General features: G+C 43.1%; 687 protein-coding genes, 5 tRNA genes, 5 pseudogenes and 1 CRISPR repeat array (2 of these 698 running past the window's edge). Of the genes and pseudogenes, 380 read left to right on the top strand and 317 right to left on the bottom strand.

Annotation, left to right across the window (positions count from 1 at the left end):
- The 4 genes from MusilaSJ_RS21135 to MusilaSJ_RS21150 all read right to left on the bottom strand — a co-directional run.
- Nucleotides 1-676, bottom strand: the start of a protein-coding gene (locus tag MusilaSJ_RS21135; RefSeq protein ID WP_274986790.1) for a putative porin. The gene continues 1,424 nt to the left of window position 1, outside the view; the window shows 676 of its 2,100 coding nt (coding positions 1-676); the start codon lies at nucleotides 674-676; the stop codon falls past the left edge of the window.
- Entirely contained in the window at nucleotides 676-1,491 is an 816-nt protein-coding gene (locus MusilaSJ_RS21140; protein ID WP_274986791.1) for a purine-nucleoside phosphorylase, read from the bottom strand. The genes MusilaSJ_RS21135 and MusilaSJ_RS21140 overlap by 1 nt, the downstream gene beginning before the upstream one ends.
- A complete protein-coding gene (lpxK, locus tag MusilaSJ_RS21145) occupies nucleotides 1,475-2,518 on the bottom strand; it encodes a tetraacyldisaccharide 4'-kinase (RefSeq protein WP_274986792.1) in 1,044 nt (347 codons plus the stop codon). Before lpxK ends, MusilaSJ_RS21140 begins: the two co-directional genes overlap by 17 nt.
- Before the next feature lie 169 nt (nucleotides 2,519-2,687).
- Nucleotides 2,688-3,143, bottom strand: coding sequence for a hypothetical protein (locus tag MusilaSJ_RS21150; RefSeq protein WP_274986793.1), 456 nt, complete (start codon nucleotides 3,141-3,143; stop codon nucleotides 2,688-2,690).
- 86 nt (nucleotides 3,144-3,229) lie between these two features.
- On the opposite strand from MusilaSJ_RS21150, the gene MusilaSJ_RS21155 reads away from it, so the two are divergent.
- A complete protein-coding gene (locus tag MusilaSJ_RS21155; RefSeq protein ID WP_274986794.1) occupies nucleotides 3,230-4,141 on the top strand; it encodes a serine hydrolase in 912 nt (303 codons plus the stop codon).
- A 393-nt stretch (nucleotides 4,142-4,534) separates the two neighbouring features.
- On the opposite strand, the gene MusilaSJ_RS21160 is transcribed toward MusilaSJ_RS21155, so the two are convergent.
- A complete protein-coding gene (locus MusilaSJ_RS21160) occupies nucleotides 4,535-4,690 on the bottom strand; it encodes a hypothetical protein (RefSeq protein ID WP_274986795.1) in 156 nt (51 codons plus the stop codon).
- A gap of 90 nt (nucleotides 4,691-4,780) precedes the next feature.
- On the opposite strand from MusilaSJ_RS21160, the gene MusilaSJ_RS21165 reads away from it, so the two are divergent.
- A complete protein-coding gene (locus MusilaSJ_RS21165; protein WP_274986796.1) occupies nucleotides 4,781-5,398 on the top strand; it encodes a hypothetical protein in 618 nt (205 codons plus the stop codon).
- A 67-nt stretch (nucleotides 5,399-5,465) separates the two neighbouring features.
- The gene (locus MusilaSJ_RS21170; protein ID WP_274986797.1) at nucleotides 5,466-6,197 is read left to right on the top strand and encodes a pyridoxine 5'-phosphate synthase; all 732 of its coding nucleotides are present in this window, start codon (nucleotides 5,466-5,468) and stop codon (nucleotides 6,195-6,197) included.
- Here MusilaSJ_RS21170 and MusilaSJ_RS21175 read toward each other — a convergent pair.
- The 3 genes from MusilaSJ_RS21175 to MusilaSJ_RS21185 form a co-directional block, all read right to left on the bottom strand.
- Nucleotides 6,180-8,534: a T9SS type B sorting domain-containing protein gene (locus tag MusilaSJ_RS21175; protein WP_274986798.1), complete on the bottom strand. Its 2,355-nt coding sequence runs from the start codon at nucleotides 8,532-8,534 to the stop codon at nucleotides 6,180-6,182. The two genes, MusilaSJ_RS21170 and MusilaSJ_RS21175, sit on opposite strands and share 18 nt — an antisense overlap.
- Before the next feature lie 168 nt (nucleotides 8,535-8,702).
- Nucleotides 8,703-12,197, bottom strand: coding sequence for a T9SS type B sorting domain-containing protein (locus MusilaSJ_RS21180; RefSeq protein ID WP_274986799.1), 3,495 nt, complete (start codon nucleotides 12,195-12,197; stop codon nucleotides 8,703-8,705).
- 117 nt (nucleotides 12,198-12,314) lie between these two features.
- The gene (locus tag MusilaSJ_RS21185; protein WP_274986800.1) at nucleotides 12,315-15,257 is read right to left on the bottom strand and encodes a T9SS type B sorting domain-containing protein; all 2,943 of its coding nucleotides are present in this window, start codon (nucleotides 15,255-15,257) and stop codon (nucleotides 12,315-12,317) included.
- Nucleotides 15,258-15,363: 106 nt separating this feature from the next.
- Between MusilaSJ_RS21185 and gcvP the strand changes: the two genes are divergently transcribed.
- From gcvP to MusilaSJ_RS21200, 3 genes are all read left to right on the top strand, one after another.
- Nucleotides 15,364-18,255 (top strand): aminomethyl-transferring glycine dehydrogenase, encoded by a 2,892-nt coding sequence (gcvP, locus tag MusilaSJ_RS21190; RefSeq protein ID WP_274986801.1) that lies wholly within the window; start codon nucleotides 15,364-15,366, stop codon nucleotides 18,253-18,255.
- A 175-nt stretch (nucleotides 18,256-18,430) separates the two neighbouring features.
- Nucleotides 18,431-18,772: an antibiotic biosynthesis monooxygenase family protein gene (locus tag MusilaSJ_RS21195; RefSeq protein WP_274986802.1), complete on the top strand. Its 342-nt coding sequence runs from the start codon at nucleotides 18,431-18,433 to the stop codon at nucleotides 18,770-18,772.
- Between the two features lie 189 nt (nucleotides 18,773-18,961).
- Nucleotides 18,962-19,381, top strand: a complete 420-nt coding sequence (locus MusilaSJ_RS21200; protein WP_091172136.1) for a response regulator — start codon at nucleotides 18,962-18,964, stop codon at nucleotides 19,379-19,381.
- On the opposite strand, the gene MusilaSJ_RS21205 is transcribed toward MusilaSJ_RS21200, so the two are convergent.
- Complete coding sequence (locus MusilaSJ_RS21205) at nucleotides 19,378-20,148, bottom strand: MBL fold metallo-hydrolase (protein WP_274986803.1); 771 nt, start codon at nucleotides 20,146-20,148, stop codon at nucleotides 19,378-19,380. The two genes, MusilaSJ_RS21200 and MusilaSJ_RS21205, sit on opposite strands and share 4 nt — an antisense overlap.
- Nucleotides 20,149-20,231: 83 nt before the next feature.
- Here MusilaSJ_RS21205 and recJ point away from each other — a divergent pair, with 83 nt between their 5' ends.
- The 4 genes from recJ (at nucleotide 20,232) to MusilaSJ_RS21225 (ending at nucleotide 25,087) form a co-directional block, all read left to right on the top strand.
- On the top strand, nucleotides 20,232-21,935 hold the full coding sequence (gene recJ, locus MusilaSJ_RS21210) for a single-stranded-DNA-specific exonuclease RecJ (RefSeq protein WP_274986804.1): 1,704 nt from the start codon (nucleotides 20,232-20,234) through the stop codon (nucleotides 21,933-21,935).
- Nucleotides 21,936-22,084: 149 nt separating this feature from the next.
- Entirely contained in the window at nucleotides 22,085-22,825 is a 741-nt protein-coding gene (gene lptB, locus MusilaSJ_RS21215; RefSeq protein ID WP_274986805.1) for an LPS export ABC transporter ATP-binding protein, read from the top strand.
- Nucleotides 22,826-22,832: 7 nt separating this feature from the next.
- Complete coding sequence (locus MusilaSJ_RS21220; RefSeq protein WP_274986806.1) at nucleotides 22,833-24,374, top strand: GH3 auxin-responsive promoter family protein; 1,542 nt, start codon at nucleotides 22,833-22,835, stop codon at nucleotides 24,372-24,374.
- A gap of 185 nt (nucleotides 24,375-24,559) precedes the next feature.
- Nucleotides 24,560-25,087, top strand: coding sequence for an REP-associated tyrosine transposase (locus tag MusilaSJ_RS21225; RefSeq protein WP_274986807.1), 528 nt, complete (start codon nucleotides 24,560-24,562; stop codon nucleotides 25,085-25,087).
- Nucleotides 25,088-25,246: 159 nt separating this feature from the next.
- Here MusilaSJ_RS21225 and folP read toward each other — a convergent pair whose 3' ends face one another.
- Nucleotides 25,247-26,101 (bottom strand): dihydropteroate synthase, encoded by an 855-nt coding sequence (folP, locus tag MusilaSJ_RS21230; protein WP_274986808.1) that lies wholly within the window; start codon nucleotides 26,099-26,101, stop codon nucleotides 25,247-25,249.
- A gap of 177 nt (nucleotides 26,102-26,278) precedes the next feature.
- Here folP and MusilaSJ_RS21235 point away from each other — a divergent pair, with 177 nt between their 5' ends.
- Genes MusilaSJ_RS21235 through MusilaSJ_RS21250 form a run of 4 tightly spaced genes read left to right on the top strand, consistent with a single transcriptional unit; the run spans nucleotide 26,279 to nucleotide 29,519 of the window.
- Nucleotides 26,279-26,770, top strand: a complete 492-nt coding sequence (locus MusilaSJ_RS21235) for a DUF1599 domain-containing protein (protein ID WP_274986809.1) — start codon at nucleotides 26,279-26,281, stop codon at nucleotides 26,768-26,770.
- Between the two features lie 5 nt (nucleotides 26,771-26,775).
- Nucleotides 26,776-27,939: a BT_3928 family protein gene (locus tag MusilaSJ_RS21240; protein ID WP_274986810.1), complete on the top strand. Its 1,164-nt coding sequence runs from the start codon at nucleotides 26,776-26,778 to the stop codon at nucleotides 27,937-27,939.
- A gap of 4 nt (nucleotides 27,940-27,943) precedes the next feature.
- Nucleotides 27,944-29,002, top strand: coding sequence for an ABC transporter permease (locus MusilaSJ_RS21245; protein WP_274986811.1), 1,059 nt, complete (start codon nucleotides 27,944-27,946; stop codon nucleotides 29,000-29,002).
- A 10-nt stretch (nucleotides 29,003-29,012) separates the two neighbouring features.
- On the top strand, nucleotides 29,013-29,519 hold the full coding sequence (locus MusilaSJ_RS21250; protein ID WP_274986812.1) for a shikimate kinase: 507 nt from the start codon (nucleotides 29,013-29,015) through the stop codon (nucleotides 29,517-29,519).
- Between the two features lie 110 nt (nucleotides 29,520-29,629).
- Here MusilaSJ_RS21250 and MusilaSJ_RS21255 read toward each other — a convergent pair whose 3' ends face one another.
- From MusilaSJ_RS21255 to kbl, 11 genes are all read right to left on the bottom strand, one after another.
- Entirely contained in the window at nucleotides 29,630-29,785 is a 156-nt protein-coding gene (locus MusilaSJ_RS21255) for a hypothetical protein (RefSeq protein ID WP_274986813.1), read from the bottom strand.
- A 156-nt stretch (nucleotides 29,786-29,941) separates the two neighbouring features.
- Nucleotides 29,942-30,454, bottom strand: coding sequence for a phosphoribosyltransferase family protein (locus tag MusilaSJ_RS21260; protein ID WP_129568425.1), 513 nt, complete (start codon nucleotides 30,452-30,454; stop codon nucleotides 29,942-29,944).
- Nucleotides 30,455-30,585: 131 nt separating this feature from the next.
- On the bottom strand, nucleotides 30,586-30,981 hold the full coding sequence (locus MusilaSJ_RS21265) for a hypothetical protein (RefSeq protein WP_090534162.1): 396 nt from the start codon (nucleotides 30,979-30,981) through the stop codon (nucleotides 30,586-30,588).
- Nucleotides 30,982-31,132: 151 nt separating this feature from the next.
- Nucleotides 31,133-32,539, bottom strand: coding sequence for a 23S rRNA (uracil(1939)-C(5))-methyltransferase RlmD (rlmD, locus tag MusilaSJ_RS21270; protein ID WP_274986814.1), 1,407 nt, complete (start codon nucleotides 32,537-32,539; stop codon nucleotides 31,133-31,135).
- A 334-nt stretch (nucleotides 32,540-32,873) separates the two neighbouring features.
- Nucleotides 32,874-34,208, bottom strand: coding sequence for a cell envelope integrity protein CreD (creD, locus tag MusilaSJ_RS21275; protein WP_274986815.1), 1,335 nt, complete (start codon nucleotides 34,206-34,208; stop codon nucleotides 32,874-32,876).
- A 351-nt stretch (nucleotides 34,209-34,559) separates the two neighbouring features.
- Nucleotides 34,560-35,141, bottom strand: coding sequence for a TetR/AcrR family transcriptional regulator (locus tag MusilaSJ_RS21280; protein ID WP_274986816.1), 582 nt, complete (start codon nucleotides 35,139-35,141; stop codon nucleotides 34,560-34,562).
- Nucleotides 35,141-35,554, bottom strand: a complete 414-nt coding sequence (locus MusilaSJ_RS21285) for a Rieske (2Fe-2S) protein (protein ID WP_274986817.1) — start codon at nucleotides 35,552-35,554, stop codon at nucleotides 35,141-35,143. The genes MusilaSJ_RS21280 and MusilaSJ_RS21285 overlap by 1 nt, the downstream gene beginning before the upstream one ends.
- Nucleotides 35,551-36,585, bottom strand: coding sequence for a phenylalanine--tRNA ligase subunit alpha (gene pheS, locus MusilaSJ_RS21290; protein ID WP_274986818.1), 1,035 nt, complete (start codon nucleotides 36,583-36,585; stop codon nucleotides 35,551-35,553). Before pheS ends, MusilaSJ_RS21285 begins: the two co-directional genes overlap by 4 nt.
- On the bottom strand, nucleotides 36,585-37,001 hold the full coding sequence (locus MusilaSJ_RS21295; protein WP_274986819.1) for a type II toxin-antitoxin system VapC family toxin: 417 nt from the start codon (nucleotides 36,999-37,001) through the stop codon (nucleotides 36,585-36,587). The genes pheS and MusilaSJ_RS21295 overlap by 1 nt, the downstream gene beginning before the upstream one ends.
- Nucleotides 36,991-37,272, bottom strand: coding sequence for a DUF6364 family protein (locus MusilaSJ_RS21300; RefSeq protein WP_274986820.1), 282 nt, complete (start codon nucleotides 37,270-37,272; stop codon nucleotides 36,991-36,993). The genes MusilaSJ_RS21295 and MusilaSJ_RS21300 overlap by 11 nt, the downstream gene beginning before the upstream one ends.
- 41 nt (nucleotides 37,273-37,313) lie before the next feature.
- Nucleotides 37,314-38,504: a glycine C-acetyltransferase gene (kbl, locus tag MusilaSJ_RS21305; RefSeq protein WP_274986821.1), complete on the bottom strand. Its 1,191-nt coding sequence runs from the start codon at nucleotides 38,502-38,504 to the stop codon at nucleotides 37,314-37,316.
- A gap of 130 nt (nucleotides 38,505-38,634) precedes the next feature.
- Between kbl and MusilaSJ_RS21310 the strand changes: the two genes are divergently transcribed.
- The 7 genes from MusilaSJ_RS21310 (at nucleotide 38,635) to MusilaSJ_RS21340 (ending at nucleotide 52,372) form a co-directional block, all read left to right on the top strand.
- Complete coding sequence (locus MusilaSJ_RS21310) at nucleotides 38,635-41,115, top strand: DUF5686 and carboxypeptidase regulatory-like domain-containing protein (RefSeq protein WP_274986822.1); 2,481 nt, start codon at nucleotides 38,635-38,637, stop codon at nucleotides 41,113-41,115.
- 167 nt (nucleotides 41,116-41,282) lie between these two features.
- Nucleotides 41,283-42,239, top strand: coding sequence for an oxygen-dependent tRNA uridine(34) hydroxylase TrhO (gene trhO, locus MusilaSJ_RS21315; RefSeq protein ID WP_274986823.1), 957 nt, complete (start codon nucleotides 41,283-41,285; stop codon nucleotides 42,237-42,239).
- A 102-nt stretch (nucleotides 42,240-42,341) separates the two neighbouring features.
- Entirely contained in the window at nucleotides 42,342-45,236 is a 2,895-nt protein-coding gene (locus MusilaSJ_RS21320) for a triple tyrosine motif-containing protein (protein WP_274986824.1), read from the top strand.
- 249 nt (nucleotides 45,237-45,485) lie between these two features.
- Complete coding sequence (locus MusilaSJ_RS21325; protein WP_274986825.1) at nucleotides 45,486-48,509, top strand: SusC/RagA family TonB-linked outer membrane protein; 3,024 nt, start codon at nucleotides 45,486-45,488, stop codon at nucleotides 48,507-48,509.
- A gap of 11 nt (nucleotides 48,510-48,520) precedes the next feature.
- Nucleotides 48,521-50,002, top strand: a complete 1,482-nt coding sequence (locus MusilaSJ_RS21330; RefSeq protein WP_274986826.1) for a RagB/SusD family nutrient uptake outer membrane protein — start codon at nucleotides 48,521-48,523, stop codon at nucleotides 50,000-50,002.
- A gap of 117 nt (nucleotides 50,003-50,119) precedes the next feature.
- Complete coding sequence (locus tag MusilaSJ_RS21335; RefSeq protein ID WP_274986827.1) at nucleotides 50,120-51,472, top strand: glucoamylase family protein; 1,353 nt, start codon at nucleotides 50,120-50,122, stop codon at nucleotides 51,470-51,472.
- Nucleotides 51,473-51,601: 129 nt separating this feature from the next.
- Nucleotides 51,602-52,372: a carboxylesterase family protein gene (locus MusilaSJ_RS21340; RefSeq protein WP_446725150.1), complete on the top strand. Its 771-nt coding sequence runs from the start codon at nucleotides 51,602-51,604 to the stop codon at nucleotides 52,370-52,372.
- 325 nt (nucleotides 52,373-52,697) lie between these two features.
- On the opposite strand, the gene MusilaSJ_RS21345 is transcribed toward MusilaSJ_RS21340, so the two are convergent.
- The 4 genes from MusilaSJ_RS21345 to MusilaSJ_RS21360 all read right to left on the bottom strand — a co-directional run bounded on the left by MusilaSJ_RS21345 (nucleotide 52,698) and on the right by MusilaSJ_RS21360 (nucleotide 56,141).
- The gene (locus MusilaSJ_RS21345; RefSeq protein WP_274986829.1) at nucleotides 52,698-53,840 is read right to left on the bottom strand and encodes a hypothetical protein; all 1,143 of its coding nucleotides are present in this window, start codon (nucleotides 53,838-53,840) and stop codon (nucleotides 52,698-52,700) included.
- Between the two features lie 93 nt (nucleotides 53,841-53,933).
- On the bottom strand, nucleotides 53,934-54,149 hold the full coding sequence (locus tag MusilaSJ_RS21350; RefSeq protein WP_274986830.1) for a DUF2442 domain-containing protein: 216 nt from the start codon (nucleotides 54,147-54,149) through the stop codon (nucleotides 53,934-53,936).
- 168 nt (nucleotides 54,150-54,317) lie between these two features.
- Nucleotides 54,318-55,043, bottom strand: a complete 726-nt coding sequence (locus MusilaSJ_RS21355; RefSeq protein ID WP_176622320.1) for a YebC/PmpR family DNA-binding transcriptional regulator — start codon at nucleotides 55,041-55,043, stop codon at nucleotides 54,318-54,320.
- Between the two features lie 144 nt (nucleotides 55,044-55,187).
- Nucleotides 55,188-56,141, bottom strand: a complete 954-nt coding sequence (locus MusilaSJ_RS21360; RefSeq protein ID WP_274986831.1) for an NAD-dependent epimerase/dehydratase family protein — start codon at nucleotides 56,139-56,141, stop codon at nucleotides 55,188-55,190.
- A gap of 633 nt (nucleotides 56,142-56,774) precedes the next feature.
- On the opposite strand from MusilaSJ_RS21360, the gene MusilaSJ_RS21365 reads away from it, so the two are divergent.
- From MusilaSJ_RS21365 to crtD, 8 genes are all read left to right on the top strand, one after another.
- Nucleotides 56,775-57,782 (top strand): aspartate-semialdehyde dehydrogenase, encoded by a 1,008-nt coding sequence (locus MusilaSJ_RS21365; protein WP_090534105.1) that lies wholly within the window; start codon nucleotides 56,775-56,777, stop codon nucleotides 57,780-57,782.
- Between the two features lie 76 nt (nucleotides 57,783-57,858).
- Nucleotides 57,859-58,065, top strand: coding sequence for a 2-oxoisovalerate dehydrogenase (locus tag MusilaSJ_RS21370; protein ID WP_274986832.1), 207 nt, complete (start codon nucleotides 57,859-57,861; stop codon nucleotides 58,063-58,065).
- A gap of 17 nt (nucleotides 58,066-58,082) precedes the next feature.
- The gene (locus MusilaSJ_RS21375; protein ID WP_274986833.1) at nucleotides 58,083-58,328 is read left to right on the top strand and encodes a type II toxin-antitoxin system HicA family toxin; all 246 of its coding nucleotides are present in this window, start codon (nucleotides 58,083-58,085) and stop codon (nucleotides 58,326-58,328) included.
- A gap of 51 nt (nucleotides 58,329-58,379) precedes the next feature.
- Nucleotides 58,380-59,162 carry a hypothetical protein gene (locus MusilaSJ_RS21380; protein ID WP_274986834.1) on the top strand — a complete coding sequence of 261 codons (783 nt, stop codon included), beginning with the start codon at nucleotides 58,380-58,382 and terminating at the stop codon, nucleotides 59,160-59,162.
- Nucleotides 59,163-59,234: 72 nt separating this feature from the next.
- The gene (locus MusilaSJ_RS21385; protein WP_274986835.1) at nucleotides 59,235-60,017 is read left to right on the top strand and encodes a hypothetical protein; all 783 of its coding nucleotides are present in this window, start codon (nucleotides 59,235-59,237) and stop codon (nucleotides 60,015-60,017) included.
- Between the two features lie 9 nt (nucleotides 60,018-60,026).
- Nucleotides 60,027-60,935, top strand: coding sequence for a LysR substrate-binding domain-containing protein (locus tag MusilaSJ_RS21390; protein ID WP_274986836.1), 909 nt, complete (start codon nucleotides 60,027-60,029; stop codon nucleotides 60,933-60,935).
- A 195-nt stretch (nucleotides 60,936-61,130) separates the two neighbouring features.
- Nucleotides 61,131-61,682, top strand: coding sequence for a type 1 glutamine amidotransferase domain-containing protein (locus MusilaSJ_RS21395; protein WP_274986837.1), 552 nt, complete (start codon nucleotides 61,131-61,133; stop codon nucleotides 61,680-61,682).
- 104 nt (nucleotides 61,683-61,786) lie between these two features.
- The gene (crtD, locus tag MusilaSJ_RS21400; protein ID WP_274986838.1) at nucleotides 61,787-63,262 is read left to right on the top strand and encodes a 1-hydroxycarotenoid 3,4-desaturase CrtD; all 1,476 of its coding nucleotides are present in this window, start codon (nucleotides 61,787-61,789) and stop codon (nucleotides 63,260-63,262) included.
- Nucleotides 63,263-64,180: 918 nt separating this feature from the next.
- Here the strand turns inward: crtD and MusilaSJ_RS21405 are convergent.
- On the bottom strand, nucleotides 64,181-67,738 hold the full coding sequence (locus tag MusilaSJ_RS21405) for a VCBS repeat-containing protein (protein ID WP_274986839.1): 3,558 nt from the start codon (nucleotides 67,736-67,738) through the stop codon (nucleotides 64,181-64,183).
- Nucleotides 67,739-67,980: 242 nt separating this feature from the next.
- On the opposite strand from MusilaSJ_RS21405, the gene MusilaSJ_RS21410 reads away from it, so the two are divergent.
- Entirely contained in the window at nucleotides 67,981-69,300 is a 1,320-nt protein-coding gene (locus MusilaSJ_RS21410) for a vanadium-dependent haloperoxidase (RefSeq protein WP_274986840.1), read from the top strand.
- A gap of 148 nt (nucleotides 69,301-69,448) precedes the next feature.
- Here MusilaSJ_RS21410 and MusilaSJ_RS21415 read toward each other — a convergent pair whose 3' ends face one another.
- Complete coding sequence (locus MusilaSJ_RS21415) at nucleotides 69,449-70,750, bottom strand: glucosidase family protein (RefSeq protein ID WP_274986841.1); 1,302 nt, start codon at nucleotides 70,748-70,750, stop codon at nucleotides 69,449-69,451.
- Between the two features lie 315 nt (nucleotides 70,751-71,065).
- Between MusilaSJ_RS21415 and MusilaSJ_RS21420 the strand changes: the two genes are divergently transcribed.
- On the top strand, nucleotides 71,066-71,797 hold the full coding sequence (locus MusilaSJ_RS21420) for a GntR family transcriptional regulator (RefSeq protein WP_274986842.1): 732 nt from the start codon (nucleotides 71,066-71,068) through the stop codon (nucleotides 71,795-71,797).
- A gap of 721 nt (nucleotides 71,798-72,518) precedes the next feature.
- Here MusilaSJ_RS21420 and MusilaSJ_RS21425 read toward each other — a convergent pair.
- The gene (locus tag MusilaSJ_RS21425) at nucleotides 72,519-73,787 is read right to left on the bottom strand and encodes a formylglycine-generating enzyme family protein (RefSeq protein WP_274986843.1); all 1,269 of its coding nucleotides are present in this window, start codon (nucleotides 73,785-73,787) and stop codon (nucleotides 72,519-72,521) included.
- Nucleotides 73,788-74,135: 348 nt separating this feature from the next.
- On the opposite strand from MusilaSJ_RS21425, the gene MusilaSJ_RS21430 reads away from it, so the two are divergent.
- Nucleotides 74,136-75,164: a S66 peptidase family protein gene (locus MusilaSJ_RS21430; RefSeq protein ID WP_274986844.1), complete on the top strand. Its 1,029-nt coding sequence runs from the start codon at nucleotides 74,136-74,138 to the stop codon at nucleotides 75,162-75,164.
- A 3-nt stretch (nucleotides 75,165-75,167) separates the two neighbouring features.
- Here the strand turns inward: MusilaSJ_RS21430 and MusilaSJ_RS21435 are convergent, their stop codons facing one another.
- Nucleotides 75,168-76,331 (bottom strand): hypothetical protein, encoded by a 1,164-nt coding sequence (locus MusilaSJ_RS21435; RefSeq protein ID WP_274986845.1) that lies wholly within the window; start codon nucleotides 76,329-76,331, stop codon nucleotides 75,168-75,170.
- 227 nt (nucleotides 76,332-76,558) lie between these two features.
- On the opposite strand from MusilaSJ_RS21435, the gene MusilaSJ_RS21440 reads away from it, so the two are divergent.
- Together MusilaSJ_RS21440 and MusilaSJ_RS21445 are read left to right on the top strand one after the other, a co-directional pair.
- Entirely contained in the window at nucleotides 76,559-77,338 is a 780-nt protein-coding gene (locus MusilaSJ_RS21440) for an SDR family NAD(P)-dependent oxidoreductase (RefSeq protein WP_274986846.1), read from the top strand.
- 265 nt (nucleotides 77,339-77,603) lie between these two features.
- Nucleotides 77,604-78,410 carry a phytanoyl-CoA dioxygenase family protein gene (locus tag MusilaSJ_RS21445; protein WP_274986847.1) on the top strand — a complete coding sequence of 269 codons (807 nt, stop codon included), beginning with the start codon at nucleotides 77,604-77,606 and terminating at the stop codon, nucleotides 78,408-78,410.
- A 327-nt stretch (nucleotides 78,411-78,737) separates the two neighbouring features.
- On the opposite strand, the gene MusilaSJ_RS21450 is transcribed toward MusilaSJ_RS21445, so the two are convergent.
- From MusilaSJ_RS21450 to MusilaSJ_RS21500, 11 genes are all read right to left on the bottom strand, one after another.
- Nucleotides 78,738-80,828: a CehA/McbA family metallohydrolase domain-containing protein gene (locus tag MusilaSJ_RS21450; protein ID WP_274986848.1), complete on the bottom strand. Its 2,091-nt coding sequence runs from the start codon at nucleotides 80,826-80,828 to the stop codon at nucleotides 78,738-78,740.
- A gap of 7 nt (nucleotides 80,829-80,835) precedes the next feature.
- Nucleotides 80,836-81,846: a glycoside hydrolase family 43 protein gene (locus MusilaSJ_RS21455; protein WP_274986849.1), complete on the bottom strand. Its 1,011-nt coding sequence runs from the start codon at nucleotides 81,844-81,846 to the stop codon at nucleotides 80,836-80,838.
- 224 nt (nucleotides 81,847-82,070) lie between these two features.
- Nucleotides 82,071-83,141, bottom strand: a complete 1,071-nt coding sequence (locus MusilaSJ_RS21460) for a cellulase family glycosylhydrolase (RefSeq protein WP_274986850.1) — start codon at nucleotides 83,139-83,141, stop codon at nucleotides 82,071-82,073.
- Nucleotides 83,142-83,363: 222 nt separating this feature from the next.
- A complete protein-coding gene (locus MusilaSJ_RS21465) occupies nucleotides 83,364-83,567 on the bottom strand; it encodes a hypothetical protein (protein WP_274986851.1) in 204 nt (67 codons plus the stop codon).
- 28 nt (nucleotides 83,568-83,595) lie between these two features.
- Nucleotides 83,596-84,501, bottom strand: coding sequence for a sialidase family protein (locus tag MusilaSJ_RS21470; protein WP_274986852.1), 906 nt, complete (start codon nucleotides 84,499-84,501; stop codon nucleotides 83,596-83,598).
- A gap of 34 nt (nucleotides 84,502-84,535) precedes the next feature.
- Nucleotides 84,536-84,661 carry a hypothetical protein gene (locus MusilaSJ_RS21475; protein ID WP_274986853.1) on the bottom strand — a complete coding sequence of 42 codons (126 nt, stop codon included), beginning with the start codon at nucleotides 84,659-84,661 and terminating at the stop codon, nucleotides 84,536-84,538.
- Nucleotides 84,662-84,673: 12 nt separating this feature from the next.
- Nucleotides 84,674-86,746 carry a beta-L-arabinofuranosidase domain-containing protein gene (locus MusilaSJ_RS21480; RefSeq protein ID WP_274986854.1) on the bottom strand — a complete coding sequence of 691 codons (2,073 nt, stop codon included), beginning with the start codon at nucleotides 86,744-86,746 and terminating at the stop codon, nucleotides 84,674-84,676.
- A 12-nt stretch (nucleotides 86,747-86,758) separates the two neighbouring features.
- Nucleotides 86,759-88,600: a glycoside hydrolase family 2 protein gene (locus MusilaSJ_RS21485; RefSeq protein ID WP_274986855.1), complete on the bottom strand. Its 1,842-nt coding sequence runs from the start codon at nucleotides 88,598-88,600 to the stop codon at nucleotides 86,759-86,761.
- 92 nt (nucleotides 88,601-88,692) lie between these two features.
- Entirely contained in the window at nucleotides 88,693-89,391 is a 699-nt protein-coding gene (locus MusilaSJ_RS21490) for a DUF3823 domain-containing protein (RefSeq protein ID WP_274986856.1), read from the bottom strand.
- Between the two features lie 20 nt (nucleotides 89,392-89,411).
- On the bottom strand, nucleotides 89,412-91,352 hold the full coding sequence (locus tag MusilaSJ_RS21495; RefSeq protein WP_274986857.1) for a RagB/SusD family nutrient uptake outer membrane protein: 1,941 nt from the start codon (nucleotides 91,350-91,352) through the stop codon (nucleotides 89,412-89,414).
- A 24-nt stretch (nucleotides 91,353-91,376) separates the two neighbouring features.
- On the bottom strand, nucleotides 91,377-94,601 hold the full coding sequence (locus MusilaSJ_RS21500; protein ID WP_274986858.1) for a SusC/RagA family TonB-linked outer membrane protein: 3,225 nt from the start codon (nucleotides 94,599-94,601) through the stop codon (nucleotides 91,377-91,379).
- Nucleotides 94,602-94,795: 194 nt separating this feature from the next.
- Between MusilaSJ_RS21500 and MusilaSJ_RS21505 the strand changes: the two genes are divergently transcribed.
- Together MusilaSJ_RS21505 and MusilaSJ_RS21510 are read left to right on the top strand one after the other, a co-directional pair.
- A complete protein-coding gene (locus tag MusilaSJ_RS21505; protein WP_274986859.1) occupies nucleotides 94,796-98,785 on the top strand; it encodes a hybrid sensor histidine kinase/response regulator transcription factor in 3,990 nt (1,329 codons plus the stop codon).
- 306 nt (nucleotides 98,786-99,091) lie between these two features.
- Entirely contained in the window at nucleotides 99,092-100,471 is a 1,380-nt protein-coding gene (locus MusilaSJ_RS21510; RefSeq protein WP_274986860.1) for a right-handed parallel beta-helix repeat-containing protein, read from the top strand.
- Nucleotides 100,472-100,609: 138 nt separating this feature from the next.
- On the opposite strand, the gene MusilaSJ_RS21515 is transcribed toward MusilaSJ_RS21510, so the two are convergent.
- The 3 genes from MusilaSJ_RS21515 to MusilaSJ_RS21525 all read right to left on the bottom strand — a co-directional run bounded on the left by MusilaSJ_RS21515 (nucleotide 100,610) and on the right by MusilaSJ_RS21525 (nucleotide 110,955).
- Nucleotides 100,610-107,779, bottom strand: coding sequence for a cellulose binding domain-containing protein (locus MusilaSJ_RS21515; protein WP_274986861.1), 7,170 nt, complete (start codon nucleotides 107,777-107,779; stop codon nucleotides 100,610-100,612).
- A gap of 574 nt (nucleotides 107,780-108,353) precedes the next feature.
- Nucleotides 108,354-109,376, bottom strand: a complete 1,023-nt coding sequence (locus MusilaSJ_RS21520; protein ID WP_274986862.1) for a family 43 glycosylhydrolase — start codon at nucleotides 109,374-109,376, stop codon at nucleotides 108,354-108,356.
- 94 nt (nucleotides 109,377-109,470) lie between these two features.
- Entirely contained in the window at nucleotides 109,471-110,955 is a 1,485-nt protein-coding gene (locus tag MusilaSJ_RS21525; protein ID WP_274986863.1) for a glycosyl hydrolase family 28 protein, read from the bottom strand.
- Nucleotides 110,956-111,162: 207 nt separating this feature from the next.
- Between MusilaSJ_RS21525 and MusilaSJ_RS21530 the strand changes: the two genes are divergently transcribed.
- From MusilaSJ_RS21530 to MusilaSJ_RS21555, 6 genes are all read left to right on the top strand, one after another.
- Complete coding sequence (locus tag MusilaSJ_RS21530; protein ID WP_274986864.1) at nucleotides 111,163-113,043, top strand: glycoside hydrolase family 97 protein; 1,881 nt, start codon at nucleotides 111,163-111,165, stop codon at nucleotides 113,041-113,043.
- Nucleotides 113,044-113,119: 76 nt separating this feature from the next.
- Nucleotides 113,120-114,142 carry a substrate-binding domain-containing protein gene (locus tag MusilaSJ_RS21535; protein WP_274986865.1) on the top strand — a complete coding sequence of 341 codons (1,023 nt, stop codon included), beginning with the start codon at nucleotides 113,120-113,122 and terminating at the stop codon, nucleotides 114,140-114,142.
- A gap of 486 nt (nucleotides 114,143-114,628) precedes the next feature.
- The gene (locus MusilaSJ_RS21540; RefSeq protein WP_274986866.1) at nucleotides 114,629-118,768 is read left to right on the top strand and encodes a hybrid sensor histidine kinase/response regulator; all 4,140 of its coding nucleotides are present in this window, start codon (nucleotides 114,629-114,631) and stop codon (nucleotides 118,766-118,768) included.
- Nucleotides 118,769-119,022: 254 nt separating this feature from the next.
- Nucleotides 119,023-119,607 (top strand): RNA polymerase sigma factor, encoded by a 585-nt coding sequence (locus MusilaSJ_RS21545; RefSeq protein WP_274986867.1) that lies wholly within the window; start codon nucleotides 119,023-119,025, stop codon nucleotides 119,605-119,607.
- 40 nt (nucleotides 119,608-119,647) lie between these two features.
- A complete protein-coding gene (locus MusilaSJ_RS21550; RefSeq protein ID WP_274986868.1) occupies nucleotides 119,648-120,637 on the top strand; it encodes a family 43 glycosylhydrolase in 990 nt (329 codons plus the stop codon).
- Between the two features lie 338 nt (nucleotides 120,638-120,975).
- Nucleotides 120,976-122,157 carry an acyl-CoA dehydrogenase gene (locus MusilaSJ_RS21555; RefSeq protein WP_274986869.1) on the top strand — a complete coding sequence of 394 codons (1,182 nt, stop codon included), beginning with the start codon at nucleotides 120,976-120,978 and terminating at the stop codon, nucleotides 122,155-122,157.
- A gap of 145 nt (nucleotides 122,158-122,302) precedes the next feature.
- On the opposite strand, the gene MusilaSJ_RS21560 is transcribed toward MusilaSJ_RS21555, so the two are convergent.
- The gene (locus tag MusilaSJ_RS21560) at nucleotides 122,303-123,217 is read right to left on the bottom strand and encodes a PfkB family carbohydrate kinase (protein WP_176622365.1); all 915 of its coding nucleotides are present in this window, start codon (nucleotides 123,215-123,217) and stop codon (nucleotides 122,303-122,305) included.
- Nucleotides 123,218-123,534: 317 nt separating this feature from the next.
- Between MusilaSJ_RS21560 and MusilaSJ_RS21565 the strand changes: the two genes are divergently transcribed.
- From MusilaSJ_RS21565 to MusilaSJ_RS21590, 6 genes are all read left to right on the top strand, one after another.
- Nucleotides 123,535-123,608, top strand: a tRNA-Asn gene (locus MusilaSJ_RS21565).
- 320 nt (nucleotides 123,609-123,928) lie between these two features.
- A complete protein-coding gene (locus tag MusilaSJ_RS21570) occupies nucleotides 123,929-125,035 on the top strand; it encodes an acyltransferase family protein (RefSeq protein WP_274986870.1) in 1,107 nt (368 codons plus the stop codon).
- 223 nt (nucleotides 125,036-125,258) lie between these two features.
- Nucleotides 125,259-126,068 carry a 3-keto-disaccharide hydrolase gene (locus MusilaSJ_RS21575; RefSeq protein ID WP_274986871.1) on the top strand — a complete coding sequence of 270 codons (810 nt, stop codon included), beginning with the start codon at nucleotides 125,259-125,261 and terminating at the stop codon, nucleotides 126,066-126,068.
- Between the two features lie 343 nt (nucleotides 126,069-126,411).
- A complete protein-coding gene (locus MusilaSJ_RS21580; protein ID WP_274986872.1) occupies nucleotides 126,412-130,554 on the top strand; it encodes a hybrid sensor histidine kinase/response regulator in 4,143 nt (1,380 codons plus the stop codon).
- Nucleotides 130,555-130,639: 85 nt separating this feature from the next.
- Nucleotides 130,640-130,713, top strand: a tRNA-Asn gene (locus MusilaSJ_RS21585).
- Nucleotides 130,714-130,843: 130 nt separating this feature from the next.
- The gene (locus tag MusilaSJ_RS21590; RefSeq protein WP_274986873.1) at nucleotides 130,844-131,260 is read left to right on the top strand and encodes an acyl-CoA thioesterase; all 417 of its coding nucleotides are present in this window, start codon (nucleotides 130,844-130,846) and stop codon (nucleotides 131,258-131,260) included.
- 154 nt (nucleotides 131,261-131,414) lie between these two features.
- Here MusilaSJ_RS21590 and MusilaSJ_RS21595 read toward each other — a convergent pair whose 3' ends face one another.
- On the bottom strand, nucleotides 131,415-131,810 hold the full coding sequence (locus MusilaSJ_RS21595; protein ID WP_274986874.1) for a DoxX family protein: 396 nt from the start codon (nucleotides 131,808-131,810) through the stop codon (nucleotides 131,415-131,417).
- Nucleotides 131,811-132,224: 414 nt separating this feature from the next.
- On the opposite strand from MusilaSJ_RS21595, the gene MusilaSJ_RS21600 reads away from it, so the two are divergent.
- The gene (locus MusilaSJ_RS21600; RefSeq protein ID WP_274986875.1) at nucleotides 132,225-133,016 is read left to right on the top strand and encodes an alpha/beta hydrolase; all 792 of its coding nucleotides are present in this window, start codon (nucleotides 132,225-132,227) and stop codon (nucleotides 133,014-133,016) included.
- Between the two features lie 583 nt (nucleotides 133,017-133,599).
- Here MusilaSJ_RS21600 and MusilaSJ_RS21605 read toward each other — a convergent pair.
- The gene (locus MusilaSJ_RS21605) at nucleotides 133,600-134,658 is read right to left on the bottom strand and encodes an alpha/beta fold hydrolase (RefSeq protein WP_274986876.1); all 1,059 of its coding nucleotides are present in this window, start codon (nucleotides 134,656-134,658) and stop codon (nucleotides 133,600-133,602) included.
- Between the two features lie 329 nt (nucleotides 134,659-134,987).
- Here MusilaSJ_RS21605 and MusilaSJ_RS21610 point away from each other — a divergent pair, with 329 nt between their 5' ends.
- From MusilaSJ_RS21610 to MusilaSJ_RS21620, 3 genes are all read left to right on the top strand, one after another.
- A complete protein-coding gene (locus MusilaSJ_RS21610; RefSeq protein ID WP_274986877.1) occupies nucleotides 134,988-137,279 on the top strand; it encodes a GH92 family glycosyl hydrolase in 2,292 nt (763 codons plus the stop codon).
- 685 nt (nucleotides 137,280-137,964) lie between these two features.
- The gene (locus MusilaSJ_RS21615; protein WP_274986878.1) at nucleotides 137,965-139,083 is read left to right on the top strand and encodes a Gfo/Idh/MocA family protein; all 1,119 of its coding nucleotides are present in this window, start codon (nucleotides 137,965-137,967) and stop codon (nucleotides 139,081-139,083) included.
- A gap of 188 nt (nucleotides 139,084-139,271) precedes the next feature.
- Nucleotides 139,272-139,538 carry a DUF4342 domain-containing protein gene (locus tag MusilaSJ_RS21620; protein WP_090534028.1) on the top strand — a complete coding sequence of 89 codons (267 nt, stop codon included), beginning with the start codon at nucleotides 139,272-139,274 and terminating at the stop codon, nucleotides 139,536-139,538.
- A 332-nt stretch (nucleotides 139,539-139,870) separates the two neighbouring features.
- Here MusilaSJ_RS21620 and MusilaSJ_RS21625 read toward each other — a convergent pair whose 3' ends face one another.
- Entirely contained in the window at nucleotides 139,871-140,758 is an 888-nt protein-coding gene (locus MusilaSJ_RS21625; protein ID WP_274986879.1) for a dienelactone hydrolase family protein, read from the bottom strand.
- 331 nt (nucleotides 140,759-141,089) lie between these two features.
- Here MusilaSJ_RS21625 and MusilaSJ_RS21630 point away from each other — a divergent pair, with 331 nt between their 5' ends.
- Entirely contained in the window at nucleotides 141,090-142,139 is a 1,050-nt protein-coding gene (locus tag MusilaSJ_RS21630; RefSeq protein ID WP_274986880.1) for a right-handed parallel beta-helix repeat-containing protein, read from the top strand.
- A gap of 30 nt (nucleotides 142,140-142,169) precedes the next feature.
- Here the strand turns inward: MusilaSJ_RS21630 and MusilaSJ_RS21635 are convergent, their stop codons facing one another.
- The 3 genes from MusilaSJ_RS21635 to MusilaSJ_RS21645 form a co-directional block, all read right to left on the bottom strand.
- On the bottom strand, nucleotides 142,170-142,796 hold the full coding sequence (locus MusilaSJ_RS21635) for a DUF1684 domain-containing protein (protein WP_274986881.1): 627 nt from the start codon (nucleotides 142,794-142,796) through the stop codon (nucleotides 142,170-142,172).
- Nucleotides 142,797-142,980: 184 nt separating this feature from the next.
- Nucleotides 142,981-144,204, bottom strand: a complete 1,224-nt coding sequence (locus MusilaSJ_RS21640) for an aminotransferase class V-fold PLP-dependent enzyme (protein WP_274986882.1) — start codon at nucleotides 144,202-144,204, stop codon at nucleotides 142,981-142,983.
- A 5-nt stretch (nucleotides 144,205-144,209) separates the two neighbouring features.
- Nucleotides 144,210-144,677, bottom strand: a complete 468-nt coding sequence (locus MusilaSJ_RS21645) for a GNAT family N-acetyltransferase (RefSeq protein WP_274986883.1) — start codon at nucleotides 144,675-144,677, stop codon at nucleotides 144,210-144,212.
- Nucleotides 144,678-144,769: 92 nt separating this feature from the next.
- Between MusilaSJ_RS21645 and MusilaSJ_RS21650 the strand changes: the two genes are divergently transcribed.
- Nucleotides 144,770-146,212, top strand: coding sequence for an aminotransferase-like domain-containing protein (locus tag MusilaSJ_RS21650; protein ID WP_274986884.1), 1,443 nt, complete (start codon nucleotides 144,770-144,772; stop codon nucleotides 146,210-146,212).
- Nucleotides 146,213-146,301: 89 nt separating this feature from the next.
- Here the strand turns inward: MusilaSJ_RS21650 and MusilaSJ_RS21655 are convergent, their stop codons facing one another.
- Genes MusilaSJ_RS21655 through MusilaSJ_RS21665 form a run of 3 tightly spaced genes read right to left on the bottom strand, consistent with a single transcriptional unit; the run spans nucleotide 146,302 to nucleotide 148,637 of the window.
- On the bottom strand, nucleotides 146,302-146,724 hold the full coding sequence (locus tag MusilaSJ_RS21655; protein ID WP_274986885.1) for a DUF1801 domain-containing protein: 423 nt from the start codon (nucleotides 146,722-146,724) through the stop codon (nucleotides 146,302-146,304).
- A 42-nt stretch (nucleotides 146,725-146,766) separates the two neighbouring features.
- On the bottom strand, nucleotides 146,767-147,507 hold the full coding sequence (locus MusilaSJ_RS21660) for a LytR/AlgR family response regulator transcription factor (RefSeq protein WP_274986886.1): 741 nt from the start codon (nucleotides 147,505-147,507) through the stop codon (nucleotides 146,767-146,769).
- Complete coding sequence (locus MusilaSJ_RS21665) at nucleotides 147,504-148,637, bottom strand: sensor histidine kinase (protein ID WP_274986887.1); 1,134 nt, start codon at nucleotides 148,635-148,637, stop codon at nucleotides 147,504-147,506. Before MusilaSJ_RS21665 ends, MusilaSJ_RS21660 begins: the two co-directional genes overlap by 4 nt.
- A 795-nt stretch (nucleotides 148,638-149,432) precedes the next feature.
- Here MusilaSJ_RS21665 and MusilaSJ_RS21670 point away from each other — a divergent pair.
- Nucleotides 149,433-151,898 (top strand): TonB-dependent receptor, encoded by a 2,466-nt coding sequence (locus tag MusilaSJ_RS21670; protein WP_274986888.1) that lies wholly within the window; start codon nucleotides 149,433-149,435, stop codon nucleotides 151,896-151,898.
- A 60-nt stretch (nucleotides 151,899-151,958) separates the two neighbouring features.
- Here the strand turns inward: MusilaSJ_RS21670 and MusilaSJ_RS21675 are convergent, their stop codons facing one another.
- The gene (locus tag MusilaSJ_RS21675) at nucleotides 151,959-152,855 is read right to left on the bottom strand and encodes an AraC family transcriptional regulator (protein WP_274986889.1); all 897 of its coding nucleotides are present in this window, start codon (nucleotides 152,853-152,855) and stop codon (nucleotides 151,959-151,961) included.
- A 239-nt stretch (nucleotides 152,856-153,094) separates the two neighbouring features.
- Between MusilaSJ_RS21675 and MusilaSJ_RS21680 the strand changes: the two genes are divergently transcribed.
- The 4 genes from MusilaSJ_RS21680 to MusilaSJ_RS21695 all read left to right on the top strand — a co-directional run bounded on the left by MusilaSJ_RS21680 (nucleotide 153,095) and on the right by MusilaSJ_RS21695 (nucleotide 161,162).
- Nucleotides 153,095-154,129: an aldose epimerase family protein gene (locus MusilaSJ_RS21680; protein WP_274986890.1), complete on the top strand. Its 1,035-nt coding sequence runs from the start codon at nucleotides 153,095-153,097 to the stop codon at nucleotides 154,127-154,129.
- A gap of 65 nt (nucleotides 154,130-154,194) precedes the next feature.
- Nucleotides 154,195-155,580 (top strand): sugar porter family MFS transporter, encoded by a 1,386-nt coding sequence (locus MusilaSJ_RS21685; protein WP_274990474.1) that lies wholly within the window; start codon nucleotides 154,195-154,197, stop codon nucleotides 155,578-155,580.
- A gap of 14 nt (nucleotides 155,581-155,594) precedes the next feature.
- Nucleotides 155,595-158,933, top strand: coding sequence for a DUF5107 domain-containing protein (locus tag MusilaSJ_RS21690; protein WP_274986891.1), 3,339 nt, complete (start codon nucleotides 155,595-155,597; stop codon nucleotides 158,931-158,933).
- Between the two features lie 15 nt (nucleotides 158,934-158,948).
- Nucleotides 158,949-161,162 (top strand): alpha-galactosidase, encoded by a 2,214-nt coding sequence (locus MusilaSJ_RS21695; RefSeq protein ID WP_274986892.1) that lies wholly within the window; start codon nucleotides 158,949-158,951, stop codon nucleotides 161,160-161,162.
- 231 nt (nucleotides 161,163-161,393) lie between these two features.
- On the opposite strand, the gene MusilaSJ_RS21700 is transcribed toward MusilaSJ_RS21695, so the two are convergent.
- A complete protein-coding gene (locus MusilaSJ_RS21700; RefSeq protein ID WP_274986893.1) occupies nucleotides 161,394-161,870 on the bottom strand; it encodes a hypothetical protein in 477 nt (158 codons plus the stop codon).
- An 18-nt stretch (nucleotides 161,871-161,888) separates the two neighbouring features.
- On the bottom strand, nucleotides 161,889-162,887 hold the full coding sequence (locus MusilaSJ_RS21705; RefSeq protein WP_274986894.1) for a hypothetical protein: 999 nt from the start codon (nucleotides 162,885-162,887) through the stop codon (nucleotides 161,889-161,891).
- Between the two features lie 297 nt (nucleotides 162,888-163,184).
- On the opposite strand from MusilaSJ_RS21705, the gene MusilaSJ_RS21710 reads away from it, so the two are divergent.
- Complete coding sequence (locus MusilaSJ_RS21710; protein WP_274986895.1) at nucleotides 163,185-163,973, top strand: helix-turn-helix domain-containing protein; 789 nt, start codon at nucleotides 163,185-163,187, stop codon at nucleotides 163,971-163,973.
- A 17-nt stretch (nucleotides 163,974-163,990) separates the two neighbouring features.
- On the opposite strand, the gene MusilaSJ_RS21715 is transcribed toward MusilaSJ_RS21710, so the two are convergent.
- Entirely contained in the window at nucleotides 163,991-164,482 is a 492-nt protein-coding gene (locus MusilaSJ_RS21715) for a DUF6265 family protein (RefSeq protein WP_274986896.1), read from the bottom strand.
- Nucleotides 164,483-164,682: 200 nt separating this feature from the next.
- On the opposite strand from MusilaSJ_RS21715, the gene MusilaSJ_RS21720 reads away from it, so the two are divergent.
- Nucleotides 164,683-165,117 carry a pentapeptide repeat-containing protein gene (locus tag MusilaSJ_RS21720; protein WP_274986897.1) on the top strand — a complete coding sequence of 145 codons (435 nt, stop codon included), beginning with the start codon at nucleotides 164,683-164,685 and terminating at the stop codon, nucleotides 165,115-165,117.
- 436 nt (nucleotides 165,118-165,553) lie between these two features.
- Here the strand turns inward: MusilaSJ_RS21720 and MusilaSJ_RS21725 are convergent, their stop codons facing one another.
- The gene (locus tag MusilaSJ_RS21725; protein WP_274986898.1) at nucleotides 165,554-167,431 is read right to left on the bottom strand and encodes a M1 family metallopeptidase; all 1,878 of its coding nucleotides are present in this window, start codon (nucleotides 167,429-167,431) and stop codon (nucleotides 165,554-165,556) included.
- A 150-nt stretch (nucleotides 167,432-167,581) separates the two neighbouring features.
- Between MusilaSJ_RS21725 and MusilaSJ_RS21730 the strand changes: the two genes are divergently transcribed.
- The 6 genes from MusilaSJ_RS21730 (at nucleotide 167,582) to MusilaSJ_RS21755 (ending at nucleotide 171,857) form a co-directional block, all read left to right on the top strand.
- A complete protein-coding gene (locus MusilaSJ_RS21730; RefSeq protein WP_274986899.1) occupies nucleotides 167,582-167,818 on the top strand; it encodes a hypothetical protein in 237 nt (78 codons plus the stop codon).
- A 56-nt stretch (nucleotides 167,819-167,874) separates the two neighbouring features.
- Complete coding sequence (locus MusilaSJ_RS21735; RefSeq protein WP_274986900.1) at nucleotides 167,875-168,435, top strand: NUDIX domain-containing protein; 561 nt, start codon at nucleotides 167,875-167,877, stop codon at nucleotides 168,433-168,435.
- 39 nt (nucleotides 168,436-168,474) lie between these two features.
- On the top strand, nucleotides 168,475-169,206 hold the full coding sequence (locus tag MusilaSJ_RS21740; RefSeq protein WP_274986901.1) for a lysophospholipid acyltransferase family protein: 732 nt from the start codon (nucleotides 168,475-168,477) through the stop codon (nucleotides 169,204-169,206).
- A gap of 630 nt (nucleotides 169,207-169,836) precedes the next feature.
- On the top strand, nucleotides 169,837-170,310 hold the full coding sequence (locus MusilaSJ_RS21745; RefSeq protein ID WP_090533971.1) for a ribonuclease H-like YkuK family protein: 474 nt from the start codon (nucleotides 169,837-169,839) through the stop codon (nucleotides 170,308-170,310).
- A gap of 59 nt (nucleotides 170,311-170,369) precedes the next feature.
- Nucleotides 170,370-171,206 (top strand): sulfurtransferase, encoded by an 837-nt coding sequence (locus tag MusilaSJ_RS21750; protein ID WP_274986902.1) that lies wholly within the window; start codon nucleotides 170,370-170,372, stop codon nucleotides 171,204-171,206.
- Between the two features lie 177 nt (nucleotides 171,207-171,383).
- Nucleotides 171,384-171,857: an SRPBCC family protein gene (locus MusilaSJ_RS21755; RefSeq protein WP_274986903.1), complete on the top strand. Its 474-nt coding sequence runs from the start codon at nucleotides 171,384-171,386 to the stop codon at nucleotides 171,855-171,857.
- Between the two features lie 32 nt (nucleotides 171,858-171,889).
- Here the strand turns inward: MusilaSJ_RS21755 and MusilaSJ_RS21760 are convergent, their stop codons facing one another.
- Entirely contained in the window at nucleotides 171,890-172,639 is a 750-nt protein-coding gene (locus tag MusilaSJ_RS21760) for a DeoR/GlpR family DNA-binding transcription regulator (RefSeq protein WP_274986904.1), read from the bottom strand.
- Nucleotides 172,640-172,705: 66 nt separating this feature from the next.
- On the opposite strand from MusilaSJ_RS21760, the gene MusilaSJ_RS21765 reads away from it, so the two are divergent.
- Entirely contained in the window at nucleotides 172,706-173,266 is a 561-nt protein-coding gene (locus tag MusilaSJ_RS21765; protein WP_274986905.1) for a 5' nucleotidase, NT5C type, read from the top strand.
- An 81-nt stretch (nucleotides 173,267-173,347) separates the two neighbouring features.
- On the opposite strand, the gene MusilaSJ_RS21770 is transcribed toward MusilaSJ_RS21765, so the two are convergent.
- The 4 genes from MusilaSJ_RS21770 to MusilaSJ_RS21785 all read right to left on the bottom strand — a co-directional run bounded on the left by MusilaSJ_RS21770 (nucleotide 173,348) and on the right by MusilaSJ_RS21785 (nucleotide 178,149).
- Nucleotides 173,348-174,196, bottom strand: coding sequence for a hypothetical protein (locus tag MusilaSJ_RS21770; RefSeq protein ID WP_274986906.1), 849 nt, complete (start codon nucleotides 174,194-174,196; stop codon nucleotides 173,348-173,350).
- 20 nt (nucleotides 174,197-174,216) lie between these two features.
- Nucleotides 174,217-175,560, bottom strand: a complete 1,344-nt coding sequence (locus MusilaSJ_RS21775; RefSeq protein WP_274986907.1) for an acetylxylan esterase — start codon at nucleotides 175,558-175,560, stop codon at nucleotides 174,217-174,219.
- A 7-nt stretch (nucleotides 175,561-175,567) separates the two neighbouring features.
- On the bottom strand, nucleotides 175,568-176,800 hold the full coding sequence (locus MusilaSJ_RS21780) for an acyltransferase family protein (RefSeq protein ID WP_274986908.1): 1,233 nt from the start codon (nucleotides 176,798-176,800) through the stop codon (nucleotides 175,568-175,570).
- 392 nt (nucleotides 176,801-177,192) lie between these two features.
- Complete coding sequence (locus MusilaSJ_RS21785) at nucleotides 177,193-178,149, bottom strand: tRNA modification radical SAM protein MnmL/YtqA (RefSeq protein ID WP_274986909.1); 957 nt, start codon at nucleotides 178,147-178,149, stop codon at nucleotides 177,193-177,195.
- A 404-nt stretch (nucleotides 178,150-178,553) separates the two neighbouring features.
- On the opposite strand from MusilaSJ_RS21785, the gene MusilaSJ_RS21790 reads away from it, so the two are divergent.
- Complete coding sequence (locus tag MusilaSJ_RS21790; protein ID WP_274986910.1) at nucleotides 178,554-178,991, top strand: DUF4257 domain-containing protein; 438 nt, start codon at nucleotides 178,554-178,556, stop codon at nucleotides 178,989-178,991.
- 29 nt (nucleotides 178,992-179,020) lie between these two features.
- On the opposite strand, the gene MusilaSJ_RS21795 is transcribed toward MusilaSJ_RS21790, so the two are convergent.
- The gene (locus tag MusilaSJ_RS21795) at nucleotides 179,021-179,836 is read right to left on the bottom strand and encodes a DUF5995 family protein (RefSeq protein WP_274986911.1); all 816 of its coding nucleotides are present in this window, start codon (nucleotides 179,834-179,836) and stop codon (nucleotides 179,021-179,023) included.
- A gap of 143 nt (nucleotides 179,837-179,979) precedes the next feature.
- On the opposite strand from MusilaSJ_RS21795, the gene MusilaSJ_RS21800 reads away from it, so the two are divergent.
- Nucleotides 179,980-180,663 (top strand): hypothetical protein, encoded by a 684-nt coding sequence (locus MusilaSJ_RS21800; RefSeq protein WP_274986912.1) that lies wholly within the window; start codon nucleotides 179,980-179,982, stop codon nucleotides 180,661-180,663.
- A gap of 442 nt (nucleotides 180,664-181,105) precedes the next feature.
- Here the strand turns inward: MusilaSJ_RS21800 and MusilaSJ_RS21805 are convergent, their stop codons facing one another.
- The 6 genes from MusilaSJ_RS21805 to metK form a co-directional block, all read right to left on the bottom strand.
- A complete protein-coding gene (locus MusilaSJ_RS21805; protein ID WP_274986913.1) occupies nucleotides 181,106-182,080 on the bottom strand; it encodes a cytochrome-c peroxidase in 975 nt (324 codons plus the stop codon).
- A 10-nt stretch (nucleotides 182,081-182,090) separates the two neighbouring features.
- A complete protein-coding gene (locus MusilaSJ_RS21810) occupies nucleotides 182,091-182,480 on the bottom strand; it encodes a hypothetical protein (RefSeq protein ID WP_274986914.1) in 390 nt (129 codons plus the stop codon).
- 590 nt (nucleotides 182,481-183,070) lie between these two features.
- Nucleotides 183,071-184,069, bottom strand: a complete 999-nt coding sequence (locus tag MusilaSJ_RS21815; RefSeq protein WP_274986915.1) for an SDH family Clp fold serine proteinase — start codon at nucleotides 184,067-184,069, stop codon at nucleotides 183,071-183,073.
- Nucleotides 184,070-184,572: 503 nt separating this feature from the next.
- Nucleotides 184,573-185,649 carry an AAA family ATPase gene (locus tag MusilaSJ_RS21820; RefSeq protein ID WP_274986916.1) on the bottom strand — a complete coding sequence of 359 codons (1,077 nt, stop codon included), beginning with the start codon at nucleotides 185,647-185,649 and terminating at the stop codon, nucleotides 184,573-184,575.
- A 491-nt stretch (nucleotides 185,650-186,140) separates the two neighbouring features.
- Nucleotides 186,141-186,674, bottom strand: coding sequence for a hypothetical protein (locus MusilaSJ_RS21825; RefSeq protein ID WP_274986917.1), 534 nt, complete (start codon nucleotides 186,672-186,674; stop codon nucleotides 186,141-186,143).
- Between the two features lie 455 nt (nucleotides 186,675-187,129).
- The gene (metK, locus tag MusilaSJ_RS21830; protein WP_188834572.1) at nucleotides 187,130-188,380 is read right to left on the bottom strand and encodes a methionine adenosyltransferase; all 1,251 of its coding nucleotides are present in this window, start codon (nucleotides 188,378-188,380) and stop codon (nucleotides 187,130-187,132) included.
- Between the two features lie 217 nt (nucleotides 188,381-188,597).
- On the opposite strand from metK, the gene MusilaSJ_RS21835 reads away from it, so the two are divergent.
- The 31 genes from MusilaSJ_RS21835 (at nucleotide 188,598) to MusilaSJ_RS21985 (ending at nucleotide 219,494) form a co-directional block, all read left to right on the top strand.
- Nucleotides 188,598-189,485: a diacylglycerol/lipid kinase family protein gene (locus MusilaSJ_RS21835; RefSeq protein WP_274986918.1), complete on the top strand. Its 888-nt coding sequence runs from the start codon at nucleotides 188,598-188,600 to the stop codon at nucleotides 189,483-189,485.
- Nucleotides 189,486-189,490: 5 nt separating this feature from the next.
- A complete protein-coding gene (locus tag MusilaSJ_RS21840; RefSeq protein ID WP_274986919.1) occupies nucleotides 189,491-189,826 on the top strand; it encodes a translation initiation factor in 336 nt (111 codons plus the stop codon).
- Nucleotides 189,827-190,259: 433 nt separating this feature from the next.
- On the top strand, nucleotides 190,260-191,093 hold the full coding sequence (locus MusilaSJ_RS21845; protein WP_274986920.1) for a MotA/TolQ/ExbB proton channel family protein: 834 nt from the start codon (nucleotides 190,260-190,262) through the stop codon (nucleotides 191,091-191,093).
- Nucleotides 191,094-191,180: 87 nt separating this feature from the next.
- Nucleotides 191,181-191,807 carry an ExbD/TolR family protein gene (locus MusilaSJ_RS21850; protein WP_274986921.1) on the top strand — a complete coding sequence of 209 codons (627 nt, stop codon included), beginning with the start codon at nucleotides 191,181-191,183 and terminating at the stop codon, nucleotides 191,805-191,807.
- A gap of 6 nt (nucleotides 191,808-191,813) precedes the next feature.
- Entirely contained in the window at nucleotides 191,814-192,359 is a 546-nt protein-coding gene (locus tag MusilaSJ_RS21855; RefSeq protein ID WP_274986922.1) for an ExbD/TolR family protein, read from the top strand.
- Between the two features lie 40 nt (nucleotides 192,360-192,399).
- Nucleotides 192,400-193,230: an energy transducer TonB gene (locus tag MusilaSJ_RS21860; RefSeq protein WP_274986923.1), complete on the top strand. Its 831-nt coding sequence runs from the start codon at nucleotides 192,400-192,402 to the stop codon at nucleotides 193,228-193,230.
- A gap of 223 nt (nucleotides 193,231-193,453) precedes the next feature.
- Nucleotides 193,454-194,374, top strand: coding sequence for a PstS family phosphate ABC transporter substrate-binding protein (locus tag MusilaSJ_RS21865; RefSeq protein ID WP_274986924.1), 921 nt, complete (start codon nucleotides 193,454-193,456; stop codon nucleotides 194,372-194,374).
- A gap of 17 nt (nucleotides 194,375-194,391) precedes the next feature.
- On the top strand, nucleotides 194,392-196,086 hold the full coding sequence (locus MusilaSJ_RS21870; RefSeq protein ID WP_274986925.1) for a tetratricopeptide repeat protein: 1,695 nt from the start codon (nucleotides 194,392-194,394) through the stop codon (nucleotides 196,084-196,086).
- 179 nt (nucleotides 196,087-196,265) lie between these two features.
- Entirely contained in the window at nucleotides 196,266-196,637 is a 372-nt protein-coding gene (locus MusilaSJ_RS21875; protein ID WP_274986926.1) for an NADH-quinone oxidoreductase subunit A, read from the top strand.
- Between the two features lie 249 nt (nucleotides 196,638-196,886).
- Entirely contained in the window at nucleotides 196,887-197,429 is a 543-nt protein-coding gene (locus tag MusilaSJ_RS21880) for an NADH-quinone oxidoreductase subunit B (RefSeq protein ID WP_090533918.1), read from the top strand.
- Nucleotides 197,429-197,932, top strand: coding sequence for an NADH-quinone oxidoreductase subunit C (locus MusilaSJ_RS21885; RefSeq protein ID WP_274986927.1), 504 nt, complete (start codon nucleotides 197,429-197,431; stop codon nucleotides 197,930-197,932). Before MusilaSJ_RS21880 ends, MusilaSJ_RS21885 begins: the two co-directional genes overlap by 1 nt.
- Nucleotides 197,933-198,051: 119 nt before the next feature.
- On the top strand, nucleotides 198,052-199,263 hold the full coding sequence (locus MusilaSJ_RS21890) for an NADH-quinone oxidoreductase subunit D (RefSeq protein ID WP_274986928.1): 1,212 nt from the start codon (nucleotides 198,052-198,054) through the stop codon (nucleotides 199,261-199,263).
- The gene (locus tag MusilaSJ_RS21895; protein ID WP_090533912.1) at nucleotides 199,256-199,780 is read left to right on the top strand and encodes an NADH-quinone oxidoreductase subunit NuoE family protein; all 525 of its coding nucleotides are present in this window, start codon (nucleotides 199,256-199,258) and stop codon (nucleotides 199,778-199,780) included. Before MusilaSJ_RS21890 ends, MusilaSJ_RS21895 begins: the two co-directional genes overlap by 8 nt.
- A gap of 3 nt (nucleotides 199,781-199,783) precedes the next feature.
- On the top strand, nucleotides 199,784-201,148 hold the full coding sequence (gene nuoF, locus MusilaSJ_RS21900; RefSeq protein ID WP_274986929.1) for an NADH-quinone oxidoreductase subunit NuoF: 1,365 nt from the start codon (nucleotides 199,784-199,786) through the stop codon (nucleotides 201,146-201,148).
- A gap of 101 nt (nucleotides 201,149-201,249) precedes the next feature.
- Nucleotides 201,250-202,239, top strand: a complete 990-nt coding sequence (locus MusilaSJ_RS21905; protein WP_446725119.1) for an NADH-quinone oxidoreductase subunit G — start codon at nucleotides 201,250-201,252, stop codon at nucleotides 202,237-202,239.
- Nucleotides 202,239-203,282 (top strand): NADH-quinone oxidoreductase subunit NuoH, encoded by a 1,044-nt coding sequence (nuoH, locus tag MusilaSJ_RS21910; RefSeq protein WP_274986931.1) that lies wholly within the window; start codon nucleotides 202,239-202,241, stop codon nucleotides 203,280-203,282. The genes MusilaSJ_RS21905 and nuoH overlap by 1 nt, the downstream gene beginning before the upstream one ends.
- A 4-nt stretch (nucleotides 203,283-203,286) precedes the next feature.
- Nucleotides 203,287-203,784 carry a NuoI/complex I 23 kDa subunit family protein gene (locus tag MusilaSJ_RS21915; protein ID WP_090533905.1) on the top strand — a complete coding sequence of 166 codons (498 nt, stop codon included), beginning with the start codon at nucleotides 203,287-203,289 and terminating at the stop codon, nucleotides 203,782-203,784.
- A gap of 57 nt (nucleotides 203,785-203,841) precedes the next feature.
- Nucleotides 203,842-204,345: an NADH-quinone oxidoreductase subunit J family protein gene (locus tag MusilaSJ_RS21920; RefSeq protein WP_090533903.1), complete on the top strand. Its 504-nt coding sequence runs from the start codon at nucleotides 203,842-203,844 to the stop codon at nucleotides 204,343-204,345.
- Nucleotides 204,345-204,674, top strand: a complete 330-nt coding sequence (nuoK, locus tag MusilaSJ_RS21925) for an NADH-quinone oxidoreductase subunit NuoK (RefSeq protein ID WP_090533902.1) — start codon at nucleotides 204,345-204,347, stop codon at nucleotides 204,672-204,674. The genes MusilaSJ_RS21920 and nuoK overlap by 1 nt, the downstream gene beginning before the upstream one ends.
- A gap of 145 nt (nucleotides 204,675-204,819) precedes the next feature.
- Complete coding sequence (nuoL, locus tag MusilaSJ_RS21930) at nucleotides 204,820-206,733, top strand: NADH-quinone oxidoreductase subunit L (protein WP_274986932.1); 1,914 nt, start codon at nucleotides 204,820-204,822, stop codon at nucleotides 206,731-206,733.
- Nucleotides 206,734-206,758: 25 nt separating this feature from the next.
- Entirely contained in the window at nucleotides 206,759-208,234 is a 1,476-nt protein-coding gene (locus tag MusilaSJ_RS21935) for a complex I subunit 4 family protein (protein ID WP_274986933.1), read from the top strand.
- Between the two features lie 22 nt (nucleotides 208,235-208,256).
- A complete protein-coding gene (locus tag MusilaSJ_RS21940; RefSeq protein WP_274986934.1) occupies nucleotides 208,257-209,639 on the top strand; it encodes an NADH-quinone oxidoreductase subunit N in 1,383 nt (460 codons plus the stop codon).
- Between the two features lie 55 nt (nucleotides 209,640-209,694).
- The gene (locus tag MusilaSJ_RS21945; protein WP_274986935.1) at nucleotides 209,695-210,333 is read left to right on the top strand and encodes a DedA family protein; all 639 of its coding nucleotides are present in this window, start codon (nucleotides 209,695-209,697) and stop codon (nucleotides 210,331-210,333) included.
- 38 nt (nucleotides 210,334-210,371) lie between these two features.
- A complete protein-coding gene (locus MusilaSJ_RS21950; RefSeq protein WP_274986936.1) occupies nucleotides 210,372-210,920 on the top strand; it encodes an inorganic diphosphatase in 549 nt (182 codons plus the stop codon).
- A 4-nt stretch (nucleotides 210,921-210,924) separates the two neighbouring features.
- Nucleotides 210,925-212,265: a hemolysin family protein gene (locus MusilaSJ_RS21955; RefSeq protein WP_274986937.1), complete on the top strand. Its 1,341-nt coding sequence runs from the start codon at nucleotides 210,925-210,927 to the stop codon at nucleotides 212,263-212,265.
- Between the two features lie 14 nt (nucleotides 212,266-212,279).
- Nucleotides 212,280-212,987: a 16S rRNA (uracil(1498)-N(3))-methyltransferase gene (locus tag MusilaSJ_RS21960; protein WP_274986938.1), complete on the top strand. Its 708-nt coding sequence runs from the start codon at nucleotides 212,280-212,282 to the stop codon at nucleotides 212,985-212,987.
- Complete coding sequence (locus MusilaSJ_RS21965; protein ID WP_274986939.1) at nucleotides 212,987-213,649, top strand: DUF4159 domain-containing protein; 663 nt, start codon at nucleotides 212,987-212,989, stop codon at nucleotides 213,647-213,649. Before MusilaSJ_RS21960 ends, MusilaSJ_RS21965 begins: the two co-directional genes overlap by 1 nt.
- A gap of 257 nt (nucleotides 213,650-213,906) precedes the next feature.
- Nucleotides 213,907-214,407, top strand: coding sequence for an acyl-CoA carboxylase biotin carboxyl carrier protein subunit (locus MusilaSJ_RS21970; RefSeq protein WP_274986940.1), 501 nt, complete (start codon nucleotides 213,907-213,909; stop codon nucleotides 214,405-214,407).
- A gap of 128 nt (nucleotides 214,408-214,535) precedes the next feature.
- A complete protein-coding gene (locus MusilaSJ_RS21975) occupies nucleotides 214,536-217,628 on the top strand; it encodes a SusC/RagA family TonB-linked outer membrane protein (protein WP_274986941.1) in 3,093 nt (1,030 codons plus the stop codon).
- Nucleotides 217,629-217,654: 26 nt separating this feature from the next.
- Nucleotides 217,655-219,007 (top strand): RagB/SusD family nutrient uptake outer membrane protein, encoded by a 1,353-nt coding sequence (locus MusilaSJ_RS21980; RefSeq protein ID WP_274986942.1) that lies wholly within the window; start codon nucleotides 217,655-217,657, stop codon nucleotides 219,005-219,007.
- A gap of 100 nt (nucleotides 219,008-219,107) precedes the next feature.
- Nucleotides 219,108-219,494, top strand: a complete 387-nt coding sequence (locus MusilaSJ_RS21985; RefSeq protein WP_274986943.1) for a nuclear transport factor 2-like protein — start codon at nucleotides 219,108-219,110, stop codon at nucleotides 219,492-219,494.
- 68 nt (nucleotides 219,495-219,562) lie between these two features.
- Here the strand turns inward: MusilaSJ_RS21985 and MusilaSJ_RS21990 are convergent, their stop codons facing one another.
- A complete protein-coding gene (locus MusilaSJ_RS21990) occupies nucleotides 219,563-221,227 on the bottom strand; it encodes an SUMF1/EgtB/PvdO family nonheme iron enzyme (RefSeq protein ID WP_274986944.1) in 1,665 nt (554 codons plus the stop codon).
- Nucleotides 221,228-221,470: 243 nt separating this feature from the next.
- On the opposite strand from MusilaSJ_RS21990, the gene porV reads away from it, so the two are divergent.
- Nucleotides 221,471-222,640, top strand: coding sequence for a type IX secretion system outer membrane channel protein PorV (porV, locus tag MusilaSJ_RS21995; RefSeq protein ID WP_274986945.1), 1,170 nt, complete (start codon nucleotides 221,471-221,473; stop codon nucleotides 222,638-222,640).
- A complete protein-coding gene (gene ispF / locus MusilaSJ_RS22000) occupies nucleotides 222,640-223,122 on the top strand; it encodes a 2-C-methyl-D-erythritol 2,4-cyclodiphosphate synthase (RefSeq protein ID WP_274986946.1) in 483 nt (160 codons plus the stop codon). Before porV ends, ispF begins: the two co-directional genes overlap by 1 nt.
- Nucleotides 223,123-223,228: 106 nt before the next feature.
- On the opposite strand, the gene MusilaSJ_RS22005 is transcribed toward ispF, so the two are convergent.
- The 7 genes from MusilaSJ_RS22005 to MusilaSJ_RS22035 form a co-directional block, all read right to left on the bottom strand.
- Nucleotides 223,229-226,684, bottom strand: a complete 3,456-nt coding sequence (locus MusilaSJ_RS22005) for a trifunctional glycoside hydrolase family 18/polysaccharide deacetylase/glycosyltransferase family 2 protein (protein ID WP_274986947.1) — start codon at nucleotides 226,682-226,684, stop codon at nucleotides 223,229-223,231.
- A 66-nt stretch (nucleotides 226,685-226,750) separates the two neighbouring features.
- The gene (locus MusilaSJ_RS22010) at nucleotides 226,751-226,912 is read right to left on the bottom strand and encodes a FeoB-associated Cys-rich membrane protein (protein ID WP_274986948.1); all 162 of its coding nucleotides are present in this window, start codon (nucleotides 226,910-226,912) and stop codon (nucleotides 226,751-226,753) included.
- A gap of 59 nt (nucleotides 226,913-226,971) precedes the next feature.
- A complete protein-coding gene (locus MusilaSJ_RS22015) occupies nucleotides 226,972-228,165 on the bottom strand; it encodes a hypothetical protein (RefSeq protein WP_274986949.1) in 1,194 nt (397 codons plus the stop codon).
- A 283-nt stretch (nucleotides 228,166-228,448) separates the two neighbouring features.
- Nucleotides 228,449-229,276: a type 1 glutamine amidotransferase gene (locus tag MusilaSJ_RS22020; protein ID WP_274986950.1), complete on the bottom strand. Its 828-nt coding sequence runs from the start codon at nucleotides 229,274-229,276 to the stop codon at nucleotides 228,449-228,451.
- A 137-nt stretch (nucleotides 229,277-229,413) separates the two neighbouring features.
- The gene (locus MusilaSJ_RS22025; RefSeq protein WP_274986951.1) at nucleotides 229,414-230,511 is read right to left on the bottom strand and encodes a carboxylate-amine ligase; all 1,098 of its coding nucleotides are present in this window, start codon (nucleotides 230,509-230,511) and stop codon (nucleotides 229,414-229,416) included.
- A gap of 128 nt (nucleotides 230,512-230,639) precedes the next feature.
- Entirely contained in the window at nucleotides 230,640-231,818 is a 1,179-nt protein-coding gene (locus MusilaSJ_RS22030) for an ATP-grasp domain-containing protein (protein WP_274986952.1), read from the bottom strand.
- Nucleotides 231,819-231,980: 162 nt separating this feature from the next.
- A complete protein-coding gene (locus MusilaSJ_RS22035) occupies nucleotides 231,981-232,688 on the bottom strand; it encodes an alpha/beta fold hydrolase (protein WP_274986953.1) in 708 nt (235 codons plus the stop codon).
- A 137-nt stretch (nucleotides 232,689-232,825) separates the two neighbouring features.
- Between MusilaSJ_RS22035 and MusilaSJ_RS22040 the strand changes: the two genes are divergently transcribed.
- From MusilaSJ_RS22040 to MusilaSJ_RS22070, 8 genes are all read left to right on the top strand, one after another.
- Nucleotides 232,826-233,641, top strand: a complete 816-nt coding sequence (locus tag MusilaSJ_RS22040; protein WP_274986954.1) for an alpha/beta hydrolase — start codon at nucleotides 232,826-232,828, stop codon at nucleotides 233,639-233,641.
- A 28-nt stretch (nucleotides 233,642-233,669) separates the two neighbouring features.
- Complete coding sequence (locus MusilaSJ_RS22045; protein WP_274986955.1) at nucleotides 233,670-233,918, top strand: DUF2281 domain-containing protein; 249 nt, start codon at nucleotides 233,670-233,672, stop codon at nucleotides 233,916-233,918.
- A gap of 2 nt (nucleotides 233,919-233,920) precedes the next feature.
- Nucleotides 233,921-234,130, top strand: coding sequence for a type II toxin-antitoxin system VapC family toxin (locus tag MusilaSJ_RS22050; protein WP_274986956.1), 210 nt, complete (start codon nucleotides 233,921-233,923; stop codon nucleotides 234,128-234,130).
- 10 nt (nucleotides 234,131-234,140) lie between these two features.
- Nucleotides 234,141-234,305 (top strand): PIN domain-containing protein, encoded by a 165-nt coding sequence (locus MusilaSJ_RS28130; protein ID WP_446725120.1) that lies wholly within the window; start codon nucleotides 234,141-234,143, stop codon nucleotides 234,303-234,305.
- A gap of 91 nt (nucleotides 234,306-234,396) precedes the next feature.
- Nucleotides 234,397-236,208 carry a translational GTPase TypA gene (gene typA / locus MusilaSJ_RS22055; protein WP_090533857.1) on the top strand — a complete coding sequence of 604 codons (1,812 nt, stop codon included), beginning with the start codon at nucleotides 234,397-234,399 and terminating at the stop codon, nucleotides 236,206-236,208.
- Nucleotides 236,209-236,818: 610 nt separating this feature from the next.
- Entirely contained in the window at nucleotides 236,819-238,093 is a 1,275-nt protein-coding gene (ltrA, locus tag MusilaSJ_RS22060) for a group II intron reverse transcriptase/maturase (RefSeq protein ID WP_274985539.1), read from the top strand.
- Nucleotides 238,094-238,229: 136 nt separating this feature from the next.
- The gene (locus tag MusilaSJ_RS22065; RefSeq protein ID WP_274986957.1) at nucleotides 238,230-238,841 is read left to right on the top strand and encodes a YdeI/OmpD-associated family protein; all 612 of its coding nucleotides are present in this window, start codon (nucleotides 238,230-238,232) and stop codon (nucleotides 238,839-238,841) included.
- A 33-nt stretch (nucleotides 238,842-238,874) separates the two neighbouring features.
- Nucleotides 238,875-239,171, top strand: a complete 297-nt coding sequence (locus MusilaSJ_RS22070; RefSeq protein WP_274986958.1) for a YciI family protein — start codon at nucleotides 238,875-238,877, stop codon at nucleotides 239,169-239,171.
- Nucleotides 239,172-239,174: 3 nt separating this feature from the next.
- Here MusilaSJ_RS22070 and MusilaSJ_RS22075 read toward each other — a convergent pair whose 3' ends face one another.
- From MusilaSJ_RS22075 to rpsF, 5 genes are all read right to left on the bottom strand, one after another.
- On the bottom strand, nucleotides 239,175-240,260 hold the full coding sequence (locus MusilaSJ_RS22075; protein ID WP_274986959.1) for an alpha/beta hydrolase: 1,086 nt from the start codon (nucleotides 240,258-240,260) through the stop codon (nucleotides 239,175-239,177).
- Nucleotides 240,261-240,377: 117 nt separating this feature from the next.
- Complete coding sequence (mtgA, locus tag MusilaSJ_RS22080; RefSeq protein ID WP_446725151.1) at nucleotides 240,378-241,049, bottom strand: monofunctional biosynthetic peptidoglycan transglycosylase; 672 nt, start codon at nucleotides 241,047-241,049, stop codon at nucleotides 240,378-240,380.
- Nucleotides 241,050-241,255: 206 nt separating this feature from the next.
- Nucleotides 241,256-241,699, bottom strand: coding sequence for a 50S ribosomal protein L9 (rplI, locus tag MusilaSJ_RS22085; protein ID WP_090528515.1), 444 nt, complete (start codon nucleotides 241,697-241,699; stop codon nucleotides 241,256-241,258).
- 15 nt (nucleotides 241,700-241,714) lie between these two features.
- Entirely contained in the window at nucleotides 241,715-241,978 is a 264-nt protein-coding gene (gene rpsR, locus MusilaSJ_RS22090) for a 30S ribosomal protein S18 (protein ID WP_022833472.1), read from the bottom strand.
- Nucleotides 241,978-242,346, bottom strand: a complete 369-nt coding sequence (gene rpsF / locus MusilaSJ_RS22095) for a 30S ribosomal protein S6 (RefSeq protein WP_090528512.1) — start codon at nucleotides 242,344-242,346, stop codon at nucleotides 241,978-241,980. The genes rpsR and rpsF overlap by 1 nt, the downstream gene beginning before the upstream one ends.
- 276 nt (nucleotides 242,347-242,622) lie before the next feature.
- On the opposite strand from rpsF, the gene MusilaSJ_RS22100 reads away from it, so the two are divergent.
- The 4 genes from MusilaSJ_RS22100 (at nucleotide 242,623) to MusilaSJ_RS22115 (ending at nucleotide 247,149) form a co-directional block, all read left to right on the top strand.
- The gene (locus MusilaSJ_RS22100; RefSeq protein ID WP_274986961.1) at nucleotides 242,623-243,114 is read left to right on the top strand and encodes a hypothetical protein; all 492 of its coding nucleotides are present in this window, start codon (nucleotides 242,623-242,625) and stop codon (nucleotides 243,112-243,114) included.
- Between the two features lie 86 nt (nucleotides 243,115-243,200).
- The gene (locus MusilaSJ_RS22105; RefSeq protein ID WP_090528506.1) at nucleotides 243,201-243,437 is read left to right on the top strand and encodes a hypothetical protein; all 237 of its coding nucleotides are present in this window, start codon (nucleotides 243,201-243,203) and stop codon (nucleotides 243,435-243,437) included.
- A 399-nt stretch (nucleotides 243,438-243,836) separates the two neighbouring features.
- The gene (locus MusilaSJ_RS22110; protein ID WP_274986962.1) at nucleotides 243,837-245,291 is read left to right on the top strand and encodes a capsule assembly Wzi family protein; all 1,455 of its coding nucleotides are present in this window, start codon (nucleotides 243,837-243,839) and stop codon (nucleotides 245,289-245,291) included.
- Between the two features lie 70 nt (nucleotides 245,292-245,361).
- Complete coding sequence (locus tag MusilaSJ_RS22115; RefSeq protein ID WP_274986963.1) at nucleotides 245,362-247,149, top strand: DNA polymerase III subunit gamma/tau; 1,788 nt, start codon at nucleotides 245,362-245,364, stop codon at nucleotides 247,147-247,149.
- Nucleotides 247,150-247,212: 63 nt separating this feature from the next.
- On the opposite strand, the gene MusilaSJ_RS22120 is transcribed toward MusilaSJ_RS22115, so the two are convergent.
- On the bottom strand, nucleotides 247,213-247,647 hold the full coding sequence (locus tag MusilaSJ_RS22120; protein WP_274986964.1) for a hypothetical protein: 435 nt from the start codon (nucleotides 247,645-247,647) through the stop codon (nucleotides 247,213-247,215).
- Nucleotides 247,648-247,730: 83 nt separating this feature from the next.
- Complete coding sequence (locus MusilaSJ_RS22125) at nucleotides 247,731-248,441, bottom strand: hypothetical protein (protein WP_274986965.1); 711 nt, start codon at nucleotides 248,439-248,441, stop codon at nucleotides 247,731-247,733.
- A 212-nt stretch (nucleotides 248,442-248,653) separates the two neighbouring features.
- On the opposite strand from MusilaSJ_RS22125, the gene MusilaSJ_RS22130 reads away from it, so the two are divergent.
- Nucleotides 248,654-249,883 carry an NADP-dependent isocitrate dehydrogenase gene (locus MusilaSJ_RS22130; protein WP_090529643.1) on the top strand — a complete coding sequence of 410 codons (1,230 nt, stop codon included), beginning with the start codon at nucleotides 248,654-248,656 and terminating at the stop codon, nucleotides 249,881-249,883.
- A 137-nt stretch (nucleotides 249,884-250,020) separates the two neighbouring features.
- The gene (locus MusilaSJ_RS22135; RefSeq protein ID WP_274986966.1) at nucleotides 250,021-251,001 is read left to right on the top strand and encodes a type I phosphomannose isomerase catalytic subunit; all 981 of its coding nucleotides are present in this window, start codon (nucleotides 250,021-250,023) and stop codon (nucleotides 250,999-251,001) included.
- 45 nt (nucleotides 251,002-251,046) lie between these two features.
- On the opposite strand, the gene MusilaSJ_RS22140 is transcribed toward MusilaSJ_RS22135, so the two are convergent.
- From MusilaSJ_RS22140 to MusilaSJ_RS22175, 8 genes are all read right to left on the bottom strand, one after another.
- The gene (locus tag MusilaSJ_RS22140; protein ID WP_274986967.1) at nucleotides 251,047-251,457 is read right to left on the bottom strand and encodes a response regulator; all 411 of its coding nucleotides are present in this window, start codon (nucleotides 251,455-251,457) and stop codon (nucleotides 251,047-251,049) included.
- Between the two features lie 15 nt (nucleotides 251,458-251,472).
- Nucleotides 251,473-252,954 (bottom strand): PAS domain-containing sensor histidine kinase, encoded by a 1,482-nt coding sequence (locus MusilaSJ_RS22145; protein WP_274986968.1) that lies wholly within the window; start codon nucleotides 252,952-252,954, stop codon nucleotides 251,473-251,475.
- 443 nt (nucleotides 252,955-253,397) lie between these two features.
- Nucleotides 253,398-254,054, bottom strand: coding sequence for a DNA alkylation repair protein (locus MusilaSJ_RS22150; protein WP_274986969.1), 657 nt, complete (start codon nucleotides 254,052-254,054; stop codon nucleotides 253,398-253,400).
- Complete coding sequence (locus MusilaSJ_RS22155; RefSeq protein ID WP_274986970.1) at nucleotides 254,055-254,525, bottom strand: YciI family protein; 471 nt, start codon at nucleotides 254,523-254,525, stop codon at nucleotides 254,055-254,057. It abuts the gene before it with no gap.
- A 35-nt stretch (nucleotides 254,526-254,560) separates the two neighbouring features.
- On the bottom strand, nucleotides 254,561-254,860 hold the full coding sequence (locus MusilaSJ_RS22160; protein WP_274986971.1) for a type II toxin-antitoxin system RelE/ParE family toxin: 300 nt from the start codon (nucleotides 254,858-254,860) through the stop codon (nucleotides 254,561-254,563).
- A complete protein-coding gene (locus tag MusilaSJ_RS22165) occupies nucleotides 254,845-255,084 on the bottom strand; it encodes a hypothetical protein (protein WP_274986972.1) in 240 nt (79 codons plus the stop codon). Before MusilaSJ_RS22165 ends, MusilaSJ_RS22160 begins: the two co-directional genes overlap by 16 nt.
- Nucleotides 255,085-255,205: 121 nt before the next feature.
- Nucleotides 255,206-256,354, bottom strand: a complete 1,149-nt coding sequence (gene hppD / locus MusilaSJ_RS22170; protein WP_274986973.1) for a 4-hydroxyphenylpyruvate dioxygenase — start codon at nucleotides 256,352-256,354, stop codon at nucleotides 255,206-255,208.
- Between the two features lie 86 nt (nucleotides 256,355-256,440).
- Nucleotides 256,441-257,598, bottom strand: a complete 1,158-nt coding sequence (locus tag MusilaSJ_RS22175) for a homogentisate 1,2-dioxygenase (RefSeq protein ID WP_274986974.1) — start codon at nucleotides 257,596-257,598, stop codon at nucleotides 256,441-256,443.
- Nucleotides 257,599-258,302: 704 nt separating this feature from the next.
- Here MusilaSJ_RS22175 and MusilaSJ_RS22180 point away from each other — a divergent pair.
- Together MusilaSJ_RS22180 and MusilaSJ_RS22185 are read left to right on the top strand one after the other, a co-directional pair.
- Nucleotides 258,303-259,298 carry a fumarylacetoacetate hydrolase family protein gene (locus MusilaSJ_RS22180; RefSeq protein ID WP_274986975.1) on the top strand — a complete coding sequence of 332 codons (996 nt, stop codon included), beginning with the start codon at nucleotides 258,303-258,305 and terminating at the stop codon, nucleotides 259,296-259,298.
- 362 nt (nucleotides 259,299-259,660) lie between these two features.
- Nucleotides 259,661-260,551 carry a flavin reductase family protein gene (locus tag MusilaSJ_RS22185; RefSeq protein WP_274986976.1) on the top strand — a complete coding sequence of 297 codons (891 nt, stop codon included), beginning with the start codon at nucleotides 259,661-259,663 and terminating at the stop codon, nucleotides 260,549-260,551.
- A gap of 44 nt (nucleotides 260,552-260,595) precedes the next feature.
- Here the strand turns inward: MusilaSJ_RS22185 and MusilaSJ_RS22190 are convergent, their stop codons facing one another.
- The 7 genes from MusilaSJ_RS22190 to MusilaSJ_RS22220 form a co-directional block, all read right to left on the bottom strand.
- On the bottom strand, nucleotides 260,596-261,639 hold the full coding sequence (locus MusilaSJ_RS22190; RefSeq protein ID WP_274986977.1) for a ligand-binding sensor domain-containing protein: 1,044 nt from the start codon (nucleotides 261,637-261,639) through the stop codon (nucleotides 260,596-260,598).
- Between the two features lie 440 nt (nucleotides 261,640-262,079).
- Nucleotides 262,080-263,351, bottom strand: a complete 1,272-nt coding sequence (locus MusilaSJ_RS22195; protein WP_342457033.1) for an IS4 family transposase — start codon at nucleotides 263,349-263,351, stop codon at nucleotides 262,080-262,082.
- Nucleotides 263,352-263,501: 150 nt separating this feature from the next.
- Nucleotides 263,502-264,200, bottom strand: a complete 699-nt coding sequence (locus tag MusilaSJ_RS22200; RefSeq protein ID WP_274986978.1) for a L,D-transpeptidase family protein — start codon at nucleotides 264,198-264,200, stop codon at nucleotides 263,502-263,504.
- A 986-nt stretch (nucleotides 264,201-265,186) separates the two neighbouring features.
- Nucleotides 265,187-265,933 (bottom strand): LytR/AlgR family response regulator transcription factor, encoded by a 747-nt coding sequence (locus MusilaSJ_RS22205; protein ID WP_091166727.1) that lies wholly within the window; start codon nucleotides 265,931-265,933, stop codon nucleotides 265,187-265,189.
- Nucleotides 265,930-266,964, bottom strand: a complete 1,035-nt coding sequence (locus tag MusilaSJ_RS22210) for a sensor histidine kinase (RefSeq protein WP_274986979.1) — start codon at nucleotides 266,962-266,964, stop codon at nucleotides 265,930-265,932. Before MusilaSJ_RS22210 ends, MusilaSJ_RS22205 begins: the two co-directional genes overlap by 4 nt.
- A 27-nt stretch (nucleotides 266,965-266,991) precedes the next feature.
- Nucleotides 266,992-267,327 (bottom strand): DUF4288 domain-containing protein, encoded by a 336-nt coding sequence (locus tag MusilaSJ_RS22215; protein WP_090528450.1) that lies wholly within the window; start codon nucleotides 267,325-267,327, stop codon nucleotides 266,992-266,994.
- A 36-nt stretch (nucleotides 267,328-267,363) separates the two neighbouring features.
- Complete coding sequence (locus MusilaSJ_RS22220) at nucleotides 267,364-268,218, bottom strand: LiaF transmembrane domain-containing protein (RefSeq protein ID WP_274986980.1); 855 nt, start codon at nucleotides 268,216-268,218, stop codon at nucleotides 267,364-267,366.
- 50 nt (nucleotides 268,219-268,268) lie between these two features.
- On the opposite strand from MusilaSJ_RS22220, the gene MusilaSJ_RS22225 reads away from it, so the two are divergent.
- Nucleotides 268,269-268,427: a hypothetical protein gene (locus MusilaSJ_RS22225; RefSeq protein ID WP_274986981.1), complete on the top strand. Its 159-nt coding sequence runs from the start codon at nucleotides 268,269-268,271 to the stop codon at nucleotides 268,425-268,427.
- A gap of 386 nt (nucleotides 268,428-268,813) precedes the next feature.
- Here MusilaSJ_RS22225 and MusilaSJ_RS22230 read toward each other — a convergent pair whose 3' ends face one another.
- From MusilaSJ_RS22230 to MusilaSJ_RS22245, 4 genes are all read right to left on the bottom strand, one after another.
- Nucleotides 268,814-269,221: a LiaF transmembrane domain-containing protein gene (locus tag MusilaSJ_RS22230; protein ID WP_090528441.1), complete on the bottom strand. Its 408-nt coding sequence runs from the start codon at nucleotides 269,219-269,221 to the stop codon at nucleotides 268,814-268,816.
- Between the two features lie 213 nt (nucleotides 269,222-269,434).
- Nucleotides 269,435-270,499, bottom strand: coding sequence for an agmatine deiminase family protein (locus MusilaSJ_RS22235; RefSeq protein ID WP_274990476.1), 1,065 nt, complete (start codon nucleotides 270,497-270,499; stop codon nucleotides 269,435-269,437).
- Between the two features lie 11 nt (nucleotides 270,500-270,510).
- Nucleotides 270,511-270,864: a four helix bundle protein gene (locus tag MusilaSJ_RS22240; protein ID WP_274986982.1), complete on the bottom strand. Its 354-nt coding sequence runs from the start codon at nucleotides 270,862-270,864 to the stop codon at nucleotides 270,511-270,513.
- 37 nt (nucleotides 270,865-270,901) lie between these two features.
- Nucleotides 270,902-271,771 (bottom strand): carbon-nitrogen hydrolase, encoded by an 870-nt coding sequence (locus tag MusilaSJ_RS22245; protein ID WP_274986983.1) that lies wholly within the window; start codon nucleotides 271,769-271,771, stop codon nucleotides 270,902-270,904.
- Nucleotides 271,772-272,027: 256 nt separating this feature from the next.
- Here MusilaSJ_RS22245 and MusilaSJ_RS22250 point away from each other — a divergent pair, with 256 nt between their 5' ends.
- The 5 genes from MusilaSJ_RS22250 to MusilaSJ_RS22270 all read left to right on the top strand — a co-directional run bounded on the left by MusilaSJ_RS22250 (nucleotide 272,028) and on the right by MusilaSJ_RS22270 (nucleotide 277,569).
- Nucleotides 272,028-272,987 (top strand): lysylphosphatidylglycerol synthase transmembrane domain-containing protein, encoded by a 960-nt coding sequence (locus MusilaSJ_RS22250; protein ID WP_274986984.1) that lies wholly within the window; start codon nucleotides 272,028-272,030, stop codon nucleotides 272,985-272,987.
- A 100-nt stretch (nucleotides 272,988-273,087) separates the two neighbouring features.
- A complete protein-coding gene (locus tag MusilaSJ_RS22255) occupies nucleotides 273,088-274,869 on the top strand; it encodes an aromatic amino acid hydroxylase (RefSeq protein ID WP_274986985.1) in 1,782 nt (593 codons plus the stop codon).
- A gap of 22 nt (nucleotides 274,870-274,891) precedes the next feature.
- A complete protein-coding gene (locus MusilaSJ_RS22260; protein WP_274986986.1) occupies nucleotides 274,892-275,128 on the top strand; it encodes a hypothetical protein in 237 nt (78 codons plus the stop codon).
- Nucleotides 275,129-275,362: 234 nt separating this feature from the next.
- A complete protein-coding gene (locus MusilaSJ_RS22265; protein WP_274986987.1) occupies nucleotides 275,363-276,067 on the top strand; it encodes an SDR family NAD(P)-dependent oxidoreductase in 705 nt (234 codons plus the stop codon).
- Nucleotides 276,068-276,135: 68 nt separating this feature from the next.
- The gene (locus MusilaSJ_RS22270; RefSeq protein WP_274986988.1) at nucleotides 276,136-277,569 is read left to right on the top strand and encodes a PAS domain S-box protein; all 1,434 of its coding nucleotides are present in this window, start codon (nucleotides 276,136-276,138) and stop codon (nucleotides 277,567-277,569) included.
- Between the two features lie 163 nt (nucleotides 277,570-277,732).
- Here MusilaSJ_RS22270 and MusilaSJ_RS22275 read toward each other — a convergent pair whose 3' ends face one another.
- Together MusilaSJ_RS22275 and MusilaSJ_RS22280 are read right to left on the bottom strand one after the other, a co-directional pair.
- The gene (locus MusilaSJ_RS22275; protein WP_274986989.1) at nucleotides 277,733-280,117 is read right to left on the bottom strand and encodes an ABC transporter permease; all 2,385 of its coding nucleotides are present in this window, start codon (nucleotides 280,115-280,117) and stop codon (nucleotides 277,733-277,735) included.
- A gap of 713 nt (nucleotides 280,118-280,830) precedes the next feature.
- Entirely contained in the window at nucleotides 280,831-281,169 is a 339-nt protein-coding gene (locus MusilaSJ_RS22280) for a single-stranded DNA-binding protein (RefSeq protein WP_274986990.1), read from the bottom strand.
- Between the two features lie 151 nt (nucleotides 281,170-281,320).
- Here MusilaSJ_RS22280 and MusilaSJ_RS22285 point away from each other — a divergent pair, with 151 nt between their 5' ends.
- The 5 genes from MusilaSJ_RS22285 (at nucleotide 281,321) to MusilaSJ_RS22305 (ending at nucleotide 285,779) form a co-directional block, all read left to right on the top strand.
- The gene (locus MusilaSJ_RS22285) at nucleotides 281,321-281,680 is read left to right on the top strand and encodes a hypothetical protein (protein ID WP_112653577.1); all 360 of its coding nucleotides are present in this window, start codon (nucleotides 281,321-281,323) and stop codon (nucleotides 281,678-281,680) included.
- A gap of 335 nt (nucleotides 281,681-282,015) precedes the next feature.
- A complete protein-coding gene (locus MusilaSJ_RS22290; protein ID WP_274986991.1) occupies nucleotides 282,016-283,572 on the top strand; it encodes an amino acid permease in 1,557 nt (518 codons plus the stop codon).
- A 97-nt stretch (nucleotides 283,573-283,669) separates the two neighbouring features.
- Nucleotides 283,670-284,833, top strand: a complete 1,164-nt coding sequence (locus tag MusilaSJ_RS22295) for an MFS transporter (protein WP_274986992.1) — start codon at nucleotides 283,670-283,672, stop codon at nucleotides 284,831-284,833.
- Nucleotides 284,834-284,845: 12 nt separating this feature from the next.
- Entirely contained in the window at nucleotides 284,846-285,418 is a 573-nt protein-coding gene (locus MusilaSJ_RS22300) for a MarC family protein (protein WP_090528400.1), read from the top strand.
- A gap of 148 nt (nucleotides 285,419-285,566) precedes the next feature.
- Complete coding sequence (locus MusilaSJ_RS22305) at nucleotides 285,567-285,779, top strand: hypothetical protein (protein ID WP_274986993.1); 213 nt, start codon at nucleotides 285,567-285,569, stop codon at nucleotides 285,777-285,779.
- 288 nt (nucleotides 285,780-286,067) lie between these two features.
- On the opposite strand, the gene MusilaSJ_RS22310 is transcribed toward MusilaSJ_RS22305, so the two are convergent.
- The 12 genes from MusilaSJ_RS22310 to MusilaSJ_RS22365 form a co-directional block, all read right to left on the bottom strand.
- Nucleotides 286,068-287,240 (bottom strand): RsmB/NOP family class I SAM-dependent RNA methyltransferase, encoded by a 1,173-nt coding sequence (locus tag MusilaSJ_RS22310; RefSeq protein WP_274986994.1) that lies wholly within the window; start codon nucleotides 287,238-287,240, stop codon nucleotides 286,068-286,070.
- Complete coding sequence (locus MusilaSJ_RS22315) at nucleotides 287,237-288,493, bottom strand: ABC transporter substrate-binding protein (protein ID WP_274986995.1); 1,257 nt, start codon at nucleotides 288,491-288,493, stop codon at nucleotides 287,237-287,239. The genes MusilaSJ_RS22310 and MusilaSJ_RS22315 overlap by 4 nt, the downstream gene beginning before the upstream one ends.
- On the bottom strand, nucleotides 288,450-289,979 hold the full coding sequence (gene guaA, locus MusilaSJ_RS22320) for a glutamine-hydrolyzing GMP synthase (protein WP_091166967.1): 1,530 nt from the start codon (nucleotides 289,977-289,979) through the stop codon (nucleotides 288,450-288,452). The genes MusilaSJ_RS22315 and guaA overlap by 44 nt, the downstream gene beginning before the upstream one ends.
- Before the next feature lie 309 nt (nucleotides 289,980-290,288).
- Nucleotides 290,289-291,254: an SRPBCC domain-containing protein gene (locus MusilaSJ_RS22325; RefSeq protein ID WP_274986996.1), complete on the bottom strand. Its 966-nt coding sequence runs from the start codon at nucleotides 291,252-291,254 to the stop codon at nucleotides 290,289-290,291.
- Nucleotides 291,251-291,571, bottom strand: a complete 321-nt coding sequence (locus tag MusilaSJ_RS22330) for an ArsR/SmtB family transcription factor (RefSeq protein ID WP_090528388.1) — start codon at nucleotides 291,569-291,571, stop codon at nucleotides 291,251-291,253. The genes MusilaSJ_RS22325 and MusilaSJ_RS22330 overlap by 4 nt, the downstream gene beginning before the upstream one ends.
- Nucleotides 291,572-291,708: 137 nt before the next feature.
- The gene (locus MusilaSJ_RS22335) at nucleotides 291,709-292,263 is read right to left on the bottom strand and encodes a DUF1572 family protein (RefSeq protein WP_274986997.1); all 555 of its coding nucleotides are present in this window, start codon (nucleotides 292,261-292,263) and stop codon (nucleotides 291,709-291,711) included.
- Between the two features lie 148 nt (nucleotides 292,264-292,411).
- Nucleotides 292,412-292,906, bottom strand: coding sequence for a hypothetical protein (locus tag MusilaSJ_RS22340; RefSeq protein WP_274986998.1), 495 nt, complete (start codon nucleotides 292,904-292,906; stop codon nucleotides 292,412-292,414).
- Nucleotides 292,890-293,384, bottom strand: a complete 495-nt coding sequence (locus MusilaSJ_RS22345) for a sigma factor-like helix-turn-helix DNA-binding protein (protein WP_274986999.1) — start codon at nucleotides 293,382-293,384, stop codon at nucleotides 292,890-292,892. Before MusilaSJ_RS22345 ends, MusilaSJ_RS22340 begins: the two co-directional genes overlap by 17 nt.
- Nucleotides 293,385-293,633: 249 nt before the next feature.
- Nucleotides 293,634-294,083, bottom strand: a complete 450-nt coding sequence (locus MusilaSJ_RS22350; protein ID WP_274987000.1) for an SRPBCC family protein — start codon at nucleotides 294,081-294,083, stop codon at nucleotides 293,634-293,636.
- 510 nt (nucleotides 294,084-294,593) lie between these two features.
- A complete protein-coding gene (locus MusilaSJ_RS22355; RefSeq protein WP_274987001.1) occupies nucleotides 294,594-295,580 on the bottom strand; it encodes an MlaD family protein in 987 nt (328 codons plus the stop codon).
- A gap of 28 nt (nucleotides 295,581-295,608) precedes the next feature.
- Nucleotides 295,609-296,382, bottom strand: coding sequence for an ABC transporter ATP-binding protein (locus tag MusilaSJ_RS22360; protein WP_274987002.1), 774 nt, complete (start codon nucleotides 296,380-296,382; stop codon nucleotides 295,609-295,611).
- Nucleotides 296,383-296,393: 11 nt separating this feature from the next.
- Nucleotides 296,394-297,203 (bottom strand): MlaE family ABC transporter permease, encoded by an 810-nt coding sequence (locus MusilaSJ_RS22365; RefSeq protein WP_091166786.1) that lies wholly within the window; start codon nucleotides 297,201-297,203, stop codon nucleotides 296,394-296,396.
- 786 nt (nucleotides 297,204-297,989) lie between these two features.
- Between MusilaSJ_RS22365 and MusilaSJ_RS22370 the strand changes: the two genes are divergently transcribed.
- The 5 genes from MusilaSJ_RS22370 (at nucleotide 297,990) to MusilaSJ_RS22390 (ending at nucleotide 304,818) form a co-directional block, all read left to right on the top strand.
- Nucleotides 297,990-298,868 carry an AraC family transcriptional regulator gene (locus tag MusilaSJ_RS22370; protein ID WP_274987003.1) on the top strand — a complete coding sequence of 293 codons (879 nt, stop codon included), beginning with the start codon at nucleotides 297,990-297,992 and terminating at the stop codon, nucleotides 298,866-298,868.
- A 238-nt stretch (nucleotides 298,869-299,106) separates the two neighbouring features.
- The gene (locus MusilaSJ_RS22375; protein ID WP_274987004.1) at nucleotides 299,107-300,939 is read left to right on the top strand and encodes a sodium:solute symporter family protein; all 1,833 of its coding nucleotides are present in this window, start codon (nucleotides 299,107-299,109) and stop codon (nucleotides 300,937-300,939) included.
- 10 nt (nucleotides 300,940-300,949) lie between these two features.
- Nucleotides 300,950-302,146, top strand: a complete 1,197-nt coding sequence (locus MusilaSJ_RS22380) for a glycoside hydrolase family 130 protein (RefSeq protein ID WP_274987005.1) — start codon at nucleotides 300,950-300,952, stop codon at nucleotides 302,144-302,146.
- A 267-nt stretch (nucleotides 302,147-302,413) separates the two neighbouring features.
- Nucleotides 302,414-303,655, top strand: coding sequence for an AGE family epimerase/isomerase (locus MusilaSJ_RS22385; protein WP_274987006.1), 1,242 nt, complete (start codon nucleotides 302,414-302,416; stop codon nucleotides 303,653-303,655).
- A 38-nt stretch (nucleotides 303,656-303,693) separates the two neighbouring features.
- Complete coding sequence (locus MusilaSJ_RS22390; protein ID WP_274987007.1) at nucleotides 303,694-304,818, top strand: glycoside hydrolase family 26 protein; 1,125 nt, start codon at nucleotides 303,694-303,696, stop codon at nucleotides 304,816-304,818.
- A 72-nt stretch (nucleotides 304,819-304,890) separates the two neighbouring features.
- Here the strand turns inward: MusilaSJ_RS22390 and nhaA are convergent, their stop codons facing one another.
- The gene (gene nhaA / locus MusilaSJ_RS22395; protein WP_274987008.1) at nucleotides 304,891-306,198 is read right to left on the bottom strand and encodes a Na+/H+ antiporter NhaA; all 1,308 of its coding nucleotides are present in this window, start codon (nucleotides 306,196-306,198) and stop codon (nucleotides 304,891-304,893) included.
- Between the two features lie 420 nt (nucleotides 306,199-306,618).
- Between nhaA and MusilaSJ_RS22400 the strand changes: the two genes are divergently transcribed.
- Nucleotides 306,619-306,906 (top strand): hypothetical protein, encoded by a 288-nt coding sequence (locus MusilaSJ_RS22400; RefSeq protein WP_090528351.1) that lies wholly within the window; start codon nucleotides 306,619-306,621, stop codon nucleotides 306,904-306,906.
- Here the strand turns inward: MusilaSJ_RS22400 and MusilaSJ_RS22405 are convergent.
- The 3 genes from MusilaSJ_RS22405 to MusilaSJ_RS22415 all read right to left on the bottom strand — a co-directional run bounded on the left by MusilaSJ_RS22405 (nucleotide 306,869) and on the right by MusilaSJ_RS22415 (nucleotide 309,829).
- Nucleotides 306,869-308,107: an MFS transporter gene (locus MusilaSJ_RS22405; protein WP_274987009.1), complete on the bottom strand. Its 1,239-nt coding sequence runs from the start codon at nucleotides 308,105-308,107 to the stop codon at nucleotides 306,869-306,871. The genes MusilaSJ_RS22400 and MusilaSJ_RS22405 overlap by 38 nt on opposite strands.
- A gap of 198 nt (nucleotides 308,108-308,305) precedes the next feature.
- The gene (locus MusilaSJ_RS22410; protein WP_274987010.1) at nucleotides 308,306-308,998 is read right to left on the bottom strand and encodes a hypothetical protein; all 693 of its coding nucleotides are present in this window, start codon (nucleotides 308,996-308,998) and stop codon (nucleotides 308,306-308,308) included.
- 120 nt (nucleotides 308,999-309,118) lie between these two features.
- A complete protein-coding gene (locus MusilaSJ_RS22415; RefSeq protein WP_274987011.1) occupies nucleotides 309,119-309,829 on the bottom strand; it encodes a DsbA family oxidoreductase in 711 nt (236 codons plus the stop codon).
- Between the two features lie 173 nt (nucleotides 309,830-310,002).
- On the opposite strand from MusilaSJ_RS22415, the gene budA reads away from it, so the two are divergent.
- Nucleotides 310,003-310,761 (top strand): acetolactate decarboxylase, encoded by a 759-nt coding sequence (gene budA / locus MusilaSJ_RS22420; protein ID WP_274987012.1) that lies wholly within the window; start codon nucleotides 310,003-310,005, stop codon nucleotides 310,759-310,761.
- 126 nt (nucleotides 310,762-310,887) lie between these two features.
- Entirely contained in the window at nucleotides 310,888-312,126 is a 1,239-nt protein-coding gene (locus MusilaSJ_RS22425) for a DUF3179 domain-containing (seleno)protein (RefSeq protein WP_274987013.1), read from the top strand.
- Between the two features lie 13 nt (nucleotides 312,127-312,139).
- Here MusilaSJ_RS22425 and MusilaSJ_RS22430 read toward each other — a convergent pair whose 3' ends face one another.
- The 8 genes from MusilaSJ_RS22430 to MusilaSJ_RS22465 form a co-directional block, all read right to left on the bottom strand.
- Nucleotides 312,140-312,433 (bottom strand): hypothetical protein, encoded by a 294-nt coding sequence (locus MusilaSJ_RS22430; RefSeq protein WP_274987014.1) that lies wholly within the window; start codon nucleotides 312,431-312,433, stop codon nucleotides 312,140-312,142.
- A gap of 416 nt (nucleotides 312,434-312,849) precedes the next feature.
- Nucleotides 312,850-313,071 carry a heavy metal-binding domain-containing protein gene (locus tag MusilaSJ_RS22435; protein WP_274987015.1) on the bottom strand — a complete coding sequence of 74 codons (222 nt, stop codon included), beginning with the start codon at nucleotides 313,069-313,071 and terminating at the stop codon, nucleotides 312,850-312,852.
- Nucleotides 313,072-313,074: 3 nt separating this feature from the next.
- Nucleotides 313,075-314,523 (bottom strand): PepSY-associated transmembrane domain-containing protein, encoded by a 1,449-nt coding sequence (locus MusilaSJ_RS22440; RefSeq protein ID WP_274987016.1) that lies wholly within the window; start codon nucleotides 314,521-314,523, stop codon nucleotides 313,075-313,077.
- Between the two features lie 3 nt (nucleotides 314,524-314,526).
- Nucleotides 314,527-316,884 (bottom strand): TonB-dependent receptor, encoded by a 2,358-nt coding sequence (locus MusilaSJ_RS22445; protein WP_274987017.1) that lies wholly within the window; start codon nucleotides 316,882-316,884, stop codon nucleotides 314,527-314,529.
- A gap of 362 nt (nucleotides 316,885-317,246) precedes the next feature.
- A complete protein-coding gene (locus MusilaSJ_RS22450) occupies nucleotides 317,247-317,618 on the bottom strand; it encodes a hypothetical protein (RefSeq protein ID WP_090528324.1) in 372 nt (123 codons plus the stop codon).
- A 160-nt stretch (nucleotides 317,619-317,778) separates the two neighbouring features.
- Nucleotides 317,779-318,138 (bottom strand): hypothetical protein, encoded by a 360-nt coding sequence (locus tag MusilaSJ_RS22455; protein ID WP_274987018.1) that lies wholly within the window; start codon nucleotides 318,136-318,138, stop codon nucleotides 317,779-317,781.
- Between the two features lie 384 nt (nucleotides 318,139-318,522).
- Complete coding sequence (locus tag MusilaSJ_RS22460) at nucleotides 318,523-318,885, bottom strand: hypothetical protein (RefSeq protein ID WP_274987019.1); 363 nt, start codon at nucleotides 318,883-318,885, stop codon at nucleotides 318,523-318,525.
- 106 nt (nucleotides 318,886-318,991) lie between these two features.
- The gene (locus tag MusilaSJ_RS22465) at nucleotides 318,992-319,354 is read right to left on the bottom strand and encodes a hypothetical protein (RefSeq protein WP_274987020.1); all 363 of its coding nucleotides are present in this window, start codon (nucleotides 319,352-319,354) and stop codon (nucleotides 318,992-318,994) included.
- A gap of 295 nt (nucleotides 319,355-319,649) precedes the next feature.
- On the opposite strand from MusilaSJ_RS22465, the gene MusilaSJ_RS22470 reads away from it, so the two are divergent.
- The gene (locus tag MusilaSJ_RS22470) at nucleotides 319,650-321,866 is read left to right on the top strand and encodes a putative Ig domain-containing protein (RefSeq protein ID WP_274987021.1); all 2,217 of its coding nucleotides are present in this window, start codon (nucleotides 319,650-319,652) and stop codon (nucleotides 321,864-321,866) included.
- Nucleotides 321,867-322,748: 882 nt separating this feature from the next.
- Here the strand turns inward: MusilaSJ_RS22470 and MusilaSJ_RS22475 are convergent.
- The 9 genes from MusilaSJ_RS22475 to MusilaSJ_RS22515 all read right to left on the bottom strand — a co-directional run bounded on the left by MusilaSJ_RS22475 (nucleotide 322,749) and on the right by MusilaSJ_RS22515 (nucleotide 334,189).
- Nucleotides 322,749-323,657 carry a YjiK family protein gene (locus MusilaSJ_RS22475; RefSeq protein WP_274987022.1) on the bottom strand — a complete coding sequence of 303 codons (909 nt, stop codon included), beginning with the start codon at nucleotides 323,655-323,657 and terminating at the stop codon, nucleotides 322,749-322,751.
- A 137-nt stretch (nucleotides 323,658-323,794) separates the two neighbouring features.
- Nucleotides 323,795-324,238 carry a hypothetical protein gene (locus tag MusilaSJ_RS22480; RefSeq protein ID WP_274987023.1) on the bottom strand — a complete coding sequence of 148 codons (444 nt, stop codon included), beginning with the start codon at nucleotides 324,236-324,238 and terminating at the stop codon, nucleotides 323,795-323,797.
- A 306-nt stretch (nucleotides 324,239-324,544) separates the two neighbouring features.
- Complete coding sequence (locus tag MusilaSJ_RS22485) at nucleotides 324,545-325,582, bottom strand: fatty acid desaturase (RefSeq protein WP_274987024.1); 1,038 nt, start codon at nucleotides 325,580-325,582, stop codon at nucleotides 324,545-324,547.
- 130 nt (nucleotides 325,583-325,712) lie between these two features.
- Nucleotides 325,713-326,714, bottom strand: coding sequence for a hypothetical protein (locus MusilaSJ_RS22490; protein ID WP_274987025.1), 1,002 nt, complete (start codon nucleotides 326,712-326,714; stop codon nucleotides 325,713-325,715).
- 56 nt (nucleotides 326,715-326,770) lie between these two features.
- Nucleotides 326,771-329,860, bottom strand: a complete 3,090-nt coding sequence (locus MusilaSJ_RS22495; protein ID WP_274987026.1) for an efflux RND transporter permease subunit — start codon at nucleotides 329,858-329,860, stop codon at nucleotides 326,771-326,773.
- A gap of 144 nt (nucleotides 329,861-330,004) precedes the next feature.
- The gene (locus MusilaSJ_RS22500; protein WP_274987027.1) at nucleotides 330,005-330,937 is read right to left on the bottom strand and encodes an efflux RND transporter periplasmic adaptor subunit; all 933 of its coding nucleotides are present in this window, start codon (nucleotides 330,935-330,937) and stop codon (nucleotides 330,005-330,007) included.
- A gap of 1 nt (nucleotide 330,938) precedes the next feature.
- On the bottom strand, nucleotides 330,939-332,186 hold the full coding sequence (locus MusilaSJ_RS22505; RefSeq protein WP_274987028.1) for a TolC family protein: 1,248 nt from the start codon (nucleotides 332,184-332,186) through the stop codon (nucleotides 330,939-330,941).
- Nucleotides 332,187-332,264: 78 nt separating this feature from the next.
- Nucleotides 332,265-333,512, bottom strand: a complete 1,248-nt coding sequence (locus MusilaSJ_RS22510) for a sensor histidine kinase (RefSeq protein WP_274987029.1) — start codon at nucleotides 333,510-333,512, stop codon at nucleotides 332,265-332,267.
- Complete coding sequence (locus tag MusilaSJ_RS22515) at nucleotides 333,512-334,189, bottom strand: response regulator transcription factor (protein ID WP_274987030.1); 678 nt, start codon at nucleotides 334,187-334,189, stop codon at nucleotides 333,512-333,514. Before MusilaSJ_RS22515 ends, MusilaSJ_RS22510 begins: the two co-directional genes overlap by 1 nt.
- Before the next feature lie 146 nt (nucleotides 334,190-334,335).
- Here MusilaSJ_RS22515 and MusilaSJ_RS22520 point away from each other — a divergent pair, with 146 nt between their 5' ends.
- Together MusilaSJ_RS22520 and MusilaSJ_RS22525 are read left to right on the top strand one after the other, a co-directional pair.
- Nucleotides 334,336-334,749 (top strand): EamA family transporter, encoded by a 414-nt coding sequence (locus tag MusilaSJ_RS22520; RefSeq protein WP_274987031.1) that lies wholly within the window; start codon nucleotides 334,336-334,338, stop codon nucleotides 334,747-334,749.
- 147 nt (nucleotides 334,750-334,896) lie between these two features.
- Nucleotides 334,897-337,383 carry a TonB-dependent receptor gene (locus tag MusilaSJ_RS22525; RefSeq protein WP_274987032.1) on the top strand — a complete coding sequence of 829 codons (2,487 nt, stop codon included), beginning with the start codon at nucleotides 334,897-334,899 and terminating at the stop codon, nucleotides 337,381-337,383.
- 667 nt (nucleotides 337,384-338,050) lie between these two features.
- Here the strand turns inward: MusilaSJ_RS22525 and MusilaSJ_RS22530 are convergent.
- A complete protein-coding gene (locus tag MusilaSJ_RS22530) occupies nucleotides 338,051-338,698 on the bottom strand; it encodes a DUF47 domain-containing protein (protein ID WP_274987033.1) in 648 nt (215 codons plus the stop codon).
- A gap of 291 nt (nucleotides 338,699-338,989) precedes the next feature.
- On the opposite strand from MusilaSJ_RS22530, the gene MusilaSJ_RS22535 reads away from it, so the two are divergent.
- From MusilaSJ_RS22535 to MusilaSJ_RS22600, 14 genes are all read left to right on the top strand, one after another.
- A complete protein-coding gene (locus MusilaSJ_RS22535) occupies nucleotides 338,990-339,196 on the top strand; it encodes a hypothetical protein (protein ID WP_090528273.1) in 207 nt (68 codons plus the stop codon).
- A 115-nt stretch (nucleotides 339,197-339,311) separates the two neighbouring features.
- The gene (locus MusilaSJ_RS22540) at nucleotides 339,312-339,458 is read left to right on the top strand and encodes a hypothetical protein (RefSeq protein WP_274987034.1); all 147 of its coding nucleotides are present in this window, start codon (nucleotides 339,312-339,314) and stop codon (nucleotides 339,456-339,458) included.
- A gap of 318 nt (nucleotides 339,459-339,776) precedes the next feature.
- Entirely contained in the window at nucleotides 339,777-340,295 is a 519-nt protein-coding gene (locus tag MusilaSJ_RS22545) for a DUF2911 domain-containing protein (RefSeq protein WP_274987035.1), read from the top strand.
- A 133-nt stretch (nucleotides 340,296-340,428) separates the two neighbouring features.
- Nucleotides 340,429-341,520, top strand: a complete 1,092-nt coding sequence (locus tag MusilaSJ_RS22550; RefSeq protein ID WP_274987036.1) for a DUF3810 domain-containing protein — start codon at nucleotides 340,429-340,431, stop codon at nucleotides 341,518-341,520.
- A 418-nt stretch (nucleotides 341,521-341,938) separates the two neighbouring features.
- Nucleotides 341,939-344,176, top strand: coding sequence for a penicillin acylase family protein (locus MusilaSJ_RS22555; RefSeq protein ID WP_274987037.1), 2,238 nt, complete (start codon nucleotides 341,939-341,941; stop codon nucleotides 344,174-344,176).
- A 27-nt stretch (nucleotides 344,177-344,203) separates the two neighbouring features.
- Nucleotides 344,204-344,692, top strand: coding sequence for a hypothetical protein (locus MusilaSJ_RS22560; RefSeq protein ID WP_274987038.1), 489 nt, complete (start codon nucleotides 344,204-344,206; stop codon nucleotides 344,690-344,692).
- Between the two features lie 254 nt (nucleotides 344,693-344,946).
- The gene (locus tag MusilaSJ_RS22565; RefSeq protein ID WP_274987039.1) at nucleotides 344,947-345,279 is read left to right on the top strand and encodes an L-rhamnose mutarotase; all 333 of its coding nucleotides are present in this window, start codon (nucleotides 344,947-344,949) and stop codon (nucleotides 345,277-345,279) included.
- Nucleotides 345,280-345,290: 11 nt separating this feature from the next.
- Nucleotides 345,291-346,643, top strand: coding sequence for an alpha-L-fucosidase (locus MusilaSJ_RS22570; RefSeq protein ID WP_274987040.1), 1,353 nt, complete (start codon nucleotides 345,291-345,293; stop codon nucleotides 346,641-346,643).
- Between the two features lie 49 nt (nucleotides 346,644-346,692).
- On the top strand, nucleotides 346,693-348,354 hold the full coding sequence (locus tag MusilaSJ_RS22575; protein WP_274987041.1) for a UxaA family hydrolase: 1,662 nt from the start codon (nucleotides 346,693-346,695) through the stop codon (nucleotides 348,352-348,354).
- Nucleotides 348,355-348,649: 295 nt separating this feature from the next.
- Nucleotides 348,650-349,414: an SDR family NAD(P)-dependent oxidoreductase gene (locus tag MusilaSJ_RS22580; RefSeq protein WP_176628922.1), complete on the top strand. Its 765-nt coding sequence runs from the start codon at nucleotides 348,650-348,652 to the stop codon at nucleotides 349,412-349,414.
- 15 nt (nucleotides 349,415-349,429) lie between these two features.
- A complete protein-coding gene (locus MusilaSJ_RS22585; protein WP_274987042.1) occupies nucleotides 349,430-350,719 on the top strand; it encodes an alpha-L-fucosidase in 1,290 nt (429 codons plus the stop codon).
- Between the two features lie 10 nt (nucleotides 350,720-350,729).
- Nucleotides 350,730-351,581, top strand: coding sequence for a fumarylacetoacetate hydrolase family protein (locus MusilaSJ_RS22590; protein WP_274987043.1), 852 nt, complete (start codon nucleotides 350,730-350,732; stop codon nucleotides 351,579-351,581).
- Complete coding sequence (locus tag MusilaSJ_RS22595; RefSeq protein WP_274987044.1) at nucleotides 351,568-352,401, top strand: amidohydrolase family protein; 834 nt, start codon at nucleotides 351,568-351,570, stop codon at nucleotides 352,399-352,401. The genes MusilaSJ_RS22590 and MusilaSJ_RS22595 overlap by 14 nt, the downstream gene beginning before the upstream one ends.
- A 528-nt stretch (nucleotides 352,402-352,929) precedes the next feature.
- Nucleotides 352,930-353,136: a hypothetical protein gene (locus MusilaSJ_RS22600; RefSeq protein ID WP_091166886.1), complete on the top strand. Its 207-nt coding sequence runs from the start codon at nucleotides 352,930-352,932 to the stop codon at nucleotides 353,134-353,136.
- A gap of 84 nt (nucleotides 353,137-353,220) precedes the next feature.
- On the opposite strand, the gene MusilaSJ_RS22605 is transcribed toward MusilaSJ_RS22600, so the two are convergent.
- Nucleotides 353,221-353,718 carry a DinB family protein gene (locus MusilaSJ_RS22605; protein ID WP_274987045.1) on the bottom strand — a complete coding sequence of 166 codons (498 nt, stop codon included), beginning with the start codon at nucleotides 353,716-353,718 and terminating at the stop codon, nucleotides 353,221-353,223.
- 522 nt (nucleotides 353,719-354,240) lie between these two features.
- On the opposite strand from MusilaSJ_RS22605, the gene MusilaSJ_RS22610 reads away from it, so the two are divergent.
- From MusilaSJ_RS22610 to MusilaSJ_RS22625, 4 genes are all read left to right on the top strand, one after another.
- A complete protein-coding gene (locus MusilaSJ_RS22610; RefSeq protein ID WP_274987046.1) occupies nucleotides 354,241-355,038 on the top strand; it encodes a HipA family kinase in 798 nt (265 codons plus the stop codon).
- Complete coding sequence (locus MusilaSJ_RS22615) at nucleotides 355,025-355,399, top strand: DUF3037 domain-containing protein (RefSeq protein WP_274987047.1); 375 nt, start codon at nucleotides 355,025-355,027, stop codon at nucleotides 355,397-355,399. The genes MusilaSJ_RS22610 and MusilaSJ_RS22615 overlap by 14 nt, the downstream gene beginning before the upstream one ends.
- A gap of 490 nt (nucleotides 355,400-355,889) precedes the next feature.
- Complete coding sequence (locus MusilaSJ_RS22620) at nucleotides 355,890-356,735, top strand: ThuA domain-containing protein (RefSeq protein ID WP_274987048.1); 846 nt, start codon at nucleotides 355,890-355,892, stop codon at nucleotides 356,733-356,735.
- Between the two features lie 821 nt (nucleotides 356,736-357,556).
- Entirely contained in the window at nucleotides 357,557-358,417 is an 861-nt protein-coding gene (locus MusilaSJ_RS22625; RefSeq protein ID WP_274987049.1) for an alpha/beta hydrolase, read from the top strand.
- A gap of 36 nt (nucleotides 358,418-358,453) precedes the next feature.
- Here MusilaSJ_RS22625 and MusilaSJ_RS22630 read toward each other — a convergent pair whose 3' ends face one another.
- From MusilaSJ_RS22630 to rhaT, 5 genes are all read right to left on the bottom strand, one after another.
- A complete protein-coding gene (locus MusilaSJ_RS22630) occupies nucleotides 358,454-359,233 on the bottom strand; it encodes a polysaccharide deacetylase family protein (protein ID WP_274987050.1) in 780 nt (259 codons plus the stop codon).
- 69 nt (nucleotides 359,234-359,302) lie between these two features.
- Nucleotides 359,303-360,691, bottom strand: coding sequence for an FGGY-family carbohydrate kinase (locus MusilaSJ_RS22635; RefSeq protein ID WP_274987051.1), 1,389 nt, complete (start codon nucleotides 360,689-360,691; stop codon nucleotides 359,303-359,305).
- A gap of 4 nt (nucleotides 360,692-360,695) precedes the next feature.
- On the bottom strand, nucleotides 360,696-361,970 hold the full coding sequence (locus MusilaSJ_RS22640) for a sugar isomerase (protein WP_274987052.1): 1,275 nt from the start codon (nucleotides 361,968-361,970) through the stop codon (nucleotides 360,696-360,698).
- A gap of 179 nt (nucleotides 361,971-362,149) precedes the next feature.
- Nucleotides 362,150-364,270 (bottom strand): bifunctional aldolase/short-chain dehydrogenase, encoded by a 2,121-nt coding sequence (locus MusilaSJ_RS22645; protein WP_274987053.1) that lies wholly within the window; start codon nucleotides 364,268-364,270, stop codon nucleotides 362,150-362,152.
- Between the two features lie 52 nt (nucleotides 364,271-364,322).
- Nucleotides 364,323-365,402, bottom strand: a complete 1,080-nt coding sequence (rhaT, locus tag MusilaSJ_RS22650; RefSeq protein ID WP_274987054.1) for an L-rhamnose/proton symporter RhaT — start codon at nucleotides 365,400-365,402, stop codon at nucleotides 364,323-364,325.
- A gap of 211 nt (nucleotides 365,403-365,613) precedes the next feature.
- On the opposite strand from rhaT, the gene MusilaSJ_RS22655 reads away from it, so the two are divergent.
- Complete coding sequence (locus MusilaSJ_RS22655; protein WP_274987055.1) at nucleotides 365,614-367,128, top strand: gluconokinase; 1,515 nt, start codon at nucleotides 365,614-365,616, stop codon at nucleotides 367,126-367,128.
- A 19-nt stretch (nucleotides 367,129-367,147) separates the two neighbouring features.
- On the opposite strand, the gene MusilaSJ_RS22660 is transcribed toward MusilaSJ_RS22655, so the two are convergent.
- Nucleotides 367,148-367,786 (bottom strand): phosphatase PAP2-related protein, encoded by a 639-nt coding sequence (locus MusilaSJ_RS22660; protein WP_274987056.1) that lies wholly within the window; start codon nucleotides 367,784-367,786, stop codon nucleotides 367,148-367,150.
- Between the two features lie 145 nt (nucleotides 367,787-367,931).
- Here MusilaSJ_RS22660 and MusilaSJ_RS22665 point away from each other — a divergent pair, with 145 nt between their 5' ends.
- From MusilaSJ_RS22665 to MusilaSJ_RS22675, 3 genes are all read left to right on the top strand, one after another.
- On the top strand, nucleotides 367,932-368,351 hold the full coding sequence (locus MusilaSJ_RS22665) for a MerC domain-containing protein (RefSeq protein ID WP_274987057.1): 420 nt from the start codon (nucleotides 367,932-367,934) through the stop codon (nucleotides 368,349-368,351).
- A gap of 214 nt (nucleotides 368,352-368,565) precedes the next feature.
- Nucleotides 368,566-369,012 (top strand): Fur family transcriptional regulator, encoded by a 447-nt coding sequence (locus MusilaSJ_RS22670; protein WP_274987058.1) that lies wholly within the window; start codon nucleotides 368,566-368,568, stop codon nucleotides 369,010-369,012.
- A complete protein-coding gene (locus tag MusilaSJ_RS22675) occupies nucleotides 369,009-369,818 on the top strand; it encodes an N-acetylmuramoyl-L-alanine amidase family protein (RefSeq protein WP_274987059.1) in 810 nt (269 codons plus the stop codon). The genes MusilaSJ_RS22670 and MusilaSJ_RS22675 overlap by 4 nt, the downstream gene beginning before the upstream one ends.
- 128 nt (nucleotides 369,819-369,946) lie before the next feature.
- Here MusilaSJ_RS22675 and MusilaSJ_RS22680 read toward each other — a convergent pair whose 3' ends face one another.
- Nucleotides 369,947-370,783 (bottom strand): aminotransferase class IV, encoded by an 837-nt coding sequence (locus MusilaSJ_RS22680; RefSeq protein WP_274987060.1) that lies wholly within the window; start codon nucleotides 370,781-370,783, stop codon nucleotides 369,947-369,949.
- Nucleotides 370,784-370,858: 75 nt separating this feature from the next.
- Nucleotides 370,859-371,893, bottom strand: coding sequence for an RluA family pseudouridine synthase (locus MusilaSJ_RS22685; RefSeq protein ID WP_112653633.1), 1,035 nt, complete (start codon nucleotides 371,891-371,893; stop codon nucleotides 370,859-370,861).
- Between the two features lie 75 nt (nucleotides 371,894-371,968).
- Here MusilaSJ_RS22685 and MusilaSJ_RS22690 point away from each other — a divergent pair, with 75 nt between their 5' ends.
- Nucleotides 371,969-372,859 (top strand): 1-aminocyclopropane-1-carboxylate deaminase/D-cysteine desulfhydrase, encoded by an 891-nt coding sequence (locus MusilaSJ_RS22690; RefSeq protein WP_274987061.1) that lies wholly within the window; start codon nucleotides 371,969-371,971, stop codon nucleotides 372,857-372,859.
- A gap of 161 nt (nucleotides 372,860-373,020) precedes the next feature.
- Here the strand turns inward: MusilaSJ_RS22690 and MusilaSJ_RS22695 are convergent, their stop codons facing one another.
- On the bottom strand, nucleotides 373,021-375,045 hold the full coding sequence (locus MusilaSJ_RS22695; protein WP_274987062.1) for a PAS domain S-box protein: 2,025 nt from the start codon (nucleotides 375,043-375,045) through the stop codon (nucleotides 373,021-373,023).
- A gap of 333 nt (nucleotides 375,046-375,378) precedes the next feature.
- Here MusilaSJ_RS22695 and lat point away from each other — a divergent pair, with 333 nt between their 5' ends.
- Together lat and MusilaSJ_RS22705 are read left to right on the top strand one after the other, a co-directional pair.
- Nucleotides 375,379-376,710 carry an L-lysine 6-transaminase gene (gene lat / locus MusilaSJ_RS22700; RefSeq protein WP_274987063.1) on the top strand — a complete coding sequence of 444 codons (1,332 nt, stop codon included), beginning with the start codon at nucleotides 375,379-375,381 and terminating at the stop codon, nucleotides 376,708-376,710.
- Nucleotides 376,711-376,934: 224 nt separating this feature from the next.
- A complete protein-coding gene (locus tag MusilaSJ_RS22705) occupies nucleotides 376,935-377,372 on the top strand; it encodes a hypothetical protein (RefSeq protein ID WP_091175294.1) in 438 nt (145 codons plus the stop codon).
- A 102-nt stretch (nucleotides 377,373-377,474) separates the two neighbouring features.
- Here MusilaSJ_RS22705 and bshB1 read toward each other — a convergent pair whose 3' ends face one another.
- From bshB1 to MusilaSJ_RS22720, 3 genes are read right to left on the bottom strand one after another with little or no spacing between them, the layout of a single operon-like run.
- On the bottom strand, nucleotides 377,475-378,200 hold the full coding sequence (gene bshB1 / locus MusilaSJ_RS22710) for a bacillithiol biosynthesis deacetylase BshB1 (RefSeq protein WP_090528162.1): 726 nt from the start codon (nucleotides 378,198-378,200) through the stop codon (nucleotides 377,475-377,477).
- A 13-nt stretch (nucleotides 378,201-378,213) separates the two neighbouring features.
- Complete coding sequence (locus tag MusilaSJ_RS22715; protein ID WP_274987064.1) at nucleotides 378,214-378,720, bottom strand: glutathione peroxidase; 507 nt, start codon at nucleotides 378,718-378,720, stop codon at nucleotides 378,214-378,216.
- A gap of 4 nt (nucleotides 378,721-378,724) precedes the next feature.
- Nucleotides 378,725-379,339, bottom strand: a complete 615-nt coding sequence (locus MusilaSJ_RS22720; RefSeq protein WP_274987065.1) for a DUF4294 domain-containing protein — start codon at nucleotides 379,337-379,339, stop codon at nucleotides 378,725-378,727.
- A gap of 109 nt (nucleotides 379,340-379,448) precedes the next feature.
- Between MusilaSJ_RS22720 and MusilaSJ_RS22725 the strand changes: the two genes are divergently transcribed.
- From MusilaSJ_RS22725 to MusilaSJ_RS22745, 5 genes are all read left to right on the top strand, one after another.
- Nucleotides 379,449-381,671 carry a RelA/SpoT family protein gene (locus MusilaSJ_RS22725; protein WP_274987066.1) on the top strand — a complete coding sequence of 741 codons (2,223 nt, stop codon included), beginning with the start codon at nucleotides 379,449-379,451 and terminating at the stop codon, nucleotides 381,669-381,671.
- A gap of 189 nt (nucleotides 381,672-381,860) precedes the next feature.
- Nucleotides 381,861-382,328 (top strand): Fur family transcriptional regulator, encoded by a 468-nt coding sequence (locus tag MusilaSJ_RS22730; RefSeq protein WP_112567234.1) that lies wholly within the window; start codon nucleotides 381,861-381,863, stop codon nucleotides 382,326-382,328.
- Nucleotides 382,329-382,374: 46 nt separating this feature from the next.
- Nucleotides 382,375-383,652 (top strand): adenylosuccinate synthase, encoded by a 1,278-nt coding sequence (locus MusilaSJ_RS22735; RefSeq protein WP_274987067.1) that lies wholly within the window; start codon nucleotides 382,375-382,377, stop codon nucleotides 383,650-383,652.
- A 170-nt stretch (nucleotides 383,653-383,822) separates the two neighbouring features.
- Nucleotides 383,823-385,094: an anthranilate synthase component I family protein gene (locus tag MusilaSJ_RS22740; protein ID WP_274987068.1), complete on the top strand. Its 1,272-nt coding sequence runs from the start codon at nucleotides 383,823-383,825 to the stop codon at nucleotides 385,092-385,094.
- A 226-nt stretch (nucleotides 385,095-385,320) separates the two neighbouring features.
- Nucleotides 385,321-387,279 (top strand): M1 family metallopeptidase, encoded by a 1,959-nt coding sequence (locus MusilaSJ_RS22745; RefSeq protein WP_274987069.1) that lies wholly within the window; start codon nucleotides 385,321-385,323, stop codon nucleotides 387,277-387,279.
- 194 nt (nucleotides 387,280-387,473) lie between these two features.
- Here MusilaSJ_RS22745 and fmt read toward each other — a convergent pair whose 3' ends face one another.
- Both fmt and MusilaSJ_RS22755 read right to left on the bottom strand, forming a co-directional pair.
- Nucleotides 387,474-388,391, bottom strand: coding sequence for a methionyl-tRNA formyltransferase (gene fmt, locus MusilaSJ_RS22750; RefSeq protein WP_274987070.1), 918 nt, complete (start codon nucleotides 388,389-388,391; stop codon nucleotides 387,474-387,476).
- A gap of 32 nt (nucleotides 388,392-388,423) precedes the next feature.
- Complete coding sequence (locus MusilaSJ_RS22755; protein WP_274987071.1) at nucleotides 388,424-389,665, bottom strand: exo-beta-N-acetylmuramidase NamZ family protein; 1,242 nt, start codon at nucleotides 389,663-389,665, stop codon at nucleotides 388,424-388,426.
- 155 nt (nucleotides 389,666-389,820) lie between these two features.
- On the opposite strand from MusilaSJ_RS22755, the gene MusilaSJ_RS22760 reads away from it, so the two are divergent.
- From MusilaSJ_RS22760 to MusilaSJ_RS22770, 3 genes are all read left to right on the top strand, one after another.
- Nucleotides 389,821-390,972, top strand: a complete 1,152-nt coding sequence (locus MusilaSJ_RS22760; protein ID WP_342457016.1) for an ABC transporter permease — start codon at nucleotides 389,821-389,823, stop codon at nucleotides 390,970-390,972.
- Between the two features lie 280 nt (nucleotides 390,973-391,252).
- Nucleotides 391,253-391,699 (top strand): KilA-N domain-containing protein, encoded by a 447-nt coding sequence (locus MusilaSJ_RS22765; RefSeq protein ID WP_274987073.1) that lies wholly within the window; start codon nucleotides 391,253-391,255, stop codon nucleotides 391,697-391,699.
- Between the two features lie 112 nt (nucleotides 391,700-391,811).
- Nucleotides 391,812-392,144, top strand: a complete 333-nt coding sequence (locus tag MusilaSJ_RS22770) for a hypothetical protein (protein WP_274987074.1) — start codon at nucleotides 391,812-391,814, stop codon at nucleotides 392,142-392,144.
- A gap of 150 nt (nucleotides 392,145-392,294) precedes the next feature.
- Here the strand turns inward: MusilaSJ_RS22770 and MusilaSJ_RS22775 are convergent, their stop codons facing one another.
- The 5 genes from MusilaSJ_RS22775 to mazG form a co-directional block, all read right to left on the bottom strand.
- Entirely contained in the window at nucleotides 392,295-393,041 is a 747-nt protein-coding gene (locus MusilaSJ_RS22775) for an outer membrane beta-barrel protein (RefSeq protein ID WP_274987075.1), read from the bottom strand.
- Nucleotides 393,038-394,555, bottom strand: a complete 1,518-nt coding sequence (locus tag MusilaSJ_RS22780; protein WP_274987076.1) for a hypothetical protein — start codon at nucleotides 394,553-394,555, stop codon at nucleotides 393,038-393,040. The genes MusilaSJ_RS22775 and MusilaSJ_RS22780 overlap by 4 nt, the downstream gene beginning before the upstream one ends.
- On the bottom strand, nucleotides 394,548-395,102 hold the full coding sequence (locus tag MusilaSJ_RS22785; protein WP_274987077.1) for an RNA polymerase sigma factor: 555 nt from the start codon (nucleotides 395,100-395,102) through the stop codon (nucleotides 394,548-394,550). Before MusilaSJ_RS22785 ends, MusilaSJ_RS22780 begins: the two co-directional genes overlap by 8 nt.
- A gap of 166 nt (nucleotides 395,103-395,268) precedes the next feature.
- Nucleotides 395,269-395,697: a hypothetical protein gene (locus tag MusilaSJ_RS22790; RefSeq protein ID WP_274987078.1), complete on the bottom strand. Its 429-nt coding sequence runs from the start codon at nucleotides 395,695-395,697 to the stop codon at nucleotides 395,269-395,271.
- 75 nt (nucleotides 395,698-395,772) lie between these two features.
- Nucleotides 395,773-396,576, bottom strand: a complete 804-nt coding sequence (gene mazG / locus MusilaSJ_RS22795) for a nucleoside triphosphate pyrophosphohydrolase (RefSeq protein ID WP_274987079.1) — start codon at nucleotides 396,574-396,576, stop codon at nucleotides 395,773-395,775.
- Between the two features lie 138 nt (nucleotides 396,577-396,714).
- Between mazG and MusilaSJ_RS22800 the strand changes: the two genes are divergently transcribed.
- On the top strand, nucleotides 396,715-397,545 hold the full coding sequence (locus MusilaSJ_RS22800) for a hypothetical protein (protein WP_274987080.1): 831 nt from the start codon (nucleotides 396,715-396,717) through the stop codon (nucleotides 397,543-397,545).
- An 8-nt stretch (nucleotides 397,546-397,553) separates the two neighbouring features.
- Here MusilaSJ_RS22800 and mnmD read toward each other — a convergent pair whose 3' ends face one another.
- The 4 genes from mnmD to MusilaSJ_RS22820 all read right to left on the bottom strand — a co-directional run bounded on the left by mnmD (nucleotide 397,554) and on the right by MusilaSJ_RS22820 (nucleotide 402,686).
- On the bottom strand, nucleotides 397,554-398,231 hold the full coding sequence (gene mnmD, locus MusilaSJ_RS22805) for a tRNA (5-methylaminomethyl-2-thiouridine)(34)-methyltransferase MnmC2 (protein WP_274987081.1): 678 nt from the start codon (nucleotides 398,229-398,231) through the stop codon (nucleotides 397,554-397,556).
- 119 nt (nucleotides 398,232-398,350) lie between these two features.
- Nucleotides 398,351-399,706: a rhodanese-like domain-containing protein gene (locus MusilaSJ_RS22810; RefSeq protein ID WP_274987082.1), complete on the bottom strand. Its 1,356-nt coding sequence runs from the start codon at nucleotides 399,704-399,706 to the stop codon at nucleotides 398,351-398,353.
- A gap of 299 nt (nucleotides 399,707-400,005) precedes the next feature.
- Complete coding sequence (locus MusilaSJ_RS22815) at nucleotides 400,006-400,452, bottom strand: DUF1569 domain-containing protein (RefSeq protein WP_274987083.1); 447 nt, start codon at nucleotides 400,450-400,452, stop codon at nucleotides 400,006-400,008.
- Between the two features lie 158 nt (nucleotides 400,453-400,610).
- On the bottom strand, nucleotides 400,611-402,686 hold the full coding sequence (locus MusilaSJ_RS22820) for a M13 family metallopeptidase (protein WP_274987084.1): 2,076 nt from the start codon (nucleotides 402,684-402,686) through the stop codon (nucleotides 400,611-400,613).
- 778 nt (nucleotides 402,687-403,464) lie between these two features.
- Here MusilaSJ_RS22820 and MusilaSJ_RS22825 point away from each other — a divergent pair.
- Together MusilaSJ_RS22825 and MusilaSJ_RS22830 are read left to right on the top strand one after the other, a co-directional pair.
- The gene (locus MusilaSJ_RS22825) at nucleotides 403,465-406,164 is read left to right on the top strand and encodes a valine--tRNA ligase (protein ID WP_274990477.1); all 2,700 of its coding nucleotides are present in this window, start codon (nucleotides 403,465-403,467) and stop codon (nucleotides 406,162-406,164) included.
- Between the two features lie 99 nt (nucleotides 406,165-406,263).
- Nucleotides 406,264-408,075, top strand: a complete 1,812-nt coding sequence (locus MusilaSJ_RS22830) for an ATP-binding protein (protein ID WP_274987085.1) — start codon at nucleotides 406,264-406,266, stop codon at nucleotides 408,073-408,075.
- A 230-nt stretch (nucleotides 408,076-408,305) separates the two neighbouring features.
- Here the strand turns inward: MusilaSJ_RS22830 and MusilaSJ_RS22835 are convergent, their stop codons facing one another.
- A complete protein-coding gene (locus MusilaSJ_RS22835; RefSeq protein ID WP_274987086.1) occupies nucleotides 408,306-410,117 on the bottom strand; it encodes a glycoside hydrolase family 2 protein in 1,812 nt (603 codons plus the stop codon).
- A gap of 479 nt (nucleotides 410,118-410,596) precedes the next feature.
- Between MusilaSJ_RS22835 and MusilaSJ_RS22840 the strand changes: the two genes are divergently transcribed.
- Nucleotides 410,597-411,853, top strand: coding sequence for an IS4 family transposase (locus tag MusilaSJ_RS22840; RefSeq protein ID WP_274990478.1), 1,257 nt, complete (start codon nucleotides 410,597-410,599; stop codon nucleotides 411,851-411,853).
- A gap of 338 nt (nucleotides 411,854-412,191) precedes the next feature.
- Here the strand turns inward: MusilaSJ_RS22840 and MusilaSJ_RS22845 are convergent, their stop codons facing one another.
- Nucleotides 412,192-412,644 carry a type I restriction enzyme HsdR N-terminal domain-containing protein gene (locus MusilaSJ_RS22845; protein WP_274987087.1) on the bottom strand — a complete coding sequence of 151 codons (453 nt, stop codon included), beginning with the start codon at nucleotides 412,642-412,644 and terminating at the stop codon, nucleotides 412,192-412,194.
- Nucleotides 412,645-413,005: 361 nt separating this feature from the next.
- Here MusilaSJ_RS22845 and holA point away from each other — a divergent pair, with 361 nt between their 5' ends.
- From holA to MusilaSJ_RS22885, 8 genes are all read left to right on the top strand, one after another.
- Nucleotides 413,006-414,028: a DNA polymerase III subunit delta gene (gene holA, locus MusilaSJ_RS22850; RefSeq protein WP_176629129.1), complete on the top strand. Its 1,023-nt coding sequence runs from the start codon at nucleotides 413,006-413,008 to the stop codon at nucleotides 414,026-414,028.
- A gap of 14 nt (nucleotides 414,029-414,042) precedes the next feature.
- Nucleotides 414,043-414,417, top strand: coding sequence for a hypothetical protein (locus tag MusilaSJ_RS22855; RefSeq protein ID WP_274987088.1), 375 nt, complete (start codon nucleotides 414,043-414,045; stop codon nucleotides 414,415-414,417).
- 282 nt (nucleotides 414,418-414,699) lie between these two features.
- On the top strand, nucleotides 414,700-415,260 hold the full coding sequence (cysC, locus tag MusilaSJ_RS22860) for an adenylyl-sulfate kinase (protein WP_274987089.1): 561 nt from the start codon (nucleotides 414,700-414,702) through the stop codon (nucleotides 415,258-415,260).
- 27 nt (nucleotides 415,261-415,287) lie between these two features.
- Complete coding sequence (locus tag MusilaSJ_RS22865; protein WP_274987090.1) at nucleotides 415,288-416,118, top strand: sulfotransferase; 831 nt, start codon at nucleotides 415,288-415,290, stop codon at nucleotides 416,116-416,118.
- A 213-nt stretch (nucleotides 416,119-416,331) separates the two neighbouring features.
- Nucleotides 416,332-416,919 carry a hypothetical protein gene (locus MusilaSJ_RS22870; RefSeq protein WP_274987091.1) on the top strand — a complete coding sequence of 196 codons (588 nt, stop codon included), beginning with the start codon at nucleotides 416,332-416,334 and terminating at the stop codon, nucleotides 416,917-416,919.
- Nucleotides 416,920-417,055: 136 nt separating this feature from the next.
- Nucleotides 417,056-417,463 (top strand): EVE domain-containing protein, encoded by a 408-nt coding sequence (locus MusilaSJ_RS22875; RefSeq protein ID WP_274987092.1) that lies wholly within the window; start codon nucleotides 417,056-417,058, stop codon nucleotides 417,461-417,463.
- Nucleotides 417,460-418,599 (top strand): carbohydrate-binding family 9-like protein, encoded by a 1,140-nt coding sequence (locus tag MusilaSJ_RS22880; protein ID WP_274987093.1) that lies wholly within the window; start codon nucleotides 417,460-417,462, stop codon nucleotides 418,597-418,599. The genes MusilaSJ_RS22875 and MusilaSJ_RS22880 overlap by 4 nt, the downstream gene beginning before the upstream one ends.
- A complete protein-coding gene (locus tag MusilaSJ_RS22885) occupies nucleotides 418,592-419,680 on the top strand; it encodes a family 10 glycosylhydrolase (protein ID WP_274987094.1) in 1,089 nt (362 codons plus the stop codon). The genes MusilaSJ_RS22880 and MusilaSJ_RS22885 overlap by 8 nt, the downstream gene beginning before the upstream one ends.
- Nucleotides 419,681-419,954: 274 nt before the next feature.
- Here MusilaSJ_RS22885 and MusilaSJ_RS22890 read toward each other — a convergent pair whose 3' ends face one another.
- The 9 genes from MusilaSJ_RS22890 to MusilaSJ_RS22930 all read right to left on the bottom strand — a co-directional run bounded on the left by MusilaSJ_RS22890 (nucleotide 419,955) and on the right by MusilaSJ_RS22930 (nucleotide 426,191).
- Nucleotides 419,955-420,404: a MarR family winged helix-turn-helix transcriptional regulator gene (locus MusilaSJ_RS22890; RefSeq protein WP_091175216.1), complete on the bottom strand. Its 450-nt coding sequence runs from the start codon at nucleotides 420,402-420,404 to the stop codon at nucleotides 419,955-419,957.
- A gap of 57 nt (nucleotides 420,405-420,461) precedes the next feature.
- Complete coding sequence (locus tag MusilaSJ_RS22895; protein ID WP_274987095.1) at nucleotides 420,462-420,638, bottom strand: C1orf53 family protein; 177 nt, start codon at nucleotides 420,636-420,638, stop codon at nucleotides 420,462-420,464.
- Nucleotides 420,638-421,576 (bottom strand): MBL fold metallo-hydrolase, encoded by a 939-nt coding sequence (locus MusilaSJ_RS22900; RefSeq protein WP_274987096.1) that lies wholly within the window; start codon nucleotides 421,574-421,576, stop codon nucleotides 420,638-420,640. Before MusilaSJ_RS22900 ends, MusilaSJ_RS22895 begins: the two co-directional genes overlap by 1 nt.
- A gap of 5 nt (nucleotides 421,577-421,581) precedes the next feature.
- Nucleotides 421,582-422,172 (bottom strand): dephospho-CoA kinase, encoded by a 591-nt coding sequence (coaE, locus tag MusilaSJ_RS22905; RefSeq protein WP_274987097.1) that lies wholly within the window; start codon nucleotides 422,170-422,172, stop codon nucleotides 421,582-421,584.
- Nucleotides 422,172-423,122, bottom strand: a complete 951-nt coding sequence (locus tag MusilaSJ_RS22910) for a CdaR family protein (protein ID WP_274987098.1) — start codon at nucleotides 423,120-423,122, stop codon at nucleotides 422,172-422,174. Before MusilaSJ_RS22910 ends, coaE begins: the two co-directional genes overlap by 1 nt.
- Before the next feature lie 182 nt (nucleotides 423,123-423,304).
- A complete protein-coding gene (yajC, locus tag MusilaSJ_RS22915) occupies nucleotides 423,305-423,634 on the bottom strand; it encodes a preprotein translocase subunit YajC (RefSeq protein ID WP_274987099.1) in 330 nt (109 codons plus the stop codon).
- A 16-nt stretch (nucleotides 423,635-423,650) separates the two neighbouring features.
- Entirely contained in the window at nucleotides 423,651-424,091 is a 441-nt protein-coding gene (locus tag MusilaSJ_RS22920) for a DUF1573 domain-containing protein (protein WP_274987100.1), read from the bottom strand.
- Between the two features lie 9 nt (nucleotides 424,092-424,100).
- Nucleotides 424,101-425,048: a transcription antitermination factor NusB gene (gene nusB / locus MusilaSJ_RS22925; protein ID WP_274987101.1), complete on the bottom strand. Its 948-nt coding sequence runs from the start codon at nucleotides 425,046-425,048 to the stop codon at nucleotides 424,101-424,103.
- Nucleotides 425,049-425,105: 57 nt separating this feature from the next.
- Nucleotides 425,106-426,191 carry a Glu/Leu/Phe/Val family dehydrogenase gene (locus tag MusilaSJ_RS22930; protein ID WP_090528040.1) on the bottom strand — a complete coding sequence of 362 codons (1,086 nt, stop codon included), beginning with the start codon at nucleotides 426,189-426,191 and terminating at the stop codon, nucleotides 425,106-425,108.
- 205 nt (nucleotides 426,192-426,396) lie between these two features.
- On the opposite strand from MusilaSJ_RS22930, the gene parS reads away from it, so the two are divergent.
- From parS to MusilaSJ_RS22950, 4 genes are all read left to right on the top strand, one after another.
- A complete protein-coding gene (gene parS, locus MusilaSJ_RS22935; RefSeq protein ID WP_274987102.1) occupies nucleotides 426,397-426,894 on the top strand; it encodes an Xre family toxin-antitoxin system antitoxin in 498 nt (165 codons plus the stop codon).
- The gene (locus MusilaSJ_RS22940; RefSeq protein WP_274987103.1) at nucleotides 426,891-427,352 is read left to right on the top strand and encodes an RES family NAD+ phosphorylase; all 462 of its coding nucleotides are present in this window, start codon (nucleotides 426,891-426,893) and stop codon (nucleotides 427,350-427,352) included. The genes parS and MusilaSJ_RS22940 overlap by 4 nt, the downstream gene beginning before the upstream one ends.
- A 355-nt stretch (nucleotides 427,353-427,707) precedes the next feature.
- A complete protein-coding gene (locus MusilaSJ_RS22945) occupies nucleotides 427,708-429,495 on the top strand; it encodes an ABC transporter ATP-binding protein (protein ID WP_274987104.1) in 1,788 nt (595 codons plus the stop codon).
- Nucleotides 429,496-429,838: 343 nt separating this feature from the next.
- Entirely contained in the window at nucleotides 429,839-430,171 is a 333-nt protein-coding gene (locus tag MusilaSJ_RS22950) for a DUF3276 family protein (protein ID WP_090528014.1), read from the top strand.
- A 98-nt stretch (nucleotides 430,172-430,269) separates the two neighbouring features.
- On the opposite strand, the gene mgtE is transcribed toward MusilaSJ_RS22950, so the two are convergent.
- Entirely contained in the window at nucleotides 430,270-431,640 is a 1,371-nt protein-coding gene (gene mgtE, locus MusilaSJ_RS22955; protein ID WP_274987105.1) for a magnesium transporter, read from the bottom strand.
- A 238-nt stretch (nucleotides 431,641-431,878) separates the two neighbouring features.
- On the opposite strand from mgtE, the gene ychF reads away from it, so the two are divergent.
- On the top strand, nucleotides 431,879-432,982 hold the full coding sequence (gene ychF / locus MusilaSJ_RS22960) for a redox-regulated ATPase YchF (protein ID WP_091175336.1): 1,104 nt from the start codon (nucleotides 431,879-431,881) through the stop codon (nucleotides 432,980-432,982).
- Between the two features lie 189 nt (nucleotides 432,983-433,171).
- On the opposite strand, the gene MusilaSJ_RS22965 is transcribed toward ychF, so the two are convergent.
- The 3 genes from MusilaSJ_RS22965 to MusilaSJ_RS22975 all read right to left on the bottom strand — a co-directional run bounded on the left by MusilaSJ_RS22965 (nucleotide 433,172) and on the right by MusilaSJ_RS22975 (nucleotide 436,063).
- The gene (locus MusilaSJ_RS22965) at nucleotides 433,172-433,978 is read right to left on the bottom strand and encodes a helix-turn-helix domain-containing protein (protein ID WP_274987106.1); all 807 of its coding nucleotides are present in this window, start codon (nucleotides 433,976-433,978) and stop codon (nucleotides 433,172-433,174) included.
- 140 nt (nucleotides 433,979-434,118) lie between these two features.
- Entirely contained in the window at nucleotides 434,119-435,003 is an 885-nt protein-coding gene (locus MusilaSJ_RS22970; RefSeq protein WP_274987107.1) for an oxidoreductase, read from the bottom strand.
- A gap of 244 nt (nucleotides 435,004-435,247) precedes the next feature.
- Entirely contained in the window at nucleotides 435,248-436,063 is an 816-nt protein-coding gene (locus tag MusilaSJ_RS22975; protein ID WP_274987108.1) for an SDR family oxidoreductase, read from the bottom strand.
- A gap of 75 nt (nucleotides 436,064-436,138) precedes the next feature.
- Between MusilaSJ_RS22975 and MusilaSJ_RS22980 the strand changes: the two genes are divergently transcribed.
- Entirely contained in the window at nucleotides 436,139-436,498 is a 360-nt protein-coding gene (locus MusilaSJ_RS22980; RefSeq protein WP_274987109.1) for a winged helix-turn-helix transcriptional regulator, read from the top strand.
- 31 nt (nucleotides 436,499-436,529) lie between these two features.
- On the opposite strand, the gene MusilaSJ_RS22985 is transcribed toward MusilaSJ_RS22980, so the two are convergent.
- The gene (locus MusilaSJ_RS22985) at nucleotides 436,530-436,916 is read right to left on the bottom strand and encodes a hypothetical protein (protein ID WP_274987110.1); all 387 of its coding nucleotides are present in this window, start codon (nucleotides 436,914-436,916) and stop codon (nucleotides 436,530-436,532) included.
- A gap of 18 nt (nucleotides 436,917-436,934) precedes the next feature.
- A pseudogene (locus MusilaSJ_RS28135) lies at nucleotides 436,935-437,116 on the bottom strand (type II toxin-antitoxin system HicA family toxin).
- Nucleotides 437,117-437,220: 104 nt separating this feature from the next.
- Here MusilaSJ_RS28135 and MusilaSJ_RS22995 point away from each other — a divergent pair.
- Complete coding sequence (locus MusilaSJ_RS22995) at nucleotides 437,221-438,609, top strand: sulfatase family protein (protein ID WP_274987111.1); 1,389 nt, start codon at nucleotides 437,221-437,223, stop codon at nucleotides 438,607-438,609.
- Between the two features lie 65 nt (nucleotides 438,610-438,674).
- On the opposite strand, the gene MusilaSJ_RS23000 is transcribed toward MusilaSJ_RS22995, so the two are convergent.
- Nucleotides 438,675-438,746, bottom strand: a tRNA-Arg gene (locus tag MusilaSJ_RS23000).
- Between the two features lie 263 nt (nucleotides 438,747-439,009).
- On the opposite strand from MusilaSJ_RS23000, the gene MusilaSJ_RS23005 reads away from it, so the two are divergent.
- From MusilaSJ_RS23005 to MusilaSJ_RS23015, 3 genes are all read left to right on the top strand, one after another.
- A complete protein-coding gene (locus tag MusilaSJ_RS23005) occupies nucleotides 439,010-440,539 on the top strand; it encodes a glycoside hydrolase family 28 protein (protein WP_274987112.1) in 1,530 nt (509 codons plus the stop codon).
- A gap of 295 nt (nucleotides 440,540-440,834) precedes the next feature.
- Nucleotides 440,835-441,704 (top strand): inositol oxygenase family protein, encoded by an 870-nt coding sequence (locus MusilaSJ_RS23010; protein WP_274987113.1) that lies wholly within the window; start codon nucleotides 440,835-440,837, stop codon nucleotides 441,702-441,704.
- Nucleotides 441,705-441,953: 249 nt separating this feature from the next.
- Entirely contained in the window at nucleotides 441,954-442,547 is a 594-nt protein-coding gene (locus MusilaSJ_RS23015) for an RNA polymerase sigma factor (protein WP_274987114.1), read from the top strand.
- A 13-nt stretch (nucleotides 442,548-442,560) separates the two neighbouring features.
- On the opposite strand, the gene MusilaSJ_RS23020 is transcribed toward MusilaSJ_RS23015, so the two are convergent.
- Nucleotides 442,561-443,202, bottom strand: a complete 642-nt coding sequence (locus MusilaSJ_RS23020) for a class I SAM-dependent methyltransferase (protein ID WP_274987115.1) — start codon at nucleotides 443,200-443,202, stop codon at nucleotides 442,561-442,563.
- A gap of 209 nt (nucleotides 443,203-443,411) precedes the next feature.
- On the opposite strand from MusilaSJ_RS23020, the gene MusilaSJ_RS23025 reads away from it, so the two are divergent.
- The 3 genes from MusilaSJ_RS23025 to MusilaSJ_RS23035 all read left to right on the top strand — a co-directional run bounded on the left by MusilaSJ_RS23025 (nucleotide 443,412) and on the right by MusilaSJ_RS23035 (nucleotide 449,568).
- Entirely contained in the window at nucleotides 443,412-444,416 is a 1,005-nt protein-coding gene (locus MusilaSJ_RS23025) for a FecR family protein (RefSeq protein WP_274987116.1), read from the top strand.
- A 269-nt stretch (nucleotides 444,417-444,685) separates the two neighbouring features.
- Nucleotides 444,686-447,955 carry a SusC/RagA family TonB-linked outer membrane protein gene (locus tag MusilaSJ_RS23030; RefSeq protein WP_274987117.1) on the top strand — a complete coding sequence of 1,090 codons (3,270 nt, stop codon included), beginning with the start codon at nucleotides 444,686-444,688 and terminating at the stop codon, nucleotides 447,953-447,955.
- A gap of 20 nt (nucleotides 447,956-447,975) precedes the next feature.
- Nucleotides 447,976-449,568 carry a RagB/SusD family nutrient uptake outer membrane protein gene (locus tag MusilaSJ_RS23035; protein WP_274987118.1) on the top strand — a complete coding sequence of 531 codons (1,593 nt, stop codon included), beginning with the start codon at nucleotides 447,976-447,978 and terminating at the stop codon, nucleotides 449,566-449,568.
- A 77-nt stretch (nucleotides 449,569-449,645) separates the two neighbouring features.
- On the opposite strand, the gene MusilaSJ_RS23040 is transcribed toward MusilaSJ_RS23035, so the two are convergent.
- Complete coding sequence (locus MusilaSJ_RS23040; RefSeq protein WP_274987119.1) at nucleotides 449,646-450,533, bottom strand: AraC family transcriptional regulator; 888 nt, start codon at nucleotides 450,531-450,533, stop codon at nucleotides 449,646-449,648.
- 128 nt (nucleotides 450,534-450,661) lie between these two features.
- Here MusilaSJ_RS23040 and ppsA point away from each other — a divergent pair, with 128 nt between their 5' ends.
- Together ppsA and fbp are read left to right on the top strand one after the other, a co-directional pair.
- Nucleotides 450,662-453,115 (top strand): phosphoenolpyruvate synthase, encoded by a 2,454-nt coding sequence (ppsA, locus tag MusilaSJ_RS23045; protein ID WP_274987120.1) that lies wholly within the window; start codon nucleotides 450,662-450,664, stop codon nucleotides 453,113-453,115.
- A 78-nt stretch (nucleotides 453,116-453,193) separates the two neighbouring features.
- Nucleotides 453,194-454,240 (top strand): class 1 fructose-bisphosphatase, encoded by a 1,047-nt coding sequence (fbp, locus tag MusilaSJ_RS23050; RefSeq protein WP_274987121.1) that lies wholly within the window; start codon nucleotides 453,194-453,196, stop codon nucleotides 454,238-454,240.
- A 301-nt stretch (nucleotides 454,241-454,541) separates the two neighbouring features.
- Here fbp and katG read toward each other — a convergent pair whose 3' ends face one another.
- Nucleotides 454,542-456,818 carry a catalase/peroxidase HPI gene (gene katG, locus MusilaSJ_RS23055; RefSeq protein ID WP_274987122.1) on the bottom strand — a complete coding sequence of 759 codons (2,277 nt, stop codon included), beginning with the start codon at nucleotides 456,816-456,818 and terminating at the stop codon, nucleotides 454,542-454,544.
- Between the two features lie 739 nt (nucleotides 456,819-457,557).
- On the opposite strand from katG, the gene MusilaSJ_RS23060 reads away from it, so the two are divergent.
- On the top strand, nucleotides 457,558-459,117 hold the full coding sequence (locus tag MusilaSJ_RS23060; protein ID WP_274987123.1) for a beta-N-acetylhexosaminidase: 1,560 nt from the start codon (nucleotides 457,558-457,560) through the stop codon (nucleotides 459,115-459,117).
- 33 nt (nucleotides 459,118-459,150) lie between these two features.
- Here MusilaSJ_RS23060 and MusilaSJ_RS23065 read toward each other — a convergent pair whose 3' ends face one another.
- Nucleotides 459,151-460,215: a LacI family DNA-binding transcriptional regulator gene (locus MusilaSJ_RS23065; RefSeq protein ID WP_274987124.1), complete on the bottom strand. Its 1,065-nt coding sequence runs from the start codon at nucleotides 460,213-460,215 to the stop codon at nucleotides 459,151-459,153.
- 211 nt (nucleotides 460,216-460,426) lie between these two features.
- Between MusilaSJ_RS23065 and MusilaSJ_RS23070 the strand changes: the two genes are divergently transcribed.
- From MusilaSJ_RS23070 to MusilaSJ_RS23090, 5 genes are all read left to right on the top strand, one after another.
- Nucleotides 460,427-461,197 (top strand): SGNH/GDSL hydrolase family protein, encoded by a 771-nt coding sequence (locus MusilaSJ_RS23070; RefSeq protein ID WP_274987125.1) that lies wholly within the window; start codon nucleotides 460,427-460,429, stop codon nucleotides 461,195-461,197.
- Nucleotides 461,198-461,405: 208 nt separating this feature from the next.
- A complete protein-coding gene (abc-f, locus tag MusilaSJ_RS23075) occupies nucleotides 461,406-463,328 on the top strand; it encodes a ribosomal protection-like ABC-F family protein (protein WP_274987126.1) in 1,923 nt (640 codons plus the stop codon).
- Nucleotides 463,329-464,140: 812 nt separating this feature from the next.
- Nucleotides 464,141-464,572 carry a hypothetical protein gene (locus MusilaSJ_RS23080; RefSeq protein WP_274987127.1) on the top strand — a complete coding sequence of 144 codons (432 nt, stop codon included), beginning with the start codon at nucleotides 464,141-464,143 and terminating at the stop codon, nucleotides 464,570-464,572.
- Between the two features lie 5 nt (nucleotides 464,573-464,577).
- Entirely contained in the window at nucleotides 464,578-465,834 is a 1,257-nt protein-coding gene (locus MusilaSJ_RS23085; protein WP_274987128.1) for a type IX secretion system plug protein, read from the top strand.
- A gap of 303 nt (nucleotides 465,835-466,137) precedes the next feature.
- Nucleotides 466,138-466,983, top strand: a complete 846-nt coding sequence (locus MusilaSJ_RS23090) for a hypothetical protein (protein WP_274987129.1) — start codon at nucleotides 466,138-466,140, stop codon at nucleotides 466,981-466,983.
- A 578-nt stretch (nucleotides 466,984-467,561) separates the two neighbouring features.
- Here MusilaSJ_RS23090 and MusilaSJ_RS23095 read toward each other — a convergent pair.
- The 4 genes from MusilaSJ_RS23095 to pfkA form a co-directional block, all read right to left on the bottom strand.
- The gene (locus MusilaSJ_RS23095) at nucleotides 467,562-467,966 is read right to left on the bottom strand and encodes a DUF4440 domain-containing protein (protein ID WP_274987130.1); all 405 of its coding nucleotides are present in this window, start codon (nucleotides 467,964-467,966) and stop codon (nucleotides 467,562-467,564) included.
- Between the two features lie 86 nt (nucleotides 467,967-468,052).
- Nucleotides 468,053-469,048, bottom strand: a complete 996-nt coding sequence (gene gap / locus MusilaSJ_RS23100) for a type I glyceraldehyde-3-phosphate dehydrogenase (protein WP_274987131.1) — start codon at nucleotides 469,046-469,048, stop codon at nucleotides 468,053-468,055.
- A gap of 6 nt (nucleotides 469,049-469,054) precedes the next feature.
- Nucleotides 469,055-469,903 carry a hypothetical protein gene (locus MusilaSJ_RS23105; RefSeq protein WP_274987132.1) on the bottom strand — a complete coding sequence of 283 codons (849 nt, stop codon included), beginning with the start codon at nucleotides 469,901-469,903 and terminating at the stop codon, nucleotides 469,055-469,057.
- Between the two features lie 7 nt (nucleotides 469,904-469,910).
- Nucleotides 469,911-470,897 carry a 6-phosphofructokinase gene (gene pfkA, locus MusilaSJ_RS23110; RefSeq protein WP_090527738.1) on the bottom strand — a complete coding sequence of 329 codons (987 nt, stop codon included), beginning with the start codon at nucleotides 470,895-470,897 and terminating at the stop codon, nucleotides 469,911-469,913.
- Between the two features lie 129 nt (nucleotides 470,898-471,026).
- Here pfkA and MusilaSJ_RS23115 point away from each other — a divergent pair, with 129 nt between their 5' ends.
- The gene (locus tag MusilaSJ_RS23115) at nucleotides 471,027-471,719 is read left to right on the top strand and encodes an NUDIX hydrolase (RefSeq protein ID WP_371328320.1); all 693 of its coding nucleotides are present in this window, start codon (nucleotides 471,027-471,029) and stop codon (nucleotides 471,717-471,719) included.
- 253 nt (nucleotides 471,720-471,972) lie between these two features.
- Here the strand turns inward: MusilaSJ_RS23115 and MusilaSJ_RS23120 are convergent, their stop codons facing one another.
- Nucleotides 471,973-472,833 carry an N-acetylglucosamine kinase gene (locus MusilaSJ_RS23120; protein WP_274987133.1) on the bottom strand — a complete coding sequence of 287 codons (861 nt, stop codon included), beginning with the start codon at nucleotides 472,831-472,833 and terminating at the stop codon, nucleotides 471,973-471,975.
- A 318-nt stretch (nucleotides 472,834-473,151) separates the two neighbouring features.
- Nucleotides 473,152-474,081, bottom strand: coding sequence for a Nif3-like dinuclear metal center hexameric protein (locus MusilaSJ_RS23125; protein WP_274987134.1), 930 nt, complete (start codon nucleotides 474,079-474,081; stop codon nucleotides 473,152-473,154).
- A 108-nt stretch (nucleotides 474,082-474,189) separates the two neighbouring features.
- Between MusilaSJ_RS23125 and MusilaSJ_RS23130 the strand changes: the two genes are divergently transcribed.
- The 20 genes from MusilaSJ_RS23130 to MusilaSJ_RS23225 all read left to right on the top strand — a co-directional run bounded on the left by MusilaSJ_RS23130 (nucleotide 474,190) and on the right by MusilaSJ_RS23225 (nucleotide 508,641).
- Nucleotides 474,190-475,371: a glycosyltransferase family 87 protein gene (locus MusilaSJ_RS23130; RefSeq protein WP_274987135.1), complete on the top strand. Its 1,182-nt coding sequence runs from the start codon at nucleotides 474,190-474,192 to the stop codon at nucleotides 475,369-475,371.
- Between the two features lie 276 nt (nucleotides 475,372-475,647).
- Nucleotides 475,648-476,616 (top strand): glycosyltransferase family 2 protein, encoded by a 969-nt coding sequence (locus tag MusilaSJ_RS23135; protein ID WP_274987136.1) that lies wholly within the window; start codon nucleotides 475,648-475,650, stop codon nucleotides 476,614-476,616.
- Nucleotides 476,597-477,403, top strand: coding sequence for a polysaccharide deacetylase family protein (locus MusilaSJ_RS23140; protein ID WP_274987137.1), 807 nt, complete (start codon nucleotides 476,597-476,599; stop codon nucleotides 477,401-477,403). Before MusilaSJ_RS23135 ends, MusilaSJ_RS23140 begins: the two co-directional genes overlap by 20 nt.
- A 141-nt stretch (nucleotides 477,404-477,544) precedes the next feature.
- Nucleotides 477,545-477,618 (top strand) — tRNA-Arg (locus tag MusilaSJ_RS23145).
- Nucleotides 477,619-477,936: 318 nt separating this feature from the next.
- A complete protein-coding gene (locus tag MusilaSJ_RS23150) occupies nucleotides 477,937-481,356 on the top strand; it encodes an RHS repeat domain-containing protein (protein ID WP_274987138.1) in 3,420 nt (1,139 codons plus the stop codon).
- Nucleotides 481,357-481,382: 26 nt separating this feature from the next.
- Nucleotides 481,383-484,985 (top strand): DUF6443 domain-containing protein, encoded by a 3,603-nt coding sequence (locus tag MusilaSJ_RS23155; protein ID WP_274987139.1) that lies wholly within the window; start codon nucleotides 481,383-481,385, stop codon nucleotides 484,983-484,985.
- Nucleotides 484,954-485,448 (top strand): ankyrin repeat domain-containing protein, encoded by a 495-nt coding sequence (locus MusilaSJ_RS23160; RefSeq protein ID WP_274987140.1) that lies wholly within the window; start codon nucleotides 484,954-484,956, stop codon nucleotides 485,446-485,448. Before MusilaSJ_RS23155 ends, MusilaSJ_RS23160 begins: the two co-directional genes overlap by 32 nt.
- Nucleotides 485,449-486,073: 625 nt before the next feature.
- Nucleotides 486,074-487,255 carry an endonuclease toxin domain-containing protein gene (locus MusilaSJ_RS23165; RefSeq protein ID WP_274987141.1) on the top strand — a complete coding sequence of 394 codons (1,182 nt, stop codon included), beginning with the start codon at nucleotides 486,074-486,076 and terminating at the stop codon, nucleotides 487,253-487,255.
- A 1-nt stretch (nucleotide 487,256) separates the two neighbouring features.
- Nucleotides 487,257-487,712 (top strand): hypothetical protein, encoded by a 456-nt coding sequence (locus MusilaSJ_RS23170; RefSeq protein WP_274987142.1) that lies wholly within the window; start codon nucleotides 487,257-487,259, stop codon nucleotides 487,710-487,712.
- A 735-nt stretch (nucleotides 487,713-488,447) separates the two neighbouring features.
- Entirely contained in the window at nucleotides 488,448-489,698 is a 1,251-nt protein-coding gene (gene ltrA / locus MusilaSJ_RS23175) for a group II intron reverse transcriptase/maturase (RefSeq protein WP_274987143.1), read from the top strand.
- 320 nt (nucleotides 489,699-490,018) lie between these two features.
- Nucleotides 490,019-490,144, top strand: coding sequence for a hypothetical protein (locus tag MusilaSJ_RS23180; protein ID WP_274987144.1), 126 nt, complete (start codon nucleotides 490,019-490,021; stop codon nucleotides 490,142-490,144).
- Nucleotides 490,145-490,644: 500 nt separating this feature from the next.
- Nucleotides 490,645-491,232, top strand: a complete 588-nt coding sequence (locus MusilaSJ_RS23185) for an RNA polymerase sigma factor (RefSeq protein WP_274987145.1) — start codon at nucleotides 490,645-490,647, stop codon at nucleotides 491,230-491,232.
- A gap of 90 nt (nucleotides 491,233-491,322) precedes the next feature.
- A complete protein-coding gene (locus tag MusilaSJ_RS23190) occupies nucleotides 491,323-492,315 on the top strand; it encodes a FecR family protein (protein WP_274987146.1) in 993 nt (330 codons plus the stop codon).
- Nucleotides 492,316-492,629: 314 nt separating this feature from the next.
- Nucleotides 492,630-495,905: a SusC/RagA family TonB-linked outer membrane protein gene (locus MusilaSJ_RS23195; protein WP_274987147.1), complete on the top strand. Its 3,276-nt coding sequence runs from the start codon at nucleotides 492,630-492,632 to the stop codon at nucleotides 495,903-495,905.
- Between the two features lie 33 nt (nucleotides 495,906-495,938).
- On the top strand, nucleotides 495,939-497,540 hold the full coding sequence (locus tag MusilaSJ_RS23200) for a RagB/SusD family nutrient uptake outer membrane protein (protein ID WP_274987148.1): 1,602 nt from the start codon (nucleotides 495,939-495,941) through the stop codon (nucleotides 497,538-497,540).
- A 357-nt stretch (nucleotides 497,541-497,897) separates the two neighbouring features.
- Nucleotides 497,898-501,287, top strand: a complete 3,390-nt coding sequence (locus MusilaSJ_RS23205; RefSeq protein WP_274987149.1) for a VCBS repeat-containing protein — start codon at nucleotides 497,898-497,900, stop codon at nucleotides 501,285-501,287.
- A 14-nt stretch (nucleotides 501,288-501,301) separates the two neighbouring features.
- Nucleotides 501,302-501,868 (top strand): hypothetical protein, encoded by a 567-nt coding sequence (locus MusilaSJ_RS23210; RefSeq protein WP_274987150.1) that lies wholly within the window; start codon nucleotides 501,302-501,304, stop codon nucleotides 501,866-501,868.
- Nucleotides 501,855-505,268, top strand: a complete 3,414-nt coding sequence (locus tag MusilaSJ_RS23215) for a VCBS repeat-containing protein (protein WP_274987151.1) — start codon at nucleotides 501,855-501,857, stop codon at nucleotides 505,266-505,268. The genes MusilaSJ_RS23210 and MusilaSJ_RS23215 overlap by 14 nt, the downstream gene beginning before the upstream one ends.
- Nucleotides 505,269-505,444: 176 nt before the next feature.
- Entirely contained in the window at nucleotides 505,445-507,175 is a 1,731-nt protein-coding gene (locus MusilaSJ_RS23220; RefSeq protein ID WP_274987152.1) for a GMC oxidoreductase, read from the top strand.
- 110 nt (nucleotides 507,176-507,285) lie between these two features.
- Entirely contained in the window at nucleotides 507,286-508,641 is a 1,356-nt protein-coding gene (locus MusilaSJ_RS23225) for a vanadium-dependent haloperoxidase (RefSeq protein ID WP_274987153.1), read from the top strand.
- 126 nt (nucleotides 508,642-508,767) lie between these two features.
- Here the strand turns inward: MusilaSJ_RS23225 and MusilaSJ_RS23230 are convergent, their stop codons facing one another.
- Both MusilaSJ_RS23230 and MusilaSJ_RS23235 read right to left on the bottom strand, forming a co-directional pair.
- Entirely contained in the window at nucleotides 508,768-509,439 is a 672-nt protein-coding gene (locus MusilaSJ_RS23230; protein ID WP_274987154.1) for an NAD(P)-dependent oxidoreductase, read from the bottom strand.
- Nucleotides 509,440-509,450: 11 nt separating this feature from the next.
- Complete coding sequence (locus MusilaSJ_RS23235) at nucleotides 509,451-509,927, bottom strand: hypothetical protein (RefSeq protein ID WP_274987155.1); 477 nt, start codon at nucleotides 509,925-509,927, stop codon at nucleotides 509,451-509,453.
- A 130-nt stretch (nucleotides 509,928-510,057) separates the two neighbouring features.
- Between MusilaSJ_RS23235 and MusilaSJ_RS23240 the strand changes: the two genes are divergently transcribed.
- Together MusilaSJ_RS23240 and MusilaSJ_RS23245 are read left to right on the top strand one after the other, a co-directional pair.
- Nucleotides 510,058-510,684, top strand: coding sequence for a MarR family winged helix-turn-helix transcriptional regulator (locus MusilaSJ_RS23240; protein ID WP_274987156.1), 627 nt, complete (start codon nucleotides 510,058-510,060; stop codon nucleotides 510,682-510,684).
- Nucleotides 510,685-510,818: 134 nt separating this feature from the next.
- Entirely contained in the window at nucleotides 510,819-511,616 is a 798-nt protein-coding gene (locus MusilaSJ_RS23245; protein WP_274987157.1) for a carboxypeptidase-like regulatory domain-containing protein, read from the top strand.
- Between the two features lie 356 nt (nucleotides 511,617-511,972).
- Here MusilaSJ_RS23245 and MusilaSJ_RS23250 read toward each other — a convergent pair whose 3' ends face one another.
- Nucleotides 511,973-512,200 (bottom strand): hypothetical protein, encoded by a 228-nt coding sequence (locus tag MusilaSJ_RS23250; protein WP_274987158.1) that lies wholly within the window; start codon nucleotides 512,198-512,200, stop codon nucleotides 511,973-511,975.
- A gap of 294 nt (nucleotides 512,201-512,494) precedes the next feature.
- Between MusilaSJ_RS23250 and MusilaSJ_RS23255 the strand changes: the two genes are divergently transcribed.
- Nucleotides 512,495-514,642: an alpha-L-fucosidase gene (locus MusilaSJ_RS23255; protein WP_274987159.1), complete on the top strand. Its 2,148-nt coding sequence runs from the start codon at nucleotides 512,495-512,497 to the stop codon at nucleotides 514,640-514,642.
- A gap of 62 nt (nucleotides 514,643-514,704) precedes the next feature.
- Here MusilaSJ_RS23255 and MusilaSJ_RS23260 read toward each other — a convergent pair whose 3' ends face one another.
- On the bottom strand, nucleotides 514,705-515,655 hold the full coding sequence (locus tag MusilaSJ_RS23260) for a Smr/MutS family protein (RefSeq protein ID WP_274987160.1): 951 nt from the start codon (nucleotides 515,653-515,655) through the stop codon (nucleotides 514,705-514,707).
- Nucleotides 515,656-515,810: 155 nt separating this feature from the next.
- Between MusilaSJ_RS23260 and MusilaSJ_RS23265 the strand changes: the two genes are divergently transcribed.
- Both MusilaSJ_RS23265 and MusilaSJ_RS23270 read left to right on the top strand, forming a co-directional pair.
- A complete protein-coding gene (locus MusilaSJ_RS23265) occupies nucleotides 515,811-516,317 on the top strand; it encodes a DUF892 family protein (protein ID WP_274987161.1) in 507 nt (168 codons plus the stop codon).
- A gap of 275 nt (nucleotides 516,318-516,592) precedes the next feature.
- The gene (locus MusilaSJ_RS23270) at nucleotides 516,593-518,458 is read left to right on the top strand and encodes a M1 family metallopeptidase (RefSeq protein ID WP_274987162.1); all 1,866 of its coding nucleotides are present in this window, start codon (nucleotides 516,593-516,595) and stop codon (nucleotides 518,456-518,458) included.
- 71 nt (nucleotides 518,459-518,529) lie between these two features.
- Here MusilaSJ_RS23270 and MusilaSJ_RS23275 read toward each other — a convergent pair whose 3' ends face one another.
- The 3 genes from MusilaSJ_RS23275 to MusilaSJ_RS23285 form a co-directional block, all read right to left on the bottom strand.
- Nucleotides 518,530-518,916, bottom strand: a complete 387-nt coding sequence (locus tag MusilaSJ_RS23275) for a YtxH domain-containing protein (protein ID WP_274987163.1) — start codon at nucleotides 518,914-518,916, stop codon at nucleotides 518,530-518,532.
- Between the two features lie 188 nt (nucleotides 518,917-519,104).
- Nucleotides 519,105-519,299, bottom strand: coding sequence for a cold-shock protein (locus tag MusilaSJ_RS23280; protein ID WP_090533335.1), 195 nt, complete (start codon nucleotides 519,297-519,299; stop codon nucleotides 519,105-519,107).
- A 121-nt stretch (nucleotides 519,300-519,420) separates the two neighbouring features.
- Nucleotides 519,421-520,557 (bottom strand): GAF domain-containing protein, encoded by a 1,137-nt coding sequence (locus tag MusilaSJ_RS23285; protein ID WP_274987164.1) that lies wholly within the window; start codon nucleotides 520,555-520,557, stop codon nucleotides 519,421-519,423.
- 429 nt (nucleotides 520,558-520,986) lie between these two features.
- On the opposite strand from MusilaSJ_RS23285, the gene MusilaSJ_RS23290 reads away from it, so the two are divergent.
- Together MusilaSJ_RS23290 and MusilaSJ_RS23295 are read left to right on the top strand one after the other, a co-directional pair.
- A complete protein-coding gene (locus tag MusilaSJ_RS23290) occupies nucleotides 520,987-521,637 on the top strand; it encodes an HAD family hydrolase (protein ID WP_274987165.1) in 651 nt (216 codons plus the stop codon).
- A gap of 384 nt (nucleotides 521,638-522,021) precedes the next feature.
- Nucleotides 522,022-522,786: a hypothetical protein gene (locus tag MusilaSJ_RS23295; protein WP_274987166.1), complete on the top strand. Its 765-nt coding sequence runs from the start codon at nucleotides 522,022-522,024 to the stop codon at nucleotides 522,784-522,786.
- A 1-nt stretch (nucleotide 522,787) separates the two neighbouring features.
- On the opposite strand, the gene lysA is transcribed toward MusilaSJ_RS23295, so the two are convergent.
- Together lysA and MusilaSJ_RS23305 are read right to left on the bottom strand one after the other, a co-directional pair.
- Nucleotides 522,788-523,954, bottom strand: coding sequence for a diaminopimelate decarboxylase (gene lysA, locus MusilaSJ_RS23300; RefSeq protein WP_274987167.1), 1,167 nt, complete (start codon nucleotides 523,952-523,954; stop codon nucleotides 522,788-522,790).
- Nucleotides 523,955-524,079: 125 nt separating this feature from the next.
- On the bottom strand, nucleotides 524,080-525,390 hold the full coding sequence (locus MusilaSJ_RS23305) for an aspartate kinase (protein ID WP_274987168.1): 1,311 nt from the start codon (nucleotides 525,388-525,390) through the stop codon (nucleotides 524,080-524,082).
- Nucleotides 525,391-525,740: 350 nt separating this feature from the next.
- Here MusilaSJ_RS23305 and MusilaSJ_RS23310 point away from each other — a divergent pair, with 350 nt between their 5' ends.
- On the top strand, nucleotides 525,741-526,724 hold the full coding sequence (locus MusilaSJ_RS23310) for a sugar phosphate isomerase/epimerase family protein (RefSeq protein WP_274987169.1): 984 nt from the start codon (nucleotides 525,741-525,743) through the stop codon (nucleotides 526,722-526,724).
- Nucleotides 526,725-526,906: 182 nt separating this feature from the next.
- Complete coding sequence (locus MusilaSJ_RS23315) at nucleotides 526,907-527,344, top strand: DoxX family protein (protein WP_274987170.1); 438 nt, start codon at nucleotides 526,907-526,909, stop codon at nucleotides 527,342-527,344.
- A 113-nt stretch (nucleotides 527,345-527,457) separates the two neighbouring features.
- On the opposite strand, the gene MusilaSJ_RS23320 is transcribed toward MusilaSJ_RS23315, so the two are convergent.
- The 5 genes from MusilaSJ_RS23320 to MusilaSJ_RS23340 form a co-directional block, all read right to left on the bottom strand.
- Nucleotides 527,458-527,724, bottom strand: coding sequence for a UBP-type zinc finger domain-containing protein (locus tag MusilaSJ_RS23320; protein WP_090533305.1), 267 nt, complete (start codon nucleotides 527,722-527,724; stop codon nucleotides 527,458-527,460).
- Nucleotides 527,725-527,747: 23 nt separating this feature from the next.
- Entirely contained in the window at nucleotides 527,748-529,409 is a 1,662-nt protein-coding gene (locus tag MusilaSJ_RS23325; RefSeq protein WP_090533307.1) for a response regulator, read from the bottom strand.
- Between the two features lie 53 nt (nucleotides 529,410-529,462).
- A complete protein-coding gene (locus MusilaSJ_RS23330) occupies nucleotides 529,463-530,881 on the bottom strand; it encodes an ATP-binding protein (protein WP_274987171.1) in 1,419 nt (472 codons plus the stop codon).
- A gap of 301 nt (nucleotides 530,882-531,182) precedes the next feature.
- A complete protein-coding gene (locus tag MusilaSJ_RS23335) occupies nucleotides 531,183-531,926 on the bottom strand; it encodes a LytR/AlgR family response regulator transcription factor (RefSeq protein WP_274987172.1) in 744 nt (247 codons plus the stop codon).
- Nucleotides 531,923-532,993, bottom strand: a complete 1,071-nt coding sequence (locus MusilaSJ_RS23340; protein WP_274987173.1) for a sensor histidine kinase — start codon at nucleotides 532,991-532,993, stop codon at nucleotides 531,923-531,925. The genes MusilaSJ_RS23335 and MusilaSJ_RS23340 overlap by 4 nt, the downstream gene beginning before the upstream one ends.
- A gap of 281 nt (nucleotides 532,994-533,274) precedes the next feature.
- On the opposite strand from MusilaSJ_RS23340, the gene MusilaSJ_RS23345 reads away from it, so the two are divergent.
- The 5 genes from MusilaSJ_RS23345 to MusilaSJ_RS23365 all read left to right on the top strand — a co-directional run bounded on the left by MusilaSJ_RS23345 (nucleotide 533,275) and on the right by MusilaSJ_RS23365 (nucleotide 539,173).
- Nucleotides 533,275-536,124 carry a TonB-dependent receptor gene (locus MusilaSJ_RS23345; RefSeq protein ID WP_274987174.1) on the top strand — a complete coding sequence of 950 codons (2,850 nt, stop codon included), beginning with the start codon at nucleotides 533,275-533,277 and terminating at the stop codon, nucleotides 536,122-536,124.
- Nucleotides 536,125-536,569: 445 nt separating this feature from the next.
- Nucleotides 536,570-537,445 carry an AraC family transcriptional regulator gene (locus MusilaSJ_RS23350; RefSeq protein WP_090533316.1) on the top strand — a complete coding sequence of 292 codons (876 nt, stop codon included), beginning with the start codon at nucleotides 536,570-536,572 and terminating at the stop codon, nucleotides 537,443-537,445.
- Between the two features lie 215 nt (nucleotides 537,446-537,660).
- Entirely contained in the window at nucleotides 537,661-538,212 is a 552-nt protein-coding gene (locus tag MusilaSJ_RS23355; protein ID WP_274987175.1) for an RNA polymerase sigma factor, read from the top strand.
- Nucleotides 538,193-538,465, top strand: coding sequence for a hypothetical protein (locus tag MusilaSJ_RS23360; RefSeq protein ID WP_274987176.1), 273 nt, complete (start codon nucleotides 538,193-538,195; stop codon nucleotides 538,463-538,465). The genes MusilaSJ_RS23355 and MusilaSJ_RS23360 overlap by 20 nt, the downstream gene beginning before the upstream one ends.
- 12 nt (nucleotides 538,466-538,477) lie before the next feature.
- A complete protein-coding gene (locus MusilaSJ_RS23365; RefSeq protein ID WP_274987177.1) occupies nucleotides 538,478-539,173 on the top strand; it encodes an ATP-dependent Clp protease proteolytic subunit in 696 nt (231 codons plus the stop codon).
- A gap of 55 nt (nucleotides 539,174-539,228) precedes the next feature.
- On the opposite strand, the gene MusilaSJ_RS23370 is transcribed toward MusilaSJ_RS23365, so the two are convergent.
- The 5 genes from MusilaSJ_RS23370 to MusilaSJ_RS23390 all read right to left on the bottom strand — a co-directional run bounded on the left by MusilaSJ_RS23370 (nucleotide 539,229) and on the right by MusilaSJ_RS23390 (nucleotide 543,997).
- Nucleotides 539,229-540,101, bottom strand: a complete 873-nt coding sequence (locus MusilaSJ_RS23370; protein WP_274987178.1) for a creatininase family protein — start codon at nucleotides 540,099-540,101, stop codon at nucleotides 539,229-539,231.
- Nucleotides 540,102-540,208: 107 nt separating this feature from the next.
- Nucleotides 540,209-542,077, bottom strand: coding sequence for a tetratricopeptide repeat-containing sensor histidine kinase (locus tag MusilaSJ_RS23375; RefSeq protein ID WP_274987179.1), 1,869 nt, complete (start codon nucleotides 542,075-542,077; stop codon nucleotides 540,209-540,211).
- Nucleotides 542,078-542,283: 206 nt separating this feature from the next.
- Nucleotides 542,284-542,985 carry an NUDIX hydrolase gene (locus MusilaSJ_RS23380; protein ID WP_090533328.1) on the bottom strand — a complete coding sequence of 234 codons (702 nt, stop codon included), beginning with the start codon at nucleotides 542,983-542,985 and terminating at the stop codon, nucleotides 542,284-542,286.
- 168 nt (nucleotides 542,986-543,153) lie between these two features.
- Complete coding sequence (locus MusilaSJ_RS23385) at nucleotides 543,154-543,576, bottom strand: secondary thiamine-phosphate synthase enzyme YjbQ (protein ID WP_274987180.1); 423 nt, start codon at nucleotides 543,574-543,576, stop codon at nucleotides 543,154-543,156.
- Nucleotides 543,577-543,679: 103 nt separating this feature from the next.
- The gene (locus tag MusilaSJ_RS23390; protein ID WP_274987181.1) at nucleotides 543,680-543,997 is read right to left on the bottom strand and encodes a hypothetical protein; all 318 of its coding nucleotides are present in this window, start codon (nucleotides 543,995-543,997) and stop codon (nucleotides 543,680-543,682) included.
- A gap of 453 nt (nucleotides 543,998-544,450) precedes the next feature.
- Between MusilaSJ_RS23390 and MusilaSJ_RS23395 the strand changes: the two genes are divergently transcribed.
- Nucleotides 544,451-544,810: a VOC family protein gene (locus MusilaSJ_RS23395; RefSeq protein WP_274987182.1), complete on the top strand. Its 360-nt coding sequence runs from the start codon at nucleotides 544,451-544,453 to the stop codon at nucleotides 544,808-544,810.
- A 23-nt stretch (nucleotides 544,811-544,833) separates the two neighbouring features.
- On the opposite strand, the gene MusilaSJ_RS23400 is transcribed toward MusilaSJ_RS23395, so the two are convergent.
- Nucleotides 544,834-545,229, bottom strand: coding sequence for a hypothetical protein (locus tag MusilaSJ_RS23400; protein WP_274987183.1), 396 nt, complete (start codon nucleotides 545,227-545,229; stop codon nucleotides 544,834-544,836).
- A gap of 142 nt (nucleotides 545,230-545,371) precedes the next feature.
- On the opposite strand from MusilaSJ_RS23400, the gene MusilaSJ_RS23405 reads away from it, so the two are divergent.
- The 3 genes from MusilaSJ_RS23405 to MusilaSJ_RS23415 are packed head-to-tail and all read left to right on the top strand — an operon-like array spanning nucleotide 545,372 to nucleotide 546,839.
- Nucleotides 545,372-546,310 carry a sugar phosphate isomerase/epimerase family protein gene (locus MusilaSJ_RS23405; protein WP_274987184.1) on the top strand — a complete coding sequence of 313 codons (939 nt, stop codon included), beginning with the start codon at nucleotides 545,372-545,374 and terminating at the stop codon, nucleotides 546,308-546,310.
- 55 nt (nucleotides 546,311-546,365) lie between these two features.
- Nucleotides 546,366-546,542 (top strand): hypothetical protein, encoded by a 177-nt coding sequence (locus tag MusilaSJ_RS23410; protein WP_274987185.1) that lies wholly within the window; start codon nucleotides 546,366-546,368, stop codon nucleotides 546,540-546,542.
- 45 nt (nucleotides 546,543-546,587) lie between these two features.
- The gene (locus MusilaSJ_RS23415; protein WP_274987186.1) at nucleotides 546,588-546,839 is read left to right on the top strand and encodes a hypothetical protein; all 252 of its coding nucleotides are present in this window, start codon (nucleotides 546,588-546,590) and stop codon (nucleotides 546,837-546,839) included.
- Nucleotides 546,840-546,860: 21 nt separating this feature from the next.
- On the opposite strand, the gene MusilaSJ_RS23420 is transcribed toward MusilaSJ_RS23415, so the two are convergent.
- The 4 genes from MusilaSJ_RS23420 to MusilaSJ_RS23435 all read right to left on the bottom strand — a co-directional run bounded on the left by MusilaSJ_RS23420 (nucleotide 546,861) and on the right by MusilaSJ_RS23435 (nucleotide 551,350).
- A complete protein-coding gene (locus MusilaSJ_RS23420) occupies nucleotides 546,861-547,031 on the bottom strand; it encodes a hypothetical protein (RefSeq protein WP_274987187.1) in 171 nt (56 codons plus the stop codon).
- 662 nt (nucleotides 547,032-547,693) lie between these two features.
- Nucleotides 547,694-548,479, bottom strand: a complete 786-nt coding sequence (locus tag MusilaSJ_RS23425; protein WP_274987188.1) for a hypothetical protein — start codon at nucleotides 548,477-548,479, stop codon at nucleotides 547,694-547,696.
- Nucleotides 548,480-548,724: 245 nt separating this feature from the next.
- Nucleotides 548,725-549,525 carry an SDR family NAD(P)-dependent oxidoreductase gene (locus tag MusilaSJ_RS23430; RefSeq protein WP_274987189.1) on the bottom strand — a complete coding sequence of 267 codons (801 nt, stop codon included), beginning with the start codon at nucleotides 549,523-549,525 and terminating at the stop codon, nucleotides 548,725-548,727.
- Nucleotides 549,526-549,865: 340 nt separating this feature from the next.
- Nucleotides 549,866-551,350 (bottom strand): ligand-binding sensor domain-containing protein, encoded by a 1,485-nt coding sequence (locus MusilaSJ_RS23435; protein ID WP_274987190.1) that lies wholly within the window; start codon nucleotides 551,348-551,350, stop codon nucleotides 549,866-549,868.
- Nucleotides 551,351-551,568: 218 nt separating this feature from the next.
- Between MusilaSJ_RS23435 and MusilaSJ_RS23440 the strand changes: the two genes are divergently transcribed.
- Both MusilaSJ_RS23440 and MusilaSJ_RS23445 read left to right on the top strand, forming a co-directional pair.
- Nucleotides 551,569-552,027, top strand: a complete 459-nt coding sequence (locus MusilaSJ_RS23440; RefSeq protein ID WP_274987191.1) for an SRPBCC family protein — start codon at nucleotides 551,569-551,571, stop codon at nucleotides 552,025-552,027.
- A gap of 49 nt (nucleotides 552,028-552,076) precedes the next feature.
- Complete coding sequence (locus MusilaSJ_RS23445; protein WP_112653808.1) at nucleotides 552,077-552,298, top strand: DUF6965 family protein; 222 nt, start codon at nucleotides 552,077-552,079, stop codon at nucleotides 552,296-552,298.
- 9 nt (nucleotides 552,299-552,307) lie between these two features.
- On the opposite strand, the gene MusilaSJ_RS23450 is transcribed toward MusilaSJ_RS23445, so the two are convergent.
- A complete protein-coding gene (locus MusilaSJ_RS23450; RefSeq protein ID WP_274987192.1) occupies nucleotides 552,308-554,413 on the bottom strand; it encodes an AAA family ATPase in 2,106 nt (701 codons plus the stop codon).
- A gap of 306 nt (nucleotides 554,414-554,719) precedes the next feature.
- Here MusilaSJ_RS23450 and MusilaSJ_RS23455 point away from each other — a divergent pair.
- Nucleotides 554,720-554,792, top strand: a tRNA-Gly gene (locus tag MusilaSJ_RS23455).
- Between the two features lie 352 nt (nucleotides 554,793-555,144).
- On the opposite strand, the gene MusilaSJ_RS23460 is transcribed toward MusilaSJ_RS23455, so the two are convergent.
- A complete protein-coding gene (locus MusilaSJ_RS23460; RefSeq protein ID WP_274987193.1) occupies nucleotides 555,145-555,387 on the bottom strand; it encodes a hypothetical protein in 243 nt (80 codons plus the stop codon).
- A gap of 45 nt (nucleotides 555,388-555,432) precedes the next feature.
- The gene (locus tag MusilaSJ_RS23465; protein ID WP_274987194.1) at nucleotides 555,433-555,819 is read right to left on the bottom strand and encodes a VOC family protein; all 387 of its coding nucleotides are present in this window, start codon (nucleotides 555,817-555,819) and stop codon (nucleotides 555,433-555,435) included.
- 262 nt (nucleotides 555,820-556,081) lie between these two features.
- Here MusilaSJ_RS23465 and MusilaSJ_RS23470 point away from each other — a divergent pair, with 262 nt between their 5' ends.
- On the top strand, nucleotides 556,082-557,200 hold the full coding sequence (locus tag MusilaSJ_RS23470; protein WP_274987195.1) for a YncE family protein: 1,119 nt from the start codon (nucleotides 556,082-556,084) through the stop codon (nucleotides 557,198-557,200).
- 85 nt (nucleotides 557,201-557,285) lie between these two features.
- Here the strand turns inward: MusilaSJ_RS23470 and MusilaSJ_RS23475 are convergent, their stop codons facing one another.
- Together MusilaSJ_RS23475 and MusilaSJ_RS23480 are read right to left on the bottom strand one after the other, a co-directional pair.
- A complete protein-coding gene (locus tag MusilaSJ_RS23475) occupies nucleotides 557,286-558,212 on the bottom strand; it encodes a DUF6268 family outer membrane beta-barrel protein (protein ID WP_274987196.1) in 927 nt (308 codons plus the stop codon).
- A 43-nt stretch (nucleotides 558,213-558,255) separates the two neighbouring features.
- Entirely contained in the window at nucleotides 558,256-558,705 is a 450-nt protein-coding gene (locus tag MusilaSJ_RS23480) for a MarR family winged helix-turn-helix transcriptional regulator (RefSeq protein WP_274987197.1), read from the bottom strand.
- Between the two features lie 143 nt (nucleotides 558,706-558,848).
- Between MusilaSJ_RS23480 and MusilaSJ_RS23485 the strand changes: the two genes are divergently transcribed.
- Nucleotides 558,849-562,490, top strand: a complete 3,642-nt coding sequence (locus MusilaSJ_RS23485; protein WP_274987198.1) for a family 78 glycoside hydrolase catalytic domain — start codon at nucleotides 558,849-558,851, stop codon at nucleotides 562,488-562,490.
- Nucleotides 562,491-562,577: 87 nt separating this feature from the next.
- Here the strand turns inward: MusilaSJ_RS23485 and MusilaSJ_RS23490 are convergent, their stop codons facing one another.
- On the bottom strand, nucleotides 562,578-562,988 hold the full coding sequence (locus MusilaSJ_RS23490; RefSeq protein WP_274987199.1) for a cupin domain-containing protein: 411 nt from the start codon (nucleotides 562,986-562,988) through the stop codon (nucleotides 562,578-562,580).
- 368 nt (nucleotides 562,989-563,356) lie between these two features.
- Here MusilaSJ_RS23490 and MusilaSJ_RS23495 point away from each other — a divergent pair, with 368 nt between their 5' ends.
- From MusilaSJ_RS23495 to MusilaSJ_RS23520, 6 genes are all read left to right on the top strand, one after another.
- On the top strand, nucleotides 563,357-567,517 hold the full coding sequence (locus MusilaSJ_RS23495) for a hybrid sensor histidine kinase/response regulator transcription factor (RefSeq protein ID WP_274987200.1): 4,161 nt from the start codon (nucleotides 563,357-563,359) through the stop codon (nucleotides 567,515-567,517).
- A gap of 397 nt (nucleotides 567,518-567,914) precedes the next feature.
- Nucleotides 567,915-570,479: a glycosyl hydrolase 115 family protein gene (locus MusilaSJ_RS23500; protein ID WP_274987201.1), complete on the top strand. Its 2,565-nt coding sequence runs from the start codon at nucleotides 567,915-567,917 to the stop codon at nucleotides 570,477-570,479.
- Between the two features lie 561 nt (nucleotides 570,480-571,040).
- Nucleotides 571,041-574,178 carry a SusC/RagA family TonB-linked outer membrane protein gene (locus MusilaSJ_RS23505; RefSeq protein ID WP_274987202.1) on the top strand — a complete coding sequence of 1,046 codons (3,138 nt, stop codon included), beginning with the start codon at nucleotides 571,041-571,043 and terminating at the stop codon, nucleotides 574,176-574,178.
- Nucleotides 574,179-574,192: 14 nt separating this feature from the next.
- The gene (locus tag MusilaSJ_RS23510) at nucleotides 574,193-576,130 is read left to right on the top strand and encodes a RagB/SusD family nutrient uptake outer membrane protein (protein ID WP_274987203.1); all 1,938 of its coding nucleotides are present in this window, start codon (nucleotides 574,193-574,195) and stop codon (nucleotides 576,128-576,130) included.
- Nucleotides 576,131-576,333: 203 nt separating this feature from the next.
- Nucleotides 576,334-577,464 (top strand): acetyltransferase domain-containing protein, encoded by a 1,131-nt coding sequence (locus MusilaSJ_RS23515; RefSeq protein WP_274987204.1) that lies wholly within the window; start codon nucleotides 576,334-576,336, stop codon nucleotides 577,462-577,464.
- 72 nt (nucleotides 577,465-577,536) lie between these two features.
- Entirely contained in the window at nucleotides 577,537-578,691 is a 1,155-nt protein-coding gene (locus MusilaSJ_RS23520) for an ankyrin repeat domain-containing protein (protein ID WP_274987205.1), read from the top strand.
- Nucleotides 578,692-578,916: 225 nt separating this feature from the next.
- On the opposite strand, the gene MusilaSJ_RS23525 is transcribed toward MusilaSJ_RS23520, so the two are convergent.
- A complete protein-coding gene (locus MusilaSJ_RS23525; RefSeq protein WP_274987206.1) occupies nucleotides 578,917-579,309 on the bottom strand; it encodes a hypothetical protein in 393 nt (130 codons plus the stop codon).
- 368 nt (nucleotides 579,310-579,677) lie between these two features.
- On the opposite strand from MusilaSJ_RS23525, the gene MusilaSJ_RS23530 reads away from it, so the two are divergent.
- Genes MusilaSJ_RS23530 through MusilaSJ_RS23540 form a run of 3 tightly spaced genes read left to right on the top strand, consistent with a single transcriptional unit; the run spans nucleotide 579,678 to nucleotide 580,674 of the window.
- Nucleotides 579,678-580,121: an Hsp20/alpha crystallin family protein gene (locus MusilaSJ_RS23530; protein WP_090533253.1), complete on the top strand. Its 444-nt coding sequence runs from the start codon at nucleotides 579,678-579,680 to the stop codon at nucleotides 580,119-580,121.
- Between the two features lie 57 nt (nucleotides 580,122-580,178).
- The gene (locus MusilaSJ_RS23535; protein WP_274987207.1) at nucleotides 580,179-580,493 is read left to right on the top strand and encodes a hypothetical protein; all 315 of its coding nucleotides are present in this window, start codon (nucleotides 580,179-580,181) and stop codon (nucleotides 580,491-580,493) included.
- Entirely contained in the window at nucleotides 580,471-580,674 is a 204-nt protein-coding gene (locus MusilaSJ_RS23540; protein ID WP_274987208.1) for a hypothetical protein, read from the top strand. The genes MusilaSJ_RS23535 and MusilaSJ_RS23540 overlap by 23 nt, the downstream gene beginning before the upstream one ends.
- A 107-nt stretch (nucleotides 580,675-580,781) precedes the next feature.
- On the opposite strand, the gene MusilaSJ_RS23545 is transcribed toward MusilaSJ_RS23540, so the two are convergent.
- Nucleotides 580,782-581,471, bottom strand: a complete 690-nt coding sequence (locus tag MusilaSJ_RS23545; RefSeq protein WP_274987209.1) for an OmpW/AlkL family protein — start codon at nucleotides 581,469-581,471, stop codon at nucleotides 580,782-580,784.
- A 76-nt stretch (nucleotides 581,472-581,547) separates the two neighbouring features.
- On the opposite strand from MusilaSJ_RS23545, the gene MusilaSJ_RS23550 reads away from it, so the two are divergent.
- Nucleotides 581,548-581,670, top strand: coding sequence for a hypothetical protein (locus MusilaSJ_RS23550; RefSeq protein WP_274987210.1), 123 nt, complete (start codon nucleotides 581,548-581,550; stop codon nucleotides 581,668-581,670).
- Between the two features lie 87 nt (nucleotides 581,671-581,757).
- Here MusilaSJ_RS23550 and adhP read toward each other — a convergent pair whose 3' ends face one another.
- Nucleotides 581,758-582,792 carry an alcohol dehydrogenase AdhP gene (gene adhP, locus MusilaSJ_RS23555; RefSeq protein ID WP_274987211.1) on the bottom strand — a complete coding sequence of 345 codons (1,035 nt, stop codon included), beginning with the start codon at nucleotides 582,790-582,792 and terminating at the stop codon, nucleotides 581,758-581,760.
- A gap of 155 nt (nucleotides 582,793-582,947) precedes the next feature.
- On the bottom strand, nucleotides 582,948-583,304 hold the full coding sequence (gene queD, locus MusilaSJ_RS23560; RefSeq protein WP_090533243.1) for a 6-carboxytetrahydropterin synthase QueD: 357 nt from the start codon (nucleotides 583,302-583,304) through the stop codon (nucleotides 582,948-582,950).
- A 346-nt stretch (nucleotides 583,305-583,650) separates the two neighbouring features.
- On the opposite strand from queD, the gene MusilaSJ_RS23565 reads away from it, so the two are divergent.
- The 11 genes from MusilaSJ_RS23565 to MusilaSJ_RS23615 all read left to right on the top strand — a co-directional run bounded on the left by MusilaSJ_RS23565 (nucleotide 583,651) and on the right by MusilaSJ_RS23615 (nucleotide 595,067).
- The gene (locus tag MusilaSJ_RS23565) at nucleotides 583,651-583,818 is read left to right on the top strand and encodes a hypothetical protein (RefSeq protein ID WP_274987212.1); all 168 of its coding nucleotides are present in this window, start codon (nucleotides 583,651-583,653) and stop codon (nucleotides 583,816-583,818) included.
- Nucleotides 583,819-583,846: 28 nt separating this feature from the next.
- Nucleotides 583,847-584,725 carry a universal stress protein gene (locus tag MusilaSJ_RS23570; protein WP_274987213.1) on the top strand — a complete coding sequence of 293 codons (879 nt, stop codon included), beginning with the start codon at nucleotides 583,847-583,849 and terminating at the stop codon, nucleotides 584,723-584,725.
- A gap of 158 nt (nucleotides 584,726-584,883) precedes the next feature.
- The gene (locus MusilaSJ_RS23575; protein WP_274987214.1) at nucleotides 584,884-587,268 is read left to right on the top strand and encodes a heavy metal translocating P-type ATPase; all 2,385 of its coding nucleotides are present in this window, start codon (nucleotides 584,884-584,886) and stop codon (nucleotides 587,266-587,268) included.
- Entirely contained in the window at nucleotides 587,265-587,426 is a 162-nt protein-coding gene (gene ccoS / locus MusilaSJ_RS23580) for a cbb3-type cytochrome oxidase assembly protein CcoS (RefSeq protein WP_188833850.1), read from the top strand. Before MusilaSJ_RS23575 ends, ccoS begins: the two co-directional genes overlap by 4 nt.
- An 86-nt stretch (nucleotides 587,427-587,512) precedes the next feature.
- Nucleotides 587,513-589,639: a cytochrome-c oxidase, cbb3-type subunit I gene (ccoN, locus tag MusilaSJ_RS23585; protein WP_274987215.1), complete on the top strand. Its 2,127-nt coding sequence runs from the start codon at nucleotides 587,513-587,515 to the stop codon at nucleotides 589,637-589,639.
- Between the two features lie 8 nt (nucleotides 589,640-589,647).
- Complete coding sequence (locus tag MusilaSJ_RS23590) at nucleotides 589,648-589,839, top strand: hypothetical protein (RefSeq protein WP_274987216.1); 192 nt, start codon at nucleotides 589,648-589,650, stop codon at nucleotides 589,837-589,839.
- Nucleotides 589,840-589,871: 32 nt separating this feature from the next.
- Nucleotides 589,872-590,744, top strand: a complete 873-nt coding sequence (locus tag MusilaSJ_RS23595) for a cbb3-type cytochrome c oxidase N-terminal domain-containing protein (RefSeq protein WP_274987217.1) — start codon at nucleotides 589,872-589,874, stop codon at nucleotides 590,742-590,744.
- 5 nt (nucleotides 590,745-590,749) lie between these two features.
- Nucleotides 590,750-592,123, top strand: coding sequence for a cytochrome c oxidase accessory protein CcoG (gene ccoG / locus MusilaSJ_RS23600; protein WP_274987218.1), 1,374 nt, complete (start codon nucleotides 590,750-590,752; stop codon nucleotides 592,121-592,123).
- 4 nt (nucleotides 592,124-592,127) lie between these two features.
- Complete coding sequence (locus tag MusilaSJ_RS23605) at nucleotides 592,128-592,547, top strand: FixH family protein (protein ID WP_274987219.1); 420 nt, start codon at nucleotides 592,128-592,130, stop codon at nucleotides 592,545-592,547.
- Nucleotides 592,544-593,230 carry a sulfite exporter TauE/SafE family protein gene (locus MusilaSJ_RS23610; protein WP_274987220.1) on the top strand — a complete coding sequence of 229 codons (687 nt, stop codon included), beginning with the start codon at nucleotides 592,544-592,546 and terminating at the stop codon, nucleotides 593,228-593,230. The genes MusilaSJ_RS23605 and MusilaSJ_RS23610 overlap by 4 nt, the downstream gene beginning before the upstream one ends.
- Nucleotides 593,231-593,291: 61 nt before the next feature.
- Nucleotides 593,292-595,067 (top strand): hypothetical protein, encoded by a 1,776-nt coding sequence (locus MusilaSJ_RS23615; RefSeq protein WP_274987221.1) that lies wholly within the window; start codon nucleotides 593,292-593,294, stop codon nucleotides 595,065-595,067.
- A gap of 64 nt (nucleotides 595,068-595,131) precedes the next feature.
- Here MusilaSJ_RS23615 and hemN read toward each other — a convergent pair whose 3' ends face one another.
- The 14 genes from hemN to MusilaSJ_RS23685 all read right to left on the bottom strand — a co-directional run bounded on the left by hemN (nucleotide 595,132) and on the right by MusilaSJ_RS23685 (nucleotide 615,246).
- Complete coding sequence (gene hemN, locus MusilaSJ_RS23620) at nucleotides 595,132-596,499, bottom strand: oxygen-independent coproporphyrinogen III oxidase (RefSeq protein WP_274987222.1); 1,368 nt, start codon at nucleotides 596,497-596,499, stop codon at nucleotides 595,132-595,134.
- A gap of 5 nt (nucleotides 596,500-596,504) precedes the next feature.
- On the bottom strand, nucleotides 596,505-597,542 hold the full coding sequence (locus MusilaSJ_RS23625; protein ID WP_274987223.1) for a 2-hydroxyacid dehydrogenase: 1,038 nt from the start codon (nucleotides 597,540-597,542) through the stop codon (nucleotides 596,505-596,507).
- Nucleotides 597,543-597,624: 82 nt separating this feature from the next.
- Nucleotides 597,625-598,677: a response regulator gene (locus MusilaSJ_RS23630; protein ID WP_274987224.1), complete on the bottom strand. Its 1,053-nt coding sequence runs from the start codon at nucleotides 598,675-598,677 to the stop codon at nucleotides 597,625-597,627.
- Nucleotides 598,674-599,861, bottom strand: a complete 1,188-nt coding sequence (locus tag MusilaSJ_RS23635; RefSeq protein WP_274987225.1) for a PAS domain-containing sensor histidine kinase — start codon at nucleotides 599,859-599,861, stop codon at nucleotides 598,674-598,676. Before MusilaSJ_RS23635 ends, MusilaSJ_RS23630 begins: the two co-directional genes overlap by 4 nt.
- Before the next feature lie 373 nt (nucleotides 599,862-600,234).
- Nucleotides 600,235-601,785 (bottom strand): RagB/SusD family nutrient uptake outer membrane protein, encoded by a 1,551-nt coding sequence (locus MusilaSJ_RS23640; RefSeq protein ID WP_274987226.1) that lies wholly within the window; start codon nucleotides 601,783-601,785, stop codon nucleotides 600,235-600,237.
- A gap of 16 nt (nucleotides 601,786-601,801) precedes the next feature.
- Nucleotides 601,802-605,086 (bottom strand): SusC/RagA family TonB-linked outer membrane protein, encoded by a 3,285-nt coding sequence (locus MusilaSJ_RS23645; protein ID WP_274987227.1) that lies wholly within the window; start codon nucleotides 605,084-605,086, stop codon nucleotides 601,802-601,804.
- A 204-nt stretch (nucleotides 605,087-605,290) separates the two neighbouring features.
- Nucleotides 605,291-606,385 (bottom strand): FecR family protein, encoded by a 1,095-nt coding sequence (locus MusilaSJ_RS23650; protein WP_274987228.1) that lies wholly within the window; start codon nucleotides 606,383-606,385, stop codon nucleotides 605,291-605,293.
- Nucleotides 606,386-606,472: 87 nt separating this feature from the next.
- Entirely contained in the window at nucleotides 606,473-607,048 is a 576-nt protein-coding gene (locus MusilaSJ_RS23655; RefSeq protein WP_274987229.1) for an RNA polymerase sigma-70 factor, read from the bottom strand.
- A 516-nt stretch (nucleotides 607,049-607,564) separates the two neighbouring features.
- Nucleotides 607,565-607,900 (bottom strand): L-rhamnose mutarotase, encoded by a 336-nt coding sequence (locus tag MusilaSJ_RS23660; RefSeq protein ID WP_274987230.1) that lies wholly within the window; start codon nucleotides 607,898-607,900, stop codon nucleotides 607,565-607,567.
- A 16-nt stretch (nucleotides 607,901-607,916) separates the two neighbouring features.
- Nucleotides 607,917-608,933: an aldo/keto reductase gene (locus tag MusilaSJ_RS23665; RefSeq protein ID WP_274987231.1), complete on the bottom strand. Its 1,017-nt coding sequence runs from the start codon at nucleotides 608,931-608,933 to the stop codon at nucleotides 607,917-607,919.
- A gap of 18 nt (nucleotides 608,934-608,951) precedes the next feature.
- Nucleotides 608,952-610,220 carry an L-fucose:H+ symporter permease gene (gene fucP / locus MusilaSJ_RS23670; protein WP_274987232.1) on the bottom strand — a complete coding sequence of 423 codons (1,269 nt, stop codon included), beginning with the start codon at nucleotides 610,218-610,220 and terminating at the stop codon, nucleotides 608,952-608,954.
- Nucleotides 610,221-610,270: 50 nt separating this feature from the next.
- Nucleotides 610,271-612,223: a glycoside hydrolase family 97 protein gene (locus tag MusilaSJ_RS23675; RefSeq protein ID WP_274987233.1), complete on the bottom strand. Its 1,953-nt coding sequence runs from the start codon at nucleotides 612,221-612,223 to the stop codon at nucleotides 610,271-610,273.
- Between the two features lie 5 nt (nucleotides 612,224-612,228).
- Entirely contained in the window at nucleotides 612,229-613,875 is a 1,647-nt protein-coding gene (locus tag MusilaSJ_RS23680; RefSeq protein ID WP_274987234.1) for an alpha-L-fucosidase, read from the bottom strand.
- A 483-nt stretch (nucleotides 613,876-614,358) separates the two neighbouring features.
- Nucleotides 614,359-615,246: a helix-turn-helix domain-containing protein gene (locus tag MusilaSJ_RS23685; RefSeq protein WP_274987235.1), complete on the bottom strand. Its 888-nt coding sequence runs from the start codon at nucleotides 615,244-615,246 to the stop codon at nucleotides 614,359-614,361.
- A 270-nt stretch (nucleotides 615,247-615,516) separates the two neighbouring features.
- Here MusilaSJ_RS23685 and MusilaSJ_RS23690 point away from each other — a divergent pair, with 270 nt between their 5' ends.
- The 7 genes from MusilaSJ_RS23690 (at nucleotide 615,517) to MusilaSJ_RS23720 (ending at nucleotide 632,439) form a co-directional block, all read left to right on the top strand.
- Nucleotides 615,517-619,671, top strand: coding sequence for a hybrid sensor histidine kinase/response regulator transcription factor (locus MusilaSJ_RS23690; protein WP_274987236.1), 4,155 nt, complete (start codon nucleotides 615,517-615,519; stop codon nucleotides 619,669-619,671).
- 346 nt (nucleotides 619,672-620,017) lie between these two features.
- Nucleotides 620,018-621,223 (top strand): glycoside hydrolase family 5 protein, encoded by a 1,206-nt coding sequence (locus MusilaSJ_RS23695; protein ID WP_274987237.1) that lies wholly within the window; start codon nucleotides 620,018-620,020, stop codon nucleotides 621,221-621,223.
- 70 nt (nucleotides 621,224-621,293) lie between these two features.
- Nucleotides 621,294-624,161: a beta-galactosidase GalA gene (galA, locus tag MusilaSJ_RS23700; RefSeq protein WP_274987238.1), complete on the top strand. Its 2,868-nt coding sequence runs from the start codon at nucleotides 621,294-621,296 to the stop codon at nucleotides 624,159-624,161.
- A 32-nt stretch (nucleotides 624,162-624,193) separates the two neighbouring features.
- Nucleotides 624,194-626,350, top strand: coding sequence for a glycoside hydrolase family 3 C-terminal domain-containing protein (locus MusilaSJ_RS23705; protein ID WP_274987239.1), 2,157 nt, complete (start codon nucleotides 624,194-624,196; stop codon nucleotides 626,348-626,350).
- 22 nt (nucleotides 626,351-626,372) lie between these two features.
- Entirely contained in the window at nucleotides 626,373-628,772 is a 2,400-nt protein-coding gene (locus MusilaSJ_RS23710) for a glycoside hydrolase family 2 TIM barrel-domain containing protein (RefSeq protein ID WP_274987240.1), read from the top strand.
- Between the two features lie 95 nt (nucleotides 628,773-628,867).
- Nucleotides 628,868-630,895 (top strand): beta-galactosidase, encoded by a 2,028-nt coding sequence (locus tag MusilaSJ_RS23715; protein ID WP_274987241.1) that lies wholly within the window; start codon nucleotides 628,868-628,870, stop codon nucleotides 630,893-630,895.
- 32 nt (nucleotides 630,896-630,927) lie between these two features.
- Nucleotides 630,928-632,439, top strand: coding sequence for an alpha-L-fucosidase (locus MusilaSJ_RS23720; protein WP_274987242.1), 1,512 nt, complete (start codon nucleotides 630,928-630,930; stop codon nucleotides 632,437-632,439).
- A 104-nt stretch (nucleotides 632,440-632,543) separates the two neighbouring features.
- On the opposite strand, the gene MusilaSJ_RS23725 is transcribed toward MusilaSJ_RS23720, so the two are convergent.
- From MusilaSJ_RS23725 to MusilaSJ_RS23750, 6 genes are all read right to left on the bottom strand, one after another.
- Nucleotides 632,544-633,368, bottom strand: coding sequence for an MBL fold metallo-hydrolase (locus tag MusilaSJ_RS23725; protein ID WP_274987243.1), 825 nt, complete (start codon nucleotides 633,366-633,368; stop codon nucleotides 632,544-632,546).
- Between the two features lie 79 nt (nucleotides 633,369-633,447).
- Complete coding sequence (locus tag MusilaSJ_RS23730; protein ID WP_274987244.1) at nucleotides 633,448-634,308, bottom strand: helix-turn-helix domain-containing protein; 861 nt, start codon at nucleotides 634,306-634,308, stop codon at nucleotides 633,448-633,450.
- Between the two features lie 207 nt (nucleotides 634,309-634,515).
- Nucleotides 634,516-635,982, bottom strand: a complete 1,467-nt coding sequence (locus tag MusilaSJ_RS23735; RefSeq protein ID WP_274987245.1) for a cellulase family glycosylhydrolase — start codon at nucleotides 635,980-635,982, stop codon at nucleotides 634,516-634,518.
- Nucleotides 635,983-636,365: 383 nt separating this feature from the next.
- Complete coding sequence (locus MusilaSJ_RS23740) at nucleotides 636,366-637,577, bottom strand: glycan-binding surface protein (RefSeq protein WP_274987246.1); 1,212 nt, start codon at nucleotides 637,575-637,577, stop codon at nucleotides 636,366-636,368.
- 35 nt (nucleotides 637,578-637,612) lie between these two features.
- The gene (locus MusilaSJ_RS23745; RefSeq protein ID WP_274987247.1) at nucleotides 637,613-639,229 is read right to left on the bottom strand and encodes a RagB/SusD family nutrient uptake outer membrane protein; all 1,617 of its coding nucleotides are present in this window, start codon (nucleotides 639,227-639,229) and stop codon (nucleotides 637,613-637,615) included.
- Between the two features lie 11 nt (nucleotides 639,230-639,240).
- On the bottom strand, nucleotides 639,241-642,402 hold the full coding sequence (locus tag MusilaSJ_RS23750) for a SusC/RagA family TonB-linked outer membrane protein (protein ID WP_274987248.1): 3,162 nt from the start codon (nucleotides 642,400-642,402) through the stop codon (nucleotides 639,241-639,243).
- 818 nt (nucleotides 642,403-643,220) lie between these two features.
- On the opposite strand from MusilaSJ_RS23750, the gene MusilaSJ_RS23755 reads away from it, so the two are divergent.
- Complete coding sequence (locus MusilaSJ_RS23755) at nucleotides 643,221-644,804, top strand: GH39 family glycosyl hydrolase (RefSeq protein WP_274987249.1); 1,584 nt, start codon at nucleotides 643,221-643,223, stop codon at nucleotides 644,802-644,804.
- An 845-nt stretch (nucleotides 644,805-645,649) separates the two neighbouring features.
- On the top strand, nucleotides 645,650-647,344 hold the full coding sequence (locus MusilaSJ_RS23760) for a cellulase family glycosylhydrolase (protein ID WP_274987250.1): 1,695 nt from the start codon (nucleotides 645,650-645,652) through the stop codon (nucleotides 647,342-647,344).
- Between the two features lie 215 nt (nucleotides 647,345-647,559).
- Here MusilaSJ_RS23760 and MusilaSJ_RS23765 read toward each other — a convergent pair whose 3' ends face one another.
- Both MusilaSJ_RS23765 and MusilaSJ_RS23770 read right to left on the bottom strand, forming a co-directional pair.
- Nucleotides 647,560-648,837: an aspartyl protease family protein gene (locus MusilaSJ_RS23765; protein WP_274987251.1), complete on the bottom strand. Its 1,278-nt coding sequence runs from the start codon at nucleotides 648,835-648,837 to the stop codon at nucleotides 647,560-647,562.
- A 118-nt stretch (nucleotides 648,838-648,955) separates the two neighbouring features.
- On the bottom strand, nucleotides 648,956-651,304 hold the full coding sequence (locus MusilaSJ_RS23770; protein WP_274987252.1) for a TonB-dependent receptor: 2,349 nt from the start codon (nucleotides 651,302-651,304) through the stop codon (nucleotides 648,956-648,958).
- Nucleotides 651,305-651,414: 110 nt separating this feature from the next.
- On the opposite strand from MusilaSJ_RS23770, the gene MusilaSJ_RS23775 reads away from it, so the two are divergent.
- From MusilaSJ_RS23775 to MusilaSJ_RS23785, 3 genes are all read left to right on the top strand, one after another.
- Nucleotides 651,415-653,016: a histidine kinase gene (locus tag MusilaSJ_RS23775; protein ID WP_274987253.1), complete on the top strand. Its 1,602-nt coding sequence runs from the start codon at nucleotides 651,415-651,417 to the stop codon at nucleotides 653,014-653,016.
- Nucleotides 653,013-653,711: a LytR/AlgR family response regulator transcription factor gene (locus tag MusilaSJ_RS23780; RefSeq protein WP_274987254.1), complete on the top strand. Its 699-nt coding sequence runs from the start codon at nucleotides 653,013-653,015 to the stop codon at nucleotides 653,709-653,711. The genes MusilaSJ_RS23775 and MusilaSJ_RS23780 overlap by 4 nt, the downstream gene beginning before the upstream one ends.
- A 130-nt stretch (nucleotides 653,712-653,841) precedes the next feature.
- A complete protein-coding gene (locus MusilaSJ_RS23785) occupies nucleotides 653,842-654,864 on the top strand; it encodes an LLM class flavin-dependent oxidoreductase (RefSeq protein WP_274987255.1) in 1,023 nt (340 codons plus the stop codon).
- A gap of 179 nt (nucleotides 654,865-655,043) precedes the next feature.
- On the opposite strand, the gene MusilaSJ_RS23790 is transcribed toward MusilaSJ_RS23785, so the two are convergent.
- The gene (locus MusilaSJ_RS23790) at nucleotides 655,044-659,150 is read right to left on the bottom strand and encodes a hybrid sensor histidine kinase/response regulator transcription factor (RefSeq protein WP_274987256.1); all 4,107 of its coding nucleotides are present in this window, start codon (nucleotides 659,148-659,150) and stop codon (nucleotides 655,044-655,046) included.
- Between the two features lie 845 nt (nucleotides 659,151-659,995).
- Here MusilaSJ_RS23790 and MusilaSJ_RS23795 point away from each other — a divergent pair.
- Nucleotides 659,996-661,468 (top strand): RICIN domain-containing protein, encoded by a 1,473-nt coding sequence (locus tag MusilaSJ_RS23795; RefSeq protein WP_274987257.1) that lies wholly within the window; start codon nucleotides 659,996-659,998, stop codon nucleotides 661,466-661,468.
- Between the two features lie 442 nt (nucleotides 661,469-661,910).
- Here MusilaSJ_RS23795 and MusilaSJ_RS23800 read toward each other — a convergent pair whose 3' ends face one another.
- Nucleotides 661,911-663,464 carry a RagB/SusD family nutrient uptake outer membrane protein gene (locus tag MusilaSJ_RS23800; protein ID WP_274987258.1) on the bottom strand — a complete coding sequence of 518 codons (1,554 nt, stop codon included), beginning with the start codon at nucleotides 663,462-663,464 and terminating at the stop codon, nucleotides 661,911-661,913.
- Nucleotides 663,465-663,475: 11 nt separating this feature from the next.
- A complete protein-coding gene (locus MusilaSJ_RS23805; protein ID WP_274987259.1) occupies nucleotides 663,476-666,616 on the bottom strand; it encodes a SusC/RagA family TonB-linked outer membrane protein in 3,141 nt (1,046 codons plus the stop codon).
- Nucleotides 666,617-667,101: 485 nt separating this feature from the next.
- Here MusilaSJ_RS23805 and MusilaSJ_RS23810 point away from each other — a divergent pair, with 485 nt between their 5' ends.
- From MusilaSJ_RS23810 to MusilaSJ_RS23885, 16 genes are all read left to right on the top strand, one after another.
- A complete protein-coding gene (locus MusilaSJ_RS23810) occupies nucleotides 667,102-667,224 on the top strand; it encodes a hypothetical protein (protein WP_274987260.1) in 123 nt (40 codons plus the stop codon).
- Nucleotides 667,225-667,474: 250 nt separating this feature from the next.
- On the top strand, nucleotides 667,475-668,524 hold the full coding sequence (locus MusilaSJ_RS23815; protein ID WP_274987261.1) for a hypothetical protein: 1,050 nt from the start codon (nucleotides 667,475-667,477) through the stop codon (nucleotides 668,522-668,524).
- A 613-nt stretch (nucleotides 668,525-669,137) separates the two neighbouring features.
- Complete coding sequence (locus MusilaSJ_RS23820; RefSeq protein WP_274987262.1) at nucleotides 669,138-671,156, top strand: alpha-amylase family protein; 2,019 nt, start codon at nucleotides 669,138-669,140, stop codon at nucleotides 671,154-671,156.
- Between the two features lie 120 nt (nucleotides 671,157-671,276).
- Nucleotides 671,277-673,046: an SGNH/GDSL hydrolase family protein gene (locus MusilaSJ_RS23825; protein ID WP_274987263.1), complete on the top strand. Its 1,770-nt coding sequence runs from the start codon at nucleotides 671,277-671,279 to the stop codon at nucleotides 673,044-673,046.
- 160 nt (nucleotides 673,047-673,206) lie between these two features.
- Nucleotides 673,207-674,292 carry a substrate-binding domain-containing protein gene (locus tag MusilaSJ_RS23830; protein WP_274987264.1) on the top strand — a complete coding sequence of 362 codons (1,086 nt, stop codon included), beginning with the start codon at nucleotides 673,207-673,209 and terminating at the stop codon, nucleotides 674,290-674,292.
- Nucleotides 674,293-674,754: 462 nt separating this feature from the next.
- The gene (locus MusilaSJ_RS23835) at nucleotides 674,755-675,882 is read left to right on the top strand and encodes a phosphotransferase enzyme family protein (protein ID WP_274987265.1); all 1,128 of its coding nucleotides are present in this window, start codon (nucleotides 674,755-674,757) and stop codon (nucleotides 675,880-675,882) included.
- Nucleotides 675,882-676,529 (top strand): carbohydrate-binding family 9-like protein, encoded by a 648-nt coding sequence (locus MusilaSJ_RS23840; protein ID WP_274987266.1) that lies wholly within the window; start codon nucleotides 675,882-675,884, stop codon nucleotides 676,527-676,529. The genes MusilaSJ_RS23835 and MusilaSJ_RS23840 overlap by 1 nt, the downstream gene beginning before the upstream one ends.
- A 143-nt stretch (nucleotides 676,530-676,672) precedes the next feature.
- Nucleotides 676,673-678,397, top strand: a complete 1,725-nt coding sequence (locus MusilaSJ_RS23845; protein WP_274987267.1) for a DUF4091 domain-containing protein — start codon at nucleotides 676,673-676,675, stop codon at nucleotides 678,395-678,397.
- Nucleotides 678,398-678,623: 226 nt separating this feature from the next.
- Complete coding sequence (locus tag MusilaSJ_RS23850) at nucleotides 678,624-679,211, top strand: RNA polymerase sigma-70 factor (RefSeq protein WP_274987268.1); 588 nt, start codon at nucleotides 678,624-678,626, stop codon at nucleotides 679,209-679,211.
- A gap of 162 nt (nucleotides 679,212-679,373) precedes the next feature.
- Nucleotides 679,374-680,561 (top strand): FecR family protein, encoded by a 1,188-nt coding sequence (locus MusilaSJ_RS23855; protein WP_274987269.1) that lies wholly within the window; start codon nucleotides 679,374-679,376, stop codon nucleotides 680,559-680,561.
- Between the two features lie 193 nt (nucleotides 680,562-680,754).
- Nucleotides 680,755-684,111 carry a TonB-dependent receptor gene (locus MusilaSJ_RS23860; protein WP_274987270.1) on the top strand — a complete coding sequence of 1,119 codons (3,357 nt, stop codon included), beginning with the start codon at nucleotides 680,755-680,757 and terminating at the stop codon, nucleotides 684,109-684,111.
- A 47-nt stretch (nucleotides 684,112-684,158) separates the two neighbouring features.
- Nucleotides 684,159-685,994, top strand: coding sequence for a RagB/SusD family nutrient uptake outer membrane protein (locus MusilaSJ_RS23865; RefSeq protein ID WP_274987271.1), 1,836 nt, complete (start codon nucleotides 684,159-684,161; stop codon nucleotides 685,992-685,994).
- 68 nt (nucleotides 685,995-686,062) lie between these two features.
- Nucleotides 686,063-687,397 (top strand): IPT/TIG domain-containing protein, encoded by a 1,335-nt coding sequence (locus MusilaSJ_RS23870; RefSeq protein ID WP_274987272.1) that lies wholly within the window; start codon nucleotides 686,063-686,065, stop codon nucleotides 687,395-687,397.
- Between the two features lie 223 nt (nucleotides 687,398-687,620).
- On the top strand, nucleotides 687,621-689,174 hold the full coding sequence (locus MusilaSJ_RS23875; RefSeq protein ID WP_274987273.1) for a right-handed parallel beta-helix repeat-containing protein: 1,554 nt from the start codon (nucleotides 687,621-687,623) through the stop codon (nucleotides 689,172-689,174).
- A gap of 25 nt (nucleotides 689,175-689,199) precedes the next feature.
- Nucleotides 689,200-690,717 carry a right-handed parallel beta-helix repeat-containing protein gene (locus MusilaSJ_RS23880; RefSeq protein ID WP_274987274.1) on the top strand — a complete coding sequence of 506 codons (1,518 nt, stop codon included), beginning with the start codon at nucleotides 689,200-689,202 and terminating at the stop codon, nucleotides 690,715-690,717.
- Nucleotides 690,718-690,750: 33 nt separating this feature from the next.
- Nucleotides 690,751-691,785 (top strand): LacI family DNA-binding transcriptional regulator, encoded by a 1,035-nt coding sequence (locus MusilaSJ_RS23885; protein WP_129570716.1) that lies wholly within the window; start codon nucleotides 690,751-690,753, stop codon nucleotides 691,783-691,785.
- A 306-nt stretch (nucleotides 691,786-692,091) separates the two neighbouring features.
- On the opposite strand, the gene MusilaSJ_RS23890 is transcribed toward MusilaSJ_RS23885, so the two are convergent.
- Genes MusilaSJ_RS23890 through MusilaSJ_RS23900 form a run of 3 tightly spaced genes read right to left on the bottom strand, consistent with a single transcriptional unit; the run spans nucleotide 692,092 to nucleotide 697,116 of the window.
- Complete coding sequence (locus MusilaSJ_RS23890; RefSeq protein ID WP_274987275.1) at nucleotides 692,092-693,549, bottom strand: alpha-L-fucosidase; 1,458 nt, start codon at nucleotides 693,547-693,549, stop codon at nucleotides 692,092-692,094.
- Nucleotides 693,550-693,566: 17 nt separating this feature from the next.
- Complete coding sequence (locus MusilaSJ_RS23895; protein ID WP_274987276.1) at nucleotides 693,567-694,928, bottom strand: alpha-L-fucosidase; 1,362 nt, start codon at nucleotides 694,926-694,928, stop codon at nucleotides 693,567-693,569.
- Between the two features lie 55 nt (nucleotides 694,929-694,983).
- Nucleotides 694,984-697,116: an alpha-N-acetylglucosaminidase gene (locus MusilaSJ_RS23900; RefSeq protein ID WP_274987277.1), complete on the bottom strand. Its 2,133-nt coding sequence runs from the start codon at nucleotides 697,114-697,116 to the stop codon at nucleotides 694,984-694,986.
- Between the two features lie 214 nt (nucleotides 697,117-697,330).
- Here MusilaSJ_RS23900 and MusilaSJ_RS23905 point away from each other — a divergent pair, with 214 nt between their 5' ends.
- Nucleotides 697,331-697,645 (top strand): hypothetical protein, encoded by a 315-nt coding sequence (locus MusilaSJ_RS23905; RefSeq protein WP_274987278.1) that lies wholly within the window; start codon nucleotides 697,331-697,333, stop codon nucleotides 697,643-697,645.
- Nucleotides 697,646-697,800: 155 nt separating this feature from the next.
- On the opposite strand, the gene MusilaSJ_RS23910 is transcribed toward MusilaSJ_RS23905, so the two are convergent.
- The 5 genes from MusilaSJ_RS23910 to MusilaSJ_RS23930 form a co-directional block, all read right to left on the bottom strand.
- On the bottom strand, nucleotides 697,801-698,367 hold the full coding sequence (locus MusilaSJ_RS23910; RefSeq protein WP_274987279.1) for a hypothetical protein: 567 nt from the start codon (nucleotides 698,365-698,367) through the stop codon (nucleotides 697,801-697,803).
- A gap of 212 nt (nucleotides 698,368-698,579) precedes the next feature.
- Nucleotides 698,580-701,282: a CRISPR direct-repeat array (repeat unit 46 nt; unit sequence GTTGTGATTTGCTTTCATTCTTTGAACAACTGATATTTGGAACAAC).
- 90 nt (nucleotides 701,283-701,372) lie between these two features.
- Nucleotides 701,373-701,702: a CRISPR-associated endonuclease Cas2 gene (gene cas2, locus MusilaSJ_RS23915; protein WP_008506647.1), complete on the bottom strand. Its 330-nt coding sequence runs from the start codon at nucleotides 701,700-701,702 to the stop codon at nucleotides 701,373-701,375.
- Nucleotides 701,703-701,705: 3 nt separating this feature from the next.
- The gene (cas1, locus tag MusilaSJ_RS23920) at nucleotides 701,706-702,737 is read right to left on the bottom strand and encodes a type II CRISPR-associated endonuclease Cas1 (RefSeq protein WP_274987280.1); all 1,032 of its coding nucleotides are present in this window, start codon (nucleotides 702,735-702,737) and stop codon (nucleotides 701,706-701,708) included.
- 18 nt (nucleotides 702,738-702,755) lie between these two features.
- On the bottom strand, nucleotides 702,756-705,395 hold the full coding sequence (locus tag MusilaSJ_RS23925; protein ID WP_274987281.1) for a DEAD/DEAH box helicase: 2,640 nt from the start codon (nucleotides 705,393-705,395) through the stop codon (nucleotides 702,756-702,758).
- Nucleotides 705,396-705,397: 2 nt separating this feature from the next.
- The gene (locus MusilaSJ_RS23930; RefSeq protein WP_274987282.1) at nucleotides 705,398-706,972 is read right to left on the bottom strand and encodes a site-specific DNA-methyltransferase; all 1,575 of its coding nucleotides are present in this window, start codon (nucleotides 706,970-706,972) and stop codon (nucleotides 705,398-705,400) included.
- A gap of 660 nt (nucleotides 706,973-707,632) precedes the next feature.
- Here MusilaSJ_RS23930 and cas9 point away from each other — a divergent pair.
- From cas9 to MusilaSJ_RS24010, 16 genes are all read left to right on the top strand, one after another.
- Complete coding sequence (cas9, locus tag MusilaSJ_RS23935; RefSeq protein WP_274987283.1) at nucleotides 707,633-711,370, top strand: type II CRISPR RNA-guided endonuclease Cas9; 3,738 nt, start codon at nucleotides 707,633-707,635, stop codon at nucleotides 711,368-711,370.
- Between the two features lies 1 nt (nucleotide 711,371).
- Nucleotides 711,372-711,938: a plasmid pRiA4b ORF-3 family protein gene (locus MusilaSJ_RS23940; RefSeq protein ID WP_274987284.1), complete on the top strand. Its 567-nt coding sequence runs from the start codon at nucleotides 711,372-711,374 to the stop codon at nucleotides 711,936-711,938.
- 709 nt (nucleotides 711,939-712,647) lie between these two features.
- Nucleotides 712,648-713,244 carry an RNA polymerase sigma factor gene (locus tag MusilaSJ_RS23945; protein ID WP_274987285.1) on the top strand — a complete coding sequence of 199 codons (597 nt, stop codon included), beginning with the start codon at nucleotides 712,648-712,650 and terminating at the stop codon, nucleotides 713,242-713,244.
- Nucleotides 713,245-713,340: 96 nt separating this feature from the next.
- Nucleotides 713,341-714,531, top strand: a complete 1,191-nt coding sequence (locus tag MusilaSJ_RS23950) for a FecR family protein (RefSeq protein ID WP_274987286.1) — start codon at nucleotides 713,341-713,343, stop codon at nucleotides 714,529-714,531.
- A 193-nt stretch (nucleotides 714,532-714,724) separates the two neighbouring features.
- Complete coding sequence (locus MusilaSJ_RS23955) at nucleotides 714,725-718,147, top strand: TonB-dependent receptor (RefSeq protein ID WP_274987287.1); 3,423 nt, start codon at nucleotides 714,725-714,727, stop codon at nucleotides 718,145-718,147.
- 10 nt (nucleotides 718,148-718,157) lie between these two features.
- Nucleotides 718,158-719,903 carry a RagB/SusD family nutrient uptake outer membrane protein gene (locus MusilaSJ_RS23960; RefSeq protein WP_274987288.1) on the top strand — a complete coding sequence of 582 codons (1,746 nt, stop codon included), beginning with the start codon at nucleotides 718,158-718,160 and terminating at the stop codon, nucleotides 719,901-719,903.
- Nucleotides 719,904-720,062: 159 nt separating this feature from the next.
- The gene (locus MusilaSJ_RS23965) at nucleotides 720,063-721,784 is read left to right on the top strand and encodes an alginate lyase family protein (protein ID WP_274987289.1); all 1,722 of its coding nucleotides are present in this window, start codon (nucleotides 720,063-720,065) and stop codon (nucleotides 721,782-721,784) included.
- Between the two features lie 247 nt (nucleotides 721,785-722,031).
- Nucleotides 722,032-723,936, top strand: a complete 1,905-nt coding sequence (locus MusilaSJ_RS23970; RefSeq protein ID WP_274987290.1) for a glycoside hydrolase family 97 protein — start codon at nucleotides 722,032-722,034, stop codon at nucleotides 723,934-723,936.
- A gap of 21 nt (nucleotides 723,937-723,957) precedes the next feature.
- On the top strand, nucleotides 723,958-724,881 hold the full coding sequence (locus MusilaSJ_RS23975; protein WP_274987291.1) for an ROK family protein: 924 nt from the start codon (nucleotides 723,958-723,960) through the stop codon (nucleotides 724,879-724,881).
- 13 nt (nucleotides 724,882-724,894) lie between these two features.
- The gene (gene fucP / locus MusilaSJ_RS23980; RefSeq protein ID WP_274987292.1) at nucleotides 724,895-726,127 is read left to right on the top strand and encodes an L-fucose:H+ symporter permease; all 1,233 of its coding nucleotides are present in this window, start codon (nucleotides 724,895-724,897) and stop codon (nucleotides 726,125-726,127) included.
- Complete coding sequence (locus tag MusilaSJ_RS23985; RefSeq protein ID WP_274987293.1) at nucleotides 726,127-728,028, top strand: alpha/beta fold hydrolase; 1,902 nt, start codon at nucleotides 726,127-726,129, stop codon at nucleotides 728,026-728,028. Before fucP (MusilaSJ_RS23980) ends, MusilaSJ_RS23985 begins: the two co-directional genes overlap by 1 nt.
- A 14-nt stretch (nucleotides 728,029-728,042) precedes the next feature.
- Nucleotides 728,043-729,974, top strand: coding sequence for a glycoside hydrolase family 127 protein (locus MusilaSJ_RS23990; RefSeq protein ID WP_274987294.1), 1,932 nt, complete (start codon nucleotides 728,043-728,045; stop codon nucleotides 729,972-729,974).
- 1 nt (nucleotide 729,975) lies between these two features.
- Nucleotides 729,976-730,263, top strand: a complete 288-nt coding sequence (locus MusilaSJ_RS23995; RefSeq protein WP_274987295.1) for a hypothetical protein — start codon at nucleotides 729,976-729,978, stop codon at nucleotides 730,261-730,263.
- Nucleotides 730,264-730,288: 25 nt separating this feature from the next.
- Nucleotides 730,289-733,108, top strand: coding sequence for an endo-acting ulvan lysase-like protein (locus MusilaSJ_RS24000; protein WP_274987296.1), 2,820 nt, complete (start codon nucleotides 730,289-730,291; stop codon nucleotides 733,106-733,108).
- A gap of 34 nt (nucleotides 733,109-733,142) precedes the next feature.
- Nucleotides 733,143-734,765: a hypothetical protein gene (locus tag MusilaSJ_RS24005; RefSeq protein WP_274987297.1), complete on the top strand. Its 1,623-nt coding sequence runs from the start codon at nucleotides 733,143-733,145 to the stop codon at nucleotides 734,763-734,765.
- A 336-nt stretch (nucleotides 734,766-735,101) separates the two neighbouring features.
- Nucleotides 735,102-736,373, top strand: coding sequence for an alginate lyase family protein (locus MusilaSJ_RS24010; RefSeq protein WP_274987298.1), 1,272 nt, complete (start codon nucleotides 735,102-735,104; stop codon nucleotides 736,371-736,373).
- A 105-nt stretch (nucleotides 736,374-736,478) separates the two neighbouring features.
- Here the strand turns inward: MusilaSJ_RS24010 and MusilaSJ_RS24015 are convergent, their stop codons facing one another.
- On the bottom strand, nucleotides 736,479-737,045 hold the full coding sequence (locus MusilaSJ_RS24015) for a GNAT family N-acetyltransferase (RefSeq protein ID WP_274987299.1): 567 nt from the start codon (nucleotides 737,043-737,045) through the stop codon (nucleotides 736,479-736,481).
- A 574-nt stretch (nucleotides 737,046-737,619) separates the two neighbouring features.
- On the opposite strand from MusilaSJ_RS24015, the gene MusilaSJ_RS24020 reads away from it, so the two are divergent.
- The 3 genes and pseudogenes from MusilaSJ_RS24020 to MusilaSJ_RS24030 all read left to right on the top strand — a co-directional run.
- On the top strand, nucleotides 737,620-738,492 hold the full coding sequence (locus MusilaSJ_RS24020; protein ID WP_274987300.1) for a hypothetical protein: 873 nt from the start codon (nucleotides 737,620-737,622) through the stop codon (nucleotides 738,490-738,492).
- Nucleotides 738,477-740,156, top strand: coding sequence for a hypothetical protein (locus MusilaSJ_RS24025; protein ID WP_274987301.1), 1,680 nt, complete (start codon nucleotides 738,477-738,479; stop codon nucleotides 740,154-740,156). Before MusilaSJ_RS24020 ends, MusilaSJ_RS24025 begins: the two co-directional genes overlap by 16 nt.
- A gap of 79 nt (nucleotides 740,157-740,235) precedes the next feature.
- Nucleotides 740,236-740,646 (top strand): annotated as a pseudogene (locus MusilaSJ_RS24030) (ISL3 family transposase); the annotation flags it as partial.
- Between the two features lie 82 nt (nucleotides 740,647-740,728).
- Here the strand turns inward: MusilaSJ_RS24030 and MusilaSJ_RS24035 are convergent.
- From MusilaSJ_RS24035 to MusilaSJ_RS24070, 8 genes are all read right to left on the bottom strand, one after another.
- Nucleotides 740,729-741,025 carry a hypothetical protein gene (locus MusilaSJ_RS24035; RefSeq protein WP_274987302.1) on the bottom strand — a complete coding sequence of 99 codons (297 nt, stop codon included), beginning with the start codon at nucleotides 741,023-741,025 and terminating at the stop codon, nucleotides 740,729-740,731.
- Nucleotides 741,026-741,089: 64 nt separating this feature from the next.
- Nucleotides 741,090-741,344, bottom strand: coding sequence for an SGNH/GDSL hydrolase family protein (locus MusilaSJ_RS24040; protein WP_274987303.1), 255 nt, complete (start codon nucleotides 741,342-741,344; stop codon nucleotides 741,090-741,092).
- 219 nt (nucleotides 741,345-741,563) lie between these two features.
- Nucleotides 741,564-743,993 (bottom strand): Hint domain-containing protein, encoded by a 2,430-nt coding sequence (locus tag MusilaSJ_RS24045; RefSeq protein ID WP_274987304.1) that lies wholly within the window; start codon nucleotides 743,991-743,993, stop codon nucleotides 741,564-741,566.
- Nucleotides 743,994-744,050: 57 nt separating this feature from the next.
- Entirely contained in the window at nucleotides 744,051-748,055 is a 4,005-nt protein-coding gene (locus MusilaSJ_RS24050; protein ID WP_274987305.1) for a hypothetical protein, read from the bottom strand.
- Nucleotides 748,056-748,415: 360 nt separating this feature from the next.
- Nucleotides 748,416-748,646: a transposase gene (locus MusilaSJ_RS24055; protein ID WP_274987306.1), complete on the bottom strand. Its 231-nt coding sequence runs from the start codon at nucleotides 748,644-748,646 to the stop codon at nucleotides 748,416-748,418.
- Nucleotides 748,647-748,692: 46 nt separating this feature from the next.
- Nucleotides 748,693-749,070 (bottom strand): nucleotidyl transferase AbiEii/AbiGii toxin family protein, encoded by a 378-nt coding sequence (locus MusilaSJ_RS24060; protein WP_274990480.1) that lies wholly within the window; start codon nucleotides 749,068-749,070, stop codon nucleotides 748,693-748,695.
- 510 nt (nucleotides 749,071-749,580) lie between these two features.
- The gene (locus MusilaSJ_RS24065; protein ID WP_274987307.1) at nucleotides 749,581-749,874 is read right to left on the bottom strand and encodes a MafI2 family immunity protein; all 294 of its coding nucleotides are present in this window, start codon (nucleotides 749,872-749,874) and stop codon (nucleotides 749,581-749,583) included.
- Nucleotides 749,875-749,878: 4 nt separating this feature from the next.
- A complete protein-coding gene (locus MusilaSJ_RS24070; RefSeq protein ID WP_274987308.1) occupies nucleotides 749,879-752,182 on the bottom strand; it encodes a polymorphic toxin type 50 domain-containing protein in 2,304 nt (767 codons plus the stop codon).
- Between the two features lie 434 nt (nucleotides 752,183-752,616).
- On the opposite strand from MusilaSJ_RS24070, the pseudogene MusilaSJ_RS24075 reads away from it, so the two are divergent.
- Nucleotides 752,617-752,763 (top strand): annotated as a pseudogene (locus MusilaSJ_RS24075) (transposase); the annotation flags it as partial.
- A 151-nt stretch (nucleotides 752,764-752,914) separates the two neighbouring features.
- On the opposite strand, the gene MusilaSJ_RS24080 reads toward MusilaSJ_RS24075, so the two are convergent.
- From MusilaSJ_RS24080 to MusilaSJ_RS24135, 15 genes and pseudogenes are all read right to left on the bottom strand, one after another.
- On the bottom strand, nucleotides 752,915-753,598 hold the full coding sequence (locus tag MusilaSJ_RS24080; RefSeq protein WP_274987309.1) for a hypothetical protein: 684 nt from the start codon (nucleotides 753,596-753,598) through the stop codon (nucleotides 752,915-752,917).
- A gap of 1 nt (nucleotide 753,599) precedes the next feature.
- Complete coding sequence (locus tag MusilaSJ_RS24085) at nucleotides 753,600-757,244, bottom strand: DUF6443 domain-containing protein (protein WP_274987310.1); 3,645 nt, start codon at nucleotides 757,242-757,244, stop codon at nucleotides 753,600-753,602.
- Nucleotides 757,245-757,263: 19 nt separating this feature from the next.
- The gene (locus tag MusilaSJ_RS24090; protein ID WP_274987311.1) at nucleotides 757,264-760,200 is read right to left on the bottom strand and encodes a hypothetical protein; all 2,937 of its coding nucleotides are present in this window, start codon (nucleotides 760,198-760,200) and stop codon (nucleotides 757,264-757,266) included.
- 22 nt (nucleotides 760,201-760,222) lie between these two features.
- Nucleotides 760,223-760,903 (bottom strand): hypothetical protein, encoded by a 681-nt coding sequence (locus MusilaSJ_RS24095; protein ID WP_274987312.1) that lies wholly within the window; start codon nucleotides 760,901-760,903, stop codon nucleotides 760,223-760,225.
- A 599-nt stretch (nucleotides 760,904-761,502) separates the two neighbouring features.
- Nucleotides 761,503-761,574, bottom strand: a pseudogene (locus MusilaSJ_RS28140) (DUF2695 domain-containing protein); the annotation flags it as partial.
- Between the two features lie 528 nt (nucleotides 761,575-762,102).
- Nucleotides 762,103-762,600: a hypothetical protein gene (locus tag MusilaSJ_RS24100; RefSeq protein WP_274987313.1), complete on the bottom strand. Its 498-nt coding sequence runs from the start codon at nucleotides 762,598-762,600 to the stop codon at nucleotides 762,103-762,105.
- 271 nt (nucleotides 762,601-762,871) lie between these two features.
- Nucleotides 762,872-763,921, bottom strand: coding sequence for a hypothetical protein (locus MusilaSJ_RS24105; RefSeq protein WP_274987314.1), 1,050 nt, complete (start codon nucleotides 763,919-763,921; stop codon nucleotides 762,872-762,874).
- 196 nt (nucleotides 763,922-764,117) lie between these two features.
- Nucleotides 764,118-764,309, bottom strand: a complete 192-nt coding sequence (locus tag MusilaSJ_RS24110; protein ID WP_274987315.1) for an alpha/beta fold hydrolase — start codon at nucleotides 764,307-764,309, stop codon at nucleotides 764,118-764,120.
- Nucleotides 764,310-764,742: 433 nt separating this feature from the next.
- Nucleotides 764,743-765,105 carry a hypothetical protein gene (locus MusilaSJ_RS24115; protein ID WP_274987316.1) on the bottom strand — a complete coding sequence of 121 codons (363 nt, stop codon included), beginning with the start codon at nucleotides 765,103-765,105 and terminating at the stop codon, nucleotides 764,743-764,745.
- Nucleotides 765,086-765,838 carry a hypothetical protein gene (locus tag MusilaSJ_RS24120; protein ID WP_274987317.1) on the bottom strand — a complete coding sequence of 251 codons (753 nt, stop codon included), beginning with the start codon at nucleotides 765,836-765,838 and terminating at the stop codon, nucleotides 765,086-765,088. The genes MusilaSJ_RS24115 and MusilaSJ_RS24120 overlap by 20 nt, the downstream gene beginning before the upstream one ends.
- A gap of 126 nt (nucleotides 765,839-765,964) precedes the next feature.
- Nucleotides 765,965-766,084, bottom strand: a pseudogene (locus MusilaSJ_RS28145) (glycosyl hydrolase family 95 catalytic domain-containing protein); the annotation flags it as partial.
- A gap of 422 nt (nucleotides 766,085-766,506) precedes the next feature.
- Nucleotides 766,507-767,115: a serine hydrolase domain-containing protein gene (locus MusilaSJ_RS24125; RefSeq protein WP_342457034.1), complete on the bottom strand. Its 609-nt coding sequence runs from the start codon at nucleotides 767,113-767,115 to the stop codon at nucleotides 766,507-766,509.
- Nucleotides 767,096-767,317 (bottom strand): serine hydrolase, encoded by a 222-nt coding sequence (locus MusilaSJ_RS28150; RefSeq protein WP_446725121.1) that lies wholly within the window; start codon nucleotides 767,315-767,317, stop codon nucleotides 767,096-767,098. Before MusilaSJ_RS28150 ends, MusilaSJ_RS24125 begins: the two co-directional genes overlap by 20 nt.
- A gap of 129 nt (nucleotides 767,318-767,446) precedes the next feature.
- Nucleotides 767,447-768,349, bottom strand: a complete 903-nt coding sequence (locus MusilaSJ_RS24130; RefSeq protein ID WP_274987318.1) for a nuclear transport factor 2 family protein — start codon at nucleotides 768,347-768,349, stop codon at nucleotides 767,447-767,449.
- On the bottom strand, nucleotides 768,339-768,680 hold the full coding sequence (locus tag MusilaSJ_RS24135) for a hypothetical protein (protein ID WP_274987319.1): 342 nt from the start codon (nucleotides 768,678-768,680) through the stop codon (nucleotides 768,339-768,341). Before MusilaSJ_RS24135 ends, MusilaSJ_RS24130 begins: the two co-directional genes overlap by 11 nt.
- Before the next feature lie 111 nt (nucleotides 768,681-768,791).
- On the opposite strand from MusilaSJ_RS24135, the gene MusilaSJ_RS24140 reads away from it, so the two are divergent.
- Complete coding sequence (locus MusilaSJ_RS24140) at nucleotides 768,792-769,349, top strand: RNA polymerase sigma factor (RefSeq protein WP_274987320.1); 558 nt, start codon at nucleotides 768,792-768,794, stop codon at nucleotides 769,347-769,349.
- On the top strand, nucleotides 769,346-769,696 hold the full coding sequence (locus tag MusilaSJ_RS24145) for a hypothetical protein (protein ID WP_274987321.1): 351 nt from the start codon (nucleotides 769,346-769,348) through the stop codon (nucleotides 769,694-769,696). Before MusilaSJ_RS24140 ends, MusilaSJ_RS24145 begins: the two co-directional genes overlap by 4 nt.
- 278 nt (nucleotides 769,697-769,974) lie before the next feature.
- Here the strand turns inward: MusilaSJ_RS24145 and MusilaSJ_RS24150 are convergent, their stop codons facing one another.
- From MusilaSJ_RS24150 to MusilaSJ_RS24175, 6 genes are all read right to left on the bottom strand, one after another.
- Nucleotides 769,975-770,835, bottom strand: coding sequence for a nucleotidyl transferase AbiEii/AbiGii toxin family protein (locus MusilaSJ_RS24150; RefSeq protein WP_274987322.1), 861 nt, complete (start codon nucleotides 770,833-770,835; stop codon nucleotides 769,975-769,977).
- The gene (locus MusilaSJ_RS24155; protein ID WP_274987323.1) at nucleotides 770,832-771,470 is read right to left on the bottom strand and encodes a type IV toxin-antitoxin system AbiEi family antitoxin domain-containing protein; all 639 of its coding nucleotides are present in this window, start codon (nucleotides 771,468-771,470) and stop codon (nucleotides 770,832-770,834) included. Before MusilaSJ_RS24155 ends, MusilaSJ_RS24150 begins: the two co-directional genes overlap by 4 nt.
- A gap of 169 nt (nucleotides 771,471-771,639) precedes the next feature.
- A complete protein-coding gene (locus MusilaSJ_RS24160) occupies nucleotides 771,640-772,146 on the bottom strand; it encodes a hypothetical protein (RefSeq protein WP_274987324.1) in 507 nt (168 codons plus the stop codon).
- Nucleotides 772,147-772,152: 6 nt separating this feature from the next.
- On the bottom strand, nucleotides 772,153-773,019 hold the full coding sequence (locus MusilaSJ_RS24165) for an oxidoreductase (RefSeq protein ID WP_274987325.1): 867 nt from the start codon (nucleotides 773,017-773,019) through the stop codon (nucleotides 772,153-772,155).
- Nucleotides 773,012-773,173, bottom strand: a complete 162-nt coding sequence (locus MusilaSJ_RS24170; protein WP_274987326.1) for a hypothetical protein — start codon at nucleotides 773,171-773,173, stop codon at nucleotides 773,012-773,014. Before MusilaSJ_RS24170 ends, MusilaSJ_RS24165 begins: the two co-directional genes overlap by 8 nt.
- 40 nt (nucleotides 773,174-773,213) lie before the next feature.
- On the bottom strand, nucleotides 773,214-773,822 hold the full coding sequence (locus tag MusilaSJ_RS24175) for an RNA polymerase sigma factor (protein ID WP_274987327.1): 609 nt from the start codon (nucleotides 773,820-773,822) through the stop codon (nucleotides 773,214-773,216).
- A 139-nt stretch (nucleotides 773,823-773,961) separates the two neighbouring features.
- Here MusilaSJ_RS24175 and MusilaSJ_RS24180 point away from each other — a divergent pair, with 139 nt between their 5' ends.
- The 5 genes from MusilaSJ_RS24180 to MusilaSJ_RS24200 all read left to right on the top strand — a co-directional run bounded on the left by MusilaSJ_RS24180 (nucleotide 773,962) and on the right by MusilaSJ_RS24200 (nucleotide 784,424).
- Nucleotides 773,962-775,134 (top strand): FecR family protein, encoded by a 1,173-nt coding sequence (locus MusilaSJ_RS24180; RefSeq protein WP_274987328.1) that lies wholly within the window; start codon nucleotides 773,962-773,964, stop codon nucleotides 775,132-775,134.
- A 300-nt stretch (nucleotides 775,135-775,434) separates the two neighbouring features.
- The gene (locus tag MusilaSJ_RS24185) at nucleotides 775,435-778,803 is read left to right on the top strand and encodes a TonB-dependent receptor (protein WP_274987329.1); all 3,369 of its coding nucleotides are present in this window, start codon (nucleotides 775,435-775,437) and stop codon (nucleotides 778,801-778,803) included.
- 10 nt (nucleotides 778,804-778,813) lie between these two features.
- Nucleotides 778,814-780,682, top strand: a complete 1,869-nt coding sequence (locus tag MusilaSJ_RS24190; RefSeq protein ID WP_274987330.1) for a RagB/SusD family nutrient uptake outer membrane protein — start codon at nucleotides 778,814-778,816, stop codon at nucleotides 780,680-780,682.
- 338 nt (nucleotides 780,683-781,020) lie between these two features.
- Nucleotides 781,021-783,612: a glycoside hydrolase family 31 protein gene (locus MusilaSJ_RS24195; RefSeq protein ID WP_274987331.1), complete on the top strand. Its 2,592-nt coding sequence runs from the start codon at nucleotides 781,021-781,023 to the stop codon at nucleotides 783,610-783,612.
- Nucleotides 783,613-783,986: 374 nt separating this feature from the next.
- Entirely contained in the window at nucleotides 783,987-784,424 is a 438-nt protein-coding gene (locus tag MusilaSJ_RS24200; RefSeq protein WP_274987332.1) for a DinB family protein, read from the top strand.
- A 419-nt stretch (nucleotides 784,425-784,843) separates the two neighbouring features.
- Here the strand turns inward: MusilaSJ_RS24200 and MusilaSJ_RS24205 are convergent, their stop codons facing one another.
- The 5 genes from MusilaSJ_RS24205 to MusilaSJ_RS24220 form a co-directional block, all read right to left on the bottom strand.
- Nucleotides 784,844-785,170, bottom strand: a complete 327-nt coding sequence (locus MusilaSJ_RS24205; RefSeq protein ID WP_274987333.1) for a hypothetical protein — start codon at nucleotides 785,168-785,170, stop codon at nucleotides 784,844-784,846.
- A 151-nt stretch (nucleotides 785,171-785,321) separates the two neighbouring features.
- The gene (locus tag MusilaSJ_RS24210; protein ID WP_274987334.1) at nucleotides 785,322-786,125 is read right to left on the bottom strand and encodes a site-specific integrase; all 804 of its coding nucleotides are present in this window, start codon (nucleotides 786,123-786,125) and stop codon (nucleotides 785,322-785,324) included.
- A gap of 225 nt (nucleotides 786,126-786,350) precedes the next feature.
- The gene (locus tag MusilaSJ_RS24215; RefSeq protein ID WP_446725122.1) at nucleotides 786,351-787,334 is read right to left on the bottom strand and encodes an ISAon1 family transposase; all 984 of its coding nucleotides are present in this window, start codon (nucleotides 787,332-787,334) and stop codon (nucleotides 786,351-786,353) included.
- Nucleotides 787,327-787,572, bottom strand: coding sequence for an ISAon1 family transposase N-terminal region protein (locus MusilaSJ_RS28155; protein WP_446725152.1), 246 nt, complete (start codon nucleotides 787,570-787,572; stop codon nucleotides 787,327-787,329). The genes MusilaSJ_RS24215 and MusilaSJ_RS28155 overlap by 8 nt, the downstream gene beginning before the upstream one ends.
- A gap of 671 nt (nucleotides 787,573-788,243) precedes the next feature.
- A complete protein-coding gene (locus MusilaSJ_RS24220; protein ID WP_274987335.1) occupies nucleotides 788,244-788,876 on the bottom strand; it encodes an RNA polymerase sigma factor in 633 nt (210 codons plus the stop codon).
- 276 nt (nucleotides 788,877-789,152) lie between these two features.
- On the opposite strand from MusilaSJ_RS24220, the gene MusilaSJ_RS24225 reads away from it, so the two are divergent.
- The 4 genes from MusilaSJ_RS24225 to MusilaSJ_RS24240 all read left to right on the top strand — a co-directional run bounded on the left by MusilaSJ_RS24225 (nucleotide 789,153) and on the right by MusilaSJ_RS24240 (nucleotide 797,880).
- Nucleotides 789,153-790,313: a FecR family protein gene (locus MusilaSJ_RS24225; RefSeq protein ID WP_274987336.1), complete on the top strand. Its 1,161-nt coding sequence runs from the start codon at nucleotides 789,153-789,155 to the stop codon at nucleotides 790,311-790,313.
- Between the two features lie 217 nt (nucleotides 790,314-790,530).
- Complete coding sequence (locus MusilaSJ_RS24230) at nucleotides 790,531-793,764, top strand: TonB-dependent receptor (protein ID WP_274987337.1); 3,234 nt, start codon at nucleotides 790,531-790,533, stop codon at nucleotides 793,762-793,764.
- Nucleotides 793,765-793,795: 31 nt separating this feature from the next.
- Nucleotides 793,796-795,436, top strand: coding sequence for a RagB/SusD family nutrient uptake outer membrane protein (locus tag MusilaSJ_RS24235; protein ID WP_274987338.1), 1,641 nt, complete (start codon nucleotides 793,796-793,798; stop codon nucleotides 795,434-795,436).
- Nucleotides 795,437-796,221: 785 nt separating this feature from the next.
- Nucleotides 796,222-797,880: an alpha-L-fucosidase gene (locus MusilaSJ_RS24240; RefSeq protein ID WP_274987339.1), complete on the top strand. Its 1,659-nt coding sequence runs from the start codon at nucleotides 796,222-796,224 to the stop codon at nucleotides 797,878-797,880.
- Nucleotides 797,881-798,182: 302 nt separating this feature from the next.
- Here the strand turns inward: MusilaSJ_RS24240 and MusilaSJ_RS24245 are convergent, their stop codons facing one another.
- The 3 genes from MusilaSJ_RS24245 to MusilaSJ_RS28160 form a co-directional block, all read right to left on the bottom strand.
- Entirely contained in the window at nucleotides 798,183-798,899 is a 717-nt protein-coding gene (locus MusilaSJ_RS24245) for an alpha/beta hydrolase-fold protein (RefSeq protein ID WP_274987340.1), read from the bottom strand.
- Nucleotides 798,896-799,405: a hypothetical protein gene (locus MusilaSJ_RS24250; protein ID WP_274987341.1), complete on the bottom strand. Its 510-nt coding sequence runs from the start codon at nucleotides 799,403-799,405 to the stop codon at nucleotides 798,896-798,898. Before MusilaSJ_RS24250 ends, MusilaSJ_RS24245 begins: the two co-directional genes overlap by 4 nt.
- Nucleotides 799,406-799,481: 76 nt before the next feature.
- A complete protein-coding gene (locus tag MusilaSJ_RS28160) occupies nucleotides 799,482-799,649 on the bottom strand; it encodes a helix-turn-helix domain-containing protein (protein ID WP_446725123.1) in 168 nt (55 codons plus the stop codon).
- Between the two features lie 296 nt (nucleotides 799,650-799,945).
- Between MusilaSJ_RS28160 and MusilaSJ_RS24255 the strand changes: the two genes are divergently transcribed.
- From MusilaSJ_RS24255 to MusilaSJ_RS24270, 4 genes are all read left to right on the top strand, one after another.
- Entirely contained in the window at nucleotides 799,946-800,557 is a 612-nt protein-coding gene (locus MusilaSJ_RS24255; protein ID WP_274987342.1) for an RNA polymerase sigma factor, read from the top strand.
- Complete coding sequence (locus tag MusilaSJ_RS24260) at nucleotides 800,554-800,994, top strand: hypothetical protein (protein ID WP_274987343.1); 441 nt, start codon at nucleotides 800,554-800,556, stop codon at nucleotides 800,992-800,994. Before MusilaSJ_RS24255 ends, MusilaSJ_RS24260 begins: the two co-directional genes overlap by 4 nt.
- Nucleotides 800,995-801,057: 63 nt before the next feature.
- Nucleotides 801,058-801,489, top strand: a complete 432-nt coding sequence (locus tag MusilaSJ_RS24265) for a hypothetical protein (protein WP_274987344.1) — start codon at nucleotides 801,058-801,060, stop codon at nucleotides 801,487-801,489.
- A 113-nt stretch (nucleotides 801,490-801,602) separates the two neighbouring features.
- Nucleotides 801,603-804,083, top strand: coding sequence for a M1 family aminopeptidase (locus MusilaSJ_RS24270; protein ID WP_274987345.1), 2,481 nt, complete (start codon nucleotides 801,603-801,605; stop codon nucleotides 804,081-804,083).
- Nucleotides 804,084-804,131: 48 nt separating this feature from the next.
- Here the strand turns inward: MusilaSJ_RS24270 and MusilaSJ_RS24275 are convergent, their stop codons facing one another.
- The 4 genes from MusilaSJ_RS24275 to MusilaSJ_RS24290 all read right to left on the bottom strand — a co-directional run bounded on the left by MusilaSJ_RS24275 (nucleotide 804,132) and on the right by MusilaSJ_RS24290 (nucleotide 810,285).
- Nucleotides 804,132-804,347: a hypothetical protein gene (locus MusilaSJ_RS24275; RefSeq protein WP_274987346.1), complete on the bottom strand. Its 216-nt coding sequence runs from the start codon at nucleotides 804,345-804,347 to the stop codon at nucleotides 804,132-804,134.
- Nucleotides 804,348-804,801: 454 nt separating this feature from the next.
- Entirely contained in the window at nucleotides 804,802-804,999 is a 198-nt protein-coding gene (locus MusilaSJ_RS24280) for a hypothetical protein (protein WP_274987347.1), read from the bottom strand.
- A gap of 331 nt (nucleotides 805,000-805,330) precedes the next feature.
- Nucleotides 805,331-807,634, bottom strand: coding sequence for a hypothetical protein (locus MusilaSJ_RS24285; RefSeq protein WP_274987348.1), 2,304 nt, complete (start codon nucleotides 807,632-807,634; stop codon nucleotides 805,331-805,333).
- 209 nt (nucleotides 807,635-807,843) lie between these two features.
- Entirely contained in the window at nucleotides 807,844-810,285 is a 2,442-nt protein-coding gene (locus MusilaSJ_RS24290; RefSeq protein ID WP_274987349.1) for a TonB-dependent receptor, read from the bottom strand.
- Between the two features lie 79 nt (nucleotides 810,286-810,364).
- On the opposite strand from MusilaSJ_RS24290, the gene MusilaSJ_RS24295 reads away from it, so the two are divergent.
- The 14 genes from MusilaSJ_RS24295 to MusilaSJ_RS24360 all read left to right on the top strand — a co-directional run bounded on the left by MusilaSJ_RS24295 (nucleotide 810,365) and on the right by MusilaSJ_RS24360 (nucleotide 835,956).
- Nucleotides 810,365-811,726, top strand: coding sequence for a sensor histidine kinase (locus MusilaSJ_RS24295; RefSeq protein WP_274987350.1), 1,362 nt, complete (start codon nucleotides 810,365-810,367; stop codon nucleotides 811,724-811,726).
- Complete coding sequence (locus MusilaSJ_RS24300; RefSeq protein WP_274987351.1) at nucleotides 811,723-812,409, top strand: response regulator transcription factor; 687 nt, start codon at nucleotides 811,723-811,725, stop codon at nucleotides 812,407-812,409. Before MusilaSJ_RS24295 ends, MusilaSJ_RS24300 begins: the two co-directional genes overlap by 4 nt.
- Before the next feature lie 34 nt (nucleotides 812,410-812,443).
- A complete protein-coding gene (locus tag MusilaSJ_RS24305; RefSeq protein WP_274987352.1) occupies nucleotides 812,444-813,283 on the top strand; it encodes an alpha/beta hydrolase family protein in 840 nt (279 codons plus the stop codon).
- A gap of 66 nt (nucleotides 813,284-813,349) precedes the next feature.
- On the top strand, nucleotides 813,350-814,948 hold the full coding sequence (locus tag MusilaSJ_RS24310) for a TlpA family protein disulfide reductase (RefSeq protein ID WP_274987353.1): 1,599 nt from the start codon (nucleotides 813,350-813,352) through the stop codon (nucleotides 814,946-814,948).
- 782 nt (nucleotides 814,949-815,730) lie between these two features.
- The gene (locus tag MusilaSJ_RS24315) at nucleotides 815,731-816,336 is read left to right on the top strand and encodes an RNA polymerase sigma factor (protein WP_274987354.1); all 606 of its coding nucleotides are present in this window, start codon (nucleotides 815,731-815,733) and stop codon (nucleotides 816,334-816,336) included.
- A 303-nt stretch (nucleotides 816,337-816,639) separates the two neighbouring features.
- On the top strand, nucleotides 816,640-817,707 hold the full coding sequence (locus tag MusilaSJ_RS24320; RefSeq protein WP_274987355.1) for a FecR family protein: 1,068 nt from the start codon (nucleotides 816,640-816,642) through the stop codon (nucleotides 817,705-817,707).
- 120 nt (nucleotides 817,708-817,827) lie between these two features.
- Entirely contained in the window at nucleotides 817,828-821,298 is a 3,471-nt protein-coding gene (locus MusilaSJ_RS24325; RefSeq protein WP_274987356.1) for a SusC/RagA family TonB-linked outer membrane protein, read from the top strand.
- 25 nt (nucleotides 821,299-821,323) lie between these two features.
- A complete protein-coding gene (locus MusilaSJ_RS24330; protein ID WP_274987357.1) occupies nucleotides 821,324-822,709 on the top strand; it encodes a RagB/SusD family nutrient uptake outer membrane protein in 1,386 nt (461 codons plus the stop codon).
- A 144-nt stretch (nucleotides 822,710-822,853) separates the two neighbouring features.
- Nucleotides 822,854-824,029 (top strand): DUF4369 domain-containing protein, encoded by a 1,176-nt coding sequence (locus MusilaSJ_RS24335; protein ID WP_274987358.1) that lies wholly within the window; start codon nucleotides 822,854-822,856, stop codon nucleotides 824,027-824,029.
- Between the two features lie 59 nt (nucleotides 824,030-824,088).
- Nucleotides 824,089-825,696 carry a S8 family serine peptidase gene (locus MusilaSJ_RS24340; protein WP_274987359.1) on the top strand — a complete coding sequence of 536 codons (1,608 nt, stop codon included), beginning with the start codon at nucleotides 824,089-824,091 and terminating at the stop codon, nucleotides 825,694-825,696.
- 67 nt (nucleotides 825,697-825,763) lie between these two features.
- On the top strand, nucleotides 825,764-827,632 hold the full coding sequence (locus MusilaSJ_RS24345) for an FG-GAP-like repeat-containing protein (protein ID WP_274987360.1): 1,869 nt from the start codon (nucleotides 825,764-825,766) through the stop codon (nucleotides 827,630-827,632).
- Between the two features lie 39 nt (nucleotides 827,633-827,671).
- The gene (locus MusilaSJ_RS24350; protein ID WP_274987361.1) at nucleotides 827,672-828,211 is read left to right on the top strand and encodes a TlpA disulfide reductase family protein; all 540 of its coding nucleotides are present in this window, start codon (nucleotides 827,672-827,674) and stop codon (nucleotides 828,209-828,211) included.
- A 420-nt stretch (nucleotides 828,212-828,631) separates the two neighbouring features.
- Nucleotides 828,632-831,328 (top strand): M16 family metallopeptidase, encoded by a 2,697-nt coding sequence (locus tag MusilaSJ_RS24355; RefSeq protein WP_274990482.1) that lies wholly within the window; start codon nucleotides 828,632-828,634, stop codon nucleotides 831,326-831,328.
- Between the two features lie 554 nt (nucleotides 831,329-831,882).
- On the top strand, nucleotides 831,883-835,956 hold the full coding sequence (locus MusilaSJ_RS24360) for a two-component regulator propeller domain-containing protein (protein WP_274987362.1): 4,074 nt from the start codon (nucleotides 831,883-831,885) through the stop codon (nucleotides 835,954-835,956).
- A gap of 124 nt (nucleotides 835,957-836,080) precedes the next feature.
- Here the strand turns inward: MusilaSJ_RS24360 and MusilaSJ_RS24365 are convergent, their stop codons facing one another.
- Nucleotides 836,081-837,709, bottom strand: coding sequence for a RagB/SusD family nutrient uptake outer membrane protein (locus MusilaSJ_RS24365; protein WP_274987363.1), 1,629 nt, complete (start codon nucleotides 837,707-837,709; stop codon nucleotides 836,081-836,083).
- Nucleotides 837,710-837,734: 25 nt separating this feature from the next.
- Nucleotides 837,735-840,920 carry a SusC/RagA family TonB-linked outer membrane protein gene (locus MusilaSJ_RS24370; protein ID WP_274987364.1) on the bottom strand — a complete coding sequence of 1,062 codons (3,186 nt, stop codon included), beginning with the start codon at nucleotides 840,918-840,920 and terminating at the stop codon, nucleotides 837,735-837,737.
- A 723-nt stretch (nucleotides 840,921-841,643) separates the two neighbouring features.
- Between MusilaSJ_RS24370 and MusilaSJ_RS24375 the strand changes: the two genes are divergently transcribed.
- The 7 genes from MusilaSJ_RS24375 to galB all read left to right on the top strand — a co-directional run bounded on the left by MusilaSJ_RS24375 (nucleotide 841,644) and on the right by galB (nucleotide 854,751).
- On the top strand, nucleotides 841,644-842,246 hold the full coding sequence (locus tag MusilaSJ_RS24375) for an RNA polymerase sigma-70 factor (RefSeq protein ID WP_274987365.1): 603 nt from the start codon (nucleotides 841,644-841,646) through the stop codon (nucleotides 842,244-842,246).
- Nucleotides 842,247-842,318: 72 nt separating this feature from the next.
- Nucleotides 842,319-843,506: a FecR family protein gene (locus tag MusilaSJ_RS24380; RefSeq protein ID WP_274990483.1), complete on the top strand. Its 1,188-nt coding sequence runs from the start codon at nucleotides 842,319-842,321 to the stop codon at nucleotides 843,504-843,506.
- Nucleotides 843,507-843,678: 172 nt separating this feature from the next.
- Nucleotides 843,679-847,050 (top strand): TonB-dependent receptor, encoded by a 3,372-nt coding sequence (locus MusilaSJ_RS24385; protein ID WP_274987366.1) that lies wholly within the window; start codon nucleotides 843,679-843,681, stop codon nucleotides 847,048-847,050.
- Nucleotides 847,051-847,073: 23 nt separating this feature from the next.
- Nucleotides 847,074-848,690 carry a RagB/SusD family nutrient uptake outer membrane protein gene (locus MusilaSJ_RS24390; protein WP_274987367.1) on the top strand — a complete coding sequence of 539 codons (1,617 nt, stop codon included), beginning with the start codon at nucleotides 847,074-847,076 and terminating at the stop codon, nucleotides 848,688-848,690.
- Between the two features lie 205 nt (nucleotides 848,691-848,895).
- Nucleotides 848,896-851,109 (top strand): alpha-N-acetylglucosaminidase, encoded by a 2,214-nt coding sequence (locus MusilaSJ_RS24395; RefSeq protein ID WP_274987368.1) that lies wholly within the window; start codon nucleotides 848,896-848,898, stop codon nucleotides 851,107-851,109.
- Nucleotides 851,109-852,281: an acyltransferase family protein gene (locus MusilaSJ_RS24400; protein ID WP_274987369.1), complete on the top strand. Its 1,173-nt coding sequence runs from the start codon at nucleotides 851,109-851,111 to the stop codon at nucleotides 852,279-852,281. The genes MusilaSJ_RS24395 and MusilaSJ_RS24400 overlap by 1 nt, the downstream gene beginning before the upstream one ends.
- 61 nt (nucleotides 852,282-852,342) lie before the next feature.
- Complete coding sequence (gene galB, locus MusilaSJ_RS24405) at nucleotides 852,343-854,751, top strand: beta-galactosidase GalB (protein ID WP_274987370.1); 2,409 nt, start codon at nucleotides 852,343-852,345, stop codon at nucleotides 854,749-854,751.
- Nucleotides 854,752-854,816: 65 nt separating this feature from the next.
- On the opposite strand, the gene MusilaSJ_RS24410 is transcribed toward galB, so the two are convergent.
- Both MusilaSJ_RS24410 and MusilaSJ_RS24415 read right to left on the bottom strand, forming a co-directional pair.
- Nucleotides 854,817-855,890: a hypothetical protein gene (locus MusilaSJ_RS24410; protein WP_274987371.1), complete on the bottom strand. Its 1,074-nt coding sequence runs from the start codon at nucleotides 855,888-855,890 to the stop codon at nucleotides 854,817-854,819.
- Complete coding sequence (locus MusilaSJ_RS24415; protein ID WP_274987372.1) at nucleotides 855,871-857,547, bottom strand: AAA family ATPase; 1,677 nt, start codon at nucleotides 857,545-857,547, stop codon at nucleotides 855,871-855,873. The genes MusilaSJ_RS24410 and MusilaSJ_RS24415 overlap by 20 nt, the downstream gene beginning before the upstream one ends.
- 403 nt (nucleotides 857,548-857,950) lie before the next feature.
- Here MusilaSJ_RS24415 and MusilaSJ_RS24420 point away from each other — a divergent pair, with 403 nt between their 5' ends.
- The 16 genes from MusilaSJ_RS24420 (at nucleotide 857,951) to MusilaSJ_RS24495 (ending at nucleotide 893,828) form a co-directional block, all read left to right on the top strand.
- Complete coding sequence (locus MusilaSJ_RS24420) at nucleotides 857,951-860,311, top strand: heparinase II/III domain-containing protein (RefSeq protein WP_274987373.1); 2,361 nt, start codon at nucleotides 857,951-857,953, stop codon at nucleotides 860,309-860,311.
- A gap of 491 nt (nucleotides 860,312-860,802) precedes the next feature.
- Nucleotides 860,803-864,009 carry a SusC/RagA family TonB-linked outer membrane protein gene (locus MusilaSJ_RS24425; RefSeq protein ID WP_274987374.1) on the top strand — a complete coding sequence of 1,069 codons (3,207 nt, stop codon included), beginning with the start codon at nucleotides 860,803-860,805 and terminating at the stop codon, nucleotides 864,007-864,009.
- Between the two features lie 11 nt (nucleotides 864,010-864,020).
- Nucleotides 864,021-865,775: a RagB/SusD family nutrient uptake outer membrane protein gene (locus MusilaSJ_RS24430; RefSeq protein WP_274987375.1), complete on the top strand. Its 1,755-nt coding sequence runs from the start codon at nucleotides 864,021-864,023 to the stop codon at nucleotides 865,773-865,775.
- Between the two features lie 280 nt (nucleotides 865,776-866,055).
- A complete protein-coding gene (locus MusilaSJ_RS24435; protein ID WP_274987376.1) occupies nucleotides 866,056-867,105 on the top strand; it encodes a glycoside hydrolase family 88 protein in 1,050 nt (349 codons plus the stop codon).
- A gap of 2 nt (nucleotides 867,106-867,107) precedes the next feature.
- Nucleotides 867,108-868,139 carry a family 43 glycosylhydrolase gene (locus MusilaSJ_RS24440; RefSeq protein WP_274987377.1) on the top strand — a complete coding sequence of 344 codons (1,032 nt, stop codon included), beginning with the start codon at nucleotides 867,108-867,110 and terminating at the stop codon, nucleotides 868,137-868,139.
- Entirely contained in the window at nucleotides 868,136-870,040 is a 1,905-nt protein-coding gene (locus MusilaSJ_RS24445) for a glycoside hydrolase family 97 protein (protein WP_274987378.1), read from the top strand. Before MusilaSJ_RS24440 ends, MusilaSJ_RS24445 begins: the two co-directional genes overlap by 4 nt.
- 35 nt (nucleotides 870,041-870,075) lie before the next feature.
- Entirely contained in the window at nucleotides 870,076-870,987 is a 912-nt protein-coding gene (locus MusilaSJ_RS24450) for an ROK family protein (RefSeq protein WP_274987379.1), read from the top strand.
- Complete coding sequence (fucP, locus tag MusilaSJ_RS24455; protein WP_274987380.1) at nucleotides 870,984-872,216, top strand: L-fucose:H+ symporter permease; 1,233 nt, start codon at nucleotides 870,984-870,986, stop codon at nucleotides 872,214-872,216. The genes MusilaSJ_RS24450 and fucP (MusilaSJ_RS24455) overlap by 4 nt, the downstream gene beginning before the upstream one ends.
- A gap of 249 nt (nucleotides 872,217-872,465) precedes the next feature.
- Nucleotides 872,466-873,524, top strand: coding sequence for a LacI family DNA-binding transcriptional regulator (locus tag MusilaSJ_RS24460; RefSeq protein WP_274987381.1), 1,059 nt, complete (start codon nucleotides 872,466-872,468; stop codon nucleotides 873,522-873,524).
- Nucleotides 873,525-873,586: 62 nt separating this feature from the next.
- The gene (locus MusilaSJ_RS24465) at nucleotides 873,587-877,045 is read left to right on the top strand and encodes a hypothetical protein (RefSeq protein WP_274987382.1); all 3,459 of its coding nucleotides are present in this window, start codon (nucleotides 873,587-873,589) and stop codon (nucleotides 877,043-877,045) included.
- 299 nt (nucleotides 877,046-877,344) lie between these two features.
- Nucleotides 877,345-881,490, top strand: coding sequence for a hybrid sensor histidine kinase/response regulator transcription factor (locus MusilaSJ_RS24470; protein WP_274987383.1), 4,146 nt, complete (start codon nucleotides 877,345-877,347; stop codon nucleotides 881,488-881,490).
- 394 nt (nucleotides 881,491-881,884) lie between these two features.
- Nucleotides 881,885-886,402, top strand: a complete 4,518-nt coding sequence (locus tag MusilaSJ_RS24475; RefSeq protein WP_274987384.1) for a cellulose binding domain-containing protein — start codon at nucleotides 881,885-881,887, stop codon at nucleotides 886,400-886,402.
- 17 nt (nucleotides 886,403-886,419) lie between these two features.
- On the top strand, nucleotides 886,420-887,352 hold the full coding sequence (locus MusilaSJ_RS24480) for a PorP/SprF family type IX secretion system membrane protein (protein ID WP_274987385.1): 933 nt from the start codon (nucleotides 886,420-886,422) through the stop codon (nucleotides 887,350-887,352).
- 373 nt (nucleotides 887,353-887,725) lie between these two features.
- Complete coding sequence (locus MusilaSJ_RS24485) at nucleotides 887,726-888,718, top strand: substrate-binding domain-containing protein (RefSeq protein WP_274987386.1); 993 nt, start codon at nucleotides 887,726-887,728, stop codon at nucleotides 888,716-888,718.
- A gap of 203 nt (nucleotides 888,719-888,921) precedes the next feature.
- Entirely contained in the window at nucleotides 888,922-892,056 is a 3,135-nt protein-coding gene (locus tag MusilaSJ_RS24490) for a glycoside hydrolase family 2 TIM barrel-domain containing protein (RefSeq protein WP_274987387.1), read from the top strand.
- Between the two features lie 71 nt (nucleotides 892,057-892,127).
- Nucleotides 892,128-893,828, top strand: coding sequence for a hypothetical protein (locus MusilaSJ_RS24495; RefSeq protein ID WP_274987388.1), 1,701 nt, complete (start codon nucleotides 892,128-892,130; stop codon nucleotides 893,826-893,828).
- Nucleotides 893,829-894,562: 734 nt separating this feature from the next.
- Here the strand turns inward: MusilaSJ_RS24495 and MusilaSJ_RS24500 are convergent.
- The gene (locus MusilaSJ_RS24500) at nucleotides 894,563-895,582 is read right to left on the bottom strand and encodes a LacI family DNA-binding transcriptional regulator (protein ID WP_274987389.1); all 1,020 of its coding nucleotides are present in this window, start codon (nucleotides 895,580-895,582) and stop codon (nucleotides 894,563-894,565) included.
- Nucleotides 895,583-895,958: 376 nt separating this feature from the next.
- Here MusilaSJ_RS24500 and MusilaSJ_RS24505 point away from each other — a divergent pair, with 376 nt between their 5' ends.
- From MusilaSJ_RS24505 to MusilaSJ_RS24515, 3 genes are all read left to right on the top strand, one after another.
- Nucleotides 895,959-899,030, top strand: a complete 3,072-nt coding sequence (locus MusilaSJ_RS24505) for a SusC/RagA family TonB-linked outer membrane protein (protein ID WP_274987390.1) — start codon at nucleotides 895,959-895,961, stop codon at nucleotides 899,028-899,030.
- A gap of 23 nt (nucleotides 899,031-899,053) precedes the next feature.
- The gene (locus tag MusilaSJ_RS24510) at nucleotides 899,054-900,547 is read left to right on the top strand and encodes a RagB/SusD family nutrient uptake outer membrane protein (RefSeq protein WP_274987391.1); all 1,494 of its coding nucleotides are present in this window, start codon (nucleotides 899,054-899,056) and stop codon (nucleotides 900,545-900,547) included.
- Between the two features lie 1,009 nt (nucleotides 900,548-901,556).
- Nucleotides 901,557-902,612 (top strand): aldo/keto reductase, encoded by a 1,056-nt coding sequence (locus MusilaSJ_RS24515; RefSeq protein WP_274987392.1) that lies wholly within the window; start codon nucleotides 901,557-901,559, stop codon nucleotides 902,610-902,612.
- Nucleotides 902,613-902,791: 179 nt separating this feature from the next.
- Here MusilaSJ_RS24515 and MusilaSJ_RS24520 read toward each other — a convergent pair whose 3' ends face one another.
- The 11 genes from MusilaSJ_RS24520 to MusilaSJ_RS24570 all read right to left on the bottom strand — a co-directional run bounded on the left by MusilaSJ_RS24520 (nucleotide 902,792) and on the right by MusilaSJ_RS24570 (nucleotide 917,093).
- Nucleotides 902,792-903,808 (bottom strand): zinc-binding alcohol dehydrogenase family protein, encoded by a 1,017-nt coding sequence (locus MusilaSJ_RS24520; protein WP_274987393.1) that lies wholly within the window; start codon nucleotides 903,806-903,808, stop codon nucleotides 902,792-902,794.
- A gap of 11 nt (nucleotides 903,809-903,819) precedes the next feature.
- Complete coding sequence (locus tag MusilaSJ_RS24525) at nucleotides 903,820-904,155, bottom strand: L-rhamnose mutarotase (protein ID WP_274987394.1); 336 nt, start codon at nucleotides 904,153-904,155, stop codon at nucleotides 903,820-903,822.
- A gap of 755 nt (nucleotides 904,156-904,910) precedes the next feature.
- Entirely contained in the window at nucleotides 904,911-906,029 is a 1,119-nt protein-coding gene (locus tag MusilaSJ_RS24530; RefSeq protein ID WP_274987395.1) for a hypothetical protein, read from the bottom strand.
- Between the two features lie 369 nt (nucleotides 906,030-906,398).
- Nucleotides 906,399-907,166 (bottom strand): LytR/AlgR family response regulator transcription factor, encoded by a 768-nt coding sequence (locus MusilaSJ_RS24535; protein WP_274987396.1) that lies wholly within the window; start codon nucleotides 907,164-907,166, stop codon nucleotides 906,399-906,401.
- 3 nt (nucleotides 907,167-907,169) lie between these two features.
- Nucleotides 907,170-908,153, bottom strand: a complete 984-nt coding sequence (locus MusilaSJ_RS24540; RefSeq protein WP_274987397.1) for a sensor histidine kinase — start codon at nucleotides 908,151-908,153, stop codon at nucleotides 907,170-907,172.
- 111 nt (nucleotides 908,154-908,264) lie between these two features.
- Nucleotides 908,265-908,621, bottom strand: coding sequence for a DUF2147 domain-containing protein (locus tag MusilaSJ_RS24545; RefSeq protein WP_274987398.1), 357 nt, complete (start codon nucleotides 908,619-908,621; stop codon nucleotides 908,265-908,267).
- Between the two features lie 39 nt (nucleotides 908,622-908,660).
- On the bottom strand, nucleotides 908,661-909,335 hold the full coding sequence (locus MusilaSJ_RS24550; protein ID WP_274987399.1) for an outer membrane protein: 675 nt from the start codon (nucleotides 909,333-909,335) through the stop codon (nucleotides 908,661-908,663).
- A gap of 91 nt (nucleotides 909,336-909,426) precedes the next feature.
- Nucleotides 909,427-910,761 carry a TolC family protein gene (locus MusilaSJ_RS24555; RefSeq protein WP_274987400.1) on the bottom strand — a complete coding sequence of 445 codons (1,335 nt, stop codon included), beginning with the start codon at nucleotides 910,759-910,761 and terminating at the stop codon, nucleotides 909,427-909,429.
- 1 nt (nucleotide 910,762) lies between these two features.
- Nucleotides 910,763-913,882, bottom strand: coding sequence for an efflux RND transporter permease subunit (locus tag MusilaSJ_RS24560; RefSeq protein ID WP_274987401.1), 3,120 nt, complete (start codon nucleotides 913,880-913,882; stop codon nucleotides 910,763-910,765).
- A gap of 120 nt (nucleotides 913,883-914,002) precedes the next feature.
- The gene (locus MusilaSJ_RS24565) at nucleotides 914,003-915,052 is read right to left on the bottom strand and encodes an efflux RND transporter periplasmic adaptor subunit (protein WP_274987402.1); all 1,050 of its coding nucleotides are present in this window, start codon (nucleotides 915,050-915,052) and stop codon (nucleotides 914,003-914,005) included.
- Nucleotides 915,053-916,223: 1,171 nt separating this feature from the next.
- Nucleotides 916,224-917,093: a helix-turn-helix domain-containing protein gene (locus tag MusilaSJ_RS24570; RefSeq protein WP_274987403.1), complete on the bottom strand. Its 870-nt coding sequence runs from the start codon at nucleotides 917,091-917,093 to the stop codon at nucleotides 916,224-916,226.
- A gap of 153 nt (nucleotides 917,094-917,246) precedes the next feature.
- Between MusilaSJ_RS24570 and MusilaSJ_RS24575 the strand changes: the two genes are divergently transcribed.
- The 3 genes in view from MusilaSJ_RS24575 to MusilaSJ_RS24585 are tightly spaced (at most 31 nt apart) and all read left to right on the top strand, a layout consistent with a single transcriptional unit that may run on beyond the window.
- Nucleotides 917,247-920,489, top strand: a complete 3,243-nt coding sequence (locus tag MusilaSJ_RS24575; RefSeq protein WP_274987404.1) for a DUF1553 domain-containing protein — start codon at nucleotides 917,247-917,249, stop codon at nucleotides 920,487-920,489.
- A gap of 6 nt (nucleotides 920,490-920,495) precedes the next feature.
- Nucleotides 920,496-922,013 (top strand): DUF1501 domain-containing protein, encoded by a 1,518-nt coding sequence (locus tag MusilaSJ_RS24580; protein WP_274987405.1) that lies wholly within the window; start codon nucleotides 920,496-920,498, stop codon nucleotides 922,011-922,013.
- A 31-nt stretch (nucleotides 922,014-922,044) separates the two neighbouring features.
- Nucleotides 922,045-922,746: the 5' portion of an NHL repeat-containing protein gene (locus MusilaSJ_RS24585; RefSeq protein WP_274987406.1), read on the top strand. Its footprint extends 408 nt past the window's final position; the window shows 702 of its 1,110 coding nt (coding positions 1-702); its start codon is at nucleotides 922,045-922,047; its stop codon lies beyond the right edge, outside the window.

Consider the following 922,746-nt stretch of genomic DNA (forward strand, 5'->3'; position numbering starts at 1 on the left):
ATTCGTACCACGTAAAAATAGAAGCATTCAAATCGCTCACGTTTTGGCCAAGGACGTTGTTAAAATTGTAGAAACCTCTTGACCCGTTGAAATTAAGGTTAAAACCGATGTTCCAGTTGGGCTTTATGTTTTGGGTATGAACGATATTAAACAGTTGTATGGCCGAACCACCAAAGGCGTTGTACAAGGTAAGCTTCGTGTAGGGTACGCGCGTGTTATAGTAATTGATATCCTGGGGCTTTAAAGCGTAAATATCAAGCGCATGCAAGCCCAGGTCAAAGCCTATGGTCCTGCTGGGCTCAAAAAGCAGAGGCCGTTGTGACAAACCAATATTACCTAAATGAATTCGGGGGCTGCGGGGATCAATAAGCGGACTATAGATCTCAAAGTTGGTGATACCGGTATCAATCGGAAACAGTTGTGTACTATCATTCAGCAAACGCTCATTGGTAACACGGATAAATTTGGAGCTGAAAACTACCGAATCCTTTTTGTTTTCTTCCTTTCGCCTTAAACTGTCCAGCAGCTGGTCGTCGGTCATTTGTTTTTCCTGCCGGCGCGCGGTATCACGGGTAGGCAGGTTACGCGGGTTAGTGCGGTTGCCATACTGCGCAAAAGCGGCCTGTACCGACAGGCACATCAGCAATAAAAAAATATATTTGAGCTTTTGGCGCATTAATTACCGGCTATCAGTTCTTTAAGTATCAGGGTCATTTTGGGTTCGGCTTCCTGCGCAATTGCAAGGATCTCTTCAAGCGTTATTGGCTTAAGTATTTCAGGAAAGCCCTCATCAGTTAATACCGAAATAGCAAACGTCGGGATCCCCATGTGGTTAGCAACAATAACCTCGGGTACGGTGCTCATACCAACCGCATCGCCGCCAATGATACGCAGGTATTTGTATTCGGCACGGGTTTCCAGGTTAGGGCCGGTTACGGCTACATATACCCCTTTATGGCAGGTGATGTTATTTTTTTGAGCGATGGCCAAACCCTTTTCGATCATATCATGACGGTAAGGTTCGCTCATATCCGGGAAGCGCGGGCCAAGCTCTTCATAATTGCGGCCAACCAGCGGGTTTTGAGGCTGCAGGTTAATATGATCTTCAATGATCATCAGGTCACCCTTTTTAAAATCGGGGTTAAGCGAGCCGCTGGCGTTTGATACATACAGCGTTTTGATGCCCAGGTATTTCATCACCCTAACCGGGAAGGTGATCTGCTGCATATTGTAGCCTTCGTAATAATGCAAACGGCCCTGCATGGCCACCACTTTAACACCTGCAAGGGTACCAAAAATAAGCTTGCCCGAATGGAACTCTAATGTTGAGATAGGGAAATCAGGAATGTTGGAATACATGAGTTGTTTTTCAACCTCAATTTCTTTTACCAGGCCACCAAGGCCGGTACCTAAAATTATACCCACTTCGGGTTCAAAATCGCCTATCCGGTTTTTGATATACCGGGCGGTGCCTTCAATATTGTCTAACATATGTTTGTACTAATTCGTCAAATTGTTGTTGCCCGTTATTTAAAAAACTAATGCCTATGGGCAGCACCAAAATGGTCAGTTTTTTAACCATCGGAAGCAGGTCCTGTTCCCCTAAACGCTGCGCATCCTTTTCTGTTGTGATGATCACTTTTTTTTGTGATACACAGGCCAAAAATTCATCGGCAAGTTTAGTGATATTTTTTAAGCTAAAACGGTGATGGTCGGGATAATTATGATGAACAATCAGTGGTGTTTGCTTTTTCAGATATGCCAATAATGGTTTTGGATTAGCTATCCCCGTAAGCAGGAAAACCGTGGTTTGATCGTCGATGGTATCTGTAACTCCAGCTCCATTCATAGTTTGGGCCGGCATGTACTTTATGGTGGTGAAAAATAGCGACTGGTGCGTATAAGGTTTGATCCTTTTAATAACGCGGCCTTGTTCCAGATCGGTCAGCGAAGCCGGACATTTACTGATGATGATGACATCCGCCCTTTTACGTCCGCCGAATGGCTCGCGCAGGTTACCCGCCGGGAGCAGAAAATGAGGTTCGTTAACACGGCTGTAATCAAAAAGCAAAATGCTTATACCCGGCTCAAGCGCGCGGTGCTGGTAGGCATCATCTAAAATAATAACATCATGATCGTCTTTTAACTGCTCAACGCCATCAACCCGCTTTTCGCAAACGGCAACATCAAGGTCCGGGAATTTATGTTTGAACTGTGCTGGTTCATCGCCGATATCTGAGGCTTTGCTTTCGGCCGATGCCATTAAAAAACCTTTGGTAATACGACCGTAGCCCCGGCTAAGCGTGGCAATTTTATAATTGTCCTTCAACAGTCTGATCAAATATTCGGTCATAGGGCTTTTACCGGAGCCGCCAACATCCAGGTTGCCGACTACGATCAGCGGCATGTCAAAGCCGGTGCTTTTGAAAATTCTCCGGTCATAACACCAGTTGCGAATAGCCGTAACCAGGCCATAGATCAGCGAAAATGGGATTAAAAGCCAGCGGAGGAATTTCATAAATGATTTTGCGGGCCGTCATTGCGAGGTATGAAGCAATCCCCGATGTGCAGGTCGGCAGTGCAAGCCCTTCTGTATAGTTTGGGATTGCTTCGTACCTCGCAATGACGTCTTTCTTCTTTTAAATTTCTGAAGAACAACAAAGTTAATATTTGATGCCGATTTACTATCAGTCTATCACCCCAAACTGCTTCAAATGATGTGTAAAATGCTTTCCGTGCCATATGATCCACTCATAATAATCCATAGGGCCGAAGGCACCGTGGATCACTTTAACATCGGGGGTATTAAAATACCTGTCGAAAGTGTCAAGTTCTTTCATTAGCTGATTAATAGCAGTTTCCAAATTAGGGTAGATTAAGGTATCAGCCAATTCTTCCAAAAAGATATTACGGGGTATTTCGGCATCGGTATAAACGGCGGAGTGTTTACGTGCAACTGTATTGTCATCCGGGCCATCCCAGGTTGGTATTTTTACACCGTTAGTATACTGAACCTGGTCAATAAGGTGTTCGATCATTTGCTGCGGTTTCATTTTGCCCCAAAGCGGCGCTGCTTCGGGCTGAAGGTTGAGCATTAAGCGATATAGCACTTTGCGGTTGGTAATATCAACAAATTGGTTCATGGGCTAACGGATGTTTTAGCAAATATAAAGGAGTGGTTGCCTGTTATATTAAAATTTGTATTTTCATTTTTTTAGATCGCCATCACATGAAACATAAACTTACCTTACTGTTGTTGACATTGTTAGCAGCACCGGCATTTGCACAAACCGACAGTAAACTCAGCGCTAAATTAAATGAAGCTGTCAAAGATTTTCAGGGCCAGGTTGGCATTTATGTATATAATTTAAAAAACGGCAAAACGGCGGAGATCAATGCAGATACGCTGTTCCCTACAGCCAGTATGATCAAAGTAAGTATCCAATGCGGGGTGATGGATAAGATAGAAAAAGGTGAGCTGAAGTATAATCAGAAATTAGTTTACCGCGATTCATTGCTTTATGCCGGTGAGGATTTGCTGGGCTCATTCAAAGATAAAGACACTGTACAATTGAGTAAAGTGGCTATGCTCATGATCACCATGAGCGATAATACCGCAAGTTTGTGGCTGCAAAAGCTGGTGGGCGGCGAATATATCAACAACTGGCTCAATCAAAATGGCTTTAAGGTAATGCGGGTAAATTCACGTGTGCCGGGCAGGGAAGCTATCCGCAAGATCTATGGTTGGGGAGTAAGCACCCCGCGCGAAATGTGCCGTCTGTTCACCATGATCCGCGAAGGTAAGGCGGTAAGCCAGGCAGCCAGCGAGCGGATGTACCGTAACATGGGGCGCATTTACTGGGATGAACATGCGTTGTCGCAAATTCCGCCTTACGTACATACCATTTCCAAACAGGGGGCGGTTGATGAATCAAGGTCAGAAACTGTGCTGGTAAATGCCCCGCATGGAGATTACGTGTTTTCGATCATTACTAATCATAACAAGGATACCAGTTGGACACCCGACAATGAAGCCGGATTGCTGATCAAAAAAGTATCCGCCCTGCTTTGGCATTATTTTGAACCTGGAGATAAGTGGCAACCGGCATACGGGGTTGACAAGTTTATGTTGAATGAGTAGATAATTAGCAGGTTATTACTGCTTCTTACAGCATAAATCTTGACAGAAAGCTGAGAGACATATGCTTTCGGCATCCGAATAGATAGACGCGGGCCTCCATTGTGAATATACTGTTAAATTAAGGTGAAAAAAATATGAGATTTATATAAATGGATGTTATATGATGCAAAAGAACTAAATTGTAATAAACGTCATACAGTTTTTAAAAATCATGTTTATATTTACAATTCAATTACGGGTATCCAAACCCGGATTTGTGATAAGGTTTAGGTTTAAAGCCCCATGCAGCGAGTGCTATGGGGCTTTTATTTTAGGGTATCTACTCAAAAATACTAAACTTCGTAAGTCTGCATATTTGAACTGCTAACTGCCACGGCACACAGCCAGCCTCCCTCATGGCGCTTCACTAAACTCTTCATCCACACTTTCGCGTAGATCATACAGCAACCATTGCTTACCGGCAATCGATCGTGTTTTTGACTGCAGTAGTTTAATGAAATCGTTAACGCCCACAGGTTCATTGCCATCGCCACATTCAAACGTTTTCATTTATTGTAATTCTGCTAATAGTATCTTTGATGTTTAATAATGTTATTTTATATTTATTTGATTTTTAGATTGTTAAAAAGTACCTGCCTTATGCAAAAAAATAATCAAATACTTATATTAGTTATTCCTGGTGTACTCGCCCTTGTTGGTACCTTACTGGGAGGAATGTTACAGGGTTACTGGAACAGCGAACTTTCCCGACAAAAATATCAATCCGATCTGGTACTTAAAGCTTTAGAATCAAACTCAGCAGAAGAACGTTTACAAACCCTTAAGCTACTTGTACACACTAATCTTATAAAAGAGTCTTCTGTTAGAGATAGTATAGTAAATTATATAATCCAAAAACAAAAAGATCCTTCCAGTATACCTCAAATCAAACCTGCTACTTCTGTTTCACTTGACGCGCCTATTGTTGATAATGCAAGAGTGTATTTGTTGGCTGGTAATAAAAAGTTGACTAATAAATTTAATGATATAGAGCAACAACTTACAAACGCCGGTTTCAAAGTAATGGGAGCCAGAAATATTTTTGATGTAGGTCGCCCGGATAGTACCGAGGTGAGGTATTTTAATGCGGATGATCAGTTACAAGCAAATAAAGTTTCTGAATTTCTGCATTTTAAATACGGTCAATCTTATGTGGCTAAGTATTATAAAGACAACAAAGCAAAATCGGGCTATATTGAAATATGGTTGGGACGTTGACGAACTTATAAGTTCAAAAGAGAATTAATTTTTGTTAACTTACCTAAATGATCTATAACTTTGAGGTATGACCCGTCTATCTGTCAACATCAACAAAATAGCTACGCTTCGTAATTCGCGGGGGGGCAATAATCCCGACCTGATCCAGGTTGCTAAAGACTGTGAACGTTTTGGCGCGCAGGGAATAACGGTGCACCCCCGGCCCGATGAGCGCCACATTCGTTATAACGATGTGTTCGAACTTAAGAAAATTGTTACTACCGAGTTTAATATTGAAGGTAATTGCCAGGAACAAAAATTTATCGACCTGGTGCTTGCCAATAAGCCCGAACAGGTTACCCTGGTGCCCGATGTGCTGGGTCAGATCACCTCAAACCATGGCTGGGATACCATCACCAACTATCATTATTTAAAAGATATGATAGCGGTATTTAAAAATGCAGGGATCAGGGTATCTATTTTTGTTGATCCGCTGCCCGAAATGGTTGAAGGCGCCGCCAAAACCGGTACCGACCGTGTAGAACTTTATACCGAAGGCTATGCTACTCATTTTCCACAAGGAAAGGAGCTTGCTATTGCTCCATATATCGAGGCCGCAAAAGTTGCACAACAGGCGGGGTTAGGCCTTAATGCCGGTCACGATCTGGACTTGCATAACCTGAAATATTTTGCAGAAAATATACCCGGCCTGCTCGAAGTAAGCATTGGTCATGCCCTGGTAAGCGATGCCTTGTACTATGGTTTGGAAAACACCATACAAATGTACCTGAGGCAATTATCGCTAACGGATAATGCTTAAGCTGCCCGATAATAAGCCACAACCGGAGTTTAGGTTAATGATATAATAATAACTGCCTGTAGGTAATGTTTTGCCATTATAGGTGCCGTTAAACGGGTGGCTATATCCTATGGAGTTAAAAATGTTTTTGCCATACCGGTTAAATATTTTTACGGTTGCCGCTGGATAGTTTTCCATTCCCGCTATCTGCCAGTAATCATTGATACCATCATTATTGGGTGTAATTACATTGGCAATATTAAGGTTTGAAAGGCCTACGCTTACATCAACCTTTGTGCGGGTACTTTCACAGGCATTGCTAAGCCTGCTGATATAGTAACTCCGGTTGGCGGTAACGTTCACTTTAAATTTGCCATTGGGTTCCTCATCAAGCGGAGTAGTACTGGTTTCACTATCATAAAGCCTGTAGGTTGACGTTGCTACAGGTTTTTTTACTGGTATTATTGTTTCGCCCGGACCGCATAATTGAAAGCTGCTTATTACAGGCGGTTCGATGACAAGCTCCTGGTTAAGCAGTGTAATGTGATAGGGCATAGCGCAGCCGTCCGGATCTATGGTGAGGGTGTATGTTCCGCCGGGAAGCCCGTCGATATCCAGTGTGTTGCGTATTACATTTCCGGCTTCATTTGTCCACCTTAATGGTGGTGTACCGCCGTTTGTATTGATAAGCTTTAAATTACTGATGCTGCCATTTGCTGCATCGCAGGAAGCATTCACTTTGTGAAGCTCTGAATCATCTATGCCGGGGTTTGAGCTGGTTAAGGTTATGGGAATAGATTGAGCAAAACAATTGCCGTTGTAACATTTGGCATAATAGGTACCAACACCCGCATTTTTAAGTTTGGTGCCGCCGGATTGTACTAATTGATCCTGGTCATTATACCAGTCAACCCCGATAACGTTCTTTAAGTTTTGCAGGGTAATAGATCCGTTATTTTTGAAGCAGGTTGGATTAACCTTCACATAATCGGCGGCCGACGTCGAAATCACCGGTTGGGTAAATTCGGATGAGCTATTGTTAAGCGTAGCATTTGCCACCAGTTTTTTATTGTGAAAATCGCCGGTATACTTCCAGTTACCCGCTGCATCTGCAACAACTGTAACCAGGTATTGTACCGGGTTACAAACGTTGCAGTCTGTATTGTCATTATAAATATAAATTGCGGCTCCGGGCGATGCCGTTCCTGAAAATTCGGCGGCACTGTTTACAATTACATTTATGTTGGGAATCGCTGTTCCGTTTGATATAAGGTAAGGGTTTGTATTGCAGGAAATACTGTTTTTGGCGATAGTAATATTGGTTGATTCGACCGCATAAAATGCGCCGCCATCATTACTGAAAATATTAATGTCGTTATCATTATCATCGCCTATAAAAGCATTGTTGCATTTAAATAACGACATGCCCGAATTTCCAGGTATACTGCTTTGTTTATTACGCAGAAAGTAAAAGCCATTTACTGATACAAACTGAAATGTTGTAACACAGAAGTCATTGTCGGTTACCTGCACGTTGCTTCCCTGGAAGTGTAAAAGAATTGAAGCGCTTCCGCGGTTATCCTGGCCGTTCACATCAAGTGAAAGTGAGTTGTTGATAAATTTATTATCGGTTCCGTTCAGGGCTATCGCGGTAGCAAAATAGTTTCTTTCTTTGGAGGTAGGGCCACCCACTAATGAGTTATCGGCGGTTATATCAAGTGCATATCCTAATTCAACAACGTTTGTTCCCGATTCATCATAACCAATAAAATTTGATTGGATATTGATATTATCATTATTCTTTGAGTCGGTTAGTGAGTTGGTGCCGCAATAAACACCGTAGATGTTATCGCAAAAAACATTTCCTTTATCCGGTGCGCCTATGGTAATATTGGTACAATCGTAGGCCGATATAGCAGTGAAAAGAAGGTTGCCGTTAAAGTTTGTGAGTTTGCTGCTGTAACCTTTTATGCATAAGCCATATATTTCCACATTGGTAACTTCAGTCATCAACAGGGCTGCTGCCTTAGTCCCCGGAAAAGTATAGCTTATATCGGGTATGATATAAACCCTGGCGTCACTTCTGCCGAGTTTGGGTGTCGGCTGCGTGCTGCCGTCGATAATTAAATTAGAGGTAACCTCGGGGAGTTGGGTAAACAAGGTAATAGGAGCCTGGCTTGGCAGATTAAAATTAATAATATCCTGCTGAATCGTGCCGTTGGCGGCTGCTTTAGTAAGGGCCTCGCGCAGTGTACCTGTTCCTGCATCGGCATTACTCGTAACGGTAAATACCGTGGCCCCTGCATTTAAACAGGTCAGCAATAAAAATAGCGTAAACAGAAACAACTTGTGTTTCATGGCGGCAACACAATCTGGAATGTTAGTTTATAAATTGATTTGGGCAATAAACTGGTTTGTTAGTATTGGTTGATATTGCCTGCCAGTAAGTTACGATTTTTGTTTAATATCCTTTATAATATACCCGCCGCAAAAGAAGCGGCAGGTTAGTCAGGATGTTGTTAAAATTTATCTGATCAAGGTAAGGTTGCCAGATAGCAGCTTACAAGGAGTATTGAGGTTAATGATGTAATAATACACCCCCGAAGGCAGCAGCCAGCCATTAAACTGCCCGGAAAATGGCGTGGCGTATTCTTTTGACTCAAATACCCTTTTTCCGTAACGGTTAAAGATCTGAACTAAAGTGCCGGGGAATTTTTCAAGGCCTTCTATCTTCCAGTAATCATTTATACCATCGCCGTTGGGGGTTATGGTATTGGAGAATTTTACGTCGACCAATACAACTTCAATATGCGTTTTGGTGCGCGGGCTTTCGCATGACCCTATGCTGTATGATATATAATAATCACTGGTTTCGGTTGTTAATACTTCAAAATTGCCGGTATTGCTGGTTTGAAGTGGCGTTGTTGACGTAGCATCGGCATATAAATTATACATGCCTGTAGTTTTGTTTAAAACAGACAGGCCCACTTTTCCGGGCAGGCAGATCCTTTGATCGTTTAATACAGGTGCGTCTGGGATAAATTTTTGGTTGCCAACCTCCTTGCTGAATGGTAACGGAATTGCGCAGGTAGTGTTATCGGTAACTGTCAATGTATAGGTGCCTTTGCCAACATTTATTAAATCTTTATCGTTCCCCACGGTATTGCCGGTGGCGTCGGTCCAGATAAATTTATATGGAGGCACACCGCCGGAAACATCGATGCCCGTAATGCTGCCCAATAGCTGGTCGCACTCATCTGTTTTGGCTACCGGGGCATTATTTGCCGAAAATTGTAGCAAAGGGGTTGCCTGTATTACCCAGGTGCCGAGTACAGAAGCACATCCGTTTTTATCGGTTACATGAAGCGTATATGAACCTGGGGCTGTGTTTGGAACATCGGTACCGTAACTTACTGTTGTACCGGCTGCATCAAGCCATTGATAAGAGCTTGGTTTTATAGTCCCCTCAAAATCAATATGCAGACTGCCATTGTTGAGCCCGCAGGTAGTAGGCGTGTTAATAAGGCTTTTAATGGTAAATACCTCGGGAGTTAAACGGCCAACCGTAAAATATTTATCATTACTGCATTGCGTAATCGTATTTAATGCATTTAAACGGTATGTGCCATCGGCGAGGTTAAAAATATCCAGGTTTGCCGGGTTGGTTGGTATTGGGTTACCTTGCGGATCGTACCATTGCAATTGATTGGCATTTTGATATCCAACACCGGTTATTGAGCCATTATTTTCACCACATTTAGCGGGTGTAATAAATCCGTCATAAATTATCACCGAATTTGTTTCCGAGATATATATCGGTGGAGTGGAATACGGGCTGCACTCACTTTGATCCATCAGTACGAGGGTATAGCTACCTCCTTTAACTCCTACCAGATCTTTTGAAGTACTAACGGTTTTGCCCGTGGCATCCAGCCATTTGTAGGTAAGTGTACCTATGCCTGATGGTATGGGTGTAATGTTTTTTATGCTGCCGTCGGCCACACCACACCGTGCAGGCTTTACCGTCATGGTTGAAAGGTCATAATCAGGACCTGGCTTGGCTTTAATGGTTACAGCCGGGCTTGAGGTTACAGCACAGCTGGCCTCGTCATAAATGGTTACCGTGTACGTACCTTGAGGTAAAGAGGCCGACTTGCTTGTTGCCGCGATATTGCCATTCTTATCTTTCCACGCAAAAGTGATATTACCTGTACCTCCTGTAAAGTTCACATCAAACGGAAATTGTTTCTGGCGGCATTCCGGTACCGGTACAATTACATTCTGTATTTTGATCCGCGAATCTTTTACCTCAAAAAGCTGCGTAACTTTCTGGCAGCCACCGGGGTATTGCGCTGTTAACTGGTAAGTGCCGGGTAAAAGGTTTTTTATACTCTGGCCATCACCAACGGATGTAAGGCTGCCATTTTGCTCTTTTTTATCCCAGTGGTATAACAGGCCGCTCCGGTTTTGCTGTATAGTAATACTACCCTGGTATGCACAAGTGTAGTTTTTTATCACAATGTCACTTTCCCTGATCACCAATGATGAAAAAGGCGAGGTGTTTTTATTAGCATCAGTTGCCGTGGCTATTACAGCCTTACTGATAGTTCCCGAGTAAGACCATTTACCGCTCCCGTCAGACTGTACGGTAGTAATATAGGTTTTACCCTGGCATATCGTTCCGCAATCGTCCGAAAAGAAAAGCTCGATAGCCGAGTTTGGTGTAGCTATCCCAGATACTGCTGTGCTGCCGAAATTAAGCACTTGCACATAGGGGACTGTATAATAATTACTGATGGCACTTATGCCATAGTCACTGTTGCAAAAAATGCTGTTTCGGGTTATTAATGTATGAGCGCTGTTAAGGGCTTCGATGCCGTACTGATTGTAACCAATATAATTTTTATCGGTAGCAAGCGGGCCGCCAATGGTACCCGATGAGCTCTCGCCGGCCCTGATGCCCTCGCCATTCCCGAGGTTGGCGGTACCGGTAATATCAGTACCAATTTTGTTGCCGGTGATATTGAATGTGGCCCGTTCAATATAAATGCCGCAATAACGCTGCCCCGATATAATATTGGCATTGATGTTCACAGTGGTATAATCGGTGGTTACATTAATGCCGTATGCTTTAATAAAGGCGCTTTGCTGAAACAGCAGGATGTTTTTAAAACCTTTTTTCCCGGTATAATCCGTACCTATTTTATTGTTTTGGATGTCAACAACGCTTGGGGTAACATTGAAATTATAACCGCGTATGATATTAATATTAGTAACATTGGCCGATATAATATTGCCCATGTTAGCGTCTGTACCGCCTATAGTGGCTGTTTTGCTCAGTACCAGGCTAACACCGTTGATGTTGCTTGCCGCGGTATAACCATCGTCCAATAAACCTATGATATTGCTTTGAATAAGAATATCGGCAAGCCCGTTACTATAGTAATATGAGTTGTTAACAATGCCATTGATGTTGCCGCATATTACGTTGCCTTTACCCGGCGCGCCTATTATAATGGCCGAAGCATCGCCCTGGATCACAATGCCCGAACCCTGTCCAGGGTCAGGATTGGCAAAGCTGGTAATGCGGGCAAAATTGCGAATATATAACCCGTAAATCCCGATGGTTTTTGCTGTTGCCCCGCCGCTGTTAATATCACCGTTAATGAAAAAGCAGTTAAAGTAGGCCGGCGAAGTTTCAGGTTCGATGATGACCCTTGCATCAGACACGCCGAAGGCTATACCGGGCTGACTTGTACCATCAATTACTAAATTTGAAGTTACCGCGGGCAGTTGGCTTTTTAACCTGATGGTACGGTCAGATACAAGCGTTCCCGGTAATTTAAACTGGATGATATCAGGCGTTGCAGTGCCATTAGCCGCGGCGTTGGTTAAAGCCTCGCGCAGGGTTCCGGGACCAGTATCGGCATTGCTGGTTACTATAAATGTAGCGCCTGAGGCTACATTGCAAAACAAGATCGATATTAGTAGTACTAAAAGTGATAATTTCTTAACAAACATTGATTTAGGTAATCAGCTGCAAAATACACTTTTTTGCCGTAAGTACACTGTGAATATTATATTGATCAGGTGGTGGTTATACAATAAATAACATCAAAATGGTGAAATGCTGTATAGTTACCTGATGATTGACAAACTGCCTGAGAGCAAATTGCAGCTTTTACCGAGATTTAAAATATAATAGTACACTCCCGAAGGAAGTTTGGTGCCATTATAAGTCCCATCAAACGGTACGCTATATCCTTTTGATTCAAATACTTTTTGCCCGTACCTGGTAAATATCTGGACTATTGCCTGCGGATAATTTTGAGCATTGTTTATTTTCCAGTAGTCATTTTTGCCGTCGCCATTAGGTGTGAACGCGTTTGGGATATCAATAGCAGATAAGCTGATGGTTATTTGCGCCTGGGTTCGTTCGCTTTCGCATTGGCCGCTAACCTTGCTTATATAATAAGTGCTATTGGGGTTTGCTTCGATTTTGAAGATGCCATTGGTTTGTTCATCCTGGTATTGAGTGCTTGTTTGCGAATCATAAAGGCGATAGGTATTCCCGGCAGATGGAGAGTTGACGGATAGCAAAGCTTCGCCCGGAGCGCATAATTGCAAGGGATTGATTACCGGCGCATCTATGCTGCTGTTTTCGTTTAAAACGGTATAAATGCGACTTGCCATAACGCCGCAACCACTGGCGTCCTGAACCTGCAGCGTGTAATCCCCGGCACCGACGCCTGTAAGATCTTGCGATGTAACTAAATGTTCACCGGCTACATTAAGCCATAAATAGGTGTAGGGCTGTGTACCGCCTTTAACCTGAATGTTTTTTATACTTCCCGTATTTAATCCGCATTGATCGTCGGTACGGGTTTCTGAGTTTGCTACTATTTGCAGGGGATCAATTTCGTTAACGGTAAAATCATGCGGATAAAGTGTTTCGCAGCCGCCGGCATCGGTAAAGTAAACTTTATAAGTGCCGGGTTTAAGACCGTGCGGATTTGCATCTGTGCCCGCAGGCTGGCCGTTGCCATCAAGCCAGCGCATGGCTTTAACCAGGGGATCAGTTGTAAGAGTGATGGAGCCACTGTTTTGGCCGGAACAACTGTTAGTAATGGAGAAGGGATAAACAGGGTAGGTGGTAGGTCGGGTGGTGTTTATGGTATACTCTATGCTTTTTTCGCTACATCCAAAATCATTGCTTGCAGTCAGCTGATAAGTACCTGGTCCAACATCCCTTAGATCGCTTGAATTACTTGCAATTTGGTTGTTGATTTTATTTATCCACTGATAACGTGTTGCATTTGATGCGGTTATGCCGGTAATTGAACCAGTAGATCCATTACAGCCCGCATTGGTTGTTTTTAAATTAGAAAGGTCAAGGTTGATAGTAAGTGATTGAAGCTGAATTGGTTTTGAAAACGCTGAGCCGCATCCACTTCCTTTAACCTCGAGCGTATAGGTGCCGCTTGGTACACCGGTTAAATCAAGATCATGTCCTACCTCAATACTGTTTTCATTTGTCCACGTGTAGGAATACGTATCGTTAGTTCCACTAAGGTTTGTGATTTTTATATTTTTAATAGAGCCGTTGCTCATATTACAGCCGGGCAACATTTTAACGGGATTGGAATCATCAAGATTTAAAAAGCCATACGGGTCTGAAAAGGTTGAAGTATAGGTATTTGCCGTTGCTGAAGCTATTACGCTACCGTTAACCGGACCATTGTAAACCCAGTTACCGGCATTGTCGGCAGTGGTGGTACCAAAATAAGTTTTAGGAGCAGGAGGGCCGCAATCGCAGTCGGCTATAAAGAGTTCGATAATTGCCCCCGGCGTGGCAATGCCACTAACGTTTGTTGTACTTACGGTTTGTATTTTAATAAAAGGATTGCCGGATCTGTTGCTGTAAAACAATGCATGATCATTATAGCAAAATATGCTGTTCCTTGAAACAATAAAACCGTTAGTTGGGGTACTTACAATGGCATCGGAGCAATAAGCGATAGCGTTTCTTTGTGCGGTGTTAGTGCCGCCTATCAATACCTTTGCACCACCAGAAAAAGCAATGCCACTTGTTGCAGTACCCTGGTTATTTGTATTTAAGTTGATTGTCCCAGCCTGGTTGGTGTTGATACCATTACCCTGAATAGTGAGATTACCGCTTGGCGCGTTTATCGATAAAACAGCTGTTTGATAAATATTGGCCAATAAGTTATTGCTGATGCTGCCATTTACAGGAGTGTTTTTTGCTGTTCCGGTTGAGAGTGAGCTGGGGTATATACTGATTCTTGGATTTTGCAATACACCGGCCGGGGCATTCGTGCCTTCAATGTTAGTCCCCATTTTGTTATAACTAATATTGAAATCGTTATTAACCGGATTGTCTATAACGATTTGCATAAAACCACCTATCATATTTCCAGTGCTGGCGCTGCCTCCGATAGTAATTTTATCGCAGCTGTTAATATCCATGCCTCCATTATACACTTGCTGACCATCAAGGCTACTCCAGCAAATATTATCTTGAAACGTTAGTGTTTTCCCTTTATTGAAACCGATATATGCGGTTTCTACATAGTTTCCTTTTGATGCTGCGCCTATCGTAATAGTACCGTAATCATTAAAGGAAAAGGCGTCGGCGTTGCCGTTTAACCCTATACCATATATTTCAAGTTCATCGATATTCTTGCCACCAAAAGTATATTGGTTACTACCAGGTATATAGAAGCTTCTTACTTTAACTTTAGTATGAGTAACTCCAAAGCTGCTTCCCGGCTGCGTAGTTCCGTCAATTACTAAATTTGATGAAACATCCGGTAATTGTGTAAACACCGATATCGTTCTCCCAACCTCGCTTAAATCCGGTAAATTAAAATAAATATAATCTTTGGTAGCATTGCCATTATCCGCGGCTAATGTTAATGCTTCGCGCAAAGTACCCGGCCCCGAATCTGCATTGCTGGTTACCGTGAAAACAGCTGAAAAGCTTTTAAAGCTGATGAAAAGAAAAATAGTGATAAAGAGTAAAATTCGCCTGCCCGTCATGTTTAGGTATTCAAGAGCCAAATTACATTTTTTTCCTGTAAATGCATTGTCAATATCATATTAGCTAATTGTTACTCATGTTGCAAAATCGTACCTTTGCGGTAAATTTAAGAGGGACGATTAATTCATGAAGTTGAATACAACCTATCAGGAGCAGTTTCAGTCGAGGCACATTGCTCCAAGCGCGGCCGACACGGCCAAAATGTTAAAAACCATCGGTGTAAGTACACTTGATGAATTAATAGGGCAAACCATACCGCAAAAGATCAGGCTTACCAAACCGCTTAATCTGCCCGCGGCAAAAAGCGAGTTCGATTATCTGAACACCCTAAAGCAGACTGCTTCAAAAAACAAAGTTTTCAAGTCTTTCATTGGCAAAGGTTACTATGATGTGATTGTGCCGGGCGTTATTCAGCGCAACATTCTTGAAAATCCCGGATGGTATACACAATACACTCCGTACCAGGCCGAAATTGCACAAGGCCGCCTGCAGGCTTTGCTAAATTTCCAAACCATGGTTATCGACCTTACCGGTATGGAAATTGCCAATGCTTCATTGCTTGATGAAGGGACTGCCGCTGCCGAGGCTATGTTTATGCAATATACCTTGCGTAAAAATAACAGCGCCAATGTTTTCTTCGTTTCCGAAGAAGTGTTCCCACAAACTATTGATATCTTAAAAACCCGCTCAGAGCCTTATGGCATTGAGCTAAAAATAGGCGACCATCGTACCGTTGAGTTAACCGACGATATGTTTGGCGCTATTGTACAATACCCTGCCGGCAATGGCGCGGTTTATAACTACGCCGACTTTGCTGCAAAGGGCCACGAAAAAGGCATTAAACTTACCGTTGTTGCCGATATCATGAGCCTTGCATTATTAACCCCTCCGGGCGAATGGGGCGCTGACATCGTAGTTGGTTCATCGCAACGTTTTGGTGTACCAATGGGCTTTGGCGGCCCGCATGCTGCTTTCTTTGCAACTAAAGATGAATACAAACGCTCTATTCCGGGCCGTATCATCGGTGTTACTATCGATAGTGCAGGTAATTACGCCCTGCGCATGGCGCTGCAAACCCGCGAGCAGCACATCCGCCGCGATAAAGCTACATCAAATATCTGCACCGCACAGGCATTATTGGCTATCATGGCTGGTATGTATGCCGTGTACCATGGTCCGGATGGGATTAAGCTTATAGCAGAGCGGATTCACGGCTTAGCAGTATTATTAGCCAAAACCTTAGGGCAGCTTGGCTATGAGCAATTGAACGAAGCTTACTTTGATACTGTTAAGTTTGATGTGGGCAACCTTGTTGGCCCTATCCATTCAGAAGCATTAAATAACGAAATGAACCTTAACTATGAAGGTTCGATAGTAACCATAGCGATTGATGAAACCACTTCGGTTGAATATATCAAAACCATTGTAAGATTCTTTGCCAAGGTTAAAGGTAAAACTTTTAACGATGTTGATTTCGACGGTATCAACGCAAGTCTTGAAACTGTTATCCCTGCAGAACTTCAGCGTACTTCTGCATATTTAACGCACAGTCTGTTCAATACCCACCGGTCGGAACATGAAATGCTGCGTTATATCAAATCACTGGAGGCGAAAGATCTTTCGCTTTGCCACTCTATGATAGCTTTAGGCTCTTGTACCATGAAACTGAACGCTACCACCGAAATGGTACCTGTTACCTGGGCCGAGTTCAGTAAAATTCATCCATTTGCCCCAACCGATCAGGTTGGCGGTTACATGCAGTTGTTCGATGAGATCAACAATTGGCTAAGCGAAATCACCGGTTTCGCGGCCATGAGCCTGCAGCCAAACGCCGGTGCGCAAGGTGAATATGCCGGTTTAATGGTAATCCGCGCTTATCACAATGATAGGGGCGATAGCCACCGTAATATTGCTCTGATCCCTTCATCGGCACACGGTACCAATCCTGCATCTGCAGCAATGGCCGGCATGAAGATAGTGGTGGTTAAATGCGATGATAACGGTAATATTGATGTTACCGACATGCGCGCCAAAGCTGAGCAATATAAAAATGAGCTTTCATGCCTGATGGTTACTTACCCATCAACGCATGGTGTGTTTGAAGAAAGCATTATCGAAATTTGCGAGATCATTCATGAAAACGGCGGCCAGGTTTACATGGACGGCGCTAACATGAACGCGCAGGTAGGTTTAACCAGTCCGGCCAATATCGGTGCCGACGTTTGTCACCTTAACCTGCATAAAACATTCTGTATCCCTCACGGTGGCGGTGGCCCCGGCATGGGCCCGATCGGTGTTGCAAAACATTTGGTTCCTTATTTGCCGGGTCATGCTGTGGTTGATATCGACAGAGGTAAATCAATCCATGCTGTATCTGCAGCGCCATGGGGTTCTGCATCTATCCTCATCATATCACATGCTTACATTGCCATGATGGGTGCCGAAGGCCTGACTAACGCTACCCGTTATGCTATCCTGAATGCCAACTACATTAAAGCCAGGTTACAGGAGCATTACCCTGTATTATATGCTGGTGCTAATGGCCGTTGCGCGCATGAAATGATCCTGGATTGCCGCTCATTTAAATCGGCAGGTATCGAGGTTACGGATATTGCTAAACGTTTAATGGATTATGGTTTCCATGCACCAACTGTTTCGTTCCCGGTTGCGGGTACGGTAATGGTTGAGCCGACTGAATCAGAGCCTAAGCATGAGCTCGACCGTTTTTGCGATGCCATGATCTCTATTCGTCATGAAATTGCCGATGTGGTTGATGGCCTGGCCGACAAAATAAACAATCCGTTAAAAAATGCACCTCATACCGTAGCTGTAATTACCGGCAACGAGTGGGAGCATCCTTATACCCGTCAAAAAGCGGCATTCCCGCTGCCTTACGTTGCTGCCAACAAATTCTGGCCTTCGGTAGGCAGGGTTAATGACACTTATGGCGACAGAACGCTGATCTGCTCATGTCCTCCGCTGGAAGAGTATGAGTTTGAAGAAAGCGTGATCGAATAGCTTTAAATGTGCAGATTATAGATGTGCAAATGTGCAGGTGATGATAAATTGCCTGCATATTTTTTTTGCCAACCACATGAAATCTGTAATTCGCATATTTATTTTTATATCTGAAATATGCGTACCAATAATTTGCTTATTTCATCTATTATCTCACCTTTAATAATTTGCACATTTGGAACCTGCACATTTAAAATCCGAAGAGCTTATCGCTCAAACACCACAGCCCCCTTATTATGCGGTAATATTCACATCGGTACGTACCGGTGTAGAGGAAGGCTATGGCGATATGGCTAATGAAATGGTTGACCTGGCGCGGCAGCAGGAAGGTTTTCTGGGTGTTGAATCGGCGCGTAACAATGTTGGAATAACGGTGTCTTATTGGCAGTCGGCAGAAGCTATTAAGAATTGGAAAGCTAATGCCCGGCACCTGTTTGCCCAGCAGCAGGAGCGCGATAAATGGTACCTGAATTATAAAGTACGCATTTGCCGGGTTGAGCATGATTACGCCTTTTAAATTCAAAGGCTAATTTCTGTCCGGTATTTTTTTGAACTTTATTTAATTGGCCAGATCAAATGAAATATTGCGTTGCGGAACTGTTTAAATGTATTTGGGTGATAGATTGTTCTTTATAATTTACAACTATAAGGAATATAACTTTTTGAATCGCGGTCTCGTATAAAACAACGCGCTTAAATTTTAGATATGAATATTAACAATAAAGCCATAAGTGTATTACTGGTTGATGACGACGAAATAAATAACTTTATCTCGATAAAACTGATAAAGAAAGCTTTACTTAATACAGAAATTATGGCCTGCCTGAACGGAAAATATGCGATTGAGCAACTTTCTGATATTCAGCGTAAAGATCCTAATAAACTACCCGATTATATTTTGCTTGATATTAATATGCCCATTATGAATGGCTGGGAATTTTTGGATGAGTATAAGCGCCTCAACCTTGATCCCCTGGGCAAAAGCAAGATCTATATTATTTCATCATCTGTTTTCAGCAACGATATTAACAAAGCGCGTTCATATCCGTTGGTGAAAGATTTTATCTCCAAGCCGCTCAATGTTGAAAAAATAAAAGAGCTTTTTGAGGTAGCTGCCGAAAATTAAACCGGTTTAACCTTAAAATGGTCGCCTTCTGTTTCTACGGTTCCGATAGTAAATGACTTGGCATGGTAAAACAGGCATTTCCAACCTTCGGCGGCAGCCTTTTTACCATATTCTTCGCGCAGCATCATAGCCTTGCGGCCATCCATATCATATTTGGCTATAAACTTTCTTAATAACTGCTCAGGCTCAGGAAGCTCGTCACCGCCAAAAAATACTTTTTCGCCTTCTATATCAAACCAAAATACCTGATGCGCCGGGCAATGACCACCCGAATGTTCATACCTGATGCCCGGTTTAAACTCACCGCTGCCTTCAACGAAAGATATCTTAGCGCTGGCCTGTAACGCTTCAAATATTTCAACATGATATGATGAGCCTTTGCCGCTGATCCCAAACTCCCATTCCTGTTTATTGATCACGTGCTCGGCATGCGGAAAGCTGGGTACTAATTTACCCTCCCGTTCAACTACCAAACCGCCAGAGTGGTCATAATGCAGGTGCGACATCATCACCAGGGTTACCTCATCCGGATCGAAGCCGGCATTGCGGATATTCTGGTGCAGCATCAGTTCGTCGCGGGTATCTTTAAAGCCAAGGCCGGTATCCAATACAATCAGATCGGTTTTTGTTTTGATGAGGAAAGGGTTAACGTGAATGAACAACGAAGCCGGGCGATCTTTGGGGTTATCGGTTTCGGGGTTGAACGGGATAAATTTCTTGGTTGCATCAACCGAATATGAGCCCTCACCTAAAGCAAAAAATTCCATAGTAAACGTAGTATCAGATTTTGAATGTACCTTTGGCTCTTTAACAGAGCATAAGTATATTTACTGTTTCAAGCTGCAAAGATATGAATAAACGTTGGGCGCTAAAGGATAATACAAACCATGATGATGTAATAAAATTAGCCGCCCAACTCAACATTGATACCGTACTAAGCGCTATGCTTGTGCAGCGTGGCATTACCACCTTTGAAGATGCCCGCTATTTTTTCAGGCCTGATCACCGGCACCTGCATGACCCATTCCTGATGAAGGATATGGAAAAGGCCATCCTCCGTATTGAGCGGGCTATGGCAACAGGCGAAAAGATCATGATCTACGGTGATTACGATGTGGATGGCACCACAGCTGTCGCGCTAACCTACAGTTTCTTCAGAAAGTTGTATACCAATATTGAATATTATATCCCCGACCGTTATAAAGAAGGATATGGGATCTCTACCCAGGGAATTGACTATGCTGCTGAGCACGGAATCACCCTGATCATAGCGCTGGACTGCGGCATTAAATCAGTTGATAAAATTGACTACGCCAATGAAAAAGGCATTGATTTTATCATCTGTGATCACCATTTACCCGGAGCATCCATCCCGAACGCGGTAGCAGTGCTTGACCCTAAACGCGAAGATTGTGAATATCCATATAAAGAATTATCCGGCTGTGGCATTGGCTTTAAGCTGATCCAGGCTTACGCCGAAAAGAATGATATCCCGGTTGAAGAAGTAAACTGCTATCTCGACCTGGTGGTGATCAGCATCTCATGTGATATAGTTCACATCACCGGCGAAAACAGGGTGCTGGCCCACTTCGGCCTGCAAAAAATTAATACAGATCCGTGTATTGGGGTTAAAGCCCTGATGGAAATAGCTGGTCGTATCGGAACGTACACCATATCGGATGTAGTGTTTTCGCTTGGTCCGCGGATTAATGCAGCCGGCAGGATAGACGACGCCAAACATGCGGTTGAATTGCTGATAGCTACCGATAAAGACGTTGCCAAAGAAAAAAGCGCCATGATCAACGTGCGCAATACTGAGCGAAAAGGGCACGATCTTAACATTACCGACGAAGCGCTTGGCATGATAGAAAGTGATGAGGTGCTTATAGCCCGTAAATCAACCGTGGTGTTTAATGAAGACTGGCACAAAGGTGTTATCGGTATTGTGGCTTCGCGACTAACCGAAAAATATTACCGGCCAACCATTGTGCTTACCCGTTCAAACAGCCATGTGGCCGGGTCGGCACGTTCTGTTTTGGGTTATGATCTGTACGAAGCGCTTTGTGGCTGTAAAGACCTGCTGATCCAGTTTGGAGGGCATAAGTATGCGGCCGGCCTCACCATGGCCCCCGAAAACCTTGAAGCTTTTATTGAAAGGTTTGAAGAGGTGGTAAGCTCTACCATAAAACCCGAACAATTGATACAGCAAATACAAATTGACGCCGAATTACGTTTAAGCCAGATAGAACCAAAATTTTTCAGGATCCTGAGTCAATTTGCTCCTTTCGGACCCGAAAATATGGCGCCGGTTTTCATAAGTAAAAATGTGTATGTTAGTGGTAACGCCGGTTTGGTTGGCGGCTCGCACATTAAAATGAGCGTAATGCAGGAAGGATCGGCAGCATTTGATTGCATAGCCTTTAACCACGGCCAGTACCTGGAACAATTAAGGCCGGGTGTTCCGTTCGAAATGTGCTATTCGATAGAAGAAAATGTTTGGCGCGAAAGAAGAACCATACAGTTGAATGTGAAGGGGATACGATTTAGTGATTAGAGGTTGGTGATTGGAGATTAGTTGGGCAGGCAAATAGTTCATGGATCATAATTCATAGTTGAAAGTTTTTATCAGCGAAATCAAAAGAATCAACGGTTAAAATAATCGGTGAAATCAAAATAAACAATCGGTGTAATCCCGGTAAAAAAATGATACTAAGAGCAGATAATTTAGTTAAGAAATATAAGCAGCGTACCGTTGTTAACGACGTGTCGTTTGATGTGGCACAGGGTGAAATTGTTGGTTTACTTGGGCCTAACGGCGCAGGGAAAACCACCTCATTTTATATGATAGTAGGTTTGATTAAACCTAATGAAGGTACTATTCACCTGGATGACGAAAACATAACCCAGGACCCCATGTACCGCCGTGCCCAAAAAGGGATTGGTTACCTGGCACAGGAAGCCTCGGTATTCAGGAAGCTTTCGGTTGAGGATAATATTAAGGCGGTGCTTGAAATGGGCGATATGTCTAAAGAAAAGCAAAAAGATAAGCTGGAAGAGCTGATCGATGAGTTTAGCTTGCACAAAGTGCGTAAAAACCGGGGCGACCTGCTATCGGGCGGAGAGCGCCGCCGTACGGAAATTGCCCGCGCGCTTGCTGCCGAGCCAAATTTTATCCTGCTTGATGAACCCTTCGCCGGGGTTGATCCGATTGCGGTAGAGGAGATCCAGGCGATGGTGGCCAAGCTGCGTACCCGCAACATCGGTATATTAATAACCGACCACAACGTGCAGGAAACGCTGTCGATCACCGACCGCGCTTACCTGCTTTTTGAAGGTAAAATATTAGAATCAGGCGTGCCTGAGGTATTGGCTGAGAATGAAATGGTGAGGAAAGTGTATCTTGGGGCAAACTTTGTGCTTAAAAGAAAGGTTTTTCCTCAATAATAACCCTATGACCCTCTTTAACTCCGTATTTACCTGGTTCATGAAAAAGCGTATCCACCAGATAGAGCTTTTTATGAAGTACCCTAATGAAGTGCAGGAAGAATGGTTTGAGCAACTGGTATCGGTTGCCGAAAACACGGAATGGGGTAAAAAATACCAGTACAAAAGTATCGAAAATCTAAACCAGTTCAAAGAGCGGGTGCCCATACAAAATTACGATACCTTAAAGCCTTACATTGAGCGGATGCTCAAAGGAGAAAAAAATGTATTGTGGCCTTCAGAGATCCGCTGGTTTGCCAAATCATCGGGCACTACCAGCGACAGGAGCAAATTTATCCCGGTAAGTGAGGAAGCATTGGAAGAATGCCACTTTAAAGGCGGTAAGGACCTGCTTACCATTTATTTTAATAATCAGCCTAACGCGCGTATGTTTACAGGGAAAATCCTGACGCTCGGGGGCAGCCACCAGATCAGTCAGTTAAGCCCGGATACTTCGTTTGGGGACCTTTCGGCGGTGATCATGAAAAACCTGCCCATGTGGGCCGAATTTCACCGTACACCGCATTTAGACATCGCCCTGCTCGAAAACTTTGAGGAAAAAATTGAGAAGATAGCCTATGCTACCAAGGATGTGAACGTTACCAGTATCAGCGGCGTACCCACCTGGAACCTGGTGTTGTTTAAACGCATCCTGGAGATCACCGGCAAAAATAACCTGCTTGAAATTTGGCCCAACCTGGAAATGTATTTCCATGGCGCGGTGAATTTTACACCTTACCGCGAGCAGTTTAAAAAGCTGATCCCTCATGAGGATATGTATTACCTCGAAAATTATAACGCTTCCGAAGGCTTTTTCGGCATACAGGATACCAAAGAGCCCGGCGATATGCTGCTGATGCTTGATTACGGTGTTTTTTACGAGTTTTTACCGATCGAAAACCTTCACGATGAAAACCCTGAAACGCTTACCCTTGATGAGGTGGAACTGAACAAAAACTACGCGCTCATTATATCAACCAATGCAGGCCTGTGGCGTTACATGATAGGGGATACCATTAAGTTTTCGTCGCTTTCGCCGTTCAGGATCCAGATTACGGGTCGTACCAAACATTTTATCAATGCCTTTGGCGAGGAGGTGATCATTGACAATGCCGAACGTGCATTGGACGAGGCCTGCTCGCAAACAGGCGCCATTATCAGGGAATACACCGCAGCCCCTGTTTATTTTAACGGTGATGAATGCGGCGCCCACGAATGGATCATTGAGTTTGAGCAAAAACCTGCCGAATTTGAACGCTTTGTTGACCTGCTGGATGAAACCCTGCGCCGCATCAACTCCGACTATGATGCCAAACGTTTCAAAGACCTCGCACTGCGTCGCCCGATAGTGCGCCGTGCGCCGGATGGTACTTTCTTTAACTGGATGAGGGAGAAGGGTAAGTTAGGTGGGCAGCATAAGGTACCACGCCTGGCTAATGACCGGGAATATGTTGATGCTATTTTGAAGATGATGGAGCCGCATTTTCAGAATCAGGACTTTAAGAATTAGGAAGCAAGAAAAAAAAGGTAACACAGGCCGGAGGCCTGAGGAGAGTTACCACTCGGCTGGAGCCGGTAGCGGGAAAATAGAAATAAAATAAATAAACAAACACGCTGACGCTCGGCTCCAGCCGAGTGTCGACTATCAAGCGGCCTCTGGCCGCCGTAGTCAAAGCCTAAAATCAAACCTAAATCATGTCAGAATTCAGAAAAGCCAATACAGATCGCCCGTTTTTCGTAACCCTCACGATAGTTGGCTGGATAGATATTTTCACCCGGTCTGAATATTGCGAAGAGTTTTTAAATAACCTGGAATTTTGCAGAAAAAACAAGGGCTTAAAGGTGTATGCTTATTGTATAATGAGTAGCCATATTCATCTGATTGTTGAATCTGAGGAAGCAAAACTTCCGCAAATTATAAGAGACCTCAAAAGTTATACAGCTAAGCGTATTATAGCATTGATAACTAATAGCTATACGGAAAGCAGAAAAGAATGGCTGCTTTACATGTTCAGGTACTTCGCGAACAGCACTCAACAAAACAGCGAATATCAATTTTGGCAAAAGACCATGCATCCTACTGAACTAATAACTGCCAAAGTATTTGATCAGAAGGTAGAGTATATTCATAATAACCCGGTTGAAGCGATGATCGTTAATGATCCGATAGCATATGTGTATAGTAGCGCTAATCCTGATTCTGTGTTTAAGGTTGATGAGTGACCTTTTGTTTTGGTTACTGCGGCCGGGAGGCCGCGAAATAGTCGACACTCGGCTGGAGCCGAGCGTCAGCGTGGTGTATGTTGGGGAATAAACAAAAGGCGCCGGCGCTCGGCTCCTGCCGAGTGCCAAATTATCAAGCGGCCTCCCGGCCGCCGAAGCTCAAATCTGGTAAGCCTCCCAAATCTTCACCGCTTCCACCGCCTCTTTCACATCATGAACCCTTAAAATACTGGTGCCTTTCATCAATGCTATGGTATTCAAAACTGTTGTGCCATTTAAAGCTTCGGCGGCAGTATTTCCCAGTAAACCATAAATCATCCTTTTGCGCGAGATGCCTGTAAGTAAAGGCAGGCCGAACAGATTAAATTCATTCATCCGGCTCATCAGTTCATAGCTATGCTCCGCTTTTTTGGCAAAGCCGAAGCCCGGGTCGAGGATCACGTCATGTACGCCAAGGCGTTTTAATTCGCTGTATTTCGAGATAAAATAATCAAACACCTCACCAAATACATCATCATACTCTGCCAGTTGGTTCATGGTTTGCGGGGTGCCTTTCATGTGCATCAAAATATAGGGCACCTGCAGGCGGGCAACAGTAGCAAACATGTCACCATCAAGCATGCCACCTGATATATCATTGATAATATGTGCGCCGCCTTTTACAGCCGCTTCAGCAACCTTTGCCCGGAAAGTATCTATCGACATAATAGCTTCCGGAAATTGGGCAGCTATAGCTTCAACAACAGGCAATAGCCTGTCTGTTTCTTCCTGTGCTGAAATATCAACCGCTCCGGGGCGTGATGAATACGCGCCAATGTCTAAAAACGTTGCACCATCGGTCAGCATTTTTTCTGCTTGTTTTAAGGCTTCATCAACACCGGGTTTGCGGCTATCGGCAAAAAACGAATCGGGTGTGATATTGATAATGCCCATCACTTTTGGCGATGAAAGATCAATCAATCGGCCCCCGGCATTAAGTGTAACTTTTTTACGGAAAAATGTATTTTTAGTCACGGTTAGTTAAGTGTTGCAAAGTTATAATACGGCAAAGTTAACTAACTTTACAGGCGCAGGCTTCAAAACCTTCCAACATTTAAGCTTTACAACGTTACAACAAACAAAACATAGCATCTTTTGACTAATACAGCAGCAGAATACGAAGGCGTAATTAATATATGTAAAGGCCTTTTCATGAAAAAGACCCGCGACTACGGCACCGCATGGCGCATCCTCCGTCCGCAATCCATTACCGATCAGATTTTTATCAAAGCCCAGCGTATCCGTACTTTGGAGGAAAAGAAAGTATCAAAAGTAGGCGACGATATCACCGGCGAATACATAGGCATTGTTAACTATTGTGTGATTGCGATGATGCAGCTGGAATGCGGCCCCGAAATGTCGACAGAGCTTAACCCTGATCATGTGAGCCAGATGTTTGACGAGAAGGTGAATGAAACCAAAGAGCTGATGTTTGCCAAAAATCATGATTACGGCGAAGCATGGCGCGATATGCGCATAAGTTCATTGACAGATTTGATACTGATGAAACTGCTCCGCGTAAAACAGATAGAAGATAATCAGGGCCTTACAGAAGCTTCAGAAGGTGTAAAAGCCAACTACCAGGATATGCTGAACTATGCCGTTTTCGCGCTGATCAAGCTTAATATACATCTGGGCAAATAAAGCTTATGAAAAATACATCATCAAATAGCGCTGTAATATGGATCCCACGCTTATTGGTGGGCTTATTGTTTATATTTTCGGGAGCGATCAAAGCCAATGATCCGCTGGGCTTTTCGTATAAGCTGGTGGAGTATTTTGAGGTTTTTCATATGACTTTCCTCAATGGGCTAGCGCTTACGATGGCTATTGTGTTATGCGCGCTTGAAATGTTGCTGGGTTTCGCTTTACTAATAGGTGCGCGAGCTGTTAAAGTTGCCTGGGGCTTGTTATTGCTGATTATCTTTTTTGGCTTTTTAACCTTTTACTCGGCCTTTTTTAAAGTGGTGCAAACCTGCGGCTGCTTTGGCGATGCCATTCCCTTAACACCATGGCAGTCCTTCAGTAAGGATATGGTTTTGCTTGCTTTGGTGCTGGTATTGTTTGTAAAGCGCAAAGAAATTAAGCCATTATTTAGCGCGAAGGTTGGCGATAAGTGGCTGATCTGCGCTGCCGTAGTTTCGGTTGGCATCGGGGTATACACCTACAACTTTTCGCCGGTCATTGACTTTCTGCCATACAAAATAGGTGCTAACCTACCCGATGAAATGAAGATTCCGCCCGGTGCACCTCTTGACGAGTTTGAACTTACCTATCACCTCAAAAACAAAAAAACAGGCGCTACCAAGGTGATGAACGATAAGGAATACCTTAAAAGTAATATCTGGAAGGACGCCAGTTGGGAAGTTGTTGGTGACCCGGAAAACCGCCTGGTGAAAAAGGGATATGAGCCTAAAATTCGTGACCTGGCTATCCAGGATGAACAGCGGAACGATTATACCAAAGAATTACTTTCGAGCCCTTTTTATAGCCTGTTCATTGTAGCCTATGATTTGAGCGAAACAGATAAAGATGCTATCAATCGCTTAAACGCATTGGCCATTAATTTGACTGATAATTATAATATCCGTACCGTACTGCTCACCTCAAATTCCGCAGCCGATGCCAAAGCGTTTGCCAAAGAGCATAAACTGATCAGCGAGATCTTTTATGCAGACGGTGTTCCGCTGAAATCAATGGTGCGTTCCAATCCGGGCGTTTTGTTAATTAAGAATGGCACCGTTATTAATAAGTGGCATTATCATTCGGTGCCTAAATACGAAGACATAGTAAAGGAATACTTACAGAAATAACCAAATGATCCCTTACCTGCTCCGCAAATTAATGTACGGGCTGGCAGTAATGCTGGGGGTGGTGTTTGTTGTTTTTTTCTTGTTCAATATTTTACCTGTCGACCCGGCCCGCATGACCCAGGGACAGCGAGCCGACGTACAATCGCTTCAGGCCGTACGCAAAGAGTTTGGGCTGGATAAACCAGTCCCGGTGCAATTCGCCTATTATCTAAATGACCTTTCCCCTGTAGGGATTCACCTTAATACAGTTGATGAGCAACAGCGTTACGGCTATGTAAAGCTATTCCCGGTAAGCAAAAGCAAGGTGCTGGCGTTAAAATGGCCTTACCTGAGACGTTCGTATCAAACCCGTAAGGATGTAGCCTTATTACTGATGGAAGTGATCCCGAATACCCTGGTGCTTGCCGCGGCTGCTATGATCTTCGCTATCATTATCGGTGTTTTTTTGGGCGTGGCAAGCGCGGTGAACAAAGATACCTGGATTGATAAGCTGGCTATTAGTTTTTCAACACTGGGCATTTCTGCCCCCTCTTTTTTTGCCGGGATTATCATTGCCTGGATCTTTGGTTTTGTGCTAAGTAATTACACACATTTAAATATGTCGGGCAGTTTGTATAGCTATGACCCGTTTAAAGGCGAAGTGATTACGCTGAAAAATCTGGTGCTGCCGGTAATTACTTTGGGTTTGCGTCCATTGGCTATTATTGTGCAGCTTACCCGCAATGCGATGCTTGATGTTTTGGGGCAGGATTACATCCGAACTGCCAAAGCGAAAGGATTAAGTAACCGGACGATTATTTACCGTCATGCACTTAAAAATGCCATGAACCCGGTAATTACCGCCATTGCCAACTGGTTTGCGTCGCTATTGGCAGGTTCGTTTTTTGTAGAATACATTTTTGGTTATAACGGATTAGGCAAAGCTACCGTTGATGCGCTGGAAATGTCGGATTTTCCGGTGGTTATGGGCTCTATATTATTTATCGCGTTTATATTTGTGGTGATCAGTATCCTGGTGGATGTTATCTATGTTTGGATAGACCCGCGGGTAAAATTAAGCTGAAGGAATTTTTATGAGATATTTTATTGTGGGCTTCATGGGCTGTGGCAAAACAACCTGGGGCCGCAAACTGGCCGCCAAATGGGGCTACGAATTTATTGATCTTGATCATGTGCTGGAAGCCAAAGCAGGCATGAGCATAGCCGAATATTTTTCCTCATTTGGCGAGGATGCATTCCGTAAACTGGAATCGCAGGTATTGAAAGAAACTGAATATGCCGAAAATACGGTGGTATCAACCGGCGGAGGATTGCCTTGTTTTTTTGATAACATGGATTGGATGAATGCCAACGGTAAAACCCTCTACATAAAACTATCTCCCAAAACCCTGGCCGACAGGTTGGAGAATAGCAAAACCATACGCCCGGTATTGCAAGGTAAAAAAGGCGATGAACTGGTAGAATTTATCACCGGCAAACTGGCCGAGCGTGAAGGTTTCTACCTGCAGGCAACAAATATTGTTGAAGGGATTGATATGTCGGTTGAGAAGCTGGAAGAGGCGCTGGGGGTTAGTATTTAAAATTATGCTATAGTTTGCGTTAGGGATTGAAGCGGATACCGGCCTGTGGCTAATGCCCGTGCAGTATGAGCGGAAAGCCCGGCCGAAGGAACGCCCAAAACACGAGAATACTAATTCTCATTTTGTCCTTTTAGTTTATCCCAAAACTCTTTGGAAGAAATTTTTCTGCCATTTTCGGCATCAGCTATACCTTCGTCAATATGCTGCTTTTGGGCTTCAGATAAATTTTCCCACCAGTCTCTTGTATGATTAATCTTTTCTGCCATTTTTTAATTATAAAAACCAAGAAGAGGAAAGTGTCATAAACTTTGCCTTGCTGCTCTGCCAATGGCGGATCGCTTCGTACTTCTTACAGCAATGACGATCTATATAAAATGATTTATTGAATAAAAATCAGTTGAATATAAGAGACGGAATTCATCTTACCTCAAATAAACCGCATCCTCTTCGCCATCTTCTTCATCAAGCACTACGTCAACATGCTCTTTAATAACAGTGGAAAGGGCTACACCTGCAAAATCGGTAGTAATGGGGAAGCTTTTATGATTGCGGTCAACCAATACCGCGGTACGGAGCTTTTTCAGCGGAACATCCAAAAATACACCAAAGCCGTAAGCAAGGGTTTTACCGCTGTTCAGCACATCATCAACCAGTATCACCACTTTATTACTGCATTCTTCTACCTCAAAATCAATATTGGCGCTTAAGCTGCTGCTTTGTTTTTCAAGTTCGATAGTAAGCAGGCGGCTTTTGAAAGGCGCAATGCCATCGAGGATGGTTTTCAGGCGCTCGGCAATGTGGTTGCCACGCGGCAGGATACCGGCTATCAATATTTCATTCTCGTCAAAATTATCCTCCAGTATCTGGTAGGCCATCCTGTCGAGCTTTTGCTGGATCTGTTGCTTATTTAGTATGAGAAGCTTTTTTTCAGGCATTTTTATCAGCATTATTTATTGCTCTTTTTAAAGGAGCTTTTATGCGGAAGCAGGATTCAACTAAAATAGTCCATTCCATATTGCGTCTTCGGGAGAAGGGGCCGCACGTCTCAAATTTATATAAATAAAACTTACTTAGCGTAAGGGAAAAACACAAAGTTTGCGCCTTCGGGAACCACTACAAATACGCACATAAATTGGTACGGATCTTTGTAGCTGTTAACAAAGCGTTCTTTCAGTACAGGCTTTATAACGTCTCGTTCTACAAATTCTTCCAATGTAGAAGCATGAATGCTCCATTCCGAGTTTAAATCATGACGATCAAGGATTAATTCGCCTAAACTAAGTTCGTGCTGATGAGCTATGAAAATAGGGTATGAAGAGAGTCCTTCGTTAATGATCTCTTCGGCTATCTCTTTAATTGAGTCGTTAAAATATTTCAGGTCGCGCTCCAAACTTATCAGCGGACTATCAGCCGCCGGTTTGTTGCGTTCATTTCCTTCGTTAAGCAGTTCTTCAGGGTTCATGACCGTTGATTTTTTTGATTACGCTGATTTCGTTGATTTTTTTGGGATTACACCGATTATTAGATGATTACACCGATTTGTTTTTTGATTATATTGACTCTTAAACATTGCGACTATGAACCATAGGCCAGGAACAACTAATCTCTAACCTCTAATCTCTCAAAGTAAGCAACACCACGTTCTCCACGTGCTGGGTATGCGGAAACATATCTACCGGCTGAATTTTAACCGTATCATATTTTTCTTTTAGCACCAGCAGGTCACGGGCCTGGGTGGCGGCATTGCAGCTTACATAAACAATTTTAGGGGCTTCAATTTCCATGAGGCGGGCTACTACGTCCGGGTGCATGCCTGCACGTGGTGGGTCGGTAATGATCACATCCGGCTTGCCATGCTCAGCTACGAAATCGGCCACCAATACATCTTTCATATCACCCGCATAAAACTTGGTGTTGGTGATATTGTTAATGGCCGAATTTACCTTAGCATCTTCAATGGCAGCAGGTACATACTCAACACCAACAACCTCGCGCACGTGACCGGCAACAAAGTTGGCAATGGTGCCGGCGCCAGTGTAAAGGTCATAAACCAGTTCATCGCCTTTAAAACCCGCAAAATCGCGGGTTATTTCATACAGACGGAGTGCCTGTACAGAGTTGGTCTGGTAAAATGACTTAGGCCCTATACGGAACTTGATGCCATTCATTTCCTCGTGGATATATTCGGGGCCTTTAAAGGCTACAACATCCTGGTCAAAAATAGTATCGTTCTTTTTCTGGTTTACGATATATAACAATGAAGTTATTTCCGGGAAACGGGCGTCAATGTGGCTCATCAGGTTATCAATCTCGCTTTGTTCTGCGTAAGCGAAAACTACAATCACCATGATCTCGCCGGTTGATGAGGTACGTACAACCAAATTGCGGAGCATACCGCTGTGATTACGCAGATCGTAATATGTATATCCTTGTTGAATGGTAAAATCGCGGATCTCATTGCGCAGGCTGTTTGATGGTTCGGCCTGCAGATAGCAATGGTTTACATCTAATATCTTATCAAACCTGCCGGGAATATGGAAACCGAGGGCATTCATGTTCAGGGCGCCGTCTTCCTTGTTTTCGCCATCGTAAAGCCAGCGTTTGTTGGAGAAGGTAAACTCAAGTTTGTTGCGGTAATATCTGTCGGCCGGCGAAGGCACGATAGGCATGATACCTTCAACGTTGATCTTAGCCAGGCGACTTAAGGCATCTACAACTGACTTTTGTTTAAATTTAAGCTGGGCCTCGTAGGTCATGTGTTGCCACTTGCAGCCACCACAGGTGCCGAAATGCTCGCAAAAAGCTTGCGTTCGGTATTCAGAAGCTTGTTTTAATTCGGTGATCTTGCCTTCGCCGAAGTTCTTCTTACTACGGTATACCTGTACATCTGCCACATCGCCGGGTACGGCCTTATCTACAAAAAGCACAAAGTCATCGGCTTTGCCTACGCCTTTGCCTTCTTCGGCAATGTCAATGATCTGCACGTTCTCAAAAAACTTTGGTTTGTTAGCTTTACTCATCAGGCTGCAAAGTTAACCCTATTTATTTAATCCTGAAAATGGGAGGAGAGAGGCAAAAGAAAGCCGGTCGCCTTTAAAAGACGTTACGATCTTAAGCAGGATCTCTAAGCAAATAAACTTAGCAGATAGTTAACCATATTATCGTCAACGGTAATATCTTCTATCTCAAATTGCTCATCAATCAGGTCGGAAAGTTCTGTTAGTTCGCGGCTCATAAAATAAAAAATTACTATGCTAACATAGCAATTTTTAAACTAAAAACCAAATCGGTATAAGGTTTAATTTATAATCAGCAAAGATTTCTGAAACCTTTGCTGATTGGTATATGCAATGCTTAATTTTTATCCCAGTTTATCTTGCGCGAAAAATACATTAGTACAGCTATTATAATAAACAATGCGATACTGCCAACCATTAAGGCAAGATCTTCCAGTTGAATGATGACAAAGATGAAGGCATAAAAGACAGCCAAAATAAAGGCGAACAATAATGCCGCCTTGCCGTTTTTGAGCAGGGATGATATAAATACGGATATAAGTGCTATGGTTAATACAGAAGCAATAAGATAGGCCATGTTGTAGCCAACCTGCTCTGAAAACGATAATAGCAGTGTGTAGTAAATAACCATAGCCGCACCAATCAGTATGTAATTGAACATATGTATCGGTTGCTTGCGGATAACCTCGGTTAAAAACAAGGAGATAAAGGTGAGCAGGATAATGAATATCGCATACTTACTGGTACGCATGGTTTTCTGGTACTGGTCAACCGGGAGGCGAAGCTTTACACCAAAAGTGGCCTCTTCCAGTTTTTTGTCGTTATCCAACGTTTTTTGCTGACCGGTCCACTGTTGCGGGAATGGCCGGTTGTAATACATCATACGCCAGCTGGCGCTAAAGCCGCCGGTATCAACTTTAGCATCATCGGGGAGGAAATTGCCATCAAAGCTCGGGCTGCTCCAGTTGCCATTTACCCGCACATCGGTAGTTTTACCCATTTGTAAAAAGCTTAATCCTTCACTGCCTTTCAGATCAAGCGTGTAATCAAATGGAATTTCGTTATTGTTTATTGCTGAAAGATCGACACCGGCTTGCAAACCATTGCCAAATACGGATTCAAATGAAGGTTCGGCGCCAAGTATGGGTTGAGTTGTTTTTATAACCGGGTTGCTTTTCAAACCTTTCAGGTCGCTCACACTAAATTCAAACCTGGCTTTGTTTAAAAGAAGCTGGTTTATATTTATACCGAGTGAGGAGAGATCAAGCCTGGCAAAATTACCGCTTACTTTTACCTGCGTATTGTACACCGCCACGTCAAAAATGCCCCGGTGCCTAAGCTGTGTTGTAAGGCCTGCCTTAATGTGAAGGTTGTCGGGCAAAATGTACAGGTTTTCTATAGGCGTTTGCTTAGCGGTATCGGTTATATTTATTCCTTTTTTATAAGGGATAACCAATATCGGGCCTTTGATAATCTGGCTGGCCGACCAGCTATCTGATACCTCTTTGGCCGTTTCCCCCTGTCTGACTGCACGTTCGGTTACCAGGTTTTGGACGAAGGCTGATGGAATTAAGAGCAAAAGCGCCAATAGCCCGATAAAGATCAATTTAAAAGTTGCCGATTCTTTGAGCCAGCCTAATGTTGTTTGTTTGGGTGATTGTTCCTCTATCATGATTGTTTAGATATAAAGTACTTTGTATTTCAAAGTTTATAATTAAAAAGAAAGGGCTCTTTGTTTAAGCCTATGACAAATATAATGTAAAGTACTTTGTATTTAAAAGTAAATAATGGAAATTTTTACTCAAATAGTTAAAAACTGTTTGAAGGCCGGTCAGATAGCTATCAAATAAAATCATTGCCGTGACTTTAGTCGACGGAATTATTGCCGAAAGACAGAAAGCTTTAGCCGAAATACAGCTTGGATTTGGGCTGAAGCCCGGCTGTCTACTCCTTTAATCCGTTGACTAAAATCAACGGCAATAAGTAGGTCTTTCTTTAGGTAGTTTTTAATTGAAAGGTATTCTTACACCGAAACCGCAGCCTTAACCAGATAAGGTAAAATCTCTTTCTGAAAAGAAACAAAATTTTTCCTCACATCCGAATCGCTTACCGAGGTAAAGGCGAAACTGAACACAATGCTTTTACTGCATTTGATCAGGAAGCGCAGGCGTTGCTGGTAAGTTTCGTGCTTGCGGATGCCCGGTAACTGGATAAACGAAGCCATAAGCAGTTCTTCCAGTTCGTTAGATAGGTTCTTTAAAAAATCCTGGGAGTTGGTTGATTCGCGGATAAAATCCCAGCCGATAAACTCATTACAAACGGTGTAGGAGAGGCGGCAGGTTTTCATGATGAGGTTATTGAGATAAACCTCTTCATCAATATCATTCCAATTGCTTTGTACCAGGTCATCAACGCTGGCTTTGATGTAGTCCATCAGCAAAACGTGTAATATGGCTTCTTTGCTGTCGAAGTATTTATATATGGTTGCCTTGGCAATTTTTGCCTTTTTGGCAATCTCATTAACACTGGTTTTATGGTACCCGAATTTGCGGAAAAGTTCCTGTGCTGCCCGCTTAATGCTATCTTTTATTTTATCGGCTTCCATCAATTAGTTACTTGAATTTCAAACTGGGTAACAGCTACCCTATAGGTTCTTAATGCCTTTGTGGCCGGGGCTTTTACCGGTGTGCCATCTTCCAGGCTAAACTTTGAACCGCTGCAGGGATCGGTTACCGTAAAGCCTGTATTGTCAATTGTTACGGCGCATTTTTTTTCGGGCTGATAACTGCTACACCGGTCGTAGGCCGCATAAGTGCCGTTCACTTTGCGGTAAATGATTAGTCCGGCAACGCCATAGCCATTGATGGCCACCGCGCCGCCCGCAACGTTAAGGGGGCTCAATGCCGGTGTGCCCAATGCGGCCTGGAAATTAACAGGTACGCTCGGTACATTATCGGTTGCTTTTCCGCACGAAAAGCAACCGGTAACTACCAATAATATTATAGTGAGTTTCCTCATAACATTTCAGTTTGGAACTGTTTAAGGAAACGTACATCGTTTTCTGAAAACAGGCGTAGGTCGCGGATCACATATTTTAGGTTGGCAATACGCTCCATACCCATACCAAAGGCAAAACCTGTATATTTTTTACTGTCGATACCGCAGTTTTCCAAAACGTTAGGATCAACCATACCGCAGCCTAAAATCTCTACCCAACCACTGTGCTTACACATGTTACAACCGGCACCACCGCAAATGGTACACGAAATATCCATCTCGGCCGATGGCTCGGTGAACGGGAAGTATGAAGGGCGGAAACGAACTTTAGTACCTTCGCCATAAAGCTCCTGTACAAAGTGGTAAAGGGTTTGTTTCAGATCAGAGAAAGATACATTTTCATCAACATATAAACCTTCAATCTGGTGGAAAAAGCAATGCGCGCGGGCCGAAATAGCCTCGTTACGATAAACCCTGCCCGGCATAATTGCACGGAATGGTGGTTTGCCTGCTTCCATCATCCGTACTTGTACCGATGAGGTGTGGGTACGTAGGGCAATATCATCCTTGCCGTTATTCTTTTTAATGAAGAAGGTATCCTGCATATCACGTGCGGGGTGCTCTTCGGGAAAGTTTAGGGCTGAGAAATTATGCCAGTCGTCTTCAATTTCCGGTCCTTCCGCAACAACGAAACCTAAGCGCTTAAAAATATCGATGATCTCGTTACGAACCAACGACAGCGGATGGCGTGAGCCAACTGTAAAACCATCACCGGGTAAAGTAAGATCGATTTCGGATTTCGAATTTTGGACGTCGGATGTTAAATTTTCCTTCAGCTCGTTATATTTAGTTTCGGCCAGTTGTTTAAACTCGTTAAGTACTTTACCGAAAGTGCGTTTTTCTTCCGGGCTAACACTTTTAAACTGCTCAAAAAGGTCTTTAATAATACCCTTGGTGCCTAAAAATTTAATACGGAACGCTTCCAGTTCATCAGCATTAGCTGGCGAAAAAGCATTGATCTCGGCGGTATATTGGTCTATCTGAGCTTGCATTATAATGTATTTAAAAATTGTTCGGCTGTTAAAACCGGTATTGTTGAGTTTTTATAGTCTTTTATATTTCGGGTGATGATGGCGTCGCAATTATCTTTTTGGGCAATGTGAAATTGAATGGCATCTTCAAAATCTGTGATATCACTTAATATTGCTGTTTCTATTGCATCGAATTCGAAAGGCAACACTTTTGCAGAATTAAACAGATTCTTTAAATTCTCCTTGGCTTTCAATATCCCAACCTGTTTCCTCAACACGTAAACTATGTTTGCTATCACCAATGAGGAGGTTCGCAATTCGATATTTCTTTTTATGCACTCAATTAGCAGTATCTGAGTGTGAAAGAAAAAAGGTTCCCTTTTAAAAAACATGTCCAGTAAAACATCGCTATCCAGAAAGAGGCGTTTATATGCCATATTTCTCTTTGAAATATTCGTGTTTCATATCATCGTAGCTCATATCCGGATTAGGATCCTTCACTATACCTGTAAGTTGTTTGATCCATTCAGGTATTTCCACATTTTTATACTTCTTTTTTATCGGATCGTCCTTTTTTTCCTGCTCTGCTATGCCATCAAGAAACTCCTGCACCAGTTTGGATACACTGGTGTGTTGCCGTTTGGCATACTCCTTAACAAGAGACAGCGAATCGGCCTTGATACTCAAAGTTAACTTTGTACTTTCCATAAAAAGGAATTATATCTACAAATATAAAAAAACTACGCGTGTTATTTAAGCACCCCCAGTTCCTTCCCCACCTTAGTAAACGCCGCGATAGCTTTATCAAGGTGGTGCATATCATGCGCTGCCGAGATCTGTACCCTGATCCTTGCTTTACCCTGCGGTACAACCGGATAGTAAAAGCCTATTACATAAATACCTTCATTAAGCATTTTTGCGGCAAACTCCTGGGCCAGCTTGGCATCATATAGCATAACCGGGACTATAGGATGCACGCCGGGTTTAATGTCAAAACCAGCTTCGGTCATTTTTTGGCGGAAGTATTGGGTATTGCTTTCCAGTTTGTCGCGAAGCTCTGTGGTTTCGCTTAGCATATCCAGTACCGCAATTGAAGCACCGGTAATTGCTGGTGCCAAAGTATTAGAGAATAAATACGGGCGCGAGCGCTGGCGTAGCATATCAATAATTTCTTTACGACCAGATGTAAAACCACCCGATGCGCCACCCAAAGCTTTACCTAATGTACCGGTGATGATATCAATCCTCCCCATCACATTATGATGTTCATGCGTACCGCGGCCATTCTTGCCCATAAAACCTGAGCAATGGCTTTCATCTATCATGACCAGCGCGTTGTATTTATCGGCCAGGTCGCAGATTTTATCTAACTGGGCAATGGTGCCGTCCATACTGAAAGCGCCATCGGTAACGATGATTCGGTGACGCAGTTCCTGCGTAGCTTTTAATTTTTCTTCCAGGTCGGCCATATCATCGTGCTTGTAACGGTAGCGCTGGGCCTTGCAAAGGCGCACACCGTCAATGATCGAAGCATGGTTCAACTCGTCAGAAATTATGGCATCCTGATCATTGAATAGAGGTTCAAACACACCGCCGTTGGCATCAAACGCTGCCGCATACAGAATGGTATCTTCAGTGCCCAAAAATTCAGCTATCTTTTTTTCGAGCTCTTTGTGTATGTCCTGTGTACCACATATAAACCGTACAGACGATAAACCGTAACCATGCGTATCCATGGCATCTTTGGCGGCCTGTACTACTTTGGCATTACCCGATAGGCCGAGGTAATTATTGGCGCAAAAGTTAATTACTTCAGCACCGCCCTGAACAGTAATATCGGCGCCCTGGGGCGAAGTGATGATCCGTTCCTTTTTGTATAACCCGGCGTTTTCAATTTCGGTTAACTCCTGTTGTAAAACCGGCTTTAGTGTGTTGTACATAGCATACGTGTTTTAAAGAGGGCAAAATTAAGCATTCGCGGGCATTTGGTTGGGTTTATTAAACCTTAAATAATTATTAAGTAGATAATAAAACATTTTTAAGCTCTAAAGTATTACGCATAAGTAACATATGAGAAAATATATACTACTATTGGCCATTGCTTTAAGCGTAATAACGGCCTCCGCGCAGCAATCGCTTTTGACAGGAAAAATAACCGATAAGAATGGACAGGCCATTCCTTTTGTTTCCATTTATATCCGTAATTCCACCTATGGTACTACCGCCAACGAAAACGGAATTTACCAGTTTAAACTTGCTCCCGGTACCTATAACGTCATATATCGCTATGTTGGATATACTGAAAAGATAGAGCAGGTCACCATAACAGATCAGGATCAGGAACATAATGTACAAATGGCCGATGAAGTATTTGCCACCAACAGGGTAGCCGAAACCTATCGTAAAAACCGGGATGCTGCCGATACCATCATGAAACAAGTGCTGAAAAAGCGCAAATACTATATCGAGGAGGCCACTTCATACTCCTGTGCTGTTTATATCAAAGGAGTACAAAAATTACTGAGCGTACCTAAATCATTGTTGGGCCAGGAGGTAAGAAAAACCCTCGATTTGGATACAAACGGTAGAGGGATACTCTACCAGTCCGAATCAATATCTGAATACAATTTTCAAAAACCAAACAAAGTACGGGAGATTACTATCGCCAACCGGATGGCTGGCCAGAATACAGCATTTGGCTACAAAAAAGCATCTGATCTACAGGCTAATTTTTACCAGAATGTATTTACTATAAACGGGTTAGCTACCCGTGGCTTTGTTTCTCCGGTTGCTTCATATGGTCCCAGGTTTTATAATTACAAATTGCTTGGAACCTCAGTTGAAAATGGCCATACCGTCCACAAAATCCAGGTGATTCCGAAACGCGGGCATGGTCAGTATTTTCAGGGCGATATTTATATTGTTGACGGCGACTGGCGCATTTACAGCGTTGACCTGTTTGTTGAAAATAAAACGAGCAACCTCAATCTGGTTGATACATTAAAGATCAGGCAGCAATACGTAGCCATAACCGATAGCGTATGGATGCCTGCATCAACCCAATACAGTTTTAAAGGGGCCGTCTTCGGATTTAAATTTGGCGGATATTATGCGGCTGTTTATAATAACTATAAAATCAACCCGACATTTCCTGATAACTTTTTTACCGGTGAGATCCTGAAAATTGATACGGTAGCCAATAGTAAAAAGCCGGGCTACTGGGCCGATGCAAGGCCCATACCCTTAACCGCTTTTGAGGATCGTGATTACAAAAAAAAGGATGCCTTTGAAGAATATAAAAAGACGGATACTTATCTGGATTCGCTTCAGCATCATAAAAATCATATCAACTATCCTGGCTACCTGATTTTTGGTTATGCCGCCAGCAATAAAAGCAACAGGGATTCATTGTATATTTTTCCGTTTATACAAACCTTTTATTACAACACGGTTGAGGGCTTTGGCATTAATGCAAAGGTAAGCTATATCCGTACCATTGATGATTTTCATTCATTGACAATTACACCCGCCTTGCGTTATGGTTTCTCTAACAAAATCTTCAGCGCCAACATGGGTTTTGAGTATAAGAACGATCCTTTCCATAACGCTAAGTTTTATGCTGATTTTGGCAGCGATGTGCTTGATCTTAACAATGTAGGCACGCGTTCGTTATATTTCAACACGCTGAGTACGCTTCTGAGCGAAAATAACTATGTTAAATATTACCGAAGCCATTATGGCGATTTCGGCTATCAGCGCGAAGTGTTAAACGGCGTGTTTTTAAAAGGAGGTTTGTCGTATTCAAGCCGCTCGCAGCTTTACAATACGTCTTTTAGCAAGATAAAGGATATTAAAGATCGCCAGTTTACATCAAATAATCCATTAGCCCCTCCGGGTACTCCGGCTGATGACCATTCCTTTTTGTTTCCTGACAATCAGGCGCTTGTATTTAACGCGTCGGCTACTTTTACTTTTGATCAGCGGTACGAAACCCGGCCCACCGGCAAGTTCAACCTGCCTTCAAAATATCCAACCTTAACGGTAAACTACCGTAAAGGGTTTAAAAATATCATTGGCTCGGATGTAGATTACGATTTTGCTTCTGTCGATCTCTCGCAGGACCATATCCGCGTAGGCCTTTCGGGCTATTCATCATTTAAAGTATCGGGCGGAGGCTTTTTCAATAACAACAACCTGTACTACATGGATTATAACCACTTTTTAGGTAACCAGGGTACCACTTTTGATCCTACCTATGTAGGTAGTTTCCACTTCCTGCCTTTTTATACCTATAGTACCAACGGTGCGTTTTTAGAGGCGCATTACCAACATAACTTTGCAGGTTCAATATTTAATCATATCCCGTTGTTAAGAAAGTGGAAGCTTGAAGAAATTATCGGCGCCAACTACCTCACCACGAAAAATAACCGCAATTACCGCGAGTTTTACGTAGGCGTACAGCGCCTAATTTTCCGTGTTGACTACGGTATCTCCTACGCCGGCGATAAAAAATACATCCAGGGGTTTAGGATCTTTTATGGGATAAGATAAGGGAGTCCGGAAGTCGGAAAGTCCGCTTAAGTCCGAAAGTTTTGCTCTTGATTTAATGGTTGACTTCTTACTTACGGACTTTCTGACTTCAGACTTTCGGACTACGAACAAAGTTCGTATCTTTGCGCCGCTCATTTAACACTGTTTGCAGCAGTATCAATGATTTTATGAAAATGTATAATACCCTACTATACTATTGTTATTCGACAATAGCTAATGCGGAGCAATTTGCTGCCGATCATTTAAAATTTTGTAAAAGCTTAGGTTTAACCGGGCGCATTATTGTGGCCGATGAAGGGCTTAACGGTACAGTATCAGGTACTGCCGAAGCTTGCAAAACCTATATGGATACCGTACATGCCGACGAACGTTTTGCCGGTATCGACTTTAAAATAGATGAAGTAGATACGCCATCCTTTGTAAAAATGCATGTGCGTTATAAGTCAGAAATTGTGCACTCAGGTCTCCGTGACCCTAATGTCATCGACCCGAAACAAAAAACCGGCAAACACCTGGAGCCAAAAGAGTTTTTGGCTATGAAAGACAGGGACGATGTTGTTGTTTTGGATGTGCGCTCAAACTATGAACACTCGTTAGGCAAGTTCAAAAATGCGGTAACCCTTGATATTGAAAACTTCCGTGATTTTCCGGCAATGATCAATGAGCTGGCCAAGTACAAGGATAAAAAGATCCTGACTTATTGCACCGGTGGCATCAAATGCGAAAAAGCATCGGCCTTGTTGTTGCACGAAGGTTTCCCCGAAGTGTACCAGTTGCATGGCGGCATCATTAAATATGGTAAAGAAGCGGGCGGCGAGGATTTTGAAGGTAAATGCTATGTGTTTGATAACCGCCTTTCGGTTGATGTGAACAGCGTTAACCCTGTTGTTATTTCAACCTGCTTCAATTGCGGCAAAACCACACCAAAAATGATCAATTGCGCCAACCCCGAGTGCAACGAACATTTTACCCAGTGCGATGAATGCGGAACCGCTATGGACGGCTGCTGCAGCGATGCTTGTAAAGAGCATCCGCGTAAACGGGTTTATGATGGTACCGGGTATTATGTAAAAGTGCCTCAACCGGTAAATGTGAGTAAAAATAAACTGCAGCCAATAGCATAACAGCTGTGGCACAATTAATTATATAAGGCTTACCCTCAAGGGTAGGCTTTTTTATTTTGTCGGGTACAAACACTACTTTAGCAAATTGAGCCGCTACATCCCATGCGTAAAACCCTGTGTATTATTATCGTTCTTGTTTTTATATCAGTTTGGCCCGCGTGGTCGGTAGATATTAAGAGCGTAGGTGTTCCCTATGTTCAAAACTATACTAAGGCACTTTATCAATTTGGTAACCAAAACTGGTCGGTAACGCGCGATGAGCACGATATCATGTACTTTGGCAATGCCGAAGGCCTGCTCACCTTTGATGGTAAATATTGGCAGCAGTACCACATGCCCAATGGCTTAATTGTACGCTCAGTTAGTGCTGATGGCAGGGGCAGGGTGTATGCCGGTGGATATGGTGAATTTGGCTATTGGCATAACGATGGTAAGGGCATTTTAAAATATACCTCACTCGTTAACCTGGTACCGAAAAACTTTTTACCGGTAACCGAAGAGATCTGGAAAATATATTGCGATAACAACAGGGTGCTTTTCCAATCATTCGGGGCTATCTATATTTACTCGGCTGGTAAAATTGAAGTGTTAAAAACGCATGAGCCGTATTTGTTCCTTTTTAAATGTGGTAGCCGCTTTTTTTTAGAGCAATTAACCAAAGGGCTTTTTGAGCTTAAAGGTTCAAAGCTTGAATATATTGAAGGCAGCAATATTTTAGGTGCAAGCGGTGTGTTATCTATTTTGCCTTTTCAGCACAATAAATATCTCATCGGCACGGCAAAAAACGGTTTATTTATATACGATGGCAAAACGGTTAAGCCATGGGCCAACCAGGCTAATGATTTTTTAACAACGTATCAGCTAAATAATGGTGTCGCTATAGCAGATAAATATTTTGCATACGGTACTATCCTGAATGGCATTGTGATCATAGATACCGCAGGGCGTGTGGTACAGCATATCAATAAAGCAAGCGGTATGCAAAACAATACCGTGTTGAGCCTCTATACCGATGCAGGGCAAAACCTGTGGGCCGGGCTTGATAATGGCATCGACAGAATAGAGGTTAATTCGCCATTGTATTTTTATTTCGACAAAACAGGCAAATTTGGGACTGTTTATTCAAGTATCATTTTTGATAAAAAGATCTATCTCGGTACTAACCAGGGTTTGTTTTATAGCGATTGGCTGCCTGATAGTCATAACAGCCCATTTCAAACCTTTGATTTTAAACTTATTCCCGGCTCACAGGGGCAGGTGTGGGACTTGTCGTTACAGGATAACAGGTTGCTTTGCGGCCATAATGATGGAACATACCAGGTAAACGGAGCTTCGATAAAAAAGATCTCAGATGTAACAGGTGGCTGGACTATCAAGAAAATGGCTCCCGATGTGTTGATGCAGGGAACCTATACGGGTTTGGTTATTTACCGTAAAGATGCCGGAGGCAATTGGCAATATAGCCACAAACTGGCAGGGTTTAGTGAGCCCTCACGTTACGTAGAGCGCGATCCCAAAGGCCAGATCTGGGTAAGCCATGCCTATAAAGGCATATATAAACTCACTTTAAGTGCCGACCAGCGTACTGTAGTGTCGCATGTTTATTATGACAAAATGCATGGATTGCCGGGTAGCTACAATATCAACGTATTTGACCTGGATAACCGCATCGTATTTTCTTCCGATTCGGGCTTTTATGTTTATGATGATATCACCGACAGGTTTTATAAATATCAGCAGCTTAACAGCAAGCTGGGCACATTTGCAACCTCAAGCAAAATCATCAAGGCTATAGGTAAAAAATACTGGTTCATAAACCATGGCAGGGTTGGTTTGGCTGATATGTCTGTTCCCGGTAAGCTAACAATTGATACCAACAGGTTTTCTATCCTGAATGGGCAAATGGTACAACATTATGAAACAATCAACCGTATCAACAATTCAACCTATTTGATAAGTGTTGACGACGGGTTTGTAATCTTGAATGATGCAGATGCTCAGTTGCCCAATACGTTCAAAATACCCGGTGTACTGATCAGGAGGATAGAGAATGTTACTGATAAGGTATCGTTGATAAGCGAAGCTGCGGGAGAGAGTAACAATATTGAAGTGCCTTATGCCGAAAACAACATCCGCATAAGCTATTCTCTGCCTTATTATACACAGGCAAAAATCAGGTTTCAATATTACCTGGAAGGGTACTCGCATCAATGGAGCGAATGGACGCCGCAAAGTCAAAAAGAGTTTACTAACCTTAACCAGGGTACCTATAATTTCAAGGTACGCGCAAAAATCAATGATCAGTATCAGTCTGCTATTTCAATGATAACCTTTACAGTGTTACCGCCCTGGTATGCCGGTAAAATAGCCATGGTGTTTTATGTGTTGCTGGCTGTATTGCTGTTTTATTTGATAAGGTATTATTATGGTCTTAAATTAAAAAAACATCAGCAGCAGATTCAACAAAAGCTGCAGAAAGAGAAGGAAGAATTTTTGAAGCAGGAAGCTATTGCAAATGAGCAGCACATCATCAATATAAAGAACGAGCAGCTGCAAGCCGACCTGGCCAGTAAAAGCCGTGAACTCGCAAATTCGGCCATGAACATAGTTTACAAAAATGAGCTGCTGCAAAAGATAAGCGACGAGTTAACCCACCTGAAAGGAGAGGATGGTAAGAAACTTGCTGATGAGCAATTGCGCCGCATCCAGAAAGTAATTGATGAAGGCATGAGCGATGACCGCGACTGGAACATTTTTGAAAACAGTTTCAATGAAGCACACGAAAATTTCTTCAAAAAATTGAAGGCAGGTCACCCCGATCTGGTACCAAACGATCTTAAATTATGCGCCTACCTGCGTATGAACATGAGCAGTAAAGAAATGGCTTCACTGCTTAATATTTCATTAAGGGGCGTCGAGATCAGGCGTTACAGGCTGCGTAAAAAGCTCAATCTGGAGCATGATAAAAACCTTACCGAGTTTCTCATCGAGCTTTAACACTACATCATTACCTCTCATTGCATCATTTTGAGGCATTGGGTACTATGCAAGTTGTGTAGTAGTAAGTTTACTTTTAACTATCTGTTAAATAGATGCTTATGTTTTAGAAAAACTTTTCTTGTGAAAGTATTCTTATACAGGTGTATTAATGTTGAGTTACATTATTTGTTAAAGGCTGATTATCTGTACAGCTTTGCAAATCAATAAACCAATTATTTTTTCAATCCGTATTATTTATTAACCACTATGAAAAGAATCTTTACTATTTCAGGGTTGATGTTGTTACTGTTGTTTTGCTATGACGCGGCGTTTGCACAAAACGTTACACTAAAAGGTAAAATAACTGACGGAAAAACAGGCGAAGCTTTAATAGGTGTGTCTGTTTCAGTTAAAGGAACAACTATAGGTACCCAAACAGATGTAAATGGAGCTTTTACGCTCAAGGCCCCAGCAAACGGAACTTTATCAATAGCTTATATAGGCTATGCCACACAGGAAGTAGCCATTGGCAATCAAACAACTATTAACGTCACACTTCAACCTCAAACCAATGAGCTGCAACAGGTAGTTGTTATTGGCTACGGTACCCAACGAAAGCTTGACGTTACCGGATCGATAGCTACCGTTAAGGGTGCTGATGTTGCTAAACAGGCATCGCCAAATGCCTTGAGCGGCTTACAAGGTAAAGTATCAGGTGTACAAATCACCAACAGTGGTTCCCCGGGTAAATCGCCGGATATTACCATCCGTGGTTTAGGTACCATTTATGGTAACACAAAACCATTGTTTGTGGTTGACGGAGTTTGGTATGATGATATCAGCTTCCTTAATCCGCAGGATATTGAAAGCTTCAGCATTTTGAAAGATGCATCAAGTACTGCTATCTACGGTATCCGTGCCGCTAACGGCGTTGTTTTAATCGGCACAAAACGTGGTACAAAAGGCAAACCGGTTATTAACTATAATGGCTATGTAGGTCTTCAGGCTGTTACCAACCAGGTAAAAATGGCAAACGCCAATCAATATGCTACAGCGGTAAATGAGCTTTCAGCATTAAATGGCGGTGACCCGATATTCAGCGATCCTTCATCATACGGTAAAGGAACCGACTGGTACAAACAAATATTGCGCAAGGCATTTACCACAAACCATGAGGCTTCAATAAGTGGTGGTACCGATAAGTATACTTACAATTACTCGTTCGGTTACCTTAACCAGGATGGTTTGGCCAAAACAAATAACTATCAGCGTTATACAGTTCACTTGTCAAATGATTTTAAGCCAACTAAAAACTTAAAATTTGGTTACACCGCAAGTGCTTTGTCTGATGTATCGCGCGATGTTAACAGCGATATTTTCCACCAGTTATTTGGCGCGGCCCCTACACTACCCGTACGCAAAGCCGATGGCAGTTATGGCGATCCTAACGATTATGGCACCGGTGATGGCAACAATTATAACCCGCAGGCCACTATTGATTTCTTTAACCAGAGAACAAAAAACAAGCGTTTTACTTACAATGCTTACGGCGAGGTTACCTTCCTTAAAAACTTCAAATTTAAATCAAGCTTTGGCGGCGATATCAGCCAGAATGAAGTAAGGGCATTTACACCTGAGTATACGGCCACCCTGCGTCAGCAAAGCAATAAAACCAATCTGGATATCAACCACACCGATGTTCGTAACTGGATTTGGGAAAACACCCTTACCTATGATGTTAAAATAAAAGATCATAAAATGACAGCTTTGGTAGGTTACAGTGCGCAGAACAACCGCACCAGGCAAATAGATGGTAAGGCCGATTATGTTCCGTATGTGAAAAACGGCAGCATCAGAAGCTCATTCCCTGACACCACTAACGTAAATTTCTTTGCAACTCCGGGCAGTCAGATCCACACCCGTGCGTTATCACAATTTGCACGTGTTAACTATTCGTTCAGAGATAAATATTTATTGAATGCCTCTATTCGTCGTGATGGTGCTTCACAGTTTTATGGCGATCACACTTATGGTTACTTCCCTTCGGTTGGTGCCGGTTGGGTAATTACCAACGAGGAGTTCATGAAAGATCAGAAGGTATTCAGCAACCTGAAACTACGCGGAAGCTGGGGTAAAGTTGGTAACTCAGGCGTACCAATTAACCCTACCGTACAAGTTATCGCGACAGATCCTTACCTCACAGGTTTATTCGGCAATCCGCTTACTGTTTACCCGGGTGCAAGTATTAACTCTATTGTGCCGCCGTCTATTGTTTGGGAAAAAACAGTATCATCTGATTTTGGTATCGAAGGTGGCTTGCTTGATAACAAGTTAACTTTTGAAGCAGATTATTATAACAGGGAAACCCAGGATGCTATTTTCGCAATCCCGGTGGCTGGCTCATTGGGTACAAATAACAGCTCACTGATAGGTAACCAGGCAAGTATCCAAAACAGGGGATGGGAATTTTCATTAGGTTGGAGAGATAACCCATCTAAAGATTTCAATTACAGTATTAGCGGTAATATTGGTATCAATAATAATAAAGTACTTAATGTAGTAACCGGTCAAAACCCAATTTATGATGGTGGCGAAGGCATTGCCAACGGCGCATTAGCTACCCGCACCGTGGTTGGCCAGCCGATAGGACAGTTTTATGGCTACAAAGTAACAGGCATTTTCCAAACCGCACAGCAGGTTGCTGCTTCAAAACAACCGGGCGCGGCCCCTGGCGATTTCATTTACCAGGATACCAATAACGACGGCATATTGGATAGTCGTGACCGCGTAGCCTTAGGTAGCCCGCTGCCAAAATATAACTACGGTATAAACACATCATTCACCTACAAAAACTTCGACCTGGCGTTAGATTTTCAGGGTGTTGCGGGTGTAAGTGTTTATAACGCCAATATCGCTTACCGTTTTGGTAACGAAAACTTCACTCAGGACTTTTATGATCATCGCTGGCACGGGGCTGGTACTTCAAATACCTACCCTTCAGTAAACGTTGGTAAAAACAGCAATGCCGCCCCTAACTCATTTTATGTTGAAAGCGGTGCATACTTCAGGATGAGGAACGCGCAGCTGGGTTATACCATTCCGGGCGACTTCCTGAAGAAACTGAATATTTCAAAAGTCAGGATCTATGCAAACGCACAAAACGCCATCAACCTGTTTGGTTACAAAGGCTTCTCGCCAGAGATTGGTGGTGCTGTAGGCAGCCGTGGTATTGATGCAAGTGTGTATCCGTTATTTGCTACCTATAATTTTGGTGTTAACGTTACTTTTTAATCAATATAAAGATGAAAAATAGTACAAAATATATGCATAAGGCCATCGCTGTAGGTCTTATCGCTTCATTCATATCGTTTCAAAGCTGTAAAAAAAGCTTCTTAAATGTCGATCCGGCTCAAAATACCGCGGCAACCCAATTTTTCAAAACCCAGGATGATGCTACTAAAGCGGTTAGCGCCATGTATGCTAACCTGCGCGAGTGGAACAATATCGCTTTTGCACCTATTGCTGTAGAGAGCATGGGTTCTGACGATGTAGAAAAAGGCAGTACCGCCAGTGATGCTACCTTCTTTAATGACTATCACAAATTTACCATTACTGCGGGGGATGCCCAATTGGGTGGTTTCTGGAAAGGTCAGTACCAGAACATCAACTTTGCTAACCAGATCTTGACCAATGTGCCTGGTATTACCATGGATGAAAATTTAAAGGCAAGGTATCTGGCCGAAGCTAAGTTTATCAGGGCTTATTCATATTTTAGGTTGGTTAGGGCTTTTGGCGATGTGCCGTTGCGCTTAACCTTACCTAAAGATGCATCTGAATATAACTTACCCCGTACAGCAAAAGCACAGGTTTGGGCTGCTATTGAAACAGATTTAACTGATGCCGCTAATGTGTTGCCGCAAACCTACAGCTCGGCCGATATCGGTCATGCTACTAAAGGCGCTGCTATTGCATTGCATGCAAAAGTTGCCATGTACCTGAAAAAGTGGAGCGATGTATTGAATTATACCAACCAGGTAATGGGCATGGGCTATTTGTTGTTTCCAAATTACGAACAAATGTTCCGCACCAATCATAAAAACAACCAGGAATCTGTATTTGAAATACAGTGTGCATTGATCCCTAACAATCCGGATGCATCAAACTCACAATACTCGCAGGTACAGGGAGTACGTGGCGTTACCGGTGGTGGCTGGGGTTTTAACGTGCCAAGTCCGGAGCTGGCGGCAGCTTATGAAACCGGCGATCCGCGACGTGACGCTACCATCATTTTCAGGGGCGAAACTACGCCAGAGGGTGATAAGATCCCGGCCAGCGGAGATAACCCGATGTATAACCAAAAATCATACGTTCCTTTTAGCCTGTATGTATCAGGCTTTAATGAAGGTTGCCAGCAAAATAAAATCGTTTTACGCTATGCTGATGTATTGCTGATGAACGCTGAAGCTAATAATGAGCTTGGTAATTCTGCAGCTGCCTTAATTCCGTTAGAGCAGGTTCGCGCCCGTGCCCGTGCAGGAAACAATGCTATTTTGCCAAAAGTAATTACAACCGATCAGGCAACCCTTCGTAAAGCTATATACCAGGAAAGACGGGTTGAACTGGCTATGGAATTTGAACGTTATTTCGACGTGATCCGTCAGGGCAGGGGTACCGAGGTTTTTGGCTCACGCGGTTGGAAAGCCGGCAAAAACGAAGTATGGCCGGTGCCACAAAATGAAATTGACCTGAGCGGTGGCGCATTAACACAAAACCCTGGTTATTAATTAGCCAATAAAATACACACAGTTGATTGATGATGAGGTTGCCTTGTTGGGTTTAACGGGCAACCTCTCTTTTTTTAATGAAAACCCCATTTTTCATATTTAAACCCAAATAGCTTTATGAAAAAACTATTTATTACTCCGGTATTTATATTGACTGCCATTTGCGCCTTGGCCCAAAAGCAAACAAAAAAATCAGAAGACGGCATTAAGCCCGTAGGTATTATCAAAAACCTTACGGATAGCGCTTTGCTTGATGTGGTGCAGCGCCAAACGTTCCGTTATTTCTGGGACTTTGGTCACTCGGTGAGCGGGCTGGCCCGTGAGCGCAGTAACACTTCTTTTGATTACGGCAACGAGGTGGTAACTACCGGTGGTTCGGGATTTGGCATCATGTCGCTCATTGTGGCCGATAGTCGCAAATGGATCAGCCATGAGCAGGCAGTTGACCGTATGGTTAAGATCGTTAACTTTTTATACAAGGCCGATGCTTTTCATGGCGCTTTCCCGCACTGGTTAAATGGCGAAACCGGTAAAGTGATCCGTTTTGGCCGTAAGGATGATGGGGCTGACATTGTGGAATCGGCTTATCTTTTTCAGGGTTTATTGTGCGCGAGGCAGTATTTTAATGCCGATGATCCAAAGGAGCGCCGGATCCGCGATGTGATTAACTGGATGTGGGGCGAAATGGAATGGAGCTGGTTTACCCGTGATGGCCGCGACTACCTTTACTGGCACTGGAGCCCCAACAATGGCTGGGCCATGAATTTCCCGATCCACGGCTTTAACGAATGTTTAATAACTTATGTGCTGGCTGCATCGGCACAGCGTTACCCGGTTAGCGCCGAGGTGTACCATCGTGGTTGGGCGCAAAGCGACTTCTTTAAAAACGGGAAAACTTTTTACGGTTTTAAATTACCGCTTGGTTTTGATTATGGCGGTCCGCTATTCTTCTCGCAATATTCTTTCCTCGGCCTTAATCCTAAGGGATTAAAGGACGAGTATGCCGACTACTGGGAACAAAACAAAAATCACACCCTGATCAATCATGCTTACTGTGTTGATAATCCTAAAAAATTTAAGGGCTACGGTGAAAATTGCTGGGGACTAACTGCCAGCGATAACTTTGAGGGCTACAATGCGCATTCGCCAACCAACGACCTCGGTGTAATTACCCCAACTGCCGCGCTATCGGCATTCCCTTATACGCCGGAATATTCGATGAAAGCCTTGCGTCATTTTTATTACGACCTGGGCGATAAGATCTGGGGTGAGTATGGCTTTACCGATGCCTTCAGCGAATCGCATAACTGGTACGCCAACTCCTATTTGGCCATCGACCAGGGCCCGATCATTGTGATGATTGAAAACTACCGGACCGGTTTGCTCTGGAAACTTTTCATGAGCTGCCCCGAGGTTCAGGGTGGTTTGAAAAAACTGGGTTTTGAAAGCCCCGCTATCGTGAAAAATTAATTCGGCATAAAAAATAAACAAAAGGCCGATAAAGAGGTTAAATTTGTTTTAAAGCAACGGCGGTAATTACGTCGGTTGCAAAACAAAGAAGCATTTTAACCCATGATCAAAACAATACGAATTACAGGAATGCTAAGCTTACTCTTAGCATTCTCTTTTTTAGCCAAGTCCCAAAATTTGACCTCGTTTGACAGGGGTAGCTTTATTTTTAAAGTAGACACACTACCATACCGAATTTTATTTCCGAAGCATTTTAATCCGGGTCAAAAGTACCCTTTATTGTTTGTATTACACGGTTCGGGCGAGCGGGGAAACAATAATGAATCGCAACTGGCTTATGGGGCACAACGGTTCTTACAGGACAGCTGCAGGGAGTTATACGAGTCTATCGTTGTTTTTCCGCAATGCCCGGCAAAAAGTTATTGGAGCAATGTAAAGCAGGTTACCGATTCGGCGACCAATAAACGCAAATTTATTTTCCAGGAAAATGCGCCGCCAACAATGGCGATGATCATGCTGATGGGATTGGTTGACCAGTTTTTAGATAAGCCATTTGTTGATAAGCACAAAGTTTATGTGGGAGGCCTTAGCATGGGTGGTATGGGTACCTTCGAGATCATTGGCCGCGAGCCCAGGATATTTGCCGCAGCTTTCGCTATCTGCGGAGGCGATAATACGCTGAACGCGAAGAAATACGCCAAAAAAGTTCCGCTCTGGATTTTTCACGGTAATAATGACCCGGTAGTACCTGCCGATCATTCGCGGGTAATGGTTGATGCTATTAAAGAGGCGGGAGGCAAGCCACGGTTTACTTTATATCCAGGTGTAGGACACAATAGTTGGGACAATGCGTTCAATGAGCCTGATCTGTTGCATTGGTTGTTTTCGCATAGTAAGTAGGGAAACAGGAATGTAAATGGTTGTTATGCTCAACCCGTCAAAGCATGGTGGGTTGGGCCTCTGCGTGTCCTTCGGCAGGCTGCCCATGAAATGATTAAAATGGGTGTCATACTGAGCCCGTCGAAGTATGGCGGGCAGGCCTCTGCACACGAGTCTTCGACAGGCTCAGACTGACAAGCCCTCTTTGTCATCTAACCTTCAGGGTCCATGGATTTAATAACTCAGGATTACAGTCACCTTACACCAAATAGCATTTCACCTTCACAGATCCCGATTTTTCCCACTCAGGATAACCATATATTAGTTTGATTGGAAAAGTTATTGACTATTCTTCCTCTTCTGATTTCTTGGGAAGATTTTTGGCGTTGAAGCGTGGCTTGAACCCTAATTTAGGTGCAGGAGCTTCTGTAGCTGGTGCCTGAGGCGCTTCGGTGGGCTTATCCTCTTTCTCATCTTCTGCCGGAGCCTCATTTTCAGGCGTTTTCGGCTTCATTGCAGCTGAATTAAAGCGTGGTTTAAAGCCAAGCTTTGGTGCGGGAGGTTCAGAACCCGGTTTTACTTCTTCAATCGTTGGTTGCGGAGTCTCGGCTGATGGTTTTGCCTCTTCAACTGGTTGTTCCGATTCAGCCGGTTTAGGTTTCATCATAGCCGCGTTGAAGCGTGGCTTGAATCCCACTTTAGGGGCAGGTGCTTCGGTTACCGGCGTTTGAGGCTCTTCAGGCGGAGCATTCTCGTTTTTCTCTTCAGCAGGCGCTTCATTTTCTACCGGTTTGGGTTTTACCATACCGGCATTAAAGCGTGGTTTAAAGCCCATTTTAGGTGCCGGTGCATCCGCAGGTGGAGCTGTCGGAGTTTCTTCCTTTTTGTCTTCTGCCTGTGTTTCTGTTTCAGCTGGTTTCGGTTTTACCATGGCAGCATTGAAACGTGGTTTAAAGCCTGGCTTGGCAGGTGTCGCAGGTGTTTCTGTAGCAGGAGCCGAAGCCTCAGCTTGTTGCTCTTTTTCGTTTTCGGGTGTTGCTTCGCTTACTGTTGGCTTAGCTTTTGCCATGGTCGGGTTAAAGCGAGGCTTGAACGCTGGTTTGGGGGCAGTTTCAGGGGATGATGTTGCCGATGTTTTGGGTTCAGCTGCCTGTTGTTTAAATTCTTCAGCAGGAGCTGCAGGTTTTGGTGCGACCGGACGGAACTTCGGCGTAAAGCCAACTTTGGACGGCGTACCGGGTTCTGTCAAACTTTCGGTAATGGTTTGCTCGGCAAGCGGGTTTTGGATATGTGCTTTTTCGGTTTTAACTTCAAGCGGAACCGGGAACCGCCGCCTTAGTTTATTAAACCAGTACTTTTTGGTATGGTCGAAACTTTTTTCGCCCATCTGTTCAAAGTGATCTTTAAATTCAGAAAACAAAGCAGGTTCGCCCTGTTGCAGAGCGGCAAGATCAATTCTTTTCTTCTTTAAAAATTCTTCAAAAACCATTTGTTTAGATATGAGATGTTAGATATGAGATTTGAGATAATTGAAGGCGGATAGCCTTGTCTCATATCTCAAGTCTCATATCTCAAATCTGACTTATAGCGTTACATCCACACCCAGCTTGTTAAAACGGATGCCTTTTTCGGTTTGGCTCCAGTCTTCACGTTCCTCATCGGTAGCGTTTAATAACTGTGGAAACCATTCCAACGGGAAAGCCTGCGGCTTGCCACCATCAGTTTCCACAAAAAGAAGGCCGTTAGCAAAGGTAACCCTTACTTTTTTTTCTCCTTTACGTGTGTTGAATAGTGGCATGATGTTTCTTCTTTATGTCATTGCGAGGAGGAACGACGAAGCAATCGCATGCTGTACAGAGCGATGATGCTTCTGTGCGATTGCCACGCCATCGCTCGCAATGACATGGTGTTTATTGTTTGAGTGGAACTAAATCCGAAATCGAAATTCTCAAATCCGATATCAGAATTATTCCGCCATATTATGGTAAACAGCCTGCACGTCGTCGTCTTCTTCCAAACGGTCAATCAGTTTCATAATTTCAGGCACCTGATCTTCGCTGACAGTGTGGAATGATTGCGGAATGCGTTCCAGTTTGGCCGATTTTACTTCGATACCCATTTCTTCCAACGCTTTCTGCATTTTACCAAAATCTTCAAAAGCTGTATGGATTACCGCAATATCGTTGCCATTTTCATCGGCTTCAACAAATATTTCTTCCAACCCTGCGTCTATCAATTCAAGTTCAAGCTCTTCCAGGTCGCGGTCGCCCGGTTCAAAAGTAAAAACTGATTTACGGGTGAAGATAAAATCAAGAGATCCAGTTTTACCTAAGGAACCTCCATATTTGGTAAAGTAGCTGCGCACGTTAGCTACGGTACGATTTGTATTATCTGTAGCGGTTTCAACCAACACAGCAACACCATAAGGTGCGTAACCTTCGTAAACAAGCTCTTCATAATCTTTTTCGTCGCGGCTGCTGGCGCGTTTAATGGCGGCTTCAACACGGTCTTTAGGCATGTTTACAGCCTTGGCGTTTTGTACCGCGGTACGTAAGCGTGAGTTGGTGTTAACATCGCCGCCGCCGGCTTTTACAGCCATTACAATTTCCTTACCTAAACGGGTAAACTGCACTGCCATTTTGGCCCAGCGCTTAAACTTTCTTTCTTTGCGGAATTCAAATGCTCTTCCCATGTTTTTTTAGTTCATTGTTCATGGTTGATAGTGATAGATCAACCTTGTTGTATTACAAAGCTTTGCCCTATAAAGACAAGGCGGTAAATATAATATTTGTTTATATAATGACGGATAAAAACCTTTATCCTTTCGCCTTTAACCTTAAATTATCGTTTTCAAATTGGTCAACATGTCGGCCACCATTTTTGGTAAGTCATATTCCAGTTTCCAGCCCCAGTCGTTTTGCGCGTAGCTGTCGTCTATTGACTTTGGCCAGCTATTGGCGATGGCTTGTCGCGGATCGTTATTACTGTAACTGATTTCAAATTTAGGGATCAGTTTTTTGATCTCTGCTGCCAGTTGCTCGGGTGTAAAGCTAATGCCAGCCAGGTTATATGATGAGCGGATACTGATATGTTCGGCAGGTGCATCCATTAAACTAATGGTAGCCCTGATGGCATCGTCCATGTACATCATGGGTAGGGCGGTACCTTCAGCAAGGAAACTTTCATAGCTTCCGGTTTTTAATGCCTGATGAAATATATGTACGGCATAATCGGTAGTGCCGCCGCCGGGGTTAGCTTTCCAGCCTATTAAGCCAGGATAGCGGATGCTGCGCACATCAAGACCGTATTTATTAAAATAGTATTCGCACCAGCGCTCGCCGGCCAATTTACTAAAACCATAAACCGTGTTAGGGTCCATCACGCAATACTGCGGCGTGTTATGCTGTGGTGAATGCGGCCCGAAAACCGCTATAGAACTTGGCCAAAAAACTTTACTTACTTTAAACTCAACCGCAAAATCAAGCACATGCAGCAAACCGGTCATATTCAGGTCCCAGGCCATTTTGGGTTTTTGCTCGCCTACTGCCGAAAGAATGGCCGCCAGCAAGTAAACCTGCGTGGGACGGTGTTTATCAAATATGTGGTGCAGGTTGTCTTTATCAAGTACATTGATCAATTCAAATGGTCCGCTGCTACCACGCATAGCATAGGTGGGGCTATTAATATCCGAAGCTACAACTGCATCGGCCCCGTGTATATTTCTCAAAGCCATTACCAGTTCGGTGCCGATCTGGCCATTGGCGCCTATCACTAAGATCTTTTCGCTCATGCAATTTTGACTTTACCGCGCAAAGGTAGGGTTTTTAGGTGAGTGGAAGTGAGTCCGAAAGTCAGATGTCCGAAAGTCTGGAAGTCCAAGCCAATTTTAATCTTTCGGACTTACGGACGTCGGACTTCAGACTTTTTCCGCGTTAGCGATAGTAGCGGATACAGGCCAACGAGCGTAATGCCTGCAGGCGTATGAGCGGATAGCGCGGGCCGAAGGTAACGCCCTAATTCTGAACCAGGATTTTTAGGATTTAAGGATTTGTGTGATTTTGTCTGAACCCCAATTAAACGAATTGTTTGAATTTCTGGAATTTTAGTTGGCATTCTATTAATTCGCTTAATTCTAAAAATCCCGGTTCATACAAACTAATCGCTTTCAAAGTCACAAGTCTGCCGCCCATCAGCCCTTCGCTCAAGCCAGTAAGGGAAAATTTTGATTCAGACAAACAAACCACTCACTTAATCAACCCAATCAACCACTCGCCTAAAAACAAACCCCACAAAAACCATAGACTTTATATTTTCAGGATACCAAAAAAATGTGCATATTTGAGGGTTTAACTTTTAAAACACATAATTAATTAAAAACAGGCGCTGTGAAGCAGCCTGATACATTTCAAAAACAATTTAAAAAATGAAAGTCGCAGTAGTAGGTGCTACAGGATTAGTAGGCACCAAAATGTTGCAGGTTCTTGCAGAACGCAACTTCCCCGTTACAGAATTAATTCCCGTAGCTTCAGAAAAAAGTATTGGTAAAGAAATTACTTTTAAGGGTAAGCAGTTTAAGGTAGTTTCTGTTGAGGATGCGATTAAGATGAAGCCGGACGTAGCAATTTTCTCGGCCGGCGGAAGCACTTCATTACAGCAGGCTCCTTTATTTGCAGCTGCTGGTACAACTGTTATTGATAACTCATCGGCATGGCGTATGGACCCAACTAAAAAACTGGTTGTGCCTGAAGTAAACGCTGATGTACTTACCGCCGAAGATAAGATCATCGCCAATCCTAATTGCTCAACCATACAAATGGTGGTGGCTTTAAAACCACTGCACGATAAATATAAAATTAAAAGGGTAGTAGTTTCAACCTACCAGTCGGTTACCGGTACTGGTGTTAAAGCTGTTGATCAGTTGTTTAACGAGCGTAAAGGTATCGACGGACCGAAAGTTTACCCTTATACTATAGACTTAAACGTGATTCCGCAGATTGATGTATTTACCGAAAACGGTTATACTAAAGAGGAAATGAAAATGATCCTCGAAACTAAAAAGATCATGGGAGATGACAGCATCAAAGTAACTGCTACAACAGTGCGCATCCCGGTTATGGGTGGCCACTCGGAGTCGGTTAACATTGAGTTTGCAAATGATTTTGATCTGGCCGAAGTTCGTGAGCTGTTGGCTAATGCGCCGGGTATTGTGGTGGTTGATGATACTGCTAACCTGAAATACCCTATGCCGCTCGACGCGCATGATAAAGATGAGGTATTTGTAGGCCGCATCCGTCGTGACGAAACCCAGGACAATACGTTGAACTGCTGGATTGTATCTGACAACCTGCGTAAAGGTGCAGCTACTAATGCCGTACAAATTGCAGAGTACCTTGCTGCTCAGCACTTGATTGGCCAGCCGGTTGAGGCGTAAGTAAATGAGAAAATATAGGCCCCATAGCACATATGCTATGGGGTTTTTTTGTGAAGAATATTTCTTAAATTTGAATATGAACGAAATATTTTTCCTTGTTGAAGAAGCGATAGAGGGCGGTTATAACGCGAGGGCAATCGGCGAGTCGATTTTTACAGAAGGAGAGACTTTAGATGAGCTTAAGATAAATATCCGTGATGCGGTTCATTGTCATTTTGATGAGGATAAGCTTCCTAAAATCATTCGGCTCCATTTGGTTAAGGAGGAAGTGATAACCGTTTAATTTTTCTGAAAATACCTATGTCTCCAAGAGCTCCTCGCGATGTTTCAGGAAAAGATCTGATCAAAGTTTTATTGAAATATGGTTACGAGGTTATAAGACAAACCGGAAGCCATATCAGGTTATCGATAACGTTTAATGATGGCGTAAAGAATATTACCATCCCAAATCACGATCCTATAAAGTTAGGAGCACTTATGGCGATCATCAATGACGTTGCGGAACAGCTGAAAATTAATAAAGAAGATATTATCAATAAATTATAGGATAGGGATAGTTATTTGATTATCCCTATTTTTATGCAGTAATATTTTGTTATGAAAACCTTGAACCTGATTGCTCTATTCTGTTTTATCACAATTACTAAACTCGTTGCACAAACACCGCAGGCCGTTGAGGCCGATCTGTTTAAATCATTTAAAAAGATTGAATACTGCCATCAAAAACAAGATACAGGCGACGACGGCGCGAGCGATGCCTTAGGAGATGCTAATGACGAATTTGGCAACAAGTTAAAAAAGTATACAGAAACTTATCCCGCCTCCATCGGTATGCCTTTTAACTCGCTAAAGAAAGCGCAACTTGATATTTTCACTTCGGCAGATGGCTTGTTCAGGATCTACTCGTGGGAGACCTGGCAGGGAGGTACCATGCGCGATTTTGCTAATGTGCTGCAGTATAAAGTTGGCGCTAAAACAAAATCAGTGCTGCTTACCGGCAGCCAGGAAACTTATATACCGTTTTACAGCAACCTTTACACTTTTAAAACGGGCGATAAAACTTACTATCTGGGCATTTACGGTACGATATATTCAAGTAAAGATGCCGGCACCGGTATCAAGGTTTTTGATATAGAAAACGGGAAGCTTAATGACGATGCGAAGGTCATTAAAACAAGCTCGGGATTGAAAAGCAAGATCTATTATGATTATGATTTCTTTTCGGTAGTTGATATCCCTTTTGAAAAACGACCAACCATCACTTTTGATCAAACAACGCAAACTATACATGTACCCCTGGTAAATGCCAAAGCCCAGGTTACAGCAAAATTTATCACCTACAAATTCAACGGACGGTATTTTGAAAAAATAAAAAGCTAAAAAACAGCTAACTGGCAATCATCGTAACAGAATGTCTGCCGGATTTGCTTTTTTTGTGTATCTTGTTTACCGATGAAAACCTTTAAGTTTATAATTGTTTTCTGCTGCTGTTTTTACTCAGCAAATTTGTTTGCCCAGAGTCCGCAGGCCATTGAAGCCGACCTGTTACGGATTTTTAAAAGGGTAAACTATTACGGTACTCACAAAAAAGAGTGGAAAGCAATTGATTCATTAGAAAAAATGAACAAGATCTTTGGCTTTAAGCTGAAGTACTATACCTCCAAATATCCCGAAACTATTAATTATCCATTTACGGAACTGGTTAAAGAACGGGTAGTGATTGCTACATCTGCCGATGGTTTGTTCCGTACCTATTCGTGGGATACCAGGCTGGGCAGCACCGGCTATGATTTTGACAATGTTTTGCAATACAAGGTAAACGGAAAAACATTTTCTTCCTTAAAAATGGATTCGGTAGGGAAGAAGCATAACCCGGTTTACTGGTACTCCAAAATTTATACGCTTAAGGCCAATAACAAAGTTTATTACCTGGCCGGATATAATTCGGTACGTTCAAGTGTTGATGCTACCCAGGGCATCCAATTTTTTACCATCGAAAATGGGAAGTTAAACGGTACCGTGTTACTGGTTAAAACCCAAACCGGCATGCATAGTAAGTTATATTTTGATTATAACTTCCTTTCGGTAGTTAATATGAAAGTGATCCCTACTATTTATTATGATGCAAAAACACAAAGCATCCACAGTCCGTTAGTAAATGCAAAACGAGAGGTTACCCGCGACTATATCGTGTATAAATTTACAGGTAAGTACTTTGAACGGGTAAAAAATTAACTTTGCCCCATGATCTCTTTCGCCCATCGTGTATTTATGGAAGTTGCCGCTAACCTGAGTTTCAGCAAGGCTGCCCAGGTGCTGTTTATTACGCAGCCAGCCATCAGTAAACATGTTAAAGCGCTTGAAGATCAATATAAAGTGCCCCTGTTTGAGCGCAAGGGCAACAGTATCTTATTAACCGAAGCCGGAAATAAGCTAAATGAGTATTTACAGCAGGCAACAGAGATAGAGCGGAAGGTAGAGTATGACCTTTCGGTGTTAAGCAATCTTTCGCAGGCTGCCGGGCATTTGCGTTTGGGCGCAAGTACAACTATTGCCCTGTATATTTTACCTTCGATACTTTCTGGTTTTCAGCGCGAGTACGCTAATGTGGATGTGCAACTTGTAAACCGTAACAGCGAGTACATCCTGAATGCTTTGTTAAATCATGAGGTTGATATTGGTATAATTGAGGTTGATAATAAACTCACTACCGTATCATACAAGCCCTTTATGAGTGATGAGGTGATCCCGGTTTGCTCGGCTAAGAGTCCCCTGGCAGGCAAGTCATTAACATTAAAGCAGTTTATAAAAACACCTCTGGCCGTGCGTGAACGAGGTTCGGGCACGTTGAATGCCGTATTAAAAGCCTTGTCTGCTTTGCATATTAAACCGGCCGATCTGTCGGTAAAAATCCGCCTTGGTGGTACCGAGGCTTTGAAAAACTTCCTGCTTGCCGATCAATGTCTCGGCTTTATGCCTCGCCCATCAATTATCCGTCAATTGGCCGAAGGTGATTTGGTTGAAGTGCCTATTGAGGGTTTGAAAATTAAGCGTGATTTCTTTTTTATCCGCCGTAAGGGGACAGAAGATTATGGGCTCACAAACAACTTTATAAACTACGCGTTGCAGCATATCGGACAATCATCTGAATAATAAGTATACAAAATCGCCAGGCAAAAACTTTGTGTTTTCGCCTCTCTGCGAGAAAACTATTTAAGGAGCCTAATTCAAGATTGGTACTAATCAAGTTGTTATAGCCTCTTTTAAAATTCCTAAAACCATCCTTATTTTTGCCTGTATTTATATTGTATTTAATTTTTATAATCATTAATTAATAAATTATAAATTATGGCAAGTTTAAATGGTCGTAAGGTGGCAATCCTTACCGAAGAAGGATTTGAGCAGGTTGAATTAACAAGCCCAAAACAAGCCCTTGAGCAGGCAGGTGCAACAGTACATGTGATATCGCCCAAAAGCGGAAAGATCAAAGCCTGGGATAAAATCAACTGGGGTATCGAAATCAATGTTGATAAACAGCTTGATGAAGTAAGCCCTGATGATTATGATGCGCTGGTTTTACCGGGCGGCGTACTTAACCCGGATAAGTTGAGGCAAAATAAAGATGCCGTTGCGTTTGCTTCTGCTTTTTTAGATGAAGGCAAACCGGTAGCAGCTATCTGTCATGGACCGCAATTGCTTATTGAAACAGGCATGATCAACGGCAAAAGGTTAACTTCGTATCCATCGTTACAAACAGACCTTAAAAACGCCGGCGCCGATTGGGTTGATGAAGAAGTGGTAGTTGATAACGGACTGGTGACCAGTCGCCGGCCGGATGATTTGGAAGCCTTTAACCGTAAAGCTATTGAAGAGATTGGCGAAGGCGTTCATCATGTGTAGCCCCACCCAACCCTCCCCGGATGGGGAGGGCTTTATCTTTATTATGTATTAAAAAGTCTCCCCATCCGGGGGAGATTAGAGGGGGCTTGCTTATCTTTACCCCCATGCCCTCCTCAAAAAAAGCATTAATTATTGGCGCCGGTATAGCGGGTATTGCGACAGCTATCCGCCTGGCGGTAAAAGGATATCAGGTTGAGGTTTATGAGGCTAATGGTTACCCCGGCGGTAAGTTGAGCCAGTTTGAGCAGGATGGTTACCGCTTTGATGCCGGGCCGAGCCTGTTTACCATGCCGCAATATGTCGACGAGCTTTTTAAGCTGGCCGGCAAAAATCCTTCTGATTATTTCAGGTATCAAAAGCTGGATGTTGTTTGCAGGTATTTTTATGAAGATGGTACGCGTTTAACCGCCTACGCCAACGCTGGCAAGTTCAGTGATGAGATACAGGAAAAGACAGGAGAACCTGCCGCAGCTGTAAAGCATTACCTTGATAACAGCAGTACGGTCTATAATATTACCAATCATGTTTTTTTAGAGCGCTCCCTGCACCGGCTCAAGACATACCTACGCCGGGATACATTTAAATCAATATTAAGGTTTGGTAAGATAGATGCCTTTCGCACTATGCACAAGGCCAATGAGGCCTTTTTTAAGGATAAGAGGATAGTGCAATTTTTCGATAGGTATGCAACCTACAACGGTTCAAACCCTTATAGCGCACCGGCCACGCTGAACGTAATACCGCATCTGGAGCAGCATTTCGGCGCTTATTTTCCGGAGGGGGGGATGTATAACATAACTTCTTGCTTAGTGGCGCTGGCCGAATCATTAGGTATAAAATTTCACTACAATAACCCGGTAGCAGAAATTGTATTGCAAGGTCACACAGTAAGGGGGATCAGGACGAATGATGGAGTAATTGAAGGGGATCTTGTGGTATCCAATATGGATATCTGGTTCACCTATCGCAAGCTGCTAAGCAGTCATCCCAAACTTCATCCTAAAAAAATATTAAACCAGGAACGAAGCAGCTCGGCCCTGATATTTTATTGGGGAATCCGGGATCAATTCAGGGAGCTTGACCTTCATAATATTTTTTTCAGTGCTGATTACGAGGCCGAGTTTAATCACATTTGGCGGGAAAAGGAGATTTATCATGACCCTACCGTTTACCTTAACATCAGCTCCAAATATAAACACGATGACTCACCTGAGGGCTGCGAAAATTGGTTTGCGATGATCAACGTACCTGCTAATACCTGGCAGGATTGGGATGCACTGATAGCCGGGGCGAGGGAAAATGTATTGAATAAGTTAAGCCGTTTGCTAAGTAAAGACATCCGCAAACTTATTGTTACCGAAAGCGTCCTTGATCCGCGAAGCATAGAAAGCCGCACCTCCTCGTACCGCGGCTCACTTTATGGTCCCAACTCCAACAGCCGGTTTGCAGCATTTTTACGGCATGCCAATAAATCGTCTAAACTAAAAGGTTTATATTTTTGCGGGGGAAGCGTACACCCGGGAGGAGGGATCCCGTTGTGTTTGCTGTCGGCAAAAATTGTGAGTGAGTTGGTTGATTAAAGGGAGGAAGATTGGAGTTTAAGTTACCAATATTCCCCCCTTTTGGCTATTATGTATGACAGTTTCTATTAAATGAAAGTGTCAGTAAGTTTAATATAATAGATGTCCAGACTTAGGAAGTTCAAAGCTTCGTAAGTCTTCAACTGCTTTTTTAGTATCCATCGGATCCAAAACTTCCCATGAAATAATAAAAGGGGTGTCATGCTGAGGCCCTCGAAGCATGGCGGGTTGGGCCTCTGCGCACGAGTCTTCGACAGGCTCAGACTGACAGGCCCTCTTTTGCCATTTCACCTTCACAGGCCACCGGATTTAATACTACCCATGACATGATTAAAACGGGGTGTCATGCTGAGGCCCTCGAAGCATGGCGGGCTGGGCCTCTGCGCACGAGTCTTCGACAGGCTCAGACTGACAGGCCCTCTTTTGCCATTTCACCTTCACAGGCCACCGGATTTAATACTACCCATGACATGATTAAAACGGGGTGTCATGCTGAGGCCCTCGAAGCATGGTGGGCTGGGCCTCTGCGCACGAGTCTTCGACAGGCTCAGACTGACAGGCCCTCTTTTGCCATTTCACCTTCACAGGCCACCGGATTTAATACTACCCATGACATGATTAAAACGGGGTGTCATGCTGAGGCCCTCGAAGCATGGTGGGCTGGGCCTCTGCGCACGAGTCTTCGACAGGCTCAGACTGACAGGCCCTCTTTTGCCATTTCACCTTCACAGGCCACCGGATTTAATACTACCCATGACATGATTAAAACGGGGTGTCATGCTGAGCCCGTCGAAGCATGGTGGGTAGGCCTCTGCGCGCGAGTCTTCGACAGGCTCAGACTGACAGGCCCTCTTTTGTCATTTCACCTTCAGAGGCCACCGGATTTAACACTCAGCAAGACATGACGATTTATAACTATCAGATCCCTTTCCTTTTCCTCCCGTTATAACTTGTTATAGTTATATCTGCTGTATTAGCATCTAATTCCAATATCCTTGACGATTGCGATAAATATGTTGATCCATAATAAAATTCGATATGCTTTTTGCCTCCGTTCTTAAGTATAATATCAACATAAAAATCATCGGCCTTTAATTTAATATATCGCCTGGCAGAATTAGCGCCCGCTTTCCGGAATACTTTAATGCTATCCTGATTTTGGGTAGCTACTAAAACCTCGCCTCCTTTAGCCGATTGTATACTTGCCAGCCCTTTACCATCGCCCGCGACATAAACACCACTATTGACTACTGATAGCGGAGCAAAGCTGCCTTTTCCATTGCCTTTCATATATAAACCCATAAAAGCGTCATGCCTCCCGGTAAAAGGTTCCATACCAAAATCGTTGCCAACCATTATCAGGTCGAGATTGCCATCGTGGTCAACATCTTTTGCAATCATGCCGTACACCGGGGCCATTTGTGCATCTTGCGGTAGTGCACTGATACTAAAAGTACCAGTGCCTTTACCGGTGATAAGGCTGGTGTTCATATCTGTAGCTTTAAGTACCACAGCACCTGCTTTGTCTTTTTCGCTCCAAAGGTCATTCATTGTCGCATGACCAAAGCCGCGATAGCTTGGATATTTTTTGCGGATGGAGATCAGCTGACTGATGAGGTCATCGCGGGTATGCATGGGGAAGGGTTTCTGTGAGCCGTCCTCATCCTTCATAAAGCAAAATATCATGGCATCGAAGGAGCCGTTACCATCCAGGTCTTTACCCATGATGGTCATGGGTTGTTCAAATGATGCTTTGTAGTTTGAGTTTTGGCCCAGGTTGCCGGCTACGTAATCAATGTTGCCGTCGTTGTTAAAGTCACCTGCAACTATGCTATTCCACCAGCCTACATGATCATCAATGCCCGATTTGATCTTGCTGAAACCACGGCCGGTGTTTTTATAAAAAGTAACTGGCATCCATTCACCAACCACTACCAGGTCCGCCTTGCCATCCTTGTCAAAATCCGACCAAAGCGCGTCGGTGATCATGCCGCTATGTATCAGGTCGGGGCAAAACTGGCTGGTAACATCCGTAAATTTACCGCCGTCGTTCCTGAGTAAATGGCTAACAGGTGATGAAGGGTAAGCTCCTGAGACTGATCTTGAACCTACAAAAAGATCCAGATCGCCATCGCCATCAAAATCAGCAGCACGTACACATGAACCGTTATCATATTCCACGGGCACCGCGGCAAGGTCGCGGGTGAAATGGCCTTTTTTATCGTTGATGTAAAGCCTGTCCTGAGCGGTGGTGTGCCCTTTCTGAAATTCGTAACTCCCACTTGCGATATACAGATCGGGGAAACCATCGCCATTGGCATCAAACAGTAATGCGCCCATGTCTTCCTCTTCTTTAAAATCTTCGAGCACAAAACGGTTGTTATCCATAGCGAAATGACCGCCTGCATCCTGCATAAAAAATACCCCTTTGTTACCTGCGGAGCCTCCTATAAAAAGGTCGTCATAGCCATTGCCATCCACATCGCCAACGGCAATAGCAGGCCCATACTGGCTTAGCTTGTGCGGCAGGGTAGGCTGTATATTATAATCGATAGCGTCTTTTTCCTGATGCACGTATTTTATGCCTGTTTGGTTATCAGCCTCCTGAAACACCGGGATGGTTTTGCCGGATGCCTCTGGCGGAAAATAGCCCGACGCGTTTTTATATTGTAATGTAAGCGTTTGGTTTGCCTTAACATTGGTAAGCAACTGGGTTTTACCATCGGGCCAGCGTACCCGCAATGAATCGACAGATGTAGTGGCCCCTATGCCAAAATGCCCGCGGGCATCATCCGTACTCATATAACCGCGACAAGGCTGCTGGTCATAAAACTGCTGATTGCCTTTGTAATAAATACGTAAAGTAGCACCAATACCGCCAATATTTTTGTTGTCACCTTGTAGTGCAACGGTCAGGTAGTTGTGATCTTTGGCAACCTGCGTTTTGCTGTTAGCTGTGTTTTCATAAACAAAAGCATTGTCATCAATATTATTGATCACGAGGTCAAGATCGCCGTCATTATCCAGATCGGCATAAATGCCGCCGGTTGAAAAGGTAGGTTTCACAATTCCCCAATCTTTCGACTGATCTTTAAACAAATACCCGCCTGCATTCCTGAAAGCATAACTCGGTGTTTTTACAACCGGAAATGAATCGGCCGCGGCCAAAGTAGTGTTCTCTTTAACGGTACGCCCCTGATCATTGCTGTACAGAGCATGATCAAGGTCTGTAACGTCGCGGGGATAACCGTTGGTGATCATCATATCACGATAACCGTCGTTATCAAAATCGGCCACAAGGGGTGTCCAGCTCCAGTCGGTTTGATAAACACCGGCCTGGTAAGCTATTTCGCTGTATTGCGGATGACCGGCGGGTGTTTGCCCCTGATTAAGCTGCAGCACATTGCGGATGTACTGGTGCTCGTATTTAAATTTGTTATTGTTGATATAGGTGATATAATTATCGCCTACAAGCATGGTTTTTTTACGCACATTTTCTTCGGGCAGCATCTCTAATGATATCAGGTCGGCCTTGCCATCATTGTTGATATCAACCATATCCGATCCCATTACCGACCAGCCCGTGTGTTTAAAATATTCGCCCGCGCGGTTGCTGAATGTGCCGTTTTTATTGTTCACCCACAATACATCGTTCGATATAAAGTCGTTACCTACATAAACATCCGGCCAGCCATCGTTGTTCACATCGCATATGGAAACCGAATTGCCAAAGCCTTCTATTAGTATCCCGGCTTCTTTGGTTACATTGGTGAAGGTACCATTTCCGTTGTTACGGTAAAGGCGGTCGTTATTCTGTGCGCTGCCATCGGTTAATTTTGGGCGATAGGCCACCGGCGTTTCTTTGCCTAAAAAGTTGGTGAGCAGGTACATGTCAAGGTCGCCGTCATGATCGTAGTCGAAAAATACGGCTTGGGTACTGTAGCCGGTGTCCTGCAGGCCATAGGCTGCTGCCGATTCTTTGAAGGTTGGCACGCCATCTTTATTGGTTGCCTGGTTAATGAAAAGCAGGTTTTTGCGATGGTTGGGATCGCTTTTAAATGATGAGCAGACGTATATGTCCGGCCAGCCATCGTTATTGATATCAACTACTGATACACCTGCATACCAGTCGCCATTACCGGCTACGCCCGCGGCATCGGTAACATCTTTAAACGCAAGTGAGCCTTTGTTGATATATAATTTATTGGCAACCATGTTACCGGCAAAGTAAACGTCGGGCAGGCCGTCGTGGTTAAAATCGCCGATACCAACACCGGCGCCATTATACAGGTAGGGATGGTTAAGGATGTTGATGCTGTCACTTTCGGTAATGGTATTCTTAAAATTAATACCGGTTTGTGAAGCATCAAGCAGCTTAAAGAGCGTTGGGCCCGATGATTTTTTTGAACATCCGGCACCAAAAAAAAGTAACAATAAGGTAGATAGTTTAAACGCCTTGGGTAAACTTTTTATCATGCAGATATGGTTAATAATTGAACGATGGTTTATGCTTTGGTTAAGCTTTAACTTATTGGTTATAATGCAATAAGCCACTGTAAAGAAAACGGATTTTACAATTCGGGTTTCTGCAAATTGTATCAAAAGTTAGTTAATTACTATCGGCACATACTTAAATATTGATTATCTGTTAGCTTTGATCTGAACCCCTGATTTGAGGGGCAGACCAATTAAACTGATCAAGCCGTTGCTGTTTCATCATGATGAAGAGACTATATTTTGCACTTATCGTTATTATAACCTGCTCATCATGCGGTAAAAAGAGCTGGGAAAAACCGGCCGAAAATCCGGATTTTATCCATCGGTCTATCAAGGATGTTACTGATGTGGTAAGGCACGATATTTATTCGCCGCCGGTTGCCAGTCGTATTTATGCCTATATCAGTGTGGCTGCATACGAGGCTGCGCGAAATGGCGATAATCATTACCAATCACTTGAAGGGCAACTGAACGGGCTCGACTCGGTGCCTAAGCCTATAGCCGGTAAAAAATACTGCTTTACGTTATCCGCATCACATGCTATTTTAACCGTTGGTAAAATACTGGTGATGAGTGAGGGCAGGATAGAGGGTTTTCATGACAAACTGATGCAGGAGTTTAAAGATACCGGCATGCCCGATAGTGTGTATGATAACTCAATAGCATACGGCAAGCTTATTGCCGACAGGATCATTAAATGGGCGGGTAAGGATAACTATAAACATACCCGCTCATTATCAAAATATGATGTGCAAACAGATGATGCAAGCTGGAAGCCTACCCCGCCGGCCTACATGAAAGGTATTGAACCGCACTGGAACGAGATCCGCCCATTTTTACTTGATTCGGCGCAGCAATTTAAACCAGCCCATCCCTTTACCTTCAGCAACATCCCCGGCAGTAATTTCTATAAACTGGCTATGGAAGTATATGATACCGGCAAGCACCTCACCGATGATGAGGCTACCATTGCTACTTTTTGGGATGATAACCCTTTTAAGGTGAATATCAACGGGCACACCATGTTTGCCACAAAAAAGATCTCGCCGGGAGGGCATTGGATCAATATCACAGCGCTGGCTTGTCGTAAGGCTAAGGCCGGTTACGTGAAAAGCGCTGAAGCTTATGCCTGTATAGCTGTAGTTATTGCAGATAGTTTTATAAACTGCTGGGACGAAAAATACCGGAGCAAGGTGATCAGGCCCGAAACCTACATTAACCAGTATATTGATCAAAGCTGGATGCCATTGCTGCAAACGCCGCCTTTCCCCGAATATACCAGCGGGCACAGTGTGGTGTCTACAGCATCAGCAGCCGTGTTAAGCAAATTATTTGGCGATGAATTCTCATTCATTGACTCAACAGAAATGGAGTTTGCTATCCCCGCGCGAAACTTCAAATCCTTTAAAGCCGCGGCCGAAGAGGCCGCCATCAGCAGGTTTTATGGCGGCATCCATTATATGCCATCTATAACTAATGGCGTAGATGAGGGCGATAGGATAGGGCAATTTGCATTAACTAAATTGCATACTAAGAAATAGCCGGATGACTTTAGCCATCCTGTTAATTGTTTGAATGTAGGGACTAAAGCCCGATGAGTTTCTCTATTATGCAGTTAGTTAAAGTGGGGGGAATTAACCTTGAAGATTTTTTTATTATGCCTGAACAATCCAAAGCAAATTTAACATCTCACATATGCGTTCCGGCCCAGTTGCGCAAACTGGTTATGGCCTCGTAAAGCACGCCGGCTTCTCCTCTAAAATCTCCGGAGCCTTTGGGTTCGCCCGTTTTAACATCATACCATTCAAAAAATCCCTTGTTTTTTAGTACGCGGTCAATCATCGGGCTTAATTCGTGGTAAGCCTCGCTTATCATATTGTTTTCAATTAGCGGAACTATCATCCGGCCGCCAAACCAGGTCCAGTCGCCACCATTTTGATAGGTGAACGGCGGCATATTCGGAAATTCTTCAAGTGGATATGGCGGATAAACGGTAAGGCCGATAGTAGCATATTTTTCATGCGATGCTGTTTTCAAAAACTGTTTGTTTATAGCGATAATTTCCTTTTTGGTATTTAAGCCCGCTTTTACGGCACTTATGGTACCGCCAAGGTAAAGGATCTGCTTTTCATTAAATGAAAAGGGAAAAGGCGAGCCATCAAGATAAATGTGCGGGATATATTTGCCTGCTTTTGCGTCCCACAGGTGATTTCGGATTCTAATTTTCATTCCAACAGCCAGGTTCCCCCAATACCTGGTTGCTTTATAGCCGGCCGGTTTCATGGCCAAAAAATCATTTATGGCTAACAAAAACATCGCATTATCATAAATATCAATTGCCCATTTTGTTTTATCGTTGATAGCCACGCCCCAGCCGTGCTGGGTTTGTACGTCGCCCCAGTCAACAGTTGTAGCGCCAATAACTAAACCATACTTAGCCGACCAGCGATTTTTCAGAACGTAGTTCATTGCAGCTTCCATGCGCTGCAACACGGTGCGGCCACCGATGGTATCTGCCAAAACGCTTTTATCGCCGGTGATATCGATATATTTTTTTACCGCCTGGATCAATGATGATTCCTGGTCGGTTTCGACCGTGTTTTTATGAATGGCCCAACCGGGCGCCAGTTCAGAATATAAATACTGATAACCGCCGTTTGCCTGATCTGTATGAATAGCACCATCGGGAATATTGCCGTCTTTACCCTGAATTTTAAAAAACAGCAACAGCTTATCTTTTACCTCCTCCTTACTTCGTGCACGTAGTGAGCCTGCGATGAAGGTATTAAAATCGCGGATCCAGATTTCGCCATATGAAGTGCCGGCGGTAAAGCCGGTTAGTAAACGCAACGCCCGTGCTTCAACAGTATCCAAACGGCTATCGTTCATGATCTGCTTTGCCAGCTCCTTTTCAGATGCAGGGCTTTGGGCTGCCAGAATACCGGGAACAGTAAGTAGTATAAAGAGTAGTAACGTTTTCAGCAGATTCATAAAAAGCGATAATCGGGCAAATTTATAAGTAATTAACTGATTATTCAGCCCCTGGTGCTTTGGCCAAAGAATAGTCAATGAACATTTATCATATTAAAACAATTAAACAGCCATTTGTACTAACATTTAAATTTCAATACCCTGAACTCGAATAATCAGCAAATCAAAACAGGTGATTGTTTACTTAATATACCATACAAGCATTTATAGCACGCACGGCAAATTAAAAACACCTGCTTAAACTATGTAAATACATGAAGAACCTTTTTGCTATCTTTACCGGCACTCATACCTCATTAAGGTTAGTAAATCATTATGAAATTAGCTATCGACCACAAAAGCCCTATCCCCCTGCATATACAGGCCGAACAACTGCTTCGCGAGCTGATCAAAGACCCTGCTTACCAGGCAGGTAAATTATTACCAAATGAGGTTGAACTGGCCAAAAAGCTGGCCATATCCCGCACAACGCTGCGCCAGGCTATCAATAAACTGGTTTATGAGGAATTGCTGATCCGTAAAAAAGGCTTTGGTACCAAGGTTGCCAACTCAAGGATCAGTTCAAAATCAATGAACTGGCTCAGCTTTTCGCAGGAAATGAAAGCGAGAGGTATTACCGTAAAAAATTATGAGCTGCATGTAAGCTGGGTATTTCCTGATGAAAGTACAGCCAGCTTTTTCGATATCGGAACGGAGAAAAAAATTGTAAAAATGGAGCGGTTGCGGGGCAGCAGCGACAACCCTTTTGTTTATTTCATATCTTATTTTCACCCGCGGATAGGCCTTACCGGCGAAGAAGATTTTAAACGCCCGCTTTATGAAATGCTTGAGGACGAATATTCTACGATAGCAAACTTGTCAAAAGAAGAAATCAGTGCACTGGAAGCTAATAAGTTCATTGCCGGCAAGCTTGAAATTGAAACCGGCAGCCCCGTATTATTCAGAAAAAGATTTGTTTACGATCAGGGCGAGCGCCCCATGGAATACAACCTTGGCTATTACAAAGCCGAAAGCTTTGTATATACTGTTGAAAGCCGCAGGACCTGATCTGGAGGCTCCTAACGAAATAAGATATATGAGCAAGGTGTACCAAAGGTGCAAAAGGTTTGTAGAAACTTAAGGAATAAAAAAGCGGGGGAATGTGCGATTCCCCTCTTGAGAGGGGCGGAGGGGTGTGTTTCTGCTTTGATAAGTCTACCGCAGAAACACACCCCTGCTACCGCTCGTTCCTCCGCGCCCCCTCTCAAGAGGGGATTTTTAAATCTTTGTTCAATCGCTGCTTAAGTTGCAGGCTATATTTCCCTAACCGAACGACATAGCTCATTAAGAGATCACAGAAATTTAATAACACTGCCATACTAACTAAACGGAAGAAACGTTAGAGTTATACTATATTTTACAAAAAACTGGTAGTTTTAAAATTGTCCTAATTCATTACCAATTATCCATAAACTAATCGTTATCTATAAAAAAATACCAATAAAAATAAAATTTTCATATTAAGATGACAATAAATGTAAAGATTACACGTATATTTGTGGCGTCAATGTGAATAGCTGACAGGCAGCGCAGCCGGTTCGATTCCGGGTTTACATCTCTTCTCATAATTTAGGTTTATAATTGGTTAGAACGCATTCCTGCCCAACAGGAGTGCTTCTTTTTTTATAGCCTTTTTTGGAAGCCGAAGGCAGAATGCTTAAAGCCGAAAGCTTTTGAACTTGCTACCTATTGTTCCCCGTAACTCTTATATATAATATCACGAAAAATATTAAAGTGCTTTTTGGATAACCTGTGTTGTGTTATTACCATGCTTAATATCCTTTACGCACCGAAACCCGACGTGGTTTGTTGCCGAGCGATATTCGCCCTTGCCTCTTGAACCAACCATATACCTCGTACAGTACTGATCGGTACATAAAAATGAGCCGCCTCTTTGAACCTTTTTTTTCTGTCCCGACTCCTGCGGATCTGAAGAATCAGAAGGCCCTTTAGGATTGCGCGCAACTGTATTAGGATCAAAACTATTATAATAGTCATTGCGGTACCAATCGGCACACCACTCCCAGGCATTGCCGGCCATATCATACAAACCGTAAGCGTTCGCCGGGTATTTTTTTACCGGCCCCAAGCCGGTTTCACCATCTTCGGCATTATCATGATCAGGAAAAGATCCCTGGAATGTATTGGCCATCCAATGCCCATCCTGTTTTAATTGATTACCCCAGGGGTATAGCTCACCGGCTTTACCTCCTCTCGCGGCAAACTCCCATTCGGCCTCTGTGGGCAGGCGTTTTCCGACCCATTTTGCATAAGCGGCGGCATCCTCCCAGGCTACCTGTACCACCGGGTAATTTTCTTTCCCTGTCAAGTCGGAACCCGGCCCAAGCGGGTGCTTCCAGTCGGCCCCGTTTTGGTACGACCACCATTGCGAAATATCATCTAATTGCACTTTTTGATGCGGAGGCGTAAAAACAACCGATCCGGCAACCAGTTTTTCGGCCGGTACACCCGGAAATTCCGCCTCGGTTGGTTTTTGTTCGGCAACGGTTATGTAACCGGTAGCTTTTACAAATTTGGCAAACTGGTCATTGGTTACCTCGGTTTTATCCATGTAAAAACCATCGACAAATACCCGATGAATCGGTCTGGCATCATCCATAGCTTCCATCCCGCCATCAGTTATGCCGGTTGGATTAATCCCACCCATGCTAAAAGTTCCCCCGGGAATCCAGGCCATATCTGCAGCATTGGTTTTGCCCGATGCTGTGTTAACCACGTTAACTACGGTAGGTTTAAATGCCTCACCTCCCTGGTGCATATATAAAATACTATCTTCTTTGATCATGCCATTTTTTGTACAGGAGATAGCCGCCTTAATTTTAAAACCGGCTGCTGAGGTAGCGATAGGCCTTGAGCTTGTGCTGTCAGTTTTGTTATGATCAACGGTATGACACCCCTCAAAAACAAGAGGTAATAGCAAAAGGGCAGGCACAATCGCTAATGCAATTCGGGGAATATGGATAAGCTTAATTTTCACCAATTCAAACTTAGTGATCTTTGTGCAAAGGCTGACATAGGTTTTGTAAAGATTATGGGAGACTGGAGAATAAGATGATACATAAAAAAATCTCACACAAATTTTTTACGTATTAACCGAATTACACGAATTTCGATTTGCATTAATTTAAAATTCGTGTAATTCGGTTAATTGTAGCAGGTTTGAAAAGCATTCGTGTGGAAATTTTTCGATACTAAATTTTAGTCAAACACATCAAGTTATTTTAACCGCGATTTCCCTGAGTTATCCACTTCCGATACATCACTTATATTCCATTTTTTATACTTTTATGCATCCTGCTGCTTCACTAATGCAACAGGCAAAAAAATGAACCGAAAACGCTTCATATCTTCCTTAATCACTGCCGGTGCCGTATTATCTACGTCAAAAGCGTGGGCCACTCCATCGGAAAAGAAGCATGGTAGTGCGCATCATAAAACCCCGCCCTATTTACAAACAGGAGATACCATCGGCATCATAAGTCCGTCGGGGTATATCAGCCTGGCCGAAATCATGCCTGCTGTACAACTCATACAAAGCTGGGGCTTTAAAGTACAGATCGGCGATAACACAGGCAAAAAGGATTTTATATACGGAGGGACAGATGAAGAACGTGCGGCAGACCTGCAGCAGATGCTGGATACCCCGGAGATTAAAGCCATTATGTGCGCAAGGGGCGGCTACGGACTGGTGAGGATCATTGACCGGCTCAATTTCAGACAGTTTAAGAAGAACCCTAAATGGATCATCGGCTTCAGCGACATTACCGCGCTACATTGTCATATTAACCGGAATTTTGGTATTGCTACCCTGCATTCAAAAATGTGTAACAGTTTCCCGGATGATTGGGCCAAAGCCGATGCTATGCAGATTTCTACCATTCAATCCATCAGGCAGGCGCTTATGGGCGAAAGTATGGATTATTTGTCGCCCGCTGTTGCACAAAACCGGCAGGGCACAGCCGAAGCTATTTTGGTAGGCGGTAACCTGAGTTTGATTACAACGCTTTCGGGCACTCCGTCAGATCTGGATACAGATGGTAAAATATTATTTGTAGAAGACACCCATGAATACCTCTACAATATCGACCGGATGTTCTGGAACCTGAAACAAACTGGTAAACTTTCGCGCCTGGCTGGGTTGATCATCGGCGGCTTTCAACTAAAACCGGATATTGAAGGTGAAGAATTTGGCCACACTATTTATGATATTGTTACCGAAAAAGTAAAAGATTATAGTTATCCTCTTTGCTTTGATTTTCCGGTAGGGCATCAGAAAAACAACTTCGCTCTTAAATGCGGGGTAAGGCACATACTTGAGGTTGGGACGGAAGGAAGTGTGCTTAAATCTGTTTAACCTTTATTTCAGATTTTCATCAAAATCAATAAACAGATCGGCCTTATCATTATCATAAATACCGCCTGCTATTATGCTTTGTCCGGTTGTTCCGGGATTATTGCCATGCCCCAAGGGCCATGAACCTTTTGAATTGGTAACCCCGAAACCAGCATAGGAGGCTGCCTGTAATGCAAAATCTGTACAGTTGTTTTTTGATAGGTGATACTCCAACCCATCGTATAAACGGGTTAGTTTCAGGATTCTTTTAAACCGGCGTTCGGTAATAAACTTGCCCATTACTTCATCCCATTTGTGCGCCTCGTCGTTTTTAAAAGTTCCAGAAGTTTCCGGCTCCCACGGGGTGGCCGAAAATATATTATCTTTTTTTGGATAAAATCCGAACGAAACAGAAACCGTAGTTGAATCGGTATTGTACTTGATGAGTGTGATAAAAGTATGCCCGGTATTAGCCCGTACAAATACAGTCGGTTTACCTGGTTTGGGTTGCTTTACATGAAACAACAGCGCATAAGCAGCCGCTTTTTTACCATCGTTAAATGTGTTCAGAATGCGGTTATAAGTGATCGATTTGCTCTTCTTTTCTTTTTTATCTTTTAATTGAACCGGGGTGTTTACAAATACCGAATCGTCGTTTGCGTTGATAGCCAGCAATCCGCTGTTTAAATGTAACTGCCGGCCGGTTGTATCAGAAATAAGAGAATCCGGAGCAGCAGGGACAAGATCACTCCCTGCTTTTTTAGATACCATCGCCCTAAAAAAGCACTTCATGGCCAGAGGGTACAAATGCAGCCTGGCAAATACATTGGCAAGCTTATAGTATGATTTAACCTTCGCCTGGTTATAATTACTTTCGCTGGTATTGTTGACCGATAGCTCTTTTAAATAGCTCAGAACCTTTTTACGGCCGGCGTGCGTATCCAGTTCACTTTCCAGATCCGTCTCAAAAGCGGCACCTGCATTATCAATAACAGGTTTGTTTGATACCCCCGCAAGCAGTTTGGACGAATAACTATCGTCAATTATACTATGGGCAGATGTATCGGGCCGCAGGTTGAGCTTATACTTTACCGAAGCAGATAGCTGAGCCGATGCAGGAAGTACAGATAATATAGAACCAAAGAATACAAAGGCGCTGGATAAATATTTTGTACGATAAGCGGTCATGATCAATTTTTAAGCTTGTGATAATTGTTGTGTTACAGATATAATAACGAATAGGGGAGCGGTTACAATTTACCGGCAACAACAATAACCTTGCTGGTTATAGCTTAAAAAACGAAAACTGGGCGGTATGGTTTTCATATCAATACAAACGTAATAACATTTTAAATAGTCTACAAGTTTGGTAGATTATTTTTATTTAAACTTGCATTGCAGATATACTCATAAAAATGATGGATCAGTACGCTTTAGTTACGGGAGCAGGTAAAGGCATTGGGCGGTCAATGGCTATATTACTGGCTCAAAAAGGGTATAACCTGCTGCTGGTTTCCCGGTCGGAAAATGACCTCATTGCCGTATCCGCCCAAATAATGGCCAACTTTCATGTTAAGACTGATTATCTCGAGATTGATCTTTCGGGCGGAGGTGCGGCCCTCCGGATCTTTGACTGGGCTAAAAACTTAAATGTACCTGTATCGATATTAATAAATAATGCGGGGCATGGTGCATGGGGAAATTTCGATGAATTGGATCTGGCCGCGCAAACCCGCATGATGCAGGTTAATATGAATGCCCCTGCCGAAATCTCTTATCATTTTATCCCTCTTTTAAAATTGCAGCAACAGGCTTTTATCCTCAATGTAGCCAGCACCGCGGCTTACCAGGCAGTACCAACGCTGGCCGTATATGCTGCTACCAAAGCGTTTGTTTTATCCTTTAGCAGGGCTTTAAGATATGAGCTTAAGGATACGCCGGTATCAGTAAGCTGCCTTTGCCCCGGCCCTACAGACACGGGCTTTGCCAACGCTGCAGGGATGGATGCCCTGGCCGAACTGGCAGCAAAGTTCAACATGAAGCCCGAGGAGGTTGCGGTAATTGGTATAAAAGGCATGTTCGATAAAAAAGCCGAAATAATACCCGGATTTTTAAATAAGCTCTCCGCGGTAGCAGCAACGCATGCCCCTAAAAGCCTGATTGAAAGGGTAACCGCCGGGCTTTACAAGCGTTAAAAAATATTTTCAGAAATATTTGGCATGATTAACAATTTGTTTACATTTGTATTAATCTACTAATAAGATAGATTTAATATACATTGAACAATAAGCACAACATATTATTTGCATGCCCTATGCGAATGCCCTTGATAACAAGGGTCATGTGCAGCTGTTGTTGTTAATTTCCCTCAAAAAGGACCAGCTCCTTTTCTAAAACCGCTCCGGCGGCATCAAGCGTTTACAATCTCATTTTCCAGGTACTTTAATATCTTTCCACCACATGGCAACGTCATATCAAAAATTCACATTAGGCTCAACAATTACGCCCGAACAACAGGCTTTTTTTAATCAGCACGGCTTTATCCATTTCAAAAATTTCATTAAGCCCGAAACTGTTACCGACATTATTAATGCATCAAGACAGGTTGAAAATACCTGGATAAGCAACAAAACTGAAAAGGTAAACGGCGTACCCATCAAATACGGTAAAGACCTTGACGGGTCGCCTATTGTACAGCGTTTTGCCTTTATTAATCAGCATAATAGCCTGTTAGATGAATTTACCAAAGATCCCCGTTTCCAGGTACTGCTTAACCTGATAGGTGAAGGATCCCGGCTGGGAACTGATGAAAAAGACGGCATGGTATTTAACCACTATGTAAATGGCCCCGAAAGCAGTTTTACCAAAATGGGATGGCACACCGATGGCCTGCGCGATATTTTTCATGGCCAAAGGTTAAACCCGATGCTGAATGTTGGGATTCACCTGAGCACTTTAAAACCGGAGAACGGCGGTTTACGTATCCTGCCCGGCACACATAAACAAAACCTTTACCAGATGCTTTTCCGTAAAAAGTATTTCCTTGATCATGATACCGACGAAAATGAGGTAGCTATTATCCCCACTGCCGGCGACCTGACCATACATGATGGCCGTTTATGGCATCGCGTGGCCCAGTCAACCGTAATTGGTGAGGAAAGCCGTCGCAGGGTAATCTATATCCCCATTATTGCCGGTAAATACGAGCCAAAGCATGCCGACAGCCCTACCGCCTTTTATCAACGTTTTGCAAGTATTGTTAAGTAAAAATTTATGTTAATTGCCTTATTCATCAGTTATCTCATCCGCACCGGGAAAGTAGCAGCCCTGAAAAGCTTTTTCACAGAGCGGGCACTGGTCAAAATCCCTGTAAAATACACGCCGAAATATTTAAGAAGAGCTGCCGTGGTTCAGGCCTGAGTACTACCGCACTCAGGCGCTATAGCGTAGACTATAAAAGCGATGTCATTGCGAGGAGCTGCATGGGTAAAGAGCATCTGGGGCGACGTGGCAATCTCGTAGCTATACAGATCGGATACGCATGGCTACGAGATTGCCACGCTGTGCTCGCAATGACATTTTTTATTAGATTCTTTACTTCAACCAAACCGTTTGTGTATAAGCGCCATCAACCGCAGCATCCCATACTTCAAGCCGTACCCATTTGCGGCCTTTCATGTTCAACACTTTGCTAAACGTTTTCGAGCCGAAGGCCTGGGTTGAAGTAAGATCGATCCGCTCCCGGTAAACCCCCTTACCATCGCCTGAAATGATTTCAGCAAAGTTGAGCGGGAATGTCCAGCTGGTTTTAAAATTGACGATACATTTACCATTGGCAGGGAGGGCGATGGTTTCGCCGGAAGAATGGCCGTTTACGGTAAAATCTTCTATTAAAACTTCGCCGGTAGTGGAAAAGAATTTTCCCTGCTCCAGTACATCGAGTACAGGTTGCCAGCCATTTTTATATTGCGGCTGTTTGGCAAGTTTCAGGTAGTTTACATTGAGGTGTGCGTACATTTCATTTTCAGGTTCGATGCTGAACAGATCGGCTTCAGAGAGTACTTTCTTTTTCAGGCCCCAGTTATTCATATCATCCATCAGATCAAATACCCGTTTGCCTAAACGAGGCTCCGACAGATCGGCCGGTAAGGCTTTCCAGGCAGCTCCTAAAAATCTGTCGGACAGGTAAAAATCTTCCTTCTTATAAGCATCCGGGAAACCGGTTGATCCCTTTGTACGGGCATGCGCTGTCCAGGCCAGACCATTTTCGGCATTAAGCAGGTTCAGCATATCGGCTTTGTCACCAATGTGGTAAACTTTGCCATGTTCGGCATCGGTACTTTCAAAAGGCGTACCCGCCTTGCGCGACATGATCCAGTAAACCGGCTTAGGGAAAAATGCCAGCCAGTGCCCGCCGAAAAATTCATTAGGCTCTTCGCCGGGCAGCAGTAAAAAATTAGAATCAGACAAGCGGTTACACTGATCAAACAGCGCTTTTAATTCTTTAAGGCGCTGCTCGTCAGGTCCTTTAGGGTGCGCTGTGTAATGAAACTCAGCCCAATGAACTATGTTGATGCCTTGACGCTTTAAAACCTTCACAAAGGAGGGACTATCAGGCACAGGCTTACCCGCCAGTACAACGCTCATGATAAACTCGTTATGAAAATGACTTGCCATGGTTTTATAACCCGGCAAAGGTTTGTAACTGTCATCATGGGTGAATTGCTTTACGTTATTCAGCAAAGCGTCTGCACCATCATTGCCCAGCAGGCAAAAAAAGTTAAGCCGTTGTTTGGTTCCCGGAGGGGCGTTAAACCAGGGCACGAAACGTTTATCGCCCTGTAATTCCTGCCTGATACCAAGCCCAAAACCCGGAAGCAAACTGCGGTAATTGTTACCGTACCATACAAACTTGAGATTGAAAGCTTCATCCAAAGGGTAAAAATATTGGTGCGGCGCGGGGAATATGGCTATCGCGGCATTATCATTTGCGCCTATGATGGTGCGGTATTTTACAGCGAGGTTTTTAGCTGTATCAGGCCGTTCAATCTGATCTGTTTGCAGGTGTTCATACACATCGCTGTAACTTACAGTCTTAAGCGGTTTTGTTGTAGCTATCAAACCTGCATCATACAAAATGGCAGTTGAGTCAATTGGTGTTGATACAACCGCAGCTACATTAAACAGGGGCTGTCCGTTGTACAGGGTGATTTCCAGGTCGCCTTTAAAATTGGGGGCTTCTAATCCGGATAGGGTAATTACAGTTCGGGTGCCTTTGCCGCTTACATTGACTGACTTTTTATGAAAATCCACCTTATAGGAATGGTGCGGCTTCAACGGTACTTTATCAAAAAAGATGTTCCAGCCGTTTTGAGAGATAAGGTCGCGCCTGCCCTCTGTGAGGATAAACTGCGGATCAACATTTTCAATTACCGGCTTGTAAATACCTCCTTTACTTAACTGTACGCTGGTAAATAGCGGTTGGCCATTTTTTAAATTTAAAACAAGTTTAGCCTTGCTGTTAATCCCTGCCGGCCAGGTTACCGTTACGTTTGCGGTATTTGCCATTACACTTACGCCGGCCGCCGGTTTAAAGTTTTTATAGCCTGATACCTGCGCCCCGGCATTTAAAAAAGTCAGCAATAGCAATCCGTAAAGTGCCAGATGTTTTAATTGATAAACCATATTATTACTATTTAGTTACTACCGGCCAGCCATTTTGATATTTGATAGGGCTGATACACATTACCCTCCCTTTTTCCTTGCGGACTATTTCGATAGCGTGATAAGCTATAAACTTGTTTCCCTTTTCGTCGGTAAAAATAGAATTATGACCAGGAGCCGTGTAAACAACATCTTTAACCAATATAGCGCTATTGAGGGTTTTATCACTTTCACCCAACCTTAAAAACGGACCAAGTGGATTATCTGCTTTAGCAATCATTACAGCATAGTTGGCTCCGGTACCACAGCAGTTATCGCCCGAATAATACAGGTAATAGGTTCCGTTATCATAATCAAGCCATGATCCTTCAACCAAATTACTGTAGCTTTTATCCTTGCCCGGTTCAACTACAACTGTTGGCTGTGAACCTTCTTTAAAGTCCGACCAGTCATCTTTCATTTCCTGTACCCGCAATGGCTGAAAGTCCGATCCCCAGTAAAGAAAATGCTTCCCGGTTTTAGGGTCAACAAAAGCTTTTGGATCAATACAGTGAAAACTCGGGCCTTTCATAAATGGTATACCCCGGTCAGTGAACGGGCCAAGCGGGTTATCAGCATAGGCTATCCCCATCCATTTGCCGGTCAACTCATTGGGATCGGCGGAAAAGAACATGACGAATTTGTTGAGTTTGGCGTCGAAGAAAACATCCGGCGCCCAAAAGTTTTGGGTATTAGAAGCCCATGAAGGTTTTTGCGGCAGGGCATCTCCCGCATACGTCCAGTGCTCATGATCGGTTGACCAGGCCACCTGGATATTGATCATTTTGCCGTCACCTCCCGGCGATTGAGTTGCGTAAGCGTAATACTTGCCATTATACCTGATGACCGTAGGATCGGGAAAGTCTCTATCAAGAACAACATGAATAAGGCCATTATAAAGTGCTGGCTGCTTAGTTGGCTCAATTTGCTGTGCATGGCTGCGGCAGGCGGTTATAGTGCCGAACAGGCCCAGCATCAGATAATTAAAAAACTGCTTCATAGGTGTAATTGGTTTAAGGGGAGTATTAGCGAGGAACAAGACTTACGAAGTTTTTAAAACTTCGTAAGTCTGTAATAAAACTGCATTTCAGATGATAAGCAGATTTGTGTGATAGGTTAACGCAGGAGACGAACAGGAATGGATGCATCTCTATTTAAAACGGCGGTTTCAGCATTCGAAAATCCATCTGCACATCCGCACATCTGAAATTCGTACATCCCAAACTATCTTCCGGTCAATTTCTTAATCAGGTTTGTTTCTTCAGGAATATAAGCCGTGCCGTCCTTGCGGAAAATGTCGTGGAACCATAATTTAGGTTCTTTGCCATCGGGCATTGGGGTATCCCAGGCGTAAATGGTATTGGTTTTACCACTTACAAAACCCCAGTTTATAGCACCTACATTTTCTTTTTTTAGCATTGGCAATACGGTGCTGAACAGACTGTTCCGCGGACGTGCCATATACTCGGTACAAATCAACGGGCGGCCGTTCATTTTCAAAAACTGCACTGTTTTCAGGTGTTCCGCTTCAGGCGTATAATCATGATAAGTAATAACATCTGAGTTGGCTATCTGGAATTTGTTCAGATCTTCCAGATCCCAGCGCCAAACGCCTGCACTAATTGGCTGGCTTGGATTTACTTGCCTTGCCCATTTAAAAACACTTTTAAGCAATGGTAATGAACGGCTGCCTTTATCAGAGTTGCCCGGTTCATTATACAGGTCCCAAAGTAAAACGCGTTTATCATTAGCGAAGCGCTTTAATACGTCTTTTACATATTTTTCAAGTACCGGCGAATTTGCCGCATGATCAGATGCAGGCTGTCCGGGGTCTTGCATCCAGCCTGAATTGTGAATACCCGGTTTTGGTTCAGGCTGTTTACCCGCTTTAGGAACTTTATTCCAGCAATCATCAAAAAATACAAACATGGTTTTTACGCCGTGTTTACTTGAAATGGCAAGGTATTCGTCCATGCGTTTTTTGAAACCTTCATGATCCTGCTCCCAGGCTAAATGGTGCAGGAATACACGCATTACATTCATACCGATGCCCTGCGCATAGCCCAATTCCCTGTCGATAGTTTTTGGATCGAAAGTATCGGCCTGCCACATTTCTAACTGGTTAATGGCCGTGCTTGGAATAAAATCGGCACCAACCAGCCATTGTTGCTGCGCGTACCAGGTTTTTGCCTTCGCCTCAGACCATACCTGTGCCGGCGCTTTTTGCTGCGCCATTACCCTCATCCCCAATGGCATTGCCAAAGCAAGGGCCAATACTTTTAATTTTGTTTGCATTTATAAGTGTTTAATTCTGTTTTGTTTGTGAGTTCAAGCGTCCTCGCTTAAACTGTATTTAGGTAAGTGTCGACACTTACTTGTCAACCACGCCGCCGCTCGGCTCCAGCCGAGTGGCAATTATCCCAAGGCCTCTGGCCTGCTACTCCAACTTCGGCGGCCAGAGGCCGCTTAATAACTGCCACCCGGCTGGAGCCGAGCGGCGGCGAAGATTTGTTTAATTTACTTCTTCTTTACCACCCTCCCTTTTATCATCCAAATCTCCGTCCCGTTTCCAAACGCGTTGGTTGATGTAATCGCGATGATAGTATCATCCTTAAGCACACATAACGAGTTCCAAAGCCCTTGTTTATTAAGCGGGATGTTGAACGGTGTTGGTACGCTCACAAACTCCTTAGCATCCCTGTTACCCAAAGCTACCTGCATACAGGATTGTTCCCAATTGTGATTGCGATTAAGTGTGCTTTGGTAGGATAATACCGTTTCGCCACTGTGCAGCTGCCTTAAATAGGGCGCGCCTGCAAACCGTATCCTGCAGTTTGTGTGTGAGCGCGTATGTCCGTTCAGCATCGTCGGGTCCCACCGTCTTTTTCCAGTTTTGGCCGATGCTATTGCGGATGATGGACGGTTTAAAAGTTGCACCGGCATTATCTTCTATCGAAAATACGATCTCATTTTTTCCTTTCAGGATTATGGGCACCGGCATCCCATCCCTGTGACCGGGCCTGAAGGACACTATTTCGGGCCGTTTTGTCCAACCTAAGCCGTTATCCTTCGACCGGAATATGGAAATATTCTGCTCATTTGATTTGGTATAAACACCTTCATTTGAAAAGAACAGCTGGATCTCTCCCGATGGAAGCTGAATTTGCGATGGTTCCCAACAACCGTCATCAAAGTTGTATTGTGCCTCATAAATCAGGCGTTCATCCCTCCATGTTTTGCCTTTATCGTAGCTTTTTTTTGTGCAGATGGCAAAGTGTTTGGTTGTATCCCAATCGCCATTTACTTTATGAGGACGCGGGTTGTATGATGCCAGTAACGAATGATCTTTCAATTCCAATATCTCTGGCACTGCCATGTTTACACCCGGCACCGGCCTGGCAATTATTACAGGTGGCTGCCAGCTCTTGCCCAAATCATTGCTTGTAATACATTCAACGCCCCCGGCGCTTTCATAAACGCAAAACAGGTTGCCATTACTCAACTGGATCATGCGGGCGTAATTGCCGTTTCCGCTCCCCACCTGCTTTAAGGTGGTTTGATCCCAGGCAATGGTTTTGCTGTTAACGGCATAGTGTTGCCCCAGAACCATCACCGGGGCAAACACACCCATTAACCAAATGAATATCTGCCGCATAACCAATTATATTCTTTTTATTTCTGTCGATATTTTATTTGACGTCGGCCAGCCAAAAACTGAATGGCTTATCCCTGTCGCAAACCAATGTCTCACCGTTAAACTCCAGTTCAGCTACGTGGATGGATGTGCGTTTGGTTGTGTAACTGTAAGTCCCCATCTGCATTTTTCATTATTCAGCAACCGGGAAAGCCGAGATCCTTAACCTTGCTCCGCCCATAGGTACCAATGTTAGTTCTTTAGCAGGTTCCTCAGTTTTAACCGGACTTTGCGGCAATACCCCGCATAAACCTGTTTCGTCTATCTTCCAACCGGGCAGCTGTTTACCTTTTGCTTTCAACTCTATCGGCGCAGTGGTATTGGTGAACGGATTATTGTCCTTTGGCCACGCGCGGTGAACAACCTCTATCGATTTTTCAGGATGTTGCTCATCTATCAGTAAACCATAATTCCATGGGGATGCTGCATAGATGTTATACGAAGGCCATTTTTGAGGGTCGGCACCGGGTTGCCAGTGCGAATCGCCCTGAGCATCTTTCAGGTTATCTCCTTTGGTATATTGCTCTTCTATTTTCAAAGAATAGGTAAGCGGGCCATAGCTAACACTTACGCTGTTTTTGTTTTTAGCCCATTCTTTCACCTTAAGCTGCATTGGCAACTGAAGCGTTACCTTATCGCCATTTTTCCAGTTTTTAGCTAAGCGGATATAATCGCCTGTTGTGGTATTTACATCTACAGCTACGCCATTAACTTTTACCGATGCGCCTTTGCACCATTCAGGTATGCGCAGGTAAAGCGGAAAGTCGACTACTTTAGGCGTAGTAACTGTAAAATTGATCTGATCCTGGAAAGGGTAATGGCTTGTTTCGGCAATGCTTATCGCGGTACCGTTACCAACTTTTGCGTTCACCTTACCTTCGGTATAAAGCAGGGCGGCTATGCCATTGTCAGGAGTAGCCATCCAGCTGTTTTCGGCATAATATACCCAACCAGCAGCGTGGTTATGCTGGCAACAACGGCTACCAAAAGGGTTCATCATTAAAAACGGACCTTCATTGGCAATGCCCGGATGGTGGTTTTTACCATCACTCACCACCATGTTAGGTGCAGTTAGATAACGTAAAGCACGATAATCGGGCATAAAGGCAGCCGGGAAGGTATTGAAAGCTACGTCTTCACAATTTTCGGCCCAGAAACGATCGCCGGTATTGCCCAATAACATTTGGTCGGATGTCATTTGCTCCACCAAACCACAGGTTTCTACTGCCTGGCGCGGATCATCGTAACCTTTACGGGCGTTTTCATCAGCACCGAACATACCGCCCGGAACCTGGCCATAGATATCACGGATCAGTTTAAAATCATTGTATGTAGCATCAAGATCTTTTTTATCATGGCTTTGCAGGTAATAAGTTGCAGGCTCGCGGAAACACTGTGCTACGTTAACATTATGCCAGTTGGGCAGGTTATTTGCCTGGCGCCAATTGGCTGTGTTTTTATCAAGCTTGGTAGCTAAATCAAGTAAAAACTTGTCGCCGGTGCGGTTGTAAAGCCAGTATACACTCAGCATGTTATCGCCGCCGCGGCTGTTTTCCCAGTAATCTTCCAAAAACTTGTTATCAGGCGTAGCTAATTCATACTTAAAGTATTTGGTCATGAAAGGGATAACGCGGGGATCTTTGGTGTATTCGTAATAGGATTGCAGGCACCAAAGCATGGGCATGTTAGTCCAAAGGTCACGGTTACCGTTATGCTCAACCGCCGGACCAAAATCGCCGTTGTCGCGCTGGTTGTTCAGCACCGCATCAATCCAGAATTTAGTTTCGGCAATCATTTTTTTATCCTTCAGCGTATAGGCTATATCGGCATAACCTTTTAGCCAGTAAGGCAATTCTTCCCAGCCATATTCACCTTTGCCCTCTTTGTTAAGCCAGGCATTATTGGTTTTTGAAAGCCATACACTGATCTCGCCAAGGTTACCGGTTAAGCCGTCGCGCTGCAGCTCCATCATTTTTTTGAGCCAACCGCCTGCTTCAATACTACCTGTAGGCAATTTGGTAAAATATTGCCTTTGCAAGGGGGCGCGGTTGTTTACATAAAAAGCATTCGCGCCTTTGTTATCAACCGTTGTTACCGTGCTTGCTTTCACGCCCTGGGCATTCACAGTTGCAAAGCCTGCACATATCATCGCTACAGAAAGACAAACTTCCCTGCGCATTAATTTTATACTTTTTTTTATAGTCATTACGTAAAGATATTATTTCACCAGGGCAGGATCATACAGTTTGCTGTTGGCTTTTTGTAACAATTCAACAGGCATTTTAATCACTTTACGATCGTAGGTCATAAACCCGTTCACCTCGCCCTCCACATCTGTTGTTTGAGTATATACCGCAGCCGAGAGGCCAGCTTTAATCAATTCTTCCAACCTGTCGGTAAACGTTGAATATCTTTTAAACAGGTCGTCGCCATTTTTGAAATTTTGATACCCCCAGTTTTTGTTGGCTTGCCAGGTATGGCCGTCAACAGGCCAGCCCAAACCACCAAACTCGCCAAGTACAACTGCTTTGGTTTTGCCGAAGATCTCAGGGCGAGGCATAGCCGGGTGCGGGTAATTATGCAAATCGACAATGTTGCCGGTATCATAAAAGTTGCCACCGCTGGCACTGTTCACCAAACGTGATGGGTCTTTTTTCATCGTCCATTCGGTGATCTCCACAGTTTTAAACTGTCCCCAGGCCTCGTTAAACGGAGTCCAGACTACGATGCATGGATAGTTATATAATGAGTTAATGATAGCGTTCCACTCTTTGCGATAGTAGCTTTCAGATTCGGAAGTACGTTGCTGGTCGGTAGCGCGGTCGAGCACACCAGGGCGGTTTTCCCAGTGGTTGCCTAAATCGCCGCTCGGCATATCCTGCCAAAGCAGCATACCTGTTTTATCGCAGTAAGCATAGTAACGCGCAGGTTCAACTTTAATGTGCTTGCGGATCATGTTGAAGCCCATTTCCTTCAGCTTGTCAATATCAAAGCTCATAGCCTCATATGTTGGCGGGGTGTATAAACCATCAGGCCACCAACCCTGATCAAGCGGGCCATATTGGAATACAAATTTGTTATTTAATAGCATACGCTGAATGCCATTAGCATCGGCACCAAGCGAAATTTTACGCATGGCAAAGTAGCTGCCTATCTCGTCGACAGCTTTATTGTTGCGGATAACTGCAACCTTCAAATCATATAAAAACGGATCGGTGGTTGACCACAGGTGCTGATCTTTAATATCCAGCACGGCGGTTTCGCCGGCATCAATCGTTTTTTCGGATACAAGTGTTTTTCCGTTCCAGGCGCTGATCTTCAGCTTATCGCCCGGCTGGCTATTTGAAACTTCGGCAGATACCGATAGTGTGTGATCATCAATGTTGGGGGTTTGTTTGGTGGCATCAATGTGCGTTTTAGCTACACCTTCCAACCAAACAGTTTGCCAGATCCCGGTAACCGGGGTGTACCAGATCCCTTCGGGCTTTTTAACTTGTTTACCACGCGGCTGCGGACCATCATCTGTCGGGTCCCATACGCTTACGGTAATTTCTTGCTTTGAACCGCCTTTTAAGAAAGGGGTAATATTAAATGTAAAAGGATCAAAGCCGCCTTCATGGATGCCGGCACTTTTACCGTTTACAAAAACTTCGGTACGCCAGTCAACCGCACCAAAATGCATCAGTACGTCTTTACCTTTTAATGTTTTGTTTAAGCTGATGGTGGTTTTATACCACAACATGCTATCCTTACCCACCGTTTTACCCACTCCCGACAGGGCAGATTCAACCGCGAAAGGCACCAGGATCTTTCCTTCATATTTGGCAGGCCCTGTAGTTGCTTTAGGCACTATGGCATAGTTCCATAAACCATTAAGGTTTTGCCAGTTGCCGCGTACCATTTGCGGGCGTGGATATTCGGGAAGCGGTGCCTTAGGGTCAACCTTTTCGGCCCATGGGGTAGTGATCCTGTCTTTTATCAAATGCCATTCGCCTTGCTGTGCATTGGCAGATAGATAAGTAGTAATAAAAAGAGACAGGCAAAGCGATAGTTTCTTCATCAGTTAAAAAGTAGAGATGAGTTATTATATTAATTTTAATTATTGCATAGGGAAAAAAGGCCCCGCTATACAGCGGGGCCTGATTATAAAACTTAGTAAGTAACTTTTACCACAGGCGAGAAGATCATATCTTCCACACCGGCTACCCTAAGCCCTACACGGGCAAACACATAATTTTGCGTAGGCGTGATAGTAGGGATATTTACATTGATGCTGATACCATTCATGCTTGTTATAGCAGAACCGGCAACTTCAGTAGCAGCAATATTATCACTGCCCGATACAAACTGGGTTTTATTGATATATAACACCACCGAGCCTATATCTTTAGCATTGGCATCAGTTATAACTTTCTGCAGATCAAACACAGCGTTAACTATTTTGTTGGCAGCTGTTATTTTGGCATTATTAATAAGATAATAAGGCGTTACCTCAATATCCATAGTTTGGCTGCCGCTAATGGTAACCGCTATTGTATCCCTTTTCCCGGCACTTACTTCCTTCCACATAAAAGGCCCCTGGTTTGCAGGGATAGTGAATTTGTAATTACCGTTGAACAACAGTGACGAATAGCTGCCATCCTGCTGAAAAGTACCCCTGATGGGCGCTATTTTACCAAAGCCCGGCTGATAAAGCTCAAAAGGCACCTGGTTGTATTCAACATTTATCGCCGCGCCTTTATATGTGAGGCGGCCGGTGAGCTTTGATGCGGGCGCTTCATAGTTGTCTTTCTTGCAACCCATGGTAGCAAGGAAGAGCCCTAATATGATATGATGAAATTTTATTTTCATGATGGTTAATTTGTTAATACCTATTGATTTGGTTGCTTTACAATTTTAGGGTTTGCAGATAAAATATCATCACCAATTTGCGAATAATAGTTACCCGCCTGGAATTTGTTAGCGCCTGTAACCGCACTTGGTTTCACCTCCTTAAAAATCCACTTACCATTATTGGCGTTACCCGGATTGTAGTATTTGTATGGCCATAAACCAAAAGGCTGTGTATTATGCTTGGTAGCGCTGCCGATGTTGCTAACCAGGTCGGCAACTGACATTTGGTTACCATCCCAAACTTTGGTAGCAAGTCTCCAGCGTTTCATATCATACAAAGTGTGACCTTCAAATGCAAGCTCAACCCTGCGCTCATGTACTATCCTGTCAAAAGTAAGTAAAGCCAAAGGAGTGGTTAAGCCCGCACGTGACCTTACCTGGTTAATATAACCAAGCGCGGTACCTGTTTGGCCAAGCTCGAAGGCAGCTTCCGCGGCATTCAATAACACTTCGGCATAACGATAACGGATAAAGTTAACGTCGCTTCCGCGGCCACGACGGCCTGAACCAACAGTTGGATCGAGATATTTACGTACATAGAAACCGGTTTGTGTACGGAACTCCAGGCCGTTAACCGGTCCGTCCTTACCAACTACCTGTGTTTTGCCTAATCCTGGTACGTCTTGTGTTATGGTAGCGTCGCCGCTGCTGATCACAGTACCATCAGCAAGCTGGTAGCCTGCATAAACTTCGGTCCGTTTACCTTTGAATAAGCCGTTTGGTAAAAGCACGGTACCCGCAAGTCGTGCGTCCCTGCCTGCAAAAGCGTCAAGCTGGTTGGTATAATACACAGGATTACCTCCCGCATCTTTTGTTGCAATTGGCGCGTAGGTATTATCCAGTTTTTCAAACGCCTCAACCAGGTTTAGCGACGGATTTAAACGACCTGCGTCCAAACCTTCGTCGGATATTGAGAATGGCTGATCATTAGTGGTAAACCCGTGTACTTTACCGCCGTTGGCTTTAAAGTCCTCAACAAATATAGCTTCCTGGTTTACACTGCTTTTATCAAGGAAAATAGCAGCGAAGTTATCGCTCAGGTCAGGAAGAACTTTGTATAACTGGTAGCTGCCTGCCGAACCGTTAATAATTTCCTGGGCAGCAGCCAGTGCTTTGGTATAGTAACCATTTGATAAGGTTGAAGGGATACCAACTTCATTTCCCGGTAATGATACCTGGGGAGTGGTAGCGCCATATTTTGCAATTGAACCTGCATATAGTGCAGCCCTTGCTTCCATGGCTAATGCTGCCGCTTTAGTTGCCCTTGATTTTTGATTAACATCGGCGGGAAGTACTGATTTAATAGCCTCTGCTTCGCTGATAATAAAATCATATACTTCTGATTCTTTGGCACGCGGCCTTTGAAGCGGGGTAACGTTACCGGAGTAATCATAAGCCAACGGATCGGTAATTAACGGAACGCCACCCATACGTTTAACCATTTCAAAATAATAGTTAGCACGTAAAAAACGGGCCTCGGCAATAAAACGTGCTTTATCACCTTCGGTAAGTTTGGTGGCCGCGGTTGCACGTTGTATAAAAAGGTTTAGGTCGCGGATATAACCATAATCCCATATCGCCCATTCGCCATAACCCCAGCCTGTACGCTGTACAAGGAAGCTGCTGCCATTTTCTGAAGGGAAAGCCTCGCTGAAATCAGCGAATGTGCGCCATCCCGGCTCCCTGTCACCATTTGGCGACTGAGGATATTCTCTTGAGGGATAACCATCCAAACTTGAGAAATCGCGTTGCCTGTCATAAAGATCGCCAAGGATCGAAAGCACCAGCGCAGGATCTGAAAATGCCAGATCTGTTGGCAGCACCTGTTTAGGCGGCACATCTAAAAATGAACTATCTTTTCTGCACGATCCCGCTACTACCGAGATTGCCAGCATTGTTATAATTGAAATCTTTTTCATTTGCTTTTAAACTTTAGGAATTAATTAAAAGGTTAAATTAACGCCGAAGTTGAGTACCTTACTTTGCGGAAACTGTAAACCATTATCATCGGTAGTTTCCGGATCAACGCCATACTGTTTCAGGTTATCAAATGAAAACATGTTGTACGCGTTAACATAAAATCTCGCTCTCCTGATCTTCACTTTCTTAAGCATATCAGTCGGCAATGAATAGCCCAGCTCTAAAGTCCTGGCCCTTAAATACCTTACACTATGCAGCCAGAAAGTTGAGTTACGCTGGCCGTTCAGCTCGTAATCGCTATGCCCAAAGCCTGGGTTCACCCTGTTTGCAGGATATTTACCCGGTACCCACGGACTGTTTAAATCAAACATATCCTGGCGGTGCCACCTGTCTTCAAATATTGAGTTCAGGTTACCATTGTTCTGGAACGCCCAGCGGGTTTCATAATTCTGGAACCAGGTATAACCTGCACCGCCTGAAAAATCAGCATGGAAATCAAAGCCTTTATAAGCAGCACCAATTGTAAAGCCGAAGTTGATATTAGGCTGTGTACCATAACCGAAACCTATAGGGCGCTCGTCATACTGGTCAATTTTACCATCACCATTCTGATCTTTGTACATCAGGTCACCCGGCAACAAGGTACGGTTGCCTTTGCCATCGTTGTTGATAGTATAGTTGTTGATCTGCTCCTGCGATGTAAACTGACCGATAACCTGGTAACCCCAGTCGATATGCGAGTACCTGTTTTCGGTCGAGTTGCGGTATTGATCCCATGAGTTAAAGAATAGCGGGTTATAGCTTTGCAGGTTTTTTTGGCGGGTGTAGCCAAAGTTACCGCCTATATTATAGCTTGCTTTGCCAATTTTACCGTTATAGTTAAGCGAGATCTCAAAACCGCGTTGCGAATCGCTGCTCGCGTTTTCCTGCGGCAGAGAGTAACCTATTTCAATAGGCACCACAACATCATTTTTAGTACCTAACAAGCCGGTACGTTTACGATAGAAGTAATCGATAGTACCATTCAGCGAACTGTTAAACAAGCTGAAATCGGCAGCAACATCGGTAATTTTACTTTTTAGCCATGAAATACGGGTTACAGGGATCCCTTTGTCCCTTGAAGTGATAACCGCGTTGCCATCAAAAATATAAGTGCCCTGGTTGTAGTTGTAACCTGGCAAATAAGCATATGGGGCCACAATAGGATTAGCTGAATTTCCCGGATCACGGTCATCCCCTAACACACCATACGAACCACGGAATTTCAAATCATTCAGGATACTGTTTTCGCCTAATAGTTTTTTCATGAAGCCTTCCTGTGTGATGCGCCAGCCGGCAGATACGCCAGGGAAATAACCCACTCGTTTATCAGGAGCAAACAGGTATGATGCATCCCGCCTTGCTGATGCTTCTAAATAATAACGGTTATCATAGTTATAGTTTACACGACCGATATAACCTATACGGGTTTCGGTATTATCGCTATCCTGGTATTGATCGGCCGTTGGGAAGTAGATCAATGGCAGGTTATTTGAAATTGGCGAAGCATGGATCCAGTTACGTAAGTGTTTTAGCTCAATACGCTCAGAAACAAACGTAGCGCCAATGGTATGTTTACCAAAACTGTTGTTGTAATTAATTTGCCATTGGTAAGTTTTGGCAAACTCTTTACGTTGCTCACGTTCGCGCCATGGGTTGGTACTGCCGCCGGTTACATCATAGGTATCGGTAGCGGGCCTGTAGGTATACGCGTTATAGGTATACTCCTGGTTATTAAGCAAATAATCGGCAATATAGTATGAATATAGGCCTTTCACGTTTAAGCCTTTCACGCCCGGGATCTGATATTCGACACCGAAGTTGCTTTGAAGCACGCGCCAGTCACTGTGGTAAAGCCCCGAAAGCTTTTTGTTAAGGAAGGCATAGTTTGATTCGGTATGGCCGATATCATTAAGGTATGCCGGGTTATCGTTAGCATAAGGGCGTTCAAGCGGTGTATTCCTTAAAACGGCAAAACGGGCAAGGAAGTAATCGTCACCACCCGGTACACCAGGGTTTTCGCGGGTTTCGATACGGCCGTTAATGTCCAGGCTTACTTTTAAACCGTTGGCCACTTTAACCGAAACGTTCGACTGGATATTTGAGCGGTTAAATTTATACTCTTTACCCAACTGTGAGTTCTGGTAAAGGTTAGTCGCCGAAACATAATAATTAACCCTGTCGTTACCACCGGTAAAATTGGCATTCACCGAGTTTTGAGGAGCATTGTTATTGCTTTTTAAAACATAATCGCGCCAGTTAAAGCTTTGATAGCCTTTTTCAGTGCCTGCTTTGTATTTATCAAGTTCGGCCGGGGTAATGCTGGTTGAGCCATTGCTGTTTACCTCGGCATCAGCGCGGTAACGCATGTAATCATATGAATTGGTTAACACGTTAGGGAACCTGTACCAGTTTTGATAACCAGTGTAAGCATCAATATTGATACGGGCTTCGCCGGCGCCTTTTTTTGTAGTTACCACCACTACACCGTTAGCCGCACGCACACCGTAGATAGCTGCCGAAGCGTCTTTCAACACCGAGATACTCTCTACGTCGTTAGGGGCAAGGTTGTTGAATTGACCTTGGTCTTGCTGGATCCCGTCAATTACATATAAAGGCGTACCCATATTACGGATCTGGATACTGGCGCTGGCACCAGGCCTGCCTTCAGACATCCTGAACGTTACCCCCGGAATTTTACCGGCCAAACCTGTACTTACTGTCGAACCGGCATGTACACGGTCGAGGTCTTTACTGGTAACAGTTGAGATGGCACCTGTAATGGAGGCCTTTTTTTGCGTACCGTAACCGGTAACAACCACCTCCTGTAAAGCCGAGTTTGTTGCACGCAAACGCACTTTTACGGCTGTTTGGCCGTTTAATGGTAATTCGAGTGAAGTAAAACCGATGTAAGTAAAAACCAAAGTGCTGTTTGCACCTGGTACGTTAATGCTGAAATTGCCTTGTGCATCGGTTGTGGTGCCCCCCTGTGTACCCTGTACCCGTACGGCTACGCCGGTAAGTACCTGGCCGGTGGTGTCAACCACGTTGCCTGTTACCTTAATTTTATTTTGCGCGGATGCACTAAACGAAAAAAGGAAACCGGTCATGATGAAAAAAGCGATTAGCATTACTTTGGGGCTCCATTTACTGGGCGGCCACTGCACATGAGGGTTTCCCCCATGCCTGAGTAGTAAAAATTTTCTCATAAATGATCTATTAATTGGTTAAGTTTTGATTTTAAAAATGTACAATTGACATATCTAAAATCATGTTGTAAAGAAAAAGGATTTTGGCCCCGGCGCTTAACCAAATCATATCAATACTTAGTCAAAAAGTATCAATTTTCGGGAGAAGGGAAACGCTGCAACAGATTGGCTATATTTGCGTTAAGCTGATTATTTTGAAACCACTATACATATTTCTATTATTTTTTACAGTATCATGCGGTATTTGCAATGCCCAGACCTACTACTTCAAGCATTACCAGGTTGAGCATGGGTTATCGCATAATACCGTTTACTGCAGCATGCAGGACAGGCGCGGCTTTTTGTGGTTTGGTACTAAGGACGGCCTGAACCGTTTTGATGGTTATACCTTTAAAACGTTCAGACATAACCCTGCAAATAAGAGCACCATCTCCAACAACATGGTGCATACCCTGTGCCTTGATAAAGAAGGTACGCTTTGGATAGGTACCGACGAGGGCCTTGATAAGTATGATCCCCTGTCAGAAACATTTACACATATCAATACGGCAAATATTAACGGTGTGCGCAGTATCACTTTTGATGAACATGATAATTGCTGGTTTGTAGCCGGAGCTTCATTAATAAGATATAACACAAAAACCGGCGAAAGAACTGATTACTGGCCTTCGCAGCATTTTGAGGCTACGTCTGTAGTAATCATTAATGGTACAGTGTGGGCTTCTTCTTCAACCGGCGCAATGGAGAAATTTGACCGGGCAAGCCGCACTTTTACCGCTTACAACGTGTTTAAGCCAACTGATAAAGTTACCTCAAAGTTTATTGAGAAGATTTATTATGCCGGTAACAACAAAATATTTGTAGGTACCAATAGTCATGGTTTTAAGGAATTTAATGCTGAAACCTATACCTACAAGGACCTGCTTAACTACAACCCGGATAAAACGGCTGTTTACGTGCGCGATTTTTTAAAATACAGCGACACTGAATACTGGATAGCCACTGAATCGGGCGTGTTTATTTATGATTCGGTAAAAGGGACATTCCTTAATCTCAGAAAGCATTTCAATGATCCTTATTCCATATCGGATAACGCCGTTTATTGCCTTTACAAGGATTCGGAAGGCGGGGTTTGGGCAGGCACTTACTTTGGCGGCCTCAACTATTACCCTAAACAATATTCAACCTTTAATAAATTTTACCCTGATCCCGAGCCAAATTCCCTTAAAGGAAACGTGGTGCGTGAAATTACCAAAGACATATACGGCAACCTGTGGATGGGGACCGAAGATAACGGATTAAACAAATTAGCGCCTGATAATACCTGGACCCATTATACCCCCGGCGGGAGTGCCAGCATCTCCAATACCAACATCCACGGTATATTAGCCTTAGGCAATGAACTGTTTGTAGGTACTTTTGAACGGGGACTGGATATCATGAACATTAAAACCGGCAAGGTTGAACGCGTTTACCTGGCCGGTAACCGAAATAATGATCTCAAAAGCAACTTTATAATTTGCTTTTGCAAAACCCGCAGCGGGCTTATTTTTGTTGGTACTACCCGCGGCATTTACAGGTATAATTTGGCACGTAAAGATTTTACCCTGATAGATAAATTACCCCCATATGATTTCATTTACGCCATAACCGAAGACCATAAAGGCAAGATATGGGTTGGCACGGTACGGGATGGTATTTACTGTTACAATCCGGCAAACAATACAAGTACTAAGCTAAACTATCGTTACCCCGTTAAAAATGTGCTTAACACCACCACGGTTAACGGCGTTTTTGAGGATAGTAACCACAAATTATGGTTTGCTACCGAGGGTTTGGGTTTATGGAGATACGATCCCGAAACCGATAGTTATAAGTTTTATGACACCGGTAACGGCTTTCCGAGCAATTACATTTTCAGGCTGGAAGAAGACAGCCATAAAAATCTATGGATCAGCACTACCCGGGGGCTGGTTTGCTTTAATGATAATACCGGAAGCATCAAAATTTACACAAAAGCCAATGGCTTGTTAAGTGATCAGTTTAACTACAACTCGTCTTTTAAAGATGCCGACGGCACCATGTACTTTGGTTGTGTACGTGGTATGGTTAGCTTTAACCCTGCCAGTTTTAAGCAAAATTACTTTGTAGCCCCGGTTTATATAACCGGTTTCCAGGTGCACAATAAAGAGATCTCTGTTAACGGTCCCGATTCATTATTAAAACAGTCTATTATCACCACAAAAAAAATCAACCTTAATTATAACCAATCTTCATTCAGCATTGATTTCGCGGCGCTGAGCTTTCCATCGCCCGAAATGACCCAATATAAATACACGATGAAAGGTTTGGATAAAGGCTGGACCGAACTTAAACGCAACCGAAAAGTTTACTTTACGCAATTGCAGCCCGGTCATTATACCTTTGTAGTAAAAGCGGCAAACAATAACGGCACCTGGACCCAAAAAGAAACAAGTATTGAAATTGATATAGCGCCCCCTTTTTGGGAAAGCGTTTGGGCATACATTGCTTACTGCCTGTTGTTTTTACTAACAGGTTACTACCTGCTCAGAAGCTATCACCGTAAAACCCGCGAGAAAAACAAACGTATTATCGAAACCCTTGAAAATGACAAGGAGAAACAGATCTATAATGCCAAGATCGAGTTTTTCACTAATGTGGCCCACGAAATCCGTACACCTTTAACGCTTATTAAAGGGCCAATGGAAAAAGTGATCAGGCGGGCGGAGCATGTTCCGGATATTCAAAACAACCTGAAGATCATGGAAAAGAATACCAACCGGCTGCTCGATCTTACCAACCAACTGCTTGACTTCAGAAAAACCGAAACCAATGGCTTTAGCCTCAGCTTTGTTAAAACCGATATTATGGATCTGCTTGCCGATACCTTTTTGCGGTTTAAGCCCATGGCCGAACAAAAGAACCTCAGCTATACCTTTATACATCCGGTTAAAACCGTTTATGCTTATGTTGATATTGAGGCATTCACCAAAATTATAAGTAACCTCATTAACAACGCTATTAAATACAGTACATCGGTTGTAGAGATCGAACTGCTCGATCATGCGGAAAACGACCCCACCTTTACCATCGAAATAAGAAACAGCGGGCACCTGATCCCTTACGAAATGCGCGAAAAGATCTTTGAGCCTTTCTTCAGGATGAAAGGGTCGGAAAAGCAAATTGGCACCGGGATAGGGCTTTCGTTATCGCGCTCGTTAGCCGAGTTGCACAAGGGCTTATTGGTGTTGAATAAATCTATTAACGATTTTAATATATTTAACCTTACTTTGCCTGTTCACCAGGAAAAAGAATTCGACCTGCATATTACCCCCGATGAATATGAGCAGGCAGACCTAAGTAACAGAGAGGAGAATATTGACTTTATGAAACCAGTTATACTTTTAGTAGATGATAACCCGGAAATACTTGATTTTATTTCGGATGATCTGAGCGACAAATATTCGGTTATTAAAGCCCTTAACGGACAGGAAGCGCTGGATATGATAGGCATAGAGAACATCCAGCTTATTATAAGCGACGTAATGATGCCGGGAATAGATGGATTTGAACTATGCAAAACCATTAAAACCAATTTCGATTACAGCCATATCCCTATTATATTACTAACTGCAAAAAATACCCTGCAAAGTAAAATTGAAGGCCTGGAAGTTGGTGCCGATGCCTATATCGAAAAACCGTTTTCGCCCGAACATTTGCAGGTGCAGATAGCTAACCTGCTTATCAACCGCAATAAGATCAGAGAGCATTTTGCAAGTTCGCCGCTGGCCCATATCAAGTCGATGGCTTACTCCAAACCTGATGAAAGCTTTTTGGATAAATTAAACGGTGTTATCTACAAAAACATCCAAAACGCCGAGCTTGATGTGGAGCAGATAGCCAATCTCATGAATATGAGTAAGCCAACGCTGTACCGCAAAGTTAAAGCTATATCCAACCTTACTATTAACGAGCTTATCAATATCACCCGCCTCAAAGCCGCCGCGCAATTATTGGAAGAAGGTGATTATAAGATCTACGAAGTAGCCAACATGGTAGGTTACAGTTCTCAATCACACCTGGGCCGTAATTTCCTGAAACAATTCGGTACTACGCCAACTGAATACCAGCAGGCTAAGCGCAATAAAGTAAAACAGGTTTAATCTTACCGGGATGGACTATCAGGCTAAGTCAGCGGCAATGATCTTTATATAATAATACGGGCGTCCGGGAGGGTAATTCCACTCAGTTATAAGCTGCAAGCCTTTTGCATCGGCGATGGCCCCATGCAAGGCATATGCTGTTAAAGCAACCCTCTTTTTTACAATTCTTGTTTATTATCGGAGTCCCTGAATGCCGCAAGCGGGCGATTTAATTGTGCGGGCAACAATATTTGAAAAAATAACGTAGAACTGCCGGTTCCGCACAACAGGGAATGGTTGATTATCAAAACTCTTTCAGATTAATAAATGGGAAATAACAATTACTTACTAAGCATGATAGCTGGTATGCTGGTAATATCATGCTTGGCGTGTTCAAAAAGTATAAACAAAATTGAAACACCGGCAAGTTCAATTCCGGAGCAGGATGGGAAACTGCAAAGTTTGAAAACAAGGCCGGTAACTACCTATACTTACACCGTTAAAACTACCGAGTGGATGGTTGACGGAACAAATATCCCCGCGGGGGCTATAATATATATCCCCGCCGGTGAACGTGGGGCCTTGCTGCTTAAAAACTTTAAAGGTACAGCCGCCGCTCCAATTTTAATTGTCAACCAGGGTGGAAGGGTGTCATTCACTGCTGAAACTACCGCCTCTTATGCATTTAAGACACAAAACTGCCAGTATTTCAAGGTAATGGGAAATGGAGTTTCCTCGATTAAGTACGGGTTTGATATAAACGGCGGCAACATCGGCATGACGATGGACTATCTGAGCTCGGACTTTGAGATCGCGAATGTTGAGGTCCGTAACAGCGGGTTTGCAGGGATCATGGCAAAAACCGATCCGTCATGCGACGCTGCAACCTGGCGGGGCAATTTTACGATGAGTAATGTAATAATTCATGATAATTACGTTCACAAAACAGGAGGGGAAGGCCTTTATATAGGAAATTCTTTTTATCAGAATGGCGTTTCAACTTCCTGCGGTACGGTTTTACCTCACGATATCGTGAATGCCAGGATCTACAAAAACCTTGTTGACTCTACCGGTGCCGAAGGGATCCAGGTTGGCAGTGCTACGTCGGGATGTATGATCTATAATAACACCGTTAAAAATCCGGGGATAAGTCCGTTTGCTTCCTATCAAAATAATGGTATACAAATAGGGGAAGGTACCGGTGGCCAATGCTATAACAACCTGGTTAAGAATGCGCCCGGCAATGGTATCATTGTTCTTGGTCTTGGCGATAACCAGGTATTCAATAATTATATTATTGACTCGAAAGCTTACGGTATTTTTGCTGATTCACGGTATACGCCAGGCCCGAATTTTCAGTTTATCAATAATACCATTGTAGGCTCCGTTTTAGGCGGTATAAAGTTAAACTCCGAAACTATCCCCATGAATACCGTTATTAATAATGCTATCATACAATCGGCATCAGTACAGCCGATAATTGTAAAAAGCACCAGCGTTAAACTTACCGAATCAAATAATTATGTAAATACAGATGTAAGCGTTTGCGGGTTTGTAAATTATGCCGGAGATGATTTCCATTTACAACCGTCATCGCCGCTTATCGATCAGGGGGCAAACGTTTTGTCATACAGCATAAAATTTGATTATTATGATGCTGTACGCCCATCGGGTACTGCTTTTGATATTGGGGCTACTGAGTATTAATATTCAATCCGTCAAGCGTTTTCTCTGTCTGGAGTAAAGGGAATTCCTGTAAACGTAAAAGGGACGGCAGCACTGCCATCCCTTTTCACGTTTTAAAGTTTTAGCCTTAAGCTATGTGCATTAGGCTTTTAGCTAAAATCATGGGCTTACTATCATGCGCAATGGTGCCAGATTGTTGATCTGAACAAAGTAAACACCGGTCATGTATGACCGGGTTAACTGAACCCCAAGGTTACCGCCAAAACCACGATACCTGCCGCTTTGCATAACCTTGCCAAAATTATCCCGGATAACCAGGTTGATCTCTTTCTGCTCCAGGTCGGGCGTTAGTTTAATGTTGAAGCTGCGTGCAGCCACCGGGTTTGGGTAGATCACATTGTTTTGAACAGTACCGATAGGTGCGCTGTTATCCTGTACAATACCGGTTTTTTGACCTATGGTTGAAGCCAGCGAATTGCTGCTGAGCAATGTAGGTTCCGTTCCATAAATCAGCTGATCTTTATAATAAACGGTGATATGGCTGTTAAGCGCCATAGCAGCTTTAGCAGCAAACGAATAATCATTGGCCTCGTTAAATGCCGACCAGTCTGTTTTATTAACCTGGTATTGAATGTTACCGGTATTACTTAGGGGGTAAAATGAACCTGCCGATGGATCGATGGTTAATTCAAGATAGGTGTCTGCCCCGGTTAAAGGGGGGCTTAAAGTAACAAACCGGTTGTTGATTTTGCTGTTGCCCAGTTTGGCGTAGCTTACCGAGAAATTCAATCCTGCTGTGCCTTCGCGGCTAAACCAGTAACGAACGGAAAGATCGCTGTAATTGACAGGCACGTTTCCGGTATTGTTAAGCGCCAGGTAGGTACTGATCGTATTTCCGGAAGTGCTTTGATTTTGGTTTTGATAAGATACAGTAAAAGCCGTGGTAGCTGTAGCTGCGGCAGGCTCGGTACCGTAAATCAACTGCCCGTTGCGGTAAAGGGTGATATGACTGTTTGCAGCATAGCTCCCGGTGTATGGCAGGTATGAATAATCATCGGCCTCCGAAAAGTTTGACCAGTCCTGGTTGGCAAACCTCGATTGAATAGCCCCTGAATTACCGCCTGCGCTGAGTTGGCCGTTATTCAGGAAACCATATTCTATATAACCCAGGGCGCCTGTGCGCGGGTTGGGTAATTGAACGTATTTCATGGTAACGTTACTGTTCCCCATTTGGGCGTAATCAATCCATGAATTGATCCCGGCATAATTTTCCGCGGTAAACCAATACCTCATGGTCAGCTCGTTTAAATTAATGGCGACAGAATCCTGGTTAACAATTTTCAGAAATGGCTTAATGAGATTGTTTACGGGCTGGTTGTTGTCTCCGTCGGAGGATTGTACCTGGACATTGTATGGCAATACGGTGAAGGTTTTGCTTGACGCTGTCGTGTCAAAACGAGTGTTGCCACCTTGCTGCGCTGTAATAGCGCTGCTGCCTGCACCTACAATATGCAGCTTGTTATTGATGACCGTAGCTACGTTTAAGTTTGAGCTGGTGTAAACAACCGGAAGCCCGGAAGTAGCTGTCGCACTTAGGCTGACATCTGCATCGCCAGGCCTGCTTAAAGGTAACGCGGCAAAACTGATGCTTTGGCTCAGTTTGTTAATGGTAAGCGTTTGTGTAACCGGCGAGGCTGGAAGGTAACTGGCATTCCCACCCTGCGAGGCGGTGATCACGGCCGTACCCGCACCGGTGATGTGCAGTTTTCCACCAACTACCTGAACTACCGTACTGTCCGAACTGCTATAGCTTACCGCAAGGCCAGAACTGGCTACAGCACCGGCCATAAAATCGCTGTCGGCAACTGTCTTCGTTGGTATTGCATTAAACGTGATGCTTTGTGCTTTTTTACCGATGGTGATGCTTTGATTGATTGGGGTAGCTGCTTTGAAGCTGGTGTTGCCAGGCTGGGAAGCTGTGATTGTTGCGGTGCCTGCTGTTTTGATGTGGATGGCGCCATTAATTACACTGGCAACAGTAGTATCTGAACTGCTGTAGGAAACCGCCAAACCTGATGAAGCTGTTGCCGGGGGCACAAAATCCGCGTCGCCAAATGTTTTTCCATCGATGGAGGCGAAGGTTATTGTTTGATCGCCCAACACATCGGCAGCAATTTCGGTGCTGCTTAATGCCCTGCCATAGATCTTGAAATTATCAATGGAGCCTTTGAACATCGGATCGGCAAACTGCGATTTGCCCAGGTAATTTTGTGTGGTGCTCCCGAGTGCCGATGGCTTGATGGTAATATTTGTTGAAGAGGCGACTGATGTACCATTTACATACAGTGTAGTGGTATTGCCTGCCCGTGTTACCGCCAGGTAGGTCCAGGTATTTAGTGGGAAGGTGTAATTGTAATTGATATTCTGTTCTGCAGCCGAGCCATTTTTAGTAGCGTAACGAATGGTTGACTGCCCGTTGGTAACACCGGCCTGTACAGTAAGGAACATGTATTGGGTGGTGCTTGAGCCAAAGTCAAAAACACGCATCCAGGTACTTATGGCGTCCATCCGCACCCAGGCAGATATGGTAAAATCGTTCAGGGTACTGAAAATACCGGCAGGCAATGTTGCATAAGCGCTCGCCGAACCATCAAGCAGCAAAGATTTTCCAAATTTACCCGCAGCACGACTTGCTGTTGCCGCGAGTGCAGCATGATTGGCACCCCAGGCATCAATGCCTTTGCTGCCGCTTACCTCATCAAATTGATAAAAGTCGCGTTGCCCGGCATTGGGTTTAGCAACCACTTCTGTGCTTTTGGTACCTTCGCCGGTACTGTCTGCAGGGGCTATCACATAAAAATAAGTTGTGCCATTGCTCACATTGCTGTCGGTGAAGATAAGGTTACTTACTGAGCCAAGTGTGTTATATGGCCCGCCGGAAGTTGTTGAACGTTTAACGTTATAACTGTACCCCGGAAGTGATTGCCATTCAAGGATGTTTTTGGCATCGCCCGCGGCAACTGTCAAAGAGTTTACAGCACTGCTAAGTACCGTAAGCACCAATGCTGAAGTACCTGTTGTACTGCCGTTGCCTGCCGACAGGCTTACATTAAAGGTGCCTGATTCCGTTGGTGTTCCTGAAATTTTGCCTGATAAAGAATCAATTTGTAACCCGGCCGGCAATCCGCTGGCCGAAAAATGGTTGGGCGACTTAATTCCTGTTACCGTATAAGTCATAGGTTTTCCTATCAGCGCAGTATCCGTTGGCGCGCTGGTGATAATTACCGGTAATGGCCGGTCGTCCAGCAGCACAGCGTCATTGCCCGTACCGCCTTTATAGCTGATGCGCAGTGTAAAACTACCAACGGTTACCGGAGCAAGTTCGGGCAAGCCTTTAAATGTACCGGATATTGCCGCGCTTCCGGTGTTATCAATGATAGTGAACGAACTTCCCTGGGCCAGGCTTGTCGAGTCGATAGCTATGACCTGCAGTTTAGGTTGATTCACTAAATTAACAACGGCTGTACTTATCTTATCACTGGTGGCCGAACTGGTGCTTAACTCTGCTTTATAGGTAGCATCGGCATTCATGGTGAGGGTGCCCACTTTTATGGTGCCGATGGCCTGGTTACCGGGTGCCAGTACCGCTCCTGTACCTGAGCCTGTACCAATAGTAACCGATGATGTGCTTTTGCCGCTGCCGCCAAACGTGCCGGCCACTGCAACCACCGGACTGGTGAATGTGCCGCTGTTAGGATCGTTATTGAGCAAATAAGTGCCGTTTTTTATCGTCGTTGTACCTGAATAAGCCTGGTTGCCGCTAAATATTAAAACCGCTGTGCCAACCTTTTCTACGTTCATGGTTCCGGTCATCGTGCCACCATAGTTGGTTGTTATATTCAGCGCCCCAATGCTTATGGTTGGGCTGCCGCCTCCATCTGTTCGGATAGCGCCCCTGCCACTCAATGAGCCAAAGCTGATAGTACCTGTCGGGAACATGATGCCCTGGCAATCGTTACCGTTGGCGTCGAGGTTCCATGATGCATTCGCGCTGCCTGATTGCGGCACTTCAAAGCGGGTACGTGAGTTGCCGCTGCGTAGCTTGGATACAAAGTATCCGGTAAAGCTGCTGTTATCAGCAAACAGGTGGAGCCCCGCATATACGTTACCATCCTGAATGATTGTTCCGCTTCCGGTAAGCCGCCCGTAAAGGTTCAATGCGTTGCTGGTTTGGTAAAAATAACTGGTTTTTCCGGCAGCGATTTCAATATCGTTGTACAAGGTAGCATCGCCGTTGGCCGAAAAAAGCGCGCCGCCGTTCATCGTAATTTTTCCGGTACCAAGCGGACCTGAAGTGGGGGCGGATGGTGCTCCGGTGCTTGTTCCTGATATCTCCATCCCATAAACCGGCGGCCAGCTTTGCCCGTTTCCGTTGAGTATAGTACCACCGGAGTAGGTATTATTGCCTCCTGCGTACAGGAACCCGATACCGTTCTTGAGCAGGCTGCCTGTGCCTGTTATTTGCCCGGTTAATGCTACAGTGCCGCTCACATTGGGGGTGTTTACATTGAGTAATGTATCGAGGGTTACAGGCATCTTCAGGGTTTGATACCCAGAGCTGTTATTAACCAGGTCATTTCGCAAATGAATTGCTGCGCCGTCAATCGTATAGTTGCTGGCGTTTGCATTAAACTGGATCCTCGAGGCTACGAGGTTTGGAATATCGTTGGTCAGTACGGTATCTGCACTATTTTGAAAAGTAATAATGGCTGGATTAACCGGTGTCGCGTTTTCCTGCCAGTTCCGGGCCAGGGTAAGCGAGTCGGACTCGGGCTGCTGGCTCCATGTTGAAGAACTTGAACCGGGTACGCCAAATGTTTCGGCCGAATTGGAGCTTTCTTTGGTTTGGCCAACAGATGAAACAACATAATAGTATGGGCTTCCGTTGCTTACATTCAGATCCGCATACGTTGTAGTTGAAACATTGGCTACAGTAGTATAAGGGCCGCCGCTTATGGTAGCGCGTTTTACATTATAAGTAGCTGCTCCCAAAGCGCCGTTCCAACTCAAGTCAACCTCGTTATTTTTATTAACAGCTGCAGGCTGCGTCGGGGCAGCCGGCGGTACGGACGAAAAAATAACATTTGAGTTTCCGCTTTCCAATGTTCCGGCAAGCGCGGTCACTACATAATAATTGTTTACTTCAGGTACCGGGCTGGCATCAATATATGATGTGTTGGTTATACCTGATTGTATTGTGGTAAACGGCCCGGTGGATGACGACGACCGTTTTACCGAATAGCTGGTAGCATTGGCTGAAGCTACCCAGGTAATATTAATTTGTGTAGAATTAACAACAGCTGCTGTAGCCGAAGCCGGCGCTGCCGGCGCCTGGTTATTGACCACATTCAGCATAAGGGTTGCCGTACCGGTGCCGCTGGCATTAGTGGCGGCTATCGTAATTTCACTTTGCCCTAACGCGGTAGGTGTGCCCGAGATGATACCGGTAGCCGCATCAATGCTAAGCCCTGCCGGCAGGCCGCTGGCACTATAAGAAGATGGATTAGCACTGGCTATGATGTTATAACTGAAAGGCGCACCATTGGTAGCTGTAGCTGTGGTAGCACTGCTAATCTCCGGAGATCCGGCAGGTGCGGATTGACTATAAGCCACATTACTGAACGTGGCCGTATTTAGCGCCGAGTTATTACTGGAAAGGGTATAAAATCCGGCATACAAATCAGTGGGGAAACCTGTTGCAGAATACCAGCAACCAAGATTGGTCCAACTGATGCCATCCTGCGAATGGTATGTAAATATGCGGGTGCCGACGCGCTCAATTTTTAACCACCAGGGCGCTTTGGGTTGGTAGTGGTTTCCGGCACCGCCTGTCGCTTTAAGGAAAATATCATAAAAAGCCGAACCAGGGGCCAGCGATTGGCGTAACATGACCCCGCAACCACCGGTATTTAACGACATATTCTCAACTTTTACTACCAGTCCGGCATCGCTGCTAATTTTCTTAAAATTAAAGCTGAAAGCATTACTGGTGGAAGTTCCGGCGCCTTGAAGTGTCCAAATCCCGTTATTGTAGGCGGCGCTGCCCGCTAATCCGGTATTACCGATGTCAATATTGGTAAGGTTGCTCACCGGCTGCACATGATCAGCAGGATAATATACCTGGGGCAACTTAACCGCGGTAGATGTATCTGATGATTTCAGGTATAAGAAATTGCCGCCGGCCGGAGAATAATTGGTGGAGCCAGGCTGCATTAACGCAGCCCTCATTCTGTCGGTATTAGGGGTAGGGATACCCTTGCGTACAGCATAAGCGCTGTAAATAATATTAGTCATATCGCCGGTCCTTGCCCCGGGTTGAATTCCCCAGTTGGTCCAAAAGCTTGCATAGCCTCCCAACGGGATAAAGGTCATTGTTGCTCCGTCAAAAGCGTATTTATGATACAGCTCACCGATAGCCAATACCCGGTTATCCAGCTCGGCGAACATATCTGCACCCTGTTTGTAGGCAACTTCCGCGCCCCAGGCCAATGCTGCTGCCTGCACACGCCAATGGTCGTCGCGGCCCGAATCTCCTACTTCACCACCGGGCAACGAATTGCGCATACCTCCGCCGGCATCCATCCGGTACACTTCCACCGCCTGGTTAAACCGGGTGACATCATCACAAAAAACTGATGCGGCAAGCGCTATTTTTAACTGAAGAGCCCCTTTATTCGCATCGCGCAAGGGGCTGGGTACCCAGGAAGTTGGAAACAAAACATTGGCAAAATAACTTTTTACATGCTGTGTATTGGCTGCGGTCCAACCAGGAAAAGTAGATCGAAGGATTTCGGCACCTACGCCCCAATACTGTGCATAGTCGCCAATATCCAGCATAGATTCTCCGCCACCCCAGGTAGTATTGGTTACCGCCCAGGCATCAAGCAGGTTAGTAGCTTTGCGGGCATACGTAGAATCGCCTGTAAACCACCACATCCAGGCCAGGTTATGAACAGCCTGCATGTCGTCAATCCAGGCGCTGTTGTTTAGGTTGGGTGCCCTTGTAACTGTTGCAAAGGGCCCTTTTTGCCCATAACCCAATTGTGAATGCGAGTCGTTTTTAAATGCATTATAACCGGATAGCCATGGTTCGCGGCTAATGTTGGCTTTCAACTGATCTAAATCGGCCCGGTTAAAGGCCACACCAGGGTGGACAAACGTTTGGGCGCGGACGCTCATCGTCGCAAACACCGACAGTGAGAATAGCAGCAGCCTTATCCGCCGGTACGTACCTGTCAAATAATTACAAAGCGTAAAAAGTTTTTTCATGGTTTAATTGTTTAGGTAAACATATTTACTGCCGTTCCGGTATGTTTGGAAGTCGTGTAAGGACGTGGAACAAAACAGTTTTATAATCGGACACACCAAAGACAATGACTGCTGTAAATTATACTCACAGCAACGTGGTGTTTTTTGAAATTTTTATGATGTTAAAGCGCTTGAAATAAGCTGCTTTGTATGGGTGGAGCGTTAAGACTTAAAAAAAACTCTTGAGAGAGAGAGGGGCATTCTAATTTTAGCTTTTAAAAACTCGCACATGCAAGCGCAATGTCATTAAGTTAAGAGACTGACAACTGCACCAGAGGTGCAAAAGGCTTGTAGAAACAAATTCGCATAGATCTCTGGTGTGCCAGCGGTACACAACTCCGGTGTTCCGTACCTCTGGCACGGTTGTTTTGAATATGTATGTTGCTACAAACCTGTTCCCCCTCTGGGGGATTTTCCTAAACTTAATGACATTGCGGGTAAGCATCCGCACTCGACTGTTTGCCTCAGGTGAGCGTGAACGCTCACGTAATAACGTTAAAAAATAAACGAGGATGCTTAACTTTTTATCACGCTGTTACTTCAAAACAAGCTGGGTTGCTTCATTTCTGTTGCATGTAAGTTTGCCATCAGTTAATTTGAGTTCGGCTACCTGTAAGCTGCTACGTTGTTTATCATATTTGGTAGCGCCGCCCGTTGCCGCGCCATCGCCGGGATGTACAAAATAAAAAATATAGGCCCGGCCCGCGGGCGTTACAATTACATCACAATGATGGCCAATGGCACCATCGTCAATACCATTGCCGGGTGTTGCCAGCAAATCACCACCCGGTTGCCGGGCCCAGTTTTCCAGATCGTTTGAAGAATAAACAGCAAGCCCCTTCCAAACATCAGTGATCATCCAATATTTGTTTTTCCACCTGAAAACCTTCGGGCCTTCGCCGGGTTGGTCAAACACCGCTTTCCGGCCATCAGTCCAGTGGTACAAGTCGGGGCTATCAGCAAAAAAGATCGATTTATGGTCTGTTTCGTTATTATACCACATGCGCCAGGTGCCATCAGGCAATTGCAATACACATGGATCTATTACCTTTTCATTCACCAGTTTTAAGGTCGATTCATATTTCCAGTTCAGCAGGTTTTTGCTGGTAAGATGGATGATGGTGCGAGGATGGTTCCAATCCGTAAAGATACCGGGAACATAGGTAAGGTACATGTGATACACTCCATTATGGTCAATCACTTCCGGAGCCCAAAAGGTATACCCTGCATCCGGGCGATAACCGATATCTGCCGTATCACGGTATTTCCAGCTGGCACCATCTTTAGATTCAGCAATGCCAATGCGGGTGCCATGCACCCAGGCAACACCATGAATGGTGGTGTCGTTTGCCCTGCGGTTAGTATAGAACATAAACCATTTCTTTTCGCTGCGGTTCCAGATTATGGTTGGATCGGCCGCCCCATCATATACAGGGTCGCGAAATAACGGCTTGGGAGCAGGTACTCCCCGGTTGTTTTGGGCAAATGCACCTGCAAGAGGGGTACAGCAAATAAAAAATAATACAAGGTGATTTGCAATTGCAATTTTCAATTTCATCTTCATAATTGATCAAACGGGAGTTGTTTAATTATTGCTGCCCTGGCTTGCTTATTATTCATTTCGCTGATGACACCCATCTTACGTTTAGCCCTCAATCCTTCCTCAAAAACTGGATCCCGTCCACATGTTCACCCACAAATATGTTGGCCATATCGCTTGTTTTATAAAAGCCGGGTTTGCCTGGCATTTTATCATAGATCAGGGTACCGTTTATCTTCAGGTTTTCAAATATAACGTTCCTGATGCCGCGTTTGTCATCGTAGCCGGCTATAACAGACATATTTGCCCGCTTGCCGTTATAATTGACATTCCTGAACAATATGTTCTCGATTCCCAGCCCGGGAGAGGTGTTATATTTCCGGTTGTACATCACCCTTAAATTAAACAGTTGTCCCTTGCGGATATCCTCAATCTCCACATTTTCAAAACTGGCGTTCCTGATCAGGTTGCTGTCGCCTGCATTAAGTGATATGCAGCCCTGGTAATCAAGCTGATTTTCGTTATGGTCAAGTACCGTCATATTTTGAACCCGGATATTTTGTAAGGTATCCGGGTGGTCGGTATCCCCATGCGTGCCTATCAGCAGTGGGTGGGCTACATCTGCCCATAAAATGGCGTTGTTAACTGTAATATCGGAAGTATTGCCATAATAATTCCACCGGTGACCGTAAATGGCGATGCAATCGTCTGAGTTTCGCATGTATATATGATCGAGCTTAATATCCTGACTGCAAAAGATGTCGATACCATCGGCATTACCGGTTGCACTGAAAGCTTTGAAATTACTTATACTCACATGCTTTGATTCGCCCATCAAAATAGAATAACCCGTTGGGAGCTCAATAATCCCGTCAACAGTGACATTATTACTGTACTGGATAATCAGATGATCGTTCCTGAATTTGGATGGCGTTGCTATAGTTTTTTTTATTGAGCTGCTGTCGTTTTGTACAGGATGCTGTGTAAGAATACCACGGCCGCAGATCCTGACGTTTTCCGCATGATCTATAATTAATGATCCTTCAACAATGGCGCCGCCGGCTAAATAAACGGTTTTACCTGAAGGGACGGTCATCCGGCCTATTTTATGGATGCCCGGGCCGAAATAAAGCGTTTGCGCATCGGTTTTTGTGGGACGGCTGCTTTCTATAGGGTTTGCAAAAATCTGCAGGTTCTCAAAAATATTTCCGTTTACCTCTAACGAAACATATTGCGAAGCGCTTAATTCAAACTCGACAATGTTGCCTTTAACCTCGGGCTTGATGCCGTATGCAGTAGGTCTGATCCTTACTTCTTTGATATTCCCCTGGTTTAGCTTAACCCGAAGCTTTACCGAACCGGAACAATCGAAATAAGTAAAAGCGGTTTTTTTAATAATGCGCTGCGCGTCAAAACGAGCCGCGACATCGACGGTATATACATCTACGGGCTGCCAGTTGCCTGTGCCCTGCCGCACATCTACTTTAATTGTATGATTAACTAAGTTACTTTCGGGTGCCTTATAAGTTATGATTTCTGCTTTGACTGTTTTTAATAAAAATACGACTGCACATGTAAGCACCAGGAATTTGTTCATAGAAATTTTTATAGTGTATAGAGGAAGACAATAAATGCGGATTCTCATACTCAATAAAAAACTATATGGAAAAAATAACTGCATTTGGCGGAGATAATGTGCCCTAATGAGATACCCTGAACAATTTGAATTAAATCACTGATCTCTTTGAGTATATTTAAGAGCATTGCTTGTCCTTATTACTGTTGTTGCCCCGTATCCTGAACAATGAAGAATAAATACCTTTTTTTTGCCTTTTTTATAGCCCTTTCCCCTCTTTATACTAATGCTGTGTCCGCAAAGCAAAAGGTTGTTGCCCTGCTTTATTCACCAGACAACCATACCCGGGCGCAATTTTCATTGGATGAGCAGGGACAACTGTATTATCGATTAATTTTCAACACACGGTTAATTGTTAACTGGTCACGTTTAGGGATCGAAACTACCGGTTCTTCATTAGTTCAGGGTATCACGTTAAGGGGATCGGCCAAAAAAGAAATCAATGAAAAGTTTTTGTGGCCGCTGGGGGAGGATGCCAGCCTGGTAAATCATTGCAATGAACTCACGCTTCATTGCACATCCGGCAGGGGTAATTATGATATAATTGCCCGGGCATATGATGGAAGCCTGGCGTTTAGGTATGCCTGTAAGCGGCTTGGGGATAGTATTGTACAACTTAAATCGGAGCTGACGGAGTTTAACCTTGCAGCGAACTACCGTATTTACCAATATCATGAAGAGTCTGTTTTCAGGCCGGTTATGGTCGATTCATTGCCGGGTACCAGTGACCTCCCTTCAACGCTTACAGCCGCACAGTCATACATAAGTATAGGCGAAGCCGATAACCGCAATTATACCAAATGCGTATTGGTTCATGGCAGCCGCCCCAATAGCCTGGCGTTACAATTTTACACAGATACCCTTTACCGCGACCACCGCGTTCAGTCCGTTCGGAAGGATTCGTTGATCCGGTTCACCGATAGTCTCATTACTCCCTGGCGAACCATTAGTTGCAGTAGTACTGCCATAGGTTTGCACGCGTTTAGTGAGCTTAATCTAAAACTGGTTAAACCACTTAGTAATGAAGTGCCCGATTATGTAAAACCCGGAAAGGTTTTCAGGGTACCTATCAATACGCAGGGTGCCCTTGATGGAATTGATTTTGCTCAAAAAATGAACTTTCAATACATTTTGGTTGATGCAGGCTGGTATGGCGCCGAATTTCGAACTACCTCTGATCCTACCAGATACTTACCTGATTTTCACTTGCCCGATATTATTGCCCATGCCAGGCAAAAAGGCATCGGCGTTATTTTATATGTAAATTATGTGGGGCTCAAAGCTAAGATAGATACCATATTGCCGCTTTATAAAAAGTGGGGCGTTAGCGGGCTAAAGTTTGGCTTTGTAGATGGCGGCACGCAAAAAGGCCTCGCCTGGCTTGATTCGGCCATGAAAAAAGTAAATGACTATGGCATGATACTCAACGTACATGATCATTATAAACCCACAGGTTTGAGCCGCCGGTACCCGTATGTGCTTAGCCAGGAAGGGGTCAGGGGCGATGAAAACAGTCCCGACGCTTTCCATAATACCGTGTTGCCTTTTACACGTTACCTGGCCGGTCCTGCTGATTTTACCTTTTGCTACCCCAATAAGGTGAATGATTACAGTAAAAATATCCGGGTGAGCAAAGCCCAGCAAATGGCGCTGACCATTGTATACTTTGACCCGTTGCAAGCAATTTTCTGGTACGGACGGTCGCAGGATTACCGGGAAGAGACGGATATTGATTTTTTCAAATATGTGCCCACGGTATGGGATGAAAGTAAATATGTGCAGGGAGAGATAGGCGAAGGCATTACCGTAGCACGCCGTAAAGGCCGTACCTGGTACCTGGGTAGCGCTGCAGGTTTTCGGAAGTGGGGAGGAAGCTTCAAGCTCGATTTCCTGGAAAAAAATAAGGTATACACCGCTACTGTTTATGGCGATGACGGACAGGGCGGCATACAGGTAAAAAAGGTTGAGCTAAGGCACAATGATGCTTTTGTTGTTGACCTGGATGCAAAAGGGGGCCAGGCCGTTATCATAAGACCTCAAATAAAATAGAGGGCGGGGCTTTTGTTGTGCGGTATTATTAACGATTGTATTAGTTTGACTTAAGGAGGATCCAGCTTTGGGCGAAATGAAAAAAAAATTGGCTTTGAAAGATATTGCTGCCGCGTTAAAAGTGTCGGAAGCATCTGTTTCCTATGTTCTTAATGGCAAGGCGAGGCAATATGGCATCAGCGTGGCGCTGGAAAATAAAATACTGAGGTTTGTTGAAAAGGTAGGTTACCGGCCAAACCGGCTGGCAGCCAGCCTGCGGACAGGAAAAAGTAAAACGGTGGGCATGATTGTGGAAGATATCAGCGACCCTTTTTTTTCGGCCATTGCCAGGGTTGTGGAAGAGCATATTTATAAAGAAGGTTACCGCGTTATTTATGGCAGTTCTGAAAATTCTACCGTTATTGCCCGGGATCTGCTGCAAACCTTTAAAAATTACCAGGTAGATGGGTATATCGTGGCGCCTACTGCCGGCTTGGACGATGATATCAACCAGCTTGTAAAGGAAGGTTACCCGGTAGTGGTGTTTGACCGCGCTTCGCCTGATCTGCAATGTTCCAAAGTACTTGTCGATAATTTTCGCGGCAGCGAGGCCGCTGTTTTGCATTTGATAGATAACGGCTTCCGTAACATTGCCATGGTTACGCTTGCGGCCGGGCAGGATCAAATGAATGAACGTGTTAACGGTTATCACGCGGCCCTCCAAAAACATGGGCTGCCGCCTATCCTAAAAGAAATTATCTATAATGAAGGTCCTCACAAAACGATCCAGAACCTTAAAAGCCTGCTGAAAAGTAAAAAGGATATAGATGCCATTTTTTTTGCAACCAACTATCTCGCCTTAAGCGGCCTGCAGGCCCTCAAGGAATCCGGATTGATAATTACCAAAGATATCGGCGTTGCTGTATTTGATGATATTAACAATTTTGCTCTTTTTAACCCGGCTATAACCGCTGTAGCCCAGCCAATTACAGAGATTGGGCTCAGGGTTACCAAAATTTTATTGGAAGAGCTGCAGGATAACCACATGATCGATTCGCAAAATATTTTATTGAAAACCAAACTGATCATAAGGGATTCATCCGAAAGGTTACCGGTGTAATTTATCCGAAATAAAAAAAAATAAAAAAATGAGTATCAAACCTGTTTGGGATTGTCTTTGTTGTAACTCTCCCCTAATAAACCGTTCGGTTTAGTTAAGTTGGTTATAATAAGGCTTCTGAAAGGAAGCCCTTTTTGTTAAGGATAAATAGCAGGGAATATGGAGGGAAAGGATCGGTGGGGGCACACGGATATAATACTTGCTCATTATTTGTCAGATAATTATATTTTTGTTTTGAGTAAATGTTACAGGGTGCAGACATGATAGTGTATCGATTTATGAAAAAAAAGCGAAACGAAGCGGAACCCTTAGGGCTATTTCAGATAAAGAATCCGAAAGCAGACGAACAAACGATCAAAAAAAGCTGGAATTCAATTGTTCAGAAAATAAATCAGGGACCAAAAAAGAAGCGCCAGGAGTAATGTTTAACCCGACGGGACAGTTTTTGAAATACGAACCAAATGTTTCGCGGCACTTATATTCAAATTGAACAGTATTCAACAATCGGCATCCTCCCGTATACGGCCATTTAAAGCAGCCGCACGTTGGTGTTGTGTAATTATTTTAGGAGCACTGATTTTAAACAGCAATGTCGCAGCGCTTGCTTTGCCCAATATTCAGCGGCTTGGCCTCAAAGACGGGCTTTCCAACAGCGAAGTACGATGTATTTTCCAGGACCATTCGGGCTATATGTGGTTTGGCACTTATGATGGCCTGAACCGTTTTGACGGATATGACTTCCGTATTTACCGCAATCAACCCGAAAAGCAACATTCAATTATTCATAATTTTATTAATTGTATTGCAGAGGATGCGGCCAATAATTTATGGGTAGGTACGCGCCAGGGCATAAGTATCTTAAACCCGGTAACAGAAGAGTTTTCTCCGGCGTATGCAATTTTGGCCGGCAAAGAAACACCCGTGACATCTTTTATCAGGGATATCAAAACGGACCGCTCCGGGCGTATTTTCATTGCCACCCTTTCCAACGGCCTTATCGTTATGGATAAAGGTAAGCGGACGGGCCGTGTTATACCGTACTATAATAATGGAAAAGCAGTACAGCGTTACAATGTTGGCGCGTTGTATGTTGGCGCCGGCAATCAGATCTATGCGCTAATCAGCGGCGCGGGCCTTTTTACATATGATGCGATACACGGTACTTTGAAGTTACTGAACACTTCGGTTACCGGCGCTACCTGCATTTATCCGGAAGGCAATGGTTTATGGGTAGGCACAACCCAGGGCCTGCACCATTATGATTTCAAAACAGGGCAATATGACCGTCTTTTTGATGAGTTTAACGGGCCTTTCAAGTCGGGCAGGATAACGAGCCTGCAAGTCATGCCCGATAGTACACTTTGGGTGAGCACTGACGGCGGCGGGATTCAGATCATGGATAAAGGACGCGACAAGATTACCTATCTGCCTGCGGGGAGTGACGAGCACTCACTTTCAAGTGATGCTGTTTATGCTTTATTTTTAGACCGCGAAGGCAGAAAGTGGATAGGTACATTACGGGGAGGAATAAATGTTATTGATGAGGTAAAGGAACGTTTTGTAAATATCAGGCATAATGACCTGAACGCCAATAGTCTTATCAGTAATTTTGTTAAGTCATTATATGAAGCCCCCGATGGCAGGCTGTGGATAGGTACCGACGGCGGCGGATTGAGCATTTGGGACCGGCAGGCACATCGCTTCACCAATTTTCGCCATGATGCTTCACAGCCAGGTACCCTAAGCTCAAACTTTGTTACCAGCATTGCCGGGGATAGGGAAGGCAGGACCTGGATTGCCACCTATGGGGGCGGCATTAACCAGTATCAGCCGGGCTCCAATACATTCACTACATTTCGGGGCATTGACAGGCAGGGAGTTGCCAACCGGATAGTGTTCTGGTGTTTGTACCTGGATCATTCAGGAAATCTATGGGCCAGTGGCTTACAGGACGGGCTGTTTCTATATGATAAGCACAACAACCAATTCCGGTTGTATGATGCAGCATTGATCAACATCCTGTCAATGGGCGAAGACCATTTTGGAAACCTTTGGGCAGGAAACTTTGAAGGTGTTTATAAGATTGATCTAAAAAGCAACGCACATAAGTTTTATCCGGTAGGGAAAGCGGTGAGGTCAATGCAGAAAGCAGGCAACGGCGATATGTGGTTAGGTACGGAGGCCGGTTTGTTGTATTTTTCAGCATCAAAGGAAAAGATAGTTCGTCACTATACCACCAGTAACGGACTTAGTAATAACACGGTACTGGCCATTTTGGAAGACGCGCAAAAGCATTTGTGGCTGAGCACTTACAACGGGCTTTGCCGCTTTGATCCCAAAGCCGTTAGTTTTACCAATTTTTTTGAAAGCGATGGCCTGGCGAGCAATGAGTTTAACTTTAACGCGGGCTTAAGGCTAAACAATGGTCAGCTTGCGTTTGGGGGGATCAATGGTGTCACGATGTTTCATCCGCAGGCAATCCTGCCTCTGCATGATGCTCCCAACATTGTTATAACTGATATTAAAATTAACAATAAGCCCATAAGCACTTATCCCGACTATGTTAAGACGGATGCCGGTAATGTTATCCGGTCGTTAGAGGTTCCTTACGATCTGGCATCAATAGCCGTTAGTTTCGCAGCTATCGAATTTACCGCGCAGGATAGGATCGGTTACCGTTATATGCTTCAGGGCTGGGACAGGGGATGGGTTTATGCAGGGCGGCAGCGTAACGCGCTTTATACCCGTTTAGCGCCTGGTACGTATACATTAAAAATTAACTGTACCAATGCCGAAGGGCAATGGATCAGCCGTGAAATCCATCTTCATATCATTATTTTGCCGCCCTGGTATCGTACCATTTGGGCTTACCTGATTTACGCGATGTTGCTTGCGGGAGTTGTTTACTGGTACCTGCGTTATAGGTTCAGGGAAACACGGCTTAAATATGAGGTACAACTGGCCAATGCCGCCGCTGCACACCAGCGCGACCTGCAGGAAAAGGAACGCGAATTGAACGACCGGCGCGTAGAGTTTTTCACGGGCGTTTCTCATGAGTTTCGTACGCCCCTTTCGCTCATCATCAACCCGTTAAGGGATTTGCTTGCAAAAATTGGCCCTGAGAACCGTGCGGAACTTAATATTGTTTATCGTAATTCAAGGCGGCTGTTAAGCCTTGTTGATCAGCTGCTGCTGTTTCGTAAGGCCGATTCGGGCTCGGGGATCCTGCAGATTGCGCCGATGGACATTACCCTCGTTTGCCGGGAGGTATTTTTATGTTTTGTGCAGCAGGCCAGGCTTTTGGGTATCAGTTTTGAATTAAACGTGCCGGAAGAGCCGGTACTGATTTACGGAGACAGGGAAAAGGTTGAGATTATCCTGTTTAACCTTATATCCAACGCTATTAAATATACGCCGGCCGGGAAAGCCGTTTGCGTTGGCCTGCAATCGGGGCCGGACGAGGTGGTGATCAATGTGATTGATAATGGCCCGGGAATATCTCCGGAAGCGGGTAAGCATATCTTCGAAAAGTTTTACAGGTCAAAAACGCACGGCCAGGCGGCAAAAGGGGGATTTGGTATCGGCTTATTCCTGGCCCGCCAGTTTACCATAGATCACGGCGGCTCATTATTGTTTGAAAGTGAGCCGGGTAAGGGCTCTGATTTTTGTTTAACCCTGTTAAAAGGGACAGCTCATTATCCGCCGGATGTGGCAGCGGCAGCCGATGCTGCTGATTTATCGCCTTTGCTTCGTGAAATGGTTGAAGACCAGCCGGGGATAGCTGAAGCCGGCCAAATTAATGATATTGATTTTGAAGCTGATAAGATTTTTACCGACAAGCAAAGGATCCTGGTTATTGATGATGACAGCGAGATCAGGTCTTACATTTGTTCGATTCTTGAAAGCCGCTACAGGGTGTACGAGGCAGATAATGGTTTGACCGGTTTACAGAAAGCGAAAGAAAAGCAACCCGATCTCATTATCTGCGATGTAATGATGCCTGGTTTAAATGGCATTGAACTTTGCTCAACCATTAAGCAGGACCAGCAATTGAGCCATATCCCGATGATTTTGCTAACAGCCAGCTCCTCTGCCGAAAATAAGATCAAAGGGCTGGAAAGCGGCGCCGATGACTATATATCCAAACCTTTTGATAAGGATGTGCTGGTAGCGCGCATTGCTAATCTGCTGCAAAACAGGAGTAACCTTCAAAGCTATTTTTATAATACTATTACCCTGAAATCGGTTAATGTCACTATTTCGGATGAGTACAAACACTTCCTGGAAAAATGTATCGAAATTGTTGAGCAGCATATTACCGACGAAAACTTCAACATCAAAATACTGGCTTCAGAAATCGGCATGAGCCATTCAAATCTTTACCGTAAAATTAAATCACTGTCGGGCCATACCGTTAATAGCTTCATCCGCTACATACGCCTCAGAAAGGCGGCTGAGCTGCTGATCCAGTCGGATATGAATGTTAATGAAGTAGCCATTGAAACAGGCTTTAACAGCATCAAATACTTCCGCGATCAGTTTTTTAAACTGTTCGGTGCTAATCCATCAGACTTTCTTAAGCAAAAAAGACCTGTATTTAAGAAAAGAAATAATATAATTAATTGATATGTAGTTATTTATAAATATTCTTCCCGTTGCTTAATCAATTGAGTAAATTGATAAATTGCCGAATTTATACCGCATAAATGACCAATTTGAGTCCCATCTGTCGAATAAAATCTATTCATATTAGCTTATATAAACCAGTTATTAGAACCGTAGGCAAACTTACTTAATCGATTATGTAAATCGGTTTTCAGCTCAGGGTTCCTAAAGTCGGTAACGACCAGTTTAAAGAGAAACCAGTTTTTAAAGCCAATATGAACAATTGTAACCAGCTAACTACATGGTGGGAAGAAGCCCTCCAGGGAAATGTCAAATCTTTTGGCAGGATACATGACGAACTGTATTCCGGTTTGTATTTCTACCTCTATAAAATTATTAAAGATGAGGCTGCAGCCCAGGACGTTTTACAGGAACTGTTTATAAAAATGTGGGAGCGGAGGATAACATTTGGGCCTATTAAAAATGTTAAATACTATTTCTTTAAATCGGCGCGGTCACTTGCTATCAATTTTTTAAAGGCCTCGCGGCCCGAGTTTGTAGGCTTATCCGCAAGTCATGATATCGATATTGTTTTTTCGAGGGAAGATGTGCTTGTTTCGGAAGAAACCGGGAGAGAAGTAGAGCACATGCTTGCCCTTGCCTTGAATACCTTGCCAAGGCGCCAGAAGGAGATGATCTTTTTAAGGTATTTTGATAATTGGAATTACGATCAGATTGCTGAAGTAACGGGGTTACAATATCAGTCGGTAGTTAATCATGTACACAGGGGCATCAATCAACTGCGTATTAAACTTTCTGAAGGCAGTAAGATAGCCACAACCGAACTGGTGCTTTCATAAAAACGGTATATAAGATTTCCTGACTTTCAAAAAACACTGAATGATTAAAAAGATACTTTTAAAAAGAATAACCATTGCCGTCATGACGTTGCTGGTTGCCGGCAAGGCACATGCACAGCATCAAAAAATCATAAATCCCGGAGAAGTTTGGCCCGATAACCGCGGAGAACATATCCAGGCACATGGCGGCGGTATTATAAAAATAAAGAACACATACTATTGGTACGGCGAAGAAAGGCGGCGTGGACTGGATTCAAATAAACGTTATGTTAGCTGTTATGCGTCAAAAGACCTGACGAACTGGGCGTTCAAAGGCGATGTTGTTCAGATGACCGATCCTGAAAACCTGGGGCAGCGCTGGGTGCTGGAAAGGCCCAAAGTTTTCTACAGCAAAAAGAGCCGGCAATATGTCATGTATTTCCATCTTGACAATGCGACCTATAAGTTTGCCCGGGTTGGTATTGCCGTAAGCGACCGCCCTGACGGTGATTTTAAATACCTGAAAAGCTTCAGACCTTTGGGGCACGAAAGCCGGGACATTGGCCAGTTTATAGATGATGACGGTACGCCATACCTTGTTTTCGAAGACCGTCCGCTCGGGTTTCATATTGTTCGCCTTTCGGAAGATTGCCTCAGCATTGACCGGGAAATGTGCCTGATAGCCGAACATATGGAAGGCGGGGCCATAGTGCATTATAAGGGTCTTTATTACGCCATAGGCTCAGCGCTTACCGGCTGGAGGCCCAATCCTAACCGGTATGCCACAGCAAAGACCCTGGAAGGCCCGTGGTCGGAGTTTAAAGACATAGCGCCGAAGGAAAAAAATACATATAGTTCGCAATCTACCTTATTGCTTAAAGTTAGCGGGAAGAAGGATACCACAGTATTGTTCCTGGGGGATATCTGGAAACCGAAAGAACAATGGGATTCCCGTTATTTATGGATGCCTGTTCAGATCGGCGATGGCAAGCTTTGGCTTCCTGAGCCCGCCCCGTTTAAGATCGACGTGAAAAACGGCACTGCAAATTGATCAGCATTTTTATACAATTCATTCTTCATAAGGTTAGTTAATAGATTAAGGGGCAGGGGTGCCCCTTTTTCTCTTTTACCGGCCCCGGCAATGTGCCTGTCGCACTGTTTTTTTGATCGATAAAGTTGGTATCGGTTAGCGCCGGTGGGTTGTTATCTTCGTTCCTCTCCAACAATTTCAAAAATATTTTTCATCAGTTTCCTCTCCCCCAAAACCACTCTATTTTAACTAAACCTATAATTCATACCCAATACCAAACTGTTCTTGATTTGCAGGCTTTTACGGGCAAACCAATCTCATTTTTTATACGTTATTTTGTAGTAACCAATTATAAATGTATGGATACTTTGTTAACCGATATCCCCTCAACAGGCGGGTATGATTTTGCTATGAACGAAAATCAGCAAATGGTTGGCCAGATGGCCAAAGACTTTGCCGACCGTTATATTAAACCTCATGTAATGGAATGGGACGAAGCCCAGGTTTTCCCTATCGACTTATTTAAACAATTGGGCGAGCTTGGCATGATGGGCGTTTTTGTGCCCGAACAATATGGCGGCTCCGGTTTCGGATATTTTGAATATGTAACCGTGATCAGTGAAATAGCCAAAGTTTGCGGTGCTATAGGTTTATCAGTCGCCGCCCATAATTCACTTTGTACGGGACATATCCTTGCCTTTGGCAATGAAGAGCAAAAGCTTAAATGGCTGCCCAAACTGGCCACTGCCGAATGGCTTGGCGCCTGGGGATTAACCGAGGCCAACACCGGTTCGGACGCGCTGGGTATGAACACCACCGCCGTTTTGGATGGCGACCATTATGTAGTGAACGGCTCAAAAAACTGGATAACCCATGGTAAATCGGGCGATGTGGCGGTAGTGATGGTGCGTACAGGCAACAAAGGCGATTCGCACGGGATCTCGGCACTGGTAATTGAAAAAGGTACACCGGGTTTTACCCATGGCAAAAAAGAAAACAAGCTGGGTATGCGTGCCTCAGAAACCACGGAGCTTATTTTTGATAACTGCCGTGTGCCAAAGGAAAATTTGCTGGGTGTTGAGGGAGAAGGCTTTAAACAGGCCATGAAAGTGTTAGACGGCGGCAGGATTTCGATAGCGGCGCTTTCGTTAGGGATTGCAAAAGGTGCTTTTGAAGCGGCGGTTGCTTACGCCAAAGAACGCCGCCAGTTTGGACAACCCATTGGTAATTTCCAGGGGATAGCATTTAAACTGGCCAATATGGCTACCGAAATTGAAGCGGCCGAACTGCTGATCATGCAGGCTGCCGATCTGAAAAACCGCCATCTGCCGGTCACAAAACAATCGGCCATGGCCAAATATTTTGCCTCAGAAACGGCAGTGCGTACGGCCACCGAGGCTGTTCAGATCTTCGGTGGATACGGTTATACCAAGGATTTTCCTGTTGAGAAGTTTTATCGTGATGCCAAACTTTGTACCATAGGCGAAGGCACCAGTGAGATCCAGAAGATTGTGATTAGCAGGGAAGTGTTGAAAGCATAAGCCGGGCCGGCTATTTTGCCTGTTATTATTGAATTTTAAAAGAGTTTTAATATGAGAAGCTCTTTAAATCAATATTAAACATATTTGTGTAGAGACGCATTTGATGCTTCTCTACACAAAAAATTGATGTTTTTAAAAAGCTATCTTACAATTCAAATTTAGATAAGCCTACAAACTCCTGGATCCGGGCGGCTATTTCCTCTTCGCTAAGGTTTCTTAATCTTTCTGAACCAAATTTTTCAACACAGAATGAAGCCAGGGCCGAGCCAAAAATGATGGCGTTTTTCATGTTGTTGAAATTAACGGTGCCTACTTTGGCCATGTACCCAATAAAGCCGCCTGCAAAAGTATCGCCTGCGCCTGTGGGGTCAAATACTTCGGCCAATGGAAGGGCGGGGGCACTAAAAATCTTATCTTCATGGAACAGCAATGCACCGTGCTCACCTTTTTTAATGATGATGTATTTAGGGCCCATGGTTAATATTTTGCGGGCGGCTTTAACTAATGAGAATTCGCCGGATAACTGGCGGGCTTCGGCATCGTTAATGGTTAGCACATCCACCAGCTGGATGGTTTTTAAAAGCTCATCAAGGGCAATATCCATCCAAAAGTTCATGGTGTCCATTACAATAAGCTTAGGACGGTTTTTAAGGCGCGCTATAACAGTTTGCTGCACCTGTGGAGAAAGGTTGCCCAGCATCAGGTATTCGCAATCCTGGTAACTATCAGGGATAATTGGATCGAAAGCTTCCAATACGTTAAGCTCAGTTACCAGGGTATCGCGGCTGTTCATGTCGTTATGGTAACGACCGCTCCAGAAAAATGATTTCTCGCCCTGTTTTACCTGCAGACCTTCGGTATTAACGTTGTGCTTTTGCAGGTCCTCAATCTCGTGCTGCGGAAAATCATCGCCAACAACCGCTACAATTTTTATTTTATCATAAAAGTAAGAAGCGCCCAAACTTGCAAAGGTTGCAGAGCCGCCTACTATTTTATCGGTTTTACCAAAAGGGGTTTCAATGGCATCAAACGCCACAGTGCCAATAACTAACAAACTCATGTAAAGATATTTATATTTTTTTGCCGCAAATATTGTGAAAATTAAGGGATAATCATTCATTGATGCCAGTTTGCGATGCCAATTTTCATTTGAGAAAACATAATTTAACCAGTTTCAGAAACCTGGCGGCAGAAAAAAGAGGCTCTGCAGAAAGAATTGCCATCGCTAAAAAAATGCTGCAGTGTGTCTTTGGGTTTTAAATAACACATAATCAGGGGCAAAAAAAGCCTGTGAAAAATATTTTAATTTTTTTTTAATAAAAATTGTGAAATATCCGATGAGTTTTTACCTTTGCCCCACTCCAAACCGGATTAGATTCCTGAGTAGCTCAGCCGGTTAGAGCATCTGACTGTTAATCAGAGGGTCGCTGGTTCGAGCCCAGCCTCAGGAGCAAAAGCCTCACATGTCTGTGAGGCTTTTTTTATATCTGATATTCTGTAGATCACTTTGCAGGCAATGATCCACAAAACACGCGAAAATGAGACGATATGCGTGTATTTTGACACGATATGAAGATATCCCGGCAACACATTCACTTATTTTTACGATCTGAATAAGACTTCAATTATACACTGTTCATGAACCAATCTAACCGACTTAAGTCATTGGTCATACCGGCCCGTACATGCACAGGAAAGAAAAGCACCCGCTGAACATTGGCAATGCCTGCTTTAGCATCCGGCCAAATATCTACCAACTCTAATCTTATACATGGACAATAATAAACTGATCACCAAACCACATTACCCGATACTGGATGGCTTACGCGGTGTTGCAGCCATTATCGTAGTTACCTTTCACCTAACCGAACCATTGGGGAGCGGTCATCTGGATATCATAGTTAACCACGGGTACCTGGCTGTCGATTTCTTTTTCCTGCTATCGGGTTTCGTTATCGGTTATGCTTATGACGATCGCTGGCATAAAATGACAATCGGCAGTTTTTTTAAACGCCGTATCGAGCGCCTTCAGCCAATGGTAATTCTCGGGATGACATTGGGTGCCATAGGTTTTTATTTTACAGATTGTACGCTGTGGCCGCTCATTCATACTGTACCGGTTTGGAAGATGCTACTGGTAATGCTGATCGGTTATACCATCCTGCCGGTACCGCTGTCTTTGGATATTCGCGGCTGGCAGGAAATGCATCCTCTTAACAGCGTAGGATGGTCATTGTTCTTTGAATACATCGCCAACATTCTTTATGCGGTTTGGATAAGAAAATTTTCAAAAACTACATTGTCGGTTTTAGTATGCGTTGCAGCTGTAGCACTTGCGCACCTGGCTATCACCAATGGAGATGTCAGTGGCGGCTGGACACTTAATGTGGAGCAGGTACGCGTTGGCATTACCCGTACCATATACCCATTCTTTGCCGGCCTGCTGCTTTCGCGTGTTGCGAAACCCGCCCGCGTCAGGCACACGTTTTTATGGTGCAGTGTTTTAATAGCGATAATATTATATATGCCGCGCATCGGCGGTGCTGCCCATCTTTGGATGAACGGGATCTACGAGTCCGTTTGCATCATTATCATTTTTCCGCTTATCGTTTATCTTGGTGCCGGCGGTAAGGTTCATACCCAAGTGGAGAACAGGGTATGCAGGTTTCTCGGCGATATATCCTATCCTCTTTACCTGGTGCATTATCCGTTGGTTTATTTTTATGTAGCATGGATCAGCAATCATAAAGGCGTAACCATAGTGCAGGCCTGGCCTTATGCCTTAGCTATTTTGATTGGTGCAATTTTCATGGCGTATATTACTTTGAAATGGTATGATGAGCCGGTTCGTAGCTGGCTGCGAAAAAAACTTGGGTAAAAGGGATCTTGAACAAAAGCGGCTTCAGCGTACCTTGACATGCAAAGCATTAAAGCATTAAAACATGGCCTGAATTTCTTAAATTCGTAGCACAGGAGATAAAACTTCCTGTAAGGCGGGATCAGCAAATTAATATTGAGCGAACTTTCGAAATGCCGGTTAGCAAAGTGTTAGTGAACAAAAGCATTCAATTTATCTATAAAAGCATAATACCTTACCACCTATGAAAATGACACGCGTTTTTATGTTTTCCTGCCTCCTCATATTGGGCTGCGCCGGGCCGAAAAAGCTGGCTGACGCCGGCAATGCCGACAAGGGCTGGACGAAGCTGTTTAACGGGACCGACATTAACGATTGGTTTGTAAAGATCAATCACCACCTGGTTGGCGAAAATTATGGCAATACCTTCCGGGTAGAAGACGGCATGATCAGGGTTAGCTATGATCAGTACGGCGATTTCAACGATCAGTTTGGTCATTTGTATTACAAAACCCCGTTCTCTTATTATCACCTGCGGTTTGAGTACCGCTTTGTTGGTAAACAGCAAAAAGGTGCGCCAGACTACACGCTCCTTAACAGCGGTGTCATGTTTCATTCACAGGATCCCCGCACGATGCTAAAGGACCAGGATTGGCCGATATCGATAGAAATGCAGCTATTAGGCGGCCTGGGCGACGGGAAACCAAGGCCAACAGGAAATATGTGTTCGCCCGGCACTGATGTTGTTTATAAAGGAAAGGTTTCGCCCGACCATTGTATCAATTCTACTTCAAAAACCTATGACGGTGACCAGTGGGTAAAGGGCGAACTGATTGTTCAGGGCAACAAATTAATCACCCATATCATCAACGGCGATACGGTACTTCAATACTCAAGGCCTACCATTGGCGGCGGTGTGGCACATGGCTACGATCCGAAGTATAAGCAGGATGGGAAATTATTAAGCAGCGGCTTTATCGCTTTACAAAGTGAAGGGCAGCCTGTCGATTTCAGGAATATAGAGATTAAACAGCTGCCGGATACTGACCGGTAGGTTGCAAACAAAAGCCAGGCTCGTTAATATTTCTCCTGAGTTAACAACAGCAGTTAATTGGGCAAAAATAACACGTTATACGAAACTATTTCCCGTAAATACCGTATGACTGGCAAGCAGGGCTAACTTAAAATAAGCTCCTGGTAATCTGGAATTATTATGAACGTTAAAGGCGGTTTGGTCAATATAAATTCTTGCCCGGTAGAAGTTATTAAGACTAAATTCCTGAAACCAAACTAATAAGTTTCGCAAGATAGGGGCATTTACTTAGCCGCTGCAATGTTTGTTTTGGCTTATAACATCAACCGATTAGAAATACGATAAAACTACCAGCAAAATAATAATGAGGCCAATATTGCTTTTTATCTGGTGTTTATACCTGCTTTTTCCCGGATTATCCTATTCGCAAACACCCGCCCTTAAATTTAAGCAGCTTAGTACGAACGAAGGTCTTTCCCAAAGCCATGTAGTAACCATTATTAAAGATAGTCGCGGCTTTATGTGGTTTGGCACCGAAGATGGCCTTAATAAATACGACGGTTATAAATTTACGCATTATAAGCACGACCAGAATAATAAAACAACCATCATCGATAACTATGTATTAGCTATAACGGAAGACAGTTATCATAATTTATGGATTGGAACCGAAAGCGGGCTTGACAGATTTGACCGGGCCTCAAATACATTTATCCACTATTCCAATCATTTAACTTTTGCTGTACAGTCTGTTTTTTTGGATAGTAAAAAAAGGATGTGGCTGGGCACCAGCAAAGGTTTATATCTGTTTAATGCTGCAAATGGTTCATTTAAAAGATTTACACATGCCGCGAATGGTACAAACAGTATAGCTAACGATTTCATTTACCAGGTTACTGAGGATAATAATGGCTGGTTATGGATAGGCACCGATGACGGACTTTTCCATTTTAATCCACAAAACGGTAAGTTTATTGGTTATGTTCATGATCCTGCAAACCAAAACAGCATCGGCGCCAGCTGGGTAAAGGCGGTATACAAAGATAGCAAGGGCAATATTTGGGCAGGTACACATGGAGGAGGCCTGGCATTATATAACAATAAAAATAATTCGTTTATAAATTTCAAACACGACCCTGATAACAGCAACAGTATTTGCCATAACGATATTCTTTCGATACTCGAAAACAGCGACGGGAAGCTCTGGATAGGGACCGAAAATGGCGGCATAAGTGTGCTCGACTATCCGGCCAATAAATTTACTTGCTACAAATTTGACGCAAACGACCATTACAGCCTGAGCAATAACTCGGTTTATTGTTTATATAAAGATGATACAGGGAATACCTGGATAGGCACTTATTCGGGCGGTGTTGATTTTTTGCCTGGCTTTGGCGATAAATTCAGCTCCTACAGTCAAAACCCAAACAACCCGAATAGTTTGAGCAATAATAATGTGCTGGCCATCTCCGGCGATGATAGTGACGAAAATATTTGGATAGGCACCGATGGGGGCGGCCTTAATTTATTTAACCGGAAGAAAAAGACCTTTGTTCATTACCTGCATAGTGATAATAACAGCAACACCATAAGTAATAATTATGTAATGGCCATTGTGCCAATAAATAAAGATGTTATTGGTATTGGCTATCACATTGGCGGGTTTGACCTGTTTGATAAAAAGAAAGGAACCTTTACCCATCATATGCCCCAGGCAAATAATCCGCGCAGCCTTTCCCTTTCCGATATCAACAATATGTATAAAGACCGTGACGGCAATATATGGTTAGGAACCTGGAAAGGGGGGCTTAATCATTATAACGTAAAAACCGGTCTTTTTACAAGGTACAGGAACAACCCGGAGGATAATAACAGCATAGGCAGCGATATTGTTACCTCGGTATTCCAGGATAAACAGGGCAATATGTGGATAGGTACGGATAACGGGCTGGATGTATTAAACCCTAAAACAGGCCGTTTTACACATTACAGGCACGATGAAGGGGATAAACACAGCTTATCAAACAATACCATCGAGGCGGTTACCCAGACTGATAACGGTGATATATGGATAGGCACAAACGGCGGCGGACTTAATCTGTTTAACAAGCATAGCCAAACATTTACCATATTTACCGAAAGACAGGGTTTGCCCAATAATGTGATCTATTCGATTTTGAAAGACCGTAAAGGCAACTTCTGGTTAAGCACCAACAAAGGGATCTCCCGATTTAATCCCAAAACAAAAGCCATCAGAAACTATGGCATGTCTGACGGGCTGCAGGGAGATGAATTTAAAGGCCATTCCGGTTTTCAAACTGCTGACGGGGAAATGTTTTTTGGCGGCGTAAACGGCTTCAGTACCTTTTATCCTGATAGTTTAAAAGATAATGACTTTATCCCGCCTGTTTATATTACCGGCTTGCAGATTTTCAACAAAGAGATAAGCGCCGGTGCTAAAAACTCCCCGCTTCAAAAAGATATCAGCGAAACTGACTCCATAAACCTATCCTACAAACACTCGGTACTTACATTTGAGTTTGCGGCACTGAATTATACCATTCCCGAAAAAAATCAATATGCCTACAAGCTGGAAGGGTTTGATAAAGATTGGAACTATGTTGGCAATAAAAGAACAGCCACTTATACCAACCTCGATCCCGGTAGTTATACATTCAGGGTCAAAGCATCAAATAACGATGGCAAATGGAATAACAAAGGCACATTCATCATCATCAACATTAAGCCTCCTTTTTGGCTTACCTGGTGGTTTAAATTAATTGTAGCTTTAATTTTTATAATCAGCGGCCCGGCTTTTTATCTTATCCGCACACGTTCTATATTAAAACAAAAGGCCGAGCTTGAGCGCCAGGTAAAAGAACGCACCGAGCAACTGGCCCGCGCTATAGAGGTTGAAAAAAAATTAGCAGTTGAGGCCGAAGAAGCTAACAAGGCTAAAAGCATATTTTTGGCTACAATGAGCCACGAGATCCGCACACCTATGAATGGGGTAATCGGGATGGCGTCATTACTGGCCGAAACTCCTTTGGATGAAGAACAGCGTACCTTTGCCGAATCAATACAAACCTGCGGCGAAGACCTCTTGGCGGTGATTAACGATATTTTAGATTTTTCGAAAATAGAATCGGGCAATATGGAGCTGGAGGAAAAGGATTTTAGCCTGCGTACCTGTATTGAAGAAGTTTTTGATGTTTTTGCCTTAAAAGCCGCCCACCTAAAGCTTGACCTGGTTTACCAGATTGACTATGATGTACCGGCGCAAATTATTGGCGACAGTTTAAGGCTTCGCCAGATCCTGATCAATTTAATTAGTAACGCTATTAAGTTTACCAAAAAGGGTGAAATTTATGTAGCCGTGCATTTGCTCAGCATATCAGAAGATAACCACATCGAATTAGGCTTTGAGATAAAAGATACCGGCATTGGCATTTCTGCCGATAAGCTGCACCGTTTATTTAAAGCGTTTTCGCAGGTTGATTCATCAACCACCCGGCAATACGGAGGTACAGGTCTTGGCCTGGTTATCAGCGAACAACTTGTAAAATTAATGGGCGGCAAAATCAGCGTGGAAAGTGAAGTTGATAAAGGAAGTACGTTCAGGTTTTCTATTCACTCGCAAAAAAGTTTACTGCAGGACCCTGTACAAATAAACCACACTATGCAGGGATTCGAAAAGAGTGAAATTTTGGTTGTAGATGATAATGATACCAATTGCAGGATTTTAAAGGCTCAGCTGGAGCAGTGGCAACTAAGCCCGGTAGTAGCCAAATCGGGCGAACTGGCTCTTGAGATCCTGGCGCAGCAGCATGATTTTAAGCTTGTTATTACCGATATGCAAATGCCCTTTATGGATGGGATTGAACTGGCAACCTTAATACGGGCCAAATACCCCGAATTACCTATAATGCTGTTGAGCTCCATCAGTTATGTTTTCCATAAAGATAACCCCGGTTTGTTTTGTTCTATACTAACCAAACCTGCAAAACAGCATAATTTATATAAGCACATTATAAAGGAGCTTGGCAAGCATGTAAATTCTGCCACTCATGAGCCACTGCACAGCGATACTGCAAATCATAAACTGCCTGATAATTTTTCGGAAAGCTACCCATTGAGGATTTTGGTTGCCGAAGATAACCAGATGAACCAGAAACTGATCATGAAGATATTGAGTAAATTAGGATATGAAGCTGCTTTGGCAGCAGACGGTCTGGAGGTACTGGATTTGGTTAATAAAAAAACGTTCGATGTTATTTTAATGGATGTACAAATGCCTAAAATGGATGGCCTGGAAGCCACGCGAATAATAAAGAAGCGTTTCCCCGAACGGCCCTTTATTATTGCGATGACGGCCAACGCCCTCCAATCCGACCTGCAAATTTGTATAGATGCAGGTATGGACGATTATATAAGCAAACCATTTAAATTGGATGACCTGGTTAAAAAACTGGTGAAATGGGCAGGGAAGCATACAAGTGACACGTAACCCTGAACAGCAGGATATCAAGCGGAATAAAATTGTGAAATATCAATGAAAATTATACTTTTGCAAACTCCAAACCGGATTAGATTCCTGAGTAGCTCAGCCGGTTAGAGCATCTGACTGTTAATCAGAGGGTCGCTGGTTCGAGCCCAGCCTCAGGAGCAAAGCCTCACATGTCTGTGGGGCTTTTTTATTTGATACAGCCCGGACTGATCCATTAAAATTCAGATCTCTCATTTCCTGAAACCAAAAGGTTCAATAGCTTTGCAATCCAACAAAAAGGTTAATTATTATGGAATACTCAAAAACCTATATTGCCAAAGATGAGCATATAGATGTACAGGAGATCATGGATGGTTTATATTATCCGTTTTATATGGAATATTGCAGGCATGATTATATCAGGGAAATATTGGGGTTTGATCTTGAAACCGAAGCTAAAAACGGCATTTACATGGTACTTTCAAACTATAGCATCAGCTTTCTCAGATCACTGAAAAAGGGCGATGAATTTAAAGTTACCTGCACCTTGTATACTGATAAAGGGGGCTTACCCAAGCTGCACTTTAAACAATCAATAATATGCAACAATAAGGTAATGACCAAAGCTGTATTTACGGGCACCTGTGTGCCGGCAACTGGCGGCAGACCGTATTTACCGGCCTCGGTATTAGAAAAAATAAAGGATGCCCCTGTTCTTGAAGATTAAGTGACCGGCAGAGCACCTGCCCCTGCCGGATAATTATGCAGCAGGGGTAATATTATACAAAAGAGGCTACCTGTGGGATAGCCTCTTTGGGGATTGCTTAAAGCCTGAAATAACCGAAGTGTTTATGAACCCGCCTGCTGCAAATTAGCATTGCTTATAAAGCGGCAGGAACTACATACGTGGCCGGATAAAGTTTACGGAACATCAGGTAGGTTACCGTTACCATGATAAATGCAACAATGGCATCAATGGTGGCGGGAAAACCGAGCACAGCGATTTTAGACAAAAAAGCAAATATAATATCGAAGAAAATACCTGCAAATACCCATTCTTTTAATCTAAGCAATCTGTTAGGTGTTAAAAGAACTGCTACTCCCGATAGTTTAGCGACACCAAGAATATAAATAAAGTGCGGAGGGTAGCCCAGTTTTAAGGTGATATCCCACACAAACTGATTTTTGGTCAGCTCGCCAAATCCGCTTGCAGCAAACCATAATGAAGTCATTGCTGTTCCTATCCAATAGATTGTTTTTACTGTTTTTGTTGTCATGATATGTAGTTTTGAGTTGTTTGATGGCTCAAAATTGTGGCAAAAACAACGGAGATCTAACCACTTTCGGGATGAAGCAGACAAACTAAGCTGCCGGCCGGACAATCCAGGCCCCGACTTCCATATGTCATTGATCCAAACTGCTTCAATACGTTAATTAAAGCCTGCCATAAAGTTTTTTGTCCCGCTGATTGCTGTGGTCACGGTGATAGGCGGATAAACTAAAAACGATGGCGTAGGAAAGACGGGTTTTATCATGCTGTTAATTGGATTAAGGTGTAATGCCTGGACCTAATTTTTTCAATGGTTGAAATGTCCGGTTCAGGGACTTCTTTGTCGGGTTAAAGCACTTGAGCTCGGTATGCGGCAAGTTGAAATATACTTTTGGGAGTAAATCAATAAATACTTAACAAAATGAAAACTCAAATCAACATTACCAAACTAACAATAGCTGCTGCCGCGGTCTTTTTATCCACTTTCAGCCCCAAAAATAGTTTGGCTCAAACTGCACCTGCTGTAAAGAACATTGTGATAGTACACGGCGCTTTTGCCGATGCATCGGGATGGGAAGGTGTATATAGAATATTAAAAAAGGATGGATACAACGTAACTCTTGTGCAAAACCCACTTACTTCGCTCAATGATGACGTTGCCGCAACCAATCGCGCCCTTGAAAAACAGGATGGCCCTGCTGTGCTGGTAGGGCATTCATGGGGCGGTTCGGTAATTACCGAAGCCGGCGTATCGCCCAAAGTAGCAAGTTTGGTATATGTTGCGGCTTTTGCGCCGGAAGTTGGCCAGTCGACCCTTGATGTTTATCAGTCGGGCCCGGCACTTGCGAAAAATGGTATCCTGCCTGCCGATAGAAATGGTTTGGTGTATTTTGATAAAGCGCTCTTTCACGAATGTTTTGCAGCTGATCTGAATGAAGCGAAAGCAGATTTCATGTTTGATTCACAGCAGCCAATTGTTGGCTCAAGCTTTGTAACTCCATTAACACAGGCGGCCTGGAAAACCAAACCAGCTTACGGTATTGTAGCCACTATGGACAAAGCCATCAACCCCGAACTGGAACGTGCAATGTATAAGCGTGCCGGGGCTGTAGTCACCGAGGTTAAAGGCAGTCACGTTATATTTATATCGCAGGCCGCCGCCGTGGCCCGTGTAATTGAAGCTGCGGCAAAAAATGGTTCTGAAAAAAAATAAGGTGATCTTATTTTAATTCATTTACTAAAGAGATAGAAGGGGGCGACTGTTTTAACGGTTGCCCCTTTTCCTGTTGATGAGCGGTATGTAATCTTTGCCATGATGGTGTTGAATACTGCTACGAGTTCCACCAGGTTGTTCCGCAGATTTAAGGTAGCCCGTAAAACCAATTGATAAAGCCAGTCTGGTAAAATATATGGTATAGCAAGCATAGGTCAAACCCATAGAGGTTTACATTACGCAAACTCATCTATTGCCTGCTGGCCTATAATAGCCTCTCGCAGATTTAGTTAGCTTGCAAATAAAAACGATCAAATTCAAGCAATCAATTTGAGTTGCCCCCGGGCGGGCTTCGGGCATTGACGGGGCTGTTTTCTGCAACCTTGCCCTTTGTAGGATTTGATTGTCGGTAACAGATTTTAATGATAGAGCTCAACGATGATTGCACCAGAGGTGCGAAAGGGTTTTAGAAAGACAGACAGGTGTGCGTACCTGCTTTTAAGTAAACAAAAAACCAGGATAGGAAATGCATTTTTAGCATTTCCTATCCTGGTTTACGTGTTATTTTAAAAAGATTGATTATTTATCTGGCAAAGCTTTCGGCCTCTATAATTGCGTCAGCAAAAGCTTTAGGAGCTTCCTGCGGCAGGTTGTGGCCTATGCCACCGTTAATAGTATGATGTGCATACTTACCTTTAAAGCGGGCAGCATAATCAGCAGGCTTAGGATGAGGAGCTCCATTGGCATCGCCTTCAAGCGTTACAGAAGGTACAATGATTGGAGGCGCGGTTGCCAGTTTTCTTTCCAGGTCATCATATTTTGTCTCACCTTCGGCAAGGCCCAGGCGCCAGCGATAATTGTGGATCACGATGGCAACATGGTCGGGGTTGTCAAAAGACGGGGCGGTTTGCGCGAAAGTGGCGTCGTCAAATTTCCACTTAGGTGATGCTGTTTCCCAGATGAGCCTGTTAAAATCACGCCGGTTTGCCTCGTAACCTATTTGGCCGCGCTCGGTACTAAAATAAAACTGGTACCACCATGATAGTTCTGCTTTGGGCGGCAGTGGTTTTTTATTTGCTTCCTGGCTGCCTATCAGGTAACCGCTTACCGAAACCATTGCTTTACAACGTTCGGGCCATAAGGCCGCCACGATGTTAGCTGTACGTGCGCCCCAGTCAAACCCGCCGATGATTGCACGGTCTATTTTCAGGGCGTCCATCAGTGCGATAACATCAGTAGCTATTGCTGCCTGCTGTCCGTTCCTGAAAGTTTGTGCCGAAAGGAATTGCGTTGTACCATGGCCGCGCAAATGAGGTACAATAACCCTGTAACCGGCTTTGGCAAGTATGGCTGATACCTCAGTATAACTATGTATATCATATGGCCATCCGTGAAGCAGGATAACAGGCTGTCCGTTTGCCGGACCGCTTTCTGCATAGCCAATGTTAAGCAGGCCTGCATCTACTTGTTTGATCGAGTCGAAAGAAGCTGTAGAAAAAAGCGTATTGTTTTGCCGTGCCGGTGAATCTGCGTGCTTGGTTTCGGCTTTAAGTAAACCGAGACCGCCTAACTCTGCTGCTGCAACTGTTAATGCGGAGATACCAAGAAAGCGGCGACGGCTGAATGTTGTTTCATTGTTCATGTTTTTCGGATTAGTTTGATTAATAATTCGCCTTCAGATGCTTTTCTCGTCGTCGGGCATAACAAAAGTACACCGGCACCAGGATTATGGAAGTGGTTGATGCATGAACCGGACAAATGGTGACTTCAGTCAGACATATTGCCCGCCAGATTTGCCATTATCTGTAATAGTTGGAAGTGGCAGAGCTGGTTGAAAGGCTGTAACAACTAATCCTTACAGTTTATCAGTACCGGCCAGGTTGTTTATACATCATTATTTTACTCGTGCATGTAACAATTAGCAACGATTGCTGTATTTTGCTGAAGTTTTTTTGTTAATACCCTGTCCGAATGAAATTCATCTCCAAAATTGCAAACCGGTTTATTTATATCATTTTCTTGTTGTTTCCGTGGCCGGTTTTTGCGCAAAACCTGGTTAAATATGTACAGCCAATGGCTGGTACTGCTATTGCAACCACCGCTTCGGCATTAAAGCATGGGCAGGCCGCCGATACGCGGTTTGCCAATACTATTCCCGCCGTTACATCCCCATTTGCAATGACACAATGGACACCCGAAACGGAATCCGGCGAAACCAAATGCGTACCTCCTTATTATTATAAGGACAGCCTGTTCAACGGCCTCCGTGGTTCGCACTGGTTAAGCGGTTCCTGTACGCAGGACTATGGCAGCTTTACCATCATGCCCATCACAGGCAAGCTAAAAACAGCTGATTATAGCGCCGCATTTAAACATACTGATGAACTGTCCTCGCCTCACGTTTATAGCATCAATCTTAATCAATATAAAGTGAGTGCCTCGGTAACTTCCACAGAGCGTTGCGGTATGATGCAGTTTACCATGCAGCAGGCCGACAGCCTTTATTTATTGATCAAAGCCAATAGTGATTATCATGAGGGTTTTGTGAAAGTAGATCAACAAAAGGGCGAAATATCGGGTTATAATCCTGCTCACCGTATTTACCAGGGATGGGGAAAAAGCGCAGGTTTCAGCGGTTTCTTTGTGATCAGGTTTGAACGGAGTTTAGGTAAAACGGGCACTTTTGCTGGCGATAAAATATTTATTGCAGATAGTATCAAAAACGATGCTGGTACAGGGGTTTATGCCGGATTTAAGCTCAATAAAGGCGAAAAGCTAACCATCAGGATTGGCACTTCGTTTACCAGTTTGGAAGGCGCCCGCAAAAACCTGCAGGCCGAAATGCCGGGATTTGATTTTGACAGGGTTGTAAAAAGCAGCAGGGTAAAATGGGAAAAAGCCTTAGGTCAAATCAACATCTCAACTAACAATGAGCGGGATAAACGGATCTTTTATACCTCGTTTTACCATGCCATGCAGCATCCGCGTCTTTTTAATGACGTTGACGGCAGATACCCGCGTTTTGCCGGCGATTATCAAATGGAACAATTATCAAACGGCAATTATTATGATGATTTTTCGATGTGGGATATTTACCGGGCACAGTTGCCGTTGTTTGAGATCCTGAACCCAACTTTGATCAATAACTTGGCAAAATCACTGATCCTGAAAGGTAAACAGGGCGGGTGGATGCCTGTTTTCCCCTGCTGGAATAGCTATACATCCGAAATGATCGGCGATCATACGGCTTCTGTAATCAGTTCGGCATATTTAAAGGGGATCACTGATCTTGACGCTGAAGAAGCTTACCAAATTTTAAGGCATAACGCTTTTGAATTACCTGCCAATAGCGCCGACTATGTAGAAGGCAAAGGCCGCAGGGCATTGGATAGCTATTTGAAATATCAATACATCCCGTTAGAAGATAGCGTACGTGATGCCTTTCATAAAATGGAACAGGTGAGCCGTACAATGGAGTATGCTTATGATGATTACGCGCTGGCGCAATTTGCAAAAGCTTTAAAAAAACCTGCCGACTATACCTCGCTCACCAAACGGGCAAAATATTATGCCAATGTATTTGATGCTGCAAGTGGCTTTGTCCGCGGCAAGCATGCTGATGGTACATGGGTATCTCCCTTTGATCCTGATAAAAAGGCGACTTATATTACAGAAGGTACCGCACGTCAATACACCTTTTATGTACCGCAGGATGTGCCTGGTTTGTCAAAGTTGATGGGTGGGACGAAGAAACTGGAACAGTCGTTAGATAGCCTGTTTGGAAAAGGCGAGTATTGGCACGGGAATGAGCCTGGGCACCAGATTCCTTTTATGTATAATTATACACCATCGCCATGGAAAACGCAAGCCGCTGTACGCAAGATCCTGGCGACAGAATACAGTGATGGTCCGGGTGGTTTGGGAGGAAATGATGATGCCGGCCAAATGTCGGCCTGGTATCTGTTCGCTGCTATGGGTTTTTACCCGGTAAACCCGGTTTCCGGCGAGTACCTGTTGTGTTCACCTTTATTTGATAAAATTGCTATCACGCTTCAAAATGGCAAAAAGTTCGAGATCATCTGTCATAAACCGGCCCCCAAATCAATGTATATCCGATCGGTGAAATTGAATGGCAAAATAATGCCTAATAATTTTATCCGTTACAACGATATCAGGAACGGCGGTAAGCTCGACATATATCTGAACGATCAACCGGGAAATAACTGGGCAGTTAAACCAATAAATCAACCTAAGGGGATGTAATATCTTCGTCTTCCTGAGTGTCTAAATCCGGTACCGCTGAAGGTGAAATGACGTCAAGCAGAGAGAGCCTGTCACCCAGGGTGCAATGTCATTAAGTTAAGGAAAATCCCCCAGAGGGGGAACAGGTTTGTAGCAAAATATTATACCGATAACAACCGTGCCAGAGGTACGGAACACCGGAGTTGTGTACCGCTGGCACACCAAAAATCTATTCAAAATGGTTTCTACAAACCTTTTGCACCTCTGGTGCAGCATGTCAATCTCTTAACTTAATGACATTGCACCCTGAGCCTGTCGAAGGGTCGCGTGCGGAGGCCTTGCCCACCATGCTTCGACTGGCTGCCATTGACACATTGTTTAGGTATTGATTTCTCGCAAAGGCGCTAAGTCGCAAAGGTTTTTCTTAGCGTCTTCGCGGCTTTGCGAGCATATATTAATCGCAGACTTTCAATCAGCTCAGTTGTCATCTACAATGCGATCATTTGTGCGCAAATAAAAATTACTCAGCATGACAACCGTTTTTTGATTATGTCGTGGGTAATAACTAACCAATCCTCAATGACGATTTTCTTATTTGTTTTTAGCTTCTTTTAGAAGGAGGCTCCTTATTCCCTGTAAAAATCAGATGACTTAGGTGTATTTTATCCGGAAATATGTAAATTGTCATAAACCAAAAAACATACCTATGAATTCTCGTCGTGATTTTTTACAAAAGTTGGGCTTATCGGCCCTGGCCCTGCAACTTGTACCATACTCGGGATGGGCAGCAGGAACAGACCAAACTGAACAGGTTTATGACGGCCCGGTATTGCGCGTGGCTATTATGGGACTTGGAGGCTATGGAACCATAGTTGCAGAAGCTATGCGGAAATGTACCAAAGCTAAACTGGTTGGGGTAATTAGCGGAACCCCATCAAAAGTTAAAGCATGGCAAAGCAAATATGGCATCCCCGAAAAAAATTGCTACAACTACGAGAACTTCGATAATATTAAAAATAACCCCGATATCGACGCGGTATATGTTATTACACCCAACGGCTTTCACCGCGATTTTGTGATCAGGGTAGCTGCAGCCGGTAAACACGCTATATGCGAAAAGCCAATGGCCGTGAATGCCAAAGAGGGGCAGGAGATGGTTGATGCCTGTAAAAAGGCCAATGTAAAATTGTTGGTTGGCTACCGGATGCATTTTGAACCAAAAACACTTGAAGTGATCAGGATGAGGCAAAACGGTGAGTTTGGGAAGGTCAGGTTTTTTCAGGGGCAATGCGGGTTTACCATCGGCGATCCCACACAATGGCGGTTGAATAAAAAGCTTGCCGGTGGCGGCTCTATGATGGATATTGGGATCTATGCCATCAACGGATCGCGCTATATGACCGGTGAAGAACCGATATGGGTTACCGCCCAGGAAACTAAAACCGATACGGTGAAATTTAAAGAAGGGGTTGATGAAACCATCCAGTTCCAGTTCGGCTTCCCAAGCGGGGCGGTTGCGTCTTGCCTGTCAACCTACAATATGAACAATCTCGACCGATTTTTTCTTGATGGAGAAAAAGGCTTTGCCGAAATGCAGCCTTCTACCGGCTACGGGCCAATTAAAGGCCGCACCCATTTGGGCGAGCTTAACCAGCCCATTACCACACACCAAACCGTGCAGATGGATGAAATGTGCGAGATTATATTTAATAACAAAAAACCGGTAGTACCGGTAAACGGCGAAGAGGGAGTGAAAGACCTTAAAATTATTGATGCCATTTACCTTGCTGTTAAAACCGGGAAGAAGGTGGAGATAAGTGTTTAATATTGTTTAAAGGTACAAACATACGTATGTGCCGAAATAAATTCGGCATGATGGGTTTGCTTTTTTTGTAACCAATTGAGAAGCCTTTGCAGTAAGGAAATTAATATTTCACCTGCTATTGGCATATTTAGCCAAACCTGTAACAAGCTGCTGGTATGCTCATCTAAATATAAAAACTTAGAAAAAACATGAGCACCAAAGAAACATTTTCAATTAACGGTGAAGCGTTATTGGGAAAGATAAAAGAGATAATTAACGAAGGTAAAGCCAGCAGGATCACCATTTCAGACAAGCATGGCAAAGAGTTAATGACCTTTCCGTTAAGCGTGGGCCTTTTTGGGATGATCCTGGCACCGGTTTTTGCTGCCGTAGGTACCCTGGCCGCACTGGTTACGGAATGTACCATAACGGTAGAACGGGAAGAGGAAGACAAAGAAGATACCCCCAAAGAATAAGTTGTTAAAAAAGGACCTCGCGTTGAGTGATTAAATCCGGTAGACTCTGAAAGCGAAATGACAAAAGAGGGCCTGTCACCCTGAGCCTGTCGAAGGGTCGCACGCAGAGGCCCTGCCCGCCATGCTTCGAGAGCCTCAGCATGACAGCCGTTTTTAAACATGTCATGGGTAACTTGTTTCAGCGCCTCACGAGACAGGCGGGCGATTTGATTAGCAAGCGGCTTAGCAAATAGGTTGTTGACAGAAGTTCAACATGACCGTATTTATTATGGCTTATGTAGCATACCGGGTAAGGTCTTATCCCTATAAATTAAGGGCCGGGTATCCGGCCTTTAATTCAAATATTCATTAAAAAAATCAACGGTCCGTTTCCAGGCCAGTTCTGCCGCGGCTTTGTCATAACGTGGAGTTGTATTATTATGAAAGCCGTGGTTCGCGTTTTCATAGATATAAGCCTGGTATTTTTTGCCATTCTCTTTAAGCGCTTTTTCGTATGCCGGCCAGCCATCTGTAATCCGGGTATCCAGGGCCGCGTAATGCAGCAACAGCGGCGCTTTAATTTTAGGGACATCCTCAACAGCCGGCTGACTTCCATAAAATGGAACGGCGGCAGCCAGATCGGGAACACGTACAGCCATCATATTGGCAATTCCTCCGCCAAAACAAAAGCCTACAACACCTACCTTACCATTGCAATCCTTATGGTTTTTCAGGTATTCATAGGCAGCTATAAAATCTTCCTCCATTTCGCCTTTATTTCGTTTGGCCTGCATGGTACGTCCTTCGTCATCATTGCCGGGATAGCCGCCAAGCGGTGTTAGCGCGTCGGGTGCAAGGGTAATAAACCCTGCAAGGGCAGCTCTTCTCGCCACATCTTCAATATAAGGGTTTAAGCCCCGGTTTTCGTGAACTACCACTATGCCACCCAGTTTCTTCTTTGCATCTGCAGGCTCCGATAATAATCCTTTAATTGTTCCGCCGCCTTTGGGCGAAGGGTAATTAATATAGCCCGATTTTAAACGCGGATCGTCGGATTTTACCTGTATGGCACCCTGGTAATCGGGCATCAGGAAACTCATTAGCGCGGTTACGGTAAGGCCGCCCACTGCATACATGGAGAGCTTTTGCACAAATGAACGCCTGTCGAGGCGGTTATGTGCGTAATCATCGTACAGGTCAAACACTTCCTGTTTGATATCTTCTTTGCTGATTTGGTTCATATTTCCGGAGGCTTTGTTCAAATTTACCGGTTAGGTTTTGTTTAGGGTGTAACAGTCTCGTTACCGGTAATGTTTTGTGTGTTGAATTGCGAGAGTTTCTACATAGCATATTTTTATTTCCTTACAACCTGAAACTATCAGACCGGTGACCACAGACTTTGAAAGCTTATTTTAACCGCCGGGCTGCTTTTTGTTTTCAGAGGTAATGTTTGATTATATTTTTGATTCCGGCGTGATGAAACTTGAACAAACTTGAACCTGTTATGAATATGAGGACTCCTTCCGCTCTTTTACATTTGTTTACCAGGCAGCATGCCTTATAGTTTAACTCATGAAACCCACTGCATTAAAATTCTTAAGCTTTATAATATTATTGATTTGGAGCATTCCGCTGAACGCGCAAACACTATATGTAAATGTAAGCCAGGGCAGGGATGATGCCCCGGGTACGCGAACTGAACCGTTGGCAAGCCTGGAAAAAGCTGTAATCAAAGCAAATACGTTTAGCGGCAAAGAACCTGTTACCATTAAGATAGCGCCCGGCCTTTATACCCTTATAAATGCATTGGTGGTTCGTGAGGAGAGTAACCGGCAGGTTGCTGCAAAATATACCTTCGAAGCGATGGTCATGCCCGGTGACCCGGACTGGACACCGGCCAAAATGCCGGTTATCCAATGCCTCGCCGATTCCAACAGGGTTGGTAAATTAAGGCATGCCTGCTCCGCTTTCCAGGTCGCCCGGAACCATGTAACGATTAAAGGACTGAAGTTCACAGGTAACCCAAACCCGGCATCCGAGTATTACTACGTTATAGAAAGGAGGGACAGCACATTGACCGGACTGGAAATCTCTCAGTGTTATTTTATCGGGGAAAAGAATTCTGCACCTATACAAGGAGGGGTTTTTGCCCAGGGTGCCGGTATCCGCGTAGACCATTGTATATTTTATGGGGTAAAAAACGCCGTTATGGCATTCCTCGGGATCAGGGATTTTTCGCTCACTCATTCCATCATTTACGGGGCCTACGAAGGTGCTGTTTGGTACGGCTACGGCCAGAGCTCCAATATGCCGTTTACGTTCAGTGATAATATAATAACCAATTGCAATTATTTTTGGATAGGATACCGTGGAGCCCATGCTAACTATAAGTTTGCCAATTCACTTATTTCCCAAAACGCTTTTTATTTGGGCTTTAACGAAGAGGACCTAAAGCCCGACCGGCTAAATAAGCCTATAGAACAAAATATCCAAAAAGTTGGAAAAGTGACCCTGAGCGAAGTACAAACCAAAGGCATACCAAAAGATTACCTGAACCTTTCATCTTCATCACCAGGAGCGCACATCGATGCCGGTATTTTATATAAGGTAAAAAATAAATAATCAATGGGCTTTGTTTAACATTGGTTTAGATCAATGCCCTTTCCCAAAGTTTTTTTCACCCGCTTCAACAGCCATATCAACCCGGTTTTCGTCCGGAGGTTTAGGGCATGAATAGCCGCTGCTGAAAGCGCAGTACGGGTTGTAGGCTTTATTGAAGTCAATAACAATCGAGCCGTTTTTAATGTCTTTGGTAGTAAGGTCGATATAGCGGCCTCCGCCATAGGTTTCAGAGCCGTTGGTAGCATCGGTAAAGGGCAGGAACAGGTAATTACTAAACGCCGGATTTTGCGACAGCGCTATGCTTTTGTAAATGGTTAACTGCATTGGTTTACCCTTTAGCGTAAACGAAAGTTGGGCATAACGTATATATTGGCTACCTGCACCGCTGAAGGTAGGTATAATAAAAGTTGGTTGATTAGTCAATAATTCAGCTTTAGCAGTTACGCGGTAGGTACTATCGGCATCGTAAAACCTTAAAAATTGGAGGTCATCCTGTTTAAGCGGTGATCGCGGATCTTTCAAAAAATCATCCTTATAATTTTGCCTGAAAGCAACGATCTGTTCTTTATGACTTTGCGCAAAACTGTGTTGGCTAATGAAGAGGACGAATAAAAGGGTGGCGAAATATTTCATATGTGGTGCATGGATCAGGCTCAAAGATAACTTATAAAGGAGTTTAAAAAAAAACGTTATTGCATTGTTCACGCCCCTGTATCATAATAAAAATATGTCATGTTGGTGTTTCAACACCCACTCGCTAAGCAACCGTGCCTGGAAAACCGACTACCTGTTTGATGGGGTGCCGAAACAAATCGGCATGACGTTGGGGAGTTGTTTTCACCTAAAAGTCCGTCGAGATTAAATTAAGCTTTACTCTAACCAACTCCTCCAAAACTCCGCATAAGGTATCAATCTCTTCCCCGGTATTGTAATAATGTACTGAAGCCCTTACAATATTGCCCAGCTTATTTTTGTTCATATAAATGAGGGTTGAAACCGCCTTGCCAACTGATACATTGATGTGCCTTTCGGCCAGTTTGTTTTTTACCGTTGTGGCTTCCACGCCATCTACCGAAAAAGTTACAATGCCGCATAACTCATCGCCAAAATCATGAACGGTTACGCCGTTAATATTTTTTAGTTTTTCGCGTAGTAAACCGGCTAAATATTGCACCCGCTGCCAGGTACGCTCAATGCCTATGTTGAGTGCATATTCAATCGCTTTGCCAAGGCCAAGGGTTAGGGCGCGACTTTTCTCATACACTTCAAAACGGCGGGCATCACTGCGTGGTTTAAAATCAGTTTCGGTTACCCATTGCGTAGTGAAGCCATCCATGAAAAACAGTTTTAATTTATCCTGTATCTCCTTGCGTACATATAAAAAGCCGGTGCCCCTCGGCGCCCGCAAATACTTCCTGCCGGTTACAGCCAGCATATCGCAGTCTAATTCCTGTACATCCAGCGGCACATGGCCAACGCTCTGGCAGGCATCAAGCAGGTACAAAATATTATGCCTTCGTGCTATTTTTCCTATTTCGGCAACAGGGATCATACCCCCTGCGGTTGAGGGGATGTGGGTTACGGCTATCAGCTTTGTCCGGTCAGAAATAGCATCTTCCAAAGCCTGCAGCCGGAAATTACCTTGCTCATCATTGGGGATCACTTTAAACTCAACACCCAGTGTTTTTTGAGCGTGCAGCAAACCTATCAGGTTGGTTACATATTCCATTTCGCAGGTAATGATCTCATCGCCGGGTTTAAAATCAATGCCATTAAAGGCAAGCCACCAGCCGATACTGGCGTTTTCAACAATGGCAATTTCATCCTTATGGGCATTGATGAGCCGGGCTATGAGGGTGTAAGTGTTTTCCAGCTCTTCGCGGTAAGTATACTCTGTTTCATAACCGCCGTTTTGCGCTTCTTCGTACAGATAGTCTATCACGGTATCAACAACCACATCGGGGTGCAGGGATGAGCCAGCATTGTTAAAGTGGATGGTTTTTGTGGTGCCCCGGGTTTCGGCCCTCAGTTGCTGTACTTCCTGTTCGCTTAGTATATTTTCCATTAGGTTTAGTTATTTGTGAAGTTTATTTCCATCATGATATCCGCACGCTTATAGGTGCCCGGCTCAACAGGGATCTCGGTAAAGCCCAATTTGCGGTAAATGTGGATGGCATTTTCAAGCACCCTGTTTGAAAACAATACCAACTTTTTTGCACCCAGTTCACGCGCTTTATCAATACCGGTTTGACATAGAAACTGACCGGCGCCAGCTCCGCGACTGTCTTTATCCACCGCCATTTTGGTAAGCTCGTAAACACCGTCTTCTATATATCGCAGCGCTACGGTGCCAATAATTTTTTGGTTTGAAGTGATAAAGTAAATACTGCCGCCCGTTTTAATGATGGCCTCGTCGGGGTTTTCCAGAACCCATTTATCAAAAGGCTCAACAGTAAAATACTCTTCAAGCCAAGCTTTGTTAAATTTTTCAAAGTAGGGGGCGTGCTGCGGCTGATAATCGATAACCTGTAGTTCCATGTGTTTAATTATTTGATCGATACAAAATAAAAGTATCTGCCGATAGAAAAACAGATGCAGTTTTATTAATTTTGGGCATAACAGATTTTTGCATGGAAAGCATCGCTCAGACTGCCGATTACGAGTTTTTATACGCACAAATTGCTGCCCGGATTGAAAAGCAGATTAAACAAAACCTGCTGAAACCCGGCGACAAACTGCCCTCGGTAAGGGCGTTGAGCCAGGGGCAGGGCATCAGCATGAGTACGGCTTATAAGGCCTATGTTGAGCTGGAGAACCTGGGATTAATAGAGGCACGTACTAAATCGGGCTATTATGTAAAATACCTGCCCGCCCGTTTTACCAGCATGCCCGAAACCAAACCTCCGCTCAAAAAGGTTGAGCAGGCCAGTGTTGCCGAAATGATTGCGATGGTTTACCGCAACATGTCGGAAGACAGCGTTTTGCAGCTCTCGCGCTCATCGCCGCCGCTCAGCCTGATTCCGCTGGCCAAGCTCAGTAAATCCATGATGGAATCTATCCGTAATAGTCCATCGGGTAATATCACTTATGAAAACCCGCAGGGTAATATTGCTTTGCGCAAACAGGTGGCTAAAAACGCCTTTAACTGGGGTGGTAATATTACCGAAGATGATGTGATCACAACGCAGGGCTGCCTGGAAGCTTTAATATTTTGCTTAAGGGCGCTCACCAAGCCCGGAGATACCATTGCCATTGAAAGTCCCACCTATTTCGGGATCTTCAATGTAATGCTTAGCCTGGATTTGAAAGTATTGGAAATTCCGGTGAACCCCGATACCGGCCTCGACCTGGAATACCTGGAGCGGGCCATGAATGAAGTGCCCGTAAAAGTATGCCTGTTTGTTACCAATTTTAGTAACCCAATAGGAGTTTGCATGCCCGACGAGCGTAAGCAGCAACTGGTACGCCTGCTTGCTGAAAAGCAAGTTCCCCTAATTGAGGATGATATTTATGGTGAGATCTATTTTGGAAAAAGCCGTCCGCGCGCCTGCAAAAGTTATGATAAGGATGACTGGGTGATCCTTTGTTCATCGGTATCCAAATCAATAGCGCCGGGTTACCGGGTAGGCTGGTGCATTCCGGGCAGGTTTAAAGAACAGGTGCTGAATATTAAAATGATGCATTCCATAGCCTCGGCCACACCTACACAGGCGGCCATTGGTCATTTTTTTGAAACCGGGCGATATGACCTGCACATGAGACATTTGCGCAAGGCGTTATATACCCAGTGCCTGCGGTATACACAGGCTATCGCAACGCATTTCCCGGCAGGTACAAAGATCAGCAGGCCACAGGGCGGCTATGCGCTTTGGGTCGAGCTGGATAAGAAGGTAAATGCCTTTGAACTGTATCAATTGGCAATAGCGCAAAACATCAGCATAGCTCCCGGCCAGATCTTTAGTGTAGACGGGCGTTTTACCAATTTTATCCGCATTAGTTTTGGGTTAGCTTTTGACGGGGTGGTTGAAGAGAGTTTTAAGGTGTTGGGGAAATTAGTAAAGGAACTTATTTAAGGTTGTTTCGATAGTCTCAACCCTTATGTGCGTCTGGCGCGCGTCCTGTGTCCCTGGTATCAGGGTGGATAAGTTGTGCCTTTGCCAAATTAACCCTTATGCAGTGTCTTTGCCTTTTCAAACGCACCTTTGATCAGTTGTTTCAATACCACATTGTCCACATCGGCCAGTTTAACAATATGTGTACAGCCGCCGCTTTGTTTATGTTTTCCTAACTTTTCCAATAGCTGAACTTTTCCGTCATAGCCCGGAAGGTATAAACTGAAGGAGCTTTTACGGGGCGAGAAAGCTACCAGCGGGGCATCCCCTTCACGGCCTGCTTCAGATTTGTAGTGATAGCTGCCGAAACCAACTATTGCCGGTCCCCACATTTTTGCTTCAAGGCCGGTTACATCCTGCATCAGTTCAATGATTTTGAAACCATCACTACGCTTGGTTTCATCTTCAACAGTGTTGATAAAGTCTGTTACGCTTGCTTCAGTTTCGATGGTTTTATTGGTGTTTTTGGCCATAGCTCAAACAGGATAAAGGTTAAAAACGGATATATAAATATATCACGAAAATTTTATTTTATCCCATAGTTTATTTGCAACAACCTGCCGGATCACCTGCTCGCGGTAATTGCGGCTTATAGGGATGCGGTGCTGACCGATAAAAATATCATTCCCCTCAATACCATCAATTTGGCTGGTTGATACGATGTATGATTTATGTACACGGATAAAGAGCTTGTTATCTAAATTTTGTTCAAGGCTTTTGAGGTTAAGCAGCGTGATATATTTGCCTTTGGCAGTAAATATGGTAACGTAATTTTGCATCCCCTCCACGTACAGGATCTCATCAAAGTAAATCTTTTCGTATTTATTACCGCATTTGATAAAGAAGTAGCCTTCATCCGCTTCCGTTTTTGGTGCACCGGGCTGGGCCCAATTGTTAAGCAGGCGGTGATAATCTTTAGCCTTATTGGCCGATTTAAAAAAGCGGTCGAACGTGATGGGTTTCAGCAGGTAATCGAGCACATTGAGCTGGAAGCCTTCAAGCGCATAGCTGGGGTAGGCTGTGGTGATGATCACCATCGGCGGTTTCTGCATGATCTTTAAAAAATCAATACCGTTCATCTTCGGCATCTGGATGTCCAAAAATATCAGGTCGATAGCCTGGTGATCAAGTAATTTGATCAGTTCGAGCGGGTTTTCGCAGGTGTCGGTTAAATTCAAAAAATCAACCTCGCGTACATAGCTGGCTAATCCTTCGCGGGCTAAGGGCTCGTCATCTATTATTACACAGTTCATCATAGTGAGGCCATTTGAAAGGTTGCGGATGATTGTTCCAGTTCGGTTAAAGTTAATTGCAGGTGTACCTCAAAGCGGTCTCCGGTATTTTGGATCTCCAGCTTATGAAGGCCGGGGTAAATCAGGTCGAGCCGGCGCTTTACATTTTTCAGGCCGATACCACCATAGTTCACAACCTCGGTTCCCGGATCGTTTGATATGCTGTTGGCAATGTAAAAATTGAGTTGATCGTCTTTCAATTCCAATCTAATCGCAATCCGGTTAGGGTGCTCTGCGTCTTTGGATACATGCTTAAACGCGTTTTCTACAAAGGTCATGAGTATAAAGGGGGCTATGCCTAAATGGCCGGGCATCGGTTCATCTGCTTCAAAGGTAACATGCACATTATTGTTTTGCCGAAGCTTTTCCAGTTCAATAAAGTTTTCGAGATAGCTAAGCTCCTTTCCTAAAGGGATCTGCTGGTCGTTACACTCGTACAACTGGTACCGCAGCAATTCAGAAAATTTGGCGAGTGATGCCGACGCCATGCCGGGGTTTTTATGGATCAGGAAAAATATGGAGTTGATGCTGTTGAACAGGAAATGCGGGTTAAACTGGTATTTCAGGAATTTAAGTTCGGTTTCCAGTTTCTCTTTTTCGAGCAGCTGCTGGCGGTGCTGGGTTTGCAGCCAGTTTTTGGTGAGTTTAATACTCATACCCAAAGTCATACTGGCTACGGTAGAGGGGAAGGAGGTATTATAGAAGCTCATGAAATTGCCCGGATCAACGCCAAACATTTTTTTAACCGAGCAGCCTGCGAAAAAAGCGCTTAAATAATAACCGCCGTTAATAAGCGATGATGTGCCGATGATGGTTAGCGAAAGATAAATTACATATTGGGTAAGCCTCTCTTTTTTCATGAACCGCGGCATTAAAAAGTAAAGGTTAAAATATACCGATAGGGCCTGGAAAACCACATATGCCAGAATTTTGACGCTATAAGCCGAAAAGAACATGGATTTGGCCGCTGCCACTGGATTAGCTACCGCTATGGTGAACCAAAAATAATGGTACACACACCAAAAAGGGATATGGTACAGCTTGTATTTAAACAGCCAGTTTTGGTTTAATGTATCAACGGATAAACTGTTCATATTAAATCATAATAATAAAAAACAAGTGTCATGCTGAGGCTCTCGAAGCATGGTGGGCAAGCCTCTGCGCGCGTCCATCGACAGGTTCAGGATGACACCCCTCAACACCAAATATATTTTCCCTGTCCCCTCAGGGTCTCTCGCAGAGGACCCTGAGGTCCGCCGCCCTACCTGAATTGGAAAAGCGAACCTGCATGGCGTAGACATCAGGGTCCTCTGCGAGTTTTAAGTTTACCCACAAAATTGCGTGTCGTTTAAACAGCAAGTCGTCGTGTTTTGCCCCTCTGGGGCAAAGGGTATTTTATAACTTTACGAGCTACAAACCTTTTGCACCTCTGGTGCATCTGTCCTTGGGCAATTAATACATGTTTATTAAATTGTAAAATCCCCCAGAGGGGGAACAGGTTTGTAGAAATAACGTCACACCCCATACCCGAACCCCAGAGGGGTTCAACTTATTAAGATTACCCAATTTGACTATTGATTTTATGGGTAAACTTAAATCTGCGAGAGACCCTGAGGGAATGTTAGTGTTTTTCGACATCCTACCTAAAGATACAGCAATTGCACTTATTTATGCATCGCCATTGTATCAACCTGCACAAATAATTGACCAAATGCAGGCTTTAACTTATAAGCCGTAAAAAAGGCAATATAGTTTTGGTTTTAAACCGATTAACCTGTTTCTGTGTATCTCATCAATTATCTCATGTCACTTATCATTCATGTTTTTTAAAGATTAAAGCACCGTTTTTATTTGCCGGTATAACCGTCAAAAAAGGTTACAAACGCCACATGAAAACTTTATGCATCAGCCTGTTACTTGTTTGCCTGGCACAAATGGTAAATGCCCAGGTGTCGGGCAGGGTTACCACAGCCGGTAGCCAGCCCTTGCCGTATGTCACCGTATCGCTTGTCAGAACTGCAGATTCATCTTCGGTCAAAAGTATGCTTACCAATGAGCAGGGGGGGTATAATATCGCGGATGCCCCTTCCGGAAATTACCGGCTGCGGTTAAGCAGTATCGGCTATCAAACCTGGTTTTCATCGCCTTTTGAAATCAGCGGGAGCAGAGAGGCAAAATATCTTGCTGTTATTGTGATGAAGGAGGACACCCGGCAATTGGGCGAGGTGGTAGTGCGGGCAAATAAGCCATTGTACCAGCAGCGCAGCGATGGCTTAGTGGTAAATGTTGAAAGCAGCGTGCTTACCAAAGGCAGTACGGCCCTGCAGGTGCTGGAACGATTGCCGGGGGTAACTATCGATCACCGGGATAATGGTATTGCCCTGAACGGTAAAAGCGGGGCTACAGTAATGATCAACGGCAAGCTGGTGCGTATGCCACTTGCCCAGGTCATGAATTTGCTTAATGGTACCAGTGCCGATAATATTGAAAAAATAGAACTGCTGAGCACCCCGCCCGCCGGATACGATGCTGAAGGCAGTGCCGGCATCATCAATATTGTAATGAAGAAAAGCAAAAAGCAGGGAACAAACGGCTCCTATTCCTTAACCGGCGGTTACGGCATGGGCGAAAAAGGCACGGCCAGCATCAACCTCAATCATAATACTAAAAATGTTAACCTGTATGGCTCCTACACTTTCCAGCACGACAGGACCTATACCGATCTTTTTATTACCGGAAGCCAGTACATGCCCTTTATCGGAGGCAATGCCGAGACAGAATTTTACACAAAAACTAAAAGGATCAGCAATAATCACAATGCTACCCTGGGGGCTGATATTAAGCTGGATCCTAAAACTACCCTAAGCGGTAACCTGAGCTATAACAACAGCCATTCGCCCACTTATACCTACAGTAACGCGGGGTATAAGATCCTGCCCGATTCACTGCTCAGGTATATTGGGCATATTAACGGGAACGGGCACTGGGATAACCTAACCAGCTCGCTCAATATTGAACATGTACTGAAGGAAGGGGAGAAGATAAGCGTGGAAGCTGATTATATCCATTATGGAAATAACAGTCCAAGTGAAGTTAATACTTCCTTTGTAAACAAATATGGCGAGCAGGTGTACGCCAACAACAGTGTAAGCGCGCAAAGGCAACGCGGATTTGCCAATACGGCCATCAACGTAGGCGTGTTTAAAGCCGATTATACCAACCAGCCATCACCCTTACTAAAACTGGAAACAGGTATTAAAGGAACGCATACCGGCAGTTCAAGCTCTTCAGGTATCGAAAGTTTTAACAATGGGGCCTGGGAGCGCAATATGCAAACCGCTGCGAACATATACATGAAGGAAGATATTGGCGCGGCTTATCTGTCCCTTAACTGGCAGCTTGGTAAGAGCATAAGCCTTAATACAGGAGTACGTTATGAATATTCCTATACCAATATGGATAACCCACAAACCGGCAGCAACATTGTAGACCGTAAACTGGGGAAGCTGTTTCCGACAGTGCTGTTTACCAAAAAGCTGGGCGACCGGTCCGAGCTGCAGCTATCCTATACCAAAAGGATCAGCCGTCCATCATATGACGACCTGGCCTCATACTTTGCATACAGCGACCCTACGGCGGTTTACACCGGTAATCCTTTTCTTAAACCAACCATCACCAATAATATAAAACTGGGCTATAACTATGGCGACTATAGCTTTTCCCTGCTTTACAGCCGGGATGATAATGCCATAGCCCGCTATCAGCTCAGCGAAAGTCCCGCGCACGATATTTTGTTCATTTCGCCACAAAATCTGCCGTATCAAAACTACTTTACCTTGCAGGCCAATGTGCCGTTTAAAGTAAGCAACTGGTGGGAGATGACCTATAGCTTTGTTGGCGGTTTGAGACAGTTTAAGGAAGATTATACTTTACATCCATTAACCAAATCATACTTCGGGTATTCCTTTAATTTTAACCAGTTGTTTAAGCTGCCCGGCAGCCTTTCGGCAGAGGTATCGGGGCAGTACAATTCCCTGTCATACAATGGCACAACGAGGGTTGATGGTTTTGGGGTGATCAATGCAGGGATCAAAAAAGAGCTGAAAAATAACGGGGGTAGCCTGCAGTTATCAGTGGCCGATGTGTTTAGTGCCGCGCAGATCCATGTGCGGTACGGCACACTTGCACGTGAGGCTTTTGACATAAAGAGCAACGTACTTGTCAATACCGAAACCAGACGTTTCCCGGTAATTAAACTTACTTATTCAAAGTCGTTTGGTGGTACAAGACCGGCAAACCGGGGGAAACCGGAAAGCGGTTCAAAAGAGGAGAGTGAAAGGATGAGGAGTAACTAAGTCATCTGTTTTATTCCCTGGCATTCCTCGCCGACGGCTTTAACCCGAACCTGCGTCGGCCTACCGCTTATGTGTTTTCCTGTACTTTGACGGCGACATCCCAATCAGCTTGGTAAACAGCCTTGAAAAATAATAAGGGTCGTCAAAGCCCAGTTCTGAGCAAATTTCCTTAATGCTCCTGTCGGTAAAGTACAGGTACTGGCAGGAGGTTTGAATCTTGAGCAGGTTAAAATAGTTAATAGGTGATGAGCCTGTTTTTTGTTTAAACAGCCGCAAATAATGTGATGCCGAAATTCCCTGTTGTTTTGCCAAATGCATCACTTCAAACTTTTGACTGATGTGTTTTTTCATATAAGCGATGGAGTTGCTCACAAAATCGTTATCATAATCAACCGGGTTGGTTTGCTTATAATACACCATCGAGGAGATAAAATTGAGCAGGTTGATGTTAACAATCTCCATTTCTTTTTCATGATAGCTGTGTTCAAGCACGGCATAGATTTGCTCGTACAGCTTAATCCGGCTGCTGTCGTACGGAACGGATTGTACCGCAGGCTGCCCGTTTTCGAGCGAGCGCTCATAGATCAGGTGCGAATTTAGCCCGCTGAAGTGTACCCAGTAAATGCTCCAGGGATTGGTTTCCGAGCTTTTATAACGGTGTGCCACGTTACGGGGGATGATGAAAAAAGTATTGGGTTTAAGGGTGTGGCCCTGGCCCCCTAAATAAACATAGCCTTCTCCATCAACGCAATAAAGAAAAATATATTCGTTACTGCCTGTACGGCGTTCACGGTCATGAAAGGCCGCCTTGGGATAATAGCCGATAGCGGTAAGGTAAAAGCCTTTGATCAAAGCATTGCTGGTGATGGCTTTTTTTATGTTTGGTGGCAATACGATCATTTTTTGACCGATAAAACCTTCTTTGATCCGTTTTTTAGGTTCGGCTATCGCATTCATAACGCTGCTGTATAACTGGCGATTAAAGGTATTTATTTTTTTTATCCCGGCAAGATTTTAATAGCTGCCGGCAAATGATAGTATTATCCATCACTTTTTAAAGAATATCCATTTTTTTAACACCTGTTTCATAGTAGGTTTACCAAAACCAATTAGGGCTAAAACAAGTCAGGCAAATTACCTGGCTGTTTAATGAAGCTGATAACTTATGAACAAACAATTTAAATATCTGAACGTACATGGCTGTTAACACCACAACCCGTTTATGGGGGCAGCATAACGGTCATAACGTTTATCTTTTCAAAATTGAAAACGGGAGCGGGGCCTATGTTGAACTTACCAATTACGGCGCGGCCATTGTTTCAGTTGCGGTGCCCGACAGGCTGCAGCACTTTGAAAACGTGGTAGTTGGTTTTCCTGACCTGAACGGGTATTTAACCGATAGCTGCTACATCGGCTCAACCATAGGCCGGTACGCCAACCGTATCAGCAGGGTAAAATTTCAGCTCGAAGGCGAAACTTTTCACCTGGATGCCAATGAAGGTAAAAATTCCAACCATGCCGGTAAAAGCGGTTTTAACTATAGGGTGTTTACTGCCGAAGCTTTTGATAATGGTGTAATGATGACCCTGACCAGCCCTGATGGCGATGGGGGTTATCCCGGTAAGTTGGAGCTTATGGTTATCTATACCTGGAGCAATGATAATGAGTTGCTGATCAATTATAAAGCTACTACCGACAAAGCTACGATAGCAAATTTTACCAATCACGCTTACTTTAATTTATCGGCATTTAAAAGTAAGATCTATAACCACAAACTTACCCTGCTATCGGATAGTATTGTGGATTTGCACGAAGACTATACGCCGAGCGGGGCAATTATACCAGCCGGGCAAAAGGCTTTCAATAATAACAAGCTGGGCGATAAATTTAATATAGATGAAAACCATGTTGAGGGCCTTAACCTGTTTTACATTATCAACAGGGGAGCCAGGGAGAACGGCTTAACTTATGCCGCTCTTTTAACCGACGAAGCATCGGGCCGTGCCCTTAAAGTTTATACGGATTATCCCGGCGTGTTCCTGTACACCGGTGATTATTTAAGCAGCACTACGGCTACGCATACTGGCCAGGGGGCGAAACCTTTTGATGCGTTGTGCCTGGAGTGTCAGCATTATCCGGATAGCATCAATCATCCTGATTTTCCGCAAGCTGTATTGCGGGCAGGCGATGTATATAACCAAAGCATTTTATACAAGTTTGGCACCCTATGAAGCTGAAAGCAAAAGGCAGAAAGCCCAAAGCTTATTTAATAACGGACTTTAATTAAAGTAAATTTATACAGAGAGAAGAAACTAACCAGTATCAAATGACCATCGATTTTAAAAAAGAAGTAAAGTTTAACAGCGGCTATATTATAGGGATCTCCTTTATATCGGCACTGGGCGGTTACCTGTTCGGCTTTGATTTTGCCGTAATATCGGGCGCGCTGCCGTTCCTCCGCAAGGAGTTTGCGCTTGACCCTGTTTGGGAGGGCTTCCTTACCGGGTCCCTGGCGCTGGGCTGTATCGTGGGTTGTATCATAGCCGGCCGCATTGCCGAAAAATACGGCCGTAAACCAGGTCTCATGGTTGCGGCGTTTATTTTCGCGGTATCGTCACTGGGTATAGCCTTTTCAACCGGGCTTACTTATTTTATCATTCTGCGTTTTGCAGCGGGCATAGGGGTAGGGATGGCATCAATGCTTTGCCCCATGTACATTGCCGAAATTTCCCCGGCACAGGTTCGGGGGCGTAATGTAGCTATCAACCAGCTTACCGTGGTATTGGGCATCCTGATTACCAACCTGTGCAACTATTTTTTGGCCGACAGCGGCGATAATGCCTGGCGCTGGATGTTTGGTTTGGGCACGGTACCTGCCGCGATATTTTTATTAGGGGTTATAGCCCTGCCCGAAAGCCCCAGGTGGCTGATCAAGGCCGGCCACCACGCTGATGCCGAAAAGGTACTTTACAAAATAGGCTCCGAAGAGTTTGTGACTTCAACACAGCAGGCTATTGAAAAATCGCTTAGCGGCGCAAAAAAGCAATCGTACCGCGCCGTATTTGAAAAAAGCGTACGCCCCGCCGTATTGATAGGCATTACACTGGCTGTGTTTCAACAGTTTTGTGGCATCAATGTGGTGTTTAACTATACTTCAACCATTTTTGCCTCGGTGGGTTCAAGCTTAAACCAGCAGCTGTTTGAAACTGTTTCTATCGGTATAGTTAACCTGGTTTTTACCTTGCTGGCCATGTGGCAGGTTGATAAGCTTGGCCGTAAGCCGTTGATGCTCATCGGTTCATTGGGCTTGTCCATATTTTATATTGTATTGGCTTACCTGCTGCAAAATCACTTAGCGGCCGGGCTGGTATCCATATTTGTGTTGCTGGCCATCAGCACTTACGCGCTTTCACTTGCGCCTATAACCTGGGTACTTATTTCAGAGATCTTCCCTAATAAAATCCGCGGCGCGGCATCAACGGTGGCCATTGTATCATTATGGGCTGCCTATTTTATATTGGTGTTCACCTTCCCGATACTGGCTAAGGTACTGGGCACTTACGGGCCATTTTATATGTACGCGGTGATCTGCTTTTTAGGCTTTTTGTTTGTGCTTAAAAAAGTAAAAGAAACCAAAGGCCAAACCCTTGAAGAGTTAGAAGAAAATTTAGTAAGACATTAATAATCATAAGCCACATGAATAATTTGTATGTAAATGTTTGGGAAGAGAAGGTAGTTATCCCAACCTACGGTATAGGGAAGCCCGATAAAAACCCCATGTTTTTTGAAAAGCGCGTTTACCAGGGCAGCAGCGGCAAGGTGTACCCTAACCCGGTTATCGAAAAAATTTACGACCAAAAAGAAGATAAAGAATACGCAGGCCTTTACCTCGAGAATAAATACCTCAAAGTACTCATCCTGCCCGAGCTTGGCGGCCGTATCCAGATGGCTTATGACAAAATCAGGGACCGTCATTTCATTTATTATAACCAGGTAATTAAACCGGCACTGGTAGGTTTAACCGGTCCCTGGATTTCGGGCGGTATTGAATTTAACTGGCCGCAGCACCATCGCCCAAGTACTTTTGAGCCGGTTGACTATAAGATTGAAGAAAATGCCGATGGCAGCAAAACCGTTTGGGTTAATGAAGTGGAGCGCATGTTCCATACCAAAGGTATGGCCGGTTTTACGCTGCACCCGGATAAGGCTTACATCGAAATAAAAGCAAAGCTCTATAACCGCTCGGCCCTGCCGCAAACCTTTTTATGGTGGGCTAACCCGGCGGTGAAAGTTAATGACGATTACCAGTCTGTTTTTCCGCCTGATGTGAACGCGGTTTTTGATCATGGCAAACGCGATGTTTCTACATTCCCAATCGCTACAGGAACTTATTATAAAGTTGATTACTCGCCGGGAACAGATATCTCAAGGTATAAAAACATTCCGGTGCCAACGTCGTACATGGCTATCAACTCCAATTACGATTTTGTAGGCGGTTATGAGCATGACAGTCAGGCTGGTTTGCTGCACGTAGCTAATCATCATGTATCGCCCGGCAAAAAACAGTGGACCTGGGGCCACAGCGATTTCGGCCTGGCCTGGGACAGGAACCTAACCGACGAGGATGGCCCTTACATTGAGCTCATGACGGGTATGTTTACCGATAACCAACCCGATTTTACCTGGTTGATGCCGCACGAGGAAAAACATTTTACCCAATACTTTATGCCATACCGCGAGCTTGGCGTTGTAAAAAATGCTACCAAAGATATCCTGCTGGCACTTGATTATACGGAGGGCAAACTACTATTGAAAGTTTACGTGACCGGCGAGCAAAACAACCTGAACATCAAACTGCAGCATGATGGCAAAGTATTATTGAGCGAAAAAGTTTGCATTGTACCAGAACAGGTTTATACCCGCGAGATAGCCGTTAAGGATATTAACGAGAGCCTTTTGCTGCTTACCGTACATTCGGCAGCGGGCAAAGAACTCATTAAATATGATGCGGCAAGCAATAAGCTTAATAATATCCCCGAAGCTGCCAGGCCGGCCCTGCTGCCTGCCGATGTGGAAAATAACGAGCAGTTGTTTTTAACAGGCCAACACCTGGAGCAGTACCGCCATGCTACTTATAGCCCGGTTCCTTACTATGAGGAAGCCCTGCGCCGCGATCCCAAAGATATCCGCAATAATAATGCTTTAGGCTTATGGTACCTGCGCCGCGGACAGTTTGCCAAAGGTGAACCTTACTTCCGCAAGGCGGTTGAAACTATCACCCAGCGTAACCCTAATCCTTACGATAGCGAGTGTTATTATAATTTAGGTTTGGCTTTGAAATTCCTCGGCAAAAAAGAGGATGCATACAAAGCATTTTACAAAGCCACCTGGAGCAATGCCTGGAAAGATAGCGGCTATTTTTCGGTAGCACAGATCGACCTGGAGAATGGCGATTATGAACTGGCGCTTGATCATTCCTTATCTTCTTTGGATAGAAATGCCAATAACAGTAAAGCCTATGTTTTGCGCTCGGCGGCTTTCCGTAAGCTCTGGCGTTTTGAAGATGCTGTCGAGGTAGCTATAGCGGCAATAAAAAGGGATGCGTTTAACTTAGGTGCTTTGTTTGAGTTGGTTTATGCTTACAAAGCTTTGGGCAATAGAGGAAAAGGCACTGCCACCCTTAATGAACTTATTAAACTATCGCGCGGTTATTACCAAAATTACATTGAATACGCGCTTGATTACGCCAATGCCGGCCTGTACCAGGAAGCTGCCGATTTGTTGAATTATGCGGTGAACGGTGATGTTACCAGCCCGATGGTATATTATTACCTGGGCTACTTTGCGTATAGGTTAGGCAATAATGAACAGGCTTCCGCATATTTTAAACAGGCCTCAGCTGCCGATTCGTACCTGTGCTTCCCCGATAGGCTGGAAGAGGTCAGCGTACTGAAACTGGCCGCTGAGCTCGTGCCCACCGATGCCAAAGCACCTTATTATTTAGGCAACCTGTTTTATGATAAACTGCAGTATGATGATGCCATCGCAGCCTGGGAAACATCGGCAAAACTGGACGATACGTTCCCAACCGTATTCAGGAATCTGGGTATAGCCTATTATAATAAACGTAATGACCCGGCAAAAGCTTTAATTTGTTTTGAAAAAGCCTTCGCGCTGGATAGAACAGATGCCCGTGTACTGATGGAACTTGACCAGCTTTACAAAAAGCTGAACTATTCTGCAGAAGCACGACTGAATTTTGTTGAAGCTAATCTGGAGACTGCCAAACTTCGTGATGATGTTTATTTAGAGCGTGCAACGCTGTATAACTTTTTAGGCGAGCACCAAACCGCTTTTGAACAAGTAATGCAAAGAACTTTCCACCCATGGGAGGGAGGTGAAGGCAAGGCATCCGGCCAGTATGTTGCAGCTTTGGTTGAATTGGCCAAGCAAAACATCCGCGATTGCAAATACAATGAAGCCATTGAACGGTTAACACAGGCACAAACTTACCCACATAATTTAGGCGAGGGTAAACTATTCGGCACACAGGAAAATGACATCTTTTACTGGCTGGGCCAGGCCCATGAAGGCCTGCAGCAAACTGAACAGGCTAAGGCTTGTTTTGAGCAGGCAGCCATAGGTTTGGAAGACCCGACAGCGGCTGTTTTTTATAACGATCAGCAGCCGGATAAGATCTTTTATCAGGGTTTGGCAAAAAAATGTCTGGGTGACAGTACATCGGCCGAACGAATCTTCAAAAAACTGCTTAATTATGGTATCGGGCACATGGATGATAACGTAAAAATTGATTACTTTGCCGTCTCGCTGCCAAATTTGCTCATTTTTGAAGATGATCTGCAGGTAAGGAACCGCGTGCACTGCTATTTTTTACAGGGACTGGGATACCTCGGTTTACGTGATTTTGAGCAGGCACAAAAGGCCTTTACCGAGGTTCTGAAACTGGATGCAGGGCATTTTGGGGCGAGGATACATCAAAACATGATAAACCAAATTACCGAAGCAGCCGGTTAAACCCAAAAATCACACGTGAGAACTACTCAAAAAAAAACTTTACCACTGGGCCTGCTTTTCGCAGGCTCAATGCTGTTGGCCGGCAGGGCAGCAGCGCAGGATGTAACCATCCCTGTTGAAACACAGCACAACGCTATTGTATTACAAACCGATGCCGAAAAGCACCTGAACATGGTATACCTGGGTGCAAAGCTTGCCAATACAGCCGAGTATGCAGGCATCTCAAAAATGTACAAACAAGCCGATGATTCGGGCGTACAAAACGATGCTTACACACCATCCGGCTCGGCCAGTCTTGGTGAACCGGCTATTACCGTTACCCATGCCGATGGCAATAAATCATTGAACTTAACCTACGTAAGCCATACGGTGAGCAAGGTTGATGATGATATTTCATTACTGGTAGTTACCATGAAAGATCCTGCTTATGATTTTGAGGTGAAGCTATACTACAAAACCTATTTTAAAGAAGATGTAACTGAGCAATGGTCGGTGATAAAACACAACGAAAAGGGGATAGTAACACTTGATAAATATGCGTCGGCCAATTTAAACCTGAAGGGTAATACTACCGGCGGTTTCTGGTTAAAACAATACCACGGCAACTGGGCTATGGAAATGCAGCCCGAAGAAGCCCGTTTAACCCATGGCATTAAAACTATCGACAGCAAATTGGGTACCCGTGCCAACCTGTATGAGCATTCGATGTTCGCCATATCAATGGATAAACCTGCTACCGAAGATGAAGGCAAAGTGCTTTACGGGGCTATGGAATGGTCGGGCAATTTCAGGATTGATTTTGAGCTGGATGTAGCCAATAACCTGAAAATTATTGCAGGGATTAACAATGCGGCATCCGAGTATCATTTAAAGCCCGGCGTTGAATTTACCACGCCCGCTTTCCTGTATACCTATTCAGACCATGGTAAGGGCGATGCCAGCCGCAAGCTGCAAAGCTGGGCCCGCAAATACAAAATTGTTGATGGCGAGGGTTCAAGGCTAACGTTGTTGAACAACTGGGAGTCGACTTATTTTGATTTTAATGAAAGCAAGCTTGCCGGTTTGTTAAAAGATACCAAAAAGTTAGGAGTCGACTTGTTTTTGTTGGATGATGGCTGGTTTGGTAACAGCCACCCGCGTAACGGTGATAACGCAGGTTTGGGCGATTGGCAGGAAAACAAGCAAAAGCTTCCAAATGGCATCAGCTCGCTCGTGAAAGAAGCGCAGGCCAACGGTGTAAAATTCGGCATCTGGATTGAGCCGGAAATGGTTAACCCTGCCAGCGACCTGTACAAAGCCCATCCTGATTGGGTGATTAAACAGCCCAACCGTCCTGAAAAGTATTTCAGGAACCAGCTGGTGCTTGATCTGGCCAACCCTAAAGTACAGGATTTTGTATTTGGCGTGGTTGACGGCTTGTTCACCAAAAATCCTGATCTGGCTTATATCAAATGGGACTGTAACGCGGTTATTTACAATGCTTATTCAGCTTATTTGAAAAAAGACCAGTCGCACATTTACGTTGATTATGTGAATGGTTTGTATAACGTATTGAAACGTGTGCGCGCCAAATATCCTAAAGTGCCTTTGATGCTTTGCTCAGGCGGCGGAGGCAGGGTTGATTACGGTGCATTGCAATATTTTACTGAGTTTTGGCCAAGTGATAACACCGATCCGCTGGAGCGTGTGTTTATCCAGTGGGAGTATTCATTCTTCTATCCGGCTATCACCAGCTCAAACCATGTTACCGATTGGGGCAAACAACCTATTAAATATCGTGTGGATGTGGCTATGATGGGTAAAATGGGCTTTGATATTGTGATAGGCAAATTAAGTGAGAGCGAACTGAGTTTCTGTCAGTCGGCGTTGAAAAATTATGATGCTTTAAAAGATGTCATCTGGCATGGCGACCAGTACCGCTTAGCTTCGCCATGGGACAACGACGCGGCATCTATCATGTATGTAAGCGACGATAAATCAAAGGCGGTAATGTTCAACTACCTCGTGAATAACCGTTACGGATCAGGCAGCAAAGTGCCCGTACGCCTGAAAGGCCTCGACCCTAATAAAAAATACCGTGTAACAGAGATTAACCTTTATCCGGGCGCGGGTTCGGTTTTAGGCAAAGAGGATTTAACTTTTACAGGTGACTTCCTGATGAATGTGGGTATTAATCCCGGAAACAGCGCCTATCACACCAGTGTAGTGCTGCAGTTAGAAGCGATGTGATAAGATACTTATAAAAACGAGAAAGGGAACGGCTTGTCGTTCCCTTTCTCGTTTTATGAACTGGTTGAAGTTTAGCGGTAGCGTAACTTCGACCTAAAATGGGTTAAGCTTTCAGCTTAACTTGATAAGTAATTAATAGTCGCAGTTTCGGAAGCAGGATGCTTCCATTGTTTTAGGACGAAGTTACGCTCTCGCTAAACTGCGACCAGTAATGTGCGGTAATGTGTGCCTTTATTTAAGGCGATACAGATGCTTGAGTTGTTTGATTAATTCTTTATAATTCCGTGTTGAAAAGGTGTCTATGGTTAACTTTTTGCTATTAATGAGTACGATTGTTGCTTTTGAACCGGTATGGATAAGAATTTTATTTCCCCGGGTTGAGCTTTCAACTTTAAATGGTTTTTCGGTAACTTTTTCAATGTTGGCTAAGAGGACGCTCTGTTTTAAAAACAAAAATGGCCTTTTTATAATCAATGCATCTCGGGTTAATTCAATTGATCGTATTGTTAATAATGTAATGAAAGAACCAATTGTAACAAAAGCAAAAAGACCTGCAAGTAGATAAAATTCAATTGTCGGTTCTTCTTTATGTATATTGGCCGAGTTACATATTATCCATGTAACCCAGCCACCGAAGGCCATGCCTGATATACAGGTTATATACGCTGCTAAACTCGGTTTGGCAATAACAACAGGTGTTTCCCTCATGAAGTATGATAGCTATGATTATCTCAACTTCTTCGTCATATCAAAATGCTCAACCCTTGCGGCACCCAGCGGCAGTTTGCTGCAGGCAGAGTAGAAAATATAATCCTTATCCTCAGTAATCCCCGGTAGCAGTTTATTAATAACCTTCCCAATCTGTATGTTCTCGCTTCTTACTGCGGTGGTATCGGCAATGTTTACTTTGGTTGTATAATAAATTACCGGGAACCAGCCATGGCTGTTTTTTTGATTGCCAATCCGGAATACCTGCGGTTCGCCTGCAACACCATCAATTACTACCGGGAAACGGTATTGTTTTACTGTTGCCTCCGCAGCATCCTGGAATAATTTGCCTGCATCGGTATCGTGTTCGTATTGCCAGTAGTCGTTAGGGGCGGTACATTGTAAAGCAAGTTCAAGGGTTAAACGGGCATCGGCAAAATGCTGTTTATTGTATTTCTTTTTTCCCAGCTCATAAAGCTCCGGGGCTGTTTTGCCGTTAATTTTATAAGTATTTACATTTACCGAGGTTAGTTTCCAGCCATAATCGTATTTGGCATACAGTGCCGTGATCATTTCCTGGTTTGGCTGGCTTTTATCCTTCGGCAAAAAAAGCGCCATGTACATTTCGTGGGTAATACCATTATAGATCATTTTATAGCTGTTAATGCCTGCCGACGGATTGCCTATGGTATCTGTACTGCGATGTTTATTTACAATGTAATATTCATCGTAAATATCATAGTCGGCAGTTTTAACAGCGTTGCCTACTATCTCTATTTGCCTTAGATTTGACTTGTCGTCCAACATCTCCCGCGATTCCATATTGCTGATATCATCACTGTTGCCGGTGCGGAGATCATGGAGCAGTTGTTCGTTAAGTTTGTGGAAATCGTCGCGTTTACCGCCGGGAATCTGGTCGTTTCGCCATGCTCCCGGCTGTTTAATACAGCTTTGTAATGATATAGCCAGTAAAGCGAAGGGAATGAGTTTAATTGTGTTTTGGTATAGGGTTTTCATATTACCCGTAATAATATGAAAAAACACTCAATTGTACTATCGCCACCGGTTTATGAATAACCAAGGTTTTGCATAATGGGATATAGCGGTTGGCTGTTTCACTTTAAGCAGATAAAATCCGGTTTGGAAAAGTTAACATTACTGACATTTTACTAAAGAATCCTGCCAGTGTATGTTAAATATTTATGGGTATCATAAAAAAGGTTTCTTTTGAATTTGCCTTTTCACAACCTGTGGCTATATTGCTTTTAATTACCAAATGTGTTGCGTTCCCTTACAAGGGGAACTGAAATTTATATGGAAAACTTCAATGAGATTTTTGATCTGGAAAACTTCTTTCGCTTGTCGCCCGATTGGTTATGTGTTGCCGGGTTTGATGGTTACTTTAAAAAAATTAACCCGGCTGTTTCCAAAACTTTAGGTTATACCGAAAGCGAACTGTTTGCAAGGCCTATCGATTCATTTGTTTATCCCGAAGACAGAAGCATCACCGCAAGTAAACGTGAGAGTATAAAGAAAAACAATCCGCTGTATAATTTTGAAAACAGGTATGTAACCAAAAGCGGAGAAATAGTATGGCTTTCATGGATCTCGATGCCAGTACAAAAACAGCAGCTGGTTTTTGCTATTGCCAGGAATATTACCGACAAAAAGAAACTGGAAGAATTTAGCAAAGTATCACTCGTATCGGTAAAAAATAACGAAATTGAAAGAGGGGCGGAGTTAAGTACACATAACCTAAAGCCAATCAGTGAACTTTCTATTGCCGATCAGCTTTGGCTTTATGAGCTTGAAACGCTGGTAAGAAAATATATTGGAAAAGTTGATTTGATCATTGTATTGTTAAGTAATGAAATGGGTTTAAGTGAAAGGCAACTCCACCGGCGCATAAAAAACACCACGGGTATTACGCCAAATAATTATATCCGGCGAATCCGTTTACTGATGTCGATGGAGGCAATCAACAGCGGTAAATACCGTACCGTGGCCGAAATATCTTATATAGCAGGGTTTGAAACGCCGGCCTATTTCCGGAAACTGTTTAAAGAATTTTATGGTCGTGATATAGCCGAATTTTTGCAATAGGTATAAAGCCGCCTCTCTTATTTGACCCTTTTCATCGGGAATTGTATTGCCTTTTGCCTCCCTTTCCTTGTCCCCGATATTTCGGCCAACAACGAGTCGTTAGTGATTTGGGTATAGGTTATTTTTTGCGGGAAATCATGCTCCGGATTTTCAAAAACGAAGTGTTTATTGTCAGACGAGATGAGTGTAAAAGTTACCGCTTTGCCATCGTTTTGATTTTTTACCGTTGGGATGTAGTAAAGCTTACCGGCACGTTGCTCCAGTCGGATCTGTTCGGATGATACTGTGTCAGCGCCAGTCAACGAATAGCTTCTGCCGAGAAGGGTAGAGTCGTTAAGCTTTTTCCACGTTTCAATATCCAATGTTTTTGCTGATTGACTTCTCCAGCTGCCTATAAGCCAACTGGCTTGCGCAATAGGGTTGTTTTTTTGCTGGGCAAAAGAGTGGTGGGCGAATGCAATGCAGATTACAATGAGTAGCAGTAATTTAAAATGACGAAACAGGATCATGGTTGGCGAATAAAGTAGTTGAATTTACAAAAATACGTTCTTATTTCACGCAAAGTCGCTAAGCCGCAAAGGTTTAATTAGCGTCTTTGCGGCGCAGCGAGAGCATAACCTTGTCGCAAATGCCCCTGTTTTTTGTCGCGTACATAGCCCCGTATTGTTGGTCATTTTCAGGATCTTTGATTAAACCAAAAGTTAAAGCCATGGAAAATCCTTCAGCAAATAATGCGGATATCATCAGCATAACCGAAGCCAAAAAGATACTCGACGTGAAAATGTCGATGCTTAATGGGTCAACCCTTGAACAGGTGATGATGAACAATGCGAGTTTTAAGGATGTATGCATCACGGGGCTTAAAATTACCGATGCTAACCTGAGCGACCTTGAAATTGAAGGCGCGCAGCTTGGCGGCGCTTACATTCACAACATAGGCATGCCACCCGAAGGCCATCCTGCTTATAACCCCACGGCCAAGCAACGTCCTCTTAAATTTGAAAGTTGCGATTTGCAGGGCAGCACAATAACTGATTGCAACCTAAGTGGCGTCAATATTTCCGACTGTAACCTGAACGGTATGAAAATTAACGGCATCGATGTGGCTGATCTGCTAAAGGTGTATCAGAAGCAGGGGGAATAGTGAATGTGTATGGCGCATACGTCAGGGGCCTCTGCGAGTTTAAGTTAACCCATAAAATCGCTTGTTGTTTAAAAAGTCGTCGTGTTTTGCCCCTCTGGGGCAAGGATATTCTATAACTGTACGAGCTACAAACCTTTTGCACCTCTGGTGCACCCGTCCTTAGGCAATTAATACATGTTTATTAAAATTGTAAAAATCCCCCAGAGGGAAAAAGGTTTGTAGAAATAAGGTCACACCCCTTACCCGAACCCGAGAGGGGTTCAACTTATGCCGATTACCAATTTGACTATTGATTTTGTGGGTTAACTTCACCGCGTGCTATTTGAACAGTGAGCCTGCATAGCGTATACATCAGGATCCTCTGCGAGAGATCCTGATGGGACGTTTTTTGGGTTATCACATAATTAGCTTTCGGCATTTAGCATTTAGCTTTCAATTATTTAGCAGCCACCCACACATTATCCTTTTTATTGCTATCAGGATCATAGGTAGTACCAAGTACAATCTTTTTAACCGCTTTTTTTGCAGTGAAATTAACTGTGGTTGTTTTGTTACCGGTAGACCAAACAGCAATACTTTTGTGTATCAGTTCGGTAGTACCATCGGTATAACTAATGGTTAGGTTAACGGGGATGGGCTTACTGCCAACTTTAGTAATTGTGGCAGCATATTTTAACCCGGCGTTAGTCATTTTGCTGATGGCGAGGTCGGTTACGCCATTGTCAAAGAACCAGGCTTTCCAAAACCAGTTAAGGTTTACGCCCGAACCGGTGTTCATACAATTAAAAAAATCGTAAGGCATAGGGTGTTTGCCATGCCATTGTGTAATATAGTAATGCAGGGCTTTGGTAAACAGTTCATCGCCAAGCATATCTTTTACATATAAATAGCCCAGGCCTGGTTTGGGATAGCTGTCGGTAAAACCGGCTGGGCCAGTGAGCATTGGTGTAAGGGTCATTACCGGCACATCAACCTCGTGGCCGGCGCTTTGTTCAACTGCGGCAACACCATATGGATCCACTATGGAGGGATCAATCTCCGGACTTACCAGCCATTCGCCGATGGTTGCCCAGCCTTCATCCATCCAACCGTATTTGGTTTCATTAATACCCATGTAAAAGGGAAACATGGTGTGGAAAATTTCATGATCGGTAAGCTCAATGGCATCGGCCTTATCTTCCAGCGGATTGTCATTCACCATCATCGGATATTCCATCTGGTCTAAACCGTCAAAAACAGTTTCATGCGGGTATGGATATGGCCATTTCGGGAATTTGTAGCTCATCACTTCCACCGTTTTACGGGCGTAGTCAACTACGGCATAGTAATCTTTATGCTTTTCGTTAAATACCGCATCAACGCGGGTACGCCTGCCGGTTTTCGGATCAACCACCAGGCTCGATGCTTTCCATAAATAATGGTTGCTGGCAGCAAAAACAAAATCGGTAACGCTATCGGCCTCAAACTTCCAGGTGTTAGTTGGATTGTTTTTGGTGATGTTGCCCGCTTTAATATCATCTTCGGTAATAATATCAGTTACCTTATCACTTGTGCCGGCATCAGCAATGCGTTTAACGATCCGGCTGTCATAAACGTCGCCGGCGTTTTTCAGATCGCCTGTCGCCCAAACTTTATAGTCGCCGGGTATAGTGATCTCCGCGCTGAAATGGCAGAAATCGTTATAAAATTCCTGTGCGCCAACGTACGGATAATCGTTCCACCCGTCAATATCGTCATACACTGCTACACGCGGGAAGAAATAGGCAATGAAGAATGCGCCGGTATCAATCTGGCCGGTACGGATATGTGACCCTTTATTTAAAGTATAAGCGTAGCTGATATCAAAATGTACTTTTTGCTTTGGAGCGATAGGGGAAACCCTTTGCGTCATGTTGGTACCGTTGATACGGCGGGTTTTAGCGCTGTCGGGTGTTTTATTATCAATGCTAAGGCTTTTGATGTGCACCCCATCGGTCAAGTCAGCGGCCGAAACCTGCATTTGGCGTACCGAGCCTTTTTTATATAAGTTAGGGTAAAGTTTAAATTGTACCCGCTTTAACGTATCGGGGCTGTTGTTAACATAATCAATACCAACCGTACCACTTAACAGGCGGGTTTTAGGGTCGAAATTTACTTTGATCTTATAGTCGGCCGTGTTTTGCCAGTAATTTTTGCCGGGTGCTCCGGTTGTGGTGCGTGTTGCTTTGGTGTAGGTTTTTTGCAGGTTTACAGCTATGGGTAAGCTTTGCTGAGCTAATGCTGCAGTAGCGCCCAATAATAAAGCAAAAGGCAATAATTTTTTAATACTGATCATTTATGCGGATATATATGAGTTATATTTGAGGTAAATATAATAAACCGTTACAGAACCCGGTAAGCGATAATTTTGTATCGCCGGTATGTTACAGGGCAAATCAACTCACGGTTTTGAGTAGTTTATCCATTTTATATATAAATAGTATCCATGACTGCCGAAAAAATGATCATTGTAACCGGTAAGCAATACCTTGAGCTAAAACAAAGTTTAGAAAGCGGCGAGGGGCTTACCTATAATATAGGTACTGATAAACACCCCGAAATAGTTAAGATCACCAACATTTATATGGACACCGATCCTGACTTTACCCGCAACCCGCGCCAGTTTGCCCGGATGCATGAAGACCTGAACGTGCAGGTGAAATTGGAGTACCTGGCAGAGTAGTAAACTTTTCCAGGCCGGTTTTCCACAATCTAATGATAATCGCTTATTTTTAGGCCATGCATCATCCTGAAGATAATCCCTGGAAAATAACTTCGCAAAAAAACATTTATGATAACCCCTGGATCAACGTTACCGAATACCAGGTGATTAACCCGGCCGGTAATCCCGGTATTTATGGTAAAGTACATTATAAAAACCTGGCCATAGGTGTTTTACCTTTAGATGAAGAACTAAATACCTACCTCGTGGGCCAATACCGTTTCACGTTAAACCAGTACAGCTGGGAAATGCCCGAAGGCGGCGGTCCTGAGGGAACAGACCCGCTTGATTCGGCCAAACGTGAGTTACTGGAAGAAACCGGTTTAAAAGCTTCCCGGTGGACAGAGATTCAGCGTCTGCACCTCAGTAATTCGGTAAGCGATGAGCTCAGTATATTGTACCTGGCCCGCGGTCTTGAGCAGTTTGAAGCCGAGCCTGAAGAAACCGAGCAACTGATCATCAAAAAAGTGCCTTTTGCCGAAATGTACCGCATGGTTTGTAATAGCGAAATTACTGATGCCATGACTGTTGCCGCAGTGCTTAAAGTACAGTTGTTACTAACAGAAAACCGTTTGTAAATTACCGCTTTGCCGAAAAAAATATAACTTCGCCTACTGATGAAAAAGTTATTAGGATATATCCTGTCGCCTATTGCCATAATTGCGTTTTTTTTAGCCCTGGTTATTTTTCAGCCCATCCAGTGGATTTGTTTTCGTTTTTTTGGCTATGCCGCGCACAAACGTTCGGTTGATATCCTGAATTTATGCCTGTTCCGCACTTTTTATATCATAGGTGATACGGTGACTTTCATCAATAAGCAGAATTTGCCTGTGGGGAGGCCAATGATATTTGTGGCCAATCATCAAAGCCTGCTCGATATCCCCCCGCTTATTTATTACCTGCGTAAGTATCACGCCAAGTTTGTTTCTAAAATAGAGCTTACCAAAGGGATCCCCTCTATCAGTTATAATCTGAAACACGGCGGCGGTGCTAATATCGACAGGAAAGACTCCCGCCAGTCCATGACCGAAATGATAAGTTTGGGCGAGCGCATGAAAGCCAATAACTGGTCGGCAGTGATCTTTCCGGAAGGCACCCGCTCTAAAGATGGCGTAGTACGATCTTTTCAGCCGGGAGGAGTTGCTATGCTGCTAAAAAAATGCCCTGAGGCATTGCTGGTGCCCATCGCCATAAAAAATAGCTGGAAAGTTGTACGATATGGCTTTTATCCGCTTAATACTTTTATATCCATGAGCTGGACGGTGCTTGAACCCATTGAGCCCGGTAAAACCCCGATTGGCGACCTTGTATTGGAAGCCGAGAACAGGATCAAAGCCGCGCTGTCCTGATTTCGGATCTCGGAGTTTCGATTTTGGATTTTTTTATTTTGTTCATTTCATTCCGTCCCATTAGGGTCTCTCGCAGATTTAAGTTTACCCATAAAATCAATAGTCAAATTGGGTAATCTTCATAAGTTGAACCCCTCTGGGGTTCAGGTAAGGGGTGTGACGTTATTTCTACAAACCTTTTCCCCCTCCGGGGGATTTTTACGTTTTAATAAACAAGTATTAGTTGCACAAGGACAGGTGCACCAGAGGTGCAAAAGGGTTGTAGCTCGTAAAGATATAGAATATCCTTTCCCAACTGGTCGAAGTTTAGCGATAGCGTAACTTCGTCCTAAAATGTCTTAAGCTTTCAGCTTAACTATACAATCAATTTACTTTTCCGCTTCCGCAAGCAGAATGCTTGCCCTGTTTTGGGACGAAGTTACGCTGACGCTAAACTTCGACCAGTAAAAAAACTCCTTCCTCTTTAATTTCGAAATCCCAAATCCGATATTCGAAATGCAATCAACCTGTTAATAATCAGGTAAATGTTAACAAATAAATCACACGTTATTTACGTTAATATGAAACGTTATCGCTTATTTTTATAGACCCATAAAAGAGGTCGCCTAAAATTTACCTAAAATAATTTTTATGACCTGGAGAAAATTCAGCGGCGAAGTAATCCAATCGCCCATTATGGAAGAGGTTGAAAAGGCAATTGAACGCGAAGCCCTCCTCGGTAACAAGCTAAAAGTATGTATCGGCACCGACTCGCAAGTTAAAGGATCCGTAACGGATTTTGCAACGGTGATCGTGTTTCTGCGCGAAAAACGCGGCGCTTTTATGTTCATACACCAGGAACGTACTTCGCAAAAAATGAGCATTAAAGAAAGGATGCTGAGCGAAGTGCAGAAGTCTATCGACATTGCTTACAAGCTTTGTGATTTGCTCGACCTGTATGATGTGGAGCTTGAGGTACATGCCGACATTAACACCAACCCGATGTTTAAAAGTAACGCGGCCCTGCACGAGGCTATGGGTTACATCCTGAGCATGGGTTTTGTGTTTAAGGCCAAGCCCGAGGCTTTTGCAAGCTCATACTGCGCCAATAAAATAGTGCAGTAAATTTGCCGAAACCCAAAGCGTGTATCTATATTTGATATTAAAACATATCAGATATACCTATGTCGCCACTTATTGAAATCAACGACCCGGCTTTAGCCGCACAGGATACTATTCTTATTGATGCCCGCGGAGGGCAGGACTCTTACCAGCGTTACCTGGCAGGCCATTTAAACCACGCCATCTATGCCGACCTCGATCAGCACCTTACCACTAAGCCCGATGACCCTGCCTTTGGCGGCAGGCATCCGTTGCCTAATATACAGGAGTTTGCTGTATTGCTGGGCAACTGGGGCATTACACCTAAGAGCCATATAGTGGTTTATGACGACAAATCTGGCGCGTTCAGCGCATCGCGTTTGTGGTGGATGCTGAGGGCAATTGGTCATGAAAACGTACAGGTACTAAATGGCGGCTTACAGGCTGCTAAAGATGCAGGTATAACATTGAGCACAGAAACTTATACGCCAACAGCGGTTGATCCGTATCCGGTAACACACGAATATGCAAATACTGTTGAGATAGCGGAGGCTGGAGAAGCTGCACAGGATCCTTCAAGGCTGGTTATTGATGTGCGCGAAACGCCACGTTATTTGGGCCAAACAGAACCTTTGGATTTGATAGCCGGCCATATCCCCGGTGCTTTAAATCTGCCTTATATCAACAACCTCGGCGCCGACGGTAAGTATTTACCCGCTGATGAGCTGCGCAAGGCTTACGATGCCGCAATTGGCGATGTAGCACACAGCGAAGTAATAGTTCACTGCGGATCGGGTGTTACAGCCTGTCATACCCTGCTGGGCATGGATTACGCGGGCATCAGCGGCCCGAAGCTTTATGTTGGTTCATGGAGCGAATGGTCAAGAAGGGATTTGCCGATAGGAAAGGAAGAAAGGTAGGATAACCTATTCTGCCGCCGCTCGGCTCCAGCCGAGTGGCAATTATCCCCAGGCCTCTGGCCTGCGTATGCCGGCGGCCGGGAGGCCGCTTGATAGTTACCACCCGGCTGGAGCCGGGCGGTGGCGTGTGGGACGAGCCCATCAAAACACTTACCCATCCACCCTTGTTACCCCATAGTGAAAACATACATTTTAAAAAGAGAACAGTCTATCCCCATCACTCTTAACAAGGCCTGGGATTTTTTCTCGTCGCCCTTAAACCTGGCCAGGATCACCCCGAATGATATGCGTTTTGTGGTAACGTCTGATTATACCGAAACAACCAAAATGTATGCCGGTATGATCATCACCTACAAAATATCACCGTTGCCAGGCATCAAAATGAACTGGATGACAGAGATCACCCATGTTGATGACAAAAAGTATTTTGTTGATGAGCAGCGTTTTGGCCCTTACGCGCTATGGCATCATCAGCATCATTTTAAAGAAATTGAAGGCGGTGTACATATGACTGACCTGCTGCATTATGCTATCCCTTATGGTGCGATTGGCAGGCTGGCGAACACTGTTTTTGTTAAAGGCAAGGTAGGACAGATCTTTGATTACCGTACCAGGGCGATAGAGGATCTGTTTGGGAAGTACAAGTATTAAACCACGGGTTGAAAGCCAGCGGTAGTGTTATATTAAAAGATATTAATGCCTGCTTCCCTGTATGCCGAAAGTTCTTCATTGTCGGGAGATACATCGGTAATGATGGTGTCCAGTTCTGTTACCGGACCTATGTAATAAGAATCGGCTTTATTTATTTTTTCTAAGGTGGATAGGGCGATGGTTTCTTTTGAAACTTCGATCATCGTTTTCTTGATCTCGGCTTCTTCATAATCCCTGGTAGTGATACCGATAGTTGGATGTACACTGCAGATCCCGAAAATGCAAAGATCGGCCCGGATGTTTCTGAATGCGTTGATGGTTTCGTGGCCGATGGTAGTAAAGGACGATTTATACAGACGCCCACCGGCAAATATCACCTCAACCGTTGGATGATCTTCAAGCGCGCTTGCAACCGGAAAGCTGTTGGTAACTATGGTGATCCTCAAGTCATCCGGCAGACTTTGGGCCACAGCTAAGGTTGATGTACCGCCATCAAAAAGTACAACCTGTCCGTCTTTTAAAAAGCTTAATACTTTAGATGCGATCACCTTTTTTGATGCAACATCATGCTTTTCCCTCGCGCGGTAATGGTGCGGAATGGGAGAGTGGGCAACCGCGCCGCCCCTTACTGCTGTTAACAACTTTTGATCGGCCAGCACTTTAATGTCGCGGCGTACGGTATCTTCTGAAACATTGAGTTTTTCGCTCAGTTCGGTAAGCATAACCTTGTTATCTTTTGATACGTGATCTAATATGATCTGGAGTCTTTCTTCTCTTACCATGATTGCAATATAATGCAAAGTTACAATTAATTTGCAAAATATTGCAATATTGTTTTGCTTTGTTGCATGAAAACGCAAGCAAAGAAAACTATCGCCATTGACATGGACGGCGTTATTGCCGATGTTGAACCACAGCTGATCAAATATTATGAACAGTTGTATGGCATCACTACAACCCTCGAAGCTATTGATGGCTTATCCCATGCGGAAGCTTTCCCCTTAGATGCCGTAACAAAGGCTTCACTCAATTTACCCGGTTTTTTCCGCACGTTACCGCTTATGCCCGGCGCTATTGAGGCTGTTAAAAAGCTGATGGAAGATTACGAGGTATACATCGTATCGGCAGCTACCGAATTTCCGTTGTCGTTATTTGAGAAGTTGGAATGGCTTCAGGAGCATTTCCCTTTTATTAGCTGGCGCAATATTGTGCTGTGTGGCGATAAAAGTATCATCCATACCGATTACATGATAGATGACCATTGTAAAAACCTCGACTATTGCAGCGGCAAAGCCATCATGTTTAACGCGCATCACAACAAACATGAGCACCAGCATGTGCGGGTTCACAATTGGGATGAGGTGTTGAACCTGTTTGAAATGGAAAAAACTTCTGCAGATTTAGCATAGCATAATCTACAGAAGTTTTTAATAACTACGAATCAAGTGCTTTCGGCTTTATGCCTTCTGCTTTCAGCTTTTATTTAAAAGCTATTTCGTATCTATCCGGTAATTAAGTGATGCCGAAACACTGGTGCCTGCACCGGTATTGCGCCCGGTAACAAAGGTACCTCCTGTTAAAAACAGCGACAGACTTTTAGCGAACGCATGGCCATAACTTAACGATACCTGGTTAAAGGCGAAGTTTTTACTGGCGCTTGGGTTTACGTTAAAATCCTTGTTGATACTGGTAGCATAGAAGCCCCCTACGCTTAATGAGATCTGTTCTTTGAACTTTTTATCAAGCGTTAGGCCGTAGGTAGCATTGTACCTGTCCTGGAAAACACTTTCATAGCCAAAGTATTCGCGTACACCGTTTTCAAGGATAAAGAATGAGTTTTTGCCGAATAAATGCCCGCTGCCTGCAAAGGCCAGTTTAAGTTCGGCCCCTTTTTGGTTGTAGCCCAGCGCTGTGTTGGTGTACATAGGTACAATAGCTGTGCCCTGTAGGCTGAAATAATATTTATAATTGATATTGGCCAGGTAATACCTGATCCCCACTTCCAGGTCCTGGAAACCTGAGCTTTTGCTGGTGCCCAGATCTGTACTAAAGGTGTTCATCACATACGGTGCCAGCACCGACAGGGTAAACCTGCGACTTAAACCAACTTCTGAATATAAGGAATAGTTCCATGAACTGAACTTGCCGTTATTGGCAAATGCTCCTTTATGGCTATCGGCATCCCAGGCTTTATTGGCAAAAAAGTAAGTTGCCGATGGCGACAGCGAGATCCTGCCCGGCCTTACCGGGAAACCTCCGGCATAACTTTTACCTGTGGCTAAGGCAAATACTACCATCCCCCCAAGCAAATATTTTGATACAGTATTTTTCAAGGTCATGTGTGCAGATTTTAATCGTTTTAAAATAAACCAAAGGTGTCGCGCGTCCAACGGCCCTCATAATCCTTGTATACCTGGCTCACCTCGTGCCCAAGGTTTTTAAATACCATTAAGTGCTTATCGCCATGCATCGAATTGAACACCGCGTAGCCATTGCCTGGTGGTACATATGGGTCCAAAAGGCCTAAGCCCAAAATAGTAGGACATTTTATGGTTGTTACAAAGTTTTTGGTGTCGTAATAATCAAGGTTGTTGAGTACCTGGTTAAACGTTACGCCGGGCTTGCTTAAAACATATTTTTTAATGTCGTTAATGGGCCATTCAACGGTGCCAACCAGGTTCCGGATATCGCTCATGATAGGGTTTTGTGCCGAGCAAAGTGTAACCCTATGATCAAGGCCGGCAAGCGCCAGGGATAAGTAACCACCCATACTGCCGCCGGTAGCCAGGATCTGATCGTGCCTTAAATTAGGCTGCGCATAAATAAAATCAACCGCGCGTACGCAATCCATAATCACGCCGCGCATTACATACTTGTTTTTATCCTCAATATGATAGGAGATAAAGGCATCGCGCTCGGTATGGATCACATCGCGGCTGGTACCTTGCCCACGGGTATTAAGCGTGATGATTACCAGGTCGGGATCGAGGCCTACTATGGGGTATAGCTTTACCTGGTAGCCGGGTAAGCCAAGCAATACCGAAAACTTCTTGTTTTTATTTTTGCTGATGGGCACCGTCATGTAACCGCGGATGGTAAGGTTATCCAGCGATTTCATTTCTATTTCGTAAACCTTGCGGTTTTCGGTGTTCATGGATGGCACTTCGGTGATTTTGTAATTGGGTTTCACTTTGGCCAGCTCATCTTTGGCGGTTTGCCAAAACTGGTCAAAGTCGGCCGGCCTGGCATATTGCGACCGGATTTCCTCCGGCCTGATCCCAAAAGCGCGACGGGTGGTATCGTCATAATCGCTTACATTGATCATCATGTTAACCTTGTAAAAACCTGTTTTTAGGTTGGGTACCTCAAAATCATATTTGGAAGTGCTTTTTTTGCCCAGGTTTACCGGCTTTGACAGGGTTTTAACAATTTGCCCATTTTCGGTAGTGATATTGTATGATATGCTGCCTTCCTGGTTAGTATCATAAGTGTTTTTAATTTCAAAGCTGAACGAGGCTGTTGAACTGAATATACCATCCTTATTATTGATAGTTAATACCGTTGATACTTCATCATCACCACCGCTTTTGCCGGTATTCTCCGCCGGATCTTTTTCAGTTTCCTGGGCCATGGCCGGTAGGGCGGCACACCAGGTCAGTAAAGCGAAAGCAATAATCAGTAATTTGTTAGCGTTTTTTAACATGTTGTAATTAGGCTTTAATCTTAGCTGATTCATTTTCGGGATTACGTGCTTTGTTTTTAATCAGGAAATCAGACTTACGGATATAATGATTAAGTGGTTCTTCAATTAATTTAAACAACGTTATGGAAACGACATTTAAAACGATAAAGGCATACAAAAGGTTTAAGCTATCATACTCAAAAGGCGAATGCCAGTCAACACCCCATTTATCATAAAGCTCAAAAACATAATCGTTAAGACTGTTCATGCCCTGATGGATAAAATTGTACATAAAGCCTAAGTGGATCAGGTAAAATATGTAGGAGCTTTTGCCCAGCAGTTCAATAAAGGGGTGTGCTAAAAACTTTTTAAGGAGGGTAGTTTCGGTGAGCAGGCCATAAAAGAAAATGGCAATCGAGGTAGCCAGCAGATAGTTATTGGTTACAATACCCCAGGGATTATGCAAACCGGCCTCATATCCTTTCGGGATAGTTAACGTAGACATGATCCACACGCAAAAAAAGACCAGGAAAAAGCCCAGGTAAGTGAACTTCTTTTTGCTTGTGCCATCCAGTTTTTGTTTGCGTACTATGAGCGCCAGCTGAATGCCCGCATAAAACTCAAAACATCGGCCTAAAAAGGTGTACAGCATCATGAACGTAAAGTTGCCGAAGAAACCGAACCAGTTTACATGACTAAAGATGAATACCAGCAAAGCCCCTAAACCTGTAACCGCAATAGGCTGGATATAAAACTTTTTGTATTTAGTGGCGACAAGGAAAATAAATGGCGCCGAAAAGTAAAAACATTCTTCAACCGTGAGCGACCAGCCCTGTGCAATGCCCGTAAACTTAAACTGATCAAAAAAGCCGCGCACAAAGACAATGTTCATGAAAAACATAACCACCGGGTTTTGCCCTGCCGTTACTGTTGGACTTTGCGTAAAATGATAAGCTATGAACGCCCCAATGGTAAGCAATGCATACATGGGATAGATGCGTGCAACCCGGTTTTTAAGGTATTGCAGAAACCAGGCTTTTGTTAATTTAAAACTATCAAAATAACGAAATGCGATCAAAAAGCCCGAAAGCACAAAGAAAATGGTAACCCCGATATGGAACTCGTTAAAGAAACGTTGCACAGAGTGGGGAAATTTCTCATCAAACACATAGGCAAAATGCGAAATGAAAACCAGGTAGGCCGCCATGGCCCTTACACCAGTTAATGCCGGGATATAATTGGATTGTGCTCGTTGTGACAAAATGGACGTATTTTAACTTTCAGATCAATTTAATTATACGTAAATGTTTGCAAAAGGGATACCAATGTTTAGGAAGTAACGGCTAACAAGTGTGATATTTTAAGTTGCAGTGGCAGCTTTTAGTTGCAGGGAGAAGAGTATTGATTTGCTTATTCGTTAAACCTGAACCGGGATTTGGGGGGATTGGCCGGATTGATGGATTTTACCTGCAAATCCGAGTAATCTCTCGCCGTTGTTGGTGTTGTCACCAACAACTTCTATTTGTTCAATACATCATATTCTTAATTGCTTTACCATTGATAGCCGAGGGTAAATGTTGTTGGTGACAACACCAACAACGGCAGAGAAACGGCGGAAGATTTTACCTGCAAATTCGAGTAATCCGGCAAATCCTATAAATCAAGGTTCAGATCACTTCCCTGCACCACGCCCTTGCTCAAAATCCTTTGATCAATGTAATACTGGATCTCTGATTTTTTCAATCCCCAGTTGGGGGCGATGAGCAGTTCGCGGTCGCTGAGGCCGAAGAGGCGCTGGATCACGATATCCGGGCGAACGAGGGGCAGTAACTCGCACAGAAAATCGGCATATTCATCAATGCCAAACAGGTGAAATGGTTCGCGTTTGTATTTTACGCCCATTACCGAGCCTTCAACAATATGCAGATGGTGGAATTTTACAAACTTGATCTGTTTAAAGCGGTTGATCTCGTCGGCATATTTCAGCATCATTTCTTTAGTTTCCCATGGGAAACCGAAAATAGTATGTACGCAAATATCCAGTTTTGAATTTTCGACCAAACTCAGGGCTTTTATTAGTTCTTCATGGCTGCAGCCCCGGTTGATCTGGTTTAGGGTTTCGTTATAGATACTTTCCATTCCCATTTCCAAATCAACATCAAAACGGTCGGTATAGCTTTCTAATAAAGCAATCTTTTCAGCGTCGATACAATCGGGCCGGGTACCTACCGAGAGGCCTACAATATCTTCAGTGCCATAGCTCAGGGCCTCATCATACAGCATTTTGAGGTAATGCGCCGGCGCGTAGGTATTGGTATTGGGCTGAAAGTAAATAATAAACTTATCGGCCTTGTTGCCTTTACGGGCACGTTCCATACCTTCTTCAACCTGCTGCCTTACAGTAGGGGCGTTGCGGCTAACCGAAGGGGTAAAAGAATCAACATTACAATAAGTACAGCCGCCGTAGCCTTTTGAGCCATCGCGGTTAGGGCAGGTAAAACCACCATCAACAATTACTTTAAACACGCGATGGCCTTTGTATTTTTCCTTAAGCCATGGCCCGTAATTATTGTAGCCTTTTTCCCAGGTTGTTATTGTTTGCTGTTCCACTTTACTTTCCTTTTGATGATTTCACGGATTGTTGTGATTATCACCGGTTGAGCGGCAAAGATAGTGAATTTGGCCGAGCTAATGGTTGGTGACAGTAGTGGAGTGTGTTTTTCGTCGCTAACATATAATCATGATCGTAGCAGGCTACTAAGTATATGAGGGCTCTCACATACATGTATATGTATGAGTTTGCAAAAAGGGGAAATTAACGGGTAAAAATACCGTGTTTTTACTGGTTGCGTTATGAGTTGTAACTATTAATTTCAAGTATATTATGTAGGGTTGGTAAATTGCTTGGAAGTATAGGCAATGGTGGGTTGGCTATAATCATTATAGGTTATTGCAAAGCGCACCTATTACTAAGATTCTGATAATTAATAGCAATCAATAAAACAACTAAAGATATGAACCCTTGGATTTGCGCACTTTTAATTTCTTTGGCCGGGATGGTTGGAGGAGTAGTTAATGCACTGCTAACAGATAACAAGTTTATTGTTCCTAAACTCAAAAATGGAATACTTTGCCCGGGTTTTCTTTCAAATATTTTGATCGGAGCCACATCCGCATTCAGTTCATGGTCGTTTTACGGATCCGGAGCTTCCATAGAGCTGGCGAAAACAACAGCCACGGTGCGTCAGGATATCAGTTTGACTTTTTCGGCACTTGCCGGTGCTTTTTTAGTAGGCGTCGCCGGTGCCAAATGGCTCACAAACGAAGTTGATAAACGGTTATTGAAGGAAAGCGTAAAGGAAGCAGCTAAAAAAGAGATAAGCCCCGATAAATGCGATAAAATTATAACACAATCGCCGCGGAAAATTCTCGAGGAGATACAACAGGCCTGAAGCATCACGCAAATCGTGAGTTATGTGGTCTATTTCGGCGCATCGGCAGGATATTGGTTCACCTTCAAATAAGTCTTTTTATAAGTGCTCAAAATCTCAGTTATTTTGGATGGGTCCCGTTTTTCAAACAGGTGAATGATCCATACGGTAATACGCAGCATCCCAACCGGGTTAACAATGCCAAGTCCCAGTTTATTGATATCACTATCCCTGCTGGCAATCTGCTTAGGATAAGCATCCCCGTTACGGGTAAACAGATCTTCGGCAAAGCACCAGGCGCCATCGCGGGCGTTGCTAAGGGCAAACTGGATGAGGATGGAATTATTTTGCGCATGCAGGCCCGCCAGTGACAGCAGCGGCGAGATCCGGTTCAGCTCGCTGATCACCTCGTAAGTAAGTGCCGAAAGTATAGTATTGATGGAATTAAAATCATTATGGACCTCGGTTAGCGGTTGGTTAAGGTTGCGCGCCACTTCAACAACAGCAACACCCAAATCAAGGTTGATATGCGCGTTCATGCCGATGAGCAGGTGCTGTAATACCAATTTCGACGATTTATCAAAAATGCCGAACGCCAACCGCCAGCAATTGGAGCAGGGCTGCTTTTGCTGCCAGCAACGATAGGCCGCGATGTACCTGTTGGCGAAGATCACGTCCAGCTGTTCCATGCGGGCAGGGTTTTCAAACTCACCGTTTTGGATGCCTTCCTTTACCTTGCAGGTAACCTTATGGTACAGGGCCGCGAAATACCCCGCCCGGCTGTCGGTTTTTATAGCGTCGGCAATAATAGCCTCTAACTGTTCAATAATCTGGTTAATAGTTTGGGCTGGTGCAATAGGTTCCATAGCAGGCAGATAAGTTCAGGTGAATTAATTATTTTAAAGATATGATTTTTGTTGGTCGAAAAATCAGGTAGTATCGGTCTTGGGTGCTATTGGGTAATTTGTGTATTTTCACAGCATTGTATACTAAACAACACCTGAGCTTTATGCGCAAATTTTTTACCCTCCTGTTACTGTGTGCTGCCTTTATGGATGCAGGTGCCCAGCAAAAAAACGTACTTAGCCGATGGAACCCCGGAAGCTATTACGACCTACAAAACAACAAAATAACCGGCTTTATTAGATGGAATGTCCCTAATCGTAGTCTTTTCAAAGGCGTAGGTGATGATTTTCTGTATCGTGTTACTGTTGATGGCGATAAACAAAAGATTAAAACTGCGCAGTTTCGGGCTTTTGTAATAGGGATAGATAGCTTCGTAGTATCGCATAATAAAGACCTTGAGCTTTTTCCTATTTTGCTGGTGCTTATTGATAGGCCAACCAAACTATATGTACGCCTGCGTTATAATCAAACTGCTGTGGGAGGCTTTGGTAGCGGAGCCACCATGTTTTACTCTAATCTTGACAGAACTTATTACTATGGCCCGGATCCCGACAACGTTACTGAGCTCGACCGCCAACATTTTATTGCAGTTATGAGCGATATAGTGAGCGATAAGCCGAGACTGGTGGAAAAAATCAAGAACAAAGATTACCGCAAAGGCGATATGGAGGACATTCTTGACGAATATTATTTTGAACGAAACGCCCAAATAGCTAAAGAGGAGGCAGAGAAGAAAAGTGAAGAGAAAAACAAGAAGAAGGGAGAGGCAAAAAATGTTGATGAATAACAATTAACGGCTAAATAGTGTATTGATAGTGAAATATGTTTTTAATTGTGGCGAAAATTTGCTGGTAATAATAATAAATTAATAATGTTTATCCCTTGAAGCGACGAGATTTGTAAAAGTGCTTTGAATGTACTAAAAACAAGCTTTTTAATAAAACCATAGCCAGTTTTATACGTACTAATTATAGTATTAATTAATTATTCACCTAAAATTAAACACTATGATTACGTTATTATTGGCATTAAGCGCAAGTGCACTATGTGGTTTTGTTGTTGCGCACAGTACAAAGGAAAATGAATGTTAAAAATAATAAGTTAAACGGGTAATTATGTGAAAAGGCTGATCAGAAATGATTAGCCTTTTTTGTTGAGGGCTTCTTTCGCTACCAATACAAATCCGGAGTGCTTTTAATAAAAATGACGTTTCCATAAGATATCTGATATTAAAATGTTGATGGCCGCAGTTTCTTCAATTTCCCCGCAAATCTTTTATCTGTTAAAGATACCAGGAAACTTTCGAGGTCGGTTTTTTCCTGTTCGGTCAGGCCCATAGGTGTATTGAGCAGCGTGTCGCGATTAATGGATTGGGGAACTATTTTATCCGGATCATTATAATAGTCAATGACCTGGCGCAAAGTCCTGAACATGCCGTTATGCATATATGGGGCGGTAATGGCAATGTTACGTAATGCCCCGATTTTGAACCTGCCCAGGTCGCTTTCCTTTTTCGTGACACAGGCACGGCCGCTGTCCCTTAATATTTTGCCATCATAAAGACCAATGGAACGGAACTCCACATCATTGAAGTCGGGGCCAAAATGGCACTGTATGCAACGCCCCTTAGAATTAAAAATCGCAAATCCCCTTTTAGCCGATTCGCTCACTGCTGCTTCATTATCATTCAGTCGCCAGTCATCAAACGGAGAATCACCGGTTTCAAGGGTCCGCTCGAACTCCGCTAACGCTTTGGCCAGGTTCGCCGCGTTCGGGGCTTCGTGGAAAACCGCGGAAAACGCAGCCTTATAGTAAGTGTTATGCCCAAGCCGCCATACGACCAGGGCTACCGGTAAATCCATTTCAATAGGGTTTTGCAATGGGATCAAGGCTTGTTGCTCCAGCGTACTTGCGCGCCCGTCCCAAAAAAAGGCTACCTGCAGGCTCATGTTCATTGCAGAGGGCGTATTACGCACACCCTTTCGCTGCTGTACCCCTAAACTTACGGCAGAGGTATCGGCAAAAGCAAAGTTCTCTTTATGGCAGGATGCGCAGCTGATCTTTTTGGTGCGCGATAATATCGGGTCAAAAAATAATTTCCGGCCTAATAAAGCAGCGGTTAGTGGTTCGGGGTTTTTGAAAGCACTTTGCGAAAGGATCATGATAACACTGAGCATACATAAAGTGGTACCAAACTTTTTCATTTTTAAATGCTTATTTAACAGTGCCTGCATTTTTAAATAAGAAGCCATTCGTGCCTGCTCTGCGGCCTTTACAAGTATCCTGTATTACATGAAACTTCAGCGAATCGCGCCGACCGAAGAATTCAACTTTATAAATTCCTTCATACTGCGCATTGCAAGTAGGGTCGGAAATGTAAAGCGTGTCCTGCTTCATATGATAGGTACCGCTCACGAATTCTTTTTTATTAATAAACCCGTCAAACGTACCGTTGGCCCTGAATATAGCCAGCAACTTAAACGGGCCTCCGGGCTGCGTACTGGAATATTCCCATTTGCCGACAAGCAGATTATTGTCATAAGTAAAAGACAATGCCATAAATAACATGAGCATAATAATGCTGAATTGATAAAGTTTTTTCATACCGATGCTTATGGTTAAGGAAGTTCAAAAAAAAGATATTTTAATCAGTCGGCCTTTAGCGTATGTTGCAAATACGTTCGTATTTGTTGCATGTGCCGGGACAGTCGATAGATTCTTTGTTTGAAGTGGATAAATACCTTTGCTACCTCCAGAGCTTGTGGTAAACATGTTAAGCATCAAAATCTGCTTGCGGTAGCGGGGGCCTGGAAAGGGTAATGACAGACAATTACCGTTATAATTTAAAGCTGGAGCAATTTGCCCAATTGACCAACCGCAGTTTGAACGCTGGTGCACGCGTGTCGCGTATACCTTACTATTATTTTATAAAAACTCAATATTAATTAAACCTTTACCGCCTGCATGGTCTATCGCACTTGAATTGCCAATATGAAGGTTCGGTAACAAAGCCGGCTTCTACCGCAACTCGCACAAAGCGTTGGTGTACTGGTGACTTTTGCTAATGCATCATCAATTAGTAGAAGAGTCACGGGTACCCCACATCTCAACCCAACGCTGCATACCCGCGCGAAGATAGTTGCGTTCTACCTGGCTGTTTACGATGTACACGTGCGCCGGCGAAGGATCATTATTTAATAAGCATCCGCTTGAGGTGCAGCAGGCTGTGCTGGTTGTACTAACTGTTGTTGCGGGATGTTCATTTGCCGCCCAAAAGATAGCCCATAATTATTTTCATACAGTTTACTGAAGGTCATAGCATCAAAAAAACCATTAACAAGTATGTATGATTCCCATAACAAATCACTCAATTCACCCTTGCTCTGTTCAATTTTAAGATTAAACCCATTTATTTTCTCAAATAATAAAGGCCTCGAATGTATTTTGTGCTCATCGTAATTCGAAAAATATATAACGGCCTGCTCAATAATCTTGTTATCACCACTACCTTCAAACATATATTGAGCTAACCAAGTTTGTACGAGCTCTTTTGACAAAGCTGCTGCATCATTGCATTGTTCAAGTTGCGCCAATGTATATTTTTCAATTAATGGAATATAAGCAGGTAACGCTTCTGGTCCCTCGTTTTTTATTGCCTCTTTTACGTTTTCAAATCCTCTAATTATAGATCTCGCAGGTATGCCGTTTAACTGAGGATCGATCGGGCCAAGGGTTGCACTTGGATGGAGCGTTATCGTGTCGCCTGATAAAGCAAGCATAGTTGCTGCTGAATAAGCAGAATGTGGCACTAAAAAATGAACTTTATTGAACCGGTTTCTCAGTACGGATACTATTCTTTCGGTTGCATCTGGACTACCTCCTGGACTATGTATCAAAACATCAATCTCTTTGACATTGGCGGCTATATTGCTGATGATATCGGTAAAGCCTTCTACGTCGTCAAGCAATATAGAATTACTGTTACCTGCATATTGAGCAAATGCGGAAGTAAAATTACTTGCGTAAACTATAAGGGGACGCGCTCTTAAAGCTTCAATGTCAGAATAACATTGCTTTCTAAGAGTGAGTAAGTCACCTCCTGTTTTTGGCCCAGATGAAATGTAGTTTGACCAGTCGAGTTTAGTAAGGATTTTAGTGCGTACGGGCGTTGTTGTTTGTGATGACGTGTCCATTAATGGTTGAGGCTATAGAAGTTGTTTGCTGCTTTATAGACCTCCCCATTGCGACATGGGTTCGTTTGATTATATTACTGGCTCTATCATAATAACTCAAAGCTGCCTTTGTGTTGTCATTTATTACTGAATCTGATTGAGCAATAAATAATTCTGTTATTTCAGTTGCCATGTTTGCTAAAATTGAGGAGTGCAAAGGTAAGGTTATAAGCGTTTTAATTGTTAATTGTTTTGCAATATTATGAATTTATTGATATATGCAAAGCAATTTAGCTTTTTTATTTAATTAACTATGGGTTGTATGTATAATTTCATTTAAAGAAATTATGCATGTTATTCCCGCTTGTGATCTGTGTTATGGTTAGATAAGTAAACTATAAAGTAAAGCAGAATCTTGCGTGATGTCAAGAGATGATGCTCACAAGCGAGGACACCCCACTGGCGCGTTGTAGCGTAGGAAAAGTGCCGGCGTATTCGTGACTTTAAAAGATTATAAGAAATTCCTATCCCCCCACAACCCCCAATACCCTGTTCACTGCCGATAAGCTCATTTCCAGCCTGCCGGCAATCTGCCTTTGGCTCAAGCCTTGTTTATGAAGCGCGAGCACATCGGCTGCGCGGCGTTGCCGTTCTACCTGGCTGTAGCGGCGCAGGTGTTTAACCTCATTATCGGTATGGGAAAATACAAACTGCAAAAAGCCGTTTAGCCTTTCCAGCCGGCCGAGGCATACGTTATGGCTGCCGTACATTTCGGCGGTGCTGCGTTGTTTTACCTGTTTAAGGTAGCGGTAACCGGGCAGGGTCTGGCTTTCGGCCATGGCGAAAGCGCTGTCGGCAAAGTTGATGAGCATTTTGCTGCCCTGAAGGTCGTTACGGGTAATGGGCAGTGAAGGGTTGCGCTTGGGCGTGTGGGCCAGCACCAGGATGCTGAGGCCATGCCGGGTTTTAAGCAGTTTGAGCTGTTTCATGAGCGAGAGCGCCTGGCTGCTGCGTTCGGTGCCGTTGCGCAGGCAGGTAATATTATCAATAATGAGCACCCTGGCATCGGTACGTTTAATAGCGCGACTAAGCGCGTGGGTAATAAACTCATCAAAAGTTTTAAAATCTTGCGGCAGGCCGGTCATCTGGTTAAACTCGCCGCGGTAAAAATTTTCGTGAAAGGTGTGGGTGGCGTTGCCGTCGGTATAGCGCTGTTCAAATTGTTTGCCGGTTAGTTCAAAATCAATGTAGAGAACCGGGCTGGGCTCGGCATCCATTTTAAAAGGTGTGATGGCTTTGCCGCGGGTAATGCTGTCGCCCAGTTGTACGGCCAGTAAACTTTTGCCCATATTGGTATCGGCAAACAGGATACACAGCTCACCCTCAAGCCAAAACTCGCCAAACAACATCCGGGGCGTTTGGCGTTCGCGTTCCATGGCCATCCATGTACTGGCCTGGTGGATAATAAAAGCATCGGGAGGGATAGCATCAGGGTCATAAACCCTCGGGCGGATCCCTCTTTTAGCGTCTCTTCGAGCCGCCTCGCGCACATCGGCGCGGATCATTTCCACAATGAGTGGTCGTCCATTTTTTTCAATCATAGCGTTATGTCGTTGATAAATTAATGCTTGGTGGTTAGGGTTAAGTCGTAAGTCAGAAGTCGTAAGTCAGAAGTCCCGGCTATAGCGGGAGAAAACCCGACTTATGGCTTCCGGCTTAGTACTCTTGACTTAATACCCCCGGGAAATTTTCATAAGCCCTCTCCTTTGGAGAGGGTTGGGTGAGGCCCAAATTTAGCTGCAGGTTTTTGCAATATTGGTGGCGCTGTTTTGTCAGTACCTTTCAGTAAAATGGAGGGTTCAAATAAAAACTTCAAAAAAACAGCAAAAAATACATGAAAAATACAAGGTGAAAAACGCGGTTGAACTGCTGCTTTAGTGAGCGGTTAAATTTACAGGTAAAAAGGTTTAATTGTTGATAATCAGATGTTTAACTATGTTTCATCAAAAAAGCTAAACTGTTGATTTTTAAGGTGTTTCAGAAAATACCTGTTTCGCGTTTCGGCTTTCAAAAAATGGGACACCCGGGTTTTTTAAAAAAAGAAGGGATCAGGAAATGTCAATTTTTTTTCGGGAATCAAAAAAAAGGACACCTCATTTGTTACAATTCCGGGGTGCAGGTTAAACACTACTTTAACTTGCAGTACCGCGCTTATAACAAGGCAAACCACCCATGCCGCAAACCATTTAAGCGATAGCCGGGTATTTATAACAGCTTTAAAAAAGAATATGGTCATTACCAGCAGCGCTAAAGCTGTGGCATAGGTAAACTGCTGCCAGCTGCTCACCGGTATATACCTGAACACATACACAGAAAACATGGCGCAGCTGCCCGCCAGGCTGGCAAAGCTCATGCGCCTGATAAAGACCCATTTGTTGGTTTCGAGCAGAATGATAGCCGCTATAACCATGACTACCCATTTACTGCATGCAACAACGTTGGATAACAATATGGCCTCGGGCGTAACCATATAGCCAAACTTTTGTTCAATGAACCATGCGGTTATCATGACTGATGCAGCAAAGTTTATGATGGCGGTTATGGCGTTTCGGGTGTTAGCAGGCATTTAAATCAGGCTCGGGGATTTTGGGTGATAAATGTATGTATTTATAATTTAATTAGGAAAGGAGGAGTTTGGTTCAAATAGTGTTGTTTTTGTCAGCAGGAAAGCTTTGGGCGAAACCGGGCAGAACAATGCTGGGTTTGTGGGTACGGAAGGGCATAGCAAGTTTTTGAAGAAGCAGTGGCTGGAGGGAGCGAAGCAGGGCAAAATAATTGCAGCCCATGGTTCTGGCTGGTTTGCAGGGTAAAGGCCCGTGCGGCAAAAAAGCCTCCCTGCTGACTTGATGTTTGGTTACTTTGCATCTAAGGTAAAGTAACAGCCCCTGCGGCAACTGAGCGGGCCAATGATTTTTGTTATTACTAAAGTACTTTCCTGCCTTATAAACGGGATGGCCCCCAAAACAACAATAGCGACAGGTAAGCCCGTCGCTATTGCATATATTATATAGGTGTAATTAATTACAACCCGAAGGCTGCTTTAACCTGGTCAACGTGATCAAGCTTTTCCCAGGTAAACAGCTCAACTTCGCGCTCCAGCTTGCTGCCGTCGTGGCCAACAAAAGTTTTGGTAACTATTTCATTAGGCCTGCCGAAGTGGCCGTAAGCCGCGGTTTCGCTGTAAATAGGGTTACGCAGTTTAAAGCGGGTTTCAATGGCGTATGGGGTCATGTTAAAAATGCCTTCTACCTTTTTGGCAATGTCGCCGTCATGCAGGTCGACCTTGGCGGTGCCGTAAGTGTTTACGTAAATACCCATTGGCTGCGCTACGCCTATAGCGTATGATACCTGCACAAGCACTTCATCGCACAAACCGGCGGCAACCAGGTTTTTAGCGATGTGGCGGGTAGCATAAGCGGCGGAGCGGTCGACCTTTGAAGGATCTTTACCCGAAAAAGCGCCGCCACCATGTGCACCTTTACCACCGTAGGTATCCACAATAATTTTGCGACCGGTTAGGCCGGTATCGCCATGCGGCCCGCCGATAACAAATTTACCGGTTGGGTTGATGTGATACTTAATATCGTCGTTAAAAAAGTGGGCATATTTAGGGTATTTGGCTTTAACCCGCGGAATCAGGATGCTGATGATATCGGCGCTGATCTTGGCGAGCATGGTTGGCTCGTCGTCAAAATCATCGTGCTGGGTTGAGATAACAATGGCATCGATACGCTGCGGCTTGTTATCATCGCTGTACTCCAACGTAACCTGCGATTTTGCATCCGGGCGAAGGTATTTGATCTCATTGTTTTCGCGGCGGATGGCTGCAAGCTCAATTAATAAAGCGTGGGCTATATCAAGGGCAAGCGGCATGTAGTTGTCAGTTTCAACAGTGGCATAGCCAAACATCATACCCTGGTCGCCGGCTCCCTGCTCTTCTTTGGCGGTGCGGTCGACCCCCTGGTTGATATCGGGCGATTGTTCGTGGATGGCCGATAGCACACCGCATGAACTGCCGTCAAACATATATTCGCCTTTGGTATACCCGATCCTGTTGATCACCTCGCGGGCAATCTTTTGTACGTCGAGATAGGCTTTTGATTTTACTTCGCCGGCTAAAAAAACCTGGCCTGTGGTTACCAGCGTTTCGCAGGCAACTTTCGATTCGGCATCAAATGCTAAAAAATGATCAATCAGAGCGTCCGAGATCTGATCGGCCACTTTATCCGGGTGACCTTCTGATACAGACTCTGAAGTAAATAAATATGACATAAAATTTAAATAAGTAAAGTAAAAATCGACTGGGAGGGTTTTAAGACGGATCGGGCGGTAAAAAGAAGCATGGTTTTAGCACTTTTTTACGTGGTTGCAATCCGGCTCCGGTGTAAAAGGGAGCATTAAATCAGTCCACATTCGGGCGGTAAAAATAAAACAAATTTCACAAAGCCGAAAATACATTTACTTTTGACGATTGAAATAATATATATAGTTGAAACGGAAAGCGTTATTTATCATAAACCCAATTTCGGGCGGGAAGAAGAAGGACGGGGTGCCTGAACTGATTAAAGATACTGTTGATGCCGGTGTAATGGAACCGGTTATAGCGTTTAGCGATGGCATAGCCCATGCGCGGGTAATAGCGGCCGAGGCTGTAGACAAATTTGATACCGTAGTGGCCGTTGGCGGCGATGGCACGGTTAATGAAGTGGCTTCGGCCATTGTAGATACTGATACGTCGCTTGGCATAGTGCCATTTGGCTCAGGCAACGGGCTTTCAAGATTTTTGGGGATCCCTATGGATACAAGGGATGCTATTAAAAACCTTGCCTCGGGCCGTACCGAAATTATTGATTCGGCCAGGATTAACGGGCAGCCGTTTTTTAATATGGCAGGCATGGGGTTTGACGCTCACATCAGCGAGATCTTTTCGCATGGTAAAAAGCGCGGTTTTATCAGTTATATAAAATCGTCGATAAAGGAAGTAGTTGGCTATCAGCCGCAAAACTATCACCTTGATATTGACGGAAAGAAATATGACTATAAGGCATTTATGCTCAGTATAGCCAACTCTTCGCAATATGGCAATAATGTGCATATATCGCCCAAAGCAAGCCTGCAGGATGGTTTGCTGGATGTTTGCGTGATAAAGCCTTTTCCGCTGTGGAGGTTTCCGGAGATGAGCATGCGCATGCTGATTAAAGCAACCGAAAGTTCCAAATACGTAGAAATTATCCGTGGTAAGCAAATCCTGATAAAAAGGGAGCATTCCGGCCCTATTCACCTGGATGGCGAACCCCAGGTGGCGGGTACGGGCATAGATATTAATATATTACCAAAATCATTAAAGGTTATAGTTGGCCCGTCATTTAAAAATTGATCAATATGGCTAAGAAAAATTTTACAGGCGTAGTTTACTCAACCGACCCCGATTTTCAATACCAGGAAAACGATGGGGGAGGGGCCGAAACATTGCCGCCACAGCAGCAAAATCTTAAAATATATCTTGACCGTAAAGGAGGCAGCAAACTGGTTACGCGCATTTCGGGGTTTATTGGCGCCGATGCTGACCTGGAAGCTTTAGGAAAAAAGCTAAAATCGAAATGCGGGGTTGGTGGCTCAGTTAAAGATGGCGAAATACTGATCCAGGGCGATTTCAGGGATAAAATACTGGTGTTATTACAAACCGACGGATATAAAGCGAAAAAAGCCGGCGGGTGATCTTAAAAAAATAAACAATTATAAACCGGTAGTTTAACAGACTTATTTGAAAGATGCGCTTTTAAACAAAATGTACAACTATCTGTTACAAAGCTTGCATCATAGTTAAAAGGTACAGAAACCTTTTATAAACTTAAAAAAAACGGGCTATTTTTAGCTTGGTAACACAAATTTTATGTGTTATCACTTGCTATTTTTAAAAAAAATGGTTTTCATTGCATATAATTGTGTTGGTAACACACAATAAAATTGTAATGTTGCGTTTATATTCACCAACAATACACAGAATGATATTCTGTATTAAAAAATTGTAAAGAATAACATAAATGGTTTTTTTAATTCAATAAAATTCTATTTTTGTTATTCCCAACAAACAGCGCATTTTAACTAACTTATAAAATAAACAAAAACAAAAACTAAAAATTCAAAAGTAATGGCAAACGCACCAACAAAACCAACTACTCCTGTTAAGAAAGAAAGCTCAAGTGCATCGGGCATGTTTGCTTCTTTAACCATTCCAATCTGTCTTATTGTTACAACTTGTATCTTTATATTCATTTTAGGCGATCCAAGCCACTTTAAAGGTGGTGATGTTAACGCTTACCCAACAGACATTTTCGGCACAGTTCACAGTGGTGGTGTTATCGTACCGGTGATCATGGGTTTCTTATTAATGGTTATCGTTTTCTCTATCGAGCGTTTCATCGTTATCAGCAAAGCTTCAGGTACTGGTAGTGTTGACAGTTTCGTAAGAAAAATCCAGGCTCTTTTAAATGCCGGTAACATTGCAGGTGCTTCTGCAGAGTGCGACAAGCAAAAAGGTTCTGTTGCTAACGTTATCAAATCAGCACTGAAAAAATACGGCGAAATGGAAGCTGAACCAAACCTTGACGTTGACCAAAAAACTTTAGCTATCCAAAAAGATATTGAAGAAGCTACAGCTTTAGAAATGCCAATGCTTGAGCAAAACTTAACTATCATCGCTACTTTAGTATCTATCGGTACATTAACCGGTCTGTTAGGTACGGTTGTGGGTATGATCAAAGCGTTCTCTTCATTAGCAACTGCCGGTGTACCTAACCAGGTTGAACTATCTGCTCACATTTCTGAAGCCTTGATCAACACTGCATTCGGTATCAGTACTTCAGCTATTTCAATTGTTATGTACAACGTATTTACATCAAAAATTGATAAGTTGACTTACGCTATTGACGAAACCGGATTTAGCATTGTACAAACATTTGCTTCATCTCACAAAAACAAATAAGAATATATTAGTGCTATGCCTCATGCACAATAAGTTAGGGGCAAGATAGTTAATACTGAAACACTATATATTTTTAAGAAATTTAACATGGCAAGGATAAAAGTTCCAAGAAAGAGCACCGCAATTGACATGACCGCTATGTGCGACGTGGCGTTTCTGCTGCTTACTTTCTTCATCATGACCGCAAAAGTAAAAACCGAGGATCCGGTACCTATTGATATACCAAAGTCTTCAATCCAGCAGCCAGTGCCTGAGTCTGATTTTGCTACAGTATCTGTAGGTGATCAAAAAGCTTTCTTTGGTGTTGAAGGTGTTGATATCCGTAAGGAAACTTTGAACCAGATGGGTTCGATATATCATATGACCTTTACCCCCGAAGAGCAAACCCGTTTTTCATCTATCAATTCATTTGGCGTGCCAATGAACCAGTTGAAACAGTTTATTGCTTTATCTGCTGATCAGCAAAAGAAATATGCGCAGCCGGGTATCCCGAGGGACTCGGTTTCAGCCGAGCTTACCAACTGGATCCGCCAGGCCCGTATAGCTACCAAAGCCTTACATAACAAGGAGCTTCGTTTGGCTATTAAAGGTGATAGTAAAGAAGAATACCCGGTTATAAAGGATGTTATCGGTATTTTGCAAAAGCAAAAAGTTAACAAGTTTAGTTTAATTACGGATTTGGGCAGCGCCGGTGGTGGTGCAGCTAAAAAATAAAAGACCATGGCAGAATTAGATACCTCCGGGGGAGGCAAACACAAAGGCGGTAAGGTTCGCAGTAAGAAGCAATCAACCCGTGTAGATTTAACCGCGATGGTTGACCTGGCTTTCTTGTTGATCACCTTCTTCATCATGACCACTACACTCGCTAAACCAAAAGCGATGGATTTGGCCATGCCTGATAAGGATGAGAAAACAAAAGATCAGCTGGATATTGCCGCTTCACGTTCGATGACCATCTTATTGGGAAGCGACGATAAATTGGAGTGGTACATCGGCGAGCCGGGAAAATCAGCGCCCACAATTGACAACTACGGTCCGAATGGATTGCGTAAAACCTTAATTGAAAAAAGTAAAGAAGTACAGCAAAAAACAGGCAAATACATGTTTGTTGTGATTAAACCAAGCGATAAATCAAAATACAAAAATATGGTTAGCACGCTTGATGAAATTAATATAGCAAATATTCAGAGCTACGGTATTGTAGATATATCTGCACCGGAGATTGAACTGCTTAAAAAAGACGGCTTGTACAACGATAATAAATAGTATTAAATAACGTTATTAATTTCCATTAAAGCCTTAACAGATGTTAGGATCAAAATTAGACATACTAAAGCAGGAATGGATCGACGTTGTTTTTAGTAATCGTAATAAAGCCTATGGGGCTTACGAGTTAAGAAAAGAAAATTCAAAAAACACCAGCAGGTCGTTGATCATTGCAATTGTGGTTTTTGTATTTATAGTTTCTTTACCAACTATCATCAACAAGATCAAAGGTCTTATCCCAGCGAAAGACGAAAAGGTAAAGATAACAGACGTGGTTCTGTTACCTCCGCCACCGGTTGACCAAACCAAGAAACCACCTCCGCCGCCACCTGAGCCGCCAAAACCAAAGGTAGATCAGGTACGTTTCCCTCCTCCGGTTGTAAAACCAGATAACGAGGTTAAGGAGAAAGATCCGCCAACAGTAAAAGAACTTGCTGTTGCAGACCCTGGTCAGAAAGACCAAAAAGGTGATCCTAACGCCGAAATCAGAATTGATGAGCCGGTAGGTAACTCAGACGTTAAACAGGTTGTGGAAGCCGATCCTAACCAGATCTTTACTTCGGTTGAGCAAGTTCCGGAATTTGCAGGCGGTTTAGAGAAATTTGGTCAGTACCTGAGCAAAAATATCAGGTATCCGGCTGTAGCACGTGAAAACAATACACAAGGTCGTGTAATTTGTACATTCGTTGTGGAAAAAGATGGTTCTTTAACTGATATTAAAGTTGTAAGAGGCATCGGCAGCGGTTGCGACGAAGAAGCAGTTCGTGTATTGAAAAACTCACCAAAATGGAAACCGGGTATACAAAACGGTCGTCCGGTTCGTGTACAATACAGTGTTCCAATCAGCTTTACTTTAGCATCTGAAGAATAAGTAATGCCATTTAATTACAATAAAGAGCAAAAATCGCCCAAAAGGCGGTTTTTGCTTATTTTAGGAACCGCTGCATTTATTTGCTTTGTGGTTTTAGGTCTCATGATCATGTTTTGGGATGCGCTCCCGCTGCAACTGCAACATTATCAACGTTTACTTTTCGGTGCGTTTATTATAGGATACGCGGTTTTGAGGTTTTCGAGATTGTTTAAGAAGGATCAGTATGAAGATTAAATTAGGGGTTGTATATGTATTGGTTTTAATTGTTTTAATAGCCGGTTTACAGGCTTGCAAGCAAAAACAAGTAAAATCCGTACCAACCGACAGCTTCAACGCCGGAAGAGCAACTTTCGTAGCCGATGAATCTTTTTCGCCTATAGTAGCACAGGAAGAATATGTTTACAGAAGCCGGTACCCCAACGCCGACCCGGTATTTATTTATAAAACAGAAAACCAGGCTGTAAATATGTTGTTAAACGACAGTGTTAGGCTTGCAGTATTATCGCGTACGCTTGATACCGCGGAGCGTAATATAATAACCCGTCGTACGTTGAGTGTTGAGGTTGTACCTTTTGCAGTTGATGCAATTACATTAATAGTTAATAACGCGTCAAATGATACGGCTATTACTGTCGCTCAATTAAAAAAGGAGCTTAAAGGCCAGGGGAACGGAAATAAAACCATAGTTTTTGACAACCCGAACTCAAGTTTGGTAAGATATTTGAAGGATTTCTCTGGTAATAAGGAGTTTAAACAGAAAAATATCTACGCGCTTAAATCAAATATTGAGGTTATTAAGTATGTAAGCGAACATCCTGATGCATTAGGCATTATAGGTTTTAGCTGGATTAATAACCCGGAAAAAGAGTATGCGGATTATGTTGAAAAAGTGAAAGTTGTAGGGGTTAGAGATGAAGGAAACAAACAGTATCCTAATGAGTATTTTAAACCTTCGCAAGAATCGCTTGTCTTAAAACAGTATCCCTTGAGCCGGAGTTTATATTTGATCAATTGCTCAAGTAAGAATGGTTTAGCAGCAGGATTTGTTACGTTCCTGGCCAGTGATGTGGGACAACGGATAATATTGAAATCGGGTTTACTACCTGATTCAATTCCTCCGAGAGAGATAATTTTAAAAAAGTAAACTATAACTAAATAAAGATGAAAATGATCAGTAAAATAGCTAAGGCTTCATTAGGACTGGTATTTTTAGGTTCATCATCAGTTTTTGCGCAAAGTCTTGCCGACGCCAAAAAAGCTATTGACGCCGAACAATATCAGAAAGCAGAGTCGATGCTCAAAACGCTTACTACAACTCAGCCAACTAAAGACGAAAACTTTTTTTACCTGGGCTGGGTGTACATTAAACAGGACTATTCTGACTCGGCGAAAGTCGTTTTCAATAAAGGGATTGCTGCAAATCCGAAATCAGCGTTAAATTATGCCGGTTTGGGTGCTGTCGCCCGCTTGGACAAGGACAAGGCCGGTGCTACAACTAACTTTAATCAGGCCGTAACTTTGGCTGGTAAAGACACCAAACCTTATACCTATGTTGGCTTATCGTATTTATTGCCAACAACTGCCGACAAAAAAGTAACGCCTGCTGATGCAGATGCTGCTATAGCCGTTCTTACAAAAGGAAAAACCATTAATGCAAAAGATGTTGATTTACTTATTGCATTAGGTGATGCTTACCGTTCAGTATTGAAAAGCAACGAAGCTTACTCAAACTATTCTGACGCTTCTACGCTTGATCCTAAAAATCCAGCTGCCAAGGTTGCAACCGGTGTGTTATATAAATTTGCTAATAACTTTGATGGTTCTGAGCAGCAATTTAAAGACGCATTGGCTATCAACGCAAACTATGGTCCTGCTTACCGCGAGTGGGCTGAGACTGATTTGCGCTGGTCATTAACTGATCCCAAAATGGCTTCAGCTAAAATTAAAGAGGCAGTTGATCACTACAAACAATACCTGAGCTTAACTGATCAGTCGGTAGAATCTCAAATGCGTTATGCCGACTTCCTGATCCTTGCCGGTGATTACAAAACCTTACAGCAGGTAGCAACTGATTTGTCAAAATCAGCAAGTACAAATGCAAGGGTTTATCGTTACCTGGCTTATGCCGCTTACGAAAACAAAGACTACCAAAACGGTTTAACTGCAATCAATACCTGGTTCCAGAAAGCCGATCCAAAACGTATTATCCCACGTGACTATCTATATCAGGGCCGTTTGCAGATGGCTACAGGTCAGGATTCAGTAGGTATCAATACCTTGAAAAAGGCTTTGGAACTTGACAGCACTCAAACTGATGTTTACGGCGAAATTGCAAAAGCATTATATCACCAGAAAAAATATGAACAGGCAGGTGATGCATATCGCCAGGTTACTTTGAAAGCCGGCCGTAACGTAAAATTGACTGACTATTTTTACGAAGGTATCAGCTACTACTTTGGCTATGATGAAAAGAAACCAAATGCCGATTCATTGCTTGTAAGGGCCGATTCAGCGTTTAGTTACGTAAACCAAAAAAGCCCAACTACCGCTGATGGTTACCTGTACCGTGCCTATGTTAACGATATGAAAGAAAAAGATCGTAATAACATTGCCGGTTATGCTAAACCATTCTATGAAAAATACATTGAGCTGGTAGTTGCTAAAGGTGCTCCAGACGAAAAAGCTAAAAAAAGCCTTGCCAACGCCTATGCTTACTTAGGTACTTATTATGAGTACAAGGAAAAAGATGATGCTAAAGCGACCGAGAACTTTACCAAAGCAAGGGAAAATGATCCGACCAACAAACAGGCGGTAGCTTTCTTCCAACGCAAAGGTGGAGCCGGTAAAAGCAAGTAACATTATATCTAAATAGATATGAAGGGTCTCTTGAAAAAGGGGCCCTTTTTTTATTTATCAGTTTGAGAAATTGATTTATAGAAGCAATTTGTTATCAAGACTGGTAATGAATTGCAGAAATGATTGATAACCTTATAAATCACACTTTTTTATTATTAAGGCATTAGTATATTTGCAGCATGGAAGCACAAAGTTTACCGGTTAATTATTTACCCATCATATTTCAAATGGTGGTTGCTTTAGGGTTTGTGGTAACAACAATGTTTGTAACGCACAAAATAGGGCCCAAAAGAAAAACAAAAGATAAGCTGACCCCTTTTGAGTCGGGTATTGAAGTGGTGGGTAATGCCCGTACACCAATCTCCATTAAATATTTCCTGGTAGCCATTTTGTTTGTGCTGTTTGATGTGGAGGTTATTTTTATGTACCCGTGGGCTGTAAATTTTAAGGCTTTGGGTGTTACCGGTCTTATTGAAATGTTTATTTTCATGGCGACACTTCTGCTGGGTTTTATCTACGTAATAAAAAAGGGAGCTTTAGACTGGGATTAATTAAATGTGCAGATTTCGGATGTGCGAATATGCAGATGATAGAGTTCTTTTAATTGTAAAATTTAATAAATCATCTGCACATTTGAAATTTGCATATCTGCACATCAGAGGATTGGGGAATTCTTTTTTAGATTGATTCTAAATATGCCCCGTGTGTACCTATAGTGTACATTTTACATCGTTATTATTGTAAATTTGCTGCAATTATCCACATTTAGTGGGTGATGGTTTTTCTATCAATTTAGTTCAATGAGTGATATTCAATTAGTTGATGCCCCTGCCGGAGTTGAAGGCGCCGGGTTTTTTGCTACCTCGCTTGATAAAGTAATAGGCATAGCACGCTCAAATTCATTATGGCCTTTACCATTTGCTACTTCATGTTGCGGTATTGAGTTTATGGCCACCATGGCATCTCACTATGATCTTTCACGTTTTGGTGCCGAGCGTTTGAGCTTTTCACCACGACAAGCCGATTTGTTAATGGTTATGGGTACCATAGCCAAAAAAATGGCTCCTGTACTGCGCCAGGTATACCTGCAAATGGCCGAGCCGCGTTGGGTAATGGCTGTTGGCGCCTGCGCTTCAAGCGGTGGTATATTTGATACTTACTCCGTTTTGCAGGGTATTGACGAAGTTATCCCGGTTGACGTTTATGTACCGGGCTGTCCGCCAAGGCCGGAGGCTATTATAGATGGTTTTATGAATATTCAGGAACTGGTAAAAACGGAATCCCTGCGCCGCAGGAGCGAGCCTAAATACCAGGAATTGTTAGCTAAATACGGAATTCAATAATGGCTAAGATACCTAACGAAGAGCTTATTAAAGCAATAAGCGATAAATTTGATACCCTGGTAACTGTTGTTGGTGAGCCGTATGAATTGCTGACTGTTGAAACAGGTCGTGAAACAATTATCGATCTACTTACATTCCTGAAAACGGATCCTGCTCTTAAGTTCATTTTCCTTACAGATATTACAGGTATCCATTACCCTGAACAGGAAAGGCCGATAGGCGTTATTTATCACCTGCATAGCCTCACTACCAATACCCGCATCAGAATCAAGGTATTTTTGGCTGATGCTGATGTGCATATCCCAACTGCTACTGTGCTTTGGGACGGTGCAAACTGGATGGAACGCGAAACTTATGACCTTTTTGGGGTACTATTTGACGGTCACCCGGATTTGCGCAGGATTTTGAACGTAGATGATATGACCGCTTTCCCAATGCGTAAGGAGTTTCCGCTGGAAGATCCTAACCGCGTTGACAAGAAGGATTTCTATTTCGGAAGATAATACATAGATAGAAACAAGAAATTGAGAATTAAGAACCCGGAAATAGAGAATTAAGAAGCAGAACAAGTCTTGATCTTGAATCTTGCCTTCCTGATTCTTGACGCTAATTAACAATACTGATGCAAAATCATCCTGTATATACAGATAACGATCCGCAAAACGAACTGTCAACCCTAAACCTGGGCCCAACGCACCCTGCCACCCACGGTGTGTTTCAAAATGTGCTCCAGTTGGATGGTGAGCGTATCGTTAGTGGTGTATCAACCATTGGTTATATACACCGCGCATTTGAAAAAATTGCCGAGCACAGGCCGTTTTACCAGATAACCCCGCTTACCGACCGTTTAAACTACTGCTCATCGCCTATCAATAACATGGGCTGGCACATGACGGTTGAAAAGCTTTTAAATATCCAAATTCCTAAGCGCGTTGATTACCTGCGTGTAATTGTAATGGAGCTTGCACGTATTTCAGATCATATTATTTGTAATGGTGTATTGGGCGTGGACACTGGTGCATTTACGGGCTTCCTGTATATGATGGAACACCGTGAAGCTATTTACGAAATATATGAAGAAGTTTGCGGTTCACGCCTTACGACCAACATTGGCCGTATCGGTGGTTTTGAGCGTAACTTCAATAGCCGTGCCTTTGATAAGCTGCGCGCGTTTTTAAAGAACTTTCCTAAAACCCTTAAAGAGTTTGAAAGCTTGTTTAACCGCAACAGGATCTTCGTTGACCGTACCAGGGACGTAGCTGCTGTTAGCGCCGAAACTGCTTTGAGCTACAGCTGGACCGGGCCGCTTTTACGTGCTGCCGGTGTTGATTACGATGTAAGGGCTATGAACCCATATTCATCATACGAAGACTTTGAATTTGAAGTTCCGGTAGGTGATAATGGCGACGTTTACAACCGCTTTTTGGTTCGTAACGAGGAGATGTGGCAAAGCTTAAGGATCATTGAACAGGCTTTAGCCAAGCTTGATAAAGAACCAAGCGATATTTTCCACGCTGATGTACCTGAATTTTACCTGCCTCCCAAAGAGGAAGTATATAATAACATGGAAGCTTTGATCTATCACTTTAAAATTGTGATGGGCGAAATTCCAACCCCCAAAACCGAGGTTTATCATTCGGTTGAGGGAGCTAACGGCGAGCTGGGCTTTTACCTGGTTAATGATGGTGGCCGTTCGCCGTACCGTTTGCATTTCCGCAGGCCAAGCTTCATCAATTACCAGATGTACGCGCCAATGAGCCGTGGTATGTTATTATCAGATGCTATTATTAACATGAGTAGTTTAAACGTTATAGCCGGAGAGTTAGATGCTTAGAGTTGACGAAGCTCAGGAACCGGTTGAATTTTCGCCGGCACTGATCAGCAAATTTGATGAAATAGTTAGCCGTTATCCGCAGGGAAAGCAAAAATCGGGCTTACTGCCAATCCTTCACCTGGTACAGGCCGAATTTGGCTGGGTAAGCGCGCCCGCGATGGATAAGGTTGCCGAATATTTAAGCATCCTGCCTATTGAGGTATATGAGGTTGCTACATTTTATACCATGTACTTTTTACGCCCGCAGGGCAAGTACGTGCTGGAAGTTTGCCGCACAAGCGGTTGCTGCCTGGTAGGTGCCGAAAAGATCATGGATCATATAGAGGAAACCCTTGGTGTAAAAGAAGGTGAAGTTACTCCCGACGGCCTATTTAGCTGGAGAGGGGTAGAGTGCCTTGCCGCCTGCGGTTTTGGCCCCGTATTGCAAATTGGCCCTGAATACACTTTTTATGAAAACCTGACCAACGAGTCGGTAGATAAATTGATCAGTGATTTAAAAGCGAAAGCTAAGAATTAAGTTATGGGACGGAAATTACTTTTAGAACATATAAACGTACCCGGCATCAATACATTTGATGTTTACCGTTCAAAAGGTGGCTATGCTTCTGTTGAGAAAGCATTGAAAACCATGTCGCCTGAAGAGATCGTTGAGGAGGTTAAAAAATCGGGCTTACGCGGTCGTGGCGGTGCGGGTTTCCCCACCGGTATGAAATGGAGCTTTTTGGCTAAGCCCGAAGGCGTTGCGCGTTACCTGGTTTGTAATGGTGACGAATCGGAGCCCGGCACTTTTAAAGACCGCTACCTGATGACTTATATCCCTCACCTATTAATTGAGGGCATGATCGTATCGAGCTTCGCGCTTGGTGCAAATACATCATACATTTACCTGCGCGGTGAAATGATGCCGCAGGTAAGGATCCTGGAAAAAGCTATCGCGGAAGCAAAAGCAAAGGGCTTTTTAGGTAAAAACATATTAGGTACCGGTTATGATCTTGAACTTTATGTTCAGCCAGGCGGTGGTGCTTATATCTGCGGTGAGGAAACCGCATTGCTGGAGTCATTGGAAGGTAAACGTGGTAACCCACGCATCAAACCTCCGTTCCCGGCTATTGCGGGTTTGTATGGCTGCCCTACCGTTGTAAACAACGTTGAATCAATTGCAGCTGTTGTACCTATTATTAACGAAGGTGGCGACGAATATGCTAAAATAGGTATCGGTCGTAGTACAGGTACCAAATTGATCTCTGCAGGTGGTAACCTGAAAAAGCCGGGTGTTTATGAAATTGAACTCGGTGTACCTGTTGAAGAATTTATATATTCTGATGAGTATTGCGGTGGTATCGCCAATGGCAAACGTTTAAAAGCGGTTGTTGCGGGTGGTTCATCAGTACCAATTTTACCGGCTAACCTGATCCTGAAAACCATCAATAATGAAGCCCGCCTGATGAGCTACGAATCATTATCAGATGGTGGTTTCGTAAGCGGTACCATGTTAGGTTCGGGCGGCTTCATCGCTTATGATGAAGATGCTTGTATCGTACGTAATACCTGGAACTTTGCCCGTTTCTATCACCACGAGAGTTGCGGACAATGTTCGCCTTGCCGTGAAGGTACCGGCTGGATGGAGAAGGTATTACATCGTCTGGAATATGGCCATGGCAAAATGAGCGACATGGACCTGTTGGTAGATGTATCTAAAAAAATAGAAGGAAATACCATTTGTCCGCTGGGTGACGCGGCAGCATGGCCTGTGGCCAGTGCTATTCGCCATTTCAGGGATGAATTTGAGTGGCATGTAACTAACGCGAGCGAAGCAACTTCCAGAAACTACGGTTTGGCACATTACGCTGATCCGTTGAAAGTTGTAGAGACAAGCCCCCTCTAAATCTCCCCCGGTAGGGGAGACTTTAAAAATAAGGCTTTGCTAAAGCCCTCCCTTTTGGGGAGGGTTTGGGCGGGACCAATAACGTTTATTATTAAATGTCAATGAAAGTAACAATAGACGGAATAACCGTTGATGTAGAACCCGGAACAAGCATCCTGAATGCCGCAAGGCAAATAGGGGGCGATATTGTTCCGCCTGCTATGTGCTATTACTCTAAGCTGGCTGGCAGTGGCGGTAAATGCCGTACCTGTTTGGTTAAGGTTACCAAAGGATCTGAAAAGGATCCGCGCCCAATGCCTAAGCTGGTGGCTTCATGCCGTACCGGTGTTATGGACGGGATGGAGGTACAAAATATCACTTCGCCAGAGGTTATTGAAGCCCGTAAAGGCGTGGTAGAAATGCTGCTGATCAACCACCCGCTTGATTGCCCCGTATGCGACCAGGCCGGCGAATGTCACCTGCAGGACCTGGGCTTTGAGCATGGAGCAGCTAAAACGCGCTATGAATTTGACCGCCGTACATTTGAAAAGATCGATATAGGCGATAAGATCCAGCTACACATGACCCGTTGCATCCTTTGCTACCGTTGTGTGTTCACTGCCGATCAGATCACCAATACCCGTTTACATGGCATCCTGAACAGAGGCGATCATTCAGAAATCTCTACATACATCAGCAAAGCGGTTGATAACGATTTTTCTGGTAACGTGATTGACGTTTGCCCTGTAGGTGCATTAACTGATAAAACTTTCCGCTTTAAAAACCGTGTTTGGTTCACCAAGCCTGTTGAAGCACACCGCGATTGCGATAAATGCTGTGGTAAAGTGACACTTTGGTATAAAGGCGAAGATGTGATCAGGGTAACCGGTAGAAAAGATGTTTATGGTGAGGTTGAGGAATTTATCTGCAATACCTGCCGTTTCGACAAAAAGAAAACTGCCGATTGGGTTATTGAAGGTCCGCGTAAGGTATCGCATCAATCGGTGATTAGCGCTAATCATTACGAGTTTACACCGCTGCCGGTTGTTAAAACCAACCCGGTATTGATGGAAGCCAATAAAGAACAATTTGAAAGGGAGACCCGCTTATAATGGAAACTACCGATTTAATATTCAGGATCGTACTGATCGTTGTGATTTTCGCTATCAGCCTGGTCGTGGCTATGTATTCAACCTATGCCGAACGTAAAGTTGCTGCATTTTTCCAGGATAGGATAGGCCCTAACCGTGCAGGCCCATGGGGTATTTTACAACCCCTTGCCGATGGTGGCAAGATGTTTTTGAAAGAAGAGATCATCCCTACCAATGCAACTGGCTTTCTGTTCATCGTGGGCCCTTCACTGGCTATTTTAACTGCTTGCATCGGTTCGGCTGTTATTCCATGGGGATCAGCAATCACGATCGGCGGTCATACTTTTGATTTACAGGTTACCGATATCAACGTAGGTGTACTTTACATTTTTGGTGTGGTATCATTAGGCGTTTATGGTATCATGATTGGTGGCTGGGCATCAAACAATAAATACTCATTGTTAGGTGCTATCCGTGCGGCATCACAAAATATCAGTTACGAAATTTCGATGGGTTTATCCATCATCGCATTATTGATGCTGACCGGTACTTTAAGTCTTAAAGAAATTGCGGAGCAACAACATGGTTTTCATTGGAACGTTTGGAGACAGCCACTTGGGTTTATCCTGTTCCTGGTTTGTGCATTTGCCGAAACCAACCGTTCACCTTTCGATTTGCCTGAGTGCGAAACCGAGCTTGTAGGTGGTTATCATACTGAATACTCCTCAATGAAATTAGGTTTTTACCTGTTTGCTGAGTATATCAACATGTTTATCTCATCGGCAGTAATGGCTACCCTCTACTGGGGCGGCTATAACTATCCGGGTATGGACTGGGTAGCTGCACATGCTGGCCCAACTATTGCGCCACTTATTGGTGTTGTTGTATTATTTGGTAAGATCTTCTTCTCTATCTTCTTCTTCATGTGGGTACGCTGGACAATCCCGCGTTTCCGTTATGACCAGTTGATGGACCTTGGCTGGAAAATATTAATACCCCTGGCTATTGCCAATATAGTGCTTACCGGTGTGGGCAGCACGTTACTTACACACTTTGGATATTAATCAAATGGAATCATTAAGCAATAAACGAAAAGTACTGGAAGTTAAGCCACTCAATTTTTTAGAGCGTGCTTACCTGCCGGCCATTGTGGGCGGTTTATCCACCACGATGAAACACTTTTTCAAAAAGCCGGTAACTATTAGTTATCCTGAAGAAAAGCGTGAGTTTTCAGAGAATTTCCGTGGCATGCACTCACTTAAACGTGATGAGGATGGCAGGGAGCGATGCACCGCCTGTGGCCTTTGCGCATTATCATGCCCGGCAGAAGCTATTACCATGACAGCTGCCGAACGCCAGAAAGGCGAGGAGCACCTGTATCGTGAAGAGAAATACGCTGCTGTTTATGAAATCAACATGCTGCGCTGCATTTTTTGTGGTTTATGCGAAGAGGCCTGCCCTAAAGAAGCTATTTATCTTGACGGTGATATCGTACCTGCCGACTACTTAAGGAAGGATTTTATTTACGGTAAAGACAAATTAGTAGAAGCACCCTTAAATCAATAAAGAAGTTTTATACCTTTGCCCTGCCTAAAAGGGTAAAGGTATTTTGTAAATAAAAACATGAGTACATTTTACTTCATCGCATTTTTGTCCATATTCTTTTCGATATTGGTAATCTCGGCCAAAAATCCGGTACATAGTATCCTTTATCTGATCCTTACCTTTTTTACTTTCACCATCCACTACATTTTGCTTAACGCTCAATTTTTGGCGATTGTAAACTTCATCGTGTACATGGGCGCTATATTGGTATTATTCCTGTATACTTTGATGCTCATCAATCTTAATAAGGAGTCGGAGCCTGTAAAGCCTTTCATGGTTAAAATAGCGGGTGTTTTTGGCGGCGGCATCTTAGCTGTAGCTGTTGCATCTTCACTTAAACTGATGGGCGCATCAAACCCGGTATTGTTGCAAAACCCTGATCTGGGCCTTGTAAAAAACTTAGGTAAAGTATTGTTCAACGAATTTTTATTGCCTTTTGAAGTGTCGTCGGTATTGTTGTTATCAGCAATGGTAGGCGCGGTATTATTGGCCACTAAAGAAAAAGAACCTAAAGCAGCATAATGGAAAGTTTAACAAATACTATGCACGCCGTGCCGCTTAATCATTACATATTGTTAAGCACAATCATTTTTGCTATAGGCGTAATGGGCGTATTGATCCGCCGTAATGCTATCGTGATCTTCATGTCGGTTGAGTTAATGCTTAACTCGGTTAACCTTTTGCTTACCGCGTTTTCGGTATACAGGGGTGATGCAACCGGGCAGGTGTTTGTGTTTTTTATCATGGCGCTGGCCGCTGCTGAAGTTGCAGTGGGTTTGGCTATCATCGTGATGATCTATCGTAACACCAATTCAATTGATATCAACGTACTGAACAGGTTGAAGTGGTAATAGTTATTTCGGATTTCGAAGTTTCGATTTCGGATTTGTAATAGCTAATCAGTAATAAAACAAGCGTTGTTGCTCTCTTTTCCCGCAACAGTGATTAGATAATTAAAAACGTATAACGTAACACGTAAAACGTACAACATCGAACATGGATAAATATATCTGGCTTATTCCTATACTACCGTTAGCCGGTTTTGTTATAAACGGACTTGGCCGTAATTCATTATCAAAAAGTGTAATTGGCTTTATTGGCAGTTTGCTTGTACTGGTATCATTTGGTTTAAGCATTGCAGCTTTTTTCCAGGTAAAATCAACCGGAGTTCCTATTAATGTCAACTACTTTACCTGGTTTGCGGTTGGGGCATTAAAATTTCCTTTCGCATTTCTTATAGATCAGTTAAGCGCTATCATGCTGCTGATCATTACAGGCGTTGGCTTCCTGATCCACCTGTATTCTATTGGTTACATGCATGATGACGAAGGTTTCGGGAAATTTTTCGCTTACCTTAACCTGTTCGTTTTCTTCATGCTGCTGCTGGTCTTAGGCTCAAACTACCTCATCATGTTTATTGGATGGGAGGGCGTAGGCTTGTGCTCATACTTGCTGATCGGTTTCTGGTTTACCAACCCTGATTATGCTGACGCAGCAAAGAAAGCATTTGTAATGAACCGTATTGGTGACCTTGGCTTTTTGTTAGGTATCTTCACCATTATTTATGTTTTCGGTAGCATCCAGTTTGCAGAGATCTTCCCGAAGGCAGCTGTTATGAAATCAGGCGCTGGTCCACTGTTTATCATTACCATTTTACTATTCATTGGTGCCTGCGGTAAATCTGCGCAGTTGCCTTTGTTTACCTGGTTACCGGATGCGATGGCTGGCCCAACTCCGGTTTCCGCTTTGATCCACGCCGCTACCATGGTTACAGCCGGTATTTATATGATTGCCCGCTCAAACATATTTTATACATTATCTCCGGGTACAATGGAGATCATTGCCTATGTAGGTTTGGCGACGGCGCTGATCGCGGCACTTATTGCGTTAACGCAAACAGATATTAAAAAGGTACTGGCTTATTCAACCGTATCACAATTAGGGTATATGTTTTTAGGCCTGGGGGTTGGTGCTTATACCGGTGCTTTCTTCCACGTATTAACTCACGCTTTCTTTAAAGCTTTATTATTCCTCGGAGCTGGTTCTGTGATCCACGCTATGAGTGGTGAGCAGGATATGCGTAAAATGGGCGGCTTGAAAGGCAAGATCAAAACTACTTTCACCACCATGATGATTGGTACTGTAGCTATTGCAGGTATCCCTCCGTTGGCAGGTTTCTTTTCAAAAGATGAAATATTGGCGCATGCTTACGCGCATAGCCCTATATTTTGGGCTGTGGGTGTATTAACCGCTATGTTAACTTCATTCTATATGTTCAGGATGATGTACCTTACATTTTACGGAAAGTTCCGTGGTACTCATGAGCAGGAGCATCATTTGCATGAATCACCTCCAACAATGACTATTCCGCTTATTGTATTAGCTACCCTTTCAATTGTAGGTGGTTTTATAGGTGTGCCGGAAGTATTACACGGACATCATGAACTGGCACATTTCCTTGAGCCTGTTTTCCATAAATCGAACGAGATTTTGGGCGAGCATCATTTGTCCGAATCACTTGAGTATGCATTGATGGGTACCTCGGTAGCATTGGCTTTTGCTGCTATGGCGTATGCATATGTTAAATATGCCAAAAATGGCAGCGTACCGGTTGCAGATACAGAGGAACGCCCTGCGTTGACCAGCTTATCATACCATAAGTTTTACCTGGATGAGCTTTATGACCTGATCGTCCGTAAACCGCTCGACTGGCTTTCAACCTTCTTCTATAATATCATAGAGCGTTTAGGTATCGATGGTTTGGTGAACGGGATTGGTAAAGGAACAATTGAAACCAGTAAAGGCCTGCGCCTGCTGCAAACCGGTAACGTAGGGTTCTACATATTTGTAATGGTACTGGGAATTATCGCGGTATTAGTGTATAGCGTATTTGGATTAACTAAAATATAAACGATAAGCGTTTAGCAACATAAAAATGACCGTTAGTATATTACTTTTTTTGCCAATAGTTGCCGCCCTGATAGTTGCCCTGCTTAAAAACGGGATAGCTAAACATGCTGCATTATTTTTCTCTGTTGCCCAACTGGTAATAGCGCTTATATTTTTAAGCAAATTTGTTCCGGATGCATCAACCCAGTTTGTAATTGATGTGCCATGGATCAGCAGTTTTGGAATTTACTTCAGTGCAGGTATCGACGGGATCAGCATGATCCTGGTTTTATTGACCACTGTACTTGTTCCATTAATTATTTTAACAACCTATCGGCATCAGTATAAAAACGAAGGTGCCTTTTATGGCCTCATTTTATTTATGCAGGCTGGTATGCTGGTTGTATTTACCGCCCTCGACGGATTTTTGTTTTACGTTGGATGGGAAGCGGCATTGATCCCGATCTACTTCATTTGTGCCCTTTGGGGAGGTGAAAACCGTATCCGCATTACTATTAAATTTTTCATCTATACCTTTGCCGGTTCGCTGTTTATGCTTGTAGGCATTATCTACCTATACCTGCAATCTCCCGACAAAACTTTCGACATCCACAATTTCTATAAAATGACTTTGGATGTTAAACATCAGAGCTGGATCTTCTGGGCATTTTTCCTGGCCTTTGCCATCAAGATGCCTCTGTTCCCTTTCCATACCTGGCAGCCGGATACTTATACCGAAGCCCCCTCTGGCGGTACCATGATGTTATCAGGCATTATGCTAAAAATGGGTATCTACGGTGCTATCCGCTGGATGATTCCCAATGCGCCGCTTGGCTTTTACCATTTCCAGGCTTTGGCTATGATCCTTGGGATTATAGGTGTGGTATATGCTTCCATCATCGCCTTTAAACAAAAAGACGGAAAGCGGCTGGTGGCCTATTCGTCAATAGCGCACGTTGGCCTGATTGCTGCAGGTATTTTTGCCTGGAACATAGCTGGTGTTCAGGGGGCCATGATCCAGATGCTCAACCACGGTATCAACGTTGTTGGTATGTTCTTTATCTGGGACATTATTAGCCGCAGGCTAAACACCCGTGAGATAGATCAGCTTGGCGGTATCGCGAAGGTAGCGCCCAAATTTGCAATAGGTTTCCTGATCATATTATTAGGTACAGTGGGATTACCGCTTACCAATGGTTTTATAGGCGAGTTCCTGTTACTGAAAGGTGTATTTGATTTTAGCGTACAGCACTATGTAAACCTGGCATTGGCATCTGTAGCCGGCTTAACTATTATATTTGGCGCGGTTTACATGTTACGCCTTTACAAAAATGTAATGCAGGGCGAAACCAACCCGCTCACAGCTACTTTTGCTGATGTTAGCGGTACAGAAAAGCTAACGTTGTGTATCATTTGTGCCCTGGTTATTGTATTAGGCATTTATCCTCAGCCTATTCTGCATATTTCTGAGGCTGCGGTAACGCAACTGGTAAATCAGATAGGTTCAAAGTTTACAATGTAGGTTTAAGATTTTAAAGAAAAGAATGAATACTATAATCATCATATCTGTTTTACCTATAGTGCTGCTGTATTTAGGGTTATATAAAGCGCAAAAGGCTTTGCTGCCCGTTACTGTTATAGGGTTACTGGCTGCTTTAGGTTTTGCAATTTGCCAATGGACTTCAAAAGATACGGCCGAACCGCTTTATACCGGCATGCTGCTGTTCAACAATTTCTCTGTTGTATTTTCAAGCGTTACCATTATATCTACCATACTGATCCTGTTACTGTCAAAAGGATACTTTGAGCGGATCAGCAGGCATACCGCCGAGTATTATGCCATTATCCTGTTTTCACTAACAGGCATAATTGTGATGGTATCATTCAATAACCTGGTGATGCTGTTTATCGGCATCGAGATCATGTCAGTTAGCTTATACATCCTGGCGGGTATTAAAAAGAGCGATTTCGCATCGAACGAGGCTGCTTTAAAATACTTTTTGATGGGTGCGTTCTCAACCGGTTTCCTGCTGTTTGGAATGGCGCTGTTATACGGGGCATCTGGTTCATTCAATATGGATGCCATCAGGGAGTATGTGATTAACCATCCGCATATCGACCCGATGTTTTATACGGGCATAGTCCTTATTATTGTAGGCTTATGTTTTAAAGTAGGTGCGGCCCCCTTTCATTTCTGGACACCGGATGTATACGAAGGTGCACCTACACTGATCACGGCTTTCATGTCGACTGTAGTTAAAACAGCGGGTTTCGCAGCTTTCCTGCGTTTGTTCTCTGCCTGTTTCCAGCCATTATCTGACTTCTGGACGCCGATAATACTTGTAATTACTATTATCACCTTATTTATAGGCAATATCACCGCATTATACCAGCAAAGCTTTAAAAGGATGCTGGCATTTTCAAGTATCTCACATGCAGGGTACCTGTTATTTGCTATTGTATCGTTAGGGGCTGCATCCGGTAACTCGGTATTTGTGTATGCTACGGCATACTCTATAGCTTCAATTATTGCATTTGGCGGTTTAATATTAGTACAGCAACAAAACGGAAGCGATAATTTTGAAAGCTTTAACGGTCTCGGCAAAAAGAACCCGTTCCTGGCATTGGTGTTAACAGTGGCCATGCTTTCATTAGCGGGGATCCCGCTTACTGCTGGCTTCATCGGTAAATTCTTCATGTTTTCGGGAGCGGTAAGCCGTTATCATATCGGTTTAGTTATTATAGCTGTGATTAACGCTATCATTAGTATCTTTTACTATTTCAGGGTTATCATCGCCATGTACTTCCGTACCGACGAACGCGCAGAGCTTACAGTGCCGGTTTATTATAAAGTAGTATTTGCACTTTCAGCTCTTGCTACAATCCTTATTGGCGTTTACCCCGATCTTATAGCCCGTTTCATATAATCGGTATTGATAACTGCAAATTGATATAATATTTGTAGTTTTACAGATATACTGAATGGAAAGTTTCTGGGAATACCTTCAAAATTTAACTGATGCACAATCCATAATAAGCAGGGGTGGTTTTTATCTCTTGCTTATTGTTGTTTTTGCTGAAACCGGTTTATTCTTTGGTTTCTTTCTGCCCGGCGATTACCTGCTGTTTATGGCTGGTTTATTGTGTTCCGCGGGTAAAGTTGATGTTTCTATAACTACGCTGGTATTGTCATTGATAGGTGCCGGAGTATTAGGTAATTTTACCGGGTATTGGTTTGGTTACCGAACAGGGCCGGTATTATTCAATAAAAACGACTCACTGTTTTTTAAGCGGCGGTACGTAGTGCTGGCCAGTGAGTTTTACAACAAACATGGGGGGATGGCACTTATTTTAGGGAGATTTTTCCCTATTGTTAGAACATTTGCTCCTATATTTGCAGGAGTTGTTAAGGTTGATATTAAAAGATTTTCAGTTTATAACCTTATTGGCAGCGTGGCCTGGGTATGTGTATTTACGTTGGGCGGTTTTTTTTTAGGGCGAAGGTTCCCTCAACTGCAGGATTATTTGCAATACATTGTATTGGGATTGATTGTAATTACAACAATTCCGCTGGTTATTGCTTATGTTAAAAAGAAACTTCGTGAAAAAAACGAAAAATAGATTAGTTAATAATTTTATATACTATATAATAAAGATAAATGAGTACTCTGCATCCATGGCACCAGGTTTCACCAGGTGATAATATTCCTGAAGTAGTAAACGCTATTATTGAAATTCCAAAAGGATCAAAAGCGAAATATGAAATTGATAAAGAATCAGGCTTGCTGAAGCTTGATCGTGTATTATTTTCATCCGTAATGTACCCGGCTAACTACGGCTTTATCCCTCAAACCTATTGCGATGATAAAGATCCTTTGGATATCCTTGTACTTTGCTCAATTGATGTTTTCCCAATGTCTATCATCGAAGCTAAGGTTGTAGGTGTAATGCACATGGTTGATAATGGTGAGCAGGATGATAAGATCATTGCAGTGGCTAAAAATGACATGTCGGTAAATTACATCAACGATTTAAATGAGCTGCCTCCGCATGCCATGACCGAAATTGTTCGCTTTTTTAAAGACTACAAAAAATTAGAAGGCAAAAACGTAACCATCGAACATTTGTTAGGTGTACGTTATGCACATAAAGTGATAAACGAGAGTTTGGAGCTGTACAAGTCTACGTTCCCTGTGTATCAATCATAAATAAATGGACCCCGCACATTACGAGATTAGTTTATTTTACATTTTCGCTACCATATTTTTGGTTTTACTCAATGGCTTTTTCGTAGCCGCCGAGTTTGCCATGGTAAGGGTTCGGGGTTCGCAAATTGAAATAAGGGCTAAAGGCGGCAGCGGCGTAGCTAAAGTTGCCCGGGGCATACTGCATAATTTAGATGGTTACCTGGCTGCTACACAGCTGGGTATTACCATTGCTTCACTGGCCCTTGGTGTTGTGGGCGAGGAGGTTGCCACCAACATTGTGATTCGCGCTTTCCTGAGCGTGGGCATAACTCTTTCTCCCGGTTATATTACGGCCAGCCATATCCTGGCTTTCAGCTTTATTACCATCATGCATATTGTTTTTGGTGAACTTGCGCCTAAATCGTTAGCTATCCAGAAATCGGTACGTACAGTGATGACTGTTTCATTACCGCTCAGGTTCTTCTTTGTGGTTTTCAGGCCATTTATATGGGTACTTAATAATTTTGCAAATTTCATTCTCAAATTGTTAGGTATAAGTACTGTTGAAGGCAGTGAAACCCATCATAGCTCGGAAGAATTGCAATACCTGTTGGAGCAGGGTAAAGAGACCGGTGCACTTGACTCAAATGAGCACGAACTGATCCAGAACGTGTTTGATTTTAACGAGCGGGTGGTAAAAAACATTATGGTACCGCGTACCAAAATCTCGGGAGTGGATATCGCTTCAACCAAAGAAGAGCTGCTGGATATGATCATCAACGAAGGTTATTCGCGGATGCCGGTTTATGACGATGTGATAGATAAGATCATCGGTATTGTACACGCCAAAGATATTTTGCCTTTGCTGGCCCGGAACGAGGAGATTGTATTGAAAGATATTATCCGCAAGCCGTATTTCATCCCCGAAACCAAAAAGATCAACGATCTGATGGCCGAACTACAGCAAAAGCGCATCCAGATAGCTATTGTACTTGACGAGTTTGGCGGCACCGCCGGTATGGTTACGCTGGAGGATATTGTAGAAGAATTGGTTGGCGAGATCCAGGATGAGTATGATGAAGAAAAGCCAATTGTTGAAAAGGTAAATGAGCGTGAGTTTATAGTTAATGCCCTTGCATCTATTTACGATGTGAACGAGCATTTACCGCATGATTTACCTGAAGATGGCGACTTTGATACCGTATCGGGCTGGCTTGGTGATATCTTCGGAAAGATTCCTGATGTAGGCGAGCAGAAAGAATCGAACGGGTACAATATCACTGTATTGAAAAAGTCCGACCAAAATATTGAATCAGTTAAACTCGAATTGTTGATAAATGAAGAAGATGCAGTAGATTTACATTAATCTGCTTTTTCAAAATGCAACTTTTTTATACGCCTGATATCGATGCTTCGCATCCACAATACTTTCTGAGCGAAGAGGAAAGCAAGCATGCTATACGTGTGCTGCGCCTCGAAGCAGGCAATGAAGTGCAATTGATTGACGGAACGGGGGGCTTATATACCGCCCGGATCCATGATGCCCATCCAAAGCGTACCATTTTAAAAATAACATCGGTAACCACCGAATTTGAAAAACGTAACCATTACCTTCACATCGCGGTGGCGCCAACTAAAAATATCGAGCGCCTGGAATGGTTTTTGGAAAAAGCTACGGAAATTGGTATCGATGAAGTATCATTAATCATTACCCAACGCTCAGAACGCAAGGAAGCTAAGGTTGAACGCTTGAACAAGATTATTACAGCAGCTATCAAGCAATCCCTTAAAGCCTATCACCCCATATTAAATGAGCCGGTAACGCTAAATCAGCTACTTGATAAACCTTTTGAGGGGCAAAGGTTTGTTGCCCATTGCGAACCGGGTGAGAAATTGAACCTGAAAGACGAAATAGCCCCGCAGGGTCGTTATTTAATATTGATAGGTCCGGAAGGGGATTTTGCTCCGGCGGAGATTGATAAGGCTTTGCACAACGGGTTTAAACCAATATCTTTAGGTACAAGCCGCCTGCGTACAGAAACCGCAGCGTTGGAGGCTTGTTTTGAAGTGAATTTTTTAAACAGGTGATGAAGAGGATAAAGTTAGCATTGATTGTTTTATTTGCAGCTATAGCAATGAGCAGCTTTAATGCCCCTGCCTATAAAATTGCCCGCCTTAAATACAGCGGCGGCGGTGATTGGTATGGTGATCGTACGGCTTTACCTAACCTGATCAAATTCTGTAACGAAAACCTCAAAACCAATTTTGATGATGACGATGAGGTGGTTGAAGTAGGCAGTGCTTCTTTATTTAATTATCCTTTCACTTTTATGACAGGGCATGGCAACGTGATTTTTTCCGATCAGGAAGCCCGGAACCTGCGTAAATACCTCACCGGCGGCGGTTTTTTGCATATTGATGATAATTACGGGCTCGATCAATACATTCGCCCGCAAATGAAAAAGGTGTTTCCCGAGCTCGATTTTGTTGAATTGCCCGTTAATCACCCCATTTACCACCAAAAATATGACTTCCCGAATGGCTTGCCCAAAATTCATGAACATGACGGTAAGCGCGCTCAGGGTTTTGGTTTGATATATAAAGGCAGACTGGTTTGTTTTTATACTTATGAGTGCGATTTAGGCAATGGCTGGGAGGATTATGGTACCTATGCCGGCGATACCCAGGAAGCCCGCCAAAAAGCTCTTAAAATGGGCGCAAATTTAATTCAGTATATTTTTACTCAATAGTGGCTGCTCTTATCTGCAGCTTTTATATGGCAATTCTTTTTAGTACTATCGCGTAAGGGTTTAATTTACTCATTGCTGCATTGTCGGTGAAATTATACAGGGTTTATTAAAGGTTTTATATAAAGCAATTGAATAATATTAATATTAAGCTATAAGCTTTTTGCATTTTACTTTCAGCTTTTAGATAATATGTTTAGCTTTATATCAATCCCCTAAACAAATAATATATAAACCGCTTATCCTCAAATCCAAATCCTATGTATAAATTGAGTATTAATGAACGCTACAGTATTGAAGCTGAAAGAACCGTTGCGGCAGGCTTACTTATTAACGGGGTTAAAAGTGAAGCCGATATTAAACAGTTAAGGCCCGGAATCTATCATGTTATTGAAAATAACCGCTCATACAATGTCGAGATAGTTAATTTTAACGGTAACGAGAAAACTGCTGAAATAAAGGTTAATAACCATATTTATCATATTACCGCTAAAGATCAGTTTGATATATTACTTGATAAGCTTGGGTTTAGTGATTTAAACAGTGCCAGGATTAGTGAAATAAAAGCCCCCATGCCGGGTTTGGTTTTGAAAGTATTTGTGAATAAGGGAGATATAATAAAAAAGGGGGATAATCTCTTTGTGCTTGAAGCCATGAAAATGGAAAATATTATCAAATCGCCGGCTGATGTTATTGTAGAAAAGATATTAATAAAATCAGGAGATAAAGTTGAAAAAGGGCAAATCTTAATGTCGTTTTAACTAAGTGTTATAGCTTAAATATGCGATAATAACATTTTTGCAACAAACTAAACGTAATTTTAAGGTTTTTGTTGTTTCTGCATATTTTTTTTACGAACTTACTTTCTTAATTAACAATATTAACTTTTATGAAGAAACATCTACTAACAGTCATGTTACTGTTTTCTTGTATAGCTATGGTTTTTGCTCAAAACCGGGTTATTACAGGTAAAGTAACCGACCAGAAAGACGGCTCGCCCTTACCGGGAGTAAGCGTAACCGTAAAAGGCGTAACCGGATTGGGCACCCAAACCGATATTAACGGCAGTTACAAACTTAGTGTGCCAGCTACCGCTAAAATATTAGTTTTTAATTTTTTAGGCTTTAAACTATCCGAAGAACCAATTAACAGTAGCGTAGTCAACGTTCAATTGGTATCCGATTCAAAGCAGCTTACCGAAGTAGTGGTAGTTGGTTATGGTACACAGAAAAAGGCTAATATTACGGGTTCCATATCTTCTGTATCTGCAAAAGAAATAGAGGGTACACCGGCAACATCAGTAGAGCAAGCTATACAAGGTAAAACAGCAGGCGTATATATCCAATCAGGAAATGGCAAACTTGGCCAGGGGATCCAGGTTAGGATCCGTGGTTCATCTTCAATATCTGCAGGGTCGGAGCCATTATATATTTTAGATGGTATGCCAATTACAACCGATAACTTGTCAAGCACTGATGCGCCAACAAACCCGCTGGCCGATATAAACTTCAATGATATCGAATCTGTACAAATATTGAAAGACGCGTCGGCCGCCGCTATTTACGGTGCACGCGCTTCTAATGGCGTAGTTGTGATAACTACTAAAAAGGGTAAAGCAGGTACCCCAAAGGTTAATTTTTCGGCATCGTATGGTAAAAGTACACCCTCAAGGCACCGTGAGTTCCTGAATGCCAAGCAATTTGTACAGATTATGCAACGGGCTGGCGAAGGTGCGGCAAAGCAGGATTTTGCCGCAGGGGCTTATGATACGCTGGATGATGCCATCGCCGACTATAAATCATATGTTGATGATAATCTTACCTTTCTTTCGGGTGGTACCGATGATTGGAAAACAGGCAAAATCAATACAAATTGGGAAAAGGCCGCATATCAAAGCGCACCGCAGCAACAATACGATTTAAACATTTCCGGAGGCAATGACAAAACAACCTATTATATGGGTGGGCAATATCTGGATCAAACCGGTATATTAATAGGTAACAGCTTTAAACGATATTCCGGGCGTTTGAATTTGGATAGCAAGGTGGATAAGAACTTAAGTATCGGCATGAACTTGAGTTTTGCCAATACTATCAACAACCGGGTTTCAAACGATAACGCGTTCAGCACACCTTTGCAGACGGTGGCTTTATCGCCGATAACTCCTCTAATTGACCCCCGCAGCGGTTTAATAAGCGGTACTCCGCCTGGCGAGTCTGAGGATTTCCCTTTATATTATAACCCGCTTATCAGCAAAAATAATGCGGCTTATCAGGCGACAGTTTTTCGTACTATTGGCAATGTTTATGCCAATTGGGAAATCGTGAAAGGTTTGACATTTCGTTCGGAATTTGGCGTAGATCAATTAAACCAGGCCGAAGATAGTTACTACGGAAGTGCCACATTCCGTAATACAGGGACTAACAACGGTTTTGGTCAAAATACAACCACACAGGTACTAAATTATAACACCAATAACTATTTCAGTTACAAAAACCTATTTGGGAATGATCATTCATTAGAGTTGTTATTGGGAACAAGTTATCAGAAATCCCGTACTGTTGGTAACGATGTGCAGGGACAGGAATTTGCTTCTGATGCCTATAAGAAATTAACGGCAGCAGCCGTGATTGTTTCAGGCGCATCATATGATAGTCCATACAGCTTTTTGGCTTATTTCTTTAGGGCTAATTATTCATATAAGGGTAAATACCTGTTTTCGGGAAGTGCCCGTACAGACGGGTCATCAAGGTTTGGTGCAAACAACCGTTATGGGTTTTATCCAGCAGGCTCGATAGGGTGGATACTTACTGAGGAAGACTTTTTAAAGAACAACAATTTGCTTAGTAACTTAAAAGTAAGGGCAAGTTACGGTTTAACAGGTAATGCTAATATCAGCAACTTTGGGTCATTAGGTTTGTTTTCAGCAGCAAATTATAATGGTGTAGGCGGCCAGCGCTTTTCTCAGATAGTTAATCCTGATTTAAAGTGGGAAACCACTGCTGCACTTGATTTGGCTGTTGATTTTGGTTTCTTTAACAACAGATTATCCGGTAGTTTTGATTATTATAATAAAAATACCCGGGATCTGCTATTAAATGTAAATCTTCCAGGTACATTGGGTATATCCAGACAACTGCAAAACCTTGGCAAACTATCTAATAAAGGATTTGAGCTTGAATTATCATCAGATAATTTTGTTGGTAAATTTAAATGGTCAACCAGCTTAAATGCTTCATATCAAAAGAACCTTATTAAAGATATAAAAGGCCAGGTTATAACTGACAACAATATTAATTATGTAATGGCTGGTCAGCCGATAGGCGTATTCTACATGCCCGAATATGCAGGTGTGGATCCAGCCAATGGGGATGCCTTATATTACAAAAATGCAAAGGGTGCTGACGGAAAGCTGGATCGTACTAAAACAAATGATCCTACTCAGGCACAAAATGTTGTAGTAGGTTCTCCTACGCCTAAGTACTATGGAGGTATTACAAATACATTTGGGTATAATGGCATCGAATTGGCAGTAACCTTTCAGGGTGCATTTGGTTACAAGGTTTATAATGGTGGAGGTCAGTACATGAGCACAAGCGCAGGCAACGGTTTTGATAACCAAACTATAGATCAATTGAAATATTGGAACAAGCCGGGCGATATAACCGATATACCTGAACCGCGCTTATTTTACGGAAACGGTATCAGTACTTCAAGCAGGTACCTTTCAGGAGCCAGCTATGTTCGTTGCAAAACAGTAACATTAGGTTATACCCTGCCAAAAGCGGTGGTTAACAAATTGAGGCTACAAAAGATAAGGGTATATGCAAGCGCTTATAACCTGTTTTTAATTACCAAATATAAAGGATGGGATCCTGAAGTAAACTCAGATGAGCTGCCAAGCAATGTTGATTTAAGTAATGACTTTTACTCGGCCCCGCAACCGCGCACGATAGTATTTGGTATTAATATAGGCTTATAACATTAAAAATTATAGAAATGAGAAACATGAAGTTTATATATATATCAGCAGCAGCATTAATGGTATGCTTAAGCGCGTGCAATAAACAGCTTAATATAAAGCCGGTTGAGTCAATTGATCAAACGCAGGCTATTAAAACAGCTAAAGACGTACAGGGCGTTTTGGTAGGTACTTATAATCGTTTAGGACAGGTTGATGTTTACGGAGGCCGTATATTCATGGAACCCGATCTGTTAGCTTCAACAGCCATTACGTGGACTGGCACATATACAGGCTTAACGCAAATGACTGTTCAGTCTGTAACAAGAGATAATAGTTTTGTGGAAAATACCTGGCTGGATGCCTATCAGGTAATAAATCAGGCCAACACAGTGCTTGCCAATTTGGATAAAGCTGATAACGCGGATGATAAAACAAGATGGGAGGGGGAAGCTAAATTTATAAGAGGATTAATGTATTTTGATTTGGCCCGCTTGTATGGAAAGTCATGGAATGACGGCGATCCGACAACTAACTTAGCAGCCGCTATAGTGTCAAGTCCTACTACCTCGGCAGATAGCGAGGGGGCTAAAGTGGGCCGATCTACAGTTAAACAGGTTTATGACCAGGCTATTAGTGACTTAACAAGGGCTGAAAGTATCCTGCCTGCTGATAACGACTTTTATGCCAATAAATACGCTGCATCGGCAATATTAGCGAGGTTGTATTTGCAACAGGGCAATTATACCAATGCTTTGAAGGAGGCTAATGCAGTCATTGCATCCGGAGCGTTTTCGCTCGTGCCTGATTATACGAAAGAATTCTTATTATCAAGTAAACCCTCTCACCAGGAAAATACTACTGAAGATATCTTTGCTATACAGGTAACTCAACAACAGGGTATAAACAGCTTGAATGAATTTTATGCCTCATCAGCAAATGGCGGGCGTGGTGATATTAAAATAACCGATGATTTTTTAGCGGAGTTTGAAGCTAACGATGTGAGGGGAAAGTTTTATACCATCACGTCGGTTAACAGAACTAAGAAGTTTGACAACCAATATGGAAACGTACATGTAGTGCGCCTTGCAGAGATGTACCTGATCCGTGCAGAGTCTAATCTGCGCGGTGGAACAGCTACAGGTGCAACTCCGGTAAATGATATTAATACCATAAGGAAAAGGGCAGGCCTTAGTCCATTGGCAACAGTAAACCTTGCTGAAATATTAACAGAACGTGTGCATGAGTTATGTTTTGAAGGGGGCTTTTTTCTGCATGATGCAAAAAGGCTAAAACAAAATGTGAACGGGCTTCCTTACAACTCGCCAAGATTGATATTCCCGATCCCTCAGCGCGAAATTTTGGCTAATCCTAAGTTAGTACAAAATGAAGGCTATTAACAATAATTATATCTTTTGATCTATTTATATCCCGGTGATTAATATTCACCGGGATTTTTTGTTGTAACCTGAAAATTAATAAAAGCTAAATTAAAACACCATGGAAGATCAACAAATACTTGCCGCCCTGAATGCCCACTGGCAAGCCTCGGCAGCCGGGGACATAAACGCAGAGCATGACATTTACGATGACGATGTTATTTGTGATTATCCCCAGTCGGGAGAGCGGATTTTTGGGCGCATTAATTTACAGACCTTGCGCGGGCATCATCCGGGTAAGCCATCGGGTTTTCGTATCAGGAGGATTTTGGGAAAAGGCGATACCTGGGTCACGGAATATACTATTAACTATCAGGAGCAGCAGGCTTACACGGTAAGCATTATGGAGTTTCGTGAGGACAAGGTAATACATGAAACACAGTATTTCGCCGATCCCTTCGAAGCCCCGGCCTGGCGAAGCCAATGGGTTGAGCCGATTGATGGATAGATAAAACTTTAAAACAAATAAGGCCTCTCATTACTGAAAGGCCTTATTTCAAATATCTGTTATAAAAATTATCTTGTTTTAAACGGTTTAGCTTTTTTAACCGGATAATGTGGTTTGCCATTAGGGTTAATTTCAGGGGCGCCAACTAAGGTCATTGCACAGCGGAAACCAACCTCGGCACTCGCCTCGTCCTGATCCATAAAACGACGGGTAGCAGGGTTTAGCCAAAACGCCATATCGTTCCATGATCCGCCTTTGTAAACTTTAGAGTGATCGTTAACCAGGGTGGTTGTTCCGTAAAGAGCTTTATTAACTTCGTCTTTTTCGCCCCTCGCATCCGGGTTGTAAGCTTTACCCGAGTTTTTAGGCAGTAATGAATCAATTGGTAATGAACCTGTTTGAGGAGTTGTTGCAAGCGGCGCCGCGTTTGGATTGGCGCTTTGCGCGACTGTACTCTGTTGCTGTAAAGCTAAAAGTTCGCTGTATTTTAGCTTCTTATTAGCATGTGCAGGGTCTTTGATTGGCTTGCCGTATTTATCTTTTGCATAAAGCCCTTTGCTTGGATCTGCAAGGCGTTTGTTTGAAAACTCATTACCGCGGAAAGGGTTAAAATCTTCAAACTCCTCAAATGAGGTTTGGCGGTAGGTATCAGCAACCCATTCGTTAACGTTACCCGCCATATTATATAAGCCAAAATCATTAGGTGCATATGAACGTACAGGAGCCGTAATGTCTGCCTTATCGTTCAGGTAACCGCCAACACCGGCGTTGTCACCGTTGCCGCGTTTAAAGTTTGCCATGATCAAGCCACGGGTTTTGCTTTTTGCCGAACGTACACCCATGCCGTTCCAGGTATATATTTTGCCATCGTCGATGTTTTCAAACTGGGTATTTCCTGCAAGGGCCAATGCTGCATATTCCCATTCGGCTTCTGATGGTAACCGATATGCTTGTTTAAGGATCCCGTCTTCCATACGCACAGGCCTAACGGCTTTGCCGCCTTTTCCTGTACCTGCCTGGGCATTAGGGCTCAGGTTAGGCATCATTTTTTTACCATCAATGCCTGCCCCGGTCATCTGGCCGTTCAGGTAAATATCAGTATTAAAAGGTTGTCCGTTCGCCGCAATGCCGGCATCACCGCCGCCACCTTTTTTGCCCATATCTTTCCACGCTACCATTTTTCCGGTTTCGCGTAAAATGTTTTCGTTGGTACGGTCGGTGCGCCATGAGCAATAATCCTGTGCCTGGTCCCAGGTCACGCCTACAACCGGGTAGTCCTGAAAAGCAGGATGACGCAGGTAGTTATCTACATATGGCTCATTATAAGATAAGGGATGGCGCCAAACCAAGGTATCAGGCACCGCATTGTAATATAACTCGCGATCCTGCGGAAAAGTTATGTTTATCCAATGCAGGTAATCAAGCCAGTCCTGGTTTGATACTTCGGTTTCGTCCATGTAAAAAGAGGGTACGGTAACCCTGCGGCGTACATTATTATAATCGTAAGTTATGTCCTGATCGGCACTGCCGCCCATAACAAAAGTACCACCCTCAATAGGCACCAGTCCCGGTCCCGGAGATGGATGGCTTTGCCTGAAACGCTCATAACCGCCGTTGTTTTTATCGTTATAAGTTATACCCGTTTTTTGCGATTGCTCACGTTTACTGCAGCTACTCATCACGGCACCTAAAGCCAACAATCCCAGAGCAGTTTTAGTAAAAAGTATTTTCATATTTTTACAGTTATATTAAGTGGTAAATTTATAAAAAAATGGATACAGTGCTTATGCTAATGAACCATTATTTAGAAATAAATACTACAATTATCAGGGGTTTTAACGAAAAATTAATGAAATTAGTTGCGTTGATTTAAATTTTTGATTTAACTTTCAGCAAAAGTGCAGACTTGAAAATGTAAAGCAAGTCATGGTCCTATGTTTATAAAAATACAAATTGTTAAAACCTAACTCCTACAAATGAAGTTTTTTACATTTCGAGGCCTTGCTATTATTACCCCATTTTTGTTGCCACTTGCTACTGCTGCGCAAACAAATCCTAACGGAAGTAATATCAATGCAATTCCCACCGAAGTCCCTTTTTTAAATATTTCACCTGATTCGCGTTCGGGAGCTATGGGGGATGCAGGCGTGGCTTTGTCGCCCGATGTAAATGCGAATTTTTGGAATCCGTCAAAGCTTGCATTTTTAGAAAGTAATGATGCGTTATCTGTATCATATAGCCCCTGGTTAAGGCACCTTGTTCCTGATATCAGCTTATCATACCTGAGCTATGCCCATAAAATTGATGACCGGAATACAATAGGCGCTTCGCTCAGGTATTTTAATTATGGTTCCATTCAGCTTACCGACGATAACACAAATGATCAGGGTACTTACACACCAAACGAGTATTCGTTAGATGTTTCATTTGCCCGTAAGTTTGGCGATAATTTTTCCCTGGGCCTCACTGCCCGGTATATTCATTCCAATATATCAAGTATCTCGTTTGCTACCGGCTCAAGCCAGGCGGCAAAAGCCGGCAATGCCTTTGCTGCAGATGTTTCGCTATACTACACGGCACCTTATGGCGATGGCAACCTTTTTGCTTTTGGTACACATATATCAAATATTGGTACTAAAATTAGCTACAGCGATGTGGGTAATAAGTATTTTTTGCCGGCCAACCTGAAATTAGGGGTGGCTAACACCTGGCAGTTAGATGATGTTAATGAGTTTACAGCAACCTTTGATATCAATAAGCTGCTGGTACCAACCCCGCCCCTGCGCGATCAGGATGGCAAGATCATCAAAGGCAAGGATGATAATGTATCGGTGCCGGCGGGTCTTTTTCAGTCGTTTGGCGATGCACCGGGTGGTTTTAGTGAAGAGTTGAAAGAGATCAGCTTTTCGCCGGGGGTTGAATATTGGTACAACAAACAGTTTGCAGTACGGGCAGGCTATTTTTATGAAAACCCCAACAAAGGCGACAGGCATTATGTTACCATGGGTATTGGTTTTAAGTACAGTGTTTTTGATTTTGATTTTTCGTACCTGGCAGCCAGCCAGCAAAATAGTGCCCTTGCCAATACTTTGCGCTTCACCTTGTCGGCAAATTTTGGCGGTACAACAAATGCTTCTAAAAGATAATGGGTAAAATTAAGGTAGGTTTTGGGTTTGATGTACACCAGTTAAAAGAAGATCACCCGTTTGTTTTAGGCGGAGTTAAACTTGAGCACCATGCCGGCGCTTACGGACACTCAGACGCCGATGTATTGTTACACGCCATTTGCGATGCCCTGCTGGGCGCCGCAAACCTGCGCGATATAGGGTTTCATTTTTCGAATAAAGACGACCGCTGGAAAGGCATCAGCAGCCTGGTCCTTTTGCAGCATGTAGTTGCCCTGATCAAAGAAAAGGGTTTCAGCATCGGCAATATTGATGCTATGGTATGCCTTGAAGCGCCAAAGATCAATCCGCATATCCCGGAAATGAAAACCTATATAGCCGAAGCGGCCGCTATTAATGAGGAGGATATTTCCATTAAAGCTACTACCAACGAGCAAATGGGTTTTATAGGCCGTGAAGAAGGTGTTGTGGCTTATGCGGTTTGTTTGATTGAAAGGGAGTAAGGCTGTAAGCTGTAATTGCAAACTACAGGCATAGTCGTCCGAAGTCTCCGACTTCGGGCAGCGCGGCAAAACTTAATCTATGATTTGCAAACTACAGGCCGTTTGTTTAACTATAGTGCTTATACAATAAATACACAATTGCCGCAACTATCGCCACGCCAATTACCATATATATCGGCTGTGCTTTTTTGCTGCCCGAACCATCAACTTTCACATTACCGGTACGCTTAAGCACTCCCCATCCGCTCAGTTCGCCTTTTAATGCTTTTCGCAGTGATTTAAACAGCACGTAATACATTAACTGCCGCCACATAAAACGCTGCGGAATGATATAGATGAGTTTCTTGTAGTCTTCCTTTTCCATCCGGAAAGCGATGATACCTACTATAAAATCAACCACCACAAATGCTACGTAATAAAGTAACATCTTTTCGGGTTTTTCGCCAAACAGGGCGAATAGCATCATCAAATCTGCTAAAGGAGAGAACAGCGGTAATATGATCTGGAAGATAAGGATGTTTGGCATCCCCACCATCCCAAAAAACTTATATTTCTTGTTAAACAGCGCGTCGCGGTTTTTCCAGAAACTTTGCATTACGCCAAAACTCCAGCGGAAACGCTGTTTAAGCAGCATATTTATTGTTTCGGGCGCTTCGGTATAAGCAATGGCTTCGGCACAATTACGCACCACGTAGCCTTGTTTAAGTATGCGCATGGTGAGGTCGCAATCTTCGGCAAGGGTATCATAGGTGAACCCGCCTGCGCGGAAAATAGCCGATTTACGGAATGCCCCAATTGCTCCCGGCACAACAGTAATACTGTTGATGAGGTCAAACGCCCGGCGGTCCATGTTTTGCGCAGTGATATACTCTATCGACTGCCAGCGCGTAATGATATTTGTTTCGTTACCAACTTTAACGGTTCCGGCTACGGCTCCAATTTCTTCATCTGTAAAATAGGTCATGAGCTGGTAAACAGCATCAGTTTTGAGCTGGGTATCGGCATCAATACAAACCACAAAATCATTTTGGGCGTGGGTGATACCAAAGTTTAAGGCTGATGCCTTGCCGCCATTTGGTTTGGTTAATATTTTGATAAGCGGATTGCCTTTATAAGCGGCTTCTACAACTGCAAATGTTTTATCTTTTGATCCGTCATCAACAAAAATGATCTCGAATGATGGATAATCGGTTTTAAGCAGGCTTTGTATAGTTGCTACAGCGTTAACTTCCTCATTATAAGCAGGAACTATGATGCTCACCGCAGGCATCACATCGGTATTGCGATCAAGCTTTTTGGATTTTTTATTCACGCTTTGCTGTCTTACAGCCAAAATGCCAATAAGCACAATGCGGCCAATAGCCAGGAATATGGCCGACAGGAATATATAGATCAGCGCCCAGTTTATATAGTAATAACCATGAATAAAAACATCATAAGCAGGGCCGAAAATGCCTGTGCTTGGATCCGGCTTAACAGGCGGCATCAGGTCGTCCTTGGTTTTACCCAGCACATCGGCAATAGTAGTAAACTGGTATCCGTGCGATTTAAAATAATGAATGATCGCGGGAAGGGCTTTAACGGTTTCTTCACGGGTATCACCTCCTGCGTCATGCAGTAATATCATCGATCCGTTATCTTTTTGCCTGATGGTGCGGGCGATGATACTATCGGCGGTTACGCCGGGCTGCCAATCCCAGGGGTCGATGGATTCACCGATGGTGATATAGCTTTGACGGCGGCTTTCGGCAACCGGAATAACCTCGGCAAGGGTTTGCGGCTCGGCATCGGCATTAAATGGCGGGCGGAACAGGATAGTGCTTCGGCCGGTTACCGATTCAATAAGCTTACGCGTGGAGTTAAGCTCCAGGATCACCCTTTTTAAGCTGATGGTTGAAATATCGGGGTGGAAAAACGTGTGATTACCTATTTCATAACCTTCTTCATATTCACGCCGGAGCAACTGTATGTTTTTTTCGGCCATAGAACCCACAACAAAGAATGCTGCCGGTACCTTTTCGGCTTTGAGAATATCTAAAATACGTGGGGTAAAATCGGGGTCGGGGCCATCATCAAAAGTTAAAACTACTTTCTTAGGGGCATAACCATATCTGCGGATCACATATTTAGTGGGAAGTTTTATATAATGCTGATCGAGGATAGTAAATGTAGATGTATCCATTTTTACATCAATTACCCCGGTAGTAGGAGTGGTAATGAGATCAAGCACCTCGCCATCACCATCGTAATCAACATTTACACGGTTATTTAAACCTACAGATGTAAGTTTCCGCATATCCACACCTGTTTTTTTCAATGAGTCTATCGACAGGTTTTTCTGGAAAAATGTCCACAAACGCGGATCTTCGGCACCTAAGCGCCATAAAGCCACGCCGCCGGTTGCCCAGTCGTCGGCCATGCGGATCACGTTAAAGTTTGTTGCCGCGTCTGTAAAGTAAATGGTATGGTCAAGGCTGTCCTTGTCCATATAAGTAAAGTGCAGGTTGGCCGAATTAGGATCAAAAGTGATCTTGCTTTTTTGCTCCTCTGCAGTACTGATAGCTTGCTGATAACCGATAGTTTTACCTACGCTCCCTTCGGGCCAGTCATAGGCGCCGCCTGCAAATGTTAAAATTATTTTTTCTGACGGAACTTTCGAACATACATCATCCAGGATTTGTTCAACCCAGCGCTGATTTGAAAGATCGCCGGCATTGGTTGCTTCATAATGCTCATCAATAGCCATGATGAACAGGAAATCATTTACATGCTGGAGCTTTGTGATATCAAAACTTTCATCCTCCGGCACTACGTTTTGAGTAACCAGGAAACCTTTGGCATGCAGGGTTGTATAAAGCTCATTTTGAAAGGCTATGTAATTTTTACTGTTGCGGTCCCTTAGCTCATCAAAATCAACATTGATACCCTTTAGCTTATTTTTAGTAAGCGAGTTAACTATGCTGTTAATGAAATTACTACGGAGTGTTTTATTGTTAACAATACGGTCGACATCTTTAGTATCATAGCCGCCATGTGTGTTGTTATAGTTTACGTAGTTTGACAGTGAAACAATGATTGGTTTGTTGTATTTTTTATTGAGGTTCATCAGCCCGGTATCGAGCTTAGTTACAACGGTATCAGTTTTAGGTACTATAGAAAGGCCTTCGCTCACTACCATATCCAGGTGGCCAATATTCACCACCAGCGAGTTATAAGCCTGTGGTTCCCAGGCACGATAAAAAGCGGCGTTTATACGATCTTTATTGTTAGGTTGTTTAAGCTGGTGTAATTTTTTAGCCCTTTCAAGTGCTTCTATTTCAGATTTTTGTATTTTAAACGATTTGAACTTGGTTGATCTTTTTAATTGCTCAAGTTCCTCCTTAGTCATTTTTTTGGGAGCAGGGTTAAGGTTGGGAAGCTCGGGGTAATAGGTTGAACGGATAGTAACGATAACGGCTATAATACCAATAACCAATGCAGCCAGTAGTACACGGCTCAACCATTTAAAACGGTTCCACCTACCGGGATTATCAGCCTGAAAAACTTGCTTGCTTGATGACATTAAGAGAAATTACTTTATTAAAAGTATGGGTTACTTATGAAGATTGTATGAAATAGGAATTGGGCATTATTTGGTGGTTTTTCCGGGTTCAATACCTGAAAAATCAACACCGCATTTGCAATTGCCGCCACAGCTTTTTTTAGTAGTAAGCGCCCTGTACATCATACGGCCAATGTAAAAAACAGCGCCTGCAAAAAGTATCGCGATAATGATGAGTTGCATATTCATAAAGACAAAATTAAGCATTATTTAATATATACGTACAGACAGGGCAATTAGTACAAAGTTTAACGGGGCATAAAAGCAACCGTGCCGCCAACCCACTTATAATCTTTATTATAACGTACGCCTATCATTTTTCCACGGCTTAACCGCGCAAGGTTTATGGCAAGTGTGGGTTTTTCATCCCCGTCGGGCCAGAGATAAAGCAACCTGATCTCGGCCTTTACGCCGCCTTCGGGCGATTGCACAACAGGCTCGTAATTTACCTTTTCCTGTAAGATCCAGTTTTCAGGATCCGCAATGGCCTCTATGTCTTCCTTACTAATATCTATAATTACACCCTGACCTGCAAAGGAGAACAACGGTTTAAGCACATAGTTTTCCAAATCGGCAGGGATTTGTTCTAATTGGTGCAAAAACTGAGTTTTGGGAATGTAACTGCCCGTTAAAAAAGGCATAGTGAATTTACTGATGCGATAAAACCAGTTGGGGTGTGTGATCCATTCAACCTCAAGGGGTTGCCTGATATCTGCCACTTTGGTGAAAATATCCGGATCGCCGGCTATTTCATCAAATATCAGGCGATTGTAGATGCGCTTAATTGCTTTCTTCTGATCGCCTGCCATATAATAAAGCTTTTTGCCATCCTGGATCAGGTCGCTCAACGATACCACCGGCGTACCAATGTATTTTTGTGTGAGATAAAAATCAACTGCTGTTTTTTGCTCCGGGGCGTTTACATCCATCAACACAACTTCATCGGGCTCATAAGGGCCTACGATTGTTTTTTTAAGCAGATCAGGATAGGTTTCTTTATTCAATCCTCCAAAAAAGATGGTTTCATCATTGGGGATATCATAAACCGTGCGGTAAGTATCGCCCAAATGCACCTGGAAACCGTAAAGTGAAGGAAATCCTTGCAATTCTATAAGTTTGGGCACGATATTACCCTGCTCATCTTTACAGATCCCAAAATCAAGTGCGATAAAATGAGGATGATCATTTTCATTGGCTACCCGCCAAAAATCGGGGATAGCCCGCTCGGTAATTTCTTTAAAATCAGTCCTCTGGATAGTATCCACAATATCATCGCCGGCGGTTATGAGCTTATCTCGAAAATCGGCAGTCAAAAAGACGGGTGTTTCCGCAACGCGGAATGGAACGGGTTCACCTAATCCTTCATTAAGGCGATTCAGAAATTGGTTATATTTTTCCTCGCTGAAGTTTTGGTTAAATGTTTTTCTGATCGATGGGTTCATTGGCAATTATGATTAAATCGGGATCAACGCGACATATAAAACGGGTCATGCTGAGCTTGTCGAAGTATAGTGGGCAGGCCTCTCCGCGTCTTTCGACAGGCTATCCATGACAACTTAAAACGGGGTGTCATACTGAGCTTGTCGAAGTATGGCGGGCGGGCCTCTCCGCACGAGTCTTCGACGGGCTCAGACTGACAGTCCCTCCTTTGTCATTTCACCTTCAGAGGCGATGGATTTTACCTATTCAGGGTGACAGACCTTCTACATCCAATATAATTTCTATCTATACAACCCCCAACGCACTTTCAACCGCTGCATCCAAAAAGTTTGGGATGAGCGTATGCTGGGTATATGTTATTTTATCCGGATCATCAAGGCGTTCAAGCATCTCCCGGTATTTAACCTCGCCGTGCTCGCTGATCACTTCCTGCTTTTTTTCTTCGCGAAGCAGCATCCCTTTCATCCCCCCGGCATCGGCTTCCGGATGAAACTGCGTGGCAAAGAAATAATCGTTATACCTGATAGCCATCATCGCCCTGGGCAAATCAACATGCGGACGTTCCTTTTCTATCGCCACCAGTTGCATGCCCAGCTCTTTAAAGCGTTTTTCATCCGGGTTGATCACCTGCCAGCTGCGCGAATCAACGGCATAAAATGGTTCGGCTAAACCTTCAAATAATGGTTCATTTAACCCAGGCTCAGTTTTATTTACCGGCAGTACGCCAAACGACGGGGAGCGCCGCATATTGATATCGCCCAGCTTGTAATGACGGCACATCAGCTGAAAGGAGTGGCACACAAAGAACACATGTTTTTTGTTGCTGTTGTTAGCCAGGTTATGATCTTCCAGCTTATCAACCAAGTTAAAGTATTTCTTCTCCCATTCGGTACCTTCCGTTTCCAGGGGATTACCCGGGCCGCCGCTTGATATATAAATATCAAAGTTGAGATTGGCCATTTCGCATTTGCGACGTACGTCAAAGATCTGGTAACTTAAATTCAGATCATGTTCGGTTTTATATCGCTTCAAAATATCCTGGAAACCGCGCATACCCTCGTTCGCTATCCCATCGTACAAGTCAAGTATGGCCACTTTTATTTCCGGTTTCATATGCCCAAGCCCCCTCTAAATCTCCACCTGTAGGGGAGACTTTTTTGTTTTAATGTTTAAAAATAATTTACTCTTTATATCCCAAATTGTCTAAAGCCCTCCCTTCCGGGGAGGGTTTGGGAGGGGCTGTGAGGCTCCTACAACCCCTTCAATGTTTGTGAAGTGATATAATCCACCACGTCGGCAAAGTTATTGTTTTGTTGATAAATACCCAGTTGCCTGTCGGCTCCGGTGCCATGTTCCAGGATATTGTGTACATATTGCAGGTCGTCGCGCGAGCCAAGTTCGTCAACCACATCATCGACAAAGTCAAGTAGTTCCAATATCAGCGAGCGGGTGTTTACCTCCATTTCCTTACCAAAATCTATCATTTTACCGTCGATACCGTAGCGGGCAGCACGCCATTTATTTTCATTGATTAGCGCGCGCGAATAGTTAATGAACTTCATGTTTTGTGCCCTGAGCTTGTATAACTTGGCACATAAAGCCTGGAACAAAGCGGTAAACGCAATGGTTTCATCAACCAGCATCGGGCAGTCGCAAATGCGGAACTCAATAGTTTCAAAGAAAGGATGTACCCGGATATCCCACCAGATCTTCTTGGCGTTATCAATGCAATTGGTTTTTACGAGCAGCTTTATGTAGCGGTCGTACTCCTCGATACTGCTGAAATAATCGGGGATGCCGGTACGCGGGAACTTATCAAAAACCTTGGTGCGGAATGATTTGAAGCCCGTGTTACGCCCTTCCCAAAACGGTGAATTGGTTGAAAGGGCATATACGTGCGGCAAAAAGTACCGCACCTGGTTGGCAATATGAATAGCCATATCGCGCGACTGGATGCCAACATGGACATGCAAACCAAAAATGAGGTTAGAACGGGCCGCCTCCTGCATCTCATCCACAATTTCAAAATACCTGGGATTATCGGTAATCAATTGATGCTGCCAGTGCGAAAAAGGATGTGTACCCGCTGCGCCTATCCGCAGACCAATATCTCCGGCCAGTTGCGCCACTGTGGTACGAAGCTTACTTACCTCTTTGCGGGCCTCCTGGGTATTGCGGCAAATATGGGTGCCCACCTCCACCACGGCCTGGTGCATTTCGGCCTTTACCTGGTCTTCATGGATCTTTTGAGCGGCATCCACAATTTTTTGCTCATGCGATTTTAGCTCCCGGGATACGGGATCAATCACCATAAATTCTTCTTCAACGCCTAAGGTAAACTCGTTCATAATTGGTTGGGGATTAGTAATAAAAGCGTCATGCTGAACTTGTTTCAGCACCCCACACGCAAGGATCTAAACCATGCATGTTTAACTTAGCAGGTGAGGTGCCGAAACAAGTTCGGCATGACTTAAAATTATTTTTTAGGCTTAGGCGCTGCTTTTTCTTTTACAGTTGGCTCTTTTACAGCGGCTACTTTAGCAACCGGCTCTTTCACAACGGCCGCTTTAGCAGCGGGCACTGCTTTTGCTGCAGGAGCCTTAGTTGCTTTAAGTTTCTTCACTTTCCCTTCTGCTTCAATAGCATGGTCAACCACAGCCACAGAAACATCAGCTTTAACAGCCACTTTTTTTGCAGCTGCTACCAACGGTATTTTAGCTGCCGAAGTTTTTACAAACTCGCCCCAGGTAAGGTTATCAAAGCCATCTTTTTGTTGTTTGGCGCGTTCAATGGCATAACTGGCTGCGGTTTCAACAACCCATTCAAAGTTTTCCTGGCCTACGCTGGTAACTTCGGCATCGGGGGCGGGGTTGCAAAAATCGATAGCATAAGGGATACCATCACGTACAGCAAACTCAACCGTATTAAAATCGTAACCTAAGTATTGGTTAAGTTTTATGACATAATCTTTAATGGTGTCCAATAGCTTTTTAGCAGCAGGTGCTTTACCATGCTCATAGCGCAGATGGTGCGGGTTGCGCGGCTCATACTGCATAATGCGCACATGCTTGCCGCCAATGCAATAGCAGCGGAAGTAGTCGTCAAAAACAACCTCTTCCTGTAGCATCATCACATGCTGTTTGGTTTTATCGTATTTACTGAAAAAATCTTTCTCGTTTTCTATTTTGTAAACCTCTTTCCAGCCGCCGCCGTCAAATGGTTTCATATAGGCCGGGAAACTTACATAGCTAAAAATACCATTCCAATCTAACGGGTAGGCCAGGTTGCGGAATGATTTATTGGTGGTATCATCAGGTAGTTCCTTTGATGGCAGAATTACGGTTTTAGGTACAGGCACTCCAATTTTTACCGCAAGCGCGTTGTTAAAAAACTTTTCGTCGGCGCTCCACCAAAAAGGGTTGTTGATTACCGCGGTACCGCAAATAGCGGCATTTTTTAGGGCTGCGCGATAGTAAGGCACATCCTGTGAAATCCGGTCGATCATCACAGCATAGTCAAGTGGTTCGGCCTGCATTACTTTATCGAGCCGTACAAACTCGGCACTGATGCCTTTTTCTGCTTTTTGGTTCACACGGTCAACAAATGCCTGCGGAAACGAATCTTCCTGTCCGAATAAGATACCGATTTTTTTCATGATAGTAGGTGTTTATATATTTGTTTTTCTTTGGGTTTCAGGTTGATGTAAATCTTGCTCTTTATTTTTCCATTTTAAACTCTTGCTTCTTACTCTCTCGTTTCTTGAATCTGTATTTCTTGTCTCTTGAATCTTGATCTCTTGCTTCTTACTCTCTTGTTTCTATTTAATCGTTGATAAATAATGCGGGAACATTTCGCGCCAGATGGGCCAGTCGTGATTGGCAAAGGGGCGGATATCCAGCCAGTGTTTAATGTTTTTTTGTTTTAAAATGTTTGAGAGCTGGATGTTATATCCTTTGCATATGTCATAGTCGGATGTGCCGAGAACAATGTTCATTTGCCAAAGGTCATGATGGTTGCTGCCCGGCAAAAAATCGACCGGGTTATTATAAAAAATGGTGTCATCATAATAACCATCGGTAAACATTTTAATATCGAAGGCCCCGCCCATAGTAAACAAATGCCTTACCTTCTCAGGATGTTTGAACGCGAAGTTGGCGGCATGATAGCCCCCAAAACTACAGCCTGCAAGAGCTACTTTGCCAACGCCTGTTTCACGCATGGCCCAGGGGATAAGCTCGTTTACCAGCATGCGATCGTACCCTGCATAGGTTTTGGCCCTGTCGGCCGGGTGGATGCCTTTGTTGTACCAGCTGCGGTCGTCGATGGTATCGGGGCAGTAGATTTTCACCAGGCCGTTGTCAACAAACCATTTTACACTTTCAATCAGTCCGAAATCTTTGTTTTGATAGTAGCGGCCTTTGGTAGTAGGGAAAACGATCACAGGATAACCGCGGTCGCCGAATACCAGCATTTCGAGGTCGGTGTTGGTGTTGGGTGAATGCCAGCGGTGAAATTTTTCGGTCAAAGCTTGTAGTTTTTATAATGATTGTAAGTTAGGAGGTTTGTTTGAAAAAGGCAACAGCCTGATAATATTAATCCTTAGCCGCCAAAAAGTAAATTGTATAGCTTATTTTTGCGCCCTTAATTTTAATTTAGAAAGAGATGTACCCGGGCTGGCTTGATACTGAAATGACGATAACCGAACAAGAAATAAATATAACCTCGGCGCTGCTGGAGCGGAAAGTGACTTTAACCATCCTGAAGCCGGAAGATAGTGATATTGCCGAACCGCTAAACCTGCTGCTGCTTAATGACGGACAGGAGCTTGAGAACCTGGGACTAAAAAATACGCTTGAAACACTATATAATACCAATCGCCTTAAGCCGGTGCTGGTTGTGGCTATCCATGCGGGTAATGACCGACTGGATGAATACGGCATTTCCGGCAAGCCCGATTTTAAAGGCCGGGGTGCCAAGGCTGGTTTATATACTCAATTTATAAAAGAAGAATTGCTGCCGCAATTACGAGCTTTGACAGGCTTTAATGAGTTTGATATAATAGCTTTTGCCGGTTTTTCGCTTGGTGGTTTATCTGCTTTTGATATTGTTTGGAATAACCCGGTGTTATTTGACAAAGCGGGCGTTTTTTCAGGTTCGTTTTGGTGGCGGGGAAAAGACCTGGCCAAAGGCTATACCGATGCCGACAGGCTGATGCACCAGGTAATCAGGGAAACTAAAACCAAACCGGCTATCAATGCCTGGCTGCAAACCGGTACCAAAGATGAAACCAGCGATCGCAATAAAAACGGCATTATTGATGCCATTGATGATACCATCGACCTGATCAAAGAAATGGAAGCCAAAGGGTTTAAACGACCGGAAGAAATTCAGTATGTTGAAGTAATAGGAGGTACCCATGATACTGCAACATGGGGCAAAGCAATGGCTAAGTTTTTAGTTTGGGCTTTTGGGAGATAAGGTATAGTTTTTGTAAATTAGCTTAATTATGGGAACAGGACTAATAGAAAAGAAATTTGAAATATTGCCTGATAACCTTAAGCTTAAGGTGGAAGGTTATATAGACGCACTTCTTAATGAAAACGGCATAAGTATAAGGGATTTGAGCGTGTCTGTAAATAAAAAAAGTGACGAATTATTTGTAGTTAAGCCAGGTTTTGGTGGAGGAAAAGGCATATTTGGATATATGGCTGATGGCTTTGATGAACCATTGGACGATTTTAAAGATTACATGTAATAATGAATTTATTACTTGATACCCATGCTTTAATTTGGTTTACAGAAGGCAATGACAAACTTTCATTGACAGCGAAAAAGCAAATTGAAGATGAAAATAATAGTAAAGCCATTAGCATAGCTTCGCTTTGGGAAATTGTAATAAAAGCAAGCCGGGCTAAGCTTGGAATAGAAAAATCGTTTTGTCGAAATAAATCAATTCCTTTCAATTAATAATATCGATGTGCTTGATATCAAGATAGGTCATCTTGATACACTTTTGGAGTTGCCTCATCACCACGGAGATCCTTTTGACCGTCTCATTATCTCTCAGGCTATCTCTGAGAATCTCACTATCATTTCAGCCGACCGACACTTTAAAGCTTACCCGGTAAGCGTACTTTGGTAAACTCAATGTTAATTCTAAACAATAACCGCTAAACGCTTTATAATCTCATAATTTAACCTTACCTTTGCGCCAAATTTAGAGAGGCATTTTCATGCAAAAAATCAGAAATATTGCGATCATCGCGCACGTTGACCACGGTAAAACTACTTTGGTTGATAAAATCCTGCACAGCTGTGCCATTTTCAGGGACAATGAGCAAACCGGAGAGTTAATCCTTGACAACAATGACCTTGAACGTGAGCGTGGTATTACCATCGTTTCAAAAAACGTATCTGTAAGGTATAAAGATGTTAAGATCAACATTATTGATACCCCTGGTCACGCCGATTTTGGTGGCGAGGTTGAGCGTGTATTGAAAATGGCCGATGGTGTATTATTACTTTGCGACGCTTTTGAAGGTGCTATGCCTCAAACCCGTTTCGTAACTCAAAAAGCTTTGGCTTTAGGCCTTAAGCCAATTGTGGTTGTAAACAAAGTTGATAAAGAGAACTGCCGCCCTGAAGAAGTTTACGAACAAATTTTTGAATTATTCTTCAACCTTGAAGCTACCGAAGAGCAGCTGGATTTCCCTGTTATCTACGGTTCATCAAAACAAGGCTGGATGAGCACCGACTGGAAGAAACCTACGGAAGATATCTTCCCGTTGATGGATGCTATATTAGAAAACATTCCACCGGCTCCAATTGCTGAAGGTACACTGCAAATGCAGATCACTTCGTTAGATTATTCATCTTTCGTAGGTCGTATCGCAATCGGCCGTGTTGCTCGTGGTACCATCAAAGAAAATCAGCCGGTATCTTTGGTAAAACGCGACGGCACCATCCAAAAATCAAGGATCAAAGAACTTTACACATTCGAAGGTTTGGGTAAAGTTAAAGCTACCGAAGTAAAATCTGGCGATATCTGCGCTGTAGTTGGTATCGATGGTTTTGATATTGGTGATACTATTGCTGATTTTGAAAATCCTGAGCAATTAGAGGTTATCAAAATTGATGAGCCAACAATGAACATGTTGTTCACCATCAATAACTCTCCTTTCTTTGGTAAAGAAGGTAAATTTGTTACTTCACGTCACGTACGTGATCGTTTGTACAAAGAGATGGAGAAAAACCTGGCACTTAAAGTTGTTGAAACCGAATCGCCGGATTCATACCTGGTTTATGGCCGTGGTATCCTTCACTTGTCGGTATTGATCGAAACCATGCGTCGTGAAGGTTATGAGTTACAGGTAGGTCAGCCTCAGGTTATCGTTAAGCACATTGATGGTGTTAAATGCGAGCCGGTTGAAACCCTGATAGTTGATGTTCCTGCTGAAGTTGCCGGTAAGGTAATTGAACTGGTAACACAACGTAAAGGTGATTTGTTGATCATGGAACCAAAAGGCGATCTGCAACACTTAGAGTTTGAGATCCCTTCACGCGGCATCATCGGTTTGCGTAACAACGTATTAACCGCTACCGCTGGTGAGGCTATCATGGCACACCGCTTTAAAGCTTACGAACCGTGGAAAGGCCCAATCCCTGGCCGTTCAAATGGTGTATTGATCTCAATGGAAAAAGGTAACACAACTGCTTATGCAATTGACAAACTGCAGGATCGTGGCCGTTTCTTCGTTGACCCGGGTGTTGATATTTACGAAGGCCAGATACTTGGTGAGCACATCCGCGATAACGATTTGGTGATCAACGTTGTTAAAGGTAAACAGTTAACCAACATGCGTGCATCAGGTAGTGATGATAACGTTCGTATCGCACCAGCTATCAAATTCTCGTTAGAAGAATCGATGGAGTATATCCAGGCTGATGAATACATCGAAGTTACGCCGCAAAGCATGCGTTTACGTAAAATCTACCTAACCGAAAACGAGCGTAAAGTAAACGCTAAAAGATTTGTTAATCAATAATTGATTATAATATGTTTTGGAAGCCTTCGGTGTGAGCCGGAGGCTTTTTTTGTGTGCCAGGCACGTGTGTCATCTATAGGGTGCAAGTCCCGAAGACGCATTACAGTGGGAAGTCTTAGCTTAAGGCAAGGAGAAAGTGTGTGAACACAAATCTGAAGGAAGCCAGCGGCAAAAGTTCGAGCCTACGAACAGAAACTGCATATCAGGCGGGATAGTATGGGTGATGCTGCAAAAGAAGCAAAAGCCCGACACTGTACAGGATACTATAACGTAAATGCAGAGGCTACATGAACGGAAAGCGGACACACTTACCCTGGGAGGTCTGCGTAACGACGAGTTCGTAAAGCGCAGAAGTCAGCAAACGTCATATTAGTTCCGAAACGAGCTCCGCAAAGCGGAGAGGTCTCACAAAAGGATGAAGGACTGCATGTTAGAATTGGCCAAGACGCTGATGGCTCTGTGTCGTCACCGCTAACAACGGAACCCCATAAGCGAACTGCCTGCAGGAGGATAGGCCGGAAGCCGAAAGTAAAGTGCAGGAGGAGTTGAGGTGCGACATGCGAACAAGGCGGCTGTAAGCCGGAAACAAATGTTTTTTTTTAAAAGAAGTATGCTCGAAGAAATACTTGATTACAGGAACATCAGCAAAGCGCTGAAACAGGTAATGAGCAATAAAGGCGCTGGTGGGGTTGACGGTATGCAGACCGATGAACTTCGCGACTACCTGAACGAGCACTGGCGTCCGCTCAAAACAAGTATTTTAGAGGGCAGTTATCAACCAAGCCCGGTACGGAAAGTAGAAATCCCCAAGCCCACAGGCGGTCGCCGGATGTTAGGCATACCAACCGTAATCGACAGGCTCCTTCAACAAGCCATCAGTCAATGGCTAAGTCCGCAATACGAACCGGAGTTTTCCAAAACAAGTTACGGTTTCAGGCCAGGCAAGAACGCCCGTCAGGCGGTCATGCAGGCCCAGGAGTACCTCAATGAAGGTAAAACAAGGATAGTAGAGTTGGACTTGGAAAAGTTCTTCGACCGTGTCAACCACGACAAACTCATGGGATCGCTATCAAGAAAGGTAAAAGATAAACGCATCCTTGCGTTGATCGGCAGCTATCTGCGCAGCGGTATTATGGAAGGCGGGGTTTCAAGCGTCCGATTGGAAGGCACCCCACAGGGTTCACCGCTTAGCCCTCTACTTTCCAACATTATGTTAGATGAACTGGACAGAGAACTTATACGGCGCGGGCACAGCTTTGTGAGGTACGCCGACGATTGCAGCATCTACCTTAAGAACTGGAAATCAGCTCATAGGGTAGAAGGCAGTATTATCCGGTACGTAGAAAAGGAGCTTAAGCTAAAAGTGAACAGGACAAAGACGAAAGTCAGCGCCCCGGCGAAAAGCACGCTTTTAGGCTTCTCTTTCTATCGCAGCAAAGGAAAATGGGAGATACGGCTATCGAATCTGACGGTAAAACGGATTCAAGGTAAGATTCGCCGGCATACGGAGCGGAAGCACCCGAACCCAATAGCCGAAAAGATAAGAGAATTGGAGACGGTCATCATGGGCTGGATAAATTATTTTTGGATAGCCACGGCAAAATCGCAGATGCGAATGTTGGATGAACTGGTACGAACCCGTTTACGGATATGCCAATGGAAACAATGGAAGCTACCAAAAGCAAGGGTGAAGCGGCTAATAAAGCTGGGCGTTAAGAAAAGGAAAGCTTATGAGTGGGGAAATAGCAGTAAGGGATACTGTCGGGTAGCCCACAGCCCCATACTGCAAACCACGCTTAACAATCTGTACTTTAATAACTTAGGATACACAGGGTTCGAGAACAGATACTTTTGGAAAACTAAACACCAGTTATCTATATTCTGACAAACCGCCGTATACCAGACCGGTACGTACGGTGGTGTGAGCGGACGGTAAGGGAGAATTTCACTCCCTTACTTCCTACTCGATTATACCTGTTTTTTTAGTTTGGTAACCAATCTGCTAATCGCTAATTTTAATTATGGAACACTATGATAACCGGATAGATGCCTACATCGAAAAATCGCCCGAATTTGCAAAGCCAATTTTAAACTACCTGAGGGCTACAGTACATGAAGCTGCACCCATGGTAACCGAAACTATGAAATGGAGCATGCCATTTTTTGACTATAAAGGTGTGGTATGTAATATGGCGGCTTTTAAACAGCATTGTGCATTCGGCTTTTGGAAGGCATCGTTATTATACGATCCACAAAAAGTATTGAGCCTGGCCGATCAGGCTGCAGGTAGCTTCGGTCGCCTGACCAGCATTGATGACCTTCCGCCAAAGGAAGTACTTATCGAATTTATACACCAGGCGATAATCTTGAATGAAGACAATAAGGTAAGACCAGCCTCATTAAAAAAGGCGCCCGCTCAGCGGGATGAATTGTTGGTGCCAGACTACTTCGCGAAATTTTTAGAAGCCCATCCGCAAGCCTGGTTAAACCTTAACCAATTCAGCTACTCGCAGAAGAAGGAGTATATTGAATGGATAACTGAAGCCAAAACAGAGGCTACCCGCCTTAAACGTATGGAAACCGCCGCTGAGTGGCTTACTGAAGGTAAATCAAGGCATTGGAAGTATAAGTAAATTTCAATACCGAAATATTAAAACTTAACGCTTATGTTTTTCATCGATCTTAAGTATATAGCCCCCCTTGAAGAGATTGATGCTTATATGGAAGTCCATCTGAAGCATCTTAATAAATATTATGATGAAAAGGTATTTGTTGTTTGGGGGCCTAAGGTGCCGCGCACGGGTGGCGTTATCCTGGCCTTTGCAAGCTCAAGGGAGCAAATGGAGAAGATCATTACTGAAGATCCGTTTTACAAGCATAAACTTGCTGAATTTACCGTCATGGAGTTCTTAACCCCGGTGTATCATCCGGATTTAACGGCGCTGCTGGGGCGAGCAGAATAAGGTTTAGTTTACTTTATCCAACCGTGTTGGCTTTTCACCCGGAAAGCTGAAAAGCATATACATTTTGTTGTTTTCTGTATGGAAGGTAATATCGGCGCGTTCATTCTCATACATAAAGAATGACGCTTTTGCATATGGTGCGATTACCATAGGTATTGCGTCATTTTGGACGAAGTATAGCTTACCCTCAGCAACGTAAGTCTTGAATTTGTTTTTCTCATCGCCGGCTATCTGGTAATTACCTGCATATTGTTCCAGTTGCTTTGCTGATATATCAATAACATTATGCAGTTTGCAATAAGCAAATTTTATTGCGTTTTGCATGACCTGGGCCAGCGCGGCGCCATGGCCCGCATTTGGGGTAATTGCGGTAGCAATATCAAGCCCTTTACAATGCCGGTTTTCCACGTAGGTCTTAAAATCCTGAATGTTTTTGCTGGTTAAGAGCTCAAAAGAACCCACGCCTAAAAATACCCTGCAATTAATGTCATGATTATTGGCGAAGTATTTCTTAGCGGAAGGGATCAGTTCGCTGCCACTATTACCAGGCGCCCCAATAAAGATCATGTTAAACAGGTTGGGGTGCTCAAACAATACCATAGTAGTGAACATACCTCCAAACGAATAACCATATAGGGCTTTATTATCGCTTACACGATACTTGCTTTGTATAAAAGGAATTACTTCATGCTCAATAAATGATATGAATTTTGGTCCGCCGGTTGCGGGGTTAAGGTCGCGGCTGCGCTGGTTTGGGCGGCTGCCGTAACCAATGCCCACAATGAGTGCTTCGGTGGTTTCATAATCCTGTCTGAGCATATTGAAACAGTTCATGGCAACGGTCATATTCCAGTCGCCATCGGTCATGTACAATACCGGGTATTGGGTTATGGTGGTGTCATAGCCAGGCGGGAAATGTACATAGATGGTATAATCTTCACCAATGGTTTTTGAATGGTAATCCCACTGCACCATATTCTTATCAGTAAATGGTGTAGGGGAGTTGCTTTTAACTTGTGCGGCAGCAATGTTTGTGAAAGAGATAAAAGCAAGCAGGCAGAGGCTGATCTTGATACTTTGTTTCAACATGGTGTGCGGTTATATAAATTAAGATAGTCTTAATTTACAAAAGGTTACAGCGTTGCTGAAATAAAAAGTTGAATACCGGGAAAGGGATTTTCATTTCCCCTTTAGAAGGCCAGGGGGCTAAAAATCCAGCGGCCCTAACCTGCGCATATTCTTCATGATCAAATATTGCCTGTGCTTCAAATATTTGGTAGGATTGGTGGCCGACCATTTCAGCGGACTTGGAAAAATCACCGCAATAGCGGCAGCTTCCTGCCGGGTTAAATCGGAGGCCGGTTTGTGGAAATAAGCCTGCGAAGCGGCCTCAACACCGTAAATGCCATCGCCCATTTCAATCTCGTTCAGGTAAACCTCCATGATGCGTTTTTTGCTCCAAAACGTTTCTATCAATATGGTAAAATAAGCTTCGATGCCTTTACGGAGTATGGAACGGCCTTCCCAAAGGAAAACATTTTTGGCTACCTGCTGTGATATGGTACTGCCGCCAATCAGTTTTTTGCTGTGCGAGTTTTTTTCGATGGCTTTTTCGATAGCGTTAAAATCGAATCCGTGGTGCTCTAAAAAGGTCTGGTCTTCGGCAGCAACGGCGGCGCGTTTCATATTGTCGGAGATCTCGTCAAAATCTTTCCACTTTTTATCTATCTTCCATTCCTTACCTGCCGATTTACGCTGGAAGCCGCGCTCGATCATTAACCAGGTAAAAGGAGGATTTATAAAACGGTAACCAATTACACCCAAAAGACTTAAACCAAAAAACAGGATGAATATCAGTTTAAAAATCCTGAATATCAATTTAGGGACGCCATAAAACTTTGAATCCGATTTTGAATTCCGTTTGCCCGAATTTGATTTTTGGTTGTTTTTGCCGAAGAATTTGAACACTGTTATAAAATATTTCCTGATAAAAGAAGAGGGTGCCTCGCTTTAGCAAAACACCCTCTAAAATTCTAAATTTTTTCCAGAAATCCGAAATCGAAAATTCGAATTCCGAAATATAATTACTCCGCTACTACTTCAAACGGAACCTGTACCTTAACTTCTTTGTGCAGGTTGATGTTGGCAACGTACTCACCAACAAATTTTGGCTCCTGGTCAAAAGTGATACGACGACGGTCAACTTCAAAACCTTCTTTTTTCAATGCATCAGCAATTTGGATAGTGTTGATAGCACCGAATATTTTGCCAGTTTCGCCGGCTTTAGCACCAATGTTTAGTTTAACACCTTCTAAACGGGCAGCAATAGCATCAGCATCCTTACGGATTTTTTCTTGCTTAAATTGAGCTTGTTTAAGGTTTTCGGCTAAAACTTTACGTGCACTTTCAGTAGCTAATATGGCGTAGCCTTTTGGTAAAAGGTAGTTACGGCCATAACCTGGTTTCACATTTACGATATCGTCTTTATCACCCAGGTTTTTTACATCTTGTTTTAAAATAACTTCCATTTCTTAAATCTCCTATTATTTTAATGAATCTGTAACGTAAGGTAATAAACCGATGTGGCGTGCGCGTTTAACAGCTTGTGCCACTTTACGCTGAAACTTTAATGAAGTACCGGTTAAACGACGTGGTAATACTTTACCCTGATCGTTAATGAACTTTAATAAAAAGTTTGCGTCTTTGTAATCAATATACTTGATACCATTCTTTTTGAAACGGCAGTATTTTTTGCGGTTATCCTCCACTTTTGGAGCGGTAACGTATTTAATTTGTTCGTTAGCCATTAGTTTGCTGCCTCCTCTGCTTTAGCTGCTGGTTTTTTGTTAAAAGCACCGCTGCGTTTTTTGTCATTGTAAGCAATGGCATGTTTATCCAAAGCAATGGTCAGGAAACGCAAAACACGCTCATCGCGCCTTAACTCTATCTCCAATTTGTTAATTAATTCACCCGGAGCCTTAAATTCAGTTAAGTGATAGTACCCTGTAGTTTTCTTTTGGATTGGGTACGCTAATTTTCTCAAACCCCAATTATCCTCCTGGACAATTTCGGCTCCGCCATCAGTAAGAATTTTGCTGTATTTGGCATTTGCCTCTTTAGCAGTCTCTTCTGAAAGCAACGGGGTTAGAACGATCACGATTTCGTACTGTTGCATTATACTTGATTTTTAATTATTTACCCGCTATAACGGGGCTGCAAATGTAGGGGTAATTATTGAAACAATCAAATGTTTTTAGAGGAAATGCTACATGTATAACAGCAAATTAGCGCGGTGGTGCTATATTAACAGCCAAATTAATATTATGAAAAAGAACCTGCTCCTTTTTATCGCATTTTTTTAACAACAACCAGTGCAATAAAAGCACAAACAATAGGGCCCGCGCAGCAACGCCTGCTTGATTCGCTTTGTAAAGAACTGTCCAAAATTGATGTGGCAAAGATATCTACCAAACAGGCTGCCAATGATGCCTTTGAAAAGTGTTTTGAAAACCATGCCGACTTGCTGATGGATGTAGCCAAAGAGCAGAATGTTGATGTAACCGATGAGCCGGCAATGAGTAAAGTAGGCGTTGAGATCGGTAAAAACCTGATGAAGCAAAAATGCGGATCTTTTATGCAACTGGCCATGAAAATGGGAAAGGATGACGATGTTGAGGATACCGGTGCGCAGGTTACTACCGGCGTATTTAAACGGATTGATACAAAAGGATTTAATTATATTGTTATAACAGATAAGGCGGCGGCCGAAAAATCATTTATTTGGCTCAGGCAGTTTCCCGGGGCGGAGAAATTTATAGATGCCTCACCGGCTAAACTTGCCGGTGAAAAACTGCAGATAACCTGGAAGGATATGGAAGTGTATCTGCCGCAGGCAAAAGGGTATTATACCGTAAAGGAAATAGTATCGATAGATATTCTGTAAACAAGGAAGAGGTTGTGTTGATAAAAACAATATTTTTCCTAAAACTTATGGCATAGCTTATGGTTTTACTTAAAAACTCATAAGCTATGCAACCCGCAACTATTCAAGCCGAAAAAGGAACAAGCAATCCGCTTACTTTCGATGAGATCTTAATGTATGGCGGAGGGGATGATCCCCTTGAAGGCGACTGGGACGACCAGGAAGATGAAGATTTTGATGATATCCTTGAGGATAAAGAAGATCTGCATGAAATACAGGTTGATGGCAGTATCGGTGAGCCCGATCCCGAAGATGATGACCATTTACCTGATGATGATATTTAATATATTATGTGCTAAGTCTTGTTTGCTTGACTGCGACATGTCAGGGACTTTTTTGCTTATTCCTGTTGTTTCCCGTTGTTGCCTTAAAAGGCAATCAGAGCAGCTTGTTTCCAAGCTGAGTTAAATCAAAATTGCCTGACAATCACAACGCAGGCTCTTTTGTGTTGGATTTTTTCTCCATGATTTAATTTTTTTCGATCTGAATCTTATGAAGTTAAACAGATGGTTAAATTTAATTTGCAGTTAAAATGCGAATAATCTAATTTATTTGCTACATTACAATTGTTTTTGTATTGACAATAGTATTATTAATGCGATTTTAATAAAAAAATAATATTATTTTTAATAAATTATCATTTTTCGTTATTTGAAATTAATCGTTAGCCAAAACTGTCTGTTATGAAAAAATTAGTCGTCTTTTTGCCGATATTATTATCTTTTTTTTTAGCAAAAGCACAAAATCAGGATGTGCATATTAGCCTGGAGGCCCAGGGCATTGCCACTACCAATAATGCGGTGCCATTTTGGTTAAGGGCAAATCAGTTTGGCAGTGTTCCTTTATCGGGAGGTTCGGGAAGCCTGATCGGGAAAATTCGGAAAGATTATGACACAACAAAAACCTATGGATGGGGATTTTCCTTTGAGGGGCGCGGCAATGTTGGCAATACCACCCGGTTTACATTGATTGAAGGTTTTGTAAAAGCCCACGCGGGTGTTTTTGAATTACGTGCAGGCAGATCAAAAGATATTGTAGGTTTGGCCGATTCTACCCTTTCTTCAGGGTCATTTTCAGTTTCGGGCAATGCGCTGGGTGTACCCAAAATATCAATAGGCGTACCGCAGTATTATAGTATACCTATTTTAGGTAAGCTAATTGCCATTAAAGCTAACCTTGCAATAGGTTATATTGGCAATGTTGATATATCTTACAGGCACGCCCAGACCAACAATTCAAAAGCGTATTATCTTGAAAACTGGTTATATACCCGTATAGGTATGCCTGACTGGCGTTTTAAGCTGCAACTGGGTTTCAATCATGAAGCGCTATGGGGCGATGAAAAGGACATTTTTCCCAATTACCGCTTAACCGGGTCAGAAACGTTGTGGCATGTATTAATAGGTCAGGTTTATCATCATTCAAAAGTCGGCAATCATTTAGGCTCATTAGATGTGGGTGCCGAATATCGGTTTGATGGTGTTAATGTTTTGCTTTATCGTCAAAACTTATATGATAAAGGGGCACTTTCATCGCTTGCAAACATTGCCGATGGGTTAAATGGCTTAAGTATAACCAACACCAGGCCTGGTAACGGGAATTTTTATTGGAAAAAAATGGTTTTCGAGGTGCTTTATACGGCTAACCAGGCGGGTGCTCTTGATGCTAAACGAACAAATTCGGGATATGAAAATTATTACAATAATTATGAATATGCGCAGGGCTGGTCATATAAAGCTGTAGGTCTCGGTTCGCCATTTATTACAACCCGGCAGGAAGGCCGGGATAATCTACCATCTGCCCCAAACGAATATTTTATCAATAACAGGGTTACGGTGTTTCACGCTGCATCACAGCTTTATATATATAAATGGTTTTATACGGCTAAACTGTCGTATTCAATAAATAAGGGTAACTACAGCACAGGTAACAATAGCTTTATGGGCTCGGGAGGGGATGTTATAACCCCGGGTTTATACGGGGTGTTTAAACAGGTTAACCAGTTTTCCGCTTATCTTGAGGGTATCAGGCCGCTCAATAAGGGCTACAACATAGGTTATAATATAGGTTATGACAGGGGCGGATTATTGTACAATTCCTTTGGTGTTATCCTGAAAGTTTCAAAAACCTTTTTGTAATATGCCCATGTGTAAAATTTTAGCAAAACCACTCTTTCACCAAATCTAATTTCTCACTACCTTAGCACTTGTGGATAATTTCATTGTTTCGGCCCGTAAGTATCGCCCGGCTACTTTTGAAACCGTTGTTGGTCAGCAACATATAACCAATACGCTCAAAAACGCTATAAAAAATAACCAGCTGGCACAGGCATTTTTGTTCTGTGGTCCGCGTGGTGTGGGCAAAACTACGTGCGCACGGATCCTGGCAAAAACCATTAACTGTAACAACTTACAACCCAATGGCGAAGCTTGCGGTGAATGTGCTTCATGCAAGGCCTTTGAAAATGGAAATTCTTTTAATGTTCATGAGCTTGACGCTGCTTCAAATAACTCTGTTGATGATATCCGCAGTTTGATTGAGCAGGTGCGGATCCCGCCGCAGGCGGCACGTTACAAGGTTTATATTATTGATGAGGTGCATATGTTATCGCAGGCGGCATTCAACGCTTTCCTGAAAACATTGGAGGAGCCGCCCCATTATGCCATATTTATATTAGCTACTACCGAAAAGCACAAGATTCTGCCAACCATACTTTCACGCTGCCAGATCTTTGATTTTAACCGTATCAAGGTTGAGGATATGGCCAATCATCTGGCATCAATTGCCGGCAAGGAAAGCATAGGTTATGAACCCGACGGCCTGCATATCATAGCCCAGAAAGCTGATGGCGGTTTGCGCGACGCACTTTCGATGTTTGATCAGATCGTGAGTTTTTCGGGAGGGAAGGTAACTTATCGCTCGGTTATTGATAACCTGAACATACTTGATTACGATTATTATTTTAATATAACCGAAAGCCTGCTTAAAGAAGACACTGCCAAAGTATTATTATTTTTTGACGAGATCCTTTCACGGGGGTTTGATGGCGCGCATTTTATAGCCGGGCTATCCGAACATTTCCGAAACCTGTTGGTAGGCAAGGATCAATCGACATTAAAATTGCTTGAGGTGAGTGAAGGCATTAAAACAAAATACCTGCAGCAATCGCAGCAGGCTTCAGTATCGTTTTTGCTCTCGGCCATGAATATTGCCAACCAGTGCGATATTAGTTATAAGCTCAGCAAAAATCAACGGTTGCAGGTTGAGCTGGCACTACTCAAGATGTGCCATTTGCCATCGGTATTTAATCTGGCAACCACGCCACTCACCATAACTTCCGCAACCGACGGGGGATTAAAAAAAAAACCTGATACCTCAGCAGTAGCACCTGTTAACGGAGCACAGGCAAGCCCCGTTGTATCTGTAGTGAGTGAAGCTGCACCTGTATACAACGCCCCTCCAAAAGAGGTTATAATGCCATCTGTACCGGTAAAAGAAATATCTCCGGCCGAAAAGCCAAAGGTTATGATGCCTTTACGAAGTACGCTTACACCTTCATTAACCGGCGAGGTAAAAACGCAGGAGCAACTACTTGAAGAAGAAGACCCGTATTTAAAAGGCGAGGATAAAGAGGATTTTACTATGGATGCCTTTTTACAATGCTGGAGCGATTTTGCAGCATACGCAAAAAAGGAGGGCAAAAAAAACCTGGTAACTATTTTTACATCTAATGCGCCGCGCATGCTAAAACCTTACGTTTTTGAGGTAATAGTAGGTAACATGGTGCAGGAAAACATTTTCAGGGATGAAAAACCTGTTATGTTGAATTACCTGCGCAGTACACTTAAAAATTTTACTATCGAGGTAAATGCCCGGGTTGACGAACAAAAGGTAGTACGTAAGCCTTACACCGCGCCCGAAAAGTTTCAGCATATGGCAGCTCGCAACCCGCAGTTGCTGGAGTTAAAGAGCCGGTTTAATCTTGATTTTGATTAACTCCGCGTTTTGAATGCCGAGCTGTAAACTTAATTAAAAATCCACAACTCAGCAGTTAATAAATTATCTCAGCGGTTCCCTGTCATTTTTGGGGTATCCTTCTTCGTCAAGGTCATCCCGGTCATCTTCGGGAGTATGAGAAAGAGCTGCATCAACCGGATCAATCTCAACGCTTTCTCCGTTGTCAATGTGCATTCCCAATTCATCTACATCGGTTTCAAGCGAACGGTCTTCATCAAACTCGCCGTCTACATCGTAAGGGTTTGCCTCATCATAGGTAGAGTTAAAATCCCCGCCGTTTTTTGCGGTAGTATGATACGGATCGGGATGGTCATAATCCGGGTCGTCACTTTTAACATCGTACTCGTAGCTATTATCGTCCGGGTTATAACTAAGGTCTTCCTTATCAAGGGTTTCGCCCAGTTCATCTTTCAGGGTTTCGTCGCGATCAGGCAGATCATCATTGAAACCTGCATCGTCTATTTGATCGTTGTTCATAGGTTTGTGCTTTTATTATATAAATATACGCAGTAAAAATCCTGCCAAAAAGCAAATCAACCAAAAAAAGATTTAACCTAAGCTTAATAATGGATCTGTTTCCGGTAAGATGTAACACCGCCAATGGCAAATTTAAAACCTAAAGTAACCTGCGAATATGCGTCATTATGCGCACCGGCAACGTAGGCGTCAAGATTATCGCCCATAATAAAGTTATACTGGTACCCCAGGTCAATTTTAACTGCAGGCTGGTTGTAACTGTTAAACAGCTTAAACTCATAACCCAGCCTTAGCGGTATAAATATTTCATTTGTTTTAGGTTCGTAGGGCAATACCCGATTCTGCTCCAATAAAAGCACATCATCCGTTCTGTATACGACATTATTATTAATGTATCCTAATCCCGACGACAGGTAAAGGTTTTTGAAAGCATTGGCTATAGTACTTCTCGAGTAGTCAATTAATTCGCCGGCTTGTACCTGCACCCTGAAAGAGTAAGCGCTGAAATGGTTTTCAAATTGCCTTTGTGTGCTTGTAGCAGGCGAACCGCCTTTTAAACGGCCTACCTCCACGTTTAATACATAATTTACAAACGGGCTTTGATTATAAGTAAAGTTAAGATTTATAGAAGGTGTTGTTTTTAAGGTTTGCACATCGGTTGAACTGGCCTGGTTGATACCTGCGGCAAAGCCAACGTCATATTGCGCATAATCAAAGCCTATTTGGGCTTTGGCAAAAAACGATACAGAACACAACAGGATTATAATGGAGGTTTTTAGTATGGATTTTATCATAAATAAACGGTAGCACCTGTTTAAAAGGAGCTTGTTTTATGGTAAGCGTTTTATTTTATAAAAATAGCACCAAAGTTTATAAAAACAACAATGCCGGCGCTAATAATTGTCATTATAACGAAATCAATAACTTTTCATTGCATTATTTGATAAAATTGATAAAGTCAATTTTATATATTTGGGCCGTTTGTATAACAAAAACCACATCAGGCATGTCAAAAATAAAAGTAGAGAATCCGGTAGTTGAACTGGATGGCGATGAAATGACCCGAATAATCTGGAAATTCATTAAAGACAAATTGATTACCCCGTACCTTGATCTTGATATTAAATATTACGATCTGGGTATAGAGTACCGCGACCAAACCGACGACCAGGTAACTATTGACGCAGCTAACGCAATTAAACAATACGGCGTTGGTATTAAATGTGCTACTATTACTCCCGACGAAGCAAGGGTGAAAGAGTTTGGGTTAAAACAAATGTGGAAATCACCAAACGGTACTATCCGTAACATATTGGACGGCACTGTTTTTCGTGAGCCTATTGTTATGTCCAATGTACCCCGCCTGGTACCTAACTGGACAGCGCCTATCTGCATTGGCCGTCACGCGTTTGGCGATCAGTACCGCGCTACCGATTTCTTAACCAAAGGCAAAGGTAAATTAACCGTTAAATTTACTCCTGAAGATGGCGGCCCCGAGCAATCATACGAGGTATTTAACTTTAAAGGTGATGGTGTTGCATTAACGATGTACAATACTGATGAGTCTATCAAAGGATTTGCACATGCCTGCTTTAACCAGGCCTTAATGAAAGGCTGGCCTTTATACCTTTCAACCAAAAATACCATCCTTAAAAAATATGATGGCCGCTTCAAAGATATTTTTGAAGAGATCTATCAAAATGATTACAAGCAAAAGTTTGAAGCAGCAGGTATTACTTATGAGCACCGCTTAATTGACGACATGGTTGCATCGGCCCTTAAATGGAACGGTAACTTTGTTTGGGCTTGTAAAAACTACGATGGCGACGTACAGTCAGATACAGTAGCACAAGGCTTTGGTTCATTAGGTTTAATGACTTCAACCCTGGTTACCCCTGATGGCACTGTAATGGAAGCTGAAGCTGCCCACGGTACTGTAACCCGTCACTATCGTGATCACCAGGCCGGTAAGCCAACCTCAACCAATCCAATTGCATCTATTTTTGCTTGGACAAGAGGTTTGGAATTCCGTGGAATCTTAGATAAGAACACAGAATTGATCAATTTCTGCAAGGCTTTGGAAGAAGTTTGTATTGAAACTGTTGAAAGCGGCAAAATGACCAAAGATTTGGCCATCACCATTAAGCCAAAAGTGGAGCATGGTACCGATTACCTGTACACCGAAGAGTTTTTGGCTGCAATTGACGAAAACCTGAAAAAACGTTTAGGTAAATAATTACCAGGCGATTTAAATAAGAAAAAGCTCATACATATAGTATGGGCTTTTTTGTTATACAATAAGGTGAGTAAACCAATTTAGCATTTTCAATTTTCTATTTAACTCCTAACTTAGCAGGCAAAATACACAACACTATGCCGGCATTATATCCATTAAAATTTAAAACCATATATAAAGACAAGATATGGGGCGGTCAAAAGATCAAAACCTATTTGCATAAAGATTTTGGCAGCCTGCCAAACTGCGGCGAAACCTGGGAAATATCAGGCGTAAAATCTGATGTTTCGGTTGTAGCTTCAGGCGCTTTGGAAGGTGAATCATTAGCCGACTTATTAGAGCAATACAAAGACGAGCTGGTTGGTAAAAAGGTTTATGACCACTTTGGCAATATCTTTCCTTTATTGGTGAAATTTATTGATGCTAATGATGATCTTTCGGTACAGGTGCACCCCGATGACAAGTTGGCCAAAGTACGCCATAACTCATTTGGTAAAACCGAAATGTGGTATATCATTGAGGCTGATCCGGGTTCGACATTGATTACCGGTTTTAACCAGGAAATGACCGAGCAAAAATATGTCGATGCTTTAAACAGCGGCCATATCATGGATATCCTTAACAAAGAGGATGCAGTAGCCGACGATGTTTTCTTTTTACCTGCGGGCAGGGTACATACTATTGGCAAAGGCTTATTGATTGCCGAAATTCAGCAAACATCTGATATCACTTACCGTATTTATGATTTTGACCGGATTGATGATAAAGGCAATAAACGCGAGTTACATACCGAAGAAGCCCTTGCCGCGATTGATTATAAGCATTATCCCGAATATAAAACCCAATACGCGCCTAAAAAGAACGAAACTGTAAAGCTGGTTACCTGCCCTTATTTTACTACCAATGTGCTCGATTTTGATGAAAGTACATCGAAAGACTACTCTGCACTTGATTCATTTGTGATCCATGTTTGTGTTGAAGGCGGTTATACTGTAAAATATAACAACCAGGCGTACGCGGTTAAAATGGGCGAATGTATCCTGTTACCAAAAAGCATCGATAAAGTTGAGCTGGAAACAACGGGCGGTTTTAAAATACTGGAAAGCTATATTGAATAGTTTCGATATTAAGTATGGAGCTTTATTAAGCTCCATACTTAATGCCTACTGTGGTACGTTATCAAAAACTTCTTTTAACTGATTTATTCTTACAGGTTTGAACAGATAGTCAGAAACCTCAGAAATATTTTTAGCCCGGTGGATATCGTTAAGATCAACTGACGAACTCACGATATAAACAGCGATCTTTTTCCCCGTTTGGGGTTTTATTTTCGCAAACTCATGCATAAACTCCCATCCATCCATAACCGGCATATTAATATCCAGTAATATCACATCGGGTAAGTTATGATCTTCGTTTGCTTTTTTCAATGCGTAAATGGCTTCTTCTCCATTTACAAAATGGCTTAATTGGGTATTCAGCTCCTTTATGCTTATTAATTTTTTTAGGCCGTAAACGTAAATACTGTCATCATCCACAATCCAGGTGTTAGCTGGACTTCGCTCTGCAATCATCTCTTGGTAATTTAATTATACCAATCTGATAGTAAATTTTGTGCCAACGTTTACCGTGCTGTCAACTTTAATGCTTCCGCCTAATGCTTCAATCTGGTTACGGGTTATAAATAAGCCAATGCCTTTGGCATCCGTATTTTGATGAAATGTTTTGTACATGCCAAAAATCTTATCGCCATAACGGTCAAGATCAATACCAAGGCCATTATCTTCAAAAATGAGATAAATATGTTTTCCTTCTGTTAAGGTATAGCATTTTATAATGGGCTGCCTGTCGGGGTGACTGTATTTTAAGGAGTTGGTAAGCAGGTTTTGTAAAATACTTTCCATGTAAGCCGGTATATAACTGATCTCGCGGCATTGCTTAAAGTCACCTTCAATATGGGCATTTATGGCCTCAATGTTATTTTTTAATGCTGAGCAAATGTTTTTGAACATTGGCTCCAATTCAACCATCTTCTGCTCCTTGGTAATTTCGGTTTGAATCTTAACTATTTCGTTGATGTGTTCGATGGTTAGGTCCAGGCTGTCGCTGATAGTTTTAATATGCGAAAAGATCTCCTCCCGTTCTTCAGTTGTTTCGGTTTGTTCAAACAGGTTTACCATAAATTGAAGATTGCCCGTATGCGAACGAAGATTATGTGAAACAATGTACGCGAAGTTTTGCAGGCGGCGGTTTTGGTCGGTCAGTAAATTTATCGACTGTTCAAGTTTCAGCAACTTTCTTTTTTCACTGTCAATATCCTGAATAACCCCTTTAACAGATGTGCATTTACCCAGGTGATCAATCACAGGTACAGCCTTTACTTTTAACCATAACATATTGTTTTTGGCCGAACGTAAAAGCAGTTCAATATCAAAAGGCTTGCTATCTTGAACGGTATGGTTAATAGCATTTTGTAAAACAGGCCGGTACGGAGGCTCAAAAAAACTAATAAACTCTTCAACGCTGAGTTTTAAATGATTTTGAAGATCAAATAAATCATATACCTGTTTTGACAGCACAATGGCGTTGATATTTTGAGGATCAATTTCCCAAATGCCTAATCGTGCTGTTTTAAAGGCATCATCATTAGTGATTTGGTTATGTGCCGATAATAGGTCATCTTGTTTGTAACGGTTGATGTTTACAAGCGAACCGTAAACTATACTGCCATGCTCGTCGTCCAGTTTTCTGATAGTGGTTTGAAACCACAGGTATCCGTTTTTTTTTGTTAAAAAACGTAATTGAAGCGGCGGTGTGTCTTCCGTTATCCTGTTGTTAATGGCGTTGAAAAAAAACGCTTTATCGCCGTGGTAAAGCAAATGTTCAAAAAAAGTATAAGCATCACATTCAATTTCATTGACTTGATAACCTAACAGCGTATAGAAGCCTGTTGACCATTTTACTTCCCTTGTATTGAAATTGTACTTCCAGATCCCCGTATCCAGATCATTGATCAAAGGGGTAAGATGTACATCATCGCCGGAAAGTTTACCCTTTTCAAAAAAACTCATATCAACAATCTGTTCACTAATTCAATTTGTTTTTGACACTTGCTTATGATTAAAACATGTGCCATGATTTGAAGTTTTTATAATTTACAATCATTAGTTGTGTGGCCGTGGCTTCTTTTCAATCATTATTCCACATTTGCCCTGCTTCAAATATAATATTTTTGATACTTTATAATGTATTCTTTTACTGGTATTTACGGTTTTAAGAATATCTGGCCATATCTACTCCTAATTGAAGTAATATTTTACAAAAATATGCTCAGGCTTCATTTTTGTGTTGAAAAAAATGAAGGTATCCTTCATAAAATAGTTTGATGTAATTTAATTGTAAAAAATAGCGGGCACTAAGTTAATAAATATGAGTGAACTATTATTGGATATTATAATGTCCTATTTTACAGGCAATTTACCAGCGTTTAACTGTATGGAAAAATATTAAATCCTTATTTGCTTATTAGTTCATCAAGCGCGTTTTTTGCAATCCATTTGGCCGATTTGCTGGGCTGACTATATATATTTCGTGCAGTGTTAATGGCTTTAACTTTTAATATATTATTCCGTTTACCTATTTGGCGCAAAGCCCAGTTAATAGCTTTTTTAACAAAGTTCCGGTTATCCCAGGCTTCCCGCTCCATAATAGGAAACAGGTTTGTAAATATTTCGTCGGGCGCCGTTTTATTATGAACTGCATATTCGGCCATTAAAACGAAACCGGCACGTTTTACAAATTCCCGCTCATGGGCACCATATTCAACAGCTTTATTAATGGCGAATGGGGTGCGGTCAAAAAGATTACCGCAAACCTGGTCGCAAATATCCCATGAATAAAAGTCGCCGGTCCACCTGTCCATTAGTTCGGGGGTAACCTGTTTAGGATCGGCTATCATGGAGGCCAGCAACCGGGCTTCATGTATTTGCGTATCCCAAAGTGCCAATGCCAGCTCATGATCTTTTTTAATGACCTTCGCCAGTTTACGGATCTCCGGCAATTTTACACCCAAAGCTTGTGAGCTATCAATACCAAAACGGGCCATCCCTTTTAGGTACGCAGCATCAGCTTTTTCTTTAAGCTGTTCAATTATAAATGGTACGGCATCCATTTAATTGGTCATGCTTTTCTTTTGGAGGGTATTGTGAATAGGCACAACCTGCATCAGTGCCGCGCTGCAATAAAAAGGATGAAGCTCCATAACTAAAGCTCCCGCTTTGATGGCCGGATCGGTTTCAGTAAGTTTTTGAGCTTCTTCTACGGTTTCAACATTAAAAATAAAAATCCCCCTTAAAGGCTGGTTATCTAAAAATGGGCCGGCAACAACCAGCTTACCCTCAGCGGCAAGCCGGCCAATGTTTTTAAGGTGCGCCATCTGCAGCTGCATATTAGCCGTCGAATCTTTGAGTTGTGTTGGTCCTTCTTTCAGGAAAGCCATTACGTACTTTTTCATGCCGTAATCATCCGCACCCAGCTTTTTAGCAAGTGCAGCATCATAAACGGGTTTGGAGGCGGGAATATTTTGAGCAACGCAATTAAGGCTTAGTGCTACGGAGGCAATGATGAGTAAAGCTTTTTTCATGGACTTAGGGGTTATGTAATTGAATATAAAATCAGCTAACTGCCGGGCTTTTTTCTCGGATTTTGTCTATTGTCGAAAAACGTGATCAGGATTATTTTGTCTTCTTCAATTCTATAGAATAACGTATTATGTTTGGTTATAACAAAACCCCGTATTTGCTTTTCTTTGTTTTCTAAAGTCCCCATCTCGGGATAATTAGCTATGAGTTCAATTATTTTGTAGGTATTGACAACGAAGTGCTTTGTTACGTTTTCACCCCATTCCTGTTCTAAATATGCTATAATGGAATTAAACTTATCGCTGGCTTTGCGATTCCAGATTATTGCTTTAGCCATTTTTCATGCATGTGCTTTACCTGTTCGTGAGATAAAAGGTTTGTATTGTCAAAACTTTCGTTATAAGCTATCAATAATTCCTGCTTCTCGGCTTCGTTCAAATTGTTCCACAGGTGGCCGGTTTGATTAGCATTTAATTGCTGAATTAACTGATAATAGCTTTTCAATAATTGTTCATCATCAATCGTATCTATCAAATGATGAAAGTTTTCCTTAATGTTCATGGCCGGCCTTTTATAATGTCAAATTACTAATTTAATCCTTAACAACAAAGCCGGACAATGCCCGGCTCCAAATCATAATTTCAATATTAAAAATCCGAAATCGAAATTCCGAAATTCGAAATCAAAGATTTCCCCTTGCTTCCTGTTCACGTTCAATGGCCTCAAATAGGGCTTTAAAATTACCGGCACCGAATGATTTGGCACCCTTGCGCTGAATAATTTCAAAGAACAGGGTTGGCCGGTCTTCAACAGGTTTAGTAAAAATCTGCAACAGGTATCCTTCGTCATCGCGATCGACCAAAATACCTAAGCGTTTTAATGGCTCAAGGTCTTCATCAATATGGCCAACGCGGTCGATCAGGTCATCATAATAGGTTGAAGGAACAGTTAAGAACTCAACGCCACGATTCTGCAGCTCGGTAACGGTGGCTACAATATCATGCGTTGCAAGGGCCAGGTGCTGTACACCTTCATCCTCATAAAATTCAAGGTATTCTTCAATCTGCGATTTCTTTTTACCTTCGGCAGGTTCATTGATCGGGAATTTTACATAGCCGTTCCCGTTGCTCATCACCTTGCTCATCAAAGCCGAATACTCGGTCGAGATCATTTTATCATCAAAGGTGAGGATATTGCGGAAACCTAAAACCTCCTCATAAAAGTTAACCCATTCGTTCATTTTATGCCAGCCTACGTTGCCCACGCAATGGTCAACATACAGCAAACCGGTATCTGCCGGATTGTAATTATTTTCCAGCTTTTGATATCCCGGTAAAAACAAACCCTTATAATTTTTACGTTCAATGAACATATGCACGGTTTCGCCATAAAGCTTAATGCCGCTGGTGCGTACCTCGCCATTTTCGTCAGTTAGGGTTTGCGGTTGCTGATAAGGTTCGGCACCTCGTTTAATGGTTTGCTCAAAGGCATCGTAGGCGTCATCAACCCAAAGGGCTAATACTTTTACGCCATCGCCATGTTTTTTAACATGATCGGCAATGGGATGCTCAGAGTGCAGGGGAGTGGTAAGCACAATCCTGATCTTGCCTTGTTGTAATACGTATGATGCCCTGTCGCGCACACCGGTTTCGGGCCCGGCGTAAGCCAGGTTTTGAAAACCGAATGCGCTTTTATAGTAATGGGCCGCCTGTTTGGCATTGCCTACATAAAATTCAACGTAATCCGTACCATTAAGGGGGAGGAAATCAGCAGCCCCCTCTAAATCTCCCCCGGTAGGGGAGACTTTTTTATCTAAAGTTTGTGTGTGCATTTTAATTAGTGATTTAGTGAGTTAATGATTAGTGATTTTGGCATTACGGCTAATAGCCTTTCAGCTTTTACCTTTCGCCTTTAACCTCACATCTGCCAGCTTTTATAATAATTTTCATCCTCTATCCTGATGGCATCCTCCGTGAGCATCAGCGGCCTGAATGGGTCGATCATCACCGCCAGTTCATCTGTTGATTCTTTGCCTATTGATTTTTCGACCGAGCCGGGATGCGGGCCATGAGGGATGCCGCCCGGGTGCAGGGTGATTTGCCCTTTCACTACGCTTTTGCGGCTCATGAAATCGCCATCTACATAGTACAAAACCTCGTCACTGTCTACATTGCTGTGGTTATAAGGTGCAGGGATAGACAGCGGGTGATAGTCAAACTTGCGGGGCACAAATGAGCATATTACAAAGTTGTTGCCTTCAAAGGTTTGATGTACCGGTGGTGGTTGGTGCAACCTGCCGGTTATCGGTTCAAAATCATGGATGGATAATGCCCATGGGTAATGGAAACCATCCCAGCCTATAAAATCAAAAGGATGGGTGCCGTAGATATAAGGATAAATGAGGCCCTGCTTTTTAATCAGGATCTTGAAATCGCCGTGCTCATCATAAGTTTTCAGATCGGCCGGTAGTTTGATATCGCGCTCACAATAAGGCGAATGCTCCATCAATTGCCCATACTGGTTGCGGTAACGCTTTGGCGGACGAATAGGACTAAAACTTTCGACAATAAAAAGTCGGTTGGCCGGTCCGTCAAACTCCATCTGGTAAATGGTACCGCGGGGGATCACCAAATAATCGCCGTATTGAAATTTGATATTGCCGAAGCCTGTTTTTAAAGTGCCGGTGCCTTCATGAATGAAAACCACTTCATCGGCCTGGCTATTTTTATAAAAATAGTCAGTCATGCTTTGGCGTGGTGCTGCCAGCGAAATATGCAGATCGCTGTTTACCAGTACCGGCTTGCGGCTTTGCAGATAGTCATTTTCCGGTTGCACGTTGAAGCCTATCAAACTGGTATGCTTCAGGTGCTTTTCGCGCGCTATTTTAGGCTCTACGCTGTAGGGCTCGCCAAGTGTTTTTACAATGGTGGGCGGGTAGGCGTGGTACACCAGCGAATAAAGGCTCGAAAAACCTTCGGTTGATACCAGCTCTTCGGCATATAAACTACCATCGGGCTTACGGAATTGCGTATGCCGCTTAGGCGGAATTGATCCTAAACTATGATATAGAGGCATGGCTTGTAATGTTAATTGGTTGTAAGGTTTTAATGTTGCAAGGTTTGTTTTTACCCGATTAAAACTTTATTATTTATTGAACAGAAGCAAATGAAGATGGTTTTGATGAAAGGAGTTTAATGGGCGTTGTTTAGACAGAATTACACGTGCGCGTACTTAGCTTAAGGTAATACCCAAGCTTGCTACATTAAAACCTTTCAACAAAAAACAGATGAATTAGTATTGCGCCAGTACGATCTTGGCAAGCATAGCATCTCTGAACGATGAGGCATCGCTCATGGAGGTTAACCCCAATGAAAACAGAAAATGCATTTGTACGCGTAACATGATACTAAGTTAGGGGGATTATATTTAGGATGCAAGTTTTGGGTTGAATAGTGAGTGGTTGATTAGGTGACTGGTTAGTTATTTTTTAATCCTTACGCCGCCGCTCGGCTCCAGCCGAGTGGCAACTATAAAACGGCCTCTGGCCGCCGGCATGATGTATACAGGCCAGAGGCCTGGGAATAATTACCACCCGGCTGGAGCCGAGCGGTGGCCGAAAGTTGTAACCTCTAACCTGATCAACTATATAAACTGCTAACTATTCAAGCAACTACTCACCTAATCAACTTAATCAACCATTCACTCTCCAATAATCAACCATTCACCATAATTCCCTCAACCAAAATCATTAGCTTTGATTATACCAATTAAGCTACTCTATGAAATTAGTATCCTATAAAACCGAAGACCGAGAACATCTTGGCGTTTTTGTTAATGGCCATATCTATAATTTAAACTCATGCGATAAGCTGATCCCTGATAACATGAACGAGTTTTTATGGGGAGGGCCCGAACTGATGGAACACGCGGCGCGGGTTAATGAAGAAATCCGGTCGGGAAAGATAGAGGCTAAAGAGGAGCTGTTTTTTGAGCTGATGGCCCCGGTGCCGCACCCAACATCATGCCGAGACGGTTATGCCTTCCGTCAGCATGTGGCTTCGGCAAGGCGTAACCGTAAGCTGGATATGATACCCGAGTTTGATCAGTATCCTATCTTTTATTTCACTAACCATAACGCTGTACAAGGCCCCGGCGAAATTGAATGTATGCCCGATCATTTTCAAAAGCTTGATTTTGAACTGGAAGTGGCGGTGGTGCTTAATAAAAAAGGACGTAACATTACAGCTGCCGAAGCAGATAGCTTTATAGCGGGATATATGATCATGAATGATATGAGCGCCCGCACCCTGCAAATGGAAGAAATGCTGCTGAACCTTGGCCCGGCAAAGGGTAAGGATTTTTCGACGGTGGTTGGTCCCTGGCTGGTAACACCCGATGAACTGGAGCAATATAAAGTACCTGCGAAACCCGGGCATACCGGTAACGCCTATAACCTGGAGATGAAGTGCGTGGTGAATGGCAAACAGGTATCGGCAGGTAATATGGCCGATATGGACTGGACCTTTGCCGAGATCATTGAGCGTGCTGCCTACGGATGCAATGTATTACCGGGCGACGTAATTGGCTCAGGAACGGTTGGTACGGGCTGTTTTCTTGAATTGAATGGCACCGGCGTACTTAATAATGCCGATTATGAACCACAATGGCTGCTACCCGGCGATTTGGTTGAAATGGAGGTTACCGGTTTAGGGATGCTGGGGAATATTATTAAAAAGGCCGATAGTGATTTTTCGATCTTGAAGTTAAAGAAGTAAAAAGAGTCTATCACACTATTGCAAATAATTGTGTCATTGCGAGAAACCATTAGGGAAATTCCGGAAAAAATGGCGATGACGTATAAAATACATTTTAGAGATGGTGTGCGGGGCGCGTTAGTGATAGGAGCGGATACCGGCCTTGTGGCTAATGCCTGTGCAGTATAAGCGTATAGCACGGGCCGCAGGCAACGCCCATATTTATAAAGCAATCAAAAAAATATACTTAATAATCAATAACTTACAAATACGTCATTATAAGGTACGAAGCAATCCCAAACTTACAGAGTAACATGTATAGCCTCTCTGCCAATCGGGGATTGCTTCGTACCCCGCAATGACGGTTGTGAATAAAAACGTGTATGCCCACCATTAACATATCCGATCTTTCTCCCGTTCAACTTCAAAGTTACCTGAACTTTGCGGTAGCTCCGCGGCCGATTTGCCTGGCGTCTACAGTTGATAGGGCGGGAAATGTAAACCTGAGCCCTTTCAGTTATTTTAATATTTTCAGCGTTAATCCGCCGATATGTATTTTTTCGCCATCGCGTAGGGTACGGGACAATACCACCAAACACACGCTCGAAAATGTAAAAGAAATACCCGAATGCGTGATCAATATTGTTAATTATGATATGGTGCAGCAAACTTCGCTCTCAAGCGTAGAATATCCGCAGGGCGTTAATGAGTTTATCAAATCGGGTTTAACACAGTTACCCTCGCAATTGGTAAAACCCCCGCGCGTGGCCGAATCATATGTGCAGCTGGAATGTGTGGTTAAGGAGGTGATTGAACTGGGGCAAGGCCATGGCGCCGGTAATCTTGTTCTTGCCGAAATTAAATTGATCCATATCAGCGATACCGTTTTAGACGCGGATGGTAAAATAAACCAAGCCAAAATGGACCTGGTTGCCCGGCTTGGCGGCGACTGGTATTGCCGGGTTACTAAAGATAACCTGTTTAAAGTAGCCAAACCCAATACCAAAATGGGTATAGGTGTTGATGCACTGCCTTATGCTATCCGCAACTCAAGGATCCTTACAGGTAACAACCTCGGGCAATTGGGTAACCTCGAAGCTATACCCGGCGATGAAGCTATAGAAGCCTTTGCGCTTACCCCGGAGATAAAAGAAGTACTTGATGCCACCATCGGCGACAGCCAGACCCGTGAGTTGCAATTACATTTGAAAGCTAAGCAATTGCTTGAAGAGGAGCGGGTTGAAGAAGCTTTGATGGCGTTGCTGATGGAATGATAGCTGAATATGTTTTCTTCTGCCAGTGTAGGAAGGATCATCAGCTACATCCCTTTAAAGTCTGTTATAGTGTTTCCATCATACCTATACACTCCACCTACAGCACCAAACCAAATATTTCCTTTATCATCTTCTAAAATCCCAAAAACCATTGGCTTATTAGTTATTTCGGTTACTGATGGCTTTTTATCAGACAAGGATTTTTCATCGTAACGGGAAAGCGCCCAGGCCGCTGTATTAGCGCTAAAGCCAGAAAGTACCCTGGTGGGGTTATCAGCACTTTCTGAACTTGTCCAAATGTTTCCTTTTTTATCTTCGTAAACGTAACCCGCAAATTTCCGGGTGAAATTGGTAAATAAACTACCATCATAGCGCCACAGTCCATCGCGGCCGGCGAGCCAGATATTGCCTTTTTTATCTTCCATTACAGAACGAACATTGGTAAAAGGTTTACCATTACGGCTGAAAACGTTAAATATTTTTCCGTCGTACACAAAGGTGTTGCCTCTTGTGGCAAACCAAAGCTTGCCCGTTCTGTCTTCAATAATTGAATTAACTTCGTAAGGTGCCCTATCCTGAAATGTTTTCCCTGTTGGGTCTTCATTCATCCCATATCCGTTTATGATATAATTCCGAAATGATATTCCATCATACCGGCTTGCTCCACCCCAAACGCCGAACCAGATGCTGCCTTTTTTATCTTCATAAATACTTACAACATCATTATTGAGAAGGCCATCCTTAATTGTAAAATTACGAAAGGATTTACCATCGTAACGATAAACACCTGAACCGATAGAGCCGAACCACAAGTTGCCTTTTCTATCTTCTAAAACAGAAAAGAAGCGGGCCGAACTCACTTTACTTGTGATATTGGTAAAAGATTTCCCATTGTACCGAAAAATACCATCAAATGCAGCAATCCAAATGTTGCCTTTTTTATCTTGTATGATATTACGCGTGATTCGGTTAGGTACGGTGGGGGCGCTTAAGCTTTCGGCATGCTTTTGCTGGGCCTGTGCGGGGAAATAAATTACTCCTGCCAGCAGTATAATCAGGCAGGACAGAACGTTTCTTTTATTTTTCATATCATATCAAAGTTGATCCAGCGAAATTACTTTGATACCTTTCTGTCAGAAGAACCAGGATTGTAAATAAAAATGTAAACTTTGTAAATAAAGCCTTCATGTTATGCCTGGTGGCCGAAATTTCCTCTCCCGGAGGATGTGCAGATACTTGTTCGGATTGACATTAAGCGTGTGTTAACGCCAGAAGTGTTCGGAAGAAATAGAAAAAGCGAGGGATTGTGCGATTCCCTCCCCTGGGCATAGCCGTCAATTTAAGCGAAAGCAATAAAAAAGAGTTTGTTTTTTTGAGATTGAGGGCAGAACGTAGTTTGCCCGTAAAGGCAAACTTTATGTATTTTTGCTCTCATAGTTTTATTTCTATTTTTTTGAAAGGCAGATCGGTAAAGGGTTCTGCCTTTCTCTTTGTTTACACCTAAAGATAGCATTTAATATATTGATTATCAAATAATTATTACAATTTCCTCTGTTTTGAGCCGTCCTTTTTTCTGCTCTTTAAGCAGTTTGTAAAACGGAAGCTGTTCGAGCATATCCAGCCACTTACTGCTTAATCCCCACAATTGCAGCCTTAGCTCCTGCATACCTGATGCTATAAAACTGTGTACCTTGAGGATACTTACCTCGCCGATCTTACCGATTGACATTGTTATCTTCCAGCTTAACATAGCCCATAATAGTTTGCTGTAAAGTGCACAGGTGATACGGTGGGTATTTCCTTTAGGCATCTGATGGATCTTCAACGATGATTTCCAGCCTTTGAACACCAACTCGATCTGCCAGCGGAGATGATAGAGTTTCCGGATCAGTTCGGCACTGTAAGTGCTATCCAGGTTGGTTACAATGAAATTAAAGCCTGCTCTGAGCTTGAAAAGCGCTGTTGTCTGATGGCCTTTCTTTTTGTTGTATTTATCGGTATGGCTTATCCGGTTGTTTTTTATTTCATCACTTACCGGTTCAATAATCATCCGGACAGGTAGCTTGTCTTTTCCAATATAAACTAAACCGTCAAATGCTTTTCCTGATTTTTGTAAAGCGGTCAGGTCCAGCTCCTGGTATACTTCATTACGCAGAATGTGTATCGATGTTTTGGGGCTTAACTTATTGACAAAGAATGCCTTCTTTTCGATAATGTTGCTCATATAAGCAATATGGCTATAACCCAGGTCTCTCATGTATAATACACCCGGTCGAATCATCTGCTGATCGAGGTGGCTTTCTTTCTGGTCATTGCAATTGCCCGGTGTTAGCCTGATATCACAACTTCCACTTTTGATCCCAAACTCAAACTGCAGGGCCGCGCCAGCTTTTATCCCGCAGCCTTTTGTCCCCGGATAAACATCCGCCATTGCCTCCGGTAAGGCAAAACGTGTGGAATCTTTGATGTTGATCTCAAGCCCTTGTATCTCTCTACAAGGCAATTCTATCGCTAAAAGTCGCTCCAGAGCCCCTTTGATAAACTCCGTCAGCCCTTCATTATACTTTTGATGCAGGGCCTGTTTTGATATATTAAGTGAATGCCTTAACATCAGCTGCATACTCATGCCATTAAATGATTGATTGCTGTCAAATAGCAGCGTATCCAGAAGATCTGATCCGCTTATCTTCCTTAAACGTTTGATCACTCCCGTGTTTTTAGCAAGGGTATCAAGAAATCCATGGTCAAATAATTCCCCTTTTAAGCGTTTAAATAACCCTGTCAGGTTTGGTTGGCCGATTCTTGCTCTTAAAAATTTTTATACTACTCCTTAAATTGACGGCTATGCTCCCAGGGGAGGGAATTAAAAATCTTCCCAACACTTCTGGTGATAACACCGACCATAAGCTAAATATTTGAGCCCCATTCGCGTAATCAAAAAAATCAACGGTCAATAAGCGTATTCCTTTCCTTTAAGATGATAATCAACTGGTAGCTGTCGTTTTTCAAATAGTTCGTAAGCCGGTTTGAGGTTGCGCCAAAAGGTATCCTGTTTGTAAGCCGCATAGCGCTTTAAGTTTGCGTCATCCATCCGGAAAGGAAAAATATCAACACGGATTTGCTTTTGGCCGGCTACAAACGCTTCGTAAACCAGGGTATAAATTTCTTCAATGCGGGCATCGGTCATGGCATAGCAACCTATAGAAGCACAATGTCCATGTGCCATGATGGCGCTGCCGGTATAACCTTTAGCTTTATCAATGGCATTTGGGTAGCCTACATTAATAGCCAGGTAATAGTTGCTTACCGGGTTAAGTTGTTTGGGCTCTATGGTATATAAACCTTCCGGGCTTTTACCGTCGCCGCTGCGGGTTTTGGTACCTAATCCGCCGGAGTAGGTGCATACGTCATAAGTTTTAAAGAGCTGGTATTTATTAGCCGATTTTACCCATACTTCAAGTACGCTGATGTCTTTAATAATGCGGATGTACACCTGGCCATAAGGCGCAAAGCCTTTATCTTTAAGTTCTTTTTGAAGTTTAGGCCATACTTTAAGGCGAACGTCGCCAGCACGTTTGCTATCGGGGATTTCGGGTTTGTGAAGTGCTAATAATAGAATTAGTAGCAGCAATGTAATTGGTTTAGGCATTGGTTAGGTTGTTAACTATAATTGTAGTTAACGGAAGTGTTGGGAAGAAATTATATGGGAGGGAAGATTTTTTGTTGGCTAAAAATGCCAGGTATTTTATAACAACACGCCATTAAAACAAAGATTGTCATGCTGAGGGATTTAAATCCGCTGGATTCTGAAGGAGCAATGACATCTCCTCCACGTCATTGCTGAGTTACGAAGCAATCCTTTTACAGGCAGACAAGGTGCTTAGTGGTATTGAACATTGTCGCGCTCTTGGCCGCGCGGGGCCAGGTACTTTTGTCTTGATACAAAAGTACCCAAAAAATCAAGTCAGCAGGGAGGCTTCTTTGCGCTCACCCACTCCACAGCCCGTCGTGCCGGCCTTTGCCCTGCAAAGCGGTCAAAACCACGGGCTGCAATTATTTTGCCCCGCTACGCTCGCGCTTTCCCAATGCTTCTGCAAAAACTTGCTATGCCCCTTCCTGCGCTCAAGGCTACCATTGTTCTGCCCGCTTTCACCCGAAGCTTACCTGCTGACAGGAACATTCTTTATTTATTATGTCATGGGTAGGGACGAAGCATCTTCTTCGCTCCGAGTAGTCGCTCGGTATCTTGCAGATGCTCCCCATGACATATAAAACGGGTGTCATGCTGAGCAATGTCATTAAGTTAAGGAAAATCCCCCAGAGGGGGAACAGGTTTGTAGCAAAATATTATACCGATAACAACCGTGCCAGAGGTACGGAACACCGGAATTGTGTACCGCTGGCACACCAAAAATCTATTCAAAATGGTTTCTACAAACCTTTTGCACCTCTGGTGCAGCTTGTCAATCTCTTAACTTAATGACATTGCATGCTGAGCCTGTCGAAGCATGGCGGGCAGGGCCTCTGCGCGCGTCCTTCGACAGGCTCAGGATGACAGGCCCTCCACACCTAATGTTATTTCTCCTTCATTGGCCCCGGATTTAAACACTTACATGACAAGAGGGAAAGATAATATTATATTCCTAACACTTGCTTCAACTTCACATACCCTGTTTTACTTACCGGGATTTTAGCGCCTGATTTCAGGATGGCCAGGTGCGCATCTTTTTCGTATGGGTCGATACGGGTGATTTGTTGTATAGCTACGATGTAGGAACGATGAACACGAACAAAATGATTAGGATCAAGGGTTTGCTCAAAAAAGCTCATGGTTTTGTTTTTGAGGTACGAGCCTTCTTTGGTGATCACACTTACATAATCATCATCGGCCTGCAAATACTCAACATCGGCAACGGGGATGATCTTTACCTTGGTGCCGGTTTTAACCACAATACGCTCATGCTGGGCGGGCGACTGGGTAGCGGCAGTTTCCAGCAACTCTTCCGTCTGTTTAACAGCCGGTTTGGGCGTGGCTGAAGCCAGGAATTTTTCAACCGCTTTGTTAAAGCGTTCTTTGCTGAAGGGTTTTAATAAATAGTCAACCGCGTGGGCTTCAAAAGCTTTGATGGCGTATTCGTCAAACGCGGTAGCAAATATTACGGCAGGGGGTTGTTCAACCAGTTCAAGCATCTCGAAGCCGGTAATTTTAGGCATCTGGATATCTAAAAAGACCAGGTCGGGCTGGTGCTGCTGAATGGCTTTGAGGCCTTCAAAGCCGTCGTTGCATTCCTGTATCAGTTCAATGTCTTTAAAATCAAGCAGGTATTCCCTTACAACCATGCGGGCTAAAGGTTCGTCATCAATAATTAAAGCTCGCTTCATAGTTGCGGTATTTTTATAATGGTTGTGTACAGATCATCGCTCGCATGGGTTTCCATTAAATCATTGCGGGCATACAGCAAATATAATCGCCGTTGCACTCCCCGCAAACCAAAACCTGTACCTTTTTTTGGTTTTGATGTTTGTGGGTCATACGGGTTCTGTACCATTAAGTTCAGATAGCCATCCTCAATTTCACCGCGAATGCTCACGGTAACTTCGCCAATAGTGTCATAAAGGCCAAATTTAATGGCATTTTCAACCAAAGGCTGTAACAGCATAGATGGCAGTATCGCGGTTCCGCATTTGGGGTCGCAGCTTATTTCGGTTTGTAAACGGTGGCCAAAGCGTACTTTTTCTATATCGAGGTATAAATTAAGATGCGCCAATTCCTCGGTAAGGCTAACCTGCAGCTGATCATCTTTTTTAAGTGTTCCGCGTAAAAAGTCGGATAACTGGTGGATCATCCTTCGGGCTTCATCGGGTTTAAAGCCGATAAGCGCGTTGATGGAGTTAAGACTGTTAAACAGGAAGTGGGGTTGCAATTGCTGGCGCAAATTATATAGCTCAGCCTCGCGGGCAAGCTGCTCGGCTTCAGTTTTGCGTTTCAGGGTCTCTTTCTGGTCGAGCTGTGAAAACCACAGCAAACTGATCATGGCCATCCAGCCGATAGCTAAAAAGTCGGTAAAAAAGCGGATGGTTAATGACTGGGCCAGGAAACCGGTGTAGATCTGGTCGCTGTTAATGAGCGGTAACAGGTAACGGCAACCGGCTGTACAAATGCCTGCGAGCGCAACGCACCATATAAACAGGTTAATGTAGCTGCCTTTACCCGGTTGGTAGTAACGTAAGTTGTTGTTGATAAGCCAGCATGCACATGAAAGCAATATGGCGCTCAACAGGCCATCGGTAGCGGCAGTGAACCATAAAAAACCAAAACTATGAATGATATAAGTTTGTAATGCAGCCCAAACCATGCCGCATATTACAAATGCCGCGTACAGTTTTGATGTTTGTATTGATGGAACTTCCAAAACGGTTACTTTCTGTGGTTCTAAGGTTTAATTTCTGATGCCCAATAAGGCCGACTTATGATGCGCCCATGCAATGTATAGGTCGGCATCGGGTGTTTCGTGTATGTTGTAATACAATTCAGCACCGTCGGTAAGTTCGCCAAGCTGGTTAAGCTCGGCTACATCAATAAATTGCCATTTAACGGTTTGTTTTTCAATATTCTTAAAACTATCCTGGTTGGCGTGACCTATCCGGTTGGCTTTTTCATAAGCCACCAGTTCATTATCTGCACTGATCAATCTTAATTGCTCATCAAATTGCGCCTGATGGTCGCCATCCCCGCTTATCACCCTGAAAACTAATTTTGCTACGTACCAGTTCATGTTTTTATGCTTTTCGTAATTAGCTGCCTTGATTAATTAATAACTGCGGATATCCACCCCCGCAAATATGGATACGCCTTTAAGTACCAGCACCTTCTCGCTGCCTACACTTGCGGTGCTCCTGATGCGTTTATCATCTACACTGGCAAAAACCGCCGCCAGGTCAGATACTACCTGCCAGTTTGATGGCACGATAATTTTAGTGCCGCCGAAGATCTGGGTAATGTCAATGATAATGCGGCCATTAATATCTGCCTGGGTAAAATCAAGTTCGGCGCCGCCAAATATGTTCACGATATCACCGCCGCGGAACTGTTTGGAAAGGATGGTTTTGTTAACCCCGCCAAAAATGGATACGGTATCGATATAATCGTCGCCAGAGTACTTGGTGTTGTATTGCTGTTGTTTTTGAGCGTAGGGATCAACCGGGGGGATCTCGCTGCCTTCCTCTTTTACGGTATAGTCAACAGTTTCGGATTTTTCAAATTGAAAAGGCTCTTTTTTATCCCAGTTGGTCCATTTTTCTCCTTTGAAATCGTTTTTCCATTGCTGCGGATCAAAATGTTTGTTGCGCCTTAATATCAGCCACATACCAAATCCAATTACAGCTAAGGGGCCCACTATCCGATCGGAATTGTTAATGTTTTGGGTGATCAGGAATACAGTACCTAAAGCTACCAGCAATACCCACGATGCTTTTTTGTAATTATGCTTGGCACCTATGTATATCCCCCAGAAAATAAGCCATAAGGGCCACAGGGAAAGATGAGCGGGTATGAAAAAAATTCGGAATTGCTGAAGCAGCAATATGCCGCCTACAGCAAGTAAAATAATCCCGGCAACAGACTTGCCTTTGTTGGGATCTTTTGGATGTTCTATATCGTTGTTCATTGTATTATCTGCAAATTGAAATCATATCCAAAACTAAGGTAACATTATAGTTGAGCCAAACAAAAACTGGCGATGTATTTAAAGAAATCGGTGAGTGGGGATGTTTTGGCGGTGAAAAAGTTGCGGGTGATTATTTAACATTCGGCAAAAATAAAAAATTGTATGTTGCGACGGTTTTTATCGGAAAAATAAACGCGGCTTTATGTTAACAATAACTTTCAAAATGAAGGCGTCGAGGCGGTGCATCAATACAACGGAAAGGCTTATAATTCACGCTACCAATCCGGCTTCATCACAAGTGTTCAACTTTTGAAAAACGGGTGTTCAACTTTTTGTTTTTTAAAAATGTAAATTATTGATTGTCAGTATCTATGTGTTCAAGTGTGGCGAATTTGCGATGGAGGTTAAAAGTTAAATAATTGATTATGAATGGTTTGTGTTTTGTGAAAACAATCGCGTGTTCACGCCTTAAAAAGTTGAACACCCAGCTATAGTAACTTAAAGGGTCGAATTGGGATTACAGTTATTTTAATAAAACAAGAAGCCGGGGCTTTTTAAAAATGCCCCGGCTTTGATATATGATGGATGATTGAGTTTAAGCTTCGGTTTTGGGTTGCTCAAAGTCAAAGTGTTGTTTAGCTTTTTCGTTCTTTTCCCAGAAGTCCCTGTCGGTTTGCTTGGCCGGTTTGATGGCTATCCAGGTACCAAGCAGCATCAATGCAATTGGCCAGGTTATGCGGTCGGCGTTATAAACGTTATCATTTACCAGGAATATGATGCCTAACAGTATCATAAAGATCCATGATGGTTTTTTAAAGTCATGTTTGGCACCCATGTAAGCGCCCCAGGCTATGAACCACATTGGCCAGCTAAAAAGCCAGTCGGGAATAAGGAAGGCATTAAGCTGATCTATCAGAAATAAACCACCGGCGGCCAGTAAAATTATTCCTAACATGATTTTGCCATTTCTTTTGTTTTCGGTGTTTATTATATCGTTGTTCATCGCTTTAAGTTTTAATGTTACCCAAAACTACTGCAACAGGGCAGGCAGGTCAATCAATACTTGGCGATGTAAGGGGAGATGTCGGTAAAGTAGGGGATAAAGGCGGTGAAAGCCCCCTCTAAATCTCCCCCTGAAGGGGGAGACTTTTAATAGAAAGGTAAGTAAAGTTAAATATTTTAAAGCCCTCCCCTTCAGGGGAGGGTTGGATGGGGCTTATTCCGGTTCCTGCTGGCTTAGGCAGTGGAAACTGCCAAGGCCCCAGATAATATCGGTGCTGTCAATGCCGACAACCTTGCGGTCGGGGAAGCATTGGGTCAATATGTCAAGCGCTTTATCGTCGTTTTTTGAACGGTAAGTAGGCACTATCACGGCCGAATTAGCAATGTAAAAATTTGCGTATGAGGCCGGCAGACGGGTATCGTCATAAACAACTGCGTCGGGCATGGGCAACTCCACAATGTTAAGTTGTTTGCCGTTAAGCAGGCGCATGGTTTTCAGGGTTTCGAGGTTTTCCTGGAGAATGTGGTAGTTCTCATCGTTCTTATCTTCCTCAACAACGGTAACAACGGTATGCTCGTTTACAAAGCGGGTGATGTCGTCGATATGTCCGTCGGTATCATCTCCTACAATACCATCACCTAACCACAGGATCTGCTCGGCGCCGTAGTAGTTTTGCAGGTAGCTCTCAATCTGCTGTTGATTAAGTTGCGGGTTCCGGTTTTTGTTGAGCAGGCAGGCTGTGGTAGTTAATATAGTGCCTTTGCCGTTAAAGTCGACCGAGCCGCCTTCCATCACAATGCCCGGGTTAAATACCGGCAGGCCAAAGTGGTTACCTATTTTGGTAGGGATTACATCGTCCAAATCAAAAGGAGGGTACTTGCCGCCCCAGGCGTTATAGCCCCAGTCAACAATCGCTTTTTGTCTTGTGGTTGGGTTGATTAAAAACGCCGGACCGTGATCGCGGCACCAGGCATCATTGGTAGGAAATTCAAATATCTCTATTTTGTTAAGATCAACACCTGCGTTCTGCAATTGGAAAATTACCGAGGCTTTCATATCCTCGTTTACTACGTTAATGCGTACCAGTTCGCCTTCGGTAACTACCTTAATGAACTCTATGTAAGGTGCATAAATGGTATCGATCTTGCCAGGCCATGAAGCCTCTTTATGAGGCCAGCTAAGCCAGGTGGCGGTATGTTTAGCCCACTCGGCAGGGAAAGAAAAGCCTTGCGCCAGAGGCGAGTCGTTTTTGTCCATGGTCGATGGTCCATGGTCCATGGTAAATGGTTTCATAATGTGTTTCTTAAAGACGTTATCATTTTACATAATGATTGATAATCATTATATAACCTGTTAAAATCATCTTCATTGATAATTTTCCGTTTTTTGGCAATAAAAAGGCAAGCTACAACTTCGATAGCAGATCTTAATGAATAACCTAAAAAGGTTTTGAATACCGCGTTTGTTTGTCCGGTACAGCCTTCAGCAATATTTAATACGACAGAGTCCGCAGCTCTTTTTATTTGCGATGTTAAAATAAATAACTCTTCTTTGGGAAAACTGTTTTTTGTCAAAGTATTGACTTCGTCAGTCAACTCCAATGCCTTTTGCCAAACCTGAAGATTTTCGAATTTAAAAGCCATACTTTTTTACTATGGTCTATGGACTATCGACCATGGACTAATCCTCATCTAACAGTCTTTTCGTTATCGGCTGATAGCTGTCTATCCTCCTGTCACGTAAAAACGGCCAATGACTCCTGTAGTAATCAGATTTATCCAGATCAAGCTCTTGTACTACTACTTCCTCATCGTTATGCGATGTTTGGTGTATAATAGCACCAAATGGATTAGCAAAGAATGAACCGCCCCAGAATTTTACGCCGGCTTCTTCGCCTACACGGTTTACACTTACTACGTGTATACCATTAGCTACCGCATGCGAACGTTGAATGGTTTGCCATGCGTTGTATTGCTCAATGTTGGTAGCTTCGTCTTGAGTGGTAGCCCAGCCAATTGCTGTTGGGTAAAATAATATATCGGCACCCATTAAAGCGGTGATACGCGCTGCTTCAGGGTACCATTGGTCCCAGCAGATCAGTACACCTACGCGGGCAAATTTGGTGTTGAATACTTTGTAACCTAAATCGCCGGGAGTGAAGTAAAATTTTTCGTAAAAGCCCGGATCATCAGGAATATGCATTTTGCGATATTTGCCTAAATAGCTTCCGTCGGCATCAAGCACGGCTGTGGTGTTGTGATAAACACCCTGAGCACGTTTTTCGAATAACGAAGCAATGATCACCACGTTAAGCTCGGCAGCAACTTTTGAAAGTTCATCGGTTGATGGGCCGGGAATGGCTTCGGCCAGCTTAAAATTGTCGTAATTTTCTTCATCGCAAAAGTAAAGCGAGGTGAAAAGTTCCTGTAAACAAACTATTTGCGCGCCCTTAGCAGCGGCTTCCCTTACTTTAACAATTGCTTTCTGCAGGTTCTGCTCTTTATCAGCAGTACAGCTCATTTGTACTAAACCAACTTTTACTTTACTCATCTCCAAAAAATTTGCGCAAAAATAACACTTTGTTATTAGGATTTCACCGATTTGATATTATGATTACACAGAGTTGAATATTTGATTACAATGGACATAGTTTAATTATTTGAACTATGAATTGACCGGTTGAAAATAACCCTGAAATAATAACCTGATTTACTGGTTTTAATGTTTGTGAAAACAAAATGAAGAAAAATTGTTAATTGACTATCCTGTATATCCAAATAAAAAAATAACATAGCTTTGCAGCCGAATGACACAAACAGAAGATCTCATTGACGAAGGTGCCGAACATAAAACCTGGAAAGGTAAGCTTTGGGGCGTTATAAAAGTAATCCTTATCATAGTAGTAACTGGTGGTTTGCTTTACTATGTATTCAGTAAGGTGCCGTTTGCCAAAATTAAATATCGCTTACTCCATGCCGACCGGGCCTGGTTAGCTGCCGCTATTGCCTGTTATATCGGGTCGATGTTTTTTTCATCATGGCGGTTATTAAGCTATTTCAAATCCATTGGTTTACGGTTAGACTGGCGCTTTAACCTGCGCCTGTATTTTCTGGGCTTGTGCTATAACGTGTTATTGCCCGGCGGTATCGGCGGCGATGGTTACAAAATTTACCTGCTGCATAAACGCTATCATTTGCCTACAAAAAAAGTATTCTGGGCTATCCTGTTTGACAGGCTTAGCGGTTTTTGGGCCATAGGTGCTATTGTAGTAGGCCTGATTATTTTAATACCGAGTTTCCCGTATCACCTGGCCTGGCCGCTTGGTATCGTATCGGTTGGTTCGGTGATTTATTACTTTGTAGCCCGCAAATTTTTTAAAGAATATACCCACAACTTTATACAGGCGCATTTAAAAGCCATAGGTGTACAAAGTATGCAGTTGCTTACCATTATTTGTTTACTGCTTGCGCAGGATTTCAACGGTAAGTTTGCCCCATATCTCCTGTCATTTCTTTTCTCATCGTTAGCGGCAGTTATTCCGTTTAGTTTGGGTGGCGGCGGTATCCGCGACGCGCTATTCCTTACACTGGCCCGCCAGTTTAACCTGGCCGAAGATATGGCCGTTTACCTGAGCTTTGGATTTTATCTCATTTCAATTATTGTGGCCTTGTTAGGTGTATATTATGTGCTTATACCTAAGCGGCTGGAAGCGGGTCTTAAAAAAGGCGAAGAACCAAAATTGGAAAATCATCCGATAGAAGAATAATATTCTGCCTCAGTTTTAATTTCAGAATAATAAACTGAAACTTGTTTTCATCGCAACCATCTGCTAAACTTGGCGTTGTATTATAAATCGCCAGTTATCAATGAGCCATTTTAATGATTTTAATAATCCGCAGGTTGCGGCATTGCCCGGTCATTTAAAACAATTTATAGTCGACCAGCACTACGAGCATTATACGCCTATCGACCATGCAGTGTGGCGTTACGTCATGCGCCAGAATTATAGTTACCTAAAGGATGTCGCTTACTATCCGTACATCCCCGGCCTGCAAAAAGCCGGTTTAACCATTGAACATATCCCCAATCTACAGGAGATGAATGACGCCCTCGGCAAAATTGGCTGGGGTGCTGTTACGGTCGACGGCTTTATCCCGCCAGCTGCTTTTATGGAGTACCAGGCGTACCGGGTGCTGGTTATCGCTGCGGATATCCGCCAGTTAAAACATATTGAATATACTCCGGCTCCTGATATCATCCACGAATCGGCAGGGCATGCTCCTATTATTGCCGATAAGGATTACCATGAATACCTGAGTTATTTTGGATCGATAGGAGCCAAAGCCATGTTTTCGGCGCAGGATTTTGAGCTTTATGAGGCTATCCGGGCTTTATCGATATTAAAAGAAATGCCCGATGCCGATGAACAGGAAATCCTTAAAGCCGAAGAGCTGGTAACTTATTGCCAGGAAAATATGGGCGAGCCATCGGAAATGGCGTTGCTAAGCCGCTTACACTGGTGGACGGTAGAGTACGGCCTGATTGGAACGCTGGAGCACCCAAAAATCTACGGCGCGGGCCTGCTTTCATCAATCGGCGAAAGTTCAACCTGTATGAATAAAGATGTGCAAAAGCTATGGTATACTATTGACGCGGTTAAATATCCTTATGATATCACCAAGCCGCAGCCCCAGCTTTTTGTAACCCCCGATTTTCAAAACCTGATAGGTGTGCTGGAAGAGTTTGCCAATACCATGGCTTTCAGAAAAGGTGGTGCTTACGGATTAAGCAAGGCCGTTGAAAGTAAGAACATCTGTACGGCTGTTTACAGTTCGGGCTTGCAGGTTTCGGGTAACATTACCGATTTTAAGACAGATGCAGGCGGTAAACCTTATTTTATTAAAACCACCGGCCCCACCGCACTGGCCCTGAACAATAAACAGTTAAAAGAGCATGGTAAAGATTATCATAAAAATGGTTTCAGCTCGCCGGTTGGTAAATTGAAAGGCTATCACGATACAGCTTTGGAGGATTTTTCGGATGATGATCTGAAAGCAGCGGGTATAATAAAAGGGCTGGGAACCGAACTGCATTTTGAAAGCGGGATCACCGTAAAAGGCATTATTAAAAATATCCTCTCGGAAGATGGCAAAATCTGCCTGATCACTTTTGATAATGTAACCGTTACTGACGATAATGGAACAGTATTGTTTGATCCGGCCTGGGGCGTTTATGACATGGCTGTTGGCGAAGAGATCATTTCGGTATTTTGCGGAGCGGCCGACAGGGAAGCTTATGAAACCATTGTTTATAAATCAAAAACAGAAACCCATCACGCCCGGCATGATCATAAAACCAAAGAATTGCATAAGCTTTACCAGCAGGTACGCAATTGCCGCATAAACCATGGTGATTATGGCTTTTTAGGCAATGTATGGCAGCAACTGCAAAAAGACCATCATGACGACTGGCTTTGTGCCCTGGAGATACTGGAGATGCTTGACCATGAAGGCCTAGACCCAGCGTTAGCAGCCGAGATCAAGCATTTTCTTGAAGAAAAGGGCCGTAACGAGCCTGAATATGGTAAGCTCATCAGCGATGGCTTTTACCTGATCAAGCACCCGGTTGAGCAAAAATTGGTAGTTTAGCGTTTATTGTGTAATTTAGGATATGACAACTTTAATAATAACGGTTGATGACGAACGTACAGAATCCTTAAAAAAGATACTGAAAGACATTCCTTATGTTCGGGATATAACTGTTAAAAGTAGCGATATGGTAATCAAGGAGCCTACGCAGTTAGACAAAATAAAGGCAACCCTTAACGCATCGAAAGGAAAGGACTTTTTTCAGGATATCAAAGATCCTGTTGAATGGCAACGGAATATAAGGGGCTATTGCAATTAAAACCCCAAAAATAGTCAATCATCCGCAATTCGCTATTTAACAGAAAATGTTAGTTTAGCAATTGGTTTGTCATCTTGAACTTGCAAATCCGTCGTCATTGCGAGGTACGAAGCAATCCCAAACTTTACAGAGCCGCTCTGCTAATCGGGGATTGCTTCGTACCTCGCAATGACGGTAAGGAATATAAATACGTTAAATAAATAATCATTCCCCCTTTAGGGGGGTAGGGGGCATATGAACATCATAATAACCGGCGCCAGCAGCGGCGTGGGCTTTGAAGCCGTAATTGAACTGATACTTTCGGGCAGCCATAAGGTGATAGCGCTGGCCCGTTCACAGGATAAACTGGAACGTTTGCTGGAGATAGCTCATGGTTTAAACCCCGATTGCCAGTTGTTTGCCTTAAAATTTGATATAGTGCATGATGATTATGAAGGCCTGCAGCAGTTCATCACATCGCATTTTGATAACCGGTTTGATATTTTAATCAATAACGCAGGTGTGCTTATCAATAAACCATTTACCGAATTGCTCGAGTCGGATTTTGTAGAGATGTTGCAAAGCAATTTTATTGGTCATGTACGTGCTATCCAGGCATTGCTGCCTTTAATGCCTGCGGGCTCGCACATTGTTAATATTGGCAGCATGGGAGGATTTCAGGGAAGTGCTAAATTTCCGGGCCTCGCGGCGTATTCAGCAAGTAAATCAGCTTTACATACGCTAACCGAATGTTTAGCACAGGAGTTAACCGAACAAGGGATCAAAGTAAATTGCCTGGCTTTAGGATCAGCGCAAACCGAGATGCTGGAACAAGCTTTTCCGGGTTATCAATCGCCCGTAATGGCGTTTGAAATGGGTAAATATATAGCTGATTTTGCTTTAACCGGGAGCAAGTTTTTTAATGGGAAAATAATACCTGTAGCAGCAAGTACGCCTTGAAATATTAGATAATATTGCAAACATTTTTTATAACTTAGTTATTATAAATATGTTTATGCCTGCCGCGTATGGACACAAGGTTTACGTCACTCTTTACTCATTCAAAAGATATTTTTTTTGTCATGGATATGAATGGCGTGATCATGCATACCAACCATGCTTTTCGTAATACCTTTAACTATAGCGACGAGGAATTAACGGGTATAAATATCGCAGCTATATGCCATCCGGCAGATAAAGAACGCCAGGCAGAATCACAGGGCAGCCTTCTGCTTAATAAAAAATTAGTTGGCTATCAAAGCCGTATTAAAGCAAAAGACGGGTGTTACTTTAGCATTATCTGGTCGGTAATATTGAATGAGGATGATAACCTGATTTATTCGAGCGGTAATACGCTGGCCGGTATGATTGGCCAATCGGGAGATGATATTGTACAGCATACCATTCAAAGCCTTAATGAGGGTTTTATTGTACTTGATGCCAACTGGGATATAATTTCCTTTAACCCGGCCTTCCAGGCTATGACTAACCTTAGTTTAACCGAACTTGATCAGGCCAATTTTATGGAGATTAAAAGTCTTGGTTTAACTGAAAGGATAGAGAGCGAGTTTCAACTTTCATTAACCTGCAAAAAATCAATACAGGTACAATATTTAAATACATATTCAAACAGCTGGCTTCGTATCAATATATACCCATATCAGGACCAGCTGGCTGTTTTCGTGCGTGATATAACGGAAATAAAAATGCAGGAGTGGGTATTGGAGCTTGAAAAGAGGGTGCTGGAGTTAAACGCTGCATCGCAATATACACTTGTGCAATCCGCGACCGAATTGCTTATGGGGGTTGAGAGGATCTTCCCGGATATGATCTGTTCGGTTTTAGAAGTTGATGATGCACAGGAAAAGTTGCATACGCTTGCCAGTCCGCGGTTACCCCAGGCTTACAGCGATCAGTTGGAAGGCTTATCAATAGGGCCAAATGTAGGGTCATGCGGTACGTCGGCATTTCACCGCAAGCAGGTTATTGTAAGTGATATCGAAAATGATCCCCTTTGGGCTGATTACGTGGGGCTTGTTAAACCATACGGGCTTAAGGCTTGCTGGTCATCGCCGGTAATGAGTTCAAAAAACACCAAAGTTTTGGCCGTATTTGGTATTTATTATCATACTGTACGTGAGCCAAATGATGATGAGTTGAGTATTATTGAGCGTACTGTGAATATTCTGAGAGTACTGATAGAAAGCAAAAAAACCGAAGACAATATACGTGAACAGAACCACAGGCTGCAAACCATAGCCAATATCAGCTCGCACGAGTTGCGCAAACCGGTTGCAACTATCTTAGGTTTAGTTAATTTGTTTGATAATGAAGATCTTCAAAACCCGCTCAATAAAGAGATCATCGGGCATATTGATACAACATCGCAGCAACTTGACGGGGTTATTCATTCAATAGTTGAAAGAACGGCATTTATTAAAGCTTTTGGAGCTGATGCGTAAGTTCGTAACGGCCATTTTTTTCTATTGCTGAGCGGTATCTCTTTTGCTCAGGTCTCCACCTTTAGTATCGATAGTAGTAAGTTAAGTCTCTGCAATAAGCAATAGGGCGATCTAATAAACAAAAGAGCGATGCGATAGTCCGCATGGCTCTTTTGTTATCAAATTAATCTGCTTTCAGGCTTTTGACGGGATTCACAATCGCAGCTTTCAAACTTTGGTAACTAACCGTCATCAGGGTGATTGCTATCGCGCCAACACCTGTAATTGCAAATATCCACCAGGACAGTTCTGTATGATAAGCGTAATGACTGAGCCAGGTGTGCATCAGATACCAGGCTATTGGCGCTGCGATTACCATGGAGATTCCTACCAGTACCACAAAATCCATCGACAGCATGCGCCAAAGATTAAATATGGATGCCCCCAGTATTTTGCGGACACCAATTTCCTTAATCCGTTGTTCGGCAACAAATATCGCCATTCCAAAGATACCCATGCAACTGATAAATATCGCCAGCACGGAGAAGATGCCGGCCAGTATCCCTATCTTTTGTTCATTGGCAAACTTCTTTTGATATTCCTCGTCCACAAAGCGGAAGTCCAACGGCTCTGCAGGTGAATACTGTTTCCAAATACGCTGTATTTTGTTAATCGCCGAGTTGGAGCTCATTTGCGGATTGATCCGGATGATCAGGAAATTCCCCGGTTTGGGGTCCATAAAGAATATCGTTTGTCTCGCAGGTTCGTATGGTGATGTCATGATCATATTTTTGACTACGCCCACAACCTGGTATTTCTTGCCCCACCAATCGATGGTTTCACCGATAGGATGTTTTAGGCCCATGTAGATAACCGCGGCTTCATTCAAAATAACTGAAGAAGAATCTGCGGCAAATGCAGACGAAAAGTCCCGGCCCTGGATTAACCGCCAGTCAACCGTTCTGCCATAGGTAGTACTAACGCCAACCATCCCGAACTCGTCGTTCATTTGAGGATCTTTGCCCGACCACTTCAGGCCGTTGACGCCGCCATAAATGCCGGTGGTCGAACTACCCGATTCGGCAACATCAACAATGGCACCGCTATTAATCAGATCATTGTGAAATGTCGCAAATTGCTTGTGAATGGTTCCTGAATTCAACTCCATGGTGATCAAACCGTTCCTGTTATAACCAACAGCTCGGTTTTGGGAATACTGTATCTGTTTAAAAGTGATAATAGTACCGATGATCAGAATGATCGAAACGGCAAATTGCACCACAACCAGTACCTGCCGGGGCAGCGTTGAAAAACGGCCTGCTTTAAAAGTGCCTTTTAAGACGCTGACTGGGTTAAAGGAAGACAAATACAGCGCCGGATAGATACCCGCCAATAGCCCGACAAAAAAGCTGAAGCTTACACAAACCAGCCAAAACTGAACATTGCCAAGAGGCATGCTGATTTGTTTGCCGGCCACCTGGTTAAATAGGGGTAGCACCAGCCACGCCAATGTGATAGCAAACAGGAAAGATAATAAAGCAACGGCAATTGATTCGGTGAAAAATTGAGTGACCAACTGACTGCGCAGTGAGCCTATTGCTTTTCGAACGCCTACTTCCCGCGCCCGTTTTTCACTCCGGGCTGTACTCAGGTTCATGAAATTAATACAAGCTAACAGCAAGACAAATATACCAATCACTCCGAACAACCAGACATAAGTGATCTCTCCGCCGGTATTAACACCATTTTTATATTCGGCATACAGGTGCCAGCGGCTCATCGGCTGGAGCAGGATCACCGGTTTGAACTTGGCGCTGCCCTGGTCAACCCGACGCAATTTCACATCTTTGATCTGTGCAGAAACGGTGTTCACATCAGCTTTATCATTTAATTGCACATAAAGCAGATAGGAGTTATTACCCCAATCGACATCTGCCTTTCTTAGATTTTCATCTGCGGTGTAATAGAGCTGCCAGGTCGCAATAAACGCAAGGTCGCTAAAACTTGAATTTTGTGGCAAGTCAGCATAAACCCCGCTTATTTTAACTGACATTTTATTGTCCAGTTTTAACATTTTGCCGGTGGGGTCATTATCACCATACAGTGCTTTTGCTGTTGTCGCGGCTAAAAGCACAGAAGAAGGGTCGTTCAAGCCTGATCTGGTGCCCCTGATCATATGCAGACTCAACAATTCAGGCGCCTCAGGTTGCATAAAATTGCCTGTTTTAAGCAATTGCTTACCGCCGCTGTTCAGGATATGGTTCCAAACACCGGATGCCAGCACCACATGTTTAAAATTTCCGCTATAGGTCGTGCGCAATTCTGCCGCTAAAGGGATAGGTATGTTTTCGTTGGTATTGATCGTCCCGTTGATCGTCTTGTTTTGTAGCACCCTGGCCACGCGGTCATAGTTTTCATTGTATTTGTTGAACGAAAGTTCATCATTGATCCATAAACCGATCAATAAAGCGACCGACATTCCGACGGCTAAGCCACTGATATTGATGAACGAAGTTGATCTTTTCGTTAAGATATTGCGCCAGGCTGTTTTCAGATAATTCTTTATCATAGCTTTTACAAATAAGTGTTTTTTGATGAGCTAAACGAATGCCAGGTAGTTAATTAACTGAAAATCAATAAGTAATAATCAAATTGATATAAAGTAATTGTATCGAAAACGAACGTACACCGTGCGAAACTGCTGCATCGTTGTTTGCCCAACCAGCCAGACTGATCCGTAAAATCCGCTAAGAATTTAATCATCAAAGTGGTTGTCTTAAGCCGTAAAATAAGTTTCCCCTGCGTTCTCATGGAACAAGCCTGGGCGCTATTTACAGTTTTGGCAGCTTAGGTTTCAGCTTCTTTGCTCTATTACTTTTTCCGTCTTTTAAGTCAATATTGTTTAAGGCCACGACAGCTTTAAATTATGATACAATGCTGCTTTAGCCTGCAAGTCCATAAAGAGAGCGATACCCTTTTCTTTGTAAATAATTAGTGTTTTCTAATGTATTAAAAAAACACTTTGAGCAATATTCTCTATTGATTATATTTTCAATAATAAGGTTTAGGTTTAAAGCCGCTTTCGATGATATAATTTCCCCCTTAGGTTGATAGGAGGTTATTTCTGCCGGTATTGTCATTGATAAATTTCGATTGTGTTATTTGAAGGACACGGCCTTGTATAAGATAGGCTTACTCCTCCTTTCGGGATACCAGCCCTACCTTATTCAGAGGCCTTACACGCCAATGTCCCACAGCTTTAGGTATCTCGCCATTTGCTTTTCAGCCTTTAGCGCCCACTTTTAAAAATTCGTTAACCACTACTTCAGACACGTAGCGTTTAATGCCATCCTTATCGGTATAGTTACGATTGGCCAGTTTGCCTTCCACAGCAACTTCATCACCTTTTTTGAGCAGGCCTTCGGCAAGTTTGGCTTGTGTGCCCCAGAAAATTAGGTTATGCCATTGAGTATCAGTAATTTTTTCGCCTTTGTCGTTTTTATAACTTTCATTAGTGGCGATGGAAAGTCGCACCATTTTTTTATTGCTGTCAAATACTTTTACTTCAGGATCCATACCTAAGTTGCCTACCAGGCGCACACTGTTTTTTAATGAGTTCATCTTTTTAATATTTACTGTTTAATGTTTGTTTGAGTTAACGATACAAAGGTGGGGAGGGTGAGAAAAATTAACCGGATATTAACCGTTTATAGTCGATAGTATCCGTTTGTAAGCGTTTGCAAACGGATAATTTATTCGTTACCTTTATGTCATGAACCAGGAAAGAGTATGCTTAGATTGCGGTACGCCCTTACAGGGCCGTGCCGATAAAAAGTTTTGTAATGATCTGTGCCGCAATAATTATAATAACCAGCTCAACAGCAACAGCTATAACCTGGTGCGTAATATCAATAATATCCTGCGCCGTAACCGCCGCGTACTGGAAGAGCTGAACCCGACCGGTAAAACCAAAACTACCCGTAAAAAACTTGCTGCAAAAGGTTTTGATTTCGACCATATCACCAGTATCTATCAAACAAAAACTGGATCGACCTATTTTTTTAATTACGAGTATGGCTACCTGTTATTAGACAATGATGAGGTATTACTGGTGAAACGGGAAGGGGAATAGCAGTTTGCAGTAAGTAGCAGTAGGCAGTAAGTAGCAGTTTGCAGTGGCAGTTTGCAATAAGTAGCAGTAGTAGTTGGCGGTAGCAGTTTGTAGAGAGCGGCAATTTTGCAGTGGCAGTTTGCGGTGGGATAACCAATTTATAGCTTTGAGCTTTGGGCATTCTGCTTTTAGCTTTAAAATCCAATTCCCTATAGATTTAATAGCATTTAACAGTTTAATATTTTGATAATTAATACTTAACTGTTGTTTCATTCGGCTCTTTATGTTTTCAATAAATTTAAGTACGTTTGGGGAAATGTAAATTTTTAATTTTTGACTGATCTTACTAATTTAAAATGAAATTATTTATTAAGAAACCGATTGCTCAACTAATGGCTGCTTCGGCAGAGACGGAGAAATCGCTCAAGAGAACCTTAGGCGTTGGCTCACTTATAGCACTCGGCATCGGCGCTATTATCGGTGCCGGTATTTTTGTTCGTACGGCAGCTGCGGCAGGTGAACATGCCGGGCCTGCGGTTACCATCTCATTCCTTATAGCGGCCGCCGGTTGCGCCCTGGCCGGTTTATGCTATGCAGAATTTGCCAGTATGATCCCTATCGCAGGATCTGCTTATACCTACTCTTACGCTACCATGGGCGAATTCATTGCCTGGATCATTGGCTGGGACTTAGTGCTTGAATATGCGCTTGGGGCCGCTACCGTTTCCATTGGCTGGTCGCAGTATTTTAATGAGTTTTTAACAACGTTCTTTAACGTGCATATACCATACGCATGGTCGCACTCGTTTATGGAAACCTCAAACACCACGGTAGGCATGTATGCCAGCGAACTTGGCACAAGAGGCATTGTTAACCTGCCTGCTATCCTGATCCTGTTCCTGTTAACGATGTTGCTCATTCGCGGTACGGCCGAATCTGCAGTGGTAAACAATATCATTGTAGTAGTAAAAGTTGCCATCGTATTGATGATCATTGGTTTAGGCTGGCATTTTATTAACCCGGCTTTCCATACACCTTATACTATCCCTGCCGATGCCGGAAAGATCAAAGTAAGTGCGGGTGTAGTTGATTATGCTGATACTTTTAACCACGGATGGCTCGGTGTATTACGCGGCGCAAGTGTTGTGTTTTTCGCTTTTATTGGGTTTGACGCTGTATCAACAGCCGCTCAGGAAGCCAAAAACCCACAAAAAGATATGCCAAAGGGTATCCTGATATCACTGGTAATCTGTACTGCTCTTTACATCCTGTTCTCGCACGTGTTAACCGGTTTGGTATCATACAAAGATTTCCTTATCCAGGGTAAAGAAGCATCGGTAAGTTATGCAATTAAAACTGCTATGCCAGGTTATGGATGGTTGGCTTCATTTGTTACTGTATCGATACTCGCCGGTTTCTCTTCGGTGATCCTGGTGATGCTGATGGGCCAAACCCGTGTATTTTACACCATGAGCACCGATGGTTTGATCCCTAAAGTATTTTCAAAGCTACACCCTAAATTCCGTACCCCTTACAAATCGCAATGGTTATTCTTCGTATTTGTATCGTTGTTTGCCGGCTTTATTCCTGATAAATATGTTGGCGATATGGTGAGTATCGGAACACTGTTTGCTTTTGTGCTTGTATGTATCGGTATCTTTATTTTAAGGAAAACCGACCCGGGCATTGAACGTCCGTTCAAAACTCCGGCTTATATGATTGTTTGCCCGCTTGGCGCCATCATTTGCCTGTGTATGATTGCCAGCGAAGGCTGGGAAAACTGGGCAAGGCTTATCGTTTGGTTATTGGTAGGTTTTGCCGTTTACTTTGGCTATAGCATCAAACGTTCGCATGTAAGGCATGGTAAGGTTGAAGCTGCTGTTAATCCTATCAACCCTAAATTTGTTGAATAGTATAACAATGTTATCATAAACAAAAAAGGTTCTGAATTTTCAGAACCTTTTTTGTTACATTCCCTTTTTTATACCATCAAACCAATAAAACCGCTTCATGAAGGGCGATAAAAACCTGTGGGTATTAGTATTTGTATGTATCATCAACTCCCTCGGGTTCGGCATCATTGTACCAATACTTTACTCATACGGTAAAACCTTTGGCGTTACCGGCGAAACATTAGGCATCCTCACCGCCTCATTTTCGGTAGCCCAGTTTTTTGCTACACCGGTGCTGGGGTCCCTTTCTGATAAATGGGGGAGGAAGCCATTACTGGTGATCAGCCTGGCGGGTACCTGTATTTCTTTTATTCTGTTTGCCGAAGCGCGGAGCATGATCATGCTTTTTGCAGCCCGCATCCTTGACGGGCTTACAGGAGGAAATGTTTCTGTAGCGCAGGCCATGGTATCGGATACGGCAAGGCCGGATAACAGGGCAAAAAGGTTCGGTATACTAAGTTCTGCCTTTGGGTTTGGCTTTGTGATTGGGCCGGCCGTTGGCGGTTTCCTGAACAGGTATGGCATGCAGGTACCTTTCTTTTTTGCGGCGGGCATTTCACTTATCGGCACACTTTGCAGCCTGTTCTTTTTAAAGGAAACCAATCCGCCCGATAAAACAAAAAAGAATTTAGAAAAAACTAAATTTTCGTTTACCGCATTGGTTACCACGCTTAAACGACCGGTTATTGGCACAGCGGTATTCACCGGCTTTATGCTTACCATGGCGCAGTTTACCATGATCATCGGTTTTCAAACCTTTAGCGTTGATGTATTGAAGATCACGCCTACGCAAATTGGGATCTTATATGCGGGTTTTGGTGTTAGTGGTATCATTATGCAGCTTTGTGTGCCGCTGTTCACCAAATGGTTTTCATCTAAATCAATGATCCTGCTGCTTTCAACTTTTCTTTGCCTTGCAGCGATGTTTGTAACCGGGCTTACTAACCATTTTATCCCTTTTGTTGCCGGCATGTGCAGTTATGGTTTATTTAATGGTTTGCGCAACCCCATGCTCAACGCAATTATTGCCGATCATATTGATCATAAAGAGCAGGGCAAAATATTGGGGATCAACCAGTCGTACGCTTCCATAGGGCAAACCATCGGTCCGGTAACAGCAGGCTTTGCAGCTTTGCTGTCTGTACATGCAATTTTCTTCTTATCTTCATGCTATATTTTGGCTGCATTGCTGCTAAGTATCCGGTTAAAGAAAAAAGAATAAATCCTACACACCATGCCGCATCCGTTTATTTTTAAAGAGATCATTTCGGTTACGATGATCCTTTTTGCTATTATTGATATTTTGGGTGCCATACCGGTAATTATTCAGCTCAGGCAACGCGTAGGTCATATTGAATCGGAAAAGGCCAGCATAGCCGTGCTGGTGCTTATGGTAACCTTTCTTTTTATTGGGGATGAATTGCTTGCTGTAATAGGTCTGGATATTTCTTCATTTGCCATCGCAGGCTCACTGGTGATCTTTATCATCGCTATGGAAATGATCCTGGGTGTTGATTTTTTTAAAGAGGAATTGCCACAGGCAGCGTCTATTGTACCATTAGCTTTTCCGCTTATTGCAGGGGCAGGCACCATGACTACGCTGCTTTCCCTTAAATCGCAATATCAAACACAAAATATCCTTGTGGGTATTGTGCTAAACACCCTTGTAGTTTACCTGGTACTTAAAAATGTTAAATGGCTGGAAAGGCTGCTTGGACCGATAGGCTTGAGCGTATTGCGTAAAGCATTCGGGATTATTTTATTGGCTATCGCGATTAAGCTTTTCCGGAGTAATACGCATTTGTAATCCCCTGATTTGTTTGAATATTTTAACCTGAACCAATGGACAAGAACTAAAAAGGAAAGCCTACCTGCAAGCTTCAAGATTAAAAAACGAGGGGCTTGATAACGAAGTCATTTATGCGCGTCTTGAAAAGCAAGGCGTACCTGCTGATTTGATAGAACAAGTACTAAAGAATTTAACTGTTCAAAACATAATTGATGTTAATGCAGCACAGAAACCATTCTTTAATTTGGCATTATTGAAAATAGCAATTGGTGTTCTTTTAGCTATCGTTTCAATGGTTATTTTACCAGGGCAAGTTATTTTACCTGTTGGCTTAATTGCCGGCGGGATTATTACAGCGGTGATAAAAAGACCAAGGTAAAAATCTGCGAAAGAGCTTGCGGAGGCACAAGTCAGCCTCCACGATATCCCCCTGTTCAAGACTTGCGCCAAAAAAGGGCTATAGCCATTAAGCTTTTCAGGAGTAATACGCATTTGTAAGATACTATGGCATTCAAATACCAACGCTGTCGCTCGGCTCCAGCCGAGTGACGATTATCCCCAGGCCTCTGGCCTGCGCGCTTAAATGGCTTAGCAATTCGGCGGCGAGACGCCGCTTAATAGTGGTCACTCGGCTGGAGCCGAGCGACGGCAGCAATTATATATGTTATTACGTAATTGGAGAGGGGCTCAATCTCGCCACAAACATGGTATCCGCCTTACGCTCGTAACCTTTTAATACCGCTTTCTCTTCCAGCTTTAAACCAAGCTCGTGTACCAGGTAGTCAACCACATCTTCGTTCTCGCCTTTAAAGGCAGAGCAGGTGATGTAGATGAGCGGTTTGCCGGGCTTGAGGTATTTTACTACGTTTTGGGCGATGCTTTTCTGAAGCTTTTGGAAAAACTCTATTTTATGATTATCAAACTGGGCTATCATTTCAGGAGTACGTCCCCAGGTGCCTGAGCCGCTGCAGGGCGCATCAAGAATGATCCCGTCAAAGGCATAATCATGCATCACCGAATCAATATTTTGGGTAAGGTCGAGGGCTTTTTTCTGATATTTGGTTAAGCCTGCCAATTGAAAACGCTCATCGAGGTTGGCCAGTATGGATTCGCGGATATCGGATACTACCAGTTTAATATTAGGCTCATCCTCATGCAGCAATAACGATTTACCGCCCGACGCCGCGCATGCATCCCACCAGCTATCCCAGCGCTGAGGCTTAAAATAATTCCCTGTTTGCTGCGATGAATAGTCCTGAACCTCAAACCAGTGTTGTTTGGGAAATATGGTTTCAAGACGTGTGCCGTTAGGCAGCGAATAACAGCCGTTGCCCTCATCCTTAAAAACAACCTCCGCTTTGGATAGTTCGGCTTTTACCAAATGATCATAACCGTTGCGCACACGGATAAACAGATCGGGCTGGCAAAAGAAAGACTTCAGAAAAGCTCCCTTATCAATCCCTTCCGAAAGCTGACTGCTCCAGGGAAAAACATCCTCCAGTTTAAAATCGGGGTAGGTGGTTTTTACGAGTGCGAGTTTATCATCATCATTAAAACCAACACATACAGCCCACTCGGGTTTGAAGTGTTGCAGGTAGGAGTTAGTTTGGGTATTGCATAAAAATTCGGCAACCAGCAGTCGCTCATCTTCAGGTAGATTTGGCAGTGCCCTGCCCAGGCGAAAATAATTGTATACCAGCCGATTGGCCACCCGCCTGTCGGTTGAACCCATTTGTTTGTTTTGCCGGTAAAAGCCGGGTAAAAATTTACTTAGTGGCGTATCGGCAGGGTATTCACCCAAAATTCGCTGAAACGTTTTAAGCTGATTTATGGCCTTCATTCTACCTGTTTTAGCTCAAAGTTAGTGTACATTAATATTTTTACATGGGTGTTGATCCAGCCCAACCCCGGCTTTTTTATAAAGTGAAAGCTGTTATGCAAGCCGGTAAAATCAGTTTCATTAATTGAAGCTAAGCCTTTGTCGGCAAAAAGCTGCCTGCCAAAGTATAGCCCTTCATCAAAACCCTTAATGGCGTATTCGGTCGGTTCAACGTGATAAGCACGCCTATAGTTACGTAAAAATGTTGTTGTAGCCCCGGCTTTGTAATTTATTTTTTCGGTAGAGGTGATATGCGTGTTCAGGCGTTGTAAAAGTTGCGGTTTCAGGAAGCTGAACTTCTCCCAGCTCGGGTGCCCAAACACCATAACCGGGTAATGTTTGTTCAATGTATCTAACGACCGGAGGGTTACACCTAAAAATGCCTGATCGGTAGCAGGGATCACAAATACATTTTTTTCTGTTTTAGAAAGCTGCGGAAGCAGGCTGCCGAGTTTTCCGCGTATCACATACACATTGGTAACTTTTACCTTCTTTTTGCTTAAACTGTCAATAGCCTTTTTAAAGTTAATAGCGTAATCACTTTCCTGGTTAAAGCCCGAACGCAGAATGAAGATTTTTTTAGGCTTAACCGTTCTGTTAATGTATTCGGCAGCGCCCCAGGCATGGTATTCCAGCGGCGGGATAACAGTAATTAAATTTTTGCTGTTGATGGTTGTTGGATTAGCCGGAGACAAAGGGGATAAAATTGGTCCCTTTGAGTACGATAACGCACCGGAAAATGCCTTTATACCATCCGGAAAAACAGGGCCTACTATCAAATCGCTTGAACGGACGAACGAGTTTAAAGCCAGGTCATGTGCCTGCATGGCTTCGTCTCTCGAGTCAAAGATCTGTAGCTTATAGCTATTTCCGTAAGCAGTAAGCGAATCAAGGGCGAGTTTAAATCCCTGGTAATATTCAACAGCGATATTAGCCTGGCTCAATTGTATAGGGCTATATTTTTGAGCCGGATTTAAATGTTCAAGATTCAAAGGCAGGATCATGGCTATATTAGCCACCTTTTGTTCCGAAGCCTTTTCTGATGGTTTTTCGGTAGTATTGCCGGTTTTTTTTTCGGTATCAGTCGGTTTTTTTACAGTAGTTGCTACCGGCCGCGTTTTGGGTGAACACGCGGCCAGCAGCAAGGCTATGCAAAAAAACGGTACCCACTTATTCCCACTCAATAGTGGCCGGTGGTTTTGAACTGATATCATATACTACCCGGTTAATTCCTTTTACGTTGTTGATGATCTCGTTGCTGATCTTAGCCAGCAAATCGTACGGTAAATGGCACCAGTCTGCGGTCATCCCGTCAACCGATTCAACGGCACGGAGGCAGATCACGTTTTCGTAAGTACGCTCATCGCCCATTACGCCTACCGACTGTACCGGTAAAAATATAGCGCCGGCTTGCCAAACTTTATCGTAAACCCCGGCAGCACGTAAATTGTTTATATAAATTGCATCAGCTTCCTGTAGTATCGCTACTTTTTCAGGTGTAATGTCTCCCAAAATCCTGATAGCCAGGCCCGGGCCCGGGAAAGGGTGGCGACCTAAAATATTAGGATCGATACCTAAAGCTTTACCAACTTTCCTTACCTCATCTTTAAACAAAGTGTTAAGCGGCTCAACAACTTTAAGTTTCATAAAGTCGGGCAAACCACCTACGTTGTGGTGCGATTTGATGGTAGCTGAAGGGCCTTTAACTGATACTGATTCGATAACGTCGGGATAAATAGTGCCCTGGCCAAGCCATTTCACATCCTGTACCTCATGCGCGGCATCATCAAATACTTCGATGAACACCCGGCCGATAGCCTTACGTTTCTTTTCAGGATCGGTTAAGCCGGCAAGCGCGTCATAAAAACGTTGTTTGGCATCGATGCCTTTTATGTTTAAGCCCATATGCTGGTATGAATCAAGCACCTGCTCAAACTCATCCTTGCGCAAAAGCCCGTTATCAACAAAGATACAATGCAGGTTTTTGCCGATGGCGTGGTGCAGCAATACCGCGGCAACCGACGAATCAACGCCTCCTGATAAGCCAAGTACTACTTTATCATCGCCCAGTTTTTCGCGAAGAGCGGCAACGGTGGTCTCGATGAACGAATCGGGGGTCCAATCCTGTTTGCAACCGCAGATGTCAACCAAAAAGTTTTGCAGCAACTGCTTGCCATCAATGCTATGGGTAACTTCCGGGTGAAACTGGATGCCGTAAGTTTGGGTACCGGTAACCTGGTAAGCGGCAACTTTAACGCTATCGGTACTGGCAATTACCTCAAAGTTATCGCCAATGGTAGCAATGGTATCGCCGTGCGACATCCATACCTGTGATCCACCGGGAACATCCTTAAATAATGGGTTCTCCTTTTTGATATATTCCAGATTGGCGCGACCGTATTCGCGTGTACTTGAAGGCAACACTTCGCCGCCGTGGAAGTGGGCAACATACTGTGCACCGTAGCAAACACCTAAAATAGGGCGTGTGGTATGAAATTTTTCAAATTCGAAATGAGGAGCATCTTCCTGCCTTACAGAATAAGGGCTGCCGGAAAGGATGATACCTTTTACAGTGCTGTCAATTTCGGGATAATGATTGAAGGGGTGGATCTCACAATAAATATTGAGCTCCCTGACACGGCGCGCTATAAGTTGGGTGAATTGCGAACCAAAGTCAAGAATGAGGATTTTTTCTTGCATGGGCAAAGATAGGATTTTGACCGCTGATTTATAGTGATTTTTTTGATTTCGTTGATTACGCTGATTTTTTCAACTTGCGCTCATCTGTGATAAGTGCTTAATATGGTTTCGTATTTGTAATACGATTCGCGATGCAATCGCTAAGCCACGTTAAGCGCTCGTTGCAAACCAGCGCAAGTAGATTGAACAGCGGACCTGAATGGCGTATACATCAGGGTCCTCTGCGAGAGACCCTGATGGGACGTTAAGTAGATACCTAATTTTTATAGGCTGAACTTATTCTGAAAATTCTGATTCAGACATTCCGGTTCAGACCTTCTGATAATTCAACATCCAGTTAATCCCAAACTTATCCGTAAGCTCTGCGAAGTAGGCGCCAAAGAACATATCGCTCAAGGGCATAGTGACTACACCTCCGGCCGAAAGTTCATTAAACAAGCGCTCGGTTTCTTCACGGCTTTCGGGTTCAACGTTGATGTGCATATTATTGCCGGTCTGCAGTTTAAAGCCCATACTCTCCGGCGCGTCGGTAGCCATCAGTACGTGGCCTCCCATAATGGTAAGTTCGCCGTGGATGATCAATTTTTTATCAGCTTCGTTCATCCTGACCTCAGTAGGCAACTCTATATCGCTGAACCGCGTAAGTTTTTTGCCGGTAAACTCACCCTTAAAAACCTCTTTGTAAAAGGTTAAAGCCTCTTCAGTGTTTCCGGGGAAGTTTAAATAAGTGGTAACCCTTGCCGCGTTGCCTGGTTTCAGATCTTTCCTGATCCTGAAAGCTGTGCTCAGGTAATGATCAAGGTTGCTTAAGCCGGCAGTAAAGCCTTCCTGGAAGCCCATACCAACAATGGTTTGCATATCTTCCACTTTATCAAAATAGATATCGATGTTAACGGTAGTATGCTCACCCTCGCCGGTAAAGTTCTTCTCCCAGTTCATAACAGGGAAATTGGTATTGGTTACAGCATTTTCATCACAAAAGGAAACAGCATTGGCAATTTTTTGCGGAACTACAATGGTTTTATACTCTTCCTTACACCATGTTGGATGTTCAGTATGCTCCGGGCCAACCATCTGGTACAGCCAGTAGCCGCCTTCCCTAAAATCCTGCGTTTTGGTTTCGGTACGATAGGGATGAGGTGCCCACCATTGGTCAAGGATCTCACTTTCGGTCCATGCCTGCCATACTAAATTGAGTGGCGCGTCAAAGGTTCGTACCACATTTAACTTTTTGTTTTGAAGGTCTTTGGTAAATACGGCTTCGTTGTTTGTCATGACTGTTTGTTTTTTAGGTTTTGTAATACGTTATCTAACTGGCTAAAACGGGTTTCCCACAGGGCGCGGAACTGATCCATCCAAACATCCACTTCTTTCATTTTTTGAGCGTTAAAATGATAATAAATTTCGCGGCCTGTTTGTTTTTGATTAACCAGTTGACATTCGCTCAGGATTTGAATATGCTTGGATACAGCCTGCCTGCTGCTTTGAAAATGTTCGGCAATGGCATTGGGTGTCATAGCCTGCAAAGCAAGCAAACTAATAATGGCCCGTCGGGTAGGATCGGCAATGGCCTGAAATACATCTCTTCTCATAAAACCTTTTTGCAACCGTTCGATTGCAAATATAAATGCAATTAATCGGTTGCGGAAATTTATTCAAAAAAATATTTTAAAACTCGTATTTCAAGCAAACGAAGAAATAGGACGTTAATAAAAGGGAAGTAAGTGGCTTATTCTTCATCCGTAAAATGAGCTTTCCGTTTTTCTTTGGCAAACTTATCTGCATTGTAATTTTCAGATTGGCCCCTTGGGATAGATAATGAATGCCAGTTTTCATTGCAAAGCATCTTACCTAAAAAAACGATCTGGCCAACATGATAGGGGTAATGGGCCAACTGTCGGTTAATGGCTTCCATAACCGTATGGCCCTGGTTGCGGATATAGATGATCTTATCGAGATCTTCAGCGGTTAGTTTATCAAGCGTATCAAAAAGGCATTGCCATCCCTGTTCCCAGGTTTCGGTAATTGTTTGGCGGGCAGGGGTAGAAGGAGTAAATTCAGCTTCGCGGTTACGGGTGGGTTTTTCGCCGTCAGTAGTAAAAATATCAGTCCATCGGGAAATCATATTGCCTGCCATGTGGTTCACAATCATGGCAACGCTATTTGATTCGGGATTGTATTGCCAATATAATTGTTCGTCGGTAAGTTGTTCAAACGTTTTTTCGCCGAGGGATTTGTAATAAGCAAACTGCTTTTTTACGCTGGTTAGATAGTCGTTTTCCATAAGTTAAAGTTACAGCTGAAAGCAGAATGCAAAAAGCATAAAACAATAAATTGATTGTTGGTTGGTGTGAATTAATTGATAAAGCTTATACTAACAAACCGGATGCCTAACCTCTAACCTCTAACCACTGCTTTTTAACCTCTAATCGCTACTTCCGTAATTCCCTGATCTCGGTTCTTAACTCCTGCAATTGTTGCTTGGTTTGTCGGTTTTCAAGGTAAAAATATATCGCGAAGCCTAAAAAGATCTTCCCTATCACAAACACCGCTACAAAGATCCAACGCCACGATTTATGCAGGCGCATATGGTTCGATTCCGATTCAATCGGGATGAACTGATCTTCGGGAGGTTTTTTTTTATGCTTATTATCATCCCCATCTGAAGTGCGGAATTTAATTGGTTGCGCCGGATTTCCCTGATGGATAAGGCCGTCTATCTCATCTTCTATCTGTTCCCACATATGCTGAGGAGGTGAAATAGCCATTTCACCCGCAAGTTTTTTCATGTCTGTTTCCAGCTGCTTCAGGGCTTCATCCACTTCCGGATGCTTGGCCTTCATATACATCAGCTCGTTTACTTCCTCGTCGGTAGCTGCGCCCATTACAAAAACTTCAAGGATGCCGCTGTCAATGTATTTTTTCATCGTACCTCCCGTTCCTGATAATGGTAAAGCATTCTTTTAATATTTTCCTTATTTCTTCTTCTGTTTTGTTCAGTTCTTTTGCAGTATGCGATGTTGTTTTGCATTGATAATAAATACCGCAAAAAACCTGTTGCTGTAATGGCGTCATCAGGGCAATAGGTTTATTATTTAACCATGGCATATTTTGCCCTGCTTTTTTGCCGGTATCATTATCAGGTGTTTCAAAAAAATCAACCATTTTTTGGCGTGCCATTATTTGCAGGCGACAAAACACGTTTACACCCGTTTTTGAAAGCTCTTCTATTTCGTTAGGTACATTGTTAAAAACAGCAATAAGATACTGTTCAGCTATCAACTGGTTTTGCACCACCTCAAAAATATAGCCCAAAAGCGTTGCAGCATAGTTGTCATACAGGTTTCGTATAGCCGCCGCCCTGCTCTGGCTCAGGGGGGCAGGCGTTTGTAGCTGCGGCTTCAAATCAGGAGTCAATTAAAGAATAGTGTAAGTTCAGTATTCAATCAAATATATAAAAATTATATTTTAAGTTAATGAATGAATTTGTGCAGGAGTGTGCAGAGTGATGGGTTCTACGCGATCAAACACTGGCGTATTATTTGTGTTATAAATATTATTGATGGCGACTATCGGGCTACAACATGCATGAATTTATGGCGCTTAATAGTGAAAATTTGCTATTAAATGCTTTGTATGAGTTTTAGCATTAGTTTATAATTGTTCACACAATTTTTTTAATATGCCAAGTGTTACATTCCAGTAAAAATTAACATGCTTGTAAATTATTTCGTCCGGAAAATTATTTAAGGTTAATATAACCATTGTCTTATCTTCAACAGGGGTTAATACAAAACGGACTTCTGTGTAATTTTCAGGTATATCGGGCAGGTTTGAAAGCGAACTCCAATAATTATATTGAAAAACCTTTTCGGGGTCGAATTGCCGGATAGTGCCCTTGTTTTCAAAACTTATCCAGTGCAGATCCCCCCGGAAAATTATTGGACTTCCAACCTGCCAGTCGGATATCACATCAATTGCTGAATCAGACATCCATAGTTTAATTAATGCCGGATTTGTCATGGCATCCCACACCTTTGAAACAGGGGCAATAATATTAACCGTTTTATTTATTTCTGTTTCATATGATGAACTGTCTGTCATGTTTCCCTGGTAGTTGATTAGGAGCTGAGGTGAAAATAAAATTTAAAAATGGGAAAGACCAGCGTTAACCGATTATATGACCGTAATTGAACATGATATGTGCAGATTCAGGCAGTTGGAGCGAACGGGTTTTTGCTTAAGATATTGGTTTTTAATTATTTAAAACAATGGCACGATATGCGTGTATACTAAAAATACAGGTTGAGATTTAACCTGGTTTAGTTGATCGATATCAATGAGATGTTGTCGAGATTGCGTTCCGGGGTGAGATACGGGACGCATTTTTTTGAGAGGATTATCAAACAAAGTAATTGTCGAAACGAGGAACGAGTGAGAAATCTTATACGCCTGATAAACTTTGAAAGGCCGCTTAGCAAAGTGTATAAGATTTCTCTTTCGCCCCGGTACCTATGCCCACCCCGGCTCTATCGAAACGACATTTTTTATAGAAGGTAATCTGCGAACAGTAGTCACTCAAAAAGGGAATAGAAATAAGTTTTTAAGTAATTACTATTTCCCCTTCAAACTATCAGCTTTTGCTTTTTCTTTCTTCTTGAAAAAACCTCTCAGAAAAAAGTTATGTTGAACGGCTTCCAGATCATCATTTAATTTAATAGATGCTGCCTGGAGGTTGTTAATCGCCGATTGTGTTTGCACTGCCGCTTTAGGATCGTTCAATAGTACGCCCAGGGCATTATCGGTAGTGTTAAGCTTGTTACTTGCCCTGGTAAGGTTGCTGGTAAGCGTAGAAGCATTGGCTGCAGTTTGCTGCAGTTGGCCTACCGCCTGTTTGATTTGGGCAAAGGTAGCTGTATCGGTAAGCATTTTATCGGCAAGGCCGCCTTTGGTGTTCATTTTACGGCTAAACTGGTCAAGCTGTACCGCCATTAAAGCCGCGCTTTGAGTGGTGGCTTGCAGGTTGCGCATGGCGCCTCGCAGTTGGATAGCCATAGTGCTATCGGCCAGCAGGGCGCCAACTGTGCCTTTGCCCTGCAATATGTTATGACTTAATAATTTAAAATCATTGGTAATGGCCAACAGGTTTTGGTTATTATCCTGCAGGGTTTTAAGCATGTCATCGGTCGAGAGCATTTTTTCGGATTGCAGTATGTCGCCATTTTCAATTACCGGTGCCTGCGCGCTGCCGCCTTCTATCACAATAATTTTATTACCTATCAAACCGTCCGATCCTATCTTGGCCATCGCATTGCGGCGGATGTATTGCTGGGTGGCCTGGTCTACATTCATATATACCTCCACCTTTGACGGGCCAATGAACTTGATATTGCTGATGGTGCCAACCTTAACGCCCGAAAACCAAACCGCGTTGCCTTTCTTTAAGCCGGCAACATCGGTAAATACCGAGCTTAGATTTATATTTTTAACAAAAGCCTTTTGCTGGCCGCCCAGGGTAAATACACCCAATATAAACAATATGAGCCCAAGTGCCAGGAATATGCCTACTATGATCGATTTTCTTTTTTCTGCTGGATCCATGATAATGGTATATCTTATCTAATTGTTGTTATTCAATAAAGTTGTAATCGTAAAATGGTTTCACCCGGCTATCGGTGGTGTTAAACACCTCGTCGAAAGTGCCGGTGCGCTGAAACTGCCCGTCTAAGAGCATGGCTATCCTGTCGCCGGTTTGCTTGGCGCAGGTCAGATCATGTGTTATGATGATGGATGATGTATTGTAACGCTGCTGCACCTCGTTAATCAGGTCATTGATTTCGATACAGGTGATAGGGTCGAGGCCGGCGGTGGGTTCATCATACAGCATAACCTCAGGGTTCAGGATCAGTGTGCGTGCAATGCCGATACGCTTACGCTGCCCGCCCGAAAGCTCAGACGGCATCTGGTTAATGGTTTGCGAAAGTCCAACCGCGTCAAGTACCGTTTCAACCGCGGTGTTGATCTCCCCGCGGGTAAGGTTACGTTTGTTACGCACCAACGGGAACTCCAGGTTTTTACGCACGGTCATACTATCGTATAAAGCACTGTTCTGAAACGAAAAGCCTATACGGATGCGTAATTTCTGTAAGTCATCTTCGGTAATATGAGCGATATCCTGGCCAAATACTTTTACCATGCCCTCATCGGGCTTAAGCAGGCCCGATATGATCTTGATCAATACCGACTTACCTGTACCTGAGCGGCCAAGCACCACAAGGTTTTCGCCCTGGTAAAGGTCAAGGTCGATACCGCGGAGCACGGCATAATCCTGGAAAGCTTTTTTTAAGCCCCTGATGCTGATAACCGGGTTATTATGATCTGCCTGTACTGCTGCCTTTTTCATATCTCCATAAATTAGCGGAACCAGCCGGTTATCTGTACAATAATAACTTCTTCAATAAACACCAGGAACATGGCGGTAATTACCGCGCCGTTTGCCGCTTTACCTACGCCTTCTGTTCCTTTGTTTGAATTGTAGCCCTGGTAACAGCCTACAATGCCAATAGTAAAGCCAAATACAATTGATTTTATAAGCGATGCCACAAAATCGGTAAAGGTTAATGGCTCAAAAACTTCCTGTATAAAAGTTGTCCAGGTGGTGCCTTCGTTCATGGTTACATTTAAATACCCGCCAAATAAAGCCACAAAGCCTGTATAGGTTGATAAAATTGGAATAGTAAGCGTGGTAGCCAGTACGCGGGTACATACCAGGTATTTAAATGGTTTGGTGCCGGATACTTCCATGGCGTCTATCTGCTCGGTAACGCGCATCGATCCCAATTCAGCCCCTATACTTGAGCCTACTTTTCCGGATGCTATAAGTGCGGTAACCAATGGCGCCAACGCACGCATAATGGCTATGGATACCAGCGAGGGCAACCACGATTCGGCGCCAAATTGTGATAATGAAGGCCTTGATTGCTTGGTAAATATCACCCCTACAATAAAACCCGTAACCGATATCAGGGTAAATGAACGTACGCCTACTTCATAACACTGGCGTATAACTTCCTTAAGTTCAAAAGGCGGTACAAAAGCTTCTTTAAAAAAGCGGATGATAAACTGGTTTATGCGATAAAGCGTTAAAAAAAAGTCGCTCAGGCTTTGTTTAAGCTTCACGAATCTTTTGTTTGTATGCCTGGTTATGCTTTGCGTATTGTCCATTAAAAATGTACTTGTATATGCGTACGGTTACTCTACAAAACCCGCAGGTGTTTGTTTGCCGTACTGCGTTTTATTTCATTAAGATACTTAGGCAACTTTTTAAATCGTTTTAAAAATAGTTTGTTTAATTTGGTAAAATGACATAAAAGTATTAGGTGCCGATGCTTTATTTTGAGCGTTTACAGTAGCAATTTAAACGTTTTTGGTAATTTAAAACTAAATAATGAAAAAAAAGTATTATATCTTGCCCGTGCATTAAATGTACATTTGATAATAAATCAATTATAAAATGCTGTAGCAAAAGGCCGGCCAAAATCTCTGCCGGCAAATTATCAATACAGTATTAATGACAGATTAAATTACGGCTAAATAAACCTTTGACCGTTTGGGTTAAATGTTTAAACCAATTTGTCTGCAAACCTAAAAGTTAAAATTTATATAGCGCAGTACAGTCCCTAAAATATTAGTTAATGAAGTGTAAAATTTTGATAAGTTGCCTTATATTATACTGTATTGCCGGGCATTTTAAAACGCGCTGCCAAATTCATGTGAGTTTTCACGGCTTGATATTAACAGCAGGTTATCAGATACTGGGGCGAACTTTGATTTTGCCATATAAATAACGTTAAACCCTACAGGCACATTTTAATTGGTTACAGTGCTGTAAGGGGGCATAATACGCAATGAGGTAACGAAAATTAATAATTAATTGTTTAATTGACATTTTGAAAGTATAAAAGTGTTAAATTAGTATCATTAATTAGTAAACTTATTTTTTGGGATTTTATGACTACAAGTAATGTAATGCGGGAGATAACTCCACTAACGCCAAGTGATTGTTTTACTATTTTTTCGAGGGTAAAAAAGAAATTTGACTTTCCGCTTCATTATCATGACGAATACGAGCTTAATTTAATTATCAACGCCAAGGGAGCCAAAAGAGTGGTAGGTGGCCATATTGAGGTTATTGAAGAAGTAGAGCTTGCGCTGATAGGCCCAAACTTATACCATGCCTGGTTTACGCACCAATGTCAAAGCGAAGATATAACCGAGGTTACAATTCAGTTTCATAAGGATCTGTTTGATGAAAAATTTTTGAAACGTAACCAGTTAAGTTTTGTAAAAAGCATGCTGGAGCGCTCGCAAAGGGGGATCTCTTTCTCATCGGAAACCATTTACGCGCTTAAGGACAGGATTCTGCAGCTGGATAAAAAAAGCGGTTTTGACTCTGTATTGGAGCTTCTGTCCATTCTTCATGACCTGTCAATTTCCCGCAATATGAAAATGCTGTCGGATCCAAGCTTTACAAACGAGAAGTTTTACTACAACAGCCGCCGCATTGAAAAAGTGTTTGAGCACATGAATATTAACTATAACAAGCAAATCACCCTTGCCGAAGTAGCTAAAATTGCCAATATGCCCGAAGCTTCATTTAGCAGGTTTATTAAAAAGCGCACGGGCAAAACCTTTATTGACAGTTTGAACGAGATCAGGCTTGGGCATGCTTCCAGGATGCTTATTGACTCCACGACCACCGTGGCCGAAATTGCCTATAAATGCGGCTTTAACAATATCTCCAATTTCAACAGGATCTTTAAACGTAAAAAAATGTGTATCCCCAAAGAATTCAGGGAAACCTATACCGGAAACCGCGTATTTATTTAACTGGTATTTATTTGGCTTTGTGGCTGGTTAAAAATGTATCAGCCTATCGATAAAGTTAAATATAAGGTTAAAAAAGTATTATAAAGTTGCTGATAATAAATTCATTTTTGAGTAATGACAGTTACGATCAGAATTTAAGAATTTTCAGAATGCTTGAACGCCACCGTATCAGCCTTTATGTACCGGATTATTTTAATTCTGTTAATTCAAAAATTCTGTAAATTCTGATTCAGACAAGATGAAGTTACACTTACTTGATGTTGCCATTATAGTTTTATACCTGCTGAGCACCATTTTTATTGGTTTATGGTACCGTAAAAAGGCCCGCGAAAATAAGGAAAGCTATATGCTGGGCGGTAAATCTTTACCCTGGTATAAACTGGGTTTAAGCGATGCCTCCGATATGTTCGACATCAGCGGCACCATGTGGATGGTAAGCCTCTGCTTTGTTTATGGCATGAAAAGCATCTGGATCCCCTGGTTGTGGCCGGTATTTAACCAGGTGTTTTTAATGATGTACCTGTCGCGCTGGCTGCGCCGCTCAAACGCGGCAACAGGTGCCGAGTGGCTGGCAACGCGCTTCGGTAAAACCGGGCCGGGGGTAACAGGGTCAAATGTGGTAGTTATCGCTTTCGCGCTGTTAAGCTGTTTTGGCTTCCTGGCTTATGGGTTTATTGGTTTGGGCAAGTTCATTGAAATATTTATCCCCTGGGATTTGGTTAAAGCTTATGTGCCTTTCAGCGTGGCGCCTCAGTATGTACCGCATATGTACGGGATCATATTTACGTTGTTTGCTATGTTTTACTCTATCATAGGCGGTATGCACAGTATTGTACTGGGCGATATGATCAAGTATGGCATCATGACGGTAGCCTGCGTATGGATCAGTTTCATAGCTGCAGGCAAACTCAGCGGCAACCACCTCAATGTGCCCGATGGCTGGTATAGCCCTTTTTTTGGTAAAAATCTGGGTCTCAGCTGGACGGGGATCATCAACGAGGTAAATAATAAGATCAAAGAAGATGGTTATTCGCTGTTCGGCCTGTTTTTTATGATGATGACTTTTAAAGGCTTCTTCGCGGCAGTGGCCGGGCCTGCACCTAATTATGATATGCAAAAGATCCTCTCCACCCGCTCGCCCGAAGAGGCCAGCAAAATGAGCGGCTTTGTAAATATCATCCTGCTGCCTATCCGTTATTCGCTCATTGTGAGTTTAACTATACTGGGCGTACTTTTTTATCATCAAATGGATTTGAAAGATGCCAAAGGAGCTATTGATTTTGAACGCATCCTGCCGGCCGTGATCAATAATTTTTTGCCGGTTGGTTTGGTTGGTTTGTTGCTGGCTGGTTTGCTTGGGGCTTTTATGAGCACCTTTAGCGGTACCATGAACGCGGCGCAGGCTTATATTGTGAATGATATTTACCTCAAATACATCAACCCAAAGGCATCTACCAAAAAAATCATCACCGCCAATTACCTGGTAGGCGTTTTTGTGGTAGCGGTAGGCGTGATACTGGGCTTTTTTGTAAAGGATGTTAATAGTGTGCTGCAATGGATAGTATCGGCACTTTATGGCGGTTATATAGCCAGTAACGTACTTAAATGGCATTGGTGGCGCTTTAATGCCAACGGCTTTTTTTACGGGATGCTTTCGGGGATTTTGTCAGCCATGATATTCTCGCTCATTATCCCTTCGGTCCAACTGTTGTACTGGTTCCCGGTGCTGTTTGCCATCTCGCTGGGAGGCTCGGTTATCGGCTCGTACGCTACGGCGCCAACGGATATGATCGTGTTGCGGTCGTTTTATACAACTGTAAGGCCATGGGGCTTTTGGGGCCCTGTTAAGGCTTTGGTAATGGAGAAAGATCCATCATTTGTACCCAACAAAAACTTTAAGCTTAACATGTTCAACGTGGTTGTGGGCACTATTACACAATGCTGCCTTACCATATTGCCCATGTACCTGATACTGGCACAAAAAACATCGCTTGTAGTTACCGTAGCTATGCTGGTGGTCACCATCGCCATACTGAAAAAAACCTGGTGGAATAAATTAAAAGACTATTGATAAAAACTATATGACGCAGGAATTTAACCAAAGGCTCGTTCAACTACAGGCCGAACAAGCGCAATTGATTAACCGGCAAAATCAGGTTGAGGAAACAGGCAACGGTATTTTTTGCCGGTTTAAATATCCTGTGCTTACTGCCGCCCATACCCCGCTTGAGTGGCGGTATGATCTTGATGCTAAAACCAACCCTCATTTAATGGAACGTTTTGGTATTAACGCCGTTTTTAATGCCGGCGCTATAAAGTTTAACGGCAAATACCTGATGGTAGCAAGGGTTGAAGGCGCCGACCGTAAATCATTTTTCGCGGTAGCCGAAAGTGCTGATGGGATCAATGGTTTTAAATTTTGGGATTACCCGGTTGAGCTGCCGCAAACCGATGAACCCGATACCAATGTGTACGATATGCGCCTTACCCGCCATGAAGATGGCTGGATCTACGGTCTGTTTTGTACCGAGCGCCGTGACCCCGAAGCCCCTTCATATGATCAGTCGATGGCGATAGCGGCCTGCGGTATCGCGCGTACCAGGGACCTGGTAAAATGGGAGCGCCTGCCCGATCTGAAAACCAACTCGCCCCAGCAGCGCAACGTGGTATTACATCCCGAGTTTGTTAATGGTAAGTATGCCTTGTATACCCGTCCGCAGGATGGTTTTATCAGCGCGGGGACCGGCGGTGGAATAGGTTTTGGCTTGTGCGATACTATGGAGAACGCCGTTGTTGACCATGAAACTATCATTCACAATAAAAGCTACCATACCGTTTACGAAGCCAAGAATGGCCAGGGCCCGGCGCCAATCAAAACGGAAAAAGGCTGGCTGCACCTGGCGCATGGCGTACGCAATACAGCTGCTGGTTTACGTTATGTGTTGTACATGTTTATGACCGACCTTTATGACCTTACTAAAGTACTTTACCAACCGGCAGGTTATTTTTTAGCCCCGGTTGGTGAGGAGCGTATCGGCGATGTATCAAATGTAGTGTTCTGTAATGGCTGGATAGCTGATGATAACGGATCGGTTTATGTTTATTATGCGTCCTCAGATACCCGCATGCATGTAGCCACTACTACAATTGATAAACTGATTGACTATGCCATGAACACACCGGCCGATGGTTTGCGTTCGGCCTCATCGGTACAGGCAGTGTATAATATTATCGATAAAAATAAAGGTTTAAGTCTGTTACAGGGAGCCGGTGCCTGAACGGGGATTTATAAGTGCCTGAAGGTAAAGAACACACCCCTGCTTCTACACCGTCCAACGCGCCTCTCAAGAGGGGAGTTAAAGATGGCTGTAAAATAATCTTTTTAAGCAGGGGCGGTGCGATTCCCCTCTCGAGAGGGGTGGAGGGGTGTGTTCTCTTCAAGCGACGAAAGACTTCAATGCTAAGCCGAACTAATTACAAAACATCTAACCAAACACCACTCAATAGCTCGTTAGAAGCTGCTATGGAGAAGATATGCCTATACTATGATCAATAACATGTCCATGCCGATAACCAATATTTCAAATCATCAGCTTGCTATCTTCAGCACTGAGCTAACAGGTGAGCTGAAAAATATCCTCAATTATTGGCTCAATCATACTGTAGATGATGTAAACGGTGGTTTTTGGGGCAAGATCAACAATGATAACCAGGTTACTCCCGGTGCCCCCAAAGGTTCGGTCTTAAACGCGCGCATCCTGTGGAGTTTCTCCGCTGCTTATAATCAAAATCCTGATGAAGCTTATTTACAGGCAGCTAAGCGGGCCTACGATTATATCAAAGCTCATTTTGTTGATGATGAATTTGGCGGCGTGTATTGGTCGGTTGATTATAAAGGCAATATGCCGGATACTAAAAAACAGGTATATGCCAATGCCTTTACCATTTACGCGCTGAGTGAATATTATATAGCTTCGAAATCGGAAAGGGTAAAGCAGAAAGCCATCGGCCTCTATCATCTTTTGATCAATAAAAGTTACGACAAGGATAAAACGGGTTATCTGGAAGCTTTCACGCGCGATTGGCAGCCGCTCGGCGATCTTAGGCTAAGCGCTAAGGATGCCAACGAGAAAAAGACCATGAACACCCATCTGCACGTACTGGAAGCTTATACCAACCTGTACCGCATCTGGCCCGATGACGGACTTAAGCGGCAGATTGAAACCCTGATCAGTAACTTTTTAGAGCATTTTATTGATGCTGAAACCGGGCACCTCGTACTGTTTTTTGATGAAGACTGGAACCGCCGGTCGGAAACCATATCGTATGGGCACGATATTGAAGCCACATGGCTTTTACTGGAGGCCGCCGAAGTTATCGGCAATCAGGAAATGATTACAAAGGTCAGCAGCATTTGTATGGCGATAGCAGAAGCAACTGTACAAGGTTTAGATGTTGATGGTGGCTTATGGTATGAATATGAACCGGCAGATGATCATCTCATCAAAGAAAAACACTGGTGGGTACAGGCCGAAGCTATGGTAGGTTTTTACAACGCCTGGCAGATTAGCGGTAATGATAAATACTTTAATTTGGTCCTTAAAAACTGGGCTTTTATAAAAGATAAAATACTGGATAAACAGCATGGTGAATGGGTTTGGGGCGTTGGGGCCGATGGCAGTACTATGCCTGGCGAGGACAAAGCAGGGCTTTGGAAATGCCCCTATCATAACAGCCGTGCATGCATTGAAATTATCAGGCGTATAGGCCCGATAAATGAGCGATAAAGCAAGGCTTCAAATGGTTTAACTTAGCGGCAGTGATTATGATAAAATTTTTTAGAAGGATTGCTGTTTTATACCTGCTGTTCCATAGTTCAACCGCTATGGCGCAACTGTTTGAACCTGCCGATAAACACGCCACAACCGAAACCCGGCAGCTTTTTTACAGTATGCAGCGCCTGCTTAACGTAGGGGTAATATTTGGTCACCACGATGACCTGGCTTATGGTGTGGGATGGCGTAATGAACCGGGCCGCTCAGATGTTAAGAGTGTTACCGGATCATACCCGGCCCTGTATGGCTGGGATTTGGCCAGGATTGAGCACGACAGCATTCATGATATTAACGGAATCGCCTTTGAACAGCAGAAGCAGTTTGTTAAGGACGTTTACGCGCGCGGCGGCATCAATACATTTTGCTGGCATATGGATAACCCGGCCAATGGCAAAACCGCCTGGGATACCACACAGCATGCCGTAAAAGATCTTATCCCCGGCGGCGCTTTTCATGATGTATACGTTGAGTATCTTGATCGTGCGGCCAATTATTTAGCTGACATGAAAGGTCCGGAAGGCGAGGCTATCCCGATATTGTTCCGGCCATTTCATGAACTTACGGGCAATTGGTTTTGGTGGTGCAAAAACACCTGTACCCCCGATGAATTTAAAATCCTGTGGCGTTTTACTATCGATTACCTGCGGGATAAAAAGAAGCTGCATAACCTGCTCATTGTATACTCCGCGGCCGATTTTGAATCGGAAGATGAGTTTTTGGAACGGTATCCCGGCGATGCTTATGCGGATTTTATAGGCTTTGATAATTATTGTACGCAAAGGGTTGAGCGTTTTCAAGCCAAGCTGGATCAACGCCTTGCCATTATTGATGGCATCGCTGCAAAACACCATAAAATAGCATGCCTGCCCGAAACGGGATATGAAGGTATCCCCATGCCCAACTGGTGGACGGATATATTACTGCAAACCCTCGCTAAGCATAAAGTATCCTACATAATGGCATGGCGCAACGGAAACGATCATCATTATTACGTGCCATACCCCGGCCAAACCAGTGCCGGTGATTTTATAAAGTTTTATAACAACCCGCAAACCATTTTCCAAAACCGCATAACATTATTGGGGATTTATGGTAAGCCAAATTGGAAGCAGTAGCCTTGCGGTTCATGGATGATAGTTCATGGTTCATAGAGGAGGTGGATAATACATTCATTTTGGCTTTATGCTTTAAGCCTTCGGCTTTTTGCTTAAAACAGCTACCCCCGATATTCCCGCCAGCAACGAAGCCAGTAAAATGCCATATTTGGCCTGGTCAATCATTTCGGCATGGTCAAAGGCTAATGCCGATATAAAAAGGGACATGGTAAAACCTACGCCTGCAAGCAAAGCCACACCTGTCATTTGTTTCCAGGATGAGCCTGCGGGTAGTTGTGCGCCAAATTTTACCATAAGCCAGGTAAAAAGCAATACACCTGTAAACTTGCCGGCAAGCAGGCCTATAGCTACACCCATGCTAACGGGATTGGCCAGTGACGAGAAAAAGTCATGGCCAACAATAATCCCGGCATTAGCCAAAGCAAAAAGCGGCATGATGACGAAAGCTACCCAGGGGTGCAGGATGTGTTCAATTTTTTGCAGTGGTGTTTCGGCGTCAAGGCTCAGCTTTTTTATTTTATCAATAATGTGGTGCTGTTCGGGCGTTATAAGTGTGCTGTTGTTGGGCTGCTCGTTTTCAAAATCGGTAAGGTATTGCTTTACAGATTGGGTGTAACTGATCTCGCTGATGCGGGTGCGGGCAGGAATGGTAAAAGCCACCAATACACCCGCGATGGTTGCGTGGACGCCTGAAAGTAAAAAAGCTATCCAAACAGCGAAGCCTATGATCAAATAAAAAGCGGTACTCCTGATCCCCATTTTATTGCCGATAAGCAGCAGCACCAGCAGCCAAACCCCAAAGGTAAGCGGCACAAGCGCTATGTGACTGCTGTAAAAAAGAGCAATAACTAAAACAGCGCCAAGGTCATCGGCAACGGCCAATGCTGACAGGAAAACTTTTACAGAGGATGGAATATGTTTGCCCGCCATAGATAGTAAAGCCAGCGCGAAGGCTATATCTGTAGCCATCGGGATCCCCCAGCCATGGGCCGATGGCTTACCGGTATTAAAAAGGAAAAAGATGAAAGCAGGCACCAGCATTCCGCCCAACGCGGCAAACATCGGTAATGAAGCTTTTTTTACAGAGGATAGTTCGCCGGCCATGAACTCGCGTTTTAACTCGAGGCCTATCACAAAGAAAAACAAAGCCATAAGGCCGTCGTTGATCCAAAGGTGCAGGGGATGGTTTAAAACATATTTATCAAAACCAAGCGATAGTTTGAGTTCCCAAAGTTGGTGGTAACTGTGCTGAAAAGGCGAATTTACCCATATGATAGCCGCAATTACGCTGATAAAAAGTACTATGCCGCCGGTATGTTCCTGATTTATGAATTTGCTTACCGGCTGCGTGATTTTATCAATGGGGTAGCTTTGTTTCATAGATGCCTAAAATAAGGAATTAAGTTTGATTTTTTGGTGAGGCGACCTGTCGATTCAGGGAAATCGCTTTTAACCACATGCGGATTGAAAAACAATAAATGAAAAATTTTCACACTAATTTTTACGGATTAATCGAATTACACGAATTGAATCAATTTAAGATTCGTGTAATTCAATTAATTGTGGAGCGCTGCAAAGCATTTGTGTAGAAATTTTTCAGTATGAGATCAGTAAAACAAATCGAATTATTTTAAACGCGATTTCCCCGCCTGTCGATTACGTCCGTTTATATAGATCTAATAATTGATTTCACATTAAGGATTTAAATAGTGCTAATAATCAAAATGTTAAGCTTTAGGCTTTGTGCATTCGGCTTTTAGCTTTTATATAAAACAAAACCCAGCCATAAAACATTTATCAATGAAACCGGATATTATGAATAACTATCAGCAAAAATGGATAAGCACATTGAAAAACGCTCATTTAAATGGTTGGGAGATCAAGCCGCAGGGTGATGATATTTTTGTGGAAATGCCGCATGTTACGGATCTTAAACTGATTAGGGATAACCTGCCCGAAACACTTGCGCTGATGGCTTTGGATATTAATTTACCGAAGGAAAGGCTGAAGTTTATTTTTCACAACGGGTACGAGCAGTTTGAATACCTGCTTAATCCTGCTGCTGCGGATTTGGAACAGGAGGGCTAAAATCAACGGTTGTTGTTTCGTTGGGTAATTCCTCTTTGGTATTGTCCGAATCAATTTTGGCCATTGTTGATACCACTACTACGGAAATTCCCATACAGGCAATCAGGATAAAAGAGGCCCTCAGGGTAGCAATTCCTGCTATAAAACCGATAACCGGCGGACCGACTAAAAAGCCCATAAAACCAATAGTTGATACTGCCGCCAGTGCAACGCCCGGCGACATGGTTTTTGATTTACCGGCAGCGCTGTATACCATTGGCACTACAGATGATACACCTGCACCGACCAGTAAAAAACCGGCCATGGCTGTATAAACATAAGGGAAAGCTACCGCTATTAACAGGCCTGTCGCGGTCAGTGATCCGCTAACCTGCAAAGTGCGTTTTAAGCCAAATTTGTGAGCAAACCAATCGGCCACAAAACGGCCGCCTGCCATGGTGAACATGAATGTAGTAAAGCCTATGCCAACCAACGCCTCGGGGGCCAGTACTACTTTTTTGAAGTAGATCACGCTCCAGTCGAACATGGCGCCTTCGCAAATCATGGAACAGAAGGCTATGATACCTAATTTGATGAGCGACTTATCGGGCATTACAAACACAGGCCCGGAGTCGGTTACTTTATCATCTTTCAGGTAACGGGCAGCTACGGCCACGCCAATCGCTATCACGATCAGCATTAACGAAAAATGATGAAAGGGGATAACACCGTTGGCTATCATGAACGTGCCTATACCCGCCCCGGCAAAACCGGCCAGGCTCCATAAGCCATGAAAAAATGCCATAATTGGTCTTTGGTAAAGCTGCTCGGTAGCTACTGCCTGCGTGTTTACCGCAATGTTTACAGAATTGCTTGCAAAGCCGAAGCATAGCAGGCAGATGATAAGCTGAAACGTATTTTGTGCGAGGCCTAAACTTACCAATGCGGCAGCGTAAACCAATAGCGCGGCGATAACGAGTTTTTTACTGCCTATTTTGGTGATGATCCAGCCCGAAAAAGGCAGGGAACACATGAGGCCGACAGGCAGGGCGAATAACACGGCGCCCAAACCGGCATCAGATAAACCTAAATTTTGCTGAACAGTAGCGATGCGCGATGCCCAGCTTGAGAAACTTAATCCCGCCATAAAAAACATAGCACCCACGGCAATGCGGAGCGTTAGTTTGTTAATGGTATCTTTTGAATCGGGTAAGTTGATCATGTTAAAAATATTATCATAGTGTCAAAGTGACACTATGTATTTATGAGCACAAATATAAGGCAATTAATTGTAATTTTAATAGCTAAATCGTTTTTTACTTTTGGGTGAATTAAAGCTGTTTAAAACGCAGAAGCGGTCATCTTACCTCCTGGAAGGTTAAAAATGACCGCTTCTTAATTATCTTTGTTTACCTGGCTGTTAGCCTTTTACATTAAATGAACCTACAACGGTATGTGTTGTCCCGGTACTGAAGTTTTTAAATTGTGCCTTAAAAGTACCTATAGCATTTCCCTTCATATTACTTGAATGATTCAAGGTAGTGAATTTAACTTTTCCGCTCACAAAGTTTCCATCTATCTCACCTGACATAGTTAAAATATCATAAGTACCTGCCGAAAGGGTGCCGGCTGATAAATCAAAAACATCTGAGGTGTTGTTAATATTAAAATACGATACCATGGTCGATCCTTTATCTGAAAGAATATTCGGATCGAGTGAAATAAGAGTAGGGCCATTTTTTACAACAGTGGCACCGCCATCAACTTTATACGAAATAGTACCCTGTGCGGCAGCGGGGTAATCAGAACCGTCGTCAGCTGTGCCCGTCCCGGTTCCTGTACCTGTACCCGTACCTGTACCGGTTCCTGTTCCCGTTCCAGTTCCTGTTCCGGTGCCTGTACCAGTACCAGTACCAGTACCAGTACCAGTACCAGTACCAGTACCTGTACCTGTTCCCGTCCCAGTACCAATCCCGGTCCCTGTATTTGTAGTAGGGACAACGTCAATAGCTTTTGTTTCTTTATCCGGGCCGAGAGGAGGGTCAAGTTTGCAGCTACTTACCGAAGCTGCTATTAAAAGAAGGGTAATTACTTTACAGTAAATTTTTTTCATATATACAAAGAGTGATAGTTTATGGTTTTACGGTTTAAATATAAGTATTTTAGCTCTTTGTACGTAGGAGAAAAACTATTTGATACAAATAATGTTAAGAAAGGTTTACAATTTTTTCAATTATTTACAGTCGCCATCGAGGCTGCATGATTCGCCTTCGATTGTATCAAACGCTGGTGTGGGGTTTTCTTCCTGCCAGCCGGTAAATGCTTTTGTAAGGGTATCTTTAAATACGGCCACCTCCTGTGCCCCTGATACGGCATATTTGCGGTTCATAACAAAAAACGGAACACCACGCACTCCTAAATATTGAGCTTCGGCAATATCGTGTTTTACCTCGTCGGCGTAGGTGTCGCTTTCAAGCGTTTGTTTAATTTCTTCAGTATTTAAGCCAATCGACTTACCCATTTCAATAAGGGTTTCGGTATCATCAATATTGCGGCCTTCGGTAAAATATGCCCTGAACAAAGCTTCTTCGGCAGCGTCTCCCAATCCATGCTTTTTGGCCAGATGAGCCAACCTGTGCGCATTAAAACTATTAGCCACAACCGATTTACTGAAATTATAGGTAAGGCCGGCCTGTGCCGCCATTTGGGTAACATGATCGTTCATCTGTTCGGCATGGTCAAGCGTCCATCCTTTTATATCGGCCAGGTACTGGTTAATGCTGATATTGGGGTTGGTTTTAAGATCGGGGTTTAGCTGAAAGCTTTTCCATTCTATCTCAATCTGTTCTTTGTCTTCAAAGCCGGTCAGTGCTTCCTCAAACCTGCGTTTGCCTATATAACAAAACGGGCACATCACATCCGACCATATTTCTACTTTCATCATTTCTATTTTAAATGTTTAAACAAATTTAAGGCCTGTAATTCTTATCCCCGTAAGGGCAAAGTAAAATTTAACGGGCTTTGTTAGATGCCAGAGTGATTTTTGAACTACTTTTATTGCTTTAAAAACAGGTTCCCCTCATGAAGAATTTATGCCTGAGATGCTTTTTGCTCTTAATGATCTTTACAAGCCTTAAAACATCGGCACAACAAAAAACAACTGATAAAAATTTATTCAGCGCAGGTTACGCGGCAGGCTTTATCGGCGGCTTGTATGATTCCTATTATCCATATAAACAATTAAAGCAACATGGCGATTTTGGTTTGGGCGCCCCGGGCAAGCTTGATGGTGAGCTCATGGTGTTTAACGGCAAACTTTATCAAACTCAGTCAACGGGTAAAACAACCCAACTTGCCGATACCGGCAAAACCCCTTATGCTGTGGTTTGCTTTTTTCATGCCGAAAAAACATATAAGTATAATAAGCCTTTATCCAAGTCGGCACTGTTTAGCTACCTTGACAGTATCTTAACCAACCAGAACGGGATCTACGCTATCCACATCAAAGGAAATTTTAGTATGGTTAAAACAAGGGCTTTCCCGCCGGTTGATAAACCTTATTTGCCCTTGGCGGCGATGCTTGACAGGCAACATTTTTTTGATTTTAAGAACATCAAAGGCGATCTCATAGGTTTTAAGATCCCCGCACTGATGGAAGGAGCTCATATCAGCGGCTACCATTTTCATTTTTTATCTGATGATAAAACCGGTGGCGGCCATATCATTGATTTGCTTGCAGATGATATCACCATTGAAGTTGAAACGTTGACAAGCTATACCATTGACCTGCCGCAAACGCCGGAATTTAACAGCTTTGACTTTAAGAAAGACCGTAAAGAAGAGATCAAAAGCGTTGAGAATGGAAAAAAGCAATAATGACTGATCGTTTTTATTTGGACGATAATTTTTTGTAATATGTAAATTTTTATAAATTAGGAAATTATAAACCAATTATAAACTTATTGAGGTAACAGCGCAATGCTGAAGATTTATTGAATAAGCATGAGATGGAACAGTGCTAAAATATTCTGGATAGGTATCATTTTACTTGTGGTGCCTGGTCTTATTCATGCTTACCTGTTAATGCCATTTCCCGGCAGCCAGGATTTGAATGCTATCACCCTGTGTTACTATCTCGAAAAGGTGATCATGCCGCTGCGCTTGATTGGCTTGCTATTCATTGTTTGGTACCTGTTTAAATTCTACGCTAAAAATACCTTTAAACAAAAGGCTGTTAAAGCCGCTGTTTTTGTGCTTTGTATAGGCAGCTTTTACATAACCGATTATATGTATAAGGCCGAAACCATGTTTAAAGAAACCACAAAAGCTGTTTTTGCCAACGGATTAAAAAACAGGGTGCCGTTAAGCTACCTGGTAGTAGGTGTTGTAAACAACGGTGTCGCCAAAGCTTATCCGCTCATCTACCTGGGCTATCATCATAAGCTGCAGGACGATGTAGGCGATAAACCCGTTTTGGTTACCTATTGCACCATGTGCCGTACAGGCAGGGTTTACAGTCCGGTTATAAACGGTGTAAGGCAAAACTTCAGGCTGGTGGGGGCAAGGCACTTTAACGCTATAATTGAAGATGAAAACACTAAAACCTGGTGGTACCAGGCCACCGGTAACGCGGCTGTTGGGGAGCTAAAAGGAAAACAATTAACCGAGCTGCCTTATGAACAATTAACCCTCGCGGCCTGGTTACAGAAACATCCCGAAACACTCATTTTACAACCCGACAGGCTATACACCGCAGATTATGCCGACCTGAAAAACTACGACCGTGTGCAGGCTATCGACCGTGACAGCACTATAAAAAACAAAGACTCCCTGATGCGTAAAAGCTGGGTAATTGGTGTGATCATAAACGGCAAAGCCAAAGCTTACGACTGGCGCCATATGTACGCCAAACGCCTGCTGAATGATGAGTTGAACAAAAGTTCACTGCTCATTGGCATTGAAAAAGACAGCCTCAGCTATCATGCCTGGAATACATCAGTAAGCGGTAAAACCCTTCATTTTAAACTGGATGATAAAGGCATGCTCACCGACGAGGAAACCGCTTCGGTTTGGGATTGGGACGGCCTGTGCTTAACCGGTACGCAAAAAGGGCAGCGCCTTGCTAAAATTCAGGCCTACCAGGAATACTGGCACTCATGGAAACATTTTCATCCCGGTACCGTGTTTTGGAAAGGAGATGAATCGCTGGAGCAAACGGCATCCATTTACCCACCTTTTTAACAAGCGGCTTTAATTAAATAGCGGTTGCTATTTTGCTGATGTCATCGTCATTAAGCAGAGCGTCTTCAGAAATGTTGGGGTAATACTTATTCAGGATCTTTTGAATGAGCTGGTAACTTTCGATGGATTGAATGGGAGCGGAAGCCAGTTCAGTGATGGTTGAACCAATGAGCTTAAGTTTTTTCGCCTCGTACTGGTTGATTACAAAGTCAGAAGTTTTTTTCTTACGGCTTTGTTGTATGAGATCATCAAGTTTCTTGATCTCTTCAATCAGGTCAATCATTTTTAATACTTCCACCTTTTTCATCAGCGCCAAAATTAGTGATTTATTTGTAACAGGGGGTATAACAGGATATAAGTTGTATTGTTTGTAAGTATGAGACGGGTGGAAGCTGTAATTGTTACGGATAGAAATTGAGCACGTTTTCAGTGTGTACAAGCTGAAAAAAATAAAAATATGTCATTGAGTGTTTAAATCCGGAGGCCTCTGAAGGTGAAATGACAAAAGAGAGCCTGTCAGTCTGAGCCTGTCGAAGACTCGCGCGAAGAGGCCTACCCACCATGCTTCGACAGGCTCAGCATGACACCCGTTTTAAGTTGTCATGGGTAGCGAAGCGTGGCAATCTCGCAGCTAATGCATAGCCGCCTGTGTAGCTACAAGATTGCCGCGTCGCCCCATTGCATTGACCTATGCTGCTCCTCGCAATGACATTTTTTCTTTTACTATTTCTTATCCTCCGTAGTATCTCTTTCAACCAGGGCCATACCGCATTTAGGGCAGGTGCCGGGTTTATCAAAGGTAAGATCGGGGTGCATGGTGCAGGTGTATTTGCCTTTTTTCTTTACGGTTGAGGTGCTGTCGGTTTTGCCGGTGCTTTTAACCGCACTGTTGCAGGCGCCAAGGGCGAGGCCGGCTAAGGCTAAAATGATAAAGCTTTTTTTCATTGATTATTTGTTTTTGATGAATGAGGCCAACCCGAACAACGATACTACCAGCACACCTAAAGCGGCCAGCATACTCACTATGTCGCGGATATCCTTACCCGCCCAGGTCATGCCGAAATACTTGTGTAAAAATATAAAAGAAAGCCCTTCGGCCCTGTCAATTCCTGCAACTTTTGCAGCCAGTTTTGATGAGGTAGTTTCAATATACCAATTGCTGCCGTCGGCGTAGTTTACCCGTTCAACCGGCAGGCGTTTGTTGATGAAACCGTACTCGTTATCAAACTGCTTTACCTGGTTAACTTTTACCCTGCCATAAAATTTGTCAGGATCCTGGTGGGTATGGTAATAGGCACTTAAAAAACGGGCATAATCCTCATCTCCATTAATTTGTTCTTTGCCGGTTAACGTGTTGAAGTAGGAGATCTGTTTTTTATTATCAGTTACCTGGTAATAGCTGTTGCCATTAAAGCTGACCACGGCCATCCTCTTGATGAGACTATCGGCAACAGGAAGCTGAAGATTGGAGATAGCCAGTCGTTTCCTTGTGATCACCTGCCCATAATCAGGCTTTGGTATTTCGGTATTGTGCAGTTTTACGGCAAGGTGAAAAGCGCCGCTGATTACGAAAGTGAACATCACAAAGGAAACAATAAGCCCTATCTGCCGGTGATAGCGATGAACGATGCGCGTGTCCTCACCGCCATTTTTTTTTCGCTTTTGGGTTACGGATTTAAACTTTTTCCACATTAAACCATAAATAGTTAAGCCGCTGATGAGGGCGAACAGCATTACCACCATGATGATGAGCAATACTACATTGCGGAAAGTATCGCCGCCGATATCAGCCAAAAACTGCCAGGTATGGAATTGTTCAAACAGCCAAAGGAAAGCCTTGCGGGTATTGTTGTTAAATGTACCCATGCGGCTCTGACCGGTTTCGATATAAATGTCCATACCATCGGGACGGTCAAAGCTGATCTTCCAAACAGGCAAAAGGTGATTGATGGGCTGGTATTGCCCATCAAATGTTGTTTGGAGATCGATCTTTTTAATGTTAGATGTCGAATCCTGCGTAAAATAGCGGGCCAGATAAGTGGCATATAGCTTATCCCCATTTTTTAACAATACCCCATCATTGGCCGAGTAGTAATTGTACACGCTATCTTTATCCAGCACCTGGTAATAGGTGTTGTGATTAAAGTTAACCAGTCCGAAGTTCCGGATAACGGAGATATTATTTTTATCCAGTACCTGCTGGATGCTGAGTACCGGTTTCATCCGGCTTTGAGGTAGCGGTTTAAACACTTCCTCCGCAATTGATGGCCTGAACCAGTTTGACATGAACGGGTGTGAAAGCCCGCTCAGTGTCCAGAAGATCACCGGGATGAGGGCTGTTAAGCCCAGCACCCGGTGCCATTTATAAAAGTTGCTTTTTACTGTTGCAGATGCCATTGATCAATATTTTGAAAATGAATAACTGATGCCCAGGGTGTAAGTACGTGGCGGCGCGGCATTATAAGTATCGCCGTACTGGCTGCTGGTTACCGTAGTTGCATAAAGCTTATTGGTTAAGTTGAGCACATTGAACCAGATGCCTGCGCCTTTTAATATGCTGCTTTTTATATCATAGCCCAAACGCAGGTTGTAAATATCATAACCTGAGTAAGTTTTGGTATTGGCGGGGTTGGTGTAGTATTGATTGATGTGCTGCCACTCTGTTGCTATCCTGAAGCCGGGCAGGTATTGCGGCTTATAAGTAAGTTCGGAGTTGGCAACCCAGGCCGGCGCGTTGTTCATACGTTTGCCGTCATAGTTGGTTACGGTGTTGGTACCGGTGGTGTAATTGGTGGTCACCTCGCTGTACTCAATATAGGTATGTTTGGCATTGGTACCGCTAAACCTGAAGGTAAGCTCTTTAACCGGGGCCACAGTAAGCGAGTATTCAATCCCCCGGTGACGTGTTGCACCTGCGTTTTGGTTCTGGGTAGTGTTATCTGGCAGCAGTTGGTTAATGATTTCGTTATGGCCTTCCAGGTCGAATACACTCAACTCAAAATACAACTTTTTGTTAAACGCCGAAAACCAGCCACCCGCTTCATAATTATCAAAAGTGGCCTGTTTAAGCTGGGTAAGCTGACGTGAGCTGTACAAGTCGCCGGTTTCCGGCGGTTGAAAACCTACGCTGTAGTTGGCATAAAAACCTTTGTTGTTACCCATGTTATAGGTAAGGCCAAGTTTGGGGGCAACGATATTGAAATTGTTGGTTTCCTGTTGTTTGTATTTGGTTTGCCCGGCGGGGATCTCATTATTAAAGTTGTAATGAACCCTGTCATACCGTAAACCGCCTACAATTCTTAATGCTTCCGTAGGCTTGACTTCATACTGGACATAAGCCGCTGTGTTGAACAACTTGATCTTGTAATTATCAATGTACCTGCCTGTATTACTGAAACCGGTGTAGTAGTTGTTGGCTACATCTTTGGTGATATCAAGATATTGGGCATAGTATGAGCTTGGACTGTTATCCATGTAAACTCCGCCTATCAACCGTGAATGCAGAAAATCAAAATCAACCCGGTGTTGTGCCAGTAAGCCATAGCTGTTGAATTTTTGATCGTTTACCTGGCCGTTGCTGCTTTTGTAAACGCCATTGGCATCGCGAACATCGGATATAAAATAACTCGGCAGCTGCGCAGTGGAGTTATTGCGGAAAAAAAGCGTTACAAAAGTGCTGTTCTTGTCATCCCACTGATGATCCAGGCGGGTGCCGGCACGAAACGATTTTACCTTGCGATAGGTGAAACGCTGGTTGGAGCCATAGCTGCGGTCATAAAACCGGGCGCTGTCCAAACTACCCGGGGTTTGAGTGTTGAGGTAATTATAGGCGGCTGAAGTGGTAAGCTTTGTTTTGGCACTGAAATCATAGGTAGTTTTAAAATTGGCCGAGTACTTATCAAAATCAGAATAGTCCTGCCAGCTATCTGCCTGGTGGGCTATATAACCGCCAACGTATAAACCAAATTTGCCTTGTGTAAAACCACCATCGGCATCAACGCGGCGATAATGGTAGTTATCGCCCTGAGCAGAAACATTGCCTGCATAACCTGTAGGCGGTCCCTGGGTAATAAAGTTAACCGCGCCGCCGATTGAATTGCTGCCATAAAGCGATGATGCAGGCCCCTTGATCACTTCGATATCCTTAACACCCGACATGTTGATCTCATACAGCGAGTTATGGTTGAAGATGCCTGTAGGGCGGATAGGTACGCCATCTTCCATATACAAATAGAGTGCGTTATAAGTTATAGGCTGACGAATAGCCATGGTATGCTGTTCGTTACCCAGGTTCACCATGTAAACACCTGCAACCTTGTTCAGCAACTGATAAAGGGCGGTGGCTTTGGTATCCTTAATTTGGGTAGAATTGATTTTACTGATGGCGATGGGGGCGTCCTGCCTGGCCTGGCCTTCGCGGCTGGCGGTTACCACTACAGGTTGCAGGTCCACGGTTGAAGGCTCTAAGGCAACGTCAAGTTTTTGGCCTTTTATGGCAGATACTTCAATAATGCGCGCGCTGTAACCAACCATGGCAAATTTAAGCCGGTTAACGTCTTGTGCATTGATGCTAAAGTGCCCTTTGGCGTTAGTCATGCCAAGCTTTGCACCTGTAGCAGCATCGGCATTGCAAATTGATGCACCCGCGATGGCTTCATGGGTATTGGCATCTGTAACGGTGCCTTGTATAGTAGTTTGGCCGAAGGCCAGGGTTTTAACGAGTATAAAAGTTATAAATAGGATTAAATATCGTTTCATTATATAGTATTACAGGAGTTACCTCCCGGTGTAAAAATGGGTAGAGTAGGGTGTGGGTTGATTGACGGGAATGGATTGTAGCTTCTGCCTGCCATTACTTTTTGCCGATGATTGGTCTAAAAACGTATGTCATGCCGAGGAACGAAGTACTTAAAAACGGGTGTCATGCTGAGCTCGTCGAAGCATGGTGGGGGTGGGCCTCTGCGCGCGTCCTTCGACAGGCTCAGGATGACAATCCCTCCGCACCCAATGTCATTTAACCTTCTTTTGATTGTTGTTTAGCACGTAATTACATGGTTGTAGTTATACAACTGACATAGCTATCCCATACCATCAATCAAAAACCAATAAAAATGAAATGATTATCCTAACTGCGGAGGCTGGAATATCGTAGCCGGGCGATCGGCCGGTACGGTGGGGGTGTAAGGGGTTGAAATAACCTGCAACAGGCTGGAGTGGAATTTAACATCAGTTGAGCTGATGACATAAACCTCCTGAAAGAGGCTCTTTTGCGACTGCCTTTCATCGCTGGCCTGCTTGTCCTCTGCCTGTTTGATCTTTTTCGCGAAGTAGCATTTGCCATCGCAATGCAGCCAGGGCCTGTTCCTGTTTTCGCAAAGCTTGGTGGCAATGTAATTCCTGTTCAGCTCAAAACCCGCGAAAATGAAAAAACGCGAGAAGTTGACCGTGATCAGCGAAAAGATGAGTAAATAGGCTGTAATACGTTGCAGCATGGCGCAAAGGTACGCCCTATGCGTTTAATAAGCAACTTTAGTTCTAAGTCTTAAGTCGCAAGTACCAAGTCGCAAGTCTCAGTTTTTTTAAGTCTTAAGTTAAAGTTCAAAAATCTAAAAGCATAATCCGACTAAAGACTTAGAACTTTCGACTTACGACTTAAGACTTCTCTCTTTTCAACGTAGCATGCAGGTGCTGGCCTTTGTAAACCAGGTCCATACCGATGGAATCTGCATAAACTTTACCCGTATGGGGCGAACTGCCTCCCGGTACCGGGATACTGAACGAAAAATTATCACCATTGATCATGCCGTCGGTAATAGCTACATCCCCTTGCGGAGCGTGGGCTGTACCTGTAAGTTTACCGCTGTCTACCTTAAAAGTGTAGCTTAAGGGAAAATGATCATCGCCCGGAAGCTTTAACGAACCTATCCATTTGCCGTTAATATCGGCCATCGAAATAAAACTGAAAGCGGTAATAATAACAAACGCACTGATCACCAGGAACTCTTTTTTCATTGTTGATATAGTTTAAGCAGATACCTATATGCCGTAATTTAAACTATATACAATTTTATTACCTTTAAGTTTAATAAAAAAGAAAAACCTTACTGGTGGGTAAGGTTTTTGCTTTTTTATTTTAGAAAATGTCATCCTGAGCGTTTAAATCCGGAGGCCTGTGAAGGGGAAATGACAAAAGAGGGACTGTTAGTCTGAGCCCGTCGAAGACTCGCGCGCAGAGGCCCTGCCCACTATGCTTCGACGGGCTCAGCATGACACCCGTTTTAAGTTGTCATGAGTAACTTGTTTCAGGATCCCATGAGGCAGGTAGACCATGCAAGGTCGCTTAGCAAGTGGGGTGCTGAAACAAGTTCAGCATGATTATCTTGTTATCAAGTAAGGTTATTTCTTATCAACTGGTCTTTTCAATACCGAGTTGCTTTTTGAGCCATTGATATCCAGCTCAACGCTAACCGAATCGCCCATGAATTTACCTGTATGCGGAATCACGATACCGCTGGTTGCTACTGTAAATGAAAAATCGGTACCGTTTGTTTTGCCTTCTTTAATATCAACATCGCCTTCGGGGGTTAAGGCTGTACCGGTCAGTTTATCGCCATCAACCTTAAAATTATAAAGCAGTGGGTATTCCTGGCCGTCGCTTGTAACCAGTTTGCCTGCCCATTTGCCGTTAAGATCAGCTATAGCTGCAAGACATATCATAAAGCAGCTTACCAATAAAGTAGTTGTAAAAATCTTTTTCATAAAATGTGGATTTGGTTTATAAATATAAGAACCTTGATTTAGAGGATGAAATGATTACATGATATTTTATGCGATTAAATATCATGTAATCCTTAAATCAGGAAAATTAAGGTTGTTGAGCTCTTTTTAAAGTACTATGTACTTTTGAGCCGTTGGCTTCAATATCAACACCAACCGAATCGCCATAGAATTTACCTGTATGGGCAATGTGGATATCTTCGATACTTACGGTAAATTTAAAATCGCTACCGGTTATTTTACCATCTTCAATCGGCATATCACCTTTGGGGGTTTTGGCAGTACCGGTTAGCTTATCGCCGTCAATCTGAAAATTATAAAGTAAGGGGTAAACCTCACCTGTTTCTGTTTCGAGCTTGCCTTCCCACTTTCCGGCAATTCCGGCAATGGCTGCAAAGCAGGCCGCAAAGCAAACTGTTACAAGGGCTAAGGTTAAAAAAGTCTTTTTCATAGCTGTTGTTTTCACCGGTAAATGTATAATCGATATTAAACCAAAACGTAAACTGTACATTAAATTTACTGCCGGCAGTATTATCGATTGATGTGCAAAAACTGTACTGCAACAGCCTGATGGTTAACTCAAAGAATGCTTTTTTACACTGAGTTGTATTTGCAGGCTTTTGTTATGTGTATTTATATAAATGTTAACAACACATTTCTAATTATTCAAAATGATTGTACCTTTAAATCTGCATACTAACCGGGCGAAATCCTGTTTCGCTTTCACTTTTAAACAACCTATAATAATGAAGAAAATTTTTACCGCATTGCTATTGTTGGGTGGTACGTACTTGGGCGCTTCGGCACAGGATGTTCAGCTTAACAAAGGCTGGAAATTTGCTGTGGGTGATTCTGCCCAATGGTCGTCCCCAACTTTTAACGATCAAAACTGGCAAAGCATTGATGTCGCCCACTCCTGGGAACCGCAGGGACACCCTAATTACGATGGCTTCGGCTGGTACCGTATCCACGTAGTGATCCCTTCATCGCTTAAGGAGAAAGCCTATTTAAAGGATAGTCTTCGCTTAAGCCTGGCCAGTGTTGACGATAATGACGAGGTATACCTGAATGGAAAGCTGATCGCTAAATATGGTGGCCACAGCGGAACCATTAAAGATGGCCATTACGGGCCGCGCACTTATAGTATCCCGGCTTCAGATCCTGCAATTTTGTGGGATAAAGAAAATGTGCTGGCCATCCGTATTTACGATACCGGGGGCGACGGTGGTATTTACGGCGATAATTTTTCTATTGCCATGGCCGATGTAATGGATCACGTTACGGTTAATACCGATGGCGATTTTACTTTCCAGGAAAATAATAGCCTGGCCAAATCAGTTAAATTGATTACGACCAATAAATACCAGTACGAGGGTACTTTGGCCTTTAAAGTTACCGACCCTGAAACGGGTGCGGTGATCTACGAAAAAACAAACCCTGCAAACTTTACCTCCGGAAAGCCTTTCACCTATTCGTTTGTTATAGCCCGGTTAGCTAAAAAATCATATACCATTGCTTATACTTTTACAGATCAAAAATCGGGGAAGGAGATTGTTAAAACAGAAACTACACCTTATATCCTTACGCCTTATCCATCGCCCAGGCCAAAAATTAACGGAGCCGAGGTTTACGGTGCAAGGCCGGGTAACCCTTTCCTTTACCTGATCCCGGCAACCGGTAAAAAGCCGCTTACCTATAAAGCCGCGGGCTTGCCTGCAGGCTTAACGCTTGATGCTAAAACAGGTATCATTACAGGTGTGGTAAGCCAAAAGGGAGATTATCCTGTAACGCTTACGGTTACCAATAACTTAGGCAGCAAAACCAAAGCGCTTACCATTAGCATTAGTGATAAAATTGGACTTACTCCCGCGCTTGGCTGGAACAGCTGGAATGCCTGGGGCTTGAGCGTTAATGATGAAAAGGTAAAGATCTCGGCTAAAGAAATGTCGGAGAAATTAAGTGCTTATGGCTGGAACTATATCAATATCGACGATGGCTGGGAGGCGGAAAACCGTGCTGCCGATGGCGCCATCGTAGCTAACAGTAAGTTTCCGGATATGAAAGGTTTAACTGATTATGTACACAGCCTTGGCCTGCATACGGGGATTTATTCATCGCCTGGTCCGCGCACCTGCGGCGGCTTTTTGGGCAGCTGGCAGCATGAAGATCAGGACGCCAAAACTTATGCCGACTGGGGTTTTGACTATTTGAAATACGACTGGTGCTCCTACTCGGAAGTTACCCCACCGCATCCCGATCTGCCTGCGCTTAAGAAACCATATGAAGTAATGCGCACCTCTTTAAATAAGGTAAACCGCGATATTATGTTCAGTTTTTGCCAGTACGGCTGGGGTGATGTTTGGAAATGGGGTGCCGAAACCGGCGGTAACAGCTGGCGTACCACCGGCGATATTCAGGATACCTGGAGAAGCATGAGCGATATTGGCTTTAGCCAGGATCCCGCTTCGCCTTACGCCGGTCCGGGACATTTTAATGATCCGGATATGCTGGTGGTGGGCAAAGTAGGCTGGGGGCCAAGCCTGCACAATAGCCGTTTAACTTATGATGAGCAATATACCCACATCAGTTTATGGAGCCTGCTGTCTGCGCCGCTGTTAATCGGCTGCGATATGGGGCACCTGGACAGGTTTACGCTTAGCCTGTTAACGAATGATGAAGTACTGGCTATTGACCAGGATGCTTTAGGTAAAGGTGCAAGACAGGCTTCTAAAACAGATGAGCAGCAGATTTGGGTAAAAGAGCTTACCAAAGGCGAAAAAGCAATAGGTTTCTTTAACACATCTGATAAATATCAAACCGTTAACCTGGATGTTACTGACAAGCTGTTAAAAGGCTTTACCAAAGCACGCGACGTTTGGGAACAGAAATACCTGATAGCGGTTAACCACAAATACACTTTTAAAATACCACCGCATGGTGTAAAGCTTATCCGGGCTATGTAGATAGATTGTTTAATATGAAAAAAGGCCTTTGCTTATTTGGCAAAGGTCTTTTTAGTCTGTCGTAGAGTTAAGTTAACCCATAAAATCAATAGTTAAATTGGATAACCTACATAAGTTGAACCCCTCTGGGGTTCGGGTAGGGGGGACGTCATGTCCCCTCAGGGTCTCTCGCAGAGGACCCTGAGGTTCACCGCGTTTTGGGTATTTAGAACAGCTGATCTGGTGTATACATCATGTCCCTTCAGGGTCTCTCGCAGAGGACCCTGAGGTTCATCGAGTTTCGGGTATTTAGAACAGCTGATCTGGCGTATATATCAATCTGCATAGCGTATACATCAAGGTCCTCTGCGAGTTTAAGTTTACCCATAAAATCAATGGTCAATTGGGTAATCCTGATAAGTTGAACCCCTCCGGGGTTCGGGTAAGGGGTGTGACGTTATTTCTACAAACCTGTTCCCCCTCCGGGGGATTTTACAATTTAATAAAGATGTATTAGTTGCCCAAGGACAGATGCACCAGAGGTGCAAAAGGTTTGTAGCTCGTAAAGTTATAGAATACCCTTTGCCCCAGAGGGGCAAAACACGACGACTTGCTGTTTAAACGACAAGCAATTTTGTGGGTAAGCTTAAATCTGCGAAAGACCCTGATGGGACCCTGAGGTTCATTGAGTTTCGGGTATTTAGAACAGCTGATCTGGCGTATATATCAATCTGCATGGCGTATACATCAGGGTCCTCTGCGAGAGACCCTGATGGGACGTTAATATACTTTAAAATCCCACCGCATGGCGTAAAGCTTATCCGGGTGATGTAAGCGATCCTTTATAAAAAAGGCCTTTATCTTATTCGATAAAGGCCTTTTCTATGTGATGTAGTTTGAAAATCAATTTGGCACATCGTAATGATATATCGGCGAAAAAACACCTTCACTTGTAGTGTAGTAGCCTTTGCCATCGGGCTGAAAGCCTATAGCCTCGCCCTGTTTTTCAACTTTATATACCAGCTCACGTGGTTTACGTACCATGGTTTCCCATATGGGTTCGTTATGCTGGCGGCGCCAGTAGTAAACCTTGTCGTAGCTTTTTAGCAGGATCTGCTGCCCGTCTTTAGAGATATCGCCGGCCGTTATCCATTTAAAAGGTTTAAAACCTGCGAAGAACAATTTGCAGCGTTTGGTTAATATAGTTGTTGTATTGGCCTGGTATTTTAATGGAGCGGTGTAAACCGCGACGGTGTCACTCCTTTTGCTTACAATGATCAATTGTTTGCCTATCGGGTCAATCATCAACGTTTCAGCATCTTTAGCGCCATCCGGATATTTAAAATTTGCCCGCACAGCTTTTGTGTTTGTAATTGCCTTATCACCTGTAGCCCATGATTTTTTTTCGGCCATGCGGTAAACTGTAATATATGGCCTGTTTTGATTGTTATCGCCTATATCGCCAAGGTAAACGTAACTTTTACCTTTTTCCGGTCCGGGGCCAACATCAATATCTTCACAATCCTGTACCCCCAGCTTTTGAGTGCTATCTCCCTTAAAATAAATGGTTGATTTGAGTTTGCCTTCGGCTGTTATAGCAAAAAAACGGCTGGTATCGCCGCTGTCGTTATGTACATAGTAGGTGTCGGGACTAATAGACGATGCTGCAATACCCGACGTTTCATCCATCTCTTTATCATTCAGGGTGCCTGTAATGTCCTGCCTGTCGAGCAGCCTGTGCTTGGCAAAAGCCCCCATAAAAAGCAGGGATACAATGGGTAAGAGTATATTTAATTTTTTTGATCGACTCATTCTGTTTCTTGCAAACAATAACGCAAATAAAGCGCGTTAGTATGAAGTTGACATTAATTATTTGATTTTGTTACGATTCTATGAAAATTATGTAACAAACAGGGCAGATGGTACACAATATTCGTACCATGAAACATTTATGCCGATTCAAAAGCATGTAATAAAGCGTTTTGCCTGTATATTTCGGCAGGGGTACGGTAATCGGCCAGTTCCAGTTCCTGAACATATTTGCAATTACAGGGGTGCCCGGGTTCAATAAAAACAGGCATATCATAGCCCAGTTGCTGGTAATATGGAGTGATGAACGCCTTTACGGGCAGGTCGTTTGCTGCGGAAACAATTTCGGTAGTAAGCTTTTTTAAAGGTTTCAAAAGCAGTTTGATTTCGCAAAGCCTGAAGTTATCATAAAGCGGAATCCAGCGTATGATATTATCAGTGCTAACAGCTATGGCATTGTGTTTTACCCCGTTAAGGATACCAAGGCTGACTTCATTGTTATTTAAAAGACTAATAATCATAACCTGCTGACCGATATAACGACTAAAGATTATAAGTTGATCGGCTACGCTTATATGTTTCATTTTACTAATATTTTTAGCAAAATACGGAAATTAGTTGGTGAAATGCAAGGGAGAATTTGACATGATGAAAGTTTGGTTATCATGGTTTTGGAGTTTTACATCGCTACCGCAAGGGTCCTTGCTTGTGGGTATCATGCTAAGCTATGCGAGAGGCTAATCAGGTTGTATACCTAAACGCGGGCCACAAGCGGGGACGCTTGCGGCAGCGGGGCAAAAAAGATGGAAAAATAATATTAATGATGATTCCTAAATAAGTCAACTATCGCCAACAAAAAAGGGCCTTTTTCAAGGCCCTTTCTCATTTTCTTATTTTTCAACGTCTATAAGCTCCGGCTTTGTGGCTTCGGATTTGGTGAGGTCAATATCTGGTTTTGAAATGTCTGTTAACGCTACACGACCGCGGTCTTTACGCAGGATGCGGTTAAAAAGTGAGATCTCCCTGTCAAACAAAAACTGGAAGAATAGTTTGGTCCATGAGGTATGATAATGTAAGGTATCATAGTATTCAGGGGCAGTTTTCCTGATCTCGGGAAGTTTGTTCCATGGGATAGAAGGAAAATCATGGTGCTCATTGTGGAAGCCTACGTTAAAGGCTACGGCATTAAAATTACCATAATAGCTGTATGTTTCCTGCTCTTCGGTAACGGTAAGGTAATGCTCCTGGATCCATCGGGCGCCCAGCGGGTGCAGGCCAACCGAAAACGAGAAACTCAACAGCAGGAACGCCACTGCATGCCAGCCCATAAAATAAGCGATTGCGGTTGTAAATGCTGCCTGTAATAACCAGTTTGTCAGGATCCAGCCGTCAAAAGGATGGATTTCCCTTAAACGTGAAAGGCGGAACAATTGAAATACCGGGAAAAACAGCAGCCAGATTGCTTTACCAAAAAATGAATTGCTGATCAGTTTTGCTTCCCAGCGGTTTGGCAAATCGGCATCAAGCTCATGAACGCCCTGAAATGAATGATGTTTGATGTGGTACTTTTCGAATGAAATAGCGCTTGGTAATATTTGCGGTAAGTTGGCAAACATGGATGCCCAGCGGTTTGCGTTGCGGTTTTTAAACAGCAGCTGGTGTGTACATTCGTGGATCATCACAAACAATGCGTGATCGGCAAAAGCGCCAAGCAAATAAGCAGCTCCGAAAACTATCCACCATGACTGGTCGCGTACAAACCAGGCTAAAACAACCTGGAAAGCTACTAAACCAATAATGGCCCATATGGTTGCGGGGTTTTTACCAATAAGCTTTCGCAGTTGCGGAAACTCCTTCAAGATTTTTTTTGTGCGGATACGATGAGGTTCAGACTCCTGGGAATAAACAAAATCAGTCTTTTTAATCATATAGTGTTAAAACGTTAAATATAACGATAACGTGCGCAAAAGTTCATTTTTTTGTAAAAATTAATTAGTAATATTAGGAATAACCAAAATCTTCACGATCATTTCATATAAATTTTATATACAATTTACGTTAGTTTCGCTTAAAAACAAGCACCTTAAAAGTATTGGGAATGGTTTTGCGTGTGCCGGGTTCAAACTGCGCAACGCTCAAATAAATTTTGTGGGTTTTGGCGTCAAGTGCCATGGTGCGCGCCCTTTCGGCGGTTTTTAGGGTTTGGATCACCTCATATTCATCAGCCGATTTTTGTTTGATGATGGTAGTGGTGCCATCGCCGCATGAGCAAAATATCAGTTTGGTTTCAGGGTCATAAACTACCGCGTCAACCCCGGCGCCGATTGGCAGGGTAGCAGTCACTTTGCCTGTTTTGATATCAACAACACTCACCCCCTTATTTTCGCGGCAAACGGTAAACAATTTCTGGTTAGCGGCATCAAGCGCTAAGCCGGTAGGGCCACCACAGGGGGCAAGGGGATAGTTTTTAACTACTTTAAGGCTTTTGCTATCAATAACATTCAGGCTGCTTTTATCTTCAAGGTTATTGTAGATTTTACCTTTGCCGTCGGATACAGCAAACTCGGGGCCGCCGCCAAGTGCAACCGTGCCAACCTGCTTAAGCGTTGCCGGGTTAATTACCGATGAATTATCACTTTCGCCGTTGAAGGTAAACACCCGGTCGGAGTAGGGGTCATACATAATAGCGTCAGGGCCATTAGCATCGGTAAGGGCAATGGTAGTTATGGTTTTAAAAGTTTTCAGATCAAAAACTACTACGGCATTTGCCTTGCCATCACTAATGAAACCACGATTAAGTTTATTTACAATGGCTATACCGTGAACGCCTTTCATGTTATCAATAACGCCAACCGGATTTTCGGTATCCAGGTTAATGACATTTACAGCAGTACCATGCGATACATAAAGATTACGGTTGATCTTGTCGATAGCCAGGTAATCGTAACCACCATCACCCGGTAGCGCGATGGTTTTATCGGCCGCATAGGTTTGCGCATTCAGTTTAAAAGGAGCTATACCTGCTATGAGCAAGGCTACGGCCAAAATTTGCTTTTTCATTTTTCGGGAGTGTTTATTGCCATGAAATTAAGTCCCGAATCTGTAAAAATGCTGTGTTAACCGTTGTGGCTTTCATTAATTTCATTTAAATGGGTGTTAAACCCTTTGCGGTACAATATACGGAGCATTGCCGGTAAAACGATAAGCAGTAATGGCAACGCCGCTAAAAAACCCCCAATAACTGCAATTGCTAATGGCTGGTGTAATTGCGCGCCGGCACCTATGCCTAAAGCAAGCGGCAACAGGGCTATAATGGCCCCCAAAGCGGTCATTAGTTTTGGTCTTAAACGGGTACTGATGGCAAAGGTTATAGCGGCGTCAATGTTTTTATTTTCATTTTCGATAGCGCTTTCCTTAAACTGCAGGAAGGTGAAAATGGCGTTTTCGCCAATAATGCCTACAATCATAATCAACCCTGTATAGCTGCCCACATTGAGTGGCGTACCGGTAATAAATAAAGCCAGGAAGCTACCGGCGATACCTAAAATGCCAATCACCAAAATAAGCAGCGCTATCCTGAACTGCCTGAACAGGAATAATATCACCCCAAAAACCAGTAAACAGGCAGTTATGAGGATGATAAGCAATTCTTTAAATGACTGCTGCTGCTGGGCGTAGGCTCCTCCATACTCCACGTGGTAACCCGTTGGCAGGTTTACGTTATCATGGATGGTTTTTTGAATGGATGTTATTACGGTACCCAGGTCGCTGTCTTCCAGACGGGCGCTCACTACATTCATGCTTTGCAGGTTTTCGCGATTGATCTCCGCATCGCCGGGCCTTAACTCTACCGAAGCAAGTTCGGTTATAGGGATGAGTTTGCCGCTGGGTAAAAATATGTGCAGGTTATGGATGTCATTCACGTTAAGCGAGCGGTTACCCGGGTAAACCATGCGGATGGGTGAAAGCTGTTCTTTTTCCAGTAAGCTGCCTATTACATTACCTTCCAGCGCGGTTTGGATCTGCATCTGTAGATCGGCAGCGGTAATTCCATACTGTGCGATCTTGCTGTAATGGGGTTGAATGCTTACCGAAGGACCGGCGATAACAATACCCGGCAGCACATCGGCAGTACCTTTTACTTTTTCAACCAGCCCGGCTATCTGCCTTGACAGGTTTTGCAGGGTTTGCTGATTATCACCGAATACTTTGATCTCGATAGGCTCGGCCGATGTGGTCAGGTCGCCAAGCATATCGGATATCACCTGGCCAAATTCAACCTGCAGCGCGGGTTGGGTTTCCTCAACCATTTTACGCAAATCGCTGATCACCTCTTCGGTGCTTTTGGTGCGATCTTTTTTTAGCTGGATAAGATAATCGCCGCTGTTAGGCTCTGTAATAAAAAAGCCCATTTGTGTACCCGTACGGCGCGAATAGGCAGTTACATCCGGATGCTTGATGATCTGTTTTTCTATCTGGCGCAACATCCGGTCGGTTTCTTCCAGTGATGTTCCGGGAGGTGATTTGTAGTCGAGCACGATGGCTCCTTCGTCCATATCAGGCAGGAAGCCGGTCTCCAGCAATGGGGGGACAATCACAATTACGGCAGCCAGCGCGGCAACAATAACAAAGCTTACATAGGGGCGCAGGATAAAGAAACTAACCCACTTTTGTTGCTTAACCGTGTGTATTTCTTCTGTCTTAGCTTTTGCTGCATTTAACTTAGGCTTACGTGTTACGAGCAGGTAAATTACCGGCAAACCGATCCACGTTACAAAGAATGAACTCAGCAAGGTAATGATCATGGTATCGGTAAGCACCTTGAAGTAGGCCCCGGCCACACCCGTCATCAAAACAAAAGGAATAAAAATTACGATAGTACTGATAGATGAGCCTACCATGGCCGGGAAAAGGTAATCAATAGCCTTGCGCACCAAATGGCTGCTCAACTCGTCCGGGTGTTCTTCGTGTACCCTGTGGATCTGTTCAACCACCACAATGGCATCGTCAATAATTAACCCTATGGAGGCTGCGATAGCACCCAGCGTCATGATATTAAAAGTATAGCCAAGCCAGTACAATATGAGCAGTGTAAGCCCGAGTGTAACCGGGATGGTAATCAATATGGTGATACTTGCCTTGAACGATCTTAAGAAGATAACCGCCACAATAATAGCCAGGAGTAAGCCTACCCAAAGGCTGTCGCTTACGCTCCTAACCGAATCGTTCACAAAATCGGCCTGAACATAATATGGCCGGATACTTACACCCTGCGGGAGTAGTTTTTTCAGCGCGTCAATCTTATCGGCCATATCGTTACTAACCGAAATGAGGTTGGCATTGGGTTGCTTCACTACAGCTATCAGTACCCCATCATGCCCGTTGGCGTTGATACGGGTATACTCAATCCCTTCGTTAACCTGGATGCTTGCAAAATCCTTGAGCCGTACTATCCTTTTGCGGTTGTTGCTGATCACCAGGTCCTCCAGCTGATCTTTGGCATTGATGGTAGCATCAGTGACAGTGAGGTACATGCGCTTATAATCAGACAGATAGCCCTCTGATTTTACGAAATTGGTAGTAGCAAGCGTATTACTGATAATATCAGGCGTAAGGCCCAACGAAGTCATTTTTTGCTGATCGAGCGTGAGCCAGTATTCTTTTAATTTACCGCCGATCACCCTGATCTCCGATACCCCGTCGACCTGCGACAGGAATGGTTTTACCGTGTATGTAGCTAATTGCCTTAATTCAATAGGGGACAGGTTATGGCTCTCCAAAGTGTAACCGCTTACCGGTAAAATGGAAGGGTTCATTTTAGCTACGCTGATATTTACATCGGCGGGAAGGTCGTTCTTGATCTGATCGATGCTCGACTGGATACGCTGCTGGCTCAGGTCGATATCAGCATTCCAGTTGAGCAGCGCCGAAATTTCACAGCTTCCCCTGCTGGTAGTACTGCGTACCAGTTGCAGGTCGGGCACCTGCTTAATGGCATTTTCCAGCGGTTTGGTAACTGTAACCATCATTTTATTTACCGGCTGCAGGCCCTCGTCGGCAATGATTTTGATCTTTGGGAAAGTGATTTCAGGAAAAAGCGAAGTTTGCAGTTTTGAATAGGCAAACAAACCGCCCATAATAATCAGGGCAAGTACCAGGCCTAAAGGCTTGCGGTGGGTTATGAAGTAATTTTTTCGCTGGTTCATAGTATAAGCCCCACCCAAACCCTCCCCGGTAGGGAGGGCTTAATTATCTCTCTGATTGGTAGGATTTATCAGAGAGGACTTGAATGCCCCACCCAAACCCTCCCCGGTAGGGAGCGCTTTAAAGTCTCCCCCACCGGGGGAGATTTAGAGGGGGCTTGTTATTTTCACTTTAGCGGTATCCGCCAGTCCGTAATTACCTGTAACCACTATTTTATCATTTGCCGAAAATTTGGGGGTTAAAATTTCCACCCTGCCGCCGGTTTCAATGCCTTTGGTTATGGCAGTTTTTACAGCAGTAGTAGGATTGATCAACTTCATTACCCAAAACTCCGTTTGTGTTTCATTGCTTAGTATGGCCGATTTTGGAAGTGATAGCGTATGCGGGCGTATCGACTTAATGATCCGCGCTTTGGCTACCAAATTTTCGGGAATGGGGTTGGTACTGTTCACTTTAAGCACAATACCCTGGGTTTGAGATAATGAATCAACAGCGGGCATTGATGAGCTTACCTGTGCCATCAGTTTTTCGCCGCCGGGCAGTACAAGCAGTACGTTCTGGTTGTTTTTTACATAGCTACGCAGTTCATAGGGTAATTGCATCACAAATACAAAGCTTGAGCGATCGCTGATTACGGCAAGCTGTTCACCATCCTGTACATAATCGCCCTGCTGATGGTTGAGTTGGGTAACGTAGCCATTGCCGGCAGCTTTTATTTTATTAATTCCCGAAAACTTAAACGTAGTATCCAGCACATTGATGCTGTTGCCAATACTCTGTGCTTCCTTGGTTTTTATGCTGAATAAAAACTCGCCTTTATTTACGTAATGCCCTGGCAGGATGTTCACCTTTTGGATGTAACCGTTAGCATTGGCCTTCACAATATTTTTTTGCTGAAAAACAGATGTGGCGCTAAGGTCAATATAGTCAACCATAGCACTATCGGCGACTGAGGTTACGGTTACGGGCGTTTGAGCGGCTGTTTCTGCATCGCCGGCATCATCTGCAGGAGTGTTGCCTTTGCAACTATACAGCAAGGTTAAAAGGCCTGCAAACAGGTATATATGTTTAAATTTCATATTATTTGTTCCAGTAATTGAGCTGATTAATGAGCTGCAGCTTATTAATATTGGTTTGTGTTTTAAGATTTTTTATAGCAAGGTAATTGTTGATAGCCAGCACCAGGTCGGCTACACGCACATCGCCGGTTTGCAGCAGTTGGGTGTCAACTTTTACCAGGCTTTCGGTGTATTTCATCTGGTCATCAATTTGATTGAGCAGTTTTTCGGAGCCATCTATCTGTTGATTTAGCTGAGCAATCTGCTGGCGGTATTGTGTATCAAAAAACGCTTTGTAGCTGCGCCGGGTATCTTCTTCTAACGAGAGCTTGCGGTACTGGATCTTACGCTGGCCTCCATCATATAATGGCAGGGTAAAACTAAAACCAATACTGGCGCCGAAATTTTTATAGGCCGGCCCACTCAGGAAATCGGAATTGTAACCGCCGTCTGCCAGTAAATTAATCTTGGGTTTGTAGGCAAAATCAACTAAGGCGCGACTGTTTACCAGCTTAAGGCTATCCGTTTTATACTGGCTGAAAAAGATGCTGTTACTAATATTGGCCCGGATAGTTTTTTGAATGCCGGGATCCTGTAGTTCGATGTAACTGGTATCAGCAATGCCGGTTAAATAGTTAAGTGTAGTATAGTCATTTTTGTATTGCAGCTTTGCCTGCGACAAAGTTAGTTCCTGCTGTTTAAGGGTAACCAAAAAAGTAAGGTAATCGCTTTGGCGGTAAACATTGGTGCGGGTCAGTTTTTTAAGCAGCGCTTCCTCCCGGTTAAGCAGGCTGATCACTTCCTGGTTAAATTTTACCTGTTGCAGGCTGCCAAATGCCGCTATGTATTGTGCCGTGACTGCTTTTTTCAGGTCCTGCTCAGAGATTTTGGCGGTATTAAGCACCGATTGCGATTGCAGCTTCACCGCATCTATCTGTGCAGCGATATTTTTTTTGCTATCCAGCGATTGATTGATGCCCAATAGCGCATTAAGCGTATGCTCGTTGGTGATGGCAGGGGCATAACCATAGCCGCCGGCAACCGGCGCGTAAAGACCGGCACTGTTAGCGCTTACCTGTGGCCTGTAACCTGCCCTGATCCGGAGGCTGTCCAACTGGCCCGAAGCAACCTGATTTTGCAAATCCTTTAACAGCGGACTGTTACTTTTGGCAAGCTCCAAATAATGTTCAAGATTGTAGGTTTGTGCCTGTGTAGCAGCACTAAGCAGGCAAAATAAAAAGCCGAAAACCCAATTTATCCGGATGGTCAAAATAATACGTATTGTGTTAAATAATAGCTAAGCTACACGATAATTCTGGAAAAAATTGGTAGGGGCAGTGTAACAAATTTAAAAGTTGACCGTGAAGATATGGTATGGCGCTTCATAACTGTAAACCAGCTGATAACCCAAACTTTCGCAGATTTGTTTGGATATGGTAAGCCCCAGGCCGCTGCCTTCAGATGTGGATGCTTTATGAAAGCGGGTAAAGATATTTTCAGGATTTAAGGCTACCTGTTCGCCGGTGTTTTTGATGGTTAAATTTTCGGCTGTGAGGCTGATGATGATCTCGCCGCCTGTACGGTTATGACGTACCGCGTTGATGATGAGGTTATTTAACAATATCTCAATAAGGTAATTGCTGGCTTCAATTTCCTTTTTGCTAATTGTTGAAATAACCGTTATTTCTTTGTCGTTGAAAATATCTTCCAATTGATACAGCAAATCATCTATAAGTTCCTGTAAATCCAGGTGCTGTCGATCGTTCAATAGTTTGTTCTCAATCTTGACCAGTAATAACAACGATTGGTTAAGCCTGCTCAGGCGCGATACCGCGCTGTAAAGGTCATTGAGTAACTTGCTTTGATGCTCACTAAAGTTTTCTGTCTGGATCAGGGTGTCCAATTTGGAGTTGATCACCGCAATAGGGGTAAGCAGCTCATGCGAGGCGTTTTCGGTAAAGGTTTTAAGGTCTTTGTAGTCTTTTTTTACCCGTTCGGCCATGGCGGTAACTTCGGCCTGGAGTTCGTTAAACTCGTCGATAGTAGTATTGGGAGATGGCATTTCGCGGCTGTCGGTAACATTAAATAGTTTCAATTCACTCAGGATACTGTAAAATGGCTGCCAAAGCCGGCCCAATATCAGGCGGTTGGTAATTACCAACACCAGCAGCAGTAATAAGATAACGCCTATTGTAATGCCGAAGATGATCTGGATGAGGTCTTCCGTTTCTACTTTCGATTCAACTATCAGGATTTTATAATACCTGTCGCCAACTGTCACCGAACTGACCAAACCGCGACCTGATTCCGGCTCGTCTTTTTCGCGGTAATAAGTAGTGTTAAAAAATTCGCGTTTAACCGAATTGGGTTCGGCCGAAATAAAGGTGATCTGCTGGTCTTTCGAGGCGAAAACCTGGGGCAGGTGGTGATTGAGCTTTACGTAATCAAAAACTTCCTGCTCTTCAACCTTAAGTGAATTGTCTTTTTGATTAGTAAGGATCAGGCTGATGGCCTGGTAATAAATAACGCCGGTTATCAGCATGATAACAATAGTAGCAATTAAATTTACCCGGTTATACCTTTCCGAAAGCTTCATTATTGATCGGCGAATTTGTAGCCCATACCATAGGCTGCATAAATATAATCCTTGCCGCCGGCTTCCATTATTTTTTTACGGATGTTTTTAATATGCGAGTAAATAAAGTCGAAATTATTGGCCAGATCGATGCCATCGCCCCATAAATGTTCGGCAATGGCGTTTTTTGAAATTACTTTGCCTTTGTTGGAGATGAAATAGATGAGCAATGCAAACTCTTTACGGGTAAACTTTACCGGGATGCCGTTTACAGCTACCGTTTTAGCCATCAGGTCGATACTGAGCTCATTGAAGTTAAGTACATTGCTGCCATTGAACATTTTACGCCTGATGATGGCCGATACCCTCGCCTTCAATTCCGAAAGGTGAAAGGGCTTTACCAAATAATCATCAGCACCGAGGTCAAGGCCCTGCAGGCGGTCATCGAGCGAGTTTTTGGCCGATATGATGAGCACCCCGTCGGTGTAGTTATTGGCTTTAAGCTTTTTTAATATATCAATACCATTACCGCCGGGCAGGGTGATATCCAGCAGGATGCAATCATAACGGTACAATTCAACCTTGGCGAGGGCTGCTGCATAGCTGGCCGCGGTTTCACAAATGTTGCCGGCTTCGGTAAAATATTCTTCAATACTTTCGCGCAGGCCCTCTTCGTCTTCGATGATGAGTATTTTCAAAACTTTTTTTTGTAAAGTTAAAATGCCAATTTGTACAGATTCTGGATTTTGAGTAAAGGCTAACAGCTATCTCACAGATTTTGTACAGAATGCCTAAGCAAATTTGCATTTAGCTTGTTGCAAGTTAAAAACAAAATCTGATCATTATGTGGTGGATCTACGCATTACTTTCGGCACTGTTTGCAGCGCTTACAGCCATTTTTGCCAAAATAGGGATTAAAGGGGTTGATACCGACCTCGCTACGGCCATCCGTACCGTAATAATCCTGATCCTGGCCTGGGCCATAGCACTTTTTAAGGGGAGCCATGGTGGTATCAGCACGCTCACCAAAACCAACTGGGCCTTCCTCATCTTGTCTGGCTGTGCAACCGGCCTTTCGTGGATCTGTTATTTCCGCGCCCTGCAGTTGGGCAAGGTAAGCCAGGTTGCCCCGGTTGATAAACTAAGCGTTGCTTTGGCCATCGCGCTTTCTGTTATTTTTCTGGGCGAACCGTTAACTTTAAAAAATGCCATAGGCGCGCTGCTTATTATCGGCGGTACAATTGTATTGATTTTTTAACCTTTTTGTAACATGCTCATATACAATGTAACAAGCATATATACATAATAAAAACATATTGTAACAAATACACTTCAATACCATTTAATTCAGATTTAATCCAATCTTTCTTATAAAATTTGCGGTTCCAAACACCCGTATTTTATAATGAAGTCTGTTTTTTTGATATTATGTTCTTTTATTTTTATAACCGCCTTACACGCCCAAACTGCCCCCGGAGCCAGGGGCAAAATCACCGGTAAAGTTACCGATGCCACCACAAAACAACCGGTTGACTATGCCACTATATCTGTATTTAAACAAGGCGCTGCTTCACCCTTCAATGGCATCAGCACCGATCCTAAAGGAAATTTTAGCATAAATAACATCCCCGCCGGGGAGTATAAAATAACCGCCGAATTTTTAGGTTATCAGAAAGCAACTATCGAACATGTAATTGTTAAAGATGGAGCCGTATCATTGGGCGAGATCAAATTGGCTCCGGTTGCCAATGAACTAAAAGGCGTAACCATAACCGCCAAAGTACCTACTGTTGAAAACCGGATTGACAAAATGGTTTACAACCCTCAAAACGATTTAAGCGCACAGGGCGGCGTAGCTATTGATGTATTGAAAAAAGTACCGCAGATCACGGTTGATATTGATGGTAATGTGGAGCTTCAGGGCAATGCCAATATCCGTTTTTTGATCAATGGTAAACCATCAAGCATTTTTGGGGCCAGCCTTGCCGATGCTTTGGCCAGCATCCCGGCCAGTCAGATCAAAAGTATTGAGGTGATTACCAGCCCGGGCGCGAAATATGACGCGGCCGGTACGGGAGGTATCGTAAACATTATCTTAAAAGACAGCAAAGTGCAGGGCGTTAACGGCAGTGTTAACCTATCGGCAGGTACCCGCCGCGAAAACGGTTCATTTAACCTCAATGCCCGTAAGGGTAATTTTGGGGTGAATGCTTTTTTTAGCGGTAACGCCCAGATCAACAGCAACGCACCCAATACCCGTAATCGCGTATCAACCGATTCGGCCGCTAACAGGACCACTCTTTTTCAGCAGGGCAGCAACAATTTTAAACGCAGCGGTTATGAATCGGGCATTAATTTTAACTGGGATATCAGCCCTAAAGATCAGCTGACCGCGGGTGTAGGCTTTAACCACTTCGGTAACCATGGCAATGGCATCACCAACCAGGATCAAAGCGTTGTTGACGCGGCCGGCAACCCGGTATCTGATATCAGGAGCATCCGTAACTCAAGCAGTAAATTCAGTGGCTACTCAACCGATGTAAGTTTGAATTACAAAAAAACTTTTGCCAAAGAAGGGCAGGAACTTGATGTATTGTACTCATCAAGTTTTGGCCGTAACTCGTTCAGCTCATTTCAGCGCCAGGATTATGATTCGGGCTTAACTTCATCCGGTATCTCCAACAACAATCCGGGTAAGGACAGGGAAACCGATATTTCTGTTGATTATACACAGCCTGTAAGTAAAAATTTCACGCTGGAAACAGGTGGTAAGCTTGTGTTTAACCACATCAACAATAATGTAGTAACAGATACCCTTTTTGGCGGTAATGCCTTTGTGCCTAACCCAAGCCAAACCTATGGTTTTACTTACGACCGTAAAGTGTATGCTTACTACCTGTCGGCCTCAACATCTATATTTGATAAATTTTTGGATGTGAAAGCCGGTTTAAGAGATGAGTATACTACCACCAAAGCCGATTTTCAGGGTGTGACCATCCCGTCTTATAATATCCTTGCGCCATCACTTGTGTTTTCGCATAAGTTTGGCAATGGTGCCGAATCTATCAAATTAAGCTATACCCGCCGCATCCAGCGCCCTGATTATGGCGATCTGAACCCCTTCCTGAACATCAGCGATCCACATAACATCAGTACAGGTAATCCTAACCTGAAACCCGAAAAAGGTGATCTTTTTGAGTTAGGTTATAACAAATCATATGATAAAGGCGCCAATATTAACATCGCAGCTTTCTATCGCCGTAATACCGATGATATTCAGCAGTTCACTACCTTTTATTCAACGTTTGATGTAAACGGCACTACCTATACCGATGTGTCATTGAACCAGCGTTATAACATAGGTTCGGAAGAGCGCATCGGTATCAATATTTATGCTTCGGTACCGGTAACCGGTAAACTAAGCCTGCGTACCAATATGATTTTTAGCGACAGGCGCAGTACTAACCCCGGTTTTGCCAATGTAAGTGCCTTCGCATACCGCCTTAACCTCAACGCGCAATACAGCTTTGGTCATGATTTGAGCGCGGAGTTTTTTGGTAATTACAACTCATCGCAAAAAGGCATCCAGGGTACCAATCCCAAATTTGTGTTCTACAATTTTGCCATGCGCAAAATGTTCATGAACAAAAAAGCCAGTATCGGGCTTACGGCTACCAATCCGTTTGCCAAATATGTGAGTCAAAGCTCATCAACCTTTGGCAGCAATTTTTATTCAACTAACTTGAGACTGGTGCCGGTACAGTCGTTCGGGATAAGCCTGAGTTATAAGTTTGGCAAGCTTGAATTTAAGAAGGAGCGGGAAAAAGAGAGAAATAATGATCAGGATAATAATGGAGGCGACAATGGGCCGCAAACTGATAAGGGGAAATAAAATATGCTCATGAAGCCAGTTGGATGTTAGTCTGAATTTTGAAATCCGGCGGACTCTGAAGTTGAAATGACAAAAAATAAGGCCTGTCACCCTGAGCTTGTCGAAGGGTCGCGCGCAGAGGCCTGCCCGCCATGCTTCGACGGGCTACCCATGACAAGATAAAAAATGTGGTTTTTTCGCAGCAGATTAGCTTCGGGTGAAAACGAACAGAACGATGCTGGGCGGTGCGGCTGCAGGGGCATAGCAAGTTTTTGCAGAAGCGGAGGCATTGTGTGCGAACCGGGGCAAAATAATTGCAGCCCGTGGTTCTGTTCGTTTTGCAGGGTGAAGGCTGCGCCGATGGCTATGGGGCCAGGTTGCGCGCAAAGAAGCCTCTCTGCTGCAAGCCTTTTTGGTTACTTTTGTGGCGACAAAAGTAACTGGCCCCGCGCGGCCAATAGCGCGACGATGTAAGTCAAATACTAATGAAGCCCGTTACCAGCCTGTCGGTGATTGCTTCATTCCTTACAGCGATGACGTGACGCAGATGTCATTTTACCTTCAGAGGCCAGGGATTTAAATCACTCAGCATGACACCCATTTTTAATCATGTTATGGCCAAACAGTAAATAAGCCCGGCATGACGAAAGAAAAACAAAAAGCCTTTGGAGAGGATTGGGTGAGACTCTTACCCGTTCTTGATCAAAATACTTTCAATGATCAGCGTTGTATCTTCACAGCTGTCGGTCGCAGTTTCCATGGCTGCAAAAACATCGGTGTATTTAATTAATTCAATCGGATCTTTTTCATTATTGAGCAGATCGGCAAAGGCTTTATTGTGAACCGCATCGGCCTGGGCTTCCAGTTTTTTGATGTTACTGCAAAGCTCAAAAATTTCGGGCGATTTGTTCAGGTTGTTCATCGCGTTTACCGCTTTTTCAAGCTCGGTACTGGTTTTAAGGATCAGGGCAGCCAAATCTATCATTGGCTGGGTAATAGCAGGTACGTTGTAAAGGTTTATCCTGCGGGCGGCCATGGTAATCCTGTCGGCTACATCATCAATGGCTGATGCCAGATCACACATATCCTTGCGGTTAAACGGCGAGATCAGCATCCGGCCCGATTCAGAGAATACCCTGTGTGTTATCTCGTAACTTTTAAATTTCAGCTTATCAATATGCGCAAAATTAAACTTCTGCTCATATGATGTTGGGGCGTTAACGGCTTCGTCAAGCAGCCTGGCCATTTCGGTAACATTGGCTACAGCAGTGTTGAACAAATCGTAAAAAACCTGGTTTGAGTTTGGAAATATCGATTTTGAGTTAGTGCTCTTCATTGATCTGTCTTATCAGTCGTGAATTTACAGTAGTTATATTAAGCGGATTTTAAAATATGTCACTATAAATTATTCAGCGGATAAAAGTAACCATTAATATAATGCCAAATGTTAAGTTAATGTTAAGAATGGTTAAGCTAATGTAATAAAACGAAATTAATGAGGTTGTAAGTTGCTGATTTAAAGTAAAAAGAAACCTGCCAATTGAATAAGGAAAATTGTGTAACATTTGAGTTTAATTAAAACAATACGCGGCATTGATGCATTGTATTTGTATTAGTCAATCCAATTATGAAAGCCGGGGAAAAGCATTATAAATGCGTAAACAGCAAAACAGGTTACGCCATTTATTACCATTCGCTGGGTAGGGAGCTCAGCAATGAAGAAGTGAAAGCCGAATTAGAAAAAATACGTGCGCGTGTAGCTATTCAAAACGGTATTTACCTTGAAACACTTTACTGGGAAGAAATGAAGCAGGACGCCGAACTGACGCAATAGCAGGGACAGTTTTATAGGGTGTATATAACTAATTTAAAATGAGTGCTTTTGCAAATAAATACTTATATTTAATTGCCATTATATAACCAGTTTTAACCTGCTGTTATTCCCGCTTATGAAAAAGATAGTTTTATCGCTGTTAGCGGCATGGTGTTGCTCTGCGCCTGTTTTTTCACAAAATGACAAGCCGGTTTCACCTTCCGTTTCTTTAGATGCTATAGTATCGCGCCTGCAAGCTATATCGGCCAATAAAGCAGGTTAAAAAGTGTACCGCATTGGGATAAACCTTAACTTATAAGGTACAATGATGCCGGCGCATAAAAAACCCTGCCATGGTAGGCAGGGTAAAAAAACCACAACAATTGTTTAACCTTTGGGCTATGAATCCCTCCGGTCGATTCCTAATTGCAATATGATCTTTCAATTATTAAACAATATAAATTCAAAATAGTTTAATCATCAGGTGTTTATTTTCAGTGTTTTATGTGTTAAAATCACCTCTTGAAGGTATTTAAACGAATAGTTGTTTTTAAACCAAATTTCAATCTATCTTTATATTAAACAAATTATGAGAAATCTTATGAAAAAATCATTTCAGCTTAAGGCGGCATTCCTGTTTGCTTTCGCCTTATTGGTATCAGCGGTAACCTTTGCCCAGGACAAACCAGCAAGCCCGCGCGATAGCGTTAGCGGTACAGCTGCCGGTTCAACTATTACTATTAACTATGGCAGCCCATCGGTTAAAGGCCGTAAAATTTGGGGCGGTCTTGAAGCTTACGGTAAAGTATGGCGTGCAGGTGCTAACGAGGCCACAACTTTTACAACAACAAAAGATATCAAAGTTGAGGGTAAACCACTGGCAGCGGGTACTTATAGCTTCTTCCTGGTCCCTGCCGAAAACGGTACCTGGACAGTTATTTTTAACAAAGTGGCCAAACAATGGGGTGCGTTTAAATACGATGAGTCAAAAGACGCCCTGCGTGTAAACGTAAAAACCAAAGCCGCGCCAATGCACGAAAGATTAGTTTATACAGTTGATGCAAAAAGTTTTTGCATGTTCTGGGACAAGATCGTAGTGCCGGTGTCTGTAAGTAAATGATATTCAGTAACCTTATTTTTCACAATTTTGAAAGCCTCCTGCCAAGGGGGCTTTTTCTATTACCCGGGTTTTTAGCGCGCAAAAGCATTCTTTTTTAAACCTGAACCCTAAAGCGCTATATTTACCTTAGATAATGCGCTACCCAACCAACAAAAAACCTGTACTAAAAAGAATCATCGCAATAACATTATTGGCATTGGCTATTTTTTTGCTAATGCTGTTTGCTGATCATCCGGCCGCTGTTGAACGCTATTATGCCAATGGTTTTTACATTATCATTTGCCGGGTTTTTCATTCCGTTTTAAACATATTTCCGTTTAGTGTTGGCGATATCGTATATATAGCCGTGGTTATTTATTTGATCTATGCGGTGATCAGGTTAATTGCCCTGCTGTTTAAAAAAAGATTTCAAATGGCGGGGAAGCTTTTTTTAGGATTGGTTATAGGTATCCAGGCAGGCGTTGTGGCTTTTTATATGTTGTGGGGAATGAACTATTTCAGGCTGCCGGCCTCCGAGCGGCTTGGGCTGAGGGATACGGCTTTTACAACCGCCGATCTTAAAGCGGTAACCCGCATCCTGATTGACAGCGCCAACGTTACCCGTGCACGGCTTACACCGGCCGACTGGGCCCAAAGTAATACCCATATTTATAATACAGCACGGCATGCCATCGGCGTGCTCAGTAAAGATTCTGTTAATTTCAGGGCTTATAATCCCGATATAAAACCATCTATATTGACGCCATTATTAAATTATATTGGCACGTCGGGCTATTATAACCCTTTCACCTCTGAAGCCCAGGTAAATTACCGGATGCCCATTTTTAACCGGCCCTTTGTGGTATGTCATGAGATGTCGCACCAGATGGGATATGGGGCAGAGGATGAAGCTGATTTTGCCGGCTTTGTCATCGCCGTAAAATCGCATGACAGGTTATTGCGTTATTCGGCATATCATCTCGCTGTGCAGGAATTCATGCATTCGCTTGGCGCCCGTGATACCCTTGCTCATAAAGAACTCAAAGCATTGATCAGCAAAGATGTATGCGGCGATTATATCACCGAGCGGAATTACTGGCTGGCTTACGAAAACAAGCTGGGCGCCATAAGCAGTATTTTTTATGATAACTTCCTGAAAGCCAACAACCAGCCCCAGGGCCTCGAAACCTATAACCGCATGGTGTTATTAGCTATGGCGTGGTACAGGGATAAGTGGGTTCATTAGTAGTTCATTAGTTGATGGTTCATGGATCATGGCCGAATTTGAATCTCGTTAGTGATTACCTCTAATTGCCATGAACCATTAACTATGAACCATGATCTCCTTCATAAACAAAAAATGCGTTCCGTATCTCACCCCGGAACGCACACAATATCACGTCTCAAATGATATTGAATCAACTAAATCTCAGATATCATCTTAAATGTGTACCCAAGCTCTTTATATTCGGATACCGGAATAGAAACCGGTACAGAAAATTTATCAAATGTTAACTGTACAGTTTTAAAGTACAGCAAATAATTACCTCAAAAAAGCCGATTGTAAATATTTGAATAAAAACGGCGGTGCTATGTAATTATTATGAATTAATCTTCAAATTTACCTCAAAATCTTTAAAAAGCCTCGTTTACTTCACATTTATATGGATAAATTGTTTGGTAAAATTGCTGTTACCGTGAAAGCTAATTTTATTATTGTTTCAATGTTTCTTCCTGCTTTGGTTTTTGCTCAAAAAATTAATCAAAAGGAAATAAAACGGGAGAAAACATTAGCAAAGTCAGTAACCATTATCAGGGATAATTGGGGAGTTCCTCACATTTATGGAAAAACAGATGCTGCTGTTGTTTTCGGATTGATGTATACCCAGTGCGAAGATAACTTTAAAGGCATTGAACGCAATTACCTTTACCAGTTAGGTAAACAGGCCCAGGTTGATGGCGAAACTAATTTATATACCGATGTGCAGCTGCAACTGATTGCCGATAGTGCCGACGCCATTAAAGATTACAAAACAAGCGCCCCCTGGTTTCGGAAACTGTTGGATGCTTTTGCCGATGGCATTAATTATTACCTGTACAAACATCCCGAAGTAAAGCCCAAAGTATTTAAACATTTTGAACCCTGGTATGCCTTGATGTTTACCGATGGCAGCGTTGCCGCTACCGAAACAGGTGGCATTAAACTAAGCGAAACCAAAGACTTTTACAGTACCGCCCCCGAAAAGCTTGGCGCGGTGATCAGCCAGCCTGCAAAAAATATTTATGATATGGTGAACGAGCGCGAAACCGGTTCAAATGGCTTTGCTATAGCACCATCCAAATCGGCATCGGGCCATGCTTTGCTGTATATTAATCCGCATGTGCCGTTCTATTTCCGCAGCGAAGTTGAGCTGGTAAGCGATGAAGGCCTTAACGCGTACGGGGCTGTTACCTGGGGCCAGTTTTTTATTTACCAGGGTTTCAACCAGCACTGCGGATGGATGCATACCAGTGCCTATGCCGACGTAGCCGACCTTTACGCCGAAAAAGTGAGTAAAAAAGAGGGTAAATGGTATTACGAATATGATGGTAAGCTGAGGCCCGTTATCACCCGTAAACTATCTTTCAAAATAAAGCATAGCGATGAGACTGAGCAGCGCTCTATAACAGGATATTATACCCATCACGGCCCGGTGCTGGGCGCCAGGGATGGTAAGTGGATGGCACTTAAAGCTAACAACCGCTCATACAATGCCCTGGTTGAGTCATGGCTGATAACCAAAGCCAATAACCTGGCCGAATATAAAAAGGCCATGAACATGTTATCGAACGCTACAAACAGTACTGTTTACGCCGACGATAAGGGGAATACTATTTTTTGGTACGGCAACTACATTCCTAAACGCAATCCCAAATATGACTGGAGCCTGCCTGTTGATGGCAGTACATCGGCCACCGAATGGCAGGGTGTCCACAAACTGAGCGAGATCATCACTAATACCAACCCCGCCACCGGCTGGATCCAGAACTGTAATTCAACGCCGTATACGGCTTCGGGCACGTCAAGTCCTGATAAAAGTAAATACCCCGTATACATGGCCCCTGATGGTGAAAACTACCGGGCGGTAACTGCTATCAGGATTTTAAAAGATGCGAAAAACCTTACGCTTGATGACCTGGTAGCCAAAGGGTATGACCACTACCTGGCCGCTTTTGACGATCTGTTACCCTCACTTTTCAAGGCATATGATGATGCACCCGATTCTGTAAAGCAATCACTTGCAGAGCCAATAAAGATCCTGCAGCAGTGGGACAGGAATACTGCCATCCATTCTGTAGCCAGTTCGCTTGCCATTGAATGGGGTACATTGATGATGAAAGCGCTGCCGCCGCCTCAAACCGATCAGGAAAGCACTTTCATTACCCGGCGCTTTCAAACACTGGTTAAAACCATAACCCCGGCGCAGCAGTTGGCCTGGTTAAAAGACGTACTTAAAAATTTGCAAAGCCGTTTTGGCACCTGGAAAGTGGAGTGGGGGGAGATGAACCGCTACCAGCGCCCGGATGATGGCATCACCTTTGATGATAACAAACCCAGTATCCCGGTTGGATTAACAGGATCAGGCTTTGGACAACTGCCATCGTTCCAGAGCCGCACCATGAACACCAACAAGCGGTATGGATATTCGGGCAATAGTTTTATCGCTGTTGTGGAATTTGGTACACGGTTAAGAGCTAAAAGCATCGTAAACGGTGGCAGTTCCTTTGATCCTGCATCAAAAAACTTCACCGATCAGGAGCAGGGCATTATTGACGGTAAATTTAAGGACGTGCTGTTTTACAAAAAAGATGTTTTAAAGCATGCGCAGCGCAGCTATCATCCCGGCGACGGTTTTAAATAGTAAAAAGTATATTTGGTTAGTTAAAAAATGAAGAGAACCCTGTTAATTGCCTTATTGTTGTTTTGCAGCGCAACGTTGTTTGCCCAAAGCATAACCATTAATGATCTGGCAAATATCTCCAATCTTTCAAACGCCGAAGCACACAACTATCTCACTCTCGGAAAAAAATTCAAGCGCCAGTATCTCCAGGATGTCAATGGCAACAGCATTGAGCACCTGAACAGGATAGGGCCGGATAATAAGGAAGAAACTATTGTAATAGGCGTTAGCAGCAAGCTTAGCAGCGGGGCTATATTGCGTACCGTTACCTATGCCACTTCTACACAGCAACACATCATTAATTTAATAGGCCAGGCAAAACACATGGGCCTGATCATGAAACTCCACGGTTCTGATGCTAAAAACGATATCTATCTGTTTGACAATGATTTTTTCCATATCGTGATATTCCTTAACCACGATAATATCTCCGGCTCGGTAGAAGTACACCAGAAGGAATACTTAGGGTTTGATTGATTCTGAACCGTGATTTTTAGGATTTAAGGATTGCCGGGATGATAGTCGAAATATCCCAGGCTATTTAACATCCTGTCCATCTTATAAATCCCCTAAAAATCCCGGTTCGGACAAATCAACGCTATCAGCGTAATCAAAACACATCAACGGTCTATGCCAAAATAGTTGAACATTTTGTTTAATTCCCGATAACTATTTACCTGCAAACCTTATTTCTTTGTGTTACCGATATAAACTTTTTTGAGAGCTATTCTATGAGCCAGCGATACTGTTTAACCCTCGATCTGAAAGATGACGCGGCACTCATTGCCGAATACGAAAAATATCACCAGGCTATTTGGCCCGAAATTCATGACAGCATTATCGCCAAAGGAATCACCAAGATGGAGATCTACCGTTTTGATACCCGCATGTTCATGATCATGGAGGTTGATGATACTTTCAGTTTCGAAAAATCGGCAGCTTTAGATGCGACGAACCCTAAAGTAAAGGAATGGGAAGATTTGATGTGGGGTTATCAATCGCCGGTAAAAAATGCGCTCCCAGGTGCAAAATGGGTTTTAATGGACAAAGTTTTCTCCTTATAAATAGAATAGTTATGCTAAAGAAACTACAATTACTGTTGATGTTTGTATTGCTGATGGCCCCATCTGTATTTGCCCAAAAAATGATAGGCACCGAAACCGATGCCCAGAAAGAGAAACGCATGGAATGGTGGAAAGACGACCGTTTTGGTATGTTCATTCACTGGGGTCTGTACTCGCAGGCTGCCCGCCACGAATGGGTAAAGCATAACGAAAAAATTGATAACGCCGGTTATCAGAAATATTTCGACCAGTTTAACCCCGATCTTTTTGACCCGCAAAAATGGGCGAAGCAGGCCAAAGCGGCAGGGATGAAATATGCTGTACTGACCACCAAGCACCACGAAGGATTTTGCCTGTTCGATTCAAAGTTTACTGATTATAAAGCTCCCAATACCAAAGCCAAACGCGACCTGGTACGCGAATATGTGAACGCTTTCAGGGCACAAGGTTTAAAGGTGGGCTTTTATTATTCGCTGTTAGACTGGCATCACCCCCAATATACTATTGATGACCATCATCCGCAGTCGCCTGCCGATAAAAGTGATGCCTCATATGCTAAACTGAACAAGGGCAGAGATATGGCCAAATACCGCCAGTACATGCGCGATCAGATCACCGAACTGCTAACCAAATACGGCAAAATCGATATCCTTTGGCTTGATTTTTCATTTCCGCGTAAGGATGGGCACGGTAAAGGCAAAGACGATTGGGGATCAGTTGAATTGCTTAAGCTGATCAGGAAGTTACAGCCGGGCATTATTGTAGATAACCGCCTTAACCTGGAAGAATATAAAGACGGCGCCGATTTTGAAACCCCTGAGCAGGTAAGCACCGCCGAGTTAGCTAAATACCGCGGCAAAACCTGGGAAACCTGCCAAACCTTTTCGGGTTCGTGGGGGTACTACCGTGATGAAAATACCTGGAAAACCCATCGTCAACTGCTTGATCTGTTAATTACTTCGGTAAGTAATGGCGGTAACCTGATCCTGAATGTAGGGCCAACCGCCCGCGGTGAGTTTGACTATCGTGCTACCCGCGCGCTGGATAGCCTGGCTTACTGGATGCACGCCAACAGCAAATCGGTATACAATTGTACGTTTGCTTCTGATACTTATAAAATACCAGAGGGAACCAAGCTTACTTATAACAAAGCGGCCGGTAAACTGTATATACATTTGTTCAGCTATCCGCAAGGCAAGCTGGTATTGCCCGGCTACAAAGGCAAGATTAAATACGCGCAGTTTTTAAATGACAGCTCGGAGCTTTTATATAAGGATGGCAGCGGTGACGACCTGGAGTTAACCCTCCCCGCACAAAAACCGCCGTATGAAATTCCGGTAATTGAACTTACGCTTCAGCAATAAGCAAAAAAATATTGTCCTTACTAAAAAAAGGACCGATCATATACAAATAATGTCAACACAAAAGGAAACATATTTAAGGATCCATCCGCATGATAACGTACTGGTAGCCTTACAGGACCTGCCGCAGGGAACTGTTATTACGTTTGATGGACAGACTTTTACACTGGTAGATAAAGTAGCAGCTAAACATAAATTCGCCATTAACGAACTGCCGGTAGACAAGGAAATTTACATGTACGGCGTGCTGGTAGGCAAAGCCTCGGCCGTCATACCGCAAGGTGGTTTGTTAACCACCGAAAATGTGCATCATGCAGCCGAAGGCTTCCATTTGGGCGAACGCAAGCTACAATGGCACCAGCCTGATACGACTAATTTTGAAGGTAAAACCTTTATGGGCTACCCTCGTGCCGATGGCTCGGTTGGTACAGGTAACTACTGGATTGTGGTACCGATGGTTTTCTGTGAGAACAGGAATATCAACGTATTAAAGGAAGCGCTGGTTGATAAGCTGGGCTATAAAAAGGCCAAAAGCTACGAGGGCGATGTGGAGCAGCTTATGGAACTTTACCAGGCCGGTAAATCTGTTGAGGAGATATTGAACGCCGATATCCAGGCATCCGAAGATAAGCCAAACTCTAAACGCCTGTTCAAAAATATCGACGGCATTAAATTTTTGAGCCACAGCATGGGTTGCGGCGGCACCCGCGAAGATTCAGATACCCTTTGCGGATTGATAGCAGGATATATCACACACCCCAACGTGGCCGGAGCAACCATATTAAGCTTAGGCTGCCAGCATGCGCAGGTAAGCATTTTGCAAAATGAAATTGCCAAACGTGATGCTAATTTCAATAAGCCGCTGGTTGTACTGGAACAGCAAAAAGTAGGTACCGAAAGCGAATTATTAAAACAAGCTTTGAAGCAAACCTTCGCCGGTTTGGTAAAAGCCAATGAAACTACCCGTCAACCTGCACCGTTGTCAAAATTGTGCGTTGGTTTGGAATGCGGCGGCTCGGATGGTTTTTCGGGCATTTCGGCTAACCCGGCATTGGGTTATTTATCCGATCTGCTGGTTACCATGGGCGGTTCGGTGATCCTTTCAGAGTTTCCGGAGCTTTGCGGCGTAGAGCAGGAACTAAGCGACCGTTGTATCGATGTAGAAACCGCTAACCGCTTTATGCACCTCATGACTACTTATAATGCGCGTGCAGAAGCCGACGGCTCAGGCTTTTACGCTAACCCATCGCCGGGTAATATCCGTGATGGATTGATCACTGATGCTATTAAATCGGCAGGTGCGGCTAAAAAAGGCGGGACCTCACCGGTAACAGCGGTATTGGATTATCCTGAAAAAGTAACCAAACCGGGTTTGAATTTACTATGTACCCCCGGCAGCGATGTGGAAAGTACTACGGCTGAAGTGGGTGCAGGCGCCAATATCGTACTATTCACCACAGGTTTGGGGACGCCTACAGGCAACCCGGTTACCCCAGTCATCAAACTATCAACCAATACGGCTATGTTTGAGCGTATGCCCGATATTATAGATATTAACTGCGGTACCATCATTGAAGGCTCCGAAACCATTCACCAGGCCGGTGAGCGGATCCTGGATTACGTGATAAAAGTAGCCAGCGGCGAAGCCGAACCGAAATCGGTAAAACTTGGCCAGGATGATTTTATTCCGTGGAAGAGAGGGGTGTCGTTGTAGGCAGCCCCACCCAACCCTCCCCGGAAGGGAGGGCTTTTGATTAGCGTGAAAGTATAAAGTTGTTTGCGGAAACACCAACAACGGCGAAAGATAAAAAGTTCCCCTCTTGAGAGGGGGCGCGGAGGGAAAGAGTGGTAGCAGGGGTGTGTCTCTGCAAGCAGAATATAAAAGCAGAAACACACCCCTACACCCCTCTCAAGAGGGGAATCGCACTTACCCACTGTTTTGAAAGAAAAAATATTTAATAAACCATTAAAAAAGTCTCCCCCTTTAGGGGGAGATTTAGAGGGGGCTTATGTTCAAACTAACCAATAAATCAGTAATAGTAACAGGCGGAGGCAGCGGCATAGGCAAAGCTATGGCCGTGTTATTTGCACAGCAGGGTGCCGAAGTTCATATCATCGAATTAAATGACCAGGCGGCAGCCGATACCGTAACTGAAATAACTTCGGCAGGTGGCAAAGCAACCGGCTATGCGTGTGATGTTAGCAACCAGCAACAAGTGGTTGATACTTTTACCAAAATAGGTAAGATAGATATCCTGATCAATAACGCGGGTATAGCGCACATTGGTCGCGCAGATAATACCAGTACCGAAGATTTTGAGCGCGTGTTTAACGTGAATGTTAAAGGCGCTTACAACTGCCTTTACGCGGCCCTCCCGGCAATGAAAGCCAATGGTGGCGGTGTGATCCTGAATACGGCTTCCATAGCGGCCAGCGTTGGTATTACCGACAGGTTTGCTTACTCTATGAGTAAAGGCGCCATCCATGCCATGACTTTATCAGTAGCGCGCGACTTTCTGCATGACAACATCCGTTGTAACTGCATTTCGCCGGCAAGGGTGCACACACCTTTTGTAGATGGCTTTATTGCTAAAAATTATGCCGGTAAAGAGGATGAGATCTTTGAAAAACTCTCAAAAAGCCAGCCGATAGGCAGGATGGGCAAACCGGAGGAAGTGGCTGCTTTGGCACTTTACCTCTGCTCGGACGAGGCCGGTTTCATTACCGGTACCGATTACCCTATCGATGGTGGCTTTATCACCCTGAACAATTAAAAAACCTGATTTAATATGATCAAAAAGCTATTATTAATGGGGATGCTGCTTGGTGTTGTAAGCGCGGGCGCTCAAACCTACACGCCAACAGCCGAGAATCTTGCTGCAAGGCAAAACTTCCAGGATATGAAGTTTGGCCTGTTTATTCACTGGGGTATTTACAGTGAGCTTGGCGCGGGCGAGTGGGTGATGAACGAAAAACACATCCCTTATGATAGCTATAAACGCCTCGCCGATTTCTTTAATCCGCAGGCTTTTAATGCCCACGACTGGGTGGTGTTTGCCAAAAAAGCGGGCATGAAGTACATCACCGTTACGTCACGCCATCATGATGGGTTCAGCATGTTTGGTACTAAAGCATCGCCGTACAATATTGTTGATGCTACTCCTTACCATAAAGATCCCTTGATGGAACTGGCACAGGAATGCGTTAAGGAAGGCATCGAACTGCATTTTTACTATTCGCTATTGGATTGGGGCCGTAAAGATTACGCCTACGGCAGTCCGATAGTTGACGGCAAGCCCGCAAATAGCGACTGGGACAGCTACATCAGTTTCATGAAAGCGCAGCTTACGGAACTCATTACCAAATACCCCGGCGTTAAAGGCATCTGGTTTGATGGCCACTGGGAGCGTGATGTTAACTGGCATTATGACGAGATCTATGGGTTGATCCACAAACTGAACCCTGCTATACTGGTAGGCAACAATCACCACCTTGCGCCAAAAGAGGGCGAAGATTTCCAGATGTTCGAAAAGGATTTGCCGGGCGCTAATACTACCGGTTTCAGCGGGAAATCAAAAATAGGTGCCCTGCCCCTGGAAACCTGCGAAACCATCAACAATAGCTGGGGCTTTAACATTACCGACAGGAGTTTTAAGTCATCTAAACGCATTATCCATTACCTGGTTAACGCTGCTGGTCTGAACGCCAACTTTTTATTGAACATAGGCCCGATGCCAAACGGTAAAATTCAGCCTGAATTTACCGATACGCTGGCTGTTGTAGGCGCCTGGGTACAAAAAAATGGCGAAGCGATTTACGGCACCCGCGGCAGTGGTATTCCGGCACAGCCATGGGGAGTAATCACCCGGAAAGACAAAAACCTGTATGTGCATGTGATGACAGCACCGCAACAACCATACGTTTTCATTCCGCAATTAAAAGGCAAAGTGACCAAGGCCGCTTTACTGGCCGATGGCAGCGCGGTAAAATTTAAACAACAAACTGAGGGGCTGTTTGTATATCTTAACGGTGTAGCAACCGACCCTAATGATACTATTATTAAACTGACAACTAACTAAAAACATACAAATGAAGCTTATACGATTTGGCGAAAGCGGAAAAGAGAAACCGGGAGTTATCCTGAATGATAAAAAATACGATGTATCGGCCTTTGGCGAAGACTACACCGAACAGTTTTTTGAAACCGATGGTGTTAACCGCCTTACCGCTTTTATAAAAGACAAACAACTGCCCGAAGTGGCGGATGGTGTACGTTTAGGAAGCCCTATCGTGCGCCCTTCAAAACTGGTTTGTATTGGCCTTAACTATGCCGACCATGCCAAGGAAACCAACGCACCGCTGCCACCCGAGCCGGTGATCTTTATGAAAGCTACCACCGCTATTGTTGGTCCGTTTGATGATATCATGATCCCTAAAAACTCCGTAAAAACCGATTGGGAAGTGGAACTGGCTGTGGTTATCGGCAAAAAAGCATCGTATGTGGAAGAAGCCGAGGCTATGGACTACGTTGCCGGTTACGTGCTGCACAATGACGTAAGCGAGCGTGAGTTCCAACTGGAGCGTAATGGTACCTGGGATAAGGGTAAAGGTTGTGATACTTTTGCGCCGCTTGGTCCGTTTTTGGCTACCCCTGATGAAATTGCCGATCCGCATAACCTGCGCCTGTGGTTAAAAGTAAACGGCGAAACCATGCAGGATGGCACTACATCAAACTTTATATTTAACCTGCCGCACCTTATTTCGTACACCAGCCAGTTCATGACTTTGCTGCCGGGCGATATTATTTCGACAGGCACACCTGCAGGTGTAGGCTTAGGCATGAAGCCACCTATTTATTTAAAAGCAGGCGATGTGGTTGAATTAGGAATAGAAGGCCTGGGCGAATCGAAACAAAACCTAATAGCTTATGCTAAAAATTGATGCACATCAGCATTTCTGGCAATACAACCCGGTAAGGGACAGCTGGATCACTGAAGACATGCAGGTAATAGGCCGGGATTTTTATCCCGAAGACTTGTTACCTGTACTGCAAAAACACGGTATGGATGGCTGTGTCGCCGTTCAGGCCGATCAGTCGGAAAAGGAAACAGAATTTCTGTTAGATCTGGCATCCGTTAACCCCTTCATCAAAGGGGTAGTAGGCTGGATAGATTTGAAAGCCGATGACCTGGAAGACCGCCTGGATCATTTTAAGAAATACGAAAAGCTTAAAGGCTTCCGGCATATCCTGCAGTCGGAGCCCGATGAGCAATACATGCTTGATCCGGCATTTAAAAAAGGTATAGCCGCTTTGGGTAAACACGGATATACTTATGATATCCTCATCTTCCCCAACCACTTGCCGTATGCCGCGCAACTGACAGCTGAGTTTCCGGATCAAAAGTTTGTGCTCGACCACATGGCCAAACCCTACATCAAAGCCGGGAAAATAGATGGCTGGAAACAGGATATCGAAAAGCTGGCAAGCTATCCCAATGTGTTCTGCAAGGTATCGGCCCTGCTCACCGAGGCAGACTGGGACAACACTCCCGCAGCTGATTTTATCCCTTATATCGATATTGTATTCAACGCTTTCGGTATCAACCGGGTAATGTTTGGCTCCGACTGGCCCGTTTGCCTCCTGGCCGGAGGCTATGAAAAAACAATGGAGGTAATGGACCTGTATGCTGAAAGACTTTCCGCTACAGAAAAGGAATTGTTTTTTGGTGGGAACGCGGCTGCTTTTTACGGGTTAGGGTAAATTCCAGATACTTAAAAAGCACCTAAAATGTCATTTCGATAGAGCATTGGGGTGCTGAGCGCCGGGGGCGAAAGAGAAATCTTATACGACTAACAAGAACGCACGCATGTTCGGGACAGGGCGCATAAGATTTCTCCTCACGCCATCACTATCTCCCTGCCCGCGTTCGTCGAAATGACAATTCTTTTTATTCATTCCACGTTCCATAATCCCACCAGATTTTCGCCTGTTAACGATACTTCGCCACTGTACTAAAATCACTAAACTGTGCTGTATATTATTTATTTCAAAACGATAGGCTCTATTATCAATATGATAGTGCAGTGTTTGGTGCATTTAATTATAAATCAATTAAATATCAGCATAAATGTAATATTAAGGTAACACAGAGCGTCAGATATAAGTATGGCACACATTTAGCTATATGTACACATGATGGGTATAAAATAACATTAAAAAGGCGAACCATTTCTCTCCCGATAACGTTATATGGATACCAATCAGACTTAAATTTTTATGTTAGACGTTATGTACACAACCCTGTTACAAGTTGTAGTCCTGCTTGCGGTTTTCATTTTGCCGATGTTCATATTTGGCAAAAAGATCAGGAACAAAAAAGTAAAGACCGTTAATTACAAAATAGATACCGATACCTCTGAGGCCCGATATGCTATTAACGAAAATGGCTTCCTGGAAGAAATTAATACAGGCAAGTTATCAAAGCACCGTAGTTGAGTGCAAAAGAAATTACAAAAGCAAAGCACGCTTTTGCCCGCTTTGCTTTTGTATTTAAAAACTGATCTTATTACTCCCGCTTTTTCAGAAACCCTGCTCATCCGCGCTTGGGCCGTAGCTGCCCGGTATCGGGATATCCAGTAAACGTAAATAAACCCCCAGCTGTGCCCTGTGGTGTACAATCTGGCAGTAAGTCATCCTGATCACTTCTGCTTTTGTACGTTGATTAAGGATTTGTTCGCCATTACGGAGCGTCCAGATTTTATCAAACGTACTACCATCAGCTTTTTGCAGGCTCGAATAGCCGTCAGCCAGTGAGTCTTCAAATAATTTCAGCAAATCGGCAGTGCCGCTTACCTTTTTAGGCTCGTAAGGTACAGTGGCAAAATCCAGTTCGTCGGTATTTAAGGTAATAGTAACCCAGGTAGGCAGTTCGGCAATATGTGTCGAGAGCTGTTCAATGGTCATGCTTTTAGGGTGCGGTTTCCACTGGTATTTATCGTCGGGGATGCGGCTCAGCATTTTTTCGGTGGTTTGAGCTTCCTGCTCCATCTCTTGCAATAACGATTTCAAAGTGTCCATAAGTGTTGTTGTTTGTTTTATGATGTAAAGTAACGGAGGGGTAATGACAGCCCTATGTCAGCAGGGACCGTTGATTTTTTTGATTTCGCTGATTTCGTTGATTTTATTTGGAGGGATTACACCGATTGATTGTTGATTTCACCGATTACACTGATTTTTTCTGAACCGTGATTTTTAAGATTCAAGGATTAATGGATGTGGTTAGTAGTAATAGTTTTTTTACCCCTTCCCTTCAGGGGAGGGGTGGAGGACTTTGAAAGCATGCAGGTAAAAAAATCTCCCCTTCCGAGGGAGATTTAGAGGGGGCTTTCTTTTTTTCTTTACTTTTGTATCAAGACAAAAGTAACAGCCACCGCGGCAATTGAGCGGCGAATGTATGTTGGTTAAAACCTAAGCCCAATTAAAGAATAATTTGGGCGTTTCCACGAAGAGTGGCCGGGCTTTCCGCTCATACTGCACAGGCATTGGCCACGGGCCGGTATCCGCTGCAATCCCTAACGCTGGCTTTTGCTAATTTAAACTATGAACTACACACCACCACAGCTCCGCACCGTTAACGTGATCCGTTACGTAACGCCTTTGCGCGAGGGCGGGTCATTACCGGCCATTGCCGAAGCTGATGACGAATTTTTATATGTACTGAAGTTCCGCGGAGCAGGCCAGGGGGTAAAAGCCCTCATTGCCGAACTTATTGGCGGCGAAATAGCACGCCTGTTGGGGTTTAAAGTACCTGAGCTGGTATTTGCCAATCTTGACGAAGCATTTGGCCGTTCAGAGGCTGATGAAGAGATCCAGGACCTGCTGAAGTTTAGTGTGGGGCTTAACCTGGCGCTACATTATTTGTCGGGCGCTATTACTTTTGATCCGGCGGTCACTGTGGTTGATTCCAAGCTGGCTTCGCAAATAGTTTGGTTCGATTGTTTGCTTACCAATGTAGACCGTACCGCCCGTAACACCAATATGCTGATATGGCATAAGGAACTATGGATGATTGATAACGGTGCCGCGCTGTATTTTCATCACTCATGGAACAACTGGCAGGAAATGGCTACCCGCCCGTTTTTACAGGTGAAAGACCACGTGCTGCTGCCCCGCGCCAACCAACTGGACACGGTTGATGCTGAATTTAAAGCAATCTTAACACCCGAAAAGATCCGTGATGTAGTAGCGTTGATCCCTGACGAATGGATCACCTACCGCGATTTTGAAGAAACGCCTGATGAGGTACGAAATATATACGCCCGGTTTTTAATAACACGGCTGGCCGCTTCAGAAGTATTTGTTAACGCCGCAAAACAAGCGCTATATGCAGGTATTTGAGTACGCCATAATCCGCGTTGTACCAAGGGTGGAGCGCGAAGAGTTTATCAATATAGGGGTGATCCTGTTTTGTCCCAAACAAAAGTTTCTAAAGGTGCTGTTCAAACCAGATGACGAGCGCCTGGCTGCTTTTTGTGGTGATCTGGATTTGGATTGTCTGAAAGAAAATATTAATTCGCTTGAACGCATCTGTAATGGCGAAAAAGATGCAGGGCCAATTGCGCAGTTAGATCAGCCCTCGCGCTTCCGCTGGCTTACCGCTACGCGCAGTACGGTAGTACAGGCATCAAAGGTGCATCCGGGCATGACTGCTGATGCGGAGGCTACGTTGAACAGGTTGTTTGAGCAGATGGTGTTGTGATAATATGCGAATTGCCCGTGAGGACACGGGCAAAGGGAGAAGACAAAAAACTCGCGCTCGTTTTTAACCTACCGTGTACCCATATCTTTTTATTAAATAAAATGTCATTTCGAACGAGCCAGCGCAGGGAAAAGCTGGGGGCGAGGAGAAATCTTATACGCCATACATAGCGAGTTTACTGCTTGTAGAAGATTTCTCCTCACCTCCAGCGCACAATCCCGCCCAGGGTTCGTTCGAAATGACAAATACTTTTGTTTAATCAGAAGGTTTGATAAGATATGGGTACACGGTAGGTTTTTAACGAGTGCGTAGCCTGGGTTTGCGTTTATAACGCAATGGCGATACAATCGCCAAACCATATTAAGCACTCGTTGCAAACGAGCGCAAGAACACCAATCTCCCCTACATCACCTCTCATCCCCTACTTTTACTAACACCGTCCCTCTAAATCCCTTAGTTTTATATCACAATTATAATCACAGGGATTTTTATGATCTATCAAACCAATATCAGGAAAGCAATACTGTTTGCCATCGTGCTTTGTATGGCATTTTTTAGTGTAAGCAGCGTTAACGCCCAAAGCCATAAAAAATTCAAAGTAATAGCCTTTTACACCGGCCGGAGCGATCTGGCACATATCAGCTTTATGCACGAGGCTAATCGCTGGTTTCCTAAAATGGCTGAAAAGTACAATTTTACTTACGATAGTACCAATAACTGGGCAAATATGAACCCGGAGTTTTTGGCCAAATACCAGGTAGTGATATTTTTAGATACCCGCACTGATAACCCCGGGCAGCGTTCTGCTTTTGAACAGTATATGAAAAAGGGTGGCTCCTGGATGGGTTTCCATTTTTCGGCCTTCGCGCTTACGCCTTCCGATTTTCCGCAAAACTGGGACTGGTACCATAACGAGTTTTTAGGTTCGGGACAATATGTGAGCAATACCTGGCACCCAACTTCGGCCATATTGAAGGTGGAAGATCCTGATCACCCGGTAACCAAAGGCCTGCCGACCACTTTTAAAACCAACCCTAATGAGTGGTATCGCTGGGAGCACGATCTCCGAAAAAATCCGGATATTGATATCCTGCTGGCGGTTGATTCAACAAGTTTTCCCTTGGGTACAGGTCCAAAGCAACACGAGATTTGGCATAGCGGTTACTACCCCGTAGCCTGGACTAATAAAAATTACCGCATGGTTTATTTCAATATAGGCCATAATGATATGGACTATGACGGCGGCACCAACAAGGAGCTTTCTCAAACTTTTGAAAATGCCGATGTTGACAAACTGATCATCAACTCGCTGCTTTGGTTAGGCAAAGGAAAGTAGTGTCACCAGTCCCCTGAAAAGGACGTTTTATTTTTACGCGGATTTAGGCGTCCGGGCCTGAACCGTAACCTAAGAAAAAACTCTTCAAAAGTGGGGGAATGTGCGGTTCCCCTCTTGAGAGGGGCGGAGGGGTGTGTTATTCTACGTGTAGCTTATCGCTTGTATAACACACCCCCTGCTCCCGCTCTTTCCCACCGCGCCCCCTCTCAAGAGGGGATTTTAAAGCGCTTACGCTAAATTAATCCCTTAGGTTAATGGTTATGGCATCCACGCCTGAACATGGTCATGGATGGAGCGTCCATCGCTCCCGGCCACAGGCAAGAAATTCTTGCGTATCCGGGCGCAAAAACTATCGGAAAAACAGGGCATAAAAATGGTGTCGCTACTTTGTCAGTATGCCAGACTGATAAAGCCACCATTTGGTTTTTTTCTCAAAAAACGCTAAAAAATCAGCAAAAATTACATTGGTAAATGCTGCCGTTTTTAATCTTTCGAAAAAAAGTATTTTAAACTCATTATAGTTTTAAGCGTTGATTATCAGTATTTTAATAATGTTTCAGGTAAATGATTAAAATATTGAATATCAACATGTTTCATAAAAAAGGTGTACCGCGTTTTTACATTCAGAATTTGGAACACTCCAGTTTTCCCGAAAAAAACGCCGGCAGGATTTTTAATTTTTTATGGGGAATCAAAAAATTGGGACACCCGTTTTGTTACAATTGGAATGCAGGACTTCGTCGGGACAATGTAAATAAAATACCTATTGGTATATTTTAAAGGCCTTTTGCTTATTTTACAGGCGAAATCCTGCCTCGCTTATGAAAAAGTTAAAAACGGTATTTAACCAGGTAAAATCTCTTAATGGCGCCGAAGCGCCTGGTATGGTTAACTTGCTATGGCAATTGATCTGTTATTCGCCTAAAATGCCGGTCCGCCTGCAGCAGCAACTTTTGCTTGATGAAGCCAAAGCATTTACGCTTGAAGTAGACGATCCTCATTTTGCCAAATCTACTTTAAAGTTCAATGGGTTTACCTGGGGAAAGGGGAAACGCAAAATACTTATCACCCACGGCTGGGGCTCAAAAGCCGCCGACTTTGCCGAGCTTATCACGGCTTTAAAAAACATTAATGATGTGCAGGTAATAGCTTTTGATGCACCGGGTAATGGCAGCTCGGAGGGGGAGCTGTCAAACCTCCTGCTCTTTGCTAAAGCTGCAACAGCGGTAATCAAAACCTTTGGCACACCCGATGTGCTCATTGGTCACTCGTTAGGTGCAATGGCCAATGCCATCGCTATTAAGGAAACGGCTATTCAGCCTGCCTTGCTCATCAGCATTGCCCCGTTGATTAATCTGAAAGAGAATTTTATAGCCAGCCTGAACGCGGCCGAAGTAGCCCCGGGTTTACAGGATCAATTCTTTACTGATTTTGAGGCACTGTTTGATATGGAGGCTTCGGATTTTACACTTCATAATTTATATCCTGCCGGCCTGGTCGGGAGGCATTGGTTAGCTTATGACCCTGAAGATAAGGTTGCACCCTTCGCATTTCTGGAAAACTTCCTTGTCACTCATCCCGAAGTTGAAACTAAAGTATATCAGGGCCTTGGTCATGAGCGAATCATTAAAGATGAACTTGTGATATCAGATCTCGTTAGCCTGATAGCTTATTTTACATAAAATGCTTTAAGCCTTCTGCTTTTAGCTTTTATAAAACTATTTGGCTGCCATCACCTCATCCATGGCTTTCATAAAAGTTGTCACTTCAATTTCGTTTCGGTGTGCCTTTAAATATGCTAACAGCTTCCTGTGCGCATCTGCGGGCGTAACCAAATAATCGCCGCCTACACCGTGAAACATGAAGATGCCCAGTCCGCCACTTTGTTGTACTTTCTTTACAAAATCTATCAGGGCATCGCCGGTTACCGGGTTGCCTGTTACGCCCCATGAGGGCACTTTTAACGGGTCGAGGTTTTTAAAATCAGTGATCACAGCATCCGGTCCGCCGCCTATACGGGCGTATTTTGCGAGGCCTGCTTTACGCAGGGTATCAACATAGTTCACGCCGCCAACTTCAAGTTCAGTGCAGGGGTAGGCATAAGTGCGGCCCCCTGTTTTAGCATCAAGGGCAAAAAGCAGGGTGTTCATTTCCTTTATTTCGCGCACCATGATATATGGGGTATAGTTGGCCGAATTGTCGGCAGGATTAGTTTTTACATTTAGCAGGCAGGGATGGTATAAAGTATGGTTAGCCAGTTCGTAACCTTTTTTACCCGCCTCGCGCCAGCGGGGTAACGAAGCTTCGGTCATGTTTCCGGTTAAAAAAAAGGTGGCGGTAAGATGTGCCGAATCGAGCTGAGGAATAGCTGTGTTTAGCTGCGAAGTTAGCCCGTCATCATATGTAAGCACAATGATGGCTTTTTTGCGTTTGGTTTGCTGCGCGTTGGCAACAAATAAAAAGTTGAGCAATAACAGAAACAGTGCTAATTTTTTCATGACGAGGGCCTTGGATTAATTGGCCTAAAATAAAAAAATCCGGTTGGATAACCGGATCTCTTCATAATTTTAATATACTTCGCTCTGCACCCCCGAATAATATTTCAGTTCAATCAGGTCATGCGGCAGTGTTTTGGTATTCCAGGCATGATGGATAGCTAATGCCGTACCTACGGCAGTTGCCTGTGCCATCGACGCGGCGTATACTTCCAAATGAGGGAAGGCCAGCGCCAGCAGGTGCATGAAAACGCTGTTTTTACTAAAGCCGCCATCTACAAAAACGCGCTTTACTGTACAGCCGTTTAAAACATAATTGGTTGATATGGTTTGCTGGGCAACAATATCAATCATAAGTTGGTGGTAAGCTTCAACATCATCAGCAAAACTGTTTAAGTCGCGTTGCTCAAATGCCGATTTCTGTAACTGGCCTTCATTTTCATTTGCCTGTAATGACGGCTGATTATTTAACCGGGCTGCAATTGCAGGATCATAATTTATGGTACGATACCTGATCTCGTCCTGGTTAAAGTGAGCGGCTATTCTTTTTACCTGCTGCTCATATTCATAACCCGTAAACAAGCGTGAGGCTTTCACCGGGCTGCCTTTATATTGCAGGTAGTTAAGACAATCATGCTTCAGCTCATCAGCTGTAAGCGGTGTTTGGTTAAAAGGGTTCAGGCTGATTGACCAGGTACCCGTAGAGATCAGCACAAAGGGCATATTAAAGCTCACGAGGTAAGGGATCAGCGCTGCCGAACTATCGTGCAACCCAATACCAACCTTATAAGTGCTGCCCGGAAACTCGGCGGGAAGCACACTATCCGCGGGATGCAGCGGAGCCATTTTGGATAGAATCTCTTCAGCATTAAGCCAGTTGTGATAGGTGTTCTTGGCAAAATCCCAAAGGGCGGTATGGCAGCCGATACTGGTTAAGTCGCTCACCATTTGCCCGCTGATAAGATAGCTCATATACTGGGGTAGGTGTAAGGCATACTTTATCCGCTTAAACACTTCGGGCTGTTGATATTTAAGCCTGTATAACTGCAATCCCGAATTAAGGTTGCCCAAAACCGGCGAGGCGGTCTCTAAAGCAAACCTGGCTTCGTCGCCATAGTTTTCATAAAACTGCCTGCCCAGTTCAGGCGGATATGGCTTAAGGTAATTATACAGTGGGGTAAGCGGCTTGCCGTGTTCATCAACATAAACAAAGCTGGCGCCATAAGTTGAAAAGTTGACCGCTTTAAGATCAAACTCCTTATGCTTAAAAATTTCGCGCAATGAATCAAACACCGATAACCTAAGGCTGTCGAGGTTTTCACATGCGTCGCCATCTTCATCGTGGGTTTCCAGGAAGCGGGCTGTCCGTTCAAAAACTATCTTGTAGTTCTCATCGAACAGGAACAGCTTCTTGTTGGTTTTACCCACATCAAAAACGGCTATAACAGGTATCGGCTCCATAGGCTTACAATCCGGTTGATACTGCTTTTGCCCCTCGTTCGCCAATAAGTTGCTGCCTGATGCTTTGCTGCCTGTAAACTGCCAGCGGGTTCAGCGCGCCGCCTGCTCTCAAGCGTGCTTCGGCCAATAACGAACGAACGTCGGTGCGGTAAGCCTGCTGCAATATTTCCTGGGCAAGTACTACATCGTTATCCTGTTGTGCCTGTACCAGTGCAGGGGTATCTACTAAAAGAGCTTGCGCATATGCTATTTTAATGGCTTCTACTGATTGTAACAGGTCCTCAATCGGATCTTTTACATTGTGCGAAGCATCGATCATCCAGCCAATGGATGTAGCGTGTGTCATGCCGCGGGCGTCCATACCTTCAACCAGTTCGTTAAAGATCAGGAACAACTGGTATGGGTTGATGCTGCCTACGGTAAGGTCGTCATCACCATATTTTGAATCGTTAAAGTGAAAACCGGCCAGCTTGCCTTCCATCAGCAGTAATGAAACTATCTGCTCAATGTTTACCCCCTGTAAGTGATGACCAAGGTCAACTAATGTCTGCGCTTTTTGGCCCAGTTTTGATGATAGCAGGTAAGATTGACCCCAATCGCCAATAGTAGTTGAGTAGAAGTTAGGCTCATAAGGCTTATACTCAACCCAAACTTTCCAGTCATCGGGCAGGGCCTCATAAATTTCCTGTAAGCTTTCTAAAGTGCGTTCAAACGCGCCGCGCATGTTCAATTGACCGGGGAAGTTTGATCCGTCCGATAGCCAAACTGACAATGCTTTTGAATCAAGCTCAATGCCGTATTTGATCACCTCGATATTGTGGGCAATAGCTTGTTTGCGTACCGCTTTATCTACATGGTGCAATGAGCCAAATTTGTAGCTCAATTCCTGATTAGGCTGATCCTGGAAGGTATTGGAGTTAACCGCGTCAAAATGCAAACCCAATTGTGCCGCATGGGCTTTGATAGCAGAGGCATTGGATGGGATATCCCAGGGAATGTGCAGCGAAATAGAGTTGCTGCTACGGTTAAGTGCATGGATCAAGCCCACGTCTTCAATTTTTTCTTCCAGGCTGCGCGGCTCACCACCGCCCGAAAACCTGCCGAAACGGGTGCCGCCCGTACCTAAAGCCCAGCTTGGAATAGCAATATTAAAATCAATCAGTTTTTGCAGGATGGTATCCAGATTTTTCACATCACCGGCAACAAAATCAAACTTGCGCTGATGATCTTTCAGTTGTTGATGATTGGCTTCATCAATTTTATATTTTTCTAACTGCATAATTGGTATTGGTTAACCCCTCCCAACCCTCCCCAAAGGGAGGGCTTTTAATTTTGAAAGTCGTCTTCGGGGAGGGTTTTAGAGCGACTTTATTCTTTTTTCGTTACAAGTTCAAGCGCTTGCGCTTGAACTTGTATTAATCTTAAAAGTCTCCCCTTGGGGGAGATTTAGAGGGGTGACTACCGCACAAACGCCATAGCCACGCCGCCATCAACATTCAACACGTTACCGGTTGATTTGTTGAGCAAGCCGCCGGTAAAGGCGAAGCAGGCATTAGCAATATCGGCAGGTAGTATTACCTCGTTCAATAATGTGCGTTTTGCATAGTAAGCAGGCAGTTCATCCACGGTAACGCCGTAAGCTTTAGCACGGCCTTCGGCCCATCCGCCGGCCCAAATGTTGCTGTCGCTGATTACGGCATCAGGGTTAACCACGTTCACGCGGATTTTATCGGTGCCAAGCTCGGCCGCGTTTAACCTGCTCAGGTGTAACTGGGCAGATTTTGCCGAGCCGTAACCGGCGTTGTTCGGTCCGCTCACTAAGGCGTTTTTGCTTACAATGTTGATAATGTCGCCGCCAATGTCTTGTTTTTTCATCACAGCAACTGCCGCCTGTGTAATGAAGAACTGGCCTTTAACCAATACGTCATACAATAAATCCCAGTCTTTTTCGGTATGATCGGCAATTGATTTAGAGATGGATAAGCCGGCATTGTTGACCACGATATCCAAGCCGCCAAAGGCTAAAGCAGCAATTTCAAGTGCTTCGTTGATCTGATCGGCTTTGGTTACGTCAAGTACGGCTGTGGTGTATGAATCTTTACCGTATTGTTTTTTGAACTCTTCACCTGCACCTTCCAAACGCTCGGCGTTCATGTCATTTAAAATAACTACAGCACCCTCGTCGACAAATTTTTTAGCGATAGCTTTACCTATGCCGCCTGCGCTGCCGGTGATCAGGGCAATTTTACCTGATAAGGCTTTTGGCTTAGGCATACGCTGTAGTTTGGCTTCTTCCAATAACCAGTACTCAATATCAAACGCTTCCTGGCGTGGGAGGGAAGTATATTCTGAGATAGCCTCAGCACCTTTCATTACATTGATAGCATTGGTATAAAACTCGGCAGCTACGCGGGCTGTTTGTTTATCTTTCGAGAAAGAGAACAAGCCTACGCCCGGATACAGGATGATAACCGGGTTGGTATCCCTGATAGCCGGGCTGTTATCATGTTTGCAGGTGTTGTAATAGTCGGTATACATTTGGCGGTAAGCCTCAAAGGCAGGAGCCAAACGTGCTTTTAACGCGGTAACATCGCTCAGGTCTTCGCCCGGTGCAAGGTCAAGCACCAGCGGACTGATCTTAGTGCGAAGGAAATGATCCGGGCAACTGGTACCCAAAGGAGCCAAACGGTCAAGATCATTGGAGTTAATAAATTCCAGTACGCGGGCATCATCTGTAAAATGGCCAACCATGTGCCTGTAGCTTGAGCAAAAGCCACGCAATACAGGTGCAAGAGCAGCCGCCTGTTTTTTACGGCCGGTTTCGTCCAGGCTTTCCACTTTTTGGCCGCCGAAAACAGGGCCTTTTTTTCCGTAGTTTTCTTCCAGGTATTTAGCACAGCGCTCAATAACCTCAAGCGTGTTCATGTAGCTTTCGTAAGCTGTATCACCCCAGGTAAATAAACCGTGCGAGCCCAGCATAATACCGCGGATGCCAGGATTTTCATCCAAACATTGTTTTAATTGCAGGCCGAGCTCAAAGCCTGGTTTTTTCCATTCAACCCAGCCGATGGTACCGTTAAAAAGCTCCTGTGTTATTTTTTTACCATCTTTTGCTGCCGCGATGGCGATGGCAGCATCCGGGTGCAGGTGATCAATGTGTTTAAAGGGCAGGAAGCCGTGAAGCGGTGTATCAATAGATGGTGCTTTCGAGTTAAGATCGTAGATGCAGTGGTTAAATAACTCAACCATTTCATCTTCAAACTCAACCCCACGATAGATGTTTTTGAGGCTGCGAAGTCGATCAACATACAGGGCAGCCAAGCCGCTCTTTTTCAGCGTACCAATGTCACCGCCCGAGCCTTTGATCCACATTACCTCAACATCATTGCCGGTAAGCGGATCTTTACTCATCAACTTGCATGATGTGTTGCCGCCCCCATAGTTGGTAAGGCGCAGATCGGCACCCAACAGGTTGGAGCGGTATATGAGCAGGGCTACTTCATCGCCCGCCAGTTCGGCGGCTTTTGCTTCATCCCACAAATAGCTTACGTGTTTAAATTCAGTTGTTTTCGACGACATATATTTCAATTAGTGAATTAGCGAATTATTGATTTAGTGAATTATGTTTTTGTTATTTAATTGAATTTCCGTAGCCTACAACCAGCACCGATATTACAATTACTGCTATACCGGTTATTACCGTTGCGAATGCTTTTTTACTTACGCCTTTCCACTCTTTAAGTACCAGGCCCCACGTATTAGCTATCAGGATAATGAATGCCATGTGCAGGATCCAGGAGCTGGCGCCATTACCCATTTTGCTTTCGCCCATACCGTAAAAAAAGAACTGTAAAAACCAGGTTGTACCGGCCAGTGCCGCAAACAGGTAGTTTTTAAGCAGGGGTGTTTTTTTATCGGTATAATTATCAAACGTTTTATTGCGTGCGTTTAGCACCATACACCATATAAAGTTAGTGGTTAAGCCGCCCCATAGTATAATAATGTAGGTTACATTGTTTGAAAACAGGAAGTTACCTTGGCCCGGATGTGCCGCCTGCCAGATCTGGTTAGCGGTATCGGCCATTGGTTTCCCGGCTTCAATACCGAAGTTGAAACAAGCGCTCAGGATCCCCGAAACTACCGCCACCAGTATACCTAAACCAAAGCGGTAATCCTTATTCTCCTGGGCTATGGTTTTATCGGCCGAGAGTTCTTTCTCTTTCATCATACCTGCTTTACCGCATATAATAATGCCCACTACACAAAGCACAATGCCCAATAAAACCATCTGCCCCCATTCGCTGTGCAGCATCAGCGTAAAAGTATCTTTCCCTTCTTTCGGGAAAAGGTCATAATACACCGATGGAATTATCGATCCAAAAACCGAGCATAAGCCCAGTATAATGGTGCTACCCAGCGATACTCCTAAGTAGCGTACCCCTAATCCGTATGTTAAACCGCCAATGCCCCACAGCAGTCCCATAAGGTACGTCCAGCCAAGGGTAGCGGTATCTGTATGACTTATAATATCGGCAAAGCCGGGGATAGTAAGCCATGCTGCCAGCGGTGGTACAATGAGCCATGAAAAAATACCGCCTACTATCCAGTAGCTTTCCCAGGCCCAGCCTTTTATTTTTTTGTAGGGGATGTAAAAGCTCCCCGAAGCAAAGCCACCGATAAAATGGAAGATGACGCCTAAAATTACTTGCATATTCTCTGATTGGTTTATATTGGTAAGGCTAATGTAGATAATATATATTCTTGAACTGTCCTTTGCTGTCATGGATATGACTGTTTGAGTTGTCTGAATCAGAATTTACAGAATTCTTGAATTAACAGAATACTCTATAGAGGTTTCCTATTCTGAAAATCTTTTAATTCTGTAAATTCTGATTCAGACAATCCCGGTTCTGTTTATTATTTTGGCAATCAAATACATCTCCATGCAGGCATATATTTTAGGCATTGATATTGGCACCGGCAGTACAAAGGCCGTAGCGGTAAGTTTAACGGGCGAACCATTAGGTACAGTATCCAATCATTATCTCATTAATAGCCCCGAGCCCGGTTACAGCGAACAGGACCCGCAGTTGATTTGGGATGCTTTTGTAAAATGCGTTGCGGGTATTACTGCCAAATTGGGCGTCGCCCCGCAGGCCGTGAGCCTGAGCAGCGCTATGCATAGTATTATTCCGGTTGATGAGCATGGCGAAGCGCTGCTGCCTATGATGACCTGGGCAGATGCGCGGAGCGAGAGCATCGCGCAGGCATTGCGTGCAACGGAAAAAGGTGAACGCCTTTATCATAACTGCGGCACAGCGATCCATGCCATGTCGCCCTTAAATAAGTTGCTGTGGCTGCGTGATAATCAAAGTAAGATCTTTGAAGCCGCCCATAAATTCATTTCGATAAAGGAGTTTATCTGGTTCAGGCTTTTTGGTGTTTTTGAGGTTGATTATTCCATTGCGTCGGCTGCAGGATTGTTTAATATTGTAACCAAAGAATGGAATGATGAGGCTCTTACACTCACCGGTATTACTGCTTCAAAATTATCAACCCCAGTTAATACCACTTATTACCGTAACAATATCAGGCCTGAAGTAGCTGCATTAACCGGGATAAATGCCGATACCCCGTTTGTTATAGGGGCAAGTGATGGGGCATGTGCTAATTTAGGCAGCCACACTACCGGCCCGGATGTAGCGGCGCTTACTATAGGCACCAGCGGCGCGGTGCGCATTACCAGCCCGAAGCCGGTTTACAATTACGAAGCCATGGTTTTTAATTACCTGCTTGATGAGCAAACTTATGTATGCGGCGGAGCGGTGAATAACGGAGGTATAGCGGTAAACTGGCTGCTCAAGAACTTTTTGCAAAAGGATAACCTTACCATTGCTGATTATGACGCTTTGTTTAATGAGATAGCAACCATACCTGCCGGCAGCAACGGACTTATATTTTTACCCTACCTGTACGGCGAACGCGCTCCGCTTTGGGATACCAAAGCCAGCGGTACTTTTTTTAATATCAAGCCGGCCCATACGCGGTCGCACTTTTTACGTGCGGGGCTTGAAGGTATTTGCTTTGCACTGAATGATGTGCTTAAAACATTGGAAGATGCATCGGGCGGGATTACACAAGTTAATATTAGTGGTGGTTTTACCAGCTCGGCAGTATGGACACAGGTACTGGCAGATATCACCGGGAAAAGGCTCGCAGTGCTTCAGTCTGAAGATTCATCAGCGCTCGGCGCTATTTATCTCGCTGCACGGGTATTATATCCTGAAAGTTATGGCATGCTTACCCGTGTTGAACAGCAGGATTTTATCGAACCAAATACTAAAAATCATGAGGTTTATAGCGGGATGTTCCCTGTGTTTAAAAAACTGTACGGTGATTTAAAGGACAGCATGCATTTGGTGGATGGATGGGAGTAAAGATGGATTAAAAAAGTTATCATTCCAGCCCCAGCCATTTAACTAATCTCCAGCAACCATATACAAAAAACGGCGCGGCCACTACATCAATAGTGTAATGAATATGCTGTATCAGCAGCAATACCACCAATACAATTGCACAGGCCAGAGCGATCAGCTTGTCTGTTCGCTTTTGCAGGTGGAGGTACACAAGTACCATGGTTGCCGTGTGGCCCGAAAAAAACAGGTCTTTGGTGATAAACGTATGCCCGTAAAACACGCTTGTGCTTGGGTCAATAAGCGGGACAAGGCCCACTGGCGGATTGAGCCTGACCAGGCCGATGGTAATAAACCGGGCAATACATACAAAATTCAGTGTCCAGATATAAGTGATACATATCCTCGGGTTATAAAGCGCCCGCCACATCATCAGCACACCCATGCTCCAGATGAGTATAAAAATCGGGACTGAAAGATCGTAAGAGGGTAAATGGGCCAATACCCAATCATTAAGTACAACGCCGTCCTGCCTTTTTTCGATGTACTTGAAAAAAGACGGTAACAGGTTAATGATGATGACTATGACCAAAGTGGCACCCAGTAACTTGAGCCTGCTGGCCCGGGTATTGTAGGCGCTCTGCCAAAGCTGTTTTATATGATAAATGGAGGCTAAATTCAATCTGTGTTTTTTTATAAAGCCTGCAAAAATACAGTTTGCCGGTTAATATTAAGTAATTGTCAGGTATTTGTTAATTTAATAAACGCAAATACGGATAGTGAAAACAAATGCAATTGTGTTGCATTAACTTGTTTATATTTGCGGCATGGATTTTCAAAAGCTTTCACCCCGGCTGGATAATATTGGTATCACCGCTTCAACGCTTTGTGCTATCCATTGTGCGGTAGTGCCTTTGCTGTTTACGAGTTTGCCCCTGGTGGGCCTTGGTTTTTTGGCTAACGCCTGGGTAGAGTGGGGAATGATCATTTTCGCCCTGGTGATAGGAGTGTATTCTATAGGCTTATCCTACTGGCGTACGCATCGCCGTTCAGTTCCACTATTTATGCTTGTATCAGGTTTTGTTATCATCATGGGAGGGCACGCGTTTACAACAACAGGAAAATCCGAGGCTATGATAGTTCCTGTTGGAGGCTTGCTGATAGCCGCCGCGCATTATGTAAATTATAGGTATACCGGTGCCTGCAATCATAATCATAAAATATATAACCTTAAAAAGGTTGAGTAATGGATAAGCGCCAAAGGAAATTCTTTTACGCGTTTTTGCTGTTCAACTGCTTTTTGAGTCCGGCTTGTAATCATGAAAAGCATGGTGCCCCGGCTGTATCAAACCGTCATACTAAGCCGATAAAAAATACCGTTATAAAAGCCGGCAACTAATGGCGTATATTATACGTACCATTATTAAATTAGCGGCCTTATAATTATTACCCAATTAATACATGACACAAACCCGCGATACACATCATTTTGAGCACCTGCTTGATAAGCATCACCTGAAAAAAACCGCGCCCAGGCTGCGGGTTTTATCTATGATGTCGTCAAGGCATTCGGCTACCTCGCAGCCCGACCTGGAGAACCTGATGCATGATATCGACAGGGTTACCCTTTACCGGATCCTCAATGCTTTTGAAGAAAAAGGGATCATCCATAAAGTATTTGATTTAAACGGTACGGCAAATTATGCCCTTTGCTCATCAAGTTGTAATGAGCATGACCACCATGATGAACATCTGCATTTTAATTGCACCCAGTGCAAAAATGTATATTGCCTTAATGATATGAACCTGCCCGCTATAGATCTTCCAGCGGGTTTTGAGTCGCATGGCTTTACCCTGTATGCTCATGGCTTGTGCCCCAGGTGCAGTAAAAAGGCGGTGAAAAAATGAAATATATCACTTTGCCCGGGACGATCATCCTGTTGTTCCTGTTTCAAAACTCATTCGCGCAGCAAAAAGATACTATACCCGCTGTTACAACCTTTAAGTTTAAAACGGTTATTATTGATGCCGGGCATGGCGGTAAAGATGCCGGGGCGCGTGGTTCACATTCGTTCGAGAAAAATGTAACCCTGTCAATAGCCCTGAAGCTCAAGGCAGCGCTTGATACGGCCATTACTGATGTTAACGCTATCCTTACCCGTACGGATGATACCTTTATCCCGCTAAACCAACGCTCGGCTATTGCCAATCAAAACCATGGAAACCTGTTTATTTCTATTCACTGCAATTCATCGCCCGAAGGCACTGCCGCACGTGCACACAAGCAAAAAGGTGTGCTGATGCTGGTATACGGTTTCCATCGCCTTAAGGAGCAGGAAGAGGCCGTACGCGAAAATGCTTCCATTTTCCAGGAAAAGGATTACAAGCAGAACTACGAAAGCTATGATGAAAGCGATCCTTCAAACCTGATCGTACTGAATGCTTATATTCAGAAATACCGTAAGCAAAGTATCCGTTTTGGTGACCTGCTTGACGATGAGTTTACCGGCGTAGATGGCCGCGAAAGTAATGGTGTGAAAGAACAGGGAGTATTGGTGCTGGCCCATAGCGCTATGCCTGCTGTATTGATAGAAACCGGTTTCATTAATAACCCCGAAGAGGAGGAGTACCTTAACTCGGACGAAGGGCAGCACGAAATTGTAATGACGATCATCAGGGCACTCCGGAATTACCGTAAAGCGATAGGATCATAAAAAAGCTTAAAGCCTAAAGCTGAAAGCTCAACCTTCTTTTACATGGGCTATAGGATTTTCTCCTCAATCTGGCGCTTTGCCCCTCGCTGGTCCGTCGAAATGGCTTTTCTTATTAAAATATGTTTAGCTTATAGTTTATTCAACTCATCCATCAATACCTTGCTGTACTGATTAAAATAGCGCCTTACCCCAAAACCCATAACGGTTTGGATACCGCGGGTGGCGTTGGTTAAAAATACTTCATCGGCCTCGTATAAAATATCAGGATTGATCTGGGCTTCGGTGATATCAATATTGTTTTCTTTTGCCAATTTGATCACTACCTGGCGCATTACACCTTCAACGCAGCCCTCGCTTAGCGCCGGGGTATATAAGTGGTTTTGGTAATTGATGAAAATATTGGAACTGCTGGCTTCGCACAGGTTACCGCTTTGGTTCAACAGAAAAACGTCATCCAGCTTGTTTTGAGTTTTGTACAAACCCGCCATTACATAAATAAGCGAGTTGCATGTTTTAATGTTCGACAGATAGTTGGACGGTTTAGGCAGTTCCGTAAACACATCCATGATCAGGCCCTTCTCATTCAAAAAATACCGGGGCTCTTCAGATGGGGTTAGCTCCAGGCAATAACCCATTTTATTTTGAGTAGGGGTATAAAAGCCTTCGGCATCGCGGTAAACTGTCAGGCGCAACCTGCCGTGTTTAACTTTATTTCTGCGTGCAAGCTCATTAACTATTTCGTTCAGGAACCAGGTATCCATTTGCGAATAACCATCAATTTTAAGGGCTTTCATGCCCCGCTGAAGGCGGTCGGCATGCAGTTCGGCAAATTTTAGTTTCCCTTTCATTAGTCGCATGCTTTCAAACAGGCCATCGCCATATTTAAAGCCCCTGTTACCAATGGTAAGCAATGGAGTGTTTTGAGGGAGATATTCGCCGTTAAAATTGATGAATACGGGCATCATAGGACGGATAGATATTATAATTTGATCGTGTTGTTAATAATTACCGGGTATTGTTGCTCTTCTATCTAACGTCTGTTATTTCGTATCTGTATCGCTGTACTTTCGCCATTTTGCAAGTACGGCCTCAAAATCAGCCGGCAGCGGCGATTCAAAATGCACCTGCTTTTTTAATGTAGGATGTAAAAAGCCCAGTGTTTGTGCATGCAGGGCTTGCCGTGGCATCAGCTCAAAACAATTTTCAACAAACTGCTTGTACTTGCTGAACATGGTGCCCTTTAAAATTTTATCACCGCCGTAAGTGGCGTCGCTAAACAAGGGGTGACCGATATGCTTCATATGCGCCCTGATTTGATGGGTACGGCCGGTTTCCAGCTGGCATTCAATCAGGGTAACGTAACCCATTCGCTCTAAAACTTTATAATGCGTTACAGACCATTTTCCTTTTTCAGGATCATCATATATCGACATTACCCGCCTGTCGGCTACACTGCGGCCAATATAGCCGGTAACGGTGCCATCTTCCGGTAAATCGCCCCAGGCAAGCGCTATATATTTACGGGTGATGGTATGCTCAAAAAACTGCTTAGCCAGCCAGTTCATGGCACGTTCGTTTTTGCTGATAAGCAGCAGCCCTGAAGTATCTTTGTCAATGCGGTGCACCAGCCCCGGCCTGCCGTCGTTGCCCGGCAGGGTTGGCAATTGCTGGAAGTGATATACCAGGGCATTCACCAACGTGCCCGTGTAATTGTTATAGCCGGGATGAACCACCATACCGGCTTCCTTATCAACCACCAATACATCATCATCTTCATAAATAATATTGATGGGAATGTTTTCGGGATATACTTCGGTATCACGGGGCGGGTGGGGCAGCACTACCGAGATCACATCAAGCGGTTTTACTTTATAGCTCGATTTGATGGTTTTATCGTTCACCAGCACATTGCCCAACTCAATAGCATTTTGAATGCGGTTGCGCGAGGCATTCTCCACGCGGTGCATCAAAAATTTATCAATCCGCAAAAGCGACTGGCCCTTGTCAACCACTACGCGTAAGTGCTCGTACAAGTCCTGTTCTTCCTGCTCAATAAGTTCGGGTTCGTGTGCCATTTGAGGCGCAAAAGTAATCGTTTTTTGTGGTAGGTTAAACGTAATATTGCAATAGCATTAACGTCGTATTATTTTATGAACATTGATCTTGAAATTTTTAGCCCGGTACAGCAAATTAACAGCTCATTGTTTGATAGCCACGGCGTAAAAGTTTTTATTAAGCGCGATGATCTCATCCATCCCATGATATCGGGCAATAAATGGCGCAAGCTTAAATATGTGCTTAAACAGGCTCAAGCCGAAGGCAAAACACACCTCGTTACTTTTGGCGGCGCTTACTCCAACCACCTGATGGCTGTCGCCGCCGCGGCGGCAAAGTTTGGTTTTAAATCGACAGGCATTGTACGTGGTGAGGAGGTTGATAACGACACCCTGTTTTTATGCCGCCTGCATGGTATGAACCTCCAATTTACTGACCGCGACAGCTATCGTGATAAACCGGCCCTGTTCAACAAGTATTTTGGCAATGATGAACAGGCTTTTTTTATTGATGAGGGCGGTGCATCAGCCGAAGGGGCAAAAGGCTGCAGCGAACTGGTTAATGAACTAACCGAAACCTACGACCACATTTTTTGTGCCTGCGGTACCGGTACGACAGCGGCGGGTATCATTAACGGATTAAATGGTCATCTGCTAAAAACAAAATTCAACGCGGTGCCGGTATTTAAAAACGGTGGTTTTATTAAAGAGGAGATACGCCGGTTTTTAACTGCCCCGGCAGATTATAACATACATACCGATTACCACTTTGGCGGTTATGGCAAAGCAAATGACGAGCTCATCAGTTTCATTAAGCAATTTGTTGCTGCAACAGGGATATTGATAGAGCCTGTATACACTGGTAAAATGATGTATGCCCTATATGATTTAATAAGCAAAGGACACTTTAAACCCGGCAGTAAAATCCTGGCTATTCATAGCGGGGGGATTTGGGGATTATTGGGGATGAAAGAAAAGTTTAAATAGCACTAATTAATCAACACTAATTACACGAATGAGGTCGAATTTTCGCGAATTGGAATTAAATAGCACTAATTTCACAAATGCGTCCGAATTTACACGAACCAACTAATTCGTGTAATTCGTTCTAATTGCTCAATAATACGCTAAGCATTCGTGCATAAATTTCAATTCGTGTTTATTGGGATCTCAAAATGGAAAGTTGACCCTTCGCCGTAAGTGCTTTCGACCCAAAGCCTGCCCTGGTGGCGGTTAACAATTTCCTGGCAAATGTACAGGCCAATTCCTAACCCCGACATGTGAGAGGCAAGGTTCTCAACGCGGTAAAAGCGCGAAAACACCCGTTCCAGTTGATCGGGCTGGATGCCGATACCAAAATCCTGTACCGATACCCTGAATTTGTTGTTGATAACAAGGGCTTCGATGATCACTTTATCTGCCTTTGGCGAATATTTAACGGCATTGGTTACCAGGTTAATGACAACCTGCTCAATACGCTGGCTATCAGCATGGATAATTAATTCTTCGGCTGGTAAATTTAAAAGGAGCTGATGGGAGGGACCGGTTTGTTGCAGTATCTCCCTCAATTCGGTAAGTAGTTTGATCACATCAAAATCGGCATAAGTAAAAGGCAGTTTACCGGTCTGGATTTTGGTAACATCAAGCAAATCTGATATCAGGGTGGTTAATTTGCCCACCTGTTCCAATGCCCTGTTGGCCAGTACTTTGCTTTTATCATCCGGGGGGAGGTTACGGGCAATGATTTGCAGGTAACCCTTTAAACTGGTGACCGGTGTTTTTAGCTCATGGCTTGCAAGCCCTATAAACTCATCCTTTTTTTCATTAAGCTCTTTAATATTTTCATAAAGTTTGGCATTATCAAGCGCTACCGCGGCCTGGGCGGCAACAGCCAAAACAAGTTGCTCGTGCTCCCTGGTAAACCTGGCCGGTTGTTCGTGCCCGAAAAATAACCCGCCAATCACCTCGCCCGATTTGCCCCTTACCGGAACCGCCAGATAGCTTATTACCGGGAGGTGCCCTTTAGGCTGACCAAAATGTGGTGCATTTTTTCCGTAACGCGGGTCTTTGGTAATATCATCAACCCTTACCGTTCCCTCACCGCTGAAAGTAGGGTGAAAGACTGCCGTATTACGCGGCATGCCAAATTTTTCAAATGCCTCACGCGGCGCGCCCGAAAGCGTGAACAGCATATATGATTCGCCCTGCTCGTTAACCTGGTTGTGGAAAAAAGCGCCAAACTGCGCACCGCAAAGCTGGGTAGTTGCATCGGTGACTTTTTGCAGGATGCTTTGAATATCCAACTCGGCCGAAATAACCTGCCCTATGGAGTTTAAGATCTCCAGGCGTTCGGCATACTGTTGTAACCTTTCTTCTGATTTTTTTTGCCTGCCTATATCGCGTATTATTTTTGAAGCCCCTATTACCTTATTGGCCTTGTTCCTTATTGGAGATATAGTAAGCGAAATTTGTATTTCCTCGCCGCTTTTTGTTTTACGTATGGTTTCAAAATGTTCTATCCGTTTGTTGGCCCGTATTTTATTAATGATCATTTCTTCTTCATCATAACGGTCTTCCGGTATCAAAACGGTAATATGTTTGCCTATGATCTCGTCTTCGGTATAACCAAATAAACGTTGGGCCGCGCCGTTCCAGCTGGTAATTACACCATCAAGGTTTTTACTTACAATAGCATCTTCTGATGATTCAATGATAGAGGCCAGCATCCCTTGTTTTGATTCGGCAATTTTTTGTTCGGTAATATCTATCAGGGTATTGGCGGCGCCTGCCAGTTCGCCATTTTCATTAAAACGGGGCTTGGGGTTGGATAATATATAGCTTACACTTCCATTGGGACGTTTAATAAGTATTTCCTCCTGCTCTATAGCCTTGCCGTATTTTAATACTTTACCCGTTGGTGTTTCATCGGGAGCTAATAGTATACCGTCGGAGGTAAATATCTCCCAGTTTACATACCACTTGTCTTTATTGGTTTCAGGCGTTTTTCCCCAAAGCTTTATTGCCGCCTTGTTAAAAGAGGTTATATAGCCCTCTTTATCGCAGGTATAAACTGCAACGGGCAGGTCTTCAAGTAAATCCCAGTCGGTACTATCGTTAAATGTTACTTTTGGGACCGGTTTTGAGTGGCCGGCAGATAATGGCTCTTCTCCCATGGTTATAAATATCCCCTTTGGTTGTATCTGCCACTAATTTAATATTAAAATAATCAATCTATGTTAAATTAATTAAAAAGAAAATTTTATTAAACTATCCCGTTGCAATTCAGGTTCGCAGGAGGAGAAATTTGATGTTAACCGGGCGGAAAATGCAAATTTCGGCTGCGTTTTTTTATGAATACGGTGGTTGAAGCAGGTGTACCGGTTTTGAGTTTGGTACAAAAAGTAACTTTAAACAATTTAAAGTTACTTTTTTGTCAATCGGTTCAAAAACCGCTTAAATTTTGATTTTAGGCGGTTTTTACTAAATTTGTAATAAACCAAATTAATATGTACAACCTACTTGTTTCTCCGCAGGATGTCCAGGCATCGCTTCAAAAGCATGTACTGGCCGATGGATTCGACCTCACTTTTGATATGGAAAAAAGTAAGGGTGTTTATATTTATGATGCAAAATATAATCGTACGCTGCTTGACTTTTTTACCTGCTTTGCTTCGGTGCCTTTGGGCTATAACCATCCCAAAATGCTGAACGACGAGGAGTTTAAGAAAAACCTTATGCTTGCGGCTTTAACCAACCCGTCAAATTCAGATATCTACACTACGCAATACGCCCAGTTTGTTGAAACATTTGACAGGATAGGGATCCCGGAATACCTGCCGCATGCTTTTTTCATTTCCGGTGGTGCGCTGGCTATCGAAAATGCGCTGAAAGTAGCTATGGACTGGAAAGTGCAGAAAAACTTTGCCAGGGGGTATACTAAGGAAAAAGGTTTTAAAGTATTGCACTTTGAGCATGCTTTTCACGGCCGATCGGGTTATACCCTGAGCCTTACCAATACCTTGCCAAATAAAACCAAGTGGTTTGCCAAGTTTGACTGGCCGCGGGTGTCTGTACCTTATATGAATTTCCCTTATAGCGACGCCAATCATGAAGATCTGTTAAAGAGGGAGCAATTATCGGTAGCACAGATCAGGAAAGCATTTGAAGATAATAAGGATGATATATGCGCCATAATAATTGAACCTGTGCAATCAGAAGGAGGCGATAACCATGTACGCAAAGAGTTTTTAGAGAAGCTGCGTGAGCTTGCCGATGAGTACGAGGCATTGCTGGTATATGATGAGGTGCAAACAGGTGTTGGTTTAACCGGAAAATTCTGGTGTCATCAACACTTTGGAGAAAAGGCGCGCCCGGATATCATTGCCTTTGGTAAAAAAATGCAGGTTTGCGGCATATTGGCTGGCAGGCGCATTGATGAGGTTGAAGATAATGTATTTAAAGTATCATCGCGTATCAACTCAACCTGGGGCGGTAGTTTGGTTGATATGGTGCGCTCGTCAAAAATAATGGAAATCATTGAGGAGGATAACCTTTGTGATAATGCGACGGTAATGGGTGAGTACCTGCAAAACGGCTTGAGTGAAATTGCCGAACGGCACCCGGTTATAAGTAATGTGCGGGGGAAAGGACTGCTTACTGCCTTTGATTTTCCGGACAAAGCAATAAGAGACAGCTTTATTAAAAAAGGTTTTGATAATAATATTATGTACCTTGGCTGCGGCGAAAGGAGTGTGCGTTTCCGCCCCGCGCTGATCATCGAAAAAAGCCACATTGATACAGGCCTTGACATGCTTGAACAGCTTTCGGTCACTTTATAATACAGTAAATAAAGAAAATTAATCCCGGCTACAGCTAAATCCGCTCATGAAACGGATGAAATTAACTAATATTTAATAAGGTAAAATCGGCATCTATTATTTGCAAAAATAGAAAGATATTAATATACGCTACTTTTTTTCCAAAATCCGCTATATTTTTTGTTATTATTCCGATTAGATTTGTTGCAACCCTATTAAAGTAACGTAGTTCTATTTCAAGCACCATGAGCAAACACATAGAGAAATTAAAGAAACAACTGGTTGAAGTTGCCGAGGTTGTAAACTCATTCAAATCTGAAGCCGTGCAGGTTCGTATAATTGACCGTTTACTGGAGGTTATGATCGAATCGGAGAAAGTAGATGCCGAGGGTGTTGAAATGTTTGGTAAAAAAGTAAGGAAATTACGCATTGAAGATGAAGGCGGAGGTGTTTCCGGGCGTAAAAAGCCTGGTGCTACCAAAATACTTAATCAATTGCTAAATACAGATTTCTTTGATAGTCAGCGTTCTATTTCATCAATTGCCAATTACTGTAAAGAACAGTATGACTCTGACTTTAAAACATCTGAACTTTCAGGGATCCTCTTAAAATTAGCTAATGAAAATAAGCTCAGAAGGGAGAGGAGCAATGAAAATAATCGCTTTGAATATATTAAAGCATAAGTATCATCATACTTGCTAAAATAAACAGGGAGCCTGAAAATCAGGCTCCCTGTTTATTTAGGGTGAAATTTATTATATATAACTTATAGTTAAATATAAATATTATTTAAGGTTAAATAAATTATCTACCCCTAAAATTTTTCTGCTGGTAAAGCCCTCGGCATATTTTACCTGGATACTTTTGCCAAACTCGCGTGCCCGGCCGGTTACTATCTCAATAAAATTAGATGTCGAAATATAGGTTTGAGGTTCACCTTCCCAGCTTGGGTTATAAAACTGCGATCCATAGGCATTAATACTCTCTATCTTTTTATCCCAATGTTCGGTTACATCAATTAATATATCAGGGGTAATATAATTATCCTGTATAAAATGCAGCACCATGTCTGGCCGCCAGGCCTCTTGTGGTGAGCCATCAATATCAAAAGTTTCTATTTTGCGAAGGCCCGCTAAAAATGCCGAGGCTTCAACAAGTTCATTTGCCCGGCCATGATCGGGATGGCGGTCATGGTAAGCATTGGTTATTACGATGGAAGGACGAAATTTGCGGATGGCTTCAATAACCTTTACCTGGTGTTCGCGGGTATTTTCAAAAAAGGCATCGGGCAGGCCAAGGTTTTCACGTACGGCTAAACCTAATATTTCGGCGGCGGCGGCAGCTTCCTGTTTACGGATCTCGGCCGAGCCGCGGGTGCCCAGTTCGCCACGGGTAAGGTCAACAATACCAACTTTATAGCCAAGGGCAATATGTTTTAAAATTGTACCTGAACAACCCAATTCAGCATCATCAGGATGTACCGATAAAACTAATATATCTAATTTAAGCATGCGCAAAAGTAATTCATTGGTTAAATGCCGCTGTCAGCAGGCGGTCAATCTTTCGCCTGATTTTTGAGGAGTTTGGTTTGGTGAAAGGGTAGTAAAAATCAACTACATGCCCATTCTTATCAATCAAAAATTTATGAAAATTCCAGCGCGGAACCGACCGTACATTTCCATTCTCCTTTTTATCGGCAAAAAATTGATACAAAGGGTCGGCATATGGGCCGCGTACCCTTGTTTTTTCAAATATGGGATAGTTGGCTCCATTGGCTTCACAAAAAACGGCAATAGCTTCCCCATCTAAAGGTTCCTGTCCGCCAAAATCATTTGAAGGGAATGCGAGGATTTCAAAGTCCTTGCCGGCAAGCTGAGTTTTTAAAGCTGCCAATTCTTTTAGCTGAGGTGTAAAGCCGCATTGCGATGCCGTGTTTACAATTAAAAGAACCTTGTTTTTATATTCGGAAAGACTGATCTCTTCACCGTTTAACTTTTTAACGTTAAACCGGTAAATGCTTTTGTTATCCATTAAACTAATTGCTGTATGAATTATATCCGGCCTGATTTAATATGGCCTCGATATCCTTCTGTTCTTCAGGGTCGTAGGTTTCTTTGAGGTTATGACCAAATATGCTGGCTACCGACTGGAACATGAAAGCCTTAAAGCCGCCTTTTAATTCTTTAACCATAGCGAAGCTGGTTTGCCCGGTTTCGCGGTCAATAAGCTTAATTAAAACCTCTCCCTGACTAATTGTCAGGTTCTTGATCTCTTTATTGAACAGGTTTTTTATTTCACCCTCGCAGGTGCTAACCAGTTCTTTTTGTTTTTTCCTGTCGGCGGTAACGGCAAGGTCGCGTTGTAACTGGCGGTACCTTTGCCCCGCAAAACGTGCGTAAGGCAGTACTTTCATTACATTATAACGCAAACGGCGGTAGTTTAGCCTATCGGCCTCGCTCGCAAAAATACGGGTATCTACAATTCTAACCTCCGGCTCAACTATCCATGGTACAAGCTCACCGTCAAGGTTGGTCATGGCTGTTCTGATGGTATCATTTTTGCCAAGAGTTACGGGTGCAGGCGTAGCTGTTTGGGCCTTTGCAGCACCCATTAAGCAACATAACAGCAGCGTAAAACCAATAAATTTCATATTTTTACTTAATACAAAAATAATGTAATTTTTTTTGGTATTTTACTAATACCTGCAATAATATTTATTTGCTGCATGTTTATGATTGAATACCGCTAATACCCCGTACATGAAAGACTTAGTGATAGACCTGGAAGCCGAGAAGAACGAGATACTAAAAAGATACCGTGCTTTGTTGCGTGCCTGTAAATCAACCCTGCAAAAGGGCGATAAACGCATGATACGCAAGGCATTTGATATGGCCCTGGAAAGCCATAAGGATATGCGCCGTAAAAGCGGCGAACCTTATATATATCACCCTATTGCCGTTGCCCAGATAGCCGCCGAAGAAATTGGCCTGGGTACCACATCAATAGTGTGCGCCCTGCTGCATGATGTGGTTGAAGATACCAACATGACGCTTGATGAAATTGAGATGGAATTTGGTAAAAAGGTAGCCAAAATTATTGACGGCCTTACCAAAATATCAGGCGTATTTGATACCAACAGCTCATTGCAGGCCGAAAACTTCCGTAAAATGCTGCTTACCCTTGCCGATGATGTGAGGGTGATATTGATCAAGCTGGCCGACAGGCTGCATAATATGCGTACCATGGAGTTTATGCCCAGGGACAAGCAGCTTAAGCTATCGTCAGAAACGGTTTACCTGTATGCGCCCCTGGCACACCGCCTGGGCTTGTATGCCATAAAATCTGAGTTGGAAGACCTCTCCATGAAATACATGGAGCGTGAAACTTACCAGTTCATTAAAAATAAGCTGAACGAGAAAAAGGCCGAGCGCGAGCGTTTTATCCGCGATTTTATCGAGCCAATCAATAAATCGCTGCAAAACCAGGGACTTGAGGCTGATACTTTTGGCCGGCCGAAATCAATCCATTCTATCTGGAATAAGATGAAAAAGAAGTCGATACCCTTTGAAGAGGTATATGATCTTTTCGCCATCCGGATTATATTGGACAGCGCCCCCGAACATGAAAAGGCTGATTGCTGGAAAGCCTACTCTATAGTAACCGATCAATATCGCCCAAATCCTGATAGGCTGCGCGACTGGATTTCATCGCCCAAAGCTAATGGTTATGAATCATTGCATACCACGGTAATGGGCCCGCGGGGGCAGTGGGTTGAAGTACAGATCCGCACCAAGCGCATGAACGAGATTGCCGAAAAAGGTTTTGCCGCGCACTGGAAATACAAGGAAGCCAGCACCGACAGCGGCCTTGACCAATGGGTACACAAAGTGCGCGAAATGCTCAAAAACCCGGATACCAACGCGCTCGATTTCATCGATGATTTTAAGATGAACCTCTTCAGCGATGAGATCTTCATTTTTACGCCAAAAGGAGCGCTGATCCAGTTGCCATTGAATGCTACGGCGCTCGACTTTGCCTTCGAGATCCATACCGATGTAGGCGCAAGCTGTATCGGTGCTAAAGTAAATCATAAACTGGTGCCGCTAAGCTACAAGCTCCAAAACGGCGACCAGGTAGAGATCATTACCTCGGGCAAGCAAACCCCTAAAGAAGACTGGCTTAATTTTGTAGTTACCGCAAAGGCCAAGGCTAAGATCAAGTCGGCTTTAAAAGAAGAAAAACGCAAGATTGCCGAGGATGGCAAAGAGATACTGGAGCGTAAAATGAAATCGCTCAAGATCACTTATAACTCCGAAAACCTGCAAAAAATCAGCTATTTCTTTAAGCTGCAGGCCACTCAGGACCTTTTTTACAATGTTGCCAAAGGCATTATTGATATGAAGGACCTAAAAGAATACCAGGCATCCGAAAAAGTAATAGACAATAAGCCGCAGGATAAAATTGACCAGGAGCAGGTTCAAAACCTCATCAAAAATATCAAGGCCAAAGACAGTGATATCCTGCTCATTGGCGAGGATATGCAAAAGATAGATTATAAGCTGGCCAATTGTTGTAACCCTATCCCCGGCGATGATGTGTTTGGTTTTGTTACCGTGAGCGATGGTATCAAAATTCACCGTACCAATTGCCCTAATGCGGCTAAACTTATGGCCAACTATGGCTACAGGATAGTAAAAGCCCGCTGGACAAATCAGCAGGAGCTTGCTTTTCTTACCGGTTTACGCATTACCGGTATTGACGAGGTGGGATTAATCAACAAGCTTACCACCGTAATATCAAATGATTTTAAAATAAACATCAGGTCTATAACAGTTGACAGCGATAATGGTATATTTGAAGGCTCGCTGATGTTGTATGTGAATGACACCAGTCACCTTGATACCCTGATTAAAAACCTAAAACAAGTAAAAGGCGTAACCGCGGTTAACCGTTTTGATTCGGCGATTGAAAAAGCTTCTTGAGGATGGTGAGTAGTGAATGGTTGATTAGGTGAATAGTTAACCAGCAGGAGAATGGTGAATGGTTGATTAGGTGAATAGTTAAAATCCTAACAATTATTCACCCGATAAACCTAATCAACCACTCACTCAATCAACTTAATCAACTAATAACCCAAATTATTAATAACTTTGCCCCGTTAATACATCATTATGTCACAGCAGGATACCATACCAATGGTTAAAAAAATTTTTGAGGCCTACCTCGAAAATAAAAACCTCAGGAAAACCCCTGAACGTTTTGCTATACTCGAAGAGATATATTCCCGTACAGATCACTTTGATGTGGAGTCGTTGTACATCCACATGAAAAATAAAAAATACCGTGTAAGCCGTGCTACGGTTTACAATACGCTTGAGCTATTAGTTTCGTGCGATCTGGTTACTAAACACCAGTTTGGCAAAAATATGGCCCAGTTCGAAAAATCATACGGCTACAAACAGCATGATCACATCATCTGCATCGACTGTGGTAAAGTGGTTGAGTTTTGTGATCCGCGCATCCAGCAGATCCAGAGTATGATGGGCGACATATTAAAATTTGACATCAAACACCACTCTTTAAATCTTTATGGTAATTGTACCAAATTAAGAGAGGGTTTTTGTGACAGAAAAATTTAACTTTGCCCCCTTTCATAACACATATTCTTGAACTTACGATAAATTAATGGCTGTTGACGTATTATTAGGCCTCCAGTGGGGCGATGAAGGAAAAGGAAAAATTGTTGATGTGCTTAGCGCAGGTTATGACCTGATAGCACGTTTCCAGGGCGGGCCGAATGCTGGTCACACTTTGGAGTTCGACGGTAAAAAGTTTGTTTTAAACACCATTCCTTCAGGTATATTTTTTGAAAACACCATGAACCTTATCGGTAATGGTGTGGTGATTGATCCTATCACCCTGAAAAAAGAACTGGATAAATTAAAAGATGCCGGGCATGACCTGCTGGCCAAAAAGAACCTTTTAATTGCTAAAAAAGCACACCTGATATTACCAACTCACCAGTTGCTTGATGCTGCCAACGAAAAAAAGATGGGTGAAGGCAAAATTGGTTCAACCTTAAAAGGTATTGGCCCAACGTATATGGATAAAACCGGTCGTAACGGTTTACGGATCGGCGATATTACCCTGCCCGATTTTAAGGAGCGTTACCAGAAACTGGTTGATAAACACGTATCAATGCTGCAGCAGCTTTACGGTGAAGTAGCAGATTTTTCAGAACGCGAAGCCTTGTTTTTTGAAGCACTTGACGTTTTACGCCAGTTCCCGCTGGTTGATTCCGAGCATTTGGTTAACAACTATATCAAAGAAGGAAAGAAAGTATTGGCCGAAGGAGCACAGGGCGCTATGCTTGATATCGACTTTGGTTCATATCCGTTTGTAACTTCATCAAATACCACCGCTGCCGGCGCTTGTACCGGTTTAGGCATCGCCCCACAACAAATTGGCGAAGTAATAGGTATTTTTAAAGCTTATTGCACCCGCGTAGGTGGTGGCCCTTTCCCAACTGAACTGGAAAATGAAACAGGTGAGGAGCTACGTAAGGTAGGCCATGAGTTTGGCGCAACTACTGGCAGGCCACGCCGCACTGGCTGGATCGACCTGCCGGCTTTAAAATATGCCATTATGCTTAATGGCGTTACCCAGCTGGTAATGACCAAGGCTGATGTATTAAGCGGTTTCGATAAAATTTATGCTGCTACTCATTATAATTATTTAGGTGAGCAGATCGATTATATGCCTTATGATATCTGCTCTGTAAAACCTGAGCCTGTATATAAGGAAATTGATGGCTGGAACGAAGATTTGACCGGTATTACCGAATTATCTCAGATCCCAACCAAGCTGCAATCATACATTGATTTCCTTGAAGCTGAACTTGGTGTGCCGGTAAAATATTTATCAGTAGGCCCAGACAGGAAGCAGACTTTAACATTGCACTGAGAATAAAAAAGCGTCATGCCGAATTTATTTCGGCACCCCATCAGCAGAGTGTACTTCATGTATAACCTTCTTGTGGGATTCTGAAACGAGTTCAGGATGACATAGCTATAAATAAGAATAAAAAGGCCGGACGTTCCGGCCTTTTTCATTTACTTGGTTATTTTTGCGGGGTGATAGTACAGGTTAATGATCTGCCGGGATTCAGAAAGAAGGCGTTGCGATGGGCCACAACTTTTGATACGCTGTGTTACCTTGATTCGAACGGATTTAATGATCCCTACTCCAAATTTGATACGCTGATAGCGGTTGGCGCCCGTGCCGAACTTACTGCAGATGCAGGTAACGCTTTTGATCAGCTTGATGAGTTCAGGAAAAATAATCCCGGCTGGATGACAGGTTTCCTGGGATATGACCTTAAAAATGAAATTGAAGCGCTTACATCAACTAATCACGACGGCTTAAAGTTTCCTGATCTGTATTTCTTTGTTCCTCAACATCTTATTTTGATAAAGGGAAACGAAGCTGAGATTATTTCAGATACGCCGGAATTCGTCCTTACAGCAATAAACGAACAGGATCTACGCCCGTCCGCTCGGCAAACAGCCATCAATTTAAAGTCCCGCTTTAGCAGGCAGGAATACATCGACACGGTAAATAAAATAAAAGAGCATATTTCCCGCGGCGATATTTATGTCACTAACTTTTGCCAGGAATTTTTTGCAGAGGATGTAAGTCTCGATCCGCTGGGTGTTTTTACAAAGCTTAATGAGGTTTCGCCCAACCCGTTCTCTACTTTTTTTAAATGGAATGGGAATTATATTCTCGGCGCCTCGCCCGAGCGATTTTTGGCTAAGAGAGGAAGTAAACTGATATCGCAACCTATAAAAGGAACAGCAAAAAGGTTAGATGATATTGAAGCCGACAAGCAAGCAAAACAAACCCTGCGCAGCCACCCCAAAGAGTTACAGGAAAACGTAATGGTGGTTGACCTTGTGCGCAATGACCTTACCCGCTCGGCCAAACCAGGCACCGTAAAAACCAAAGAGCTTTTCGGTATTTACAGCTTTACGCAGGTGCACCAAATGATCTCTACGGTGGTTTGCGAAATGCAGGACGGCCTTTCAAACGTACAGGCCATCAAAAATACTTTCCCGATGGGCAGTATGACTGGTGCGCCCAAGCTTAGCAGCATGCAACTGATGGAACAATACGAACGCAGTAAGCGCGGCGTATACTCAGGCGCTATAGGCTATTTCAGCCCCGATGATGATTTTGATTTTAACGTAGTGATCCGTTCATTGCTTTATAATTCCTCCAATAAATACCTTTCGTTCCATGCTGGTGGGGCAATTACTTACCACGCCATCGCCGAAAATGAATACGAAGAATGTTTGTTAAAAGCTGCTGCGGTGATGGAGGTTTTGGGTCGGGAATTGACTTGACGTATTTTGCAGAATCCAGACTTGCGAAGTTTTTAAAACTTCGTAAGTCTTCACGTTATTAGCGCAAGTGTTGTGCGGTTGTCTGTGGGCATGCTCACTTGTGACTCTATAAACTTACAACAGGATTTAACCCTCGTAGCACAAGACAGACTCTGTTATAGCAAATCATCAATTTTTTATTATATTGGCTGTAAAAGTCTATCACTATTCGCTTCTAATTGTCAATATGTTAATACCCCTACAAAAAATAAAGCTAATTATCGTTTCCCTGTGTTTATTAGCAACCGATATCTCTTCAGCCCAAACTAAGTATCGTCCTTCAGATTTATTCCCGGCACAACCCTTATTACCTCCGGGTAACTCATATCGCACAGCCACCGGCGAACCGGGCCCTGCTTATTGGCAAAACAAGGCCGATTATGTAATTGATGTAGCGCTTGATGATAAAACAAAAGTCATAACAGGCACAGCCACTATTACTTATACCAATAATAGCCCCAAAGCCCTTTCGGAGTTGTGGCTGCAGTTGGAGCAGAATGTTTTCAAGAAAGATTCGAGAGGTATCCAATCCAAATTATTTCTTTACCAGGATCCGGAAAAAACTACTCCCGACGGCGGATACCGGGTAGAAGGTGTGCAGCTTGCCGGAAATAAAGCTGGAAATATTAAATACCATATTTACGATACACGCATGCAACTGGAGCTGGCACAGCCGCTGTTAAGCGGGCAGTCCATCAGTTTTAGTATCCGTTACCGGTACAACTTCCCGGTAAATTATAAAAATGCCGATTTCCTGGTTAACCGTACCGATATTCTCCCTACAAAGAACGGCAATATTTATGCTGTCGCACAATGGTACCCCAGGATGTGTGTGTTAGATGATGTAGAAGGATGGAACACGCTGCCTTATTTGGGGAATGGTGAGTTTTACCTCGAGTATGGCAATTTCAGGGTTAATATCACAGTTCCTTCAGGCCTCGTTGTTGAAGGCTCGGGCGATCTGTTAAACCCTGAAGAGGTATTAACCCCAACCGCGTTAAAACGCTGGCAACTGGCAAAAGAAAGCGATACACCAATGCAGATCAGGACTGCGGAAGAGGTAACTGACCCTTCATCAAGGCCTGTAAAATCTACCTGTACATGGAAATTTAAACTGGATAATGCAAGGGATTTTGCCTGGACGGCCTCCCGGTCGTTTGTTTGGGAGGCTTTGAGTTTTAAGCTTGCCGATGGGAGACGGGTAATGGGCAGTTCGTTGTATCCTGTTGAGTCGGAGAAGCAAAACAGCTGGAAACGCTCGTCGGAGTATATCAAATTTACTTTGCAGCATTTTTCAGAAAAATGGTTCCCTTATCCTTACAACAAAGCCGTTAACGTAGCCTCGAATTTGGATGGTATGGAATACCCCGGTATGGTTTTTTGTTCGGCAAAAGATACCGGCAATATGTATTTTGCTGTAGTAAACCACGAGTTAGGCCATACCTGGTTCCCGATGGTAGTGGGCAGCAACGAGCGTAAATATGCCTGGATGGATGAAGGGTTTAATATGTTCATCGATAAAATAGCTACCAAAGCTTTTAATAAAGGTGAGTTTATAGGTTATGTAGAGATCGATAGTCCGCTTGATTCCCTGTTTGCAGAAAAGCTATTGCCTATTGTAACCCGCCCTGATGCTTTACCCGGTAACCAGGTATATCCGCTGCAATACCAAAAAGTAGCTTATTCCTTAGCACTTTTGCGTAATCAGATTTTAGGCCCGGAGCGTTTTGACCGCGCTTTCAGAAAATATATTCGTGACTGGGCTTATAAACACCCAACTCCCTGGGACTTTTTTAGGAGTATGGATAGCTCGGCAGGCGAAGACCTAACCTGGTTTTGGAAATCTATGTTTCTCGAAAATTATCGGCTTGATCAAAAAATTGTTAAAGTAGAAAGTAAGGCGGGTTCCCAACCTATTATTACAGTCGAAAATATGGACAAAGCAGCCATGCCTTTGGTGGTTGAAATAAACTACGCTGATGGCTCAACAGAGCATCGTGAATTCCCGGTAGAGATTTGGGAATATAGCAGCGTTTATACTTTTACCGGCGATAAAAAAGCGGCTGTCGCCAAAGTAGTTATCGATCCTGAAAAGATCTACCCGGATGTGGATAGGAGCAATAATGGTTATGAGGTAAAGAAGTAGACTGTTTTTCATATAGCAAACGAAAGGTATTCCAACTCACTCTCCATCATGTCATTGCGAGGAACGAAGCAATCGCGATCTGTACAGAGCCACTCTGTAAATCGGGGATTGCTTCGTTCCTCGCAATGACGATTTTATACGTTTTGTCCCATCAGGGTCTCTCGCACAGAGCCCTGATGTTCAACGAAATGTTCTTACAACTTCACGCCCCTCAAAAAGTCCTCAATACCCATACGTTTCTTGCCTTCCAACTGGATATCTTTTAGTAACACAAAACCATCCTTAGCGGCAAATTTTAAATAGGTTTTATTGTCGGTTAAAAAGCCGCCGGGTTGTATGGCAGGTTCTGATAATTGATATTCAGATGCATAAACTTTTAGGCTTTTGCCGTTAAGCTCGGTATACGCGGTGGGTACAGGGCTCAGGCCGCGAATTTTGTTATAGATCGACAAAGCTGGCTGTATCCAGTCAATCCGGCAATCATCCTTAAAAATTTTTGGTGCGTGTTTTAATTCTGTCCCCTCAGCCAATTGAACTTGCGGATGTTCGTTGTAACGGCCGCTCTCAACCGCTTTAACTGTTTTAACCAACAGCCCTGCGCCTTTGTTCATGAGGCGGTCATGCAGTTCGCCGGCATCTTCATGGCCGGTAAGGGTTATTTTTTCAGTGAACAGGATGTTACCGGTATCAATATCATGTTTTAAAAAGAAGGTGGTTACGCCGCTTTCCTTTTCGCCGTTAATCAGCGCCCAGTTAATAGGGGCGGCGCCGCGGTATTGAGGTAATAATGAGGCGTGTAAATTTATAGTGCCTTTGGCAGGCATGTTCCAAACAGCTTCGGGCAGCATCCTGAAGGCTACTACAACCTGCAGATCGGCTTTCAACGCTTTCAATTCGGCAATAAAACTTTCATTCTTAAGTTTTTCGGGTTGGAGTACTTTTAAGCTGTTAGCTACGGCATATTGTTTAACAGCCGACTCGCTAACTTTTTGTCCCCTTCCGGCCGGTTTATCAGGGGCTGTAACAACAGCAACGATATCACTGCCGGCTTTAATTAAAGCGTCTAACGAGGCAACGGCAAACTGGGGGGTACCCATAAATATAATTCTCATAGATGTTTAGGTATTAGATGTGCTTTATTCTGTTATTCGTATAGTAAGTATTTTTTGCGTGTGGCTTTAAACTTAGTTAGTCCAGGTTGCCAGCCGGCACGGATCTCTTCTTCGGTTTTGCCGGTTTCAATTTGTTTCCTTAGTTCGGCCGTGCCTGTAAGCTTTATGAAATAGGCATTAAAGAAATGATCCTTGTCGGGGAAGGCGTTATATAACTCCAGGAGCCATTTCAGATTGATAACACCTGCACCTGTGATATCAGTTGGTGGAATATTTTGCAGATTAATGCCAAAACATTCCTGGTCTTTCTGCGGCGGGTTCTCGCTCATACCCGGGATACTTTTTGGCGTAAACGAAAAACTGTATTTACCTTTCAACGCCGGATGCCCCAATACGGCAAAGGGGAAGAGCGTTCCCCTGCCCAAACTAAATGTTGTACCTTCAAATAAGCAGGTACTCGGATATAATAAAATTGATATAGGCGTATTTAAGTTGGGCGATGGATTTATGGGTAAGGTATAAGGCAAATTATGCTTGTAATTAGCCACTTTAATGATCTTCAGTTTACACTTAACCCCATTTTTTAACCAGCCTTCGCCATTTATCATTTGAGCATATTCGCCAATAGTCATACCGTGGGCGATGGGGATGGGGTGCATGCCCACAAATGAACGGTTAACCGTATCCAGGATAGGGCCGTCAATTAAATAACCGTTAGGGTTTGGACGATCAAATATCATCAGCTCTACATTGTTTTCGGCACAGGCCTCCATTAAGTAATGCAGGGTTGAAATATAAGTGTAAAAGCGTACGCCAACATCCTGTATATCAAATATCATGAGGTCGATACCCTTCAAATCGGCCGGAGTTGGTTTGTAATGCTTGTTACCGTACAGCGATATTACTGGCAAGCCGGTTTTAGGATCTTTAGTGTCGCCAACGGTAGCGCCGTTACTGGCATTGCCCCTGAAACCATGCTCGGGGCCAAAGATTTTTTTTACGTTTACTCCTAAATGCACCAAACTATCTACACTGGCAGTTAAATTTTTACCAATAACCGAAGTTTGATTAATGACCATCCCTATATTTTTTCCCTTAAGATAGTTAATATACAGCGGAATTTGATCAGCTCCGGGAATAATGGGGCTGTTTTTTTTGTTTTTTGGGATAGATGCCGTCTTGCAGCTTTTACAATCGGTTGCCTGGCTGCATGCCGTGTTTGCAAGTAAAACTGTTATCAGGGCAAATCGTAAAAAAGCACAAATCTTATTCATAAAATATTGAGTTGAAACAATTTTAAAAGTAGCAGGTTTAACAGCAAAACCGCATATTTGCGAAGGTACAAAAAATCAGTCTGCCATTGAGTTTCGCCTCCTTTATATCAGCCCGTATAACATTTAAATCAAAACGCACATTTTCAAAACTGATAGTGCGTATTGCAATAATAGGCATTATGCTGGGCCTTGGTGTAATGATACTGTCACTTGCTATCGTTAAAGGGTTTAAACACGAGATCCGCAATAAAGTTCGCGGCTTTGCCGGCGACATCCGTGTGGTTAAGTTCGACCTGAATAACTCTTACCAAAGTTCCTCGTTTTCAGCTGATAGCGAATTCGTTAGGCGTGCGCTCAAAAGCCCGTTTATTACCCATGTAATGCCGGTGGCCACTAAACCGGGCATTGTTAAGGCCAATAATGAAATTGAAGGAGTGGTACTTAAAGGCGTTGATAAAAATTACGACTGGAGCTACTTTAAAAAAATGATGGTTGCCGGTGATGTGATCAGTTTTGCCGACTCGGTTGAAGCACAAAAGGAGATCATGATTTCCCAAACAACGGCCGACAGGCTTAAACTAAAGGTCGGGGATAAGCTGCTGATGTATTTTGTACAGGAGCCGCTTCGTAAACGCCAGTTTAAGATCAAAGGCATTTTCAATATCGGGGTTGAAGAGGTTGATAAAACCTTTGTGATCGGTGCCTTATCGCTCATTAATCGCCTTAACGACTGGAAACCGAACGAGATAGGCCAATACGAACTACGCGTAGCCGATTTTGATCATATCAATGAAGCAGCCTATGCGCTCGAGACTGTTTTGCCGGTAAAATTGAAAGAGTACACCATTGAAGAAGATTATCCTACCATATTTGAATGGCTCAACCTGCTCGATGTTAATTCGATAGTGATGTTGGTACTGATGGTTGCGGTTGCTGTAATCAACATGATATCGGCCCTGCTGATCATGATCCTTGAGCGAACCGCTATGATCGGGATGCTCAAAGCCATGGGCGCATCCAACTGGGCCATCCGCAAAATATTCCTGATCAATGCCAGTTACCTGATAGGATTAGGGCTGCTGCTGGGTAATTTACTGGGTATAGGCCTGGGATATTTCCAGATGTATACTCATTTTTTCCAACTGGACCAGGCTTCGTATTATATGACCTTTGTACCGGTCGAGTTTAATATTTTTGATATTGTTGTCCTCAATATTGGTACACTGATCATTTGCCTGCTGGTGCTTATTATACCATCAACGCTGGTAAGCCGGATCTCACCGGTGAAGGCTATCCAGTTTAAGTAAGCCAGCTATACACAAAGTAACGAAGCTGCTTAGTCGCTATATTAAATGGTAGATGGTGAATGCGACTTGTTGATATCAAATAAATAGAGGCAAAAGCAGCAATTTACCTGCTTAATTACAGCTGAAATTTTTTGACGGTATGATAGGGAGAAGACACATGGATAATATATTAATGAGGTTACTTTTCGTTACAAATTCACGATATTTAGTAGTTTAATAATAACAAGAAAAAGTTATTAACAGTATTTTACAGATTAAATTATAAGAGTTCAGTTGTGCAATGAGTAAAATAATAGTTAATAGTACAGAAATTTCGATAGTTTCTCAGAATGAAGAAGACTATATCAATATTACGGATATGGTTAAAGGAGAAGAAGGTTCAGACCACATAAGGAATTGGATGAGAAATAGAAATACTATCGAATATTTAGGTATTTGGGAGGCTTCTAAAAATGTAGAAAATTTTAAAGGTGTCGAATTCGACAGGTTAAGAAAAGAAGCAGGATTAAATAGCTTTAACATGACACCGAAGAAGTGGAATGATTTAACCGGAGGGGTTGGGATATATTCAAAAGCTGGAAAAAGAGGAGGCACATATGCACACCGAGATATAGCATTTCATTTAGCAATGTGGCTTAGCCCTGCGTTTCACTTAGCTTTGGTAAATGAATTTCAAAGACTAAAAAAAAGAAGAAGCGGAAAGACTAAGTTCAGGATGGGATTATAGACGATTTTTATCGAAGACTAACTATGCAATACATACAGATGCGATAAAAGAGCATATCATACCTGAATTAACAGAAGAACAGGCTAAATACGTTTATGCTAATGAAGCAGATATGTTAAATGTGGCTTTGTTTGGTTTAACTGCTAAGCAATGGAAAGAAAGTAATGGAAATCACGCAGAAAATGGATTAAATATGCGGGATTTAGCAGATGTGCACCAGCTAATAGTATTATCCAATCTCGAAAATAATAATGCCTATTTAATTAGTAAGGGTATGCCACAAAGAGAACGCTTGTTGGAACTAAGAAAGAATGCAATTGCTCAATTAAAGTCATTACGGAAATCATCGTATACATTTGATAAAATACAAAGCCCATTTAAGATAGAGAAAGGAACCCAATCCCCTGATAAAATAGGCGGTGGAAATAAGGACTTTGACAAATGAAGTATTAAAAAAGATTCGCTTCCCCAATAATTCATTTCGTTGCCGTTATAGGTAAATCTAAACTGATTATAAACAAGTAATTCTCAAATGGTGAGTTGTTATGTCAATCTCCAAAGAGTATTATATTATAGAAAAAATTAATTGCCTAAATTATAGCAACCGGTAGCTTAATCCCAGTCTAAAATATTCACTATGCGCGTTAAAGGAAGCATCGCCTACCATGTCTTTCATATAGTTGGTCAGGCCATGGGCAAAGCTGGCATTTAAACCAAAGCGGCCATAACTGGCTGCAGCGCCGAGGCGTAACCTAACATCGGTAGGTGCTTTGCTTCTTTTATAATCAACTTTAAACACGTTGCCTTCTTTATCTTTAACTTCGCCTTTATCCCTGCTATCCAGTATCAGGCCTATATCTATCCCCGGTAAAATATCCAGATTAACTTTGCTAAGCTGAAACCGATAGCCCACATATGGATTAAGATTAATGCTTTGATTTTGAAAAGCAACATGGCCGGTTACCGCGAAGCTTGGGTCATTGGCTATTATATCGTATTCCGTTGGATTAAGAATGATGGGGGTATACTTATTAACCTCGGCTTTGCTTCTCAATAATTCATAACCACCCTGCAGTCCTACTATAAATCCACCTTTTGATACGGTTTGAACCTGGACACTGCCACCGTAGCTAAAGCCGTTTTTGCTGCCGTATGGGTTGTTAGCACGGTTCATCGGGTCGCCGGTGGTTGAGCCCTGCAATACCTGGGTGGTAGCCGTTGATGATTTACCCGCAAAATGAAATAAACCGGTGTTGGCCTGTACAGTAACTTCTAACTTTTGAGCGCTAAGCTGCAGCCCGCTAATCAACAGCGGGGCAAGGATAAGGATGTACTTTTTCATTTTTTATGTGTTGTAAAGTTCAGTTTCAGGTTTAGGCCGCCTGCCCCAAATTTTATCTGCTGTGAGCCAAGGCCGTCAAGCGGGTATTTTAAAAATGGTTCAATAATTATCCGGTTACTTTTACCCAGGGGATAGCCAACACCAAATGCTACGTTCAGGGTTTTGGCAAAATAAAAGCTGTTAAAGCTTTTGTGCGTTGTTTCATCGGATGTTTGCGGTTGTACACCGGCAGCCATAGCCAGCCCAGGATAGCTGTAACTTGCCGTGTAGGCTTCGTTGATAAATGTACCCGAACTTAAACCTGCAGAAATATAAGTGTCATTTTTTTGCGGGTTAAATTCATACTTAAGGTTAACAGGAATATCAAGACCGATCAGGTTAGCACTGTAGTTTTTAAATGAAGGTGTAGACGATACCTTACTAAAATCGGCCAGCGTGTTATAGGCTGTGCTTAATGATGGCGAAAATGACACCGCAGCCGCAACATTTGAGGGTTGGTTTTTATTGTAATTAAGCGTGTTTTGGGCCAAAGCTAAACCGGTGGAAAGTTTGAGGTTTTTGCTCAGCTTAATATCGGATGTAAAGCCGGCGCCGGCATTTACCTGGTTTTGGCTGCCCTTAGCGTAGTTAAAGAATGTAGCAGCGTAAACACTGAATTTTACCCTGCGTTCGTTCATGTCCATATCAGGTTTTTTAGGCTGGTCCTGATCGCTGGCAAGTAAAGATTCCATAGAGTTGATCTTTGGTTTAACTTTTATTACTGATGGAACAACAGGCGGGGTTACAATGACAGGCTTGGTATTTGCCGGAGGCTGTACAACAGGGTTATTAGCATATTGCTGCGCATTGGTTTGCGGCAACACAGATTTTACACTATCAGCCTTTTTAACCGGAGTTCCGCTGACTACGCCGTTATTAGCCGGTTGAACGGCAGGCGGGACGCCGGTTTTGGCAATTCCGTTAACAGGGTTTACAGTTACAGCGTTTGCCGGCACAGGTGTAAACGCGGGCACGGTTGCAGCCGGTTGATTTACGATTATGTTGCCCGCCGGTTTATTTAAAGCCTTATTGCTTGCAAGTGCATTAGATTTATTTGCCGGGGTGTTGCCTGCCGGCTTCAGTTTTGTTGCTGAAGATTGGGTGCTATTGTTGCCCGCAAGGTTTGTTGCAGGTGATTGCTTAATTGTTACAGGAGGCTGTACCGGGGTAACGTTTTGAACAATGCTATCTGCCGTGTTGCTTTGCGGCAGCGCAGGTTTTACCGGTTTAGCCGAAAATATTTGGCTATTATTAACATTATTTTTGTTCGATGCTATCCACAAACCTATACTCAAAAACAACAACAGGACAGCAGCGGCGCTTGCCCACCATAGGTAAACCGGGCGGCGCTGTTTTTCCTGAACAGGAAATCTCTCCCTGAGCAGCAGCCAGCCTTCATCAGCAGTAGTGTCTTCGTAATTATCAAACACGTCCCTGATGCGGTCTCTTAAGTCGTTATCCAACTGGTCATCCATGGTTTTGTGCTTCTTTTCTTAATATACTTCTTAATCTTTCTTTGGCCCTGCTCAGGTAAACGCGCGATGAGCTTACCGGGATGCCGAGCGTTGTGGCTATTTCATCATGGTCATAGCCGTCTATCTCATACATGTTAAAAATAGTTCGTTGTATAGTTGGGAGCTCAACCATCAGTTTTAAAATATCCTGTACGTTTAAATTATCAACCGGCCCCATATTGCTCCTGATGGGGGCAGCATTTTCCAATTCAACATTAAGCTGGAATTTAAGGTCTTTGCGCCGGCGGTCAATGGCCGTATTAACCAAAATGGTGCGGAGCCAGGCTTTAAACGGCTTATCGATATTGTAGCCGCCAATAGCGTTAAACACTTTTATAAAAGCGTCATTTACAGCTTCAAGGGCATCATCGCGGTTTAAACTGTAACGCAAACTTATACCCATAGCATAGCCATAGAACTGCTTATATAGCAATTCCTGATGTTTTAAGCTGCCTTTTTTGCATTGCCTTACGATCTCTTCTTCGGTAATGCGAGGGGGTGGATGCATTAAATGTACTTAGTTCCGCTAAATGTTGTTTTAAAGCCTTTACGCAGCAAAACAGTTAAATGATACAAAATAAAAAAAATTCTGCCCGGATTATTTGCTGTAGTAATCAAAAAAGCCGGTACCCTCAATGCGGGCACCGGCAACGTAATAAAACAATAAAAAGTAGTTAATTAGTTTTCTTCAAATTGTATTGAACAGTTAATGTATCGCCATTGCTGTTGCGCTGCAGTTGAAATACATTGCCATCATAATAATATTGGTAAACACCTTTGAGGTGAAATTTATTGACACCAGGTGTTACTGCCAATGAGTCATTAAACTGGATATAGTAACCGTTGTACACAAACGCTCCGTAGCTTGCCACGTGTTTCCTGGTGTTTGCAGCCACTTTAAATAATGATGTCGCAGTAAGTTTTAAAGCTATGGTATCACGAATAGTATCATAACCGGTACCACTTGTTTTTTTAACAAGCGCGCCAAATACGCCTGTAAAATTACCTTGTGGCTGGGCAACCGGAACAACCTCATTTTTGGGAGAGCAGGCTACGCCTAATGTTAACAATAATGGCAGCAGGTAGAATAAATTACGTTTCATATAATCTTATCTCGTTATCAATTTTTAACCATTACGCATGTTTTTAATTAAACGCTACAACCGGGCTGCATTATTTTACAGTTTTTTTGCCTCGTCCCAAAAAACATCCATTTCGGCCAGGCTCATATCATGCAGTTGTTTGCCGTTTTCCTTCGCTTTAAGCTCCAGGTATTGAAAGCGCTTAATGAATTTTTTATTGGTTTTTTCGAGGGCGTTTTCCGGGTTGATATTAATAAAGCGGGCGTAATTGATCAGCGAAAACAGCAGGTCGCCAAATTCGGCTTCGGCTTTTTCGTGGTCGATGGTACTTTCATCTTCCGCGTTAAATTCATTTTTAAACTCCTGCATCTCTTCTTCAACCTTGGCCCAAACCTGGCTTTTTTCCTCCCAGTCGAACCCAACGCCGCGTGCTTTTTCCTGTATGCGCGATGCTTTTACCAGCGCAGGTAAGGAAGCCGGTACCCCACCCAAAACAGATTTGTTGCCCTCTTTAAGCTTAATCTGTTCCCAGTTACGTTTTACATCTTCTTCGTTTTGCACTTCTATATCACCGTAAATATGCGGGTGGCGGTTAATCAGCTTATCGCAAACGCTGTTCAAAACATCGGTAATGGTAAAGTCGTTGGTTTCGGAAGCTATTTTGGCATAAAAAACCAGGTGCAGCATAATATCGCCGATTTCCTTTTTTATTTCGGGCATATCACCGCCCAGGATGGCGTCACTTAGTTCATAAGTTTCTTCAATGGTAAGGTGGCGCAGGCTTTCAAGCGTTTGTTTTTTATCCCATGGGCAATTGGCCCGCAGGTCATCCATGATAATAAGCAATCTGTCAAATGCTATTGATGCGGTAGGGGCAGTTTCAGGGGCTTTTAAAGGCATAAATTATTTATAATGAATACTTATGTTGCAAAGGTATGATAACATCTTTAATGAAAACTTACTGTATCATTAATTTTAAGCTAACATTAATTAATTTTATTAGCCAATTGTTAAGGCTATCTATAAGCACATTTTATCATGAAAAAAACTTATCTGTTTATCCTTCTTTTTACTTCGATAATTAAAGTAAGCTATGCCCAGCAGCAGCCTGCCGGCGATGTGGCAAACAGCACCTTTAGTCAGCCGCAGCCTTTTTTGTTTACTATAAGTACACTTAACCCACAGGGGCGCAACTGGAGTTTAAATTACTCGGGCGGATATGGTGAGCGTACCGTTACACCCCTGGGTTTTGATGGTGTTGATCAAAATTTTTCGGCCAAGGGGTACCTGGGCAATAAGTTTACCTTAATGGCCATGCTGGGTACAGGTTTTAGTAATAATGGTGGCGTGCGTACCCTGCAGCAGGCCGAGGTATTACGTGATTTTATTGGCGGCACTCAGCCCATGGGGTTCAGGGCCGGGGCAAGCCTTGGTTTCAGGAGGGAGTTTAACAGCGATGGCGTAGCATTTAGCCGTATAACTGCCGCGTACGAAGTGACAAATTGGAAACTTGGTGCCAACGTTAGATTTGAAAAAGCATTTGCCACTAACCGCGACGGTTTAGATTTGATCACCAGCGTTGGTGTGCACCGTCATATCTCGGGGCAGCTGTTCGGCGGCTTTGAAGCCGTAGGGCAGGACCTGGAAGGTTTTTGGGAAGCTGATGAAGCCGAAGGTGGTGCACGTTTATTGATCGGCCCGTCGCTTAATTATGCTCCCGTTAATTCGCGGCTGGCGTTTTCACTTTGCGGCGGTCCAATTATCTATGCAACCCGCAGCGCAGCAACCCAGGGCCAGTTTGCTTATCGCGAATTGCCAACTACCAATGGTTTCACACTGAAATTCAATATAGGCTTCCGGTTCTTGTAGTTGGAGATTTAAAGCTTTACCGCCCTGAGCATTTCGCGTTTGCCGGGTGCTCCGGGTGCTTTTTCAACTTTGAAGCCCAGGCTTCTGAGTATCCGTTTCAGGTTGCCGGTGATAGCATAGGTAACAAACACGCCGCCCGGTTTTAAAAAGCTAACGGTGTGGCCAATGGCTTCTTCGTTCCACATTTCGGGTTGATGGGCCGCGGCAAAGGCGTCGAAATAAATAACATCTACCTGCTCCTTCATTTTAAAATCCAAAAGCTTGCTATGGGCTACATGCAACTGCACGTTGTTATTGATCTCAACTTTGCCGGTTAGGGCGGTGGTATAATTAATGTTGAATTGCTCCCATAATAATTCAGGGATATATTGCTGATATCCGGTTTGTAACATCATTTCGACATTTACCGGGTACGCTTCAATACCGATATAACTAAGCTTTATCTGCTTATGGTTACAGGCATCGGCAGTTAAGAAAAAATTGAGCCCGGTGCCAAAACCAACCTCAAGTATACTAATTTCATTGGTGTCAATCCGCTCCAGGAAATATTGTAAGCCCGATTTAACAAACACATGCAGGCTTTCCTGTAGTGCCCCATGACGTGAATGGTAATGCTCGCCCACATCGGCATTGTAAATGGTGTTGGAACCGTCGGCGGTGGTGACTATGGTTAGTTCATGGTTCATGGATGATAGTTCATGGTTTTCAATGTTGTAATTTGTTCATGGTTTATAGATGATAGTTCGTGGTTTACTATAATTGTTCAAGGTTTCTAAGGATCTTATTAGCCATGAACCATGAACTATCATCCATGAACCTCTTTTTCTTTCATCATCTCCGTCACAACCTCGCCCAAATCATAAACGGGTACGGCTGTAATGACAGATGAAACAATGCTTACACCGGCTGCCGAACGATAGCCTGCAGCGCAATGCACTACCACAGGTTTATCGGCAGGGATCTCATTAACGCGTTCGCGCAGTTCGGGCAAAGGTATACTAATGGCATTTTTAAAAACCTTGCCGGCAGCAACTTCTCCCTGATTACGTACATCAACTATCGTGTAATCATTTTCATTTGCCCTGAAGGCGTCTAAATCAAGATAGGGGGATACTTCATCGGCATTTGCAGGAACTAACAATGCGCCTTTGATATTTTGTTCGTAGCCAATTTTGGCTGCTTTTTTAATTAGGGTATCAAGCTTATCATCATTTTCGGCAATGAGGTAAAACTGCTCATCTGGGCCGATAATGGAACCCAGCCAGGTTTCAAATTTTTCACCGTCCTGCAGGTTAATGGCGCCATGCAGATGACCGCTCCTGAACTGTGCTTTGGGGCGGCCGTCAACTAATAAAATATCAGCTTCCAAAGCGCTGTCTTCACCAATACGGGGTACACCTGTAATGCTGTCCTCAAAACCCGGTACCCCATTTTTATTCAACAGCACGTCCCGACCGAAGTATTTGGGCATAAAAGGCTGATCGGTGGTGAGTGTTTTAACAAATGCCAGCTCATCCATCAGTTGTAAGGCATAATTTTCACGCAGCTCGCGGCCAATGGTGCTTTCCAGGTCGGGGCTCATGTTTTTGCCGCATAACGAGCCCGGGCCGTGCGCCGGGTAAACCACTACGTTTTTGGGCAGGGTCATGAGCTTTTGCCGGGTGCTTTGAAACATCTGGCGGGCAAGCTCCTCTTTTTTAGCAGTGATGTTACCCACATTTTCCCGCAGGTCCGGGCGACCAACATCCCCAACAAACAGGGTATCGCCGGTAAAGACAGCAGTTTCGCGGCCTTCTTCATCTATCAGTAAAATACAGATAGAATCGGGCGAGTGACCGGGAGTATTGATGGCTTTTAGTTTAATATCGTTAAGCCGGATAACGTCGCCGTCGTCAAAAGTTTCGTGCGGATACGTTGCGCCGGTTAACTTGCTGCAATAAATTACAGCGCCTGTGGTTTCATGAATTTCGAGGTGCGAACTTACAAAATCCGCGTGCGGGTGGGTTTCGATAACACCCACAATATCGGCATCGTGCTGGGTCGCGAAATCATAGTAAGGCTGCGGGTTACGGGCCGGGTCAATAACTATCATTTTGCCCGTGCGGATCACGGCATATGAACCATGCGCCAGGCCTTTATCGTAAAATTGTTGAATGATCATATTTTGCCTGCAAAGATAATGCTTAGGCGATATGTTTTATTTGTGCATTGTTTAAGTGGTGTAAATATTGATCGCTTTGTGTAAATCTGTGAAGCAGGTTGCCTGCATAAGTCAGGAAACAATCAATGAGGAATTTTTACACTAATTTTTGCGTATTTATCGAATTACACGAATCTGACCCGGGCTAATTGACATTCGTGTAATTCGATAAATTGTGACGGATTTGAAAAGAATTCGTGTGGAAATTTCAGTATGATTTATTCAAATAGATAGATTGTTTAAGGGCGATCCCACCTGCCCTAATTACTAAACTGCCTCAAATGATGGTCAATATGCTTGTAAGCTAACCGGCCCATCTGCTCCCTGGTCATTTTGCCAAAAAAAGTATGCTCAAAGTCAGTTTTTGAAGTTTTGCCATATTCCTCCACCAGTTCAATCCATTGTTTTTTCTGGGCCTCTATGTCGCCTCCGGCTTCGGTTACTTTACATTGCGCAACCGTAGGATTATTCTTTGCCAGGGGAGCATCATCCTTCAGCATACCTTTCAGCGCCACTTTGCCAAACAAGCGGCCTATAAACGCCCGTTTATACGTTTTAATGCCGAGGTACATTTCGTCCGAAAGGGTGCAATGTTTCAGCATTTGATAAACATTCATTTTACCCCATTGTGGCTGGTTGTTTTCGTTAATTAAATTGATGCGGGTTATGAGGCCGTCGCGGGTTTCTTTATCAAATATAGTTTTCATTTATTTTGAAAAGTTTATATCATAAAGTTATTACGAAAGTACAAACAGGCACAGGCGTTTTTGAGCCATAAGCAGGGAGGGTTTATGCCAACAAATTATAAAAAAACAGGCCCCGGGTTTACAGCCGGGCCTGCTATGTCAAAAAAGCAAAATTTCGCTTACCAGATCTTTGTCCTGTCTTCCGGTTTTTTATACAACTTATCGCCGGGTTTTACATCAAAGGCCTTGTACCATGCGCTGATATTGGTTATCGGCGCGTTGGTACGGAACTGCTCGGGCGAGTGTGGATCTATCAGGAGACGTTGTGCTGCCGATTCGGGTGTTTGCGATAGGCGCCACAACTGTGCCCATGACAAAAAGAAACGCTGATCGGGTGTAAAGCCGTCAATAGTATTGGCCGACTGGCCCTGTTTGGTTTTACTAAAGGCTTCATACGCAATGTTCAATCCACCAAGATCAGCCAGGTTTTCGCCAAGGGTAAGTTTACCGTTTACGTGCAGGGTGTCAAGAACGGTAAAGGCGTTGAATTGTTTAACCACCTGATCCGCGCGCGACTTAAACTTATCTGCATCTTCTTTAGTCCACCAATCGCGCAGCGTGCCATCGGCATCGTACTGGCGGCCCTTGTCATCAAAACCGTGTGTCATTTCGTGGCCTATTACCGCACCAATGCCGCCGTAGTTAACGGCATCATCGGCCTTGAAATCACAGAACGGGAACTGCAGGATTCCGGCAGGGAGCACAATCTCATTGTTAATTGGATTGTAATAAGCGTTAACAGTTGCCGGCGTAATTCCCCAGCGGGTTTTATCAACCGGTTTACCTAAACGGCTCACATTAAAGTTGTAACGCCATTTGCTTGCAGCGCGCATGTTACCGAAATAGTCTTCGCGGTTAATTACAATGCCATCATATTTTTCCCAGTTATCCGGATAACCTATTTTTACGGTAAAGGCATTTAGCTTTTTAAGTGCGCGTTCTTTGGTTGCAGGGCTCATCCAGTCAAGGCGTTTAATGCGGTCGCCAAGGGTTGCTTTAAGATTGTTTACCAAATCAACCATGTATTGTTTGGCGGCCGGTGTAAAGTATTTCTCAACAAAAAGCTGCCCCAACAATTCGCCAAAGTAGCTATCAACACGGGCACTCATCCGTTCGGTACGCGGGGTTTGTACTTTTTGACCACTTAACGCGCTGTTGTAAGCAAAGTTTGCATTAATAAAATCAGAACTTAAATGAGGGGCACTGCCCCGTAGTATATTCCAGCGCAGGTAAACTTTCCATTTGGCAACAGGAGTAGCTGTCAATGCAGAATCAACGGCCCTGAAAAATGATGGTTGCGCAACAAGCATACTATCCTGCCCGCCCATGTTAATGGCCGGTAGTATTTTCGACCACTTTAAATGTGGTGTTTGCTTTTCAAAATCGGTTATTAGAAACTTGTTGTAAGTTACATGTGGGTCGCGCATGGCTACGCGGCTCAATTGCGCTTTGGCCCAGGTATATTCCAGGTCATAAACTATGGCGGCGTTTTTCGCTGCCTCATTGGCACTGGTTCCGCTAAGGATGAATAAAGTTGTGGCCAGCTTTTTCAAGGCGGCCTGTGCTTTTTTTGAACGCGGATCGTTTTTCAGATAATAATCCCTGTCGGGCATGGTTGTGCCGCTCTGGCCAAGGCTTATAACATATTTGTTTACATTCTTTTCATCCTGCTCAACCCCCGAACTGAAAATTGGGGAGTCTACTCCGTAAACGCGCTCATAAATCAATTCATTAATAAAATCGTTAAGATTTTTCAAATGGTCAATACGCTGCAGGTCGGCTTTGATAGGCTCGTAACCTCGTTTTTCGATGGTTAAGCTATCCATACCGCTGGCGTACAGATCGCCAACGCGCTGCTTCAGGCTGCCTTTGGGTTGTGAGGCTGATATCTGGCTTACTTCGTTCAGCAGGTCAATGAGTTTATTTCTATTTTCCTGGCGCAGGATCTGGGTACTGCCCCAGCGGGATTCTTTTGCCGGGATGCTGTTTTGTTTTAACCAGCCGCCGTTGGCATATTCAAAAAAATCGTCGCCCGGCTTTACGCTCCGGTCCATATTAGCGGGATCAATAAACTTTTTAGGAGTAATAGCAGTTTTGTGCTTTGACTTTGCAGGCTTTGGCCCGTCTAAAGCGAAAGTATTTACTGATATAATAAGAATGATAACCAGTAATAAACAGTTTAACTTTAATTTCATCTCAATTTTGAAAATTAAAGTTAGTAAAATAGAAGGTATTTATGCACAGAGGGCCGTTAGTGATTGAACCAGTGGATAATGGCGTCCAGCCTTGTTTTTTTCAAAATATCAAGCCAGAAACGGTATAAAGGCATAGTTTTCATGTCAACTTGAATGTTACTATATAATAACTGGTTAATTGTAAAAATATTGTGGGAGCGGGGATTGTTCATGGTTGATAGATCATGGTTCATGGTTTTTGGGGTGGTAGATCATGGTTTATAGATGACTGATAATGATTGCATGTTGTGGTGATAATCGTTTTATAAAAGTACTGGTCTGCGTTAGGGATGGTAGCGGATACCGGCCAAGTGGCTAAGGCCTTGTGCAGTATGAGCGTACAGCCCGGGCCGCAGGCAACGCCATAATTCTGAACCGGGATTTGGGTGGATTTTTGGGATTAATGGGATTTTATAAAAATTTTTTAACTCAAATAAACTCGGATGGGATAGGTTGGTACGGTGAAAAAAACTAAACAATACGTAAAACAACTAAACGCTAATCTCAATTCTCTAATCTCTTTTTCCGGGCATTACCTCCGGCCCGGGCTGTACGCTCATACGCCTGCAGGCATTACGCCCGTGGGCCGGTATCCGCTACCATCCCTAATGCGGCCTACGCTCTTGACCGATCAAAAACTATCAGTTTAAAACCATCATCTATGAACCATGAACTATATTCCCAAAAAAATCCCCCAACCTTTGGCTATGAACCGTTAACTATCGTATTTTTGCGCGTTATGAGTATTGCTAAAACATATATCCCTAAAGAAACCGAAGAAAAATGGTACAGTTACTGGTTGCAGCACGGCTTTTTTAAGTCGGTGCCTGATGAGCGCGAACCTTATACTATAGTCATTCCGCCGCCAAACGTTACCGGGGTTTTACACATGGGCCACATGCTCAACAATACCATACAGGATGTGCTGGTTCGCCGCGCCCGAATGAAAGGTAAAAACGCCTGCTGGGTTCCCGGTACCGACCACGCCAGTATTGCCACTGAGGCTAAAGTTGTCGCCATGCTTAAAGAGCGTGGTATCAGCAAAAAAGACCTTACCCGCGAAGAGTTTTTAACTTACGCCTGGGAATGGAAGGAAAAATACGGCGGCATTATCCTTGAACAGCTTAAAAAATTAGGTGCCTCCTGCGATTGGGACCGCACCAAATTTACCATGGACGAGAATCTTTCGGAAGCGGTTATTGATACGTTTATCCACCTGTACAAAAAAGGTTTGATCTATCGCGGTATCCGCATGATTAACTGGGACCCGCAGGGCAAAACCGCGGTGAGCGACGAAGAAGTTATCCGCAAGGAAGTTAACCAGAAGCTCTTTTATATTAAGTACAAAGTCGTAAATCCGAAGTCTGAAGTCTTAAGTCAGGAGTCTGAAGTAGAAAGTCAGACTTCGGACTCAGAACTTCAGACTTCAGACTACCTAACCATCGCTACTACTCGCCCTGAAACCATTATGGCCGATGCCGCTATCTGTATCAACCCTAATGACGAGCGTTACCTGCACCTGCACGGTAAAAAGGTTTACATCCCGCTGATCAACCGCGAGATCCCGGTGGTCCTGGATGATTATGTGACTATGGATTTTGGTACCGGCTGTTTGAAGGTTACCCCCGCACACGATTTAAATGACTATGAACTGGGCCAGCGTCATAACCTGCCGGTCATTGATATCCTGAATGACGACGGCACCCTGAACGAAAAGGCGCAGATACTGGTTGGTGAAGACCGTTTTGCCGCCCGTAAAAAAATAGCTGTGTTGCTGGAAGAAGCCGGCGTACTGGAAAAAGTTGAAGAATATAAATCGCAGGTTGGTTTCAGTGAACGTACCAACGCGGTTATTGAGCCAAAACTATCCATGCAATGGTTTTGCAAGATGGGCGAAATGGCCAAACCTGCTTTAGACTATGTGCTAAACGGCGAGATCAAACTGATCCCCGAAAAGTTTGTGAACACTTACCGCCATTGGATGGAGAATGTACGCGACTGGAACATCAGCCGCCAGCTTTGGTGGGGACAACAGATCCCGGCCTGGTACCTGCCCAACGGCGAATTTGTGATTGCAAAGAACAGGGAAGAGGCTTTTGAAGAAGCGAAAAATCTCAAATCTCAAATCTCAAATCTCAAATCTGAAGATCTTATACAGGACGAAGACGTAGTTGATACCTGGTTTTCATCATGGTTATGGCCTATCTCGGTATTTGATGGTTTTAAGGATCCGAACAATGCTGATATTAACTATTATTATCCAACTAACGACCTGGTTACCGCGCCCGAAATTTTATTTTTCTGGGTTGCCAGGATGATCATGGCCGGTCATGAGTTCAGGGGCGAAGTACCGTTCCGGAACGTATATCTTACAGGTATCGTGAGGGATAAGCAAGGTCGTAAGATGTCAAAGCAATTGGGCAACTCTCCCGATCCGCTTGACCTGATAGCTCAATACGGTGCAGATGGTGTGCGCGTAGGCATGTTATTATGCTCGCCTGCAGGTAACGATTTGATGTTTGACGAAAGCTACTGTAAACAAGGCAGCGGCTTTGCCAACAAAATATGGAACGCCTTTAAACTGGTAAAAGGCTGGGAGGTTGATGAAAGCCTTGCCAACCCTAACGGCGTAGCCATTGAATGGTTTGCCAACAGGTTTAACCAGGCGCTAACCGAAATTGAAGCTAACTTTGCCCAATACCGTTTATCAGAGGCCTTGATGGATACCTATAAACTGGTATGGGACGATTTTTGCGCATGGTACCTGGAGATGATCAAGCCGGCTTATCAGCATCCTATTGATAAGGCTACTTATGCAGCTACTATTCAATTCTTCGAAAATATTTTGAAGGTATTGCACCCTTTTATGCCGTTCCTTACCGAAGAATTATGGCATGATGAACTGTTTGGCGAGCGTTCTGAAACTGACTGCTGTATTGTAGCGCAATTGCCCGCTATTGGGGAAATTAATTCACGTCTGTTAAATGAAACAGAGCTTGTTAAAGATGTGGTAACCAACATCAGGAACACCCGCAAAACAAAACAAATTTCTGACAAAGAGCCGCTTGAGTTATTTGTTAAATCAAATTCAGGGATCAATTACGGCCAGTTCGAAGCTATCATTACAAGGCTTGCCAACATCAGCAAGTTTGAATCAGTAGCCGATAAAATTGAAGGGGCTATTAATTTCTTAGCCTCAACAGATGAGTTTTATATTCCTTTCAGCGAAGAAATTGACCCGGTTGCCGAATGTGCGAAACTGAAAAAAGAGCAGGAATACCTGTTAGGTTTCCTGAAATCGGTTAATGCAAAATTGGGTAACGAACGGTTTATGGCTAATGCAAAACCCGAGATTATTGAGGTGGAGCAAAAGAAAAAGGCCGATGCCGAAGCTAAATTAACCATCGTTGAAGAAAACTTAGCTGCTTTGGCTTGCTAATTGCAGAACTTACCGGCTTTGCGTAACAAGCTACCGTACAGTATTTTGATTGCTGTACGGTGGCCTGTTCAATTGCAGGGCCAATGTTAAGTTCTGAATATGAGTAATAAAGTAAGTTTTTTTAACTTATCAATTTATAAGATTTTGTCGAAGGAGCAATCGTTCCTTGACCAGGCCCGGATTCGTTTATTGTATTATGGGTTCTTCCTTATTTTTGTTGCCCTTGGGGCACTTTACCTGAACGTTTATTTCCAAAACCAAAAAATGCTTGCTGATACCGCCCTGTTTTTGATGGGAGCGGTAGTTGTGTTATTTAAGTATTTAACCTGGCGGCCCGACTGGCGCGGCGCAACACATGCCCTGCTTATTGTGGGTACCCTTGTTAATACCAGCCTGGTTTATGCCTCTATGCAAACGGTAAATATCATTACCGTGCAGGTTATTATAATCGTGATCGTATTCAGCTATTATATGCTTGGCCAGCAATGGGGGCTCATGTACTCGTTGCTTAATACAGTACCGGTTTTGGTATTTATGATCATTGAATACAACAGTGGGTACATTATTAGTATAAAACCTAACAAAGTTGATCAGTCTACCATTATCATCAGCCTGTTTGCCAATTTTATATTGCTTATTTTTATCCACAGCCATTTTTATACTGCTTTTTTAAAAAACATTAAGCACCTTAAAGATAGCAGCAGGGAGCAGGCCCGGCTTTACAATAAGATGGAAACAGCTATTGAAAAGGCAGAGAAATCAGCCCAGGCCAAATCAGAGTTCTTGTCAACCATGTCGCATGAAATCCGTACGCCGTTAAATGCGGTGATCGGGATGAGTAATTTGCTGATGATGAGCAACCCGAGGCCCGACCAGCGGGAGAACCTTGAAATTCTTAAGTTTTCGGCCAATAACCTGTTAGCCATTGTTAATGACGTGCTTGATTTCAGCAAGATTGAGTCGGGGAAGGTAGTATTTGAAAATATCCGCTTCAACCTTGTTGAGCTGATGAACAATATTTGCGGCGGGCAAATACTGAAGGCCGAAGAGAAAGGCTTGCTTTTTAAGCTTGATGTTGATAGCTCATTGAAAGATAAGGTGCTTTTTGGCGATCCTACCCGCATAACCCAGATCATTTTTAACCTGGTTAGCAACGCTATAAAATTTACGCCGCAGGGAAACATATGGGTAAGGGTTACTTGTGTGGAAGACCGGCATAACACCGTTACCGTTAACTTTTCGGTAAGGGACACCGGCATCGGTATCGAAAAAGAAAACCTTGAAACTATATTTGAACCGTTTACGCAGGAATCATTAGCTACTACCCGGGAGTATGGCGGCACAGGGCTTGGCCTGGCCATAGTTAAGCGTTTGCTTGAGCTGCAGGAACTGCAAATGACCGTTAACAGTACAATGGGGCGCGGATCAGAGTTTTCTTTTCATATGGAATTTCCTGTATCTACAGAGGTATTGCCGGTTGCAGTAGCCACCGCTCCCGAAGCTAAACAAATTTCAGAAAACCCGCTGGCCTGTTTACGCGTGCTTATTGCCGAAGATAATATGGTTAATGTGATGCTGATGAAGAAACTGCTGAGCAAGTGGAGCATTAACCCAACCATTGCCGAAAACGGGGAACGGGCAGTTGAGTTTATGCAGTACGGCAATTTTGATATTATATTAATGGACCTCCAGATGCCGGTGATGAACGGCTTTGATGCAGCTAAGGAGATCCGTAAAATGGCCGATCCTAAAAAATCAAGCATACCGATCATCGCGCTTACTGCTTCCGCGCTTTTTGACATCAAAGAACAGGTATACGAAGCCGGCATGAATGATTATGTATCCAAGCCTTTTAAACCTGACGACCTGCTGGAGAAGCTTAATAATTATACTTTGAAAAAGGTGATGTAAGTCCCACCCAAACCCTCCCCGGAAGGGAGGGCTTTAAAAACTGCTATCGCTAAACTTCAACCAGTTCAAGCTGCTAAGCAAAAGGGTGGGGCTCGTGCGATTCCCCTCTTGAGAGGGGCGGAGGGGTGTGTCTCTCTGCTTTGATATTCAAATCGTATAAACACACCCCTGCTCTTGCTCATTCCCTACGCGCCTCTCAATAGGGGATTTTAAAGCGCTCACCTAATGGCCTATCTATTCAACTTATCGCCCTCCTCAATCACCGCCTGGTTTACTTCGTTTACTCTTTCGATCTCCATTTTTTCAACGGCCCTGTCGTAGGTTAAAACGCCGTTTACTTCGTGTTCAACGTCGGTGGTTTGGGTATATATGGCAACGCTCAATCCTTTGTATTTCATTAATTGCTCTACCTCATCAAGCAAAAAAACATAACGGTCGGTAAGCCTGGCTTTGGTTGGCTCATAATCATAGGCATCGTTATGTACCGGCCACATATGACCGCGAACAAACAGGCCAACGCCGCCAAATTCGCCCAGCGAGGCCGCCCGGCGGCTATCAGGAACAGAAGCACCGTAAGGGCCAACATAAATGTGTGTGTCCACGTAATCGCCATTGCCCGGATCGCCGTAAGGTTTTTGATAGCTGGGATTATTGTTAAAGCCCGAATTGCCATTAACTAATCGCGACGGATCATATTGTTTAACCCAATTGGTTATGTTTTTTACATCAAAAGCACCCCAGTTTTCATTGAAAGGCACCCATGTAATAATGGAGGGCGAGTTATAATGATCGTCGATGATGGCTTTTAATTCTTTCCGGTAAACCGTCCTGTTCTTAGTAGTATCTTCATTCTGATACCATATAGCGGGCATATCCTGCCAAACCAATAAGCCCATTTTATCGGCCCAATAATAAAAACGCTGCGGCTCGGTTTTCATGTGCTTACGGATCAGGTTATAGCCCGCTTTTTTGGTGTATTCTATATCAAATTTAAGGGCTTCTTCCGTAGGTGCGGTTAAAACACCGTCGGGCCAGTACCCCTGATCAAGCAGGCCAAGCTGCATGATGAACTTGCCATTTATAAGCGGACGGATCACGCCGTTAAGCTTGCCCAATTTAATATCACGCATGCCGAAATAACTTTTAACCTCGTCGGCTTCGCTGCCATCAGTATTGTATAGGGTAAGCTTCAGATCATACAAAAACGGAAAATTTGGTGTCCATAAAACCAGGTTATCTATTGGCAGATAGAAATATGCTCCTCCGGTTGCATCAACCTTTGAAACCTCTTTGCCATTGTTTAGGGCAATTGCTTTGAGTTTACCTGCACCCATAGTATTAACAAACACTTTTAAACGTTTACCTTCCACGTCTGGCAGCAGGCGAATATTTTTGATATATGATTTGTTAACGGGTTCAACCCAAACTGTTTGCCAGATGCCCGAGGAGAAAGTATAATCGCCGCGGGGACCGTTCTTGCCCGATGGTGTTTTACCATCATTGGGGTCATGAGCAGCAACAATAAGGGTATTGCTGCCTTTTTTAAGATATGAAGTAATATCAAAGCAAAATGAATCATACCCGCCCGAGTGCGAACCTGCTTTTTTACCATTTACAAAAACGGTGGCATCATGATCAACCGCACCAAAGTGAACAATAACCTGTTTGTTTTGCCATTTTGACGGAACCTCAAAACTACGGCGGTACCACATGTTAATCTCCTGTTTGCGCTGTATGCCAGAAAGTATGGATTCGGGACAATAAGGTACCAGGATTTTATCCGGCTTGTCATCAAAAGACGCGGGCGTTTGAGGGTTCAGTGCATTAGGCGCGTTTTTACCGCCGCGGTAATCCCAATGTCCGTTCAAGCACAGCCAGTCGTTGCGCTGCAATTGAGGTCGGGGATATTCAGATAAGGGTATTTCGGACTGCATGGCGGTATTGGTCCATTGAGTAGGGAGTTTAGCTTCCTGGGCAGATGCTATACAATTGGCAGCTATCAGTACCGAAGCCAATGCAATTGCTTTGCTGTAAATGTTCATAGTAAGGATGTTATGATTGATGAGGTTATGAACGCCAAAATAGGGAATTGATAACTGTTATCATAACATTAAAAAACGTTTCTCATGGGTAGTCTTAGAATCAGGCTGACTCTGAAGATGAAATGACATTGGGTATAGCGGGTTGTCACCCTGAGCTTGTCGAAGGGTCGCGCGCAGAGGCCCTACCCACCATGCTTCGACGGGCTCAGCATGACACCCGTTTGGGTAGGAGCGAAGCATCTTCTTCGCGCCGCATAGCCATGGCCGTTAACTTAAGGAGAAAAACGCCTAAGAAGCGAAGGGAAGTGCGATTCCCCTCTTGAGAGGGGTGGAGGGGTGTGTCACTCTACGTACGACTTATCGCTTGTATAACACACCCCTGCTCCAGCTCTTTTCCAACGCGCCCCCTCTCGAGAGCATAGCCGTCAATTTAAGGAGTAGTATAAAAATTTTTAAGAGCAAGAATCGGCCAACCAAACCTGACAGGGTTATTTAAACGCTTAAAAGCGGAATTATTTGACCATGGATTTCTTGATACCCTTGCTAAAAACACGGGAGTGATCAAACGTTTAAGGAAGATAAGCGGATCAGATCTTCTGGATACGCTGCTATTTGACAGCAATCAATCATTTAATGGCATGAGTATGCAGCTGATGTTAAGGCATTCACTTAATATATCAAAACAGGCCCTGCATCAAAAGTATAATGAAGGGCTGACGGAGTTTATCAAAGGGGCTCTGGAGCGACTTTTAGCGATAGAATTGCCTTGTAGAGAGATACAAGGGCTTGAGATCAACATCAAAGATTCCACACGTTTTGCCTTACCGGAGGCAATGGCGGATGTTTATCCGGGGACAAAAGGCTGCGGGATAAAAGCTGGCGCGGCCCTGCAGTTTGAGTTTGGGATCAAAAGTGGAAGTTGTGATATCAGGCTAACACCGGGCAATTGCAATGACCAGAAAGAAAGCCACCTCGATCAGCAGATGATTCGACCGGGTGTATTATACATGAGAGACCTGGGTTATAGCCATATTGCTTATATGAGCAACATTATCGAAAAGAAGGCATTCTTTGTCAATAAGTTAAGCCCCAAAACATCGATACACATTCTGCGTAATGAAGTATACCAGGAGCTGGACCTGACCGCTTTACAAAAATCAGGAAAAGCATTTGACGGTTTAGTTTATATTGGAAAAGACAAGCTACCTGTCCGGATGATTATTGAACCGGTAAGTGATGAAATAAAAAACAACCGGATAAGCCATACCGATAAATACAACAAAAAGAAAGGCCATCAGACAACAGCGCTTTTCAAGCTCAGAGCAGGCTTTAATTTCATTGTAACCAACCTGGATAGCACTTACAGTGCCGAACTGATCCGGAAACTCTATCATCTCCGCTGGCAGATCGAGTTGGTGTTCAAAGGCTGGAAATCATCGTTGAAGATCCATCAGATGCCTAAAGGAAATACCCACCGTATCACCTGTGCACTTTACAGCAAACTATTATGGGCTATGTTAAGCTGGAAGATAACAATGTCAATCGGTAAGATCGGCGAGGTAAGTATCCTCAAGGTACACAGTTTTATAGCATCAGGTATGCAGGAGCTAAGGCTGCAATTGTGGGGATTAAGCAGTAAGTGGCTGGATATGCTCGAACAGCTTCCGTTTTACAAACTGCTTAAAGAGCAGAAAAAAGGACGGCTCAAAACAGAGGAAATTGTAATAATTATTTGATAATCAATATATTAAATGCTATCTTTAGGTGTAAACAAAGAGAAAGGCAGAACCCTTTACCGATCTGCCTTTCAAAAAAATAGAAATAAAACTATGAGAGCAAAAATACATAAAGTTTGCCTTTACGGGCAAACTACGTTCTGCCCTCAATCTCAAAAAAACAAACTCTTTTTTATTGCTTTCGCTTAAATTGACGGCTATGCTCTCGAGAGGGGAGTTTGATTCGTTTACGCTGAATTAACTTCTTAAGTTAACGGCTATGGCCGTATAGCGGCTACTGCGTATCGAAGAAGATTCTTTACCATCGCATAGGATGACAAAGGGCTAAAGGTGATTTTCTAACCCTTAACATACCCAGGCAGTTCTTCAATAAACTGGTAAGTACATTTTTCATGATCGATAGTACAGTAATAGTGCTGCAGGCCATTGCTTACCGCCAGCAATGAAACCTTATGCACCATGTTATACCGGGCAATCTGGTCGAAGGTTTTTTGATCGATAGTTACTGAAGGCGCTTTACATTCAACCATTAAAATGCGTTGCCCGTCGGGGTTAAACACCACAATGTCGGTACGTTTTTGCAGGGTGTTGAGCTTGAGGCCGCCTTCCAGCTTAATTAATGAGCGGGGATAGTTTTTTTGTTTGATAAGGTATTGTACAAAATGCTGGCGTACCCACTCTTCGGGTGTAATGATGATGGTTTTCTTACGGATCTCGTCAAAAAGCGTTAATGTTCCGTTATCGTCGCTTATTTTAAAAGGGTAGGGTGGCAGGTTAAGCGGTTGGAGCATTTTTGCGAAGTCTTAAGTCGAAAGTTATGAGTCTTGAGTCGGGCTTCAAAATTAATAAATATATTATCAGGGAAACGCCTTTGAGGTAATTCGATGCATTGAAAAAATAGCAATAAAATTTTCACACGAATTATCTTCATTCTTACTACAATTAATCGAATTACACGAATTTTTCAATTACATAAATTTAAAATTCGTGTAATTCGATTAATTTGAAAAAATTAGTGTAAAAATTTCTTATCCATTCGCCTCATGTCAACATAGATTTTAAAAGCAATTTTCCTGTTTATATCATTGCATCGCCCTAAATTAAAATACATTCCACTTTTGACTTTCGACTTAGTACTTTTGACGTCGAAATATGACTGCTGCCGAGATATTAAAGGACCTTAAGAACCGTAAGTTTAAACCGCTGTACCTGTTGCATGGTGAGGAACCTTATTTTATCGACCTGGTAAGCAATTACATTGAGCATCACTTGTTGCCTGAGCACGAACGCGGCTTCAATCAAACCGTAGTTTACGGTAAGGATACCGACATCATGACCGTGCTCAATGCCGCCAAGCGTTACCCCATGATGGCCGATTACCAGGTGGTACTGGTAAAAGAAGCACAAGACATGAAATGGGGCAAGGACGATGACAATAAAAAAAGCATTGATCCGGTATTGAGCTATCTTGAAAATCCGCTGCCAAGTACTATTCTTGTTTTTTGCTATAAATACGGCAAATTTGATAAGCGTAAAAAAACGTACAAGGCCATTGAAAAGAACGGGCTTATTTTTGAATCGGCTACTTTATATGATAATAAGGTGCCGGCCTGGGTTGAAGGTTATGTAAGCGAGAAGGGCTACAAAATGAACCAGCAGGGATCGGCCATGATTGCCGAGTACCTGGGCAACGACCTGGCTAAAATTGCCAACGAGCTCGAAAAACTGATGCTGAATGTTAGCGCCGGGCAGGAGATTACCCTGAAGCATATCCAGGATAATATTGGTATCAGTAAGGAGTACAATGTATTTGAGCTGCAAACAGCCCTCACCAAAAAAGATGCTTACAAGGTAAACCAGATCATCAATTACTTTGAAGCCAATCCCAAATCAAATCCCATTGTTTTGGTGCTCGGCAACCTGAATAACTTTTTCAGCAAGGTGCTGGTGTACCATTACGTAAAAGATAAAACCCCGCAAAACCTTGCCCGCGAAATGGGCGTTAACCCATACTTTATTAAAGATTATGAGCAGGCCGCCCGTAACTACCCGCTTGGTAAAATTTTCCAGGTGATCAGCTATCTGCGCGAGTATGATTTGAAAAGCAAAGGCGTTGAATCAAACGCGCCGCACGGTGAGTTGATGAAGGAGCTGATGTTTAAGATCCTGCATTGATCCTAAATCTCTTTATGAGCCTATCATCACAAGCAAAAGCCAATATTGCCTCCACGCTTATTCGCGTATCGGCGGTTTTGTACCTGGTTTATTATTATTTGAACGGCGGAAGGTCGGCTTCTTTTCAAATCGCTTTAGCAACGTGCATTGCGCTGGGTATTTTACTTTTACTGGCTTTCTTTATCAGGACGGGCTATAAATGGGCCAAGTGGGTGTTATTGCTTTTATTAATCTTAACTATAACACCTGACGCTATAAACCTCCCCGCAACTTTTAAAGCAAATATCTACGCGGGATGCATCGCCATAGTCATCGACCTATTACAAATAAGTGCGCTTGTTTTGCTTTTTATACCGGATAAGGAAGGGCCTGTTGCTGAAGAAATTTAAAAAAGCTCTCCAAAATCATTTCTAATAAATTAAATAATGTAACATTTTTGTTAAGTGTAGCATTGGTTAGTGTTTGACCGTATACATACGGTTATTCACTAAAACTTCATTATTAGCCGGCATAAGCAGGTTTTTAGCCTGACTTTCTATCTCGCTGGTTTACATGTAATTGATTATTTACAATGTAACAAAATTCATCAGCCGATTAATTTCCTAAGTTCACTTATCCTAAGCAAATGTTTTGGGCTAATTAACAAGGTATACTACTTAGAAATTACGGTCATGATACTTTTATTTTGTGGATTATCGGGCGCTGGAAAAACAACTTTGGCAAAAAGTGTAGCCGCCGAATTAACAAGCCTGGGCATTAAAATTGAGATCATTGACGGTGATGAATATCGTGCTGCACTTTGCCGCGATCTGGGTTTTAGTAAGGAAGACCGGAACGAGAACATCCGCCGCCTCGGCTTTGTGGCCAGCCGTTTTAGCGCACAGGGTATTGTTACCATTGTGAGTGCTATAAATCCATATGACGATATTAGGCAGGAACTTGCCGAAAAATATGATCATGTAAGCATTGTCCACGTGGATTGCCCGGTGAAAAAGTTGATAAGCCGCGATACCAAAGGTTTATATAAACGGGCGCTGCTGCCTGATGGGCACCCGGATAAACTAACCAACCTGACAGGTATTAACGATAGGTTTGATGTACCTGTTAAGCCTGATCTGTACATTGATACCTGCAATTATACCATACAACAAAGTACCTCTTCACTGCTTTATTATATTATCAATAATCTGCATCCTGTTAAGCAGATTAATAAAATACCAAGCTATACCTGACAAAAAAAGGACGCTTATAACAGTTTTATGCAAAAAAGAGTACTGATCATTACCGGGATGCACCGTTCCGGTACCTCGCTTATTACCCAATGGTTAAGCAAATGCGGCCTGCAAACCGGCGAAAAACTGGTACCTGGCGGGTACGGCAATGTGGAAGGGCATTTTGAAGATATTGAATTTTTAAAAATGCACGAAGAGATCCTGGCCGGCCATAACCTGCCCACAACAGGGCTTACGGTTGAGCATGTGGCGCAGTTTACCTTGTACGAAAAGGAAAAGCTTAAAAGCATTATTAAAGTTAAACAACAGTTATACGACCAATGGGGCTGGAAAGACCCGCGGACATGCCTGTTCCTGGATGTATATAAAGAACTGCTGCCCGATGCCTGCTACCTGGTTATCCTGCGCGATTATCAGTCGGTAGTGAGCTCACTTTTACGGCGCGAATTTAAATGGGTGGAAAACAGATACATGGCGCGTAAATATTTTTCAAGACTGGTATGGATGAAATTCAGACGGTCGCGCCGCATGGTGCAGTTTTATAATGAATACGCTACCGAATACCTGAAAGTTTGGATAGCCTACAACCAGGATATTTTGAAATGTATTGAAACACTGCCCCGGGATGCTTTTGTAGTTGTTAATTATTCGATGCTGAAAGACGAGGATGAACAGGTTTTTGAATATCTGAAAGACAAGTGGAACCTGGCATTAAAGTACTCAAGGTTTAAGGACATTTTTAAGGAAAACCTTATCGGCCCCGATGTCGCTTTTGAGCAATACATCAATGATAAAACCCTTATTACGCAAGCCATAAAACTACAGGCTCAGCTTAAAGAATATATGCTGACTGATTAGTTCCTGAAATTTTTTGAGGTTTATTATACATTGTTGCGAAAGAAGTAAACAGATATCTGTGCAATAAAGTGTAAAAGCAGTCCAATTTGCGATACAATCGTTATTATGGTTTGATAATCAGTTAATTATTTCTCCAAATTCGTTTTACTCAATGGCTTAAGTACCCCCTTGTCGCGGTGCTGATTTAGCCGTTGTGAAACGAAGGAGGAGGATATGAAAGCTAAGTTTTTTTGCTACTTGCCCTACAGAGTAGTTACGGGGCTTTTGATCATCATGTGTTTACATTCGCCGGGTTTTTCGCAAGCGGGGAAAATTGGGTCGCTGGCATATTTAAGGGCGCGCAACGGAATTGGCGGGTTTAACCTGGGCGGCTTGTTAACCGGCGAGCAGGAGCAGGCTTTAACTTACATTGATGGTGAGGGCAGCAAGCCCGACGCTGATAGCTGTGTTACCTATGAATATCATCCTGATAAGCAACTGGAGCTGGAAGGCGGGCTAACAGCAAGCCATATTTGTATACGTACCTGGCAAAATAAAATAGTAAATATTTATGTTTTCTTTAACCGCAACCAGGGATATAAAATGCTCAGTAAATTCTTGCACTGGTACGGTACCTTTACTGCAAAACCAAATGATTACCAGGACGTTTATCTGTGGGAATCGCGCACGGTAAAACTACTGTTGAGCTATCACCCCGATGATGACCAGGGAATTGCTGTTTACACTTCTGTTCCTTTAACAAACACCATCAACGCGCAAAATGCTAAAAGGCTAACCCAGTTGTTAACCAGTAATGAATAAGTAAAGGCTTTATTAACCCCTACATCACCACTCCACCCCGTAATTTCATTGTAACAATACCTGTATTGCCTGTAGCGCATTTTAGTTTACGCTCCCTTTTTTACATTTTTACGTTACAAAAATTTATACCGTACAAATGCAACATTGGTTAGTAAAAAGTGAGCCCTTTAAATACAGCTGGGAAAAATTTAATAAAGATGGTCGTACCTTTTGGGATGGTGTGCGCAATTACCAGGCACGCAATAACCTGAGGGAAATGAAAGAGGGCGACCTGGTGTTATTTTATCACAGTAACGAGGGTAAAGAGATTGTAGGCATAGCCAAAGTTGTTAAGGAAGCTTACCCGGACCCCACAACCGATGATACCAATTGGGTAGTGGTTGACCTGGCCCCGGTTGAAGCCCTGAAAACCCCGGTGACCCTTGAGCAGATCAAAGCCGACCCTAAATTACAGGATATTGGCCTGGTAAGGCAGGGGCGTTTATCGGTAATGGGGGTAAAGCGCGAAGAGTTTGATTACATCTTAGCGCTGGGCAGTAAATGAAATGTGGAAGCATCTTAACGGGTTGTTTTGTTAAGTCGGGCCTTGTCGCCGTTTTATTGGTATTGCCGGGACTTGCAAAAGCGCAGGATGCTTTCAGCGCCTTTCCCGATCTGTTTACCACCCCTTACGGCTATGTTGCGAAACATGTAAAGCAAGCGCCGGTAATTGATGGCGATCTGGAAGATGCTGTATGGCAGCAGGCCAAATGGACCCGGGACTTCCAGGATATTGAGGGCCGTCTTAAACCGCAGCCTCCGCTGCAAACCAACGTTAAAATGCTTTGGGACGATAGCTGCCTGTATGTAGCAGCCCGCATCAGAGATCCGCATGTTTGGGCTACGCTTAGCCATCATGATGATATTGTTTACAAAGACAATGATTTTGAGCTGTTTATCGATCCTGCCAACAGCACGCATAGTTATTTTGAAATTGAGGTGAATGCCCTCAATACCATTTTCGATTTGTTTTTGACCAAACCCTACCGTAACAACGGCGCCGCGGTAACCGGTTGGGATGCGCACGGCTTACGGTCGGCGGTAAAAGTTGAGGGCACACTGAATGATCCTACGGATACGGATAAAGGCTGGACGGTTGAAATGGCTATCCCATTTAAAGCCATAGCCGGTGGCTTTAACCACGCTGTGATAAAGGATGGTACTTTGTGGCGTATCAATTTTTCGCGGGTGCAGTATGATACTAAAGTGCAAAACGGCAAGTATGTAAAGCAGCAGGATAACAACCGTCGTGATTTGCCCGAGCATAACTGGGTTTGGAGCAACCAGGGACTTATCAACATGCATTACCCCGAACGCTGGGGCTACCTCCTCTTCAGCGATCATGAGGCTGATGACGCGACGTTTAAAATACCCTATGCGGAAGAGCAAAAAAAATACCTGTGGCTGGTTTATTACAAGCAAAAGCAGTGGTTTAAAGATCATCACCAATACTGCACCTCGTTAAACAACCTGGGTGTTGAAAATAAGGTAACAGTAGCAAGCCATGCTAATGAACTTAAGCTGGAAGCAACTGCCCATCAGTTTATAGCTTATATTGCCGATAGTAAAACCAAAGCGACCTATATGATTGACCAGGACGGCCTGGTGCAGCAACAGATAATCCCTAAATTCCATGAATAAGCGCGAATTTTTAAAGGCCGGTTTACTGGCCGGCGTGGCTGCCCAGTTGCCCTTAGTAAGCAACGCCGCTGTTGAAGCTGCCAAAAACAGCAAGAAAAAAGCCATGAAAAACTGGGTATGGATCAACCCTAACCCAAAAGATACGGATGATGAACTGGCCACCCGCTACGCTTCCTACAAGGCATCGGGCATTACCGGCATATTTTTCGAGAACGACAGCGAACGCCATTTTCGTGCCGCTAAAGCTAAAGGCCTGGAGGCCCACCGCTGGATCTGGACTTTTAACCGTGCCGAACTGGTAAACGAAAAGCCCGAATGGTACAGCAAAAACCGCAAAGGCGAATCATGTGCCGATCATCCGCCGTATGTGCAGTATTATCGCTGGCTTTGCCCGTCGCGCCCTGAAGTGCAGGAGTATTTAACCAAAACTGTCGATGATATTTTGGCTAAAGATTATATCGATGGCATCCACCTGGATTACGTGCGTTACTGCGATGTTGTGTTACCGGTAAACCTTTGGGATAAATATAAAATTGAGCAAACCAAAGAGCTGCCCGAATATGATTTTTGCTACTGCGACGTTTGCAAAGCCAAATTCAGGGAAGAATATAATCAGGATCTCGATCAGATCCAATACCCCGAAGCCAGTCTTTCATGGCGCTTGTTCAGGTATAATAACATAACCCGGGTGGTTAACGGTATCTCGACTGTTGCCCATCAGCATAAAAAACAAATAACTGCGGCCGTATTCCCTACACCCGAAGTAGCCCGTCGCAACGTAAGGCAGGACTGGACAAACTGGAATATGGACGGCATTTGCCCCATGATATACCATGGTTTTTACAAGGAAGGAGTGAGCTGGATAGGCAACGCAGTAGCCGAAGGTGTACATTTCCTGGCCGGCAGGTTTCCGCTGTATGCAGGCCTGTATTTATCAGATTTTAAGAGTGATGATGAAATCCGCACGGGTATACAGGTGGCGCTTAAAAATGGCGCGATGGGCGTGTCTTTCTTCGGTAATGTAAGGCCGGAAGTACTGGCGATACTGAAAGATGAGGTTGCGGTGTTTAAGGCTTCGTAATATTAAACTAAAAACCTGCGCTCGTTTGTAAACGAGCGTACTATAAAAATGTCATTTCGACGAACCTGTTGGGAAAAGTGTAGGGGGGTGAGGAGAAATCTTATACGCCATGCTTCCCACATGAATAGCCACTGGCAGGGCGTACAAGATTTCTCTTTCGCCCCGACGTTCATTCCCTTCCCTGCTCTATCGAAATGACATTTTTTTTGATTACTACAATCAAGGCAATAAACCTTTCACCTTTCACCTTTTCCCTTTCGCCTCAAAACAAAAACTATCCCCGCATTTTGTCCAATAGATCACTTAGGGTTGCAGCTTCATCTTCGGTGAGGTTATTGCTCAGGATCTCTTTTGTTTTAAACTCGGCATCCATTTTTGAAAGGGTTGCAAGGCCTTCTTCGCTGATGCGGATATCTACGGCGCGCCTGTCTTTATTATTGGTGCAGCGTGATACCAGTCCTTTTTGAACAAGGCGGTCAACAATGCGCGATGCATCCGACATTTTATCGATCATCCTTTCCTTCAGCAAATTTATAGTAGCCGGTTTGGGGTACTGGCCGCGCAGGATCCGCAGTATATTGAACTGCTGCTGGGTAATATTATGTTTTTCAAAATGACAACGAAAATAGTTAGCCAGCCAACCTTGCGTGTACGCCACGTTAATGGCTACTTTGTGGTAGTTGTCTTCAAAATTGGTACTTTGTATTTCGTCTTCTATTCGCATAGTAATAGTAATGAATGGGATGCAAATATGTTTAATTATTTTTAATTTAACATTGATTTATTTATCGCTACCGTCTGATTCAGTGCCATTTCCAAACAATTTTACCTTGCCATAGCCCCAGGGGCAATGCAGGCACTTGTTTTTACAGCAATAGCCCCGCTTTAAATGATAGGCTTCGGTAAAAACAAAATTGCCATCATCGTTGATATAATAATCAATGCCTTCCTGCAACATCAGTTCAGAATTTTTACAAAGATATCATCTTTAAAATAAGCTTTCAGATGCTCGCCCTTACCGTGAAGTGTCCACACTTGTTTGGGTTTAGTGTTGGCGATGGTTTGCAGGATATCGTTCCAGTCCACATGGTCGGATATAAAGAGGGTATCCTGGTTATTAACCTGCAGGTTTTTCCATCCCGATGCAAAAAGGCGTTTAACACCGGTGGCCCTGATGTAACTGTCGAACGTAAAGGGCGGCACTATATAAACAAACTCGTCCTGCACCTTCATCAGTTTGCGCCCGTAAATTTGGTATTTGCCAGGATGGAAGCCCATCTTTTCATAAATGGCATTGATGGGCATTATTTTATGATGTACCAAAATCTTTTTTTGCGGCGCATGTTCGGTAATGAGGTTGATTAAGCGCTGGCTTTTGCCAAGCGCATAAGCACCAAGCAAAATGTTACTCTTGATATCATTGATCTTGCGGATTTCGGCAACAGGATCGGGATGGATAACAGCCGGATTGGCGAAGGTACTTTCGGTGATCAGCACATCGGTGGTAACCCATTCAATAGGTTCGCAGGTGGCATCGGGCTGTAGCTTGTAGTCGCCGGTATATAAATATCTCGCGCCTTCATACTCCATCAGTATTTGTGCCGAACCAAGCATATGCCCCGCCGGGATCAGTGTTATCGTAACCCTGCCCACTTCAAATGGCTGGTTAAAGGCAGCTATGTTAAAAACTTTGGCGGCGGTACGGTCGTACCGCAGCTGCATAATGCTCGCTGTGGCGCGGGTGCAGTAAACATTGGTATTGCCACTTATGGCATGATCAGCATGGGCATGGGAAATTACAGCCGTTTTTACCGGTAGTTGCGGGTCGATATAAAAGTCGCCGTATTTGCAGTACAGCCCCTTTTCGTCAAAAGAAACAAAATCGTCAAGTATCATTAATGCTAAGCGAGCGATAAATACAGTTCATGCAGGGCTATTACCTGCGGTATAACCAATTGTTTACCATCGTTAATAATTACATCATTGGCCAGTTTCAGTTTTTCATCCTGCGATAGCTGGCGGGCCTCGCGGCTTTCAACATCGGCCCGGCTAATGCCGTCGCGCTCCATAACGCGGGCAATGCGGACTTCAAACGGGGCGGTGATCATGATGGCCCTGTCGCACATTTTGTATGAGCCGCTTTCAAACAAAATAGCAGCTTCCCGAATCACGTAGGGAGCATCCTTGTGCAGCTGGTCAAAACTATCAAAAGCCCTGAACACGGCAGGATGCACCAGGGCGTTAAGCTTTTCAAGTTCGGCTTTATTGTTAAAAACTATCCCCGATATATATTTGCGGTTCAGACTGCCATCATCAAAATAGGCCTGTGCGCCAAAGGTTTGTTTAATGCCGTCAATAAGCACATGGTCGGTAACCATTACTTTTTTAGCTTCGTCGTCGGCATAAAAAACAGGAATGCCAAGTAATTCAAACACCTGGGCAACGGTTGTTTTGCCGCTGCCTATATTACCGGTTAAACCTATTTTAAGCATTATTTTTTTATGTAGAAATCAATATTGGCAGGAAATATTCTTATCACTTTACAAAAGGGAGGCATATGGATAAGTTTTACCGGCAGGGCCGTGTACCCCTTATCGCGCCAAAGATTAAGATCGGCAACGGCTTCAAACAGGTCTTCATCAATATCGGCATACCGGCTTAAAGACGTAGTAAAAGTGACTTTAATTTTTTGCGGAAACACTTTTACGTTATAGTAGCTGTTGTTGTTGATCAGCTTTACGGGGATCTCCAGCGTTTTCTCGGTAAATTCATCAACCGGCACAATAGCCTGTACCGAGCGGGGATAAACATTCAGGTTGCCCTCATTGCTGGGCTTTAAGTTAACCCTGGTATTAATGGTTTCATTAACATTACTGAATTTAAGCGAGTCTGTTTTCCACGAGGTGATTTGCTTCAGGCGTTCAACAGGGCCGCTCACGGTTACATAAGCAGGCCTTACCGTTATGTTACCCGATACCGCAAATTGCTTTTGATAGCTAACGCCCATGGTAAGCTGAACAGGGACCTTTTTGATAAGGCGGTTACTGAAATCAAAATAAAGCGTATCCGGGTCAATGGATAAGATCCGGTTGGCCGGGTCTTTCCCTATATTGATCTGTTTAAGTTGCATGCTGTCAATAACCACATAATTTCGGGTTTCGAGCGAGCGGAGATCAACAGTTAGCGGCTTATTATCGCTGTTGATCCTGGAGAACAGCATTTGCCAGCCGGTACCCTGTATGGTAGCATCAACAGTATCGGGCTGCAGCGAATGAAAAGCCCGCCTTTGCGGAGCGTTTTTAAAAGTTAAAACTTTTTTCACTCTGTAAGGAAGCGGATCGGACAGCGTAGTAAAAATCCATGCAATGATAGCCAGCGACAAACAGGTAAAAAATACCGAGAGCCGCCTGCGTTCTGTTGCCGATAATTTTACTATTGCCATGTTTTAAGCTGAAGGCTTAATGCTAAAAGCTGAAAGCCGAAAAATGTATTGCTCATTTCTTAACCTTCAGCTTTTGCTGTTTTATTTATAAGTATATTTTGCTTTCGGCTTTAAGCGTTCCGCCTTAGTTTAAACTAAGGTTGTTTTAGCTTTCGGCCTTTAGCTTTATGCTTTAAGCTCAATTACGCTTTCTTCTCAACCGCCGGTGTATTCAATGCTTTTGATGCATCAAGCGATATGGCCGATTTATCAAAGCGGATCTTGCCGTTTTCAACCTCAACCAAAAATGTGGTTTCGTTTAAATCAATGATGCGGCCGTGGATGCCGGCTGTGGTTATAACCCTGTCGCCTTTTTTAAGTTCTTCAACGTATTTTTTTTGATCTTTTTGCTTTTTAACCTGCGGGCGGATCATAAAGAAGTAAAACACTACGATGATCAGTACCATTGGCACTAATGAACCGTAGCTGCCTAAGCCGCCGCTTGAAGCCTGTAATAAAATAGTAGCTATCATTTGTTTAAATTAATTGTTATTTTTTTAAAACCTCGCCAATTAAATGTACCATGGTTTCGGCGGGCTGGGTGTTTGCTGTAACGGTTATTTGTTTATCCTGTAAACCGCTTTTACCGGCACTGTTAAAAGTAACGCTGATCACGCCGCTTTCGCCGGGTTTAACCGGTGCTTTTGGCCAGGTAGGTGTAGTACAGCCGCAGGTAGCACGCGCGTTAGTAATAATCAACGGCGATTTACCGGTATTGGTGAACTTGAAATCGTACGATACCTTGTCGCCTTCTTTGATCTTGCCGAAATCGTGGCTTTCCTTTTCAAATTTAGCTACCGGCGCCTTAGCTGCGGTTGCGGCACTATCGGCATTAGCTTTTGAAGCGTTATCGGCTGTGTTGCCGTTGCTGCTGTTGCAGGCCGATAATAACATGCCTGCTGCTACTAAGCTTAAAAATAGTTTTTTCATTTTTTAATATTATTCTATTAAGCCACGGCCTATCTTTTTGATTTTGTTTTCGGCTTTAAGCTCTATTAAAATCTTGTCCAAGATACCGTTTATAAATGAATTACTCTTAGGCGTACTAAACTCTTTTGATATTTCAAGATACTCGTTTATAGTAACCTTAACCGGGATAGAATTAAAGTTAATAAACTCGGTTATAGCCATTTTCATTAACAAGGTATCCATCATGGCAATACGCTCGGGCTCCCAGTTTTGGGTTTTGGCGGCTATCAGCTCATGGTAGGCCTCATTGTGCCTGATGCTTTGCTGAAACAGGTTTACCACAAACTCACGGTCCTCAACCCAGTTGCCGGTAATTTCGGCAAGCTGGTTAAGCTTGTAATCATCGTGCGAAAAGTTTTTGAAGGTTTTGGCAATAAGTGCCTGCAGCACGTCTTTATCAACAGGCCAAAAAATAAACCTGTCTTCAAAAACCTGCTCGGCTAATGATGATTTAAGGATAACCTTTTTGAAAATGAATTTGATGATATCCTTATCTGTTTGCAGTGTATCGCCTGTTTTGGCAAGATATTCGGCATACTCGGGCGAGTTTTTAAGGATAATGAAAAGCGATTTTGCAAGTTCGGGCTCAAAGGTCCAGTCAACTTTGTACTTTTTCCAGGCTGTAATGTACTCCTTATTATCGTTCAGGCTCAGGATAAACCTGTTGGTGAGGATCTTTAGGTTTGCATTTAAGTCATCGGCGGTAGGGAGGTGTTTGTTGGCGCGTTCCTGCGCGTCATTCGCGGCAAAACTTACTACTTCATTAATTAATGATAGCATCCAGATATACATTTCGTAAACCTGGTCAATGCTGTTTAGCATGTTTTTCTCGAATAGCTTAACATCTTTCGTGTCTGACTGATGATACGCGTACAATGCCTGTAATACCTTTACCCGGAGGTGCCTTCTGTTTAACATTTTTGTAAGAACGATTTGGTTTGCTTATGCAAACGGTTTATATAAAAATTAATTGTTTTAATAGGATGATTTTACTTTTCTGATGTCTTCAATGCGTTTTTCGGCAATTTTATTGGCCGCGCTAATGGTTGGAATGTTTTCGGCTTTTGACAGCTTTAACACATTGCGCGTAGCTTCGTAAATGTTTTCTGTAAGCTGTAAGGTACGCTTTTTATTGAAATTCATCAACTCCGAATAACCGGTAATAATACCGCCCGCGTTGATCACATAATCGGGGGCAAAAAGCACACCTTTATCAAGCAGCATCTGTCCGTGCACGCTCTCGTCAAGCAGCTGGTTATTGGCTGATCCGGCAATAATGCCGCATTTTAATTTAGCAATGGTTTGATCATTTACTGTACCGCCCATAGCGCAGGGGGCGTAAATATCGGCATCGATATCAAAAATATTATTGTTTGATACAGGCTGTGCGCCATATTTTTTGGAGATCTGGCTTACGCGCTCCTCATTAATATCGCTGGCGTAAACTTTTACATTTTCGTCCCTGAGCAGGCGTACCAGGTTTTCGCCTACATGGCCAATGCCCTGTACTATAACCGATTTACCTGTTAAGCTGTCGCTGCCATACATTTCCCTCACACAAGCCTTAATGCCCATCAAAACGCCCAGCGCGGTTATTGGCGAAGGGTCGCCGCTACCGCCGATGTTTTCAGGGGCGCCGGTGACATGGTTGGTTTCCATTTTAATGTACTCCATGTCGCGCGGATTGGTGCCTACGTCTTCGGCCGCGATAAATTCGCCGTTAAGGTTTTTGATAAACCGGCCAAATTTACGCAGTAAAGCCTCGTTCTTATCCTGGCGTGAATCGCCGATGATCACCGAATAGCCGCCGCCAAGGTTAAGGCCGGCTATCGCTGCCTTGTAGGTCATGCTTTTGGCTAAACGCAATACATCATTAAGGGCATCACCTTCGGTTTTATAGGCCCACATACGTACGCCGCCAAAAGCAGGGCCAAGCGTTGTATTATGGATCGCGATAATAGCTTTCAGATGGGTATCAGGATCGGTACAAAAAACAACTTTCTTGTGCCCGAAAGCGTCAAGTTGGCTAAATATAGATTCCGGTGGATGTTGTTCAGGCATTAGTACTATAAGTAAATGTCTTTAAGCGCACAAAAGTAGAGGTTTTTTTTAATACTGGCAAAGATATTAAGCCGGTAACAAGTATGAAATCACTATTAAATAATTATGAGCAGCTATTAGTGGGGTATTTAAGTTTTATGATTACAGTAAGATTATAAAAACAAATTTTGAATTTGAGACATTTGTCTGTATATTGGTAGACATTATGGCAGAGGTAGCTAATCACCCAAAGAAAATAAATATCGCCGATCTTGAGATCGGGTCGACGGACGCATCGTATGTTTTTTCTTTTCTTTTCCCGGAGGATTATGTTAAAAGCAAGATGAAGTGCGATATGGAAAGTGATGTAATTGATTGTATCAGAAGCGGGATACCAAGGCGGGCTATTGATAGTATTTTGGAAAAAACCAATGTTTCCAGGGCGCAGCTTTCTAATATACTTCATATCAGTACCAGGCAGCTTAACCGCTATGGGCAGGACGACCGCTTATCGCCCGAGCAATCAAACTTCCTTTACGAGTTTACGCGTATTTACACCCGTGGGCTTGATATTTTGGGTGACGCGGCAACTGTAGATAAATGGTTAATGCGCCCCAATATGGCATTGGGAGATAAACAACCTTTAGAATTGCTTGATACCAGTGAAGGCTTAAGGATGGTAAACGATGTGCTTTCGCAAATAGAATATGGGTTTTACTCATGATCCTTTATCGTATTACAAGGGAAAAATATGCACACGACTTGTCGGGCAGGGGAGGATTGCTGTCATCGGCCCGCTGGCATGACCATATCCCGGTGATATATGCCTCTGTAAATTCATCAACAGCTATTCTGGAAGTATTGGTGCACCTGCAAGCCGAAGAAATTCATAATGACCTTGTGATTATGCGTATTATTGTGCCGGATACAACCGGTAGCGAAGAGTTGGAGATGGCTCAATTGCCTGCCGGCTGGGATAATTATCCGGCACCGGTGATATTAAAAAGAATAGGTAATGCATGGCTTACGTCAAAAAGCGCGCTGCTGCTCTATATTCCGAGTGTTATCGATCCTCTTGCTAAAAATGTGTTGATAAATCCATTGCACCCGGATGTCTCCCGGCTGAAAATAGGTGATGTGCAACCCTTTACTTTTGATAAGCGATTAATTAAAAAGGACTGATCATACTGACAGGATCCCGTCAGTGTTCAATTTTTAAAAAACGGGTGTTCAACTTTTTACTTCTTGATTTTGTAACTGATTGATTATTAGGATGTGTGTGTTCAATTGGACTTTTAAGGGCGTTTGTGTTGTTTGTAACCTATTGATTATCAATGGTGTTTATTTTAGAAAAATATGCAGGTGTTCACACTTTTAAAAATTGAACACTACCGGGATTGTTACGAGTGTATCAATGTAACTTTCTTACATCCTCCCGACTTTTCCATCCAATCACTCTCCTCAAATTTTAATACTTTTGATTATTATGTCAGGGCTTTCCGACTTTCGGACATTCCCGACTTCCGGACTATAATAAATGAAAGACCTCGCGTACCTCAATAAATTTTTTTACAAATACCGCTGGCGACTTATTCCGGGTGTGCTGTTTGTAATTATATCCAACGTTTTTGGTGTGCTGCCGGCACAGGTTATCCGTGTAGCTTTTGATTTGGTCACCGAAAACATCGGAGCCTACCAGCTTTTTTCGGGTTTCGACAGGCAAAGCTTTATCTATGATATTTTCGGTACCAGCTTGTTTCTGTTTGGTACGCTGGTATTGGTGCTGGCCTTGCTTAGGGGGCTGTTCCTGTTCTTTATGAGGCAAACCATCATCCTCATGTCGCGCCATATCGAGTATGATTTAAAGAACGAGATCTATAACCATTACCAGGAACTGTCGCTGGCCTTTTACCGCCGGCACAACACAGGCGATTTAATGAACCGGGTAACTGAGGATGTGAGCCGCGTGCGCATGTACCTTGGGCCGGGCATCATGTATTCTATCAATACGGTAGTATTATTTGTTATGGTGATATATGCCATGCTTACAGTAAACGTACAACTGGCCGTTTTTTCGGTACTGCCATTGCCTATTTTGGCAGGTGTTATTTACTATGTAAACAATATCATCAATCACCGCAGTGAGATGATCCAGGAGCGCCTGTCTGGTTTATCCAGCTTTGTACAGGAAAACTTTTCTGGTATCAGGGTGATCAAATCATACGTACGCGAAGGCTTTGTGCGCGAAAACTTTGCAAAGGAAAGCGAAGACTATAAAGTGCACTCCATGGAACTGGCCAAAGTACAGGCGCTGTTTTTCCCCATTATGTTATTACTGGTAGGCCTGAGTAACGTAATAACCATGTACGTTGGTGGTGTGGAAGTAATAAAAGGTAACATTACCCCGGGCAATATTGCCGAGTTTATTGTTTACCTCAATATGCTGTCGTTCCCGGTTATTTCGCTGGGTTGGGTAACCTCATTGGTGCAGCGGGCTGCGGCTTCGCAAAAACGCATTAACGAATTTTTGCATGAAAAGCCTGAGATCATTTCGCCGGTTGCAGAAAACCACCATGTTGAGGGATTGATTAAGTTTGATGATGTATCATTCATTTATCCTGATACAGGTATCCAGGCTTTAAAGAATGTTTCCTTTACGGTTGAACCGGGGCAGATGCTGGCAATCATAGGTCGTACGGGTTCGGGTAAATCAACCATAGCCAACCTGGTAATGCGTATGTATGATACTACAGGCGGGGAGATCACCATTGACGGCCGGTCGATAAAATCGTTGAGTCTTGAAAACTATCGTTCGCAGATAGGTTTTGTACCGCAGGAGGTTTTCCTGTTTTCGGATACCATTGCCAATAACATTGCTTTTAGTGCCGATGTACTGGACATGCCGGTTGTTGAGCAGGCTGCCAAAGATGCCGCGGTGTACAATAACATCATTGAACTGGAAGAAGGTTTTACAACACTTATCGGCGAACGCGGCGTTACCTTATCGGGCGGGCAAAAACAGCGTGTATCCATTGCGCGCGCCATATTTAAGCATCCGCAGGTATTGATCTTTGATGATTGTCTTTCGGCAGTTGATACCCGTACTGAAGAGGAGATCCTGAATAACCTTGGCCGGGTAATGCAGGATAAGACAAGCATCATCATAGCCCACCGCATTTCCACCATAAAAAATGCCGACAAGATCCTGGTAATGGATAACGGCGAAATAGTTGAGCAGGGTAACCACGCGTACCTCATGCAGCTTAAAGGCACCTACTTTGAGCTTTACGAAAAACAATTGCTGGAAGAAGAGCAGGACGCGTAACAAATGGGCACATTGAGCATTCCAGCAACCTCCGCACAACACTTACACAATGTCACATCCCAAAAAAGGTTTACAGTTTATAAAATAATTTTTGTTATACATTTACCCCGCATTGTAACAGGTGGCCCAAGTTAGCCTCCGCACAGCCAAACCCGCAAAACTTGCGCCAGTGAAGGAGATGAACTGGTGTACGCTCTCTTTTTACAACTCACCTGTAATTGCTGATCCACACAAAAAAATGACACTTTTGTTTCAAAAAACTCAATAATAACGAATAAAATACTTGCACTTTGAAAATTTATTTATATTTATGCCAACCAAAACTAATTACAGGTAAATATATATGGGAGATTTTGACAATAGAGAGCGTGAAGAGGTTTATTCAAAGAAGGTGAGAGCCGGGAAGCGAACCTATTTTTTTGATGTAAAAGCAACCCGTTCAAACGATTATTATGTTACTATTACTGAAAGCAAAAAACGTTTGGAAGATGGGGTGTTTGTAAAACACAAGATCTTTTTATATAAAGAAGACTTTGAAAAATTTGCCGAAGGTTTGAAAGATACCATCGATTATATCAAATCAAACCAGGAGGTAGTTGAAAAACGCTATGAGTATAGCGAGAACCCTGAAATTGCCAGGGCATCTGCCGACGAAGATTTTTCGTTTGAGATCTAACTACTACAGAACAATATTAAACTAAAAATAATTAAAGCCCTGCTTCTTATTTGGAAGCAGGGCTTTTTGCGTGTGTTATATTTATTTGAAAGCGAGGGTTACAATAATATGCCCCTCATAAATAGTACTGCTATGGTAAAGTAAATGATCAACCCGGTAACATCTACCAGGGTGGCTACAAACGGAGCCGACGAGGTAGCAGGGTCGGCGCCAAGTTTTTTAAGCAAAAGCGGTAGCATCGAACCTGACAACGATCCCCATAAAACAATACCGATAAGGGAAGCGCCTACCGTAAAGCCAACCAGCATCCAGTGCGGGCCGTAAATATTGCTGAACATGCTCCAGGCGGCTATGCGTAAAAAACCTATCAAACCTAAACAAACACCAAGCATTAAACCCGAAAGAATTTCCCTGCGCATAACCCGCCACCAGTCGGTAACGGTAACTTCGCCCAGTGCCATAGCCTGGATAATAAGGGTTGAGGCCTGCGAACCACTGTTACCTCCGCTCGAAATAATTAGCGGGATAAAATAGGCCAGCACGACTACTTTGGAGATCTCATCGCCGAAATAACCCATGGCGGTAGCAGTAAGCATCTCACCTAAAAATAAAATGATAAGCCAGCCTACTCGTTTTTTTACCAGTTTAAAAAGGTTGATATCAAGATATGGCTCATCCAGCGCTTCGGTACCACCTATTTTCTGGATATCTTCGGTATATTCTTCGTTAGCTATCCAAAGGATATCATCAACTGTTACTATGCCAAGCAGTACGTCATTATGATCAACAACCGGCAGGGCGGTGCGGTTATTCATCCTGAAAATGTTAATTGCTTCTTCCTGCGGATCACTGGCGCTAAGGGAAATCAAACGACCATCCATTAGCTCGCTCACCTTGGTTTCGGGCTTTACCAATAAGATCTCACGGATCCGGATATCATCAAGTAAAACACCGTGCTCATCAATTACATAGATAACATCGATGGTCTCTGAGTTTTTACCATACCGGCGAATATGCGAAAGGACACGGCTTACATCCCAGGTGCGTTTAACGGCGATATAGTCGGGCGTCATCAGGCGACCAACGCTCTCTTCTTCGTAACCTAAAAGTTTTAAAGCTTCCTCACGGTTTTCGCGTGAAAGTTTCTGGATAAGTTTTTGAACGGCGTCGCCATGCAATTCGCTGAAAAGCGCTGTGCGATCGTCGGGAGGAAGTTCATTGATCAGATCTTCAAGCTTTTGGCCCGAAAGTTTTTTGATGATCCGCTCCTGCACCGGGAACTCAAGGATCCGGAACACGTTAACCGCGCGGTTAAGCGAAAGCGTTTCGATGAATTTGGGGCCATGTTCAGGAAGTTCACCAATCAGTTCTTCAACATCCGATATGTTGAGGTTGTTCAAATATTCCTGTAATTGGGTATCGTCTTGTTTTTCCAGCAACAATTCTATTTGCTCAACCATTTCTTCCATATATAGGCCCTCCTTTTTTACATCGGTGTTTTAATATTTTAGCTTCTTTTTTCCGTGCGCAAAAGTCGTTTATTTTTTCAAATTACAAGGCAAAATTTTCTGTTATCTTTGCACGCTTTTAGTTCATGGCTTATTGTTCATGGTTCATAGCCTTTTTGGTATAATTTAAGAGGATTTAAGCTATCAACCATGAACCATCAACCATGAACCTGCAATATAAATTAGATAAAAACAAACAATGGGTTTACAATGTGGTATAGTAGGTTTGCCTAATGTGGGCAAATCAACACTTTTTAATTGCTTATCAAACGCTAAGGCACAAGCGGCTAATTTCCCGTTTTGTACTATTGAGCCAAACGTGGGTGTAATTACAGTGCCGGATGAGCGCTTAACAAAGCTTACCGAAATAGTACAGCCAAAATCAATTGTACCAAATGTTATAGAGATAGTTGATATTGCCGGTTTGGTTAAAGGAGCCAGCAAGGGTGAGGGTTTAGGTAACCAGTTTTTGGCTAATATCCGCGCTACCAATGCTATTATCCACGTGTTGCGTTGCTTTGATAACGATAATGTGATTCACGTTGACGGCTCGGTTGATCCTATCCGCGATAAAGAAATTATTGATACTGAGCTGCAGTTAAAGGACCTCGAATCTATCGAGAAAAAGATTCAGAAGGTTGAAAAGATGGCCAAAACCGGCGGCGACAAAGAGGCCAAAAAAACCTTTGATGTGTTAACCGTTTATAAAAATCACCTGCTGGAAGGCAAATCGGCCCGCACCGCCCCTGTTGAGGAAGAAGATAAAGAATATGTAGCCGACCTTTGGCTGCTTACCGCTAAACCGGTATTATATGTTTGTAATGTTGATGAAGGTTCGGTAAGTACCGGTAATGCTTATGTTGAAAAAGTAAAAGCAGCCGTTAAAGATGAAAACGCCGAAGTGCTGATCATCTCAGCCCAAATTGAATCTGAAATTTCACAACTGGAAACTTACGAAGAACGCCAGATGTTTTTGGACGATTTAGGGCTTACCGAATCGGGCGTTAACAAACTGATTAAAGCTGCTTACCGCTTATTAAATTTGGCAACTTATTTTACTGCCGGTGTACAGGAAGTACGCGCCTGGACTATTACCCAGGGTTTCACTGCACCGCAGGCGGCAGGCGTGATCCATACCGATTTTGAAAAAGGGTTTATTCGCGCCGAAGTAATTAAATACGAAGATTTTGTGAAATTCAATGGCTCTGAAGCTGTGATCAAAGAAAACGGCAAGCTGGGCGTTGAAGGCAAAACCTACATTGTGCAGGATGGCGATATTATGCACTTCAGATTTAATGTGTAAAGGATAGAGTCAAGAAATCAAGAGTCGAGATCCAAGAATTTAGATTCAAGACAACAAGATACAAGAGCCAGGAAATGAGTACCAATCATTCCTGGCTTTTTTATGTCTTAGTCTTGACTCTTGATCTCTCTTGACTCTTTTTTTCGTCTTGTTTCTTGACTCTTGCTTTCTTGCTTCTTCCCTCAGCGGTTACACCGCTGACGGCGCTACCCCATAAGCTTTTTTAAAGGCGAAGGAAAAGTGGGAGAGGTCTTTAAAGCCCACATCCATGTAAACATCAGATACTTTGTGTTTCTTTTCTTTGATCAGGAAATAAGCATCCTTTAATCGTTGCTGCTGGATCCAGCGGTTGGGTGATATATTAAAGATCCGTTCAAAATCGCGCTTGAAAGTAGCCAGGCTGCGACCGGTTAAATAGGCAAAGCGGTTAAGGTCGACATTAAAGCGGTAGTTTTGTGCCATGAAGGCCTCCAGGTCTATTTTGCCGGGTTCGCTGAAATCAAAAAGGACATTTTTTAGCTCCGGATTGGTTTCAAGCAATATCATCACAGCTTCCTTTACCTTGTGCAAGGTAAGGGCAGGATTGATCTCATCGCTGCTTTTATCCATATAGGGGCTTAACGATTTGATGTAATTGCTAAAAAGCTCATTAGGTTTTAGGAAAAGTGCGCTTTCGCCGGTGTATGGCGCATCTGCATGCAAATCAAGTTCGATACTTATACTTTGCAGAGTGGTCTGATCCATACCGATGGTTATGGTTTTGAACTCGCCCCCTGCGGGTGGATGCTTTACAAATTTTGCCAGTTCGTTCCGTTTCAGAAAGCGGTAGTCCCCCTGTTTAAAATAGTAGTTTTTACCATTTACATAAAGCTCCGAATCGCCCGAAAGGATATAGCCGAAAATATGGTCGGCAATGAATTGCTCGCCAGCCCTGCTTACATGCGAGTAGCAGGAGTAAAGTATGCGAGGCGATGTTTTTGGATTTGACAAAGGCATGTTGCTCAAATTTATATAATATTTCTACATATCCCCAAGGGCGTGTCCTCACGCCCGTCGCATACTTGTGACATCGGGGCATACACCGGGGCAAAAAAATGGCGGTCGTGGAGACACAACCGCCAGGAAAAGGAATTACATTATGCTTTTTGAGCCGTTATTGATTTCCCAAATTCCGTATTCAGAAAATCTTCCGCTTCGGCATGATCAGTTGAAGTTGTAACAGGGAGCCATTTTTCAAATTCGGCCTTGCGTGCTTCGTCGGCTGCTTTTAATAAGCCAGCGGCTTCACTGCCTAATATAAGGTGTATAGGAGGCTCCGGATGTTCAACAAGATCAACCATTACCTTCGCTGCTTTTTCAGGGTCACCTACAGGAATAAATTTGCCGCTCGATAAATAATCGGCACGCGCGTCAACAGTTTGTTCATAGCCTTCAACCTTTGGTGCATAGCTCATCGAATCACCAGCCCAATCGGTACGGAAACCTCCCGGCTCAACGCTGGTAACCAGTATGCCAAGTGGCTTTACTTCTTTAGCTAAAGCTTCGGTGAAGCCGCTCAAACCAAATTTAGCTGCCTGGTACATGCTTAAACCTGCATTACCTATACGACCACCAACCGAGCTGATCTGTAAAATGCGGCCCGAACGCTGCTTGCGCATATAAGGCAACACTGCGCGGGTGATTTCGATAGGAGCATATAAGTTAGTTTCCAGCTGACTGCGCACTTGCTCATCAGTAAATGCTTCGGCTGCACCAATGATGCCGAAACCGGCATTGTTTACCAATACATCAATTTTACCAAAATGAGCTACCGCATCGGCAACGGCTTTGTAAACTGCCGGGTAATCGGTAACATCTAATTTTATAGGATAAACCTGGCCGGGATATTTATCTGCCAGCTCTTTTAATTGTTCGGGGTTACGCGCTGTAGCGGCAACATTATCGCCCGCTGCTAAAACTGCTTCTGTAAGGCTGCGGCCTAATCCGCGGGCGCTGCCTGTTATAAACCATACTTTTTTCATTTCTTATCTTTATTTTGATAACACAAAGTTAGGCTGACAGGCAGCGCGGCGTTTTGTTAAAAAGCTCAAGTTGTTTTGTTGAAAAGCTCGACCTTGATGCGCTTGATTAGAGGATTTCCAGATGAATTGATCTAACTATCAAGTAATCCCATAACTCTTAAACCATGATTCTTTTGATTAAAGGATTTCTCGATTGCAGAGATTCAAAGATCAAGAAATCCTCTAATCCTACAAATCATGGTTCTTAAAAGAAGCTGCTCATTTTCTCCATATATTCCTCAATAGGCATGGTGTTACGCATGTCCATCAGCATATTTCCCATATCGCCTATTACAGTACGGAACCTGTTGCTTTTACTGGTAGCAAGGTCATCAATAGCGTTAACAATCAACATCGGATCATCAAGCTGCGATTCATCACGCGAGCTCATCAGGTTTTGCAGTTTGTTGGTAAGCTCCTTGTACGCGGTTATATCCGGGTTTTGGTTCCAAACCACGCTTTCAACAAAGTTGTTGCCCTTTGAGCCGCCTTGCTCTATCAGCCTTAAATGAATATTAAGCGGCTTTAGTTCATAATAGAGCCCTTCGGTAAGGCCCTCCAGCGCAAATTTCGACATGTTGTATAATGAGCCAAGCGGCACAGCGGTAGTAATACCCATAAAAGAGCTGATGTTGATGAACATACCTCCTTCGTTTTCCCTGAAATGAGGCAGGAAGGCACGGATGATATTAATAGGGCCACGGGTATTTACCGCAAACTGCCAGTCGATATCTTCTTCTTTGGCAAGCTCCAGTGCTCCGTATGTGCCCATACCTGCATTGTTCACCACAATATCAATTTTACCGAAAGCGGCTATTGCCTGTTCGGTTGCTGTTTTTACCTGCTCAAGATTGGTTACATCTAACTTAAATATTTTGATATTAGGATATTGTGTAAGTTCTGTTTCCTTTTCGGGGGTGCGCATGGTGGCGGCTACATTCCAGCCTTGTTGCGCGAAATGTTTAGCGGTTAATTTGCCCAGTCCGCTGCTGGTTCCGGTTATAAAAACTGTTTTTGACATGGTATTTTATTTTTTGATGCAAAAGTATAGTGAAATTGATATAATTTTGTAACCAGTTACACAGAGTATACCAGTATGGAAGGGGGAATAACGTCACACCAACGTAATCATGCCGATGAGCGGCAGGCTTTACAAGATACCATGTACGTTATCGGTGGTAAATGGACACTGCCAATCATTAATTCCATTTGTAATGGAAACAAACGTTTCCGGGAAATTGAGCGGAGTATTCCCGGCATCACCACGCGTATGTTGTCGCGGGAACTGAAAACCATGGAAATGAACAAGCTTGTTAAACGCACCGTAACGCCAACTTCGCCGGTTTTAATTGAGTATGAATCTACAGCGTATTGCAGGAGTTTTGGTGGCATCATTTTAGAAATGATAAAATGGGGCAAGGAACATAGGGAAATGTTGAGGAAGGCTGATAAGTAAACAACTGCATTGATTGCTTTGTAACTATCTCTTACGAAACATAAATCGAAGCCTTTTTCATTAAGTCGGCCAATCTATGCAAAGTGTCCTCTATTTTCTTAGCCTGATTTGCCGAAGGGTGCTTTACACCGGAAGCATACTGGCGTAAAAGCCCTGAATGGATACCTGAATAAACGGCTATCTTACTTATATTCAAAAAGTCGAAATCCTTAAAGAGAGAATATATATCGTATACTGTATTAAACACGATAGTTTTAGGATCGACATCTTCGAGTTCGTGTAAAATGTCTTTTATTTTGGTTTCGAGTTCGTAAACGTTAACACCCGTCTCAATTATCAGGTTATCATTGTAATTAACCCTTCCCCAAAGACCACTATCACCTTTTTCTACAATTAATTCTATTTCAATCTTTTCCATCTTTTTTTGACTTGTTAATTATTTCAACCCCGCTTGTTTTAAAATTGAATTCAATGTTCCGATAGGTATGTCGCCAGAGTGAACAGGAACTGTTACTTTTCTTTTTTACTTGGATGAATTAATTGGAGATGACTTCCTTTTTGGGCTTTCTCTACCCAACCATCTTCTTTTAAGATTTTGATAAGCTCTCGTGAATTCATATTAATATAAAGGTAGCATTTTTGCTACCTTTGAGCAAGTTTATTTTGTAAAAGATGAATTATTTTGGCTAAGCTCATGGATGATGCGCTATCTTCACCGGGTAATGAAACATCTAACCAAATTAATCTGCAAAGGCCTTTTCCTTTTGGCTTTCATATTTTTAATTGCACCTGCTTCGGCACAAAAAAAGCAATTACCTAATATCATTTTTATATTAGCCGATGATATGGGGTACTCTGACTTGAGTTGTTATGGTAACCCGGTGATCCGCACGCCGTTTTTAGATAAGATGGCGCAAAAGGGGGTGAGGGCAACCAATTACGTGGTGAGCAGCCCAACCTGTACACCATCAAGGGCTTCATTGCTTACCGGGCGCTATGCTTCAAGGATGAACCTGCCTTACCCTATAGGTCCCGGTTCATCGCTTGGGATCCCTGATCAGGAAGTTACCATTGCCGAAATGCTGAAGCAAATTGGCTATAAAACCGCCATGATAGGTAAATGGCACCTGGGCGATCATGCAGCTTATAACCACCCCATGGCGCAGGGTTTTGATTCATACTATGGTTTGCTGTACAGCCACGATTATCGTTCGCCCTATGTGAAAACAGATACCGTTATCAAAGTATTCCGAAACCATAAGCCCGAAATTTTAAAACCTGCCGATTCATCATTGATTGAACTATATCAGCGCGAAGCCATCCGATTTATCAAGGAGCAGAAAAAGGGTGATAAACCATTCTTCCTTTACCTCGCTCACAACATGCCGCATTTACCGGTAGCCTTTGCTTCATCGGCGAAAAATAAAAATAGAAGCGATGGCGGGCACCTGGGTGATGTGGTTGAACAATTGGATGAAAGCCTTGGTCAGGTTTGGGCAGAACTTGAAAAGCAGGGACTGGCCGATAATACGATATTCATGTTTTCGAGCGATAATGGTCCGTGGATAGATTTTCCAGACCGGATGCTGGGCGATAGCGCTACCAAACATTGGGATGCAGGCACAGCCGGGGTTTTTCGTGGTAGCAAAGGCTTATCATATGAGGGCGGGGTACGTGAGCCGTTTATTGTTTACTGGAAAAATCATACCCCGGTTGGAGCAAGTATCACCAGTATGATGAGTAACCTGGATGTATTGCCTACGCTTGCCAGTTGGACAGGTGCCCCGCTGCCGAAAGGCCGTACACTGGACGGGCAGTCGATAGCTGATGTATTAACAGGCAAAGCGCCTAAACACCCCGAACACAGACCTATTTACTATTATAACAACAGTGTTTGCGAGGCTGTGCGCCTTGGCGACTGGAAATACCGTGAAGTAAAGGCAAATAATAACGTTGGGGGCGTAGCCGGTTCACCGCTACCTGCAAAAACAGAATTGTTTAACCTGGCTTATGACCCCAGCGAGCGGACTAATGTGATCAGGGAATATCCTGAAATGGCTCAAAAATTAAAAACTCTTTTTGACCAGTACCCGGGGATGAAAGAGAATTAGTGAAGCTATAGTTATGCAAATCTCTTTGTATAAAAAAAGGACTCACAACTTGCAAGTCCCTTTTGTGCTCCCGACGAGATTCGAACTCATATCGATGGTACCGGAAACCATAATTCTATCCATTGAACTACGGGAGCAGGCAGGAGCAAAGATATAAAATTGATTTAAACCAAAAGCATTGTTTAATACATTAACGTATTGTAATAATGCGCAAGTTTGGTAACGATTATTATCGACGAGATTTACTTTATGTAAACGTTTACGTAAATAAAAGTACGTTGGTGCCGATATTTAAGTTGAAAGTTTAATAGTTTAGGTGTTTAATGTACAATTAAACGCTTGTTATTACATATTTGAAAAGCGATAAACCTGCTTAAATAGCTTTCTTAATAAGAATATAATGAAAAGTCTTTATTTTTTAGCCTTGCTCACAACGCCGTTTGCCGGTTATGCCCAACAAAAAGTATTTAACATTGCCGATTATGGCGCCAAAGCCGATGGCATTACCAACAATACTATCAGCATTCAAAAGGCTATTGATAACGCAAGCATACAGGGCGGGGGTACAGTATATGTACCAGCCGGCAAGTTTTTGACGGCTGGTATCAGCATGAAATCAAACGTTACCCTGAATCTGGCTGAAAACGCCGTGCTGCTGAGCAGCGCGAAAAGAATTGATTTTGGTGAAGGCCATGCAGCGCCATTGATAGCAGCCAACAATCTGCAGCATATTGCCATAACGGGCAAGGGAACAATTGATGGAAACGGGGAAGAATTGCTTAAGGATGTTTTTGCGATGCTGAAAGCGGGCAAATTAAGGGATTCGTTATGGCAAAAAGAAAACCCGTGGGGGCAAACTCAGCCCGAGGAACCAAACAGGCCTAAACTGATCCATTTCTCTAATTGTACAGATGTGCTGATAAAAGGTGTAACGATGAAAAACGGCCTGGTGTGGGTGCAGGATTATACCAAATGCCGCGATCTGGTTATCGACAGCATAAAAGTTGAAAGCAATACCTATTGGAATAATGATGGTATTGATTTAGTTGATTGCCAAAACGTGAAGCTTACCAATAGCTTTTTTAATGCTGATGATGATGGCATCTGCCTTAAATCAAGCGACAGGAACAGCAGTTGCGAAAATATTTATGTGGCAAACTGCACTATTCGGTCAAGCGCAAGCGGAATCAAATTTGGCACGGCTTCGCGCGGAGGTTTTAAAAAGATAACTATAAAAGATGTGAAAATTTACGATACCTACCGGTCGGCCATTGCTTTGGAATGTGTTGATGGCGGGGTGATGGAAGATATTGATATCAGCAATATCAACGCGGTAAATACTGGCAACGCCATTTTTATTCGTCTCGGCCATCGTAATAAGGATACTGTAGTGAGCCGCATCAATGGTATTCGTATCAGTAATGTAACTGTAGATGTGCCGAAAGGTAAACCCGATAAGGGGTATCCGATGGAAGGGCCTTTAGTTAAAGGAAACCATAATACCTTTCCTTCATCAATTGCTGGGTTGCCGGGACATCCTGTTAAAAATGTAACACTTGAAAATATTAAGATTGTATACCACGGTGATGGCAGTAAGGCTGTAGCACATGTTAGCCTCGATTCGCTAACAAAGATTCCCGAAAACCCGCATGATTACCCCGAGTTTTCGATGTTTGGCGAGTTGCCTGCCTGGGGTTTTTACACACGGCATGCAGAAGGGATAACTTTTAAAAATGTAACCCTCAGCTGCCTTGGTGATGATTTCAGAGCTGCAAGTGTATTTCATGATGTGAACGGACTGCTTATTAGCGGTCTTAAAATACCACAGGTTAAATCATTGCCGGTGATTGTGCTTGATGGGGTAACGAAATCTTTGATCAGGTACACTCAGATTCCGGGGAAAAGTAAATCTAAGATCCTCAGGAGATAATTAGATAAATTACTGATTCATTTCAGATAAAGGCATTAACCTTTCTAATATCGATTTTAAAAGCTTTTAGCTTTGAGCGTTCGGCTTTTAGCTTTGGTTTAACTTAATCGTTTACGTAAATAAATATCGCATTTAATATAAAAGCACCGTTTTTTTTATCAAAATTTAATCATTATAAACTAACGGTTGCATTTAAATGCTGCCTCAATTTAAATTATAACCCGATACTTAATTGATGTTTTTTGGTATAGGGTTTCAACAGAAGGTTTTTTATTATTAATAAAATGTTTACGATATGGAAAAGTTAACTGAAAAAGAGATATCACCATTGCCAAGTCTTGATGTATGGGAAGATGATGTGTTGAGCAGATATCCTGAGCCGGGCACTGCCAAAGCTAAAGAGGAGTTTAGGGTTTATAACGATGAGGAAAATAACCCGGTAAGGGAATTTTACAGGCTTAACCATACTTATCAAACCTATGGCAACGTATTGGCAAAAAAGGCAAACTTTTTACAGTTTGATAAAAAGGAAATGCCATGGTGGTCGGCAATGGAATATCTGAATACACTGGTTGACGAATCAGACCCTGATATTTCCCTTGATCAGTTACAGCATTTACTGCAAACATCTGAGGCTATCCGTGCCGATGGACATCCGGATTGGTTTGTATTAACTGGTTTTATACACGATTTGGGCAAGGTGCTTTGCCTTTTTGGCGAACCGCAATGGAATGTAGTGGGCGATACGTTCCCGGTAGGCTGCAAGTTTTCGGATAAGATAGTTTACCCGGAATTTTTTGCCGCAAATCCTGATAGCTACGATGAGCGTTACAATACCAAGTATGGCGTTTATACTCATCAATGCGGGCTCGAAAATGTGCATATGTCATGGGGGCATGATGAATACCTGTACCACATCACCAAAGATTATTTGCCAGAAGAAGCTTTGTACATGATCCGGTACCACTCTTTTTACTCACAACACCGCGAAAAGGCATACGATCATTTATTGAATGCACATGACCAGGAGATGTTTAAATGGGTTGATAAATTTAATCCATACGATCTGTACTCCAAAAGTCCGAAACCGCCGGTAGTATCAGAATTAAAACCTTATTATGAGGATTTGATTGCCAAATATCTGCCCGCAACAGTTAAGCTGTAATTAAAGGGGCTGTATTTTAGCCCATTTATATATTGGTTATTCCAATAATCTGTTTGGCCGGGCTGTAAAATTAAATTTATAGCCCGGATCAAGCTTTACAAAACGCGATAAGCTACCTTTTACCAATTACTGAATAAAATTATTAACGATATAGTCGTTAGGTGTATTTTTTGATAAGAAAATAGTTGTATTTTTCACAATAATTCCTGTCTATTGATTAATAAATAAATAAATAATTATCAGGTTTTTATGAATACAGATGGAGATAAAGATTTAGTGTTTCGTTTACACGATGATGACATCGGTGCATTTGATATGCTTTATCAAAAGTATCACCAGGCCATTTATCGCAATATTTACAAACTCACTAAAGATGATGACATTGCCCGCGATATTTTGCAGGATATTTTTATCGCCTTATGGGAAAAACGGGCCGATATTAACCCTAATCAATCTGTAAGCGGCTGGCTGTTTGTACTGAGCTTTAATAAATCGATCTCCCATCTCCGCAAAAAATTACGCGAAACCGCTGTTGTTAATACCATGCCTTTTGCCGAAACGGAAACCGACAACGGTGACGTACAATTAATGGATGAGCAATATTATTTATTACAACAGGCTATTAACCAATTATCGCCGCAGCGAAAAAAGGTATTTACCCTTTGCAAATTGGAAGGAAAAACCTATGAAGAGGCTGCTGAGAAATTGAACCTTTCTAAACATACTGTTAAGGAATACCTCGGACATGCAGTTGTGGCAGTTAAAAACCATATAAAAGAACACCAGGCTGAATGGAAAACCGCAGGAGTTATAATGGCTTGTTATTGGATTGGAACAAATTGATGATGGGGGGTATTTAAACAATTGCTCCAACTAATTTCTTTCTTCCTACAAACCGGATAACCGAGCCTTGTCCGCTGTGATAAGTCCCTTCATTTAAATGGATCTCCGTTTCCAGAAGTTCTAAAATCTCGTAATTATTAAAATCTGCTTTAATTTCCTCTAAAGAAAATAGTGATTCGATATCTCTCGGTCCGCCCATTTTTTTATCTTTTGCAAGGTAGTCAAGGTGGCTTTTACTAAAAGCCTCAAAAATAATAAGCCCTCTGGTATTTAAATATTTGTCAAGGGTTTGATGTACAAGTGATTTGATATTAGCAGGGAAGTGCGCATAAATCAAGGCGATCACGTCAAATTGCCCTTCTGTATAATTGAGATCCTGCAATTCTCCAACCCGATAATCAATAGCTACCTGTTTTTTTTCTGCAAGTTTCAGGGCTTTCTTTTGTCCCTCAATGCTAATATCGAATGCAGAAACTGCCCAGCCAAGCCCGGCGGTAAAAACAGCATTACGCCCTTCGCCTTCTGCAGGGAAAAGAATTTTGCCGGGTTTTAAAAGTGACAGTTGTTGTTGTAGAAAATTATTAGGCTGTTCACCATAGGCAAATTCTTCTTCGGCATATCGTTGGTCCCATTTTTCTGTCCAGGCATTTTTCATACAAGAGGTAATTATTTAGCTATTTATTGATGATAAAGGTAGTATTTAAGTAAGTTAACACAAGGGCTGCAGTACATTGATGACAATAATGTGCCCGTGAAAAAAAATTAAATGCAGCTAACTATTATGAGTTTTTATTTTTCTTAAAAATAATCGCAAACCCATCCCCCCGTTTTAAAGCTCCCGGCGTATTTATATAAAAATAGCTTGTGGAAACTATAGTCAAACGCTTAGAAAGGCTTTATAATACCGAGAATTTAACTCCTGAAGACAGGCGCTGGCTTGCCGAATACCTGCAAGGAGATGTTTCAGAATTATACCTTGTAGCGCTTGAAGGTTTCAGTAGGGATGCACTGGAAAAGAAGATTTCTCTGAGTGGAGAGGCATCTGATCAGATACTTAACAATATCCATCAGCGTATAATTAAGCCTCCGCCCAGAAAGGTGTTTCCTCTTTGGCGTTTGCTGGTAAAGATAGCTGTAGCCGCATCTGTAACTGCTATTTTTAGTGCCGGCTATATCTTCAGAAAACAGTTGGACAACTGGCTGAACCCTGTTACTTATCAGGAAACGATAGCACTAAATGGCGAAATCAAGCTGATTACTTTACCCGACGGTACAACCATCTGTCTTAACGCAGGCAGCCGGTTGAGATATCCGGATAAGTTTAAACAAAATACACGGGAGGTTAACCTTACAGGCGAGGCGTTTTTTAAAGTAGCCCACGATAACAGCAAACCGTTTGTCATTCACTCGGGTAAAATTAAAACCACTGTTTTAGGTACCAGCTTTAATGTTAAAGCTTATACCGAAGATAAATCGGTTAAGATCACCGTGGTAAGCGGAAAAGTAGGCGTTGTTCCAACGGTCTCAAAACATGCTGCTGTATTACTCACAGCGAATATGCAAATGGTTTATAATAAAACCAGCCAAAAACTGATTACCGAAAAAGTTGAGGATGCTTCGTCTGTGATCAGCTGGCAGCAGGGCAAGCTGCAATACTATAATACCCCTTTGTTTGATGTTTTGGCTGATGTGCAGCGAAAATATAATGTAAAAATCAGAGCCGACAAAAATTTACTGAACTGTACATTATACGCCGATTTTAACAATATGCCATTAGAAAAAGTATTGAAGCTGACGGAAGCCCTTATAAATGCCCATTTTAAAAAGGAAGGCGATGCTTATACTTTAAAGGGCAAAGGCTGTAATTAATGTACCCGATATACCAATTATAAAAACAAATAAATGTTTGACAACCTAAAAAAATGAAATTGCTATGAGTTAAACCAAGGAAAGAGAAAATGATCCTCCAAAATGGCCGGGCCAGTTTTGGAGGAATAAAATGTAAAGATTTTTTAATGGACCATGTATAGGGCCTCTCACAACCGCAGCATGTTCCAGCTTGACCTATAACACTTTAATATAGCAAAAATATGAAAATAAACATACCCGAAAGAGTCTTTCGAGCCATAACATATGTTATGAAAATTAATGCGATCATTTTATTAGTAGTCTGTTCCCTGTCAACCATTGCCATGGCTGATAATTCATACGGACAAAGCGTACTGGAAAAGCCAGTTACCGTTAAATTAAAAAATACCCCTCTTGCTGATGCACTGGAGCGGATTTCGGCCAGTACCGGCGTACGGATTATGTACACTGGGAACAACATTGAAACCGATGTTAAGGTGACACTTACGGCCCGTAACGAAAAGCTGCAGGCTGTTTTGAAAAAAGTTTTATTAGATAACCAGTTTACCTATACCGAAGTTGAAGGTAGTTTATTGGTTAAACCGGCGCCAAAGCCACCGGTCGAGAAAAAAGTGGACCTTCCTCCGCCAATTATTGTTACAGGATCTGTTGTTGACGATAAGGGCGTACCTTTAATAGGTGTTTCTGTTAAAATAGAAGGCCTTGCAACAGGTGCGGTAACCGATATAGATGGTAAATTCAGGGTGCAGGTTGCCAACGAAAAAGCTGTGCTGGTATTTTCTTACATAGGCTTTGAAACTCAAAAAATAGCAGTAGGCAAACAAACATCTATAAAAGTAATTTTACAGCCTTCGGCAAACTCGTTATCTACCGTTGTAGTAATTGGTTACGGTACTACTACCAAAAAGGAATTGACCAGCGCTATTGCAACTGTAAAAGCCGAGCAATTTAACGCCGGTGTTGTTGCAACTCCCGCTGATTTGTTAGAAGGTAAAGTAGCCGGTTTAAATATCACCAACGATGGTAATCCTAATGGAAAGGCATCTGTAACATTGCGTGGCCCATCTTCAATAAGGGCTGGTGCGGCATCTGAGCCTTTTTATGTAATTGACGGCGTACCTGGTGCCGACTTTAACTTACTGGCCCCGTCGGATATTGCTTCGATAGATGTATTGAAAGATGCTTCGGCAGCGGCAATTTACGGAACCAGGGCTACCAATGGTGTAATCATCGTTACTACTAAAAGGGCAAAAGCAGGCCAGTTAAGGATGACTTACAACGGATACGGATCATTTGAAAAAGTATCTAACCAGTTTAAAGTTGCCAGCGCCGACCAGTTAAGGGCCTATGTAAAAGCTAATGGACAAAGTTTTACCCCTGCGAATGACAACGGTGGAAATACCGACTGGCAAAAAGCCGTTGAACGCAGCACCGGATTTTCCCAAAATCATAACCTTTCTTTTGGCGGCGGCACCGATAAAACTACTTATAACGGAAGCATAAACTACCTGCAAAACCAGGGTATAGTTAAAAGCAGCGACATGAAACGCGTTATAGGCAGGCTCAACATCACCCAAAAAGCGTTGAATGACAAATTAAAGCTGGACTTTTCATTAAGCAATTCGGTGACCAATTCAAACTTGTTGGTTAATGATATTCCGCTGTCATCGGCAAACGGGCAAAGCCCAGGCCTGTTTAAGTCGATAGTTCAATATTTGCCTACCCGTACTATTTACAATGCTGATGGTACTTTTTATAATGACCCTACTTTAAAATTGGGTTATAACCCGGTAGGGCTTATCACTAATGATAGCTACAAGCAAAAAGTTAACTTATTACTCGGCAACATACGCGGTGAGTTGATATTGCCTGCAGGCTTTCTTTACAATTTCAACTTAGCTTACCAGGAAACAAATACCGATAATAATACCTACTACAACTCGGCATCGGAACTTGCACCGGGGCTTGGCGGCAAAGCTATCCGTTCAACTTATGAGGATAACAAAAAATTATTTGAAAACTATTTGACCTATTCGCATAAATGGGGTGAGAAACACGATTTTAAAGCTTTATTTGGCTATTCGATAGATCAAACCACAACAGGTAACGGTTTCCAGTCAACTAATCAGGGTTTCATTTCAGATGCTACAGGCTCCAGTAATCTTGGTTTAGGCACGCCTGCCGCAGGTTACCGGGTTGATTACGGTAATGTTAATGTTGAAACTTTGCGTTTAATATCTTTTTACTCACGTCTTAATTACAGCTACAAAGGTAAATATCTTTTGCAGGCATCTTTACGCCGTGACGGTTCAAACGCCTTTGGTACCAACAAACGCTGGGGATACTTCCCGGCTGCTTCGGCCGCCTGGCGAATCATTGACGAGGGCTTTATGAAATCTCAATCCTTATTTGATGATTTGAAACTGCGCGTTGGCTATGGCAAAACAGGTAACTCATTGGGTTTCTCACCTTATACTCCTATAACGCTTTACGGTACTACCGGTAGCTTTTATTACAATGGCGCTTATATTGGCGCAATTGGCGTAACCCAAAATCCTAACCCCGATTTGAAATGGGAAAGCACAGCTACGTTGAACGGCGGTGTTGATTTTTCCTTATTTAAAGGACGTTTGGGAGGCTCGGTTGATATCTACAATAAAAAAACAACCGACATGATCACCGCGGTGCCGGTATCACTTATTAACAACTTTGTTGGTACAAAGGTTGAAAACGTGGGCAGTATGACCAATAAAGGTGTGGAGATAGCCCTTAACGGAACACCAATAAAAACAAAAGATTTTACCTGGAGCAGCTACGGCAATATTTCATTTAATAAAAATAAGATCACAGCACTGGCGCCAAATCTTTCAAAGATCTACGCAGGTGATCCGGAAGGCCCGGGACAAAGCGGTATCAAAGTATCAATCATTGAAGCCGGTTATCCGCTTGGCGAATTTTATACCTTGAAATATCTTGGCCGTACTAATGGCGTATCTACCTTCATGGGTGCTAATGGTCAGCCAACAACAACCCCTCAAAGCTCTGATCAAACTTATGCAGGTAATGCACAGCCGACATACACATTTGGTTTCGGCAATGATTTTACCTACAAAAACTTTAGCCTTAATTTCTTTTTCAGGGGGCAGGGCGGTAACAAGATCATGAATGCATCATTGGCCAGCTTTAACCAGCCAACGCAGGCTTCGGCGCATGGCGTGCCTGCTTTAACATTAAGCGAGCCGGGAACCGATGTTAATGCCAATTTATATTCAACACGTTATCTTGAAAGCGGTGCCTTTATCAGGTTAAGTAATGCTACGCTGGCATACAAAATAAATGTTCCGGGTAATTATGTACATGGCATCCGGTTGTATGTTACCGGTACCAATTTATTTATCATCACCAAATACAAAGGCGTCGATCCTGAATTGAACCTGAATATCGATAATCAGGCAAGCGGCCAGTTTATCGGGGTAGACAGCAATAATTTCTATCCAAAAACAAGGAGCTTCCTTGCCGGCGTACAAGTTGATTTATAATAAATTTTAACCTAACAGACATGAATAATTTAAAAAGATATATAAAACCTGGCCTCATTGCCATGTTTATAGGAGCAATTTACCTTTCGGGTTGTACTAAATTGGATATTACGCCAAAATCGGCGCTTACAACAGCTAACTTTCCTACTACACCGGCGCAGTATGTAGCTGCTACCGGGCCTATCTATACCTCATTTCGTGGGGCGCCGGGCAGGCAATACTGGTTATTACAAAACTTAAGTACCGATGAATGCGTACTTGTTGCACGTGGTGGCAACTGGCTTGACGGAGGCACCTATTCAACAGTAAACCTGCACACTGTTACGCCTGATAACAGTATGACCGAAACCTGCTGGTCGGGAGGTTACGGAACCATCAGCTTATGTAACCAGGTATTGTCGTTATTGGCACCTACACCCGAAAGCGATGCAAAAAAGCAAACTATTGCCGAAATTAAGACCATGCGTGCGCTGTCATATTTTTACCTGATGGATCTTTTTGGTAATGTTCCTATCAGCAAAACGTTTGGTGATACTACCAACCTGGGCACCCAGCCAAGGGCGGCAGTGTTTGCATTTATTGAAAGTGAATTGCTTGGGCAAATTGCTGATCTGAGCGGGACAGCAGGGGTAACTACCTATGGCAGACCGACCAAAGGTTTAGCGTATGCCATACTCGCAAAAATGTACCTGAACGCGCAGTATTATATTGGCACACCAAGGTACCAGGATGCGGTCACCATGTGCGATAACGTTATAAAAAGCGGTCAGTATGGATTAGATGCAGATTATTTAGGCATGTTTAAGCCTAATAACGGCCCGGGTATTAAGGATTTTATTTTTGCCATTCCTTATGATGGTGTTTTGGCGCAGGGACAGTATTATTCGCGCTGGACATTGAACCCTAACCTGAAAAATAAGTATAAAATGCCATACACACCTGATGGGCCTGTATATACTTATAAAGAATATTATGCTTTGTTTAACGACGCAAATGACATCCGTAAAAAGCAATTTTTAGTTGGTAAACAGTATAATAATGATGGTACTCCAATAAATATTACAACAACCAACATCGGGCTTGATGCAAGCTATTCAGGTCCTAACCCTAATGCTACGGTAGTGCATCAGTTGGAGTTTACACCTGATATTGTGTGGAAAAATCCGGCAACGTTTGACATTGGTAATGACGAACTTGCCAACGAAGAAGGTTACAGGAATAATAAATTTTATCCGGACAGCCTGAACACCGACCGTAACCAGGGTAATGATGTGCCTATGTTCAGGTATGCCGATATCTTGCTTGAAAAAGCCGAAGCTATTTTACGTGGTGCATCAGCAACCAATGGCGATTCGCCTTTATCATTGGTTAACCAGGTTAGGGCACGTGCAAAAGCTTCGCCTTTAACTGCTGTAACCTTATCCGATATATTGGACGAACGTGGCCGCGAATTTTCTATGGAGATGTGGCGTCGTAATGACCTGATCCGCTTTGGGCAGTTTGAAAAGCCATGGGGCATAAAGACAGATGCCAATCCAAATAAACGTATTTTCCCGATCCCAAGACCGGAAATGCAGTTGAACCCGAAACTGGTACAAAATCCGGGTTATTAATTTAGTTCTATTATTTATTTAACAAACGCAGGCCCTAAAAAGCCTGCATTTGTTTTTTAAGAAGGGCTTTAATGATCTTAAAACTCCCTGAATTTTCTCCGGTATTCCATTGGCGTGCTCCCGGTAGCTAATTTAAAATACCTGTTAAAGTTTGAAAGGTTGTTAAACCCCGAATCGCGGCTGATTGAGTTTATATTTTCGTTGGTTTCCCTGATCAGTTTACAGGAGTTTTCTATTCTTACCGTCAGTAAAAAATCAAAATAGGTTTGGCCGGTACGCAATTTAAAATAATGGCAAAATGCTTTCGGCACCATGTGTATGATGTTTGCTATTTCCTTAAGTTTAATGTCTTTGTAAAAATTGTCCATAGTATACAGATAGATCTTCGTTAGCCGCACTTCATCTATCCTGTTAAAGATCTTCTTCTCCGTTTCACCGGCCAGGTTTGATACCTGTTCGCCCTCGGCAATTTTATTTAGCAGTTGCAGCAATAACGGAAGCTGTTCATACCTGGCCGAATTCTCTATTCGGTGGATAAAGTCGACCGCAACAGCTTTAGAATTTTCATTGATTAATAATCCATTTTTGGCGCTATTTAAAAGATTGTTTATCAGGTTGTTTTCGGGCAGCGTCATGAAAGTGCTTCCCAATTTATTGGGATCAAAATGAAGGGTAAGCAGCTGTAGCGGTTTGGGTATTTTACCGCTTTTCATGGAGTAATCATAATAACGGTTGGTTTCAAACTTAAACATATGAGGCACGTTACAGCCTATGATGATCATGGTATCCCCTGAAATTCTTTTTGAAGTATTTCCTATCGAAAAAGTGCCTTCACCACTTATAATATAAATAAGTTCCAGCTCGGGATGGTTGTGGAAATTATTAATGGCATGGTAAGTTTTTGCTTCGGCTATTGTAAAAGCTGAATTGTCGACTTTCAGGACCTGCTCGAAGAAATCTTTCATTTTTATACTATAGTGATATAAAAAGTTAAAAATAGGTAATATATTATGAATATAGTATTACTTGTTGTGAATATTTAAGCATTGGGCAGTTTGTTAAGCGGCTAACTTCGTTTTATAAAATTTAAGCCATGAAGGAAAAGAAGTTTACTATGAAACTTATTGAAGCTTCGATAAGTGACATTGAGTTAGTAGGAGGTAAAAATGCATCGCTTGGAGAAATGATGCAGAACATCTCTCAATTTGGAATTGATATTCCTGACGGGTTTATCATAACAAGTAAGGCCTATTACCAGTTCATTGCAGATAATCAGCTTGATAAAATGATCAGGGATATCCTTGAGGATAAAGAGCTGTCCAACTTGCAGGTGCTGTTATCCTGTGGCAGTAAAATACGAAAGCTTATACAAAACGGCCGGTTTTCTGTTGTTATGGAGAATGAGATCCTTGAAGCTTATAAGGATCTGCTGATCCAATATGCAGATAACGCGGCCGACGTTGCAGTCCGCTCATCGGCTACTGCGGAAGACCTGCCCGATGCATCATTTGCAGGCCAGCAGGATACCTATTTAAACATAAGAGGGGAAGAGAACTTATTAACAGCGATAAAAAATTGCTTCGCCTCATTATTTACTGACAGAGCTATTAGTTACCGGGAATCATTTAATTATGATCACTTTAATGTGGGCTTATCTGTTTGTGTTCAAAAAATGGTCCGCTCAGACAAAGGCGTTTCGGGGGTAGCTTTTTCGTTAGATACAGAAAGTGGCTTTAAAGATGCTGTAATCATTAACGGATCATATGGCTTAGGCGAAATGGTAGTACAGGGATCGGTTAATCCCGATGAGTTTATCGTTTATAAGCCACTGCTTGAAAGCGGTTTCAGGCCCATTCTTGAAAAAAAATTGGGCAAAAAGCACATAAAGATGATTTATGGAAACCCAGGGGAGGCAGCTGTAAAAATCATTGACACCCCGGTTGAGGATAGTTCAAGGTTTTGCCTGTCGGATGATCAGATCATCCAATTGAGTAACTGGGTAATTATTATTGAGGCCTATTACACCAAATTAAAAGGCAAATGGTGCCCCATGGATATTGAATGGGCTGTAGATGGGATCACCGGCAGATTGTTTATAGTACAGGCAAGGCCTGAAACTATTCACTCCCGCAAGCAAGTAAACCTGCTTACCGAATTTCGCATTAATGATCCCGACAGAGCAGACAGGATCCTGCTGAAAGGTATTGCTGTTGGCGATAAAATAGCGACCGGCAAAGTGCATAATCTCAGCGGTATCGGAAAGCAGAATATCCACGAAATTGATTTTTTACCCGGTGATATCATGGTAACCGACATGACCGACCCTGACTGGGAACCGGTAATGAAAAAAGCGTCGGCTATCATTACGAATAAAGGCGGCCGGACCTGCCATGCCGCCATTGTTGCCCGGGAATTAGGTGTTCCGGCTATAGTTGGCTGCGAATATGCAACTACCGTTCTAAAAACCGGCGATGAAATAACCGCTTCCTGCGCCGAAGGAGATGCCGGAATTATTTACAGCGGCATAGTGGCGTTTACTAAGCGGGAACATGATCTTAATGACCTGCCCGAGATTGAAACCCCGCTGATGATGAATATCGGATCGCCCGAAATAGCATTTAATTATGCGCATTATCCAGGAAAAGGTGTAGGCCTTGCCAGGGAGGAATTTATCATCAATAACTATATAAAAATTCACCCGTTGGCCCTGCTCGAACACAGGAGCCTGAATGATGCTTCGTTAACCGCCCATATTGAGGAAGCTATGCTGGGCTACGAGAGTGAAGAAGCTTATTTTATTGAAAAGTTATCCTACGGAATAGCCAAGATAGCCGCTGCATTTTATCCCAATAAAGTAATTGTACGTTTCTCGGATTTTAAAACCAATGAATACTATAATATGCCCGGCGGCAAGTATTTCGAACCGAATGAGGAAAATCCAATGATCGGTTGGAGGGGAGCATCCAGGTACTATTCTAAAGTATATAAAGATGCTTTTGGGATGGAATGTAAAGCTATTAAGAAGGTGCGCGAAATGATGGGTCTTGATAATGTGGTAGTGATGATCCCTTTTTGCCGCACAGTGAATGAGCTTTCATTGGTATACGAAACCATGAACGAGTATGGCCTGAAACGCGGGGAAAACGGGCTTGAAGTTTACCTGATGGCCGAAGTTCCGTCTAATGTGATCCTGGCCGAACAGTTTGCCGATCATGTAGATGGGTTTTCAATTGGCTCTAATGACCTTACCCAGCTTGTACTGGGGCTCGATCGTGATTCTTCTTTAGTGGCCGGCTTATATAACGAGCGTAATGATGCGGTAAAGTTCATGATCTCATCGTTAATAAAAACTGCAAAGAAAAGAGGCGTTAAAGTGGGGATCTGCGGGCAGGGGCCATCTGATTATCCTGATTTTGCCCAGTTCCTGGTAGAAGAGGGGATTGACAGTATCTCTGTAACGCCTGACTCATTTTTTAAAACAGTAATGGCTATCAGGAAGATAGAGGATGAAATTGAAGCAGCAAAACGGCTATGTCTATCTGCCTGACAAACGGGAAATTTATTAACTAATGCTAAAGCCGCTACTTAATTCGGGTAGCGGTACTAATCTTAAAATTTTATTTATATGAAAGCGGTAAAAACTTTAGGCCAGTTTATTATTGAAAAACAAGCAGAATTTCCTTATGCCAAAGGCGAGCTCTCCAGGTTGCTGAGAGACATTGGTATTGCGGCAAAAGTTGTTAACAGGGAAGTTAACAGGGCAGGATTAGCTGATCTCACCCTCGATAACGGTTCGGTAAACGTACAGGGAGAAAGCCAGAAAAAGCTGGATGTTTTTGCCAATGAACAGTTTATTTCGGCCTTACAGCATGGCGGCGAATGTTGTATTGTTGTATCGGAAGAAAGCGATGAATATATCGATATTGACAGCGAGATCTCCAAACATGCCAAATATATTGTAGCCATAGATCCCCTGGATGGCTCGTCTAACATTGATGTAAATGTGAGCGTGGGCACTATTTTTTCTATTTACCGCAGAACAACAACAGATGGAAGAGCTACCATTAAAGATGTTTTACAAAGAGGAACCGAGCAGGTAGCTGCGGGCTATGTAATTTATGGCTCATCAACCATGTTGGTTTACACCACCGGTAAAGGGGTAAACGGTTTTACGTTAGATCCTTCGCTGGGTGAGTTTTGCCTCTCCCATCCCAAAATGCAAATCCCTGATGATGGGGTAATTTACTCTATAAATGAAGGCTATTATTCTCATTTTCCTGATGGTGTAAAAAAATATATTAAATATTGCCAGGTTGAAGATGTGGCAACAAACAGGCCTTTTAAGGCAAGATACATTGGATCCATGGTGGCCGACCTGCACAGGAATATGATTAAAGGCGGCATTTTTATTTACCCGGCAAATGCAAGCGATCCGAAAGGGAAACTGCGTTTAATTTATGAGTGCAACCCTATGGCTTTCATTATTGAACAGGCGGGGGGGAAAGCCAGTAACGGATACCAACGCATTTTAGATCTTGATGTTACTGAGTTGCACCAGCGTACAGGCATCTTCATTGGTTCAAAAAAGATGGTGACTAAAGCAGAAGAGATGATGAGGCGCTTTTCGCCAATTACAACTAATGTTGACTATAGTTATATGGAATTGATATAATGAAGCTAAAAGCACAACGCTAAAAGCTATAAATTAATTTAAAGACAAACCGGGGGAGCGGGGGCGCTATTTAAATTACCCGGATTTTTAATTAAAAAACTGTGGGCTATTATTTTACTTGTTAAACACGTAAAGTAATAGCTCACAGTTGTATTTATAAATGGCATTGGGTGTAGAGGGACTGTCATCCTGAGCTTGTCGAAGGACGCGCGCAGAGGCCCTACCCGCCATGCTTTGACAAGCTCAGCATGACACCCATTTTTTACCAACGCAGTGTTTGTTTACAGCGTTGCTTTTAATATTAAGCCAGATCAAACCTGTCGAGGTTTATTACCTTGGTCCAGGCGGCAACAAAATCTTTCACAAATTTGTTTTGTCCATCGGCACTTCCGTATACTTCTGCAATAGCCCTTAGTTCAGCATTGGAGCCGAGTACAAGATCGGCGCGGGTTGCTGTCCATTTTATGGCGCCGGTATTGCGGTCGCTGCCTTCGTAAAGTTCCCTGTCGGCAGATGTGGCTTTCCATGCGGTGCCCATATCAAGCAGGTTTACAAAGAAATCGTTACTAAGCACACCCTCACGCGAGGTAAACACGCCATGTTTCGATCCGTCATAATTGATGTTTAATACTCGCAGGCCACCCAGCAGCACAGTTAGTTCAGGCGCTGTCAGGCTGAGTAAATGCGCCTTATCAATCAGTAACTCTTCGGTAGAAACCGGGTGTTTTGTTTTACGATAATTGCGGAACCCATCGGCTGCAGGTTCGAGGTAACCGAATGATTCTACATCGGTTTCTTCCTGTGAGGCATCGGTACGACCCGGAGTAAACGGAACGGCGATATCATGACCGCCATCCTTAGCCGCTTTCTCAATAGCAGCACTTCCTGCCAGCGCGATCAAATCGGCCAGTGAAACTTTTTTGCCATCGGTTTGAGCATTATTGAAATCTTTTTGGATCCCTTCAAGCACGTTCAACACTTTTTGTAATTGTGTAGGATTATTTACCTGCCAGTACCTTTGCGGGGCCAGGCGAATGCGGCCACCATTTATACCACCGCGTTTATCGGTCCCGCGGAAAGTAGAGGCAGCAGCCCATGTTGTTGAAACCAATTCAGATATGCTTAAGCCAGATGCCAATATTTTCGCCTTTAAAGCAGCAACGTCGCTTTCAACTATCGTTGCGTAATCGGCAGCCGGGATAGGATCTTGCCAAAGCAGTACTTCTTTAGGTACATCGGCACCCAGGTAACGGACCCTTGGCCCCATATCGCGGTGTGTTAATTTAAACCATGCGCGTGCAAAGGCATCAGCAAACTGATCAGGATTTTCCAGGAAACGCCTTGATACCTTTTCATATGCAGGATCAAACCTTAAAGAAAGATCGGTGGTGAGCATGGTTGGCAAATGCTTTTTGGAAGCATCGTAAGCATCGGGGATGATAGCTTCCGCGTTTTTAGCCACCCATTGGTGCGCGCCAGCCGGGCTTTTGGTTAATTCCCACTCAAAGCCAAACAGGTTTTCGAAAAAGTTATTGCTCCATTTGGTTGGCGTTGTGGTCCAGGTTACTTCCAGGCCGCTGGTGATGGTATCCGCTCCTTTGCCAGAGCCGTAACGATTATGCCAGCCAAAGCCCTGTGCTCCAATGTCAGAGGCTTCGGGCTCCTTACCTACATTATCTGCAGATGCGGCCCCGTGGGTTTTGCCAAAAGTGTGGCCGCCTGCTATCAATGCAACGGTTTCCTCATCGTTCATGGCCATACGACCAAATGTATCACGGATATCTTTAGCGGCCATAACCGGGTCGGGGTTGCCGTCTGGTCCTTCGGGGTTTACATAGATCAAACCCATCTGCACTGCGGCAAGTGGTTTTTCAAGATTGCGTGAGTGAATATCACCATCGGCATCATCATCTGAAACCAGTACGCCATGGCCTTCCTGCACACCGTGCGAACCATGTGCATAACGGATATCGCCGCCCAGCCAGGTAGTTTCTGCACCCCAGTATACAGATTCATCTGCTTCCCAGGCGTCTTCACGACCGCCGGCAAAGCCAAAGGTTTTAAATCCCATTGATTCAAGCGCTATATTTCCGGCAAGGATCATCAAGTCGGCCCACGAAATTTTGCGGCCATATTTTTGTTTAATGGGCCAAAGCAGCCTGCGGGCCTTATCAAGGCTTACGTTATCGGGCCAGCTGTTAAGCGGCGCAAAACGCTGTAAACCTGCACCGGCACCGCCGCGACCGTCACCTACACGATAGGTACCTGCACTGTGCCAGGCCATGCGGATAAACAAACCACCATAGTGACCAAAATCTGCCGGCCACCAATCCTGCGAGTCGGTCATGAGCGCATGTAAATCGTTTTTTACAGCCTCCAGGTCGAGGCTTTTAAAGGCTTCCGCGTAATTAAAGCTTTCTTCCATTGGGTTTGACAGCGAAGAGTGCTGACGCAGGATATTTAGCTTTAACTGGTTTGGCCACCAATTGTGGTTCCGCGTACCGCCGCCGCCAACATTGTGCTTCATTGTGCCGTTGTGAAAAGGGCATTTACTAATGTCATTTGATCCGTTTTCCATAATTATATTTATATTTTGAATCTGCTGCTTAAATCCCGCCTGGGGTATTAAGTTTTATAAAATTATGATGTTAACCTCAACAATCACAATCAATTAATTCTATGTGCAGATAGTTAAAAACTATAATATGGTTAGATGACACGGAATCGTCAAAAATGGAAGGAGAATTGCCATCTATGGAAACAAAAAAAGGGTAAGTGACTTTAATTTTACCTTGATCTAATAAGCAAAAAACACTTTTTTAATCTATTTCCGATCCTTTTGTTAACGAATTGTTTAGTTTTGCATTAACCTTAATCTTATCAGTATTGAAAAAATATCCCATCCTGTAACAATAACCTAATCAAAACCGTCTTATCGAAAATATGAAGATGTTAAAGGTTGTGCCCTGTTAATTGGTTTGAAAATATTGGGCCTAAAGGTTATGGCTTAGAAAATATACCAGGCGTTATGTGGTGCTTGTAACAATATTCCCGATAGTTCTTTAATGGGTATTTTCATTGTAAAATACAGTTTTAGTTAAAAAAAACAATGTGTTAGCCAGGGATAACACATTGTTTATTATCCCTGCCATCAATACTCCTTCATTTAAATTTTACTTTCTGATAGCTCTATAGTAGGATCCTGTATATAAAAATATTAAAAGAGGCTGTTTTCGGACAGCTTTTTTTGTTGTAAAATGCATATTATTGTATAACGTGTGCGTACACGTATGGTTGTAATCCAATTTTTTATTAATATGAAGACCTTTTTGCAGCGTGGTTTTATTTTATTTCTGCTCATTGCGGGTTTGAGTTTTTCGGGATCAGCCATCAATTTTAAACCGGCAGATTCGGTTCAAATAAAAGGTTTTCACTTAGATATGCGGATCCAGGTAATGAAGTTACCTGCCTTAAAGCGGTTTGCTTTAAACCTGGGTAAAAACGGTATTAATACTATTATAATGGAATGGGAGGGAAGTTATCCGTTTGCGAAAGAACCTCTTATTGCCAACAGGTATGCTTATTCACGAGAAGAGGTTCGCGATTTTGTGCGCTATTGTAATTCGCTTCATATCCAGGTGATTCCACTGCAGCAAAGCTTTGGACACGTGGAGTATATCCTTCGCAATTATAAATATGCCGCCCTGCGAGAAGATCAGAAAGATTTTAGCCAGGTTTGCCCAAGTGAGCCCGAATTAAATAAGAAGTTATTCACCTCCCTTTACACCGATTTGGTTTCAACGCATAACTCGCCCTACATTCACATCGGTGGCGACGAGACCTACTTACTGGGACACTGCGAAAAATGCAAAAAGCGAGCAGCCGAAATAGGCTTGTCGCGATTGTATTTTGACCATATTAAAATGTTGTGTGATATTGTGGCAGGCCTGGGGAAAAGGCCAATTGTATGGGCCGATATCGCCTTGAAATATCCGAACTATATTAGCCTGCTGCCCAAGGAAACTGTTTTTGTAGATTGGAATTATGGCTGGGACGTGAACCATTTTGGTGATCATGCCAAACTGCTAAAATCAGGATATGAGATCTGGGGATCGCCGGCGATCAGAAGTTACCCGGATAACTATTTTCTTACCGATTGGCAAAAACATTTTAATAACATCAGGGATTTTATTCCCTTGTCCCGAAAGCTGGGTTATAAAGGCATCGTCATGACCTCATGGTCAACCTCGGGTGTTTACTCCTCCCTGTTTGAATCGGAAGATGAACTGATCGACTTATATGCTATTCGCCATGTATATCCTTTAAACGGTTTCAATATCCTGGTTAATTATTATCTAAGTACCTTAAATGGCGATAGAAAGTTAACTAATGATCAGTTCATCACCAATTATTGTAGTTCCCGTTATGGCTTAAACCCGCAACAGGCCATGCAGTTTAAGAATGCTTTATTTGCCACGCCCTACAATGTGGTTCACGGAAAGGTTATATCGCCAAAGGAGATAACAGTAAACCAGTTGCTGGATAGCGCGACTAATGCCCTGAACATGCTGAAATCATTGAAACCGATAAGAGAGGAGCAGGAGTTTAGACATTATGTTTTAATGGCAGGGATCAGGGTGTATTACCTTACCTGCATGACAATTGAAACTGAAGTAAACTCACCCGGTTTTTCTGCCGATCAGGTTCCGGTATACCTAACAAAACTTGATAAACTATTGGCTGATGAACAAAAGCTGAGCGCTGCGTTCATTGCGCTTAATAAGGATTTTCTTTACAAATCGGCACTCGATGAGGAAAATCTATTGAGAAGCCAGAAGATTCATGTGCTGTATAACCGTTTGGCTAAAATAAAGTGAGGTTTGAGATCTTCAGATTGCTTGTAGTTTAAACTACCCATTATAAAACCGGTAGTTTTCTTTCGTGATGATATCAATAGGCATATAAGTTGATTTTTCAACCCCGCTTATTTTAAAGAGATGTTTATAAAGTGCCATGACGCCGAGATAGCCCTGTTCTTTAGGGCGCTGGCAAATCAGGAAGGTAATTTGGCCGGTTATAAGGTAATCGATATTTTTTTTCAAGAAATCGTAGCCCACAAGCAATATATCTGTTTGTTTATGCTTTGCTAAAATCCCGGCTATAACGTTTACCCTTGAGTTGGTTACAAAAATGGCTTTGATGGCAGGTTCAGCCGTTAATTCATGGAGCAATACTTTTTCTGCCGTGTCAAATTTGGTGTCGTTAATATGAAGGGTGATAATCCGGTTGGTGTTCCCGCTGCTCTCAAAAAAACTTTTAAACCCTCGTTCCTTTCTCAGCAGGTGATGGTTATTTTCGAGATCGGTTGATATGTTTACCGTTAAAATTTTATCCTGTTTTTGAATGGCAAGGCTGATTAGCTGGGCGGCGAGCATACCGCTTTGATAAAGCTCAGGACCGATATAGGTAAGGCCAGGCTGGCCGGGCAAATCCGAATTTATAAATACCAGCGGCAGTTCAAGCTCCAGGATCCTTTTGACAAACGCCATTGAATCTTCCACAAATGATGGAGCCATGAGTACCGCGTCAGGCTCGTTTTTCAGCAACTCATCGGCCGCTTTATGGAAGCTGCTTTTTGAGTTGAGATCGTAGAAGTAATATTGAACGGTTACACCAAATTGCCTAATCTCGTCTGCTGCTTGTTTTATGCCGTTTAAAGGGTAGCTCCAATAATCTGTTTCATCAGAAACAGCCGGGATCAGGATGGCAAAATTCAAGATCTTACGGGATGCTAAGAGGCTGGCCATTTTATTGGGCCGGAAGTTCATTTCCTCAATAATGGCATTGATCTTCTTTTTGGTATCCTCAGATACCCCCTTTCTGTTGTGAATAACCCTGTCTACAGTGCCAATGGATACATTTGCCCTCCGGGCAATTTCTTTAACACCTGTTAATTCGGTTCCTGTTTTTTTCATGAGCGTGTAAACCAAATGTACTATATTTTGATAATTGTGCCTGTTTATAATTACGGGCTACGCATTAAATGTCGGCAAAACGTTTTTTAAATTGTCGGTTACAGCGCTTAACTTTAAGGCCGGTCAATTACAAATACTGATACAAAGCCCAACAAAATTTTAATAGTTACAGCAAATCAGTATTTTCGGCAAATACCTTTATAATCCTCAAATGAAAGATACCAAAAACTACCGTCGTCATTTTTTAAAAACCACTGCTGTAGGCACACTTGCTGCTATGGGCATACCCTCAATTGTTTCATCGGCTTTAGCTGCCGAAAAACCAGCCCCAAAAATAACTTTTAACCAGGGCGATGTAGTGCTTTTTCAGGGCGACTCCATTACCGACTGGGGCCGCGATCATAACAAAACCGAACCCAATACCACAAGTGCTTTAGGCTCGGGTTACGCATTGCTTACAGCATCACAATTGTTGCTTAAGCATGCCGATAAAGGACTTAAAATTTACAATAAAGGCATCAGCGGAAATAAAGTATTTCAGCTGGCCGACCGTTGGGACACCGATTGTCTTGCCCTTAAACCAAACGTGCTGAGCATACACATCGGTGTAAACGACTTTTGGCATACGCTTACCAACGGTTATACAGGTACTATTGATACTTACATTACCGACTATAAAAAACTGCTTACCCGCACAAAACAGGCTCTGCCCGATATTAAACTGGTAATTTGCGAGCCTTTTGCCGAAAAAAATGTGAAGGCTGTTGATGATAAGTGGTACCCGGCATTTGATGCTTACCGTAAGGCAGCCAAAAATGTAGCAGCCGAGTTCGGCGCCGTGTTTGTACCCTACCAATCTGCATTTGACAAAGCCGAACAAACCGCACCGGCCACCTACTGGAACCTTGATGGTGTACACCCCAGCGTAGCCGGCGAAGCACTCATGGCCCAAACATGGCTGAAAGCAGTTGGAGCCTTATAAGAAGCTAAAAGCCGAAGGCTTAAGGCTCAAAGCTTTTAATATCCTATAGTATGTTTAAGCTGTCAGGGATTAAAGGCTTTGAGCCTTTTGCTTTGTGCCTTAAGCTCGTAAGAAGCTAAAAGCTTTCCACTTTCTGCTTTAAGCTTCAAAATGCTTTCAGCTTTGGGCCTTCGGCTTTAAGCTCAAAAAACAGTATCTTTGCGCGTAAATGATTGCTATAAATAACCTTACGTTCGAGATTGGTGCGCGGGCCCTATATGATGAAGCTAACTGGCATATTAAACCCGGTGAAAAAATTGGTTTAATTGGTGCCAACGGTACAGGTAAAACTACCCTTTTAAAAATTATTGTAGGCGACTATAAGCCTACTTCCGGAACGGTATCAATGGCTAAGGACCTTACTATGGGGTACCTTAACCAGGATCTGCTTTCATACTCATCTGACAAAAACATTGTACATGTGGCCATGGAAGCCTTTGAGCGCCAGAACCAGCTGCACGATGAGATCGAGAACCTGCTCAAAAAGCTTGAAACGGATTATAGCGAAGAATTGTTAAATAAACTTAGCGACAAGCAGCACGAGTTTGAACTGCTCGATGGTTACAACATTGAATATAAAGCCCATGAGATTTTAGCCGGTTTGGGTTTTAGTGATGAGGATTGCAAACGCAAGCTGAGTACCTTTTCGGGCGGTTGGCGGATGCGTGTAATGCTGGCCAAAATCCTGTTACAGGCACCTGATATCCTCCTGCTGGATGAGCCTACCAACCACCTCGACTTGCCATCTATCCAATGGCTGGAAGATTATTTGAAATCGTTCCCCGGCGCCATCATCATCGTATCGCACGATAGGTGGTTCCTGGATAAAGTGATCAACCGCACGGTTGAATCGCGCAAGGGTAAGCTGACTGTTTACGCAGGCAATTACTCTTTCTATCTCGAAGAAAAAGCGCTGCGCGAAGAAATTCAGCGTGGTGAGTTTAAAAACCAGCAATCAAAAATAAAACAGGAAGAGCGTTTGATCGAGCGTTTTCGTGCCAAAGCTTCTAAGGCCAAAATGGCGCAATCCCGCATCAAAATGCTGGATAGAATGGAGCGTATTGATGATGTGGATGATGATAACCCATCGGTTAACTTCTCGTTCCGTTTCAGCAAGCAATCAGGCCGTCACGTGATAACTTTAGAGGATATCACCAAAAAATACCCTGCCATTGATATCCTTGATCATACTGAGGCGGTAATTGAAAAAGGTGATAAAATTGCGCTTATCGGTGCCAACGGCAAAGGTAAATCAACCCTGTTGCGCATCATCGCATCTGCCGATAAAGATTACACCGGCACGGTAACCACTGGCCATAACGTAACCACTACATTTTTTGCCCAGCACCAGCTGGAATCTTTGCACCTCGAAAATCAGATATTGCAGGAGCTGCAATCATTTGCCCCCAAACATACTGATACCGAGTTGCGTACCATTTTAGGTTCATTCCTGTTCACCGGTGACGATGTGTTTAAGAAGATCAAAGTACTCTCGGGTGGTGAAAAATCGCGCGTGGCTTTGGCTAAGGCGCTTACTGCCGATGCCAACTTCCTGGTACTGGATGAGCCTACCAACCACCTGGATATGCAGTCGGTTAATATCCTGATCCAGGCGCTTGACCAGTACGAGGGTACTTTCATTGTGGTATCGCACGACAGGTATTTCCTTGATAACGTAGCGAACAAGATCTGGTTTATTGAAGATCAGAAGATCAAGATTTATCCGGGTACGTATGCCGAGTTTGACGAATGGTATGCCAAACGTAAACTGGAACCCAAAGCTGTTGCACCTGCACCTCAGCCTAAAAAGGAAGAGAAAAAGCCTGAGCCTGTTAAACAGCCGCAAGGCGAAAATAAGCATCAGCAGCTTAAAAAACTAAATCAGGACCTGGCAAAAATGGAGCAGCAAATTGCCGACCTTGAAAAAGAGGTAAAACAATTTGAAACCCAACTGGCCGACGAAAAAATATACAGCGATAACGCCAAACTAAAGCAAACCAACGCTGCCTACAGCGCCAAACAAACCGAGCTGAAACTAATGCAGGACAAGTGGGAAGCACTGGCCGAGCAGATTTTGGAGTTGGAATCGTAAGGTAAAAGCACCATGTTAGTTGAGTGCAAACGACATTGAGTGTAAAGAGCCTGTCACCCTGAGCTTGTCGAAGGGTCGTGCGCAGAGGCCTGCCCACCATGCTTCGACAGGCTCAGCATGCAATGTCATTAAGTTAAGAGATTGACAAGCTGCACCAGAGGTGCAAAAGGTTTGTAGAAACCATTTTGAATAGATTTTTGGTGTGCCAGCGGTACACAACTCCGGTGTTCCGTACCTCTGGCACGGTTGTTATCGGTATAATATTTTGCTACAAACCTGTCCCCCCTCTGGGGGATTTTCCTTAAGTTAATGACATTGCTCAGCATGACACCCGTTTTACCCCGTCATTGAGGAAAGAAGCAATCGCGAACGGTATAGGGCTGCTCTGTATAGCATGCGATTGCCGTGCTATAGCTCACAATGACATGGTTGTTTTGATCTGTTGTAGCGATGGTGCGCAGAGGCCGCGTTAGGGATTGCAGTGTAAAGCCCACAGCGCGTGTAGGGATTGCAGTCAGGAAAGGCGAGGACTTGCAACGGAAAGCCCGGGCCGCAGGCAACGCCCATGTTATAAAATAAAAGTCGTCATTGCGAGGTACGAAGTAATCCCCGATTAGCAGAGTAGCTATGCGAGTTTCTCTGTATAGTTCGCGATTGCTTCGTATCTCGCAATGATGTTTGTTTTACAGTACTTTAGCGTCCCATCAGGGTCTCTCGAAGAGGACCCTGATGAACACGAAAGTCGCTGTTGCGTTGTAATAGCGGCTTTTTTATATTCGTTTATCAAAATTGATATAAACCTAAATTAATAAATGACCAATCAATACCGTAGCCTTGTAATTGCTATAATAATATCCAGTTGCCTTATTATAGTTGGGGCAGGTCACGGCGCGGTACCAATGATATTGATTGAAATCATGGCCCCGATAGCAAAAGGGCTTAAGTTTTCATTACAACTATCCAATAATAATGAAGACACCATTGCAGTATCCGCGTTGTTCTTTTTTATCGGACAACTTTTGTTGTTTTTCGGTACACACAGAATGCATGTAATTACACGGCTTATTGGTGTTATATTTATGTGGACAGGTTTATTTTACCAGACACATAATATGTACAACGACGGTGGTGCTAAGTTTACATTTGCTACAGGCGCCCCATTCTTATTTTTATCAATTGCATTGTTTAGTTTTGATGTCAGGCAGAATTGGCTGCAGGATAAAACAGATATTGAAGAGGAATGAAATTGATGAGATTTTTTTTGAGTATTGCGCTCCTTATCTTATTTGCTCAACAAAGCTTTGCACAACAATCCCCTTACAACAACAGCGTTTACTCGCCGGCTATAAAAAGCGTTGAGTTTTATAATACCGCGAAGCAGGGCTCTTTCCCGGTTATTAATTTAGGGACCGATGAAAAGGTGCTGCTAACCTTCGATGACCTGCGCGGCGGCAGCCGTAATTACTATTACACCATTGAACATTGCGATGCTAACTGGAATTCATCAAACCTTTCATCTGCCGAGTACCTGCAAAGCTTTACCGACGACCGGCTGTACAATTACAGCTACTCAACCGGTACCATGCAAAAGTATACCCATTACGAAATTTCATTGCCCAACAATAACATCGCTCCCAAAATATCAGGCAATTATGTGTTGAAGGTGTATGAAGATGGCGATCAAAGCAAAATGGTGCTTACCCGCAGGATGTATGTGTTGGGCAAACGGATATCTATCGCGGCCGATATGGTTGCATCGCCCAATAATGCCACACGGCAAACCAATCAGAAGATCAACTTTACGGTTGATTGTTCGGGCCTTGTTGTGCAGAACCCGGCTTATGCCCTGCGTACTTTTATTATGCAAAACGCCCGTACAGAAACGGCAGTTCTGAACGGGCAGCCAACCTATATCCGTGGTTCGCAGTTAATTTATAATGATGTAAGCATTAATGATTTCCCCGGCCGCAATGAATTCAGGCTGTTTGATATGCGTACACTCAAGCTCAACTCGCAAAGGGTAGCCAAAATTTATAAAGATTCGACCAACGTGGTAGTGCTGCTTGGCGACCCCGTGCGCGATCAGCCTAACTACATTTTTCAGTACGATAACGACGGCAAGTTTTACATCCTGAATAATGATGGTACCATGCCAGCCACCGATGCTGACTATGCTCATGTATACTTCACGTTATCAACCAATAAAAATCCTAACGACGGAGCACCCTACGTAGTAGGCCAGTTCAATAACTACCGCCTTGATGATAGTAACAAATTGCACCCGCTTGATAACGGGAGATACACCGTAAACATGCTGCTAAAACAAGGCGTTTATGATTATGAATACGTTTGGGTGGATGCCAAAACCGGTAAAGCTGATGATATCCCTTTTGAAGGCAGTCACTTTGAAACCGAAAACGAATACCAGGTGCTTACCTATTATCGCCCTCCCGCAGCCCGTTGGGATGAACTGGTGGGTTTCAGGGAATTGGTGACGAAGAGGTAGATGCCTTACCTAAATCCTCTCCAGAGGAAAGCAACTCATGAGGGCAACAAGGTGGCAAGATGGTAACCGTTGATTTGTTTGATTACGTTGATTCGCTGATTGACTTGACCATTTGCCGCAGGCTTAGCCTAACCCAGCTCCTTCTTCATCATGTCATTATGAGGTAAAGCTATTGGACGGAAGCCATCGCTACCGCTTGCGGCAGCGGAGGGAAACAATTGTATGAAATTCATGAATACCAATTCGCTCAGTTTGTCTTAGATTAATTTTGCCTATATTAGTGGACCTCCTTATTCAGTTTTTATGAGTAATACAACACCTCAGTTACCTTCAGATTTTTTTTCGGCTAATAGTTTATTTACATTGAGTGGATCTGCATGTGCGGTCTGGATATTTTGTTTAGTGCTATCTGCTATCATTCCGGCTAATTCATTGTCAGTTTATCACTGGAGATTAATCGCTTTAATTTTCTCAGAATTATTAGCTGTTGCTATCATATTACAACAAAAGAATAATCCTTCACCTTCAATGAAGTGGTTGATAGGCCTAATTAACGGTCTGTTAATATTTATTAATGCTTCTGGCATAAACGCTGTATCGACAGGTTTAGCTTTTGAAAACAGAAATTCAGTGAAGGTTGGAAAAGCCAGTTATGTATTGACTGAGGATAAGACGACGGCTTCGTTGTTTATCTTCAAAAATGAAGTCAATTGGTGGCCAGATCTGAATATTTTACTCAAAAAGGACAGTCTTGAAAAAATAAACATTAAGCTCATTAAAAGTAATGAGCGCTTGGCAAAGGCGTTCAACAACATCAAGGAAAATTGTACTACGCCCGATCCTGATAAAAGCGCCATTTTAAAACGCGATAGTATTTTAAATGATAAGATAGATAGGATCGAAAGAGAAGATGCTTTATTAAAAGTGGAATTATCAAGTCTTCGAAATAAGCACGATTCGAATGCAAAAGTAATATCGACCGCAAACAAAACAACGAACACCGACGCAGAGAATCGCAGCAACGAACTATTTGTTCTAAAAAAGAACCTGGAAGATTGCCAACACGAGAAGTCTGATTTAGAGAAGAAGTTGAACAAAATAAAAAACTTAAATCAACTTTTGCGGGAAGCAGATAAATACGGACTTTGATTAATTATTGCTCTCGATACTGCAAGGCGTCCTCGCTTGTGGGCTTCGTGCTAAGTATACAAGCGGCTCATCAGGTGGTTGACCGAAACGCGGGCCACAAGCGAGGACGCCTTACGGTAGCGGGGGGGGCATATTGCAAGCTGTAAAGCAGGGCGTACAATTTCTCCTCAGCCCTCCTCACAAACCCAGCCTCTTCGTCGTATTACAACCTTTTTTATTTGAAAAGCCATAGGTTGAAATGTTTGCGGGGGATTTCCGTCCGCCACCCGTCCATAAACATACCAACACAACTATCCGGACGGACGGACGGAAAGCCATAGCACGCAGGTCGCGTTAGGGATTGCAGTGTAAAGCCCGCAGCGTATGCAGGCCTTGCGGGGATGGCAAAGCGAGGACTTGCAACGGAAAGCCCGGCCGCAGGCAACGCCATTGTTATGATTTGGGATTTGGGATTTCGGATGTTCGATTTCGGATTTTTAATTTACAATCTGTGTTGTAGTATTATGTGATTAAGTTGTAAACTTAACCTATGCACCTCACGGGTTACGCTATCGCTAAACCCGCGGTAGATTGGAAAATTAAAATATCCTTTCGTTTAAAACCTCAACATTGAAAATTTTCCAGTCGCCGTTAATCATTTTCCACTTATAAATACCTTTCCTTTCAACTGTCCATTTTTTTGTGAAGAAAATGAATACACGGATTGAAACCTCACTATGCTGCGTTAACCGCTCTGTAATTTCCCCTTCCTGAAAACTAATTTCAGTTCTTTGATAATTGCTTGAAAAGCTTTTTACCCTGGTAAAATAGTGTTTAACGTCGGCTTCCAATTGTTTCTTTCCGATGGTTTTACCGTTGATTTGTTTGTATAGAAGATCATCGGCAAACGTGCCCATGTATTTATCAAAGTTTTTATCTTGTTGGGCTTTATTAGCTATTGCATGAGCATTGTCGATAGCTTTTAAAAGTGTTTCATCTACCATTGGTAAGCTTATATAGCATTAATAAAAAAAGCCCGGGCAGTTTTACCAGGGCTTGTAAATCGAATTTATATTTCGAAAATCAGCAATTATAATTTGCCAATTTCCTGAACAAGGTCAATCAGTTTGTTTGAATAACCCCACTCGTTATCGTACCATGAAACAACTTTTACGAAGTTATCATTCAGGCCGATACCGGCTTTAGCGTCGAAAATTGAAGTACGTACATCGCCTTTAAAGTCTTCAGATACAACTTCATCTTCAGTGTAACCAAGGATACCTTTCAGTTCGCCTTCAGAAGCTTCTTTCATAGCAGCTTTGATGGTTTCGTATGAAGCACCGTTTTTCAAACGTACAGTTAAGTCAACTACAGAAACGTCGGCAACCGGTACGCGGAAACTCATACCTGTTAATTTACCTTTTAACTGAGGTAAAACTAAACCTACTGCTTTAGCTGCACCTGTTGATGAAGGGATGATGTTTTGGTAAGCACCACGACCACCTCTCCAATCTTTTGCAGATGGACCGTCAACTGTTTTTTGAGTTGCAGTAACAGCGTGTACAGTGGTCATTAAACCTTCTTCGATACCAAATTTATCGTTTAATACTTTAGCGATAGGAGCTAAACAGTTGGTAGTACAAGAAGCGTTTGAAACGATGTTTTGATCGGCTTTCAATTCTTTGTGGTTAACACCCATTACAAATGTAGGGGTATCATCTTTTGCAGGGGCGCTCATTACTACTTTTTTAGCACCGGCGTCGATGTGTTTTTGAGCAGTTTCCTGGGTTAAGAACAAACCGGTTGATTCGATAACTACCTCAGCACCTACTTCATTCCATTTAAGGTTAGCAGGGTCTTTTTCGGCAGTAACGCGGATGGTTTTACCGTTAACAACCAAATGACCACCTTCAACAGCGATAGTGCCTTTGAACTGACCATGGGTTGAATCGTATTTTAACATGTAAGCCATGTAATCTGGCTCAACAAGGTCATTAATACCAACAACTTCAATGTCTGGTCTTTCAATTGCAGCCCTGAATGCCAGGCGGCCAATACGGCCGAAACCGTTAATTCCTATTTTCATGATTTTTTAATTTTTACTTGAATAGTAGGTTAATAAATTATTTATGGGTTCTTTAATTATGTTAGTGATTTGCAGATCAGCTTCGGCGGCAGCTTCATATAAGTGTTCCTGAAAATTAAAAGCAACCGATCCTGCAAAATGAACAGAGGTACCCGGGTGTTGCTGATATAAAGGTAGCAAATATGTGGAAATTAGCTTACTAAATCCTTTTTTTATGACGCTTTGCAGATGATGATCGTTTTTATTATCGAGATAAAAATCGGTAAATGAGCTTAAAAACAAAGCTGGCTGTTTTTGCCGGTAAACCTTTTCGAGCAGGTTTTTACGGTCGGCATCGTATTTGTGTATAAACTTTTTACGAATAGATAAAGGCAGGGTATCGTTCATGAATTCCTTGATGAGCTGCCTGCCCAGCCAGTTGCCCGAGCCTTCATCGGCCAGGATATAACCCAGGCCATAATTGTTGGGCCAAACTCTTCTTCCATCGTACCAGGCGGCATTGCTGCCGCTGCCGCAAATGCTCACAATGCCGGGTTCGTTTTTACAGCAGGCTATAGCCGCCCCGGCAATGTCATGCTCAACAGAAACTTTTCCGAACTTAAAAAAGGTTGAAAAAGCACGATGTACTATCTTCTTCCGCTCATCTGACGAGGCGCCCGCGCCAAAAAAGTAGATGCGCCTGATTACTTCGGCGTGGTGTATAAGATTGATGTTTTTGTTGAGCAGTTGAAGGATATGTTTTTCGTCGTTAAAATAGGGATTTATGCCATTGGTTTTAAAGGAAGCAACAGTTCTTCCTTTATCAGTAAGCCTCCAATGTGCAAAGTACGATCCGCTATAAACAACTGCAATCATTAATAATCTATATCGATAATATATCCATCATTTGTAAAAGGTCTTCTTCAAGCTTAAACTCATGCTGGTTAAGTGCTGCTTCCAGGTCTGTCATCATGATCTGGTTGGCCTGCAAACCTACCATTTTTTGTGATTCGCCGGCAACCAAAGCATTAACTGCTGCAAAGCCAAGCCTGCTGCCCAAAATACGGTCAAAGCTTGATGGTGCACCGCCCCGTTGCAAGTGGCCTAAGATAGTAACTTTTATATCGTAATTTTTAACTTCTTGTTGTACAGCCTTTGCCACATCATAAACACCGCCGTTTTTGTCACCTTCGGCAACAATTACAATGCTCGATGATTTTTTGTTCATGTGGCCCTCTTTAAGGTTTACGATCAAATCATCAATTGCGGTAGCACGCTCGGGCAATAAAATAGCTTCGGCGCCGCATGAGATACCTGCACGCAAGGCAATAGCGCCCGAGTCGCGGCCCATAACCTCTATAAAGAAAAGGCGGTCATGCGCATCGGCAGTATCTCGGATTTTGTCGATAGCCTGGATAACTGTATTGGTAGCGGTATCAAAACCAAGGGTATAGGTTGAACCGCAAAGGTCATTATCAATTGTACCCGGTACGCCCATTACTGCAATGTCGGGATATTTACGTGAAAAGCGCAGGGCACCGGTAAAAGTACCATCACCGCCAATAACCACAAGGGCATCGATACCACGGGCTTTGGCGTTTTGGTATGCTATCTCCATGCCTTCGTCGGTTTTGAAAGGCAGGCAACGCGCGGTTTTTAAAATGGTGCCGCCCAAATTAAGGATGTTACTTACCGAGCGTTTATCCATTTCATACATATCGTTTTCGATAAGGCCTTTATAACCCTGCCTTATACCTACAACTTCCAGCCCGTTATACAGTGCGGTCCTCACAACGGCACGGATACAGGGGTTCATTCCCGGGGCATCACCACCTGAAGTTAAAACCCCTATTTTTGAAATTTTACGCATCTTTCGCTCCTTAATTTTACGCTACGAAGATAGTGTGTGTAGATTACACCATTAAATTTTATTTATTTTTTTTTGGATTAGGAATTAAGGCTATATATTTAAACTTATTAACTAAATCTCACTAATAGTTTGGAACTAATGTTACCCAAGTTTGATTCCGTATTCTCGATTGACTGCGTGATATTCGGCTTTGAAGCCGGCGAGCTTAAAATTTTGCTTATTGAGCGAAACGAGGAGCCATATAAAGACTGGCTTGCACTGCCCGGCTATATTGTTGAGCAGGACGAGAGTATTGACGATGCTGCCGAGCGGATCCTGTATGAACTTACAGGTTTACGTGATTTGCACATGCAGCAGTTTCATACTTTTGGCGAAGTGAACCGCCACCCCCAGGGCCGTGTTATTACGGTGGCTTACTATGCATTGATCCGCATAAACGGGCAAAAAGAATTGCGCCCGGTTACGCAATATGCTAAAAAAGCGTTCTGGCACCCGGTAAGCGAACTCCCTAAACTGGCGTTTGACCATAGCGAGATCTTTAAAACAGGATTCAATAAAATAAAGCGCCGGCTACACTACCAGCCGATAGCATTTGAGCTATTGCCCGAAAAATTTACGCTTACCCAACTGCAGTCGCTTTACGAGGCGGTTTTAGATAAGAAGCTTGATAAACGCAACTTCCGCAAAAAAATGCTGAGCTACGGCTTTTTGAAAGAGCTGGACGAGAAGCAGAAAGGGGTATCATACCGCGCCGCCAAGCTTTACAAGTTTGACAAACGTAAGTATGGTAAGATTTTTCAGGGAGAGATGAATTTGGTTTAGCTGCCAGTTTGCAGTGGCAGTAGGCAGTTTGCTGGGATTTATGCTACAATAAAAAAATACGGTAATGCTGAACTTGTTTCAGCACCCCACACGCTAAGCAAGTGTGCTAATTAAATCACCTACCAGCCCCGTGGGATACCGAAATAAATTCGGCATAACGGTAAGGGGAAAACAAAAAAGCTTCGAAGAAATCCTCGAAGCTTTTTTGTTAATATGTAAACTGCAAACTGCCCACAGGCAACTGCAAACTGAATTACAAAGAGCTCGGTGCCAATTCCAGGTGGTATTTCACCAGGTTATCTATAGGCGAGCGGATGATGTTGCCAACAACCATACCATTTTCAGTAACTACTTCTTCCAGCACGTTACGGAAGTTATAACCTACCGAACCGATGCAGTTAAATGTATATTTTTGATAATCAGGGTAGTGGGATACCAGGTTGCGGAAGAAATCCTCGAACGAGGTACGCACCAGGTTGCGTGAGTACTCGATGTGTACGTTGTTATCGTAAACAAATTTGCTGAAGCTTGCACAAAAACGATTAGCACGGGGCTGGGTGTATACCTGCTCGTTAATATCATCAGGAGTAAGCTTGTAGGTTTCCCAGAAAAGGGCACGTACAGGTTCAGGCATGTAGCCGCGCAGGTAATCTGTTAACAGCTTTTTGCCGATGTAGCAACCACTGCCTTCATCACCCAGGATGTATGCTCCTGAATCGATATTGTGTATCACTTCCTTACCATCATAAATGCAGGTGTTGGTTCCGGTACCTAATATGGCAGCAAAGCCTTCGGTGTTACCAAGTAAAGCGCGGGCGGCTGCCAGCAGGTCATGACCGATATTAACCTTTGCGCCGGCGAAAACCACTTTCATAGCTTCCTCTACAATCTTACGCATTTCGGGGGTTGAACAGCCGGCACCGTAGTAATTTACCTCTGTGATCTGGTTTTTTTCAAGATCGGTAGGCAAGCTTTCGTTCAGTGATTGTATAATATACTCTGTACTTGAAAAGTATGGGTTATAACCCTCGGTATTAAAGTAAACTTTTTTTCCCTCTTCGGTAACCAGGCACCAATTTGTTTTGGTTGAGCCACCGTCAGCAATTATGATCATAAATTTTTGTTTTTTTAAAAATCGGTTAAAAGTAGGATTTACTTATTGTAAAAAAAACACTTAGTATTTTAAAAATTGAAAATTGCGATTTTTACTTAAATTACAGCTACTTTTTTGTATAAATTAAACTTTAAATGGCACTTTTATACCATTGTTATCAATAATTAATCAGGTCAACTATACCTTTTTTTAAATGTAAAGTTTACAGATAAGCAGTGCGCCCTACAACTTAAAAACAGAGTAATTTACAATTGTACGCAATGTTACATTATTAAGCAAAATATTGGCTTTATTAAATGCTAAAACGTGGCTTTTGCATTACATGAAGGACAGCGAATTGCCCGGATGAACGTGGGTAGCTTTAATGCCGGGTACGTTTTGCTTTAGCCATTCTATCATAAACTCCGACCCCGGTTCTTCGCTGGCGATATGGCCCAATACAATCAATGAAAGTTTATCACCCCTGGCTTGTGCATCCCTCACATATTCGGCAGTTTCCCATTCCGAAATCTCACCGCAGATCAGTACGTCAGGTTTCTTTGTGCTCATTTCGGTGATCTGCCTTCTACCACCGGCTGCTCCTGGCAACAGCAACACCTTTTGGCAACTGTGCGATGGATTGCCTATGTAGCGTACCTTTTCAATCTTTAGTTTCTTTTTCAGTGTATCGATCAGGGAGCTTAATGTGGTGGATGGAATACTTAACAGGTTCCCTGTTTCGGGTTTGTAATAGCTTACCCAATCAAGCTGCTTTAACAAACCAATGCCAACGCCATCGGGTTTAAGGCTGTGTATGGTATCATGGTTGCGCCAAACGGCAATGTTGTGCCTGTCAAGCAATTGTTTTTTATACTGAAATACATCATCGTTGGCCAGCCAGGTGGTTTCATCGGCATGGTTATAAAAAGTTGGCTCGTGTGCTATGATAAAATTAGCGCCTAAGCTGATTGCTTTTTCAATAATGCCAATGGTTGCAAACATGGTGGTAACTATGCCGGTAACAACAATATCGCGGTTGCCTGCTTTTAAGGTATCAACCGTATTAGGGAAGGGAGCGCCCGGCACTTGTTTCATAAACAGATCGATGATTTGCCCTACGGTCATGTGTTCATCAGGGTTAGTAAAGGTGACAGCATCTACAGCAAACGGAGTTGATAATAACGCAGCAGTACCCGCTAAAGCACTTAACTGGCTAATGAACTTACGGCGATCGGGATTATGATTAATGGGGGGGAGGTTTGAATTCATGGTAATGATTGGGTTTGTTCAAAGATAACACAGGACAAGTTAATTTCAGATTTGTAATAATTGTGTGACATATTCATATCTTCGCAAAAATTTAACGACTCCTAATCCGTGCAAAAACTTGCTAAGCTTATCACCAACAAACCTTTTGTTTATTCTTTATGGTTTGGCCTAAGTCTGTTTCTGGTAATTAAAGGTGTTTTAACCCACCAGGGGTTTAACAATTACACCATATTTAAATACAATTTTTTAAATACCATCCATCAGCATAACCTATACGCTTACCAGCCGGAGCACTATTACGACCTGAACCATTACGGGCCGGTATTTTCAATAATCATGGCGCCTTTTGCTATTTTGCCTGATAGTATAGGGGTTATTTTGTGGGTACTGTTTAACGCCTTCATTCTGTTTAAGGCTATCCAACTTTTACCGCTGAAAAAGGATCAGTACGTTATTGTGCTTTTGCTGTGCGCTCATGAGTTAATGACAGCATCAGCCAACGTACAGAGTAACCCAATGATAGCAGCATTGATCATATTAGGCTTTAATTTTATAAAACGCGAACAGGATTTTTGGGCAGCATTAATGATAGCACTCGGCGCATTTATAAAGCTTTACGGTATTGTTGGGTTGGCCTTCTTTTTCTTCTCTGCAAATAAGCCAAAGTTTGTGCTAAGCTTTATATTCTGGTCGGCAGTGTTGTTTGTGTTGCCGATGACTATTTCATCCCCCGCGTTTATTATACAAACTTATCACGACTGGTATATCGACCTGGTGATCAAAAATTCGGACAACCAGCAATCATACATGCAGGAAATTTGCGTTACTGGTTTTATACGGAGAGCATTTCATTACCAGGATCTTAAGAATATGTACGTAATAGGGCCGGCACTGTTGTTGTTTGGTTTGTCGTACCTGCGCATTGGGGCTTATAAGGTTTTGGAATACCAGCGCCTCATCGTTTCATCGGTATTGATCTTCGCGGTGATTTTCAGCAGCTCGGCCGAGTCATCAACTTATATTATTGCTTTTGTAGGAGTTGCCGTTTGGTTTATGAATTTGAACCGCCCGGTAACCGGCTTTGAGATTTTTCTGCTGGTTTTAGCATTGCTGATTACAAGTCTGTCCCCTTCCGATCTTTTTCCGTCCTTTATCCGCAAACAATATATCGTTCCTTATAAATTGAAATCGATACCATGCTTTTTGATATGGCTTAAAATAATTTACGAAACACTCACCAGAAGTTTTGTCAGGAAAGAGGAAAGTATGCAGAAGCCGGTCATGGTTTAAGGCATTCAGTATAACTAAGCCATAATTATTTATCTTTTATTGCAAAAAGGGGAGAGGTTTGCAGATTGATAAATAATTATTAATTATATTTGTAACGAGAAAGTTACATTTGGGTAACTCTTTTGCACATCTTTATAAATGATTGATTAAAAGCCGTTACGTTTTGCAGTAATTCATCGTAAGGGTTTTTATAAAAGAGTGTGCAGAAATGCAACCAAATATAAGTTTTAATTACCAATACCGCCTGTTACAATTAAAAATTTCCATAGTATAACTATGACATACCTTGCTGATAAAAAGATCTCTATTGTTATACCCTCCCATAACGAAGAAAAAAACATCGGTTATTTAATTGAGCAACTTCGTGAAACACTTTCGCCAACAGGGTATGCTTATGAGCTGATCTTTGTTGATGATGGGAGCCGTGATAATACCTTAAATGAATTAAAGATCAATGCCGAGTTGCATCCCAATGTATTTTATGTAGAGCTTTCGCGTAACTTTGGTAAAGATTATGCCCTTAAGGCCGGTATTGCAATGGTTCAGGGCGATGCTGTAATAACTATGGATGCCGATTTGCAGCACCCGCCGCAACTGATCCTGAAGATGTTAAACCTTTGGGAAAATGGCTATGATATTGTTTACACCTATCGCGAAGGCGAAAACCCTCATGGCAAAGGTTATCAGAAAGTTACCTCAAAATTGTTTTACAAAGGCCTTAACATGCTTTCGGATATCAAGATGGAAAATGGCACCGCCGATTTCAGGTTGATTGATGAAAAAGTTGTAAAACAGCTTAAGCTGATTGATGAGTACGAGATTTTTTTCAGGGGGATAATTAAATGGGCAGGATATAAACAGGTTGGCATTCCTTATGTGCCATCAAAACGACATACAGGTGAGGCAAGTTATTCTTTTTCAAAGCTGGTTAAGCTTGCTGTAGGCAGTATCGTAGCCTTCAGCGCAAGGCCGCTTTACATCGTATCGTTAATTGGTTTATTCTTTTCGTCGCTGGCTATTTTGTATATTCCTTATGTGTTGGTAAGTTATTTTTTGGGTTACGCGGTTTCGGGATGGGCGTCGATTGTTGCTACCATAGCCTTTTTTGGTGGCCTTCAGTTACTTGTAATGAGTGTTATTGGAGTGTATGTTGGCAAAATATTTATGCAGTCTAAACATCGCCCGCATTATATCATCCGGTCGTCAAACGTTGTTATTGTAAATAATGATTTTATTAGGGTTTGATGTTGAGGAGTTTGATATGCCGTTTGAGTACGGTAAATCAATATCATTTGATGAACAGCTTGATATTTCAACAAAGGGTACCAATACTATACTTGGTTTACTGAGGCAGAAAAATATAAAAGCTACTTTCTTTTGTACGGCCAATTATGCCATCAATAAGCCTGATATCATCAAACAGATGGTAACCGAAGGGCATGAAGTAGCCTCGCACGGGTATTATCATTCTGATTTTAAGGTTGAGCATTTAAGGCAGTCAAAGCTGGCTTTGGAGAATATTTCCGGAACTAAAGTAACAGGCTTTCGGATGGCCCGGATGATGCCGGTGGATGAGGCTGAGATTGCGAAAGCCGGTTATAAATATAATTCATCCATAAACCCAACCTGGCTTCCCGGACGGTATAACAATTTTGATAAACCACGTACCTGGTTTTATGACCATGGTGTGCTACAGATTCCGGCTTCGGTTTCGCCATTGATACGTTTCCCGCTTTTTTGGTTAAGCTTCCATAATTTGCCGCTATCTTTGTTAAAACGTATGGCTTCGGCAACGCTTAAAAAGGACGGTTATCTGAACCTTTATTTTCACCCCTGGGAATTTACCGACCTGCACGATAAAGAAAAATTCGGTTTCCCGGGTTATGTTTCAAAAAATTCGGGCGATGCTTTTGCCCACAGGATAGGTGCTTTTATTGATTGGGCAACGGGCAAAGGTTACACCTTTGGACAGACGGACGGATTTTGTGAAAACATCAAAAACAAAAATAACCAGGAGCCGGTATTACATTAACAAGCTGTTAAGCAGTTTATAGCAAATCAATTACCAAATTGATTGTTATTTTCAGCATAATTTTGCATATTTGCACCGCAAAAAATTGTACAATATGCTACGGGCTTAAAACCTTGTATATATCTGTACTCAGAATACGATGGTCCTATAGCTCAGCTGGATAGAGCAACAGATTTCTAATCTGTAGGTCTTTGGTTCGAATCCAAATGGGATCACATCTTGTATAGCCTCTTGGAGTTATCTAAGGGGCTTTTTTATTGCATTTATTGCCGTTTCAGACACGTAGCGTCGGTTTTTACTCTGTTAATTGTTGTTGTCGTTGTAGGTGGTAAAGCCTTCAATAATGTCTGTATTGTGTCTATGAAAATGAATGCATTGAGTCGGTTTAAGCATCAGGCCGTTAAAATTCAAACAACAGAAAATATTTCGAATAAAGATTAAAAATTTTGTTAATACTGCTATATTAGTAGGCATAATACTTGGAATTTATACAAGTAAATAATAAGTGTTCAACACGACCTTATCACTTCATAATGAAACGCATAATACTAACATTGTCGTCGCTGTTTTTGTATTCCCTTTGTTCAGCGCAATCATCAGCCCGTGAATTTCAAAACCTAATCAATGTTGCTACTGTTTCTCCCGACGTGGCGAGCCTTGGTAAATTTGGCAATATACCTGTCAGCTATTCAACAGGTGTCCCAAGTATTACAATACCTTTATATGAAATCCATGCAGGTAAAATAAATCTACCGCTATCTCTTGATTATAATTCCGCCGGGATTAGGGTAGATGAGATCGCTTCAAGTGCTGGCTTGGGATGGGCGCTAAATGGCATAGGGGTTGTTTCCCGGAACATGGTCGGTATGCCCGACGAAGGTAGCGGCGGATATCTCAGTGCTCCGCCGGTAGACCAATTATACAATTATTGGTGGGGACAAGCATATGGCCCCTCAACAGATATAGCATATGCTAATTTCTATCGTGATATAATGAACAATCAACGGGAAACAGAGCCGGATATTTTCTCTTATTCGATCAACAGTGGGGGTGGGAAGTTTATATACAGGCAAAATGGTACGTTTATGCAAACGCCTGTAACAAGCAATCGCATAGAACAAGTTGGAGCCGATTTCAGGATAACAGACGAAAGCGGCACTGTGTATATATTTGATCAAAAAGAATTGTCACAGGCAGTGAGTCTTTCTGCGGGCAGCAGTTATACTAGCTCCTGGCGGCTGTCAAAGATCATCGATCCAAGTACCGCTGACACTGTATATATAAAATATACTTCACATGGTGGAACTTTAGAAAGAGCGTGGAACTTTACTTATTCAACGGGTACAACTTGTACAGCGCCAGGTGCTTTTTCGGATATTAGCGGCGAACATTCGATGGTTACCACAACCTCTCATTCATTAGAGCTTTCTCCTTCTGAAATTACCTGGCGTGGTGGAAAAGTGGTATTCATAAATGCATTGGACCGTACAGACCGGGAAACGGAAATACGGCTGGACAGCGTAAAAGTATATGCAAAGCTTAATAATACATATACCCTTGTCAAAAAAATCAAGCTGCATCAATCAAACTTCTTTAGCAATCCAATTCCTGGGAAAACAGCAGATTATCGAAACTATCGTCTGCGTTTAGATTCCGTTAAGTTTTTGCCACTAAATACGACGGACCAACCGCAGGTGTATAAGATGATCTATGACAATAGTGATATGGCTCCTAACGAATCTTATGCGCAGGATCAATGGGGCTTTAATAATGGGAAATTTAGCAATACTACTCTTATGCCGGTGCAAACCGTCCTTAATCATGGATCATACGTATCATTTGGTGAGGCTAATCTTGACGCCGATTCCGTAGCGATGGGAGCGTGGATGATTAAGTCGATACAATATCCGACAAAAGGAAAATCCGCGTTCGAATTTGAACCTCATAAATATAAATATAATACGAATGCATCCGAGGTACAACCTGTATTAGCCAGCCAAAACATCGACCTTCATGACGGCGTACACCAAACTTTATCAACAACATTTACGCTACCGAGCACAGCTTCCGCTTTTCGATACTCTGTCGATATTTCCACATTCAGCGCCCAGCAAGGTGTAACGGATTATCCCCGCGCGATACTAACAGATCAAACATCAGGGCAAGAAGCATTAAGAGTTACTAATACCAACGGCAGTCAACAGGTATCTACCGGGTCTGTTCAGATATTTTTAACCCCAGGTCATACCTATCAGCTAACAGCAAGTACTTATACATTAAATCAGTCGGTTCGCGTAAATGCTACTATCTCATGGCTGCAACCGCCGGATAGCGCTTCTCTCCCAAAGTTTAAAATTGGTGGAGGAATGCGAGTGAAATCTATAACTAATTACGATAACAACGGAGCATTTATTAGTAAAGACACCTATGAATACGGTTCAAACGGGATCGGAGACTTGATAACTTATCCGGCTTATTTGCTGCTTAACTACGAAGACGTTTTTACAGTTTGCTCTCAATCATATGCCGGATCATCAACTGGCTGTTATTATTCAGTATCGGATTATGTAAGGACATATCATAACAGAAGCATTTATTCCGCAACACAATTCAGCGGAAGTCCGGTGGTATATGGTGCTGTGACCAAATATAACGTCACAGCAAATGGGCAAGCAGGAAATGGAAAAACACTTTTTCAGTACGATGTATTTACTGATAATTCGGCGTATGCTTCAACGGATTACGGAATCGTAGGTGTTGTTCTGGTTAACAATGGTTGGCTTAATGGTTTTTTGAAGAGGGAATCTGTTTATAAGTCAATAGGCACCGGCTATTCATTAGTGAACGTAAAGGAAAAGAATTATATCATTCGCCGCCAGGACACATTGGTAGGGGTTAAGTTAAAAGTTAAATACCAGGATATAGGCGATTGTCACAGCGGAGTAGCCGACACCGTTTTTTACAGATATAAGGCCGATGCCAGTAAACAATATTTTGCACCAGTTCAGATGCCGGTATACACAGGAGCAAAATTGCTGCAAAATGAATCGGATACAACATGGGATGATGCAGGACGAAAATTAATAACAGTTCAAAATTTATACTATGATGATCCAATCCATAATTTCCCAACAAGAAAGGAAACTTTTAATAGCACCGGCGATAATCTCACCGATGTGATCAAATATCCGCATGATCTCGCGATAACCGGAAATGTGTATCAGAAGATGGTGGACAGGAACATTATCTCACCGGTAGTACGCTTTCAGCAGTTAAAAAATGGTAGCCAGCTTGCATTGGCTAATATCAATTACAATGATTGGTTTGGTGACAGTAAGCTATTGTTGCCACAAACGGTAGATGAGCAGGTACAGACCAATCCCATTATTACCAGGACGCGTTTCAATGGCTATGATGCTTATGGCAATATTCTTCAGCAGCAAAAAGTAAATGGGCCTTACCAAAGCTATCAGTGGGCTTATAATAAGCAATATCCAGTAGCAGTGGTTGCCAATGCCGCGAGTAATGAGTTTTATGCCGAAAACTTTGAGGAAAGCACGGCAGCCAATGTAATTACCGGGACAGGCCACACCGGCACAAGATATTACAATGGCAGTTATACCGTGAACTGGACACGTCCTAACAGCAGGAGTTATGTGATCAGTTACTGGTATCTCAGCAACGGTTCCTGGCTGCTTCAAAATGCCGTTCCTTATACCGGAAGTCCTTATACTCTTACCGGCGGGACTGCCTATGATGACATCCGCATCTATCCGGTTGACTCGCAGATGACGACGTATACCTATTCACCCCTGATTGGTGTTACCAGCAGCACAGACGCAAAAGGACTAACCACCTATTACGAGTACGATGGATTAGGCCGCCTTCAAAACATCAAAGACCAGAATGGCAATATTGTAAAGAACTACGACTATCATTACGGTGCACAATAACTCCAAACCTTAATCACAAACCGAAAATGCACTTTTACCATAAACCATATAGAAAAGGGATCCTGGCTGCGGCGCTGATGCTGCTGGGCATGACCGCCCTTCATGCTCAAACAAACTATATAAAGACGCGGACCCCGAACCGGGCGATCACGAGGAATGGCAAGCTCGATACGCTGAGCACGAACAGAGATTCGGTACAGACGACGATCCAGTATATCGACGGGCTGGGCAGGCCCCTGCAAACGGTGCAGCGGCAGGCCTCGCCCACATTTAAAGATATCGTACAGCCTTTCGCGTATGACCAGTACGGCCGTGAAGCGTTCAAATACCTGCCCTATGCCACCACGGCGACGGGCGACGGGAGCTATAAAACGGACGCGCTGACAGCGGGCGCCGGCGTAGCAAAATTCTATCATCCGGCAGGCAGCACCGGCACCCAGCAAACCAACGGGATCCCGAACACCTTGTTCCCTTATGCCCAAACCGGTTTTGAGGCCTCCCCGCTGAACCGCGTTATAGAACAGGGAGCCCCGGGCGCAGCCTGGCAAATAGGTGCCACGCCCGATGCAGGCAGCAGCAGCCATTCATCAAGGATAGTTTATACCACCAACGACCAGACTGCTTTTAGTACAACCAATATAACTACCAACAACGGCAGCCGCAGGGTGATGATTTACCGGGCCATCATTAATGCCAACCAAAGCCGTGCGCTGAGCCGTGGTGTAAATTCGACGGTAGAGTATTATACCGGCGGACAGCTGTACGTCACCATCAGCCGCAATGAGAACTGGCAACCGGGAGAGGGCTGTTTCGGCACCACGGAAGAATACAAGGATAAAGAAGGGCATGTGATCGTAAAGCGGACCTATAACCTGAAGAAAACCTACAGCGGAGGCGTAGAAACCCAAACGGCCGAAATGCTGTCGACCTATTACGTGTACGACGATCTGGGGAACCTTTGTTTCGTAGTTCCCCCGGCGGCAAATCCGGATGTGATCAGCTCGGCTCAAAGCCAGTCCACCATCGATTACCGCTGCTACCAGTACCGTTACGATGAACGCAACCGGTTGGTACAAAAGAAGATCCCGGGCAAAGGCTGGGAATATATTATTTACAATAAGCTGGACCAACCGGTAGCCACCCAGGATTCGGTACAGCGGATGAAGACGGCCGGGCAGCAATGGACGATCACGAAATACGATGCGATGGGCAGGGTTGTGCTGACGGGCATTTACCAGCAAAGCGGCACCACGGCCGGGGTAGATTATCATGCAAGCCTGCAAGCGATAGCTGACACGACGGGCGCGCAATGGGAAACGCGCCTATCAGCAAGCAATGGCTATACAGCCAACACCTGGCCGAAGAACTGGCTGACGACGCTGAGCCTGAATTATTACGACAGTTACCAGGGGATCCCCGGCTTCCCGGCGGCTTATAACCAAACCAGCAACGCCGCCTACAGCAGGCAAACCACGGGATTGCTTACCGCGTCGAAAACACTGGTGCTAAACTCGACCGATACGTTGTGGACGGTACCTTATTATGACGATGAGGGCAAAACGGTTAGAACTTTCAGCCAGCATTATGTAGGCGGGTCAACAACGAAAAGCATTTATAACTACGACGACGTACAGACGACATACAACTTTTTAAAGCTGCCGACACAGGTAAAACGTTTACACTATCTTAAGAATGCAGGGGGAACGGCAGCAACGCTGACGCTGACCGAGACGAATTACATCAATTATGACCATATGGGCCGTAAGCGCCGCACCCAGCACCAGATGCGCGACGGCAGCAATGCTTCGCAAACGACAATACCATTGGTGCAAAGCGATTATAACGAGATTGGCCAGTTAAAAGTAAAGCACGTTCATTCGATTAATAATGGTACAAACTGGCTGCAAAACATCGACTACCGGTACAATCCGCGGGGCTGGCTGAGCAACATCAATAACGCGAACCTGACCGCCGACGGCGGGATAACCAGCAGCGATACGAACGACCAGTTTGGCGAAGAGTTAAGTTACGAGGATGCGACATCGGCCAGCCGGCAATATAATGGCAATATCGCCACGGTACAATGGAAATCGGCACCTTATGTAGCGGGAGGGACAACAGTAACACCGGTAAAACAGACGTATGACTATGGCTATGACCACCTGAACAGGCTGCGGGCCGCGGTATCCACCAGCAGTACAGCGAAGGATAACTTTTACGGCGAAAACGTAACGTATGACAATATGGGTAATATCAGCAGCCTGGGCAGATATGATAACATAGGCGGTACCAAAACGCAGATAGATACTTTAACCTATACGTACAGCTTTTACCGGGTGAACCAGGTAGACGATGCCTCCCCCTATACCGGTACCGCCGGTTTTACCGAACTGGTAAAGCAGGCGAGTGAATACATCTATGACGGCAACGGGAACCAGCTGCGCGACCAGAACAAGGGGATCAGCGGAATAACCTATAACCTGCTGAACCTGCCGCAAACGATCACCAAAAACGACGGCAGCACAGTAGTTTATGTATACAGCGCAGGGGGCAATAAACTCAGAAAACTGTACACGGCAGGCGGGATAACCACGACAACGGAATATGATAACGGGATAGAGTATGACAACAGCGTTACCAATGTAGCGTTTATCCAGACAGAAGAAGGCCGGGCCAGGCACAGCGGAACAAGCTACACCTATGAATATGACCTGAAAGACCACCTGGGCAACACCAGGGTAACCCTAACCCCTGACCCCAATGACCCAACCCAGCAAACGGCGAAGATACTGCAGGAGAATGATTACTATGCTTTCGGGTACGGGATCCAGTCGTTGCAGCAATCTGTGCCGTCTCCAAAAAATGAGTATCTTTATAATCACAAAGAGCTGCAGGAAGAGACGGGCTTGTATGATTATGGCGCGCGGTTTTATGATCCTGTGATTGGGAGGTGGACGAGTGTTGACAAGTTAGCAGAGCATGATGATCAAATTGATAAATCGCCATATGCATATGTTTGGGATAATCCAATTGTGCACGACGACCCAGATGGCAATTGTCCAATATGTATCCCAATAATTGTTGCTGCAGTAGAAGCTTTAACCACAGAACAGGTTGTCGGTGGTTTGATATTTGTTGCAGGGGGGACCTATATTACAAGTAAGATAATTGATCATTCTTCAAATCGATCAGTTTTCGATAGGCCAGTATTTTCAAACGATAATACAAGGATTACCAATAGTATACCTAAAATAACGCCTTCAATTGTCAAGAATAACAAATCGGATACTAAGATTGATAGCCAAACTTCAAAGAAGAAAGATAACACTTATGATAGAGTTAACCCAAGAAAAAGTACAAAAGAACAGGTTAAAGCAAATCAACCACGTAATGATGCTGGCGAAATGCTTGATCCTAATACAGGCCAGGTTATCGACGAGAATTCAATGGATTTAGGCCATATTTACGGCCAGGAATGGAGAACGAGGAAAAAAATGCATCAAGAAAATGGCAGTACAAGGAAGCAAGTGATTGAAGCTGAAAATGATCCTTCTCTTTATCAATATGAAGATAGGAAATCAAATAGAAGTCACAAAAATGAAAAAAAACAAACAAATGGCTCACAATAAAATACCGGATGATATAATCCGAGCGATATACAGTGGAAACACGAAACATGTTATAAACTGGATGAATAATGATAATATTAACAATGTAGACTCTGATAATCGATCAATAATATTCCATGCGGTGATCTCTGGTTTATTTGACTTGGTCTCATTAATATTGTCTGAAAACGTTGCAATAAATATCAAGGACAAAAAAGGCTGGTATCCTATTCATTATGCCGTTCAAGGCTATTTTGTTGAGATAACAGCGCTATTAATTGACAAAGGGGCTGAAATAGATGTTAAAGATGATTTTGGAAATACTCCACTTTGGCGTGCTGTTTTCGCTTCTCAGGGTAGAGGAGAGATAATAAAGCTATTGCTTTCAAAAGGCGCAGATTCAAAAAAAGAAAATTCTTCAGGTATAAGTCCATTATCTTTAGCTGAAAAAATATCAAATTACGATATAAAACAGTTTTTTTGAGTTGAAATTTTGCTGGCGCAAGCGTACCGCGTGTGTTCCCTGCTACCGCAAGCATTTTTCGCTGCCCTCTGCTACCGCAAGCATTTTTCGCTGCCGCAAGCCTCAGGCTTGTGGCCCGTTTGCAAAGTATTGCACATGCAAATCCCGGATGCTGATTTCATCCGGGATTTTGTTGTAAATAGGTAGGCCAATATTCTATTATGGTTATCATAATCCGAACCGGCTACGCCCGGCAGTATCCCGTTCCCATTCAGGCGAGGATGCAGCGCTGGGATTGTGGGCTGGATACCCGTGACTTTTAAGATTGCCTCATAATCCAGCCACTGAACTGACAACATCTTGTCAGTGTTCAATTTTTAAAAAACGGGTGTTCAGCTTTTGAAAATACAATATTGCAATTAATTGATTATCAATAGTATTTTGTTCAAACCAAGATTTAATACATTTGATGCTAAACTTAAGTTGTTGATTATCAGTAATGATAGTTTAATGGAAAATACAAAGTGTTCACACTTTTAAAAGTTGAACACCTGTAAGTTAAACAGCAACTTTACAGGGGATCAGCAGCATCAGCTATAACCTGCTGAACCTGCCGCAAACGATCACCAAAAACGATGGCAGCACGGTGGTTTATGTATACAGTGCATCAGGCAATAAACTCAGAAAACTGTACACCGCAGGCGGGATTACCACGACAACGGAATATGATAACGGCATCCAGTATGACAACAGCACGACCAATGTAGCGTTTATCCAGACGGAAGAAGGCCGGGCCAGGCACAGCGGAACAACCTACACCTATGAGTATGATCTGAAAGATCACCTGGGCAACACCAGGGTAACGCTAACCCCGGATCCCAATGACCCAACCCAGCAAACGGCGAAGATTTTGCAGGAGAATGATTACTATGCTTTCGGGTACGGGATCCAGTCGTTGCAGCAATCTGTGCCGTCTCCAAAAAATGAGTACCTTTATAACCATAAGGAATTGCAGGAAGAGACGGGCTTGTATGATTATGGGGCGCGTTTTTATGATCCGGTGATTGGTAGATGGCTGAGTGTGGATCCGTTGGCGGAAAAATCAAGGAGATTTAGTCCTTATGTTTATGGTGAAAACGATCCTGTTTTAAATATAGATCCTGATGGAATGCAAGCACAAGGCAGCGGATGTTGTCTTACAAATCCATTATTAGGCAGTAAATATGCCAAAGCAGCCGGTAAATTTATCGTGAATACTATAGCATTTGTAACAAACTTTATTGACGGTGAAAATTCCCATCGAGCATTTAGTAAAGACCCGGCAGTAAGAGCCGAAGCACAAAGGGAATTGAAAGGATATGCAGTCGCTGGCGCAATTATGGTTATGACTGATGGCTTAATGAGTCGTATTGCGGGTACTTTCGGTACATCGGTAACCAGTAATTCCGTTTGGGCATTAGATGCATCAGAACGCGGTTTTGCTGTAGAACAAATGTTAGGGGGGAATCTTCCTTATGGTTTTCCTGTTATAGACAAATTTGAGAACGGTGTTGCGACAAGCATAAAAAGTATTGATGTAACTGCCGATTCTTATACCAAGGGAAATGGTTTGTTCAATACATTAAAGAGTTATGTTAATAAATTGGATGGGTTTCAAGGAGCTGCAAGAGGAGATTTTAGAATTTCAAGTAGTGATATATCGAGTAAGGTTTTAGAGGTAGGAATACAGCCCGGAAAGGCTACTTTAAATCAATGGGAGCAAATTGGTAATGCAATGAAATACGCAAAGGATAATAATATAGATTTTAAACTACAATTCGTTAAATAATATGAAAACAGCGTCTATTTATAAGATCCCTAATAAGGGTTATATAGTATTCGGAGAAAGTAAAACTGTAAGTGGATTTAGAATAGCTTCCGAACCCTATTTTACTATTTCAGAGTCGGAAGCGAACGTTGATATAATTTCAAACGCTATTAGGGCTTCTCTTTGTAACGATGATAATAAAAGAGTACCCAATCCAACAGATTGGAAGCAATCTGGAAAAGACTTTCTAAAGAAAATAGGCTTGAAGGCCATGAAAGAATTAGATGCCCACTTAAATAAATACGTAACAATTGCAGAAGATGGATCTCAGATAACTTTCACCCCATCGCGGCCCGCTGAAAAGCCCGATAAAGGTTTTTTGCATAAGGATAAAAGCGAATCTGTTTCTATTAATTATCGGGCTACAAATCAGGAAATTATTGAAGCGTTAGAACTGGCTTTTAGTAAGTGTGGCTAATTAACCGACAAATTGTATCGTCCTAAAAAATTTTACAAGACACAATGCTGTTAGTTGAACAAATTAATACAGTAAAATAAACGAAGCCCGGCAGAGATGCCGGGCTTCGTTTATTAAGAGTTTGTTTACAGTAAAGAAAGACAGCCAAAGACAAGACACAAAGTTTATTTCATCTGGTTTCCTCCGCTGCCGCAAGGTGTGCCGTGAATCGCTAACAGGTTAAAGTTAGCAAATGTTGTACAAAAAGATGGTAGTAGGTCTACCACAGTCGCTGTGCAAGCGGAGGCTGTAAACCGCCTCTCGGTGCTTGAGCAGTAATGCTCCGGTATTGAACGGAAAGAGGAAAAGGTTCCCGTAAGAGGAATCAGGTACGAATAAGAGAGATGAATGAAAATGAACCACTGATGAAGTGATGAGATAGCGAAACACATTGCCAAAAGCTGGTTTTCTTGCGAACTGGTGAAAAGCTATAGCAGGGACTTGCATACGGGCTATAGGGCAATCGTCATTGAGGTGGCATGACTCTTATTCGGGCTTTCGTACAGAACACGGGAAGTCCTTAACAGATGCCAAGCAAAAGGGACAAGCGGGGAATGCCCGTGAGGCCGAATAGCGATGCTGTTAAGGATGACGGATGATGCAGTAGTAGCGAAGAAGCTTTTGTAATGAAAGCGGAGCGAAGGGCATCAATTATACAGTTAAGAATGTTTTACAACTCGAAAAGAGGATGATTGAATGTTTGAAACAACATCAAAGACAGTACCAGTAACGAAAGAAATGGTTAGGGCATCCTACCGGAAAGTGAAGGCGAACCAAGGGTCTGCAGGAATAGATAAGCAAAGCCTGGAAGAATTTGAGCAAGACTTATCGAACAACCTGTATGTTCTATGGAATCGGCTAAGTTCCGGCAGTTATATGCCTAAGCCAGTACGCTCGGTATCGATACCCAAGGCAAATGGGAAGAAGCGGATATTGGGGATACCCACCGTAAGCGACCGTATTGCCCAGCAGGTGGTGAAGGATTACTTAGAACCCCGCTTAGAAGCGCAATTTCAGGACAACTCATATGGCTACCGGCCATTGAAGAGCGCCCATCAGGCATTAACGGCAGTACAGGAAAACGTACGACAGTATGCATGGGTAATAGACATGGACATCAAAAGTTTCTTTGATGAGGTAGACCATGAGTTATTAATGAAAGGAGTGGCGCGCCATGTGCCGGAGAAATGGGTAAAGATGTACATCAGGCGGTGGCTGGAAAGCCCGGCACAGCAGTCAGATGGAACCCTTATTCAAAAAGAAGGTAGAGGCACACCGCAAGGTGGAGTAATAAGTCCTTTACTGGCCAACCTGTTTCTACACTATGTGCTGGATAAATGGCTTGCCAAACGCTATCCGGAGATAGCATTTGTACGCTACGCGGACGACATAATAATTCATTGCCGGACAGAAGAAGAAACAAAACAAATGCTCGAAGCAATCCGGGAGCGGCTAACGGAGTGTAAACTGCGATTAAGCGAAGAAAAGACGAAAGTGGTATACTGCCAGAACTATCGACGCCCAAAGAAGAAAGACTATGGGAAGAAATTCGATTTTCTGGGGTTTACATTCAAACCCAGGACGCTGCCATCCAATAGTGGTGGCTTATTTCTGGGATATGGATGTGCCATCAGTCAAAAGTCGCAAACGCGAATAGTCGAAGGCTGGAAACAACTTAATCTGCATCAGCGAAGCAATTTAACGATACAGGATATAGCGAATCAGGTAAACCCGCAGATGGTGGGAATCATCCGATACTATGGAAAGTTTAGGTTGTGGGAGTTGCAACGATTGATGCGGTACTTCGAGTTACGGCTGGCAAAATGGGTACTAAACAAGTACAAGAAGTTTAAAGGCAGTTACATCAAAGCACACCAATGGATAAAATATCTGAAAAGAAGTTATCCAACAATGTTTTACTACTGGACAGTTTTTAAACACGTTTGATGGTATAATAAGAGCCGTATGATGCGAGAGTATCACGTACGGTTCTATGAGAGGCTTGGGCTGAAACGCCCTTGCCTACTTGACCGTTTTCGCTGCCGCAAGCCTCTGGCTTGTGGCCCGTTTGCAAAGTATTGCACATGCAAATCCCGGATGCTGATTTCATCCGGGATTTTGTTGTAAATAGGTAAGCCAATATTCTATTATGGTTATGATAATCCGAACCGGCTACGCCCATGATAGTTTAATGGAAAATACAAAGTGTTCACACTTTTAAAAGTTAAACAGCAACTTTACAGGGGATCAGCAGCATCAGCTACAATATGCTGAACCTGCCGCAAACGATCACCAAAAACGACGGCAGCACGGTAGTTTATGTTTACAGCGCAGGGGGCAATAAACTGCGTAAACTCTTTACCGCAGGCGGGATTACCACGACACTGTTTTAATTGACATGCGCCGGACACCTGTGGTTATTTATTGACTAAACCGTTGTAAATCAGAAATAACATCAAGTTCATTCGCAACTTTTGTTATAATGCACACATTGCTATTGCTTAGACTTAATAGGTACCTGGGCGCCGGGCTTATTTTTAGCAGATAACCGTATTTTTAACAAGAGGATAAAGCAACTCTTAAATTCCAATCTGCTTTTTTTATGTTAAAGTAACACTTAAAGTTGTACTGAATGCCTTATAAAAAACTCTTATATATTTAGGGATCTAAGGTTAATATTTATTTTTTCGGTATATTCATGGAGTCTGAAATGAATGTTTTTTTAACAATTAATTTAAGTTTTTGTTTGATTATTGATTTAATTGATTTAGATTAGTAATACAATTAGAACCTAATTATAGTTCCCTACACATTGAATTTTTATTGACTGGTAAACGAATTAGTTGTTTTCAATGAAGACGGACTGTAACTGTTATAAACATTAAAATTAATAATGAAGCCAATTGAGTTAAATCATAATGACGACGTTTTATTATTGCAGCAAATAGAACAGGGCAGTCAACATGCATTTAATTTATTATATGAAAAGCATTGGGGGAACGCCTATTCTGAAGCTTATAAACGTTTAAAGGATTCGGATCAGGCAAAAGATATAGTCCAGGAAGTATTTACCCATATTTGGCTCAAAAAAGAAAGTCTCCGTATTCATAATCTACCGGCTTATTTAACGGTATCCATACGTAATAAGGTGTTTAAACTGGTTGAAAAGCAGAAAATTATTCATCCATTCTTTGATGTCATTGATGACCTGCCTGCATCTTGTCAACAAGCTGACGGCAATTTGCTTTGGAAAGAGTTTTTAATATCTTATGAAGCACTTTTAAATACGCTTCCTCCCAAAAGGCAAATTATTTTCCGCCTTCATTATCAAAACGATTTACCAACCAAAGAAATCGCGGCACAATTGGGTCTCACAAGAAAAACAGTTCAAAATCAGCTGGGAAAAGCTATTGAAAAATTGAAAGTGTCATTATTGCCCTTCCTTTCTTTATTGATCATTTTATTTTGGGCGATAAGCTGATTAAGTCTGTAAAAAATAAATTTTTTAGCAGAGTGGGACTTTTGTTTGTTTATAGGTCATATCTATAATCAATAGTACAACCTGTTTTAAATGGACAAGCAATATTTTCTTGAACTGTTGCATAAATATCTCAATAATGAAGCAACAGATGAAGAACAGCAATTTTTAGTTAAATATTACGAGTTGTTTTCTGCTGAGCCAGATATTATTTCTCTATTGAGCGATGAGCAGAAGAAGGAAATCAGGGAAGAAATAAATGCCTCAATTTGGGAAAGCATCGATAAACACGCCGGGGCTGATAAAAAAGTAATACGCCTGAAGACTTGGGGCATCAAAATAGCTGCCGCCGCGGCAATCATTGGAGTTTGCGGCATAGGATATTTATTTTTACACAATAAACCGGTTGTTAAATCACCCCAGTCATACTCGGCCCATCGACCAAAACCTAACCTGTTTCTGGTACTCCCTGACGGAAGCAGGGTAATACTCAGCTATGGTAGCAAACTTAGTTATGCTTCATCATTTGACGGCCTTGCAAAACGCGAAGTATATCTTACCGGTGAAGCCTTTTTCGACATAAAGCACAACAACTTAAAACCTTTTGTTGTACACACCGGTAAAATAAAAACAACCGTATTGGGTACTGCATTTGATGTAAAAGCAGTGCCCGGTGATAAAACCATAACAGTCACCGTTACCAGAGGCAAGGTAAAAGTCAGCAATAATAACAGGCTCCTGGGTATTATTGTTCCTAATCAGCAGATCACCTTTGACCGGCAAAAATCTATTTCAATGCAAACCAACATCAATGCAAAAAATTACACAATCTGGACGGCGAAGGATGATTTGTATTTTGAAGACGTAACTTTTGGGGAAGCAGCCAAAGTATTGGAAGACCGGTTTAAGGTTAAGATATTATTTACAGATCAGTTGGTTCGCTCAAAACACTTCACCTCTACTTTCAATAAATCTGCGAACCTGGATCAGGCATTAAAAAGCATTTGTGAGTTCAATGACGCCCTTTATTCGTACGATAAAGCAAAGACTACCATAACCATCACCACTAAATCTCAAACCAATTAAACTTAAAGCATATGAAGAAAAAGTACCTCAAAAATCACAAACAGATCCTGTTTAAAAGAAGTCCGGATAGTTCTCCGGCATAAAAAACCCTCTGAACCATTTCCGGGGAAATAACCTCAGAGGGTCGCTAACGCTATTCGACTGCAATCGATTGTATTAGCCGGGTGTTTTAAATTTTAACATTCAATCGAAGACATTAATCACTTAAAACAAACTAAATTATGAATTTTTCCATAATTCTGGCAGAACCGCGGCATTTTGTTAAATACCCGCTTAGATTTCATCTGCTAATTGACTTAAATTTTAAACAGTGTATGAGAATCGGGATAATTTCAATATTCATATTAGCTACTTCAATTCCTGTATTTTCAGCAGCCCCTGTAAAGAGTCAGACAATTGACCAGGTAGCGGTGAGTCTTACACTCAAGAATGAATCACTTGTAAAAGCTTTTCATAAAATCGAATCACAAAGCAGTTTTCATTTTATGTATCGCAATGATGATGTGAAAGATATTCTCAACCTGGATATTGCTGCCAGTAATAAATCGATAGCAGTAGTTCTGAAGGCCATTTTGTCTAACACTTTACTCAAATTCAGACAGATTGATGACCAGATATTAATTACAAAATCAAATCAGGATAAAGCGGCAACCGGTGAAAAAGCAGATGTCACTACTGATATAGTGGCATCCAAAGGCATAATTAAAGGAACGGTGACTGATTCAAAGGAGAGTCCGTTAGCGGGTGTTACGGTAAAGCTGGATGGCGCAATTTCATTAAATAAAGCAACAGACGTTAACGGCAACTATAGCTTCGCTAATTTACCGGCAGGCAACTATACGCTTACTTTTACTTTTGTCGGTTTTAAATCGGTAACAAAGACATTAGCATTAGGAGAGGATCAGCAAAGTGTAATTAATGTAGTGTTAACGGAAAGTACAAATGGCCTGGACGAAGTTGTTGTAACTGGTTACGGAACCCAGAAAAAGCGGGAAGTAACCAGCGCAATTACCTCTGTAAGTGCAGCACAATTTAATAAAGGTAATATCAGTGATGTTGCACAGTTATTACAAGGTAAAGTAGCCGGTCTTTCTATCGCACGCCCCGGTGGCGACCCAAACGGTGGTTTTGCCATCAGGTTAAGGGGACTTTCTACTTTAGGAGCTAACACACAGCCGCTAATAGTGCTTGATGGCCAGGTGGGGGCTGATATTAATACAGTTGATCCAAATGATATAAAAAGTATTGACGTACTGAAGGACGGTTCGGCCGCTGCCATTTATGGTACACGCGGTTCGGCCGGCGTTATCATTATAACAACCATCGCAGGAAAGAGAGGCATGTCAAAGCTTACTTATAACGTTTCCGGTACTGAAGAAACACCTGCTAAATTTACCAAGCATATGACGGCCGCCGAGTTTGTTGCACTTGGCAAAGGAACAAACTATGGCTCTTCTACGGATTGGAATAAAGAAATAACCCGTTCGGCTTTTTCACATGTACATAATTTAGGTATTTCGGGAGGTGATGAACGTACTGTTTATGACGCAACTTTAAATTATCGCAATAGTCAGGGTGTTGCAATCAGAACTGGTTTTCAGCAGTTAAATGGCCGTTTGAACATCACGCACAAGGCTTTGGATAACAAATTGGTTCTTAATTTAAACATAAATACTACTAACAGAAATTCACAATTTGGTTTTCCCGATGCTTTCAAATATGCTACCATTTTTAACCCTACAGCACCGGTGCATTCTACAGATCCTTTATATGATTTAACCGGCGGTGGTTTTTTTGAATCCAACTTCGTTGATTATTCAAATCCGGTGGCCATGTTGGTGCAAAATACTAACGAAGCGCGGAATAAGAAATTTAATATTGGCGGAACCGCGACGTATGAGCTAACTAAAGGATTGAAGTTTGCTACTAAATATTTTAAACAAACAACAAGCATTTATCATTCAGAGTACTCGCCAACTACAGCCTTTATTTCCAGGGGCTTCCCGCTGGGCAGTGGTTTTAGCCGTTCGGGTATTTCTGCAAAATTTGATGATGAATCTGAAAACAGTTTGCTTGAAAGTACCTTGTCATATGACAAAACAATACATAAACTGGAGATTGCTGCTGTCGCCGGATATTCGTATCAGGATTTCTTCTACCAGGGATTTGATGCCCAGGGCGGTAATTTTGTAACTGATGCCTCGGGTCAGAATTTTGCTGCAGCTCTCGACTTTAAAAATGGTATAGGCGTAGTTGAAAGTTATAAAAATGAGAACAAGCTGATCTCGTTTTTCGGACGGGTAAACTTAAACTATGATAATATCGCTTTCCTTTCCGCCAGTTTAAGAAGAGACGGTTCAACTGAGTTTGGTGTAAATAACAAATGGGGCTTTTTTCCTGCTGTTAGTGCAGGTTTTGATTTGAGCAGAGTGTTAAAGATTCAAAGTATAAGTAACCTTAAATTGCGTGGCAGCTATGGTGTTACCGGGGCATTACCACCGTTTCCGTATCTTTCATTGTCTACTTTATCAAATAGCGGCGGTACCTATTATGCGGGCAATGGTGTATACCTGAGTACCTACAGTGGCACCAGGAACCCTAACCCAGGTCTGAAATGGGAGAAAAAAGCTGAAACAGATATCGGTTTAGACTTTTCACTGTTAAACGGAAGGTTAACCGGTACCTTTGACTATTTTAACCGGAAAACTACCGATTTGATTTTTGACGTTACGGTGCCTTCGCCGCCGGCGTTATTCAACAACACCTGGGAAAATATTGGCGAATTGAGTAACTCGGGTGTGGAATTAGCTTTAAGCTATGAAGCTATCAAAACACCTGACTTCAGTTGGACGACCGGTGGCAATATTTCAAGTTACCACGTAGTTTTAACAAAGCTGATTGACGCTTTAAAAGGTTCGTACGTAGGGGCCACCAACCTGGGCACTCCTGGCCAGGAAGCCACGCAGTTAACGAGGGCGGTTGAAGGTCAGCCTATCGGGATACTTTACGGCCCCAAATATGTAGGTGTTGACGCAAATGGCGTATACCAGTACTCTGACGGTAAAGGCGGCACTGTTGGGTTGGCAAATGCACCACGCCAGGTTATTGGTAATGGCTTACCTAAATTTGAATTTGGGATTACCAACGCCTTTAGATACAAACAGTTCGATTTTAACTTTTTCCTTCGCTCATCTATCGGTCATCAGTTAATCAATACTTACCGCGCGTTTTATGAAAATCCAAATGTTGCAACCAGCTACAATATAGTAAATACCAAATATTTCAATCCCAAAGTTACCGATGGTGCCGCATACAGCAGTTATGACGTTGAAAAAGCATCTTTCCTGAAACTGGATAACGCAACGTTTGGCTATACTTTCAAGATTGCCAAGAGCAGTAAACCGGGGATGATTAGCAGTTTGAGAGCCTATATTTCGGGCCAGAACCTTTTCACTATTACCGGTTATACAGGTGTTGACCCGGAGGTTAGGTACGCTGACTCCGGAAATGTGTTAGCTCCGGGTATCGACCGTAGGGAGACATGGGTTTATACAAGGTCATTTACCCTCGGCGTTAATTTGGGATTTTAATTAAGGTATTTCAAAGTTTAATATATACAAATTATGAAACATAAATCATTAACAAGATATTCGTTGCTGGTGTTTCTTGCTGCGGCTTCATGTACAAAGCTGGATGAAAAAGCATTGCTCTACGATCAGGTAACTGAGGATAGTTTTTATAAAACAGATAAGCAACTGGCGGCCGCTGTGGGCGCTGCATATTCTTCTATTTATGGTTATAACGGTGCTTTCTTTAACTTAAATGAGGTTACTACCGACGAAGTTGTTGTACCAACACGGGGCGCGGATTGGGGTGACGGTGGCCACTGGGTACGTTTAAAAACACATAAAACCAACAGCACCGATTCACAACCAGCTAATGGCTGGAGCCTTGGTTTCGGCGGGGTTACCACTTGTAACAAAATTTTAGCCGCCCTGGCTGTAAGTAAATCACCAACTGCTGCTACTTATGTAGCAGAATTAAAATGTTTAAGGGCCATTTACTACTACTGGCTGCTTGATTTGTTTGGCAACGTGCCTATCACCACCGATTTTTCGGATACCAAACCCCCTGCAACCAAAAGTCGGGCCGAGGTTTACGCTTTTATTGAATCAGAATTACTGGCAAATATTGAAAAACTACCCAAAATAGGCACAGGCGATGGCCCATACTATGGCCGTGTTACTTATTACGTTGCTGAAGCAACTTTGGCCAAGTTATATTTAAATGCCCAAACCTATACCGGAACCCAACAATATGATAAAGCATTAGCCGCATGTGACGTAATTATTAATTCCGGAAAGTATACGCTGATGAATAATTACGCCGATAACTTTTCAAGGAATAATACCGGCTCAACCGAGTCTATTTGGGCGATACCGTTTGATGGGGTTAAAGCGGGCGGTTTTAACATGAATATGGAGACCTTGCACTTGCAAAGCCAGAATACTTATCAAATGAATAACCAGCCATGGAATGGATTTGCTTCGGTACAGGAGTTTTATCAATCCTATATCGACCCGGCGCAAAATCCGGGCCCGCAGGGAACAGTTGTAGGCCTTGACCCCAAAGGTACACCTACTACCGGTACCCTCGATAAGAGGATGCTGAATAATTTCCTGGTTGGCCCGCAGTATCAGGCTGATGGGGTAACCCCCTTAACGGACGGCGGTGCAGATGTGACGGATCCTAATGGTCCGCCTATTACCTTTACCCCTTACATTAACGAACTGCAGCCCAATGCCTGGAGACAGGCGGGTGCTCGTATTGGTAAATGGCAATTTTATAAAGGTATGCAGTCAAGTTTGGATAATGATTTGGCAATTTATAGATACGCCGATATTTTGCTGATGAAGGCCGAATTATTAGCCAGAAAAAGTGGCAATTGGAACGACCCGGTTACGCTTGCCTTGGTTAATCAAATCCGAACAGTACATGGAGGGGTTGCACCATTCACCAGTTTAACTCCTTTAATATTTTTAGCAGAGCGCGGCCGGGAAATGTTCGCAGAAAGTTACAGAAGGCAGGATATGATCCGTTTTGGTGTTTATAATGACGCGTACCGTTTCCACCCGGCTGATCCGGATGCTCACGTTAATATTTTTCCGGTACCCGAACCTCAAATTAATGCAAATCCAAACCTGAAACAAAACCCCGGGTATTGATAAAATGCTTTGAGTTTGGCAAAGGTGCTCTTTTAAGGAAAGCAAGTGATTTATTACTTGCTTTCCTCATTAAATACCACGGGTTTACCTAATTGACCTGAATGTTGATTTAAATGTTTGATTATTAGTTGATTGTGTTTTGCTGTTTTGATTGAGTTGTTGTCAACCCATCAGGTTTAGAAATTGCGACGGCTGCAATATTTGAACAAGGTTAAAAGGAACTTATTTTATATAAAGTGAATGATTAAACGGGTACTTAATATTATTCCTGAGCCAATTGTATTATTGGTTTATTCTCCAATAAAACGTAGCTCCCCAAAGGTCATTTTATTTTTCACAGCCTTTTGGCGTTCCGTTATGGCGGCAAAGATATATGCTTCATGCACAGAGGCCAGCTATATTCGGCAGGTACCGTTTTTTGCATTTTTATTTTTGATGGGCTGCAATCCCATCGAGCCTAAAAAAGACGAAGGCAACAAACTTTTTTCACTGCTTCCTTCATCATCCACGGGAATAACTTTTGCCAATGATGTTAAATATACCGAACAATTGAATGTTTATACCTACCGTAATTTTTATAACGGTGGGGGTGTTGGTATTGGAGATATTAATAATGACGGCTTGCCGGATGTTTTCCTTTGCGGAAATCAAAAATCAAACAGACTCTATTTAAACAAAGGCAACTTTCAGTTTGAAGATATAACCGATAAGGCCGGACTTTCTTCGGCAGGTGTCTGGTCAACGGGCGTTACCTTTGCAGATGTTAATGGCGATGGGTTGCTGGATATTTATATATGTAAGTCGGGCGATTTTTCCGGAAAAAACAGAAGTAATCAGTTGTTCATTAATAATGGTAACCTGACATTCACCGAAAAAGCGGCCGAATATGGGTTAAATAATAAAGGCTTGTGTACTCATGCTGTTTTCTTTGATTACGATCACGACGGGGATCTGGATTGCTACCTTCTTAATAATTCGTTTCGTTCGGTAGGGAACTATGATTTAATCAAAGATCAGCGCAATACTCCCGATCCCCTGGGTGGGAATAAGTTATATCGTAACGACGGAGGTCATTTTACAGACGTGACCCAACAAGCAGGAATATACAGCAGCAAAATTGGTTTTGGCTTAGGTGTAACTATTTCTGATGTGAACGGGGATGGCTGGGACGATATCTATGTTTCCAACGATTTTTTTGAACGCGATTACCTGTACATTAATAATCACAACGGTACCTTTAAAGAGTGCCTTACCGACGCTATTAGGGAACTAAGCCAAAACTCAATGGGAGCTGACATAGCCGACATCAATAATGACGGCTATCCTGATATTTATGTGACTGATATGCTTCCTGAACCGGAATCAAGGTTAAAAACAAAAACAGCGTTTGAAAACTGGGATAAGTATCAGTCCGACCTGCAAAATGGATATTATCAGCAATTCCTTCGCAATGTTTTGCAGCTGAACCAGGGCCCGGCTATGAATAAAAACTTGGCCCAAAATAAGATAAACTTCAGCGAGATAGGCCGGCTTTCGGGGGTTCATGCAACCGACTGGAGTTGGGGCGCGCTGATCTCGGATATGGATAATGATGGCTTTAAAGACATTTTCGTTAGCAACGGTATTTATAAAGACCTAACCGATCAGGATTATATCCAATTTATGGCTAACCCGATACAAGTAAGAAAAATGATGGGTAGTGAGAAGGAGGTAATTAAGAAGCTGATAGATAGTATGCCATCGGAGGCTGTGCCTAACTATGCGTACCGTAACAATGGCGACCTGACCTTTACCAATAAGGCAGCCGAATGGGGTCTTGGTGACCCGGGTTTTTCGAATGGTTCGGCATATGGTGATTTAAATAATGATGGGGCGCTGGATTTGGTGGTGAACAATGTAAATATGCCGGCCTTTATCTACCGAAACAACAGCAGGAAGCTGGAGCCGGCGAATAAATATTTGAAAGTAGTATTGCAGGGCGAGGGGAAGAACCGCTTTGGCGTAGGGGCGCAGGTAACGTTATACTATAATCATACCTTAAACTACCAGGAGCAGGTTCCGTCGCGGGGATTTGAATCGAGCGTAGACACCCGGTTGAATTTCGGGTTGGGTAAAATAAAGGAGATCGATTCGATAGTAGTAAAATGGCCTTGCGGTAAGCAGAAAGTATTAAAAGGAGTAAAAACGAACCAAACCATCACGGTAAAGGAGGTTGAATCAGGACTGCCCGGGAAAGCGGTGAGGGGGGCAGCCGGTGCAAAGCCGGTGTTTGAGCAGAGTACAGATAACCATGGGATAGACTTTGTGCACAAGGAAAATGACTTTATAGATTTTGACAGGGAAAAGCTGATCTTCCAGATGCATTCGGCGGATGGTCCGCGGATAGGTAAAGGCGATGTCAACGGCGATGGTTTGGAAGACTTCTATATCTGCGGGGCCAAAGATCAGCCAGGCGCATTATATATCCAAACCCGGGCGGGTCGTTTTAAACGGAGCAACGAAAAGCTGTTTGAGCAGGATAAGGCCAGTGAAGATACAGACTGTTTGTTTTTCGACGCGGATGGCGACGGGGACCAGGACCTGTATGTATGCAGCGGAGGCAATGAGTTCTCGGCTAACTCGACGGATCTGATCGACCGGCTATATATCAATGATGGGAAGGGTAATTTCAGCAAATCGCAACAGGTGCTGCCGTCATTTCAGTTTGAGAGCAGCTCCTGCGTAACGGCAGCAGATGTTGACGGGGACGGGGACCAGGACCTGTTTGTTGGTGTGCGTTTAAAGCCGGGTGAATATGGCTACCCATGCAAAGGCTATCTCCTGCAGAACAATGGCAAAGGCTTTTTTACAGATGTAACTGAGGAGAGGGCCCCGGGCTTAACGGAATTGGGTATGGTTACCGATGCCAAATGGTTTGATTATGACCGTGACGGAAAACCGGACCTGGTGGCCTGCGGAGAGTATATGCCGATCCGGATATTCCATAATGAAGGTGGGCGTTTAAAGGAAGTAACGCGCGAAGCGGGGCTGGAGTGGAGTAAGGGGTGGTGGAACCGCCTGGAGATTGCAGACATAGACGGCGATGGTTCCCCGGATATAGTAGCCGGCAATCACGGGCTAAACTCCAGGTTTAAGGCAAGCAGAGCGAAGCCGGTAAGTATGTATGTAGGGGACTTTAGCGGCACGGGCAGCATAGAAGATATAGTATGCACCTATAACGGCGACAAACAATACCCGATGGTGCTGAGGCATGACCTGGTGGGCGAACTTCCTTATCTGAAGAAGAAATACCTGCGGTACGCCCAGTACAAGGAACAAACGATGGAAGATATATTTGGCAGGGAACTGTTACAAAAGATGGTTAAGCTGGATGCCTGCGAAATGCGGAGCAGTGTGCTGCTGAATAAGCGGAACGGCAAGTTCCTGATGAAGCCATTGCCGGTAGAGGCGCAGTTTTCGACGGTTTTTGGGTTGGTGGTGAAAGACTATGATGGGGATGGAAAAAAGGACATTGTGCTGGGAGGCAACTTTTACCAGTCAAAACCGGAAGCAGGGATCTACGATGCCAGCTATGGATTGCTGCTTAAAGGAGATGGGAAAGGTGGCTTTACGGCAGTTAAGCCTCAGGTAAGCGGCATCGTAATAAAAGGGGCCGTACGTGATATGAAAGAGATTAAAGCCGGAAACAATAAGCTGCTGATTGTAGCTAAAAATAATGATAAAACAGAGGTGTTAAGTTTTAAATAAGATGGTGGTTAACTATGAGATATTTTAAAGGGACCCTGGTTGTTTTATGCCTCATTTCCGTGTTTTCTTGTAATTCAGACGACAGAAAGTATGAAAACGTAGTAGCGAGTGAACTTTCGCGGGGGGTGCGGAGAGATAGCCTGTTTCAGGGAATAAAATTAGGGATGACCTCAAAAGAGTTTTACACCCATTGTTGGGAAATGAATAAAAAAGGGATTTTTTTTGCAGGCCCCGGCAATACAACAGTTTTATATAAACTAAATAAGGAATTAAAATATCCGGCTTCCATGAATTTCTACCCTGATTTTCGGCAAGGTAAGATTAGCAAAATGAGAGTGAGTTTTAGTTACGATGCTTTCGCCCCTTGGAATAAACAAATGTTTGCTGATAGCTTGCAGTTGGATGTATTAAGTATGCTGAAAAAATGGTATAAGGAAAAGGATTTTATCCGTATAACGGACCCGGCTAAAGGGACGATTTTTGTGCAGGTAGATGGTAATCGCAGAATTATCATCGGGAAATATGATGACGCCCACGTAAAAGTAGATTACACTGATTTACTGACAGATGAAAAAAAATAAGGTGAATTTTACTTTTTTGACAGAAAAAACTATTCATGATGTTTTTAGCATCAGATACTGTTTTGTGTTCTTTTTATTGGCTTTAACCAGTTGCCAAAAAAAGCAAAGCGGAGGCGGTAATAAGCTTTTTGAACTTTTAAATTCCAATGAAACGCATATCGATTTTGTTAACCAATTATCGTATGATGCTAATTTCAATATTTTTACTTACCGTAATTTTTATAACGGTGGCGGTGTAGCAATAGGGGATATCAATAATGACGGATTACCGGATATTTTTTTGGTAGGTAACATGGTGCCCAGTCACCTCTATTTAAACAAAGGCAATTTTCAGTTTGAAGACATAACCGGGAAAGCCGGAATCACTAAGCTCGGCAGATGGTCTACCGGTGTTACTATGGCCGATGTTAATGGTGATGGATTGTTAGATATTTATGTTTGCAATAATGGCGATGTTAAAGGCGATCATAAGCAGAATGAATTATACATCAACAACGGTAATCTCACCTTTACCGAAAGGGCAAAGGAATATGGAATTGGCGTAAATGGATACTCAACCCACGCTGTTTTCTTTGATTATGATCATGACGGAGACCTGGATCTCTTTATGTTAAGCAATTCTTTTAAGGCAATCGGTAGCTTTAATATTCAGAATAATGAACGGAATAAAAGAGATTTATTAGGTGGGCAAAAATTATTCAGGAATGATGGCGGCCATTTTATCGATGTGAGTGAACAGGCCGGTATTTATGGTAGTGTGATTGGTTTTGGTTTGGGGGTAAGTGTGGGAGATGTAAATGGGGATGGCTGGGACGACATCTATGTTTCCAACGATTTTTTTGAACGTGATTACCTGTACATCAATAATCACAACGGTACCTTTAAAGAATCGCTTGAGGATCAGATGAAAAGCATTAGTAATGCATCAATGGGGGCCGACCTGGCCGACATCAACAACGATGCACATCCTGATATTTTTGTGACGGATATGCTTCCGGCATCAGAATCAAGGCTTAAAACAAATACCACTTTTGAAAACTGGGATAAATACCAGCTTGATTTAAGATATGATTATTATCACCAGTTTACCAGGAACACGCTCCAATTAAATAATGGCAACGGAACTTTTAGCGAGATAGGCCGGCTTGCAGGTGTTCATGCAACCGATTGGAGCTGGGGAGCGTTGATCACTGACCTTGACAATGATGGATTCAAAGATGTTTTTATCGCTAACGGTATTTATAAGGACTTAACAAACCAGGACTATATTCAACGTTTATCCGATCGGAACGTGATGGGAAGTGTTTGGACAAATAAAGGCATAAATTACAAGAAGCTAATAGATAGTATGCCCTCGGAGGCTGTGCCTAACTACGCCTACCGTAACAATGGGGACCTGACATTTACCAATAAGGCAGCCGAATGGGGACTTGGAGATCCGGGTTTTTCGAATGGCTCGGCGTATGGTGATTTAAATAATGATGGGGCGCTTGACCTGGTGGTGAACAATGTAAATATGCCGGCCTTTATCTACCGAAACAACAGCAGGAAGCTGGAGCCGGCGAATAAATATTTGAAAGTAGTATTGCAGGGCGAGGGGAAGAACCGCTTTGGCGTAGGGGCGCAGGTAACGTTATACTATAATCATACCTTAAACTACCAGGAGCAGGTTCCGTCTCGGGGATTTGAATCGAGCGTAGACACCCGGTTGAATTTCGGGTTGGGTAAAATAAAGGAGATCGATTCGATAGTGGTAAAATGGCCTTGCGGTAAGCAGAAAGTATTAAAAGGAGTAAAAACGAACCAAACCATCACGGTAAAGGAGGTTGAATCAGGACTGCCCGGGAAAGCGGTGAGGGGGGCAGCCGGTGCAAAGCCGGTGTTTGAGCAGAGTACAGATAACCATGGGATAGACTTTGTGCACAAGGAAAATGACTTTATAGATTTTGACAGGGAAAAGCTGATCTTCCAGATGCATTCGGCGGATGGTCCGCGGATAGGTAAAGGCGATGTCAACGGCGATGGTTTGGAAGACTTCTATATCTGCGGGGCCAAAGATCAGCCAGGCGCATTATATATCCAAACCCGGGCGGGTCGTTTTAAACGGAGCAACGAAAAGCTGTTTGAGCAGGATAAGGCCAGTGAAGATACAGACTGTTTGTTTTTCGACGCGGATGGCGACGGGGACCAGGACCTGTATGTATGCAGCGGAGGCAATGAGTTCTCGGCTAACTCGACGGATCTGATCGACCGGCTATATATCAATGATGGGAAGGGTAATTTCAGCAAATCGCAACAGGTGCTGCCGTCATTTCAGTTTGAGAGCAGCTCCTGCGTAACGGCAGCAGATGTTGACGGGGACGGGGACCAGGACCTGTTTGTTGGAGTGCGGTTAAAGCCGGGTGAATATGGCTACCCGTGCAAGGGTTATCTCCTGCAGAACAATGGCAAAGGCTTTTTTACAGATGTAACCGACGAGAGGGCCCCGGGCTTAACGGAATTGGGTATGGTTACGGATGCCAAATGGTTTGATTATGACCGTGACGGAAAACCAGACCTGGTAACCTGCGGGGAGTATATGCCGATCCGGATATTCCATAATGAAGGTGGGCGTTTAAAGGAAGTAACGCGCGAAGCGGGCCTGGAGTGGAGTAATGGGTGGTGGAACCGCCTGGAGATTGCAGACATAGACGGCGATGGTTACCCGGATATAGTAGCCGGCAATCACGGGCTAAACTCCAGGTTTAAGGCAACCCGAGCGAAGCCGGTAAGCATGTATGTGGGGGACTTTAGCGGCACGGGCAGCATAGAAGATATAGTATGCACCTATAACGGCGACAAACAATACCCGATGGTACTGAGGCACGACCTGGTAGGCGAACTTCCTTATCTGAAGAAGAAATACCTGCGGTATGCCCAGTACAAGGAACAAACGATGGAAGATATATTTGGCAGGGACCTGTTACAAAAGATGGTTAAGCTGGATGCCTGCGAAATGCGGAGCAGTGTGCTGCTGAATAAGCGGAACGGCAAGTTCCTGATGAAGCCATTGCCGGTGGAGGCGCAGTTTTCGACGGTTTTTGGGCTGGTGGTGAAAGACTATGACGGGGATGGAAAAAAGGACATTGTGCTGGGAGGCAACTTTTACCAGTCAAAACCGGAAGCAGGAATCTACGATGCCAGCTATGGATTGCTGCTTAAAGGAGATGGGAAAGGTGGCTTTACGGCAGTTAAGCCTCAGGTAAGCGGCATCGTAATAAAAGGGGCGGTACGTGATATAAAAGAGATTAAAGCCGGAAACAATAAGCTGCTGATCGTAGCTAAAAATAATGATAAAACAGAGGTACTGGTAAAGGCTCGGGATAAAAAACGAGTAAATGGAATACAGTATAGAGAATAGTGATAAAATAAAATTACCTGCATTGTAAATAGGGTGGTAGTAAAATACAACCGAATTACCATCGTTGAATGATGAGCGGATAATTATACAATCCGAAGAAGCAGAAATTTATTACCGAAAAATAGAAATTGCCGAACTATAATTTAACCGAATGCCATAAATCTAAATATAGTCAAATGCCAATAGATTCATTGAACGTAAATACCAAAGCTAAAATTCAAAACACCTACGATGCTATTGTAATCGGCTCGGGGATTAGCGGCGGATGGGCTGCAAAGGAATTAACCGAAAAAGGCCTGAAAGTATTAATGCTTGAACGCGGCCGTAATTATGAGCATATAAAGGATTATGTTACCGCTACAAAAGATCCATGGGAATTTGAACACCGGGGCAACGCTACCTTACAGCAGAAAACGGATAACCCTGTTATATCCCGGGATTGGGCCATGTATGGGACTGCGGCCCAGGAACCCCTGATGAAGTCATGGGTAAATGAAAAAGATTGTCCCTATGTGGAAGTTAAACCGTTTACGTGGTGGCGTTCATATCAGTTAGGCGGAAGGTCTACTTTATGGGGGCGGCAAAGCTACCGGTGGAGCGATTTTGATTTTGAAGCTAATGCAAAAGATGGTATTGCTGTTGATTGGCCTATTCGTTATAAAGAACTGGCGCCATGGTATGACTATGTAGAAAAATTTGCCGGAATAAGTGGATCGACGGAGGGCCTGCCTCATTTACCCGATGGACACTACTTGCCGCCTATGCAACTAAATTGTGTGGAAAGAGATGTGGCATCAAGAATAAAAGCTTTTTACAAGGGGCAGCGCCACATGTTTATAGGCCGCGTGGCCAATCTTACCGCGCCTATCCAGGCAAGAACGCAGTGTCAGTTTAGAAACCGGTGCTGGGAGGGTTGCCCATTTGGCGGCTATTTCAGTACACAATCTTCAACGCTGCCCGCAGCAATGGCAACGGGTAACCTTACCGTGAGGCCATGGTCAATCGTAACCAAAATTTTGTACGATAAAGACACCAGCAAAGCGACGGGTGTTGAGGTGCTGGATGGCGAAACGAATAAAACCTATGAATTTTATTCAAAAATTGTATTCCTGAATGCTTCTGCACTGAACAGTGCATGGGTTTTGATGAATACCGCAACAGATGTATGGCACGGCGGATTGGGCAGTAGCAGCGGCGAATTAGGACATAATATTATGGATCATCATTATATGCTCGGCGCACAAGGAACAATAGAAGGCTTCGAAGACAAATACTATTTTGGCCGCAGAGCGAATGGTTTTTATATTCCCCGTTTTGTGAACTTGTTTGGTGATAAAAGAGACTTCCTGCGCGGCTACGGTTATCAGGGAAGCGCCAGCAGGGACGGCTGGAGCCGGGATGTTGCGGAAATGAATATTGGCGCTGATTTTAAAGATGCACTTACAGAACCTGGTGCATGGCATATCGGAGCGACAGGTTTTGGTGAAATTTTGCCCTATCACGATAACAAAATAACGCTTAATAAAGATGTGAAAGATAAGTGGGGGCTGCCTGTGCTTTCAATGGATGCGGGTTTGAAAGAGAATGAGCTAAGTATGCGTAAGGACATTATTAAAGAATTGGTGGCAATGTATGAAGCGGCCGGCGTAAAGAATATCACAACCTGGGATAAAAATTATGCAATTGGCCAGGGCATTCACGAGATGGGGAGTGCACGTATGGGTAAAGATCCAAAAACATCGGTACTCAACGCGCACAACCAGGTTTGGGACGCGCAAAATGTGTTTGTAACTGATGGGGCCTGCATGACTTCAAGCGCTTGTCAAAACCCATCGCTCACCTATATGGCGCTTACCGCACGTGCGGCTCACTATGCGGTGGATGAGTTGAAAAAAGGCAATTTATAAGCGACATATTTAAGTTTTTGATTTTAATAATTAACCTAACAGTCATTCAAATGAAATAAAAAGCACCGTTTTATATAATAGCTATGCTGCATCACAATTAATAAATTTCTATGAATCGTTTTTTACTTTGGCTTTCAGGGATTATCATTTTGCTTAGTTCCTGCAAAAAAACTGATTATCAAAGGATAACTGATAATCCGGAATTGTACCGTATTACGGAAAAAAAGTTAAATGCCATTATACTTGAAAATAATTTCCCGCCGGTTATCGCTTCACGTAACTATGCATATGCTAACATTGCCGCATACGAGGTAATATCCGCCCAAGACCCTAAAAAATTCCGGTCGTTGGCAGGTCAAATCAAGCATTTAACAGGTACACCAAAACCTGCTCCGGATGTTGAAATTGATTACCCTTTTGCATCCCTGCTTGCGTTTTGTTATGTAGGAAATGCGGTTACATTTCCTGAGGGGAGTATGGATGAATATGTCGATGCATTAAAAAAGAAAGCAAAAGATGGCGGAATGCCTTCTGATGTATTTGAGCATTCGGTTGATTATTCAAATGAAGTTGCAAAGCACATTATGAAATGGAGCAAAACGGATCATTATGCACAAACACGATCCGCCAACAAATACACGGTAACAAAAAAAGAAGGGCGTTGGGTACCTACACCACCTATGTATTCACAAGCATTGGAACCACATTGGGGAGAGATCAGGCCTTTAATACTCGATTCTGCTTCGCAAGTGGCGCCGCCACCACCTCCTTTATTTGATATGAAGGACATAAATAGTCAGTTTTATAAGGACGTATTAGATGTAGAGTCTATTGGTACAAATCTTACCAAAGAGCAAAAACACATCGCTGATTTTTGGGATGATAATGCCTTTAAGTTAAACGTTGTCGGACATGCTACCTTCGGAACTAAGAAGTTCTCACCGGGCGGGCATTGGATGAATATCGTGGGGATAGCCTCAGAAACGTGCAAGGCCGATTTTAGCAGCACAGTTTGTGCATATACTGAAACATCGATTGCTTTATTCGATGCATTTATCAACTGCTGGTATTTTAAGTATAAATATAATTTAGTTCGGCCCGAGACTGTAATAACCAAATACTTGGACCCTGACTGGAAAACCTATATTCAAACGCCCTCATTCCCTGAATATGTAAGCGGTCATGCTGTAATCTCGGCAGCAGCAGCGGAGATTTTGACCGGCCAATTCGGAGATAATTTTGCCTACCGGGATACATCAGAGACTGAGTTTGGAATAGCACCCCGTAGCTTTAAATCTTTTAGGGAAGCAGCAATGGAAGCGGGTATTTCGCGCGTCTATGGCGGCATACATTTTAAAAATTCCTGCATAGTTGGAACAGAAGAAGGTAAGCAGGTTGGGCAACTGGTATTAAACAGATTACATATGAAGATTAAATTGCATGAAAAAGAATTTGTATCTCAATAATTAATTAATGCGCTTTAAGTTTCCGTATCATTTATTTATGTTAACGATTAGTATATTTTCGGTTTACTTTATTTAAATCTTAGTCCCATTCATTCAATGTTCTCTGTTTCATCGACAGGATCGATGTTAATATCCAATTTCAACTGTTGCCTGGTAAGTATCCCGGTTAGCAATGTTATTGATGATAAAGTGCGCAACATCGGCCCTTGATATTTTGAGGCAGTTTTTAAGAAATGCATTAATAGCTATGCGATATACGCCGGTAACAGTCTGGTTTGTAAGCTGCGGGGGCCTAATGATAGTCCAGCTAATGTTACTGTTTTTTATCAGAATCTCCATTTTAAGCAAATCGGTATACATGTGTTTCAGCAGTTTTTGAACTACATGTTTTTCAATAAGCCTGATATAAAATGGGAGTACCGGACTTATTTCAATTGCACTGGCCGAGATCAGGAATATGCGTTTTATGCCTTTTTGTTCCATCGCTTTTAAAACATTGGCATTGCCCTGCGAATACAAAGTTGTGGGTTTATCTGATCCGAAACCACCGGCTACACCTATTGCCGAAACCACAGCATCCTGGTTTTCAAAATGATTTTCAAATGTGCCGGGTTGCATAACATCGCCGCTTACTTTTTTCAGATTGGGGTGCTCGATTGCTAATTTGGCCGGGTTTCGTAATATTGCGGTAACCAGGTACCCCGCGTGAAGGGCTTGTTCAACACACTGCCTGCCAATGCCACCGTTTGCGCCTACAATTACTAACCTATAAATAGGGGTGTTTTGTTGCTTTTTCATTTTTTTGGCGATTAACTAAATTTGAAAACGCTTAAAAAAACTATGCTGAAAAACAGTATCAGCTGTACTGTAAAAAAGATACTAAGGTTTGCCTTAATTTGGCTAACCTGTTGTGTTAAATAGGCGCTGTCGTTATTCATAATCATTCGTAACTTTTCGCCTTGCTTTCTGCCAAAAAAAATCCCGTTCAGCATCAGAACCAAAACAATTCCTATTTTTATTCTAAACCATAGCTGTTCGCCAAATACGCCATGGGTTAAGGCCATCATTCCAACGCCTGTTATAACCAGCAGGGCGGCACCTATACCAATCAATGTTGATGACTTAGATGTACCCGCCAGTATACCTTTTGATTTTTCTGTATCATCATCAAAATGCTTCCAAAAGGTTTTAAATATTGTAAAATCAACAATGGTGGTGCCCGCCATTATAGTTAGCCCTGTTAGGTGCAGTATTAATAGTGCCGGTAAAAAGATTGAGGTATTCATTTGTTGTGATTGATTAAATTTATAAAATATACCATATGGTAGTAAATTAATACAATATTATACCAAAAGAAAGTAAATAGCAAATATTGGAGGCGTTTTTTTTAAATTTGATACCAAAAGGAAATAACACGTGAATAAAACAGTTGAATTGGTTAAGCTTTGGGGCAATTATGAGGAGCAAAATCCCGGTTGTAATTTGGATGATTTCTTCCGGCATCAGTTAATGGCTAAGGCAGCAGATGAGAAAAAAGCCACGCCCGACTGGCAGTTAAGGCCTGGAATTAACGGCAAGCTCATGATTTTGATAAGACGGATAGGGAAGTATCATATGGTATATTCAAACAAAGCGCTTGAAGGTACGGGGCTTGATCAGATAGAGGAGTTTGGTATACTGGTTACCATTTTTAACCAGGTTAACCCAATAAAATCTGAGGCTATCTATAATAATATAATCGAGCTATCGAGTGGTACCAATATGCTTAACAGGCTGAAGAAACGCGAACTGATAACCGAGTATGAAGATATTGATGATAAACGTATTAAGCGTTTAAAGTTAACAGCCCTTGGAGAGGAAACTCTTGGAAAAGCCAAAGTACGCGTACTTGAAGTTGCGCGAATGATGACCAACGCGTTGAGCGAAGATGATAAGCAACTTTGCTTTCAGCTGCTTAACCCGGTTAGCGAAAAGTTTGACGGAACCTTCCAAAAATTTAAAAGCAAAGGTTTTGACGAAATTTTTGAAGCTATGATGAAGTAGTTTGTTGGCTTTTTAGCGGAAAGAAAAGTTTTGTGACCGTTAATACAACATGTGTTAATATTTGTTAAAAGCGTAAAGGTTAATAATTTATGCGTATATTTAGTTAACCTGCTCACCTGTTAACTGAACCCGTCATGAAAACATTGAAACTTACTTTTACAGTGATATTGACGCTCCTGTCAATAAATCTGTTTGCTCAACGTGTTAAGGGAATTGTAATTGATAAGACTACCTATCTGCCCGTGGCAAATGCTTTTATCAGCACACCGGCATCGAAAAACATAAGTAACGCCGAAGGTAAGTTTGTGCTGGCCAATGTAAAGCCCGGCGATACTTTGAGGATCAATAGTATCGGTTACAAACCATTTAGGCTTGTTATCAGTTTTTTGAAATTTGATACTTTAAGGTGTTATATTGTGCCTGATGCAACTGTTTTAAGTGAGGTGAAAATCAGGGCCAGGCGTAACGTCAGAGCCGACTCGTTACGTAACAGGAGAGAGTTTGCCTCTGTTTTTGCCTATCGCGGCTCAACCATAAAAGATGCGTTTATAGCGCGTCCGGCTGATCTTGATTTTGGTAAACCCGGTAACCACATAAATGCAGACAAAAGTACAGCAACTATTTTGAGCATCAATCTGCTGTCGGTGATCGACATGCTGAACAAAAATAAAGCTCCGCAATCAAAGCTGCAAAAGATTTTACTGAAGGATGAAGAAGATGAATATGTGGACAGATTTTTTTCGCCTGAAAAGGTGAGTTCAATAACTAATCTTAAAGGTGATTCGCTGCAAAATTTTATGAATCAATATCACCCCGAAATTAAAAAAGTGAAAAAGATGAGCGATTATGATATGATGAGCTATATTAAAAAAAGCTATGCCGAGTACCTCAAATCGGGCAGTAGGCAAACAGCTCCGTTTTTTGCAAAGTGAAATGGCCTTGTATTGTTAAAGTTATGCCTTGTTTTGAACTACAGAAAGTGTATTGTTATTGAATGGTTTCATTATCTTTCAATTACCAGGTATTTTTTGTTGCAGCTATAGCAAAAATACCTTTTAACCGGCAGCCAAAATGTCAATAGCTTTAACAATACCGGCCTGTGAATCCTTTGGCCGGTATTAGTTTGGCACTTTGGACAAAATGTATAGCTGTGCCTTTTTTTTGAAGGTTCATTTTCAGTATCTACAATATGCATAACATGAATACAATTAAACCCATTGTATCCTCATAAGCAGGCTTTTATTGATTAAATACCCAAAACTGAAACTATTACTTTATGGAATAGTTTTTATGAGGCTTTGCTTTTATATTGAGTGCCTGTAAGCACAGGCGATTTTTGGTTAAACCTGTTCCATTCGTCAATATTTACCATACCGGGAGCAGTTGCATAATGTTTTTTATTTGTTGGGCAGGTAACTATAAAACCTTTACGGGTTTGATTAATTACCGGGCGTGCACCACACTCTTTGCAAGGCTCACAATGGATATTGGGTTGAATTTGAATAGATTCGGACATTACGTTTTTTTAAAGGTTAAATGAACCCTTGCTACTGAGCAAGAGAAGTTTTTTTATTATGAATTGGGGTTTGGGTTGTGTTGCTACAAAGGTGCAAATAATATTTTTATTAAAAAAATGCATTTTGAGAAGTGGACTTCACAATTATGTAGTATGTTTATTAGCAAAAGTGTAAAGTCTGGTCATTTTGTGTGCATAATTGTGCAACTGTTGGTTTACAACAGGCAACTTTAAACTGTGACTGTTTTGTTTATCAACAACTTTTTTACACTTTGAGATATTGAATTCCTCCTCATGAAAAAAATCATATGTCCACTGTTATCGTTATTAGTTTGCATTCATTTTGCATTTGCACAACCGCCATCTTCTTCGGTTAAGCTATGGCAGGATCAAAAGTTTTCTATGTTTATCCATTTCGGGGGTATTTATTCGGTTTTGGGAGGTGTTTGGGAAGGGAAGCCAATTACCCGCGGCTTAAGTGAGCAAATCCAGGCTCATGCTGGTATTTACAGTGATACTTACGCCAACCTGGCCAAAAATTTTAACCCGGTAAACTGGAATGCCGATAGCATTGCCCTGCTGGCTAAAGCGGCGGGGATGCGCTCTGTTGTACTTACTTCAAAACATCACGACGGATTTTGTATGTTTAAAACCGCAACTACCCAGTTTAATGTGGTTGACGCCACTCCATTTAAACGCGACGTAGTAAAGGAAATGGCCGAAGCCTGTAAAAAGCATGGTTTAAGGTTTGGTTTGTATTTTTCGCTGATAGATTGGCATTATCCGCAGGCGTCACCCATATCAAGTCATAACTCTGATTATATAACACCCGAACATCACGAGTATAACAAAAAGCAGGTAACCGAGTTGCTGTCAAATTATGGCACTATATCCGAACTTTGGTTTGATATGGGGTCACAAAGTATTGAACAAAGTAAAGAGCTTTATCAATTGGTGCACCGCTTGCAACCCGATTGTATGGTGAGCAGCCGTTTGGGTAACGATCAGGGTGATTTTGCCGTTATGGGCGATAATCAGTATCCCGATTATTCCATTGGAGTGCCATGGCAGTCGCCCGCTTCATTTTTTGACGAAACCTGGGGCTACAGGTCGTGGCAAAAGCGTGGCAGCGAGAATGAAAAGTATAAAGAGAAATTGGAAAGCCTGATCCGCGTGGTTAGCAGGGGAGGGAATTACCTGCTTAATATTGGGCCCAAAGGCGATGGCTCAGTAGTTGGTTTTGAAAAGGATGTTTTATTGAAGATAGGCGACTGGCTCCATAAAAATGCTGAAGCTGTTTATGGCACAACTGCCGATCCATTTTTTGCCTCTTTTAAGTGGGGGAATATAACCAGTAAACCTAATAAGCTTTATCTTTTTGTAACCTCGGTACCTGCTGATGGCCTGATCACTTTGCCTGGTCTGGAAGGCAGGATCAGTAATGTTTCTGTTTTGGGCGAACAACAATCGCTTAACTTTAAGCAAGTAACTGATGCCGCTGTGATAACCTTATCAGCAGGTTTTGACAGTGAAAAGCAAATAAAAGTTATAGAGGTTGACATTGCCGAAGGTTACAAAGTGCAACCTGTTCATATCCTGAGCAGCAGTTATGACCACATAAAACTGGATGAGCATAACGCTTATAATTATTACAGTTCATCGGGCATTGATTATAACAGCAATTATCAAAGTACGGTAAAGCAAGGCTGGACAATTAAGCCCAAACACAAAGGCAAGTATCTGCCTACTATACAGTATACCGACGAAGAAAAAGGCAGCATTGTTGACCTAACTGTAAACAATGTAACCACCACGCTCCAGCTCGACAGCGATAGGAAGATGAAGTATAAACCTGATACGGCTAAAATAAAATGGGGGCCATTATATATAACCGGCCCATACTCCACAGGCTTAGGAGGTTTAAATGGCCGCGCGGATAAAATCGACATCACAAAACCTTTTACCAAAGACACCGATAAACCATGGCGGTCTGTAAATGAATACAAAAACGGGCAGCTGATTGATTTGCCTGCAGGCATGGATAATGCTTACTACATTTTGCAAAACATCAACGCAGACAAGGATTTAATTTACGCGCAGGTTAAGGTTACCAGCGGCGATGGCATAATTGTTTTGCTGAATGGGAAGCAACTGCTCATCAATAATAATCCGGGTAAGGCTGCCTCTGTAAGTCATGTAATCGGTTTGGATTTGATGCCCGGCAATAACCAGTTACTGATAAAAGTGTTCAACAACTTTAAAAAGAACATCCCTTTTGCGCTTACGCATAGCATTTCACAAAATATCTATGTAAAAGATCTTGAACCTTTAACGTTTGAAGCAAATAAACTTTACCCGGTGAGTTTAAAGTTACATGATCCGGCATCGCCGCATCAAACTTTAAAGCTGCCTAATCTTGAAGTTTGGTTTGCGAAAAAGTAAGAAAGAAAGCCGCCCTACGAAGGTTTCAAAACTTCGTAAGGCTTACTTACTATCGTAAATTGTTACTTCAACAATACCTTGGTAGCGCCGTAACCAAATTTTTCTTTACGGGCATCCATAAAGGTTTGTACTTTTTTATGCCTGCCCAATTGTTTGTGCAGCTCATTACGCAGTGTGCCATTGCCCGCGCCGTGTATGAAAGTAATATCAGGTAATTGATGAACAATTGCCGCATCCAATGCTTTGTGAAAATGGGCCAGCTGAATCTCCATAATCTCAGCGCTGCTTAAAAACTGGTAATCATCCCGCAGCTTTTCTATATGCAGGTCAACTTCGCTAACCGGCTTTTCCATCACTATTTTTTCGGTAGGGCTTTCAAAAAAACTTTCCTTCAGCTTTTGAGCATCAATAACCAGTTCAGGCTCGTCGAGCCTGATGAGCCAGCCAGCCTGGTTAAGCAATGGAATGTTCTTTTTAGTGGTCGAAAAATCCTTGGCCTTAAACTTTTCATGTACAGCCAACGGTGCCGGTGGTTCAACGTTTTGTTTAGTACTGAATAAAACGCTGAAAATAAGCTTTGGCCAAACCTGCAGATCGGCCAGTTGGGCGGAGTAGATATTTTCGGTTGATTTTGGCGCGATAATCCCTGCAAATTCGCCTTTAAATACCTGTTGCTTATCTGTGGTTAAAGTAGCCAGCAACTGAAACGAAGTTTCATTGATTAAATGAAAATGAATAACAGAACTTGCCCTGGCGTCAGTAACCACACCTATATAAACGCCTTTTTTAACAAATTCACCTGGTGTTACGGGCTTTTCATCCGTTGTATTGTTACTTTTTGTTGCGCCTGCAGGTTGGTAACCATGAACGTAAGTTACTTTGCTGGCAAGTACCGGAATCTCAAAATCGTCTTCGCCGGTAACGCCTATCATTTGCTCGTCGATGATGCGGGTTACAAAACCTTCCATTTTTTCATCAACAAACCGAACAAAATCGCCTAATTTATATTTCATAGCATTATGTTATTGCAATGCAAAGTTAATTTATCCCGGCACATCTGTCCGGGTAATAAAACTTAGTTATTTTTAAGGTAAGTTTGATAAGCAATTGCGTGAAACAGCTTTTAAGAAATATATAAACCCTAACTATATACTTTTAACTTCATACCATGAGCAACAATACCCCTAAAACACTGGATAACGATTTGTTAAAACAGGTTTTTGTCCACAACCTGAACAGAATTTATTTTGGTAAGTGTTATCTTGATAAACATCTTGGGCACCTGAAAGGCCTCGCTTCTTTTACCGCATTGCAGCAAGCGATACAGGAGTTTTGGGACGATATCAAAAAACAGATAGAACGGATGAATAAGGTGTATACCCTGATTGATGAAATTCCATCTGATAAGAACTGTAACCCTATAAAGTCCATTGTTAAGGATGAGTTTTGCCTGGACGAAGAGCAAACTATACCTGTATTGCTGGATATGGATATTATGTTGTATCTGCAGTTACTTGAGCATATTAATATCACTTCGTGCCATATGTTAATAATGGTGGCCAAACAGCTTAATTATACTGAAGCTCAACAATTACTTACCGAGTGTAAAGATGAATCAATTGATAATGACGAGCTTTTTACACTCATTTCCAAAGAATATATTGTTGCTGATTGAGAGGGGAAATAAGAAAGCCATCCGCATAGCGCAGATGGCTTAAATGTTAGTTATTTAATACCCCTATTAAAATAACTGGTAACAAAGTAAAAAAAAATATATCCGATACCGCAAAATATTTATTTATAAATAATCTTTGTGACAGATTTGTTACAAAATAAGCTCTGATATAGCGATTTATCAAGCGATTTTTTGTTTTAAATTTTCCGATTAATGTTTCCTGCATATCGTTATTTAGTCCAATTAATTTAAATTGGCAACGAAATTTAAGACGTATGACCAAACCCATTATTTTATCTGCATTAGCCTGCATTGCATTTATACAGGTTAAGGCCCAAACCTTGTATATGCCCCGCGATATACAAAAAGCATTTAAAAACGAAACGCGCTCGACTGATGGCCGCCCCGGCAAAAAGTACTGGCAAAATTATGGCCGTTATAATATCAGTATTACGGCTGTGCCTCAAAATCGTACTGTAAAAGGCACAGAACAGATCACTTATGTTAATAATAGTCCGGATACTTTAAAAAGGCTTAACATGAAGCTCATCCTGAACATTCATAAACCGGGTGCCGCCCGTTTTGGCGATGCAGGGGCTGACTATCTTACACCGGGCATTCAGTTTGATAGCTTTTCAATTAATGGCGAAGCAAAAAAAGTTGCATCAGGTTCAACAAATCAAATGGTTGGTTTAAGTAAGCCGTTGATGCCTCATGATTCGGTTAAGCTTGATATTGGCTGGCATTTTGAAATTTCGAAAGAAAGCGGCCGCGAAGGAATGATCGATTCAACTACCTGCTACCTGGCTTATTTTTATCCGCGGGTGTCGGTTTATGACGATTACAATGGCTGGGACAGGCTACCTTTTTTAGATGCCCAGGAATTTTACAACGACTTTAACGACTATAACCTGCACGTTACCGCGCCTAAAAACTACGTAGTTTGGGCTACCGGTACCCTGCAAAACCCTGAAGAGGTGCTTCAGCCTGAATATGCTAAACGATTGAAGGCTTCATTCACCAGTGATTCAACTATCAATATTGCATCGGCTGCTGAGCTTGCCGCCCATAAAGTAACGGCTCAAAAGGAGATGAATACCTGGACCTGGACCGCTAACGATATCAGCGATATGGCTGTAGGCATCAGTGATCATTATGTATGGGATGCGGCCAGCGTTGTGGTTGATGACGCAACAAACCGCCGCGCCAGTATGCAGGCAGCTTTTTTAGATAGCTCGGAAGATTTTCACCATGCGGTACAAAACGGCCGTAATTCATTAAGCTGGTTGTCCCACAACTGGCCGGGCGTACCATATCCGTTCCCCAAGATGACATCGTTTCAGGGCTTTGCAGATATGGAATACCCTATGATGGTTAACGATAGCCATACCAATGATGTGCGCTTTTCGCAATTTGTGCAGGATCATGAAATAGCGCATACCTATTTCCCATTTTATATGGGTATTAATGAAAGCCGTTATGCATTTATGGACGAGGGCTGGGCAACCACATTTGAACTGTTGATAGGAACATCAGAAGTTGGCAAAGAAAAAGCTGAAGCATTGTACAAAAATTTCCGTGTTGACAGATGGATACATGATGCTTCAACCGCCGAAGATCAGCCGGTTATTACACCATCGAGCGAATTGAGGGGTGGGTACGGTAATAACTCATATGGTAAGCCATCATTAAGTTATTTAGCGCTGAAAGACATGCTGGGCGATCAACTGTTCAAAAAAGCCCTGCATGGATATATGGACCGCTGGCATGGCAAACACCCAATACCATGGGACTATTTTAACTCTATGAGTAATATTACAGGTAAAAACCTCGATTGGTTTTTCAATAACTGGTTCTTTACTAATTACTATATTGATCTGTCGATAAAAGGTGTAACCAAAGCAGCCGGTGGTTATACAGTAGCAATTAAAAACGTGGGCGGTTTTGTAATTCCGTTTGATGTAAAAATTACTTATGCTGATGGTTCGGGCGAGAGCATTCATCAAACCCCTGTGGTTTGGGAAAAAAATCAAAAGCAAATTGCAATAGATATTAAAACCACCAAGGCCATTAAATCAGTTACTTTAGATGGCGGCATATTTATGGATGCCGATGAAAGTAACAATACATGGAATAAATAATAAAAAATGCTTATAAAATAATAAACCCTGCTAACTGGCAGGGTTTTATTATTTTATAATAGTACTAAATATTATGCGTTCTGTACAGAATTGTTCCAGTCATTGGCAGTTGCTTTGACTTTTGATTTCGCTTCATTCGCAGCGTCACCTGCTTGGCCTGCAAGGTCGTCGGCTTTTGATTTTGCAGCATCAACAGCTTTATCTTTAGCGTCCCAAAGGTCGCTAACAGTTCCGCTAAACTTGGTTTTAGCTTTGTCAATCACACTATTGCTGTAATCTTTAATATCTCCGGCTGTTGTTTGCGCTTTGGTTTTAGCAGTATCAACCAGGTCGTTTATATAATCTGCTATATCGCCTCTTAATTCCGTTCCTTTTTCAGGAGCTAACAATAAACCCAAAGCCGCGCCCGCCGCTGCACCTACCAATAATGCAGCTATAATTTTTGCTTGATCTTTCATGTTCTTTTCTTTGTTTTATGTGTAGTCGATTTATGATATTATTGGAATAAACAACAACAATGCCAGTTTTTATTTGAAAGTAACATTCAAATATTAAGCCGATGTACGCGGTAGGTTAACAAAAAAATAAAGCAAAAAAAAAGGCACTCAAAATTGAGTGCCTGGTAGGCTTAATGATGATATTATACTTATATAACTTTTACATTTACCGCGTTAAGACCTTTACGGCCGTTTTCAACTTCGTATTCAACGGTGTCGTTTTCACGAACTTCGTCAATAAGGCCTGTTGAATGAACAAAAATATCCGGACCACCATTGCTTGGTACTATAAATCCGAAACCTTTTGTTTCATTAAAAAATTTTACTGTTCCTTGATTTTGCATTATTTTATTTATTAATGCTGCCAAGGTAGTTATAATTTACCGTAATCAGCAATAGCCAAAGGGTAATTTAGGTGTTAACCAAACCTGTGGGATAGTATTTGGATCGTTAAATAATTGATGGTCAGGCTACTATTGCCAAATGGCCCCCCTGTATGGTATCTTCCGAATCTTTTACTATTCCCCGTATCTTTTCATCCAGTTCGTTAACGGTATGTTCTATTATATTAAAGTAACCAAAATCAATATTTTCCATTCGCATGAGGTCTAATATGCCAAGCAGTGATGCTACCGGCCTCCGCAATTCGTGCGATTGTATGATAGCTATACGGTTAAGCGCCTCTTTTTGAATATTGATTTGTTCCTCGTGTCTTTTGCGTGTAGTAATATCTGTCGAGTTAATAGCTATCCCGATTACCTCGCTGCTATTATTTTTTACAGGGATAAATGAGGTTTCTTTCCAACAGGCATTTGGCGTTCCGGCCAGCAGTTCCCACTCACGTTTTATGGACCGGCCAGTTAATGCAACTGCAAAGTATTTCGAAAACGAATTTACCAGGGCCGGCTCTGTATAAGAGATAATATTATCCCCATTGGCCAGTTTTTTATTGTATAGGCTTTTGATAAATACCGATGCAGATTTATTAAATGCCATAACCTCAAGATTACGGCCAACCAGGATATGGGTATCTTTTGAGCTGTCGAAAATTGCTTTCAACTTCATTTCCGATTCGCTGATAGACGCTTTTTGCGATTGCGACTGCTGGTGCTGCTGCTCAAGTGAACGCAAGCTTGAATTGAGCTCCATGAGGTTTACAACCTGCCTGGCCAGCGTTTTTAATGATTTAACCTGTTGCTGATCAAGTTCATGGGGCTTAAAGTCAATAACGCACAGGCTGCCAAGTGCATGACCATCTTTGGTAATTAGTGGGGCTCCTGCATAAAACCTTGCTTTAGGGGCTTCAAAAACGAGCGGGTTGGTGTTAAAGCGTTCGTCATTAAGCAGGTCAGGCACAACCAACACCTGTTTTTGGATAATGGTGTGATTGCAGAATGATAACTCACGTGGAGTATAGGTGATATTGGTGCCGGTAGCCGCTTTAAACCACTGCGTGTCGGTATCGAGCAAAGTAACCAGGGCAACAGGTGTGCCGCAGATCTGAGCTGCTAATCCTACTATATCATTTAAATCAACCGCGATGTCGCTATCCAGATCCTTAAATCTCTTAACGGCACGCAGGCGCAGGGGTTCATTATTCATTGTATAAGGATTAGTAGTTTTTTATATATCCAACAAGGAGCACACGCACACTGTAAACAATATGAGCTTATTGTAAAACACACACGCCACGGTTTAGTTAATAGTTGTATAAATTACAGAAATAAAAAGAGATAATGGCAATGATTTTATTATAATTTAACTGATTAATTATTGCTTAAGGTTAAAATTCATTATGGTTAAAATCTTGCGGATTAAGTACCTTTTTATCGGATGGATTGAGTACATGAAAAGACCAATGCTCGCTAAAAAAAAGATCGAACAATGTTATCCATTCATCGTTCGGCTGTTAAAAACTAATCGCCGATGTGTTTAAAGAATATGTGGCATAATTCAACTTTTAGTTTTTTAAAGGTTTAAGTTTGCCAAAAAACTGCGATCGGTTTTATCTCATAAATTGAAAATTAATACATGAAGGCCTTTATATTCGACCTCAACGGCACTATGATCAATGACATGCCTTATCATACCAAAGCATGGCAATATCTTTTAAATACCGACCTTGGCGGCAGCTTTACCTGGGATGAAGTAAAACCACAGATGTACGGAAAAAATCAGGAAGTACTGGTGCGTATGTTTGGCCCTAACCGTTTTACTACCGAAGAAATGGACAGGCTTTCGTACCTTAAAGAGCAGCGCTACCAGGATGAGTTTTTACCGCACCTGGCACTGTTGTCCGGTTTGCATGAGTTTTTGGAAAAAGCTTATCAAAACGGTATCCCTATGGCTATCGGTTCAGCAGCTATTCCTTTTAATATTGATTTTGTATTAGACAACCTCAATATCAGGCATTATTTCAAAGCTATAGTTAGTGCCGATGATGTAGTGTTAAGTAAGCCCCATCCTGAAACGTTTTTGAAGGCTGCTGAACTGCTGGGTACATTGCCTACAGATTGCATTGTGTTTGAAGATGTGCCCAAAGGCGCCGAAGCTGCTGCCAATGCCGGTATGAAAGCGGTAGTACTTACCACCACACACCAACAGGATGAGTTTGAAGCGTTGCAAAACGTAATTCATTTTGCCTATGATTTTACGGATGACTTTATTAGCAGCCTGGTATAATAAACAGTCGGGGCAAGCGGATCATTAATATTTAATGATGATGACTTGTTCTTAATATAGCTAACGGAATGAGGTTATGATGTAAGTGATCCTGGTGCCGGTTAAATAACCCAGGTCTCATCGTCACCGGCTTTTGCCAATAACAACCATAAACACTCGGATGTGCTTAATTGCTCAAAAAATTCAGTTTAGTGTTAACCCGGTAAAAATATAAATGATTGATAGTAAGTTACTTATATGTGTAAAATTTGAAATGTGTTAACCCTGTTAACCCCATTTAGATGTGTTTGCCCTGAATAAACAGCAGGGTATGTTATTTTATTACTTGTTTTAGCGTATAATTGTTCAGTATCCAGTTTATAAACCTGATCCGGACCTTTTGCGATGAAACTTAAATTCAGCCTGCTTTTGCTCCTGGCCGGTATGATCATCAGCTCATGCAGTGATCATATTTATGCACCGGCCATGCACCATAGCGATATTGCTTATCTGCCTAAACCGGTATCTGCCGATGCTGTTAAATCGGCAAATTATATTTCGGGGGCATTAGTAGTTAATGAAAGCCCAAATTACTCAGACGAGTTGGTTAGCGCACAGTTTAATTTTAGCCGTGCACATGTATTTGATCATTTCAACCTGGCGTACGGCGCCTTTGGCACATTAGGGAATTATCATAATAGCGAATTGCAGCCGCAAGACCCCAACTATTTTAAAAATAAGTTCTTTGGAGCGGCAGGAGGGAGGTTATCGGGCAATTTTTTTGTGAGCAGCGGGCACATCGATTTTCGCTTTATCGGCTTTGAAGTCGCCTACAGTCATGAGTTTGGCGATTACCTTAACTTTAGGAAAGCTGTGACCAATAAACCGGGTTTTTACACGGATCCGCGTGCCGGTCTTTTTACGTTAGGCGGCACAACCGAGGTTATATTTCATACCAATAAAGTTGCCAACCAGTTTGGCTTCCGGCTTTTTTGGGGTGGTACGTTTGGCAACGACAACGTATACCGAAACAAAAACAGCGATTACGTTTACAGGGCTTATAACCCTGGTTTTGTAACCGCTGCTTATTTTATGCAGATTAAAAACTATATAGCCATTGTTGAAGCCGGTACCTATGTGCAGCTAAGACTTGGCTACAGGTTCAGATAGTTTATTCAGAATACACGCTGCCAACCCTGTCGCGCAGGTTATAGCCCGATGCCATCACCTCGCCATAAGCGCCCGCAGTACGTACAGCTATCAGGTCACCACGGAATGACTCGGGCAGGCTCACATCCTTCTGAAAACAATCCGTGCTTTCACATATCGGCCCAACAACATCATATTTCAGACTATGGTCTATGGTCGATGGTCCATGGTCTTTCCTGCTTAAGTTTTCAATTTGATGGTAAGCCTGGTAAAGCATCGGGCGGATTAGCTCAGTCATGCCTGCATCAAGGATCAGGAAGTTCTTTTTCTGCCCGTTTTTAACATACAATACGCGCGATATAAGCGAAGCACTTTGGGCTACCAGTGCACGGCCAAGCTCAAAGTGAACTTCTTGCCCCGGCTTAACGTTCAGGAAGTTTTTAAACACCTTGAAGTAAGCTTCAAAATCGGCTATGTTGTTGTCCGGGCTGTAATAATCAACCCCAAGGCCGCCACCTGTATTAAGTACTTTGATGGGGAAACCACGATCTTCAAACCAATCCTGCATTTCATTAATGCGGGTACATAGGTTTTTGTAGACTTCCAGATCGGTAATTTGTGAACCGATATGAAAGTGGATCCCTAAAAACTGCAGGTTATCACATTTGCGCAAAGCAGCGGCAACATCAGGTAATTGCCAGGTATTGATACCGAACTTGTTTTCATCAAGTCCGGTGGTGATAAAATGGTGGGTATGCGCATCAACATTTGGGTTAATGCGGATAGCCACACCAGCTTTTTTGTTTTTTGCTTTAGCAAGGCCATCAATAATGAAAAGTTCCTGAATGGATTCGACATTGAAGCAGAAGATATCCGCATCGAGGGCCAGGTTTATTTCACGGTCTGATTTGCCAACACCTGCAAATACAACTTTGCTTTTATCAAATCCATGATCAATAGCTGCCCGAACTTCATTACCGCTCACGCAATCGGCACCAAAGCCATATGTTTGTATGGTATCAATAACCTTTGGGTTAAAGTTGGCCTTCATGGCATAATGCACATGGAAACCATGCTTTGCAGATGCATCGCGGCAGGCACTCAGGGTGTTTTTAAGCACCTCGAGATCGTAGTAATAAAACGGAGTTTCTAAGCCGTTAAATTTATCTATAGTTTTACTTGTGAACATGGGTAATATTTCATCAAATCATGCTGAACTATGCATATCAGGGATTGCTTCGTTCCTTGCAATGACGTTTTAAATTAAAAATTTCAAATAAGGTAATTCCGAAATCGAAAATCCGATATCCGGAATTAAAACAACCTGTTATGTAAACTTCTTAAAGTTTCAACCTTATCCTCGGTTTTTACCAGTAATGACAGGTTGTGATCGCTGCCGCCGTATGATATCATCCTTAATGGGATATGCTTAACGGCTTCCAGTACCCGGGCTGCATAACCATGTTTTTCGGCACCAAAATCACCTACCACACAAATGATGGTATGGTTCACGTCTATCTCAACCGAGCCGTATGCGTTCAGCTCTTTGGTGATATCACCCAAATAGGTAGTGTCATCGATAGTTACCGAAACCGCTACTTCTGATGTGGTGATCATATCGATAGATGTTTTATAGCGTTCAAACACTTCAAACACCTTACGCAGGAAGCCATGGGCCAAAAGCATTCTGCTCGATTGGATCTTGATAGCGGTAATGGCATCTTTGGCGGCGATGGATTTGATCTTATCCTTTTCGCTGTTGATGGTGATGAGGGTACCTTTTGCCTGTGGATCCATTGTATTCAATAAACGAACCGGGATCTTATATTTTTGGGCAGGGAAAACGCTTTGCGGGTGCAGGATCTTGGCGCCAAAATAGGCCAGCTCGGCAGCCTCATCAAACGACAGCTGGGCAATTGGCTGCGTACCCTTTACAATCCGCGGATCATTATTGTGCATCCCGTCGATATCTGTCCAGATCTGTACCTCTTCGCTGCGGATGCCGGCACCAATCAATGAAGCGGTATAATCGCTGCCGCCGCGGCGCAGGTTATCTATCTCGCCATAGGCATTGCGGCAAATGTAGCCCTGGGTAATAAACAGGTTCACTTCAGGATGCTTATCAAGAAGCGGGAGCAGGTTTTCGGTGATATGATCAACAATGGGCTCATTATCCTCATCTATCTTCATAAAATCCAGGGCAGGCAGCAATACCGATGAGATACCTATCTCCTTCAAATAAACATGATAGAGGGTAGTTGAAAGTAGTTCGCCCTGCGCAACAATGATCTTATCTTCAATATGGGTGAAAAGGTCATTGGCCAGGTTGCTGAGCAACGAAAAATGGTAGTCGATAACCTCTTTACCCTGGGCTAAAAACTCGGGCTTCGCAAACAATTCCTTAATAAAAATTTCGTACTTATCCTTCAGGATAGTAATAAGCTGCACTGCCTTCTTCTTATCGCCGGCGAGATATGCTTGTCCAATTTCTACGAGGTTGTTTGTTGTGCCTGACACTGCCGATAGCACCACTACCTGGCGCTCTGCCGGGTTAATGATATCAAGCAGCGCTTTCATCCGGGCGGGGCTACCTACTGATGTCCCACCAAATTTTAAAACTTTCATTTTTATGTTGCTGTTAACCGTATATGATCGGTGTTCCCGAATATCATTCTGCTGATATTCAAGCACCAATATTTGAGGCGCTAAAAATAGTGTTTTAAAACGCTTTAATGTAATGTGATTGGAATTTAAATTTGAGGGGCATATCATTTCTAAGTTTTGAAATTCGTGGGCTTTGATTGGGAAATGACATCTGCGTCTCGTCATTCCCGGTAATATGCCGCGATCATTATATTCCTCTGCCTAAACTATCAGGTGAATAAAAACTTTCCCGCCGGTAACTACCGCTCTGTACAACGGTTGCAAACAATCACAACAAAAAATGGCATATTGCATTACCAATTTTAATACTTATGGAAAATATTAGCCGTAAAAGATTTATTGCTTCGGCCGCAATAGCTGCCGCCGGCTTACCTTTTGGTTTAAGTGCTTTGGCTAAGCAGTCACCCTTAAATACTGACGTTGCTACAGATAACCCCTCTGTGGGTGGAAAAATAAAAGTGAGCATATTTTCCAAACATATGCACTGGCTTAATTATGCCGATATGGCCGTTTTAACGGCACAGCTTGGTTTTGACGGAATTGACCTTACTGTAAGGCCCGATGGGCACGTACTGCCCGAACGTGTCGCCGATGACCTGCCTAAAGCGGTTGAAGCTATTGAAAAAGCCGGACTCAAGGTTTATACCATAGCAACCAATATTAAAACTGCAGATGAAAAATACACCGAGCCGATCCTGAAAACGGCATCGGCATTGAGCATTAAATATTACCGTACCGCCTGGTTTAATTATGATAAGGCCACCAGTGTACCGGCCAATATCAGGGCTATCAATAAACAACTGGCCGGCCTTGCCGGGCTCAATAAAAAGTATGGCATGCACGGCGGTTATCAAAACCACTCCGGCGATTTGTTTGGAGCATCGCAATGGGATTTATGGCTGAGTCTTGAAGGACTCGACCCTAATAACATCGGTTGCCAATACGATGTAAGGCATGCAACAACCGAAGGTGCCGATACCTGGCCTGTTACACTTGACCTGTTGAAGGCTTATTCCAAAACAATCAATGTAAAAGATTTTTACTGGGAGAAAAAGGGCGACAAATGGCGGGTGAAAAGTGTGCCATTAGGCGAGGGTATGGTTGATTATAAAAAATACTTCAGCCTGCTAAAACAATACAATATCAATGGCCCCATGAGCCTGCACTGCGAATATCCCTTAGGCGGGGCAGAGGATGGTAAACGTGAGCTGATTATTAGTAAGGATGAGTTTTCGGCCGCTTTAAAAAAGGATTTGACCAGATTGCGTGGATGGCTGGCAGAGTATGACCTGTAGGTCTCGTTCAACGCATTACAGGTTTAAGTATCCGCGCTTCAACCTGTCATTTTTTTTTACTCCCCTAAAACTTGTTTTATAACAAATTTGTTACTAAATTTAATAACAGCATGCCCGTCGCTTGATCTCCCTGATCGCCCCGGGTTGCTCATAACCAATTATTAAACTAAAAGGAGGGCTTTATGAATCTGGTTCATAAAATTGAACACTGGGGCGACACTCATCACCCTAAAGTTTTGGATATTGTGCGTATTGTTCTTGGCGTATTTTTACTGATGAAAGGCATAACTTTTATGGAAAATACATCATACCTGCGAGGTATTATTACCGATCAGGATGTTATTAATGTATCGCCAGATATGCTGATGATCCTGGTATACTATGTATCATTTGCCCACATGGTTGGTGGTATACTCATAGCCATGGGTATATTAACCCGTTTGGGCTGCATTATTCAGATCCCTATATTGGTGGGCGCAGTATTTTTAACAGGGATTTTCCAGGAACCTATCAATACCATGTTATGGCCATCAATTACAGCTCTGGCTCTGCTTATACTATTTACCATTTTAGGCTCCGGTCCATGGTCATTGGATAAAGTACTGTCGTTTAAGGGATAATGGAGAGATAAGAAATCAAGAGCCAGGAAAGGAATTTCTTTTAACTAACACCAAAACTGTAAAACTCCCAATTTGGGACTTAAAACTTCGAACTCAAGACTTCCGACTTCCAATTAATATCCTTTAACGGCTTCATCTACATAACACCATAGCCAGCGCTCACCTGGTTCGGCAGATATAACTACGGGATGGCCTGTAGCGTGGAAATGCTTAGTCATATGCGTATTGGGTGAACTATCGCAGCAAAGTGTAACGCCGCAGGTTTGGCAGGTACGCAGGTGCAGCCATGAACCGTGATGTTTTATGCATTCCTCACAAACGTAGCCTTTGGGCTCGGTTATGCTTTCAACAGCTTCGATGTGGGCACAGGTTTCTTCCATAGGTGTATGTAGTGATTAATAATTTAAACTTCGGCAAGATATTTATGTACAAAACTTATAGCCATTGAGCCTTCGCCTACGGCAGATGCCACGCGGTTCATAGCCCCGGCACGCACATCGCCGGCCGCAAATATACCCGGGCAACTGGTTTCTAACAGGAACGGATCGCGTTTAAGCTTCCAAACTTTTCCAAAGCTTTCATAGCTGCGCAACTCACGGCCGGTTTCAATAAAGTCTTTACTGTTTTTAATAATATCCAGCTTTATCCAGTCGGTATAAGGTTTAGCGCCAATAAATATATACAACGCGTTAGCCGTTTTAACCTCAGATTCTTTGGTTTTACAGTTTTGTATCGTAAGCTTTTCAAGGCAGTTGGTACCTTCGGCCTCAATTACCTCGGTATTTGGCATAACCTTTATATTGGGCGTATCGGCAATCTGGTTGATCAGGTAGGCAGACATAGTTGCCGTCAAATCATCCCTGCGGATAATGATATGCACGTTTTTCGCAAATTTGGAAAGGTACATAGCTGCCTGCCCTGCCGAGTTACCTCCGCCAATTACAAACACCTCTTTACCTGTACATGCCGAAGCTTCGGTAGTTGCAGCGCCATAATAAATGCCGGCCCCGGTAAAGTTATCAACACCTTTAACTTCCAGCTTGCGGTAGTCAACCCCGGTAGTAATTACTACTGTACGGCTGATGATCTCCGGCCCGTCATCTAAAATAATAGTCTTGTAGCCATCTTTTTGTTTGATATCGCTAACAGATTGCGGTGATAAAAATTCGGCACCCAAACGCATAGCCTGGCTTATGGCGCGACGGGTAAGATCGGCACCGCTTAAGCCTGCCGGGAAACCCAGATAGTTTTCAATACGTGAGCTGGTACCGGCCTGCCCGCCCGGCGCTTTACGCTCAATCAATAAAGTTTTTAGGCCTTCAGATGAACCATAAACAGCGGCGGCTAATCCTGCCGGACCTGCACCTATAATTACCACGTCATAGACGTCGGTAAGCTGGGTAGGATTTTTACCCATTTTATCGGCAATATCCCTTATGGTTGGTTTTGTTAAACAACTGCCATCCTCAAATATAACCATCGGCAAATCATCGGTTGTGCGGTTATTGATGGTAAGCAAACTGGCCGAATCGATATTTTTTTCGATGTCAAACCAGCGATAAGGGATCAGGTTACCGGCTAAAAAATCTTTTATAACGTGCGATTGAGGCGAAAACTGGTAACCTACCAGCTTCATACCCACAAATTCGGGGATGTAGTGGCTGTGCCAGTCGCCAAGCAGGTCATTAATTACCGGGTAAAGCTTTTCCTCGGGAGGATTCCATGGCTTCATCAGGTAATAATCAAGCTGCACATCGTTGATGGCTTTAATGGCGGCATCAGTATCGGAGTAGGCGGTCAGTAGTACACGTTTAGCTTCGGGGAATACTTTTTTCGCTTTCTCCAGAAATTTAACGCCTTCCATTTCGGGCATGCGCTGATCGCACAAAAATAAGGCGACCACCTCCGAACTGTTTTTCAGTTCAATAAGGGTATCATATGCCTCATTTGCCGATGTTGTGCTTAGTATTTTATATTCTTTGCCATACTGCGACTTTAAATCGCGGCTTATTGACCGCAGTACCTGCGGATCATCATCTATGGAAAATATTATCGGACGGCTCATAGGGTAAATATGCAGGCAAATTAACTAATATTTTTGGTAAAATCAGTTTTTTGCTAACCATTTATCGGGAAGCAAACTATAAACTCGGTATGCCCTGGCCTTGATTTTACCTTTATTGAACCGCGATGCTGCTTCACAATACGCTGCACCACTTCAAGGCCCATGCCGGTACCTTTGCCCATTTCTTTTGTGGTAAAGAACGGATCGTAGATCTGGCTGATATTATCTTCGGGTATACCAGGCCCATCATCAATGATTCTTACTTCAACAAAGTCGTTATCTTTTTTTGTGCGGATGGTAAGCGTGCCTCTCTCATTTATTTCCATGGCATCAAGGGCATTATCAACCAGGTTGGTCCAAACCTGGTTAAGTTCGCCGATAAGCGCTTTCACTTCGGGCAGGGTTTCATCAAACTCTTCAATTACGGTAATATTTTCCTTCCTGATCTTGTACCCCAGCATGGTAATCGTGTTACGGATCCCTACGTGGATATCGGCATACTGCTTATCCTGCGCGCGGTCCATGTGAGTAAACGTTTTAACGGAACTTACCAATTCGGCAATACGTCGTGCAGACTCCTGGATATCTTCAATCATCTTTTCGCCCATTAGCTTGGCACTAAGCCAACCCATAATAATGGATACCGCATGTTCGGGTATATGCGCCTTCAGGGCCTCCAGGTTTTCGGTGGTAAAACTAAAGTCTACAAAGCTTTCGGCTATATCATAGGCGTCTTCAACGCCGTTATCTTCCAGCCATTCAGATATTTCATCTTCAAGCTGGGTACGCTGTTTTAGTGTAAGGCGGGTATAGCATTCCTTTTTATTCAGGATCCTGAACAACTCGTCGGTCAAACCGTCAACCTGTTCATCACTGGCCCTTATGGCAAACATGTTTTTTAGGTGGGCAGGCACCATACGCAGGTGTTTTCTTAATGATAACGAATCGCGTACGATGGCCGATGCCGGGTTATTAAGCTCATGAGCCAAACCTGCAGATAGCTTGCCTAAAGCCATCATTTTATCGTTTTGCTGCTGCATGGCGGTAAAATCCCGTACCCGGGTGGTCATGATATGAACCAATGCCTGGGTGAGCTCAAAATGGTGTTGGATCATCTCCATGATCTCGCCCGTAGGATAGCTCAATACGGTTAGTTCGCCAACAGCCTGAGCATAACCTTTGGCTATAAGGCCGCGCGAATAGGGCATATAACCGGTAATGCTTCCTTTTTCAACCAGGGTATAATCACGGCGTGAGCCCTGTTGCATCATAAAGAAACGCAGATTGCCCTCCATTATAAAATGCGGGCCTGTAAGGTCCTGGCCCGGCTCCATCAGGTATTCACCATCTTCAAATGTTAAGATCTCACTTTTATCAATCAGCCACTGCAGCTGATCGTCGGGTATATTGGCCAAAGCTTCAAAAGCTTTCAAGTCTGATACGCTTACCTGTAGTTCACTTACCTTTTGCATAAATTAAAAGTAGGGAATATTATTCAATGATGTAAAAATGAGGTAAAAAATTGCAATAGGGTGAAGCTGTGCAGGATGGATTTTGTTTGTCTGTACCAGGATTTTGTCTGAACCGGGATTTAGGGGATTATTGGATTCCCTGGATTCGTGTCCTCACGAATCGCTTTATTAATATTGAAAGTTGATGGCTTTGAAGGCGATCGTGGAGACACGATCGCAGGGGCAGAATATAGAATGGCTCAGTTAATCTTCAGGCTGCATTCAAAAATCCTGAAATCAGGAAAATCCTATAAATCCGGGTTCAATTCCATTTGCTCAAAAATACCCCGAAGGCTTCTTTATACTGATCCCCAACGGTAATGTTCACTTTACCTATCTGTAAAGCGTTGCGGGTAATGGAGTTGATTTTATTGAGCGATACAATGAATGAACGATGTACACGCATAAAACATTTGGATGGCAGTTTTTCTTCCAAAGCTTTTAAACTGGTGAGGGAAAGCAATGGTTTTTCCTTATCCTGAAGATAGATTTTTACATAATCTTTCAAACCTTCAATGTACAAGATGTCATTAAGAGCGATCCTTACTAACTGGTATTCTATCTTTAAAAACAAGTACTCTTCCTCTTCGGGTTCAGCGGCAATTACGGTTGCAGGACTGTTCGAGCGATTCACCAGTTCAAAATAAGTTAGGGCTTTGTTTGAAGCATGCAAAAATTCTTCGTAGTTAAAGGGTTTGAGCAGGTAATCGAGGGCATCAACCCGGTAGCCTTCAATAGCAAACTGGTTGTAGGCGGTGGTGAAAATAATGCGGGGTTTATTTGCTCCGCGACTGTCAAGCACCCGTGCGAGTTCCATGCCGTTAAGGTTAGGCATCTGGATGTCCAGGAAAATAAGGTCAACCTTTTGATCCTGTAAGCCAACAAGCGCCTCAACGGCACTGCTGTAACGGCCAATGAGTTTCAGGAAAGGGGTTTGTTCTATAAAAGCACAAACGAGGCCCAGCGCGAGTGGCTCATCATCAACAGCTATGCAGTTAATTATCATGACAGGTTAAGGGTTAAGTGAACAGTATAGATATTGGCGGTTACATCCTCGGTAATATCCAGTTTATATTTCCCTGCATAGAGCAAATCAAGCCGGCGAATAGTATTGGTTAAACCGATACCTTTATTTTCGCCAATGTTTAGGTTATGATCTTTATAGATGCCATTCTCTACCTTTAACTCCAGCAGGTTATCATGCTGATCAATAATGATGCGGATAGCGCTTGGCTCCGTAGCGCTGATGCCGTGTTTAAAGGCGTTTTCTACAAAAGGTAAAAAAATCATCGGGGCCACGGTTACATCGTTAGTGTGTGCAGGCGGAGTAAAGGTAACGGTTACTTTTTGGGTAAGGCGCAGTTCCATAAGGCTGATATAGTCTTTAATGAAAGCTACCTCCTGGCTTAATAATGCCGTACCATGCTGCGTATCATATAATACATACCGCATCATGCGCGAAAGCTGGTGCAATGCCTTGCGCGACGTTTCGGCATTAACATGCGTAAGCGCATAGATGTTATTAAGCGTATTGAAAAAGAAATGAGGGTTGATCTGCGCTTTCAGAAACGATAATTCGGAACTGATTTTATCCTGCTCCAGGGCCTGGCGCAGGCGGATATCCATTTGCCATTTTTGTATTGCCGTAATACTGGTACTAATACCTAAAACCAGGGCCACTATAACAGTGCCAAAAAAATCCCAGCCGCCGCGGTCCCTTGGTTTTGGCGGGCGGTGCTGCCGGTGAAAAACGGCTTCCATATGCTCATGCATATGCAGCACCTTATCGGCCCAGCTATTGAGTAGCAAAAAAACAATTACCACTCCCACAACAACTATAAAGTACATCCCTATACGGTCATGCAATAAAAATCGCGGAACCAGTAATTTACTGTTGAAGTAATAAGCAGCAACAAGTATAAAAAGGGTAACCGCCTGTTTGACCCAGAACTGGTACGGAATTTCGACATTCCAGCTAAGGGGCTGATAGAAGAACAACAGCAGGCCAAAAACTACCCATATTAAAATATGGATGAGTATGGTAATGGTGTTGCTTTTTGACTTAAGGCTCATTGAAAGCGTTTATTGTAGTGCAGAAAAATAAATTTACATATATAATTCAGCAATATTACAAATCAATAAAGCTTTAGGACAATCATAATCGCCCGGGAGGCAAAAAATACCGATGAGCGCCTTGATCTGATCTTTAAAGCCTGATACAAGCCTTATACAGAGTAACTATCCGTTTTCATGGGCGAAAAATGGTATCCCGTCTATACATTAACAATGCCCGTCTATTCCGTTTTTCACGATAAAAATAATGCTATTGTTTTGTGGCTGTTAAACAGCATAAAATGAAAATCCTATACTCCGTAGCAGTAATAATTGCTTTAGCGCTTACATTACCATTTAACGCAAATGCCGAAACCGGTCGTACGGTTAAAGGTGTCGTGAAAGACTCTACCGGTTACCTCGTTGCGGGTACCAGTGTAAAAATGCTTACCGGTACCGATAGCACCACAGTTATTACGGGTGCCGACGGCACTTTTACTTTTAACAATGTAACAGTAAACCAGTTTAGTTTAGTTTTTAGCTCGATAGGTTATCAATACCTCAGACGCAGGTTTGTGTTGGCCAATGATAACAAGCCTGCCAATTTGCCTCCCGTTATCCTAAAGATAGAAACAACCATGTTAAAAACCGTAGTTATTGCGGATGTGAACCCGGTAAAGCTTAAGGAAGATACCATTGAATTTAACGCCGATGCTTACAAAGTGCGCGATAACGCCCCTGTTGAAGATGTGATTAAAAAACTGCCTGGTATGGATGTTGATAAAGATGGCAATATTACCGCCCAGGGCAAAAGTGTAACCAAGGTGCGTGTTAATGGAAAGGATTTTTTTGGAGGCGACGTTAAAACAGCTACAAAAAACCTGCCTGCTGATATCGTACAAAATATCCAGATCATAGATGATTATGGCGATCAGGCAAATCTTACCGGTGTAAAAACCGGCGAACCGGATAAGGTACTGAACATCACTATTAAGCAAAATAAAAACTATGGTTACTTTGGGCAGGCCAGCATAGGTGGCGGGCGGGATGCCATTCCCGGTGTCTCAAGCGATAAGGAGAGCAACAGGTATGTGGCTTCGGCCAATGTGTTTAGCTTTAACGGCAACAGGCAGCTTGCCTTTTTAGGTAACCTTAACAATACCAATACCAATCTGTTTAGCTTTGGGGGTGGTGGTCCAAGAGGCGGCGGACCGGGGGGCTCTCCTGGATCAAACAGCAACTCATCAAACGGGATCACTACCGCACGTTCATTCGGGTTCAATTATCGCGATAGCTGGGGCAAGAAGATTACCGCTTATGGTAGTTACAGCTTTGCCGATAATTCGGTGAACACCATCAGCAGTACCATTCAAAATAATCTTTCATCAACCAACCCGAGCACCAATACACAAACTAATAAACAGCAGGACGAAAAGCTGAACCACCGGGTTAACTTCAACATTGAGTATAAACCCGATACCGTAAACTATATAAAGATTACCCCAACATATGCTTACGCCAGCACCAATACTACATCTGATGCAACCAGTTTGCTGCTCAGAAATTCGGAAACGGTATCAAATTATACTCTCACAAACCTCAGTAAATCAACTGAGCCTAATTATGGTGTTAATGTGTTATTTAATCACAGGTTTAACAGTCACGGGCGCAACTTCAGTATAAATGTCGGCGCAGGGAGTTATACCATTAACAAATATCAAAATCCGGTTTATACCTATATCGATGGCGCCCGTAATGCCCCTCTTAACCAGTTCATCAATACCGATAGCCGTACGGATAGCCTGGGGACTACCGTATCGTACATGGAACCGATAAGTAAAAAGGGCTACATGGAATTGAACTATGCCTACCACTACGCCTACACCACTGCTGATAAAGCTACCGACACCCTGGCCGATGATGGAAATATAAACAGGTATGATTTGTTGAGCAATAACTATAATTCAACCTTTGTTACCAACCGGTTCGGGCTTAACTATCGTTTTATCGATAAAAAATACAATTATACTTTAGGTGTTGTGGCCCAGCCAACGTTGTTAAGAGGATCGTCGATAGTTGATGGTACACCGTTTACAACCAATAACAACACATTTAACTGGGCGCCCACTGCAAGGTTTATATATAACTTTTCGCGTAGTCAGTCGCTTAGTTTAAATTATAACGGCAGCAGTAACCAGCCCACATATACAGAGCTGCAGCCTGTTACTGATTTCAGTAACGCCTCATACCCGGTACAAGGTAACCCCGATCTGAAACCGGAGTTTAATAATACACTTTCGTTAAAATACAATAAGTTCAATTTTGAAAGCGGTAACGTATTTTTCAGTAACCTGTCGTTCATTAAAACTGATAATAAAATAGTAGCCAATACCATTACCTACCCCAAAACCTATACCCCTAACAGCAAACTGGCCGGAAGTATTTTAACCCAATATTTGAATGCCGATGGTTATTACTCGGCACAAGGATTTTATGTGTTTGCTAAACCATGGCAAAAAAGAAAATATAATTTGTTCATGATAGGTAACATTTCATACAATAACAACGTCTCATATATAAGTAATGTGGATTCCGCTACCTATAACATGACAACCGAAAAAAATATCGCCAAAAATCTGGTGTTATCTCAAGGCGCGCGCTTTAGGGTAAGCATTACCGATGTTATTGATGCCGAAGCAAGTACAACCTATAGCGTTAATACCTCAAGCAACTCCATCAAACAGGCAAACGTTAACAGCAACTTCCAAACCCTTAACCTGGGCGTTAACGGCAAAAGCTATTTTAAAGACTGGACACTGAGCTATGATTATTCAAAAATGATCTATTACGGCTATACTGGTGCTACCAATCCCAATATATTGAACACCTATGTAGAACGCCGGTTTTTGAAGGGTAATGCAGGTACGCTGCGTTTTTCGATAATGGATGTATTTAACGAGAACACGGGATATACTACTACTCAAAACGGCAGTTACATCACGCAAACCAACAGCAACCGTTTGGGCCGTTATTACCTGTTAACCTTTACACTAAAACTACAGAAATTTGCGGGTAAAAAGCCAGCTACGGAACGCGGCGGACCGGGAGGCCCACCTCCGGGCGGCGGCCCCGGCGGACCGCCACCATTTTAAAGAACGGCAAGGTTCACAAATATTAAAAACCTTCCCATCCCTGAGAAAGATGGTGAGTTCAGATCAAAAAAGCATGATGATCTGAGATTTAGTTGATGTTATCATCAGATAACTACAGGGCGTTCCGGGGTGAGATACGGGACGCCCCTTTTTTATTAATTATACGTTAATGCACTTATTTAGGTTTCGGTTTTTTGCTTAAACCAATTTATTATTCAATCAATCTGAATATCAACGCAGTAGTATGAGATATTATTCTCATTTTTTTTATTATTTAATTAAACTACACAAACCAAAGATTAAACTTTTATGTGTTAATTTACCTGGACCGTTTTTGCGGGGGTACTTCGTAGCCCGAATATTTGTTAATTTAGCCCTTTATAAAAAATAAGCTTTTTTTACAGTTTTTATTTACATTTAACCCATCATTTGTAAATAAAACTGAATGAAGCCGCTTTTACTTAAAGTTTCTGCCGATCCTGCGCATTCCTTTAGCGTAAGGCATGATGTATCACCGGATATCAATAACCGCTGGCACTGCCATCCCGAATTGGAGCTGATTTATTTCATCAAAGGTGGCGGAACGCAATTTATAGGCGATAGTATTAAGCAGTTTGAAGACGGCGATATGGTGCTGGTTGGATCAAACCTGCCTCATTACTGGCGCTTCGACGACATGTACTTTAATAATGGCAACGAACAGGTGCCGGTTGATACCATCGTGGTACATTTTTGCGAAAACTTTTGGGGCGATCAGTTTCTTCAGCTTCCAGAAAACAAGCTAATAAAAGTATTGCTTGAACGTTCAAAACGTGGCTTGCAAATAACAGGTGAAATAAAAAAGCAGGTGGCCTCTATTTTAGCCACTATGCTTAATACTGATGGTGCCGAAAGGATCATCATGCTGCTCAAAGCATTGAATACCATAGCGGGCAGTTCACCGCTTAATTACCTAACTTCTATAGGTTTTAAGTACGATCATAATGAATCGGAAAGCGACAGGCTCAATAACATTTATGAGTACTCGGTACGTAACTTCCGTAAAAAGATCTACCTTGAAGAAATAGCCGATATAGCCGGCGTGAGCGCCAACTCGTTTTGCCGGTACTTTAAATCAAAAACCCGCAAAACCTACTCACAGTTTGTGATCGAAATAAAGGTAGGCTATGCCTGCAAACTCCTCATCGAAAATAAGCTCAACATCAAGCAGCTTTGTTACGACAGCGGCTTCAATAATTTCTCCACTTTTCACAAGCATTTTAAACAGGTAACAGGTAAAAGCCCACTCATGTACCAAAAGGAGTTTACGAAGAAAACATAATTTTTTGCTATCCCCGAGTGGTTTTAATTGTATTGAAAATAACTCGGGATGGGCTGACCTTTAGAAAAAAGGCAGTTCATGACAGGGCAGCAGCCCCTTCAATATCCTTTTCCATAAGGCTGAAAATAATTCTATTATCCTATCCTGGGAATAATTTTCTAAATTCACGGTGATATATCTCTCGTTTTGCGCACTTACTATTAAACGCACTGATCATGACACATGAGATAGTTTTTGATAAACCGGCCGTCCGAAGGGAAAAACTCATTACGAAGCTTTACCAAAGCGCTTTCCCAACAGTGGCTAAATATGTAAGCAAAATGGGCGGCTCTTTTGATGACGCGAAAGATATTTTTCAGGATGCCCTTGTTATTTATTATGAAAAGACGGTAAACGGTGATCTGTCCCCGCATAACGGCGAAAAGGCTTACCTGTTGGGTATTGCCAAACATCTTTGGCTCAAAAAGTTTAGGGACGACCGCCATAATCTGCCGTTTGATAATTGCACCAAAGATTTTGATGTTACAGATGAAGCTGAAGATCAGCCATCGGGGAGGAAACTAATGAGATACCTGGAAACCGCCGGTAAAAAATGCATGGAGTTGCTAAGCGCTTTTTATTATCATAGGCTGCCCATGAAGGAACTTGCAGATTTGTTTGGCTACGCCGGCGAGCGATCAGCTACTGTTCAGAAGTATAAATGCATTGAAAAAGTAAGGGAAAAGGTAAAAGAACAATCACTGGCTTATGAGGACTTCATTGAATGAGATCAAGGAAATCGATGACCATGTGCTTGGGCAAGTTGCACCTGATGAGGCACTATTATTTGAGGCCAAACTGATCATCAATCCAAGCCTTAAGTATAAGGTAATGTGGCACAAACAAACCCTGACCCTGGTGCAGCAATATGGCCGTAACAGCCTTAAGGCCGAAATTGAAACTGTACATCAAAAGCTATTCAGCCTGCCTGGGCATGAAGGTTTCAGGCAAAAGATCATGCGTTTGTTCAATAAACGCTAAACATTAAATTTTATGAATATCAATCAAAATGAGTTCCGCAAATATGCGGTAGGGCATCGCCGTGTCCAAAGTTTACATGTCGACAGGTTTATTGCACAGGTAAATAACAGCAAAATAAGCATGGGCATGACGCCCTATATTATGGAAGAGCGACAGCTCAACATTTCGCAAATGGATGTTTTTTCGAGGCTGATGATGGACAGGATCATTTTTCTGGGCACTGCGATAGATGAGCAAGTGGCTAACATCATCCAGGCGCAATTGCTGTTCCTGCAATCTGCCGATGCCAAAAAGGATATCCAGATCTATATTAATTCGCCGGGCGGTTCTGTATATGCCGGACTGGGGATTTATGATACCATGCAGTTTATATCGCCCGATGTAGCTACTATCTGTACTGGTATGGCTGCCTCAATGGCTTCGACATTACTTTGCGCCGGCGCCAACGGCAAACGGGCGGCGTTGCCGCACTCACGGGTGATGCTGCACCAGCCATCAGGTGGAGCGCAGGGGCAGGAATCGGATATCGAAATTGCTGCCCGACAGATCTCAAAAATGAAGAGAGAACTGTATGAGATCACAGCGAAACACAGCGGGCAAAGCTACGACAGGGTTTATGAAGTATCTGACAGGGATTACTGGATGATAGCTAAAGAAGCGAAAGCTTTTGGGATGATAGACGAGGTTTTGGGAGCTAAGGAGGACTGATTGGCATATTGAAGACTTACGAAGTTTAATTACTTCGTAAGTCTGGCTATTTAGATCACTTATTCAACGCATCTACCTTATCAAAAAACTCATTTTGTAATTTGATGGTACTGGTATCGGCCTTAATCGCTTTAAGCGCTTGTACAAAGCTGGCTATTTCATGCTCTGCTATAAATTTGCCAAATTCAGGTGTAGCTTTAGCACCTTCACCGGCATAATGGTTAGGGTAAGCGGCATACCACCATATAGGTGTATAAATATTGGCCAGGTTTAAACGGTGCTGATTATCGCCTGATTGTGATGCCGCCCTATCCATCTTCATCAGATCGGGGCGATAGTACAGCATTGATGCAGTTTCGCTTTCACCGGCGTGCTGGTCGCCCTCAATAGGCGATTTGTGCATTTTTCGGTATTGGTCATTATACTCCTTATCGCCGCCGTGCGGATCATAAAAATATACAGCATAGTTGTGGCGTTTGTTCAGCAGTGATTGCATAAAGAACTGGATAAACTCCGGGTTACCGCCATGGCCGTTAAGTATTACTATTTTATCAAATCCGTTTCGGGCAATTTCATCACAGGTAGCTTCCAGTAAATCCCAGATCACTTTGCTTGGCAGGGCAAATGTTCCTGGCTGATGACGGGCCTCATTGATCTGCCCGTAAAAATAATCGGGAAATACAACCGCATATTCCGACTTAACAGCATGGGCTGCCCACTCACGTACGTGGATCAGGTCGGTGCCTAAAGGGGAGTGGGGGCCGTGTTTTTCCAGGATCCCAATAGGCAGGATGCAGGTTTTCGACGATTTTTCGAGCGCAGCGGGAAAATCTGAGGCAACAAGCTCGTCCCAGCGGGCAGGTATTTGCTGGGCAAAGGAATAAGCGGAAAGCAGTAGCGCTGCAAACAGTAATAAGTAAGTTTTCATAAATTTATAGGTTTAATAACAGTTTATAGCAAACTGTATTTGAACTGAAATTTACGAACTTAAAATGTTGTTTTTCAACAGGTAATTTAAAAATTACAATGAAGAGGCTAATAGATATTGGGCAATGAGTAGCAGAAAATAGCTCCTTTTTCTTTGTTGTTTTCAACCCAGATCCGGCCATTCATTTTTTCGGTAAAATCTTTACAGATCATGAGCGCTACGCCCGCGCCTTTTTCCTTTTCGTTACTGTATTGCATGTTGGCTTTAAAATTAAAGAGCAATTTCAGCTTATCGGGCGAAATACCTTTTCCTTCGTCCTGTACACAAACAGTTACATCGTTGTTATCGCTTGATGCACCTATAGTAATGGTTGAATTATCTGGCGAAAACTTAATGGCGTTATGTATAAAATTGCGGTGGATAAATTGTACCAACTCTTTGTCGGCATGAATAACAATGGCTGGGTCCACTGTGGTTACGAACTTAAGTCCGCGGTCTTTACCCATTAAGTAAAATGGTTGTATTGCCTCATCTATAAGGTCCTTTAAAGGCAGTTGAACAGCTTTGTAATTAAAGCCCGACAGTTGCTGTTTGATCCATTGCAATATGTTTTCAAAAATCTCCAGCGAAATATTTGAAGAATGCTCCATGGTATCTACCAATTCCATCAATTCTTCCCGTGTAAAAGTATTAGCGTCTTTAAGTACCGTTGCCAGTGTTTTGAGTGCACCTATTGGCTGCCTGAAATCATGCGCAAGAATAGATACCAACCGGTTGTTGAATTCATGATCTATTTCCAGTTTTTCGTTTCGTAGTTGTACGGTGTGATTAAGTTTTTCCAATGTTTGACCATGCTTTTTCTTGAGGTTATACAGACGGTAGGTAAATATTACGGTAATGGCAGTTATCACAAATAAAATGCCCAGCACAATGGCAAGCACTTGCCTGTTTTGGCTTCTGATAGTAATTGCTTCCAGTTCCTGGTCCTTAAGCGCATAATCAATGTAATCGAAGCCTGATGTGTTAGCGAATTTTTCTTCGTCTTCATACAGCTTCAATAACTTTTCGCTGTAGCGCTGTACCTCATTCAGGTTATTTTGAGCGCTGTAGATATCATATAATTTTTTGCCGAAGAACTTTTCATAATAATGATAACCACTTTTTTCGGCAATGGAAAGCCCTTGTTTATAGTATGTAATGGCTTTGGCTATATCATTATCCATGTACAAGTCGCCAAGGTTAATGATTATATCCAGGCTCAGGTAGGAAAGCTCCATGGCTAAACCGTTGTCAGCAGCCTGTTGCAGCAATGCCGTACCTTTTTCGCGCTCGTTGTTTTGCAGGTATAATAAGCCCTGGATCTGGTCTGCTTCAACCAGCATGCGGTTGTCTTTAAATCTTGTTCCTATTTCCCGCGCTTTATTCAGGTAAATTTCAACCGAGTCTTTTGGTACTTGCTCCGGGTATAAGAGCAGGTAGTTACATAATACCAGCGACATAATTGAATCGCGCTGGAGGGTTTTGCCGATATTCATCGCGCGCTTAAAAAAATCTATCGCTTTTTTATTCTCTCTGGTTTCGTTAAACACCAGGCCAATGTTCATTAGCCCCTGCACAATGTTTGAGGTGTCTTTTAACTCTTTATAAAGATTATAGGCCTCGTTATAATACCGCAGCGAAAGCTGTAAATTGCCTTTAAGGTCATAAACAATGCCTATAGCATTCAAGGCGTCGGCTTTACCGGCCTTATAGTTTAGCCGTTCGGCTATATTTCTTGCTTTTTTAGCATAAAAAAAGGCACTGTCGATATTTTGCTCATACAAAAGTAAGCCCAGCCGGTTAAGTGTATTTACATACTGTATACTGTCATGAATTAAAGGCAGGTCTTTTTTTAGTTTATTAACCTCCCTGAATTGGCCGAAACATTCAGATACAGCAAGCAACAGTAATACTAAAAGGCTTACGTTTTTTTTCATTAATTAATATTTGCAAAACGGGGCTAACGGTTCATAAAATAGCCTAAAGCTATTATACGGATAAAAAATGGTATGGTTGGAGAATGTTAAATAAAATAAGCTTGGGGTACAGTTAATTTAAACTGTTATCCCCGAAGAAAGATATCAAACTTATGCAGGTAATACCGGCGTAATAGTTTGAATAAAAAGTCTGATCTATAGAACTGCTATAATGAGTCCGGATTAGGAATAAAATTCATAAAGGCCTGGAACTTGGCATAATAGTTTTGCATGTTTAACTGGTAATAATAAGCACCGCGTTTTGAGCCGGCTTTATCTTTATCGGCCAGTTTAATGAGCAAACCGGTTGCCAGCACCCTTTTACTGAAATTACGTTTATCAATGGTGGTATTAAACACGCTTTCATAAAGAGTTTGCAATTGCGGGATGGTAAACTTGGTGGGCAAAAGCTCAAACAGGATGGGGTGCATAGCTGCTTTGTAACGGATGCGTTTGCGGGCCTGCTCAACCATTTCCTGCTGGTCAAATATCAATTTAGGAGCACGTTTAAGCTGAAACCATTCGGCATGGTAATCATCACTGATCTGGGCTTCATATTTGTGGATATCAACCAATGCAAAGTATGCTACAGATACAGTACGCTCAATAGGATCACGCTGGGGCTGCCCAAAAGTATATAATTGTTCAAGGTACACGCCCTCCAAACCGGTTAATTGCTTTAAAATGCGGTTGGCACTTTGATCAAGGCTTTCATCTGGCTGAACAAAGCCACCCATCAGGCTCCAGTTTCCCTTTTCGGGTTGAAAGCCTCTTTTTATCAATAGGATTTTTAAAACTTCGCCATCAAAGCCAAAAATGATACAATCAACAGCTAATAATAACCTTGTTTGCTTGGAGTACTTGAGCATTTATAAACAGTAATAATTTTATGGTAAAAACAAATATAGAATAACATTCGATATAAGCTTGCAAATTTGCTGTGTTATACCCGTTAAAAAAGCATTAATTTACAATTGTTAGTCAAATGTGTAAATTAATTGTGCTTTTTACAATAATAATTGATGCTTATTCGTCTTTTATTCGCCCCATGCCGATATTACCAGCATGCGGTTGCCGCCGTGGTTACGGTGTTCGCACAAATAAATTCCCTGCCACATGCCTAAAGCCAGTCTTCCGTTGCGGATAGGAATAGTTACTGAACTGCCCAGCATCGCGGCTTTCAGGTGGGCAGGCATATCATCAGGACCTTCATCATCGTGTAAATAATCCGGGTCGTTTTCGGGTACGGTTTTACTGAAATACATTTCAAAATCATGCCTTACGGTTGGGTCGGCATTTTCATTAATGGTTAATGATGCCGAAGTATGCTGAATAAATACCTGGCAAATCCCGGTTTTTAACTCTTGTATTTGAGGCAATGCATTAACTATTTTGGCTGTGACGAGGTGAAAACCTCTTTTGCGCTCCCTAAGCTGAAGTATTTGCTGAAACATTTTCATAAACAGTTTGCTTTATAACAGTGTTGCAAACATATCTATAAAGATTGTTCCGTTTTGTTTTGAATAGTGTACCAATTAAAAATTGTATGCAGGTTTGCATTGCTTATGCAGCGATGGCCGGATTCAGACCACCGCTTTCGGCTGCGAACAGGCGATTAATGAAAGCCTTTATCTTTTCGATGAAACTTTTCCTGACCGGTTTTTCAATCATTTGAATTTGATCATCGTCCGGAGGCTTTGGGGTATCGGCATCCTGCATTTCTTCCAAAACAATTTCACGGATCTCAGGGTCACGGTTTACGATCTCATCCAGTTCGGTGAGCTCGTTAAAGGTGGCTATACCGTTTTTTTGCCGTTTAATAAGTATTTCAAAACGGTCCTGGTTGAAAGTACGCCTTTCCAGTTGTTTGCCGTGTCTCATGATATATACAGTAATCTTTATTAAGAACTCAAATTAAGTGCCATGTATTTATAGTATTGTTATTCAGTTAATTACAATTGTTTTCAATGCGGTAATGTGCATCGTTATGATACATTTATTGTTCGTTTTCGTGCAGGGGTATCTATTATTTAAATAGGTTTTGATGAGCAGTATTGGTACTTTGAATGTTAATATTTGTTAGTTATGCTTGGGCCAATAATGATTTTTATGACAATTGCTTTTGTATTTTTGAGTATAATTATCCTGACCGCTTTGGGAAGTATAGTAGGAATTGGTCATTGCTCGGGCCAATTGGGATAATGTTTTTCTATCTCTTAATGATCTGTAGTTTTACTTCAGAAAGTATAAGTTCAAAAAAGTTTTTGTTAGAATTATTGGAAACAGAATATGAATAATACAGGTTCGGGCCAACCCACAAAACAGATACAGGGCATGGCTCCCTTACTCCAGGTTTTTGATATGTCCGTTGCTTTAGGATTTTACCGTGATGTGCTGGGTTTTGAAATAGTACAGGCATCAGGCGAAGGTGACGATGTTGACTGGGTTTTATTGAAACTTAATAGTATAGAGCTGATGCTCAACACCGCCTACGAAAAACCGGGCCGTCCTCCAGGCCCCGATGAGCAGCGTGTTTCTGCCCATGCCGATACTTCACTTTATTTCGGCCACCCCGACATTGATATGCTATATAGCTATTTATTAAGTAAGGGCCTGCACCTTAAACAACCTCAAATTACAGGTTATGGCTGGAAAGCCATTTATCTGCTTGATCCGGATGGATATCTGTTGTGATTCCACTGGCCTGTACAATAATATTATAACCGCTCATAGTGAGATTCCGGCCCGTCTGCTGCAAGGGGAACTGTTCCGTAGAAAGTGAGTATTTTGCCTTCTATCCTGAAAAATGTGATGCTGTTTCTGGAGGTATCATTGTCATACATGATCTGCTCATGTGCATTGTCATATTTACGGGTACGGTAAGTGCCGCTGCTTATCAGGGTGTCTTTTTTAAAACGTTTGTAGGTACTGGCGGTAAAAACAATAATGTTGCCGTTGCCTGCCTTTATCGAATTAGGATCTTTAGGAGGCTCGCAGTAACAACTTGTACCGCGGTATTCCCATCTGCCAATCAATTGATCATCATTAGGAGTATTGTCTTTTCTACAGCCTAACAAAACGGCGAGTATGCCAAATAAAAACAGCTTTTTCATAGCATAAGGTTTATAATACTTTACGTTAATATCAGGCAAAACGCTACAAATTAACTTTGTTAGTAACACTTTCAATACACAATTTGCAGGCATCAATTAATTGATAACTTTGGTGTAAACCAATGTATTTCCTATAAAATTTATGAAGCAGCATAATTTATCAAGGCGCAGGTTTATTGGCAGCAGCGCACTTGTCGCAGCGGGGCTTTTAGCATTTTCAAAATCATCATTTGCGGGCGTGGTTTCAGGCCGTACTGATAAACCCAACTCGCTTATCAACGGCGTACAAATAGGCGTGATCACCTACTCATTCAGGAGTATGCCGGGCACAATTGAAGATTTACTGAGGTACTGTATCGACTGTAATATTAATGCCATTGAACTTATGGGTGATGCCGCCGAAATGTATGCCGGCGCCCCTAAACATGAAGCCGGCGAAGACTGGGCTGCATTTGGGAAAAAGATGGCCGAATGGCGTGCCTCTGCCCCAATGGATAAATTTAAGGAGATCAGGAAGATGTACCATGATGTCGGTGTCAATATTTATGCCTGGAAACCCAATGCTCTCGGTACTAAAAACAGCGATCCCGAAATTGATTATGCTTTTAATGCAGGGAAAGCTTTGGGTGTAAATCACGTAACTGTTGAGTTGCCTGATGAGGTTCAAACCAAACGCCTTGGTGATATAGCCGCCAAACATAAAATGATGGTTGGCTACCATGCCCACACCCAGGCCACGCCAACCCTTTGGGACGCGGCCCTGGCCCAGTCAAAGTATAACGGAATTAATTTGGATATCGGCCATTATGTGGCAGGTACCAGCAGCAGCCCCGTTCCCTTTATTGAAAAATATCATGACCGTATAACCAGTATGCACATCAAAGACCGTAAGTTTCATGACGGGCCCAATCAGCCCTGGGGGCAGGGCGATACTCCGATAAAGGAAGTGCTGCAGCTGCTTAAAAATAACCGCTATAAATTCCCGGCCACTATTGAGCTGGAGTACAAGATACCTGAAGGATCGGATGCGGTAAAGGAGGTGAAAATTTGCAGGCAGTTTGCTGCTGATGCACTGACATAAAGTATTGTATTAGTTTATCCGTGATTTGTAAATTTATATTTATTTGAATATAGATATGGATAACTCCCGTAAACTAAAGCTGGAATGGATTCCTGCTGCCTATAGCGGAATAGCAGAACATGGCTTTAACGATAAATCGGCTGATAAGCTTAAACAAACGCAACCTGTAAACGGGATTTATCAAAGCGGCAAAGGCTTTACAAAACACAAGGTTTACCGGCGGAAACCATAAGAAGTTGCTTTGCTGATGTTCGGCATATAAGCCTATCTTTATCAAATGGAATCTAAAATATTTTCATACAAGGCAGATGGCATTATACTTGCCCCGGTTGACGATCAGTTAAGTATCAGCCCCGTATTTGATCGCAAAGAACTGCTGAGCAAACTGAAGGACCTTTTTAACGATGATGACTATAAAGTTGATGAACGTGCCCTCGATTATAAAATTAAAGATGGCCAACTTTACATTGAAGGTGTAGTTATTAAACAGGCAGAGGCAAAGTCGATAGGATTTATGAGCGGGAAATAGGTAATGAAATATCTGACAATTTCAATTGCCAATTAATTGCCTAAAACTGGTAAAGGTTTCCCGTGTAACGGGTTTGGTATAATATGATTTTACATGTTGGTACTGCTTTGAACGGATAAGGTCTTTTGGAAGTATCGAGAACGTAGCGATATAGATTTCAATAGTTTTGCCTATCAGGTGGTGGATTTTCATAAACTCATCCGGCAATTCCCTCCCGCTGAATTCATATAAATATCAAGGAAAATGACATCCGAAAGCTCATCTTCATTTTGCAGATGTTGCCTGATATAGCGGATAGAATATTCAGCATCGGTGTTGTATGTAACAGAATCAAACGCAAGGTATTTATCCTGCATCCCTTTAATAATGGCAATATCTATTTGATTGTCATCAATGTATAAAAGCGTTTTGGCAAATTTAGGTTAGGTTTAGATCGTCACTAATATATAGCTAAAAGCTATATTAATAGTGCGGGAGTAGGCGATCTATTGATGTATTTGTATAGAGGTGAGAAAAGTATGGTGCTGTTAGTGTGTTGATTGTCAATTTTTTATATCATTATCCTTGGGCTATTTCCCAATATTCTACAATTTTATTTTAGGATAAAGTTACTAAGATAACAAGCAATTTAAGGGATGCAACGGTGAAAAACTACTTTCAAAGAACGGCGCTTAATGTTTTACAAAGTGCAGGCATATCTTTATAATGTTAAACTCTTTGCCTTTCAATCAAATGCTGGAAGTAGGGAAACGAACTCAGGAGGCAATCATTTTTGATGTGCTGGATTATCTTAAAGACGAATCCTTTCGTTTCGTAGGTGTGCCCCCTGGCCGAAGGCCCTGCTAACTCAAGATTTATTTATCCAATATAATTCGTGTATAGCTATAGTCAACTTTTCTTACTGCTACCGAACTATGTACAACAACCATTTGTTTAGGGTATTCGCTTGCGTAATAAGTATAATTATAGAGCTCTAACGCATTGCTGCTTATCCTGTTATTAACATAGGTATTAATGTCATTAAAGGCCTGGTATACAATGTAAATATTATCACGTGAGGCCCAAAATGAGCCGTGCTTTTTGTCGTAGATATAATCAAATTTAAAAGTAGGTTTTGCAGGGTTAGTGTTTTCATACTGGCTGCGGTTTGTTATATTCCCGTCTGCGTCGTATGTAAACATGTAATACTGGCCATTACCCTGAATTTTGTCGGCCAATCCATTACTATTTAAGGAGATAATAATACTATCCTTGCTGGCCGGGTAAGTATATACAACTTTTATAGTGTTAGCAAAATAAGTATAGTTTATTTTATTCCATGGGTAAGGCTTAGTCTTTGAACTATTTACCGCACTAACCTTTCCGTCGTTATAAGCTATGGTGTAATTAGTTGTATAATTTTCTGTGTAGCTTTTATAGTTAAAAATATGTTTTGTTAGCCGACGGGCGGAGTCATAAGTAAATGTTTCAGTTTGCGTTACCGGCGAAGGTGTAAGCAGGTAATTGGTTACCATTTTATTTACCAGGTATATGGTATCTTTCACCTTGATATCAACGTGTTTATTTGGAACGTTATCTTTTTTACAGCCAACAATTATACTCATTACCGTAACAAGTATAATAACGTGTTTGGGGTTCATAAGACTTTGAATTACAGGATGTTTTTATTATGAATGGAAATTTACATGAAGTTACATCAAAACGTTGGCGTTCGCAATAGATTTCCGTTGAAATAATTTCATTGGCTTTGGGAGCTTAAGAAGCTATTGATATTGCAGTAATTTGTCTCAATTTTTCTTCAATTCATTTCAAAGTGAGTTACGTTATGCTTTGTTATTTTAAAGCATTGTTTTTTTGGGTGGTATCCTTCTTTATCTTCAATTTTTCAATCAAGCCTGTTTACCTTGTAATTCAATGCTGCAGTTGTGCCTCCGGTTACGTCAATAGTAACGCCTGTAATCTGGCCAGCCAGATCTGATGCCAGGAAAACCGCGGTATTGGCAATATCGGCCATTAAGGGTAATTTTTTGAGCATGGTATCAGCTTCCATTTTTTTAAGGATAGGATCCATAACATCGGGCATGGTGTCAATGGCATTTTTAAACACGCGCGAATCGGGCGAGCCTCCCGATCGGATATTAACCACGCGGATGCCGTAAACACCCAGTTCGGATGCCAGTGTGCGCGAAAAGCTTTCAACACCGCTGCAAGCCGGACCAAAGCCACCTGTATGAGGATAGCCGATACCTCCCGGCGTAGCTGTAAGCGATAAAATTACGCCCGATTTTTGTTTCATCATCACCTTGACAGCTGCAATGGCCGTCATGAAGCGGGTTTGCATCGTAAGAGTAATCGGCTTTACAAAATCTTCGGCCGATATTTCGGTAAGCGGTACATTCTGCACCACATCAACTCCAACGGCGTTAAATGAAATATCAACTGTTCCTGCTCTGCTTACCATTTGCTGTAAATGCTGATCAATTGCTTTTTCATCAAATGCATCTACAATTGCTGTGTCAGCAAGGCCCCCTGAAGCAATAATTTCACCGGCTATTTTTTTAATTGACCCGGGATTAGGCCCGGTTAAAAATACGTGTGCCCCGGCGGCCGCCAGTGCCTTTGAAACAGCACCGCCTAATGAACCGCCTGCACCGTAAATTACCGCGTTTTTATTTTGGAGTATCATGATGGTAGTTTTATTTAAAAATAGTCTTATAAGATACCGAGCTATATAACAAACATAGGTGTAAATGATGTTCGAGAGAAGGAGTAAAGATGACAATTACTGGAAGGGTTTGGGACAGACGAGGGTAAATACCAAAGTAAATGCGTATGAACTTATCAGGTAAATTTAAGACCGAATAGAGGCTATTGAGCTATATTCTTTGCTTGATCAGGCTAAATGGTGTTTGATTACTTGTCATACTAACATCCGTCAAAGGGAGTCCGATGTCAACCAGCAAACAAATGTAAACGTTTATTTTTATAAGCTTCAGGCCATTTTGATAATATGCAGTTGCTTAATCTTAAGCCCCTGCCTTTTTCCTGATCCTTAACAAGCCATTGGCAGTAGTGGCGTAAATAACGCCTTTTGAATCCTGAACTATCTGGTAAATAGTAAAACCTGGCAGCGGCGAATTGTTGTTGTGGTAATTTTCCCAACCATTATTCAAGTCAAACCGGGCGATGCCCGATTCGTCTGTACCCAGCCACAAAACATGCTCAAACTTATCATACAACATGGTATTAACATGGTTAGCAGGCATGCCCGAGTTTTTATCATTATAATGCAGCCAGTTACCATTAAACTTTAGTACGGCTATACCTTCTTTATCACTATCATTTTCATCAGTTTGTTTATTACAATCAACCAGTGAGAAGTAAACATTTCCTTTTTCATCCTCTACCGCGCCCGAAATACTGGCATTTTTCAGCGGAGTGTTGTTAAGGCTGTTAAACGAGGTGATAACGCTTTTATCAATCATGATGGTGCCTTTTGACGTACCTATCCAAAGCCGTTTCTGACTATCTACATAAGCAAAAAGCACATTGCTCGAGGGCATTTCAGGCATCGATTTTTTGTTTATCACTACTACTTTATCTTTCCTTTTTACAACAAGACCGTTTTGGGTGGTGAAAAGTAATTCGCCATTGCGGCTGTTCAGCACCTGGTTAACCCCGCCTGCCAAAAACTGCTTAAAATCAAACAGCTGCCAGCCGCCGCTGCCGTACATAAATATTTTATTATCGTAATAAACCCATTTGTTATTATCCCTGTCGATGGTTACTTCCTTTATGTTGGCATCTGACGGGAATGGCGAATTATATTCATTAACCGGGATAAACGTTGTTCCCTCAAAGCGGGTCATCCCTTTTTCAGTAGCATACCATAACAGATCCGACTGATCCATAGCGGCTGATTTGCCGATGTTATCAACCAGGGGCGAGTTATATTTTGTCCATACCGTAAAGTCGTAGTTTTTTAATGATGGATTGGCGTAGGTAACGGTTTTATTGTAAATGGTTGGGTCGCCGGGCGGTTTCATTTCGGCAAGATCCATCCTTTGTACCTGGCCGTAAACGCCGCCGCTTATAAAGCGAAAGATCACATTTACAGATGAGGCTACCGGTTTGCCATCTACCTTGGCCGGCTTCCAGATGCAACCGTTCAGATAGGTGATCAACTCGTTAGTGAGGGCGCTTTTGCTTGCATCGTTATGGCTAAGCACACAGCTAAAACCCCGCTCATCCACCAAAACCTGGAACGTTATGGAACCGGTAGCTTCTTTTAGCAGATAACGGTTATTGATCCTCGCAGAAACAAAATCAATGGCAAGCTGGTCGCAACTGGCCTTTGGATCGCCGCAGTCCATGCAATAATTGGTGATATTGCACATCTCAACCTTTTGCAAAAAAAGATTTTGTGCAAACAGGGCCGATGGTAAAATAAAGATAAACAGGCAGATAAATAAAACTCTGCGGATTTTAGTTGGGGATAACAATGCCAGCATTACGCTTATAAATAAAAGAAAGCAAACCCGAAACTCCAAGCGAATGATAGTTAAATAATGTTAAACAAAGATACAAATCCTAAATGAGGATAATATGAAGCCTTTTGCATTTGACTTGCCTGCTATAAAACATTTAAAATATGATAAATGTTATTTTAAAACCAATTATCCTGGAGCACGGATTTATTACATTTTAGGTCCTTTAATATTTAATTAACATGAAAGTTGAAAAATCAAAGAGCGCCGAAGCGCAAATGCTGATTCGCAAGCCTGTTGCTGAAGTGTTTAACGCTTTTATTGATCCGTATGTTACCACGCAATTTTGGTTTACACAATCAACAGGTAAACTGGAAACCGGAAAACAAGTTATCTGGTCATGGGAAATGTATGGTGTATCATCGGTAGTGGTTCCGATAGTTATTAAAGAAAACGAATTGATCACCGTTGAATGGGGATCGCCTGCTACAACTGTTGATTTTAATTTTAAACCTATGGGCGTGGATGCTACCTATGTAGAGATTCAGAATTATGGGTTCAATCAAACGGGAGATGAATTAATTGCTGCTATCAAAGATTCTACAGGAGGTTTCACAACGGTATTAGATGGATTGAAAGCCTGGCTGGAGTACGGGATCCATTTAAATTTGGTGGAAGATAAATTCCCGCAAGGAAAGTAACAGCAGTTGTTTTTAGCACAGATACACTAAAATCTTTTACTTTTGCACCATGAGCTACGAAGAATTGAGTGAATACTTTAGTAATGTTACGTTACCCCAGGAATTAAGGCTTGACCGCGCTACAACTCAGCTCCATGTTGCCGATTTTGTTAAGCAATTATTGAAAAACATGAAAAACTATCCTGATAATTGGCGTCACCAATACCAGTTAATGAGGATCAAGAATGCCCTCGAAAATCCATATAACGGCCCGGAAATTCCAAGGTTTTAGATGTTCTGTTTAGGAAAATAAGTCGTTTTCGCCTAAATAACTCCTGATCATTTTTAAAATGGGTTCGCCCAGGTCTGTTGCTTTTGCATCACCAAAACTTTTTAACTGCGAAAGCTGGTTTAATGACCGTGGTAGCTTAGCAGTGATATCGCGTAGCATGTTTTCAGACACCAGCGTATGTTCGGGGATTTTACGTTCGAGGCTGGTTTCTTTACGCCAATTAAGTAATTGCTTGTATAATTCGGGATTAACAATTTCCTTCTCCTTTGGCAACGCTTTAGGGTTCCAGTTTTTATATACCGGTTTGTAACTTATCCCGGCCTCCTGTACCGATGATAAAACATCCCTGCCCGATGTGGCAATGGGCAGGCGTACAAATGCTGCCGTTTTTGCCTTCAGGTTAACTAATAAGTGATTTAAGCTGTCGTAAAACTCGGCAGGTGGATTAGTATTATTGATGGCAATATAAAAACCGTTAATGGCTTCTGTAAAAACATTTAATTTAGGCAGAAAATAATTGGCGGCATTTTTTAGTCTGCCTATAAATGGCGTGTTGTTCCAGATAAATTGGTCATCAGGTAAAGTGCCCAGTTCCTTCCTGATAAAACGGTCTCCAATAGTTTTAATTTCAGCTTCCCAGTTTTGATCAGTTTTATCGATGTTTTCGGATAATTGGCTGTTTTTAACTCCGCCGGCAAGCATGATGGTTTTAAGCTGTTTCCACGCACCTGTAAGCATCGAAAAATCAAAGATGTCTTTCATTTCTTCCAGCGCTATTTGTCGAATAGTGCTTTCAAGCAATTGTTCATCAGGCATGGAGATGGCCGCATTTTGCATAAAGCCGATGATTTCCGGATCGGTACGGATATTTTCGGGGCGTACAGGCGATTTCAGGATCATGCCCTCAAGCGAACGGCAACGACTTAGCGCAACATAAGCCTGCCCGAAAGCAAAGGCGGCGTCAACATCAATAACTGCTTTCTCAAAGGTAAGCCCCTGGCTTTTATGGATGGTGATTGCCCAGGCCAGCCTTAATGGATATTGACTAAACGAACCATTGTTCTGTTCATTTACCTTTTGCTCATCTTCGGCCAGGGCGTATTTTACATTTTGCCAGGTTTCGGGGATTACTTCAAACTCAGAGCCATCATCAAGAAAGGTTAAACGGATGTTGCCGGGGCCCATAGCCATGATACGCCCCGTGCGGCCATTATAATATTGCTTTTTACCCGAGCTGTCATTTTTAATGAACATCACCTGTGCGCCAACTTTCAAAACAAGCTCATCTTCGGCCGGGTAGGCATCTTTGGGAAAATCGCCGGTTACGGTGGCTTTAAAAGTGTGGGCTTCACCATCAAGCTCCATTAAGCGCTGCTGGTTAATTTCGTTAACCAATTGGTTATGGGTTGATAGGGTTACATAATCTTTAAGCCAGTTGGCATTCAGGTTAGGGTTATAATGCGCATTCAGTTTGTCAAGCATTTCGCTGTCTGCATAGCCATTCCTGATGCTATTCAATATTTCCACAAACACCGGGTCTTTTTGGCGGTAAACCTGTGTAAGCTCAAAAGTTAACACCGGGAATTTTTGAAATGCGAGACTATCAAAAAAATAAGGCCCTTTGTAAAAGTTTCTGAGTACCGGCCAGTCTTTTTCATAAACCGGGGGGAGCTGAAACAAATCGCCTATCATCAATAACTGTACACCGCCAAAAGGCCGCGTCGATCCTTTAACCTGGCGTAATACGGTATCAATATAATCGAGGGTATCGGCCCGTACCATACTGATCTCATCAATAATGAGCAGATCGAGGCATTTTAATATGTTTGACTTTTCGAGGCTGACCTGTCTGAGCAGGGTGTTTTGGTTGTTATGATCGGTTACAGGTACCTGCGGCCCAAAAGGCACCTGAAAAAAAGAATGAATAGTTACCCCGCCTGCATTAATAGCTGCCACGGCGGTAGGGGCTACAACTGCCAGGTTTTTGGTAACGTTTGCTCTGATCCAGCGAAGAAAAGTGGTTTTACCGGTACCTGCCTTACCTGTTAAAAATATCGGCCTGTTAGTATTTTCAATAAATTTAAGGACGAGTTCATGAAAAGGCTCCAACACCATACACTGTTATATTATCGCTTCCCGGATCAGGAATTATCTTCAAATTTAATAATTAGGCGCGATAGTGCGGGAAACTGTTTGTCAACATATCAGAAAACAACTTTAAATAGACCCAAGCGGATAAATTAAGTGCTTTTTTTGCCTTCTTTTAAGTGCCTGTTTCTTAAACAGACATCAATTGCAAACTATAACAGGTCTGGCGCCTGGTGTAAACAATTGATTAAAAGTGTGTTAAATTTAACGTTCGAAATTTCAAAAAATATTTTGCCAGCACCTGGTGGAAGTTATATATTTGCGGCCACCAACGCGAAAGTAGCTCAGTTGGTAGAGCACGACCTTGCCAAGGTCGGGGTCGCGAGTTCGAATCTCGTCTTTCGCTCTCAAGCCTTTCCTGTTCAGGGAGAGGCTTTTTTATACCTCTATATTATCCATTCAACCACTCCGGCGGAGGAATAATTGGAGATCAGGCAGAAATTTGAAATGCTCAAATTAGTCGATAAATTAACCCAAAGCAACAGCGGCGTTTTTACTGCTTCCAATTGGGTTGAGATCATTTTAATAAAAGCCTATCTGTAACAATATCAATACAATAAAGATAGATTAATAGTGGCTGGGCAAGGCAGCGCTATGACAGGGTTAATTCTTCCCCGGTTCGGGAAAGTTTATATACGCTAATTAAGCCTATAGGCGGGTATAAAAGTTAGTTTACCTGTAAAAACTCCCGTGTTATTTCAGGAAAAAGTTTTGCGGTAGCTGTACCAGCGGATAACTTTTAATAGCTCATCTTCTGAAATAATATTATTGCCTGTGGGCTGAAAAGCCAGTTCTTTATCCAGTATTGTGGCCCGCAATGATTGGGACGAACCCGGACTGGTTTGTGTTTCCGGTTCGAAAACGCAGACGCTGCTGCCTGAACCGGGAATTAAGATAACGTCGACCCCATCTACGGAGTTCAGTAAATAATTTTGATCCATGCTATACCTTTTGCAAAAAGTATACCTGTTTAGTAACTATCTCTATCAACGGGGATGACCGAAAAATAAAATATAACCATCAACGTCTTCCAATTCAAAGCCGCGCAAGCCATCAGGAGTATTTTGTAGCGGTATAGTGAAATTAACACCGCGCAATATAAACTCTGAGGCGAGCGTATCCGGGTCAGGTACACTAACATAGGCGTCCCACCGGGCGTCCGGGGCTTGCTTGTAGTTCGGAAGCGGGTCCCCGTTTACAGATTTCAGGAAGATCATTGCCCCACCCCGCTGCACAATAGCAAAAAACGGATCGTGATCCGGCTCCTGGAAAACGGTATCAAAGCCGAGTTTCTCCCGATAAAAGGATATTGCCGTTGTGACATTGCGTACAATGAAGAATGGAGCAATGCCGGCTACATGTGGCTGATTCATAAGGTGATTTTACAAGACTGCAGATATAAATATATGAAGCAGACAGCGGATTGACAATAAAAAGAACTTCAATTTTATGACTGTTGGTCCGTTAAAAATAACTCCTGATCGGTAACCCGCTGGCTAACGTCGATTTATCAGTTATTGGCAGAGGAAGCTGAGTGAGTGTTCAGTATATTTGTTTTAAGAAGGGTCGTTTTTGATGATCGGCTTCGGTTTTATATTAAAACGATTATAACCTGTTTCTCTAACTGTAAACCGTATGAAAAAAGTCGCATGTACCTCAGGCTTTAAAGCTTTAATATTAAGTCGGATCAAATTGCTCAGCTTGAGCTTTTTGTGGCTCCCAATAGTTTTAGCTGCAAACAAATGCCAAGCCCAAGCCCAGACCACGCCTAAGCGGTCATTGCTCGCGCTTTCCAAAAGTGATCATACCCTGTCAATCATCGACCCTGTTACGCTGAAGGTTATCGCGATTGCTCCGGTAGGTTCCGATCCTCATGAAGTTATAGCCTCTGCCGATGGAAAGACAGCTTATGTTTCCATCTACGGCGGCGGAAGTCTGCACGAATTAAGTGTGGTTGATCTCGTGGCACAAAAAGCCATGCCCGCTATAGATACTAAACCGCTAATAGGGCCGCACGGGCTAACATTTGCCGGGGGAAAAGTATGGTTCTCTGCGGAGGGTGCTAAAGCTGTTGGCCGTTACGACCCTGCTACCGGTAAGTTTGACTTGGCCATGGGAACGGGCCAGAACAGAACGCACATGATCTATGTAACCAACGATGAGAAAAAGGTGTTCACCACAAATGTTTCATCGGCTACTGTAAGTATTTTGGAGGACAGCCTGATGAAGCCAATGGGGCCTCCGGGCGGCGGAGCTCCTCCTGCTGGTGCGGCAACTCCGCCCGGGTTCGCGCCTCCGGCACGTCATGACTGGGTACAGACCGTTATCCCGGTGGCTAAAGGCTCCGAGGGTTTTGACGTATCGCCCGATGGCCATGAATTATGGACTGCAGGTGCTGATGACGGCAATATTTCAATCATCGATATCGTTGCCAAAAAGGTAACTTCTACAATTGATGCAAAGGTGGCGGGTGCCAACCGGCTTAAGTTCACGCCGGATGGTAAACGTGTTCTGATTACGAGCCTCCGCACTGGCGATCTGTTTATTTTTGATGCAGTGTCACATCTGGAGTTGAAACGTATAAATACAGGCCATGGTGCCGCTGGTATCCTGGTTGATGACGATGGATCGCGTGCATTTATCGGCTGTACCGGCGATAATTATGTGGCGGTGATCGATCTCAATAAATTAGAGGTGACCGGGCATATCGAGGTTCGTGGCGCTGATGGTTTGGCGTGGGCGGTTAGGCGTTAGTATTGTGGACCGGAATCTTCCAAAGGTCTCCTGATTTTCCAGGAAACCTTTGAACTGAGAAAGGAGTTAAATCATAACTGTCCTGTCAAAACTGGTAACTAAGCCCGCCCTGAAATATGAATGAATTTTGCTTATAGGAGATATTCGCTACACGGTCATTAAGTTTCGCGAACCCTTCAAACGGCACTTTCTGATCCATATTGAATGTTTCCAGCCTCTGCATAAAGGTGTGGCCGGCCACCGCGGTGAATTTCCACCTTCTGCCTAATGTGAAGTCATAGAGAAGCCCTGCGCTGTTTTGGCGTAAATGCAGGTACTGTGGTTGCTCATTAGTGTTAAGGCGGTACATACTTCCATCAATTGCCATAGTTACACCTAACGACTGCGAGCTTGAAAGCCTGCGTTTTAAGGATGCCCTTGAAGGTAAAACAGCGGTAAAATTCCAGTTATCATTAATAGTCCAGTCAAAATCAGGAAGGGGTAACAAAAACTGCCCCGAATAGTTACGGGTATACACCAGTGTTACACCCCATTTAAAAGATTTACTTGAACGGAACCCGATACGTACACCAAGTGTGTATAAGATATCGTTGGCCTCAATGCCGCGTTTAAAATCTGAACCGGCAGTGGCTAAACCTATAAATGAAATTGTTTTGGCGCGCGAAAGCGAATAATTGAGCAATAGGGGAACGGTGACTGAATGAAAAGCATTTTCTCCGATTTTTTCCTCGTTTGACAGGAACAAGCCCCGGTAACGGACGCCGGTTTTTACCAAAACTGAGTTTACAGAAGAAAAGTCCTTATAAACGGGAACGCCAATATCTACAATTGGCTGCTGCGTGGTTATGGTGTTGTTGTTTACTTTAACAGGGGTAACAATGTCGGTTACGTTAACACCGCCGAGGAAGGGGGAGGTGGTTAAAAACTTTTTATGTTTTGCGGTATCCGGGCTTTGGCAGTAGGAAAGTACAGGCAATAAAAGTCCTGTCAGAAGAAAAAAGCATTTTTTCATGTCTGTTAATTTGTTTAAGAAAGTTTATAGGAGATGAGGTTGATTACATGGGGGTAACTATTGAAATTAGTTTTTTCATGAGGTTGTCGAACTGTTTTTTCTCTCCCTCGGTAAACTTTGCAGCCAAAGCTGTATCAAATTTTTCAAGCACAGCATCGGCCTGAACGGAGAGTTCTTGACCATAGCCGGTTAACTCTACACGGGTTTTTCGTTTATCGCTGATGTCCTGTTCTACCTTCACCATATCGTTTTTAAGCAAAAAGGATATGGTTCTGTTAACCGATGCTTTATCCCGTTGCAAACCATAACAGATTTCCTGTTGAGATGCCGGGCCGGAGTAATAAAGGCTTAGCAGGACCTGCAGCTGATCCAATTCCAGGGGGAAACCCTGGTCGCGGAAAACTTTATCACATTCCCGGCGTAACCTATTTGAAGCCGCCCCAATCTGAGCGATCATATAAGGTGGCAAAGGGTTGCCATTATTCTTATCCATAATACAAATGTAAACAATTGGTTGATATATCAACCAATTGTTTTGAAAATAATTTAAATAATCAAAGGGGGTAAGTAAAGGACAGTTAAGTATCATTTTATTAGCATATTGCTATACCAATTATTTTACTGTAAACCCAAATTATGATAAAAAAACCTGCCTCTATAGTCAAACTGGCTGCCCTGATTTTATTACTGTTGTTTTCATTTACACAAGTTAACCTATACGCTGCCGTAAAGCGAACCCGCATAGTGAACCTGCAGGTGGAATATACTGACCATCCTATTGGGATTGATGTTAAACTGCCCCGGTTTAGCTGGCAGATGCTGGCCCCTGAAGGATCGAGAGGCTATAGCCAGGTTGCTTATCAGATCACCGTAAAAGATGCACAGGGAAAAGTGATATGGAATAGCTCCAGGATAAAAAGCGGAACAGCCTTAGCGGTGGTTTATGCAGGCCCGCCCCTTAAAGCTACAACACGGTATAACTGGACAGTGAGCGTATGGGATCAAACCGGCGGTGTTTCTTCTGCGGGTTCCTGGTTCGAAACAGGGCTTATGGACACTGGGATGTCGGCCTGGGATGGCGCGCAATGGATAGGGGGAGGAGATAATGACCTGGTGCTGTATGCGCATTACCTGCCGCTATATAACCTGAAATATAAAGTGGCTATCGCTTCCGGCAGTTCCAGGGCAAGTATAATCTTTGCGGCTAATGATCCAAGGTTAATGGACAGTAACAGGAACGTTTTCCAGCTTGCCAACAAAAAGAACCAGTCGTACTTTAAGGTTGAGCTGGATATTTCAGGTCTGGATCAGGGAGGCAATGCACGGATCAATGTGTATAGAGCGGGGTATTCAGAAAAAGATACATTGGGTAAAGTATTTAAAAGCTTCCCAATAAAAACCGACCTGATTGGCAACAGCAACAAAAATAAACAGCACTCAATACTGATCCATAATGAGTTTGGTACGCTTACATTTGCTGTTGATAATGATAAAACATTTCTTGCCGATGAAAAAAGCGGCACAGCCGTAGCCAGGCCCCTACCGGCAAACCGCGGAGCGGTGATAACGCTTAACCCGCTTGGCGCGGGAGGAGATGTTGTATCTTATGGAATGTTAGGTGAAATAGGCTTTTCTGCAGATCAGAACCAGAAAGCTGAATTTTCCGATCTTACTGTGTCAAATATCAGGTCGCCGCGCAATGCTTTATTCAATGAAAAACCCGAAGAAAATAATTACAGCGGAATTTTTAAAGAAGCCGCTGCTGCGCCTGCCTCCGGCTTGGTTGTAAAAAATGGAAAATATGAAGTAAGTGGTGGAAGTGCCGGGGCATTCATCCTTGCCGATCCCAGTCACAATGCTATGCCCATGCTGCGGTCGGTTTTTAATGCTGATAAAAGTATTTCAAAGGCAAGGCTTTATGTAACGGCAAGGGGGATTTATGAAATCTATCTTAACGGCAAACGGGTAGGCAACGACTATTACAATCCCGGCCTAACCCAGTATAACAAAACCCACCTTTACCAAACCTATGATGTTACCAACATGATAGGGAAAGGTAAAAATGCTATCGGGGCTATGCTTGGTGAAGGCTGGTGGAGCGGATTGTTAAGCTATGGCTCCGTTTGGAACCATTTTGGCGACAGGCAATCTTTATTGGCCAAACTGGTAATTACTTATGCCGATGGTTCGGAGGAAGTGATCAAAACTGACGACAAAAACTGGAAATACTTTAATCGTGGTCCTGTTGTTTACAGCAGCCTGGATATGGGCGAGATTGATGATGCCACCCGTGAGGCTGCTGTTAAAGATTGGAGTACGGTAAGCTACAAAGACCACGACTGGCAAAAAGTAGAGGAGGTGCCATTAAAAGGCACAACATATACAGGTGATGACGTTGATTACTTCGGAAAAAAGATTCCTCTTGATTTTGATCATCTTTCGTTTATTGGGCAGATCGGTACTTCGGCAGGGATCTATAAAACCCTTACTGCAAAAGCAGTGAAGGAAGTTAGAAAAGGCGTTTATGTTTATGACATGGGGCAAAACTTTGTGGGCGTACCTAAGATCCGCATCAAAAATGGTATCGCGGGGAAAAAACTAACCCTGCGCTATGCTGAGATCATGTACCCCAACCTGAAAGAGTCTGGTAAAAATGTAGGCATGATCATGACCGAAAATTACCGCGCAGCTTTAAGTCAGGACATTTATGTCATGAAAGATGGGGACCAGGTGATCCAACCGCATTTTACTTCGCACGGATATCAGTATATTGAAATTACCGGTATTGATAGCCCGCTGCCCCTTAGTGATGTGCAGGGCCTGGCAATCAGCTCTGTCAAAAAATTAACTGCCGATTATGCAACTTCAAATCCGAAAGTGAACAAACTATGGTCGAACCTCACCTGGTCAAATATCGATAACTTCCTCACCATACCAACAGATTGTCCGCAAAGGAATGAACGCATGGGCTGGTCGGGCGATATCAGTATCTTTTCGCGCACTGCCACTTATGTATCCAATGCCGATCAATTTCTGCGCAGGCACATGCTGGCCATGCGTGATCTGCAAACCGGGCAGGGAAGATTTACCGATATAGCCCCCGTTGGCGGTGGATTTGGCGGTGTGATCTGGGGAAGTGCAGGCATCACCGTGGCTTGGGAAACTTACCAGCAATATAATGATGTATCACTGCTTGCCGAACATTATGATGCCATGTGCAGGTATATGGATTACATCGACTCAACTATTGATCCTAAAACCGGTTTTAGTACGGACGGTGTGTTGGGCGACTGGCTTGGGCCACAATATATGCAGCTTGGCACTGCTTTCCCGGTTACGGCCTATCATGTTTATGATTTGGGCATTATGACAAAGGTGGCCGCTATTTTAGGAAAGAAAGATGATGCTGAGAAATTCAGGAAAAAATATGAAGAGCGAAAAGCCTTCTTCAACAAAACATTTGTTAACGCCGATAAAAAGGCGGTAGGCCTCATCGGCGGCGGGATGTTTGGCGAACCTGGAAAAAAAGAGTTTAAAGTTTCGGATACGCAAACCGCCTATGCAACAGGTTTGGCACTTGGCGTATTTAGCAACGAAAATATCAGTTATATGGCAAAGAACCTTGAGGCTACCGTTGAACGCGAAAATAAGGACGATCAGGGAATTGTTCGCCCGGCTTATTCGCTCATGACCGGGTTTGTAGGCACAGGGGGTATCAGTAAAGCGCTTTCAGATCATGGGCACTCGGACCTTGCTTATAAAATGCTACAGAATGAGCATTACCCATCATGGCTGTATGCCATTGATCAGGGAGCTACAACCATTTGGGAAAGGCTAAACGGGTATACTGTTGAAAATGGCTTTGGCGGAAATAACAGCATGAATTCTTTTAACCACTATTCATTTGGCGCTATTGGTCAATGGATGATTGCTTATTCTATCGGGATCCAGCGGGATGAACCTGGTTTTAAGAAATTTATTTTGCAGCCTGAGCCCGACCCAACCGGGAAGATGACCTGGGCTAAAGGATTTTATGATTCGCCTTATGGGCGCATAAACAGCAACTGGTCGGTAAGCGGTAAAACATTAACCTATGATGCAACTGTTCCGGCGAATACTACGGCTACATTGTTTCTTCCGGCAGTTATTGTTAAAGGTATAACTGAAGGCGGGAAGCCTGTAGCAGGTGCAAAGGGCGTCATCTTTATCAGGTTTGAAGGGAACAAAGCAGTTTATCGTTTGATGCCGGGAGCTTACCGGTTTAAATCAAGCTTATAACGCTGCGTCGAAGTAATTTTGGAAGTATTGATTGCCATGATCATGATGAAATGGGGATCGATGCTTCCAAAATTACTGATTACTCTCTTACTTGATTAATGTAACAAGTGGTTTATCTTTTTCAACAATATAGGTAGCAAGCTCACTCGCTTTAGTAGTACCCACATTTTTTACCGAATGCACGGCTCCGTAAGGAATGAACAAAACATCACCTGCTTTAAGTGTTACCGGTTGTTGGCCTGCTACCTGGTATTCCAGTAACCCATCAAGTACATAAATAATTTCTTCGCCGAAATGTGTATGCTGCGGGAATGACATTCCTTTTTCAACATCCACGCGTACCTGTACCATTTCGCGGCCGGAGATGCTAAGGTCATGTCGTTGTAATTCGGTGCGGCCTGCTACAGCTGTTTGAGCCAGTACAGATAAAGGAAGAGTAAAAACTGCAAGGGCAGTAATAACAATGGCAATGGCCAGTTTGTTTTTGTTAGTTTTCATAGCTTTTAGTTTTAATTTTTAGTAAAACTACAGCCTCAAACTATCCCTCTGGTAGGGCAGCGTCAATGAACCGGACTAAATCATCCTTCAGACAGACATTCGCTATCGCGAAATAGCCAGGTTTTCGAACCCGGATTTGTTATGTAAATATGCCACAGCATTGACTTTATCGGTTCCTAAACTCTTTCTCATATCCAATCGGGTTGAGTAAATACGATTGATTTTAAATGTGCAATCGATTGCACATTTAATTTTTGTTTAACTATATTTGATTTAACCAATTACCTCATATTAATTAATAAAGCTTTTATTGATACGATGGCGATTTTTCTAATATAAAACTGGCGAACCTACAGATATTTAACTTAATGATGCCAAAGACACCTTTAACAGGCAAAGCGTTTATTTTTTTACTATTCTTATGTTGCAGGTGCTGCATGGCCGTAGCCCAGCGTGATCTTAATTTCACAGCGTTTACTACTAAAGATGGATTATCTGCTAACACCGTCAGTGTGATCTGGAAGGACCGCATGGGGCTGATGTGGATCGGAACCAGCGACGGACTGAATAAATTTGATGGCACAAACTTCACGATATACCGCCATGATGCACAAGATTCTACCAGTATACCAGCTAATGAAATTTTATCAATTTGTGAGGATCATTTAGGACGTATGTGGGTTGGTACGGGAGGGGGTGGACTGGCCTATTATGACCGGCGGCATAATTCGTTCGTATCCCGTCGGGCCGGTGCCGACTGGCCAAACCTTCGCGATATCAGCGCCCGTGCCATATGCGAAGACCATATGAACAACTTATGGATAGGCAGTTATGGCACCCTTCGGAAAATTGATTTCCGTACAAACAAGATTTTGAAAATCCCCCTGGGGAAGATACCGGATTCTTTTGTGGTTTTAAGTTTGTTTGAAGACAGCAAGCAGCGAATGTGGGCGGGAACTAATAACGGAGTTTATGTATTCGATTTAAAGTCGGGTAAAACCTCGTTGCTGTCACATTCAGATGCGAATCCGGCAAGTATAAGCGATAATGTGATAAAGAGCGTAACCGAAGATGCGAAAGGTAATATGTGGTTTGGAACTACCCGGGGACTAAACCTGCTTATGCCCGACGGCAAAAGTTTTCGTAGTTTCCGCCATGCCGATAACGATCCTGAAAGTTTGAGCAGTGATGATATTTATGTGATTGAACCTGCCGGTGATAATAAACTATGGCTGGGTACAGAGGAGGGTTTAAATATATTTGATCTGTCAGGTTATACTTCATTTAAGATAGGGCCAGACATCAGAAAGATTTTTAGCCTGGCCAATAAATCTGTAAAGAGTATCTACATTGATAAAAGCGGCATTTTTTGGCTGGGTACCTACCAGGGAGGTCTAAACAAATATGATCGCAATCTTCCCCTGTTTAACCTTAAACGAAGCAATGCACTTGATCCTAAAGGTCTCGCTTCACCACTGGTGACTTCTTTTGCCGAATATAAAAACGATCTCGTTTTTGTTGGTACCGATGGTGGCGGTGTTAACCTGTTCGATCAGAAAACAGGTTTATTTACCCATTATGGCGAGGGAAGCCTGGCTGGGCATTTATCTGTGCTTGCTTTGAAACTGGACAGGCGTGGTAGTTTATGGGTGGGAACATTTCACAAAGGACTTTTTCAGCTTGATCCAATTACAGGCAGGTTCAGGGAAATTTCGACAGGAACCGGAGACAATGAAATCAATAATAAAGACATCCGTTGCATTGAGGAAGACTCCCGGGGGCGTATTTGGGTAGGTACTTTAGGCGGCGGGGTTAACCTTTATAACCCCGAAACAGGTGTGTTCATCAAATACATAAAAAATGCCAGGCATAAGGGCGAGATACCCTTATCATTGAACGGTTATATCAGCACCATCTCCGAAAATAAAGATGGTGAAGTATGGGTAGGTTCATTAGGTACAGGAATTGCAGTATTTAATCATGACCTTGGAAAATTCAAGATCTACAACAGGAGCAATAGCAACCTGACAAATGATGGAGTACTCTGTACCTTTCATGACCGTGCCGGAAATACCTGGGTGGGGACTAATGGAGGAGGGCTTAGCTTGTTTAACAAGAAAGACAGCAAGTTTATTACCTATACCGACCGGGAGGGATTATCCAGCGGCATTGTTCACAAGATCCTTCAGGATGAAAATGGGGTGTTATGGCTCAGTACAGATCAGGGCATCTACAGTTTTGATCCGGTGAGCAAAAAATTCAAAAACTTCACTACCCATAATGGTGTTCAAAACAGCCCGTTTATTTCGGGTTCAGGTATGCACTCAACACGGGGCGAGCTCTTTTTTGGCGGGCAAGACGGTTTTAACTATTTTGATCCAAAGCTTTTGCCTAATAATCAGGCTATTCCTAAAGTCCTTTTAACCGAGCTCAAAGTTTCTAATAATATCGTTTATCCGGGCGAAACCTCATCGCTCAGGGAAGATATTTCAATCGCGAAAAATATCAGGCTTGCTTATGGCCAAAATTTTTCTATCAGTTATGTTGCATTAAATTATACCACTCCCCAGCAAAATAAATATTGCTATAAGCTGATCGGGTTTGATAAGGAATGGAACTTTGTGGGTAACTCAAAAACGGCGTATTATACCAACATTGATCCCGGAAACTACACTTTTCAGGTGAGGGCCAGTAATAACGATGGTACCTGGAATGATCAGGTTAGCACAATCCATATTGAGGTGCAGCCGCCATTGTGGCGTACGATTTACGCGTATATAGCTTATGTGCTCATCGTATTATGCCTGTTGTTTTATATCAGGCGCCGGGGCATCCAAAAGATAAAGACGAAGTTTGCTCTTGAACAGGAAAAAGAGAAGGCAAGACAACTGATAGAGCAGGAACGCCGGGAATCTGAAAAATTGCATGAACTGGATATGCTGAAGATCAAATTCATCACAAACCTTAGTCATGAATTCCGCACTCCGATTTCATTGATTTTGGCCCCTGCTGATAAATTATTGTCTGCACCAATTGATCCTGCCGTTTCCGGCCAGGTACATGTGATGAGAAGGAATGCCAGAAGGTTGTTAAACCTGGTGAACCAATTACTTGATTTTCGGAAAATGGAAGAGCGGGAACTAAAGCTGAACCTGGTTCCGGGAGATATAATCGCGTTTATCAAGGAAGCAGCAGACTCGTTCAGGGACCTGTCAGAACGTAAAAAGATCGGTTTCCGGTTAAATGCTGAGCCCGGACACCTGTTGGCGGCCTTTGATCATGATAAAATTGAGCGAATAATTTTTAACCTGTTATCTAACGCGTTCAAATTTACCAGGGAGGGTGGGACAGTAGCACTCAACATATCCTGCGGTGAAAGCAAGGTTGCCGGTGAAAAATGTTCACTTCGCCTTGAGTTTATAGATAATGGTTCGGGGATTCCTGCCGAAGTTCAGCAAAAGATCTTCGAGCGTTTTTATCAATATGAAAACGCAGTTTCTATCCTTAACCAGGGCAGTGGTATCGGGCTTTCAATAACCCGCGAATTTGTTGAATTACATGGCGGGACCATTGCTGTAACAAGCACGCCCGGCAAGGGGAGTATGTTCACTGTTAATTTACCGGTAACCGCATTGCCGGTTCTGGATTTACCGCAAATACCTGGCATGGATGAAGACCCCGAAGAAAATAAAGAATCGGAGGCAACTGTATTTGAATATGAAGCGGCCGGAGCTTCTGCACAGGTTCCTGCTGTTTTGTTAGTAGAGGATAACGAGGAGATGAGGTATTATCTTAAAGATAACCTGAAAGCGCATTACCAGGTAGTAGAGGCCGCCAATGGGAGAGAAGGCTGGCAAAAAGCACTCTCCTGCCATCCGCAGCTGATTGTCAGCGATATCAGCATGCCGGAGATGAGCGGCATCGAACTTAGCAAAAAAATTAAGGCTGATAAACGTACCGCTCACATCCCGGTTATCCTGCTAACGGCAATAACCGGAGAAGAAGAACAACTCAAAGGATTGAAAACAGGTGCTAACGATTATCTGACCAAGCCATTTAATTTTGAGATCCTGAATGCCAAAATAAAAAATCTGTTAATGCTCAACCGCACACTGAAAGATACTTATTCCAAACAGATCCATGTGTGTGGTAATGATGTCGAGATCGAATCAGGTGATGCAAAATTATTGAACAACATTGTCAGGTATATCGAAGATAAATTAAATGATCCGGAGTTATCAGTTGAGGAGTTGAGCAGGCATGTAGGAATGAGCCGCGGGTCGCTTTATACAAAACTGTTAGAGCTTACCGGCTTAACACCACTTGAATACATCCGGTCGGTTAAATTGGATAAGGCTGTAATGTTACTGGAAAAGAGCGATTATAATGTAGCCCAGATTGCCTATATGACCGGCTTTGGAACCCCGAGCTGGTTTTCAAACAAGTTTAAGGCTAAATATAACATGTTGCCATCGGAATATCAGAATTCCAAACGAAAAGATCGCCAGGTAACACAGGCAGCTTCATAAACTTGGCGATGGTACTTTAAAAAGCGCCCCCGGCCAGGTTTATTCTCAAAAAAATAGCACTGTTAAACATTTGGTGCATAATGTTCAACAATCAACGACTTCAAACATTCCCTATCACTGTACTTTAGGCCCCAAGTTTCCTGGTGTTTAAAATACACTTGGGGAGATTTATCCTTAAAACCAATTCCTGAACATGTATAGTAAAATAGTTTCGGCGGGTATCATAATGTCAAATATGAGCCTGGTAGCTAAGGTCTCACCAGTATATTCATTTTTTATCCCTTCATATAAGCCGGTTAATAACTGCCGGCCCGCCGCGCGGTGGGTTAATTGCCCTCTATAAACCTTGTATCACCGTGATCAACCGGAGCATATCTCATTTATTTCTATCATCCCAATGAAAAAATTACTTCTTCTGCTGTACAGCCTGTTACCCTGTACCCTTTTTGCACAAATTATTATTTCAGACCATAAGGATGCCGGAGCATTTCCGCTGGTTGCCAATGGGCACGCTGCCACGATCATTTACGATAGGGAAGATGACCCCCTGGTACATATTGCCGCTAATTTATTTGCCGGGGATATTCAAATGGTGAGCGGCCATAAGCCTGCTTTGTTGTCATCAGTTAGCACGGCTAATAATATCGTCATTATCGGGACTGTTGGAAAATCCAAACTCCTGCAGCAATTGATCGCAGAAAAAAAGATAAATGTAGGTCAGGTTAAAGGTGAATGGGAAGGTTACCAGGTACAGGCTGTCAAATCTCCATTTAAAGGGGTTGATCAGGCATTGATTATTGTCGGAAACGATAAAAGAGGTGCAGCTTATGGTGTTTTTGAGTTGTCGGGGCAAATGGGCGTGTCGCCATGGTACTGGTGGGCGGATGTGCCGGTAAAACGGAAGGCTGCAATTTATGTACGAGCCAAACAGCCATTTACCGATGCTCCTAAAGTTAAGTACCGCGGTATTTTCATTAATGATGAGGCACCGGCTTTTTCAAGGTGGACGAAGGAAAAATTTGGAGGGGTTAACCATTTGGTGTACGAAAAAGTATTTGAGCTGCTGCTTAGGCTGAAGGCGAATTACCTTTGGCCGGCCATGTGGAACAATGCGTTTAATGACGATGATAAAATGGACCCTGTTCTTGCCGATAAATGGGGTATTGTAATGGGCACATCACATCATGAACCTATGCAACGTGCGCAGCAGGAATGGAAACGGTATGGCCAGGGACCCTGGGACTATGAAAAGAATGATTCTCTTTTGCGTAGTTTCTGGCGGCAGGGGATCATTAACATGGGGATGCATGAAAGCCTGGTTACTATTGGTATGCGTGGGGATGGTGATAAACCTATGACGGAAGGTACGGCAACCGCATTACTGGAACGAATAGTTAGCGATCAGCGTCAAATCATCCGGGAGGTGACCGGAAAACCTGCATCCGGGACACCGCAGATCTGGGCTTTGTATAAAGAAGTACAGGAATATTATGACAAGGGCATGAGGGTTCCGGATGATGTAACCCTGCTGCTATCGGACGATAACTGGGGCAATATCCGCAAGCTTCCTAAATTAAACGATAAGCCAAGGAGTGGTGGTTACGGCATCTATTATCACTTTGACTATGTAGGCGATCCGCGTAACTATAAATGGATCAATACCAATAATATTGCCCGGGTATGGGAACAGATGCACCTGGCCTGGGAGTACAAGGCAAGGCAGGTTTGGGTTGTTAATGTTGGCGATCTCAAACCCATGGAATTTCCAATCTCTTTCTTTCTTGATTATGCATGGAACCCGACCAGGTGGACAGCGGATAATTTAAATATCTATTATACTAACTGGGCCGAAAACCAGTTTGGTGCCGAACATGCCAAAGAGATTGGTGATATCATGCGGCTTTATGCCAGGTATGCAGCAAGGCGAAAACCGGAGTTGGTAGATGCCGACACGTACAGTATTCAAAATTATAATGAGACGCAAACCGTCGTTAATGAGTTCAATGATCTGCTGGCGAGGGCCGAAAAGGTCAATGCTGCATTGCCCCCTGCTTATCGCGATGCTTTTTTTGAACTGGTGCTGCATCCGTTAAAAGCTAATGCCAACCTGCATGAAATGTACAAGGCCGTTGCTTTGAACCGCTGGTATGCCGACAGGAACGACAGACGGGCAAACAGCTATGCCGATACGGCAAAACAGCTTTATAATAAAGATTCTCTGATTTCGGTACAGTATAACAGGGACCTTGCCGGTGGTAAATGGAACCATATGATGGACCAGGTGCATATCGGTTATAAAATTTGGAACGATCCGCCTGTTAATAAGATGCCCGAAGTGAGATATGTTGCGGCCGGTACTTCTTCAGAAAATACAATAGCAGCAAATGATGTAAGTAAAACCGCAGAATCGCTGATACCTCCGTACACAAAAGGAAAGGTGTTTTTTGAAAAGGATGGTTATGTTTCTATAGAAGCAGAACATTTTAGCAAAGCTATTAGTTCCGGTGCCATCACTTGGAAAATTATACCGGATATCGGCAGAACAGGCTCCGGGATCAGTCATTTTCCGGTTACTGCTGCCACACAACAACCAGGGCTTGACCATCCGCATACGGCATATGATTTTTATACTTGTGATGCCGGCAACATCCGGATAGCAGCATATTTTTCACCTACACTTAATTTTCACAATGAAGAGGAGGGATTGCAATATGCAATTTCTGTTGATGATGAAAAACCGCAAATCATTAACCTTAATACTTACAAAGATGTAAACGTTTGGCGGAGCTGGGTGGCAAATAACATCATCATCAAAAAATCAGATCATCATATTTTAGCCCCTGGAAAACATACGTTAAAATACTGGATGGTGCAGCCAGGCATTGTGCTTCAAAAACTGGTTATTGACCTTGGCGGTGAAAAACCAAGCTATCTGGGGCCACCAGAAACCTTGAAGAAATAATTATTGTGAACAACCCGCTAAGTAACACGACAATGGGTTGTTTATAATTTTAAGAGACAATTTAAATGATATACGCGGTACATTAATGATTTTAGATGTTGAAATGATATTTGTCTGATAATCAATTTATTGTAAACTTTCTTTGTACCTTCTGTTTTTGGTTTGTATGCTTCAATATGATTTTTTTGAACATTTGTCCTATCATTTTTGGTAATATCAACTATCGTGATAAACATCAATTACAGAACTTTACGGTGTTTGAAGATGTCATGTCGACAGGCTACCAATTAAATTTTAAACCAATTTAACATTTGATCATGGGATTTCAATAAATGGTCATTTGACCATGCAGGAATTACTACGTCAAAAAATGCAATCGATTGCATTTTTATTTGGGGCTTATTGTATAGTAATTCTGAAGGCATTTTTAAAAAGAAACCAATATTTAACCAATATAATATGACCAAAAAACAAACATAGTCCGGGTGTATGAATGCAGTTTCCCGCTGCCACTGGTAAAGTACTAAATCAATAATTATTAAATCATTATTTCTTGTTGATATGCAAAAACTTCAACTTATTAAATTTTGGAAAATTATCCTGATCATCGTATCGGTTAATTTGTTTTCCTTATCTCTTTTTGCACAAAACGTCGCTTTGCATGGCAAGGTGGTAGATGAAAAAGGAGAAGCCATGGTAGGTGCAACCGTAAAAGTTACGGGTACCACAACTGCCACTACTACAAATGTAAGCGGCGACTTTACGCTTAATGTTGCTGCCAATACCCGAAAGATCACCATCTCTTTTGTCGGTTATGTTGATTATGAAAAAACAATCGCAGCCGGATCGACTAACTTAGGGGTCATCCCGATGGTGAAAAACTCCGGTAATCTAAATGAAGTGGTAGTAGTAGGGTACGGAACTTTAAAGAAACAGGACGTAACCGGAACAATAGCTACCGTTAGTGCCAAAACTTTACAGGAAATTCCCTCGGCCAACGTTTTTGAACAAATGAAAGGCCGTGTAGCCGGCCTGGATGTTGTTAACGGCAACAGTGGACCTGCAATTACTATTCGTGGCAGCCGTACCATAGGCAGCGCTACGGCCGACCAGCCCCTCATTGTGTTAGACGGACAGCCTTATTACAATTTCATCGAAAACATCAACCCAAATGACATTAAAAGTGTTGATGTGTTAAAAGGCGCCTCGGCAACAGCTATTTATGGCTCGCGCGCCTCAGGCGGTGTGCTTTTAATCACCACCAACAGGGGGCGTGTAGGGCAAACTGTTACTGCTTACGATTCTTATGTAGGTTCGAGCAGGCTTGAAGGAAAACTGCAGCTATTAAATGGCAAGCAGTTTGCACAGCTCCAGGACGATGCACTTGCCGGCGCTATAGCACAGGGCAGCGGAAGTACTAATCCGAATGCACTGACTTCGACAGAGCTGCAAGCCCTGAATGAAGGGGTTAGTACCGATTGGGCTAAATTGCTCATTAAACCGGCTATGGTTTGGGACCAGAGTTTAAGGGTTTCCGGCGGAAGTGAAAGAACCCAGTTTACCGTTGGTGCCGGTTACCGTGTAAACACTGCCCTCGAGCCCAACAACGATACCAAACGTATTTCGTTAAATGCATCTATCGATCATAAGATAAATAAGGTTATCAAATTCGGATTAACTACGTTAACCACACTGCGCCTGATTAACGCCGGAGGTGGAAATCAGCTTGGCAACGCCCGGTATATGAGCCCGTTGACCTATCCTTATAATGCCGATGGATCTTTAAATATTTTGCCTCAGGTTGGCCAAATTGATGCTACAGCAATAAACCCTTTGATCCCGGGCCGATCTCCTGATCAGTATTATAATTATACCCGTGGATTTATTAACAATGATATCGCTTATGCAGAGATAGCGCCGATTGCTCATTTAAAGTATCGATATACCATAAATTATAACTTTTCTCAATCATTACAGGGAACTTATAATGGTATCAACGGGGCCGATATCGTAACTATTGCTAAAACCAATGCAAGTACCACTAATAATTATCAGTACCGTTTAGCCCAGGAGCATTTACTGACTTATGATAACACCTTTGGCGAAAAGCATTCTATTAACTTTGTAGCTGGTTTTACTTCCGAATTCCAGCACAACGAAAATTCAAATATCAATGCAACCGGTATCCCATCTGATGCCAACCGGAACGCAAATCTCGGTTTGGCAAGTACCATCACCTCGGTGGGCGGTTCATATACCGAACAGGGCCTGGTATCCTGGGTTGGCCGCCTCAATTATGCGTTTGATCAGCGGTATAACCTTACTGCTACTATCCGTTCAGATGCTAACTCGGCGCTTTCTCCCGGGCATCAGCGCACTACCTATCCCTCTATAGGTCTGGGCTGGGTAATCAGCAACGAAAATTTCATGAAACGGTTTGAGTTTATTGACAACCTCAAATTGCGTGCAGGTTATGGTCAAACTTCAACCACAAACAGTATCGGCCCATACAACACTTTAGGTCAGTTAAGTTCATCAAAATATCAGTATGGTGGCGTACCCGCCGGGGATGCCCAGGGTGTGCGGGTAACCACATTGGTTAACCAGGACCTCACCTGGCAAAGAACCAGCGACTACAACGTAGCTTTAGATTTTGCCTTACTGAAAAATCGCCTTACCGGTTCAATTGAGATTTATAAACAAAGAACCACGGGCATTATTTTGCCAAACCAGTTACCGATAACCAACGGTGCTTCTTCACAAATTTCAAACCTGGGCACCTCTGCCAATAAAGGCCTGGAAATTACGCTGAGCAGCCTTAACATTCGTAATCTGGGTGGTTTTTCATGGTCAACCGATTATAACATGGCTTTCAGTCGTGAACATATCGTTTCCCTGCCGAATGGTGCAACGCAGAACATTGATGCCGGCGAGTTTGTGGGGCAGCCGTTGAGCGTAATTTATGATGTGAAAAAAATTGGTATCTGGCAAGCCAGCGAAGCCGCACAAGCGGCTGTTTACGGCGCTAAGCCGGGTCAGATCAAAATTCAGGACCTCAACAATGACGGAAAAATCAACTTCCAGGATAACCAGGTTATCGGTAATTTTCAGCCTCAATATACCTTTGGTTTAACTAACCGGTTTAGTTACAAAAATTTTGACCTGAGCATTGTTATTCAGGGCCGCATGAAGTTTACTACCATTGTGCCGTATGTTTCTTCATCTGACTCCGGCACAAATGGCTGGCAGTTCCTGAACCTGGGGCGACATAATCAACCGGTTATAGATTATTGGACACCAACTAACCCTACCGATGCATTTCCTCAACCAAACGCTCAAAAGCAGGGTAGTTATTATTCCACACTCCAATATTATGACGGCTCGTTCATAAGGGCTAAAAGTATCAATTTAGGCTACAACATTCCGGTTGGCATTGCCAAAAAGCTGGGTATGACTTCACTAAGGGTTTATGCAAACGTTACTAACCCCTTTGTTATTTACGCGCCTATTATGAACCACAGCTTTTCTGTGCCCGACCCCGAATCTGTTTATAACCTTGCTCCCGCTTCGGTATCAGCGAGCGGTAATATAGGGGGTTACAATCCTAACAATGCAAGCAATTTTCCATACCGTGGCGTAGGGATCAGTGCAGGAGAGCAAACACGCGATTTTATTTTGGGTATTAATGCAAGATTTTAATTCAGAAAGCAGCTATGAAAATATTTATTAAAACCAGCTTTATTATTGCTGCAGCAGCAGTATTAACGGCAGCCAGCAGCTGTAAAAAAACACTGATAGAAACCCCAAGGGCACAGCTGTACCCAAGTTATTTTGGTACGGCAGCAGGTGTTCAGGCAGCAGTTACAGGCGTATATAACGATTTGCGGGGTGCCTTCTCGGGTGAAGGTATCGTGTTCTTTTATAACGGAACCGACGAAAATATTCCTGGTGGCAGCGCCGGAACCAATCCCCCGATATTAAATTCGTACAATGGGATCAATTCATCAAATACACCCGACCTAATGGGTTTATATGTGGATATTAATACGTTAAATGGTGTTTTACAGTATGCATCGTCAATTACTGATGTTACGGCCAGAACACAATATGTTGGCCAGGCTAAGTTTCTTCGGGGCTTCCTGTATTTTTATCTGGTGCAAACTTACGGAGGGCTCACAGCTACGCAGAAAAGCGGCATCCCGTTGCATACTACTTTTATCACCAAGGCCACCACAGCTGATGCGCCGGCGCAACTTGCCGACATCTACAACCTCATCATCCAGGATTTTACAGATGCCGCGGCCGCGTTGCCAAATACTATTACCAGTTCAAATCCTTTCTCGGCAGCAGGGGTTGGTAAAACAGCAACGGTCGCGGTTGCGAATGCATTCCTTGCAAAAGCCTATTTAACCAGGGGATATACAGAAGCTAAGCAAAGCGGCGACTTTCAAAAAGCTGCCGACCTGACTGCCGCGCTGATCAATAACAAAGGTACTTACGGCCTTGATTTGTGGCAGGATTATAACGATGTCCATAAACCGGCCAATGATTATGGTAAGGAAAATATGTTTGCAATTGATTATGGTATCACAGATCCTACTTATTCCGGCTATACACAACAGGGTTCAGGAGGCTATGGAATCAATCAGCTTTATGTACTCGCACGCTTTAACTATGTTTCAACCGGGATAGATAATATTCCAGGAATTGATGCAGTTCCACAAAAGATGAGTGCGAAGACAGGTATGCTGCGCGACGTTTATGGTGGTCGGCCTTATGTACGGCTTGCGCCTAATGTACCTTATACCATGCAGGTGGCCTTTGCCGATCAGGTTCATGATACCCGCTTTGATGCTACTTTCCAAACTTTTTGGATCTGCAATACCAAAGCGGCGGCGGGTACAACCAGCACGGGTGGTTTAAAGGGTGTGCTTACCCCGGCGTCCAATGTTTCTTTAACCGCTTACCAGCCGCCGTTAGATGGCGATACAGCTATTCTGATGACAAGCGAGGATGTGACCATGGCCCGGAGAGATGAGTTTAAAGGTTTAATCGTCACCCAAAAACAATATAACAATACAGTTTTTCCGACGGTGAAAAAGTTTGATGATCCGCTGCGTACGGGAATCCTTGATTTTTCAAGCAGGCCAATTGCTTTAATGCGTTTTTCGGAGGTTTACCTGATGAATGCGGAAGCCAATTATATGCTGGGTAATACAACTGTGGCTGCAGCTTCCCTCAATACGATCAGGCAGCGGGCGGCTTACCGTACACCCGCCGACGGCCTTTTCATCCCTAAAAACAAATTTAGGGTAACGGCGGCTACTATGGGTGCCGACAACGCTGCCAATGCAGCTGCGATGGCCTTAACACCTGCTCAGCTGGCCCAGCTTTCTGTTCCTAATACTACTTCGGGTTCAACGCTTTGCGGTATGGATTTAATTTTAGAGGAGTACAGCCGCGAACTTTATGGCGATCCCCGCCGCTGGTATGACCTGGTACGGACCCAACAATTGGTAAGGCGTGTAAAAATGTATAATGCCCTTGGCGCACCGAACATCCAGGCTTATCATACGCGCAGGCCAATTCCGCAATCTTTAATTAATAATGTGTTATCGGGTACTCCATATCCGCAAAATAACGGCTATTAAGGATTTCCCAATTACCTTTAATATAAATTAAACGGGGCTGTCATAATTTGATGGCCCCGTTGTTTTAATGCGATATTACACCGTCTGTCAGGTTGGTTCTGCTTAAATAATTAATGATGAATTAATTGCGATAAACCATCTGCCAATTTTTTTTTGCCTGCTTATTTTAAGAACTTTATACAGAAAAACCAAATCACTTTGTTATGACTAAGACCGAATCCTGGCTTTCCGGCGGATCGCGCCTCCGTTCTATCGACCTTCTACGTGGCGCCATCATGGTGTTGATGGCGATAGATCACGTACGCGTTTATTCAGGCATGCCGGCCGGAGGTCCTGATCCGGCGATCTTTCTCACCCGCTGGGTAACTCATTTTTGTGTTTCGGGTTTTGTGTTCCTTGCAGGCACCTCGGCTTTTTTATATGGACAAAAGCTGAATGATAAGAAAAAGCTGTCTATTTACCTAATAACCCGCGGTCTGTTGCTGGTTGTGTTGGAGCTTACGTTCATTCGTTTTTGCTGGACGTTTAACTTAGATTTTAAAGCCTTTATGCTGGCTGGCGTGATCTGGATGCTGGGCTGGTGCATGGTGTTATTATCAGTCGCCATTTGGCTGCCTTTTCGTGCTATTTGGATTACGGGCTTGATAATGATGACTGTACAGCAGGTATTTCACCTGGCACCGGCCAACTGGGCCTGGTGGCATTTTTTGTACCCGAACAGTGAAGAAGGGCCGGGTTGGATCAACGTGCTGTATGTATTGGTGCCCTGGATCGGCGTTATGATGGCAGGCTATGGTTTCGGCAAATTGTTGACTTTTGAACCTGCGCGGCGAAACAAATTGTGTTTGCAGATCGGACTTTCTGCAATCACGATATTTATAGTTGCAGGGAGCATCGTCGCCGGTTTTGGGCCCCATAACGATCAGCCCTTTATTTTCCGTTTATTGGGTCAGCAAAAATATCCGCCGTCACAGCTCTTTTTATTGATGACGATCGGACCGATTATCGCATTGGTGCCCTTCGCAGAAAGAACCAGGGGATGGCTGGCCAATGTATTTACCATCTTCGGCAGGGTGCCATTTTTCTATTATGTCCTGCATATCTTGTTGATCCACCTGCTGGCATTAGGACTCAATTGTATTTTGTATGGCAGTTTTCACCAGGAATGGTACCATACCGCGCCATATGCAAGTGTGCCTGAAGACCATCGCTGGGGATTACCATTGCTTTATCTCGTGTTTATGTTAGTTGAAGGATTGTTATACTTTGCCTGCCGGTGGTATGCCAGGTATAAGCTCTCCCATCCGGAGAAAATCTGGCTGAAGTATATTTGATAAAGCAATAAAGCGAGTTTTAAGACTCAGGTTGTATGCTTTTAAAAAGAATTAAACTTTAACGGATAACCCATGGCTGAAATACCCATAGCTCAAAAAAAAATGGCAGAACAGGCAGCCCGCGCAGGCGATATTGTTGCCCTGGCCAATTTTATCCTGAATTATGGCAATGATCAGCAATTAAGGCAATGGTATGGTGGAGCGGGCTATCAACCCCAAAATAGCGCAGAGGAGAATGCGAAGTTAATTATTTGCCATACAAACTATTTTGATAGCTGGGCGGATTATGAAAAGTTTCAAACAGAGTTACAGACAAACCCATATCTGCAACAATTTGAACAGGCTGCCGATGCTATAGCTGCCGGAAATGCCGATGCACTCAAAAGCCTGCTGGCACAAAGACCTGACCTAATCAGCAAGCGTTCGCGCCGTAACCACCATAGCACATTGTTAAATTATATAGGTGCCAACGGCTTTGAGGGGATGCGCCAAAAAACACCCCAAAATGCTGTTGAAATTGCTGCTATACTTTTAGATGCAGGCGCAGAAGTTGATGCCTGGGGCGATATGTACGGGGGAACATCTACACTTGGGCTTGTCGCCACCAGTGTGCACCCGGTTATAGCCGGGGTACAAGAAGAGCTGATGGATATCCTGATCAGGCATGGCGCCGACCCCAATCATGCGGTAGCTGCGGATTATACCGATGGCAACCTGATCCTGGCCTGCCTGCATAATGGCCGTTATGAACCTGTCCGTTACCTTGCTTCCAAAGGCGCGGAAGTTGAATTGGAAGGTGCCGGTGGTATTGGCGACCTGGAAAAGGTTAAATCTTATTTTAATGATCAGGGAGAACTTATTAGTAAAAGCATGGCTGCGAAGCGCGATGGCTGCCTGATCTGGGCTTGTGTTTGCGGTCATCGCCCGGTAGTTGAATTTTTACTGAAGCACGGCTGCGGCGTGCGCACCGTTTGGGACAATACCACGCCACTCCATTCGGCAGCCTACGGGGGGCAGGTGGAACTGGTAAAGATGCTGCTGAACGAAGGCGCAGACATGGAAGCATTGAATGGATACGGGGGCACTGTATTGGGCTCCACGCTTTGGGCGCTGTACAACAGCCGGAGACCGGGCCACCTGGAAATCATGGAAATACTGATAGCCTCGGGTGCAGTTATTAAGGATGACTGGCAAATTTATATCGATGAAAAAAGAGCTGAAACATAGCCTGAGCCTATGAAATGGGCTCGTGCCGCATAACCGAAGTGACTATAACAATCAATGGAAATGAAACAGCAAAAGGAAAGTCTTCGCCCTCCGCCAGCGCCAGTTTGAGGAGGAGTTATTTTATTGCAATTTCCTACATGTCAATCGATCTTAATTTAGCCGACGGGTTAGTCATATTCATCGAAAAAAGATTTTCAGGCAGTATAATATCTGGGTATTTATCCATCATATAAGCCTTTTGAACGGGAACGTCAACGCCCTGATCACGCGCTGGTTAAATGTTTTAACCCTGATAGTTTCGCTGTTTATGCGAAGGAGGATCACCGGTTGCGGCGCTCCGTTTACCTGTACGCTGTAATTATAATCTATCCCCTGAAAATAAATAGTTGTTTCATAACCGAATTCATAAACCTCTTTGGCCTTTTTGATCTTTTTTGATTTAACGGAAAGGATCAGGTAAAAAATGCCAGCCCAGGCCAACAACAATGGTACAAATATTATCCAGCCGCCTATGCTGCCAAAAAAGACTATTAAGGGTGCCCCAAAGCAAAGATTAAACATCAATCCAAAACTGGTATAAAATGGTTTGGAATAAAAATAAGTGATTCTTCTGCTCACATCATCTGCTATTAACCTTACAGGCACCATAATTTGTACTTTATGATTTAAACCAAAATAAAATAGTTATTGTTTTAGGCCCCAAAAGAACGGGGGGGTAATTGGCCGCGATTCTACCAATGCTTTTTTAGTTTGAACAAGGCGGCACACGTCGTAAAAATATCAACCATTATTGCTTTGCTTTAATACGAATGTTAAAAAGCAATGGCATATTGAATATTTGTCAGGTCGAACTGAAAAAAAAGCATTTTTTGTGAAATTTTTTCAGTGATCTCAAGTGTTTATTCTACTGGCATTAGCTTTGAATTGAATGAACCGGTTTAATTAATATAAGTTTTAATCATTAATTTATTTAAGGAGGAAGACCTATGACATTGGTTAAATTTAATGCCGACAAAAAGAATAACAGTTCGTTATTACCGTCATTTAATGATGTTTTTGAATCAATCTTAAACGATTCTTTTTTCAATGACCGCCTGGTAGCGCGCGTTCCAGCAGCTAACATCAGCGAAACCGAGGATCATTATCATGTTGAACTGGCTGCGCCCGGCCTCAAAAAAGAAGATTTCAAAATTAACCTTGACCGCAATGTGCTGCACATTTCGGTAGAACGACAAAACGAAAGCAGCGACGTTCAAAAAAATTACAGTAAACGTGAGTATAGTTACAGTTCATTTGTACGTTCGTTTACGTTGCCCGACAGCGCCAATGCCGAAAATATTGAGGCGTCTTATACAGACGGCGTCCTGAAGATCGATATTGCTAAACGCGAAGAAGCTAAGGCTATACGCAGGCAAATTGAAATTAAATAAGTGGATTAGTTTTTTAAATGAGGCTCCTGTTAAAGCAGGAGCCTTTAATTTATAGCTATGGAACTCGGGTTTTATATTTTGCTGAGCGTTAGAACACCGGCAGGATTTGATAGTTATGGACAGTATTTTTTAGGTAATGACCGAAATTTCGCCGACCTGCTTTTTGACAGCTTTAAGGGTAGGGAACCTTTGGACTCCGATTTACTTCATATCGACCTGATGGAAACGACGGATGAAATCCCGGTGAAAATCAAGTCGATATCCTGTACACTCGAGGAGTTAACTTGTAATATCAAATTGATTGTCCGGGGTATCTTCCGGCAGAAAAACCTCACAGAATTTAACGGATATGGACAGGCAACAATGGAATGAAATGCTCATCGGCATGCTCACGATGCTGGTGTTATTGACAGAATTGTTTTTATGGTTAACCAGCCCAGGTCACCGCTTGCCCGAAATGAATCAGAAATTATTGCTCACCGGCGCCTTGCTTTGGATATCGGGCATTCTTTTTCGTATAAACAAAACAGACAGCGATGACTGGGCGATATAATATTGAAACGCTTGTTCTGCTCTTGACTTCGTGAAATGGTATTTTTTTCCTGATTGGGTGCAGTCTTCGTACACCAGGTTTCCACGGGGCGTTTTTGCAGCAAGTGATTAAAAACGGTAGCCCATACCTACGCCGATGATCCATGGCCTGATCTTTACATCAGCCGGTATGTTTTTCAAAACCGGCGCAAGTTCGGGTTTGCCCGCAGGCGTTAAATTGGATGCATCAACCTTTACATCGGTAGAGAGAAATATTTTCTTCAGATCAATATTCAAGAATACTTTTTTACTGATATCGAAATCAGCACCCAACTGAGTTGCAAAAGCAAAACTGTTGTTGTAATCAATGCCGCCTACGGTTGGACCTTTATCGGCATTGTAAAAAATAGTGTAGTTAAGCCCCGCGCCGATATAGGGTTTAAAAAGGGTACCTGTGGGCAAATGATATTGCAAAGTAAGCGTAGGCGGAAGCAACCATACTTTACCGAGATCAACATCGGCCGAAGAGCCGGCACCAATAGCACTCAGGTTGGAGCCTTTTGTTTTTACCTGGTGTTTTGTTGTCGCCAGGATTAATTCTGCAGAAAAATTTTTGGCAAAAAAGTAGGTGAAATCGAGCTCGGGAACAACAGTATTGGAAATGTTTATGTCTCCGCCGATGACGCCTATCGTCGCGCTTTCCTGGGGAATAACCCCAATTGCCCTGAGGCGGATATCCCATTCATTTTTTTGCTGAGCGAAAGCGGTTATCCCGCTTAATAAAAATAAGATCAAAGTAGTAAAGAAAATCTTTTTCATAATGATTTGTATTAAATTACGGGTCAAATGTATCCCGCAGGTGATAGACTTTGCCTGACAGGAAACAGTTGTTCTCATGATACTTATCATTTCGCGTTTTCCCGGTTTATTACTGGAATGGCGACCCGGAAGCGAGCATAATACCGACGCTGCCCGCAATAAAAAAGATCCGCCCAGGGAGCGGATCTTTTTAAGATAACTTAGTTTGAGGAGGCGCTTAGGCACGGTATATTGCGTCAATGAGCAGTTTGATCCGGCCTGCGGTAAATTTTGTGTTATTTGCAGATTAGGGTTTAGCTATTTCAAGTACAATCCGGCCATCTATCTTACCATTTTTCAGGTTGGCCAAAACCGTATTGATGTCCTCTAACTTTGCGGTATGTATGGTGGCTTTAACTTTTCCTTCCACGGCGAACTCGATAGCTTCCTGCAGGTCTTTACGAGTGCCTACAATTGATCCCCTGATGGTATAGCGGTTCAGCACGGTTTCAAATATGGGGAGGTCGAAACTACCGGGCGGTAATCCATTCAGCGCGATAGTCCCTTTTCTTCTTAACGCGGATATACCTTGTTTAAACGCGATGGGTGATACAGCGGTAACCAACACGCCATGCATCCCCCCTGTTTCTTTTTGTAAAAACGCGCCGGGGTCAGTAGTTTTGGCATTAACGGTCAGCTCGGCGCCAAGGTTTTTAGCTAATTCCAGTTTTGTATCGTCTACATCAATAGCCGCAACATGCATGCCCATGGCTTTGGCATATTGTACAGCTAAGTGCCCAAGGCCACCTATGCCGGAAATAGCTACCCATTCGCCGGGTTTGGTTTCCGTTTCTTTAAGGCCTTTGTAAACGGTAACACCCGCGCAAATGATCGGTGCCATCGCGGTACAATCTGAGCCTGCCGGGAAATGCCCAACATAACGGGAATCGGCCACTACATATTCTGCATAACCGCCGTCAACGCTATAGCCGCCATTTCGCTGGTCGTTACATAAGGTTTCCCAACCGGTTATGCAAAATTCGCAGCATCCACAGGCGCTGTACAGCCAGGGTACGCCTACAATATCACCCTCCTTCAGGCCTTTAACATCAGGGCCAAGTACTACTACATAACCAATAGCTTCGTGGCCGGGAATCAGCGGCATTTTGGGTTTAACCGGCCAGTCGCCGTCAGCCGCGTGCAGGTCGGTATGGCAAACACCACTGGCTATTACTTTAACCAGTATCTCGTGCCTACCCGGTTCGCGAACCGGCATTTCTTCTATTTGCAAAGGCTGGCCAAATTCGTGCACTATGGCGGCTTTCATTTTTTTAGGTATCATATTTTCAATGGCTTATGACTAATGGTTTTTTTTATTAATACAAAGCTTGCGGAATTTAGCGGCTTAAATAGTGATCAAAATCACCTGCTGTGGTGATATGGGGCATTCAACAGGGGAAACTGCACGGAGTTCAAAAAAAATGGGATAGATAAGCGCTATTTTCCTTCATAAATGACCCCGGATGTCGGCGTTTCTTTCAATTCAATTTTAGTAAGCCCATCCAATTTTCCTGTTACGCTGTTCCAGATCCATACGGCCAGGTTTTCGGCCGTGGGGTTTTCCAAACCAGGGACCTCGTTCAGAATGGTATGGTCCAACTGGTCAACTATTGGTTTAACCGCGTTTTTGATCAGGGCGAAGTCAAGCACCCATCCTTCGGGTGTTGTTACCTCGCCTTCAAAATAAACTGTTAAATGGTAAGTATGACCATGTATGTTCCTGCATTTGTGGTGCGGCGGAACGTTGGGTAAAAAATGTGCAGAATCGAAAGTGAAGCTTTTGTAAATGATCATATAATACGCTTTTTGCGGTTTTTAGTTTGCGGGCAAAAGAAGCGCGGAAAGTACTCTGATAAAATGATCTGTATTTCTTTATTCGTTGATTGAAATCACTCGCGCATTGGTTAAAATATCTCCGGGTTATGTTTACTATACCGGCAGTAATGATTTTTCGCGGTACTTGCCCGTGTCCTCAAGTTCACAATGCGGTATAAGTTTTTTATGCGGCAAATAGTTTTTTATTATTGGTTTTTGGGGTTAGATGTTGTTTTATAGATGTTGACAATCAGATTGATAAATGACAATCGTCACTATTTTAACACCCGCTGCGCTGCAACTTTACATCGTCAAGAACGATGTTATGAAAACACTTGAAAGCGATAAAATACCTGTTGTTTTTAGAATACACCTGCAAAAAAATGACGGTTATACAGCGGCTATTATTGACGGGCAGCTGGTTAAATATTACGGCATATATAACATTGATAACCAGCTATACAATATCGAACCAAATCATAAAAAACATTAATCATATCAATTAATCAATCCTTTAAGCCATGAAAACTATTTTAGTACCCACCGATTTTTCGGAACCTGCAAAAAACGCCGCGAGCTATGCTATAAACCTTGCGCAAAATATAAAAGCGGGCTTGATATTATGTCATGCCATTAAAATACCTTCAGAAACGCCCATGGCAGCGCAGATAGCCTGGCCTTTAGAAGATTATACTTCGCTCAAAGCAGATGCGGATAAGGAACTGGAGCAACTTTCCTTAACCTTACAACAGGAAACTCCTTACGCCAAAGCGGGTGCGGGCCATAGTGTTATTAATACCTGTTGTGACGTAGGCGAGGTAATTGATGTAGTAACAGGCAAAATAGATGAAGAAAAGAGCGTAATGGTTGTTATGGGCATGTCAGGAGCGGGGGCTATGAGCAGGTTTTTTTTAGGCAGCAACACACAGGATATGATCAGCGATGCCGCCTTTCCGGTTTTACTCATCCCATCGCAAGCAAAATATCACCCTGTAACCAAAATAGCTTTTGCTACCGATTTGAACAGCAGTGATATAGAAATGATCCATTCGGTGGCAAGCCTGGCACGCTATTTTAGTGCAGAGCTATTGATAGCCCATGTAACCGACGAGAAATACGAAACAGGTGAGGAAAAACAGGAGGTAGAAGCTTTTTTAAATGAAGTTACCTGTAAAGCCAACTATCCTAAAATTTATTACAGGCACATTAAAGGTACAGGTATAATGCGCGGGCTCGATTGGCTCAGCGAACACGGAGTGATCGATATGCTGGTGATGGTACACCGTAAAGTTAACCCGCTTGAGCGCCTGTTTGGTATCAGTTATACTAAAAAACTTTCGCATCATATTGAAATACCTCTGCTGGTGTTGCCGGAAGGGCTCCCGCCGTTGCATTTCTAAAACAGGAGATGGGAGGGAGTGTATAGGATCGCATAGCAACGCGTGTTACTCTTTGTTTTTTAGCTGTGAAAAATGATACTCATCACTTTTCCATCCAACAGCCATCATTTTTCAGGTGCCGGATTACAGCCATTTTTGATCTTATAAATAGATCATCAATGGCTGTAAATATACTTACCCAAACTACCTGTTACCACTGCGGTAACGATTGTGATAAAGATCATTATGTATTGGATGGCAAAGATTTTTGCTGCACGGGCTGTAAAGGTGTTTATAAGGTACTATCTAATAGTGGGTTATGTAACTATTACAGCTATAATGAACATCCCGGCGCAACACGTACCCACGTGGAAAAGCGGTTCGAATACCTTGATGATCCTTCGATCATAGCAGACCTGGTTGATTTTACAGACGAAAACATTACCATATTAACGCTTTATATCCCTTATATCCATTGCAGCTCCTGTATTTGGCTGCTTGAGCAGTTAAATAGGTTTAACCCTGCCATTTATTACAGCCGGATTGATTTTTTGAAGAAACAGGTAAACCTGCGCTTTAATAACAGGGAGATAAGCTTAAGGCAGGTTGTGGAACTATTGGTTGATATCGGCTATGAGCCACTTATTAACCTCCAGGATGTTATTAAAAAACAACAAACCGGCACTGGCGATAATCTTGTAAAAAAGATAGCAGTAGCTGGTTTTTGTTTTGGAAATGTGATGCTGCTTAGTTTTCCCGAGTATTTGGGATTATCGGAATATGAGCAAACTTTCAGGCATTTTTTTGGCTGGTTGAACGTGCTGTTTTCGCTGCCGGTTGTTTTCTACAGCGGTAGGGAATATTTCCAATCGGCCTATACAAACCTCCGTAATAAAATATTGAATATCGATTTTCCGCTGGCGCTGGGCATAGCCGTGCTTTTTTTGCGTACGCTGATTGAGGTACTAACCCATGCGGGAGCCGGTTTTGCTGATACGCTTTGCGGGCTGGTGTTCTTTTTACTGGTGGGTAAATTTGTTCAGCGAAAAACCTATTACCATATCTCTTTTGAGCGTGACTACCGTTCGTTTTTCCCTGTTGCCGTACAGATTGTTGAGAACGGTATCGAAAAGCCGTTGCCCTTATCAGCCCTGAAAGTAGGTCAGCGGATCCGCATTCGCAGTAATGAGATTATTCCGGCCGATGCGATATTACTAAACGGCGAAGCGCGGATTGATTTTAGCTTTGTTACCGGCGAGTCAGCTCCCGTGACAAAGGTTTGGGGTGAAGTGGTTTATGCCGGTGGCCGGCAAATGGGCGAAGCTATTGAATTGGAGGTAATTAAACCAGTATCACAAAGCTACCTTACCCAATTGTGGAACAATGAAGCTTTTAGCCGTAGCCAGGAGAACCGGATGCAAACCTTTAACCAAAAGGTAAGTAAGTATTTCAGCATTGTTTTACTGGTGATTGCATTGGGTTCATTAGTTTTCTGGCTGCCGGTCGATGTTTACCGTGCTTTTTCGGCATTTACAGCTGTGTTGATTGTAGCATGCCCCTGTGCGCTGGCTTTAAGTACACCGTTCACTATGTCGGCGGCACTCAGTATTTTTGATCGTAATTTTTTCTACCTCAAAAACACCGCCGTTGTTGAACAACTGGACCGTATCAATACCATCGTTTTAGATAAAACCGGCACCATTACTATTGGCGGCGAAAACGGTGTAAGCAACAATGCGCAGCTAAGCAGTTACGATGAACAACTCATATACAGCATTTGCAGTAATTCGGCGCATCCCTTAAGCGTTCAGATTTGCGATTACCTCAAGGGCGCAGAAAAACTTCGGGTAAGTAATTACCGGGAAATAGCCGGAAAAGGTATCACTGCCTGGGTTGATGGGCATAATGTTCAAATTGGCAGCCAGTCGTTTTTAACAGGAGGAGTAGACATCGCAAAATCAACCGAAGTACACCTGATGATTAACGGGCGATACGCCGGTTATTTCAGCTTTGTTAACAAGTATCGCGAAGGGCTTGAAGATATTGCGCGGCTGGCAGCAGATTATAAAATTTACCTGTTATCAGGCGACCAGGACCGGGAGCGGAAAAATTTACTGCCTTATTTTAAGGGGGAGGGATATATGCTGTTTAACCAATCGCCGCAGCAAAAGCTTGATTTTATAAAGGCTTTACAGTTGGCCGGTAAAAAGGTAATGATGATAGGTGATGGCTTGAATGATTCGGGTGCTTTAAAACAAAGTGATTTGGGGATAGCTATTACGGATAACGTTAACAATTTTTCGCCCGGCAGCGATGCTATTTTAGATGGGCGTTCGCTCAGGTTCCTGCCCGCATTTCTTAAATTCTCAAAGGATAGTATTACCATTATTCACATCTCGTTTTTTATATCGCTTTGCTATAACCTATTAGGATTAAGCTATGCAGTAAGCGGCAGGCTTTCACCGCTCATAGCGGCCATATTGATGCCTTTAAGTACTGCAACCATCATTTCGTTCACCAGCATAGCAACACACCTCGCCGCTAAAAAAAGAAAATTATCATGAACATTATTTATTTCCTGATCGGGTGCAGCGTGCTGCTTGCACTCGTGTTTTTAGGCGCTTTTTTTTGGGCCCAGCGCAACGGCCAGCATGATGATCTCTATACCCCTTCGGTAAGGATCCTGCTGGATGATGAACCGGCTGATAAAGATAAAAAATGACCAATGTCATTATTCGGGCAAACCGTCATCATTCTGTCGGCGACAGCCCCTCAATACTTTTACACCATCAAATTATTTAATATCATATGCAGCCCGAAAATTTTTACTATGACAACAAGATCGTCCGTAATTTTGGTATCGCCACGGTGATCTGGGGTATAATTGGGATGACCGTAGGCCTCATCGTAGCCATACAATTGTATAGCCCGGGGATGAACATGGGCAACCAATACACTACATTTGGCCGCATCCGGCCCTTACACACCAACGCGGTAATTTTCGCTTTTGTGGGTAACGCTATTTTTATGGGTGTTTACTATTCATTACAGCGGCTGTTAAAAGCGCGGATGTTTAGCGATGCCCTTAGCCAAATTCACTTTTGGGGCTGGCAGCTCATCATTGTTTCGGCTGTTATTACGTTGCCCTTGGGTTTAACCACCTCGCATGAATATGCCGAACTTGAATGGCCAATAGATATTGCAATTACCCTTATCTGGGTTGTGTTTGGCATTAATATGTTTGGTACCATATTTAAACGCCGCGAACGGCATTTATATGTTGCCATATGGTTTTACATAGCCACGTTTGTCACCATAGCCGTATTGCATATTGTAAATTCATTTGAACTGCCGGTATCAGCCTTTAAAAGTTACATGGTATATGCCGGCGTGCAGGATGCACTGGTACAATGGTGGTATGGCCACAATGCGGTGGCATTTTTCCTGACCACCCCATACCTGGGCATGATGTATTACTTTTTGCCCAAAATGGCCAACAGGCCTATCTATTCCTATAAGTTAAGTATTCTGCACTTTTGGGCGCTCATTTTTATATATATCTGGGCTGGCCCGCACCATTTACTGTACACCACGCTTCCCGGTTGGGCGCAGTCATTAGGTGTGGCCTTTTCTATTATGCTGTTAGCACCAAGCTGGGGCGGCATGATCAATGGCTTGCTCACCCTGCGAGGTGCCTGGGATAAAGTTCGTGATGATGTGATCCTGAAGTTTATGGTAGTTGGCTTAACTGCTTACGGTATGGCCACGTTTGAAGGTCCTATGCTTTCATTGAAACAGGTGAACGCCATAGGTCACTTTACCGATTGGATAATTGCCCACGTACACGTTGGCGCTTTGGGCTGGAACGGCTTTTTAACCTTTGCCATCCTTTACTGGCTTATTCCGCGTATTTATAAAACGCAGTTATATTCAAAAAAGATGGCCTCGTTTCATTTTTGGATAGGTACGCTCGGGATCCTGTTTTACGCTATACCAATGTATTGGGCTGGTTTTACCCAGGGTTTAATGCTTAAAGAGTTTACACCCGAGGGGATACTGAAATATCCCGCTTTTCTGGAAACAACGATGCGTATATTGCCTATGCATGTTATGCGTTCTGTGGGTGGTGGATTATACCTGCTGGGCGTTATTGTAATGGCTTATAACCTTTGCCGCACCGCGCTGCAGGGCAAGCTCGCCGCAAATGAGCCTGCCCAGGCTATGCCGCTGCCCGCTTTAAGCAAAACCGGGCATGAAGAAACATGGCACCGGGTATTGGAACGCCGCCCAATACAAATGATGATAGCCGCATTGCTGGTTATACTGGTAGGTACTTTTATTGAGTTGATGCCAACGCTAACCATATCATCAAATATCCCCACGATAGCGGCGGTAAAACCTTATACTCCGCTTGAGTTGCAGGGACGTGATATTTATATCAGAGAGGGCTGCTCAAACTGCCACTCACAAACTGTAAGGCCTTTCCGCTCAGAAACCGAGCGCTATGGCGAATACAGCAAGGCGGGCGAATTTGTTTATGACCACCCGTTTCTATGGGGATCAAAACGTACCGGGCCCGACCTGGCGCGCGAGGGCGGCAAATATGGCAATGCCTGGCACTATAACCACCTGATGGACCCACGCCTCATGTCGCCGGGGAGTATCATGCCAAATTATGATTGGCTGTTAACCCAAAATCTTGATACGGCTACCACGGCCGCCAAAATAAAGGCCATGCGCACACTGGGTGTCCCGTATCCCGAAGGATATGAAAAAATAGCCAACAACGATCTTAGTAAACAGGAAAAAGAAATTGCTGATAACCTGTATAACGATCATATCAAAGTTAAAAACAATAAAGAAATAGTAGCCCTGATAGCCTACCTGCAACGTTTGGGTACCGATATCAAGGCGAGCAAAACCGCCGCTAAATAACAAAAGCCATGTTTAAGCAATTTACAGAACACATTTCGGGTGCCCAGGGTTACCTGTTATTTTCTCTGGGGATCTTCCTCGTATTTTTTATTGTAGTAGCTATCCTGCTTTTCAGACTCAGGAAACGGCATGTAGATCATATGCGTAATCTGCCTTTGAAGGATAGTCATGGTGAATTCCTTAATTCTTACAACTTATGAAATACCGCCGCCTGTTAATTTTACTTGTATTGATGATACCGTTACAACCGGCAATGGCCGCCGATGACAGCCTGATACCGGGCGATTTGATGAACGAGATAGGGTATGGGGCAATTATAACCATGCTGGCATTGTTTATCGTAGCCATGCTGGTATTGCTCAGGGCGCTTAGGGTGTTAACAAAAATAACGCTCCGGGCGCAGGGATATACAGAAGAGCAGATCATAGCGGAGATGAAACCCGTCAAAAAGGTTAAAAAGCCTAAAACAGAGGTTTGGAACAAATTGCTGTCGCTAAGGCCGATGTCTGAAGAAAAGGAGCTGATCATAGCACATGATTATGACGGTATCCAGGAGCTTAACAATCCTATTCCTGGCTGGTTCAGCTACCTGTTTTACATCACCATTATTTTTGCGGTTGGTTACATCCTCATTTATCATGTATTTGGCTTGGGGCAGTTGCAATATGATGAATATAAAACTGAGATGGCCCAGGCAGATATTGCCAAAAAAGAATACCTGAGCAAGGCCGCTAACCGGGTTGACGAAACCACAGTTAAACTCGTTACCGATCAGGCTGTACTGGTTTCGGGGCAGGCGATTTTTAAACAAAGCTGCGTTCCGTGTCACGGCGACCACGCGCAAGGGGTGGTTGGCCCCAACCTTACCGATGATTACTGGCTGCACGGTGGTAAGATCAATGATGTGTTTAAAACCATAAAATACGGCATACAGGCCAAAGGGATGCCCAACTGGGAGAAACAGTTATCGCCTAAGCAAATCTCGGATGTGGCAAACTATATAAAATCATTGCATGGCAGCAATCCGGCTAATCCTAAAGAACCGCAGGGCGAAAAAGATGCGGATGACAATGCGGCAAAAGGCAAAAAGATAGCAAAAATATAACGATTATGGATGGCTTACTGGCGGCAAAAGAAAACGGGAAAAGACAGTGGATGTATCCGCTGGTACGTAAAGGCAGGTTTTATAAATGGAGAAGCTGGTTAAGCTATTTTTATCTCATTTTCTTTTTTGCTGGGCCGTTTTTACGAATCAATGGCCAGCCGTTGTTGCTGCTCAATGTGATAGATCGACAATTTGTACTGCTGGGGCAGGTGTTTTGGCCGCAGGATATTTTTCTGTTTATGCTGGCTTCGCTTGTTTTTTTGGTTTGCGTGGTAATATTTACTATTGCTTTCGGTCGTATTTTCTGCGGTTGGATCTGCCCTCAAACCATATTTATGGAAATGGTTTTCAGAAAGATAGAGATTTGGATAGAAGGGGATGCCAATAAGCGTAAAAAGCTTGACGCTGGTGCCTGGACACGGGAAAAAATCATCAAAAAAACAGCCAAACATGCTTTGTTTGTATTGGTCTCCTTTCTGATCGCCAACACTTTCCTTGCTTATATCATCGGCAGCGAAAGCCTTGTTAAAATTATTGTTGAGCCTGTTACAGCCCATTGGGTTGGTTTTATCAGTATATGGGTATTCACCATTGTATTTTATTTGATTTACAGCCAGGTACGTGAGCTGGTTTGCACATTGATATGCCCTTACGGGCGTTTACAAAGTGTATTGATTGATGAGCATACTTTAGTAGTAGCTTATGACGATGTGCGCGGCGAACCACGGGGCAAGTTAAGCCGTAACGCGGACCCTTTTAACCTGAAAGGCGATTGCGTTGATTGCAGCCTATGCGTTGCTGTTTGTCCTACAGGTATTGATATTCGTAAAGGAACTCAAATTGAATGTATCAACTGTACCGCCTGCATAGATGCCTGCGACCAGGTAATGGACAAGATAGGAAAGCCCCGCAACCTGATTGGCTACTTCTCCGAAAATATGATCAGGCTGAAAGAAAAGCCCTCGTTTACCGGGCGCATGATGGGATATACCGCGGTAATAACCGTGCTGGTAGCTGTACTTGGTTATTTTATTTTCAGCCGGAGCGATATGGATATCACCGTTATGCGCAGTGCGGGAATGCTTTATCAGCAGCAGCCGGGCGGCTACATCAGTAATATTTATAATGCCGAAATCATTAATAAAACCAATCAGGATAGAGTGATCAGGATAGGGGCGGATGATCCGGCTGTTAAGATCAGTTATATCCAGTCGCCCGGACCGGTTGCAAAGGGCGGATCGGCTAAAACGGTGTTTTTTGTCATGCTCCCTGCATCAAAAATACATACCGCCAAAACTACCATTAAACTGAACCTGTTGCTTGGCGGTAAGGTGGTTCAATCTGTAAAAACCAATTTTATAGCACCAACAAATGATTAAGCATATGAACTGGGGAAAAGGAATAGTAATAGGCATGCTGGCTTTTATGAGTTACATTGTAGCCATGGGCGTTGCCATGTTCAGGCAGCCCGACGATGTCGATCCGCATTATTACGAAAAAGGGCTTGCGTTTAATGCCGATTATGATAAAGAGAAGCAAGTGCTTAGCGATAAAGCACAGCCATCAATCAGCATTAATAACAATATCCTTTTAGTAAAGTTTGCAGGCCCGGTAAAGGGAGCAGTAGATTTAAAGCGCCCGGACGACGGCAAAATGGACAAACATATCAATCTGCAGAGCAACCTGGCGGGGAATGTGAATATCCCTCTGACTGATGTAAAGCCAGGTAGGTGGCAGCTGGTTTTTAATTGGGAAAACAAGGGCAAAAAATACCTGTATACCAAAGAAATATTTATACCATGAGCCCCAGTCAAATCGCTTTTTTTATAGGCTCGTTCGGTAGTGTTCACTGTATAGGAATGTGCGGGCCGCTCGCCCTCGCTATCCCCATTAACCACAGTAGCTTTTGGCTGCTCTTGTGGGATAAGTTGGTATATAACCTTGGGCGTACTATAAGTTACGCAACCCTCGGGTTAATAACCGGGCTCATCGGTAAGCAATTATGGCTTTCAGGTTTGCAGCAGGGGGTAAGCATCATTAGCGGGATACTGATCCTGCTGGCGGCCGGTTCAAGATTGTGGAAGTTGAAAATTCGTAACAAAAGTAGTGGCAACTGGCTGCTGAAGCCTTTTAATGCGTTGCTTACTTATGCGTTACAGCACCGGGCTGGCCATTTGGCCATAGGCTTGTTAAACGGCTTTTTGCCCTGCGGTTTTGTTTACCTGGCGCTCATAGGTGCGGTAAACACTTCATCAGTGGGTGCTTCCGTGCAATACATGATTTGGTTTGGTTTGGGTACCCTGCCTTTAATGCTGGCAGTCACTGTTGGCAGTGGATTTGTTAACCAGGGCATCCGAAGAAAGATGAACAGGATGGTTCCCTATTTTATGCTATGCCTTGGCGTCTGGTTTTTACTGCGCGGGCTCGCGCTTGACATTCCTTATCTGAGTCCGCCATCGGCCAGCGGAATCGTTATTTGTAAGTAACACCATAGGTACATTGATGAGCCTCATGTTTATTCTAAATACATAATATTAAATTAATTATATGCACAGCTTTCATATACCTGTTTTAGGTTTGGGATACTCTGTTGATACACCGCTAAAAGTGGCCCGGTACGGTATCTCGTCTGTTGTTTCAATTGTTGATGATGAACTCGTTGAGCGTATGCGGCAGTATCATTCAACTCAAAATGGTTTGCCATTTACGCCTATTTTAAAAAGTGGGCCCGACAGCCGTTCAAAACGGATCACAGCCTATCTTAATTTATTAAACGAATTGGTAAATAGGCAGTTTGAAGAACTTAAACAAATGCCATTTAAACAGGGAATGGACATCGACCGTTACTTCAACCTGCTACCTGAGGCGTCGTCTTTAAAGCAGGGTTACGAACTGATGAACGAGTATCCTGAGGGGGAACGTAAACAGATCTTTCAAGATCTTTTGCGCGCCAGAATGAACAAAGGCGCTATTGATGTAAATATCATGGCCAAAGTTGATAAAATGAACTTTGATGCAGACGGCAATTATACCGGCGATACCCATACCGACGCGCTTGCTGCTTTAAAAGGCTTTGCTGAAAGCGATCTGGGTTCATCAGTGGTACTTTCGGCGGGCATGAACCCGAGGCTGTACAGTTACCTGGAAACTTTTAAGTGTTTTTATCCTGATGGCAATAACGAGCTCCGTAAACGGATCGTTTTAAAGGTGAGCGATTTTCGTTCGGCGTTGATCCAGGCTAAGTTTTTAGCAAAGAAAGGGCTGTGGGTGTCAGAATTCAGAATTGAATCGGGCCTGAATTGTGGCGGGCATGCTTTTGCTACTGATGGCCTGCTGCTCGGGCCCATCCTGGAAGAGTTTAAACTGAAAAGGGAAAATATGATGCACGAACTGCTTGACCTCTATCAACCTGCACTTGCCGAAAAGGGGTTTACAGAGGCCAGTCCGGCGCAAAAGATCAGCGTACAGGGTGGGATAGGCACTATGCAGGAAGATGTTTTTTTGAGGAAGCATTATCAGATGGATGCTACTGGTTGGGGCAGCCCGTTCCTGCTGGTACCCGAAGCCACCAATGTTGATGAACATACGCTGCAACAATTGGCAGGCGCCGGCCATGATGATTTTTATGTAAGCTCGTCATCACCGCTGGGTATCCTGTTCAATAACTTCAGCAAAAGCTCGGGCGAAGAGCAAAGACTTAGCAGGATAGCAAATGGCAGGCCGGGTAGTCCCTGCAATAAAAAATATTTAGTATCAAATACCGAGTTTACCGAACATCCCATTTGCACAGCATCACGTGAGTACCAGCATCTGAAAATAAAACAGCTAAAACACAGTGAGCTTCCGGCAGATGAAATTCAAAAACAGATAGATGCTGTTACCGAAAAGGTTTGCTTATGCGAAGGGCTTTGTGCATCTGCTTATATCAAAAACGATATTCTGAAAGCCCGGGAAAACAAGGCAGTAACCATTTGTCCTGGACCGAATATCGCCTTCTTTTCGGGAGTGTATACGCTTGATGATATGGTTGGCCACATTTATGGGCGCATCAACCTGCTTGAGGCAACAATCCGCCCTAACATGTTTATCAATGAGTTAAACCTTTACATCGATTACCTGAAAAAGGATATTTCGGACTATGTAGCAAACCTCAACGAAAAGAAAGGAAAATACCTACTCAAATTTAAAGACCAATTACAGCAGGGTATCACATACTATAAAGAACTGATCCCGCAAATAAGCAACCAAACCCAGGATTACCTGGAGCGCATGTTGAAAGACCTGCTCTTATCAGAAGAGAAACTGCAATTGCTAAATATCTAAAACAAAGAAACCGGGAATCGATCCCGGTTTCTTTGTTTAACTGATAGTTGGTGTTGTCAAAGACTTATCCGGTCATACTGAATAACTGCGTGGTAGGTTTATCGGCCCATAGGCGGGCATCAAGCGCCATACATATATTGCGTAAAAAGCGTTTACCCATGGGGGTAACAGTAATGCACCATGAATTTAATTCAACCAGCCCGTCCTGCTCAAATTGACGCATACGTTCTAACCCCTCTAAAAAAGCTTCACTTGTTTCATTATGCAGGTTCCAGCAGGTTTTGCTGTTACACATGATATTTAAAATATGCCTGCGAATGCTCAGATCATCGGCCGTAAGCATATGTCCTTTAAATACCGGTAGCTGGCCGGCATTAACTAATTGCATGTATTCCTCTACTTTTTTTACATTTTGGGCAAAGGCATACCAGCTATCGCTTATGGAGGATACGCCCAAACCAATCATTAATTGGGTATATTGATGGGTGTAACCCATGAAATTACGGTGCAGCGTACCATTTTGTTCGGCTAAGTAAAGGCTATCCGCGGGCAAGGCGAAATGGTCCATGCCAATTTCATGATAACCCAATGCTGTAAATAATTCGCGTCCACATTCATACAAAGCCCTTTTTTCATTAGCATCTGGCAGGTCGTTTTCGGTAAAACGGCGCTGGCCGGGTTTTATCCAGGGTACATGGGCATAACTGTAAAAAGCGATTCTATCGGGCATTAATTTCGCCACCTGGCTAATGGTATCCTTTAGCCCGTTGATGGTTTGAAGCGGGAGGCCATATATCAGATCGAAGTTAACGGATGTGTACCCGATCCGCCGGGCTTGCTGAGTAACCAGTTTTACCAGTTCAAAACTCTGGATCCGGTTAATGATAAACTGAACCCTGGGATCAAAATCCTGGATGCCGAGGCTTATCCTCCTGAAACCGAGATTGTATAAAACCTGTAAATGATCAACAGTTGTATTGGCGGGGTGCGCCTCAAAGCTAAACTCGGCCCGGGGATGGATAGTTGATGAATTTAATATACCATTGATCAGTATGGCCAGGTGTTCGGGTTTAAAAAATGTAGGTGTGCCGCCGCCAAGGTGTATTTCCCTGATAACGGGTTTGCTTTCAAAGGTATTGAGATACATGGCCCATTCCATCAAAACAGCTTTAATGTATGGCTCTTCTACCCGGTGGTTTTTGGTGATGCGGGTATTACAACCGCAATAGGTACACAGACTTTCGCAAAATGGCAGGTGAATATACAGGCTGATCCCGTCACGATCGTTACTCTCCTTAAAAGAAAGCGATACTGATTTTCGCCATTCCTCTTCGTCGAAGTTTTCAATGTTCCAATACGGTACGGTAGGGTAACTGGTATAACGGGGAGCAGCAACGTTGTATTTATCAATAAGGTGCTGGGGGATTTTCATAAATATTAAGCTTTGGTAGTATCAACCGTTGATAGCTCACCGGTCGCTTTGCAGTTTTTTGCACACACACACGCATTTCCAACGCACTTTTTAGCCTGCCACTGATCAAGATTTTTTATGGTTTGATTTGCTATTTGCTGTAATGCTTCATTGGTTAAAAAAGCCTGATGGGGGGTGATGAGGACATTTTTAAAGGCCATCAGTTTTTCCAGCAACGGGTCCTTATCGGTATCGTGTTGATGCTGCTCAAAAAACAGGCCTTTTTCTTTTTCATAAACGTCGAGTCCTAAATAACCTATTTTACCGGTTTCAACGGCCTGTAATACTGCTTCAGTATCAATTAACCCTCCCCGCGAAGTATTCAGGAGCATGACTCCATCTTTCATCAAAGCAAGGGTCTCATTATTTATCATATGATAGTTTTCGGGGCAGAGGGGGGCATGTAATGAAATGATATCGGCAGTAGCAAGCAGGTCAATCATAGCCACTTGTTCAACTCCCGCCAATTTTGATTTGGCGAATGGATCGTATCCAATAACACGACAGCCAAAGCCGTTAAAGATAGCGGCAGTCGCTTGCCCGGTATGTCCCAGGCCAATAATGCCAACTGTTTTGCCGTATAAATTAAACCCCATGAGGCCATTCAGCCTGAAATCAAACAGGTGGCTGTGGGCGTTTGATTCGGTTAAATGCCTGTTTAGGGCAAGTGCCATGGCAACGGTATGTTCGGCAATAGCCTGCGGCGAGTATTCAGGCACGTTGGCCAGTTTTATGTTGCGCAAAGCTGCTGTTTCCTTATCTATATGATCTGTACCGGCCGACCGGGTAGCAATATATTTAACGCCAAGATCGGCCAGTTGGTTGATAACATAGGCAGATACCTCGTCATTGGTAAAAACAACTACCGCTTCCTTACCTTCGGCATAAACCGCGGTTTCAGAATTTAACGGGTTAGAGATAAGGGTAATATCATGTTTTTTTTGGTTCGCTCTGGCCAAAAATTCCTTTTCGAACGCCTTGATACTGTAAGCTACTACTTTCATCTGTGCACATTTATATTAAACAAAACTACCCGGATGGCACCGGCAAAACCATGAGCGTGGTCAGTGATAAAAATGACCTTTGTCAGTTTTTCATTTTTACCAGCTTGTTAAGGTCTGTTATATTGATGGTTGCACCTTTCTTTTCTATCAGGCCTTCCTCTTTAAAATCAGAAAGCGTACGGCTTACCGTTTCGGTAGCCATACCGGCCATTGATGCCATTTCTTCCCTTGATATTTTAAATTCCTGTTTTTCGCCGTTTTGCTTGTTCAGCCTTACCAATACCTGCGCCAGCCGTTTCCTTACCGAATGATAGGCCAGTTCGATGAGCTGTTCTTCCTTTTCTTTGATATTGTTTGACAGTATTTTCAAAAACTGCCGGCCAACGTCGGGATACCGGTCAAGCATGGTTAAAACGGTATCTTTCGGCAGCAGGCATATGGCTGCGTCTTCGGTTGCTTCGGCAGTTTCGCCATAAGCATCATCAAGCAGCAGGGCATGCACGCCGAGGTAGTCGTCGGCTTTATATAAGCCGGTCATCAGTTCCCTGCCGTCTTCGGCCAGTTTAAATGTTTTTATGCTGCCTTCCATCACCAGGTAAATTCCCTGGGGGCTATCTCCATCATAAAATAATACCTGTTTTTTTCTTATCTGCCTTATTTTTCGACTGGCTATCAGTGCGTTTAACTCGGCTGCGCCGTTGCGCGAATTGATGGCGAGGTGCTCTATTTTTTGCAGCGACCTGCTAAAAAATGCCTGTTGTTTTTCTTTTTTGCTCAACCTGCTATCAATGGCATTAAGCAATTCTATATCGTCAAAAGGTTTGGTAAGGTAATCATCGGCACCCATTTCCATGCCTTTTCTAAAGTCAATCCGTTCGGCTTTCGCGGTTAAAAATATAAAAGGTATGTTATCCGTTTCGAGTGATTTGCTGAGCATGAATAATACGCCATACCCGTCAAGCTCGGGCATCATGATATCGCACAAAATAAGGTCCGGTTTATGCTTTATAGCTAAGTCGACACCAATTTTGCCGTTACCGGCCTGCAATACAAGGTAACCGGAAAGTTCCAGTATTTCGGCGGTGCTTTCCCTTATATCGGTATTGTCTTCAATAATGAGGATACTTTTTTTCATGGTTGCGAAAATGTGAGCGTGAATGATGTTCCGTAATTAACTTTGCTTTCAAATTGCACCGTGCCGTTGATAAGGCCAACGTAGCGCGCCACTATATTAAGACCGAGACCGGTACCTGGTATATTGCCGGTATTATGTGCCCTGAAAAACGCTTCAAACAAGTGCTTCTGGTCATTTTCAGGGATGCCTATACCATTATCCTTAACCACAACAACCAGCTGATCGCTGGCTACCTCCGTGTTAAATTCAATAAAGGTATTTTCGCCCGAGTATTTGATGGCGTTGCTGATCAGGTTAATGATGCAGTTTTTTAATAGTGCCGGATCCAATTTAAAAACACTGGTAGTACCGGTATGCTGATAAATGATATTTTGGTTTTGTTTGGCTACCAGTTGCATTTCTTCGGTTATTTCCTCACCAAATTTTACCAGGTTAAATTCGGTAAATATGGGCTCGACCTTCCCGGCTTCGAGTTTTTCAAGCGACAGGAAATCATTCAGGATACCCGTAAGGTTGCCAACCGTCGTTTTTATTTTGGCGATGTGTTTGCTGATGTTAGGATTGCTAAACTCCTGCGCATATTTTTCAACAAGAATGGCCGAAAGCTGAATACTGCTCAGCGGGGTCCTGAACTCGTGCGAGGCCATTGACACAAAACGGCTTTTCATCTGTCCAAGTTCTTTTTCTTTTTCTAATGACAGGCTAACCTCTTCTTTAGCCTGCAGCAATTCGGTTACCGAATGCTTTAAAGAAATTGTACGCTCCTCCACCAACTCTTCTAAATGGATGGCGTAGTCCTTTAACCTTTCTTCTGCCTCCTTTTCGCGTGTGAGGTCATGGATAAAACCGGTATAGATTTTTCGACCTGAAAACTGCACTTCACTTACCCCCAGGCGGAAAGGGAATACGGAGCCATTTTTTTTTAACCCTTTAACTTCGCGGCCAAAACCTATAATGTGCGGCTCGCCTGTGTTTTGATAACGGTTTATATAACCATCGTGCAGTTCTTTGTCGGGCGACGGCATTAAAACAGAGATATTTTTACCAATTACTTCGCCGGGACTGTATTGAAATAGATTACACGCAGCCGGATTGATAGACTCGATAATTCCGTAGTTGTTTATGGTAATTATGCCGTCTATGGCATTTTCAATAATTGCTTTTAGCAGCGCGGCATTCTCCATCAACGGTTTCTTGTTTAATGACAAAGATCACTAATGGATTTAGTCTTCAATATGATACGTCTCACTATAAAAAATGATCACGATCACTTTTTATGATGTGGCACAAAGTAGCCGAGGTTATTAAACACGATTACCAGGAACCGTTAAGCTTAAAAAAGAGGGAAATATGCCGGGCATTTCTATCGGGCTAAAAGCACCTTTATTAAAAAGGATGGGTAATAAAGCTTAGGCATAAAATAGCCGAATAGCTGAGGAATTGCCGCCCCATAAACGAATTTGTTTACGGGGCGGTAATTTTTATATGGTATGAATTTGTCACGAAACCGGAATGAAAAATTTCATTACCGGAACCGCCGCAAATAAAGGTCACTGATTACCATGCGCTGTTTTGTTTGAGTACGCCATTTGATGAAGTAACAAATGTTTGCGGAAGAGGGAAATGACTGAATTTGGCGTAATTAAAATTAGTTCTCCCATAAACAGTCTTGAGCAGGTTTTCTGTGTAGCCAGTGCCTGAACTGCCATTGGGACCAGCCACTTTGTTATATCTTACCAGGTCGTACCAACGATTGAATTCGAGGGCCAGCTCTATCCGGCGTTCATGCCAGATAGCTAACCGCAATGCTGTTTTATCCGTAGTTATAATTTGTGGAAGGATACCCGCTCCATCATTTTCGCCTGCTGCGACTGATGCCGCGAATGTTTTATTACCACGGGCTCTGAAACGGATCATTTCCAGGTATTTCAACGCGTCGGATATATTGCCCAGCTCATTATTGGCTTCGGCGGCTATCAAAATGATGTCGGCATACCTGAGGTACATCGGGTTAACACTCTGAAAGTTAAAGTTACCGCCGTTCCAGTATGAATACGGCCAGATTACTTTTTTATTGGCATAATTGGTGGATGCCGGGAATGCCACCGGCTGGTTGTTGTTAAAGCCGGGAATGATGTCAGTTTTCGTAAAAATAGTCGCGCTCATTCTCGGGTCACCTTTTTCATAACTGTTAACCAGGTTAGGTGAGGGGAAGATATCTCCATTTGAACCCAGCGAGGGAAGCCCCTGGTATTGAAGGTAAGGTCCGTACTGGCGTCCGGCAGGCAGGGATGTGTTGTAAATAAATCCACCGGGCATCATATTTTCAGTAGAATACAATTGATCGGGGCTGAACAGGTTGCGGTAATTGCTGTAAAGGCTGTATTCGCCGCCATTGATAACTGCTTCGGCATATAACTTCGCGTTAGCATAATCCTGCTCATAAAGATAAACCTTCGATAAAAGTCCCTGTGCCGTGCCTTTGGTAACACGGCCGAGGTTGGCCGTTCCCCATTGGCTTCTCGTTGGCAAGTGATCTATAGCATACTTCAGGTCTGATATTACCAGCTTAATGATATCCGCATGTGAGCTTTTAGGAATATTATATTCTGCGGTTGAAACCGGGTCGTGGTCACGCAGCGGTGCATCGCCGAATACATTCGTCAGGTCGAAGTTATAATAAGCCCTGAAATATTTGGCCTGGGCTTCAAATAATTGTGCCGAATAGGGTGCTTTCAAAGTTGAGGTGCGGTCAATAACTACGTTGCAGTAGTGGATGTTTTCAAAGGCCCGTCCCCAGTAGCGCTCTATCATGTAATTATCCGTGAGGTAGCTGTAATCCTGAAACACCTTAAAGTCAGCATTCCCGCCCACAATAAAGTCATCGCCGCACATTTCTTTTGTTGAATACTGGTGTTGCCCTATCCGGAATTCTCTCCAGGCAATGGAGCCATAAAGGCGGTTTACCGCCAAACCAAGCGTTGTTGTATCGGCCGAAAAGGTTGCGCTCGAAAGCACCCCAAGCGGCTCTTTATCAAGAAAGCTCTTTTTGCAGGAACATGTCGCAAAAAGCCCTAAAACAACAATGAATTTTATAACATTTTTCATAACTGTTATTTCTTATTTAAAAAGTTAAGTTTATACCCAATCTGGCAGTGCCTGAAACCGGATATGTCCGGAAATCATCGCCTATAGTTGAAACCCCGTAAGCATTTGACACTTCGGGAGAGAATCCTTTATACTTGGTTATATAAAAAGGATTGGTGGTGTTAACATACACGCGAAGCCCAGAAATCCCAACCCTTTTCAATGGCTGTTTGTTGAAAGTATATCCCAGTTCGATGAACCGCGCCTTGATATAAGTGCCGTCAAAAATGTTGAAATCGGATGATTGGGTTGTTGAAGTGTTAACAGCATAACGCGGAATGGCGGTATTGGTATGGGTAGGGGTCCAGGAATCCAGCCATTCGACATTTAGGTTGGATAGTCCGGAACTTACAAACTGGTTCCGGGTATCATTATAGATCTTACCGCCAAAACTGCCCATCATATCGATGGTGAAGTCAAAACCCTTGTAATCTGCCGAAAGCGTCAAACCTCCGACAAATTTTGCATAAGGCGAACCGATATCTGTTTTATCATTTGCATCCACGAAACCATCGCCGTTTATGTCTTTGAACAGCAGGTCGCCAGGTTTTAATCCCGACCAGTATTGTTTTGTTGGATTGCCTGATTTTGCTGCGGCTGCCGCATTTAGCTGGTCAATCTGTGCCTGGCTTTGCACAATGCCGAGCGATTGATAACCATAAAAATCGCCGATAGGGGCACCTGCTTTTGATACGTGGGTAGATGGCACCTGGAAATCTGATGCATACGAAGTGAGTCCTTTAAAGTCCAGAATTTTGTTCTTGTTGGCGGTCCCGGTTACTTTTACACCATATCCCAAACCGCCGATGCGGTCATTCCAGCTTACTGCCAGTTCCACACCGCTGTTCCGGACAGTTCCTGCGTTTGAATATGCAGGGGCTGTGCCTGTAGAACCTCCCGGCACAGGCAGTATTAACAGGAGGTTTTTGGTGTCCCTGCGATAATAGTCGCCTTCAATGCGCAATCTGTTTTTTAGTGTGCCAAATTCGATACCGGCATCAGTTTGCTGTGAAACTTCCCAGGTAATATTAGGGTTTGATGCGGCTACGATTGTTGCCATCGGATAGAAAACGCCGTTAAATACACCATCGTAAGTTGTTTCCTGGTTAAGCAGGTTGAAAGTTTGGTAATTGGCGATTTTGTTGCTGCCTATCCGGCCCCAGCTCCCACGCACTTTCAGGTTGCTTATCCACGACACGTTTTTCAGGAATTTCTCTTCGGAGGCGCGCCATCCAAGGGCTACTGACGGAAAATATCCCCAGCGGTGTCCTTCGGCGAATTTTGATGACCCGTCGGCGCGGAACGAAGCAGTTAACAGATACCTATCCTTGTAGCTGTAGTTTGCCCTGAAAAGATACGAAAGGATAGACTCGCTGGATGGCAAGGCGCCAAGTGAGCTGATGTTTGAGGAGGGATAAACCTGGATATAACGATAATTAGGATCAGTTGTAGTCAATGGGCCGTTTCCGGTTACATCCACTCCTCTAAAATCGGTGTTTTGAGCGGTATAGCCTGCCAAAAGATTTATGTGGTGAGAAGCACCCAGTTGTTTGTCATAAGTTAGTGTATTTTCCCATAGCCAGGTTGAAACCGTGGTATATCCGTTTTCAATACTGGTTAAACTGCTTTGATTTGCTCCCAGGTTGTACGGAGGTATATATCTGTTGATATTATTCAAAGTATAATCTACACCATAGCTGCTCCGGAATGTAAGGCCTTTAAATAGTTCATAGTTCAGGTACCCATTGCCAACAAATTGCAGCGGATGGTTTTGAACATCTTTATGAAGGTAAAGTTCAGCAAATGGGTTAACGATGTCCACATCCTGGCCTGATGAAAAAGAGCCATCGCTTTTGTAAACAGGGATCAGGGGCGATATACGGGTTATTGAATTAATACCCCTGCCTGTATTGGAACCGCCATCGCCGTTATAATGACTGCTGGCCAGCGATAGGTTATGCCCGAAGGTTAACTTTTTGCTGATCTTATATTCATTATCGGCGCGCAGAGTTAAACGGTTATAGTTGGTGTATTTCAATACGCCATCTTCATTATGGTAACTGGCGCTGATATTATAATTGACATTTTCGCTTCCTCCGCCAACAGACAGCTGATAATCGCTGACAATTCCATTTCGGGTTACCTCTTTGGTCCAGTCGGTTCCGGGGCCTATCTGGCTGATGTTGTCATAAACCGGTGCTAAACCTGCATTGGTTTTAAACAGATTAACTAATTGCGCATATTCCTGGCCGTTGGCAACATGAAACTTACGTGTCAGGAACTGATACCCCTGACTTGTTAAAAAATTGATGACAGGTTTGCCGGGTTTTCCTTTTTTAGTAGTTACCAGGATAACGCCGTTTGCTCCCCGAGATCCATATATCGCGGTAGCGGAAGCATCCTTTAAAATTTCCATCGACGCGATATCATTCGGTGCGAGGAAGCTGATATTGGTTACCATCATGCCGTCAACAACGTATAGCGGAGTAGGGTCTCCGTTTGTGCCGAGCCCGCGTATCAACACTGTAGGTGCGGCTCCGGGACCGCCCTGGCTTAGGATCTGCACGCCCGGCGTTTTTCCCTGTAGCGCCTCTGCCGCGTTACTGCCCCCTATTTTAGTTAGGTCGGCGCCTTTTATGCTGGTTACAGCACCGGTAAGGTCAGACTTGCGTTGAACACCATAGCCAACTACTACCACTTCGCTAAGCGAATTATCTTTTGCTTTCAGCTTTATGTCGATGACTGCCCGGCTGTCAACATTGACTTCCTGAGCCTCAAAGCCGGTATAAGTGAATACGAGATAAACCCTACCGTCCGGAACATTCAATGAATAATTGCCGTTTAAATCCGTTTGTGTTCCGGTAGATGTTCCTTTCAACCTGACAGAAACGCCCGGTAAAGGCTGGCCGTTATCATCCGTTACTTTACCTTTCACCACAAGGGCACTCAATTGCACACCTTTTGAATAAATAATAACGGTATTGTCTTCGCCAAGCTGATATTTGATGGCGGTGTTACTGGTCAGCAGGTCCATCACCGTATGGATCGACGCGTTACTCACCTCAATAGATTTAAGCTTGTCAATGTGCCTGATCGTTTCATCATTATAAAGGAAATGATAGTCAGACTTTTTTTCGATTTCCCGGAACGCAGTCTTCAGGCTTACATTCTTCAGGTTAAGATTGATCACAGTCTGCCCGAAACCTTTGGAATAGGATTGCAGCGTCGAGACAATGATCAGGAAAAGTATAAATTTTGTCATGAGAAGAACGTTCAAAAGTCGTTCGTGCCGCAAATAACATATGCGGCCTTGATTTTTTTTCATAATTTAGTATCAAGGGTATTTAACTAATTGGTTTATTAAGACGGACTGGTAGTTATTGTACCATTTGACGGGGAATGTTGGAGCATTTCCCGTTCTTTTTTATCGCTGGTCTGTTATTTCGTCATACGCAAGTTTTAAAGTTTAATAAATGAATACCTGGTTATTTATAATTTGATAATTGAAATTACTTGTTAGCTTCAGTTGCTGCAGCGCTTTGTCAAGCGTTATATTTTCAAACTTTCCGGTCAGGACCAGTTTTTTCAGATCTTCCTTTTTAAAAATGATAGTTGTGCTATATTTTCGCTCCATCATTTTTGCAACTTCCTCAAATTCCATAGCATCAAAAACAGCTTTGTTTTTTATCCAGATGGCTTCCGATGGTAAGGAATCTCTTTTGTCCTGGTGTATTTCGCTGAGTTCGACTATTGCTTTGGATACAGTATCCGGCTGCCGGCGACTGAATGCTGATGCACGTGCCGGCTGATTGAATACCGTCAGCTTTTCCGAAGGTTTCAAAATAATTTGCCGGTCAGGATTTTTCAGTACAGTAAGCTCAATAACACCGCGTATTAAAGCAGCTTCGGAAGTTTTATCACCCGGATAAGATCTGACATTGAACCGGGTGCCTAAAACCCTGATTTTTATGGTTGGCGTCATCACCACAAACGGATGTGCCGGATCCTTGACAATATCGAAGAAAGCTTCACCCGATAAAGTTATTTCCCGGTGCCTGGCATCAAATGTGTTTTTATAGGTAAGCTTGCTGCCTGCATTCAGGATAACCGTACTTCCGTCGGGTAATTGTATGTTTGTCATGCCCCCCGTAGGTACCTTGATTTCACAAATCCCGCTTTTATTGTCAAATGATCTGAAATAAACCAGTGCTATGCTGCTGCAAAGTAAAATGGCGACGGCTGCTGCTATTGCTCTGTATTTGAACCTGCTGTGAGGCGTCGGTTGGTTCGTTTCCGAAATAACAGGTATCTCGCATTCGTCTTCCGCAAAGATAGCAGGCTCGTTATTTAGCTGGGCCTGCAATTGTACCCATTGTTCTTCCTTTGGCTCATTATTGCATCCTTTAGACATCGGATATAATTGCCAAAGATGCTCCAGCATAGCGATAGGATATTGTGCCCCGCCATCTTCCTTTAAGATCTGGTCGATCTCTTCCAGCTCCGCCGGGGTTGCTGTATTATTCAGCTTTTTATAAATAAGTATCCAGGTATTGTTGACCATAAGTGTTTTCTAATCTTATAGACAATCAAAAATTGCCCGGCACGGGGAAGGATGAAAAATATTTTTTAAATAAAATGAAAGGTGAGGTTATTTGGAGGAAACCAGGGGCGCATTTTTTTTGTAATTCAGGCTTTCGGATAGTTTTTTCAGGGCAATGCTCATATGGTATTCGATGGTTCTTACGGATAAATTAAGAAGCTCGGCAACTTCCTTGTGCGGAAGCCCATCTTCTTTAATCATTTTAAATACCAATCTGCATTGCGCGGGCAGGTTGTTAACGGCATGTTCAATCAAAAGCTGGAAGTCTGCCACTATCATTTGATCCTCGATATTCAGGGTAACATCTTCAATTTCTGCCTTGATATCATCGATGTTAAAATGTATTGGGAAGTTTTTTTGCTTCAGGAAATTAAGAGATTTGTTTTTTACCGCTTTATAGATATAAGAGGTGAAGTCAGTAATGCCTGTCAAAAGTTTCCTCCGTGACCAGATCGAAATAAAGGTATCGTTCACTACTTCTTCCGTAGCCTCGGCAGATCGCACGTAAAAGGAGGCAAGGTTATATAACCTCTTATAGTATTGAAAATACAGCACCCTGAAAGCCTGCTGATCATCTTCAAAAGCTATTTTTTGTAGCAAGTCCTGAATATTGGTTTCGTTCATACTTAATCTTAACATGTCCGGATATCTCCCGAAACGACATGCATAACATCATAATTGGTTATTGAATTGGTTTTGACGGAGCCGGACTTGTGATTATAAATTAAGACAGCAGAACGATCCTTTTATACTCAAAATTTTCAGGGAGATTTTAAAAAAATCATCGGAACATTTTTGCATGCCCATACCTGGATATCTCGAGGTATCCGGCATATTAAGCATTAATACCGGAAAGCAGTATTTCAATGGAGAGTGTTTACCAGCGGTATTCAGGACTGTTTGTTTCCTGTTGTGATAAACCGGGTGCTTTGAAATATGATTAATAATAAGATAGGGGAAATAGAAACAGGAAAGATCGCGATAATTTGCATCTTTCCTATTGTATACCCGGAAGCGGGAGTTTAACTATGTTTTTAATTTTTTTTAAATCAGTATCTTACGACGGCGATTGAAAGCTGTGTAATGAATAGTTCAGTCCTGTTTTCTTTGCACTATTATTTATCTGCATATGACCCGTTCTTAAAGTTTAAAAATCTGTTCCATGGTCACCCATTTTTCTCCTTCTTTTGCCCAGGGGAGGGGCTGTTGAAATAGCCACATGAGTTGCTCCCATTCCTGTACTTTAGGATTTAGCGCGTCCATCGCTTCTTTTTTCTTTGACTCAAAATGGTCACTTGTTTCCATGATCATAAACAACCGGTTTCCTGTACGATAGATCTGCATATCGAGAATTTCCGCGTCCAGTATGCTTTTGCGTATTTCGGGCCAGCTATTTTCAGCCTTATGCCAATGTTCATATTCCGCTATTAATTGCGGGTCATCCTTTAAATCAAGGGCCAAACAGTATCTTTTCATAGTGATATTTAATTTTTTACAGATAAGCGGAAGCGTACGATTCGTCAATTAGGCCATATTCTTTCATTTCTTTCCAAAATTGTGTTGGGATCTTTAACGAAGCCAGCGAAACATTTTGTGAAACCCTGTCGGGATTTGTGGTATTCAGGGCGATACTTTTAACGCCTGGACCATTTAAGCCAAAAGCCACGCAGGCATCCGCCGGTTTTATTTTATAATCTGCACATAGGCCATAAAACAACTCTCGCCAACGATGTAAATGTTTGTCTTTTTTCGGATCAGTTAATCGATAGTTATAGTAATCAGATCCGGTTAAAAAGCCGCCGTTAAAAACGGCGGAATTAATGATTACGGTTCCTTGCTTTTCAAGCTCCAGCATAAATTCAATTAATTCGGGCGGATGGCTATGAATTGTCATGCTATTGGCAATCATTACCCAATCCAATTTTACATCCTGCGTTATCTTTTTGATGATCCGCCAGTCTTTCGAACCTACACCAATACCTTTTACTTTGCCATTTCGTTTTAATTCATTCAATGCGCGGTAAGCTTCCAATACGTCCCGATATCGTTGTGCTTGTTCCTGTTTATCTTTTGCTGCATTCAGGTATTCATCGGGGTCATGTACAGATACCAGTTCTGCACGATAATTGCCCAGTAACTCATTTCCCTGTTCATAACATTCAAGGATGCCCTCATAACTTATTCGCTGAACGGCGTCATATTTCAGGTCGCGCCAAACACCCGGTTCAAAAGTAGGTTCGGGGCTTTTTAACTCCGTACGCAGCCAGCCCAATTTATTACTGATCAGTACCTCCGATTGGGAGACATTTAGTTTTGCCAAAGCCTTTCCCAAAGATTCGAGCGCGAGCCCCGCGCCGTATTTCCCGGCTGAGTCAAATACAGCCGGTTTAGGAGAATGCCTGATACTTTCGGCAACAATAGCACATTTAACATCGTCCGGAAGTGCTACATATAAATTTCCTAATCCACTGGTTCCAAAAATTATTTTAGGCAGATTGATTTCTTGCATATTGAAAATGGAGAATTGTTAAAGGATAGTTGAAACCGGTACATTTTCCGGCCCCACTTTTACACGATGTCCTTTTAATCCAAAAAGGGCCACCACCGCAAAGCATACTAACGGTACCACATAACCATTTTGAATATTGCCGGTTACATCGCTGATATAGCCGAATATCCTTGGTAATACAGCACCGCCAACGATAGACATAATGATCAGGCTGCTGCCGAATTCTGTATCTGCTTTTAAATCTTTTATACCCAGCGCGAAAATGGTTGGAAACATAATAGACATGAAAAAACAGATCCCGATTACCGTGTATACGGTGATCATGCCGTGACCAAAAATGGCGATTACAGAAAGCAAAATGTTGATGCCTGCATAAACTGCCAGTAAAATAGCCGAACTATAATACCGCATTAAAAATGTACCAATAAACCTCCCGATGAGGAATGCAAAACCACATAACCCCAAATAATCTGCCGCTTTTACTTCTGTGATGCCGGCAGATTTTGTGGCGTAAAGAATAAATAGGCTGAACACACAAACCTGGGCACCCACATAAAAAAACTGAGCGGCCACACCCCAGGCTAAATGACGATGCTTCAAGGCGTGGAAAATATTTTTGCTGGCTGCATGTCCCTCGTGTTGCTGGATCCGGGGCAGCCGTGTAAAAGCAAAAAGTATCGCTATAAATACCAGTACACTACCTAATATAAAATAAGGCATTTTCACAGACGAAGCCTCGGCGGCCAGCGCCAGTTTTCGACCTTCCTCCGTCATCACACTCAATTGAGCTACTGTATAACCTTTGGTTAATATAATACGTGCGCCAATTATCGGGGCCAGTGTGGCTGCCAACCCGTTAAATGATTGTGCAAAGTTAAGCCTCTGTATCGACGTTGACGGATCACCCAACGAGGAGGCATAAGGATTGGCTGCAGTTTCTAAAATGGTTAGCCCGCAGGCAATGATAAACAAGGCTACCAGGAAAAACGTGTACTGTTGCGTATTGGCGGCCGGTATAAACAGGTAGGAGCCAACCGCGAAAACAAGCAAACCGGTGATGATGCCTGTTTTGTAGCCGTATTTTTTCATGATGAAACCTGCCGGTAAAGCCATCAAAAAATAGGCAATAAATACCGCGGAATCCACCAGCGTGGCCTGCACCGTGGTGAGCGTAAATGACTTTTTTAAGTGCGGTATCAGTATCGGGTCGAGGTTATGCGCGAAGCCCCACAGAAAGAATAAGCTGGTTATTAATATAAATGGAAAAAGAGTTTTATTCTTTGTCATGATCTGATAATTATAAATGGTTACTTTATGGGGTGAAGGGGCTCAATTAATTATTTGGCAGTTATTTTAGCTGCCCATCCGCCTGATGTATCCATATGGACGTTGATCACGGAATTAGCCGACACCTTTCTTTCAGACCGGGTTAGGTCTTGAGGAGATGATAACACATCGCCCCATGATGATAATGTGTAGTTACCCGCCGGTAAAAAATCCATTTTCAATTGCACTGTTCTTTCAGAATCGTTTGTCATCGCGCCGATATACCAGTCTTTTCCGCTTCTTTTGGCAATAATGACATATTGGCCCGGGTAACCGCCGAGTACCTTTGTATCATCCCAAACGGTTGGTATATTGTTCAAAAAATCGGCTCCGGGCTTGCCCAAAATGTTTTCAGGCGCATCGCAATAAACCATAAATGGACTTTCGTAGATCACGAATTTTGCCAGCTCGGCACAGCGGCTATTCATTACCTGGGTAGGGCTTCCCTTTCTGAAATCGCTTTTCTTTACATTCAGGAATCCGCCGGGAGTATAATCCATTGGCCCGGCCAGCATACGTGTGAATGGGAGTGTGGTATTATGCCCCGCTGTTATCCTGGTCGAAAATTTTGAATATTCTTCTCCCAAAACTCCTTCCCTGGTTACCATGTTGGGATAGGTCCGCTCGATACCGTCGGGTTTAAAAGCACCATGGAAATCAACCATCAAATGATATTTTGCAGCCGTTTGGATGATACGACGGTACCAGTTCACCATTTGCTGATCATCGCGGTCCATAAAATCAATTTTTATTCCCGCAATACCCCATTTTTCGTAAATCGGAAATGCTTTTTCAAAATTGTCATTCCGGTTAACATCCGAGCTGTATAGCCAAAGCCAGCATTTAACCTTTTTTGCTTTAGCATAGGCTAAAATCTCGGGCATATTTAATTGCGGGGCCACTTTGGTAATATCTGCTTCCGGCTTGTTAAACGGCCCATACCATTGCCAGTCAATAAGCATGTATGGCCAACGCTCTTTCGATGCCAGGTCTATATACTTTTTGATGGTCGGCATGTCTACTTTTACGTCTCCGCTCCACCAGTTATCCCAGGCGCTCATGCCTGGTTTGATCCAGCTGGGATCTTTCAATACGTTAGGCGGGTTCAGGTTTTGTATCAGTTCTGATTCAATCAGTTTACCAGGCGAACCTGCCAGCATCACTACACGCCAAGGCGTAAGCAGGTTATTAGTGAAACGTGCTTTAACACCATTCTCATTTTCACCGGGCAGGGGCGATAGCTTGGTGATCAGGCTGATTTGGTCGGTAGCACCAGTGTCAGTTTTTGAGGATCCTATATAAAAACCCGGATAGTTATCAATATTGGCTTCAGTAAAAGCGGCATAGTGACGCTCATCTAATTCAACCAGCAGAGGTAAGCCTGCAATTGTTTTATCGGTAATATGATTTAGGTTTTTCGGTTGAAATTCGGTTTCCTGTGATGAGGTATAACTGCCATAGTCTGCAACCCAGGTTTTTGCTTTTGCCGGTAAGTTAAAAGTGGTTAGCTCCTTTACTATTTGCCGGTCGCCGATTTTATCAGCTCCGAACAATTGGTAGCGAAAAGCTATACCATCGTTATAAGCCCTGAACCATATGTTCATACGACGCATTGGTGCCGATTTTTCAACCAGTGATAATTCCAGTTCATTGTAATGGTCGGTTATCATATTGTGCTTAGCCTTTACTACTGGCATCCACGTTTGGTTGACCGAATGCTCTATATGACCGGTTACGGTCATGCTGGTGCCGATAGCCGGTTCATCTTTAAACTCGAAACCGAGTGATGAAGGGTGGACGATTGTTAAACCGTTGCTGGAAACCGTATATTGCAGATTGCTGACGTTGTTTATTTCTACAATGGTTTTTTTATCAGGCGATACCAGCTTAAAAGTTTGCGCCAAAGAAGGAACTGCCAGTGAAACGGCAGTGATCAGGGTGTAACAAGTTTTCAGGTTCATCATATAAATTAAACAGCTCCTTCTATTTTTAAAACAAACGCATCTTTACCAGGTGCCTGCTCAGGCAATTTTACTTTAAGACCAGTCTCAGTCTGCTCAAAACTCAACTTGTCGTTTCCGAGCAAGCTTACACTGCTTACATTGCCTGCTTCATTGCCTTTTGCTAACTTTTTGACAATGGCTGTATTATCGGTTGGCCAGCCCAGCATAGTAGCGTAAAGGGTTTTGCCTTTTACGGTAAACCGGATATCTTCGGCCCCGAATGGTTTGCCTTTGCCTTCATTAAAGCCCTGTGCGCTAATTGGGGCCGCTGAATCTGTTGCGGGGCCCTCTCCAAACACTTTCCAGGGACGGGTGCCATAAATTGCCTCGCTGTTAATCTGCATCCAGGCGCCTATGCCCTCAACAACTGCACGTTCTTCACTATCGATACTTCCGTCTCCCCGTAATGGGACATTTAAAAGCAGGTTACCGTTTTTACTTACAATATCAACCAGGGTATGTACCACTGTTTTGGCACTTTTGTAACCTTTATTATCAAATATGCGCCGGTCATAATGCCAACCGCCGATACAGGTATCGGTTTGCCATGGTAAAGGTTCTATCTGGTTACTTTGGCCACGTTCTATATCCCATATCATGCATTTACGCTGCTGCTCATTCAATACTTTAGCAAATAGTGCGGCCTGCAGTTTTCCATGCTTTTTAATGCTGGTATTGTACATATGCGCCGCTATTTTTAAACCGGCGTCGCTTACCGGCCAAAGGGGCAGGGCTGTGTCATCAAAATAAATCAGTTCTGGGCCGTATTTATCTATCAGCTCAATGGTGCGGTTCAAAAACTTATCGCAATAAGCTTTGCTGGGCACGCTTGCGCCGTTGCCCCAGTCCCAATGGCTGCCCATACTGTTGTTATCAAGGCTGTCCTTACTTAAAGGATGGTTTTGTGCATATAATTCCTGTGGGTCGTAGCCGTTCCACCATTTACCTGCACCATCAGCTTTGGTAAGCTTGCCGTCATAAGGCACGCCTGCCAACGGGCCGGTTTTATCCGCACGTTGGGCAACCTCGTACCAGGTCCAGGGGTGGGAAGCGTGTACGGTTACGCCAAAAGGCAAACCATGCTCTTTAGCTGCTTTGGCCCAGCCGCCTATCAGGTCTTTTTTGGGGCCAAGTTTAGTAGAGTTCCAGCTTTGGTATTTGCTGTCATAAAGGTCAAAATTATCATGGTGATTGGCCAGTGCCATAAAATATTTGGCGCCGGCTTTTTTATATAGGCCAACCAACTTGTCAGGGTTCCAATTTTCGGCTTTCCATTCATTAATAACGTCTTTAAAACCAAATTTGGAAGGATGCCCATATTTTTGAACGTGATATTTATACTGGTCGCTGCCTTCCTGGTACATGCCGCGTGCATACCAGTCACCACGTTCCGGCTGGCACTGCGGGCCCCAATGCGCCCACATCCCAAACTTGGCATCGCGAAACCAGTCCGGCACCTGGTACTGAGTCAATGAATCCCAACTGGGTTTAAAAGGCCCCGAAGCAATTGCGGGGTTTGAATTAGTTTGCAGCAAACTGCTACCAAAAGCCTTTGATAAATACAGAGACGAGAGCCCGGTGGCCATGCCTTTTATTAATGTTCTTCTTTTCATAATTGAGTTTGGAAGTTTTGAAAAAGTACCTATCTGGAGCAGCTATGCAAACGAGTAGCCAGGCCTTTAAGTAAATTTCTATATGTCATTATCTATAATTGGTTGATGAGCAATTCACGTTAAATTGATCATCAATCAAATTTCTTTGAAATAATATTCAAATAGTTGACCTAATGGGACTTTTTTTTATACAAACCCGACTTTTTGAATGATTAATATTACGATTGGAGTTGAGATTGATAAAAGGATCGGATACTACTTAAAACATATTATCTTTCAGGCTTGACTATAAATAGCTTATTTATTGAGAATTACTAAATAATGGAAATTAAGCGTTTGTTTACGCCATATCAGGATGCGTAGTGAAAGAAGAGTTGGGAGCGGGATTGTAAAAATGAAATCATTGGCTGTTTCAGACCATGCTGTTCTCGGGGTATGGCATTATTGGTGAAAAAAAGCGATAATGATAAGCAGGTATGAATACTAATGATTGAAGCCGACCTGGTACATCTGTTTTTTATATTCACTGGGCGACATACCGGTAAGCTTTTTGAATGTTTTGGAAAAATAAGAAAGGTTATCAAACCCGGTTTGTGTGCAGATCTCTGAGTAAGCCATTCTGCTTGTTGCCATCAGATATTGTGCACGTTCAATTCGTTTTTCATTTATATAATTCAACGGCCTGGTTCCTGTGTGCTGCTTAAACTGCCTTGAAAAATAATCGACATTTTGATTTGCCCGGGAAGCCAGCAGGTTCACAGTTAGATCCATGTGTAAATTAACAAGGATGTAATTTAAGGTTTCTGCAATTTTAACGGGTATAGATTTATGTTCCGGATGCTTAAATAATTGTGGGTTAAGGAATTTTGCGGTTAACATCATGAGGATACCCTGGGTTTCCAGGTACACGGAAGTGTTTTGTTGATTATTAAGTTCCTGGTATTCCTTATAGTAGATATCTTTTTCATACACCTTAGGATTGTCTGACCGGTTAATTCCTCTCCCCGGGTTAATTTCAAGCAGTCTGTTAAAAAGGTTGATATCCATTTCGGTGGCCCTTGTTTTCAATATAACCCTGTGGTTAGCGAAAAGCGAACTTCCATCTATCGAATCCTCAAAAAACTGAACAAAATACTGGCCCAGGTAATCGTTGCAGCTTAAATTACATAGGGTGAAGCTTGGAACGATGTACAAATAACCCGGTTCAAGTTTTAGCAAACTGGCTGCATCTGAAATTTCACCTTCTCCACCATCTATATAATAAATGCGATAGTAAGGACTGATCACATTCCTGTAATTCCATTTGGAGTTGAGCCTTACGTAATCGACGTTAAGGAGTGAGAAAGTATGTTTTAAATTCCGTTTAATCATCTGAACTACAAATATGCAAATTGCGTTGATATCCCTAAATGCATATGAATATCTCAAATATAGTAAAGTCGGATTTTTACAACAAAAAGTCCATTTTAATTAAGTTTTTAGCTGGCGGCTTACTGTAGGTTTGAATCAACCAATATTAAGAAGGAATATCTCAAAACTTTGCATTAATACCAGGCATTAATAGGCTTGCTTTGCATATTAAAATTCGATATTTACCAAACACTGTCTTTTATTGATTATTTTTATGAATACTCCTGAGCTATGAGATATAAATTATCACTAAGCGTGCTTATATTGTTGTTGACGTTTCGTGTTGCTTTTGCGCAAAATGGCAAATATCAGTTTTCGCAGTTAAACCGAAGTAATGGCTTATCGCACAACCAGGTAAACTGCATTTATAAAGACTCCGAAGGTTTTATGTGGTTCGGAACTGCATCAGGGCTTAACCGTTATGATGGCTACAGTTTTAAAATATTCAAGCATGACGCTAATAACAAAAAGTCGCTTAATGATGATTTTGTAAGCGGTATTTTTGAAGGACCTGGCAAAAAATTATGGGTGTCAACCCGCGGAGGATACTGTTTTTATGATCCGGAAACGGAACAGTTTGACAGTGATATGTCGGTAATGACACGCTCGTTAAAGGTTCCCGGATATCCTAACGTATCTAAAATAATTCACGGTGGTAAGGGCGAGTTTTGGCTTTTGTGCCCCGATTCCGGTCTGTACAGGCATAGTGAAATAAACAAAACAACCCGTCGGTATTATCATCACCGTTCAGGCGCGTCATTGTATTCAAATTTTATCTCAGATATAACACTGGATGCAACCGGCAACCTTTGGTTGGTATACCGTAACGGCATCGTTGAGATGTTCGATATCAAACAAAACAAAATTACTTATCATACCGAGGTATTTAATAAAGCCGTTAATAACAAAGATGCTTATTACGCTATTACTGTGGATAAGGACAATGATTTATGGTTTTACACACCTGGTTTTTACGCCAACGCGTATTATTACAGTCCCTCAAGCAGGGCGTTCAGGCCTATCGCTAACGAACCTTCGGGGCTCAAATTAAAATCTAATATCATCAGCAACATTATCCAGGCCGATGACGGCCTGATATGGATAGCAACCGATCACGGCGGTATAAATTTGTTAGATAAAAAAACTTTCACATTTACCTATTTATTGAACAGGGAAGATGATGCCAAATCATTAAGTCAAAACAGCGTTATCAACCTTTATAAAGACGATTCGGGTATTATGTGGGCAGGCACCTTTAAAGAAGGTGTAAGCTACTATCACAAAAATATTATCCGGTTCCCATTGTACAGGCACTTCGCTTCAGATCCTAAAAGTTTGGGTTTCGAAGATGCTAACAAGTTTGTTGAAGATAAAAATGGGAACATTTGGATTGGTACAAACGGGGGAGGCTTAATTTATTTTAACCGTGAAACCGGCAGTTTTAAGCAATATAAGTACGAACCAGGAAATGCAAACAGTCTCAGCAATGATATTATTGTCAGTTTATGTATCGATCATGATCAAAAATTGTGGATAGGGACATATTTTGGCGGCCTGGACTGCTTTGACGGAAAAACGTTTACCCACTATAAACATGACGATAAGATAGCCGGGAGCCTTGCCGATAACCGGGTGATGAGTATTTTCGAAGATTCATCGCATAAGTTATGGATAGGGACATTTGCAGCCGGGCTCCAGATATTTGACAGGGAAAAAAAGAAATTTTCCCCTCCCTTTAAGCAAACAGATATCAGGTGTCTTTACGTTTCTGCTCTGTTTGAAGACCGCAAAGGCAATATTTGGGTTGGAGGATACTTTGGTATCGATGTGATTTTAAAAAATACAGGCAGGTTTATCCATTACAGCATAAATAAAGATGATCCTAACAGTTTAATCAGTAATACCATCAACTGCATTAACCAGGACAGGCACGGCTTGATCTGGATAGCTACACGCTACGGGTTAAGCATTCTTAACCCCGAAACCAACAAGTTCACATCGTTAACGAAGCGAAACGGGTTACCAGATAATGCCATATTACAAATACTGGAAGATAGCAAAGGAAGAATGTGGTTGAGTACTGCTAATGGTTTAAGCAGGGTAACGTTTATTGCCCAAAAGGCTCCTTACGCGTTCAGGTTTGAGAACTTTGATGAAACGGATGGTTTGCAAGGCCGGGAATTTAATGACCAGGCAGGGCTCAAAACCCGCAAGGGCGAACTTATATTTGGCGGCGGGCATGGTGTCAATATTTTCGACCCGTTAGCCATACATGCCAATATCAACAAGCCTAAACTAACTTTTACTGATTTCTTTCTGTATAATAAAAGTATCAAAGCCAATGAAGACGTTAACGGACATGTTGTATTGTCAAAAGCTATTTCGGCCACCCGCGAGCTGACGCTGACACACAGTGAAAATGTATTTACCATTGAGTTTGCCGCACTTAATTTTTTTAATCCCAACAAAGTAAAGCATCAGTATATGTTGGAAGGCTTTGATAAGGATTGGATTGATGCCGATAATGCTACGCGAAAAGCTACCTACACCAACCTTGATGGCGGCGATTATACTTTTAAAGTACGGGCGGTTAGCCAGGAGGGTAGGTGGGACCCTGATTATATCACATTAAAAATTAAGGTATTGCCCCCGTTCTGGAAATCGACAATAGCTTATTTTATTTATACATTACTTTTATTTGGGATCCTATTTTTCATGCGCCGGCGAGGAATTCAAAAAATACGAAGGCAGTTTGAAATCGAAAAGGAGAAACGCGAGGCAAAATTGCTGATTGAAAATGAGCGGCAGGAGGCCAGGCGTATGCATGAACTTGATATGATGAAAATTAAGTTCTTCACCAATGTAAGCCATGAATTCAGGACTCCTTTATCATTGATCATGGCACCCGTTGATAAGATTTTAAAGCAAACCGAGGCCGAAGAGCAGAGAAACCAGTTGCAATTAATTAACCGCAATGCCAAACGTTTACTAAATATGGTAAACCAATTGCTTGATTTCAGGAAAATGGAGGTACAGGAACTTAGGCTGCATGCACGGAGTGGAGATATTATCAATTTTATTAAGGAAATGGTTTATTCGTTCTCGGATGTTGCTGAGAAAAAACATATCAGGCTGGTATTCGATTCGGAAATTCAAAACCTGATTATCAACTTTGACCATGATAAAATCGAACGTATCATTTTCAACCTGCTTTCCAATGCTTTTAAGTTTACACCTGATGGCGGGCATATAAGTGTTTTACTGGCGATGGGTGAAAAAGCGCCTGAAGAGCGACAACTTGAGATAAAGGTTATTGATACGGGTATTGGAATTCCGTTAGATAAGCAGGATAGAATTTTTGAACGTTTTTTTCAAAACGAGGTGCCAGGATCTATGGTTAACCAGGGTAGCGGTATAGGGCTGTCAATAACCAAAGAATTTGTAAAGCTGCACAACGGTGAAATATCAGTGCAAAGTGAACCCGGACAAGGCAGTTATTTTACTATACTTTTACCTGTTGATTTAGTGACAGAGGAAGAAGTATCGATAAATGAACCTGATTTCCCCCGCACAGCGGTATCCGAAAACCCCGATTGGGTACAGGCCGGAGGCGGCAATTCGATTAAGAAGCTTTCTGTTTTACTGGTTGAAGATAATGAGGATTTCCGTTTTTACTTGAAAGACAATTTAAATGATACTTTCAACATTATCGAGGCTGTTAATGGAAAGGAAGGGTGGCAAAAAACCCTGGCCCTTCATCCTAACCTGGTTGTTAGCGATATCAGCATGCCCGAGATGAATGGCATTGATTTGTGCCGAAAAATACGCAACGATAAACGTACATCACATATACCAGTGGTTCTCCTTACGGCCGTTACAGATGAAGAACAGCAATTGGAAGGGCTTGAAACTGGCGCCAATGATTACCTGACCAAGCCTTTCAATTTCGAGATCCTCACTTCTAAATTAAAGAACATATTGGCCATGCAGCAAGATATGCGTAAAGCTTATCAAAAGCAGCTTGACGTTACCCCAACTGAAGTAGAAACCGAATCACTTGATGAAGCGTTTATAAAAAAAGCGGTACAAATAATCGAAAAAAACATTGACAACGCCGAATTCTCGGTAGAGGAATTGAGCAGCGAATTATATGTGAGCCGCGTAACCCTGTACAAAAGATCGCTGGCTTTAACAGGAAAATCTCCCGTAGATCTGATCCGCACCATCCGCCTCAAACGTGCCGCACAGTTGCTTGAGAATTCACAGTTAACTATATCACAGATTTCCTACAAAGTAGGCTTTAAAAGCCAAAAGTATTTCGTACGATGCTTCAAGGCCGAATTTAATTGTCTCCCTTCTGCCTACGTCAGCAACAAGAACAAATAAATTTTTTTATAAGCCTTCAGCCAGTTTTACCGCAAGGAAATCGCATTTATTATTTTTTAAAACGATTTACCTGATTTTGCTATTGGTTTAACTTGATGCTTTTGGGGTCTTTTTGTTAAATTTAGTACAACATCTGTTTCAGTTATGACTAATTATTAGATGTGAGTTCACTTTAACATATTGTAAATAAGCACAGTACGTGGTCTTAACATTTGTGTCCCTATTTGTAAACAATCGATTGTACTCCGGCATTTAGATTAGCAGCGTAATTCAATGTTTCTTTATTGTAAAACGCAATTAAAGTTTGGCATTGCTTAAGCCAATTTTTCAAACCTGATTAATTACTATGATGTTAAAACGTATACTTTGGTGTACTGCTGCTATTTTTTCGATTGCTTCTCCGCTCAAGGCCGCTTATTGCAATAGTCCTCAAATGGCAATGAAGGATACAGCCGTTATCAGAACAATTTATCCGTCATACAATATTTCGCCCAAGGCTCCTGATAAAACAGGAATGGATAACACTGCCGCGCAACAGGCAGCAAACATCAAATTGGGCTGGAATATCGGTAACACAATGGAAGCACCCGGCGGCGAAACCGGCTGGGGCAACCCTTTAATTACAGAAGATTATATTAAACTGGTTAAGCGAAGCGGATTTAATGCCATTCGTATCCCTTGCGCCTGGGATCAATATTCAGATAAAAAAACTGCCAAAATACAGGATGCTTGGTTAAACCGCGTAAAACAGGTAGTACAATATTGTGTAAAAAACGATATGTATGTGTTGCTCAATATTCACTGGGATGGCGGTTGGCTTGAAAATAATATTAATCCGGCAAAACAGGATTCTGTTAACGCTAAACAAAAAGCGTTTTGGGAACAAATTGCAACGGCAATGCGCGATTTTGACGAACATGTGATGTTTGCCAGCGCTAATGAGCCGGCTGCAGATGATGCCGCGGCAACAGCAATACTTGCTACTTATCATCAAACTTTTATTAACGCGGTTAGGTCAACCGGTGGTAAAAACGCCTACCGTGTATTGGTACTGCAGGGCCCATCTACTAACATGGAAAAAACAAGTCATTTTATGGTATCCCTGCCAGCCGATCAGGTAGCAGGCCGGTTAATGGTTGAGGTACATTATTATTCACCCTTTAATTTTTGCCTTATGGAAAAAGATGAACCATGGGGCCGCATGTTTTATTATTGGGGCAACGGGCACCATTCATTATCGGATTCTGCGAGAAACCCTACTTATGGAGAAGAGGCTGAGGTTAAGAGCACATTCCAACTCATGAAAACAAAATTCGTTGATAAAGGAATCCCTGTTGTGATGGGAGAATATGGTGCTTACAGACGAACTGGCCCTAAAGATTTGGCGGTACACAATGATGCTGTAGATTATTGGATTAAGTTTACAACCCAACAAGCTATAGCCAACGGCCTTAAGCCATTTTTTTGGGATATAGGTATTGCCCTGGACAGACGAAATAATAAAGTACTTGATCAACGCACAATTAATGCCCTTATAGCAGGGGCCAATTAACAATTTTTGCAATGATAATAAATTCGCTGATTGCCATGCAAGCGTCTCATACCAAACCTTGTTTAAAAAAATGAAACCAACCTACTTTTTATATTTTTTGATTTTAGTGTTCGCTACAGGGAAAACTATAGCCCAATCCCCTGAAATAGCTTCAAAACGCGAACATTTATCTATTGATAATGACTGGCGCTTTGCTTTGGGCCATGCATACGATGTTTCTAAAGATTTTTATAACGGAACCGGCGGGTTCTCCTATTTGGCCAAAACTGGTTATGGAGATGGCGCTGCATCGGCAGAATTTGATGACAGGGGCTGGCGTAAGATCGACCTTCCGCATGATTGGGCAGTTGAGCAGCCATTTAGCCCTAAGGGTAGTTTCAGTCACGGATCGAAAGCCATTGGCCGTAACTTCCCCGAAGCAAGCGTTGGCTGGTACCGTAAAAGTTTCGTTGTGCCGGCTTCTGATCTCGGTAAATATATATCCATCGCATTTGATGGCGTTTTCCGAAATAGCATAGTTTGGGTGAACGGACATTACTTAGGCACCGAACCCAGCGGCTATAATAGCTTTGAATACAATATTTCAGAATATTTAAACTATGGTGGCAACAACGTTATAGCCGTACGTGCGGATGTAACTATGGAAGAAGGTTGGTTTTATGAAGGCGCGGGCATCTATCGCCATGTGTGGCTTAACAAAACAAATCAGGTTCACATCGTGCCCGATGGAACGTTTGTTACCACAGCGGTAAAAAGCAATGTGGCCGATGTTACGGCAACGGCTACCATCAACAATGACGACAAAAAAACAAGAAGCTTTAATATAACCCAAACAATTATTGATGACAATGGCAAAGCCCTCGCGACAAAAACAATCACCGGGATTACGTTGAAGCCTTTTGCATCGGGGGATATTAAAAATATATTGACTGTTAGCAATCCAAAACTCTGGTCATTAGAAACGCCCAATTTACATAAGCTGATTACTACAGTTGAAGAGAACGGAACTGTTATTGACAATTACGTAACCACTTTCGGAATCCGCACCATCAGGTTTGACGCTAACGAAGGCTTTTTTCTAAACGGCAAACACGTAAAAATACAGGGCACGAATAATCACCAGGACCACGCCGGGGTAGGGGCTGCTATACCCGATGCTTTACAGGAATTCAGGATCAGGACTTTAAAAGGCATGGGCTGTAATGCCTATCGTTGTTCGCATAACCCGCCAACACCCGAATTACTTGACGCCTGCGACAGGTTAGGTATGCTCGTTATCGACGAAAACCGCTTAATGGGTGTGGCATCCACCCAGTTAAATGATCTGAAAAGGATGATCCTGCGTGACCGTAACCATCCCAGCATCATCAGTTGGTCGATAGGGAATGAAGAATGGGGCATTGAAGGTAACATTACCGGGGCGCGGATAGCAGCCACTATGCAGGCCTTTGCCAAATCGGTTGATTCAACGCGTTATATTACGGCGGCTATAAGCGGCGGTATCGGCTCGGGGATATCAACAGTGATAGATGTGTTAGGCTATAATTATGTTGCTACCAAAAATACCGATGAGCAGCATAAAAAATACCCGAATCAATTTAGCTGGGGGACCGAAGAGGGCTCGACAGTTGCTTCAAGGGGGATTTATGAGGATGATATGGACAAGCACCAGCTTGCGGCATATGACAGAAAACAAAACGACTTTTTTTATAGCCTGGAACAAGGCTGGAAACATTATGCCTCACGCCCATATCTGGCCGGCATGTTCATTTGGACTGGTTTTGATTACCGGGGAGAACCAACACCGTTTGGATGGCCATCAGTGGGATCATATTTTGGGATGGTTGATGCCTGCGGTTTTCCTAAGGACGATTACTATTATTTAAAATCATGGTGGACTAACCAAACTGTGGTACACCTGCTGCCGCACTGGAACTGGCAGGGTAAAGAAGGCCGGGAAATACAGGTGTGCGCCTACAGCAATTGCGATGAGGTAGAACTTTTTTTGAACAAAAAAAGTCTTGGCAAAAAAACTATGGAGCTGAACGGGCACCTGGAATGGCAGGTAAAATATGAGCCCGGCACGCTGGAAGCTGTAGGGTACAAAAAAGGCATTAAGGTGGGCAATGATATTGTTAAAACTACGCTTACGCCATATCAGGTTAAATTAACGGCCGACCGCAAAGCGATTGAGGCAGGTAAAAAAGATATTACCATAATTACCGTGCAGGCCGATGACAAAAACAACTTGCGTGTGCCAACGGCCCAAAATGAGCTGAGCTTTTCAATTACGGGTCCGGGTAAAATTATAGGAGTGGGTAATGGAGATGCAACATCGCTTGAGGCGGATCAATATTTAGAACGGATCGATCTTGTTAACATAGGCGCTTTCAAAGAGAAATTTGTCGACGATTTAAATGCAAAGGCCGAGGTTGCAGCGGATTATGACGATAGTAGCTGGCAAAATGCTTTTAAAGATACCAGGGACGATGAATTTGGCCGAAAAGTAAAAGCCGTAGTTTACAGGGCTGGTTTCACTATGCCTGCTGATGTGGCAACCGCAACGGCTACTTTATTTAGTAAAAATATCGGCAAAGTTCAAAACATCTACATCAATGGTAAGGAAATAGGGCACGAAATCAAGGCAGGCGATGGGAACACCGAATTTAAACTGGATGCCTCATTACTGCACTCCGGTAACAATACTATCGCTATTGTAGCTACCCCCTTGCTTAAAGCCAACATCTGGGCGAGCGTTAACACCGATCCCGGCCTGATCCAGTTGGTTTACCCCGCAGCGCAATATAAACGAAAACTCTTTAGCGGCTACGGTCAGGTTATTGTCCAGTCAACCGGGCAGCCGGGAACTATAGTTTTAAAAGCAACCTCGCCGGGATTAAAGCAGTCGGCTATCGAAATTAAAACCGTTGATAAATAATGTTAGACAAAAGATTTGAAGAAATAATGTTTATGAAATATATAATTACCTGTTTCATCGCGCTTTTTTTGTTTGGTAGTGTATCCGCACAAAACAAAAACGATGCAGCCTTTAAATTAAAGATCAATAGTATCATCAAAAAGATGACACTTGAAGAGAAAATACAAATGTTGCATGGCAACGCTTTGTTTTCTTCGGCAGGTGTGCCGCGTTTAGGTATCCCTGAATTGACCTGTGACGACGGGCCATTAGGCGTGCGCGAGGAAATAAAACGCTTTGACTGGGCTTCGGCCAATTGGACAACCGATTCTGCCACGTTTTTACCCAATGGATCGGCAATAGCTGCAACCTGGAACCCCATAATGGCCAATAAATACGGTGTGGTGATAGGAGAAGAAGCGAATGCCCGTAAAAAAAATGTGATGCTTGCGCCGGCATTTAATATCTGCAGGATGCCCCTTTGCGGCCGTACTTATGAATATTACTCAGAAGACCCCTATTTAAATAGCCAATTGGCCATTCAATCGGTAAAAGGGATTCAAAGTCAGCATGTGGCGGCCTGTATTAAACATTTTGCCGCCAATAACCAGGAGCTTAACCGCGATAGTGTAAATACAATAGTTGATGAAAGGGCTTTGCAGGAAATCTATTTCCCAGCCTTTAAAGCTGCCGTTCAGCAGGGCAATGCTTATACTGTTATGTCGGCTTACAATAAACTAAATGGTTATTGGTGCTCTGAAAATAGTTATTTATTAAACAAAGTTTTAAAAGGAGACTGGGGCTTTAAAGGTGTGGTAATGTCTGATTGGGCCGGCACGCACCATACCGTCGCGGCGGCAAATAACGGCCTTGATATTGAAATGGGTTCAAGCGGACCTTATGACCAATGGTATTTGGCCAAACCATTGCTTACCGCTGTTAAAGCCGGCCAGGTTTCAGTAAAAACAATTGACGATAAAGTGAGCAGGATTTTATGGCTCATGTATCATACATCCATGAGTGCCAACCATCCAAAAGGATCAATCTCAACCCCTGAGCATGCTAAGGCAGCGTATGATATTGCCTCAGAATCCATAGTTCTGTTGAAAAACGATAAACAATTATTGCCTTTAAAAGCAAGTGAGATCAAACGCATCGCAGTTATAGGGGATAATGCCGTACGTACTTTCGCTTTGGGGGGATATGGTGCGGGTGTAAAAGCAAAATATGAGGTTACCGCATTAGAAGGGATAAAGTCAAGGTTCGGTAAAACTGCTGATATCAGGTTTGCACAGGGTTACAGGGCAAAGTACCAGGCGAGTAAAACTGCCGAACAAAATGGTGACTATAATAAACCCGATCAGGACCTGATTAATGAAGCCGTAGCACTTGCTAAAAGCAGTGATGTTGTCATTTTGTGTATTGGTTCAAACCGTGAATACGAAAGTGAAGCCCATGATCGTAAAAGCCTGGAATTGCCTTTTGGTGAACAGGCTTTGGTTAACGCCGTAAGTGCCGTTAATCCAAATACTGTTATTGTAGTAATGGCTGGCGCACCATTTGACCTGAACGAAATCAAAAAATCAAATCACACTATTGTTTGGTCATGGTTTAACGGCTCAGAAGCCGGCAACGCGCTCGCCGATGTGTTAAAAGGGACTATAAACCCGTCGGGTAAGCTGCCATTTACCTTCCCGGCTTCGTTAAATGATTCGCCGGCGTTTAATTTAAATACCTATCCGGGCAATAATCTCACAGCCGAATATAAAGAAGGAATTTTAGTAGGATACCGCTGGTATGACACCAAAAATATTCAACCTCTGTTCCCGTTTGGTTATGGTCTTTCCTATACTGATTTTTCAATCAGCAAGCTTTCCACAGATAAATCAAGCTATAAAAAGGGTGAAACAATCCATGCGAAGTTTACGATCAAAAATATAGGTGAAAGAAGTGGTGCCGAAGTTGTGCAATTGTATGTGAACGATCCGGTTTGTTCTGTAAAACGCCCCGAAAAAGAGCTTAAAGCTTTTAAGAAGATATTTTTAAAAACGGGCGAAACAAAAACGGTAGAAATGCAGGTGAAAGTTGCAGATCTGGCATTTTATGATGAAGCAAAAAAAGGCTGGAACACAGAAGCCGGCGAATACGTTCTTGAGTTAGGTAATTCATCCCGTAATATCATTCTTAAAACCAAGATTACAGTTAAATAACTGTGTTAAGCATACCACCTTTATGAAAAATACAACAATAGTCATCTTGCTTTTGGCTTACAGTGTTGTAAGTTTCGCTCAGTCTTCCGGGCGAAAACAGCAGTTTGATTACAATTGGAAATTTAGCCTGGGCGATGATTCGTTGGCAAGGTTACGGGATTTTAATGATAATGCCTGGCGTAACCTTGACTTGCCGCATGATTGGAGCATTGAAGGGAGCGTAAGCCCCAAAAATCCAACGGGAGGTGCAGGCGGTTATTTCCCGGCAGGCATTGGCTGGTATAGAAAAACGTTCAAGGTAGCTCCTGAATGGAAAGGAGAAAGCATTTCCGTTTATTTTGAGGGTGTTTACATGAATTCGGAGGTGTTTATCAATGGAAAATCACTCGGTGTTCGCCCTTATGGTTATTCTTCATTTAGGTATGATCTTTCGCCTTACCTGGATTTTAACAAAGAGAATGTGATAGCTGTACGTGTGGATAATTCACAGCAAATAAACAGCAGATGGTATAGTGGTTCCGGGATCTACCGCCATGTGTGGATTGACGCCACCAATCCCTTGCATGTGGCCGACTGGGGAGTAGCTATTACAACACCCGAAGTTTCTTCAAAGCAGGCTTCGGTACAGGTTAAGGCTACGATAAAAAATGAAACCGACTTTCCGCAGCGCATTGCTGTTAACACCCGGCTGCTGTCCGGTAGCTTTAAAGATGCGGGAAATAATACCACAAATTTGGCGTTACCGGCACACAGCGCAAAAGAGATCACCCAAATTATAAAAGTATCAAAGCCATTATTATGGACACCGGAAACCCCATATTTATACCATGCCCAAATTCAGATATTAAAAGGCAATGAAAAAATTGATGAGACAAAGACCACTTTTGGTATCCGCTCAATAAAATTCACGCCGGAAAAAGGTTTCCAGCTTAATGGTGAAACCGTAAAGATTAGCGGCGGATGTGTTCATCATGACAACGGCTGCCTTGGCTCCGCTGCTTTTGACCGGGCCGAGGAACGTAAAGTTGAGTTAATGAAAGCTGCCGGTTTCAACGCTGTGCGTACATCTCATAATCCACCTTCCGAAGCTTTTTTAGAAGCTTGCGACAGGTTAGGTTTATTAGTTATTGATGAGGCTTTCGATGGCTGGAGAATTGGTAAAAACAAACACGACTATTCTGTATATTTTGATAAATGGTCGAAACGCGACCTGGAAACAATGGTGCTGCGCGACAGGAACCATCCTTCAATTTTTATGTGGAGCATCGGTAATGAGGTTGTTGAGAGAAACAAGCCGGAGGCTGTTGTGACCGCTAAAATGCTTGCAGGTATTGTTAAAGGTATAGATAGCACACGACCGGTAACATCGGCAATTGTAAAGTGGGGCAATGACTGGGAATCTTTAGATCCGCTTATGGCAGCTCATGATGTTTGCGGCTATAATTACCAACTTCAAGGTGCGCCCGCAGATCATAAAAGGGTGCCCTCCCGTGTTATTTTTCAGACCGAATCATACCCGCGAGATGCCTTTGCCAATTGGAAGCTGGTACAAAACAACAATTATATTATTGGCGATTTTGTATGGACAGCGATAGATTATTTAGGCGAATCGGGAATTGGCCGCTGGTATTATTCGGGCGATGTGCCAGGAGAACATTGGGAAAATGATTTTTTTCCGTGGCATGGTGCGTATTGCGGAGATATAGATTTAACCGGATGGAGAAAACCGATTTCGCACTACCGCAGCATGTTGTACAACGATAAGGAAAAGCTGTACATGGCTGTCCGCGAGCCCAAGCCCGAACCACTGGAAATCAAAGAAACCTGGTGGTCGGTATGGCCTACCTGGGAAAGCTGGACATGGCCAGGCTTTGAGGGCAAAAAATTAGACGTAGACGTATATTCAAAATATCCCAAAGTAAGGCTTTACTTCAATGACAAACTTCTTGAGGAGAAGCCTACAACAGTAAATCAGGAATTTAAAGCTATTTTCTCAGTACCCTATACGCCAGGGACCCTCAAAGCAGTGGGCGTTGAGAATGATAAGGAAATTGAATCAACTACGCTGCAAACTTCAGGCTCCGCTGCTAAGGTCAGGCTCATTGCCGACCGTAAGCAGCTATTGCCGAATGGGCAGGACCTATCCTATGTTTCAATTGAAATCACTGATAAGGATGGCGTACTACAACCAAACGCATCAGATCGACTTCAATTTAAAATTGAAGGGCCTGGTGTAATAGCCGGAGTGGATAATGCGAATGTCAAGGACACTGACCCATATACAGGCAATTCGCGCAAAGCCTGGCATGGCCGGGCCATGGTGGTAATCAGGAGCACTCATAATGCCGGCGATATTAAGCTTACCGTTAGTTCAGCAAGTTTATCTGAAGCAACTATAACTGTTAATGCGCTCACACATTGACCCGGTGGAAATGTGCAACAAATAGGAGGTTATAAAAAGAGTTAACATGAATGCCCCGGCCATATTGTGGCTAAAATTAATATAATATGAGAAGAATGAAATACATTCCAATTCTGCTTTTGCTGCTATTTACCTTAAGGTTAAATGCTCAGCAACTGTTTGTTGGAACCAACTATCACCCGCATGATGATAAGAATATAGAAAAATGGAAAAGTGATATTCAACTGATGAAGAACGCCGGTTTCAGGGTTGTAAGAATGGGGCATTTGGCTTGGGATAGCTACGAGCCTTCTGAAGGGAACTTTGATTTCAAATGGTTCGATACCGTAATGGATTTGATGGATAAAGCTGGTATCAAGGTAATTTTAGATATCGCCATACGTCCGGCCCCCATCTGGCTACAGCATAAATTTTCATCCATAAACGTCGCCGATGCATCCGGCAACAGGTTATATCCTAACCACAGGTATATGGAAGATATTGGAGATCCTGATTACCAAAAGTACGCTGTAAGATACGCCGATGTGCTTTCAAAGAGATATGGTCATCATCCGGCTTTGCTTGCTTTTGGCATTGATAACGAGTCGGGAGACGGGCCGATATCCTATTCGGAGCAGGCACGGTTACGGTTTATTGAATGGCTGAAACAGAAATATAAAACCACAGCGCAGCTGAATGTTGCATGGGCAGGACAGCGTTGGTCGCGAAAAATTAATGAGTTTGATGAGGTTGGTCTGCCAGCGTCGGGCAATATCAGCGGGCCGCCGGAAAGGGTGTTGGATTTTCGCCGGTTTGAATCGGACGAGATCAATGAGTTTTTGTTGAAGGTGATTGAAAAGGTGAATACAAACGCGCCCAAGGCGTTCGTTAATACAAACGCGTGGTATTACAGCGATAAGCGTTATTTTGATTATTCACAAATTGCTTATTCAGGAAAAATGACACGAGAAGGCTGCGGTTTTTACCCTGGAAACTCATTGGTGAATAATTACGGATTGATGGATGCCTCATTTGGAATCGCCAGGATTCAGTTTGAGAGTACAAATCCCTTTTGGTGTACAGAATTTACAACAATGACAGCGGTTCCAAACTCCATCAGAAAATCAGCTTACGCTTCACTGATGTTCGGTAATCAAATGGTTTGCGGCTGGACCTGGCAAAGCATGCATGGCGGTGAAGAGCAATACCTGGAAGGCATGGTGGACTGGGACGGCGGAGTAAACCGGAAATATGACGAATACAAGCAGATAGCTTCCGAGTTTAAGAAAATCGAAAAGTTTTTTCCTTATAAAGTTAAGGCAGATGTGGGTTTGGCATTTTCTTTCCCAAGCCAAATAGCAAGCAGCGCCTTTCCCGAAAGGCACGATGCACAGTTAGCCGAATGCTTTAATGTTTTTTTTAGAAAGAACATAGATACACGGGTGGTTGAAATTACCAAAAGCCCGCTAAACTATAAATTATTGGTAATCCCGGGTGTTACGGTTATGGACACAGTAACCGCAAGAAAGATCAGGGAGTTTATTTATAACGGCGGCACTGTCATCATGACGGCCAACTCCGCGGTTACAAATGAAACAGGAAAGGTTTTTTCTGCAACTCATCCGGGTTTGTTAAGCGATGTTTTCGGTATCCGTGTTTCCGGGTATGAAGAAACCGAAAATTTTAACGAGATCTCGCCAAAAAACTTTAAAAACAAGGATATAGAGGTTGGTTTCGGTTCTAAGAACATTAAAACTGAATCAGCCCGTTTTGATGTCATTCATCCGCAGGGTGCAAAAGTGATTGGCAACATAACCAGTTTAGATAAAAGCTACCCGATTATAACTACAAACAAATATGGCAAGGGCACTGCTATATATCTTGGACTTTCAGCTAAATCCGCATTAATAGATCCTTTAATTGATAGCCTTACTGATTCGCTTTCATTGAAGCAAGGCCCTGAAGTACCGGAAGGTGTTATGGCGAGATTTATTGACAGTAAGCATATACTTTATTTAAATTTAACCGGTAAGCCGCAGACTATCGACCCCAAACACGCATCTAAAAGTATATTGTTTGATAAAGACTATGCCGGAAGTTTTTCGCTTGCGCCCTATGAGCCCGAATTTATCGAACTGCGATAGATTTTTCCAATTACATATAAATACCTGAAAAAATGATAACTAACCTTAAAAAGATTTTCGCACTTAGTTTCGTCCTGTCCGGGATGTCGTTAATGCTGCATGGACAAGAGCTGTCCGTTAACAACGGCCCGTTCAAACCTTCCGATACCTCTTTTAAACAATACCAGTATCCTGCGTGGTTCAGAGATGCCAAGTTTGGTATCTGGGCGCATTGGGGGCCGCAAGCCGTGCCCCGCCAGGGTGATTGGTATGCCCGTAACATGTACATTCAGGGCAGCGAACAAAATAAATATCACGTTGCACATTACGGGCATCCGTCAAAGTTTGGTTATAAAGACATCATACCCTTATGGAAGGCGGAAAAATGGGATCCTGAAAAATTGATGGCGCTATATAAAAAGGCCGGCGCAAAATATTTTGTTAGCATGGGCACTCATCATGACAATTTCTTTTTATGGAATTCTTCACTGCACCGGTGGAATGCTGTACAAATGGGGCCCCATAAAGATGTAGTTGGCATTTGGCAAAAAGAGGCTAAGAAGAATGGTCTTAAATTTGGCGTGTCGGAGCATTTGGGAGCAAGCTTTACCTGGTACCAGCCAGCTCATAGCGCAGATACTTCAGGAACTTATAAAGATGTTCCATATGATGCCAACAATCCCATTTATGCCGATTTATACCATCCCAAAGGGAAAGCCGATGACCGCGGCTGGTTAACCAGGGATCCGGAATGGCAACGAACATGGTATAAGTCTGTCAAAGAACTGGTAGACAGCTATCACCCTGACCTGCTTTATTCAGATAGTGGGTTCCCGTTTGGGGATATTGGCAGGGACATGTTAGCTAATTTTTACAACGGAAATATGGCCTACAACAATGGCCAACTCACCGCTGTATATAATTGCAAACAACCTTCGCAGGGTATGTGGGTACAGGACCTTGAACGGGGCGTTCAGGATTCCATCAGCCCGTATCCATGGCAAACTGATACTTCTATAGGCGATTGGTTTTACCGCACCGGCCAAACCTACAAAAGCAGTACCGATATTATACGAATGCTGGTAGATATAGTAAGTAAAAATGGTAACCTGCTGATAAACATTGTGCAAACACCCGAGGGAGATTTAGAGCCCGATATGTTGAATACACTTGATGAGATAGGCAAATGGACGGCTGCCAATGGTGAAGGGATCTACGGATCACGACCATGGAAAAAATTTGGAGAACGCCCGGAAAACGCAGTAAAAGTTAAATCCGATAACTTTAACGAAGACCGGATAAAATACACCGCAGAAGATATCCGCTTCACCTGCAATGGCAATAAGTTATATGCATTTCTACTTGACACACCCACCGCAGATATTCGGATCAAGTCTCTTGGTAAATCGTCGGTAATAAACACCAAAAAAATACATTCCGTGACACTTTTGGGCAGCAAAGAAAAAATACAATGGGAACAGGGAGCCGATGCGCTTGTTATCAAAAAGCCTGTGAACTTACCTGGCTGGAAGGTATCAGGTTTTAAGATTGAGCTTGCTGATTAAGGGAAATCGGCTTAAGATAAATAAATTAAAAGACAGGCCCTTCTGCTTCAACAGGAGGGCCTGTCATTTTTTGAAGACTGTTGCCGGCAATTTTGGCATTTGATTTAATGTTTTTGACCGCCAAAAAGTATTGGGCTATAAATATCTATCAGCTTTGCAGCCGCGTAAGAAGGATACGCTGCTAACAGGGCCTGCTTGTATTCTTCAGCATTGTTCGTTTTAGAGAAGATCTCGCAGCTTTTGTCAAGGTAGATCAACGCGTTATCAATTGCCGCTTTATCGGCAGGCGTTCCGTGCCCCGGTAAAATGACATCATATCCATCACTTGCTCTGAGCTCCTTCAACGCAGTTTTCCAGCCATCAACAGGGCCTGTGATAAAAGCATGGGCATTGTGATAAAGAATGTCCTGGGCAATTACAATCCCTAATTCCGGAAGCTTAATTACCAAAGCGCTTGGCGACTCGGTATTTAAAACACGCTCAAAAATGAACCTGGTTCCGCCTATGATTTCTTCGCCAGGCTCAATAGTTTCTGTGGGAAGCACAAGTTTACTGGCTATCAGGCTGCCCATTTGTTGTTGTTTTTCCAGTAATTGCCGCGGCCCATGTTTTAGCAGTGATTCTATAATCTCCGGCAGCGCGCAAACTTTTGCGTTTGCAAAGGCATCGCCCATGCCCAGGTAATGGTCGGGGTGGTCGTGAGTTACATAAAAACGGGTTATCGGTTTTTGAAGGCTGTCGGCCAATGTGCGGAATTCCTGTCCGTATTGAGCGAAAAACTGTCCGTCTACCAGGATTAATTCCCCGGGTAATTCAATGATATGTGTTGCATTAGCAAACATTGGTGCCGGAGATACCAGCGTATGAACCTTTACATTGCCATTGTCCTTTACCAGGTAAATGCTTGCTTTGGGAAGTTGATTTGTCATCGTTTTATTGAGTTAAATATTACGATGCAAAGCTATTGCTGCAAAAACCGGCAATACTATCAGTATGCTTTAGTTATTATCAATTTGCATACTCCTGGCGATAACTGGCAGGTGATATTCGCGTTAATGATTTAAAGAAGCGAACAAAGTTAGATGGTGCAGAAAAGTTATGTTCATAACTAATTTCTGAAATGGTTTTGCCTGTGGTTAATAAATCACTTTTACATGATTTCAGCAGCTCATCATGGATTATTGATAAGGCATTTTTTCCAAAGGTCTCCTGGCATAAATGATTAAGCCGGTTCCGATTAACATCGAGTAAATCAGCATACTCCTTAACAGTCTGCTTCATGCGGATATGCTGCCTCAGCAGATTCCTGAATTTTAAAATTTCATTGTTCCGGTATAGATTGCCTTTCAGTTGATAATGATCGGTGTAATTTCTGTTAACCCTGATAAGTAATTGGTAAAGATATGCCCTTAATAAATGATAGCTGTCGGAGGCAAGCAGGTCAATTTCGTGTTTTATGTGTTTCGATAACCCGAGTAATGCATCTAACTCGTCTTTTTCTAACGGCAAAGTAGCCGGGGCATCGTAGTTGCCAAAATAATAAAGCCTGTTCAGGAAATGATTGTCTTTAAGAAAAGTTTCTATAAACTCTCCCTCAAATATTACAACCATACCTTCGGGAAGTGTACGTAATTGCCATTGACGTGGTTTGGCAGGGGGCAACAATAAAGCCGCGGGGCCACCAAGTTCCAAACGGGTTCCCTCCAGTAAAATATGCCCGCTTACTTCTTTAAAGAAAAACATCTCATAAAAGGAAGTCGCGTGTAGCTCTTGCAATGATAAACTTCGATTTGCTATTTCGGCTACATTAAAGCAGTCAATGAGCAGTTCTTTACCATATTTATTTTTATAAAAATCAAACCGGATCATCTGTAAATTAATAGAAGATTTGTTAATTTAAGAAATCCAGCTGAAGAAGGAAAAAAGTAATTAGACCGGTCGCTAATGTAACGTCTTGCTGATTTTTAATTTAGCAAAAAATAAGGCGGTGAATCCGGCGCTGATGAAATTGAAGATGTCAATTTAACTTATAAACAAAAAACACCCGGGACCAGTCGAAGCCCCGGGTGTTTTTTTTTAATTTCCTCCTTGTTTGATAGCGGTTATTGTACGCTGATCTTTTACAGTATAATTTCTTCTGTCCAGGGCACCGCCTGTGTCCCAGTAAAATGGCAGCATGCCACGTGTTTTCGCTTGTTTTGTAACATAAAAATTCCAATAGTCTACCGCATCCTCGTGTGTCGGTAAATCTAAAGGAACATGCGCAGTATTGTCGCGCCTGTAGGCACCATATTCGCCTAAAAGAACAGGAATCCCTTTATCAACGAAGTTTGTTTTCATTAGGTTGAATGAGGCATCGACATCACTTTCTTCGCCCCAGGTGGCATTTCGTTCAGGTTCAATAGCCGAATGGTGCCCTGTGCCCCAATAATAGAACATTTTACCCCAGCTTGCATCATTGTCCAACAGGCAGCAGAACTGAAAAGGAGAGTAGTAATGTACCTCTACCATCAGCTTGTTTGTCACCTGATCTTGCGGAAGATTGGTCATAAAAGCACTTGTTTTCTCCATATTAGTAGAGGGCCCCTGAAGTACCAATACACGGTAAGCGTTTTTACCACCGGTTGATCTAACTGCATTAATAAAGGTTTGATGATAGGTAGAAAGTATTGCTGTTGCGGCGGCATCATCTGCAGCTGGCTCATTGGCGCTGGCAAACATCAAATGTTCGTCAAAATCGCGCATAGCCGTTGCAATTTGTTCCCAAAATGCCTTTTGTTTAGCGTTAACCGAATCCTGTTTTGCCTGGGTAATATTGTTTTCAAGCCAGCCGCCATCCCAATGGATGTTCAGCAAAACGTACATGTCGTTGTTTACGCAATAACCTACCACTTCTTTTACTCTTTTTATCCAGTTTGGATCTATTTGCGCAGTTGCCGCATTACTTAAATGCCCCATGTTCCAGGCGCAGGGAAGGCGTATAGCATTAAAGCCTTGCTGTTTTACAAATTTTACATAATCTTCAGTGATTAGCGGATTGCCCCAGCCTGTTTCGCCGCCAGAAGCTTCCAGTGTATTGCCGATATTCCAACCCAATTTTATTTTCGCGGCAAGCTGAACAGCGTTACTGCTCATCCCGGTTGCATCAGGAGCTATTGGCGAAGTATTGTAATTGGGGAAAAGGTTAGACGTTTGAGATACTTTTAAGGTTCGTGCCTGTCCGTTTGAGGAGTTTATGGTTAAAGTACTGGAACGTGTTGATCCTGTACCGTTTTCTGATAACGTTTTGATATGAATAACGATACTGCCGCTGTTGCCTGAGGTGGTGCTTAACTGCAGCCAGGCGGAGCCTGGATTAACGATATTCCATGTTGCATTACAGGAAATAGAAAAATCCTGCGTACCGCCCTGGGGTGTAAAAGTTATTGCTGTTTGGTTTACCGTAAGTTCCGGCGGGGCGCTGTTCGTTTTTTTACACGAAAAAAACGAAATCAATATAATTGCTATTAAAAATACTGGTTTTAAGAAAAATGTTTTTTTCATTTTTTTTAAATGATTGGTAATAAATTCTTTGTTTGTTTTTGCATGCGATTATTGGTTTGGGTTAGGTAAGTATTGGAACAATTATGGTGTAGCCATTTGATGCACGCAAAACCGTTTTTAAAATTTCATGCTGCACATAGCCTTGTTAGCTTACGTCGTTAAAAATGCCGGGGCCCTGCTACAACCCCAGGCATTCACTATTCAACTAACTTTTACTTTTTAATTTAAACTGCTGTCAGGTTATGAACAGTTATATTAAATTCTTTACCGGAGTTTTCTCCGTATCTCAGCTTTCAGAGTTTTAATATCCAGGCATCAGCTAAAAAAATGCCGGGACCTGTTAAGGCCCCGCGCACTCATTTATAATCAACTAACTCTCTCGCTTATTTAATTCTTACTACTCTGATATTATCAACAGCTGCCTCAAAATTTTGAACAGTACTTGAGCCATCATTAGTAAATGTAACGTTGATGGCACCGGCTCCTGCTGAACCAAGCAGATCTGAAAGAGTTGGTGCCGGAAAGCCTTTACTGTCAACAAAATTTGACAATGGAATAGTAACTGTTTGCCAGCCCTTGGTAGTAAACGGAACTGTTGCTCCTGTGGAGGTTTTCCATGGATGATAAAGGGCTGAATAATTCCATGAGTAATCTTTTACTATCTGGATAGAGCCGTTTGTCCATGGCTTAGTAACCGATATCTCGAATTTTAAAACATAATGGCTTAAGGTATCTTTCATGTTGGCCTGAGGTATCCATTGCGCCGAGTTTGTATTGATTGACCTGCCGTCATTCCACCAGGATCCATCGCCGGCAGGAACATTAGACGCCTTTAATATACCATAGTAACCGGTATTGCCGGGGTAGTTTGCCGAACTATTAGAAGTGCCCGAACCCCACGAGAAATTATTAATGTTATCGTAATTATTCAATACCCCGTTTACAAAATTGTGTATCGAATAAACAGTGGCAGCTTTACCTGATTTTGTTTCAACGCTTATAATACCACCCGTTTGTGTGATACCTGCAGGCACTGCAAGACTGATGCTTGTACCATCATTTGACGATTTAAAGTTGGTAATATTGATCCCACCGTAAATGACGCTTTTAACAAAGAAAAAGCTAAGCCCGTTTATTTTAACCGAATCGCCCGGGTTAGCGTCTTCGTTAGAAACGCCTGTAATAGTAGGGGCGGGCGCTACAATAGGGAACGAAAATGTAGTTTGACCATGATTGGTGATGTATTGTATGGTATTCAGCTTATCCGAAGGTACCGTCGGGAACGCAATAACAGCCGGGATCAGGGCGATAGCGCTGGTATCTGAAAACCAGGCATCATTAAAAGAGCCTTTTACGCCATCAAAATTGATAGCAAGTGCACCTTTTAAATTTTTACCCGAAATAACTACCCATTGACCGGTACCCACACTGCTCAGCAGCGAATCTCCGGGATGGGCCACATAATTACGAATAGAGGTAATTACAGGAGTGCCTTTTGATGATGACGAATCCTTTTTGCAGCCAGCCATAAAAACCACCGCCGCAAGCAGGGTAAGCAGCAGGCCGCTTTTGATATAATAATTTAATTTTTTCATGATTTTAAGAATTATCTAAACGATTCTGAATGCAATTAATAATAGGGTACAGGAGCCTCCAACAACTTAGGATCTGCCGTTTGTTCATTTGCCGGTATAGGCAGCGTAAAGGTGTTAATGGTCGGCGGCGTTATGATCAGGCTATTATTAGATGCTTTTTTTACTCCAGTGGCCGGATCATAGCTAAATTGCGAACGCGGTATATACCTGTTATTAGGATCAGGGTCATTTGTAAGGGTTATTTGCTTACTAATTATGGAGATTGCCTTGTTAGGGTCGTAATAAGAAAGGCGCACCAGGTCAAACCAGTACTGGCCTTCAAACGCCAGCTCAATCCGTCTTTCCTTCATAATGATATCAGGAGTAAGTTGGGTAACAACGTCAACACCGGCCCTGCTGCGTACCTGATTAAAGTACAGCAATGCATCTGCGTTGGTGGTTGATGTGTTGTTGCCTAAGAGGGCTTCGGCATAAATTAAATATACATCGGCAAGGCGTAATACTGTATTGTGCTCTATAGATGACCAAAGGTCCATCGTAGGCGAATTATTATCGGCTGCGGTACCTACTATGTGTTTTTTAACGTTTACACCAGTTGATGTGTAGCCTCCGCCTGTCGCGTTAAGCTCAGGGTACTTATCACCGGTAAGCATAAATGTAGCTTTGCGGCGTACCGAGTCCTGGGCAGTATACTGGTTGGCAAGATCTATCGTCGGACCAATTGCGCCGCCCCAGCCGCCGCCGCCGGTAACAAGGCTTCCGCTTGGTGCAAATTGGGCTTGTATGGAATTACCTTGCCCGTAAGGTACGCCAGGCGCCCATTGATAGGCAAATAATGATTCAGAATTGTCATTAAACTGTGTCCTGAAAAGATTGTAGTAGCTTGGTAAAAGAGATAAACCGCTGGTTTTGCAAACATTACCGGCATAGTACGCAGCGCTGTCCAGATCAGACTGGTTGCGTGAGCCTTTTTGATTTAAACCGGCCCGGGTTAAATAAACTTTTGCCAGCATACCCTGTGCCGACCATGTAGTAACACGGCCAGGCTGGTCAGTTCGGGGCAAATTAGCAACGGCGTATCTTAAATCATTGATAATAAACTTGTATACATCCTCAAGCTTATGGCGGGGTACCAGCGGGTTAGCTATCAATTTATCGTTATCTTCTACAATAGGTACAGGGCCCCATAACTGGGCAAGATAAAAATAGGAAGTAGCACGAATAAACCTGATTTCACCAAGCGCGCCTGTTTTACTTTTTACGGCTACGCTATCGGGCATTTTGGTATTAATGGCCTTAAGATTGATATTGCAATGCGCTATAACGTTAAAGAAGCTTTGCCATGCCGATGTTAGCGTTCCGTTTTGCGGTGTGATGGAAAAGGTAGTAAGCTGAACAAGATCGGCATTATAAGGCTGTAACATGTTGCCGCTCATGATGTCTCCCATACCAAGCAATGGAAAGTTATTCCAGGTAGCCCAGGGCTGCGCGTAAAGTGTAGCTGTAGCCAATCTTAAATCTGAACCGCTTTTGTAAAAGTTATCAGTAGTGATACCGGTTAACGGGGGGCGGTTAAGGTAATCTTTTTTACAGCTGCTTATCATAATTATACCGATAACCAGCAGCGCTATATTTATTTTGATACGTTTCATAAATCTTGATTTTAATTGTTTAAGGATACATTAAGGCCAAATGTGTAAACGCGCGGCTGTGCATAATATCCATTATCGATACCGGCTGCTAATGGGTTCCATGAGCCAATCTCAGGATCGTAGCCGGTATATTTAGTGACGGTGAACACATTGGTTACGTTAACATATACCCTTAACGATCTTAATTTGATCTTATTTAAAAGGTTATTTGAAAAACTATATCCTAAAGCGATGCTTTTGCATTTTAAATAGGAACCATTTTCTATGTATTTGTCAGAAAAGCGCTGGTTATCATTACCACTGCTTTGGCTAATCCTGACAATGTTGGTTGAAGGGTTTGTAATGAATACATTGTTGATATCCGAACTGGAACCGGTTGGATTAATCAACCCGATTTTTGCATAGTTGAACACAGACGGGAAATAACCAAAGTTTTGATTTGGATTATCGCCGTTAACCTTTAACTGGTTATAAACTTTATTGCCATAATTGCCGGCCATAAAAATATTCAGGTCGAAATTTTTATAGCTAAAGCTGTTATTGATGCCAAATTGAAATTTAGGCATGGGCGAGCCCAGAAAGGTTTGATCGTTTGCATCAATTTTACCATCGCCGTTAATGTCTTTAAAAATAACATCACCTACCCAAACACCACCTGAGCCTGGCGTTATAGGTATAGGGCCGCTGCCATTTTGGGGCAAGGCGGTGTATTTTGCAAAGTCGGCGGCGTTTTTGTAAATACCCAGCACCTGGTATCCGTAAAATTCGCCGATTGAACGGCCAACAACAGTTTTGGAAACAGATCCGTAGATTGCCGGGGTGCCGTCAACCAATGCAAGTACTTTGTTAATATTTCGGGTAAAGTTGATGTTGGTGCTCCAGTTAAAATATTTTGACCGGATATTTTGTGTATTAAGTGAAAACTCGAAGCCCTTATTGCTCACCGCGCCAACGTTTACATATGGCGCCTGCACTGCGCCGGGTGAATATCCGCCGGCAGCAAATGTGCCTGAATAATACGGTAAGGTAAGGCTAAGCAAAAGGTTGTTGGTTTTGCGGTAATAAACATCGGCCGTTAAACTGATCCTTCCGTTTAACACTGTTGCATCCAAACCAAGGTTATATGATTTTGTAGTTTCCCACTTGATGTTCGGATTACCGGTTGTAGTAGTTATTTGCGAATTACCCGATAAACCGGTGGATATTGTACTTAGCGTTGAACCATAAGCATATTCAGCAATATTTTGATTGTTTACCAATCCGTAACCGAGCCTGAGCTTAAGATCATTGATCGCTTTTACACTTTTAAGAAAGCTTTCGTGGTTAATCTTCCAGGCAAGGGCACCGGAGTATGTGGTATTCCACCGGTTAGCTTCAGCAAATTTCGACGAACCGTCATGACGTACGGTTGCGGTTAACAAATAGCGGTCGTCATAAGTAAAGTTAGCCCTGCCAAAATAGGCCTCTAAAGCACCCTGTCCTTTAACTCCGGTATTGGTTGCGGTTGTGGCGTCGCCACTGCTGATTGTTTGTACGTTATTACTTGCAAAATTGGTTCGGGTAGCCGATATGCCGCTATTTTTAAGCAACTGGGCTTCATGGCCGGCAACTACGTTTACCCAATATTTTTTTGCAAATGTGTGCTGATAGGTTAAATAATTTGAAATTGAGTTATAGAAATTTTGAGCGCTTGAAGCTGTACCGCTGTTATTGCTCTTAGTATAAGCCCCCATAACATAGCTTGGGTTAAAATAATCTTCGGTTGCAAAGTCAAAATTTCCGGCTACCTCATTGCGCAAGGTTAAATCCCTGGTGAATTGGATTTCTGCATAGGCATTGCTAAACAACTGGTAGCGGCTTTTAAAATCTTTTACAATAGTTGCTATCGCAAACGGGTTAGTGCCCACAGCACCATAAATATTGGGATCATTACCACCCCATGTGCCATCAGGATTTTTTACAGCTACGTCGGGTGTTTGGTTAAGCGCCTGCAAAATCACACCTGTATTAGAAGTGGTAACATTCTCGGCCACATGCGACATATTCAAGTTGATGCCAACCTTTAACCAATCGGTGGTTTTATTATCGATATTTGCTTTTACCGAAGTCCTTTTAAAATCTGAGCCTAATGCTATCCCTGTTTGTGAAAAATAGGTGCCTGATATATAGTATTTTGTCCTGTTATCACCACCGCTGATGGCTAAATTATGATTTTGCATAGGAGCAGTACGGAACAGCGCTTTTTGCCAGTTGGTACCAACACCCAGGTATTGAGGATTTGCAAATTGCGGCCGCATATCATAGCCGATAATTGCCGATTTTTCATTCATGAAAGTGGCGTATTGCCTTAAGTCCATCACATCATAATACTTGGGTAATTTTTGCCAGCCCTGGTATCCATCATAACTAATTAGCGGAGGGCCTGTGGTGCCTTTTTTAGTGGTAATAATAATTACACCGTTAGAAGCCTGCGAACCATAAATAGCGGTAGCTGAAGCGTCTTTTAACACATCTATCGAAGCTATATCTGAAGGGTTGATGCTGGATAACGGGTTAGTGCCATTGCCTGCAATAGCCGACTGTCCATTCGGTGGGATCTGCACCCCGTCGATTACATATAGCGGAGGGGCGCCTGTAAAACCGCCCAAACCGCGGATCTGCACGTTAACGTCACCACCAGGCTGGCCTGATACCTGTTGTACAACTACACCCGCTACTCTTCCCTGCAGGGCCTGGTCAAATGTGGTAGGTTGCGCTTTTAACAGGTCTGCCGCAGTTACTGACGATATAGCACCGGTAAGGTCATGTCTTTTCCGGGTACCGTAGCCAATTACAACCACTTCGTTCAAGTCGCTGGTTGAGGGTTTGAGGGCTACATTTATAACAGTAGATGAGCCTACGTATATTTGCTGGGAATTGTAGCTTATAAAACTAAAAATCAGCACATCCCCATTTTTTGCATTGATACTGTAGCTGCCATCCGCACCAGATAGTGTGCCTGTTGGCGAATCCTTTACTTTGATGGTTACACCGGGCAGCGGCTGATTATTGTCTGCACTGGTAATTTTACCTGTAATTTTAACACTTTGCGCGTAACCTGTAAGGTTTAACAACAACAAAGCTGTAAACAGCAGTACTACATGTCTTAATCTTTTTCGTAAATCTTTTTCCATGTTAATTGGGGTTCATAATTGTTTGGTTATTTGGTTTGATTATTTGATTGGTTTCGGATATTGATTTATCCCATCATATTTCACATTTGACGCAGTGGAACTGGGGTCGGGAACAGCATCGGCTTGTTTGCACGGAAGCATACCGACGTAATGCGGACGGGATATTTACAATAAATCCTGAATTGATTTTTTTAATGGTCTGCCTCGTGAATGGCACAAGTATTAATAAGTACGCGTTTTGGCATAATGCTTAGTTTAAATTAGGTTATTCATAAAATTGGTTATCTCGTCTGTCCCGTTGTTCAGGCATCAGACTACGGCATCGGTATAGAAGATATGCCGCTTTATGGAGGATGAAATTAGACGACCAATCGCAATCGATTGTTTACAAATGGGGGCACAAATGTTAATTGAAGTTAACTACTTGATTGCAAGTAACTTAAAGTTATTTTTATTAAAAATAGGTGGCAAAATGCCATTGCAGAGCCGGCAATATTCCAAAAAAAAGTAAAAGTGAAGCGTTTAAGAACAGCTATCGACATTTAAATTGGAAGGTGAAATAGCCGAAAAGTACTAACAAATGCGAAAATAATACCAACTTTAAAACCTGTTGCAGATGCCGGCGCAGGTTATTGCAGATGCCAGTAGTTAAAAATTAACATTTGTATCCCTATTTACCAACAATAAGGAGTGTGCTGCAACATAAATTTGCCGCCTCTGGTGCAATATTGTTTAGCTTCGTTTATCGCTGCGTACCAATATCGTATTCCATATAATAGTTATCAGACAAGTCTTGTAAACGGAGATATAAAATCAATATGAAAATATTACCCATTATTTTAGGAAGCCTGTTTTTTAGTAACGTTTTTGCTCAGGGTAGCGGCCCTGAAAAAACAAATCAAGTTAAAAGGGTTATCAACATCGATTTTAAAAAAGAAAAAGGACGTTTTAATACGTCATTTAATTTTTGTGTAGGAGCAGGGCGCGCAAATGAAGGCTTGCGGGCCGACTGGCAGCAACAATTGGCCATTGTACAAAAAGAGTGTGGTTTTAAATATATCAGGATGCATGGCCTGCTTACAGACGATATGGCTGTTTACCGGGAAGACAGGAATGGCAAGCCGGAATATAATTACCAATACGTTGACGCTTTATATGATTATATCTTAAGTATAGGCATGAAACCGTTTGTTGAATTGGGGTTTATGCCGGGAGCGCTGGCAAGTGGTAATAAGACAATTTTTTGGTGGAGGGGAAATGTAACACCCCCGAAAGACTATAATAAATGGGAAGGTTTGATCCGTAACCTTACCCGGCATTTCACTGAGCGGTATGGAATTGACGAAGTAAAGAAATGGTATTTTGAAGTTTGGAATGAGCCGAACCTCAAAGATGGGTTTTGGACGGGTTCGCAAGAAGACTATTTTAAATTGTATCAATACAGTGCGAAAGCGATAAAAAGTGTAAACCCAGCCTATAAAGTAGGAGGGCCGGCTACTGCCGGTGCGGCATGGGTACCTGACATGATAGATTTTTGCAGCAAAAATTCAGTTCCTATTGATTTTATAAGTACCCATGCTTATGGTGTAAAACAAGGCTTTTTGGACGAGTACGGTTCAACCGGTACCGTACTTGACAAAAACCAGGAAAGCGTTAGCGGCGATGTTCGGAATTCACGCAAGCAAATAGAAGACTCCACAATTCCGGGCCTCGAATTACATTATACCGAATGGAGCTCATCTTATACTCCGTCAGATCCCATACACGATAGTTATCACGAAGCGGCATATATACTTGAAAAATTGAAGCAAACCGGATCTGCAGCCAATTCCATGTCTTACTGGACATTTACTGACATCTTTGAAGAGGCCGGACCTCGGTTTACGCCATTCCACGGAGGTTTCGGTTTACTCAATACTCAGGGGATAAAGAAGCCGGCTTTTTTTGCCTATTCTTTTTTAAACAAATTAGGTGAAACGGAAATAACAGATCAGGATAGCTCCTCCTGGGCCTGTAAAAATAAAAAAGGGGATGTTCAGGTGTTGCTTTGGGACTATACTTATACTTTGCCTGATTCTGTCAATAATCAGGCTTATTATGTCCGCGACCTGCCAGCTAAATCAAAAGGAGAGGTTGAATTGGTAATATCTGGTATGCCCAGCGGCAAATACCGAATGGAAATTTATAAAACGGGATATAAAGTAAATGATCCGTACACAACTTACCTGTCTTTCAATAAACCTGATCAATTGGCAAAAGCACAGGTTGACAAGCTAAAAAAGGAAAATAATGGTGCAGCCATCTGGCATGAGGATATTACAGTAAATACATCAGGTAAGGTGTTAAAGAAATTTCCTATCAGGGAAAACGATGTTGCTTTCATTAATATCGTTAAACTTTAGTAAGCCTTCAGTTAGCTCATTTTTATACATCAGCAGGTAATACTCATTTAAAAGTATCACCTGCTGATGTATTCCCGGTATAGTTTGTTATTTAATTTGCAAAGCTAAACCTCTGACACAGTTATTTTCACCTTCGGCAGCTCAATTAAGCTGATACGTATATTTATCCGTTTTATATACCGGTTAAAATTTATAATGTAGCCTGCCCGCATCAAAGTTGGCAACTGGTTTGGCCAACTGGTGAGCAACATTTATTACTGGTCAGATATTTTATAATACCTTACAAGTATTTTTAATAATATTCAGGGTTTCTTTTTTTTTGTTGAAGACCTGATTTGAAAAATCACCATTGCCGTTAATAAAGTAAGGGAAGTATAAAACTCGAAATTTTGTAGCGGCGAACCTACGGACATGGTCGCGGCTGTTTTTTCTATTTTGCTAATCATTTAATTAGGTTAAGGTATTAATGATATTACTAAATTACTATTATTTACAACTTAAAGGAGTAAAACGAATTAGTTTTATTTAAATTACCTTAGTAAGGCCTTAATCTCAGTTGATAATAATTTTCGTTATATTTTATCTTGAATTATACCTATAGTATTCAAGGTTATAGTCACCAGTACCATATTTTCTTTTAAATTAAACATTCAGTACCCTATTTATTCACTTTTGTGGCCTTGCCGGCCTATATATTTGGCTCCCAAACCAATAGCCCAAGAGGGGCTTTAACCAAAAACCAGCCTGCACTGATTTAAAACAGAAGCGCAATCGCTAAAAGAGCGTTTGTTTATGCGCTCTGTTTAATTGTTCTTTTTTTGCTATAAACCAATTAATATTTAAATATGAGAACACTTAACTATTTTTTCGGCGTAGCCGCGATTTTATTGTTTACCCGGTGCCAAAAGCAACAAATTGCCAGTCCGGTTGTTAAGCCGCCTGTTTCCAAAGCAGTTAAAACATTGGCTATAACCAGTTATCCAAATTACAATACGTCGCCTCTTGCGCCTGATCAAACAGGGGTAAGCAGTACAGCCGCACAGCTTGCAGCAAAGTTTCAATTGGGCTGGAATATAGGTAATACGCTGGAAGCAAGTGGATCAGAAACTGCCTGGGGCAATCCATTAGTTACACAAGCACTTATCGACGGAGTAAAGAAAGCCGGTTTTACAGCAATTCGTATTCCCTGTGATTGGGACCAGTATTCTGACCAAAACACCGGGCAAATTCAGCAATCATGGCTTAACCGGGTGCAGCAGGTTGTTCAATATTGCGTTAACGACGGTTTGTACGTAATACTCAATATACACTGGGATGGCGGGTGGCTGGAGAATAATTGTACAACCGCCGCACAGGCCGCGGTTAATGCCAAACAAAAAGCTTTTTGGGAGCAAATAGCCACTCAAATGCGGGGTTTTGACGAGCACGTGATTTTTGCAAGCGCCAATGAACCCAATGTAACAGATGCTACAGGGATGGGAGTATTGCTTTCCTATCACCAAACTTTTGTTAACGCGGTGAGGTCAACCGGCGGGCATAACAGTTACAGGGTGCTCCTTATCCAGGGGCCGGGTACTAACATTGATAATACCAATAGTTTAATGAATACCTTGCCTACAGATCCGGCATCTAACCGCCTGATGGTTGAAGTACACTATTATACGCCGTTTAATTTTGCAGGTTTATCCGCAGATGCAAGCTGGGGCAATATGTTTTATTATTGGGGCAATGGCTACCATTCTACAACGGATGCTTCAAGGAACCCCACTTATGGTGAGGAGTCGGATGCCGTTGCAGAGTTTCCTTTGATGAAGTCTAAGTTCATTGACAAGGGCATTCCGGTGATATTGGGCGAATATGGAGCTATTCGCCGGTCTACAACACTGACGGGAGATGCGTTAACATTGCATCTTGCAGGCAGAGCGTATTATCTTAATTATGTTACCCATAAAGCATTACAATATGGCTTGCGTCCGTTTTATTTTGATGACGGCTCGACAGGTAATAATGCATTCAGGCTTATGAGCAGGCAAACTAACGGAGCGGCCGATCAACAAGGTTTAGCCGCAGTAATACAGGGCGGGCAAAACAATACATCTTCATCGATCCAGGTTGGGCAGGTTTATCAGATTTACAGCAGAAACAGTTTTAAAGCCCTGGAATTTGCCGGCTGGGGAACTGCAAATCAAACACAGGCCGACCAATGGGATTACTTAGCAGGGGCGAACCAGCAATTTAAAGTAGAAGACGCAGGAGGCGGCTATTATAGATTAACACCTATGCACGCTACCGGAAAGTGCCTGGAAGTTTATGGCTGGAACACAAGTAACGGCGGACAGGTAGAGTTATGGGATTACAGTGGCGGCGCAAATCAGAAATGGTCAATTCAGCTAACCGACAACGGATATTATAAAATTATCAATGCAAATAGCGGGAAAGCCCTGGACGTTACCGGAGCTTCACTTAATAACGGCATTGCAGTTGAGCAATGGACTTATTCCGGAAGCCGTAATCAGCAATGGGGCTTTGTGAAAATATAGCTGTTAATAAGTTGAATGGCTGGGCACGAGATGATTAGAAGCGTTGCCTGATTGCTTAGGATTGCGGGGCGCGGATATGCAAACTAAACAGGTGGTCAACAATAGTTGGCATTTCCATAGTTTTAGCTTTTAAGTAACCATTTATTACTAATAAATTCTAATAAGAGCAGGCTTTGTAGCTTGCTCTTATTTCATAAACCTGGCGAAAGATTTCTTTAATTTATTTTTTTTCTCTTTTTTACATATATCACGACACAGGCCAAAAAGATTACTAATCCTGTCACTATTCTTACCACATAATATTCATCACGTTTCCTGTAAGGCGTATCCATAAGCGAATTGGGCTGCATATACATATAGCCATTTTTATTATCGAGTATCAGATTGAACCTTTTTAGCAGGTCGTTGCCCAGGAGCATATGCAACCCCTCTCCACCCATATCCCGTGTTTTATATTCAAATCCTGAAAGCTGGTAATTGCCGATGCGCAGCTTTGGCGTAATCGCCTCATCCAAACTGATCATGCCAGCCAGTTGAGTCATTATCCGGTAAGCCATTGGAACATCTGAACTATTTAAAATGGAGGTGCGCGCACCTGTGTCAAACATGACCCAACCTGTTTGTGTTTGGTTACGGAGGGTAAGGTTTACTGCTATATACGGTATAACACCGCCATCAAGTACCATGTCGTGACGGGAATAAGTGGCTGTTTGAGGAGGCATAACCTCATGAACAACTAATATTTTTTTGTCGTAGTTGATTTCCAGGATCTTGTCTCTGAATAAAGAATTACCGATTAAAAGATCTTCGTAATTTTTCATATTACTGGCTACAGCAATGGGTACGCTGTCCCAAACCAGGTTTCCTATTTGCAAAAAATTTTTACTGGCTGACTGAACCTCGTTCACACCATCCGAATTGGTAAGGGTAACCTTCCCGTCAAAAATCATTTTTACTTTCCTGACGGAAGTTTTATTGATGAGAACTCCGCCTGCACCCAGATCAAGCTGTATATTGGTGACCTCCGAGCCATTTAATTTTGCGTTTACGTATATTTTACGATTGTCACCCAATATAAAGGGGATGGTATCTGGCCCGGCACCGGTAATTTTTTGCGTAGAAGCATTAAGATTTTTGTACCGGGCTGAAATCCGGGTATAGCAACTGTCCTTTCCGTTCAGTAAAACGATAAAGTCATAATTTTTTCCATAAGCGATATCAAATGAAATGGAATCGAGATCTGTAATGAAAGTCACTCTGTGGGGTTTCTCAGGAATTTCAGGATAGTAATAATCAGGTTTCCTTTCAGGCATAACAGCCCAATAAGCCAGCTTAAAGTGCTTCCCGTCCCTGATACTGGCGGTTTTGGAAGAAGCCCTTACAATAGGCAGGTCGCTTTGAGCAAAGGCAAATTGCCCTAACGTTAAAAGGATAGCAATTCCAAATAAACATGCCCTGGTCAGCATCCCTGTGGTTAATCCTGAAGTTTTCATTTAGCCGCTTTTAATGATTAGACTGGCATAGTGCTATCAGGTTACAATTTCAGGGTTAACAATGACCTCCTTTTTGCAGATTTACATACAAAAAGAAAATTATTCCCTTTTTATATAATCAATTTCTATTACCGGTTTTAGCTTCACGTACCGTTGCATTGTTCTTGAATTTATAAACTATACTCAGTCGGTAGCGGGCACCGTTAAAGCGGCTCATAGTAGAGAATACATAGCCCGGCCCGGTAGTTGTGGTACGATAACGGCGCGAATCAAAGATGTTGGTTACATCGGCCACCACAGAAAGCCTGTCAGCAAGCAGGTTTTTACTGATACCGAAGTCCGCCCAGTGTATGGCCCGGTTACGGCTCTGCGCGTTTGCCGAAGGGCCGTTGTAATAATACCGTCCCTGGACATTCAGCGTTTTAGCCAGCTTCCATTGTGCGCTGAACCTCCCTGATGAAGAACCGCCCGAAAAGCCAAAATCAAAGTCATGATAAGTCCCTGATTGCCAGAAGTGATATAAATTAAGATCAGCATTGAGTTGCAGTATATTTAAGGGATTATACAGTACATTCAGCTCAAAACCCTCCCTGGTTTCACGGGTTATATTAACAGGCAGCGTAATAAACGTACCCTCCGTATTACGGAAGGTGTAATCGGTTATCGGGTGCCGGGAATCCTGAACATATAAGGACGGGTTAATTGTCAGCGTGCTGCTCCGGTAAATGAATCCCAACTCATAGAGGTTTGAATAGGCAGGGTTAAGGTCTGGGTTGCCGGTATTTTGTGCGTTAAGGTCCGTCAATTCCATATAAGGAGAAAGCTGGTAAAGTGATGGGCGACTGATGCGACGGCTGTAATGTACCTGCAGTGTCGAAACGGTGCTTAGAGCATAATCCAGGTGCAGCGTTGGGAACAGGCGTACGTAGTTTCTGCGGCTTTGATATTGACCATCCCGGCCTGATGCCCTGATGCCGGTGATTTCCAGGCGAAGTCCGCCAAGATAACTGAGCTTACCTGCTTTACTCCCCAACTGTGCATAACCGCTATGGATCCGCTCACTGTAATTTAACCCGTTATCGAGGCCTTTATAAATCAGATAATCGTCCCCGGCCTGCTGTTGCGCAAAAAAATCGTACTGCACGTGGCGGTTTTCGGTCTTGATCCCCAGTTCAAGCAAAGTTTCTTTGCTTATGGGCTGCGCCCAATCTGATTGTACCAGCAAGTCGCGGTTCTCGTTACGGGTATTCGTACGGATGTTTGGATAGTCAAAAGATACGGGATAACTCTTCCTGGTATCCAGGGCCCAGTCCTTATTACTGTCCCACCAATCATATTGAAGATCAACCGTCCATTTTTGTTTTGCACGGGAAAATAACTGTGTATAATTATATTCAAGTTGGTTGTAGTTTCGCTGCTCCCATGATTCGCCATTCCGTACCAGCGTACTATCTGCCTCCAGGCTGCTGTAATTATAGTTCAATACTGTTTTGTCGTGATCATGCGTCCCGTTCCAGAGGTAGGCAGCTGTCATGGTACGCTTGTCGCTTATAAAATAATCGGCACCAAGGTAAAGCATCTTTCCATCGTCGTGCCTTTTCTCGTCCTGCCCCATGTTCAGACTGCTGGTGCCGGTAACCTGGTTGGTGGTGTAAAGCCCTTTATAATCCGATTTGCGCATACCCAGGGTAGAAAAAAAGTTAAACTTATCCGACTTATAGTTCAGGCTGGGATTGATGCGGGTATCATTGGGAACCCCTGCCACTACCTTCACTTGTCCGTTAAAGCCCGACTTTTTATTTTTTTTCAAAACAATGTTAATAATGCCCGCACTACCCGAAGCATCATAACGCGCCGAAGGGCTGGTGACCACTTCGATACGCTCTACCTGGTCGGCCTGCAATTGCTCTAAGGCGCTCCCCTGTGTAAGCCCCGAGCGCCGCCCGTTCACTAATACCGTAACGCCTGTATTACCGCGTAAACTAACCTCGCCCTGCGGACTAACGGCAACAGAAGGGATGCCGTTCAACGCGTCGCTGACCGAACCGTTTTGCGAAAGAACATCCTTGCCTACTTCAAACACTTTTTTATCAGGCTGCAGGTGCAGGGCAGGCTGCTGGCCGGAGATGGTTACCTCATTGAGCTGAAGTGCATCTGGTATCAACAACAAAATACCCAGATCAGTGCCGGCGCCGGTAAGTGTAACGGTTCGGGAAAGGGGCTGATAACCCACAAAGCTACAGTTTAGCATAAAAGCGCCTCCTTTATTTAGCCTTAGTGCAAATTTGCCTTTTTCATCGGTCATAGTGCCTAAAACAGGTTTGCCGGTCGTATCCAGCAGGCTTACTGTGGCATAAGCAACCAGGTGACGCGTATTGCGGTCGGCTAAAGTTCCGCTAAGAGTCTGGGCTTTAGCACCGGGTTCACTCAGCCAAATAAAAAGGAAAAGGGTAAGGATGGTTCTCATGCCACAAGGTTAAAGAGCGGCAACGGTTATGGCTCAAAAAACCATGCGAACGGCACCAGTGGCTTTCCTGTTGCACTAAAAAGTAAAGAGCTATTGCCTACCTTTATCGTATGCAAAAATGGTGTATCTTCCTTCTGTTCCTGCAACTTATTGTTTTTACCGCCTGCCACCGGGAGATCCGTTACGAAGCCTCGGACGCGGTAGTCAATCGGCCCGATACCAATTTCATTGCACGTGTGGAGATCAATCTGCAGGAAAAGAAGTTCAGTTCACCCCTGGGCTTGCTTGTGCACAGTTTCGGCGCCTTTGTGGTATATTGGGATGGCGTTAGGGTTGGACAGAATGGGGTACCGGCTGCTCCGGGCCGGCCTGAAGTACCCGGTACGGAAACAAGCTATTACCAGGTGCCCGACAAACTTTCAGGCCTCGGCAAACACGAGGTAGTGATCAGGGGAACTCAAAAATACCTGCTGGAAACCGAGCGTGAGGTAATGGCTAAACCGGAAAGCTATCTGAAAATGCTGCGTCAGCCGCTTATCGAACTTTCCCTGGTCAACCTGATGGCAGGCGCCTTTCTTATCGCCGCCATTTACTACACTTTTTTATATACCAACAGCAGGCACAAGCAACGCACAACCTTACTTTTCGCACTGGTGTGCTTTCTATTCTTCACATTGCTGGCTATGGAATACCTGAAATATTATATCGATATTCCTTATACGCAGTTTTATACCCGCCTGATCATTGTAGGCTGGCTCACCTTTGCCATAGCCGTTCTCATTCCGCTGTATTTCGCAGTTTATTTCGATGTGCCGCACAAGCTGCCGTTCATAGTCATATTGCTCGTTGCTTTGTTATCCATATATGTTCTTCAATACGGGCACTATGATCTGACAACCCATTTATATAGTCTGACACTATGGATCGCATCGGTACTGCTGTTGTTGTACGCCCTGGCCAAAAGGCAGCGGGGAAGCGTATTGGTGCTGTGCGGTTTTGCAGCCTCTATGGTCATTAACCAGTATATGTTTTACGATTTTGGCTTATATATCGCCTTTACGCTGATCCTGCTTTGCATCCTTTACCTTCAAACCCTCGGGGCAAAACAACTGGAGGAAGCTCATCATGCATCGCTGTTGTTATCTTCCCGCCTGCAACTGGAACTCATCAAAAAAAATATCCAACCGCACTTTTTGCGTAATACCCTCACCTCTCTTATAGACTGGGTGGAAGAGTCTCCTGCGCAGGGCGTTCAGTTCATCCAGGTGCTCTCGCAGGAATTTGACCTGATGAATAAAATTGCCGAACATCCGCTTATCCCTATCCGGCAGGAGATTGACCTCTGCAGGCAACACTTGTTGGTTATGCAGTTCCGTAAGGAAGTTACGTATATATGGGAAGAGAAGGGAATACAGGATAACGAATTGATCCCACCGGCAATTATTCATACCCTGCTGGAGAATGGGATAACACACAGTATCCCATTCCATGACAGCAGCATACGTTTCCTGCTTTCATTTTTGCATATAGGCGCTCATAAAAAGTATACCTTTGAGGTATTTGCAGAAAACCGGATAAAAAGCGGGCGTAAAAGCGGCAACGGCTTTCGTTATATTGAAGCGCGTTTGAAAGAAAGCTACGGTGACCGGTGGGGCTTTACTTCAGAACCTTTTGCAGGAGGCTGGCGAAGTATAATTCGCATTGACTTATGAATGTTTTGATCATAGAAGACGAGGCCCGGATAGCCAAACGGCTGGCCCGCATGACCAGGGTATATTTTGAACAGCAGTTAACGCTCACCCTATGCGACACACTGTCCAAAGGCCTGGCGTTTATGGAACATTCGCCCGTTGATGTGTTGTTACTGGATCTGAACCTGAATGGTGAAGATGGTTTTGAAGTGCTGGAGACAATGGTAGCCCAGTCTTTTCATACCATTATTGTTTCGGCCTATACCGATAAAGCTATTACGGCTTTTTCTTATGGTGTATTAGATTTTGTGCCCAAGCCATTTGACGAAGGCCGATTATTCCAGGCTTTCGGACGGTTGAATATCAGGAGCAAAATACCCGATAACAGGCTGAAGTACTTAGCGGTGAGAAAAGGCGGTATGATCAAAATGATAGAGTCCATACAACTTAACTACATTAAAGGCGCCGGTATTTACAGCGAACTTTATCTGCAGGACGGAAACCAGGAACTACATGACAAAAGCCTTGATGCGCTGGAACAACTCCTGCCTCCGGGTGAGTTCACCCGGATCCATCGCTCCTATATCGTCAGCCTGAAACAAGTGGAAAAACTGGTCATTGAACCAGGCGGTAAATATGCTGTTCAGTTAACAGATGGTAGATTGCTGCCGGTAGGCCGGTCTCGATATAAAGAACTGCGCGGCAAAATGATCTGATCAACGCCCACGCTTAATAGCAGCGCAGGTCAATAAACATGTTCGTGGCTGAGAAGGCAGCAGCGACCATGTGCCTGCTGGATCGAACTGAAATGATGCGTACATTTGCTGTAAATAAAGCAAGTTATCTATGAAGAAAATAGGATTTTTATCATTCGGACACTGGTCTGACCATCCTTCCTACAACACCCGTACTGCGGGCGATACCTTGCTTCAGTCCATTGACCTGGCTGTTGCGGCCGAAGAGATTGGTTTGGATGGTGCTTACTTTCGTGTGCACCATTTTGCACGCCAGTTAGCGGCGCCGTTTCCTTTGCTCTCTGCAATTGGCGCAAAAACCAGTAAGATCGAGATTGGGACAGGAGTGATTGATATGCGATACGAGAACCCAATGTATATGGTAGAGGATGCCGGTGCCGCTGATCTGATCTCCGGTGGGCGTTTGCAATTAGGGATCAGCAGGGGTTCACCGGAACAGGTAGTTGATGGTTGGCGATATTTCGGTTATGAACCCGGTGAAGGAGAAACCGATGCAGAAATGGGACGCCGCAAAGCGCTCGAGTTTTTGGATAAGCTCAAAGGGATTGGATTCGCGCAGCCAAACCCATACCCGATGTTCCCCAATCCACCTGGCTTGTTGCGCCTGGAGCCGCATTCGGAAGGTCTGCGTGAACGTATCTGGTGGGGTGCCGCTTCCAATGCAACCGCTGTATGGGCGGCCGAACACGGCATGCACCTGCAAAGTTCAACCTTAAAGTATGATGAAAGCGGTGAACCTTTTCATGTACAACAGGCTAAGCAGATCAGGTTATATAAAGACGCCTGGAAAAAAGCAGGGCATGAACGGGAACCACGAGTATCCGTGAGCCGGTCTATTTTTGCACTGATCACCGATCAGGACCGGTATTATTTCGGACAGCAAGCAAAAGCCGCTGATAGTTTCGGTTACATCGAAGCTGATAAACGGGCGGTCTTCGGAAAAAGCTATGCTGCCGAACCAGATCAGCTCACCAGGGAACTGGCCCGGGACGAAGCCATCCAGGAAGCCGATACACTGCTGTTGACCATACCCAACACTTTAGGTGTCGATTACAATGTTCATGTGCTGTCGGCTATTCTGGAGCATGTTGCCCCTGCGCTGGGTTGGCGATAAACAGGTGCCTGTTCGCCCGCTTAACAAAAGCAACATTTGCTTGTTAAGCAGATAAAGGAGGATGAAAATTAACGAATTGCAAACAAGAGTGTCATTATTGGACGCTATCAGAAATAACCAATATGAAAAAGGCGCTCAATTTCATTGCCCAATAATAAAATTCAAAATGTATTACAGGTTTATTTTTCTTTCGCCCCCTGGTTAACCATGGCGTTTTTAAAATTCTTTCTGAATTTTTTAATGTATTCAGAAGGTTTTAAATCAAACACCTTCTTAAATTGCTCACGAAAATATTTGATATCTTTTATTCCAACAGCGTAAGCAGTTTCCAATATGTTCAGATCGCTGTGAACAAATAGCTGTGCGGCTTTTCGTAATCTGATAGCCCTTATGAAGCTATTTGCCGGCTGGCCTGAAATCATTTTGATTTTTTTGTAGATCCCCGAATAAGACATATTTAATTCGGAGGCTAAGGATTGCAGATTAAAATCAGGATCAGTTATATGCTCTTCTACAATGCGGATACAGGAATCCAGGAACCTTTTGTACTCGATAGAGATAGTGTGCGGGTTATTGTTGAGCGTAATTTCATTATAAAAGTATTGCTGAAGTGTATTTCGGCTTTTGAGCAATCCGCTAACCCGTGCTTTCAGGATGTCTTTATCAAAAGGTTTTCCGATATAATCATCAGCGCCCCCTTCAATACCTTTTAATTTAATTTCATTTGATGCACTGGCGGTTAAAAGGATTACAGGGACATGAGAGGTTGTTATATTCTCTTTAATAGCGGCGCAAACTTCTATCCCGGTCATGCCCTGCATCATCACATCGCATATGACTATATCAGGCCACTGCTCATTAATAATTTTGATACCATCCTCACCATTCGGCGCTACAAGAACATTATATTCAATTTTAAATATCTGGCGGAGATACTCTCTCATATCCTCGTGGTCATCGATTATTAACAATGTTTTGAGTTCTGACGCTAATACTTCCTCTCCCGGATCTGCTGCGGATACTGTATCATTTGCTGTAGTTTCAGAATCTATCAACTCTTTTAAAAACTCAGAAGTAGTTGTTGGCTGTTCTGAGATGATCTGATCTTTTAAATGCGATTTTCCCTTTTTTAAAGTGATTGTAAAAGCTGTCCCTTTTCCTGCTTCGCTGTGATATTCAACAGTTCCGGCCTGACGCTCTACAAAATTTTTAACAAGATAAAGCCCAAGCCCAAATCCTCCGTTTGAGGTACTGGCCAAATCAGATACCTGGTAAAAGCGGCTAAAAAGCCTGTCGCCCACTTCAGACGGAATTCCACAGCCGGTATCCTCGACAATTATCGAAACCGCTTGCTCTGATTCTTTTACGCAAACGCGAATTGTTCCAAATTTTGGGGTGAATTTCATGGCGTTCGAGAGCAAATTAAACAGCACGATCTCTGTTTTTTCCCTGTCTATGTAAGCATTCAAGCAATTTGTTGAGGGTTCGAACTCAAGGTGGATTTGTTTTCGTTTTGCTTCATGTACAAAGCATAAATAAACCTCCCTGCATAAATCGATTATATTAACATTACTTATCCTCAATTGGTCAGATTCTGATTCGGCCTTTTTGAAAAGCAGCAACTGATCTACCAAACCTAATAACCGCCGCGCATTTCTGTAAACGATGGTTAAATTGGAGGTATCCGTCGTCTTTTTTTCATTATACAAAAGTTCTTTAATAGGATTAATGATCAATGTTAATGGTGTCCTGAACTCATGCGAAATATTTGTAAAGAAGGCGAGCTTTCGTTCGCTGAGCTCCTTTTCCTTTTCGCTTTCATAATGAGCTATCTGGATTTCATATTTTAATTTAGCCTGGCGGTCCCTGTATAAAAGATACAGATAAACTACCCCGCCAATGAATATGGCGTAAATTGTATATGCCCACCAGGTACGGTACCATGGCGGCGAAATAATGATGATCAGGGATTTGGGCGTCTTGTTCCAGATATCATCATTGTTGCTTGCTATAACTTTAAATCTATAAGTTCCGGGATTAAGATTGGTGTAAGTAACCCTTCGCTGGTTGCCGTTAAAATTCCATTTTTCGTCAAAGCCTTCCAGTTTATACCTGTAACTATTTTTTTCCGGATGAGTATAATTGAGCGAAACAAATTCAATTGAAAATACATTTTGATCATAATTAAGAAATGCAGTATCTGCTGCACCAATAGGTCTTTTCAATGGTGAATCAGCACCCGGTTTTACAGATTTATTAAATACCTGAAAATCGGTAAAGTAAACCTGCGGGATTTTATCGTTCAACTTAATTTTTGAAGGATCGAATACCACCACACCTGAATTTCCCCCTAAATAAATTTGCCCATCTGCAGATTTGTAAATAAGCGAATGAGAAAACACGCCGTCGCCCTCATCAAAATTAGTTATAGCTAATGTTTGAGGTGTGAATTTTGATACCCCGGTGGCAGAATTGATCCAAAGATTTCCCAACCCATCTTCAACCACATTACTGAAAACATTGCTTGCAAATCCGTTTTTACGTGAATAAACAATAAAAGAATCGGTTTCCGGAGCATATTTGTTCAATCCGTCGGCTGTGCAAATCCAGATATTCTTTTTGCTGTCCTCAAATATGCAATGCACAATATTATTACTGAGGCTGCCTGCAATTTTATCATTATAAGTATAGTGGTGAAAAATCCCGGTTTTAGGATCAAAACGATCAACGCCGTTTCCGCTTGTTCCAATCCATACATTGCCTTTGCTATCTTTTAAAAGATTATAAATATGGTTGCTGGCAATTGAACTGGGGTTTCTGTCGTCATTATAATAATGTTTAAATTGCTGTGTTTCTTCATAGTAAATCTTTAAACCGGCATCTGTGGCGAGCCAATATTCGTGAGGCCTTACTTCAAGAATGTCCCTGAAAACATCTTCATTAAAAAAATTACTCAGGGCTGAATGGTGAAAATGATGGATAAACCTATTATTGCTGCTGTCAAATTTATCAAACCCATTTTCGGTTGCTGCCCATAGCACCCCCTCATTATCCAAATATATTTTACCAACCTGGTTACTGCTGATACTTGAGGGATCATCGGTGTGTTGAAATAACTTTGTCGTTTTCTTCAGTAAATCAAACTTATAAAGCCCTTCGTTGGTAGCCAGCCACAGCATATTGCCTTGCAATAACATACTTTTTGCTTCGCGCGGCGCGATTGATAAGGGGATGAAATGGAATTTATATTGTGTAAAATCAACTTTTGTTAAGGCGTCTTTACCGCAAAGCCACATAATCCCGGCTCCATCATTATAAACGTATCCATCGGCGGTACTATTAATATTACCAATTTTTCGCCATTGGCCGGTACTCTTATTTATAAAATAAAAACCGCCGTTACTTCCAACAACTAAGGTGGAGTCATTAGCCTTATCAATGCTAAAAGCTCCTATGTTGATGTTATCATGACTTGAAAATCGGGTATATTGCTGATTTTTAGGATTAAAACAAAAAAGGCCGCTCCAATAGGTACCTACCCAAATGCAACCGTTTTTTTGATCGTAAAAAAGGCTCCAAATATCATTGGGGCTTTTTTTAAGCTGAGATTCAGTCTGCGGATAATTGCTGAAATGTTTACTTACCTTATCGAATTTATTTAATCCACCATTCCAGTTTCCCAGCCACAGGTTTTTCTTATCATCCTCAACAATTGCATTTACCGACTTTCCCTTTATTGAAAATCGATCATCCTGATTGGGTTTATAACTAATAAAAGATCGATGATTTGAGACATATTGATTAAAACCATCATCCGTACCTATCCAGATTGTTCCTTCTCTGTCGCAGAAGATCGAAAAAATCTTATTATTACTTACCGACTCTTTGATCTTATCGCTATGATAAAATCGTTCAAACTTCTCGGTATTGGGATCTAAAACATTCAAGCCGTCCATGGTGCCAACCCATATCTTCCCGTGCTTATCTTCTGCCAGCGCACTGATAAAATTTGAGCTTATACTCGCGGTGTTTCCGGGAATATTCACTAAACTTTCAAAAGTGTAGCCGTCAAACTTACAAAGCCCGTTATCCGTTCCTATCCACATATACCCACGGCTATCTTTAAGTGCCACTGTTACATTTTCAGATGGCAGGCCATCATGAGTGGTATATGATTTTAACGCAAAATTCCTTACATCGTTGGTTGAAAATGTTGCCGGGATCTGCGCATCCAGGACGGTTGCAATCAGGAGATCAATCAGGAAAAACAAGACAGCTTTATACATAAATCCGTTATCACTTTTAATTAGGTAAATACAACATACAGTATTATCACTAATAATTTACAGTATAAGTTAGGCATGGCAAACCTTTGCATCGTCAGATTATCCACTAAATATTGTACTTAATACACTTGTAACCTTTAACAATTCGGCAATGTAAAAACAGTGTTTGTTGGCTGTGCCACAAGTGCCGGCGAATAATTTTCTAATATCCAGGTATTAAATGTTTGTTTGATGAATTTTCCTATAAGGACCGTTAGCGATCAAAAACTCATTTAATACTCATTAAAAAATGATTTATCAGTTCGCTTAAATTTTGGCAGAACCTGTCATGTAATGCTGAAACATTAAGTTTATAAGGCACCCAAATGTAAATAATTATTAATTGTATTTATAACAATAATTACGAAGAAAGAGCATTCGTTAAACCGGGAAAAAAAGGAAATAAAAGCTGAGCCATTGTAATAAACCCTGATAAAATGCCACTTTATCCCCGTAATATTGAGACTTTGCCCCCTTTTCAATTCCTACTTTTTAAAAGAAATTTAGGACAACCATATAAACACGGATTTTCTTCCTCCGACATTACGTATAGCCATTTTTAATGGCTAATTAAATTACTGACGGTTACACTCCGCAGTGATTGACAGTTAATTATCGGCGAAAAATCTATTTGTTAAAAACATCTGCCATGAGAATATTTGATTTGTGCCCGAATATACATTCGGTCAGTTCACTGCTAACCGATGTAATTCCCTTCATATTAATGCAGGGAAGAGCCCCGCCGTGATAAAAAATTAAAACCGATTGATCAAAAGAGCTACTTATTTAACACCTGATATAGAATTATGAGAAAAAATTTAACTACCGGGGCACTGTGCTGCCTGTTAGCCCTGGCCATGGGCTGTTCTAAAAACCCTATTCAAAAAGGCGCTGACCTGTCGGGCCAAAAATTTGGAAAACAATCATTTGCCCTTTCAACTACCAATACAAACGGTTTCAGGGGTATAAACTGGGCCGACCCTAACGGAAACGAGGGAGATGGGAGGGTTGTATTACCCAGTGGTATGACAACATCGCTTACCGCTACACAGGCAGCCACTTTGGCCACCAATATATCCAGTGCCGTTAAAGCAAGTGGCGGTACTACCATCAGGATGCCGATAAACCCCTGGACTGCCTCAAGTTCAACTTATTGGCCGGTTTACCAGGCTGCAATTAACGCCGTTGTGGCAAACGGCTGTAAAGTAATACTTTGTTACTGGCCGGTTGGGGTACACCATGTACCTGATACTGCACAGTGGCATACTATGTGGACAACAGTAAATAATGTATATAAAAACAATACATCGGTATTATATGAGCCTATCAACGAACCGGTTGATTATTCAAGTACCGACCTCAACAACTTATATGCTGGTTTCTTAACCACCTATAGCCCGGCCGATGGCAAATGCATCTTTGATGGTACCGGCTATGCTGCCGATGTAACTGCTGTTGGTGCCGATTCAAGGTTAGCCAACCAGTATCTTGGACTGCATTGCTACTGGTGGTTCTGGGGCTCATACAATGTATGGTCAAGCTACTATAATATCATGTCGGCCCGTACAGGTTCATACGCATCACGTACCATAGTTACCGAGGTTGGTATCGAAACATTCAGGAACATGAGCTTCTGGTGGCAATGGGATACCGGCGTATATGTTGACCAGGCCTTCCTGACCGGATCGCTTGCCTACGCCAAGGATAATTCAATGGGGACAATAGCATGGTCGGGCGTTAATGATATTGATACTTATCGGTGGTATACTGCAAACAATAACCTTACCGAGGTTAGCCCGGGTACTGCAAATATGTTCAGGTGGTCATGGAAGCTTACCGCTGCACCCGTATGGATAGGGCCGGTTGCTGACGGGCGATACCAACTTCAAAACCGTGCATCGGGCCTTATGCTTGATAACCTGGGCAGTACAACCGATGGTGCAGCTGTAGCTCAATGGGCATCAGGAACAAGCAACAATCAGAAATGGAATGTAAGCTACACTGCCGGTTATTATACTTTAAGTTGTGTTACAGGAAAAGAATGTCTTGATGTGGGTACTAATACTGCAAATGGATCAAATGTTTTACAATATGTTGTAGGCACGAGTACAAACCAACGTTGGTCGCTTGTTTCAACCGGAGATGGCTATTATAGGGTAATTAATCTAACCACAGGCAAGTGTCTTGATACCGGAGGTTTAACTGCCAATGGATCAGCTGTACAGCAGTGGCCACAGGGTTCAAGTTATAACCAGCAATGGAAACTTATTGCTCAATAGAACATATTTAATTGCCAGGGTAAGCATCCCGCTTTAGTTTAGAAACACATTGTTGAAGGCTGTCTCAAAAGGACGGCCTTTTTTAGTATTCAATCAATTCATAATTACAGAGATTCTAAATTCGTGGGGCTTCAAAGCCGTTTCTTAAAATAAGTGAAAAGTATATCCATCATATCTCAATAGCTGTTTAAATTCTGTTTGAGAAGGTTTTACATAGAGCGGCATCACATTCGAAAGTCATTCCCTTTTAACCAGCCATACACTCTCCGATCTTTCACTAACAGGGCGTAAAATTTTCAATAAGCTACAAGATAGATGCATTATAAATGCATTTATAATGCGAAAACCCTCGATAGGTCGCCGCAATCGGCAGTCCTATCGAGGGTTGTATAGTTAAAGAGGGGGGCAATCACATCATTTAATGATGTAATGTCCGGGAGCCCTAATATCCCGGATTGTTAGGCAACAATTTTTTATTAATATCAATATCAGCCTGAGGAATCGGCCAAAGCCACCCTTTGCCAGCGTCAAATGTCCTGGTCTCTAACTTAACCTGGCTAAATTTCCAGGTAGATGGGCTTGCCGGGTTTTTTAGCAACGATTTGTCGTAGCCATACACGTCATGAACAAGGGATTGATCTTTCCATCGTAACATATCTGCATACCGGGTGCCCTCCAAAAAGAATTCTACCCTGCGCTCATGACGTAAAACTGCGCGTAATTGCGACTGGCTTAGGCCTGCACCTTCTACACTTTCTACTGTTGGCATATTTACCCTTGCCCGTACCTGGTCAATGAGTGTATAGATTTCGGGTACAGTACTTCCGGATTCAATCAAGGCCTCGGCACGGATCAGTAATACATCTGCATAACGCATCAGGATTGTATTTAAAGAGCAATTATTCGGGTCGGCAATGCCAATTGCTGCATATTTACGCGGACGGGCTCCTGACGGAACTACATCAGTGGCGGGTATGTAAGTAGTTGAACCCCACTGAGAGCCGGGCAGCACCACTGAAGCAGCCAGTCTTGGGTCGCGATTAACATACGGGTTTTGTGCATTGTACCCCGAAGCCGAATTGGTAATTGGCAATCCATTGGTCATGTAATATGAATCGATCAGATCGGTGGTAACATTTGGCGTTGGCCAAACACTCAAAGATAAGGCGGATGATGGCCAGGGTTGTGGCTGGGTGGTTGGAATATATTGGATATCAAAAATTACTTCGCTGTTGTTTTCATGCGCTTCATCAAATAATAAACTATAATTTGGATATAAACTATAGGCTTTAAGATCAATCACATCCTGCGCTGCTTGCGCGGCATCGGCCCATTTTCCGTTATACAAAAGCACTTTTGCTTTGTAGGCCAGGGCGGCACCCTTTGTTGCACGACCCACGTCGGTACCAGAGTAAGAGGCTGGCAATGCCGCGGCGGCATCTGTAAGGTCGGTTACAACCTGGGCAAGTACAATAGCTTTGGCCGTTCTTGAAACATATGCGTCCGAAAGTGACTGAACTTGGGTAATTAAAGGTACATCGCCGAAATAAGCAATCAGATCAGCATAGGCGTAACCACGTAAAAACTTAGCCTCTCCTGCCATTTGGCTTTTTACTGTAGCATCAATGCTTGCAGCGGCAACATCCTTTAGGAACTCATTGGCCCTGGAGATAATAGTATAGTCCTGTGTCCACTTTGCATAGGGAGCCCAACTGTTGGTTGTTGTTTGCCATTCTCCAACTTCCTTTGAGCCTTGCCAGGCATCCTGGCAATAGGCGTTATCCGATTCAAAATCAAACTGAAAAAATTGTGCCGGTGTTGCATTGGGTTGTATCGCGTTGTAAATGCCAACCAAAGCCATTTTTACCTGGGTTTCATTCTGGTAGAATGTGGAAGGCGATAAACGGTCATTCGGTGTCTTGTCCAAAAGGCCCTTCTTGCAGCTTGCAAGATTAATAACAGATAATACGGTTAATACTTTATATATATTTTTCATGATTTTATCATTTAGAAATTAACATTTACACCAGCGGTCATGACACGAACCTGCGGATACGCTTCGGCCCTCGTTTGATCTGTGGTTTGTTCGGGGTCAAAGCCTTTGAATTTGGTAAATGTGAACGCATTTTGCACATTAGCATAGATCCTCAATGAGCTTAAGCCAATTTTCTTAATTGCAGAAGGGCTCAGGGTATATCCCAATTCAATGTTCTTGATCCTTAAATAGGATGCGTTCTCCACATAAAAGGAAGAGTGGATATTGTTCCTTACCCCATCCAATGTAAGGCGCGGATAGGTATTTGAGGGGTTTTGCGGTGTCCACCTGTTTAACCACCAGGTACCAAGGTTGGCAAAGCCGCTGAAAGGCGAAGCAATTTCATAGTAGGTATAACCTTGCATACCTTGTACGCCTTGTAAAAACGCGCCAAGGTCAAAGCCTTTCCAGGCCACATTGAAATTGAAAGCATACGTTACACTTGGAAACTGCTTCCCGATAACTTTACGGTCATGATTTTGGTCAACTATACCATCTCCATTAAGATCGGCATATTTAATATCGCCCGGTTGTGCGTTATAATCACTTACTTTAACAACACCTGGCTTAAGCGTATAAGTACGGCTTGCATAAGGTATAGACGCATCACTATTGTTTTGCCATGTAAAGTCAGAAATTTGGTAAATTCCGGTCATCTGATAACCGTAGAATGAATTGATAGCAGAACCAACAACAATAGCTTTTGGAGAAGCAAACTGCTGAGGTACATTCATCGCGAGGATCTTGTTGACAATGTGCGAAACATTTAAAGAAGTCCTTAATTTAATACCATTATCAAATGCCTTTTTATACGAAATCCCGAGTTCGAAGCCCTTGTTTTGCACTTCACCAGCATTGGCCGTTGGAGCCGATTGAGCAATTGTTAGTGGAATCGGTTGGGTCAACAGCAAGTTTTTAGTCCTTTTATCAAAATAATCCGCTGTAATTTCAATATTATTGTGCAAAGAGATGTCGAGGCCGAAATCAAGCTGCTGAGCTGTTTCCCATGTCAAATCTTTGTTAGTCATTGCGGTAATGGCAACACCCGAGTAAAGAGTTCCGCCGAACGAATAGTTTTGACCCGAACTCAGGATATCACTGCCATTATAATAATTGCTGATATTTTGATTACCTAAACGGCCCCATGAAGTACGGATCTTTGCAAAATCAAGCCAACTCAGATCTTTCATAAAACCTTCTTTCGATATCACCCAGGCAGCTGAGAATGAAGGAAATGTTCCCCATTGTTTCCCTTGAGCAAACCTGGATGAGCCGTCTCTTCTGATATTGGCTTCAAATAAATATTTGTCGTCAAATGAATAGCTAAAACGACCAAAAAGTGAACGAAGACCAAGGGCATAACTGCCTGCGTTATTGGTCTGCGTGGCGGCATCGCCAAGATTCAATACGCGTTGCGAGTTATTTACAAAATGTGCACGGTAACCGCTTTGCCAATCATAAGTAAACTCCTCTTCGCTATAGCCGCCTAATAAATTAAATGCATGACGATTAATTGTCTTATTATATTTCAGTAAACCCGTAAGCAGTGAGTGACCATCTATTTCGCTCGTTGTAGTCAGGTCGGATGGTAATTGCGTAACCGTTCCATTTTGATTTTGTAAGGTTACATTGGCATGAAAAGCATTGCCATTAGTAGAGGTAACGTTATAACCGTAGGTAAGCTGCGCACTTAAACCGGGCAGGATTTTATACTCCGCTTCGGCCTGGCCGCTAAAATTATAACGTTTTGTAAGATTAGTACTGCCTTCTTTAATTTCACCATAATAATTCCGTTCTCCGTTAACAGAAACCCAGTTTCCGTTGGCATCTTTAAGCGGATGTATTGGCGCGAGGGTTGCATACCATTCGGCATTCCAGAGATCGGTCGGCTCATTTTTTATCCCCACGTTACCGGATATATTGCCTGAAACACGCAGTTTTTTATCTTTAAGATGGTAGCTGTCAAGATTAAGACGAAAATCTGTTTTCTTGTAGTTAGTCGCAACCAGGATCCCATCCTGATCCAAATGACCCAGCATAAAGGAGTAGTTAACATTATCACTTCCTCCCGTTGCGCTAACCCGGTGATTTTGCATATAAGCGTTACCATAGTATACGTCGAAATAATTGATATCTGGATACAACGGGTTGTTATGGGCAGCGTATTTTTGAATTACCGAATCGGGATACAATGGCGCAGAACCTGTATTTACAGCCGCTTCATTGTAAAGCGTTGTATATTGAACAGAATTTAACACCTTGGGCAACCTTGTCGGGCTTTGGATACCCGCATACCCGCTATAGTTAACCCGAACTTTGCCTGCTGATCCGCGTTTGGTGGTGATTAATATAACACCATTTGCAGCACGGCTACCATAAATAGCTGATGATGCCGCATCTTTAAGCACCGAAATAGATTGAACGTCGTTAGGGTTTACATCTCCAATAGTTCCCGGGAAACCGTCAACTAATACTAATGGAGAATTATCTCCGAAAGTTCCTACCCCGCGGATGTCTATGACAGTATTGTCATCTCCCGGTTTACCCGAGCTTTGCAGCGCAAAAACACCTGAAACTGTACCTTGCAGTGCCTGACTGGTATTTGTCAAAGGCCTGCTTTCCAGATCCTGTGTATTTACAATACCCACAGAGCCGGTAAGGTTTTCTTTCTTCTGCGTTCCGTAACCTACTACTACCACATCGTTGAGCGTTTTCATCGATGGCTGAAGCTTTATGGCGATATCCGTCTTTCCGCCTACGGCTATTTCAACTTTCTCGTAAGAGATGTAGGTTACAACGAGCACCGCATTTTCCGGCACATTGCTAAGTTGAAAGTTACCCTTTATATCACTTAGCGTACCTTTATTGGTTCCCTTGACACTGATAGAAACACCTACCAGAGGCTGGCCGTTGGAGGCGTCTATGACGGATCCTTTTACAGTAATCGCAGCTTTATCAGGAGCTATTTGAGCGATTATCGGGCTACTTGTGTGAATTAAATTGGGAATTGACGCGTTAGCACCGATTGGCAATATAAATAATGCCAAAGTTTTAAGTGTGGTGCGAAAACCCCTGGAATACAAATAATTTGAAATAAGTAATTTTCGTTTCATAATTGGGTTATTAATAATTTAGATTGTTGGGTATTGGCAAAAGACAGTTACGTTAACGCTGTTGGTATGTAAGGCACCGACAACCGAAAGACATAATTTAAATGAAGCTCTCAGGGTTAGCAATAAAAGACAATTGCCCGGACAGGTATTTATCCTGACATTTTTCGGAATGTTTTCAATTAAGATGCAGGTGGCTTCCCTTTCCTGGGAGCATGCGCTGCTTTCGGATTTTTTCTCATCATGGGTTTTAATTAACAGTATAATTGGTTACACGAATTGTTATCTCTGAATGACCATTCGAGAGATGCAAAGTCTTTGAAAAACACAGAAAACAAAAGGGGCTAACCAGCAAAAAAGAGGGGACAAAAGGGGAGTTTTCAGTTGAAAAAAGCACTTAGCCAGCGAATCGGAATTTTGTATGGTGACGTATGGCATGCTAACAAAAAGAATGTAAAATGATAATTCCTTACCATTTACCTAAATGAGTGAGATGGAAAGTAAATGTTATTAAAAAGATCTTCGCCGATTATCTGGATGGGAAGCAGGCTTTTGTCATCCACAAAGAAGTACATAGTGTTATCTTCACAAAGATCCTGCCCCTGGTTTAGGTAGCTCGCAGGATTATTCACAGGTTTTATGAAATATATATTTAAGAAGAAGTGTTTGTGTGAACGATAAATAAATTATATTTGAAGAACCTAAATTCTTATCATATGACCTTTTATCCCCATCGTAATATTTCGTCATTAAGGCCTTGCAAAGGTCTGCAATCGTATTTTATATCTAAATTCCTTACGTAATCGGGATGATACGACAATGTATTTCAATAAGCATAAAACACCTTAAATCTAATCATTCATGAAACTTACTTACACAATTCTTTCCGCGCTCTTATTATTGACCATCAATAGCTACGCGCAAAACACATTTCCGGCAACCGGCAACGTTGGTATCGGCACAACAAGCCCAACCCTGGGCTTATTACATCTAAATGGCTCAGGAGCTGATTTTTTATCTATGAATCAAACTAACTCATCTCAATATGTTCAACTAAACGCCTACAACAATGCCAGTTTCAGGATTGTTCAAAGAAGCAACGCCCCTTTGACACTCTGGACTAATACAATAGAAAGAATGCGTATAGATCAAACCGGCAACGTAGGTATTGGTACAGCAACCCCGCAAACCAATCTTCATATCATAAGCTCAGGTACAAACATTGATGGGGGTAATAGTCTTAGTGCTGTAGGAGGCGGTCTGATTATCCAGGGAAATACAGGTGGACGATCCGACGTTCAGGGAGCCCAGTTAGAGTTTGTAATTCCGGCAAATACAGATGGCAGCAACGCCTGGGGGCAGGGCAGGATAATAACTGTGGCGGGTAATGCCAGTAATGCAAACGCTGTAGGCAAAATGATCATCGGTACAAGAAGATCGTTTAATAAGTTAGGTACCGGTTCTCAATGGTATTATGGCAACGATCTGGTTATTGACGGCGTGGGAAATATTGGCATTGGAACATTGACACCAGATCAAAAGCTGTCTGTAAACGGAACTATCCATTCCAAATCCGTAGTGATCGATTTGAACGGATGGAGCGATTATGTTTTCAAAAAAGATTATAGGTTGCCATCATTGAGCGATGTTAAAGCTTACATTGACCAAAATCAGCATTTACCGGAAATTCCTTCAGAACAGGAGATTTTGAAAAAAGGACTGAATGTAGGCGAAATGAATAGCTTGCTGATGAAGAAAATAGAAGAGCTGACTCTATATCTGATCGAAAAAGACCAAATCATTAAAGAACAACAAAAGAAGTTGTCTGACCAGGAGCTAATAAATAAGGCTTCTGAAGAACGCTTGAAACGAGTAGAGATGGCATTAGATTCATTAAAAAACAAGCAATAAATCTTAAAAAAACGGCATAAATCTTGGTCCAATTCGGATAGCAATTTTTTCAACTCAGTATCTGGCGTCAAAGGATAAATCATCTTGTGATTATAATCATTCCCGCATAGTGCCGGCAAAAAAGTTGGTACACCTCTATTAATCGCGATTTATAAGTTTCGCTTTTGAAACATAGTAAGGTCTATTTGTTAAATGTACGACGTAGAGAAAAGTTTGGGCGCAAAAGAGGAGTAACGATTGTGCTTTCCATAATAATAGTGGTTTAAATAAATTTACGTGTTAATTTATTTAAGCCACTATTATTATTTACGATAACCAATTGGAAAAAGCCCAACACAATTTACTATAGTGATATCTTTAATGAAGTCGTCTTTTTATTTGCGGTATATATCACTCTTCTCTTGAAATTAGCCTGATGGTGCACCTGTAGCAGAAAAATGGCGCAACCGATTGTTTTGCACTGTATTGTTTCAAATTAAATATGATTTTCATGTTTTTTGCTTGTTGGAGTGCCAAATGGTCTCCAGTCAATTTTTCATGGTATTAATTATCTTTTATATTTGTGTGCGCACACGCATTTATTTATCCTATTTTTCCTTGTAATTTATCAAACATGTTAAAAAGATTATTGATTTCAATTTGTATTGGCCTAACAAGCGTTGCTAAAGCTCAGGATGTTTTTCTTTCGGGTGTAAAACCGGGCAAGGCATTGGCGTTTTCGACTAAGGGGACATTAGTTTTAAAAAATAACTGTTTATCTGTAAAGTGGCTTGCCGGTAAATCAATAATTGCCATAAACGAATCTGCCGTTCAGAATAAGAAACAAATTAACTTAAAAGGCTCTCCTTTATTTGAGTTGGAATTTAAGGATGGTACTGTAATCAATTCTGCCGATTTTCAATTAAGTACCACGCCCAAAATTGTTCAGGTCAAAGGAGATCCTGAGGCAGTTAAATTTTCTGAAAAAGAAGATGGTGTGGAAATTTTAGCCGAATTTTTGAATGTGAAATATGGTGTTCGTGTAAAATGGGAGGCTATTTTGAAAGATAATTCCAATTACATCAGACAAGTTTTCGGCGTTTTTGCTTTGAATGATTCTTTAAAGATCAGGAAATTGAACCTGATTAATTTTCCGGCAGAAACGGGCATTAAGCCCTTGGGGATTGTGGATGGATCACCCCTTGTGTCGGATGAATTCTTTTTTGCATGTGAAAGTCCGATAAGTAAATACAATAATCAAAATGGCCGGATCAGCAGCTATATTGAACGGCAGGAGCCAACTCTTGACTTCGAAGCATCTACCGTATGGGGCATTGCCCCTAAAGGGCAGTTACGGAGGGGCTTTCTTTATTACCTGGAACGGGAAAGAGCGGTGCCATACCGCCAGATGCTTCATTATAATTCGTGGTATGACCTTTCCTGGGCCGATCGTAAGTTAACTGAAGCTGGTTGTCTTGATCGTATTCAGGCATTTGGTGACAGTCTTACGGCGAAACGTCATATTAGCTTAAACGCATTTTTGTTTGACGATGGCTGGGATGACAACCAAACATTGTGGCAGATCAGCAAAAAGAATTTTCCTGCAGGTTTTGATAACATTAAAGCGCTGGCTGATAAATATGGAGGTTCATTAGGAGTGTGGATGTCGCCCTGGGGTGGTTACGAGCAGGCAAAGGAACAGCGGCTACAATATGGCCGAAGCCAAAATCCTCCTTTTGAAACTAATTTGCATGGGTTTTCTCTTTCCGGACCGGTTTATTCGTCCAGGTTTAAAAGTACTGCCGCTAAGTTCGTGACCAGTGATGGTATCTCTATGTTTAAGTTTGATGGTGTAGGGGCGGGAGATCAGTCTACAGGTGCTACTGTTGAATATCAAACAGATATGGAGTCTTTGCTGAATTTAGTAACGGGCTTGCGTAAGGTAAAACCGGATTTATATTTTAGCCTCACCATAGGTACCTGGCCGTCGCCTTTCTGGCTTAAATATGGGGATGTAATTTGGCGAAATGGCTGGGATACAAATACGGACGGGCAGGGTGACAGCCGTCAGCAATGGCTCAATTACCGGGATGGTCAGGCCTATAAAAATGTTGTAAAGCGCGCTCCGCTTTATCCTTTAAGCTCCCTGATGTATCACGGGATTTGTATTGCGGATAATGGCGCACCTGCTAAGTTTGATATGGATGATAAAGATATTTCTGACGAGATATGGTCGTTTTTTGGATCTGGGACCAGCTTGCAGGAATTATATATCAATCCTCATAAGTTAAACGAGGCCAACTGGAATTGCCTTGCCGCTGCCATAAAATGGTCGCGCGAAAATGCAGATATTATGCCGGATGTGCATTGGGTAGGCGGCGATCCATCCAAAGGGGATGTTTACGGTTTTGCGGCCTGGTCGCCGAAAAAGGCTGTTCTTACCTTAAGAAATCCCTCAAATACAGCTAAAACATACCTGGTTAATACCCGGGAAGTATTTGAATTGCCATCAAATAGTAATCCAGATTATATCTTTTATAATGCGAAAGTTAACAGTAAAGAAACGAACTCGTATGTGTTTAAGGGAACCGTTCATGATGTTAAGCTTGAGCCGTTTGAAGTAATGGTTTTAAACGCTGTACCTGTAAAATGACGGTTTAATCCATTTGTTTGTCCTCTGATTTGAATTGTAAGCAGATGTTATAATTGTGTGCGCAAACGCATGGGTTTGCATGCTGTTTTTTATAGCAAAATTGCTTTTAAATAAATTAAAATGAAACGCGTATTCGTAGTAGTATTGCTAATCCTTTGTTTTTTTAATAAGACATCTTTTTCGCAAAATTTAGCTCCATATAAATGGTATAACCCGGTTAAGGCCGATTTTCCGGTTATAGAAGCACAGGCCTGGTCAAAAGAAACCACAGGCAGTTATAACAGGTTCCCGGCGCGTGCCGAAAAGACCCTCAATCCCAATGTGTGGAATATCTCGCATAGTAGTGCCGGCTTATACATTAAGTTTAAAACAGATGCGCAAAACCTGGTTATCCGGTATAAAGTTAGTGGCGATTTTGCCATGTCACATATGCCGGCCACTGGTGTAAGCGGATTGGACCTGTATGTATTAGATCCTAATGGCCAATGGTGCCTTGCTCCGGGTAGTTTCTCGTTTAAGGATACCGTTACTTACCGGTTTTCAAATATTAAGGTAAGTGCCGATTTTGCGGAGAGAAGTTATGAATACCGGCTTTTCCTGCCTTTGTATAATTCGTTATCATGGCTTGAAATAGGTGTTCCGTCTGGTAGTGCATTTAATTTTATGCCTTTATCCAAAGAAAAGCCGGTGCTTGTATACGGAACATCCATTGCGCAGGGGGCCTGTGCTTCAAGGCCAGGTTTAGCATGGACCTCCATTTTGCAGCGCGCGCTGGATCGCCCGTTGATTAATCTTGGTTTTTCCGGTTCCGGATTGCTTGAGAAATCAGTTATTGATCTGATGGCAGAGGTGGATGCGAAAGTATATGTGCTTGATTGTATGCCCAATATGATAAGTTTTTCTGACCAGGAAATCGAAGCACGTTTATCAGCGGCGATACAAACTTTAAAGCAGAAGCACCCACTGGTGCCGATATTGCTTGTTGAACACAGCGGGGGGAACGCGGGCGGACTATTGGATACGGGTAGAAATGCCGGTTATGGTCATGTTAATAAAGTGCTTGACCTGGCTTATTCAAAGTTGATTGCAGCCGGAACAAAGGGTATTTATTTATTGACTGGCAAAGAAATCGGGTTTGGTATCAACTCAACAGTTGATGGCTTACATCCTAATGATATCGGAATGGAGCAGTATGCCGCAGCATATGAGAAAGCAATCCGTGTTATAATTAATGAACCAATTGGCCGCTATTCAACCACGCGGCCCGCAGTACAAAGCAGGGATGGGTATTATGACTGGCGAAACAGGCATAATGAAATATTAACGCTTATCAAAACCAGTTCGCCAAAGATTGTATTTCTTGGTAATTCGATCCTGAATTACTGGGGTGGTGAGCCTAAGGCGCCTTTAGCAAGAGGAGCTGACTCGTGGGATAAATACCTGGAGCCCCTGGGTGTAAAAAATTTTGGTTTTGGCTGGGACCAGGTAGAGAATGTGCTATGGCGTGTATACCATGAAGAAATAGAAGGGTTTAAGGCTGACAAAGTGATGATTATGATAGGCACCAATAACTTGTCTGCCTGTAGTGACCAGGAAATATCAGAAGGGTTAAAAATGCTCGTGCTGGCTGTGAAGGAACGTCAGCCTACAGCGGAGATTCTTTTATCGGGTTTGCTGCCCAGGAGGGCAATGGAAAGTCGGATAAAGGTGCTTAATAAAGCCATTGCTAAACTGGCAATTCAAACCCGGGTTCGTTTTATTGATCCGGGCAAACTATTGCTTAACTATAAAGGGGAGATCAATGAGTCGCTTTTCGGAGATGGCTTGCACCCCAATGAAGTTGGTTATCAAAAGCTGGCGGTAACATTGGTACCATATCTTAAAAAATAATAAAGATGCCGGTATGAAGTGCGCTTAACATGTGCAATGCTGAAACAAGTTCAGTATAGCGGAATTGTTTTAAAAGTAATTTCTATCAAATGATAGTCGATATTGATGAGATGGACTATATTAAATTACTTTTGCTATCTTTTCTACGCTAAAGTTTATTATGAAGAATAAAATTGTTCGCATTAAAGACATTGCCGAAAAAGCGAAGGTTTCGACGGGTACGGTTGACAGAGTACTGCATAAACGCGGGCGGGTATCAAAAAAGGTAGAAGAGAAGGTGCTCAAAATTATTGAAGAGATGGATTATGAGCCCAATCTTATGGCAAGGGCTTTGGGATCTAATAGAATATACCAGATAGCGGCCTTAATACCCGATCATGAAGTTGATTCCTATTGGCACGCGCCTAAGGCCGGTATTGAAAAGGCCGAAAAAGACTTAAAGCAATATGGCATTATTGTACAACAATATGTGTTTGATCCTTATGATGTAGATTCATTTATAAGCAACGCCCGTAAATTAACCAACGATAAACCCGACGGCATAATTTTGTCGCCTATATTTTACAGGGAAACCCTGCCTTTTTTCGAGAAATGGAAAGCTGCCGAAATTCCATTTGTGTTGTTTAATACACAAATTGCTGAATGTGAACCATTAAGTTATATCGGCCAGGATTCATACCAGAGTGGTTTTTTGGCTGGTAAGCTTATTCATTATGGGCAACCCGATTCCTGCTCTGTTTTAATTGCGCACATTGATGAAGAGACGAGCAACGCCGCGCACCTTTTAAAAAAAGAGCAGGGGTTTCGCAATTATTTTTCTCAAAATAACCTGGATCATCAGTACAAAATTCTGAGGGTTGAGTTAAACCGGTCAAATGCCGCTGTTTTTATAAAACAACTGGGGGATATTATTGACAGCACCCCTGATTTAGCCAGTATTTTCGTGACAACCTCTAAAGCTCATGAAATTGCAAAGTATCTGGAGCAGCGCTATATAAAGCGTATTAAAATAATAGGATATGATTTATTGCCTCCTAACCTGTATTTTCTGAATAAAGGGACAATCAGTTTCCTGATCAATCAAAACCCCAAGGGGCAGGGCTATTGGGGGATCTATCAGTTAACCGACAGCCTGGTGTTCAAAAAAGAAGTACCAATTATCAAGTATCTTCCGCTTGATATCGTTACAAAGGAAAATGTGAACTATTATGTTGATGATGAGGATGCAGTTTATTTAGATATCTGATCTCTCCTTAGCTAATTGTACTTCAATCATCGCTCTGTATCGCCATCGTTCGTTTATCGGTTCAAGCTCCGCCGGTCAAATTCTTTCTGCCAAAACCCAATTTTAATGGGTTTAGAAAAAAAATACAGTAAATTACTTTATCTCTCAAAAAGACACTATGCTTTTTAAGCTTCCTTTGCGGCTTAGTGCCTTTATACACAAAAAACTTTTTTAAGAACACGTTCTTGTGCAGACCCTGGGGGCTCAGCTCAGTGTCGGTTGGTAAATCCCCGCTGATTAATCTGTTTCAATTATGTAATCCGAAGGTTTTTCCGGTGCATCATGCTCATTAAAAAAATAATAACAAAAATTTAACAAAATGTGTGCGAACACACTAATATAATTATATTTGTATCAAGGTGTTTATGTTAATTTAATGTGTTCGTAAACATTCTGCCGGTCACAACGTATAAACGAAAATAAATGTCATATAATATCTCTGAAATAGTATCCAATTTTTGCATTGAAGGAAATGTCGCAGCTATTATTCCGTATGGGTCCGGGCACATAAACGATACATTTTATTTAAAAAATACAAATCCGGGTTTGCCGGGGTACTTGCTTCAGCGAATCAATCATCATGTGTTTGAAAACGTTCCGGCGTTGATGAAAAATATACAATTAGTAACAGATCATTTAAAAGAAAAATTGACCAGTATCCCGGGTTCAAGCCCCGATAAAGAAGTACTGACAATAGTTTCGGCTAAAGACCAACAGTGCTTTTTTTGTGATGAAACAGGTAATTACTGGAGAATGTATTGTTTTTTGAAGGATACCAAGAGTTATGACATAGTATTAACCGAGCAGCAAGCTTATGAAGGCGGCAAAGCATTTGGAAAATTTCAGTTACTGTTGTCAGATCTTGATAGCGCATTGCTTTACGAAACCATACCAGGCTTTCATAACATCACCATGCGGCTTGATCGTTTAAACAAAGCGGTATTGGCTGACCCGAAAAACCGGATTAAGGATGTTTTGACTGAGTTGTCGTTTATAATTGAAAGAGCAGATCTGATGGCTACCATCATGAATTTGGGGAAGGAAGGGAAATTGCCGCTACGTATTATTCATAACGATACCAAATTCAATAACATATTGCTTGATATGAATGATCATGAACAATGTGTAATAGACCTGGATACGGTTATGCCCGGCTATGTGGCATATGATTTTGGCGATGCCATCCGCACTATTATCAACACCGCGCCCGAGGATGAGAAAGATCTTACAAAGATAGAGCTAAACATCCCCCTGTTTAAAGCTTATGCAGAGGGGTATTTTGAGTATGCCGGTAGCTTTTTGTCAGATACAGAAGTTAAATCGCTTTCGATGGGAGTTTTATTAATACCCTATATGCAGGGTGTGCGTTTCCTGACGGATTTTATAGAAGGTGATGTTTATTACAAGATCCACTCTCCTGAACATAATTTACAGCGAGCCAGGGCGCAGTTCGAGCTGCTTAGCAAGCTTGAGAAAAATTACGATGTTTTTGATCAGATAATTCATAACACAGCAAAAAAGCACATACAGATAACAACCGAAATTAAATAATGGAACTTACAGTAGCATTTTTAGAAGATGTGGACAAAAGCAGCCCTATTGAACACATATCTGTTTTGTTAGACGAGCAGGAGAAGCACCTTGTTGGAATTGTACCGTGGCCCGATTATGATTACAAACCCGATGTTCATTTTGCGATAGCTTACAGCAACGATTGTTTTATGTTGAAATATTACGTAAAAGAAAAAGCGATAAAAGCTTCCTGTTACAAACCTAATGAACCTGTTCACCAGGATAGCTGTGTGGAGTTTTTCATTGGTTTTGGTACCGAACTGGAGTATTACAATTTTGGGTTTAACTGTATCGGCACTTGTTCGCTTGGCTTCGGAAGGGGCAGGGAAAATCGCGAATTATTACCTGAAAAGCTAATACGGCTTATAAAGTCTCAGGTGCGGTTAACACAGCAAACAAATATGGAGCATGGCGATATTAGCTGGGAGCTTACCCTGATGTTACCCTTGGATGTGTTTTATCATCATTCATTTACATCATTAAAAGGACAACAATGCCATGCTAATTTTTATAAATGTGGCGATGAACTACCTGAGCCACACTTTTTAACGTGGCATAATATTGAATGCGACGATCCTGACTTTCACCACCCGGAGTTTTTTGGGGAAATAAAGCTTGAAGCTTAACATAATCATGCGGCTGTTTAGCGGCTATTTATATGTGTTTGAAGTTATTTGCAAGGTAATAACATTGAGTTTATTGTTTTTATTATTGATAATGTAGATCCCGAAAAAACGACGATTTTATGAAAGTAAAACTTACATTAATAATGCTACTGTACAGTGCTGCTGTTTTGGCGCAGGCTAAAGTTGATGGGCCTTATCAAGAACTTCCTGATCCAAAGCCGGTTCAACAAGCTGGCTGGAGTATGCTAAAGCCCGGAGTTTATGTAAGTTTTGCTTCAGCCGATGTTCGTTATGATAAACATAATGCTCCTGCCATATCTCCTTTGCAGGCTCAATGGAAAACCAAAGCGTGGAAAGGAGAAAAAGTGCATACTCAATTCCTGGTATGGACAACCCGGAACCTGAAACAACTAAGCTTTATATGGAGTAAACTTAAAGATGGTAAAGGGCATGAAATCCCCGAAAAAAATATAAACGTGAGTTTTGTACGTTATGTGATGGCCGATGGGTTAAACAAAGAAGGCGGTGGCTGTGGTATATTGCCCGGCCATGATTCCAGCCTTGTTGAGGATGTTATTGACCCTGTAAAAATGCTTCCGGCGGGTAAAAATACAACCCGGCCGGTTTGGTTAAGCGTGAATGTACCGGTTAACGCTGTTGAAGGCCTTTACAGGGGGAATGTGAAGGTAATTGAAGGGAAAAATGCACCGCCTTTAATTTTACATTACGCTATACAAGTGCTTAATCATACCTTGCCTGCACCGGAGCACTGGAAATTTCATCTTGACCTGTGGCAAAATCCCTATTCGGTGGCCCGGGTATATGGTGTAAAGCCATGGTCAAAGCAACATTTTTATGTAATGCGCCCTTACATGAAAATGCTGGCAAATGCCGGGCAGAAAGCAATTACATCTACACTTATTCATGATCCGTGGAATAGCCAAACCTATGATATTTACGGATCGATGATTAAATGGAAAAAAAATAAGAATGGCTCATGGAGGTACGATTATTCTGTATTTGATAAGTGGGTGTCTTTTATGATGTCATTGGGGATTAATAAGTTAATCAACTGCTATAGTATGATTCCCTGGAATCTAAAGTTTTACTATTATGACGAAGCCCTGAGAAAAGACACGATGATTGTGGCTAAGCCCGGCTCGGCCGAGTATGAGGCACATTGGCGTCCAATGCTGAAGGATTTTGCCCGCCATCTTAAAGAAAAAGGTTGGTTTAATAAAACCACCATAGCTATGGACGAAAGATCCATGGCCGATATGCAAAAAGCTATAGCGTTAATAAAAAGCGCGGATAAAAATTTTAAGATTTCGTTAGCGGGCAATTATCATCCGGAAATTGAAAAAGATTTATTTGATTATAGTGTGGCGTCAAACCAGTTAATGGATGAAGCAACAATTCGTTTGCGCAGGGAATCCGGTCTAAATACCACCTATTATACCTGCTGCACAGAAGGATATCCCAATACCTTCAGTTTTTCGGCCCCGGCCGAGTCTGTTTGGCTGGCATGGCATGCCGCATACAAAGGATATGACGGGTATTTGAGATGGGCTTACAATTGTTGGGCTAAAGATCCTTTACGTGATACACGATTTGGGTCATGGTCATCGGGCGATGCTTACCTGGTTTATCCCGGTCCACGGTCCTCTGTTCGTCTGGAACGATTGATCGAGGGTATCCAGGATTTTGAAAAGATTAATATTTTAAGGAAGTGTTTTATAAAAAACAACCGGCAGGATAAATCACTTCAGCTAAAAAATATATTGGAAGGTTTTGACATAGGGGAATTGAAAAATAAGAATACCGCCGAAACACTTCAGGCCGCGCAGGAACGATTGAACAGCTTATAAATCACTAAAAAACGTTTTAATTATTTATATTTTTTGTTTATCCGCTTTCGTTTTCAGCTTTTTTTTGACTTTATTTACTACCTTCTGATTATTTTGAAAAGCTTAACGTGAATGGCTTACACTAAGCCCCGGAGGAATAGCCTTTTTAATTTTTAAAAGTTAAAACCAATAAGCAACAATAAGTACATTCTTTGGATGATGCCAATTATAAATTTTATAATGCAGAATGAATAGCCCGGAAGTTCAGCTGATGACGGATGAGGATCTTATAGCATTGATCAGGGAGAATGACCTTGGGGCGTTTGAACGCATTTATAATAAATATTGGTCAAAGCTTTATCTTTCAGCATATAATATCATCAGAGATCGCCAGGTAGCTGAAGATGTAACCCAGGAAGTATTGGTAAACCTGTGGATGAAGAGGGCTAATCTTCAGCTCACGTCATTAAATGCTTATTTATATGCCTCTGTTCGTTACCAGGTTTTTAACGTTATTCGTTCGGGTAAAGTAAGGGCAGATCGTTTTAACAAGCTGGAAGAGCTTTTTAGCCATAACGGTGGCGAGGAACTCCTGTCTGAAAAAGATATCAACCGTTTGCTGGAGCAAGGTATCGCTGAGTTACCTGAAAAATGCCGCCAGATCTTTATTATGAGCCGCAAAGAGCACTTATCAACCAAAGAAATTGCCGAACGGTTGGGTATCGCGCCAAAAACAGTTGAAAATCAACTTACTGTAGCTTTGAATCGTTTACGCAAAACATTGGGCGATTTTGTTTGCATAGCTGCCATTATGTTATGTGGCCGTTGGTTTTGAGGCTTTTTTGCCTGTACCTGATTGCATCTATCCCTTCCCTGTTGATATTATCACAGGTCTTTTTCTCCAAAAATTTCATAATTCCTTAATGCTGTAGAAATATTTTATTATTCTTTGGGGGTATGGCCTGTTCAGGGTTACTTACATACAATAACTACCCAAATGGAAAAAGAAACACTAATAAACTTAATAAACAAATACTTATCAAACCAGGCTACTCCCGAAGAAGAGGCCCGACTGCTAAGCTATTATGATACCCTTCAAAAAAACAAGCTGCAATGGGATGAGCTTGAAATGGGCAATGAAAATGTAACAAAGAGCGAGTTATACAGCAAGATACTATCGGAGATAAAAAACCGTGAATCTGTACCTAAAAAAATGATTTTTCTGAGGAGGTGGTTTGTGGCGGCCTCTATCACAACATTGCTGATCGCGTCGGCTTCCCTGGTTTTTTACATGAAGTATAACAGCTCGTACTTCATCGCCAAAAATAGCACCCATCCTGTAAATAAGTACCGTATTGCCCCGGGAGGGAATAAAGCATTGCTAATTTTAGCTGATGGTTCAAAAATTACCCTGGATGATGCCGCATCCGGCGAACTGGCCAAACAATCGGGTACAAAAGTTTCCAAGGCTGCCAGGGGGCAATTGGTTTACACAATTGATAACACGATAGCAAAATATAACCCGGCCGCTTCTGCTCAACCGGTATACAATACTATTGAAACCCCAAAAGGCGGTCAGTTTCAGGTTGATTTACCTGATGGTACTAAGGTTTGGTTAAATGCAGGTTCATCGCTTAGGTACCCAACAAGTTTTAATGGCAAAATACGTAGTGTTGAATTAAAAGGAGAAGCTTATTTCGAAGTTGCAAAAAATGCGCATAAACCATTTAAAGTGCTAAGCAATAATCAAGTGGTAGAAGTATTGGGAACGCATTTTAACATTAGCTCCTACACGGATGACATTTCCGTCAAAACTACTTTACTCGAAGGTTCTGTTAAAGTGTTATCAAGCAAAGCTAACCAATCAAAATTGCTGGCGCCGGGCCAGCAGTCTGACATTAATTACGCTAATAATTCATTCTCTATAAAAGCGGTTAATACAGACGAAGTTATCGCCTGGAAAAACGGTTATTTCCTTTTTACCGACGAAGATTTGAAAAGCATTATGAGCAAGTTTGCCCGTTGGTATAATGTTGATGTGGAATATAAAGGCGATGTGAATAATTTACGATTTGGTGGGATGGTGTCGCGTTCAAAAGACCTGACACAGGCATTGAAAGTAATAGAGCAAACAGGGAATGTAAAAATCAGAATCGAAGGAAGGAGGGTTATCGTTATGCCGTGATCATTACCCGCATAAGGTAGCCTAAAAAATAAGCCGGTAGTGGTGGTACACTCCGGCTAAAATTTAGGGCTTGCCATGAAATTAAATTCGTAGTCCAATTACAGATTAAACCCAAAACAAGTTCAAATGTATGAAATGTTATGAAATAAGTTTATACACAATTCCCCGTATAAAAAATAAAGCGTTGTTGATCATGAAATTATCGATCATATTGTTAGTGGCAACAATACTTCAGGTAAGTGCTAAAGGCTACGCACAAAAAATCACATTATCAGAGAAAAATGCTCCGTTAGAAAAAGTCCTTAAAGAAATAAGGGAACAAAGCGGCTACGATTTCTTCTATAATTCCAAACTCATTAAGGAGGCTAACCCGGTAAGTATCAATGTCCGGAACTCCGATCTGGAGGAAGTTTTAAAACTGGCCTTCACAAATCAGCCGTTTAGTTACAGTATTGACGAGAAAACAATAATTATAAAACCTAAACCTGTGCCTGTTAAGCCCCCCGTTCAGGCAGTACCTATTATCAAAGTTTCAGGTGTTGTTACTGATTCAAAGGGCGTTACTTTACCCGGCGCGAGTGTACGTATCAAAGGGACTGATAAAGGTGTAATAACTGATAGCGAGGGCCGGTTTACCATTGAAGCTAATGATAACAGCACCCTTGTTATTTCATTTGCCGGTTTCATTGCCAAAGAAGTTACGGTTACCGGAGCAACATCTTTCCTGACCGTTCAGTTACTTGATGATACCAAAGGTATAAATGAAGTAGTGGTAGTGGGCTATGGTAAACAAAAGAAGCTGACTATAACCGGGGCCGTTACCACGGTGAATGTTGCTGATATAACAACTCCAAACCGCTCCCTATCTAATGCCCTGGCAGGAAAGGTAGCCGGGGTTATATCGATGCAAAGAAGTGGGGAGCCGGGTTATGATAACGCATCATTTACCATCAGGGGCATTGGCACTTTTACAGGTAACTCAAACCCGCTTATTATTATAGACGGGGTGCAGCGCGATGACGTGAACAGTACTTACGGCGGAGCTTATAACAACATCGACCCTGAAGATATTCAAAGTATTTCTTTGTTAAAGGATGCATCATCAACCGCTGTATATGGGGCCAAAGGCGCCAACGGGGTTTTGATCATTACCACCAAAAAAGGTGTTGCAGGCAAACCTAAAATTTCCTTTAAAACAGAAACATCCATGTCGGGCCTTACCAGGACCCCTAAAATGCTGGATGCCGTATCATGGATGAGGTTACATAACGAAGCAACTACAAACGATGGTAACCCTCCTGCATATTCTGAAGAAACTATCCAGAAAACGGCAAGCGGTTTGGACCCGTACCTTTATCCCAATGTAAACTGGATAAAATCTGTATATAAGAATTGGGCCCCCGGTTATAATACCAACTTAAATGTTACCGGCGGTGCTTCGTCGGTAAGGTATTATGTTTCCGCTTCTTTTTATGACCAGGATGGAAGTTATAAAGTAACCAAACAAAATGGCTATAATCCCAACCTTAACTTTAAGCGTTATGACTTCAGGTCAAACCTTGATATCGATATCACGAAAACTACCTTATTGACCATGAACCTGGATGCGATGCTGGTAAGCAGCCGTTATCCAGGCATCTCGGCAGGAACCATCTGGTACGAATCGTACTTAACCCCACCTAACGCGTTCCCGATAAGATACCCGGATGGCAAATGGGCCGGTCCGTATAATAACGGCGGCTCCAACCCGGTAAACGATATACAAAACTCAGGTTATAACACCGAGTTTCGCCCTACCATCCAGTCTGTTTTTTCCATTAACCAGAAACTGGATGCAATTACCAGCGGACTAAGCGCCATGGCCAGGTTTTCGTTCGATTCGTACAGCGAAAATGACAATGGCAGAACAGGCACCAATGATCTTTTTTTAGCCACATCAAGAGATCCGCAGGGTAACCTGGTATTAGGTCAATCGAGGTACGGAAACCAGTTTTTGGGTTATACGCAGTATTCATCTGCCGAAAAAACCATGTACCTGGAAACCAATATTAATTATGATCAGTCTTTCGGCAAACACCATGTGGGCGGATTGCTTCTATACAATATGCGATCGAGGGTCCAGAGCACCGCGGGTAGTGTTATTACCTCTATTCCTTATAACAATCAGAGTTTGGCCGGCAGGGCAACATATACTTACGCCGATAAATACCTGCTTGAATTTGATGCCGGCTATACCGGTTCAGAAAACTTTGAACCGGGCAAAAAGTTTGGCTTTTTCCCGGCTGTTTCCGCGGGTTGGGTAATTTCGAGGGAGCCTTTTTTTAAAGGTTTTTCAAAAACGTTTAACCTGCTTAAAATAAGGGGTTCACATGGTCTCGTAGGTAACGACCAAATTGGCTCAAACTATCAAATCACCAGGTTTCCTTATATCAATCAATATGGCGGTGGCGGGTCCGTGGGTTTAGGCCTTAACGGAACAATATATGGTGGTACTACCGAGACTGTTATAGGAGTGGAGAACCTGACATGGGAAAAAGCCAGGAAAGATAATATTGGACTGGAGATAGGGTTGTTCAATAAACTGAATATCACTGTTGATGCCTATAAAGAGAGGCGGACAAATATTTTAGTTCAACGCAGTTCTTTATCAGGGATACTGGGTGTAAGCGGGGCTGTATTTGCCAACTTAGGTGAAATGAATAACCATGGTATTGAGGGTAACATTGAATATAATGATAATATAGGTAAGGTAGGCTTGCGCCTTTATGGCAATTTTACTTATAACAATAATAAAATTGTACAGAAAGATGAGCCTAAACAGTTATACGCCTATCAGCAGGCTACCGGTCGCAAATATGGCGATAACCTGATGTATGTTGCGGAAGGGTTGTTTACCTCGCAGGAAGATGTTGATAAAAGTCCCACCCAGTTTGGCGCTGTGTTGAGGCCCGGCGATATCAAGTATAAAGATGTAAATGGCGATGGCGTGATCAACAGCTATGACAAGGTTTATACAGGTAAATCCGACATACCTACCATATTATACGGCGCAGGATTTACGGTTGGTTATAAAAAGTTCGATCTTTCTCTTTTCTTCCAGGGAACCGGTAATGTAATTATTATGGCAAACGGTTCTTCTATAACCGGTGCCGGCGCTGGTGGCGCGGGTATTGTACCGTTTACAGGTATGGGCACTTATCCATCTGGTATGCTTGCAAGCCTTGAGGACAGGTGGACGGTTGATAACCCCAGCCAGAATGTATACTATCCACGGTTAGGCATTGCTAATCAAAACAGCAATAATTATCAGCCCAGCACGTGGTGGTCAAAAGACGCGAGTTTTGTTCGTTTAAAACAGGCCACATTGGGTTATACTTATAAGCCCTCCTTTCTTACCCAGGCGGGTATTAACTCAGTCTACCTTTATTTAACGGGGCAAAACCTGCTAACATTCTCCAAATTCAAACTTTGGGACCCTGAACTTGGCTCTAACGGGGCAGGCTATCCACCGGTACGAATACTTGCCTTAGGGTTAAGGGTTGCGTTATAGAAATCGTGAATTTTAAATCAGTTTCAAAAGAATTTAAAGTGTGCCAAATGAAAAAAAACATACTAATAATGGTAGTTGGGATCTGCTTCCTGGGTGCCTGTTTATCGTCCTGTAATTACCTCAATAAAAAACCGGATAACCTGTTAACATCAGATCTGATCTGGAGCACCAGGGCTAATGCCGAATCTTACCTGTATAACATTTACGGCTACATTGTACAAACCGATGGGGGAGATTACAGCGCGATGGGCGCCAGTGACGAGTCGTCGGTATCCATTCCCGGCACCAATGTAAGGCAAATGGTTGTTGGCAACTGGAGCCCTGTAAATGCTTATTTTGATTATTGGGACAGGTATTACACTGGTATCCGGTCGTCTTTCATTTTTGAAGCCAATATTGATAAAGTTCCTGCTACCCAACTAAGTGTCAGCCTAAAAAATCAATATAAAGCCGAAGCAAGGTTTTTGCGCGGATGGTTTTACTGGCAGTTAATGAAGCAATATGGTCCGGTTGTAAAAATAACAGAAGCGTTAAGTCTAAATGACGACTTTAATAAATATCCGAGAGCGTCTTTTGACGAATGCAAGGACTATGTTAACCAACTGATGGACCAGGCAGCTTCAGGCTTACCTGCCCAATGGCCGTCAACCAGCAACTACGGTCGGCCAACCAAAGGTGCCTGCCTTGCTGTAAAAGCTCAGCTGGCTTTACTGGCAGCAAGCCCGTTATGGAACGGCAATCCATCGTTTGCTTCCTTTAAAAATCAAGATGGCACCCCGCTGGCGCCCACAGTATTTGATGCCGGTAAATGGAAAATAGCTGCTGACGCAGCCAAGGCTGTAATTGATCTGAGCGCGTACAAGTTATTTACAAACCTGGATAACGGCGGAACCCAGTTTGATCCTTATCTGTCTGTCAGAGATCTTTTCTTAACAAACTGGAACAGTGAGATCATATTTTCAAGAAACTCCTGGAATTATTGGGGATATACCAAATGCGTATCGCCGGGGCCGGGAGGATATAGCATGTACAATGCCACCCAAAATGTGGTGGACGCATTTTATATGAATAACGGCCGCACTATTGATGACCCGCTTTCGGGATATACAGCAACAAGTTTTGCTCAAAGTAATGGCGCAAAATATTGGGAACATAGTAAAGGGCAATGGAACATGTATGCCAATCGCGAACCGCGGTTTTATGCCTATATCCAGTATAATGGCCGGCCGGTATTGCCTGCGCCAACTGTTGATGATAAAAACTATTATTCATCTGCAGCGAATGTTGACGGCACTGGCCGGATTGAATTTTATTATAGCGGTAAAGCAGGCGCAAAAGCCAGCGGCGCAAGTAATAATATTACCGGATATGATGTGCTGAAAAATGTAAGCCCTGCCGATAATATAAGGATGGACGCCACCAACTACAGGCCGTTTATATTGATCAGGTACGCCGAGATCTTGCTTGATTATGTGGAGGCTTTGAATGAATATGACCCCTCCAACCCCAATATCGTGCTTTATCTTGATCAGATCAGGACAAGAGCCGGCTTGCCTGGCATAGAGACTGTTTATCCGGGAGCTGTTGGAAACAAGGATTTAATGCGGAAATATATTTTAAGGGAACGCCAGGTAGAGCTTTGTTTTGAAAGTGACAGATACTTTACCCTTGTAAGAAGACTGTTGTTGGGTGCCGATGAAAATCAGACTATTTATGGCCTTAATGTCAACACTGACGATCAGGGCCAGGGATTTGCATTTACCGGGCTTTACAACAAAACGCTTTTTCAGAAAAGGGTGTGGAACAATAAAATGTACCTGTTCCCAATATCTCAGTATCAATTAGACCGTGATAGGGCACTGGTACAAAACCCGGGTTGGTAATAGGGGCTTTTATTTACCCAACAGGGTGTAAAAGGTTTGGAAATAAATAATTAAACGTAATTATTCAAATGAAAACATTCATAAATATATTGGCAAAAGGTATCAATCAATACCTGCTTGCCGGGGCGCTTTTTATAATGGTAGCTTTTATGAGCTGTAAAAAAGAAAAAGTTCCTGCACATAATCCTTCTTCACCTATCAGCATTAGTACATTTATCCCGGCACAAGGCGGCGGCGGTACTGAAGTATTGATCTCCGGTACTAACTTTTCAACAGATACTTCGCAAATTTCAGTTACCTTGAATGGGTTTAAACTGAAGATCATCGGCGCCAATACCAAACAAATGATGGTAGTGGTGCCTAAAAAAGCAGGTTCCGGGCCTATAATTGTAACTATTGGAAAAGGAACCGCAACAAGCACCGATAATTTTACATACCAATATACCAGGACTGTCACTACACTGGCAGGATCAGGCAAAGCCGGCTTTGCAAATGGTAAAGGAACAGATGCCATGTTTGATTTTAGCGGCCAGAACTGGTACAGAAGCTGCGGAGTGACTGTTGATGATAACCTGAATGTCTATGTTGCCGATCCCGGAAATCATTGCATCAGGAAAATTGACACTGCTGGTAATGTATCTACACTCGCAGGTAATCCCCAGGTTTCAGGTTACGCGGATGGTAAAGGGAGTGCGGCAAATTTCTCCCTACCTTACGATGTTGCCGTTGATGCCCAGGGAAATGTATATTCAGTTGATCCGGGAAATTATGATATCCGTAAAATAAGTCCCGATGGCACTGCAACCACCTGGGCCTGGGGAAATCAATCGCCATGGAGCGTTGCTGTCGACAAAACAACAGGTTACGTTTATTACTCCAGTTGCTCAAGTCCCGGAAATATCTACCAGGTATCGGCCCAGTGGACTACCAAACAAGTTATATCCGGTCTTAACTATCCCGCTGGAATCAAATTTGACAAAGCCGGTAACTTATATGTATCAGTTAACGGCGACCAGGTTATCAGGAAGTTCAGTGCCGGCAACTGGAACGGTAGTATCATAGCAGGGCAGCTCGGGGTTTCGGGTTATTTAAACGGAGCGGCTGCAACTGCAAAATTTGCTTATCCATGGGGCATTGCGGTTGACAATAGCAGCAATATTTATGTAGCAGGCAACGGAACCTGGGACGGCGGAAGCTATAATCCCGATCAAAGTATCCGATTTATCCAGGCAAATACTTTTGATGTAAGCACTTTTGCCGGTAGCGGTACAGCGGGCTATGCTGACGCTATAGGAGGATCTGCACTTTTCAGCGGGCCAACCGGTGTTGCTGTTGATAAGAACGGAACCGTGTATGTGTTGGATAAAAATAACAACCGGATAAGAAAAATAGTTTCGGAATAATAACGGTCTGCTTTAAAAATACTATCACAGTTTAGATTTCAACCCCGGCAATATCCTTTGGTTGTCCGGGATAAATAGGAGTAGTAGTTAATAATTGTTTGGTTTAAGAGTACTACGTAGCAGAAAGCGTATTTCTGCTACGGGCCGGTACTGCGTGGTTTTAAGTGCGGATAAACTTAAAGAATGCCAAACAACCGATGCGCCAATTTTTAGAATAAATTTAATGAAACGCTATATAAATATCTTTTTAATACATGTTTTTGCCATTCAGGCAATGGCTTGCAGCAAAAAAACGGTGGGCAATGATGTAATCACCACAACGGGTAATACACGTATATACTATGTATCAGTTAATGGCTCTGATGCCAATTCGGGCAAAATAAATGCACCTTTCTTAACCATCAACACCGCCCTGAGCCATGCTATACCCGGCGATACCGTGATGGTGAGAGGCGGCAGCTATTATGATAAGGTGGTGTTTCCTAAATCGGGGGCAATGGATAAGTTGATCACTTTAAAGGCATATCCCGGAGAAAAGCCCGTAATAGACGGAAGTAAAATAATTGTTTCGGGTTGGGTGTCATTGGTTATGCTGAGCAATGTAAGATATATAACATTGGATGGCTTTGATATTTGCAATCTTACGAGTTCAACTTTTAATACGGATCCTGAAGGAATCGCCATTAACGGTAACTCGCACCATATCACTATTAAAAACTGCAATATCTATAATATAAAAAATAGTGCATCATTAGCTGACTGGCGAAGCGGACATGCTATACTGGCAATTGGTAATGGAACCACCGCCATTACCAACCTGGTTATTACAGGATGTACAGTGCATGATACACAGACGGGCACAAGCGAAAATGTAACCCTGGCAGGCAATATAGATGGTTTCACCTTTAGCCATAATAAAGTATACGATACAGAAAACATCGGGATAATTGTTGCCGGTGGCGATGGCCTAAACCCTAAAGGAGATGTTGCTACTAACTATGCACGTAATGGTGTGATAAGTGATAATATTTTTCACGATAATACCATGACCAGGACCCCGGAAACCTGGGGCCCCGACAGGTACGGTGCTATCTCCATTTATGTTTGTGGCGGTGCTAATACCATTATCGAAAGAAACACAGTATACAACAGCGACCGGGGGATAGGACTGGTAAGTGAAAGCAACGTGTATGCAACCAAAACCACCATCGTGCGAAATAATTTTGTATATAACTGTTATCGCACAGGTATATACATGGGCGATTATCTGAACTACACATCCGGCGGAACTAAAAACTGTTACGTCGTAAATAATACCTTATATCAGAATAACGGTGTATCAGGCGTTTTTGGTGAAATTGAAGGAGAGATAAGGCTTACGGAGCATTGCGACAATAACGTGATCAAAAATAACATAGTTTATGCAAGGCCCGTTGACGTATTTATTCATAAGTATACCACAACAGGCAGCAATAACATTATCGACAATAATTTATACTATACCACAGGCACTCCCCAATGGATCTGGAACAGTACTAACAGCGCACCATATACCGATTTAAATGCCTGGCGCGCAGCCAGCGGTAACGATGCCAATTCAACAAATGGGCAAGACCCTCTTTTGCTGAACACCTCGTCGCCCGATCTTCATATACAAGCGGCCTCTCCTGCAAAAAATACCGGAAATGTAATTTCTGCCGATATAAATGGCGCCACAGATATTGACGGAAATACCCGCATTGTAAATAATAAGATAAGTAAAGGCGCACAGCAGTAAGATGTTTAATTAAAAAAGTATGCTTATGAAATGTAATGTCTATGTTTTTTTAATGCTTGGTTTTGCTATACAGGCATTTGGTTGCAGTAAAAAGAACGATCCCGGCGGTAATGTCACAATTACCGGGAGCACTCATGTTTATTATGTAGCTGCCAACGGGTTAGAGTCAAATAAAGGAACAATTGACGCGCCTTTTCAAACTATCAATAATGCGCTTTCCCATACCATTCCCGGTGATACGGTAATGGTAAGGGGGGGAGTATATAGCGAAAAGGTTGTATTTCCCAAATCTGGCGTAATGGATAAGTATATCACGTTGAAAGCTTACCGTGGGGAAACACCTGTAATTGACGGTAGTGCTTTTAGTGTTAACGGGAGGGAAGCCCTGGTAACCATTGATAAGGCAAAGTATATAGTTGTAGATGGCTTTGAAATACGCAATCTTAAAACCTCAGCCGGCGACCCAAAAGCCATTATGGTTGAAGGTGGCTCTGATTATATTACTATAAAAAACAATACGATATACGGTATTGATTATACTCAGATCCCGCTTAATGGTGGTGGTAACGCCATTTTAATTATCGGAAACACTACCGACCCGGTAACTAATATTACCGTTACCGGGAATACGATACATGACTGTAAAACGGGGTATGGCGAAAATTTAACCATCAATGGTTACGTTGATGGGTTTACAATTACCAACAATACAATTTATAACGCTCAAAATATTGGTATTGACGCAGCAGGCGGCTATGCAGCCAATACTGATCCGGCACTTAACTATGCCCGTAATGGTGTTATTAGCGGTAATACCCTCTATAACATTGAAAGCAAAAGAGGGCCGCTTGGCGGGCATGGTGCCATAGGTATTTATGTAGATGGCGGCAGAAATGTGGTAGTGGAAAAAAACAAGGTATCCGTTACAGACAGGGGGATTGGCGTGGTGAGCGAAACCAATGGCTTCCCTACCGATCATGTTACCGTAAGGAATAACCTGGTATTTAACTGTTGGTGCTCAGGGATCTATATGGGTGGCTATTTAAACTATACAGGCGCCGGTACAAGTAACTCGGCCATTGTTAACAACACCTTGTATAACAACAACCAGGCATTAGGTGCCTTTGGCGAAATAGAAGGGGAGATAAGCATCAGGGAAGATTGCACCAACAACGTTATAAAAAATAACATTATTTATGGCGGGGCATCGGATATGTTTATTCATAAATATACCAACCGCGGATCGGGCAATATCATCGATTATAACCTGTATTACACTATGGGGCCAGCGCAGTGGACCTGGAACGGCGTTGCTTATACCGATTATAATTTATGGAAGGCGGCCTGCAGCGGGGACACCAATTCAACATATGGCGTAAATCCTTTATTTATCAATACATCTGACCTTGATTTTCATTTGCAATCGTCCTCTGTAGCAAAAAATAGCGGACAGGTGATCTCTGATGAGGTTAATGGTACGGTTGATTTTGGCGGCAGTGCACGTATTGTAAATAAGCAGATAAGTAAAGGTGCATATCAATAATCAATACCCATTGTTTTTAATCTTGATTACAAAATGGAAAAGATTCCCACAATTAAAGAGATAGCTAAACGCTTAAAAGTAAGTCCTTCAACAGTGTCGCGTGCGCTTCATGGACATCCCAGCATTGGCCTTGTAACTACCATGCGGGTTAATAAGGTAGCGAGCGAACTAAATTATGAGCGAAATCAAACAGCTGTATTTTTTAAACAACGAAAAACATTAACTATTGGTGTAATTGTTCCGGATTTTTCTGACGCTTTTTTTTCTTCGGCCCTTAGTGGGATAGAAGATTACGCCAGCAAAAGGAATTATAACGTTTTTGTTGGGCAATCGTTAGAAAACCCTGATAAGGAAAAACGTATCCTGGAAACAATGAAAACACATCGGTTAGACGGCATTATCATTTCGATAAGCAAAAATACCACGAATTATGAAGTGTTTGAACAATTGAAAAAATATAACATTCCTGTTGTTTTTTTTGACCGTATTCCTGGTATGGAAGATATTCATTACTCGGCTTGTAATCTCCAATCGGGAATGTTACAGGCCATTGATTGTTTAATAGAAAAAGGGCATCGTAGTATTGGGTTAATTAATGGTCCATCGCAACTGGCTGCAAGTAAAGAGCGCCTGGATGCTTACAAACAGGGGCTTGATAAATATCAGATAGCAGTAAATACTGACCTGATAGTCTCTTCGGATCTGTCGTCGGCGCAAAATACTTATGCTATGCGGCGGCTATTATCTTTAGCGGATAAGCCCACAGCTATTATCACTTTTAACGATTATGTGGCACGCGATGCAATTAAGTTGTTGAAGAACTATAATCTGGCTCCCAATCACGATATTAGCTTTGTCAGTTTTGCAAATTCTCCTATTTGGAGTTTTATGGATAGTGCCCCAATGGCGTCCATTGAACAATTCCCCCAAAAGCAGGGCATAAAAGCGGCCGAAATACTTTTTAAAATAATTGATGATCGCATCAGTGAAGCGTCGTTAACCCCGGTTTTCCATCATGCGGTATTTGATTCCAGTATGGTGTCTCATAGAGGGCGTACCAATGTATAGGATAAGGTTATGAAAGTCCCAATCTCGATTTGCATAAAGCATTAGCGGGTAATATTTATACAAAAAGGGGTTTACATATTTTTTATTAATTACACTTAATTATTTGATTATTAACTATATATGTGAATGTTAACCCTGAATTGTGTTAACCCTGTTAACCCCTCTTTTGTTAATAGAGTAAATCCAACTCAACACTATATATCGCTTAGTATCTGAAAAATTCAAAAAAAGCGAGGCTTATCATACCGCCTCGTTTTTTTTGAATTTATAAGGCAGAGGTTGATGGGCTTGTTGTTTGTATACTCTTTAATATTCCAATTCAAAAGTGTCACTATACTTTAATTTGCTGCTCTTTTGTAAAGATTTGGGAATTTGAATGCTCAACTGCCCATTTTGATAGGCCCATTTTAACTTTTCAGAGTTGCCCAACAGGCTTACTTTTTTAATTCGTTTAATGTTGTTTACAGGAAAACTTACCTCGGCCGGAAGGGTTACATTATCTTTTTCTGATAGCCAGAAGGCATATAATGTGTTTTTTGTTTTTGACCTGGTAAAATATATGTTCCCAACAGAATAAGGTACAACAGGTTCAGAAGCGTAAATTCCTTTTTCGTTAATCTTCATCCAATTTGCAATGTCCTGTAACCTTTGATAGGCAACCGGATTCCAGTCGCCGTCCGGTCCCGGGGCTATATTAAGCAGGAGGTTACCTCCTCTTGAAACTATTTTTATGAGCGTTTGTACCAATTGGCGGCTGGGCTTAAATTCATCATCAGGAACGTAACTCCAGTATTTGCCAATGGTCATACAGGTTTCCCATGGGTAGGATAAGGGCTTGTCTGGTACTTCCTGTTCGGGTGTAGTATAGTTTTCAAATTCGCCGGTCACCGTCCTGTCTACCATGATCAGGCCCGGTTGATGACTGCGGGCCATCTTTGCTATCCGGGCCATATCAAGATCCTGGTTGTAATGTTGCGGGTCGTTATCCTTTGTAACCGATGGTCGTACCCAGCCGCCATCGAGCCATAAAATATCTATTTTGCCATAACCGGTCATTAACTCTTCAACCTGGTTGTAGGTAAAATTTTTAAATTTTTGCCAGCGTTCGGGATATCGTTGCGGATCGTAATTAACGTTATGGTCTTTAGGAGGAAAGTAAGGCCACCAATAATTTTCACTATGCCAGTCGGGTTTTGAAAAATATGCCCCGATCATAAAATTATCTTTACGGAAGGCATTGAATATTTCTTTGGTGATATTGCTTCGCGGATTTTTTGAGAACGGAGTTTTAGGATCGGTGATTTTATAATTTGTTTGTTGGGTGTCAAACATGCTAAAACCATCGTGATGTTTGGTGGTAAAGACTACGTAATTCATCCCCGCAGCCTTGGCCGCTTTAACCCATTTTTCGGGGTTAAAATTGGCAGGGTTAAAGGTGGTTTGGAGGTTTTCGTATGCTTTTTTATAGGCGAAATAATCATTGCTGTAGGGGCCGGTACGTGTAACCCAGTCATCAGGGCAAATAGTCCAGCTTTCGGCCACACCCCATTGGCTGTATGTTCCCCAGTGCATAAATAAACCAAACTTTTTGTCTTGCCAGCGGGCAAGTTTTTGCCGTACCAGCGAATCTTTAGGAAGCTGGTACGTATCTGACATTTTATGTTCGTTTTGTGCCAATACCGCCTGGCTGCATCCTAAAATAAACAGGCAGGGTAAAAGTTTTCGGATCATGATGATATAATACATTGATAGTTTTGTTTTCATAGGTAGATGAGTAAACATTAATTTAAAACCAATTCAATTACCGGTATCTCACTATCGGGCTTGGTTTCCGGTAGATTTAATATCAGGTCGTTACCTGTGCCTTTTGATTTGCTATCCTGTTGTATCTCCGACGCGTCATGTAAAAACTGAACGTATTTTACTTTATCCTTGTAGCCTGGTAAAGTAAGTGTTTTGCCGGGATATGCTAACAAATGCACGTATAAGCGCCGGGTATTTGCATTATAGGTAAGCAGGGTGTGCTCCGGGGCTACAAAGGTTTCCGGAGCTTCGGTACATCTATAAATGGAGCGGCTGTTATATTTCATCCAGGCTGCTATTCCGTCCAGCCTTTCGTTAGCACGTTTATCAAATAAACCGCGTGCAGTAGGGCCCACGTTAAGCAACAGGTTACCTCTTTTGCTTACAGCCTCTATCAGCATGGTAATTAATTGCGTGGTACTTTTCCAGCTGTTTTCGTCGCGGAAATAACCCCAGGAACCAGAAAACGTTTGGCAGGTTTCCCAATAAGTTTTGTAATCGTTTTTTTTGACCCACTCCGATAAATTTACCTGTTCGGGTGTCAGGTAATCCCAACCATCCTGGTATTCATTTAAATCGAGGCGGTTATCAATTATAATATTGGGCTGTAATTTTCTTATTTCTTTAACGAGTTCAACAGATCCCCAGTCTTTGGCCCCTTTCCCATGTTTGCCATTATCAGGGTACGAAAAATCGAGCCATAGCATATCAATTTTGCCGTAATTGGTAAGCAGTTCTTTAATTTGGTTATGCATGTAGGTGCGGTACCTGGCCACATCGCGGCCTTTGTTCAGCTTATCATAATCCTCATCTTTTTCGCTTGCCGGTTGCAGGGGGTGTAAAACATCAACGGTAAAGTCTGGGTGATGCCAATCCAACAGTGAATAATAAAAACCTATTTTTATACCCTCGGCTCTAAATGCATCAACAAACTCCTTTACAAGGTCTCTTTTAGCAGCGGTTTTAGTAGCCTTGTAGTCAGTATATTTTGAATCAAACAGGCAAAACCCTTCATGATGTTTAGTAGTAAGCACAGCATATTTCATCCCGGCTGCCTTAGCTTTCTTTGCCCACTCTTTGGGATTAAACAAATCTGGATTAAACTCATCAAAATAAGGCTGGTATTGCGCATCCGTCATGCGCTCCCATCTTTTTACCCATTCATGCCTTGCCGCCTGCGAATAAAGCCCCCAATGGATAAACATACCAAAGCGGTCATTAGTCCACCAGGACATACGTTTGGCTTTTTGTTCGGGTGTTTCTGTTCCTATTTTCTTTTGGGCATATAAAGGGGAAAATGCAATAAAAACCAATAAAATACCTGTTAACGTTTTTTTCATTTGGAGGATAGCTGACGTCAGTTTTAAGAAAGAGTGTTAAAAAAGGGCGATGTTTTTACATTGATAAAATTTCATCAACCACTTCCAGTAAAGGCCTTTGAGGCTTTTCAGGGTTTAGCTTTTGGTTGTCGTCCACCCATTTTCGTTCCCAGGAAAAGTAATCAGGTTCCTGAACGTTTTTACCTTGCAAATTGCTGCGCAGATAATCAAAATAAATCTCCCAGCGGAGCAAGTAATAGCTATCCATCAGGCCGGCCCACTCTTTATAAGCATACTCATGCAGATTGTCTTCGGTACGCACATTTTCGCCCCAATAGGTAATTTGCATTAATTCGTTTTTTAAATTGTTTGCTTTTTCTTCCGCGGTATTGCCGTTATCTATAGCTTGTTTGAGATAGGTGTTGAGCCTGAAATATTGATCGGTATTTAAGAGGTCATCTGTCAGCCTTATCATATGCAGGAATTTTGCGCTGGCTGCGTTAAATGTTTGCAGATTCTTGCTGTTATAAGCAGTTACCATTTCATTAAATGTGAGCGTGCCTTTATTAGCCAGCAGTTGCCGCACCATATTGATAAGGTCTATTTTATAAGTGGCAGAATTTTTAAGAGCAGGCGCCGCTTTTGCAAATTCTTTTACTGCGTTCGCAAATGCGACCGTGTCATAATTACGGGTAAGCGTACCCCAACTGGATATTGATTTAACTTTAAGTGCAGGGCGCGCACAAAAAATAGATTCGCCAGCCCCTTCCTGGTAACCGGGAAGGCTTTGATAAATGGTTTGTAAAAATCCCTGCCACGCATTACTTGTATGCCCGTTGCTTTTACCATAACGATATTGGGCATATTTGTCGATCCAGCTCCGGGTATCCACATGTTCCTGGTGCCAGCCCAGCTCAAGCATCAGGTCATAGTCAGGTGGATTATTGTTGATACCCTCGGGCATAATCCCCACACCTTTAAGGTAATTGCTGTAAGTGCTATTACGGGCACGGTATACCTCATCGGCAAAGCGCTGCAATTTTCCATACACGCCCGGCCGTTCGCCAAAATTGTTAACGCTGCACCACATAAACGGGGTATTATCATAAGCCTTACGTTTTTCCCAGTTATTGGTAAACTCACCAAAAAGTTCCTGTACCAATACTTTTGATTTATCGAGGCCATCAAGCATGGCCTGCCTGGGATTATCCTGCCAGCCCTGCAATACCCATGTTGAACCGGGGTAGTAATGTTGCATCGATGCTTGTATGGCAGTGCCTGCTTTTTTTAAATCCACGCCTTCCGTTTTACCACCTTCATGAAAAGGGTCGCCGGCAAAAAAATGAATGTTCTTACCGTATAGTTTTTGAATTTCGCTATAGTAGATGCCGGCAATGCGGCTAAACTCAGGATCAGTAGGGTCAAGTATATCAGGTCTTTTAAAAGCACCCCAGGTACCCTGATCAATGATATGTGCTTTGCTTTTGTTTTTTAATGAACTTGGCACCATGCCGTAAAAACCTTGCAACACAGGTTGTATGCCCAACTCCTGCATCCGCTTCATCATTTTTTGTTGAATCAGCTTCCTGTTGTCTATCTGGCTTTGAGGCATGCGACCTCCCCAGCCTTCAATATTTCCCATCAGCCACCACGCGGTATAAGCAGGCCCGACAATGAAACTGTTAATTTCATTTTCAGTGTATCCTATTTTCCTCAGCGTGTTTTGCCATACCGCTTCCATCCCTTCAACAGTAAGCATGGTGTTCACACCATTTAACGCCATCCAGTCAAGTTCCCGCTCCCAGTCGGGCCAGCTATAAAAGCTCATGGTGTAATTATAGGTGCAGTAATTTAACGCATAACGATACTTGGCCCCGGCTTGTACCGTCACTTTTTTGTTAACATTAGGAATAGGAAACACAGGCGACATGTTATCACCCATATGAGACATGGAACGATGGCAATAATATTTTAAATACCAGTTTACACCTACAGCCGCCGCATTGGCTCCGGAAGCGTGGATAACCAGCTTGTTTTTGATAGTTTGCAGTTCAACTATTTCTGACCTGGTGCTTTTTAAAGGTTCAAAAATGATATGGTTGCTTAGCCATGGGGCGCGCCTTTTAACCAGTGCTTTTACAGGATCAAATTGTTGCGCTAAAAGCTGTATAGGCAATAATAAAAGTAGCAGACAGGTTAGTTTTCGCATAAAAATTTGTTGGTTTTTTCTGTTAATACGTCCGAAACTAACTAAAATTTAATAGAAAGATTATGCATAATTCTACGCTCTGGAGCCTTAAAACTTATGCAAACGTTTGTTATTGCAAACACAAACGTTTGCGTAAGTTTTCACTGTTTTTAGATAATAAAGTTTTATCCTTAAGTTAATTGAATCCATGCGGATGCATTTCCTTGTTAGTGAGATGAACAAATTAAAAGAGGATGACAAGGACAAGCGGCAAAAAATGCGGGACCTATTACCAACACTTCCTGACATTCCTGGGATTTTTGAAAAAGCGGGTATAAAGGATCAACATTCATTTATTCGAGAGGTGTTCAAACATCCTCTCACGTATAAAGATGACATGTGTCGAACACATACAAAAAATCCTGCGTTTGCCCATAATTTATTGAAGATTAAAGCAAAAAGACTGCTCGATATCGAACAGCCTTTGCCGGATTTGCCTATAAATCCAATGTGTTACCCGGGACTATACAGATTTCCAAACACTTTATGAGGACTTGAAGGTTCATTGCATTTAATAGTTTGAATGAGTATTAAAAAGATGCCTGCGGGAAGAATGTCCAAGCGTAAATAACCGGCTATAAAAGTTATGTCTCAGCTTCTTCACTTTTAAAGTCCGTAATGGCGGCATCGCGAAGCTGGTAATCCTCAACAACCACCTTTTTGGGGTGCACGTTTATAAATTATTTTACTATCTTGTTCCACATAGTCGCCCGATACTATCGGATATGAATACTTAGGCGCGTACGATACACTATGGCTTCTTATAATTATTTTGTCGTTAACTTTCAGCCTATGCAATTGCTCAAATTCATTGTTAAAGTTCAAAAAACTATTGTCAGACTTTTCCAACCCAAAATTAAGAATGTAATCGTCGTCATCAATCTTCACCATTACTCCAAAACCTAATGCTGAGCCTGGCGGAAGAGAAAGTGAGGTTACAACTCCTTCCATATTAGTATAATCCTTAATGTGCTTCCTTATTTTAGCAGCACCGGCATACACTTTTTTTCCTTCGGGAGACGCTTCCCATTTTTTGTACTTTATACCATCAGGGGTAGCCTCCCATTTTTTCATTTCGGCTTCCCTTTCAGCAGCAGAGAGTGACTTCGGGGTTGATTTTTTAAAAGGTTCATTTTTAATTTTACGATTAGCAAATACAAGTCCGCTTACCACAACCAGCGGTAAGATCAGCGCATAAATGATTTTTTTCATATTTTTTGCAGGTTTAATTAGCATAGATCTATCTCCTGATAAATCAGATCACATAAGACGTACTTTTATTTCTCATATTTTTTAAATTGATTCAGCGAAATTACTTTGATATATTTCATCATGAAGAATTTGGATTGTAAATTAAAATGTAAACATTGTAAATAATAGGTAAAATGGAACAAGACGCGCTAAGAGAGCGTAACACGCAAATAGTTGTGATTTGCTTTCATTCTTTGAACAACTGATATTTGGAACAACCATCCGTGTAACTGAGCTAATGGACGGCACGTTGTGATTTGCTTTCATTCTTTGAACAACTGATATTTGGAACAACCAATGCCAAGCGGAGGCAACGCATCAGACGGTTGTGATTTGCTTTCATTCTTTGAACAACTGATATTTGGAACAACCCAGATGTTTATGACACTAAACAGACAATAGTTGTGATTTGCTTTCATTCTTTGAACAACTGATATTTGGAACAACAATGGGAACACCATCCCTATACACAGAACGGTTGTGATTTGCTTTCATTCTTTGAACAACTGATATTTGGAACAACCGAGAATGGATAAACAGACTACGACAAATAGTTGTGATTTGCTTTCATTCTTTGAACAACTGATATTTGGAACAACACTGGGAAGCGTAGCAGCAAGCGCTGCGTCGTTGTGATTTGCTTTCATTCTTTGAACAACTGATATTTGGAACAACATTTTCGTCACGTTCGCAAACTACAGATAGTTGTGATTTGCTTTCATTCTTTGAACAACTGATATTTGGAACAACTTGAAGGTTGTACTGGTCTGAACCGTCTTTGTTGTGATTTGCTTTCATTCTTTGAACAACTGATATTTGGAACAACACAGACTCATCGTATTGTTCTTTCATATCTGTTGTGATTTGCTTTCATTCTTTGAACAACTGATATTTGGAACAACCGATATTGCTCCAGGCCCCATCTGTTACAAGTTGTGATTTGCTTTCATTCTTTGAACAACTGATATTTGGAACAACACTCGTAACCAAATTCATTTACAAAGTCGTGTTGTGATTTGCTTTCATTCTTTGAACAACTGATATTTGGAACAACGGTTTATGGTAGCGTTTGAGACTAAAGAGAGTTGTGATTTGCTTTCATTCTTTGAACAACTGATATTTGGAACAACTGCTAATGATGTTTTCAAACACAATTTGAAGTTGTGATTTGCTTTCATTCTTTGAACAACTGATATTTGGAACAACGTGTACTTCGATGATGTTTACCCCCGGCGCGTTGTGATTTGCTTTCATTCTTTGAACAACTGATATTTGGAACAACGCCCAGTGAACAGCAATACAACCGGGAACTGTTGTGATTTGCTTTCATTCTTTGAACAACTGATATTTGGAACAACTTATTTACAGGTAGTCATCGACGGGAAGCAGTTGTGATTTGCTTTCATTCTTTGAACAACTGATATTTGGAACAACACAGTCCACAAAAGATTCATTAAGGGCCTTGTTGTGATTTGCTTTCATTCTTTGAACAACTGATATTTGGAACAACAAGTAACAAATGAGATGGAAGCGCAAGGCGGTTGTGATTTGCTTTCATTCTTTGAACAACTGATATTTGGAACAACTAAGTGAATCTGAAAAGCAATCCATAGAAGGTTGTGATTTGCTTTCATTCTTTGAACAACTGATATTTGGAACAACGAGTGGCAAACTCGTAACAATCTACGTGGCGTTGTGATTTGCTTTCATTCTTTGAACAACTGATATTTGGAACAACAACTAACTTCCAATTCCTCGAAGATTATCTGTTGTGATTTGCTTTCATTCTTTGAACAACTGATATTTGGAACAACGCGTATATTGATGATACAGTTATTCTCGGCGTTGTGATTTGCTTTCATTCTTTGAACAACTGATATTTGGAACAACTCTTATTGATAAGATAAGGATCACCGGGAAGTTGTGATTTGCTTTCATTCTTTGAACAACTGATATTTGGAACAACTGTAAATGCCAATTTTCCCCGCACTACACGGTTGTGATTTGCTTTCATTCTTTGAACAACTGATATTTGGAACAACCTTAGCTGAATCGGAGCTGACAGAGCATGGTTGTGATTTGCTTTCATTCTTTGAACAACTGATATTTGGAACAACACTTTTTGGTTGAGTATTGTCTCATTCCCAGTTGTGATTTGCTTTCATTCTTTGAACAACTGATATTTGGAACAACTGCTGAATGTCGGCCCCGGCTATGAGCAGCGTTGTGATTTGCTTTCATTCTTTGAACAACTGATATTTGGAACAACAACCTGTAGTGCTTGCACACCACCACTGGTGTTGTGATTTGCTTTCATTCTTTGAACAACTGATATTTGGAACAACATCGCGAAGGATATGGCCAGCCGAAAGCTTGTTGTGATTTGCTTTCATTCTTTGAACAACTGATATTTGGAACAACGTCGGCAACTCGGCGCTGCACCTGCTCACGTTGTGATTTGCTTTCATTCTTTGAACAACTGATATTTGGAACAACTGTAAATGCCAATTTTCCCCGCACTACACGGTTGTGATTTGCTTTCATTCTTTGAACAACTGATATTTGGAACAACTTTAAGTACGTGCACAACCGTATCGGTCGTGTTGTGATTTGCTTTCATTCTTTGAACAACTGATATTTGGAACAACTTGCGCTGACATTGGCAATGCACCTGGAAGGTTGTGATTTGCTTTCATTCTTTGAACAACTGATATTTGGAACAACAAAATCACCGTAAAATAAAGCCATGGCAAAGTTGTGATTTGCTTTCATTCTTTGAACAACTGATATTTGGAACAACGATTAACCGTTTATTTACCGCAGACAAATAGTTGTGATTTGCTTTCATTCTTTGAACAACTGATATTTGGAACAACATACCTCGGTTCAAAAGTTTAGATATCAGTTGTTTATGTAGGGATTTAGAATTAAAAAATCCGGTTGCTTAAGCTTCCGGATTTAAAATTCTAAAACAATTCCAATTGCTGCGGGGTGTCTGGTAGTTCTTTTTCTTCTTTGCCGTAAAATAATTCCATCATCCCAAACTGTTTATCCGTAATAGTCATGATACCCACATGGCCTTTAGGCGGAAGTATTTTTTTTACACGTTTGATATGAACGTCGGCATTTTCACGACTGCTGCAATGCCGCAGATAAATGGAAAACTGAAACATACCAAAGCCGTCTTTCATAATATCTTTACGAAACCTGCTGTAAATTTGCCTGTCCTTTTTGGTTTCTGTGGGCAAATCAAAAAACACTAATATCCACAATATCCGGTATTCATTTAAGCGCATTTATCAAAAAGGTAATTCTTCTTCCTCATCGTCGGCTGCGTTGTATTGCCCTTGCTCTTCAGCGGCCATCGTCATAAGGTCATCATCATACTTATACAGTCCAGTCCGCTTTGTTACAAATTCCTTCATAATGGGGTACGTTATTTTTCTGATTTTCCCCTCATAACACCGCGCTAAAGACGCTGTGGTATTTTGTACGCCTACCATGAGCGGGCTCCGGATTTTTTCAAACTGCACATCAACCGTGGCAATAGCTAATAATTGCGCTTTGATCGAATTACCCAGTTCCAGAAAGTTCTCGCCATTATCAATGATCCGCAAAACTATTTGATCAACATACGGGCGATAAGGCTCCATAATATCATCGGCCAGGCAATAGGCGTTATATTTATTGCGATGGTGAATGCCGAGGGTAGGGATCAGGCCTGAGCAAACCAATCCACGGGCAACAATGGCCCGCAGTATGGCATAACCGTAATTGAGTAAGTTATTTGGTGGATCGCCCTCTCTTCCTCTAAAAAACTCCACCTTTTTAGGGAATACATTTTTCCAGTAATAAGCCGCGGCACGGCCTTCATAATTGTCAGGGTCCCCGCTGCGTACCGATTTAGCCCAGTACAACATATTGTCGTGATTAATCCCCCGGTCGGCCAATACCGCGGCCTGGTTCAGGATTTTGGCTTGTGTGGTTTGTTGCCAGAGCTGTTTTTTTAAAGGTAGAGAGGCGTCAATCTGGTACCTAAACCGTTCGCTTTGCGTATTGTGCCCGTCTATCGGTAACATCATACCGGTTGGATGGTGAGTATGATCGCAGGTAACAATAGCGCTGTTATTATTTAACAAGGCGGCAATGCAGCCATGGGTTATGGTGATTTGCTGATGTTCAAGTACAACGATGCCCACATCTTCAATAGGTACTGATTTTTTGCTTTCCTTTTCACCTAAAACTTTTAAATGAGGCAGATCAATAACCAGCTGGCCTTCCTTTAAACTCAGGTAAGCCGGGTTACTGAAGTGGAGTGTTCTTTTAATCATATTGCTTTCCTGCTAATTTTAAAGCTGCCTTATCAGTTCTTTAGCCTTATCAGAGGTATAAGCACCTTCAATGGCTTTTTTATCAAATACCATAAAATAGCTGAACTTTTTACCCCCGGCCAGCTCGGCCCATTTGTTACCTAACCTGCATTTTGCCATACTATCAGAATTGTCACGGTCATCGCCCTTGGTTTCTATTAAAATAATCTTGCCCGACCGGGTGCCGACAATAAAATCGGGATAATGGTTTGATTTGTAGCCGTTGATACTAAAACCCTTGCCCCGGCCCAGGTTGCGGTGCCAAAAAACAACGTTAGAAAGAGAGGCGATATCAGTTATGGTGCTCATTTCAAAGTTGTTCATTTGCCCTTCGCGCTCGTACAATGATTTCGTAATGGAAGCTCCTAACATACCTGGAACGATTAACTCAGGAAAACTCCAGGAAGCCCCTGCCTCAATTTTGCCTATTTTTATCAGGTCATTAAACTGGCTTTCGGCCCAGTTATCGGCATGTTGCTTTATTTTGGCCTTGATTTTATCGGCGTAGCTGTGCTTGCGAATTAGTATATCTTGTAGTTGCTCAGCGTTCAGTGAATTTAATATCCGTTCAATATAAACCCTTATTTCCTGATCGGCAATGGGGTACATATCGCCTATCGTTTGAATAAGCTGATGGGCAATATCCTTGATCTGGCTGTCTTTTGGTTTGGAAAGGATATAGCCTACAACCGGCTCTTTCAGCATCAGATCCTCAATTTTGGTAAAGCGGGCGTCATATTCGCTTTTGCCGGTTTCTTCAATATCAACTTTGTACAGGTCGGATGAGATCTGTTCAAAGTCGATCCTTGTATCTTCATTGCTTAATTTAAACTGATGTAACAAAGGCTCCTGGCTCAGAAATTCCTTCCCGGTGCCAAATATGTCGCTTTGCTGCACGGTTAAGTAAAACTGTGGTAACCGAAAGCCGGAAACATAGGCCTTATTGGCTTCAACCATTTTATAGCGTTTAATTTTATCGCCCATTTCTTCAAATATTTGCTCATCAGCCGGCTGCTTTTTCTGTTGCTGGATAATGGTTTCCAACTCGGCGCTTTGCTCCTCGGCCATCGTTTCAATTTTTGCCAGCACAGTGTCGTTAGCCACGGTTTCCGTTATATCATCAGGTTGAAACGAAATTCGTGTACTGTCTAATTCCTGATCGGGCTCAACAGTAGTTTTCCCCGGAGAAAAAAGTTGTTCTAAGGGATCAGCCCGGATAGGTTGCTTTTCCTCATCAGTCATGGTATCAATTTCCCGGTAATCGCGGTCGCTGAAACCGGCGGCTTGCAAGCCTTTTACAATGCTTTGAAGCGTATCATTAAATTTTGCAGAGGCCGTTAATACATAAGAAATATTTAATAATGACGCGTTATGTTTCATTACATATGGCTGCCGTAACACACGACCTAAGATTTGCTCAACATCTACAGCCGATGATCTATCGGCAAGGGATGCCAGCACGTAGGCAAAAGGGCAATCCCAGCCTTCTTTTAAAGCATTGATGGTTATAATATAACGCACCTCGCAGTTTCGCGAAAGCAGGTTTTCGCCCTTTAACTCATCAATGGTAGCTGTTTTTATTTTGATCTGATTTTCAGGGATGCCGATACTGAGGAGCTGTTTCTTTAATTTTTCATAAGTGATATTTTCTTCGCCTATTTTGGGTTGTGCCTGGAATAATACTATGGGGCGGATATACCTGCCGCCGTTTTTTTCCTGCTCAATGGCAAGCAATTCCAGTTTGCGCTGTAAGTGCAGGGCGCTGTTCACTACATCGGTTTTATCATGATGGTTATAAACAATAACAGGCAGTTTTACCATGTGTTCCTTTTTTAGCTCGATGGCCGGAACCAGGCTAACAATGTTGCTGTTGTTTTTAGGCGTAGCGGTTAAATCGAGCACGAACGAAGGGTTTAAAGCATTCAGCATCTCCACGCTTAAGTTACTTTCGGCGTTGTGACTTTCATCAACCACAATAACCGGCTGCATGCTGCGCAGCACATTGATCAGGGCTGTTTCATCTATATCTTCCAACAAGTCGGCCTTGTTAGTATAATGCGATACGAAAGGGGCCAGCTGTCCGTTTTCCTGGTACACTTTCCGGTCTTCCTTGTTTTTTGCCCTTAAGCTGCCAAAGCTCATAACGATGATGGAAAGCTGTTCTTTCACCACAGCCGGGTTAAAATTAGAGCCCATAAGCAAGTCCTTCTTTTCATAAACCATCACACGGTGATTAAACAAACTGTTGAGCTTTTGACGATAGGGATGATCAGGATTGCTTAAGGCCGATACCGTTTGGCCAAGCAGGTTGCTCCATGGCACCAGCCAAACCACCACTTTAGGCATTATGGCCGAATAGGCATTAAAAATGGTATGCAGCGCATTGCAGGCAATAAAAGTTTTGCCCCCGGCAGTAGGCACTTTGATACATACATGTGCCGCATTGGGAATAGTATTTTTATACAACTGCATGCCTTGGCCGGTAAGCGGGTTGTATGGGCCTATGCGATCTTCCCAGTAATGATTAAAGGCTTTGTCGGTCTTTTTATGTTGCTGTACATAGGCCAAATAGGTTTCCAGGTCTTTAATAACTTTATATTGGTAGCTTTTTAATTCCATGCTTAAAAACGACTGATATCCCTGGGGATCTTTTTAAAAACAATATTATTCCTGAACAGAAAATCTTTTGAGAGCAGGCAGTTATCGGCATAAATAATGTACTGCCCGGCTTTTACGTTGATGCTTGCCAGCGTTTCAAAATCAAAAGAGGTAAGCTGAGTAGGATGGTAGATAAAATAATAGGCAGTTTGATCATGAACGCCTAATAGCAGATCGTTAGTTTGCGTAGTGAATGCCGTCCACGGACTGCGGGTTTCGCTGTACCAGATGTAGTTTTTTATTTTGTCGATGCCCACAGCCTCGTTCAGGTATTCTTTGTTCTCACCTGTAAAAAGTGGTTCGCCAAGGGTGTAATAGTCGAAACTGCCTCCGGTACCCTCTTTGTCATTGTAGCCTTTCATTACGCGTTTTACCCTTTCGGCGGTGATGGTTTCGGCATAATCTTCCATCTCGATGAGGATGAATTTGCGGTTGCCGCCATCTTGCTTGTTGAGGTTGAGAACTGCATGGGCGGTGGTGCCGGAACCGGCGAAGCTGTCGAGGATGATGGAGTTGGGGGAGGTGGATATTTCTAATATCCTTTGAATTAAGGTTGGTGGTTTGGGAGTATCAAACGGAATGCTGTCATGGAAGATTTTTTTTAGCTCTTGCTTACCATATTGGTTGTGTCCGACTTCATTGTGAGGCCAAATGGTTAAAGGAACGGTGCCCTGCTGTACATCCGTTAGAAATCTTTTATAGCGTGGAACATTATCATTATTAACCCCGAACCAAATTCTGTTATCCCTAACTAATTCATTAAATTTTCCTTCAGAAAAACGCCAGCAATAACCATTTGGAGGATTAACGATTCTACCAGAAGGTGTTGTTATAGGATAATCATTAGCAGCACTATATGTTTTTACTGAAATATCACCAGAAGTCCAGGAACCTCTGTAATCATTATCTCTATTATCATATCGGGCGTTTTGTTCGTTAGTTCTGTTTAAAAGATTCCGTACCCAGATGTTTTTATCTTTAGTATAGCAAAGGATAAAATCGTGGTTGTCTGAAAAGTATCTGGCATCATTTTGAGGGCTAAATTTTTTTTGCCAGATTATATTGTTCACAAAATTTCCGATCCCAAATATCTCATCGCAGATTAGTTTGAGAGTTGATTGTTCATTATCGTCTATTGAGATAAAAATTGCTCCATCCTTTGAAAGTAATTTGTGTAACAACACTAAGCGTGGATACATCATACAAAGCCACTTATCGTGGCGGGAAAGGTCATCGGTACCAACGACGTCTCCCAGCCATCTTTTCAGGCGGGGATCGCTTACGTTATCATTATATACCCAATTTTCGTTACCGGTATTATAAGGTGGGTCAATATAAATACACTTGATTTTGCCCTCATATTCAGGCAGTAAGGCTTTTAATGCTTCAAGGTTATCGCCGTGAATGATTTTGTTGGAAGTTTCGGCGGGAGGGGAGGATCTGCTGCCGAAAGTGTATTGATGGTTCAGTACCTTAAAAGGTACATCGTGATGATGGGTGACTACTTTGTCTTTTCCGATCCAGGTTAGTGTTGGCATGCGATCCTTAATTTAGGTTTAAATTAAGGGTGATTTTCTTTTGGTATCTCTAATCCAGAATGGCCCTTGCAAAGCCCGGGAGAGTTAGAATACGCCAAGAAAATGCACCCATGTGGATGCACTTCTATGCTTATTCATATCTCTCCCGAATTTGGTTGCAAGGTTTTTCTGGAAAGAATATAGAAATGCTATAAGTTAAATAATTATATGTGTGTCTTTGATTTTATTAGATATGAATATATTGGGTTATTTTATCCACTAAATATAAAAACAAATAACAAAGAGAGAAAATAAACTATTTTATTTATAATTTAACGATTGAAATCAAATGGGAAAATAAACAATAAAAAAGGCGAGTTGCCCCGCCTTAAATGTTTTCACACCGGAATAATCCTTATTGTGATTTGCTTTCATTCTTGAATTTCAAATATATAATTAGAAATTTAGTAAAGCAAACAACAACTCACACTACTGAATGAATGTTGTAATAAATAAAAAATAGAAAGTGCGCATATCAACAACTAATGAGATTATCAATATATCAAACCAGCTTAGTTCCTCTGCATATATTTACAAAGACTTTCTGATACAAACATAGTGTTTTATTTTATATTTGTAGTGTGAGAAAGATTTATTATTTTAAATTGCTGTAAATCAGGTATGAAAAAAACTTTAGGTCTTGACATCGGTACCAATTCGATAGGCTGGGCGCTTATACATGAGCCAACTGAACTCAATGAAACCTACACCATTGCCGGCATGGGCGTACGTATTATTCCATTATCATCCGACGAGAACGACGAGTTTACTAAAGGTAATGCCATGTCAAAAAATGCGGGCCGTACACAAAAGCGCGGTGCGAGGCGTAACCTGCAGCGGTATAAATTGCGTAGGCATCAGTTAACCGCTATACTGAAAATGTTGGGAATGATGCCCGATAAAGGGTTGTTTGAACTGGATGCCTTGAATTTATACGGCCTGCGTGCCAAAGGAGTAACCGGACAACTATCATTACAGGAAATTGGCCGTGTGCTTTATCATCTTAACCAAAAACGAGGCTATAAGAGCAATCGTAAGGCCAATAACGATGAAGAACAAACCGATAGTAAAGTAACCGCCGAAACGGAGGATACCGGCGCACGACAAAAAAAGAAAGGCTACCTGGATTATATTAATGACAGGGAGCAGGCCTTAAAGGATGAGGGTATTACTATTGGTCAGCATTTTTACAATTTATTGCTGAAGCGCGAAACAGAGCAATTGCCGGAGGCTGTAAGAATAAAGGAAAATATTTATCTACGCAGTACTTACATGGATGAGTTTGACCGGATCTGGGATAAACAGCAAATTTATTACCCGGAAGTACTTACCGAGTTTAATAAGCAACAAATTCGTAATGAAACCATCTATTATCAGCGTCCCCTGCGTTCCCAAAAAGGCTTGGTAAGTAATTGCTTGTTTGAAAAACATCACAAGGCTACTCCCAAGAGTTCACCGCTTTTCCAGGTAAACAAAATATGGCAAGAATTAAATAATATAGAGCTAACGAGCTTTAAGGCGATGCGCGGGCGCGAGCCAGGTTTTGATGAACAGGGAAAACGAAAGTTAACACTTGATGAAAAGCGATCTTTATTTGAACTGTTGAATATTAAGGGAAAACTGACTGTAAAAGAATGCCTGGATCAGTTAGGTTATAAAACAGAGCAAAAGGAATATAAGCTCAATATCCGTAACGAAAAAGAACTGGAGGGAAACCGCACTTTTTCGGCTATTAAAAAAGCATTTGATAAATATAAAGTTGAGTATGACGAATTACTGCGGTTTAATTTGGTTGTTAATGAAAAGGAAATAGCGAACAAACAAACGGGAGAGGTTTTTACCCACCTGCAAATTAATGCCGCTTTTGAGCAGGAACCGTTGTTTCAGTTATGGCACTTGTTGTATTCGATAGAGGAAAATGAAATGTTAATTTCAAAGCTCCAAAGCAGGTACGGTTTTGCTGAAGATGTGGCTAAAGCATTGGCTAAAATTGATTTTGCCAAACAGGGATACGGAAGTTTAAGCGCCAGGGCCCTGCGGAAAATAATTCCTTACTTGCAGCAAGGTAATGGCTATTCGAAAGCTTGCGAAATGGCGGGCTACAATCATTCTAATTCTATTACTAAGGAGGGAAATGAACTTAGGCCTTTAATAGACAAACTGGAGTTATATCCTAAAAATAGTCTGCGTCAGCCTGTGGTTGAAAAAATCATCAATCAGGTTATTAATTTGGTTAATGAAATTATCGATGAAAGAAATGGGTTTGTAACACGTTCGGAGCGCCACGCAACAAATAGGTTTGAGATAAGGGTAGAGCTTGCAAGAGAACTTAGGCAAAATGCAGAGGAACGAAATAAAACGTATTCCCGAAATAACAAATTAGATCGACGACATAAAGAAATTGTAGAGATCATTAAGCAGCACTTGCCATACAAAAGGGTTACAAAAAATGATATTGAACGCTATAAGCTTTGGGAGGAATTTGGTAGGGTATCGCCTTATGAACCGCAAAAGCCAGTTTCATTAAGTATGCTTTTTACCGGTGAGTATGATATAGAACATATTATACCAAAATCACGCTTGTTTGATGATTCCTTTACCAATAAAACAATTTGCCGTAGGGCATTAAATTCCGGAAGCTTCAATAGTAAAAACCAAATGACTGCTCACGATTTCATGAAATCGCAAGGGGAGCAGGTTTTTTTAAATTATGTTGAATTTATTAAAACACATCTTTATAAAAAGGATGGCATATCAAAAGGGAAGTTTAATAAATTAATGACCCCGGCAGATAAAATCCCCGAGGATTTTATCAATCGTCAATTACAGGAAACCCGTTTTATTAGCAAAGAAGTACGAACACTTTTAGGTAAGATATGTCGTAATGTACATGCCACAAGCGGATCGGTAACGGATTACCTGCGCCATCATTGGGGTTACGATACTGTATTACAAAAATTAAACTGGCATAAATACGAACAGGCAGGTAAAACAACAGTTGAAGCGGATAAACATGGTAAACCGATATATCGAATTACCGATTGGAGTAAACGTGATGACCATAGGCATCATGCTATTGATGCACTTGTTATTGCTTGTACAAAGCAAAGCTATATACAACAATTGAACAATTTAAACCAGGTTGTTGAAAGGAAAAAAGATCAAACTAATCAGGATGCCATTAAAGAAATAGACATCAAAACGCAAACTCCGTTTTCTTTTCAGCAAGTTGCGGATTGTACTGATCGGATTCTCATTTCTTTTAAACCCGGCAAAAAAGTGGCTGGTACCAGCACTAACAAAATCAAAAAAGCCGATGGCAGTATCCAAAAAGAAAAGGAAATTATCCCTCGGGGCTTTCTGCATAAGGACACCATTTATGGCCGGATTAAGCAGTTTGAACAAGTTGCATTATCAACCCGGTTTGATAAGCTTGCTGATATTGTAAATCCTGAAATTAAGGCACAAATAACTGATTACATAAGCAGGTTTGATAATAAAGTTAAAGATGCTTTTAATATTAAAAACCTTGCCGCCTTTAAAGAACAGTACAGTTATGATAGCGTTATTGCTTATCGGCATGAACATGTTGTACGTTATAAACTGGATACCAACTTTAAGGCCGCAGATGCTGAATACATAGTAGATCAGGGCGTAAAGACAATAGTAAAAGCACATCTGGCCAAACATGGGAATATTGCCAAAATAGCGTTTAATGGTGAGCCCGGTAATGTGGTATGGCTTAACGAAGCGAAAGGTATCCCTGTAAAATCTGTAAGATGTTTTACCGGCTATACCGATCTGCAATCCTTGCATACTAATGCGCAAGGCATGCCAATTGATTTTGTATCGACTCGCAATAACCACCATATTGCCATCTATCGGGATGAGAATGGCAAATTGCAGGAAAACAGTGTGTCTTTTTGGGATGCGGTAAAGCGGAGACAGGCAAAATTGCCGGTGATTGTAAAAGAACCGGCTGTAGTGTGGGATATGGTTATTAACTCGGGCCTGGATGACCAGGAATTGTTGAAAGGATTGCCACAACCTAAATGGGTTTATCAGACATCTTTACAGCAAAATGAAATGTTTGTATTTGGCTTGACTGATGACGAGTTGGAAATGGCCATTAGTACTAAAAATCGTGCGCTTATCAGCAAACATTTGTATCGTACTCAAAAAATGTCAAAGAAAACGTCAGGTGCAATTGATCTGTGGTTCCGACACCACCTTGAAACTAAACTTGATGATACAGCAACAGCTAAGGAGTTAAAGAAATTTATCAATATTGCCAGTTTAGGAGCAATGAACGGTATAAAAGTAAAAGTTAACAATATAGGACAAATTGCTAAAGCTTAACATGCAAACACTCCAATTCAAAATTCAAATAAAACACCTCCAAGACCCACCTGTTTGGCGGCGGGTATTAGTACCTGCAGATATCACTTTTGATGACCTGCATTATATTATACAAATAGTTTTTGGCTGGGAAAACTGCCATTTGTACCAGTTTTCGGAAAAAGGGTATTCATCAAAAACTTTTTATAAAGTGCCTGATGAGTACGATGACGATACAGTGGAAGACAGCACGGAAACTATTATTACGGAAGTGTTTACTAAACCTAAGCAAAAGTTTACCTACATATATGATTTTGGAGATGATTGGAAACACGATATCGTTTTAGAAAAAATAGTAGACACGGAGAATGCCATTCCCGTGTGTCTGACTGGTGAAGGTGCTTGCCCTCCTGAAGATTGCGGCGGCATACCAGGCTATTACAATTTGATTGAAGTATTAAGCGATCCTAAAAATCCTGAATACAAAGAAATGAAAAGCTGGCTCGGGCTTGGTAAAAATGAGCAATGGGATGTTAACGCTTTTGATATTACAGCGATCAACGAAGAGCTTAAAGAAAGCTATACTTGAATAGAAAAAATTGAAAAAAATACTCTTCAACATCAAATAATTAACCAAGCCTCATTATTATGAGTAATAACACCCGCCTAAACATCCTCCGCTACTGGCGCGACACCATGGCCGATGCCGCACCGCACGTGTGGTGATTGAAGTGGATAAAACCATACATCAAAAGTCGGCGAAATTGGATTTGGAAAAAGCCTGAAACGAAAAATAGCCTTACTCGGCAGAAAAAGTTTAACTCCGTGGATTCAGTTGATAATTCCTGCTCTGCTTGATATTATACTTAGGTTGCTCCCGTAACTTTGATCGTGGTGTTGATCGTTCTCATCAAACTGTTCATTATAGTTTTAATACGGTTATCGCTCTTGTTACCGCCGATCATCTTAGCAAAGTTTAAATTGGTTGTGCTTAAAGCGGAAGTAATATAATGAAAAAAGGTGTTCGGTAGTCTGTAGTCTTAATCCGCTCTAATTGTTGGTTAAATAAATGCCATCGTTTATTACCTGCCTATGACTACTAAAAAGTAAAACGGAAGAAAATTGTGTTTGCTAAAATAATTATTAGATTTGAATGCCAGTTATAATCTATTCTCCAAGTCAGATTGGTTATAATCTATTGATAAAGAACTTCCGACGGTACTCCTGTTAAAAACGGGTGATGATCCGTTACCCTGATTTATATTCAAATTATTTTTATATAGATAGCCGGTATAGAAATGTTAATACAATTAGATGAGAGTGAATTGTTAGCGCGGCTTTCAAAAGGGGACCGAAAGGCTTTTACTTTATTGTATAACCGCAATATCAATAATCTGTATCGTTACATCTATTTGATTTGCCGATCATCCGAATTAACCGAAGAAATTGTTCAATGTGTTTTTATAAAGATTTGGGAGCGTAGGGAATCATTAGCAAATGTTGTTTCTTTCCGGTCGTATGTTTATCGCTCTGCTAAAAACCTTTTACTGGATCAGATTAAGAAAAGCAAAACTGAGGCGCAGGCATTGGTTAAAGTTCAACCTCTTTCTGAAGAGAGTTCTGAACGATCAGATGCAAAAATAAATTACAAAGATTTTTACCTGATGGCACAGGACGCTATCAATCTGTTGCCCGAAAAAAGAAGGCAGATTGTAGAACTTCGTACCAAAGACGAACTCTCTTTGGATGAAATTGCCGAAAAACTGTCTATCTCTAAAGCCACTGTAAAAAAGCAACTATACAGCGGGATGGACTTTGTAAGGAAACATATGCTTGCCCATGGCGAGCTAACCGTCGGTGTTTTTCTTGTTGGGGCCTGGAAGCATTTATTTTAAACCCAGCCAGGGTATCTTTTTCTTTTTTTTGATGATTATTAAAAAATATTTTTTTTAGCGTCATCCTTTATTTCTTCCCGGTCGTCTTACACATATATGGACGAAATAGCACGGAACAATTTCCTTAAAAAATTTTCTGAAAACCGGCATACCGAACAGGAGCACAAGGCTTTTATCAAATGGCTTGAATCACTTCCAGATGAGGAGGTTGATGCTTTACTGGAGCAGTACGGTGATTTTTTTAAAAATCTTCCAGACCAGGAGACAGCTAATCATCCCGAACTGCTTGCTAAAATTGAGGCCCAACTTGATGCTGCCGAAAATGAGGAGAGTCAGTACCATAGCATTCGACCTAAAACTCAATTTAAGAAACTAATAGCAATCGCCGCTTCGATTTTATTACTCATCACGGTAGGGATCGTCTTTAGGAATAGCCTGATAAAAGAGCAAACAATTGCAAATAATACTAAGGTAAATAAGATAACTCCGGGTGGCAATAAAGCAGTGCTCACTTTGGCTGATGGTTCTCAAATTGTACTTGAAAGTGCCAAAAAAGGGGTGTTGGCTAATCAGCAAAATAGCATAGTTAACAAAACCGCCGATGGGAAGCTGGTATATGATGCATCTAAAAAACAGCAGGATAACAAACAGTTACAGTATGGCTATAACACCATCTCCACCCCAAATGGCGGCCAGTACCAGGTTGTTTTGCCCGATGGTACCGTGGTTTGGCTAAATGCCGCTTCCTCGCTTAAATTTCCGGTTGCTTTTACTGGTAAGGAACGAAATGTTGAATTATCAGGGGAGGGATATTTTGAAGTTGCCAAGAATAAGGTTATGCCATTTAGGGTAACCGTAAATCATTCTACAGTTGAGGTATTGGGTACCCACTTTAATATTATGGGGTATGCCGATGAAAAATCTACCAACACAACGCTGCTGGAAGGCTCTGTGAAAATAATTTCCAGCAATAAGCAAAAACTCATTGTCCCCGGCGAACAGGCCCGTGTAAATGGCGAAATAGAAGTTGCCAAAGTAAATGCAACACAGGCTGTGGAATGGAAAAACGGAAATTTCAACTTCTCGCATGAAAATATAGAAACCATTATGCGTAAGGTGGCCCGCTGGTACAATGTAACTGTGCAATACCAGGGTACTATAACCAATGAGGGCTTTGTAGGCACGGTACCGCGTTCTGAAAATATAACTGAAGTTTTAAATGCACTTGAATTAACAGGGTTAGTACACTTTAAAATTATTGAGAGGAGGGTTATAGTTATGCCATAAATCTACTCATGGTATAAACTAAAAACGAAACCGGAAGTGCAGCGAACACTCCCGGCTGATGTTTGAGTTTATAACCGATATATTATTGATCCACAACGATAAACCAATTAAACCCAAACATTTCAAAGATATGAAATTTTATGCTCTTACCGGGTGTAGGCACTCCGCCTATATCCATAAATTTCTGTTGGTGATGAAACTTACCATCGTTTTATTGATCACAGCTTTTGTCCAGGTATCCTTTGCAGGCCACGCACAGAACGTTACATTTTCAGGCAAAAATGCCCCTATTGTGCAGCTATTTAATGAGATCCAAAATCAAACAGGTTATACTTTTCTTTATACAGATGAAATGCTTACCGGAGCAAACCCCGTAAGTGTAGATTTTAAGCATACCCGCTTAACCGAGGTGCTGAAAACCTGTTTCCAAAATCAACCACTAACCTATATTATAAAGAACAAGGTCATCATAGTACAGCGTAAATTACCGGAGCCTGAATTGCCGGTGGCGCAGGCAATAATTGTGAAAGGTAAAGTAAGTGATGACAAGGGGCTGCCGCTACCGGGTGTTACTATAACGCTAAAGGGAAAATCCGTTAATACCGTAACCGATAATTCAGGAGCTTATACCATTACCATCCCTTCGGGCGAAACTAATGCGGTGCTTGTATTTAGTTTCGTTGGTTTTGACTCGAAAGAAGTAGTTGTAGGCAGCCAAACGATCATTAACATCAAACTCAATGTTACAGACAATAAGCTGAATGAGATTGTGGTAGTTGGTTATGGTACTCAAAAAAGGGCCACATTAACAGGTTCGGTAGCAACAGTTAATGCCAAGGCCTTTGAAGATAAAGGCAGTTTGGCCAATCCATTTCAGGCATTGCAGGGGCAGGTACCGGGTGTGCTGATAACAAGGGGTTCGGCAGCGCCGGGTAACGAAGGATGGAATATCAATATCAGGGGGGCATCCTCCATAAATCCGACAGATGCATTAGTGGTAATTGATGGGGTTGCCGCTGTTGGCGTACGGTCGCTGGATGCTATCAATCCCAATGATATTGAAAGCATGTCGTTCCTCAAAGATGCATCGGCCGCTATTTATGGCGCAAGGGCAGCAGGCGGCGTAGTGCTGATCACTACTAAAAAAGCCAAAAGCGGTAAAACCGTAGTGCAATATGATGGCTCGTTTTCGAGCAAGATTGTCGGGCTTCAGCCTCATTTAATGAACGTGGAGCAATGGGCAAATGGGGTAATTACAGCCAGGAGAAATGATGGATTTGACGATAGCGATGTTTGGATCAAGTATGGTAAGCTGGCTTTGGCTAATTTGAATAATTACATCGACCTTAAGACCTATGGCAGTAACCCCTTGCCAAACTTTAGTGATGTAAACGATTATGTGTTTTTTAACAACAGCTGGACAAATGTTTTATGGGGAACGGCAAACTCTACCCAAAATAACCTAAGTGTTGCCGGCCGTACCGAAAAAGCAGGTTATCGTATTTCTTTAGGATACATGGACGACGGAAGTATCCTGCGCTGGGGAAATAACTCTAATAAACGATACAATGTACGTTTGGCAAATGACTTCCTGATTGGCAGCAAGGTGAAAATTGAATCAAATATAGCTTATGACCGTAATGATGTTTTAACGCCTACGCTGATCAACAATGTACTTGGACAGTACGCTCAGCCCGGTATGCCTATCTCTACCATTAACGGCGGACCATATGCATGGGGCGGGCAACTTAACCCCAACTGGCAAGCCAAACTGGGCGGCGATAATCGTTTGACCAAAGCAAACGTTTATATCAATGAAAAAATTAATTATGACATTTTAAAAAGCCTGAAGTTTGTTGCCACCCTGGGTTATAACACCAATAATGCAAATCGTTATACACAGCAAAATGCAATTCAGTGGTATAATTATTTAGGCACCGTGCCGGGTATTACCAATCCTACACAGGATGCATCTTATTTTAAACGTGCAAATCTTGGCGAAGACTATTATAATGCCAATGCTTATTTCGAATACAAAAATACCTTCAGTACCGACCATTCTGTAAGTGTTACAGCAGGCAGCCAGTATGAGCGCGACGAATATGATTATTTTGATGCTACCGTCCTTAACCCGGTTTCACAGGATATTAAAACATTAACCGGTATCGGTAACCAAACCAATAGTGAAACTAAAAACCACTATGCCATAGGTTCGGCATTTAGCAGGGTAAATTATGCCTATAAACAAAAATACCTGCTTGAGGCCAATTTCAGGTATGATGGGTCTTCCAAATTTGCCGAAGAAGACAGGTGGAAGGCTTTTTATGGTTTCTCTGCAGGTTGGAGGATCAGCCAGGAAAACTTCATGAAAGGCGCTACTTTCTTTAATGATTTAAAGCTGAGGGCATCCTACGGAGTTGTAGGTAATCAAAGCGGGATCGGTTTATATGATTATATCCAGCAATTGGTATTAGCTAAAACAGGTACTGTAACCAGCAATAACCCGATTCTTGGCTCTGGACAGGCAGTAACCGTTGGGCCAACTAATGGCCTGGTGAGTTTGAACAGGACATGGGAGCGTATCAAAAACAGCAACATTGCACTCGATTTCTTGATATTAAGAAGCCGTTTAACCGGTACTGCCGAATATTTTATAAAAGATAACGGTAACATGCTGTTACCACAAACTTACCCTACGATTTTGGGAGCACAAGCTCCTGCGGCCAATATCGGTCACCTTAAAACCAATGGGTGGGAAGTTAGCTTATCATGGGCGGATAAAATTGGCCAGGTTGGCTACAATGTAGGCGGTAACCTTAGCTATAATAAAAACAAGCTGATCAATATAAACGGGGCCACAACTATCTATGGTGGTTATAATGCTGCAACGCAGGGTTACCCGATTGGTTCGGTATTTGGGCTGGAATATGCAGGCCGGATCCAAACACAGGCGCAGGCAGATGCCGCTACCAAACTAATTGCAGGATCTGATATTCCGGGGGGATCCTATACAGCTCAAATAGGTGATAACTCTTATAAAGATTTAAATGGCGACGGCAAAATTACCAGCGCCGATTATAAGTACCTCGGTACCGATGATCCTCGGTATTCTTATTCCTTCAATGCCGGGGTACAGTGGAAAGGTTTTGATATCTCTGTAATTTTTCAGGGGGTAGGCAGCAGGACCATTTTCAGGAATGGCGATGTATGGCGGGTGCCTTTTAGTGCCGTTTACCTGAATACAACCAATCAATCGGTAAACAATAACTGGACACCTGAAAATACCGGTGCCTATTATCCTAAATATTCAACTAATGGTACTGTCAATTCCTACAATTATCAACCCTCTTCATGGTCGGTTGAGAATGGTGCTTATCTGCGTTTAAAAAATGCGGTAATAGGTTATACGCTACCTCAAAAACTGATTTCTGCAACCAATTTTATATCAAAACTACGTGTTTATATCTCAGGAAACGACCTGTGGGAAATAACTAAAATAAAAGATGGATGGGATCCGGAAGCGCCGCGAAATGTGATCACGACAGACGGAAGCCCTTATTACGGCCGCTATCCATTTTACAGATATTTAACTGCCGGTGTTAACGTTACCTTCTAATTTTAAAAACATGAAAAGATTTAATTATAAATATATCGTAGCCTTCGCATTGGTTGCTGCTGTGTTGGGCTGCAAAAAAGCGTTGAATTTAAACCCGCAGGATACCTTATCTGATGCTGCTTATTGGAAAAAAGCCAATGATTTTAAACTGGCCGCAAATGCATTTTACCTGTATGAAAGAACATTTGCAGGCACAGTCACGGATGGTGTACACAGCGACCTGCGATCGGATTTATTAACTAACAGTACTAAAAACATTTACAGCCAGGGAACTAACAGTGTTGTACAAACAGACGGAACATATAATACAGATTACCAGCGCATCCGGAATATCAATTTTCTTTTAGATAAAGCTTCAACCTATGCTACACCGGCCGAAATAGCCCAGTACGTAGCCGAAGCCAAATTTTTCAGGGCATATGTGTATTTCGATCTTCTGCAAATCTTCGGTGGTGTAACTATCGTTTCAAAACCGTTGGATACCAATGATCCATTATTGATGGCGGCGAGGAACTCGAGAGATGAAGTGACGGATTTTATTATAGCCGACCTGAATGCTGCAATTGCCGATCTGCCGCTGGAAAGTGTGCTTCGGTCTGCGGATGAAGGGCGTGTAAGTAAGGGCGCCGCTGGTGCTTTGCTGTCGAGGGTAGCCCTTTATGAAGGAACGTGGCAAAAATCAAGAGGAAACGCTACTCGCGCCAATACCTTACTGGATATAGCCATTAGCTCAAGTAAAGCTGTAATGACCAGCGGGCAGTATGCCTTGTTTGGTACAACCGGTTCAACCATTGCTTTAGGTGATTCGGCGCAGAAGTATATGTTCATACTTGAAAATACCAAATCAAATCCGGCAGGTATTACCAAATCGGCAAATACCGAGTATATCCTTTCAAACCGTTATGATGAAAGTATCCGTATCTCTAACCTTAACATAACCAAAACCACATTTGGCAATGGCCTTGTAGATTGGGCAACCCGCAAACTCGCTAATCTTTATTTATGCAGCGATGGTTTACCTATTGAAAAATCGCCATTGTTTAAAGGATATAGTACCGCCAGGTCTGAATTTGCCAACAGGGACAAACGTATGCAATATACCTTAATGGTAAACGGCAATTACTACTGGAACAATACCAACTATCGTGTTACCTGGAAAAATGATGCTGCAGATCTGGCCAACGCCGCTTTAAAACCCCTGGTTTCTAATTATGGTACTGGTTACCAGAACCAGAAATGGGCATCGGAAAGAAAGGTGGCCGACACCTATGAATCATATGATTACCCTGTGATAAGGTATGCCGAAGTATTGCTGAACTTCGCTGAAGCTACTTACGAGCGTAACGGAAATATTTCTGATGCTGATTTAAATATCTCCTTAAACCAGGTAAGGCACCGTGTAAACAGCGCAATGCCATTGCTTACTAATGATTTTGTAACCGCCAACGGTTTAAATATGCAAACAGAGATCAGGCGTGAGCGAACCATCGAATTGTATAATGAAGGCTTCCGCATAGATGACCTGAAACGCTGGAAAACCGCCGAAATGGAGATGCCGATGCCGGTACAGGGTATTAAATGGGCCGGTACCGAATTTGCCGCCATCTGGCCTGGGGCAAATACCATACCTCAGGATGCAAACGGCATTTTGATCATTGATAATAGCAGGACATGGCAGGATAAAAATTACCTGTTACCACTTCCTCAAGACCAGATTAAGTTAAATAGTAAGCTTACGCAAAATCCGGGTTGGTAAATAAGCCTCACCCCAGCCCTCTCCAAAGGAGAGGGGGCACTTTTTTGTTGAAGTCCTCTCCTTTGGAGAGGATTTAGGTGAGGCCATAAGCAACAAATTTTAAAAGCGATTTCCCTCAACCAGATCAGCCTAAATACAAAATATTAAAAAGACCAAATTATGAAACCTACTTTATGGTTAATGGCGTTGTGTTCCATATTGGTAACAATGTCCTGCAAAAAATCACCGTCATTATATGGTGTAGAGAAAAATAGTAAGGGTGTAGCTAACCCAACTGGAGCCGCAACATTTAAACACCCGGGAATGTTGCTCACTGCCACCTCGTTAGATTACATAAAAACGCAGATAGCCTCATCTTCAGAGCCCTGGAATACAACTTTGATTGCCCTCAAAGCCTCAACATGGGCTTCTTTAAACTATCAAATGCAGGGGCCAACTACACTCATTACCCGCGATCCTACAATTATAGCCCGTGATGGTATAAACTATAAGTCAATTATTGAGAACGACTCTTACGCTATCTTTTCTCAGGCCCTGATGTGGAAACTTACCGGCAACAACGCTTATGCGGATAATGCGGTGAAAATGCTTAACGCATGGTCCACTACTTTGAAGAGCATCACCAGTACCGGGCCGGATGTTTATCTATGTGCAAGTTTTAATGGGTTCATTATGGCCAATGGTGCCGAACTGGTACGCGATTATTCGGGATGGCAAGCCGCAGATCTGCAAAAATGTAAAGATATGTTCAGAAACATCTGGTACCCTGTAATTAAGAGTATCGAAATTCCCGGGGGAGCCAACGGAACCTGGGATAGTGCGAATGCTAAGGCAATAATGGCCTTTGGTATATTTCTGGACGACCAGTCGATGTTTGATGCTGCTTACAATTATTTCTATCATGGAAGCGGCGATGGTACTGTTGAGCATTATTTTCTGCCGAGCGGGCAAAACCAGGAATCTGGCCGGACGCAAAGCTATAGCCAGTTAGGGCTTTGTAATTTTGAAGAACTGTGCGAAATGGGGTATAACCAAGGCAAGCTGGATATGTGGGTAGCTAAAGATACCGTCATTATGAAAGCTTTTGAATATAATGCCAAATATAACCTGGGCCAGGATGTGCCTTTTAATACGGCTTTTCCCGAGGTATATGGAAAATGGGTATATCCGGCCATATCTGCAGATAGCAGGGGAAGTTATCGCCCTATATTTTACATGGCCTATAATCAATTTCATAATCGCCTTGGTGCAGCTATGCCAAATACCCAGCGCGTATTGGAGCAGTATACGGCTATTGAAAAACAAACCATCGGCACGGTTACAGACGGTACCGGTTGGGGCAGTTTATTGTTTTACCATCCTTCGGCAGGCGGTTTAACTCCTGTAGCGGTTGGAGCATTAAGATGGGAGTTTGATGCACTGGAAGGATGGGGTGGAGTACCTTGGGCCGAAAACTCAAAAGTGGCGGTTGCCAATGGTCAGTTAGAAGTATCGGCTTCAATTGGTACCTATGTTCGCGCATGGCAGGGTTCTGCTTTGTTAGATCCTGTGACCTATCCTTACCTTGCTGTTAAAGTTACCCAGATCCCCAAACTTAAAAAGAGTACCGATGATTGGGCTATTCAGGCTTACTGGAACATAAGCGGCACAAATCATGATTATCGGTATGTTAGTAAAACCGATATGACACTTTTGGGTACACAGGTGTATGTTATTAAATGGGCGCCAAAATCTGGCTTTTATGATGGCTTCCCAACATTCCCGGCGGCTTCAACCACAGGCGGACTTTACCTTGATTTTGGTGATTGCTTAAGCGGTGAAAAAGCTAAGATCGATTGGGTTCGCTCTTATAAAAACCTGGCGGATATCCCCAATAACTAAACTTCACTAAATAGATAGGATCTGAGGCCGGTTTTCTGCCGGCTTCAGATTTATTAAAGTTTTTGTAAAATACTGAAATCCAGTTGTTAGGATAGAGCTCGAAGTGGCAGCTTTATCATTATTGCTGTTAATCGCTTTTGAGATGATTATAAACCGCGAAATTATTTGTCCTATACATGGTAAACTATTTTCAGGAAGAGCCTGATGCCGGTCAACATAAAAAACATGGGGATGATACTGTTCTAATATGAAAAGAAACGCAAAAATATTAATACTCTTTTTGGGATTAATCTGCTTTATCAGCAAGGTTCACGGCCAGGGAATAAAGGATTCTTTACTTAGTCTTCGGTCGCCGGATAAAAATATAACATTCAGATTTAGTCAAAAAGTTGAGGCCTGGAAGCGTACCATGTACTATAGCGTGGATTATAAAAACAAGCCGGTAATTCTGCAGTCGGTCCTTGATCTGCAGCTGGATAATGATCTTTCAGAAAAAGCTATGGCGCTGAAGGTAGATCAGCATAAAAACTGGTGCGAAAACCTGTTGATCACCGGCGTTGATTCATCCCGGCATGATACCACATGGGCACCGGTTACCGGAGAGCGGGCTATGATCAGGGATCTTTACAACGCAATTAATATTACGCTGGTGAAGGATGACAACCCCATTTATGTAATGCAGGTACAGGTAAGGGTGTACAACGAAGGGGTAGCGTTCCGGTATTATTTCCCCGAAAACCCTAAAGGCACCTACTACAACGTCACGGCCGAAAATACCGAGTTTCACCTGCCTGAAGGCACCCAGGCCTGGTTTGCCAATTGGGCACAAGCGCCATATTACAAACTGCCGCTAAAAAACTGGCCCGGCGAAAGCGAACGGCCGTTAACCATCGAACTGCCTAACGGCCTTTTTGCGGCGCTGGGGGAGGCGCAACTAATTGATTATGCACGCACCAAATTTAAACTGAGTGCTGATAAACCATCTACCCTGGTAACCTCGATGTTTGGCGGGGCGCAGTTGATCTCGCCGGTAGGTACTCCATGGCGGGCAATCATGATAGCCGAAAAGCCGGGCGAGCTGATTGAACATAATTACATGATGTTGAATCTTAATGAGCCTTCAGCAATAGCTAATACCAATTGGATTAAACCAGGTAAAATCATGCGGGTAATGGCACAAACTACTGCCGATGCAAAGACCAATATTGATTTCGCGGTAAAGCATAACCTGCAATATATTCTGTTTGATTGGAAATGGTACGGACCGGCATTTAGCTTTAGCTCGGATGCTACCAAGGTTGCTATACCTGATTTTGACCTGCCCGGTATAATCAAATATGGCAAGGATAAGGGTGTTGGTGTTTGGTTATATGTTAATCAGCAGGGTTTATTAGCCCAAAGCGACAGTTTATTTGCCATTTATCATAAATGGGGTGTAAAAGGCGTGAAATTTGGTTTTGTGCAGCAGGGGTCCCACCGCTGGACAACCTGGGTGGAAAAAGCAATTCGGCAGGCGGCCGCTGCCCGGATCATGGTAAACATTCATGACGACTGGCGGCCAACCGGCGAGCAGCGCACCTGGCCAAACCTGATGTCGGCCGAAGGGATCCGTGGTAACGAGGAAATGCCAGATGCTACGCACAATACGGTGCTGCCTTTTACGCGGTACATTGCCGGAGCAGCCGATTATACCATCTGTTATTTTGATAAGCGCATTAAAACTACCCATGCCCACCAATTGGCACTGGCAGCTATTTATTACAGCCCGCTGCAAACACTGTATTGGTATGACAAGCCTTTGGCGGAGCATAATGAGCCAGAACTGGAATTTTGGGACAAGGTCCCAACCACATGGGACGAAACGAAAATAGTGCAGGGAACACCCGGCGAATACATTTCTACAGCCCGCAGGAGCGGAAAAGATTGGTTTGTAGGTACTATCACCAACAATGACGCACGCGAAATTAAACTTGATCTGAGTTTTTTAGAACCCGGTAAAAAGTATAAAGCGACAATTTACAGCGACGATCCATCGGTGACTACTGAGACCCATGTTAGGGTCAGCAGTAATAGTGTTCACAGTAAAACAGTATTAAAACTCACCCTGCTGCCGTCAGGCGGAGAGGCGGTGTATCTTACTCCGGAAAAATAATCCATAATATATATATCATATATGAGCCAACAGAATAAAAATAATTATGTAATCAGTGCAGATATTGGCGGTACCCATATTACAGCAGCGGTCATTGATCTTGAAAAAAAAATGATCATTGAAGATACCCGTACCAGATTAACTGTGGACTCTCAGGGAACTGCAGCTGAAATACTTAAAAGCTGGGCAGAAGCATTGACGCAGGCTTATGAAAAATTCGGCTCTTTGGTTCAGCAGGTTGCCCTGGCCATGCCTGGCCCGTTTGATTATGAAAATGGGATTTCACTGATCAAAGACCTGCATAAGTATGAGGCCATTTATGGTTTAAATATCAAGTTATACTTGTCGGAAGAGCTCAGGATAGATGCTGCAGATATCCTGTTCCGGAATGATGCCGAAGCATTTTTACAAGGAGAAGTTGTGGCGGGAGCAGGCACCGGATCCCGTAAGGCCCTTGGGCTTACGCTGGGCACAGGGTTCGGTTCAGCTTTGAGCGTTGATGGTATTGTGAAAGATTTAAACCTGGGCGGCGAACCTTATAAAGAAAGCATTGCAGATGATTATTTCTCTACAAGATGGTTCTTACGGCGATATCGTGAAATAACCGGACTGTCCACTACCGGAGTGAGCGCGCTGATATCAATGTCCAAACACAGCGCTGTGGTCATGAACATCTTTGATGAGTTTACGGTCAACCTGTCTTTATTTCTTCGGGATATTATCCAAACCGAAGCTCCTGATGTAATTGTTATTGGTGGCAATATTGCAAAAGCATCGGGCATGTTTGTGGATGAACTTATCAGCAGGTTAACAGCATATGCTGAAAGTTTAAAAATAAAATTAGCTTTATTGGGAGAAGACGCGGCGCTGATGGGTGCTGCTGCGGCTTTTGATAGCAGGCGAGGACTTAATATCTTATTTAACGCCAATCATCCGGGTAATTAATTTTAATAACAATATGACCAATAAACCAGCTTTTACCGAGAAAAAATTCATCGTAACCTTTGTATTTGTAACCTCGCTATTTTTAATGTGGGGCTTACTGCATTCCATGAGCGATATCCTGAACAAGCATTTTCAAAATGTGCTTAACCTCTCCAAATCCCAATCCGGCTTAATCCAGTTCTCCGTGTTTGGGGCTTATTTTATTATGAGTATTCCCGCAGGATATTTTTTAAAGAAGTTTGGCTATAAACCGGGTGTAATCCTGGGGCTTATTTTATTTGCCTCTGGCTTATTCCTGTTTGTGCCTGCGGCCAACGCGGCTTCATTTACTTTTTTCAGGATTGCTTTATTTATTATGGGCTGCGGTATGGCTACTTTAGAAACTGTTGCTCATCCATTCGCGGCTGCCCTGGGTGATCAGCGCCGGAGTGACCAGCGGGTAAATTTTGCACAAACCTTTAACGCAATAGGTACTATGATTGGGCCTGCTATTGGCTCTTATTTTTTGTTTGGACGGCATAACGTTCATTCAACTGACCTAACTTCAGTAAAAACACTCTATGTAGCTATCGGCTGTGTGATTATACTCATAGCGGTGGCTTTTATGTTTTTAAAAATTCCGGTTTTAGCTGATCCGCATGCAGAAATATCAACAATTGACCCGGACGCCGTTAATATAGATGTTGAACCTTCAAAAAAACTATATCAGCATTCGCATTTTGTATGGGCGGTTGCAGCCCAGTTTTTTAATGTGGCAGCACAGGCCGGCACCTGGGCATATTTTATCAACTACGGTGTGGATATTATGCATTTCAGTAATGAAAAGGCCGGCTACTTCATGATTGTTTTTATGGGGATGATGGCGCTGGGGCGTATTGTGGGCACCTCGTTAATGACCTATGTAGCGCCCAATAAATTATTAGCGGCATTTGCCTGCGGTAGTATCTTAATGTGCCTGGTCGTTGCGCAAAGTTTGGGCTGGACATCATACATCGCCCTGCTGATGATCAACTTCTTCTTTAGCATTATGTTCCCTACCATTTTTAGTTTGGGGATCAAAAACCTGGGCGGCCACGTGCAACAGGCTTCATCCTTCATAGCAATGGGCGTAGTGGGTGGCGCTGTATTTCCAATGGTTATGGGGCTGATAGCCAACCAAAGTGTCGCTCACGCTTACTATCTGCCGATTATATGCTATGCAGTGATCTTTTTATTCGGCGCTAAATTTTATAAAGTTAAGCATTAATGAAAAGCATCCGGATAATCATATTAACCTTCATGCTGGCCACTGCTGCCGCACTTGCATCTGCCCAGATGAAAGCAAAAGCGCCCGTCGTTTATGATTTTTCGTATCTGGACAGGAAGATAGGTGGTTGGGTTGATAGCGGCTATTACAAAGGTGCATCCATAATTATTGTTAAGGATGATGAGGTGATCCATCAAAAATATTTTGGCAATTATACCCCGAAAACAGTAGCTTATATAGCATCGGCAGGCAAATGGCTTGCTGCTGCTACTATAGCTGCCATAGTTGATGAGGGTAAATTATCATGGGATGATCAGGTTAAAAAGTGGCTCCCCGAATTTAAAGATCAAAAAGGGGAGGCTACTTTAAGACAGCTGTTTTCGCATACCGCCGGTTACCCTGATTATCAGCCGGAAGGCAGGCATTCTGATAGTTATCAAACGCTAAAAGAATCGGTGGCTCATATCGTTGACCTTCGGGCCGACACGGCTCCCGGTACTAAATTTAAATACGGGGGCCTTGCCATGCAGGTAGCCGGCCGTATGGCCGAATTAGCCACAGGTAAGGATTGGGAAACGATCTTTCAGGAAAAGATAGCAAGACCCTTGGGTATGCAACTAACGCATTTTACGCCTGTAAGCGATGTTGGCGGTCAAAACCCTATGCTGGGTGGCGGAGCAAGAGCATCATTGGATGATTATGCTCATTTCTTAAATATGATTATCCATAATGGGGTATATCAAGGTAAACGCATCCTATCCGCAAAAGCTATACAGGACATGCAGGCAGACCAGGTTGGGAATGCTAAAATGACCGACCCCTATGTTGAAAACACCCGGGCCAGCGACCGAAAAGATATTTATGGACTTGGCGAATGGCGGGAGGAAGTTGACGCCAAAGGTAACGCCACACTGATCAGTAGCCCAAGCTGGGCGGGGGCATATCCATGGATTGATAAAAAAAATCATGTTTACGGCTTTATGCTTGCCCGTGTAGCCGAAATGAAAAACGGTTTCAATTCGTTTTTAGGTAGCCCCGTGCTACCCTTGTTGGTAAGGGATGTGTTGGCTCAGGCGAGCATGGGTAATGTAAAACACGGTTACATCACCATGCAGGATGGCGCTAAACTGTATTATGAAGAAACCGGTAAAGGCGAGCCGTTGATCCTTCTCCACGGCCATTCATTTGACTGTACAGAATGGGACCCACAGTTTTTTAAACTGGCTAAAAAATACAGGGTGATCCGGTACGACTTGAGGGGTTATGGCTGGTCATCGATGCCCTCTGAAAATCAGAAAGCCCTGCATGCCGATGATCTGAAAGCCCTGATGGATCAGCTGCATATTGCAAAAGCGCATATTGCAGGGTTGTCGTTAGGGGGATTTATTGTTACAGATTTTTTGGCACTGTATCCCGGTCGCCTACTTTCTGCAACGGCAGCCAGCGGCGATTTTTTTGATGTTGCCGGCCCCAGTCATCCATGGACTGCTGAAGAGGCCGAAACTCAACGTGAAAAGATCAAAGCATGGCAAGCCAAAGGTATCCAGCTCAGTAAACAGGAATGGTTTAACAAACTAACCAAACGCAATGGTAAAAATATTGAAAGTTTGAGGCAGCCCGTCTGGAACATGATCTACAAATGGGATGCGTGGCAGCCCCAGCACCTTGAGCCCCGGTTTTTATTAGGCAATGAGGCGGAACCCCGGTTAAGGGCACAGAAAATAACCATTCCGGTAATGGTACTTACCGGCGATGCAGACGCGAATGTCCCCAATAAGTTGTTAAAAGTGGTGCCATCAGCTAAGCAAATGATCGTCCCCCATGCCGGCCATGTTAGTAACATGGAGAACCCCGAGGGTTTTAACGAAAAGCTACTGGCTTTTTTAAATACGATAGATTGAAAAAGATGAAAAGAATGAACAGGTTCCTTGTGATAGGATTGCTGATGTTGCCCCTTGGGGTATCGGCCCAATACATAGGGCAGCACCAATCTCAAATAAAAATAGAACCTAAGATAGCTATCAAAGCGTACAGTTTCGATTTGAAGGATGTAAAACTGCTTGATAGCCGCTTTAAAGATAACATGGACCGCGAAGGCGAATGGATGCTATCCTTACCTGTAGAGCGGTTATTGCACAGTTTTAGGGTTAATGCAGGCATGCTCACGGATAAAAAGAGCAGTAAAACGAAAATGCCCGCCCCGCTTGGCGGTTGGGAAGCCTTGGATATGGAACTGCGCGGCCATAGTATAGGCCATTTACTATCTGGTTTATCCTTCCAATATGCAGCTACAGGTAACGCATCTTTTAAACTAAAGATCGACAGTCTGGTTGCCGGGCTTGCTGAGGTGCAGGCTGCTCTCAATGAAGATGGTTATTTAAGCGCTTTCCCGCAAAACTACATCGACAGAAATATTAAGGGTAAAAGTGTTTGGGCACCCTGGTATACCCTGCATAAAATAGCTGCCGGTTTAATTGATGCCTACTGGTACTCAGGCAATACGCAGGCGCTTGATGTGGTAAGTAAAATGGCATTTTGGGCTTACAAAAAAATAACGCCACTGAGTGAGGATCAGCTGGCCCTGATGCTCAGGAACGAGTTTGGCGGCATGAATGAAGCCTGGTATAATCTGTATTCTATCACGGATAATCCGGAGCACAAAAAACTTGGCGATCTGTTTTATCACCATGCCGTGCTTGATCCATTGGCTGCCGGGGAGGACAAACTCAACAAAATGCACGCCAATACGGTTATTCCAAAAATAACGGGTGAGGCCCGTGCTTACGAATTAACCGGGGATACAAGGGACAAAACTATCGTAACTAATTTTTGGGATAATGTGATCCATAACCAAACTTATGTTATAGGCAGCAATAGCGATAAGGAACACTTCATTGAGCCTGGCAAGATTTCAAAATTTATAACCGGCTACACCGGCGAAACCTGCAATACCTACAATATGCTTAAGGTAACACGTCACTTGTTTACATGGGATGCCGATGTGAAATATGCCGATTATTATGAGCGGGCTTTGTACAATCATATTTTGGGCCAGCAGGACCCCAAAACGGGTATGGTATGCTATTTTACACCTTTAAAAGCCGGAGCTTTCCGCTTGTACAGTACCCGGGATAGTTCATTTTGGTGCTGTGTAGGCTCGGGGTTCGAGAGCCAGTCAAAATATGGGGAGGCAATCTATTATCATAATGATCAAGGCGTTTTTGTAAACCTGTTTATTCCATCGGTATTAACCTGGGAAGAGAAGGGATTGAAATTAAGGCAGCAAACTACTTATCCCGAAGATGCAACCACGAGCTTGATAATAGATTCGGCAGGTGCAGAAAGTTTAGCTCTTTATATCCGTTATCCGGGTTGGGCACGCAGCGGGGGTAAAGTTACAATAAACGGTAAAAACGTAAAAGTTAATCATGCGCCGGGAAGCTACATTACCCTAAACCGGAAATGGGAAGTGGGGGACAAGGTAGAAATAACCTACCCGATGGCATTACATCTGGAACCAACGCCCGATGATCCTAAAATAGCCGCTGTAATGTATGGACCGATAGTGCTGGCAGGTGAAATGGGGGCCGAAGCAATGCCGGCCCATGCGCCTTATCATGATGCTACTGATCCTTACCAGTATTATGATTATAGCTATAACATCCCTGCAAATCTTGTTCATGGATTGAAGGTCACTAACGAAAATATAGCCGGTTCGATAAAACCGGTTAAAGATGAGCCACTAACTTTTAAAACCACAAGTACAACAAATGGTACACAGGTTATACTCGAACCCTACTATAACCTGCACCGCCAGCGCTATGTGGTTTACTGGGATTTAAATTGATATGAATAACTTAACGATGTATAAAAACGGTTTTAGTAAAGGTTTAATAACGGGGTTGATCCTGATGGCATTTGCCGGCCGGGTCACTGCGCAGGTATCCAAAGTTTGGGTTATCGGACAAGAATTTGTTGCCAAACCTGATAAATGGATCGGTGCCAAAGTGGGGTTGTTTTGTTTCAGCAAACCGATGTACGTATGGGCGGCTACGCGGATTTCGACTGGTTCAGGGTGGATAAGTAGAATGCTGTTTTATAAAGAAAGAAGACTAAATAACAATCATTATGATTAAAAAATATTTACAGAGACAAGGCACGATGACCAAACTTGTTTTATCAGGTTTGTGGCTATGGTTATTTACTATTATCCCTGTAAAGGCGCAACAGATAGATTTATCAGGAGTAAATGTAAAAGGGCATCCGCGTTTGCTTGCAGACGAAAACAACGGCAGGGACAGGCTTAATGCACTTATAAAAAAAGAGGATTGGGCGGCACAAACTTTCAACAGGATCCGGGCTGATGCAGATACTTACGTTTCCCGCTGTCAATCTGATAGCTCATGGATGGTGTCGAGATTGCAGATGTACTGGAAACAGCACGCTACTGATGTTTTTATTAAAAATGGCATTTATGCTTATGCAACCGGTCATGCACCTGTGCCCACCGTAAGGTTTACCGGAACGCGGGACGCAGCAACTCAATACATGCGTCCGAAGCTGGAGGACATCAAACCTTATATGGATGAAGATGGAAAACTGTACCTGCAAAACGGAACTGTGCCCGGCAAACCCTGGGAATGGGTGGAGCAGTCGAAAACCGGAAGGATCATCGAGTCGGTTAACATCGAGATCATTGAAAAGGCCCGGAACGCGGCAATGCTTTATTGGCTTACCGGTGATGAAAAGTATGCTGCGTTTGCCTATCCCATTCTGAACACTTATATAACAGGGATGGGGTACCGAAACGAACCGGTTGATCTTAATCATGGCCATGATCAAACGCTTGTGGGGTTATCAGCTTTTGAAGTGATCCATGAAGATGTATTGGAACCCTTAACTGCCGGTTATGATTTCCTTTTCCCGTATATCAAAAAACATCACCCCGAAAAGCTGCCAATATATGCCGTTACCTTTAAAAAATGGGCCGACATCATTATTAAAAATGGTGTGCCTTTTAATAACTGGGATTTAATAGAAGCCAAATTTGTAGCAGATATTGCCATTGTTCTTGAAAATGATAACCAATATGCCGATAAAAAAGGCTGCCAATACTATCTGGACCAGATCCTTAATAAAACCTATACCCGCCAATGGAGTTTGACCACGTTACTCAAAGGTTATGACCCGGTGACAGCCATCTGGGGCGAGTGCCCCGGCTATTCCCAGAACGTGATTGCTGATTTTACAGGCTTTGTAAACCTTTTTGACCGTACGTTGCATACCGATCTCATCAAACAAATACCGGTTTTGCCAAAAGCTGTACTTGCTTACGCGCAGTATTTGTACCCTAACGGTTATATTGTTGGTTTCGGCGATACCCATTACGGAAAACTTCGAACAGATGCCATATCTGATCTGATCCGCAATGCCCGTGTAAACAACAAGCCGGTCCAGGAGGCTATTTACAGCCGGATGCTAAAAACAATTAATGGCATAGGGCAAAATGAGGGAACTGAAACAGCCGCACGCCCAACCGGTTTTAACGCGCTGTTTGGTAACTCGCCTATTACTATTGCCGACACTGTTAAAGCAGGCACACCGGGCGATTATCTAACGGCAACGTTCTGGTCGCCCAATGTAAGCTGGATAGTACAGCGTAACTGCCTGGATGTAAATACGGGGTTGATGATTTCGCAGGTTGGTTCAAGTGGTAACCATATGCATGCTAACGGTATCGCTATGGAGCTTTATGGAAAAGGGATAGTACTTGCACCGGAGGGAGGTATTGGCGGGAGCTATTTCCAGACTGACTATGCCGAATATTACTCACAGTTTCCGGCGCATAACACCGTGGTAGTTGATGGTATTTCGTCATACCCGGTTATGAAAAGCAATCATCCCTTAAAACTCAATGCCTGCTACCCGCAGTCGGCCCAAAAAGCGGGCTATTTTAAAGGTATCACATTTTCGGATGTTTCCTTTCTTGAGCCCGAAACCAATGCCGATCAAAACCGGCTGATGAGTATTATCCGCACCGGCGATTCAACGGGATATTATGTAGATATCTTTAAATCAAGGCGTAAAGACGGGAAGGATAAATCGCACGATTATATCTACCATAACCTTGGGCAGCAGGTTACTTTATCTGATAATAATAATAAACTGCTGGAGATCCGTCCAACAGAGAAACTTACGTTCGCCAATACGGAACTGGTAGGTTATGATTATTTCTACGATAAAAAATCGATCCGTACCGAACATGATTTTAAAGCACGTTTCAGTTTAGAGATCCCCGGCAAAGAAAACATATTTATGAATATGTGGATGAAAGGTTATGCCGGCAGAGAGGTATTCAGCGTGAAGGCGCCGCCATCAAAAGCCTGGCGCAAAAATGAAATGATACCGGATAGTATTGCCAATATGCCGCTACCTACAGTTGTTGTACGCCAGACAGGCGAAGCATGGAGCAAGCCTTTTGCTGCCATTTACGAGCCATCGGGCGTTGCAAATAACGGAACATCCATGAGGAGTATAGGCTCGTTTGGTAATGAGCCAGGATTTACCGGATTAATTGTCAATAACAAATCCGGGCGGAATGATTACATATTTGCACACGCCGAAACCCGGCAGGTTGGTTTAGAAGATATGCAATTTAAGGGTTTATATGGGGTGATCAGCGTCACGGGTAATAAGCTTCTTCATCTGTTTTTAGGTAAAGGCGTAAGTATAGCTAAAAGCGGCTACGGTTTATCATCTGTGCAGCCGGTATCAGCTGCGTTACGGGTTGAGAAAGATAAATTGTATTTCACTGCTGATCGGACGGTGAAACTTTATTTGCCGGCTAACCTGTTGTCTGCACAGCATAACATTACACTAAATAAGGTGACCATAAAAGGCGAGCCCGTAAATCAAAGCGGTAATAAGCAATGGTGTTTTAATATGCCCGCAAGTGCCGATGCCGAAATTGTATTGAAATAGCATTATGAGAAAATATTGTTACTGTTTTATTCTTTTGAGTGTATTTCTGATGTTGGGTAGGGGGATGGCAAAGGCCGCGGTTTGGCAATGGTCTGTTCGTGTGAAATCGCATGGCACAAATCAGGACCCTTCGAGGGCTTTTTTATGGATAGCACCAGGTTGTAAACAAGTAAAGACCGTCATATTCGCACAGAACAATATGGAAGAGCAATCTATACTTGAAGATCCGGAATTCAGGATGGAAATGGGGAAACTGGGCGTGGCGGAAATCTGGGTTAACCCGGCTTTTAATCTTAAGTTTTTATTTAATGAAGGTGCCGGCGATCAGTTTAATGCGATGGTTAATAATTTGGCTGGTCTCTCGGGATACGATGAATTGAAAACTGCACCGGTGATCCCTATCGGGCATTCGGCAGCGGCAAGCGCGCCTTATTATTTCGGTGTATGGAATCCTTCGCGTACGCTTGCTTGCATCTCGGTAAGCGGGCAATGGCCTTATGTTAGGAATGTTTTTGCCCCTGATATCTGGAGCAAAGATCAAACCCTTGATTATATCCCTTGCCTGGAAACAATGGGCGAATACGAAGCTGCCAATACCTGGAGCGACGAAGGATTAAAGGAACGGCAGGAACATCCGCTGCTGCCGCTGAGCATGCTATCCAGCCCGGCTCAGGGACATTTTGCCGCTACCGGCGAAAAGGTCAAATATTTAGCCTTTTATATTAAAAAGGCTATGCAATACCGGTTGCCTAAAAACATAAAAGTGGGTACCTCGCTGAAATTGATTGATATCGACCCGACAAAAACAGGCTGGTTGGTTGATAAATGGCGCTATAACGAATTGCCTACTGCCGATGCCGCGCCTGTAGGCAGCTATAAGGGTGATGTTTCAAAGGCCTTTTGGTATTTTGATGAGGAAACGGTAAAAGTAACAGCAGCATACCAGGCAAAACATCGCAATCAAAAGCCACAGCTGATAGGCTATGTACAACATGGCCAAATGGTTGAACAGCGCAATACGCATCAGCAGGTAAACCTGAAGTTTGAACCTGCTGAAGATGGAATTACGTTTACACTTCATGCTGCCTTTTATGATACTGTGCCTGGGGGAAGCCCGCGTTTACCTGTTTGGTCTGATAGGCTGGTTGGTTCTTCTATAGGGCACGCCGCCGGAAATACTCCTATTGCTATCAACCGGATCACCGGCCCGGTTATTAAGTTAAATGATTCAACCTTCAGGTTAAATCCGCAAGCAGGTTATTGGGAAAATCCGCATAGTTATGAATTATGGTTTGCTGCTACCCATCCGGGCGATGCTGAATATAAACCTGCTGTACAGCAATCGCTGATGATTGTGCCTCCACGCAATACAATGGGGCGGGAGCAGCATATTACATTTTCGCCGATACCGAATCAAAAGCAATATGCCAAAGGAATAAAATTGCTTGCAAGTTCAGATGCACATGTACCGGTAGGCTTTTATGTTTTAGAAGGCCCTGTCGAATTATCAGGCAATACATTAAATATTGCGGCTATTCCGCCGCACAGTCGTTTTCCTGTAAAAGTTACCGTAGTGGCATGGCAGTATGGCAATAGCCATGAACCAAAACTGCAAACAGCCGTACCTGTAGAACAATCTTTTTTTATTGAAAAATAGTTTAAACACTTAAAATATTAACCGTGGTTGTGTTTATTATATCTAAATCAATATGTATCACTTAAACCCAACGCCAATGAAATAAATACACTTTAACCTCGGTAATTGATTCGAAGATGAATCGGTTATGCTCCTGCGCGGTATAAATTCTTCTTATTATACCCCTAAAACTGACTGCCAATTATCAGTTAAAATCAATGTTTAATAAAAATGTTTGACAGGCTGAATCAGCGTGACAGGCGGTCTATTGCCTTGAGCGAAGGAATTGCCACTGAATAGTTGGAAAGGACTAAAATCTTACTAATTACATTTTACCAATTTAAATTTTACGAAATTATGAGAAAAGCTTTGTTTTATGCATGTATTATTATGCTTGCAACGTTTATCGGTTGCTCTAAAGAAAAAAAAGGCCTGGCATCAGCTAATACAACTGATGAGTCAAAAAATGGCAAGTTGAAAACTTCAACGATCGATTTTATACATCCGGGAACGGTATTAACCAAACCGCAAATGCAGTACGCTTATGCCCAGGCCATGGCTAATGTGGAACCCTACAAAACAACCTTTGCTAACTTTCAAAGCAACTATGCTACATTTTTATCCAGTAGTTATGCGCCACATGCGCACGCCCAGGTAGGCCGTAATTTATATAAGAGTGACTACGAAAATGATGCGATGGCTATGTTCGTCAACGGAGTAATGTGGAATATGACAGGGCAAACCCAATATGCAGATAAGGTTATTCAACTGCTTGACGCATGGGCATCAACCTGTACGTCTATTCAATATCCTGACAATGACTGGCAATTATGTAATGGTTACGGCTTGCATTTTATGATTTATGGGGCAGATATGGTTTACAACTATTCTGGTCTTACCTCAGCAAAGAAGACCAGCTATAAAAACCTCTTCAAGATATTTTATAATTACTATGCTGCGTACGCTACAACGTATAGCAAAACAGCGCCCTTTGTGGTGGCTGGGTGGCCATCATGGGGATCAAGCGCAGGTAAATTTATAATGGCATACGGTATTTTCTGCGAGAGCCAGACAGCATATAACCTTTCCCTGGAGTATTTTAACAGAACTGCCGCTAATGGTGCCGATAATGGTACAAACGTAACTGCATTTTTATCTACAGGTCAGCCGGTTGAAGGTGGCCGTGATCAATATTATACGCAATTATGTTTAGCCAGTTTCCTTGAGTGGGCTCAGATGGCTTACAACCAGGGCGATAAGTCACTTTATGATGCGCGCAGCGGGGTGATTGGCAAGGCTATGGAATATACAGCTAAGTATAACCTTGGCAACAGCGTGACCTGGGACCCTGTAACCCCCGCAACGCCGATATGGCAGGTTACACCTCCAATTGCTGCTATTTCATCATCTAATCGTGGTAATTATCGGCCTATCTGGTATATGGCCTACAATTACTACCATCGCTACAGGGGACTGAGCATGCCCTATACTGAGCAGGTGATGGCAGGTCAGGTAAACGAAGGTACGACAGCGACAATCACAGATGAGGTTGGATATGGTAGCTTATTCTACTGCAACACCTCACAAACAGTGGTTGCGCCTTCCTATACCTGGAATGGCATTTATTGAGTTTTACTTTTCTTATACGCCGGACCAAACTTGAGCCCGGCGTTTCTTATGTTTATATCTCCTATATTATCCGCTATTTGGTGTTATAAAGTCACCGCTTGTGTACTACTTTTTTAAAAAATACAAAGTGTAGGTAAATTCCAATTGATCATATATGGTAAAGCCGAAATGTTTATACCATAGTAAATTTTGCAGCACAGAAGTTTCGAGGAAAACCGGCAAGCCCTTTTCGTCAGCAAGATTTATAACCTCGTTAAGAAGCCCGCTGCCAGTTCCCTTATGCTGTTCGGCTGGGTCAACGCCTATAAACCAGAGATAAATCATAGGCTGTTTTAGCTGTTTTTCTTTGATTCGGGCTTCCCGATGCAAGACTGTTTTTATCCTCCTTACGCCAATAGCATGAAGTATAAGCTTCACATCAAGCCAGATTGCTTTTAATGTTATTCGCTTATCCTGCGGATACAAGGTAAGGGCACAGGCTTTTCGGTTATCTGATAGCCAGACCTTTCCGAACATCAGACACATTTCAAAAGAGTAATCCATCAAGGCAGCGATTCGTTTTAATCGCTTACTGTCCTGGCGAATAATATAATTGACACTTGGATTGTCATTAAATGAACCGCTAAGTATTTCTACAATTAAATCTTTGTCAGTAGCTACAGCTTTAATCATAATATAATAATTTCTATTTGCTTTTTATATCCGGCGGAGCATAATTATGGTATTAAACAATTTATTATTAATTGTATTTAAGATATAATGTTTTTTCATAAGATTATTTTATTGCATCATAACTATAGCGCAAAAAACAGCCTGATCAAGCCCGTAGAATTATCCAAAGAAGTGCACATTGGCAATCTAAAACACACCGTCTATAGTAATATTTTTTATTTAACCCATTGAATATCTATACTTTATTATTAATTTAGTACAAGCAATTCTAAACCTTTAATATGAAAAAAGACCAACTCAACGGCACTTAGCATGGACGATATCAGCTGTTCTACCAGTGCCTTTATCTATCGGCAACAAGATCAGAAAAAGGCCTGATCAAATTCTCCGGCAAAAAATGTGTACGAATTTGTCAAATATTTAAATTATAGCATTCGCATTTTGCGATAGGATTTTACGATAGTATTTAAAACCTATGTTATCCAATTAAAATATTAAAGATGATCCTATTCCATCCATTATTCCTGGGCAGTTGATCTGTGTTTATCAATAACCACTTAAATTATTATTTTTTATGGAAGGAATACCCGATTTAGTTAAGGTAATTTCAAAAGTCAATTCCATTTGGACAATAGCTGCGTTCACAATTTGCGCTATATTAATGGCTTTTAAATTTGCTGGGAAAGCCCCAAAGGAGGGACCTGGTATCAAGATATTCTATACCTGTGTTGTCCTGATTTTTCTAATTGGTATAGCTCCGATTATTGCCAATTTTTTTAAAACTGAAGACAAGCCTTATACATTCTCTATAGATGTAACAGATACATCTGGTGTGCATCCGGACATTTCCGACCTATATTTTACCTCAATTCCCAGCGCGCCTTCGGTCATTACAGCTGGTATAAGGAAATTTACTTTACAAAAAAAAGAAGTTGATGACACCATTATAACTTTTACTGCACAAACAGGCAACAAGCAATCGGTGGGAAAGTTATCAATCAATTTTAAACCTGAAAAGTCCGATTATTCTGGCACAATCACGCTAAAGACCATTGGACGTGGTCCGGCGGGCGGCGCTCCAATTAGCCCCCCGCGACGAAAAACCTTTTCCATGAACTTCGATAATCCATCTATCAGGCGCTCCATTGAGCAGGCAAATTTTTCTTTTAACACCGGGGTTGCAGATTATAAAATTACTATTTCCTATAATAAAGACAGAATTATTGAAAATTCAGATGCCGGGACCTTTAAACTTGAGGAGTGCTACCCGGAGATTTTGGTTAATGATAATCCATGCACTACTATTAATGAATATAAAATACCCGGCACTTTTTGGGTGAAAAATAAAGGTCAGATACTTTCTTACGCAAGACAAAAACTAATGGAGATACCTGAAGTCTACATATCAAATAAAACCAAGAACATCTTATCATGCTTACCAAAGTAGTATTTTATATCATTGGGCTAATATTCTTAACGAATATTGTGGTTTGCCATGCCCAAAAACGGAATAATCAAAAATCTCTGCCAAAACACCCAATTGTTAATGGATTGCTGTATGTGTGGGATTCCAAGTCAAAAGACTATCTTCTACCTTACATCGAACAGAAACTAAAAAATCTGCGGTATCCGGGAAAGCCGCAAAAACTTTTTGACAGCGTCGCCAGCTTGAACACATTAACTCAAAGCTCAAGCATTGAAGGTTCTATCATATCGAGTTTGATTGAAAACCAAGCAATTAAAGATCCCGGTATTGTAGGTCCCCAAAAGGTGCAGGAATACAAAAACTATTTGAGTTACATTAATATTTTTCAATCCGTTTTACTCATTAAAACGAATGAATTCAGAAATTTGATTGAGTTTCAATTTACATTATACAAGGAATTTAAGTTGAATGAAGGATTAACCTATAATACAAGTGCCAGCGTATTTATCGACCCTCAGAAACCACACTATCAAGCCGATATTATCCGGTCTCTTCAACAAGTGTTCGTTCAGGCTGCAACGCTACCACAGTTCACCATGAAGTCGAACTGTATGAAAGTCGATGAGCGATATTATTTGTCGACTAAAGATTCCATTGTATTTGAGCCATTAGTGACTGATGATAATCCGGAGGACGACAGAATTTATTTTTGGTCGCAAAAAAACAAGGACTCTTCGGATTACATAAGTTTATCAAAATCAGCAAAAAAACAAATCCTGAGAAACTTAAATAAAGGAGACTACACGTTAATGTTTTCGTTGACGGATGGCATCAGTAATTCTAAAGAGGAAGCTTTTCATATTAGTGTCTATGTCCCGCCTAAAATTCACGCGAAATATGGCGATGGCGACTATTATTATCCGGGTGATAATCAGTTAATTGTGCAAAGATATTTATCTACGCGCTACAGGGTGAGGTTGGCCTCCAGGATGAAAATATTTGTCAATCCTGCTGACTTTGAAGGAGATGTCAATCTTTCTTATAATATCATAGATGAAAATGGCAAGGCAACCTTTCAAAACAAGACAGTACCCTTGCCTAACGCCGGACAGATTGATATGGATAATTTTTTCATGGTCCACCCATTAACTAATAACGAATATTATACAATAGGACGTCTTCGCTCCGGCAATTATTCATTCGCCTTTCAGGCATTTGACAAAAGAATTAAAAGCGACACCTTTATACAAGAACTATCAGTCATTCAAAAAAGACCGATTGGATTTATTGTCGATGAATTTATTGCGCCCGTAAAAAGCGGGCGTCCATTCAATTCACCTTTTAATCTTTCATTTGGCATAAATCTAAAATTGGATAAGGCAATATCGATGACAGTGACTGAGGGAAGCAATCTAACTGGCACAACGGGAAATAGTCCATTTTCACGTTATTATTCAAACATCCTTCTGAATTTCATAGAACAAAATGACAATTATGGAATAGGAGCAGGCGTAATTTTTCCTACAACGCGAATACCAAACTTCGGTACTGCGATAGGAGGAAAAATATTTGTGAAATTGCTTAGTAGATATCATGGAGATTTTGGTGTAGGGTTAAGCTATTATTCGAATTTAGAGCACGAGCGAATATTTGGACTACATGTTTACCAGATATTTTCCTTGTAGGATATCTAAGTAGCACTCTTCCGTGGATATTACTGTATGAAAACAAAAAACCAAGCTCAGTAATGGCGATACTTTAAAACAATTACTCGCCCGAAGCAGATACTTGCTGTTCAAGCATCGATCTAAATGGACGCTATCACAGAAGGAGAGAGCTGATCTGCTTTTTTCAAGATATCCGGAACTGCTCAAAGCTTATAATCTTGCTATCAGCTTAGGTAATATGTTCACCAATTGTAAAACCAAAGTAATCGCCTTTAAAAGACTGGCTATATGGTATAATGAGGTGGAAGACTCTGGTATTAATGCTTTTAAAACCGTTGCAAGGTCCGTTCAGCAACATTATGAATCTATCTTGAACTTCTTCGATAACAGAAGTACAAACGCATCTGCAGAATCTTTCAATGCTAAAGTTAAAGCTTTCAGAGCTACTCTCAGAGGTGTAAGAGATACTTCATTCTTTCTATTCAGACTTGCTAAAATCTATGCTTAAACTTTCATCCCCCCAACTTTTCGGATTGGAATCGAACTCCGATGTTAGTTGCCTTGATAACAGTGTATTGTGGTTTGTTATTTTAGATACTCAATGAATCATTCACTAACCATACACCGGCTTTTACCGATGCATTCGTCAGGATAACAATATTACCCAAAAACAATATAATATCTGGATGTTCCGGGAATGCTTGACCATCCCGTTCCGTACTCATTAGAGCAACGGGTAGTGTTAATGGATTTTTGAATTTATCAATGTATTTCAAGAAGATAGCATATTCGAAGTGTAACGGAACGCTCTGGCCTCTTTCCCGGAATGCATTGGTCAACGGCCCCGGAATATCCACCATGACCTTGAATACCTGTTTGAGTTTCATAATAGGCAAGGCCTATCGATTGAGTTGTGACAATTTGATCAGGATTATTAATTAACATGCCTATCTAACAGCCGCCGCCAATGGAAATACCGACGTCTGACAAATGGGTGCCTTCAATTGTCAGATCAGCATCTATCTTGTTATATCGCAGAAATTCGGAATAAAGGTCAACAAAGTTTACACCGCTCATTACACAAATATTCCTGGCTTCTTTGTTGTACTTAACGATTTTATTCTCCAGGCTATCAATATCGGTTGGGAAAACAGACTGTACACAAATACCTGTATTAGGAGATTTGGCCTTTATCAAATCTATCATTGGAAAAGCTGAGCTTTCCAAAGTGGTTTATTTGACGGGATTTCCTTGGCGTGCTTTTGCCGGCTGGTAATTGTTTTGTATTGATGCCAATTATTCAGGGATAACTTAAAACTGGCAAATTGATTGTGCCGTTGCAGACCTGCGGGACATGTAATGATTCAGCCGTTAAATACTCCGGCTTATCTGAAACGCTTAACGGCTGAATGCATTACTGCCGGGTTAAATAGAACGCACGGCAGCCATTCCTGCTAAAGTGTTGTACGCAAGTTGCTTCCCTAATGCAACGGCAAGGGATTCCTTGTTGATCTTTTGCCAGTTGTTTTTGGCCTGACGTTCTAAGTAAACATCAGTTCCCGTTTGCACGGTCATGTCAGCGAACAACCGGCCGATAACCGCGCCCGATTTGTCGAACAACAAATGCGCCGCTTTGGGCTGGTTTTGGTGATCGTGCCGGCAGGCTATCCTGCATTGTCCCAGTTCACTGCCATTTGCTGTAAGCGAGAGCGTTAATATCCCTTCCTTGGCTGAAGGCAACAGCCTGCCAAGCTTGACTGTTTCGTTAACGTGATGCTTCCATACAGGCTTTTCACCCATGGGAATAACGATTGGATCGGGTTTCTTTGTTTCATGCGTGTTGGCTGCTTTATATTCTGCTATAATGCTCAAATTTTTGCTTCCCGCAAGTATATCTCCCAATAATTCTATGCTGTACACACAGGCCATCAGGTGGCCTCCCGGATAGTTGGGCAAACTATCATGGCGCCATCCGGCATGCAGCGCCTTTTCTATTCTTCTACCGAACATTTTAACGATGTAATACTCCAGCAGTGATGCATGATGGTCCCATTTCCCGTTCTGCATATAAAATTCAGGTTTAGGTATGGAAAGTCTTTCCTTCGTTTTTCCTCCCGCATGAACCCGTCCTGAGGCTTTGGCCTTATTAACAACATCATCAAAGTCAATCTGATTGAAAATAGCCGGCAATTCAATATAGGGATTTCCAAGGCTTTCGCGGGATGCATCCATCAGCATTTGAATCGACGATACCACCGTTGCCGTAATCAGCGGATCGTATAACGGGTCTGCCGTCTCCGCTTCAACTGCCAGGAAGGTATCGGGGCCACCGACATAATAACATGGATGGTCGCGTTCCCAGTTCTGCAGCAGCAGATCATACACGACTTCGGTGTCGTCGTGCTGGGCAGCTTCAACCGTAGTGATACGCTCAACGGATATTGTTTGGTGCCGACTGCCGTTATGCCCGGCAAGGAGGGTTCCCACGGCTAATTTTCCGGCTCCCTTTGGCCCGATAGTCGGTGTACCGTCTAACAATCCCCAGGGATCAATAGCTGCATACGCAGGGCCGTCCGCAGCGGCCTGAAGAAATGGATGTGAGGCTGTTACTTTCAATTGCAGGTGGTTAATTTGATATAGCCGCCTGCCATGGAGCTTTGGCTGCTCAATCAGCACCACTTTCCTGGCGCCTTTGTCCGTCATGACTTCTTCTCCTATCCGGATATCCTTCATCATCCTGTGACTGCCGTCGGCCATGATCACCAGCGTGTCTTTACTGAAACAGCTGCCACTGCTGGGCACGTACCAGGCCAGCGATCCCCAAAAGCAAAGGCTGTTACTGTATCCATTCCCTGCATTGGTACTTCCGTAAGAAGGAAAAGTACTGCCTGAATACATGGTCATCGTATTTTCGGGCATGGAGGCACTGATGCCTGATGCCGCCAATTGTTGAAAATCAGCACCCGATATTGGCGCAAACCAGGCAGTATAACCGCCGTTCCACCATTCTCCCGGTCCGACCTGAACCGGAACATTTAATCCTGCCTGCTGATAGCCGGCTATTTTGGTGTCTACGTCCTGAACCCCAAGTGAAGAAAGTGCGATCCATAAGTTAAAAAGAAACCAGGTGGCTGCAGTAGCACTATCACCTCCCATGGCCAGGGACTCGTTGATATTGGCCGTAAATTCCCCGGAAACAATGCCTTGGTCAAGTATCAGTGCTGCCTGTTGAAACTGGGCCGGGGTAATGGCATTCAGTGCCGCAGTTGTCGGCGAATAGCCTGTGGCGAACACCGCAAGGTAACTTGCAGAAAGCGCAGGCATAAAGGTACTGTTATGAGCACTCAGGTCGCCGGATAGCTTACCCGTATCCAGACCTGCAGATAGGCTAAGCCGTATGGCATCGCTCAATGCTGTAACACAATAATTCCCCCACCAGGCCCCGTTCATTCCGGAATTGACCTTTGTAACACCCGAAAGTACCGCCGATGCAGCAGCAGACTGGGCCAGACCGCTGAAAAAGGCATCCCGATAACCTGAATAGGGACCCTTGTAGGTATAAGATGTCCGGTAATAGGCATACCAGGGCCCCGAGTCGTCCGGTTGTGGCGAGATATCATTGTTAGGCATGTTGACGGCCATCAGGTTACTTAATGCACCCCTGTGCGCGTTCTCCCAATCAATGCTGCCGAAAAAAGGCATGGCATCAATCAGGCCATATACCAGCGCCTTCAGGGTGTCTGAACCGGGATCCACTGCTGCGGGCCGGGCAGTCCCTGGAATAACCGTACCGGTGCCAATAGAATTGATGAGGTTTTCAGCCAGCTGTTCCTCTAATTGTAGATAGTTAGGCATATGCGATTGGATTAAATAAAATTAAAACCGGCCTCCGGTTGAAGGCCGGCCTGATATTTAAACTGATAAACCGGATGGGGCTTTAACAGTAATCGTGAAATTTGCACTGCCACTTCCGACAGGATTTGACATTGCGATCTGATACTGTTGGCTCATCGCGGTGAGGGCTTTGCCGCCGTTAGGGGCCAGCGTTCCCGTCGCCACGTCAAATGAAAGAAAGTCAGGAAGCCCGCTAATGGCGCTGTAACTTAGCGGGGTACTTGGTGTAAGCCCGAAGCTTGGCCCAAAGGTTTGCTGTTTCAACGGTGTTGTATTGAGATAAAAGGTCATATCCGCCATTTTTACAAAATTTGGCGCAATACCTTCCATGTTCAAAGTAAATTGCGTTCCTGAATTTCCGTCGCTGTAACTCACCGAGGTACCCTGTTGTACAAGATATCCTTTGGCCTGCGCAGGAGCATAATTGCCTTTGGTGTCCGGGAAAACGGGTTGTAGGGTCAGGCCCAGCGAAACGAGCGCGGTATCGTTGTTTGTTGTCGTTGCATTTCCTATGGGGGCTGACAGCCAGGTTTGCGTTAATACGGTTATATCTGCCGCGGTATTTGTGGCACCCGCAGCTGCCGGTGTCATCCTGGGTTGAAATGACACGGAGTAATCACTCATCAGGCTCAGCATCACGCCGACAGGCCCTTTGGCAGCTGCCGGTTGCACAAGTGTGGCAATCTGGCTCATACCCAGGCTATCTGTGTCGGTCTTCCAAACACATTCCGGCAGATTGGATTGGTTACCGAGGGCGATGCTTCCATCGGGATTGCAAACCAGTACCTGACCGGCGGCGGCTAAGGAAAACCCGAGCATCAGCAGTTTATTTCCCTCCGATAAAGCATAGGGTATAACGTAGTCGATGCTGCTGCATGCCGACGAAACGTAAAAGCCCGCAGGCCGCACATAATTGTCAACGAATTCCTTTACCGGGTCTGGTTGTTTCTGGAATAACATGTAGATCATCAGCCCCAGACCCACCAGGGCAGCCACTATGGCCAAGGGCCCGGCTACCGCTATCACGCTCGCCATAATTCCTTCAGCCGCAATAATCCCGCCTTCGATGAGCCAGCCGCCCACCATCGAGAATAAGGTCAGCGACCCGCTGATCACGTTGATAATGTCCGATGCCAGGGCCACGCCTGTTTCACCGGTGATCATAAAATAGATACTTAAGCCTATTCCCGCCAGGATCAGCACAGGGCCAAGGCGAGTGGCGATAAATTCATCCAGGTTTTTGCCGAAGATACGCACGGTCCACGATACCTGCTCAAGGTCGTTTTCACCGATAGTCATCAACATGGCGACCTCCTGGCGCATTTCCATAACACCTGCCGTGTCGCCAAGCCACCGCGCTGTTGTGCTGGATATTTCCATAAGGCCCTGGTTAAGCTGGGTAGCTTCGCCCTCGATCATAATACGGCTTATAGCGCCTGATCTTTGCCAGAAGGTCATGCCATCGACATTAAATATGGCATAGATCCGGATCCCCCGTTTAACAACCGCTGATACGATCTGTAAACCAAGCTGTACCGAATCCAATACGATCTGTGTACGCTGTGCCGCTGTCAGCTTGTCCCAGCTTTTGTATTGCTGGATCAGGTTGAACACGCACATCGTGCTGATGCCGCCGATCAATAAGCTGCCGAAGAGGTTACTTGCCGCGGCGAATTTGGGGTAGCTTTGGGAAAACCAGGTCGACCATTTCTGGGCGATATAGGGCAATGCCATGGCATCCTGCACAATACCCGAAAATGTCCGGAGCGCGGTGATGCTGTCCTGCAGGATTTTATCTGCGTTTTCATCATTAAGGATGTTCTGTATCTGGGCCGCCGCCTGTGCAATCTGTTGGTCTTCGTTGTTGATGTTTTGGTTGACGAATGTTTGAAGATATTCCTTGATCAGGCTGAAGTCTTCGGTATCACCGGTAAAACCGTACATGCTCGGCAGGATATTAGTTGCCAGGAACGTGTTTATTGTACTGTTATACTGCCTGGCGAAGAACCCCGATGGGTCAAGGGAGGTAAGTACGGTAATATTCTGCTGGAATAGCCTGGACAGTGCAGTGCCATCGGTACCTCCGGTGTTGATGCTCATTTGCAGGGCAATATTAGCGAGAATGGCCGGGGCGGTATTGTAGGTATAATAGGCAAATGCCCAGTACAGCATGGCGGTTTGTGCAAAATCCCCTGCCGCCTGCACCTGGTCTGTCAATGTTTTGATCAGGTCCGGCGGCGATGAACTGTCTACGGCAACGTTTTGCCGGATATCAGCAATAGATGCTGCTACCTGGGTTGCTATGATGGTCTGATATTGTTCATTGTTAACGATCTGGTCGTTGAGGTAATCGTTGATGGAAGGATTCAGGTTCGCCCATTCATACTGGAAAAGTAACTGGGCATGTGCCTGGTATACCGCCGAATTGGCAACCTGCTCCCTCAGCCAGGCTCCTGCCCGCGGACCGTTCATGTTTTTGCAATTCTCGTCGGCGCCTCCGGCCATCCCCTGCGTCATGACGGCCGTGCCCAGGGATTTGTACCATGCGGTCGGATCTGTTACGCCCGGTACAGCAGAATTGGCAACTTCCGCAAGTTTGCCGCTTAAGGTCGGCTGTGGCGTATTGGGAAACAATAAGCCCCAGATATCGCTCGATACAAAAGAGTTCATAATCGTCGACATGTCATTCAGAACAGCGGCCTGAACCTCATCCCCCCAGGCTCCCTGCGCGTTTTGTACATAAGGTGTAAGCGGGAGCAGTCCGTAAATATTAAGAGATTGGTCGGCCAGCGAGGTTTTAAGGGCAAGGATATGCCGGTGCGTATGCTGATGCAGGTCTTCATGAATGGCGATCTGGTCAATAGCCGCACTTGCGGTCAAACGATATGCAGCGATGCTGGTTCCCTTGATCCTGCCGCTATTCCCGCGTGCATCAAAGTGCAGCGTCCCGTTTTTGGGCAAGCCAAGTCGTTGCTGCAGCATGGTATCCAGGTTACTCCAGCTGATGTGGTCAGCTCCTGCAACCGTGCCCGGAACAATGTTTCCATTCAAATATAATTTACCTTTAAATATAGCAAATGGAGCACTTTTGACGCTGGTCTGGTAATATCCGGCCACCATCGGCATGACCCGTTTCCCGCTGAATCCGACAAGGGTCCCGTTAGGGGCAAGATCGTCAATTTCCATGACTCCATTGATGGTGATCGCCGCAGTATCTTCTACGGACTGCAGCCAATAGGGATAAACGCTGTCCGGTCCGGTACTGGGCAGGTTTACATCTTCAGGAGGGGCAACCGCTGATTTGAATGTCAATACCCATTGCATCTGATTGTTCAGGCTGATGCTGGGCGAAAAGGTACCCGCGGCTGGCTGCCATGGTATCGCTTGTGTTTGCGTGTCTTCGAACTGAAAGGTAAACGACGGGGGCAGGATCGGACCATTTGGGGTTTCCGTATAAGATAGGTTCAATCGTTGCGGAACCCATTGCGCATTTTTCCATTCGGCTGAATTGATATCCCACTGAAACCCTACCACGCTTCCACCGCTTGTAATATAACTCGCGCCGCAATTCAGGGCGACGTCACAACTGAAGTTTGCAGTGGCTGTAGCGTTCACAGACACCGCGTTCGCCGAATGGCCGATCACGCCTACTGCTCCCTGTGTTTTATGATTAATATGTAGCTGGCCCCCGCCAAAAGCGCCCTGCCAGCGGAGTATTTTATCATGACTGTCGTAACTCCAGGCCTCACGCGGCACGGGTATATGATCCATGAACAGTAAGTCACTTCCCGGATTGCCGGGATTGATCCGAAGCAGGGTTACCTGCTGCGGCAGGGCACCGTCCGGATTTCCGAATGTCTCCATCCGGTTAATGGATAGTTCATAGATCTCCGGTTTTCCGATTGTTCTTGGTCCCAGGTGGGAACGCCGCTGGTTAAAGCTGGTTTTGCCATGGCGGCGTGCATTGTCGTGGGCAAATGAGGCATGTTGCCTTGATTTTCCTGCCAGGTGTTGTGTTGCCATAAACTTTAATAATTTTTGTTTAAAAAGAAGATGTAGGTGTTATTCGTATAGGTTACAGGCAAAATACGGGCACAGATCATTCGCTTTATAGCGTAGAAATACTCAAATTTTTTTTTCCGTATTTCTACGCGGTTTTTTTTAACAGAGGTTTTGTTTTAAAGGATAATCAGTCCTTACACACCCTCAGCGCTGTCAGGGCGGCTGATGGAATCGATAAGACGATCAGTTTATTTAAAGGCGAGGCGCAATTATTAATGGGGCCCGAAGACGGTTACATGAGCAGTATAGAAAAACAGGGAAGCGGTGCCGGGCGAACATTGCTCTGGCGATAGGAGAACAAAGTTTTAGTTGGTTCAGCGCTTATAAACGATACGTTAAAGCAAGGAGTGGTATAAACTTCAGCATTAATCTGGGATGAAAACTCGATGCCCCGCCTTTATACTTCCGGTTGATCGGCTTCACATCCACCTCATCGACCACCTGTTTAACAATACGAACAGGATGATCTGTTGGTACTAATTCTTCCGGTTTGTACTGTAAAAACGTCAACTGGTCCGGATCGTATTCCTTAAAGATCAGCTTACCTCTCATGTCTTTAAGTTACATAAAATCCACCCTAAAACAAAAAAAGGCTGTCTTATGAGACAACCTCTATATCATTCAAATTCGCGATGAGGTCGCTGAAGTATTTCGCCCCCCAGATTTCTAAAACGCTGTCATCTGCAATGAAGCGTACCACATCATCCTTAACGCTATCGAAATCCACACTGTTGATCCTGTCCCCCAAGAGTTGCAGAAACTGTTCTTTGGTGATCGTTCCTTCGGTCCAGTTACCGCTATCCTTCGCTCGCAAAAGGAAGTGCCCCAGGTCAAGTTTTACACCTTTACGGATATACCATTCCAGGTCGTACCAATCCCTGCCTTTGACCCGGTTCTGCCATTTGCGGAACAACAGCACATGCATTTTTCCTGCAAAAAGGCTCGGCAAGGTAAAGGTGGATAAACCACAGCATATTGACCCCTATAGGCCGATTTGACTTTGACTACGTTCCATTATTGTAATCAAACAGTTAGGAATGCAAACGAAATTGGCGAAGTGGGGTCAATCCAAATGGTTCTTCCACTATCCACAACGAATAGTCGTAGTCGATATAAAAATTAACCTATAAAAAAGGCAAGTATATTTGTAGCGGTCTTATTTAAGGCATTTGATTGAAGTAAACACCTTGCCCCTATAAATATTACTATTTACCATACCCATTGGTCGCATTAGAAATTATATTTCCACCAAGGCTAATGTCCATGCATCAACTGGATAATTGTTAATATTGGCAGAAACAGCGACAAAAGTATTTGTATCATGCTTGATTTTCTTAGAGAAAGAATTCCTACAACACCCCCGGAGAGGTAGGAAGCCTATAAATACAAATATCGTCACACTACTCAAAGAGTGACTTCTTGTGATAAATTTAGCTAATAATGATTCAATTTGAGTGCCTCATGGTTAGTTATTGCAGTGTTTTTGTTATTTCACGTAGATAAAACCAAATAGTTGATCGAGCTCAGCTATGGGTCTAATGTCATATTCACATATCTCTTCTGTTGCGTTTAAATCTATATCTCCTAAAATTTCAGCAGAAATGTCGCTTAATCGTTCGTAATCGGAGACATTAGGTATGGCATCCAGATAACACTTAATCTGTAGGATTTGATCGTCTTTTATACCGATAGCAATCGCTCTAACTGCCGGCGAAATATTTCCTACTATTGCGCGTTTCCCTGAAGCGATTAATAAAGTTTTCACGTCTGTTTTAGTCATAATGTTATGGTCTTGCCGGCACAATGTGTGCCCCGGTTTTACTTGTTATTACTATTCCTTTTGTTGTAGCCTGTGCTGTATTGGTTACGGGATCGATATAATATCCAATATTTTGGCCAAAATCTACCCTTGTTTTGACGTCGTCGATTTTTTGAATCGACTTTACATTGCCATCAGAATAATTGTTTAATAGCACTTCAGCATCTCCTGTTAATATACTTTTACCCTGGATGTAGTTATTGTGCCCTTCAATATGCTTTCCTTGCTTTCCGGCGTTAATATATGGTTTTTCTTCATTACTGGTAGAGGTGCTTGGGGTATTCGATTGGCTCGATTCCGATAGAGGTTCAGAAGCAGGCTCTGGCAAAGGTTCAGAAGAAGGTTTCCCTACTCCGTCCCCCATGCCCATTATAATAGCAGCCCAAGACGAAGCCTCTTCGGTTCGCCGTGTAAATGCTTCCTGTGCCTTCTTATCAGGCCATTCTTTTAAAACTGTTCTGTTCTTGCTAATAAATATTAGATTGGGTTTGCGGGTGGCAACATGATCTTTCTTTATTACACAGCAAGGATCATGTTTCTTTTTTTTGTTCGAATTTTTTGATTGATCAAAAAATTTCCTTGCCGCATCCCCGTACAAGGTAAAACTTGCTGTTTCTACAGGAACGGCACTATTAGGAGCAACATCTGCAACAATCATCCCATCGGGGTCGATATTTCTAATCGGATTATCCTCACCGTAATTGTAGGGACTAAATCGCCTGCTAACTTCGGACATAGGATCAATGCTCGTCCATCGTGCAATACCAGGATCATAGAACCGCGCACCATAATCGTAATCACCGGTTTCTTGCTTCTCCTTGCCGTTGTATTTGTAATTATTCAGCGGAGACGCGGAATAAGAATTGCCGGGATTCATGTCCATGCCGAATGCGTAATAATCCTGTACCTGGCTGATCGTTCCGTCCTGCCTGATCGCAGCCCGCGTATTGCCCAGATGATCTTTCAGGTAATACTCATATAAGTAAGTATTGCCGCTCGGTGTTGCGCGGCCGTCCTCTGTTCTGACAAATTCTATAGTGCCGTTGTTGTATTCTATCCCGTCTATATATTCTCTCGTAATGCCCCCGGCTATCTTTTGCAGTTTTTCGCCCGTAGCATCATACACATAACTGATATTGCCCGGTGTGCGGGTTACGGTCGCGGGTAAGTTCAATCGATTATAGGCAATGGCAGTTACTTGATTTTTTGTATCTTTCGTCACATTGCCATTGCCATCATAGGTATAGGTTCCAGCCTGTGCGGCTGTACCCGCATCTGTCACACCCCATAATTTGTTACCAGCGCCGCCAGTGGTGTAGTCATAGGTAAAGGCGTTTAGGTATGTACCGGCAGTCGTCGTATTGGTACGCCACAGATGGTTAATGTTTCCCATCGGGTCATAATCCAGTCGTTCATTGAATTTGCCGACTGCCCCTGTTGTCGTATAATTTGCATTCAATAACCTGTTTAATTGGTCATAGTAATAAGCATAACTTTGCAATTGCTGGGTTAGCCCAAGCCCTGTCGGCACAGTTGTTTGCCATGTCATGCTTGCAATGTTGCCATTATATTGAGGAGAGGCTCCGCTATTATAGGTAAGTTGCTCCCCGAAAAGCTGTGTAGCGGTCAGCGAACTGGGGTTATTGATGGCCGATAGCCAGCCTCGTTCGTTGTACGTGTAGTTAATATCCTGCTTGAAAGTTACCCCATTGTCCGGACTGTGCAGGTGTTTCGTTTTTACCTGTCCAAGCTCGTTGTAGTCTGTCTGACTGATAAGCGTCCCGCCGGGCTGTGGTAGCGACTCATCCCAGATCACTTTCCAAATCTGCCGTTGCCGCCCCATGTGGTCATAGTAATATTGGGTACCGACCCCGACTTTCGGATTGCTTATACCGGCGAGGATATGAGCGAACGTGCTGTGATTGATTTGATCGTCAAAGTTGTAGGTAGTGGTGGTAATGTCCATGTTCCCCGTGTTATACCCTGCCGAGCCTCCCTTATAGTGCTGCTTGACGATAATAGTTTCCCTGCCGAAGTTATCGTAGCCATGTACAGTCCATAGCATTTGTCCTATGGTGCCGTCAGCGTTCAGTACCGCCACTTTGGAGCCTGTTGAGAGCCCTGTTACCCCGGTGGTCGATGAATTGGTGAACGCGGTATAAGGATTGCCGTTGAACGCATAGTCGTCATAGTAGGTTACGGTAAGTACGGTGCTTAATGTGGGGTAGCTGCCTATGCTACCGAGGATCGTCGTCGAAAGCAGGGTCAACTTGCGGATGGCCTTCTTTTATACCTCATATAATCTTTTTTGTTTTCGCGCTGAAAGTTGAAAATATTAATTACCGAAAGGTTGGCGGCACTTTTTACCTGATGCTGATTTATTCACTCGGCCTTATTTGTGTGGCTTATATCGCGAATTTTGTTTTGCAGCATTAAGCAAAACGAAGAATATCCTATCGATTTGTAGCCCGGATCTCAAATTGATAACCTCAATAACGCCCACTATCATAAATTATAATGCCTTCTTGCCAGGGAACTTCCGTCAAGGATATCTTCGGAAGCACCGGCTAAATGGTGCAGTGATAATATCGACCATAGCAAAATTTCATGCGATTTTGAAAATATTGATTTTATTACTTCCCGTTTGGTTTAATCAATTACTTTAGCTAATTAAACAGTGAAGAAGGAATAGCGCGGTGAAAAAAACGCTGTTTCGACGTAGAGCCAACTTTCGGAAATATCAAACAAAACCACGGGTTCAGAAGGTTTTTGCTTCGTGGTGAAGAAAAAGTGGAGATTGAATGGGGACTGGTTGCTATCGCACAAAACCTCAGGAAAAAAGCAGCCTAAAAATGGCTCTTTTAACCCTTTTTCAACCCGGGAGGCCTCGCTCAAAATCTCAATTCAATAAAAAACTCAATCCTACTATCAGACAATAAAAAAAAGCTGTATCAGTTGATTTATGATACAGCCTCTTTGTATCTAATTTATCAGTTAGCATTTAGCAAGCATAGTAAAGATCGATGATTATCGATTCTTTGTCTTTCCATTTTATCCAGCCTTTTACAATCTTATTTTCAGGACAGCCCTCGCACTCTTGTGAGCACTGTACTCTGATCCAATCGCCCTTTACTTCCAATACCTTGTAGCTGTATTCTTTATTATCACTAACTACAGGTGACTTGTTATCAGCTTCCTTGTAAAGCGGATGTTGCTTGTCAGCCTTAACGTAGATCCTTTTCATGTAAACACACCAATCCTGATACTCAATGCCTTTGGTCGGATTTACGATTTTCCAAGCTCCATTTACAAAGACTTTATAACCACCTCGGCTTTTAATTGCATCAAACACAACAACGTTTTCATCAGGATAAAAAGCTCGAATCGATACTTTAGGTAAGGGAGTTTTGTATTTGTCGTGTTTGATTGAATAATAGGGATAATACGACTTTATGCTATTTAGTACTTCATTTTGTTGTACCCGTCTGGCATAGATTACGTTTATTTCACCGCCAGCCGTTTGGCTTATTTTTAAACTTAAAGAGCCATTGTTCTCAAGTACTTTGATATCCTTGAATTCGTCTTTAGCAAAGACAACTCCAGTGCCCAGCATTTTTGTTTGTTGAGCATGAAGGATATCCAACTGTGTTAATAGTAATGCAACTGCTATTATTAATGATTTCATGTTAATTAACTACTTTAGGTTTAAAGCCCTGCAAATGTAAGTGTGTTTTATGGTTTGAGTGAATATGACTCTCTTTTGCCGATTTCGTATGTGGTAACAAGGTACCATCAGGCCGTCTTTCAGAAACCATATCTTTCCAACCATATTTGTATAAGCCATTGTTCAGATCTGTTTGTTTTTCCAGATCCAAGTTTTTCGCGCCTACCATTGTAGCAGCGCCATCTTCATTAGTATTTACATAGCGCAAATCACCATTTTTGCCTTGCTTATGAGAAACGCTTGGATCTGGTGACGAACCGTCAGCTAAGCTGAATTGGACTACTGTAAGATTACTAACATTCGCGTCGGATGCAGCACCAATTAATGCAGCTACAGCATCGCCACGCATATATGCTTTTTCTTCATTGCCATCCTTTACAGATATTGAGAAAGATGTACTTGGGTCTTTTCCATCGTAGGTGATGTCCTGAAGCTGGTCTAATCCGTTCTCGTTTTTATCTAAGGTTGCAACCTTTGCATAAGACCTTATAACGTTATTGCCTTCCTCCTTCGAAGAGGTTTCAAGATAGAAACTATCTGTTTTATCATCAGTAGTTTTTTTATGAATAGTACCATCTTGACGAATTAGGTAATCGTCGAAAAACATCCCATCAACGTCTACAAACCGAATCGGGTTTAACCCTCCATAACTATAGGGACTGAAACGTCTGGCTTGTTCTGCAAGTGGATCAACCGTTGTAAAACGTCCAATTACAGGGTCATAAAACCTCGCGCCATAATCGTATTGATCTGTCAGGTCCGTTTGAATCTCTTTCCCGTTATAAAGATAACGGTTGTTGTTGGAATAGTTATAAACCGAATTCCTCAACCCAAAGGGATGATACTCGTCCTCCTGGACCCGGCGTGCCGTGCCTGCCGATGGGTCCTTGTCAAATGATAGCCGTACGTTACCCAGGTGGTCGCTTAGGTTATACGTATAGCTCCAGGAATTGCCGTTAGGAACCGCTCGTCCTTCCTCTGTCTGGATATAACTGATCGCTTCATTGGCAATGGTGGTGCCGTTGTAAACGATGCCATTGATGTAATCCCATCTGTCATTGCTCTCCGTATTGCTCAGTTTTTGACCTGTATAATCATAAACATAACTGGCCAGCGTCGTGCCACCCTGTGTTACTGTTTGCGGCAGGTTGAACAGGTTGTAAGCGATAGTTTTGCTGCCGCCATCGCTTGTCGCGTTACCGTTGGCATCATAAGCATAGCTCCGGAATGCAGCCCCACTGTTGGTTACCGTTTGGAGCTGGTTACTGGCATTACTGTTATAATAGGCATATACCAGCGTGGCCGGGTTCGGCCCTGTACGCGTTAATGCATTGATATTGCCCATCAGGTCATAGCTCAGCTGCTCACCCATGGTGCTTCCTCCTGCCGAGGTTCCGCTTAGCAACCGGTTCAACTGATCATAGCCGTATTTGAACACCACATTTGAGGCTCCTGTCTTCGTATACGTCATTTCCGAGATGTTACCATTATATTGGTTGCTGAACGTATTGTCGGTAGGCTTATTATAATACAGGTTTTCACTGAACAGCCCGGCCTGTGAAGATTGCAGCCAGCCCCGCTCGTTATACCGGTAATTTACCGTTTGCAAGAAGGAGCTTCCGCCATTCTCACTGTGAAGCCCCTTGCTCTTTAACTGCCCGATCTCGTTATAGTCCAGTTTGCTGAGCATTACATAGGCTGGCGGCGTATTGCTTCCGTTCCAGATCGACTCCAGCGTTTGTGTTTTACGGTTCATGTGGTCATACAGGATCGTATCCCTCACGGTTACAGACGGGATGGTGGCATTAGCTACCGTAAAATGCTGCCGCGTTGTTTTAGTTACATTATTACTGAAATCGTATTTACTGTCGATTACATCATAATTATTCAGGTTTGCTATCGCGGTAGTTCCGCCCAGGTAATGTTCGCCACAGGTCCTGATCAAATGCCCGAGATCATCATAGTACGACACTTTATACAATACCGCGGCGCTGCCCGTTACCCAAGTCTTGCTGCAGGTTAGCAATCCTTTGGTCATCGTACTTGCCGATGCCCGGTAATCATAAGCCGCAGGCAGTGAAGCAAAGTCGCCAAATGTATAGTCGTCATAGTAGTTCACCGTCAAAGTTCCCTGAAACCCAGTTGTTGGCCAGGCCACATTGGTTGGATATCCACCCGATGGCCGGCTTTCCCATAGTGCTCCACTGAAGCTGGTCACCGCTGCCTGTACGCCGCTTCTCGTGATTGCCGTTCCTCCGTTATTCCAGGTTCCTGTCCACAGTACACGTCCCAGCGCGTCGTATTTCATAAAAGTCCATTGATTGGTCAAACGCTGGTTGCCATCTTGCGTAGCTACAGCCTGGTCAAGCTTGTTATAAACAGTATATTCCCAGTCCTTGCCCGGCAATCTTTTTTGCACAAGCCGGTTACGGCTGTCATACTGGTACTGGTAACACAGGTTGTTCAGGGTGGTTATATTAGCAGCGCTGGTAATGCCCGCATCAGCCCCGCTTTTCGGCGGTAGAACGAAAGATAGGTTTCCCAGGTCATCATATACATAATAAGTCGACAGTTGTTGCAATGCCCCGCCGCTGAATAGGTATGTCCGTTTCAGAACCACATGTCCGGTTTTATCTTTGTATTCCTCGGTAGTACCGCCCCTGCCGCTCTTCCAGTTTTCATCCTTGCTCACTGTTACGGACAGTTGTCCAGCCTGGTAATAGTTACCTGCCGTGTTTCCATAATTCAGCGTGCGGCTCTGGTCGCTGTTGATATCCGCTCTATACAGGATCACCTGTCTGCTCAATGCAGTGTCTGTTCCGCTGAAAGCATTGATATTATTCGTCAAATAATCCAGCTTTACCGTATGTCCCGTCGTATTACCTGTGATAGGTTGCCAGTCTGGACCTGGCGCTCCTTGCTCTGTCACCCGGTTTAATGGCGAGGGCTCAAAATTGGTCAATGACCAGGGGGATGAATTATAAACTATGCCGTTACTTTGCTGGCTCCCCGATACCGCCGCACCTCCCGGATAATAGAAATTAGTCGGCCCCGTTGTCACCCCGTCAGTCTTATAGCTGCCATTGGCTGTGGTAGCCGAGTAAGGCAGGTATTTCTGAGCTTCCCTGCCATACTGGTCATACGCAAAGGGCTGAACAATATCCATGGCTGAAGGCGAACCTTTTACCTGTACTGTTTGCAGCGGTCTGCCCAGCCCGTCGAAATACTGCACGGTCTGCATCAGTTCACAGGTACCCCGGCTCGCAAAATCTCCCGTGTTTACGCCTGTACCCGCATTCTTAAAACCGCTGATGCGGGGAACCGAGGTCAGGATATAATTTTGACTTACGCTGAAGGACGAGTTCAGCGGCTGGCAATCAGGATTGGCTATATACAGGCTCAAACTGCTGCCCGAAGCTGCCGTAAAGCTGAAGGTCGGGCTCAGCGTGATGCTGCTGTAACTATAGTATGAACCCGCTGTGGGTGTTCCTGTCATCGGAGCCGTTACCAGTGTTTGTGCCTGAGCGCTTATGCCCCAGAGCATGAAGCACAAAGCAGCATAAAGCTGCCTGAGCTTTAGTTTTATGGTGATATGGAGATTGTCCATGATGATTATGTTTTAAGGTTTACTGGTTTTGATAATGATAATCGATGTGCTTGACGATATTCTGATCCTTATCCTTAATGTTCATCAAACGCTGAAAGCTGTCATACTCATAATAAGTGGTTTGACCTTTGGCGTCTGTAGCACTCTTCATACCTACCAATGGCACATAAGTATAAGTGGAGACCTGTGCCGCAGCCAGGCTGGACGCGGATCTGAGCGGCGCAAGGAAAGCATTTACAGCAGCATCTGTCGGTGATACATTGTCGCGAAAAGTTTGAACAGCACTCGCTCCGCCAAGTACTGTCACTACCGTATTGTAATCTGCATTACTGATCTGGGCAATCGGATAATTTCCGCCATATCCATAGATATAACAGGTTGCAGAACCACCATCTTTTGATACACTCTGGATATTGCCTTTGTTATCATATCCCTGGAATTGTAACCTCGGGTCAAAAGCCGCAGCAGCGGTGCTGGTATACACGGTTTGAGGGTTAAGAATGTTGTTACCCCAATCGGCATAACTATAAAGCATGGAACTTAGCGGGATGGTACTGTTTTTAAATGATGTTCTTTCGACAAGCGTGGTTAACCTGTTATTAGTTTTTAAAGTATTAACCATCGTTTGCTGAGCCGAGGTCAGGTTAGGGATACTGCTGCTTGTCGGATAATAGAAATTGGTTAGGTAACTATCGCCATTACTGGCTGTGACCGTTTGACGTGTCATATTATAGGGGGCGCCTATATCCCCATAATCATTGACAGTCGTTTGTGTAATCGTTCCGTTATTCTGATAATCTACTTTATTTTGATCCATCAATACATTTGCTAGCGTATTGATCTTGTAGGGAGCGACCAGGAAAGGTACCGGCGTCGGAGTAGCATATTGAAACCAATAATTATAAATAGAATAGGCACTGCTCCAGTATTTATTATCTGCTATTAATCCCTGGCCGCTATCCGCGACAATATTTGCCGCCGGGTTCACGATTAACCCCTGTACGTACGAGCTGAGCGGGCCGTTATTATCATATGAGTTAAAATGATAGTTCTCTTCTGACAGTAAGGTATAACCGGAACCATTGTTTTTATAAACTTCCTTTTTAACCAGATCAGGTGCCGGACAAACCAAACTGTTGAGGTTTTGCAGAAAATCAAGGTTATGACCCAGGTTGCTGATGAAATAAACGTCGTTAGGAAGGTATTTGTAATAATAGATGGTTTTACCGCCGTCACTGTATTCTGTTACCACATCATACCAGATACTGGTATTCATGCTGAAATACCGGTACCTGGACTGGCTGTTTACCGTTACCCTGCGAACGCTCCCTTCTGCCTCGTGACCAGAAGATGATGCATACAACATGCGTACATCCAGGAAGCTGTCATCCTCGGGATAACTGTTTAATACAGCCATACCGGATTCACCTGTACCGTAAGCATAGGTTTTGGTGATGGTCTTGGCCGAGACAGGGTCGTAAGTGTCGATTCGTCTGATCCGAAGGCCACCTCCATAATTTGCAACATTGTTATGCAGAAAAGCATGTGGCTCAAAATAGAAATTGCTCCAGCCACCGGTCGGATAAGTAATGCGCTGCAGGCTGTTACCCATCATGGCTGTCGTATCGACATCTTTATTAGCCCCCGAAAAATACTTATCCTGATAAACTGTAGTGTTACCGGTGCTCGGATTAGTTAACATCATCGGCAGCGTCATTGCCGGAATCATTGTGGTATTGCCCTTATTATTAAAATATCCCCAGCGGTCCTGGTCAAAAATATTATAAGCAGGAAGGTGCGGGCGGTATTGCATTTTGTAGGTGCCCTGACCACTAATATTTACTGATTCAAGGTTCGTTGATGTACTGTTTACGGAAACATCGATGTTCTTTATGATAATGCTCTGATCGCTGTTATAGATCTTGATGTTTTGCAAATACCCCTGATTAACAACGGTGCTGTAAGTAAACTTCGCGCTTCCTCCGGGAAATGTAATGGTCGAAAGGGTCATTTCGGTCCCGTTGCTGTCATAACCTGCTGAAACATTCTCACTGCCGTATTGCGCGCCGAGGTCGGCACCTCCGGGGATCCCGTAAAGATCGGAGGTCATCCTGAAATCAACCCCGATCGTTGTGAAATTGTCCCATATGGTTTCATACTGGTTGGGCGCTATTGCAGGACCATTCGCGACAGATGTTTGATATTGAAATGTTATCGCGTTGTTTTGGCCGGGTAAGCTAATACTTTTGAGCATCCAGGAAGTAATGTCCGTATTCGGCCCGTTAACATATTCTACGGCTCCACCTACCAGTCCGAAATCGTAAACGATACCTTTATCGTCGGTAACCGTAAATCCATAACTCAGGTCAGAACTGTTTACAGGTGTAATTTTTATCGGGGCTGCAGGAACTGAAACCGCGGAAAAGGCGCTGCCGTTCCATTGTACAATAAAACTGCCGTTGTAATTAGGCAGGTGAACCGTGAAAATATCAAACTGTCCGTCGATACCATTTGTCGGAATTTCACCACCTGAAAGCGTAGAAATCTGGGAAAGATAATCGGCATCCTGGTTCTGGGTTTGGATATTGTTTGTCCGGTACATATTGTCCGATTTTCCCATGATGGTCCTCGTGATCCGAAAGCCTGGAAAAAGGGACCAGCCATAGCCCAGGGTGCCGATAGATTGGCTTACTTTGATGCCCGAGGTATTATATTTCAATGACAGGGGAATATTAATACCTGGCAAGCTGATGGTATAAAGCGGGATAGAAACATTGACCGTACCGGTGGAACCATCCGCAGAATAGCCCAGGAACCGTTGAAACTCCTGCGACGTAGGGCTGGGCGGGATTATTTTCGGCACACTGATCCCGTTTGGGTCATTATACTGGGCATGAACAGTTTGGGGAAGGGCTTGTAATAACAAGCCCGCTAATAACAAAAAGATATATTTCATTGAATAAGGAATTAGGTTGGTATTAATTCTTGTGTATTTCTTTGGCCAGTGCAGCCAATTGCTGTTTTAATAGATCAAGTTGTTGCTGCTGATTTTCCTTGTTTTCTTTTAGCTCCCGGGTTTCTTTATCTTTTTCGATCAGGTAGAGAGTCAGTTCTTCGACTTTTTTCAGCAGCAATCTGTTCATCTCGCCAAGGTTCTGCCCGTCCTTCGCAATTTCATTTGCCGATGGAATTTCAGGCAGGTGCTGATTTTGATCGATGTAAGTTTTGACAGCCGAAAGGGTGGGTAATTGGTATTCTTTCTTGAACACATAGTCCGGCCATGCCGAATAGAGTTTGACGAATACGGCAGACGCAATAGCGCTACCATTAACTGCAAGTTTATAACCCGAAGGCATGGTTTGTGTACCGATGGAAAGACCATCATTAAAGATTGAATTTCCATTTACCGCGATACCGTTTGCGCCAATTTTAACGGCAAACCCAACTCCAACCACAGGATCAACGTAGCTACCGAGGTAATAGTGAGATTCGCTGGATGCAGTAATACCGCCGGCGACATCCAATTTGGTTTGAGGGGAAGTGGTACCAATACCAATAGAGTTGGTAGTAGATGTTACTGTCCCGCTTGTAGTCCATTGACCCCAAAGACAGTTCGATACCGAGACGAGTGCAATTGTAATAAAGGTTAGTTTTTTCATATGATTGATTTTGAAATGGTTATTGTTTGGCTGGTGAAGTAATGCGCACCTGACATAACATTTTCAGGAAACCGGTAACCTTCGAATAGGAAGAGCGATATTGCCAGTTTTTTAATACACCGGGAAAAACCTGTCGGATAACTTGTGATGTGCCCAGTAGTCGGATCTCGGGCATGAACAAATGATAGAATGACCGGCAGTGTTAGAACTGCTAACGGTATAAATATGCGATTCATTGGATAAAATTTAGATCGTTTGTCGAGGGGGTATTTTCCGTAGACGATCTAATGACAACCGATTTGTGATTTGATACTCATCAATGGGTGTTTATTTTATTTTTTTATTCTTATTAGGGAGGCATAAATAAATTATTAACTTCCTTCATTCTTAGTCGACAAGCGGCTATTGTGATTAGGTTCCTCTAAAAATAAAGAATAGTAAACTTTTGGTTTAACAGAATGCACTTACTATTCTTTATCATTGTATAGAGTATTTTATATAATGAAATCAAACGAGGAGAAATTAAAACGGCAACAAATAAAAAAAGAGTTCAAGCGAAAAGAAGAAGAAGTTCCAAGAGAACGCAGAGGAAACTTATTTTATAAATTTTCAAATTTTTCTTCGACATTGAATAGCACCTCACAATCGCAATAACCACCCTGTTCACGGAGCTATGAAATGACATTATGTGATGGTAGATGGTGCTTGTTTAAAAACTATTCGGCGAGAATTAAGTATGATTGCATGGAACATCACCAAGTTTATCGTTTAATTTGTCAAACAGTTCAAAAAAGTTATTCACTGGCATAGTTAGACTTGCAGCGAAGGTAAGCCTGGGTACTATCTATCTATTACAAATAAACGCCGGGCTTAATCAGCCTGGCGTTTCCTGTTCCAAAATAACATAGCTTCGTCAAATCAATTTTCAATAATTAAAGCGTGTGTATCCTCAACAACAATCTCAGGTTGGCCCCGATATTCAATCAACTTTCCCTGTACGGTAATGGTCTTATCGTCTATTTGACCCGCTAGCTTTAAAGATCAGCGATAGACCAGTCGGCTAAATGGTTTTATTGCATTATGGGCGTTTCGTCTGGCTGGCTTATAGCGCGTAGCCTGAATACCTGCGGATTAGACAATTAACGAGAGGTTGATTTCATTTACTAAAACCCATTCTGCTTGGAAAACCGTGCGACTGGTCAGAATTGAAAGAAGTCGTCCAGGTCTGGGGCGGTCTGGTCAAGATGGGGTTTCAGCGGTGTGTGGGCCAGCGGTATGCGCACAGGCACCCGAAGATGAATTGGCACCTTGCCACTGATTCGGAACCGGTCGGGAAAGACTGCCTGCGCATTGTTTCTGATCAGCAAATCCAGTGGGATATCCTGATCTACCGGTACCGTTAACTCCAGAGATACTGGTATCTTGTCTTTAATAACCATTCTTACCGGAATATCGGTTTTAAAGCGAGTATTTGTCTCCAGCCTGGCTGCCAGCAATTGATCAACTGGGATACTTGCCTTGACTCGGATCCGCGCGTGTGCCGGACCGGGCATCTCGAATCGCTGATCAACTGGGATCTGCCCGCGGACCTGTAGCTGCATTGTCTCGGGTAATTGCAGGAGCGTATCGATCGCGATGGTTTGTGCAATTGGCAGGTCAATCGGGATCTGCAGTGTGGTATGGAAAGGGATCGACATTTTACCCGGATCTTACTGTGAAGGTCCATGCCCAGCTTTACCGGCACGCGACCGCCGATGCTGATAGCGGTTTCCAGCGGAATCGTATCCGTCACGTCTGCCGTATAGCTGATGTAACTCCGGCCGATGGCGCGCAGATTGTTCGCTGCGTCCGTCAGTTTGGTCTTGCCGTGAAAGTAGACGGTGACAAGAATGACGATTAAACCGAGGGTCAACAACAGATTCAGGATGACCAGCGTCCAAAATACTTTCGGTGCTTTGAACGAAACACTCATGATTTAAAGATACCGGGTAAGAATGAGCTCAGAATAGGCGCCAGTACAGGTATCGCATATTTGATCGTTTCGACAGCGTCGAACTTCAGCTGAAGGTATTTTTCCATCCCCTCACTGGTTTCGATCCAGGTCTTGAGCTCCGCAGTGGTAGCGGGCATTGCCCCCATTTGTTTGATAATAATCGCCCTGCCGAGATCCGACAGAAGTAGTTTACAGGGGATAAAGGTCGTGGCGATAAATACCGTGAATATGAGTCCGAAAAGGGTCAGCCCATGAATGTCGAAGTACTTGGCCATATTCAGATCCTTTTCGGTCGCCATAAAAAAATATACAGTGATCATGCCCGAGGACAAAATATAACCGGTAATCATGAGAAAACACTCCATCGCTTCCTTAAGCTCGAAATATCGCTCTATGATATTTTCCTGAAATTCTTCCCGTACCAACTTCATGCAAGCGCAGCCGGAAAGGATCAGGCCCAGGACGCTCACGCCTGCGGCCGAAATGCTGATGGCCAGCAGCAGGATGATCTTCGGCCACATATGATTGAGTGGTATGGCCGGCCAGTGATAATAGCCACCGGAATTGAAAGGAACGATATATGAAGTGGAACTGATGATCATCATCAGAAGGACCAAGATCAACGAGATTACGACCTCTTTCTGGTCGATCTGTGACGTATTGAAATTCTTGCGAAGTTTTTGATAGGCCGCCAGGCCAAGGGCCACAGCCGCACCGGTATGGATGGTAAATAGCATGACCCAGGTGAAGAATTCGGGCAACTCGTTCATTATGGCATGTGTGCCAATTACGGTCGTGGTGATTTTGGTTACGGTGATTTTGCCTGCGATTTTTTTGGTTATTATGAGTGGTGTCTTTAGCGGGTAGCGCAGCGGGATCAGCGCATCTCCGCTTAAGCCAATGATATTTTCAAAAAAGAAAATGACCAGCGCGGTCAGGAAGCCCGCAATAAATCCGGAGATCATCAACAGGATCGGATTCTGATAGATCCGGTTTGCGATAAGTCTGCGATAGGACGAGGTCATTCAGATATGGATCAATACATTGAAATTACGTTGATTATCAATAGCTAATCCCATACAATATCGTATTTATAAAGCAAATAATAATGAAAATATTTTTATATAGTCGGTTGTGATAAGCCGGCGATAAAATCGGCAACGAACCTGTTTACCGCTTTCGGGTTTTCGATCATGCTCTGATGGCCTTCTGATAATAATTTTAATTGGAGCCAGCGATCTTTCGGTGCATATCGACACTCGCTTCCAGGGAAGTCAGGCGGTCGTTCTCTGCGCCGATGATCAGGATAGGGACATCGATGGAATGAAGTTGTGCCGATACATCGAATTGTTCAATCCTCAATAAGGCTTCGGCCACGGTATAAGGAGAGGTGCGTGCGGCCAGTTTGGACATAAAAAGCAACTCTCCGGGAGATTGCTTGCCTGTAAAATAAAGATAGCGGTAAAATAGTGCACCGAGACCTACGGTGTAGCAAAGCCAGCTGCAGGCCCAATACAGGGGGTAAACAGCGCGCAGCAGCCGTAACAGGTCGAGCCCCCACCTGGGCTACACTCGTATCTCTATTTCGTGTTGATTTTCAATTGTTTACGAGATGCACAAAAGGCCTGGTGGCCGTTTTGGGGTTTCACCTCTCTGACTTTTCAAAAATACCTAAAAATCAGCTATTTACAAAGGGAAAAAAATCATGGTTCCAGGTTCGAGCCGAAGCGGGCGCATGAACACTTTAGAAATCCACCCTAATAGAAAGCCCCGCTTAAAAGCGAGGCCAAATCTTTCTATTCATCTACTTTAACCGAGACCGGTCTTAAATAAAGAGGTTCTACGCCTAAGTTTGTGAAGCAACTTCTTTTGATAATTCTTTGAAAAGATCCTTAACGCGTTTTGAAGGATGAGGGAAATAGTTCAAAAGCATCGTCTCATAAATTGCAAAGTAATCCATTTTTTTAATTGGCGTGGTCGTACCTGAAAAACTGATGAAAATATTGCGATTAATATCTTCTCCAAGAAAAGCTTTATAATCCGCATCACTTACCTGATAGGCTTCTAATGCTTCTTCGTACGAAAAATCGTGATCTTTTACACTTTGACGGACAGCCATGCATCGTTGTTCCAGTTGTTGAGCAGCGTCTCCAATCAGTGTTTCGCCGATATATCCTGATTCTGTATATTTATTTCTGTCCAGTAACATAATTCTTAAATTTAGTTAAAAGTTCCGGATTATTCAAATCAATTTCACCATGCCAATGACTGCTTCTTAAAATCGATTCCATTTCCGGAATATGACTCCACTTATTTATCGGGAAAGCTCTGCCCTGAGGCTCGGCAGAATAATAACTATCAAATATTTGCTTCACTTTGCTGAACACATCTTTTTGCAGACTCAACTTCGCTGAGGCCAGTATGAGCGAAACTTCTTTTTTATCAACTGCAACAAAATGTGCCCTTGCCCAAACAAAACCGCCATCTGCAAGAGCCGCATGAACTTTGATAAGATCAACGCCAATATTGAGATATTGTTGCAGTCCGTAACTCAATATTGCCCTCCCATGACCTCCCTTGCGAAACGGCCCGGGAATTCGAAAAAAGTCATGTATCGCGATCTTCCCAGACACATCCTTGATCAAAGTCCTAGAAAGCGCCAGGCCATCGTCCGGGTCATCACTATCTTCAGAAAAATACTGTATTACTAATTCAAAGGGATTTGTCTCATTATAGCTAATGATCTTTGTCAATTTCTTCGTTGACATTTTTTTTAGCATATCGTCAATCTCTTTAAGAAATTTTAAAAGCTCTAAGCCTGGAAAATGAGACTTTATAAAGTCGGGCAATGTCAACTTAATCCGCGGTGCATATATCACATACCCCAGTGCCTCACAAGCCTTACATTCTACTTCATCAACAATATGTTTAGTTACGGACATAGATCAGGCTTTAAATAGTTACACAAATATAGCCAGTTCAAAGCACTTTAAGATATTTCCCGGTTTACCGGGCTTATGTAATCGACAGGTACACGGTAAACGGAAATTTCTGCCTTGAAAATAATCCGCATGATTGCCATTTTTCAATCGTGCCCATAGGTTAATTTTCCAGGCTAATGACCAGCCGGTGCTCTCGTCTCCACGTTGGTTAAGAAAAAGAAAATACGCTCCCAACACGTCGTCGGTAGCGGCAGCCGATGAAAAGGAAGAAGATTTTCTTTTCAAAACCGAAGGCTCGGCCTTGGGGTCATGACTCGCTTATCAGAAATTTGCGGCAAGAAAATGCGGGCTGGTGCTTATATAGATAGCCTAAATGAGCGAAGCCGTAAAAAAGAAAGCGCGGCGAAGCCGGGCTTTACCGTGTAGGAAACGGCCGAATGGCGCAACTGAATGGAACGAGGGACGAGTGAAGAAACGAAATGGGGCGCGAATGAGGCGGCTGTAATGCCGGCTTATTGCAAGTTAGGCCAGGCTCTATCATTGTCCCAGTCGTATTGTAAATAAATGACTATAAATCAGTGCAAATAGGTCTGCGATCACTTCATTCATGGGCACTGCCTGTCCGTTGGAAGTATAAGCCAAGGTTAGCCCGTCTGCCGAAACATGGGTCAGCGTAGAAAGGAAGCTGTCCATCCCTCCGTATGTCCATATGCAGGTTGTTTCGGGCAATCCATGACGACCAGGTCCATACCGAAGCCATCGGTCTGATGTTTCATTAAAGCCAAGCCACGTTGACCGACCAACTTGCCGTTAAATAAAGCATCCGCGAACAGTGCCAGGTCGTGGCTGGTAGAAATGACGGCACCGGCACCTTGTGGGATGCTCCAGTCAGTTTCCGGTACAGGCTTCCAGCCCCGATCATAGCGATAGCAAAAACTTTCTTCCGGCCGCGTACCGCGCTGAGTCGCATAATAGGTATGCATTAGATGTAAGGGCGAGGCAATCCGCTCCTTTAGTAACTGCGCATAAGGTTTGCGCGTTACCTTTTCGAGAATAAAACTTAGCAGGATATAGCCTGAATTGCTGTAGGCAGAACGGCTTCCCGGCGCAAAGTCGATGGAGCTGTTTTCAATCAGGCGCAATACTTCTTCCTTATTATGGGGTTCCCGTATCCAGTAGTCAAAGCCGGGGATGTTTTTAATGTCGCTTAGGCCGCCACGGTGGTTGAGCAGGTTGGCGATGCTGATCTTGTCTGCGTTAGTATTTTGGGGAACCAGCGGCCGATCTTATCTTCCAGGCGCAGGCGCTTTGCTCGATCAGTTGGAAGATCATGACCGAGGTAAAAATCTTGGAGATCGAGCCGATACGGTAAGCTGTCGTTAAGGTGGCCGGGCGGCTGTCCGTTTTACTGACCTGCCTGAACCCGTTAACATGGCTATAAACGATCCCGCCGTGCTGCGATAGCGTCAGCGACCCCATATACTGGTGCCGGGCATTAAAGACTGTCCAGCAGGCTATCTAAACGCTTTGGCTGGATATGGAGCGTTTGAGCTTTTGAATTTGACACTGCTGCCGTTATACAGAGTGCCAATAAGAAATAGGCTGGTTTCATCGGTGATCGTAGCTGATGACCCTGGCCAGTTGCCAGCGGCCGTTCTCCTGATGCCATACATTGATAAAATTAGCCGTAGCGGTCAGTTGCTCTTTGCAGTTAAGGGACGTATAGAAACGGTGTACCCCGATCTCTAAGGCACCATAACCGTTCAAGGGATAGACTTGCTGACTGCCTTGTACCAGTTCGCGTCGAGAGAAGTTCGCTGCATCCTGGAAATGCTTTTCAAAGTTTTCCATATTATCTGTATAATGGCTCAGCCCGCCTTTATCATGGTAGAACTCCAAATTCCTGGCGAACCATTTTTTGAATTCGGTAATGTTCCGTTGATTATAAGCGGCGAAAAGAGAGCTGTCTGCGGCGGTGACTTGTTTATATAAAGGATCGTTCTTCGCCGCGGCTTCCTGCGGGTCGTGGGTCGCGATCTGATAGTCCATTTCACGGCTGATCTGCCAGTCACCTTTTTGGAGTTTCCAGATACGGGTAAAATGGGATTCCTCGACCAGTGCTTCGGGCTGGACACCTGCGCTCAGGTAAAAACGCTGGATGCCGCTTTGCGTGGCATAATCCGGTGCGACCAGGCTCGCGGCGTCGCTGCCGGCCACCAGTTCCCGGCGGACTTGGAATTGTGCGGTTTTCACCGCGCAGCGGCGGGCGATGTTCCCGACAAATTCAGTCCGGCTGGTCAGGTTCGACGCTTTGCCATCTCCTTTGTCCTGGCTGTACTGGAAATCGGCCGCAAAAGTAGCCTCGACCTGTTTAAGGTCGCAGGTCTTCAATACCGCATCGAAGAGCAGGCTGTCTTTCACCCTTAGTTGTGTTTTTAGATTCGTTTGCGCATAAACGGCGTTGATACCGAAAATAGCGTCAAGCATTATCATGATGAATTTAGCGTTCATGGTTCTTTTTGTTAATGAATAAATAATAAGTCAAAAAGCCTCCGGCCAGGAACACCGCCTCGATGCCAAAGCCCAGGGCGGAGTTATCGTTATCGAACGGGACAAAATTGTCGATGATCAGCCCGATGCCGCCTGACAGCAGCAGCAATCCCCATTTCAGCGCTTCCCGGCCCGGTTTCCAGAGGTCGCGGATCAGCCCAAGGAGGCTTTCATCCGCGGGATGTGTATCCAGCAGCTGTTTTTTCAGCCGGTAGCTGAACCAGTTGGCCAGCACGATCCCGATAATGGCTAATGCGGCGATCAGGACGATAAAAGGTGCAATATTTTTCATGTTTTGAATTCTTTGTTTACCCGTTAGTCACCGGGAGCAAGCAATCGGTTTCATTTTTTTTATTTTTTATTTCCTGCAACCTCGAAGGTTATTTGTGTGACTAACCACTATATGAGCGAAGACCGGCTATTGGTTTCCCGTGTATTAAAAGGCGAGGCACGTGCCTTCCGCGAACTGGTAGAGACCCATCAGCGGCTGGTGGGTGCAATGGTCGGAAGGTTGGTGCCCGATACGGCCGAACGGGAGGACCTTTGCCAGGAGATCTTTATGCAGGTCTATGATGGCCTGCGCCGTTTCGATTTTCGTTCGCGGCTCTCTACCTGGATCGCCCGGATCGCTTACCTGCGCGCAGTGAACTATGTAAAACGACACCGGCAGGGCCATGAACTGCCGCTGCCGGAAAAACTGTCCGAACTGAGCGTCTTGGAAGACGATCCCGAGCAGGCGCTGCTGCAGAAAGAACTATCGGCTTATATCGGCTTGCTGATTGGCCGCCTGCCCTTGCCTTATCAGACGGCGATCAACCTGTATTACCTCCAGGAATTCAGCCTGGCCGAGATCAGTCAGATCACCGGCCTGCGGGAAGGTACGCTCAAAAGCCACCTATCACGCGCGCGTGCATTACTTAAAGAAAAGATCCGTAAATATTTAAAAAACGATAGCCCATGAAAACTACACCTGATGATGAACTGGACAGATTAATCCGGAATGCTATAAATGAAACCACATCCTTACCGCTTGCTTTCGCCCATAGGACCGCAGAACACCTACTGGCCCGTCATCATAAGCGGCAGCTCCGCTACCTACTTGTCCGGGGAATGGTTTACTTTTTATTCGCGCTTGCGGGAAGCTTCGGTTTAGCGTGGCTGATCAACGTGCGAATGGCCCTCAGCCTGATAGCCGAACTAGTCGCTTATAAATCTGTTTTTGTTTTTGGGATCTGCACTTTCGCCGCTGGTATTATGTTAAATAAGGACGATACCCGCTCGACCCGAAATGATCTTTTTCTTGACTAACACACTGTAATACAATTCATTATAGCGCTTTAGCGACCTAAATGTAAAAACAAATTCCAGGTCGCCGGATTGGTGTTCCAAAGTGTGTATTCGTAAGGACTGAAAAGGATTGGAATAAAATAAAAAACACTCTAAATCAGTGACTTATATGGTTTTGTGATGGTGAAGAATCACATTTTGTGCGCCAACCATGGCTACCGTTAGGATGAGTTCTTGTTAGCCTGCCTGATTCACAAAATTTTTCAAAATACTATTGTGTATTTTAAGTATCGCCCGGATTACACCTTGTCCTGAAACTTTAATTTTTCAGTGAGGTCCTGGAAATATTCAGGTCCCCAAATCTTCAACGCCGCGTCATCCGGGATAAACCGGACGACATCATCTTTTATCCTGCCGAAGTCGACATTGCTGATCTTCTGTGTTAAAAGCTTCAGAAATTGTTCAGCTGTGATCTTCTCATCCTTCCAATCGCCGGTGTCCTGTGCACGCAATAAAAAATGTTCAAGATCAAGCGGAATACCCTTTTTGATATACCATTCTAGGTCGTACCAATCCCGGCCTTTAACGCGGTTCTTCCATTTGCGAAAAAGCAGCGCGTGCATTTTTCCCGCGAACAAACTTGGCAGCGTGAAGGTTTTCACGTAGAACGAAAACGGGCGGGTCAATAGTTTTTCCTCCGTTTCGAACCCTAATGGTGGTTCGGTATCAACTTCGATCTTGATCTTCATATGGGGCATCAACTTGACCCCGGCCTGTGGCATAATACCCTCCAGGATAAGTTCCTTCCATACGGTGTCAGATTTGAGAAAAGCCGATTCCACGTTGGATTCGACAACCTTTTGTTTTTCCTTAATACTTACCGTTATGCCCAGCGAGGCGAATTCCGTTATGATCGCGTCAAAGTAAGGTTCCAGCGAAAAGCTGGGGTCTGGCGCCAGTAATGAAAAATCGAGGTCTTCCGAGAACCGGTCAAGGCCGTAAAATATCCGCAACGCCGTTCCGCCATAGAAGGCAGCCTTCTCAAAAAATCCGGACCGGTTCAGTCCCGCAAGGGTGATCTCCTGCATGATCCCCCGCATCGCATCAAAAGCCTGCTGCTGATCTTTAGGATCATACGCTGCTATCCATTCTTTTATCATAAACTGCGCAGCGTTTTTGTCAATATTACCAAACTGGAGGTTTTAGGAGCTTCCTGTGTCCAGGTATCTATCATTTTGAGATCCAAATCACGCAACTTGTCTTCATCGATGCGCATATCCTCGGTCAAAAAGGCAAGAGCCTGCGCGGGACTACGCAGATTGATGCCTGCCGTCATGGTGATCTTATCGCATATCGCTTTTTCAGGAGAGGCGATAAGGACATTCTGCTTTGGAGAAAGCCGGGCGTTCATGATACCGAAAGCATAATACGGAAGCTTCGCATGTCTGTAGGTGAATCTGCCTGCCGCAGTCCTGTAAGTTTTCGTACCCTTGACAGTCACTGAACTGATCTCGTAGACCCGTTCAGGTATGTATCCCCAATAAGACAATGCGCTTTCGAACGATACATAACTTGGTCCCCACAAGTGGTTCGCGATCAGGAACGGCTCCGCTTTATCGGTCCTGCTTTCAGGGCCGGTAATGTATAAACCCTTTTTTACGGTGGTTAGCACACCCGAATTAACCAATTCGGCTATTTTATCATTGGGTCGTTTATAATCTTTTAATAATGACAACATGAGTTGCCGGTTCAGCGGCCCCTCTGCATATTGCTTCAAACGCTCCTCTGCTCTCATCTGTTAAAAATTTAATCAATAATCGGAATTTTTCCGATTATTAGCAAATAATTAAACATCTTTGTTATTATAGGTAGCCGGAAATTTTCCGATTATCAGATCATTATTTTACAGATGTTATGCTGATACCCATCAGCTGGGTATCAATCTCGGCGATGCCTGTTACTTTCTATATAAGTTTTTCGTAAACTCGTAGTTTTTCAAGGTACTTGCCGGTATGTGCGGCGGCATATATTTCATTGAATATCGTGAATATGGTAAACAGGAGCATGACATAGCCTAAGCCCCCGTAAACTGATCGCTTGAAGATAATAATAAAGAAGATGGAAATTACCGCCAAGCCTCCCCACATCAAGCTGTATTGTTTATATCCTTTATATAATTTGGCAGCGCGTACGATCTCTGCTTTTACAAAATCAGCTTTATGCTGGATTGCAGCATTCTTTTGTGTTTTGAAATTATGATCTATTTTTCTCACATAGAAAAGCCCTCCAATAACAATAAATAGGCCCGCGATCAGCCCGGGCAATTTTGCGCCAGCGATAAAAATATCAGGGCCTGCAAAGACGAATAAATATCCGCTCATGATGAGGAAAAATACGCCGAGAAATATGAACGCGATACCCGCGCTCTTCTCCGCCTGTATGGCGCTGGAAAATGTTTGATTCAAGTCCATAAAGGATTATTTAAGCTGGCTCATGATCACTTTGTCAAACAATTTATCTCCTAAAAACTTGCGTAACCGTACCATCATTTTCGCATCCTTACCTACGAGGTAACGAAATTTCGGCTTATCGGACTCGACGATCTTTAAGATAGCATCAGAAATGATCGAGGTTGGCGCTGCGCCTCCCGGCTTCTGGTAAGCGGCCTTCATGCCATTAACCATAACGTTCGCCAGTCTTGAATAAGCACCCTTGCCGGAGTATTTGGTAAGTGGCTCTAAAGCGACATCACCAAATTCTGTAGCGATGGCTCCCGGCTCCAGCAAAACCACATTAATATTAAATTCTTTAAGTTCCAACCGTAAACAATCGCTCCAGCCTTCTACCACATGTTTGGAGGCAAAATACCAGGCACCGATGGGTAGATATACCCGGCCGGTAACCGAAGAGGTATTGATGATAGTTCCTGATTTTGCCTTCCGCATGTGAGGTAAGACCTTTTGCGTAACATTGGCCAGTCCAAAAAGATTTACCTCAAACTGTCTCCTGGCTTCTTCTAAAGGAACGTCCTCAACCGCGCCATACAACGCATACCCCGCGTTATTCCATAAAACGTCTATTTTGCCTTCTTTTTGAATAATCAGATCGACAAGTTTTTGCACGTCGCCGTCACTGGTCACATCCGCTTGCACGGGAATGCCACCCAGACGCTGTATGTACTGTTCGACCAGCAAGAAAAGCTGGCTGCACCCGATAAGAATAATCCTGATTACATGGGCTATGTCGTATTTGATGTACCGGGAAAACTGTTTACCTATTTCCCGGAGGGAAAAACCAAACTGGATAGTGATGTCCTTACCGAACCCATCGAAAATCTCAGCCATTACCGGGACAATCCTGGATACTGGTCACAAGTCTGACTGGCATGTTTTTTAAAGCAGGAAGCTTATGAAACAGTTTACCGGCAGCGTTATTGGCGGCCTCGCAGGTGCGGTAATTTGAAGCAGGGAGTTTCTGTAAAAATGTAAAGCTTTCCATAAAGTGTCCGCTTTTTTAAATCGGGGGCTGCTATTTTTACCTATAACCTAAGCTGGTTGTGTAAAAGGATCAATTTTGCAACAAGTATAACCGTTGGATAGTGTTTAAAATGAGGCTTAAGGTGTTTAACTGCCAGCGAGATCTGATTTTCAACCGCTCTTTTTGAAATAGACAGTCGTTCGGCAATCTCGGTGTTGCTTAATTGATTTACCCTGCTTAAAAGGAATATTTCTTTACATCTCGGAGGTAGTTTATCGAGCAATTTATCCAGGTCGGTGCTGAGTTCGTTAACTTCAAAACTGGTTTCGGCCTGATTGTATACGACACGTAAGTCATCCAGCTTTTCGTAATCTGCGACATATTTTACCGGCGAGGTATTACTTGATTTTATAGCGTTATATACACGGTACCGTGCGGACGAGGCCAGGTAGTTTTTAAATGTAATGATTTTGAGCGCATCCCGCTTTTCCCAAATATTAACAAATATGTCGTTTACAATGCCCATGCAGGTGTCGGTATCATGCAAATAGGAAAAAGCTTTTTTATAAACCAACTCCCAGTAACGATCATAAAGCAGGGTAAACGCCTTTTTATCATGACGTTTCACCGCGGCAAATAAATCTTCATCTGATTGTTGAGTGTGGTTCATGTAAAAGAATCCGGGCTAAGCTTGAACTATGCAAGGTAATAACAAAGTTTTATTGTTGAGGGATAGCCTGGTCTCATTTTGGACCGTTTGCAAAAAAGTTAAAAAAATAAAAAAGGCGTGTGAGTTATTGCCGCGGGAGTTGTCTGTACTAATAACCGTTATAGCCATGTTGTACCAGGAATTTAAAGAATTATACGAACGTTGCACGTCGGGTAACTGTACGCTCGAGGAGCAAGAATTATTTGAAGCATATCGCGATAACTTCGATTTATCGGATATGCCCTGGATTGCGGATTTGGGTGACAGGGCTGAAATTGAGAAACGCCTGAAAACAGATCTGCATAACAGGTTATCTAAAAACCAGATAAAACCTCTTATCAGGATCCGATGGTGGGCAGCAGCGGCTGTTATTTTTGCTCTTGGAGGATTACTTGTTGTCAATAAGCATTTCGACGGAACTACTAAACCTCACGAAATGGCATCCGGCGGAAATATTGTCAAACCAGGCAGTAATAAGGCCACATTAACACTTCCGGAAGGAAAGCAAATTATCCTTAATGGTTTGCACAAAGGGCACTTGTTTACTCTTAATGATGTTGCTGTCAATAACGATATCGATAGCAGCCTGACCTATCAGAAAACCACTGCCGGAATCTCCCGTTCATCACAGCCGTACCATATATTATCAACGCCCTTCGGTGGAAAATACCAGCTTACACTGGCCGATGGTACGAAGGTCTGGCTAAATGCCGGTAGTACCATTAAGTTTCCGATAAACTTCACGGGCAGGGAAAGAGTGGTTGAGCTATCTGGCGAAGCGTATTTTGAGGTGGCCCATGATAGAACGAGGCCTTTTAAGGTGACCGCTGCCGGCCAGTTGGTACAGGTGTTGGGTACTCATTTTAATATCAACGCCTACCAGGACGAAAATGCAGTTAAAACCACACTGCTGCAAGGGAGCGTTAAAGTTTACGGGAAAAATCAAACTCCGGGTGTTCCTGAAGTCATTATAAAACCCAATGAACAAGCAGTTTTCAAAAACAACCGGTTATCAAAAATAACTGTTGATGCAGAAGCGTTTGTGGCCTGGAAAGAGGGGGTGATCTTGTTTAAAAATGCAGACATTCGTGATGTAATGCGCAAAATTTCCAGGTGGTATAATGTTGAGGTGGAATATCAGGGCCAGCTGGGTAATGATACCTACAACGGTGAGATCCCCCGGAACGCGGCTTTTTCCGAGGTGCTGAAAATCCTGAAACTTGATGATATCAAGGTAAAACAAAACGGGCGAAAGCTTATCGTCTCTCCATAGCCCCCTGCATCATCCTATAAAAGCCAATACCGATTATTAACCTCAAAACCCAATTTAAGATGAAGAAAACAGATACTTAAAAGCTCCCTTTAAAAATTCTCATCCATAAAAAATGCCGGAAGTGCTTCCAACACTGCCGGCAGGTTCCGCTTGCGCGGTAGTTTCTGGATCAGAGATTAATAGAAAACCAGCACAGTTCAATTTTAATCAAACCAAAAACCTAACGAAACTATGAAAATTAATCTACGTAGTTTGAAAAACTGCGAATTTCTGTTTTTAAGTCGAAGAACATTTTTAGTGATGAAGCTAATTATTTTGTTAACTATCGCTTTTGCTTTACAGGTTAAAGCGGATGTGTTCGCCCAAAAGATCACCCTGTCCGAAAACGGGGTATCGCTCGAAAAAGTATTAAAAGATATCAATAAGCAAAGCGGCTACACTTTCTTTTATAAAAATAAGCTGCTGCAAAATTCTCCATCAGTATCCATCAATGTTAAAGATGCCGACATTAAAGAGGTACTTGATATTTTATTAAAGGGTCAGCCGCTTTCCTACAGTTTTGCCGAAAAAACCATTGTCATTAAGGGCAATGGTGAAAGCATTGAACCTGATCTCAATAAAAATAAAGCGGTCATAGCTAATATTGAGGTTAAAGGAACCGTGGTAGATGAGGCCGGCAGACCTTTACCCGGTGCTTCGGTAAAAATTAAAGGAACTGGGCAGGGGATGACCACCAATGAAAAGGGCGAGTTTGTGTTTAAGAATATACCAGACAATAGTACACTCGTCATCTCTTTCATAGGCTATACTACCAAAGAAGTTCAGGCTGCGAAGGACCTTGGCATTATCGCCCTTGTTCCGGGTACAGGCCTTCAGGAAATTGTTGTAGTAGGTTACGGAACCCAGCGTAAGGAACGCGTTACCGGTTCGATCGTATCTGTCGGTACTAAGGAGCTGCAACAAAGCCCGGTCGCCAATTTAAGCAACGCGCTTGCCGGTCGTTTACCTGGCTTGTTGACCGTTCAAAACAGCGGTGAGCCGGGTGCCGATGGTTCGTCTCTGAACATCAGGGGCTTCGGTACGACTAACAATTCTGCTCCACTGGTTTTGGTTGATGGTATCCAAAGGGACTTTAGTGGCATAGATGCCAATGAGGTAGAAAATGTAAGCATCCTTAAAGATGCGGCTTCAACCGCTATTTATGGTATACAAGGTGCCAACGGGGTGGTGCTCGTTACTACTAAACGCGGAAAAATAGGAACATCCCGCATATCGGCGACCGCTCAAAATGGCTGGCAGTCTCCAACCTCTTTACCGCAGTATGTTGATTCATATACCGGCCGCAAACTCTATAAAGAAGGTTTGATAAATGATGGTCTTTTTGCAGATACCAGCGCTTATACCGATGTTTTGCTGAATAAATACCGAGACCGCAGCTATCCGGCCTATCAATATTTATATCCTAATGTGAACTGGACAAAAACGATGCTGAAGCCGTTTTCCTACCTGTCGCAAGGTAATTTGAACGTCACGGGCGGCACCGAAAAAACAAGATATTTTATCTCGTTATCCTATCTGCAGCAAAACGGCCTTTATAATTATGAAGATGCGGTAAGCCAGTACGATATCCAGGCCATAACCCATAAATATAATTTCCGCTCTAACATCGACCTGAATCTTACCAAAAACCTGTCGATGGAACTGAACCTTGGTGCTATTGTTTATGACAGAAATTATCCCGGAGCAAATGCCTCACAGATATTTAATGATATCAAACAAACACCCGCATGGTATTATCCAATAACCAATCCGGATGGTTCGCCGGGTGCCGCGCCCAATACTAATCAATCACCGTATGTTGATCTGACACAGTCAGGTTACCAACGGAACTTTGAAACCGCCCTTCAATCTACAGCCGGCTTTAAGTGGGATCTGGGCTGGTTAACCAAAGGTTTGAGCACACGTGTAAGGTTATCGTTTGATAACGATAACTTCCGGAATGTAAACAGGCCGCTATCCAACATCACTTACCAATATTTACTGAACCAGGGCGTTGCCGATACGGAGACCGACCTGGCAGCCAATGGCCATTATGTGATTGTAAATAATGGTACCGGTACGCTTGATTACCTGGTGAACGCCAACGGATCACGACGCACTGTATTGGAGGCTTATTTGAACTACGACCGCGATTTTGGCAAGCATTCGGTAAAAGCGATGGCTATTTACAACCAGTCGAGTTTTTTTGATGCTGTGGGTGGTGGTGTAGGAAACGCGAGGGCGGGGCTGCCCTATAAATACCAGGGTGTTTTAGGCCGCGCGGCATATGCTTATGACGACCGTTATCTCGCCGAGTTTAATTTTGGCTATAACGGCTCAGAGAACTTTGCCGAAGGGCACCGGTTTGGTTTCTTCCCCGCTGTTTCGGCAGGCTGGATAGTATCAAACGAACATTTTATTAAAGATAACCCTTCGCTCAGCTTTATCGATCAAATTAAATTGCGGGGATCATACGGTATTGTTGGTAACGATAAAATAGGCTCGAGCAGGTTCCTCTACCTGAGTTCGTGGGTAACGGGCGACTCGTACAGGTTCGGGTTTAACAGCAACGGGAACAGTTATACCGGTTACCTGGAAGGTCAGGCCGGCAATACCTTATTAACCTGGGAACGCTCAAAAAAAACAAACCTGGGACTCGACCTGAGTTTATGGAAAGGGATGTTCTCGCTTTCAGCCGATGTTTTTAAGGAGCGCCGCAATAATATCCTGGCCACCTCGCAACTGATCCCCTCGTTTATAGGCTTGCCGCAAATACCGGCGGTTAACGCGGGCATAACAGATAACAGGGGGTATGAGATTTCATTGAGCCACAGGCACGAGTTTGGCAAAAAACAGGGATATAGCATTACTGTTAATTACGCTTACGCAACCAATAAGATTTTGTTTTATGCCCAGCCCGATTACCCGGGCCGTGAGTGGCAGGCTTTAAAGGGCACAAGCATTAACCAGATCTACGGTTACACGGCCCTCGGCTTGTTTAAAAGTCAGCAGGATATTGACAATAGCCCATCACAGGCAAGCCTTGGTGTTACCAAACCGGGTGATATTAAGTATAAAGACCTGAACGGGGATAAGGTGATTAACAGTCTTGATGCCGGTTATCTCCCGGGAAAAGTGGCCAACCCCAAATCACAATTTGGCGTGGCGCTGGGCTATCATTATGCCAATTTTGATTTGAGCGTCCTTTTTCAAGGCGGTTTGGGGGGCTCCACTTTATTGTCGGGATCTGGGGTTTATGCCTTTTCGCGCTTTGCCAGTTCGCTGGTACAGGTGGTTGATAACCACTGGGTGGCCTCAAATCCCGATGCCAATTATATGTTCCCGCGTATTTCATCGGCCGATAACGTGAACAATCAGCAAGCTTCCACCTTTTGGATCTATTCATCAAATTACCTGCGCTTAAAAACTGTTGAACTGGGTTATACCTTACCCACAACATGGATGAAAAGGATAGGGATAGAGAATGCCCGCGTCTTTGTTAACGGCATTAACCTGTTAACCTGGAGCAAGCTAAAAGATTTCAATTTCGATCCGGAAATTGGTAACAACGGTACCGGAACTTATCCGCAGCAAAAAGTGATCAACGCGGGTTTAAGATTTACATTTTAAAATATTCAACATGAAAAGCAACAAATTCATATACCTGTTTTTAATTGCCTGCATTTCTGTGGTTTCCTGCAAAAAATATCTTAACGTGGTACCAACAGAGCTGGTTACGCAGGATGCGGTTTTTAATAATATCCAAAACGCCGAAGGTGCATGGAACCATTTATACGCATCGCTCAACAATAACGATATACAGTTCATTTACGGAGGGGGAACGGTTTTAGGAGCCTGTACTGATGAATGTAAAAACCATTGGGAAAATGTGCCCGAATTACCGTTTAATTCAGGTGCATGGAACGCTACCAATAACTCGCTTGATATCTGGGGCAGGGCTTACCAGTATATCCGTTCTGCAAATATTTTCCTGGCAAATATTGATAAAACGCCCGTTCCTGCTTCGAGGAGTGATTACTACACGCCGCGCATTCCGCTGTACAAGGCGGAAGCGAGGTTTCTGCGTGCTAATCAATATTTTGAATTATTCCGAAGATACGGCGCCGTCCCTTTAATCAATACAGTTTTAGCCACAACAGATCCGGCGGCCACCACCACAACAAGGAACACCGTTGATGATGTGGTTAAATTTATCACCTCGGAATGCGACGCCATTGCTGAAATTCTACCGGTAAATTATGCCAGTGGTTCGGCAGATTATGGGCGGATAACCAAGGGTGCGGCGTTAGCATTAAAGGCCCGTACTTTACTTTATGCAGCCAGCCCTTTATTTAACGGGAACACGATGTATGCCGGTATTAAAAATGCCGATGGAACACAGTTGTTCCCTCAGTCCTATGATAACAATAAATGGCTGCTGGCGGCCAACGCAGCCAAAGCGGTGCTAAACCTGAATGTTTATTCACTATCCAATCCCAACCCGTCAAACCCTGTTGATAACTATGCGCAGTTGTTTTTTACCAGGAATTATGATGAGATCATATTGCCGTATATTATGGGGAACAACAGGAATTTCGAAGGTAATTATTTGCCTAACGGCCGGGATGCCAATGCCGTTAACGGCAACGGAAAAATGAGCGTGTTCCAGGAGTTGGTTGATTCGTACGAAATGAATAACGGCAGGCCAATAACGGACCCTCAATCGGGTTATCAGGCTACGGGCTTTTGGAATGGCGAGTTATGGGACGGTGTAAGGAATACGCCTGTGTCCAATATATCAAACATGTATAAAAACAGGGATCCCCGTTTTTACGCTACTATATTTTTTCAGTACGACGTTTGGAATTATACGAATAATGCGAGGCCTTTGAAATTTGCCTGGTTTGGCAATAACGGCGGTGGTTGCGACGGATGGCCGAAACCTGGCACCAACTGCGAAACAGGTTACAACTGGCGTAAATGGGCCGATCCTAATGTTAATCTAAAAGGTGGTGGCGACGCCAACCGTAACTTTCCGGTTATCCGTCTGGCCGAGATCTATTTGATCTATGCTGAGGCTATGAATGAATATTTAGCTGCGCCAAACAGCGATGTGTATAACGCTGTAAACGCCGTACGCAGCCGGGTATCTATGCCGGGTTTACCCATCATCGCGGCTGATAATACCAAAGAAGGTATGCGGAAAAGGATCCAAAATGAAAGACGTGTGGAGTTTGCCTTTGAAAATCAGCGTTTTTGGGATGTTCGTCGCTGGTTGATAGCTAAAACGGTGGACAACGGCAATATGCACGGCATGAACGCGAGGCCTACACCTGGAGAGTTGAACGCTACCGGTTTAGATCCTAATAGTGAAGCCGCGGGTGTTGCAGTGTTTTATAAAACGGTGGTAGACCAAACCCGTGTTTTTGCCGACAGGCATTACCTGATGCCAATACCTCAGACCGAGATCAATATCGACCCGGCACTGGTACAAAATTATGGTTGGTAACCTAAACTCTTATACCGGCTGACCCGCTTTTACCTTCGGTTTTAAAATAACAGCAGTGTAAAAGATAAAGCCGGGACGGCTAACTAAAGCGGTTGTTTTGAATAAGACAATCGCTTTAGCCTGGCCGTTGCTAAACGAAAGGTAAACGACAGGATACCTGCTATTAATTTTAGCTCACCCTTGTTTTTTTAATATTAAACAAAACCGGATTCTTTAAACCGGAAAGCTATTGTATGCCCGTTCATAACTGCTCGTCAGTTATATAAATACATAATCTGGCCGGATACGCCCGTTCAGCTCTTATGATTATTCCTGATCGCAGTTTTAAAGTCACTTATATGCTCGTCACCTACAAACATAAAACAATAACATTTTTTAAGCTGTTAGTCTGCAACCTGATTTTTTTTGCAGGTAACTCATATGGTCAAAATGGTAATCAATTAACGCCCGACCCCAAAGCTGTTGTGCAATCCGGGAACGCGCGGTTTACCGTGCTTACAGATCAACTGATAAGATTACAATGGGGGCAGTCCGCAAGTTATGACAACAGGGCCTCGCTGATTGTGGTTAACCGTAAACTGCCCGTTCCGGCATTCAGCACGCGGACGGAAAATGAATGGTTTTACCTAAAAACCAGGAAGATTGAGCTTGCCTACAAAATCAATTCAGGAGTATTTGACAGCACCAATCTAAAGATCCGTTTTTTGAATGCCGATACGGTATCGTGGAAGCCGGGGCAAAAACAAAAATTCAATTTAAAAGGAACTTCCCGCACCTTAGATGGGCAGGACGGTGAAATGAACCTGTACAGTAATCAAAAACTTCAACTGGAAGATGGCATCCTTTCGCGGGACGGCTGGTTTTTTCTGGATGATTCGCAATCTCTGAGGCTGGATAATGCTGACTGGCCCTGGGTAACCGCGCCCGGCACTCCGAAACTGGACTGGTATTTTATGGCTTATGGCGATGACTATAAATCAGCCCTTTTGGATTTTAGCAAAATTGCAGGCCACGTGCCTATGTTGCCGCGCTATGTGTTTGGTTATTGGTGGTCCAGGTATTGGAGTTACTCGGATAACGAGCTTCGGGAACTGGTCCAAAACCTCAAACGCTTTGATGTACCTACAGATGTTTTGGTAATAGATATGGATTGGCATACCAAAGGCTGGACGGGTTACACCTGGAACAAGAACCTTTTTCCTGATCCGGCCAATTTTCTGAAATGGACAAAGGACAATCATTTGAAAACCACGTTGAATCTCCATCCCGCAGATGGCATCCAACCAACAGAAGAACGTTACAATGATTTTGCAGCCTATATAAAGGCCGATTCCGCCCAAAAGAAAGTTATCCCGTTTGAGGTATCCAACAAAACATTTATGCACGGCTTATTCGACATTGTATTAAGACCGATTGAGAAAGCCGGCGTCGATTTTTGGTGGCTGGACTGGCAACAATGGCCAAACGACAATAAAATCCCCCAGTTAAGTAATACGTGGTGGCTTAATTATACATTTTTTACCGATAAGGCGATGCATAGCCAGACAAGGCCTTTGCTGTACCACCGTTGGGGCGGTTTAGGTAACCACCGTTACCAGATCGGTTTTTCGGGAGACACTTTCATGTCCTGGGAGTCATTGGCCTATGAGCCTTATTTCACAAGCACGGCGTCAAACGTTTTATATTCCTACTGGAGCCACGATATTGGCGGGCACATCCTCAAAGGAAATGAAAAAGGGGTAGAGCCTGAACTTTATACCCGTTGGCTGCAATATGGCGGCTTTAGCCCCATCATGCGAACGCATTCTACTAAAAACGCAGCTATTAAAAAAGAGATATGGAATTTTGCGCCGGAGTATGCCACAGCACAACATGATGCCATCAGGTTGCGTTACGCGCTTGTGCCCTACATTTACACCATGTCCAGGAAAACGTTTGAAACCGGCATCGGGCTTTGCCGGCCAATGTATTATGATTATGCGAAACAGCCGGAAGCTTATAGCTATAAAGAAGAGTACATGTTTGGCGATAATATGCTGATCAGGCCGGTTACGGCACCATCTAAGGATGGTTTCGCCACTGTTAAAGTTTGGTTGCCGAAAGGAAATGATTGGTATGAGTGGTCTACAGGGACTCTGCTAAAAGGAGGCCAGGTACTTGAACGTTTATTTTCAATCAACGAATACCCGGTATATGTAAAAGCCGGCTCGGTGATACCCATGTATAATGATCAAATTCAGAATCTGGACAATAATCCGAATAACCTAATCCTGGGCATATTTCCGGGAGGTAGCGGCAATTTTCAGGTTTACGAGGATAACGGAAACAATAAAAATTATAAAAATCAATTTGCCGAAACTAACATGGTATCGCGGATCGACGGCAACGAGCAGATTGTGAACATAGCACCTGCTGTTGGCAGTTATCAGGGCATGGCCGAACGGAAAAAAATTAAAATAAAGCTATTTGGTACCCAGCCGCCGTTAAAGGTATCGGTAAACGGCAAACCTCTGCAATTTAATCCGGATAACCAGGATGGCAGCTGGAATTATGATGGCGGCAATCTATGTTTAAATATTTTGCTTCCTGAACAAAGCTGCAAAGTTGCCAGGCAATTACGCATAACCTATAACGAAGCACCAGGAATCTTGACAACTGCAGGGCTTGTAGAGAAGTTCAAACGCTTGTCGATGATTACTGCGGTATTAAAAAATAGTGATAACGGTAATGATGGTATTTATATTCCGAAAAATCTTGGTATTGCGGAGGAAACTAATCGCTTACTGAGTTATGATCCAATGAATTTCGCAAACTATATTGAGAATTTTGAGCGTTGTTATAAACTTATACCAGAGGAAATTCAGTTGCTTAAGCAGGTTGGTGAGCAGGAGAGGAAGAATCTTATAAAATTACTCCCGTCCGTTCAATAATTAACGGATATGCACATATGGCTGCGGTTCGATTAAGGCGGGTTAGATATTTCAAATCTATGTTATTGATCCAATAAAGCGGCAAACCGCTTTAGATCATCGAAAAACCGGGTCGTGTGGCCGACGGGTTTGAGTGCTATTTTAGGCAAGTTGTCAATCTTATTGACAACTTTTTTTATGGATTGAGTAATTGTTGATAACCGACGCTACCTCTTGAGATAATCACTATATGGAGCAATAGAATGACAGATAATGCAGCGCATCCCTCGATCACCACATTCATACGCCAGAGAACCCGATAACCTGCAATCCCGCTTGTTGATACCGCTTGCTATCGCTACCTTGTAAAAAAAATAAATATGCTTACCGATATTTTGCAATCGCTCTTATGCCGCGACCTGAATAAACTGAACGAAGAATTGGAACTTTACCGGGATGAAGCCAACATCTGGCATATAGACGGCAGCATTCTGAATTCAGCGGGCAACCTATGCCTGCATCTGGTTGGCAACCTCAATACCTATATCGGCGCAATTCTCGGCGACTCCGGCTATGTCCGTAACCGACCGGAAGAGTTTTCATTGAAATATATACCCAGAAACGAACTTGTTCGTAAGATTGAGCAAACGATTGCCGTTATCGAGGCAACACTACCGCTTGTCACTGAAGCTCAAATGCAAAGCGAATACCCGCAGGAAATAAACGGTGGTAAACAAACTACCGGGTATTTTCTTGTTCACCTCGCTACGCACCTCAGCTATCACTTGGGGCAGGTCAATTATCACAGGCGGCTTCTTGACCGGAAAGAATGATACTTAGTAAATAAGTCAGAACAATTTCGCTTCCCTGCTGCGTTTTCGATATCTCGCGGGAACTTAGCTTGAAGTTTGACATTACTTTTCCATCGCCCGTACTTTTTAAATATGGGGCCGGTATTTATAGTGTGTGAAGTCGACCTGATAGGCGGCGCTTGTTTCAGTAAGGCTTCAGCCAGGTGCAGCCGCACGCGGTATAGACAACGCCCGGCATAACCATGGCCGGCGAAGGGCATTAAGCGGCATCACCAACCAGCACCGGCACTCCGGTCAGCCGCCCGGCGTATTGGGATATGCGATACTGGTCTCAAGAATTGCGTCGTCTTCTCTATCCTCATTAAATAGTACCTGACGGAGAGGTAGGATATGGTCTATTACCATTTGCTTAACACTTGGTGAAACAGCTACTTTTTATACTATTTGTTAGTTTTTTCTTTATAAGGCAGGCGATAGCGTTCATTGAACAACATTTGGAACCACTCCCGGAAGCGCCAGGGCTTGATGGTAAAGCTGCGGTAAAGCCGGTTGTCGCCCTGGTCTTTTTCGGGGTGTTTACATAGAAAATGTCCATAATTAATTAAACAACTTTGGAAAGAATTACCTTTTACTGATTCTTCACTATAAACGAAGCTTCCATCTGTATTGGCGTAACTATAATTTTCCTGCGTGAAAAAATTGAAAACGGGAAGATTCGTTATGATAACGATTGATATTAACAAAATATAAATGCTTGATTTTTTCATCTTAAATTAATTACAAGGTCCATGGCTTAAAGGAATATTTCCACCTGTTGTATTGACATTTGGATCGCCTTTTAGTTTTTCGATGCTGTCGCCCAGCGCCCCTGGTGCGAGCACGGGGCTTGAAGGGTACAACGGAGAGTAGGTAAACGGATCAGGCAGGTTGATGCTGCCGGCCAATTTCGCTGTTTTTTAATTTTTCAACATCGGCGTAGGAGAGGCCTGTGTAGCAACTAAAAAGGAAAATGTCTCGGACCGCTGTTAATCGGTCGTACCCTAACTCTTTTTCCGAAAGCTTCTGTAGTTCCCACTCTGTCAACGCGACTCTTTCGACCGTTTTTCTGCTGAACTTGAAATCAGTGAAGGGGTCGGTCGTAAGGAATCGGCTCTTGACACAGACCAAAACAATCTTTTTTACATTCGACAAATATTTCATGGTTGAATTGTGATTGCACTTCTGAACACTTTTAAACCAAAAACAGAACTCTGAGATAAACTCATAATCCAGTTTTTTAACATCGATGTCCGTTAAGCCATATTTCCAGGAAATAAACGCCGTGGTGTGCGTCAACGTAGTTTCGTATCTGGCAATGGTATTGGGCGAAAATTCAGAACCTTCGAGGGCCTTCATTTGTTCGTTATGTTTCCTGAAAACCGTCAGCAACATCACTTTTTTTTCATCAGTCCCCGTCATAACGGCCTTAATCGATTCTGCTGTAATTTCTTTTTCGGACTCGATTAATTTCTTTTTTGCCTGGAATACCATTTGTTCCAGCGCATCGAGATAGTTGTTTAATTCTTTGACAAACTCTTTTTTCCCCATAGTACGCCCAGATTCGCTGCTCCAGAATGATGGATCACATTTTCGTTTGGTGGAAAGTTCTTTTGAATCACCATCGACGGTGATTTTTAAATAAATGGGCAGCGGTCCAGTCTGGTAGTTTTTGGGTTTTCTCATGAAGAATAGTAACCCGAAGCTTTTTTCTAACATAAATACTTAATAAAAAGGTTAAACAAATGTCGGAAGCCGGCCCCTGTCAATCAAGATGTTCACGCGGTGTACATGTTTGATTTTCAGTCTATTGTAAGGTTTTCATTGAGTCTTTTTTTTGTTGTAGGTGACTCAATGAATTACTCAATAGAATTTTATGGGCTCAGACCGAAAAGTTGGGGGGATGAAAGTTTAAGCATAGATTTTAGCAAGTCTGAATAGAAAGAATGAAGTATCTCTTAGACCTCTGAGAGTAGCTCTGAAAGCTTTAACTTTAGCATTGAAAGATTCTGCAGATGCGTTTGTACTTCTGTTATCGAAGAAGTTCAAGATAGATTCATAATGTTGCTGAACGGACCTTGCAACGGTTTTAAAAGCATTAATACCAGAGTCTTCCACCTCATTATACCATATAGCCAGTTTTTTAAAGGCGATCACTTTGGTTTTACAATTAGTGAATATATTACCTAAGCTGATAGCAAGATTATAAGCTTTGAGCAGTTCCGGATATCTTGAAAAAAGCAGATCAGCCCTTTCCTTTTGTGATAGCGTCCATTTAGATCGATGCTTGAACAGCAAGTATCTGCTTCCGGCGAGTAATTGTTTTAAAGTATCGCCATTACTGAGCACTTCGGGCTGATAGGATTGTTTGTTTTTCCGGGCCTGTTCAATCAGCTTACTTTCCGCATCAAGAGCTTCCCAGCGATATTTTATTCTTGCTTCCTGAACAGCGTCATAAGCCAGCTTTTGTACATGGAATCGGTCCACGACCCGCACAGCATTGCTAAAACATCTGCGTATAGCTTTGATCATGTTTGCCGCCATGTCCATCGTTACCTCCTTTACTTTATTCCTTGACCTTAAGGGTATTTTCTCCAGTACAGCGATGATTTGTTCAGACTGTGTGCCTTTGATCATCGCCACTATGGCTTTTTTATTCCCTTTGGCTTGTTTGTTGGTAACAATGGTATAGAGTTCCCCATTGCTTAACGCGGTTTCATCTATACTCAGATAAGGGCCTGTGTTATCTGCAAACAGCATCAGGTCTTCCGCATGATCCTTTTGGCTCCAGCTATGAAAATCACTTAGGTGATCTTTGTATTGCTGACCGAGCTGCTTGCCATCTACCTGGTATAGCCGGCCTAATAAATGGCTGCTGATGGGATTATTATCCAAATATTCCTTTTAAAAAAGTGCCGAATTCCGTTGTCATTCGCGCCCCTTTTCTTACTAAATCCCAGTCTCTTGTGATAAGCTCACCACTCGCTTTAACTTCCCATCTGCGCCTTTTTATACATAAGGCTACTTTATGGCCGCGGATAGGAAAATCCTGAATAGCTGTCTCTGGTAAAAAGCCTTTTGACTCTAACTGTGACTTATCATAACCTGATGGAGCAAGGTTCTTCTCCTCCAGATATGTTCAACGCTCCATTCTCTGATGAACGGACATCGGTAAGTTCAAAATAGTCTAAAAGGCCTTTTGGTAAGATTAAATGGACAAGGGTTTCGTGGGCTGATGACAAGTGGACGCGTGTTGATTATTATATCCACAAAGCAAACACTTTTTTTTCTCCCCCACAATTTTTCTGCTTGATCCCATTTTATGTTTATTTGCGGATTTTGAGTGGGTTTATAACAAAAAAAGCCCCAAATCATTGATTTTGGGGCTTTTTGAAGCACTTTGACTGTGCTTTTGTACACTTACCGATACAACTATACAATCACTTTTTGGAGGATATTCAGCTTTTAATGCGTTTAGTTGCATAAAATCAGTCAGGGAATGATACAATTATCCGGACGTTTCTAAAGACTGAGGAAGATATTCAGTCGCCGTTGGTTATTATTCTATTCTGTTATTTTGATCAAGCTAAAGTCGGTTTATTAGCTGCGCTTCGCAAAATCGAGGTATTAAAACGCGTCGGTTTAAACGAATGCCGCTTAGAACTGGAAACCCAAGAAGATGAATCCTGCGATGGGGCAAATTGTTTGCACACCATTTGTGAAATTTCCAAATTGGCTGATCTGACGAGAGCACAAAACGCAGCAATTGTCATCCGCTATGCTTATGACACAACTAAAGACCAATTAATTTTTAAGATGTAAAAACAAATTAAGTCCTTCAAAAATTGCTGATAATAGTAACACAAATAAAGTCGTAAAAGCAGTCTTTGAACGACTTTTATAACAAGTTTTTAAATGTTTTACCGCCAAAGAAAGCTGATTATCTACTGTTCGTTTAGATACACCCAAGATAGTTGCGATTTCGTCATTGGTTAAATGTTTATTCCTGCTCATCTGAAAAATGAGGTTACACCGCTTGGGTAATTGTTCTAGATATTGATTTAAATCTTGCTCCAATTCTTGTTGCTGTATACGCTCATCTCCGGAATTCTGATCAGACAAACAATCCGCATCGGCATAATCCGGTGTGTACACGACCTGCAGCTTTGCGGAGCGCATGCGATTATAAATTTCATATCTGATTGCCGTAAGCAAGAAATTGCGAAATGAATGGATCTCGAGGTCATTTTTTCTATTCCAAATGCTTATAAAAACATCGTGGACAATTTCCTTGCTAACTTCCGAATCCTTCAGATAGCTATAAGCCAATTTGTACAGACTTATCCAATAGCGTTTAAACAGCACATCAAAAGCCGGTTCGCTACCTGTACGAATGAGCTCCCATAGTTCAAAATCCTCAAGATGCTTTTTAGACATATAATTGGTTGGATAAAATTACTAAAAACTTTATATTTCCTATCTCTCCTTTAATTTTTTAAGCCGGACAAATACATTAAAAGAGCATAGCGGGTTAAAAGCTATTGCATATATTTTCAGTTACGTTAAAGGTACCGGATGGTGTAGCCTATAGCGTAATGCCGTCGATTATAACCGAAGCATTAACCCTAAAAAAAATAAAAATAAAAGTATGTGAAATTGGTTGTTAAATCTACACTTAATAAGTGTAAGCCACCCAACAATTATTATTTCACGATGACCAAAGAGGAATACCTGTCTTTATACGAAAAGTATTTATCCGGAGCGTGTTCAGCAGCAGAAAAAGCATTGCTGGATAACTACCGGGATAATATGATACTTCCGGATGGCCATTGGGATCCGGATCTTGGTAATGAGAAAGCTATATATGCTGATATTCACAGCAAGTTTAAACGGAGTCAATCAAAAACAAAGCTTGGAAGGGCTCCGGTCTTTTCCTGGTTAAAAATCGCCGCTGTTCTCTTTATCTGTGTTTCTTCCGCATTGCTGATCTGGAAATTGTCCTACCATTCAAAAAATAATTCGTCTTTAATTGCCAGGCAGAACCAGTCAGTAATACGCCCGGGCGGCAATAAAGCCTACCTAACGATGGCCGGTGGAGCTGTTGTAGTGCTTAACGACATAAAAAATGGAGAAATCACCACGCAGGCAGGTGTTCAGGTCAGTAAAACCAAAGAAGGATTGCTTGTGTACAAAGACAATAGAACTGCCGGCAATAAGACTTCCGACATTGATGAACCGGCTCAAAATATGGTAACAACTCCCCGCGGGGGGCAATATCAAATCGTGCTATCCGACGGAACAAAGGTATGGTTGAATGCCGCGACAGCGCTGAAATATCCATCCAGCTTTTCCGGAAAGGATCGAAAAGTTGAGTTATCAGGAGAAGCCTATTTTGAAGTTGCAAAAAATGCAGCTAAACCTTTTAAGGTAGTTGTAGATGGCCTGGAAGTGCAGGTGCTGGGGACACATTTTAATGTAATGGCTTACAGCAACGAAAAAGTGGTCAAAACAACCCTGCTGGAAGGAAAGGTGAGATTATTCAAGAATGGGCAGGAGGCGCTTTTAAAACCAGGTGAACAAGGCGTTTTGAATAACCAAACCTCGTTATTTGAGGTGAAGGATGTAAATGTCGATGACGAAACAGCCTGGAAAAACGGATTCTTTGCTTTTAACAATGAAAGTATTCAAACCATCATGCGGCAAATATCCAGATGGTATGACGTAGATGTTGCTTTTAGCGAAAAAATGGCGAGGAGAAATTTTGGCGGCTCCGTATCCCGTTATGAAGATGTAGGGACCGTATTGAAAGCCCTTGAATTAACAGGATCTGTTCACTTTAAAGTTGAAGGAAGGAGGATCACCGTTATGCCATAGCTGTACTCTATCCCCCATTTATAATCATTATATCCCTTTAAACAAAACCGGAAGCGTTGTAGCGCTCCCGGCCAAGATGCCTGTGCGGGCATTTTAAAGGATATATCATGAATTGATCGACTAACCAATTTTAATAAACCCTATTCAAATGTATAAAGATTCTATTGAATTTCCATACAGGTGGAATTCCTGTGCGGTAAATAAATTCCTGTGTGTCATGAAACTTACCATCATCGTATTGATAGCCACCTGTCTGCATGTAAGCGCATCATCGTACGCACAACAAATCAGTTTAAACGTAAAAAACACCTCATTACAAAACGTTTTTAAGGACCTGCGCAAGCAGAGCGGGTATAATTTCTTGTATGACAGCGACATGCTGAATGAAACTAAGCCCGTTACGCTTTCTGTTAAGAACTTGCCTTTAAAAGAGGTTTTAGATGCTTGTTTTAAGGATCAGCCTGTAACTTATGTATTTCTCGACAAGAAAACGATCATCATTAAAGAAAGACAACCCGCACCGGCAACGGATAAAAATGAAACTGTCATAAGGGGCAGGGTTACGGATAAAAAAGGACAGCCGGTACCGGGAGTTACTGTCAAACTGAAAGGAACGTCTACCGGTGCTGTAACTAATTCCAACGGTGCCTATTCTATTAAAGTTCCGGAAAACAGCGGCGTACTGGTATTTACCTCAATTGGCTATGCTGCTAAAGAAGTTCCTATAAGCGATCAAAAGAATATTGACGTCGTGCTTGAAGAGATGAATCAATCTTTAAACGATGTGGTCGTTGTTGGCTATGGTACACAAAAGAAAGTAAACGTCACCGGTTCTGTAGCAACCGCAAGTTCCGCAGATATCGAAAACAGGCCATTTACATCAGGATCGCAGGTGCTAAGCGGCCTGGTTACCGGTGTTCAGATACAACAAAGCGGCGGCCGTCCGGGTGGCGACGCTGCCGGTATCACGATTCGAGGTATCGGTACATTTGGTGCCGGAAGTGCGCCACTGATCCTGCAGGATGGTTTAGCGGTCAGCTCATTAGATGATATTGACCCTGATAACATCAAAAGTGTTTCCATTTTGAAAGATGCCTCTGCCGCAGCTATTTATGGCAGCCGTGCTGCAAACGGCGTTGTTTTGGTAGAGACCAAACGCGGCCAGAGTGGAAAAATGGCTGTTAACTATAATAATTATTTTGGATGGCAAAACGCTACCGACCTGCCGACATTTGTTAGTTCGGCAACTTACGCGAAATTAACCGGCCAGTCGGATGCTACGGTTGCAAAATACCAGAGCGGAGCAGACCCCGACAATTTTCCAAATGTGTATCACCTGAAGAATCTTTTGAATTCCGGCAACGGATTTCAAACTGATCACAATTTGAGTTTTTCAGGCGGCGATGCTAAAAGCACCTATTTATTCTCCACGACCTACCGTAACCAGAACGGTATCACGGCAGAAACTAATGCAAAAACTTACAATTTTTTGCTGAATATTGATAGTAAACTAAAAGATAACCTGCTTTTAAAAGTTAATATGTCGGGTTTCTCAAAAAACAATACACAGCCAATTGGCGCGGGCGGCGGCATAAACGGTATTATCGGTTATGCTGCACGTGAACCAAATACCTACGCAGGTTTAAAATCCGATGGTACGTTCGGTCACCAGGACGCTTTTAGCCCCGAAGGCTGGCTGGCAAGCCCGTCTTTCTCCAAATTTTCGAGCAAAAACTTTTTAGGAAGCGTTAGTTTATCCTGGACAATCGTTCAGGGATTATCCCTGAGTGGCCAGGCAGGTTATCGTTACTATAACAATCAATCTCAATCTTTCTATCCAACAGTTCAGTTTGATGCAAACACCTATATCGGGCCTAATAACCTTAACCAGAGTAACGCTGACGGATCTATTGTTACCCTGAACTCGATATTGAAATATGCCCGGTCCTATAAAAAGCACAATTTTTCTATTCTTGCCGGCTATCAACAGGAAAATGAAGCTAACCAGGGCTTCTCCGCATCACGGGATAACTTCCCGAATAATTTACTGTACCAACTGGATGTGGGTGCTTCCACCAATCAGCAAAATGGCGGTTCGGGGTCTCAAAATGCCTTGCAGTCCTATTTTGGGAGGTTTAATTATGATTTTGCCGGCAAGTACCTTGTGGAAGCCAGTTTCAGAAATGACGGATCATCGCGGTTCCCGTCATCTAACCGGTTCGCGTTTTTTCCATCGGTTTCAGTCGGTTGGAGGGTATCTGAAGAGTCATTTATTAAAGACAATTTCACCTGGATAGATCAGCTTAAATTTCGTGCTTCAACAGGAAGTTTAGGTAACCAGGCCGTACCAAATTATCCTTACCAAAACTTAATATCCCTTGGTCAAAACTACACTTTTGGTGGTGTTAGTGCCCCGGGGGCCGCTTTAACAAACCTTTCTAATATAAATATCAAATGGGAAACGACTACTACCAGCGATATTGGTTTGGATTTTGATTTATTTAAAGGCAAAATTAGCGGAACAGTAGAACTTTATAATAAGGTAACCACCGGGATCTTATATGTAGTACCGGCTTCCGCTACGCTGGGCTTAAATCCTCCGACAAGTAATGCGGGCTCTATGCGCAATACCGGTTTTGAAGCCAATCTAAAATACAGCGACCATATTGGGCAGGTTAATTTTAGCATAGCGCCTAATTTTTCATATGCTAAAAGCATTGTAACTAAAATAGCCGGCGATTTGCAGCAAAATATAGGGGCCGGCTTATTTGTTGGCCAACCGCTTAATACCATTTACGGCTATGTAGCTGATGGCATCTTTACCAATGCCGCCGACGTTGCCGGTTATCCAACCCAACCAATTGCCGGCAAACCCGGGGTAATCCGCTTTAAAGACCTCAATGGCGATGGTAAGGTAGATGCCACAAACGACCGCAAAGTTATTGCAAATACAAACCCCAAATATTCATTCGGTCTTACATTAAACGCTTCCTACAAAGGGTTCGATGCATCGGCTTTGTTTCAGGGATTAGCCGGTTTCTCAAGGCAGATAAGCTATTATAATACTTTTGCTTATTACAATGGTGGTAATATACAGCAATGGCAGGTTGATAATGCATGGACTCCTGGCAATCCAAATCCCAATGCCAAATATCCGCAAATTACCAATTTAAGCCAGGGAAGTGAAAACGTGCAGTCTTCTACTTTCTTTATCAGGGACGCAAGCTTTGTAAGACTGAAGAATGCGCAAATAGGCTACTCATTTACCAATAGCGTTTTACAAAAGCTACACATTGCGCGCTTAAGATTATTTGTAGGCGGCCAAAACCTGTATACATGGAAAAAATTCTTCCCGGGATTTGACCCGGAAGTGCAACAAGCATATAATGATGGTCCTTCCTACTACCCGCTTACCAAATTATACACCTTTGGTTTAAACCTTAAATTTTAAGCTGTTTTATTAAATCATTAATTCAACACAAATGAAAAATATTAAACGCTGCTTCGTCGGAAGCAAATCCTGGTTAATTATGGCAGTAGTTATTGCATGCTCCTTAGCAAGCTGTCAGAAAAATATTTTAGATAAACAGCCTCTATCCGCATTATCAGATGCTTCGTTCTGGAAATCAGCATCAGATGCAAAGCTTGCCCTTGCAGGGGTATATAACTCTGGAGCCGGCTATACCGGTTACAATTTCTGGGCAGGTACTTCCATGGTAAACCTCGATCTAATGGCAGGTGATGGCTCGGAAAAAGAATCGATCCCGGACCATTTTACAGACGGTACTTTGAATGCATCCTATAGTTTTGTTGGTGCCTACTATTCCGGGGCGTATAATCAAATTACCAAGTGTAATAATTTTCTGGATCATATAGACGGTGTGACCATGGACGCTACCGCAAAAAACGTAATGATCGGTGAAGTGCGTACGATTAGGGCTTACAATTATTTCAACCTCGCGCTCTATTTCGGCAATGTACCGTTGATACAGCACGTACAAACAGTTGAACAGTCCAACAGCAATACGCAAACTAATCAGGCGGGAGTATACGCTTTTTGTGAGACCGAACTGAAAGCCGCGGCTGCCTTAATGCCGCCCAGTGTTCCGGACGCCCAGCAGGGACACATGACTGCCGCCTCGGCACTGGCCATACTGGGCCGTTTGCAAATGGCAGAAAAAAAATGGACGGACGCTGCGCAGAGTTACCAAACCATCATGAATTTTGGTTACTACATTATAGATCCCAGATACCGTGAATTATTTTTGAATGCCGGTGAGCTAAGTCATGAAGTGATTATGTCCATGCAGTATATTCAAAATACTTATAGTCATTCCTTACTTCAATATCTAACACCGGAGACCTGGGGAGGATGGCACCAATACTCTCCTTTCAACGAGCTTGTTCAGGATTATGAATGTATGGATGGCTCGACAATTGACAAATCTCCGTTATATGACAAAAATAACCCGTACAATAATCGTGATCCGAGGTTAGATTTTACGGTAATGATCAACAATCGTACTAAATTCAGGGGTACTACTTACTCATCGGATCCGGGCACCAATAAGCCTGACAGGCTTGACGAATACCCGGGTGTATGGAGCGGATATGCAATTTATAAGTTCCTTGAAGATGATCCTACTCTTGGTAACGTAAGTAACGATGGTAATAACTTCCCTATAATCAGGTATGCTGAGGTGCTTTTAGGCTATCTGGAATCTCAATTGGAGTCAGGAGCCCCAATAACGCAGTCGTTATTAGATCAAACTATTAATAAAGTACGAGGCAGAGCCGCTGTAAAAATGCCGGCTGTAACCACCACAGATAAAGATGCCTTGCGTACGATCATAAGAAGAGAGCGCCATATAGAATTCGCGTTCGAAGGCCTTAGATATTATGATTGCTTACGCTGGGGAATCATCGGGTCAGAAAACAACCGTCAATTTACTGGTATGAAACTGACTAATTCGCCATCAACTTACACGCAATTTCCGGTAGATGCCAATGGCTTTTACCTGTACAAAAAGCGGGCTTTTATTACCGGAAAAAATGAGTTATGGCCAATTCCTCAATCAGAAATGCAGATAAACCCTAATTTAAAGCAGAATCCGGGTTATTGAGTGTCACGAATAATTTTCATGCAATGAAAATTAATGCTGTACAAAAGATGAGGGACGGCCCCTCGGAATCGGCTTACAGGAGCAGGTTCCAAACTACCGCTAAGCTGCTTTGGTAAAGAGCCTTGGTAGTGAGCATTAGCGGAAAAGGCATCATTAAAGGTGTCAGGTAAGTGTTAAGAAGGTGAACGCAAGTGAACCATTGAAGAGGCGTCGAAAGGATTAGACGATATCGAAACTGAGGTACAATAGCACCGAGGGACAAGCAAGGCGGGAACCTGTTTACTGGCTTTGCGATATCCGGCGTATAAATGGCACGAGCTTAACACAGGCTTTTGTATGGAACGTGAGAACCTGTCGCCATCATGTTAAGGGAAAACCTCAAGCTGATGACACTGCAAGAGGGAAAGTACCGATGGGTGGCACAGGGGCGGAACATCCCGTAGTAGTGACGAAGTTCCTGTAATGGGAATGGAGCGAAGGAGATGTATTAACAAGCTTTCTATATCCGCCGCAAAACTGAGCAATCAGGAGGTAGCAAAGGATGAAAGCAAAACACGCGGAGTCTAGGACCGACTCCGGTGTAATGGTTAATAAGAGCCGTGTAACGGGCGACTGTTAAGCACGGTTCTATGAGGGACTTGGGGTGAAACTCCCCGGGTCTACTCGACAGGCTTATAAATATTCCCGTTAATATTATAACAATCACACCGGGGAGGAAAGGAAAGTATTGCTACTGCCCCTCCTTCCTGGTTATTTCAATTAAATCTACCGAGAGTTTCGCTGTTATGAAAAGAAGAACATTAATTAAAGGTTTAGCTACAGGATTATCTTCCTTGTACCTGTCCAAGCTGTATGGAAATAGTTTGACGCGGTCCTATTCAAACACAGGTATTGCCTCCGGTCCTTTTCAGCCGACTTGGGATTCGCTGACGCAGTACCAGGTTCCGGACTGGTTCCGTGATGCCAAATTTGGTATGTGGGCGCATTGGGGGCCGCAATGCCAGCCGGAACGTGGCGACTGGTATGCCCGTGGCATGTACCAGGAGGGCAGCGATCAGTATAAATTTCATTGTGAAAAATACGGGCACCCATCAAAATTTGGATTTAAAGATGTCATCAACGAATGGAAGGCAGAGCACTGGAATCCCGAAGAACTGGTTGGCCTATATAAAAATGCAGGTGCTCAGTATTTCTTCGCATTGGCCAATCACCACGATAACCTCGACCTGTATAACAGTAAATACCAACCCAAATGGAACAGTACCAAAGTAGGCCCTAAAAAAGACTTAATAGGCGGCTGGGCAAAGGCTGCTAAAAACCACGGTTTGCGGTTTGGTGTAAGCGTACATGCATCTCACGCCTGGCGCTGGTATGAATCGGCACAGCTGGCAGATAAGAACGGTTCGATGGCGGGTATACTTTATGACGGCAAATTGACTAAAGCTGATGGTAAGGAAAAATGGTGGGACGGGCTTGATCCGCAGGAATTGTATGCCCAAAACCATGCACTAAGTAGGGATACTGCCAACCCTAACAGCATACACGGACAATGGGGATGGCAAAATGGTGCAGTTGCGCCCAGCAAAGCCTATTGTGATAATTTTTTGAACCGAACCATTGACCTGCTCGATAAATATGATCCTGATCTGATCTACTTTGATGATACCGCCCTGCCGCTCTGGCCCGTGAGCGATGCCGGTTTAAAGATAGCGGCACATATGTATAACAGTAACATGAAAAGGCACAACGGCAAGCTGGAAGCAGTATTGTTCGGAAAAATACTGGATTCACAGCAGCAAAAATGCATGGTTTGGGATATAGAGCGCGGCCAAAGCAATAAAATAGAGCCCTTTGTCTGGCAGACCGATACCTGTATCGGCGAATGGCATTATGACCGGCGCGTATACGATCGTAACTGTTATAAAACCGCGAAAACAGTGATCCATACTCTGGCAGATGTGGTCAGTAAGAACGGTAATCTGTTGTTGAATGTGCCAGTACGGGGGGATGGCACGATAGATGAAAAAGAAAGAGCGGTAGTAGAAGATATCGCTGCATGGATGAAGATCAATAGCGAAAGTATCTACGCCACCCGTCCGTGGAAGGTATTTGGTGAAGGTCCGGCAATGGAAAATGCCGCCCCATTAAGTGCGCAAGGTTTTAACGAGGGTAAGGGAAAACCCTTTACCTCGCAGGATATCCGTTTTACTACTAAAGGGGATATCTTATACGCCATCGTATTGGGTACACCCGCTGATGGAAAAATAAGTATTAAAAGCTTGGCAGCAGATCATTCACTTTATCCGAAGCCCATCAGCAGGGTTGAGCTAACCGGAACAGGGCAATTCCTGCAAATGACCAGGAATACGGAAGGCTTAACCGTTACGCTGCCACCCAACCTCCCGGAGCAGGTGGCCTACGCGGTAAAGGTCATACCGGTATAAGCTTGATTTAAAGTACGAGAATAAAAGGTGATTTAAACCAGATCATGGGATCAGAGAAAGAACATTAAATGAAAACCTTCTCATGATCTAAGACATTGCTCAGTGAATTTGGGGCAACAGGAAAAGCACCCGCTTCGGAGGGTGCTTCTTTATTAGCTCTTAACTTAACTTGTAAGAACGATTGAAGACTTTTACTCTTTATTTATTTTAATTTACCAAGGATGCGCTTTATGGTAAACAGCCAACCCAGAATTTCTGTACATTGTACCTTGCTTTATTTTGTGTTACAGAGAGCGTCTTAGTCAGTATCTTAGCTCGTTACCCACGGATATTCGTATTTTGACCCGCAAGTCGTTCTTCAAACGAGGCCAGTTCTTTCTGAGATAAAGCGATGTATCATACCGTTTCCAGTGTTCCAATACATCCGGTCGCATTTTGCCGGTAGTATAGTCATATAGATGCCTTACTTGTCCATTTTTGTCGCGTCGTCCGTAAACTGCATTAAAGGAAATTCCCTGTTCACCGCGATAGATCACTTTTTCATAATCGTATTTATAATTTTTAATAGGCTCTTCCGTATACTTATTCTCTTTTACGCACGACCGGAAATCGACAGGGTCGGGCGCGCTAGCATTGATCCCTGCAAATAATTGGGGGTAATGTATCTGCAGCCACAGACACGCCCGTCCGCCGCTGCTATGGCCTTTAGCCAGGAAAGCACCGTTACAACGATACTCTTTTTCGAGCAATGGAATAAATTCGCGTATTAAAGCATCAGCCCAGGGCCCCGTGTTCTCGCTGTTGGCATAAACATTATGTCCCAAACGATAATTGCCATATAGAAACACCTTGATACAGGCGGTGGTATCGATTGGGAAAGCGGCAAGGGTGTCACCATTTTCTTTGGAATAATGGTGGTAATCACTACCGTAGCCGTTAATTATAAACACAACCGGGAATTTCCTTCCTGTTTCGCTGAAATATTGCTTAGGTAAAATAACAGCTCCATCTACAGTCATTGGTCGATGGCTAAACTACTTAGCAATTTAGGCGGGGCTTTAAGCTCCTTTACATAGGTGCTGTTTACAAAAACAAGTTGTGGTACCACCTGATCACACACCAAATTGATTATTTGTGTTGTATCAGTATTAAAACTAATCTGCACGCTTTTGCTGTACAGGTTGCCCGGGCTTGTTCCAATATTTCGGCCGCCCAGGTCCCTGTCCCAAACCGCCTGTACATAATAGATGCCGCGCTCCAGCTTACTTAAAGGTGCAGGGTGAGCAATGGCCTTATCGTCAAAAACAACAGCTTCACCGGGTTTAACAGATTTTACAATTTGTCGGTAACAAGGTTCATATAGCTCATTTTTAGGCTCGGCTGCCTTTTTCGAAATATACAGTATGACATTGCCAGTGAACTGACTGTTGAATGCCGATGGGGAATAACTTACTTTGAACTGCTGCGCATCGGCAGTATCAATCAGTTGACAAGACAAGAACAGTATGGTGATGATATACTTCATATTCAATTTTTTTTTTCAAATGTAATTCTCAGGAAAGTAGGAAAATAGAACGTAATTTGCCTTACTTATTCTCTGTTTAGAGTTTTCGGTACTGCTTTGGCAATAGCGCGGTACAGTGCTTAAAATTTCGGATAAAATGGCTCTGATCCGAAAAATTGCTGGAATATGCGATTTCAGTCAGGGAAATATTTTCATGCTTCATCAATGACAACGAACGTTCTACCCTTAGCGTACGTACGCACATAGGTACCAAGCGTACACCCTGGTCGCTAATTTATGTAATCTTCGGCAATAGATATTGGGTACCTGAAAATAGGTATAGAAAAACAATCGATGGAATGCCAATACCGGACGACGTTGTCAATGCAATTAATAAAATCCAATTAGATCAGACCAGTAGATATTCCTTTGAAAACGCGGATGAATTTATCGGAAAGACTAAAATCAAATAAAGCGCTTAATTGGTCTTACGATAACATGTCTGGATAATCTAAATGTTTATTGCAACTTTATATAGAGATACCGGTCTAATCAATCAAAGTGGATCATCATTCGGCATATCATACGGCAGACAAAGAACTGGTTGAGAAGGTATTGACCGGTGACAACTATGCTTTTGGAAAAATCATCAAAAATACGGAAGGATTGGTGGCTATGATCGTTTTTAAAATGGTGGCTAATAGCGCTGACCGAAAGGACCTGGTTCAGGATATTTATTTAAAGGCATTTAACAAACTATCGGGCTTCGGGTTTAAATCCAAACTATCCACATGGATCGGGCAAATTGCTTATCATACCTGCCTGCACTACCTGGAAAAAAAGAAGTTATTACTACTGGATCAGATGGATGATGGAGATGGATCTGACAAGCAGTCACTGGAACAGATCAGCAAACGCTCCATTAACCTATTCAGTAATGAGCCTGAAACGCTATTGATCAAAAAAGAGCTTAAGGAGATCCTGGTGTTCGAAATTGAGCGGCTTTCGCCGGTTTACAAAACCTTGATCTCTTTATATCAGGAAGAATTGAGCAATGATGAGATGGTGCAGATTACTGGCATGCCGGAAGGCACTATTAAAAGTTATTTATTTAGGGCCCGGAAAATGTTAAAAGAAAATATTTTGGCTAAATATAAAAAGGAGGAACTATGAATAATAGTCATTTAAGCGAAGAAGAAATTCAGGGGTTTGTTTTGGGACAAGGCCGTTCAGAAGATATTAAGCACCTTAGTTCATGCCCTTTATGCAGCAGTAAAGCAGCAAATTACCGGTCAATTCTTTCTACAATCAATGATCTGCCAAAACCTGCTTTTGATTTCGATGTAGCCAGCCTCGTCATCGCGCAACTACCCGTGCAAAAGTCAAAAGTTACCGCTGGAGATACATGGGTCTATCTGCTTGTTTTTGCAGCCATTGGCTCTCTTATTATTCCAATTTACTTATACAGGGACGAATTACTAAAGATGTTCAATGGAGTTTTACCTGTCGCGCTATACCTGATCGTTCTTGCTGCCATCCTTATTCTGGTATTTCAAGGCCTTGAAATTTTCAGGAAATACCGGAAACAAATGAACTCCCTGAATTACTAATGAAAATGCAACTTTAAATTGAGCGACCGGTCTAATCCTGTATCGGCAACATTAAAATATAACATGAAAAAACTCATCATCACTATAGCCGCCACCGTGGCATCTCTGGCTGCAAAAGCAGATCCGGATCAGTACAGCGATAGCTCATTAAAGTTTGAAGCACTACATCTTTCCAGCACCATTTTAACTATCGTGATATTTTCAGTGGTCATTCTGGCCTTTATCAAATGGCTACTGGATTACCGACTGAAAAATAAACTGATTGAAAAGGGGGCGCCAGACCATGTGGTATCCCAATTATTACAGCCCGTTACCAGGGACAATAAAAATGCAACGATCAAATGGTTCGCTCTTTTAATGGGCTTAGGCACGGGCTTGTCTTTCGTGGATTATTTTCAGCCATTGGGCATACACTCCCTGGCTATCATGTCCTTCAGCCTTGCGGCAAGCTTTCTGGGGTATTACTTCTTTATTAATCGCCAGGAGAAACCATAAATAACGCCATAAATATTTAGTGCAATCTTCCTTGAAATAAACTGCCCCGAAAGCGGGCATTGGAAAGTATTGCCCTTTTTTAACCTAAGTATCATCATGAAATCAACATTTATATGAAAAGAATTTATTTAGCTGTTGCTATTGGCTTTATAGCCCTGTTGAACGGGTTATTTTCACAGACTTTGGCCCAAGACCTCAAATCGGCCTTCCCGGTAAAAGGCTACCGCGAAACGGCCTCTAAGATCAATGATCTGGTGCACACCCGGCTGGATGTCCGTTTTGATTATAAAAAACGTTATTTATATGGTGAGGAATGGGTTACGTTAAAGCCTCATTTTTACCCCACTGATACGCTGCGGCTGGACGCTAAAGGAATGGATATTCGCACTATCGCGATCTCGAAAAATGGCAAAAACATACCCCTGCATTTCTCTTATGACAGTTTGAGTTTAAATATCAGACTGGACAAGATTTATCAACCTGCCGAAAACTATACTTTGTACATTGACTATACATCAAAGCCTGAAGAATTAAAAGGACGGCGTAACAATGAGCATGGCTTATATTTTATTAATCCGGACGGCGCCGAAAAGGATAAGCCAACACAGATCTGGACACTTGGTGAACCGGAAAATAATTCGTGCTGGTTCCCTACGATCGATAAGCCAAATCAAAAAACCACCCAGGAGATCAGTATGACCGTTCCCCGCAAATATGTCAGCTTGTCTAACGGCCGCCTTGAATCACAAAAAAATAATCCTGACGGCACACGCACGGATACTTGGAAAATGGAGCTCCCGCATTCGCCATACCTGTTCATGATGGCGGTGGGTGACTTTAAGATCATTAAGGACAGCTGGCACGGAAAACAAGTCAGTTATTATCTGGAACCGAAATACGCTCCTTACGCAAAAGATAATTTCGGTGTTGTACCAGAAGCCATTGATTTTTTTTCCAAAACTTTAGGGGTTGACTTCCCCTGGAACAAATATGCGGAGGTATCTGTTCGTGATTATGTAGGCGGGGCGATGGAAAATACAACCGCGGCTATATTTGGTAACGTTTCCACCAGAAGAGAACTCGCAGACAGTTATTACAACCCTGGCATCGAACATGAGCTGTTCCATCAGTGGTTTGGTGATTATGTGACCTGTGAAAGCTGGAGCAATATCACCCTCAACGAATCCTTTGCAGATTTTGGAGAGTTGATCTGGCTGGAGCACAAATACGGCAAGGACGCGGCGGACGGACATCTCCAGTACGGCTTGCAGAATTACCTGGACAGCCATGATGCCCGGGCCAAAAACCTGGTCACTTTTTATTATACCAATCCCAAAGACCCATTTGGCATTACCTATTCCAAAGGTGGGCGCGTTTTAAATATGCTTCGAAACTACCTGGGTGATGTAGCATTTTATAAGGGCTTGCATCTTTACCTGACCACCTACGCCTTTAAAAATGCCGAAGTGCCGCAATTGAGAATGGCGCTGGAAGAAGCCAGCGGCCTTGACCTGAACTGGTTCTTTAATCAGTGGTATTATGGCGCAGGCCACCCGGTACTGGACATCCGATACCTATGGGATGAGGCAGCAAAAACGCAAAAGATTTTCGTCCATCAAACACAGGATGGAACCGCTTTTACCTTACCAGTTGCTGTGGATGTGTATACAGGCGGTGTAAAAGAACGTCACCGGGTCTGGCTCCGGAATCATTCAGATACCCTAACTTTTAAAATGCCGTCAAAGCCAGATCTGGTTAACGTTGATGCTGATAAAATATTAGTTGCGGAGAAGACGGATCATAAGACCCCTACAGAATTGGTTTACCAATATTTTCATGCGCCGCTTTACCTTGACCGTTATGAAGCCATGGACTTTGCAGAAAAGAATACAGATGACCTGCAGGCGCAGCGGGTGCTGATCGCTGCTTTAAAAGACCCATTCTCCGGCCTGCGCAGGAAAGCGATCCAAGCACTTAACCAAAACAAGGAAGATATCCAAAATATTAACACCGACCTGCGGAATGCCGCCCTGCCATTACTGGCCAATATTGCACGTACGGACCCGAACACTTTAGTGCAGGCAGATGCGATCAATACCCTGTCGGTTTTAAAAGACCCGGCTTACCTTGAACTATTCAAACAAGGGCTTAACAGTCCATCATATTCGGTATCTGGTTCTGCACTGAACGCTATCAGTCACATAGACCCGACATTGGGCTTCAGTTTAGCCAAGCGCTTTGAAAATGACAATGAGAGAGAACTGACGCAAGCCATCATCAGCGTTTATGCTGAGAGGGGGGATGATACCCAGTGGCCCTTTGTTTACCAACGTTATAAGGCAGCCGGGTTCCAGGATCAGGTGCACCTGACCAAAGCATTTTCGGGGATGGTAGGACGATTAACCAGGCAGGAAGCTGTTTTGCAAGGCATTGGTGAATTAAAACAATTGGCTATCCGGTACAAAGGTGACGGCGCAGCACCTTTTATGATCAGGTTTTTGAACATTATTAAAGACCAACGTACCGGCCTCAATGATCCTGCCGGTGCAAAAGTAGCAAGGGCGGCTATTCAACAAATAAATGATGCAAATTAGAAATACCACCATTATAAAATGTACTGTGGCATCTTCTTCAGATCTTCTTTATACGGTTTTTGATAATACAGCTGGGCTTAGAAGAGGAAATTGATGATCAATGGTTATATTTCCTTTAATTACAATAAAATGAAAATCTTTTTTACCAAGCAGTCGCTGTTGCCCCACACCTTCAACAGCATATAGAAAACAGCTGTTAACGTCTGAGCAGAAGTAGTCTACAGTTGCTTCTCCATTTTTGTTAGTAGTGATTTTGGGGGCCATAGTAATGTGTTTCCATAATTCAAAAAGTGAATTGGGCTCTTTATCATAATCGGGCTGATAAATTCCCGCTGCTCATAATATCTATAATTCTTGAAAGATTAAACTTTTTTTGTAACTCCTCCTCAGTAAATTTTAGATAATAATAAACAACCTGTTTTGAATTAGCAGTATCGAATCTAAAAGGGTAGGAATGGGGAAGATTCGGCACATTCCAGGTGATAAAGTTTTTCCCTCTATTGCGCATGGCTAAAACCGATTTGGCAGCACAGCGGCAATAGAAAAAAGAGGTAATGGATTTTAATCATTTTGACTAAGACATAGGTTACACATGGCATTTGCTCATCGGGAGTTTGATGTTAATATTAACTTTTTCCTGGATCCTCTTTGTTGGATTTAGACTGGGTGGCATGCTGAAATAACTTGGGCAAAGCTTCTAAATCTCCATTCTGCTTAATCAATAGTCATTATTTTGCGGAACCTGACGGTAATGGGCACCACCGGCCCGTACGGCCTTATGAGTTTGGTAAGTCAGCTTAAGGGTGTCGTTTTTGATGCTGTAAGTCGCCTCCGGGAACAGCTCGTCACTGACAGCGGTAGTTTGTACTGATTTCCCCGGTTCCTGCACCGACATCTCCGTTGCAGTGACACGCAAAGCTCCCGCCTTTACCTATAAGTTCCAGAATACTTCATCGTGGTCCCTGTCACAACTGCAGAAGATGAAAAAGCATGATCTTTGCTAAATTTCAGGGAAAGAGATTGCCCACTTGAATCAAGCTCATGTCAGTCTCCGGCAAGTAGGTTTTCCGGTCTAACCGAATTATCTTTTTTACAATTGGTAAAACACATGATCATTAAAAGCAGGCAGTCAGGGTAATGGTTAATTTCTTCATAAGTTTTAAGGTTAATAACCATTACGAAGGGAATCCAAAAAGCGCTACATCAACCGGAATGGTTTACTTTGAACCTATGATCATGGCGATAGTTCACTTAACAACATTAAAATGAAATTCTTTTTTACCAAGCAGCCCCTCTTGCCCGATCCCCTCAACAATACCCAGAAAACTGCTGTTAATATCTGAGCAGAAGAACTCTACAATTGCTTCTCCATTTTCGTTAGTAATTACGTCGGGTGCCCAAAGCAATGTATTCCTGTAATCGGGAAGCGAATTTTGCTCTTTGTCAAAATCAGGCTGATAAAATTCCCGCTGTTCGTAATAGCCCTTAATTCTTGAAAGGTTGAATTTTTTTAACAGCTCTTCTTCGGTGAATTTTGGATAATGATAAACAACATGCTTTGAATTAGTCGCGTCAAAACTAAAAGGGAAAGAACTGGGAGGATTCGGCCCATTCCAGGTGATATAGGTTTTTCCTTCTACCGGTCTTGTGCCGCCATAGCCTACCGGGATATTCAACCAGGAACTATTAGGAGCTACAAAATCTGTATTTCCTTCAAATTTGGCCAAACTGTCTAAATGCCCCATATACTTATCCCTAAATACGGTCTGTTTTTTAGCCACAACTTTTACCTCGTCTAAATTAATGGTGCCCATGTTCATTCTACCGGGAGGAATATCATCTTTTTTTTCTTTCATAGTTCTGTCAGCAACAGGATATTCATATTCCATATTTTTACTAAAATCTGCTATTGCCTTAAAGTAATCTTCCACAGATAGAGTATATTTTCCGTTTCCTGCATCAAAATGTTTAAGGTACAGCCATCGCCCTTTCACAAAGTCTTCAGGAGCCAATGCAAATTGGCCTGAACTATCGCTCATCAACATCCGCTTTTGGCTTTCGTCGGTACTAAAAACCATCAGCATCTGCTGCTTTGGAGTGGTCTTTTTAGGGTTAACAGCAATTAGCCGGCCTTTTGTACTATCGGTAAGTACTTGTTTTCCCTGTTTTAATTCCTTTAATTCATCCTCATTCCACAAATAACATCGCCAGCCCTGGGTAAGTAACAGCAAATCCATCGCCTCTTTGCGGTCATTATGACCGGGATCAAAATAATATCCAGGATTGTATATCTTTCCCTTTAGCTGGGTAGAAAGGTAATAATGGGTCAGAATATCTTTAACGTCTTCCGCATTGTGGTAAATGTTGTCATACACACTCACGCCAATATTTGCGGGCACAGGCTTTCCATCTTTATCAACAGTCTTTATTTTAACGGAAACCTTTTCCCTGGTTTTATAGCTTTCCCTGGATAAACTGGTACTGATATTTAATGCTTTGTCCGGATTAAGGTAAACCAGTCGTTCGGCTAAAGGCCTTAGCTCCTGATCAAAAAGGGTTACTTCCGCAATGCCCTGAGGCAAATTAATCGTAGGGATTTTTACCTTAAGGCTATCACCCAATATACCTGCAGCTATTGATTGAATTCGGCCACGTATCTGAACCCTCAAAAAAACAGCCTGTTTTACCGAGCCTGGGCTTTGAATTATGTTAAATGTCAGGCTGTCTTTTTCATTTTTTAATAAATGAATAACCATGCCCTTGTCACGTATCGCCGGCAAAGGATAAAGCTTATCAGTTTTAAGGCTGGTTAACTGTACCTGATATTTAACACCGGGTATAGGCGTAAAATAAAAGCTGCCCATACCCGCGTGTGCGCTTTTAAACGTAGTTACGGGCAAATTCCCCTGGAGCAATTTACCTGTAACGTCAAGCGGTTCACCACTCTTATCTACAGCTTTAAAGGCAACCGTATTCCTAATGCCGGAAACCAATTGGCCACCCTCAGGAAGAATGCTGAACTGGATACTTTGTTGCGGATGAAGATCGCTGGTTATTCCGGTAGCTTTTCCCTTTAACAGGGAATTGGTTTGCCTGATGACTTTAACCATTTTTATTGCCTGATAATGGGGCCTGTTATTATAAAAGGAATGGGCAGAATAGGCGGACAAAAAATAATCGCCCTCAGGTAAAGAACGATCAAGAAAAATGTGCCCGGCCGCTACACCATTCTTTACAAAGTATTTTTCTTCCCATACTACACTATCTCTATTTTTGTTAACGAGCCTGACATAAAGCGTTTTATCCAATCCGAAAGGGACATAAGATTGTGCATCGAGCAAATAGGCTTTAAACCAAAGATCCTCTACCGATTCAAAGATATCTTTACTCGTCCTCAAATAAACAGAAGCCTGGGGCTGATTATCTGTATATGCGTTCAACCGCCCGGCAAGCTGATCCATTATTACCTTGCTTGGTTGTGACAATGCCTGCCGGGTAGCCATTAGCAACAAGAATAGCAGGAAGCATTGAACGGGTATTCTCTCCGTCAATCTTTTTATAACATAGAAACAGGAATAGAAAATCATAGACAAAATAGCAAAGGTTGATTTCATAAAAATACACTTTAGGAATTATGGCTTTCAAGTTTTATACATTTACACTGCAACCTGGTGACTTTTTGCATCCTGTTTATCCATATAGCCAATGTAGCAGACATAATTTTAACAGCTTTCAATCTGTCGGGGATTTTGTACTTGTTTTATTGCTTGACCCGGTTCTTTTCATCCTCCGCACCATTCGCTTCATGCCGCCGCTGACCGGCTATCACCTTACCAAAACGATAGCTGAAAGAAATGACCGCCGTACGGGTATCCATCACATTGTGGTAATCTGCACGGGTCAGGGCCAGGTTACCAATTACCCCGCTGTTGACATAAGAACGGAACACATCATTAACCACCAGCCTGATCGTGGTACTGGCCGACAGTTTTTTAGCTATACCCATATTCAGCCTTTTCCTTTCCCCAACCTTCACCTGTGCCGAAATATGCGGGCCCTGGTAACTGCCGTCCAGTTGCATGGTCCAGTCATGGGCTAACTTAAACTGGAGCATCGGGTCGACGATGAATAAGGAGCCCCTGGTATCCAGTGTGCCCGTATAAAAATTACTGACCGTATGCACAGTCCCTCCGTAAGCATAAATATGGAAACTGAACCAGCTGGCGGGATCAAAACCCGCATCAACCGACAAGCCGAGATTGACGGTGCTGCCTATATTACCTGGCCTGCTGTAATAAATGCCGTTTAAGATCTCAATCGTTTCATACATATCATCTTTGGTCTTACTGTAGCTCAGCGTGGTCGTGATGTTTTTATAAGAATGCGACAGGTCTATATTCTGCGTATAAGACGGCTTTAGAAATGGGTTACCGGTATAATAAGTAAATTTATCAATGGGTGAAAGAAAAGGGTTGAGGTCCTGATAGGCCGGGCGATCGATCCGCCTGCCATAATTCAGGCCCAAACTCTGGTTTCCTGCTGTATCCAGCTTGTACTGCAAAAATAGCGTGGGGAACAGCCCGTTATAATTCCTTTTAAAAACCGAATCCGGCTTTTGGATATTCCCTAACTGGTGCCCGTCTGAAATCGTGTTTTCAAAACGCAAGCCGGCTTGAAGCGAAAAACGCCTGAAATCCTTATTGATATTGATATACCCTGCATTGATTTGTTCTTTATAAATAAAATGGTTCGTTTTGTCATAATCAGGAGTAGTGACATCTCCCACGGTGTTAAAGTAGTTCGCAGTATTATCGGTTTGGGTATAGCTGGTCTTTAACCCGGCAGCGAGTTTAACGTCACCAGCCAGCGGCTGCGTATAATCTGCTTTCGCCGTATAAATCCGGATCGTGGCCGGAATATGACCGGTCAGCAGATCCTGATTGGTGATGCTGCCGTCAGGCAGGTAGGTAATATTGTTAAACGATTGATCATGATTAGTATGATAGGTCAGGTAATCCGCATCAGCAGTCAGTTCCTGTCCTTTCTGCGCATACTGGTGCCGGTAATTGAGATTGAACCCTGTATTGGTAAAATGCCGGCGGTCCCGGTTGTTCGCTACTGTGGTAGAATCGAGCACATTTTTTGAATCCGTTATTTGGCTGGTGCTGTTGGTTGCCAGGTCTCCGGGAGAAGACAGCCCGGTAAATGCCATACCAAAGGTAGTCCTGTCCGAAGCATAATAATCCATACCGATTCGGCTGCTGTAGCTTTGTGAAGTCGGACGGATATAGGAAGTTTGCAGCAGACTGGAGATGGGGTTGCCATCTGAGTTTTCAAAATGGCGGTTAATATCGAGGTCGTTATAGTTGCTCGTGGTGCTGTAACCCAGGTTCCCGAAAATATTGAATTTATTGTCCCGGTAATTGAAATTAAAGCTGTTATTCGTCTTTCCGTACCGGCCCTGCGAATAGCTCAGGTTAATCCCCCCGTTAAACCCGGCGGCCTTGCTCCGTTTCCTGCGGATATTGATAATGCCGCCGGTGCCGCCGGCGTCATATTTAGCAGGTGGATTGCTCATCAGTTCTACCTGGTCAATGGTAGATGAGGAAAGCGACCGCAGGTAATTCTCCAGTTCGGCGCCCGATAAATTAACGGGTTTATCATCTACATATACCTGCACATTGCCTTTGCCTTTCAGGCTGATCGCACCGCCCTGTTCAACGGTTACCCCTGGTGATTTTTCCAGCACATCCATAGCAGAAGAGCCTGCATTACTGATCAGTGCATCCACATTAACCACTGTACGGTCGATCTTTTGCTCCACAAGGGGTTTGGAGGATTTGATGGTCACTTCTTTCAATAAGGTTCCTTTTGCTGACAAAGTGATCAGGGGAAAAGCGAGATCCTGCTGTTGCAGCTGAAAAGTATCACTCCTGTAAGCCGCAAAACCCATCATCGTTACCGACAGGCGGTAAATGCCTTTATTTAGCCCGGTAAGCGCAAAGCTGCCATCATTGTTTGCTAAAGTGGTTTTAACCAATACAGAATCAGCACCGCGGAGTAAATAGACCGAAGCCCCGTCCAGCGGCCTGCTATCCTTGCCGACTATCTTGCCGGTAATCTTTAAAGATTCCTGGGCCAACACCAATTCTGATTGGGCAGTTATTAAAAGCGTAAAAATAATCGCTATCAGGGTTTTCATATTTGCATTCATTTAATCTGCTGCAAACTTCCCGTTACGAATCCCACTTTTTGGTTAATGCTTGGTTAATGCAATGTTAATGGGCGCAGATCGTGCTTTACAAAAGCCAAACTCCGGTATCTTTGAGCGGATGAAACAAAAAATAAAATACCTGATTGGAGCCTGCAGTATCGCTATGCTGGCGCTAACTGCTATCCAGGCTTATTTTATTTACAATACCTATGTATTGAAAGAAAAGGAAGCGGAAAGCGCGGTAAGAGCGGAACTCATCCAAATGGAAGGTGATTTGAAAATCAATTTCCTGCGCAAAGACTGGATGGCTCAATTCGAGGCATTGGTGAAAACCAACCAGCAGGCAGCGATCAATGCTTTCCTGGCAAACGGATCACAGACTATTTCCAGGCAGGTTACCGCTTATATCAACAACAATCCGGTATTGCGCAAATACCATACGGCGTACCGGGTCACGATCCTGACCGCATCACTGGTCAACAGACAAGCAGGCTTTGAGAAACACATCCATAACCTACCTTGGTTTGGCAATGCCTCGTTTCCGGGAGAACAGGTGATTCTCCATGACCTCAGCAATGATAACAGCTCCGGGAATGATTATATCCGGAGTTTTACGATCCGCTCTGGTTTCAGTATCAGCAAGGGCAGGAACAGTATCCTGGCGGAAATGACGGGCCTGCTGCTCTTTTCGGTCATCTTATTGGGGCTAGTGATGCTGCTTTTCTACTTTTCTATCCGGGGCCTGATCACTCAAAGGAAACTCACCGACCTACAAACGGATTTTATCAATAACATCACCCATGAATTTAATACGCCGCTGGCCACGCTGGCGGTCGCCATTCGTACTCTTCGGGATCAGGAGAAAGGAAACGCCATTATTAAAAGTACAATCTCGATCATGGAAAGACAGCATCTCCGGCTCAAAAAACTGATTAGCCAGGTGATGACCCACACAGCCAATGCTCAGCAGCTCTTATTAAAAAAAGAAAAGATCGCAGCGGACAGTTTCTTGCTCCATATATTGTATGATTTTGAGGCGGCTAATCCCGGTGCAGAGCTCAAAAGTAAAATAGAAAATGCCTCCATTGAACTGACGATAGACTCCTTTTACCTGACCTCGGCAGTTACCAATATCCTGGAAAACGCGGTAAAATACGGCGGCACGCGGATTAATGTAACTACTAAAGTCACCGGTGATTTTTATCAAGTCATTATTCAGGATAATGGTATAGGCATCCCCATGGAAGAACAGGGGAAAATATTTACTAAATTTTACCGGGTGGAAAAGGGCGATGTCCACAATACCAAAGGCTTGGGCCTGGGCCTGTATTTCAGCCGGCAGATCATGATCGCGCATGGCGGCCAGATCCGGGTAGACAGCCCTGCCGGGCAAGGTTGCAGCTTTACTTTATTTTTACCAGTGGCATGAAACATATTTTATTAACTGAAGATGATCCTGATTTCGGAAGTATCCTGAAACAATACCTGGAACTAGCTGGTTTCCGGGTCAGCTGGAAAATGAACGGCAAAGAAGCGCTGGAGTTCTTAAAAGCGGACCAGCCGGATATTTGCATCCTGGATGTGATGATGCCGGTGATGGACGGCTTTACCCTGGCAGAAAAGATCATCCCGGTATGGCCGGACATGCCCTTCCTGTTTTTAACCGCCCGCAATCAGAAGGAAGACCGGCTGAAAGGACTTGGCCTCGGTGCGGATGATTACGTAGTGAAACCTTTTGAGGCTGAGGAACTGCTGTTGAGGTTGAAGAATATCTTAAAGCGATCCGCGCAGGTGGAAACCCCGATACCCGAGATACTGGCATTGGGTAGCTATATTTTTGACTATCCCAATTTATTGCTGATCCATCACTCCGGCAACACCCGGCTGACCGAAAAGGAAGCCCTGCTGCTGCTTTATTTTTACCGTAACAAAAACAGGCTGATCAAACGTGAAGAGATGCTGCTCCATATCTGGAAAAGCGATGACTATTTTTCGGGCAGGAGCCTGGATGTCTTTGTCAGCAAACTGCGCAAATACCTGAACGCCGATACGGCTATTGGCCTGGAAACCATTCGCGGAACAGGGTTTGAGTTTAGTTCTCCTGATAATTAACAAAGGGTTTGATCACTTATTTTCTTTCCTTAAAATGAAGAAAAATATAATTGTTATTTGCATGCTTTTAATTGCTGTAACAGTATCTGCACACCCCGGAAAAATGGCGACATACCTGGATATGATAACCGGGCACAAGGCTGACTTTGCCAGTAAAACAGCAACTTTTAATGACAGTACATCTATTGCAGTAAAACGGGATACCGTGACCTGGATCGACACAAACCGTAACAGGCCAGTACCTGTAGCCTTGTATTCAGCAAACGAGAAAGTAACACGAACGCATTTTCATGGTAAGCAACCATTGGTCATTCTTAATCCTGGCTATTCAGGCAAAAATACAGATTACAGCTACATTGCTACAACGCTTGCAAAACTTGGCTATTACGTAGTTACGGTTCAGCATAATTTGCCTGCCGATGCACCAATACCGACGGTAGGAAATCTTTATCAATCAAGACTTCCCTTTTGGAATGCGGGGGTAATGAATATCCTTTTTGTGATTGACAGATTAAAGGCGATACACCCCAACCTTGACCACCGGCATCTCATTTTAATAGGTCATTCTTACGGTGGGGATATCGTTATGTTGCTCGCTCAGCAACATCCCCAAATGGTTAGTGCAGCTATTTCTTTGGATAACCGCCGTGTTCCTTTCCCCCGAAACAAGCATATCAGGATTTTTTCCATCCGTTCTAACGATCAAATAGCAGACCCCGGCGTGTTACCATCATTAAGCGAACAGCGTAAATATCCGATAAGTATGGTTAAGGTAAACACTACCCACGAAGATATGGGTGGTTTCGGGACAACTCAACAGTTGAATGAAATTAATCACTACATTGTTGCCTTTTTATCAGGTCATACTAATTAGGCTGTTCAGCTTGATTTTAGTGGAGCCTAACCGATATTTTATTTAAATCTGTTCATCCTCCTGAAAATGAAAAAAAACATAGTTGTTATTTGCCTGCTTTTAATTGCCTTAACCGTATCTGCACAATCAAAAAAAATGACAACATACTCGGGGATGATCACCGGGTACACCACCAGCTTTGGTTTTACGACCGGAAAATTGATCATCAATAATGTAGTAACCAGCCTGCATGAAATGTATTTAATTAATATCGAACCCAGCGGGAAATTTTTGGTAACCTTCCCACTGAAACATAATCAGGAATGTTGGGTGAGCTTACGTTTTTTTAACGGCCCGGTATATTTTGAAGCCGGCAAAGAGGTGGTGCAGAATTTCAACCTGACCAATACTTCAAAGATATCATCGGCGTTTCAAGGAGCCGGCGCGGTAATCAATAATGACATTAATAAAGTAAGGCCCGCTTTAATGGATTATAATTGGAATGCTATTTATACAAACATAGATCAGTTAACGCCTGGTCAATACAAAACTTATTTTTTAAAAATGCAGGCCCATAAACTGGCGTATACAGACAGTGTGGCAAAAACTGCCGGGCTGAACAAAACCGCTTATGAACTGGCCCGCCGCAGTATACAGTATAATATTGCCAGTAACTTAATGTCCTATAATGAAATAAGAGAATCCGTTTTCCGAAAAAAGCATAACATATCCTTCAATAACAGGGAGCCTATGTTGAGTCCGGTGAAATTAAGATCTGAGTATTACGATTTTCTGAAAGCTCTTCGTTATAACGAGCCGAAAGCCATGATCTCCTATTTCTATTATGAATTCGTAAATAAATTAATGTTTATGGACCTGGTTTATGATCAGGCGGGGCGGTTGGACTTCAGCAAACAAATTGCCCTTCTTAAAACCAGGGACACCACCAATGAGGATATAAAAGGCACTATAAAACTTCTGGAAGATCAGATGAGCCACAAAGCCACGGCTCCGGGCGCACTGGAAAAAGCACGACCGGTGGTGCTAAAAAAGCTACTCAATACCAATATAGCGCTGGAATCAGACCTCATGTACCTCCAATCTGTATCAAGTAATATGGACATGCAAAAAGATACCTTAACGGATGCCGCACTGGCCAGGCTAAAATTAAAAGTTAAAAACAAATTTCTTTTGAACGACGTGGCCGCGTTGAACAGCAGCATTAAGCAAAGTATCCTCAATGTCAAAAACCAAACAGGTTATACCGACAATCAAGTGCCGGTAACTGATTCTGCCAGGAATATTTTTGTTAAGCTATTGGATAAGTATAAGGGCAAGGTGGTTTTTATCGATTTCTGGGCTACCTGGTGTGTACCTTGTTTAAATGGGATGCAGGAGATCGCCCCGCTAAAAGCTGAACTGGCACAAAACAAGGATGTCGTGTTCTTGTATGTCACCAATACCTCATCGCCCGAAAAAACCTATCAAACGATGATGCCCGGTATTAAAGGCGAGCATTACCGGTTACCCGATAGTCAATATGACTATTTGGCGAAACTGTTTAAGATTTTCAGCATACCTCATTATGCCATTATCAATAAGCGGGGCGAAATAGTTAACGATAATTTTCAATGGAGCCAAACTAACCAGATAAAGCAGCAATTGATGAGTTTGATGAATGAATAAGCCTGATTGGATCAACCACAACATATCGCCTCCAACCGGCCAATTTGGCTTTGACTACCTTTCATTATTGTAATCAAGTACTTGTGAGTGCTAACGAAATCGGCGAGATGGCGTCAGTTAAAATGGTTTCTCCAATGAGCACATCGGCCAGGAAGTTATGGTTTTTATTAATTTGAGATGGTGTTTGCTGGAGAAGCTTGAAGAAAATATAGCCGATAATAGTCCGAAATTTGTGAAATTTATCGGTTCAGAAGGGACACGATTAACGACATTTCTGAATAAATATACATAATCCGCTATTGTCATTTTCCAGCATGATAGTAGCTTTTGGAGGATATTCATCTTTTAGTGCGTTTAGCCCCACAAAATCAGATAAGGAGATGACACAACTATTCGAACGTTTCTAAAGTTAAAGGAGGATACTTGGGCACCGTTAATTATTATAATTGCAGTTAGGAAGCACTATTCTTTCTAAGAATAATTATTTAATGACCGCCGCGTAAATACAATGTGCAGTCGCTCTGTTCATTTATATTTTTCAATCATTAACGATCTGATAAAAATACCACCATGAGCTATGATGAAGTGCATTTTGAGACCAGTCATTTAGCAAAAAAGTTCGGAAATTGGTTTAATCATCCTTTAAGGCCCGAGCATCCAAACTTATCCCTCTATATCAACATCCAGTTGAGAACGTTACCTGTTTTTGCATTCTCATGTGCGTTAGCCCTGACTTTATAAATAAGGAATGCCCAATTTGTTGACTTTTAGTATATTTGGGGATGGTCGGTAATCTCTATACCTCAGATACGGTATTGCTTAGCCTTATTAGTGAGGGCGATGAGAAAGCCTTTGCTTTACTTTTTGAACGTTATCGTAATCGGCTTTATAGTTACTTAGTTAAGGTAACTAAATCAAAGGAAACGTCTGAGGAAATAGTATTAGATGTGTTTTTAAAAGTATGGACTGGAAAAGCAGCTCTTCCAGAGATTAATAATTTCGAAGCGTTCCTTTTCCGTGTAGCACAGAACCGTACTATTGACTTTTTCCGTCAGGCAAAACGGTATCAGAAAGAACAAGCTCAAATATGGAAGGGGATGGAGGAGTTACGGTCAGCAACAGCCGATTCGCGGCTGCTGAAAGCCGATCTGGAAAAGACCATACAAGCAGCGGTAAGCCAATTATCGCCACAAAGGCAGGAAGTATTTCGCCTAAGTCGAGAGGAATATTTAAGCTATGATGAGATTGCAGAAAGAATGGAGCTTTCAAAGTTTACAGTTCGTAACCATCTCTCTGCTGCATTGCAATTTATTCGATCTCATCTTGATAACGGCCCTGAACTTGCAATATTCTTAATGATGTTTTCAAAGAGCTATTGTCGCTTTTAACTTAATGCTACACTGTTCTTATTGCGATTTTTTCCACCATTATATATTACTGCCCCCTTCAGATCCTGAAAGGAGTTTTAATGTGCCAGCAAAAGCATTTTCTCCCAAAGGAAAAACTCATTGCTTTTAATGGGTTTTTAACAATTACCTAATCGCCAAAATCACTTAAGTCGTCGTTGCAATTCCTTAAATGATACTGATATTAATAAATTGTAAAAAAAATATCATCACGATTGGTACTCCCCTTCATATTCATCGTCTTAGGTACATATGAGTCGACTGAATATTCTTTTTGAAGCTTACTTGAACAATCAACTGGACGAAACAGAGTATGCTGAATTGTGGGGCTTACTGGAGGAAGAGGGTGCAATGGAACAACTTTCCCCGGAACTACAAAGATTGTGGCAATCATCACCGATACACGAGTTGCCCGCGGATCATTGGGACAAAAAGCTCAAAAAACTGCAAATTGAGCGGGCCCCGAAAATAATGCCGATCTGGCGGCGATATGCGGCAGTTGCTGCTGTGCTCCTTGTTTTTCTCAGTGGCTCTTACTATTTTTTACAGAAAAGACCGATTCAGTCTCTGGCCGTTATTGAGCACGATATAAAAGCTCCTAAACAAAATAAAGCGATAATCGCTTTGTCGAACGGGCAAAAAATCCTGCTGGATACGGTCCCGAATGGCGCGCTGATAGCGGGCATTGCCCGAAAGACCGCAGATGGCAAACTTAGGTTTGAAAACAACAATGCTAAGATTGATTATATAGTGATGTCTAACCCTCGCTGTAGTAAGCCAATGCAAATTACCATGCCAGATGGGACAGAAGTCTGGATAAATGCGGATACATACTTGCAATACCCTACAAATTTTAACCATAAAGACAGGATCGTAACCCTTAAAGGAGAGGCTTATTTTGAGGTAAAACATAACGCTGCAAAACCGTTCAGAGTTTTAGCTGATGGTGAAATAATAGAAGATGTTGGCACCCACTTCAACGTAAATTCCTATTCTGATGGCGGTGCTGTAAAAACCACATTGCTGGAAGGAGAGGTGAAAATTAATAAGTCGGTATTTCTTAAGCCTGGTCAGCAATTTAGTGATAATAAAATAACCATGGCCAATATCGATGATGTAATGGCCTGGAAAAATGGGGTATTTCATTTTGATGGGGTACCCATTGAAACTATCATGAAACAGGTTTCCCGATGGTATGGCGTTGAGGTCATATACAAGGATAAGATAAACGAAGAGTTTGTAGCCAAAAAAATCCCGCGTGATGTTCCCATCTCAACCTTACTGGAATACCTGGAAGAAACAGGGCATGTTCATTTCTCTTTAAGACAAAACGTTGTAACGGTGATGAGATAGCACACCGTTATAACGAAATAGAAAATATCTTTTTTAAAGTACTAAAAAAGTTTCCGAGTGTAATGTGCGCTAGCACAAAGATTTAATTCCCTTGATTATTTAAACAAACATTTTAAAACTATGCCGTCATCTTTACCAAGACAAGCCATTGATGTCCCGAGAAAAAAAAGCGACTTTCTCACCTGCAAAAAAAGATCAGTTGTAAAGCTGAGTTTTATTTTTCTTCTGGGATTTTTTCTGAGCATTAACGTTCGGGCCTATGCCCAGAATTTAACAGTACAGTTAACTAACGCACCTCTGGAAACGGTCTTTAATGTGATCGAAAAGCAAAGCAGTTACAGTTTCATTTATGGAAAAAGTGATCTGAAAGGCGCACTTCCGGTAACTATAAATGAAAAAAACTCAAGTCTTAAAACTATTCTGGACAAGTGTTTCACTAATCAGCCGCTATTTTTTACGATTAAAGATAAATTGATTATAGTTTCAGCGAAAAGAAATAGCAGTTCAAATTCCGTTCGCACTTCACCCGTCAATAATACTACAGCCGACACAGGTCGCTTGGTATTTAAAGGCCGTATCACAGATAGTACCGAAACACCGTTGGTTGGTGCAGTAGTGTATGTTAAAGGGACTAAAGTAGGTACTTCTACTAATGTTCATGGTGAATTTGACCTGCAGAATGTATACGCCGGTATGCACATAATCATTACCTACATAGGTTTTGAAAACTTTGAAATGACTGTGAGCACTGTCAATAACATACGCTACCCGATAATACTCAAAAACAGTACAAGTGTACTGGATGAGACTATTGTTCAGGCATACGGCATAACTTCTAAGCGATTTAACGTTGGTTCAATCGCTACCGTCAATGCGGCTACAATTGAGCAGCAGCCGGTGTCAAACGTACTCCTGGCTTTACAAGGTCAGGTACCAGGCCTTGCTGTTAATTCGATGAATGGTGTTCCTGGAGCTAACACCTTGCTACAAGTGAGAGGGCAAAATACCTTGCGGGCTGATCCGAGCATTGGTTGGAAACCATATGATCAGCCGTTGTTAATTGTTGACGGTGTGCCCTTTGCCGCACAAAACAACATTATTAGTCAATTATCCAGTTTGGCTTTAGGCGGGTCTGTTACAGGAGGGATCAGCCAGGCCAGTGGTATTGGCGCATTTGGCGGTATCAATCCCGCGGATATTGAAAGCATTTCCGTGTTAAAAGATGCCGAAGCGACCTCCATTTATGGAACACAAGGCTCTAATGGTGTTATCCTTATCACTACAAAAAAAGGTAAAGTCGGAAGAACAACTTTAAATGTTTCTGCGAACTCGGGATTCAATACGGCTGCGAACCAGGTGAAGCTGATGAATACGCAGCAATATCTGCAATTTCGGAAGGCCGCTTTTGCTGCGGATGGTATTACACCAAGTTCCAGTGCAAGATCAAGTGCATACGCACCAGATTTAACAATTTTTGATCAGGATAAGTATACCAACTGGCAAAATGTTATCTATGGTAAGACATCCGGTTATACAGACATCCATGCAAGCGTTTCAGGAGGTACCGGTAATAATACCTTTTTTCTTTCAGGCGGATTCGCGAAATCTAATTTTAATTACCCGGGTGATTTTGCTGATCAGCGTTTAACGCTACATAGCGCCTATCAATATAAATCCTTAAATAACCGTTTGACCATTGACGCTATTTTTGATTATGGTTACAACAGAAACAATTCGCCATCTTTCGGTGGCGGATCAAGAATATTAAACGTGCCCAATTTACCGGACTTGTTGGATCCGGCAGGAAATCTGGTTTGGAATTATAAAGGAGTCAATTTAAGTTCCCAGCAATTTTATTCCTATCTCAAACAACCCACCGTATTGAATGCGTATAACCTAAACGCATCGATTCGCCTGGGTTACAAAATTTCATCCGCCTTAACTTTTACGTTGAATATTGGCAGCAATCGAAATGCTAATAATGAGCACTCCGAGCGTCCAAGCGTAGCTCAAGGTCCTACTAACTTTACACGATCTGCAAATTTCGCACAGAATAATTTCCAGACTTTAAATATTGAACCGCAATTTGATTATAACCGGCAATTTGGGAACGGTATTTTTTCAGCTTTATTAGGAGGCACCTACAAAAAGAATGATGGTATTTCTATGGTTGTTTCCGGATCCGGTTATTCGAATGATAGTTTGTTAGGATCCATAGCCGGTGCTTCATCTGTATCCGCGTTTGACAATTATCCGATTTACAAGTATGTAGGTGTTTTTGGCCGTTTGAAATATGTATATAATCAAAAATATATTATCAGTTTTACCGGCCGGCGCGATGGCTCAAGCAACTTTGGCCCGGGCAGAAAGTTTGGCAACTTTGGTTCGGTTGGCGGCGGTTGGATATTTTCCGAAGAGACTGCTTTCAGAAAAAAAGTGCCATTCATTTCATATGGCAAATTATCAGCGAGCTATGGAACCACAGGCTCTGATGGTGTCGCAGCTTATCAGTATCAACCATTTTGGCAATCCTATTCTTACCTCGTAAACTCCCAAGGTGCGGTTCCTAACATTCCTCAAAATTTAAATAATCCAGACTACAGCTGGGCTACAAAAAGATCTTTAAACATTTCTATAGATCTGGGAATTTCAAAAGACAGGGTACTGCTGAATGCAACTTATTACCGTAATCGGGAAGGAAATCAGTTGGCAGGTTATCCACTTCCTTCGCAAACTGGTTTCAGCAGTGTGCTTGAGAATTTATCGGCCGATTTGCAAAATATGGGTTGGGAGTTTTCGGTCAATTCCCGGAACATTAATAAGAAACATTTTACCTGGAATTCTAACTTCAATATAGCTTTTAATCGCAACAAACTATTAAGCTTTCCTAATCTTTCTACATCCCCTTACAGAACGCAATATATCATAGGGCAGCCCACCTCTATTGTTTTCGGATATAAGTACAAAGATGTGAATCCAACTACCGGGCTTTTTGAATTCTATGACCGTAACGGGAACGTAACCTCGGCGCCTCGGAACAGTATCGCTTCACAAGGCGGCGACCTGGTGCCTATCGCCAACCGGGAAGTTAAATATATGGGAGGTTTGGGTAATACTTTTACGTTCAATCGTATCGGTCTTTCGATATTTTGGCAGTTTTCTTCTCAAATGGCCCCCAGCTATCTCGCAACCGTTTATTCTGGCAATTACCCCGGTATAGGCCTGGTTAATCAGCCGTTAGAGCTGCTTAACAGCTTTTGGAAAGCTCCCGGAGATAACGCCCCTCTGCAACGTCTGCTTTCAGGATTTTCTGCAAATTCAAAGGCCGCTACAGCAGCAGCAGCATTTGGGCAAAGCTCCGGGGTCTATGTAAATGATACCTATGCCCGCTTGAAAAATGTTTCACTCTCCTACGGGATGCCCGACGCCTGGATGAAAAAAATAGGTGCCCACGATTGTAGAATTTTTATAAACGGTGAAAACCTGTTAACATTTACCAATTACAAAGTGGGTGATCCGGAGACATTTGGGAACTACACAACGTTTCCGATTCAAAGGACAATCGTAGCAGGAATAAATTTAAACTATTAATGAAAACTATTTTATGATTACTACCATGTCAATTTATATAAGAAACCTTTTCTTGTTAATTATCATTACCTCAATAGTTTCCTGTACGAAACTGATTGAAATTCCGGCAAGTGCTCCCAACCAGCTTTCTCAATTGGCGCAGTTTGCGGATAGTGCAACAACAATGAATGCTGTTGCTGCAGTTTATACATACGCTACGCAACAGCAACCCAATGTGTTTGCCTTTGCAAGTTCCGCTTTTGCTACCAGTACAGGACTTTCTTCTGATGAGTTATTGACTTCGTCCAGCAGCCAGACCAATTTGCAATTCTATAGCTACAGTTTAACACCGGCAAATGCCAATGTCGGGACACTTTGGTCAGCATCCTATCAGGGGCTGTACACCATAAATGCGGTTATTGAAAATGTAAACACTAGTCAAGGGTTGTCGGCGTCATTTAAACAGCAGATTACCGGTGAGATGAAGGTAGTTCGTGCATTATATTACTTCAATCTGGTCAACCTGTTTGGTCCGGTGCCTCTTGTTTCATCCACCAATTACAAGAGTAACGCATCCCTGTCCAGAGCGCCTGTCGACAGCATTTATAGTTTTATTATTGCTGATCTGAAAGATGCGAAGAAGGTGTTAAAACCGGCTTATCCATCCAGCGGACACTTACGCCCCAATCTTTACACCGCTGAGGCTTTATTATCCAAAGTATATTTATACAGGCAGCAGTGGCAGGACGCGTACAATGAAGCATCGACAGTAATCAATTCAAAAGTTTATAAATTGACAACCTTGCCCAATGTATTCCTGGATGGCAATTCAGAGGCTATATGGCAAATACTTGCAACCAACCCTAACACCTATTCGGCTACAGCTGAAGCCGCTGCTTTCGTACCTTATTATTCGCCAACACCAACATATGTATTAACCCCCTTTTTGTTAAAGGCATTTGAGCCCAATGATCAACGATTTAATAATTGGGTTGGGTTGAGTGTAATAGGTAAAGACTCTCTTTATTACCCATACAAATATAAGAATGTAGTACCGGGCGCAACCACTGAAGATTGTATGATTGTTCGGCTGGCAGAAGTATACCTGATCCGCGCCGAGGCTTCGGTAAACCTTGGAAGCGGATCAGATGCCCTGGGAGACTTAAACGTGGTGAGAAAGAGGGCGGGGCTAAATGGAAGCACGGCTGATCCGGCATCTAAGACAGCGGTTATGAATGCAATCATGCATGAACGACAGGTTGAAATGTTTACAGAATGGTCCGCGCGCTGGTTCGATTTGAAAAGATGGGGCCTTGCCGAAAGTATATTGGGGACAGAAAAATCCGGGTGGCAGGCTTTTGCGGCTTTATATCCCGTTCCCGCACCCGAAATTCAAAATAATGTAAATCTAAATCAGAATAGCGGCTATTAATCTTTATGCTTTACTCATAAATTCTGGAAGTCATTTTTTTGGTTATTGTTCCCACAACACTTGTGTTATCTATCCTTGAAATGTAAGGTAGCTGCGGGGTATTGGATAATCAGCCGAATCTTATAAAATAATATAATCTTTTTTATGAAAAAAACTATTGCAGCTATCATAAGCCTTTGCTTGCCCATACTTATTTCAGCGCAAACCGTACGTCCCTCAAATAACAGCGACACAAATGCTGGTGCCGGTAAGGCTATAAAATACAAGCCCTTTATTGTTGATGGCTATATCAAAGGAATGGATGATGGCTATGTCAAACTAATATATTCAAAGACACGTGATAATGACAAAAGGAGTTTTGTTAGAGATTCTGTACTTGTCAAAAATGGACGCTTTTCTATTAATGGGAATATTGACATCCCGACATACGCCTTGCTTGAGAACATGCGCTATCTGTATCAGGTAAATTTCTGGCTCGATACCACACGCCAAAGATTTGAAGGGGCTATAGATAACGATGATTTCAAACTTACAGGATCGCCGACTCAGGACGAAGATGTGCTGTTCCATGCCTCATATGATGCCTACTCTGACAAGCAAGGTGAGGCGAACTACGAATTGTGGAGTGGAAAAACAAGAAGAGAAAGTGAGGCTGTAATTAAGAGGTATCAAAAGGCATCGGACTCAATAACCAACATCAAAAATGAGTTTGCCGCTCAATTCGTAAAAACACATCCTAATAGCCGGGTATCCATGAATTATATGTTCAATTGTACCGCTCCCGGTAATGAAGCTTATGCGGAAAGGGTTTTTAGCTATCTGACTGAAGAACTCCGGGAGTCGGAAAGCGGTAAAACAATCGTACGCAAGTTAAATGCAATTAAAGGCACAACGGTTGGTAACGTTTTCCCTGAGTTTGTTCTGGCCGACATTGGCGGGAATTTGGTAAAACGCTCTGATTTCAAAGGAAAATATTTGCTTTTGCGCGTGGGTAGCTCTGCTGAAAAATTTTATTCAAATTCTGCAAGTGAATTAAACAGTTTAAAGTTGTTAAACGATTCTTACGCTACAAAAGGATTTGCTATTGCAGACATCATTGTAACAATAAAAGACTCTGCTTCTTTGAGCGCTCTTTTACAAACTCAGAAAATACCTTGGATTGTTCTTTCTGGCTCAAGCGGACAACATCCCCCCATTACAGAAACGCTCAATATAACGCGATTCCCTTCCTGGTTTTTGGTTAACCCGGATGGAAAACTGGTCGCCCGGGATTTAACGATAGACGACTTATCAGATAAATTAAAGGAAATCTGCAAATAGAAATAGGAGAATAAGATAAAATTTTTCTGAACCATTTATTACTGCTCAATCGTAATCATATGAAACACCTATTAATAACAATAATATTTATTTTCTCCGTAAAAGCTGCCGTCTATGCACAAGCATCTCCCCCCCGGGACTGGCACATGCTCGACTTTGTCCAGGATCATGTCTATGGTATAAGCGTAGAAAAAGCCTATCAAACCCTGTTAAAAGACAAGCACTCCACACCGGTATTAGTTGCAGTGATCGATGGAGGTATCGATACCCTACATGAAGATCTGAGATCTGTGCTGTGGCATAACCCACGCGAGAAAAATAACGGAATGGATAATGACGGAAACGGTTATAAAGCGGATATATACGGTTGGAATTTTTTGGGGAACCGCAATAATGTAAACACAAATGTTGTAGAGGACAGTGAAGAGTCGCAACGTATATATTTTCAATATAAAGCACGTTTCGAAAACATTAGCCCGTCAGCACTGAAAACACGTCATGACCAGGATTTGTATGGCATGTGGTCTAAGAGTAAACAGCTTATTTCGGATAAAGTAACAGAGGATGGTAAAAAGTTCGATGCCTGGTTTAAAAAGTTTCAATATTACAACTCATTCCTGTCCAAAAATTTAGGAAAGGAAGAGTATACGATTGGGGAGTTAATAAACTATGACCCGATAAATACCGAGGCGCGCGAAATGAAAAGCGGTTTTCTTTCCCTTACACACGGCTCTCCTTCAAAATACACCAATAAACAGCTTTACTTAATTGTTGCCCGGAGGTATAAGCATTATTTAAAGTCAGGGCCAAAGTTTCCGGACAACGCCCCAGTTGATTTTCGTAGCCCCATCATTAAAGATGATGAAAATAATTTGTCGGACCGGTATTACGGAAATAACAATGTAAGAGCTGAGAAATGTGATCATGGCACACATGTATCAGGTATCATTGCAGCTGACCGGAATAATGGACTGGGTATTAAGGGAATTGCCGACAATGTAAAGATCATGATGGTAAGAGCCGTGCCTGATGGTGATGAGCATGATAAAGACATTGCATGTGCTATAAGATATGCCGTAGATAATGGCGCGCAAATTATCAATATGAGTTTTGGCAAATCAATTTCCCCGGGGCGCCAATGGGTTGAAGATGCGATCCGTTACGCGGAAAAGAAAAATGTGCTGATCGTAAAAGCTGCCGGGAATGATGGAATAAACATTGATAGTTTAGCCGTCTTTCCAACAGCGGCATATCTCGATGGCCCTCGGAAAGCGGCCAATGTAATTACCGTAGGAGCCAGTTCAGCGAGTTTTAATGACAATAAGTTGATAGCACCTTTTTCAAATTATGGAAAAGCTAATGTAGACGTATTTGCTCCCGGGGTTAATATTTATTCTACTGTTGAGGGAGGCAATACCTATAAAGCTATGAGTGGAACCAGTATGGCATGCCCGGTGGTAACCGGTTTGGCCGCCTTATTAAAATCCTATTACCCTAAGCTTTCCGCTGTTCAGATTAAAAAAATAATTGAAGCATCCGTCTTTAAAATTGACCAGCCGGTTATGAAACCGGGGACGGACGAAGAGGTTCCTATGAGCGATTTAGCAAAGACCGGAGGTATTGTGAATGCGTACAACGCATTGTTACTGGCTCAGCGACTTAAGTAACCCCGATTGGTAAAGCCTTTCATGAAAATAAATGATACTAATAAAACAATTGTAAATAAGTAATAACGTGAGAAAAAAACTCCTTCTAGGTTATGCTATGCTTTGCTGTACGGCGTTGCATGCACAAAGTCCGGATAGCAAAACGCATTCAAAAGGATTTCCAGTTTTTCCTGCAATAACAAATACCCTTATTCCTGGTGCTCCATTGTTGGGACAGCCCATTTTGATCAATGGCACCGAACAAGAGATAAGAACAGAAAAACATGGACTTGTATATCCTTCTTTTTTTGACTGGAATCATGACGGTAAAACGGATATGTTGCTCGGCGAGTTTGAGACCGGCGAAACAGGCTCGGATATCAAAGTATATCTGAATATTGGCACGAACAAAAAACCTAAATATTCAGGAAAATTCTTTTATGCTAAGGATATAAAAGGAGACACAATTACCAATAACCAATGGTGTTGTATCGGCATTCATCCGAGGATTGTTGATTTAAATAAGGATGGCTATCCGGATATAATTAGCGGGCAATACGATCCCGGACTGATATCCTGGTGGGAAGGCTCTCCAAAAGGGTTTTTGCCAAGAAGATTTGTTCCGCAGGAGGCCTACAAGGAAAATGCGAAGCTTTCTCTTTCCGAAAGGGATCAGCTTGATCCTAATTCCAGGAACTATTGGATTTATTCGTCCGCCGGTTTTGGCGATTTCAATGGGGACGGTCTTCCAGACCTGTTCGTCGGAGGAATGGGTGAGCTTCGTGTTGCGTTGAATGTTGGTACAAAGGATGATCCTAAGTTCGGGATGCGCAAGTTCCTGCTGGGCTTGGACGGATTGCCTCTAAGTGTAGTTCCGCCATCAGCCAGGGATGTAGAACGGGCCAAAAAGGAATTCAGGTTCCCCAATTTTTCAGGTGTCATAAAAAGTTTTATCACGCCGGTAGACTGGGACGGAGATGGCGTGCTGGATTTACTCGTTACTCATATATACGGAGATACTACCACTAAAGATCCCGTTGTTTTTTTTCGGGGGATATCTACAGATAAAGGATTGCGTTTTGAAAAAGCCAAGCCATTATTTACCGCCGAACAGGCAAAAAAAACATTTCCGGGCTGCCAACCGAATATTTGCGTAACCGACTACAACAATGATGGCATTCCTGATTTGGTCATAGGCATATCTCTTCCCACAGTTAACGGCTTTAACATTGATTCAACGGTCTCCTGGTCTTATTATCAAGAACTGGGAATTGAATACCCTGGTAAAGATGCCGGTGAGCAAATTCAGTATGCAGGCGGTTTGGATAAATTGATTAAAAGAGCAGAAACCGAACCTGGAATGAAAAGATATTTTTTGGGAAAATTAGAAGATTATAAATATCTCACATTAAGACACCGGGGGTATGTATATGTCATGTTGGGAAAGAAAAATCCTCAAAAAGCAGTATTGCAAACAGGTGTAATAGCACATGAAGAAGAGAAAGCACCCCTTAATGAAAATTCAACCAGTAAAAGTGACGGCCCCGTTTCGTATATGGTAAAAACGCCGGGAGTAATGAGGTTGATGCAGGAAGGGACAATCGAGGTGAAATTTTCTTTTAAAAAAGGTTGGTATGGGTATGCTAACACTAAGGGTAACATCGCCGCTGGCTGGATACCAACCGATGTCAAATTTGACTTGCCGGACGGAATGGAAGCTGTAGGCCCGATAGTAATGCCTGAAAAGCAGTTCAAAGGGGTAACAGAGGTATACAAAGGAGATAGTGTTATCTTTTTTCAAAAAATCAGGTTGAAAGGAAAATCAAAAACAGGCAATACGAGAATAGGAAATGAATATATGGTTGGTGTAACCGTACAGTATCAAACCTGTAATGAAGAAATGTGTTTGCCTCCTGTTGTTGAAAGAAATGAATTAAAAGTAAATACCGCCTGGTGATTTATCGTAAGAACATTTAGCTGAATTGAATATCGAATTATGAATTTAAAGGTGCTTTTGACCTGTTTGCTTGCTGCGCATTTGATGCTGTCAGGTGTCTCTGTTTTTGGCAAAGTTGCATCAAATACAATCGCTGCTGACACTATAAAGGTTGGCCAGGATTGCGGAAATTTTGAGATGAAAACATCTACGGGGAAGGTATATCTCAGTAATGCCTTAAAAGGAAAAATAGTCTTAATGGACTTTTGGGCAACTTGGTGCTCCCCTTGCAGGAAATTAACTGCGGAAATTGACAGCCTGCTTGCTAAATATCGCGGGAATAAAAGCTTCCTGATGATGGGCGTTAATTACAGGGAATTCAAACCGGAGGCAGCTACTGCTTATTGGAAGGAACATGGTTATAGTTTTCCCATGGTATCTGATAATGATGATTTCGGAAAGAAGATCGGAGCTGGAAATCCAACCATAATAATCATAGATGGTGATGGTATAATCAGAGGGAGATGGGACAGTTATTCGCCACAAACTGCAAATGAGATAGAAGCAACGGTAAAAAAATTACTTGCCGATTTGAAATGATAATACCTGGTTAAGAAGGATCGTATTCCCCTGATACAGTTAGACAAAACACATACTATTGAACATGTTGCAATTGATCGGGCAAGATTTCCATGAGTAATTATTGACGGAATATCATGTTCGGAATTTGGGTAAAATACCGGGAATGCCGGATGGCTGGTATCAGAATTAGTGATAGCTTATGAATAGGAACGTCAATAGTATACATTTTGCTTTTGAGATTTGTAAACGGTTGGCATGACGCTGAAGAATACCTCTGGTTGCCCTTACATGATTTGAGAATACGATAAAATTATACATTAAATGATAAGAATGAACTTGAAAATAAACACCCGGACCATCATAACGGGATTAATATTATCGTCATTAACGGCCGTCGCGCAGCAAAGTACACAGGTGGCGCTTCCTCTTGATCCGGAAGTGAGGGTTGGACATTTATCGAATGGTTTCACTTACTTTATTCGCCACAACGAAGCGCCGAAAGATCGGGTCGTGATGTACCTGGCCAACAAAATTGGTTCCATCGTGGAAACAGATGACCAGCGCGGTCTGGCACATTTTATGGAGCATATGAGCTTTAACGGCACCAAGCACTACCCCAAAAATGAATTGGTGGATTATTTGCAGAAAGTTGGTGTGCGTTTTGGCGCAGATATTAATGCCTATACCAACTTTGATGAAACGGTCTACCAGTTGCCGCTGCCCTCGGATAAACCGGATGTTTTGGCTAATGGCTTGCAGATCATGCGGGACTGGGCGCAAGACGCAACGCTCGACCCAACAGAGATCGATAAGGAACGCGGGGTTGTCTTGGAGGAAAAGCGTTTGGGCAAAGGTGCATCTGAACGAATGAGGCGGCAATACTATCCGGTACTGCTTAACGGATCGCGTTATTCGCAACGGATACCTATTGGAACTGATGAAGTATTGAATGGATTTAAGCCTGAAGCAATAAGGCAGTTTTACCATGATTGGTATCGTCCCGACCTGCAGGGCCTGATCGTGGTAGGTGATATCGATGTAGATCAGATGGAACAATTGGTCAAAGCCAAGTTCAGTGATCTCAAAAATCCATCAAAGGAGCAGCCGAGAATTAAGTACGGTGTATCGCTGGTCGCCAAGAATCAGTTCATCGCATTGACCGATCCTGAAAAAACTTCGACCAGTATGGAGGTTATGATCAAATACCAGCAACCTGATCTGAAAACTACCACCGATTTTCGGTCAATGATCATTCGTGATTTATTCGATCAATTACTCAGTGCGCGTTTCTCAGAATTGTCCCGCCAGGCAGATCCTCCGTTTATTCAGGGTGGTGCCGGTATAGGTGAGCTGCCGGGTGGCCTGGCTATGTTCGATGCAAGTGTAACAGCAAAACCTGGTGAGTTGGAGCGTGGTATGAAAGCAGTTTGGCGGGAGATAGAACGGATCAAACGTTTTGGTTTTACACAGACCGAGTTAGATAGGGTCAAATCTGGCTATCTTAACCGCTTTACTTCCGCCTTGAAGGAAAAAAATAAGACTTCTTCGAATGATTATGTACAAGAATATCTTCAGTTTTTTTTAAAGGGGACTGCCGCACCGGGTATCGAAACGGAGGCCCGCCTGGTACAGCATGAATTGCCGAATATCACGCTATCTGATCTGAATTCATTGGTTAAGGAACGCCTGGCCGATCATGATCGTGATATTTTAATCACGGCACCTGCCAAAGATAAGAATGGTTTGCCGGATGCTGCTTTGGTTGATAGCTGGTTGAAAGCGGTAGTTGCCGAAAAACTATCGCCTTACATCGATGCGATGAGCAGCAAACCCTTATTGGCTAAGGAACCAATAGCCGGAAAAATTGTTAGCGAGCAAAGAGATGAAGTCTTAGGGACAACAACGTTGACCTTAAGCAATGGCGTTAAAGTGCTCTTGAAGCCGACTGATTTTAAGAATGATCAAATCGTTTTCACTGCATTCTCTCCGGGCGGGACGTCTTTATACAGCGATCTCGATTTCCAGTCTGCAAGTAACGCGGCGGGAATCATCAATGCAAGCGGCGCAGGTAATTATACACCTACGGAATTAGGCAAATACCTGGTTGGAAAGCAGGTCCGTATTATTCCGTATATTGGGGAACGATTACAGGGCATCAATGGCTTATCAACGCCGCAGGACTTGGAGACCGCTTTGATGTTGATCTATGCGAAACTGACCGAGCCGAGATTGGACACTAATGTATTCAAGAGCATCATTGACCGCAGCAAGGCGAGTTTAGCCAATCGTGCTAATGACCCCACCAGTGTTTTCCAGGACAGTATTACTACGATAGCAAACAATTATAACATCAGGCGTACCGGCCCATCATTGACTAAACTGGAACAAATTGACCTGGAGCGCGCCTTCCATATTTATCAGGAACGGTTCGCTGACGCTTCAGCGCTCACTTTTGTATTTGTAGGTAGTCTCGATCTGGAAAAGATCAAACCATTACTGGCAAAATATATTGGCAGTTTACCGGCAACTCATAAACATGAACAAGCGATAGACCTGGGCATTCACCTGGCTGAAGGCAGGATCGAAAAGAATATTTATAAAGGTACGGAACCTAAAGCTACTGTCAATCTGGTATTTTCCGGAAAGTTCGATTATAATGCAGTCAATAAAGTCTTGTTGGATGCACTGAAAGAAAACCTGGAGATACGTTTGATCGAACGTTTACGTGAGAATGAAAGCGGAGTCTATAGCCCCGCTGTTTCAGCGAATGCAAGTAAGTTCCCAACGCCTCGTTATAGTTTCGTGATCAGCTTCGGTTGTGCCCCTCAAAATGTCGATAAACTCATCGTATCAACGTTGGATGAAATAGAAAAATTGAAAACTGTAGGACCAATGCAAGTCAATATCGACAAGTATAGAGCCGAGGCCACAAGATTACATGAGACACAGATAAAGACAAATACTTTCTGGCTGAGCTATTTAAATGAACAATTGCAGAATGAGGATGACCTGCATCTGACCGATAATTATAGCGTAATGGTGAACCACGTCGACCAGGCAAATATTAAAATGGTAGCGCAACGCTATTTAGGTGGAAGTAACTTAATGCGCTTTGTTTTGTTGCCTGAGAATTAATATGATAAAGATGCGGTTTTACGGACTGCTAAAGTATGCCCAAGGACCTATGGGCCGTTAACTCTATTTCTAATATAAGGTGGATGCCCCAAACCAAGTATCCCCTCGCTACCATTTTGCGATTGACCACTTTAAATATTCGATGTCAATTGTTTAGAAGCATCAGTTAAATTGGCGGCGAATGGTCAATCATAATGTTCATTGCACTGGACACCAAATATGTTCTTGGATGGTGTGTCCCCATTCACGATGATAAGGTAACAGATATTGACCCTGATCTTCGAGGTGAATAGTATATATCGGCCTCAATGTGATGCGCATTGAGATCTTTAAAATATCCTGATACGTCAAATGAATGAATCCGTCAGAATAACTATTGTCGTTTCTTTTCAGAAGTGGGTGTCATTCTGCTCAAAAACAGGGGGGAGATTATATTAATCTGTTTGTAGCCGGTTGCTAACTTTCTTATTCGGATAGTAATGATTAATTTTACATTTACTTTAACCAAGGTTACCCTAACCAATTTGTTCTAAGAATTATTTGATTAATACGGCATGAGATTTCTAAAATATATATCTGCTATAATTATCTCTAACGTTCCTTTCTTTTTTTGTTTTGGTCAAAACACTAGATACATCGGAATCGAAGAAGGTCTGTCAAATAATACGGTTACTGCTGTCTTCAAAGACCATAACGGACTGATGTGGTTTGGAACTGTTGACGGGCTCAATCAGTATGACGGATATTCATTTAAGAAATTTAAGAATAAATATCAGGATACAACAACTTTACCGGACGATAATATAATTTGTATTAATTCGGATGCTTCAGGGAACCTGTTGGTGGGAACTCAAAATGGTCTTGGCGTATTAGGCAGGAAAGATTTAAAGTTTTCACAGGTATATGTGGTTGATGCATCCGGGAAAAAGCGAATAATCGAAGGGCCGATCAGTTCCATTTGCCGGGATTCAAAGAATAAGATATTTGCCGCAACACGTGAAAGCGGTTTTCTTGAGATATCCGAAAATCTTGACGCGCGGCAGATTCCCCTGCTGAACAGTAAACATTCTCTTATCAATAGTTATACAGCTACCGCAGCTTTGGTAAGCAGAGACGGCGCGGTCTGGACTGCTGTTGAAGGGACAGGTTTGTGTAAATTAAACTTAGGCCGGGGGCGAATGGAAATTGTTGATATGAATCTTCCGCCCTGTTCGGGTATAGCAGCCAATTCTGAAGGGAATTTATTTTTAGGGACGAATAACGGCTTGTACTTTTATGACATTCAGCATAAGACGCTCTCAAAAGTTGATCTTAAAGCATTCAGCAATGCTAAGATAAACGGGTTAATAATAGATAAGCTGAACAAGATGTACCTTGCTACGGATGGTCAGGGAGTCGTTGAACTTGACGGAATAGACGGACAAATGAGGATCATCCGTCATATTGGCATCGATATTTTAACAAGCAATTCAGTCTATACAGTTTTTGAGGATGAATTATCCAGAAAATGGATAGGAACATTACGAGGCGGTATTGATGTAATTGACCCTAAAATTAACCAGTTTCAAACTGTGCGGCACATAGGACTCAACCCAAACAGTTTAGTAAGTGACTTCACTTTTTCGTTTTGTGAAGACAGGTACCATCATATCTGGATAGGAACTGACGGGGGCGGGCTCAGCATCTGGGACAAAAAAGCCAACCTGTTCGAAAACCATGTTTTTGAGTCATTACCGAACGAAAGCTTTAACGCCAATTACATAACCAGTATAATAAAGGATAGCGGACAAAACATGTGGCTGTCGACATACGGCCCCGGTGTTTTGCGATATGATTACGATACGCGTACGTTTAAAAACATTCCGTTCCTGAACAAAAAGGGGCGAAATCCAGTATGGAAGCTTGCCATGGACCATGAAAACGTAATCTGGGCGGCAAGTTCAGCAGTGGATACGAGCCGGCTTTTTTACTTCAGCGCTGCGAGGAATTGTTTTATTCCCGCGCCCTTTCACTTGACAACTGATATCATTTCAATAGCCAATGACGGCAAAAATGGCTTGTGGCTGGGAACTTTCAGCGGGCTTTTGCATGTTGACAAAAAAACTGGCGTGGATAAATCTGTCAATCTTCACTCAGCGGTCAGATCCCTGCATTATTCAGCTTCCGGCATGCTTTGGATAGGTACATATGGCCGGGGCCTGTTCAGCTACGAACCTGATAAAGGGATATTGAAAAACTTTACTGAGAAAAACGGGCTATGCGACAATAAGGTATTAAACATCGAAGAGGATAAAAGCGGCGGGATCTGGATGAGTACTTATAACGGGATTTCAAAGTTTGATCCGGTAGGTAAGAGCTTTGAGAACTTTTATGCTGCGGATGGGCTTCAGTCTAACCAGTTTTATTTTAACGCTTCAACCCGGCTGTCAAGCGGAGAGCTGATATTCGGCGGAATAAAGGGATTTAATATTTTTAATCCGGAAAACATCCACCGGTATCATGATTTTTCCCCTTTAATTATTACCGGGATCAGGGTTGCGAATACGCTTATTGATGCAAACAGTAAGTATGTGGCCGGAGGTTCCACTATATATAACATTGATCATATCAGGCTTCCTTATGACAAGGCAATTATTTCCCTGGAGTTTGCGGCACTTGAATATTCTTTACCAGATAAAATTCAGTATGCTTATAAATTGGAAGGAAGGGATAAAGGCTGGAATTATCTGCTTAACCAACGAACCTTAAATTATACGCAACTGGATGCAGGTACTTATACTTTAAAGATCAGATGCACTAATTCATCCGGAATCTGGAGTCCTAAAGTCAAACTTATCAGGTTTACTGTTATTCCGCCCTGGTACCGAACCTGGTGGGCTTACCTTTTGTATCTACTTTTTATTGCGTCAATTTTGGGTGCTTATTTGATCTATCATTACAAACAAACGAAGCTGAAATTTGAAATGAAGCTGATAAAGGAGGTCAACGAAAAAAAACTTTCCTTTTTTACAAATATCTCGCATGAACTTAGAACGCCGTTAACATTAATTTTAAATCCGATCAAGGAACTGCTTCATAGTGACGGTAAGAATTTGGACCTGATTGATCTGAGTACCGTATATAGGAATTCCAGGCGGCTGCTCAGTCTGGTTGATCAGTTATTATTATTTAAGAGTTCTGAAAGTGAGATTTCGGCTTTCAATCCGGGATGGATGAATATTACTGAAGCTTGTAATGAGGTTTTTCTTTGCTTTAATAATCAGGTAAAAAAGAAAAGGATTAGTTATGAGTTTCTCAGTAACAATGTAGATGTTTTTCTTTTTGCAGACCGCGAAAAAATTGATATAGTTTTATTCAATTTATTGTCTAACGCGATCAAGTATACTTCAGAAGACGGTACGGTCAGGCTAAGTATCAACGAACACCAAAAGTCAGTTGACATATGTATTCGTGATACAGGTAAAGGAATTTCACCGGAAGCGGGCGACAAAATTTTTGAAAAGTTTTACAGGATAAATCAGGAAAACGGCAGCGAAAGCGGTTTTGGAATTGGGCTGTATCTAGCCCACAGATACATGGAAGTACTTCAGGGGGAGCTTACATACACCAGCGAACTCGGTAAGGGAACAGAATTCCGGATGATACTGCCGAAGCCGGATAAACCCTACGTGAGACAAAGTGAGGATAAAACAGTGCAGCGCTCAACTCATATAGTGGATGAACTGATTGGTGAGTCAGCGCCGATTGCTGAAGATCAGTTTTACGATTTCGATCAGGTTATGGCACCTGATATAACACCAACGAAGCAGACAGTTTTGCTTATTGACGATGATACGGATTTCAGAACATATCTGAAAAAGATATTGTACAAAAGCTATGCTATTTTAGAAGCGGAGGATGTTGATCAGGGCTTTGATCTTTTACTGCAGGATGAACCAGATATTATTGTATGTGATGTTCTGCTGAAGGGAACCAGTGGTGTAGAATTTTGCTCAAAAATTAAAGAATCCCCCTCATTCAGTCACATACCGGTTATTCTGCTAACAGGCAGTTCCTCTCCGGAAATTAAATTAAAAGGAATAGAGTGCGGTGCGGATGATTATATAACCAAGCCGTTCGAGAAGGATCTTTTGATCGCCAGGATTAAGAGTATGTTAAAAGGCCGGGTTTTGTTAAAAAAGTTCTTTATTAATGAAATCACCTTAAAACAAAATCAGTTCAAAATACCTGCTGAATACAGTGAATTTATTAATAAATGCATCGTTATCGTTGAGCAGCATTTACAAGATGACGATTTCGGCACTAAGCAGTTTACAGCTGAAATCGGAATGAGCAGATCTAAGCTTTTCAGAAATATAAAAGCAGTATCCGGACTTACTATTGTTGAATTCATCAGGTATATCCGCCTTCGCAAAGCCGGGCAGCTGATGATGGAGACAGATTTGCAAATCAAGGAAATCTCATACAGGGTCGGCTTTAGCGATCAGAAATATTTCCGGGAACAATTCAATAAACTGTTTAAAATGAATCCGTCGGAATTTGTAAATAAATATAAAAATTCTATGACAGACAATAAAGCAGGCTCAATATACCTCGTTTCGAAGAAAACAGATAGTCACAAAGGATAAACCGCACAGATAAGGACCCGGACGGTAGGACGCTATTTGCTGCACGGAGCAGGCCGAAAAAAAGAAGCCCCGTCTTTTTAGAGAACGGGGGCTTCAACCAACTGTTAACCAAGTTATCAAACCACTAATAACCAGTATTTTGTTTCAGGTTCGGATCTGCGTCAATAGAGTTAGTCGCGATCGGCCAGAAGTAATTTTTAGGAGCATAGAAGTGTTTTGGGGGCGCTATACCGAAGCTTGCAGCTTTAGTAAGTGAATTCATCACCGTTTCTGCAGTTTTCCAGCGTCTGATATCGAAGTATCTGACAGATTCATAGCCCAGTTCCCATTTCCTTTCGTTCATAATTGCTGTACGAAGATCAGCCTGTGATAAGCCCGGAATAAGAATAGGCATAGCTGCCCTTTGACGGATTTGATTAACGGCACTATAAGCTTTTGCGGTAGGGCCATTAACTTCGTTTTCAGCTTCGGCTAACATCAATAACACATCTGCGTATCTTAATACGATAAAATTGGGTGCCTGCTCATTATCATATGATTGGTTCTTTGCGTTTTCATCGATTCCTTTCCTTACAGAAATAGGATAGGCAGTACGATACGCAGAGCCAGCAAAGCTATTTAGGTAGAACGGATAAAATAGCGAGCCATCTGATAAAACTGTGTAGTTTGCTAAAAAGAATGTTGTGTAGAATCTAGGGTCACGATTCAAAAACGGATTAGCCGCCGAGTAAAACGGTGATGTAGCGGCAGTCAGGCCGTCTTTCATCAAGTAAGAATCAGCATATTCAGGAACAATTGCGGCAGCGCCCCAACTGCCTGCAACCCCGCTTTGGGTTGACAGCTTTGAAGGACCGAATGGCAATTCGTTGTTGCCGCCCTCGGAAGAGTTATTCGACGTATATTCGATATTAAACAGGATCTCCTTGTTGTCTTCATTGCTTAAAGAAAAGACATCACTATAGTTAGGAATAAGTCCTATTGCGTTAGCGTTTGCACCGGCCAAATCCACAACAGCCTGACAAGCTGCGAGGGCGGTTTTCCATCTCGCCAAATCATTTGAGGTATTGAAAAGAGGGCTTGCTGCATAAATTAATGCCCTTGCCTTCATACCGAGTGCTGCTTGTTTTGTCGCCCGGCCTTTCTGCCCGTTATAAGGTGTGACATCAAGTAACTGGGCCGCTGCATCAAAGTCGGCGACTATTTGCTGATATACCTGATCTGCAGGCGTTCTGGAGACTTTTGAGTTGGCCAGGTTCAAAGTTGTCAATACTAGTGGTACATCACCATAAACGCTTACCAGTCTTAAATAGGTAGCAGCTCTTAAAAACAGTGCCTCGCCTTTAATATGTTTTGCGAATGCGGCATCTAAAGCTGAATTGCCGTCAACCTTTTGCAGTATAGTATTAGACCAGCTGATAGCTTTATAGCCGGAATCCCAGAGAGAGCTCAGATTGCCTGTCGACGGGGCTAAATTTCCATTTGAGATGTCATAGTAGGGGGTATGCCATGAGAAGCCAAAATACATTCCGTCCGAGGCCACTTCCCAATACAGGTCACCGGCGTAAACACCGCCCAGTCCACCCTGACCATGTCCCTGCATATCATCGTAGAGGCCATTTAAGGCAAGGTCGTAATCGCCGGTAGTTTTAAAGAAGTTAGCTGTGCTTACAGCATCAAGCGGGTATAAATTGAGCTGCTTCTTACATGCGCACAGCAAAAAAAGAGGCAAAAGTATATATGGAATTTTTTTCATTTTTGTAAAATTTATAGTTCGTCAATTAGAAAGTTAAATTGAGCCCTGCTGTGTATATTTTGACCTGAGGCACGCCTGACCTGCCAATTTGTGCAGCTTGTTCGGGGTCAAACCCCTTGTATTTAGTCCATGTTAACAAGTTTTGACCGGACACAAATACTGTTAAATTGCTTAGGAAGGTTTTCTTAAGGAAACGCCCCATTTCGTAATTAAGCTGAATGTTTTTCATTCGTAAATAGGACCTGTCCTGCACGAAGAATGAATTTGCATACTGCGTATTCGGACCGGAAGTATTCCATACACGAGGCATTGTAGTACTGTGATTTTCGGGTGTCCACGCATTTAACCATTGAGTGCCGAAATTTGAGCCCTGAAAAGTTGGTACATAATACTCGAATTGATTATATGCCTGCGCATCTCCGATTCCCTGGAACAGTGCGCTCAATGTAAAATGAGCGTAGCTAACGGTCGCATTAAATCCATATGTCCATTTTGGCGAAAAGTTCCCCAATACCTGACGGTCATCCTGGTCGATTTTACCATCATGATTCAAGTCTTCATATTTCAGGTCCCCAGGGCCGGTGCCATTGAATTGAGTCGGCGAACTGTCAATCTCGGACTGGCTTTGAAATATGCCGATAACCTTTAATCCATATATTGCGTCAACTGGCGAACCCCTTAATAATGCATAGGAATCATTTATCACCCTATCATTATTGCCGCTAAGCGTTGGATTGATATATCTTACCTGGTTGTTATTACGGGCAATATTTCCCCCGATACTGTACCTTACATTGCCGGCGGTGCCAACATAGTTAACCGATAATTCGACACCTTTATTCTGAACGCTTGCGAGGTTATTGGTTACTCTGGTAAAACCTGTTACAGAAGGTAACGGGGTATCATAAAGGATACCGGTAGCCACTCTGTTGTAATAATCCGCAGTTATTTGTAAATGCTCTTTGAAGAAGTTTACATCCAAGCCGATATCAGTGGTCGTTGTGGTCTCCCAGCTCAGGTCAGGATTTCCTAAAGTTGTTTGGGTGGCGCCACCTACGGTTGTGCCACCAAAGTTGTAATTATAGCCAAACCCAACCAGCCCAAGATACGGGAAATCGCTTGACGCATACTGATTACCAAGCCTGCCCCAGGAAGCCCGAAGCTTCAGGTAAGATATCACATTCTGATCTTTAAGAAAGTCTTCTTTTGTTGCTAACCAGCCGGCTGAAAAAGCGGGGAAAGTACCGTAACGACTATTCGGACCGAAACGAGAGGAACCATCCCTCCGTACATCTGCCTCAAAAAGATATTTATCAGCAAAACTATAATTTAGTCTTCCGAATATGGATGCCAGTGCATTCTGGGAGGCGTTTCCGCCGTTGGTTTGTGTCGAAGGATCACCTGCGGACAAAACCCTTGTATCATTGGACGAAAATGTCCGACGAGAGGTATAGTAGTATGAGTACTTGTTCTTTTCGTAGCTGTAGCCGGCCATTGCTGCGAATGAATGTTTGCCGAAACTGCGATTGTAGGTTAACTGAGCAAAGGGGTTAATTCTTGTTGATTCGCTGTGGGTTAGTACCAACGACGAAGTTGATACTGAACCGGTCAGATTGTTAAGCGGAATTCCGTTCGCGAGGTTGGCCTGATAATTCCAGTTATAGCCCACCAGGTCTGATGTCCAGCCGGTCCGGTCATACGGATTTACACCCGCCGTTAAGGTCGCTTTCAGGTGAAGGCCGGGGATGATTCCCCAATCCATATAGGCCGAGCCTAAAAAGGATTGTGTTGTAGCAAGCACCTGATTCCCATACGACCTGGCTAACGCGTTGGAAGCCTGCACTGTGTTTGAGGTATATAATGAATAGCTATCCGGTAGGGCCAGATAACCATTGGATGCAAAAGCAGGCAGGATAGGGGTAGCTCTTAATGCATCTAATACCGAAACATAAAGAATATCGTCTGACGGGGCATTCTGCTGTCCTCTACTTAGCGTCAGGCTTGTACCAAACGTTAAGTTGTCCAATGGTTTGGTATCCAGGTTTGTACGTAAATTATAGCGCTTATAGTCACCGCTTAATATCACCGCTTTCTGATCCAGAATCCCTAGTGATACAAAATAATTTGTCCTGTCATTTCCCCCGGATACAGACATATCATATTGACCTATTGGCGAAAATTTTGAAGGGAACAATTCCTTAACCCAGTTTGTACTTGTAATATCGCCGTAAGAAGAATATTTCTGAATAGTTGAATCAGCAAATGCCGGAGTCTGTCCACTGTTTATATCTGCCTGGTTCAGCAATTTCATGAATTGAACAGTATTGGTAAGCATCTGAGGTAGTCCGGTGACCTTTGTCTGGCCATAATAGCCATTGAATTTGACTGTGGGTGATGAGTTCTTTTTACCGCGTTTCGTTGTTACCAGAATTACACCATTAGCGGCCCTTGAACCGTATATTGATGCGGATGCGGCATCTTTCAGTACGGTAACTGATTCGATATCGCTGGGATTAATAGCATTAAGCGGATTCGTTGACTTACCTGGCACGCCACTTCCGTAAGCATTGGATTGAGGTGTGTTATCTGTCGTAGCCACTACGCCGTCAATAATAATCAAAGGGTCGGCGTTATTTAAAGTACCGATACCACGAATGGTTATAGCCGCATTGTCGTCGCCGGCGATTCCCGAACCCTGGTTGATATTTACGCCGGCAACCTTTCCAGCAAGGAGCTGGGAGGCGCTTGTGATGGGTTGATTTTCAAATTGCGATGCTTTTATCTCCGAAACCGAGCCGGTAATGTTAGTGCGTTTCTGGGTTCCGTAACCTATGACCACTACTTCATTCAGTGCATTGCTTGAGCTAATTAGCTTAACAGACAAGGGACTTTGGTCGTTGATAAGTACTTCCTGTGTTGTATAGCCGACTGAGCTGATCACCAGGGTGGTTCCTTTAGATGCAGTAATATGGAATTTCCCATCCTTGTCGGCGGCGACGCTAATTACGCTGCCCTTTACTGTTACTGTGGCTCCGGATACGGGACCATCATTTGATGTTACTTTTCCGGTTATCTCCTGCTGTGCTTGTAGCTGGAACGAAAACAACAGAAAGCAAATGGTACAAATCATTTGGATGCTGCCATAAGCATTTACATTTCTTCTTTTTAGAAACGCTTTGAGGCGTTTAAAATGAGCGTAATTGTTCATCATAATTTTTTTGAATTAAAGGTTTATAATAAGTCCCTCAGCGAACCCTTAACATGACATTCCAGATTTCGGATGATTCTGATAAGCCGTCTTGTCCCTATTGTTTTCTCCGCGGCAAAAAACAAATGATGATTAACGGTAGGTTAAGCTAAATAAGTCAGTTTTAACAGCTGTAGCTTTTTAGATCCCGAACACCTGTGATGTTTCTGTAATTGGTTTTGCTGATTCTTCAGCCAATTTGCCACAAATAAGCAACTGTAAATGAGGGGAAATAAGCCAAATGAAAGGGGGGATTTAACGAAAAAGGTTCAAAATAGTCTATATGGAGCTGTATCAGCATAATATCGGGTTAACGCACGCTACTTTCCTGTTTTCTTTACAGGCGTTTTACTTTTAATGATCAGAATATTCTACAGACAGATGCTCTCTTAAATAAGACATGATATCGTCTTCGCTAACGACCCTCGTTCAAATTCGTAATGACGATTTTCTTTAATTGCTTATTTAGGAAAAGTCCTGGTTGCTGGCCGTTTTTAAAACCATAGCCGCTAGGGTACAGTTTTTTATCAAGTTAAACAATGCAGGTCTCTTTCCGTTATCGTTTTATAATCCCAGGGGCCAGGCTATATAATCCCGGTACATTCGGGTAATTGTAATATTTTTGTTGATAACATACTTAACGGTATGATAAAATTTATATAATTTTAAATTCAATTAATTTTAGCATTGTCAATTCGCCCGATTCATAATGAATATGAAATCCTTAGTAAAGTAGCTTTGGGGGATGTGCGGGCTTTTACATACCTTTTTGATACCTATTACAGACATCTCGGTCAATATGTATACCGGCTCACTGAGTCGACAGATGCTGCGGAGGAAATTGTGCAGGATGTTTTTGTAAAGATCTGGTCCAGGAGGCAGGACCTTACTCAGATAGAAAGTTTTACTGATTATCTTTTTATCATAACGAGAAATCGCACCTATCGCTTTTTAAAAGACAAGGCAAATGCCCACCTGAAGCAGCAGGAATGGGAACAGCAGTACCGGGAGGAACTCTATTTGCCCGGCGATATTTCTCCTGAAGAGAGCTTTTGCCTAATGGTAGATAAACTGGTTGAAAAGCTACCCCCACAACAGAAGAAAGTTTATGAGCTAAGTAGAATTGATCATTTAAAGTATAGTGAAATTGCAGTAATGCTCGGTATTTCGCAAGAAACAGTGAAAAAACACATTGTTGCTGCTAATAAATTTATTAAAAACAGTATTTCAGAGAAAAATCATCTTCTTTTTCTTGTGTTTTCTGCGATTTGCAGTCATTTTCGAAATTAAATTATTTTTTTTCAAATAAGGCTACCCCTATTTTGTTTTTTTTGACTCTTTACTAGCAGAAGATTGAAGAAAATGTCTGAGAGATTACGCTATTTGTTTCGTCAATATTTTAATAAAGCCGAAACCCCGGAAGAACGCAATGAATTAATGCGGCTTATTGACCGGAAGGATTCGGAACCTCTGGTTCATGAGCTGATGGAGGAAGCGTATAAAACGCACCTGTTTGACGAAGATCCGTTTGATTCCGGTACACGTGAAAAGATGCTTAAAACCGCACTGGACGGATATTTAGACGAATACCGCGATGCAAATGTTGCTCCAGCTGGTATTTCGCGAAACCGGCTGATTGTTTATGCTTCGGCTGCACTGCTGGTCCTGGCGTTATCATTTGGGGCGTATCAGTTCCATTTAAGGAGTGACAGACAAAGTCTCGCAGCAAATAAAGTGCATCATGATATTATGCCCGGGGGGAACAAGGCTGTACTTACGCTTGCGAACGGTGCGAAAATTGAACTTAATGGCGCTAAAAACGGAAAACTTGCACAACAAGGCAGTGCAGCGGTTATAAAGCTTTCCGGCGGAAGCCTCGCCTATGTACCTGGTGCGTCGGACACCGGGGAATCGCTGAATAATACAATGTCTACTCCGAGAGGAGGTCAATATAAACTGCAATTGCAGGATGGCACCTTGGTTATGCTAAATGCTGAATCATCTATTACCTATCCGACTGCATTCACCGGTAATTCAAGGAATGTTATGATTACAGGTGAGGTTTACTTCGAAGTAGCTAAAAATAAAAAGATGCCTTTTATTGTCAGCTTTGGAGGACAAAAAGTGGAGGTGCTCGGAACACATTTTGACATTCGTGCCTACCAGGATCAGGTAAATAAAACCACACTTTTGGAGGGAGCCGTCAGAATATCGGATGGCAAACAGAAAAAACTGTTGATACCCGGACAACAGGCCGTTTATGAAAGCAGTACGCAGAAGTTCGATATCAAAACAGTTGATACGGATGATGTCGTCGCCTGGAAAAACGGATTGTTCGTTTTTGACGGGACCGAACTCGATTTGGTGATGCAGGACCTGGCACGTTGGTATGATATTGAAGTTGAATACAACGGACCTAAGCCCCGCTTGAATTTTACGGGCCTGATTAAAAGAGATATTCCGCTTTCGAAAGTGCTGAAATTCCTTGAACGGACGGGCGGCATCAAATTTACTATCGTTAAAAATACAGTGATTGTTGAAAAAATATAGTTTTAACCTGATTATTAACTAAACCTCCGCATATGGATAAATAAAAAAGTACACAACTCCATAGCTGATCAATAAAAAGCCCTCCCGGATTCCGACCGGAAAGGCAATATGCATGAATCAGCTCAAATTCAAATTCGACTCCGATTTAAACTTAATCCAAACATTCAAATGTATGAAACTACTCTTGCATTCTAAAATTCCCGTGCCTGTTCGGCGCGGAGAGTGTAACAACGAACAACGCGGCAATTATTTAAAACTGGTACTGAGAACAATGAAAATCACGGGCTTACTAATTTTTCTGCTGGCAATGCAGCTGAGCGCCCGGACACTGGCGCAAAAAGTCAGCATCAGTAAAGAAAACAGTGAATTAAAATCCGTTTTAAAAGAACTTCATAAAAGAACCGGCTACCTGTTCATCTTTAATAATACGGCCATGCTGAAGGCAAAACCCGTAACGATTCATGTGGTTAATACCGAGCTTAATCAGGTGCTGGCTCAGATTTTCAAGGATCAGCCTTTAACTTATGAACTTGATGATAATATGATTATTATCAAAGAGCGTGCAGTTCAAAAGCCCCAGGAAAAAGACGGGGAAGCCACTACCCTTTTTAGGAAGATTACGGGAAAGGTTACCGATAGTAAAGGCAGCCCGATCCCTGGGGTGACCGTTCAGATTAAAGGGAGCCAGCAGGCAGTATCGACCCTTGCCGACGGTTCGTATTCCATTAATGCCAATAAAGGGGATGTTTTGCAGTTTCGTTTCCTGGGATTTGAAACCAGGGAAATCATGATTGAAGATCAGACATCACTAAACGTCACTCTGGTTGAGGCAGCAAAAGGCTTAAATGAGGTTGTCGTAATTGGTTACGGTAATGCAACCAGGGCAGCCCTAAGCAGCGCCGTATCTACGGTAAATAACAAAGATCTGAATAAAGGTGCTATTACGGATGTTGGTCAGTTACTCCAGGGCAAAGTTCCCGGGTTGAATATTACTGCCAGCGGTGACCCTAATAAACCGGCCGCGGTAGTATTACGCGGCGCCTCTACCATTAATAGTTCGCAGGGGCCTTTTTATGTGGTCGACGGTGTTCCCGGAGTTGATATCGCAACGATAGCTCCCGATGATATAGCTACGATAGATGTATTGAAGGATGCTGCAGCTACCGCGATCTATGGAAACCGGGCTGCTAACGGTGTCATCATGGTTACGACAAAAAAAGGTAAAAAGGGACAACTGGCAATAGCGTACAATGGCTATGTAGGTGCTGAAAAGGTGGCCAATCAGCTTGATATGATGAATGCTGATGAACTAAGGAGCTTTCTGAAAACCAATAACCAGGCCCTTTCTTCGGCTAATGATAAAGGTGCAAACACCGACTGGCAACAGGCTATAGAACGGAAAACGGCAATTTTCCACAATCATAATCTTTCGTTCAGCGGCGGAACAGACCATAGCAGTTACTATGCCAGTGTCAATTATGTTAAAAAAGACGGTATTATCTTGAATACAGGTTTGGAACGTGTTATCGGTCGTCTTGCATTAACACAAAGCGCTTTTGATGATAAGTTGAAATTCAGCCTGTCGGTAACAAATTCCAACAGCAAGGCGCAGGATGTACCTTACCGTAACGTGATCCTGCTCCAGTCTGCGCTTTTCCTGCCTGTATCTCCAATCAAGAATGCTGACGGCAGCTACTTTGAAAATCCTACCACTCAAAATTATTACAATCCGGTTGCTATGCTGAACAACAGTGTAAGCGATACCAAATACAATAATCTCGTGGCAGCTTTTAACACCCAGCTGAAACTTCCTTTCGGGTTAACTTATAATCTAAATTTATCTTATCTAAATACAACTACTTTACACGGCGAATTCTATACTTCTTATTTTACTTCACATTATAACGGGTTGTACGATAATCCGGAACCGGGCCTGGGATATCATACCCAGCAGACTTTCGGCGCAAACGGCCAGGCAACGCGCAGCTCACTGCAAACGGTGAATAAAATTTTGGAAACCTTCTTTAACTGGGATAAAAAGATAGGAGAGCATACTATCAATGCGGTATTAGGCTATTCATGGCAGAATAATACGATAGGGGATGGCTTCCAGGTAACAACATCAAATTTCCCGGTTGACAACGTCAGTTATAATAACCTGGCTTTAAGTAATCCTTATGCGGTCTCCGGTTTTCAGGTAAACTTCGGCGCAGACGGTGTATTCCAGGAAACGAGACTGATATCAGATTTTGCGAGGTTGAATTACAATTACAAGGAAAAATACCTGTTACAGGCATCTGTAAGACGCGATGGAAGTTCCGTATTTGGCAAGGATCACCAATGGGGATATTTTCCGTCAGTCGGTGCGGCATGGCGCGTTAGCCAGGAAAGTTTCCTGAAGGATAATAATACAATAAATGACCTGAAGCTGCGGGCCAGTTATGGTATCACCGGTAACTCATCGGGTTTTAATGCTTATACCGCACAAGCCATATCAGGCGCCCTTGGTACTTTCTATAGTAATGGTAACTATATCAATGCCCTTGGAGCCACACAGGCCGCAAATGCAAACCTGCAATGGGAAAAGACTTCTACCGCCAACCTTGGTCTGGATTTTGAGTTGTTTAAAGGAAAGGTAACCGGCGCTTTGGATGTTTATAATAAAAAGACAACTGGCATGATCTTCTCCTATGCGGTTGACCCGATCCTGGTGCCAACCGGAACAATTGTAGCCAACGGCGGCAGCATGACCAACAAAGGTATCGAGTTGATCATCAATACAACTCCGGTAAAAACCGTTAATTTCAGGTGGTCTACTACTCTGAACCTGTCACACAATAAAAATGTGATCAACAGCTTGTCCAATCCGCTGTTTTCAGGAGGCGATTCTGTATTATACTCTTTCCCGGAAGGTGCGGGGCAATCTAGCCACTCGCTACAGATCTTAAAATCAGGGAAACCGCTGGGGCAATTCTTTTCGCTTCAGTATGCGGGTAAAAACTCGGCCGGCGTTTCACAATTTGTCGGAGCCGACGGGAAACTGACAACAGCTCCGACCATTGGTACAGACTATCATTACCTTGGAAACGCCCAACCAAAATTGCTGGTAGGTTGGTCAAATGATTTTCGTTACAAAAATTTTGACCTGAATATATTTTTCAGGGGTGTTTTTGGCAATAAGATATTTGATGCCACCCGTGCCGACCTTTTCAGGCCTAATACAGCGCAGTATACCAATATTCTTAAAGACGCTGCCGGTGAGTCCGCAGCAGATTATAATGCGTATTTATATTCGTCACGTTTTGTCGAGAGCGGCAGCTACCTGCGTTTAGATAATGCTACCCTGGCTTATAACTTTAAACTAAGCAGTAAGTATATCAAGGTTTTCAGGATATATACGTCCGCTAACAATGTTTTCATAATTACCAAATATAAAGGGGTAGATCCGGAGATTAACCAGGGCGGGATTTCGCCAGGGGTAGACTATAATAACTTTTATCCGAAAACCAGGACGATTCTAATCGGAGCTAACGTAACTTTTTAAGTAACCAGTTAAAAGAATTTATCATGAACAAAATATTGCGAAGCATTAGTTTTAATGCTGTACTCATGTTGTGTTTTGCATCCTGCCAGAAAGTATCTGTGCCGGTCAAAACAGAGTTAACTTCAGACGTCTTTCCTCAAAATACGGCTCAATATGCACAGGCGGCGGGACCCGTGTATGTGGCCTTACGGGGAAACATTTCAGTAGAACATTTTTTCCTGCAGTCAGCCAGCACCGATGAGGTTATTTTTCCTGCCTATGGTGGAAACTGGTATAACGGCGGGGAATACCAGCAACTGCACTATCATACCTGGACTAAAGATCATCCCGGAGCCAGTGGTGAGTGGTATTGGACATCCGCAATCATTGGCCTGGCTAATCAGGCAATGTCTATCCTTCAGGCCGCTGAGCCGGAAGGTGCTGCCAAACAGCAGGATCTTTCGGAATTAAGAATGGTGCGTGCACTTGCTTATTTTTATCAAATGGACAGTTTTGGCAATGTTCCGATAGTTACCGTTTACGGGGATTATACAGCCCATCCCAACAAAACCAGAACCGAAGTTTTTAATTTTATTGAATCAGAAATCAAAGCCGCATTGCCAGGTCTCAGCGCTACTACGGGGCAGACAACCTATGGAAAACCTACAAAATACATGGCTTATGCCCTGCTTGCAAAAATGTACCTCAATGCTGAATATTACACGGGTACGAAGCGATATGACGATTGTATTGCTGCTTGTGACAACGTGATCAATTCCGGAGCCTTTCACCTGGAGCCGCGCAGCACTTATCTGAAAATGTTTTATCCTGATAACGGACCACAAACAGCAGAATTTATCTTTGCTATTCCATTTGACCCTTCGGCTGCAAATTCGCTTCCTTTCAGAAGCCAGAATCTGCATCAGCGTTATGATATGCCAAGGCGATTGGTAAACAAATACAAGGTTAACTTTTCGCCGGATGCCGCGATTAGTACGCTGCCGTCCTATTACGCTAACTTTAACGATGTCAACGATATCCGGAACAAGCAATGGCTAACAGGTAAGCAATATCAATTTGATGGTATAACTCCAGTAACTTATACAACAACAAACCAAAGCTATGATCAGTTTTATAAAGGCAGCGACCCTAATGGCTCCATCACTTACCAGGTTGAGTTGACCCCGAATATCGTTTTAAGACAGGATGTTGGTACGTTCGATGTAGGTAATGATGAGATCGGCTGGAATATGGGCTATCATAACATCAAATTTTACCCGGATTCTACCTCGTTGAACAGAAATATGAAGAACGATATACCTATTTTCAGGTACTCTGATATTCTGTTAATGAAAGCTGAGGCCATCTTGAGAGGAGGTTCAGTTACCCTGGGTCAATCCGCACTTACTTTAGTGAATATGCTACGTGCAGAACGTACAACTTCTGCTGCGTGGAGTACAGTTACGCTGGAAAATATTTATGCGGAACGATGCAGGGAGTTTGCCTGGGAATCATGGCACCGGAACGATATGATCAGGTTCGGTAAATTTGAAACCTCATGGGGTTTTAAAACAGATGCCAACCCCAATCATCGTATCTTCCCGATACCCACTTCTGCTATGCAGCTGAACAAAGCCCTGGTACAAAACCCCGGTTATTGATTGTTTAACTAATTGAACTGGTGGCGGACTTTTGTCCGTCACCTTTTTTCCAAATACACTGCAAATGAACTTGGAAGTCATTTTTGCCATAATTTTATCTTCTTGTTTAGCAATTTTCAACGGGCATAGGAGCGCGGTAAAAAATTCAAAAATCATCGGTCGATGTTCATAAAAACTCAGTGATCTTATAAAATATTCAAAGTAAATGACAGGTAAATCAAAGGTTTTCATTTGCATGCTGCTGTGCGGTGTTTTCGGTGGAATAATCAGCACTCAGGCGCAGTTGCATGTACCATCTTCTTATGCTTTAATTAAACGGGTTGTGCCAGGTTATGCGCAAAATTTTGTTGTTCAGCCACTTCCTGAAAGCGAGGCCCGTGACGTTTTTGAAGTAGAAGGGAATAAGGGTAAAATTATATTAAGGGGCAATAATGGTGTTGCGGTGGCATCAGCTTTATATTATTACCTCACCGAATATGCGCATTGCCAGATCACATGGAACGGAACCAATCTTAATTTGCCATCACGCTTGCCTGTACCAGCCAAAAAGATCCATAAAACTACCCCTTACCAATATCGGTATTACCTTAACTATTGCACCTATAGCTATAGCATGAGCTGGTGGGACTGGAAACGATGGGAAAAAGAAATAGACTGGATGGCGCTACACGGCATTAATATGCCGCTGGCCATAACTGGGCAGGAGTACGTGTGGGATAAAGTTTATAAAGGCATGGGCTTTAGCAATAAAGATATGCAGGACTTTTTTACCGGTCCTGCATATTTTGGCTGGTTTTATATGGGTAATATAGACAAATGGGACGGTCCGCTGCCTGCAAGCTGGATAACCGGTCACCGGGATTTGCAGATCAAAATATTGCAGCGCGAGCGCGAACTGGGTATCAAACCTGTGCTGCCCGCATTTACAGGGCATGTGCCGGCATCGTTTAAAAAACATTTCCCTAATGCTAAACTGAAGCAAACCAACTGGAACAACGGCTTCGCTGATACTTATATCCTGGATTCGGCAGATCCTTTATTTGCCGAGATTGGCGAAAAATTTATACAGGAACAAACCAAAGTTTACGGTACTGACCATTTATATTCTGCCGATACTTTTAACGAGAACGAACCGCCTTCTAACGATCCTAAATTTCTTTCGGAACTAAGCGCGCGGGTTTATGATGGCATGAAAGGGGCCGATCCGAAAGCTGTTTGGGTAATGCAAGGCTGGTTGTTTTTCAGTGATCGTAAATTTTGGCAAAACGAGCAGATCAAAGCATTGCTGAATGCCGTGCCTGATGATCATATGATTGTGCTTGACCTTAATACTGATTATGAACCGATATGGAAGCGGACCGAAGCGTTTTATGGCAAACCCTGGATCTGGAACATGCTGCATAACTACGGCGGTAACAATAGTTTGTTTGGCAGGATAGAGGCGGTAGCCACGCAGCCGGCACAGGCCCTTAATGATCCAAAGTCGGGGAAAATGGTTGGTATCGGCTTAACCATGGAGGCTATTGAACAAACCCCTGTGCTTTATGAATTAATGACGCAACATACCTGGCAAAACAAATCCATTGATCTTGATCAATGGCTGCCGGAGTATTTATTTAACCGCTATGGTGTAAAGAGCAAGGTTGCACTTGATGCCTGGCAAACACTCAGGACTACCGTTTTTAATGGCAAGGATATCCGTGACGGTGCCGAATCGATCATCACCGGCCGGCCAACGCTTGATTCGGCAGCGATATGGACACGTACCCGCTTAAACTATAATCGGAAGGACTTGCTGCCTGCCTGGGATAAAATGATAGCCGCCATCCCTGCATGTAAACAAAGCAGCGGTTTTAATTATGACCTGGTTGATGTAACCCGGCAAGTGCTGGCTAACTATGGCCGACCGCTCCAGTTAAAATGGATCAAGGCATACCACGATAAAGATGACAAGGCTTTTGGCAGGTATACTGCTGAATATATTGGCCTGATAGCCGATATGGATAAGCTGCTGGCTACCCGCAAAGATTTTATGCTTGGCCCCTGGATAGCCGATGCCCGCAGCTGGGGAACTAATCCAAGCGAAAAAGCCCTTTATGAAAAAAATGCCCGCAACCTGATAACACTTTGGGGCGACGCCGATAGTCCGCTGCACGAATACTCCTGCCGGCAATGGAGCGGTTTGCTCAATGATTTTTACAAGGTACGCTGGCAAAAATTCTTTGAGTTACTAAAAGGATCAATAGAAACTGGAAAAGAACCCGACTTTAAGCTATTTGATAAATCAATAAGCAACTGGGAATGGCAATGGATTAATTCATCCAAAACTTATCCTGTTGTTCCTGCCGGCAACAGCACAGTTGTTGCGCAACAGTTATATGAAAAATACAGAACAATAATGGGTAACGATCTTAAATAATGGATACATCAACAGCTAAACCTGGAAATACTGTTACTAAGCCGGCAAGGTTATTATCGTTAGATGCCCTTCGTGGTTTTGATATGTTTTGGATCATGAGCGGGGAAGGGGTAGTGCATGCACTTGCTAAGGCCACCGGCTGGCCGCTCATGGTGTGGATGTCTGGACAATTACATCATACCGAGTGGAACGGGATCACCTTTTATGATATGATCTTTCCTTTGTTTTTGTTTATTGCAGGTGTTTCCATGCCTTATTCAATGGGCGGCAAAGCCGGTAAACATGGGGTTGCTTACCCACACCTGTTACCATCTACTGCAAAGCGGGAGATTTACGGCTCCATGATCAGGCGTACCATTATCCTGCTTTTTTTAGGGATGGTTGTTAACGGTTTGTTTAAGTTTAATGGTTTGGAGAATACCCGGTTTGCAAGCGTACTGGGACGTATCGGCCTTGCTTGGTTCTTTGCGGGTGTCATCTATCTTAATTTTAATATCCGGGGACAGGTTTTATGGTTCGGTATTCTGTTGCTGGGCTATTGGGCTGCTATGGAACTGATTCCGGTGCCCGGTTATGGGGCTGGGGTTTTAACCATGAACGGTAGCCTGGAATCCTATATCGACCGTTTATTGCTCCCGGGCAGGCTACATGATAAAGTGCATGATCCCGAGGGTATATTGTCCACTATTCCGGCTATTGGTACCGCTATACTGGGCATTTTTACAGGCCAGTTCCTGAAGTTTGAATCTGTAAAATGGCCAATGTGGAAAAAGGGTGTTGGGCTATTAGCAGTAGGTATTTTACTTATTGGCTTAGGTTTGCTGTGGAATATTGCTTTCCCTATTAATAAACGTTTATGGACGAGCTCGTTTGTATTGTTTGTAGGCGGATGGAGCCTGGTTTTCCTTTCGGTATTTTACCTGGTGATAGATGTTGCCGGGTACAAAAAATGGGCGTTCCCTTTTGTGCTGATCGGGGTAAACTCCATAGTGATCTATCTGGCAGCTGAAGGGATGGTTGATTTTCAGCACACAGCCAATTTTTTCTTCGGGGGAATTATCGGTCATCTTGCTCAAAGCTGGCAACCGATTTGGGCGGCTATTTCCGTTGTTTTTGTGCAGCTTGCCTTGTTGTACTTTTTATACAGGAATAAGATCTTCCTGAAGATATAAAAGGGGAGCATTTGTATATCCGGAACTAACATGAATTGTCAATATAAATCTGATTTGAAAAATGAAATATAAGTATCTGCTGCTTTGTATATTGCTATTATCTGCTGCCGTTATTCGGGGACAAGGTGTTTCCCCGAGACAGGTATCAGCTTTTGATAAGAACTGGTTATTTAATTTAGGTGATGTAACTGATGGACAGCGTGCAGACTTTGATGACGCTGAATGGCGCAGGCTAGATCTGCCACATGACTGGAGTATAGAAGGAAAGTTCAGTAAAGATAATCCTTCGAAACCAGAGGGGGGCGCTTTGCCTGGCGGGATAGGCTGGTACCGTAAAACTTTCAAAATACCAGCCTCAGGCAAAGGTAAACTAATGTATATCGATTTTGATGGCGTTTATCAAAAAAGCGATGTGTGGTTAAATGGTCATCATCTGGGTTTCAGACCCAATGGTTATATCTCCTTCAGGTATGAACTTACACCTTATTTGAAATATGGCAATCAAAAAAACGTAATCGCAGTGCGGGTTGATAATTCGGCGCAGCCTAATTCCCGTTGGTATTCAGGCTCGGGAATATACCGGCATGTCAGATTGCTTACCGTTGGTAAAATAGCGGTCGATCAGTGGGGAACTTTTGTTACCTGCGGCGAAGTCATTGGATCTAAAGCTTATATAAAAATTCAGACCTCTGTTCGTAACCGAATGCGGAAACCTCACGAGATTGAACTGATAACGTCGATATATGATCAGAACGGTAAACGGGTAAGCAGCAATGCGCTCCGCCATCTTGTGCTTAATGATACACTGAAAACGTTCAAACAACAATTGACTGTAGTTAATCCGAACTTATGGTCAGTGGATAAACCCACTCTTTATAAAGTTATTACCAAAATAGTTTCGGATAAGATCGTTGTCGACAATTATTCTACCACTACAGGTATCCGTAATTTCAGTTTTGATGCAGACAAAGGATTCACACTGAATGGAAAATCTTTGAAAATATTGGGCGTTTGCAACCATCATGATTTGGGGTGTTTAGGTGCGGCTATGAATGTACATGCACTCAGACGTCAATTGGAAATGTTGAAGGCAATGGGATGTAATGCAATCCGTACATCTCATAATCCGCCGGCTCCCGAATTACTCGAGCTAGCTGACTCAATGGGCTTTATAGTTATGGACGAGACGTTTGACTGCTGGGAGAAAGCCAAGGAAAAATACGATTATCATTTATTTTTTAAAAAATGGCACAAACGGGATCTGCAAGACCAGGTTTTAAGAGACCGAAACCATCCCTCGGTAATGATCTGGAGCATCGGGAATGAAATTCCGGAACAGAGCGATTCCAGTGGTTTCCGTATTGCGAAAGACCTGGCAGAGATCGTACATAAACTCGATAATACCCGACCGATTACTGCTGCTAATAATCATCCTGATACAAAAAATCAGATTATCAGCTCAGGGGCTACAGATCTAATCGGGTATAATTATCATCATAATGACTTGGTTGGCTTTCATGAGCGCTATCCCAATAAAAAATTTGTAGGCACAGAAACAACATCAGCCCTGGAGACCCGGGGGATTTTTGATATGCCGAGTGATAGTATACGCCGTTGGTCTGATGAAGATAAGCAGCCGATGAATACTGATTTGACGGTCTCAAGTTATGATAATGTTTCTACTCCCTGGGGATCAACGCATGAAGAAACCTGGAAAATCATCAAGAAGCACGACTTTCTTTCGGGCATGTTCATCTGGACAGGCTTTGATTATCTGGGTGAACCCACGCCATATACCTGGCCTGCACGAAGCTCATATTTTGGGATTATTGACCTGGCCGGATTTCCTAAAGACGTGTACTACATGTATCAAAGTGAATGGACAAATAAACCGGTTTTACACTTGCTGCCTCACTGGAACTGGGAGGCAGGAAAAACGGTAGATGTTTGGGCTTACTATAATAATGCCGATGAGGTGGAACTGTATCTGAACGGAAAATCATTAGGCATAAAAAGAAAATCCGGTGATGACCTGCATGTGATGTGGCATGTAAAATATGAACCAGGCACACTCAGAGCCGTGTCCCGTAAAACAGGCGTTGAAGTTTTATCAACCGAAGTCAAAACCGTAGGCCCACCCGCAAAACTCAAGCTTATTACAGATAAAAAAGTACTTAACCACGGTGACGAGGATCTGGCATTCATTACCGTAAAAGTGGTGGACAAAGATGGCAATCTGGTCCCTTTTGCCAAAAACAAGATAAGTTTTACTATTACAGGCGACGCCTTTATTGCAGGTGTTGATAATGGAGACCCGGTGAGTCATGAACCCTTTAAAGCTGATTATCGTTACGCATATAACGGTTTAGCATTGGTCGTTATACAGGCGCGACAAAATAGAGGAAGGGTCACCATTTCAGCAAACGCTGATGGTTTGCAAAAATCAGAGATTAAATTAGAGGTAAAATAATAGATTCGGCAAATCAAGCGAGTCTTGGCAAACAGAAAAAAGAATATTGGTATTCATAAGAAAGATTAGGCAAGGTTACTTTTTCGTTGAAAGAATTCAAGGTAAATATCTCTTTTAAGCTTTCCGATTTGAAATTTTGTAATCTCTTGATGCTCAAATGGAATCTTAGCATTTCGAAGTATTAGTTTTTTGATATCGCCTTGCTGCTGATCAGTGAAGATTTGATCAAAATTTTCGAAAATACCCATATGTAACGCTTTTAACATATCTAATAACGTTTCCCGCTTTGTGTTATATCTGGAAATTAACCTGAAATCTTTGATGCTGTTATCCGGGAAATCCGGGTATGCAGCCTTGTTACTATACAGTATCTCTAATGTGTCATATGTCTGCCCATCAACATAGGGTGTTTTTAAAGAAAAAGTGAAGATGTCCTCGAAATCCGTCATATAGGGGTGAACATGTGTTTCGAGGGCAAACTCCTTAGTATGTTTGAAGTTTGAATTACAATTATGGCAGGAGGGCACAAGATTATAAAGGGATATCGCTAGGAAGGGGTATCTGGATTTCGGAAAGAAGTGGTCGAGGTCTAAGAGTGCCTGCTGGTAATTGTTGGCTTCAGCCTCTCGTTCATCTTCATCATAATGGTAGTCGTCGCCGTTTACTTCGGTTAGGTATATTTCGTCAAAATTGCAGTATGGGCAAGGTGTCGCTTGCCTTATTCCTAATGCTGACAGGTAGTTAAGGCACATGTCAGACTGACGATAGCGTTTATAATTAAATATATCTAATACGGTATTGCCCAGTGCGTTAAAGTTAACATTGCCGTCAGCATCCTGTTCGCTGAAAACCAGTTCCGGGAACTTTTGGTTAAAGGAATCAACGATCATTTTCAATAAGGGAGGCTTTCCAATCAGTATGGCACGCAACCTACCGCCGTTTATGCCCCAAAGCCACTCGAAGAACGCCCTTTTCCTTCCGGAATGATTTCTTATGGCGGAATGCAGCTTGGTGATCGGGGCAGCGACTGCATACAATCCCCTTCGTTGTCCGGTTCCAATGATCTTATTTAATCCTTCAAAATGCTTGTGCTCCAGCAATTCGAAGGTTTCCGGTGGATTACAAGAGAGTTTCAGCATCTTTCAACATTAAATCAAGTTTGAAATGAACTGCATAGTCACCGACGGCCGAAACGATGTCTCTTGCCTCATTGTATTCCACCCTGGATATCGCTTTTTGGCTCAGGATAGCGACTGCCCGGTTGATCTTCCTTAAAGCGAATTCACTAATCGTGCTTTTTTCGAGTACAAAAGGCCCTCTAAAAAGGTCATAAATATTAGCTCCAAAAGTCTGCCTTAAAGTGATCTTATTGGTTGCTATCTCGCAATTGCCAAAACTGTTAGATTGAACCAGGATTAGATTTTCCTTAGGCAGGTCAGAGATCAGGAAAGGGCTGTGCGTGGTGAGGATGAATTGCAAGTTCTTATTCAGCATTTCCGGCACATAGCGTATAACCCTATTTAAGAATTGCCGCTGCCATTCAGGATGAAGGTAAAGGTCACCTTCGTCAATACAAACAAGGACATTTTCCTGTTGGGCAATACGTTTGATGGTCGAATGAAGCTGCGCAAAAAGATTGAGGAATGCCTTATGACCGGAACTCATGCCGGTCCACTCTAAGTCAATGATTTCAGGAAAATCAAAAATAGCATTATACCTTTTGAAAATCCCCTGATTGAATTCGTCAAAAAAAGCTTTGAAATAGGTTTTTTTTGAGATCTTCTCTTCTGCTATGATGAGATTCATTTTTGGGATATCGCGATCAAAATCCAAAAACAGGTAAAGTTCGTTAACATTCATTTCACCGAGCTGTTTGTAATGATCCATGAAATCGCGAAGAAAATATTCGAGCCTTTCATGAGTATCTGACATTCCAGGGAGATCTGCTTTAGGAAATCTATTCTGGAATATGGTAGTAAAAGTATTGACAAACTCTGTTTCGTTTCCGGATAGCCCTATCTGTGAATTATCGATAAAGTTGGAGAAGACATGATTGAGGCTGTAAATGAAAAGAGTGTACCGCAGTGAATAACGAAACTGCTCGGCTGGTTTGTGACGTTTAAGCCCGGATGAGTATAGCTTCACCAGCGCTTCAAACTTTGGGTATGAACTGAGATAGGTTTGAAGTGGTTTTTTTATCGTTATATCTGCCCTTGTAGTGAGTAGGACAGTATTTGGGGCTGAAAGGTTCACAGCTTCAAAATGGTCTGAAAGCAGGAATTTTAATTGGTTGAAGACGTCGCTCCGTTTCCGGGTGTGCCGCGAGGTCGAATTTTGTGAGATGTCGATAATATCCCTTGCAAAGCGGTGTTCCCTTCCGTCATTGACGTTGGAAAAAAAGATAGCGCCTATATTGGGGATTGATTTGCCTGCGTCAATGATAAAGAGTCGTTTGTCTTTGCTAAGCTCTTCAATATTGGTTTTACAAATGTATTGCTGCCCTCTGTTTCTGGCGTCTTCATAAATGATGATGAATTTATAAAATCGTTTGGATGAGCCTTTAGTAAGGTAACAGATAAGGTCAAGCAGATTGCTTTTGCCAGTACCATTTTTTCCAATGATCGCTGTGACGTTATTGACCTTTTTTCCGAAAAATCCGGGTCTTATTGGTTCTTTTTTTTCGATTAGCACTTCCCGGTGCTCGGGAAGGTAGTCGAACTTAATCTTGTCGGTAAAATTGAACCCGATGTTTTTCAGGTTTCTGAATTCTTCGATCCAGATATATAGAAGCTCCATGAATAATGATAAGTGGTTAAATATAGCAAATACGTTACTCTATTTTTATTAATTAACGCTTGGTAATGCAGTGACTCAAAAATCGGATTAACATTCGCAAAGTCGAAATTTGAGTTAAAACGGATCGGCGATGATAATCCTCCGCTGATTATGGTCATCCGGAAGAGATGATTTGCTGGTATTACAGTATAAAGAATGTCTCCCTCCAAAATTAAATATAACTACATTTTATTTAAATCGATTTAAATATTAGATTTGTCAGGATTCAGCTGGTATGAAATTCTTGATAAGCTACGTCTTTTTTCGGGTTTATGCCAGAATATCGCATAAGTGATATTGACATAAAGAAACCTTTTGTTGTTGAATACCAGCATCAAAGTCTCATAACCAATTAGTGAAATTTATGAAAATAAAAATTGTCGGATCAATTCGGAAGTCATTAACCATGTTTGGTTTTCTTTTTTATCTGGTACTGTTGCAGCCCGCGGACGTCACGGCGCAATCATCGCATCCTTATCTTTTTTACACTCCGGAACGTGTCAACCAGCTAAAGAAGAGAATCGTAACAGACACAGTCTTAGCCAATAGCTTACAACAAATAAAAGATAATTGTGACGGATGGTTAAAAAATAGTAATGGTGGCGATATGGAACAATTGGCATTGGTTTACCGCCTGACCGGAGAGAGGCGTTTTGCAGACCGGGTCAAATCATTGCTGATACAGCTTACCGGCAAAATTCAATGGGACGGGATGGATGACCGGTCCCCCCGCTGGAATTCAGGTTTAGGTACAGCTCATTCAAACTGGCTGGCTGCGATAACCTATGACGCGATTTATGATTGTCTGACGGTTACCGAACGGAAAGAAATTGCGGGGAAAATATTGGAACTCGGCATAAAGCCGTCAGTTGGTGACTGGATATCAAAGGACAAAAGAATTCATTCGCTCAATAGCATGGGGCATAACTGGTGGTCATCGGTTGTATTCCAGGCCGGCATAGCATCTCTGGCGATAATGAAAGAAGTCCCGGAGGCCAGGGATTGGGCCAGGGGAATTATGGATGACAGTAAGGAATGGATAGGTTTTAGCGGGAGCATCCTTGAAAATAAACCATCTACCTTTGATCCCGATGGAGGCTGTTACGAGAGTGTGAGTTACGCCAATTTCGGTGTTTCTGAATATCTGCTTTTCCGGCTGGCTTATACTAATGCGATAGGTCCTTTGAAGATGCCATATGATCCTCTGCTTCAGAAAACCATGGATTGGTTTATTCGGACTTCTTATCCGCGTGCCCGGGAAGCATCTATGTCGCTCAATTTTGGTGACAGTAATGATTTTGCGAACGGAGATAAACCTGTTCGGCTTATGATTGCTTTGGGGCTCGGGAGACCGGACTATTATTGGTATCTGAATAATACTTCAAAGGTACGTTTCCGCGAGGATTTGAATGTTCAGACCCCGATGGGGCTACTCTATCAGCCGGAGAAGAATGTTGTTCCCACAACCCCTTCACTTAGTCCGTCTGCCGTTTATCCGGGGATGGGCTGGGGGATGCTCAGGAGTTCATGGGATCCCGATGCTACTATGTTGGGTGTGAAATGCGGGTTTACTTGGAATCACGCCCATGCAGACGCAGGTTCATTCGTATTGTATCACAAAGGAAAAAATTTATTGATCGACGGAGGAGACACGGGGTACGGAAATCCTGAGTACAGCAGTTATTTCGTTACAAGCCGTGCGCATAATGTAGTTATGTTTAACGGAGAAGCACAGGACCCGCAGGATCAATATCACGCAGTAAAACAACCGGGACATCTGTATGATATGTTAGATGCCGGCAATTTAAAATATTTACTGGCTGATGTAACCGGGCCGACATCCCGTAATTTTTTACGTAACTATCGTAATTTTCTGTGGGTTGGCAATGTGATCCTCATCGTTGATGACGTCAAAACGTATGAAGCGGGAAAAATAGACTTTTTATTGCATTATGCGGACACTGCTATTAAACGTGGACCCGATATTGAGATAACACAAGGTTCTTCAGGGATATTATTCCGTCCCTTGTACCCGGAAACTTTGCCTTTGGGTTATCCCCACGACTTTCCCGAAAAAATGAAATACGATATTCAATATGGTTTAAAGGATCATTCAAGAAATGTTCAAATTCCTTACTACGTAATCTCACCGCCCGAGAAAACTGACCGGGCCAAGCTGGTTAATGCTATTATTTTATTGGATGAGCGCAATAAACCACTGAAAACATTTATAGGGTCTTCGGGGGCGAACGGATCATCTGCTTGGAGTAACCTGCCTGTCATTGAGCGCTTTGAAAGTAAAGACTACCTGGGTATACGGATACATCAAAATGGACAGGTAACAGAAGTTTATATTAATTTGCTGGCGGACGGGAGGTTGATGCACCGAAATTCTATCATTAATGCCGGTAATTGGGAAACCGATGCTTATCTGAGTGCGGTTACCTATCCTGAAGGGAGTAAACCGGGCGATGGATCGATACCCTCTTCATTCTTCGTCGCTAACGGGAGTTATTTAAAAAGCGGCCATCGTGTGCTTTTCAGTTCACTTTCCAAAGTATTTATGAATGCCGAAAAAAAGGACGGTATTTTAAAATTGTCCCTGAAGGGGCAGCCCGTTGTCAATATTTCATTCGACATGGGAAACATCCAACACGTTTCCGTTGACGGCAAAATACAGCCGCCTAAATTTGACAAGGAGCAATACCTGCTGATTGAAAAATAAGGACTGTAAATCTGATGCCACAACTGCTCATTTATACCAAAATCGTATGTTGATGCTGGCTGGCATGCAAAACTGACCTGGGACGTTTTAGCTGTCCCGCAGAGATCTTTCTACACATTTTATTGAAAAATTTATATAAAAATTTAAATTGATTTAAATCAAATCAATAATCATTGAATTTGATAAAATAAGCCGTTTATTTATTGTTAAGCCTATTTTAACCTTTTTTAGGTGACGAAAAATATCACTATGGATGGCATTGTTTATGTTTTGAAACTATAGTTTGCGCAGAAAATATATTTGAATTTGCAAATATCCACTGTCTTAATGTGATTTTAAAAATGTAATAATGGCATTTATATGTTCAAATTTGTGTCATATAAGCATTTATTATGATGTTTTTTTATAACTATTGATCATTTTTTCGTGATTGTAGTTAATAATTAGCAAAACGATATTTTTTATTTAAATCGATTTAAATTTAATTAATTTTGACCAAATCATTGGTAATCACCTGGCATCACCTGGCTGCTGATTATCAACTAACCAATTTTTTAAACTTTATGAATATGGGAAATTTTACTTTCAGAGTTAAACCGAAGATTTTGCCGGTAGTATTGAGCCTTATGCTTTTGTTTTGTATCCGGGCGAATGCACAAAAATCCCCCATCAGTGGAAGGGTGTCCGACAGTCAGACTAATCAGCCCGTTGTTGGTGCCACGGTCAAAGTCAAGGGAAGTACAGCGGGCACCGCCACTGATGCAAAGGGAGCGTTTACATTATCCGCACTTCCGGGAGCTGTGCTGGAGATTACCAGTATCGGTTATCAGACTATCTCAGTTCCTGCAGATTTCGCAGGGCCTATGCTTATTAAAATCCTGCCCGACAACAGCAGATTGAGCGAAGTAATAGTTGTGGGTTATTCGACCGTCCAGAAAAGAGCGACACTTACGGGTGCGATCAGCACACTTGACTCCTCTGCTTTTAAAAACCGGGTTTCTACCAATCCTTTGAGCGCCATTCAGGGCACTGTTCCAGGAGTTGTGGTTTCCCGCACGTCAGGAAAGCCTGGCCAGGAGAACTGGAATTTTCAGGTTCGCGGCGCGTCATCAACAAATTCTACGCCTCCTTTGGTTGTTGTTGACGGAGTACCCTATACGGATCCGAGCATTCTGAGCTCATTTAATAATGATGATATCGCCACGATGTCCTTCCTGAAGGATGGATCAGCTGCAATTTATGGCGCACGGGCTGCTAACGGCGTGGTGCTGATAACCACCAAATCCGGAAAGTCGGGCGCACCGGTTGTTAATTATAACGGGTTATATGCACTGAAGCCTGTAGGCTTGATGCGGAAATATACGAACCTGAGGCAGTGGTACGAAATGACCAATGAAGCTTACACCAATAATAATGCGATCAACCCTTTCAAATCTTTTGAGCAATATTTTCAAAACCCAGCCGGACAGGTAATTTCACCCGGAGCGTTTAATACTAATGATGAGGCCTTTTTTGACTATGATCTCAGCAAAGCTACTTTCGGAACAAGTTCTACTAATCAGCAAAATGTTTCGATTTCTGGACGCGGCAATAAAGCAGGTTATTACTTATCGCTGGGCTATCTTAATGATGGCAGCAACCTTAAGTTCGGAACGAATTTCAATAAGAAGTACAATGTCAGGATCAATATGGATTACAACCTGCTGCGGGGCCTGAAGGTGACTAATCAGTTGTATTTTGAAAGACAGAACCGTATAGAGCCTTCCGCGCTGAGCACCTTGCTGAATGGGCCGAGCGTTACCCAGCCCGGTGCTCCGCTTTATCGTGCGGACGGGCAACCATTGTACAACTGGGGTAATTTCCTAAGTCCTGCCGGTCTGGCTGAACTGGGAGGGAACAGGGATCAGGTTGACAACCGGATCAATGAACAGTTCGGCCTGAATTATGACATCAATAACAATTTTCGGTTAAATGGTTCTGCAGCCGTCCGCTATACCCTGACTGACATTCAGCAGCATATCAATAATATTCCCTTCACGAATTACGCCGGCACGGTCGTGACCAGCCAATATGGAACAGGTAATGATTTTAATTCTTTCCGAAGAGATTTTCAGCAATCAACCTACCAGAGTTATTTTGCGAATTCCGAATATCATCAGACCTTCAACAGCGTTCATAACGTCTACGCTATGGCCGGGGTTTCGCAGGAAAAATATCATTATGATGCCTTCTTTAATAAAGTGAATAATGTGCTTCCGGGATTGAATTCTATTGCACAAGGAATGCCTTTACCCAATGCCAATGATACACGTGGCGGAGACTACTATGACTGGGCTATCAATTCCTACTTCGGCAGGGTAACCTACAACTATAAAAGCAAATACTTATTCGAAGCTATTGGACGCTATGACGGTTCATCGAGATTTACAGACGAAAACAACCATCGCTGGAAATTTTTCCCAAGTGTGTTAGCCGGCTGGGTAATCACTAATGAATCATTTATGGCTAACCTGAAATGGCTGAACAACCTGAAACTGCGCGGATCTTATGCTGTTGTGGGTAACCAGGCGGGTATCGGAAACTATGATTATATCGCCACTGTAAATAACAATGCTGGATCATATCCATTCGGCGCTTCTAATCCGACCAGCGTTACCACAACAGCTCCCGGAGGAATCGTGGCACCTAACAGAACCTGGGAACAGGTGGAAACCAAAAACATTGGGCTGGATTTTTCCTTGTTGAATAACAGGCTTTCCGGAACATTTGAGATTTACGAAAAATATAACCGCAATATGCTGATTGCGGTGGTTTACCCGGTAACGCTCGGCGGTTCGGCCCCTTTTACCAATAATGGAAATTTAAGGACCAGGGGATTTGATCTGACATTAAGCTGGAACGACAGGATTGGTCAGGTTAACTATGGTATAACCGGTATTTTAAGCGACAATAAAAATAACCTGATCAATATCGGCGGTGCCAACGTTCGGAACCCGGGTGTAAACGGCGGCGTTCAAGGATTCCCGATCAATAGTTATTTTGGTTATCAATATGCCGGTATTATTCAGAACGCAGCACAATTAGCCGATTATAAGGCCACTTTTTCCGGAGGCGGGTTACCGGCCAATATCGGTGTTGGGGATGCCATGTTTACTGACCTTAACGGGGATCATAAATTTGATGCTACTGACATTAAATACCTGGGTAATAATAATATACGGCTGAGTTTTTCCACGCAGCTTAATCTGAGCTGGAAAAATATTGACTTTTCTTCCTTGTTTCAGGGTGTTGGACGTCGTGATACCTATCGCAACGGGTCTTTGTACAGGCCTTATGTCGGCAGCGGTGCAAATCAGAGTGCTTATTTTTATCATAAAACCTGGAGCCCGGACAGGACGGATGCACCGTTTCCTAAGTTAACCACAGACGCAACAGTGCAGAATTACGATTACGCAGCCTCATCCTTAACCATAAAAAATAACAAATATATCCGACTAAAGAATTTCGTTATCGGCTACACACTGCCGAAGAACCTAACTCAAAAAGCTGGTTTATCCAAGGTCCGGATTTACTTTTCCGGTGAAAATCTCTGGGAAGCCGCAGCGATTAAAGATGGCTGGGATCCGGAAGCGCCAGACAGCGTTGACCAGTTTCCATTCTACCGAACTTATGCATTGGGTTTAAATGTTACCTTTTAATTGATTTTGAGATGAAAAAAATAACAAATAAAATAGTCATTATAGTAATTGGCATTGTGATCCTTACACAGAATGCCTGTAAAAAAGACCTGAACCTTGTACCGACTAACCAGCCGACGGATGCAACCTTCTGGACTAGCCCGGATCAGTTCAAATCTGCCGCTTCCTTATTTTATGGCTATTTGCCAACCTTTGACTATGGTGCGAGCTATTTACAGCCTTATAACCTTGAAGCGGATTACAATTCTGATTTTAGCGGTGGTATCAGTGCTTACAGCGAATCAAGCTTTACCCCACCACTGACCAACGCGGTTTATACAAATTCTTACGGCCAATTACGGGCGATCAACAATTTGCTTGAAAAAGCACAAACTTATAAGGGGGATGCTGCCGGCATCAAACAATATGTAGCTGAAGCGCATTTCTTTCGCGCTTTTGTCTATTTCCGTCTGTTGTTTTATTTCGGAGGTGTGCCGCTGATTACCTCTACGCTTACCCCTGCCTCCCCGGCATTACAGGCTCCGCGGGCGAACCGCGATGACCTGGTTAATTTTATAATCGCAGAATTGGATGCCGCGTCAGCTAATTTACTGACAGAGGATAAAATTGCGGCTGCCGATAAAGGCCGGATCAGCAAAACAGCAGCACTGGCTTTTGAAGGCAGAGTCACCTTATTTGAAGGTACCTGGAACAAGTTTCGTAATAATGCTGCCCGGGCAAACGAAATGCTGGGCAAGTCTGTAGATGAATCCAACCAGGTGATGAGCAGTGGACAATATCAATTGTTTGCACCTGAAAACGGGATTGCTATGGGTGATTCAACCTACAAATACCTGTTTATTCTGGAGAATCAAAAATCTAATCCCGGGGGATACACCAAAGCGAACAATAAGGAATTTATTATCCTTAACCGCTATGACTATACGTTGAGGCCAAATGGGGCGTTGATAACTCATGCGGGTGTAGGTACGCCTACCAGTAAGCTGGCTAATCTTTTTCTGTGCAGTGATGGTCTGCCAATTGATAAATCGCCTTTATTTCAAGGTTATGCCACCAAGTCATCGGAATTTAAAAATCGCGATAGCAGGATGAAGAATTTGTTCAGGATACCAGGTAATCTGTACTATGATAATTCCCCTAATCCGCGCTTCGCGCTGGACGGAACGACAACCAACAATGCAGGTATCGCTTTTGATCCGGTTCCTACAACAACCAATACCGGATATTTCAATTATAAATACCGTACAGAAAGGGGTATACCAGATCGCTCAGAAGGTTATGATTATCCTGTTTTGCGCTATGCTGAAGTTCTGCTTAATTACGCAGAAGCAAAATTTGAGTTGGACGGTCAAATCAGTGACGCTGATCTGAACCTGTCCTTAAATAAAATAAGGACCAGCCAGCGTACCGGCCTTCCCGCACTTACCAATTCTTTCGTTGTGGGTAATGGCCTGGACATGCGTACAGAAATCCGTAGAGAACGCTCAGTTGAACTGGCATGGGAAGGTTTAAGAATATTTGATCTGCTCCGCTGGAAAACGGCTGAAACCGAGATGAAAACATCATTACTGGGAATCAATTATAGCGGAACTGCGTACGCATCTGATTCGAGGTGGACACCACAGGCTGTACTGGGAACAGAAAATGGTTTTCTTGTCATTGAATCATCATCAAAGCGTTTCTTTTCAGATAAGAACTATCTGTTACCGATCCCTACTCAGGAAATCGCAGCTAATCCAAACCTTAAACAAAATCCTGGTTGGTAAGCATTTTTAATGCTCCGGCGGCAGATTGTAACCGGAATCCCGGTTGCAATCTGCTTATTGACTATCCTTTGTAAAACTATGAATAATTTCAATGCCATTTTCGAAACCTGATCCCCCTGTTTTTTTTGTCGCAAAGATTTTCTGCGTCCTTGTATTTTCGATTTACTTCATTCATTGTCCTTTAAAGGCACAGACGGCTTTTTCGCCCGAAAGCGCGATTCGCTATTGTGCAAGCCAGGCAGAGAAAACTCTGGCCAGGATACCATTCGACGAAAAAGATTTGCCGAGAAATATAGATTATGACAGGGGCGAATGGCGGTATGTTGATAATCATGACTGGTGTGCCGGTTTCTGGCCGGGTATTCTGTGGTATCTTTACGAGGGTACTCAGGACCGGAAATGGTCTTCAGCCGCTGACAGGTTTACCAGGCAGTTGGTGCCTCCCGGGAAACAGACAGGATTGGATCATGACGTTGGCTTTGTTCTATTTAACAGTTACGGTAACGGCTACCGTTTAACCGGCCGTTCAGCATATAAGAAAGTAATACTTCAGGCAGCGGATTCCCTTGCTACACTTTTTAATCCCAAAGTAGGCACCATTCTTTCCTGGCCTCCCATGGTAAAAAAAATGGGCTGGCCGCATAATACCATTATCGATAACATGATTAATCTTGAACTTTTATTCTGGGCGGCTAAACACGGCGGTAACCGGAGTTTATGCCATATTGCGGTTAAGCATGCAGAGACGACGATGCAAAATCATTTTCGCCCTGATTACTCCGCTTATCACGTCGTAGTTTACGATACGGTCAGCGGCCGGAAAATAAAGGGTGTCACCCATCAGGGTTATGCTGACAGTTCGATGTGGGCACGGGGACAATCGTGGGCTATATATGGTTTTACCATGTGCTACCGCGAAACCCATAAATCTGAATTTTTAAGCTTTGCGCAAAAAGTTGCCGATATTTATTTAAAGCGTTTGCCGACAGACCGAATCCCGTATTGGGATTTTAACGATCCGGCTATACCGAATGCCCCGCGCGATGCATCGGCTGCAGCAGTAACCGCCTCAGCATTACTTGAATTGTCCGGCTTTGTGCATAATAAAGTAAAAGCAGTTTATTATCGTAAGCAGGCTATCGCCATGCTTGCAGAACTGTCGTCAGCCCGTTACCAGAGCAGGGATATCAACAGCGCTTTTTTACTCCACTCTACAGGGCATCATCCTGCCGGGACCGAAATAGACGCCTCTATTATTTATGCCGATTATTATTATCTGGAAGCACTTCTGCGTCTGCAAAAATCCGAAAAAAAGAAAAGAAATCTATAACCATGCAAAAACGAATCACGGCTGCCTCTGCGGCAATTTTTATCCTCATCGCATTCAGGGTGTATGCGCAGTCCGATACTATCAGGCCCGCACAAATATGGCCGGATACAAAAGGAAACCATATCCAGGCACATGGCGGAGGCATCATTAAAGTAAAAAACGATTACTACTGGTATGGAGAGGAGCGCCGGCAGGGGCTTGATACCAATTACCGTTATGTAAGTTGCTACCAGTCAAAAGATCTGGTTAACTGGACTTTTAAAGGTGATGCCCTGCAGGTATCAAAACCTGATACGGTTTTGGGAAAATGGGTTTTGGAGCGGCCTAAAGTTTATTACAATGTGAAAACCCGGAAATTCGTCATGTATTGTCATGTGGACGGCCAGGTCCGCTCGGCTGTAAGTACAGCTACAGTTACCAGCGCTTACAGTTATGCACGTGTCGGTGTTGCTATTAGTGACAAAGCTACCGGTCCTTTCAGGTTCATCCGTACATTCAGGCCTTTGGGGCACGAAAGCCGGGATATCGGCCAGTTTATTGACGATGACGGAAGCGCTTACCTGATCTTTGAAGACAGGCCCTTCGGCTTCAGAATAGCCAGGCTGAGCGATGATTATTTGGATGTAGAAAAGCAAATCTGTCTGATTCCGGCTCATATGGAAGGCGGGGCGATAGTACATTATGGCGGCTTGTATTATGTTATAGGATCCTCATTAACAGGCTGGGCGGCAAATCCGAATAAGTATGCAACCGCAACGGACTTATCGGGACCGTGGACAGAATTTAAAGATATCGCCCCTTCCGAAACTAAAACTTACGGTTCGCAATCTACCATGATGATCAAAATTGCGGGTACAAAAAAAACAACGGTTTTATTTATGGGAGATATATGGAAACCAAAAACACAATGGGATTCGCGCTATTTGTGGATGCCTTTGGAAATCGGGAACGGCAAACTCTGGCTGCCGCAACCGCAACCATTTAGACTTAACGTCAGAACCGGCGAAACTAAATTGATCGATGAAAAGAAATGAAGATATTTAAAATCAGTATCCGGCTATTATTAATTTGCTTTTGCAATCAGGTCTACAGTCAGCCTATGGTACAGCAATCGGTGGTTACCCTGCAATCACCCGATAAAAACTTGGTGGCCGAATTTTACCAGAAAACAGTTGGCGACAATAAGCGGGCTATGTATTACCGGTTAATCTATAAGGGGAGGGAGATTATCGGTGAGTCGTTACTGGACATACAGATGGATAACCAGTTATCAGAAAAAGCGATGGCACTTAAGGTAGACCAGCATAAAGACTGGTGTGAAAATCTGACTGTTACCGGAGTGAAAACGACTGCAAAAGATACCAGCTGGATACCGGTTAACGGGGAACAAAGCCTGATCCGGGATCATTATCATATGGCTGATATTGCACTTCAGAAAGATGATAATCCCATTTATGAAATGCACGTGCAGATACGTGCTTATAATGAAGGTGTAGCCATCAGATATTATTTCCCTGAAAACCAGAAAGGTACTTATTACAACATTACCGGCGAAAATACGGAGTTCAGCTTACCGGAAAATACAATGGGCTGGTTTGCAAACTGGGCACAGGCGCCTTATTATAAATTACCTTTAAAAGACTGGCCCGGAGAAAGTGAAAGGCCCTTGACTTTAGAGCTGCCAGGCAGCTTATACCTCAGCCTGAGCGAAGCGGGCTGTATTGATTATGCGCGTACCAAGTTTAAACTGAGCAGCAGTAAACCAAACACGCTGACGACCGCTATGTTCGGCGAAACCCAGCTGATATCGCCGGTTGGTACGCCGTGGCGGGTGATCATGGTGGGGGAGCGCCCAGGTGACCTGATAGAGCATAATTACCTGATTGAAAACCTCAATGAGGAGAACAGGATACAGCATCCAGGCTGGATAAAGCCAGGTAAAATCATGCGGGTAATGAGACAAACAACTGATGATGCAAAAGCTAATATCGATTTCGCCGCACAGCTTAAACTGCAATATATCTTGTTTGATTGGAAATGGTATGGTCCGGCTTTCAGTTTTGAATCTGATGCTGCTAAAGTGGCCATTCCTGATTTTGACCTGCCGGAAATAATCCGCTACGGTAAGGAAAAAGGAATAGGTGTTTGGTTGTATGTTAACCAGCAGGGGCTTTATGCACAAAGTGACAGCCTGTTTGCGGTGTACAAAAGATGGGGTGTAAAGGGTGTTAAATTTGGTTTTGTGCAGGTCGGATCGCATCGGTGGACAACATGGATTGAGAAAACGATACAGCAAGCAGCGACCAGCCAGATAATGGTCAATATCCATGACGACTGGCGCCCGACTGGCGAACAACGGACCTGGCCCAACCTAATGACCGCCGAGGGCATAAGGGGTAATGAAGAAATGCCTGATGCCACTCATAACACGATATTACCATTTACACGCTACATCGCTGGCCCGGCGGATTATACTATTTGTTATTTTAACAAACGGATCAAAACTACTCATGCCCATCAGCTTGCTTTGGCTGCAATATATTACAGCCCTATCCAAACTTTATTCTGGTATGATAGCCCTGGCCTTTACCATAATGAACCAGAGCTGGAGTTCTGGCAAAAAATACCCACTACCTGGGATGAAACCAAAGTTGTTCAAGGTATTCCGGGGCAGTTTATCACAGTGGCCAGGCGGAAAGGCAGCAGTTGGTACGTTGGCTCAATCACCAACAACAATCCACGAAGGGTTAGGGTGCCCTTGAGATTTTTAGAAACGGGAAAAAAGTATAAAGCTACTGTTTATAGTGATGATGCGTCGATAAATACTGCCACCCATGTTAAAGTAAGCAGCAGAGTGGTTACCTGCAACACGGTTTTGGATATCAGCATGCAGCCATCCGGCGGTGAGGCCCTTGTGCTGGAAAGTGCCGAATAAACCGGTTTTAAAATTAATCAGAGAAGGATTCAATAATGACAATAAAAAACGTTTACACCCCACATATTTTATGTGCAGATATCGGAGGTTCCCATATAACGGCCGCTGTTTGCGATTGTAAAACCAATGTCATATCAGAGCAGAGCTCATTGAGAGCGAATGTCAACAGTAAGGGTGATGCAATCAATATCTTAAATGCCTGGAATGATGCACTGGAAAGGGTATTGGACCAGTCTCCGGTCCATGTTTCAGGAATGGCGCTGGCTATGCCCGGGCCATTTGATTACGAACGTGGAATATCCCTTATAAAAGGGCTTGATAAATATGAATCCTTGTATGGAACTGACATAAGGAAATATTTTTCAAATGCTCTGCAAATTCCTGAGAGCCGGATAAAATTCAGAAACGACGCTGAAGCTACTGTAGCAGGTGAATGTATAACAGGTGCTGGAAAGGGAGAAGATAATGTAATAGGTATCACGCTTGGTACCGGTTTCGGCTCGGCGCATTTTGCTGAAGGGGAATTCAGGGACCTGAATTTAGGCAGTTTGCCTTTTAAAGAAACTATCGCAGACGACTATTTATCAACGAGAGGGATCATAAGGCGTTACTACGAGCTATCGGGCAAATCAGCTAATAACGTAAAGGAACTTGCTGCCATAGCAGATAGGGACGATGCAGTTGTACAGGTATTTGAGGATTTTGCCGAGAACCTGGGCAATTTCCTGAGACCTCATCTTTTGAAGCTGGCTCCGGATCGCCTGATCCTTTGCGGAAACATTGCAAAAGCCGCCGGCCTGTTTTTAACTTCTCTTACTGACCGTTTGCCGCATATTAAAATCGAACTGGCCCAGCTTGGTGAACATGCTGCGCTCATAGGAGCAGCCAATCTTTTTAATACAGTTGATAAAACCTTGATTACATTCAAAAAAGTAAAAAAATCATGATGCCAAAACCTTTATTTACTGAAAAGAAATTTATAGTGCCTTTGATTTTTGTTACTTCTTTGTTTTTAATGTGGGGATTGCTCCATTCCATGAGTGACGTGCTCAACAAGCATTTTCAAAATGTCCTAAATGTGTCTAAATCACAATCCGGTTTAATTCAGCTTTCGGTCTTCGGTGCTTATTTTGTGATGAGTATCCCGGCGGGTTACATTCTAAAAAGATTTGGCTACAAACCTGGCGTCTTGTTAGGTTTAGGTCTCTTTGCTTCAGGCACATTCTTATTTGTTCCTGCAGCGAATGCGGGGTCATTCGTTTTTTTTAGGATTGCGCTTTTTATTTTAGGCTGTGGAATGGCTACGCTCGAAACAGTGGCACATCCTTTTGCGGCAGCTTTAGGTGACCAGCGGACAAGTGATCAGCGTATTAATTTCGCCCAGTCGTTCAATGCGGTAGGGGCCATTATCGGACCTGCCATCGGGTCGTACTTTTTATTGCGCGGGACAGGCGAGCATTCTGCTGACTTAACTTCGGTTAAGGCTTTATATGTATCGATAGGTTGTGTGATTGTATTAATTGCATGTGCTTTCTTGTTTTTAAAAATACCTGTATTGACAGACCCTCACGGCTCGCAGGAGGCGGTTGTTCCAAATGCTGTGAATGTTGACCTAGCACCCGGAAAAAAACTATATCGGCACAGCCATTTTGTATGGGCGGTTGCAGCCCAGTTTTTTAACGTGGCCGCTCAGGGTGGCACCTGGGCGTACTTCATCAATTATGGACACGATGTGATGAGGTTCAGCAATGAAACTGCAGGAGGATATATGAGTGTATTTATGGCTATGATGGCAGCCGGTCGTTTTGTTGGAACCTATCTTATGCGTTTTATAACACCTCATAAACTGCTTGCCATATTTGCTATGGGCAGTATAATAATGTGTGTAATTACTGCGCAAGCCTGGGGCTGGTCGTCTTATGCGGCCTTGATGATGATCAATTTCTTTTTCAGTATTATGTTCCCGACTATCTTCAGTCTCGGGTTGAAGAATTTAGGAGGACATACCCAGCAGGCATCGTCATTTATCGCTATGGGGGTTGTCGGTGGTGCTTTTTTTCCGCTGATCATGGGGCAGATCGCTAATCACGATGTTGCTAAAGCTTATTACCTGCCCATAATCTGCTATGCAGTTATTTTTATGTTCGGTTATAAATTTTATAAGGTAAAACGTTAACGATACGGGCAGCAAATATGGTCATAAAAGTAAAAACGGTGGCGATATTTATATCGCGCCGGTTCATCAACACTATCTGGCAAAAAGAAACGATAACGCGGATAAACTTCAAACCGCGGTATTAACAACGTAACTATTATTATTGGTTTGCCTTTCTTAATTAAATCGTTTTAAATTTGCAGCAATATCTTAATTTTAAACCGAAGGAGTACCGGGCTGTAACCATTGGCCGGTAATAATATTTCAGCTATGGCCAAAAAAATTTCAATAGGTGATATCGCAAAAGCGCTCGGCGTTTCCACGACGTCTGTGTCGTTTGTAATCAGTGGCAGGGCTAAAGAAAAGGGAGTTAGCGCAAAAATGATTGCGCTGGTCGAAAATTATATTAAGGAAATCGGTTATAAACCTAATCTGCTTGCCCAAAGTCTGAGGACGGGAAAAACGATGACTATTGGTCTGATGGTTGAGATGATTTCTGACTATTTTTTTTCAAAGATCGCATATCATATCGAAGGGCTGGCCTATGCGAACGGTTATAAAATCCTCTATTGCAGTACGGACAACGATGCTGAAAAGACTGCTGCGCTGATTAATTTGTTTATGGAGCGGAAAGTCGACGGTTTTATTATTACGCCACCTGCCGGGATCGAGAATGAGGTGAAGAATCTCATGGAAGCCGGCGTCCCCGTAGTACTTTTTGATCGCTATTTTCCAGAAATAGATACTAATTATGTTATCCTTGATAACTTCAACGGAACCTATAAGGCGATCAAAGAACTGATCCGCGATGGCTTCCGTAAGATTGCTTATATCGGCATTGACTCCCCGCAGACTCAGATGAATGACAGGGAAGGGGGATATTTGAAGGGATTGGAGGAAAATAGTCTGCCCGCTCTGATCAAACGGATTCCCTTTGGACAAGACAGCAAACAAACGGTAAAAGATATAGTAAAGTTTATGAAGGCCAATAAACAACTGGAGGCCGTTGTGTTCGCCACGAATTATTTGGCACTCAGTGGAATACAGGCTTTTGATGAAGCAGGTCTTAAAATTCCTGACGATGTGGCTGTTGTTGCCTTCGACGATCATATGATGTTTGATCTGTACCGGCCAACAATCACTGCGATCGCCCAGCCGATTGAACAACTGGCAAAGCAGGCTTTTGATGTATTACTTAGTCAGCTTAACGATGAAAGTCAACAGATTAATACGTATAAGGTAGTTGTTCCGCCAAAGTTCATCATCAGAGATTCTACAGAAGCTGTGAAAAATAAAAAGGTCTCAGCGGTAAGCAAATCTGAATCATGAAAAAGCAGTTTTCTTTGAAAGGTTTGCGGCATTGTTTATTGCTTGTTTTGTTAATTTGTGGGATGTCACAGGGCGTTTCTGCTCAAACCTGGCCTCCGGCGGATACCATTCCTGCCAGGGCGCTGGAACTTAGCAACTGGAAGGGCGCTGCTTTCAGTAACAAGGAGCTGCATTTACATTTACCGGGTCAGATAGTTTACACAGTCCCATCCGGCGGAAAGAAATGGTTCAACAGAGGCCTTACGCGTGAATACGATGGAACGATTGATGCTCGACAGTGGTTCGGAATCCGTTTGAAGATTTTTTTGGATCGCGATATCCCCTTATCATTTAAATCAGTGATCATGCTGCCCGAGCAACCGGACCGCCATGATCTTCCTGATTCGACGATTGCAGTTTGTACGATAGCGGGTAAGGGCTGGCATAGTCTTGTGGTGCCTTTCAGTTCTTTTGATTATCCCCGCGGGCAGCAGGCGTTACTCAAATATCTGCGGCAGATCCGTTTTCAGGCAAGTTTCTTAAACGCGCAAAACAATGCAATTATTCGTATATCGGACATAGAATTGATCAGAGGGAACCCGCTGGCTTTAACTGCCCCACTTTGTGGTAAAGCCGGTGCACCTGGTGAAACCATACATTATATCGCGCAAATTAGCAATAGTGCAGATCACCGGGTTTTCTGTAATCTTCGTTTCCTGCGAAGCGGATGGGAAGGTATGCAGGCATCTGTGGATAATCCGTATTTTTCAATGGCTGCCGGAGAAATAAAAAGACTGAATATTGGGGTACGGATCCCATTGAAAACAGTATCTGGTGCGCAGGAAAGCCAGGTGCTACAGGCCATGGTTAATGGAAGCGTATCAGCAGAACTGAAACTGACCACATCCACGAACTTAACTGGTCCCTTCCTGGTCCTAACCACTGAAGGATGGGCAAAGGTAGCTGAAAATATCAAAAAATATGATTGGGCGAAAGCTGCATTTGAAGATATCTGTAAAAAAGCTGACGATTTTAGTGTTCCCATGATACCGGCCGGTGGTTTTCCGGCAGAGAATTCAAATGCAGTACTCAGGTCAGCCAGCGAACGACAGCTACGTCCGTTGGGATATGCATGGCAATTGACCCATGAAAAAAAATATGCGGATAAGATCGTACTGCTTTTGAAACGCTTTTCCGCGCCGGATGCCTATCCGGCTACTTTACACGCGTCCAGTCAGGGTATTCCTCAGGAGGGTGGTATGATGGAAGGATTGGCAGTGTTGTATGATCTTATCAGGCAGGAGAATCTGCTTACTTCGGCAGAGAAGGCATCTATAGAGGAGGCATTTCGGATTTATATCCGCACCGTGGAGGATAGGATGGGGGACGGCGGCATCTCGAACTGGAGTGTTTTTAACCTGGTGCCTGCCGCTGAATGTGCGCTTGTATTACAGGATATGCAGCATTTTGATTACCTGATGAACGGTAGCTGCGGGATCAGGGATCAATTCAGGCTCGGGGTAATGAGTGATGGATGGTGGAATGAAGTCAGCCTCAGTTACAATATCGCTTGCGCGGAAGCTTTTACCAAACTTGGTCTGGCCACAGCACCCTTCGGGATAGATTTTCTGCATGAGCATTTTCCTGTATCCATAACAGGCAGGATCGGGCTGAAACCTTACGAATTTGAGAAATTCGAAGGTATGTCTTTTGAGAAATATGGCCCCATCCTGAAAAATGAGATATCTGTCAAAGATATGTGGGATGCGATAAAAATCTACCCCGATTACCGCGGTGTTATGTTCGGCATGGGAGATGGTCATGAAGAGAAAGTGGGCGGAAGCCCTTTTGAACTTGCTTATTACGCATTCAGGGACACCTCATATGCAGCCATTCTCAAACAGAGTTGCTCTGCAGGAAGGGACCTGATTTACGGCATCCCGGATTTATCTTCGGGTTCGCCCGGATTATTTACGGTATCAGGTCATTCAGACAATGCAGGTATTGCGGTGCTACGGTCCCGGACAGACGGTCGCCCGGCACGAGAGCAATTGCAGGCTGCCGTCAAATATGGAACCCACGGCGGATATCATGGGCACTTCGACCGGGCATCGCTTCTTTCACTGATGCGGTATGGCCGCAGTTTCTGGAACCCGGAAGCCAGCTGGTATGGTTATGCCAGTTACATGTATAAGTGGTGGGTGCAGACCTCCATGGCCAGTAACATGGTGGTTGTTGATGATAAAATGCAGGAACCCGTAGAAACTGTGCCATTGTTATTTTATAGTGGTAAAATGATGCAGGCTATGGCTGTAGAAACGTCTGCTCGTTGGAGTAACCCACCTTATTTCGGCGGTTATAAGCAATTGCAGGCGGTAAAAGCCGGTGATATACCCTTTGTCCCTTTGCCGGAAATACATCCTGTAGTGGGTGCTGTGACTGAGTTTACGGAGCCGGTCAAACAACGCCGGCTGCTGATTGTAACAGATGACTATGTGGTAATGGCCGATTCCCTGAGTGGCATTCAACCCCATATTTTTGACAACCTGCTGCATCTTAAAGGATTGAAGGTACCGCAGATGCCCTGGTTAGCCCATCTCGATCAGTTTGATCCGAAACCGGTAGGCAGCGGCCAGTTTATTACCAATGTTAACCGGTATCAACGGAAACCGGATGTGCGGATACAATCTGCATTGAAGGCTGATAATAAAGGCACCTGGCAAGGCGGCGGGTTCAATGGATTGCAGGAACCCGGGGCTTTGCACATTGATGTTTACCCCGTCTGGCCCGAAATTGCCGAAGTGTTTACCGGAACCTATCCTGAGGCCTTGCCGGTATCCAAAAAACTCAATTATGTAGTGCTCGGCGATAACAAAATTCTGGCTGATCATATGATCAATACCTGGGCACTTGGACGCGATTCCGGTAATATTAATATTGACGGTGTGCGGAAACTTACACTTAGGACCAAGACTGAACGCGGAAACAGCTTACCCACATTGTTTTGGGGCAATGCTGTGATTGTTGACGCAGGAGGCAAAACGATTCCACTGTCGCAGTTACCTGTTTTACGTAAAAACGTGATGTTGCCGGAGACAGCAGGCCACGATTACCAGGGAGGGGAAGTGGTTCTATCCGGACGGCAGTTTTCGGACGTACTAGCCGCCGAACCGGAAGATGATAAAAATGCAGCTGAACTGACATTTGATCTTTCAGGACTTGGGGCTGTACAATTGCGTTTTTTTATCGGAGGTGACTTTCCTGTTGGTCCGGATGATCAAGTCCGCAAAACACTTGCAGTTCGATCCCGGGGCCGTGCTGCTTCATTTCTAACTATTCTTGAACCTTATGAAGATACGGCACGCATCAAGAAAGTAAGTGCCATCGGTGACCATATGCTTTCAGTTGAACTGAAGGACGGCCGGGTGCAGGAAATTACATTGAGCGAGCCCACAAGGGATCACGGTAAAATCATGATAAAGATCACCGAAACACTGAACGGCAAAATTATCCGTCAGGAAGAAACGGGAACATCGCCGTAAACAAATATCAGCGTTATGACCGGCGCCGGCAATTACGACAGGAAAAGAACTCAATTAATATCCTGTTCCGCCAACGGAATTATATCTTGCGTTGTTATAAGTTAAATAACCATTGACGTACCATAGCACCAGCTGCATTTGAAAAATCACAGTCCTGGAATAACGCGGATCTTTTTTGGCCGGGGCAGAGTGAAAAAATAGTAATCAGCATTTAATTACGGAGATTCTTTTTCTTTAGTGCCGCCGTGGTATATTTATCGTTGTCAATTTATATTCCGCAATACAAACTAATTTGTTAAATGAATGCTGTTAAAATTACAGGTTTTGAGCGCTCTCGTAGAATTTCAGCTTTGAGTCTGTATCTTATTTGGGTGTTGACTATCAGCTCCGTTACGGGGGCTCGTAACGCGTCGGCCCAGTCTGCCATCAGCCTTGGTATTGAACAGGGACTGTCAAATAACAATATCAATGCGATTTTCAAAGATAAAACCGGATTTATATGGTTCGGCACCTATAATGGCCTTAACCGTTTTGACGGATACGTTTTTCGGAAATTCAGAAACCGTTTTGGAGACACAACCTCCCTGCCAGATAATGAGATTTCCGCAATTACTGAAGATCCGGCCGGTAAGCTTTGGGTGGCAACGGCGAAAGGCATCGCGGTGCTGGATTCAAGAACCCTTTTTTTTTCGGGTATTCGTTTTCAGGACAGTTCCGGGAAAAATCAACGCTTGACGTCTTACGTTTGTGAAGTTAAAGTCAGTAAAACCGGCATGGTACTGATTGGGACGGACGATGCGGGGCTCATGGTGTGCCACTATTCGGAAAAAGTTTGTCAGCAACTGCCCATCCTGTTTAAAGGGCGGAAGAATTATCATTACCGGATCAGGGGAATAATACCCGAGGAAAATGGCAACGCTCTATTGTTGATCGACAATATCGGCGTCTGGCGTTTTGTTGCCAACAAAAAAGCGATTCAGCCGGTATGCTTACTAGCGGAGCCGCTAAACTGTTTTGTGAAGGAGCAGAACGGAACCCTATGGGTTGGGACCAATAATGGCATGGCCGTATTAAAGGCAGGGAAAAAGGAGGTTGAACCTTATAAATTTAAAAATAACCGCTTATGCAATACCAGGATCTTTTACCTGGTTATTGACAGAACAAATAAGCTTTGGGTAGCCAGCGACGGGCAGGGGCTGGCAGAAATTGATCTTCATACACTGAAAGAGACCGGTTACTTTATGAACGGCCGGGTGGGGGGCTTGACCAGCAATGTAGTGAGAAGCATCTTCGTGGATGATCATTTGAGAAAATGGGTTGGAACGATTAAAGGGGGGATCGATGTGATCGATAAAGAGCGGAGTCAGTTCAGGACGGTACGTCATGATCCGGGGCTTAAGAATAGCCTTCCCGACAATGCAGTTTACTCCATTTGTGAAGACGGAGCGGATATATGGATAGGACTGGATGGTGGTGGCTTATGCCGCTGGAGCCCTAAGGATGATACATTTAACACGTATAAGCACGTGGAAGGAGATCCCGGCACTCTTTCAAACGATATTGTAACGGCAGTTCTGAAAGATAGGGAAGGTCATTTGTGGGCTGGTACTTACGGTGGCGGAGTAAACCGGCTTAATCGGGTCGACGGCAGGTTCGTTACGATACCTTTTCAGCAGCAGGACAAAGGGCTGAAATATGTAGTAAGCCTGTTTCAGGATCATAGCGGAGATCTCTTTGCGGGATGTATCATGGGGCGGTATCCAGGCCGCCTGGAAAGCGGTTTATATAAACTTGACCGGTCCGCTCAGATTTTCAGACCAGTATCCGGAATCAAACCTGATATCTTTGCGATTACTGAAGACGATAATCACCGGCTATGGTTAGGTAATTTAACCGGCTTGATTTGTTTCGATCCCGTCAGCGGAAAATCAAAATCCCTTAATCTCAAGGCATATGTACGGGCCCTGCATAGAGGAAGCAATGGGACGATATGGGTCGGGACTTACGGCAATGGATTGCTAGCTTTTGATCAGCAATTACAACTGAAAAAGTCTTTCACCGAGGAAAATGGCCTTTCTAATAACACAATTCTGAATATTGAGGAAGATGCCAAAGGGAATATATGGACCAGCACCTATGACGGTCTTTCGAAAATAGATCCGGTCAGCAATAAGATACAAATCTACGATTCCGCAGACGGGCTTCAGTCCAATCAATTTTACTACAATGCCTCCGCTACCCTGAAGTCAGGTGCAATGGCATTTGGCGGCATAAAGGGTTTCAGTATTTTTCAGCCGGACAGTATACGTACCGACAGTCCGTTTCCAAACCTCGCCATTACAGGGCTGCGGGTAGCAAACGGTCCGGTAGACGCTAACAGTGAATATGTCAGAGACGCGGACAATATCTACGACATCAGGAAAATTGTGCTCCCCTATGACAGGGCCATACTTTCATTAGATTACGTGGCTTTGGAATACTCAAAACCGGAAAAGATACAGTACGCGTACTTCCTTCAGGGATGGGATAAGACCTGGAACAAAGTTGGGAGCCAACGCAATATCAACTATTCAAGGATCAATGAAGGTGAATATATATTACGGATAAAGTGCACGAATTCAGCGGGGATCTGGAATGGGGCTGAAAAACTAATATACATTACGGTGTTACCCCCCTGGTACCGGACGTGGTGGGCGTATTTGCTATATGTCGCTGCTCTAAGCGGCGGTATTTATGCCTATCTGCACTTTCAAAAGCGATTGTTAAAGCTTAACTATGAAATGGAGATCACCAATATCAGGGCTGGGCAGGAAAAGGAGCTGAATGAACGGAAAATATCCTTTTTTACAAATATATCTCATGAGTTCCGTACGCCGCTGACGTTGATAGCCAACCCGGTGAAGGAACTCATGCAAAGCAATGGGAAAAATCTGGAGTTTATTGACTTGAGTTCGATCTACAGGAACACGCGGCGGCTGTTGAGTATGATCGACCAGTTGCTGCTATTCCGGACAGCTGAAAACGAGGTTTCTGAGATCAAAGCTGAATATTTTGATATTATTGAGGTGTGCCGGGAGGTTTTTTGCTGCTTTAATAATCAGGTTAAATTCAAATCGATAAGTTATAACTTTCAAAGTGATATGGAAACGCTGGAAATGCTGGCGGATCGGGAAAAAATAGAAATCGTGATTTTTAACCTGATTTCCAACGCCATTAAATTTACACCGGCCGGTGGTTTGGTTTCCTTGCTGTTGGTTAAAGAGAATGACCAGATCATGATTGAAGTGGCGGATACAGGTAAAGGTATACCTGAGAATACAGGAGATCGCTTGTTTGATAAGTTTTATAAAATTCAGCGGACAGAGGATAAGCAGGAGCAATCAGGATTTGGTATCGGGCTGTTTTTAGCGAAGCATTTTGTGGAGATCCATGGAGGAACTATCGGTTACGAAAGCGTTCCCGGTAAATCAACCGTATTCAGGGTCAGGTTATTACTAAAAAATGAACAGCTTTTGAACCACCTGGCCGGCGCGCCTGTATACCCTAAAAACTTCCGGAACCAGGATGAAGTAATACGTTACATAGAGGACGAGCCCGTAGCTGCGGCAAAGGTAAATTCCAATACATGTTTGGTTGACCAGTTACTGGACAGCAGCAGCAAACAGAAAGCCAGTATATTGCTGATTGATGATGACAAGGAAATGTCAGCTTATATCAGCCGGGTGCTAAGAGACCAGTATCATATTTTTGAAGTTCAGAACGCTGAAGATGGTTTAAGTTTTGTTACTGACCGGGAGCCGGACCTCGTTATTTCGGATGTGAACCTGAAAGGTATGAGCGGCGTAGAGCTTTGCACCAGAATAAAAGAGTCTGCCGCCTTGAGTCACCTTCCGGTTATTCTCATTACGGGTTCGTCATCGCCGGAAATCAAACTTCAGGGAATCAAATGCGGAGCTGATGACTATATCACGAAACCATTTGAGGTCGACATTCTGGTTGCACGGATCAGGAGTATCCTAAAAGGGAGAAATAATCTGAAAAAATACTTCTTTAACGAAATTACACTGAAAAATAATTCCCTGAAGATCCCTGAGGAATACAGCAGCTTCCTGACTAAATGTATCCGGGTAGTGGAAGAACATATTGATGATGAGGATTTCGATGCCAAACTTTTTGCTCGTGAAATGAGCATGAGTCAATCTAACCTGTTCAGGAAAGTGAAATCGATATCCGGTCTGTCAATCAGTGAATTCGTTCGTTATATCCGTTTAAGAAAGGCTGCTGAACTTATGATTACTTCCGATATTCAAATAAAAGAGGTTCCCTATCGTGTGGGATTCCAGCAGGTAAGGTATTTCAGGGAACAATTTCACAAAGTTTTCGGTATGAACCCGTCTGATTTTATCAGCAGGCACCGTACAACGTTTCAATCCATGGAAAAATAACAGCGGCCATATTGCTTAATGGCCAGCAAAGTTAAGCCATAACGACGGATCGTAATCTCATTGATCGAAAAAGCCATTTCCCTATATGTTTTAGGTGCCGGATTGGCTATTTGTATCCTCTTTTTGACCTGATTACAGCGCTTTTCTCTGTCTTGTTAGTCTGATATTTGGTGCATAAACCAATAAATCTGGCCTCATCGGCCGGGGGATTTAAACAGCTTTAATAAATTCCGTTTAAGTCGATATGATTAAGTGATTAACCAGCGATAGTGCCCGGTGACCTCCCCGGATCGTAATCCGGAGCGGTTCAACAACCGGTCAATCCACTAGACTTTGCAATCAAAAATCATAGAAAGACCCACCGTTGATGCCTGGAAACCTTAAGGCTATTTATATGAAGAAAAAAATTACTCCTTTTTGCTGGACAATTCTTTTAGTATTGTTTTCAACTTTCATTGTCACTTGCCGAGCACAAGCCCAAACGTTTGTTCACCCCGGCGGCGTGCACACGCGGGCCGATCTCGATCGTATGAAGAATAAGATCGCTGCGGGTGTTCACCCCTGGATAGACGGATGGAATTTAATGTGTGCGGATTACCGGGCAAAAAACACTTATACGGCCAGTCCTTCCAGCACGATCGGAGGTTCTGACGGAACCCGCCAGCGAGCGGCAAACGATGCTGTTGCTGCCTATTACAATACCCTGCGCTGGTATATGACAGGAGATACAACCTATGCTGTCTGTGCCGTTCGTATACTTAACGCGTGGTCAGGCTCGATTAATGCCGTTGTAACCGGCGAATTATTTCAACTGCCGATATATCCGATGGTGCAGGCCGGAGAACTACTGCGGATATATCCGGGCTGGTCGCCCTCTGATTTTACCAGATTTAAGAATATGAGTCTTAATTATTTCTATCCGGCCTGTCATAGTTTTATCGGTGCCTGCGGCAGTTGGCCTGGTTGGGACGGCCCTGCCAATGCGGATATAATGGCTATCAGTATCTTGTGTGATGATCAGGCAAAATTTAATGAGGCGGTAAATTATTATAAAACCGGCGCCGGAGGGGGGAACATTACCAATACTTTCTGCCAGCCTTCAGGGCAGATCTCAGAGATGGGAAGAGATCAGCCCCACGCAGAAATAGGTCCTGGTTTTGCCGCACAACTGTGTCAGAATGCCTGGAACCAGGGAGTTGATCTGTTTAGCTTAAATAATAATCTCTTGTTATCGGGGTTTGAATACTATGCCAAAAGTAACCTGAATCACCCGGTTGCCTGGGTACCTTTCAATGATTGCAGCAACCATAATTTCTATTATCCGGCTATAAACGGTAAAAATGTCATCTCGCATAGTCCTGATTGGGAGTTAGTTTATAATCATTACGTAGCACAACAAGGACTACCTGCGCCATATACGAGGGCATATATTAATTTAAGAGGATTAATAGCACCCACATCGGGCGATTCTTATGTGGGATTTTACGGGTTAACATATACGTTGTCGGACACGACAACACTCTTTCAGGCCAAGCCAATTCCTGCCGTTCCGACAAATCTGGTTGCAACACCTGGTTCATCCAGGGTGTTTTTGAAATGGACAGAACCGGGTTCAGATGCGGCTAACGGATATGATGTATCACGATCCACAGTTTCCGGGGGCAGCTATGCGACAATAGCTTCGTGGACCGGGAATGCTTCGACGGAGTATACAGACACTACAGTAACTAATGGCACGACCTATTATTACAAAGTATCGGCCAAAAATCAATCAGGATCAAGTAACTATTCAAGCGAAGCCACTGCCAAACCAGTTAGTTTGGGAACAACATTACCGGCAGGGTGGACTAGAAAAGACATCGGAAATGTTGCTACGACCGGCAGTGCGACGTATGCTAATATCAACAATAACAACACATTTTTTATACGCGGATCCGGTTCGGACGTGGGGGGAACAGCCGATTCGTATAGTTTCTTGTATTCGGCCGTTACAGGCGATTTTACGATTACAGGCCGGTTATATGCGGCATTGCAGTCACCGAGTTATGCCAGCATAAAGATTGGTTTAATGATGCGGGAGTCTTTGAATGCCAATGCAAAGAAAGTTACAATCAACCTGGGAGATGTCCAAAGCCGCTTCACCTGGTTTAGCGTCCGCTCCGCAACAGGCGGAGGGACGTCATGGTATCAGGGAGACAGCCATACCTGGGTCCCTGTTTGGTTCAGATTACAGCGCACAGGAAACACTTTCACCGGATTTCAGTCCTCAGATGGAGTAACATGGTTTGCGGTAAGCTCCAGCACAGTTCCTATGGCCTCAACTTATTACGCGGGTATGTATGCCTGCGCGGGATCCTCGACAGCGGGCGTGCTTGCTAATGTCTCCTTTGACCAGGTAACAACGGTGGGCGGCACTGGAAATACCCCATCGGCTCCTGCGAACTTAACCGCCACTCCTTTAAATAGTTCTAGAATTAAGTTAACATGGACGAGCTCGGCATCTACATCGGGTTATAATATAAAACGCTCGCTGTCTGCCAACGGACCATTTACAACAATTGTTACGGGAGTTGCCGATACTACTTACCAGGATGCCGGGTTAACCGAACAGACGAACTATTATTATGTTGTTAAATCCGTTAATTTCTCGGGCGAAAGTGCAGATTCTATAAAAACCAGCGCACAAACACTGGCATTGGCGTTGCCGGTAGCTCCGTCGGGGCTTGCGGCTATAGCAAGTAATTCTAAGGTCGTATTGTCCTGGAGCTCCACTCCTGAAGCTGCCAGCTATAACGTTAAGAGGTCTACTGTAAGCGGCGGACCCTATACGACCATTGCAGCGGCCGACACATTAACCAGCTATACAGATGCGGCCGTAAGTCCCGGCTCAACCTATTATTATGTGGTAACGGCAATAAACAGGGTAGGTGAAGGGCCGGCATCAGCGCCTGTAAGCGCGGCCCTGGGCCGGCTTTTAACAGGCACGCTTATCGGAACCACCGGTTCATGGAACAATAATCCGACTTCTACAAGGGCGGCAGCCATGGATGGCAATCTGGGGACATTTTTCGATGCTTTACAGGCAACAGGTGCCTGGGTTGGCCTTGATCTGGGTGCCGACAGCAGTGCTGTGATAACTCAACTGGGTTTTGCACCCCGCAGTAACTATGCCGGCCGCATGACCGGTGGTATGTTCCAGGGGGCCAATAAAGCCGATTTTAGTGACGCCGTAACGCTTTTTACAGTTCCCGCCTCTCCGGCTGTAGGGGTAATCACTTTACAGCCTGTTTCCAATCAGGGACTGTACCGTTATGTGCGCTATATTGGTCCATCGGGAGGGGGCTGTAACGTAGCAGAGATCCAGTTCTTTGGGTTAAAAAAAGGCAATCAAAGCATAAGCTTTAATGCAATTTCTTCAAAATTGGCGGGAAGTCCGGACTTTGATCCGGGGGCGACGGCAAGCTCCGGTTTGCCGGCAAATTTAACCAGTTCAGACTCTACCGTAGCAACTATAGTGAACGGGAAAATTCATATAACAGGAACTGGTACAAGTACAATTACTGCGTCGCAGGCAGGGAATAGTAATTATAACCCGGCCGCCGGGGTCAGTCAGATCCTTACTGTTATTCCGCTGCACCTGCAGGTCCAATATCAGGATGGAGACAACGGGCAATTAACCAACAATGTGATGCGTCCCTATTTAAAAATAGTAAATGCCGATTCTGTAAGTGTCTCTTACAGCGAATTGACCATGCGCTACTGGTTTACTGCAGAGAACTATGCAGGCATAAATACCTGGATCGATTATGCTCAACTGGGCAATAATAATGTTACGCTTAAATATGTTCCCCTGGCCCAGCCGCACAATGGTGCGTTAGGATATGCAGAGTACAATTTTACAGGGGGGGGGACTCTTCAGGCAGGTAGTAATTCCGGGCCGATTGAATCGAGATTGGCTAATCAGGACTGGGGAAACCTAAACGAGGCAGATGACTACTCTTATCAAAGCAGCCCGGCTAACTATGCACTCAATAACCATATTACACTTTACCGTAACGGTGTATTAGTATGGGGGACCGAACCGGCCGCTGCTGCTACACTTACCGGCCTTAATGTACTTTATCAGAACCAAAATATCGATACTGCCGGTAATACTATTAGTACCTATCTGACTATCAATAATACCGGTAACGTACCTGTTGATTTTGGCGATATCACCGCGCGTTACTGGTTTACCAAAGACGGATCCCCCAATTTAAATTATTGGATAGATTATGCAAAAAAAGGCAGTGCCAATATCAGCGGTAAGTTTGTGCCATTGAGTCCCGTCCTGAATGGTGCTGATACCTATCTGGAGCTTTCGGTGAATGCGGCTGTGGGCACACTTTATCCTTTAAGTTCGTCAGGTAATATTCAATATCGTATCAGTAAATCTGACTGGTCGAATTTTAATGAATTGAATGACTACTCGTATCTCGCGAGAGATGTTATGAAAGAGAATAACCATATCACAGTTTACTATAAGGGACAGCTAATCTATGGAGCTGAACCCCCGGTCTCAGGGCTAATGTCCTTAAAGAGTGCACTAGCAGCGGAAAGTAAGCCGCAGCGCAATATAAGTAATGAAGAGATTGTTGTGCATCAGGGGCTTTCACCGAACGGAGACGGTATCAACGATGTACTTATCATTGACGGGCTATCAGCCTATCCGGATAATAAATTGACGATAATAAATCGAAATGGTGTTAAAATATTCGAGGCGCGAGGCTATGATAATGGTTCGAAGGTATTTGACGGTCATTCCAGTATCACCGGAGTTATGCAACAGCCGGGTACATATTATTACTCACTGGATTATTTAGCCGGTAAAGAGACTATCCACAAAACAGGTTTCATTATTCTTAAATATTAACTACAGCAATTCCGTATATGAAGAAATCTGATCATAACAACAAAAAACGGTTTGCTGTGATTTACCTGTTGCTGCTCTTCGCAGTAACAGGTAATAAAGTCGCTGCGCAACAGAAAGCATTTAATTATACGCAGTATATGGATAATCTGACGCCGTTTAATCCTGCCTACTCACTTTTAGACAAGGCAGGCTCTATTAATGCCCTCGTGCGTAAACAATGGGTCGGAATAGATGGAGCGCCGGTAAGTTACCTGATCAATGGCAATTTACCGATAGAATCAATTAACGGCGCAGCAGGGCTGATTGTATTTGACGACCAGATCGCTATTGAGCGGCAAACAGAACTGAATGCGTATTTTGCCAAGGGAATCCAACTCGATCAGGAAAGCTATTTAGCAGTATCGATTAATGCCGGATTGCGAAATTATACTGCAAATTATTCTATATTGGATGCCACAGACCCTACTTTCAGGAATGATGTAAGGGAGACAAAACCTAACATTGGATTTGGTATAATGTACTATACCGACTGGTATTACCTTGGACTTTCAGTACCCGAGCTCTCTGTGACTAGTCTGGGGACGGCTTCTGTACAGAATGCCAGTAATTTCAGAAACCATTATTATTTCTCGGGCGCATTGCTTACCGATATCAATGAGGATATAAAATTTAAACCGGCAACGCTGATCTCCTATGCAAAAGGCGTACCCATGACTGCTGACATATCCGGTACTTTTTATATGAAAGGAGCAATAGGCCTTGGCATAAATTACCGCACTGATAAGGAGATGTCGGGAATCATGAGCATAAATATAAGGGGATTCCATGTCGGATATGGTTATCAGTTTGGAACGTCGTCAACTAACCTTGGCGGATTTAATAACGCAACTCATGAAGTATCTCTGAGTTATCGTTTTGGCAAAGGTGCAATGGATTCAAAGCTCCTGTGATTTATGGTTCAGATATCCGGCCGATTGAAACCAGTTCCCGGGAATGTTATTCCGGGAACCGGCAGTCGTAACCTTTCTGAAATCAATAAGGCGATGATTTTATAAAATAAGATCTGTTATGCGGTTATTGATCTTCAATCCCCAAAACAACTGATGAGCCTCGAATAAGCTCTATCCCCATATTTGAGGGTCAATTAGCTATTTGTATCCCTCTTTTGACCTGATTATAGCCCTTTACTATCTTTTGTTGACCGGATATTTGAAATATAAACCAATTAATTGTTTTGCCTTTGCGGCTCTTTAAACCTTCTGTTCAGGTCTGTAAGGAAGAGTTTAGAAATCATATGTTGTAATGCCCTAATATTAAAGTAAGATGAAAGAAAAAACAGGAGCGGAAAGTGATACCAGGGGATCCGGTAAAACTAAAATTGACTTAAGGAATCCGTTAACAGATGGTTTGGGAAAAAACAGTACCAGAATGCTGGCAGTATTGGTGGAGGATATTTCTGACCCTTATTTTTCCGCTGTCGCCAGAGTAATGGAAGAAAAGGCTTACGAATATGACTGTAAAATATTATTTGGAAGTACAGAAAATAACCTGGAACGTACCGATCAGCTGATCCGATTATACAAGTCTCGTGGTGTGGATGGATACGTTATTGCCCCGCCCCCGGGAGCCGATGCTATTATAGGCAAGATAATGTCTGAAGGATATCCGGTTGTATTATTTGACCGGGTCCTTCCCATCAGCAATGTGAATGCGGTTATCACTGATAATTTATCAATATGTTATAAAGCAGTTAAGCACCTCATTGACAACGGCTACCGGAACATTGCTTTTTTTACATTAGAATCTGGTCAGAGCCAAATGCTTGAACGTCTGAGAGGGTATTGCCAGGCTGTAAATGAAAACGAATTGCCGCAAATAGTCAAAAAGGTAATGTATCATGATATAAAGGAGAATGTCATTACAGAAATGGAAGGCTTTCTAAAGAATAATCCCGCTATTGACGCTTTGTTTTTTGCGACGAATCATATTGCTTATAATGGATTGGCTGCTATCAGGAATTTAAATTTAAAAGTAAACGAAGATGTAGCCTTGCTCGCATTTGATGACGTTCAGCTGTTTAATCTGTTTTCGCCGCCGATCAGCGCTATAGCACAGCCTGTGAAACAGATCGGACTGCAGAGCATGGAATTGATCACCCAACTGTTTTCCCAAAAAGACCAAGGCATCAAAACAACGGGGAAAGTTATCGTTATTCCCGCCAAGCTGATTATCAGGACTTCTACAAAGTCCAAGGGAGCAATTGAAACAGCACATTTATCCATCATCAATCAAATGACATCCTTCCCAGTGAATTAACTTCTTATAAACAATGCCGAGCCGGGTAATGGAAGTCCCATCGGCAAAAAAATATTGGTTAGCGTACTTACTGCGATTTGAATAAAGCGTCAATCGTTAATAAGGATGTCTCTCACAGCTGATTCATACATATACCAACATATATACACCATATCAATCGAAAGGAGATGCGTTCAATGCGCATTATCACTATTAATAAATCAATGAGTTATAAATTAATCAGGCGGGTTTTGCTTTTTTTGTTTTTGCCGTGCACCGTTTCGGCGCAGTTAAATGAATGGGAAAACCCGGAAAAATATGAATGGAATAAAGAAAAACCACATACCGATTTTATGCTTTATGAACATCAGGCAGACATTCAATCCGATGATTTTTCCAGGTCACCGTGGTATCAGTCTCTCAACGGGACCTGGAAGTTTAAATATGCCGGGAAAGTGGCTGATCGTCCTTTGAATTTCTATCGCTCAGATTATCCGGATTCTGATTGGGCTAATATACCGGTGCCCTCCAATTGGGAAATGAAGGGGTTTGGAACGCCGGTTTACTCAAATATCGTTTATCCGTTTACGGATGGCCCGCCCAATCCGCCTTTTGTAGATAATAAAAATAACCCCGTTGGTACCTACCGGCGAAGTTTTACCATTCCGTCATCCTGGAAGAATATGGAAATATTGCTGCATTTCGGGTCAATAACAGGTTACGCGCAGGTTTATCTTAACGGGAAAAAAGTGGGGATGACCAAGGCTTCGAAATCCCCAGCTGAATTTGACATTACCGGAGCCCTGAAAGAGGGTGAAAATAACCTTGCAGTGCAGGTTGTCAGATGGCATGACGGAAGTTTCATGGAAGACCAAGACTTCTGGCGGTTGACCGGAATTGAACGCGATGTGTTTCTTCAGGCCTATCCCAGGACATCTGTTTGGGATTTTTGGTTAAAGTCTGACCTCGACGATAAATACCAGAACGGAAAGTTTAGCGCGACAGTAGATATCCGAAGATTCCAAAAGAGTGATTTGGCGAGCGTAAAGCTCAATCTTTCCCTGACTGATCCGAACGGGCGGTTGTGCTTCAGTCAGGATAGGAGTATCCGTATTGAAAACGATACACTTTCAGCAGTTAGCTTTTCCAGAACGGTCAAGAACGTCATTAAATGGAACAGTGAACAACCGAATCTTTATAATTGCATACTTACACTGACGGGGCCGGCAGGGGAGAACCTGGGAGTTTGTTCATATCCTGTCGGCTTCCGAAAGGTAGAGATCAAAAACTCCCGGTTGCTTGTTAACGGCCAGGTCATTTACATCAAAGGCGTAAACCGCCATGAGCATAACGATACGGTGGGCCATGTGCCGGTAAAAGATGTTATGCTCAGAGATATCCGCATGATGAAAGAGCTTAACATCAATGCCGTCAGGACATCTCACTATCCTAATGATCCTTTATGGTATAAATTATGTGACAAATTTGGTATTTACCTGGTAGATGAGGCCAATATTGAAACCCATGGAATGGGGTCTGTTCCTTATTTTAAGGATACGACCAATCACCCCGCTTATTTGCCAAAATGGTACGCTGCGCATACAGATCGTATCAACCGCCTGGTTCAACGAGATAAAAACCATCCTTCCGTGATCATCTGGAGCCTTGGAAATGAGTGCGGCAACGGCAAAGTGTTTCATGATGAGTACCGGAGGCTCAAAACATGGGATCCGTCGAGGCCGGTTCAGTTCGAACAGGCTTGGGAAGACTGGAATACTGATATAGTTTGCCATATGTACCCGAACATGGCCAATATGAAAAGTTATGCGGCTTCCGGGAAGAAAAGGCCTTATATCATGTGTGAATATTCGCATGGACAAGGCAACAGCAATGGTAATTTTAAAGAGTACTGGGATTTGATCTATAACAGTCCGAACCTACAGGGCGGATTTATATGGGATTGGATAGACCAGGGTTTCAAAATCAAAGACCCGGACGGACGGGTCTATTGGACCTATAACGGCAAGATGGGCAGTTATGTCTGGCCATACGATGAGAATGGAACGAGTGATGGTATCATTTCCGCAAACGGAGAGCCCGATCCGGCAGCGATTGAAATCAAAAAGATTTATCAGTACATTGAATTTAGCGATGTTGATATAAGGCATGGCCATATTACAGTTAAGAATATGTATGATTTTACGGATTTGAAAGATTTTGATTTTAAGTGGGAACTAACCAGGAACGGGGATAAGGTGCGGGAAGGTTATTTTACGGTTAACCTGATGCCCCGTAATATAAAGGAGATCAGACTCGATCTTCCTTCGATTACCGGTGAAGTGGCTTCTGATGAATATTATGTAAATGTATATGCGTATTCAAAAAAGGAGAAGAACCTCCTTCCTGCACATTCAGAAGTTGCAAAGGAACAATTTGCTGTTAACCCTGATGCCTACTTTATTAAAAAATCTGAAAAACAAGGGAAGTTACAGGTAAGTCAAAACGCTCACCTGGTATCTTTTAGCTCGGGAGCGGTCAGCGGAGAATTCGATCTCCTTAAAGGCGAGTTTTTAAGCTATCGGCTGGGTGATGAACGGATTTTTAAAAAATTCCCGGAACCTTTTTTTTGGCGCGCCCCGGTTGACAATGATTTTGGCAATGAAATGCAAACGAAAATGAGTGTTTGGCGAACGGCAAACATCAACCGGAAAGTAATAAAAACAGCAATTGGTAAGCAGGACTCATCAGGATTATCAATACATGTTGAAATGGAGCTGACCGACATACACGTACCTTATACCCTGGATTATCTGATCCGTAATGATGGAGCGATCGTGGTTAATGCGGCTATGGATATGAGATCAGAACAGTTACCGGAATTGCCGAGGTTCGGGATGCGGATGGTTCTCCCCGAGGGAGTGGACAGCCTCCGGTATTATGGCAGGGGCCCGACAGAGAATTATATTGACCGGAATACGGCTTCGTTCGTGGGCAATTACTCGGACAATGTCACCAATCAATATTACTGGGGATATCTCCGCCCTCAGGAAAGTGGTAACAAAACCGATGTCCGTTGGCTTGAATTGACAGACCACCATGGTAAAGGATTGAAAATAGAAGGCTTGCAGCCATTGGGTTTCAGTGCATTGCATATTATGGCTGAAGACCTCGATCCCGGTTTAACAAAAAAAATGCAGCATACTATTGATGTTCTTCCCCGAAAAGATGTTTATTTAACTGTTGATCTCAAACAGCGCGGCGTTGGCGGCGATAACAGCTGGGGCATGCTGCCGCATAACCAATATCGGCTTCTTGATCACCAGTATCATTACGGTTACGTAATCAGTCCTGTTCGGTAAATTGCTTTTGTAAGCCTGTGAATTAAAGCACCTGATGAATAAATTATTAAAGATCTCAAATAGAATCTGACATGAAGCAACAAACCATTTGTTTAGTGAAATCGCCTGGGATCAAAAAAGAGTTGTTTTCACTTGCACGGCGGAGGTTATTGTTATCAGCGCTATTGCTGGTCATAGGCAAAAGTACATATGCCGCGGTCTGGCAATGGTCTGTTTTGGTGAAAAATGCTAAAAATAACAATGGGCTTTCCCGCGCCTGGCTGTGGATACCACCGAACTGTAAAATGATAAAAGCAGTGGTTTTTGCCCAGCATAACATGGAAGAACAATCCATTCTGGAAGATACTGGATTCAGGAAGAAGCTGGGGGAAATGGGGATTGCCGAGGTATGGGTCAGCCCAGCCTATGATCTGATGTTTCATTTTAATGAGAGGGCCGGTGAAACATTTGACAGCATAATGAACGATCTGGCGGATGTATCCGGCTATGATGAGCTGCGTTTTGCACCGGTAGCCCCGATGGGACACAGTGCGGCTGCCAGTGCGCCTTATTATATGGCTGCCTGGAATCCGGGCAGGATCCTGGCCTGTATCTCCGTCAGTGGTCAGTGGCCCTATTTCCGTGGGGAGCCGTTCGCGCCGGATATCTGGGGAACCCGAAACATTAATTATGTGCCCTGCCTGGAAACCATGGGCGAGTATGAAGCTGCTGCAACGTGGTCAACTGAGGGGCTTAGGGAGCGTCAGGCTCATCCCGCATTGCCTTTAAGTATGTTATCTTGCCCCGGAGAGTTCCATTTTGCGATGTCTGAAAGTAAAGCAATTTACATTGCGCTGTATCTGAAAAAGGCGCTTCAATACCGCTTGCCGAAAAATTATAACGGGCGGCAAGCCCCAAGGTTGATTCCGGTTGATCCGGAAAAAACGGGCTGGCTGGCTGATAAATGGCGATTCGATTTACCTCCCACTGCAGATCCTGCCCCGGTCGGTCAATTCAAGGGCGATCTGAGGGAGGCATTCTGGTACTTTGACCGGGAAATAGCCGAAGTTACTGCTGCTTACGAGTCTAAATATCGTCAGCAAAACCCTCAGTTAATCGGTTATGTACAGGATGGAAAAATATTGGAACAACGTAATGTTCATCAGCAGTTTGATATCAAATTTGCACCTGAGCCGGATGGGATTACATTTAAAGTACGCACGGCATTTTACGATACTGTTCCGGGAGGAAGTCCGAGGCCTGCCGTTTGGGCAAATGCACCGGTAGGTGCCCATATCGGTCATGCAATTGAAAAGGACATATCTGTGAATAGAATAGCGGGTCCGTTTATTAAAATTAATGACAGTACTTTCCAGATTCACCCGCAAATGGGCTACGAACAGCTTCCGCGTGGTTATGAGCTTTGGTTTTCCGCCAGTCATCCCGGCGATGGCAGCTATAAGCCGGCCGTGCAGCAGGGGCGAATGACTGTACCTCCGAGGAACATGGCAGGGAAAGAGCAACATATCACGTTCGCTGCAATCCCGGATCAGCATCCCGGTAAAAAAGATATTAAACTTACGGCTACCTCAGATGCGAATGTCCCCGTTAGTTTCTATATCCGGGAGGGGCCCGCAGAGATCATGAACGGGTGTATTAACCTGACCGCTATCCCTCCGAAATCAAAATTTCCGGTAAGGGTAACGGTTATAGCCTGGCAATATGGTAACATAAATGAGCCGGCGCTTCAAACAGCTCCTCCTGTCGAACGTACGTTCATGATTATAAAATAGTATTCGTTCGCGATGGGAATGCTTGGAACTAATTGTAAAAGTTGTTTTTTCAAGGCATGTAATACGAGAACACAGATTGCTTTTATTTGACTGCCATGGAAGTTCTTTTATTTTAAAATATTCCGTTGACGGTTCACGGGGAACATAACATCATTGATCGATAGTAGTATAAGGTGAAGGAATTGCGGCACGTCGTCTCCAGTACCCTTCCGGAATGACTTGTTTATGATAACAACGCGAAACTAATCACCATGGCCGCGTCTGATCTGGCTGAAAGTAGTTTCCATATTTTTTAATGATGAAATACCCACTAACTATCACATTAATTTTTTGGTTTGGCGTTTGCGTCACTGCGTCTGGCCAAATCAAGTACCGTCTGATCGCTAATGCTATAAAACGCTCCGGGGCGGCAAAGAAAGGTGGAGCTTCGCACGTTGTGGATGTGCTGGTTATTCCGAACGCATAACAAAACTTTACCTCGACGTTGCATCCCGGGCAATGATGTAGAATCAATCACTGCCGAGGTTAGCTTATGAGCGACATTATTGACACAGCATTTAGATGATGAGGAATTATTGAGTAGGCGGGCGAACGAGTGACCCCATTGAAATTTGTACGGAAATACAAAATTAAGTGTATAATACCAAAATGACTGGCAACTATGGCCAAACAAAAAAAGTCATGTTAGACTCTCAAATGCTGCATGCAAGAACCGGGAAGTCGAAAATCTATTTTCAATTTCTCCGGGAACTCTTACGAACGACGATTTCAGATTCAATGATTTCAGTTTTAGTACCAATTGCTTCACCATTTGTCAGGCTCGCAAAAAAAAGTTCGGCTGCGTGTTTCCCCAGTTGTTTACTGTGCTGATCAATGGTGGAAATTGATGGCTTTACGAAATTGGAGTATTCTTCATTTGCATACCCAAAAATCCCTAACGATGCAGGTACATTTATTTTTAAAGCTTCAGCTGCATCGAGTACACCGATAGCCAACAGGTCTGCTACCGCAAAAAAAGCATCCGGCGGGTCATTTGAAGTCAAAAGCTGAGTTGCATACCTGAAGCCATCCTCCATTAATAGATTGCTCTCTATTATGTAGTTGTATGGAATAGAAATCTGGGCTTCGTCCATAGCTTTCAAAAAACCAATTTTTCGATCATGAAAAACCCGGACATGATCTGGACCGCCCAAAAAAGCGATACGTTTGTAATCTTGTCCAATAAGGTGTTTGACAGCTTTATAAGTGCTTTCCAGATTATCATTCGTTACCTTTAGGCAATCATAATTATCTGTACATCGATCAAATTGAATGAATGCAATGTTGTTGCGCTTGATTTCGTCAAAATGCGTTGTTGCCCGTGTTTCTTTGCTAATAGATATGAGTATGCAATCAACATTTTGATGGATTAACGTTTCAACCCCCTGGCGTTCCCGCTCAAACGTCTCATGTGATTGGTAAATTACAAGGCTGTAATTGTTTTCCCAGCATGCCTCCTCTATACCTGCAATTGCTTCTGAAAAAAAACTTTGATTTATTTTAGGTACGATCACACCCATTGTTCGGGAGTGACCTCTCCTTAAGTTAGCCGCCTGTGAATTATGTTTGTAATTTAACTCAGTAGCTTTTTTTTTTACCTTTTCTTTTACCTTATCACTTATAGAAGGGTGGTTATTTAAAGCTTTTGAGACATACGAAACGGAAATACTTAGCGCTTCTGCTAAGTCATAAATCGTTGTTCTTTTGTCGTTCATCGATAATCTTTGTATCTGGGCAATTCACCTTGTATAACAAATCCTACGTTTAAGTTTTAATTTAAAAAGACCCATTTAACGGATAAAGATATTAAATAAAGCGATATAGTTATCGACCACTTGTTTTAACCGCATTTTTGATCGATTTAGACAGTAGCTAAAATTTACGGTGTTTCTGATGTAAAGGCTATATAATAAGATAGTTATGAAATCGATTGACTTTTATTTTGTAAAATTTTTATTGTTGATAATCAATTAATTATGTTTTAATGTAACATTTTTATCACATTTTTTTTCAATCGATTGAAAAAAAATATACATTTGAAAATAGATTGATTTCCAATCCTATTTTAAACCATTTTAAACCATTTTCAAGATGAACAAATTTTTACCATTTGGAAGAGGTGTTGGCCTTAACACCCCCGATGCTAAATTGCAGGGAATTATGCATCGGCTCTGTTTTATTGTATGTTTCTTGCTGTTCGGACTATCGTCGTTCGCGCAGCAAAAGGTAACAGGAAAGGTCATGTCTGGTGATTCGATAATTGTCGGCGCAAGTATTCGCGTAAAGGGCGCTGCGAACGGAACGCAAACTGATGCATCCGGAAAGTTTGTGCTGGATGCTCCTTCGAATGCAACACTAGTTGTGAGTTACATTGGTTACCAAAATGCAGAAGTCTCTCTAAAAGGGAGAACATTCGTAACCATTCAGCTTCAGCAATCGTTATCGCAAATTAAGGAGTTGGTTGTAGTAGGATATTCTACCCAAAGCAAACACAAAATGACAAGTGCGGTAGCCACGGTATCCGGCGAAGCATTAAACAGGCGTGTGGGTACAGATCCTACATCGCTCTTGCAAGGTCAATTGCCCGGTCTGCAAGTAACGCAAGGATCTGGAGAGCCTGGTGCTGAAAATGTCGAGCTAAGAATTCGCGGGGTCGGAACGTTTAGCGGCGCGGGCAACGCTCCATTAGTTATAGTTGACGGGCTTCCGGGAAGTATTGATGTCATCAATCCTAATGATATCGAGTCTGTGACTTTACTGAAAGATGCAGCTTCAGCTGCGATTTACGGTTCTCGTGGCGCAAATGGCGTTATCGTAATTAAAACAAAACGCGGTAAGAACGGCCCAGCATCTGTTCAGTATAGTTATAACTATGGCATCGCCAATGCTACAAAACTGCCTGACATAATTACTAATTCCGCAGAATTCATGAGATTGTCTAACGAGGCAAATGTCAACTCGGGCCGGCAGCCACTGTACACGCAAGCTCAAATCGATCTATACGCAAATGCTACAGACCGGGTTAAATATCCAAATCATAATTGGCTGAATGATGTATTTAAACCAGCGCATGTGCAAAACCACTATTTGTCAGTTAATGGCGGAAGCGATGAAAGCAATTACAATATCGGATTAGGATATACGAACCAGCCAGGCACCATGATCGGTTTTGATTATAATAAATACACAATTGATCTTGGACTTTCGACCAAGGTCAACAAAAGAATCACAATCGGTACTAATTTACAGGGGAGATATGGTTACAAAGTAAATCCAAGGCAAGGCGCTCAGGATCAATTTCTATCTACACTGGCGCAGTCACCGTTATATCCTCCGCAAGCATCTAATGGTGATTGGATTAAAAGGGCCTACCCAAATGAACAGGGCAACAAGAACCCTGTGGCGATAGTTGGCGAGGATGTACGGAATAGAAATAATGATTATTATTTCCAGGGAAATATATTCTTAAATGTTGACATCATACCGGGACTTGCTTGGGAAAATAAAGCTGGAGGAAATTATGACACTTTCAATAATAATGACTTCAGGCCGGTTATCCCAATGTATTACTATAACGACATGAGTTCGGCAGGATACCTGGATGTTGGCACGCCCGGTCTTTATGTTAACAGAGGGGATAATTCTTACTTGTCTTATTATAGCCAACTCAATTTTAAAAAGCAATTTGGTAAGCATAATATATCTGCACTTGGTGGCTTTCAACAAGAGGTTAATAAATATGGTTATCTATCAGCATGGAGACAGAAATTTACAACGAATTTATTAAGAGAACTTGATGCGGGGCCTACAGATGGCATGAACAACAGCGGTACATCCTCCAAATGGGCTATCAGATCTTTTTATGGAAATCTAAATTACGATTATAACGATAAGTACCTCTTTGGCTCAAGCGTTCGTTATGACGGTACTTCACGCCTTCCTGCTAATTCTCGATGGGGCCTGTTTTATTCGTTCTCAGCAGCATGGCGATTGTCAGCCGAAGAATTTATGAAACCGCTGACCTGGATAAATGATCTAAAAATAAGGGGTTCATGGGGCCAGCTTGGTAATCAGAATATAGGAACTTACCCTTATCAGGCTTCGCTCGATAACAGAAGCTATGCGTTTAATGGTGCAGTAACGCCCGGATATTCGGCAAGCACACTTGTAGATCCAAGTTTGACATGGGAGACTACACGGGTATTCGATTTAGGTATCGATCTTACCGCATTCAATAATAAGTTAACATTTACAGCAGATTGGTTCAATAAATATACTTTCAATATCCTGCGCTCATCGCAAATACCACTTTGGGTCGGATTGAATGCACCAACGATTAATGACGGCGCATTGCGTAATAAAGGTGTTGAGCTTGCCATTCAATATCGTGATAAGATAAATCAGGATTGGAGCTTTTCTGTTGGAGGCAATTTTCAATCATATAGAAATAAACTCGAGAAATATGGTGCGACAGAAATAGGCTATAATACAATCAGGCAGGAAGGTCACGCATTAGACGACTACTATATGTACGTATGGGACGGCATTTTCCAAAGCCAACAGGAGATTGACAATTCACCGAAACAGCCTGTAACGCCAACCCCAGGGGACTTAAAATTTAAGGATGTAAATGGTGATGGTGTGATTAACGACAAAGACCGTACCTATGTTGGAGGTAAGTATCCGTCCTTCCAGTATACCGGCAATATTGGATTAACATGGAGGAAATTTGATATGAACGCCATGTTCTATGGATCAGTGGGCCAGAAGATTTATGTGAACGGCTGGGGTATTGAGCCGTTTAGGCAAGGATCAGTTCCAACGAAAGACTGGGAAAACAGGTGGACCCCAACTAACCATACCAATACAATGCCCAAAATTTATATAGCCGATGGATATGCACCTGTTCAGAATTATCCATCAACCTATTTCCTAAAGAACGCGTCTTTCTTCAGATTGAAAAGTCTTCAGATCGGATATAGTTTGCCAAAGGAATTGGCTAATAAAATTACAATGAAGTCTGCAAGAATTTATTTCTCAGCAGATAATGTCTTCACTGTAAGTAAATTCCCTGGATTAGATCCTGAGCGTGTAGGTGACGGTAATTATGTTACTTACCCACAGAACCGGATATTTACTTTGGGTGCTAGTGTTCAGTTTTAACGATAAATAGATTTAGATTAGCGATGAAAAAGAATTTTAAAATTGCAACCATCATATCTGTGTTAACATTTTTATCAGTATCCTGTAAAAAGGATTTATTGAATGTTACGCCTACAGACAGGCTTTCCACAGCAGTATTTTGGAAGTCAGCATCGGATGCTGACCTTGCCCTCTCGGGGCTTTATAATTACCTTTATGCCGGTGGCGGTAATTGGGGATGTTCTCAATATGAAATTTTTGGATGGGATAACTATACTGACGATTCCTACGGACAATATGACTACGGTGGTGGCCTTACCGCAACAAGTAGTGGTATAACACCGATGACCGGAGGGTATGTTTCCAGCTACTATAGCAATAATTATCAGGCAATAGCTGCCATTAATTCATTTCTCGCGAATGTAGGCAAAGTACTTTCAGGAACTCAACTGGATCAATATAAAGGGGAGGCCTACTTTTTGCGGGCGTTCAATTACTTTTATTTGGCTCAGCTTTATGGTAATGTTCCCATTGTAACGGCAGATCCATTTACTGTTGATTATAAAAAAGGTCTGGCGAAATCCACGCGGGATGATGTACTTAAATTTGTGGAAACGGATCTCGACGCTGCAATAGCTACATTACCGGACAATTCTTATACAGGTCATGCAGTAAAGGCGACTGCGCAGGGTTATAAAGTACGGGTATTACTGTTTGAAAAAAAATATGCTGAAGCGGCGCAGTTAGCAAATGCAATAATACAAGGCGGGAAGTTCTCATTGGCATCTAACTACGCCGGCAATTTTTATAAACCTGATCAGAATACAAGTCCGGAAATCATGTTTTCTGTGCGCTATCTTGCACCTAACATTCTTCATGCGGATGCAGCAGTCGCTGTGACTGTGCAACGCTGGAAAGGGTATCTTGGTACCCAGGATCTGATTAACGAATACGAAGCCGGCGACCCGAGAAAAACAATGACTTTTTATTTTTCTGGTGATACAAATGCGCAAGGCTGGCCTTTTACCGGTGACCTGGCGGTTGCTACACCTGGCAAAGATAGCTGGATAACCGGCTATTATGCTGTCAAAAAATGGCTGACGCCTGGACTAGTAAACCCCGATTATGGGACTATAGACGACAACGATTTCGTTTTGCTCCGATTTGCTGACATTAAATTAATGTACGCTGAAGCACAAAACGAAGCTACAGGACCGAATGCCTCTGTTTATCAGCAAATCAATGAAGTACGTGCGCGGCCGGGAGTAAATATGGCAGCTTTGCCCGCTGGATTGACGCAGGCTCAAATGAGGGATAAAATAAGACATGAGCGGCGCGTGGAATTCGCAATGGAAGGCATACGTTACTTCGATTTGAGGAGATGGGGGATCGCAACTCAGAAAATAAATGGCTTTGTGTCAAATCCATTAGTGCCAAACACCAAATTAAAGTATGAAGACAAATACGAATATTGGCCAATACCACAAACTGAGATTGACAGGAACCAGGGGGTGCTAACTCAAAATCCTGGTTATTGAGTGTCACGAATAATTTTCATGCAATGAAAATTAATGCTGTACAAAAGATGAGGGACGGCCCCTCGGAATCGGCTTACAGGAGCAGGTTCCAAACTACCGCTAAGCTGCTTTGGTAAAGAGCCTTGGTAGTGAGCATTAGCGGAAAAGGCATCATTAAAGGTGTCAGGTAAGTGTTAAGAAGGTGAACGCAAGTGAACCATTGAAGAGGCGTCGAAAGGATTAGACGATATCGAAACTGAGGTACAATAGCACCGAGGGACAAGCAAGGCGGGAACCTGTTTACTGGCTTTGCGATATCCGGCGTATAAATGGCACGAGCTTAACACAGGCTTTTGTATGGAACGTGAGAACCTGTCGCCATCATGTTAAGGGAAAACCTCAAGCTGATGACACTGCAAGAGGGAAAGTACCGATGGGTGGCACAGGGGCGGAACATCCCGTAGTAGTGACGAAGTTCCTGTAATGGGAATGGAGCGAAGGAGATGTATTAACAAGCTTTCTATATCCGCCGCAAAACTGAGCAATCAGGAGGTAGCAAAGGATGAAAGCAAAACACGCGGAGTCTAGGACCGACTCCGGTGTAATGGTTAATAAGAGCCGTGTAACGGGCGACTGTTAAGCACGGTTCTATGAGGGACTTGGGGTGAAACTCCCCGGGTCTACTCGACAAGCTAAATATAATCGATGAGGCAGTAACAATAAAATCGAAAATGCCCCATTTTTATGATAGCTAATTCATTTATATTTTCAATCCGGGACATTTTTTAAAATGATCCCGGATTGCTATATATAAGGATGAGTAAGCAGGCAATTGGTTCAAAATATTGATCCCAAATTACATTTGTTCATTAGGTAGCTCAAGACAAGTTGATGAAATGAAATAGACGTAAAGTAAATTTCTCTTGCGTTCAGATTATATAATGGCAGCATGTCGGATTGAAACAGCTAAACGAGCTTTAATGATAAGCTAAGTCTTGCAGTAAATCACAACAATAAATTTATAAAATAAATGTCTTCTCAAAAAACACCATCAACTGACCTTGAATTTCCTTCAATAATTTTTGGCACAAGCAGCTTGGGGAATCTCTATACCGAATTGGACGATAAAATCAAGTTGGCAATAGTTAAAGAATGCATTAACCAAACCAGTGGTAAAGTGTATTTTGACTCAGCGGGTAAATATGGCGCTGGTCTGGCCTTGGAGTCGTTGGGAGCTTCACTGGCATCGCTCAATACTAACCATAGTAAGATAGTTATCAGCAACAAACTTGGTTGGTTGCGAACGAAATTGACGTCTGCAGAACCAACCTTTGAACCGGGTATCTGGAAAGGGCTTAAACATGACGCAATACAACACTTGGGTTATGAACAAATTATGGATTGCTTTCGTCAAGGCAATACCTTACTTAAGGGTTTCGTAGCTGACCTCGTCTCTGTGCACGATCCTGACGAATATTTGGAAATAGGAAGAAACAACGACGAAATTAATGGTCTTTATTATGAAGTCCTGGATTCATACAAAGCTCTATCTGAACTTAAACAAAGGGGTAAAGTGAAGGCTGTAGGTGTCGGAGCGAAAAATTGGCGAGTGATTGAACGTATTCATAAGGACGTAAAATTGGATTGGGTAATGATCGCTAATAGCATGACAATCAAAAGTCATCCGATTGATCTATTAGATTTTATGAGGGAACTAGAGTCGGAGGGCGTGAAAATTGTCAATTCGGCGGTGTTTCATTCGGGTTTTTTGACCGGTGGTGATTATTATGATTATAAATTTGTGAGCCGTGAGGATCAGCAATATTCGGATTTATTTGAATGGAGGGACTTATTTTTTAGTTGCTGTCTCAAGTACGGCGTAAAACCTGCCCATGCCTGTGTACAGTTCGCGTTGAAAGCACCCGGAGTTGTAAGTATTGCGTTAAATACCACTAATCCTGAGAGGGTTAAAGAAAATGTTAAGATGGTTCACGAGCCCGTTCCAGTTAAGCTTTGGGATGAATTGATGGAGAAAGGATTGATTAGCTCATATTTTTTTAAAAACCAAATTTTAAAAAAGGCATAAACTCAAAATTGTTTACTGATTGCTCAACTTCCTGCAAGGATCGACATAAAACTTTAACTCAAGTTGCATGGATGGCCGGTATAATCAGCCTGTCAGTCCTTTTTCCATACATGTGACCAGTAAGGTGAAATTTCTTCTGGTTGCATTACAGTTCTCCTGGAATCTTTCGTATGGATCCCCTAATCAACTTCTATTATTGCTTTTATTACGCCATTGGCAGGATCAAGCCAGTTCTCAAATTCATCTTTAACGCGGCTAAGTGGGATGCGGTGCGTTATATAGTTGGCCGGTTTCACCAACCCTTTTTTCATTGATGTAATCACATGCTCAAAATCCTCCCGGTTAGCATTTCTGCTGCTCATTAATTTCGCCTCTCGTCTGTGAAATTCCGGGTGACTTAAACTGATTTCTCCCTTTTGCAAGCCCACTAATACATATCTGGCCCCGTGTGCCATGTATTGGAATCCTTCGTTAATCGCTTTCAGGCTGCCGGTGGCATCTATCACCACTGAAGGCATATCTTTTTTGGTGATCACGGACAACCGCTCCAAAACATTTTCAGTGCTTACGTTGATGATATGATCTACCTTAAGCCTGTCCCTGCAAAATTCAAGCCGCCCGGCATTTAAGTCCATCGCGATGATTTTTCCACCGGCAATACGGGCAAACTCCATGATGCCGAGGCCTATCGGGCCGGCGCCAATGACCAGTATAAATTCACCCGGTGTTACATCTGCCAGCCTGATACTGTGAGCACCTATCGCCAGGGGTTCTACCAACGCCAGCTCGTCATAGCTTAAACCTGCACCATGTACAAGTGAATAGGCCGGAACATTCAGGTATTCGGTCATTCCGCCATCTATATGTACGCCGCAAACATCAATTTTAACACAGCAGTTCGGCTTTCCCGATCTGCAGGCTATACAAAAACCGCAGTTGAAGTAGGGGATAAACGTTACAACGTCTCCCTTATGAAAACCTTTTGCACCGCCGGTTTCAACCAAATCCCCTGAAAGTTCATGGCCAAGAATACGGGGATAATTAAAATAAGGCTGCGTTCCCTCAAAAGCATGAAGATCTGTTCCGCAAACACCTATTCTCCTGATTTTGATCTGGGCATAGCCCTCCTTTATTTCTGGTCTTTCTTCTTCTTTGAAAACCAGTTTGCCTGGTTCTTCACAAACTATAGCTTGCATCGGATCTTTTACTAAAGCTGAAAAATTTGTTCCATAACCACCCATTTTTCCCCTTCTTTCGCCCAGGGTAGGGGTTGCTGAAATTTCCACATCAACTGTTCCCACTCCTGTACCTTAACATTGTCAGCATCCATCTCTGCCTTTTTAGCTGGTTGGTACTTTTCTCCTGTTTCCATGATCATAAATAAACGGTTCCCGGTCCGGTAAATCTGCATATCCAGGATCTCCGCATCCAGGATGCTTTTTCGTATTTCAGGCCAGCTGTTTTCTGCCTTATGCCAATGCTCATATTCTGCTATCAGTTGAGGGTCGTCCTTTAAGTCAAGAGCTAAACAGTATCTTTTCATTTTTGTAAATAATTTTTATAAATAAGGGTTGATATAATTCTTCAATAGGCCGTATTCTTCATTTCTTTCTTAATTGGAATTTTGAAGCGGCTGCCGACATTGGTGGTATTTAAGACGATCCTTTAATGGCCGCCGGTTAACAAGTCTTAAAACACTTTTAACTTATTATGTTTTTAAGCGATGTGACATCTCTTAATTCTTTGTTGTTAAGGTTTTCAGAATTCATTCTCAAATGGAATAATTAATTGGTAATCTAAATAAGCCAATATCTGAGGGTATATATTTCGGCTGACTAACAAATAATTAAGGTATATTAACAAGAATTGAAATAATTGACAGTGCAGCTTGTAAATTGAATTGATTTTTATTGCGTGAAAATCAGCGGCTGACCTTGTCAAGTTTTATGTGAGACGCGATTTAATCAGCCGGTTTCACCGGCTCTCTTTAGATTGGTGGCAGCATGTTCCCAATATTTTCCTGTTTTGTTGCGGCTATCAACTGATGTTGCCCCTGGCTGATGACGAAATATTGGAATGAAGATGTATGAATCAGTTTTCAGAACAGCCATTCTGATTCCTATGCTCGAGGTACTGTAACCGGACCATAGTTGAAGATTTGGAGTTTATAGCTAAGTACTTAAAAGTTGTTTTAGGAATTATAATAAGCCCAAGCCCCAAAATCCGGTCTGTGGTCAAAGCTATGGAAACTCCCGGAGAAAGGGTTTGGACTCAATAAAAATGCCTGAAGCTTTGACTTCAGGTAATCGTCAATTCATATATGCGATACTTTTTATATGGCTCGCCCTTAATAGCAACAATCGCGCTGTTGATCAGATGATTATTTTCCAATGTCCAAGAGGCTTCTGCATATTTCAGGTTCTTCCTCCGGTACTCTTTGATGATAGTTCCATATAAACAAGCCTCAATCCCCATTTTTCTATAACTGTCAACAACACCAAGTAAAATGATGCGGATACCCGTAATCTTCTTTTTGTTCAAGAGGATCTTAATTAAACCATTCGGAAACAATCTACCCCGTTTCACTTTTTTAAGCACCTGATTAAAATCCGGTACAGCCAATGCAAAACCTACAATCTGACCATCCTGTTCTGCAAGCTGACAAAAATCCGGATCAAGAATCATTTTCATTTCCTTACCTATGTGATCAAATTCGTGATCCGTCATGGGTACAAAGCCCGTATTTTTATCCCATGCCTTATTGTACACTTCTCTTATACTGACTGCTTCCCGCTTAAAGTTTTTCATGTCAATCTTACGCAGGACTATCCGGTTACGTTTGAGGCGTTCCAGAATCGGATCAAGCAATCTTACCGACTTATCGTCATAATCATCCTCGCCAAAACGAAAAGCCAGTAGATCTATTTTCTTGGTAAAACCGATATTTTCAATCAACCTCTGGTAATAGGCGGGATTGTAAGGCATCATGACCACCGGTGAGAATTCAAAGCCCTCTATCAGTAACCCACATGTCTCATTAAAGGAAAAGTTAGCTGGTCCGATGATATGCTTAACATTTCTGTGTTCCAACCATTCTGTGACTGCACCAAAAAGAAGATTCGCAACAATTTGATCGTCAATACAATCAAAGAAACCGAAAAAACCATCGGCTGCATGATTATATTCATTATGCCTGTTATTGAGAATAGCAGCGATACGCCCAACGACTTTATCCCCATCATAGGCCAGAAAGTACTGTACAGATGAGTGTTCATGGAAAGGATGCTTGGTGAACAACTCCTTCTGGGCGATAAAAAGTTCCGGCACATAGTTAGAATCATCTTTATACAGATCATATGGAAAATCAATAAAGGCAGTCAGTCCGTCTTTCGGGGTTATGGATTTTATCTGAATCATTTTCGTATTAAAATATTACCACTCCCTTAAGAATCGAAGGAGTGGGGACTTAATTCAATTATCTATGCTTGGGGATAAACGGGGCTTTAAATTACCTGGCATTACTTTCATTCCATGTTGGAAAGGAGCTTGCTTATGCCATAAAACGCGCATCAGGGCAACAGCTACCAAGGCGGAAATGCCCATTAGTAGCGCTTTTTTATAGTATTTACTTGCAGACTGCTGGTACATTTTGCATTTGTTTGATGCAAAAATGTAGTTGATAACCGATTTTTTTCTTTTTAACTGACTGAAGTGCCGAAATCGGGTACTGAATCTACGCAAGCCCCAACTCAACTACGAAGCCACCTGTTTTATTTTAAGTTATACTTATAAATCTGATTGATCTAGCCATTTTTTTAACTGGCTTGATTTTTCACGGCTCATCAACACGGCTTCGTCTGAGGCAGGGATAAGCTCAATTTTTAACTGGCCGTTAAAGGATTGATGAATCTTATAGATAGATTTCAGTGAGGCGATGAACTGGCGGCTTATCCTAAAAAACACATCGGGGTCAAGGTCTCTTTCCAGGATTTCCAAAGTTTGATCGATCATATACCGTTGTGAATCATGAGTGATCAGGAACGTTGCTTTATTTTCCGAAGTGAAATAAGCGACATCGTTTGCCATCACTAATAGGAATTTGTCTCTGTAAGCGATTAAAAACCGGGAACGATATATCGGCTGCTTGGTCTGCATGCTTTTGACAAGACTCAGTATGCTTTCGTTGCTACCTAGTCCGGCAATGGCCTTCGCTTTAGATAAACTTTTTTCCAATTTATCGGCTTCCAAAGGTTTTAGCAAATAATCTATGCCGTTTACTTCAAAGGCCCTGAGCGCATACTCGTCATAAGCTGTAATGAAGATCACCGGTGCTGTGATCTTCACATGGTTAAAGATTTCAAAACTTAAACCGTCAGTAAGCCTGATATCCATAAAAATAATATCGGGTTGTTCATGTTTTTTCAGCCATTGAATACTATCCTGCACAGTTTGCAGTGTCGCGGCTATTGTAATGTTCTTGTCTGAAAGACGAAGCATTTTTTCGAGCCTGAGTATATTAGGAAGCTCATCTTCAATGATTAAAACATTGGGCATAATTTATAATTTTGAATGATGTGGATCAATTAGCGGTATTTCCACCCTGAAAAAAAGATTTTCATCGGTGATTAAAGGTATCTGGTCACTCAACAGGCGATATCTCTCCATGATATTCTTTAGTCCCACGTTTGTACTCGGTTCGGGATTTGTTTTAGGAATTTTATTGTTCTCTACAACCATGAACTGGCTATCCCGAAAGTAAATATGAATATTTAATGGTGACTCCGTACTGAACAAATTATGTTTGATAGCATTTTCAATCAGCAGCTGCAAGGTCAATGGAGGAACGCTGGACAAGGCAGCGCTCCCGATTTCATCGATCCTGACATTAATTCCGTTTCCATACCTTATTTGATATAAAAACAGGTAAGACTTTATAAATTCAAGCTCCTCGGCTAATGGGATCACATTCAGCGTTCTGTTCATCAACATGTACCTGTAAATTGAAGACAATTTGGCAACATAGGAAATTGCAGTGGACGGTTGATCTTCGATCAAAGCTGTTACGACACTCAGGTTATTGAACAGGAAATGCGGATCAAGTTGCAATTTCAATGCATCCAATTGCGCCTGAGTTGTCAGATGTTCCATTTCCAACGTCTTTAGCTTGACGTCATGCCATTTGTGAAAAAAATACTCTGCCGCAAAAACCGCAGTGATCAACAAAGAGAAAATTACACTTATAATAACCGTTTGCCGGAGCATTAGCTCGTCATAACCAAAATAATGAGGAAACTTAATTTTAAAGAACAAAATAATCCCTATGGAAACGATGCCAATGTGTAAAATAAACTGAAGCACAAACCTGCTTTTGATTCGTCTATCCCAGGAATACCATTTATTAAGCCATGCGGTCAGCTGGATACCTGTTTCAAATAAAACGGTGGCATAAACTATACTAAATGAGAATTCGAGGATAAAGTCACTAAATTCATAGTATCGCCAGCTGTTAAAGGTCCGGTCTGTAGGATTGATCAGTATCATGATCAGGTATAAAACCAGACCGAATCCCGGATAACCATATAATCTGTAAGATTTATAGCTGTGTTTACGCATGCACTAAAATAAAGATAACTGAATAATAATAGGCGGAAATCAATTTACCCGTTTCCACGTTTCATTGAAACTGAGGAAGCCCCACTTTACCTTGAGGTTTAATTCTGTACCGGATTCACTGATCGTGAAACGACCGCGATAGGTTTTATTGTCTTTCGGATCAATCACAATTCCTTCGAAAACCTTTGCAGAAATTGATTTTAGCTCTTTTGCGATAGTCTTATTGTTGTAAATTTTATCTTTTTCTGTTTCAGTACCGATTTGTTTGGCCGTTATTACCTGGCCTTCCGCATAAAACTCGATAACATCTTTATCCGGGGTTATCCACTTACCTGTAATAGCTGCCTGCTGAGCTTGTGAAATTAAACCAAAAAACACTGAAAATATGGTGGTCATAATAACTTTTTTATACATGGCTATAATTATTAAGATGAACTATAAAGGTGCTTTAATACCGGCCATGGTGCTGATACCGCTCAGATGCGTACTTGATTTATTTGGAAGTTCAGGTATTGTTGATCCCTGTGCTTCCAGAAATAATATGAACGACTTCGATATCTTGTAGTTAATACCTGCCCCCGCATTAATATAGAGATAGGTGCCCGAGAATGTACTATAGTTGACTGCGTTAGTTTTCACATCAAATGACGTCGTGGGTACATCGATAAATGATGTGCCAACACCGGCTAAGACAAATGGCTGCCACCGGCCAAAACTGTGCTGGTAACCAAAGCCTAAACCAAGGTTGGAGCTATTCGCCTGAGCGTTAATAGACGAGTTAATGGCTCCAAGGTTACTTTGGGATTTGAAATTGACTGTTGTTTGCCCGAATTGTAATTTGACAAAGTAATTTTGGTGATAGTTAAGCTGAAGAGCAGTCATTGCATTCGAACCTGTCAGCGTATTTTGGCCTTTAACCTGATTGTAAGGAATAAAAAGGCCGACCGAACCGCCAAAATCCAGGTACAATTTGCGGGCTGCCGGATCATCAACGCTTTGTGCGCAGGCGGTCGATGCTAAAGCGCCGATAGACATCAGCGTAACAAAAAAACTCTTTTTTATTTTATGTCTGGCAATTGAATGCTGCTTCTTTATTTTTATCAGTCTCATATTAAATTTAAAGTGTTTGTTGTGCAGTTACTATTTTAACTGGCTTTGTGTAAACCGACAGCCGGGTACTTACCGATGTAGTGGCTGCCTGTTACTTGATTTGTCCGGCTAAATTCCTGAGCTCTGCAATGGCGATGACATTAGATAATTGCGCGGAATATAAATTCACTTCTGCCTCGGATAGCCTCAACTTCGTTTCCAGCATTGCGGTTTTGATATCGAGCCCCGCAATTTGCCTGTCCTGCTGCTCTTTCAGTGCATCCCTACGATAAGCTACCAGTTTTTTTGCTGCCAGAATTAACGCCCCCGACTGTTTTATTTTGCGCCAGGTTTTGTCTATATCGCTGTCTATTTGACGTTTTGTATAAATCAGACTTTCTTCAGCCTGCTTTAACTGGAAAACCCTTTGGTTTTGCACCTGCTTATTAGAGAAAAGATCCTGCAGGTTCCATTTTAGGCTAATGCCCACGTACGGGCTGCTAGGAGGTAATACAGGGCTGCCTTGTTGGACATAATAGCCAGTTATAATTCCGATATCTGGTATATTGCTTTGCCTGGCCGCTTTTATTCCCAATAACGCCTTTTCCTTATTCAGCCTGCCTATTTCCATATCAGGGTTGCCAAAGGACGAACTCTTATAAGCCTCTACAGGTTCAGGAACTGAATTGTCAGGCTCGGCTTCCATTAGTTTTGCGCCAGTTAAATCCAGCTCGGTAATCCTGCTCAGTTCGCCCAGATAATCCTGTACCTGAATGTCAAGTTTTAACAGGCTTTGTTCTTCGCCCGCTATATCAGCCCGCAAACCGGCAAGATTGACCCCCGTGGTTTTGCCGGCTGCCAACGCCCCTTCGGCGTCTTTCAGCCTGGCTTTGGCCAGTTCCAGTCTGGCCGCTTCCGCTTCGCTTTGCTTTTGGGTTATAAGTGTTCCGTAATATAGTTGCTCAATTTCAAGCCCTAATTGCAGTACCGTTTTCTCCTTCTCTTTTTGTATCAGCTTGATATCAGTTTTGTCTATCTCAAGCCCTGTATTTATTTTGAATTGTTGCGACAGGGGTTGATAAAGATTAAGCCCCACGTTATAGCTGCCTTTCTGTCCCACGGCAAAATTGCTGGATTGCGCCGGCAAAAGCTGGGTATCTCCATTACCTGTTTTTACAGAACCCAGTGCACCCGCAGGTACAGTAATATCAGGTAATTTGAAATTGTACTGATAAGTTCCGTCGAGTGTTGCCGCAGGATATTTTTTTATTTCGTCTTCTTTTAGCTTACTGATTTTTTCCTGCACCTGGTATTCTTTAATAGCCAGCTGATGGCTGTTCTTCCCGGCAGCATCTTTCAGCTGTTGCAGCGAATAGACTACCTGTGCAGATAAGCGGAAAGAACCGAATGACAATATCGTCAATAGCAGGAGGCTGATTTTTTTCATATTATGCTTCATTTGCTATAATTGTTTTATTGTCCTGTAAAATGTCTTTTTTATCACTGGGGTGAATCACCCCTATATACATAACCGGCACCGTAAGCAGGGCCATTACCATGCTCCAAACCACTCCGAAGGACAGTACGCTGGCCAGGGGGGCCCACATGGGCGATTTAGAAATAATCATCGGAAGTACCCCGACTGCAGCTGCCATGGCGGTAAGAAAAACAGGACGCAATCGTCGCTTAGCGGCCTCAGTTGCTGCGGTCTTTATGTCCAGACCCTGTTTGAGAAGCACATTGGTATAATCGACCAATATAATGGCGTTGCGAACCACGATGCCTGATAAGGATACAAGTCCTATGAATGCTGTGAAACTGAAATTATTGCCGGTAACTGCAAGTCCGAGAATAGAGCCAAACAGGCTCAGGGGAATAGTTGTCATGATAATAAATACTTCTTTCAGGTTTCTGAACTGAAATAAAAGAATAAGAAATATCAACACCATGCTGATGGATAATGCAGTGATCAGGTCATTTTCCACCTCTGCTTTACCGCCTTCTTCACCGGCATATTCTATGCGATAGCCGCCTGGCAACTTCAGACTGTCAACAGCCGGTCTTATTTCTTCAAGCAGTTCGGCCGGTAACACATGCGACTTCGTTTCACTTTGAACTGTCAGTGTTTTCATGCCATTGCGGTGCATGATCTTGCCGCTCTGCCATTGCGGGGTCAGGTCAGCTATCTGCCTTAATGGTACGGTTGCATTATTAACAGGGGAGGTGATGTACAGATTCTGTAGATCGCTTGTGCTTTTGCGGGCGTCGGGATTTAGCCGGAACAGAATGTTTATAGGACTATCACCTTCATACATCGTAGAGATGGATGCACCCGTAAAGCCTGTGTAAATCGATTGTGCAATGCTGGATGTGGTAAAGCCCAGCCGTTTTCCTTCTTCTTTAGGGGTAACCTGTATACCATAGTGATCCTCACCAAAGTCACTTCGTACCAGGCGGCTACCCTTGGCCTTCTTCATGATATCCTCTACCTGTACTGCAATTGTTTTTAACCGCGTTACATCATCACCAATGATGCGGACTTCCACCGGGGCTTTTAAATCGGTACCCTGCTGCATTAGCTTTACAAAAAATCTTCCGTCCGGTATCAGCCCCCTCATTTTTCCGGTTAGCTCTTCAGCCATTTCTTCGGTAGTTTGGGCATTGGTCGTGTTTACCAGTATCAATGCATAATTACTTGTAGGGACTTCCGGCGTAAAATTGTAGTAAAACCTCGGTGCTGATGTGCCGGTAAAGGTGGCGAAGGATATTACCCTCTTATCATCTTTTACTAACTGTTCAGCTTTTAAAATAGCCGAATTGGTTTTCTCCAGTTTGGTACCCGTAGGCATCCATAATTCGACCACAAATTGATTGCGTTCAGCGGGAGGAAAGAACAACTCGCGTACCCCCAGCTTAAATATGACAACTGTCAGGAAGGCAAATGTAATGCTGGTAAGGATTGTTAGCACAGGATGTTTTACGCACCACCCTAACGCCGCATTATAAGCGTCCTGCATATAGGTAAGAGCAGATTTTTTCTGTCTTTTTTTCTCTTGCCCCTCGGCCTGATCGTTATGCTGGTGTAATCCTTTTTTTATGAACGTATAACAAAGTAAAGGAGTCAGGAACAAGGCAACAAAGTAGGACGAAATAAGGGCAACAGCCACTGTAATCGGCAAAGTAAATATGAACTCTCCGGTAGAACCTTTAATAAGTATTAAAGGCATAAACGAAGCAATAATGGTAACAGTTGCGGCTAGTACCGGTATCAGCAGATCATGCGCACTGCGCCAGGCCGCGGTCCATCGGTCAATACCCTCGTCAAGCAATTCTACATAGTTATCCGCAATTACGATTGCATCATCCACCACCATTCCCAGTACCAGGATGAGCCCGGCAAGCGATACCTGGTGTAATTCAATGCCCAGTGTGTTTAAAATGGCAAACGTTAGCGCCACAGTCATTGGTATGGCCATGGCCGCTACCGATGCAATACGGAATGGGAGCAGCAGAATGACCACGACGATAACCGATACTATAGCGAGAAAAAATTCTTTGATGAAATGCGAAATACTTTCATCGACCAGCTTGGGTTGCGATACCAGTGTAATGATCTTCACATCCGAAGGGATCAGTTTCCGTGCTTCTGCTATCTTTTTTTCTACATCTTTCCCGAAATCGACAATGTTATTGCCTTCATGCATTTGTATGGATAGTAGAATGGCCCTGCTGCCGTTGACCGTAATAATGCTTTCGGGTTCCGCATACCCTCTTTTCAAGGTCGCTATGTCACTCATTTTTACAGGTGAACCTGTAGCCGATGTTCCAACGATTAAACTGGCCAGATCGGTTTCGGTATGAAAATAGCCATTGGTGTAGAGTGGTGTCTTACTACTCCCTGTTTTGATCTCTCCGGTGGCATCAATGCTATTTTGCGACTGCAGTGACTGTACCACCTGCATCATATTAACATCGTATTGAGCCAATTTGCCGGATGTAGAAGACACCACAACTTCTTCTTTTTGTTCACCAATACGCTTAACTTTTGAGGCCTGTGGCAGCGTCCTGACCTGATCTTCTACCTTTTGGGTATAGTCTTTTAAAGACTCATAGCTGGCATCCTTACTCTCAAGGGCAATAACGATAGCTTCAGTATCACCAAAGTCTGAGTCAACAATCGGGCCCTGTACACCTGCGGGCAGATCAACTTCTTTGGCAAGCAGGAATTGATGTCTTAATTTGTTCCAAAAGATATCAGGCTGTTTTACGTTTTCGGACAGCTCTACATTGATGACCGCCATTCCATCCTTTGAGGTAGAGTAGGTTTTGGTCTTGTCAACTTCTTCGTATTGAAAAAGGTACTGTTCCAGTTTCTGGGTAACCTGTTCTTCTACCTGTGCAGCCGACGCCCCGGGAAAGGAAGCGATGACCAGGCCGGTTCTAATTGTTATCTTAGGGTCTTCCCGACGAGGCATATTCAACAGCGAGTTTACACCCACCGCGAATAGCATGAGCAAAACGGCCAGCGTAACCTGCTTATATTTAAGTGCTACTTCTATAAAATTCATTTTCTTGCTTGTTTTTGGTTTTAGATAGCTGGGAAACACAAAGGCGATTAGTTTGAGACGGCGGCTAAAACCTGGCTGCTGGAAATCGCCCTGTATTTTTTTTCGGGTCCACCGGATTGTTTACCTTGCAATTGTTATTAAGGCCCCATCAGAAAGTTTGGTTTGGCCTGATGTAACGACTGTCTCGCCGACCGAAAGTCCGGAGACGATTTCGATTTTATTTGCCGACATTTTGCCCAGGCTCACTTTACGTTTGAAGGCTTTTCCGCCAGTCTTATCTGCTACATAGACATAGCTTTGGTTGCCGGAGTCGTTTATGATACTTTCTACCGGCAGCAGGATCCCTTTTTTCTGCCCGTTAAAGATAATTCTGGCTTCGGCAATCATCCCCGGGCGTATATGCAACCCTGCGTTATCCAATCCGATCTTTACCGTAAAAGCCCTGGACGCCGCGTCGGCTATTGCGCCGACTTCTGTTATCTGGCCGGAAAAGGTTTTGCCCAACGCCGCAATGTTAATGCTTGCTGACTGACCTATATGTAATCCGCTTAGCTCTCCTTCCGGCACAAACGCCAGCACCGTTACCTTCCTGATGTCAGAGACCACAAACAGCGGTGTGCCGGCGCTAATGATTTCGCCCACTTCGGCTTGCTTGCTTAATAGTACTCCGTCTATTGGCGTGAACAGCCTGGCATCACTCAGATTCTTTACTGTAAGCTTTTGTTGTATCTCCGCTTTTTGCAGCGAAGTGCTAATTTTTGAAAAGTCGCTTTCGCTTAGGCTCCCTTTGTCATGTAGTATTTTTAAACGCCTGTACTCATCCTTCGCTTCGTTCAACTGTACGTCGGCAAGCTGCTTATTAAGTGTGTAGTCAGTGGCCTCCAGGCTTGCTACCAGTTGTCCTTTGGAGACAAGCTGTCCTACCTTGCTTGCGATCAGATTGATTTTGCCCGGCACCATAAAGCCGAGTTTGACAGTAGTAGTCCCTTCAACATTGCCACTGAAAGTTATTTCATTAGTTTTTGGGGTGGACGATACGGTTTCTGTTTGTACAGATATGGCATTGCCTGTTTCCTCATTTGACTTTTCTTTCTTGTCGGTACATGCCGCAAAAAACAATACGATGGCAATCACCTTCGGGATATTTTTTAGGGTTTGTATTTTTATCATTATATGTTCCATTTTGCAATTATTTGATGCAAAAATGTATCGGATGAAGGCTCTTCCTTTTTTTTTGTGACTTAACTGACTAAATTGTATACTGAAAACACAATAATGGATACTCAAATGACGGCTTGAAAATGAAAGAGTTTGTCAATGAAGATGATAGGGGTATCGACTGATCGATAAGATTTTTCCGCACTGCTGAGGCAGGGCGGTATTTTAAAGAGTCCTTGAACTGCTCCGGGTTTTTCAGAATATTCAGCCGATATGATGGCATGAGGATTGGTTTCATTTGCAATATCTTAAAAGCTGTTTATCTGCCGGCAACCGCGATAAGGTTGGGCTAAAATCTCCTGCCGGTGAGCGCTCTGGGCAAGTGACAATATGATAATCGCGGTTTGCTGACCTTCAGGGCGGCGATGGAATTCCCCGGCTATGGTGAAACGCATAAACGTGCAGGGTTTAGACCGGCCACGCATTAATTCGCCATGGTCTCATTTCCTAAGAATGCCTATCGGAATCATGTACGGTGTCTGGTTAGTATAGAGCAAAGAGATATTTTAGATGGCGGCCTTCGTACGACCACCAATGTAAAGGATGCAGCAGCAGCTTTAACAAAGACGAAACGTATATTAATAGGGATAAGCGATGTAAGCGAACGGCAGGACGCATGCTTTAATGGCTACTTCCGTCCTGCTGAAACATTGATACAACCAATTACAGGCTGTTAATACAGTTGGTGTTTTGCGAAAACTACAATATAGAAGTATTGCAGGAAGCGTTGGTAAAGCCTTTGGCTTACTGACGAAATAAGACTTATAAAGAGAAAGTGGTGTAGTCGATCAGCTAATATGTTAGGCAGTGGGGTAAGCAAGGTTTTACACACACTGAAATTGATGTGGATCATTAGCTTTTTGCACTGGTAAAATTGTTCGGAATATGGATGAAATAAAGTTTTTAACCACAGTGGCGGTGGTGGCACACGCCAGGATGTGCTGACATTGTGCGGTTTAATGTGCTTGGTGCAACTGTTTCGAGTTAGGCTATTAAAATGCACGATACACAGTTGAACGTAAACTTTGTAGCGTTTTTTGACGAAAAAGGTGCTATATAAAAAGCTGTATTTTATAAAGTATAACCTTTTATCGTATAATCCAATTTTTATGAATAATCTAACTTATATAATCATGCTGCCTTTTTTATAAGCGCTTGGAGTTTGTCCAGCTCGCTTTTTAAAGACACGCGAAAAATAAGCTAAATTTTCAAATCCTGTTTCTACTGCGATTTCGTAAAATGTCATGCTTGTGGTGGTTAATAATAACTGCGCCCTTTCAATTCTTTTAGATTGTAGATAGGTGAGTGGGCGTTCCCCTGTATTTTCATGAAAAAGCCTCGAAAAATAATCAGGATTATAACTGGCCCTATTTGCTAAATCAGCTACTGTAATCGTCAACTGTAAATTGGTTTGTATATAATTTATGGCATCAGAAATCTTAGAATGAATAATGCTTTTATCCTTTATTAAAAAAAAATCAGGCGCCAAGAATTTGGACAGTAACCGCAATAATAATCCATTGGTTTCTACATATGCAGCAATAGGCATAAATTCATTCAACGCGATAAAGTTTTTTAATATCGGACGTTTTTCATACACTTTGGGATTATTTGAAATGTTCAAGCCCCTGTTCGGGTTTAAATGAAGTATTCTTTTAAAGCATGCAATATCATCGTCTGTAGCTTTTATTTTAAATATTTTTCTGTTTGACGAAAATAGCGATGAACCATCTGCCGATTCTTCGACAAATGATATGTAATATTGGCTTAAATAGCTATCGCAATAGTAACAACAGGTTGTAAAACTTGGTACTAAATATAAATAACCATTTTCGAGTCTGAAAGCTTCCGTAGTGTTATATAATTTACCTTCACCACCATCAATAAAATATAAGCGGTAAAAAGTGCTGGTCACATTTTTGAAATTCCAGTTTTTGTTCAACTTAACATGATCCGTGTTCATTAGGGCAAATGTCGACTTTAAAATGCTCATGTTCATAATAATATAGCATTTGCAATTTAAAAATAATCACGATAAGTTTTTATGAAAAAGTCGGCTTTGTGTAAACTTATGTTGTCTTTGTGAAATTTTAATCCATTTTCTCCATGTAGCTTTATAAATTATAAACCGAGTAAATTTCACCTTATGCGAAGGCTGTTTTTTATATTTCTTGGCGCCTTAGTGGTGTTGGTAGCCGCATTATATATTAGTTCATCATCTGTTGATTTGCCTTCAGATGTAAAGGAGGCTTACAACGCTTTGCCCAAATCGCTGGATTATAATATAGATGTAAAGCCCATTCTTTCTGATAAATGCTTTGCATGTCATGGTCCTGATAAAGCCAAACAAAAAGCCGGTTTACGATTGGATATAGCCAAATTTGCTTATGCCGATCTACCCGAAGATAAAGGCAAAGTAGCCATTGACCCCGGAAACCTGGAAGGAAGCGAATTTTTTCACCGCATTCTGTCAAATGATCCTAAATATATGATGCCTTCGCCCGAATCACATCATACCCTGACTGCTACAGAAAAAGCTATCCTGATAAAATGGATCAAGGACGGGGCAAAATATAAACCGCACTGGGCTTTTGTGAGACCTGTAAAACCGGATGTGCCTGAGGCGGATAATAAAGACTGGACAGCTAATAACCCGATAGACAATTTTGTACTCGCCAGGCTGGAGCAGAAAAAGCTGCAGCCATCTAAACAGGCCGATAAGGAATTACTGTTGCGCCGTGTTTCATTAGATTTAACTGGCCTGCCACCAACTATAAAGGAAATAGATGATTTTTTAAAGGATAATTCGCCCAATGCCTATGAGAAACAGGTTGACCGCCTGCTTAATTCAGCTCATTACGGCGAAAAAATGGCTGTTGACTGGTTGGATGTGGCCCGTTATGCTGATTCGCATGGCTATACAGTTGACCGGTTAAGGGATATGTCACCATACCGCGATTGGGTGGTCAAGGCTTTTAATACCAATTTTTCTTATAATAAATTTATCCAATGGCAACTGGCCGGCGATCTGATGCCGCACCCAACCCGCGATATGATCATCGCGACCGCCTTTAACCGTAACCATCCGCAAAATATGGAGGGTGGTATAGTGGAGGAGGAGTTTCAGACCGAGTACGTGATTGACCGTACCAATACTTTTGGTACAGCCATGCTGGGCATGTCGGTGGGTTGCGCCAAATGCCACGATCATAAGTTTGACCCTATTTCGCAAAAAAACTACTACCAGCTATTCAGCTTTTTTAATAATGTAAAAGAAGCAGGCCAGATCTCCTGGGACGATGCCTTGCCCACGCCAACGCTGATGCTGCCCACCAAACAAAAGGAAAAAATACTGCAGTTTATAAACAACAATATTTCGCAGGAACAGCATAACATTGCCCTTGCCCAAAGTAGGGCCAATGCTGGTTTTGAAAAATGGCTGAATGCCGGCGACTATAAAAAATTAGCTGCCGACAAAATACCTAACTACGGTGTGCAGGCTTATTACAATTTTGATAAGGGTAATCTGGTTAACAATATCAATAGCAAACAAGCCGGTTTAATGAAACGCGAAACCGGGTTGCCAGGTGATGTAGAAGTATTTGAAAACAAAGGCAATGGTAAAGATTTGGTATTGAATGGTGACACCTGGCTCGATCTGAACCAGGTAGGGGTTTTTCGGAAATCGGAACCATTTAGTGTGGGTATTTGGGTTAATATCCCCAAACAACTTACCGAAGGTGTTATTTTTCATAAAAGCAGCGCCGAGCGTTTGTATAACTTCAGGGGCTATCACTTGTATCTTAAAAATAACAAGCTGGAATTGAACATGGCGCACACCGGGCCTTCAAACGCCATTACCAAAGTTAGTATTGACGATGTGCCGCGCGATAAATGGATCCAGCTTACGGCAACTTATGATGGCTCATCAAAAGCAGCGGGTTTTAAATTGTATATGAACGGGGCCGAAATGAAAATGGAAACCACCATGGATCAGCTCACTAAAGATATCCTGTTCATAGGCGGTGGCGCACAACCCGGCCTGCAAATTGGTGGCTGGTGGCGCGGTCGTGGCTTTAAAGATGGCAAAGTCGATGATATTGCTGTTTACAATCGGACCCTAACACCTTTTGAAGTTAAAACCCTGGCTCAAAAAGCAAACTGGGCAACCATTGCAGGTAAAGACAAATCTGCCTTATCTGCTGCTGATATTAATACGTTAAAAAGCTATTACTTAGCCGCCATTGACCCGGATATGAAGGCAGAAGAACAGAAATTAAAGGTATTGCGCACCACATTATCTGATTCAACCGAAAATATTGATGAGTTGATGGTGATGCAGGAAATGCCCAAACCTAAAAAATCATTCCTGCTAAAAAGAGGTAATTATGATATGCCAGGCGAGCAGGTTTTCCCCAACACGCCCGAAGCCATATTGCCATATCCTAAAAATCTGCCTAAAAACAGGTATGGCCTGGCGCAATGGGTAACCAATCCCGATAACCCACTGGCGGCAAGAGTGGCTGTGAACCGCTTTTGGCAAAACTTTTTTGGAGTAGGATTAGTGAAAACGGCTGAGGATTTTGGCAACCAGGGTGAAATGCCAAGTCATCCGGAATTGCTGGACTGGTTGGCGGTTAAATTCGTAGAATCGGGCTGGGATGTTAAGGCATTGAATAAGCTGATGGTGATGTCGGCAACCTATCGTCAGGATTCCCGTGCCAGTAAAGATGCCTTTGAAAAAGATGCAGAAAATCGCTTCTTGTCGCACGGTCCCTCATATCGTATGACGGCCGAAATGATAAGGGATAATGCCTTATTTGCCAGCGGACTGTTAAATACGCAGATAGGGGGTAAAAGTGTAAAGCCTTACCAGCCGGAAGGGCTTTGGGAGATAAACAACACTACTTACACACCTGATACGGGCAAGGCCGTTTATCGCCGCAGTTTATACGTGGTGATCAAAAGATCGGTGCCCAACCCAACGCTGTCCACATTTGATGCTCCTTCACGCAGTTATTGCATTATGCGCAGGCAGCCAACTAATACGCCATTGCAGGCGTTGGTAACACTTAATGACCCCACATTTGTGGAAGCATCCAAAGTAATGGGCGAGCAGATAAGCCGGTCAAATGATAGTCGCACGGCTATAAAGAACACCTATCGTAAACTCACCGGCCGTACGCCATTACCCAAAGAGGTTGATCTGTTGCTCACACTGCAACAAATAGAGCTTAAAAAATTCAAACAACATCCTGAAAAGGAAAATGGCTGGCTCAATACAGGTCAATATAAAGTGGATAAAAAAATGGATAGCGCCCTGATAGCCGCCAATACGGTTATTGCCAGCACTATATTAAATTCTGACGCATCATTAACCAAAAGATAGAAAGGCATGTCGAATTTTCATCATGATGAAGAGTTCAGGTTGCATACACCTGAATTTGACGCACTCAATAAAAAACTTGACCGGCGCGATTTTTTAACCAAAACCTCGCTGGGTCTGGGGGCATTAGCCGTAGGATCACTGTTTGGTAACAGTCTTTTCGGCAGTTCGCCTAAAGCTGCCATGAGCGCTGCACAAGGCGACCTGGAGGCCGATATTCTTAGGGCTTTACCACACTTCGCGCCAAAGGCTAAGAGGGTAGTGTACCTGTTTCAAAGCGGCGGGCCATCGCAGTTTGAGCTGTTTGATTATAAGCCTAAGCTAACTTCTATGCTGGGTCAAAATCTGCCCGATTCGGTGCGCAAGGGGCAACGCCTTACCGGGATGAGCGCCAATCAAAGCGTGTTGCCCATGGTGCCGTCATACTATAAATTTAACCAGCACGGCGAAAGCCAAACCTGGATGAGCGAACTGATGCCGCATACCGCTCAGGTGGTTGATGATCTTTGTATCATCAAATCCATGCATTCAGAGGCTATTAACCATGATCCGGCTATTACATTCTTCCAGACGGGTAACCAGCTTCCGGGCAGGCCATCTATAGGTTCGTGGATCAGCTACGGTTTGGGGTCTGACAATAATAACCTGCCTACCTTTATTGTACTGGTTTCCAAAAATGGGCAAAAAGATCAGCCGTTGTATGCCAGGTTATGGGGTAACGGCTTTCTGCCATCCAAACATCAGGGTGTACAGTTCAGGGCCGGTAAAGATCCTGTGCTGTATTTGAATAATCCCGATGGTTATGACGGTAAGGACAGGAAAGAGATGCTGGAATACTTGTCAAAATTAAACCAGCTGCAAAATCAAGCCTACGGTGATCCTGAGGTAGAAGCAAGGATATCGCAATATGAAATGGCCTACAGGATGCAAACCTCAGTACCCGAAGTAATGAGTATGGCCGATGAACCTAACGAGGTGTTTGAAATGTACGGGCCTGATAGTCGTGATTCAGGCACATATGCTGCCAATTGCTTACTGGCCCGCAAACTGCTTGAAAAAGATGTGAAATTTGTACAGCTATATCACCAGGGCTGGGATCAGCACACTAATTTACCGTCGGCCATTGCCACCCAGTGTAAAGCCACTGACCAGGCTACAGCTGCGCTGATCAAAGATCTGAAAAGACGCGGTTTGCTGGAAGATACATTGGTGATTTGGGGTGGCGAATTTGGCCGCACCGTGTATTCGCAGGGAAAACTTACGGCAAATGATTACGGGCGCGATCATCATCCACGCTGTTTTACCATGTGGATGGCGGGTGCAGGTGTAAAACCCGGCATCACTTATGGTGAAACCGACGATTTTAGTTATAACATTACCAAAGATCCGGTACATGTGCATGATTTTCAGGCCACGCTGATGCGCCTGATGGGTATTGACCATGAAAGGCTTACTTATAAATTTCAGGGCAGGCGCTTCCGCCTGACAGATGTTGAGGGAAAAGTTGTTAAAGATATATTGTCATAGTGTTAACTCCGAACAATTTAATAGATATAACATGGAAGAATCGCGTAGAAATTTTATAAAAAATACGGCCCTCGTATCGGCTTTAGTAGCAACTGAGCCGACAAAAAGCTTTGCTATATTACATAAAAACAGGCGACCAGACGATCAAACCATAGGCCACGGTGAATTTACCTACAAAGCTGATAAAGGCTGGGCAAAAATTAGCGTGAACTGTAATCCGCTCGCCAACTGCCATGAAATGGTACAAGACAGTAAAGGCCGCCTTATTATGCTTGGCGACCATACCCATAACAACATTCTGATATTTGATAAGTCCGGCAGATTAATAGATTACTGGGGCACATCATTGCCCGGTGGGCATGGGTTAACCATCAGTAAGGAAGGAAATGAAGATTTCTTATTGCTTACTGATTGTGGCTGGGCTTTAGACAGAACTGGCAATTATTACGGTCAATCAGGTCAGGTGCTAAAGACGACCCTTGACGGTAGACTAATATTTACTATTGGTCACCCCCGTACTATTGGTATATATAAAGATGATGAACCATTTAAACCCACTGAAACCGCAGTAGCGCCGAACGGTGATATCTACGTGGCCGATGGTTACGGATCTGACTATATTATCCAGTATGACAGCAAAGGACAATATATTAGACATTTTGGAGGTCACCATAATACCAACATTGATCATAATTTAATTAATGCCCATGGCGTAAGTGTTGATACCCGCGAC

Source organism: Mucilaginibacter sp. SJ (genome assembly GCF_028993635.1).
GTDB lineage: Bacteria > Bacteroidota > Bacteroidia > Sphingobacteriales > Sphingobacteriaceae > Mucilaginibacter.

Coding starts and splice junctions, on each gene's coding strand:
- mnmD (WP_274987081.1), bottom strand. CDS start 398,231: ATGAACCATGAACTAACCATAGTCACCACCGCCGACGGTTCCAACACC.
- MusilaSJ_RS21375 (WP_274986833.1), top strand. CDS start 58,083: ATGTCTCCAAGAGCTCCTCGCGATGTTTCAGGAAAAGATCTGATCAAA.
- metK (WP_188834572.1), bottom strand. CDS start 188,380: ATGTCATATTTATTTACTTCAGAGTCTGTATCAGAAGGTCACCCGGAT.
- MusilaSJ_RS24140 (WP_274987320.1), top strand. CDS start 768,792: ATGAGCGAAGACCGGCTATTGGTTTCCCGTGTATTAAAAGGCGAGGCA.
- MusilaSJ_RS21605 (WP_274986876.1), bottom strand. CDS start 134,658: ATGAACAATGAAACAACATTCAGCCGTCGCCGCTTTCTTGGTATCTCC.
- pfkA (WP_090527738.1), bottom strand. CDS start 470,897: ATGCGTAAAATTTCAAAAATAGGGGTTTTAACTTCAGGTGGTGATGCC.
- MusilaSJ_RS24275 (WP_274987346.1), bottom strand. CDS start 804,347: ATGGCCCCCAAAATCACTACTAACAAAAATGGAGAAGCAACTGTAGAC.
- MusilaSJ_RS23630 (WP_274987224.1), bottom strand. CDS start 598,677: ATGAAAAAAAGTATCCTCATTATTGAAGACAATACCGATATAAGGGAA.
- MusilaSJ_RS22980 (WP_274987109.1), top strand. CDS start 436,139: ATGGAAGGGGGAATAACGTCACACCAACGTAATCATGCCGATGAGCGG.
- MusilaSJ_RS24265 (WP_274987344.1), top strand. CDS start 801,058: ATGAAAAAACTCATCATCACTATAGCCGCCACCGTGGCATCTCTGGCT.
- MusilaSJ_RS23490 (WP_274987199.1), bottom strand. CDS start 562,988: ATGAAAACTAACAAAAACAAACTGGCCATTGCCATTGTTATTACTGCC.
- MusilaSJ_RS24175 (WP_274987327.1), bottom strand. CDS start 773,822: ATGAACCACACTCAACAATCAGATGAAGATTTATTTGCCGCGGTGAAA.
- MusilaSJ_RS23740 (WP_274987246.1), bottom strand. CDS start 637,577: ATGAAAAAATTAAATTATTATATCAAAAGCGGCCTGCTGCTTACCCTG.
- MusilaSJ_RS21310 (WP_274986822.1), top strand. CDS start 38,635: ATGAGAAAATATATACTACTATTGGCCATTGCTTTAAGCGTAATAACG.
- MusilaSJ_RS21320 (WP_274986824.1), top strand. CDS start 42,342: ATGCGTAAAACCCTGTGTATTATTATCGTTCTTGTTTTTATATCAGTT.
- MusilaSJ_RS22800 (WP_274987080.1), top strand. CDS start 396,715: ATGAAAAAAACTTATCTGTTTATCCTTCTTTTTACTTCGATAATTAAA.
- MusilaSJ_RS21840 (WP_274986919.1), top strand. CDS start 189,491: ATGGCTAAGAAAAATTTTACAGGCGTAGTTTACTCAACCGACCCCGAT.
- MusilaSJ_RS23440 (WP_274987191.1), top strand. CDS start 551,569: ATGAAAGTTGAAAAATCAAAGAGCGCCGAAGCGCAAATGCTGATTCGC.
- MusilaSJ_RS23225 (WP_274987153.1), top strand. CDS start 507,286: ATGAATCGTTTTTTACTTTGGCTTTCAGGGATTATCATTTTGCTTAGT.
- MusilaSJ_RS24230 (WP_274987337.1), top strand. CDS start 790,531: ATGAAACTTACCATCATCGTATTGATAGCCACCTGTCTGCATGTAAGC.
- MusilaSJ_RS23190 (WP_274987146.1), top strand. CDS start 491,323: ATGGACAAGCAATATTTTCTTGAACTGTTGCATAAATATCTCAATAAT.
- MusilaSJ_RS21875 (WP_274986926.1), top strand. CDS start 196,266: ATGGAAGCACAAAGTTTACCGGTTAATTATTTACCCATCATATTTCAA.
- MusilaSJ_RS22425 (WP_274987013.1), top strand. CDS start 310,888: ATGAGATGGAACAGTGCTAAAATATTCTGGATAGGTATCATTTTACTT.
- MusilaSJ_RS21790 (WP_274986910.1), top strand. CDS start 178,554: ATGAACCCTTGGATTTGCGCACTTTTAATTTCTTTGGCCGGGATGGTT.
- ychF (WP_091175336.1), top strand. CDS start 431,879: ATGGGTTTACAATGTGGTATAGTAGGTTTGCCTAATGTGGGCAAATCA.
- MusilaSJ_RS22520 (WP_274987031.1), top strand. CDS start 334,336: ATGTGGTGGATCTACGCATTACTTTCGGCACTGTTTGCAGCGCTTACA.
- MusilaSJ_RS22495 (WP_274987026.1), bottom strand. CDS start 329,860: ATGAACCAGCGAAAAAATTACTTCATAACCCACCGCAAGCCTTTAGGC.
- MusilaSJ_RS23280 (WP_090533335.1), bottom strand. CDS start 519,299: ATGCAAAATCAAGGAACAGTAAAATTTTTTAATGAAACAAAAGGTTTC.
- MusilaSJ_RS21715 (WP_274986896.1), bottom strand. CDS start 164,482: ATGATCCTGTTTCGTCATTTTAAATTACTGCTACTCATTGTAATCTGC.
- MusilaSJ_RS22155 (WP_274986970.1), bottom strand. CDS start 254,525: ATGAAAAAAGCTTTACTCATCATTGCCTCCGTAGCACTAAGCCTTAAT.
- MusilaSJ_RS24380 (WP_274990483.1), top strand. CDS start 842,319: ATGTCTGAGAGATTACGCTATTTGTTTCGTCAATATTTTAATAAAGCC.
- MusilaSJ_RS22490 (WP_274987025.1), bottom strand. CDS start 326,714: ATGAAAAAGCAAATTTTGGCCGTAGCCTTGCTCATAGCAGGTATAGCT.
- MusilaSJ_RS23015 (WP_274987114.1), top strand. CDS start 441,954: ATGAATACAGATGGAGATAAAGATTTAGTGTTTCGTTTACACGATGAT.
- MusilaSJ_RS21625 (WP_274986879.1), bottom strand. CDS start 140,758: ATGAACCAAATCAGCAAAGAAGATATCAAACAGGAAGTGTTTGACCTG.
- MusilaSJ_RS23205 (WP_274987149.1), top strand. CDS start 497,898: ATGGCGGCAAAGATATATGCTTCATGCACAGAGGCCAGCTATATTCGG.
- MusilaSJ_RS22790 (WP_274987078.1), bottom strand. CDS start 395,697: ATGAAACGTAATTTATTCTACCTGCTGCCATTATTGTTAACATTAGGC.
- MusilaSJ_RS24250 (WP_274987341.1), bottom strand. CDS start 799,405: ATGAAGTATATCATCACCATACTGTTCTTGTCTTGTCAACTGATTGAT.
- MusilaSJ_RS23515 (WP_274987204.1), top strand. CDS start 576,334: ATGACTAAGACCGAATCCTGGCTTTCCGGCGGATCGCGCCTCCGTTCT.
- MusilaSJ_RS22705 (WP_091175294.1), top strand. CDS start 376,935: ATGAGCAAACACATAGAGAAATTAAAGAAACAACTGGTTGAAGTTGCC.
- MusilaSJ_RS21445 (WP_274986847.1), top strand. CDS start 77,604: ATGGCAACGTCATATCAAAAATTCACATTAGGCTCAACAATTACGCCC.
- MusilaSJ_RS21770 (WP_274986906.1), bottom strand. CDS start 174,196: ATGACCTTGAAAAATACTGTATCAAAATATTTGCTTGGGGGGATGGTA.
- MusilaSJ_RS24460 (WP_274987381.1), top strand. CDS start 872,466: ATGGCCAAAAAAATTTCAATAGGTGATATCGCAAAAGCGCTCGGCGTT.
- MusilaSJ_RS23780 (WP_274987254.1), top strand. CDS start 653,013: ATGAATGTTTTGATCATAGAAGACGAGGCCCGGATAGCCAAACGGCTG.
- MusilaSJ_RS22180 (WP_274986975.1), top strand. CDS start 258,303: ATGAAATTAGTATCCTATAAAACCGAAGACCGAGAACATCTTGGCGTT.
- MusilaSJ_RS24580 (WP_274987405.1), top strand. CDS start 920,496: ATGTCGAATTTTCATCATGATGAAGAGTTCAGGTTGCATACACCTGAA.
- MusilaSJ_RS22665 (WP_274987057.1), top strand. CDS start 367,932: ATGGATTTTCAAAAGCTTTCACCCCGGCTGGATAATATTGGTATCACC.
- rpsR (WP_022833472.1), bottom strand. CDS start 241,978: ATGGCTAACGAACAAATTAAATACGTTACCGCTCCAAAAGTGGAGGAT.
- MusilaSJ_RS21810 (WP_274986914.1), bottom strand. CDS start 182,480: ATGAAAAAACTTTATCAATTCAGCATTATTATGCTCATGTTATTTATG.
- MusilaSJ_RS21680 (WP_274986890.1), top strand. CDS start 153,095: ATGGCTGTTAACACCACAACCCGTTTATGGGGGCAGCATAACGGTCAT.
- rpsF (WP_090528512.1), bottom strand. CDS start 242,346: ATGCAACAGTACGAAATCGTGATCGTTCTAACCCCGTTGCTTTCAGAA.
- MusilaSJ_RS23750 (WP_274987248.1), bottom strand. CDS start 642,402: ATGGAAAAAGATTTACGAAAAAGATTAAGACATGTAGTACTGCTGTTT.
- MusilaSJ_RS22470 (WP_274987021.1), top strand. CDS start 319,650: ATGAAGAAAATTTTTACCGCATTGCTATTGTTGGGTGGTACGTACTTG.
- MusilaSJ_RS24465 (WP_274987382.1), top strand. CDS start 873,587: ATGTCACAGGGCGTTTCTGCTCAAACCTGGCCTCCGGCGGATACCATT.
- MusilaSJ_RS22245 (WP_274986983.1), bottom strand. CDS start 271,771: ATGAGTAAAGTAAAAGTTGGTTTAGTACAAATGAGCTGTACTGCTGAT.
- MusilaSJ_RS22735 (WP_274987067.1), top strand. CDS start 382,375: ATGGCTGTTGACGTATTATTAGGCCTCCAGTGGGGCGATGAAGGAAAA.
- MusilaSJ_RS21235 (WP_274986809.1), top strand. CDS start 26,279: ATGAAAAAGACCCGCGACTACGGCACCGCATGGCGCATCCTCCGTCCG.
- MusilaSJ_RS24235 (WP_274987338.1), top strand. CDS start 793,796: ATGAAAAATATTAAACGCTGCTTCGTCGGAAGCAAATCCTGGTTAATT.
- MusilaSJ_RS22430 (WP_274987014.1), bottom strand. CDS start 312,433: ATGAAAAAGGTGGAAGTATTAAAAATGATTGACCTGATTGAAGAGATC.
- MusilaSJ_RS23450 (WP_274987192.1), bottom strand. CDS start 554,413: ATGGTGTTGGAGCCTTTTCATGAACTCGTCCTTAAATTTATTGAAAAT.
- nusB (WP_274987101.1), bottom strand. CDS start 425,048: ATGTTAAACAGAAGGCACCTCCGGGTAAAGGTATTACAGGCATTGTAC.
- MusilaSJ_RS21165 (WP_274986796.1), top strand. CDS start 4,781: ATGCAAAAAAATAATCAAATACTTATATTAGTTATTCCTGGTGTACTC.
- MusilaSJ_RS23825 (WP_274987263.1), top strand. CDS start 671,277: ATGAAACGCGTATTCGTAGTAGTATTGCTAATCCTTTGTTTTTTTAAT.
- MusilaSJ_RS22550 (WP_274987036.1), top strand. CDS start 340,429: ATGCGCTACCCAACCAACAAAAAACCTGTACTAAAAAGAATCATCGCA.
- MusilaSJ_RS21170 (WP_274986797.1), top strand. CDS start 5,466: ATGACCCGTCTATCTGTCAACATCAACAAAATAGCTACGCTTCGTAAT.
- MusilaSJ_RS21820 (WP_274986916.1), bottom strand. CDS start 185,649: ATGATTGAAAAAAATGGACGACCACTCATTGTGGAAATGATCCGCGCC.
- MusilaSJ_RS22590 (WP_274987043.1), top strand. CDS start 350,730: ATGAAGCTTATACGATTTGGCGAAAGCGGAAAAGAGAAACCGGGAGTT.
- MusilaSJ_RS23815 (WP_274987261.1), top strand. CDS start 667,475: ATGAAACTTACTTACACAATTCTTTCCGCGCTCTTATTATTGACCATC.
- MusilaSJ_RS21410 (WP_274986840.1), top strand. CDS start 67,981: ATGATGAAGAGACTATATTTTGCACTTATCGTTATTATAACCTGCTCA.
- MusilaSJ_RS24095 (WP_274987312.1), bottom strand. CDS start 760,903: ATGAAAAAACTAACCTTTATTACAATTGCACTCGTCTCGGTATCGAAC.
- MusilaSJ_RS24210 (WP_274987334.1), bottom strand. CDS start 786,125: ATGAGAAAACCCAAAAACTACCAGACTGGACCGCTGCCCATTTATTTA.
- MusilaSJ_RS22870 (WP_274987091.1), top strand. CDS start 416,332: ATGAAAGCTAAGTTTTTTTGCTACTTGCCCTACAGAGTAGTTACGGGG.
- MusilaSJ_RS22595 (WP_274987044.1), top strand. CDS start 351,568: ATGCTAAAAATTGATGCACATCAGCATTTCTGGCAATACAACCCGGTA.
- MusilaSJ_RS24035 (WP_274987302.1), bottom strand. CDS start 741,025: ATGAAACTCAAACAGGTATTCAAGGTCATGGTGGATATTCCGGGGCCG.
- recJ (WP_274986804.1), top strand. CDS start 20,232: ATGAATAAACGTTGGGCGCTAAAGGATAATACAAACCATGATGATGTA.
- MusilaSJ_RS24305 (WP_274987352.1), top strand. CDS start 812,444: ATGAAGAAAAATATAATTGTTATTTGCATGCTTTTAATTGCTGTAACA.
- MusilaSJ_RS21710 (WP_274986895.1), top strand. CDS start 163,185: ATGGAAAACTTCAATGAGATTTTTGATCTGGAAAACTTCTTTCGCTTG.
- parS (WP_274987102.1), top strand. CDS start 426,397: ATGGCAGAGGTAGCTAATCACCCAAAGAAAATAAATATCGCCGATCTT.
- MusilaSJ_RS24150 (WP_274987322.1), bottom strand. CDS start 770,835: ATGATAAAAGAATGGATAGCAGCGTATGATCCTAAAGATCAGCAGCAG.
- MusilaSJ_RS23005 (WP_274987112.1), top strand. CDS start 439,010: ATGAAAAGTCTTTATTTTTTAGCCTTGCTCACAACGCCGTTTGCCGGT.
- MusilaSJ_RS22610 (WP_274987046.1), top strand. CDS start 354,241: ATGAACTACACACCACCACAGCTCCGCACCGTTAACGTGATCCGTTAC.
- MusilaSJ_RS24440 (WP_274987377.1), top strand. CDS start 867,108: ATGCAAAAACGAATCACGGCTGCCTCTGCGGCAATTTTTATCCTCATC.
- MusilaSJ_RS22350 (WP_274987000.1), bottom strand. CDS start 294,083: ATGACAGACAGTTCATCATATGAAACAGAAATAAATAAAACGGTTAAT.
- MusilaSJ_RS23760 (WP_274987250.1), top strand. CDS start 645,650: ATGAGAACACTTAACTATTTTTTCGGCGTAGCCGCGATTTTATTGTTT.
- MusilaSJ_RS24575 (WP_274987404.1), top strand. CDS start 917,247: ATGCGAAGGCTGTTTTTTATATTTCTTGGCGCCTTAGTGGTGTTGGTA.
- MusilaSJ_RS24270 (WP_274987345.1), top strand. CDS start 801,603: ATGAAAAGAATTTATTTAGCTGTTGCTATTGGCTTTATAGCCCTGTTG.
- MusilaSJ_RS23180 (WP_274987144.1), top strand. CDS start 490,019: ATGCTGAACCTGCCGCAAACGATCACCAAAAACGACGGCAGCACGGTA.
- MusilaSJ_RS21330 (WP_274986826.1), top strand. CDS start 48,521: ATGAAAAATAGTACAAAATATATGCATAAGGCCATCGCTGTAGGTCTT.
- MusilaSJ_RS23840 (WP_274987266.1), top strand. CDS start 675,882: ATGGAACTTACAGTAGCATTTTTAGAAGATGTGGACAAAAGCAGCCCT.
- MusilaSJ_RS23510 (WP_274987203.1), top strand. CDS start 574,193: ATGAAAATATTTATTAAAACCAGCTTTATTATTGCTGCAGCAGCAGTA.
- MusilaSJ_RS21690 (WP_274986891.1), top strand. CDS start 155,595: ATGAATAATTTGTATGTAAATGTTTGGGAAGAGAAGGTAGTTATCCCA.
- MusilaSJ_RS22510 (WP_274987029.1), bottom strand. CDS start 333,512: ATGAAGCTTTCGGAAAGGTATAACCGGGTAAATTTAATTGCTACTATT.
- MusilaSJ_RS23570 (WP_274987213.1), top strand. CDS start 583,847: ATGAAAACTATTTTAGTACCCACCGATTTTTCGGAACCTGCAAAAAAC.
- MusilaSJ_RS21975 (WP_274986941.1), top strand. CDS start 214,536: ATGAAGAAACATCTACTAACAGTCATGTTACTGTTTTCTTGTATAGCT.
- MusilaSJ_RS22600 (WP_091166886.1), top strand. CDS start 352,930: ATGTACACAACCCTGTTACAAGTTGTAGTCCTGCTTGCGGTTTTCATT.
- hppD (WP_274986973.1), bottom strand. CDS start 256,354: ATGCACACACAAACTTTAGATAAAAAAGTCTCCCCTACCGGGGGAGAT.
- MusilaSJ_RS22880 (WP_274987093.1), top strand. CDS start 417,460: ATGAAATGTGGAAGCATCTTAACGGGTTGTTTTGTTAAGTCGGGCCTT.
- MusilaSJ_RS23765 (WP_274987251.1), bottom strand. CDS start 648,837: ATGAAAACTTCAGGATTAACCACAGGGATGCTGACCAGGGCATGTTTA.
- MusilaSJ_RS21670 (WP_274986888.1), top strand. CDS start 149,433: ATGAAAACTTTATGCATCAGCCTGTTACTTGTTTGCCTGGCACAAATG.
- MusilaSJ_RS23495 (WP_274987200.1), top strand. CDS start 563,357: ATGATGCCAAAGACACCTTTAACAGGCAAAGCGTTTATTTTTTTACTA.
- MusilaSJ_RS24475 (WP_274987384.1), top strand. CDS start 881,885: ATGAAGAAAAAAATTACTCCTTTTTGCTGGACAATTCTTTTAGTATTG.
- MusilaSJ_RS23755 (WP_274987249.1), top strand. CDS start 643,221: ATGAAAATATTACCCATTATTTTAGGAAGCCTGTTTTTTAGTAACGTT.
- MusilaSJ_RS23445 (WP_112653808.1), top strand. CDS start 552,077: ATGAGCTACGAAGAATTGAGTGAATACTTTAGTAATGTTACGTTACCC.
- MusilaSJ_RS24485 (WP_274987386.1), top strand. CDS start 887,726: ATGAAAGAAAAAACAGGAGCGGAAAGTGATACCAGGGGATCCGGTAAA.
- rlmD (WP_274986814.1), bottom strand. CDS start 32,539: ATGAGTAAAGCTAACAAACCAAAGTTTTTTGAGAACGTGCAGATCATT.
- MusilaSJ_RS24100 (WP_274987313.1), bottom strand. CDS start 762,600: ATGTCGATCCCTTTCCATACCACACTGCAGATCCCGATTGACCTGCCA.
- MusilaSJ_RS22010 (WP_274986948.1), bottom strand. CDS start 226,912: ATGAATATGCAACTCATCATTATCGCGATACTTTTTGCAGGCGCTGTT.
- MusilaSJ_RS24420 (WP_274987373.1), top strand. CDS start 857,951: ATGAAAATAAAAATTGTCGGATCAATTCGGAAGTCATTAACCATGTTT.
- cas9 (WP_274987283.1), top strand. CDS start 707,633: ATGAAAAAAACTTTAGGTCTTGACATCGGTACCAATTCGATAGGCTGG.
- MusilaSJ_RS24450 (WP_274987379.1), top strand. CDS start 870,076: ATGACAATAAAAAACGTTTACACCCCACATATTTTATGTGCAGATATC.
- MusilaSJ_RS22545 (WP_274987035.1), top strand. CDS start 339,777: ATGAAAAAATCATTTCAGCTTAAGGCGGCATTCCTGTTTGCTTTCGCC.
- MusilaSJ_RS22885 (WP_274987094.1), top strand. CDS start 418,592: ATGAATAAGCGCGAATTTTTAAAGGCCGGTTTACTGGCCGGCGTGGCT.
- MusilaSJ_RS24480 (WP_274987385.1), top strand. CDS start 886,420: ATGAAGAAATCTGATCATAACAACAAAAAACGGTTTGCTGTGATTTAC.
- MusilaSJ_RS23265 (WP_274987161.1), top strand. CDS start 515,811: ATGAGCAACAATACCCCTAAAACACTGGATAACGATTTGTTAAAACAG.
- MusilaSJ_RS23315 (WP_274987170.1), top strand. CDS start 526,907: ATGAATCTGGTTCATAAAATTGAACACTGGGGCGACACTCATCACCCT.
- pheS (WP_274986818.1), bottom strand. CDS start 36,585: ATGCAAGCTCAGATAGACCAATATACCGCCGAGATCAATGCTTTTTCG.
- MusilaSJ_RS21530 (WP_274986864.1), top strand. CDS start 111,163: ATGAAGAATAAATACCTTTTTTTTGCCTTTTTTATAGCCCTTTCCCCT.
- MusilaSJ_RS21945 (WP_274986935.1), top strand. CDS start 209,695: ATGGAAAGTTTCTGGGAATACCTTCAAAATTTAACTGATGCACAATCC.
- MusilaSJ_RS23480 (WP_274987197.1), bottom strand. CDS start 558,705: ATGGATAAGAATAATGGCAACCCTTTGCCACCTTATATGATCGCTCAG.
- lptB (WP_274986805.1), top strand. CDS start 22,085: ATGATACTAAGAGCAGATAATTTAGTTAAGAAATATAAGCAGCGTACC.
- MusilaSJ_RS21140 (WP_274986791.1), bottom strand. CDS start 1,491: ATGTTAGACAATATTGAAGGCACCGCCCGGTATATCAAAAACCGGATA.
- MusilaSJ_RS23275 (WP_274987163.1), bottom strand. CDS start 518,916: ATGAAAGATCAAGCAAAAATTATAGCTGCATTATTGGTAGGTGCAGCG.
- MusilaSJ_RS24300 (WP_274987351.1), top strand. CDS start 811,723: ATGAAACATATTTTATTAACTGAAGATGATCCTGATTTCGGAAGTATC.
- MusilaSJ_RS23805 (WP_274987259.1), bottom strand. CDS start 666,616: ATGAAACGAAAATTACTTATTTCAAATTATTTGTATTCCAGGGGTTTT.
- MusilaSJ_RS21750 (WP_274986902.1), top strand. CDS start 170,370: ATGTCGCCACTTATTGAAATCAACGACCCGGCTTTAGCCGCACAGGAT.
- MusilaSJ_RS23680 (WP_274987234.1), bottom strand. CDS start 613,875: ATGAAAAGAAGAACATTAATAAAAGGCATGGCCACCGGGCTCTCGTCT.
- MusilaSJ_RS22235 (WP_274990476.1), bottom strand. CDS start 270,499: ATGGACCATGGACCATCGACCATGGACAAAAACGACTCGCCTCTGGCG.
- MusilaSJ_RS21485 (WP_274986855.1), bottom strand. CDS start 88,600: ATGAAGAAACTATCGCTTTGCCTGTCTCTTTTTATTACTACTTATCTA.
- MusilaSJ_RS21490 (WP_274986856.1), bottom strand. CDS start 89,391: ATGAAAATAAAATTTCATCATATCATATTAGGGCTCTTCCTTGCTACC.
- MusilaSJ_RS22330 (WP_090528388.1), bottom strand. CDS start 291,571: ATGAGAAGAGATGTATTTCAGGCCATTGCCGATCCTACCCGACGGGCC.
- MusilaSJ_RS21325 (WP_274986825.1), top strand. CDS start 45,486: ATGAAAAGAATCTTTACTATTTCAGGGTTGATGTTGTTACTGTTGTTT.
- MusilaSJ_RS24010 (WP_274987298.1), top strand. CDS start 735,102: ATGAGAAAAGCTTTGTTTTATGCATGTATTATTATGCTTGCAACGTTT.
- MusilaSJ_RS24535 (WP_274987396.1), bottom strand. CDS start 907,166: ATGCCCAATGTTTTAATCATTGAAGATGAGCTTCCTAATATACTCAGG.
- MusilaSJ_RS24190 (WP_274987330.1), top strand. CDS start 778,814: ATGAAAAGCAACAAATTCATATACCTGTTTTTAATTGCCTGCATTTCT.
- MusilaSJ_RS21280 (WP_274986816.1), bottom strand. CDS start 35,141: ATGGAAGCCGATAAAATAAAAGATAGCATTAAGCGGGCAGCACAGGAA.
- MusilaSJ_RS21645 (WP_274986883.1), bottom strand. CDS start 144,677: ATGGAACTACAGGTTATCGATTATCAGCCGCAGCACGCCCCCTACTTT.
- MusilaSJ_RS21520 (WP_274986862.1), bottom strand. CDS start 109,376: ATGAAATTGAAAATTGCAATTGCAAATCACCTTGTATTATTTTTTATT.
- MusilaSJ_RS21575 (WP_274986871.1), top strand. CDS start 125,259: ATGAAAATGACACGCGTTTTTATGTTTTCCTGCCTCCTCATATTGGGC.
- MusilaSJ_RS21795 (WP_274986911.1), bottom strand. CDS start 179,836: ATGGAACCTATTGCACCAGCCCAAACTATTAACCAGATTATTGAACAG.
- MusilaSJ_RS23365 (WP_274987177.1), top strand. CDS start 538,478: ATGAATATCAATCAAAATGAGTTCCGCAAATATGCGGTAGGGCATCGC.
- nuoF (WP_274986929.1), top strand. CDS start 199,784: ATGGGACGGAAATTACTTTTAGAACATATAAACGTACCCGGCATCAAT.
- MusilaSJ_RS22855 (WP_274987088.1), top strand. CDS start 414,043: ATGAGCCTATCATCACAAGCAAAAGCCAATATTGCCTCCACGCTTATT.
- MusilaSJ_RS22640 (WP_274987052.1), bottom strand. CDS start 361,970: ATGCAGTTAGAAAAATATAAAATTGATGAAGCCAATCATCAACAACTG.
- MusilaSJ_RS24240 (WP_274987339.1), top strand. CDS start 796,222: ATGAAAAGAAGAACATTAATTAAAGGTTTAGCTACAGGATTATCTTCC.
- MusilaSJ_RS22250 (WP_274986984.1), top strand. CDS start 272,028: ATGACACAAACAGAAGATCTCATTGACGAAGGTGCCGAACATAAAACC.
- MusilaSJ_RS24135 (WP_274987319.1), bottom strand. CDS start 768,680: ATGAAAAATATTGCACCTTTTATCGTCCTGATCGCCGCATTAGCCATT.
- MusilaSJ_RS23320 (WP_090533305.1), bottom strand. CDS start 527,724: ATGGAAGAAACCTGTGCCCACATCGAAGCTGTTGAAAGCATAACCGAG.
- MusilaSJ_RS22890 (WP_091175216.1), bottom strand. CDS start 420,404: ATGCGAATAGAAGACGAAATACAAAGTACCAATTTTGAAGACAACTAC.
- MusilaSJ_RS23550 (WP_274987210.1), top strand. CDS start 581,548: ATGATACTTATCATTTCGCGTTTTCCCGGTTTATTACTGGAATGGCGA.
- MusilaSJ_RS24310 (WP_274987353.1), top strand. CDS start 813,350: ATGAAAAAAAACATAGTTGTTATTTGCCTGCTTTTAATTGCCTTAACC.
- rhaT (WP_274987054.1), bottom strand. CDS start 365,402: ATGCAAGTAATTTTAGGCGTCATCTTCCATTTTATCGGTGGCTTTGCT.
- MusilaSJ_RS23685 (WP_274987235.1), bottom strand. CDS start 615,246: ATGATTAAACGGAATTTAAAACATACTTTCTCACTCCTTAACGTCGAT.
- MusilaSJ_RS22405 (WP_274987009.1), bottom strand. CDS start 308,107: ATGATCAACTTACCCGATTCAAAAGATACCATTAACAAACTAACGCTC.
- MusilaSJ_RS22940 (WP_274987103.1), top strand. CDS start 426,891: ATGATCCTTTATCGTATTACAAGGGAAAAATATGCACACGACTTGTCG.
- MusilaSJ_RS21495 (WP_274986857.1), bottom strand. CDS start 91,352: ATGAAAAAGATTTCAATTATAACAATGCTGGCAATCTCGGTAGTAGCG.
- MusilaSJ_RS23960 (WP_274987288.1), top strand. CDS start 718,158: ATGAAAAGATTTAATTATAAATATATCGTAGCCTTCGCATTGGTTGCT.
- MusilaSJ_RS22815 (WP_274987083.1), bottom strand. CDS start 400,452: ATGAAAACTATATTTGATAAAGAAACCCGCGACGGCCTCATAACCCGC.
- MusilaSJ_RS21580 (WP_274986872.1), top strand. CDS start 126,412: ATGAGGCCAATATTGCTTTTTATCTGGTGTTTATACCTGCTTTTTCCC.
- MusilaSJ_RS24540 (WP_274987397.1), bottom strand. CDS start 908,153: ATGATACTGATCAATCCTACAGACCGGACCTTTAACAGCTGGCGATAC.
- MusilaSJ_RS21920 (WP_090533903.1), top strand. CDS start 203,842: ATGAGTACATTTTACTTCATCGCATTTTTGTCCATATTCTTTTCGATA.
- MusilaSJ_RS23655 (WP_274987229.1), bottom strand. CDS start 607,048: ATGAACGAAACCAATATTCAGGACTTGCTACAAAAAATAGCTTTTGAA.
- ltrA (WP_274985539.1), top strand. CDS start 236,819: ATGCTCGAAGAAATACTTGATTACAGGAACATCAGCAAAGCGCTGAAA.
- MusilaSJ_RS23830 (WP_274987264.1), top strand. CDS start 673,207: ATGAAGAATAAAATTGTTCGCATTAAAGACATTGCCGAAAAAGCGAAG.
- MusilaSJ_RS23060 (WP_274987123.1), top strand. CDS start 457,558: ATGAAGACCTTTTTGCAGCGTGGTTTTATTTTATTTCTGCTCATTGCG.
- MusilaSJ_RS24415 (WP_274987372.1), bottom strand. CDS start 857,547: ATGGAGCTTCTATATATCTGGATCGAAGAATTCAGAAACCTGAAAAAC.
- MusilaSJ_RS23430 (WP_274987189.1), bottom strand. CDS start 549,525: ATGATACTCCAAAATAAAAACGCGGTAATTTACGGTGCAGGCGGTTCA.
- MusilaSJ_RS21765 (WP_274986905.1), top strand. CDS start 172,706: ATGAAAACGCAAGCAAAGAAAACTATCGCCATTGACATGGACGGCGTT.
- MusilaSJ_RS22295 (WP_274986992.1), top strand. CDS start 283,670: ATGAAGGGCGATAAAAACCTGTGGGTATTAGTATTTGTATGTATCATC.
- MusilaSJ_RS23500 (WP_274987201.1), top strand. CDS start 567,915: ATGAAAAAATTACTTCTTCTGCTGTACAGCCTGTTACCCTGTACCCTT.
- MusilaSJ_RS22445 (WP_274987017.1), bottom strand. CDS start 316,884: ATGAAACGATATTTAATCCTATTTATAACTTTTATACTCGTTAAAACC.
- MusilaSJ_RS23215 (WP_274987151.1), top strand. CDS start 501,855: ATGAAAAAAAATAAGGTGAATTTTACTTTTTTGACAGAAAAAACTATT.
- MusilaSJ_RS24155 (WP_274987323.1), bottom strand. CDS start 771,470: ATGAGAGCAGAGGAGCGTTTGAAGCAATATGCAGAGGGGCCGCTGAAC.
- MusilaSJ_RS21420 (WP_274986842.1), top strand. CDS start 71,066: ATGAAATTAGCTATCGACCACAAAAGCCCTATCCCCCTGCATATACAG.
- MusilaSJ_RS21155 (WP_274986794.1), top strand. CDS start 3,230: ATGAAACATAAACTTACCTTACTGTTGTTGACATTGTTAGCAGCACCG.
- MusilaSJ_RS23220 (WP_274987152.1), top strand. CDS start 505,445: ATGCCAATAGATTCATTGAACGTAAATACCAAAGCTAAAATTCAAAAC.
- MusilaSJ_RS21555 (WP_274986869.1), top strand. CDS start 120,976: ATGGATACTTTGTTAACCGATATCCCCTCAACAGGCGGGTATGATTTT.
- MusilaSJ_RS23605 (WP_274987219.1), top strand. CDS start 592,128: ATGAACTGGGGAAAAGGAATAGTAATAGGCATGCTGGCTTTTATGAGT.
- MusilaSJ_RS22485 (WP_274987024.1), bottom strand. CDS start 325,582: ATGATTAAAAAGACTGATTTTGTTTATTCCCAGGAGTCTGAACCTCAT.
- MusilaSJ_RS21660 (WP_274986886.1), bottom strand. CDS start 147,507: ATGATGAACTGTGTAATAATAGATGACGAGCCCTTAGCCCGCGAAGGA.
- MusilaSJ_RS23285 (WP_274987164.1), bottom strand. CDS start 520,557: ATGAATAATGAACCCCTGCGCCTGCGTGCCGTTAAGAGATTTAAGGAT.
- MusilaSJ_RS23230 (WP_274987154.1), bottom strand. CDS start 509,439: ATGAAAAAGCAACAAAACACCCCTATTTATAGGTTAGTAATTGTAGGC.
- MusilaSJ_RS23125 (WP_274987134.1), bottom strand. CDS start 474,081: ATGAATTCAAACCTCCCCCCCATTAATCATAATCCCGATCGCCGTAAG.
- MusilaSJ_RS23435 (WP_274987190.1), bottom strand. CDS start 551,350: ATGCTGGCATTGTTATCCCCAACTAAAATCCGCAGAGTTTTATTTATC.
- MusilaSJ_RS22120 (WP_274986964.1), bottom strand. CDS start 247,647: ATGAACAACGATCAAATAGACGATGCAGGTTTCAATGATGATCTGCCT.
- MusilaSJ_RS23380 (WP_090533328.1), bottom strand. CDS start 542,985: ATGCTCAAGTACTCCAAGCAAACAAGGTTATTATTAGCTGTTGATTGT.
- coaE (WP_274987097.1), bottom strand. CDS start 422,172: ATGCTTAAAATAGGTTTAACCGGTAATATAGGCAGCGGCAAAACAACC.
- MusilaSJ_RS22715 (WP_274987064.1), bottom strand. CDS start 378,720: ATGGATAACAAAAGCATTTACCGGTTTAACGTTAAAAAGTTAAACGGT.
- MusilaSJ_RS22765 (WP_274987073.1), top strand. CDS start 391,253: ATGAGTAAAATAATAGTTAATAGTACAGAAATTTCGATAGTTTCTCAG.
- MusilaSJ_RS22730 (WP_112567234.1), top strand. CDS start 381,861: ATGTCACAGCAGGATACCATACCAATGGTTAAAAAAATTTTTGAGGCC.
- MusilaSJ_RS21650 (WP_274986884.1), top strand. CDS start 144,770: ATGGAAAGCATCGCTCAGACTGCCGATTACGAGTTTTTATACGCACAA.
- MusilaSJ_RS23245 (WP_274987157.1), top strand. CDS start 510,819: ATGAAAACATTGAAACTTACTTTTACAGTGATATTGACGCTCCTGTCA.
- MusilaSJ_RS21935 (WP_274986933.1), top strand. CDS start 206,759: ATGACCGTTAGTATATTACTTTTTTTGCCAATAGTTGCCGCCCTGATA.
- MusilaSJ_RS22585 (WP_274987042.1), top strand. CDS start 349,430: ATGATCAAAAAGCTATTATTAATGGGGATGCTGCTTGGTGTTGTAAGC.
- MusilaSJ_RS23340 (WP_274987173.1), bottom strand. CDS start 532,993: ATGAGCCTTAAGTCAAAAAGCAACACCATTACCATACTCATCCATATT.
- MusilaSJ_RS23895 (WP_274987276.1), bottom strand. CDS start 694,928: ATGAAAAAAACGTTAACAGGTATTTTATTGGTTTTTATTGCATTTTCC.
- MusilaSJ_RS23855 (WP_274987269.1), top strand. CDS start 679,374: ATGGAAAAAGAAACACTAATAAACTTAATAAACAAATACTTATCAAAC.
- MusilaSJ_RS22695 (WP_274987062.1), bottom strand. CDS start 375,045: ATGGGAGAAGAGCCATTATCTGCCGGCCACTCAAAACCGGTCCCAAAA.
- MusilaSJ_RS23900 (WP_274987277.1), bottom strand. CDS start 697,116: ATGCGAAAACTAACCTGTCTGCTACTTTTATTATTGCCTATACAGCTT.
- MusilaSJ_RS24145 (WP_274987321.1), top strand. CDS start 769,346: ATGAAAACTACACCTGATGATGAACTGGACAGATTAATCCGGAATGCT.
- MusilaSJ_RS22820 (WP_274987084.1), bottom strand. CDS start 402,686: ATGAAATTAAAGTTAAACTGTTTATTACTGGTTATCATTCTTATTATA.
- MusilaSJ_RS23820 (WP_274987262.1), top strand. CDS start 669,138: ATGTTAAAAAGATTATTGATTTCAATTTGTATTGGCCTAACAAGCGTT.
- MusilaSJ_RS21860 (WP_274986923.1), top strand. CDS start 192,400: ATGTTAGGATCAAAATTAGACATACTAAAGCAGGAATGGATCGACGTT.
- MusilaSJ_RS22685 (WP_112653633.1), bottom strand. CDS start 371,893: ATGGCACACGAACCCGAACTTATTGAGCAGGAAGAACAGGACTTGTAC.
- MusilaSJ_RS24505 (WP_274987390.1), top strand. CDS start 895,959: ATGAACAAATTTTTACCATTTGGAAGAGGTGTTGGCCTTAACACCCCC.
- MusilaSJ_RS22835 (WP_274987086.1), bottom strand. CDS start 410,117: ATGAACATTTACAGCAAAGCAATTGCATTGGCTTCGGTACTGATAGCT.
- ccoN (WP_274987215.1), top strand. CDS start 587,513: ATGCAGCCCGAAAATTTTTACTATGACAACAAGATCGTCCGTAATTTT.
- MusilaSJ_RS24220 (WP_274987335.1), bottom strand. CDS start 788,876: ATGTCTAAAAAGCATCTTGAGGATTTTGAACTATGGGAGCTCATTCGT.
- MusilaSJ_RS23080 (WP_274987127.1), top strand. CDS start 464,141: ATGACCAATCAATACCGTAGCCTTGTAATTGCTATAATAATATCCAGT.
- MusilaSJ_RS23325 (WP_090533307.1), bottom strand. CDS start 529,409: ATGAGCCGTCCGATAATATTTTCCATAGATGATGATCCGCAGGTACTG.
- MusilaSJ_RS23880 (WP_274987274.1), top strand. CDS start 689,200: ATGAAATGTAATGTCTATGTTTTTTTAATGCTTGGTTTTGCTATACAG.
- MusilaSJ_RS21450 (WP_274986848.1), bottom strand. CDS start 80,828: ATGGTTTATCAATTAAAACATCTGGCACTTTACGGATTGCTATTGCTG.
- MusilaSJ_RS22450 (WP_090528324.1), bottom strand. CDS start 317,618: ATGCTGCAACGTATTACAGCCTATTTACTCATCTTTTCGCTGATCACG.
- MusilaSJ_RS22130 (WP_090529643.1), top strand. CDS start 248,654: ATGTCAAAAATAAAAGTAGAGAATCCGGTAGTTGAACTGGATGGCGAT.
- MusilaSJ_RS24295 (WP_274987350.1), top strand. CDS start 810,365: ATGGGCGCAGATCGTGCTTTACAAAAGCCAAACTCCGGTATCTTTGAG.
- MusilaSJ_RS24390 (WP_274987367.1), top strand. CDS start 847,074: ATGAACAAAATATTGCGAAGCATTAGTTTTAATGCTGTACTCATGTTG.
- MusilaSJ_RS21370 (WP_274986832.1), top strand. CDS start 57,859: ATGAACGAAATATTTTTCCTTGTTGAAGAAGCGATAGAGGGCGGTTAT.
- MusilaSJ_RS22025 (WP_274986951.1), bottom strand. CDS start 230,511: ATGAACGAGTTTACCTTAGGCGTTGAAGAAGAATTTATGGTGATTGAT.
- MusilaSJ_RS22205 (WP_091166727.1), bottom strand. CDS start 265,933: ATGAAGCGAGCTTTAATTATTGATGACGAACCTTTAGCCCGCATGGTT.
- MusilaSJ_RS23345 (WP_274987174.1), top strand. CDS start 533,275: ATGAAAATCCTATACTCCGTAGCAGTAATAATTGCTTTAGCGCTTACA.
- MusilaSJ_RS21510 (WP_274986860.1), top strand. CDS start 99,092: ATGGGAAATAACAATTACTTACTAAGCATGATAGCTGGTATGCTGGTA.
- MusilaSJ_RS23035 (WP_274987118.1), top strand. CDS start 447,976: ATGAATAATTTAAAAAGATATATAAAACCTGGCCTCATTGCCATGTTT.
- MusilaSJ_RS23970 (WP_274987290.1), top strand. CDS start 722,032: ATGAAAAGAAACGCAAAAATATTAATACTCTTTTTGGGATTAATCTGC.
- MusilaSJ_RS23735 (WP_274987245.1), bottom strand. CDS start 635,982: ATGAAAAAAACATTTTTCTTAAAACCAGTATTTTTAATAGCAATTATA.
- MusilaSJ_RS23475 (WP_274987196.1), bottom strand. CDS start 558,212: ATGAAAAAATGCTTTTTTCTTCTGACAGGACTTTTATTGCCTGTACTT.
- MusilaSJ_RS21845 (WP_274986920.1), top strand. CDS start 190,260: ATGGCAAACGCACCAACAAAACCAACTACTCCTGTTAAGAAAGAAAGC.
- MusilaSJ_RS22360 (WP_274987002.1), bottom strand. CDS start 296,382: ATGAAAAAGGCAGCAGTACAGGCAGATCATAATAACCCGGTTATCAGC.
- MusilaSJ_RS21615 (WP_274986878.1), top strand. CDS start 137,965: ATGAATTCTCGTCGTGATTTTTTACAAAAGTTGGGCTTATCGGCCCTG.
- MusilaSJ_RS23795 (WP_274987257.1), top strand. CDS start 659,996: ATGAGAAAAAATTTAACTACCGGGGCACTGTGCTGCCTGTTAGCCCTG.
- MusilaSJ_RS24560 (WP_274987401.1), bottom strand. CDS start 913,882: ATGAATTTTATAGAAGTAGCACTTAAATATAAGCAGGTTACGCTGGCC.
- MusilaSJ_RS21300 (WP_274986820.1), bottom strand. CDS start 37,272: ATGGAAAGTACAAAGTTAACTTTGAGTATCAAGGCCGATTCGCTGTCT.
- MusilaSJ_RS22540 (WP_274987034.1), top strand. CDS start 339,312: ATGAAAAAGATAGTTTTATCGCTGTTAGCGGCATGGTGTTGCTCTGCG.
- MusilaSJ_RS21455 (WP_274986849.1), bottom strand. CDS start 81,846: ATGAAGCAGTTTTTTAATTATCTGATGCTGGGCCTGTTCGGCACTATA.
- MusilaSJ_RS22620 (WP_274987048.1), top strand. CDS start 355,890: ATGATCTATCAAACCAATATCAGGAAAGCAATACTGTTTGCCATCGTG.
- MusilaSJ_RS23460 (WP_274987193.1), bottom strand. CDS start 555,387: ATGGATCAAAATTATTTACTGAACTCCGTAGATGGGGTCGACGTTATC.
- ispF (WP_274986946.1), top strand. CDS start 222,640: ATGGGTAAAATTAAGGTAGGTTTTGGGTTTGATGTACACCAGTTAAAA.
- MusilaSJ_RS22265 (WP_274986987.1), top strand. CDS start 275,363: ATGAACATCATAATAACCGGCGCCAGCAGCGGCGTGGGCTTTGAAGCC.
- MusilaSJ_RS22300 (WP_090528400.1), top strand. CDS start 284,846: ATGCCGCATCCGTTTATTTTTAAAGAGATCATTTCGGTTACGATGATC.
- MusilaSJ_RS23160 (WP_274987140.1), top strand. CDS start 484,954: ATGAAAAAAAACAAACAAATGGCTCACAATAAAATACCGGATGATATA.
- MusilaSJ_RS22900 (WP_274987096.1), bottom strand. CDS start 421,576: ATGATACTTGACGATTTTGTTTCTTTTGACGAAAAGGGGCTGTACTGC.
- MusilaSJ_RS22030 (WP_274986952.1), bottom strand. CDS start 231,818: ATGAAAAAAATCGGTATCTTATTCGGACAGGAAGATTCGTTTCCGCAG.
- MusilaSJ_RS21475 (WP_274986853.1), bottom strand. CDS start 84,661: ATGGGGACTTACAGTTACACAACCAAACGCACATCCATCCACGTAGCT.
- MusilaSJ_RS22290 (WP_274986991.1), top strand. CDS start 282,016: ATGAAATTATTTATTAAGAAACCGATTGCTCAACTAATGGCTGCTTCG.
- MusilaSJ_RS23095 (WP_274987130.1), bottom strand. CDS start 467,966: ATGGTAGATGAAACACTTTTAAAAGCTATCGACAATGCTCATGCAATA.
- nhaA (WP_274987008.1), bottom strand. CDS start 306,198: ATGAAACAAAGCTACCCCATTGATAAAATCACGCAGCCGGTAAGCAAA.
- MusilaSJ_RS22535 (WP_090528273.1), top strand. CDS start 338,990: ATGAAAGCCGGGGAAAAGCATTATAAATGCGTAAACAGCAAAACAGGT.
- MusilaSJ_RS21825 (WP_274986917.1), bottom strand. CDS start 186,674: ATGCCTGCTAACACCCGAAACGCCATAACCGCCATCATAAACTTTGCT.
- MusilaSJ_RS24330 (WP_274987357.1), top strand. CDS start 821,324: ATGTCAATTTATATAAGAAACCTTTTCTTGTTAATTATCATTACCTCA.
- galA (WP_274987238.1), top strand. CDS start 621,294: ATGAAACCAACCTACTTTTTATATTTTTTGATTTTAGTGTTCGCTACA.
- cas2 (WP_008506647.1), bottom strand. CDS start 701,702: ATGCGCTTAAATGAATACCGGATATTGTGGATATTAGTGTTTTTTGAT.
- MusilaSJ_RS22975 (WP_274987108.1), bottom strand. CDS start 436,063: ATGTCAAAAACAGTTTTTATAACCGGAACCAGCAGCGGACTGGGCAAA.
- MusilaSJ_RS21640 (WP_274986882.1), bottom strand. CDS start 144,204: ATGGAAAATATACTAAGCGAACAGGAAGTACAGCAACTGAGGGCCGAA.
- MusilaSJ_RS22460 (WP_274987019.1), bottom strand. CDS start 318,885: ATGAAAAAGATTTTTACAACTACTTTATTGGTAAGCTGCTTTATGATA.
- MusilaSJ_RS23865 (WP_274987271.1), top strand. CDS start 684,159: ATGAAAAAAAACATACTAATAATGGTAGTTGGGATCTGCTTCCTGGGT.
- cas1 (WP_274987280.1), bottom strand. CDS start 702,737: ATGATTAAAAGAACACTCCACTTCAGTAACCCGGCTTACCTGAGTTTA.
- MusilaSJ_RS21980 (WP_274986942.1), top strand. CDS start 217,655: ATGAAGTTTATATATATATCAGCAGCAGCATTAATGGTATGCTTAAGC.
- MusilaSJ_RS23040 (WP_274987119.1), bottom strand. CDS start 450,533: ATGAAAGATTTCTTCGAGCAGGTCCTGAAAGTCGACAATTCAGCTTTT.
- MusilaSJ_RS23925 (WP_274987281.1), bottom strand. CDS start 705,395: ATGGAATTAAAAAGCTACCAATATAAAGTTATTAAAGACCTGGAAACC.
- trhO (WP_274986823.1), top strand. CDS start 41,283: ATGAAAATGTATAATACCCTACTATACTATTGTTATTCGACAATAGCT.
- MusilaSJ_RS24430 (WP_274987375.1), top strand. CDS start 864,021: ATGAAAAAAATAACAAATAAAATAGTCATTATAGTAATTGGCATTGTG.
- MusilaSJ_RS24185 (WP_274987329.1), top strand. CDS start 775,435: ATGAAGCTAATTATTTTGTTAACTATCGCTTTTGCTTTACAGGTTAAA.
- MusilaSJ_RS23170 (WP_274987142.1), top strand. CDS start 487,257: ATGAAAACAGCGTCTATTTATAAGATCCCTAATAAGGGTTATATAGTA.
- MusilaSJ_RS21150 (WP_274986793.1), bottom strand. CDS start 3,143: ATGAACCAATTTGTTGATATTACCAACCGCAAAGTGCTATATCGCTTA.
- MusilaSJ_RS23645 (WP_274987227.1), bottom strand. CDS start 605,086: ATGACAAAATTTATACTTTTCCTGATCATTGTCTCGACGCTGCAATCC.
- MusilaSJ_RS22280 (WP_274986990.1), bottom strand. CDS start 281,169: ATGAACTCATTAAAAAACAGTGTGCGCCTGGTAGGCAACTTAGGTATG.
- MusilaSJ_RS24565 (WP_274987402.1), bottom strand. CDS start 915,052: ATGATAAAAATACAAACCCTAAAAAATATCCCGAAGGTGATTGCCATC.
- ppsA (WP_274987120.1), top strand. CDS start 450,662: ATGAAGGAAAAGAAGTTTACTATGAAACTTATTGAAGCTTCGATAAGT.
- MusilaSJ_RS23800 (WP_274987258.1), bottom strand. CDS start 663,464: ATGAAAAATATATATAAAGTATTAACCGTATTATCTGTTATTAATCTT.
- MusilaSJ_RS23105 (WP_274987132.1), bottom strand. CDS start 469,903: ATGATTGCAGTTGTTTATAGCGGATCGTACTTTGCACATTGGAGGCTT.
- MusilaSJ_RS22175 (WP_274986974.1), bottom strand. CDS start 257,598: ATGCCTCTATATCATAGTTTAGGATCAATTCCGCCTAAGCGGCATACG.
- MusilaSJ_RS24245 (WP_274987340.1), bottom strand. CDS start 798,899: ATGACTGTAGATGGAGCTGTTATTTTACCTAAGCAATATTTCAGCGAA.
- MusilaSJ_RS23150 (WP_274987138.1), top strand. CDS start 477,937: ATGAAACGCATAATACTAACATTGTCGTCGCTGTTTTTGTATTCCCTT.
- MusilaSJ_RS22390 (WP_274987007.1), top strand. CDS start 303,694: ATGATAAAATTTTTTAGAAGGATTGCTGTTTTATACCTGCTGTTCCAT.
- MusilaSJ_RS23270 (WP_274987162.1), top strand. CDS start 516,593: ATGACCAAACCCATTATTTTATCTGCATTAGCCTGCATTGCATTTATA.
- MusilaSJ_RS23470 (WP_274987195.1), top strand. CDS start 556,082: ATGAAAAAAGTCGCATGTACCTCAGGCTTTAAAGCTTTAATATTAAGT.
- adhP (WP_274987211.1), bottom strand. CDS start 582,792: ATGATACCTAAAAAAATGAAAGCCGCCATAGTGCACGAATTTGGCCAG.
- MusilaSJ_RS21950 (WP_274986936.1), top strand. CDS start 210,372: ATGAGTACTCTGCATCCATGGCACCAGGTTTCACCAGGTGATAATATT.
- MusilaSJ_RS21725 (WP_274986898.1), bottom strand. CDS start 167,431: ATGATCAGTATTAAAAAATTATTGCCTTTTGCTTTATTATTGGGCGCT.
- MusilaSJ_RS24025 (WP_274987301.1), top strand. CDS start 738,477: ATGCTTACCAAAGTAGTATTTTATATCATTGGGCTAATATTCTTAACG.
- MusilaSJ_RS23385 (WP_274987180.1), bottom strand. CDS start 543,576: ATGAAAATGTTTCAGCAAATACTTCAGCTTAGGGAGCGCAAAAGAGGT.
- MusilaSJ_RS22830 (WP_274987085.1), top strand. CDS start 406,264: ATGAGTAATAAAGTAAGTTTTTTTAACTTATCAATTTATAAGATTTTG.
- MusilaSJ_RS22380 (WP_274987005.1), top strand. CDS start 300,950: ATGACGCAGGAATTTAACCAAAGGCTCGTTCAACTACAGGCCGAACAA.
- MusilaSJ_RS24115 (WP_274987316.1), bottom strand. CDS start 765,105: ATGTTACTGGACAGAAATAAATATACAGAATCAGGATATATCGGCGAA.
- MusilaSJ_RS23770 (WP_274987252.1), bottom strand. CDS start 651,304: ATGAGAACCATCCTTACCCTTTTCCTTTTTATTTGGCTGAGTGAACCC.
- MusilaSJ_RS24110 (WP_274987315.1), bottom strand. CDS start 764,309: ATGTCCAAACTGGCCGCACGCACCTCTCCTTATACCGTGGCCGAAGCC.
- MusilaSJ_RS23065 (WP_274987124.1), bottom strand. CDS start 460,215: ATGAAAAAAACAGGAACCGAATTAACAGGTGTTAAAGAAATTGCCCGG.
- MusilaSJ_RS24490 (WP_274987387.1), top strand. CDS start 888,922: ATGAGTTATAAATTAATCAGGCGGGTTTTGCTTTTTTTGTTTTTGCCG.
- MusilaSJ_RS23720 (WP_274987242.1), top strand. CDS start 630,928: ATGATAACTAACCTTAAAAAGATTTTCGCACTTAGTTTCGTCCTGTCC.
- MusilaSJ_RS22615 (WP_274987047.1), top strand. CDS start 355,025: ATGCAGGTATTTGAGTACGCCATAATCCGCGTTGTACCAAGGGTGGAG.
- MusilaSJ_RS21550 (WP_274986868.1), top strand. CDS start 119,648: ATGATTAAAAAGATACTTTTAAAAAGAATAACCATTGCCGTCATGACG.
- MusilaSJ_RS24365 (WP_274987363.1), bottom strand. CDS start 837,709: ATGAAAAAAATTCCATATATACTTTTGCCTCTTTTTTTGCTGTGCGCA.
- MusilaSJ_RS23465 (WP_274987194.1), bottom strand. CDS start 555,819: ATGAATCAGCCACATGTAGCCGGCATTGCTCCATTCTTCATTGTACGC.
- MusilaSJ_RS21700 (WP_274986893.1), bottom strand. CDS start 161,870: ATGAGGGAAACACCTGTTGTTATTGCCAAACCGAGTTTAGCAGCGTAT.
- queD (WP_090533243.1), bottom strand. CDS start 583,304: ATGATCATTTACAAAAGCTTCACTTTCGATTCTGCACATTTTTTACCC.
- MusilaSJ_RS24065 (WP_274987307.1), bottom strand. CDS start 749,874: ATGACTAAAACAGACGTGAAAACTTTATTAATCGCTTCAGGGAAACGC.
- MusilaSJ_RS21870 (WP_274986925.1), top strand. CDS start 194,392: ATGAAAATGATCAGTAAAATAGCTAAGGCTTCATTAGGACTGGTATTT.
- MusilaSJ_RS21525 (WP_274986863.1), bottom strand. CDS start 110,955: ATGAACAAATTCCTGGTGCTTACATGTGCAGTCGTATTTTTATTAAAA.
- MusilaSJ_RS23520 (WP_274987205.1), top strand. CDS start 577,537: ATGGCTGAAATACCCATAGCTCAAAAAAAAATGGCAGAACAGGCAGCC.
- MusilaSJ_RS21395 (WP_274986837.1), top strand. CDS start 61,131: ATGGCAAGTTTAAATGGTCGTAAGGTGGCAATCCTTACCGAAGAAGGA.
- MusilaSJ_RS23350 (WP_090533316.1), top strand. CDS start 536,570: ATGAAGCCGCTTTTACTTAAAGTTTCTGCCGATCCTGCGCATTCCTTT.
- MusilaSJ_RS23195 (WP_274987147.1), top strand. CDS start 492,630: ATGAGAATCGGGATAATTTCAATATTCATATTAGCTACTTCAATTCCT.
- galB (WP_274987370.1), top strand. CDS start 852,343: ATGAAATATAAGTATCTGCTGCTTTGTATATTGCTATTATCTGCTGCC.
- MusilaSJ_RS22725 (WP_274987066.1), top strand. CDS start 379,449: ATGAAAGACTTAGTGATAGACCTGGAAGCCGAGAAGAACGAGATACTA.
- kbl (WP_274986821.1), bottom strand. CDS start 38,504: ATGTACAACACACTAAAGCCGGTTTTACAACAGGAGTTAACCGAAATT.
- MusilaSJ_RS23335 (WP_274987172.1), bottom strand. CDS start 531,926: ATGATAATTAACTGCATAGCTGTTGATGATGAGCCACTCGCGCTGGGC.
- MusilaSJ_RS22570 (WP_274987040.1), top strand. CDS start 345,291: ATGCTAAAGAAACTACAATTACTGTTGATGTTTGTATTGCTGATGGCC.
- MusilaSJ_RS22530 (WP_274987033.1), bottom strand. CDS start 338,698: ATGAAGAGCACTAACTCAAAATCGATATTTCCAAACTCAAACCAGGTT.
- fucP (WP_274987232.1), bottom strand. CDS start 610,220: ATGACAAAGAATAAAACTCTTTTTCCATTTATATTAATAACCAGCTTA.
- gap (WP_274987131.1), bottom strand. CDS start 469,048: ATGAAAATAGGAATTAACGGTTTCGGCCGTATTGGCCGCCTGGCATTC.
- MusilaSJ_RS23745 (WP_274987247.1), bottom strand. CDS start 639,229: ATGAAACGTATCAAAATAAATATAGCGCTGCTGGTTATCGGTATAATT.
- MusilaSJ_RS24225 (WP_274987336.1), top strand. CDS start 789,153: ATGACCAAAGAGGAATACCTGTCTTTATACGAAAAGTATTTATCCGGA.
- MusilaSJ_RS22070 (WP_274986958.1), top strand. CDS start 238,875: ATGTTTTTCATCGATCTTAAGTATATAGCCCCCCTTGAAGAGATTGAT.
- MusilaSJ_RS24315 (WP_274987354.1), top strand. CDS start 815,731: ATGGTCGGTAATCTCTATACCTCAGATACGGTATTGCTTAGCCTTATT.
- MusilaSJ_RS23020 (WP_274987115.1), bottom strand. CDS start 443,202: ATGAAAAATGCCTGGACAGAAAAATGGGACCAACGATATGCCGAAGAA.
- yajC (WP_274987099.1), bottom strand. CDS start 423,634: ATGATAGCTACTATTTTATTACAGGCTTCAAGCGGCGGCTTAGGCAGC.
- MusilaSJ_RS24015 (WP_274987299.1), bottom strand. CDS start 737,045: ATGATTAAAGCTGTAGCTACTGACAAAGATTTAATTGTAGAAATACTT.
- MusilaSJ_RS21560 (WP_176622365.1), bottom strand. CDS start 123,217: ATGAGTTTGTTAGTTATTGGCACTGTGGCGTTTGATGCCATTGAAACC.
- MusilaSJ_RS23910 (WP_274987279.1), bottom strand. CDS start 698,367: ATGAAAAAAATCATTTATGCGCTGATCTTACCGCTGGTTGTGGTAAGC.
- gcvP (WP_274986801.1), top strand. CDS start 15,364: ATGAAGTTGAATACAACCTATCAGGAGCAGTTTCAGTCGAGGCACATT.
- MusilaSJ_RS24340 (WP_274987359.1), top strand. CDS start 824,089: ATGAAACACCTATTAATAACAATAATATTTATTTTCTCCGTAAAAGCT.
- MusilaSJ_RS21180 (WP_274986799.1), bottom strand. CDS start 12,197: ATGTTTGTTAAGAAATTATCACTTTTAGTACTACTAATATCGATCTTG.
- guaA (WP_091166967.1), bottom strand. CDS start 289,979: ATGCAAGAAAAAATCCTCATTCTTGACTTTGGTTCGCAATTCACCCAA.
- MusilaSJ_RS22625 (WP_274987049.1), top strand. CDS start 357,557: ATGAAAAAGTTAAAAACGGTATTTAACCAGGTAAAATCTCTTAATGGC.
- MusilaSJ_RS22135 (WP_274986966.1), top strand. CDS start 250,021: ATGCCGGCATTATATCCATTAAAATTTAAAACCATATATAAAGACAAG.
- MusilaSJ_RS23730 (WP_274987244.1), bottom strand. CDS start 634,308: ATGATCCGGTTTGATTTTTATAAAAATAAATATGGTAAAGAACTGCTC.
- porV (WP_274986945.1), top strand. CDS start 221,471: ATGAAGTTTTTTACATTTCGAGGCCTTGCTATTATTACCCCATTTTTG.
- MusilaSJ_RS23575 (WP_274987214.1), top strand. CDS start 584,884: ATGGCTGTAAATATACTTACCCAAACTACCTGTTACCACTGCGGTAAC.
- MusilaSJ_RS23305 (WP_274987168.1), bottom strand. CDS start 525,390: ATGAAAGTTTTAAAATTTGGTGGGACATCAGTAGGTAGCCCCGCCCGG.
- MusilaSJ_RS24510 (WP_274987391.1), top strand. CDS start 899,054: ATGAAAAAGAATTTTAAAATTGCAACCATCATATCTGTGTTAACATTT.
- MusilaSJ_RS23030 (WP_274987117.1), top strand. CDS start 444,686: ATGAAAATTAATGCGATCATTTTATTAGTAGTCTGTTCCCTGTCAACC.
- MusilaSJ_RS23660 (WP_274987230.1), bottom strand. CDS start 607,900: ATGAAAAGATACTGTTTGGCCCTTGATTTAAAGGATGACCCGCAATTA.
- MusilaSJ_RS23635 (WP_274987225.1), bottom strand. CDS start 599,861: ATGGAGAATGCCGCGCTGCTAAAAGCAATTATTGAAAATGCCATAGAC.
- MusilaSJ_RS24500 (WP_274987389.1), bottom strand. CDS start 895,582: ATGAACGACAAAAGAACAACGATTTATGACTTAGCAGAAGCGCTAAGT.
- MusilaSJ_RS23595 (WP_274987217.1), top strand. CDS start 589,872: ATGATACCGTTACAACCGGCAATGGCCGCCGATGACAGCCTGATACCG.
- MusilaSJ_RS21265 (WP_090534162.1), bottom strand. CDS start 30,981: ATGAACCCTGAAGAACTGCTTAACGAAGGAAATGAACGCAACAAACCG.
- MusilaSJ_RS23185 (WP_274987145.1), top strand. CDS start 490,645: ATGAAGCCAATTGAGTTAAATCATAATGACGACGTTTTATTATTGCAG.
- MusilaSJ_RS23140 (WP_274987137.1), top strand. CDS start 476,597: ATGATTTTATTAGGGTTTGATGTTGAGGAGTTTGATATGCCGTTTGAG.
- MusilaSJ_RS23610 (WP_274987220.1), top strand. CDS start 592,544: ATGAGCCCCAGTCAAATCGCTTTTTTTATAGGCTCGTTCGGTAGTGTT.
- MusilaSJ_RS24395 (WP_274987368.1), top strand. CDS start 848,896: ATGACAGGTAAATCAAAGGTTTTCATTTGCATGCTGCTGTGCGGTGTT.
- MusilaSJ_RS22865 (WP_274987090.1), top strand. CDS start 415,288: ATGCAAAAAAGAGTACTGATCATTACCGGGATGCACCGTTCCGGTACC.
- hemN (WP_274987222.1), bottom strand. CDS start 596,499: ATGAAAATCCCCCAGCACCTTATTGATAAATACAACGTTGCTGCTCCC.
- rplI (WP_090528515.1), bottom strand. CDS start 241,699: ATGGAAGTTATTTTAAAACAAGATGTAAAAAACCTGGGTGATAAAGAC.
- MusilaSJ_RS23725 (WP_274987243.1), bottom strand. CDS start 633,368: ATGACAAATCAACTTCCCAAAGCAAGCATTTACCTGGTAAAGGACAAT.
- MusilaSJ_RS24520 (WP_274987393.1), bottom strand. CDS start 903,808: ATGCAAGCTATAGTTTGTGAAGAACCAGGCAAACTGGTTTTCAAAGAA.
- MusilaSJ_RS23395 (WP_274987182.1), top strand. CDS start 544,451: ATGGCTCCCTTACTCCAGGTTTTTGATATGTCCGTTGCTTTAGGATTT.
- MusilaSJ_RS24325 (WP_274987356.1), top strand. CDS start 817,828: ATGCCGTCATCTTTACCAAGACAAGCCATTGATGTCCCGAGAAAAAAA.
- MusilaSJ_RS21895 (WP_090533912.1), top strand. CDS start 199,256: ATGCTTAGAGTTGACGAAGCTCAGGAACCGGTTGAATTTTCGCCGGCA.
- MusilaSJ_RS24195 (WP_274987331.1), top strand. CDS start 781,021: ATGCTCGTCACCTACAAACATAAAACAATAACATTTTTTAAGCTGTTA.
- MusilaSJ_RS24165 (WP_274987325.1), bottom strand. CDS start 773,019: ATGGCTGAGATTTTCGATGGGTTCGGTAAGGACATCACTATCCAGTTT.
- MusilaSJ_RS24525 (WP_274987394.1), bottom strand. CDS start 904,155: ATGAAAAGATACTGTTTAGCTCTTGACTTAAAGGACGACCCTCAACTG.
- MusilaSJ_RS22680 (WP_274987060.1), bottom strand. CDS start 370,783: ATGATGCCCGTATTCATCAATTTTAACGGCGAATATCTCCCTCAAAAC.
- MusilaSJ_RS22580 (WP_176628922.1), top strand. CDS start 348,650: ATGTTCAAACTAACCAATAAATCAGTAATAGTAACAGGCGGAGGCAGC.
- MusilaSJ_RS23965 (WP_274987289.1), top strand. CDS start 720,063: ATGAAACCTACTTTATGGTTAATGGCGTTGTGTTCCATATTGGTAACA.
- MusilaSJ_RS23690 (WP_274987236.1), top strand. CDS start 615,517: ATGAGATATAAATTATCACTAAGCGTGCTTATATTGTTGTTGACGTTT.
- MusilaSJ_RS23615 (WP_274987221.1), top strand. CDS start 593,292: ATGCACAGCTTTCATATACCTGTTTTAGGTTTGGGATACTCTGTTGAT.
- MusilaSJ_RS21260 (WP_129568425.1), bottom strand. CDS start 30,454: ATGCCTGAAAAAAAGCTTCTCATACTAAATAAGCAACAGATCCAGCAA.
- MusilaSJ_RS22970 (WP_274987107.1), bottom strand. CDS start 435,003: ATGAAAAAAGTATGGTTTATAACAGGCAGCGCCCGCGGATTAGGCCGC.
- MusilaSJ_RS24085 (WP_274987310.1), bottom strand. CDS start 757,244: ATGGACAATCTCCATATCACCATAAAACTAAAGCTCAGGCAGCTTTAT.
- MusilaSJ_RS24130 (WP_274987318.1), bottom strand. CDS start 768,349: ATGAACGCTAAATTCATCATGATAATGCTTGACGCTATTTTCGGTATC.
- MusilaSJ_RS23650 (WP_274987228.1), bottom strand. CDS start 606,385: ATGGTCAACAATACCTGGATACTTATTTATAAAAAGCTGAATAATACA.
- MusilaSJ_RS23985 (WP_274987293.1), top strand. CDS start 726,127: ATGAAAAGCATCCGGATAATCATATTAACCTTCATGCTGGCCACTGCT.
- MusilaSJ_RS21385 (WP_274986835.1), top strand. CDS start 59,235: ATGAAAACCTTTAAGTTTATAATTGTTTTCTGCTGCTGTTTTTACTCA.
- MusilaSJ_RS24000 (WP_274987296.1), top strand. CDS start 730,289: ATGACCAAACTTGTTTTATCAGGTTTGTGGCTATGGTTATTTACTATT.
- MusilaSJ_RS22720 (WP_274987065.1), bottom strand. CDS start 379,339: ATGAAATTTATTGGTTTTACGCTGCTGTTATGTTGCTTAATGGGTGCT.
- MusilaSJ_RS23545 (WP_274987209.1), bottom strand. CDS start 581,471: ATGAAAAAGATTTTCTTTACTACTTTGATCTTATTTTTATTAAGCGGG.
- MusilaSJ_RS21805 (WP_274986913.1), bottom strand. CDS start 182,080: ATGAAAAAGTTTGGTACCACTTTATGTATGCTCAGTGTTATCATGATC.
- MusilaSJ_RS23665 (WP_274987231.1), bottom strand. CDS start 608,933: ATGCAAGAAATCAATCTGCCTAAAATAATTTTTGGAACCAGTGGATTA.
- MusilaSJ_RS21630 (WP_274986880.1), top strand. CDS start 141,090: ATGAAACCCACTGCATTAAAATTCTTAAGCTTTATAATATTATTGATT.
- MusilaSJ_RS23420 (WP_274987187.1), bottom strand. CDS start 547,031: ATGAAAATCCACCACCTGATAGGCAAAACTATTGAAATCTATATCGCT.
- cysC (WP_274987089.1), top strand. CDS start 414,700: ATGATACTTTTATTTTGTGGATTATCGGGCGCTGGAAAAACAACTTTG.
- MusilaSJ_RS24205 (WP_274987333.1), bottom strand. CDS start 785,170: ATGAAAAAATCAAGCATTTATATTTTGTTAATATCAATCGTTATCATA.
- mgtE (WP_274987105.1), bottom strand. CDS start 431,640: ATGGAAGAAATGGTTGAGCAAATAGAATTGTTGCTGGAAAAACAAGAC.
- MusilaSJ_RS23590 (WP_274987216.1), top strand. CDS start 589,648: ATGTTTAAGCAATTTACAGAACACATTTCGGGTGCCCAGGGTTACCTG.
- MusilaSJ_RS22985 (WP_274987110.1), bottom strand. CDS start 436,916: ATGGAAAAGATTGAAATAGAATTAATTGTAGAAAAAGGTGATAGTGGT.
- MusilaSJ_RS22140 (WP_274986967.1), bottom strand. CDS start 251,457: ATGATTGCAGAGCGAAGTCCAGCTAACACCTGGATTGTGGATGATGAC.
- MusilaSJ_RS24080 (WP_274987309.1), bottom strand. CDS start 753,598: ATGAAATCATTAATAATAGCAGTTGCATTACTATTAACACAGTTGGAT.
- MusilaSJ_RS21225 (WP_274986807.1), top strand. CDS start 24,560: ATGTCAGAATTCAGAAAAGCCAATACAGATCGCCCGTTTTTCGTAACC.
- MusilaSJ_RS22145 (WP_274986968.1), bottom strand. CDS start 252,954: ATGAGTTTTTTTGAAAAGGGTAAACTTTCCGGCGATGATGTACATCTT.
- crtD (WP_274986838.1), top strand. CDS start 61,787: ATGCCCTCCTCAAAAAAAGCATTAATTATTGGCGCCGGTATAGCGGGT.
- MusilaSJ_RS21760 (WP_274986904.1), bottom strand. CDS start 172,639: ATGGTAAGAGAAGAAAGACTCCAGATCATATTAGATCACGTATCAAAA.
- MusilaSJ_RS21285 (WP_274986817.1), bottom strand. CDS start 35,554: ATGAGGAAACTCACTATAATATTATTGGTAGTTACCGGTTGCTTTTCG.
- MusilaSJ_RS23390 (WP_274987181.1), bottom strand. CDS start 543,997: ATGAGACACGGCAAACAACTGGAAAGGCGTACTTTCAACCAGGACCGT.
- MusilaSJ_RS21990 (WP_274986944.1), bottom strand. CDS start 221,227: ATGAAAATACTTTTTACTAAAACTGCTCTGGGATTGTTGGCTTTAGGT.
- MusilaSJ_RS22645 (WP_274987053.1), bottom strand. CDS start 364,270: ATGTCGTCGAAAACAACTGAATTTAAACACGTAAGCTATTTGTGGGAT.
- holA (WP_176629129.1), top strand. CDS start 413,006: ATGACTGCTGCCGAGATATTAAAGGACCTTAAGAACCGTAAGTTTAAA.
- MusilaSJ_RS21255 (WP_274986813.1), bottom strand. CDS start 29,785: ATGGCAGAAAAGATTAATCATACAAGAGACTGGTGGGAAAATTTATCT.
- MusilaSJ_RS24055 (WP_274987306.1), bottom strand. CDS start 748,646: ATGAGAGGTAAGCTGATCTTTAAGGAATACGATCCGGACCAGTTGACG.
- MusilaSJ_RS22240 (WP_274986982.1), bottom strand. CDS start 270,864: ATGGCTTTTAAATTCGAAAATCTTCAGGTTTGGCAAAAGGCATTGGAG.
- MusilaSJ_RS22190 (WP_274986977.1), bottom strand. CDS start 261,639: ATGAAAAATAAAAGAAACGTTCTGTCCTGCCTGATTATACTGCTGGCA.
- MusilaSJ_RS21415 (WP_274986841.1), bottom strand. CDS start 70,750: ATGAATCTGCTGAAAACGTTACTACTCTTTATACTACTTACTGTTCCC.
- MusilaSJ_RS23260 (WP_274987160.1), bottom strand. CDS start 515,655: ATGAAATATAAATTAGGCGATTTTGTTCGGTTTGTTGATGAAAAAATG.
- MusilaSJ_RS22605 (WP_274987045.1), bottom strand. CDS start 353,718: ATGGACACTTTGAAATCGTTATTGCAAGAGATGGAGCAGGAAGCTCAA.
- MusilaSJ_RS23535 (WP_274987207.1), top strand. CDS start 580,179: ATGGAACTCGGGTTTTATATTTTGCTGAGCGTTAGAACACCGGCAGGA.
- MusilaSJ_RS23940 (WP_274987284.1), top strand. CDS start 711,372: ATGCAAACACTCCAATTCAAAATTCAAATAAAACACCTCCAAGACCCA.
- MusilaSJ_RS22105 (WP_090528506.1), top strand. CDS start 243,201: ATGCAACCCGCAACTATTCAAGCCGAAAAAGGAACAAGCAATCCGCTT.
- MusilaSJ_RS22255 (WP_274986985.1), top strand. CDS start 273,088: ATGAGCCATTTTAATGATTTTAATAATCCGCAGGTTGCGGCATTGCCC.
- MusilaSJ_RS22270 (WP_274986988.1), top strand. CDS start 276,136: ATGGACACAAGGTTTACGTCACTCTTTACTCATTCAAAAGATATTTTT.
- MusilaSJ_RS24550 (WP_274987399.1), bottom strand. CDS start 909,335: ATGAGACTGATAAAAATAAAGAAGCAGCATTCAATTGCCAGACATAAA.
- MusilaSJ_RS22200 (WP_274986978.1), bottom strand. CDS start 264,200: ATGCCTAAACCAATTACATTGCTGCTACTAATTCTATTATTAGCACTT.
- MusilaSJ_RS22040 (WP_274986954.1), top strand. CDS start 232,826: ATGTACCCGGGCTGGCTTGATACTGAAATGACGATAACCGAACAAGAA.
- MusilaSJ_RS22930 (WP_090528040.1), bottom strand. CDS start 426,191: ATGCCTGAACAACATCCACCGGAATCTATATTTAGCCAACTTGACGCT.
- MusilaSJ_RS21480 (WP_274986854.1), bottom strand. CDS start 86,746: ATGACTATAAAAAAAAGTATAAAATTAATGCGCAGGGAAGTTTGTCTT.
- MusilaSJ_RS22275 (WP_274986989.1), bottom strand. CDS start 280,117: ATGATAAAGAATTATCTGAAAACAGCCTGGCGCAATATCTTAACGAAA.
- MusilaSJ_RS22500 (WP_274987027.1), bottom strand. CDS start 330,937: ATGAAATTTAAACATATATACCTGTTTGCAGGCCTTTTAACCTTGCTG.
- MusilaSJ_RS22340 (WP_274986998.1), bottom strand. CDS start 292,906: ATGAAAAAATACATTGACAGCGGCATCCTTGAAGTTTTTGTAATGGGC.
- MusilaSJ_RS23485 (WP_274987198.1), top strand. CDS start 558,849: ATGATAAAAAAACCTGCCTCTATAGTCAAACTGGCTGCCCTGATTTTA.
- MusilaSJ_RS24410 (WP_274987371.1), bottom strand. CDS start 855,890: ATGCTGAAACTCTCTTGTAATCCACCGGAAACCTTCGAATTGCTGGAG.
- MusilaSJ_RS22965 (WP_274987106.1), bottom strand. CDS start 433,978: ATGCCTTTGTCAAATCCAAAAACATCGCCTCGCATACTTTACTCCTGC.
- mazG (WP_274987079.1), bottom strand. CDS start 396,576: ATGCCTTTAAAAGCCCCTGAAACTGCCCCTACCGCATCAATAGCATTT.
- MusilaSJ_RS21250 (WP_274986812.1), top strand. CDS start 29,013: ATGAGATATTTTATTGTGGGCTTCATGGGCTGTGGCAAAACAACCTGG.
- MusilaSJ_RS22845 (WP_274987087.1), bottom strand. CDS start 412,644: ATGCTCCAACCGCTTAACCTGCCACCCTACCCTTTTAAAATAAGCGAC.
- MusilaSJ_RS21705 (WP_274986894.1), bottom strand. CDS start 162,887: ATGAAAACCCTATACCAAAACACAATTAAACTCATTCCCTTCGCTTTA.
- MusilaSJ_RS21500 (WP_274986858.1), bottom strand. CDS start 94,601: ATGAGAAAATTTTTACTACTCAGGCATGGGGGAAACCCTCATGTGCAG.
- MusilaSJ_RS21470 (WP_274986852.1), bottom strand. CDS start 84,501: ATGCGGCAGATATTCATTTGGTTAATGGGTGTGTTTGCCCCGGTGATG.
- MusilaSJ_RS22110 (WP_274986962.1), top strand. CDS start 243,837: ATGAAAAAATTAGTCGTCTTTTTGCCGATATTATTATCTTTTTTTTTA.
- MusilaSJ_RS22755 (WP_274987071.1), bottom strand. CDS start 389,665: ATGAATAAGATTTGTGCTTTTTTACGATTTGCCCTGATAACAGTTTTA.
- ltrA (WP_274987143.1), top strand. CDS start 488,448: ATGTTTGAAACAACATCAAAGACAGTACCAGTAACGAAAGAAATGGTT.
- MusilaSJ_RS24105 (WP_274987314.1), bottom strand. CDS start 763,921: ATGACCTCGTCCTATCGCAGACTTATCGCAAACCGGATCTATCAGAAT.
- MusilaSJ_RS21515 (WP_274986861.1), bottom strand. CDS start 107,779: ATGAAAAAACTTTTTACGCTTTGTAATTATTTGACAGGTACGTACCGG.
- MusilaSJ_RS22920 (WP_274987100.1), bottom strand. CDS start 424,091: ATGAAAAAACTATTTTTAAGCTTAGTAGCAGCAGGCATGTTATTATCG.
- katG (WP_274987122.1), bottom strand. CDS start 456,818: ATGGAAAACGGATCAAATGACATTAGTAAATGCCCTTTTCACAACGGC.
- MusilaSJ_RS23860 (WP_274987270.1), top strand. CDS start 680,755: ATGAAATTATCGATCATATTGTTAGTGGCAACAATACTTCAGGTAAGT.
- MusilaSJ_RS24290 (WP_274987349.1), bottom strand. CDS start 810,285: ATGAAAACCCTGATAGCGATTATTTTTACGCTTTTAATAACTGCCCAA.
- MusilaSJ_RS24530 (WP_274987395.1), bottom strand. CDS start 906,029: ATGATTCAGATAAAATCCATAACCCCGAAAGACGGACTGACTGCCTTT.
- MusilaSJ_RS21460 (WP_274986850.1), bottom strand. CDS start 83,141: ATGCAAACAAAATTAAAAGTATTGGCCCTTGCTTTGGCAATGCCATTG.
- MusilaSJ_RS21675 (WP_274986889.1), bottom strand. CDS start 152,855: ATGAATGCGATAGCCGAACCTAAAAAACGGATCAAAGAAGGTTTTATC.
- MusilaSJ_RS23710 (WP_274987240.1), top strand. CDS start 626,373: ATGAAAAATACAACAATAGTCATCTTGCTTTTGGCTTACAGTGTTGTA.
- MusilaSJ_RS21735 (WP_274986900.1), top strand. CDS start 167,875: ATGCATCATCCTGAAGATAATCCCTGGAAAATAACTTCGCAAAAAAAC.
- MusilaSJ_RS22415 (WP_274987011.1), bottom strand. CDS start 309,829: ATGATGAAAGTAGAAATATGGTCGGATGTGATGTGCCCGTTTTGTTAT.
- MusilaSJ_RS21815 (WP_274986915.1), bottom strand. CDS start 184,069: ATGGACACGTCATCACAAACAACAACGCCCGTACGCACTAAAATCCTT.
- MusilaSJ_RS23905 (WP_274987278.1), top strand. CDS start 697,331: ATGAACAAATTAAAAGAGGATGACAAGGACAAGCGGCAAAAAATGCGG.
- MusilaSJ_RS21955 (WP_274986937.1), top strand. CDS start 210,925: ATGGACCCCGCACATTACGAGATTAGTTTATTTTACATTTTCGCTACC.
- MusilaSJ_RS23135 (WP_274987136.1), top strand. CDS start 475,648: ATGACATACCTTGCTGATAAAAAGATCTCTATTGTTATACCCTCCCAT.
- MusilaSJ_RS21545 (WP_274986867.1), top strand. CDS start 119,023: ATGAACAATTGTAACCAGCTAACTACATGGTGGGAAGAAGCCCTCCAG.
- MusilaSJ_RS23785 (WP_274987255.1), top strand. CDS start 653,842: ATGAAGAAAATAGGATTTTTATCATTCGGACACTGGTCTGACCATCCT.
- MusilaSJ_RS21535 (WP_274986865.1), top strand. CDS start 113,120: ATGAAAAAAAAATTGGCTTTGAAAGATATTGCTGCCGCGTTAAAAGTG.
- MusilaSJ_RS21600 (WP_274986875.1), top strand. CDS start 132,225: ATGAAAACTCAAATCAACATTACCAAACTAACAATAGCTGCTGCCGCG.
- MusilaSJ_RS23370 (WP_274987178.1), bottom strand. CDS start 540,101: ATGAAAACTTACTTATTACTGTTTGCAGCGCTACTGCTTTCCGCTTAT.
- MusilaSJ_RS22810 (WP_274987082.1), bottom strand. CDS start 399,706: ATGATCATTCAACAATTTTACGATAAAGGCCTGGCGCATGGTTCATAT.
- MusilaSJ_RS22785 (WP_274987077.1), bottom strand. CDS start 395,102: ATGCATCCACCCCCTCGCATTACCGAAGAAGAGATCGTAAGGCAATGC.
- MusilaSJ_RS23790 (WP_274987256.1), bottom strand. CDS start 659,150: ATGTATAAAGCTGTCTTGTTTTTCCTGATTGATCTCCTGATTGCAACC.
- MusilaSJ_RS21435 (WP_274986845.1), bottom strand. CDS start 76,331: ATGACCGCTTATCGTACAAAATATTTATCCAGCGCCTTTGTATTCTTT.
- MusilaSJ_RS21360 (WP_274986831.1), bottom strand. CDS start 56,141: ATGAGCGAAAAGATCTTAGTGATAGGCGCCAATGGCCAGATCGGCACC.
- MusilaSJ_RS23295 (WP_274987166.1), top strand. CDS start 522,022: ATGAAACTTAAATTCAGCCTGCTTTTGCTCCTGGCCGGTATGATCATC.
- MusilaSJ_RS23845 (WP_274987267.1), top strand. CDS start 676,673: ATGCTACTGTACAGTGCTGCTGTTTTGGCGCAGGCTAAAGTTGATGGG.
- MusilaSJ_RS22780 (WP_274987076.1), bottom strand. CDS start 394,555: ATGGATGACCAGTTGGATAACGACTTAAGAGACCGCATCAGGGACGTG.
- MusilaSJ_RS21720 (WP_274986897.1), top strand. CDS start 164,683: ATGGAAAATCCTTCAGCAAATAATGCGGATATCATCAGCATAACCGAA.
- MusilaSJ_RS22630 (WP_274987050.1), bottom strand. CDS start 359,233: ATGAAAAAATTAGCACTGTTTCTGTTATTGCTCAACTTTTTATTTGTT.
- MusilaSJ_RS24360 (WP_274987362.1), top strand. CDS start 831,883: ATGAGATTTCTAAAATATATATCTGCTATAATTATCTCTAACGTTCCT.
- MusilaSJ_RS21390 (WP_274986836.1), top strand. CDS start 60,027: ATGATCTCTTTCGCCCATCGTGTATTTATGGAAGTTGCCGCTAACCTG.
- MusilaSJ_RS21970 (WP_274986940.1), top strand. CDS start 213,907: ATGTATAAATTGAGTATTAATGAACGCTACAGTATTGAAGCTGAAAGA.
- MusilaSJ_RS21885 (WP_274986927.1), top strand. CDS start 197,429: ATGGCTAAGATACCTAACGAAGAGCTTATTAAAGCAATAAGCGATAAA.
- MusilaSJ_RS21610 (WP_274986877.1), top strand. CDS start 134,988: ATGAAATTCATCTCCAAAATTGCAAACCGGTTTATTTATATCATTTTC.
- MusilaSJ_RS23410 (WP_274987185.1), top strand. CDS start 546,366: ATGGATAACTCCCGTAAACTAAAGCTGGAATGGATTCCTGCTGCCTAT.
- MusilaSJ_RS24555 (WP_274987400.1), bottom strand. CDS start 910,761: ATGAAAAAAATCAGCCTCCTGCTATTGACGATATTGTCATTCGGTTCT.
- MusilaSJ_RS21465 (WP_274986851.1), bottom strand. CDS start 83,567: ATGCAGGTAGCTTTGGGTAACAGGGATGCTAAGGAGTTTGTGAGCGTA.
- MusilaSJ_RS23290 (WP_274987165.1), top strand. CDS start 520,987: ATGAAGGCCTTTATATTCGACCTCAACGGCACTATGATCAATGACATG.
- MusilaSJ_RS22125 (WP_274986965.1), bottom strand. CDS start 248,441: ATGATAAAATCCATACTAAAAACCTCCATTATAATCCTGTTGTGTTCT.
- MusilaSJ_RS23090 (WP_274987129.1), top strand. CDS start 466,138: ATGAGTAATACAACACCTCAGTTACCTTCAGATTTTTTTTCGGCTAAT.
- MusilaSJ_RS21880 (WP_090533918.1), top strand. CDS start 196,887: ATGAGTGATATTCAATTAGTTGATGCCCCTGCCGGAGTTGAAGGCGCC.
- MusilaSJ_RS21295 (WP_274986819.1), bottom strand. CDS start 37,001: ATGGCATATAAACGCCTCTTTCTGGATAGCGATGTTTTACTGGACATG.
- MusilaSJ_RS23425 (WP_274987188.1), bottom strand. CDS start 548,479: ATGAACCCCAAACACGTTATTATACTTGTTACGGTAATGAGTATAATT.
- MusilaSJ_RS24570 (WP_274987403.1), bottom strand. CDS start 917,093: ATGAGCATTTTAAAGTCGACATTTGCCCTAATGAACACGGATCATGTT.
- MusilaSJ_RS23695 (WP_274987237.1), top strand. CDS start 620,018: ATGATGTTAAAACGTATACTTTGGTGTACTGCTGCTATTTTTTCGATT.
- MusilaSJ_RS22675 (WP_274987059.1), top strand. CDS start 369,009: ATGAAATATATCACTTTGCCCGGGACGATCATCCTGTTGTTCCTGTTT.
- MusilaSJ_RS23870 (WP_274987272.1), top strand. CDS start 686,063: ATGAAAACATTCATAAATATATTGGCAAAAGGTATCAATCAATACCTG.
- MusilaSJ_RS22770 (WP_274987074.1), top strand. CDS start 391,812: ATGTTAAATGTGGCTTTGTTTGGTTTAACTGCTAAGCAATGGAAAGAA.
- MusilaSJ_RS22325 (WP_274986996.1), bottom strand. CDS start 291,254: ATGACAAACAACGAAGCCGTATTTACCAAAGACCTTCAAAACAAAAAG.
- MusilaSJ_RS24445 (WP_274987378.1), top strand. CDS start 868,136: ATGAAGATATTTAAAATCAGTATCCGGCTATTATTAATTTGCTTTTGC.
- MusilaSJ_RS22410 (WP_274987010.1), bottom strand. CDS start 308,998: ATGAAAAAAATTTACTGTAAAGTAATTACCCTTCTTTTAATAGCAGCT.
- MusilaSJ_RS23945 (WP_274987285.1), top strand. CDS start 712,648: ATGTTAATACAATTAGATGAGAGTGAATTGTTAGCGCGGCTTTCAAAA.
- MusilaSJ_RS22910 (WP_274987098.1), bottom strand. CDS start 423,122: ATGGCAATAGTAAAATTATCGGCAACAGAACGCAGGCGGCTCTCGGTA.
- typA (WP_090533857.1), top strand. CDS start 234,397: ATGCAAAAAATCAGAAATATTGCGATCATCGCGCACGTTGACCACGGT.
- MusilaSJ_RS23070 (WP_274987125.1), top strand. CDS start 460,427: ATGAAAGATACCAAAAACTACCGTCGTCATTTTTTAAAAACCACTGCT.
- MusilaSJ_RS22455 (WP_274987018.1), bottom strand. CDS start 318,138: ATGAAAAAAGAGTTCCTGGTGATCAGTGCGTTTGTTATTATTACCGCT.
- MusilaSJ_RS21915 (WP_090533905.1), top strand. CDS start 203,287: ATGGAATCATTAAGCAATAAACGAAAAGTACTGGAAGTTAAGCCACTC.
- MusilaSJ_RS23625 (WP_274987223.1), bottom strand. CDS start 597,542: ATGAAAGTAGTAGCTTACAGTATCAAGGCGTTCGAAAAGGAATTTTTG.
- lysA (WP_274987167.1), bottom strand. CDS start 523,954: ATGTTCACAAGTAAAACTATAGATAAATTTAACGGCTTAGAAACTCCG.
- MusilaSJ_RS21160 (WP_274986795.1), bottom strand. CDS start 4,690: ATGAAAACGTTTGAATGTGGCGATGGCAATGAACCTGTGGGCGTTAAC.
- MusilaSJ_RS21205 (WP_274986803.1), bottom strand. CDS start 20,148: ATGGAATTTTTTGCTTTAGGTGAGGGCTCATATTCGGTTGATGCAACC.
- MusilaSJ_RS21940 (WP_274986934.1), top strand. CDS start 208,257: ATGAATACTATAATCATCATATCTGTTTTACCTATAGTGCTGCTGTAT.
- MusilaSJ_RS22335 (WP_274986997.1), bottom strand. CDS start 292,263: ATGGAAAACGACTATCTAACCAGCGTAAAAAAGCAGTTTGCTTATTAC.
- MusilaSJ_RS23405 (WP_274987184.1), top strand. CDS start 545,372: ATGAAGCAGCATAATTTATCAAGGCGCAGGTTTATTGGCAGCAGCGCA.
- MusilaSJ_RS21800 (WP_274986912.1), top strand. CDS start 179,980: ATGCGCAAATTTTTTACCCTCCTGTTACTGTGTGCTGCCTTTATGGAT.
- fucP (WP_274987292.1), top strand. CDS start 724,895: ATGACCAATAAACCAGCTTTTACCGAGAAAAAATTCATCGTAACCTTT.
- MusilaSJ_RS21220 (WP_274986806.1), top strand. CDS start 22,833: ATGACCCTCTTTAACTCCGTATTTACCTGGTTCATGAAAAAGCGTATC.
- MusilaSJ_RS21440 (WP_274986846.1), top strand. CDS start 76,559: ATGATGGATCAGTACGCTTTAGTTACGGGAGCAGGTAAAGGCATTGGG.
- MusilaSJ_RS22015 (WP_274986949.1), bottom strand. CDS start 228,165: ATGAACCCATCGATCAGAAAAACATTTAACCAAAACTTCAGCGAGGAA.
- MusilaSJ_RS23085 (WP_274987128.1), top strand. CDS start 464,578: ATGAGATTTTTTTTGAGTATTGCGCTCCTTATCTTATTTGCTCAACAA.
- MusilaSJ_RS22020 (WP_274986950.1), bottom strand. CDS start 229,276: ATGAAACCGGAAATAAAAGTGGCCATACTTGACTTGTACGATGGGATA.
- MusilaSJ_RS22005 (WP_274986947.1), bottom strand. CDS start 226,684: ATGTCATCAAGCAAGCAAGTTTTTCAGGCTGATAATCCCGGTAGGTGG.
- MusilaSJ_RS21890 (WP_274986928.1), top strand. CDS start 198,052: ATGCAAAATCATCCTGTATATACAGATAACGATCCGCAAAACGAACTG.
- MusilaSJ_RS23375 (WP_274987179.1), bottom strand. CDS start 542,077: ATGAAAAAAAACGTAAGCCTTTTAGTATTACTGTTGCTTGCTGTATCT.
- MusilaSJ_RS23950 (WP_274987286.1), top strand. CDS start 713,341: ATGGACGAAATAGCACGGAACAATTTCCTTAAAAAATTTTCTGAAAAC.
- MusilaSJ_RS22555 (WP_274987037.1), top strand. CDS start 341,939: ATGGATAAATTGTTTGGTAAAATTGCTGTTACCGTGAAAGCTAATTTT.
- MusilaSJ_RS21175 (WP_274986798.1), bottom strand. CDS start 8,534: ATGAAACACAAGTTGTTTCTGTTTACGCTATTTTTATTGCTGACCTGT.
- budA (WP_274987012.1), top strand. CDS start 310,003: ATGATCTTTACAAGCCTTAAAACATCGGCACAACAAAAAACAACTGAT.
- MusilaSJ_RS23210 (WP_274987150.1), top strand. CDS start 501,302: ATGAGATATTTTAAAGGGACCCTGGTTGTTTTATGCCTCATTTCCGTG.
- MusilaSJ_RS22950 (WP_090528014.1), top strand. CDS start 429,839: ATGGGAGATTTTGACAATAGAGAGCGTGAAGAGGTTTATTCAAAGAAG.
- MusilaSJ_RS22065 (WP_274986957.1), top strand. CDS start 238,230: ATGGAACACTATGATAACCGGATAGATGCCTACATCGAAAAATCGCCC.
- MusilaSJ_RS23930 (WP_274987282.1), bottom strand. CDS start 706,972: ATGCCAACACTAACCTGGATCGGAAAAGACAAAGTAGTCACCCATCAT.
- MusilaSJ_RS21245 (WP_274986811.1), top strand. CDS start 27,944: ATGATCCCTTACCTGCTCCGCAAATTAATGTACGGGCTGGCAGTAATG.
- MusilaSJ_RS24040 (WP_274987303.1), bottom strand. CDS start 741,344: ATGATAGATTTGATAAAGGCCAAATCTCCTAATACAGGTATTTGTGTA.
- MusilaSJ_RS23975 (WP_274987291.1), top strand. CDS start 723,958: ATGAGCCAACAGAATAAAAATAATTATGTAATCAGTGCAGATATTGGC.
- MusilaSJ_RS23155 (WP_274987139.1), top strand. CDS start 481,383: ATGCACTTTTACCATAAACCATATAGAAAAGGGATCCTGGCTGCGGCG.
- MusilaSJ_RS21965 (WP_274986939.1), top strand. CDS start 212,987: ATGAAGAGGATAAAGTTAGCATTGATTGTTTTATTTGCAGCTATAGCA.
- MusilaSJ_RS21745 (WP_090533971.1), top strand. CDS start 169,837: ATGACCTGGAGAAAATTCAGCGGCGAAGTAATCCAATCGCCCATTATG.
- lat (WP_274987063.1), top strand. CDS start 375,379: ATGTACAACCTACTTGTTTCTCCGCAGGATGTCCAGGCATCGCTTCAA.
- MusilaSJ_RS21855 (WP_274986922.1), top strand. CDS start 191,814: ATGGCAGAATTAGATACCTCCGGGGGAGGCAAACACAAAGGCGGTAAG.
- MusilaSJ_RS23990 (WP_274987294.1), top strand. CDS start 728,043: ATGAACAGGTTCCTTGTGATAGGATTGCTGATGTTGCCCCTTGGGGTA.
- MusilaSJ_RS21665 (WP_274986887.1), bottom strand. CDS start 148,637: ATGAACAGTTTATCCGTTGATACATTAAACCAAAACTGGCTGTTTAAA.
- MusilaSJ_RS23565 (WP_274987212.1), top strand. CDS start 583,651: ATGAAAACACTTGAAAGCGATAAAATACCTGTTGTTTTTAGAATACAC.
- MusilaSJ_RS22260 (WP_274986986.1), top strand. CDS start 274,892: ATGACAACTTTAATAATAACGGTTGATGACGAACGTACAGAATCCTTA.
- MusilaSJ_RS21570 (WP_274986870.1), top strand. CDS start 123,929: ATGGACAATAATAAACTGATCACCAAACCACATTACCCGATACTGGAT.
- MusilaSJ_RS22875 (WP_274987092.1), top strand. CDS start 417,056: ATGCAACATTGGTTAGTAAAAAGTGAGCCCTTTAAATACAGCTGGGAA.
- lpxK (WP_274986792.1), bottom strand. CDS start 2,518: ATGAAATTCCTCCGCTGGCTTTTAATCCCATTTTCGCTGATCTATGGC.
- MusilaSJ_RS23850 (WP_274987268.1), top strand. CDS start 678,624: ATGAATAGCCCGGAAGTTCAGCTGATGACGGATGAGGATCTTATAGCA.
- MusilaSJ_RS23885 (WP_129570716.1), top strand. CDS start 690,751: ATGGAAAAGATTCCCACAATTAAAGAGATAGCTAAACGCTTAAAAGTA.
- MusilaSJ_RS24470 (WP_274987383.1), top strand. CDS start 877,345: ATGAATGCTGTTAAAATTACAGGTTTTGAGCGCTCTCGTAGAATTTCA.
- MusilaSJ_RS22185 (WP_274986976.1), top strand. CDS start 259,661: ATGCCCACCATTAACATATCCGATCTTTCTCCCGTTCAACTTCAAAGT.
- MusilaSJ_RS23355 (WP_274987175.1), top strand. CDS start 537,661: ATGACACATGAGATAGTTTTTGATAAACCGGCCGTCCGAAGGGAAAAA.
- MusilaSJ_RS22945 (WP_274987104.1), top strand. CDS start 427,708: ATGAAAGACCTCGCGTACCTCAATAAATTTTTTTACAAATACCGCTGG.
- fmt (WP_274987070.1), bottom strand. CDS start 388,391: ATGAGAATTATATTTATGGGTACCCCCCAGTTTGCCGTTGCCTCGTTA.
- MusilaSJ_RS24545 (WP_274987398.1), bottom strand. CDS start 908,621: ATGACCACCATATTTTCAGTGTTTTTTGGTTTAATTTCACAAGCTCAG.
- MusilaSJ_RS24045 (WP_274987304.1), bottom strand. CDS start 743,993: ATGCCTAACTATCTACAATTAGAGGAACAGCTGGCTGAAAACCTCATC.
- MusilaSJ_RS23995 (WP_274987295.1), top strand. CDS start 729,976: ATGAATAACTTAACGATGTATAAAAACGGTTTTAGTAAAGGTTTAATA.
- MusilaSJ_RS24335 (WP_274987358.1), top strand. CDS start 822,854: ATGAAAAAAACTATTGCAGCTATCATAAGCCTTTGCTTGCCCATACTT.
- MusilaSJ_RS22160 (WP_274986971.1), bottom strand. CDS start 254,860: ATGGCTAAAGCAATAATCTGGAATCGCAAAGCCAGCGATAAGTTTAAT.
- ccoG (WP_274987218.1), top strand. CDS start 590,750: ATGGATGGCTTACTGGCGGCAAAAGAAAACGGGAAAAGACAGTGGATG.
- MusilaSJ_RS21340 (WP_446725150.1), top strand. CDS start 51,602: ATGCTAAGCTTACTCTTAGCATTCTCTTTTTTAGCCAAGTCCCAAAAT.
- MusilaSJ_RS23235 (WP_274987155.1), bottom strand. CDS start 509,927: ATGAATACCTCAATCTTTTTACCGGCACTATTAATACTGCACCTAACA.
- MusilaSJ_RS23255 (WP_274987159.1), top strand. CDS start 512,495: ATGAAAAAAATCATATGTCCACTGTTATCGTTATTAGTTTGCATTCAT.
- MusilaSJ_RS23540 (WP_274987208.1), top strand. CDS start 580,471: ATGGACAGGCAACAATGGAATGAAATGCTCATCGGCATGCTCACGATG.
- MusilaSJ_RS22670 (WP_274987058.1), top strand. CDS start 368,566: ATGACACAAACCCGCGATACACATCATTTTGAGCACCTGCTTGATAAG.
- MusilaSJ_RS22525 (WP_274987032.1), top strand. CDS start 334,897: ATGAAGTCTGTTTTTTTGATATTATGTTCTTTTATTTTTATAACCGCC.
- MusilaSJ_RS23010 (WP_274987113.1), top strand. CDS start 440,835: ATGGAAAAGTTAACTGAAAAAGAGATATCACCATTGCCAAGTCTTGAT.
- fucP (WP_274987380.1), top strand. CDS start 870,984: ATGATGCCAAAACCTTTATTTACTGAAAAGAAATTTATAGTGCCTTTG.
- MusilaSJ_RS24515 (WP_274987392.1), top strand. CDS start 901,557: ATGTCTTCTCAAAAAACACCATCAACTGACCTTGAATTTCCTTCAATA.
- MusilaSJ_RS23640 (WP_274987226.1), bottom strand. CDS start 601,785: ATGAAAAATGTTATAAAATTCATTGTTGTTTTAGGGCTTTTTGCGACA.
- MusilaSJ_RS21655 (WP_274986885.1), bottom strand. CDS start 146,724: ATGGCCAAAAACACCAATAAAACCATCGAAACTGAAGCAAGCGTAACA.
- MusilaSJ_RS22315 (WP_274986995.1), bottom strand. CDS start 288,493: ATGATATCAGTTCAAAACCACCGGCCACTATTGAGTGGGAATAAGTGG.
- MusilaSJ_RS21960 (WP_274986938.1), top strand. CDS start 212,280: ATGCAACTTTTTTATACGCCTGATATCGATGCTTCGCATCCACAATAC.
- MusilaSJ_RS24495 (WP_274987388.1), top strand. CDS start 892,128: ATGAAGCAACAAACCATTTGTTTAGTGAAATCGCCTGGGATCAAAAAA.
- MusilaSJ_RS24050 (WP_274987305.1), bottom strand. CDS start 748,055: ATGGCAACACAACACCTGGCAGGAAAATCAAGGCAACATGCCTCATTT.
- MusilaSJ_RS23200 (WP_274987148.1), top strand. CDS start 495,939: ATGAAACATAAATCATTAACAAGATATTCGTTGCTGGTGTTTCTTGCT.
- MusilaSJ_RS24260 (WP_274987343.1), top strand. CDS start 800,554: ATGAATAATAGTCATTTAAGCGAAGAAGAAATTCAGGGGTTTGTTTTG.
- MusilaSJ_RS23400 (WP_274987183.1), bottom strand. CDS start 545,229: ATGAAAAAGCTGTTTTTATTTGGCATACTCGCCGTTTTGTTAGGCTGT.
- MusilaSJ_RS24385 (WP_274987366.1), top strand. CDS start 843,679: ATGAAACTACTCTTGCATTCTAAAATTCCCGTGCCTGTTCGGCGCGGA.
- bshB1 (WP_090528162.1), bottom strand. CDS start 378,200: ATGCTTAAATTAGATATATTAGTTTTATCGGTACATCCTGATGATGCT.
- MusilaSJ_RS22635 (WP_274987051.1), bottom strand. CDS start 360,691: ATGGAGCCGATACCTGTTATAGCCGTTTTTGATGTGGGTAAAACCAAC.
- MusilaSJ_RS21730 (WP_274986899.1), top strand. CDS start 167,582: ATGACTGCCGAAAAAATGATCATTGTAACCGGTAAGCAATACCTTGAG.
- MusilaSJ_RS23330 (WP_274987171.1), bottom strand. CDS start 530,881: ATGCAAAAGGTAAGTGAACTACAGGTAAGCGTATCAGACTTGAAAGCT.
- MusilaSJ_RS22230 (WP_090528441.1), bottom strand. CDS start 269,221: ATGAACAACGATATAATAAACACCGAAAACAAAAGAAATGGCAAAATC.
- MusilaSJ_RS21240 (WP_274986810.1), top strand. CDS start 26,776: ATGAAAAATACATCATCAAATAGCGCTGTAATATGGATCCCACGCTTA.
- MusilaSJ_RS23705 (WP_274987239.1), top strand. CDS start 624,194: ATGAAATATATAATTACCTGTTTCATCGCGCTTTTTTTGTTTGGTAGT.
- MusilaSJ_RS22370 (WP_274987003.1), top strand. CDS start 297,990: ATGACTACAAGTAATGTAATGCGGGAGATAACTCCACTAACGCCAAGT.
- nuoK (WP_090533902.1), top strand. CDS start 204,345: ATGGAAAGTTTAACAAATACTATGCACGCCGTGCCGCTTAATCATTAC.
- MusilaSJ_RS22150 (WP_274986969.1), bottom strand. CDS start 254,054: ATGGATGCCGTACCATTTATAATTGAACAGCTTAAAGAAAAAGCTGAT.
- MusilaSJ_RS21740 (WP_274986901.1), top strand. CDS start 168,475: ATGAAAAAGTTATTAGGATATATCCTGTCGCCTATTGCCATAATTGCG.
- creD (WP_274986815.1), bottom strand. CDS start 34,208: ATGATAGAGGAACAATCACCCAAACAAACAACATTAGGCTGGCTCAAA.
- MusilaSJ_RS22385 (WP_274987006.1), top strand. CDS start 302,414: ATGATCAATAACATGTCCATGCCGATAACCAATATTTCAAATCATCAG.
- MusilaSJ_RS22465 (WP_274987020.1), bottom strand. CDS start 319,354: ATGAAAAAGACTTTTTTAACCTTAGCCCTTGTAACAGTTTGCTTTGCG.
- MusilaSJ_RS23120 (WP_274987133.1), bottom strand. CDS start 472,833: ATGATCATAATTGCTGACGGTGGCTCAACCAAAACAAATTGGTGCCTG.
- MusilaSJ_RS23675 (WP_274987233.1), bottom strand. CDS start 612,223: ATGATGAACCTGAAAACTTGTTACACCCTGATCACTGCCGTTTCACTG.
- MusilaSJ_RS24090 (WP_274987311.1), bottom strand. CDS start 760,200: ATGAAATATATCTTTTTGTTATTAGCGGGCTTGTTATTACAAGCCCTT.
- MusilaSJ_RS22310 (WP_274986994.1), bottom strand. CDS start 287,240: ATGAAGGCCATAAATCAGCTTAAAACGTTTCAGCGAATTTTGGGTGAA.
- MusilaSJ_RS24350 (WP_274987361.1), top strand. CDS start 827,672: ATGAATTTAAAGGTGCTTTTGACCTGTTTGCTTGCTGCGCATTTGATG.
- MusilaSJ_RS21865 (WP_274986924.1), top strand. CDS start 193,454: ATGAAGATTAAATTAGGGGTTGTATATGTATTGGTTTTAATTGTTTTA.
- MusilaSJ_RS22215 (WP_090528450.1), bottom strand. CDS start 267,327: ATGAACTGGTACGTAGCAAAATTAGTTTTCAGGGTGATAAGCGGGGAT.
- MusilaSJ_RS21775 (WP_274986907.1), bottom strand. CDS start 175,560: ATGTTAAAAAACGCTAACAAATTACTGATTATTGCTTTCGCTTTACTG.
- MusilaSJ_RS23875 (WP_274987273.1), top strand. CDS start 687,621: ATGAAACGCTATATAAATATCTTTTTAATACATGTTTTTGCCATTCAG.
- MusilaSJ_RS23250 (WP_274987158.1), bottom strand. CDS start 512,200: ATGTCCGAATCTATTCAAATTCAACCCAATATCCATTGTGAGCCTTGC.
- nuoL (WP_274986932.1), top strand. CDS start 204,820: ATGGATAAATATATCTGGCTTATTCCTATACTACCGTTAGCCGGTTTT.
- MusilaSJ_RS23835 (WP_274987265.1), top strand. CDS start 674,755: ATGTCATATAATATCTCTGAAATAGTATCCAATTTTTGCATTGAAGGA.
- MusilaSJ_RS21595 (WP_274986874.1), bottom strand. CDS start 131,810: ATGACAACAAAAACAGTAAAAACAATCTATTGGATAGGAACAGCAATG.
- MusilaSJ_RS24020 (WP_274987300.1), top strand. CDS start 737,620: ATGGAAGGAATACCCGATTTAGTTAAGGTAATTTCAAAAGTCAATTCC.
- MusilaSJ_RS21345 (WP_274986829.1), bottom strand. CDS start 53,840: ATGGTTTTTGAAGAATTTTTAAAGAAGAAAAGAATTGATCTTGCCGCT.
- MusilaSJ_RS22995 (WP_274987111.1), top strand. CDS start 437,221: ATGAAACATCTAACCAAATTAATCTGCAAAGGCCTTTTCCTTTTGGCT.
- MusilaSJ_RS24400 (WP_274987369.1), top strand. CDS start 851,109: ATGGATACATCAACAGCTAAACCTGGAAATACTGTTACTAAGCCGGCA.
- MusilaSJ_RS21905 (WP_446725119.1), top strand. CDS start 201,250: ATGAAAGTAACAATAGACGGAATAACCGTTGATGTAGAACCCGGAACA.
- MusilaSJ_RS22825 (WP_274990477.1), top strand. CDS start 403,465: ATGAGTATTGCTAAAACATATATCCCTAAAGAAACCGAAGAAAAATGG.
- MusilaSJ_RS22375 (WP_274987004.1), top strand. CDS start 299,107: ATGAAGTTACACTTACTTGATGTTGCCATTATAGTTTTATACCTGCTG.
- MusilaSJ_RS22075 (WP_274986959.1), bottom strand. CDS start 240,260: ATGTTGAAACAAAGTATCAAGATCAGCCTCTGCCTGCTTGCTTTTATC.
- MusilaSJ_RS21355 (WP_176622320.1), bottom strand. CDS start 55,043: ATGGGAAGAGCATTTGAATTCCGCAAAGAAAGAAAGTTTAAGCGCTGG.
- MusilaSJ_RS21350 (WP_274986830.1), bottom strand. CDS start 54,149: ATGCCACTATTCAACACACGTAAAGGAGAAAAAAAAGTAAGGGTTACC.
- MusilaSJ_RS22400 (WP_090528351.1), top strand. CDS start 306,619: ATGAAACCGGATATTATGAATAACTATCAGCAAAAATGGATAAGCACA.
- MusilaSJ_RS22775 (WP_274987075.1), bottom strand. CDS start 393,041: ATGAAAAAGTACATCCTTATCCTTGCCCCGCTGTTGATTAGCGGGCTG.
- MusilaSJ_RS22565 (WP_274987039.1), top strand. CDS start 344,947: ATGAGCCAGCGATACTGTTTAACCCTCGATCTGAAAGATGACGCGGCA.
- MusilaSJ_RS21985 (WP_274986943.1), top strand. CDS start 219,108: ATGGAAGATCAACAAATACTTGCCGCCCTGAATGCCCACTGGCAAGCC.
- MusilaSJ_RS22475 (WP_274987022.1), bottom strand. CDS start 323,657: ATGAGTCGATCAAAAAAATTAAATATACTCTTACCCATTGTATCCCTG.
- MusilaSJ_RS28150 (WP_446725121.1), bottom strand. CDS start 767,317: ATGGGGTCGCTGACGCTATCGCAGCACGGCGGGATCGTTTATAGCCAT.
- MusilaSJ_RS23955 (WP_274987287.1), top strand. CDS start 714,725: ATGAAACTTACCATCGTTTTATTGATCACAGCTTTTGTCCAGGTATCC.
- nuoH (WP_274986931.1), top strand. CDS start 202,239: ATGGAAACTACCGATTTAATATTCAGGATCGTACTGATCGTTGTGATT.
- MusilaSJ_RS22285 (WP_112653577.1), top strand. CDS start 281,321: ATGAACCAGGAAAGAGTATGCTTAGATTGCGGTACGCCCTTACAGGGC.
- MusilaSJ_RS23415 (WP_274987186.1), top strand. CDS start 546,588: ATGGAATCTAAAATATTTTCATACAAGGCAGATGGCATTATACTTGCC.
- MusilaSJ_RS21850 (WP_274986921.1), top strand. CDS start 191,181: ATGGCAAGGATAAAAGTTCCAAGAAAGAGCACCGCAATTGACATGACC.
- MusilaSJ_RS21365 (WP_090534105.1), top strand. CDS start 56,775: ATGAAAGTCGCAGTAGTAGGTGCTACAGGATTAGTAGGCACCAAAATG.
- MusilaSJ_RS24370 (WP_274987364.1), bottom strand. CDS start 840,920: ATGATGAACAATTACGCTCATTTTAAACGCCTCAAAGCGTTTCTAAAA.
- MusilaSJ_RS28160 (WP_446725123.1), bottom strand. CDS start 799,649: ATGTGCGTACGTACGCTAAGGGTAGAACGTTCGTTGTCATTGATGAAG.
- MusilaSJ_RS21200 (WP_091172136.1), top strand. CDS start 18,962: ATGAATATTAACAATAAAGCCATAAGTGTATTACTGGTTGATGACGAC.
- ccoS (WP_188833850.1), top strand. CDS start 587,265: ATGAACATTATTTATTTCCTGATCGGGTGCAGCGTGCTGCTTGCACTC.
- MusilaSJ_RS22575 (WP_274987041.1), top strand. CDS start 346,693: ATGTCAACACAAAAGGAAACATATTTAAGGATCCATCCGCATGATAAC.
- MusilaSJ_RS22440 (WP_274987016.1), bottom strand. CDS start 314,523: ATGGCATCTGCAACAGTAAAAAGCAACTTTTATAAATGGCACCGGGTG.
- MusilaSJ_RS21380 (WP_274986834.1), top strand. CDS start 58,380: ATGAAAACCTTGAACCTGATTGCTCTATTCTGTTTTATCACAATTACT.
- MusilaSJ_RS22165 (WP_274986972.1), bottom strand. CDS start 255,084: ATGAACATTAAGGAAAACTTTCATCATTTGATAGATACGATTGATGAT.
- MusilaSJ_RS22690 (WP_274987061.1), top strand. CDS start 371,969: ATGAACATTGATCTTGAAATTTTTAGCCCGGTACAGCAAATTAACAGC.
- MusilaSJ_RS22045 (WP_274986955.1), top strand. CDS start 233,670: ATGGGAACAGGACTAATAGAAAAGAAATTTGAAATATTGCCTGATAAC.
- MusilaSJ_RS22560 (WP_274987038.1), top strand. CDS start 344,204: ATGAAGAGAACCCTGTTAATTGCCTTATTGTTGTTTTGCAGCGCAACG.
- MusilaSJ_RS24120 (WP_274987317.1), bottom strand. CDS start 765,838: ATGTCCGTAACTAAACATATTGTTGATGAAGTAGAATGTAAGGCTTGT.
- MusilaSJ_RS24160 (WP_274987324.1), bottom strand. CDS start 772,146: ATGGACTTGAATCAAACATTTTCCAGCGCCATACAGGCGGAGAAGAGC.
- MusilaSJ_RS23715 (WP_274987241.1), top strand. CDS start 628,868: ATGAAATACATTCCAATTCTGCTTTTGCTGCTATTTACCTTAAGGTTA.
- MusilaSJ_RS23530 (WP_090533253.1), top strand. CDS start 579,678: ATGACATTGGTTAAATTTAATGCCGACAAAAAGAATAACAGTTCGTTA.
- MusilaSJ_RS21620 (WP_090534028.1), top strand. CDS start 139,272: ATGAGCACCAAAGAAACATTTTCAATTAACGGTGAAGCGTTATTGGGA.
- MusilaSJ_RS21430 (WP_274986844.1), top strand. CDS start 74,136: ATGAACCGAAAACGCTTCATATCTTCCTTAATCACTGCCGGTGCCGTA.
- MusilaSJ_RS23890 (WP_274987275.1), bottom strand. CDS start 693,549: ATGAAAACAAAACTATCAATGTATTATATCATCATGATCCGAAAACTT.
- MusilaSJ_RS22050 (WP_274986956.1), top strand. CDS start 233,921: ATGAATTTATTACTTGATACCCATGCTTTAATTTGGTTTACAGAAGGC.
- MusilaSJ_RS22435 (WP_274987015.1), bottom strand. CDS start 313,071: ATGAAAAAAAGCTTTATCATTTTAGCCTTAGCCGGCCTCGCCCTTGGC.
- MusilaSJ_RS22355 (WP_274987001.1), bottom strand. CDS start 295,580: ATGGATCCAGCAGAAAAAAGAAAATCGATCATAGTAGGCATATTCCTG.
- MusilaSJ_RS21590 (WP_274986873.1), top strand. CDS start 130,844: ATGGAATACTCAAAAACCTATATTGCCAAAGATGAGCATATAGATGTA.
- MusilaSJ_RS22480 (WP_274987023.1), bottom strand. CDS start 324,238: ATGAAACATATAAGCGTAGCCGATCAACTTATAATCTTTAGTCGTTAT.
- MusilaSJ_RS23360 (WP_274987176.1), top strand. CDS start 538,193: ATGAGGACTTCATTGAATGAGATCAAGGAAATCGATGACCATGTGCTT.
- MusilaSJ_RS22745 (WP_274987069.1), top strand. CDS start 385,321: ATGTTAATACCCCTACAAAAAATAAAGCTAATTATCGTTTCCCTGTGT.
- MusilaSJ_RS24170 (WP_274987326.1), bottom strand. CDS start 773,173: ATGGAAAGCTTTACATTTTTACAGAAACTCCCTGCTTCAAATTACCGC.
- MusilaSJ_RS22895 (WP_274987095.1), bottom strand. CDS start 420,638: ATGTTGCAGGAAGGCATTGATTATTATATCAACGATGATGGCAATTTT.
- MusilaSJ_RS21335 (WP_274986827.1), top strand. CDS start 50,120: ATGAAAAAACTATTTATTACTCCGGTATTTATATTGACTGCCATTTGC.
- MusilaSJ_RS22365 (WP_091166786.1), bottom strand. CDS start 297,203: ATGGACAATACGCAAAGCATAACCAGGCATACAAACAAAAGATTCGTG.
- MusilaSJ_RS21405 (WP_274986839.1), bottom strand. CDS start 67,738: ATGATAAAAAGTTTACCCAAGGCGTTTAAACTATCTACCTTATTGTTA.
- MusilaSJ_RS23775 (WP_274987253.1), top strand. CDS start 651,415: ATGCAAAAATGGTGTATCTTCCTTCTGTTCCTGCAACTTATTGTTTTT.
- MusilaSJ_RS23310 (WP_274987169.1), top strand. CDS start 525,741: ATGGAAAATATTAGCCGTAAAAGATTTATTGCTTCGGCCGCAATAGCT.
- abc-f (WP_274987126.1), top strand. CDS start 461,406: ATGATTGCTATAAATAACCTTACGTTCGAGATTGGTGCGCGGGCCCTA.
- fbp (WP_274987121.1), top strand. CDS start 453,194: ATGAAAGCGGTAAAAACTTTAGGCCAGTTTATTATTGAAAAACAAGCA.
- MusilaSJ_RS22220 (WP_274986980.1), bottom strand. CDS start 268,218: ATGAACAACGATATAGAACATCCAAAAGATCCCAACAAAGGCAAGTCT.
- MusilaSJ_RS23505 (WP_274987202.1), top strand. CDS start 571,041: ATGCAAAAACTTCAACTTATTAAATTTTGGAAAATTATCCTGATCATC.